The sequence below is a fragment of the Pseudomonas petroselini genome (assembly GCF_045037875.1).
In the GTDB taxonomy this organism is placed as follows: domain Bacteria; phylum Pseudomonadota; class Gammaproteobacteria; order Pseudomonadales; family Pseudomonadaceae; genus Aquipseudomonas; species Aquipseudomonas petroselini.
Genome location: NZ_CP173614.1, coordinates 4,541,021 through 5,463,766 on the forward strand (window position 1 = coordinate 4,541,021; position 922,746 = coordinate 5,463,766).

The following is a 922,746-nucleotide window of genomic DNA, read 5'->3' on the forward strand; positions in this document are numbered from 1 at the left end:
CTGGCTGCAGGACGGCGCGAAGCTGTACATCTGCGGCGACGCCAGCCATATGGCCAAAGACGTCGACCAGGCCCTGCGCCAAGTGGCGCAAACCCACGGCGGGCTTGGCGTGGAAGGCGCCGTGGACTACTGGCGGCACTTGAGCGAGCAGAAGCGTTATCTGCGTGATGTGTACTGATTGGATACAGAACAATAAGCACTTTGTATTGTGTACAAAAAACCCTAAAGATTTACCAGTATCGGGCCGAAACAGCAGAAACAGCGAATCGCCGTATTTTATTGATTGAAATCGGCGATTTGGCCGCCCTCTCCGCTGATGGTCGTCTCGATGAAAATAAAAAATAAGCTGGTACTGGCATTCGTCTCTGTCGCTTTTATTCCGGTAAGCCTGGTGGCGGTGATCTCGGTCATGAACACGCGCACCCAGGCCGTGGATCAGTTCATCGATGGCAGCACCCGTGAAATCCGCCAGATCGATGGAAATATCCGGCAGTTCTTCGACGGCACACTGCAAAACGTCGATCAGATGGCCACCGACCCTGTATACACGTCGGTGAATACGCTGAAGAACTATCAGCCCACCGACGCGGCCAGCCAGCCGATGCCGGCCGAAGCGCAAGCCGTGATCGACCGTTTCGCGCGCTTTGGTGCCACGCACCCGGCGGCGGCGATCCTCTCCATCGGCCTGGAAGACGGCACCTACGCCAAATGGCCGGATGACCCGCAACTGGCCAAGTACGACCCACGCACCCGCCCTTGGTACAAGGCCGCGATGGCCAGCCCCGGCAAGACCGTGCGCACCCCCGCTTACTACTACGACAAAGACGACGTGGCACTGGTAGGCACCGCGCGGGCGCTGTTGGACAACGGCAAGCCCAAGGGCGTATTCGTGGTCAGCGTGTCGCTGAAGAACCTCACCGAACTGGTCAAAAGCATCAAGCTGGGAGAAAGCGGCTATGTGATGCTGATCGAAGACGGCGTGGTGCTGGTAGACCCGCGTGACGCCGCCCACAGCTTCAAGCCGCTCAAGGACCTGGGCGCGCCTTATGCGCATTTGGCCGACACCCCTCAGGGCTCCACGGAAGTGGTGATCGACGGCGTGCGCTACATGGCCAACGTGTGGACCTCGCCCGGCCTCGGCTGGCGCTATATCGGGCTGATCGAACACCGTGAAGTCATGGCAGAAGCCACCCGTATGACCTACCTCACCGCGACCATCGTCGGCGTGCTGGTGCTGATCTTCGGGCTGATCGCGGCGGCGTTCTCCAAGGTCATCGTCAAACCCATCGGCCAGGTCAGTACCGGTCTGCAGTCCATCGCCCAAGGTGAAGGCGACTTGCGCCACGAACTGCAGGTACAGGGCAAAGATGAAACCGCCGAACTGGCTGGCTGGTTCAACAAGTTTCTCGCGGCGATCCGCCAACTGATCCAGCATATCGGCGCGGCCTCGGCCAACCTGCAGAACGCCTCCAAGGTCAACAGCGAGGTGGCGCACAACATGAACGAGGCCGCCGGCCGGCAACGCGAGGCGGTCGAATTGGTGTCGACGGCGTTCAACGAGATGGTGGCTACCGCCAACGAAGTCGCGCGCTCATGCAGCGGTGCGGCGGAATCCGCCGAAAACGGGCACCGGCGTGTGGCCGAGGGCAAACAGCAGATCGAAGCCACCACCGATAACGTCAACCGTCTGGGTCGGCGCCTCACCGAATCGTCCCAGGCCATGGTCGAGCTGGAAGCCGGCAGCCGCAGCATCAACCAAATCCTCGGCACCATTCGCGCGATCGCCGAACAGACCAACCTGCTGGCGCTCAACGCCGCCATCGAGGCTGCCCGTGCCGGTGACCAGGGCCGTGGCTTCGCCGTGGTCGCTGACGAAGTGCGCGCGCTGGCCAAACGCACTTCCGACTCCACGGGCGAGATCGAGCAACTGCTCGGCACCCTGGAAAACAAGACCCAGGAAGTCACGCAAAAAATGGGCAGTTGCCTGGACCTGTCGCGCGCCAGCGTCTCGTCCATCGAAAGCGCGCGGGACAGCTTTGAAGGCATCCAGACGTCGGTCAACGAAATCCGCGACCAGAACCTGCAGATCTCCGCTGCCGCCGAGGAGCAGCACAGCGTGGCCGAAGAGATTAACCGGCACATCCAACAGATCTACGACGAAGCGCGGCTGGTGGAAAGCCTGGCCAACTCGGCGCAGGACGACTCCGGGCGGCTGTCGGACCTGTCGGATGAGTTGAATGGGCTGGTGGGCCGGTTCAAGTCCTGAGGAAGGCGGCGATGCTCATTGAGGTGCCGCCTACCGTCAACGGGATAAAGGAGTGAACGAGCGACATGCGGGGGGTTCATACGCCAACGGTATGAGCCTGGAAGTGCGCGACCAACATTGAGTGAGGGAGCTGCTGCGAAGGCGGCGGCACTGCCAACATCTTCAGCGCCTGACACACCGCTATCGCAGCCTCGCTAAAGCTCGACAGCTCCCACAGGGGATCGGCTGTGTAAGTGGGATTTCGGTCGTAGCGGCGAGCGCAATTTGAGCCATGGCGAAGATCGGTATGGGAGCTGCTATCTACCTTTGCTGTGAAACCATCCAGCCCAGAAATGCTTGAAGCCGATCTAAGAATTTTTCGCTGTCGGCACTGGGGTTTCGGGCTTCAAACAGGAAGAAGGCTACCTGGGCAACCTGCGTCGGATAACCCCGTAGGAACAGCGCAACATGCTCTTCAAGTGTCTGCGGCCACGTCGATCCGTCTTCTCCACTCAATACCTGGGTGGCTCTGATCAGTTTGCGCGACGCTTCGCGCTGCAGGCGCAGGCGTTCTTGCTCGGTGTCGGCACGTGCGATGCGGGTGACATAGGCTATCAGCACCGCTGCATAGTCACCATTCACGGCCAAGGCAATGTCCAGTGACGGCCGAAACCGCTCGAAGTGCAGTGCCAGGTCATTGCCCCATACGCATCGGCAATGGTGCTTGAGCCAGTAGCCCCAGCGGTTCCGGTTTTCAGCCGCAAGTGCTTGTGCGCGGCTGCCGATATCGAAATCCACCTTGGTGACGTGCGGGTGCCGCCGCTCCAGGTCGCACCGCACGACGTCCAAGCGCGCCAACTGCGTTGACGTCGGCGACTCGCGCAGCACCAGCGTGAGATCAAGATCTGAAACACCCGGGACGGCATCGCCGCGCGCCACGCTGCCATAGAGGTAAATGCCGTCCACCCCAAACTCTGGATGTGAGAGTTGGTTGCAGACATCCTCAAGCAATGGCTGAAACTCACGCTGCACGGGGCCGTCGGAAACCGTGAGGATAAAACCGTCGGCGTCCACGCCAGTGGATCGCGATGCGCTCATGGCCGATGCCTCTCGATCACCAGCCCCTCCTCCTCGCTCGGCACGCAGAAGTGGCGGGTAATCAGGTCAAATTCGGCATCCGTGGCGGCAAAGTCATGCTCACCTTGGACGTTGCGCGCGTGCAGTCGGGCGCGGCAGGTGGCGTCATCCCGTTCAAGGTAATGCAGGCAGTGCGGGACCTGGGCGACGTGCGCCAGGCCCAACAGCCATTCGCGGCTGGCCAAGGTATTGGCAGGAAAATCCAGCACCACGTTGACGCCCGATTGCAGCATATTGATGACCAGCGGCCCCAGCACGCCGCGAATACGCTGGGCGCAGCTGAGGTAATCGGCAATGGCGCGGATTTCACCCGGGTAAAGCGTGGCGAGCCAGTGGTCTTCACTCAGCACAATGGCGGCGTGCTCGGCGGCAAGGCGCGTGGCGAGCGTGGACTTGCCCGAGGCGATCTTGCCGCAGAGCAGATGCAGGGTTGGCATAGGGCGGTTCCTTGTGTCAGGCCTGCCAGCATGCAGGCTGAGGATTGATCGCACAACGTCCTGCACGCCTTGCGCTATTGCGATGGCCCCTCTTCAAGGTGGGCTGCGCCGCTTCCAGTGCTCATGGAACGCCAGCGAGGCGACGTTCTTGTCCTTGGCTTCAAGCATGATGTCGAAGCGATCGAGAAATTGCAGCGCGTAGTCGTTGGTCCAGCGGTTCCACATCTGCGCGCTGTGGGCGTACAGGTCCCGCTTGGACACCACCTGCAACAGCGCGTCCATTTCCAGCTTATGCTCGGCGTCGAATCCCAGTTCCTGCAGGCTCTCCTGGGGTTGGGAATAGTGCAGGGTCGGCCGTACGCCGCGCCAGCTTTCGATCACACGGGCGACCCGCTCCGAGTGGGGGTCGATGTAGTGGTTTTCGTTGACCCAGCAGTGGTGAATGTCCAGCACCACCGGCGCCAGGTCGGCCACTTGCAGGCAATGATCGAGGCCGTAGGTCTTTTCGTCGTTCTCAAAGGTGATGCAGTTGCGCGCCACTTCCGACAGGCGCGACCACACCGCACGGGTGCCTTCCACGCCGAGGCGGCCGGCAATATGCACGTTGCACTTGAGGTCCTGGAAGCGCCGGCCGTAGCCCATCATGCGGATCATGTCGGCGTGGTATTCGAATTCAGCCAGGCTGTTTTCCACCACGCCGGGGTTCTCCGAACCGAGCACACAGTACTGGCCGGGGTGGAACGACAGGCGGATATCCGCAGCGCGGGCCAGCTCGCCGATGGCGGCAAAACCCTCCACCAATTGACGCTCGATGGCCGGGTCTTTATAGACGGCGGCAACGTTCGGATGGCTATAGAACGGCAGCAGATCACTGCTCAGGCGCAGCATGCGCAGGGTCGGTGGCAGTCCAGCGACATAGCTCAGCAGGCGTAATTGGGCGGCCAGGTTGTGGGTGACCACTTCCACCAATTTGTCGCGAGCCACCTGCGGCGAGACACTCTCCATCCAACGCAACGTGGTCGTGCGCGGGTTGAAGGGGCCTTCGATCAGCTTCAAGGCGCTGGCCGACAGCAGGCGTTCGGGATGCTTGTACTGGCATGCGAAGCCGATGCGAGGATGAGTCATGGAAGCGCCTGACGGAATAAAAGTGCGGAAATGATACGGCGTTAGGCCGAAACCGGCCCAGAGGGTTCACAATATTTCGACACGATTCACGCTGAACTTTCTGACACGCGGTGCGTTCACTTCCTATGCGCTGCCCCGCTAAGGGGCGTTGTACAACAAGGAGCCGCTACCACGATGACTACCCTTCCCGCTTACCGATACACACCCGGGCCGCTGCATGCGACCTTACTGGCCGGCACCGTGCCGTTGTTTCTCGGCGCCTTGCTCAGCGACATTGCCTACACCCAGACCTACCAGATTCAATGGGCCAACTTCGCGTCCTGGTTGATTGCCGGCGCGCTGGTGTTTGCTGGCTTCGCGTTTCTGTTCGCACTGGTCAACCTGCTCCGTGCCGAACGCAAGGCCGGGCAACCCACACGCTATGTCCTGCTACTGTTGGCCACCTGGGTAGTGGGCCTGGTCAATGCCTTCCAGCATGCCAAGGATGCCTACGCCTCGATGCCGACCGGCCTGGTCCTGTCGGCCATCGTCTTGCTGCTGACACTGGCGGCCACCTGGACCGGCCTGCGCGCGGGAGGTGTCAAATGAAAACGTCCAGCACCCTGACCCTGTTGAGCGCCACATTATTGCTCGCCGCCTGCGGTGGCGAAGGCGACAAGACCCAGGCACGCGGCCCCGACCCCAAGCTGCCGGAACAACAAAGCAGCCTGTTGCCGAGCATGAAGATCGCCGAGCCTGCGCCCTGGGGCGAGCAGAAACCCAAGGTTCCGGAAGGCTTCAGCGTCACGGCGATCGCCACGGACCTCGCCATCCCGCGCCAGACCCTGCTGTTGCCCAACGGTGACATCCTCGTGGCCGAAGGCCGTGGCGGCAGCGCGGCCAAGCTCAAGCCCAAGGATGTGATCGCCAGCCTGATCAAGGCCGAAGGCAACACCAAGGTCAAGAGCGGCAACCGCCTGACGTTGCTGCGCGACGCCGATGGTGACGGCACCTACGAACTCAAGACGGTGTTCGCCGACAACCTCAACGCGCCGTACGGCCTGGCGTTTGCCAACGGCAAACTCTACGTGGCCAACCAGGACGCGCTGGTGAGCTTCGACTACGCCGACGGCCAGACCAAGGCCAGCGGCCCGCCCAGCACCGTCACCGACCTGCCGGCGCAGATCAACCATCACTGGACCAAATCCCTGGCCGTGAGCGCCGACGGCAGCCAGCTCTACGTCGGTATCGGTTCCAACAGCAACGTCACCGAACGCGGCATGGAAGTGGAGATCGACCGTGCGATGGTCTGGCAGATCGACGCCACCACCGGCGCGCACAAGCCCTACGCCACCGGCTTGCGTAACCCGACGGCACTGACCATCCAGCCGGACACCGGGCAATTGTGGACGGTGGTCAACGAACGCGACGAACTCGGCCCGGACCTGGTGCCGGACTACCTGACCTCCGTGCGCGAAGGCGCGTTTTACGGCTGGCCCTACAGTTATTGGGGCCAGAACGTCGACCCGCGCGCCCAACCGCAGAACCCGGCCAAGGTCGCCGCCGCGATCAAGCCGGATTACAGCCTGGGTTCCCACGTGGCGGCGCTCGGCGTGGACTTTTCGATCCCGCAAATGGGCGAGAAGTTTGCCGACGGCGTGTTCGTCGGCGAGCACGGCAGTTGGAACCGCGACAACCCAGTGGGCTACAAGGTGATCTTTGTGCCCTTCAGCAACGGCAAGCCATCCGGTGAGCCGATCGACTTTGCCACCGGCTTTCGCGGTGACGACGGCAAGACCCGTGGGCGTCCGGTGGGTGTGACGGTGGACCCGAAAGGTGCGCTGATCATTGCCGATGACTTGGCCAACACCGTGTGGCGGGTGACACGTAATCAGTAGCTGGCTGCGCGTGATCTGCTTTTAATCTCGGGCGCCCCGTCAAACACGGTGCCCGAACCCAGGCTTGAATCGGAGGCTAACCCGGCAGGACGCCGGGTTAGCCACGGGTGACGCGCTCGCCGACGCCTTCCCCCTCGTCATCCTGCAACTGCGCTTCCAGCCAAGCCAGCAAGGCCGCAACCTCCGCCCGGTTCCCCTCCCCTTGGCGCCTGTACACCGAAATAGCCTCAGGCAAATGCACACTCTGCGCACACGGCCTTACGAGCGCGCCGCTTTCAATCAACCGACTCGCCGTACGCCGCCAGCCCATGGCGATACCGTGCCCTTCCACGGCCGCTTGCAGCATCAGCGGGTAACTGTCGAAGCTGGCACTGCGTGCATTCCCGGCCATCAACTGCCCGAACACCCGTAGCCACTCATCCCACTCCATCAAGTGGGGCGCGTCAGCGCTGTGGTGCAAAAATGTATAGGACTGCAATTCGGTGATCGGCAGCGGTTGTTCCGCGCTCAGGTAGGCGGGACTGCACACCGGAAACACCTCGTCGGACGCGGTGAACATCAACGGATGCGAGCCACTGGCGCGCCAGGTGCTTTGCAGCGCCACGTCGAAAGGGTCATTGAATTCCGTGAGTGGCCGGGTGGAGGTCACCACCTGGATCTCGATGTGCGGGTATTGCTGGTGAAACGTCGAGAGGCGCGGCATCAGCCAATAAAACGCTTCGCACAACTGGCACAGCAGCACCACCCGGTTGCGGTGGTGCGACGCGCGCAGGCTGGCGGCCCCCTCGCTGATGCTTTGCAGCGCAAGGCTCACCACCCGTCCGAGCTCACGCCCTTCCTGGGTGAGGAACACTGCGCGATTGCGCCTTGAAAACAGCTTGACGCCCAAGTTGTCTTCCAGGCCCCGAATCTGCCGGCTGATAGCGGCCTGGGTGATGTGAAGCTCATCGGCCGCCCTGGAGAAACTCTCCAGGCGCGCCGCCGCTTCAAAGGGCAACAAGCTCGCGAGAGGCGGTAGGGTTTTGCCGAGTGCATTCATTATCTGAGGTTATGTATCCAGGGCTGAGAACTCGTTTGTAGCATACCCGCGTGGCTGGGCACCATGAATGCATGACTTCAGGGACACCCTCCATGCAGACCTCCGCTTTCCTCGGCGTAAGCCTTGCCGTTATCGCGACCCTGGGCTGGGCGCTGAATTTCATCGCGCCATACGTCACCGGTGAATACAGCCTCTTTGACTTCATGGCGGTGCGGTACCTGATCGCCGGCGTACTCGGCTGCGCGGGGTTGATTCTGTATCGCGCCCAATTGCGCTGTCTTGGCCCGCGCCGGTTGTGGATCGCTGCCGGACTCGGTGTAACGGGCTGCCTGGGCTACGGCGCCTGCATTACCGCTGGCGTCGTCTTCGGCGGCCCGGTGTTGACCCCGACGTTTGTCAGCATGGTCCCCGTGTTGCTGGCCCTGCTCGGTAACGCCAGGAACAAGACCGTGCCCTGGCGCCGGCTGGCCATCCCGCTGGGGTTCTTGACGGCAGGATTGCTGCTGTCGAATCTCAGCAGCCTCCAACACGCCCCTGCGAACAGTGGCGACTGGCTGGCCGGTCTGTGCTTTTCAGTGGGTGCCGTGGTGGTGTGGGTGGGCTTCAGCGTGATCAACCAGAAGCAGTTGCAGGCCCTCGCGCCCTCCGCAACCGGCGTCTGGACCGCGCTCATGCTGACGGGCAGTGGTATTGCCACGCTGTGCCTGGTACCGCTGGCGCAGATGCTGGGCTTGTTCAAGCTGCCAACCCTCGGTTTCGGCTTTGCCCAGGCGGGGCCATTGTATGCCTGGTGTTTGTTTATCGCGCTGATGTCGACCCTGATCGGCGCCTGGGCCTGGAACGCTGCGACCCAGCGCCTGCCGATGGTGCTGAGCAGCCAGTTGATAGCCCTTGAATCCTTGTTCGCCAGCCTGCTCGGCCTGTGGTTCAGCACGCGTTGGCCCACGCTCATGGAAACGGCCGGGATAGCCGCAGTATTGATCGGTGTGGTCCTGGCTGTTCGCATTATTCTGACGGTGGTGCGCACCTGATCAAATGGATTGACATGCTTGCCTGAAGCAACAATATAATTGCCCCAGGCAACCATTCGAGCATTCGCGCATGTCTACCCCTCTGCTTATCGAACGCGCTGGTGTCGTGCGCGGCTTCAACCGCTTCTATACGCAGCAGATCGGCGTGCTGCAGGAACACCTGCTGCAAAGCGACTACTCGCTCACCGAAATCCGCGTGATGTACGAGTTGTCTTCCCGAGGCGATCTCACCAGCGCTGACCTGTGCCACATGCTCAGCCTGGACGCGGGTTATCTGAGCCGGCTGGTAGGCGGCCTGGAAAAGCGCGGCCTGATCCAGAAAGTCCGCTCCGTTACCGATGCTCGCGCGGTGCAATTGCACCTCAGCGATCTCGGTCGCGCCGTGTTGGCGCCCCTGGAGCAACGCACCCAGAACGAAGTCATCGCCCTGCTCGACAGCCTGCCGGAGCAGCAACAGCATCAGCTCACCGAAGCCATGAAACGCATCCAGGCCCTGCTGCAAGGCACGGCGCCCAGCTATCTGCTACGCGATCCACAACCCGGCGACATGGGGTTGGTGGTGCAACAACAAACCGCGATATACGCACGTGAATATGGCTGGAATTGGGAATTCGAAGCGCTGGTGGCGGAGATTGTCGCCAAGTACCTGCGCGAATTTGATCCGACCTCCGAGCGTTGCTGGATCGCGGAAAAGGACGGTGAGGTGGTGGGGTCGGTGTTTGTGATCCGCCATGACGACACCACAGCCAAGTTGCGCATGCTCTACGTGGATGCCAGCGCGCGGGGCATGGGCATCGGCCAGCGTTTGGTGGACGAGTGCGTGCGCTTTGCCCGCCAGGTGGGCTACACCCGCATGCTGCTGTGGACCGTGGACATCCTGACCGATGCGCGCAAGCTCTATCAGAAAGCCGGGTTTGAGTTGGTGGAGGAGGAACCGATGGTCAGCTTCGGTAAATCCCTGGTCAGCCAGACTTGGGCCCGCGCGCTGTGAAACGGTCCCGCGCGATTGCCGCGCGGGACATCAAGCCTTACAGGTCGGTGATTTCCTTGTGGCGCGGCACCAGCGTCTTCATCACGCTCCAGGCCACCAGGTAGGCCAGGGCACAGATCGCGAACATGATCATGTAGCCGGTGTGGATATCGTTGACTGACTTGTAGTAGTCGAACACCCAGCCACCAATCTTGGTCATCACCACCCCGCCCAAACCGCCGGCCATGCCGCCGATGCCGACCACCGAGGCCACGGTCTTCTGCGGGAACATATCGGACACGGTGGTAAAGATGTTGCACGACCACGCCTGGTGCGCCGACGCGCCCACGCCGATCAACAATACCGGCACCCAGAAGCTGATGTAGCCCAGGGGTTGCGCCAACAGCACCACCAGCGGAAACAGGGCGATCACCAGCATGGCTTTCATGCGGCCGTCATACGGCGCATCGCCACGGGCCATGAAGTAGCTCGGGAACCAGCCGCCGCCGATGCTACCGACCATGGTCATGCTGTACAGCACCGCCAGGGGCAGCACGATGTCGGGACCTTTCATGCCGTATTGCGCCGACAAGTAGGTGGGCAGCCAGAACAGAAAGAACCACCACACGCCGTCGGTCATGAACTTGCCGAAGGCGAAGGCCCAGGTCTGGCGGTAGGTGAGCAGCTTGAACCACGAGACTTTTTTCGTTACATCGCCCGCAGCTGCCGGGGTGAACGGCTGCACGGTCTGGTCGCTGCGGATATACGCCAGCTCGGCGGCCGACAGGCGTTTTTGCTCATCCGGCTTCTTGTACAGCGCGACCCACACCGCCACCCACACAAAGCCCAGGCCGCCGATCACGATGAAGGCCGCTTCCCAGCCCCATAACCCGGCAATCAACGGTACGCAGATCGGCGCCAGGATCGCCCCGACGTTGGCACCGGAGTTGAAGATACCCGTGGCCAGGGAGCGTTCTTTCTTGGGGAAATATTCGGCAGTGGCCTTGATCGCAATCGGGAAGTTGCCCGCTTCACCAATCGCCAGCACGGCGCGGGAGAGCATAAAGCCGGCAATCGACACCGGAATCACCGCCAGGCCGATTGCAGCGCTGATCGCCGCGATGCCCTCGCCCATCGGTACCGAGAACGCATGCATGATGGCGCCCGTGGACCAGATGCCAATCGCCACCACGTAGGCCGCCTTGGTGCCGATCTTGTCGACAAAACGCCCGGCGAACAGCATGGAGATTGCGTAGACAAACTGGAACACCGCGGCAATGTTGGCGTAATCGGTGTTGCTCCAGCCAAATTGCGTCGACAGTTGCGGCGCCAGCAAGCTGAGCACCTGGCGGTCGAGGTAGTTGACGGTGGTCGCGAAAAACAGCATCGCGCAGATGGTCCAGCGGTAGTTACCTACTGCTTGGCCAACGCGATGAGCATGGATGGGCTCGATCAAGTTCATGGCATCACTTTTTATTTTTGTTAGGTAGGACATATGTAACGTCATATGTCGTCGTACAACTGTGGCTTTTATATCGAGGTCCCTATCCCCTGTCAATCTGAAAGATCAGGGTTATATGAGGTCTTGCGCGGCTGTGAAAAGTGTCAGCTTTGAGCAGTTGTAGGATGACAAATCCTGAATACCCGGCTGGGTGGCTTGCCGGGTACATCATCGAGCAGGCCGAAAGGCTGCATGCCAAGCTTCTCCAGCACGCGGATCGACGCCGCATGGTCGGGCCGGACCAGGCCAAATACCTCGGGTAACGCCAGGGTTTCAAATGCCAACTTCAGGGCATCGCGCCCCACTTCGGTGGCATAGCCCTGGCCCCATGCTTGCTCGGCAAAGCGGTAACCCAGGTTGATGCGCCTTTGCGTCAGGTAATTGAGAGGCGCGATACCGCCAAAGCCGATGATGTGCTCGGGTGCTGCGTGGTGCGCAATCGCCCACCAGCCATAGCCCTCGCTGGCCCACTGCTCGAGCCAGCCGTCGAGCAGGCGTTGCGCATCGGCCAGGCACGTCAGGGGGCCGGCGGGGTTGAACAGGTGGGTCCGAGGGTCGCCGAAGATCGCGAACAATGGCCGCAGGTCGCTGGGGAGTGGCTGACGGTAGGTGAGACGCGCGGGGCTGGCGAGCATTCGGATAACTCTCTGGAAAATTTACAAAGTTCAATGCATCTGCAAAAAAACGCAAATACGGGTGAATTATTTCATGTCCGCTTGTATCTGAACTGACAGAGCGGTGCCATCGCTGCGATGGCACTTCCCCTGTTCTGCTTTAGAGTGCCCCGCATGAAATTACGTAAGAAAAGCGTCAAACCCATCGGTTTGAAAGACATCACCATCGTTGACGACGCCAAGGTACGCAAGGCAATCACCGCTGCCGCCTTGGGTAACGCCATGGAATGGTTCGACTTCGGCGTCTACGGGTTTGTCGCTTATGTGCTCGGCAAGGTGTTCTTCCCGGACGCCTCGCCCAGCGTACAAATGATCGCTGCATTGGGTACCTTTTCGGTGCCCTTCCTGATTCGCCCGCTGGGCGGTCTGTTCTTCGGCGCCCTGGGCGATAAATACGGGCGGCAAAAAGTACTCGCCGCCACCATTGTGATCATGTCCCTGAGCACCTTTGCCATCGGCTTGATTCCCGGCTATGCCTCCATAGGCATCTGGGCGCCGATCCTGCTATTGCTGTGCAAAATGGCCCAGGGCTTCTCGGTCGGCGGTGAATACACCGGCGCGTCGATCTTCGTCGCCGAATACGCCCCGGACCGCAAGCGCGGTTTCCTGGGCAGTTGGCTGGACTTCGGCTCCATCGCCGGTTTCGTGCTCGGCGCCGGTGTGGTTGTACTGATTTCCACCGTGTTGGGTGAAGCCGAGTTCGAAGCGTGGGGCTGGCGCCTGCCGTTCTTCCTCGCCCTGCCCCTGGGCATCATCGGCCTGTACCTGCGTCACGCGCTGGAAGAAACCCCAGCGTTCCAACAGCACATGGACAAACTCGAGCAAGGCGACCGCGAAGGCCTGACCCACGGTCCCAAAGTGTCGTTCAAGGAAGTCGCGACCCAGCACTGGCGCAGCCTGCTGACCTGCATCGGCATCGTCGCGGCCACCAACGTGACGTACTACATGCTGCTCACCTACATGCCGAGCTACCTGTCGCATAACCTGCATTACAAAGAAAACAGCGGCGTGCTGATCATCATCGCGATCATGGTCGGGATGCTGTTCGTGCAGCCGTTCATCGGTTTTGTCAGCGATAAGATCGGTCGCAAGCCGTTCATCATCGCCGGCAGCATTGGCCTGCTGTTCCTGTCTATCCCTGCATTTATGCTGATCACCAGTGGCAAGATCGGGCTGATCTTCGCCGGTTTGCTGATCCTGGCGGTGATCCTCAACTTCTTTATCGGGGTGATGGCCTCGACACTCCCGGCGATGTTCCCCACGCACCTGCGCTACAGTGCATTGGCCAGTGCGTTCAACGTGTCGGTGTTGATCGCAGGCGTAACCCCGACTGCCGTGGCCTGGCTGGTGGAAAGCACCAACGACCTGTACATGCCCGCCTACTACCTGATGGTGTTTGCGGTGGTTGGCCTGGTCACCGGCCTGACCATGAAAGAAACCGCCAACAAGCCGTTGCGCGGCGCAGCGCCGGCCGCTTCGGACATGGAAGAAGCCAAGGAGCTGCTGCAGGAACATCACGACAATATCGAGCAGAAGATCGAAGACATCGATGCCGAGATCGCCGAACTGGAAGCCAAGCGCAACAACCTTGTGCAGCAGCATCCACGGATTAACTAAGCCCTCAACGTGCGTGGTGGGCCAGGACCACCACGCAATTGGAGTGTTCACCTATGATTCCTAGCGTCACCTCAGCACAGTCCCTGCTCAGCGCCGATGAGCGCGCTGCCATCGCCGAAATAGAAGCCACCACCAGCATCCTGCAACTGGTCACCCGCCTGACCGGCATGCGCTTTGCCGGCCTCGCCAAATTCACCGACCGGGAATGGGTGGTCTGCTCCGTGCACGACACCGCCGAAATGGGCATCCAAGTCGACGACGTGCTCGACCTCGAAACAACGCTGTGCAGCGAGTTCTGCATCAACCCTCAGACGCTGTTTATCCCGCAGATCAGCCGAAACGGCCGCTTTGCCACGCGCCCGGTGGTCAAGCAATTCGCGATTGAAAGCTACGCCGGTGCGCCGATCTTCCTGCCTGACGGCCGCCTGTTCGGTGCGCTGTGCGCGCTGGATTCCAGGGCGATGCTGTTTGAAGACCCCAACCTGCCGGAAACCCTCAGCCTGTTCGCGCGGCTGATCGGTTGTATTTTCTACGCTAACCTCACGGCGGCTGATCACTGACAGTCGCTTTGCCACGCAGTGCCGCCACATCGCGCTTAGGCGGCATGCCGAACAAGCGGCTGTACTCGCGGCTGAACTGTGACGGGCTTTCATAGCCCACTTTGAACGCGGCACTGGACACGTCCTGGTGCTCGTTCAACATCAAGCGCCGCGCCTCATTCAGGCGCAGCCACTTCTGATACTGCAACGGGCTCATCGCCGTCAGCTGGCGAAAGTGATGATGAAAGGTTGCCGCACTCATTTGCACGCGCGCCGCCAATTCATCGACGCGCAATGCCGCGTCGTAATTGAGCTTTAGCCAATCAATCGCTTTGGCAATCCGATAGCCCTGCCCGTCGACGGAACAGATCTGACGCAATCGGCTCGCCTGGTCGCTTTTCAGTAGACGATAGTGAATCTCGCGCTGGATCAACGGTGCCAGCACCGCAATTGCTTCGGGTTCATCCAGCAGCGCCACCAGACGCGCGAAAGACGCCAGCATGCCCTGGGTCACCGTACCGATGCCCACCCCCTTCAGCACCGACCGCTCCCGCGCCGGCGGCAGCTCACTCTGAGCGATCTGCTCGGCCAATATGCGCAAATCCAACTTGAAGGTGAGCCCAAGGCAAGGTCTTTCGGGGCTGGCCACCAGCACTTCGGAATTGGCGGGAATATCCAGTGAGGTCACCAGGAAGCGCGAAGTATCGTATGGATAACCCTCACCCCCCGCCCACAGCTGTTTTGCACCTTGGGCAACCAGCACGATGCACGGCTCGACCATGCACACCACGGGGCTTGCGGGCTGTTCACGCCGGTAGAAGCCAAGACCAGGAATCGGCATGGGGTAGTCGCCCGGTGCCTGCACCCGCGATCCGATAGCCTGGATCAGCGCGTCCAGGGGCGTTTCATTGATAGTCATAACAGGCTCTTTTTCTCTCGTCATCGGACTTTACCCCGAGCGGTCCGTGGCGTCCCGGCAAACCGCAGAACTCAGAGGATCAGGCAAGTAATCCAGTCAAACGCACTACAGAACCCTGACCGCCCCCGGGAAAATGTGCGCACCCACCCCCTCAAGGATCATCCGATGAAAAACCTCCTGCTCACCCTGGGTTTGCTGGTGACCTGCACCTCTTCACTGGGAGCCGATATGTCCAACGGTGCCAACAACTTCTACACAAGCGACAAGGTCAGTGTCGAAAAGGTTACCTTCAACAATCAATACGGCATGGCGGTCGCGGGCAACCTGTTTGTGCCCAAGGACCTTGCCCCCACCTCCAGAAATGCTGCGATTATCGTTGGCCACCCGATGGGTGCCGTCAAAGAACAGAGCGCGAACCTCTATGCGACCAAAATGGCAGAACGGGGTTTTGTAACGTTGTCCCTGGATCTCCCATTCTGGGGAGAAAGTGCCGGCACACCACGCAATGCGGTGTTGCCCGAGCTCTACAGCGAAGCCTTCAGCGCCGCCGTGGATTACCTCGGCACCCAGCCAATCGTCGACCGCGAGCGCATTGGCGTGATCGGTATCTTCGGCAGTGGCAGCTTCGCCATCGCTGCCGCGAAGATCGACCAACGCCTCAAGGCCATCGCCACGGTGAGCATGTACGACATGGGCGCCGCGACTCGCAATGGCCTCAAACATGGCGTGACCTTGGCGCAACGCCGACAGGTACTGCTGCAAGCGGCCAACCAGCGCTATGTGGAATTCCAGGGGGGCGACACCGTCTACACCGGCGGCACACCGAACGCCCTGACCGGCGATGCGGTTGGCGATGAGTTCTACGATTTCTATCGCACATCGCGCGGTGAGTTCACCCCCACCGGCGCCTCGCCACACACCACCACCCGGCCGACGCTGAGCAGCAACGTGAAGTTCATGAACTTCTACCCGTTCAATGACATCGAGACCCTATCTCCGCGTCCGCTCTTGCTGATTGCCGGCGCCAATGCGCACTCCCGCGAATTCAGCGAGGACGCCTACCAGCGTGCTGCCGAGCCCAAGGAACTGGTGATCATCCCCGACGCCGGGCATGTGGACTTGTACGACCGGGTCGACCTGATCCCGTTCGACACGCTCGCTAGCTTTTTCAGGAAGTACCTGAAGTGACGGCCGCCGAACCAAAAAACTGGGGCGCCGTACTCGCAATGTCACTGGCGGCATTTGCCCTGGTGGCCTCCGAGTTCCTGCCCGTGAGCCTGTTGACGCCGCTGGCGACCGACCTGCATATCACCGAGGGCCAGGCCGGACAGGGCATTTCGGTATCAGGGCTGTTTGCCCTGCTCACCAGCCTGGTGATTGCGGCCGTGGCGGCGCGGGTTGAACGCAAGCGCTTGCTGCTGTCCTTGACCCTGCTGATGATCATCTCTGGCACGGTGGTGGCATTCGCACCCAATTACTCCGTGTTCATGCTGGGCCGCGCGTTGATCGGCGTGGCCATCGGCGGCTTCTGGTCACTGTCGGCCGCCACCGCCATGCGCCTGGTGCCCGCAGCCCAGGTGCCGCGGGCATTGGCTATCGTCAATGGCGGCAACGCACTGGCAACGGTGATCGCGGCACCGTTGGGCAGCTTCGTCGGCGGCTTGATCGGCTGGCGCGGGGCGTTCTTTTGCGTCGTCCCCGTTGCGGTGCTGGCGGCGGCCTGGCTGATGCTCAGTCTGCCGTCGATCAAAGCGCAGGGGGCGGCAAAAAACGGCAGCCTGTTGGGCTTGATGAAGCGCAAGCCGGTGGCCTTGGGCATGCTGGCGGTCAGCGTGTTTTTCATGGGCCAGTTCATGCTGTTCACTTACCTGCGACCGTTTCTGGAGGCTGTCACCCAGGTCAGTGTTTCCCGGTTGTCGCTCATATTGTTGGTGCTGGGCCTGGCCGGACTGGTGGGGACGCTCCTGATCGAGCGTTTGCTGAAAAAGAGCGTGTTCCTGACGCTGATCATCATCCCGTTGGTGATGGCGGGGATTGCGCTGGCGTTGGTCAAGGTCGGCAGCTCCATGGTGATGACCACGTTGTTGCTGGGGGTATGGGGCCTGGTCGCTACCGCCGCGCCGGTGGGCTGGTGGACCTGGCTGTCGACAACCCTGCCCGACGATGCCGAAGCAGGGGGTGGCTTGATGGTCGCGATCATCCAGCTGGCGATAGCATCGGGCGCTATCGTTGGCGGCCTCGTGTTTGACTGGAGCGGTTACCAGGCTACCTTCCAGTTGAGTGCGGCGGTGCTGGGTGCGGCAGCCGTATTGGCGTGGCTCGCGGCTCGCGCCAGCGGTTACCGCGCACTGTCGATGATTTGCCCGCCATCCGGTGTGAGGCTGTAGCCGGTAATGAATTGCGCGTCCTGGCTGGCCAGGAACAGCACCACAGGCGCAATGTCATCTTCAGGCGAGCCGTAACGCCCCAGCACATTGGTCGGCGCCGGGGCGTCATACGCATCGCCCCAGGTGTCGGCCACCGGCAACAGGTTGTTGACCGTGATGTTGTCCACTCCCCATTCTCGCGCCGCCGAGCGTGTGAGTGCGCGTACGGCTTCCTTGGCAATGTTGTAGGGCGCATAGCCGCCGGTGAAGCCCAAAGCCAGGGGACGCACTGCGCCCCAACGTGAGCCCTGATCCGCTGCAACGCTCTCAACGTTTTGCCCCGGCCGCCGATAACACGTCATACCCCTGACTTGCAGCGACGCTCTGCGGGAAACAATGCCGAACTCTCTCGCTCCTATCGTCCGCTCGCTTTCCGACCGCACCAGCCTTTCACTGGCGCGCACCTCGCTGTTCCGGTTCATGGGCTTGTTGGCCGTGGTATTTGCAGCCGCCGCCTACTCGCTGGTTTACCTCGCCCACGAACTGGACCGTTCCGAGCAGGTTGAAAGCGCCTTCTATACCCGTAAAGCCGTGCAATCGCTGGAGAAATCCTTACGGGTGACCGTCAAGGACTACGCCTTCTGGAGCGATGCCTACAAGCACTTGCACGTTAAAGTCGACAATGACTGGGCTTACATGCGGGGCAATCTCGGCGCCACGTTGTTTGATGATTTCGGTTTTCAAGGCCTGTTTGTGATCAACGACGCCAATCGCACGGTGTACGCGGTCGTCGACGGCAAGCTGCTGGATATCGACCTCACGCAATGGCTGGGCCAGCCCATTGCCGGGATTCTCGACCAGGCCCGTGCGGGTGCCGACAGCGAAACACCGATCACCGCCTTTATCAACGTGCGCGGCAGCCCCGCACTGGTGGCGGCCGCCGCCATCACGCCCGGCACCGACCCCACGGTGGTGACGGATGGCCGGCCGGCCTCGGTGCTGATCTTCATCGACATCCTCAACAGCGCCAAACTGGCCGTGATCGGCGATGAATTCGGCGTGGGCAAACTGCACATCGCTACCCCCGATGAAATCGGCAAGACGTTGCTCTTTCCCCTCGGCGACAACGGTACCGCCGGCAGCCTGCACTGGGAGCCGGCCCGGCCCGGTTTGCGGCTTATGGGGGTCGGCCTGCCGCTGCTGGGCCTGGCCGCGTTGCTGGTGTGCCTGATGACCTGGGCCATTTCGCGCCGCACCACGGCCGCCGCGCTCGCCCTGGATGCGAGCCATTCGTCGCTGCAGAACAGCCAGAATGCCCTGGCCACCAGCGAAGCACGCTTTCGCGATGTGGTGGAGGCCAGCTCCGACTGGGTGTGGGAAATCGACGCCGGTTGGCGCTTCACTTACCTGTCGGAACGCTTCGAAGACGTCACCGGGTTGACCCGCTATGCGTGGATCGGGGCGACGATGAACGACTTGCTGGAGACCGAGTCGGGCCCGCTTTCCCAGTGGCTCAGCGCCCCCGGACGACGCCCGGATATCAGCGTGCAGTGTCGCTACGTCGATGCAGCGGGACAGGAACGCACCACTCGGCTGTCGGCGCGAGAGATGCCGTGCGGCGGGTTTCGCGGGACGGCCACCGACGTGACGGAAGAAGTCGAAGCCCGTCGGCGCATCGAGTTCTTGTCCCAGCATGACGCCCTGACCGGGCTGCCCAACCGCACCCGCCTGCAAGCGTTCCTCGACGGCAAACTCAAAGCCCTGCCCTCCACGGAACAGCCCCTGGTGATGCTCAGCCTGGACCTGGATCGGTTCAAGCCGGTCAATGACCTGCTCGGGCACGCGGCCGGTGACCGGGTGCTCAACGAAGTGTCTGCGCGCCTGGCGGACTGCGTGCGCCATGGTGATCTGGTCGCCCGTGTCGGCGGCGATGAATTTGTGCTGATCCTGACCGATGCAGGCACTCAGGACGAAGTCGAAACCCTGTGTAAGCGGTTGATCGAATCCATCGAACGCACGATCAGAATTGACGAGCAAGAAGTGTTCATCAGCGCCAGCATCGGGATTGCCATCGCGCCCAACGATGCCCGCGAAGCCGCGGAACTGCTGCGCTACGCCGACATTGCGCTGTACGAGGCGAAGGCCGCCGGGCGCAATACCTGGCGGTTCTATTCCGGCGACATGAATGCGCGGATCATCGAACGTCGGCGCCTGGAAAGCGACCTTCGGTATGCGATCAAACATGCCGAACTGCGCCTGCACTTCCAACCCCGCTATCGCATCGCCGACGGGCAAATGGTCGGCGCCGAAGCGCTGGTGCGCTGGCAGCACCCGGTACGCGGCCTGATCGCGCCGGACACCTTTATTCCGATTGCCGAAGAGTCCGGGTTGATTCTGGCGCTGAGCGATTGGGTACTGGAGACCGCTTGCGTGTGTGCCGCGCAGTGGCCGGAGCCGCTTTTTGTGTCCGTCAACCTGTCACCCACGGAGTTCAAGCGTGGCAACCTGGTGGAGCGTACGCAGCAAGCGCTGAAGAGCTCAGGCATTGATCCCGCGCGCGTAGAACTGGAAATCACCGAAAGCGTCATGCTTGAAGATGCCACCGGGGCGCTTGAGGTGATGCGCACGCTCAAGCAATTGGGCATACGCATCGCCATGGATGACTTCGGCACCGGCTACTCGTCCCTGAGCTATCTGCGCGCCTTCCCGTTCGATGGTTTGAAAATCGACCGCAGCTTCCTCACCCGGCTGGAGGAAAGTGACGATGACAAGGCGATTATCCAGGCGATTGTCGGTCTGGGCCGTGCCCTGGCACTGACAGTCACGGCCGAAGGCATTGAAACCGCCGAACACCTGGCACTGCTCAAGGCCGTGGCCTGTGAAGAAGGCCAAGGCTATTTCCTCAGTCGACCACTGGATATCGAGGCGTTCAACGGTTTGCTCGACGTGCACGCCGGCGCCGTGCAGTGACTACCGGAAAAACTGGCTCGGCGTCTTGCCAAACTGTTTCTTGAACATGCTGGTAAACGCGCTCGGGCTTTCATAGCCCAGTTCCAGGGCAATATCGATCACCTTCTCGCCCACCGCAATGCGCTCCAGCGCCAGCAGCAGCCGCGCCTGCTGACGCCACTGGCCGAAGGTCATGCCGGTTGCTTTGCGGAACAGGCGCTGGATGGTGGTCTGGTCCAGCTTCAGGCGCGCGCTCCAATCCGCCACGGTGGAGGCGTCGCCCGGATCGTCCTGTAACGCAAGGCAGATCTGCTTGATACGCGGGTCGGCGGGCTGGGGCAACGCCAGTGGAAGCGCCGGCAGGATGGCGAGTTCGTCGAGGATCAGGTGCATGATCCGCGCCTCCCGCGAGTCCTCGGCGTACGGCGGTTTCAAACTCACCGACGCCTTGATCAGCTCGCTCAGCAGCGGCGAGATGCTGACCGTCTTCGGCTCGCCGGGCATGTTCGGGAACCGGTCCGGGCGCACAAACACGCTGCGCATTTTCAGGGTGCCGACACAGCGCAACGAATGCACCTGCCCGCTGGGCATCCAGATCCCGCGATTGGGCGGTACCGTCCACTGGTTCAGCGCCGAGTACACCACCATCACCCCTTCGATGGCGTAGAGCAGTTGATGTTTTTCGTGGCTGTGGTCGGGGATCACCCAATTTTCCGGGTAATCCGTGGCGGAACTGATGACCGCCCAGGCGCCTTCGTTGATTTCCTGGAGAAATTCATTCAGTGGTTTGATCATTTCGCCCTTTTTGCGATGGTTGCCGCCCGAATTACGCGAGACAGGCATTCATGACGAATCTAGCATAAACGCCGAATCATTTTGTAATGGATGGTGACCTTAAGAAGTCGCCGCCTCTGATTAGCTGCCTTGTATGGAATGCCTGCATGTCGACCCTCACCGCGTCACCCGCCGCTGCAACCACTGCACCCCAAGCCAGCCCCTTGGTCATGCGTATCCTCGGCGCCTGCGCCTTGGCGCATTTGATCAATGACCTGATCCAGGCCGTGCTGCCGTCGATCTACCCGATGCTCAAGGCCAACTACGGCCTGTCGTTCACCCAAGTGGGCCTGATCACCCTGACCTTCCAGCTCACCGCCTCGCTGCTGCAACCCTGGATCGGCTACCACACCGACCGCCACCCCAAACCGTGGCTGCTGCCGGCGGGCATGGTGTGCACCTTGATCGGCATCCTGATGCTGGCGTTTGTCGGCAGCTTCCCGGCGATCCTGCTGGCGGCCGGCCTGGTCGGCGTCGGCTCGTCGACCTTCCACCCGGAAACTTCGCGTGTCGCGCGCCTGGCCTCCGGCGGTCGCTACGGCCTGGCCCAATCGACCTTCCAGGTCGGCGGCAACACCGGCAGCGCGCTGGGCCCGTTGCTGGCGGCGGCGATCATCATTCCCTACGGCCAAGGCCATATCGCCTGGTTCGGGCTGTTTGCCGTGTTCGCGATCCTGGTGCTGTACGGCTTGAGCCGCTGGTACCGCAACCACCTCAACCTGTTCAAGCTCAAGCAAGGCGGCACAGCCACCCATGGTTTGTCCAAAGGCCGCGTGACCTTCGCCCTGGTCGTACTGGCCGTGCTGGTGTTTTCCAAGTACTGGTACATGACCAGCCTGACCAGCTACTTCACGTTCTACCTGATCGAAAAATTCCAGCTGTCGGTCTCCAGCTCCCAGATGTACCTGTTCCTGTTCCTGGGCGCAGTGGCGGTCGGCACCTTCGCGGGCGGCCCCATCGGCGACAAGATCGGCCGTAAGAAAGTCATCTGGTTCTCCATCCTTGGTGCAGCGCCGTTCACCCTGGCGCTGCCCTACGTCGACCTGTTCTGGACGGCGGTATTGAGCGTCGTGATCGGGTTTATCATCGCCTCGGCCTTCTCGGCCATCGTGGTCTTTGCCCAAGAACTGGTGCCGGGCAATGTGGGCATGATCGCCGGGATCTTTTTCGGCCTGATGTTCGGTTTCAGCGGGATTGGCGCGGCGCTGCTCGGTTTGCTCGCTGACACACACGGTATCGAGTACGTCTACAAACTGTGCTCGTTCCTGCCGCTGGTGGGCATTCTCACGGTGTTGTTGCCGTCGACCAAAGGCGCCTGACCTGCCGATCATCGCCTGGCCGTGTGCCATCACACGGAATGCTCTGAAAAACCTGCGTGTGCGCTTACAATCCCGGTTCTAAACGCACACCAGGCAGACCCGGCAGCACATGACGCTCGACCCTCCTACGATTTTGGCACTCACCGTTGCCCTGGCAGCCGCTGCCGCCCTGTACCTGGCCGTTGAATGGCGCAGTGTGCGTGAACCTTCGCTGCTGTACTGGAGCGCCGGTTTCGCGACCATCAGCATCGGGTCCACGCTTGCGCTGCTGCGCATCAATGGCTTTGTGATGATCGGCATCTGGTTCGCCAACGGCCTACTGGTGAGCGCGCACTTTCTGTTTTTGCTCGGCGTGGCGCGGTTCACCCAAACGCGTCTGTCGCCGTTGTGGTTGCTGATGCTGCTGGTCTGGCTGGGAATGCTGATGTTGCCGGCCGATCCGTCATGGTCCAAAGCCATGCTGGCGGTGCAGTCACTGCTGGTGGCGTTGCCGACCCTGCGCGCCAGCTTTTTGCTGCGCCCCCACGGCAAATCCCTGAGCATTGGCGCGGTGCAGTTGCGCTATGTGCTGCTGATCCATGGCGCGTTCTATGTGGCCAAGGCCCTGTCGGTACTGATCCCCGGCACCTTGATCGACCTTGCCGCGTTCAAGGGCGAGATCATCCAGATCTCGCTGGTGGAAGGCGCCATGGCGATCATGCTGATTGCCCTATCGATGACCGGCTCCGAACGCTACCGACGCGAACAACAGATCGCCCGCCTCGCTGCCCGCGACCCCCTCACCGCCCTGTACAACCGCCGCGCCCTCGACCTGCGCGCCCCCCGCCTGCTGGCCCAGGTGTCGCCGGCGCAACCGGGTGCGTTGCTGCTGATCGATATCGACAACTTCAAATCGGTCAACGACCTCCACGGCCATATCGCCGGCGATCGCTTGCTGATCGCCTTGAGCGAAATGATCCGCGGCGTGGTGCCCCGAGGTGCGCTGGCCGCACGCCTCGGCGGCGATGAGTTCGTGATCCTGTTGACCCCAGCCTCCACGGAGCAGATCGTCACGCTGGGCAGCAGCCTGCGCGACCAGTTTCACCAACTGGCCGCGCAGACCTTCGCCACGCCCGCGCCGGTCACCCTGAGCATCGGCGCCAACCTGTTTGATCAACCACCGCCAAGCCTGACGGCGCTGATTGAACAAGGCGATACCACGCTGTATGAATCCAAGCGGGCTGGCCGGGACAGCATCCGCCTGGTCGACCGGACCGGCACCGGCCCGTTCGGCTAACTGCTTTTTCCAAAATCGACGGTGGCGGCGAATGCAAATGAGATGACGACCGTCGCAGCCATGCCAACACAAGCATCGACACAACGTTTTAGCAACCACAGTAACCACGATGCGAAGCGAGCCGCACTTGATCTTGATCTCGCTTTTGATCTCAGGCGCCCCGTCAAACACGCTGGCCGGAATTCGACAGGGATTTGGGGGGTAAACCGGCAGGGATGCCGGTTTAGCCGCCCCGCGCCATGGATGGCGCGTGGCGGCGGCCCCCCAAATCCCTGTCGGATTACGGGCACACCGAGCGTGAGCGAGGTGCCGAGTGTTGGGGCGAAGCGTTTTTGGTTACTTTTGGCGCTCTTCCAAAAGTGACCCGCTGTAAAAGCGGAACCCATAGTGGCCGTTACCTAAATAACGGATATGTACCCAGTCTTATCCAACATCCTGGTCGTCTGCCAGGCCGCCAACGGGAGCAAGCTCCCTCGCCACAGGTCCGACGCCATACCCAGAATTGTGTAGATACCGAGGCCCCGATGGCGCTGAATCAGTCACCTGATGAATCGACTGACACACCGCTATCGGGGGCAAGCCCCCTCCCACATTTGCATCGCGGTCTAACCGTTAGATGGCGCTCGGCTGTCAGGCCGCCACGGGAGCAAGCTCCCTGGCCACAGGTCCGACGCCATACCCAGAACTGTGTAGATACCGAGGCCCCGATGGCGCTGAATCAGTCACCTGATGAATCGACTGACACACCGCTATCGGGAGCAAGCCCCCTCCCACATTTGGATCGCGGCCTAACCGTTAGATGGTGGTCGGCTGTCAGGCCGCCACGGGAGCAAGCTCCCTCGCCACAGGTCCAGCGCCATACCCAGGGTGGTGTAGATACCGAGGCCCCGATGGCGCTGAATCAGTCACCTGATGAATCGACTGACACACCGCTATCGGGAGCAAGCCCCCTCCCACATTTGGATCACAGCCTAACCGTTAGATGGCGCTGGTCTGCCAGGCCAGCGCCCTCGCCACAGTGCCACACCCAGAGGTGCATAGATGCCTATACCCATCGCACGCAAGCCAGCGCCCACATTGACCCGCGGTAAAACGCTCACAGCAATCCCCAAACCATCAACCCACCCAGCCCGAACAGACACGCCATCCCAACCGCATACGCCAGGGTGCGCCAGGGTTGCCATCCACCCAGATACATCAGCGTGTGCGCCATGCGCGCCAAGGTAAAACCACCGAACAGCGCCGCAGTCGCCCCCGTGGGAGTCCCCAGCACCACACACAACCCGCCAAGCACAAAGAACAACGGAATACTCTCCAGGTCATTCGCCCACGCCTTACTCGCCCTCACCACCTGCGGCAATTCCCCTGCATGCGCAGCACAGCTGAAGAACGCCGCATCCTCCCGATTGATAAACGCCCGCGCCCGTATCCGGAAAAAACCCTGATAACAGGAAATTGCAAACATCTTCAGGCACAGCACCAGCACGCACAGTGCGTAGACCTGCAACCGCTCACTCATCGCGGCCGCCGTTCACCACCAGATAAAGCAACGGCCCCACCGACACAAACACCGCCGTCAGCAAAAAATACGGCACCACCGACGCCAGCGACCGCCCGTGCCGCCGCGCATCCCGGTACATCCACACGCACGCCAGCACCGCCATCAGGTACAGGTCGATCACCACTTGCGCGGTGTCCGGCCGCGACATCAGTTCGCGTCCAAAGGCCAGCAGCGACTGCTCAGCCGTGAGCATCGTCGCCAGGGTGTACAGCGAAAATCCCAGCAGGCCCGCCAGGGCGATATAGGGTCTTCTCATGGTCGCTTCCTTGGAGTGATGAAGGCCCACCTTAGTGATAAGGTTCGGCCCCTCGCAATGACCTCGGAGGTCATGATCCCGCCATGGACACCCCTTCTACCGCCGGCGAACAGCTGCGCCAACTGCGCAGGCGCGCCAAGCTGAGCCAGCTCGACCTGGCCTTGATCACCGGCGTTTCCCAGCGCCACCTCAGTTGCATCGAGACCGGGCGGGCCAAGCCGAGCCCTGGCACCTTGCATAATCTGCTCACGGCGCTGGAGACCCCGCTGGAGCAGTGCAACCGTGTGTTCCTCGCCGCCGGCTATGCGCCGCGCTACAGCGCCACCCCGCTCGCCTCGCCCGCCATGGCCGCGATCCGCGAAGCGGTCAACCATGTGCTGCACGCCAACAATCCCGCCCCGGCCATCCTGTTGGACAGTCAATGGCAAGTGTTGGCGGCGAACGCCAGTACCGGCGTGCTGTTTGGACTGCTAGGCATACCGCCCGATGCAGCCTTGGGCTTGAACCTGCTGACCACGCTGCTGCACTCGGGCGGCCTGGGCGATCATCTGGTCAATGCCGAGGAGATACGCACCCTGGCCTGGCAGCGTGCCACCCGTGAGGCGCTGGGCAATCCTGAATTGGCCACGTTGCTGACGACATTGCCGACACCGACCCACACCGAACTGCCCGCGCAGATGCCACCGCTGGTACTGACGCGCGTCCGCTCAGCCCAAGGTGAACTGAGCTTTCTGTCCACGTTCACGACCTTCGGCATGCCCCAGGACATCACCCTCACCTCCCTGCGGATCGAACACCTGATTCCCGCTGACGAGGCCACTTGGCAAGTGATGCGCCGCGCGTATGCAGAGTATGCGGCGCTGGTTTTGTGAAATATCTGTACGTAGACTGCCGCCATACCCCCACTTGAAGGCGGCGAAAAAAAAGTGATGCACGTTACCGAAGTCTCCATTGCCCAATTGCGCGCCGCGCTTGAATCCGGCCAGACCACGGCGGTTGAACTGGTCCAGGCCTACCTCGCACGGATCGATGCCTATGACGGTCCGCAGACCGCCACCGCCTTGAACGCCGTGGTGGTGCGCAACCCCGATGCGCTGAAAGAAGCCGAGGCGTCCGATGCACGCCGGGCCAAAGGCGAAACCTGGGGGCCATTGGATGGCATTCCTTACACGGCCAAAGACAGCTACCTGGTCAAGGGCCTGACTGCGGCATCCGGTAGCCCGGCGTTTACCACCCTGGTCGCCCAGCGTGATGCGTTCACCATCGAACGCCTGCGCGCCGGTGGCGCCATCTGCCTGGGCAAGACCAATATGCCGCCGATGGCCAATGGCGGAATGCAGCGTGGCGTGTATGGCCGGGCGGAAAGCCCGTATAACGCCGTCTACCTGACCGCGCCGTTTGCCTCCGGCTCGTCCAACGGCGCCGGCACCGCGACGGCGGCGAGCTTTGCAGCCTTTGGCCTGGCCGAAGAAACCTGGTCGAGCGGACGCGGCCCGGCCTCCAACAATGGCCTGTGCGCCTACACGCCCTCCCGTGGCGTGATTTCGGTGCGCGGCAACTGGCCGCTCACACCGACCATGGACGTGGTGGTGCCCTATGCCCGCACCATGGCCGACCTGCTGGAAATCCTCGATGTGGTGGTGGCTGAAGACCCGGACACCCGTGGCGACCTCTGGCGCCTGCAGCCATGGGTGCCGATCCCGAGTGTGGCTTCGGTGCGCCCTGCGTCCTACGCTGAACTGGCGGTGCCCGCTGAATCCCTCGCCGGCAAGCGCTTTGGCGTGCCGCGCATGTACATCAATGCCGACCCGGACGCCGGCACCAGCGAAAAACCTGGGATCGGTGGCCCTACCGGGCAGAAGATCAACACCCGCGCCAGCGTGATCGACCTGTGGCAAGACGCACGCCAGGCGCTGGAAGCCGCCGGTGCCGAAGTCATCGAGGTGGACTTCCCGCTGGTGTCCAACTGCGAAGGCGACCGCCCTGGCGCGCCCACCGTGTTTAACCGTGGGCTGGTGTCCAAGGAATTCCTCCACGATGAACTGTGGGAACTGTCCGCCTGGGCCTTCGATGATTTCCTGCGCGCCAACAACGACCCCGCGCTCAACCGCCTGGCGGATGTGGACGGGCCGAAGATCTTCCCCCACGACCCGGGCACCCTGCCCAACCGTGAGGACGACCTGGCCGCCGGCATGGACGAATACGTGCGCATGGCCGAACGCGGCATCACCCCGTGGAACGAGATCAGCACCTTGCCCGACGGCCTGCGTGGCCTGGAGCAAACCCGGCGGATCGACTTGGAAGACTGGATGGACACGCTCGGCCTCGACGCGGTGCTGTTCCCCACCGTCGCCGACGTAGGCCCGGCGGATGCCGATGTGAACGAAGCCTCCGCCGATATCGCCTGGAGCAACGGCATCTGGGTGGCCAACGGCAACCTCGCCATCCGCCACCTGGGCGTACCGACCGTCACCGTACCGATGGGCGTGATGGCCGATATCGGCATGCCGGTGGGGCTGACGTTTGCCGGGCGGGCCTATGACGATTCGGCGTTGCTGCGGTTTGCCTCGGCGTATGAGGCTACCGGCAGCAAACGCCAGATTCCGCCGCGTACGCCGCCGTTGGCAGCTGGCTAAACGCGGTCAACCCTGTGGGGCTTGCTCGCAAAGGCGGCCTGACAGCCGACCAGGATGCTGGATCAGACCGGGTACATATCCGTTATTTAGGTAACGGCCACGATGGGTTCCGCTCTTACAGCGGGTCACTTTTGGAAGAGCGCCAAAAGTAACCAAAAACGCTTCGCCCCAACACTCGGCACCTCGCCCAGGCTCGGTGTGCCCGTAATCCGCCAGGTATTTGGGGGGCCGCCGCCACGCGCCATCCATGGCGCGGGGCGGCTAAACCGGCATCCCTGCCGGTTTACCCCCCAAATCCCTGTCGAATTCCGGCCAGCGTGTTTGACGGGGCGCCTGAGATCAAAAGCCAAAGCGCGGCGGCCTTAGAGCCGACCGGGTTCTTACTGCGGATCTCGGCCAAATGTCTGGGTTTACTGTGGTGAGCGGGCTTGCCCCGCGCTGGGCTGCGCAGCAGCCCCATTGGGCTTACGGTGATACTGACGGAGGGGACAAGTCAAATCGTCGCCCCTCTCCCCACCACAGCAAGCCCCACACATTTGCGTGGGTATTTCACATCAAGTGATGAAGGGCACGGCGATCAGCAGGATCGCCGTGCCATGGGTCAGCGTCGCCGCCAGCACACCGTAACGCAGGCGCACCAGCGCGCAAGCCAACCCTTCGATCAGGGTAAACAACAACACCGGCCAGCCCAGCTGAGTAACGCTCAGTGCCAGGAATGTATGGCAAGCCGCAAAGGCCACACCGCTGATCAGTGCCGCGCGCAATGGCGTCACCTGCTGTTCCAGATACCCCTGCAAATACCCGCGAAACAGCACCTCTTCCAACGCATTGGCACCATAGGCCAACACCACCATACCCGGCAGCCATGCCCAGTAGCCCGGGATCGCTGACGCTTCAATTGCCTGGTAGAAGCGCAACGGCACACCGATCAAGCACCCGACGGCAAGGCCGACCGCAAGGCCGCCGATTCGATGCCCCCTTGACCAGCAGATCAGCGCCGACAGGTCTGGCGCCACTCGCATCAGCACGGCAATCAATAGCAGCGACAAGCCGCCCAGCGCCGCCAACACAAACGCATTGGCCGTGAACGCCAACTGCACTTCGCTGCCCAGCGACCATAGGCCCAACGGGGTCATTACATCGCGCATCAGCACGAACGCCGCCAGCAGAATCAGGATACGCAGGGCCGTCAGCGACCTGGGCGTGAGTGCAAACCACAGGCCGAACAACAGCAGGCCCGGCGCCAGATACGTGGCGTAATTGATCAGTACTGCCATTCCTTGGGTAATCATGGGTCGCTCAGCCGTGCGCCACCGCGATCATATCGATCTCCACCGCCGCCGACTTCGGCAACTGCATCACCCCCACCGAGGTGCGCGTATGCACCCCGGCTTCACCGAGGATCTCGTGCAGCAGGTCCGACGCACCGTTGGCCACCTCACTTTGCTGATCAAAATCCTCGGCACTGCGCACGTACACGGTGATGCGCGGGATCGCCTTGATCGCGTCCAGCGAACCCAGCGCCTGCTTGAGCAACCCCAGGCAGCGCAACGCACTGATGCCGGCGGCGATTTGTGCCTGGGCCAGGGCCAGGTTGTCACCGACCTTGCCCGGCAGCACGATGGTATCGCCGACCCGCGGGATCTGGCCGCTGATGTACAGGTGGTTGCCGTCCCGGACCAGGGGCGTGTAGTTGCCACCGACCTTGAATTCGTCCATCAGGTAGCCAAGGCGTTGTTGCGCGGCCTGGTATTTTTCGTCGCGGGTCATGGGCGTGAATCCTCGTGTCGGCGCCGCCACTCGTCCACCACGTCACCGAGGGTCTTGGGCTCAGCGTTGCGAATCCAGGCCATGAAGGACCGGTCGAACGTGAATGCCGGACCACAGTGCTCAAGCATGAAGCGGCGTACGTTCTGCGTGTTTTTGTAGTGAGGGGTAACGGGCGTGTTGCGGGTGATGGGATCGCTGTGCCAATTGAAGTCCATTTGCTTGACGCTCTGACGCCTCAGGAGCCCGCAGCATAGCGCCAAAATGCCAAGATGGGCGCCGCTCGACCGACGCTCACCCTGGTTTTTTTTCGGTCAGCCGCCGAAATCGGCGCCACGCGTGTTGACGAACACTGCATAGATCGAATGGCTGCCGGCCATGAACAGGCGGTTACCCTCACGGCCGCCAAAACACAGGTTGGGACAGCGTTCCGGCAGCGAGATATGCCCGATAGCCTTGCCCTGCGGATTGAACACGCGCACGCCATCGAGTTTTTCCAGGTCGGCCTTGGGGTCGCCGTTGCCGCCCCAGCCACACCAGAGGTTGCCGCTCTCGTCGCACTTGATGCCGTCCAAGGCCGCGTACTCAAGGCCTTCGATGTGCTTGCGACGGGCGCCAAGCGTGCCGTCGTCATTCACGTCGATGGCCCAGATCAACCGGTTGGGCTTGGCCCGGCCTTCGACCACGTAGAGCAGCTTCTCATCCGGGGAAAAGCACAGGCCGTTGGGGCCGTTGAGGTCGTCGATCACCCGCGTGACCTTGCCGCTGTCACCGTCGATGCGGTAGACGCCATGGGGCTGGGTGGGCGTGATCTTGTGCCCTTCGTAGTTGTTGCCGGTCTGGAACGGCGGGTCCGTGAACCACACCGAGCCATCCCGTTTGCACACGATGTCGTTGGGCGAATTGAAGGGCTTGCCGTCAAAGCTGTCCGCCAGCACGGTGACGCTACCGTTGTGCTCAGTGCGGGTGATGCGCCGGCCCTCTTGGCTGGTGGTCGAGCCTTCGCACACCAGCAGCCGGCCTTGGCGATCACGGCACATGCCGTTGGAAAAATTGGCGTTTTCGCGGTAGACCGACAGGCTATCGGTCACCTCGTCCCAGCGCACGATGCGGTTGTTGGGGATATCGCTGAGCAGCAGGTAGCGGCCATCGCCGATCCACACCGGCCCCTCGGCCCAACGCAAGCCGGTCGCCAGTCGCTCGACACTGGCATTGAACAGGCGCAATTCCAGGAAACTGTCATCAAGCACTTTCACCAAGGGGTCTGGGTATCGCTGGCTCAATGGCTCAGCGGCATCTGCCAGGCGCGGCAGGTTGCCCAGCACTGCCACGGAGGCGGAAACCGCCAGGGAGCGTTGCAGGAAAACGCGGCGACTGTGGTCGGTCCGGGCAGGCGAAGAGGAAGAATCCATGGTGTGTCTCCGTTATTTTATTGTTAGACGGGAGGCCATTTTTAACCAGTGATGAGACATCGTACAAGAACAATGAAATCTTGAGACCGAGCAAACCCTCAGCACCGTGTAAATATCCGAAATTTTACTTTCCAAACGGCACAAGAGTATTGCAATGTTGTACGACGACATAAGCGGTAACGTGTTGTCCTCCACCCCCAACAACAATAAGGAAACACCCATGCAAAAAGTCAAAGTGCTGATCGGTTTTCTGTGCCTGTTCAGCGGCTACGTGGCCGCAGCCCCCGCCGCCGATAAAGACGTCGCCCAAGCGGTCGACCACCTGACCCAAGCGATGCTGCATAAAGACCTCAAGCAGCTCCAGAACCTGACCGCCGAGAACCTTACCTACGGCCACTCCAGCGGCAAGATCCAGAACAAGCAGGAATTCATCGCCGATATCGAGACCGGTCGCAGCGGCTTCAAGACCCTCGAAATGCAGAAACAGACCATCACCTTGAGTGGCGATACCGCCTTGGTCCGCAACCACTTCTCCGCCCTGGCAGTGAACAGCGGCAAAGAAGTGCCCACCGAAATCGAGAACTTCCAGATCTGGCAAAAGCAGAAAGGCCACTGGCTGCTGATCGGTCGCCAGGCGTTTAAATTCTAAGGGCTAGCGGTGAGCCGCCTGGCTCACCACTGCACGACCTTGCGCACCGTCAACAACGCTTCGCGCAACGCCGCCATGTCCACCGACCCCAAGGCCAGCCGTAGTGCGTGGGGCACATGGGCCGAGACGGAAAATGGCTCGGCGGTTGACACGGAAATGCCCTCGCGCTGCAAGGCCATGGCGACCTGATCGGCGCGGGCCTCTTCCGCCAAGGGCAGCCACAAGAAATACGAACAGGGATGACAGGTGTACGCCAGGCCCTTCAACACCTGGGCTGCCAGGGCCTGGCGCGCCTGGGCATCACGGCGCTTTTGCGCTTCCAGCTGCGCCACTGTGCCGTCCTCGATCCAGGCCACCGCAATCGCACTCATCACGCCGGGCACGTTCCAGGTGGTGGCCATGATGCTGCGTTCCACCCCCTTGACCCATTCAAGCGGCGCCACCACAAACCCCACCCGCAGGCCGGTCGCAACGCTTTTCGAAAGCCCGCCCACATACACCGTGCGCTCCGGCGCCAGGGTGGCCAGGGGCGGCGGCGCGTCCTCGGCCAGAAACGCATAGGCCGCGTCCTCGATGATCATCAGGTTGTGCTGCCGGGCGATCGCCACCAGCGCCTGGCGCTGGTCCAGGCTCAGCACCCAGCCCAGCGGATTGTGCAGGGTCGGCATGCTGTACACGGCACGCACCGGGCGCTTGCGACACAGGTTGTGCAGCGCGTCCAAGTCCGGGCCGGCCGCCGTGACCGGGATCGCGACAACGTCCAAGTGCAGGCTCTCGGCCAACACTTTGAACCCTGAATAGGTCAACGCATCCACCGCGATCACATCCCCGGGCTTGAGCAACGCCATCATCGTCACCGCCAAGCCGTGCTGGGCGCCGCTGACCAGCAGCACTTGGTCGGCCTCCACGCTGAGCCCCCTGCTGAGCACATGCCGCGCAAACGCTGCACGCTCGTGCAGGCGGCCGGCGTGAGGCTGGTAACGCAACAACGCTTCGAGGTCGCCGGATAACGCCAATTGGCGTAACGCCGTGCGCAGCAGGTCCGCCTGGCCGGGCAGCGACGGGTAGTTGAAGTTGAGATCCAGCATCCCCGCCGCCACCGTCATCTGCCCACTGCCCTGCCCCGGCGGCAACGCGATCTCGCGCACGAACGTGCCACGCCCGGTTTCCCCACTGACCAGGCCCATGGCTTCCAGCTCGGCGTACACCCGGCTGGCGGTGACCAGGGCCAGGCCATGATCGGCGGCCAGTTGCCGGTGCGTCGGCAGCCGTGTGCCGGGCGGCATTATCCCGCTACGAATATCTGCGGCGAAGCGGTCGACCAGGGACTTGTAGCGGGCGCGAGGCATAGACACTGTATCCATGACAATTTTTTGATTGTCTTAATGCTGCCCCCTAGGATGCCCTGAACGCAACCTCTCCTTTCTTCAGGGCACCCTTCATGGAACGTACATCCTCCTTCAACACCCTGGACAGCCGCACGCAAGGCTGGATCAACGGCTTTATCGGCGTGGTGATTTTCAGCGGCTCCCTGCCCGCCACACGCCTGGCCGTGATGGAGTTTGACCCGGTGTTCCTGACCATGCTCCGCGCGGCCATCGCCGCCGCCCTGGGGCTGTTCCTGCTGTGGCTGTTCAAGGAAAAACGCCCCGCACGTCATCAGTGGCTGCCCCTGGCGATCGTCTCTCTGGGTGTGGTGATCGGCTTTCCCTTGCTCACCGCGCTCGCGCTGCAATACGTGACGTCCGCCCACTCCATCGTGTTTATCGGCCTGCTGCCCCTGGCGACCGCTGTATTCGCCGTGCTGCGCGGTGGCGAGCGCCCGCACCCTGTGTTCTGGGTGTTTTCGATCCTGGGCAGTGGGCTGGTGATGGGGTATGCCGTCGCCCAGGGGCTGAGCGCCGCACCGGCCGGCGATCTGCTGATGCTGCTGGCGGTGCTGGTCTGCGGCCTGGGTTACGCCGAAGGTGCCAAGCTGTCGCGCAGCCTGGGCGGCTGGCAGGTGATCTGCTGGGCATTGGTGGTGTCGATGCCGGTGGTGGTGCCCTTGAGCCTGGTACTGGCGCCGCCGAGTTTCAGCGGCATCAGCCTGCCCGCCTGGCTGAGCCTGGGCTATGTGGCGTTGTTCAGCATGTTGCTCGGCTTTGTGTTCTGGTACCGCGGCCTGGCCCAGGGTGGCATCGCCGCCGTGGGCCAGTTGCAATTGCTGCAACCGTTTTTCGGCTTGGCGCTGGCGGCGGGCCTGCTGCATGAGCCGGTCAGCCTGGGCATGGTACTGGTGACGGTCGCTGTGATCGGCTGCGTGGCGGGTGCAAAGCGGTTCGCCCGTTAACGCTGCGGCGCGACCATCTTGAACTTGATGTTGATGTCATTGGACACCACGCGATTGCCGGCCCATTCGCCCTCGCCAATCTTGAAGTCGCCGCGCTTGAGGATGAACTCACCGTCGAACACGCCGATACCGCCTTGCTCCTTGAGCACCACGTCGACCGTCACCGGGTGCGTGATGCCCTTGAGGGTCAGGTTGCCGCTGATGGTGTAGCGGCTATCCCCCAGGGCCGTGACACCCGTGGACTCGTACACGCCCACCGGATACGTCGCGGTGTCGAACCAGGACGCACGTTGCAGCTCATCGTTCGCGTCGGGGCTGCCGGCGTCGATGCTCGCGAGTTGGATTTTGAGCAACGCATGCCCGGCTTCGGGTTTTTGCGTGTCGAAGGTCAAGCTGCCCTCAAACTCGCTGAAGGTGCCGTACACCCGCTGCCCCAATTGTTTATAAGTGAAACTGATCTGGCTGGCGGTGCGGTTGACGTCCTTGTACTCCACCGCCTGGGCGCTGGCGCCATAGGCAAGGATCAAAGCCAGTAAAGCGACCGGGGACATTCGACGTTTCATGCAACGCTCCGCTGGAAGTAACGACACAGGTACTGAGCTGGTAGGTCATACCAGGGATTTATTCCAATCAAGCGTCTGTCCTGCTAAACAGAGTAGTCGCCCAAGCACAACAAGGATTCTGCATGCACGCCCCTTCACTCCAGGACACCACCGCGCCGGAAGGCATCTGCTACGGCTGCGGCGGCAGCAACCCCCACGGCCTGCACATCAAGAGCCGCTGGGACGCGGATGGCACCCACCTCGTGGCCGAGCACCTGCCCGAGGCAAAATACAGCGGCTGGCCCGACCTGGTCTACGGCGGATTGATTGCCATGCTGGTGGACTGCCATTCCAACTGGACCGCCATGGCCTACCATTACCGCGCCGAACAACGCGAACCCGGCAGCCTGCCGCGCATCGACTGCGTCACCGGCAAGCTGGGCATCACATTCATCAAGCCGACGCCCCTGGGCGTCACCCTCACCCTGCGCGCGCGGGCTGAAGGCGACGTGGGCCGCAAAACCCGCGTGATCTGCGAGGTGTACGCCGATAACGTGCTGACCGCAGTGGGCGATTCGATCTTCGTACGCGTCGACACCGGCCAGCTGGCCGCCGCCGCCCATGGCCGTGAGGGCTGATCCTGGTCTACATTGACTGCCACCGCTAATCGAGGATTGCACCGATGACTCGTCTCACCGCGAAAGACTTTGCGCCCGAACTGCTGGAACTCTACGACGGCTATGCCCACGGCAAGATCAACCGCCGCGAATTTCTCGACCGCGCCGCGCTGTTCACCTTTGGCGGCCTCACCGCCTCGGCCTTGCTCGCGGCCCTGAGCCCCAACTACGCCCTGGCCGAACAGGTGAAATTCACCGACCCGGACATCGTCGCCGACTACATCACCTACCCCTCACCCAAAGGCAACGGCAACGTACGCGGCTACCTGGTGCGCCCGGCCAAAGCGGCGGGCAAGCTGCCGGCGGTGGTGGTGGTCCACGAAAACCGGGGCCTCAACCCCTATATCGAAGACGTCGCCCGACGCCTGGCCAAGGCCGGTTTTATCGCCCTGGCGCCCGACGGCCTGACCTCGGTCGGCGGCTACCCCGGCAACGATGAAAAAGGTGTGGAACTGCAACAGAAAGTCGACCCGACCAAGCTCATGAACGACTTCTTCGCCGCCATTGAATGGCTGATGCACCACGACAGCAGCACCGGCAAGGTCGGGATCACCGGCTTCTGCTATGGCGGCGGCGTGACCAATGCCGCCGCGGTGGCCTACCCCGAACTGGGTGCGGCGGTGTCGTTTTATGGACGCCAGCCGGAGGCCAAAGATGTGCCACGGATCAAGGCGCCGATCATGCTGCACTTCGGTGAGTTGGACACGCGAATCAATGAAGGCTGGCCGGCGTACGAGCAGGCGTTGAAGGCGGCAGGCACCCGCTATGAGGCATATATCTACAAGGGTGCCAACCACGGTTTCCATAATGACTCGACGCCGCGTTATGACGAGGAGGCAGCGAATCTGGCGTGGAAAAGAACGCTCGACTGGTTCCATAAATATTTGGCCTAGACGCCCCTTAAATGGGGGAGCTGGCTTGCCTGCTCCCCCATTAGATCCACTGCGTTCACGAGGTCAGTGTTCCAAGGCATACCGGCGGCAATGGTTGAGGTAACCCTGCTCATGGCTACCCACCAGTTGCACCACGCTGGTCCAGAGCCAGGACGGCGCGTCCAACTGCTTGGAGCGGTTCTCCTGCAACACCGCCATCCAGTCCTTACGCGTGTCGCGATCCATCTGCCGCGCATGGGCGATACCGACCACCCGCGCGAGGTAGCCGGCGGCGTGCATGGCATCGATCTCGCTCAGTTCGTCCAGCTCCAGCTTCATGTCCTGGGGCAGCAGTTCACGGATAAAAAACCCGTGATCCAGAAAACGCGTGGCCACCATCCGCTCACCCAGGCCCGGTGACAGCTGGCGTGCACCCTCCACCACGCGACGACCGTTATCCCTCGGCATCTTCGCCCGCGCCGCACGGGGTGCAGCAGCCCCGACGGCTTCCTTGATATCAATCAGGCAATACTCTTGATCATCGTTGTCGCCCACGCCGAGCAAGGCGGCATACCGCAGCAAGCCGAGCGAACTGCAGCCCTTGACCCAATAGGCCGAGTCAAGCAGTTCGACCCTGGCATCCTTGGGCCGCCCCTTGAGCGAGGTGACCAATTGATGGATTTCATCCGAGGCACACAGGGTTTGCAAGGCGGTTTTCTCGGCCCGTGATAACGACCAGAAATGCTTGCCCAAGGGGATGGTCGGCCGGGCGCTTTCGATGCGCTCACGCGCGAGGTTTTTCCAAGTGCGCGCCACCGCGCTGCGCATGCCCGCCTTGACCTGGGACGGACGTGGCGGGACCTGGTCGGGTTTGTCTTTGAACGCCTGTTCGTAGCCCAGCATCATTTCTTCGAGCATACGTGCGGTGGTGACGCCGGGCAGGTCCGAGCCGCGTGCAGCGGTCGCCAGGGACAAGGCCAGGCGCACCAGATCGTGGGTCGGATTACCGATAACCGTCTGGTCAAGGTCGCGGATATGCATATCGATGCGGCCCTTGGTGTCCCCGGTAGGCCCCAGGTTACCGGCGTGGCAGTCGCCGCAGATCCAGATGGCCGGGCCGTGGGGCAAGCGGCGGCCAGTCTGGCTGTGCAGCCACTCATAAAATTGCACGGTGCTGCCACGTACGTAAGCGTGGGCGGAGCGCGCCATCTTCAAGTTTCGCAATTGGGTCAGGCGAGGCATGCGGGCGGAGGGGCGCGGTATTTTCATGGAATCACTCAGTGCAGGTGTTGCGGTAGAGCGCTGGCCCCCGGAAAATGTTTCATTATGTTTCAAAAAAAGCGTTCAGCCCGGCTGCGCCATGTCCCGCAACCAGCCCTTGAACGCCAGCATCGCCGAGGTCTCCGCCCGCGACTGCAAGCGCGTCAGCCAATAGCTGCCGGTGGTGATGTCGACGTCGAACGGCTGGCGAATGACATCGCTCTCCAATTGCCGCGCAAACATCATCGCCGGTGCCAACGCCACCCCCATGCCTTGCAAGGCTGCCTCCATCATTGCCAATGACGAGTCGAACACGATGCTGCGCGGGGCCAGGGTGTCGGCGGGCAGCCCGGCCGCCTGGAACCACAGGCTCCACTCATCGGCGCGGTAGGAGCGCAGCAACGTGTGTTTGAGCAGGTCAGCGGGTGCGTGCAGTTGCTCGGCCAATTGCGGTACGCAGAGCACCGTCAAGGGTGCAGCCAACAGTTCGCATGCATCCGTGCCATGCCAGGCACCGGCGCCAAAACGGATGGCGTAATCCAGGCCCTCGGCGGCCACATCGACGCGGTTGTTGTGGGTGGAAAGGCGCAGGTCGATAAACGGATAGCAGCGTTGAAAATCCGCCAGGCGTGGCAGCAACCACCCTACCGCGAATGTGCCGACCGCCCCCACGGTGAGGACCTCGCGGTAGTGCCCGCCTTCAAACTGGCCCAGCGTGTGGGCGATGCGGTCAAAGGATTCACGCACCACCGGCAACAGGGTTTCACCTTCGCGTGTCAGCATCAGGCCCCGTGGCAGGCGCTTGAATAATGTGACATTAAGTTGCGCCTCCAGGCTTTTTACCTGATGGCTGACCGCCGCCTGGGTGACGCACAACTCAATGGCCGCACGGGTAAAGCTCAAGTGACGGGCGGACGCCTCGAATGCGCGCAGGGCATTGAGGGGCAAATGGGAACGCAGCATGCTCTACCCTAGATTTTCTAATGGCAGATGCAAGATATCATCGTTTGTCGAAGGGACGGAACCTCACTAGATTTGCGACGCCTGCGCAGGCTCTGATCGTCAGCGCATCATTTACATGGAAGCGAGTAATCATGAACTTCAGCGTACGAAATTTCCTGTTTTCGGCCTTATTTTTCGTCTCCGGCACCAGCATGGCGGCGACCGATCTGCGCAAGGTCGTGGACAGTCATGTTGAGCCCCTGATGCAGCAACAAGGCATTGCCGGCCTGTCGGTGGCCGTCGTCAACAAAGGCAAGGTGCAATACTTTAACTACGGCGTCGCCAATAAAGACAAACAACAGCCGGTGACCCAAGACACACTGTTCGAGATCGGCTCGGTGAGCAAAACCTTCACCGCCACCCTGGGCGGCTACGCCGAGGCCAGCGGCACGCTCAAGCTGTCGGACAAGGCCAGCCAGCACCTTGCAGCCCTCAAGGGCAGTGCCTTCGACCGCATCAGCCTGCTGCAACTCGCCACCTACACCCCCGGTGGCCTGCCGCTGCAGTTTCCGGACGCCGCCGACAACGCCGACGCCATGATCGGCTATTTCCAGCACTGGAAACCCGCCTACGCGCCCGGTGCGCAGCGTCTCTACTCCAACCCGAGCATTGGCCTGTTCGGCTACCTGAGCGCCCAAAGCCTGGGCCAGCCGTTCAACACGGCGATGGAGAAAACCCTGCTGCCCAAGTTGGGCCTGAAGAACACCTATGTCAGCGTGCCTGCTGATAAAGCCGACGCCTACGCCCAGGGCTACGACAAGCAGGACAAACCTCTGCGCGTCAGCCCCGGCGCGTTGGACAGCGAAGCCTATGGCATCAAGACCAGCACCCAGGACCTGGCGCATTACGTCATGGTGAACATGCACCCGCAAACCCTGGAGAAACCGCTGCAACAGGCCATCGCCACCACGCACACCGGTTACTACACGGTCAACGGTATGACCCAGGGCCTGGGCTGGGAGTCCTACCCCTACCCGATCACCCTGCAAGCGCTGATGGATGGCAACTCCACACCGATGGCGATGGAGCCGCACAACGTGAAGTGGCTGAACCCGGCTCAGGCGCAACCGGCGAACGTGCTGTACAACAAAACCGGCTCAACCGGCGGTTTTGGTGCCTACGTGGTGTATGTGCCGAGCAGGGACATCGGCGTGGTGATATTGGCCAACAAGAATTACCCGAATGCCGAACGCGTGAAGGTGGCCCATGCGATCTTGAGTGCACTGGACCATTAAAAAGACTGCACATACCCCCTGTGGGAGCGGGCAAGCCCGGCTCCCACAAGGTATTGCAGTATTGGCGGGATTTACATACCCAACCAGTGCGGCAACGCCAACGAGATAAACGGCAAGTAGGTGACCATGATCAGGAACACCAACAGGATCATCAGCCACGGCAACGCCGCACGGATCGTCTGCCCCAGCGTCAGCCCCGTCACCGCCGACGTCACAAACAGGTTCAACCCCACCGGCGGGTGCACCAGGCCGATCTCCATATTCACCACCATCACGATACCCAGGTGAATCGGGTCAATGCCCAGCTTCATGGCAATCGGGAAGAAGATCGGCGCCAGGATCAGCACGATGGCCGAAGGCTCCATGAAGCTGCCGGCGATCAACAACACCACATTGACCATGATCAAAAAGCCAATCGGCGTCAGGCCTTCGGAGAGCACCCAAGCGGTGATTTCCTGCGGGATCTGCTCGGTGGTCAGCACATGGGCAAACAGCATGGCGTTGGCGATGATGAACATCAGCATGATCGCCAGGCGCCCGGATTCCAGCAGCACCTTGGGGCAGTCGCGCAGCTTCATGTCCTTGTAGACGAACAGCGCGACGAACGCTGAATAAACCGCCGCCACCGCCGCCGCCTCAGTCGGGGTGAACATGCCGCTGTAGATGCCGCCGAGGATGATCACCAGCAGCAACAGGCCCCAGAAAGCTCGCCGTGCGCAGGTCAGCCACTCGCGGAAGGTCGCTCGCGGCTGGGCCGGCAGCTTCTTGATGCGCGCGACGATGTAGATCGCGATCATCAGCATCAGGCCCAGCAGCAGCCCCGGAATGACGCCGGCCATAAACAGCTTGCCCACCGAGGTTTCAGTCGCCGCCGAATACACCACCATCACGATCGACGGCGGGATCAGGATGCCCAAGGTCCCCGCATTACAGATAATCCCCGCACCGAATTCCTTCGGGTAACCGGAACGCACCATCCCCGCCACGGCAATCGAACCCACCGCCGCCACCGTCGCCGGTGACGAACCCGACAGCGCCGCAAACAGCATGCACGCCAGCACCGCCGCAATCGCCAGGCCGCCACGGATATGGCCGACGCAGGCGTTGGCAAAGTCGATCAAGCGCTGCGCCACGCCGCCGGTGGTCATGAACGCACCCGACAACAGGAAGAATGGAATCGCCAGGAAGGTATAGGCATCGGAGGTTTCGAACAGCTTGATCGCCAGGGAACTGACCGAGTCCTGGCTGAACATCAGGATCGACACCGCGCCGGACAAGCCCAGGGAAATCGCGATGGGCACACCCAGGAACATGAATACGAATAACAGCAGGAATAAACAGAGCACGGCCATCAGTGACGCTCCTCGTGGCTGCCGGCCAATTTGCTGGCCTCACCGGCCTCGTCGGCCAGCCCCAACCCGACCTGGCGGTGGGTAAAGATGCGGTAGAAAATTTCCAGATAGCGGATGAACACCATGGCGAAACCAATGGGCACGATCACCACGATGTCACCGACATCGATGCCGTACTGGTCGAGGTCTTCGGCGCCGATATGCGCGCCCATCACCGCACTCACCCACTTGTAGCTGGCGACCATGAACAACCCGGCGTAGGCCAGGCAGCACAGGCAGGCGAGCATGCCCAGCACGCGCTGCACCGGGCGCTTGGTCAGCTTGACCAGTGCGTCCACGCCGAGGTGGCCGGCGGTGCGTACGCCGTAGGAAATACCGAAGAAAATCAGCCAGCCGAACATGGCCTTGGTCAGCGCTACGCTCCAGGTCATGTCCTGGGCCCAGGTCATGGTGTGGTCACCCAGCGCGCCGAAGAACTGGCTGCTCCAGGCCCACTTGTCGGACAGGGCAAAAAACAGCGTGTAAATGTTGTTGAGCATGACGTAGACGAATGTCACCAGGGTCATGGCGGCCAGCAGGAAAGCGATAAAGCCTTCCTCCAGGTGCTCCCAGACGCGCCTTAGCGTTTGCATGGCAAAACCTCGCGAAAGCAAATGAGATATCGATATGTGGGAGGGGGCTTGCCCCCGATAGCGGTGGGTCAGAGACAGATGGGCAAGCTGACACACCGCAATCGGGGGCAAGCCCCCTCCCACATTGGGGGGTCACCGATTGGAGGCGTCCGCCGCCTTGATCAGGTCAGCCCCAATTTCCCCTTCGAACTTCTGCCACACCGGGCGCATGGCTTCGCGCCAGAGCTGGCGTTGCTCGGGGGTCAGTTCGATGATTTCGCTGGTCTTGGCGTCGATGATTTTCTGCTTGGCCGACTGGTTCAGCGCCTCAGCCTGTTTGTTCACCTCGACCGTGACCTCGACCATGATCTGCTCCAGGGTGCTACGGATATCCGGCGGCAGGCCGTTCCAGAACTTGGCGTTGGTGATCACCATGTAGTCGATCAGGCCATGGTTGGACTCGGTGAAATACTTCTGCACCTCGTTGACCTTCTGGCTTTCATAGTTCGACCAGGTGTTCTCGGTGCCGTTGACGGTGCCGGTCTGCAGACCTTGGTACACCTCGGCAAAGCTCATCTTGCGTGGGTTGGCGCGGATCGCCTTGAACTGTTCTTCCAAGACGCTGGAGGCCTGCACGCGGAACTTCAGGCCACGGGCATCCTTGGGTTCATGCAGCGCTTTGTTGGCAGAAAGCTGCTTGAGACCGTTGTGCCAATAGGCCAGGCCGAGGATGTTCTTGTCCTGCATGGACGTCAGCAGTTCCTTGCCCTGGGCGGCCTGGAAACGGTCGACAGCGGCAAGGTCGTTGAACAGGAACGGCAGGTCGTAGATCTGCACTTGCTTGGTGTATTGCTCGAACTTGGCCAGGGACGGGGCCAGCATCTGCACGTCGCCCAGCAGCAGCGCTTCCATTTCCTTGCCATCGCCGAACAGCGACGAGTTCGGGTACACCTCGACCTTGACCCTGCCCGGCAAGCGTTCTTCGGCAAGCTTTTTGAACAACAACGCGCCCTGGCCTTTGGGGGTGTTTTCGGCGACCACGTGGGCGAACTTGATGACAATCGGGTCCGCCGCCTGGGCCAGGCCCGCGGCAAACAAAGTGGCGGCGCACAGCAGCGCCCGGGAGAGCTTGAGCATGGAAAATCACCTTCTTATTGTTGTGTTGTCAGGCAAGGTGCCTGATGTCAGGCGTGTAGTGAATTTCGAATTCTAGATACCTGCGTTCGGCCAAGCCGAACGCCAAAAACCGGTTCGATCCCGTGTGGCGAGTGAGCTTGCTCCCGTTGGGCTGCGAAGCGGCCCCAGGAAAAACGGGAGCGCTGCGCACGCCAACGCGAGCAAGCTCGCTCGCCACAGGTTTACTCGGCAGCTAATAACCGTTGTGCCCGCAGCAACACCGGGGCATCCACCATCTGCCCGTCGATCTGGTAGGCCCCTGCCCCATGCGCGCCGGCGTCCACCACGCGCTGGGCCCAGGCCAGGTCCTCGGCGCTCGGCGCCAGCGCTTCATGGATCACCGGCACCTGCTTGGGATGGATACACAACGCCCCGGCAAACCCCATTTCATAGGCATGCCGGATCGAACGGCGCAGGCCCTCGGGGTCATCGATGGCCGGGTGCACGCCGTCCAGGGGCGCTACCAGGCCAGCGGCGCGGGAATGCACGATCAGCGCCAGCCGCGCCTGGTCGAGGGCGAACTGCGCGGCCGGGGAATTACTGCTCAGGTTCAGGTCCAGTGCCAGGTCCAGCCCACCGAACGACAGGCGCTCCACCTGCGGCGCATGGGCGATCTCGGCCACGGCCAGCAAACCGCGTGCGCTTTCAATAATCGGCCAGATGACTTTGCCGGTAGCCGCTACCACAGCAACCTGGGCCGCACTTTCGACCTTCGGCAGCAACACCCCCGCCACGTTCGGATGGGCTTTGCAGAACGCCACATCCTCGAAATGCTCGGCGTGCTCCGGCGCGTTGATGCGTACCCACACCTGAGCCTCGGGATGCGCCTGCAGGAACCCCCCGAGGTTATCCCGCGCCTGGCGCTTGAGCGGTTCTTCCACCGCGTCTTCAAAATCCACGATCACCGCATCGGCACCACTGGCCAAGGCTTTGGAAAATCGCTCCGGTCGGCTACCGGGCACAAACAACGCCGAACGAACCAAGGGCCTTGGCATCTGTTGAGTTCCTTATTATTGATAACGTGTTAAATAACACCGCGTGCACGCAGACCGTCGATGGCGTCTGCCGAGTAACCCAACTGATCCAGGATGCCCTGGCTGTGCTGCCCCAACCCTGGAACCGCGTCCATGCGCGGGATGAACGCGGCATTGCGCGCCGGAGGCAGCAGCGACGGCAACGGGCCGGCCGGGCTGTCGACCTCGCGCCAGCTGTCACGCGCCTTGAGCTGCGGGTGGTCCCACACGCCTTGCATATCGTTGACGCGGGCGCTGGCGATTTGCGCGGTTTCCAGGCGCTGGATCACCGCTTCGGCATCGAGCAGGGCAAAACTGTCGACGATGATCTGGCGCAGCGCTTCACGGTTGGCCGAGCGCTTGAAGTTGGCGGCGAAACGCTCGTCCGTCGCCAGTGTCGGCGTGAGCAGCACCTTGTCGCAGAACGCCGCCCATTCGCGCTCGTTCTGCAATCCGAGCATCACCGTGCCGCCGTCGCCGGTGGGAAACGGCCCATAGGGATAGATCGTCGAATGCGCGGCCCCGGCCCGCGGCGGCTGGGGTGCGCCGTCGAACGCGTAGTACATCGGGTAGCCCATCCACTCCACCAGGCTCTCCAGCATGCTCACGTCGATGCGGCTGCCCTTCCCCGTCTTGCCGCGCAGCAGCAGTGCCGAGAGGATGCCGCTGTAGGCGTACATGCCCGCCGAGATGTCGGCGATGGAACAACCGGCCTTGGCCATCTGGTCTTCGCCGGGGCCGCCGGTCACCGAGAGAAAACCGCCCTCACTCTGGATCAGCAGGTCGTAGGCCTTCTTTTTCTCGTAGGGCCCGCCGTCGCCGTAGCCGGAAATGTCGCAAACAATCAGGCGTGGAAAACGCGCCTGCAGTGCCTCGAACGACAAGCCCATGCGCGCCGCCGCACCCGGCGCCAGGTTCTGCACCAGCACATCGGCATCGGCCAACAGGGTGTCGAGGATAGCGCCCGCCTCGCCTTGCTTGAGGTCCAGTGTCAGGCTTTCCTTGGAGCGGTTGGTCCACACGAAATGCGAGGCCAGGCCGCGCACGCGCTCGTCATAGCCACGCGCAAAGTCGCCGCTGCCGGGGCGTTCGATCTTGATGACACGGGCGCCCAGGTCGGCCAACTGGCGGGTACAAAAAGGCGCGGCAATCGCGTGTTCCAGGCTGACAACGGTGATGCCGTCCAGCGGTCGTTGGTGAGTCATGACGGTTCCTCAGAGCCAATGGGCCATGGATGCGGCGTTGCGTAAGTCCCAGACCTTTTCAATCAGGGCATGGGCCTCAAGCGGCGTGCGGGCGCCGCTGAATTGGGCGAGGCGCTGGAATTTATCCGCCAGCTCTCGACGGCTGAGGGTGTTGCCCGGGTCGCCCTTGGGCTCGTCGATGGCGCCGTGCAGCGTGCGGCCGTCAAGGGTGGTGACGGTGACGCGGCCGAGCCAGCGCTGGGGGTAAGCGCCGTCAACTTCGGCGTCGAGGGTCATACTGACCTTGTCGCGGAAGCTGGAGACGGCCGGGTCGGTCAGCGCCCGCTCGTGGAACTCCGTGAGCCCGGCCTTGCCATGCACGGCGATCAAGCCCAGCACGGTGCCCATGGAGAACTTGGCCTGGTGCACGCTGGTCGGCACGGTCACGCGCCCCAGCACATCGATGGCGCCTTGATGCACCCGCGTCTCCACATGGGCGATATCGGCGGCGGTGAGGCGTTCGCGCTGCATCAGGTCCAGCAGCGCATCGGCCGCCGGATGCGTATGTCGGCACGAGGCGTGGAACTTGAACGAGGTTTCCAGCAGCGCCCAGCGACTGCCCAGGTCGGCGGACAACTTGCTCGGCTCGGCATCGCTGGACATCCCCGCCGCCAAGCCTTGGTCGCCTTCAAGGATATTGCGCGCACCGGTCAGCCCTTCCGCCGTCAGGTACGCGGCGAGCAAACCGTCAGCCGCCGCCTTGGCCGTGTGCAATTGCTTGGAGTCGGCGGCATCGCGCAGGAACTCCCACAGCCCGGCGGCCTGCGTGCCGGCGCTGCCGAGCAGGTTGATGAATTGTTCTTGGTTGAAGTCCAGCAGCTTGCCCACCGCAACGGCCGCCGCCAGGGTGCCGACCGTGGCCGTGGTGTGAAAGATGCGGTAGTGGGAACGGCCCATGAATTCGCCGATACGGATACCGGCTTCATAACCGGCCACCGAGGCCAGCAGCAAGTCGCGGCCGGATTTACCCAGGTCCTGGGCGGCCGCCAACGCGGCGGGAAACACCACGGTCGCCGGGTGCAAAACTGAACTGTTGTGCAGGTCATCCTGCTCCACCAGGTGGGAGGAAGCGCCGTTGACCAGCGCGGCGAAATACGCGCTGGTGCTGGCGCCGTTGACGATCACCTGCGCCGGGCCGCTGCTTGGCCCCATTTTCTGCGCATAACGCTCGAATAACGGGATTGGGTGCGCGCCCTGGCTCGCCAGCGCCGAGGCCAGCCAGTCCAGGTACAGGTCTTCGGTACGCGCCAGCACGTCTTCCGGCAGGTGCGTGTGATTCAGCTCGGCAAGGAACCGACACAGGGCTTGGGTATGGCTCACGGTCAGGCCCTCAGAAACTGCGCGGCAGTTCGAGCAAGTGCTCGGCCACGTAGGACAGGATCAGGTTGGTGGAGATCGGTGCCACCTGGTACAGGCGCGTCTCGCGGAATTTGCGCTCCACGTCGTATTCGCAGGCAAACCCGAAGCCGCCGTGGGTCTGCAGGCACGCATTGGCTGCCTCCCAGGACGCCTTGGCCGCCAGGTACTTTGCCATGTTGGCACTGGCCCCGGCATTTTTGCCGCTGTCGTATTCCTCACAGGCACGCCAGCGCATCAGGTCCGCCGCTTCGATCTCGATATGCGCTTCGGCGATCGGGAACTGCACGCCCTGGTTCTGTCCGATAGGCCGGCCAAACACCACGCGGTCGCGGGCATAGGCGCTGGCCTTTTCGATAAACCAGCGGCCGTCGCCGATGCATTCGGCGGCGATCAGCGTGCGTTCGGCGTTGAGGCCATCGAGGATGTATTTGAAGCCCTTGCCCTCTTCGCCGATCAGGCTGTCCAGCGGCAGCTCGAGGTTGTCGAAGAACAGCTCGTTGGTTTCGTGGTTGACCATGTTGGCAATGGGCTGCACGGTGAGGCCATGGCCGATGGCCTCGCGCAGGTCCACCAGGAAGATCGACATGCCCTCGGACTTTTTCTTCACTTCAGCCAGCGGCGTGGTGCGCGCCAGCAGGATCATCAGGTCGGAATGCTGGATGCGCGAGATCCACACCTTCTGGCCGTTGATCACGTACTTGTCGCCGCGCTTGATCGCGGTGGTCTTGATCTTCGTGGTGTCGGTGCCGGTGGTGGGCTCGGTCACGCCCATGGACTGCAGGCGCAATTCGCCGCTGGCGAGCTTGGGCAGGTAGAAGCGTTTCTGCGCTTCGCTGCCGTGGCGCAGCAAAGTGAACATGTTGTACATCTGGCCGTGCACGGTGCCCGAGTTACCGCCGCAGCGGTTCACTTCTTCGAGGATCACCGAAGCCTCGGCCAGGCCCAGGCCGGAACCGCCGTACGCTTCGGGGATCATCGCCGACAGCCAGCCGGCGTCGGTCAGCGCTTTGACGAAGGCTTCGGGGAAGCCCTTTTGCTCGTCAATCTTGCGCCAGTAGGCGGCATCGAATTCGGCGCACAAGGCGCGCACGCCTTCGCGGATGGCATTGAGTTCTTCATTGTCGTTCGGGTTCATTAACGGCTCTCCGCCTGTTGTTCTTGGATTATTCGACTTGGATTATTCGAAATGCACCTGGGCTTGCTGCGCCAGGCCGTCAGCGTTACCGGCCCACAGCTGCGCCACGCCGGTTTCAGTCACGCGGCCCGCCACTTCAAACGGCTGCGGCGCAATCAACGGGCGCACGCCGCGATAGGCAAAACGGCGCAAGGTGGCTTCGGGGTGGGCACGGCAGAACGCGCGCAGGCTCAGGGTGGCGATCAACGGCCCATGCACCACCAGGCCTGAGTAGCCTTCGGCGCCGGTGACATAGGGGTAGTCGTAGTGAATGCGGTGACCGTTGAAGGTCACGGCGCTGTAGCGAAACAGCAGGGTCGGCGTGGGATCGATCGCTTCGTGCCATTCACCGTGCTCCAGCGCCTCTGCGCTGCCGGCCTTGGGCGGCGTGGGTTCGCGGTAGACGATGTCCTGTTCTTCGCGGATCGCCAGGCGGCCGTCCTGGGCATAGTCGTGGCGCACGGTGACAAACAACAGCGAACCGGTGCGACCGGTCTTTTCTTCGACCTGGATAATGGTCGACACGCGGGTCGCCGCCTCCCCGGCACGCAGCGCGTGCAGAAACTCGATACGCCCACCGGCCCACATGCGGTTGCGGTTGTCGGCCGGCGGCAGGAACCCGCCACGCGCCGGGTGGCCGTCGCTGCCCAGGGCGGTTTCCGGCAGCGGGTCCTGGAAGAAGCACCACTGCCACAACGGCGGTAGGTCCGCGCCGTCCTCGGGCACTGCCTCGCCGAACGTAGCGGCGATACGTTTGAGCAGGTTATGGCTCAGGTGGTCGTGAGCGGTTTCGCTTCGGCCGATCCAGTCAGTGGCGCTCATCAGGTGCAGTTCCTCGGGCAGTGAGTGTCTGCCCCGGATCATGCAAGCGCCCGCCCGTTCTGAGAATTTGCATTTCAATAAACCAGCGTTCGGTTATGCTGAACGCCAATTCACTGAAAACACCGCATACCCCTGTGGGAGTCTTGCATGCACTTCGACCTGGCCGACCTGCGCCTGTTTATCCACATCGCCGAATCCCCCAGCCTGACCCAGGGCGCCAAGCGTGCGTTTCTTTCGCCGGCCGCCGCCAGTGCACGGATCAAGGCCCTCGAAGGCCAGCTCGACACCCGCCTGCTGTACCGTGACAGCCGTGGCGTGGAGATCACCCCGGCCGGTGAACGCTTGCTGCACCATGCGCGGCTGATCATGCGCCAGGTGGACTACCTCAAAAGCGAATTCACCCAATACGGCGTGGATTCGGCCGGGCATATCCGCATCTTCGCCAACACCACGGCGGTCACCGAATTCTTGCCGGAAGTGCTGGCGGGGTTCCTGTCACAAAGGCCTGGCGTCACCGTCGACCTGCAGGAGCGCCTGTCTCGCGACATCGTGCGCGGCGTGCTCGATGGCACCAGCGACATGGGTATTATCGCCGGCCCCGTGGAAGCGGCGGGTTTGCAGGTGCTGCATTTCAGCACAGACACCTTGGTATTGATGGTGCCGGTCGGCCACCCGCTGGCAGCGCAACCGTCAGTCACCCTGGAACAGACCCTCGCCTACCAGCATATCGGCCTGCATGAAGGCAGCACCTTATTGAGTTTTTTGCGCGAACACGTGGAGCGGCTGGGCAAGCACTTGTCGCTGCGTATCCAGGTGTCGAGTTTCGAGGCGATCTGCCGGATGGTCGAAGCCGGTGTGGGCATCGGCATCATTCCGGAGTCCGCCGCCGTGCGCCACAGTCGCACCATGCACGTGGTGGCGGTGAAGCTCGATGAGCCGTGGGCGATTCGCGAACGCAGCATCTTGGTGCGGGAGCTGGAGGCGTTGCCCGGCACCATTCGTGCGTTGATCGCCACGTTGATGCCGGACTCGGTCAATGCAGGCTGAGGTTGCGCTGGCGGGCGTCTTCCACCGTGATGTGGCTCAAACGTCCCTGGTCATCGAATAACAACCAGCCGTCGCCGGTGCGACGGATATTCACCTCGTAGCGCGGCCAATGCAGCACAGCACACACGGTGTCACTGCCACGATGGATAAAGTGCCAGCGGGTGTCGCGGTCACTGGCGATATAGCCGAATACCAACCAATCCGCGTCGACGACGATGCGCACCGGGTCGCTATCGAAGCACCCTTCATCACAGCCCGTCAGGCGATACCCCTTGCGGTTGCCGTCGACATCCAGGATCAGCACGGGCTCTTCGTCGTCGCTGTACCGGATCAGGTACTCAACGGTTTGATCGAGTGCACAGAACAGCGCGTGGCTTTCCTCTGACTGCGGCGACGCCGGCTCACGCCCCGCCAACCGCCGCTCAGGCAGGCGATAATGCCAGCGCTCAAAGCCTTCCAGCGGGTTATGGAGCCACAGGAACTCGTTGCGTTCATCACTTTTGAGGGCGCGAACCGAGCCTGGCAAGTCGCTGACGTGCCACAGGGTTTCAAAGCCGCGATCCACGTCCACCACACGCAGTTGCCGGCCTTGGCCGAGGGTCCAGGTGCTGCCATCAAACTGATCGGCGAACACGTCGAGGACCTGCACGCCCAGGTCGGTCGCGGCGCGATTGACCAAGTCCAACTTGCTGATGCGCCACACCGTGTCGCGCCGGGTCAGCACCAGCGCCATTTGCCGGCTGTGCGCCAAGACAATCCGCTGGGCCGGCACGGCGAAATGGAACAGCGGCATGCCGCTGGCATCCGTCACCACCGCACCGGCCTCGCCCAGTGCCACCAGATAACGCTCGTCATCCAGCGACACCGCATCGTATACGGAGCGGCTGCCCTGGACCGGGGCTGACCACTGCAATGCCTCCGCCGCGCGCTCCAGCGAGCGCACGGCGGGACGTTTGAGTGACTGGCCAGGCAAGTCCGCCTGCAAACATTTGTCCCGGCTCATTTTGACCAGCGACTGCAGTTGGTTGAAGTTGAGCCCCCCGCGCCCACTGAGCTGGTCGGCGAGCACCGCGTGCACGGTGGCACCGGCGAGCCAGGCCAGGGCCACGGTGTCGGACTTGTGCGCCAACAACGTGTGCGCCAGGGCATCCCGCTCGGCGCAACGGCTGGGATCGTCACGCAGCTGTTCGATCCAGGGTCCGTAAGCTTCCAGGGTTTGGGGCAGCAATATCGCGCGCTTTACCAAGGCGCCAATCGCCAGGCGCCCACCGGCCGCTTCGGCATCGAGCAGCCATTGAGCGGCGCGCGGGCGCTCTTGCGGCAAGCTCCACACCACCTCGACGGCTTGCAACCACAGGCCCTTGGCGATCAGCGACTCGGCCCACTCCAGGCGTAAACGGTCGGCGATCTGCGGCTGCTTGGCCTGAAGCAACACCACCGCATCGGCAAATGCATCATCACGACGCGCCACCAGCAAGGCGCGCTGCCAGTTCTCGGCCAGGCATAGCAGGCGCACGATGACCGCAGACGGCATGTCCCAGGCGAGAGCGAGGTCGGCGGCCTGTTGGTAGCGCGCGTGTTTTTCCAGGTAATCGAGTGCTTCCTGGCGTTCCTTGAGCAGTTCAGCGAGTACGAATACCGCTTCTTCGATACGGTTTTCGCGGGCCAGGCGCTCATAGGAGCGCCGGTAGATCTGGCGCAGATGCTCGGTCAGCCCTTCCTCGAAGCGGTAGGTACGGCTGGGCCCGTGCTGTTGGCTGAGGGTCAGGTCCTGGCGCCGCTGCGGCGTACCGAAGTGCTGTTCGGCATTCGAGTGCTGGTCACCCAAGGGGATGGCATGGCGCAACGCTTCGGCGAAATCGCCGTCCTCGAACATCTCCAGCATGCGCTGCATGTAAGCCGCCTGGCGCTTGCCGTACAGCCTGGACAGCTTTGAATGCTCGGTCAGGCGGGTCAGCCAGCGGCGCCAGGCCGCCGGCTTGTGACGAGCCGGTTTGGCGCGCCGGGGAATGCTCGCGGTGTCCGGGGCTTGCGGCACTGCGCCGGTAGGCCGCGCACCTCGGCGCAAGAATTTGTTTAGCGCTACCAGCAAGGCGGTGAAGACAATGGCGCTCAGCAACATGCCCAGGATCACGCCGCTGATGTCTTCGGTGGTCGTGGCAGACACCGGTGTCAACGGCACGGATTGGCCCTGGGTGGCCATCCAGATCAACCCTGCAACCAGGGCCAGGGTGACGCCCAGTTTCAACGCCGGATAGGGTGCGGACTCCTCGTTGCCCCATTGGCCTGCAGCCTTGGGGGGCGGCGCTTTCGGTGCGGGTGATTGCCGCTCCAGCAAGGCCCGGATCACGCCCTCCTGCTCGGGGCTGACCGGCGCCAATCCGCCCAGGATCTCGCGTACATCGGTGATCACCGGCTCAGGCAGGGCCGGCACGACGGGCGCATGACAATCGAAGGTATCGAGCAAGGTGTAGGCGCTGATATCAAGCCACTGCCCAGGTTCCAGGGCCTGGGCATCGCGCAACTGCAAAGCGTGCACCTGGCTGCCGCGCACCAGCCACAGGTCGGCGGCCGGTAAAGCGCGCAGCTCCTCGGCGCTCAGCTGGGCCGAACACAGGCCACGGCCCTGACGCACCAGCGGCCAGCCGGCAAGGGCCTGGCAATCCAGCGCGACCGGCGTGCTGAATTGCACTAAATCGCCGTCGGCAAAACGGTAGGCCATCGCGCCCGTGCGCCAGTGCTCCAGCATCAAGCGAGCCCGTTCCTGCAGCGCAAAGCGCTCGGCGGGCAACCACATGCCGTCGATGGATTGATGCCCGGTCAACAACGGCCGGCGGATCAACTGGAATTCTTGCTCAAGCATGGGCAGGCTCATGTTTCAGGTCACACATCACTTGCAAACGCATGGCGCGCTCGGCAACGTTGAACACCCGTAATTCCCGGGCGGTGGTCAGCACCGCCACCAGGCCGCTCATGGGACAGAAACTCGCACGGGCAATCGGTGCCGTCGTGGTGAACAGCGTCTGTTGTTGGCCCTCGGTGTACAGGCCAACGGTGTGCTGGTTCGGCCCCAGCAGTACCAGCGAATAGCGTTCCTGCGCCGCCACGTGGTGATGCAGACCGATGGCGCTCCAGCCGGGCGCCAAGTCGATCTGTACCTTTTTCGCGGGAAAACTGTCGTGGGTCACCAGGCGCCAACTCTGGCGGCCACCTTGGTGAGTGAGTAATGCGCAGCCACCAAAGGCGTACTTCCAATGCGGGGTGCTGGCGAACAGTATCTGGCTCACACCGGCAGCCGCACCGACTGCATAACCGTGACTGCGGGCACCGGAGGACGTCGCGGGGTAAGCCACCAGTTGCCCACCCTCGATGCGGGCGTAGACCAACGATAAGGCATCCAACTGCGCCAGCCCCATGACATTGTCCGTCACCGAGAAACATTCTGCCCTCGGCGCGTGGCCAGGCCGCTGCCAGTGAGCAAGGTGACCGTTTGTATCTAGTAGATACAGGCGCTCCGCCTGTTCGCCGCGCAGCCACACCGCGGGCAGAAAGGTCGCAGTGCCCGGCGGCAGGTGCATTTCTTCGCGTGTGGGCTTGTTGACCGAAACGAGACTGGGGATGTTCCAGAAGGTCAGGATATTGCCATCACCGAGCACCGCACCGAGGCTGCGGTAGTTAAAGGTGGCCGCGAGCACGTGCTGATGTTTGCCCCACAGGCGACGTCGCACTTCGAGGTTTTTTTTCTGGTTCTTGTGCGGCAGCTTGATCACCACCATGCCGTGCTCATCGAGCAAGCGCAGGGCGACATAGTTGCCGGAACCGGAGATGACCGGCGGCAGGGTCAATGCAACCCGCGCCACTCGGCCGGCAGCGGTCGGTGCCGGCGTGTGCACGGCGTTATCGAACTGGCCCTTGAGCAAGCGCACGGCCTGCTGCTCCTCCGGCAGCGGCAGCGACACGCGCCGCGACTGCAAGGCGAACGTCAGGCTGCGCCCATCCAGGTTGCGCGTAATCTGCACGCGGTGGGTGCAGACCTTGGGATCCGTGGGCGGCAAGCGCTGGCCAACCACCCAGCATTCTCCAACCGCGTGGTCGGCCAGCGCGTCACGCCAGGCCAGCCAATGGTCGTCGCTCACGACCTCGTAGGTGCGGGCGTCGAGCAGGCGCTTGAGCTGCGCCGATGAGTCCAGCTCATGCAACTCGGGCGTGGCTTGCAGAATGCCCCAGCGCAATTGCGCCCCCGCCTCTTCGGCACGCCGCGCCAGCAGCATCAACAGCGCCAGGTGCACCAGGCGCGCAGCCCCCAGTTGCAAGGGGCCCGCATCAAACAGCACGACAATCAGGCGGTTCGCTTCACGGGCACGGTAGTGCGGGGCGAGGAACATATGCTCACCGCCGACCGCCCGGCGCAGGAACTCGTCAGGCACTTCATCGGCCAGCAGCCATTCACTGGACAGCAGTCGCTCATAGGGACCGCGCCGATGCAGGTCGCCCAGGCCATCGGGCTCCGGCACTCCGCCCTGGTGCAGGCCGCGCAGTGGTCCGAGCAGAGGGTTGAGTCGACCGAGCAGGTCGGCGAACAGGGGCAGGTGTTGCGGGGCAAACCACTCCAGCCACTGCCGCCAGGGTTGCAGCGCCTCAGGCAGTTGCATGGGCGACTCCCCAATAGGCGGCGATACGTTGCAGATGCGCGGGCGACACGGCCAGCAGGCGGTCCAGCGGGATCACCGCCTGCGGGTCGTGCCACACCAACAAGGGCGCGCGTTTGAAGCGAGCGGACAAGGCCTGTCCCAACAGGTCCTGTGGCACCTGCGGTTCCCAACTGGTCGGCAGCCAGAGGTGCGGTGCGCTGGTGCTGGGCGCAGCGTAAGCAACACCGTCGACCCAAGGCAGGTCAGCCATTACGCCCGTCACCACCAGTACATCACCATTGGCAGTGGCTTGCAGCCGCGCCGCATGGTCGGCCGCGAGCAGCGCCAGGCGTGCGTGCAGGCGCCGGGCAGCATCGCCCCAGGCCACGGCGGCCTGAGCCTCGGCGGGCACTGGCCGTGAACGCCAGGCCCAAGGCTGGGTCAGCGCACTCATTCGCTGGGGGTCAGCAATCGAGTGAGTTGTCCCCGCGCCTGCTGCAGAGGTTCGGGCAGGGTCTGGCTATTGAAATTGGCATCGATCTCGCGCAACAGGCCTTCTAGCACGCTACTGGCCGGCGGCTCGGCACGGGAGAGGTAGTCTTCGGCGGTTTCCAGCAGCCGATTCACACGTGACATCGGCTGCAACGTCGCCTCTTCCACCGCGCTGAACAAATGGCTGTTGCTGGAGGCAGCAAACAGGTCGCGCAATACTTCGCGGCCGTGTTGCTGGGTAGCCTGGGTCGGCAACACGTACAGCAGCGGCCACAAGTCGGCGTCGCTGGCTTCCAGGCGACCACTGAGCAATGCAGCGGCCGCGATCAAGCGCTGGGACTTGACGATGCGCCGGTCAGACAACTGGATCCCGGCTTCGCGCAGGCGGCGAATGGCTTGGGCCAGGGCTGGGCGCACAGCGGTCAGGTCGACGTGTTTCAGGGCCTGGCCGAGCGTGTCCAGTTGCGCAAGGCCGAGCAACTGTTGCACCGGGCGCTGCTCCGACTGCCAGCCGCCGGCCAGCATGGCTTCCAATTGATTGTCCGGCACCGACTCGACAAACAGATGCAACAGGAAACGGTCACCGAAGGCCGCCAACGCCTCATCATCCGGCAGGCCGTTGGCGGCGCCGACGCACACGCGCAGCGGGCATTGCACCTGGGTATGGCCACGACGGAATCGGCGCTCGTTGAGTACGCCCAGCAAGGTGTTGAGGATCGCGGTAGAGCCCAGGAAGACTTCGTCGAGAAACACGATATCGGCTTCCGGCAGCATGCCGCTGACGTCGGTTTCCACCGTGCCTTCGCGCAGCTTTTTCAGGTCTACCGCGCCGAACAGTTCGGACGGTTCGGTGAAACGTCCGAGCAGGTATTCGAAGTAACGCCCACCCATGGACTGCGCGACACGCCGCACCACCGCGCTTTTTGCAGTGCCGGGCGGCCCGATCACCAGGATGTGCTCCTGGGCCACGGCTGCCAGCACGATCAATTCGGCCAGTTGCTCGCGCCCGACCAAGCCTTCGGTAGCGGCACGCACGGCGTGGCGGATTTGCGCGGCAGCGCTCTGCAACTGAGCAATCATGGGTGTCTTCCCTGAAACCAAAGCGGGGAATCTTGCCTGAGGCTAAGGTATTAGCAAAGCGTTGTTACATACTCATATCAGGAGTCAGCCCATGCAGCTTGAAGGATCCTGCCATTGCGGCGCCGTGACGTTCAGCCTCACCAGTGCCCACCCCTATCCTTACCAGCGTTGCTACTGCTCGATCTGTCGCAAGACCCAGGGCGGTGGCGGTTATGCGATCAACCTGGCTGGCGATGCCCAGAGTTTGAAGGTGCGCGGGCGCAAACTGATTTCGATCTACCACGCCAGGCTCAAGCCCGAGGGGGCCAGCCGGGCCCATGCGAGCAGCGCTGAACGGCACTTCTGTTCGCAATGCGGCAGCGCCTTGTGGCTGTTCAGCCCCGAGTGGCCGGCGTTGATCCATCCGTTTGCCTCGGCCATCGACACGCCATTGCCGGTGCCGCCGGAACATACGCACCTGATGCTGGGCTCGAAGGCGCCGTGGGTGGAAGTGACGTTGCGCCAAGGCGATCTGCAGTTCGATGAGTACCCCGAAGAGTCCATCGCCCAATGGCATGAGCGCCTCGGGCGACGCCTTCAAACGTACCCATCCCCCCCTGAGTTTCTGACCCCATGAGACCCCTGATGCGTTGCAAAAACCTGTGCCTGTCCCTTACCTCCGTGTGTTTGCTCGCGGGAGCCGATGGGATGAACCGGATGTGGAGCGGCGGTTGCAGACGTTGGTGATGGGGGTACTGGAATACAGCTTCTGACCTGATAACCGAATTAAAAATGTGGGAGGGGGCTTGCTCCCGATAGCGGTGTGTCAGTTGATAGACCTGGGACTGACACACTGCTATCGGGAGCAAGCCCCCTCCCACATTTGATCTGTCTTGCTTTCAAGCTCGTTATTCGGCGTACGCCCAGGTCATCCGGAACGACGCCCCGCCCCATTCCGAATCCAGCACTTGCACTTGGCCGCCGTGCCACTGCGACACCCGCTGCACCAGCGCCAGGCCCAGGCCGAAACCGCCGGTGCGGCGGTCGCGGCTGGCGTCCAGGCGCGTGAACGGCTGGAAGATCTTCGACCGGCCTTCCTCCGGCACGCCGGGGCCATCGTCACACACGCGCACTTCATAGCCGCTGCCGAACCTGACCAGCGACACTTCCACGCGGCGCTCGGCGTAGCGCACGGCGTTGCGCAGCAGGTTGATCACCGCACGCGCCATAAAGCGCGGCTCGATCTGGATAACGTCCACCTCGCAGGTGCGCAACGACAGCTGGATACCGGCCGCCTCGGCCTCCAGGGCCACGCTGCCGATCACACTGTCGAGCCAGCTGTGGGCCTCGATGCGCTCACGGGTGACCTGGGTGGCGCCACGCTCCAGGCTGGCGTAGGTGAGCAGTTCGGAGACCATTTCTTCCAGCTCGCCCAGGTCGGCATACATGTCGGCGATCAATTCGCTGCGCTGGCACGGGTCGGTCTGTTGTTTCAACTGGTCGAGCTCGAACGACAGGCGTGCAATCGGCGTGCGCAATTCGTGGGACACGGCGTTGGTCAGTTCGCGCTGGTTGGCGATCAGGCTTTCGATGCGCTCGGCCATCTGGTTGAAGTGCCCGGCCAGCTCACGCACCGTGGAACGGCGTGGCAGCAGAATGCGTGAACCGAGGTCGTTGTCACCGAAACGTTGTGCCGCCAGGCGAATATGTTCCAGGTCACGCCAGTGCGGGCGCACCCAGAAATACAGCACGATCGCCAGGCTCAATCCCAGCAGGCAATAGGCCCACAGGTACAGCCATTTCGGTTCTTCGGGCAGTTTGATATTAAGCAGCTGCGGGCCGCCATCGATATTGGCGATGAACTCCATGAAGTCGCCGCGTACCACCAGTTTTCCGGCGGCAAGCAACTGTCGTTCACGCGGGTCGAGCGCCAAGTCATCGCGCTGGACCAGTTTCAGGTGCAGGCCGTAGTGGGGTTGCAGCTCGCTCAGGCGCGCCGCGCGGGCATCGCCCGGCAAGGGTCGCAATTGTTCCACCAAGCCATAAGCCGGGCCGCGCAGGGCTTCGCGGTTATAGGTTTCATTGGCTTCGGGCAGCAACTCATCGAAGGTGTAGTTGACCAGCCAGATCGCCCCCGCCAGCCCCAGCGCCAGGATGATGTACAGGCGAATGTAGAGCCGCAGCATCTAGACCTCCCACGCGAAGGGGTTGAACAGGTAGCCCTTGCCCCAGATCGTCTTGATGCACACCGGTTCGCGGGGGTTGTCGTTGAGTTTGCCGCGCAGCTTGCTGATGTACACATCGACACTGCGGTTAAGGCCGTCGAAGGCGATGCCGCGCATGCGGTTGAGGATGTCATCGCGGGACAGGATCGTGCCCGAGTTACTGGCCAGCAGCCACAGCAGCTCGAATTCCATGGTGGTGAGGTCGATCTGTTCGTCCCCAAGGCTGACCACGCGGCAACTGCGATCGATGGCCAGCCGCCCGAAGGCCAGGGCCCCGCGCACCGTCGGCTCCGGGGCTTGGCGCCGTTGCAGGGCGCGCAGGCGTGCCAGCAGCACGGGGGGCTTGATCGGCTTGATCACATAATCGTCGGCACCGGACTCGAGGCCGAGGATATGGTCCAGGTCGTCTTCCTTGGCGGTGAGGATCACGATGGGCGTGTCGGACACCGTGCGAATCCCTCGACACACGTGCAGGCCGCTCTGGCCGGGCAGCATCAGGTCGAGTACGACGATCTTTGGCTTGAACTCCAGGAACGCCGCCAGGGCTTTGTCACCCCGGTGCTCCACGCGCACCTCAAAACCATGCTGCGACAGAAAGTGCGCGATCAGCCCCGCCAGTTTCTCGTCATCCTCAACGAGCAAGACCTTGCCCAGCCCCAGGTTTTCCATAAGTTCCCAATGTGCAGACGCGGATTGAAGAGCGGGCATTATAGGTGGCAAGCTGGGCAACTAAAGCCGTTGGTCAGCACAGGCCGACGAAGCTTCATGCTTTTAAGAGTTTTTAACAAATAAGCTGCAATCTTTAACGCCATGTACAGGGAGTTGTATGCGCAAGGATTACCTGGCGTTCTTTGTTTCGCTGTTCCTGTCACGGCTGGCGGACCAGATCCTGCTGTTTATCGTGCCATTGATCGTGTTTCAGACCACTCAAAGTGTGGCCTGGGCCGGGCTGGCGTTCTTTGTCGAGTCGCTGCCGCGCTATCTGGCGTTCCCGGTGTGCGGCGCAGTGTGCGACACGTTCGCGCCGGTGCGCATCCTGCATATCAGCCAGGTTTACCGGGCGCTGGCCTGTGTGCTGGCGGTCGCCTTGTACGGGGTGTTCGACGGTATTTACTGGGTCGTGCTGCTCTCGGCAGTGTGCGGGGTACTGACCACCCAAGGCATCATGGCGCGAGAAGTGCTGATGCCGCATATCTTCGCGCAGTACAGCTATGCCAAGACCCTCTCCTATTCGCAGATCGCCGACCAGAGCGGGCTGGTGCTGGGGCCGTTGGTGGCCGCACTGATGCTTGAGGTATGGGCGTGGCACTGGGTGGTGCTGGGCGTGGCCGGGCTGTTCCTGCTCGCAGACCTGGCGATGCGGGTGTGGCAACGCTCCAGCACGGCCAGCCTGGCAACCTTCGAGCAACATCGAGATATCTGGCTGCGACCGCTGAAGATTGCCTTCGGACATATCCGCCGCCTGCCGGAGTTGAAGCGGGTCATCACGTTGGCGGTGGGTGTGAACCTGATCATTGGCGTCACGCTGGCCACCTCTGCGGCCATGGTGACCGGCCAGTTTGCGGCGGGCAAGGACGCCTACGCCCTGCTCCAGGCAGCGGGCGCGCTGGTCACCATCGGCATTTTATTTTATCTGGCGCGGGCCGGCCTGCCCCTGAAGGTGCTCGGCGGACTGTCTTATTCGATGATCGGCGTGGGCGCAGTGATCATGGCGATCAGCCCCGACGTGTGGCTATACGTAGTGGGCTTCCTGCTGGTCACCGGCTTCGACAAGATGTTCAACGTCTACCTGCGCAGCACCCGTCAGCGGGTCATCCCCGTGCAGGACTTTGGCAAGACCGTGGGCGTGATCACGCTGCTCAATAACCTGCCGCAGCCGCTGGCAGGGCTGGCGGTGGCGCTGCTGGCGGCGCCCTTGGGCACGCAGACGGTGATCCTGCTGCTGGCCGCGATCACCGCCTTGATCGGCGTGGCCGTGGCCTCAGGCTGGCACGCCACTGTGAAAGCGGAACTCGATGTCGGGTGACTCGATCAGTTCCTGCTCGGTCGCCCTCACCCGCTCGATCACCTGGGCGATGTCCTTGGCGTCACCGTACTGGTACGCCAACTTCAGGTAACCCTGGAAGTGCCGCGCCTCGCTTTTCAGCAGGCCGAAGTAGAACTTGCCGAGTTCTTCGTCCAAATGCGGCACCAGCGCTTCGAAACGCTCGCAACTGCGCGCTTCGATAAAGGCGCCGACCACCAGGGTATCCACCAGTTTGACCGGTTCGTGGCTGCGCACCACTTTGCGCAAACCGGAGGCATAGCGCCCGGCGTGCAGCTGGCGCAGCTCGACCTTGCGCTTTTTGATCAAACGCATGACTTGTTCGTGGTGCACCAGCTCTTCGCGGGCCAGGCGCGACATCATGTTGATCAGGTCGACATGGCCGTGGTACTTGGCGATCAGGCTCAGGGCGGTGCTGGCGGCTTTGAATTCGCAGTTCTTGTGGTCGATCAGCAGGGTGTCCTGATCGGCCAGCGCGGCCTGGACCCAGGCATCAGGGGTGCGGCAACCGAGGAATTCGTGGATTTCTGGCAGGTTCATCGGGCTCACGGGCAAAAGGATCACAAAAGGCCGGCGATTATACCGACCCCGCCGCAGACCACCAGCCACCGGCTTTGATGTGCATCAACATGACGTGCGCCAGCCAGCAACTATAGTTGTTGCAGCCCCCACCCTTTTTGGAGATCCCGATCATGCAAGCCATCCGCAGCATCCTGGTGGTCATCGAGCCCGAGCATTCGGAAAGCCTGGCCCTCAAGCGTGCCAAGCTGATCGCCGGGGTCACCGGCGCACACCTGCATTTACTGGTCTGCGACAAGAAGCATGAGCACTCGGCGCTGCTGGCCCTGCTCAAGTCGGGCTTGCAGGAGGACGGCTACAGCGTCACCACCGAGCAGGCGTGGAATGACAGCCTGCATGACACCATTATCGACGTGCAGCAAGCCGAGGGCTGTGGGCTGGTGATCAAGCAGCACTTCCCCGACAGCCCGTTGAAAAAAGCCCTGCTGACGCCTGCGGACTGGAAGTTGCTGCGTTACTGCCCGACGGCGGTGTTGCTGGTCAAGACGGCCACGCCGTGGGCTGGCGGCGTGATCCTCGCGGCGATCGATGTGGGCAATACCGATGGCGAACACCGCTCGTTGCACACTTCGATCATCGACCATGGCTTTGATATCGCCAGCCTGGCCAAGGCGCAGTTGCACGTGATCAGCGCCCATCCGTCGCCGATGTTGTCGGCGGCGGACCCGACGTTCCAGCTCAAGGAAACCATCGAGGCGCGCTATCGCGAGCAATGCAAGGCGTTTCAGGCCGAGTTCGATGTGGACGAATCGCACCTGCATATCAAGGAAGGCCCGGCGGATGTGTTGATCCCCCATCTAGTTCACACCCTGCAAGCGGCGGTAACGATCATCGGCACCGTGGCGCGCACCGGAATTTCCGGGGCACTGATCGGCAATACGGCAGAGGTGATACTGGATGCGGTGGAGAGTGATGTGCTGGTGCTCAAGCCGCAGGCGTTGATGGATCACCTGCAAGAACTCGCCAGCAAGCCCTGATCCAACCTTATGAACGATGGAGATCAAAATGTGGGAGGGGGCTTGCTCCCGATGACGGTGTGTCAGTTACAGATTAGCTGACTGATACACCACTATCGGGAGCAAGCCCCCTCCCACATTTTGGAGGGGTGTTGTCAGTCAGCGAGCGCGTCGCGCAGGAAACCCGGCGCGATATAGCGCTGGTAATGCGCCTCGGACAGGATAAAGAACTCCCGATCAATGGCATCGCGTAATTCCGGCAAGGCCCAGTCACGAAATTCGGGTAACAGCACCATGCCGTAGGCCTCCAGGTTATTGATCACCCGCGCCCCACGCGCGATCAATTGATAGGCCCAGCAGTACTCGGACTGGTGCGGCACGAAGCGAATTTTGCGCTGTTCCAGCTGGCCGCGCAGGGTCTTGGGGTCGAAAACTTCGAGCTTTCCGGCCATTACCTGCACCAACAATTGCTCCAGCCGCAGCCAGACCGCGCGTTTTTCTTCTTCGTTATAGCCATTCCACAGGATCACTTCGTGGTGGAAGCGCTTGCAGCCACGGCACACGAGATCGCCGTAAACCGTGGAGCACAGGCCGACGCAGGGGGTCTTGATGGTTTGGTTGGACATGGGCAACAACACGCAGATCAGCGAAACAATGCGCCATGTTAGCCCTTTGTCTAACCTTCATCACCCTGCAAACTTGGCGAGGCAACTTACCTTTAGAATTTTTTTGCCGTAGAATCATCCGGCCTTGTAAGGCGCCAATAATCCGCTGGAAGCTGTTTTCAAAGCGTCACGAGCACAGTCGTTCCTTCAGAACGGTGTTGGCGATGGTTAATGACTCGGTAGGTCAGAGCCCTCGCCAACCCTCATCAGCTCCGTTCTGCAGGCGTAAAACTTTGAAAGCAGCTTCTGTGAGGAATGCCGGCAGCGCTGGCTTTGCGGCCCAAAAAGCCCCCGAGCGCATGCGTGCCGTTCATTTCTGGATGAGCGTCCCGTGGGACCACTGATGAGGGTAATAACTGTGCTTGAAGCCTACCGCAAACATATCGAAGAGCGTGCAGCCCTGGGTATCGTTCCCCAGCCGCTTAACGCCGAACAAACCGCAGGCCTGGTCGAGCTGCTGAAAAATCCTCCGGCTGGCGAAGAAGAATTCCTCGTTGACCTGATCACCAACCGCATTCCACCAGGCGTTGACGAAGCCGCTTACGTCAAGGCCGGTTTCCTGTCTGCCCTGGCCAAGGGCGAAGCCACTTCCCCCCTGATCGACAAGAAACGCGCGGTTGAACTGCTTGGCACCATGCAAGGCGGCTACAACATCGTGACCCTGGTTGAGCTGCTGGACGACGCCACACTGGCACCGGTCGCCGCTGCCCAACTCAAGCACACCCTGCTGATGTTCGATGCATTCCACGACGTCGCCGAAAAAGCCAAGAACGGCAACGAACACGCCAAAGGCGTGCTTCAGTCCTGGGCTGACGGCGAGTGGTTCCGCAACCGCCCTACCCTGGCCGACAAAATCAGCCTGCGCGTGTTCAAGGTCACCGGCGAAACCAACACCGACGACCTGTCCCCTGCGCCGGATGCCTGGTCCCGTCCTGACATCCCGCTGCACGCCCTGGCCATGCTGAAAATGGCCCGTGAAGGCATCGTGCCGGACGAGCAAGGCAAGACCGGCCCGATGAAGCAGATCGAAGAGATGCGCGGCCAAGGCTTCCCGATCGCCTACGTCGGCGACGTGGTCGGTACCGGTTCCTCGCGTAAATCCGCGACCAACTCCGTGCTGTGGTTCTTCGGCGACGACGTTCCCTACGTGCCGAACAAGCGCGCCGGCGGTTTCTGCTTCGGCAGCAAAATCGCTCCGATCTTCTACAACACCATGGAAGATGCGGGCGCACTGCCCATCGAGTTCGACGTCTCCAACATCAACATGGGCGACGTGATCGACCTGTACCCGCATGCCGGCAAAGTCTGCAAGCACGGTACCGACGAAGTCATCACCACCTTCGAAATGAAGACCCCGGTGCTGTTGGACGAAGTCCGCGCCGGCGGCCGTATCCCGCTGATCATCGGTCGCGGCCTGACGGACAAGGCACGTGCTGAGCTGGGCCTGGGCCCTACCGACCTGTTCAAGCTGCCTGAAGCGCCTGTCGACACCGGCAAAGGCTTCACCCTGGCACAGAAAATGGTCGGTAAGGCGTGCGGTCTGCCGGAAGGCAAAGGCGTTCGTCCTGGCACCTACTGCGAACCGAAGATGACCACCGTGGGCTCCCAGGACACCACCGGTCCTATGACCCGTGATGAACTGAAAGACCTGGCGTGCCTGGGCTTCTCGACCGATCTGGTAATGCAGTCGTTCTGCCATACCGCGGCCTATCCAAAGCCGATCGACGTGACCACCCACCACACCCTGCCTGACTTCATCATGACCCGTGGCGGTGTATCGCTGCGTCCAGGCGACGGCATCATCCACAGCTGGCTGAACCGCATGCTGCTGCCGGACACCGTCGGCACCGGTGGCGACTCCCACACCCGTTTCCCGATGGGCATCTCGTTCCCGGCCGGCTCTGGCCTGGTCGCGTTCGCCGCAGCCACTGGCGTAATGCCACTGGACATGCCGGAATCGATCCTGGTGCGCTTCAAAGGCAAAATGAAACCTGGCATCACCCTGCGTGACCTGGTTCATGCCATTCCGTACTACGCGATCCAATCGGGTCTGCTGACCGTAGAGAAAAAAGGCAAGAAGAACGCCTTCTCCGGCCGCATCCTGGAAATCGAAGGCCTCAACGACCTGACGCTGGAGCAAGCTTTCGAGCTGTCCGACGCCTCGGCTGAACGTTCGGCTGCCGGTTGCACCATCAAGCTGTCGAAAGACTCGATCACCGAGTACCTGAACTCCAACATCACCCTGCTGCGCTGGATGATCGGTGAAGGCTACGGTGACCCGCGCACCCTGGAACGTCGCGCCCAAGCGATGGAAGCCTGGGTTGCCAACCCGGAACTGATGGAAGCCGATGCCGACGCGGAATACGCCGAAATCATCGAGATCGACCTGGCCGACATCAACGAGCCGATCCTCTGCGCACCGAACGACCCGGACGACGCCCGTCTGCTGTCCAGTGTTGCCGGTGAGAAGATCGACGAAGTGTTCATCGGTTCGTGCATGACCAACATCGGTCACTTCCGCGCTGCCGGTAAGTTGCTGGAGCAGGTCAAGGGCCAGCTGCCGACGCGTCTGTGGCTGTCGCCGCCGACCAAGATGGACGCTCACCAACTGACCGAAGAAGGCTACTACGGTATCTACGGCAAGGCTGGCGCACGCATGGAAATGCCGGGCTGCTCGCTGTGCATGGGTAACCAGGCACGTGTAGAGCCGAATTCGACCGTGGTGTCGACCTCGACCCGTAACTTCCCGAACCGTCTGGGTGACGGCGCTAACGTCTACCTGGCTTCGGCCGAGCTGGCGGCCGTGGCGTCTACCCTGGGTCGCCTGCCGACCGTCGAAGAGTACATGGGCTACGCAGCGAAACTGGACACCATGGCCAGTGACGTCTACCGCTACCTGAACTTCGACCAGATTGCTGAGTTCCGTAAGATTGCAGCGAGCGCTAACATCCCGGTGATTCAAGCCTAAGGGTGTGTTGATGTAAAAGGCGCCGCGTATCGCAAGGTACGCGGCGTTTTTTTATGCGTGGGAATTGGCCAGTTGCACAGCACCGTCGACGCTCAAACCGCTGAGCAGCACGTGCGGTGGCAACGCTTCAGGCAGCGCCTGCAACACCTCAAGGGCATCATGCCTTACCCGCGCCAGCACCAGCCGCTTGCCCTCCCCGCGCACCTGCGCAAAAAATGCTGCCAGCGCTTCGATACTGGTGCCGTCGAGGTCGGGGGACTCTTCGAGGCTTAGCACCACCGTCTCTGCCTGGGACCGGCGCATCAGGCGCAGGGCCGCGCCCAGGATACGTTCGGCATTGGCGAAAAACAGCGCTTCGCTGGGACGCACGATCAATAGGCCCGGTACGTCCAGCGCATCAGCATGATGTTGACGGCCTACAAAGTCATGACTGTCACCCAGGCGACCGAGCACCTGGATGTCTGCCGACGACATCTGGCGCAGCATCAACAAGACGCTGACCGCCACTGCCAGCAGCAATCCATCCAGCACGCCGAGCACCAGCACCGCAGCGACGGCACAGATCACCAGCAAGCGATCACGCCTCCACAGGAAGTAGCGTCCCAGAGGCTGCAGGCTCAAGCCACGTCCCAGCGCGTACATGACGATGGCTGCCAGCACTGGCTCCGGGGTTAGCGCAACATAGGGCAGCACCGTCAACACAATCACCAGTACCACCAGCGCGGCAATGATGCCGGCCAAACGTGAACCCGCACCCGCCGCTTCATTGGCCGAAGTCGCCGAATACCCGGCACCGACCGGCATGCCGTGGAACAATCCAGACACGAGGTTCGCCGCGCCCAACGCCAGCAAATCGCGGTTGGATGACACGCGGTCGCCATGTTTAAGCGCGAATGAGCTGATGGAGCCGTAGGACTCAGCGTACAGAATCATGACCAAGGCAAACGCCAGCTCGCCCAGACGCAACCAGTCGGCGAATGGCAACACCGGAAGGTGCCCCAGCTCCAGGCGCAGTTCGATCACGCCAATCAGCGCCACGCCATGGGTCTGCAGATCCAGGTACTGCCCGGCAACGATGCCCAGCACCACCACCAATAATCCGCCGGGCAGGCGCGGGATTCGTGCGCACAGCCACAACACCAGCAACGCAACGGCGGCCACCAGCGCAGCCGGCCAATTCCAGCGTGGCCATTGCTCCAGCAGCTGCGGCAGGAAGCGAATAAGGTTGTTGTCGGTCAGGTGCACCCCAACCACGCTGGCCAATTGTTTAAGGATGATGGTCAGCGCCAGGCCGAAAGCAAAACCGCGCAATACAGGCTTGGCGATAAACGAGGTGACACCACCGAGCTTGAACAGCCCGGCCAACAGGAAAAACGCGCCTGTGACCAGCACCAGTCCGAATGCCAGGGGGAGCCTCAGCGCCGGGTCATCACCTGCCAGGCTAGCGGTTGCGGCCGCCAGTACCGCCGCCGAAGAGGAGGTGGCCGAAACGATCGCAAAGCGGCTGGTGCCCATCAGGCCGTAGCACAGCAACCCGGCAAACAGGGCGATGACGCCGGCCTGGGGCGGCAGCGCGGCAATACTGGAATAGGCCACCGCCTCTGGCAGCAGCAAGCCGGCGATGGAGAGCCCGGCGAGTATGTCCTGGATGCGGTTGGGTGAAGCGACGACGGCGGGAGGAGTTTGAGTGTTCAAGCGGGCCAACCTTGGGGGTCTCCAAGACAGAAACCAGTAAGCCGATAAGCTTAGCCCTCATTGCAGGGCCGTGGGTTGATCCTTGTGCGGGTTTGCGCACCTAAAAAAGGCCGATTCGCGGTGTACGCGAATCAGCCTCTGTCGGTGCCATCTGTTATCGATAGGTATCTACACCTCTTCAATGTGATAGTGCGTAAGCGCAGGATCACTCAAGATACGTAGATACCTACACTGCGATCAGGACAGCAGTGAGTAAACCAACGCAGTAATCGCCACCAGGCCTACGGCGGTGACAAACACATTCGACGCCTGCCCACGGTACTTGGCCATGGCCGGCACCTTACGAATGGCGTACATCGGCATCAGGAACAGGATCGACGCGATGATCGGCCCGCCCAGCGTCTCTATCATGCGGAGGATACTTGGGTTAAGCGTGGCAACCATCCAGCACACCACCAGCATGAAAGCGGCAGTCATGCGGTCCAGGCTCTTCGCTCCGGGCCGGCGACCGGTTTTAAGGACCAGGCCCTTGAGGCCTTCGCTGGCGCCGATGTAGTGGCCCAGGAACGACTTGGCAATCGCCACAAACGCGATCAACGGAGCGGCAAACTCGATGGTCGGGTTATCGAAGTGGTTGGCCAGGTAGGACAGGATCGACAGGTTCTGCGCCTTCGCTTCGGCTAACTGCGCCGGCGACAGGGTCAGCACGCAGCTGAACACGAAGAACAGCACCATCCCCACCATCAAAAGATGCGCGCGAGACAGGATCTGCGAGCTGCGTTCATCGGCATGGACGCCGTACTGGCGCTTCTGATCAACCGCAAAGGCCGAGATGATCGGCGAATGGTTGAACGAGAACACCATCACCGGAATCGCCAGCCACAGCGTATTGAGCAGTGCCGACGGTGCCGGGACTACGCTGGCGGTGCTGAGGATGCCGCCATTCCAATGCGGAACCAGGTACACCGCCAGGAACAGCAAGGCGACGATGAACGGATACACCATCAGGCTCATGGCCTTGACGATCACTTGCTCGCCGCAACGCACCACGGCCAGCAGGCCGAGGATCAGCACCAACGACAGAATCGCCCGTGGTGGCGGCATGATGTGCAGTTGGTGCTCCATGAAGCTGCCAACGGTATTGGTCAGAGCCACGCTATAAATCAGCAGGATCGGGAAGATCGCAAAGAAGTACAGCAAGGTGATCAGCGCACCGGCCTTGATGCCGAAGTGTTCTTCCACCACGTCGGTAATGTCGGAGCCTTCACGGCCGGACAGCACGAAACGGGTCAGGCCACGGTGAGCGAAGAAGGTCATCGGGAACGCCAGCAGCGCGAGGATCACCAGTGGCCAGAAGCCTCCCAGGCCCGCGTTGATCGGCAAGAACAGCGTGCCGGCGCCAATGGCGGTGCCGAACAGGCCAAGCATCCAGGTGGTGTCCTGGCGGCTCCAGGTCGTGAGGGTTGCAGGTGTCGTCTCATAGCGTTCGTCGACGCTATTGGCCTGATCATTCATCCAGTCGGATCTCCGCATTTACACGGCCGGGACGAGTCAGAAAAACCTGACAGGCAGCGCCCCGACCATAGAAGGGGCCGGATTGTCCGGGATTCTTTTGAAGAAGCAAAGACTTAGCTGAGGAACGGTGGCGTGGTACATCGACGCGCCGCGCACAATTCAAACACATTCGTTGACAACTTGGCGGCGCTCTCAGCATGATCCAGCCATGAACCGTATTCAGCTGAACCTCACCCGCACCACCACCACGACCGCCTCAGGCGGGTCGTGCGGTTGCTGTGGGTGTTCACGCTAAACACCTCACAGATTCAACCCAAGGCCCCGCCAGCAATGGACGGGGCCTTTTTATTGCTCCGCCCGTTCGGCAATGACAAGGAGCAACACCATGGCTGACGCCCTGCTGATCATCGACATGCAAGCGGGCCTGTACGATGGCCCAGAAAAACCCTTCGCGCGCGAACGCCTACTCGCGAGCATCAATCAGTTGATTCAACGTGCACGCACTGCTGGCGCCCCAATCTTCGTGGCCCGGCACACTGGCCCGGCAGGTTCGCCAATTGAAGCCGGCAGCCCGCCCTGGCAGCTATGGCATGCGCTGGAGGTAGACGAGTCGCGTGATCACCTGTTCAACAAGACCCGTCCCAGTTGCTTCCTGGGCACAGACCTGGAGGCGCAATTGAAAGCGGCGCACGTCAAAGAGCTGGTGATCGTCGGCATGAAAACCCAGTTCTGTATCGACACCACGTGCCGAGTCGCGGTGGAACTGGGGTTTTCAGTGGTACTGCCCGAAGACGGCCATACCTGCATGGACACGCCGACGCTGAAGGCCGAGGCGATTATCGAGCATCACAATGCGACCCTGGCCGGGGCGTTTGTGAAGCTCACAAGCGCCGTCGAGATCAGCTTCTAAACGCTCAAATACGGCATACTCCTTCCCTCAAACCCTTCAGGAAGAGCCTTCCGATGACCGCTACTGTTCTGGTCCTGGTTGAAACCATCAACGAATACCTGCCCATCATCGAGAGCAATGACTTTCACGTGATCCTGGCGCCCACACCCGCCGAGCGCACCGCGGCCATCAAGGCCCACGGCAGCCAGATCAAGGCGGTGCTCACCCGCGGCCCACTGGGCTTGTACGCCGAGGAAATCGCCGCGCTGCCCCTGCTGGAAATCATTTGCGTGATTGGCGCCGGCTACGAACACGTGGACCTGCAGGCCGCCAGCAACCGCGGGATCGTGGTCACCAACGGCGCCGGGGTGAATGCGCCGTCGGTGGCCGATCACGCCATGGCGTTGCTGCTGTCGCTGGTACGCGGCATCCCGCAGACCGACGCAGCCGTACGCCGCCATGAATGGCCGAAGGTGATGCGCCCGTCACTGGGCGGCAAGCAGTTGGGCATTCTCGGACTCGGTGCGGTGGGCCTGGAGATCGCCAAGCGTGCGTCCCTGGGCTTCGGCATGGAGGTGAGTTACCACAACCGCCAGCCACGCGATGATGTGGACTACACCTACTGCGCGACGGCGGTGGAGCTGGCGCGCACCTCGGACTTCCTGATCCTGGCCACGCCCGGCGGCGCCAGCACCCGCCACCTGATCGATCGGCACGCCCTGGATGCCCTGGGCCCGAATGGCTACCTGGTGAACATCGGCCGTGGCAGCGTGGTGGTCACCGCCGACCTGATCGCCGCCCTGGAACAGCGCCGCATCGGTGGCGCCGCGCTGGATGTGTTCGACGATGAGCCCAAGGTCCCCGACGCGCTCAAGAAACTCGGCAATACCGTGCTCACCTCCCACGTCGCCGGCCTGTCGCCGGAAGCCGCCCATGACACCGTGCAACGGGTGGCCGATAACCTGGTGGAGCACTTCGCCGGGCGCCCGGTACTCACCCCAGTCGCCCTGCCCCCGCCCACTAAATGACCGATCAGGCACGCTGATCATCATCCAACACGCTAACCTATTAAGCCGCCCCGACCTTGTCGCTGGGCGGTGGTGCGCATTAGATTAGGAAATAGTCCGAGGCCTTTAGAATAAGCAGAAGGGATAAGCATGGCGCTGAACGACCAATCGACCCAGATTCGCCCAGGTGAAGAACTTGATGCCAGCCTGATCGATCCCTACCTCAAGGCCCATATCCCGGGCCTGAGCGGCACGCCCACGATCAGCCAGTTTCCCGGCGGCGCGTCCAACCTGACCTACCTGCTGGAGTACCCGGGCCAGGAATTCGTGCTGCGCCGCCCGCCCTTTGGCCACAAGGCCAAGTCGGCCCACGACATGGGCCGCGAATACCGCATTCTCAACCAGCTCAAGGACGGCTTCCCCTATTGCCCCAAGGCCTACGTGCATTGCACCGACGAGTCGGTGATCGGTGCCGAGTTCTATGTGATGGAGCGGGTCAACGGCATCATCCTGCGCTCCGACCTGCCAGCCGAGCTGGGCCTGGACGCCGTCAAGACCGAGGCGCTGTGCAAAAGCTTTATCGATAAGTTCGTCGAATTGCACCAGGTGGACTACAGCGCCTGCGGCCTGGCCGACCTGGGTAAACCCGAGGGCTATGTGGCACGCCAGATCCGTGGCTGGAGCGATCGCTACGAAAAAGCCCTGACCCCCGACGCGCCACACTGGGAAGCCGTGCGCGCCTGGCTCAACGACAAGATGCCGGCCGATCACCCGACGTCGAGCATTGTGCACAACGACTACCGCTTCGATAACGTGATCCTCGACCCGCACAACCCGATGCAGATCATTGGCGTGCTGGACTGGGAGCTGACCACCCTCGGCGACCCGCTGATGGACCTGGGCAACACCCTCGCCTACTGGATCGAAGCGGCGGACCCCGCGCCGGTGCAGTTGATGCGCCGCCAGCCGAGCAACGCGCCCGGCATGCTCACTCGCCGTGAGTTCGTCGACTATTACGCCGAGCGCTCCGGCATCCAGATCGACAATTTCGACTTCTACTACACCTACGGCCTGTTCCGCCTGGCCGGCATCGTGCAGCAGATCTACTACCGCTTCTTCCATGGCCAGACCCAGGACAAACGCTTTGCGCAGTTCATTCAGATGAACAAACTGCTGGAGCAAATGAGCCTGAACGTCATCAGCACATCCACGCTCTGATCGCCGACAACAAGGAACCCCCATGTCCAAGACCCACCTGTTCGACCTCGACGGCAAGATTGCTTTTGTCTCCGGCGCCAGCCGCGGCATCGGCGAAGCCATCGCCAAGTTGCTGGCTCAGCAAGGCGCCCATGTGATCGTTTCCAGCCGCAAACTGGAAGGCTGCCAACATGTGGCCGATGCGATCATCGCCGACGGCGGCAAGGCCACGGCCGTGGCCTGTCATATCGGCGAAATGGAGCAAATTACCCAAGTATTCGCCGGTATCCGTGAGCAGTTCGGCCGCCTGGATATCCTGGTCAACAACGCCGCGACCAACCCGCAGTTCTGCAATGTGCTGGACACTGATCTCGGTGCATTCCAGAAGACCGTTGACGTGAACATCCGTGGCTACTTCTTCATGTCGGTGGAAGCCGGCAAGCTGATGCGTGAAAACGGTGGCGGCAGCATCATCAACGTCGCCTCGATCAACGGGATTTCGCCGGGCGTGTTCCAAGGCATCTACTCGGTGACCAAGGCCGCCGTGATCAACATGACCAAGGTGTTCGCCAAGGAATGCGCAGCGTTCGGCATTCGTTGCAACGCCCTGCTGCCTGGCCTGACCGACACCAAGTTCGCCTCGGCGCTGGTGAAGAACGACGCGATCCTGAAAATGGCCCTGGCGCAGATCCCTCTCAAGCGCGTGGCAGACCCGAGCGAGATGGCCGGCGCGGTGCTGTTCCTGGCCAGTGACGCGTCCAGCTACACCACGGGTGTGTCGCTGAATGTGGACGGCGGTTTCCTGTCCTGATCAAGCATTCGGCGGTTGCTGCCGAAAGCTCACCGCCAGGCGGTTCCAGCCACTGATGCTGGACACCGCCATGGTCAGGTCGACCAGTTCCTGCTCGCTGAACTCCAGCCGCACGGCGGCGAACAGTTCATCCGACACCGTTGAGGTCGGCAGCGTCGCCACCGACTCGCTACAGGCCAATGCGGCCTTTTCCCGCGCCGTGAAAAACGGCGAATCACGCCACACGCACAACGCGAACAAGCGCCGCTCGGTTTCGCCGCGCTGACGTGCCGCCATCGAGTGCATGTCCGTGCAGAAACCACAGTGGTTGAGCTGCGAGACGCGAATCTTGATCAGCTCCAGCAAGGGGGCGTCGATGGACAGACCAAACGTCGTCGCCTCCAGCATCAACATGCCCTTGAGCGCTTGCGGCGAGGCGGTGTAGTAATCCAGGCGGGGTTCCATGGGGCGGTTCTCTGGCGGCGAATGCAATCACAGTCCAGCCTAGGGGCCATGCGGCACAAGCCCTATAGCCAATCAGCCGGTTTATGCAGAGACCATTTTGAGCCTGTTACGCAGGCGCGTAATCTGGGCGCAGATTGAATGCCCCGGGATACCCCATGGAACTGCACGTTGTGATCAATGGCCGCAAGGATCTGGCCGAACAGCTCTACCAACAGCTGCGCGAAGCCATCGGTTCCGGGCGCCTGGCCGCTGGTGCGCAACTGCCGCCCAGCCGCTTGCTCGCCGAGCAACTGGGCGTGTCGCGCAAGACCGTGTCAGACACCTACGCCACCCTCACCTACGAAGGCCTGCTGGTCGGCAAGACCGGCCGTGGCACCTTCGTCAACGCCCGCGCCCCCCAGTCCGAACGCCTGCACACCTCCACCGACCTGGCCTGCGCCGCCCATCTGGCGAAGTGGCAATCGCTGCCCTCGCCCATGCGCCATCCCACCCGCGACAGCACGCTGCGCTATGAATTTATCGGCGGGGCCACCAGCCGCAACCAGTTCCCCCAGGATGAATGGCGGCGCTGTACCCAGGACGCACTGCGGCGTATTGCACAAAACAGCGGGTTCTACAGCCAACCCGAAGGCCTGCCCGCACTGCGCAGCGCAATCGCCGGGCATATCGCGTTCTCACGCGGGGTCAACTGCCGCGACAGCGACATCATCGTCACCAACGGCGCACAGCAGGCGCTGGACCTGATCGCCCGCGTGGTACTGGAGCCGGGCAGCAGGGTCGCCATGGAAGATCCCGGCTACAGCCCTGCGCGCCAGTTGTTCGTGGCGATGGGGGCGAATGTCGCCAGTGTGCCGGTGGATGCCGAGGGCATCCAGGTCGACCGGATACCCGATGGCACACGACTGATCTACGTGACGCCCTCCCACCAGTTCCCCCTCGGCATGCCGATGAGCATGCCACGCCGCGAAGCCCTGCTGGCAAGGGCCTTCGAGTTGGGCGCGATCATCATCGAGGACGACTACGACAGCGAATTCCGCTACGAAGGCCGGCCCACCGACTCCCTGCAAAGCATGGACACCCACGGTGTGGTGACCTATGTCGGCACCTTCTCGAAAACCCTGCTGCCCGAATTGCGCCTGGGATACGCCGTGCTGCCACCGGCGATTTACGGCGCGGTGCTCAAGGCCAAGCAACTCACCGACCAGCACAGCTCGACGCTGCCGCAATGGGCCCTGGCCAAATTCATCAGCGAGGGCTACCTGCTCAAACATATCCGCCGCTGCCATACGGTCTATGCCGGGCGCCGTGAACGCATCCTGCAGCGCCTCGCGGGGGATTTGTCGCCGTGGTTCGAAGCGGTGCCTACCGTGGCCGGGTTCCACATGGCCGCGTTGTGCAAGGTGCCGGTGAATATCCCGCTGCTGATGGAACTGGCGCGCCGGGTGGAAGTGGGTGTGTACCCGCTGGAAGTATTCTTCCACGATGCTCCCGTACGTCCCGGCCTGATCATTGGCTTCGGCGCCATCGAGACCCTCGATATCGACCCGGCGCTGGACAAAGTCCGCGATATTCTCCAGCAGATTGGCTAGCGGGTTTTCCGCCGGATTGGTCCTTGGTCCTGTCGCAACGAGGCCCTAGCCTGTGCACTGACACCTGACCTCGGAGACCATCGCCATGCCAGCCTGTGCCTGCAACACTGTCCATGTCCGCGCGGCGGCCGGGCGCTCAAGGGAATTGGGCGAGCGCCTGCAGCAGATAGCCAACGCCGTGCGCACCGCTCCCGGCTGCCTGGACTACGCCGTTCAGCGCCACCCGCAGGACCTCGACCTATGGACCGTCAGCGGCCGTTGGACCTGTGCCGACCAGTTGGTTGCGCACTTCCGATTGCCGGCCCTGCAAGGGTTTATCGAACTGACCGGCGAGCACCTGGCGTGGCACCTGGATTTCGACCATTGAGGCATTGGTCTCCTGGTCTTCGCCGGGATTGGTCATTGGTCACCCAGGCATCGCGGCGTAGGGTGAAGCGGTCTCGAACGATTCGGAAACTTCGCCATGAAACGACTGCTCGCTACCTCGCTGATGCTCGCCTCGCTCAGCGCCTTTGCCCACGAACCGGTGTACAACCAAGAGTCGATCAACGTGCTCCAAGAGCACGCCTTGCCCCATGTGCCCGGTAAGAAAACCATCATGCTCACCGTCGATTACGCCCCCGGCCAGGCCACCGTGCCCCACAGCCACACCGGCACCGCCGTGGCCTACGTACTCGAAGGCGCGATCACCTCGCGGGTGAATGACGAGAAAGCGAAAACCTACAAGGTCGGTGAATCGTTCTACGAACCGGCAGGTTCGCGGCACTTCGAATCGAGCAATGCCAGCCAGACCCAACCGGCCAAGTTGCTGGTGGTGATGGTGCTGGATGACAAGGCGGAAGTGCTTACACCCCTACCAAAATAACGTATCGATACAACGATGCAGCAACCACGCTAACCACGATGCGAAGCGAGCCGCTCTTGATCTTGATCGTGCTTTTGATCTCAGGCGCCCCGTCAACCACGCTGGCCGGAATTCGATATTGATTTGGGGAGTAAACCGGCAGGGATGCCGGTTTAGCCGCCCCGCGCCATGGATGGCGCGTGGCGGCGGCCCCCCCAAATCAATGTCGGATTACGGGCACACCGAGCCTGGGCGAGGTGCCGAGTGGTGGGGCAAGAGCCCTTTGCTTACTTTGGGGCTTTTCCAAAGTGAGCCGCTGTAAAAGCGGAACCCATAGCAGCCGTAACCTAAATAACGGATATGTACTCGGTCTGATCCCACATCCAAGTCGGCTGTCAGGCCGCCGACGGGAGCAAGCTCCCTCGCCACAGTCTAAAGTTGGGTAGATACCTATGCGTCGATAGCGGTGTATCAGGCACAGACAGGTCGGCTGACCCGCCGCTATCGCCGGCAGGCCAGCCCCAGGTTTCATCGCATAGGGCCAGTGAATCAGGGCCGTTCAAACTGGCGGCGCAGGTCTTCGATCCTTGACCGACAAGCGCACCCTTCCAGATGATCATTGACCATCCCCATCGCCTGCATCAACGCATACATCGTGGTCGGCCCCACAAACGTCCAACCCCGTTTCTTCAACGCTTTGGACAAACGCACCGAAGCCGGCGACGTGGGATTCCCCGTCCAATACGCCATGTCCACCACCGCCGGACGCTCTTCCTCACCAGGCTCGAACGCCCACAACCAGCGCGCCAGCGAACCGGTTTCATCCACCAACTCACACGCCCGGCGCGCATTGTTGATCGTGGAGACGATCTTGGCCCGATTGCGCACGATGCCTGGGTCCTGCATCAGCCGCTCGATATCCGCGTCGCCATACTGCGCCACCCGGCGAAAATCAAACCCTTCGAACGCCACGCGGAACTGCTCGCGCTTGCGCAAAATGGTGATCCAGGCCATGCCGGCCTGGAAGCCTTCCAGGCAGATCTTCTCGTACAGCTGGATATCATCCGCCACCGGCACGCCCCACTCCGCGTCGTGATAACGCGGGTATTCCGGCGCGGCCGTGCGCCAGGTGCAGTGGGACAGCCCGGTTTCATCAAGGGTCAGTCCTGGTGTGTCCATCCATCACCTCCTGTGCCGAGCGACGGATGATAAGCGAAAAAAATTCCACGTCGCCAACCGCTCAAGCATCGCCTTCGGCGACCAACTGGTCAGACCGGGACCCGTCAACCGATGAATAATGACTTGTTATTTCAAAAATACCTGGCCTAGACTGGCGACGCACTGGACTTACCGGTATGACCACAACAATTAAGCCCTGGAACCACCAGGGCACCGAATAGAGATCCCTCCCATGCTCAGATGGTGCTCGCGTTCGATTTTCCTGCAAGTCGTGATTGGCCTGATGCTAGGCGTAGTCTGCGGCCTGGCCCTTCCCGAATTTTCCTCGCAACTCAAACCCTTGGGTGACGGCTTTATCAAGCTGATCAAAATGCTGATCGGCCTGATCGTATTCTGCGTGGTGGTCAGCGGCATTTCCGGTGCCGGCGACTTGAAGAAAGTCGGCCGCATCGGCCTCAAGTCGGTGATCTACTTTGAAGTATTGACCACCGTCGCGCTGGTGATCGGCCTGGTCATGGCCTTCAGCACCGGTATCGGCACCGGCGCCAATATCCATTTGGAGCAGCTGTCGTCCGCTGGCCTCAATGAACTGGCCGACAAGGGCCAGCATATCCGCGGCACCAGCCAATTCCTGATGGACCTGATCCCCAACTCAGTGATCGGCGCCTTTGCCGACAACAACGTGCTGCAAGTGCTGCTGTTTTCAGTGCTGTTCGGCAGTGCGTTGAACCTTGTGGGCGAAGCGGCCTCAGGCATCTCGCGGCTGATCAATGAGCTGAGCCATGTGATCTTCCGCATCATGGGCATGATCGTGCGCCTGGCGCCCATCGGTGTGTTTGGTGCGATCGCCTTCACCACCAGCACCTACGGGCTGGACTCCCTGCAACACCTGGGCAGCCTGGTGGGCCTGTTCTACCTGACGTGCTTTGCCTTCGTCGGGCTGATCCTTGGCCTGGTGATGCGCCTGTCCGGCCTGCGCATGTTGCCGCTGCTCAAATACCTGCGAGAAGAACTGCTGATCGTGATGGGCACCGCCTCCTCCGACGCCGTGCTGCCACAGATCATGCGCAAGCTTGAGCACCTGGGTATCGGCAGCTCCACCGTGGGCCTGGTGATTCCGACGGGCTATTCGTTCAACCTCGACGGTTTCTCGATCTACCTGACCCTGGCTATCGTCTTCATCGCCAACGCCACCGGCACGCCGCTGTCGATGACCGATCTGATGACGATCCTGCTGGTGTCGCTGATCACGTCCAAGGGCGCCCACGGAATCCCAGGTTCAGCGCTGGTGATTCTGGCAGCGACCCTCACCGCCATCCCGGCGATTCCGGTGGTGGGCTTGGTGCTGGTACTGGCGGTGGATTGGTTCATGGGCATCGGTCGCGCATTGACCAACCTGATCGGCAACTGCGTGGCGACCGTGGCCATTGCGCGCTGGGAGAAAGACATCGATATCCAGCGTGCCAACAAGGTGCTGGACGGCCAGCAAGGTTATGCCTTCCAGGCCAAGAAGCCGGTGTTGCCGGCGCATCAGGAATTCTAATGAGCACCGCCGGCTAAAGGTGGGAGGGGGCTTGCTCCCGATAGCGGTGAAACAGTTTGCACACCCGGCGACTGACACACCGCCATCGCTGGCAAGCCAGCTCCCACAGTAGATCTTCGTTGGATTCACCACCGTATGTGCAACATCAAGGAGCCATCGACGTGATCAGCACCTCAACCGTCGTCAATTCAGTGGTAGAAAAACTCCGTGCCGCCTTGGCGCGTGGCCAGTGGCGCCGTGGGGAAATGCTGCCCGGCCAGCGTGAACTGGCCGAACAAATGGGTATCAGCCGCCCCAGCCTGCGCGAAGCAGTGATCGTGCTGGAGACCCTCGGCCTGGTGCGCTCCATGCCGGGCAAAGGCGTGGTGGTGTTGGAAACCAGTGTCAGCGAACCGCAATCCAGCGATGCAGTGGCCGACGCCAGCCTGGAAGACATCCTGCAACTGCGCTACACCCTTGAACCGTTCATTGTCGGCCTGGTGGCCCAGTCCATCAGCAGCAAGGAGGTCGGCCAACTGCGCCTGACCCTGATGGACATGCGCGAAGCCCTCGACGCCGGCGACGCCGAAGCCGGGATGAACGCCTACATCGGCTTCCACGAAGAGCTGTTCGCCCTCACCTCCAATCCGATTTTCCAGAACGTGGTGCAACAAACCAGCAATGCCCTCAAGCAAAGCGCCCAGGTGCTGCGCAACTCCCCCGAGCACCTGGCTGAGCGCCTGCAGGAGAATGAAGCGGTGGTGCGTGCCATCCGCAATAAGAACAGCGCCTTGGCCAGTGCCGAGATGCGTCGGCATATCCTCCAGGAAGGCCTGCGCATGGGTATTCGCCTGAACATCCCGGATGACCATCTGGGCAGTTGATTTTTTGGAGACAGGCCATGACCGCCCACGCCCTGCAATACGACCCTATCCTCCCTGCCCTGCGCCTGGTCGCCGGTAAAAAACCGTCGGTGGACGACATCTACCCACGGCTGTTCGACGCCATCCTCGAGCAACGCATTGTCCCGTCCAGCCGCTTTACCGAAGAAGGCCTGGGCGAGACCTTCGGTGTGAGCCGCAGCGTGATTCGCCGCGTGTTGGCAAAGCTGTCCCATCAGCAAGTGATCATCCTGCGCCCCAACCAGCGCGCCCAAGTGGCGGCGCCGGATACGCAGCAAACCCGGGAAATTCTGGAAGCGCGGCGACTGACGGAAATCACCGTGGTGCAATTGGCCAGTGCGCAGGTCACGTCGGCGCAGATCCGGCATTTGCGCGAACTGATTGCTCGGGAGCGTGAGCATATTGAACGGGACCAACGCGGGCCAGCCATTCGCCTCTCCGGAGAATTCCACCTGCAACTCGCAGCGATGGCGCGTAATGCGCCCTTGGCGCAATTTCTCAACAGCCTGGTGCCGTTAACCTCCTTGATCATTGCCCAGTACGAAGCGAAGGCGTGCACCTATTGCGCGTGGCAAGAGCATGAAGCGATTGTGGATGCAGTAGAACAACGTGATGTGAACAGCGCAATAAACCTGATGACCCAACATCTGGATCACCTGGAAGCCAAATTGCTGAGCCACGATGGCCAGATGGCCCACCCTGACTGACTACAATTACAACGCTGATCTACGAAATGACCGACAGCACGGACGGTTATAGACCTGCAAAACTGTATTCATTCCTAAAGCCTTGAACGCGGATGAATAGCACGATGCAACCCCTCACTTTCGCACTGGTCACCGCCGCCCTGGTCGTTACGCAGTTCAATCTCTCCGTACGAGCCGGTGACGCTTTAACTGCCGGGACTTACATCATCACCCCGGCAGCCCCCGTGTGGTTGCTTGAACAACCCTACGCGGATAGCCCGATGCTAACCGCCCGCACGTTCGGTGACAGCGCTTACGGCGACTATCACGTCAAGGCCAGCCTTGAGATCAGCTGCTTCCCAAAGAGCCCCACTGCCAGTATTGCGCTGCAGATCACACCGGCAGCGCTGGGCTTTGACGTCGCCCCCTTCGAAGGTCCAGACGCCAGCGCCAATGGGCCGTTGCGCATCACTACGGCGACACGCACGGCCGTCGATCACTCGGTAAACGGCGTCTGGACTTACGGCGGAGCGTTCCAGATCGGTACGATATTTGCGCTCAGTGCTGCTGTTGCGCATGACGAATTAGCCTACTGGGCCAGCGACGCCTCACGCGGTCAAACACTCAAACTTTCAATAGCGCCCGCCAAAGAGGGTGACAAACCGCTGACCGCAACGTTCTTATTGCCTGCAAACAACAACGGCTTGAAAAGAGTCATCCAGCCGTGCCTGGTCAATGCCGGTTTTTAGGTCTAAAAAAAGCCCCATATCTCACGATACGGGGCTTTCTGTCCTGCTAAGTCAAACCGCTTACAGCACCGACTGACCGCTCAACGCCAGGTCCAGCAGCTCACGGTTGGCCACCGCATACATGGCGTAGTCCGTGCCGACCGCAGCACGGATCTCCACCATCATCGCGACCCAACGATCGGCCATGTCCTTGTGCTGCTCAAGCCACAAGGCCACGCGGGCTTCCATGTCTTCTGGCGCGTCGGCCATTTGCAGGACGGAGATGGTAATCGCGCGTTGCTGCCAGTCCACATCATCGCGGAACGCCTCGCGGGCCTGGGCCTGCCAGTTGTTCGCCACCGGCAGATCGCTGATCTGCTGCAGGTACCACGGCAGGTCCAGGGCGCTGCCGACGGCGAAGTAGGCCTTGGCCACTTCAGCGGCGTCGTGCCCGGTGACGTCGGCGGCTTCGATGATCGGCAGCAAGGTGTACAGGTGGGTAGTACCTGCAACCATGCGCGCCAACAGCTCAGGCACGCCCGCTTCGGTGTAGGCCTGGTAGCGGTTCTGCCAACCTTCGCGGGTCGGGCCTTCCAGCAGTTCGTCGAGCTTGAGGCCCAACGCGGCCAGGTGCGGACCGAAGTGCGCGGTGTCACGGCCAGCGTCCTGCTCGTTGCGACGGCTGCGCAGGAACCAGCGCGTAGCGCGGCGGCCCAGGCGCATCAGTTCGTCCATCAACTGCAATTGCACGTCAGCGGAGACCTGGTGGTCCAGCGCTTCGATCTGACGGAACCAGTGCGGGAGATGGAAGATGTCACGCACGATCACATAAGCGCCCGCCACGTTCGCCGGGCTCATGCCGGTCGACTCTTTGAGTCGTTGAACGAAGGTGATGCCCATGTGGTTGACCAGGTCGTTGGCGATCTGGGTGCTGACGATCTCGCGTTTGAGGCGGTGACGACGCATGGCCTCGGAGAACTTGGCCACCAGGCTCGGTGGAAACGCGGTCTCCATGTCACGGGTCAGGTACTCGTCATCCGGCACCAGCGACTTGAGCAGCGCTTCCTTGAGGTCGATCTTGCTGTACGAGATCAGCACCGACAGCTCCGGACGGGTCAGGCCCTTGCCGTTCGCGGCGCGCTCCACAAGCTGCTCCTCGGTCGGCAGGTACTCGATGGCGCGGTCCAGCTTGCCACGGCCTTCCAGGTCGCTCATCAGGCGCTTGTACTCGGCGGCACGCTCGTAGGCACGGCGCGCTGCCAGGGACAGGGCCTGGGTCTGCTTGTAGTTGTTGCCCAACACCAGGTGGCCGACTTCGTCGGTCATGCTCGCCAGCAACTGGTTGCGCTGCTTGTCGGTCATGTCACCGGCCTGCACCACTTCGTTGAGCAGGATCTTGATGTTCACTTCGTGGTCGGAGCAGTCCACGCCACCGGCGTTGTCGATGAAGTCGGTGTTGGAACCGCCGCCATTGAGGCCGAACTCCACACGACCCAACTGAGTCATGCCGAGGTTACCGCCCTCGCCCACCACCTTGCAGCGCAGCTCGTTACCGTTCACGCGCAGCGCATCGTTGGCCTTGTCGCCGACATCGGCGTGGCTTTCGGTGCTGGCCTTGACGTAGGTACCAATACCGCCGTTCCACAACAGGTCCACCGGCGCCTTGAGCAAGGCGTTCAGCAGTTCGGTCGGGGTCAGCTTGTCGGCCGAGATGTCGAAGCGTTCTTTCATCTGTGGCGAGATGGCGATGCTCTTCGCGCTGCGCGAGAAGATACCGCCGCCTTCGGACATGATGCTGGTGTCGTAGTCGGTCCAGGCCGAACGCGGCAGCTCGAACATGCGCTGACGCTCGACGAAGCTGGTCGCCGGGTTCGGGTTTGGATCGATGAAGATATGCAAGTGGTTGAAGGCCGCGACCAGTTGCAGCTTGTCGGACATCAACAGGCCGTTACCGAACACGTCGCCGGCCATGTCGCCGACGCCCACGACCGTGATGCTGTCTTCCTGCACATTGATGCCGCGCTCACGGAAGTGACGCTGCACACCGACCCACGCGCCTTTGGCGGTGATGCCCATTTTCTTGTGGTCGTAACCGGCGGAACCACCGGAAGCGAACGCATCACCCAGCCAGAAGCCGTAGTCGATGGCGATACCGTTGGCGATGTCGGAGAAGGTTGCCGTGCCTTTGTCCGCTGCCACGACCAGGTACGGGTCATCGTCGTCATGACGCACGACGTTGGCCGGCGGGACCAGGGCGCCGTCCTTCAGGTTGTCGGTGATGTCCAACAGCCCGGAAATGAAGATGCGGTAGCAGGCGATGCCCTCGGCCGCGATCTCGTCCCGGCTGCCGCCCAATGGCAGGCGACGCGGCAGGAAGCCGCCCTTCGCACCGACGGGCACGATCACCGAGTTCTTCACTTGCTGGGCTTTCACCAGGCCAAGCACTTCGGTGCGGAAGTCTTCTTCACGGTCGGACCAACGCAGGCCGCCGCGCGCGACGTTGCCAAAGCGCAGGTGCACGCCTTCGACGCGTGGCGAGTACACGAAGATTTCAAACTTCGGCACTGGCTTAGGCAATTCAGGAATCGCGTGCGGGTTGAACTTGAAGCTGAAGTACGACTTGTTCTGGCCGTTGGCGTCGGTTTGGTAGAAGTTGGTGCGCAGGGTGGCCTTGATCAGGTCCAGGTAGCGACGCAGGATGCGGTCTTCGTTGAGCACCTGAACATCGTCCAGGGCGGTGAGGATCGCTTGCTCCAGGCGTTGCTGCTTGTCTTCCAGGTCTTCGGCGGTGAGCTTGCGCGCCAGATAGAAGCGGGTCTTGAACAACCGGGTCAACTCGCGGGCGATGTCGGTGTGGTTGTTCAGGGTGCTGGCGATGTAACCCAGGTCGAAGCCCAGGCGGATCTGCTTCAGGTAACGGGCGTAAGCACGCAGCAGCGCCACGTCGCGCCATGGCAGGCCGGCGGTGAGTACCAGGCGGTTGAACGCATCGTTCTCGGCGTCGCCATGCACGATGTGCACGAACGCGTCTTGCAGGGTGTCGTTAAGCTGCTGGATATCCAGGTTCACGCCTTCGGCGGCAATGAACGCAAAATCATGGATCCAGAACTCACGACCATTGGCGTGACGCAGGCGGTACGGAAATTCGCCCAGCACGCGCAGGCCGAGGTTTTCCAGGATCGGCAACACGTCGGACAGCGCCAGCGGGGTGTCCGCATGGTAGAGCTTGCAATGCAGCTCGCGCTGGCCGGAGACCTGGCCCAGCGGCTGGTAGAAGCTCATGACCAGCGGGTTGGCTTCGGTCAGGCTGAGCAAATGCTGCATGTCGACCACGGCCGAATGCGCGGCAAAACGCTCGCGGTAGCCAGCCGGGAAGCCTTTCGGGAAGTCGGCCAGCACGTTGGTGCCGTGCGCCTCGCCAAAGCTTTCCACGACCAGGTTGGAGTAGTCGTCCTGCCAGCTGCGGCAGGCCTGCACCACTTCTTTTTCCAGTTGCAGCGGGTCGATGTCCAGGCGGTTCTTCGGGTCGACCCGCAGAATCAGCTGCACACGCGCCAGCACGGATTCGGAGAAGAAGGTCCAGAACTCGCAGTCCGAGGCCTTCAGGCGATCCATCAGCACTTGCTGGATCTTCTGGCGCACTTCGGTGGAATAGATGTCGCGCGGCACGTAGGCCAGGCAGTAGCAGAAACGACCGTACGGGTCTTTGCGCAGGAACACGCGGATCTTGTTGCGCTCCTGGATCTGCACGATCGACATCACGGTGCTGAACAGCTCGTCGACCGGGGTCTGGAACAGGTCGTCACGCGGCAGCACTTCCACGACCTGAGCCAGTTCCTTACCCAGGTGAGCCTTGGGTTGGAAGCCGGAACGGCGTTCGATTTCCGCGACCTTGCGACGGATATACGGAATGACCCGCACGCTTTCGCCATACACCGACGAGGTGTACAGGCCCATGAAACGGTGTTCCTTGATGACCTTGCCGTCGGCGCTGATCTCACGGATCGACACGTAGTCCGGATACGCCGGACGGTGTACACGGCTTGGGTGCGCGGCCTTGGCGAACGACAGCACGGTCGGCTCACGCAGGTAGGCCACGGCGTAGTCTTCGATGCGCAGGTCGTCGGCGGTGAGACCGGCGCGCAGCAGCTTGGTCAGACCGAGGAAGGAATCGGCGTCATATTCGATATGACCGCCATCCGCCTCGTCACGTACCACGAATTCTTCATAGCCGAGGAAGGTGAAGTGGTTGCCCACCAGCCATTCCAGGAAGTTCTTGATCTCGGCTTTTTCTTCGCCGTCGATGCTGAACGGGCTGGCGTCGATACCGGCCAGCAGGTCCTGGACCTTGGCTTTCATCGGTTCGAAGTCGGCCACGGCCACGCGCACTTCGCCCAGTACCTGCTCAAGCTCTTTGCTCAGCACGTTCAGTTCGGCGGCGTTGGCGCAACGGTCGATTTCCAGGTACATCAGCGATTCTTGCTGGATACCGTCGCCCTGGGTGCCTTTGTGCAGGATTTCCAGCAACTCGCCCTTGGCGCCACGGCGTACGCTGAGCACGGTGGTCTGCAGGGTGTGGATGCTGTAGCCACGGCGGTTCAGCTCGGTACGTACCGAGTCCACCAGGAATGGCAGGTCATGGTGCAGCACTTCGACCGCGGTGTGGGTCGACTGCCAGCCATGACGTTCGTAATCGGGGTTGTAGACCCGCACTTGCGGTTGGGTGTGGTCAAAGCGCTCAAGCAGGCGCCAGGCAGACAGGGTGCAACCGGCCAGGTCGGAAAGGCGACGCTGGGTCAGTTCGTCCAGGGAAATAATGCCGAAGAATTGCTCAGCGAACAGCGCCACTTGTGGCAGTGCCTGTTCACTGATGTGCTGCGCCAGTGCCGCTTGCAGTTGATGCTGGAAGTCGGCCTTGCTGGCTGCGGTGAAGAACGCCATCTGTGGTACTCCGCTTGGGCTTGTTATTGATGGAAGCGTCGCGTGTTATCCCCTTGCGGGGAGACCGTCAGCTCTGTTCGCTGGTAACGATGATAAACACCATAAACGAATCAGGGTGACAGGTGGGTGAAGCTGGACAAGACAGTCAGGTCACATACAACTTCCACTGGAGGTACACCTTGCCAGGCGACGGTAAGACGGGCAGGTCAGACTCCCGGCACAGGGCACATCCGTTGCGCAGCTTAACGAGTGTAGGAAGCCCGCTGCTTGCGGTGCTGCGACATATTCGGTCATCGGTAAGCAGGGTTGGGGTTGCGACTTGGGCAACCCGGATTTTAGGGCACTAAAACCAGCTATTTTCCTGGCCCCGAGTACCGAAAATGACTGGTATTGACTGTCAGGTCATGCACGGGGTCTGACACAGGATGCAGCACAAAATTCGCCGCAATGGCACAATTGCCCGCATCACGCCCTACCCCAGACAGGATTCCCCATGCTGCAGCTGAAAACCGACGCCCTCATGGTTACACCGTGCGACGAAGAAGAAGACAACATGGCCATGCTCTGCTGTCACGGTAAAGGCGGCGAGATGTTCATGCTGACCCGCTACCCGGATGAAGACGAAGTGGAACTTACCTGGGATTACGAGCCGTCGACCCTGGATGGGTTGAAGGTCACGCTGAGTGATACCACCCTGCTGATCGAATTGGCTGCCGGGGATGCCGATGCCCTGGGTGGCAAGGACCAATTGCAGATCACCCACGCCACGGCCGCCTCCGACCTGACCGAGGTGGAGCAAACCCTGCAAAACATCCTCAACGGCACCGGCACTTTCACCCGAATTTAAGCGGCACCCACGATCACATGTGGGAGGGGGCTTGCCCCCGATAGCGGCGGGCCAGTTCCTGCATCTGTGTCTGACCCACTGCTATCGGGGGCAAGCCCCCTCCCACATTGACCGTGTTCCCACACAAATTTCCTACAAGTTTTGCCAAAAATACCCGTCACGCCGTTAGTCGCCACACCCCTCCATGCATTAAAGTAAGCCTCCCTAGCCCGGCGTTTGCTCTCGATCACCGGGCTCATCTTTCCAGGAACCGTCATCGATGGAACATCGTGAAGCGCTGCTTGCGCTGCGAACCTTTCTTTCTACGCAGATTCTCGGCCAGGAAAAACTCATCGATCGCCTGCTGATCGCGCTGCTCGCCGACGGCCATATGCTGGTGGAAGGCGCACCGGGCCTGGCCAAGACCAAGGCCATCAAAGAGTTGGCCGAAGGCATCGAAGCGCAGTTCCATCGTATCCAGTTCACCCCCGACCTGTTGCCCGCCGACATCACCGGCACCGAGATCTATCGCCCGGAAACCGGCAGCTTCGTGTTCCAACAGGGGCCGATCTTCCACAACCTGGTGCTGGCGGACGAAATCAACCGCGCGCCGGCCAAGGTGCAGTCGGCACTGCTGGAAGCCATGGCCGAGCGCCAGGTCAGCGTCGGGCGCAGCACCTACGACCTGTCGCCGCTGTTCCTGGTGATGGCCACGCAAAACCCCATCGAGCAGGAAGGCACCTACCCGCTGCCCGAAGCCCAGCTCGACCGTTTCCTGATGCACGTAAAAATCGGTTTCCCGGACGCCGCCGTCGAGCGACGCATCCTGCAACAGGCCCGTGGCGAAGCGCTCAACGGCGAAACCAAGCCTGAGCGCCGCGTCAGCCAGCAGGCGATCTTCGCCGCGCGCAAGGAAATCCTCGGCCTGTACATGGCTGATGCGGTGGAGGAGTACCTGGTGCAACTGGTCATGGCCACCCGTACGCCGGCCAAGTTCGACCCGGAAATGGCCGAGTGGATCGCCTACGGCGCCAGCCCACGCGGCTCCATCGCCCTCGACCGCTGTGCCCGCGCCCATGCCTGGCTGGCCGGTCGCGACTTCGTCAGCCCGGAAGATATCCAGGCGGTGCTGTTCGACGTGCTGCGCCATCGCATCATTCTGTCGTTCGAAGCCGAAGCCGCGGGCATTGACCAGGACCGTGTGGTGCAACGTATTCTCGACGTCGTTGCCGTCGCTTGAACCCCATGAATGCCAGCGACGGGATCCGCGTCACGCTCAGCGAATTGATCGAGATGCGCCACCGCGTGCGCGAAGTACAGCTGTTTTCCACGCCGAGCCAACGCAGCCCGCTGATCGGCCTGCACCACTCCAAGCTGCGCGGACGCGGGGTGGACTTCGACCAGGTGCGCGTGTACCAGGCCGGCGACGATGTGCGTACCATCGACTGGCGCGTGACGGCGCGGACCCAGGAGCCGCACACCAAGTTGTTCCATGAAGAGCGCGAGCGGCCGATTTTTATCATGGTCGAGCAAAGCTGCCGGCTGTTTTTCGGCTCGGGGCAGATGTTCAAGTCGGTGCTGGCGGCCCAAGCGGCCAGCCTGATTGGTTGGGCGGCGCTGGGGCACAACGACCGGGTCGGTGGCCTGGTGTTTGGCGACAGCGAGCACTACGAAATCAAGCCCCGGCGCAGCAAGCAGAGCCTGCTGCAATTGCTCAATCGCCTGGTGCGGGTGAACCAGAGCCTGAACACCGAAAGCCGCCCCGAAGCCGACGCGTTGGGCATGGCCCTGCGCCGTGGCCGCGAAGTGTTGCGCCCCGGCAGCCTGGTGATCGTGATCTGCGATGAACGCGCACTCACCGAAGGTGCCGAGCAGCAATTGAGCCTGTTGTCACGGCATTGCGACCTGCTGCTGTTGCCGATCTCCGATCCGCTGGACCACGCCCTGCCCGCTGCCGGGCTGCTGCGTTTTGCCGAACGCGGCGCCCAGCTGGAACTGGACACACTGAACTACGATTTGCGGCAGGCCTACAAAGCCCAGGCCGAAGCGCGCATCGCCCGCTGGGAACTGCTTGCACAGAAACTGCGAATCCTGCTGATGCCGTTAAGCACCCAAAGCGAAATGGTCGAGCAACTGCGCGAATACCTCAACCCGCAACGCCCGGTTAAAAAGCAATGAGCAGCCTCGACCAGTTGCAACCGCTGATCGCGCCGCCGGCCATCGGTTTCTGGCCGCCTGCGCCGGGTTGGTGGCTGTTGCTGCTGGTGATTCCATTGCTCGGCTGGGGGCTGTGGTCACTGCGCCGCTTCCTGCCCGCACGGCGCCCCATCGCCCGCGCCGAACAACCGCTGGACCCGCTGCGCATCGCCGCCCTGGCGGAACTGGCGCTGATGCCCAAACCCTACGATGGCGCCCCTGCCGGGGCCTGGCTGCAGCAACTCAACGGGCTGCTCAAGCGCCTGTGCCGCAATGACTACCCCTACAGCCAAAGCCATACGTTAAATGGTCGCAAATGGCTGGCGTTCCTGGATAACCGCTGCCCGGCCGCGGGCCTGACGCGCTGGATGGTGCTGGTAGAAGGCGCCTACAAACCCGAATGCAAACTCGACGACAAAGCCATTGCCGGCCTGACCCAAGCGGTCGACACCTGGATCCGCAAACATGTTTGAGTTCGCCTGGCCGTGGGTTTTCGTCCTGTTGCCATTGCCCTGGTTGATGCGCCTGGTGCTGCCGACAGCCGACAGCGGCGAGCCCGCCTTGAAAGTCAGCTACCTCAGCGACCTCGAAGGCCTGGCCCGTCGCCGCGCCCGTGTCAACCTGCCCGGCTGGCGCCAGCAAGCGCCGTTCGTGGTGTTGTGGTTGCTGCTGCTGACCGCCGCCGCGCGCCCGGAATGGCTGGGCGAGCCGTTGCCGATCGCCGCCAGTGGCCGCGACCTGCTGGTGGCGGTGGACGTGTCCGGCTCCATGGATTTCCCCGACATGAATTGGCAGGGCGAAGACGTGAGTCGCTTGAGCCTGGTCAAACACCTGCTCGGCGATTTCCTTGAAGGTCGCGAAGGGGATCGCGTCGGCCTGATTCTGTTCGGCAGCCAAGCCTACCTGCAAGCGCCGCTGACCTTCGACCGCCGCACCGTGCGTACCTGGCTGGATGAAGCGCGGATCGGCATTGCCGGCAAAAATACCGCGATCGGCGATGCCATTGGCCTGGCCCTGAAACGCCTGCGCCAGCGTCCGGCGCAGAGCCGCGTGCTGATCCTGGTCACCGACGGCGCCAACAATGCCGGGCAGATCGACCCGCTGACCGCCGCGCGCCTGGCCGCCGAAGAAGGCGTAAAAATCTACCCGATCGGCATCGGCGCCGACCCGGAACAGACCGGTTCCCTGGGTATCCTCGGCGTCAACCCGAGCCTGGACCTCGACGAACCGGCGCTCAAAGCCATCGCCGAGGCAACCGATGGCCAGTATTTCCGTGCCCGTGATGGCGAAGAATTGCAGGCCATCAAGGCAACCCTCGACACCCTCGAACCCGTCGAGCAACAGCCCACCCAGGCACGCCCGGCGCTGGCGCTGTACAGCGCGCCGCTGGCTCTGGCGTTGGTACTGAGCATGCTGCTGGTGATTCAAGAACGCTGGCCGAACAACGCCTTGCAACGTTTGTTCAACAAATGGTCGAGCAAGGGGATTTTCCTGCAACAACACCCGGAATGGCGCCAACGCCTTAAACGCCTGCGCTTGCGGAGGCGTCGATGATCGACCTCTGGCCGCACTGGTTCCGCCCCTGGTGGCTGTTGCTCCTGCCGTTGCTCGGCGGGTTGCTGTGGCAACTGTGGCACCGGCAAAAGCGCGCCGGGCGCTGGCAGGTGATCCTGCCCCCGGCCTTCCACGCCGTGTTGCTCAGTGGTGGCAACGGGCGTGAGAGCAAATCGCCCTGGGTGGTGCTCGGCATTGCCTGGCTATTGGCGGTGATGGCGTTGCTCGGCCCCAGTTGGCAAAGAGTCGAGCAGTCCAGCCAGAAGCCGTCCGACCCGTTGGTGGTGCTGCTGGAACTGACCCCGGAAATGCTCGCCACCGACAGCCCGCCGAACCGCTTGGAGCAGGCGCGGCGCAAGCTGTACGACCTGTTGCAGGCGCGCACCGATGCGCAAACCGCCATCGTCGTGTACGCCGGCAGCGCCCACACCCTGGTGCCGTTATCGGATGACCTCGGCACCAGCCGCAACTTGCTGGAGGCCTTGCGCCCGTCGATCATGCCCGAGCCCGGCCACCGGGCCGACCTGGCTGTCGAGAAAGCCCTGGGCCTGCTCAAGCAAGGTGGCCTCGGCCAGGGTCGCCTGCTGCTGATTGGCTCCTCACTGTCCAAACAGGAACGCCAGGGCATCCGCCTGCTGCTGCAAAGCGGCCAGGCGCCGGCCCTGTCGATCCTCGGCATCGGCAGCCGTGAAGGCACGCCGGTGACCCAGGAAAACGGTGAGTTTCTCAAGGACGAGCAAGGCGCAATCCTGGTGCCACGCCTCGACAGCCCCACCTTGAAGGCGTTCGCCAGCGAAATGAGCGGCCGCTACCGTGCTGCGCGCCTGGACGACAAGGACCTGCGCCAACTTGGCGTGCTGGACCCGCCACAAGCCTTGCGCAACGACGGTCAACTGCTGCACCTGGACACCTGGGCTGACCAGGGTTACTGGCTGCTCCTGCCATTGTTGCTGCTCGCCGCCTGCGCCGGGCGGCGTGGCTGGTTGTTCTGCCTGCCGCTGCTGCTGTTGAGCGCACCGCAGCCCAGCTATGCCTTCGGCCTGCAGGATTTGTGGCTGCGTCCCGACCAGCAAGGCCAGTACCTGCTGAAGAAAAAACGCCCCGCCGAAGCCGCCGAGCATTTCGAAGACCCGCAGTGGCAAGGCGTAGCGCTGTACGAAGCCGGCAACTATGCCGAAGCCATCAAGCGTTTCGCCGAGGGCAATGACGCCTACTCCCACTACAATCGGGGTAATGCCCTGGCCAAGTCCGGTGAGCTGGAAGCGGCGATCGACGCCTACGAGCAGGCCCTGGAAGCCCAGCCCGACCTGCAACCCGCGTTGAAAAACAAAGCGCTGGTGGAAACCCTGATGCAGGAACAGGCACAGCCGGAGCCAAGCAAACCTGCCGAAAACGAGGATGACGAAACCACCCAACCCGGCCAAACTGCGCAGCCGGGCGCCAGCGGGCAAAGCACCACGGGCGGCGAGCAGTCGTCCCAGGGCCAGGGTGAAGCCGGCAGCGGTGACACCCAGACCGGCAATACGCCGCAAACCGCAGGCAATGAAGTACCGGGCAGCGAACTGGGCGACGAACACACCACCACCCCGCCGTTGCGCCCCACTGACGCCAGCCTCGACGGTGAACATCGCCAGGCCCTGGAACAATGGCTGCAGCAGATCCCGGATAACCCCGGCGAACTGCTGCGCCGCAAATTCTGGTACGAACAGCAACAACATCAGGACAAGACGCGATGAGCCGCCGCACCACCCTACTGTTCCTGCTCGCCCTGTCGACAGGCCATGCCCAGGCGGCGAACCTGGTGGCCAGCGTCGACCGCAGCCGCGTCAATTCCGGAGAAACCGTGGAATTGACGGTGGAGTCCAGCGATGTCACGCAGTTCGGCAAGCCCGACCTGTCGCCGCTGGATGCGCAGTTCGAAGTCAGCGGCACCCGCCAGATCAACCAACTCACCACGTTGGACGGCGATAACCACGCCACCACGCGCTGGATCATCACCCTGCTGCCCAAGGAAAACGGCACGGTGGTCATCCCGCCCCTGCAAGTGGGCGAGTACAAGACCCAGCCGATCAGCCTGCAAGTGGTGGAAACCGCCAGCCAGAACACCGCCGCCGAACTGGCGCCGGTGTTCGTCGAGGCCAACCTCGACCAGTCCAGCGTCTACGTCCAGGCCCAGGCGCTGCTGACCGTGCGCGTGTACCACTCGGTGTCGCTGTATGACGACAGCAGCCTCACGCCGTTGCAGATTGCCGATGCACGCGTGGAGCAGTTGGGCGAGTCGCGCACCTACGAGAAGGTCATCAACAGCATCCGCCATGGCGTGATCGAAACCCGCTACGCGATCTACCCGCAGCACAGCGGCACCCTGGAGGTCCCCGCGCAGACGTTCAGCGCAACCCTGGTGGAATCGCGCCCGCCGCAGGAAAACACCCTGCAAGGCACCAAGCCCGGCAAGCTCATCCATGTCAGCTCGGCGCCGTCGCCGCTGACGGTCAAGCCCAAGCCCGCGCTGTATCCCGCCGATACGCCTTGGTTGCCGGCACGCAGCCTGACCCTGAGCGAAAACTGGAACCCGGAGCCTGAGCATGTGCAGGTCGGCGACTCCCTGACCCGTAGCCTCACGGTCAAGGCCGAAGGCCTGTCCAGCGCGCAATTGCCCGCCCTGCCCAGCACCGACATCAACGGCCTGCGCCGCTACCCGGACCAACCGGTGCTCGGCAACCAGACCAGCGACCGTGGCCTGATCGGCAGCCGCGAAGACCGCGAAGCGCTGGTGCCGACCCGCGCCGGCGCACTGGAATTGCCTGCCGTGGACCTGGTGTGGTGGAACACCCATGAAGACCATCTTGAGCGCACCAGCTTGCCGGCCCGCACGTTGCAGGTCGCCATCAACCCGAGCCTGGCCGTGGATACCCCCGCCACGCCGACCGTGATCACCGCGCCGGACGATGAACGCCTGTGGCTGTGGCAACTGAGCACATTGATCCTCGCCTGCACGACCCTGCTGGGTTTTGGCCTGTGGTGGCGTGCACGTCGGCAACCGGCCGTGCAACGCGCCGCGCAAACCGGCCCGAGCCCGCGCACCCTGCTCGACGACCTCAAGCGCGCCACCCAAGCCAACGACCCCCAGGCCACCCGCCAGGCCCTCGATGCCTGGGCGCGGCAACAGCCGGAAACCCTGGCGGATATGGCGGCGCGGTTCGTGCCGCTGTCGGATGCGCTTGATGGGTTGAATGGCGCGCTGTACAGCGAGAGCGGGCATTTCTGGCTGGGCGAAGACCTGTGGCGCGCGGTCAAGGCCATTCCCGTGGCTGAGCGTGAACTGGACCCGGCGACCGATACCACCAGTTTGCCGCCGCTGTATCCCAAATAGTCCACTCTAAAACCGTCTTGTGTGGTGAGCGGGTCTGTTGTGGTGAGCTGGCTTACTGTGGTGAGCGGGCTTGCCCCGCGCTGGGCTGCGCAGCGGCCCCAAAACCTGCCAATGAGGTCTGGCTGAATGATTGAGTCGTCTGGATGGGGGCTGCTGCGCACCCCAGCGCGGGGCAAGCCCGCTCACCACAACAAGCCCGCGCCCCACAACAGCGCTGCGCAATCAATCTCTACGTTGTGTCTTGGATTGCTAAACGGCCCCCTCCCACATTGAATCTGTGTCGCCTGGGGGCAGCATGGTCGCATTACAGGTAAACTCCCCTCCTTTTCATCTTTTCTACGGAGTTCGCCTTGCGTCTGTTTCACACCTCCGACTGGCACCTGGGCCAAAACCTCCATGGCCAGGAACGCGACTTCGAACACGCCTGTTTCCTCGAGTGGCTGCTGGGCCAACTCAACGCCCATAGCCCGGATGTACTGCTCATCGCCGGCGATATCTTCGACACGGTCAACCCACCGCTCAAGGCGCAGGAGCGGCTGTATGACTTCATCATCAGCGCCCATGAACAAAACCCGAAGCTGACCATCGTGATGATCGCCGGCAACCACGACTCCGGCTCGCGTATCGAACTGCCCGCGCCGCTGATGCGCCGTCTGCGCACCCACGCCCTCGGCCGGGTGTTGTGGCTGGATGATGGCGAACTCGACGCCGAGCGCCTGCTGATCCCGCTGCCGGATGCCAAAGGCAAGGTCGCCGCGTGGTGCCTGGCGCTGCCGTTCCTGCGGCCGGCGGAAGTCACCGGCGCGCACCTGGGTGACGATTACCTGCGCGGTATCGGCCAGGTCCATGAATGGCTGATCGCCGCCGCCAACGCCAAACGCAAAAAAGGCCAGGCGCTGATTGCCATCAGCCATGCGCACATGGCCGGTGGTTCGGTGTCGGAAGACTCCGAACGCAGCCTGATCATCGGCAATGCCGAGGCGCTGCCGGCCAGTCTGTTCGATAGAAGCGTCGCGTACGTCGCCCTCGGCCACTTGCACAAGCCGCAAAAGGTCAATGGCGAAGAACGCATTCGCTACAGCGGTTCGCCGATTCCGCTGTCGTTTTCCGAAATCGGCTACAAGCATCAGATCCTTGACGTGACGTTCCAGGGCCAATGCCTGGTGAGTGTCGAACCGCTGCTGATCCCCCGCTCGGTCGACCTGCAACGCCTGGAAGCCGCGCCCCTGGCCGACATCCTCAAGGCGTTGGCCGAGTTGCCGGACGTCGACCTGCTCGCCGAGACCCAGCGCCACCCCTGGCTCGAAGTCCGTGTGCGCCTCGACGAGCCGCAGCCCGACCTGCGCCAGCAGATTGAAACTGCGCTGCAAGGCAAGGCCGTGCGCCTGGTGCGCATCGCCGCCGAATACGCCGGCAAGCGCGGCAGCGACGACACCTGTGAGGAGCGCCTGATCGAACTCGACCAGCTCACGCCCCAGGAATTGTTCAGCCGCGCCTGGCAGGACAGCTACGGCAGTGAAGTGGATGAACAAACCTTGAAGGACTTCGCCGTGCTGCTCCAGGAAGTGCAACAGGAGGGCGAACAGCCATGAAGATCCTCGCCATCCGCCTGAAAAACCTCGCCTCCCTGGCCGGCCCGTTCGAGATCGACTTCACCGCCGAGCCCCTGGCCAGTGCCGGTTTGTTTGCCATCACCGGGCCGACCGGCGCCGGTAAAAGCACCTTGCTCGATGCCTTGTGCCTGGCGCTGTTTGGCGCGGTGCCCCGCCTGGGCGATACCGGCCAGGCGAAGATGCCGGATGCCGACAGCGATATTTCCATCGGCGACCCGCGCACCCTGCTGCGGCGCGGCACGGGCGGCGGTTATGCTGAAGTGGATTTTGTCGGCGTCAGCGGCCGTCGCTACCGGGCGCGCTGGGAAGCCAACCGCGCCCGCGACAAGGCCAGCGGCAAGTTGCAGAACAGCCGCCAGAGCCTGATCGACCTGGACAGCGATCAACTGCTGGCCAGCCAGAAAACCGAATACAAGACCCAGCTGGAACTGGCCCTGGGCCTGAACTTCGAACAATTCACCCGCGCCGTGTTGCTGGCGCAAAGCGAGTTCAGCGCGTTCCTCAAGGCCAATGACAACGAGCGCAGCGAGCTGCTGGAAAAGCTCACCGATACCGCGCTTTACACCCAGCTCGGGCGGCGCGCCTTTGACAAGGCCAAAGACGCCAGGGACGCGCACAAGCAGTTGCAGGACCAGGCCACCGGCGTGGTGCCCTTGGCCGCCGAAGCCCGCGCCGAACTGGATCAGCAATTCGACGCGGCGCAACAGCAGCTCAAGGCCCAGCAGGCCCAGCTCAAGCAGTTGGAGCAGCAGCACACGTGGCTCAAGGAGCTGCGCGAATGGCAGGAACGCCAACTCGCCGCGACCGAACAGCTGCAGCGCGCGCAGGCGGAGTGGGACACCCAGGCCCCGCAACGCCAGGACCTCAGCCGCCTGGAGCAGTTGGCACCGCAACGTCATCAGTTCGCGCGCCAGGCGGAACTCAATACCGTGCTGGCCCCGTTGGCCGCGCAGATTCAATCGCATAGCCAACAACAGGCCGAACTGCATACCCGCCAGGAACAGGCACAGCAGCAACAGGCCAGCGCGCAAACCGCACTGGCTGCGGCCTTGAAACATCAAGGCGACGCGGCGCCACTGCTGCGTCAGGCGTTCGAAGAACAGAGCACCCTCGCCCACTTGACCAAAGCGCTGGCCAAGCGCACCGAGGACAAACAGCAGCACGAAACTGCCTGCGCCGAAGGACAGTCCCAGCTCAACGGCTTGCTGGAAAAACAACGCCAAGTCGCCGAACGCCTACAACGCCTGGCGACCGAGCTTGATCGCAGCGCTGCCCTCGCCCCGCTGAGCGATGCCTGGTCCGCCTACCGCGATCGCCTGCAACAGCTGATGTTGATCGGCAATCGCTTGAACCAAGGCCAGGCGGAACTGCCGCAATTGGAACAGCGCGCCACCGCCGCCGCCGAACAGTTCACTCAGCAACGCGAGGCCCTGGACCTGCTGTACCAGGAAGCCGGTGCCGAGCCGCATGCCGTGGCCGAGCAGATCCAGTTGCTCGCCAGCCTGCTGCAGGACAATCGCAAGCAGCAACGTGCCTTCGAAGACCTGACGCGCCTGTGGGACAGCCAGCAACAGCTGGATCAGCAAGCCAGCGCATTGACGCAAAAGCTCACCGATGCCCAACAGCAGCGCGAGCAACTGAACCAGACCGGCCTGCACACCAAGGCTGAACTGGCGATTGCCGAACAGACGCTGACCGTGACCAAGCAACTGCTGGAACGCCAGCGCCTGGCCCGTAGCGCCAGCGTCGAGGAGTTGCGCGCGCAGTTGCAGGACGACCAACCCTGCCCGGTGTGCGGCAGTCATGAGCACCCGTATCACCAGCCCGAAGCACTGCTGCAAAGCCTCGGTCGCCATGACGAAAACGAAGAAGCCACGGCGCAGAAAGCTGTCGATACCCTCAAGGAAAAACTCACCGAGCTACGTGGCGAAGTGGGCGGTTTGATCGCCCAGCAGAAGGAATACCTGCAACAGCAGGAGCAACTGGCGACGCAACAGCAAGCACTTAAGCCCAGCCTGGAGGCGCACCCGCTGGCCGCCACCTTGTTCAACCAGGACGCAGCCAGGCGCAGTGCCTGGCTAGACCAACAGCTGAGCCAACTGACCCAGAGCATCACCCAGGACGAACAACGCCAGGCTGCCCTGCTCAACCTGCAACAAAACGCCGGGCGTTTGCAGCAGCAAGTGCAAGCTGCCCAGGAAGCGAGCCAGCAGGCCCGTCAGTTGCTGGTGGACCAGCAACGCGAATTGGCCAGCGACCGTGAACGTCTTGAGCAGGAACTGAATGCCTTTACCAGCCTGTTGCCCGCCGACACCCTGGAAAGTTTACGCGCCGAGCCCGCCGCCACCTTCATGCAGTTGGACCAACAGGTCAGCCAGCGTCTTGAACAGCTGGGCCATCAACGCGATGAGTTGGCCGAGCAACAAGCGCGTCAACAGGCGATCGAGAAAGAACAGACCCATCAGCAGCATCGCCAGCAGCAACTTGAAGCGCTGGTCCAACAGGTCACCGAGCTGGCCACCCAACAACAGGCGGGTCAGCAAACGCTCAGCGCGTTGCTCGGCGAACACAGCAGCGCCGAACAGTGGCAACAGCACGTGGATCAGGCGGTGACCCAGTCACGCCAGAACGAAACCGACGCCAACCAACAACTGCAAGCGATCCACAACGCACGGCTCCAACTGACTGCCGACCTCAAGGCCCTGCACGAACGCCAGCAGGCATTGCAGGCCGAGCAACACAGCCTGGACACGCGCATCAGCGAATGGCGCGCCCTGCACCCGGAACTCGACGACGAAGGTCTCAACCGTTTGTTGGCCTACGACGACGCCCAGGTCAGCCAACTGCGCCAGCAGCTGCAGCACAGCGAAAAAGCCGTCGAACAAGCCAAGGTTTTGCTGCAGGAGCGCGAACAACGCCTCGCCGAGCACCAAGCCCTGCACAACGGCAACCTCGATACCGAAGCACTCGACAGCGCCCTGGCCTCCCTCAACCAGCAACTGGCCGAGGGTGAGAAGCAGTGCGCGGAGCTGCGCGCGCGCCAATCCGAAGACCAGCGCCGCCAGGATGCCAACCAGGCCTTCGCCGAGCAGATCGCCAAGGCCTATGACGAGTGGCAACGCTGGGCACGCCTGAATGCACTGATCGGCTCGGCCACCGGCGACACCTTCCGCAAGATCGCCCAGGCCTACAACCTCGACCTGCTGGTGCACCACGCCAACGTGCAATTGCGCCAACTGGTACGTCGCTACCGCCTCAAGCGCGGTGGCAGCATGCTGGGCCTATTGGTCATGGACACCGAGATGGGCGACGAACTGCGCTCGGTGCATTCGCTGTCCGGTGGCGAGACGTTCCTGGTGTCGCTGGCACTCGCCTTGGGCCTGGCCTCGATGGCTTCGAGTACCTTGAAGATCGAGTCGCTGTTTATCGATGAAGGCTTCGGCAGCCTGGATCCGGAATCGCTGCAATTGGCCATGGACGCCCTGGACGGCTTGCAGGCCCAAGGCCGCAAAGTCGCAGTGATTTCCCACGTACAGGAAATGCACGAACGCATCCCGGTGCAGATTCAGGTCAAGCGCCAGGGCAATGGCCTGAGCACCCTGGAGGTCAAGTGAGCGAAGTGCTGCTGTATTCGTTCCGGCGCTGCCCGTATGCGATGCGTGCGCGCCTGGCCTTGCGCTACTCCGGCGTGCCTGTACGGATCGTCGAGGTGAGCCTCAAAGCCAAGCCGGCCGAGATGCTGGCCCTCTCACCCAAGGGCACGGTGCCAGTGTTGAGTGTGGACGGCGAGGTGATCGATGAAAGCCTGGCGATCATGCAATGGGCGCTGGCGCAGCACGATCCGGATAATTGGCTGCTGGAGGGTGACCCGGCGGTACTGGCGCTGGTGGCCGAAAACGACCAAGGCTTCAAGTATCACTTGGATCGATACAAGTACGCCGAGCGCTACCCGGAACAGCCAATGGAACATTATCGGGCCGAGGGTGAAGTGTTCTTGCAGAAGCTGGAGGGGTTACTGACAGGCCGCGCCTATTTGCTGGCCGATCACCCGAGTCTGGCAGACATGGCCCTGGCGCCGTTTGTGCGCCAATTTGCGCATGTGGACCGGGGCTGGTTCGCGGCTGCGCCGTATCCCCGGTTGCAGCAGTGGCTGGAGCGGTTTCTGCAATCGCCGTTGTTTGTTGGCGTGATGGCAAAAACCTGACCGCTTCCCTCTGCTTAGCCTTCAACCAGGTTAAGCAGCCGCTCGCGGGCGATCTCAGGCTCACCGTCCACCAACTGCACGGAGGACAGGATCGGGGCGGAATAGAGGACCAGGATGAGTGCGGCGAGTCGAAGTGCCATGCTGTCGATTCCAGGAATAAAAGCGTCAATATTTGAGCGCCAAATTTAAACACATGGCAATCTGATATCAATCATTTTATTCAGCAGATGCACAAACGCCAAACCACTTGAACGAGCCAGGCTGCGTTCCAGTGGTTTGGCGTCTGCTGTTGTGCAGGTTATTGCTGGGTTTTGTGATCCAGTGCAGCGTAGAAGTTGGCGCTTTGTTGCAGGTATTTCTGGGTGTAGGCACTGGTGCTGGATTTTTTGCCGGTGACTTCCACGCTGGCGGCGGCAGGCAATGCCACAGTGGCGGAAACAGCGGAAGCAGCGATGATGGAGAAGAGGTTCAAGTTCATGTCGGTAGCCCTTGTATTCGTTTGGTTGAGTGGCCGGGGAAGGCCTTGGAACCCAACTTACGCCCGAGGGCCAAGCCTTAGAAATGCTTTGAAACAGTAGCCGCTATTAATAGAATTAATACACAGGGTCAGGCCCCGCAGTGCGGGGCCTGTGGCTTATTGACGCACCAGGAACTTGAGGTCGCTGGGGGCATCGATCGGCAATTTCTGCACGGTTTTACCCAGCAGGCCGGTCTTGGGGTCGCGTTCAACCACCACGATTTCATTGCTTTTCTGGTTGGCGATCAGCAAAAACCTGCCGCTCGGGTCGAGGCTGAACTCGCGCGGGTGGTCGCCTTCCACGGAGCGGCGTTGCAGCTCCTTGAGGTGCCCGCTGGCCGGGTCGATGCTGAACACCAGCAGCTGATTAGCCGTGCCACGGTTGCTCACGTACAAGAACTTGCCATCACTGGACGCATGCAACGCCGCGCCCGCCTTATCTGATACCGGCTGCCCGGCAGCGAACTCCACCAACTGGGTCTGGGTCAGTTGGCCGTCCTTGTAATCAAATACCGCAACCTGGGCGCTCATCTCGGTGGTCAGCCAGGCGTGTTTGCCATCGCTGCTGAACAACAGGTGACGCGGGCCGCTGCCCGGTGGCAGTTGTACCGAGGCCGGGTTGGCCGGGGTCAGTGGCAGCTCGTGGTTGGCCTTGGGGTCGTAGCGATAGGCAAACACTTTGTCCGCCCCCAGGTCCTGGACAAACACGTATTTGCCGTCCGGCGACGACACCACCGAGTGCACATGGTTGGACGCCTGGCGTTCAGGATTCACCCGGCTGGCCGGGTGCCCGCTCAACTGGACGGGCGCCGACAGCTTGCCCTCGGCATCCACCGGCAGGATCGCCAGGCTGCCGCCCGGATCTTCCAGTACCGAATAGTTGGCGACAAACAGGTAGCGCCCATCAGCGGCCACGCTGGAATGGGTCGGCTCATTGCCCAGGCTTTGCACCTGATTGATCAGGGTCAGTTGGTGACTGTTCGGGTCGATGCGATAGCTGCTGACGCGCCCTACCGCATCCTTTTGGCCTGGGCCATTCTCGTTGACCACGAACAGATGCTTCTGGTCCTTGGAGACCGTCAGCCACGATGGGTTGGCGGCCTTCGCGGCCAACACCGGCTGACCGTTGAACTTACCCGTACGGCTGTCGAATTGCAGGCGGTAGATCCCTTCACTGCTGCCGGCGGTGTAGCTGCCCACCAAGAGTTCATAAGTGTCGACCGGCGCGGCCTGCACCGACATGGCACCGACACTGCCGGCCATCAGCAGGGGCCAGAATTTACGCATCATCATCCGCTTGATCCTCGTCGTTATTGTTGCCGGTGAACGCGCTCATGCAGATCAGGCGGTGCTCGCCCGACTCACCGGTAAGGGTCCAGCTTTGCAAGGTGTCATCGAAGGTGGCGGCCTGTACCTGCTCCAGGCTGAAGCGCCAACGTTTTTCCGCACGGCCGTCCATGGCGGTGATCAGCAGTTTTTCGTTATCGAGTTCGAAGTCGAAGGCGTGCAGCCCGTCGATTTCAAGCATGTCGGACGTTTCCAGGACGGCAGGCAAATTCTCAGTCATCACAGTCTTTCATCAGGTTCAAAGGGCTAATCATAGGCCAGTTTGCCGCCAAGGCCTAAGACCATAACGGGCTACCGCCTCGCGGCAACGCAACCCTTTACTTTGGGCTGGCGCGTCTTTATCCCCTGTAAAGGAATACCCATGACAGACCCGAACTCGCTCCCGCCTGCACACCCAACCCGACAAGTGGTTGAGGCTCAATTTCTCACGCGACCGACATTGCGCTCCGTCACCACGCAGTTGCTGGCCCTCCACCTGGCGGAAAAATACCCTCCCCTGACGGCTCCCCTTGATGACCTGCGGCTGGCTGTGCCCCGGGAGGGTGGCGGCCGGGCGCTGCTCCCGCTGCTGGACGTGGCGCTGACCCATATGGCGGACGGCAGCTTTCCCGACGTGTCGCCACGCCGTGGCCTGGACAGCTACTTGAGCGACGCCACCGGCACTCGGCTCCGCTACGACGCCAATGGACCTCGCGATTATGATCTGGAGGTTATCGAAGCGGTCATCAGAGAGCTGCCACTGATTCTGTTCGTCAGCTTCCAAGACGCCTTGGCCAACTATTGGAGCCAGGACAGCGACGCCGGTGGCAGCCGCTGGAAGTGGCTGGCCGTGGTGCTGCAAGGCGCGCTGCTCGACTCAGCCATTCGCCAGGTGGGCGCCAACGCCAAGTACCTGAACGTCATCAGCGCATTGAACCGCTACCCTGACCGAAGCACACGCGCCCGCCAATCCTGGCCCGATAGCGCGGTCCACGCCTATACCCTGGAAACGCAGGTGACTCAGGCGGGCACTCAACTCGCCCGGCAAGCCTGCGACCTTTTGCTGGTCTGCCGCGAGCACGTCTTGCTGTGTCGCCTGTCAGGGGAAGTCACGCCATTCCCCGACCTGGATGCCTTCGGCAAAGCATGGGGCGACGCCCTGCAACAGCGCTTCAGCGCCGACAAAATCACCTGGCAACAGTACGAACCCGATGGCGATATTTTCGAAGTCCAAGCCGGGCTGATACTGAACCAGCAGTTGGAAGATCTCGCGGCCATCCAGCTTCCGGCGCGTTCCAGCGTAGAGGCGCTGGAGCAGTTGTTTGCGCGGGTCACTGATCCGGCACGGCTGTTCACCCACGCATCCGCCCTGCCCCTGTCCGGCCTGCCGCGCCTCCAGGCAGCTCTTCCCGACTGGCTGAAAAACGCCAGCGCCGGTGACCGCATTGCCTACCGCCAATGCGTGCTTGAACAAGCCGGTATCCGGCGCCTGACACTCGGCGACTCAGACTTCGATGGCCTGGATACACTGCGCAGCTATGCAGCCCAGCATTTGGACCACCAACTGTGCCTGGACCGCGCCGACGCCCTGCGCGGCCAGCGCAGCTGCGATGCCGGCGCACTGGCCAGCGGGTACCGTGCCGACGACCTGGTGCTGACCTTTCACGTTGCAGTGGGCAGCCTTGAAGGCGGTTATGTCGAGCCGGTTTCGATGAGCCTGGTGGACCTGGCGCTGAAAAACCTCTCAGGGAAACCCAAAGGTCGCCTGACACTCAGCCATCGCACCGGCAGGGCGCTGGAAGCGTGGTTGACCGCCGACTATATCCTGACGTTGATACAGCGTGTCGACATCGGCAAAAACTATCCTGAGTACCTGCGCCAAGCATTGATGAGCGACACCGAGGCGGCGCAAAAACGCCGGCAGTTGTTTCAGCAGCAGCGGCCTGTGCACCTGAAAACCCAGGCACTGGAACACAAGATCAAGGCCGAAGCGGGCCTGACGCTGCGCGGGGTTCGTTGTGTGAATGCCGTGGTCAACCTGGACCCCGCTGAGCGCCAGGTCGACGGCGACGACATCGTCATCCGCCCGCTGGCGTTTGTGCGCAAACCCAGCGCTACGGCGGACGTGGTGCAAAACATGTTCATCATCGAGCCGCTCGATACCCGGCAGGGGCCGCACCTGCTTTATCGCCCAGCCTATCGCGATTCGCTGCAGGAGTTTGCCAGCCGCGAGCAACTGCTCGCCGCCATCGTGCAACCTGGCCCACTGCAGGACAGTATCCTGACGTGGCTGCCGGACCTCGCCAGGGTGATCTACAGCAACGGCGGCTTTACCCAGCCCCACTACGTACGTGTCGGCATCGGTTCGGATTTCGACAGCCTGCCCAGGGTGCCGGCGCCCGCACAGCTGGCCCAGGCGGATGACGAGACGGGCGACGAAATCCGTCAGGCCCTCGGCAATGGCACACTCATGGAGTACCTGTTTGGCAGTGAAACCCGGCAGCTGTTGGACCAGGCCGCACGTGAGTCAACGTCCAACAACGAAAGCCGCTGGGCATTGATTCTCGAAGGTATGCAGTTAGGGTTCAACACGCTGTTGATCGCCGTGCGCGGACCGCTCGCGGCCGTCGGTTGGCTGATGCAACTGGCGCAAGGCCTGCAGCACGACCTGCCGGCACTCGAGAGTGACGACCCCACCGCTCGGGAGCTGGCGTGGGTCGATCTGCTGCTCAACATCGGCATGCTGATGCTGCATCATGGGTTCCCCAGCACGCCCCACGAAAGCGCCGCGCTCGATGAACAGCCCCTCATTCGCCAGCCCGTGCCCGGCCAGGGAGCGAGCCGGGCGCCGGTGGTTGAACGGGGCGCCGTCGGCCTGCCCGCCGAACCGCCGGGCGGCGGCCGCACGCTGCTGGACTTTGACCACTCCCTGGCCGGCGACGGCGCCTCGGCAAAACTGTTGAAAAAGCTGCGGGCGGTCAACGTCCCCTGGCCTGTGCCGGCGCCGGAGCCGATCCAAATCGGCCCCCATCAGGGTTTGTACACTATCAACGGCCGATGGCATGCCTCGGTCGCGGCCCTGTTGTTCAGGGTCAGTATTGTTCCGGGCTTCAACGAAGTCTTCATCATTCATCCAGAGAAAATCGATCATCCGGGCATCAAGCTTAAATCCGATGGCAAAGGCCACTGGTCCCTGGACCGTGGGATCAAGCTGATAGGCGGCGGCCCGAAGCGAATGGCGGCGTTGCGCGAGGAAAACCTGCGTAGAAAGGACCAACTGGTCGCACACATGTACGCACTCAACGCCGAAATGACGGAAGTGATGGCGCCGTTCCAGTCGTCAATCAGCCGAATATCACCGGCGCTTGAGGCCCTGAAAAAGCAACGTAAAACCGCGCAGCTGGTGTGGAATCTGCTGCAAAAAGCCACTGAAGCACAACAGCCGGCCCTTGAAGCGCGCCACATGAAGGAGGCACTTAGGCATCGGGAACTGCGTACCGAGTTTCAGGTTCTGCTGCACAACCTGGAAGTGCAGTTTGCCCAATCGCTGACCCCTCGCCTGGAAATGGTCAAGCTTGGCCAGGAACTGGAAAGAGTCGGCGGCGCCAGCGTGCACGTGCATGACCGGGCGAAAATCCTCAAAACCATCTGGGACCAGCAATTGCTCATCAGCACCCTGCTCTTGGGCCGGTTGAACTCCATGCGCTTTTCCATCGCCGGTGAGCCGATGGCAGAGATGGGGGGCAGAATGTTTATCGACCATTTGCTGGGCGACTCCACGGTCTACGACGAATACATCAGCAACACCGTGGAGTCGGCGAACATCCGCCAACACATGGCCGAGGTGTCCGCTGCGATGGAAACCACCCTTGAACAACTGGAGCAAGACTCGTTGGCCGGCCGCGCACTGCGCCAGGAATGCCTGGCGCAGATCCAGTACCCGCAGAATTTTTTCTCCGACAACCTGAAACTCAATGCGCTGAACTATCTCGCCGCCGCCAGTGTGGCGACCGCCGATCGGCTGCTGCCACCCCAAGAAGACTTTTACCTCAATCGCCTTGAGCAGACCGACCTGATCCAAGCCCTGCAGTCTCACGTCGAAGTACGCAGCGGCGTCGAATTCACGCTGGCCGAGCAGCGTAATGTGTATGAGACCGTCCTCGAGCAGTACCGCCGCTATGAGGATGCCATTCGTGCCCTCAAGGCCCTCAACCCACGGCGTCTGCGCCCGGAGGCCGACCGCCTGCTGGAGGGGCTTGAATACGCCCAGGCGCTGGCGCAACGCGAGCTGGAGTCAGTGGTGCGCAAGCAGGAAGCGCTGGACGTCGAGCTGCCGTTGTCAAAAACCCTACGACCCAAAAGTCCGGCCAAGCGGGTGTTCAAAACCAGGAAAAAGGCGTACCTCATCGGTGACTTCAAGCCGGCCGATACACCGGGTGCCGAGGAGCAGTTCACCCTTACCGATACGCTGACCGGCGAAACCATTGCTTCATTCAGCCCACATGCAGACGGCTGGGCAGCGAAGACCGATGCCCCCTCTCCGCCAGCGAAACCCCAACCGCAGGCACGCACGCTGGCCACGCTCAAAGGTCTGGCGCAGGACCTGACAGCGCAGCGCAAAGGCATTGAGCAGGTGATCAGCGCAGACCAGCTGAAACTCGACGCCCAGCTCACCCGACAACAGGTCAACCCAGCAGACTGGGATGAGCTGTTGACCCGGCACGCGAATAAATTCACGGCCCTGGCCGATGAACTGAAACGGGATCACCTTGCCGGCAAACCCGCGGTCCAGCGCCTGATCGATGAATACCTGGCGCAAGCCCGGGACATCACTCGGCTGGCGGAGCGCGTGTGCAGTGAGGCCTACAAGCGGCAATGGCCGACGCAGGAGAGCCTCAATTACTTGTGGGAACATCAACAGATCGATATCAACCTGACGAGCCGGGCGGACCCGGAACGTCCGACCCTCAGTGGCGACTTCTTCACCGAATACGCCGTGTACGACACAGCCAAAAAACCCGCGCAGGTGTTGTGGTACGCCCACTTCCATTACGCAGCCGCCGATGCAGCCCCCAATCGCTACACCCGTGCGCACCTGAAACTGCCGGAGCAGCGCAAATACACGCAAAAGGACCTGCTCAAACAACACGTCCAAGACGCTTTGCGCCACCAGCAAGAACCCGGCGGCGTGCCGCTCAGCCGTATCATCTACGTCTTGATCACCCCACCCGTCGACAATATTTTCCTGGCGATCGCGCCAGGGCAGCGCGCAAGCCAGTGATACGGCCTCTCTGTGGTGAGGGCGTGAACACCCTCACCACAGGGCTCAGTGGGCAAACAACGAGTTACCCTTCTGCCCCGCCAGCTTCTCGGGCTTGATCAGGAACCGCGCCAGCGCCGGCAGCAGCCACAGCGCGCCGAACATGTTCCACAGCAGCATGAACGTCAGCATCAGGCCCATGTCGGCCTGGAACTTGATGGCCGAGAAGATCCAGGTGCACACGCCGATTGCCAGGCACAGGCCGGTAAACAGCACGGCTTTACCGGTGGATTTGAGCGTCTGGTAATACGCCTCTTGCAGCGGCAGGCCAGCGCGCAGGAAGCTTTCCAGGCGGCTGTAGATGTAGATGCCGTAGTCGACGCCGATCCCCACGCCCAGGGCCACCACCGGCAAGGTCGCGACCTTGACGCCGATGCCCATGAACGCCATCAGCGCGTTACCGAGCACCGAGGTCAGCACCAGCGGCAAAACGATGCACAGGGTCGCCGCCCAGGAGCGGAAGGTGATCATGCACATGGTCGCCACGCACAGGTACACCAGGATCAGGATAGTCAGCTCCGACTCCTTGATCACCTCGTTGGTGGCGGCTTCGATGCCGGCGTTACCGGCGGCGAGGATGAATTCCAGGCCGTCCTTGTTGTTTTCCTTGGCGAAGTCCTGCACCGCATGCACGGCGCGGTCGAGGGTTTCGGCCTTGTGGTCGTTGAGGAACACCAGCACCGGCGCCAGCGAGCAATTGTTGTTGTACAAGCCATCGGCACGGGCGATGGAGTTGTTCAGCACATCCGGGTTGCGCGACAGGGTTTCCCATTTCAGGTTGCCCTCGTTCATGCCCTTGATCATCTGCTTGGACACGGTCACCAGCGAGATCGCCGACTGCACGCCCTCGGTGTTCTGCATCTTCCACATCAACTGATCGATGGGCGCCATGGCTTCATAGCGCGAGCAGCCTTCGGCCTTGGTTTTGACCATCACCACCAGCACGTCGGAGCTGGTGGAATAGTTGCTGATGATGAAGTTGTTGTCTTTGTTGTAGCGCGAGTCCGGACGCAGTTCCGGCGCGCCCTGGTCGAGGTCGCCGATCTTCAGGTTCTGGCTGTACCAGAGGCCGCCGCCGAAGGCGACCAGCGCGAGCAGAATCGAGACCGGTGCCACTTTGGCGCTGGCGAATTTCGACAGCAGGCGCCAGAACGGATGGTCGCGGTGTGCGTCCTTCTTGCTCCGGGCGATGGCGCGCTGGCTGATGCCGGCATAGGAAATCGCTACCGGCAGCAGGATCAGGTTGGTAAACACGATCACCGCGACACCGATGGACGCACCGATGGCCAGTTCACGGATCACGCCGATGTCGATGATCAGCAGTGTGATGAAGCCCACCGCGTCGGCCAGGATCGCAATCATCCCCGGCAGGAACAGTTGCCGGAAGGTGCGCCGCGCAGCCGTCAGCGCGTTATCCGCGTCACTGGATTGCAGGGCGATACCGTTGATCTTTTGCACACCGTGGGAAATACCGATGGCGAAGATCAGGAACGGCACCAGCATCGAATACGGATCCAGGCCGAAACCGAAAAAGTGCATCAAGCCGAGTTGCCAGACCACCGCCACCAGCGTGGTGCTCAACACCGCGACCGTGCTGCGCAGGCAGTTGGTGAACCACAGCAACAGGATCAAGGTGATGACGAACGCAACGCCGAAGAACAGCACCACCATCACCAGCCCGTCGATCAAGTCACCGACTTTCTTGGCGAAACCGACAATGTGGATCTTGACGTTGGGGTTCTGGGCTTCGAACTTGTCGCGGATCTTGTCTTCCAGTTCATGGGAAAACTTGCGGTAGTCCAAGGCCAGCAGCTTGCCCTGGTCCTGCGGGTCCGGGTAGGACTCCAGCAGCGGGATGTCGACAATGCTCGACTTGAAGTCGTTGGCCACCAGGCGCCCGACCTGGCCGGACTTGAGCACGTTGTTGCGCAGCTGGTCGAGGCTTTGTGGCGAGCCGTTGTAGCTCTGCGGGATCACTTCACCGCCGGCAAAGCCCTCTTCGGTGACTTCGGTCCAGCGCACGCTGGGGCTCCACAGCGACTTGAGGCCCGAGCGGTCGACGCCGGAGATGTAGAACACCTCATCGTTGATCTGGCGCAGGGTCTCCATGTACTCCTTGGTGAAAATGTCACCGTCCTTGGCTTCCACCGAGATCCGCACGGTGTTGCCCAGGTTCGCCAGGTCGTTGCGGTGCTCCATCATCTTTTCGATGAAGGGGTGCTTGAGGGGGATCATTTTTTCGAAGCTGGTGGACGGGCGAATCAACGTCGCCTGCCAGAACAGGAAGATACTCACCAGCAGGCAGATGACGATCACTGCCGGGCGGTTGTTGAAAATCAGGCGCTCAAGAAAGGTCGCTTTATCGTTGTGATGACTGCTCATTCTATCCCCGCCCTTCTTATTGTTTTGTCGGTTCAGCGCCGGTCGGCGTGGCAACACGCACACCGCCCTGCCCGGCCAGAATCAAGTTACCGTTGCCCGCCGCCGTGACGGACGACAGCGAAATACGGTCCGGGCGGTTGAACACGCTGAAGGTCACCCCATCGTCATGGCTGACCACCACGCTGCCGCCGTTACCAACGACGACAAGGGAGCCATCTTCCAGCAAGGTCGCGCCCGACAAACCAAACTCGAGCGCTCCCCGCGCCGCGTTCAATTCGACGGGCTCCCAGGTGCCGCCGAAATCCGTGGAGCGGTACAGGTTGCCGCGCAAGCCATAAGCCAGCAGGGTTTGCGGCTGCGCCGTGCTGATCACACCAAACAGCGAGCCCTCGTAGGGGCCTTCGAGTTTTTCCCAGGTCTGGCCGTCGTCGCTGGAGCGGAACATGCTCCCTTGCTCGCCGACGATGAACAGGCCGGCGTCCTTGATGTGGGCGATGGCGTTGAGGTGGAACTGGTCTTCGTTGTCGAGGCGGTCGCTGACGTCTTGCCAGGTCTTGCCGCCGTCGGTGGTTTCGATCAGCGCACCGTAGGCGCCCACGGCCAGGCCGTGGTTGGCGTCGTTGAACCATACATCGAGTAAAGGGGCTTCGCGCTTGAGGTCCTGGTATTGCTGGGTCCAGGTGGCGCCGCCGTCGGAGCTGGCAAGGATTTGCGCATCGTGGCCGACCGCCCAGCCCTGTTTGTCATCGACGAAAAACACCGCCGTGAGCAGTTGCCGGGTGGGGACTTTGGCTTGGGTCCAGGTGCTGCCCTGGTCATCGGAATAGAGGATGTGCCCGCGGTCACCGACCGCCACCAGCCGCTTGCCCGCGTGGACGACGTCGATCATTAGGCCTTTGGCGGCCTTGGGGGATTCAATCGCAAACGCAGGCGTTGCGACGGTATCGCTGGCTGCCAGTGCCGACGTGACTGACACGCCTCCGACCAGCAACGAGAGCGCTGTGGCCAGCAACGCAACCCTGCGTGCGGCACGTGGGCGGCAAACAACCCAACCCATGACAGGCTCACTCATAGACCTTTCTCCCATTATTATTGTTATCGCCTGCCTTCCGGGGCCTTGAAACCTGCAATCTAGAGCGCCTGGAGGAAGCAGGGGCCATCCTATCGGGCTTTCGAATCGTCTGACAATCGGCGCTACGTTATCTTTTGTTAACTGAAGGCATTTGGCCGCATGGTGAATGTAGCTCTATTCGCCGAGGTGATCGTCGACGCATCAATGAATTTTTATTCTATCTATTGAAATATGGGAATTTTTATTCCATTAATACGCCTTCTGAAAACAATAATGCAAAGGACCACGACGATGCGTGAACTCGGAATCGGCTTGATCGGCACAGGCTTCATGGGCCGCGCCCATGCGCTGGCCTTCAATAACGCCCGCGCAGTGTTCGAGTTGCCGGTACACCTCAAGCTGGCCGCCCTGGCCGATGCCGACACCGAACGCGCGCAGCGCTGCGCCACGGCCTGGGGATTCGCCCAGGCTCATAGCGATTGGCAAGCGTTGATCAATGATCCCAGCGTCGACGTGGTGGCCATCACCACCCCCAACCACCTGCACTACCCCATGGCGATGGCGGCGATTGCCGCGGGCAAGGCGGTGTACTGCGAAAAACCCCTGGCCGTGAGCCTGGAACAAGCCGACGCCATGCGCCGCGCCGCCAGTGCGGCCGGGGTGGTGACGCGGGTGGGCTACAACTACCAGCACAACCCGATGATCTCGCTGGCACGGCAGATGATTGTCGATGGCGACCTTGGCGACATCATCAGCTTCCAGGGTGAATTCAGCGAGGACTTCATGGCCGACCCGGCCTCGCCATGGTCGTGGCGTTGCGAAGTGGAACATGCCGGTGGCGCCTTGGCGGACCTGGGCAGTCATTTGTTGTCGATGGCGCGTTACCTGGTCGGTGATGTGGTGAGTGTGTGTGCCGATACGCAGACCGTTCACGCCCGGCGCCCGGCCGTCAAAGGCAGCGTCGAACTGAAATCGATTGCAGTGGATGATCAGGTGCACGCCCTGCTGCGTTTCGCCAACGGCGCACGCGGGACCGTGAGCAGTAGCTGGCTCAAGCAGGGCTACAAGAATCACCTGAGCTTTGAAATCAGCGGGACCAAAGGCACTCTGGCGTTCGATCAAGAGCGTTTGAACGAGTTGCGGGTGTGTCGCGCGGGTCAGGACTGCTTCCAGCGTTTACTCGCCGGCCCTGCCCTTGCGGGTTATGCGGCCTTCAGCCCGGCGGCCGGGCATCAGTTGGGGTACAACGAACTGAAGACGCTGGAAGTGCAGGAGCTGATCATGGCCGTGGCCGGTCAGGGTGCGGAGGGTACGGACTTTGAAGCGGCGTGGGAGGTGGAGCGGCTGGCGACAGCGATTCGCGTGGCGGCCCGTGAAGAGCGCTGGGTCAACGTGAATGCGGTCTAGAACACAGTAAAGATCCCCTGTGGGAGGGGGCTTGCTCCCGATGGCGGCGTGTCAGCCGGTGTATTTCTAGCTGATGCACAGCCATCGGGAGCAAGCCCCCTCCCACATTTGGATCATCAACACGTTCGCGCTAGCGCAAGGCCCGGCGAAGGACTTTGCCCACGGTGGTCTTGGGCAACTCGGTGGTGCGGAACTCCACATACTTCGGCATCTTGTAACCCGTCAGTCAGGACGGTTTCCAGCGTTTACTCGCCGGCCCTGCCCTTGCGGGTTATGCGGCCTTCAGCCCGGCGGCCCGTGAAGAGCGCTGGGTCACCGTGAACGCGGTCTAGAACACAGTAAAGATCCCCTGTGGGAGGGGGCTTGCTCCCGATGGCGGCGTGTCAGCCAGTGTATTTCTAGCTGATGCACAGCCATCGGGAGCAAGCCCCCTCCCACATTTGGATCATCAACAATTCAAGGTCAGCGCAAGGCCCGGCGAAGGACTTTGCCCACGGTAGTCTTGGACAACTCGGTGGTGCGGAACTCCACCTACTTCGGCATCTTGTAACCCGTCAGTCAGGACGGCTTCCAGCGTTTACTCGCCGGCCCTGCCCTTGCGGGTTATGCGGCCTTCAGCCCGGCGGCCCGTGAAGAGCGCTGGGTCACCGTGAACGCGGTCTAGAACACAATAAAGATCCCCTGTGGGAGGGGGCTTGCTCCCGATGGCGGAGTGTCAGCCAGTGTATTTCTAGCTGATGCACAGCCATCGGGGGCAAGCCCCCTCCCACATTTGGGTCATTGACAATTCAAGGTCAGCGCAAGGCCCGACGCAGCACTTTGCCCACGGTGGTCTTGGGCAACTCGGTGGTGCGGAACTCCACATACTTCGGCATCTTGTAATCCGTCAGTCAGGACGGCTTCCAGCGATTACTCGCCGGCCCTGCCCTTGCGGGTTATGCGGCCTTCAGCCCGGCGGCCCGTGAAGAGCGCTGGGTCACCGTGAACGCGGTCTAGAACACAGTAAAGATCCCCTGTGGGAGGGGGCTTGCTCCCGATGGCGGAGTGTCAGCCAGTGTATTTCTAGCTGATGCACAGCCATCGGGGGCAAGCCCCCTCCCACATTTAGATCATCGACACGTTCGCGCTAGCGCAAGGCCCGGCGAAGGACTTTGCCCACGGTGGTCTTGGGCAATTCGGTGGTGCGGAACTCCACGTACTTCGGCATCTTGTAACCCGTCAGTCAGGACGGCTTCCAGCGTTTACTCGCCGGCCCTGCCCTTGCGGGTTATGCGGCCTTCAGCCCGGCGGCCCGTGAAGAGCGCTGGGTCACCGTGAACGCGGTCTAGAACACAGTAAAGATCCCCTGTGGGAGGGGGCTTGCCCCCGATGGCGGCGTGTCAGCCAGTGTATTTCTAGCTGATGCACAGCCATCGGGAGCAAGCCCCCTCCCACATTTGGATCATCAACAACTCAAGGTCAGCGCAAGGCCCGACGCAGCACTTTGCCCACGGTGGTCTTGGGCAACTCGGTGGTGCGGAACTCCACATACTTCGGCATCTTGTAACCCGTCAGGTACTCCCGGCAATGCGCCAGGAGCTGCTCCTGGGTCAGGTTCGGGTCCTTGCGCACCACGATGATCTTGACCTTCTCCCCGGTCACGCCATCTTCTACCCCAATCGCCGCCACTTCTCCCACCCCAGGGTGTAACGCGACTACATCTTCGATTTCATTGGGGTACACGTTGAAGCCGGAGACCAGGATCATGTCCTTCTTACGGTCCACCAGGCGGATGTAACCGCGCGCGTCCATCACGCCGATATCACCGGTCGACAGCCACCCCTCGGCATCCAGCACTTCGGCGGTGGCCTCCGGGCGTTTCCAGTAGCCCTGCATCACCTGCGGCCCGCGCACTTGCAGTTCGCCCGGCTCGCCGATCTCCGCCAGCGCGCCGTCTTCGCGCAGAAAGCGTACCCAGGTCGACGGTAATGGCACACCGATGCTGCCGGTGAACTCCATCTCGCGCATGCGTGCAATGTTGATCGGGCTGATGCTCACCACCGGCGAACACTCGGTCAGGCCGTAGCCCTCGATGATCGGCAGTCCGGTGACTTCCTTCCAGCGTTTGGCCACCGCCGTGTGGGTGGCCATGCCGCCCGCAATCACCATGCGCAGGTCGGAGAAGTCCCGCGCGCAAAACGCCTTGTTCTCCAGCAAACCGTTGAACAAGGTGTTGACCCCGGCAATGCCGTTGAAGCGCTCCTTGCGCAGGATCATCTGCACCCGCTTCACGTCCCTCGGGTTGGCGATGAGGATATTGCGCCCGCCCAGGCACATGAACATCAGGCAATTCACCGTCAGGGAAAAGATGTGATACAGCGGCAGCAAGGTGACGTTGGTTTCCTGTTTGTCCTGGTCCAGTTGATCCCCCACCCAGGCCTTGGCTTGCAACAGGTTGGCGATGATATTGCGGTGGCTGAGCATCACGCCCTTGGCATCGCCGGTGGTGCCGCCGGTGTATTGCAGGAAGGCCAGGTCGTCGAGGTGCATCTCCACCGGGAAGTGGTTCAGCGCCCGCCCCTGTTTCAACACCTGGTTGAAGCGCACCGAGCCACGCAGGTTGAACGCCGGCACCTGCTTTTGCACGCTGCGCAGGATGAAGTTCATCGCCGCGCCCTTGAAGGTGCCGAGCAAATCACCGATGGCGGCGATCACCACGCGTTTCACGCTGCTGCCGGTAATGACTTTTTCCAGGGTATGCGCGAAGTTTTCGAAGATCACCACGGTTTCGGCGCCGCTGTCCTTGAGCAAATGCTTGAGCTCATGGGCGGTGTACAGCGGGTTGACGTTGACCACCACCGCGCCGGCCAGGATCGTGCCCAGCAGGCAGATCGGGTACTGCAAGCAGTTGGGCATCATCAGCGCGACGCGGTCGCCTTTCTTGACGCCCTGCCCTTGTAGCCAGGCGGCAAAGGCAATGCCTTGCACCTGCCAGTCGGCGTAGGTCATTTCGGTGCCGATGCTGACGTAGGCCACTCGCTCGCGAAACTTCTCCAGGTGTTCCAGGAACACCTCGCGCAGCGACGGGTAGTCTTCGATACCGGCATCGATATCCGCCGGGACGCCGGGCAGGTAAGCGTTCAACCAGATCCGTTCGGTGTGTTCCAGGCTTACAGCGTTCATGGCAGTCTCCTTGTTGTTGTTTTTGATAGAGCTACTTTTCGACGATGGCGGTAATGCCCAGCCCGCCCGCCGCGCAGATGGAAATCAGGCCGCGCCCGCCGCCGTTCTCATGGATGAGCTTGGCCAGCGCCGCCAATTGCCGGCCACCGGTGGCGGCGAACGGGTGACCACAGCCGAGGGAGCCGCCGTTGACGTTCATTTTGGCGCGGTCGATGGCACCCAGCGGCGCGTCCAGGCCTAGACGCTCGCGGCAATAGTCGGCGTCTTCCCAGGCCTTGAGCGTGCACAGCACTTGGGCGGCGAAGGCTTCGTGGATCTCGAAGAAATCAAAGTCGTTGAAGCTCAGGCCTTCGCGCTTGAGCATGCGCGGCACCGCGTACGCCGGGGCCATCAGCAGGCCTTCGGTGCCGTCGACGAAATTCACGGCGGCGGTTTCGCCGGTACGCAGGTAGGCCAGCACCGGCCAACCGTGTTCGGCCGCCCATTCCTCGCTGGCCAGCAACACCACCGAGGCGCCATCGGTCAGCGGCGTGGAATTGCCCGCGGTGAGCGTGCCGTTTTGCCGGTCGTAGGCCGGGGACAGGCCGGCGAGCTTCTCCAGGCTGGCGTCGGCGCGCAGGTTGTTGTCCTTCGCCAGGCCGCGATGGGGGCTGATCAGGTCATCGAAGAAACCGCGTTTATAGGCTGCATCCAGGCGCTGGTGGCTGGTGAGGGTCAATTCATCCTGGGCCAGGCGCTTGATCTGCCAGCGCTTGGCCATTTCTTCGCAGTGTTCGCCCATCGACAAGCCGGTGCGTGGCTCGCCATTGCGCGGCAGCAACGGCTTGAACAGCATCGACGGTCGGACCTTGAACAGCGCCTTCAGCTTGTCGCCCATGCCCTTGGCGCGGTTGGCCGCGAGCAAGGTGTGGCGCAGGGATTCGTTGATACCGATGGGCGCGTCGGAGGTGGTGTCGGCACCGCCGGCGATGCCGACCTCGATCTGGCCGAGGGCGATCTTGTTGGCCACCAACAAGGCCGCCTCCAGGCCGGTGCCGCAGGCTTGTTGCACGTCGTAGGCCGGCGTGTCCGGGGACAACGTGGTGGAGAGCAGCGACTCACGCGCCAGGTTGAAATCCCGCGAGTGCTTGATCACCGCCCCGGCGGCAAACTCACCCAGGCGTTGGCCGTGCAGGTTGTAGCGGTCGACCAGGCCCTGCAGGGCGGCGACCAGCAGGTCCTGGTTGCTGTCGTGGGCGTACACCGTGTTGGAACGGGCGAACGGGATACGGTTACCGCCGATGATCGCCACGCGGCGAACGGGGGCCGGGTTGAAGCTGTAGTCAGTCATTCCACGCTCTCTTTCCAGATGAACAGTCCACGCATATGGGGTTTGTCGCCGGCGAAATTGCGCACTTCGAATTCGCGGCGCGGGCCGGTCACAGGGTGACTCCACAGCGCAACCTGGCCCGGCAGGAAGATCGGCAGCTTGAAATCACAATGGGCCTCGGCCTGGTCCAACCCACCGGGCGGTTGCTGCGCGGCGAGCGCACGCCCCAGGGTCCACATGCCATGGGCGATGGCGCGGCGAAAGCCGAATATTTTTGCGCCGATCACTGACGTGTGAATCGGGTTGAAATCCCCCGACACCTTGGCAAAACGCCGGCCCAGGTCGGCGGGTAGCACCCAGCGTTGGGTGCGCAACAGCCCCTCTTCCTGCAATGGCAGCCCGTCCTCCCACGGTTCGCCGACCGGGTCCTTGACGTCCCGGCGCAGGTACAGGCTGTCGCTTTCCCATACCAGTGTGTCGGCGCCGTAGGCACGGGTGGCGATGCTTAGCGCCTGGCCTTTGGGATGGGCGACCCAGCGCTCGCAGTACACCTCAAGGCGTAAGGCCTGGCCTGCATGCAGGCGCTGATGCTGACGAATGCGATTGGCCAGGTGCACCATGCCGCTGGCCGGGTACGGGAAGCTCGGTCGCGTCAGCAACATCAGGTGCAACGGGAACGCCAGCACATGCGGGTAGGACAGCGGCACGCCCTGCTCGCGACGAAAACCACAGGCGCGGCCATACGCCTCAATGCCAGCGGCGGACAACTGCGCTGCCGAGCGCACGAGACGTTCCTTGGGTAGCACCGGCGCACCGTCGAGCGTGGGTTTGCGCAGGGCACGCACGCCATCCAGCAGCAAGCGTGTACGGGATGGCGGCGGGTCGATGATCTGCGTTATGTAGTCCATGGCTCAGGCTCCCAGCAGGCTTTGACCGCACACGCGTACGACCTGGCCGTTGACCCCGCCCGACGCGGGGTGCGCCAGCCAGGCGATGGTCTCGGCGACGTCGACGGGCTGCCCGCCCTGGGACATCGAGTTCATGCGCCGCCCCGCTTCGCGGATCATCAGCGGGATTTTCGCGGTCATCTGGGTCTCGATAAACCCGGGCGCCACCGCATTCACGGTGATGTGATGCGTCGCCGCTTGCGGTGCCAGGCCCTGCACCAGGCCGATCACACCGGCTTTGGAGGTGGCGTAATTACTTTGCCCAAGGTTACCGGCGATGCCGGAAATCGACGAGACACACACGATGCGTCCGCCGGGGTTCAAACCCTGGCTGTCCAGCAACGCATGACTGAGCTGCAACGGCGCCTCTAAGTTCACGGCCAACACACTGCGCCAGGCGTCCTCGGTCATCTTCGCGATGGTTTTGTCCCGGGTGATCCCGGCGTTGTGCACCACCACATCGAAGGCGCCGTATTGGCTGACGTGGGCCTGCAACAGCGAGGCCGCGTCGGTGGCGGTAATGTCCAGCGGCAGCGCCGAACCGCCGACACTGTCCGCCGCCTGTTGCAGCGACGCCTGGGCCTGGGGCACGTCCACGCACACCACATGGGCGCCGTCCCGCGCCAACACCTGGGCAATCGCCAGGCCGATGCCACGGGAGGCGCCAGTGACCAGCGCGCGACGGCCGGCGAAGGGTTTGTCCCAATTGACGCTGACGTGGCCGTCCACCGGTTTTTCCAGGCGTATCACCTGCCCCGAGATATACGCCGAGCGACGCGACAGGAAGAACCGCAGGCTGCTGTCCAGCGCGTCTTCGGCGCCGGGTGCGACGTAGATCAACTGTACGGTGATCGCCCGGCGCAGCTCCTTGGCCAGCGAACGCACCAAACCTTCGAGGGCGCGCTGGGCGATGGCCTGGGGCAGGTCCTGGCACTGTTCCGGCGCGGTGCCGAGCACCACCACGCGGCCATGCTGGCCAATGCGCTTGGCGTTGGCGTGGAAGAACCCGTACAGCGCGTCCAGCTGCTGCAGATCCGCCACGGCGCTGGCGTCAAACACCGCGCCCTGCACCTTGACCGTGGACGGCGCCTTGAGCGTGGCCGGGGTGGCGGTGACCGTGTCGGTGGCCGCGAATACCCGCTGCACCTCGGCAACCAGGCGCCCTGCCCCGGCGACGATCACCGGGTTGGCCAGGCCGTGCTGGCCGCTGCGATGGCGTTGCAGCGGCAACGGTTGCGGCAAGCCGATGGCCTGGGCCAGGCGACGGCCCCAGGGGGAATTGACGAAAGAAAGGTAACTGTCACTCATAGATAGATCCACTCACAACACATACTGGCCGTGGAAACCCGGTCTGTGTGGGAGGGGCTTGCCCCCGATAGCGGTGGTTCAGCCCCCTCCCACATCGATTGGGTTTTTCCTAGTTGACCGAGGCGTTTTCGCTTTGGCTGTTGCGGCGTTTGGGGGCCGGTTCCAACGCGTGCTTGCGTTGCTGCAAGGCCTCCAGCAACCCGAAGTCCTGCGGGAAGTCGTCCACCTGGATACCGTGATCGGCGTATTCCACATAGCGCCCCAGCAGGGTGTCTTCTTCGTCGCTGATCAGGTCCAGCGCCCGCGCCTTGACGCGCCAGACCGTGAAGGCCGTGGCGGAAATCGGCATCGGTTCGATCAGGCCTTGTTTGACGGCGGACTTGAGACGGGCCTCGATCAATTCGACTTGCGGCAACAAGCGGAAACCCAGTTCGCCGTAGGCCAGCTTGTCGATTTCCGGGCGTGGGACGTAGGAATTGGCCAGCAAACGGTCGCGGGTGTCGCCCGGTGTCTGCACCACGTCGGCCACTTGGGCCAGCAGGCGGTCCGAGGGTTTGCGCAGCGGTATGCCGAACGGGAACGTCAACCCCCTGATGACCACGGCGGCGGCTTTCGACGGGTAGTTATCGAGCACTTCGGCCAGCGCTTCATGGGCGCGCAACAACGCGTCCTGGGCCGACCAGTGCACCAGCGGCAGATCCGCCTGAGGCCGGTCGTCATCCTCAAAGCGCTTGAGCACGCAGGACACGATGTACAGCTGCGACAGAATATCCCCCAGGCGCCCGGTGATACTTTCCTTACGCTTGAGGGCACCGCCGAGCACGCCCATGGAAATGTCCGAAATCAGCGCAAGCACGACCGACAGACGATTGACCTGGCGGTAGTAGGACGCCAATGCCGGGTCAGTCTTGGCCGGCGCGGAAAGCAGCCGCCCGCCGGTCAGCGCATGCACCGCTGCGCGCACGGTGTTAGCCAGCACGAAACTCACATGGCCGAACATGGCCCGGTCGAAGTCTTCCAGGGCCTTGCGCCGGTCCGGGTTACGCGCCGCTTCCATCTCGCTGAACACATAGGGATGGCAACGGATCAGCCCCTGGCCAAAGATGATCAGGCAGCGCGTCATGATGTTCGCGCCTTCCACCGTGATGGCGATGGGGCTTTGCTGGTAAGCGCGCGCGAGGAAGTTGTTCGGGCCCATGCAGATGCCCTTGCCGGCGACGATGTCCATGCCGTCATTGACGATCATCCGCGCGCGCTCGGTGACGTGGTACTTGGCAATGGCCGAGATCACCGAGGGTTTCTCACCGGCATCCAGGGACGCCACCGAGACTTTGCGCACCGCATCGCAGGCATACAGGTGCCCGGCCATGCGCGCCAGGGGCGCCTGCACGCCTTCGAACTTACCGATGGGCAAGCCGAACTGCTTGCGCATCGCCGCATAGGCCGTCGTGCCGCGCACCGCGACCTTGCCCAGGCCGACGTTGGAGGATGGCAGGGAAATCGCCCGGCCGGCCGCCAGGCATTCCATCAACATGCGCCAGCCGTTGCCGATTTGCTCACGGCCGCCGATCACCCACTCCAGCGGAATGAAGACATCCTTGCCGGTGGTAGGACCGTTCTGGAACACCGCATTCAACGGCCAATGCCGACGGCCGCTGTTGACGCCAGGGTGGGACGTCGGGATCAACGCACAGGTGATCCCCAGCGAGCCGGGCTGGCCGAGCAAACCGTCCGGGTCTTCGGCGCGGAACGCCAGGCCGAGCACCGTGGCAATCGGGCCCAGGGTGATGTAGCGCTTGTCCCAGGTCACACGAAAACCCAGCACTTCCTGGCCTTCATGCAGGCCTTTGCAGACGATGCCCAGGTCGGGGATCGCGCCGGCATCCGAGCCGGCATACGGGCTGGTCAGCGCAAAGCACGGGATGTCCTCACCCCGCGCCAGGCGCGGCAAGTAGTAATTGCGCTGGGCATCGGTGCCGTAATGCAAGAGCAATTCAGCCGGCCCCAGGGAATTGGGCACCATCACCGAAATCGCTGCCGCCGAGCAGCGCGTCGACAGCTTCATGATCACTTGCGAGTGCGCATAGTGAGAGAAACCTTTGCCGCCGTACTGCTTGGGAATGATCATGCCGAGGAACCCGGCATCCTTGGTGTACTGCCAGCCTTCGGGAGACATGTCCTGCCAAACCTGGGTGGTTTCCCAGTCGTTGGCGATGTCGCACAGGGTTTCCACTTCGTTGTCGAGGAAGGCTTGCTCTTCCGCGCTCAGGCTGGCGGGAGCCGCCTGCAGCAGGCGCTGCCAATTGGGCTTGCCACTGAACAGCTCGGCGTCCCACCACACCGTGCCGGACTCGATGGCCGCGCGCTCGGTGTCAGACATGGCCGGCATGATCGTACGAAACAGGCCTAGGGCCCTGCTGGTCAGCACGCTGCGGCGCAGGGGTTTGATTGTCATCAGCAACGCGGGCAACACCACCAGGATCGCCGCAACGGCGGTGCCGACACCCGCCACCACGTTGAACAGGTAACCCGCCGCCAGCCAGAGAAGGCCAGCGCCCAACCAGAGGGTGGCGACAGCTTGTCGATACGCCAGGGCAATCGCGATTGCGACGCCCACCAATAACCAGATAACCATGGGGATACCTCTATTCGATTCAGGGTATGGCCTACGTGCAACAGGTCGGATGAACTGCGGCGTAACGCCACACTACAAAATTCGAAAACTATATTCAAATTTTGTTTTGAAATTATTATTTAATGCGCATCCAAAAAAAACGGCCGACCCGGCCGCTTGGTCAATCACGCCGAAAAGAGGTCCCCCCTGGAACCTCAGAACGCGTAGGTAGCCGAAAGGCTGACGACATCGCCGGACGAGGCAGCCTTGCCATCAAGGCTTGCAGCCCCCAGCCGATCGACGTTCTTGGTCTTCAACTTGACCTCTTGGACGAACTGGTGGGAATAGGCAGCATCCAGCGTCAACCCCTTGATGGCTTTGACCTCATACCCCGCTCCGAGCGACAAGAATGTGCGATCACCATCGGGGATCCGAGGGTCACGGGTCGAGTTGCGGGTCGGTGTCTGGTCAATCGCCACACCGGCACGCAAGGTCAGCTCATCGGTCGCACGCCAGTCTCCACCGACGGAGTACATCCAGGTGTTTTTGTAATGGTAGGGAATCGAGACAATCGTCATGTCGCCGGACTTGAGCGTCAGGTCTTCGAACGACGACCACTGCGTCCAGACCACACTCGCGCCCAGGGTGAACCGATCATTGAACCGGTGCACCCAGTCAACGCCCGCCGTGGCAGGAATATCCAATTGAGTACTGGCGTGGGCACCGTCCGGAAACAGCTCAAGCCCCGGATACGCCGTGCCCACCAGCGTACCGCTACCGCCAAACGGGCTGGGTTGTGTCAGGAGGTTGTAGGAAAACTGGTCAGCACGGATGGAGTACTTGCCGGTCATCTTGTTCTTGATCCTGGCGTGGTAGTTCAGGCCCAGCGTGTCTTTTTCCGTGGGTTTCCAGACGACGCCGGTAAACCAGCCGGCCGAGACATTGTCGACCTTGATGCGCATCAGGGCGCCACCGACGTCCGACGGGAACGTTGTACCGCCCAGTTCGGAATCGGACACCGCTGCCGCTGACAACAGGTCGACGTTCTGGCTGACAAAACCTTTACTGTGCTGAATGATCACGCCGCCACCGAGGGCGAACTGATCGTTAAGCTTGAACGACAAGGACCCCGTCAACCCCACGGTTTCAATTTTGGTATCCACGGCAAAGCCGCGCAGTTTGGAGTCTTCATCCCAGGTGGAACGCATGCCTTGGGGGACGACCTGGCTCAAACCGAAGGCGAATCGATCTCCCAGCGGCATCACCATAAACCCCGTGGGCAACCAGGCCGTGAATCCACCTTGTCCACCCTCATTGTTGTTGGCTGTGGTCGCCGAGCCGTCGGGAAAGCCGTCGCCGCCCAACGGCGTGCTGGAAATCGGATTGCCTGCATAATCAAAGGCGGCGCCTTTGTACTGGATCTTGACGCGTGCGTAGTCGACCGTGAATTGCGCAATGCTGCGGTCCACAAAGGCCATGGCCGCGGGGTTGTTGAACGCCGAACTCGGATCGTTCTTGAACAGCGAGCCGCCAGCGAACGCTCGCCCCCAACCGGGAGCCCCATACGTCGGCGTGGAAAAACCGCCAGCCTGCACAGGCACTGCGGTCGTCAGCCCGCCCATCAACGCCAGTCCCAGGAAAACCTGTAGCTGTCGTTTCTTATCATTCATACCCCACTCCTTACTGCTCTCTCACTCAACCGCCCGAGCCCTATCGTCGACAGGCGCCTCGTTGAGGCGCCCGTCTTTCAGCGGGCGATCAGCCCTTGGTTTCAGTCGCTATCCAGGAACAGTCAGGGAACAACGGTGAATGCCGGAGTAGGCTTGACGCTCAGGCTCACCACCGTGCAGTTGCCTGCCAGGGACTGATTGGAAGCCGTCAACACGCCACCGCTGTAGTTGGCGGTGATGGTGGAAGCGCCACAATTGGAGACGGGGTAGAGAATCGAACCGGCGATGGTGTACCCGACATTCGACACTGAGCCGACCGCGGCACCATTAGCCGTCAATGTCCAAGGCAGGCCAGTGATCTTGGGCAGGTCGCAAAGACCACCGCCGGTGATGGCAACGCCGGTGATTTTCGCGACACCGGAGGCGTCGACGTTACCGGTGAAGGTAGCCCCACAGTTGACGGGGGCCTGGTAGGAGGACGGCGATTTCACCGAGATCGTGCCTGGCGCGGTGAAGTTGGTGTTGATGGGCGTGATGCTGTACGCATTGGCCATGGAAGCGGCACCCATGCAAACAACCAGGGCAGACAACGACACAAGAGATTTCAAGTTCATCATTGCTATTCCTTACATAGAAAGGCGAGTTATTCGCCAGGGGTAATGACCTAATTAAGAAGTCACGATAAGACAACGAAACTTCTCGACCAGATCAAATCATCAACTCAATTATCAAGCCCCAGTAAAACTGGATTTCTCGGACAACTTTGAATGAGGGTGCAATCGGCGGCGATGACCGTAAGGGCCATGGCAATAGGCGATCAGGCCGGACATACGCAATAGAACGTGCGTGGGCAATTTGCTGGGCAATTGCATAGTGAGTGTTCTTCCCTTGAAATTGTATTTTTTCGGGTAGAACAACTTTCTTGCAACTAAGCATGCGCCGGAATAGGAAAAATCTGAGCGATGAAAAACTATGTTACCGCCAAAATTTTGTTACATAGGCAGGGAAAACGATATACCGCTGTATCGGGATATGAGGGGGCAATAAGGCGAGAGAGGTGGCACAGCGAGCAATGATCAACACCGATGAGGTGACAAGCAGTACACGCCCAGCCGCAGGAGCGTTGAGCGTCGAGGTAGGCAGCGGCGGACTAGGCCGGGGCCAATGTAACCGGACGGGTCGCCAGGGCGACCCGTCGATGCAGTGAGCGCGTGAACCCGCAAAAAGAGCCGCTGACTAGCCGCTCACACGGGCATTGCGGGGTGTTGCGGGGATCAGAACTCGTAGGTGACCCCCAGGCTGACGACATCGCCGTAGGCATCGGCTTTCCCATCCAGCGTTGCACCGCCTAGACGATCCTGGTTGTGCGTCTTCAACTTGGCCTTTTCCACAAACTGGTGAGAGTAGGACCCGTCGATACCCAGGCCTGGGATAGCCCGGATTTTGTAACCGAAGCCCAGGGACGTGAAGATGCGATCACCGTCCGGGATACGCGGGTCACGGGTGGAGTTACGGGTGGGTGTCTGGTCAGTGGCTACACCGGCGCGCAGGGTGAAGTCGTCGGTGAGTTTGTAGTCGCCACCCAGCGAGACCATCCAGGCATCTTTGTAGTTATAGGGAATCGCAACAATCGTCGAGCCCTCGGACTTCAGGGTCAGGCTCTTGAACGATGACCACTGGGTCCAGGTGACGCTCGCACCAAGGGTAAAACGATCAGTGAACTGGTGCACCCAATCGAAAGACGCATTGGCAGGCACATCCAGCTGCGTCGTAGCTTTACCCTGCATTTGAAGATTCAGGCCCGGGTACAAAATACCCGGCAATCCGCCTTCAATCAGGGCCTGCGACCCTGGGTCGGCGTAGATGTTGTATTTACCCTCAAGTTTATTCTTGATCTTGGCGTGGTAGTTCAAGCCCAGGGTGTCTTGTGGTGTGGGCTTCCAGGCCAGGCCGGCAAACCAGCCTACCGAGGTATTATCGACTTTGACTCGCATCAACGAATAACCAACCCCCGCCGGGAATGGGATCGAATTCGGAGCAAGTGCGGCAGCAGCATATAAGTCAACGTTCTGGCTGACGAAACCTTTGGTGTGCTGAACAATGGCACCACCGCCGATGGAAAATTCATCATTGACCTTGAATGACAGCGATCCTGTCAATCCGACGGTTTCGATACGTGTGTCAACCGCGAAGTCCCGCCCTTTCCAGTCCTGATCCCACGTCGTACGTGCGCCCATGGGCACGACCTGACTCAGGCCAAACGCGAAGCGGTCACCGATGGGCATGACCATAAACCCAGTCGGCAGCCAGGCGGTAAAACCACCCTGCCCGCCGTCACCCGTGCGGGGCACCGAGTTGAAAGCAAACGTATCCGGGTCGATGGTCGTTGTTGAAGTAGGGTTGCCCGTATAGTCTTTGGCAGTTCCCTTGTACTTGATATTGATGCGCGCATAGTCAACGTTGAACTGCGAGATATTGTGGTCAATGAACGCCATCGCCGCCGGGTTGTTATAGGCCGCTGAGGGGTCATTTTTAAACATGGAACCACCACCAAACGCACGTCCCCACCCTTCCGCCCCGAAAGTCGGAGTTGAGAACCCGCCAGCTTGCACGGTGCCTGTTGCAGCCAGGAGCCCCCCCATGATCGCCAGGCTCAACAACGTGCGCGCCGGTTGTTTCTTATTATTCATGATCCACTCCTTATTATTTTTATCCACCAGAGTCGGGCGTTCCTATCTGGCCTGCCGCAACAAGTGCCTCTTTCGAGGCACTTGCTTTTTTCAACGTGTGATCATCACGTCAAGCGCGTTACACCGCTTATGGAGAAACGGTAAAGGCAGGGTTTGGCACCGCGGTCAGCGCCGTGATCTTGCACGAGCCCACGGTCTGGGCGCTTGGCACGCTCAGAGTATTGGTGCTGTTGTTGAAGCCCACATTGATTGTCACGGGTGAAGCGCTGCAGTCAGACAGGATCTTGAATTTCACGCCCGAAACCGTGCCGGTAAAGGCAGTCGGGCCACCGCCGGTGACGGCGAGCGACCATGGCAGCCCCTGCAACACAGGCACGGCGCAGAGCGAGTTGGAACCACTGACAGTGGCGCCGGTGATGGATGCGCCAGAGCCGTTGGCTGCAACAGTCCCGGTAAAGACGATGCTGCAAGTGACCGGAAGGTTCAAGGAGGCAGGCGAGGTAACAGTAATCGAACCTGCCGTCGTGAATGCAGCACCGGCCGGTGCGATAGTGGCCGCATTGGCCATCGAAACGGCGCCGAAGCACAGGGCGAACGACGTTGCACAAACGAGGGTTTTCAAGCTTTTCATTGTTTTTCCTCACATGTTATGGCGAAGTCATTTCGCCAGGGGTAATGGCCATGAACGAGAGGTCACGGTGAAACTGCAGAACTTCCCTTTCCAGCCAAATTTCAATTCAATTACCGCAGTCGCATTCGACGCTTATTCAACAACCTTGAAGTTCGGCGGCATCTTGATCGACACCGTCTTGATCTTGCAGTCTTCGCCGATCGGGACATTCGCGGCTTCCAACTTGCCGGTGGCGTTGTCCCACGTGCCGTTGGCGGTAGAGGGCCCGCACTTGCCGCCCAGGCCAAACGCGTGCACGTCCACGCTGATCTTCGACATGGAGCCACTTTTGGTGTCTTTGGCGACTAATACCCAGGGCAAGTTGATCGCTTCGACCCGGCTGCACTTGAGGCCGCCCTCGAATTCGACGGTGTCGACATTCACCGAAGTACCATCCGCCGCGACTTTGCCCGCCACCTTGATGGTGCAATCGGCGCTGATCAGCGCGCCTTTGGAAAAACTGATGGGGCCTTGGGCCGTAAAGGCGCTGCCGGCGGGTTCGATGCGCGCAGCCTGGGCCTGGTGATAGGCGATCAGGCCCAGCGCGGCCAATACGATATGGGTGGTGAACTTGGCAGGTGCTTGCATGGTGTACGTCCTTCCCTTTAATTATTTTTGTTCGGGTCAAACAACTTTCTTGCCACTGATCTGGAAAATCTCGGGCGACAGAAACCTGCACGGAACACAGGCCCCGAGTGCGCAAACAACGTGTTACTTGAACTTAAAACGGTGTGGCGCTGTTGCTGTACTTCTCCAGATACTTCAACCGCTGTGACGGCTGAAGATTAGCCAGGGTAATATCCCCGCCGTAATGATTCAGCACTCGATGGTCCATGCGACGGCGCCACAAATAAGGCACGTACGCCCAGACAATCATGCTTGCGTAACCGTAAGGAAGTTGCGGCGACTCATCAAAATGGCGCAACGACTGATAACTACGGGTCGGGTTGGCATGGTGATCAGAGTGACGCTGTAACTGGAACAGGAAGATATTGGTAACAATGCGATTACTGTTCCACGAATGCCGTGGCGAACACCGCTCATAACGCCCATTGGGTAACTTCTGGCGTTTAAGCCCGTAATGTTCGACGTAGTTGACGACCTCCAACAGCGAGAAACCGTAGATGCCCTGGATAATCAGGAACGGCATCACGGCCACCCCCAGCCAGGCGATCATCGCCCCCCACAGCACCACGCTGTACATCCACGCGCTGAGCACGCCGTTCTGCCAGTGCCACGCTGGCAGGCCGAGTTTACGCAGGCGTTCGCGCTCCAGGTTCCACGCCGAACGGGCACTGAACCATACCGAACGTGGCAGGAAGGCCCAGAAGCTCTCCCCGAGGCGCGAGCTGGCCGGGTCTTCCGGCGTGGCGACGCGCACGTGATGGCCACGATTGTGTTCGGTGTAGAAGTGCCCGTAGAAGGTCGGGGCCAGCGTGACCTTGGCTAGAAACACTTCCAGCGCATTGGGTTTGTGACCCAGTTCGTGGGCGGTGTTGATCGCGATGCCGGTGGCGGCACCGGTCGACATCGCCATGCCCAGGTAGGTGAACCAGCTCGGTTCGCCATGCAGCTGGGTGCGGGCGGTGATGTAACTGGCGGCGTGGGACAGCCAACTGGACGGTTCCAGGTTAGCGGTAGCCTGCAACAGGCCACCCTGGATGATCCAGTCGATACCGCCGGCGGCGAGCCAGCCGGTGATCACCACAGAGGAGATGACGAACAGCACGCCGGTGTAGACGATCCAACGGTAGTAGCGTTGGGACTCAAGGTGGCCGACGGCGGATTCGGGCGGGTTGCTCACGTCTTCACCGAGCAGGCCGTCGATCAGCGGGATCAAGCCGAAGATCACCAGCACACCGACCCACCAGAGGGATTGGATACCGGTGGTGATGGCCAGGGCACCCGAGAGCAATGGAGTGGCCAGGGGCATGATGCCCAGCCACCACAAATGACGCTTGCCGTCGGTCCATATGCTTGGGGCTGCCAGTGTCTGATTCATGGCAACCTCCGTGGCAGGGCAGCGGAAAGCAGGTTCAGGGAGCACTGAATGCTCCGGGGAATCAACCATGCGATAAAAGACGTTTTTTTCATTTTTATTCGCTCTTAGGCATTTCAAAAATCATTTCAAAACAAACATTGAAATATTTTTTTAAATAAATAGCGCGGAATCGATAGGTCGTCAACTATTTTTTCGAGACCTTTCCTACGTGACCAGGCAGTCTCTTTTTCAGCCGTTTGGTCAGGTCTCTAGCGCAAGCATTTCGGACCGTACAACCCGCAATGAAGGCCACGATTATTTGTTTGCCAAGGCAAACGGCGGATGCAGGATCTCGGCTGTTTCCAGCGGCCGCGCACGCTTGGCCAACTGGTGCACCGCCTCCACCACCCTCTCGGTGGCGGTAATCGGCAGCATATGCCCGCGCCCTTCCACGACCTGCAGCTTCAGGCCCGGGACCTTGTCGGCCAGGGCCTGGCCGTGTTTACGAAAGTCCAGGACCTTATCGCGCGCGCCATAGATCAGGCTGATGGGCAGCGTCAGTTGCGGGTAGCGCTTGACCATGTCCGGCAGCTCGTCGTTGACCAGCGCAATCTCGCTGGACGCTGCATAGAAGTTCTCGGGACGCATGCCCAGCAGCCCGCCGCCGCGGGTGGCGAAGTCCTCAGGGGCACTGTCCGGTGCGAACACCCCCTTGACCACCGCACGGCGCGTCAACAGCCCCATGGGCACGGTCAGCGTGTAGGACACCCACCGCCGCAGCCAGGCCGGTCGCACGGCCAACGACCAGAACACCAAGGGTAAGGTGGGTTGCGGATGGGTCAATGGCGCCACCAGCACCAGCCCGGATACCGTGTGGGGATGGTTAAGGGCCAACGCCAGGGAAATCGCGCCACCGAGGGAATGCCCCAGCACCAGCGGTTTATCCAGGCCCAGGGTGTGAATAAAGGCTGCCACTTGCCGCGCCTGGGCCGGCAGGTCGGCGGCGGTGCCTGTCTGGCGCGTGGAATAGCCCGACCCCGGTCGGTCGAGGGTGATGACGCGAAAGTGCTCACTCAATTGCCCGGACAAGGCATAGGTCAAGTTGCGACTGCTGCCCATCAGCCCATGAATCATCACCAACGGACGGCCCTTGCCTTCCTCGTAATAATGAAAGCGCTCGCCGTCGACCTCCACAAAACGCCCATTGTTCGGAACGGCGGCCTCAATGCGCCGCGTCATCCAGACGCTGAACCCCCATAAAACGGCGCTCGCGCCTATCAACACAGCCGCCGCGATAACCCATTCAACAGCCATAGCTCGGTCCTCTGCATCCCCGCTGCTGGCGACCCGACCGGTATTGATCAAGGCCTCAGCCATCGTCCACACCCTGGACCCGAACGTCGTGCCTGTCCGTCGGACAAGTCGCACATGAGGAACCTGGGACTAGCGTAGGCGATATTTTCAGGTAGATTATTTAAAATCTTTTTTAAAATAAGTAATTCAATTTTTCTTTGCAATGGTGTTCTATCTAAAAGACACAACAAGAAAAGGAGCACCCCGATGCCCACGAAGGAATGCTTATGAATGCCCAGAGTGATTCAATCGACATCGCCATCATCGGCTCAGGCTTTGCCGGGCTCTGCATGGCGATCAAGCTCAAGGAAGCCGGGTTCACCGACTTCTTTATTGCCGAGCAGGCCGACACCCTCGGCGGCACGTGGCGGGACAACCACTACCCCGGCTGCGCCTGCGACGTGCAGTCCCATGTGTATTCGTTTTCGTTTGCGCCCAACCCGGACTGGACACGGCAGTTCGCGCCGCAAGCGGAAATCCGTGCTTACCTGGAGCAATGCGCCACGCGCTTCGGGTTGGCGCCCTACCTGCGTTTTGGCATGGGCCTCGAGCGCGCGGTGTTCGATGAGCCCCAGCAACGCTGGCAACTGAGCTTCAGCGATGGCCGCCAGGTCAGTGCGCGGGTGCTGGTGTCGGGCATGGGCGGTCTGTCGCGCCCGGCGTTGCCGGACATTCCAGGTCTCGACAGCTTCAAGGGCAAGCGCTTTCACTCCCAACAGTGGGACCACGACTATGCCTTGAAGGGCAAACGCGTCGCGGTGATCGGCACCGGCGCCAGTGCCATTCAGTTCGTGCCGAAGATCGCGCCGCACGTGGCCCATCTGGACCTGTTCCAACGCACCCCACCGTGGATCATGCCCAAACCCGACCGGGCGATCTCGCCTTTTGAACGCTGGCTGTTCAAGCACCTGCCCTTCACCCAACGTCTGGTACGCGGCGCTTTTTACTGGGCACTGGAAGGCCGTGTCGTCGGCTTTGCCTTACACCCACGGCTGATGAAAATGGTGCAGAAAATCGCCCTGCGCCACCTGCACAAACAAGTGGCTCGCCCGTCCCTGCGCAAGACCCTGACCCCGGACTACACCATCGGCTGCAAGCGCGTGCTGATTTCCAATGACTACTACCCCGCGCTGTCGCGCAGCAATGTCGAGGTGGTCACCGAGCGCGTGCTGCGCATCGAGGCCGACGGCGTGATCACCGCCGACGGTATCAAGCATCCGGCGGACTGCCTGATCTTCGGCACCGGCTTCCAGGCCACCGATCCCCTGCCCCGCGACTGCATCATCGGGCGCGGCGGCGTGGACTTGATGGACACCTGGCAGGACGGCGCGCATGCCTACAAGGGCACCACGGTGCCCGGCTATCCCAACCTGTTCCTGATCATCGGGCCCAACACCGGCCTGGGGCATAACTCGATGATCCTGATGATCGAAGCCCAGGTGACCTACATCCTCGACGCCCTCCAGCGCATGCAACGGCACGGCATCGCCACGGTGGACGTCAAAGCTGGCGTGGAGAGCGCCTACAACCAGCAGTTGCAAGCCAAGCTCAAACGCACCATCTGGAGCACCGGCGGTTGCCAAAGCTGGTACCTCGACCCGCGCACCGGCAAGAACACCACCCTATGGCCCGGCTCGACCTGGCGTTTCAAGCAGGTCACCCGGCAGTTTGCGCTCAAGGATTATGTCGCCAACCGGCAGCCGGGCGACGTGCCCAGCCGCCCCCTGGCGACGCCCCACTCCACGCCTGAAGGGAGCCTGTCATGAAATCATTCAACGACCGCGTAGCCGCGATTACCGGTGCGGCATCCGGCATGGGCCGAGCGCTGGCATTGGCCCTGGCGCGGGAAGGTTGCCACCTGGCGCTGGCCGACAAAAACAGCCAGGGGCTGGAGCAGACCTTGGCGCTGATCAAGACCTCAACCCTGGCGCCCGTATTGATCACTACCCAGGTGCTCGATGTGTCCGACCGCCAGGCCATGGAGGATTGGGCCGCGCGCTGCATGGCCGACCACGGCAAGGTCAACCTGGTGTTCAACAATGCCGGGGTTGCCCTGTCGAGCACCGTCGAGGGCGTGGACTACGCCGACCTGGAATGGATCGTCGGCATCAACTTCTGGGGCGTGGTGCACGGCACCAAGGCATTCCTGCCGTATTTGAAAGCTGGCGGCGAGGGCCACGTGATCAACACCTCCAGCGTGTTCGGCCTGTTCGCCCAGCCTGGCATGAGCGGCTACAACGCGACCAAGTTTGCCGTGCGCGGCTTCACCGAATCCCTGCGCCAGGAGTTGGACATGCAACGCTGCGGTGTCTCGGCCACCTGCGTGCACCCCGGCGGCATTCGCACCGATATCTGCCGCAGCAGCCGTATCGACGCGAACATGACCGGTTTCCTGATCCACAGCGAACAGCAGGCCCGCGCCGACTTCGAAAAGCTCTTCATTACCGACGCCGACCAGGCCGCCAAGGTGATCCTGCACGGCGTACGTAAAAACAAACGTCGCGTGCTGATCGGCCGCGACGCCTATTTCCTCGACCTGCTCGCCCGTTGCCTGCCGGCGGCCTATCAAGCCTTGGTGGTGTTCGCCAGCAGGCGCATGGCCCCGAAGCCCCGCACGCGGGTGTTTGAAACCAACGACGAGTCCCGTCTCTGAACAGGAGCACGCAGCATGTTGCCGATCCGCCGTGACATCCATTTCGCCCTGCCTGCCGAACGCATCAAGGACTGGCACGAGCAAGGCCCGTTCATCACGCATTTCTTCAATGCCCTGTCGCTGCTGTTTCCGCAGGGCGAGCTGTTTTTCATGGACAGCGTGCGCCACTACCGCCAGCGCATCGACGACCCTGAGCTGAAGAAAGAGATCCAGGGTTTTATCGGCCAGGAAGCCATGCACAGCCGCGAGCACGTGGCCTACAACGACTTGCTGCAAGCCGCGGGGCTGCCCGCGCACGCCCTCGACCGGCGCCTGAAGTTCATCCTCGACCTGCAGAAAAAACACTTGCCGGCGTCCTTCAACCTCGCGGTGACCATTGCCCTTGAACACTACACGGCGATGCTTGCCGAAATCCTGTTGAGCGACCCGTCGCGCTTCGGCGACTCACTCAAGGGCTACCAACAGATGTGGTACTGGCACGCCTTGGAGGAAACCGAACACAAGGCGGTGGCGTTCGACGTCTGGAACAGCGTGATCAAGCCCGGTCCCAAGCGCTACTTGCTGCGTACCGGGACCATGCTGTTCACCACGCTGTTATTCTGGCTGGTGGTGTTCGACTTCCACGTGCGCCTGCTGATTGCCGACCGCAAGTCGGGCGGGCACCTGAAAGGCTTCTGGCGCATGCTGAAGTTTCTGTATGGGCCCAAGGGAGTCTTCCCACGCATGCTGGTGCCGTGGCTGCACTACTTCAAACCCGGCTTCCACCCCTGGGACCACGACAACCGTGCGCGCCTCGCCGGTATCGACGCCCTGGTCGAGGACATCGAGCAGGTCCGGCGCGGTTATTAGCCCTGCGCCAGGGCCTCGCGCTCACGCACAAAGCCTTGCAACTGATCGTCCGGCAGCGCCTTGCTGAAATACCAGCCTTGAATAATCAAATCGGCACCCGTATTCAGGAAGGCCAGCTGCTCGGCCGTCTCCACCCCTTCCACCACCACGCCCAGATTCAACGCCTCACAAAAGCGCAGCATGCCGGTCATGACCTGGGCGCCCTTGGGGTCATGCTGCGCCACCACAAAGCTACGGTCGATCTTGATGAAGTCCACGGGGAATTGGTGCAGGTAACTCAGGGCCGAGAACCCGGTGCCGAAATCATCGATATAGACCTTGGCACCGATGGCTTGCAGCTTCTGAATGGTCTGGCGTGTGACCTGGATATCACTCACCAGCGCATCTTCGGTGATTTCCACTGAGACCTGCCCGTGGGCCTGGGCGAGGATTTCCACCAGGCGTTCGCCATAGGCGGCGTCGGTCAGGGTCGCACTGGAAATATTGATGGTCATCGGTAAGCTGAAACCGAGTTTCTGCCACTTCTGGTAGTGGCGAACCGCCTGGGATGCCACCCATACATCCACATCCGGCATCAAATGCGCCTGGGCCAGCCACTGCAGGAACTCCCACGGCGAATGCACTTTTCCGTCGGCATCACGGGCACGCATCAGTGCTTCACAGCCGGTGCACAAGCCAGTGCGGGTCGAGACCTGCGGCTGGAATTCAAGATAGAACTCGTAGTCGCTGATCTGCTGGATGCGGCTCAGTTCATTGGCCTGGCGCGCCAGGGTCTTGTGGGACGCGAGCACCGGGTCCAGCTCGCGCAGACGGCCCTTTTCCTCAAGGCCACGGAAAGTCATGTCCAGGGACTTGAGGTACACCGTGCCCCCTTCGGTGGCCTGGCGGTGGATCGCGCGCACATACGGCGCATACACCAGCGTGCCCAGCCCCAGCAGCGCCACCTGCAGGGCTACCGCCACCCAATCACCGTGGGTGCTCAGATAGGCATTGAGCAGCACCGGCGCCGTAAACGGCACGCTGACCACCGCCGGCGACACCCACCCCATCTGCACCACCGTCAACGCCAGCATGGCGTTCAATGCGGGTACGATCAGAAACGGTATGAACAAACGCGGGTTAAGGATGATCGGCAAACCGAACAACAGCACTTCACTGACATTGAACAGTGAGAGCGGCAAACTCGCCACCGCCAACAGGCGCATGGACTGGCTCTTGGAGAACAGCAGGATCGCCAGCAACAGGCACAATGCGCCGCCCGAGCCACCGATAAACGCAAAGCTGCCCAACAGACCGCCGTTCAACACATACTTGATCGGCTCACCCGCCGCCAGTGCAGCGCTGTTCAGCACCACCGCCTGATCCAGCACATCGAACAGCGGCTGCATGGCGTACACGCCGTGGATTCCGAAAAACCACAGCAGTGAATTCATCAAGGTCACAAACAAACCGCTGCCGTACGGCGACTCCAGGGCATCGAGTACCTGGGGCCCTTGGAGCTGTGCCACATAAGGGATCTGCAGCAGCAAGGACAGCACGCTCACCAACGCCAATGCGGTGATGACGCCCGGCACGACCATATTGATGGTGCCTCTCAGGTTGTGCCCTACCAGCTCTTCGTTGACCAGCCGAGTCCAGCGATAACGGTGCAGCCAGGCAATGGCCGGCACATTCAGCAGCGGCGAGGCAATCGCGATGAACAGCACGAAGGTGGCTGAGGCCCGGGGGTAGTCACGCAGGATAAACGTCGCAACCACCACATGGGCCAGGCACAGGAACGCGACGGGCAGCTGTGGGAGTCGATGCTGGATCGCCAGCATATAACCAATCGAAGCGGCTACCAGCAGAGGGATCACGGAACTGATCTGGTTGTGCAGCCCGGCCAGGAACGTCACCCAATGCGGGTCGAAGCCCAGCACGCGGGCAGATTCAGACAAGATCAGAAAGCCCGCCGACACCAGCAGGCACGGCAGGATCCACAACAGCCCTTCGCGAATCGCCCGCAGCGACTCGGTGCCGGCCAGGGCGGCCAGGCGCTGGGTGAAGAAAAGTTTGAACAGCGTTTGCGCCATGACCCATCCCTCTGCCCATCGCCCACTGTCCTTGGAAGGCAGGGCCGGAAACACCGGGCTAACGCTACACGTCCAGGCACGATGAGCGAAAGCCTTTTGCCACGCATCTAAGTGAATTTTCCGTATTGGATGACAGGCAATTCCGTGTTTTTTCCAAATAATTGAATGTTCCGACCTGGGCCAATGTCCGAATCTGCTTCAATGGGCATTATCCGAGTGTCACCCTACCGTTGCCTTTGTTTGGAGTAAGCCCTTGTCACAACCCGGTGATAACCATCAGCTCGCGCTGGACAGATTCCTCGACGCACATCCCGATGTCGCCACTGAACTTAACACCCTGAACCCGCTGGCCGCCCAGGCCAAGGGCGAAACCCTGGCGCAATACCGTGCCGAACGGCTGCATGAAGCCTTCGAAGCGGAAGCCGAGCGCCAGGGCCTGTTTGCCTGGGAGTTAACCCTCAAACTGACCGCCGAATCCGGCGAAGCCTTTGAAGCCCAGCGCCTTGAGGTGCATAAGGAAGTGGCGCAGATGGCCGGCCTGAGTTGGGTCGAATACTGCCAACTGCATGACCTGGCCGGTTGACGCGTTACCCCAGGAACCAGCGACGTCGCCTGCCGCCCAGGACTTCGCGCAACTCGGCGACACATACCCTTCGCTGCTCCGGGTCCATCGCCAGTGCGGCACACAACGTTGGCCAGCAATGCCTGGGCAGTTGCCGAGGTCTCGGCAACCGCTGATTGCGCTGGCGCTCGCCGGGACGCCGTCCCTCGGCCAGCTCATACAACACACACGCAACCCCATACAGGTCCGCGCTGGCTGACGGCAACCCTCCGGCCATCAGCTCCGGTGCCGCATACGCAGGCGTCCAGGCATTCAAGCGACTGCGGCTCAAACCCGGTAAACCAACCCCTACCTGCGCCTCGGCATGGCCCAGGCCAAAATCAAACAAGCGCACCCCCTGCTCCCCCACCATGATATTCGCCGGTTTCACATCGCCATGCAGGACGCCTTGCCGATGCGTGTAAGCCAGCGCATCCAGCAATTGCACGGCCATAGGTTGCAGCTCCTGCCACGGCAGGCCTTGCGGGCGTTCCGGGAGCATGCGGTCGAGGGTCAGGCCGGGCATCACTTCCATGGTGAAGAATGCCACCTGGTGGGCCGTGTCTACCTCGAAAGAAAATGCGCGCACCACGTGATCATGGCGCAGGCTGCGGGTCAGGGCGAACTCGCTGTACAACAATAAATGCGCATCGGTGCACGCGGAGAGTGTCTCGCCCAACAGCTTCAGCGCCACACGGCAGTCCGGCTCGCCGAACGCTTCATGCAGCAGGTCCCGGGCGCGATACACCACGCCCATCCCGCCTGAACCGAGGATCCGTTCAAGCTGATAGCGGCCCGCAAGCAGGCTCGACGGGCCCGCTGCTGCGTTCATGGCTGGACCACCACGGCGGTCAGGTCATCTTTCGCTGCCGCCCGTAACGCGTCGCTGAACAAGCGCTCCACCACCTTGCGCGGCGTACCCGCACTCATGGCGCTCCCCAGCTCACTGTGGCTGAGCCCCTGGTACAGGCCATCACTGCACAGTAAAAACACATCCCCTGGATGGGCACTGAACTCCAGTATCTCGAGGCTCAGTGGCTGTCGGGCACCAATGGCGCGTGTCAGTGCCCTGGCGTCCGGATGAGCCCGAGCGCGTTCCAGGCTCAGTTGCTGCTTATCCATCAGTTGCTGCTGCAAAGAGTGGTCGCGCGACAGCTGATACAGGCACTGACTCCGCCAGAGGTAGCATCGACTGTCACCTGCCCAGATACAGGCTGCACGGTCGTGTTCAAGTAACAGCACAACCACCGTACTGCCCATGATGCCCGCCAGGCCATCGGCGGCTTGCAATTGGCTGTCGAGGTCACGCAAGCAGCGTCGCACCGCGTCGATCCGTTGCTCGAAGCCCCCATGGGCTGGCAGTGCGGCAAGACTGCTGACCACCCGTTGACTGGCCACATTCCCGGCACGATGGCCGCCCATGCCATCGGCGACCGCCCAACACCCGCGTTGCGGGCAATCAAGCCATGCATCCTCGTTGCGCGCACGGCCCTTGCCTTGCGCCGTGCGCCCTGCACTTCGCCAACGCAGCGCCCAGTTCACAATTGCTCCGGCAGGCGGAAGGTGCGCCATGTCGCGATCTGGAAAGGACTGGGGTTACCCTGGCTGGTGAGCAGGTAATTGGCACGGAGGCCAGCCAGGTCGGCCTTGAGTATCTGCGCGTCCCTGCCGCTGGCAGGCTCGCTTTGCATCAGCTCGAAGAACCGGAACAACGACCAGGTGCCACTGTCTTTTTCGATGCCCAATGGCCGCTCGGCGCCGCGTTCCAATACCAGGCTGGTGCGCCCATTTCCGGACGCGTTCGGCCAATGGAACACCATCGGCACGATCGGGCCATGCCGGTACTCCAACTGCTGACTGCCCACCTGCAACGTTGCCCGACTGACGGCTTGATCCAGGCTATAGGGCGCCAGCGTAAACCTGACGGCCCAATCACCCCGCTCCTCGTTGAAAAAACCTTGGCGAATGGTCTGGGCCCTGGTCAGTTGGTCCAGCAACGAACGTGACATCGGCAAGCTGCGACCCTCCAGGGCGCGCAAGCGATAGCGGGTGCCCTCTACGCTGACAAACGGCCGCAGATAACCGTCATAGAAACGCTCCATGGCCCCCTTCGGTTTGAAGAACGCCTGGAAATCGTCCAGGGCGACATCGCTGCCAGCATGGGCATTGAACGGGTAGCGGTGTTGGATCGCCTTCGTATAAAAGCCATAGACCTCGCTTTGATAACGCTGATTCACGTACCCATACGCGTTATCAAGCAGGTGGCGCCAGCTTTGCTCGGCAATACCTTCGAACCATCCCCTGAGCGGTTGCGGCAACCGCGCTGCCGCATCACGCAGGTTGCCCAATAGCGGCTGCTGCCCATCCATCCGCTGCCTGGCCAGCTTGAACGCGGCCTGCTCCGGTGAACTGTCCCGGTTCAGTGTCGACAATTGCAGGTACAGCTCATCGAGCAGGCGCAATGCCTGCGTCAACTCGACCCCGGGGTTCTGCTCTTCATCGAGCAACTGATGCAGAGGCTCGAAGCGGCGTTGCAACGCGCGCCGGGCATTATCGGGCAGCGCTTGGCGCGGTAACGCCTTGGCCAGCGCGCCAGATACCTTCTCGCCTGACTCTGCAAGCTGTTGGCTCACCGTACCCAGTTGTTCGTGAAGCGGCATCAGTCGTGTGTTTTCACGCACCTGCTGCAACAGCTGCACCAACGCCGACTGAGCGGATGTAAGACTCGCAAGCTGCTCCGTGCCGCGTCTCAGACTGTCACTTTCCAGCAGCCTGATTCGCCCCAGGGCATCACTCCAGGCATCGGCGTATTCGCTGAAATAGCGCTGTTCCAGCTCCAGCATGAGTTTGCGTAAGTCCATGACACTCAGGTCGGTGGCTTCCCCCAGCACCCAGTTGTCCTGGGCAATGGCATTGACCCACTGAGGGCCCTGCGTTTCGAAAAACTGCAGGTATTTTTTTGTGTAGAAACCCGGGATGGGTCGCTCAACCCTGGAAAATGCGGGGCCTTCGGCCAAGCGGTAAGGCTCCAGGTTCCGGGCTTGCTCCCGCAGTGCCCGGTAGACCACCTCTGCCAGTGACTCACCCCGTAACGCCAGGCGAGCCTGGGCGACCAGTTCATCGTTCAACGGCGCCTGGAACCCTTGCTCAAGAAGCCGAGCAAAGTGTCCGGCCAGGCGTTTATGCGCCGCAGCTTCCCCCGCGTACCCGGTAGCCCACTGCCCAGCCACCTGCTCCGCCAGCCAACTGGCATCACGTCGTTCGGGCAGATTGAGCATCAGGTAGGCGCGCAGGCTGTCCAGCAGCCGTTCACGGTCTCCCAGGCTCGCTCGCACCTGTTCTCCGAGCAACGTGGTCACGTAGGGCAGCAATTGTTGATGCAAAGCGTGTTCATAGGCACTAGTCAACGGTGGACGACTGACATCCCCTTGATACAAGCCCGCCCGATCAACCCACCGCACCTGCGCCGGCGGCGGAAATACGGCTGTCGCCGCCAAGCGACTCTCCAGCAGCGCCAGCAACGTCTGGCTCTGGTCCGAACCGGGGTGAATGGCGGACTCGGGTTGGGTCAACGCCTGAAGCTGCACCAGTCGCTGATGGTTGAACGAGTAACTGTGCAGCCACAGCGCCCCCGCCGCGGCGATCACGACAGATGCGGCCAGCGCCAATAACCCATGGCGTCGACGTAGGCGCCGACGCTCCGGCGTGTGCAATCCGGCAAGATCGGCCTGCGCGAAAACCACGCGATTGAACAGGCCTTGGACAAAATGGGGACGTACATCGCCGCTCTTTGCACAGGTCAGGTAGAACCCTCGCAAACCGTTGATACGCTGATGGCGATGGGCGGAAAACGCAGCCTCGATAAACACGCACAGACAGTCGCCGAGGCGTGCAACCTGCCGAGGAAAATCCAGCATCCGGCCACGGCGCTCAAGGTTTCGCTCCTGGTGCAAGCGCGGGATCAACTCGGCTCCCAGGCGTTGCAGCAGGGCTTCGAATGCCTGGCGTACCTGCTCAATATCAGTGCCGGCCGGGCCTGCAACCAGGCGCTCACCCAGCACATCTTCGGTGCTGTCGCCCTGCAGCGCATCAAAGAACTCGGCAAACCCAGCCAGCCGATCAGCCTGGGTCAATACCAGGTAAACCGGCACATCCACATGCAGTGTCTGCTGGATATCCTGCAAGCGGGTACGCACGTGACGCGCGTGAAGCTCCAGGTCGTGTTCACTGCTGCGCAAAAGCGTGTCGACGCACAGCGTCACCACCACGCCATTGAGCGGCCGTGTTCTGCGCCACGCCTTGAGCAGGCCCAGCAATGTCGACCATCCCGCCCCATCTACCGCGGGTTCAGGCTGGTCCAGGTAGCGGCCGGCCATCTCGACCATCACGGCTTCGTCGGCAAAATACCAGTCACAGTAAGCCGCACTCCCTGGGAACGCCGCTTCGGTCCGATCGAGCGGAGCCTGCAGGCCACTGGCGGCCAACAACGAGGTCTTGCCGCTGCTCCGCTCGCCAATCAACAGGTACCAGGGCAGTTCATTGCGCCAGCGCTGACTGTGCTCGCCGTAGCGACGAGAGGTCTTCAACGTCAGCAGGGCCTCCTTGAAACGCCCCCGTACGTGGCTTATTTCGTTGTTGACCAACGCCTGCCGCTGATGACGGTCGAGGTGTTCAGGCTGATCCGCCCGAGCGGAGCGGCGTGCGCCCACCACGACCATCGCCAGCCCCCACAGCAGCAACAACCCGCAGATGGTCAGCAAACGGGAGGTCGGGCTTTGCCAGAAACGGTAGTCATCCACCGCCAGCAAAGGCCCCAAAAACCACACCAACAGCGTACTCGAGAGCACCAGTAACAGGCTCCAGACCCAACTCTTGCGCAGTACCGCGCCCGCGCCCTTGAAGAATGCGTTCATACCTAGCTCCCAGCGTTACAAGGGCGTCCGAGACGGGACTGACACCGAAGATTGAAAAGGTTGCAGCGCCGTCATGCGCTCCTGGCCCAACATCCAGGCGAACCCTGAATACATCGCAAGCAAACAGGCCACTACACAGATGACGACCCAGGTGGTGGAGACAAGGCGAATCCGCGCCTGAGAGGCCCTACCGGTTTCCGGCGAAATGCATACCGGCAGCCGATCACCGCGCACATGCCTGATCTGGCGGTACACCGCATCGTGCAGGGTTTCCAGCTGCACCCGCCCCCGCTCCATGACGCGATATTTACCTTCGAAACCCAACGACAGGCACACGTACATAAGCTCCAGCATGGCCACATGCTTGACGGGGTCGCGGGACAATCGCTCCAGCAGTTGGAAAAATTTTTCACCGCCGAAAGTTTCGTTATGGAAGCGGCTCAGCAGGCTGGTCTTCGACCAGTCGCTACGACTGCCCCAAGACGTCGTGACCACAGCCTCATCAATGACACTGCACAGCACATAACGCGCCGACATCACCTGACTGTTCTCTACGCCTTGGTGCAAGGCACGCGCCTCAAACGCGTTGACGCCCGATGACAGCTGGTCATTGAGTGCCTGCAGGCTTTCCCGACCAGGACCGGCCTTGAGCTGAACAACCTGCAACAAGAGCTCCCAGGCGGCTGCCAATAAAATATTCGAACCCATCTTGAATGGCGGTGCGCCCTGCAGGTGGGCGGTATAGATCATGCGGTCTTCCAACTGCTCGAAGCGAGGCGGCGACGGGTAGTCCGTGACGGCGCCCCGCACCGGGCCCAACCCTTCACGGTCAAGCAGCACGGTTTTTTCATCCTGCGGGTATTCACTGTCCATAGTCATGGTGTTCAGTTCCTGATAGCCCAGAAGTTGAGTTCCAGCTCGGCGAACTCGCCGCTGGCGTGGAAGGCGAAACCACCGGATTGCTCCAGCTGCGTGATATCCCGTGGACTGAGCTCGAGCATGAAATAGGTCTTGCCGGCGTGGAACGGGATCTGCCGCGGCGCTACCGGCAGCGGCTTGACCTTGATGCCTGCGAGGTGCAGGTTCACCAGTTCACGGATGCGTTCCACGGGGCCGATCTTGAGATGGGCCGGCAGGCGATGGCGCAGCTCCTCCGAATCGCACTGGGCGGTGGCCGCCAAAATAAACGTGGCCGCACCGAGTAATTTGAGATCGCTGACTGGGCAGACCAGCACTCCGTACTGGCGCTGCTGCAGCGTCAGCTCAATGGCATGCTGTTCCAGGACCAGCGACAGCACCGTGCGAAGGCCTTCCATCAGCCCGCGAAAGCTCGCCCCTTGATCACCATGCCGGTAGTGCGTCGCCAATTGCGCACGTTTGTTGTCATTGGCGAACGTCGACAGCTCACCAAAAATCGCCAGCAACTCCCGATATAACGCTTCCGGACGGACCTGGGCCTGGCCCAGGTAATGACGCAATATCAATTCCGCACGATTGATCAATTGCAGCATCAGAAAGTCGCCGACCTGCGCCCCCGCCGACGCGCCGGAACCCTGGATGCGTGCGGCTATCGCATCGCCACGGGTGGCCAGCAGGCTGATCACTTCTTTGATGCATGACGACACATACCCCGAGCCCTGGAGATAGATGAACGTCGGCACAAAATCCACGTCCAGCGTCACGCCGCCTTCATGGGTCGAATCCAGGACCTGGGCGACCTGGAGTTTCACGTAGTAAGGATCACTCGGTTGTTCCCCCAGCATCAGGCGTAAATCCGGACGTGCACAGTTGATCTGGCAACGGGAATCCACGCCGGCATTGGAGTCTCCGATCTCCGTTTCACAGGCGACATAACGTGCCAGCACATCGCCTTGCTCCTGCGTGCGCACTTCAACCTGATTGCCCGTCGCCAGGGGCAGCGCGAGGTACACGGCTTGCCTGCCGGCGTTGGCAGGTACCTGCAACACCAGGGGTTCCATGGCGCCGCTCAGTTCGAACAGACTGCCATCCGGCAATACGCCACTTGCCTGGTTGACCACGACCTTGCCCAGGTTGAGGTATTGCACATCGACGTCCAAGGTCAGGAAACCCCAGGCATCACTGCTCAACAGGCGACTGCGGTTGAGTTGCCGATGGTAGTAGCGATCATTGTGCTGCAAGTGCTGGGGCCTCAGCAGCATGCCTTCCTGCCAGATAACGTTATGGATCTGCATCTCAATGCTCCGCCGTGTCGGTTTGAGGCGCCGCCATCCGGATACCCGCCTGGTCCAGCACAAGGTCGGCACGGGTCAGTTGGCTCGGGGCCACAGGCACTACCAGCCGCCATTGCACATGGGGCAAATCGCGATAGGCCGCCAGCACGCCGACATAACGGCCATGGGGTTCGACACTGAGTTTGAGCGCCAGCTGTTCGCCGGGACGCAGCTCCCATTCCTCGCTGCTGAGCCAATCCTTGGACAGTGTCTGCTCGGCCCGGTCGTAGAGGCTGAAGAAGTCGGCGTTTTCAAAAGCCACCGGGTGCCGTAGCTCAAGCAGGCGCACCACTACGGGCGAGGGACGGCCGTGAAGATCGGGGTTGACCGCCTCGCTGGCCGTCAACGTCAGGTCCAGCTTGGTCAGGGTCGAGAACGGTGAAAGCGTGCTGCAACCCGTCAGCAGGCCCAGCGCTAACAACGTGGATGTAACAGCGACTCGATACATGAATATCATCCTGGGTACCCGGCGTGCAGGGTGGAGACCAGGCGCACCTGCTCCTCGTAGGCTTTGGAAAAATCATTGCGTAACAACTGCTCGCCCAAGGGATCGTCGTCCATCAGCCGTCGATAGTGGCGTTGATACGCCCGCCAATGGACGCCATCGGTAAACAACTTGGCTGGCCTGCCCTCGCGCTCGAAGCAACACAGCAGGTGCCCAGGCGCAAAGGCCGCCAACGCGGCACGTACGGTGGCTCGGCAGGCCACGACCAAGGCCAGTTGATGAACTTGCAGGTCCCGACAGGTCTGGGCAACCGCGTGCTCGGCAGCGCGTTGGTCCGGCGCGCAAGCATCCAGCAGCGACGTCAGGGCTGACTGGGTGTCGGCAGCATCGTTAAACGGATTACGGAGACTGAGCACCGGGGCAGCCAGGGTGCCGTTGATCTCACTGTTCAGCTCGTGGCAAGTTCTCAGGTTTTGCTGCAACCCTTCGACGGTTTGCCTGAGCAAGCCCGCCACCTTGATCGCCAGGCCCTCACGACCCGGTGTATCAAGCGTGTCCATAGGCATGCCCAATGCTTGCGCGAACTGTGCCCAGAATGCTTGCGAAGCACCCGATGCAGCGGTAACGGGCTCTGGAGATAGGACCTCCTTGACCGGTTCAGCCCATGTCGGTACGACCAAGTGATCGCGGTCCACGCGCCCCTGACAAAGCGCTTGGATCGGCGCCGGCGCTGATGTGTCCAAGGCGTCCAATTCTGCTGATGAATCGCCACGCCGTTGCTCGCGATCCAATGCTTGGACAGGGTCAAGCCCCAGGAACGCATCGTCTGGAATCATGTCATCCCGCGCAAACGTCTGCCGGGCATCCATCACCAGGCGGGCACGGATATCCAGCGCCCCCAGTTGGTACACATCACCGTTACTGATGAGCCGGGCCTGGCCCTTGCAAAGACGCTCCATGCTGCCTGATACGCCGATGCCGTTGCTGCTGATGTCCGTCAGAAAGTAATGGCCTTCCCGGTAACTGACCAAGCCGTGGTGGCTGGAAATCAAGCGATTGGCATCAGGGATGATCCAGTCACACCCCGACCCACGGCCGATCACGCCGCCAATACGATCAAACGTTTTGCCGACAGGCAGCACACCGCTTGCGGTACTGCAGACTTCAAACACTAATTGCATGGCAGCGCTCCCCTGCTCACTGCCCACGACGGGTCGCCTGGGGGTCACCCAATGGACGGTAGTCGGCATCATCAAAGACATAATTGGCGTTACAGCCGCTCAACAAACACAACGCAAGCACCACGGCTCGCCACGGATGAAAAGACATCAGGTATCTCCCATGAAAGTAAGGTGCCCACACGTCGCCCGTTCAGCACTCCTCACGGGCATCACCGACGGGAATCTTCAGACGCGCCAGGCGGTAGAGCAGCGTGCGGCGTGCGACGCCCAACTCACGTGCAGTACGGGTGCGATTACCACGATTCTTGTGCAGGCAATCGATCAGGACTACGCGCTCGACGCGCTCCAGGCGTTGGCGCAACGTCGCGTCGACTGACTCACTGGTCGCGGGTGCAGACAACGACAGATGGGCCGGCAGGATCACGCCGTCATCACACTGCAGTACCGCACGCTCCACCAGGCATTTGAGTTCACGGACATTGCCGGGAAAGGCGTGACTGGAGAGTTGATCCAGGGCTGCACTGGACCACCCCACCGGCGCACGCCCAAGCGCAGTAGACGCCTTGTGTGCAAATTCGCGCGCCAACAGCAACACATCGCCGTCGCGCTCACGCAACGGCGGCAGCTCGATAGGAAATTGCGCAAGCCTGTAGTAAAGGTCCTCGCGAAAACTGCCTTGGGCCACCATTGCGGCGAGGTCACGGTGGGTCGCGGCGATGATGCGCACATCGACCTTGTGGGCTTCACTGGCCCCCAGTGGGCGTACTTCTCCTTCCTGCAAAACCCGCAGCAACTTGGCCTGCAGCGACAGTGGCATATCGCCGATTTCGTCCAGGAGCAGCGTGCCACCATGCGCAGTGTCAAATAGCCCCGTGTGGTTGCGCTCCGCCCCCGTGAATGCACCTTTGCGGTACCCAAACAACTCACTTTCCAATAGCCCTTCGGGAAATGCCGCGCAGTTCTGCACCACGAACGCTTTGCGCTTGCGCGGCCCCGCAGAATGGATCTCTCGTGCGACCACCTCCTTGCCTGTACCGGTCTCGCCGCGCAGCAATACGGTATAGGGCGTATTCAGCACCTTACCGATCAAGCGATACGTCTCATCCATAGCCTTGCTGCTGCCAATCAACCCAAACGCAGCACCGGGGGATGGTGTGCCGTCATGGGTTGGAGCGACACCCTCTGCGGAACGCTTACACCGCAGCAACGCCAGTTGCATCAAGGTAAAACTGCCCAGTTGGCTCAAGGAGGCGGTGTGGTCCGGCCAGTTTTTTTGGCGCTGGCTGGCACACAACAACACGCCGTTGATGGCTTTGCCTCGATTGAACAACGGCACGCATGACAACGCTTGCCAAGGTGACGCCATCGCCGGCAGGAACCCGTATTCGTAAACGCTGCCCGTTAGATCTTCCAGGCTAAGGGCGCTTTGATGGCTGAGCACGTACTGCAACACTTGCTCATGCTGAAAGTCCTGGGTGGCGGCCGGGTCACTGGGGCAGTGCACGCCGGGCAAATGCTGGGCGAGCAGTTCGAGCCGACCGGTGGACTCATTGCGCCAGTACAATTGGCTGAGTTCGCACTGGCTCAGTTGCGCCACCGCTGCGACACAAAGACTGGGCAAGGTGGCTTCGTCGCCCTCGATGCCCAGGCGGATAAACCAGCCGAGCAGCGCATCGGCGCAGGCCAAAGGATGAGGGATCTGAGTGAGCCGGCTATCCCTCATTGGCTGAACTCACAGATGGGATGGCCATTACCCTGGACGCGGGCATGCACCTGTGACAGGGGTTCACCTTGAGCCATGGCCTCCAGCAGCCTGTCCACCACTTGCGGCAACAAATGGAGTTCGATCCATTGATCGATGTAACGAGCACCGCTGTCACCGTGGGTACACCGCTCGGCCATGTGTGCAACCAGCTCCGGCGTATAGCTGAAGGCCAGTTTGCGCAGATGCAAGCGCTGGCCCAGACGCTCCAGCTTGAGCCTGGCCAGGTCATGCAGAATCTCACCCGTGACCGGGTAATACGGCACCACACGCATCCGCGCCAACAACGCAGGCTTGAAGTGATCGCGCAACAACGGGTGGATCGCCTCTTGCAGCACGTGCACATCAGGTCGCTGGTCGCCAGCGCATAAACGGCCGATGCACTCGCTGCCCAGGTTGGACGTCATCAGGATCAGCGTGTTGCGAAAGTCGATTTCCCGGCCCTCCCCATCATTGGCCAGGCCCTTGTCGAAAATCTGGTAGAACAGGTTCAACACTTCCGGGTCGGCCTTCTCGACTTCATCGAGCAGCACCACCGAATACGGACGTTGGCGCACGGCCTCTGTCAGCACGCCGCCCTCGCCAAAACCGACATAACCGGGCGGTGCGCCAATCAATCGAGACAGCGAGTGCTTTTCCTGGAACTCCGACATGTTGAGGGTGGTGACAAACCGCTCACCGCCATACAACAGGTCGCCAAGCGCCAACGCAGTTTCAGTCTTGCCCACACCACTTGGGCCAACCAGCAGGAACACACCGACCGGGGCCTCGGTCTTGTTGAGCCCAGCTGCGACGGCGCGCAGGCAACGGTCCAGGGCTTGTACCGCCTGCTCCTGGCCGAGAATGCGCGAGCGCAGCGCATCGGCAAAGCCCAAGACCCGTTCACTGTGCTCGAGCGCCAGTTGTTCAACCGGGATGCCTGTCCAGGCACTGATGACCTGGGCCACCAGGCGCGGACACACCTGCTGCGCCGTCTTTTGCTGTTCAAGCCAGCGTTGCTCCAGATGCTCGCATTCGCAGCCCACCGCCTCCATGCGCTGGTTCAGCGCGTGCAGGACCTGCTCATCCACAGAAAGCCCCGAGTCGTGATCCCGGCTCAGTGCCTGAAGCTGCCGCGCGCCTTCAGCCTGTTCCGCGTGCAGACGCTGCAATGCTTCCGGCGCCATCTCTTGACGGGTACGCAAGCGAGCGCAGGCGGTGTCGAGCACATCCACCGCTTTGTCAGGTAACTGCCGCCCGGCCAGGTAACGGGCACTCATCTGCGCCGCCGCGACGACCGCATCGTCCCGCACGTAGACGCCATGGCTTTGCTCATACACCGAAACTAATCCGCGCAGTATCGAAACCGCTTGCTCGACACTCGGTTCACCGACCAGCACAGGCTGGAAGCGCCGGGCCAAGGCCGGATCTTTTTCGAAGTATTTCTTGTATTCCGTCCAGGTGGTGGCAGCAATGGTGCGCAGCTCACCACGGGCCAGGGCGGGCTTGAGCAGGTTGGCGGCATCCGACGTGCCCGCCTGGGCGCCCGCCCCTACCAGCGTATGCGCTTCGTCGATAAACAGGATCACCGGTTTTGCCGAGGCATTCACCTCATCGATCACACCCTTGAGGCGTCGTTCGAACTCACCCTTGATGCTGGCACCCGCCTGGAGCAGGCCCATGTCCAAGGTCAGCACCCGGACATCCTTGAGAGCGCCCGGCACCTGTGCGCTGGCAACACGCAGCGCGAAGCCTTCGACAACCGCGGTCTTGCCGACTCCGGCTTCACCGACCAGTATTGGATTGTTCTTGCGCCGGCGCATGAGGATGTCGATCAACTGGCTGATCTCAGCGTCACGACACAACACCGGGTCGATACGACCTTCATGGGCCTGGCGTGTCAGGTCATGGGTGAAGCGCCCCAGCAGCGATTGGCCCTCAGGCGCAGGATCGGTCGCCGCCACCTGACTCAACACGAAACCGTGCACACGCTCGACATCCAACCGGTTCAAAAACGCCTGATAGGCACTGCCTGCATGCTCCAGCGGATGACGTAACAACGCCAGCAACAGGGCGCCCTGATCGATTTCAGTCTGTCGCAGCTCCAAATGAGCAACCATCAAGGCCTGTTGCAACCATCTCACCAGTGCCTGGGCAAATACAGGATTGCGCGAAGCACTCGACTCCCCCTTGGGTTGCAGGGTGGCTTGTAGCTCTCCGGCGTCGAGGCCCGCATCCGCCAGTGCCCTTGCCAGAAGGCCATCGTGATGTTCCAGCAGGGTCAACAGCAGGTCTTCCACCAGCACTTCCCTGCCGCCGCGCGTCACGCAGCGTTCGGCCGAACGCTCCAAGTCTCGACGGGCCAGGGGGGTCAATGTCTGGATCAGTTGTTGCAGGTCCACATTCATCATAACGATTCATCCCTAATGAGCATTGCTCGGCACAATGACCACACCGTCGGCGCATTCATGTGCCAGCCAACTGGTCCAGCCCAGGCGGCAGACGTTGTGTTCGCCAATGTGCAGCGGCCTTATCTCGTCCTTGGCCAGCACCAGGCGCAGGTCATATTCCAAAGGATCACGCGCCGTCAGCCGCACCAATGAACACAGCTGCGGGTAGTCCTTGCCAGTGGGTAGAAACCCATGGAATGCTTGCCAGCCCAACGCCTGCAGATGCACCCTGAACTTGCCGCTGCGATCGTCGACCTGGCCCCCCAGTACGTGGTCATGGCCAAGCACGCTGTTCGCGGCACCCAGCCGATTTCGCTGTGAGTCAGCGATAACAACCCGGCGCTGGACCCATTGCTCGACGAACAAGCGGTTGTGCTTGAAGTAGTAGCGCAGCACCGTCTCGATCAGGGCTGCCGAATGCGCCCGCAGGCTGAGCAACCCCAGGTAAGGCAAGAGCCGCTTGCAGTTCAATTGCGCAGCACTGCGAATCTGCTCTCCTCTTAACCCGACCAACGCAAACATCTGTTCGGAAAAGGCGTCACGTGCGCCTGCCTGGAAACACGCCCGGTAACGATATTTTCGCCAGATCGGCAGCATCAGCCGTTGCAGGCGGTGGTGAAACACATCGAGAAAATCGCGGGTAGCGTTGCCGCCTGCCCCGTCCGCACACGCCTGCTCGCCATAAAACGCGGGCAACGGCGACCCTGCACCACACAGGCCCAGCACGTTAAGGCGCAGACGCGCACGCAACTGGCCGTGCTCGACAAAAAAAACCACCCGGTCAATATCGTGGCCGGGAAACCCCAGACCTGGGTTGGCTTGAAACTCCAACAGGTCATACAGCGCGTCGTCGTCCAGCAGCGGATGAGCATCACGCAGACGCTTGACGACCTGCAGAACCGCCTGGAACAGCGAGTACTCGCGGATAACCCGAGACAGTTGCGTTAAAGCAGGGGCTGCTGCCCCATCCGTGGTGGCCATAGGTACACGTCTCCTTGTGTGCTGATGACTCTTAGTTCGTGATAGGCATTGAGGCTGGCGTAGAGCGCGAAGAATTCGTTGAGTACCGAGGCAAATACGAATACTTCGCCCTGGCCCAGAAAGCCCTGGGGGTCGACGGTCAGGTCAATTCGTACCCCCCGAAACGGCAAGCCACGGTGCAATCGGTCGACGGCTGAGTGACTGACTGAGCGCATCGCGCCCAACCTTCTCTCGCTGACCTTCTGTGCCTGTCGGTCGTGGTAGCGCGCCAAGTCATAGGTTTGGAGAATCACTTTCAAGGCATTTATGTCGCTTAATGACAGGTAGTTGAGCGACATATTGCTGATAAGCCGCCATAGAAAATCCTGGTCCAGCGGCGGAGAAAAACTGGCGGTGGGTGCGCAGATATTCTGGAACGAAACCCCCTGTGGCGTCTGCTCGCAAGGCTGGTTGATGTCACCGACCTGCAGCCTCCGTGGCAGGTTGTGATTGGTGCACGTCAGTTCGATCGAGAGTGTTTGCGGCTCCAGTTTCAGGCCGTTACCAAACCCAAGCCAGGTATCGAGGCCGGCATGCTGTGACGATGGCCGTTGGCGAATGCTGTAGCTCGGGGGGCCCTCCGATCCCTTGGTGTCGCCATCATGTTCAAAGGATTCGAAAGGTACGTAGGTCTGATAGCCAAGCCCTCCAGGCTGCCACCCCGTGACACTGTCGACGGAAAATACACTGGCGCTCTCTCGTGAATAGTCGCTGGGAATCAGCAGGTACTCATCCTGCTTGCCGTCCAGGCGGATGGGCACCGCGTCATGCTTGAACAGGTTGACGATGGGCGTGCAGTACAGCTTCACGTTATCCAGGGTGGGCAGTTGGGATTCACGCCAGGGATTGCGCAATTCGAAGCGCAACACCATGCCGCCTACTTGTTTCAGCAACTCGCCGGGCAGCCTGTGCAATGCGCCCAGCCCGCCCACATCAACAAACAGATATTTCTCAGGAAAGGCAAAATACTCCTGCAGATGGCGATACCCGCGAAAGGTATTCGACGGATACGGAATCAACGCCTGCTCCTCGCTGAATCCCACCGGCTGTACCTGGTCAGCCCCCAGCCGCAGGGATATTGCCTGCCCATCGGCCCCTGTCACCGGCAGGCCATCGTGGCCCAAAGGCTGCAACTCGATACCTTCAAGATGACGCAATAAGCTCAGGTACAGCGCCTGGCTGATGTAGCGGTCTCCCGCCAGATGCAGGCGCAGCTGATCGAAGGTCAACTCACCGAAATTACCTTCGGCACTCATGCCCAGACGCAGGCTCAACACCCCTCGCTCTGCGTGGGCGCTGTACTCCAGCGCACTCAGTTGCAGCGGCAGAATCTGCGTGGCGTAACAGGTGCGAAAGCGGCAGCGTTCGTCATTGACGGCGGCACTTTCAACCGGCGTATCACGCGCCACCCACACGCCGGGGCCTGCATGCTTCAACGGATCAAACTGCAGGATGCTGAACGCGGGCATCGGTCGCATGTAATTGGGCCAGAGCAAATGCATCAACGAATGCGTCAGCTCCGGAAGCTCGTCATCCAACTTCTGGCGCAAGCGGCCAGTGAGAAACGCAAAGCCTTCCAGCAACCGCTCTACATCCGGATCCTGGCCGGACTCCGCAAGAAAAGGCGCGAGCGCCGGATTGCGCTGGGAGAACCGCCGCCCGAGTTGGCGTAACGCACTGAGCTCGCTTTGGTAGTAACGGTTAAAGGACATCCGGCAAGACCTCTACCCGACCGGCGTCACATAACCGCGCGGTAAACACCACGGGTTGCTCGGCACCCTTGATCACCAGTGTGGCTTCGATAGCGAACGCCAGGGCCAACGGATCATGATCCCGTGGCAATGTCTTGACCCGCACCTGCTTCAAGCGCGGCTCGTAGGCGCGGATAAACCGCTCGATCAACACGCGCGACTGACTTAATGATTCATGCAGGCTCTGATTCATATCATTAAGGTCGGGCAAGCCGTAGTCGGGCAGTGTCTGCACACTGCCCGCACGGATGCTGAGCATTTTCCCCAGATGGAGTGCAACCGATGTCACGCCACACGCCCGGGTCGTCGCCGGACGCTCGAGTCGCTCGAAAAGGCTTTGGTAGTGGGGCATTCCCTGGCCTCGGCTCATTCTTTATCGAGCTTGCCAACCAGGGACAGCGTGAAATCCGCCCCCATGTACTTGAAGTGCGGTCGCACACTCAGGTTGACGCGGTACCAGCCAGGCTCACCCTCGACATCACTGACAACGATGCGTGCTGCGCGCAAGGGGCGCCGCCCGCGCACTTCGGCACTGGGGTTTTCCTGGTCGGCAACGTACTGGCGAATCCATTTATTGAGCTCCAGCTCCAGGTCGGTGCGCTCCTTCCATGAACCCAGTTGCTCGCGCTGAAGGACCTTGAGGTAATGGGCCAGGCGATTGACCACCATCATGTAGGGCAACTGTGTTCCCAAGCGGTAATTCAGCTCGGCTTCCTTGCCCTCGGGGCTGAGGCCGAAGTGTTTCGGCTTTTGTACCGAACTGGCAGAGAAGAACGCGGCGTTGTCACTGCCCTTGCGCATCGTCAAGGCAATGAAGCCCTCTTGCGCCAGTTCGTATTCACGACGGTCGGAAACCAACACTTCGGTCGGGATCTTGGTTTCAATCTCCCCCATGCTGTGGAAGTGATGCAACGGCAAGTCTTCTACCGCGCCACCGCTTTGCGGGCCGATGATGTTCGGGCACCAGCGAAAGCGCGCGAAGCTGTCGGTCAGGCGCGTGGCAAAGGCGTAGGCGGTATTGCCCCACAGGTAATGTTCGTGGCTGTTGACCACGTTTTCCTGGTAGGCAAAGGTCTTGACCGGGCATTCGAGGGGGTCATAAGGCGTACGGAGCAAGAAACGCGGCACGGTCAACCCGATGTAACGCGCGTCCTCGCTCTGGCGAAAGCTTTGCCACTTGGCAAACTGCGGGCCTTCGAAATGGTCCTTCAGATCTTTAAGATCCGGTAAGCCGGTGAAGCTCTCCAACCCGAAGAACGCTGGCCCGGCTGCGGCGATAAAAGGCGCATGCGCCATGCAGGCCACACTGGAAGCGTATTGCATCAGCTTTACATCAGGCGCGCTGGGCGACAGAAAATAGTTGGCAATGATCGCGCCCACAGGCTGACCGCCAAACTGGCCGTATTCAGCGCTGTAGATATGTTTGTACAAGCCCGACTGGGTCACTTCCGGTGAGTCTTCGAAGTCTTCCAGCAGGTCTTGCCGGGAAACGTTCAAGAGTTCGATCTTGATGTTTTCGCGAAAGTCGGTGCGATCGACCAACAACTGCAGCCCCTTCCAGGACGCTTCCAGGGCCTGAAAGTCCGGGTGGTGCAATATCTCGTCCATTTGCAGACTGAGCTTGGTGTCGATCTCGGCAATCATCCGGTCGACCAGGCGTTTTTTTACCGGCTCGCCACGGTTCTGCGGCTTGATCAACTCTTCGATAAACGCCGAGACACCCCGTTTGGCAATGCCATACGCTTCGTCATCGGCACTCAGTAGCGTCTGGGCAACGATGTTGTCGAGGATGCTGTATTCATCAGCGGTTTGTGCCGGTAGCGCGTGTTGTGGTGTGGTCATGCGGTCAGTGTCCTTTTACTGAAAATGTCAGGCGTCTGGGCTGCCCAGGCCCAGCTCCGCCAGTACCCGCGCGCGGGACTCGTCATCGGCCAGGGCCTGTTCGATGGCCTTGCGAAAGCTCGGGGTGTTGCCCAATGGGCCTTTGAGAGCCATCAGTGCCTCGCGCAACGCCATCAGCTTGTGCAACTCCGGAACCTGCTCAACCAGGTTCGCGGGATTGAAATCCTTCATGGCGTTAATGCGTACCTGAATGGCCAGTTCTTCAACGTCCGCATCCTCCTGCAGACGATTGGGCACATTCAGCGTCAGGCTCAACGCCTGTTTGGCCAGCACGTCATCAAGGGTGTTTTTGTCGATCGCGATGGGTTTGCGATCTTCGAGCTTGCGCGCGTCCTCACGCTGGGTGAAATCTCCCAGCACCAATAGTTTCAACGGCAGTTCGACTTCTTCCTGCGCCCCGCCGATGGCGGGTTTGAACGTGATATTGATACGTTCCTTGGGGGCTACCGAACCTTCTTTGGCCATGGTGTCTCTCCTTTTCAAGTGGCTCGAAAGCCTATTCAAGTACCGCTTCCAGATCGAAGAGGCACAGCCTGCGATGGGTGTCTTCCTTGCGCTCGCGCACGGCGTGGTTTTGTGGCAACAGGTCGCAGCAGCGGTAGAGAAGCTGTGTCACTTGAAGGGCCAGCTCCGGCTCCCAGCGCTCCAGGCCTGTGTGTTGCAGTTCGTGGTCCAGCTGTTCGAGCTGGATCTTCGCCAGCTCATGCTTGCCCGCCAGTACACACAGACGCGCTTGGGCCAACCGCCAATAAAAACGTGCGCGATCACTGCGAGCGGCATACATGCCTTGTTTGAGTTCATGGATGGCGGCCTTGAGCCCGTCCTTGCGTAAGCGGGTTGCGACCGCCTGTAAGGCGATCTCCCACGGCTCGGCGTCGGCATCAACTATCAATGCAGGCGATTCGGGTATTTGCAGGTGACGGGTAACTTGCAGCGCTATCCAGTCACGGGTCGCGGGGTCGGCAAAAGGAGCCCCGTCGTGAAAGCGAAACTCCGCCAGGTTTGGCAAACGTTGCAGCAACAGAGCGAAGGTCACCTCCAGCTCGGTCATGGCCCGTTCGGCCTGCAAGGCCTCCAGGCATTGCCAGAGCAGGTGCAGCCCATCGAACCAGAACATCGCACCGGCGAGACTGGCTTCAAGTTCGAGCACCAGATCGGCGTGATGACCTTGGGCAAAACGCTCCTGATAACGCTTGAGCTTGTCGGGAGCGGGCCCACGCAGGGCGGTGAGCCGTTCGTTGTCGGCATCCGGATAATTGGCCAGCGCCAGCCAGGTCAATGTTCGGTTCAGGCGAAAAGCGCGCAGGTCGGTGGCGTTCTGACGCAACCACCATACGCACAGCGTGCGCGCCTGTTCCTGCAAGGTGCGCAACAACCTGTGGGCGTCTTTTTCGTTGTCCACCCGCGCTTCGGGCTTGAGCAATTGGGTGGTCGCCTGCTTGACGTGCGCAATGACACCACTCAGCCCTGCGACCGGGGCGTCGTCCTGCGCAGCGCGCTCCAGTCGCTGAGCCAATTGCCTGCGAATCGGCAACAACATTGGCGCGGCATCCCCCAAGTGCTCGGCCCACAGCTCATCGAGGCGTATCAGGTGTTCAAGCACCGCCTGGAACAAAGGCTGCTGGTTCTGGAGCGGCAGGCTTTGCGTGAACAAGGGCTCAAGGCGCAACACCAACCATCCGAATGCCGCGCCACGGGTGCGTGGTTTTCCGGGGTGGACCTCCGACCAGTGATGCTCGCAGAAATAGCGCAACAACCCGAGCCCGGCCAACAACCCCGGGTAGGATTCCCTCTGGTGCAGCGCCCAGGTCAGCCAAACGGCGACCCGCAGGTCCTTGGATTGCTGGCGCAACAGGATTTCGCCGGCTTCCAGGACCTTATGCCAATCGGGTTGGCCACTGCCATGAATTGATCGTGCCTTGGCAAGCTCGAACTCCAGGACGTCATATTCACTCGAAAAGCGCATATCACTGCCCGCAAAACTTGTTGGCATGCAGGGCGACCGTGCAAGTTCAAGGTAATAATCATACAGCTTGTCCGAATAAGCCATTTGGCACCGCACGCAACTAAACAAGACTATAAGCCCACAAAAAACCAACTAAGCGCATTTAATGTGCGCCTCAGAAAGTCATCTTCGCATCGCTGGAATTCCTGCGAAGCTCACGAACCTTAGCCATGCCTAAAACATTCAGCAAGCGACGGAACCACACTTAATCCTTTTCCTACAAACACCTAAAAGCTTGGACTGCGCAGCATTTTGCGCACTCACCCCCCACATAAACACCCGATATCCCCACCCACCCCAACAGTTACAAAACAACTTAACTGAGCAATTAAATGCGCACCGTTGCGCAATCAAATACTTAACCAACGCCATCAATCCTGGCTAATCACACTGGAAATCCGAACTTATAGAATGCAACACCCTTGTTTTATTGCGCCCAACACTTTCAGGCACGCTTCTTGTTATAGGCACTTGCCCAGCCGATGCAATTGTCGGTTGGAACTACCTCATCAATCAGGCAAGGAAACCCGTCATGCCAACACCCGCGTATCTTTCCATCACCGGTGTCAAACAAGGTTTGATTACGGCAGGCACGTTTACCCAGGACTCGGTAGGTAATATTTACCAGGAAGGCCATGAGGATCAGATTCTGGTCCAGGCTTTTGCTCATCAAGTGATCATCCCGCGCGACCCACAATCCGGCCAGCCAACAGGCCAAAGGGTCCATAAACCGTTGATGATCAGCAAAGTGTTCGATAAGTCCTCGCCCTTGCTGTTCAGCGCGTTGACCAGCGGCGAAGAGGTCAAGTGCCGGCTGGAATGGTTGCGCACCTCGTCGGCCGGCACCCAGGAGCACTACTTCACGATTGAACTGGAGGGGGCAACCATCGTCGACATCCAGTCGCGCATGCCCAACTGCCAGGATCCGGACAACGCCCATTTCACCCACTTGGAAGATGTGTACTTCACCTATCGCAAGATCGTATGGACCCACGAAGTGTCCGGCACTTCCGGGTCGGATGACTGGCGCAGCCCGGTAGCGGGTTAAACCGCTTTAACGCAGGTACGGCGCCAGGGAAGGCGCCGTTACTGCCATCCCGCTACACCATCGCCAACGGGTGCTTGCGCTTGGGTGCGCCAAACACCCGGTCGATAGCATCCAGGTCGTGTTCATCCAGCACGAGTTTGGCTGCCGCTGCGTTCAGTCGCACGTGTTCCGGGGTGACCGCCTTGGGGATCGCGATCACACCGTCCTGGCGCAATACCCAGGCCAGGGAAACCTGGGCCGGTGTCACCTCGTGGCGATGGGCGATCTGCTTCAGGGTCGGGCTGGCCAACAGCTCGCCACCCTGAGCGATCGGGCAGTACGCCATCAAGGGCAAGTGATGCTGTTGCCACCAGGGCAGCAGGTCGAATTCGATGCCGCGCTCTTCGATGTTGTAGAGCACCTGGTTGGTGGCGCAGGCCGGAGAGGCGAGTTCCTGCAGGTCGGCCACATCGAAATTGGAGACGCCCCAGCGACCGATCTTGCCGGCTTCGCGCAGGCGCTCGAAGGCCTCGACGGTTTCTTCAAGGGGATATTGGCCGCGCCAGTGCAACAGATACAGATCGATATAGTCGGTACCCAGCCGCTGGAGGCTCGCTTCACAGGCGCGAGGCACGCCCTTGTGGCTGGCGTTGTGCGGGTAGACCTTGCTCACTAGGAAGACTTGGTCACGCCTGCCACGAATGGCTTCGCCCACAACCGTTTCGGCGCCGCCCTCACCGTACATTTCGGCGGTATCGATCAGGGTCATGCCCTCATCGATGCCCAGTTGCAGCGCCGCGACTTCGGCGCGCTGCTGGTCGGGGTTCTCGCCCATGCGCCAGGTCCCCTGGCCGATGACAGGAACGGGGACGCCCGCCAGATCAATGGTACGCATGACAATCTCCTGATGAGTTCGCGGATTAACAGTGTGGCATTGGCCGGACAAAAGGGTTCAATCGAAGTATGGTTACCCTCTGCCAAGATGCCAGGAAGGACCTGCAATGCTGTTTGTCGTTATGCTCGGGGGCAAGCACCCACGGGCGAAAATCGAAGTGCACGATGTGGTGTTTGCTGTGGCGGACACGCTGGAGGCTACCTACCCGCAATTGCGTGACGGCTGGTTCGGCAGCCCTAAGGGTGTGCATATCGATGCGTGGATGGGGGTGGATGGCGTTGACGGCTGGAAAGTCGAGTTCAGCCCGCTGGCGCCTGCTGCCGGCGCGCATCACCTGTACTTCCTCAACCTCGGCGGTTATGAAGCCAACAGCTTTGGCGAAGCCCACCACTACCTGTTGGTGGTGGCGCGCAATAAACAGGAGGCCACCCGCCAGGGCAAGCAACAGATGCTGCGCCACTGGTCCCAAGCCCACACCGATGGGGTATTGGACCTCGACGACTGCCTGCCCATCGACCTGGTGGACGGTCGATATGTCCACCTGGTGCAGGGCCCGCACCGGCCAATCCTGCAGCAGAACGACTACATCGTCCTGGCCTGAACAACCGGCGTTGAAGGAATCGAGCCGTTTTACACACGTTTCAGCTTCAAGAGAGGGTTTGGCTAAACGCCGCGCTCACGGTTTTACCAGCTCCCGGACGCCCCACCGCCGCCGCTGGAACCGCCTCCTCCCGATGAACTGCTACTGGAACTGGAGCGGCTTGAGCTTGAACCGGAACCGCCACCCGAACCCGAGCCCCCATTGGAGATGCTCTGGACAAACACGATAAACGCCACGATGGACGCGGCCGGTATCGCCAGTAACCAACCTTGATAACCATGCCCGAGCAAAACACCCACGCCCGCATAAATCGCCAACACCGCCAGAACACGCACGATGAAGAAGCGCGGACTTTTTCTTGAGGACTCGCGGATAACGAAAAACAGCCCAACGTACAGGGCCAACACCAAGGCGCCGCCAAACGGCCATGCCAGCCAATGCACCAAGTTGACTTCAACGAAGTGGTTCACTACCAGCACCGCGACGATATACGCCAGCAGTCCTAACACGCAGTAAAACACCCCACGCGCCAGCCACAATGCGCCGAATGTCGCGCCGCCGATCAGCAGCGTCAGGGGCAACACCAGCAGAAACACCAGCCAGTCACGGCCGCCGCCAAAAATAGCCAGCAGCACCGTGACTGCCACGGTCGCAATCAAGGCGCGGCGCCACTGCAACTTGCCGGCGGCGATCAGCACACCGCCAATCGCCCCGACGATGAACGCCAGCAATACGGTAATCGTCTGGGGATTGAACGCAGGGCCCGCAACCGGGGGCAATTCACCGCCGTCCACCAGCACGACCAGGTCATTGACGCCTTGGACTACTCCACCCGCATAGTCACCCTGGCGAAACGCCGGGGTGATGTGTTCTTCGATGATGCGGTGAGCGAGCAAATCGGTGACGGTACCTTCCAGGCCGTAACCCACTTCGATGCGCACCTTGCGGTCGTCCTTGGCGACAACCAGCAGGATGCCGTCGTTGACGTCCTTGCGCCCTAGTTTCCAGGCGCGGAACAGTTGGTTGGCATAGTCCTCGATGCTCGCGCCACCGGTGCTGGGTACCAGCAGTACGGCGACTTGTGCGCCTTTGCGCTGTTCAAGGTCGGCAAGCTGGTTTTTCAGACGGGTGGTGGTGCCGGCATCCAGCGTGTGGGTGAGGTCAATCACCCGTTGGTCGAGGGCTACACCGATAGGTGAGGTATCCGCCTGGACGGTGGCAAGCAGGCTGATCAACACGAGCACCAGCAGACTCAAGACGGATTGCCGCACACGCTGCATCATGTTTTGTTACCTGAAGTTTCTTCCTGAAGGCGCCGACTTTACCTTATCGGCGCTATAACGCGTGACCCAAAGCGTTTGACTATCTAAACTGCCCGCACGCATAGCAATACGCCATAACCGGGAAGCCCATGGATCTACGTCACCGTAACAATGTCAGCGTGATGGGCACCGGGACCTCGACCCTGGTGTTTTCCCACGGGTTCGGTTGCAACCAGGCCATGTGGAACTACCTGGCGCCGCACTTCCTGGAACGCTTTCGCGTCGTGATGTATGACTTGGTAGGCGCGGGCCTGTCTGACCTGAGTGCCTTCGACAAGGCCAAGTACAGCACGCTGGACGGTTATGCCCGGGACCTCAATGAAATTATCGATGCCTATGCCGTCGGCCCCGTGATCCTGGTGGGGCATTCGGTGAGCGCGATGATCGGTGCCCTCGCCGACCGCCTGGCTCCGGGCCGAGTCGCGGCCCATGTCATGATCGGGCCGTCGCCGCGCTATATCGATGACGACGGGTACATCGGTGGTTTCAAGCACAGCGATATCGACGACTTACTCGATACCCTCGACAGTAACTACCTCGGCTGGTCAAGCGCCATGGCCCCGGTGATTATGGGCGCGCAAGGTCAATCGGAGCTGGGTGTAGAGTTGACCGAGAGTTTCTGCCGCACTGAACCCGAGATCGCCAAGCAATTCGCGCGGGTCACGTTTATGTCGGATAACCGCCAGGACGTGATCGGCCTGGCGACCCCGGTGCTGATCCTGCAATCGACCGATGACCTAATCGCCCCCGTGGCCGTAGGCAAATACCTGCACCGCGTGCTGCCCAACAGCAGCTATTGCCTGGTGGAGAACATCGGCCATTGCCCGCACATGAGCGCGCCACAGGCATGCGCTACGGCCATGGACAGTTTCCTGGCCCCTTGGGCGGCTGCACGTGCAAGCTGACCTGTTCGACAGCGCGGCCTGCGCCCTGGCCGTCACCTCGGAAGACGGCATGATCCTGCAAGCCAATGCGCGCTTCAGCGAGTGGCTGGGGTTCAGCACCACCGCGCTGTGCGGCAAGCGTTTCCAGGATTTGCTGACCATGGGCGGGCGCATTTTCCACCAGACGCACCTGGCGCCCATGTTGCGCATGCATGGCAGCGTCACCGAAGTGAAGCTCGATATGCTGCACCATGACGGGCACAAGGTCACCGTGCTGCTTAACGGCATCAAGCGTGAACACGCCGACGCCGTGGTGTACGACCTGGCCCTGTTCGGCACCACCGACCGCGACAAGTACGAACGCGAGCTGCTCAACGCGCGCAACCTGGCCGAAGCGCTGTTGCAGGAAAAAACCGCCGCCGAACTCGCCTTGAAGCAAGCCCAGGCCGAACTGAGCGAGGCCTATACCATTTCCCAACGCCGCGCGTTGTTCGCCGAGCAGATGGTGGCGATTGTCAGTCATGACCTGAAAAACCCACTCACGGCCATTCGCATGGCGTCCGACTTCCTCAGTCGCGGTGAGCGCACGCCCAAGGAGCAGCAGTTGCTCGGGCATATTGGCCAGTCGTCCGAGCGTGCCCAGCGCATGATCGCCGACCTGCTGGACTTCACCCAGGCGCGGCTCGGCCAGGGCATCGTCATCAAGGCCACCTCCATGGATCTGCATAGCGTGATTCATCGCACCGTGGATGAACTGCGCATGGCGTTCCCCAAGGCGACGTTGGAGCACCACGCGATTGGCAGCGGCAACGCCCATTTGGACGCAGACCGCGTGCAACAGATCATCGGCAACCTGGTGGCCAACAGCGTGGCTTATGGCGATTTGCAACGGCCGATCAGTATTACCTCGCGGCTGGGCGAAGGCCGCTGCGAAGTGTCAGTGCACAACCACGGCGCAGCCATACCGGAGGCCTTATTGGCCGGGTTGTTCGAGCCCATGACCCGCGGCACCGACCAGGGCAGCGATGTGCGCAGCGTGGGCCTGGGCCTGTATATCGTGCGCGAGTTGGCCAAGGTACACGGTGGGGATGTGGCGGTGAGTTCCTGTGCAACCGGCGGCACCACCTTTACCGTGACATTTCAGGGCACGTAGGCGCTGCCCTGCATCACCGGCTCCACACTGCCGGTCAATACCACACCGCCCTCGCCCGTCCACTGCACGGTCACCGTGCCGCCGTCGCACTGCACCTGCACCGTGGCATCCAGCAGCCCGCGCCAGATCCCGTTGACCACCGCCCCACAGCAGCACGACCCCGACCCCAACGCCACACCGCCACCGCGCTCCCAGATGCGCAGGCGGATATGGCTGCGGTCGAGCACGTGCACGAAATGCACATTGGTCCTGGCCGGGAACAGCGGGTGAATTTCCAGCGCCGGGCCCAGGCCTGCTACGTCGACAGCCGCGATGTCATCGACGAAAAACGTACAGTGGGGGTTGCCCATGCTGCACGCCGCCGGGCTGCCTTCGACAGGCAATGTCAGGGTGTCCATCGCGTTGGACAAAGGCACGGCCGCCCACTCCAGCGAGGGCTCGCCCATGTTCACCGACACTTGCCGCCCCGGCGCACGCACGCAGGTCAGCAGGCCGCGGTCGGTACGCAGCACGATCGAATCCTTGCCGGTTTCATGCATCAACCGATCGGCCACGCCACGGGTGGCGCTGCCGCAAGTGGCCAGCGGCGTGCCGTTGCCGTTCCAGAAGCTGATACGTGCGGCCGCCTCTTCACAATCGTACACAACGGCCAATTGGTTGAAGCCGATACCGGTGTGACGGTTGCCCAACTGACGGGCAATGGCCGCGGTGATCGGATCGTCCAAGCCACGGCGATCAATGATGATGAAGTCGTCGCCGTGGGCGTGCATCTTTACGAACGGCAAAAGCATGGGCTGTCCTGTGGTCGACTCGTGGGGGAACTGAAGGATACTCTGAACGCGCACGCCTTTATCGAGAGCCCCCCATGCTAATTGTCTTCAGCGGACTGCCCGGCACCGGCAAGACCACGATAGCCCGTGAACTGGCACGCCGGACCGGTGCGATTTACCTGCGTATCGATGTGATTGAACAGGCGATCCGCGATGCCGCCGTGCTGGCCGGCGATGTCGGTGCCAGCGGCTACAGCGTGGCAAACGCACTGGCGTTGAGCAATCTGCAACTGGGCCACTGCGTGGTGGCCGACTGTGTGAACCCGGTCAAGGAAAGCCGGGATGCGTGGAAGGCTGTGGCGGCAATGGCAGCGGTCGAGTTGACGGATATTCTGGTGATTTGCTCTGACCGCCAGGAACATCAACGGCGGGTGGCAACCCGTAAAGCCGATATTCCCGGCCTGACGCCTCCCACTTGGCAGTCAGTCCTGGCGCATGAGTTCGAAGCGTGGGACGAGGTGCCGCTGACGGTCGACACCACCCTCATGACCCAGGATGAGGCTGTCGCAATGACGCTGGCGAACCTCAGAGCAAACTCCCCATAGCCTTCATCAACACCAGATCGCGCGCGTAAATATCCGGGGCGTACACCAAGCCGCCCTGGCGGTCGACCTCAACCGTCCAGTAGCCCAACAGCACCGGCACCGGCGTGGCCAGCCTGAACTCATGGGTCACGCCGGTGGCCAGCAATTCATCGGTGCGCGCGCGTTCGGCCGGGCTCACCAGTAAATCGCGCAGCAGCAGCGGTTGCTCGACCCTCACACACCCCGAGCTGAACGCCCGCGGCCCCTTGGTAAACAGGGGCTGGCTCGGCGTGTCGTGCAGGTACACCGAGTAAGGGTTGGGGAAGCGCATGACGATCTTGCCCAGCGGGTTACGCGGACCGGCTTCCTGGCGCAGCAGGATATTGCCGGGACGCGCCCAGTCGATTTGCTCGGGGGCCAGCGGGTGGCCTTCGGCGTCAAGCACTTGCAGGTTTTGTTGGCGCAGGTATTCGGGGTTGAGGCGGATGGCCGGGAGTTTGTCCTCGCGCATGATGGTAGGCGGGATGGTCCACGTCGGGTTGAGGGTCAGCCGGGTGATGCGCGATTTGAGCAGCGGCGTCTGGCGTTCGGCGCGGCCGACTTGCAGGCGGGTCTGCCACACGGGGATGCCGCTCTGGTACACGCTCAGTTGCGCGGCGGCTACGTTGACCAATACGCCTTCGGGCTCCAGGTCCTGGGCCAGCCAGCGGAAGCGCTCAAGGTTGATGCGCAACTGTTCTCGGCGCATCGCCGGGCTGATATTCAGTTCGGCCACAGTGCCCGCGCCGATCACGCCATCGGCTTGCAAGGAGTGGCTGAGCTGGAAGGCCTTTACCGCCTTGACCAACTCATCGTGGTATTGCTGGCCGCTCGACGCCTTGGCCAGGTAGCCGCCGCTGATCAAGCGCCGTGCCAGCTCCGGTACACGCGGGTCTTCCATGCCAGGGCGCAACAGCGGGCCGCTGCCTACCGGGTCCCAATGCGGCAACGGCTGCTGGCGCACAGTGGCATAGGCGTTGCGCAGGCTGCGGTATAAGTCGGCGCTGGGACGTGCCTGGTCGAATGCCTGGGCCATGTCTTGCAGGCCCGCGGTGGCAAAGGCCAGCACTTCAGTGTTGGGGTCACGGGTGGGCGGCTGCGAATGCCACAGCGGTTCGAAACGCGATTGCTGAAGACGTCCGTAGTGCAGGTCCCAGAGCGCTTGCAGGTAATGCTGGCTGGTACCGATATCGCTGCACAGCACGTTGGTCGTGGCATCCAGCGCAGGCAGGCTATAGTGGGTGGGGTCCAGGCCGTCATCGGCGAGCATCAGCAACTGTGTTTGCAGGGCTTGCCGGCGTTCGTCGGCGGACCACAGCGGCTCATCACCCTGCTGCTGATAAAAGGCTTGCAGACGCGCTTGGGCGGCGCCGTCGATCTGCGGCGCGAGGCTGGGACAGACGCTGGGCAGTTGGGCCAACGCCTGTTGCACGGGGGCGGTATTGACCAGGGCCGGGGGTGCGACGGGCAAAGGCTCATCGGCTGTCGCGACCAGTGGTGCAACGAGCAGGCAAATGCTCAAGTAACATGCGTGTTTTTTGAACAATTGGCTTAGCTCCAATCCACAGCGGGGGGAATGTACTGTAGATGCTGACTTTATTGTGTCGCTTAGGCCTGATCGCCTTGTCCCTGGTTACGTTGAGCAATTCTGCGCTCGCGGCCAATGGGATTCCTCCTAACTTATATAGCAGCCTGGCGCGCTCGGCTCCAGAACTCAATCCCACTGTACTGAAAAGCGCCCTGAGCGCCATGCAGTGTGCTGTCAGTAACGGCGAGGAACGTTCCGAGCGCCTAGCGGTTATTGACTATTCACAGCCCTCGACCGCCCGTCGGCTGTGGATCTTCGATTTGCGCAAGAAGACTCTGGTGCTGCGCGACCTGGTCGCCCACGGTGCCAACTCCGGGGAAAACTTCGCCACCCAGTTCTCCAATCGCGAAGGCAGCCACCAATCAAGCCTGGGCCTGTTCCGCACCCAGGAGAGTTACCTGGGCACCCACGGCTACTCGTTGCGCATGGATGGCCTCGAGCCAGGCTTCAACGACCAGGCACGCGACCGCGCCCTGGTCATCCACGCCGCCGACTACGTCAGCCCGCTGTGGAGCAAGCGCGAAGGCCGTATCGGCCGCAGCCAGGGCTGCCCCGCCGTGCGCCCGCAGGTGGCGCGCCAGGTGGTGGATAAGCTCAAGGATGGACAGTTCATGTTTTCGTGGTACCCCGACCAGCGCTGGTTGAAGTCCTCGACGTACCTCAATTGCAAACCCCAACAGGTGGCGAGTAGTCGTACAATCCGTGGCGGATAGCCTGTTCCCATCGATAGAAAAGAGAGCCACGCATGCTTCTACATCAATCCACCTGGATCGAGATCGGCCAGTTTCTGGAACGCAGCCGCACGGTGGTAATCCCCATCGGTTCCAACGAGCAGCATGGCCCCACCGGCCTGCTCGGCACCGACTGGATGTGCCCGGAAATCATCGCCCATGAAGCACAGCAGCACGCGGACATCCTGATCGGCCCGACCTTCAATATCGGCATGGCCCAGCACCACCTGGGCTTTCCCGGCACCATTTCCCTGCGCCCTTCCACCTTCATCGCCGCGATCGGCGACTGGGTGCGCTCGCTGGCCGGGCATGGTTTCGAGAAGATTCTGTTTCTGAACGGCCATGGCGGCAATATCGCCACCATCGAAGCGGCGTTTTCCGAGCTATACGCCGAAGCCAGTTTCGCCCGCCGCCCGGCCGGGTTCGCGCTGAAGCTGGTGAACTGGTGGGACCTGGAAGGCGTGACCGACCTGGCCCAACGCCAATTCCCGGTGGGCCACGGCAGCCATGCCACGCCATCGGAGATTGCGGTGACGCAATGGGCGTACCCGGAGTCGATCAAGACCGCCGACTACTCGCCGCAAATCGCCAACACCGGGCCGATCCGTGAAGCACTGGACTTCCGCGCACGCTTCCCCGACGGGCGCATGGGCTCGGACCCGGCGCTGGCAACGGTGGAGAAAGGTGGGGAGTTGGTGGCGTTGGCGGCGCAAGGGTTGGTCAAGACAGTCAACAGTTTCAGTAACGAAGCCAAACCCTGATCCCAACCTCAATCAAACTTTGGGAGAGGGCTTGCTCCCGATTGCAGTGTGTCAGCTAATGTACCTTTGACTGCCCCACCGCTATCGGGAGCAAGCCCCCTCCCACAGTTGACCGAGATCGACAGTAAAAAACCGGCCGACTAGATCAATCAGCCCTGCTTTTGCTCCACACCACTCAGGTCGGCTACCAGGCCGCCGTGCTCTTGCTTTTGATCTTGATCTTGATCTGAGGCGCCCCGTCAAACACGCTGGCCGAACGCAGGCTTGAATCCGTGGGTAACCCGGCAGGACGCCGGGTTAGCCGCCCCGCGCCATGGATGGCGCGTGGCGGCGGCCCACGGATTCAAGCCGGAGTGAGGGTATGCCGAGCCTAGGCGAGGTGCCGAGTGTTGGGGCGAAGCGTTTTTGGTTACTTTTGGCGCTCTTCCAAAAGTGACCCGCCGTAAGGGCGGAACCCATAGCAGCCGCTACCTAAATAACGGATATGTACTCGTTCTGATCCCGCATCCTGGTCAGCTGTCAGGCCGCCGACGGGAGCAAGCTCCCTCGCCACAGGTCCAGCGTCCTACCCAGCGTTGTGAATCGACCGAAACACCGCTATCGGGAGCAAACCCCCGTCCCACATTGGCTATGTATTGCCTGGAATCACATACATTCCTGCGCCGCCTGCTCCAACCGCGATGGCTTGATCGCCGACGCCAGCGGCTTGCGCTCATACAGGAACACCTTGCCGCCCTCCTGGGACTTATAGACTTCCAGCACATCATCGGCAGCAATCTTGCTGGTCAACACCACCTTGGCGTGGCGCGAGTTCTGCGTCACGGTCGAGCTGATCCCATGTTTTTCCAGCTTGGGCAGCACGCACTGCACATAGGCTTCAGGCCCCTTGCTGGTTTGCAGGGTCAGGGTCGGGGCGTTGGGAGCGGACACACAACCAGCCAGCAACAAGGAAGCAAAGGCCAAAGCCGGGGCGAAAAAAGAGCGCATGAAAAATTCCTGACAATAAAAATAAAGGTTCACATCAAGCCGCCCACTATCCAGCGCGAAGCAGCGCCTTGAGCGACACATCGAACTGCTTCAAGGCATCGAGCTGCACATCCCGCTGCTGCTCGATCTGTGCGGCAATTTCCGGTGCAGCCTTGTCGTGTACCCACACCGACGGCACCTGCTTATGCACCGAGCCTTCGGCCTTGGCGATGTATTGCAGGTTCGCGTCGTAGAACCGCGCAATGAACCGCGCCTCGACCTGGTCGTTACGCGGGGTCAGCAGTTGGTTATGGGTGTCGAGCATCACCACCACATCGGGGTGAGCCTTCACCAAGGCATCCAGGCTGTCGTAGACCGTCACCGACAAAAAAGTGCCTTGCAGCGAACTCATCAACCAGTCGATGGCCAGTTCCGGGTCGGAGCTGTTGACGAACGCCTGGCGGATGCGTCCGTCGAGGGCATCCTTGGCGCCATTCAAGGCCATGTCGTGGTAGCGTTCAAGGTAGCTGAGGTTGTCGCGGGTGTTATCGCTCAACAACACACCCACCGACTGCGCGTGCTGCAGGGATTCTACGCTAGCACTGAGGGGGAGCAAATGGCCCGAACGCAGATCATCGGCAATTGCCGCGTTGTTGATCGCGACCGTGCCAAGCATCAACATCATTAACACAAGCTGAATAAACGTCCTCATCGCGCATTTCCTTGAACAGCGTTTCGATGGGGTGATTTTTCCGCTTTTCCTGCAAAAACAGAACTTGCGATCCGTGATGGTGACTATTATCTGAACCGATAGTGCACCCATAAAACCTATAAGGACCACGCTATGAAGCCTCACCAGAAAACCTTCGACCGCATCCGCGAAGCCGTCCTGCCGGAGTTTCGCGAGCGCGTCGCCGATTACCTGGTCGACTATGAAGACGTGCTGCAGGATGAGGCCGCGGGCGCTGATCAAATCAACGCCAGCGCCCAGCAATTACGCGGCTACCTGCGTGGCCTGAACACCACGCGGGTGCTGGGCATGGCCGACTGGGAGGACCTGGACCGCCGCGTCGTGCACATCACTGAACAGGCTACAGCGCAGGGCGTTGTTGATTGACCCATGCCTGTACCGACGGCCGCTGCCACTGACGCTGCGCGTACTCCACCAGCTCGGCAGGCACGCGGTCGCCGTTGAGGATCAGGCGATTGAGCATCACCGCCAGGTCCACGTCCGCGATGGACCACTCACCGAACAGGTAAGGCGGATTATTCGCCAGCAGCGCTTGCGCCGCACTGATCAACTTGGCGGCCGCCGCTTCAGCCTCGGCGCTCAGTGGGGGCATCTTCTGCCCGTAGAACACCACCAGGGTCGAGCGCTCCTGCCGAATCGGCAACAAATCGCTGCGCAGCCACGCCTGCACCTGGCGCGCCCTCGCCCGCTGCTTGGGGTCGGCCGGGTACACCGGGGTCTCGGGATAAACCTGCTCCAGGTACTCGGTGATTGCTGAAGACTCGGAGAGCGCAAAGTCACCTTCTACCAGCGTGGGGACGCGCTGAGTCAGGGACAGGTGGGCGAAATCGGCCGCGTGCTGTTGCGCGGCATCCAGGTCCAGGGTGAGCGTGTCGAACGCCAGGCCTTTTTCCCGCAGGGCGACAAACACCGACATGGCGTAGGGGCTGGTGTACAGATGATCAACATACAGACGCAACGGACGCTGGCTCATGACGAATCTCCTTGAAGGGAGCACCACGCTACGAGATGTGCCGCCAGAAAGACAATGCGCTGTTTTTATGGGGGCATTCCTCGGCGGAATACCGGGCTAGCCCGCAAACCCGCCCTTGTTCAGGAAAGCGCGCTCTTCGTCTGAGGTCGCCCGAGCCAGCACCTCATTACGAAGGGGAAAGCGCCCGAAACGCTGGATGATCTCGGCATGTTCCTTGGCCCAATGGTAGGTAGTGGCGCCCAGTGGCTGGTTGAGAACCAGAGAGCGCTGCTGATCCGCCGGGTCTTCCGAATGTTCGAAGGGCAGGTAGCAGAATGCACCCAATGCGAACCAGCGTTTGGGGCCGGCGTTTTTCCAGAAGTCGATGACGGAGTGCGGGGTGTCATTGCTCATTGTCGCTACCTGCTCTCAATCGAATGCCTCGACGGTAGCAGAAACCTTATATCTATTGTGGTGAGCGGGCTTGCCCCGCTCACCACAACAAGCCCGCCAGCCAGAGACAAGCGTGGTTACCGATCAGAAGTCCACTGTTGCCGAGAGCTTGACGGTGCGCGACTCGCCCTGGGTCAGGTAGTTATTGGCCGTCGACGCCGACGCCCAATAGGCCTTGTTCGCCACGTTCTCGACGTTGGCGCGCAGGGTGATGTACTTGTCGTCGGCCTTGAAGCCATACCGGGCGCCGAGGTCGACGCGGGTCCAGGCCGGGATGCTCAGGGTGTTGGTGGCGTTGACGTATTCGCCCCCGGTGCGCAGCATCCGCGCGTTGACGGCGGCACCCTGGAGGCCGGGAATGTCCCAGTCGGCGCCCACATTGTATTGGAAGCGCGGCACGCCGGCAGCGCGGTTACCGTCGCTGAGGCCGTTGGAGGTGTTCTTCAATTCGGTGTTCATCCAGGTCGCGCCGGCCAGCAGGCGCAGGCCGTCAACCGGTTCGCCGAAAACGTTCAGCTCCACGCCTTTGTTGATCTGCTCACCGTCGACACTGAAGGTGTCCAGGCTATTGCCGGGCAGGCGCGACGTGGAGCTGTTCGGCTGCTCGATGCGGTACACGCCCAAGGTGGCGCCAACGCTGTCCCAATCCAGCTTCACACCGGCTTCCGTCTGTTTGCTGCGGTTAGGCGCAAAGACCTCGCCGGGGTTGGTGACGTTGCTCAATGGCGCCGTCGGGCCCTGGGCCAGCCCTTCGATGCGGTTGGCATAGAACGACACATGCTCCCACGGTTTGACCACCAGGCCGTACACCGGCGTGGTGATGCTTTCGGCATAGTTGGCGTTGCGCGCTCCCGTGGTGGTGTTCCATGCATCCACCTCGAGGGTCTGACGCCGAACGCCCAGGGTCAGCAGCACGCGATCATCGATAAAGCCCAGGGTGTCGGACACCGCTGCGCTCTTGATGCGGTTCTTGCCGACGACACGCGGGTCATGGATATCGCTGCCGAAGTAAGTAACGCTCGGACGCGGAATCTGGGTCGGGTTGTACAGATTGCCCGGTCGGCGGTTGGCCTGCAGGATCGCCTCGAAGGCCGAACGCTGCTCGCCCCAGATCCCCGACAAACCGACGTTCATCTGATGGCTCACCGGGCCAGTGTTGAAATGCCCGTTCAACCCGGCCATGGCGCTCTTGTTATCTTCATCGTGAGGCGAGTACAAAAAGCCCACACGCCCGCTGCCATCATTGCCCACGTACAGCGACGAATACTGGCCATTCTCCCGCGTGTGCTTGGCGCCGCCGCCCACATAGGCGGTCCAGCTTTCATTCAAATCGTATTCGGCATTGAACATGCCGTAGGTGTCTTCCAGCTCCGACCAGCTCCAGTCCTGGGCGTAATTGTGCTTGGCCGACGGCGCCTTCGGCACTTGGGTGCCATTGGGGTAGACCACCGAGCGACCGTTGTTGATGCGCTCTTTCTGGTAGCCGAAGTCGGTGGACACGCGCAGGCGATCGTCACGGTAATCCAGGGCGACGGCCACCAGTTGCGAGCTTTTGAATTCATCCTCAATGGCCGTGTCGCCGCCATGCCTGGCCAGGTTGACCCGCGCGCCGAAGCGGTTGTCTTCGCCAAACCGCTGGCCCAGGTCGAGGTGGCCGCCGCGCTGGCCATCGGTGGTGGTGTCGAGGGTCACGCTGCGGGTGGGCGCGTCTTCGGCGCGCTTGGGCACCAGGTTGACGCTGCCGCCGATGCCGCTGCCCGCCGGCGACACGCCATTGACGAACGCGTTGGGGCCTTTGAACAACTCCACCCGCTCCAACGCTTCTGTGGTGACGATCTGCCGGGGCAGCACGCCGTACAGGCCGTTGAAGGCAATGTCATCGGTGCTCAGCGGCAGGCCGCGAATAGTGAACACCTGGGAAAAGTTGCCGAAGCCAGAAGACTGGCGCACCGACGCGTCATTGAGCAGCACATCGCCCACCGTGCGCGCCTGTTGGTCGGCGATGGTCTTCGCGGTGTAGCTGACCACGCTGAACGGCACGTCATTGATCGAACGAGTGCCCAACACCCCCAGGCGCGCCGAGCGTGCGACCTGGCCGCCGGCATAGGTGTCCGCCTGCGCCCCGCCCTCCCCACTGATGGTGGTCGCACCCAGCTGCAACACATCGCCCGTCGCTTCGGGCACCACGGTGTAGCCGTGGGTGCCGGTGCTTTGCAGGGTATAGCCGCTGCCTTGCAACAATTGCATGAAGCCCGTTTGCGCAGTGAAACGGCCCTGCAAGCCGGCGCTTTGCTGGTCATTGAGCAGCGTGGAATCAAACGACAACGGCACCCCGGACAACGCCGCGAACTGCGCCAGTACGTTGCCCAACGGCCCCGGCGCAAGGGTGTAGCTGCGCACCGTACTGGTCGAGGCCGCGTCGGCGGCCACGGCACTGTGCAACGGTGCGATGGCTGCCAGGGCAACGGCCAGGCTCAAGGCCTTCAAGGGGCGGATGGAGTGCGGTGTGAAGGTCATGGGGATTCCTGTCGGCGCGCTGCAAAATTGAGGGTTCTCCCCTACACCGGGCGACAACGAAAAAGGTATCAGCGAAGATCGAGAATAATTTCAGCGAGGCTCGACGGTCACCCAGTAGCCAGTCAGGCTGCTGACCTTGACCGGCAGCGTTTCCTGCAACAGACGCAGGCTGGCGTCGGTGTCACGCAAGGGGAACGCCCCGGAGACGGTCAGCCCGGCCACGCTGTCGTGGCAGCGCAACACGCCGTGACGGTAGCGTCCCAGCTCATCGAGCAAGTCCGCCAAGCGCATCTGCTGGGCCAGCAGCATGCCGTTTTCCCAGGTGGTTGCGCTGATCTCCAGCGGCTGCACCGCTGCCACGCCGTCGCTGCCGAATGCGCTTTGCTCGCCGGCCTTGAGGATCAGCCCATGGCGGGCATGCTCCGGGAGCATTTCCACCGCGCCTTCAAGCACCGCCACGCGGCTGCTCTGCTCTGCCACTCGAACGCTGAAATGCGTGCCCAGGGCGCGGGCGGTGCCGTGGCGGGTTTGCACGATAAACGCGCGATGGCGGGGTGCGGGGTCCTTGGCGGTGGTGATCATTACTTCGCCTTGCAGCAACTCGATATGTCGCACCTGATCGGTAAAGGCGATGTTCAACGAGCTGGCGGTGTTGATCAGCAGGCGCGTGCCGTCGGGCAAAGTGAGTTTGCGTTGCTCGCCGATGGCGGTGTGTTGGTCGGCGGTCCACGGCTGCCACGGCTTTTGCCGATAAGCCAGCCAGGTCGCCGGCCCCGCCAGCAGCAACAGCCCGAGGGCCTGGCGACGGCCGAGCGATTGCTTACGGCCGATGCGCTTGAGGGTGTCGCCGGCAATCGCGCCCGGCACACTGTTGAAGTCGCCCAGGATCGCCTCCGCCCGTTGCCAGGCCTGGGCGTGCTGGGCGCTGCGGCCTTGCCATTGGGCGATGGCGCGGCGGTCTTCGTCGGTGGCGCTGCCGGACTGCAACTGCACCATCCAGTCGGCGGCTTCGCCAAGGATCAGCGGGTCGATGGACGGGTTCATGCCACGCTCAGGCATGCCAGGAACGCATCGCGCATGTAGCGTTTGACCGAGACCAGCGACACCTTCAATTCCTCGGCGATCTGCGCGTACGTCAGGCCATCGATCTGCGACATCAGGAAGGCCTGGCGGGTCTTGTCCGGCAAATCGCGCAGCATGGCTTCGATGCGGTACAGCGCCTCAAGAATCAGCCAGCGGGTTTCCGGCGACGGCACCTCCTGCTCCGGCAGGTGGGCAATGGTTTCCAGATAAGCGCGCTCGACTTCCTGGCGGCGCCAGCTGTCGATCATCAAGCCCTTGGCGATGTGGGTGAGCAACGCACGCGGCTCGCTGCCGAAACCCGCACTGTGCTGCCGGGTGAGCAGGCGCATGAAGGTGTCGTGGGCCAGGTCGGCCGCATCGCTGGCGTTGCCCAACTTGCGGTCGAGCCAGCGGTATAACCATCCGTGGTGTTCGCAGTACAGCGCCTCGACAGGCAGATTGAGCGAAGACGACATGCAGATCACCGGGGACCAGAGAGTAATTAAGAATTGATCGCATTCTAATCTGCGCAACGAAACGCGGCAACGCGCAAATTAATGTTATAGGATAACGCCCCTTTTCCGTCCCGCCCTGTGATCGCGCCCATGACCGATGCTGCCCTCTTGCGCCAACGCCTGCTTTCCATCGACGCCCTGCGCGGCCTGGTGATCCTGTTCATGCTGCTGGACCACGTGCGCGAAACCTTCCTGCTGCACCGCCAGGTCAGCGACCCGATGATCATCGACAACACCGAGCCGGTGCTGTTTGTCAGCCGCACCCTCGCCCACCTGTGCGCGCCGGTGTTTGTGCTGCTCACGGGGTTGTCGGCGTGGCTCTACGGCCAGAAATACCAGGGCCGCCGCGATGTGTCGGCATTCCTGTTCAAGCGCGGATTGTTCCTGGTGGTGCTGGAATTCACCTTGGTCAACTTCGCCTGGACCTTTCAACTGCCGCCCAGCGTGATCTATATGCAGGTGATCTGGGCGATTGGCGTAAGCATGCTCGCGCTGGCCGCGCTGGTGTGGTTGCCGCGCCCGCTGTTGATCGGGTTGGCTTTGGTGATCATTGGCGGGCACAACCTGTTGGATGGCGTGCACTTCGAGGCGGGTTCGGCCTTGCAGATTCCGTGGACGATCCTGCATGAGCGCAGTTGGATTGAGGTCGGCGATTCGCTGCGACTGCGCATTACCTACCCGGTGCTGCCGTGGATTGGCGTGATTGCGCTGGGTTACGGCCTGGGCCCGTGGTTTGCCAATGGCACGCAGCCGGCGCTGCGCCAACGTTATCTATTACTCGGCGGTGTGGGGGCGTTGGTGGGATTCGTGCTGTTGCGGACGGCCAACGGGTATGGCGAGAAGCCTTGGCAGGCGTATGACAGTGGCGTGCAGACGCTGATGAGCTTTTTCAACGTCACCAAGTACCCGCCTTCGCTGTTGTTCCTGGCGCTGACGTTGGGGATCGGTTTGTTGCTGTTGCTGGCGTTTGAGCGCGCGGGACAAAAACGTTGGATTGGCATCTTGGCCACGTTCGGCGCGGCGCCGATGTTCTTCTACCTGCTGCACTTGTATGTCTTGAAAGTCCTTTACGTCGCCTGCGTGGCGCTGTTTGGCCTCAATCACGGCAACTACTTCGGCTTCGACAGTATGGGCGCCATCTGGCTGGTGGCGCTGCTGTTACCGCTGGCACTCTATCCACCGGTGCGCTGGTTTGCGGCGCTCAAGGCACGCCGCCGCGACCTGGCCTGGCTCAAATACCTCTGACCCGGCACCGTCCAACTGTGGGAGGGGGCGTGCCCTGATGCCCCTCAGTTAAGCAGTAGAAAGGGTAAAAAGTAATCTGTGGCGAGGGAGCTTGCTCCCGTTGGGCCGCGAAGCGGCCCCAGCTCTTTGCTCGAAAAAACCGGGACTGCTGCGCAGTCCAACGGGAGCAAGCTCCCTCGCCACAGGTACACACCGTTCTAGAAGGCGTTAAGCCAGTTCAGCCCGCAGTTGACGCGCTGCCGTCACCATGTGAATCAACGCCGCTTCCGTCTCCGGCCAGCCACGGGTCTTCAACCCGCAATCCGGGTTCACCCACAACCGCTCAGCCGGAATGCGCTTGGCCGCCTTGCGCAGCAGGTTGGCCATCTCCGAGGCATCCGGCACGCGTGGCGAGTGGATATCGTAGACGCCCGGGCCGATGTCGTTCGGGTACGCAAAGGCTTCGAACGCGTCCAGCAACTCCATGTCCGAGCGTGAGGTCTCGATGGTGATCACGTCGGCGTCCATTGCCGCGATCGACTCGATCACGTCGTTGAACTCGCTGTAGCACATGTGGGTGTGGATCTGGGTTTCATCGCGCACGCCCGAGGCGCACAGGCGGAACACTTCGGTGGCCCAGTCCAGGTAGTGCTGCCACTGTGCCTGGCGCAACGGCAGGCCTTCACGGAACGCAGCTTCGTCGATCTGCACGATCTTGATGCCGGCGGCTTCCAGGTCCACCACTTCGTCACGAATCGCCAGGGCCAGTTGGCGGGCCTGCACTTCACGGCTCACGTCTTCGCGAGGGAACGACCACATCAGCATGGTCACGGGGCCGGTGAGCATGCCCTTCACGACCTTGCTGGTCAGGCCTTGGGCGTAACGGATCCACTCCACGGTCATCGCGTTCGGGCGGCTCAGGTCACCGAAAATCACCGCCGGTTTCACGCAGCGCGAACCGTAGCTCTGCACCCAACCGAAGCGGGTGAACGCGTAGCCGTCCAACTGCTCGGCGAAGTATTCGACCATGTCGTTACGTTCGGCTTCCCCGTGTACCAGCACGTCCAGGCCGAGGTTTTCCTGCACTTCAACCGCGTGCTTGATCTCGCTGTGCATCGCTTCGACGTACTCGGCTTCGCTCAACTTGCCGGCCTTATACGACTGGCGCGCCAGACGGATCGACGCAGTCTGCGGGAACGAACCGATCGTGGTGGTCGGGAACAACGGCAGGTTGAGGCCGGCACGTTGCTGCTCGATACGCTGGGCAAACAGCGATTGGCGCTGGCTGTCATTGGCGGTGATCGCCGCCACACGGGCCTGCACGGCCGGCTTGTGGATACGCGGTGAAGCAGCGCGCGCAGCCTGCACGGCGCGGCTTTCGGCCAGGGCAGCGAATACGTTGGGCGCCTCGGGCGCGCTGACTGCTTGGGCCAATACCGCCACTTCGGCGCACTTCTGTACGGCAAATGCCAGCCAGCGCTTGAGCTCGGCATCCAGTTTATCTTCACGGCCCAGGTCGACCGGGCTGTGCAGCAAGGAGCAGGACGGCGCCACCCACAGGCGATCCCCTAGTTTTTCATGCGCATGCTGCAAGGTGGCCAGGGCCTTTTCCAGGTCGCAGCGCCAGACGTTACGGCCGTTGACCACGCCCAGGGACAGCACCTTATAAGCCGGCAAGCGGTCGAGAATGGTCGGGTACTGGTCCGGGGCACGCACCAGGTCGATGTGCAGACCATCGACCGGCAGGTTGGCGGCCAGGCCGAGGTTTTCTTCAAGGCCGCCAAAGTAGGTGGCCACCAGCTTTTTCAGCGGGTCGCGCTGGATCAGGTTGTAGGCGCGCTCAAACGCGTTTTTCCACGCTTGCGGCAGATCGAGCACCAGGATGGGCTCGTCGATCTGCACCCATTCCACCCCCAGATCAGCCAGGCGCTGGAAGATCTGGCCATACAACGGCAGCAGGCGCTCCAACAGGTCAAGCTTGTCGAAGTCGCCGCCCTTGGCCTTGCCCAACCACAGGTAAGTCAATGGACCGATGACGACGGGCTTGACGTTGTGACCCAGTTCGCGGGCTTCCTGCACTTCTTCGAACAGTTGCTCCCAACCCAGGTGGAACTGCTGGTCAGCGCTGAATTCAGGCACCAGGTAGTGGTAGTTGGTGTCGAACCACTTGGTCATTTCCTGGGCGTGGGCACCGCCGCAGCAGCTGTCGCTGACGCCACGGGCCATGCCGAACAGGGTGTGGAGGGTGGCTTTGCCATCGGCTGGGCGGAAACGCTCGGGGATCACGCCGAACATCAGCGAGTGCGCCAGTACTTGGTCGTACCAGGCGAAATCACCGGCGGGCAGCAGTTCAATGCCGGCCTGTTTTTGCAGGTCCCAATGGGTCTTGCGCAGGTCACGGCCAACGGCACGCAGGCCGGCTTCATCCAGCTCGCCCTTCCAGAACGCTTCCTGCGCTTTTTTCAGTTCACGGTCGCGTCCAATACGCGGGAATCCGAGGGAATGAGCGACTGCCATGACTTACAACTCCAATGTCGATATTGATGGCAGCCATTGTCGGCACACACTCATCATGAGACAAACTCATTTAATTTGAGATGATCACAAGATCTATTCATGTTTACAGCCAGGGATACGCCATCGTTCGCTGGCCCCACCCCGTCCAATACGCATACCATGGGTCAAAACACTCAACCGAATGAGCCCTCATGATCAAAGCCAGCCTGCGCAGTCACCTGACCCTCTGGTTCGCCGGCTTATCGTTACTCACGTTGTTGAGCGTGGGCTTCTATGTGGGCCATATCGCCACTGAACAGGTGAAGCAGGCCAGCGGCAATACGCTGTTGAGCACCGCCCGTTCCACGGCGGCGCTGCTGGCCGTGCAACTGCGCGAGCGGCAACTGGAAGTGTCGTTGCTGAGCAAAGCGCCGCTGTTTCGCCAGGGCAACCTGGACGCGCCGGATATCCTGACGTTGATGGAACTGCGCACCCAATCGCGCGCCGAGTATGCGTGGATGGGGGTGGCCGACGCCGAGGGCAAGGTGCACCAGGCGGTCAACGGGTTGCTGGTCAATCAGTCGGTGCAGCAACGGCCGTGGTTCCAGGCGGGGATGCGCGGCGAGTACGCCGGCGATCCCCATGAAGCCGTGCTGCTGGCCAAGCTGTTGCCGGGGGCCACGAATGGCGAGCCATTGCGCTTTATCGATTTCGCCGCACCGATCCGCAACGCACAAGGTGAAACCATCGGCGTACTGGGCGCCCATGCGCATTGGCGGTGGGTCACGCAAATCGTCGACTCCGCCGTGATGCAGAAGGACGCCCTGCCCGACCTTGAAGCCCTGATTGTCGACTTCGACGGCAAAGTGCTCTACCCGCAAGTGCTGGCCGGTGAGCCGATGCCGCAGGCCAACCTGGGCAAACCGTCCGGCTGGTCCACCGGCAACGGCTACGTCACCGCCTCGGTGGCGGTACCCAGCCCGTCGAATGCGAAAGTGAGCTGGTACATCGTGGTGCGCCAACCCCTGGATGTCGCGCTGCAACCGGCGCGCGTGCTGCTGTACAAGCTGTTGCTGCTGGGCGTGATCGCAGCCTTGGTGTTCGGGCTCGTCGCCTATTACTTGGCGTCCACCCTCAGCCGTCCGATCGAACGCCTGGTGCGGTCCGCCAAACAGGTGCAAGACAATCAACCCGGCGCAGCTTTCCCCCAGGAACACCCCGTGCTGGAAATCGCCCAATTGGGCCGTTCGCTCACCGGCATGACCCAGTCCCTGCTGTCCAAGGAACGTCAGTTGCAGGACGCCAATGCCTCCCTGGAAGCCACCGTCGCGCAACGCACCGCCGACCTGACCCAAGCCAATGCCGAGCTGCTCAAGCTCGCCACCCACGATGCATTGACCGGCGTCTACAACCGTCGCCGCTTCGATGAAAAACTCGCCGAAAACAGCCTGCTGTTCCAACGCACCGGCCGCACCTTCGCCCTGCTGCTGATCGACGCCGACTACTTCAAGCGCGTCAACGACAGCTACGGCCACGCCATCGGCGACGACGTGCTGTGCCAATTGGCCGCCCTGATTAAAAACACCACCCGCGCCACCGACTTCGTCGCGCGCTACGGCGGTGAGGAGTTCGCGGTGCTGCTGCCCGAAGTCGAAGAACCCGACAGCCCCGACGTGGTCGCCGAGAAAATCCGCGTAGCCGTGGAGGCGGCGGTGTTCCCAACCGTCGGCCATGTGACCGTGAGTATCGGCGTAGGGGTGGCCGAGCCGTCGGACCGCGACACCTCGGCACTGCTCAAGCGGGCGGATATGCAATTGTATGAGGCTAAAGCGGCGGGCAGGAATCGCGTGGCCTGACACTGCTGTGAAGAGGCCGCTTGCTGTGGCGAGGGCGCTTGCTCCCGCTTTTTCAGGTCTGCTGCGCAGCCCAACGGGAGCAAGCTCCCTCGCCAGAGGGTTAGGGTTGAAGTGCCGTTACAGCAACGGAATCGAATAACTCACAAACACCCGATTCTGATCCTGGTCGCGCGCCACTTCACTGCGCGACACGCCGTTGCGCCAGCCAAACCCGACGTTCTTGAACGTGCCGCTCTGCACCACGTAATCCAGTGAGATATCGCGCTCCCACTCGCTGGCATCGTTGCCGCTGGCGGTGAGGATGTGGTCACCCTTCAAGTACATCAGCGAGGCCTTCAAGCCGGGCACGCCCAGTGACGCGAAGTCGTAGGCGTACTGCGCAAACGCCGTACGCTCGCCCGCCTGGATGAAGGTCTGCACGGTGCGGTCGGTGTAGAGGTACAGGCTGGCGCCGCCCTCCCCTTTGTTCACCAGGCCACCCTGGTTGAGTTGGGCGAAGTTACTGTCATCCGAGACTTGCTGGTAACCGGCGGTAATCGCGTGCGGCCCCAGGGAGTAGATGAACGCCGCGCTCCAGGTGTTGTTGTCGATTTCACCGTTGCCGTTTTTGGTAAACCCACTGATTTTGTAGCCTTCGGCACGGCCGGCGGCGCTGCTGTTTTTGCCGTCGGAGCTGGTCTTGAAGTAGCGCAGGTCGGTTTTCAATGAGCCGTAATCACCCAGCGGCAGTACATGGATCAACCCAGCGAAGTGCTGCTGGTAATAATCCTCGAGGTTGGCGTAGTAGTACTGGACCATCAGGTCCTTGGTCACTTGGTAATCGGCGCCTGCATAGTTGAACGTGTTGCTTTCCTGGGTACCGCCCGCTGCCGCCAGGCCGCTGCGATCACTGGAGCCGCGGCCGGTGGTGTGTTGCAGCTGGCCGCCGGTCAGGGTCAGGTTATCGATGTCTTTGCTAGTGATTTGCCCGCCTTCGAAAGACTGTGGCAACAGGCGACCGTCGTTGCTCACCAGAATCGGCAGGTTCGGACGCAGGTAGCCGTAGCGCAGTTCGCTCTTGGCGAAACGCGCCTTGGCCGTTGCGCCGCCACGGGCCCAGTTGTCGACGGCCTTGCCGTCGTCGTTGGGGATCATCGAGCTGCCCACATGGCGGCCGGCGCCGCTGTCGAGGGTCACGCCGAGCATGCCGACGGCGTCCAGGCCAAACCCCACGGTGCCATCGGTAAAGCCCGATTGATAGTTGAGGATAAACGCCTGGCCCCACTCTTCGGTCTTCGAGGGGGCGGCGGCGCCGTCACGGTTGTCGTTGTTGAAGTAGAAGTTGCGCATGCTCAAGTTGGCTTTGCTGTCCCCCAAAAAATCAGCCGAAGCCAAAGGGCTCAAGGCAATGCCCAGGCCGCCGGTCAATACGCTTAACACATTCAAAGTGGCTTTCATCACAACCTCAGTCAATTAACCCATGAGCGTCATAAAACGGATACGGCCCCGGGTAGTCCCCGAATACGCCGTTGTGGCTGATCAAACCTTGTTGCGCCTCCCAGCGATGCAACAAATAGCCCGCCGGCTCCAGGTTGAAATGCGCGGGCGCCGCTTCTTGCAAATCCAGCACGATCTGGTGAGAAGTGCCGGGGCACACACAACTCACACTGCCGCCGAAACGCCGCTGCATCGGCCGGTGCAGGTGCCCGCACAACAGGCGCTCCACTTGCGGATGGCGCGCAACGACCTGCTCGAGGGCGGCAGCGTTGATGAAAGGTTCACGGTCCATATGGCCGATGCCGCTGATAAACGGCGGGTGATGCAGGATCAACAGCGTTGGCGCCTGCGGGCGCAGCGCCAACTGCTCGTCGAGCCACTGCAGTTGGCTGTCGAGTAACTGGCCGCCGTGACCTCCCGGGATGGTCGAGTCGAGGCCGATCAGGCGCAGCGGGTGGTCGTCTACCACCCAGTCCAATGGGCCATCCGCCGACGCGGGCAAATAGGGGTGATCACGGAACGCCTCCAGCAGCGGACCGCGTGTGTCGTGGTTGCCGGGCACCAGGTAGCACGGCATCTGCAGGCGGGCGAGTTCAGGGTGCAGCACGGCGTATTCATCGGCGCGGCCGAAATCCACCAGGTCACCGCTGATCACCACGATATCGGGGCGCGGGTGGCTGGCGTTCAGATGGTCGACGGCACGGCGCAGCGCGCCCAGGGTGTCGACAACGCCATAGGTGAGGCGTTGGCCGGCTTTAAGGTGCAAGTCGCTGATCTGCGCGACGAGGAACGGACGATTCACAATAGGTTCTCAAGCATTCAGGGTGAACAACATGTGCGGCGCAATCGCCAAGGCAATCGGCGCGCCGACGGTGTAGAGCTGGTTGTCGCTGCTGTCGACCAGCAGCGGTTGCGGGCCGCCCACGTCCACGAGCAGGCGGCTTTGCGCGCCCTGGAAAAACTGCGCCAGCAGATGACCGTGCAGGTGCCCTTCTCCTTCCATCACCCGCAAGTGTTCAGGGCGGCAGTAGATCGTGCTGGGCAGGTCCGCGCCGTGCCACGGCAACTCGCCGCCGCAGACTTTCAAGCCATGCGCTGAAGGCTCGATCACCGCGAAGGCATTGAGGTTGCCGACAAACCCCGCGACGAAGGCGTTGGCCGGTTTCTGGTAGATGTCCCGTGGGCTGGCCAGTTGGGCGACACGCCCGTGTTCCATCACCAGGATGCGGTCGCCCAGGGCCATGGCTTCACCCTGGTCGTGGGTGACGAACACCGAGGTGATGCCGAGCCCACGCAGCAGTTCGTTCAGTTCGCTGCGCAGCCGTTCGCGCAATTGCGCATCGAGGGCCGCCAGCGGTTCATCCAGCAATAACACCTTGGGGCGCGGCGCCAAGGCACGGGCCAGGGCCACACGCTGACGCTGGCCGCCGGAGAGCTCGTGGATGCTGCGCTTGCCGTGATGCTGCAAGCCCACCAGTTCCAGTAACTCGTCGCAGCGCTTGTTGCGCTCAGGCACCGACATGCCGCGAATCTTCAAGCCGTAAACGATATTCCCCGCCACATCCAGGTTGGGAAACAGCGCGTAGTTCTGGAACACCATGCCCACGTCGCGGCGTTCGATCGGCAGGCGGGTCACGTCCTGATCGCCAAAAAACACCTGGCCCACATCCGGGCGTTCCAGGCCGGCGATCAGGCGCAAGGTCGTGGTTTTGCCACAGCCTGACGGGCCAAGGATCGCCAGGGTTTCGCCGCCTTCGACGGTCAGGTTCAAGTCATGCACGGCCACGGTGCCGTCGGCGAACGCCTTGCGACAGCCTTGCAGGCGAATAGTGATAGCGGTCATCGACGCTCTCCACGGGACAAACGGGCACTGATGGCCTGCAGCGCGATCAGCAGCGGCACGATCATCAGCAAAAAGATAAGGGTGTAGGCGCTGGCGATTTCCAGGCGCGCCGAGGCGTAGCTGTCCGCCAGGCCCACGGGCAAGGTCTTGGTCATCGGCGTATGGAGCATCCAGGTCAGGTTGAACTCACCCAGGGACAACGTGACCACCATCAGCACACCGGCCAGGATCCCCGCCCGGCAGTTGGGCACCACCACGCTGAAGAAACGCTTGATCGGACCAGCGCCCAGGCTGGCCGCCGCCTCCTCCAGCACCGGCAATTGCTGGCGCTGCATCACCGCCATCACCGGGCGTACCAGGAACGGCAAGGTGAACAACACGTGGCCGACCAGAATGAACACCCAGCTGCTACGGAAGCTGCCGAACTGGCCATAGGTGAGCAGCAAGGCCAGCGCACTGGCCAGTCCGGGCATGGCCACCGGCAGCACCATCAGTTCTTCAAAAGCGCGGCTGAAGCGGTTGTTCATACGCACCAATGCGTAGGCCGCCGGTACGCCAATCACGCAGACGCACACGGCACAGGCCAGCGCCAGTTGCAGCGACAGCCACACGGTGGGCGAATAGGCCTGCCACACCTGGATCAACCAATCGAAGGTCAAGCCGCTGGACAGGCCCACAAAGAAATTGCGCGTCAGCCCGGCCAGCAGCGACATCAGCACCGGCACCAACATGAAGGCACACACCAGCAGGGTAAACAGCAGTTGCATCACAAACAGCGATGAGCGTTTCACAGCACAGTCCCCGCGTTTTTCACCAGGCGGCGCGTGAGCAGCAACACGGCCCAGGTCACCGCGCCGAGGACCACCGACAGCGCGGCAGCCACGGCAAAGTTGGCGTAGTTGGTAAACACGTTGTAGATCGCCACCGGGGTGACATTCAGCCGCGTGCCCAAGGTAAAGGCGGTGCCAAAGGCGCCCATGGACGTGGCAAAACAGATCGCCCCGCACGACGCCAGCGCCGGCGCCAGGCCCGGCACAATCACATCGCACACCACCCGCCAATGCCCGGCGCCCAGCGAATGCGCGGCTTCTTCCAGGCTGCGGTCGAGGCTTTCGCAGGCGGCCATCACCGTGAGGATCACCCGTGGAATCGAGAAGTACAGGTACCCCACGAACAACCCCGCCAGCGAGTAGGCAAAGATCCAGCGCTCACCCGCCAGTTGCAGGCCCAGGGCGGCAAACAGGCCCTGGCGCCCCGCCAGCAGAATCACCAGGAAGCCCACTACCACGCCGGGAAACGCCAGCGGAAACGTCAGCAATGCCACCAGCGCCGAGCGCCCGAAGAACTGCTGGCGGGCGAGAAACACGCCGCTGATGCCGCCGATCACCAACGCAACCAGCGTCACCACCACCGCCAGCACCAGGGTTTGCCCAAGGCTGCCCAGGTACTGCGCACTGCTGAGCACCTGCCAGTAACCACTGCCGTTGCTGTCACGGCTTTCGGCACCGAGCAGCACCAAGTGCGCGAGCGGCAACAGCCAGAACGCGAACAGCACCGCAAACGCCGGGGCCAGCGCCCAGGCGGCATGTCTTGCCGATGCTGCCACTTACTTGACCTCGTTCAGGTAACGGGCGGCGAAGGCTTCCTGCACAGCGGCCATTTTTTCGTAGTCCACCACCCCGGCGCGCGCGTAATCGCTGTCTGGCAGGAACTGCGCGGCGACGTCGGCCGGCATTTTCATCGGGCGCACAGGGCGCAGGTACGCCTTTGCCCAGAGCGCCTGGCCTTCGTCCGACAACACGAAGTCGAGGACTTTTTCGGCATTGGCGCGGTGCGGCGCGTTGGCGACCAGGCTCATCACGTAAGGCACGCCGATGCTGCCTTCCTTGGGGATCACGAAGGCGACGTTGGCCTTGTCTTTGTAGCGCGCGCGGTAGGCGTTGAAGTCGTAGTCCACCAGGATCGGCAACTCACCGGACAGCACCCGTGCATACGCGGTTTGCTTGGGCACGATGGGCGCGTTCTTCGCCAGTTTCTGGAAGTAGTCGATGGCCGGGGCGAAGTTGTCGAGGTCGCCGCCCATGGCGCGGTTGATCGCCACTGCCGACACGTAGCCGACGAAGGCGCTGGACGGGTCGAGGTAACCGACCATGCCTTTGTACTCTGGCTTGAGCAGGTCGGCCCAGCTTTGCGGCACCGGCAAACCACCGAGTGCATCAACGTTGACCATGATGCCCAAGGTGCCGGAATGGATCGCGAACCAATGGCCGGCAGGGTCTTTGAGGCCCGCCGGAATCTGCTCCCAGGCCTTGGGTTTGTAGGTGTCGACCACTTGGGCTTTTTGTGCCTGCAGGCCGAAGGTCACGCCGTAGTAGACGACGTCGGCGACCGGTGCGGCTTTCTCCGCCACCAACTGCGCCAGGGACTGGCCGGAGTTCTTGTTGTCCAGCGGCACCTGCACGCCGGTGCTGGCGGCAATAGCCTTGAGCTGAGTGCCCCAGTCGGCCCAGTCCGGCGGGCAGTTGTAGCAAATCGCGGTGTCGGCGGCCTGGGCCAGGCTGGCCGTACCGCACAGCAGCAGGGCTGCCAGGGTTTTACTGAGTGCGCGCATCAAGGGTCTCCTCATGGGGTTGGGTACTGTCGCCTGGTCGAATGTGGCAAGGCAGGCAATGTGAAATCGGGGCGTTGCCGGCGATCTGCGCCAGCAACTGGTCAATCACGGTGCTGGCGAGCAGCGCAATGGGCTGCACCACGCTGCACAGGGTCGGGTGCATCTGGGTGCCGAGGCTGATGCCGTCGAACCCCATCACCGAGAGTTGTTCGGGTACGTTCCAGGCGTTGCGGCGCAACTCAGCGATCAGGCTGATTGCCAGGAAATCGTTGGAGCACACCAAAGCGGTGGGTGCCTCGGCCCCCTGGAGGAAAGGTTCGATAGCAGCGAATTCGGCCTGGGTGTGGGCCGGCATTTCGATCACCGGACGGCTCTTGAGGCCGTATTCCTTCATCGCATCGCAGTAACCGGCGTAACGCAGGCGGGCACGGTCCGATTGCAAAGCGGGGCCAGCGACCATGCTGATGCGCCGGTGTCCGGCGTCCAGCAGATACCGTGTTGCCATGGCCATGCCGGCGCGGTTGTCGACCGACACGGCGCTGTAGTTGGGGTTGCTAGGTTGGTGGTAGGCCAGCACGAACGGCGTCTGTTCGGTGTTCAGGCTGCTGAGCACGCTATTGCTCTCGGCATCGGTGACCGTCAGCACCAGGCCGTCGACGCGCTGGCGCAGCAGCTCTTCCACCACAATGCACTCGCGTTCACTGCTGTAGTCGGTGGTTGCCAGCAACAGGCTGTAGCCGCGCGACCGTGCAGCGCGCTCCATGGCCTGGAACTGCTCGGCAAACACCGGGTTGAGCAGGTTAGGCACCACCACGCCGATCAATTGGGTGGTTTGCAGGCGCAATTGGCGGCCCAGCAGGTTCGGCCGGAAGCCCAACTCACGGGCGGCGGCGAACACCTGCTCGCGGGTGGTCGGGCGCACTTGGTCGGGGGAGGCAAAGGTGCGGGCGGCGGTGGCGCGGGATACGCCAGCCAGGCGCGCAACGTCTTTCAGGTCAGTCATTGTCACTCGCTTGAGATCGATCTCATTGGCGAGGACAGTAATGGGGAAATGTGGCAATCCGGCGGTAAGGTGATGACAGTTTGATGTCGGTGGACCCGATATACTGGGGCCAAAATGTGGGAGGGGGCTTGCCCCCGATAGCAGTGGGTCAGCACTGGTTTGGGTGGCTGACACACTGCAATCGGGGGCAAGCCCCCTCCCACATTGGACCGGTGTCCCTCCATAGACGGTCATACTTAATGGGTAGGGTCACAAACCGGGCGCGCAAAATCCGCCCACTAACCTTTCGATTCGATCCAAGTGCGGGCACAATGCGTGTCCTTTTTTGGCAGGCACCGCCGCAGGCTCTCAAAAATGATCAAAACGCCGTACTACCTCATCGATAAACAGAAGCTTCTGGTCAACATGCAGAAGATTGCTTACGTGCGCGAGCAGTCCGGCGCCAAGGCCCTGCTGGCGCTCAAGTGCTTTGCCACCTGGTCGGTGTTCGACCTGATGCAGCAATACATGGACGGCACCACCTCGTCGTCGCTGTATGAGCTCAAGCTCGGCCGCCAGAAGTTCGAAGGCGAGGCGCACGCCTACAGCGTCGCCTGGGCCGACGATGAAATCGAAGAGATGCTGGATAACTGCGACAAGATCATCTTCAACTCCATCAGCCAGCTGCAGCGCTTTGCCGAGCGCTCCGAAGGCAAGACCCGCGGCCTGCGCGTCAACCCGCAGGTGAGCAGTTCCGACTACTTGCTGGCCGACCCGGCGCGTCCGTTCAGCCGCCTGGGCGAATGGGACCCGGTGAAGATCGAAGGCGTGATCGAGCAGATCTCCGGCTTCATGTTCCACAACAACTGCGAGAACGGCGATTTCAGCCTGTTCGACAACATGCTCGGCACCATCGAAGAACGCTTCGGCGCGCTGCTGCACAAGGTCGAGTGGGTCAGCCTCGGCGGCGGCATCCACTTCACCGGTGAAGACTATGCCGTGGACGCGTTCTGCGCGCGCCTGAAGGCGTTCTCCGAAAAGTACGGCGTGCAGGTCTACCTGGAACCCGGCGAAGCGGCGATCACTAACAGCGCCTCCCTGGAAGTCACCGTGCTCGACACCCTCTACAACGGCAAGAACCTCGCCGTGGTCGACAGTTCCATCGAAGCCCACCTGCTGGACCTGCTGATCTATCGCCTCAACGCCAAGCTGGCGCCGAGCGATGGCGAACACACCGTCATGGTGTGCGGCAAATCCTGCCTGGCCGGGGACATCTTCGGCGAGTATCAATTTGATCGTCCGCTGGCCATCGGCGATCGGCTGTCGTTCATCGACACCGCAGGCTACACCATGGTCAAGAAAAACTGGTTCAACGGCCTGAAAATGCCGTCCATCGTAGTGAAACAACTCGACGGTACAGTCGAAGTGGTTCGTGAATTTGGTTACGACGACTACCTGTCCAGCCTTTCGTAAGCTGGCGGATAAAGGAGAGATAAAGCAATTGAAAAAGAACGTTCTTATCATTGGTGCAGGAGGTGTCGCCAAGGTGGTGGCCCACAAGTGCGCGCAGCACAACGACGAACTCGGTCGTATTGCTATCGCGTCGCGCAACATCTCCAAATGCCAGGCCATCATCGACAGCGTCAAGGCCAAGGGTAGCCTCAAGGTTCCCGCCGATATCCAAGCCTTCGCGCTGAACGCCCTGGACGTGGAAGCGACCAAGGCCCTGATCCGCGAGACCGAATCGCAGATCGTCATCAACGTCGGCTCCGCGTTCCTCAACATGTCGGTACTGCGGGCCTGCATCGACACCGGCGTTGCGTACCTCGACACCGCCATCCACGAAGAGCCGGGCAAGGTCTGCGAGACCCCGCCGTGGTACGGCAACTACGAGTGGAACCACCTGGAAGAGTGCAAACAGAAGAACATCACCGCCATCCTTGGCGTGGGCTTCGACCCGGGTGTCGTCAACGCGTATGCCGCGCTGGCGCAGCAACAGCATTTCGACCGCATTGATTCGATCGACATCCTCGACGTCAATGCCGGCTCCCATGGCAAATACTTCGCCACCAACTTCGACCCGGAAATCAACTTCCGCGAGTTCACCGGACAGGTGTGGAGCTGGCAGAACAGCCAGTGGACCAGCAACACCATGTTCGAAGTCAAACGCACCGACGACCTGCCGGTCGTCGGTTCGCAGAACCTTTACCTCACCGGCCACGATGAAGTGCACTCGCTGTCGAAAAACCTCGACGTGCCCAACGTGCGTTTCTGGATGAGCTTCGGCGAACACTACATCAACGTGTTTACCGTGCTGAAGAACCTCGGCCTGCTCTCCGAAAAGCCGGTCACCACCGCCGAAGGCCTGGAAGTCGTGCCGCTGAAACTGGTCAAGGCCGTGCTGCCTGACCCGTCTTCGCTCGCGCCGGGCTACACCGGCAAGACCTGCATCGGCGACCTGGTCAAAGGCACCAAGAACGGCCAACCGCGTGAGATGTTCATCTACAACGTGGCGTGCCATGAAGAAGCCTTTGCCGAGACCGACAGCCAGGGCATCTCCTACACCGCAGGCGTTCCACCCGTAGCCGCTGCGCTGCTGGTAGCGCGCGGTGAGTGGGATGTGAAGCACATGGCCAACGTCGAGGAATTGCCCGCTGAGCCGTTCCTGAAAGCGCTGGACGTGATGGGCTTGCCGACTCGGATTAAAGACGAGCACGGTGATCGGGCTTGGGATGCAATTGCCTGAATAGGCGATCGCTGACCGAACAAAAATGTGGGAGGGGGCTTGCCCCCGATAGCGGTAGATCAGTCACAGCTGTATTGACTGACACACTGCAATCGGGGGCAAGCCCCCTCCCACATTTGGTTTTAGGGTGTCTGTTATTCCAAGTTCCGGGCCGAGTTGCTCAGCGCTCTCGAACATTGTAAAAGCGCCGGTGCACCCAGGGTCATGTCGCCCAGGAACGTCTCGATCGCGACCTGGTTGGATCGGTTGAAATACGTCCTTGTAGTGAGCGAGCTTGCTCGCGCTGGGCTGCGCAGCAGCCCCCAAACCCGACAACCGAGCCGCATCAGGTATACCGCGCAAACCGTCCTGGGGCCGCTTCGCGGCCCAACGGGAGCAAGCTCCCTCGCCACAGGGGATCGCATTTAGCCATGAGTTCCAGGACTTTTCCCACAAGGGTTTCAGGTTGTCGCTCGGAACTTCGCTCACTAACCTCTGCTCCGTCGCTGCCAATTCAGCGGCCGGATTTGACCGTCCGACTTCAAAGAGCAACTGCGCCTACACCGATCTTCGGCGTTTTTTTACGCCTGATGTATTGTGTCGCGGCAGCTGTACGCGGGATACCTTCGGGTATGCCGGTTTTGCTTCTTTGGCCGGTCGGTCAACCCGCGTATAGCTGCCACCCTAATTCGGTTGACTGCGAATCGTGGCAGCTCCATTTACAAAGGAGCTTCACCATGATCAAAGACAGTCCAAATCCCCCAGAAACACTCTTCACCGTCCGCGCCGACTTAGACACGGAAACCTTGCTGGCCAACGCCTCCCAAGACCTCGCCGCCATCAACGACATCGCGGCCCACCTGGCATTTGAAGTAAACGGCGCCCAACGCAACATTGCGCTGGGCATCTGCCGCATGCTGGAAGGGGTGCAACTATTGGTCGACAAGGCGCTGAATACGGCTTACCCAGTAGCCTGAATCATCAAAGACGATCGTTCCCATAAACGGGAACGATCTCAAAACACCGACCACCCAATCCGCTCACTCAACAACTCCAACGCCTTCATCCCCGCCAAAGAATTCCCCGCCGCGTTCAACTCCGGCGACCACACGCACACCGTAAACTGCCCCGGCACCACGGCAACGATCCCGCCACCTACTCCGCTCTTGCCCGGCAAGCCGACGCGATAAGCAAAATTCCCCGCCTCGTCATACAGCCCGCTGGTGGCCATGATCGAGTTGACTTGCCGGGTCTGTCGGGCGGTCAGAATCTGTTCGCCGCTGTGGGCACTCGTGCCCTCGTTTGCCAGGAAGCTGAACGCCTTGGCCAGATCCACGCAGCTCATTTGCAGCGCGCAGTAGTTGAAGTAGCTGTGCAGCACGGCATCCACGTCGTTGTGGAAGTTGCCGAAGGATTTCATCAGGTAGGCCATGGCGGCGTTGCGCGCGCCATGCAGGGCTTCGGATTCGGCGACGACGCTGTTGACCAGGATGTGTGGGTTGCCCGACAGGCGCCGCACGAAGTCGCGCATCGACAGGATCGGCACGGCGAAGCGCGACTGGTTGATGTCGCAGATCACCAGCGCACCCGCATTGATGAACGGATTGCGCGGGCGCCCGCGTTCGAATTCCAACTGCACCATGGAGTTGAACGGCTGCCCTGACGGCTCGTGGCCCAAGCGCTCCCAGATGGTTTCACCACCGTGGTCGATGGCCTGCACCAGGCTGAACACCTTGGAGATGCTCTGCACCGAAAACAGCGTATCGGCATCACCGGCGCGGTAGGCCGAGCCGTCGTTGCCGTACACGGCGATACCGAGTTGGTTGGCCGGTACATCGGCCAGCGCGGGGATGTAATCGGCGACTTTGCCGAGGCCGATCAGTGGACGCACTTCGTCGAGAATCGACGAGAGCATCGCCTGCATGTCTTGTCCTGTCATCTGTGTTGGAATCGCTGGTAAACGGGTCGCGGAGGATACTTCAATGCGCGCGGAAGCCCCACATAATCTCAACCACCCGCTCGGCAATCACCATGTACACCAGGATCAGCAACAGTTGCAGCGCCAGGTGATAACGCAGCTTGGCCAGCCGGCGAATGCCATCGCTGATATTCAACACCGTCAGCAATGCGGACAGGATGATCAACCCCCACCCCGCGACATCGGACGCAAACACGCCGATAAACAGTTCACGTTGCCCGACCAATGTGTGCGTCCCCGCCGCAAACAACAGTGCACACACCAGCAGGTTCTTCACGTTGTCGAAGATCTGCGTGCTCAGGTCGTTTTCCAGCAGCGCCATATAGCGCTTCCATAAGGTCTGCATCGCTCGGTACCGATCAGGGATGGCTCGTCACTCAAAGTAGTCCAATTGCCCGTACACTGCACCGCTGCGCTCACCCTTTGAGTACCTTTGCATGAAACTGATGATCGCCCTGGCCGCCCTGTTGTTGGTATCGGCATGTACGTCGACGCCGCCGCCCCAAGACGCCACCGCCTCTGTTTGCCTGGCCGGCGGCGGCAGCATGAAGCAAGTCGGCAAACTGCAAAGCTGGAAGTGCATCACGCCCTACAAGGACGCGGGCAAGGCGTGTACCGATTCGAGCCAGTGTGAAGGCGAATGCCGGACCAGCGTGACCGCATCCTCCGAAAATCGCCCAGTAACAGGCGCGTGCCAGGCGGATAACGGCCGCTTTGGTTGCTCCGCCACTGTCGAGAAAGGCCAGTTGGGCCGGGCGATGTGCGTGGACTGAAGAGCGCCACATTTTTGCGGACTGTAGGCCGCGTTAAAAATGCGCCACATCCGACACCCGATCATCCAGCACATCCCGCGCCAGCGCCCAGGCGCGGTCTTTGGATTCCACCACCAGCAATGGGTAGCCCCACGCCTTGCCAAACATCACGGCAAACGGCTTGAGCGCCAGCCGCTGCGCAGCGCTGGGCTCGACCTGGATCATGCCCCTGACGTACGTGCGCAGGGCCGGCCTGTTTTTCTTCATCCAGATCGACGCCTGTTTGCGCTCTTCGTGGGAGTGTTCGTGATTGTTTTCATCTTCGGCCTTTTCATGCAGCAGCACGAAGGCTTGCTGGCGGGCCAGCAGGCCTTCGAAGACCACGAATGCATCGTCGGGCCCGCCTTCGTTTGGCGCATCAAAGACGATTTTCACCACTGGGAATGTTGAACTATCGAGTCGCATGGCAGACCTCCTGAATGAGAGTGGATCTCATCATAGGGATCAACTTGCTGGACGGCATTGCACAGAATAGCCAGAATGTTTCGCAATTCAGCCAAGCTGTGAAACCGCCATGACGCGCCACCGCCTTGATCAATTCGACCCCTCCAGGGCCAAGGACGCCGACATGATCCCGCGCGCCGTGGTGGCCGTGGGCGCTACCAGCACGTCCCAGACGTGGGAGCATGCACCGCATGTCCATCACAAGGGCCAATTGATGTACACCCTGCGCGGGGTGATTCATTGCCAGATCGAGGCCGGTATCTGGATTGTGCCGCCCCAGTGCGCGCTGTGGATCCCCGGCGGCCTTTCACATGCGGCGCGGGGAGCCGGCGAAGCCGAGGTGTATTGCCTGCTGATCGACCCGCACGCCGCTGGCGCCCTGCCCCCGCAATGCTGCACGCTGGCGGTGTCCGGCCTGTTGCATGAGTTGATTACTAAGGCGGTGAGTTTTGAGCATTGGTACGAAGAGGACAGCGCTCAGGGCCGCTTGATCAGCACGCTGCTGGACGAGTTGGCCCAGGCGCCCATCGAAGACTTGCACCTGCCGATGCCCCAGGACCCACGGTTGCGGCGCCTGGCCGACAGCCTGCTGGCCAACCCCGGCGACAAGGCCACCCTTGGCCAGTGGGCCGTGCGCATCGGCATGAGCGAGCGCAGCATGACGCGCCTGCTGCTGGAAGAGTTCGGCCTGAGTTTCGGCCGCTGGCGCCGGCAGTTGCATGTGATCCTGTCATTGCAACGCCTGGCCAGGGGTGAAAGCGTGCAGCGGGTCGCCCTGGACCTGGGTTATGAGAACGCCAGCGGCTTTATCACCATGTTCCGCAAGGCAATGGGCCAACCGCCCGCGCGCTACCTGGCGGATCGCGCCGGGGCCTCCAGTGCGAACGCGGCCGCGACCATTGCGTTGCACGCGCTCCAGGCGCCGGCTCAACGCTGAACCGGGATCCGAATGTCACCGTCCCGGCACTGGGTCTTCACACTCCTGGGGCAACCGGCAAAGCGCAATTCCTTGCTCAGGCATATCCGTACTTCAGACAACACCTTGCCTTTGCAGATCACCGCCACACTGTGGTCGCCCATGGCGGGGTTGCTCTCGCGGAACAGCTGTTCGATGTCCCGGGCTTGCAAATAATTGGGCACATTGAACGGCTGCAGTTGCGGTGGGATCTGCACGGCGCCCAACGCCGCATCAGTGGCCTCTAAGTAGCGCGACGCCTCCAGGCCGCTGCAGGAGCCGTGCTTGGCCCATTCATGCTTGAGCAGTGAGCGCGTGGGAAACATCAGCGCGCCCTTGGCCATGTCTTCGGCCGAGAGTTGCGATTGAGGCTCGCACGACGCCGGCCACCCGCCCCGAGCGTATTGCGGCCACAGTCCGTGCAACACGAAGCCGTAGCCTTTGCCCGAGCACTGCTCGTTGTCCGGGTGCGTCAGGCAGAACGTCGGCGACCATGACAGCGACAGCACATAGAAATCAAAATCCCCCGCCGGCCGCTGCTCCCGTGGCGCCGCCATTGCACTTGTGGCAATGGCCAGCCACAACACCATCCAGTATTTCATCCCCGTGTTCCCTTAGAAAAATGAATCACTACCCTATTGCAACTACCCAGGATGATGGGGGTTACGTTGTAGCACCTTGTCGAGGATCCGATCGGTCTTCAACGCCTCGATCGCCTGTGAAGGGTGTTCGGCTTCCCCGCGGATATGGGCGTTCATGGCCAACACGTGGTGCCACTGGATATGCGCGTGGCAAGGCACGTCCAGCACCTCGTCGACCTCGCCTTCCAGGCGCAGCGGCTGGTCCTCGAATACGGCAAAGGTAATGCGCCCCGTGCTGCCGATCAGCTCGACCCGGTCTTCACGACGGTCGGCGACAAAGTTCCAGCAGCCCATGCCCAGCGCGCCGGACGCAAATGTCCAACAGGCCGTCACGGCATCCTCGGCGGCATACTGCCCGGCCTGTCGCGCGGTGAAGCCCGAGACCTCGACAATATCCCCGGCCAGGTACTGGAACAGGTCAAACCCATGGCTGGCCAGGTCGGCAAAGTAACCGCCGCCGGCAATCAGCGGGTCGGTGCGCCAATTGGCGGCGTCGGCGTCATCGACGCCCGGTGGCTTGCACAGGGTCCAGGTCAGGTGGCGCAGTTGGCCGATGCGCCCCTCTTGCAGCCACTGGCGCACTTGTTGGAAACGCGGCAGCGAACGGCGGTAATACGAAACAAACAGGTGCAGGCCGGCACGCTCGAAGGTGCGCTGCATCAATGCGCTTTGCTCGGCATTCAATGCCATCGGTTTTTCGACACAGCAATGCTTGCCCGCTGCGGCCACCATCAGGCTGTATTCAAGGTGGCTGTCGGGTGGCGTGGCGATGTACACCGCGTCCACCTCGGGATCGTCGATCAGGGCCTGGGCGTCGGTATAGAAGCGGGCAATGCCATGGCGCGCCGCATAATCGCGCACGGCTTCCTCGCGGCGCCCCATGACGGCCACCAGCGCCGAACCTGGCGCTTTGTAGAAGGCGGGTCCACTCTTCAATTCAGTGACACTGCCACAGCCGATCATGCCCCAGCGTACGGTGTTCATCGGTTTCCCTCGTGCGTTTTCGTCAATCGGGCAGTATCCACATCCCCACACGTCAGCGCCATAACCACTTAGCATGACACTTGCATTACACTTTTATGACAATCATCTCACTGCGGGGGCACAGACGATGAAAATCAGGGCCACGGTCATTTGCGAACACGAGGGGCATATCCTCTTCGTGCGCAAGGCCAGATCGAAATGGGCGTTGCCGGGCGGCAAGGTTGAACGCAACGAGCGCCCGGTCGGCGCTGCCGAGCGCGAGCTGGAAGAAGAAACCGGATTGAACGTGGACGGCTTGCTGTACTTGCAGGAACTCAAGGCCCGCGACACCCTGCACCATGTGTTCGAGGCCTCGGTGGTGAACATCGAAGACGCGCGGCCTCGCAACGAAATCGTCGACTGCCAGTGGCATGCCTATGGCGCGATGGATGAACTCGACACCACCGACGCCACCCGGCATATCGTCAGATCCTTTCTGCGTCGCTTGTAGTTCAGCGCTCTGTCCGGCGTATTACTCAACCCCAGGCTGCAGCAGCAACGCCACCAATGCACTCCACCCCGTCTGATGGGACGCCCCCAACCCGCGCCCGGTTTCCCCATGAAAATATTCATGGAACAACACCAGGTCACGGCTGGCCGGGTCCGCCTCCAGCTGCGCATACCCCGCCATCGACGGTCGCGAACCGTTTTCATCCCTGAGAAACAACCGCGTCAGCCGCTGACTGAGGCTGTCGGCCACTTCCTCCAGGGAGGACAGATAACCGCTGCCGGTCGGGTACTCCACCGAGAAGTTATCCGCGTAGTAGCGGTGAAATTCCCGCAACGACTCGATCAGCATGTAGTTCACCGGCATCCACAGCGGCCCGCGCCAGTTGGAGTTGCCGCCATACAGCCGCGAGTCGGATTCGCCGGGTTGGTAGCGTGCACTGAGGGTGTTGCCGTTCATTTGCAGCGCCAGGGGTTGCTCGGCGAACGCCTTGGACAAGGAGCGCACGCCAAACGTCGACAAAAACTCGCTGTCATCGAGCATGCGCCGCAGCAGGTCCTTGGTGCGCTCACCGCGCAACAGCGCCAGTAACAGGCGGTTGCCCTGCCCTGGCTCATTCCAGCGCGAGACCAGCTTGGCCAGGTCGGGCCGGTGCTTCATGAACCCGAGCAGGCGTTCGCGCAAGCCTTCCAACCCCTCATGCTCGCGCTGCTCCAGCACCAGCACGGCAAACAGGGGCATCAGCCCGACGATAGAGCGCAGACGCACCGGCTCGTTCTGGCCGTCGGGCCGGTGCAGCACATCGTAGAAGAACAGGTCGTGCTCATCCCACAGGCCTTCGGCGCTCTCGTCGACGCGGTTGATGGCGCCCGCGATGTACAGGAAATGCTCAAAGAACTTAACGGCGATGTCGACATACACCCCATTGCGCTTGGCCAGCTCCAGGCCGATACGCATCAAGTCCAGCGCATAGGCCGCGACCCACGCCGTGCCGTCGGCCTGATCCAGCTGGTACCCCGGCGGCAGCCCGGCCGAGCGGTCGAACAAGGCGATATTGTCCAACCCCAGGAAACCGCCCTGGAACAGGTTGCGCCCTTCGGCATCCTTGCGGTTGACCCACCAGGAAAAATTCAGCAGCAGCTTGTGGAAAATCCGTTCAAGGAAATCCATGTCGCCTACGCCGTTCAGCGCCTTGTCCTGCTGGTACACCCGCCAACTGGCCCAGGCGTGGACCGGCGGGTTAGCGTCGTCGAAGCGCCATTCATAGGCCGGCAATTGCCCGTTGGGGTGCATGAAGCGGTCTTTCACCAGCAGTAACAGTTGCTGCTTGGCGTACCCCGGATCGATCAGCGCCATGGCCACCGCCTGGAAGCCCTGGTCCCACGAGGCATACCACGGGTATTCCCAGGTGTCGGGCATGGAGAGGATGTCGAAGTTCGACAGGTGCCGCCAATGAGTATTGCGGATATGCAGGCGCTCAGGCGGCGGCGCAGGTTGCGCCGGGTCGCCGTCGAGCCATTGGTTCACATCGAAATAGTACAGCTGCTTGGACCACAGCAAGCCAGCCAATGCCTGGCGCTGCACATTGCGCGCATCGTCGTCGTGGATGCCGTGTTGCAAGGCGGCGTAGAAATCATCCGCCTCTTGGCGGCGTTGTTCGAACAGCTTGCGGGCGTTGACCGGCGGCGCGTTAACGGGGGCAAACCGCAGGTAGAGGCTTTTACTCTCAAGGCCTGCCAATTCGAGGATAAAGCGCGCCGCGACTTTGGTGCCGCTGTCACGCCGAATCGCCGATTGAACACCCTCGACCACGTAATCATTGATCCCGTCCTTGAACGGCCCCGGCGCCTGCTGGCCATCCAGGCGGGGAACGTTGGTTTCGTTCTCGCAGAACAACCACTCCACCCCCTCCTGGCCCCAGGCGCTGAGATGCCGATCCGGCCGTTCAGGATGGCGCGCCAGCACCTGCTCTCCGTCCATCTTCAACTGCGGCTTGGGCGCATCAAAGGTCCAGCTCCAGTCATTGCGCGCCCACAACTGCGGCATCACCTGCAAGCGGGTCGGCTGCTCGGAACGGTTGTGCAGCGTGATACGCATGAAGAGGTCGTCGGGCTGATGCTTGGCGTACTCGACGCTGACATCGCAGTAGCGGTTGTCTTCGAACACGCCGGTGTCGAGGATCTCGTACTCGGCATCCTCCAAGCCACGGCGGGCGTTTTCGCGGATCAGGTCATCGTAGGGAAAGGCTGCATGGGGGTATTTGTAGAGCATGCGCATGTAGGCATGGCTCGGCACGCCATCGACGAAAAAGTACAGTTCCTTGACGTCTTCACCGTGGTTGCCCTCGGCGTTATTGAGGCCGAACAGGCGCTCCTTGATGATCGCATCGCGCTCGTTCCACAGGGCCAGGCCCAGGCACCAACGTTGCGCCTTGTCGCTGAAACCGGCGAGGCCATCCTCGCCCCATCGGTAGGCGCGGCTGCGTGCGTGTTCGTGGGGGAAGTAAGTCCAGGCATCGCCATCGGCGCTGTAGTCTTCGCGCACCGTGCCCCATTGGCGTTCACTCAAGTAAGGGCCCCACTCGCGCCAACGCTCGGCATCCTGCTGCGCCAGGCGCTGGCCTTCGAGGGTTGCAAGTATTCGGTTGTCGGGTGTGGCCGTCATCGGGTCCTCCATCGCCTACCAGGTAAGAGGCAGTGTAGAACCCAATGACGCCCGGATGCACATGAAGACTTAGAAGATGGCGTAGGTGTAGTTGAAGATCAGGCGAGTCTGATCCTGGTCGGGGGTGCCGGTGTTTTTGCCGTGATAGGTGCCGGTGCGCAAGGTGGTACCGAAGCCTTTCAGAGGACCGGCTTGCACCACGTAGTCCAGACGGAAGTCGGCTTCGTTTTCTTTCTGGTCAGGGCCACCGGCAACCTTCGACTTGATGTCCGAACCGTCGAGGTACGCCACGGAAGCCTTCAGGCCAGGCACGTAGGCCTTGAAGTCATACGAGTACTGACCAAAGTTGACCTGCTCGCCCGCGCGGGAGAACTGGCCCACCACGGCGTCGGTAAACAGGTAGAAGTCGCTGCCGCCGGCGCCTTGTGCGTGCGGGTCGGCCAGGCTGCCCTGATTGACCCACACAAAGCCGCCGTCGTCGCCCACGCCAATGTGGCCGAGCATCAAGCTACTGCCGCCCAGTTGGTAAGTGAAGGCCGCACTGTAGGTTTTGTTGTCCACTTCGTTGGCATGCTTGGCAAAGCCACCGTTGTTGTTGAACTGGTAGCCGCTCTCGCCGTTCTTGCCGTCGCTGGTGCTGTCGAAGTAACGCAGGTCGGTCTTGAACGACTGGTCATTGCCCAGTGGCAGCACGTGGACCAGGCCGACGTAGTTCTGTTTGTAGAAGTCTTGCAGTTGGGCGTAGTAGTACTGCAACGTCAGGTTTTTCGCGATGGCGTTGTCGGAAGAACCAAACGGTTTGTAGTCCACACCGCCGAATTTGAAGCTGTCGCTGTCGCGGGTACCGCCTGCCACGCTCAAGCCTGTGGAGTTACTGGAGGCACGGCCTTCGGCGCGGTTCAACTCACCGCCGGTGAAGGTGACATTGGGAATGTCATTCGAGGTAAGGATGCCACCGTCAAAGGTCTGCGGTGCCACGCGGCTGTCGTTGGAAACCAGGATCGGCAGAACCGGCGCCAAACCACCACCGACGTGCAACTCGGTATGGGAAACACGGAACTTCACGTTGCCCGCCGCGCGGCCGAAGGAATCGGCAGGCTCGGTGCCGTTGTTCTTGGTCGGGAAAAAGCTGTTGCCGTTGCCCGCCAGGCCTGGGCCCGCCGTGTGACCATCGCCGCCGTCCAGGCGCAGCGCGCCGAAGGCCATGACGTCGAAGCCCAGGCCAATGGTGCCCTGGGTAAAGCCGGATTTGTAGTCAAAACGCAGCGCAGTTGCCGCTTCGCGCAGGTCGTTGTTGGTCCCCGAGCGGTTATCCGCGCTGTAGTACATGCTCCGTGAGCTGACAGACGCATGGCTGTCTTCAAGGAAACCGCTGTGACCATTGCCGGTGCCCAGGGCACCGAGCCCGAAATCATCAGCGAATGCGTGTTGTGCAAGAACGGCGGCGGTGATCGACAGCGCCAGTGTAGAAATTTTCATTAACGAGGGCCCCTAAACATTTTTTTATGTGTGCGGTGTGCATAACGGCGTTTTCATCCTTGCAAACGTGACGATTCTTTCATGCCGGCCGGGGCGGACTCCGTGAAGAATTAGTTAGGAAAACCGCACGGAAATGAAATTTTCCGCGGGCTGTTTTTTGTCATATTCACGTCATCTCATTCATTTGCAGAATGAAGTCCTGAGGAATCTTCGTTTGCAAGCAAGCCTTGCGCTCAACAAAATCCAGGCAAAGGCCACCTTCATCGTCATCGCCATCAGGAATTTTTCTATGCCCACCACCGCACCTGTCTGCCCCGATGAGATCCGCAAGGGCTTTTCCAAGGCCATGTCCGACATGTACCGAGATGAAGTTCCACTGTATGGCGCGCTGATGGAGTTGGTGGCCGAGACCAATACCCGCGTGCTCGACACCGAACCGGGCCTGGCGCAGCACCTGCAACGCACCGGCGAAATCCAGCGCCTGGACAGGGAACGCCACGGCGCGATCCGCCTGGGAACCGCCGCCGAGCTGGCGACCATCAGCCGCCTGTTCGCAGTGATGGGCATGCAGCCGGTGGGCTATTACGACCTGACCCCGGCCGGCGTGCCGGTGCACTCCACCGCCTTTCGCGCCGTGCACGAACAGGCGCTGCAAACCAGCCCGTTTCGGGTGTTCACGTCCTTGCTGCGCCTGGAACTGATCGAAAACCCCGACCTGCGTGCGTTCGCCGAAACGGCCCTGGCCAAGCGCTCGATCTTTACCCCAAGAGCCTTGGCGCTGATCGAACAAGCAGAAAAGGACGGCGGCCTCAATGCCGTGGACGCGGATGAATTCATCCGCCAGGCCCTGGAAACCTTCCGCTGGCACCACACCGCCACCGTCACGGGCGCGCAGTACCAGCAACTGAGCGACCAGCACCGCCTGATCGCCGACGTAGTAGCGTTCAAAGGCCCGCACATCAACCACCTGACCCCGCGCACCCTGGACATCGACCAGGTCCAGGCCGCCATGCCTGGCAAAGGCATCACCCCCAAGGCCGTGATCGAAGGCCCACCCCGCCGCCGCTGCCCGATCCTGCTGCGCCAGACCAGCTTCAAGGCCCTCGACGAACCCATCGCCTTCACCGACGCCCAAGGCAGCCACAGCGCACGCTTTGGCGAGATCGAACAGCGCGGTGTGGCCCTTACGCCCAAAGGCCGCGCTCTGTACGACCAACTGCTGAACGCCGCGCGCGACGAGCTGGGCGCTTTCCCCAATGAAGGCAACGCCGCACGTTATGTCGAATTGATGGAACAGCACTTCCAGGCCTTCCCGGACAACCACGCCCAGATGCGTGATCAGGGCCTGGCCTACTTCCGCTACCTCACCACCGAGCAAGGTGTGGCGGCGCGCGGCAGCGCCGAGCAACCGCGAACCCTGGAAGCATTGATCGCAGCGGGCCACATCGATGTGGAGCCGTTGGTGTACGAGGATTTTCTGCCGGTGAGTGCAGCGGGGATCTTTCAGTCGAACCTGGGGGATGCAGCGCAGAGTCACTACGCGGCCAATTCGAACCAAGCCGAGTTTGAACAGGCGCTCGGCCGCCGGACGATTGATGAATTGAAGCTGTATGAGGAAACGCAGCAGCGCTCTATCGATGAATGCATCCAGGCACTGCTGGCCTGAATTGAAGTGCCCACCCGGCTCAACAGCGCAGTCCTTGCGCCGCAACAGTCCCCAGAGCCGGGTGGGCGGTGGGCATCATAGGCAGTGAAGAGAAGCCTGTCCTTCAGACAATTCTGAACAAATGTGCGCGCCCCTGTAGGAACGCGGGCTATCCCCTACCCCAACTTCGACACAATGTCGTCTTTGATCAACAACCGTTTCTTCTTCAGCTTCTCCACCTCTTCATCGCCGGCGCTTGCTGATTCTGCCTTCAGTACCTCCTTGTCAGCGTCGTCGTATTGAGTGAGCAGCGAGTCCAGGCGTTTGTCATTTGCCCTGCGTTCGTGAACGACTTCCTTGCTGAACCCCAAGTCCTGATACAGGTCGTGTTTCACTGGCATGGCGTACCTCCGCAAGTTGATCAATGGCTTACGCCCTAGAAGCTAGACCATTGCGAGGGGTCTTGTCATGTTCAAGGTCAATACATCCCCGTTCGTCGCAACACAGGCGATGGGATCAAACCTTTGGCGCACTGTGCCCTCCACTGTAGATCGCCACCCGAGGGAGACCGGTTCATGAAGCAAGCTGCCACCGCCGTCGACACCCAATGCATCAACACAATCCGCACCCTGGCCATGGATGCCGTACAAAAAGCCAATTCCGGCCATCCCGGCACGCCCATGGGCCTGGCCCCCGTGGGGTATACGCTGTGGAGTCGCTTCCTGCGCTATCACCCCCAACACCCCGACTGGCCCAGCCGCGACCGTTTTGTATTGTCGGTCGGTCATGCGTCGATGTTGCTGTATTCGTTGCTGCACCTGGCAGGCGTGGTGGAGTTGGATGCTGATGGCGAGCGCACCGGCCAGGCCGCTGTCAGCCTGGACGATATCAAGCAGTTTCGGCAGGCGGGTTCGAAAACCCCCGGCCACCCCGAGTACCGCATGACCACCGGTGTGGAGACCACCACCGGCCCGCTCGGCCAGGGCTGTGCCAACAGCGTCGGCATGGCCATTGCCGAGCGCTGGCTGGCCAAGCGGTTCAACCGTGAAGAAAAAACCCTGTTCGACTACAACGTCTACACCCTGTGCGGCGACGGCGACATGATGGAAGGCATCAGCGGCGAAGCGGCGTCGATGGCCGGGCATTTGAAGTTGGACAAGCTGTGCTGGATCTATGACAACAACACCATCAGCATCGAAGGCCACACCGAGCTTGCGTTCAGCGAAGACGTGATCAAACGTTTCCAGGCGTATGGCTGGCACACCCTGCACGTGACCGATGCCAACGACTTGCAAGCCTTGGGCAATGCCTTGGAGGCCTTCCATTGCAACCGTGGCGCACCGACCCTGATCGTGGTCGACAGCGTGATCGGCTATGGCTCACCGCACAAACACAACACGGCCGCCGCCCATGGCGAGCCTTTGGGCGAGGATGAAATCCGCCTGACCAAGGCCGCGTATGGCTGGCCCGAGGACTCCAGCTTCCTGGTGCCCGATGACGCCCGCACGCACTTGCGTGATGCGCTGCTGGATCGCAGTGAGCCGCTGTATGAAAAGTGGAGCGAGCACCTGGCGCAGCTTGAGCAGTACGAGCCGGAACTGGCCGATGAATTGCGCCGTATGCGGGCCGGGGAAATGCCCGAACACTGGCGCAAACACCTGCCCAGCTTTGACGCCGACGCCAAGGGCATCGCCAGCCGTGCCGCTGGCGGCAAGGTGCTGAACGCGTTTGCCGAGCAAATCCCATGGTTGCTGGGCGGCTCGGCGGATTTGTCGCCCTCGACCAAGACTAACCTCACGTTCGAGGGTGCCGGGCGCTTCAGCGCTGACGACTACACGGGGCGCAACCTGCACTTCGGCATCCGTGAACACGCCATGGGCGCCATCGCCAATGGCATGGCGTTGTCCTACCTGCGCCCGTACACCTCGACCTTCCTGGTGTTCAGCGACTACATGAAGCCGCCGATCCGCCTGGCGGCGATCATGGAGTTGCCGGTGGTGTTTGTCTTCACCCACGACTCGATCGGTGTGGGTGAAGATGGGCCGACGCATCAACCTATCGAACATCTGACGCAACTGCGCGCCACGCCGGGGTTGCTGACCCTTCGCCCAGGCGATGCCAATGAAACGCTGGCGTTGTGGACAGTAGCACTGGCGCAAACCCATCGGCCGAGTTGTGTGGTGTTGTCGCGTCAGCCATTGCCTACGCTGGATCGTAGTAAGTATGCCGCCGCATCGGGTGCTGCCAAGGGTGCCTATGTGCTCGCAGGTGCCGATCATCCTGAGGTCCTGCTGCTGGCGACGGGCAGTGAAGTCAGCCTCGCGGTGGACGCTTACGAGCAACTGAAAAGCGAAGGGATTGCCGCGCAAGTGGTCTCGATGCCCAGCTGGGAACTGTTTGAAGAACAGGACCAAGCCTACCGCGACAGCGTGCTGCCACCAGCGGTGAAAGCACGGGTGGTGGTGGAACAGGCAGGCCCATTGGGCTGGGACCGCTACGTCGGACAAACCGGAGCCAAGGTGGTCATGAACAGCTTCGGCGCATCGGCACCGTTGGCCAAGCTGCAGGAGCAGTTTGGGTTCACCGTGGACAACGTGGTGAAGCAGGCCAAGGCACAAATCCACCTGACTCAACAGTGATCAACCTGTGGGAGGGGCGGTGCGACGATTCGACTTGCTCCCGATGGCAGTGGTCCAGGCACTTAGGAGTTGACTGACACACCGCTATCGGGAGCAAGTCGAATCGTCGCACCGCCCCTCCCACATTTGATTTGCTTTGATTGTTGGATCAGCGCTCGGGCCGATATCGATCACCCAATCTGGGTCTACTGGTGAAGCCAGCCCCCTCCCACATATGAGCTGCTTTGATTGCTAGATCAGCTCTCGGGCCAGAAATGCCGCGGTGCGGCTGGTCTTGCTTTTAGCAACCTTCTGCGGCGTACCGCTGGCAACCACCTTGCCGCCCAAATCCCCCGCGCCCGGTCCGATCTCGATCACCCAGTCACTCTGCGCCACCACGCGCATTTCATGTTCCACGACAACCACCGTATGCCCCGCGTCCACCAGGTGATTCAACTGGCTGAGCAAGCGGTCGACATCCCGTGGGTGCAGCCCGGTGGTGGGTTCATCCAACACATACAGCGTGGCGCCTCGGGCATTGCGTTGCAGCTCGGTGGCCAGTTTGATGCGCTGCGCTTCGCCGCCGGACAGTTCGGTCGCCGGTTGCCCCAGGCGCAGGTACCCCAAGCCGATATCGCGCAGCACCTGCAATGAACGCAATACGCCGGGCTGTTCGGCGAACACTTCCACGGCCTGCTCCACCGTCAGCCCCAGCACCTGGGCGATGCTCAAGCCTTGCCATTTAATCGCCAGGGTCTCGGGGTTGTAACGCGCGCCATGGCAGGTCGGGCATGGCGCGTACACGCTGGGCATGAACAGCAATTCAACACTGACAAACCCCTCGCCCTCGCAGTTCGGGCAACGGCCCTTGGCAACGTTGAAGGAGAACTGCCCGGCATCGTAGTGGCGCTTCTTCGCTGCAGGTGTGGCGGCGAACAGTTTGCGCACGTTGTCGAACAAACCGGTGTAGGTCGCCAGGTTGGAGCGCGGCGTGCGGCCGATAGGTTTCTGGTCGACCTGCACCAGGCGGCGGATGTGCTCCAGCCCCGCGCTGATACGCCCACCACTGGTTTGCGGGGCGTCATCTTCCAGGCTTGGCTCTTCGTCGCTTTCCAGCACACGTCCCAGCCCGCTGCCCACCAGCTCCAGCAGTGCCTGGCTGACCAGGCTGGACTTGCCCGACCCGGAAATCCCGGTGACTGCCGTGAAGCAGCCGAGCGGGAAATCGACGTTCAAGCCGTCGAGGTTATTGCGCGTCACACCTTCCAGTTTCAGCCAGCCCGTGGGCTCGCGACACACCGGATTCGCCACGCGTTTTTCAGCGAACAGGTACTCACGGGTCTGCGACGCCTCCACCTGCGACAGCCCCGCCGGCGGACCGCTGTACAGGACTTGCCCGCCGTGTTCACCGGCGGCCGGGCCGACGTCGATCAGCCAGTCGGCGCGGCGCATGGTTTCCAGGTCATGCTCCACCACAAACAGCGAATTACCCGCCGCTTTCAACCGATCGAGCGCCGTGAACAACGCTTCGCCATCCGCCGGATGCAAACCCGCCGACGGCTCATCCAGCACATAAATCACACCAAACAACTGCGAGCCCAATTGGGTCGCCAGGCGCAAGCGCTGCAACTCACCGGATGACAAGGTCGGCGTACTGCGTTCCAGGGACAAATAGCCCAAGCCCAACTCGGTCAAGGTGCTGACCCGCTCGAGCAGGTCCTGGGCGATACGCTGCGCGGCCAGGCGCTTTTCCACCGACAGTTTCATTTTGTCCTGCCCCGCCGCCACCGGCCGCAACAATTCAGCCAATTGCGCCAGCGACAATTGCGACAGCTCACCAATGTCGACCCCGGCAAACTTCACCGACAGCGCCGCCTTGGTCAGCCGCTTGCCCTCGCACAGCGGGCAGGCGCTGCCTTGCATGAACTGCGAGACGCGCTTTTTCATCAGCGCACTTTGGGTGTGGGTGAAGGTGTGCAGGATATAGCGCCGCGCCCCACTGAAGGTGCCCTGGTAGCTAGGCTCGAGTTTGCGTTTCAACGCCTCGCGGGTTTGCTCGGGCGTAAAACCGGCGTACACCGGGACCGTGGGGGTTTCTTCAGTGAAGAGGATCCAGTCGCGCTGCTTTTTCGGCAGCTCGCGCCAAGGAATGTCCACGTCATAGCCCAGGGTCACGAGGATGTCGCGCAGGTTCTGGCCTTGCCACGCCAGCGGCCAGGACGCCACTGCGCGCTGGCGGATGGTCAACGACGGATCGGGCACCATCAGCGCCTCGGTCACTTCATAGACACGGCCCAGGCCATGGCATTGTGGGCACGCACCTTGGGGCAGGTTCGGCGAAAAATCCTCGGCATACAGCATCGCTTGACCCGGCGGGTAACTGCCGGCGCGGGAGTACAGCATGCGGATCAAGCTCGACAAGGTGGTCACGCTGCCCACCGACGAGCGCGCACTCGGCGTGCCGCGCTGCTGTTGCAGGGCCACGGCGGGCGGCAGGCCTTCGATGCTGTCGACATCCGGCACCCCGACCTGGTCGATCAGCCGACGCGCATAAGGCGCCACCGATTCGAAATACCGCCGCTGGGCCTCGGCGTACACCGTGGAAAAAGCCAGGGACGACTTGCCCGAGCCCGACACCCCGGTGAAGACCACCAAGGCATCGCGGGGAATATCCACATCGACGTTTTGCAGGTTATGTTCGCGGGCGCCACGCACGCGGACGAAGCCGTGCTGCTGGGCAGTGATCGGGGGGAGAGTGCGCTGTGAAGTCATGAACAACCTTGTCTGACGCTGAGCACGCTGCGTATCCGTTGCGCCAGGGCTTCGGGGCTATAGGGCTTGCTCAACAGGTGAATATCGGGGCTCAGCAGGTGATTGCTGGAGAGAATGTCGCGGGTGTGGCCGGAGGTGAACAGCACCGCGACCGGCGGCGTCTGCGCACGAGCCCAGGCGGCCAGGTCGGTGCTCTTGATGCGGCCGGGCATCACCACGTCGGTGAAGATCAGCTCGGGTTGCACGCCGGCCTGCAGCATGTGCATCGCACGGTCACCGTCTTCGGCCGTGAGCACGGTGTAACCCGATTGTTCAAGCAACTCCACGACCGTCGCGCGCACGTCTTCATTGTCTTCAACCACCAGGATGGTCTCGTGGCCATTGGCATGCGACACCGGCTCGGCGTGGGCTTCCTCAGCTTCTTCACCGAGGCTGCGCGGGAAATACATTTGCACCACCGTGCCCTTGCCCTCCTCGCTCCACACCTCGACATGCCCACCGCTTTGGCGCACGAAGCCAAACACCATGCTCAGGCCCAGGCCTGTACCGTGGCCATTGCGCTTGGTGGTGAAGAACGGCTCGAATACCCGCGCCAGGATCGCCGGCGGCATTCCTACGCCGATATCGGTGACAGCCAGGCGCACATACTCACCGGGCTTGATACTTTTACCGGCACAATCGCCGGGATTGAGGATGATGTTCTCGCCGGTGATACGAATCACGCCCTCGCCTTTCATGGCATCCCGGGCGTTGATGGCCAGGTTGAGCAGTGCGTTTTCCAGCTGGTTGCGGTCAACGTTGATGCACCAGGAGTCCTGGGGCAATTGCACGTCGATATGGATGGTTTCCCCCAGCGCCCGTTGCAGCAGTTCGCCGAGGCCCGCGTAGATGCGTTGCGGGTTGTACACCGCCGGTGACAAGGGTTGGCGACGTGCGAAGGCGAGCAATTGTGACGACAGCTTGGCACCACGCTCCACCGCCGCAATGGCCGCCGCAACACGACGCTGCACCTGGGGGTTGTCCGGTTCATGGCGCGACAGCAGGTGCAGGTTGCCGGCGATGACTTGCAGCAGGTTATTGAAGTCGTGCGCCACGCCGCCGGTGAGGCCGCCGATGGCTTCGAGTTTTTGCGATTGGCGCAGTTGGTCTTCGGCAGCAGAACGCGCCTGCACTTCGTCGGCGACCCGCTGTTCCAGGTTGTGCGTCAGTTCCTGGCGCACACGCTCGGATTTTACGTGCTCGGTGGTCTCAGTCACGATCACCAGGACGCCGGCGGGTTGCTGGTTGTCGTCAGCCACCGGACTGTAGGAAAGATCCATCCAGACTTCTTCCGGTTGGCCGTTACGTGACAACTCCAAGGGAAAGTCACGGTACGACAACGTGCCACCGGCAAGGCACGTGTCCAGCACATGCCGATTGAAATCGGCCACTTCCGGCCAGCCCAGTTCCACCGGTTTGCCCAGCAGATACGGGTGGCGACCACCGGCAAACACGGAGTAACTGTCGTTGTAGATCATGTACCCCACCGAGCCCCAGAGCATCACCATGGGCATGGGTGAGGCCAGCAGCATCTGCACCGTGCTGCTCAGGCTGCAAGGCCACTTGTCAATCGGGCCCAACTCGGTGGTCGACCAATCGAAGGCGCGGATTCGCTGGGCCATTTCACCGCCCCAGCCTTCGCAGCCGTGGGTATTGGATAAAAATTGCATGTTGGGCTCTTGGCGACGTTAGCGTTGTTGGGGAGCGCTGTTCCACTGATAAAACGTTGGAGCCTGGCCGCAATGAATCGTTTCATTTGCGTATAGCTTATCCGTGGCAACCGCTGCAAGGCCTCTTCAGTGGAAATCGCGACTGCGCACATGGATCCCCTCCAACAGCGGCGTCAGGTCGGTCAAGCGCCCGGCGATCAGGTGTCGCACTTCGCCCACCGCCTCCCAGCGCCCATCCACTTTCAGCAGCCGCGAGCCCACCAGCGCTTGGCGTTGACGCTCGGCAAGATCACGCCAGACCACCACATTGAGGTTGCCGAACTCATCTTCCAGGGTCACGAAGGTCACCCCGCTGGCGGTACCGGGGCGTTGCCGTCCGGTCACCAACCCGGCGATGCTGACGTTGCGCCCATGCTCGACCAGCATCAGTTCCTGCGAGCTACGGCAGCGTCGTTTGCGCAGCTCGGTGCGCAACAACGCCAATGGGTGTGGGCCCAAGGTCGTGCCGACAGTGGCGTAGTCGGCCTGCAGGTCCTCGCCCACCGTCGGCGCCGGCAGTGCCACCACGGCTTCATCGGGGCTTGGCAGGCCGGCGAACAGCCCGAGTTGCTTGTGCACCCCCGCCACCTCCCAGCGCGCCTTGTGCCGGTTGTCGGCCAGGGCGCGCAAGGCACCGGCATCCGCCAACAATGCCTGGGTGCGCGCATCCAGCCCGGCGCGCGCGTCCAGGTCGGCGATGTCGCTGAACACCCCGCGTTGGCGCGCCGTTTCGATACGCCGACCCTCCTCTTCGCGTAACCCCGCGATCATGCGCAAGCCCATGCGAATCGCCGGCTGCGCGCCGTCGATGGGCTCCAGGCTGCAATCCCAGTCACTGGCCTGTACATCCACCGGCCGAATCTGCAAACGATGGCGCCGCGCATCCTGCAGGATCTGGTCCGGGCTGTAGAAACCCATGGGCCAGCTGTTGATCAGCGCACAGGCAAACGCCGCCGGCTCATGGCATTTGAGCCAGCAACTGGCGTAGGTCAGCAAGGCGAAACTGGCCGCGTGGGATTCGGGGAAACCATAGCTGCCAAAGCCCTTGATCTGCTCGAAGATCTGCGCGGCAAAGGCTTCGCTGTAGCCGTTTTTCAGCATGCCGGTGCGCAGGCGCTCCTGGTGCGGTTCCAGGCCACCGTGGCGTTTCCAGGCCGCCATGGAGCGGCGCAGTTGGTCGGCCTCGCCGGGGCCGTAGTCGGCAGCGACCATGGCGATCTGCATCACCTGCTCCTGGAACAGTGGGATGCCCAGCGTGCGCTTCAACACCACCTCCAGCTCCGGTGACGGATAGGTGGTTTCTTCTTCCTTGTTCCGACGCCGCAAATACGGGTGCACCATGCCGCCCTGGATCGGCCCCGGCCGCACGATGGCGACCTCGATCACCAGGTCATAGAACGTCTGCGGCCTGAGCCTGGGCAACATCGACATCTGCGCCCGCGACTCGATCTGGAACACGCCGATGGTGTCGGCCTTGCTGATCATCGCGTAGGTGGCCGGGTCTTCCTTGGGAAGGCTCGCCAAAGAAAAGTCCCGGTTGCGATGGCGGCGCAACAGATCGAAACAGCGGCGGATCGCGCTGAGCATGCCCAGGGCGAGGATATCCACCTTGAGCAGGCCGACGGCATCGAGGTCGTCCTTGTCCCACTGGATGATGGTGCGCTCGGCCATGGCGGCGTTTTCCACCGGTACCAGGGTGTCCAGCGGGTATTCGGAAATCACAAAGCCGCCGGGGTGCTGGGACAGGTGCCGGGGAAAGCCGATGAGTTGTTGGGTGAGCGTGAGCACGCGACGCAGGATCGGGCTTTGCGGGTCGAAGCCGCCCTCGCGCAGGCGCTCCAGGGGCGGCGCGTCGTCACTCCAGCGCCCGCAGCAGTCGGCCAAGGCGTTGATCTGGTCCGGCGGCAAGCCCAGGGCCTTGGCCACATCCCGCACCGCGCCGGCCGCGTGGTAACTGCTGACCACCGCCGTCAGCGCCGCGCGGGTGCGGCCGTAACGCTGGAACACGTACTGCAGCACTTCTTCGCGGCGCTCGTGTTCGAAGTCCACGTCGATGTCCGGCGGTTCATTGCGCTCCTTGGACAGGAAGCGCTCGAACAGCATGCTCGTCAGGCTCGGGTCGATCTCGGTGATCCCGAGGGCAAAACACACCGCTGAGTTGGCCGCCGAGCCCCGGCCCTGGCACAGGATCGAACGGCTGCGGGCGAAGCGCACGATGTCGTGCACGGTGAGGAAGTAGCTTTCGTAGCCCAGCTCGCTGATCAGCGCCAGCTCTTTGTGGATCTGCTGCAAGGTGTGGGCGTCGACACCCTGCGGCCAACGCTGGGCGATGCCTGCTTCGGTCACGGCGCGCAGCCAGGATTCGGCGTCGTGGCCCTCGGGCACCAGTTCGCGTGGATAGTGGTAACGCAACTGGCTCAAATCGAACGTGCAGCGGCGTGCGATGGCCTGGGTTTCGTCGAGCAAGGCGTGCGGGTACAGCGCAGCCAGGGCGTCGAGGCTGCGCAGATGCCGCTCGCCATTGGGGTGCAGGCGCGTGCCGGCCTCGGCCACCGGCACGTGATGACGGATGGCGGTCATGGTGTCCTGCAGGGCGCGGCGCCCACGCGCATGCATGTGCACATCGCCGCAGGCCACGGCCGGAATGCGCAGGCTGGCGGCCAGGTTCAGGCGTTGTTCCAGGCGGTGCGCATCGTCCTGGCCGCAATGCAGGTGCACCGCCAGCCACAGCCGCTCGGCGAAGGTGCGGCGCAGCCATTGGATCGAGGCCTGGGTGTCGCTGTCCTCGGCCACCCACAGCGCCAGCAGGCCGGGCAGCGGTTGGTCGAAGTCCTCCAGCAACAGGCGATAGCTGCCTTTTTCCGCGCGCCGTCGGGCCAGGGTGATCAAGCGACACAGGTGCTGGTAGCCGCTGAGGTCTTCCACCAGCAGCACCAGTTTCGGGCCGTTCTCGATGCGCACCTCGCTGCCGATAATCAGCGGCAGCTCCACGGCCTTCGCCGCCTGCCACGCACGCACGATGCCCGCCAAGGTGCACTCATCGGTGATCGCCAGGGCACTGTAGCCTTGGCGTTTGGCCCGTTCGAACAATTCCAGCGCACTGGACGCGCCGCGCTGGAAGCTGAAGTTGGACAGGCAGTGCAGCTCGGCGTAGCTCATGCAAACCAGCCTTGCAGCCACAGCCCATCGTTCTGCCCCACGGTGCGGTAGGCCCAGCCTTGCTGGCCGGCGCGGGTCTGGATCAGGTAGTAGTCGCGGCGCACATCGGCGCCGTCCCACCAGCCGGACTCGATGCGTTCCGGGCCCATCAGGATATGCACGCCGTGCTCGGCCAGCAGTGTGGGCGTGCTCAGCAGCCAGCCGGGGCGGTGCACGTTGTTCAGGGGCGGGCACGGGTGTTTATCCGTCGCCGCTTGCCAGGCGCATTCGGGGCGGTGGTCGGCGTGAAAACGCAGGCCTTGCACCGCCTCATCGCCCAAGCGGGCACGCAGGCGTTCGCGCAATTGCGCCCACGGCAACGTCTGCTGCGGACGGTCGTCGAACAGGTCCTGGCGCTGCGGCACGAACACCGGCAAGTCCTGGGCCACCAGGCGAACACCGCGCACCGGCGAGGTGACTTGGACGTGCTCCAGACGCCCACGGGCCAATTCAAACAGCATCGCCGGCTCGCGCTCGGCGCTGAGCAGGCCGACCTTGATCACCGTGTCGGTTGCCTGGGCGTGTTCCAGGTGCAGGTCGAAGCGTTGCACGCCACTGTCACGGCCACACAGGAAGGCGGACAGATCGCCAGTCAGACGTCTTAGCGGAAACAGCAGCGCCTGGTGGGATTGCACATCGAAATTCAGCTCGATGCGCACATCGAACCGGTCAGGCGGCTGGTAAAACGCCAAGGCCAATGGGCGCTGCCCGCTCAATGCATCCAGGTGCTTGAGCAGGCTGGCATCAAAGCGGCGCGCCAAGGTGTGCCGGGGCAACGCCTGCACCTGGGCCAGGGTGCGCAGCCCCATGCGCGACAAGGCCGTGGCGGCCTGCGGGTCAAGGCCGGCGCGGTCAATGGGCAGCGGCCCCAGGGCCTGCATCAAGCCGTCATCCTGCACCGCCAGGCCATCCTCGATATTCGCCAGCGCCCGCGCGGCGGCGGGATTGGGCGCAGCGACAATGCGGTGACGAAAGCCCAGTTCAGCCAGCTCCTTGCGCAAACGCGCTTCGAACTGCGGCCACGGCCCGAACAGACCCAGGCTCGACTCGATTTCGAACAACAAGGCCCGTGGATAATACAGGCTGACCTGGGAGCTGAACTGGTAGGCCCAGGCGGCGAGGAATTGTTGGTGGCGTTCGATCTCGGCGGGGTCATATTCGGCGCTGGCAAAGGTCTTGGTCAGGGCCTGCGCCGCCGTCAGGGATTGACCGGGACGCAAGCCCAAGGCGCGGGCAGCGTCATTGACGGTTTGCAGGACGCGGCGCTGTGGCGTGCCGGCCAGCAGGGCCAGGGGTTGGTCCGGCTCGGGGTGCACACGCTGCACCCCGTCCAGCGCCAATTGCGGGAAGACAATACACACCCAGCGCATGGCAACCTCAGTGCCCCGCCAGCGCAATCGGCGCCGGATGGGCCAGCCCGCCCCGGCACTTGAGCACCCGCACTTGCGCGGGTTTCGCCTCGACGGCCAGGCGCAAGGCGGCGGGCGATGCATTGATCGCCTCACTCAAGGCGCGCCAGGCAAACGCCAGGGTCTGCCCGGTTTCCGCCGCAACTTGCAGGCGCCGCAGTGCCCGGTCATCGGCCTTGCGCGGCCAGCACAACACCGCGCCGCAACTGCCGGAGCGCAGGCACTGCTCGACGGCCCACAAGGCATCGCGCTCCTCGGCCTGGATCACTGAGAGCAGGCGCAAATCCACCCCGGCGTTCTGCCAGGCGTGGGGGTACGGCGTGTACGGCGGCGCCACCAGCACAATGCGCTCGCCTGCCTTTGATAAGCGCGCCAGGGTCGGCAGCACCAGCTGCAACTCACCCACGCCGTCCTTGGCCATGAGGATTTCACTCAACGCCGCTTCCGGCCATCCGCCCGAGGGCAGCACCGCGTCCAGCGCCGCCAGCCCAGTGGGATAGACACTGGCCGGGGGCGCGGCGGGCCGGCCTTTCCACACGCGACCGCCATTGAACAGCGTGTCCAGTGCAACGACGGCGCCCATCAACCTTGCCTCACCAAACCGCAAAACACGCCTTCAATGGCCAGGTCCTGATCGGGCCCGACCACGATGGGTTGATACGCGGGGTTGCGCGGCAGCAGGCGCACGCTGTCGCCGCTGCGTTCGAAACGCTTGATGGTCACTTCGCCGTCCAGGCGCGCCACCACAATCTGCCCATTCAAGGCCTCGGCACTGCGGCGTACGCCCACCAAGTCGCCGTCAAGAATGCCGTCTTCGATCATCGAGTCACCTTGTACCCGCAGCAGGTAATCCGGGGTTTTCGCAAAGGTAGACGGGTCCAGTTGCAGGCGGCTGTGCACTTCAGCATCGGCGCCGATGGGCAAGCCTGCGGCCACTCGACCGAGCACCGGCACATCCAGCCATTCCGGGCGTGCCGGTTGGTTGAGCAGCCGAATGCCTCGGGCCTGGTTGGGGTTGACCTCGATAAAACCGGCTTCGGTCAGCGCCAGCACATGCTTGCGCGCCACGCTGCGCGAGGCAAAGCCGAACGCCTCGGCGATCTCGGCGAGGCTGGGGGGCTGGCCTTGCTGCGCGATGCGGTCGCGGATAAAGGTCAGGATGGCGGTACGGCGGGGGGTCAGAGTCGTCATGGAGTACATTTGTACTCCTGTGGGAAATTTCTGACAATAGCCGCCAGTCGCTTGGAAGCCGACGAGCGTTATCGAAACATCCCACATAACCGCCGGATAAGCTCTACTCCCCTCCCCTGAAAAGGTCCGCAAAGTCCCTCGCCTGACTACACAGTGCGAGGGATTGCAGATGGCGTTATTGGTTTGGGCCCCGGTTGATGGGGCGGCCTCATGATCGAATTGACCAGCCAAACCATTGGTTTTTTGGTACTGGCCGCCCTGGATTCAAAGACGCGAGACGTCGAATCCGTGATCAGCGACTTCAAGCGCTGCCTCAATCACTACGACGCCTGGGCGGAGAGCTTTTTCAGCTTTTCGGCGCTGGATATCGAGCAAGTCTTCAAGGTTGGACATGAAGTGGCGCTGGTCGCGCCGATCAACCACTCCCTGTTTCCCAGCACCACCACCGCAACCTGCCAGGCCAACGGCACGTTGACCCTGGTGCATATGTTCCAGAGCGCTCGATTCGTGCCAATTGGCAATACGCCAGTGATGCTGCAACGCATCGACCCCAAGGGTGGCCCGCTGGGCGACCCCCTCCATAAGACCATCGGCCCCAGCGGCATTCTCGAAATCACGGAATGTGATCGCAACCAGCAGTACCGAGTCAGTTTCTACCCCAACGTGTCCACAGCGCATTTCAAGGCGTTGTACGCCTCTTACCAGTCGGTTATCGAGCCGCTGGAAGGCTGGCTGCGCAGTGAATGGGGCACCACCTTCGAACCGTTGTGGAAGGGCTATTCCGAGGCCAACGTTCTCAAGCGCTACCTCTCACTGCATCAAGGCTACGCACGCGGGTTTGGTAAGGCGCTGTACTCACTCTGGGACAACATTCAGCAGATGCTGCAGTGGTTTTTGGACCCATTGGGGCATGCCGAAAAACTGCTGCATTACTTGTCCCAGGATGAATTTGAAAAGCTGTTGAAGCTCGGTACCGAAAGCCTTGCAAAGGGCTTGATGGTGCTGAGCGATGAGCCGCTGTTGTTCATCTATCTGTCGGCAATGGTCAGTTGGATGCGGATGTTGCCGCCGCCCTACATGAACGAGTTGCTGGGGGAAATCAGCGCCGAAGTATTGATCAATGTGGTGCTGTGTCTCGCTACCGCCGGGATGGGGATGGCGGTGCGCATCGGTACGAAGGTGCTGGGCAGCATCAAGTCTCAGCATGCGCGCAGATGGTTGGAGCACATGGCTGGGCAGTTCGGGAAGTTTCGTGCGGATGATCACACGCAGGTGGCTAAGCCGATATTGCTCAGTAGCCAGGCAACGACGATCAAGACGATTCCGGCTGTGCCGTTGAAGGCTGGGGATCAAGTGGTTGCCAACCCGGTGCCGGTGGTTCGGGACAAGCCCAAGCAGCGGACGGTGTTGGTTCGGCAAGAGCCTGTGGATGACGTGCCGGCTGTTGCTAAGAACCCGGCTGAAGAGGCGGCCGCGTCTTCGGACAAAACAGCCACTAACGGTTGCCCGGTGTCGATGGTCACCGGGGAGGAACTGCTGACGCTGACCGATGGGGCGTTGGACGGGGTGTTGCCGTTTGAGTGGACGCGGTTGTACCGCACCAGTGCGGTGGAAGTGGATTGTGGGTTGGGGTTTGGCTGGAGTCACTCGCTGGCGCATCGGCTTGCTGTTTCCGGTGATTCGGTGGTGTGGACCGATCATGAGAATCGGTCGACCACCCTGCCCTTGCCTACGGTTTCTCGCCCCGCAATCACCAATAGTTTGGCGGAAGCGGCGATCTACTTGGGGTCGTTGCCTGATGAACTGGTGCTGGCTCAGTCGTCACGGTTCTACCACTTTCGCGACGGTGTGCTGACGGCGATCAGCGATGCGTATGACAACCGGCTGTGTATTGCCCGGGATTTTTTGGGGCGCATTGAGCGGCTGGATAACGGTGTGGGGCGCTCGCTGTTTTTGCGCTATGCATCGGGTCGGGTCGTGGCGGTGGACTACCAAATTCAACGCATCGTCGATGAGGGTCCGTATGTTTGGGTGACGGAACAGACCGTTGTTTCCTACACCTATGACGGTGCTGGACGACTGGTTTCTGCGACCAATGCTGTCGGTGAACGCGAGGTTTATCGGTACGACGAACAGCACGTCATTCTTGAGCGTGGTTTGGCCGGTGGGGCGAGTTTCTACTGGGAGTGGGAGCGGGCTGGTAAGGCGGCGCGGTGTGTGCGGCATTGGGCCAGTTTTTCGCAGATGGACACGCGGTATGCCTGGGATGACAACGGGCAGGTCACGGTGTTTAACGTCGACGGCAGCCAAGAAGTCTATGTCCATGATCAGCGGGCGCGGCTGGTGCAGCGGGTGGATCCGGACGGTGCCGAGCACTTTAAATCCTACGATGAAAAAGGCCGGCTGACGGTTGAGCAGGACCCGCTGGGGGCGGTGACGGCGTATCAGTACGACGAAGCCGGACGCTTGGTGGCGTTGTTTCCGGGGGAGGATGAGCCTACGACCTACGAGCATGACAATGGGTTCGTACGGGTTGTGCGGCGTGGTGAAGCGGTTTGGAAGTATGAGCGCAATGATCAGGGCGATGTTATTCGCAGGACCGATCCTGATGGTCACGCTACTGACTACAGCTACAACAAATATGGGCAGTTGGTTGGGGTTTGGTATCCCGATCACAGCTGTCAGAAGTTGGTTTGGAATGAACGTGGGCAGTTGCTTGAGGAGCAGTTGCCGAATGGTGGGATCAAGCGTTATCGCTATGACGATCTTGGCCGGCAGGTGGCCCGGGAGGATGAACATGGGGCGCTGACCCAGTATCTGTGGGATGCAGCAGGTCGCCTGGTAAAACTGACCAATCCCGGCGGTGACACGCGCGAGTACCGCTACAACCCCTACGGAAAAATCACTTCCGAACGCGATGAACTGGGGAACGTCACCCGCTACGAATACGCTGACGGCCTGCACCTGATCAGCCGCCGCCTCAACGCCGATGGCAGCCAGGTCAACTACCGCTACGACAACGTGCGTTTGTTGCTGACCGAGATCGAAAACGAGGTTGGCGAAACCTACCGACTTCAGTACCACAGCAACGGCCTGATCCAGCAGGAAACCGGGTTTGACGGCCAGCGCACGGCCTACGTTTACGACCTCAACGGTAACCTTCAGGAAAAGACCGAACACGGCGATGACGGCAGTCAGTTGGTTACCCGCTACGAGCGCGACCATGCCGGTCGGCTCGTAAGAAAAACCCTGCCTGATGGTGGTGCCGTCGACTATGCCTACGACCGTCAGGGCAATCTCCTCAGCGTTGACGACGGTAATTGGTTTTTAGCCTACGAATACGACGTCCAAAACCGCCTCACCGCCGAACACCAAGGCTGGGGAACCCTGCGCTACGGCTACGACGCTTGCGGCCAACTAACAAACCTTCGCCTGCCCGACAACAACCGCCTCACCTTCAACCACGACAAAGGCGGCCACCTTTCCACGGTTGAACTGAATGGCGCAGTACTGACCTCACACCAATTCAACGCTGGCCGCGAACAACAACGTACCCAAGGCAAACTGCTCAGCACTTACCAACACGACCACCAAGGCCGCCTGTTCAACCAAAGCATCGGCGATGCCGAAGGCCCGGTGTACCGCCGTCATTACGACTACGACAAATCCGGCAACCTCACCCGCCTGCTCGACACCCGCAAAGGCGAGCACCACTACCACTACGACCCACTAAGCCGCCTCACCCGCGCCGACCACTCCCAAGGCGAGCCAGAACGCTTCGGCCACGACCCCGCCGGCAACCTGCTCATGCAAAACCGCCCCGGCCCCGACATCGTGGCGGGCAATCGCCTGATGATCCAAGGCGACCACCACTACGACTACGACGCCTTCGGCAATCTCATTCGCGAACGCCGCGGCAAAGGTCATCAACTTGTCACCGAGTACCGCTACGACTGCCAGCATCGGCTGATCGGCATCACCCAACCTAACGGCCAGACCGCCAGCTACCGCTACGACCCGTTTGGGCGGCGTATCAGCAAAACCGTCAACGACGTAACCACCGAGTTCTTCTGGCAAGGCGACACACTCATCGCCGAACACCACGCGGAGCGACACCGCAGCTATGTCTACGAACCCGAAACCTTCCGCCCGCTCGTCCTGCTGGAAGGCTTTGGCCCAAAGGAAACCAAGGCCTACCATTACCAGCTCGACCACCTTGGCACCCCGCAAGAACTCACCGACACCGACGGAGAAATTGTCTGGTCCGCGCACTACCGCGCGTACGGCGAAATCACCCGGCTCGACATAGGAAAAATCGACAACCCGCTGCGCTTCCAGGGCCAATACTTCGATCAAGAAAGCGGACTGCACTACAACCGCCATCGCTACTACCATCCGGATATTGGTCGGTACCTGACGCCGGACCCGGTGAAGCTGGCGGGGGGGATCAACGCGTACCTGTACGTGCCCAATCCTACGGGGTGGGTGGATCCGTTAGGCTTAAGCCCATGTCCTGGCGGAGATAGTTGCAAGCCAAAAACTGAAGCTGCTCTTACCACGGAAACAACATCCGTGGACAAGGGAGAACCTAGGCCACCTAAGGGTGCTAGCACCGAATACCTATATCGCGGAGACCAAAAAAATCCAGATCATGTCTTTCAACATGGATTCAAAAGCAAGGGAAATAGCAATGACTTATACTTGCACGCACTCGACAGCAACAACCCTCCGAGCAACTTCATAAGTACCTCGCCATCTAAGATTACCGCGATCGATTTCGCGACTAGATATGGAACACGAAAAGGATTTCTTTACGCATTGAAAAAAATCCCTGGTCGAGACATAAACAAAGAGCTTGGAAAATTAGCACCTTTTGACAACGAGGCAGAAATTGCCATACAAAGTAAAATTGACACAGAAAATATATTGGGCGTAACCCCTATGAGGCGAGACGGGGGCTACGTGGGCTATTCAATTCCGAACCCGAACAGGAAAGTAAAATGAAAACAAAAAAAGTCAAAGCAATAATAAATAACGTAGAACAATACGTCACGTTTCAATATGACTCTTCACGTACAAAACTTAAATTCTCCGAGGCAGATAATTTCGAAAAAACATATACCGCAGACGACATGTATCTTTGCCTGGCCAAAATCAGAATTGATTTTCCTCATATAAAATTCCTTTGCAAAGGCGCCAAAATAAATGTGAGGCCTTCAAGTATGGCCTCACAAATGAGCGGAGGAATGGTTGCATATGAGTTAACACTTGGAAAACGCACAACACGCGAAGACTTGGTTCATATATTTGAACATGAGGAGTACAACCTGACAAACGACCCACGGGAACAACAAAAATTTTATGAAGAATGGATAGTGTCTATAGGTGCCCACCGACCTGAGCCCTTAGACTCGAGCGACGACACAGACTGATTCTGAGCGGGTGATTTTGGGCTGCTTCGCAGCCCAGCGCAGGGCAAGCCTGCTCACTACAATGATCGTGCCCCCCTCAATAGGCGGGGTTACCAGCCTTCTTTAAGCATCCGCAATTCCAGATGCTGCAACAGCATGATGGTCTTGCCATCGGCAATCTCGCCGTTTTGCACCCATGCCAAAGCCTCTTCAAAGCCCAGCTCCAGCACTTCGATATCTTCGCCCTCCTCTTCCAAGCCACCGCCAGTCCCAACCCGATCACCCGGCTGATATTCACCCATGAAAAAGTGAATCCGCTCCGTCACCGACCCCGGGCTCATGAAGGCCGCATAGATCTTCTCCACATGCCCCACGCGGTAGCCGGTTTCTTCTTCCGCTTCCAGGCGGATCCGCTCTTCGGGGCTGGCATTGTCGAGCAAGCCGGCCGCCGCTTCGATCAGGTAGCCGTGGTAATCGTTGACGAACGTGGGCATGCGAAACTGGCGAATCAGCAGCACCGTGCGCTGCTCGCGGTTGTACAGCAGAATGGTCGCGCCGTTGCCGCGGTCGTACACCTCGCGGGTTTGGGCTTGCCAACTGCCGTCGCGGCGGCGCAGGTCGAAGCTGTACTTTTTCAGCAGGTACCAGTTTTCCGAAAGCGTCTCTTCGGCGGTGATGCGAACGGGGCTGTTGTCCATGGTGGGGTCTTTACTCAAGGGAGTGATCGTTTTCACGCTTGTTTGATACGCGGCCAGGCGGCGGCGACGGCTTCAGCACTGTCCGCTTTGATGCGAGCCAGATTGCGCGGGTATTCCACACCAGGATTTTCCGTAAACCGCGTGGCCGTGAATTGTCCATTGCTGGCCCGCACGATGTAACCCGTGTCTTCGCACTGCGTCGAGGCGAGAAACAGCACGCCCGGCGTCACCCACTCCGGCTTGAGTTCATCCGGCTCGTCAGTCACACCCCACATGCGGGTCTTGGCCACCGGCGAGATCGCATTGACTTTGAGCCCCGCATCCAAGCCTTCATGACTCAACGCGTTCATGATCCCTAATTGCGCCATCTTGCCGGCGCTGTAGGCCACCAGGCCGGTTTGCTCGTACTGCGCGTACATGGCGCGGTCGGAGGTGGTGAGGATGATGCGCGGCGCCGATGAATGCAGCAGGTGCGGCCAGGCGTGCTTGCACAGCCACAGCGGCGCGTAGAGGTTGATCGCCATGGCACGCTCAAGGAAAGCGGCGTCGAGGTCTGCGATGTTCTGGTAACCCACCCAGCCGGCGTTGTGGATCAGGATATCGAGTTGGCCGAATGTCTCGAGGGTATACGCAATCAGTTGCTCGCAGCCCTCGTTCGTGGACAGGTCACCCCCGTGGCCGATCACCGTCAGCCCTTCGGCCTGCAAGGCCTCGGCCGCTGCCAGAACCACCGACGCATCGCTGCCTGCACCGGCAGTGTCGGCGCCGATATCACTGATCACCACGCGCGCACCGCCCAGGGCCAGTGCCCGTGCATAGCTGAGTCCCAGCCCGCGTGCACCGCCGGTGACGATAGCGGTTTTGCCTGTGAAATCCATGTGCTTGCTCTCCTGTTCGGCTGCCCACCCTAACAACCCGTGCACCGTTTGTTCAATGCTGTAACACTTTGCAAGCAATCCCGGTGGACGGCTGTCGAATTAATTCCTGCCTCTGCAAGCCATCTGGTAAAACCCCTGCTTCACCTTTTTCCAGGAACCTTCATGTCTTCACGTTTTCTGTCGCGCCTGAGCCTGCGCTGGTTTCCCCTGCTGTGCATGGCACTGTTGATCGTCGGCCTGCCGGTGGGTTGCGCGATGTTGCAACACAAGGAGCGCGAGCTGGTATTTCGCATCGAACCGGGCACCGCCAGTTGGTACAGCGGCTTGCCCAAGGCCGTGCAGGAATTCGAACTCAAGCCCGCCAGTCTCAAATCGGGGCAGAACATTCATGGCTGGTGGTACCCGGCAGACAACAAAGACGCACCTGCGATTCTCTACCTGCACGGCGTACGCTGGAACCTCACAGGGCAGCTGTTTCGCATCGAGCAATTGCATGCCCTGGGCTACTCGGTGCTGGCCATCGACTATCGTGGTTTCGGCCAAAGCCGCGGCGAGCTGCCGTCGGAAACCACGGTGTACGAAGACGCGCGTATCGCCTGGGAGCGTTTCCAGGCGCTGCAACCCGATCCGCAAAAACGCCTGATCTACGGGCACTCGCTCGGTGGCGCGGTGGCCATCGACCTGGCTGCAGAACTGGGTAAACAGATGCCGTTGCCCGTACGCGGGCTGGTGATCGAATCCACCTTTACCTCGCTGGCGGATGTGGCCACCGCCGTAGCGAACACCTCTCTACCGGTGCGCTGGCTGCTGTCGCAGAAATTCGATTCCATTGACAAGATCGCCGACATCCATATGCCACTGCTGGTGGTGCATGGCCTCGACGACCGCTACGTACCGCCGCGCTTCAGCCAACAGTTATTTGAAGCCGCCCGGGAACCCAAACGGCTGTTACTGGTGCCCGGCGCCAGCCATAACAACAGCATGAGCCTCGCCGGTCGCAGCTATGGCCAGGCATTGGAGAAACTGATGCAAGCGAAGATGCCGGCCCAGGTGGTCACGCACTCCACAGGTCGCAGCGGCGACTCATAAAAACGCTTTTCGGCACTGGGTTCGCGCTTGCCTGTCAAGCGCAAACCCAGCCCATGCTGGGCCAAATCAGAAGTTGATCAAATATTGATCTCGGCTTAAATCGCCAACCCTGCCGGGGCTTCGCAAAGTTATCCACAGAGATACCCACGGTTTTCGTGGACAACTCTTTTTATATTTTTACGTTTTTTTTGCTCAATAAACGCTTTCAGGAAATGTACCCGGCAACAAAATCTCGCGATTCACATCGCGTATATCGTTATACCCACACAACGCCATCGACACGTCCAACTCACGGGCGATGATCTGAAGCGCCTTGGTCACACCCGCTTCGCCCATCGCACCCAAGCCATACAAATGCGCTCGACCGATCATGGTGCCTTTGGCGCCCAACGCCATCGCCTTGAGCACATCCTGACCGGAACGAATGCCACCATCGAGCCACACTTCAATGCGCTCACCCACCGCCTCCACAATCGCCGGCAACTGGCTGATGCTCGACGGTGCTCCATCCAGCTGACGGCCGCCGTGGTTGCTCACCACCAGTGCATCGGCGCCGGAGTTCGCCGCAAGGCGCGCGTCTTCCACATCGAGGATGCCCTTGATGATCAACTTGCCGCCCCAGCATTGCTTGATCCACGCCACGTCGTCCCAGCTCAGGCGGGGGTCGAATTGCTGGGCCGTCCAGGAAGAGAGCGAACTCATGTCGGCGACACCTTTGACATGCCCGACAATGTTGCCAAAGCCACGCCGCTGGGTGCCGAGCATGCCCATCACCCAACGCGGCTTGGTGGCCATGTTGAGGATATTCGGCAGGGTCAGTTTGGGCGGCGCCGACAGGCCGTTGATCAGGTCTTTGTGGCGTTGCCCGAGGATCTGCAGGTCGAGGGTCAGCACCAATGCGTCCACACCGGCAGCTTTGGCACGTTCGATCAATTGTTCGACAAAGGCGCGGTCGCGCATCACGTACAGCTGGAACCAGAACGGCTGGCCAACCTGTTCGGCGATGTCTTCCAAAGAGCAGATGCTCATGGTCGACAAGGTGTAGCGCAGGCCGAACGCGGCGGCGGCACGGGCAGTCAGGATCTCGCCATCGGCATGCTGCATACCGGCCAATCCGGTCGGTGCCAACGCCACCGGCATGGCCATGTCCTGGCCGATCATAGTGGCGCGGATTGAGCGCTCATCGATATTGCGCGCCACGCGCTGGCGGAATTTTATGCGGGCAAAATCGCTTTCGTTGGCGCGGTAGGTGCTCTCAGTCCAGGAGCCGGAATCGGCGTAGTCGTAGAACATGCGTGGGACACGTTTTTGCGCCAGCTTGCGTAAGTCTTCGATGGTGGTAATCAACGACATCTAGGTCACCTCTCCCTGAACTGAATGCTGAGAGTAACCGCCCATCGGCCGCGCAACCAGCCATTGCGTTTATACCAGTGCGCGTCTAATCTCGCACAAACCCGCATAAAGACGCAAAATAATGCATAACACTCATCACGCCATCGACCTGCCTTCTTTGCGCAAACAAAAGATCCTGTTGCTGCTGGAACGCGACGGCAAAGTTACCGCGTCGGAATTGGTCGAACACTTCGCCGTTTCCCAGGACACCATTCGCCGTGACCTCGGCGAGCTCGCTGCCGCCGGCCTGTTGCAACGTGTGCACGGCGGCGCCCTGCCCCGGCCGAAGGACACCGGCAAAGACTTCTTCACCCGTGTCGGCGAGACCAACGAGGCCAAGCGCCGCCTCGCACGACTGGCCGCTGAACGCGTGGAAGAGGGCCAGATCGTGCTGTTCGATTCCGGCTCCACCACGTTGCAGATCGCCCAGTCATTGCCCCGTTCAATGCGCCTGACCGTGGTCACACCGTCGCCCATGATCGCGATCGCCTTGGCCGACCATCCCGATGTGAAGGTGATACTGACGGGTGGCCAACTCAACCCGGCGACCCTGTCCACCAGCGGCCACGAGACCGTGCGCATGATCCAGAGCATCAAGGCCGACCTGCTGTTTACCGGTGTCTGCGCGCTGCACCCGCAAGTGGGCATCAGCTCGCTGCATTTTGATGAAGTGGCGGTCAAGCAAGCCCTGCTCGACAGCGCCTCCCACGTGGTGGCGGTGACCATGGCCGACAAACTCGGCGCGGTGGAGCCCTTTGTGGTGGCGCCGTGCAGCCGCATTCACACATTGATTACCGAGTGGCACGTGCCGAGTGTGGAGGCGTATGAGCAATTAGGGTTGGAGGTGCTGCGGGTAGAGGTTGAGTGAGCAAAACAGTAGCGTGTTCGCCCTTGACTGACCGCGCACTCACCAGCGCAACACCTTGGCCGCATCGCGCATGAAAATCTCGATGGTTTTAGGCCCCACGCCTTCGAATTCGCCCAGGCGTTTTTCAAAGGCTTCACGGTCTTCGCTGGCACTGCGCATCCGCGTGATCCGACCGGCGTACTCAGCGTTCAATTTGGCACTCAGATCCAACAGGCGCTGCGCGGTGGTTTCGTCATAGCGCACGTAATGGGCACGTCCCAGCATCGTGACCAATTCCCGCGAGGTGCAATGCTGCAACTTGCGCGCAGTGTCGCGCCCCTCCTCCTCGACGATCACCTTGTACGCCTGCGCCGCAATCGGTGCCTGGATGCGCTTGCCCATCAGGAAACTTGCCACAAACCACTTGAACAGGCTGGCGTCATCGTCAGGCTTGAGTTCAATGCCCAACTCCGAGGCGCTGATAGCACGGGCCATGCTCAATGGCCCAGCTTGCGCTCGGCCTTGGCGGCCTGTTCGTTGATCGCATCCGTCTGGCGTTCGATGTCTTTGATCGAGGTGGGCGTGAGGACTTTATCGACGGTTTCGGTCTTCGGGTTCGGGCGTTCCAGGGTCTGGCCCTTGGCGGGTTTTTCCGAGCCGTTCTGAGCCTCTTCAGAGCTGATCGGCGCAGGGGTTTTGTCGGTGGTCATGGTCTATCTCCAAGTCATTGAAGGCCCACAAAAAAAACGCGGGCAGGTGTTCAGCAGAACTCAGTGAATTTGGATAGTTCAAGGAAATTGCGCGCGCCAACCGTCCAAGAAATAAGCGCAAATTAATTTAAACCTTTGCCTCCTGAGCCCAATCAACTCTCCCATATCCCCTCTTTCGTTCACCCATCAGGAGACACTCGATCATGAGTTCACACCTCAACGGCAAAAAGATTCTGGTCATCACGTCCAACACCGGCATCGAGCGTGACGAACTGCTCAAACCGTTGGAAGCATTGCGTGGCTATGGCGCGACGGTGACACACGGCTCCAGCGATGGCGGCACCACCCAAACCTTCGTCGGCGACACCGAGAAGGATCAGACCGTAGAGTCCGACGCCAAACTGTCCGAGCTCTCGGGTGCGGATTTCGATGCGCTGGTGATCCCCGGCGGCACAGTCAACGCCGACACCCTGCGTCAGGATACGACCGCTTTGAAGCTGATCAATGAGTTCGTCAAAGCGGGTAAAACCGTGGCGGCGATCTGTCACGGGCCGTGGGCGCTGATTGACGCCGGCGTGATCAAGGGCAAAACCCTCACCTCCTACAAAAGCGTGCGCATTGACCTGGAAAACGCCGGCGCTGCCGGGTGGGTCGATGCCGAGGTCAAGGAATGCCAGGCCAACGGTTGGACGTTGATTACGTCGCGCACGCCGGATGACCTGCCGGCATTCAACCAGGCGATTGCCAAGGCCGTCGCCGGTTGATAATGCCGCTGAACGAAAACAGGCGCCTCGATCGCGTAATGCCAGTCCGTTAAAACGTAGAAAGGGTAAAAAATAACCTGTGGCGAGGGAGCTCTCTCCCGTTGGACTGCGCAGCAGTCCCAGCCTTTTTAAACAAAGTGCTGGGGCCGCTTCGCGGCCCAACGGGAGCAAGCTCCCTCGCCACAGGTACAGTGTTTGCCCTTAACTGACTGGTATTAGCCTCGATGGCGCCTGTTTTTTTTCACTTATGGATTAACTCTTACGCTGCTCCGGCATCTCGCGTTTAGGCCCGAACATCGCCCAGGCGATCAGGCCAAGCAGCGGCACAAAGATCAGAATCACCAGCCACAGCCCCTTAGTCTCCCAGCCCCCGGTGCTGCGCAGGACGACATTGATTGCCCACAATTCCAATAGCAGCAGAATCACCGCCAAGCCGATCCAGATATATTGAATTTCCATGCTTCACCTCCTAGGTCGTATGCGTTAGGTCAAGCATCGGCGCCGAGGGTTCATTAAAATTTTCCGACGTGGTGGAATGCAACGCGTCTGGGGGCCGACCATGCAACCTGCACGACAGGCACTGTTGCTCATCATCGGTAGCCCATTGAATTACAAAACGATTTCAAAAAGCTCAAGTTGGTACAACTGATGCACTACTCCACTGGACGAGGCGTGCATGTCGACGCGCCCTGAGTTTTCCCGTGAGGTGTCACCCATGAATGCCATTGACCTGCTCAAAGCCGACCACGAACGCGTGAAGGCCCTGTTGACTCAATTGAGTGAGTCCACCGAGCGCGGGGTTAAAAAGCGCACTGAGCTGCTGGCCAAGCTCGAAGCGGAAATCAGCCTGCACACTAAGCTGGAAGAAGAAATCCTCTACCCGGCCTTCCGGAAGGCGGGCGGCAAGGAACAAGACATCATGTACCACGAGGCCAAGGAAGAGCACCGCACCGTCGACGCCCTGGTGCTGCCGGACCTGAAACAGACCGAGCCCTCGACAACCGAGTTTTCCGGCCGCGTCAAAGTGGTCAAGGAATTGCTCGAGCACCATATTGAAGAAGAGGAAACCGACATGTTCCCGCAGGCTAAAAAACTGCTGGGCAAGGTGTTGCTTGAAGAGTTGGGCGCTGAGATGGAAGCCATGAAAGCAGCGCATAAAAAGTCGCAGTCGACCAAGCCAATGGCGGCTTGATCGCGGCATGACCAGAGCCTGGAGCTTTCCAGGCTTTTGCTCCATCACGATAGGGGATTGCGTCATGAAGACCACATCGTCCCAAAGGATTTTGCTTATCGTCGGCCTGTCAGCCTTGCTCACCGGCCCTGCCCTCGCCGCCTTCGGCGATAACCCCGAGCCTGCCGCCAACGCCTTGAGCGGTGACAGCGCCGCCGGTTCCGCCCTGCCGCCGGGGACCTACCCCAGCAGCCCCTCCGACAGCGCCAAGAAAACCAAAGCGCCCGACAAGCAGCCGACCAAAACCGCTAAGCCTGTCGACCGCCAAAAAGCCCCCCAGGAAAAACCCCGTTCAGGCAGCTGATGCTTTAAAGGGAGAACCCTCGCCTCAGCGTTACTGTGCGCTTTTGATAGTTAATGGCTCAACGGCATCAGGCTCAGGCGCGAGTCCCCAGTCGCCGTGTTCGTACCAATCATCGCCGAGCATTTCCGCGGGATGCATGGTGCGGTCGGCGCCGTTGCCGCAGGCCAGGTCAGTCGCGGCACAGTAGCGGTCGCAGCCCCAGCAGATGCGCTCCGGGTGCTTGGGGTGCAGCGGAAAAGGCTTGGCCATGAACAGCTTCCCTGGCGGCGAACGGTCATCACACCCTACCCTCCCGTAGCCTGCGCGACCTTGACCGACATCAAGGTCGGCAAGCATGAAATATCGCCTGAACTTGACAAGAATCATTATTATTCACAGCAGACCTTCCTAGACTCGGGCTCTCTCCCTTCACACGTCAGGAAGCCTCCATGCGTACCCTCTCTTTACTGCCCATCGTCTTGTTGTTGAGCACCTCTGCGGCGCTCGCCAAGGAGTACCCGATCGGCGAGCCCCAACACTGCCCTGGGTTGGAGATCGGCGCGGTGTACCTGCAACCGATCGAGATGGAGCCCACCGGCATGATGCGCGCCACCGCTGATTCCGATGTGCACCTGGAAGCCGATGTGCGTGCCACGGCAGACAACGCCCAGGGTTTTCAGGAAGGCAGTTTCGTGCCTTACCTGAACCTGTCGTTCTCGCTGAAAAAGCAAGGCAGTGACACCCCCATCAAGGGCGACTTCCACGCCATGGTCGCCAACGACGGCCCGCACTACGGCGATAACGTCAAACTGCAAGGCCCCGGCCAATACACCCTCACCTTCAGCGTATTACCACCTGCCGGCCACCACTCACTGGGCCGCCACACCGACAAGGAAACCGGGGTCGCGCCCTGGTTCGAACGCTGCGAAGTGCACTACGCATTCGTCTACGCCGGTATCGGCAAGAAAGGCGGTTATTGATGCGCCGCGCCCTATTGCCGGGCTACCTGTTGCCGGGCTGCCTGATGCTGAGCGGCGTGGCCTTGGCGGCACCGTTGCCCAGCTATGAACTGACCCTGCAAGACGGTCATTTCAGCCCGCCGCAACTGGCGGTGAAGGCCGGTGAGCGCTTCAAGATCGTGCTGAAAAACTTCGGCCAAGGCCCGGCCGAATTCGAAAGCACACCGCTGCGCGTGGAGAAAGTCTTGTCGCCCGGCGTCACCACCTTTGTGGTGATCCACCCGCTCAAGCCGGGCGTGTACCCGTTCTTTGACGAATTCAACCCACAGTTGCCCGAAGGCAGCATCCTCGCCGAATAGGAGCCGTTGATGAACACGTCGATGTTTATTGTGTGGCGCGAAAGCGTTGAGGCGCTGTTGGTGATCGGGATTCTGCAAGCCTGGATCAGTTGCCAGCGCGGCCACTCACGCCTGGCGCGTTTCCTGTGGGCCGGGGTGCTGTTGGGGTTACTGGGCTCCGCCGGGTTGGCAGGGTTGATGTTATGGGCCGGTGAAGCCATGACCGGCCCCGAGGGGGAATGGCTGCAAGCGACACTCACGCTGGTCGCCAGCGGGTTGATGGTGCAGATGGTGTTCTGGATGCATCGCCATGGGCCCACGCTCAAACACCGACTGGTCAGCGAAGCCGATCAGCGTCTGGCCCACCACGGCGGCTGGGGGGTGATGCTACTGGCGCTGCTGGCGGTGAGCCGCGAAGGCAGTGAAACCGTAGTGTTCCTGTACGGCGCCGGCGCGCGCCTGCACAGCGAGGCGCTGGGCCTGTTCGCCCTCGGCGGTGTGCTGGGCCTGGTGTTGGCAGGGCTGACGGTGGTGCTGTTGCGCAGCACGCGTCGCTGGATGTCTTGGGCGCATTTTTTCGCCCTCAGCGAAGCCCTGCTGTTGCTGCTGGGCGGCGCCTTGCTGGTAGCCGCCGTGGACCGCATCAGCGGGCAATTGCTCGCCATGGACATGCCCGAATGGGTGTATTCGGCCTTCGGCGACAGCCGTTGGGACAGCAGCGCCCTGCTCAGTGACAGCCACGGCCTGGGCGCCCTGCTCGCCGATTTTGCCGGATACCGCGCGGCCCCCAGCCTGATCACCCTGCTGGTGCTGCTCGGCTACTGGCTGCTGGTAGGCAACGGCTTGCGCCGGTCTCGGCACGCGGCATGAGCTGGCTGCAGCAGCTGGGGGATGGCATGCGCCGCCATGCCCGATTGATCCGTGTCGTGCAATGGGCGGTGGTGCTGGTGTACGCCGTGCTGTTGGTGTTGCCGGTCTTGCTGCCGTTACCGGACAGCCAGGCGCGCATGGTGAACAACCTGACGTTGCTCGCACAGTTCATCTTCTGGGGGATCTGGTGGCCGTTTGTGTTGCTGTCCATGGTGTTTTTCGGGCGCTTGTGGTGCGGCGTGCTGTGCCCCGAAGGCGCATTGAGCGAATGGGCCAGCCAGCACGGACGTGGCCTGGGCATCCCGCGCTGGCTGCGCTGGGGCGGCTGGCCCACGCTGGGGTTTTGCCTGACCACCCTCTACGGTCAACTGATCAGCGTGTATGACTACGCCCAGGCCGCGCTGCTGATCCTCGGCGGCTCGACCGTGGCCGCCGTCGTCGTGGGCCTGCTGTTCATGCGCGGTAAACGTGTGTGGTGCCGCTACCTGTGCCCGGTGAGCGGCGTCTTCGCCTTGCTCGCTCGCCTGGCCCCGGTGCACTTCGCGGTGGATGAGCAACGCTGGAAAGCCAACACCGCGCCGCGCCTGCCCCTGCCCAACTGCGCACCGCTGCTGGACATCCGCCGCCTGCAAGGTGCAAGCGAGTGCCACGCCTGCGGCCGCTGCAGCGGGCAACGTGGCGCGGTGCAATTGATCGCCCGCTCGTGCAACCAGGAAATTCTCCAGGCGCGCCATCAACCGGGCTCGGCCTGGGATGTGCGCCTGCTGCTGTTCGGGGTGATCGGCTTGGCCATGGGCGCATTCCAATGGACCGTCAGCCCGTGGTTTATCGCCCTCAAGCAATACCTGGCCGAGTGGCTGGTCGATCGCGGCTGGCTGTGGGCGCTGCAAGACAACGCGCCTTGGTGGTTGCTCACGCATTATCCCCAACGCAATGACAGTTTCAGTTGGCTGGATGGGGGGTGCATTGTGGTGTATCTGGTGGGCAGCGCACTGGTGATTGGCGGCGGGTGCTGGCTGCTGTTACGGGCGGCGGCGCATTATGCGGGGGATCGCGCACTGTTTCGGCCCCTGGCATTGACGTTGACGCCCTTGGGTGGTGCGGGGTTGTTTTTGGGGTTGTCGGCGACCACGGTGAAGTTGTTGCGGTATGAAGGGTTGGGGTTGGCTTGGGTGCAGCCGGGTCGGGCGTTGCTGTTAGGCGCCTGCATCGGTTGGAGTGTGTGGTTGGCGTGGCGGCAGCTTGATGGCATGCCTCGATGGCGGGCTTGGGGGTGGGTGGTGATGGGGAATGGGTGGGTGGGGGGTGGATGGTGGTTGCAGTTTTGGGGATGGTGATTGGGCGGGGATCGAGTACATCTCCGTTATTTGGCTAACGGCGGGTCACTTTGGAACGGGGTGCCTAAGATCAAAAGCCAGATCAAAGCAGCCTGATATCCACCTGATGTATGAAAATCAAACTGTGGGAGGGGGCTTGCCCCCGATGGCGGCGTGTCAGCGAATACATCTGCAACTGCCCCACTGCTATCGGGAGCAAGCCCCCTCCCACAGTTAACCGAGATCGACAGCTGGCCGAACGCAGGCTTGAATCCGTGGCTAACCCGGCAGGACGCCGGCTTAGCCGTTACTTAAATAACGGATATGTATACAAATCGCTACACCTTAAACCGCCCCACCGTCTGATGCAGCGCCCCGGCCATCCCCGCCAAATCATGCCCCGCCGTCTCCGTATGCAACGCCCCCTGCAACACCTGCTGCGACAGGTTACGAATCCCCACCAGGTTGCGATCTACCTCCCGCGCCACCAGCGCCTGTTCCTCCGTGGCACTGGCAATCATCATATTGCGCTCGTTGATCTGCGAAATAGACCGCGTAATCTCATCCAACGCCTCCCCCGACCGCTGCGCCACGCCGAGGGTCGCCTGCACCCGCTCGCTGCTGCTGTGCATCGCCGCCACCGCATGCTCAGTGTCCTGACGGATATTCCCAATCATCTGCTCGATCTCCTGGGTCGACGCTTGGGTACGATGGGCCAGCGCGCGCACCTCATCGGCGACCACCGCAAACCCACGCCCGGCATCCCCGGCACGGGCCGCTTCGATGGCCGCGTTGAGGGCCAGCAGGTTAGTCTGGTCGGCAATGCTGCGGATCACTTCCAGCACACCGCTGATGTCTTGCACGCGGCCAGCCAGTTGCTGGATGCGCTCCGAGGTTTCCACCACGCCGGTGGCCAGGGTGTTGATCGATGCCACGGTTTCCTGCACCTGGGCGCGGCCGCGCTGGGCGGTTTGTTCCGACAGGCGTGACGCCTCGCTGGTGCTCACGGCATTACGCGCTACTTCATCCACGGCGGCGGTCATTTCGTTGACTGCCGTGGCCGCCTGTTCGATCTCTTGGCTCTGGGACTGCATGCTACTGCTGGTCTGGCTGCTGACCGCGCTCAACTCCTCGGAGGAGCTGGACACGCCGTCCACCGAGGCCGCGATATGCCGCACCATCTGGTTGAGGCTCTGCTGCATCAGGTGCAGGTTGCGCATCACGCTGCCTTCGGCGCTGTTGCCGACCGGCACCACAATGGTCAAGTCGCCCTGGGCGATATGGCTCAAGACGCGCGCGGCTTCGTCCGGCTCACCGCCCAAGGGGCGGATCACGCTACGCGTGACGATCACCGCAGCGGCCACCACCAGCACCAGGCACAACAGGAACAGCCCGATCATGTTGCGCCGGGCCTCGTCGTACAGCGCCTGCGCCGCCTGTTCGCGCTCGGCAAACAGACGGCCTTGCATCGCCATCAGGGCGTCCAGGCTCTTGAACACTTCAAGCTCGGCGGGCATCACCTGTTGCTTGAGCTGGGCCAGGCCCTGCTCGCGCGCGCCCTGTTTGATCAGCGCCTGCACCTGGGTAAAGGCGGCCACATAGGTTTCGCGATGGGCCTTCAAGTTGGCGTAGGCGGCTTTGCCTTCGGCCGTATCCAGCAGCGGTTCAAGGGTCGCGAACGCCTGGGTGATGCGTTGCCGGGTTGTGCCGATGGCGTCCTGGGCCTGTTGATTGTCCTGGTCGATCAGCAAGTCGCGGGTGTTGCGCCCGTTATCCCGCACACCGGTGGCGATCACCATGATCGGTGCAATTCTCGGCCAGTCCTGTTGCACGATTTGCTCGGATTGCTGCTTAAGCGTTGCCAGGTCGTGCAAGGCGTAAAACACCAAGCCGACCAGCGCCAACGGCGCAATCGCGAAACCGATGACAATGCGTTGTGCCGTGGTTAATTGCTTCATTCTGATATTCCCTGATGAAAACCTGCCCACCATGGGCAGCATCTATAAAAATCCGCTGGAGGGCGCTGGTCACCCTCGCAATACAAACGCGGGAAACAACTCGCGCAATCGGCCCCATAACTCCGGCAGCGCAGCCTGTGCCGGGGCACTGGGCAAGTGCGTATCGAGCATGCTGGCCGTGCGTACCATCTGCACCGCGAAACGCTGCACACCCATGGCCTGCAAACGTTGGGCCAGCAACAGCAGGCGCGGTGGGTCGATCAGGTGCCAATGCACCGTGGTGCGGCATTCGTACTCCACGCCGCTGGCCAATAAGGTGTCGAGGCTGCGCCAGTTGGCCACGCCACTGCCCTTGACCTGGGTGATCGATTGGCAGTCTTCGGCCAGGGCCTTCACGTCAAAGCCGACCCAGTCGGCGTGGCGCAAGGCATTGGCAAACCCCGCCGGCTTGATTCCGGCACTGTGCAGGCCGATGCGAAAACCCATCGCCCGCACTTCGTCCATGGCCGCCGGCAAGCCTTCCTGCAAGGTCGGCTCGCCACCGCTGAACACCACCGCGTCGAGCAGATCGCGGCGCCGTTGCAGAAACAGCAACACCCGGCGCCAATCCACCTCCGTGCTGGCGCGCGGCGGGATCAGGTCCGGGTTGTGGCAATAACGACACCGCCAGGCACAACCCTGGCAGAACAGCACACAGGCGAGCATGCCGGGGTAGTCGAGGGTGGTCAGGGGCACCAGTCCCCCGACCCGTAGTGCTCGACTCATTGGCGCCCGGCCACGGCGGCCGTTTCAGTGAAGTGCACACGCTCCTTGTGCTCGGACTGCTTGCCGGGGTTGAACGCGGACACCGGCCGGTGGTAACCCATCACCCGGGTCCAGACTTCGCAGCGCTGACGTTGTGGCTGGGATGCTTGCATGGTGAATCTCCTTACGGGTTGGAAAGTCGGTTCAGGACTGAGCGGCCAGTGCCAGCACGTCATCGCACTTGGGGCAAAACTCGTGCTCGCCGGCGAGGTAGCCGTGCACCGGGCAGATGGAAAACGTCGGCGTAATCGTCAGGTACGGCAGGCGGAAGCGCCCCAGCGCCTTGCGCACCAACTGCTTGCAGGCCTGGGCCGAGGAAATCTGCTCGGCCATGTACAGGTGCAACACCGTGCCGCCGGTGTATTTGCATTGCAGCTCGTCTTGCAGCTCCAGGGCTTCGAACGGGTCTTCGGTAAACCCCACCGGCAATTGCGACGAGTTGGTGTAGTACGGCGCGACGTCACTGCCGGCCTGCAGGATGTCCGGGTAGCGTTTGCGGTCTTCCTTGGCAAAGCGGTAAGTGGTGCCTTCGGCCGGCGTCGCCTCAAGGTTGTAGAGGTGGCCGGTGTCTTCCTGGAAGCGCAGTAACGTGGCGCGCACGTGGTCCAGCAACTTGAGGGCGAATGCGCGGCCCTCGACGGTGTGCATGCCCTGCTCGTCGCCGCTGAAGTTACGCAGCATCTCGTGCATGCCGTTGAGGCCGATGGTGGAGAAGTGATTGCGCAAAGTGCCCAGGTAACGCTTGGTGTAGGGGTAGAGGCCGGCGTCCATGTGGTGCTGGATCACCTTGCGCTTGACCTCCAGGCTTTCCATGGCCATTTCCATCAGGCTGTCCAAGCGTTGCAGCAAGCCCGAGGTGTCGCCCTTGAACAGGTAGCCCAGGCGCGCGCAGTTGATCGTCACCACACCCAGGGAGCCGGTTTGCTCGGCCGAGCCGAACAGGCCACCGCCGCGCTTGAGCAATTCGCGCACGTCCAACTGCAGGCGGCAGCACATGGAGCGCACCTGGTTGGGCTGCATATCGGAATTGAGGAAGTTCTGGAAATACGGCAGACCGTAGCGCGCGGTCATCTCGAACAGGCGGTCGGCGTTGTCGCTGTCCCAGGGGAAATCATGGGTGATGTTGTAGGTAGGAATCGGAAAGGTGAACACCCGGCCCTTGGCATCCCCGGCCTGCATGACTTCGATGTAGGCGCGGTTGATCAACTCCATTTCGGCTTGCAGGTCGCCATAGGCAAACGGCATTTCTTCGCCGCCGATCACCGGCACCTGCTCGCGCAAGTCTTCGGGGCACACCCAGTCGAAGGTCAGGTTGGTAAAGGGCGTCTGGGTGCCCCAGCGCGACGGCACGTTGAGGTTGTAGATGAACTCCTGCACCGCCTGGCGCACTTCGGGGTAACTCAGTTGGTCTTTGCGCACATAGGGCGCCAGGTAAGTGTCGAAGGAGCTGAACGCCTGGGCACCGGCCCATTCGTTTTGCAGGGTGCCGAGGAAGTTGACCATCTGCCCCAACGCACTGCTCAAGTGCTTGGGCGGCCCGGCCTCGACACGCCCCGGTACGCCGTTGAGGCCTTCGTGCAGCAGTGAGCGCAGCGACCAGCCGGCACAGTAGCCGGCGAGCATGTCCAGGTCATGGATATGCAAGTCCGCCTCGCGGTGTGCACGGCCGATCTGCTGGCTGTAGACCTCGTCCAGCCAGTAATTGGCGGTGACCTTGCCCGACACGTTCAGCACCAGGCCGCCGAGGGAATAGCCCTGGTTGGCGTTGGCCTGCACGCGCCAGTCTTCGCGGTCGAGGTATTCGTTCATCGAGGTGGCGACTTCTACCAGGGTCTTGCGATCGCGGCGCAGGCGGCCGTGTTGTTCGCGGTAGACGATGTAGGCGCGCATCGACAGGAAGTAGCCGGCGTCCATTAATACGCGTTCGACGCTGTCTTGGATTTGTTCGACGTCCAGGTGGTCGATGCCTCTGAGACGGGCGAGGACGGCGCCCAGTAGCAGGTCGGCTTCGGTGGCTTGGTATTCGCCGGTGGCGGTGCCGGCGGCGATCAGGGCCTGGCGGATTTTTTCGGCGTTGAAGGGGACTAGGCTGCCGTCGCGTTTGTGTAGGCGGGTGCTGGTTAGTGGGGTGAGCGTGGTTTGCATTTTTGGCTCCAAGCACTACATATAGATATTTTTTGGTAATTAAACACAACATGCAGTGATGCTACGGAGGATGGGGTGGGTAGCCCTTGACCGGGGTCAAGGTTTTTTGATTGGGGGGATATCCGTTATTTGGGGGGCTGATATCCACCTGATGTAGGGAGATCAAACTGTGGGAGGGGGCTTGCTCCCGACAGCAATGGGGCAGCCACAGCTGCGTCAACTGACACACTGCAATCGGGAGCAAGCCCCCTCCCACATTTAACCGAGATCGACAGTAAGAAACCGGTCGGTTCTAAGACGCCCCGTCAAACACGCTGGCCGGAATTCGACAGGGATTTTTGGGGGCCCCAATCACCCCCCACTCATACTCATAAACCGCACCACCTGCACCTCCCCCGCCCCCGTAAAATCATGCCCCACCGGCTTCCCCCGCAACGCCCGGTGCAACGCCTCAACCAACGGCCCATCCTCCACCGGATACCGCCGCAGCAACCCGCGAAAATCCAGCGCATCCTCCTGCCCCAAACACAGCAGCAACTGCCCCTCCACCGTCATCCTGACCCGATTACAGCTGCCACAAAAATTATGCGAATTAGGCGAAATAAACCCCACCCGCGTCCCCGGATGCCGCGCCAACCGCACATACCGCGCCGGCCCGCCGCTGTTTTCGGTGCTGTCGAGCAACACATGCTCGCGCGCAATCACCGCGCGCACTTCATCACTGGAGCAGAACGTCTCCCCCCGCGAACGCCCCACATCCCCCAGCGGCATTTCCTCGATAAAACTGATGTCGATGCCCTGCTCGATCGCGTACCGCACCAACCCCGGCACCTGATCGAAATTGCGCCCTTTCATCACCACGCAATTGAGTTTGACCCGCTCGAACCCCGCCTCCCGCGCCGCCTCGATACCGTCCAGCACCTGGCGCAGATCACCATTGCGGGTGATCGCGCGAAAGCGTCCAGGGTCCAGGCTGTCGAGGCTGATGTTCATGCGCTTGACCCCCGCTTCCACCAACGGCCGCGCCAAGCGCGCGAGCTGCGAGCCATTGCTAGTCATCACCAACTCACGCAACCCCGGCAGCGCCGCGATGTTGCGGCATAACCCGACAATGCCGGGACGAATCAGCGGCTCGCCACCCGTCAAGCGGATCTTGCGCACGCCCTGCCCCACAAACAGCCTGGCCAGGCGTTCCAGTTCTTCCAGGGTCAGCACCTGCTGGCGCGGCAGGAAGGTCATGTTTTTCGCCATGCAGTACACACAGCGGAAATCACACCGGTCGGTCACCGACAACCGCAGATAATCGATCGAACGCCCCACCCCATCCACCAGGCTCATGTCACTGCACCAACGGCGAGTCGGCGCCCTGCAGCGCGATGCCGCGAATGTCCGCCGCGCCGATCAGGGTTTGCAGGTACTGCACCAGTGCCTTCTGCCACACGCCCTGCTGCAACTGGGTACGGATCGCCACCGCGACCGCTTCGTAAGGCAACGGCTGGCCTTCGATGCGCTGGTCGACGCTGATCACGTGCCAGCCATAGCGGCTTTCCAGCGGTTTGCCGGCCAGGCCCGGCGCCAGGGTGAACAGCTGGCGCTCCAGCTCCGGTACGGTCTGGCCCTTGCTCACCTGGCCGAGCGAACCGCCCTGGGCCTTGGACGGGCACGCCGAGTACTTGAGGGCCAACTCGGCGAAGCTGCCCGGCGCTTGGGCCAGGCTCAGCAGCAGCACTTCCGCTTGCACCTGGGCCAGTTGCCGGGCCTCGGCATCGTCCGGCGCACACTCCAGCAGGATGTGCCGCACCGCCAGCAACGGCGCGCTGTGAAAGCGCCCACGGTTGTTCTCGAAATAGCGCACACAGGTGGCCTCGTCGCACTCGGGCACCTTGACCTCGCGCTCCAGCAGCAAGCGCGTGGCGGCCTCCTCTTCGTTCTCGCCGGCGGCGATCTCCACCGCCAGGCCCAGCTCAGCGATGCGCTGCTGCAACAGCTCGCGAATCACCAGCGCGCGGGCGGCCAGGTACACCGCCTCTTCGCGGCTGTCGGCCGGGTGATATTGCAACTCCAAGGCCATCGCCTCAGGCGTGACGGGCACGTCGTTGACGCTGATGATCGGCCATTCCTGTTCACTGCTGGCAATCAATTCGGGCGCCTTGAGTTCCTCGAAAGGCGCTTGGACAGCCACCTCGGCCATCACGGGTTCTTTGGCCGACGACCCACAACCGCCGCTGCCGCCATTCCCGCCACCACATCCGCATCCTGTTGTCATGACGCTCTCCTCACTACTTCTGCCGCACGATTTGATAACGACGCCCCAGGTACCAGATCGGCGCGCTGACCATGTGCACCAAGCGGGTAAACGGGAACAGCACAAACAGGGTCAAGCCCAGCGCCACATGCGCCTTGTAGATCAACGACACCGGCGCAATCGACGCTGCCGCTTCCACCGGCCGCAACAACACCACGTTCTGCGCCCAGTCGGCGAGCATCACCATCACCGAACCGTCCATGTGCCCGGTGGAGGCGACAATGGTCAGCAGTCCGAGCAGCAACTGTGCGAGCAACACCAGCAGGATCAGGATGTCCGACGGGCTTGAGGTGGCGCGCACGCGTGGGTCAGTCAAACGACGCTTGACCAGCATCAGCAGGCCCACCAGGCACAGCAGGCCGAAGAAACCGCCGGAGACCATCGCCAGCAACTGCTTGTTCTCAGTGCTGATCACATGGTGGTAGATCGATGCCGGCGTCAGCAGGCCGACAAAGTGCCCGGCCAGCACGAACAGCACGCCGATATGGAAGAAGTTGCTCGCCACGCGCATGCCGCGGTTGTTGAGCATCTGGCTGGAGCCGGCCTTCCAGGTGTACTGCGACAGGTCGAACCGCGCCCAACTGCCCAACAGGCAGATGGCCAGGGCCACATAGGGATACACCCCGAATACCAGCAAATTCCACTTAGACATTACCCACCTCCCCGGCGGGCGCTGCGGCCCGACCTTCTTGCTGAAAATCCACCCAGTGCAACGGCACCGCGCTTTCTTCGCGGGCCTTGCCCGGCGCACTCGGCAGCGAGCTGCAACGGTCCTGCTGCTCGGCCTGCATAAAGTCCACGGCTTCCTCTTCCCAGATTTTGTCCAGGGCTTCGAGGGAGTCGTCGCGCGGTTCGGCGGCGACCTGGGCACGCAGTTCGGCCACGGCCTGGTGCGGCTCGGCGCCGGCAATCTGCAACAGCGCACGGAAGCAACTGGCGTAGCCGCTCTCGCGCTCTTCCAGACGCGCGGCGAGCAAGGCCAACAGGTGCGCCACATCCGCCAGGCCCTCGCGGGCCTCGATGTCTTCGCGGGTGGAGAGAAACTCCAGGTACAGCGGGATATAGTCCGGCAGCTCCTTGACGCCGATGGCAAACCCGGCCTCCTCGTACTGGGCCATCATGTCGACCATCGCCTGGCCACGGTCGCGGGACTCGCCGTGCACGTGTTCAAACAACAACAGCGACAGCGAACGACCGCGGCCAAACAAGGCGCCGTAATGTTCCTGGCCGTCCATCAAGTCGTTGCCGCAGATCAGCTCCATCAACTCGAACAACGCACCGCGTTGCTTGGGGCTGATTTCCCGCGATTCGATAATCGCTTTTTCCAGCTCGTCGCGGCCGTTCACCAGGGTTTCGGTGGGGTAGTCCAGCAACAGCGAGATCACTTTAAGAATGCGCATGCTCAGTCCTCCCAGATTTGTACGGTTTTCAGCACGTCGCGGCGGTTGGCCTTCTTGGCGCCGAACATGTTGGTGTCGGAACTGCCACTGCAGCCGCTGCCGAAACTGAAACCACACCCGGAGCGCTCGGCGAACGCGTCGCTCATGGCGTCTTCACGGTGGGCGCTCGGTACCACGAAGCGGTCTTCGTAGTTGGCAATCGCCAGGTAGCGGTACATCTCCTCCACCTGTTCAACGCTCAAGCCGACGTCTTCCAGCACTTGCAGGTCCTGCACACCGTCCACTTGCTGGGAGCGTTTGTAGGCACGCATCGCCAGCAGGCGTTTGAGCGCACGCTTGACCGGTTTTTCATCACCGGCGGTGAGCATGTTGGCCAGGTAACGCAGGGGGATGCGCAGGCTGTCGACATCCGGGATCACCCCGTTCATGCCCACGGTGCCGGCCGCGGCGGCGTTCTGGATCGGCGACAGCGGCGGCACGTACCAAACCATCGGCAAGGTGCGGTATTCCGGGTGCAGCGGCAGGGCGAGTTTCCAATCCACAGCCATTTTGTACACTGGCGAACGCTGCGCGGAGTCGATCACCGACTGCGGCACGCCATCGGCCAGGGCCTGGCGAATCACTGCCGGGTCATTCGGGTCGAGGAAAATCTCCAGCTGTTTTTCGTACAGGTCATGCTCGTTGGCAGTGCTGGCGACTTCGCTGATACGGTCGGCGTCGTACAGCAACACACCGAGGTAGCGAATCCGGCCAACGCAGGTTTCGGCACACACGGTGGGCATGCCGGCTTCGATACGCGGGTAGCAGAAGATGCACTTCTCGGACTTGCCGCTCTTCCAGTTGAAGTAAATCTTTTTGTACGGGCAGCCGCTGATGCACATGCGCCAGCCCCGGCATTTCTCCTGGTCGATCAGTACGATGCCGTCTTCTTCACGCTTGTAGATCGCGCCACTCGGGCACGAGGCCGCGCACGCCGGGTTGAGGCAGTGCTCGCACAGACGCGGCAGGTACATCATGAAGGTGTTTTCGTACTCGCCGTAGATATCGGCCTGGATCTGGTCGAAGTTCTTGTCCTTGCGGCGCTTGGCGAACTCGGTGCCGAGGATTTCCTCCCAGTTGGGGCCCCACTCGATTTTCTGCATGCGCTTGCCCGACACCAGCGAGCGCGGGCGTGCGGTTGGCTGGTGTTCGCCCAACGGCGTGGTGTGCAGGTGCTGGTAGTCGAAGTCGAATGGCTCGTAGTAGTCGTCCAGGCTCGGCAAGTCAGGGTTGGCGAAGATGTTCGCCAACACGCGGAACTTGCCGCCGATGCGTGGGTTGATGCTGCCGTTGGCGTTGCGCACCCAACCGCCTTTCCACTTGTCCTGGTTCTCCCATTCTTTGGGGTAGCCGATACCGGGCTTGGATTCGACGTTGTTGAACCAGGCGTACTCCATGCCTTCACGGCTGGTCCAGACATTTTTGCAAGTGATCGAGCAGGTGTGGCAGCCGATGCATTTGTCCAGGTTCAGCACCATGCCGATCTGTGAGCGAATCTTCATCTCAGTTCTCCTCGATATCGGTCGGCAATGGGCGTGGCAGATCATCGCCAGCGGTGCCATCGAGCCAGTCGACCTTGGCCATCTTGCGCACCACGACAAACTCATCGCGGTTGCAACCGACCGTGCCGTAGTAGTTGAAACCGTAAGCCTGCTGGGCGTAGCCGCCGATCATGTGGGTCGGCTTGAGCACCACGCGGGTCACCGAGTTGTGGTGGCCGCCACGGGTCTTGGTGGTTTCCGAACCGGGCACGTTCACGATGCGTTCCTGGGCGTGGTACATCATCACCATGCCTTCCTTGACACGCTGGCTGACCACCGCACGGGCGGTGAGTGCGCCGTTGACGTTGAAGCATTCGATCCAGTCGTTGTCCTCGATCCCGGCGCGCTTGGCGTCGATTTCGGAGAGCCACACAATCGGGCCGCCACGGCTCAGGGTGAGCATCAGCAGGTTGTCGCTGTAGGTGCTGTGGATACCCCATTTCTGGTGCGGGGTGATCCAGTTCAGGACGATCTCGGTCTCGCCATTGCTGCGCTTGCCCTTCACGCCTTCAATGGTGCGGGTGTTGACCGGTGGCCGGTAGCTCATCAACTGCTCGCCGAACGCCTGCATCCACGGGTGATCCTGGTAGAACTGCTGGCGACCGGTGATGGTGCGCCATGGAATGTTTTCATGGACGTTGGTGTAGCCGGCGTTGTAGCTCACGTGCTCGTCTTCCAGGCCGGACCAGGTCGGGCTGGAGATGATCTTGCGCGGCTGCGCCTGGATATCGCGGAAGCGGATCGCTTCATGGGCCTTGGAGATCGCCAAATGGCTGTGGTCGATGCCGGTGAACTCCGACAGCGCGGCCCAGGCTTTCAAGGCGACCTTGCCGTTGGTTTCCGGGGCCAGCGACAGGATCACTTCAGCGGCGTCAATCGCCGTGTCGATTTTCGGCCGGCCGTGGCTGATGCCCGCATCGCTTTCGTGATGGTTCAGCTCGCCGAGGAACTCGACTTCTTCATCGGTGTTCCAGTTGATGCCCTTGCCGCCATTACCGAGTTTTTCCAGCATCGGGCCGAGGGACGAGAACTGCTTGTAGATGTTCGGGTAGTCGCGTTCCACCACCGCCATGTTCGGGGCGTTCTTGCCCGGTACCGGCGCCACACCGGCGCTTTTCCAGTCGGTGCCGCCGAAGGGCTGGGCCAGTTCACCGACGCTGTCATGCATCAACGGCACGGTGACCAGGTCTTGCTCGACGCCCAGGTGACCGACCGACATGGCCGAGAACGCCTTGGCGATGCCTTTGTAGATCTCCCAGTCGGAGCGCGATTCCCACGCCGGGTCGATGGCCGCCGAGAGTGGGTGGATGAACGGGTGCATGTCCGAGGTGTTCATGTCGTCTTTTTCGTACCAGGTCGCGGTCGGCAAGACGATGTCGGAATACACGCAGGTGGAGGACATGCGGAAATCCAGGGTGGTCACCAGGTCCAGCTTGCCGATGGCGCCGTCTTCGACCCATTCGGCCTCGGTCGGCTTGCATTCGGTGCTGTGGCCGATGTCTTCGTTCATCACGCCGTTCTTGGTGCCCAACAGGTACTTGAGCATGTACTCATGGCCCTTGCCCGAGGAACCGAGCAGGTTGGAGCGCCAGATAAACATGTTGCGCGGGAAGTTCACCGGGCTGTCCGGTTGTTCGCAGGCAAAGCGCAGGCTGCCGTCCTGCCAGGACTTGACCACGTAGTCTTTCGGCGTCATGCCGGCGGCCGCCGCGTCACGGCAGATGTGCAGCGGGTTGGTGTTGAGTTGCGGTGCACTCGGCAACCAGCCGGCGCGTTCGGCGCGGATGTTGTAGTCCAGGGCATGCTCCGGGAACTGCGACTTGTCGGCCAGTGGCGAGAGGATGTCGTGCATGCTCATCTTCTCGTGGCGCCATTGCGAACTGTGGCCGTAGAAGAAGCTGGTGCCGTTCATCTGGCGCGGCGGGCGGTTCCAGTCCAGGCCGAAGGCCAGGGGCAGCCAGCCGCACTGCGGGCGCAGTTTTTCCTGGCCGACGTAGTGGGCCCAGCCGCCGCCGGTCTGGCCGACGCAACCGCAGAGCATGAGCATATTGATCAGCCCGCGGTAGTTCATGTCCATGTGGTACCAGTGGTTCATCGCCGCGCCGACGATGATCATCGAGCGGCCCTTGGTCTTGTCGGCGTTGTCGGCGAACTCGCGGGCGATCTGGATGGCTTTCTCGCGGCTGACGCCGGTGATCGCTTCCTGCCACGCCGGGGTGCCCGGCACGCTGGCGTCGTCGTAGTCCTTGGCGACGTTGTTGCCGCCCAGGCCACGGTCGATGGCCAGGTTGGCGGCGGACAGGTCGAACACGGTTGCGACTTTGGCTACCGTGCCGTCGGCCAAGGTCACGCTGTGCACCGGCACACGACGGAACTGCACGGCATCGCCGGCCACGTGCTGGAAGTAATCGTGGGCTTCGCCGGCGAAATACGGGAAGGCCACTTCGGCGACGTCGTCACCGACCAGGCTGAGCTTAAGGTCAATCGCGCGGCCTTCACCGCCTTCTTTGGCGAGGATGTTCCACTTGCCCTTCTCGCCCCAGCGATAGCCAATGGCGCCCTGCGGCGAGACCAGTTCGCCGCTTTCGTCGAGGGCGATGGTTTTCCATTCCGGGTTGTTGTCCTGGCCGAGGTTGTCGACCAGGTCCGAAGCGCGCAGGAAGCGGTCCGGCTGGAAGCCTGCACCGGGTGCAAAACCGGTCATGGGCTTGAGCATCACCAGCACCGGCAAGTCGGTAAAGCGCTTGGCGTAGTCGGTGAAATAAGCGCTCGGTTTATCCAGGTGAAATTCCTTGAAGATCACATGGTTGAACGCCTGGGCCAACGCGGCATCGGTGCCCTGCTTGGGGTTGAGCCACAGGTCGGTGAGCTTGGCCACTTCCGAATAGTCCGGCGTGATCGCCACGGTCTTGGTGCCCTTGTAGCGCACCTCGGTGAAGAAATGCGCGTCCGGGGTGCGGGTCTGCGGAACGTTGGAGCCCCAGGCGATGATGTAGTTGGAGTTGTACCAGTCGGCCGATTCCGGCACGTCGGTCTGCTCGCCCCACACCATCGGCGAGGCTGGTGGCAGGTCGCAGTACCAGTCGTAGAAGCTCAGGCACACGCCGCCGATCAACGAGAGGTAACGCGAACCCGCTGCGTAGCTGACCATGGACATGGCCGGGATCGGCGAGAAGCCGACGATGCGGTCCGGGCCGTACTGCTTGATGGTGTAGACGTTGGAGGCGGCGATGATCTCATTCACCTCCTCCCAGTTGGAACGAATGAAGCCGCCCATGCCGCGCTTGCTCTTGTACGAGTCGGCCTTGACCTTGTCCTCGACAATGCTCGCCCACGCCTCGACGGGTGACAGGGTCAGGCGCGCTTCACGCCACAGCTTGAGCAACGGCTTGCGGATTTTCGGGTACTTGAGGCGGTTGGCGCTGTAGATGTACCAGCTGTAGCTGGCGCCACGCGGGCAGCCACGCGGTTCATGGTTGGGCAGGTCGTTGCGGGTGCGCGGGTAGTCGGTCTGCTGGGTTTCCCAGGTGATCAGGCCGTTCTTCACGTAGATCTTCCACGAGCACGAGCCGGTGCAGTTCACACCGTGGGTGGAGCGTACGATCTTGTCGTACTGCCAGCGCGAGCGGTAGACGTTTTCCCAGTCGCGGGACTCCTTGCGGGTCTCGCCGTGGCCTTCGGAGAACTCGTTTTGCTTGCGGTTGAAGAACCGCAGTTGATCCAGTAAATGACTCATGGTGCTTTCCTCATCAGGCGTGCCGTGGGGTGCGTTGCCCCGGCGAATTCAGGTCGATCAGCAGGGTGTGGCGCAGCCCTTGCGGGCGTACCACCACCAGGTCACGACGATGCAGCTCAGGTAGAAACCGACAAACATGTAGAACGCCATGGCCGGGCTGCCGGTAGCGGCCATGGAGGTGCCGAAGGACTTGGGAATGAAGAACGCACCGAACGCGCCCATGGCCGAGCTGAAGCCCAGCACCGCAGCGGATTCCTTGCCGGCGTTCTTGATCGCCTGTTCACGCTCGGCGGCGGATTTGCCGGCGCTGGCTTTCTCGTGCTGGGTGCGGAAGATCACCGGGATCATGCGGAAGGTGGAACCGTTGCCCACACCGGTGGTGATGAACAGCAACATGAACAGCCCGAGGAAGCCGTAGAAGTTGCCGCCCTGCCCGTTCTGCGGCAGGAAGTGCAGCACGCCGAACACCATCACGATCATCAGCACGAAGTTCCACAGGGTCACCCGCGCGCCGCCCATCTTGTCCGCCAGCCAGCCGCCGAGTGGACGTACCAGCGCGCCGACCAGCGGGCCGAGGAAGGCAAATTTCAGCGCGACCACGTCCGGGAACGAGGTCTTGATCAGCAGCGGGAACGCCGCCGAAAAACCGATGAATGAACCGAAGGTCGCCAGGTACAGCCAGCACATCAGCCAGTTGTGCTTGCGCTTGAAGATCACTGCCTGGTCACTGAACGACGCGCGGGCGCTGGACAGGTCATTCATGCCGAACCACGCGGCCACGGTGACGGTGAGGATGAACGGTACCCAGATGAAGCCGGCATTCTGCAGCCACAGTTGGCTACCGTCCGGCAGCGTTTGCGGTTGCCCACCCACCAGGCCGAACACGCCAAAGGTGATCACCAGCGGCACGCAGAATTGCATCACCGAGACCCCCAGGTTACCCAGGCCGGCGTTCAGGCCCAGCGCGGTGCCCTGCTGGGCCTTGGGGTAGAAAAAGCTAATGTTGGACATGCTGGAGGCGAAGTTGCCGCCGCCAAAACCGCAGAGCAAGGCGATCAACACAAACACGCTGTAGGGCGTGCCCGGGTCCTGCACCGCAAACCCCATCCACAGCGACGGCAGCAGCAAGGAGGCGGTGCTCAGGGCCGTCCAGCGGCGCCCGCCGAAGATCGGCACCATGAACGAGTAGAACACCCGCAAGGTGGCGCCGGACAAGCCGGGCAATGCAGCGAGCCAGAACAGTTGGTCGGTGGTGAAGCTGAAGCCGATGGCGTTGAGGCGCACGATCACGGTGCTCCACACCATCCAGACGGCGAAGGCCAGCAACAGCGCGGGGATCGAGATCCACAGGTTGCGGGTGGCGGTCTTCTTGCCGCTGGCGCCCCAGAAAGCGGGGTCCTCGGGGCGCCAGTCGTGGATCACCGGGCCCGAACCGGGCTTTTGCGCAATGGACATGATCATTCTCCTTGGAGAGCTTGCTTGCCGAGCAATGGCTGTTTGCGAATTTCACTGAAGTACATCCAGGCCAGGGACACCCAGACCACGCCGTACATCAACATGAAGCAGGAGGAACGCACGCCGGTGAGGTCCACCAGCGCGCCGAACAGGATCGGCAGCACAAAGCCGCCCAGGCCACCGGCCAGGCCGACGATGCCGGACACCGCGCCCATGTTTTGCGGGTAGTCATTGGCGATGTACTTGAACACCGAGGCCTTGCCGAACGCGAAGGCGATGCCCATCACAAACAGCAGCACAGTGAACAGCGTGGGGTTGAGGCCGATATGGAAATCAAGAGGACCGTTGACGGTCATCACCTGCAGTTGCGTCTGCGGATAGCTGAGCAGGAACAGGCACACCCAGCTCACCCACAACACCCACCAGGTCACGCTTTGCGCACCCCAGCGGTCGGACATCCAGCCGCCCACCGCCCGCAGCACGCCGCCGGGCAGCGAGAAACACGCGGCCAGCAGCGCGGCGCTTTGCAGGCTGAAGCCGTATTCCTGCACGTAGTACTTGGTCATCCATAACGCCAGGGCCACGTACCCACCGAACACAATCGAGTAGTACTGGCAGTAGCGCCACACGGCCGGGTCTTTCAGGCTCTGCAGTTGCTCGCGCAGGCTGGCGCCGCCGGCGCTGCGGTGCGCCTTGTTTTCGCTGGTGAGAAACCAGAACAGCAGCGCGGTGATAAACAGGATGGCGCCGAACACCTTGGGCACCAGGTGCCAGGTGCCGAGGGCGATCAGTGCCGGGGCGAGAAACTTGGTGACGGCCGCCCCCGCGTTACCGGCGCCGAACACGCCCATGGCGAAGCCCTGGTTATCTTTGTCGAACCATTTGGCGACGTAGGCGATGCCCACCGAAAACGAGCCGCCGGCCAGGCCGACAAACAGGCCCAGCACCAGGAACTGCCAATAGGCGGTGGCATAGGTGATCAGGTACAGCGGCAACACGCAGGCGAGCATCAGCAGGAAAAACACGATGCGCCCGCCAAAGCGGTCGGTGAGCAAGCCCAGTGGCAGGCGCACCAGGGAGCCGGTCAATACCGGCGTGGCGGCCAGCAGGCCGAACTGGGTTTCGTTGAGTTGCAGCAGCTCTTTGATGGGCACGCCGAGCACGGCGAACATCATCCACACCATAAAGCAGACGGTGAAAGCCAGGGTGCTCATGCCCAGCACCAGGCCTTGTCTCATACGGGGTTGAGTCACGGTAAGCGCTCCAGAAAGTGATTTCATGAGCGCAGGTTAGGGGCCAGACCCCCGTGTAACTTGACCCAGATCAACGTCCGCCTGGGGGGTATCGGGCTATGCTGGCCCCGTCTACCTCCAAGGAGGTAGACGCAAAAACAAGAGAAAAGCTTTATTTATCAATGGATTGCTCTCTTGTGCCGGCTTTTATCCGTGGGAGGGTTCGCCGGCAATTCTTTAGAGGTAGTGCGCCAGGGAAGGCCGTGTCCAGCCCCCTTTCCGGTTTCAGGTGCCCTCATGCCTCTGCATTGCCTTCGTCGATTACGCCGTCATGCTTGACTGGCTGCGCAGCTCCCTGCCCGCCCGTGCCGGCCTGGCGGTGATCCTTATCGCCATCCTGGCCCTGGCCAGCTCCCTGAGCGCCGGGCTGATCGCCTGGTTCAGCCAGGGCGACGCCGCCGCGATCAACACCGCAGGCTCGGTGCGCATGGAGACCTACCACCTCAGCTGGAAACTCGCCGCCGGTGCCCAGCCAGGTGAAATCACCGAGGTCAGCCAAAGCCTGCAACGGCGCCTCGACAGTCAGTCGCTCAAGGCGGTCTTGGAAGACGGCCCCCAGAGCGCCCTGCTACAGAGCTACCAACAGATCCAGCAACGCTGGAACACCGAGCTGCGCCCGGCGGTGCTGCGCGGTGATGCGGCCTTGTTCCAGGCCAGCGCCCCGGCGTTTGTCGAGCAACTGAATCACTTCGTCAGCCTGTTGCAGCAACAAAGCGAACGCAAACAAGGCTGGCAACAGGGTATCCAGGGCCTGGCGCTGTTCAGCACCTTGATCATCCTGCTGATCGGCCTGTACGAACTGCAATACGGGGTGGTCAACCCCCTGGAAGAGTTGGTGCACGCCACCCGGCGTTTTCGCGACGGCGACTTCAAGATCCGGGTCAACCACCGTTCCGAGGACGAGCTGGGCCAACTCGCGCTGAGCTTCAACACCATGGCCGAAACCATCGAAGCCTCGCACCGCACCCTGGAAAGCCAGGTGCAGCTCAAGACCCTCAACCTGCAACAAGCCAACGCCGCCCTCGAACTGCTCTACCAAAGCAGCCGCAGCCTGGCCACGCGCCTGGCGAATGCCGAGGGCCTGGATGAACTGATCCGACGCTTCCAGAAACGCCTGCCGGGGCTGCGCCTGTCGTTATGCCTGCAAGGCCACTTCCTGGCGCCGGCCCAGCAGATGCTCGCGCTGCATGGCGAGAACAGCCGCAACGTCTGCGCGGTCGGTGACTGTGCCACCTGCGAGCGTCATCACGCCGCGCCGCCGCAAGTGTTCAGCATCAGCAACCAGGGCGCGGAACTGGGCGAACTCAAGGCGCACTTCCTTGACGGCCATGCACCGCAGGATTGGGAAAAACAACTGATCCAGGCCTTGGCCAACCTGATCGGCACCTCACTGTCCCTCAAGCGCCAACGCGAACAGGACCACCGCCTTTTGCTCCTCGACGAGCGCACCATCATCGCCCGCGAACTGCACGACTCCCTGGCCCAGGCGCTGTCCTACATGAAGCTGCAAGTGAGCCGCATGCAAACCCTGATCCGCCGTGGCGAACCGGTGGAGACCCTGGCCACCGTCACCGGCGAACTGCGCGACGGCCTGAACAACGCCTACCGCCAACTGCGCGAACTGCTCACCACCTTCCGCCTGCAAATCCACGATGCCGGGCTGGTGCATGAGTTGCAGGACACCGCCGAAGAATTCTCCCGGCGTGGCGAGTTCCAGGTGCACCTGCATGTGGACGCCCTGGCCTTCCAGCTGTCGGCCAGCGAACAGATCCACGTGTTGCAGATCACCCGCGAAGCGCTGTCCAACTGCCTGCGCCACGCCCATGCGCAAAACGCCTGGCTGCAACTGCGCCAAGTCGGCGAGACAGTCAGCCTGAGCATCGAAGACGATGGTCGTGGCTTCAGCGGCGAGGTCGACCGGCGAGAACACCACGGCCTGACCATCATGGACGAACGCGCCCGCAGCCTGCACGGCGACCTCGACATCAGCCCACGAGCCCCTCAGGGCACTCGTGTGCAACTGCGTTTCCAGCCGGAATTCCTCGGCCACTCCCTACAAGGCACCGCCTCATGAACACCGCCATTCGCCACCGGATCCTGTTGGTCGACGACCACCCGATGATGCGCCACGGCATGCGCCAGATCCTCGAACTGGAAGACGACCTGCACGTGGTCGGTGAAGCCGGCAACGGCCAGGAAGCCCTCGACCAGATCCAGAGCCTGCAACCGGACCTGGTGCTGCTGGACAACAACATGCCCCAGATGAACGGCCTGGAAACCCTGCGCCGCCTGCGCGCCATGGACTATGCCGGCAAGGTGTTGCTGTTTACCGTGTCCGACGCCGAAGACGATATTCGGGATGCACTGCGCCTGGACGCCAATGGGTACCTGCTCAAAGACATGGAGCCGGAACTGGTGGTGGAATTTATTCGCGATGCGCTGCATGGGGCGCTGGTGATCAGCCCCGGATTGACACGAGTGCTGGCCCAGGCGTTGCGCTCACCGCAGCCGCATGCGGCGGTTGAATTGACCGAGCGGGAGCGGCAGGTGTTGAAGACGATCGCCAGTGGGTATAGCAATAAGGTGATTGGGCATAAGTTGGGGATTACTGAGGGGACGGTGAAGGTGCATGTGAAGAATTTGCTGCACAAGTTGGGGTTGCGGTCGCGGGTGGAGGCGGCGGTTTGGGCGATGGAGCATTTGAGGCAGGTGGGGTGAGCGTTGGGGTTGGGTCTGCGCCGGGACCCACACCCGCCATTACCGCAGAAACGGATATACACACCGAGGTACCCCCTCAGAGGCATATCCAAACCCACCCCAGGCCCCCTACCCTGACCACCCGCGGAGGCCCAAACAATGCTCACCCATCCCCAAATCGTCCTGACCCTACGCCGTCACCACCTCTTCACCCAACTCCCGGAAAAAACCTTCCAGGACGTCTGCACCCTGGCCAACCTGAAACGCGTGCCCAGCCACACCCCCTTGATGCACCAGGGTGACCCCGCCGACCGTTTCTTCCTGCTGGTCAGCGGCCAGATCAAACTGCACCGCGTCACCGGCGAAGGCCAGGAGCACCTGGTGGAAATCATTCAACCCGGCCAGACCTTCGCCGAAGCCCTGCTGTTCACCCAGGCCAAGGCCTACCCGGTCAGCGCAACAGCGCTCAAGGACTGTGTGCTGGTCAGTATCGAAGGCCAGCACTACCGCCGCGCCCTGGAAGACCAGCCGAAAATCTGCCTGGCGATCCTGGCGAGCATGAGCATCCATCTGCACCAGCGCCTCAAGGACATCGACACCCTGACCCTGGCCAACGCCAGTCGCCGGGTGATCAACTTTCTGTTCCAGGAGCGCGATGCCGTCAGCGGCGACGTAGTGCTGCAAGTGCCTAAACGACTGGTGGCGTCGAAGCTGGGGATCCAGCCGGAGACCTTTTCCAGGATTCTGCACCGGCTGGTGGAAGGTGGATTGATCGAGGTGCAGCGGCGCACCATTCGAATCCTCAGTGAAGAGGAACTGATGGGCTACCAGGCCGGTTAATGCCCGTTGCCGATCATGTAGAGTTTCGCTGCGGGTCATGGGGTTTCTACGCGATGACGCTGGAGGTGGGAGGTGGGAGGTGGGAGGTGTTGCATTTGGCGGGTACATATCCGTTGTTTGGGTAACGGCTGATATTGGTTCCGCTTTTACAGCGGGTCACTTTTGAAAAGAGCCCAAAAGTAACCAAAAGGCTCTTGCCCCAACACTCGGTGCCTCGCCTAGGCTCGGCATACCCTCACTCCGGCTTGAATCCGTGGGCCGCCGCCACGCGCCATCCATGGCGCGGGGCGGCTAACCCGGCGTCCTGCCGGGTTACCCACGGATTCAAGCCTGCGTTCGGCCAGCGTGTTTGACGGGGCGCCTAAGATCAAAATCAAAAGCAGATCAAAAGCAGGCTGATATCTACCTGATGTATGGAGATCAAACTGTGGGAGGGGGCTTGCTCCCGATAGCGGTGTGTCAGCTGATCCATCTTTGGCTGTCACACTGCAATCGGGGGCAAGCCCCCTCCCACATTTGGACCGCGATCGACAGACGCAACTCCGGCCGGCTTTAAGGCCGCCGCGTTTGCCTTTGCTCCACACCACTCAGGTCGGCTACCAGGCCGCCGTGCTCTTGCTTTTGATCTTGATCTGGGGCGCCCCGTCAAACACGCTGGCCGGAATTCGACAGGGATTTGGGGGGTAAACCGGCAGGGATGCCGGTTTAGCCGCCCCGCGCCATGGATGGCGCGTGGCGGCGGCCCCCCAAATACCTGGCGGATTACGGGCACACCGAGCGTGAGCGAGGTGCCCAGTGTTGGGGCAAGAGCCTTTTGGTTACTTTTGGGCTCCTTTCAAAAGTGACCCGCCGTAAGGGCGGAACCCCTACCAGCCGTTACCTAAACAACGGATCTGCCCACAGTTCAAACCGCCCCCCCCCGCCCCGCCCGCTCAAGCCCCTGCCACAACCAAACCGGCAACACATCCGAATCCAAACTGTCTATCAAGTTCTTCAACCCCAACCCCAACTCCGTATCCCCCTCGATCACCAACCGCCGCCGAAAGAACAACGTATCCGGATCTTCCTGCCGGCTGGCCAGCAGCAAAAACTCCCGCCAATTCCCACTGATGGTCACCTGGGCCTGCGCCTGCGAGGCAATCCGCAATCCCTCCCGCCCCAAGGTCAGGTACCAGCACAACCCCAAATCAGGAATGCGCAGGCACATCCAGCGTCCCCGCAACAAATCAAAACCGCCATCACGCAAAGGCTCGGCCAAACAGCGGTTGAGACCCTGCTGCAAGGCCAGACGCTGCACTGCAAACGGCACACGCCGTATCAACGGCAACAACCGGTCAGCCCCCTTGAGCAACCATTGCTTGCGACTCAACACAACCCCACCTCCTCAACCCGCAACATGCCGGCCTGGCCATGCCAGTAACCATTGCAGCCATCCACAAACAGCGGCGGCGTGGCGCCCTGGCGCACCTGGTCGAAGGCGCGCACCACGTCGCTCATGCCCTCGGCCCGAGGGCTCAGGCGCAGCAGATCAGCCCCACACGACACCAAGCCAGGGTAGTCGGCCAGCAAGTTAGTGACATCGGCCGACAGGGTCTGAATCCCGTTCAAGGTGAACAACGCCTGCCCTTCCTGGCTGGTCAAGGCCATGCCGTCCGGGTAGTTGATGCAGCAGAACTGGCAGTCATCCTTCGGCCGGTTTTCTGCACGCGCGGTGAAGCAGCGGGCTGAGTACGCCAGGGGCAGATGGCCGTAGGCGAAGATCTCGACTTCGGGCAACGGCCGCCCCAATTCACGCACCTGTTCCAGCACGTCGGCGATCAGGCCGTGGGAACATTCCACCGGCGGCACCCAGCGTTGCATGCCCGCGTCGAGCAATTGCACCAAGGCATGGCCGTTGTAGAGGTTGAGCGCCGGGCCGCCGACGAAGGGCAATTTGCGTTCGATCAGCAACTGCACCGCGCCCATGTCGTTGGCTTCGACCAGCAACTCGCCGTTGTCGCACAGGCGGCGCAGGCTCGACAGTTCCGAGGCGGCTTCGATCAAAGTCAGGCTCGACAGCACGATCTGCGCCGAGCTGCAGGCCTGCAATTCACGGCCCAAACCCAACCATTGATCCAGGTTCAAGGCGCGGCGTTTGGAGCACACGGTTTCGCCCAGGTAGATCACGTCCAGGGGCAAGCTGGCCATGTCCGCGTAGAAGCGCCCCAGGTGTTCCTTATCCCAATAAAACAGCACCGGTCCGAGGCTGAGTTTCATCTGTGTGTCCTCACTGCCAAGCACGATGGTAAGCACCCAGGGTGGTCTGGCTGCCTTCGGAGAGTCCGGCCAGCACCTGGCGCCATTGGTCCTTGACCACAAAGTTGGCGGGGCTGCTGCGGTGGGCGTCGAGGGCGGCGCGCCAGACGCGGGTGACTTGTTCCACATAGGCCGGGCTGCGTTGCCGGCCTTCGATCTTCACCGCCGCCACACCGATGGCGCTGAGTTCGGGTAGCAGGTCGAGGGTGTCGAGGCTGGTGGGTTCTTCCAGCGCATGGAAGCGCTTGCCGCCCACCAGGAACCGGCCTTTGCACAGGGTCGGGTAGCCGGCGGGTTCGTTGGGGGTGTAGCGGTCGATCAGCACTTCGCTCAGGCGTGCGCTGAGGCCGTCGGCGTCGTCGCTCCAGCGTACCGCCTTGGCAGGTGAACACACGCCGCACAGGTTGGGCGACTCGCCGGTGATGTAGGACGACAAGTGGCAACGCCCTTCGGCCATGATGCACAGGCTGCCAAACCCGAACACTTCGATGGGCACGCTGCTGCTGGCCGCCACCTGCTTGACCTGGGCCAGGGACAGCACCCGTGGCAGCACCGCGCGGCGGATGCCGTAGCGTTCAGCGTAGAACTGCAACGCCGCCGCATGGGTGGCCGAGCCCTGCACCGACAAGTGCAGGGCTAACTGTGGATGACGCTCGGCGGCATAGCCGAGCACGCCGGGGTCACCGGCGATCAGCGCGTCGACGCCATGGTCGGCGGCGCGGTCCACCGCACGTTGCCAACGCGGCCAGATCTTCGGTTGCGGGTAGGTATTCACCGCCACGTACAGCTTGCGCTGGTGCTGGCGGATATGGGCGACGGCGGCGTCAAACTGCTTGTCGTCCATGTTCAACCCGGCGAAATGCCGGGCATTGGTGTCATCGCGAAACCCTACGTACACCGCATCGGCGCCTTGGCGCACGGCGGCTTTCAGCGCAGGCAGGTTACCTGCCGGGCAGACCAGTTGCATGGTGGCTCCTCAGTGGAAATCGGCAAAGGACAGGAACGGCACCGCCGCGTCTTTGAGCACCTGTTGCTCGCGCTCGACGATCACCAGGCCATCGGCCCAACAAGCCGCGACGAGCATCGCCGAGCTTTGCTGGGGGTGCAGGACCGCACGCAATTGCCCATCGCTGCCAGGGCTCAAACGTGCGCGCAAATACTGGCGGCGCTTGTTGGGTTTGAGCCATTCAAAACCGGCCGGCACACTGATCGGTGCCGGCAACACCTGCTCGACGCCCTGGGCCCGCAGCAGGAACGGGCGCACCACCACCAAGCTGGTCACCAGCGCGGCGGTGGGATTGCCCGGCAGGCCGATCCAAGGTTTGCCGGCCACTTGGCCGAACGCCAGGGGTTTGCCGGGCTGGATCGCCAGGCGCCAGAAATCCACGTTGCCGAGTTCCTGAATGGCCTGTTTGAGGTGGTCCTCCTCCCCCACCGACACGCCGCCGGTGGTCAGCAGCAAGTCGCATTCGGAGGACGCCAGCACCAGTGCATCGCGACTGGCTGCCAGGGCGTCGGCCATCACGCCGTAGTCGTGCACCTCCACGCCCCAACCACGCAGCAACGCCGCGACGAGGTAACGGTTGCTGTTGTAGATTTGCCCAGGCGCCAGTGACTCACCCGGTTCACGCAATTCGTCGCCGCTGCTGAGCAGGCATACCCGCAGCGCTCGATAGACCTTCACCCGCGGGATGCCCGCCGCCGCCAGCAGGCCGATTTCCTGGGCGCGCAGGCGTTTGCCCGCCCCCAACACGCACTGCCCGCGTTGCAGCTCCTCGCCGCGCTTGCGCACGTGGTCACCCAGGCGCAGCGGTGGGCACCAGATGCGCTGGCCATACACGCGGCAGCGTTCCTGGGGGATCACGCTGTCGGCACCGACGGGCAGCGGCGCACCGGTGAAGATCCGCAGGGTTTGCCCAGCTTGCAACGGCACCTCGCTACTGTGCCCAGCAGCGATGCGCCCGGCCACTTCCAGGTAACCGCCCTGCTCCGGCACGTCAAACGCGCGCAGGGCGTAGCCGTCCATGGCGCTGTTGTCCCAACCCGGCAGGTCAAGGGGCGAGAACACGTCCTCGGCGATCACCCGTCCGAGGGCCTGGGCCAGGGGAATGACTTCGGTGGACGGTGGCGGTGGCGCCTGGGCGAGCAATTGCGCGATGGCCTCCTCCACCGGCAGCAGGTCGCCGCTGTCACACACGCTCATGACCGCGCCTCACACGCGCCAAGCGGTTGATCGCTCTGGGGCTTGAGGTGCGGCGCGAAGTTGCATGGGCCGGTGCGACTGTCCAACTGGCCAAGCAGAATCTGGTCCCAGGCTGTGCGACAGGCGCCCGGAGAGCCGGGCATGCAGCACACCAGTACACCGTTGCTGATGCCGGCCAGGGCACGGGATTGCAGGGTCGACATGCCGATTTCCGCCAGGGACACCTGGCGGAACAGCTCGCCGAAACCGTCCACGGACTTGTCCAGCAACGGCATCACGGCCTGGGGCGTGTTGTCCCGAGCGGTAAAACCGGTGCCGCCGGTCATCAGGACCACTTGCACCTGAGGGTCGGCGATCCACTGCGAGACACGCGCGCGGATCTGGTAGATGTCGTCCAGCACAATGCTGCGGTCGATCAACACGTGGCCGGCACGTTGCAGGCGGTCCACCAGGGTTTGCCCGGAGGTGTCGGTGTCATAGGTGCGTGTGTCGCTGATGGTCAGTACCGCGATATTCAGCGAGACAAAACTGCGTTGGGTCAGATGGGCCATGATCAAGGCTCCAGGCGTGAAGAAAGTTGCACTCAGCCTGCGCCGCAATGGGCGCAGGGCCTATTCCTCGGAGGAGGTATGCCGTTAGGGGGCCAGGCGCGTGCACTGCCAGTGGCCGTCGTGCAGACGGTAGTCGAGACGGTCATGCAGGCGGTCGGGGCGGCCCTGCCAGAACTCGATGCGCCGGGGTTGCAGGCAATAGCCGCCCCAGTTGTCGGGCCGTGGCGGCTGGCGCCCGGCGAAGCGTTGCGTGACCTCACGCAAGCGGCTTTCCAGCTCGCTGCGATGGGCCAGGGGCTGGCTCTGTGGTGAAGCCCAGGCGCCCAACTGACTGGCGACCGGGCGCGCGTCGAAATAGTCATCCGACAGCTGCGCCCCCGCCTGCACCACCGGGCCCTCAATGCGCACCTGACGCTCCAGGCCCGGCCAGAAAAACGTCATGGCCGCATGGGGATTACTCGCCAGTTCCTGGCCCTTGGCGCTGTGGTAATGGCCAAAAAAGATAAAACCCTCGGCGCTGAATCCCTTGAGCAACAGGATGCGGCAATGGGCATGCCCTTGGCTGTCCACCGTGGCCAAGGCCATGCTATTGGCCTCGGCCGGCGGCACTTCCGTCTTGCGCGCCTGGCCCAGCCACTGGCCGAACAGCACCAACGGATCCGCCTGCGCGTTCTCGTCACGCAAGCCATAGAGGGTGTAGTTACGGCGCAATTGCGCAAGGGACAGGGGCATGACGCGATCCTCCAGAAAGTTCGCCACAGTGTGGGAACTACTGCTGCGTTATCCCTTGACCGCGATCAACAACCGCCCGCGGCATGACGCCGCAGGGCGATGGGTATTGTGTCTGTCGAACTCGGTTAAACAAGGGGGCTTGCTCCCGATCGCAGTGGAACAGTCACCGATGCATCAACTGACACACCGCCATCGGGAGCAAGCCCCCTCCCACAGTTTGATCGCCATGCTTCAGGTGGATATCCGCTGGCTTTTGATCTTAGACGCCCCGTCAAACACGCTGGCCGAACGCAGGCTTGAATCCGTGGGTAACCCGGCGAGTTGATCAACGCAACATCCACTTCGCCAGAATCACGATCACTACCATGTGCCCCAGGATGCTGCGGCGGATCCACAGCGCTCTCCGGGGGCTCAAGCACTTGTGCGACAGCCAGTATGCGAGCAACAGGTAATGCCCGATGATGCTCAGGGCCAGCAGGACTTTCAGACTCAACATCAACCCGAAGCGGCTGTTCCAGGCGATGCCCCAGTAGTGCCACGCCAGGCCGAGACCCGCGCCGTACAGCACGATCACCACCAGGTGCAGTACCCGCCGCGAACGCCGGGCGATGGCCTGCTCGGAGGTGAACTGCGCCGACCAGGCCAGTTCCTCTCGGGCGCTGTGCCAGATCACCACGTCGAAAAACAGCGTGCCGATAAACGCGATGGCCGCCAGCAGATGCACAATCAACAACCAGGCATACAGCATGTGTGTCTCCTAACCCGGATGCCCGTCGACCCGCGCCTGCCACAGCATCGGCCCGTAGCGCCACAGGTACAGGCCCAGCCCAACAGTCCAGCACAGGCCCGCCAACCACAAGGCCGCCAACGGCCAGGCCAACACCAGCACGACGCGGCACACACAGGCCAGGTTCAGCAGCGCAAAGGCCAGGGTCATCCCGCCCGGCGGCTGCAAAGGCCGGCCGGTATGGCCGAGGCTGACCCGCGCGATCATCGCCAGGATCAACCCGGCCATGGCGCCGATGGTCAGCGCATGCACCGCCAGGCTGGGATTGAGCGGCGCGCCGAAATGCCACAGCGCCATGCCCAGGCACGCCACGGCCAGCCAGGCATACGCCAGGTGCAACGACCACAGCAGCGGCACGCGCCACAGGCCGCGGTCATGCCAGCGCGCCAGGCGCAGCAGATGCCCCAGGCCCAGCGCGGCAAACAACGCGCCGCTCCAGGGGGTTGGAAACAGGGCCAAACCGCTGGCGTAGAGCAGCGCCACCAGGATCGAGCCGCCGAGCAGCAAGCGGTCCAGCCAAGGCCAAGGCTTGACGGGGTCGACCCGGCCCAGGCCGCGCTGGGTGAAGAACGGAATCACGCGGCCACCGATCAGCCCCATCATGGCGGCCACCAGCCACAGCCCCGTCAGCACCGACAGCCGCTGCCCGCCTTCGTCATGGCGCCACAGCCCATACAGCGACAACCCATCCGCCACGGCCAGCAACACCAGCACCAGCACAATCGGGTAGTTACGCGTCTGCCGGACCTTCCACAGTGTCCAGCCCATCACCCCGGCCACGGCCAGCGGGAAGCTCAGTTCCAGCAGCGCCAGCAGCGGCCACGGCACGTTGAGCAGCCAGCCCAGGCGCGCGGCCAGCCACAAGGCCGCCAACAGGGCCAACGGCGTGCCGCTGAGGCCGGGGCGACCGGTCCAGGTTTGCACCGCCGTCAGCAGGAACCCGGCGATGATTGCCAGGCCGAAGCCGAACAACAACTCATGCCGGTGCCACGCCAGCCACCCCCCGGCGGGCTGCCAGGTGCCGGTGGCGCCGCTGAGGGCCAGCAGCCAGAGGGGAATCGCCAGCGCCGCCAGCAGGCAGGCGCCGAGGAAAAACGGCCGAAAGGCCAGGCGAAACAGCGGTGTTATCGACATCGCTGTGCGCCGATCCAGTACGTGCATGCCAAGGCTCCTCAATTCATCACTGCGCTGATCTTGCGCTTACGCGCGCGCGTTGCCCTTGTCGCAGATCAAGTCGCGGCCCGTGCCGTAGGCGTACCCTCACCGGCATCATCCCCGTTTAACCTGCGCCATGGAGCCATGATGAAAAACGCCTGCGTCCCGCTTGCCTGGTTTGTGATCCTGGGTTCCATGCTGGCAGCGGCCAGCGGACTGTCACTGGTGCTGATATGAACGCCGCGCTGCCACCGCTCAAGGATGTGCACCGCGTGTTGCATCGCGTGCACCATCAGATCCTGCGCAGCCACCACCTGTTCGAGCCCATGGACGAGGCGCAATTGAGTGAGCTGATGAGCAGCAGCCAGTTGCTCAGCGTCGACAAGGGTGAGCCGCTGTTCCGCCAGGGCGAGCCCGCCGATGCGTTCTATTTCGTGATTGCCGGTGCGGTGAAGATCTACCGCCTGACCCCGGACGGCCAGGAGAAGGTGTTTGAAGTGATCGGCGAGCGCCAGACCTTCGCCGAAGCGATGATGCTGATGGACACTCCCAATTATGTGGCGTGCGCCGAAGCGGTGTGCCCGACCCAGCTGTATCGCCTGTCCAACGCCACGTATATGCGCCTGCTGCACAGCAACAGCCGCCTGACGTTCGCCCTGCTGGGCAAGCTGTGTGTACGCCTGCACCAGCGGGTCAACGAGATCGACACGTTGTCGCTGAAAAACGCCACCCACCGTGTGGTGCGCTACCTGCTGACCCAGTTGATGCACTTGCCGGCAGGCGAAACCCACTTCGAACTGCCGATGGCCAAGCAACTGATCGCCGGGCACTTGTCGATCCAACCGGAGACGTTTTCGCGGATTATCCGGCGCTTGATCGACGAGAACATCATCACCCAGGACGCGCGCCAGATCGCCATTCTCGACCGGCAACGCCTGGAACAATTCGAGTGAAAACCTGCCTGTATTGCCAACACCGCAATGCCATGGAGCGCGACAGCTGCGAAGGCTGCGCCATGCCGTTGCCCGAAGCCGAGGCACGCGCCCTGGCGCGACGGTTAAGCCGCTTCCAATGGTTTTGCCTGGGCCTCACGCTGTTTTGCATCGCGATGTTCTTCTGGCTCCCCCGGGATATCTACTGACGTTCAGTGAGCTGCCGGTACAGCTGGGGCAAGCGCTGGGGCAACTGCTCCGGCTGGCGGATCAGGGTGAAGCCATGGGCACCGAACAGGTACGGCAGGTAGTCGCCGGCCTGTTTGTCGATGGTGATGCAGAACGGGATCAAGCCCTGTCGCCGCGCCTCTATCACCGCTTGGCGCGTGTCTTCCACGCCATAGCGGCCCTCGTACAGGTCCAAGTCATTGGGCTTGCCATCGGTGAGTAACAACAGCAGTTTGCGCCGTTGCTTGCAGGTACCCAGCAGCCGGGTGGCCTGGCGAATCGCGGCGCCCATGCGTGTGTAGTAACCCGGTTTAAGCCCCTGGATCGCACCGCGAATGCGGTCGTCGTAGGGCTGGTCGAACGACTTGAGCACCTGCAAACGCACCTGGTGCCGACGCAAGGACGAAAACCCGTACAGCGCAAAACGATCGCCGGCGCCTGCCAGGCTTTCGCCGAACAACAACAGGCTGTCGCGAATCACGTCGATGACTTTTTGCGTGTCGTTCAAGTGCGCGTCGGTGGACATCGACAGGTCCGCCAGCAGCAGGCACGCCAGGTCGCGGTGGCTGTGGCGTTGCTCCATGAACAGGCCGCGTTCGGCACAGGCGCCGTGCTGGCGCTCCACATGAAAATCCAGCCAGGCCTGCAGGTCGAGTTCGCTGCCCTGGGGTTGCTGGCGCAGCCACTGGCGGTCGGTGCGCAGGTGCTGGAATTGCCGACGCAGGCGCTGGGCCTGAGCGTGCAGCCGCGCGGGCAAGGGTTGCGGCGCATCGAGGCGCGGATGCATCGGCTGCAGGTTGACGAAGTCGTCCAGCAGGTGTTGTTGGCGATAGTCCCATTCGGGCAACTTGATGCCTTGGCCAAGGGGGATGTCGTCGACGTCGGCCGGTGGCAGGTCCAGGTGCAGCTTCAAGCCGCCACTCTTGCGCACACGCTGGCGTGACAGGCTCAGTTGGTCGAGGTCTTCGGCGACGCGGGCAGCGTCAGGGTCTTGGCTGTCGTCGGTCCAGCGGTCGAGGTCGACGTGTTCGGTCCAACTGAACAGGTTTTCCAGGCGCACCACCAGCAGGCCGCCGTCACGGCTGTTGTCGTCCAGGCGGGTCGCGCGTTTGGGCGCGCCGTGTTGCTCGCCGGGCGTTGTCGACAGGTCGTCGCCTTCGTCGTCCAGGTCTGCGCTTTGTGGTGCATCCAGGTGCAGCGGCGGGTACAGCCACAACGGCAACGGCCACGGGGCGCGCTCGCTGCGGGGTAAGTTGCGCACGCTGCCGGGTTCGCGCAGGGCCTTGCGCAAGGCTTTCTCCAGGGCCGCTTCGTTGGGGCGCAGGCTGGCGGGGTCGGGGCGCAGTGCGATATGGGCGTGCACCAGGCGCCGGTAGCTGGGCAGCAGGGCCGGGTAGCGTTGCAACAGCAGCCAGGTCCAGCGCTGGTTATCCCGCGCCCAATGGGTCACGGGGCCCGACTGCGCGGCGAGCAGCGCCAGCCAGCGGTACAGTTCCTGGTTGAGTGCAGCCTCGGGAAATACCGCCAGGCTGGCCGGCAAACGCAAGCGGCTGCCGTCACAGGAGGCCAGTGGCGCATGCCTGCAGGTGCCAGCGATGCGCATCAGCAGGTTGCGGCGCAGCAACACATCGCGCTCGCCGGCCGCCTCCAGGGCGATGCCGCCGGCACCGCCGAGGGCACGAAACAGCAGCGCCAGGCTGCGCTGGCGGTCGGCTAACTGCACCTGCGCCTCGGGGAAGTCCACGCGGGCGCGCCGTGTAATGAAGCGGTGCCAGGCGCTGCCGACCCACTCTTCGAGTTCCAGGGTAAAGGCCATGGGGTTGCTCCAAACGTAAAACGGCCCGCTGTACCAGCCGGGCCGCCCTCTTGGGGATTGACGATCAATACACAATGGGCGCCGGCGCACCGGCCACACTGCGCCGTTGCCGGAAGCTGTACAGGTAGCAGAGCAACCCGAGCAGGAACACCACGCCGCTGGCCAACCGTGCCCAGAACAATGCGGTCAGGTGTTCCACCGTGGCCATGAACGGCAGCGCCGCTCCGTCCACGGGCCAGCGTTGCAACCACACCTGCACCACGCCGGCGGCGGTGAGGAACAGGGTAATCATCACCATCGACAACACCATCAGCCAGAAGCCCCAGATTTCGATGGTCTGCGAGCGCGCATCCGGTGCTTCACCGAGGCCGCGCAGGCGAGGCATGGCGTAGCTGATCAAGGTCATCACGATCATGGCGTAGGCGCCGAAAAACGCCAGGTGACCATGCGCCGCCGTGAGCTGAGTGCCGTGGGTATAAAAGTTGACCGGTGCCAGGGTGTGCAGGAAGCCCCACACCCCGGCGCCGAAGAACGCCGTCACCGTGGTGCCCTTGGCCCACAGCGTGGCCGCGCGGTTGGGATGCTGGCGCCGCCGCCGTTTGACCATGGTGAAGGCGAACATCACCATTGCCAGGAACGGCAAGGGCTCCAAGGCGGAGAAGATCGAACCGACCCATAGCCACACCTGCGGCGCACCGATCCAGAAGAAGTGGTGCCCGGTACCGATGATGCCGGTGATCAAGGCCATGGCGATGATCACGTACAGCCACTTCTCCACGACTTCGCGGTCGACGCCGGTGACCTTGATCAGCACGAACGCCAGCATCGAGCCCATGATCAATTCCCACACGCCTTCCACCCAAAGGTGCACCACCCACCACCAGTAAAACTTGTCGCGCGCCAGGTTGCTGGGGTTATAGAACGAGAACAGGAAAAACACCGCCAGGCCGATCAGCCCGGTCATCATCACCATGCTCACGGTGGTCTTGCGGCCCTTGAGCAGGGTCATGCCGATGTTGTAGAGAAAGCCCAGGCACACCACCACGATGCCCATTTTGGTGATGGTGGGTTGCTCAAGGAATTCACGGCCCATGGTCGGCAGCAGTTCGTTATGCGTCAGCTTGGCCAGCGCCGCATACGGCACCAGCAGGTAACCGAGGATGGTCAACACCCCCGCCACGGCGAACACCCAGAACAACAGGATCGCCAGTTTCGGGCTGTGCAACTCGCGATCCGCCTCCTCGGGCACCAGGTAGTAGGCGGCGCCCATGAAGCCGAACAGCAGCCACACGATCAGCAGGTTGGTATGGACCATCCGCGCCACGTTGAAGGGGATCAGCGGGAACAGAAAGTCACCCACCACGTATTGCAGGCCCATGATCAGGCCAAACAGCACCTGGCCGACAAACAGCATCAAGGCAAACACAAAATAGGGTTTGGCCACAGCCTGGGATTGGAACTTCAGATAGGGATTGGCGCTGCGCATGGCTCAGCCCTCCTTGTTCGGTGGCCAGTTGTTGGTGTCGATCTTCGAGCTCCATTTGAGGAACTCGGACAGATCATTCACTTCCTGGTCATCGAGGTTGAATTGCGGCATGGCCCGCCGCCCTGGCACACCGAGGGGTTGCATCTTCATCCAGGCGTGCAGGAACGGTTTGAACCCCTCTTCCCCGCCCCGGCGCTGGAACACATTGCCCAGCTCCGGCGCAAAGTACGCGCCCTCGCCCAACAGGGTGTGGCAGCCGACGCAGTTATTGCGCTCCCACACACCCTTGCCACGCACCACCGATTCGGTGAGTTGGTCGGCGTTGCTGCGGGAGGGAAAGGTTTGTTCGGTGTGGTAGGTCAGGGCCAGGAAAATCAGGAAGAAGAACACGCTTCCTCCGAAGTAGATATTCCTGGCCATGCCCTTGGTGAAGGTCTCTGACATGGTCGTCTTCCTCATGGCTTGGCGGGGGTCATGATAGGAAGGTGAGGTGGGAAAAGTGCTTGATGGCGATCAAGAAGATTGAGTACAAAGGCTCTTGCCCCAACACTCGGCACTAAGATCAAAATCAGGCTGATATCTACCTGATGTATGGAGATCAAACTGTGGGAGGGGGCTTGCTCCCGATGGCGGTGGGTCAGTCGCCATGTCTGCCAGCAGTGCCGCCGCCTTCGAAGCCTCGCTGAAGCTCGACATCTCCCACAGGGAATGGGGGTGTTAGGTAGAGCTGTAGCCGAACACTTTCTGCCTGCTGACTCAGGTCTATCGTGGGAGGGGGCTTGCTCCCGATGGCGGTGGGTCTGCCAGCCCATCTGCCAGCAGTGCCGCCGCCTTCGAAGCCTCGCTGAAGCTCGACATCTCCCACAGGGGATTGGGGTGTTTGGTAGAGCTTTAGCCGAACACTTTCTGCCTGCTGACTCAGGTCTATCGTGGGAGGGGGCTTGCTCCCGATGGCGGTGGGTCTGCCAGCCCATCTGCCAGCAGTGCCGCCGCCTTCGAAGCCTCGCTGAAGCTCGACATCTCCCACAGGGAATGGGGGTGTTAGGTAGAGCTTTAGCCGAACACTTTCTGCCTGCCGACTCAGGTCTACTGTGGGAGGGGGCTTGCTCCCGATGGCGGTGGGTCAGTCGCCATGTCTGCCAGCAGTGCCACCGCCTTCGAAGCCTCGCTGAAGCTCGACATCTCCCACAGGGGATGGGGGTGTTTGGTAGAGCTGTAGCCGAACATTTTCTGCCTGATGACTCAGATCTACTGTGGGAGGGGGCTTGCTCCCGATGGCGGTGGGTCTGCCAGCCCATCTGCCAGCCCCCTCCCACATTTAACCGAGATCGACAGTAAGCAACCGGTCGGCTACCAGGCCGCCGTGCTCTTGTTTTGATCTTGATCTGAGGCGCCCCGTCAAACACGCTGGCCGAACGCAGGCTTTGGAGCGTGGGTAACTCGGCAGGACGCCGGGTTAGCCATGACCTAAACAACGGATATGTACCCAACCCCCGCAACAAACAACACCAACAAAACCGCCCACCCCAACACCATCCCCCGCCACCCCCAAGGCCCCCGCCGCAACTCCATAAACCCATCCACAATCAACCACGCCTTAACCACCGCCACCCCCAACACCCCCACCCAAACCCCCGCAGCCCCCGCCAAGACCGTCCCCACACTCAATGCCACCAACAACGCCCAACACACCACCAACCCCTGCGAAACACTCATCCGCCATCACCCCATCACATAAACCACCGGAAACAACACCACCCACACCAAATCGACCATGTGCCAATACAGCACCCCCGACTCCACCCCTGTCACCAAAACCCCACCCCGCCAACACCCCATCCCCAGCCACCCCAGGATCACCATCCCCAACACCACATGCAGGAAATGAAACCCCGTGAGTATCCAGTACAAGGTAAAAAACCGGCTGTGCTCCATTCCCAGCCCAACACCCGCCAGATGGGTGTATTCCGTGAGCTTGATCCCCACATACACCAGCGCCACCAGCCACGCACAACCAAACAACCCGGCCCCACGTCGCAAACAGCCCGCGCGCACTTGCTGCAACCCCAGCGCTGCGAGCAACCCGGCGGTCAGCAGGCTCAAGGTCATCGCCAACCCGGTGGAGGTATCCAGCGCCAAACGCCCCACGGCAAACACCTGAGGCTCCAGCCGCTGCATCACCACAAACGCCAGGATCAAGATCGCAAACACCGTCAACTCGGCAAGGATGAAAAACCACATCGCCAAATCCCCCGGCAGGCGCCGGGCCTCAGGCGAAGTGCACATCGACCACGTCCATCAGCGCCGCGACGGTCTGCGGGTCGTCGCTCAGGGCCTGGGCCAGGCACGCCATGCAGGCTTCGCGCGGTGGCATGCCGGCGGCGATCAGGCGGGCGGTGAAGATCAGCAGGCGTGTGGACGCGACTTCCTCCAGGTCGTGCTGATCAAGACGCCGCAGGGCCTGGCCCAGGCGCACCACTTCGGTCGCCAGCGCGCTGTCCACCTGGGCCTCCTGGGCCACGATGCGCGCCTCGTCGGCGGCTGCCGGGTAGTCGAAGCGCATCGCGACGAAGCGCTGGCGGGTGCTGGGCTTCATGCCTTTGAGCAGGTTCTGGTAGCCGGGGTTGTACGACACCACCAGCATGAACGACGGCGGCGCCTTGACCACTTCGCCGGTGCGTTCCAGGTACAGCTCACGGCGGTCGTCGGCCACCGGGTGCAGGACTACGGTGGTGTCCTGTCGCGCTTCGATCACTTCATCCAGGTAGCAGATGCCGCCCTCGCGAACGGCGCGGGTCAGGGGGCCGTCTTGCCACCAGGTGCCTTGGGTGCCGATCAGATGGCGGCCGACCAGGTCGGCGGCGCTGAGGTCGTCGTGGCAGGCCACGGTGTACAGCGGCAGGTTCAGGCGGTGCGCCATGTGCTGCACGAAGCGGGTCTTGCCGCAACCGGTCGGGCCCTTGATCAGCACCGGCATGCGGTGGCGCCACGCGTGTTCGAACAGCACCTGTTCGTTGTCGAGGGGTTGGTAGAAAGGCTCAGTCATGGCAGGTATCCAAGGCAGGTTCGACGGCCACGCTAAGGGCCCCTGCGACAACCTGGCAAGCGCTGTCCCCGGCAAACTTGATCGCCGTCAAGCGAGCATTCCAACACCTCGCCATAGTCTGGCCTGGCACTAAGAACCTGCGCCCGCACACGTTGCGCGGCACCGCAAAGGTCTCGCCTGAGGAGTACATGGAATGCTGACTCGCAACAGAACAACCTTCACCTTGAGCCTCGCCAGCCTGAGTTGCGCGCTGGCCCTCGCCCTGCCCTTGAGCGCCCATGGCGCCGCCACGCCTGCCGTGGTGCATACCGTCGGCGCGCCGGACATGAGCCAGGCCGACTTCGACACCTCCAAGCAGATTTACTTCGAGCGCTGCGCCGGTTGCCACGGTGTGCTGCGCAAGGGCGCCACCGGCAAACCGCTGACCCCGGACATCACCCAGGCGCGGGGCCAGGCCTACCTGGAAGCGTTGATCACCTACGGTTCGCCCGCCGGCATGCCGAACTGGGGCACCTCCAATGCGTTGACCAAGGCGCAGATCACCAGCATGGCCACGTTTATCCAGCACACCGCGCCCACCCCGCCGGAATGGGGCATGGCCGAGACGCTCAAGACCTGGAAAGTGCTGGTCAAACCCGCAGACCGGCCAAAGAAACAGCTGAACACACTCAACCTGGAAAACCTGTTTTCCGTGACCCTGCGCGACGACGGCAAGATCGCCCTGATTGACGGCGACACCAAGCAGATCGTCAAACTCATCGACACCGGCTACGCCGTGCATATTTCGCGGATCTCCGCCTCCGGCCGCTACCTGCTGGTGATCGGCCGCGACGCCAAGATCGACATGATCGACCTGTGGCCCGCCGAGCCGACCAAGGTCGCCGAAATCAAGGTGGGTATCGAAGCGCGCTCGGTGGAAACCTCCAAGTACAAGGGTTTTGAAGACAAGTACACGATCGCAGGGTCTTACTGGCCGCCGCAGTTCACCATCATGGATGGCGAGACCCTCGAGCCCAAGCAGATCGTGTCCACGCGTGGCATGACCGTGGACAAGCAGGAGTACCACCCAGAACCACGGGTGGCGGCGATCATTGCGTCCCACGAATGGCCGGAGTTCATCGTCAACGTCAAGGAAACCGGCAAGGTGATGCTGGTCAATTACCAGGACATCAAGAACCTCACCATCACCACCATCGACGCCGCCCCGTTCCTGCATGACGGCGGCTGGGACAGCACTCACCGCTACTTCCTCACGGCGGCCAACAACTCGAACAAGGTGGCGGTGATCGACTCCAAGTTGCGCACGCTCACCGCCCTGGTGGAGGTCGGCAAGACCCCGCACCCCGGCCGTGGCGCCAACTTCGTCCATCCGCAATACGGGCCGGTTTGGGCCACCAGCCATTTGGGTGACGGCGGTATTTCGCTGATCGGCACCGACCCGGTCAAGCACGCGCAGTACGCCTGGAAACAGGTGGCATCACTGAAGGGCCAGGGCGGCGGTTCGCTGTTTATCAAGACCCACCCCAACTCCCACCACCTCTATGTGGACACCACGCTCAACCCCGACGCCAAGCTCAGCCAATCCGTGGCGGTGTTCGACATCAACCACCTCGACAAGGGCTACAGCGTGCTGCCGATTGCCGAGTATTCCGGCATCAAGCAAGGCGCGTTGCGCGTGGTGCAACCGGAATACAACAAGGCCGGCGACGAGGTGTGGTTCTCGGTGTGGAACGGCCAGACCGAAGAGTCGGCGCTGGTGGTGATCGACGACAAAACCTTGAAGCTCAAGCAGGTGATCAAGGACAAGCGCCTGATCACCCCCACCGGCAAGTTCAACGTGTTCAACACCCAACACGATATTTATTGAGCCCCATCAACACGAGGTCACCCAATGAAAAATATTCTCCTCGCATTGCTGGCAGCCGCTGCTGCGCTCAGCCTGCAACCGGTGCTGGCACAAGACGGCCCGGCCTTGTTCAAGAGCAAGCCCTGCGCAGCCTGCCATGCCATCGACAGCAAACTGGTGGGGCCGGCCTTGAAGGACGTGGCGGCCAAGAATGCCGGCGTGAAAGACGCCGCTGCAACGCTGGCCGGCCACATCAAGAACGGCACTCAGGGCAACTGGGGGCCGATCCCGATGCCACCCAACCCCGTCACGGATGACGAAGCCAAGGTACTCGCCGACTGGGTCCTGAGCTTGAAATAACCCCGAGGAGCACGCCATGAAAGCATCGATGATCGGTACCGCCCTGGCGCTGCTTTTGTTGATTCCCACAAGGGCGGCGGCGACACCCGACGCCACCCGCCTGGAACACCTGCTGACCCAGGACTGCGGCGCCTGCCACGGTCTGTACCTCACCGGCGGCCTGGGTCCGCCCCTGACACCCGAGGCCCTCGCCGGGCACAGCCGCGACAGCCTGATTGCCACCGTGACCCATGGCCGCCCTGCCCGTGCGATGCCCGGCTGGGCACCGCTGCTCAGCGCCGACGACATCGCCTGGTTGGTCGACCGTCTCTTGCAAGGAAGCCCCGCACTATGATCCGCCCCACCTGTTTAGCCCTGTGCCTGCTGCTCGGCGCCTGCACCCAGTCTGCGTTGCGCGGCACCGGCGACCTGGGCCTGGTGATCGAACGCACCACCGCCAGTGTGCAAATCATTGAAACCACCGGCATGCAGAGCCTGGCGCGCATCGAGGGCCTGGGCGACCTGTCTCATGCCTCGGTGGTGTTTTCCCGCGACCAGCGCCAGGCCTATGTATTTGGCCGTGACGGCGGGCTGACCCAAGTCGACCTGCTGGGCCAACGCATCGAAAAACGCATTCTCCAGGGTGGCAACAGCATTGGCGGCGCCATCAGCCAGGATGGGCGCCTGATTGCTGTCTCCAACTACCAGCCCGGCGGGGTCAAGGTGTTCGATGCCGTGACCCTGGCACTGGTCGCCGACATCCCCGCCACCGCCCTGCCCGACGGCAAACGCTCGCGGGTGGTGGGCCTGGTGGATGCGCCCGGCCAACGTTTTGTGTTCAGCCTGTTCGACACCGGCGAGATCTGGAGTGCGGATTTCAGCCAGGGCAACACGCCGAAGATCACCCGGTTCACCGGGATCGGCGAGCAACCCTACGACGCCCTGATCACCGCCGACGGCCGCTATTACATGGCCGGCCTGTTCGGCGAGGACGGCATGGCCCAGCTCGACCTGTGGCACCCCGAACACGGCGTAAAACGCGTATTGGCCGACTACGGTCGCGGCCAGGAAAAGTTGCCGGTGTACAAGATGCCTCACCTCGAAGGCTGGGCCGTGGCCGATAACCAGGCGTTCGTGCCCGCCGTGGGGCGCCACCAGGTGCTGGTGATGGACGCTCGCAGCTGGCAGCAGACCGCCGCCATCGCGGTGGCCGGTCAACCGATCTTCGTCACCGCACGGCCGGACGGACGCCAGCTGTGGGTGAACTTCGCCTACCCGGACAACGACCGCGTGCAGGTGCTCGACAGTGAAACCCACCAGATCATCGCCGACCTGCGCCCCGGCCCCGGCGTGTTGCACATGGAGTTCACCGGGCGTGGCGAGCAGCTGTGGCTGTCGGTGCGCGATGGCGCCCAGGTGCAGGTCTGGGACCCGTATCGCCTGACCCTGCTCAAGACCTTGCCGGCCTTGAGCCCCAGCGGAATTTTCTTCAGCAGCCGTGCGCAAAAAATGGGGTATTGAGATGGACCTTGACCTGCTCAGCCAGCAGTTGATCGAACGCTACCAGCACGGCATGCCGCTGTGCGCCGAACCTTACCGGGAAATGGCCCAGGTGCTGGGTTGCAGCGAAGCCGAGTTGATGGCCTGCCTGCAACGCCTGGAATTGGCCGGGGCCTTGTCACGCATCGGCCCGGTGTTCGAACACACCCGCGCCGGCGCCAGCACCCTGGCCGCCCTGGCCGTGCCGATCGAGCGCCTGGAGCAGGTGGCCCGCCGTGTCAGCCAGTACCCGGAGGTCAACCACAACTATGCCCGCGAACACCATTACAACCTGTGGTTCGTGCTCACCGGCCCGCATCGCCAGCACCTGGAACAGGTGCTTGAGGAGCTGGAAAAGGACACCGGCCTCTGCCCCCTGGACCTGCCGATGCTCACCGCCTACCGCATCGACCTCGGGTTTTCCCTGGGAGCACACCTGTGATCTCGCCCCTGAGCCACGAGCAGATGCTCGACCTGCGCCAGTGCCTGGAGCGCGGCTTGCCCCTTGTCGTGCGGCCCTATGAGGACCTGGCGGAGCAGATCGGCGCCCATCACGACCAAGTGCTGCAGCAGATGCAGCAATGGCACGAGCAAGGCCTGTTCCGCCGCGTCGGTCTGGTGCTGAACCATCGCGCCCTGGGTTTTGTCGCCAACGCCATGCTGGTGCTCGATGTGCCGGACGCGCTGGTGGATGAGGTGGGTACACGCCTGGGCCGCGCGGCCGGCATCAACCTGTGTTACCAGCGCCCGCGCCGCTTGCCGCAGTGGCGCTACAACCTGTTCTGCATGGTGCACGGGCGCCAGCGTGAAGCCGTGACCGAGCATATCCAGGCGGTGCTGCACCAGCATCAGCTCAGCGACCTGCCCCACCAGTTGCTGTTCAGCACCCGCGCCTACAAACAATGCGGTGGCCGCTTTGCGCCGCCGCCCTCACAGGTATGGGCGCATGGATGATCTCGATCGGCGCTTGATCAATCGCCTGCAACGCGGCCTGCCGCTGGTGCACCAGCCCTGGCAGCCGGTGGCCGAGGAACTGCACAGCAGTCCCGGCGAACTGCTTGACCGCCTGCATGTCCTGCTCGAAGACGACGTACTGACCCGCTTCGGCCCGATGTTCGACATCGAGCGCCTCGGCGGCGCCTTCACTCTCGCCGCCCTGGCGGTGCCCGAACCCCGATTTTACGCGGTGGCCGCGCAACTCAACGCACTGCCCCAGGTGGCCCACAACTATCGCCGCGACCACCGCTGGAACATGTGGTTCGTACTGGCCTGCGCCAGCGAGGCGGAATTGGCCGCCACCCTGTCCCGCATCGAAGCCCTCACGGGGTTGGCGGTGCTCAATCTGCCGAAGGAGCAAACCTACCATGTCGGTGTGTATTTCCCGGTCTGACAACGCCCTGGCCCTGCGCCTGATCGCCCTCACCCAAAGCGGCCTGCCGCTGGTGGAAGACCCGTGGGCATGGCTCGCCGAGCAATTGGGCATCAGCGTCGAATCGACCCTGGACCTGCTCAAGCGCCTGCAGGCCGAAGGCGCGATCCGGCGCATCGCCGCCGTGCCCAACCATTACCGCCTGGGTTATCGGCACAACGGCATGACCGTGTGGGACGTGGCCGACGAGCAGATGCCACGCCTGGGTGAGTTACTCGGTGCACAGCCCTTCGTCAGCCATTGCTACCGGCGCCCGCGCAGGCCCGACTGGCCCTACAACCTGTTCGCCATGGTGCATGGGCGCAGCCGCGAGGAAATCGACAGTTACCGCGAGCACCTGCGCTACCTGTTGGGTGACGCCTGCCGCGCCGACGAGATGTTGGTGAGCAGCCGCATCCTGAAAAAAACCGGCTTGCGCCTGACCCCCTCGCACTAGAAGGAGCCTCCCTATGCTGCGGATCAGTCAGTACCTGCGCACCCTCGCCGGCCAGTGCCCGCCACCGCGCACCTCGCCCCCCGGCAGCAACCGGCCCCCCGTGGTGATCTGGAACCTGCTCAGGCGCTGCAACCTCACCTGCAAACACTGCTACGCGACCAGCGCCGACAGCGTGTTCCGCGATGAATTGGACACCGCCGCCGCCCGGGCGGTGATTGATGACCTGCAGGCTGCCGGGGTGCGCGTGCTGATCCTGTCGGGGGGCGAACCGCTGTTGCGCGACGACCTGTTCCAGCTCAGTGCCTATGCACGCGAAAAAGGTTTTTTCGTCGCGCTGTCGACCAATGGCACGCTGATCGATGAGCAGAATATCCAGCAGATCGCCGATGCGCGCTTTGACTATGTCGGCATCAGCATCGATGGCCTGGAGGCCACCCACGACGCGTTCCGTCAACTGCACGGCAGTTTCCAGCGCTCCATGCATGCCATCCGCCTGTGCCGTGAGGCTGGGATTCGCGTCGGCCTGCGCACCACCCTGACCCAGGACAATCACGCACAACTGCCGCAATTACTGGCGCTGATGCGCACCTACGATGTACAGAAGTTCTACTTGTCGCACCTCAACTACAGCGGGCGCGGCAAACGCAGCCGCCAGTTGGATGCGCACCGGCAGATGAGCCGCGACGCCATGGTGCTGATTTTCCAGCAGGCCTGGCACGACATCGAACACGGCATCGACAGCGATTTCGTCAGTGGCAACAACGACGCCGACGCGGTGCTGTTGCTGCAATGGGTGCACCGCCACTTGCCCGAACACTACCCGCAGCTTGAACAGCTGCTGCATGGCTGGGGCGGCAACGCGTCGGGCAGCGGCATCGCCAATATCGACAACACCGGCGAGGTACACCCGGACACCTACTGGTGGCAGCACTCGGTAGGCAATGTGCGCAACACCCCCTTCCGCCAGCTCTGGCTGGACCAGCCCGACCCGTTGCTGCTGCGCCTGCGTGAGCACCCGCGCAACGTCGGCGGGCGCTGCGCCGAATGCCGCTGGCTGGCGATCTGCAACGGCAACACGCGCACCCGCGCCTGGGCCGACGGCGACCTCTGGGGCCAGGACCCCGGTTGCCACCTCAGCGACACCGAGATCGCCCGCCAGCCGCTCACCCTGATCCCTTGCGCCACCCGGTGACACAACCGAGGGCGCCTACCTGATGATGAACCAAGGACGTCTCATGCACACAGCCACCGCCCTACCCGCCAGTTTGCACAGCCCCTTCCACCCCGGTGAAGTCGCATTGGTCGGCGCCGGCCCCGGCGACCCACGCCTGCTCACCCTGCGCGCCTGGAGCCTGTTGATGCAGGCCGACGCGGTGGTGTTCGACCGGCTGATCAGCGCCGAACTGCTGGCGCTGGTCCCGCTGACCTGCGCCCGCCATTACGTGGGCAAGGCCAGCGGTTACCACAGCCTGCCCCAGGACCAACTCAACGAACTGCTGGCCGAGTTGGCCGACCAAGGCCAACGGGTGGTGCGCCTCAAGGGCGGCGACCCCTTTATCTTCGGGCGCGGTGCCGAGGAACTCGAATACCTGCTGGCGCGGGACATCCCCTGCCAGGTGGTGCCGGGGATCACCGCCGCGTCCGGCTGCAGCGCCTACGCGGGTATCCCGCTGACCCACCGCGACCTGGTCAACTCCTGCCGCTTCGTCACCGGGCACTTGCAGCGCGACGGCGCCTTGAAATTGCCCTGGGCCAGCCTGGCCGAGCCGAGCCAGACCCTGGTGTTCTACATGGGCCTGTCGAACCTGGCACTGATCGCCGAACACCTGGTGGCAGCCGGTCTGCCGGCGGACACCCCGGCGGCCTTGATCAGCAACGGTGCACGCGCCGACCAGCAGGTGGCCCGAGGCACCCTGCGCCAGCTGCCGACCCTGGCTGCCGACTGCGAACCGGGTGTGCCGACGCTCACCGTGATCGGCCAGGTGGTGAACCTGTTTGCCGGGGCCAGCCTGCACTATCCCGCCAGCCTGTCGGCGCCCCGCGTACCGGTGGCGGTATGAAACGCCTGCTGCTGGTGCCGCTGCTCTGGGCTTCGGCCGCCCATGGCACGCCGGCGCAGGATTACCAGCAGTATTGCGCAGGCTGCCATGGCCTCAACCGTATCGGCGCCACCGGCCCGGCGTTGCTGCCGGAAAGCCTGGGGCGCATCAAGCCGGACGAGGTGCGCAAGGTCATCGAACAGGGCCGCCCCGCCAGCCAGATGGCCGGGTTTGCGGCGCAGCTGAATGCCGCGCAGATTGATGGCCTGGCGGATTTCCTGCAGCAACCGCCGGCCACCCCCGCCACCTGGAACGAACAGGCGATCCGCATCAGCCATCGTCTGCTGGCAGACCTGAGCCAGTTGCCCAGCACCCCGCAACACCACGCCGACCCGCTGAACCTGTTTGTGGTGGTGGAATCCGGCGACCATCACATCGATATTCTCGACGGCGATCGCTTTACCGTGCTGGACCGCTTCGCCAGCCACTTTGCCGTGCACGGCGGGCCGAAGTTCTCGCCGGATGGGCGCTTCGTCTATTTTGCTTCCCGCGATGGCTGGATCAGCCTGTACGACCTGCACAACCTCAAACTGATCGCCGAAACCCGTGCCGGGCTCAACACCCGCAACCTGGCGGTGAGCAAGGATGGCCGCTGGGTGTTGGTGGGCAACTACCTGCCGGGCAACCTGGTGGTGCTCGATGCGCGTGACCTGTCGCTGGTCAAGACGCTGGACACCGGCTCGCGGGTCAGCGCCGTGTATACCGCGCCGCCGCGCAACAGTTTTGTGGTGGCGCTCAAGGATGCGAATGAAGTCTGGGAACTGTCCTACGCGGCGACGCAGCCCAGCTGGGAGCCCCGGCGCATAGCGGCGCGGGATGTGCTCGACGATTTCTCCTTTACCCCCGATTACCGCCAGTTGCTCGCCACTTCACGCAAGGCCGGTGGCGGCCAAGTGATCGACCTGGACTCCGGCGCAGTGGTCACCGATATCCCGCTGGCGGGCATGCCGCACCTGGGCTCGGGCACCTATTGGCAACGCGATGGAAAATGGGTATTCGCCACACCGAACATCAGCCAAGGGCAAATCAGCGTGCTCGACCCCGTCAGCTGGAAACTGATCAAGCAGATCCCCACCCTGGGCCCGGGCTTTTTCATGCGCAGCCATATCAACTCACGCTACGTGTGGAGCGACGTGTTTTTCGGGCCGGACAACGACGCGATCCACCTGATCGACAAGCAAACCCTGGAAATCGCCCACACCCTGCGACCGGTACCGGGCAAGACCGCAGCGCACGTGGAGTTCACCCGCGACGGGCGTTACGTGCTGCTGAGCATCTGGGCCACCGACGGCGCGCTGATCGTCTACGACAGCCAGACACTCAGGGAGATCAAACGCCTGCCCATGAACAAACCGTCGGGCAAATACAACGTGGGCAACAAGATCGAGTTTGCCGAGGGCACATCGCACTGAGGCATGGGTTTACAGGTGTGCGAAGGCGTTATCGGCCATAGACCGCTCCCACACCTTGATCCGGATTGGGCCAGTGATGAGGCCTGCTAGGGCGCTTCGAACAACCGGCACAATCTATCCACCTGGGTACGCCCGGCTGGCAGGACACACAGGAACTGTGCCGACAATTCAATCAGGCCATCGCGGTTCCACTCTTCCAGCTGCGGCCAGATCGATGAGAAGTAGCGTGCGAAGATCACGCCGTATCGCCGCTCGATGCCCTGGATGTCCAGTTCCAGGTCACAGGCCAGGCGTTCCACTACGCAGTCGCGCAGTGCATCGCCCGCGTCGCGTTGCCAGCCCTGGCAGGTGGCGAGTTGGCCGTTCTCCAACGCCTGTGCGTAGACATGTTCGTCCGTGGCGTTCTGCGCGCACAGCGTGTCGATCTGGCTGATGGCGCCCAGGCCCAGCCCGATATGGTCGCAGTAACCGTGCAGGGTAAAACCTTCGCAGGTGCGACTCAGCCGACCGCGCTCCTGGGCCTGGGTGAGGTCATCGTCGCCACGGGCAAACTGGCCCAGGCCGATGTAGTGGTAACCCGCTGCGTCCAGGTGTTCGTAGCACAGCTGGCGCATGGCGGTTTTATCCGCCGCGTTGCACAGCGCCGAGGGCGATTGCGCCAGGTAACGGCTTGGCGGCCGGGCGTAGTCGAACACCTGCAGGCGGTCCGGTTCCAGGGCGATCAGGCTGGCCAGTTTCAGCTCGAAACTGGCCAAGGTCTGCCAGGCGCTCCCATAGCCCAGGTCGACACTGACCGAGCGAAAGTCAAAGGTGCGCGCCGCATCGATCAACGATTGGATCGGCGCCGGGTCGCGGTAGTACGCCTGTGAATAGGCATCCTCGGCACGCGCATCGGGCACACCAATGCACATGCGGTTGAACCCAAGGTCGCGCAGCAGGCCGACGCCGGCCCAATCGGTGTGGCGAGGGTCGAGGTCGATGCCGTAGTCGCCGCGGTCATGCTCATGGAAGTGCAAGCGTTCAAGCAGAGGGGTCATCAGCGCTTGCACATCGCCAATCGGCGCTGCCCCGCGCCACTGGAGGTAGTCCACCGGCTGGCGGCTGCCGAGGTGGCAGCCGATCAAATGAATCTCCTGGGCCAGGCTGCGCCGGTAAGCATCGCTGGGGGTGCTGGCCGGCCAGTGCAGGGTCAAGGCCAGCGGGCGTTGCCGTTGGCGACTGCTGCGCAATGCACGCAATACGTCGAGGGAGCCGATGCCCGCGTGAAACCTGCGGACATCGGCCTGCCCATTCAGGTCCAGTACACCTTGATCGTGGCGTGCACGTACGAGAGGAATGACGGTGTGCATGACGGGCTCCGGGGCCGGCGACGGTCCGTCATTGTCCGGTGCGACGCCACGGCGCACCTTGATATGCATCAAGGGCTTTACCAGCTGAGGTAAAACATGCTTTTGGCCAACAGCACAATCGCGACCATGTGGCCGAACAGGCTCAAGTGCACAAAACGCAAATAACGCGGCCCCACGCGACCGAGCCGCATGCGCAGCATCGTCAACAGAAAGTGCAGCAACACACTGGCGGCGAGGATCAGTTTGAGGGTGAGCAAGGTGCCGAAGGACGACGCGAAAGGCGCGGCGAGTACGGGCAAATAACGCAACCCGACCATGCCGATCCCGGCGCCGAACAGCACCAGCAACACCCACGGCATCAACACCCGGGCACGCTGGCCGATGCCCTGCTCGACCAGCAGCATCACCCGGTTGGGCAATTGCCGATGCAGACTCGCCAGGATCAGTACTTCGAAAAACACCGTGCCGATAAAGATCAGCGCCGCGAACAGATGGGCCAGCAAAAACAGCAGGTAAAGCATGGTGGCCTCGCAGAAGGGCCCGCCGTGGGGAGCCCACTATGCAGGCCCGCACGCCGAGCGACCTTGATGTCGATCAAGCGCCTCTCATGGCACGCGCAACCAACCACTGAATTCGCCTCGGCCTGTCAACGGGCACCAGGCGAAATCCCATAACGGCGCTGGCAGTACCTGATGTTCGGCGCCCTTGAGCGGGGCGCCTTTCCAATCGAATACGCGCATGCCCTGCCAGGCCAGCACCACGCCATGGGCCTCGCTCTGATCGGCATTGACCCATCCGGCAGCCGCAGCGGCCATGAATACCTCGATCGGTTCATCGTCGATCTGCGCACGGTACGGCGAGCCCAGCAGCCAGCGACAGACGTTCAGGTGATAGGTCCAATCCAACGGCGGACGGTTGCGATACGCCCAAGTCATGAAACTGCGGAACAGGTTCAGGCCCTCGGGCGGGTCGAGTTTTAGCAGCGCCGGGCAGAGGTCGAACAGGCTGTGCCAATACGGCAACAGGCGTGCATCCAGATGCACGAAGCTACGCGAATTGCTGGGGTAGTCCGGCGGTGCGGGTTCCGCGCGCAGGCGACGGGACGCCTTGCTGACCAGGCGGCTGGCGCCTGCAGGCAATAAGGGGTGCATGAAATGTACTCACAGTCGTGACGATAGAACGCCTCCTGGTCTCAGGAGGCCCAAGGCACACGTCAGAATGCGGGGGATGCGCGGGGGTTGGCCGAGGGCCAGAGGTATCGCGGCGGCGCCTTGTTACGCCGTTCATGGGCCGGGCGCGGGGTTTGCCCCAGGCCCAGCAGCCAGGCGAGGCCGATCAGGAACACCAGCGCAACGGTCACGGCGTTGCACACCGGGCAGGCAAAGTAGTTCGAGATGTTGCTGGAAGCCGGGCTGCCCAACCCTTTGTCGGAAAGTGGCGCCTGCTTGCCGTCCACCGAACAGAACGCACCGCCGATGCCATTGAGTGCCTGACCCGTCATCTGCCCATGCCCCAAACCGCAGGCGAACAGGTTCATCAGCACGCAGAAGTACAGGGCCCAGGCGATCAGCGAACGGTCGGGGTGGCTCAATTTCATGGCGGCGACTCTACCACCAGCGCCGCAAAAGGATGAAGCGCGGCATGCCCCTGTGGCAGAACGTCGCAGATTACGTGCGCTTCCCAGGGTTGGTAGACTGGGCGCCCTCAAAGCCTGATGTGTCGATCCAGAGCAATGCAGGCGTTTCACAGGATGCACCGTTGATGAGTACGTTATTCACCCGCCGCAAAGTGCTGACCGGTATGGGCCTGTTGGGCCTGGGCGGCCTGCTGGGCGGCTGTGACTACAGCCCCAAGCTGAATTTCAAGTACGGCAAGGACTTGAGCGACAAGATCATGGGCCGCACCTTCAAGCTCAAGAACACCGCCGGCGAAACCGTCACCCTGAGCTCGTTCCGAGGCCTGATGCCGGTGGTGTTCTTCGGTTTCACCCAGTGCCCGGCCGTGTGCCCGACCACCCTGGCGCGCGCCGCCCAGGCCAAGAAGCTGATGGGCCGCGACGGCGAAATCATGCAAGTGGTGTTTATCACCCTGGACCCGGAGCGCGACACGCCAGAGATCCTCGACAGGTACGTCAAGGCCTTCGACCCCAGCTTCGAAGCGCTGTACGGCACCCCGGAAGAAATCGCCGTGGCCGCCAAGGAGTTCGGGATCTTTTATGAAAAGATCCCCGCCGGCGACACCTACACCCTGTCCCACACGGCCACCAGTTTCGTGTTCGATACGCGTGGCAACCTGCGCCTGGGCCTGCAGGCATCCCTTACCGCTAAAGAGTGCGCAGAAGACCTGCTCACCGTCATGGAGGTCTGCTAATGACTGCCGTTCAACACCTCAAACGCACCCTTATCGGCATGACCCTGCTGGGCCTTGCGGCGCACGCCAGCGCCCAGGTGCAAGTGACCGACGCGTGGGTGCGCGCCAGCGTGCCGGGCCAACCGTCCAGCGGTGCATTCATGACCGTCACCGCCGACACCGACAGCCAGCTGCTGAGCGTGACCTCGCCGGTGGCCAAGGACGTGCAGATCCATGAAATGAGCATGAAGGACGACGTGATGCACATGGGCCCGGTGGAATCGGTGGCCCTGCCTGCCGGCAAAGCGGTGACCCTCGACCCCAACGGTTACCACGTGATGCTGATGGGCCTGACCGGCCAGATCAAGGAAGGCGACCAGGTGCCGCTGACCCTGACCGTGCAAAACGCCAAGGGTGAGAAACAGGCGATTGAAGTGAACGCGCCGGCGCGTGGCCTGGATGGGATGGACCACAGCAAGATGCACTGATGCACTGCTCGCCACCTCAATCGACAATAAACAGCTTCGCCCCAACGCTCGTCGATGAACGATGGCCTTCCATGTCATCGCCCACCTGGTAACTCATTCCGGCCGTCAGGATGAACTGGCGGCCATCTTCCAGTTCCGTGTGCAATTGGCCTTCCAGGCACAACAGCACATGCCCTCGCCAGCACCAATGATCCGCCAGGTAGCCTGGGGTGTATTCGACCATGCGCACGCGGGTAGTGCCGAAGTGGCAGGTGCGCCACAGCGCGTTGCCGGTGACACCTGGGTGAATCACAGGTTCGACCGTGGACCAGTCGGTGGTGCCAAAGGGGACGGCAGTCAGATCCATGTCGGGCTCGGTGGTTGTTTAACGGGGCTTGAGGCTAGCCACTTGGGGCCGCGGGCGATAGACACAGATCAAGCGCTTTTGTGGGATACAGGTATCCTGCCTGCACTGCTGTTCAGTGGTTTTGTCATTGCAATACACGCCAACGCCAACCCCGATGGCGAGTGATAAATCGCCTGCTCATCCCCCACATACCCGCACGCCCGATAGAAACCCGCTGCGTTCAAGGTCGCATCCAGCACCACCTCTTCAATAGCCAGTTCCCGCGCAACATTCTCAAGATGATCCAGCATCGCCTTGCCATATCCGCAGCCGGTAAACCCAGGCAATACAAACAATGCGCCCACTTCGTGGTTGTCCAGGTCAAGCATTCCGGTGACTACCGGCTGTCCCTGCACCCAGCCCAGGTAAAACAGTTTATCCATCAGTGTGCTGTAGCCGTCTTCGGCTTTACCCCGCGTCCACATCATCATTTGCTCGTGCGTATAGGCGCCAATGCATTGGCTGCGGATGGCCCGCAAGCGGATGTCGAACGCTATTTGGGCATCCTGCGAGGTGGCCCGTTTGATCTCCAGCATGTCAATTTCCTTCCATGAAATCATCGTGCTATTAACGCATGCCCTAGGCGTTTTCGTCACCGGGCCGGGTGAAGGAATAGCGGTCGATATCGGTGCGCAGGTTCCAACCCTGGCCTTGCCAATAGCGGGCGGCGTGGGTGTTGGTCTTGAACACGTCGAGGTGGCATTTGTGGATGCCCAACGACGCCAGTGCGTCGAGGCAGCGTTGCGTTAGCGCCTGCGCAATACCCTGGCGACGACAGTCTGGCAGTACCAGCAAATGCTGCAGGTAACCACGACGCCCGTCGTGGCCGCACATTACGCAAGCGATCAACCGGCCTTCGGCTTCAGCGACAAAACTCAAGCCAGGGTTGCGCGCAAGATAACGCTCGGTGGCGTCACGGGAGTCGGCGTCGCGCAGGGAGATGCCGGGGGTATGTTGCATGAGGTGGAGAACGGCGTCGTAGTCGGTCGGGGTCATGATGCGAATGCTGGGCATGGCGTGAAACCTTGTGGGAGCGGGATTGACCTAATGCGAGTCAGTTAAGGGCGAACACTTTACCTGTGGCGAGGGAGCTTGCTCCCGTTGGGCCGCGAAGCAGCCCCAAAAATGGGACTGCTGAGCAGTCCAACGGGACGGTGCGACGACTCGACAGCGCCCACCGAAGATAGCGTTTCAGTGCCAGGCAAGTGATGTTTCTTTATGATGTGGCCTTCGCTTAATGCCTCAGGAAATACCATGCCCGCCCTCAGCTTCCGCAACGCCCTCCCCGCCGACGCCGCCCGTTGCTTTGAAATCGAGATCACTGCCTACGAAGGCGATGAAGCCGCGACCCTGGAAAAGATCGCCACGCGGATTGCGCAATACCCGCAAGGTTTTTTGATCCTGGAGGCCGACGGTGAGGTAGTGGGGTTCATCAACTGCGGCTGTGCCCATGACGTGGTGATGTCGGACGAGGCGTTCAAGGAGTTGGTGGGCCATTCGGCCGAGGCGCCGAATGTGGTGATCATGTCGGTGGTGGTCGATCCGGCGCATCAGGGCAAAGGGTATTCCAAGGTATTGATGACTGAGTTTGTGGCCCGCATGCGGGCGCTGGGCAAGCAGACGATTCACTTGATGTGCAAGGAACAGCATGTGTCCCTGTACGAGCGCATGGGCTATCAATACACCCGACCTTCGCCTTCCGATCACGGCGGGATGGCGTGGCATGAAATGGTGATGGCGCTTTAGACGGTCACCGTTGTGGCCTGATTTATGTGTCTAGACATCTAACGGTGGGCAGCCGGTTCAGCCGGCTGCTGTCTGCCGATAAGCAAAAATCGGATCGGCGTCGCCTTTTCTGACGTAAAACCTGAAACATCGCGAGCGAACACAGACCTCGCCTGACAGCCATGCAGCTGATGTTATGAATGTGCTCAGAGCCGGTTTTAACCCGTTACATCCACCCCAAAACACCTCGTTGAATGCCTCTGAAGGCCTCGGTAGCCTGCGAAGCACTCCGCCAAACCAGCGTCTGGCGGGCTTTCAATTGCCTATCAAAGAGGTGCATTCATGTCTTCAATCAACGGTTTCTCGCCCTACGCTCCGATTCCCTCGGCCTTCAACCCAGACCGGATAGATAACGACCAACCACGGCACAACCCGCTCGACCAGACGGCCGGGGAGGATGCAGAAGTATTCGATCCGAACACGCAAACCTGGCAACCCACCCAGGCCTCTGGCAACGGCCGGCCTATGCCGCTTGGCGATCCTTACCGCGAGGCGATAGATTTCGAGATCAGGGCCGATGATAGGGGAGGATGGCAGCGCGCTTAAGGCAACCGGCGATGGGGGGCGGTACTTATCCGCCCCCTTCTGCCCAAAAGGTACCCATCGAGAAGCCCTATGATGACGCCACACCGGATAGAAATCAGCGACCAACCCAACACCGAAGCCGAGCACCTCCTCGGCAGCAGCCTCGCGGCCTTCAACGAGGCCATCACCGGTTTCAACGATCGCCAGCCGCTGACGGTGCTGATCAAAGACCCCATCACGGCACAGATCGTCGGCGGCATCACGGGTAAAACCACGCTGGGCATGGCCTTCCTCGACCTCTTCCACCTGCCCGAACACCTGCGTGGTTCGGGCTTGGGCAGCGAGTTGCTGCAAGCCTTCGAAAACGAAGCCCGCCGCCGTGGCTGTCGCCATGCGGTGCTCTATACCCTCAGCTTCCAGGCCCCGGGGTTTTACGAGAAACATGGCTGGGTAAAATTCGGTGAAGTGCCCTGCGAACCGGCGGGCAGCAGCCGGGTGTTTTTGTCTAAACCGCTGTGACAGTCGACGTGGGATACAGCGGTCCATTGTGTCGACCTCTTTTACCCACCTCTACGGCACCCACCACCGTTGGCTGCTCGGCCTGCTGCGCCGGCGCTTGAACGACCGTTGGGATGCCGCCGACCTGGCCCATGACCGCGCAGCTTGCAACTGGCGACACGCTGGGATTTCTGATCCCACCGCCAGCCGCAACCTCTTGTCCCGGTGGCTGGTTTCAGCCACCTACTGCCGGCCGATACGACCCGAGGAACGAGCATGTCGGTAAACGGGTGATACCGCATGCATAACTCGCCGGCATGGTGATTCAACGCAAGGCTGTGTAATGATTACGCCTCGCCCCTGCTCGGGATGGAACCATTGCCATGTCGCTGAACGTCACTGCTCACCCTGCGGATTCGCCACGCTTCTGGCGCGACCCCAACCTGCCCTTTATCGAGGCGCGCACCATCGCCGACGGGCGCAATGTCACCTATACCCGTCACGCGCACGAGCACTTTTCCATCGGTGCTATCACCACCGGCCGCAGCTATTACCACTACGGTGCGCAGACGTTCGAGATCAGTGCCGGCACCGTGGTGTTGATGAACCCCGGTGATGTGCACGCGTGCAACCCGATCCACGACCAGCCCTGGTCGTATCACATGCTCTACCTCGACACGCCCTGGTTGACCGACTTACAGCATCAGCTGGGCTTCAGCACTGATCAGGGCTACCGCCCGTTCACCACGCCGCACACACGCGACAGCGTGCTGTACAACGGCTTGATCGAACTGTACGCAATCCTGTTGGATGAGCACGCCGAGCTCCTGCACAAACAGAGCGCGCTGGTGAGCTACTTCAGTGAGGTACAGCAGCGCCTGAACCCGTCGCCGGCTCCCGTGCGTGAGGTCAACCATAAGCTCGAGCGCGCCGCTGAATACATCCGCGAACACTGCACCGAGGCGCTGAAACTGGAAGACATCTGCCTGGCGGCAGAGCTGTCGCCGTCTTATCTGATCCGCGCGTTCAAGCAGTATTACGGGCTGACCCCGCATGCCTTCCTGGTGAACCGGCGCATCCAGTTCGCGCGAACCCAACTGCGCCAGGGCGAACTGATCGCCGACGTGGCCCTGGCCGCAGGCTTCGCCGACCAGGCGCATTTCCAGCGCACGTTCAAACAGCATTTCGCCGCCACGCCGGGGCAATACCGCGAGCTGCTCAAGCCAGCAATAAATAACCCACACTGGCCACCAGCAACCCGGCCATTGAACGGTTGAACAGCCTCACGCCACGAGCGTCGCCAAGATAGCGGCGCAAAAAGGTTCCCGCGTAGGCCCAGCACGCCACCGAAAGGTAGCAGATCACCAGGTAGATCGCCGCAAACAGCCAGACCTGCGCGGCATCGCCCTGCGCCACAAACAAGCCCATCCCTGCCACGCACGCCAGCCAGGCCTTCGGGTTGAGCCATTGCATGACCGCGCCATAGAGCATCGACGGCGCCGTGGCGGTGCCCTCGGCGTCCAGGCGGCCGTCGTCCACCGCCAGCTTCCAGGCCATGTAAAGCAAGAAGGCCACCCCACCCCACTGGATCAACTGGGTCAATATTGGCCAGCGCACCAGCACTTCATGCAAGCCCAGGCCGATCAACACCAACAGCAGCGTGAAGCCCACCGCAGCGCCGAACACGTGTTTCTGGCTGGCGATAAAGCCGAAGCGCGCCCCCGAACTCAGCGCAACCACATTGACCGGACCCGGTGTGATGGAGGTGGCCAGGGCGAAGGCGGCCATGGAAATGATCAAGCTCATTGCAGTTCCTTTTTATTCGGACAAGTGACGAAGGAACCACGGTAGAGGGCAATGCCATGGTGGTATTGAAGAAAATGCCCCTGCCTGGCTTAGACGGCTTTATTGCATTGATATAACTGCATTGACCGGTTACGCCGCCGTCAACGGTATCAAGGTCTACTACACCCGCACGGGTCATGGCTCGCCGGTGGTGCTGCTGCATGGCGGCTTGTCCAACGCCGATTACTGGGGTCACCAGGTCAAGGCGTTGGCCACCAAGCACACCGTGATCAGCATCGACAGCCGCGGCCACGGGCGCAGTTCACGGGATGACAGACCCTACGGTTATGACCTGATGGCCGATGACGTGGTGGCCGTGCTCGACAGCCTGAACATCCCGCGCGCCGACATCGTCGGCTGGAGCGACGGCGCGATCATCGGCATTGACCTGGCCCTGCGTCACCCAGACCGTATCGGCAAAGTCTTCGCCTTCGCCGCCAACACCCAGACCGCGGGAGTGAAGGACGGCGTCGCGAAAAACCCGACCTTCGCCGCCTTTATCGAACGCGCCGGCAAGGAGTACGCCAAGCTGTCACCGACGCCTGGAGAGTACGACGCGTTTGTCGAGCAGATCAGCCATATGTGGGCCAGCCAACCGAACTGGACCGACGCGCAATTGCAGAGCATCAAGACGCCTATCCTGATTGCCGACGGCGACCATGACGAAGCGATCAAGCGTGAACACACCGAGTACATGGCCGCGACCATCCCCGGTGCCGGGCTGTTGATCCTGCCGAACACCAGCCACTTTGCGTTCCTGCAAGACCCCGCGCTGTTCAATGCCGCGCTGCTGGGTTTCCTCGACAGCAAATAGACCCAGGCCCCGTGGTGCCTGGGCAACGTATGCCTCACCCCTGGATCAGCGAAAAATGCGCGCCCACCCCGGCGCGCACACCCTCTGCCACGGCCAGCGCCACGGAACCGGCGGCAAGGGAGGCATCGCCACAGGTAAACACACCGGCAACGGAGGTCTGGCGCAGATCATTGGTGTGCAGGTAAGGACCGGTTGGGCCGTCGGCCAACTCACAGCCCAGTTGCCCGGCCAAAGGGCTGATGCGGGTGCGCGACATCGTGAAGACACCGTCAAGGCTGAACACTCGGCCGTCGACCAGTTCCAGGTCGGCACGCTCACCGACGATGCGCCGTACCGGTCCGCTTTCAACGCCGACGCCGCGTCGATCCAACTGCGCCTGTTGCTCGGCATCCGGGGTGAACACGCCGTTGGAGAACAAGGTGGTGGTGCCCCAGTCAGGCAGCATCAACGCGTGGTGCATGGCCAGGGGTGAGGTTGCCAATACGCCGATGCGGCCTTTGTCCAGCTCATAACCGTGGCAGTAAGGGCAATGGAATACGTGCTTGCCCCAACGCTGTTCGAGGCCTTCGATGGCGGGTAACTCGTCCACCACGCCGGTGGCGAGGATCAGGCGTTTGCCGTGAAACGTGCCGTTGTATTCGGTGCGAACGCCGAAACCTGGCGCCTGCTCAGTCGCCTCAATCACGCGGCCCTGTACCCAGGTGACGGTCGGGTACTCCATCAACTGGCTGCGCCCCTCTGCGGCGATGGCCTCCGGCGCCTGGCCATCCTGGCCGAGGAAGCCGTGGGAAGTGGCCGTAAACCGGTTGCGCCGTTGCCCCGCATCAATCACCAGCACCTGGCGCCGCGCCCTCGCCAACTGCAGGCCCGCTGACAGGCCGGCATAGCTGCCGCCCACGATAATGACGTCGTACATCATGAAGGTGACCCCGTGTTGGGTGCATCCGGTTGTCCGAACGCTTTCACGACACACCATAAGTTACGTAAAAATACGCCGTCAAGCGTCTCGCAACTTTTCAGGTTACGAACGATACTTGGGCAGGATTCAACCTGAGGTTTATTGATGAGAAACGACACCCGGCTTTCGCGCATGCTCCATGTGCTGATCCATATGGGCCGCCATGAAGCGCGCGCGACCTCGGAGACCATTGCCCAGATGCTCGGCACCAACCCGGTGGTGGTGCGGCGCACGCTCGGGCTGCTCAAGGAAAAGGGCTATGTACGCTCGGAAAAAGGCCACCAGGGCGGCTGGAGCCTGGGCAAACCCTTGAGTGAAATCACCTTGCTGGATATTCACAACGCCCTGGGCACGCCGTCGCTATTCGCCATCGGCCTGTCTACCGACCACCCCGAGTGCCTGGTGGAACAGGCGGTCAACGCCGCGCTGACGGACGCCTTCGACCAGGCCCAGTCGTTGTTGCTGGCGCGCCTGGGGGATGTGACGCTGGCGCAGTTGGCGGACGATTTCGACCAGCGCTATCGCATCGCCATGGCGCCTTGATCGGCTACAACCCGCGCTTGCGCAACCAGTGCAGGAAGCCTTTCTTGACCGGTACCACCGGCGTTTCCTGGGTCAAGGTCTGTGCGGTGTGCAGGCGGAAATCCAGCAACGCCTTCATCGCTTCGCTGATGTCGTGGCGCGCGTCCAGGCACGGTTTCAAGTATTCCTTCTCGATGCGGTACAAGGTGCAGGACGTCTTGGCGGTGAAATCCGCCAGCGCCGCCTGGTCCGACAGAATCCCCGCCTCGCCGATCACCTCGCCCGGTCCCATGCGCCCGGCTTCGAACTTGTGCCCGGCCTTGGTCAGCATCACCGAGACCACGCCGGATTCGACGATGAACAAATGGTCGCTCACCTCCCCTGCCGGCAGGATCATTTCGCCGCTGCGGTAGGTGTGTAGGGTCATGTTCTGGCTGAAGGTGTCTTTTTCTTCCTGGCGCAGGGTGGAGAAAATCGACGAGCGCTCGAGCAATGCGCGCGCCGCTGACAGGCTCGGCGGCGCACTGCTTTCGGTCGCCGACAACACGCCGACGCCCGCCGCCTGGAGGTGACGGAAGGCCAGGTCGTACAGCTGGTTGCGCACCTCGCGCTTGAGGGCCATGGCTGGCACGAACCCGCTGATTTCATACTCGACACCGCCGCTGGCCGAGGTCTTGAACGCCACGCTCGGTGCCGGCTGGGCCAGCAGCGGTCGGCACCCTTGCATCGCCCGCTCCAAGGCCTCGATCACCGTTTGCGGACGCGCATGGGGGCTGACCTGCAGGCTGACCGCCAGGCCGAACATATCTGCCGGGCGCGAGAAATTGATGATTTTGGCCTTGGCCGCCAGGGAGTTGGGGATCACCGCCATGCTGCCCTGGGAGGTTTGCAGCCGCGTGGCGCGCCAGTCGATGTCCGTCACCCGACCTTCGGTGCCGTCGATGGAGATCCAGTCATCCAGCTGATACGGCTTGGTGGTGTTGAGCACGATCCCGGAAAACACGTCGCTCAAGGTGCTTTGCAACGCCAGGCCGACGATGATCGCCACCGCGCCGGAAGTGGCGAGCACGCCTTTGACCGGCAAATCGAGCACATAGGCCATGGCGGCAATGATCGCAATCAGGAAGATCACCGCCCCCATCAAGTCCTGCAACAACCGCCCGGTGTGCCCGACCCGCTGCATCATCACCGCCCCGAGCAACACCGTCAGCGTGCGCGCCGCGAACAGCCACCAGCCGATCTGCAAGGCGGTGGCGGCCAGGTGCAAGGCGGTGTTGTCCGCATAGGGCGCGAGCTGCATGGGGTTCATGCCGTCGTTGAACAGCACGGCACTGAACACGGCAAAGATCACCAACCGCGCTGCCAGCTTCCAGTTGGCGAGGTTGGCGGAAATAAGGCGCCACACGGCGATGTCGATAAAGATCAGCGCCAAGGCGCACAGCATCGGGTGATCAGCGATAAGTGAGGGCATCCAGGCGACTCCAGGGCGAATGACGGGAAGATCGCATGAAATGCCGCTCCAGGGTATAGCGGGTGTGCTTACATCTGCCCAAACCGCCCCGACTGAAAGTCAGCAAACGCCTGATGAATCTCCTGCTCGGTATTCATCACAAAAGGCCCATGCCCGACGATAGGCTCGTCGATCGGCTCGCCGCTGAGCAACAACACCTTGGCGTCGTCGTTGGACGCCAGGCTGAGCTGGCTGCCGTCGCGTTCGAACAACGCCAATTGCCCTTGGCGCGCGACTTCCTCGCCATTGACCAACACCGTGCCGCGCAGGATCACCAGGGCGGTGTTGCGCCCTGCGTGCAGGTCCAGGGTGACCGCCTTGCCGGCCTTGAGGCGCAGGTCCCACACGTCAATCGGCGTAAACGTACGCGCCGGGCCTTGGGTGCCGGCGAATTCACCGGCAATCAGGCGCAGTTGCCCGGCGTCGTTGGCCAGTGGCAGCACCGGGATGTCGCCATCGACGAGGGTCTGGTAACCGGCGTCGGCCATTTTGTCCTTGGCCGGCAGGTTGACCCACAGTTGCACCATTTCCATCACCCCGCCGCTGCGGGCGAAGGCTTCGGAATGGAACTCCTCGTGGAGGATGCCTTTGGCGGCGGTCATCCATTGCACGTCGCCCGGGCCGATTTTGCCGCCGGCGCCAGTGGAATCACGATGCTCGACTTCGCCGTCGTAGACGATGGTCACGGTTTCAAAGCCGCGATGGGGGTGTTGGCCGACGCCGCGACGTTGTGCGGTCGGGGTGAAATCGACCGGACCGGCGTGGTCCAGCAACAGGAATGGGCTGATGTGCTTGCCCAGGGTGTCGTAGGAAAACAGCGTGCGCACCGGGAAGCCGTCGCCGACCCAATGAGCGCGGGGGCTGGTGTAGATGCCGATGAGTTTTTTCATGGTAGTCCTCCAAAGTGCATACACCTTAAAACCAATATCAATTCGGCGCTAGACGATGAAAACAACCCTGATCGTTCCACTGATAGAACGGTATTGTGCGACGCCAGCACAAAAACAGCGTTAATGATAATGACTCGTAGTAATATCCCCCCCTCCCGCTCAACCCTCCGAGGGCTGCAATGCCGTTTGCCCCTGCGCCTGCCGCGCCTCGCGTGCTGGTGGTGGATGACCACCGTAAAATTCGCGAGCCGTTGGCCACCTATCTGCGCCGCCACACCTTTGATGTGCGCACCGCCGAAGATGCGGCCGGCATGTGGCAATTGCTCAAGACCCAAGCCTTCGACGTGGTGGTACTCGACGTACTGTTGCCGGATGGCGATGGCTTTGAGCTGTGCAACCAGCTGCATCGGCGCAGCAATACCCCGGTGATCCTGCTGACCGCCCGCGACACCGCCGCCGACCGCGTGCGCGGCCTGGACCTGGGGGCCGACGACTATGTCACCAAGCCCTTCGAGCCTCGCGAACTGGTGGCGCGTATCCACAGTGTATTGCGTCGCCAAAGCCGCAATACCGGGCCTGCGGCACCGCGCAGTGGCGCACGCGCTTATCGATTCGGCGGCTGGCATTTCAGCGTGACTGGCGCCACGTTGCGCCGCGACGGCAGCCCGGCTGTCCAGCTCAGCACCGCCGAGAGTCGCCTGCTGCAAGTGTTTCTCGCCCATCCCAACACCCTGTTGCCCCGCGAACGGCTGATCGACCTCACCGCCGCCGCCGACAGCGACGTGAGCGACCGCGCGATCGATCGCCAGGTCAGCCGCCTGCGCCGCAAGCTCGCCCAGGGCGATGCAGCGCAGGAGCTGCTGCGCACCATCTGGGGCGGTGGTTACCTGCTGGCCGCCGAGGTCAATGAATGCACGCCCTGAGTCGGCTGTGGCCGCGCACGATGGCGCGTCAGCTAAGCCTGCTGTTGCTGCTGGCCCTATTGGCCTCCAACGCCATCGCGATGTTGTTCCTGCAGCGCACCGGCAGCCTGATCCACCCGTTGTCCCGCCGTTTCAGCCTGGAACGCTTGAGCACCGCCCATCACGCCGCCATCGATCTGACGCCGAGTGAGACCGAGCACCTGTTAGCCGCCATCGGCACCGACGACACGCGCTTCTGGATTGCCCACACGGCGGAAGTCGCGCCCTTTGAGCTGCGCCCGGAAGAACAGCGACTGGCCAACGAGCTGCGCAGCCAACTGCAGCTGGACCCCGCCGCAGCCATCGGCATGCAGTTGGAAAGAGTCAGCGGCGCCGACGCGCGCACCCACGTGTTCAGCCCCGCCGGCTGGGCCCCCTTACGCCTGCGCACCAGCGTCCCGTTGCCCAACGGCAGCTACTTGAACGCCGTGCAATATCCCGCCGGTGCCTACGAATGGGGCCGGGTATTGGCCTACAGCCTGCCGGTGACGACCCTGCCGGTGCTGTTGATCGTGATGTTTTTCATCGCCCGCGTGGTGCGCCCGGTGCGGACCCTGGCCCAGGCCACCGCGCGCGTCAGCCGTGGGGAATGGATCGCGCCGCTGCCCGAACAAGGCCCCCAGGAAGCCCGCGACCTTACCGCCGCCTTCAACACCATGCAGGCCAACCTCGCCCGGCATGTCGAAGGCCGCACGCGGATGCTCGCAGCGGTCAGCCATGACCTGAACACGCCGCTCACCGAACTGCGCCTGCAGGTGGAACTGCTCGAACCCGGCGAGGCCCGTGATGACATGCTCGAAAGCCTCAGCGAGTTGAGTGCGATGGTGCGCGAAACCTTGAATTTCGTGCGTGACGATGCGGTGCAAGAACCCACCACCACGCTGTCACTCACCGCGCTGCTGGACGACTTGGCCAAGCGTTACCAACGCCTGCAACAGCCCGTTGACTGGACGGGCGCACCGCCGCTGATGCTGACCTGTCGCCCCCTGGCGCTCAAACGCGCCCTCACCAACCTGATCGACAACGCCCTGCACCATGCCGGTGATGCCCGGTTGAGCCTGGCACGCCAGGATAACGGCTGGCTGTGCATCGAGATTCTCGACCACGGCCACGGCTTGCCCGAGGACTGGCTCACCAAGGTGTTCGAACCCTTTGTGCAGCGTGGCGTCAGCGACGGCGGCGTGGGGCTGGGCCTGGCGATTGCACGCTCGTGCATCCAGGCCCATGGCGGCGAACTGGTGTTGGAGAATCGCCCACCGGCCGGCCTGTGCGCGGTGGTGCGATTGCCGGCGGCGCTTTAGAAGTTGAGCGTGGCGCCCATCCACAGGGTGCGGCCGTAGTTCACCGTGCCGTAGGTTTCATCGTCCAGGCGCTTGTCGGTGAGGTTGTTGAGGGAGGCGTTGAGGGTCAGCGAATCGTTCAAGTCGAAGGAGCCTCCGAGGTCGGCGGTGGTGTAGCCCGGCGCCGGTTCGTCGGTAATCGTATTACCGGTTTCTTCACCGTAGTAACTCAGCGAAACCCAGGCCTGGGTGCGGTCGTTGATCGTCCATTCGCTGCGCACATTGGCCTTTTGCTCTGGCGTGAGGGCCAGGGGTGCGCCCTTGTTGGCGCCGCTTTTCTGCTCCGAATCGGTGTAGGTGTAATTGGCCTTGAGCAACACGCTGGGGCTGATGTCCCATTGGCCGTTCAGTTCCACGCCCTGAATGATCGCTTTGTCGACGTTGACCCGCTCCATGATGGTGTAGGTGTTCCAGCGGCGGTCGGTGGTGACGGTGGAGAGCTTGTCCTGGAAGTCGTTGTAGAACAGCGTGACGCCGGCCGACAGGTTGTCGCGGTTGCTCCACAACGCCGAGACTTCATAGTTGGTGCTGGTCTCGGGCTTGAGGTCGGGGTTGCCGAACATCACGAAGCGGTTGCGGCGCAGGTAAGCGTAGTCCTCGACCACCGCACGCAGTTCCGGGGCCTTGAAACCACGGGCGATGCCGCCTTTGAGCGTCCACTGTTCGGTGGCGCGCCAGACGCCGTAGACCCGTGGGCTGAGGTGGGCGCCGTACTCTTCGTGCTCGTCCAACCGCAGGCCGGTGGTGAGGGCAAAGCTGTCGGTCATCGACCATTCGTTCTCGGCAAACAGGGCTTTTTGCACCACCGAGAATTTATAGTCGACGCGGTCGCCCAGGCCCTGGTTCCAGTCGGTCAACTCGCTTTCATTCCATTGCAGGCCGACGGTGCTGACGTTATGCGCAGTGGGCACCACCAGCTTGGCATCGAACACGGTGTTCTTGATCTCGGGTTTGCGCCCGTAGATATCGGTTTGCGCCGGGGTGGCCTTGCCTTCGCGGGAGGAGGTTTCCTGGGACAACGCGACGTCCGAGGTGGCCCAGCCCCAACGGCCCTGATGGGACAGCGACCAGTGATCGCGGTTGTTTTCCTGCTCGCGGGTGGCCCAGTTGGCGCTCATGCCGTCGCCGTTCTTCAGGCGCGTGGCGCCCGCTTCCAGCAGGATGTCGTGGTCGAGGGTCGGCGTGAAGGCCAGGCGTGCGGTGAGGTCACGGTGGTCGGCCTTGCTGAAGCCATTGGTCTGCTCGATATCGTCGTCGGCCTGGCGGTCCAGGTAACGGCCCCACACCTGCAGGCCGAGGAAGTCTTCCTTGAGTGGGCCGCTGAGGTAGAACTGAGTCTGGCGCGCATTGCCCTGGTCGCTGTGCTGGCGTGCGGAATAGTCGTAACCCACCGAACCGCCCCAGGTCGGCGAGACTTTGCGTGTGATCACGTTGATCACCCCGCCGATCGCATCCGAGCCATACAGCGAAGACATCGGCCCGCGCACCACTTCGATACGCTCGATGGCTGCGGCCGGCGGCACGAAGCTTTGCTCGTAGCCGCTGTTGCCATTGACCCGCGACTCCCGTGCGCTCTGGCGTTTGCCGTCGACCATGATCAGCGTGTAGTCAGCCGGCATGCCACGGATGGAGATGTCGGTTTCATTCGCGCCGCCATTGACCGTCACGCCCTCCACATCGCGCACTGCGTCGCCGAGGTCACGGTAGGATTTACGGCGCAGCGCTTCGCCATCGATCACCGTGACGGAGGCCGGCGCGTCTTCCACACTTTGGGCAAAGCCGGAGGCCGTCACCACGACGTCATTGAGCGCCAAGGGCTCGTCGGCATGCGCGTTGAGGCTGCCGGCAACCAGCAGGGCCAGGGGTGAGAAGCGAGAAGCAGCAAGCATGGGCGTGGACCTTAGGATTGGACTCAAAAGAGAATCGTAATCATCTAGGTCGAAATAACTTGGACAAAGTGTGACAACTCAAACGCTGGGCACCAGGGCCGTGCGCCGCTCGCGCAGCAGGTGAAACGCCACGAAGGCCGTGACCGCAAAGCACGCCTGGATGATGATCATCGGCGCGGCACTGCCATCACGCAGGTGGCTCAACAGCACGCCGCTGCAGGTGGCGCCGAACATCTGCGAAAACCCCATCAGCCCCGCCGCCAACCCGGCGCGGTGTGCGTTGGGCATCACGCCGCCGGTGACCGAACCGGGCAAGACCAGGCCGCCGCCGAGGGTGGCCAGTGCAATCGGGATATCCAGGCCGACTGCCGACAAGCCGAACAGGGCATAAATCACCACGGCCAACACCCCTCCGAAGGCAACCAGCGCCACGCCCATCGCCACGATCCGCTGCGGCCCCAGGCGCATGATGTTGCGTCGGGTGTAGGTGGAGCCGACGATCAGCATCGACACGATCAGGCCGAAATTGATGCCGTACTCCAGGCTGCTGAAACCCAGTAAGTTGATAAACACCGTCGATGAACCGGCGATCACCGCAAACATGGCGCCATAGGTGCACGCCAGGGCCACGGCGAACGCACGGTACTGGCGACCCTTGAGCAGATCCAGGTATTGCCCGCCCAGGGTGCGCCAGTGGCCGGCCTTGGGGTCGAGGGCGTGGTTGCTCTCGCGAAAGAACAGCACGGCCAGCAGCAACACCACGCTGCCAATCGTCAACGCCAGGATGATCGGCGCGTGCCAGCCGAACAGTTTGATCAGCAGCCCACCGACCATCGGCGCCACCACAATGGCGTAGAGCATGCCGATCATGGTCAACGCCAGGGCCGGCCCCGCTTCGGTCTTCCACACATCGCGCACCACCGTGCGCGCCAGTACCAGCGCGGCGCAGGCGCCGAGGCCTTGCAGCACGCGGGCGGCGATGAATTGATACATGTCGTCGACCAGCAGCATCGACAAGGTCGCCAGCACATACAGCGCAAGGCCGCCAATAAGCACCGGGCGCCGGCCGATACGGTCCGACAGCGGCCCGAACAGCAATTGACCGAGGCCAAAGGCTGCCACAAACGCCGACAGCGCCATCAGCGCGGAACCGGCGGGAGCGGCCAACGCCTGCTCAATGGCGCCAAGACCGGGAATGATCAATTGGGTCGAAACCTCTCCCAGCGCCGTCAGGGCCACCAGTAGAAACAAAAGGCTTCGTGATGGGACCGGGGCGTTCGTCATGGAGGGCATCCGGGGGCTGGATTAATTTATATTTCGACCATAATATGCGTAAAAAATTATGTCCATAATTTTTTACCCCCTGGTCACCCCGGAGCCCGCCATGCACCCTCTCCCCTTGCGTCTTCTCACGCCCCTGGCGCTGTTGATCGTCCTCAATGGCTGCAACAGCAAGGCCGACACCGCCGCTGAAGTGCCCCAGCCACGCCCGGTCCTCGCCGCCAAAGTCGAAGCCGCCGGCACCCAGCAAAGCGCCTACACCGGCGTGGTAGCGGCGCGCACCGAAAGCGACCTGGGCTTCCGGGTCAGCGGCAAGGTCATCGAGCGTAAAGTCGACCCCGGCCAGCACGTCTCCCGTGGCGACACCCTGCTGGTGCTGGACATCGGCGACTTCGAACTGGCCCTGCGCTCGGCGAAGAACCGCGTCAACGCCGCCCAGGCGCAACTGCGCCAGCGCCGCGACGACGAAAACCGTTACCAACGCCTGGCCAGTACCGGCGCGGTGTCACGGCAGATCTTCGACCAATCGGCGACCAACCTGCGCGTCGCCGAAGCCGAACTCGCCGCCGCACAATCCGACGCCAGCCAGATCGAAAACCGCCGCACCTATTCCGTCCTCAAGGCCGACGGCGACGGCATCATCACCGACGTGCGGGCGGACCGTGGCCAGGTGGTCGCCGAAGGGCAGATCGTTGCGCGCCTGGCCCATGACGGCGCCCGCGAAGCCATCGTCAACCTGCCGGAAAACCAGCGCGACCAGGCCGCACAAAAAGCCTTGGCCTTCCCCTTCGGCGCCCCGGACCAGGCGGTGATCGCCACCCTGCGCGAACTGTCCGCCAGCGCCGACCCGACCACCCGCACCTACCGCGCCCGCTACGTATTGCACGGCGCCGTCGACCGGTTCGCCCTCGGCTCCACCATCACCGTGCGCCTGCAAGGCAACGGCCAGGCGCCGCAAACCCGCGTGCCCATCGGCGCACTGCAGGACTCAGGACAAGGCACCGGCGTCTGGCTGATCGGCGCAGACGACAAGGTCAGCTTCGCCCCGGTGAACGTCGCCAGCCTCGGCCAGGAAGAGGCCCTGCTCGACAGCGGCGTTACGCCCGGCCAGGTCATCGTTGCCCTCGGCGCGCACCTGCTGCACAGCGGTGACGCCGTGCGTCTCTTGCCCGCCCAAGTGCTGGCCCTCAACCGCAAACAGGAAAACTGAGCATGCGCGGTATCAACCTCTCGGAACTGGCGGTCAAGCATCGCGCGGTCACGTTGTTCCTGATCATTGCGATCCTCGCCGCCGGGGTCTTCTCGTTCGGCAAGCTGGGGCGCGCCGAAGACCCGTTATTCACGGTCAAGGTGATGACCATCACCGCCGCCTGGCCGGGCGCGACCGCCCAGGAAATGCAGGAGCAGGTGGCCGACCGCCTGGAAAAACGCCTGCAGGAGCTGGACTACTACGACCGCGTGGAGACCATCGCCCAGCCGGGCTTCGTGTCGATGCGCATGACCTACAAGGAGTCCACGCGCCCCAGCGAGGTCCAGGAGCTGTTCTACCAGACCCGCAAGAAACTCAGCGATGAAGCCGCCAGGTTGCCCAGCGGCGTGATCGGCCCCTTCTTCAACGATGAGTATTCCGATGTGTACTTTGCGTTGTACGCCTTGGAAGCCGAGCACCTGCCCCACCGCCAACAGGTGCAGATGGCCGAAGACCTGCGCCAGGGTTTCCTCAACCTGCCGGGGGTGAAGAAGGTCAATATCCTCGGCGAGCAGGCGCAGCGGATCTTTGTCGAGTTTTCCTATGAGCGCCTGGCAACGCTGGGTATCAAGCCGGACCAGATCTTTGCCGCCCTCGCCGCGCAGAACGCCGTGGCGCCGTCGGGGTTTGTCGAGACGGCCGGCGCCCGCGCCTACATTCGCATCGACGGCGCGTTCGACAGCCTGGCGCTGATTGAAAACGTGCCCCTGCAAGTCAACGGCCGTCTATTGCGCATCGCCGATGTGGCCAGCGTCAGCCGAGGCTATGAAGACCCACCCAGCTACCGTATCCGCCATCAGGGCGACCCGGCGTTGATGCTCGGCGTGATCATGGAGAAACACTGGAACGGCCTCGATTTGGACAAGAGCCTCAAGGCCCAGGAAGCGAAGATCCAGGCCGACCTGCCGCTGGGCGTGAATTTCGCCAAGGTCTCCGACCAGGCGAAAAACATCAGCCTGGCGGTGAACGAGTTCATGCTGAAATTCTTCGTCGCCCTGGCGGTGGTGATGGTGATCAGCCTGTTGGCCCTGGGCTTTCGCGTCGGGCTGGTGGTGGCGGCGGCGGTGCCGCTGACCTTGTCGGTGGTGTTTGTGATCATGCTGCTCACCGGGCGTGAATTCGACCGCATTACCCTGGGCGCGCTGATCATTTCCCTGGGGCTGCTGGTGGATGACGCCATCATCGCCATCGAAATGATGGTGGTGAAGCTTGAGGAAGGCTTCGACCGGATTCACGCGGCGACCTTTGCCTGGAGCTCCACGGCAGCGCCAATGTTGACCGGCACCTTAGTGACCATTATTGGCTTCCTGCCGGTAGGCTTCGCGCGTTCCGGTGCGGGGGAATACGCCGGCAATATTTTCTGGATCGTCGGGTTTGCGCTGATTGCTTCGTGGTTGGTGGCGGTGGTATTCACGCCGTACCTGGGCGTGAAACTGCTGCCACAGATCAAGCCGGTGCCCGGCGGCCATGATGCGATTTACGCCGGGCGCTATTACCAGAAACTGCGCAGTTTGGTGCAAGCCTGCGTGCAGCGGCGCTGGCTGGTGACCGGGTTGGTCGTCGGCGCATTTGTGCTGTGCGTGGCGGGCATGGGCGTGGTGAAGAAGCAGTTCTTCCCCAACTCCGACCGTTCCGAGCTGATTCTTGAGGTGTATATGCCGCCGGGCAGCGCCTTCAAAAGCACCGAGGCGGTAGCCGCGCAGCTGGAAAAAGCACTGCTGCAAGAGCCGCAAACGACCCTGGTCGACACCTATGTGGGCGGCGGTGCACCGCGCTTTTTCCTGTCGCTGAACCCCGAAATGCCGGACCCGGCGTTCGCCAAACTGATCGTCCAGACCCCGGACTCCCATGCCCGCGACGCGCTGAAAGTGCGCATGCGTGAACGCATCGCCGCCGGTGAGTTTCCCTCGGCACGGGTGCGCGTGACGCAACTGCTGTTCGGCCCGCCCGTGCCGTTCCCGGTAGTGTTCCGAGTTTCCGGCCCGAATGTGGACGTCGTTCGCGGTCTGTCCGAGGACGTGCGCAAGGTCGTCGCCGCCAACACACTGACCAAGGACGCCTTCCTTGATTGGGGCGAACGCACCAGCGGTTATCGCCTGGTACTGGATCAAGACCGTCTGCGCCTGCTGGGCTTCACCCCCAACGAGGTCAAATCCCAGCTCAACGCCTTGCTCAGCGGCAACCCGATCACCGAAGTGCGTGAAGGCAACCGCACTGTGTCGGTGGTCGCGCGCGCCCAGGGCAACCAACGCGAGGACCTCGGCAACCTCAACAACATGACCCTCACCAACAGCGCCGGCACCTCGGTGCCGCTGGCCCAGGTCGGGCATTTCCAGGCGGTGATGGAGGAACCGATCCTCAAGCGCCGCAACCGCGCGACCACCGTCGAAGTGCGCGCCGACATCATCGACGGCGTGCAACCGCCCGACGTGGAAATGGCCGTGTACAAAGACCTGCAGCCGCTGATCGCCAAGCTGCCCACCGGGTACCAGATCGACATCGGCGGCCCGGTGGAAGAAAGCGCCAAGGCCAACGTCGCCCTGGCCGCGCTGTTCCCGATCATGATCCTGCTGACCCTCACGGTGATCATGTTCCAGGTGCGCTCGTTCGGTGTGATGTTCATGGTCTTCGCCACTGCACCACTGGGTTTGATTGGCGCGGTGCCGACCTTGCTGCTGTTCAACCAGCCGTTCGGCTTCAACGCGATTCTGGGTTTGATCGGGATTGGCGGGATTCTGATGCGCAACACGCTGATCTTTACCGACCAGATTCGCCAGAACCAGGACCACGGCATGCCGATTCGCGAGGCGATTATTGAAGCCACGGTGCGACGCGCACGGCCGGTGATCCTGACCGCGTTGGCGGCGGCACTGGCGTTTATTCCGCTGACGTTGTCGGTGTTCTGGTCGTCCCTGGCCTATGTGCTGATTGGCGGGGTGCTGGTGGGCACGGTGTTGACGCTGTTGTTCTTGCCGGCGCTGTGCAGCCTGGTGCTGGGGCGGGAGAAGACGAAAGTTGTCGAAACTTCCCACGTAACGACCGGATAAGCTCTACTCCCTTCCCCTGAAAAGGTCCGCAAAGTCCCTCGCCTGATTACACAGTGCGAGGGATTGCAGATGGATTTTCTTGTTGTTGGAGCTGTTTCTTGACCCCGGCCATTGGCAGGCTGGCCCTGACCCCAATGGATGTGAAGACGGTCGATGTCGAGAGCGTCTTTCGCGATTTCCGGGAGTGCCTGAACACCTTTGATGACTGGGCTTCGAGCTTCTGGAGCTTTTCGGCGCTGGATGTCGAGCAAGTCTTCAAGGTCGGGGATGAAGTGGCGCTGGTCGCGCCGATCAACCGCTCTCTTTACCCAAGCAGCACCGTCGCTACGTGCCAGGCCAATGGCAAATTGACCCTGGTGCACATGTTCCAGAGCGTTCGATTCGTGCCCATTGGCAATACGCCAGTGATGCTGCAACGCATCGACCCCAAGGGTGGCCCGCTAGGCGACCCCATCCATAAGACCATCGGCCCCAGCGGCATTCTCGAAATTGACGAGTGTGAGCGCGACCAACGCTACCGGGTCAACTTCTATCCCAATGTTTCCAAGGATCACATCAAGACGCTGTATGCGTCTTATCAATCGGTGATTGACGCGTTGGAAGTACGCCTGCGCGAAGAGTGGGAAAGTACCTTCAAGGCCCAGTGGAAGGACTACACAGACGCCACCCCGCTTGATCAGCGCAGGATGCTGGAGCACGCGTTTCTTCACGGAATGGGTAAGGCGCTTTACAACGTTTGGGACAATTTCACCCAACTGTGCGACCTGCTGGCGGATATCCAGACCCACAGTGAGAAGTTGCTGCAGTACATCGCCCAGACCGAACTGGATGAACTGCTGAAACTCGGCAAAGACTCGATTGCCCACGGCCTGCTGGTGCTCAGCGATGAGCCGCTGATGTTTATTTACTTGTCGGCGATATCCAGTTGGATACGGATGTTGCCGCCGCCAGAAATGAACGAGGTGATGGGGGAAATCACCGGCGAGGTGTTGATCAGCCTGTTGCTCACAAGGGTCACGGGGGCGATGGGTGTGACGGTGCGCCTGGGTACCCAGGTGATAAGTCATATCAAGTCTGGCCGAGCACGCCAGTGGCTCGAGAGGCTGGCGGATCAGGTGGTCGGGCCTCGGTTGGAGGCGCATGTCGAAGCGGCCAGGCCGTTATTGCTGGGCAGCGCGGGGACGCCGATCAAGACGATTCCGGCTGTACCTTTGAAGGCTGGGGATCAGGTGGTTGCCAACCCCGTGCCTCTAGTTCGCACCAAGTCCCAGCGTACGATGTTGGTCAGGCAGGAATCTGTGGACGATGTGCCTGCTTCTGCTCGTAACCCCAACGGGGATGCGGCGGCTTTCTCGGATAAAACGGCCACTAACGGTTGCCCGGTGTCGATGGTCACCGGCGAGGAACTGCTGACGCTGACCGATGGGGCGTTGGACGGGGTGTTGCCGTTTGAGTGGACGCGCTTGTACCGCACCAGTGCGGTGGAGGTGGATTGTGGGCTGGGGTTTGGTTGGAGTCACTCGCTGGCGCATCGGCTTGCTGTTTCCGGCGACTCGGTTGTTTGGACCGATCATGAAAATCGGTCGACCACCCTACCCTTACCTACGGTTTCTCGGCCTGCGATTACCAATAGTTTGGCGGAAGCGGCGATCTACTTGGGGTCGTTGCCTGATGAACTGGTGCTGGCTCAGTCGTCACGGTTCTACCACTTTCGCGACGGTGTGCTGACGGCGATCAGCGATGCGTATGACAACCGGCTGTGTATTGCCCGGGATTTTTTGGGGCGCATTGAGCGGCTGGATAACGGTGTGGGGCGCTCGCTGTTTTTGCGCTATGCATCGGGTCGGGTCGTGGCGGTGGACTACCAAATTCAACGCATCGTCGATGAGGGTCCGTATGTTTGGGTGACGGAACAGACCGTTGTTTCCTACACCTATGACGGTGCTGGACGACTGGTTTCTGCGACCAATGCTGTCGGTGAACGCGAGGTTTATCGGTACGACGAACAGCACGTCATTCTTGAGCGTGGTTTGGCCGGTGGGGCGAGTTTCTACTGGGAGTGGGAGCGGGCTGGTAAGGCGGCGCGGTGTGTGCGGCATTGGGCCAGTTTTTCGCAGATGGACACGCGGTATGCCTGGGATGACAACGGGCAGGTCACGGTGTTTAACGTCGACGGCAGCCAAGAAGTCTATGTCCATGATCAGCGGGCGCGGCTGGTGCAGCGGGTGGATCCGGACGGTGCCGAGCACTTTAAATCCTACGATGACAAAGGCCGGCTGACGGTTGAGCAGGACCCGCTGGGGGCGGTGACGGCGTATCAGTACGACGAAGCCGGACGCTTGGTGGCGTTGTTTCCGGGAGAGGATGAGCCGACGACCTACGAGCATGACAATGGGTTCGTACGGGTTGTGCGGCGTGGTGAAGCGGTTTGGAAGTATGAGCGGAATGACCAAGGCGACGTTATTCGCAAGGTCGATCCTGACGGCAACGCTACTGACTACAGCTACAACAAATATGGGCAGCTGGTTGGGGTTTGGTATCCGGATCACAGCTGTCAGAAGTTGGTTTGGAATGAACGTGGGCAGTTGCTTGAAGAGCAGTTGCCGAATGGTGGGATCAAGCGTTATCGCTATGACGACCTTGGGCGACAGGTGGCCCGGGAGGATGAACATGGGGCGCTGACCCAGTATCTGTGGGATGCAGCAGGTCGCCTGGTAAAACTGACCAATCCCGGCGGTGACACGCGCGAGTACCGCTACAACCCCTACGGAAAAATCACTTCCGAACGCGATGAACTGGGGAACGTCACCCGCTACGAATACGCTGACGGCCTGCACCTGATCAGCCGCCGCCTCAACGCCGATGGCAGCCAGGTCAACTACCGCTACGACAACGTGCGTTTGTTGCTGACCGAGATCGAAAACGAGGTTGGCGAAACCTACCGACTTCAGTACCACAGCAACGGCCTGATCCAGCAGGAAACCGGGTTTGACGGCCAGCGCACGGCCTACGTTTACGACCTCAACGGTAACCTTCAGGAAAAGACCGAACACGGCGATGACGGCAGTCAGTTGGTTACCCGCTACGAGCGCGACCATGCCGGTCGGCTCGTAAGAAAAACCCTGCCTGATGGTGGTGCCGTCGACTATGCCTACGACCGTCAGGGCAATCTCCTCAGCGTTGACGACGGTAATTGGTTTTTAGCCTACGAATACGACGTCCAAAACCGCCTCACCGCCGAACACCAAGGCTGGGGAACCCTGCGCTACGGCTACGACGCTTGCGGCCAACTAACAAACCTTCGCCTGCCCGACAACAACCGCCTCACCTTCAACCACGACAAAGGCGGCCACCTTTCCACGGTTGAACTGAATGGCGCAGTACTGACCTCACACCAATTCAACGCTGGCCGCGAACAACAACGTACCCAAGGCAAACTGCTCAGCACTTACCAACACGACCACCAAGGCCGCCTGTTCAACCAAAGCATCGGCGATGCCGACGGCCCGGTGTACCGCCGTCATTACGACTACGACAAATCCGGCAACCTCACCCGCCTGCTCGACACCCGCAAAGGCGAGCACCGCTACCACTATGACCCACTAAGCCGCCTCACCCGCGCCGACCACTCCCAAGGCGAGCCAGAACGCTTCGGCCACGACCCCGCCGGCAACCTGCTCATGCAAAACCGCCCCGGCCCCGACATCGTGGCGGGCAACCGCCTGATGATCCAAGGCGACCACCACTACGACTACGACGCCTTCGGCAACCTCATCCGCGAACGCCGCGGTAAAGGTCATCGACTTGTCACCGAATACCGTTACGACTGCCAGCACCGCCTGATCGGCCTCACCCAACCCAACGGCCAAACCGCCAGCTACCGCTACGACCCGTTTGGGCGGCGTATCAGCAAAACCGTTGATGGCCTTACGACCGAGTTCTTCTGGCAAGGCGACACACTGATCGCCGAGCACCACGCGGACCGTCACCGCAGCTACCTCTACGAACCGGATAGCTTTCGTCCACTGGCGCTCCTGGAAGGCTTCGGCCCAAAGGAAACCAAGGCCTACCATTACCAGCTCGACCACCTTGGCACCCCGCAAGAACTCACCGACACCGGCGGAGAAATCGTCTGGTCCGCGCACTACCGCGCGTACGGCGAAATCACCCGGCTCGACATAGGGAAAATCGACAACCCGCTGCGCTTCCAGGGCCAATACTTCGATCCAGAAAGCGGGCTGCACTACAACCGCCATCGCTACTACAATCCGGATATTGGTCGGTACCTGACGCCTGATCCGGTGAAGCTGGCGGGTGGGATCAATGCGTACCAATACGTGCCCAATCCTACGGGTTGGGTAGATCCATTAGGGCTGAACTCATGTCCTGATACGAAGGGTTGCAAGCCAAACGCTTCCGCCCAAAACCCAGCTGAAAGTGTTAATCACGCAGAGCCGGCCCTACCGCAACTGACGAGTAGGCAGCGACAAGCAAGAATTGATGAGCTTGCTGAATCAAATGCTCATCGGCGTTTATCGGAACTCGAAACCTCAATTCCGGGAGCACACTTCTTGGAAAAACATGGAGCTCAGACGTCGCGAGAGTCTCAACTCGAACGAGTGATGACAGCTAAAAATCCCACGACCGGCGAAGTCGAAACCTTCCTTAGTGGGAGAAGAAGGGGGCTACCAAGGCCACCAAATGCCGCTACTCACTTTCTAAACCACAGGGACCAATTGAATGCAATTTACCGCTCACAACTCATCTTCAAGCTTACTGATCTGTCAATGTCAAAAGAGCCAATGCACATGGGGAAAGTAATTGGTGAAGGATACAAGCGAGACGGGTACGAATATGGAACACAAAGAAAAGCCAGAGTTTTTTTGAATGACGAAGGCCAACCTATTACAGCATTCACGGAGTTCTAATGAAACTTAAGCCAAGCACATCAATCATCCAAGGGTTGCTATTCACCTACTGCGTCGAAAACACAAAAAATCCGGACAGAGAAGAGTTCATCGCAACTACAAACATTAACGACGACAAAGAGCTGGAAATCCTCCTCAATAAACTTACAAAACCAGAATTCGTAAGATACAAAGTCAACGAAAGACAACGTCATATTGAAAACCTAGAACACCTCCTAAAAACAGATGAAGATTTTGAGTCAGTATTCCATCTTTTCGACACACATTTTGATGACGAGATCGTCGACAAACGGCGATTCATGGAGGTACTACTAAAATGCCTCAAACAATATCATAAAGAAGCAACCCTAAAAAATCCGACATCTGATTGACACCCTATAAAACTCATTAACGGAATGAATAATGCAATTAAGCACCCAATTCATAAGTCATAAAATGCAATTCGCTGTTATAAATGAAGCCTCCACGCGCACAGCTCGAAACCTCGATCCCTTCACCGGAGAGGACTACTACGGAAACCCTATCGTCCGGATAGAAATGCAAGGTTGCGGGAGAGGATACATACCGAACCCCACAGATTTAAACAATCCGATATTGGATGAAAACATGAATACGGCAATTGCTAAGTTCGATCGTGAGACAAAGAAACTTTACACTGCCTTTCCAGTGAGCGACCACCAATGTTAAAACATCCTTTTCTGAATAGGCCATACCACCCAAAGCTTCGATACTTCCTTGGACCGTTCGACATCTATGATCGCGAAGAGACCTTAGGTGAGGAGCTTGCAACTTATGACATCAATACAGACAGAGAGCGGTTAATTAAAAAATATATAATAGACAGAAACACAGATTTAAATTACCGACATCGAAAAGTCCTGGTTGATCACTTGAGCGCTACCCTCTATGACGATACGTATGACTTCACGCAAGTGCTACGTCAAGCTCCTGGGTTCTACTGTTCTCTGCCTTGGGGATGGAGCAACATGGTAAACCCAAGAGGCTTTTTCGAAGATATTTATCGGCTGACGCATGAATGGTGGAAAGAAGACCTCCAAAAAGCCAGCCTCGAAGACCAATCAACTTGGTAGCACCAACACCACTCTCAAAGGCAACACCGCTCCCACTGTGGCGAGCGAGCTTACTCGCGTTGGGCCGCGAAGCGGCCCCAGTGCAGGCAGTGGGTACTTTCAGGTAAATCGGCATTGTCTGTTTTGGGGCTGCTGCGCAACCCAGCGCAGGGCAAGCCTGCTCACCACAGAAGCGTGTTCACCACACGAACCTGCTCACCCCAAAAAGTACCCACTCACCCTGAATGAGGTGCTCACCCAAACCCGCCGGATGAGCCCCCCACCCCGTCAGCGCTTTGAAAGCTCCATAATCATGCGGCTAAGCAAATAAACCCGCGGCACCACACTCTCCACCTCGGCATATTCCTCCGGGGTATGAATATTCCCCCCGACAATCCCGAACCCATCCAACGTCGGTGTCCCTACCCCGGCTGACAAACTCGCGTCCGCCGCCCCGCCACTGCCTTCAATCGTCAGTTTCTTGCCCAGTTCCCCATAAATCCCCTGGGCAATCGCCACCAACTTGTCCGACTCCGCCGTCTGCGGCATGGGCGGCAAGCCACGTTTCAAGCTGGTGGTGACTTCAGTGTCAGGGATCAGCTTGTTCGCCGACACCCGCACCAAATCCTTCTCGATGCGATCAAATTCTTCCGGCAACGCCGCGCGTACATCCGCCTTGGCCGTGGCCTGGTCGGGGATGACGTTGGTGCGGTCGCCGGCCTTGAGCACAGTAAAGTTGATGGTGGTTTTCTTCTCTTCATCCCCCAGCTTGCCGAGTTGCAGGATCTGGTGCGCAACCTCCATCGCCGCGTTGCGGCCAAGTTCCGGGGCAACGCCGGCGTGGGCGGCTTTGCCTTTGACTTCGACCACGGCGGTGGCGCTGCCTTTGCGCCACACCACCAGGCCGTCGGCGGGGCGGCCGGGTTCGAGGTTGAGGGTGACGTCGTGGGCCTTGGCGGTGTTGCGGATCAGCTCGGAGGCCGCATCGGAGCCGGTTTCTTCGCTGGCGTCGAGCAGGAAGGTGATTTGCGCGTAGTCCTTGAAGCCCTGGTCCTTGAGGACTTTGAGCGCGTAGATGCCGGCGACGATGCCGCCCTTGTCATCCATCACGCCGGGGCCATAGGCGCGGCCGTCCTTGATGTGGAACGGGCGCTCGGCCGCCGAGCCTTCCTTGAAGACGGTGTCCATGTGGGCCATCAGCAGGATCTTGGCCTTGCCGGTGCCTTTGAGGGTGGCTACCACGTGGCTGTTATTGGCCGCTTTATCCGGCACCAGTTCAATAGCAAAGCCCAGCTGTTTCAGCTCATTCACAGCGATATCGCGCACTTGCGTCAGGCCCGGCTCATACCCCGAACCCGAGTCGATATTCACCAGGCGTTCCAACAGCTTCAACGCCTCGGCCTTGTACTGTTCGGCATGTGCCTGGATCTGTTTGTGGGGTTCGGCACTGTAGGCCGGCACGGCAAAGGACACGGCCAGGGTGGCGGCCAGGAGGGTACGCGAGAAGTTGAAGAGCATGAACCGATCCTTGATTGTTGTTGGAGGGTGCCGTGACACCCTACCCCACTAGACCGATCGCAACCAACTCCCCTGCACGGAACTCACGCGGTTTCGCCCACTGCTCTTGGCTTCGTACAACGCTTGGTCGGCATCATTCAACCAGTGTGTCGAATCCGCATGGCTCGGTTGATACGGCGCCAGGCCGATGCTCAAGCTCGCGCGCAACGTGGGGTCCTGGGCGTAGGCCAAGGCGTTGAAGCGGTCGCGCAGCGCATCCATCACTTCGGTGGCGTGGTTGAGAGGCATGCCCGGCAGGATCACACAGAACTCGTCGCCACCGTAACGCCCGGCGAGGTCGGTGGCGCGCAGGTTCTGGCGCAGGACTTTACTGAGTTGGCGCAGGACGATATCGCCGGTGACATGGCCGTAGGTGTCGTTGATGATTTTGAAGTGATCAATGTCGATCAAGGCAATGGCGGCGCCTGGGCAACCCCCGCGGCAGCGCTGGAATTCAAGCTCAAGGTGGTCTTTCCAGGCGCCGTGGTTGAGCAGTCCGGACAGGCTGTCGGTACGGCTCAACGCCAATAGCTCGCGCTTGTGTCGCGCCAGCGTCACCGCTTGGCGGTAGCAGATCCAACCCAATGCCAGCGGATACACCATCAGGATCGGCAGGCAGGCGTAAAGCTGAATTTGGGTGGTCACGGCGATAAAGGCCGGGGCAAACAACAGCCACGAGGTGCCGATACCCAGCGCCTGCGCCACCCACCCGGCCAGCATGAAACGGGGGCCGCCAATGGCCACGTTGTTCATGGTCATCATCGACAAGGTGGTCACACTGGGCAACGGGTTGAAGTGCATGGCACCGACCCAGAACCCACCGCAAAAGGAATCAAACAGCAGGTTGCGCCGTTCGCTGCGCAGTGCGTTGGCGGTGCGCACGCTCAGTTGAAAAGCCAGGTGCGGCCAGACAAACGCGTTGATCAGCATCCACGCCCACACCCACCCGGCAGGGTCCAGGGGATACATCCCGAACACCACGCACACCAACCCGAGCGTCAGCCCAAGCAGGCGGGATCTGTACAGCCGTGAAGCGAGCGGAAGTCCGGTTCCTTCTGCAGCTGACATGGTGAGATGAAATCCTGAGTGAATGCCAGGAGTCTATCAGGGCAACGGCAATTAGCCACTACCGCTGATAAGCTCGGCGTCCTCAGTGGGAAAAGCCCCGCGCCAGCATCAGCGCCACGCCCAGTAGCAGCACCGCCGTGATGCGCTGCAACACCACACGCCGCTTGGGGTCTTCCAGCACATGCTTGATGCGCTGGCCGAAGTAGCAATACAGGCAGCCGCTGGCGAATTGCAGCAGCAGGAACGTCAGCCCGAGGATCGCGATATCCAGCGTCGAACGGTGCTCACCGGTCCCGGCAAACTGGGGGAATATCGCGCTGAACATGATGAGGGTCTTGGGGTTGGAAAACCCGGTCAGCAACCCTTTGCCAAACAGGTTGCGCGCAGCTTCCACGTGACCGATCCGGTCGATCACCATGCCGCTGCTGGTCCACTGTTTGTAGGCGAGGTGAAGGATATACGCCACGCCCACCACCTGGATTGCCTGCGTGATGACAGGGTAGCCCTTGACCAGCTCGGAAAAGCCCACGGCAAAGATCAGGATCGATATCAGGTACGCCACACTCGCGCCGATCTGCGCCGGGATCGAACGGCGCAGGCCGTCGCGAAGGCCCAGGCTCAACAGCATCAGGGTCATGGGGCCGGGGCTGAAGGTCATGGTTGCGCAAAACAGCAGGAAGTACAGAAACGAAGAAAGGGTTAACGCACTTGTCATGGCCGGGGACCTGGGGAAGAGAGCCTGCAGTCTAGGCAGTTGCCCTTGCACAAGGCAGGTAAAGTGAGGCCTAATCCGCCCGAACTTCACCGGTAAAATTACCAGTAAAGATAAGGAAGTCGCATGTTCGTATCGGCCATCGCTTTTGTCGAGGGCACCCCCAAGGTGCAACAGATCGTCGAGGCATTCCGCCGGGCCATCGAAAACGGCGAATGGGCTGCCGGCAGCAAGTTGCCCTCGGTGCGCGAACTGACACAGACCCTGGGCGTGAGCAAGTTCACCCTGAACGAAGCCCTCGACCGCCTGCGCGGGCGCAATCTGCTCACGTCCAGCCAAGGCCGTGGTTATTTCGTGAACGTGGACCGCGTCCATACGGCCACGACAAACTGGGTTGATTTGCTGCCTCAGGACCTGCTCAGCGTATTGCGCCGCCCCCTCGCAACGGTCTACGGCGAACTGCGCCCCGGCGGCGGCCACTTGCCCGAGGCGTGGCTGGACAGCGACGCCATTCGTCAAGCCATGCGCAGCGCGGTGCGTGCGCCGTCGTTGCGCATCGCCGGGCTGGGCACGCCGGCCGGGCTGCTGCCGTTGCGCCAGGCGCTGCAACAGAAGCTGCACGGTGAAGGCCTGTCGGTGCCGGTGGACCAGATCATCACCACGCCAAATACCGTGCAAGGCCTGGACATGCTCATGCGCTTGCTGGCACGGCCCGGCGACACCGTGCTGCTGGATGCGCCGTGCTACTTCAACTTCCACGCCAACCTGGCGCTGCACGGGGTCAAGGTGGTAACAATCCAACGCCGGCCCGATGGTTTTGACTTCAACGCCCTCGAACAGCTTTTGGCTGAGCACCGCCCCAGCCTGTACCTCACCACCGGCATACTGCACAACCCCACCGGCCATTCCTTCAGCCCCGGCCAGGCATTTCGCCTGCTGCAACTGACCCAGCAATACGCTTGCCATATCGTCGAGGATGACCTCTACGGCGACCTGCACCCAACCCCACCGCCACGCCTGGCCGCGCTCGCCGGCCTGGACCAGGTCACCTACCTGTCGGGTTTTTCCAAGACCCTCAGCGCCAACGCCCGCGTCAGCTTCGTGGTCGCCGCACCGCAACTGGCGGCCAACCTGACCAATATGAAGCTGATGAGCGGCGGCGTGACCTCCGAGCTGTTCGAGCAGATCGTGTACCGCATGCTCAGCGAAGGCAGCTACGCCAAGCACCGCAAGCGCATGGTGCAGCGCTTGATGGAGGCCGGTGGACGGGTCGAACAATGGCTTAAGCGTTGCGGCTGCGAACTGCCCATGGGTTATGAAGGCGGAATGTTCATCTGGGCGCGCCTGCCGCCCGGAATCAACGGCGAGCTTCTAGCCCAGGCGGCCTTGAAACACGGCATGGTGCTGGCGCCCGGTGCGCTGTTCGGCTATGACGCGGCGCACCGCGACTCGATGCGTTTCAATGTGGCCCACAGTGATGAGCCGCAGGTGCAACAGGTATTCGAAGCGCTGTTGCTCAGGGCTTCGCATGGCCCTTGAGCCTGCCGTAACCGACCAGCAACAACTCGCGCATCCCTGCGTGTGCCCGATTTTGCTTCGTCATGTATCTCCGTTATAGCCGGATACACTGCAATACAAAGGGCACAAGGCAAGGCCGTCGCCAGTGGCTAGACTGCGCTCCACTGAGTATTTAACGAGGCAGGCAGCATGGATCATGTCGATCACATCCTGATCGTCGATGACGACCGGGAGATCCGCGAGCTGGTAGGCAACTACCTGAAGAAAAACGGTATGCGCACCACCGTGGTCGCCGACGGCCGCCAGATGCGCAGTTTCCTCGACACGACACCGGTAGACCTCATCGTGCTGGACATCATGATGCCCGGCGACGACGGTTTGCAGCTGTGCCGCGAGCTGCGGGTGGGCAAGCACAAGGCCACGCCGGTGCTGATGCTCACTGCGCGCAACGATGAAACCGACCGCATCATCGGCCTGGAAATGGGCGCCGACGACTACCTGGTCAAACCCTTCGCGGCCCGTGAACTGTTGGCGCGCATCAACGCCGTATTACGCCGCACACGCATGTTGCCGCCGAACCTGCTGGTCAGCGAAACCGGGCGCCTGATCCGGTTTGGTCGCTGGCGACTGGACACCACCGCGCGCCATCTGCTCGACGCAGACGGCACCCTGGTGGCCCTGAGCGGCGCCGAATACCGCCTGCTGCGGGTGTTCCTCGACCACCCCCAGCGCGTGCTCAATCGCGACCAGTTGCTCAACCTGACCCAAGGCCGCGACGCCGATCTGTTTGACCGTTCCATCGACCTGCTGGTGAGCCGCCTGCGCCAACGCCTGCTGGATGACGCCCGTGAGCCGGCCTGTATCAAGACCGTGCGCAGTGAGGGCTATGTGTTCTCCTTGCCGGTGGAAATCCTCGGGGCCGATCAATGACGCCACGGTTTATGAGACTGCGGTTGGGCTGGCCGCGCACGTTGGCGTCGCAGTTGTCACTGATCTTCTTGATCAGCCTGGTGTGCGCCCATGGGTTGTCGTTCAGTGCGCAGTTCTACGAGCGCTATATCAGTGCGCGCACCGCCATGTTGGGCAACCTGGAAAACGATGTCTCCACCTCAGTCGCCATCCTCGACCGTCTACCCGCCAACGAACGCGCCAGCTGGCTGCCGCGCCTCGACCGGCAGAATTACCGGTACCTGCTCCATGCCGGCGAAACCGGCGAGCCGATGCGCAGCGACGATATGCCCATGGCCGCCACCTCGATTGCGGACGCGCTGGGCGAACACTACGTGCTGACCTTCCGTGACATCCCCGGCCTGCAAAAGCATTTCCAGGCGCACCTGACCCTGGCCGATGGCAGCCCGATCACCCTCGACGTGCGTCCTGCGGCTGTGCCCGTCGCCTACTGGCTGCCCGTGGTGCTGGTGCTCCAGCTTGCGCTGCTGCTGGGCTGCACGTGGTTCGCCGTGCGCCTGGCCATCCGCCCCCTGACCCGCCTGGCGCGAGCGGTAGAGACCCTGGACCCGAACGCCCACCCCACTGCGCTGGACGAAACCGGCCCGACGGAAGTCGCGCATGCCGCCGCCGCGTTCAATGCCATGCAACAGCGCATCGCCGAATACCTCAAGGAACGCATGCAGATTCTCGCGGCGATTTCCCATGACTTGCAAACCCCGATAACCCGCATGAAATTGCGTGCCGAATTCATGGAAGACTCCGCCGACCGCGACAAACTCTGGAGCGACCTCGGCGAAATGGAACACCTGGTGCGCGAAGGCGTGGCCTATGCGCGCAGCGTTCATGGCGCCAGCGAAGCCAGCCACCGAATCAACCTCGATGCGTTTCTCGACAGCCTGGTGTTTGACTATCAGGATATGCACAAGCAGGTGAGCCTGTCCGGCAAGAGCGCGGTGGTACTCGACACTCGCCCCCACGCCCTGCGCCGGGTGCTGGTGAACCTGATGGACAACGCCCTGAAGTTCGCAGGCAGTGCGGAGCTGGTAGTGGGCTCGACGACAAGCGGGGAATTGTCGATCAAGGTGCTGGATCGCGGACCGGGGATTGCCGAGGACGAACTGGTGCAGGTGATGCAGCCGTTCTACCGGGTGGAAAGCTCTCGCAATCGCGGTACCGGTGGTACGGGCCTGGGGCTGGCGATTGCGCAGCAACTGACCAACGCCATAGGCGGGTCGTTGACCTTGAGCAATCGTTCAGGAGGTGGATTATGTGCCGAGATTCGCCTTGGGTTTTAAGCCGTGGGGAACTTGAGCTGCTCAGGTGCGCGTCCGCGTGTGGATGCTGAGTTAGACGCTACAGCCTGAGAGTTTGAAAGGGCCGCATTGAGCCCCCCTCATTATTGATAACATTTAACCGTCCGCCGTCGCTAACCCATTGACCTAAAATATTTATCGCACACTAAAAACTGCACTAGCATATGTGCAACACCGTACAAAGTTCCCCACAACACCCCCCTCTCCCCTCGCTCCGCCCCCTGCAAATAAAGTGGCGAATGTTAAAATTTGTCACGTTTTAGCGGAATCAATTCGATTAGTATCTAAACGCTGGCAGCGAATGAACTGACGGCCTTGCATGCCGGAAAAGGGAGTAGGTGATGCATTTTTCCAACGTCCTCGCTATTGCACGGACTCAATCGAAATCGGAGGACTTTCGGGAGTTTATAGTTCGCACTGTAACGGATGATTTGAAAGTCGATACACGTTACTACGAACAACTCATTGACACCCAGGAAAGTCACGGGAATTACCGCGCGATCATCATAGAAATTGACACACCCTCGGCCAGTAGCCAGACACTGGACATAATAAGAAAGACCAGAAACAACAATCCCGGCTGCACCATATTTGTCGTTGTCACCTTTGCCTCAACCCTGAGCAAAACAAAATACTACCTGGCAGGCGCGGATTACTGCATCAAGGTGGTCGACACCCCTCCTGAGAAAAAATTGAGCCTGTTTGATGCATTCCTCAGCGAGAGTGCACGACTGAATCAGTGTGGCTTGGTACTCGATCAAGACCGCATGTGCATTTATGGCGACGGCAAAAAACTGGAAATATCCTTTGTTGAAATGAGTGTATTGGAAGCCCTTATCCAACGGCGACTGCTCAGTCACAACGAGATCGCCGCCGTCATGGGTTTGAATACCAAATACTACGACTCCAGAGCGATGGAAAAGTCTATCAGCCGACTGCGCAGTAAAATCAAGGCGCACTACGGTGAAAACATCATCCAGAATATTCGCGGTTATGGGTACAAACTAAGCCGGGGTCTTATATGCACCGGCCATTTCCAATCCGCCAAGGAGCGGTCGAATCGTGAATAGCGAGAAAATCCCCCCTGCCCACTCAGTGGACTTCAACATTGTCAGGCAGGCTATCGTTGATCGCAGCCATGCACTCTGGGGCAGTGAAATCCGCATAGCGTGGCCGCACACTCGCGCGTTACCTGAAACTGCCTATAAGGAAGCGCTACACCGTATAGATGTACGGCGCAGCGTCTCTCCTCCTTCGCGCAGTCATAAGTTCCTGCACATTGACCAAGCCGCCTTAATGAACGCAGACCTGCACAAACAAATTGTTCAGACTGCCCAATCACTGGAGAAGCACAGCCCCCCCTTGACCCTCTGCATCGACAACCCTCTGGATGCCCTGCCCAGCCCGGTTGAACGCAGGGCCATGGTGCGCCAGTTATATAAATTGAAAGACCAATGCGGCATCACCCTCGCCTACAACAATTACAGACTTGATACAAAGCAGGCCGACCTGCTGATCGATCTCGAACTCTACAACTACATAAAAATGCCCTTTCCGGATTCCGCCCTGCGGCTGAGCCTGAATACACGCTCCGACCTGTTCGATCGGCTCTACGACCGCATGCTGGCGCTGATCAATACGGCGCGGGTGTGCTTTATTGCCGACACTGTCGAGTTTGCCGACAGTGCGCTGCTGGCTAAACACCTGCCTTTCGAATACTTTCAGGGCGGTTATTACTCCCCTGCTGACTGCCTATAACAACTGCACCTTCCTACTCTCGGTGGACACTATGAGCTCCCTCAAGAAATACGCCTTCACGCCCACACTTCCTGCTATCGCATTGCACGACTTCACCCCCAATGCCGAGTTGTTCCACTACGACGTAAACGCAGCGGCGACAAGCCAGGCAGACGCTGAACAGCTGTTATTCAACCCACGGTCTGCCAGCCCCAATGCCACTCCGCGCCTGAATACCTACGTCATTACCCATACCCGCCTCTTACCCTCACACCCTTTTAACGCTGTGAGACAAGAATCCAGAATGCCCCTGCCAAAGGATCATGACAGCGCGCCGAATAACCATACTCCACCTCCGGAAATAAGCCCTGAGCGCACTCAGCAGTACCCACAGGATTTCTGGCTGCTGACCCAACATGATCGCACCCTGGTCAAGGGCGGCCTGCGTATTTCATTGACCACCATTGAATCCGCGCTGATTAAAAAAATGCTCCACCATGAAGAACGCGTGGTCAGCAAAGAAGAGCTGATCCGTAATATAGGCCGCGAACCCGAGTTATATCGCGGGCTGGAAATGTGCCTGAGCCGGCTGCAGGAAAAGTTCAAGCGCGCCAACGACGGTGAGCGTTTGTTTCGCGCCGTCAGAAACCGTGGTTATTGCCTGACGCAAAAAATCAAGAAGCCGCTCGAGCTGGCTCAGTCACGCCGTTAACTATATAAAAATAACGATCACCTTATCATTCACCCTGCCTATTAACACACGCTTATACCCGTCCTTTTATAACACTCCCTGCTGATCACATTACGCCGACCTTGTTATAAGTCGTCAGCCAATGCCCCCTGCCCTTCATTACTATCCATGGGTACGCGCCTGCGCGTGCCTGTTGTTTTAGTGCGGTATTGCGCCGCGTGATCAAGCCCTGCCACCACGTGTGTGGTCACCACCGGGAGCAGAACTATGCTGAATAATACTAGAATGCATCGCCACCTGACCCCTAAGGGTTTGACGTTCTGGGGACAATGGACGCTCGCATCGGGCTTAGTTGTAACACTGTTGTTTATGTTGGTGTCTTTGAAGACCGGCCAACTTGATTATAACTATCGAATCCTGGCGGCCTTCACCCTACTGGCGTCGCTACCGGCTTATACCTTCTGTGATGTCTACAGTAAGAAAGATGACTATGGCGTGGGCCTTGGGCGACTGTTCATGGGTTGGTTACTTACCGTGGGTATCGTGTTCGCGGTGGGTGTTGCCTGCAATGCCAGTTCATTGTTTCCCCTGGAGATTCTGTTGTTGTGGGGCGCTGTCAGTTACCCACTGTTGGCGCTGTGCTATATCCCCTTGCACAGCCTGTCGCGGTATTACCATCGGCAACTTTACCAACGGCACAAGTCATTGATCGTGGGCACCGGCAAACTCGCGGTCGACCTTGCGAACACCTTGTCTCGCCAGAAACACTCGCCGTTGGTGGGTCTGGTCGGCAGCCACACCGAGGCAGCCCAGGACGCACACCCACAGATACTCGGCGAGCTGCCGCAATTGCCGCACCTGATCCGGCAGCACGGTATTCGCCGGCTCTACATCACCCACTCGTTGCAGGACGCGACCCACATCGAGGCACTCTACCTCAACCTGCTGGAGATCAATGTGGATGTGATCTGGGTGCCCGACCTCAACAACATGCTGCTGCTCAATCATTGCGTGGCCGAAGTTGATGGTCTGCCGGCGATCTTCCTCAATGAAAGCCCGCTGACCAGCCGCCCCACTGCGGCCCTGAGCAAGTCGTTGCTGGACAAGAGCCTGGCCTTGCTGGCCATCCTGGTGTTGAGCCCGTTGTTGCTGCTGTTTGCGGTGTTGATCAAGCTCACCTCCCCCGGCCCGGTGATTTTCAAGCAGGACCGCCATGGCTGGAATGGCCAGGTGATCAAGGTGTGGAAGTTCCGCTCGATGCGCGTGCATGACGATCACGAGGTGCGCCAGGCCAGCCGCAACGACTCACGCATCACCCCGGTCGGCCGGTTTATCCGCCGTACCTCCATCGATGAATTGCCGCAGCTGTTCAACGTGCTGCAGGGCAATATGGCCCTGGTCGGCCCGCGTCCCCACGCGATTGCCCACAATGACTTCTACTCGGGGAAGATTCACGCCTACATGGCGCGCCATCGCATCAAGCCCGGCATCACCGGCCTGGCACAGGTCAGTGGCTGCCGGGGTGAGACCGAGACCCTGGAGAAGATGCAGCGGCGCGTGGATATCGACCTGCGTTACATCAATACCTGGTCGCTGTGGCTGGACATCAAGATTCTGCTGAAGACGCCGTTTACGCTTTTATCCAAGGATATCTACTGAGCGCTGGAGCTTGTCGAATCGTCCCGTTGGACTGCGCAGCAGTCCTATTTTAGGGCCGCTTCGCGCCCAACGGGACGGTGCGACAAGCTCCCTCGCCACAGGTACAGTGTTCGCCCTTAACTGACTGGTATTAGGGCTTGCTCCCTCCCACACTTGAACACGACCCCACCCGTTACTCCGTGATCTTATCGATGTTCTGGTAGAACAGCTCACTGTCGCGTCCATCCGTCATCGAATGCAGCGAATACGCGCGATTCAAGCGTGCCCCGCCATCGCGGGTCAGCGGTGCCCACACCAAGTTGGCGCGGCGCATGGTCGACAGGCTCATCAACTCATCGAACGGAATGGACAGGTAGAGGCCCTTGTCGAAGCTGCCTTCGCCAAACGCTTCCTTCGACACGTTGGTACGGGTGATCCACGCGCCGATACGCACACCGTTGTCGAATTGCCGCGACAGGTCCAACGTTGCGCCCCAGTCCCTGGCCAAGTAGCGGCCGACGCTCAACGCACCCTGCAGGTTGAACGGCAGGTCGGTATAGCCGGTGATATGCCCGGTGACCGTGCGGTAATCGCGCAGGCTGAAATCCTGCTCGAAACCACGTTGGCGCACATAGTTCAGGTCCGCGCCCACTGCCCATCCCTTGCCCATCGGCCGGTACAGCACTTCACTGCCGAACCCGGCATACATCGACTCCAGCAAGCCGCCATAGACCATGCCGTACACGTCCTGATCCAGGCGCTGCGCATGGTTGAGTTGGAAGGTCGGCAACGTCACGTCGGCGCTGGTCATGTACTTGCGCAGGTCGGTGCGTACCCGTGGCAAACCCGTGGGTGCATCGTAGGTAAAACCGTCGTAGTTGTTTAGCAGGTTGACGCTCAACATGCCGCTCCACCAGGTCGTGCGGGTGAAGCGGTATTCGCCGTCGAAGTCGGCGGAAACCTGATAGAGCAAGCCGTCCGGCCCGCCGACGTTCTGTTTGTAGCCCAGGCCTGCGCCATAGCTGAAGGGTGTCGGCGGCTGGGTGTAGAGCACCGTTTGCGCGCGCTCGCTGGCGCGATTGACCTCGACCTGGCGGTGCAGGGCCTGCAGCTCTTCACGGTGGTTGACCACCTCGCGAAAGGTCTCGCGGGGCACACTGGTTTCCTCGATGCCCATGGCATAGCGTTCGCTGACCAGGGTGAACCAATCGATCTGGTCATTCACGCTGTTGTCGAGGATCCGGCTGGCGCGCCCCACCGCCTTGGCGCTGTAGAAATAGCGCTGCTGTTCGCCATACACCAACAGCTCCGGCCCGCGTTGCGTGATGCGTTGCACGGTGTAGCCGGCATTGTCGTGCAGGCGTTGGGACACAGCGGCCCAATCAACCTGCTCCGGTGGCGTGGGTGGTGCCACGCTCGGTAACTTGGGCGCCGGTGGGTCGTAGGTTTTCACCGGTGCCTTGCGGCTGACGAAATTGGTGTGCAGGGTGATGCCGAACATCGCGGTATTACCCCGCTCCCAGGCAGCACTCAGGTCGATGGAGTCGGCGAGCTTGTAGACCATACCGACGTTGAGCGGCGAATCCTGGCGAAAGCGGTTGTCCCGCGGTTCGTTCTTGTAGTCGTTGCCTTCCACTTCGAGCTTAAGGCTCAGCGGCGTCCAGGGCGTCTGGTAGGCGATGCCGCCAAACAGCGCGGGGCGGCCGCGAAAGTAGCCATTGGAAAAACTGCCGGAACCCTCGGCGGTGGGCCGCTCGTCGAAACGATCGTCCAGCGCGCCCAACGGGTTACCCAAGTCACCCCGGCTGCCCAGGTAACCCCAGGCGATACCGGCGCTGAAATCAAAATCGCCGTAGCGTTTGCTGGCCACCAGGTATTCGCTGGAAAACAGCCCGGTGCCGCCCAAGTCCATGAACCCCAACGCCACTTGGGGCAGCCAGTGGGTCTCCTGATACAGGCGCACCTTGGCGTCGACAGCCTTGTCCTTGTAACTCTGGCCGCCGCTGAACGACTCGGCGCCATAGGGACGGTTGGTGATCGCGGTGTAGCGAAAGGTGCCTTCCAGCCAGTCCAGGGGCTGCGCCGAAAAACTGTAGCGGCTGTAGGGTTCGGTGCGGTTGGCATTGACGCTGAGTTCGCCGGTGGGGGCCATGCGCGCGGTGGGGGTTTGCAGCAAGCCCACGCCGCCGAAATCGCTTTGGGTGTAACGGGGATCGCCATGCACGACGCCACAGGGCACCAGCAGCACGGCCGCAATACATAATTTCAAGGCGTGACCTCGGCCAGGGGTTGGGTGGCGAGAAACTCGGCCAATTGCTGATTCAGTTCAGGCGTGGGCGGGTCCAGGTCGTCGCTGCGGATCGGCACCAGCAACGTGCTGCCGGGCGCGGGCGGCGCGCCCTCCTCGCGGTTCCAGGGTGCAATGCCCAGGCGCGTGACGCGCCCGTCGGGTTGGATCAGCCACAGGTAATCGGTGTCCGCCGCCTTCGACGCCGGGCACGCGTCGAGGTAGGCGCTCCCCTGCTGCAACGGCGCAAATGCCAAGGTGCACGCGCGGGCAACCGCGCCCAGGACCCGCACGCTGTCGGGCCTCGGCGGGTACACCAGGCGGTCGCCACTACTGACCGGCAGGTTCGGCGCAAACCCCACTTCCACCGCTACCGGGTCTAGCACCGCCGCCTGGCGGCCGGTCACCGGCAACGCCTGCACCTGCTGATAAAGCTGCGCCGCTGCACGGGCCCGATCTTCGCGCCCTGCCGCCAACGCGGCCTGGTGCAGGGTTTGCAGGTCGAACAACACACCGGCCTTGAGCCGTGCCTGGGCTTCAAGCAGAGGCTGATGCAACCAGGCCGCCCCGAGCCAATAGCCTTGGGCATCCGGTTGCGAAGCGGTGATCACATCCAGCAAACGCGCGTCGGCTTGCAGCACCACAGGGCCTGGGTTACGCACCTGGCCGCTGACCGTCAGGGTCGTGGCCAGGCACAGCGGGGCGCAGCCACATAACAGCAGCAGCGCCCCGAGTCGTCGAACAATCATCGGGCGTCCTTGCGGGTCGGTTGCAGTTGGGTGATGGTCAGGCTCAGGTCGGGCGTGAGGTGTTGCTCGCTCTGCACGATAAAACCGTTCACCGGGTCCACCCAGTAGCGGTTGCGGGCGTGAAAACCGGCCGCCTCCACGTCTTCGTCAACCCGCAACAGGGCGTAGGGCTTGTCCAGAATCTCGAGGGTTTCGATGCCCTTGCGCCTCAGGCGGCTGGTGACTGTAATGCCCATCCGATAGCCGCCCACCAGGTCGATCTGCCGTGTGCTGAGGTAGCCATCCGGCACCCGGTGCAGACCTTGCTGAAAGGGCGATTGCCCCTGCCAACGCGTGCCATCCAGATCAGCCCCGAGGCCGACCGTGCGCACCACCAGGCCGTCGCGCAGCAGCAGCACTTGCTTGCCGGATGCGACCCAGAATTGCAGGTCGTCGCGCTGGCGAATCAGCGCCATCACGCCTTCGCTGGACACCGTGGTGACCTTGATCTGGGGAAACGGCACCGCATCCACTTGGGCTTGGGTCAACCCCAGCGGCGCAGGCCCGGCCACGGCGGCCTTGAAGGTATCGAGAGAGGCCGTCATCAACGGATTACAACCAGCCAACAGCCACGCCAACCCCGCATACGTAGCGATTTTCAGAGTGTTCACGCAGGTTCCACCCTATCGGTTGCTGGCTTCGCTCAGGTTGTTCTGGGTGGACGCGCCAATGCCGACGATCGTGGCGGAAGGGATCAACTGGCTGATAAAGCGGTTCCACCGGGTGATATTGGCGGGGCCGACGAACACCACATCCTGGGGCTGCACATCAAAGCGCGTGGCCAGTGCCATGGCCGACGGAGACGCGGCTTCCAGCTGGTACACCTTGGCCGGCTCTGTCGCCATGTTCTGCGCGCCACGGATCACGTAGATGGCATCCGCGTTGGAGGTGTTCTGGTTGACCCCGCCCACCGAGCCGAGCACATCGGAGAGGTTCATGCTGCGGGTCTTGAAGCTCAGGGCGCGAGGCTGCATGACCTCCCCCATCACGTAGATGCGCTTGCGGTCGTTGTAGGCCAGGTACAGCTGGTCGCCGTCCTTGAGGTAGATGTCGTTCACGCGCGACTGTGCAAGGTTGAGCGTGTCGAGGTCCAGGGTGTAGCGCTTGCCGTCACGGGTGAGCGTGAGGTTCGACAGGTCGGCATTGAGCGGGTCGATCCCTGCGGCGCCCATGGCCTCCATCACGTTCATCGGGATGGTCGTGATCGGCACCGGCCCGGCCTTGGCCACCGCGCCGGTAATCACCACACGCTGGCTGGCAAACCGCAGCACGCTGACGTCCACCTGGGGACTGTCGATGTACTGGCGTAGCTTGTCGGTGATCTCGCTGCGCAACGCTTCAATGGAGCGCCCTTTGGCAGTCAGTTCGCCCACGTAGGGGTAGAACAGGTTGCCCTCGGGGCTGACCAGGCGACCGTTGGCATCGATCTGTTGTTGTGGACCGGAAGGCGCCGTCAGTTCGGGGTGATCCCACACCGTGATATACAGCGCATCATTGGCACCGATCAAATACGGGCCAGGCTTATAACTCAACAGTTCTGCCGGGATGGAATACGGCACCTGGGTGGCCGCGTCCATGGCGAGTAACTTGGGCGTTATCGGAATTAAATCCACGCGGCTACTTTCAGCGCCACCCTGCTCGGTCATCGCCGCCGTGTCCATATATTGGCCCGGGGCAAACATGCAGCCTTGCAACAATGCAGCGGCCACAGCCGCAACAGAAAAAATACGCATCATAGTGCTAGGACACTCGCGATAATCGACAAGAAAAAAAGACCACTTGGGTGGGGATTCCAAGCGGTCTGAAAAGCGGAAGGTTTACAACTTAGTTGCCGGTACCGGTCGTGCCGGTAGTACCGGTGGTACCCGTGGTGGTGCCGCCATTGGAACTGCCGCCGCTGTTGGAAGCCGCCGCAACACCGGCGATGAGGGCGCTGCCGACCAGCAGGGTTTGTCCCACCGTCACCGTGCCCGCCACCGTGGTATCGAGCCCCAACGGCAACTCAACGGCCAACGCAGAAGTACTCAGGATACTGAGTACAATAATAGCCAGTGGTGTTCTCATCTCAGACTCCTTATCGTCAGTGAATGGTCAGTCCGATAGTGCCATTCAACTAAACAGCGCACCAGACGGCGAATAATTAACGCCGCGGTTAAAAATAACGTTTTATCGGCGAAGCGCCCGGCCTTCAATACATTGGCGCCCATGAAGTTATTTAGAATGTTATTAATTGTCGGAAAACTTCAGGCCCGACCGTACTTGTCTTCAAAGCGCACAATGTCGTCCTCGCCCAAATAAGACCCCGACTGCACCTCGATCAACTCCAACGGGATCACGCCTGGGTTTTCCAACGCGTGCACCTGGCCGATAGGGATATAGGTCGACTGGTTCTCAGAGACCAGGTACGTCTGCTCGCCATTGGTGACCCGCGCCGTGCCACTCACCACAATCCAGTGCTCGGCGCGGTGGTGATGCATCTGCACCGACAGCTTGGCCCCCGGCTTCACGGTGATGCGCTTGACCTGGTAGCGCTGGCCGCTGTCCACCGAGTCATACATGCCCCACGGCCGATACACTTCACGGTGGTTGAGGTGCTCATGCCGCCCCGCCTGTTTAAGCTGGTCGACGATGCCCTTGACCTGCTGCACCTGGTCCTTGTGCGCCACCAGCACCGCGTCCTTGGTCTCGACAATGATCAGGTCCTGCACCCCGACAGTGGCGACCAATCGGCTGTCGGCGTGGACGTAGGTGTCGCGGGTGTCGAGCGCCAGCCCATCGCCGCGCAGCACATTGCCGTTGGCATCTTTGGCACTGGCCTCCCACAGCGCCGACCACGAGCCGATATCGCTCCAGCCGGCCTGCAACGGCACCATCACGGCCTCGCTGGTTTTTTCCATCACGGCGTAGTCGACGGAGACGTCCGGGCACGCGGCAAACGTTGCGCTGTGCACGCGGGTGAACGGCAGGTCCTGGCTGCCACCTTCCAACGCCACGCGACACGCTTCGAGGATCGCCGGCTGAAAGCGCTCCAACTCTTCCAGGTAACGGCTGGCACGGAACATGAACATGCCGCTGTTCCAGGCGTAGTCACCGCTGGCCACGTATTTCGCGGCGGTGGCGGCGTCCGGCTTCTCGACAAAGCGCTTGACCCGGTAACCGCCCTCGCCCACCGCCACGCCCTGTTCGATGTAGCCGTAGCCGGTGTGCGCACAGGTGGGGGTGATGCCGAAGGTCACCAGCTTGCCGGCCCGGGCCAGGGGCAACGCCACTTCCAGGCTGGCATGGAACGCCGGGATGTCTTCGATCAGGTGGTCCGCCGCCAGCACCAGCAGGACCGGGTCGTGGGCCTCGGCCACCGCCTTGCACGCCGCCAGCGCGATGGCCGGCGCCGTGTTGCGCCCCACCGGTTCCAGCAGAATGCTCGCCTGTTCCAGGCCCAACTGGCGCAATTGCTCAGCCACCAGAAAGCGGTGCTGCTCGTTGCAGATCAACTGGGGCAAGCCCACGTTGGCGCCGGTCAGGCGTGTGATGGTCTGCTGCAGCATCGACAGGTGCGCATCGGTCAGGCGCAGGAACTGCTTGGGGTTCAATTGCCGCGAGAGCGGCCACAGGCGCGACCCCGAACCGCCAGCCATGATCACGGGTATTAACATGAGGGCATCCTTGGGCGAGAGCATCAGAAATAGGCGCGGGTGTTGGCATGCACCCGCTGGCTGAAGCGCAGTTCATCCTCCGGCCACCAACGGTATTGCTGGTGTTGTTCCGTAGGCGGCTGCAGGGTTTCGTCGCCGGCAAGGTCCAGGCAGTAGCTGAGCACCACATAGTGGGTGTCCGGCCCGGCCCCGGCGTTGGCAAACACACTGTCATCGTAGAAATGCTCGAACACCCCCAGCAGCCGTGCAGTCGCGCGCTCGAAGGGGCGCCCCAGTTCATCCTGGGTGATGCGTCGGAAGGCGCCGTCCAGGCTTTCGTTTTTCTGGATGCGCCCACCGGGCACGAACCAGAAGCCGTAGGCCGGTCGATTCACACGCAGGCCGAGCAAAACATCGCCACGACGGTTGCGTACCACCAGGTCGATCGCCACCAGGGGCGTCGACGCTACGACCGTTTGGAAGGTCGGTAAATCAAGCCACATACTCGTCAGACCTGTGCCAGAAAACGTTGCAGAATGCGTTCCTTGTCGAGGAACTCCTTGGCGTAGTTCAACGCCACACTATTGCGCGCAGGCAATGCCAGAACCTGCTCGATCCCGGCGTTCAGCGCCGCGAGCGATTCCGGTTCGATCAACACCGCAATGCCCGGATGCTCCTCGCACAGGCGGCCGAGGGTCGTGCCGGGGTCGGCGGTGATAATTGCATGACCGCCCACCGCCAGAATGTTGGTGAGCTTGGACGGCAAGACGGAATCGGCCACCCCACGTTTCTGGATCACCAGGTGCCCGTCAGCCGAGGCCAGCAGCGCGGGTAAATCCTCGTAAGCCTGCAAGGGCGCGAACAGCACATTGCGCAGGCCTTCGTTGTGTACACGCTCAAGCAAACGCGCCTTGCCAGTGCCCTGGCCGACAATCAGGAACACCACCTCCGTACGATCGACGTGGGCCCGCGCCGCATCCAGAATCAGCTCCAGGCCTTGCTTCTCACCGATATTGCCGGCGTACAACAGCACCTTGGCGCCCGGCGGCACACCCAAGCGTTCAAGCAACGCGCGGTTGTGCGGCACCTGGCGAAAACGCGCAGTCTCCGACCAGTTGGGAAAGAACATCAGCCGCTTGCTGTTCACGCCTTTGCCACGGGCCTTGTCGAGCATGCCGCTGGAAATCGTCGAGACCCGATCAAAGCGCCGCAACAGCCAGCGCTCGATGCCGAACGCCAAGCGTCGCAGCAGCGAGCCGCCGCCCATGCCCAGGCCAAACATCGCATCCACTTCATAATCCTGGATATGCAGCACCGAGCGCGCGCCACTCAGCTTGGCCAGCAGCAGCGCCTGGGGCGCACAAAACAGCGTGGGCACCACCAGGATCACCAGGTCCGGCTTCCAGCGCAGTTGCCCCAGGACCGCCAGGCACGAGCTGGCGGAAAAGCTCACCAGGTGCAGCAGGCGCGTCAGCGCCGTGGGCTGGCGCGGCACATACAGCGGGCAGCGAATCACGGTGACGCCGGCGTCCTGCTCAGTGCGAAAACGCCACGGCGAATAGCCCTCGCCCACCTGCCACTGCGGGTAATACGGCGGTGCGGTCACCACGCGCACTGCATGCCCTTGCGCCGCCAGCCAGCGCGCCTGTTCCCCGCTGTATTTGCCGATGCCGGTCAGCTCCGGGCTGTAATTGATGCCATACAGAAGGATCTTCATCACTGGCCCCGAGGCTGTTCGAGTGCGGCGAGGTAAGCGTTGTAGGCATCGCGCAGGCCCTCTTCCAACGGCACGTAGGCTTCCCAACCGAGGGCGTTGATACGGCTTACATCCAGCAATTTGCGCGGCGCGCCGTCGGGCTTGCTGGCGTCGAAGCGCAAGCGCCCCCGGAACCCGGTGACCCGCACCAGCGCCTCTGCCAGCTCGGCGATGGTGCAATCCACGCCAGTGCCGACGTTCAGGTGCGAGCGCATCGGCTGGGTCTGCTCGCGATAGCGCGCGGCGTCGAGTTCCATCACGTGCACACTGGCCGCCGCCATATCGTCCACATGCAAAAACTCACGGCGCGGGCGGCCGCTGCCCCAGATCACCACCTCGTCATCACCGCGCTGGGTCGCCTCATGAAAACGTCGCAACAAGGCCGCAATCACGTGGCTGTTCTCCGGGTGATAGTTATCACCCGGCCCATACAGGTTGGTCGGCATCACGCTGCGGTAATCGCGCCCGTGCTGGCGGTTGTAGCTCTCGCACAGCTTGATCCCGGCGATCTTGGCCACCGCGTAGGGCTCGTTGGTGGGCTCCAGCGCGCCGTCCAGCAACACCGCCTCGATCATCGGCTGCGGCGCATGCACCGGGTAGATGCACGATGAGCCAAGGAACAACAGGTGCTGCACGCCGTGGCTGTGGGCAGCGTTTATCACGTTGGCCTGGATCATCAGGTTCTGGTAAATGAAATCGGCCGAGTACGTGGCGTTGGCGTGAATCCCGCCGACCTTGGCGGCCGCCAGGTACACCTGGTCCACACGGTGCCCGGCGAAGTACGCCTGCACCGCCGCCGAGTCGAGCAGGTCCAGTTCATCGCGGCCAGCGGTAAGGATCTGCGTATACCCCAGCGCCCACAGCCTGCGAACAATGGCCGAACCGACCATGCCGCGATGGCCGGCGACAAAGATCCGTGCATCAAGATCGCGTGCCATGCTCAGTTCTCCACGGCAATCGGTGCGTCGTGCCCATGCAGGCGCAACAGGGCGTGACGCTGGGCGACCTTGAGGTCTTCGCGGACCATTTCGGCACACATTTCCTGCGCACTGATCTCAGGCACCCAACCTAAAGAACGCTTGGCCTTGGACGGGTCGCCGAGCAGCGTCTCCACCTCTGCTGGGCGGAAATAACGCGGGTCCACCCGCACAATCACATCCCCCACCAGGATGCCAGGGGCCAGGTCGCCATCGATCTGCTCGACCACCGCCACCTCCTCCACGCCTTCGCCGACAAAACGTAACTGCAGCCCCAACTCCGCCGCCGACCAGCGAATAAAGTCGCGCACCGAATACTGCACGCCGGTGGCAATCACAAAGTCTTCCGGGCGGTCCTGCTGCAGCATCATCCACTGCATGCGCACGTAATCCTTGGCGTGGCCCCAGTCACGCAAGGCATCCATGTTGCCCATGTACAGGCACTGTTCCAGACCCAAGGCGATGTTAGTCAGCGCACGGGTGATCTTGCGTGTCACGAAGGTTTCACCACGGCGCGGCGACTCGTGGTTGAACAGGATGCCGTTGCAGGCATACAGGCCGTAGGCCTCGCGGAAGTTCACGGTGATCCAGTAGGCGTACAGCTTGGCCACCGCATAGGGCGAGCGCGGGTAGAACGGCGTGGTTTCCTTTTGCGGGGTTTCCTGTACCAGGCCGTATAACTCGGAGGTCGAAGCCTGGTAGAACCGGGTCTTCTTTTCCAGGCCCAGCAGGCGGATCGCTTCGAGGATGCGCAGGGTGCCCAAGGCATCCACATCAGCGGTGTATTCCGGCGAATCAAAGCTCACGGCCACATGGGATTGCGCGCCGAGATTGTAGATTTCGTCGGGCTGGATCTGCTGGATGATGCGCGTCAGGTTGGACGAATCGGCCAGGTCGCCGTAGTGCAGGATCAGGTTTTTATGCAGGGCCTGGGGGTCCTGATAAATGTGATCGATGCGCTGGGTATTGAACGACGATGAACGTCGCTTGAGACCGTGCACGGTATAGCCTTTTTCCAGCAGCAGTTCCGCCAGGTACGAGCCATCCTGACCGGTAATCCCGGTAATAAGCGCGACTTTGTTCATGTCTGTCTCCCGATTGATAGGCGAGCGAAGGCCGACACCCAAACTTGGGTGTTTGTTAAAAACGGTCAGTTACTTCGGTGTGGGCAGGTTCAAGTTATGTCCGGTCAACTTTGAAAGTTCGCGGACAATGGCTTCCTTATCGTTTAAATGCGCAATCGCGGTTTCCAGTTCGAGCACTTTCGCGCCCACCAGAAAGCGGTACCAGTAACCCTGGAGCAGGTGATAGACCAGGCCGCTGCGGCCATCGAGAAACCCCAGTTGAATGATGTAGCGCCACAAGAAATACGCCGTCGAGCTCAGGGTGAACGGCACGCGGTTATACAGGCGGTTCTTGATCAGCCGCTTGGCCTTGGCCTGGAACGAACTCTGCCCCGTATGCACTTCATCGCGGATCGCGAACAACCCGAGCCGTGCGTTGAGCACTTCAATGGCTTCGCGGGTGGCGTACTGGTTGTGCTTGTGGGTGAAGAAGGTCAGGTCATGCAGGTTATGGTCGGCAAACCCGCCTTCCAGCGTGATGGTGCGGCCCTCGGCCACCGAGATGTGCTCGTCCATCCAACGGTCTTCCATGCGCCCCAGGCCCGTGCGCCACAGCCGCAGCATCTTCAGGGGGTAGCGGCCGCCATGGCGCACCCAGCGGCCCATGAAAATATGCTTGCGCTTGAAGTTGATGCCGGTGATGTCGCTGGCCAACGTCGACAGGCGGGAATTGATCGCGGCGGCAAGGTCGGCCTCGATGATTTCGTCGGCGTCCAGGCGCATCGTCCAGTTGCCGGTGATCGGTAAGTTGTCCAACGCCCACTGGAACTGCTTGGCCTGGTTGATGAACGCGTGCTGCACCACCCGCGCGCCGTGGCGGCGGGCGATGTCGCAGGTGTCGTCGCTGGAGAATGAATCCACCACCAGCACTTCATCACTGAAGGCGCGCACCGAGTCGATGGCCCGGGCGATGTGCAGGCTTTCGTTGTAGGTGAGGATGATGACGCTGATGGTTTCACGGTTCATGGGATCACCGCCTGAAGGTGCTGGGTACGCTCGCCGATTTGCCGGGCCGGATGCCCGGCGTGCACGGTCCATGGCTGCACGATGCTCTTGATCACCAAGGTGCGAGCCCCCACCACCACGCCATCCGCCACACTGACACCCAAGGTGATAAACGCCTCGGCACACACCCACACGTGGTCCCCCAGCACGATGGGTTTTGCATACAGCTGAAAGTTCTTGCTGTTGTAGTCGTGGGAGCCGCCACATAAATGGGCCCCCTGGGAAATCACGCTGTAGCGCCCGATGCGAATCAACGCCATGTTGTACAGGGTGGTGCCGTCGGCAATACCGACATGGTCACCCAGCTCCAGATTCCAGGGTGCCCAGACCTTTGCCCGTGGATACACGTGCACCCCCTTGCCCAGCCGTGCGCCGAACAACCTGAGCAGGAAGGCCCTCCAGGCATGACACGGGCGTGGGCTGGTGCGAAACAGCAACACATACACCATGTTCCAGACCTGACGGCGCAACCGATGGCCCAGGGAGAATGACGGTGAGCGATGCGGATCATTACCTTGGAGAATCATGGGAAACACTCCCGCACTATCTCCAGCAGACGCTGTGCGCCCCGCCGGATATGGAAGCGCTCGGTAAAACACACCTTGGCTCGCTGGGACATCTGCGCGTAACCGGGCGCATCCAGCTGCAACCAGCGTTGCAGGTTTTGCAGGGCGCCCGCCGCCGTGTCGTCGCTGACAAACCCTACGGCGTCTTTCTCGATTTCACGCCAGATATTCACCTTGTTACTGATCAGCACGGGCTTGCCGCACGCCAGCGCCTCAGCCACGACCACGCCGAAATTCTCCTGGTGCGAAGGCAGGCAAAACACCTCGGCGGCGTAGAACGCGCCCCACTTCGCAGCGCCCTGCAGCATGCCGGGCCACGTTACGCGATCAGCGATACCCAATTGCACAGCCTGCGCCTGCAGCGCCTGCACCCAACCCCCTTGGTCAGGGCCAGCCATCACCAAGTGCAAACGCGCGTCCTGCCCGGCCACCTGAGCAAAGGCCTGCAACAGGTGATCGCAGCCCTTTTTCTCGTGAATACGGCTCAGGAACAACACCACCCGCTTGCCCTTGAGCTGCGGATGCTCAGTGACGAAGTCGTGCGCAAGGCGCGCATCGTCGAGCGGTGGGCTGGAAGTACCGTAGGCCGTAATCGTTTCGTTGGCGCGATAGAGCCAAAACGACTCGCGTGCACGGATCCGCTCTTCTTCACTGGTGAACACCACGCGCCGCGCATCCCGCAGCACCCGGTATTCGCCCCACGGCCAGTACAACCATTTCTTCAAATGCTTGAGTGGGTAAGCGTGCTTGAACCAGGGATCCAGCATGCCGTGGGTGTACACGATGTACGGTCGGCCCAGCTTGTTAAGCACCTGGCGGGCAACAAAGCCGTGGTACTGCCACAGACCGTTGATGATGAAAAAATCATAGTCACGCGCGTGCTGTTCCAGCCATGGGCGAATGTTGCCGTTCAGCCCGTACCCAAACCGGCTTGGCCCCATGAAATGCACGGTGCCGGGATAGTCGACAGCGAACGCGCCGTCCAGCGTCAGCACATCCACGCGATGCCCGTCCTGGGTGAGCAGCGTGTCGATTTCCCGAGCCGCGTTGATGGGCCCGCCTTTTTCCGGTTTAACCGAAGAGATGATTCTAAGTAACTTCAAGTGCTGTCGTCCGCTGATGCGTTGAGTTGATTCAGGTTTTCTTGCAGGCCGCGAGGATCAGGCAGGCGTAGAGCACGCCAAACGCCAGGAACGTGCCCTGCATGGTCATTACCCCGTTGAACAAAATCGGCGCCAGGAAGCCGCACAGCAGCAACGGGACACCCGTGCCTTGCCTGACCAACGCCTTGTAGGACCTGAGCAGCAGCCAGAGCAGGACGAATACCCTGAACAGGATGAACATCAGCCCTGCGGGAAGGCCCATTTCGAGCACGATTCGTGACCATTCATCTTCGGCCAATAGAAACCCCGCGCCCTGCTCTCGCCCTGCGCGCAGGATTGTCGAAGCCGCGTTGGTGCCTGAACCAATGCCATGCCCCCACAGGGGTGCGTCGTCGACCACACGGGTGAAGGCATACAGGCTGGAGAACGCGCGAGTGACCGGCGAGCCTTCGCTGGCAACCGCGCTGCGGTTTCGCTCCACCAGCACCTGGTAGCTGTCGGTGGACATGAAGATCAGCAGGCTGACGAATAACGCAGCAGCCAGGAAAAACAACGACAGCAGGTTACGTTGCGACTTCTTGATCAAGGCGACCATCAGCGCGGCCAGCAGCACAATTGCCGCGTACGCATAGATGGCCCTGGACCCCGTGAGGAAGCACATCACCGCCACCGAAGCCGCCGACACGCCGAAGAGCACATAACGCCGCGCGAACACCGCACGGAACAAGGCCTTGTCAAAGATCGCCGCCACCAGGAACGCAAAGCACGCCGACACATACACCACGTGCCCGGCGGTAAAGGTAAAGGTGCCGTAAGGCCTGACGACGCCGTCGGCAATCATGAAGATGAAGTCATCATCGCCAATGCCCTTGTTCACGTAAGCCTGTGGCCCGGACGAATATTGCAGCACCACCAGCACGCTGATCGGGATCGCCGCGAACAATGTGATCCGGGCAAAACGGTAAACATCCGTCAGCCTGATCGTCTTGCCGGCGACAAATATCAGCGGGAAATACAGCAGGTAATTGCGCACGCCATACCCGTAGATGACGAAGCCTTCGGGACGGGTCAACAAAAACGCCGACACCAGTACGAAGAACACCAGCACCAGCACGACGAAGTAAGCCGACACCAGGTTTTTCGAGAAAAAGCCGAACCGGTAGGCGCACCAATAGATGTAAAGGACGATCGGGTCCTTGATGAAATAGATGGCCGAGCTGAGGCCCGGCATCACCCACTTGCGCAAGATCCCTTCGAACAGGATGAACAGGTAGATGAGCACGAACGCACTGACCACACGGACCCGGTAGCGCTCACGCAGGCTGACCGTGTCAGGACTGGCAAAGGATTGCATCCATCACCCCCTTGGCGTAGCTCTCCCACGTCGTACCGCCGGCAGACAACACCGCGTTGCGCTTCAACCCGTTGAGTTTTTCCTTGTCCTGCGCCAGCTCCACCAGACGGTGGGCGATGGCTTCGGCGGACCGGATCGGCACCACATAACCATTGACGCCATCGACGACCAGGTCCGCCGCGCCACAGTTCTGCGACACGATGACCGCCGTCCCCATGGACAGCGCTTCACCGACGACCAGGCCGAACGCTTCGGCGAGTGACGGCAGGACCAGTACATCCGCCTCCTGCAAGTGCCGGATGACCTCATCGTGGGACGCAGAACTGAACCACTGGTACTTCTTCAGTTCACTATTGAGCGCCTGGTTGCGACCGTTGGCGTAGTCTGCGCCGATCACGGTGACATCCAGGGCAACGCTGCTCGCGGCAAGGCTCAGTGCGTCGAAAAAATACGAGATGCCCTTTTGCTGGGTCAGCGCACCGACATAAATCACTTTCAACCGCGCACCTTGCCGGGCATTCACCTCATGGCGCAGCATCGGCGCCGGGGCACCGTAGGGTGTTATCGCAACTTTGTCGGCGGCAATGCCGTAATCACCCAAGGTTCGCTTGGCAAACGTGCTCGCCACAATGATGCGGTCCGCCAACGCCAGCTCAGCGGTCTGTTTGCGTACCGTGTCGTCACTGATGTTCGGAATGCTTGCCCGCCAGGCCGGGTTGGCCTCGCGCTCATGGTCAAGCACCCTGCACGCGTAGGCGATAGAGCCGAAGGCGGCCTCATAATTGAGGGCGATGCCTCCAATGTCCCGAGCCGCGCTGAACAGGCCCAGGCACTTGCCGTCATAACCGTACACCTGGCTGGGTTTGCGCGGTGCCCTGTGCAGGAAGTTGGCGCTGGCCTGGTCAATGTGGTTGTACACATTTTCCGGGCAAAATATTCCGATGTTGCGCTGCGTGAAGCGGTACCACTTCAGCTTGTCGCAGAGTACGCGCGGCACATCGTAGCGCGGGTAGCTGTGCAGCAAAGCGCCGTCGACCTGATCAAACGTGCGCCGCAAACACTCCTTGCCCACGACCGGTAGGCGGCAGAGCAACGAGTCCTTATGCAGGGCCAACGAGGTATGAAAGGAATGCAGCAGCTGCCGTTGATTCAAGGCGCGTAGCAATGCACGGACATTCTGATTACCGACGGGATGAGCGACCAGGATCATCTTATTTGCCCATCCAGGCTTCGACGACAGCACTTGACCGGACCGGGCTGTAGGTAAACGTACGCGTCGCACGCAAGCGGATGACCCGCGCCGGATTACCCGCCACGACGGTGTACGGCTCCACATTGCGGCCGACCACACTGCCCGCGCCTACGACGGCACCTTCGCCAATCGTCACCCCGGGCAGGATCATCGCGTCGGTGGCGATCCATGCGTAATCGCCGATCACAACGGGTGCCACCTTCAGCCGCCACGCGGGATCGTCCAGGTCATGGGTGCCCGTCAGGATCCGCACCCCCTCATTAATCGCCACATGCGCCCCGACCCGGACGGGTGCATGCAATTGGATAAACGTGCGCTTGCCAATAAAGCTGCCGGTGCCGACGCTGAAACGCGCCACGGCACCTTCGAACTCCACCGCGTTGATCATCACCAACGATCCCAGGGTGGCGCCCTGTCGGCGCAAGGCACGTTGAAGGTGATGAGCCTTGAGCAATCGGCCCAGCAGCAGTAAGCGCTTGGCCAGGTACTTGAGCCCAGCCGGCTTCAGCAGGCTGACTTTCAATCGATGGTGGACCAGGTGATTAATCAGCACGGGCCATCCTCCTTTCGAGACGATGAAAACCGCGCTTGGCGAAGCAGAACAGCACCCCTTCGGTAGCGACCAGCACATAGCAGACGCCGAGCAACCCATAGTCTGGCGCCAGGCAAAATACCGCCAGGCTGCTGGCGACCGACACCAGCATGAACACCACGGCAAATGACGAATAGGACGCCGTCGCCATCAAGGCGACCCAATAGACCTGCCAGGCCACGTGGGTCAGCGCACCGATAATCAGCACCAGCATGATGCTGGAGGAGTAGTCGTCTTTGCGGCCCGACCACAGATCAAAAATCGTCCCGCCAAATAGCACCACCAACGCACCCATCACACACGCAATGGGCAATGAGAATTTCAAGGCATACCGGATCATTTTCCTGACCAACTGGTTGTCACCGATGGAGAATGCATAGGAAATTTCCGGCCAGAGGGACTGGTTCACCACCGTCGAGAACTGCACCAGCACCCGCGAAATGGTCCGGTACAAGCCGAATATCGCCGCGTGGGCCGGAGACAGCAGCACCGACAACAGAATGATCAGCCCCTGCACGTTCAGCGCCAGACCAATGGGAAAGGCCAGCGACGCAAGTGACGGTTTGATCAAGGTCACGAACGCGCGCCTGCCGATCGCTGACGGGTTGAAACCCAAGGTGACGCCCAATCGGTTGGCGATCAGGTTCTTGCTCACGATGCCAACCGAACGCACGCCCAGCAGCATCAGGCTGGTGGCGACCAGGCTCTGGGTGAGGTAGGCACACAACAAGGCGGCCGACCACTCCAGCATGCGGATGACGTTCATGATGAATGACGACAATGGCAGGGCTTTACAGGCCCGGTAGCGGATCGAGATCATGTTCGTAAACAGGCAAAGCAGCGAATAGCCCGTCAGGGCCGAGAGGATCAGCACCCCATCACCGCTCCTGATCGACGTGAGATTGAGCAGGCTGAACAGATCAAAAAAAGCCAGCGACCCCACGGCCAGCAACAACACGCTGAGCCCCGCCAGCAGCAAAAACGCAAAGCTGGTGCTGTAGACCGCACGCGCGACCTTCAACCGCCCTCGTTCATGCCAGATCACCACCTTGCTCGATGCCGCCGTGGTCACTCCCAGGTCGGACAGCGCCAGATAGGTCGGAATCGCGGACAGCACAACCCACTCGCTGTAGGCACCAAAGCCCCAACTGGCAATCAGCACCGGGACACTCACCAACTGGATCAGCAGGTTCACCACCTGGCCAAACGAATTGGCGCCAATGCCGCTGACGATTCTTTTAAGCACGCTCATGGGAAGACCTATACCGAGTTGAGAGGTCGCCCGATGGATACGTAGTGAATACCTTTCTTCAGCACACTGGCGGGGTCGAACAAGTTGCGCCCGTCGAAGATCAGCGGCTGCTTGAGCTGCTGCTGGATCACGGTGAAATCCGGCGCCTTGAAGACTTGCCACTCGGTGATGATCAGCAAAGCGTCGGCGCCTTTCAGGCAAGCTTCCTTGGTGCCGCACAGGCGCAGGTCATCGCGGTCGCCATAAATGCGCTGGGTTTCCTCCATGGCTTCCGGATCAAAGGCTTGCACCTTGGCCCCCGCACGCCAAAGGGCTTCCATCAATACGCGGCTTGGCGCCTCGCGCATGTCATCGGTGTTGGGCTTGAAACTGAGCCCCCAGAGCGCGAATGTCTTCCCCGCCAGCTCGCCGTTGAAGTGCGTGGATATTTTGTTGAACACGCTGTGTTTCTGTTCAACGTTGCGCCGCTCCACCGCCTTGAGCAGCGTGGCATCGAAGTCGATGGTCTCGGCCGTCTGGATCAGCGCCTGGACATCCTTCGGGAAGCACGACCCGCCGTACCCCGCCCCCGCATAGAGAAAGTGATAGCCGATACGCGGATCGGAACCGATCCCCTGACGTACCATCTCGATGTCGGCACCCAATCTCTCGGCCAGGTTGGCCATCTCGTTCATGAAGCTGATCTTGGTGGCGAGCAGGCAATTGGCGGCGTACTTGGTCAACTCAGCGCTGCGCACGTCCATCACAATGATCTTTTCGTGGTTGCGATTGAACGGCGCATAGAGCTCGCGCATCACCGCTTCGGCATGCCGGCTGGCAGTGCCGATGACAATACGGTCCGGCCTGATGCAGTCAGCCACCGCGCAGCCTTCCTTGAGAAATTCCGGGTTGGACACGACGTCAAAGGCCAAGTCGGCGCGCTCACGCACGGCGAGCATGGCGGCAATGCGCGCACTGACTTTGTCGGCCGTACCTACGGGAACCGTGGACTTGTCGATGATGGTCAGCGGGGCCTGCATATGCTGCCCGATGGTCTCGGCCACCGTCAGCACATACTTCAAGTCGGCCGAACCGTCTTCATCCGGTGGTGTGCCCACGGCGATAAACTGCACTTCGCCGTGCTTGACCGCAGCCACGGCGTCGGTGGTGAAATTCAAGCGACCGGCCGCATGGTTTTCCCTGACAAGGGTCTCCAGGCCTGGCTCATAAATCGGGATGTGCCCCTGCTTGAGGCGTTCGACCCGATGCGCATCGATATCGACACACAGCACGTCGTGACCGACTTCAGCGAGTACCGCCCCCTGGACCAGCCCCACATAACCAATGCCAAAAACGGTGACTTTCATAGCGTTTCTCTTTGAACCTGCGGCCAGTGGTAGACGTGCTGCGCGTTGGACTGCAATTGCCTGCCATCCAAGATCAAACGCTGTCTGAGGTGTACTCGTAGTTGTAATAGCTGTAGGCGCCGTACCCGTACTTGGCGGATGAGCGTTTCTCAATGCCGTTGAAAATCGCGCCTTTAAGCTCAATCCCATTCTGCTGATAACGACGCATCGTCAATTCCACCTCCCGCACCGAGTTCAGCTCGAAGCGGGCCACGATCAAATTGGTACCGGATTGGCGTCCGACGATGGTTGCATCGGTGACGGCGAGAAACGGTGGCGTATCGAGGATCACCAGGTCATACAGGGCGCTGACGTGCTCCAGGAATTCGCTGAAGTTGGCATGCATCAGCAGTTCCGATGGGTTCGGGGGTATCCGCCCACGCGCAAGGACGTGAAGGTTCTCCACCTCCGTTGGATGGATCACGGCATCGAGCTCACAGCGTTTGGCCAAGAGGTCGGACAGCCCGTCCTCAGCCGGAATACCAAAGACCTTGTGCAAGTAGCCTTTGCGCATGTCCACATCCACCAACAGCACTCGCTGTCCCGAATGAGCCACCACCGCTGCCAGGTTCGACGAGACGAAGGTCTTGCCAACCTGCGGGCTGGGCCCGGAAATCATCAGGCGGTTGTTACCGGCTTCCAACATGGCGAAATGCAGACTCGTGCGCAGGCTGCGCAGCCCTTCAATGGCAAGGTCCGTGGGATTGCTGAGCGCAAGCAACTGCGTAGCACCGGGCTTGCCGGTACGAACGAGCTTCTGGTCCATGTCTTTCTGAATCGCACTGAACGGGATGGCTGCGTAGACCGGCAAGCCGAGTTTTTCCAGTTCATTGGGGTTGGATACGCCGCGGTTGAGCGCTTTGCGAAACAGCACCAGTGCAATCGCGACAAAGGCACCGAGCAGCGTGGCGATCACGATAATCAAGGCTTTTTGCGGCCTGATCGGGTTCCTCAAGTCGACATCGGCCGTGTCGATCAGGCGCACATTGCCGACCGTGCCGGCGCGCATCACATCCAATTCCTGATATTTGTTCAGTAACTGCGTGTAGATCTCGGTGCTGACTTTCAGGTCTCGGGTCAGGCTCAGCAGCTCTTGCTGAGTGGTGGGCAGGCTCTCAACCTTCTTGGCCAGCTCATTCTGACGTGCAGTGAGCTCTGCCAATTGTGTCAGGAGTGCCCGATACACCGGGTGCTGGGGGGTGAATTTTCGTTCGATCTCGGCCTGCTGCATCTTGAGTTCCGAGATGCTCGCGTCCAGTGCGACGATCTGGTCAAGAATCGCCTTGGCCTCGAGGCTGATATCGATGGTTTTGTTGCGGATCTGAAACTTATTCAGCGCTGTCTCAGCCTGCTCGACATCCTTGCGTACCTGCGGCAACTGATCCTTGAGAAAGGCCAGGCTCTGGGCAGCCTCTGCGGACGTGCGGTCGATATTCTGGCGCACATAGATACGCGCCACCTCATTGAGCACTTGAATGGCCGCCGCAGGCCGGGTGCTTTCCAGCGCCAGGCCGATAATTCCCGATTCCTTGCCGCGCTCCGCCACATCGAGCAACTTCTGGTAGCGCAGAATGCTGGTGAGCCGCGGTGAACGGATTACGCTGAATTGCGCGCCAGGGTTGGCTTGAAGTACCTCGACCTTGAGCTTGATGCCATCGCTTTCGTAATAACGACCCACCTGCCCTGTCAGCAACACCGTGTCGTCCTGGTCTGACAGGGTAAAGCTGTCGCCGCTACCGGCCGTCAGGGTCAGTGCCTGGCCCAACAGATCGGCAGGCAGGTGCAACTGCGAAAATCTCAGCTCTTCGCCGCCCCAGCCGTAGCTGGACAGTCCGAGCCATGGGCTGGCGACCGCCTGCGCCTGCGCGGGTTTGAAGCGCCGAGCCATGAAGTCGCCGATCAATGGAAAGCGCTTGGGCTTCACTTCAAGATCGAGATTGAGGTTGTCGACAGCGGTGCCAATGGTAATTCGCGAACGGATCAGTTCGACTTCCGTGACCGTGGGCGACTCCTTGCCGAGCAGGCTGCCGACGTCAGAAAAACCCAGCATGTCGCTTTTCTTCGGCTCCACCTGAACCAGCGCAGTCGCCTGGTAAATAGGAGGCGTCAACACGGCGTAGGCCGCCCCCAGCGCCATAAACGCAATACTGATGCCACCGATCAGCCACTTATGGTCCAGTAAAGTGCCCAACAACAGCATGAAGTCGAGATCAGTTTCTTCGCCGTTGTGCGACGCTATTGCGGGTGCTGATTGCATAAGTCAGTTCTTTTTTCTAACCAATAGTCAAGGAATGGCACAGGGTGCAAGACGCCCGGCTCCATGCACGTTTAACGGCTTCACTCAATACACAAACTCTCACTCGAGCCTGCCCAACAATATTCCTAACTATTCAACGCCAACGGATCCCTTAGAGTATCCAACCGCCTCCACGCACACTTAACTAACTAAGCGTTGTGCCCATGCCTGAGTGGCTTGTTCTATCAACGCATACGCGTGAACAAAGGCCGGCTTGCCTTGACGATAAGGGTCCATGATCTCTCGGTTGTATTGCCATTTACCCAGCAGGAACACCTTGCCCCGCGCCTCCGGGGCGAGGCTGAGCACCTCGTCGATATGCCGCTGTTCCATCACCAGGACAAGGTCCGCGTCACTCACCGCATCGCTCGTCAGTTGACGCGCCCGGTGTACGCCAGGCGCATGACCGTGCTCGGCAAGCACCCGTGAAGCCATGGGCTCCAAAGGACTATCACGCAACGCGGCGAGCCCCGCCGAACTCACTTCTATGGCGGAGGACGCAAGCGCGTTGCGCAGTAACTTTTCTGCCGTGGGGCTGCGACAAATATTGCCGACGCACACAATCAAAATCCTATTGAACAAGGCAACCTCCCACGCGCCGTACTGTATTAACCCGGTAGTAAAAGGGATGACCTTACTTCAAGCAGCGAGGCGATTATGATCACAAGCCCACGACTTCGACTACCCATCGAGACAGACGAAAAATAACAAAAGTGTATTAACCGACTAAAAATAACATTCCATTACTTTTCCCTTTTCGCATAATAAAGTGCCGCCTGAGAGCAACAACGAGGGACGGCCATGAACACATCAAAGTTATTGGTAGAGCGTATTGGCCTATTTCCTTCTTCGGGAAATATTCATGTTGAAGTGAACAACTCGACCCGCGTCGTCGAGCGCATGCAGGTGTTGTATGCCGATAACTCCCTGGACAGCGACGAGTCCGGCTCTGGGCTGTCGATGGTGTTTGCCGATTGGCGTTTCAAGTTGCAGGTCAGTGATGCGGCGTCGGTGTGCCTGTGCGTGGAAAGTCGTGGCGACAGCCAGTTCATGCAGGTCAAGACCGCCGAATTGCTGGCGAATATCTCCGGCACTGAGGAGCGGCCATGAGCCTATTGGACGATGTCATACGCAGCTACGCGCTGAGAAAGCTCACGGGGATGTTTGAAGGTTTCGCCGAGCCGGCGGTGGGCACGCAGTACCGGCGCAATACCCTGGCGATCGGCCGTTGGCTGGAACAGCTGCAGGGCAGTTCGCCGCAGCAGATCACCCATACGCTGTTCAAGCAGATGATCGAGGCGCGGCGTCGCGGGGATGTGCAGCGCTTCAACGCGCAGACGGTGTTATTGGAGCTGATGGTGGAAAGCAACCGGGCGCTGGACCTGGTGACTTACTCGGCCCTGCTGTGCGCCGCTTCCAGTCGCCAGGAAGGCTCTTGATGGGCGCGTTCGGCACCTGAGAGGGTGATTGCCACGCGGTTGAGCAACAACTCGGCGTTGTACTTGGGCGCCATGGCGCACACCAGCAAGGCTGCCAGGCCGGCACCGATGTAGGCCGGGGAAACCTTGACGTCAACGGGCTCGATTCGCCACAGAAACGCCATGGCCGCCACAGCCCCCAGCGTGGCACCGGCCAATGCTTCGTTCAGCGGATGGATGTAAGGCGCAACACAATACGCACTGAACCAGGCACTGGCCATTAACCCCACCCCCGCCGCCGGCCAGCGTAATCGCGGATTGAACTGGCGCGCAATCAGACTCGCTGCCACCGTGATCATCAGGGTCGTGTTCATGGCATGCCCACTTAATACGGCAATGTCCAAAGGCTCAAACGACAAACCCCAGCCTTTGAACAGCAACTTACTGAACGCGACAATCGAATAACTAACGCCGACGGTGATGACCCAGGCGCGAAGGGCCCATGGGTTCGAATACCTCAGCCACACCGCAATGATGATGGCGGCCGGAATCATGACGGTAATGCCGCCATAGTGTGCAAGTTCTGCGCGCATCATTCCCCAACCATCGACGTGCCCCTTTCGGCGCCCATCAGACCTGAGCATCGGGGAAATTACAACGTTATCTACGGTCAGGATGGTGCTGAAAGCCCGGCGAGGGCTCAGGCTAAAATGCATTTTCCTGATACAGCTAAAGCTTAATACTATTTTTTTTAATAATTAGGTTAGAACCAAACGGCATTTTACAGGCGCCGTCCCTGCCCCTACTTTTGACATGAATATCCGACCCCCTGCCCGGTGGAGGTGCCCATCCCGCAAGAGACCACGCCCCAGATAAGGACAGACCATGAGCATTGAATTCATCGGCTACATCGGCGGCCATCACGCTTCCGAAATCCATCCACGCAGCGGCCCTACCCTGCAACCCGACTACGTTGAGACCGTGGCCCGCGCCCACGAAGACGCCAGTTTCGATCGTGCCTTGGTGGCCTTCCATTCCAACAGCCCGGACAGCACGCTGATCGCCTCCCACGCCGCCAGCGTGACCAAGAAGCTGCAATTCCTCATCGCCCACCGCCCCGGTTTCACCCAGCCCACCCTGGCCGCGCGCCAGTTCACCACACTCGACGTGTTCAACGGCGGGCGCACCGCCGTGCACATCATCACCGGTGGCGACGACCGCGAACTGCGTGCCGACGGCAGCCATATCGGCAAGGACGAACGCTACGCGCGCACCGACGAATACCTCAGCGTGGTGCGCCAGGAATGGACCAGCGAACAGCCTTTTGATTTTGACGGCACCTACTACCAGGTCGAAGGGGCGCACTCCACCGTTAAATCGCCGCAGCAACCGCACATCCCGTTGTATTTCGGCGGCGCCTCCAAGGCCGCGATCGAAGTGGCGGGCAAGCATGCCGACGTCTACGCGCTGTGGGGCGAAACTTACGAGCAAGTGCGTGAAATCGTGACCCAGGTACGCGCCGAAGCCGCCAAGCATGGGCGCACGATTCGCTTCAGTTTGTCGTTGCGACCGATCCTCGCCGAGACCGAAGCGTTGGCCTGGGCACGTGCCGACAGCATCCTGCAGCAGGCCACGGCGCTGGCCGAGAAGAATGGTTTTGTACGACGCGAACCGCCGAACGAAGGCTCGCGTCGGTTGCTTGCGGCAGCGGCGCAGGGCTCGCGGCTGGATAAGCGCCTGTGGACCGGGATTGCCGGTTTGCTGGGCGCGCAAGGCAACTCCACCTCGTTGGTGGGCACCGCTGAGCAAGTCGCGGAAGCACTGGTGGATTACTACGACCTGGGGATTACCACGTTCCTGATTCGTGGGTTTGATCCGCTCAATGATGCGATCGACTACGGCAAGCGCTTGATCCCCCTCACCCGCCAACTCATCGCAGAACGCGAGCAGGCCAAGCAGGTAGCCTGAGAACAACACAAAACCCAAGGTGGAAGGGGCTTGCCCCCTCCCACATTAAGATCAGTTTTTATAGTCGGTATCGCTACGCTCCAACTGCCGAATCAACGCATTCCAATGCCGCGCCCCCCCTGGGCCTTCACCCGTCGAATGCGCCTTGGCCTGCTGCTCGACTTTCTCCACCACTTCCTTCGGCGGGAAGATCAACTCCGCATTCCCCGCCGCCTGCGCCGCGACCTGGATAGTGCACGCGCGCTCCAACTGCTGCAGTTGCTGGAACGCGTGTTCTACGCTGACACCGGCAGTCAACAAGCCGTGGTTACGCAGGATCATCACACTCTTGTCGCCCAGGTCCGCCACCAACCGCTCGCGCTCATCCAGGTCGAGGGCAATGCCTTCATAGCCGTGGTACGCCACCCGCCCGGAAAAACCGATGGAATGCTGGGAGATCGGCAACAGCCCGTCTTTTTGCGCCGACACCGCGATACCGTCGCGGGTGTGGGTGTGCAGCACCGCTTGCAGGTCGTGGCGTGCGCCGTGGATGGCGCTGTGGATCACATAACCGGCGTAGTTGATGCCCAGGCCGGTAGGATCATCGACGATCGTGCCGTCGAGGTCGACCTTGACCAGGTTGGAGGCGCTGATTTCGTCGAACAACAGGCCGAAGGCGTTGATCAGGAAATGCTCCTCGGGGCCCGGCACGCGGGCGGAGAAGTGGGTATAGATGTGGTCGGTCCACTTGTACAAGGCCGCGAGGCGATAAGCGGCGGCCAGTTTGACGCGCACTTCCCATTCTTCCGGAGTGACGCGTTGGCGAACATTGTTGAAAACGCTGGAAATCGAGGTGACGCTGCTCATGGCAAAACTTCCTGGATGGCCTTAAGGACTTCCAGGCAAGCCTAGGGGATGCAAAAAAATAATAAAAAGCACATTTTAATCTAAGCTAATTATTATTTTTTTTCATATCAGGCAGCGTCCTTGATCTTGTGCAACGACGCCGCCACCCACTTGCCAAACGCATCCACCGGGCCCTGCAGGTTGCCGAGGAAGTGCGGGTAGATCAGCCACAGATCCATGACCGGCTTGAAGTCCTTGAGCGGCATCACCGCCAATTGCTCGCGATGCGCGCTGCGTTCCAACAGTGGCCGAGGCACCAGGCCCAAGCCCAGGCCGTCCGCCACCAAACCCAGTTGCAGCTCGGTGCCAAAGGTTTCCAGGTTCACCCGCAGGGCCAGGCCTTGATCGGACAAGGTACGCTGTAAACCGGCACGGAAACCGCAGCCGTCCGGGTTGAGGATCCAACCGTTCTGGTAGACGTCCGCCAGCTTGCTCGGCTTTTTCGGCAGCTGGGATTTGGCGCACACCACCACCAGTTCCATCTTGCCGATGGACTCGCCGATGATGTTATCCGGGAAGATCTTGCCCGCCGGGAACAACGCCGCCGCCGCATCCAGCTCGCCGCGCTCGATCTTGCCCACCAGTTGGCTGCCCCAGCCGGTGGCGACCTGGGCACGCAGTTCAGGGTATTCGGTACGCAGGTGCTTGAGCGCGTCCAACAGCACCACATCGCCGATGGTCTGCGGCACGCCCAGGCGTAACACGCCGGTAGGCGGCGCGTCGGTGGCCACCAGCTCGCGCAGGGCATCCATCTCGCGCAGGATCAGCCGGCACTGCTCGTAGACGCGAGTGCCGATCAGCGTAGGCTTGAGAGGTTTGGTATTGCGGTCGAACAGCTCCACGCCCAGCGCCTGCTCGAAGTTCTGCACACGGCGGGTGATGGCCGGCTGGGTCAGTTGCAACGACTCGGCGGCATGGCTGATGGACTGGCAACGAATCACTTCGACAAAGGCATCGATATCGTCAATTTTCATTTGGGCCGCACATAGAGAACAGTCATTAAGATGTGTGCGAAGCATAGTTGCAGGAAGGCTGCCTGGATAGCCCACCCTGTGATCGATAACGTCTAACACTATTCAGACCCGTTATAAATTACCTTCAGCTATAAGCTAATCATTAAGAAATAGCATATTAACCATTAACATTATGCTTAGATAAACCCATCACTACCGACCACACGATGGAATTGTCATGACCCAGGCCCGACACCCCGAGAGACTCAGAGCCTTCATAGGCGCCCTGGCGGAATTGATCGACGGCAATCCACGCGAAGGCGACCTGCTGCACCGTGGCGGCAAGCTACTGGCGCAACTGGTCAGCCATGATGACTGGCTGCCCGATGAATACGCCCAGCCCGACCCCGAGCGCTACCAGCAGTTCTTGCTGCATGCCGATTCGCGCCAGCGTTTCAGCATCGTCAGCTTTGTATGGGGGCCGGGGCAAAGCACGCCGATTCATGACCACCGGGTGTGGGGGCTGATCGGCATGTTGCGCGGGGCAGAGTTTTCCCAAGGTTTTGAACGTGCCCCCGATGGCCGCCTGGTAGCCGAAGGCAAGCCGATCCAGCTGGTGCCGGGGCAGGTTGAAGCGGTGTCGCCAAAAGTCGGTGACATCCACCAGGTGAGCAATGCCCACAGCGACCAGGTGTCCATCAGCATCCATGTGTACGGCGCCAATATCGGTGCGGTGCGCCGCGCGGTGTACCAGCCTGACGGCAGCGAGAAACTGTTTATCTCCGGCTACTCCAACGCCTTCCTCCCGAACATCTGGGATTTGTCCAAAGAAAAGAGCCCTGCCCTATGACCACCGTATCGACTCGCAGCTTTGCCCGGATTCGCCAGGCCCTGTTGGACCATGAAGAAGTCGCCCTGGTCGACGTGCGCGAAGAAGCGCCGTTTGCCGAATCCCACCCGTTGTTCGCCGCCAATATCCCGCTGTCCAAGCTGGAGCTGGAGGTGTATTCGCGCATTCCACGGCGCGATACCCAGGTCACCGTCTACGACAACGGCGAAGGCTTGGCCGCCCGCGCCGCCGAGCGCCTGGTCGCGCTGGGCTACACCCAGGTAAGTGTGTTGGAAGGTGGGTTGGACGGTTGGCGCAAGGCCGGTGGCGAGCTGTTTATCGACGTGAACGTGCCGAGCAAGGCGTTTGGCGAATTAGTCGAAAGCGAGCGCCACACGCCGTCACTGGCCGCCGAAGAAGTGCAGGCGCTGCTCGACAGCCAGGCCGATGTGGTGGTGCTCGATGCACGGCGTTTCGACGAATACCAGACCATGAGCATTCCCACCGGCATCAGCGTGCCGGGCGCCGAACTGGTGTTGCGTGCCCGTGAACTGGCGCCGGACCCGGCCACCCGTATCATCGTCAACTGCGCCGGGCGTACACGCAGCATTATCGGCACCCAATCGCTGATCAATGCCGGCGTGGCCAACCCGGTGTCGGCCCTGCGTAACGGCACCATCGGCTGGACATTGGCCGGGCAGAAACTTGCCCATGGTCAATCGCGACGTTTTGCACCGACGTCGGAAGAACATCGCCAGGCTGCCGCTGCCGATGCACGCCGAGTGGCCGACAAGGCCCGCGTGGGTCGTGCCACCCTCGCTGACCTGCACGCCTGGCAGCAGGAAAAAACCCGCACCACCTACCTGTTCGATGTACGTACTCCGGAAGAATTCGAAGCCGGTCACCTGCCGGGCGCGCGCTCCACGCCCGGCGGGCAGCTGGTGCAGGAAACCGACCACGTCGCCAGCGTGCGTGGCGCCCGGCTGGTGCTGGCGGATGACGACGGCGTGCGGGCCAATATGTCCGCATCCTGGCTCGCGCAATTGGGCTGGGAAGTGCATGTACTGGATGACCTGCACGCGGCGCACTTCAGCGAAAAAGGCGCCTGGGTCGCGCCGGTACCGGCCCCGCCTCAGGCCGAGCTGATCAGCCCGCACACCCTGGCCGAGTGGCTGAAGCATGGCGACACCGTGGTGCTCGATTTCACCGCCAGCGCCAACTACGTGAAACGCCATATCCCTGGTGCCTGGTGGGTGCTGCGCGCCCAACTGTCCCAGGCCCTGGCCAAGGTGCCCGCCGCCCCACGCTACGTGCTGACCTGCGGCAGCAGCCAATTGGCGCGCCTGGCGGTGGCCGAAGTCGAAGCCATCACCGGCAAACAAGTGTTCCTGCTGCAAGACGGCACCGCCGGCTGGATCAACGCGCAACTGCCGCTGCAAGAAGGTGAAACCCACCTGGCTTCACCGCGCATCGACCGCTACCGCCGCCCATACGAAGGCACCGACAACCCCAAGGAAGCCATGCAAGCGTACCTGGATTGGGAGTACGGCCTGGTCGACCAATTGGCTCGCGACGGCACCCATGGTTTCTACGTGATCTGATCCACCTGAAACGCCTGCCCCCCAAAACCAGCCACCGGCGTTCTACCCGAAAAAACACGGTGGCATTGATAGGGCTGCTACGCAGCCCAGCGCAGGGCAAGCCTGCTCACCACAAAAAGCCCTCCCCTGATGTGCATTTGCTCCTGTCAGGCGCAGGCCAGGTCCAGACGCGTTTTGACCCTGTTACCCCAACCCCTGTAGTGAGCAGGCTTGCCCTGCGCTGGGCTGCGAAGCAGCCCCAAAACCAGCCACCGAAGTTCTACCCGAAAAACCCGGCGACATTGACAGGGCCGCTCCGCAGCCCAGCGCAGGGCAAGCCTGCTCACCACAAAAAGCCCTTCCCTGATGCACATTTGCTCCTATCTGGCGCAGGCCAGGTACAAACGCGTTTTGACCCTGTGACCCCAACCCCTGTAGTGAGCAGGCTTGCCCTGCGCCGGGCTGCGAAGCAGCCCCAAAACCAGCCACCGAAGTTCTACCCGAAAAAACCCGGCGACATTGACAGGGCCGCTTCGCAGCCCAGCGCAGGGCAAGCCTGCTCACCACAAAAATCCCCCCTGACGAGATATTCGCCTTGGCACGCAACGCACCAACAAATGCAATTTTCGAATAATCAATTCACACATAATCAAATATTTTAATAATATAACTTATAACCAAAAAGAACTTCACAGCGCGTTTTTATGGGCATAACGTTAACCCATGCACCGACCCCTTCTCCAGGCGGAGGTAATCAAACCCTTTCTTGATCTGCCTGGAGCCTGCATCCCATGGTCCTTAACACCCCTTTCAAACGCCTGCTCCTGGGCACTGCCCTCGCCTTCGGCCTGATCGGCAGCGCACACGCCGCCGACCTGCAACCCCTGCGCGTGGCCAACCAGAAATCCACGATCAAGGCATTGCTGGAAGTCTCCGGCGAAACCAAAAACGTGCCCTACGAGATCCAGTGGTCGGAATTCCCTTCCGCCTCGCCCCTGGGCGAAGCCTTGAATGCCGGCGCCGTGGATATCGGCGCGCTCGGTGATGCGCCTTATGTGTTCGCCCTGGGTGCCGGCGCGTCGCTCAAGGTGGTCAGCATCATCCACGCCGAAGGGCGCAACACCACTGCCTTGCTGGTGCCCAAGGACTCGTCGATCAAGACCGTCGCCGACCTCAAGGGCAAGAAGATCGTCACCGGGCGCGGTTCCATCGGCCATTACCTGGCGATCAAGGCCCTGGCCACCGCCGGCCTGACCACCAAGGATGTGCAGTTCATTTTCCTGCTGCCCAGCGAATCACGCCTGGTGCTGGATAACGGCACTGTCGATGCCTGGGCCACCTGGGACCCGTACACCACCGTGGTCACTTCGCAAAGCCAGGCTCGCGTGTTGATCAGTGGTAACAAGCTGCTGAGCAACCACCTGTACCTCGCGGCCACCCAAAAAGCCATCGCCACAAGCGCCCGCAACTGGATGACTTTGTCGCACGCGTCGACCGCGCTTACGCCTGGGCCAACACCCACCCTGATGAGTACGCCGCCGCCCAGGCCAAGATCACCGGCCTGCCGTTGGCCGTGCACGTTGAGGTGGCCAAGGACACCCACCTGACCCCGGTCGCCATCGACGACTCCGTCATCAGCGGCCTGCAAGCGACCGCCGATACCTATCAAAAAGAAGGCCTGCTGACCCAGCACATCGACGTGTCACAGGGCTTCGATAAGAGCTTCAACGCCAAGCGTGCCCCCCTTTCCCAAGCATCGCGCTAACAGGAGCAGAACATGAGCAAGCCACATCAAGCAAAACCACGTCATTTGAAACTGGGCGCCATGGTCCACGGCGTGGGACACGGCTGGGGCGAATGGCGCCACCCGAACGCCCAACCGAATGCCAGCACCAGCTTCGGTTTCTACAAGCAGCAGACTGAATTGGCCGAAGCCGCCAAGTTCGACTTCGTCTTCATCGCCGACAGCCTGCACATCCACGCCAAGTCCAGCCCACACTACCTCAACCGTTTCGAGCCGCTGACCATCCTGTCGGCACTCGCGGCGATCACCACGAATATTGGCTTGGTCGCCACCGTGACCGTCAGCTACACCGAGCCCTACCAGGTGGCGCGCCAGTTCTCGTCCCTGGACCATATCAGCGGCGGCCGCGCCGGTTGGAACGTGGTCACCTCGTGGCTGAGCGGCACCGCTGACAACTTCAGCAAGGCCGAGCATCCACCCCATGCCGTGCGTTACCGCATCGCCAAGGAACACGTGAACACGGTCCAGGGCTTGTGGGATTCGTGGGAAGACGATGCCTTTACCTACAACAAACAGACCGGCGAGTTTTTTGCCCCGAGCAAGCTGCATGCACTCAACCACAAGGGCGATTTCTTCTCGGTGAAAGGCCCGCTGAACATCGCGCGCTCGCGCCAGGGCCAACCGGTGATTTTCCAGGCCGGCACCTCGGAGGATGGGCGCAACTTTGCCGCGCAGAACGCCGATGCGATCTTTGTGCACGTGGACAGCATCGAAGAGGGCCTGGCCTATTCCCAAGACCTGAAGCGTCGCGCCAAAGGCTTTGGCCGCGACCCGCAAAGCCTGTCGATCCTGCCGGGTATTCGTCCGATCGTCGGCCGCGATGAGGCTGAAGTGGAAAGCCGCTATCAGCAAGCCGTCGACCTGGTCACCGTGGAAGACGCAATCGTCGCCCTCGGCCGCCCGTTCAACGATCACGACTTCAGCAAATATCCCTTGGACGCGCCGTTCCCGGAGCTCGGCGACCTCGGTTCCAACAGCCAGAAAGGCGGCTCCGACCGCATCAAACAACTGGCCAAGGACGAAGGCCTGACCCTACGTGAAGTCGCCCTGCACTTTTCGCGGCCAAAACGTGATTTTGTCGGCACCCCGGAGCAAGTCGCCGATGCGATCCAGACCTGGTTCGAGACCGGCGCCAGCGATGGTTTCATCATCAACTCGGTGCTGCCGGACGGTTTGCAGTATTTCACCGAATGGGTGGTGCCGGTGTTGCAGCAACGCGGCCTGTTCCGCAGCGAATACACGGGCCATACCCTGCGCGACAACTTGGGCCTGGGCGTACCGGCCAACCGCTACAGCGTCGCCGCCGAGGTTGAAGAGCAGCAAGAGGCGCTGGCATGAGCCAATCCTCACAACCTTCCTTACGCTCCGTGGAAGTCGCCCATTTCGAAGCCCTGCTCGAACGCCTCAGCACCGAGCTGGCCAGCACCGCGCACCTCTATGACGAGAGCGGCGCCTTCCCTCATGCCAACTTCACGTTGCTGCACGAACACGGCCTGGTCGCCCTCACGGTGCCCAAGTCCCTGGGCGGCGGCGGTGCCAGCCTGCCCCAGGCGCGCAAGGCGATCAGTGCGATTGCCAAGGGCGAACCGTCCACCGCGCTGATCCTAGTGATGCAGTACCTGCAACACACACGCCTGCAAGACAGCAAGACGTGGCCGGCGCACTTGCGCACGCAAGTGGCGAATGACGCCGTGCGCGACGGCGCCCTGATCAACGCCCTGCGCGTCGAGCCCGACCTGGGCACCCCGGCCCGTGGCGGCCTGCCGGCGACGACCGCCGTGCGCACTGCCGAAGGCTGGCGCATCAGCGGACGCAAGATCTACTCCACCGGCAGCCATGGCCTGAGCTGGTTCAGCGTGTGGGCGCGCAGCGATGACGCCGATCCATTGGTCGGCGCCTGGCTGGTGCCAAAAGACAGCCCCGGCGTGAGCATCATCGACACCTGGGACCACCTGGGCATGCGCGCCACCTGCAGCCATGAAGTGGTGCTCGACAACGTGCGGGTGCCACTCGATCACGCCGTCAGCGTCAGCCCGTGGAGCGCGCCCTCGCCGGAGCTGGACGGCGAGGGTTTCCTGTGGATGTCGGTGTTGTTGTCCTCGGTGTACGACGCCGTGGCCCAGGCCGCGCGGGACTGGCTGGTGAACTGGCTGGAAGAGCGCCAGCCATCCACCCTTGGCGCCGCGCTGTCGACCTTGCCGCGCTTCCAGGAAACCGTCGGCCACATCGACACCCTGCTGTTTGCCAACCGCAGCCTGCTCGACGCCGCCGCCGAAGGCCATACCCCGTCGGCCAATGCCGCGCAGCTGAAGTACCTGGTCACCCACAACGCCATCCGCGCCGTGGAGCTGGCCATCGAGGCCTCGGGTAACCCAGGCCTGTCGCGCCATAGCCCGCTGCAACGGCATTACCGCGATGTGCTCTGCAGCCGCGTGCACACCCCGCAGAACGACGCCGTGTTGCAAGGTGTCGGCAAAGCCGTCTTCGCCCAACGCCACAAGGAACGCCCATGAGCCAGGTGATTATTGCCAGCCAGCTGGACGAAGATTACAACGACGTGATCCGCCAGCGCCTGGCCTCGATCCACCCCGGCGCGCAAGTGATCGGCGTGCCCGTGGGCGTACCCAGCGACCTGCCGCCCCAGGCCAACATTTTATTGCTGCGTCCGATCAACGTGCGTGGCTACACCGCGCCGGACACGCCGCCACCGGGCTGGCCGTACGGCGCGCAGTGGGTGCACCTGGTCTCGTCGGGCATCGACTTCTACCCGCAGTGGCTGTTCAACGGGCCGCCGGTGACCACCTCGCGCGGCAGTGCCGCCGACAACCTGGCCGAATTTGCCTTGGCCGCGATCTTTGCCGCGTCCAAGCATCTACCGGAGATCTGGGTGAAGGACGCCCAGTGGCAATTCACCCCGCTGCGCCCGCTCAAGGGCACGACGCTGGGCATCCTGGGGTTTGGTGCGATTGGCGAAAGCCTGGCGCAAAAAGCCCTGGCCTTGGGGATCAAGGTGGTGGCACTGCGTCAAAGTCCGGCGCCGTTCAGCACGGGGGTTGAAGCCGCCAAGGACATTCACGACCTGTTCGCGCGCGCCGATCACCTGGTGGTGGCGGCACCGCTGACCGAGTCCACACGGCATATCATCAACCGTGATGTGCTGGGCAGCGCCAAGCCAGGGCTGCACTTGATCAATATTGCACGGGGTGGCTTGCTGGACCAGGAGGCGCTGCTGGAAGCGCTGGATAACGGGCAGATCGGGCTGGCATCGCTGGATGTAACCGAGCCGGAGCCGTTGCTGGATGGGCATCCGTTGTACACCCATCCAAGGGTGAGGTTGTCGCCGCACACATCGGCGATTTCGACCAATAGCCGCAACGAGATTGCCGATACGTTTTTGGCGAACCTGGAACGGTATATCGACGGTCGGACGTTGGAGAATCTGGCGAATTCATAACGCCGAACAGCAATCAACAGGTGGGAAGGAGCAGGCCCCCTCCCACATTGGGTATTGTGGTCAGGCGAAAAGTATCATCCCCATAACGCATAAAGGTGGGTTACTTGATGCGGTAGTGGAACGTGTTGCGCACTGCTGGCACGGGCACGGGTTTTCCATCAACAATCCGTGGCTGGTAGCGGAAGGTATTTGCCGCCGCCAATGAAGGTCGCATGAACAACGGGTGGCAGCCGTCCAGCACTCTGGGGTTTTCCACACGGCCCTGAATGTTGACGGTGTATTCCACGGAGCAATCGCCTTCGATGTTCTTGTCCAGGGCACGCTCGGGGTAGTCCGGCGCTTCCTTGCTCAAGGGCTGGTATTGACGGCTGTCAAAGGCTGGCGCGGGGGCGGGTGCTGCGGGGCGGGCGCGCTCAGCGGCGAGGCGTTCCTGGCTCACTCGCTGTTGCTCCAACTCGCGGTTGCGCTGTTCAGTCGCCAAGCGTTCTTGTTGCTGCTCGATTTTCTTGTCTTCGACGCGCTTGCGCGCCAAGGCGGCTTTCTCAAGTTTCTGCGCCTGGATCTGCGGATCGACGGTGGGCTTCACCGGTACGGGAACAGCGACGGGCTCCGGAGGTGTGAGGGCCACCGGCTCAGGTGCGGGAGCGGGAGCAGGAACAGGAACAGGCGCAGGTGGCATCATCACCCACTGGGTATGCATCACCCTGGGTGCTTGCACCGGCGTTTTTTCTGTTGACCCACCCAGCATCAGCGCTGCCAGCACGCCCACGTGCAGCGCCACCGCCAGGCTCGCCGCGAAGCTGTTTCTCCAGAACCCGGACGGTTGCCCGTGCGCCATCGTTAACGTCGGACTGTGCATGATCATCGCCGTCATTGCGGGGCCTCGGTCACCAGCCCCAGGTTGCTCACACCACCTTTCTGCAACACCGCCATGGCCGCGACCACCCGGCCGTATCCGGCGTTGTCATCGGCTCGGATGTACACCTGGGTGTCGCTGCGCGCCGCCACCACCTGCATGACCTTGGCGCCCATTTCTTCCAGGGTCACGGCGCTGTCGGTCTGGTGCCGGGTGTCGAGCTCGCCGCCGAGGTTCCAGTAGTACCCCCCGTCGGCCTTCACCGACAGCGTGAGGATCTGCTGGCGGGTGTCGGTGGCCAGCGCTTCGGCGGCGACCTTGGGCAGTTCGATCTTCACGCCCTGGGTCAACATTGGCGCGGTGACCATGAAGATCACCAGCAGCACCAGCATCACGTCGATGTAAGGCACCACATTCATCTCAGCCTTGGGCCCGTGCTTGCGTTGTGGCCTGGTCAACATCGGTTTGCTCCTTGTTCAGGCGGCCACGGCCAGGTTGATCGGCGTACCGTGCAAGGTGCGGTGCAGACGCACTTGCAGTTCATTGCCGAAGGCGTAGTAGCGGGTGAGCAAGGTCTGGCCGCGTGCCGCGAAGCGGTTGTAGGCGATCACCGCCGGGATGGCGGCAAACAGGCCGATGGCGGTGGCGATCAACGCTTCGGCGATGCCCGGCGCCACCGTCGACAGCGTCGCCTGCTGGACCTGGGACAAGCCGATAAAGGAATTCATGATCCCCCACACGGTACCGAACAGACCGATGTAGGGACTCACCGAGCCCACGGTCGCAAGGAATTGCAGGCCCTTTTCCAACTCGATTTCCTGCTCGGTGATCGCTACCTGCAACGCACGTTCGACACCTTCCAACACGGCCGGATCATGGCTGTGCAGGTGCTGGTATTCCTGCACGCCTGCGATAAAAATCGGCGCAATGCCGCCCTCGCCCGCCTGCACCGTTTCGCGGTACAGCGGCTGCAGGTCGGACGCGGCACGAAAGCGCAGCACAAAACCGTTCAACTGGCGCTCCAGGCGGCGCAGCACACTGCCGCGCTGGATGATCAGGTACCAACTGAGCAAGGACGCCAGCAGCAAAGTGACCATCACCGCCTTGACCAACAGGCTGGCGTCGCTGATCAAACCCCAGATCGTCATATGTTCCATCGTCGCGTGCATGGTTAGGCTCCTATTCGATTAAAAAGTGATGACCGGCTGATGACCGTTCAGGGTAATTTCAGTGTGCGGGTCACCTCCGCCCACGGCACGAACTTGAAGTTCTGGGTCTGCTCAGGCATGCGCTTGCGCCCGTCCTGCACCACCAGCATGCCTTGGCTCCAGGGCCCGCCGAGGTTGAGGGCGGTGACTTCCAGGCCATCGGTTTCCGACGCGCCGTCTATGCCGGCGGCGGCGTTCAGGCCCACGCGAAAAGCACCGTGCGTGGCGAACGGCGGCTCGGCATCCACCACCACATAGCTGTCGTTGCCTTGGCTGGAGATCACCAGGTAATCGCGCTTATCGCTCTGGTACAGCGCCAGGCCCTCGACATCCGCCTGCAGTTGCGGGCCGACCTTGATCACGCTGGTGAGCGTGGCCGGTTGGTCGGCACGCGCATCCACCGCCCACACGCCGACATCTTCTTCACCGATAAACAGCCGCTGGCGCTGGTCATCGGCCACACAGCCTTCGGGCTGGCTGTCGACCTTGAACTGGCGCACCAGCTCGCCCTGCACGCGGCCATCCGGCGCGCTGAGGCGGTATTGCAGGAAGGTGCCGTCCTTGCCGTTGGCGATGGCGTAGAGGTCCCCGCCGGCGGGCTGGAACAGGCAGATACCGTAGATGTCCTTGAGCGGCGTCGGCACTTCACCGGCTTCACGCAGTTCGCCGCTCTGGCGGTCGATGCTGAACAGGCTCAGGCTGTTGCGATCACGGTTACTCGCCACGGCAAGGTCGACGGTGTGCGCGCCGAGCTTGAAGTGGGGGCGGACGTCGACGTTGTTGAGGCGGCCGACCGCCAGTTCCTGCAACAGCTTGCCGTCGAGGTCATAGGCCAGCAGGCCCTGCTTCTTGTTAGTGCCGAGCACGCGGCTTTTTTCCGGCTGCGTGGGGTGAATCCAGATCGCCGGATCATCCGCTGCATCGCCCTGGCGGCCGACTGGATCGGTCTGGCGCAGCGCAGCGACTTCCGGCAGTACCGGCGCGGCCGCCACAGGTTTGGCTTGCCAGTTGAGTGTGCCCTGATACAGCTTGCCGGTATCGTCATCACGCACCAGCAGGTGCTGGCCATTAACGCTGAGTTGTTCCGGTTCCTTGAGACCTGGCAGCGTCAGGCTCGATTGCTCGACCCAACGCTCGCCGGTGTGCTGGAACAGGTGCAGTTGGGCGGTCTTGGGGTCAAGCGCCACCACACCGCCCGGTACCAGCGCCATGGCCCCGGCTTCGCGCTTGGGGTTGTCGAACAGGGCCACCGGGGCGCGTTTGACATCGGCTTCCGGGTGCGCCGGGTAGGCCCACCAGCCGACGTTTTCTTCATTCACCACCAGTTGCTGGGTGGCGTCATCCACCTGGCAGAACTGCGCCGACGGCGGCAGCGGCAAGCCGCGTACACGCTGGGCTTCGGCGAGCAACGTCGAGCCGTTGCCTACCAGCCATTGCTCGCCCTTGCCCTCCTCGCCCACCAGGAACACAAACAGGTTGGCCGCCCCGTCGCGGTACAGGCACAGGCCATTCACCGGGTAATCGCGGGTGGGCAGGTACAGCGGTTGGCCAAAGGTCTTGTTGGAAGCATCGAGGCTGATCAGCAAGGCCTGTTGGCGGTCGTTGTCGAGGCTGGCCACCAGCACCTGGGCACCGACGACGCGGGTGTCGAGGCTGCTGAAATTGCCTGTGAAGCGGGCCAGTTCGGCGCCCTTGCTGTCGAGCAGTTGCAGGCCGTCGCGGGTGCCGGCAGCCAGGCGCTCGCTGCCGTTGGGCAGGAAGGCCACGGCTTCGGCATTCAGGCTGGGTGCCCAAGGCGTCAGCGCCAGGTCGGCGGCCATTACCGGTGAGCAAGCGGCCAACGCGATCAGCAGGTACAGCTTGGAAATTCTCATGAACGAACAAATCCTTCGAAAGCAATGGAGATCCATGTGGGAGGGGGCTTGCTCCCGATAGCGGTGTATCAGCCAATAAATGTGTACCTGACCCATCGCCATCGGGAGCAAGCCCCCTCCCACATTGGAATCGAGGTGTGGGTTAGAAATGGGTGAACGTCAGGCCCAGCTTGTAAGTGGGGCCGTACTCCTCGTACTGGCCGTTGTAGCTACGGTGGCCGGTGTAGACGAAGTACGACTCATCGGTGAGGTTCTGCGCCTCGAAGCTGACTTGCAGGTTCTTGGTCAGCGAGTAGCGCGCGCTGAAGTCGACGAAGGTCTGAGCGTCGACGTGCAGGTCGTGCGCCTTGTCGTTGATCGAGGCCAGCTCATAGAGGTACGCCGATTTGTAGTTGGCCGAGACGCGCAGGCTGAGCTTGTCGTCTTCCCAACCGAGCATCAGGTTGCCGACGGTGTCGGACTGGTTGGGCAGGCTGATGTTGCGCTTGCGGTTCGTGCCGCTGGTGCTGTCGAAGCCTTCGATGTCGGCGCTGGAGCGGCTGAACGTGCTGTTGGCACCGATCAGCAGGCCGTTCCACGGTGCAGGCAGCCAGTCGAATTTCTGTGAGTAGGCCAGTTCCAGGCCGTAGAGCTTGGCGCTGTCGCCATTCGCGTAGGTGTGGGCCTCGGCGAAGTTGGTCCAGGCGCCGGTACCGGCGAGGTCGGTGTTGTAGACGAAGTTTTTGATGTCTTTGTAGAACACGAAGGCCGAGACGGTGCCGGCGCGGCCCATGAAGTGCTCGATGCCCAGGTCCAGGTTGCTCGACTCCAGGGGCTTAAGGTCCGGGTTGCCAAAGGTGGCTTCGTCATCGTCGATGACAAACCCCGGCGCCAATTGGCCGAAGGTCGGGCGCACCACGGACTTGGTCCAGGCCGCGCGCACCTGGGTGTGCTTGTCGATCTGGTAGCGCGCATGCAGGCCCGGTAGCCAGTGGTGATAACGGCGCTTGGTCTCGGTCGGCGTGAACACGCCATCGGTGGCGCCGGTGCCCTTGGCTTCAAACTCGGTGCCCTCGTAGCGCAGGCCGGCGATGAAGCGCCAGTCGTCGATATCGACGGTGTTCATCAGGTAGCCGGCGTTGATGTCTTCGCGAATGGTGAAGTCGTTGACCCGTGATTCGGTCTCGTCATAGAAGTCCGCCGGGTTGAGGCTGCCGATCAGCTGCTTGATAGCGCCGGGGCTGATGCCGGGCCCGTAGTTACCGAGACGGTAGTCGACGCTGCCCTTCTGGAATTGGCTGAGGTTGAGCTGGTCGGCGCTGAAGCCGAGGGTGTCGAAGTCTTTGTAGACCCAGGCTTCCAGGTCGTTGTCTTTGTGGCGGCGGCTGACTTTGCCGCCGAATTTCACCTGGGACGCATAGCCGCTCAGGTCGTAGTCGCGGGCCAGGTCCAGGCGCAGGTTTTTCTCGGTGTCTTTTGTGTTCTGTTTTTCCCAGTCGACTTTGTCGAGGGTGAAATTGCGCGCGTCGTAGAAGCCGCTGCCGATGATCGGGCGTGGTTTGTCCTGGTCATAGAAGCCGCTGTTGGCAAAGTCACCGCCGTCGAAGGTGGCACCGGCGATGTGCGCCGGGCTGTCTTCGCTGGATTGGCTGTAGCCGGCCTGGCCGCTCAGGGTCCACAGGCCGAGCATGCGTTCGCCGCCAAACACGTAGGATTGGATTTCCTGGGTTTCTTCGCGGTTTTTCAGCTTGCGCTTGGCTTCGGCGTCGCCCAACTCACCAGGTGCCTGGGGGTCGGCAAATTCGAGGCTGGCGGCGTTGCGGGTTTCGGTGTCTGTGTAGCGGCTGTAGAGGGTGCGCAGGTAGTAGCTGCTGAGGTCATCGGGCTTGTAGTCGAAGTTCAGGCCGCCGCCGGCGCGCTCGCGGCTGATGTCGTAGTCGCGCTGTTCGAACTCATTGAGCTTGGCGCCGTCGGTGAAGTCCCAAGCGCCGCCGGTCTCGACATTGTCCGAGCCGAAGTCACGCTTCTGCCAGCTCAGCGCGGCGGCCACGCCGAAGTTGTCGATGCCGTCGCCCAGGCTGAAACGGTTGCTGGCTGCACCGGAGAATTTCGGGCTGGTCTGGCGGGTGTTCTTGTCGTAGCTGGCTTCGGTACTGCCGGTGTAGAACAAGCCCTTGTGGTCGAAGGCCGACAGGCTTTGCACATCGACCGTGCCGCCGAGGGAGTTGGCGTCCATGTCCGGCGTGAGGGTCTTGATCACCGACAGCGACTGCACCAGTTCCGAGGGCAGCACATCCAGTGCGACGGCGCGCCGCGCGCTTTCCGGCGCGGGCACCAGGGTGCCGTTGATGGTCACGCTGTTGAGGTCCGGGCCCAGGCCACGCACGCTGACGAAGCGCCCTTCGCCCTGGTCGCGCTCCACGCTGATGCCTGGCAGGCGCTGCGCCGCTTCGGCGACGTTTTCATCCGGCAACTGGGCCACGCCGTCGGCATGCACCACGCTCTTGATGCTGTCGGACTTGCGCTGTTCCTTGAGTGCCTGGTCCATGGCCGCCGCCTGGCCAACCACTTCGACGTGCTCGGTGGTGGCTGCGTCGGCCGCATTCAGCCGCTCGCTGGCCATCGCCAGGGCCAAGGCGGTAAGCGTGAAGCTGACGAGCCCGGTGCGCTTGTACATGCAATCCTCCCCAAGAATCCGTTGGCGCCAGGCAACGGGCCCGGCAACTGGGAGGGCACGCTAGGGGTGGGGGATGACGGTTCTGTGACAGCGATCGGCGCGGAGCCCCGTAAACCGGGGGTTTTGCCTGATTTTCTGCTTGGAATGAGCTGATATGACCTATGGAGATCAACTGTGGGAGGGGGCTTGCCCCCGATAGCGGTGGGTCAGGGACACATTTATTGGCTGATACACCGGTATCGGGAGCAAGCCCCCTCCCACATTTTTTGATCCACAGCGTGTTTGAGATGAGCTGATTCGACCCTCCCCCACCGTCATCCAACCGTCACATCCATCTGCTGTGCTGGCGCCCACGACTGAACCTTGTAAGGACCCGCGGCCATGTTTTCCGTGCTCAAGCCCCACCGCTGGAAACTCTCCCTGTTGCTGATCGCCGCCAACCTCGGGCTGATCCTGCACCTGGCCTGCGGCGAGTTGAAAGGCGTCAGCGAATGGGTGTGGCTGGACATCTTCGGCGAAGGCGGATCCGCGCTGTTGGCGTTGGTCTGGCTGGGCCTGGTGCTGAAAAGCCGCCCGGCCGGGCGCGTCACCAATTACCTGGCGCTGGGCTTGTCATGCATCTTTTTTTCCTGGTGGATCGACAGCCTCGACGAGTTTATCCGCCTGCCCGACAGCATCACCTGGGACCACTGGCTGGAGTCCGGGCCGATGCCGGTGGGCATGATCCTGCTGACCATCGGCATCTACCACTGGCACCGCGAACAACTGGCAATCAGCGCACAGATGGAGAAGCGCGAGCGGCTGTTCCGTGAGCATCGGCTGTTCGACAAACTCACGCCCCTGGCCGGTGCCGACTACCTCAAGCGCCAGTTGGCCGACAGCCTGCAAGACAGCCACGACCAACAGCAACCGCTGTCACTGCTGGCACTGGACCTGGACAACTTCGCCGCCATCAACCAGGCCTACGGGCATGCCGAGGGCGATGCCGTGTTGCAGGCCCTCAGCCATTTGTTGCTGCTCAACCTGCGCCGCCAGGACCTGCTGTGCCGCCTGGCCGGCGACCGCTTTGTGGTGCTGCTGCCCAACACCGGTGAGCGCCAGGCCAAGGAGCTCGCGCTGGAGTTGCAGCAAGCCGTGCGCGGCCTGGCCCACAAGACCCGGTTGCACGGTGAGCGCTTGCAACTGGCGGCGACCACCGCCGTGGTCATGGCCCTGGAGGAATCGCCCCCGGACTTGCTCAAGCGCCTGAACCTCGCGCTGGCGCGGGCCAAGCAACCGCTCGCGAAAAGCGCCTGAGATGGCGGTGAAAACCAACTGGTATGAAAGCGACAGCCGCTTCATCCCAGGGCATTACCAACCCGCCACGCTGATCGACCTGGCGTTGTCCCGCGACATCGACAGTCATCGCCTGCTGCGGGGTACCGGGCTGTTTCACGAGGATATCCTGGCGGGCAACGCGCGGTTGAGCCCCCAGCAGTTTCTCGCCTTGATCGGTAACAGCCGCAAGTTACTCGACGCCGACGACAGCAGCTTCCTGTTTGGGCAGCGGTTATTGCCGGGCTATTACGGCGCCGCCAGCCATGCCCTCGGCCATGCGCAAAACCTGCACCAGGCCTTGGACATATTGATCCAGCAACAGGTGCTGCTCAGCCCGTTGGTCACCCTGCAACTGGAGCTGGATGAACACCACGCCTACCTGTACTGGCTGGACAGTTGCGGCGCCGGGGAGCACTGGCGCTTTTTGCTGGAAGCCAGCATGACGTCGGTGGTCGCCATGAGCCAATGGCTCAGCGGTGAGCGGCTGCCGTGGGTGTGCAGTTTCAGCCATGCCGAGCCGCGTTACGTCGAGCAGTACTGGGTACACCTCGGGGAAGACACACGCTTCGAGCGGCCGCTGGACATGCTGAGCCTCCCGCGCGAATACCTCACCCGCGCCTGGCCGGGCGCCTCGGCCACCGCGGGCCAGGTGGCGCGCCAGCAAGCCCGCGAGCAGATCGAACAGTTGGGCTTCGCCGGCAGTTTTCTCGACTGCCTCTACGCCTATTTACACGAGCAGGTGCGCCAACCGCCGAGCCTGGAACAGGCCGCGCACGCCTTCGCCATGAGCCCGGCCACCCTCAAGCGCAAGCTGCACAAGCACGACACCGGTTTTCAGCAGCAGGTGGACCGTGTGCGCAAGCAGGTGGCGTTGCACCTGTATCAGGTCAAGGGCTACAGCAATGACGAAGTGGCGGCGTACCTGAACTTCAACGATGCGGCGAACTTTCGCCGCGCGTTCAAGCGCTGGACCGGCAGCACGCCCAACCTGATCCGCCAGCTGTTCAGCAGCCGCTAGCCAGGCGTTCGCGCAGGAACTCCACCAGCGCTTGCACCGGCCGCGAGCTTTGCCGGTGTTGCGGGTACACCGCCGACAGGGTCAGCGCCTCGGGCGCGAACTCGTCCAGGACCGTCACCAGGCGGCCGTCCTTCACCGCTTCGCCGACGATAAAGGTCGGCAGGTAGGTCACGCCCAAGCCCGCAATGGCGGTGTCGCGCAGCAGATCGCCGTTGTTTACACGCATGCGCCCGCTCACATTCAACGCCTGCACCTTGCCCTTGAAACGCCATTGCACCTGGCGGCCATGGCCGTAGGGCAGGCAATCGTGTTCGGCAAGGTCATCCGGCTTTTGCGGTGTACCGCGCAGGGCCAGGTAGTCGGGGCTCGCGCAGTACACCCGTGGGATACTGGCGATACGGCGGGCAATCAAGGTGGAATCTTCCAGGGTGCCGATGCGCAGCACCAGGTCGTAGCCTTCGCCGATCAGGTCCACCGGACGGTCGCTCAAATCGACCTCCACCGACACCTGGGGATGGCGCTGCAAGAACAGCGGCAACAGGCAGCCCAGGTGAGCCATGGCAAACGACAACGGCGCGCTGAGACGGATGGTGCCACGCGGCTCGCTGTTCTGGCCGGCGATGCCCTGCTCCACTTGCTCGACTTCACTGAGCAGGCGCAAGGCGGATTCGTAGTAACTCTGGCCGAGTGGCGTGACATCCAAACGGCGCGTGGAACGGTTGAGCAGGCGTACGCCCAGGCGGTCTTCGAGTTGGATCAGGCGGCGGCTGACGAATTGCTTGGACAGGCCCAGCTGTTCGGCGGCGGCGGTGAAGCTGCCGGACTCCATGACCTGGCAGAACAGGCGCATGTCTTCAAAGGGGTTCATTGTCGCTTCTCGGTGGACATTTTCGGTTTTTATAACGGGTTTGTCGCCGCACCACAAATCGAAATGTGGGAGGGGGCTTGCTCCCGATAGCGGTGGGTCAGTCAAAGAAATTTAGACTGAAGCACCGTCATCGGGAGCAAGCCCCCTCCCACAAGGGATTACCGACAGACTTGAGAGCAGGTTATTTGGCAGTAAACGCCGAGTAGCTGTTCATCAGGTTGCGGTAGTTGGGAATGCGCGGCGACAGCAGGTTGGCCAGGCCTTCCATGTCGTTGCGCCAGTCCACTTGCAGCTCGCAGGCCACGGCGAACCAGTTCACCAGTTGCGCACCGGCAGCGGTCATGCGTGCCCAGGCAGCCTGTTGCACGGTTTCATTGAAGGTGCCCGACGCGTCGGTGACCACGAATACCTCAAAGCCTTCGTCGAGGGCGCACAGGGTCGGGAACGCAACGCACACATCCGTCACCACACCGGCAATGATGATTTGCTTGCGGCCGGTCGCCTTGACCGCCTTGACGAAATCTTCGTTGTCCCAGGCGTTGATCTGGCCAGGGCGGGCGATGTACGGCGCGTCCGGGAACAGGGCCTTGAGCTCGGGAACCAGTGGGCCGTTAGGACCGCCTTCAAAACTGGTGGTCAGGATGGTCGGCAGGTTGAAGAACTTGGCGACGTCGGCCAGGGCCAGCACGTTGTTCTTGAACTCGTTCGGGGAGAAGTCCTGTACCAGGGAGATCAGGCCAGTCTGGTGATCGACCAACAGTACGACAGCGTCATCTTTGTTCAAACGTTTGTAAGCCATGGGAATATCTCCTAACGGGTTTGGGAAATCAGAACGCAAAGCACGAGCAGCCGAACGCACCCCAGAATCCCTGGAAGTCGCTGACCGGCACGCTGGAAAGGCGCGCTTTTTCGTGGCTGTGGGCGTGCACGCCGCACGGGCCGCTGCACTGGTGAACCTGTGCCTGCAAGGGCGAAGTCGGGCGCCAATGACCCGGCACCTTGACCACCGGCGACCAGTCCGGCAGCACCGGCACACGCGGCGGTGCGAAGTCTTCGAAGTCGCCGGCGCCGTAGACCACCTTGCCGCCGACCACGGTGAGTACCGACTCAATCCACTTGATGGCTTCTTCGTCGACGCTGAAGAAGTCCGCCGACAGGGCCGCCACGTCCGCCAACTGGCCGACCTTGATCTGGCCCTTCTTGCCCTGCTCGGACGAGAACCAGGCGCTGCCATGGGTGAACAATTCCAGCGCGGTGAGGCGCGGCAGGCCTTCGGCGTGCAGTTCCAGGCCGCCGACGGTGCGGCCGCTGACCATCCAGTACAACGAGGTCCAGGGGTTGTAGCTCGACACCCGCGTGGCGTCGGTGCCCGCCCCTACCGGCACGCCTTCGGCAAGCATGCGCTTGATCGGCGGCGTGGCTTCGGCCGCCTTGGCGCCGTAACGCTCGACGAAGTATTCGCCCTGGAACGCCATGCGGTCCTGGATCGCAATACCGCCGCCAAGGGCGCGTACACGCTCGATGTTTTTCGGGGTGATGGTCTCGGCGTGGTCGAAGAACCACGGCAAGCCGTTGAACGGGATGTCACGGTTGACCTTCTCGAACACGTCGAGCATGCGTGAGATGGACTCGTCATAGGTGGCGTGCAAGCGGAACGGCCAACGCTGCTCCACCAGATGGCGCACCACCGGCTCCAGTTCCTGCTCCATGGTCAGCGGCAGGTCCGGGCGTGGCTCAAGGAAGTCTTCGAAGTCGGCCGCCGAGAACACCAGCATCTCGCCGGCGCCGTTGTGGCGCAGGTAGTCATCGCCCTGGTGCAGGGTGACGCTGCCGGTCCAGTGCTTGAAGTCGCTGAGTTCTTCCTTGGGCTTCTGGGTGAACAGGTTGTAGGCGATGCGTACCGTCAGTTGTTCGTCCTTGGCCAGTTGCTCGATCACCGCGTAGTCATCGGGGTAGTTCTGGAAACCACCGCCGGCATCGATGGCGCTGGTGAGCCCCAGGCGATTGAGTTCACGCATGAACTGGCGGGTCGAGTTGACCTGGTATTCCAGCGGCAGTTTCGGGCCCTTGGCCAGGGTCGAATACAGGATCATCGCGTTCGGCCGTGCCACCAGCATGCCGGTGGGGTTGCCGTTGCTGTCCCGCACGATCTCGCCGCCCGGCGGGTTGGGTGTGTCCTTGGTGTAGCCGGCCACGCGCAGGGCGGCACGGTTGAGCAAGGCGCGGTCGTACAGGTGCAGCACGAATACGGGAGTGTCAGGCGCCGCCTGGTTCAACTCTTCCAGGGTCGGCATGCGCTTTTCGGCAAACTGGAATTCGTTCCAGCCACCCACCACGCGCACCCATTGCGGGGTGGGCGTACGGTCGGCCTGGTCCTTGAGCATGCGCAGGGCATCGGCCAGGGACGGCACGCCTTCCCAGCGCAGTTCGAGGTTGTAGTTCAAGCCGCCACGGATGAGGTGCAGGTGCGAGTCATTGAGGCCGGGGATGACGGTGCGGCCCTTGAGGTCGATGACCTGGGTGCCACTGCCGCGCAGGGCCATGGCCTCACCGTCGGTGCCCACGGCGACAAAGCGCCCCTGGCTGATGGCGACGGCGGTTGCGCGCGGGTTTTCACGGTCCACGGTGTGGAACTGGCCATTGAACAGAATCAGATCGGCGTTCATAGGGTTTCCTTTACAGAGGCTTCAAGCCAGGGAGCGAACAGGCGGGTGGCCGCCGGCATCAGCAGGTAGACCACCAATACAACGATCGTCACGGTGACCAGGAAGGTGGCGACCACGTAGTTGGAGAGGAACGGGTGCAGGCGCAGAACCGGGCCCCACACGATGGGTACCAGCAGGGTCAGCGGCAGGATCACGCACAGGGTGACCACTGCTTGCTTCCAACGGGGAGGTTTGGCGGCGCTGTCGGCCAGTGGTGCGAACCAGAATTCATTGACCGCGCCGATTTCAGTTTTGTCGCCATCGGCCAGCAAGGGGGAGGCTTCGTCGATCAGCGATTTGCGCTCGGGGGAATCAAGCCAGGTTTCCAGGTCATCGGTGGAGCGGTAACGCAACACACAGGTGAACAGCGCCAGCTTGCCCTGCTTGCCGCGCACCACGTCGACACCCAGGTGGCCGGGGCGCGCGCCGGCGATCCGCACGATGCGACGCAGCCAGGCTTCGTAGTCGGTTTCGCGGCCTTGTTTGATCAGGTGCTTGACGACCAAGGTGACGACTTCGTCGGGGCTGGTTTTGGGTGTTGGGTCCATGGCTGTGTATTCCCACCTGCAGAGTTGAGCGATGGAGGGAGTGTGGTTGGGATTGGGGCCGGGGAATTGGATGTATGTGCTGTTTGACGTGGCGGCTCGCGGGCCAATCGATTCGACAAGGCAAAAAAAACCGGAAGGCCGCAGGGGCCTTCCGGTTTTTGTTACGTGTCAGGCCTTAGCGCCGTAACCCGCGCCCTGAAACGTAAAATAGACTTCCTGACCTTTACCCGCCACTTTGGTAACTTCCTGATCACCGATCATCGCGTTTTTGTACCGACCATAGAACCCGTCACTCCTGACTTCACCCGCCTTGACCGTGCCGTCAGCCTCCGTCGTGAAGGGTGCGAAAAAACTGCCGCGCGTCGGTGCGATCTGGGAGCTTCGGCTGATATCGGCACCGTAGTGCTCGACAAACCCTGTGTTACGGGCCGCAAACACAAACTTCTGGTCGACATCAAGGTCTTCGACATGCTGCTTTATCCCAGGGTGAGCGGGGTCCGTGACATCCTGAATATAGCCCTTCAGCCTCTGGGGGTTGTCAGGGTCTCGGGTCACCGTCAGGTTATATTTATGACCAAACTCAAAATCGACCAGTGTGCTATTGCTGCCTCCTTCCCCCCCATCCGCCTCGGCACGGCCTTTGGGCGCACTGAAGTGCGAACCAAAACCGGAAAACATCACCAGCGCCTTGCCATCCTGCCGTGGCTGAATCCCGATATAGCCGCCATCAAGAGATTTACCTTGCTCATTGCTGACGTCGAACAGCATCGCGTAATAAATCCCAGGGTCCTGGGCCGTCTTTCGTTGGAGGCCCTCGTCAATGATCATTGGAAACGTAATGTTGTTCAGCCCGGAGCCGGCGACAGGAATTGAGTAACTCACAGCAAACAGCCCGTTGGGTGAGGTGGCCTCTTTCTTAATCTCAAGTTTCGGATCGTCGACCCTGTCTAACCTTGAGGCCTCAACCGTCCTCGACGACGAACCCGGCGTGACTGCCACCTCTCTTCTTGAACGCGTGACGGGTGTATCCGACGCGATCACAGGGCCGTTCAGTTGTTCCACCGGCGGCGGCACGGGCACATTAGGAGAAGGCTCTGCCACTGTTTGTGGGATAAATTGCGGTCTTTGAATATGCATATCAGCGACAAGCCTCCTCTGGAAAAGTTAACCCATGCTAGAAGGTCGTCACCCACGCAGGCTGCCGGAAACAACGCTCAGAAGGACAAGACTTTGCTTAACGTCGATGCCGATCAGATTCAAATTATTGCGGCTGTCTGCCAACCACACCTAAAGCGCCCTCGACATATGCTCCGCAATCCGCCCCCGTAGCCAACGCTCCGCCGGATCATTGTCATGCACCCCGCTCCACACCATCGACAACTCCGCGGCATCAATGGCAAAGGGTGGGTCCTGCGCGCGTATCGCAGTGCCCTCGGTCAACGCACAGGCCGCATAATCCGGCACCGTCGCAATAATCTGCGTACCCGCGAGCAACGCCCGCAGCCCGCTGAACTGCGGCACCGCCAACACCACTCGCCGTGCCCGGCCGATACGCGCCAGGTCCAGATCAATGTTGCCGCTCAAGTCCCCGGAAAACGACACCATCGCATGGGGCCGCTCGCAGTAGTCGTCCAGGGTCAGCGGCTCAACACCATCATCCCCACGCAGTACCTTGCAAGGGATATCCCGCAGTTTCTTGCGCTTGGCATTCGCCGGCAATTCGGTGGTGTAGCTCACGCCCACCGTGATCTCGCCACTGGCCAATAACGACGACATCAACAGGTAATTGGCGCGGCGCACCACCACGACGATGCCTGGGGCTTCTTCGCGCAGTTGGCTGAGCAACGGCGGGAACAGGCCGAACTCGGCGTCGTCGGACAGGCCGATGCGGAACACTGCGCAGCTGGTAGACGGGTCGAAATCCTTGGCGCGGCTGACAGCACCCGAAATGATGTCCATGGCCGGCTGCAACTCCTTGAGTATCGCCACGGCACGCGGCGTGGGCTCCATGCCCCGCCCGTTGCGCAGCAGCAACGGGTCGTCGAACAAATCGCGCAAGCGCCCCAGCGCCGCGCTCACCGCCGGTTGGCCCATAAAGAGTTTTTCGGCGACCCGGGTCAGGTTCTTTTCGAACATCAACGCTTCGAAAATCACCAGCAGGTTCATGTCGACGCGGCGCAGGTCGTTGCGGTTCATGGTGGTATCCAAACGGTTGGCAAGCGCACAGAGAAGCACGCGGAGCGCTGGCGCGATTGCACGTCTGTGCTGTCTTTTCCGCGTACGTACCTGGCGAAATTAACAACGATTAACTCGTCAGCCAGGCGGTCCGGCAACAAGATTAGCGGCGTCTACACTGCACCCATTCACCGGGAACGCTCCCATCGACTGCGGATTTTCGTCATGGCCCGACTTGAGCAGCATGCTCCTCGCTTATCCGCTACCGGCGGTCTATGCCCCCGGCGCGAGCGTATCGCCAAGCAATTGATCCTCGCCAACCTCGGCGAAAGCCTGGCCATTGCCGACCTGGCCCAGGCCTGCGCGTTGTCGCGCAGCCATTTTTCCCGCGCGTTCAAGTGCACCACCGGGCTGTCGCCGCAGGAGTGGATTCGCGAGCAGCGCATCCAACGGGCCAAGGAACTGATCACCGGTTCGCGCCTGAGCCTGACGCAAATCAGCCTGGAATGCGGGTTTTGCGACCAGGCGCATTTCTGCCATATGTTCACCCGCAGCGAAGGGGTCAACCCGATGACCTGGCGAAATCACCAATTGCGTCACAAGCCTCAAGTGATTGCAGCCTAGTGGTCCGCACGTACCTGGAATATGCTGGCCGCTTCCCCCTCCACGAACAGGGTCTCCATGAGTGACCTCAGCGACCAGGCCGTGCATTTCGGCCCCTACCGCATCCACCCGCGCCAACGCCTGGTGCTGGAGGCGGGTCGTCCGTTGCGGCTGGGGCGACGTGCGGTGGATATCCTGCTGATCCTGCTGGAGCAGGCCGGCAATGTGGTGAGCAAGCAAGAGTTGATCGCCCGTGTCTGGCCCAAAAGCGTGGTGGAAGATGGCAACCTGCGAGTGCACATGGCAGCCTTGCGCAAGGCCTTGGGCGATGGCCAGGCCGGGCAGCGCTATATCGTCACCGTGGCCCAGCGTGGCTACAGTTTTGTTGCGCCACTGAGCATCGAGCCGATGACGCTACCCACCGAGGGCGCCCCCCAACGCCCGTGCCACAACCTGCCGTTGCGCCGCACCCGCATGATCGGCCGCCAGGCCCTGATCGACAGCCTGGTTCAGAACCTGCCCGCGCAACGCTTTATCACTCTGACCGGCGCCGGCGGCATCGGCAAGACCACCGTCGCCCTGCGCGTGGCGGAATTGCTGATCGGGCATTACCGCGACGGTATACGCCTGCTGGACCTGGCGCCGCTCAGCGCGGCGTCGATGATCCTGCCCAATCTCGCCGCCCTGCTCGACCTCACCCACGCAGAACAAGAGCCGCTGGTCACGTTTGCGCGCAGCCTGCAGGAGCGCCAGTTGCTGCTGGTGATCGACAACTGCGAGCACCTGCTGGACGACATCGCCCTGATCAGCGAAACCCTGCTGCGCCACGCGCCCCGCTTGCACATCCTGGCCACCAGCCGCGAGGCCTTGCGCGCCGAGGGCGAGTACGTGCAGCGCCTGGAACCGCTGGCCTGCCCTCCGGCCACCGGTAACCGCGCCCAGGCGCTGGGCTACCCGGCCCTGCAACTGTTGATCGAGCGGGCCATGTCCCATCAGGACAGCTTTGAATTAAGCGAAGCCGAACTGCCACTGGCGATTGATATCTGCCAACGCCTGGACGGCATCCCCCTGGCCATCGAGTTGGTCGCGGCGCAGATCGAACGCTTTGGCCTGCCCGGACTGCTGGTGCAGATGGAGGATAATTTCCGCTTGCTCACCCGTGGCAGGCGCAACGCACTGCCCCGCCATCAAACCCTGCGCGCCACGCTGGACTGGAGCTTTGAGCTGCTGACGGCCTGCGAGCAGATCTGCCTGCGCCGGCTGGCGGTGTTCCGGGGCGGGTTCAGCCTGGCCAGCGCGGCGGCGGTGATCGCCGGGGAACAGGTCGCACCCGCCGAGGTGCTGGGTTCAATCACCCAGTTGGTCGCCAAGTCCTTGCTCAATGTGGAGGTCGGTGATGACGAGATGGTCTATCGCCTGCTGGATATCACGCGCACCTACGCCCTGGAAAAACTCAGCGTCGCCGATGAGCTCGATGCCACCCGCGGGCGCCATGCCGAGCGCTGCCTGGCGCTGATGGAGCAAGCGCGCGAGGACTGGCAATTGATCGCCACCCAACCCTGGATCGACCGCTATGCGCCGCTGCGTGAAGACATCCGCTCGGCCCTCGACTGGGGGCTCGCGCAAGGGGGCGAACACTTGCTGGCAATCCGCTTGACGGTCAGCGCCATGCCACTGTGGCAAGAGTTGTCGTTACTCAGGGAGCACCGTTTGTATGTGGACCAGGCGTTGGCGCTGATGAGCCGGGCCGCCTCGCCCTGCCCGCGCTTGACGATGCAACTGCAATTGGCGCTGGGCAGCCTGTCCTATCACGCCATGGGCGGTGCCCCGCAGACCATCGCCGCGTTTGTCAGCGCCCGCCGCCTGGCCGAGGAGCGCCAGGACGTCGCGGGTCAATTGCGCGCGGTCTCCGGGCATATGGCGGTGAACCTGTGTGCAGGCCTGTATCGCCAGGCACTGGCGCAGAGCGAGCTGTTCGATCGCCTCGACCCGCGCACCGACCCGCAACTGGACGTCAGTGCCCAGCGCCTGCGCGTACTGGCGCAGCACTACAACGGCAATCAGGCGCTCGCCCGGCACAATGCTGAGCAAGTGATCCAACGCATGGCGCACAGCGGCCACCTCAATCGGTTCGCCCACGGCATTGGCGTGCAATACGACCAGAGCGTGGCCTCACTGACGGTGTTGGCGCGGATCCTGTGGCTGCAGGGTTTTCCCGAGCAAGCCTGGCGTACCGCCAGCCAGGCATTGGCGTTGGCGCTGCAGATCAATCACGGCACCTCCATCTGCTACACCCTGGCCCTGGCAGGCGTGGTCATCGCCCGTTACAACGGTGACGAGCACGCCGCCCAGAGCCTGCAAGCGTTGTTGCTGGAACACGCGCACAAGCACTCGGTGCAGTTGTTTCAGACCTGGGCGGGGCACTATGCCGGCATCCTGGGGCACCAGGATCTGCAAGGCTTGGGGCTGATCGAGGACATCCTGATCACGCTGGGTGCACACACCGTGGATGACCCAGGGTTTGAACGCGCACGCACGGGCGGCGCGGGCTGGTGCGCAGCGGAAATCCTGCGGGTACGCGCCGCAATCATCGCGGATCCCCGTGCGCGCGAAACGCTGCTGCTCGACGCCCTCGGGCTGGCGCACCAGCAAGGCGCGCTGGCCTGGGAGCTACGCTGCGCGACGTCGTTGGCGCAGCTGTGGCAGACCCAAGGTCGCCTGCAGGCTGCACGCGACGTGCTGGGTTCGGTCTATGCGCGCTTTACCGAAGGCTTTGCCACCCCGGACCTAGTCCGCGTACGCCGCCTGCTCGACGAGTTGCAAGACAAACGGCCGGCCTGAGAACGGCCCCAAGTAATGCCCATCGCCCTGCTGCAACCGTGCCACCTGCACCGGGTCACGCAGGTGGGCCAGCGCATAGCTGCGCACGCAGTTGAGCAGGCGATAACGCGAATGGCCCGGGCCGGGTTCAAGGGTCAGCAATGAGGTATCCACCAGACGCCCCAGCAGGTAGGACAGGTCGGCATGTTCCAGCTCCGAGCCAGCGACCAGCTCGCTCAGGGTGGGTAAGGTCACCGCCATCTTGAACAACCCCAATTGCAAGAACAGCCAGCGCTCCGGCAGGCTCAGCCGCTGGTAGGTCCAGTCCAGGGCTGCGATCAGCGATTGGTGGCGCTCCACTGCCGTGCGACGGCCTCGGGTCAGCACCTGCAAACCCTTGCACAATTGCTGCTGCAAGCCACGCACGCCCAGGGCATCCACTTGGGCCGCGGCCAGCTCCAGTGCGAGAGGGAGACCATCGAGGCGTCGGCAGATATCACGCAGCGGCGCCAAGTCCTGGAGCCGCAACACAAACCCCTGTTGCCCGGCGCTTGCCCGCGCCACGAACAGTTGTACAGCCGGGTAGGCCATGGCGTGTTCGACACTGCCCAGCGCCGACGGTGCAGGCACCGCCAACCGGGGCACGCGCTGCACCCATTCGCCCGGGACATGCAAGGCTTCACGACTGCTGAGCAGCACGCTGACCTGGGGGGCTGTTTCACGTAGCACGCGCACCAGGTGCCGGCAGGCGCCAAGCAGCAAGTCGGCACCATCCAGCACCAGCAATAGCTGACGGGAGGCCAATTGACGGCACAGCTGTGTGGCGTTGGCGCTGGGTTCAAGGTGCAGCGCCGTGGCCAGGTGGCGCAGCATGGTCATCGGCGCCTCCACCGTGGCCAGGTCGACCCACCACACGCCGTCCCGGTAACGCGGCAATACCCGTTCGGCCAACGCCAGGGCCAGGGTACTCTTGCCGACACCGGCGCACCCGGTCAGGGTCATCAGGTAATGCCCGGACAGGCGTCGCGCCAGTACGCCCAACAACGCCTCACAGCCGATCACCGCACTGAGGCGTGCCGCCAGGTTGTGTCGGGGTGTCATGGCAGGCATGGCCCCCTGCACCTTGGCGGCGAAGCAATAGCCACGCAGGGGATCGTTGAGGATATAGCGTTGGCCATCGAGGGCGCGGCGCAGTGCCGCAATGTGCACACGCAGGTTGTTTTCTTCCACCACGCTGTCCGGCCACACCCGCTCGATCAAGGTGGACTTGCTGACGTACTGCCCGGGCGTTTCCAACAGCACCGCGAGGATATCCAGCGCACGCCCACCGAGAGGCACCGGCAAGCCTATCTTGCTGACCAACCGCTGTTGCCGGTGAAAGGCATAGATGCCGAAGCGCACCGTGCCATCAACGTCAATCGCCTGAGGGTTGTTCATGTCTGTCATCGCGCTGAAACACCCGGCCTTGGGCGCCTGCGCATCCTTTTCCATGGGCTTGACGCTATCTTGCCAGCTACCAATGACAGGACAATGCTGGCACGGGGAGCGATACGGACAATCGAGTGCGCCAGACGGACATTCTGTCGTTAACTGAACTGTTGTCGGTATTGGGTCGGGTTGAGACCGAGTTTTTCACTGAACAGAAAGCGCATATGCCGCACGCTGCCGAAGCCTGCGTGGAAGGCCACGGTCTTGAGCGGCAGGTCGGTGGACTCCAGCAACTGCCGGGCACGGTCGATGCGCGCGCCTTGCAAGAAGGCCATCGGCGTCATCTGCACCTCCCTGGCAAACAGCCGTGCAAAGTGGCGAGCGCTCATGCCGGCCAGCTCAGCCATGGATTCGATGGTGAACGGCTGGTCCAGGTGCGCCAGCACGTGGTTCTGCACGCGGGTGATCGCGGTTTCCTGGGGTGCCACGGCAGCCGTCATCGGGCTGAACTGCGCTTGGCCGCCCTGGCGTTTCATCACCACCAGCAGCACCTTGGCCACTTCCACCGCGACTTGCTTGCCGTGGTCCTGGGCAACGATCGATAACGCCAGGTCGATCCCGGCCGTCACCCCGCCCGAGGTGATCAGCCGCCCGTCCTGCAGGTAAATGCGATCGGTCTCGACGATCGCCTTGGGGAACGCCTTGATCAGCCGCTCGGTGTAGTGCCAGTGGGTGGTCACACGGTGATTGTCCAGCAGGCCGGCATGCCCGAGCACAAAGGCACCGGTGCAGATCGAACCAAAGCGTGTGGCGCGAGGTGCAGCCTCTTTGAGCCACGGCAACAACGCGGGGTGGCATTCGTTGTAGGCGCCGGGGCCACCGGGAACGAGTAACAGGTCGTAGGCGTCGTGCGCCTGGTCCAGCAACAGGTCGGCCTGCACCACGACGCCATTGGAGGCACGCAAGGGGCCAGGTTCGGTGCCGAGGGTGAGGATCTGGTAATGCGCCGCCGCCGGCAGGTAGCGGTTGGCAATCGAAAACACTTCCAGCGGCCCGGCCATGTCGAGCAGGAGGAAGTCCGGAAACAGCGCCATGGCCACGGTTTTCATAAACACAAAGATCCATCGAGAAAGAATGCGGCGGGCATTATGACACGTTCGAAACTGTCAACTCAGATGAGACAGTTATTCAGTTTTCATCTTCTTAATGAATTCTACAGTAACCATTAATCTTCTTCTCAACGCAGGAGCCCTGCATCTCGCAGCCCGCTCCCACTTGAGGACAAGACCATGCTGACTCTTCGCAAAGCTTCCGAACGCGGCGCCGCCAATCACGGTTGGTTGAAGTCGTTCCACACCTTCTCGTTCGCCAACTACTGGAACCCGAATGAACAGGGTTTTTCCGACCTGCTGGTGATCAACGATGACCGCGTCGCCGCCGGTAAAGGCTTCGGCCAGCACCCGCACCGCGACATGGAGATTTTCTCCTATGTGCTTGAAGGCGCGCTGGAACACAAGGACACCCTCGGCACCGGTTCGGTGATCCGCCCTGGCGATGTGCAACTGATGAGCGCCGGCAGCGGCGTGGCCCACAGCGAGTTCAACCACAGCCAAAGCCGTGGCGTGCACTTCCTGCAAATCTGGATCGTGCCTGCCGTGGCTGGCGCCGAACCGCGCTATCAGCAGGAGCACTTCAGCGAGGCGCAGAAACGTGGACGCTTGCAGTTGATCATCTCGCCGGACGGCAACGACGGTTCCCTCAGCGTGCGCCAGGACGCACGGGTATATGCCGGGCTGTTCAACGGTGATGAAACCGCCACCCTCGACCTGCCGCCGGATCGCCATGTGTACATCCATGTGGCCCAGGGCAGCGTTGAAGTCAACGGCCAGCGCTTGCAGGAAGGCGATGGCGCCCGAGTGCGGGATGAGCGGCAGATCCGCCTGAGCCAGGGCGAGGACGCCGAAGTGCTGGTGTTCGACCTGCGCCCGCAGGAACTGCCGCAGATGCCATGACGGGCGCTGCGATGGCCCCGTGTACCGGGCCATCGCTGGCATCGATAGTCACCATCAGCGCAATGAAGTTCTCTAAAAAAATGCAACGCGTAACATCAAACCCATACCAGCAACATCCAAACTAAAACACTCGGAGCACACTCTCATGAAACGCCAAATCTTGCTTAGCCTCGCTTTCTCGGTACTCGCTGCAAACGCATTTGCTCACCCTGTTGTCGCTGAAGGCGGTGCGGATCGCCTGATCGAAAGTCGTGTGGCAGAGGGTGGCGCCGACCGCCTGCAAGGCAACCGCGTAGCCGAAGGGGGTTCCGATCGCCTGCTGGAACGCCGTGTCGCTGAAGGCGGTGCTGATCGTCTGCAGGAACGTGGCCTGGCTGAAGGCGGTGCTGATCGTCTGCAGGAACGCGGTCTGGCTGAAGGCGGTGCTGATCGTCTGCAGGGCAACAACGCATAATCCCGCGCTGTTTGCGGGAACCCCAAACCGGCCTGATCAGCCGGTTTTTTTTCGTCTGTTGTTTCTCCCCACAGCGCCGCCCTGTCGATCGGTTGCCGCGTTTCGATACGCTGTGGTGAGGGCGTTTTTGGTCGCGTGTATCGAGGGCGAAGCGCAGCTGCGTCGTTGAATCAAACCGGATGGGCGAGGAATTTCTTGCGATACGCCGCCGGCAACAGGCCCACCCGCTGCTGGAACAGGCGCCGGAACGAGTTGCTGTCTTCGTAGCCCACCGCGTAGGTGATACTTTCCAGCGTCATGCGGGTCGACTCAAGCATCTGCTTGGCCCGTTCCAGGCGCAGGGTTTGCAGGTAGGCAATCGGCGTATAGCCGGTGGCCTCCTTGAAGCGCCGCTTGAAGTTGCGCACACCAAAACCGAAGCGCTGGGCGACCGCGTCGATGACCAGCGGCTCGGCGAAGTGCTGCTCCAGCCAGTGCTGTACCCGCAGGATCTCGCCGTCGCCATGGCTTTTGGGCAGCGACCACATGGCGTACACCGACTGTTCGCTGCGCACAGTATCGATCAACAGGTATTTGCCACAGGTGTGGGCCAGTTCCGGCGAGCCGAAACGCCGAATCAGGTGCAGCATCAAGTCCATCGCCGCACTGGCGCCACCGCAGGTAATCACGCGATTTTCTTCACACAGAAGCTGCGCGTCATCCAGGCTCACGTCCGCGTAGCGACGCCGAAACAGCTCGGCGAACGCCCAGTGGGTGGTGGCGCGCAGGCCTTGCAGCACACCGGTTTCGGCCAGTAAGAACGTCGCGGTACACATCGAAGCCAACACCGCGCCGCGTGCATGCTGCTCGCGCAACCAGGGGCCGTAGGCGGGAAAGCTCGGCAGGGCTTCTTTCAAGGTGAACAGAAAACCTGGGATCAGCACCAGGTCGGTCTGCGCGATCTGCGTCACCGCGCGGTCCACCTGCAAGCGCTGGCCGCCCCAAGCCTCCACGGCCTGGCCGTCCAGGGAGGCGACCACGACTTCAAAAGGTGGGCTGTCGGCAAACAGGTTGGCGGCGCTGAGCATCTCCACCGCCAGGGTGGCGCTGGCGGCGGAACAACGTTCAGCCAGGAGCAAGGTGATGTGCATAAAAGAAACCCGGATTGCGCTTTTCGCATGTAATAAGTCATTTGCGCACCTACCTTAGCCGATTCCGCGCCCTTACAGTGCAGCCATTAATCAACTGCCTGGCGTGTTTATGAATCTCTGGTTTCGCTTGCTCTTCATGCTGTCCCGGCGCCCCTGGCGCAAACCGGCCCATGGCCTGGCCACCACCGTGGTGCGCATGCGGGTCTGGCCGTTGGACTTGGATCTCAACCGGCACGTCACCAATGGCCGCTACTTTTCCCTGGCGGATGTTGCACGCATGGATTTCGTGTTGCGCACCGGCGCGTTTCGCGTGGCGTTGCGCAACAAGGCGCTGCCGATCGTGGGCGATACCTGGGGCAAGTTCCGCCGCGAGTTGAAGCTGTTTGAAGTGTTCGAGGTGCACACCCGCATGCTCGGCTGGGACCATAAGTGGAGCCTGATGGAACACCGCTTTGTCAGCAACGGCCGCGTGGTCGGCGTGGTGGTCATGCGCGGGCTGTTCCGTTCGGCCAAAGGCACCCTGCCCCCGAGTGATTTTGTGCGCGAGCTGGGTTTGGATGAGACGTCGCCGCCAATGCCGCAATGGCTCAGCGACTGGGCGCACAGCTGTGATCAGATGAGTGTGCAGTTGCGGGGGGAGGAGCAGGCGTGAGGGCGGGCGGTTAACGAGCGCCGGCCAATTTTTTCAAGTTGGCTTCGGCGTCCTCCCTGGCAATGTACAGAAAACCTTTGCCCTCTTGCACCTTGAACAGCACCTTCATGGCGACGCCTTTTTCCAGATCATTGCGGGCGGTATTTTCCGAAATATCATAGTCATGGGTAAGCTCCTTGGGCGTGAAGATGCGCCCAGGGTGCTGCAGCATTTTCTTTTCTGAAAATTGAGTTGACCGTTGCGCGCTCGCTTCAGCGTGTCAAGGCTTATACCCTTTCACCAACTCTCCCCCAGCCCCAGCAGGCCCAGTATCTGCCGTCGCAGGTCGACCAGATAAGGATCATCCCGGTGCCGTGGGTAAGGCCGGTCAATCGTCAATTGCGCTTGGATCTTGGCCGGACGGTCGCTGAATACGATCACGCGGTTGGCCAGCAGCAAGGCTTCTTCCACATCGTGAGTAACCAGCAGGGCCGTATAGCCCTGGCGTTGCCACAGGTCGATCAGTTCCTTTTGCATGGCGATGCGGGTCAGGGAGTCGAGCTTGCCCAGGGGCTCGTCGAGGATCAGCAGGCGCGGTTGGTTGACCAGCGCACGCGCCAGCGCCACCCGTTGCGCCATGCCGCCGGACAACTGCCGCGGATACGCACGGGCGAACTGACTGAGGCCAACTTTTTCCAGGGCCTCGTCGACCTTGGCCGAATGGGTCTTGAGCAGGCCCTGGGCTTCCAGGCCGATGGCGACGTTGTCCCACACGCGGCGCCACGGGTACAGGGTCGGGTCCTGGAACACCACCACGCGGCTCGGGTCCGGGCCGGTGATGGCTTCACCGTCGGCCAGCAACCGGCCGGAGTCCGCCGGTTCCAGGCCGGCCACCAGGCGCAGCAAGGTGGACTTGCCGCAGCCCGAAGGCCCGAGCAGTGCCACAAACTCGCCCGGCGCCACGTCAAGGGACACCCGCTCCAACACCGGCAGGTGCTGGCCATCCAGGGCGAAGCCATGGCTGAGGTTGTCTATGCGCAGCGCCAAGCCTTCCGATGCCAATACCGCGTGTGCCAGGGCTACCATTTCATCGATCCTTTCTGCCAGGCCAGCAACCGGTCACGCACCAGGAACAACCCGGTGATCAACCCCGAACAGGCGAGTGCCATGATCAGTAATGCGGCGTACATGTTTGCGTAGGCGGCCCACCCTTGGGCCCATTGCAGGTACCAGCCGATACCGGACTTAACCCCCATCATTTCTGCCACCACCAAGGTCGAAAACGACGCGCCCAGTCCCATGAACAGACCGACAAAGACGTGGGGCAATGCGGCGGGAATCGCCACCTTGAAAATCAGGAAACCTTGCTTGGCGCCCAGGGTGCGCGCCACGTCGTAATAGGCTTTGTCCACGCTCGCCACGCCGGACCACGTGAGCACCGTGACCGGAAACCAGGTGGCCAGGGCGATCAGAAACACGCTGGCACTCCAACTGCTCGGAAACAGGAAAAAACACAGTGGCAACAGCGCCGTCGACGGCACCGGGCCGAGGATGCGCAGCACCGGGTGCAGCCAATAGCCGATGCGCGTGGACCAACCGATGGCCACGCCGGCGATAAACCCGGTGATCGCACCGAGGGCCACGCCCGAGCCCAGCAACAACGCCGAATGCAGCAGGCTGTCGGCCAGCCGGGCGTAATCTTCGATGTACACCGCCAGCAAGGCCTGGGGCGGCGCGAAAAACGGCACCGGCAATAGCGCCAGCTTGGCCGTGAGCAATTCCCAGAGGCCCAGCAGCAGCGGCAAGGCGATCAGCCAGGGACCGGCATTGCGCAGGCGCAGGCCCAGCCTGGAAAGCCTGCGCCCCAGCAGGCTCAGCACGAGGAACAGCACCGCGACACCCACGCACAGATTGGCCAGGCCTTGGGTCATCGGCCAATGGCGTGTCGCGTTGGGCCAGTAGCTGATCAACAGCGCGACGGCCAACCAGGCCGTCACCACGGCGGCGCCCTGCCACGCGACCTTCAAGGTCAGCGGTGGGTTGAGGGTGGTTGCGTCAGCTGAAGACATCGGCGGTGATCTCCTTGGCAAACGCCAGCGGGTCGGTGCTCTTGCTGATCACTTCGACGGTTTTCAGGTCGGTCACGTAGGTAAGGATCTCCCGGGTCAACGCCGCGCCCACCGCGTGATGCCCGTGGGTATGGTCGTGAAGGATCGCCTGCACTTCCTCCACCGACGTGTTCAGCGCATGGGCCTGGAAGCCCTTGGCAACCTCCTCCGGGTGCTGCACGGAATAGTCGTGGGCCTCCAGAATCGCCTGGGTCAGCGCCGCGACCACGCGCTTCTCTTCACGCACCAGTTTGCCGGTGACACCGACCACGCAGCAGCTGAGGTTGGCGTATTCCTCCACCAGGTTGGTGGACAACTCACGCGCCACGCCGGACTTGATCAGGCGGTACATGAACGGGTCGCTACCGCTCACCGCCTGCACTTCGCCGCGCTCCAGCGCAGTGCCGAGCAAGTCGGCGGGATACAGGCGCCACTCGACATCGCGCACCGGGTCCACACCGTGTTTTTTCAGCAGGATCGAGAAGAAATTGCGGTCCGGGCTGGCCATGTCGGTCACGCCGATGGCCTTGCCCTTGAGGTCTTCCAGCGTGGTCACACCGCCCTTCGCGGCACTGAGCAAGCGCAGGCAGCCGCCGTGAGTGCCGGCGGTGAGCTTCACATCAAAGCCCTGTTCCAGGGCCTTGAGCCAACGCAGCGCCATGCCCACGCCCGCATCGGCCTTGCCGGTGGCGATGGCCTCGAGCAACACCTCGGTAGAGTTGCCGAAGTTGACCAACTCCACGTCCAGATTATGTTTGGTGAAGAAACCCTGGCCATGGGCGATGACCACCGGGGCCAGGCACACGGCGTTGAGGTTGACCGCCAGTTTCAACTTGCGCGGGGCGTCGAGGCGGATGAACTCACCGGTGCCGGCGGGCTCTTGTGACGTGTTGTGGCCGGCGTGTTCGTCGGCGGCGAACCCCAGGCGTGGCAGCGACAGGCTGGCCAGGGTGATGCCGGCCAGGCCCAATAAACGGCGACGGGTTAAATGATCGAAATCAGCCATGCGAAATATCCCTTTTATCAACTCAGTAATGAAGCCCGCTCACCGTTCTTTGTAATGAGCGGGCTTGCCGTGGTGAGCGGGCTTGCCCCGCGCTGGGCTGCGAAGCGGCCCTAAAACCAAACACCACGTGTTACCTGAAAGAACGCGGCGATCTTAGTGGGGCTGCTTCGCAGCCCGGCGCGGGGCAAGCCCGCTCACTACAGGATGAATAGCCGCTCAACCCTGCAGCTCGGCGAGGCCCAGGTGCTCGCGCAGCGTCGACCCTGCATACGCGGTGCGAAACAAGCCCTTGCGCTGCAAATGCGGAATCACGCTCTCGACAAACTCGGTGAACGACCCCGGCAGGTACCCCGGAGAGATCACAAACCCGTCGCAACCGCCCTGCTCAAACAGCTCGGCCAATTGATCGGCAATCTGCGCCCCGGTGCCCACCAATTGCGGCACGCGCACGCTGCTGGCGAAGATGCGCCCCAGCTGTTCCAGAGTGGTTTGCGGGCCTTGCATCAAGAGCTTTTCCGCAGCGGCCGGAGGGATCAGCGGCGACTGGGCAATCTCGGCCAGCGTCGCCGACAGCGGGAATGGCGACAGGTCCACATTCAGCTGCGAAGCCAGTGTCACCAGCCCCAACCCCGGCCGGGCCAACGCGTTGTGCTGATCGCGCTTGGCGCGGGCCTCGGCTTCGCTGCCGCCAATGAACGGCATCACCGCCGTCAGTACTTTGCAGCTGTCGGCGTCACGGCCTTGCTGCACCACTTGGGCGCGCACGTCATCACGGAACGCACGCATCGCCGCCAAATGCGGATGGATGGTGAAGATCGCCTCGGCCCAACGCGCGCCGAAGCGCCGCCCACGGCCTGACGAACCGGCCTGGATCAGCACCGGTCGGCCCTGGGGCGTTCGCGGAATATTCAGCGGGCCTTCAACCTTGAACCATTCGCCCTGGTGCTGCACCGAACGGATCAACTCCGGGTCCGCCAGCACACCGCTTTCGCGATCCAGCTTCAGCGCGTCCTTGCCCCAGCTGTTCCACAGTTTCAGCGCGACTTCGACAAACTCATCGGCGCGGTCGTAGCGCAGGTCGTGCTCCAGGTGCTTGTCCTTGCCGAACAGGCGCCCTTCGCTGTCGTTCATCGAGGTGACGATATTCCACGCCGCGCGGCCCTTGGACAGGTGGTCCAGGGTGGCGAATTCACGGGCGATGTGCGCCGGTTCGTAATAAGTGGTGGACCGCGTCGCGCCCAGGCCCAGCTTGCTGGTTTTGCCGACCAGGTAAGAGAGGATCGGCAACGGGTCCAGGCGCGTGGCGTCCTGGGCGCCATAGCGCAAGGCGAACGCGCGGGAGCCGCCCATTTGATCGCCCACCGCGAGGCGGTCGGCGAAGAACAGGAAGTCGAATAGCCCTTCCTCCACCACCTTGGCCACCCGTGTGTAGTACTCGGGGTCGAGGTAATTGCCGACGGTTTCCGGGTGGCGCCACACCGCATGGCTGTGCACCACCGGCCCACTCAACAGGAACGCGGATAAATGGATTTGGCGGCTCATGGCTTGGGTGTCCACACGCTGATGGCGCTGACCTTCAACGGCTTGGGAATCAGCTTGGCGGTGTAGTAGGTGTCGGCGATGCGCTGCTGCTCGGCGAGGTTTTCCACCTTGACCGGAATGATGTCGTAGCTGCGTCGGCTATTGGCGCGCTCCACGGTGGCCGGGGCGATATTGCCCCACAGCGGGCCGAGGATGTCGGCGGCTTCCTTGGGGTGGGCCTTCACCCATTGGCCGGTCTCGCGCAGGGTGTCGAAGGTCACCTGCAACACGTCCGGGTGGGCCTTGGCGAACTTAGTCGTGGCCAGGTAGAAACGGTTGTAGTCGGCCAGGCCGTCCTTGCCGTCGGCGATCACACGCACGTGGTGATCCAGTTGCTGGGAGGCGAGGAACGGGTCCCAGATCACCCAGGCGTCGACACTGCCATTGGCGAAGGCCGCGCCACCGTCCGGTGCTTCCAGATAGCGCGGGGTGATATCGGCCAGGGTCAGCCCGGCCTTTTTCAAGGCGGAAATCAGCAGGAAGTTACTGCCCGAGCCCTTGGACACCGCGACGGTCTTGCCCTTGAGGTCGGCGATGCTGTGGATCGGCGACTGGTCCGGAACGATGATCGCCTGGGCGCCCGGCGATGAGTTCTCCTGGGCGTAATAGGTCAGCGGTGCATCGGCGGCCTGGGTGAACAGCGCGAAGGCGTCGGCCACATCGGCGTGCAGGTCGACGCTGCCGGCGTTCAACGAGCTGAGCAGGCCGGTGCTGAATTCATGCCAGTTGACGGTGAATCCCAAGGGCTTGAGGCGCTGCTCCAACTGGCCGTTCTGCTTGAGCAAAATCCACAAGGTGGACGAGCGTTGGTAACTGATGTCCAGGGTTTGCTCGGCATGGGCCAGCGCAGCAGCGAACAGCAAACTGGCGGCGACGATTAGTTTCTTGAACGTCATGAAAGGCCTTGGCGTGGGTGAGAAGAAGACAGCTGCATATGCCAAAAAACCGCGCAGGGCCTGGCAGTAAAGTTAATTCGATTATATTAATGACGAGAAATTATGAAAGAACCCTATAATTCTATCGTTATGCCCAATTCTTCAGAATGCGGAAAAAGCGCCCTAAGCTAAGAGCCAAAGAGTATTTAACGAATGGTTTTTAGAACTTTAAGCTCAGGGCTATTTTGTTAGAGATCGAGCTCACCATGTCCCTACGTCGCCCCCTCGCCGCCGTCCTCGGGTTGCTGGCCTTTGCCGTCGCAGTCAGTGCGCAGGCCCAGGAAACCGTGCGCATCGGTTACCAGAAATCCTCGACGCTGATCACCCTGCTCAAAACCCAGGGCACCCTGGAAAAAGCCCTCAAGGCCGACAACATCGACGTGAGCTGGCACGAGTTCCCCAGCGGCCTGCCGCTGCTGGAAGCGTTGAACGTGGGCAACGTCGACATCAGCGCCGACGTGGCCGACACCGTGCCGATCTTCGCCCAGGCGGCCCAGGCCAAGCTCACCTACTTCGCCCAGGAAGCAGCCTCGCCTTCCGCCCAGGCCATCGTGGTGCGCAAGGACTCACCGATCCAGCAGCTGGCGGACCTCAAGGGCAAAAAGATCGCCGTGACCAAGGCGGCCGGCACGCACTACCTGCTGATCGCCGCGCTGGCCAAGGCGGGGCTGGCCTTTTCGGATATCGAACCGGCCTACCTGTCACCCGCCGACGGTCGCGCAGCGTTCGAGAACAACAAGGTCGACGCCTGGGTCACCTGGGAGCCCTTCCTTACCAGCGTGCAACGTCAACTGCCGACACGCACCCTGGCGGACGGTACGGGGCTGGCCAGCTACAAGCGTTATTACCTGACCGGCACGCCGTACGCCAAGGCGCATCCAGACGTGTTGAACGTGGTGTATGCACAGCTGGAAAAGGCCGGCAAATGGGTGAAAACCCACCCGCAAGACGCGGCCAACGTGCTTGGCCCGCTGTGGGGCAACCTGGATGTGGCCACGGTTGAAGCAGCCAATGCGCACCGCAGTTATCAGGTGCAACCGGTGACGATCGATCAGTTGAGCGAGCAGCAGAAAATCGCCGATGCATTCTTCAAGGCAGGGCTGTTGCCCAAGGCCGTGGACGCCAAGGATGTACAAACCTGGAAGCCTTGAGCCCGTAACAGGTAACCACGATGCGAAGCGAGCCGCTGTTGATCCTGATCCTGATCTTGATCTAGCTTTTGATCTCAGGCGCCCCGTCAAACACGCTGGCCGGAATTCGACAGGGATTTGGGGGGTAAACCGGCAGGGATGCCGGTTTAGCCGCCCCGCGCCATGGATGGCGCGTGGCGGCGGCCCCCCAAATACCTGGCGGATTACGGGCACACCGAGCGTGAGCGAGGTGCCGAGTGTTGGGGCGAAGCGTTTTTGGTTACTTTTGGCGCTCTTCCAAAAGTGACCCGCTGTAAAAGCGGAACCCATAGTGGCCGTTACCTAAATAACGGATATGTACCTGGTCTGATCCAGCATCCATGTCAGCTGTCAGGCCGCCACGGGAGCAAGCTCCCTCGCCACAGGTCCTGCGCCATACCCAGAATTGTGTAGATACCGAGGCCCCGATGGCGCTGAATCAGTCACCTGATGAATCGACTGGCACACCGCTATCGGGGGCAAGCCCCCTCCCACATTTGGATCGCGGTCTAACCGTTAGATGGCGGTGGGCTGTCAGGCAGCCAGCGGGAGCAAGCTCCCTCGCCACAGGTCCAGCGCCGTAGCCAGAATTGTGTAGATACCGAGGCCCCGATGGCGCTGAATCAGTCACCTGATGAATCGACTGACACACCGCTATCGGGGGCAAGCCCCCTCCCACATTTGGATCGCGGTCTAACCGTTAGATGGCGCTTGGCTGTCAGGCCGCCACGGGAGCAAGCTCCCTCGCCACAGGTCCTGCGCCATACCCAGAATTGTGTAGATACCGAGGCACCGATGGCGCTGAATCAGTCGCCTGATGAATCGACTGACACACCGCTATCGGGGGCAAGCCCCCTCCCACATTTGCATCGCGGTCTAACCGTTAGATGGCGCTTGGCTGTCAGGCAGCCAGCGGGAGCAAGCTCCCTCGCCACAGGTCCAGCGCTATACCCAGGGTAGTGTAGATACCGATGCCCCGATGGCGCTGAATCAGTCACCTGATGAATCGACTGACACACCGCTATCGGGGGCAAGCCCCCTCCCACATTTGCATCGCGGTCTAACCGTTAGATGGAGCGGGAGCAAGCACCTACACGTCACAACAGTGTCCGAGCCAGCGCCTTTTTCCACGCTGAATAACGCCCCGCCATCGCGCAATCATCCTGCGGCTCAAACCGCTCCCGCTGCCGCTCCAGCGCGCCCAGCGCTTCATCACTCACCCACACACCCAAGGCCCTCCCCGCCAGGTGCGCCGCGCCCAGCGCCGAGACCTCCGGCGACAGGCTGCGCACCACCGGGCGTTGCAACAGGTTAGCCAAAAACTGCATCAACCAACGGTTGCGCGTCGCGCCGCCGTCCACCCACAGTTCCTTCAACGGGCTGCCGATGTCCTGCTGCATGGCCTCGAAGACATCCCGGATCTGATACCCAATCGACTCCAGCGACGCCCGCAGGATATGCGCGCCGGAAGTGGCCTCGGTCAGCCCGCAGATCAAGCCACGTGCATCCGCCTGCCAGTGTGGCGCGCCCAGCCCGGACAGCGCCGGCACAAAATACACGCCACCGTTGTCGGGCAGTTGCGCGGCCTGCTCGGTGAGCACATCCAGGGATTCCCCCGCCACCAGGCGCGAAGCCCACTGCACGGCGGCGCCGGTGTGGACGATGTTGCCTTCCATGCCGAACGTCGGTTGGCCGCCGTCATGCCAGGCCAGGGTGGTGGACAGCCCGTGCGTCGAGGCAATCGGGCCGCCCATGGGCGTCATCAACGACGAGCCGGTGCCGAGCGTCGCTTTCACCAGCCCCGGCGCAAAACCGCCCTGCCCGTACAGCGCAGCGTGGGAGTCACCGATCATCGACATCACCGGGATGCCGGCGGGCAAACCACCCGCCGCGACGGTTTCCGCAAAAAAGCCGGCGCTCGGCTGGATGGGCGCCAATGCGGCCAGCGGAATCTGGAACAGGTCCAACAGCACCGGGTCCCAGGCACAGGTGTGCAGGTTGAACAGTTGAGTGCGCGCCGCGTTGGAGTAGTCGGTGGCGAACACCTGACCGCCGCTGAGCTTCCACAGCAGCCAGCTGTCCACCGTGCCCAGGCAGATATCGCCGGCGGCGGCGCGTGCGTGGCCATCCTCAAGGTGGTCGAGAATCCAGCGGAACTTGCCTGCCGAGAACATCGGGTCCAACGCCAAGCCGGTTTTGTCCAGAATCAGTGCCTCATGCCCCTGCTCATGCAACTGGACACACAACGCGGTGGAGCGTCGGCATTGCCAACTGATGCACGGCGACAGCACTTCGCCGGTATGCCGGTCCCAGGCCACCACCGATTCACGCTGGTTGCTGATCGCCAGCGCGGTGATCGGCCGGTCCACTTGGGCCAGGCATTCTTCGATGGCGGCCAGGGTGCTGTACCAGATCAGCAGCGGGTCCTGCTCGGAAAACCCCGGCTGCGGATGGGTGATGCTCAGCGGCCGCGAGCCCCGCGCGATCACCTGCCCGCGTTCGTTGACCAGCACCGCCTTGGCGTTGCTGGTGCCTTCATCTATCGCCAGGATCAGCGGAGTGTTATTCGTCATCGCCTTCACCGCAACCGAGTGGCAGCCGCCACAATCCCAGCCGCGTCGATGTTATGCAAGGCGCGGGTCGGTTCGCGGGCGCCGGCGGCGGCATATTCGCCATCACCAATACCCAGGCGCACCAGGGCAATTCCAAGCCCGGCTTCGGCCAGCACTTCGGCGACCAGGCTGCCGACGCCACCGTTGATATTGTGTTCCTCGACGGTGATGACCGCCCGCGTGCCACTCAGGGCGCTAAGCAAGACGTCACGCTGCAACGGCCGGATCGACGACAGGTTGATCACCTGCACCTGGATGCCCTGCTCCGCGAGAACCCGTGCCGCGTCCACCGCTTCATGCACCACCGAGCCCAAGGCGACGATGCTCACGTCCGCGCCCTGGCGCAGGATATCCACCTGCCCCGGCACGAATTGATAGTCGCCCGTATGCACATCCGGCAAGGCCTTGCCGTCGAGACGGATATACACCGGGCCGTGGTAGCGCAGCGCGTAGTCGACGATCTGCCGGCATTCAATCGCGTCGGCCGGGGCGAAAATCTGCACATTGCCAAAGCCACGCATCACCGAGATATCGTCGAGGCTGTGGTGCGTGCTGGCCAACGGGCCATAACTGGCGCCGGCATTCAGGCCGAACATTTTGACGTTGGCCTGGTTGTAGCAAACGTCGACTTTGATCTGCTCGTTGGCGCGCGAAATCAGGAACGGCGCCGCGTTGCAGGTCGCGGCGATCTTGCCGCCCAGGGCCAGGCCGGCGGCGACGCTGACCAGCGACTGCTCGGCAATGCCGACATTGATCAATCGCTCGGGAAAACGCTGCGCAAACGGGCCGATCTTGGCCGTGGAGGTGGAGTCGCTGACCACCGGCACCACGTCCAGTCCGGCATCGACGGCGGCAATAAAGGCCTCCACCATGACGCTCGCCAGATGTTCACTCGCCATGACTCAACTCCTCCAGTGCCGCGTTGATTTCATCACCCTTGGGCACGCGGTGGTGCCATTCGGGACGGGCTTCGATAAACGACACGCCCTTGCCTTTGATGGTGTGCGCGATCAGCACCTGGGGCACGCCGGTCTTGGCCTGCATGCTTTCCAAGGCTTCGATCAACTGGCCCACGTCGTTGCCGTCGCACTCGCTGACACGGAAGCCGAAGGCCGCCCATTTCACGTCCAGCGGGTCGAGGGGCATGATCTCGGCCGTCAACCCCGCCAGTTGCAGCTTGTTCTTGTCGACGATCACGAACAGGTTATCCAGGCCGTACTTGGCGGCAGCCATCGCCGCTTCCCAGTTGGAGCCTTCGGCCAGTTCTCCGTCGCCGGTCAGCACGTAGATGCGTTTTTTGCTGCCGGACATCTTCGCCGCCAACGCCAGCCCTACCGCCACCGGCAAGCCGTGGCCGAGGGCACCGGTGTTCAGTTCGATGCCGGGGGTTTTCTGCCGCACCGGGTGGCCCGGCAGGTGGGAGTTGAAGTGTTGGTAGGTGGGCAGCCAGTCCACGGGAATGTAGCCCGCCTGCGCCAGGCAGCAGTACAAGCCGCCGACACCGTGGCCCTTGCTCTGGATATAGATATCGCGCTCAGGGTCTTCGATACGCTCCGGCCCGGTATTGAGAATGCGGAAATACAGGGTGGCGAGGATATCGGTTTCCGAAAGGTCGGCCCCGGTGTGGCCGCCGGCCGGTGAGTCGGCATTCAGGCGGATCACATGGCGCCGGATCAGGCGGGCCTGTTCTTTGATCTGGTGGGCGTCGTACTGGAAGGCATTCATGCAGCGGCTCCTTTGAGGCTGACCACGCGGGGGTGAACGTGTGCAAAGCTGTGTTTGAATATTTATTCAGTAGTGACAATATATTTCTATTTAGACGCTGAACGTTCAGCAGGTCAAGTGAATGACCGGTGGAAAAATGAAATAAAAACTGGAAATCCCCCTCGGACAAACGGCCAAAATCCCACGCGCGCTCATCTATCCCGTGGCTTTGCGCGGGGTGAAAGTGGCGACCTAGAGGCATATTGGAAAAATTAAGCGCTTGACTTTGACACGGTGTCACTGGAATCTGAATTAACAGTCAAGCACGCATAAATATTCAAAGCGCTTGAAAGCACTCCAAAAAAAATAAATCAGGAGAACACTGTGGACGCCAAAGCTATTGTCCAGCACCCGGCCGAACTCAAGCCGCCCCATCGCCCACGGTTGGTGAAACTGCTCCCCAGCAATATCGGCGGCCCGCTGATCGGCCTGGTGCTGCTGGTGCTGGTCTTCTCCTTCAGTTCCGAATTCTTCTTCTCGCTGCGCAATGGCCTGAACATTCTTGATCAAGTCACGGTGCTGGGCATCCTCGCGATCGGCATGACCGCCGTGATCGTGATCGGCGGCATCGACCTGTCGGTCGGCTCGGTGCTGGCCTTCTCGATGATGATGCTCGGTTGGCTTTACCAGGATCAGGCGGTGCCGCTGGGCTTTGCGATTCCCATCTCGATTGCCAGCGGCATGCTTGCGGGGCTGGTGTCCGGCGGCTTGATCACCTACGCCAAACTGCCCCCCTTCATTGCCACGCTAACCATGATGTCGGTGGCGCGTGGCCTGGCGAACATCCTCACCGAAGGCCGGCAGATTGTCGGCTACCCGGACTGGTTCACCAGCCTGGCCACGGTGCGTCACTTTGGGTTTCTGTCGGCAACCGTCGGGCTGTTCCTGGTGATGCTGGTGGTGGCCTGGGTGTTCCTGCGCTTTCGCGCCGGCGGCCGTAACCTGTATGCCATGGGCGGCAGCCCGGAAGTGGCGCGCCTGTCCGGCATCAAGGTACGCGCGATCACCCTGTGGGTGTACGCCATCAGCGGTGCGCTGGCCGGTATCGCCGCCGTGACCCTGGCGGCACGCCTGGACTCTTCGCAACCCAGCGCCGGGCTGAGCCTGGAACTGGACGCCATCGCCGCCGTGGTGATTGGCGGCGCCAGCCTCAGCGGCGGCGTTGGCAGCATCGGCGGCACCCTGGTCGGTGTGCTGATCATTGGCGTGTTGCGCAATGGTCTGAACCTGCTCGGTGTTTCGCCCTTTATTCAACAAGTGGTGATCGGCGTGGTCATCGCCCTCGCCGTCACCATCGATACCCTGCGACGCCGCTCCAGCACTGCCCGTTAAACCTGTTCGACAGTTGACACCCTCCAACAATAAAACCAGGAGTCACCGACATGTTCAGCCCCAAGAAACTGCTGTTGGCCACCGCCCTCGCGGCCGCCACCCTCACCGCTGCCGGCACCACCTGGGCCAAGGACCTGACCATCGGCCTCGCCGTGGCCAACCTGCAGGCCGACTTCTTCAACCAGATCAAGCAATCGGTGGAAGCCGAGGGCAAGGCCAAGGGCATCAAGGTGATCACCGTGGATGCCCAGGGCAACTCCTCCACCCAGGTCAGCCAGATTGAAGACCTGATCACCCGCCAGATCGATGTGCTGATCTACATTCCGGCCGGCGCCACCGCCGCCGGTGTGCCGGTGAAAGCCGCCAAGGCCGCCGGGATCCCGGTGATCGCCGTCGACCGCAACGCCCCCGATGCACCGGGCGATACCTTCATCGCCAGCGACAGCGTGGCCGGTGCCAAGACCCTGGCCGAATACGTCGGCAAGCTCACCGACGGCAAGGGCCGCATCGCGATCCTGCAAGGCCAGCTCGGCACCACCCCCGAGAATGATCGCGCCAAGGGTTTCGAAGAGGGCTTGAAAGCCTTCCCGGACCTTAAAGTCGTCGCCCAGCAACCCGCCGAATGGGCCCAGGACAAAGGCTTCGCCGTGGCCCAGGACCTGCTCCAGCGTGACCCGAACATCACCGTGTTCTTTGGCCGTGCCGATGCCATGGCCTTGGGCGCCGCCCAAGCGGTGAAGGTCGGCAACCTCGATCACAAGGTGGTGGTGGTCGGTTTCGACGGCGATGTGGCCGGGCTCAAGGCGGTTCAAAGCGGCGTGTTGAACGCGACCATGACCCAGCAGACCCAGAAAATGGGGCGTCTGGCCGTGGCGTCCGCCATCGACCTCAAAGCCGGTAAAGACGTGCCTAAGGAACAACTATTGCCGACTGTGCTGACCACCAAAGAAAACGTCGCGCCGTTCCTGCAACAGCACCCGTAAGCCTTGGAGGTCGTCATGCAAGCAGCAGCCCTGGACACCGCCCGCGCCGACGCGGTGCTGTGCCTGCGCAATATCAGCAAGGCCTACGGGCCGGTGCAGGTACTGTCGCAGGTCAACGTGGACATTCGCCCCGGCGAAGTGTTGGCCCTGCTCGGCGAGAACGGTGCCGGCAAGTCGACCTTGTCGTCGATCATCGCCGGGCTGGTACAGCCTGAAGCCGGGGGCAGCATGACCTGGCTTGGCGCGCCTTACGCACCGGCTTCACCGGGTGCGGCACTGGGCGCAGGGATCGGCCTGATCCACCAGGAAATCCGCCTGCTGCCGCAATTGTCGATCGCCGAGAACATCTTCGTCGGCCGCCTGCCCATGCGTCACGGGCGGGTGGACCGCGAGTACATGGAGGCCCAGGCGCAGATCCAGTTGGAGCGCCTGGGGCTCAAGGTGCCGGCGTCGCGCAAGGTCGAAGGCCTGAGCGTGGCGGCCCAGCAATTGGTTGAAATCGCCAAGGCGCTGACCCTCAAGGCCAGCCTGTTGATTCTCGACGAACCCACCGCTGCCTTGGGCGGGGAAGAAACCGAGTTGCTGTTCAAGCAGGTGGAACGGCTCAAGGCCGAAGGCGTGTCGTTTATCTATATCAGCCACCGCCTGGAAGAAATCGCGCGCATCGCCGACCGCGTGCTGGTGCTGCGCGACGGTCGCCAGATCGCCTTGCACGCCACCGCGCAAGTGCCGGTGCGCGAACTGGTGGAGCAGATGGTCGGGCGCAGCCTGGAGCGGATTTTCCCTGCCCTGCAAGCGCCACAAGAGCAGGTGATGTTGCAGGTCAAGGATTTGAGTTGCCGCGAATTCGCCTTGCACGGCATCGACTTCAGCGTACGTGCCGGTGAAGTGTTCGGCATTGCCGGTGTGGTGGGCGCCGGGCGCACCGAACTGGTCCGCACCATTGCCGGGGCGGCCCAGGACATCCAAGGACATTTAGTGCTGGATGGCGAAGTGCGCCACTTGCGCTCGCCCTTTGAGGCGATCCAGGCCGGCGTGGTGCTGGTGCCCGAAGACCGCAAGCAGCAAGGCGTGGTGGTGGAACATCGCATCGAAGACAACCTGATCTACGGCAACACCGACCTGCTGGATAAACGCGGCTGGGTGTTCCCTGCCCCGCTGCGCGAATTCGCCCGCACGGCGGTGGCGCGGCTGGGGGTGAAAGGTGCGCCGCAGTCGCGAATTTCCAGCTTGTCGGGCGGTAACCAGCAGAAGGTGATCATTGCCAAATGGCTGGCGCGCAATCCCAAGGTGTTCATCCTTGACGAGCCGACACGCGGCATCGACGTGGGCGCACGGGCGGCGATCTATGAAGTGATCGCGGACCTGGCGGCCAAGGGCATGGCGGTGATCGTGGTCAGTTCCGACCTGGATGAAGTGCTCGGCCTGTCCCATCGGGTGATGGTGATGAGCCGGGGGCGGCAGATGGGGATTCTGGAGCGTGGCGAGGCCACCCCGGTGTCGGTGATGGAAATGGCTACTGCATAACCCACAAACAATGAAGATCCAATGTGGGAGGGGGCTTGCTCCCGATGGCGGTGGTTCAGTTGAAAAAGTATGACTGATACACCGCTATCGGGAGCAAGCCCCCTCCCACAGGGGATCCACTGTGATTTCAAGAATGGAGTTATTCATGCAACTTTTCAGTCTTCAGGGCCAAGTGGCCTTTGTCACCGGCGCCGGCAGCGGCATTGGCCAGGCGATTGCCGTCGGGCTGGCCAAAGCCGGCGCTGACGTAGCCTGCTTCGATCTACCAGGCAGCCCCGGCATCGCCAGCACCGTCGAACGCATCCAAGCCCTCGGCCGTCGCGCCCTGGCCTTGAGCGGCACCGTCACCGAACGCGCCGCACTGGATGCCGCGGTCGCGCGCACCGAATCCGAACTCGGCGCATTGAGCGTCGCGGTCAACTGCGCCGGCATCGCCAATGCCCAGGCCGCCGAAGACCTCGAACTCCAACGCTGGCAAACCACCCTGGACATCAACCTCACCGGCATCTTCCTCAGTTGCCAGGCCCAGGCGGCGGTGATGTTGCCCCGAGGCAAAGGCGCCATCGTCAATATCGCCTCAATGTCCGGCAGCATCGTCAACCGTGGCTTGCTTCAAGCGCACTACAACACCTCCAAGGCCGGCGTGATTCACCTGAGCAAAAGCCTGGCGATGGAATGGGCCGACAAGGGCTTGCGGGTCAATTGCATCAGCCCTGGCTACACCGCCACGCCGATGAATTCGCGCCCGGAAGTCGCCGACCAGGTGAAGATTTTTGAACAGACCACGCCCATGGGCCGCATGGCCAGCGTCGAAGAAATGGTCGGCCCGGCGATTTTCCTGGTCAGCCAGGCCTCGTCTTTCTGCACCGGTGTCGACCTGTTGGTCGATGGCGGCTTTGTGTGCTGGTAACCATGGGAACCCTTGTCATGTCGCAACGATTCAGCGGTAAAACTGTGGTGATCACCGGCGCCTGCCGGGGCATCGGCGCCGGCATTGCCGAGCGCTTCGCCCAGGAAGGCGCCAACCTGGTCCTGGCCTCCAATGACCTGGAGCGCGTGACCTTCACTGCCGACCAACTGGCCCAGGAATACAAGGTAGACACCCTCGCCCTGGCCATCGACGTCACCCGTGAAGACGACATCGAAAAGCTCTACCGCGAAGGTCACGCGCGCTTTGGCAGCATCGACGTGTCGGTGCAGAACGCCGGCATCATCACCATCGACCACTACGACAAGATGCCCCGCGCCGATTTCGACAAGGTGCTGCAGGTCAACACCACCGGCGTCTGGCTCGGCTGCCGGGAGGCGGCCAAGTACATGGTCAAGCAAGGCAGTGGGCGGCTGATCAATACCTCCTCCGGCCAGGGCCGCCAGGGGTTCATCTACACGCCGCACTACGCCGCGAGCAAAATGGGCGTGATCGGCATCACCCAGAGCCTGGCGCTGGAGCTGGCGCGGCATAACATCACGGTGAATGCGTTCTGCCCCGGCATCATCGAAAGCGAGATGTGGGACTACAACGACCGGGTATGGGGCGAGATCCTCAGCACCGACGAGAAACGCTACGGCAAGGGTGAATTGATGGCCGAATGGGTCAAGAACATTCCTCTGCGTCGCGCCGGCAAACCCTCGGATGTGGCGGGATTGGTGGCGTTTCTCGCCTCGGACGATGCGGCGTACCTGACCGGCCAGGCGATCAATATCGACGGCGGCCTGATCATGTCGTAAGGGTTTGGTATCCTCACGGCCATTGTGTCATGCCTTTTACTATAAAGAGCCCTGAGGCCTTCATGAGCCAGATCGAAGAACAGCGCCTGATCACTAAGATCGCGAGCCTCTATTACGAAGAAGGGCTCAAGCAGTCCGAGATTTCCGCGCAACTGGACCTGTCCCAATCCTTTATCAGCCGTGCCCTGCGCCGGGCGCTGCAGGAAGGCGTGGTGAAGATCACGGTGATGCGCCTGCAAGGCCTGCACCTGGAACTGGAAACCCAATTGCAGCGCCGCTACGGCGTGCGCCGGGTGATCGTGGTGGAAGCCACCGAGCCCGGCAATGACGAGAGCATCAAGCAGGCCATCGGTTCGGCTGCCGCCCACTACCTGGAAACCAGCCTGTCGCCCCAGGACCATATCGGTATTTCGTCATGGAGCAGCACCATTCGCGCCATGGTTGGCCACTTGCATGCGCAACCCGGCAAACAGGCCGCCCAGGAGGTGGTACAACTGTTGGGCGGCGTCGGCCACAAGGGTGCGTTTGAAGCCACCTTGCTCACCCAACGCCTGGCGACCCTGCTCAACTGCCCGGCGTTTTTGCTGCCGTCGCAGAGCATCGAGCAATCGGTGCAGAGCAAGCAGCGCATCGTGCAGATGGAAGAGGTCAAGGAAGTGCTGCAGCGCTTTGACAGTATCACCCTGGCGATTGTCGGCATCGGCGACCTGGAGCCCTCGCAACTGCTGCGCAACAGCGGCAACTACTACACCGAGGACATGCTGCGCCTGCTCGCCGAACGCGGCGCGGTGGGCGATATCTGCCTGCGCTACTTCGATGCCCAGGGCAAACCGGTGCTGGAGGAAGATGAAGAATTCGTCGTGTCAGTGGCGCTGCCCAAGCTGCGCGCCATCCACCGTGTGCTTGGCCTGGCCGGTGGGTTGAACAAGGTCCAGGCCATTCGTGGCGCGCTCACGGGCGGCTACCTGGACATCCTGATCACCGACCTGGACACCGCACAGGCCCTTAACCAATAACTTTTTTGGAGACCGCCGCTCATGACGTCCAAGCTCGAACAACTCAAGCAATTCACCACCGTGGTCTGCGACACCGGCGACCTGGAAGCCATCAGCCGCCTGCGCCCGGTGGATGCCACCACCAACCCGTCCCTGCTGCTCAAGGCCGCCGCCATCCCGGATTACGCCGAGCTGCTGCGCAGTGCGGTGAGCCTGTCCAAGGGTGATGTGGACCTGGCCTGTGATCGCTTTGCGGTGTCGGTGGGCTGCGGCATTCTTAAAGTGATTCCGGGGCGCATCTCCACCGAAGTCGATGCGCGGCTGTCCTTCGACGAAGACGCGCTGTGGGCCAAGGCCAACCAGTTGATCGCGTTGTACGACCAGGCCGGCGTCGGCCGCGACCGCGTGCTGATCAAACTGGCCTCCACCTGGGAAGGCATCCGCACCGCCGAACGCCTGGAAAAGGCCGGCATCCAGACCAACCTGACCCTGCTGTTTTCGTTCGTCCAGGCCGCCGCCTGCGCCGACGCCGGGGTGTTCCTGATTTCGCCGTTCGTAGGCCGCATCTATGACTGGTACCGCAAGAACACCGGCCTGGATTACACCGGCGCCGAAGACCCAGGCGTGCAGTCCGTGACGCGGATCTACAACTACTACAAAGCCAACGCCATCAAGACCGTGGTCATGGGCGCCAGCTTCCGCACCCTCAGCCAGATCGAGCAACTGGCGGGCTGCGATCGCCTGACCATCAGCCCCGAGCTGCTGCAAAAGCTCGATGAAGACCAGGGCCTGCTGGAACGTCAATTGAATCCGGGGGCGGCCGGCGAGTCGCGCCAGACCCTCACCGAAGCGCAGTTTCGCTGGGGTTCCAATGAAGACGCGATGGCCACCGAAAAACTGGCTGAAGGCATTCGCCAGTTTGCCCGCGACCAGGAAAAACTCGAGGCGGTCCTCGCGGCACTGTAGGCCCCGCCCTGCCCCGGTCTATCCCGAGCGCCCGCCGATGATCGTCAGGCGGGCGTTGGTTTGTCGCCGTCACCCAACGACCGCGCCGCCCAGGCGCCCATCACCCCACCCACCACCGGCGCCAGCCAGAACATCCAAAGCTGCGCAATGTACTCCCCACCGGCAAACAACGCCGGCCCGGTGCTACGAGCGGGGTTCACCGACGTATTGGTCACCGGGATCAGCACCAAGTGGATCAAGGTCAGCGCCAGGCCGATGGCGATCGGTGCAAAGCCCGGCACCGCGCCCGGTGCGGTCACGCGCATGATGATGAATACGAAGAAAAACGTGGCGATCAGCTCGGCCAGCAACGCGGCCTTCACGTCGAAGAGCCCAGGGCTCAATGGGCCGTAACCGTTGGCGGCGAAACCACCCACCGCGAAGTCAGGCTGCCCGTTGGCGATCAAGTACAACGCCGCTGCGGCCACTATTGCGCCGCAGACCTGCGCCGCGATGTACGGCAACACCTCTGCGCCGTCAATGCGCCCTCCCGCCCACAGGCCAATGGTCACTGCCGGGTTGAAATGCCCACCGGAAATACCGCCTACCGCATAGGCCATGGTCAGGACAGTGAGACCAAACGCCAGCGAAACACCGACAAAACCAATACCCAAACCCGGGAATGCAGCGGCCAAGATGGCGCTGCCACAGCCGCCGAACGTCAGCCAGAACGTACCGATAAACTCTGCGGTCAAACGCTTTTGCACAATCGACTCCATTGCTGTTCAAGTGCCGTCGCCACGGGAAGTGGGCGGTCGCGGGCGACGGTAGCAATGGGTATCAAAATGTTGTGTAAGACTTATCCTGTATCAACCGTTTACAACGCCCTGGCCAAATTTCCTGATCGCCAGGCAATACCCAATCAACGCCACCGCTGCCAGCAAACCGCCCGCTGCGCCGATCCAGGCGAAGCCGAACTGGCTGCCGACCCAGCTTCCCATCAGGGCGCCGCCGCCGATGCCGATGTTGTAGATGCCGGAGAACATCGCCATGGCCACGTCGGTGGCATCCGGCGCCAGCACCAGCACCTTGGATTGCATGGCCAGGCCGAAGCCCATGATTGCCATGCCCCAGAAAATGCTCAAGGTCACCAGGTACGACTCGGCGCCGCTCAACGGCAGCATCAGCGCCAGGCACGCGGCCAGGATAAACACGGCGCCGACCACGAACAGGTGGGGGTTGAAGCGGTGCACCAGGCTGAACAGCAACGAGCCGATGATGCCTGCGCCGCCGAACACCAGCAGGATCAGGGTCACGGCGCTGCCGCTCATGCCGGCCACGCCCTCGACGAAGGGTTCGATGTAGCTGTAGGCGGTGAATTGCGCGGTGACGGTCATGGCGGTGAGCACATACAACGCCACCAGCGCCGGGCGCTTGAACAGCAGCGGCAGGCTGCGCAGGGAACCGGAGTTCTGGCTCGGCAACAGCGGCAAGGTGCGCGCCAGCCAGAACACCAGTGCGGCGGCAAAGGCGCCGATGACCAGGAAGGTGGTGCGCCAGCCCATGGCTTCGCCCAGCAGGCGGCCGAGCGGAATACCCAGGACCATCGCCAGCGAGGTGCCGGTGGCCAACAGGCCGAGGGCTTGCACCTGCTTGCCTTCCGGCGCCAGGCGTACCGCCAGGGACGCGGTGATTGACCAGAACAAGGCGTGGGACAAGGCAATGCCGATACGGCTGACCATCAGCAGCCCGAAGCTGGTGGCGACGCTGGAGAGGATGTGACTGACGATAAACATGCAGAACAACACGATCAGCAGCTTGCGCCGTTCGACGTTACGGGTCAGCAGCATCACCGGCAACGAGGTCAGGGACACGATCCAGGCGTAGATGGTGAGCATCAGCCCGACGCTGGACACCGGCATGTCGAAGCTGGCGCCGATGGCGCTGAGCAGCCCGACGGGCACGAATTCAGTGGTGTTGAATACAAACGCGGCCAACGCGAGAGCGATGACCGGTTGCCAATTGGCTTGGGGCGTTGCGGCTGAAATGCTCATTGAACGGCGCGGTACTCTGGCGGTGATGACGCGGGGGCGGTGATCAAGCGGCCACCCGGGACCAGCGCCGCCGCCGAGTATTCTATAGGTTTCTGGCCCCGCTGTTGATGCGGATCGTCGCCCGAGGGCTCAAAGCACCGTCAGCGTGATCACGTAGTTACCCGACTGAACCCGCTTACCGGCGCCATCCACCAGCACATACTGCTGGTCGTAGTAACGCCCGCTGACGCTGTCCGCCACCAGCCGCACATGGGCTGCGTTGACACTGGCGACCGGCGCCATCTCGCGCACCTCCAGGCGACTGCCGCGGTTGGCCTGGGCGCAGCCTTTCAACTCCACGACGGAGCCGCTGCGCGCATTTGTCGCACACCCCGGCTCAACAATACTGCCCCTGAATTCAATCGTGCCCTGCCCCACGGTTTGCGCCGCATCGCTTACTCCCGCCCATAGGCACAGCAGGCTGGTAAACATCGAAATACCTTTACTGCTCATGGCGACACTCCTGACTGGGCGCTTACCCACTAAGTCGTCTGGCCGAGCATTTACTTGAGGTTATTTGGTAACGGCTGTGACATTGATCAAGGATCCACCTGCCCCATCAGCTCTGGAATGCTCTCCGGTCGCTTGGCATAACGCTGGGCCAACGCCGCGCAGACCATCAACTGGATCTGGTGAAACAGCATCAATGGCAGGATCAGCACCCCCATGGTCGCCCCGGCGAACAGCACCTGGGCCATCGGCACACCGGTGGCCAGGCTCTTCTTCGAACCGCAGAACAAAATGGTGATGCGGTCTTCCTGGTTAAAACCAAACGCCTTGCCCAGCACCGTGGAGGCCACCAGCACCAAGGCCAGCAACACGCAGCACGCGACCACCAGGCCGCCGAGTTCCCACAACGGGATCTGGTGCCAGATGCCTTCGTTGACCGCCTCGCTGAACGCGCCGTACACCACCAGCAGGATCGAGCCTTGGTCAACGAACTTCAGCCAGGATTTATTGCGCCCCACCCACTCGCCGATCCAACGGCGGGCGATCTGCCCGGCGATGAACGGCAGCAGCAGTTGCACGCTGATTTTCAGGATCGCGTCGACGGTCGAGCCACCCTCGCCGTGCACGTTGAGCAGCAGGGTCACCAGCAGTGGCGTGAGGAAGATGCCGAACAGGCTGGACGCCGCCGCACTGCAAATCGCCGCCGGGATATTGCCCCGCGCCAGCGACGTGAAGGCAATCGCCGATTGCACCGTGGCCGGCAAGGCGCAGAGGTAAAGCATGCCCATGTACAGGTCTTTGCCGATCAGCGGCGACAACACCGGCTTGAGCGCCAGGCCCAGCAGCGGGAAGAGCACAAAGGTCAGGCTGAACACCAGCAGGTGCAGGCGCCAGTGGCCGGCGCCGGCGACGATAGCCTGGCGCGACAGCTTGGCGCCGTGCAGGAAAAACAGCAGCGCGATGGCCAGGTTGGTCACCCAGCCGAACGCCACGGCGGTCTGGCCGCTGGCGGGCAGCAGGGAGGCGAGGATCACCGTGGCGATCAGCGTGAGGGTGAAGTTGTCGGGCAGAAAACGGGGGCGAGTCATAAGCAGGATCTTCCGGGGGTTGCCAAGAGCGTCATCGCGACTCTAACGTAACGACCTGTTACCGACTAACGCCAATGAGCCAACAAATGCCGCCTAAAGGACATGACAAGACCGTCCGCCGCAGCGTGCCCGGGCTTTCCAGCCTGCCACGACCGGTGTATGGACGCACTGAATCCTTGCCTAATCGTGCGCTGACCCGCCGGCACAGCCACCCGTGGGTGCAATTGTCCTACGCGATTTCCGGGGTGCTGGAGATCCAGACCAGCGTCGGCCGCTTCGTCGCGCCGCCCCAGCGCGCGGTGTGGATTCCGGCGGGTGTGCCGCACCGGGTGTTCAGTTCGCCGCATACCGAAATGCGCAGCCTGTACCTGGATTGCAGCGTCACCACATGGGCGACGCAGCGCTGCCATGTGTTGGAGGTGAGCAGTTTGCTGCGCGAGTTGATCCGCAGCTTCAGCGCAGTGCCGGTGGCATATGCCGAGGACGGTCCGGATGGACGCTTGGCCCAGGTGCTGCTGGATCAGTTGGCGGCGGCGGCGCAAATCGACTTGATGTTGCCGTTGCCCCTGGACCCGCGCTTGCGGCAGATCTATCGCAGCCTGAACCTGCACCCGGAGCAGCAGACCACGTTGGGGCAATGGAGTCAGAAGCTGGGGGTGAGTGAGAAGACACTCAGTCGGTTGTTCTTGAGTGATACCGGGCTGACCTTTCGTGCCTGGCGCCAGCGCCTGCGGTTGTTGAGCGCCCTGCCCGCCCTGGAGCAAGGCGAGCGGGTGACGGACGTGGCGCTGGGGTGTGGGTATGAATCGACGTCGGCGTTTATCAATGCGTTTCGGCAACAGTTCGAGGCCACACCCGGTGAGTTTTTCCGCTGATCATCCCCGTACAGGGCGTTGGCCGCGGTCACCGCACTGGATATCAAAAACGTTGGCCAAGCGCCTGCGCCCTTTGGCAGTCACTGTCAGCGCGCGCGAATCAAGCGTTCGCGTCAGCCACCCATTCGGATGACTCAACATCCATTGTTCGATGCTCCTCGAAGTGACAGCGATATCGGCAGAATACTCTACACGCCAACCCAGGAGAGATGCCGATGAATAACACACGTTTTTTTGGCCAGACCGTACTCAGGTGTACGTTCGTGCTGGCAATCATTGGTTGGGGCGTCGGGTTCTACGGCCCGCCGATTTATATGCAGGCCGTCATGGATCGCACCGGGTGGCCGATTACCCAGGTTTCAGCGGCGGTGACACTGCATTTTCTCAGCGGCACCCTGGTCATCGCCAATCTGCCGTGGCTGTACGGGCGTTGGGGTGTGCCCGCGGTTACTTGGCTGGGGAGCCTGATCCTGGGCATCGGGGTCAATATCTGGGCTCAAGCCGACGCGCTGTGGGCTTTGTATTTCGGCGCCATGTGCTCGGGTATCGGCTGGGTGACCTTGGGCGCTGCGGCCGTCAACACGCTGATCGCGCCCTGGTACATCAAAGGGAGGCCGAAGGCGCTGGGCAAGGCCTACAACGGTGCCAGCCTGGGTGGCGTGATCTTCTCACCGCTGTGGGTACTGTTGATCGAGCGGTTCGGCTTTGCCATCGCGGCCCTGGTAATCACCCTGGCAACCATTACGCTGACTGCCGGGTTTGCTTTGTGGGTGTTTGGCAAAACGCCGCAGAGCGTGGGACAGCAACCTGACAATCTCGCCGCGCCGCCCGCACCGCCGCTCCATGCCCCCGCCATCCCTTGGACGACCGCGCAGACATTCCGATCGGCACAATTCCGCACGCTGGCCGCCGGCATGTCCCTTGGTCTGTTTGCACAGATTGGGTTGATCGCCCATCTGTATTCGATCCTGGTCGTATACCTGGGCGCCCGCCCTGCCTCATTCGCCATGGGCTTGGCCACCGCCAGCGCCATGGGCGGGCGATACATCGTCGCGCACTGGATGACCCAAGACATCAATCGTCGCCATTTGGCTTGTCTGGCTTATGGGGTTCAGTTGCTGGGCACCTTGATGTTGCTTGGCCTGCATTTGCACCCTGCGGCCGCCTGGATAGCCGTCGTACTGATCGGTTCCGGGATCGGCAATGCCACATCGCTCCCACCGCTAATCGCGCAGACCGAGTTCAGCCACGAGAATACCGCGAAGGTCATTGCGCTGATGGTTGCCCTCAGCCAGGCAATCTACGCTTTCGCACCTGCCTGCTTCGGCCTTGTACGCGCTGCCCTTGCCGACCCGGAAGAGGCGATCGTTGCCGTGGTGATGGTGGCCGTCACCGTTCAACTGCTGGCGATTCTGACCTTCTATCGCGGCGCGGCCAGGCGTCCAAGCAGAACGACCGCTTACTGAGCCCTCACTTTAACCAGGCAACCTCAGCTGCCGTTGCCGCCATGCGCCTCTTCGAAGAAGTAATCCTTCCAACTCGCCGCTTTGTTTTTCAACACCCCCAGTTCCTGCAATTTCTCGGCGTAGATGTAGGTACGCTGCGGCACGATGGTGAAGTCGATCTCCGGGTCCTGGACGATCTTCTCCACCAGGTCCAATGGCAGCTTCGATTGCTCTACGCGGATATACGCCTTGGCGGCGGCGGGCTTGTCGGCCTTGATGATCTTCTCGGCTTCAGCCAGCGCGTCATAGAACGCTTTGTAGGTCTTGGGGTTCTCCTCGTGGAATTTCTGCGTGGTGTACAGCACGTTGAACGTCGCCTGGCCACCGAGGATGTCGTAGGAACTCAACACCTTGTGCACATTCGGATTGAGCAATTCCTGGTACTGGAACGGCGGGCTGGAGAAGTGCGCGTTGATCTCCGAGCCACCGGCAATCAAGGCGGCGGTCGCGTCGGGGTGCGCCAGGCTGATGGAGATGTCGTCGAACTTCTTGTAATGGGCATCGCCGAACTGCTTGGCGGTCTCGATCTGCAAAGTGCGCGACTGGAAACCCACACCGGCGGCGGGCACGGCGATACGGTCTTTTTCGCTGAAGTCCTTGAGCGTCTTGACGTTGGGATTGTTGGTCAACAGGTAGTTGGGCATCGAGCCCAGGGAGGCGATGGCCTTGACGTTCTGCTTGCCCTTGGTGCGGTCCCACAGCGTCAGCATCGGCGGCACACCGGCGGAGACTACGTCGAGCGCGCCGGCCAGCAGTGATTCGTTCATTGCGGTGGCGCCGGAAATGCTGTTCCACTCCACCTGGATGTCCAGGCCCTGCTCCTTGCCGTGCTTTTCGATCAGGTGCTGGTCGCGCACCACATCGAGGATCAGGTAGCCGATACCGAATTGCTGGGCGATGCTGATCTTGCCTTCGGCCTGTGCGCCGATACTGATCAAGGCTGTCGCAGCCGCCATCAGGGTCAGGGAAGAACGCTTGAAAGTCATGGGAGTCTGCCGCGTTTTAAGAAGGTGATGGAGCCTAGCGACGTTTTTTAAGACTGGAAAAGAATATCGGGATCTATTGTTATGCAAATGGCCCACAAACAAGCGCCCGGCTGCTATTGTGCCGCGCTTTGAAAAACTGCCGAACCAGCGAGGAAATGGACGTTGAACACTGACGAAAAAATGACCGGGGACCTGTTCGAGGTTGATAAACGCCTGTCACTCAAGCCCGTGGTGGACTTCAACACCTACCTGCGCAGCGCATTCGGCGATGGCCCGTGTACCTGCATCCGCTGCACCACCGGTAACGGCGATGAAAGCGGCTATGCGTTTCAACACAGCTTCACCTTCGACGGCAAGCCCACCCAGCGCCGCTTCGCCACCACGGCGGGCAGTGATGTGTTGCAAGTGTTGAAGAAAGCCTGGTTGTCGTACACCAAGGCCGAGCTGCCGCTGAGCGGTGTGCTGGCGCTGGATACGGTGAAGGAATTTGTCGAGCCGCAATTACATAAACGCCTGACACCGCTGTTTTTGGCCAGTGGCTTGGTCAAGGACGTGGACGGTGAGTTGCAGATTCAGCCGCAGGCGGCGTGATACCGACTACTCCTTAGGCGCGCTGTTGCGGATGGCGAAGATGGCGAGGAAGGCGGCGCCGCAGATTCTGGCAGTGAAAACACCGTAAAACGTGGCGAGGGAGCTTGCTCCCGTTGGGTCGCGAAGCGGCCCCAGCGCTTTGTTTAAAAAGACTGGGACTGCTACGCAGGCCAACGGGAGCAAGCTGCCACAGGTACAGCGTGCACCCTGTTGGGTTTATTTACGTGCAGCCTCCCACTGCTTAAGCAAGTCGTTGTAGCTCACGGTTTCGCCTTTCGGCTTTTCATTCGCCAGTTTCGGTTTCGGTGCGCCCGGTTGGTCGAACCAGTATTGCGCATCACGCTCGGGGTTCATTTTCGGGCCGCAGACCGGTTGCACCTTGGAGCGTTCCAGGCGCGTCATGATCGCGTCCTGCTCCTTGGCCAGGTTATCCAACGCTTGTTGTGGGGTTTTCTCGCCGCTCGCTGCAGCGGCGATGTTGCTCCACCACAGTTGCGCCAGGCGTGGGTAGTCCGGCACGTTGGTGCCGGTCGGGGTCCATTCCACTCGGGCCGGGCTGCGATAGAACTCCACCAAACCACCGAGTTTCGGCGCCAGGTCGGTCATGGCCTGGGAGTTGATGTCCGACTCACGAATCGGCGTCAGGCCGACGATGGTTTTCTTCAACGAGACGGTTTTCGAGGTCACGAACTGCGCGTAGAGCCAGGCCGCGAGTTTCTGTTTCTCTGGGGTGGATTTGAGGAAGGTCCAGGAACCCACGTCCTGATAGCCCTTCTTCATGCCTTTTTCCCAATAAGGCCCGACCGGCGACGGGGCCATGCGCCATTTCGGCGTGCCGTCGGCGTTTACCACCGGCAGGCCCGGCTTGGTCATGTCGGCGGTAAACGCGGTGTACCAGAAGATCTGCTGGGCGATGTTGCCTTGGGACGGCACCGGGCCGGATTCGGAGAAGGTCATGCCTGCCGCTTCCGGTGGCGCGTAGGCTTTCATCCAATCCACGTATTTCTGGGTGGCGAACACGGCGGCCGGGCCGTTGGTGTCGCCGCCACGGGTCACGCTGGAGCCCACCGGGTGACAGTCCTCCACACGAATGCCCCACTCGTCCACCGGCAAACCATTGGGCAGGCCCTTGTCGCCGCCACCGGCCATGGAGAACCATGCATCGGTGAAGCGCCAGCCCAGGGACGGGTCTTTCTTGCCGTAGTCCATGTGCCCATAGATACGCTTGCCGTCGATCTCCTTGACGTCTTCGCTGAAGAACTTGGCAATGTCTTCATAAGCCGACCAGTTCACCGGCACGCCGAGGTCATAGCCGTACTTTTCTTTGAACTTGGCTTTCAGCTCCGGGCGCTCGAACCAGTCTGCGCGGAACCAGTAGAGGTTGGCGAACTGCTGGTCGGGCAGTTGGTAGATCTTGCCGTCCGGCGCGGTGGTGAAGGAGATGCCGATGAAGTCCTTGATATCCAGGGTCGGCGAGGTGAAGGCCTTGCCTTCATTGGCCATCAGGTCGGTGATGGATTCGGTCTTGCCGTAGCGAAAGTGTGTACCGATCAGGTCCGAGTCGTTGACCCAGCCGTCATAGATATTTTTGTCGGACTGCATCTGGGTTTGCAGCTTCTCCACCACATCGCCTTCCTGCAGCAGGTCGTGGGTCAGCTTGATCCCGGTGATTTCACTGAAGGCCTTGGCCAGCACCTTGGATTCGTACTCGTGGGTGGTGAGGGTTTCCGACACCACGTTGATCTTCATCCCACGAAACGGTTCGGCGGCCTTGATAAACCACTTGAGTTCCTCGAGCTGCTGGTCAGCCGTGAGGGTGGACGGTTTGAACTCGCTGCCGATCCATTTTTTTGCGGCATCTTCATACGCATCGGCCCACGCCGAAGCGCTCAAACCGCTGAGGGCCAGTACGGCGGCCAATGAAATGCTATGTCGCAGCTTATTGTTTTTATTCAACATAGAGACCTCCTGGTTGTTTATTCATAAGGGCATTAGCCCCAACGCATCACACTCAACAGCCATACCAGGGAGAGCGCGGACGCCACCCAGATGCTCCAGTCGGTAACGCCGATGACCAGCAAATGCAGGTAGGCGCTGCCGAGAAGACCGATAAACAAACGATCACCACGGGTGGTGCTGATCGGTAACAAACCGCGCCGCGGGATGCTCGGCGAACGCAGCTCCCAGGTGGTCATGCCCGCCAGAATCAGGGCTATGCCGCCAAAGAACAGCGCGGTGGGGGTGGTCCAGGCCATCCATTCCATCATCGACTCCTCAGACCCGGCCCAGGGCAAAGCCCTTGGCCACGTGGTTGCGAACAAACCAGATCACCAGCATGCCGGGAAGGATAGTCAACACCCCCGCCGCCGCCAGCACGCCCCAATCGATACCCGACGCCGAGACCGTGCGCGTCATCACCGCCGCGATGGGCTTGGCGTTGACCGAGGTCAGGGTGCGCGCCAGCAGCAGTTCGACCCAAGAGAACATGAAGCAGAAAAACGCAGTCACACCGATGCCGGAGCCGATCAACGGGATAAAAATCTTCACGAAAAACTTAGGAAACGAGTAGCCGTCGATGTAGGCGGTTTCGTCGATTTCCTTGGGCACGCCGGACATGAACCCCTCCAGGATCCACACCGCCAACGGCACGTTGAACAGGCAGTGCGCCAGGGCCACGGCGATGTGCGTGTCGAACAGGCCGATGGACGAATACAGCTGGAAGAACGGCAGCAGAAACACCGCCGGTGGCGCCATGCGGTTGGTCAGCAGCCAGAAGAACAGGTGCTTGTCGCCGAGGAAACGGTAGCGTGAAAACGCATAGGCCGCCGGCAGCGCCACGCTCAGGGAGATCACCGTGTTCAGGCTCACGTAGTACAGCGAGTTGAGGTAACCGGTGTACCAGCTCGGGTCGGTGAAGATCACCTTGTAGTTGGCCAGGGTGAAATCCTGCGGAAACAACGTCAGCCCGCCGAGGATTTCGGTGTTGCTCTTGAAGGACATGTTCAGCAGCCAGTAGATCGGCACCAGCAGGAACAGGATGTAGATCAGCAACGGAATTAGCTTGCGCTTGCTCATGTTGGCGGCCTCAGCGGTTGGCGTCGGAGTGGGTCATGGCGGTGTAGAACAGCCAGGACACCAACAGGATGATCAGGAAGTACACCAGGGAAAACGCCGCGGCCGGACCCAGGTCGAATTGGCCTACGGCCATCTGGGTCAGGGTCTGACTCAAGAACGTAGTGGCGTTACCCGGCCCGCCGCCCGTGAGGACGAAGGGTTCGGTGTAGATCATGAAGCTGTCCATGAACCTCAGCATCACCGCGATCAGCAGCACGCTTTTCATCTTCGGCAACTGGATATGTCGGAACACCGCCCACGCTGAGGCACGATCAATCCGCGCAGCCTGGTAGTACACATCCGGAATCGCCCGTAGGCCCGAGTAGCACAGCAGCGCCACCAGGGACGTCCAGTGCCACACATCCATCACCAGCACGGTGACCCAGGCATCCATGGTGTTGGCTGCGTAGTTGTAGCTGATGCCCAGGGCATTGAGGCTGTAACCCAGCAAGCCGATATCGGCGCGGCCGAATATCTGCCAGATGGTGCCCACCACGTTCCACGGAATCAGCAGCGGAATGGCGAGGATGATCAGCACCAGCGACGACCAGCGACCCTTGGTCGGCATGGTCAGGGCGATGGCGATGCCCAGCGGGATTTCGATCAGCAACACGCAGGCCGAGTAGATGAACTGGCGCAGCAGTGAGTCATGCAGACGTGGGTCAAGCAGCACCTGCTTGTACCAGTCGGCGCCAACGAAGTAGCGGCTGGACTGGTCAAAGATGTCCTGCACCGAGTAGTTGACCACGGTCATCATCGGGATCACCGCACTGAACGCCACCAGCAGGAACACCAGCAATACCAGCCACCAGGCCTTGTTGTTCTGCACCTTGTTCATGGCAGCACCTCCAGCAGGTAGTCGTCGGCGTACACCATCAGCCACTGCGCGGGAAAGCTGATGGAGGCCTTGCCTTCAGGCACGGGTTTGTCTTCGGCCAGGCGCACCTTGAGCAGCGCGCCGTCGAGGTTGAGGGTCATGATTTTGTAGGTGCCGAGGTCTTCGAGATGAGAGACGTCGGCCTGCAGGGCGTCAGGGTTGTACTCGTCCCACACATGGATGAATTCCGGGCGGATGCCGACCTGCAATCTCTTGTAATCGGTTTTGGCCAGGCGTTGCTGCAGGGCCTCGGACAATGGCAGGTGGGTGCCGGCAAACCGCACCCCACCCGCCTCGGCCTGCACGTCGATCAGATTCATCCCAGGGCTGCCGATGAAATACCCGACAAAGGTGTGGCTTGGCCGTTCGAACAGGTCACGGGGAGTGCCGAACTGCACGATCTGGCCGCCGTACATCACCGCGATCTTGTCGGCGAAGGTCGAGGCTTCCAACTGATCGTGGGTCACGTAGACCATGGTGATGTTGAACTGCTCGTGGATCTGCTTGAGTTTGCGCCGCAGTTTCCACTTGAGGTGCGGGTCGATCACCGTCAGCGGTTCATCGAACAGGATCGCCGACACGTCGTCACGCACCAGGCCGCGGCCCATGGAGACTTTCTGCTTTTCGTCGGCGGTGAGGTTGCGGGCTTTTTTGCTCAGCAGATTTTGCAGGTCGAGGACCTCGGCGATTTCCTGCACCTTGCTGTGAATTTTCGCCTCGGCCATGCCCTGGTTACGCAGCGGGAACGCCAGGTTGTCGAACACCGTCATGGTGTCGTACACCACCGGGAACTGGAACACCTGGGCGATGTTGCGTTTTTCCGGGGTCAGGTCGTTGACCACTTTGCTGTCAAACAACACCTGGCCTTCGGACGGGCTGAGCAGGCCGGAGATGATGTTGAGCAACGTCGACTTGCCGCAGCCCGACGGCCCGAGCAAGGCGTAGGCTCCGCCCTGCTCCCACACGTGGTTCATTTCCCGAATGGCGTAGTCCTCGGGGCCGCTCGGCGTAGGGCTATAGCTATGCGCCAGGTTCTGCAAATGGATCTCGGCCATCAGGCAACCCTCACGACGCGGCGCCCGGGGGCCTGGACCAAACGGCCCTGGCCATCGAACACAAACAGTTTATGGGTGGGGATATACACGCGGATCGGCGCGTCGACGTCATACTCGTGCACGCCCGGCAGGTGCAGCACCAGCAGGAAGTGTTCGCTGCGCACATGCAGGAAGGTTTCCGAACCGCTGATCTCGGCGACTTCCACCGTCACCGCCAGCTCCAAATCGTCGTCGTTGCTGGGCACCAGGCTGATGTGGCTGGGGCGTACGCCGAAACGGAATTCGCCTTCGCCGATGGGGCGCAGGTCGACGTTCAGCGGGAAATGCACGAAATTGGCGAAGCTCACTTCGTTACCGCTGATGCGCCCCGGCATCAGGTTGATCGGCGGCTCGGAAAACAGCTCGGCGGCCAGCACCGTCTGCGGCTGGTGATAGACCTCGGCCGCCTTGCCGCTCTGAATCACCCGGCCTTCGTGCAGGATGGTGGTGGTGCCACCGAGGGCCAGGGCTTCGTTGGGTTCGGTGGTGGCGTAGATGGCGATGGTGTGGCGCGCGGCGAACAGCTCGCGCATTTCCTGACGCAGCTCTTCGCGCAGTTTGTAGTCCAGGTTCACCAGCGGCTCGTCGAACAGGATCAGTTCGGCATCCTTGACCAGCGCACGCGCCATGGCCGTGCGTTGCTGCTGGCCGCCGGAGAGTTCCAACGGGTGGCGCTGGAGGAATTTCTCGATGCGCAGCATCTTCGCGGTTTCCAGCACCTTGCTCTGGATCAGCTCGTTGGACACCCCGGCCTGGCGCAACGGCGAGGCGATGTTCTCGAACACGGTCATGGTCGGGTAGTTGATGAACTGCTGATAGACCATCGACACGTTGCGCAGGCGCACCGGCTTTTGCGTGACATCCACGCCGTTCATCAGGATGCGGCCGCTGTCGGGCTTGTCCAGCCCGGCCATCAGACGCATCAGGCTGGTCTTGCCGGACAGCGTGCGGCCGAGCAAGACGTTGAAGGAACCGGCTTCGAAACGCAGGTTGGCGTCGTCGATCCAGGTCTGGCCTTCGACAACGCGGGAGACATGTTCCAGGGTCAATGACATGACACGACCTTTTTATTATTGGAATGAATCTGGCCAGGTGTCAGAGCGAGTTTCGTGCCAAAACGGCAAGTGCTTGATGCGCAAGGAAATGGGCTAAAAGTGATGTTCGAGAGTGAACAATCTGACTGAACAACTGAACAGCTCGGGGGTTGACAATGAACAGTTCTGAACAACACTCTCATGATCAACACAGGGTAAATGAACCGGTTTTTCAGGTAGATTGTGCAAGCCCAATAACAATAAAAATGCAGGTCACCCCATGGCCGAACCACTGGCTCACGACACCCTTATCCAGGAATCCTGGCGCCGTTGTCGCGCCTTTGGCCTGGACCACCAGAGCACGCCCAGCTTCGACCAGCTCCCCGCCGAGGGCATCAGCCAATTGCTGGAAAGCCAGCACTCGCTGGTGCAGACCACGCACCAGGAAGTGCTGCCCTACTACGAAAATATCCTCAGCAATTCCAACTGCCTGATCATGCTGGCCGACAATCAGGGCCAGGTACTGACCAGTTGGGGCACCCAGCGGTTTATCGAACCCAAGCTGGCGCGTGGCTTCAACCCCGGCGCCAGCTGGAGGGAACGCTCCAGCGGCACCAATGCCATCGGCACCGCACTGGCGTGTGCCCAGGCGGTGCATATCGAACACGATGAACACTTTCTGAAGGCCAACCGCTTCATGACCGGCTCGGCGGCGCCGATCTTTGACGCCCAGCGCGAGATCATCGCGGTGCTGGACGTGTCCAGCGACAGCTACCTGCCGCCCTCCCACACCCTGGGCATGGTCAAGATGATGAGCCAGACCGTGGAGAACCGGCTGATCCTCAACCTGTTTCGCGGCGAACACTTCCAACTGACCTTCAACACCGGCCTGAGCAACCTCGACAGCCAGTGGGCCGGCCTGCTGATCTTTGATGAGAGCGGCCAAGTGCTGTCGGCCAACCGGCGTGCCGACAACCTGCTGGGCATCAGCCTGTCGCGGGTGATGATCGACAGTTTGTTCAAGGTGTCGCTGCTGGAGTTGTTGAACCAGCCGGAAGGGCTGCCCTTTTCCTTGCAAGCGGCGGGACGTAATCGGTTCCAGTGCCTGTTGCGGCGGCCCAAGCAGGTGCCGGTGCAGGCGCGCGTGTTCACGGAGCCGACACCGCCTAAGCCCGCCTCCATTGGCCTGAAGACCTTACACTTCGGCGATGTGCGCGTGGAGAAAGCCGTGCGCCAGGCTGAACGCCTGCTGGAGAAAGACATCCCGCTGCTGATCCACGGTGAAACCGGCGTGGGCAAGGAAGTGTTCGTCAAGGCCCTGCACCAGGCCAGCTCGCGCAGCCAGAAGGCGTTTATCGCGGTGAACTGTGCGGCGATTCCGGCCGAGCTGGTGGAGTCGGAACTGTTCGGCTACGAAAAAGGCGCGTTCACCGGCGCCAATCAAAAAGGCAGCATCGGCCTGATCCGCAAGGCCGATAAAGGCACGCTGTTTCTCGACGAGATCGGCGATATGCCGCTGCCTACCCAGGCTCGCTTGCTGCGGGTATTGCAGGAACGTTGCGTGCAGCCGGTGGGCAGCAGCGAGTTGTTCCCGGTGGACTTGCGCATCATCTCGGCCACCAACCGCGCGCTGCGCGAGCTGGTGCAGGCCGGGCGTTTTCGTGAGGATTTGTACTACCGCATCGGCGGCCTGACCCTGGAGCTGCCGCCGTTGCGCGAGCGCACCGACAAACGGGCGCTGTTCCAGCAACTGTGGCAGCAACACCGTGAGCCGACCCAGTGGGCGGGCCTGAGCGCCGAGGTACTGGCGCTGTTCGAGCAGCATCCGTGGCCGGGGAATTTACGCCAAGTGAGCAGCGTGTTGCAGGTCGCGCTGGCGATGGCTGAAGAACATCCGATCCGCCCGGAGCATCTGCCGGATGATTTTTTTGTGGATTTGAACGTGGAATCGCCGCTGCCTGCCAGTGAATACCTGGATGACAGCATCGACCTGAACCAGCGTTTGAAGGCCGTCGGCGGGAATATTTCCCACCTGGCGCGGGAGCTGGGGGTAAGCCGCAATACCCTGTACAAGCGCCTGCGCCAGCACTAACGCGGCTTGACCACCACCAGCAGGTCGGTGAAGTACTCCACCTGGATCGGCAGGTTATCCGCCAGGGACGACAGCGCCGCGGCTGTGTCGTCGAGCTTGAACACGCCGGAAACCCGCAGGTTTTGCAGGGCGTGGGGGTCAAAGCGCAGCATGCCGTGACGGTAACTGGCGAGGGTTTGCAGCACGTCGCTCAGGGGTTGGTCGTTGACCTTGAGCAGGCCACGGGTCCAGGCGTCGGGATCGGCATCGTTGAGGGCTTGCGGTGGCTGGGCGCGGCCGTGGTCGAGGACCGAGCGCTGGCCAGCCATGACCTTGACCCCATCGGTGGCGTCGCCTTTGACCGCTACCGTGGACTCGATCACCGTGACCACAGTGGTGCCATCTGCCGCACGTTTGACCAGATAACGCGTGCCCAGCGCAGTGGCCGTGCCTTGGTCGGTGCGGACCACAAAGGGCCGTTGCGCATCCTTCGCCACGTCTACCCAGAGCTCGCCTTGCAGCAGTTCGATCACGCGTTGATGGCCGTCGAATTTCACGTCCACCGCCGAATTGCTGTTGAGCTGCAACTGGCTGCCGTCCTCAAGGGCGATCTGTCGGCGCTCGCCGACGCCGGTGCGCTGGTCGGCCATCCAGATTGGCAGGTGTTGCAGGCCCAGCCAACCGCATAGCACGACGCCGAGCAAGCCCACCGCCCGTGCGCCACGCGGACGGTGCGGGGTGAATGCACGGCTCAGGGCAATGCGCGCGGGCTTGACCGGCAATGTATCTAAGCTGCCCCACACCGCACTCATACGTTCGATGGCCACGGTGTGACGTGGGTCGGCCTGGCACCAGGCGTTGAACGCCTGGCGATCAGCGTCGGTGACGTCTTCGTCGTGCAGGCGGGTGAGCCACTGCGCCGCTTGCTGGATAATCTGTTCGGTGCTCATACCAGCGGGTCTGCCGGGTGCAGGCTGTGGTAGCAATGCACCAAGGCGCTGGAGATGTAGTTTTTGACGGTGCTGGAGGACACGTCCAAGCGCGTGGCGATTTCGCTGTAGGTCAGGCCATCGAGGCGACTCAGCAGGAACGCTTCGCGGGCCTTGGCAGGCAGGCCGGCGAGCATCTCGGCGATGCGTTCCAGGGCTTGCAACGCCACATGAATCGCGGCCGGGTCGGGCATGCCGGCGTCTGCGCACTGGATCACCAGGGCTTCCATGTAGGCCTTTTCGATGCGGCGGCGACGGGCGCCGTCGATCAACAACCGCCCTGCCGTAGTGGCCAGGAAGGCGCGAGGTTCCTTGATGTTTTGCGGTTCGGCCAGCATCAGTACGCGGATGAACGCGTCGTGGGCCAGGTCGGCGGCATGCTGGGAGCACCCGAGTTTCTTGCGCAGCCAGCCGTGCAACCAGCCGTGGTGCTCGCTGTACATCGCCGTAAGGGTCTGCTGCCGGACGGAGTCGCCCAGCGCGGCCGGAATGTCATGCATGCGCAAAAATTTCTCAAATGGGAAGTGTTACCAATTGCGCGAACAATGCCAGTAAAACAGAGAGGGGGCAAGGGGCTTACCGCTGATGGAGGTGGGTCAGTCGGTATATCTGCCAGCAGTGCCGCCGCTTTCGAAGCCTCGCTAGAGCTCGGCATCTCCCACAGGGAATGGGGGTGTTTGGTAGAGCTGTAGCCGAACATTTTCTGCCTGATGACTCAGATCTACTGTGGGAGGGGGCTTGCTCCCGATGGCGGTGCGTCTGCCAGCCCATCTGCCAGCAGTGCCACCGCTTTCGAAGCCTCGCTGAAGCTCGACATCTCCCACAGGGAATGGGGGTGTTTGGTAGAGCTGTAGCCGAACACTTTCTGCCTGCTGACTCAGGTCTACTGTGGGAGGGGGCTTGCTCCCGATGGCGGTGGGTCAGCCAGCCCATCTGCCAGCAGTGCCACCGCTTTCGAAGCCTCGCTGAAGCTCGACATCTCCCACAGGGAATGGGGGTGTTTGGTAGAGCTGTAGCCGAACACTTTCTGCCTGCTGACTCAGATCTACTGTGGGAGGGGGCTTGCTCCCGATGGCGGTGGGTCTGCCAGCCCATCTACCAACAGTGCCGCCGCTTTCGAAGCCTCGCTGAAGCTCGACATCTCCCACAGGGAATGGGGGTGTTTGGTAGAGCTGTAGCCGAACACTTTCTGCCTGCTGACTCAGGTCTACTGTGGGAGGGGGCTTGCTCCCGATGACGGTGCGTCAGTCGCCATGTCTGCCAGCAGTGCCACCGCCTTCGAAGCCTCGCTGAAGCTCGACATCTCCCACAGGGAATGGGGGTGTTAGGTAGAGCTTTAGCCGAACACTTTCTGCCTGCTGACTCAGGTCTACTGTGGGAGGGGGCTTGCTCCCGATGACGGTGCGTCAGTCGCCATGTCTACCAGCAGTGCCGCCGCCTTCGAAGCCTCGCTGAAGCTCGACATCTCCCACAGGGAATGGGGATGTTTGGTAGAGCTGTAGCCGAACACTTTCTGCCTGCTGACTCAAATCTACTGTGGGAGGGGGCTTGCTCCCGATGGCGGTGGGTCTGCCAGCCCATCTACCAACAGTGCCGCCGCTTTCGAAGCCTCGCTAGAGCTCGACATCTCCCACAGGGAATGGGGGTGTTTGGTAGAGCTGTAGCCGAACATTTTCTGCCTGATGACTCAGATCTACTGTGGGAGGGGGCTTGCTCCCGATGGCGGTGCGTCTGCCAGCCCATCTGCCAGCAGTGCCACCGCTTTCGAAGCCTCGCTGAAGCTCGACATCTCCCACAGGGGATGGGGGTGTTTGGTAGAGCTGTAGCCGAACATTTTCTGCCTGATGACTCAGATCTACTGTGGGAGGGGGCTTGCTCCCGATGGCGGTGGGTCTGCCAGCCCATCTACCAGCAGTGCCGCCGCTTTCGAAGCCTCGCTAGAGCTCGACATCTCCCACAGGGGATGGGGGTGTTAGGTAGAGCTTTAGCCGAACATTTTCTGCCTCTGACTCAGATCTACTGTGGGAGGGGGCTTGCTCCCGATGGCGGTGGGTCTGCCAGCCCATCTGCCAGCAGTGCCACCGCTTTCGAAGCCTCGCTGAAGCTCGACATCTCCCACAGGGAATGGGGCGTGTTCTGTCAGCGCCAGCTCCAGGACACGCCGGTGTAGATGCCACGGCCATCCGCCGGTGTGGAGCGTGCAACATCCAGCCCCTTGTCGTCATAACCCGGTGTGACGGTATTGGCGTAGCGCCGGTTGGTCAGGTTGCGCAGGTCGACCCAGGCTTGCCAGTCCTGCTTGGGCGCGTCGTAGCCGAAGGTGGCGCCGAGGAGTGTGTAGGACGCGGCGTAGTAGGAGTTGGCGTAGTCCACCGCCACCTTTGAGGAATGCTCGGTGTTGAGGCTGGTGTAGAAGCCCGTCGGGTGGCTGTAGCGCAGTTGCGCCTGGTAGTAGTGCTTGGGGATGCCCGGCAAGGTGTTGTCGCCAAAGCGGTCATCGTCACGGTAGTGGAAGTCGCTGAAGGTGTAAGCCTGGCGCAGGGCGAGCTGGCCGCTGCGGCCGCCCTCCCACAACGGGCTGAGCAGGCTGAGTTCCACGCCCTGGTGCACGGTGGGGCTGGCGTTGGATTCGGCGACGATGGCATTGCTGGTGGAGGTCTGGGCCTGGGTTTCCACGGTGAGCAATTCGTGGCGCACTTGCGAACGGTACAGCGCCAGGTCCCACTGGCCGAGCCACGCTTCACCGCGCCCGCCGATTTCCAGGGTGGTAGCGGTCTGGTTTTTCAGACTCACGCCTTCGCGCTGCAAGCCGGTAGCCGCTCCACTGCCGGCGGGGAAGTATTTGTTGGAACCCCAAATCATCGACCAGGCGTGTGGGGGTTCGACCGAACGACTCAGGTTGCCGTACACCTGCAGTTGCGGGGTGATGTCATAACGCAGGCCGACACGCGGCGCGTAGTCCCAGTCATGCTGGCTAAGCGGTGCCTGGCCTTCGGGATAGGTGACCTGGGTCTCGCGACGGGTGTAGATCGCGGCCAGGCCGGTGGTCAGCCACAGGTCAGGGATCAGCTCCAGGTCGTTGCCGATATGCAACACGGTATCGGAGCCCAGGTAGCTGTAGTCGCGAGTCTTGGTGCCGGGGGCGTAGGTTGCCGTGTTGCCTGCCGGCGTACGCACATATTCCGAGGCGCCGTTGTTGGGCATCGCCTGGGTGGTGCGCAGACCCACCGTGGTTTTGCTGTCGTGACCGAACAGCGTGTCCTGGCGGATGTAGTTGAGGGTGCTGCTGATATCGGTGTAGGCGACTTTCAGGCGGTTGGTGCCTTCGCGCAGGTCCATCGGGTAGTCGTGGTAGGCGAGCCCGACTTCGACCCGGGCATTGTCATCCAGCTGCAACGTGGTCTTGTTGGCGATCCAGGTAGAGCCCGGTTGCAGGCGTTTGGAATCGCGCGCGGCGTTGAGGCTGTTGGCCGCGCGCGGGTCGTGGCTGATCTGGTTGCGCGTGAGTTTGCCGGGGGTGTCGTTGGTGGTTTCGCGGTAGCGGAAATAGAAGCGGGTTTCCAGGTCCGGGTTGAAACGGTAGCCGAAGTTGGCCGCTACACCTTTGCCGGTGCCGGCGCTCTGGTGCTGGTAGCCGTCGGACTCGGAGTCAGTGAGGCTGATGTAGTAATCGGCATCCCCCAGCACCTGGCCCGAACTGATCTCGCGCTGCATATAGCCTTTGCTGCCCGCTTCATAGCGTAATTGCAGCTTGGGCGCGTCGTAACCCGTGCGCGTCACATAGTTGACCGCGCCACCAAGAGCCAGGGCGCCCTGGTCGAAACCGTTGGCGCCGCGCAGCACTTCGACCCGGCTTTGCCACAGCGGGTCTTTCAGCTCATAGGGCGTGCCGCCGGGGCCGGTCAGCGGCAGGCCGTCGAACATTTCGTACAAGCCGGAGGCATGGGAACCCGGGCTGCGGTTCAGGCCCGATCCGCGAATCGAGAGTTTCACCCCTTCGTTATTCGCCGCCTTGGCGTACACCCCGGCCTGGTACTTGAACACGTCTTCGTTGGTGCTCACCCGTCCCTGCTGCACGCTGTCCATGTCGATGTAGTTGGTCGCACCGGGCACGCTCTTGAGCTGCGCCTGGGCCACTTCGCCGGCGCTGGCTTCGCTGCTGGTGACTTCGACCGGGGCCAATTGCAGGCCTTCGGCGTGCACCATTGAGCTTAGTGTCAGGGCGGCAAACAGGAACGGAGGGTGGCGCAACAGCATGGGGCGGGTCCTTGGAATTCGGGGGGCACGTGGTGGGAAGACAGGGACGCCCGCCAGGTCACTCCTTATTAACGGACCAGACCTTTCCCACAACAGCGTCAGACGTGGATTATTTGCTAAGTCCTAAATCGAATTACCACATGCAAACTCAGTATTTAACGGAATAACCGCCAAGCATTACTGTGGAGCCACTGAGTCACCCACGTACTACGAGACCGCACCCATGCAGACATCCGCCACCCTCATCGACTTCACGCTCCACCGTAAACGCCGCCAGGCGCGTGCAGCAGCCGAGTTGATGTGGGCGATGTACGCCGCGCGTGCCGGGCTGGCGGTGTTTACCGCTCAAGCCGCTCCGTCCAGCGATACTCGCCGGGCGTAAGGCCGATGAATTTCCTGCACGTGCTCCCCGAACCGCCTGAACCGCTGCCCAAGCCCAGCCCTGATGATGATGTGATCAGCCTGTGCGTGGCCCACAACCTGCAACGCTTGCGCAGCAAACGGCACTTGTCCCTGGATGGATTAGCGCGGGTCTGCGGCGTGAGCCGGGCGATGCTCGCGCAGATCGAATCCGGGCGCAGCGTGCCGTCGATCAAGGTGCTGTGCAAGATTGCCAAGGGCTTGAAGGTGTCAGTGGCGGCGTTCCTGGAAGACCGTGCCTTTGAGGGGGTGGAAGTGCTGCCGGCGCGACAAAGTAAGCGCCTGGTCAGTGCCGATGGCGGGTTTATCAGCCGTGCCTTGTTCCCCTACGATACCGCGCGTCAATCCGAGTTCTACGAGATCCGCCTGCGAGCGCTGGGCGAGGAGATTTCCGAAGGCCACGGCCCCGGCATCCAGGAAAACCTGGTAGTGGCCCAAGGCGTGTTGGAAGTCAGCGTCAACGACGAGCGTTACCTGCTTCCCACCGGCGACTCGATCCTGTTCTACGCCGACCAGCCCCACCGCTACCGCAACCCGGCAGACAGCGAGGCCGTGGCGTTTCTGGTGATCACCTACCCCGAACGCCTGGATTGACATGCAAAACGCCCCGAATAATCGGGGCGTTTTCTTGTGCGGGACCTATCAGCAGGTGCAGCACATCATCGGCATGCCGTTGCAGCTCATCATCATCGGCATGGCGCAGTCGTTCATCATTTTGTTCATGAGCATGCAGCAGTTTTCCATCATGGCCATGCTCATGCCCGGCATCGGCATCATTTTGCACATCATGCTGTCGCCCATCAGGGTGCATTCCATCACGCACTTCATCATCGGCATCGGCATGCCCATCATGGGCATCATGTTCATGCCGGTCATCATGGCCATGGCGTCGGCCGACAGGCACATCATCGACATGTTGGCGCACTGCATCATCATCGGCATGCCACAGTTCATCATCATCGCCATCATTTCGGCGTTGGTCTTGAACTGAGCCATGTCCATGCCGGCAGCCGGCTTCATGGTGCACATCATGGCGTCCGCAGCCATTTCGCATTTCATGGTGGCCATCATCATCGGCATGCCCATCATCGGCATCATTGGCATGGCGCTGTTCATCGGCATCTGCATGGCGTTCATCATCTTCGAAACTCCGTAATCGACAGGAAATGAGTAAGTTCTGGGGCCGATTCTAGAGACGCCAGGCGGTGGCGCAAGACGGCGGCAGAGCAGCAGGAATGGATGTTCGCAGGGAAACTTAGTTGAAGAAAACAGCTGCAAACGTTGTGATAACGAGTATTTCGGCGCTATTACGTATTTCATGACTGTCAAACGAGACAGACCGACGCGATGGATATTCGATTGCGCAATCTCGACCTATCTTATGGAAATAAACGATCTAACCGGGCGTAGCTAGCGTTCAGTTTCCTTCAACGTTTGCATCAGTTCCTCCGCTTCCGACCCTGGCGGGAGGCGGAAACCGTACATCTCATCCGCCGCCAGGATCTCGCTCAACGCATCGAGCAATTGCATCTGCGTCGGCGATTCACGCAGCAGTTTGTGTGCGGGCAGTAATAACTCGGAGGAAACACCCTGGACACTCGCTACATCGATCACGGCAAACAGGATAAAGCGCAAACGTATTTCGCGATCCGTAGGCCAAACCGTTTTTAGCTTACCCATGGTGCATGGCCTCCATTTTTCGGAAAAATCCGAGGCTATTGATGACCGCAGGGTGTTTCAAGCACAGGGAAGCAAGATAGGCCGCGTCCTACAGAAGAAAGAGAAATACCGCACCGATCACTCAATAAGGGCCACAGGTTCAAGTGCTTTGCAGACGTTGTCGCGTGCCCGTCAAACGGTCATTGCACGGGCAGGAAATTCATCAGCAATAAGCTCTGGGCGTAGTTGAGGCCTATGCGTCGATAGCGCTCATCGAGCATCTGGGTCAGCAAATCGAGGCGCGCAACAATCTTGCCGAACTCCACCGCGAAACTGAGGTTGCTGCCCTCCTCCGAGATCTCATTGGAAAACAACAACAGCACGCCATTCGCATCCTGGCGCTTGCTCAGCAGCCAGGTGGCCTTCTCGATGTTACGCGCGGCGTTGCTGACGAATTCAGGATTGATCGCGTCAGTGATGTAGAACTCGGTACGGCCACCGTGAGCGGTCACGATCATGCTGCCGATGGCATAGATAAACGCCCCGACCCGGTCACCTTTGAATTCAGGGCTCAAGGAGTAACTCAGTGCCGCCAGGTCACGACGCTCCCCCAGCGCCGGAAGGGTTCGACGTTGCTCGATAGCCTGGCGAATCTCGCGGGCCGCGCTCACAGCGTCCGGGTAACCCGACTGACGCCACTGGCTGGGGTTTCGCAGATAGAGCTTATTCATCAGCAAATACAGGCTTTGCAGATTGTCACGCATGCCCAGCGTTGCCATGCGATCGACACTGGTCTGGAAGAACTCATCGGGTTTGCCATTGCTGAACTGCTTGGCGATATCCCGGCCCTGTTGCTGGCTGCAACCGCTGGCACAGAGCATTAACGCGGCGGCCAGCAGCAAGGGCCGGCGCATCCGTCGAATGTGCAAACAAGTAAACGTGCGATCCATCGGCACCCGATCTGGTTCATCTGCCCACGCGGGGATCGGCGGGGCTGGGACAAGGATAGAGCCGAGAAATCCCAAAAAGTGCAATGCTGGTGGGGAGATAGTTGTAAGCAGAGACCGCCGGGACGGCGAAAAGACGTATCCGTGACGAATATTTTTTTCAGGGTCTATACTGCTTGTAACAGTTGCGTGTGTTGTCGGCGATTCAGGGTGGCATTTCAACCTTTTAACGGCCTGACACGGTTGCCTACATCGCCCACGGCATACTCACCAGCAGCTGTACTTGAGGGTGACGGCAATGAAACATCCAATTCGAGCACAAATGGTTGTTCAGGTAATTTGCCTGCTTTCGGTGGCACAGCTTTTTTGCTGAGCTAAGTATTACCGCTTTAAAACTCAACCGCAGGCGCGGCGGTAGAAGGTATTGCCTGTGACACACGGGTGAACCGGCCCGACATCCTTCTGTCGGGCCAGAACGTGCACCTACAGCAAGACCGTGGCGAGCATGCCCAAGGCGCCCAGGCAAAAGCCGATCAATGCGCCTCGCCCGGGGATTTCATGGAACAGCGCCCAGATCACCACAGGCTCCAGCAACAATAACGAGGTGACTGAAACCACCGTGACTACCCAGATGTCACCGACCGCCAGATACCCCAGCCAATAGGCACCCAACAGGCAAAGCCCGGCGAAGCACATCACGGCCACCGGCATAACGAACCCCTGCCACGAGCCGTCACCGGCTTGAGCCAGCCTGGCGGTTACCACCTCACTGTAGATTGCACAAAACTCGCCGATAACCATCAACCCTAGAGCAGAAACTCCGAGTAATTCTTTGGACATATCAAAAACTCCTTCGTATTCAACGCACTGTTTTTCAACTCCCAGTTGGCGATGCCATTGCTGAGGGTTTCGCTGCACAGATACGAAGCAGCCTTGAACAGGCCTGAATGACCGAAGTGCTTTTGCATGCTCATGTCCTTCAAAAGGGGGTGAATCTCAGCGCCCAGGTAAGGCGCACGTGGTGATCATACGTTCCGACAATCACGGTGAACAACCAGCACCCCAAAAGCACCACAGATGCCTGATTGTTTTTGCGTGTTTGTATAGGCTCGCGGCTCTAGCTCTCGACCAAGCGACTGAATTTATTGCGGCACACCTTGTTACAACCATTTGAGCCTGGACATTGCCCCCTTAAGAACTTCGACCGTTTGTTTCAATCCTAATGCCAGGCGTGCTTTAACCCATGAGCGCCTGCTGACAACCCATAGAGGTTCAAAAATGAAAATGACACTACCCGCCCTGGTTTTAGGCGTGATGATTTCGCAAGGAGCGATGGCTGCCGGAGACGGTACAGCCGCTCTCGGAGGCGGCGTTGGTGGTGCACTTGGCAATATCGTAGGCCAGCAGCTTGGCGGCTCGACGGGCGCTGCAGTAGGCGCAGGCTTGGGGGGTGCCGCCGGTGGAGCCGTCGGTGCTCAGAAAGGCAATAGGGCAGAAGCCGCTATAGGGGGTGGGGTTGGGTCTGCTGGTGGATCGCTCATAGGCAATCGCCTCGGCGGCACAACCGGCTCAACTATCGGTGCTGGTCTCGGCGGTGCTGCAGGTGGCGCGCTCGGCAACAACCTGGCGGATGATGAGAGCGGTCATCGATCGGACGGCAAAAAGCACAGAGGCAACAATAAGCACAAACATAAGAACAAGCGCCATTAATAAACCGGGGCTCGACGGGCATGAACGGCATTAAAAATTTGCCGGACTGCCCGCCGCCCCCTTCATGATAGGGCTATGATCAGGCCATCTGAACCGGACGCCCGACGCCCCATGCCCGTTGACCTGCAAGCTCTGTATCCAAAACTGATCCACTTGATGCTGGATACGGTCTTCGTCGTCGATGGCGAAAACCAGATTGTCTTCGTGAGCGATGCCTGCGAGGCACTGCTCGGCTACCGTGCGCAAGAGCTGACAGGCACCCTGATCACTCACTACATGCACCCTGAAGACCTGGCGCGCACCCGCGCCTCCATTGTCCGGGTCATGAACGGGCAACCCCATGTCGACTTCCGCAACCGTTACCTCCGCAAGGATGGCAGCGTCGTGCACATCCTGTGGGCGGCCTTCTGGTCCCAAGAGGTCGGTGCGCGAATTGGTGTCGCGCGAGACATCACCGCGCTCACCCAGGCCGAGGAGGAACTACGCTTCCTCGCCCACCATGATCCGCTGACCGCCCTCACCAACCGCTCACTGTTCAATGCTCGGTTGGACCACGCCCTGCAAACCGCACGCAGTCACAACCACACGCTCGCGTTACTGTTCTTGGACATCAATGACTTCAAGGGCATCAATGACGTGCATGGTCATGCCATGGGTGATCGCGTGCTCTGCGTGATTGCACGACGACTGGAGCGCTGCGTGCGCGAGACCGACCTGGTAGCCCGGATGGGCGGCGATGAATTCACGGTGATGATCACGGATATCCAATCACCGGATGCGGTTGCCGGGAAAGTGGCGCAAATACTTGCGGTCATGGCTGAGCCGCTGGGGGCTGAGTTTGGCGGGGTGAAGATGCCGTCCTGCAGTGTTGGCGTGGCGTTTTATCCGGGGGATGGGGAGGATGCGGATACATTGCTGAGTCATGCAGATGGGGAGATGTACCGGATAAAGCGGCAACGATTTGCGACTGAGGAGCGCAGTTAATCGAGGTCGACTGCCTTCCCGACTGATCGATAAACCGATACGCCGCAGATCATCTCCACCTTTCGGATACTGCAGCACCCTCAAGGCAATCAAACCCTTCCGGGGCACCACCTGACCTTTCTAGACCAATTTCTAGACCAAGAAGCGCTCGCGGCGGGCCTGCTGATGTTCGCCAGCCTAGCCGGCATCGGCGAAGGCAGCCTGCTTCATCGGCGCTTAACCGTTCGATTCGCGTGAGGCAAGTATTTCACCAGAGAGGGAAGTCTTTTTCAGCGCTTCTTAACCGGCAAAAGACCTACCCTGACGTGGAATCATTATTTGGCTTGGCGAAGCACAAGCTCCGACAGACGAGTTTTAACCCGGAAGCAGAATTCGCGAATTTGAAATTGATAAGCGGGCATAACCATGTAGTTCAAATCAGGACCTAATGAGTCTTTGACTTCCATGTACTTGGCAGTCTTGACCGCAATGGCTTGGTATTCCGCCTCGTATTTAGCGTAAGACGCTTTGTTATAAAGCTTTAAAACATCGATTTCTTTACGGCATTGCTCAGCGCGATTTTGGTTAAGGTTTGTTTCTGATTCTGCCTGAGCGGCCTTCGCAGAGGTGGCGATTGGGGCGTCAGTGCTGGCGCTCGCAGGTACAGCCTCATATCCCGCAGGCGAGTGTGCTGGTGTCGAAGGTGCGACTTCAGAGGGTGATTGCTGAACGACGGCAGGTGGAGGAGCCACTTCAGGTTTTTCTGGGGTTTTCGTAGCGCATCCCGCGAGGGCAAGTCCTACCACTACAACGATGCCACACATTTTATCCATCGGTTTCACCAAGAGGTATTTATGGTTGGCTGAGTCGTTAGGTTCTGGGTAAAAGCAATAACTCGTTCAATGATCGAGTATGAATTTTCTACCAGCCTCAAGGCGCTCAGCCTCTCTTCCTTGAGTGCGCAGATGAAAGATAATAGTAAAAAAACAAAGAGATGACGAGTAAAAGCTCGTCATAAAAGCCACAAATTTAATGGCGCAATTACTGGGAAGCCAAGCTGCGCACGTATCCTGATTGTGCCGCGTCGCAAGCGGACAATCGCTTTCGCAAACGGCCACGATGAAGTGAGGTGCAGTGCACTTGTATGACGCCGAACTGAAACTATCCGCCGCGCCTGCCTTGGCGACGTGTCACGGACTTACGCACGCTCAATGGAAGACGTCGCGAGGGTAAAAGGGGTGGTCACTCATCTACGGGTGTTCCCTCCACAACCCGCGTTGAGCAAACCCGGCTAGGCAGGCTACCTTCGCTATAGTCGACGCTATTGCCGACCGTACTTCCAGGAGCTTGTACCAGTGTCCGACACGCCGATCAACGTCGCTTACACAAAGCGCTTCAACGCCGTACTCGCCTACATTGATGAGCATCTCGAAGATGATCTGTCGGTGAAGACGTTGAGCCATGTGGCGAATTTTTCGACGTTTCACTTCCATCGCCAATTCACCGCGTTCGTCGGCGTGCCGGTTTCACGTTATGTGCAACTGATGCGGCTACGACGCGCCGCCCATCGCTTGGCCGCCGTCGCGGATCACTCGGTACTGGAGGCGGCACTCGGTGCCGGTTTCGACAGCCCCGAGGCGTTTTGCAGGGCGTTCAAGCGAGCGGTCGGTATGACGCCAAGTGCGTTCAGGAAGGCGCCGAACTGGCAGGTCTGGCATGCGGTGTTCACCATCCCTCATTTTTCCAGGACTATCATCATGCAAGTACGAATCGTGGAGTTCCCCGAAGTCCGGGTCGCAGCGCTTGAACATTGCGGCCCCCCCGGGCTCGTCAATGAGAGCGTGAGCAGGTTCATCGAGTGGCGCATGCAGAGCGGGCAGTCGCCGGTGGCATCGAGTCGCAGCTTTGGCATTCCCTACGGCAACCCCGACACCACGCCAGCAGAAGCATTCCGCTTCGCCATTTGCGGCGAGATTCACGAGGCGGTGGAACCGAATGCGTTCGGCGTGCGCGAACGAGTCATTGCTGGCGGTCGCTGCGTCGTAGTGCGGCACGTGGGATCACCGGACCACATCGGCGAATCGATCTATCCGATCTACCGCGATTGGCTGCCTACCAGTGGCGAAGAACTGCGTGATCAGCCACTGTTCTTCCATTACCTGAGCGTGTATCCGCAAACACCGCAGGATCAATGGCAAACGGATGTGTATGTTCCGTTGCAGTAACGGGGGCGAGCTGCTTTTTGCAGCGTGGCTGACGTTGGCGAGTCTCCGTTCAGGGGGATAGCTTTTTGTGAAAAGCTGTAATTGGCCAAAAGTAAACCGTCAGCCATTCCATTGATGAGCCTAAATCCGGCGTCGATTGGCACTGGCATGGGGGCGTCACTTGATTTCGTCCCCACAATTTCGGCGGCTACGTCAAATAGCAAAAGACGCTTAGTCACAGAAGTTTGGTCTGATCCCCTGCGCGAGCGCACATCCACAGTCTCAAGATGTAGATGCGTCGAGCCGTCTAGTTTCAATGCATGGAATGTCTTGTGAAGCCTTTCCACACCCCCTTGGCTCGGAGTTTGCTACTACGACTGCCAGAATGTCAGGCAAACTCCATATTCATCGAGAAGATCATCGACAACTTCAAACTGAAACACCTTCTCTGGAAAGCATTCTGATAATGCGCGCGCCCAATATCTGACTCTCTGCTCAGCAAATAAATGACAAAGACGATAATCTTCCTCCGACAAACCGGAGGTAGGTTAAAGAATTCTGGTTACCTGCCGCTATAGAGGTTGAGTCTTGCTGTCTTTTCTATACAAGATGAGGAAAAATGCTTTCGCGTCATGGATGTATGACCTAAAGCTACTATCCTTCCGCATCAAGAAGGCACTGGTAGTTAAGGTATTTACCGAAACGCGGAAGGACAAGAGCTATAGTGATTATCAAAATTAAAGGGATATTTATGAGATTCGCTAAACTGTTCGGGGCAGCAACTTTATTCGCCTCTATGATTGCATCTGCCCAAGCAGGCACCATCGTCACCGTGAAGGTGAAGAACTCTACGACCGGTCCAGCCGCGTACACTTTCGAGTATTTTTCAGGGAGTGTAGCCCCCACTCCAAGTACGATTCTGCCGTCTGCAACGACAACATTTGCCCTGACCAGTATCGCGGATACGGTTTCAGGAATGCGCTTCGTGTATACCTCGGGTAATAAGAAATGTCGTTTTGCAGCAAGCCACCAAGTCAATCCAACGACTAAAGCCCCTAGCTGGACTAAAATGGGCACTAGCACTGGTTTCGATAACGCTACTTGCAATGCAAATATCACAGCAATCCAATCGGCGCCTCCCTATAACTACACTGTCGAATTTGAAATCAAATAGTCCGACATTTGTATAGGAACCCTAGCTGAAGATAGCTCTCAAGCTATCCTCAGCGTATGGAGTATCACCATGGACATTTCGATCAAATCGTATCAAGCAAGTACACAGGCAAAGGTTTCTACACAAGAGAAGCTTCCTTCGTCCAACCCTGTAAATTTACCTTCAGGGGATGCCGCCCTCAAGACGACGGAGACCGTCACAATCTCCGATTCTGCACGGGCACTGTACGCATTAAGTAAGGCTGATGACAAACAAGCCTCTATGTCCAATAGGGATTTAAAAGGACAATATGCAAAAGGTCAGAGCGATATGTACAATTTCGGGCAGCGGATTGCTGGTGGGAATCTTAATAACGAGGATCTACTTCCCCAAACAGACGACCCTGCCCGTTTGGCGTTAGGTCAACAGTCACTGGATTACGCAATTGGGCTTTCTAAAGCCCCCCCCGAAAAACTTCCAAATCCATTTGAAGGCATGGCCCGAAACGGGCTAAGCAATATTGTTTATGATGATTCAGGAACCTATACGGATGCAGAACGGTATGCCGCTTATGGGGAGCTTAGTAAGCAGGATGAAACATATTTTTCCAAGTTGTACGCCACTATAACGAACGGCGGTGACAACAGTGAAATCTTCAAAGGCATCATGGACTATTTCGATGATCTTCCAGGGGTCGAGAAAGCGGCATACCCTGATGGTTTTAGGGACAATATAAAAAGTCTTTACCAAGAGCAGTTAGGACAATCGGGGCCGCTCGCCCTTCTCCGGCAATCGACTGAAAACGACGCTGATAAATTGTCACCGAGCTTGTTCAACAAGGAACAATCACCGAAGCAGATGCTACAGGCCGTCTTAGAAAAAGCGATTGCTCTTTCGACGGTCTGACCAGTCCAAAGCAACCAATGTGTCAGTGCACGGATTAATTAGGAACGCCAGCAGGATTTCCGGTTTACTCTGCTGGAGATCGCCGACCTTCACTCCATGCCGCAAGAGATTGATGCACGTGAAAGCCACTGGAAAGCCGTGCTAATGACGCGAACATTTGGCTACAACCTCAACTTAGCGCATGTCACTGCCTGGCTGCGCCACCGCCTCAGAAGTCAGGACGCCGAAAGGTGCCGCACAGCCGACGCGCTGGGCGCCGCTAGGCCGCTCATTACAGCTATTCCCGCCTCAACACCCGCGAAATGCTTGCAGCATGGCGAGGCCCCTTCGCCTGTCAATGTCAGCAACCCACCCTCCCCCCATCGGCCCAACACATCCCACTTAATGCCAACACATCAGTAGGTAGCCCAACAAACTGCAGGCAAAAAAAATCCCGCAAAGCCTTTGGCGGGTCGCGGAAACGACTTCCTCACTCCCCCGGCGTCCTGCCGACCGAACACAAACCACCAATAGGCCGCTACTCATGAGACACATCGTATGGCTGCATCCGCCCGATTCTGTTGAAAAAGTCGACTTCGAATTCCACGGCAGAAAAGTACGCGTCTGAGATTGAAATCTGAATTTTTGGCAGTAGGTTCAGGACTCGGATTTCACGTAGCAGCGTGCAAAAAAGGTCTTTTCACCCATCAGTATTCGAGCGTTTTGGGCAAGCCGACTTTTTCAACACAATCGCCCAAAAGCTGCCCTTCGCGAAAAGCAGCAATCGACCCAGGCTGTGTGAAAACACGTTTTTAGAACGATTCGGCCATGGGGGCATTCGACCAGGTTTTGAGGCACCATATGGTCTCTAAGAATCCAGCAGCTCGACGCAGCTCGCAAACCAAATCAGGAAGAATGAATGCCTTCCCGTCGCCGCCTCAGTAGTGTCTGTCAAAGTATTGCGCATCACGCTGCGAGCAGTCTGTCGTACGTACACCCACATCTGTTGCAAGCCCTCAAAGCGACCGGGGAATCGATCGCGACGGTGGATCTACTGAGTGCGACCCCATACCCGAAGGAGCTTCTCAGTCATCCCCACCTTCCCACCGCCCTCTCTTCACTACGTGATCGTTTTGAACAGATTTTGAAATCTGAAGGATTTTTAATAACCGACCTCAACGAGGCCAAGCTATTTTTCAAACCTGATGGCCAATACCGTGACGAGTATTGTTGCGAATGCCACGCAAGGTTGTCTCATTCAAGCGGCCGTAAATACTTTGCGGCAGTCAATTGCATGGGTAAATCCATTGTTCCCCAGCTTGCCAATATCTGACCAATCCCCTCCGGTAACGTCTTCAATCCAGATGAAAGCGAGCTTTGCTTTAAGGCCAAAAGTCGGAATACGCCGAGGATGATCTAAGCTTTTGTTCGTCTAGATCGTATCGGGGGCGATCATGAAACGATTCATTGAGGGTGAGACTCGGACGCAGGTGACGCTGCTGCCGGAGTGCTTGGACGATTATGTAGCCGAAGAAAATCCAGTGCGAGTGGTCGACGTTTTCGTCGATGAACTCGACCTCGGCGCACTTGGTTTTGAGGGCGTCGATCCTGCCGCAACGGGTCGTCCGGCCTACCACCCAGCGGTGTTGCTGAAGATCTATATCTACGGCTATCTCAATCGGATTCAGTCCAGCCGCCGACTTGAGCATGAGGCCGAGCGCAACGTCGAGTTGATGTGGCTAACGGGGCGTTTGGCTCCGGACTTCAAAACCATTGCCGACTTTCGCAAAGACAACGGCAAAGCCATTAACAGCGTATGCCGCCAGTTCGTAGTTTTTTGCCGCAACCTCAATCTCTTCTCTCAGTCGATCATCGCCATCGACGGCAGCAAATTCAAAGCCGTCAATAATCGCGACCGCAACTTCACTCAGGGCAAGGTGAAGGCACGCATGCAGCAGATTGAGCAGAGCATTGATCGCTATCTGGCGGCGATGGATTCGGCGGATCGGGCCACGCCCGAAGTGGCCGAGGCCAAAGCAGAGCAGCTTAAAGAAAAGATAGAAACACTGAAAAAGCAGATGCAGACACTCAAGGAAATTGAGGCGCAGCTCCACGAAAGTCCAGACCAGCAGATCTCCCTCACAGACCCAGATGCACGCTCAATGGCCACGAGCGGCCGAGGCACCGGAACCGTTGGCTACAACGTACAAACAGCTGTCGACGACAAACACCATCTGATCATTGCCCATGAGGTGACCAACGTGGGTAATGATCGTGGGCAACTGAGCAATATGGCGAACCAGGCGCGTGAAGAAATCGACCCAAAGAGGACGTCCGATTCGCTGAAGAAATGATCAGCATGTTACTTTTCCTGGACACACACGGAGTACTGCACCTCTTGTAAGGAAATTACGATGCTCGTCGATACCCGCGAAATCTGCATTCAGTCGCCACGCCTTAGTATTGAGCCATTCTGCGCGCAGGACGCTGTTGAATCCTTCGCTTGTATAACTGCCTCGTTGACTCGCTACATGTCGTGGGAACCACCTGCTTCTCTTGAGGACTATGCAAACGTCTGGCGCCACTGGCTGCCTTCAATCGCAGATGGCAGCGACTTTGTGTTCGCAATTAGACAACTCGACGATGCTCGTTTTACTGGCCTTGTCGGGCTGCACAATACCCACGGTGAAACGCCGGAGCTGGGTATCTGGATTCGTGAAGATAAACACGGGCTAGGCTTTGGAGGTGAAGCGGTCCAAGCGGTTGTTCAGTGGGCCAGCCAGCGAGTGGTAGCAAAAAGTTTCATCTACCCCGTTGCGACGGACAACCATGCGAGTCGACGTATTGCCGAGGCTCTGGGTGGGATCATGCTCGAGATGCGCACATCAGCCAAGTACGACTCGGTTGTTTACCAAATACCAACTGTTTAATCATCTTTATCAAACCCGTCGACTGACTGTTCCTGGCCGATTCTGTTGAAAAAGTCGACTTCGAATTCCACGGCAGAAAAGTACGCGTCTGAGATTGAAATCTGAATTTTTGGCAGTAGGTTCAGGACTCGGATTTCACGTAGCAGCGTGCAAAAAAGGTCTTTTCACCCATCAGTATTCGAGCGTTTTGGGCAAGCCGACTTTTTCAACACAATCGGCCGATAGCGGTCTGTCACGAATGACTGAGTTTTACCAAGAGTCGCGGTCGAATCTCTGCGAAACCTGTTGCAAGTCACCCATAAACTCAATCTGTCACCATCCTCCAATCGGCAGTTGACCACTTTCGTCTAACCACCGCACAGGCGGTTCCGCTCCGGAGTTACCGTGTATTTTCTGGATTTTCTGAGGCTGCAAGAGCCTACCTTTGATGCGGGCAAGGCCAAAGTCCATTTGGCGCGCCACAACAAAATAGAAGCGCCCATGGACGTGTATTTGCAGGGCCGATTCGATGAGTGGCAGCGCTGGCAAATACAACGCAACTTTGAGCGCGAATGGGTAGTGTCGTTGGTCCAGGACAAGGTCGTTAATACCCGCTGTTGTTCGCCGGCTTGTTCCGCTCCGAAGGTTACGTACAGCATCCCGCGCCCGATCCGCACTTCATGTACAACCTGGTACCCAACAGTCCAGAAGCGAGGAAGCGCAGTGCCACTCGCTGAAGGATTTGGCGAAGGCCTAGGTCGCTGCCTGATGCGCGAAGCATTTCTCCGGATAAACCGGCGAGGCTCAGCAGAACCAACAACCACAGGGGCACATCGGTCAGTGCCTGATGCTCGGAGTTCATCTTGAGTCCTCAAATAGGTCGGCCTCTACGTCGCTGGCATCCGCTTTAGGCAAGGAGACAGGCGTGGGGCCGAAAACAAAAAAGCCCTGCTCAATGGCAGGGCTTGAAAATGGGAACAAAAAACCAGGCTCAGTGGCCGGGTTTTGAAGGCGTCTCGCTGCGTTCACAGCAATACACGCTGCTATAAAAACAAATCTATTCCGTGCGGAAAAGCTCTAATTTCAATAACCGTAGCTTATCCTCATCCCATCGCGCCCCGTCTGTGCGGAGCGTTAGAGAGGGAAACAAACGCTTTTCAACACCACTCGCGCAGCGAGCCTAAAACCCTTCGCCCTGGAGCACGCTGCCGGTGGTGTAGCTGCTGTCGGCTTCCCTCGCCTGACTCAACAATTAGCCATGCTGAAGAGCTCAGAGCCGTTCAAGCGATTGATAACACTCTCCTGAGATTCCTGGTAAACAAATGCCAAGCAAACAGCTGGCAATCGTCTAGAGACTGCCAGCCTGTCGATTGCATCAAGCCTGGGTGGCTTGACCACGCAGGATTTGTTGCTTGCGTTGCTCTTCTGGCATGTCATTGATGCAGTAGTTGATGTAGAAGACGTTCAGGAAGAAGGTGTAGAACGCGTTCATGCGCAGATCGATTTTATGCTCGCGGAGGGCGTATTCCGACAAGGCGTTTTTGGCTTTGAACGCCCAGACGATATACAGGGCGTTTACCGCAATTATCAGAATGCCGGACAGCGCATCGAAAAGTGCGTCACCCAAATTGGATAAAGAGCCGCTCCAGCCGAGGCAGACGGCCAGCCAGACAATGTAAGTGTTATCGACCAGTTTGATCTTGGTTGTTTCGCTGATTTTCTGATTGCTTCTGACAAGCCACAACAACAGGTACAGCCCTAAGGTTGCGATCGACAGCAATACCATATTCAAGGTTTTGGTATTTATCTTGTCTTTGAGTTCATTAATGTCAGGCATGACGGTTCCATGTTCGTTCAGGGTCAAGGGGATGTCGTACAAGGAGGTGCCAAAGTGGATGCAATTGCTAACCGGGAGGGGGTGAAAAGCACACATTCCCTGCGCTGTCTCTTGCCTGTGTCAATCCATGTACCGGCAGATGATAGCACATTGACAGCGCACGAAATGCGGCCGCGAACCGGTTGGTGGCGGTAAGCCCGTTTAATCCAGAGGCTTGCTGGAGGTCGACCGATCTATAGGTATCAGGCTCATACTCGCAAACTCCCTTCTCGCTTGCTAACGCAGGTATCGCTTATCAAACCAAAACGGCTCAATACTCTCGACCAAGTGTGTCTGTGCCTGTGGGTGAGCTGTGTTAACCAACTAATTGCTCGCGTGGGGTATCAATGCTGACGGTACTGGCAACAGAAACTCCACCCCCGCATCCAGCCAACGAATGCCCATCGCCTGCGAGGTCGGCTCATTGGCCTGCCAACCGACCGGTAACGCCTGCGATGAACCGATCAATGCCCCAGGCGCCACTTCGATTCGGATCAACTGCAAGGTTGACGGAATGTTCGCCAGACTCAGTCGCATATGCGCCAACACCTCAACCATGGCCAGCGCAGGATGTTCAGCCGCATAGATCACCGAATGTGGCAAGGTGTGCCAACTGCCATCGGCATGATGCCACCCAACCCACACAAACCTGGGAAGGCTGAAATGCGCCACAGCTGCATTAGAAGATGCAATGGGCGGTGCGGCGGATACGGGACTCAATCAGGCGGGCACCCGGGTCCATCACCGACAGGTGTAACGGCGAGATCGCCGGCTGGTCAGGAAGGTAGTCGGCTGGGGTATTCGGCCACAACAGCGCCGCGCGCTCATCGCCGCCAAACAGTTCAACTGCCTCGGCATACACACGTGTCAGACGCACCACCCGCTCGGACTCGGCCTCGCTGAACCGTGCATTGCTGCTCAGGCGGCGTCGGATGGTGCTCTCGGGCGCCACCAAGCACGTCGACAGCCCGTAGGTTTGTCGCTGACGGACTCGTCGAAGTACCAGCCCTACCGCACAGGCCTATATCGTAGCGGCGCTGCAGGTCTGTCACTTTCGCTCACATCCCCTCCGCCATACCGGCCCACACGGGCCCTGCAAATCCCGTCACAAACGGGGGTACAGACGGGGGTAGAAACGCAAACCGCAGGCAAAAAAAATCCCGCAAAGCCTCTGGCTCGCGGGATTTCTTTATCTGTTTGGCGGGAAACCAGGGATTCGAACCCTTATATAAGGTTCAACCCAATACCTCCTCAAGAGCCATTACGATAGCTTTAAGCTGCACCTTAGTCAACATCAATGAATCCGGGCTCTCTGCCAATGAAATATTACCGTAGCCCGTCGTCGCCCCAAAGTTTGCAAAGGTGCAACTCGTTGCATGTTAAGCGTTGCACCTTAACGAGGGGAGAAACTCAGGACAAAATACCTGAGCCAAGCCCGCCACCTGGTTCGGTCTGACGATCACTTGCGGTACTTTGCAGTCTCAGAGCGTGCTCGCATGAGGAGGCGGCTCCCAGAGTTGGAGGATCAGCATTGTGAAACTCTATGCTCACCGGCTGCCCACTGCATCGTAACCTCTCCAAGGACTTGATCTACCGAAACACGACTCAAGTCACCACTCATGCTCTGCAATCGCTAACTCCACATTTTGTAATTTCGGCGTCGGTCTTTTACGGAAACTCGCACAATGGATAACCGGCCTCCGCTATAAATATAAATTGTTGACCGCCACTCAATTCAAAAGCAAAAGCCATCAACAAACTTTTAATCAATTGCATTCGAGGTAATCGCTGAGCAGCAATAACACTTAAAACTTAAGCAAAAAATAAAGTCCCCGCCACTAGAACTATACCGAAAAGCCAATAAAAAAGCCGTGCCAGAAACTTTCTAGAAACTAAAAAATCAAATTAAGAGTCTACTTTTAATATACTGTTAAAAGATTACCACACGCCGAGAAAAGTGCAAAAATACCTTGACATCAGCGCAGCCACTCCTCTTAAATGGCAGCCCTCTCATGACGGTTATTGATGATGAGTCAAACAAAAGAAGATATGCAAAGCAAAGCGACCAGGCCTTTTAGTCGAGGTGAGCTGATGCAAATAAAAGAAACTCTCGAACAGAAAGGCTCGCTTACAGACCGGTTACTTTTCTCCCTAATGCTCACAGGCATGAGGCCCAGCGAATATTTGCCGATCAAATCGCGAGACTTAGTGCTTGGAGTCGAGAAAACAGTAAACTTCAGAGCAGTTTCACTGCCAAAGCAAGACATAGATCTTGCAGTAGAGATACTGAACCTGAGGAACAGCTCAAAGAACGACTACATTTTTCCCAGCGGCTCAGTTTCAAACTCTCCGATGAAGCCTGAAGAACTTCGTAAGAAGCTTGTGAGCTGGCTGAAGGCTGCGAACGTAAGCCATGGTGGACGCTCGCCACACGTCGTACGTCGTTCGGTAATTATAGCTAAGGCAGAAGCGGCGATGCAGGTATTCAAGCGTTTCAATCCTGCCATGGGCACAATCAGCCGGAACATGACCCATCACTACGCTATCAACAAGCGCCCGCCGCAAAACTAATACGAACAGTGAAAGGGCTAGACCGGGTCAAGCTTTTAAGCTTAAGGAATAGTCTTTAGTGGGGCTTACCTACCCGAAATTCTTGCCGAAAGACACCTGACAAGTTAGTCAATTGCCCACACCCCAAAAAATGGCGTCTTTCGCACCTCATAGCCCTGTTACGCCTACGCCTTAACTAAGAAGAAATGAATGAACAACCAACAAGCTGATTTAACTTTCGGACAGCCGTCACGAGGGAGACTGAATCCAACCAACCTGCGTCCATTTGAGCAATATGAAAACAACTGTGATATACCGCCCGAATGGATCGATCTTGAAGACGTTGAGTTAATCTGGTGGATTGTTGCCTCTAGAATTAGCAAGAAAGAGCTTAGAAATCGTTTAAGAAAGATTTCGGACAGCTACCAAGATTGCGGTTGTTTCGCATTCGCTGTAGTTGCGGACAGAGACGGTCGCGGGCGCTACCCCAGAGGGGTTGTCAATACTCTCCAATCAATTCTGAAACCACGCAAGCTGATGTGGCGGCACCCCACGGAAGATGTTCTCCGCATCCAAATGGTGATCTGGCATTTATGCATCTCTGCTGCGCTTGATTGGTGCCCTACTGAAGTTCTACCAATGAGACTTCAAGGCCTTAAATTTGAAAAAGCTTTGGACTGAGAATTGTAGAAGGCTAGATCGATATTTTCATAAAACGAAATCTTGCGGATCGTCGACACGGCAGACGTTCCTAGCCGCACTCTTCTTGACTCAAGCACCTCGAACTATCGGTAGCTTCTGGGAAAACCATTCCCTCGTTTCTTTAGACGCTATACCAATGATAAAGCATCAAAATACCACAGCAAATTCTGCCGCTAACTTCCAGCCATTACCAATCGATGTCTCGGCGCGCCACAGTGACGCCCCACATATAAATTGAAAATCCTTCGCCAAAACGGTATCCGACATGATTTATTCCCGCTGGCTTTATACCGAACATGAGCAGCCTCACAACGATGATGGTGAGGGCGCGTACACGATTTTTTCTACAAAGCAGTTATTCGGCTGTTGACTGCATGCCACTCGAGGTCGTGTGCATTCAGAGATTCGTAGTGCTCTGGGAAGGACAACCTGACACAAGGGTGATCGATTTGATCGAGCAGTCTATTACCTTGGCAGTTCTCTCCCCCGTGAAGCTTTTGCATGCGTCCAAAGGGATGCTTGTCGTGGTGTATGACTCTGTGCTTGTCGGCGAGACTTATAAGTTGTTTCACCTCGCCTGGGCGAAAATTGCTGCCGGCGCATGGTATGAGAATTGGACTGTCCTTCTAATCAAAGATACGGATGCCGGACGTGGCGTTGATGGAGGCAGGATTTTCAGACATTTTGCTCGTTACATCCTGGACGACAGCGAAGTCGGAATCGCTGAATTTACGCGTGATATGTTCCTTTTCAAAGATGACTGGTCGCCTGAAAATATCTTCGGGCCGCCTCCTGCCGAGGAAGCGGACGCCGCCTCAGAGCAGCAGAGAGATGAGCCAGACCTGTTGGATGATGACTTGGATTCGTGGCGCCAGTCGGCCAAGGCGTGCGACTGAACCGCGAGACAAGGTGAAGGATCGGTAGCAAGGACGACGTTCTACATGTTCGACCGGTACAACCTTAATATGTCTCGCCAGCAGCAACAGCTATTGAAGGCATGGGACAAGCAATTTCCAGTTACCTCCTGGGAAAGGGAGCGTAATAAACGTATCACCGCGATCATGGGGCATCCCAACCCTTTCGTGACTCAAGAACGCAGTTGGACTCAAGGCTATAAGACGGTGGGCGACGGAGTAGTCACCGGCCTTACGGCAAAGTCGGCGCAATCACAAAAACCGACATCGGCATCCCGCTCCATATCCGTTGGAAGCATCATCGGTAATGGTAAAAGCCATGTTTACCATCTACCTGAAGGTTGCCCAAGCTACGACAAGGTGTCCTCGAAGAAACAGGTAACCTTCGACTCAGAATCCGCTGCTAAATCTGCGGGCTACCGAAAGGCAGGGAACTGTAAATGAAACAGCAGACTGAATGACCACGAAAACCGAATCCCCTGCCCCGTTCCTACAATCGGGCGACACGGCAGTTCTCTTCGATGGCACATGCAAGCTCTGCAACGGGTGGGCTAGGTTCATCATCCACTCTGACAAGGCTCACCGAATTCAGCTCGCTGCGGTTCAGTCGCCTGAGGGCCAAGAGCTTTTGAGGTGGGCCGGACTGCCGCAGGACAAATTCAACACCATTGTTCTCCTCTCAAACAACAAGGTGTCCATACGTTCTGAGGCGATGTTCGAGATTTTAGGTCGCCTAAATGCCCCGTGGCGCTGGCTCACGGCTGCACGTGTTGTACCAGCAGCAATGCGAGATTGGATGTACGACAAAATCGCGGTAAATCGCTATCGGTTGTTTGGTCAGTACGACTCCACCCACCTTCCAGCGGCAGATCACGATAAGCGCTTTTTGAAAGCAAACGTCGCATTGGTTCACTAGAACTCAGATTCAGGCGTCAGGGTCGGTGATATATGATCGAACGCATGATCTTTTCGTTTTCCGCTTTACACACATCGCGAATGCCTTCTATTGCTGAAGGGGGCATTCGCGTCTCTGCAGCATCTGCACAAAAATCCTCCATCCAGCTCAAGTTTCGCCAAATCACACCGTTTTCAATTGTATGTACACGGTGAGAAACCAGCCTTGACCAAATCAAAGCCTGCATCCATTCAGATTCTGCGGGGAGCGATATCGTTTCCCGAGACGATCCTGGGCAACCGTCAGCGTAGAACCTGGGAACGGCTGATTAGTTATATTGAGTCATCCGACTCACCTTCCGCATTCGATAAGGCAGCATCCCACGTCGAAGGCTATGTGCACGCGCTTGTCGATAGCGACCAGATCCACGTTTCTATCGAACGAGATCTGTTGATCATCGAAACGGTCGACGCCTGGCGATGCACCCGTATTGAATCGAACACTTCGCCTTATCTGAACGCCCCAGGAAAACCATGACTTCCATTTTTAAACGCTACGCCGACGGCGGAACATCAGACCTGCACATCAATATGCCTCAGCGTCTTCTGCCCACGACCGTCAGTCATTGTCCCCTCGAGGTCGTAGTGGGCAACTGGGAAAAGTATCTCGTAGACCCCTCCTCCGCTCATGAGCATTGTCCCTGGGCAGCGCGATTCGTTATGGGCATGCCCGTTCCATTGTGGGCGCGCGGCCAGGAGTGGAACCTCGGTCAGAAGGCTCGTTTCATTACCGCTGTTTGGTCAGGGGCAGACCTGGGGAGCTACCTCACGAATGACTGGTACGAGCCAGTGATAGGTAGCAGGGCATTAGCCGAAAACAGTGAAATTTTGATTGATGGTCAGCAACGCCTGCACAGTCTTGAAGAGTATTTCCTAGACCGCCTTGCAGTCCCAGACGCGCAAGGACAGCCGAGGATTTGGTCTGAGCTTGGCAACGGCGAAAGGAGACGCTTTCTGTCGACGATCTTTACTCATGCGAGGGTGTCTTCTGGCGATGAGGTAGCATTGCGCAAAACGTATGATCTTTGCGCGCAGGGGGTTGTTCCTCGGTCATTTGATCAGCGCGCCTTGAGGTGATATTCGACACTTCGGTTGTCGTGGCATGCCCTAGCAGGGATGGCTGTCGTTAACCAAGCCCTGTCTACGACCGGTCTTGGCCCTGCGGGCTTCCATCCTCATGCTATTCGACCATCCTGGTCTACGCGCTCCGCTTGCATAGGGCTCAAGTTCACTACCTAGCTTGGACATTCCCTGCGGCTACCACATACTAGCTTCCATCCGTCTTGGAGTGAGACTAAGCGAAATGGCATGGTCATTTTGGAAGGACAAACGCCCCGAGTGGATTCAGGCGGAAGAGCGAGCGTTCGTAAAGGCAGCCAACTCCCTGAAAACATTGCAGGTAACGCCTCGTGGCGGAATGAGGATTGATCCTGAAGAAATCAGAGATCAGATCCTAGCCGCACGAGAACTGTACAAAGATTTGGTTGAGAAATAGTGATGGTCAATATCCTACCAACTTGTAGCTGAATCTGCCCCGTGTCGCGAGTCACGATGATCCTCAGCTACGTATGCTTGAGTGATAGGCTTCCCACCCTATACAAAGGTTTGTGTCGCCACGACGTCGGGGGACATCACCTCGCTGAAGCGACGCTCGAGGGCTTATTCTAGATATCTCTTATTAATTTTCTCGCGGCTTTTAGATTTATTTAAAATTGGAGACTCCATGGGTGACTTAGATAAAATTTTTTTTACGCCTGATGCTCATAACGGTGAGTCTCCTTTAAAACGACAGTTCTGCGTTTTTTTGGATGTACTAGGATTCAGCGCGTATGTACAAAGTAGAGAGGGTGATGAGGGGGCTTTTCTTTCCATTATGGAGTCTCTTAGGTATGCAAGATCGAGTTTGGCTCTCGGAGAAGAACTAAATATTGTTAAGGTGAAAACGTTCTCAGATAATATCGTTATCGGGGTGAAGGTCACAGATGGCCTAGAGTACCTAGGTTCACTGCTGGAGTTTATCAGTGGCTATCAGCTTGCAATGATTGAACATGGATTCTTTTGTCGAGGTGGGTTGGCAATTGGCGATCTAGTTATTGATGAAAATTGCATTTATGGAAATGCACTTGTTGAGGCGTATAAGTTAGAAAGCGAACAAGCTGTAAATCCAATGGTTTTGATTTCTGAGGAAGTTATTGAAAGAGCACGAAATAGCAGTCACTTCCATGCTGTAAGTGGCATTATGGAGAAGCCGGACAACGGATACTTCATAAGCGTCGACGGACTTTATTATCTAAATTATCTAAAACGCACTTTCATACACTTCAAGGATCGCGACGGCTTGGGTTTCGCTTGTTTGGATTATCGCGTGCTTGCCAAGCATAAAAATTATATCCGGGAAAATTTGGCGACCCACAAGAAAGGCAGCTCGGTTTATAGGAAATATGCATTCTTGGCGAGATACCATAACGCCTTTATCTCTCGCTGCGTTACCTTTGATGGCTATAGTGAAGGCCTGAAAATTCACACACCAGATGAAATGGTGTTCGTAAATAAAGAGCAATTTTGTAGAGGTTGGGACTAATCGCTCCGATACAGCACTAACTGCTGCTGGCCGCATAGGATGAAGGGAGATTCTGGTAAATGCAAAGTGAGGCAGGTTTTTGCGAATGTGAACGAAGGTCAGGCGCAGTGAGATCCCTGGAAAAAACCTTCCTGGGATCTATTTCATTGCCCTAAGCAAAAAGAATCCTGACAACTTCAGAGTTACTACAAATTCATCATCTATATCGTAAAGACCACATGTCAAATACTAGCAGATAGACTCGCCAGTTTAATACCTCTGCGTTCAGTGAGCGACCGGGCCACCCCGGTGGCACTACCTTCCGCATGTCGCTGCTGTAGAGGATTCATCTCGGTCATCCGTGGGGTCTCTGCCTGCCCCGGCGACATGGGAGCGCCGTATACAACTGCCTATATTAAGTACCTTGAGACGAAACTGCTGTGGGAGTGTGTTTGTACATGGGGCCGCTATCCCGTATATAATTTTTCCTAATTCCCCATATAACCTAAGGGTGTGAAATGGACTTACTAACGCCTCTGTTCGACGATGGAAAGCTTCACCAGCACTTCAAGACGATCTCTGACGGACGAGTTGGTCGACATTACCAGCGTGATGAGATTTTGCGATGGCTTGAAGGTTTTCCAGATAGGGATAACAAGTTTGTAAAAGAGTTTCAGACCACCTTCAACTCGAGCTTTTGGGAGATCTACCTATATGCGGTTTTTCGAGAGTATGGCCTTGCGCTTGACTGGACGCATGCTGCACCTGATTTCTTGGTCACAGCGGTTGACGCTACCTTTACTGTGGAGGCCACCACAGCGAATCATGCAGCTGACAGGGCGCCGGAGTGGGGTAAGCCCCTGACGCCAGAATTTTTCGATAGTGTAGACTTCAATGAACTCAACAGAATAGCGATCATCCGCTTAGCCAACGCGTTCATGAGCAAATCCAAGAAGTACCAGGAGAAATACACGAGCCACGCTCATGTGAAAGGACGTCCATTTGTGCTTGCCGTAGCTCCATTTGAACAGCCGGGCTTTCACCTTCAAGCCTATCGCCCCATTGAAGCATTGCTGTTCGACCACTACGTAGATGAGGCCGAGTACCTGGCAAATCCTGAGCGTTTTCCTAATGGGCCCCTGACCAAATCTCTGGGCAGCGTGGAGAAGGACAACGGAGCAGAAATCGAACTGGGCTTCTTCCAAAATCCGCGATTCAGCCACATCAGTGCGGTGATTTTCAGCCATCTCGCCACTTGGGGAAAAGTGGACGCCATGTGTGGTAATCCAGATGCAATCATCAACTCGATCTGGTTGACCCATAAGGGTATGAGGCCGGTTGTAGCTCGAGCTAGTGCAGGCCCAGAGAAGATCACTGATGGCTTGCGGATATATCACAATCCTTACGCGATACACCCTTTGCCGTTGGAGGTTTTCCGAAGGGAAGGGGTTGTGCAACTCTGGGCAGATACTAATGAGCACGCGCTGCTACATGAACAAGCTGATAATTGCCTACAGTCCCGGACTGCAATCACATTTCTCAAGGGCAATGACGACGACTTTAAGGCGAAGGCTGTTCCGTGATCAGTAGCCACCGTGTCGTAAGACCCTGCCTCCGTAGGTGCACTGGGCGCCGGGCTGAGGTCGCTGTGAATATGCTCGAATACGGTATTGATTGTATAAGGTATTCCTTAGATGACAGGATTTGCGCACCTCGAAATGACCCTTTGATGGTGTAATTCGCCGCATAGGAAAAATAAACCTTGGATGTGCATTTGCCGGTCTCTACGACTATCTCCACTGCCAACCTGAAGCTCGTTGCCAGCTCAAGCACTGCTGAACGAAGCATTTCCTATCCCCCATAAAGAAGGGCCCCGCAGGGCCCTCAATTTGTACTCAAACGATTTACTGAGCCAGCCAGCTCTCGACCTTGTCAGAGCCGTACTGAGCCTTCCATTCTTTCAACACCTTGTGGTTGCCGCCCTTAGTCTCGACGACTTCGCCCGAGTGAGGATTCTTGTAAACCTTTACCGCCCGAGCCTTACGGGAGCCCTTGGTTTCAACAGCTGCTGCGCCACGGCGGTTTGAAGAATGCGGATCGAGAATCGCGACAATGTTGCGCAAGCTGTAACCATACTCACCTAGCAGGTCACGAAGTTTCGTTTCGAATTCAATCTCACGCTTCAGACCATCATCGTTTTTCAGCGTTTCAAGCTCTGCCAATTGGGCAGCAAGCTGCTGTTCAAGCGCGCGGAATTCAGCGAGACGGGACATGTAACACCTCAGATATTTAGTGTTGCCAGTATAGTCAGCACTGTCCAAAGTAGACAATCGAGGGTGCCCTCCGACGCCTAACACTGAGGCTCACGCCTTGCAGACATGTGAGCATCCAAGTGCTTCATTTCAGCCTGCCATTGAGTCAGAAATTTGTCCCAGTCATGGGCGTACGGGCCATCGACCAAGCGCGTCGAGCCGATGCTCGCTTGTAGAAAACGCTCACGCCACGGCTGTGGAATACTGGCCTCGTCAACGATGTTGATACCGGAACTGTGGCGCTCAATCAGGACTGCTTTGCGGACAGCATCAATATCGAGGTGTGGATGACTCTGGTTTAAGTCGACGCGCTCTTGGTCTTCAATGTCGTCAAGCACATTCAAAATAGCGACAGCTTGTGGGTCGCCCGGCACCAGGTGCGAAAGTGTCCAAAGGGCTTTGCGCCTAACAGACTCAAGCGTACGAAGATCATCAGCCATGTTCAGTGCCTCGATTGGAACCGGCAGTCAGTCGACGATAAAGGTCGGCTAAGAGGCGAGCATCCAGCAGTGCGTGATGTGGAAGTTCCGGGAGCGTCACGTCGGCGATATCATCCGCTTCGAGATGCCTGAATAGCAGAATCAGGTTGGCTGGACTATTGGCAACGTTAGCAGGCCAACGATGATTTACGTAGGCCAATTGGCAGAAGAGATCCCAGTCCCAATCCGGAGCGTCCGAACAAATCTCGAGCGGGCCTTCAAGGTTGCTCAAGAAAGCGAGCAGTGAGGTTTGAGCTTCGACCAGGGGTTGCCCATGGTCAGGGAGGTTGAGCTGAGGCAGGACGTTCTGGATCACGAAGTCGCTGCAGTCTCCCACTACGTAGGTGTCTGTGAGTTCAACGTAGTATTCGTGGCCGGCCTCGGACACGAGTGCCAGCGAAATCAACTTCGTGTCTCGGTTGAGCTGAGTGAACTCACAGTCCAGGAATAGCTTCATCCTCTCCTCCGTAGCCCTTACCTTTTTACCTAGTTTAGAGATCTACATCGTCAAAGATGTCACGTCCTCCACCCATTGCGGAGGGCCGAATCAAATCGCTCCGTCCGACTGCTGGCTCCTCATACCGCTCTTGCGAGACCTCACTCACCCAATCGTCGACTCGACGCCGTTGGGTATCGAGCACATCCTCGATACCGGGCCATTCCGGAAAGGCCGCGTAAATACCCTCTAGCTCATCAATAAAATCACAAAAGTGGTTATCAGGATCGTTTTCGTAGCAATACGATTCCTGCAGGGATTTGCGAACCCTGTCCAGGTCAGGCAGCACATATTTCTGTACATCGCTGTAGAATTCTTCCCGCTCGTGGCTAGTGAAGAATTCATGCATCTCGTTATCGTAGATGTGCCCGAGTTCATCATGATCAAAGACAAAGTCCCGAATCTTGGTGGAAATCGCTTCTCGTGCTGACTCAGGTAAAAGCCCTTGCCGTAGTAGGCGGAGCGCTAGATCAGACGACCTCGTAAACAGGTTTATCGCGAAGTCACGAGCCAAGCTGGAGTGCAGCTTTCCATCAGTTTTCGAGTAGATGTCCAAGAACACGTCATTTGTCCTGCGCTGCAGAAAAGAATACAGCCTTCCCCGCCTGGTGCGCTCCACGTCGCCCTCGCATGCAACGTATTCACAGCACCGGTTCGCGACTTCTGCGAACATACTTGAAGGCAAAATCGTAGCGTTTTGAACCCCTGCGTTGCCGCATGTCACCAGTTCCATCAACCGCTCAATCGGTGTTCCATCCACAAAGATCTGCAGATGTTCAGGACTCTGGGCGAGTATCAACGCAAACGCATCCCCAATCGTAGGATGCTTGTATCGCCAGAAACGTCCATCAGCTGTATCCGCCATCTGAAGAAAACTTCCCCGGAGGCTATCAAGAGCTCGGATACACCCGGCCTGGCTACCGCCCAACCTCTCAATTGTCTGCATCTCGCCGCTAGACAGACTCACCGGGCTTTCGATTGCTCCATGCTTCATGTAGAGAAGAGCAAGTGCGGCTTGGCTCTCGTCATCCATTCCCTGCATCGTCTCGACGAGCCATCGCTCCTGCTTCGCGACAAATTCGTCGATATTTTTCTGGTCAATCTTTAGCGCTTTGGTGAATTCAACGCTCCCCAAGCGCCGAGCAGTCTCCGGAGCGAACCGACTGTGAGCTGCCACTGCAGGAAGAAATTCCTTCAAGACCGTCCGAACTCGCTGTGGTTGGTTTCCAAGCTTTACATGGTTGTAGAGGATTTCTGACCTTTCCTGGGAGGTCAGCTCTTTCACGTCGATGACAACCTGGCTCTCTTCCATCAAAGGAAATGCTGTTTTCTTGAGGTCACGTCGGGCGCTGTTGTAAATGTAGTCACGGCTGGTCAGAACTATCCGATGCCCGCCTCGGATCATGGTCGTGAGAGCGGGAAGAATCCGGTTCCACTCCATCACCAAGTCTGCTTCGTACTGCATCGCCCCGAAGGCGTCATCAACCCATACGAACTGCGATGCTTCTTCAGTATTCCAGTGATCTCTAATCTGCTCAGGCCTCTCCAGCTTCAATACTAGGCTTCCCCATTTATCCATCGCACACATGGCCATGAGTGAGGCAATCGTTGTCTTACCTGCTGCGGGCTCTCCTACCAATAGAACAAAACCATGCTGCTGAAGGGCTTGAAGCGCTTTGCGATAGGTGCCCGTCACCACGAGCTTTGAAAGGTCGGGAAGCTCCGTCAGCAACGCCTTCGTCTGCTTGTACCGTCTCTCATCCAAGATCTGGCTAAGGTCGCCAAGGCCGTAGAGTCGGGGCACATTCATGCGCAGATCACTGTTCAGCTGGATCTTCTCGCAGATCCAGGTCGAGCCCAGCAAAAGCACGTGCTTGGCCCCAGCATCCTCAAACGCCAACCGTATTTTGAGATTGCTATCCCCTGTCCAGCCTGCGTTTGTCATCAGGACATAGACATCACACTTTCCTTTCGCGACGAGTCTGCGCACCTTTTCAAGCTCACCATTCACATCAGATAAAGTGAGATTGTGATCACGGCGCGATGTGAACTTGCACTGGATGACGAATTCGCCTGCATACACTTCGTTTGGCTGAGGAGACCACGTTCCCTTGAACCCACCATCGCGGCCTCCGTCATTTCCTTCAAGGAACGTCTCGACTGTCTGGCCCAAAACGGTTGAGGCTACCGCCATGCACAGTTGCTGAAAACTATGCCAACCTAAGAGATGAAGGTCGTATTTTGGGGGCGTCATGGGCATTCGATCCTTGCAGCAAAATCTAGAGGTAGGACAGAAAGCCATCATAACGGAACTGCAGTAATGCCGGGGCTGTGGTAGCAGAAGCCGCACGTACTCACCTACGGGCGAGATTGAACTGGAGGATATTTGGTTATGAGACAGGTGAGCCTGATCCGCCATGGAGAAAGCGCTGCCAACGCCGGCGAAGCCAGCCCGGGTCACGCGACAATTCCTCTTACGCCGAAAGGGGTTGAACAGGCGTACTCGGTGGCCAACTCCGTCACCGGTGCTCCCGATCTGATCGTTGCCTCACCCTTCTCTCGGGCTCGGGCAACAGCTATGGCTACCGTAGCGAAGTTCCCGGACGTCCCGTACGAGATCTGGCCCATTCATGAATTCACATACCTTGAGCCAACACGGTGTGTAAACACGACCGTTGCCGAGAGGCGAAGGTGGGTCGAAGCGTATTGGTCTAGATCGGATCCTGCGTTCGTGGACGGTGCCGGTGCGGAGTCTTTCCTAGATTTCATAGCCAGGGCTCAGGCCTTCCTGAGTGGGCTTTCGAATCATCCTGCACAAAACATCACTGTATTTTCACATGGGCAGGTCATCAATGCAGTGGCTTGGCTGATTGAGCGCAAACCGCAGCAGATAGATGACCGAGCTATGGCTGATTGTCGTGAGTTCGAAATCCTGAGCCACGCCCCCAACTGTGGCGGTTACACGATGACTAAGCCGGCTGAAGACACCCATTGGAGAGCGAGCATCTCAATGCCTGAAGAAAGAGGCGAGGCGCGCCCGGAGCGGTGATGCCAACCTCGTTGCAAACCGAGTTGGCATTCAAATACTGAGCAGCGGCTTCGCCAGCTTCTACAAGATGGTACCCAGCACCTCTTCCAGGCTCTCGCCCTTACTGTTCTCAAAAATGCCGGCCTCACCGAACAGCACCTGGATGTCGGCTTGGGCGAAGAATTCGGCTTCCGCGAAGTCGGATGCAGTGCTCGCCGGCAGCACCAAGAATAGCTTGGTTTCGGCACTACCGAAGCGATGCCGGTAATACGCAAGCTGACCAAATGCAGTGTAAAGCTGTGCCGACATCGAGTCGCTGGTCTTGACCTCAAAGATCACCTTGGCCTTGTCAGTAGCTTTGTCCACTAGCGCCAAATCGACCTGATGCTTACCAACCTTGAGTTCCGAATATCCCTCAACAAACTCATCCAGCTTGCGGTGGAGGGCGTTGCAAAGTGGGCCGTGAAGATACTGGTACTCGCAGGTGTCCTGGCTTCGGGTATAGGATTTAGTTCCTTCAAATTCTTCCTGCCCCCGCCACTTCGCATCCGATTCATCTTCATCGTCGAGGGCTTCACCTGAACCCTCGGCATCATCCTCCAGCTCCGCTTTTCTCTGTTCCTTGAGTCGTTTTACCTTGAACAGGAACTCGGCGATGTCATTCGCAATGCTAGGAGAGTTCGTTGAAGACACAGCGATCACATCTGCCGTCTTGCCTTCGTCATCTACCTCCATAAGCCAGTCATGAAAGTGCTCAAAAGCGTATCGGCGAGGTACCCGGCCACGGAACGCTGTGAAAGTGCCACGATGACAGACAAGGGTTTCACCCTGAGAAGCAGCTACCAACAAACCCGAGACACTGCGATTCAGCCCATCAGGGATGTTGATCTCAGCATCTGGCGAGAGAGTGCCCCTCTCGTAGCCCAGCTTGAACAGGTGCGCCTGACGACCATCCCAAGGCGGAGGGACGGCAAACAGCATTTCGCCTAGATCGGTCTCCAAGGCATATGTGCGGCAAGGTGCTTTATCTCCACTCGGAAATGCCCACTCTTTAGTCCCACGTGGCTCTGCCTGGTCGATCAGAGCCTTTTGAAAAGAGCGAATACCTTTACGAAGCCGAGCGTTCACTGTAATAACTTGCACCACTTTGCACCTCATTAGTTCCCTAGCAAGCCGCTGAGACATTCAAAAGTTTGAATGGCAGCGAAGTCCAAAATCGTAGCATCCGAAAGCCCAGCACAGCAGACAGTGTAGTGGTCAACTGTTCCCGGACACTGCGTTAAGTTTTGCCTCAGCAATCGCAGGCGGTAACTCATCGTTGAATTTATGCGGTCTCTGCCGGTTGTACCGCTGCATCATGAACCGACCGATGTCCTGCTAGCTCATGGAGTCCACTGTCGGTATCCAATCCGTTTTCAGGCTACGAAACAAACGCTCCATCGGTGCGTTGAGCTCTCAGGTTGTGCGCCCCTATGCCACGCCAAGATCGCGCTCGACGACTATTGGGAGGCAGCTTACGTCGGCGATCACTATAGAGGCGAGCACGCAGTTGCCCACAGGACTGTCGCTTCGGAACGGCGGGCCACAACATCACCTCGGTTTACTTTTAGAGCCAGACCCGCAGACAAGTATGGTTGCTGGGTTAGACGGGGAGCCTTAGAACATGGAATTCAACAGCACAAAAGCGAAGCTTAATTTTACCTGCATCATCATTAAAACGGTTGGGAAAATGCCAGCATTCTGCCGGCGACTCACCAGTCACTATTACCGAAGAGCGGCCATTCTCAGCAAAATCACGCTTGACCAGACCTCAAAAAATGAGTTGTGATGATGTCGATTTAGATCCCAACGCGCCGGGTATAAACGTGGATGCATCTACCGACCAAGCCATAGCAGAACTCCAGGAGATCGCTGATCGCCTGCTGAAAAGCTGTGGGCCAGTAGATGACCAGGCACCGCGCTTCTTTAGCGAAGGAGGAAAGGGTCTCTCTGGTTTCTTAGAGTACATCCGCACCTCTCTTGAAAAAGCTCAAGAGTTCGCACGACGCTGCAAGGCTGATGTTGAAGCCTACATTGAGCACTCCAAGCTAGTCCGCCGTGCTCAATTTCTTCTTTCCAAGCTAGTCCGCATTGACATACATGCCCTGGTAACCCGCATCCGCTTGTATTTCTCTCACCTGGCTTGTATCCGAGTACCTCTCTTCAAGTATGGGCCAGAGCTTTCAAGCTACCGCCACCGCTTCCGCTAACCTTTCCGCTTAGAAAAAACGCACCAGTGACTAGGTAGGCTCACCCTACCCCACTATTTCTATGGCAGGCATCCAGCCTGGCTCGGATATTCGTGCCCCGCGAAACCGCGACAAGGCATTAGCTGAAGGAAGCGACACAAAATGACTGAACGAATCAAAACCCTGGACGAGGTTTCCAGCGATATTGCCGCCACGATCCAGGCTAGGGGGGGCTTGTACAACGAAGCCGCCATCACCGACGAGTTCTACAAGCACCTGTTCGAAAACGCTGTGGCTCACTTTGCACACCTCGTGAGGTTGGCAATGCAGAGTTACTACGACGAAACGGGCAGGACGTTGAAATTCGGGATCGTAAATACCGCAGAAATCGGCGGTTTCGCCTGTGTAGGTAAAGAGAACATCGACTTCATCGGTATCCATTTCGGAACCATCTCCCTGGTATCCGCAATCTTCACCCGGATGCTTAGCAACCCGAACATCCTGCCCGGGGTAGGCGACACCAGCTTGGAAGCCAATGCTGGCTACACCCACTTCATCCCAGCTCAAGAAGACCTGACTGCTTTCTCGCCCTGCAGGCCAGCTTGCCGGGTTAGAAGTGCGTTCTCTAAACATCTCACTCTGGCTGGGCTGGACTTCATCTTCGGTCATGAGATCACTCACATTACGAACGGCCACCTCGGCGTGATAAATCAGACGAGGCATCCAGACCCGGAGATGCGGCGCCCCGAGCTTTCAGCTCTTGAAAACCAAGCTATTGAACTGGATGCAGACATCGGCGCAACCCAGTGGACGTTGATGTTTACCGAGCTCGTCAGAAACTCGCGTTCCAAACTCCGTGTCGAGGGTTCTGACCCGCTGAGTATCTCCTGGCGCGAGTTCTATGCCACAGAGTTCCAAACGGTCGGCCTCTGCTTCATGGCAAGCTACCTCACTCTCAGGATGCTGAGCCCCGATTACTGGAATCCAGCTAATCAAGAGAAAATCTTGCAGCCCCTACCCCCATACAGGATGGGGTCGCTGATGCACGTCTATGCCAGCGTCCTTGTAGAGTTTCATGCCATGTCGTTTGATGAGGCACAGAAACACGTCTACGCGTTCTGCAATTGGTCTGAGGAGGCCTTGGCCAACCTTCTAGCCGAGTCTGGCCGAGGTGAATCGGACTTGAGCGCTATCGATAGCTTTTTCAACGAGGTGGGGCCTTACAACGATAAGGTCAATCAGGCCTACGACACGTTGGCCAAAGAGCTGAGCGAATTCGCAATGAAAGAAACCACCAAGGTGACCCATCCCCGGCCCAGGACTTGCGACTACGTGGTTCTGAAAGGGCTCAAGCATGGCGCTGAGTTCATCTGCATTCTCGAGGCGAAACACTCCGAGACCTTCCCGAAAAGACTCGACATGCAGTGTTTTTTCAAGGGGCGTGGAATGCCCACTGGGATGGAATTCCCGCTCAATTTCCTCCCTGAATTCGAAGGCAACATGATCGAAGAGGCCTTGATGGCGGACGGCAGGAACCATGTCGCCCTCATTCAGGAAATCACTGGCCTCGAGGCTGTCGAGCTCTCGTCCATCTCGGACAAGCTTGATCTCCTCCACTTCGCCCTAGAGTACAGCGAATGCTTCAAGCTTAAAGAGGATCTGACTACGCTTCTGCAGGCGTAACCTCTCAGTGCAAGGTAAGCCACCCAGATCCAACCGTGATGGCTTACCTTTCTATTCTCAGAGTTCCGCGCCTTCAGCTTCTATGATTTCCTTCCGAGGTGCCCTCGACGTTCAGCCCGGCTTGGAAGCCCTCATAACCTTCAAAAGCTCCCTGCCTTGTACTTAGACCGGCTCACACAGCTCGCAGATCAACTGCCTGTTCTCATAGCGGCCATAGGTTGTGTGGCGGTCGACTATCCGAGCGGGATGGTAGTGCGCCTTAATGCACTCTGGTGGCAAATCGGTACGCAGCCGATAACCAGGTGACGACGAGCTACCTAGAAGCTTCCGCGCACGGCGTTGTCCCCAGTGAGAAAGGATCAACCTTGCTCCAGCCAAACGCTCACTGCTGGGTATCAAAGCCACGGGAATGTCGATTTCGAGAATGGTGGGTACCCGCACATTTCGAAGCCTGATCCGGTAATCCTCACCCCATGGATCACCAGTAACAATATGAGCGGCCAGGTTCTCCGGCCTGCACCCGTGGAAGGCTTTCGCATGCGTGTAATAGCTCCACAGCTTCTCGCTGAAAGCCGGCAGCAGTTCCTCATGATTTGGAAGCCAGGTCAGATCGTCAGACCAGCACTTAGGTCGCTGATCCTCGATAAGTTTTCCGCACATCTGACGTGAGCACCTGGCTCGCATACTTGGGAATAGCCATGAGCCATTTCCTTCGATCCCGCCAGTCGAGTACACGCTCAGTCATCCACTACTTCTGTCATGGTCTAACACCAAAAGCCCTAGCCTTGAGGACGGCCCGGGTCAGCCCCAATAAGAGGCGCCGCATGATAACCCGCACAGCGAGAACCCGCGCAGGCCCCGCCGAGCAAATGGGCGACCGAAGCTTGATGCCCAAGGAGAATTTCGTATGACTGGAACGTTTTTTCATAGCAATAATTTGGCGACAAATAAATGCCAGAAAAGTAACGAACAAAACCTCACCTCTGATATGCAAACTGCGTGGAATGCAGTGATATCATTCCGCCACACTGGAAAATCTTTAACGATGAAAGGAGTTCATGTGAGTCAAGAAGATGAGGAAAATTACCCAGCCAGCGCCGTGTCTTCGTGGAGCGGCTTTGTTTATCAAGGAAAGATTGCGCTATATCATTCCCTTAAGCTTATTTACGATGGCGACGTAGATTTTGAACTTCAGCTAGACAGTAGCGATGACTTCGCCATCTATAAGGACGCCAAGCTCCATACAGCCCATCAAGTCAAAGCGAAGATCAGTAAATACCGTAGCGGTTATTCCAAGGCACTGGAACAGTCCACCTTAATCGAATACGACAAAATTAAAGGAACCACTCGTTACTTCCACGTTTCCGTCGAATTAGATAACACTGGCGATTACACAGGCGCTAGCGGAGAAACAGTAAAATTCTACCGCTATGGAGAGAGCTACCATTGCGGCCTAGGTGAAATTGAAGATCTGACCAAAAGCCTCATACGAAAGTTATGCAACAAAGAGTCAATTACCGTCAGCGACAACCTAATAAATTTTAACTACTGCTTGCTATCAGAAAAAATCAGCACTAAGGCAATAGATAATCACAAGTTAATTCAAGTTGACGGAGTCTCAGAAAACAAAGCCGCATATGAGGGGCGCATCAATGCGAGAAGTATTTTGCATGAGCTACTGACAGAAAACCCTTATCAAAATCGGGACTACTATGCAGTTGAATTAAAGGCCAGACTCCAAGCTTATCTAGAAGAACGACTGGATCAGACCCTACCAACCATGAGTGACGTCACCTACGAGAGAGCCAGGCGTCTGTGCGAGCACATTCGCGGCACAGATATCAACGATTTGAAAACTCTCTGCCAAATGATGAAACCCTCTGAGCGATTTAAAGACGTTCAGACAAACGACATCAGGCGATACACCAAACTCATCCAGGCAATTTCGGCAGAGCCTACATTCAACCATCTTCCACACTATCTCGACAGAGAAAATAGATTCTACGTACCCACCGCCCTTGACGTAGATGAAAGCGAAGAATGCGAGTCTGACATGATCCGTGAAATGAAAAACAACGGGGATCTGCTGAGACTACTTTTTGAATACAACCATCTTATCGCAAGCAAAGCTGACGCCTCGTTCACTTTTAATACAAAATTCACAAACTCAGATGATTTTGACAACAAGCTGGCCACTGAAAAACTTGAAAGCAACATAACCAAGTCGCTATGCATTAGCGTAATAACAAAAGACGATGCGGAGGTTCGACTGAATGATAAAGCAACTAATTGATGAAGCACTTGTTGCCCATGGCTTTGTTAGCAAACGTGAACTGGATACCACAAGCTTCTATGTTCGCGAGTCTGGATCTGCCATAAGATTCGCAGTCGTACATACGTTAGACGACCTTCCTGACCCAGCCGATCTTAATAACTGCATCAATCACTTGGCCCCTGAAGAGTTCCTCAGAAATCCAAGCTTCAAGAAGAACTGCGATTTGATTTGCATTCATCGCCTTGACGTTCTGGCCGAATTCAAGGATCACGAAGAAGAAATTTTTGCAATCGAAGAAGACCCCCACTTTTATAAAAAATATATCCTCTACTACAGCACTGCAGAAGAAAGCGCCCTCACTGACTTTACCTACGACAAACTTGTCTCCGTAATTGCCGACAAAAAGGAGTTCCTGGATTACAAAGAAAATCCTTTGAAGGCCACACAGTATAGCTTCGCTGCGAAGACATTTATCAAACTTCCCTTTTTAGAGCTGCCTAGCCATCAAGGAAACCTTGTCTCCCTAAGATTGCAAGCAGCAGAGGCAGTTGCGCAAGCAGGCATGAACGATCTGTATGCGGCCATCCAAAAAGTAACAGACAAAACCGCCGACGACTTTATCAAGGAAATGATTAGCAATGAACTGGAAAATATCCAAAATTGAAGTTTCTAGCTTTAAAGCATTCAAGCATATTTATTTAGATCTCGGCCAGTCCTCCTTGTTAACGTTGGACGGCCCTAACGGCTATGGAAAAACAAGCATCTTCGACGCCATCGAGTTGCTGCTCACTGGCCAGATTAATCGTATACAAAATTTATTTTCTACATTACTGACCAGAAACAAAAGAGACTACGCAGACAATCTCTTCTGGAACAACCGCTCGGGCGATAACGACCTCTGTATTAAAATTGAATTTGTTAATGATGATGACAAGCTTGTTCTGGCCAGACATTGCGAAGCTTCAATATTCAAAAAACCAGCCAACAATCGTGCAGACAAGTACGAAAACTTCAAGCTCTACGAGCTACCAGATTTCGAATCATCTGGCTTTACAAAAACCAACCAGCGCGACAATAATTTCCTTGATGAAGTTTTCGGAAAGAATTTTAGGGAAAACTTCTCATTCCTCAACTATTTGGAGCAGGGGCAGAACCGTCTATTACACACCCGAGTAGATGAACGCAAGGAAAAACTTGGAAACCTCTTCAACATAAGCGACATCGAAACCGAGATAAGCAAATGCGACAACATATACAGTAAATTTACAAAGTACATCAACGAGCCTGAGCGTAAAGCTCAAGCTGAATCACTCACGAAAGAAATAGAGACCTTAAGAAACACATCGCAGGAAGAGGCCGGAATTGTTGAGTACAAAAAGCTCTCGACGGCCGATATTCAACCAGGGTGGGATAAGGAGATCCTTTTCTCAACGTACACAGCGGTAGACCATACTACTTACCAAGAATCCGTTCGAAAGATTATTACCCTTCTGCCACTTAAAGCCACGATAAAAACGAGGGTTCACAACGAGAATATCGATGCCAACATTAATCGCAACGAGGAATCTCTGAGAAGCCTGGCTCAGTTTGGGAAAGATCTTGGCAAGCTTGATGGGCTTGACGCTATCAAGAAAAGTATAGATGAATTAGAGCGTTCAGCTAGTATCATCAAACGCGGAGCAACCGCGATCAAGCTCGACGAAGCGCGATCACTACCAAACTGGGCGGAAGGTCGCCTTGAGTGGTTTGAGTCGAGCATTGAAGCCCGAAACAGCTTACGTAATAAAAGCAGCGCTAATGCGAACGTTGTGGCCGAATTGGAACGCCTCAAAAGGCAACTGATTGAGGAACATAAAAAGGCTTATCCCGACGATCAGCTGTGCCCTCTCTGTGGTGCCGACTGGGAGGATCACAAGTCAATGGTGGATGCCATTGAAGAGAGAACTAAGAAAATCTCTGATTCATTAGGCCAAGACGGAAAAGACTTAGTAAACCTTATAGCCACCATGGACGCTGAGCTGAAGCTCATCGACACCTATATACAAGACAATTTGAAAATCCTCACACCTACGTTTGAAGCAAATCTTCATGCAGCACTGATCAAAATTAAGCTTCGACTCCCGGCAATTACCCAGCTACAGGAGAGGCTGCAAGGCGACAACATTCAAGTCACTGACTCATTTACGGAAGTCGATACCTTAGTAGATGAGCGACTTGAAAAGCTCAAGCAAATTCTTAGAAACAAAAAACAGATTGAGTCCGATGCCTTAGCTCTGCCGGAAGACTGGCGAGAAACAACAAACAGCGCTTTCAAAGACTTGGAGGACTTCTACATAATCACGGCTGAAGACCTAAAGGATAAAGAACAATACATCTCGATCAAAGCCAACGAAGCTCAAAACTCCAGGCTTCAAACCTGCATTTCCGATCTTAAGCTTATCGAAAAAGAAACCCTGGCAGCCAAAAAAGCACAAGGTAAAATCGACAAGCTCCGCAGTACGCTGAAGAAGACAGAGCAGAGCTACACCGATCAGACAATTTCGGCTATTGAGCTCATTTTCCACATCTACAGTGGCCGGCTGATCCAGAACTACCAGCGTGGCCTCGGCCTGTTTATCGAGAGCCGCGAGGGTACGCAGCTGAGGTTCCTGACTGCCGAGAAATCTGAACACGATGCAGTTATGTCCATGAGTTCTGGACAGGTGTCCGCCCTAAGCCTTGCCTTCTTCCTCTCCCTCAACAAGGTCTATGCTCGGGTACCGCTCATCCTCATTGATGACCCCTCACAATCCCTTGATGAAGTGAACGTCGCCTCACTGACCGACCTACTCCGTTGCGAACTCAAGCATTGCCAGCTAGTCGTGTCCTCTCATGAAGACGACATCTCAGCCTACATGCGCTACCGCTTCGACAGGGCGGGTTTGACCACGAGCTCGCTTAACATGCAGCTCCTGGCGAGAGAGGCGTCGTAAGAGCCCCCTATGGCCACCTGGTAGAGCTAAGTGACCACAGGTGGCTAGCATTGTGGTCTTCCCTGAGGCCTGGGCTCGAGCAGCCTCAGGGGGAGATCCGCAGTGCTACCTTCCAAGCCCCAAAAGAAACTGATCAACACGTTCGAACAGGTAGGCGTTCGGATCTGAGCCTTCATCCTTGCTGTTCAGCAAATCGATTATCTCGGGCACCGACAGGGGGATAATCAGCTTCCCATGCTCTCGCATCGCCCCTGCGATCACGGCCTTAGCAGAGTCAGCACAGTCCTCGTGCGAAATCACAATCGCAACCTTCCTAAGGGCCGATGGATACAAGTAACGCTCTGTGGTGACGATCTCGTTCTGAGTAATCGATTTGCTGTAATTTTTGAACTCGAAGACCACGTACCTGCTTCCTAAGTCCTCCAGCATCAGACGCCACACCTCAGCTGCTTTGGCCAAGATTCGGCACACCAGATCTCTACGATGCAAGGTGTCTATGGTACGGGACTGCTCATGCCATCCATGGAGGTCATGTTCAAAGAGATACTTGAGCGCATTGATGCAAGCGTTTTCGAAATCAGTTGCCATTTCCCGGCCACGGTCGATTGCAGCTAAAGCATCGGCCAGCACCTTTCCCCGCTTCGGCTCCGCAGTTGCATCAGTGGCACTGCGTCTCATAAACGTCGGCAAGCCTAGGCTCAGGGTTTCAGCGCTCTTCGGTGTATCAGCTTCGAGAAGCTCCTCTAATTGGGCCAGGATGTCAGGGAACGGAGCCGCCATTTCAAACAGCTTCGTTTCATCCCAAACCTTAACAGTAGGAAACGCTTCTGCGACGTTCATAAAACGTGACCCCATAGGGCACGATATTGCCAGGACAATAGTGGACGCCCCCATCCTAATGCCTCTATCAGCGGTGTGTTCGAGGGCGCGTTTAAAGGTAGACGATGGAGGTGGGGAGGAACGTCGATAGAATTTGGTTTCAACCATTGTCAACGCATCTCGCCGACCAAAGACAATGTCAGGCTCTAGGCCCAGTATGTCTTCTGGTTCCTCTAGGACGTTATGTTCACCCAAGCGTCTTAGGAGATCTGCAAGGAGAGATGTGAAAGCATATGCTGCTCGAATATAGGCTCCGCCACGGTTTTTGCTGTTCATGAACGCTTCCATTGCAGACGCAATCGTTACTGTAGGTTTGGCCGGGATGTTACTGACGCCGTAGCAACGCGTGCAAGGCGAGGAACCCAGAAGCGTTCCACATGGGAAATTCTCAGGCCGTAGCACAGGCATGATCGAATCATTCCGGAGCTATGTTCTACAAATCAGTTGAGCCTGTTCGGTGACAACGAAAAAGTGAGTGATTTAGGAGGATGGCTCCAGCCAGAGGAGATCGAAATCCTATGACCTCCTCTCGCAGCTAGCTGACCGCTAACCGAGCAGGGGTTATTTACCTGCTGTGGAGTGCGCCACCTTTTGGCTTTAGGCAATCCATTCTCGGCAGGTTGAAATCCCCTGCCTAGAGCCTGCCAACTCGCTTGGTATAGACCGTTATATAGTCTTTCTCCGGCTTGATCTTACCTACAAAACCACGATCATTGAGTGCCTGACAAAGTCGAACATCAAGCTCCGAATTCGGCAACCGCACAGTACGTTTATCCCCCAACAACTCAGCATATCCACCGGAGAGCGAAGCCAGCATCGACGAGGTCGTAGCCCAATCGACATGCAGTTTGAGAGCCTGATGCAATAGCTCCTGCTTTTCACGTTGCGAAAGACTGACATCGCACGCTCGCGACGCAATGATGCTTCTGCAATTCCGAGGCATGATGAAGTTCTCGACATTAGCCCTGGCGCACACCAATGCAAGTTTCCCGACTACAGCCGCGTGACCAGCCTCTTCTCGCTCAACCAAACCCTCCCACATCACGGCAATGTCACCAATAGGCACACTGCGCGCGGCGCTGATCAAACCGACAGTCTTCGGATTGAGCTTTCGTAGGTCGACGTAGTCACGGGCATCAGCCCAGCACCTGATCAAATACGCCGCCTCTGCGTTTGGATCATTGTTGCCAATTTCCTCCAGAACCTCACCATCGAAGGGCACGAAATGAGCCTGGGCCAGAAACGCCCATCGGTCAGCCGATATTTTCAGCCCTACGAGAGACTCAGGGCCGACAGTGGTACTCCCGAAAATTTCATCCAGCGAGTCATCGTCAATCTCCGAAGCCAGCAAATAGGCTTTCAGGTCATCCGCCTCATCTCTCGCATCATCCCAAAGCCGCTGAGCTTCACGGGCGTTCCTAGCAAGGAATGCTGTGAAGATGTCTCGGATACGATCCTGCTCTTCCTTGTCAATCGATTCAGATGGAGCCTCTGTTGGCCTTACAATCATGCCGATATAGTAGCTCCACGCAGCATTTGGAACGGAGGTAACACGGTCTAGTTCTAGAGCCTTCTCCCAAATGTTATCGGTGAACCCTTCCAAGTCATCAATCAAACATTCAGTGTGCTGGAACAAATCCTCCTGCAATTTTTGATCATCCTCTACTAGGCCGAGAATGTACCTAAGGGACTCAGTGTCTTCCTGAAGCTTACCTTGCTGCTTCATCAGCTCGAAAATGAAGTCTTCAGGAGCAATTTCAATCAATGAATCAAGTCCTGCGAGACTTAACTTTCGAAGACGCTTGTAAGTGACATCTCCCCCCTCGTCCGCAAACGTTTTCAGGATCAATGTCATCATCGGGAGACTCAGTTGCAAGCAGCCCCAGCCAATCAATTGGCCCAGCGTACTCGCACCGACCTCTGCAGTGAGATTATTGAAGCGAACAGGCTCGCGGCGAAGCCACGCCCAGCCATCGATGTTCGAGGCCATACCTGTGACCAGGTGGTTAACACCCGTGAGACTGGCGATAACTTCAAGCAACGGCTGCCGATGAGCCATAACCTCAAGTTGTTGCTGAGACAACGCGTCCATGATCCCGCACACCAAAGCCTGTCGAGCGTCAGCCTCATTGAATCGCTCAGTGCTCAAGATCACGGCGAACAACTCAGGGGCGAGTGCATGCAAAGCGCGAACGAGCGGTAACCTAGCATCCCCTGCAAGGATGATGGATACAGCCTCAGCCAATCGGCCCGCATTCTGGTGGCCGCTTTGCAGGATGACGTCCAGCTTTTGCGTTCTTGTGTCGGACAACTCAGTGAGTGGCGCCGATAGTGAGAGTTGGACAATTAGGTCAGCGATAATGCCTTTGCCATCCCCGAGAGCATCGTGCTCCAATTTGTCGGCCACTCGCTCAGGATTCCGGACTGGCGAGGCGACGTCGAGGGTGGCACGGCGCCTGAGTGCGAGAATCAGATTCTGATCGTCGCGAGTCAGCGAGCCTTCGTAGAAAAATCCAAGATAATCTGTGTAATCGGTGTCGAGGTAGCCAGCGCGCATTAGGTAAACGACGATCTCCATTCCTGCCAGCCGCTGGTCAATGATTGCTCCATAATCACCACGGGCAGCTTCACGGAAGGAAATCGTCTTGATCTCGGTGAGCTTCCTCTCTGCCGCCCCAATGGCCTCATCCATTGACTTTATGGACTGATTAATCCATGCGAGACGCGTACGATAGGATGCCTGTGTAAGCGCGTCATTTGGACGAACAATATTTCCAACTGGGTTGTGATGCGCCCACTGTGAATAGAGGGTGGCTTTGAGTTGCTCAGCCTCACAAATTCTAGTGAAGACGTCGTCCTGTAGAAATTCGTTGAGGCTTACCCGCTCAGAACCGTTTACTAAAACGTAATTGGCGCCGTCTATTCCGCTCGCCCTCAACACCTCGAACCAGACACTTAACTTAAGATCGATTACGCGCTCTTCACCGCGTTCCTCACGCTGGGACTTTTCTTCGATTAATCGCTCGAGCTCAGCGAGTGCCTGCGATGGTTGGTTAGCCCAAGCAGACAACCCCGTGAGCAAGCTGTACACCTTCCCTCTCCGCTTAACCAGCTCTGCAAATTCTTCCGGGTAGAGGTTCCTGAGCACCACGATGGCAAACAACTTGTTTTGATCCAGCTTGAGGCCACCCTGGGACAGCAGGCTCGCAAAAATGTCGTACTCATTGACGATGTTCTTTATCAGCCGCATCTCATCTATGTAATAGCAGACGGTCTCCACGAGAATTGGGTCAAGATCAGTACCCAGCTTTTTGCCATCAACAGCCCGAGTCTTCATGAGCTCTTGAAGCTTCTCCCTTGAGTTTTCAGAATTGACGACAGGGATCACAGGGATAATCAGATCAAAAAATTTCGTCTTGTCGGTGACGGTAAACAGCTCGTCACGAATAGCGTAAATGAAGTGAACAGGTCGAGTTATTTGGGGCGAGTGCCGGATAGTGAAGTTGATCTCGCGCAGGCGAAAAAATATTTCCTGAGTTCCGAAACGATCCAGATCCTCAATCACCACGACGCGGACATCGCTTCGTTCAAAGCAATAGATAATTTCATCTACGTTCTTGTGGAGCACGGATCCGTGATTCACGGCCTCTAGCTTTCCACCCTTTAAGGTTAAGCCGTCGATACTGAACATAGATAGAAATTTAAGTCCCGAATAGAGAAGATACAAACCACCTAGCCCTGTTACCGAGACTGCCAGCCAACCCGGGATCATTAACAGGCTCGTCAGCAACCAAGCAGGATCTAACGTAGGTACTTCCTTCAATGTAGGGACATAAAGCCGCAGGCACGCAATGAGCATTACTCCCCAAAAAATCGTGCGCCTAGCGATGCTACGCCCTGATGTCTGGACAATTCGCTTGAGCCGGGTTTTGGGTACGCGTGCAGTTGGCACGGCGTAAAGGAGCTGCTGGACAATCGTTTCCTCGATCCTTGCGATCAAATCGCTTGAGGTATTACTCTCGCCGGAATCCTGTACTGACTGGGAGCTTCTGGCTGAAGTCTCAGAGCGTTCAGCGTCCGAAACCGTCAACGGTGGAGGTGCATCTTTGCTGAAGGTTGCGAGTGAAACATAAGCCGTTTGAAATTCTGGATGCCGCTCAAAAAAGGTCTTCAGGACACTGCTCTTACCTGCCCCATATCCACCGGTAAGTGCGATGTTCAGAACCTCATCCTTTCCCAGTGCGCCAAGCAATTCGCGCTCATAGCGATCAAAGTGGTCACTATCGATGAGGACTGGTGTGAGTGGCTCAAAAGACCCTGGCGACGAAGACGCGGAGCACAAAGATTGGAAGATGCGGATCCCTTCTTTAGCAGCAACCAAAAAAGCGGAATATTTTAGTTTGATACTGGCTGACAGTCCCTGTGACATTGGTAATCCTGGCTTTAGACATCCATGCCTTTAGGCTTGGGTATCTGCAAAGTAATTGAGCACCAGCTAGGCCAGCGCCATCTTCTATAGCGGCTATATGCCATAATTAGCACGCTCTGAGCCAGCAATGCTTTACACGCCTAGATATTCAGCATTCTCGCGACCACACTGATGACAGTTGTTCGCCCAGCTTTGCTCAAGGACGACATCAAAGCCACGGCTCGCATAGGGCAGTTGAATGAAACAGCCTCAGTTCGACTTTGACCTCAAACGCGTCTCCCGCGAAAACTACATAACAGGCAAAGCCGCGATCAATTTCCCCTATCCTGGAAGCACCACGGGTGGGTGGCATTTCCTTGCATATTTTGATCGGGAATCCGGCGTGGCTAAGGTGTCGTTAGCAGGCATTCATTACCCTGACACCACAGCCTACTTTGGTGACCTTGGCATCATCGACGTGACCGATGAGCTAGCAAAGCGTGGATGGTCTGTGGAGGGCCGACGTCTGTTCATGGCCGATCACTACCGAGCCGCTGCGGACATGATCGTTAGATGGGCATTGAGTGAGTCTAACCACTGCAACGTAGAGATCGATGATTGGTTCCCCTCTCGTGCGGAAAGACAGCGACTGCTAGAGACTCTAGATACAGCAAGGTCAAAGCTTTCCGAGGTTGGCCGATGGCAAAAAGTGGAAGCGTGGCTGCGTACGCAAAGTCGGTAGTCTAGATCGCAACAGAGCAAGCACCGAGATGGGTTCTGGGCTTGAGTATCCAGCGCACGAGCACCGGGAGCCCACTCATGTCTTTAGCCCGACATCACCTTGGCATTACAGGTCGTTGACAACACTACATATGGTGATTAGTCTGCAATAGCAGCACATCATATGGTGTAAAAAGCTATGAATCGTGAAAGCATCCAGCAAGCAGCCCATCGTCTTCATAGAGAAATTTGGGACAACCAGGAACGCTTATGGCCAAACCGGCACCTGACGCCTTTTCAGATGCTGGCACCTGAGGTCGCGGCCCATATTTTGGGACTTGATTACCAGCTCCTTCCTAACCTGGGCTCACCACTCTTCGGGCGAGAGGGAGAGCGTTTCAAGGCTGCTGGCTTAATGAATCGCTCGATTCGACGCATAGCAGTTTCTACCGAATTCCCACTAAATGTGATCCGGTTCACCGGCGCACATGAGGTCGGTCACTTTGTGCTTCATGAAGATGAGGTAATGCATCGTGATAAGCCTTTGGACGGATCGGCACGAGGACAAAGTCGCCCTCGCAAGGAAAGGGAGGCTGATTACTTTGCGGCGTGTTTTTTGATACCAGCCCGACTTCTAATGGATGCTTTTGCTGCTCAATTTCAAATGAAGGGCCCCTTCCCCTTAACCGATACCACCTGTTACCACCTCAACCCTTCAGATCCATGGTCGCTTCTGAACGCAGAAAGGGATTCGCTTGATCGAGAGATTTCGCTGGCAAGGTGCGCCCGGTTCAACAACCGTAATCTGATTCCACTTTCGGTTCAATTTGGGGTTTCGGATATTGCGATGGCGATACGAATCAAGGAACTGCAGCTAGTACGCTGGCCTTAGCCTCTATCCCCCTTAATGCTCTAGTGCCGATGCTCAGTGGTGCGTCGGCCCAGACGAGTTCCTGGTTGATAAGTTTTCGACGAAATCGATGGACGTACTGAGCTCGTCTTGCATGTGCTCGAAGATTTTGTCGAGACGCGGATGAGCTTTCGATTCTCGCAGTGCATTTACTAACTCCAGAAGCTCTCGACCCTGGGCTAGCGGCATCTGGATATCGCAGTACACCGTGTCATCGTCTTGTCCCATGCCCTCACCCGCTCAGTCTTTTTTAGATTTATTTCTTGCGGCCCGATGCTGCTCCAGGTGTCGCATCTCTGCTTCCCAACTCGCCAGGAATTTATCCCAGCCTGAGGCGTATGGCCCATTGACCAACCTGGTCGACCCGACGCTTGCCTGATAGAAACGCTCTCTCCAGGGTTGCGGAATAGTCTGCTCCAAAATGATGTTGATTCCGGAGTTATGGCGCATCACCGAGACAGAGTTACGAACCTGAATGAGGTCGAGTGGCTTATCGCTACAGGGGGTGTCGTTTCGCTCTTGGTCGTCGAGATCATCGAGGATGGCAAGGAGGTCGGATGCAGCGGGATCGCCAGGACGGAGGCATGCAAGGGCCCACAGAGTCCTTCGCCTAGCGCCCTCAAGCTGACGGAGTTCATCGTGGGTCATTTCAGCCGCATCCTTGTTGATTTGATATTGGGCAGTAGCTATGGCGTGCCGCCTGCGGCGGAAGGCTGGCGAGAACTGAGCCACGGCTGCGCCGCGTCTCAGCCCGTTGGGCGCTCATCCTGCACGCCTGCGCGCTCCGCTTGCCCGATACTCGCAAGGAAAGGAAAGTCTGGCGCAGCGATCCTGAAGCCGGGGCGGGTGTAAGCATGCTCTACGCACAGGACAATTACTTGTGGAGCTTACTGAAGCGACTCGATAGCGCTGCGGCTTCGATAGTTTCCCAAGCTTCAGGATCAGACGTAGCGTTGAACATCACCAATGCCCTCCACAGGAAAAAAGCGGCAACCAAGCTCGACTCAATTACTGCAAATACCGTAGTGGTATACATATAATCTGAATTTTCTCCGAAGAAAAACAGCACTGGAAAAATCGAAGCTATCCAGCCGGCGACGAAAGTTAAGCAAAATGCGATGACCGCAGTGACCGTCAGAAAAAGCGGGACTTGATATCTATACTGGGTTGCAAATGATTTCTCTCCATTTTGCTTCGCTAGGCCGTACAAGATGCCTGTGTTTTTTTCCTTGTCATTACTTCTTTTAAAAAGCCCATACAAAGTTACATTCTCGCCGACCTCTAACTCTTCATAAAGCTTATTCGACACTTGCAAATTCGGGATAACTGCACCATCGATGCTGACTTTAGCTTTATGTGCGCCGTTCATTCGATCAACAGATCGAACGTAGTCAACTTTTCCTGAAACTTTCACACAATCGAACTTCATCACTCACTATCCCTGCCTTCGCTTAAAAAAGTGGATCTGGTTCTTGCCAAGACGTCGCTCAGTGACGATTGCAGGCAGGCTTACGCGGGCCATAAATGTCGGACTTGATGAGCGCGTCTTCCATCGAGACGTCCCTGGCCGTGTCTTAGGTGCTGCTCTCATGACCAATCCATCATCAATCCAAACATCCCGCCGCTATGATCAAACGACTGCTTGGCAAAGCATATGTCACGATAATATCACTATGATCTGTTTATCGAAACACGCTTGCCGTGGCTCTATCCTCAGTTTTGAGGATCCGACTCATGCATCTGAAAGAAGCGCTGGCAGGAGCATTGCGTGGAGCTCGTGCTCATCAGGGGTTGAGTTACGAAGAGTTGGCGGGGGCAACGCACAGAACGTACGTGGGGAAGCTTGAGCAGGCTCGAGCGAACGCGACGTTGGAGAAACTGGACGAAATCGCTGACTTTCTAGGCCTAGACCTTTTGACTATGGTCACTCTCGCCATTGCTGCGCAGGGTGACGAACTTCCATCCGAGACTTTGCAACGTACTGCCTTGCGAATCAGGGAATTCGAGATGTCTGGAGGGTGGCAGTTAGTAGAGGAGCAATTCAGTGATGGAAAGCTCATCAAGCGCTCCCAGGGTAAGCCTAAGCAGCCGCTTAAGGCGGATTACGTTCGAGCCCTGAAAGCGCAAGGTTTCGACAGGAAAACAACCGCTGAAAAGCTCGGCATTGCCAGAAGCACAGTCCAAAAATATTGGAATACATAAGCCTGCAGAACATCAGCAATCCTGCAATCTAAGCAAATCTAGGTTTATGGCGCGCCCTATCGGGTCGGCTGTCGTAAACCATGCCATGGCTGAAGCTAAGTCATGGCCCTCTGGGCTTCCATCCTCGCGTCTCCGGCCTTACTGGCCTGCGCGCTCCGCTTGCTCTCGTTATTTCCATCGACGGAAGAAACTCCAGGGATACCTTCAGCACTGCGCAATGGAGTGTAGTCTTCCTGTCTGTCCATATTTCTGTAGGAAGGTGCAGTCGCGGGGTGGACAATACGGGTTTGGTCACTTGCTAGATGGCCATTGAGGAAGGAACCCGCGCATGAGTCAGAAAGTCCTGAGGCTTCCCCGGAACGAGGTCGGTCGCGACTTCGTTATCGGTGACATTCACTTCAAGTCGATTGATCTCTACAAAGGATTAATGAAGGTCGGTTTCGACAAAACTATCGACCGAGTCATTGGTGTGGGTGATCTCATAGATCGCGGGCCTGGAGTCCTCGACGGTCTGAAGCTTCTTGGTGAGCCGTGGTTCTTCACCGTTCAAGGTAACCATGAGCAGATGCTTATCAAGGCTCACAGGGCAAACCCCAGCGCTCGTTATGTAGCTCATGGTGCAGGCTGGTGGTCGACCATCGCTGACGAATCTAAAGAGATGGTCATTGGGAAGCTCGAGAGCCTTCCCACAGTCATAGAAATCGAGTCCCCTCGCGGTTTGGTTGGCGTTGTTCATGCTGATGTCCCTGCCGGGATGTCATGGGTCGAGTTCATCCGAGACATATCAATCCCTGCTGTAGAAGAGATCGCGCTATGGGGGCGCGAGCGGATCAAAAAGCACCATCGAGAAGGTGTCAAAGGGGTCTGGCGTGTGTGCACGGGACACACCTGGATTCCAGAGCCTGTTCGGCTAGGGAACGTTCTTGCACTTGATTGCACTGGAGGGGGTGAAGGGCCACTAGCTGTCTATTGCGTTCAGGCGGACACGATTTATGTGGAGGGGCGCCCCGTGTCACTTGACCAATCGGAGGCTGTTACCGAGCTACTGGACGAACTTGAGCAGGCTTTAGGTCATCTTAAGGCCACCACCAACGCTAACAAGCTAATTGAGTCACAACGCTTGAGCCATGAGGCCGACGAGTTAGCTCGTCGAGTGAACACTACCTGGCTGACCTTGCGTTCGGAAATTAGCGATATCCAGAAGTTACTTAACGCGCTTCACGGACTAAGCTTGCTCACCGGCGAACGAAGAGCAACTAAGCTGGAAGAGCTGAAATTCAAGCATGCAGGCACCCAGATAGAGGGACTGCTGTCGAGACTTCTTGATTGAAGGTTGGGTACCGGTAACCTTGGGGATCTAAGAGAAATAGTGGCCCAATCTGTACGAGTAGTTCGTAAATGAAGCATGTAAGACTAATACGACACGGAGAGAGTGCTGCTAACGCCGGCGAAGCCAGCCTGGATCACGCGAGCATCCCTCTTACGCCAAAGGGTGTTGAACAAGCGTGCCTAGTGGCCGGGTCATTCGTCCAGGCCCCAGATCTGATCGTTGCCTCGCCGTTCTCCCGAGCCCAAGCAACTGCAATGAAGACAGTGGCTGCTTTCTCTTCAGTACCATTTGAAACCTGGCCCATCCACGAATTTACCTATCTTGAGCCCGCACGGTGTATCAACACAACCGTCGCTGATCGGCGTGAATGGGTGGAGGCGTATTGGGCCAAAGCCGATCCTGGTTTCACGGATGGTGAAGGCGCTGAGTCATTTCTAGATTTCATAGCTAGAGCTCAGTCTTTCTTGGTGTGTCTTGCAGAGCATCCCGCCCAAGACATCGTTGCGTACTCTCATGGCCAGTTCATTAACGCTGTAGCCTGGCTGATAGAGCGCAAGACGCTCGGCATTGATGCCGGAGCTATGGTGAACTGGCGTGAGTATGAGAATCGCGAACCACGTGCCCAATTGTGGTGGGTGCCTGCTTTCGAAAGATCCGGAGGAAGCCGGCTGGAGAGTAAGCCGGTCAGCCACTGAGGAGCCGCGAATGGATGCCACTTGGCGCGTGCCAGGCAGAGCCTACCAAGCAGTTCGCGATCCCGAGCGTTTGCTCATTGAAAAGCGCGCCGAAGCTCTCTCAGCTGCAGGCTATCCGCTGCCAGATGATGATCCGGCTATGTACGCTGAGCAAAGGCTGGAAGAGGCCCGAGCGGCAGCTCGTTCATCCCAGGTAGGTAGCGTCAGCAATGACAATGCGGCTGAGCTCTCAGCGAGAGAGGTATGCCAATTATTGCGAGAGGTCATCTTCGAGCGACGGTCGATGACCAGGGTAGGCAAAACGTCTTGGGATGAGATTTATGCGGGCCATTTCGTGGTGAGCGTCGAGGGTTGGCGGATATCGATCTACAACGACTGTGACACACTCGACTACTGCGAAGAATGCGTCAGTCCGGATGAGCGACGCTGGTCGTTTGACTCTGGAGATCGCTTTGGTACTGACCCGATAGCGTTGCTCAGCACTTGGGAACATCAGACACTTGAGCGTCTCCTGAAAGCGCTCTAGGGAGCCAAGTTCGAGCGGGCCTCTACGAGGACGGCTGTCGTAAACTAAGCCTCGATGTTGCCAAGTCTTGGCCCTGTGGGCTTCCATCCTCCCGCCTGCGCGCTCCGTTTGCTACTGACCCCATGTCACCTTCCACCAGCCAAAAGGCTCAACAGCCTCGTCTTAATTCACACGCGGTGCTTGGATGGAAGTGAGTCGGGCACACGAGACTTCACGAATGGAGCGCCTCAACGAGCGCGGCAAGCAGCAAGCAGGCGCTCGCCACGAGGGTAAGCCGTAATCGCATCGGCAGGTACCAGGCGGGCAAGCTCATAACCCGCAACAGCTGGCTGTCCTGCCGGAGCTGGGCAACTAAGCCGATGACCAACAGCAAGCAACCCAATGGCATTGGCAATAACGTGGCTACCCAAGCAGTAAGCGCAGGAATGACGCTCCAGATAAACCGGTCACGACGCTGCTCGGCACTTATGTCTTGCACGGTCATAGCGAAGCCCCAGTGCAAGGCTCCGACGAAGCTCAGGATGACTGCGCCATAGTTTACAAGCGCGATCTCAAACAACGTTCGATAGTCGAGAGAGAACGGGATCAGCAGCGCCAGAAAAATAAACGGCAACAGACCGCCATAACCCAGCAGGCTGACGTGCTTTGGCGGAGAGGTTGAAGGCAACACGTTCATTTGTATTCCTTGCAGTGAGCGACACTCAAGACTGTAGGCCCAAAAGCCCCGCTTGGGCGAGATATTGATGGCAACGTGGACTACATGACTGCAGCGCTGACCTGTTGAACGGGACGTTGTAGCGAAGCCTGTGCACCTTCGCTCCATCAGTCATCTACTTGGTTCTTGCAGCGCCCCCACCATTTCCCTGTGCTGTTGTGCAGCAGTGCGTTCGTGGTAAGTCATAGATATATTTCAAATGATCTCGAAAACGCTAACAACCCCCAAGTTGTCCTAGAATGATGTGAAATTCACCGGGCCCCGAAAATGATCGACGCAGAACTGCTGAAACTGATGGTTGAAACCTCGGATGACGGCATTGTGATTGCTGAGCAGGAAGGCGATGAGAACATCCTAATTTACGCTAACCCTGCCTTCCAGCGCCTAACGGGTTACAGCCTTGACGAAATTCTGTATCAGGACTGCCGCTTCCTGCAGGGTGAAGACCGAGACCAAGCGGGCTTGGCTGTTATCCGAGAGGCGATAAAGATGCATGAGCCCTGCCGGCAAATCATTCGTAACTATCGTAAGGACGGTAGTGCCTTCTGGAATGAGCTGTCGATTACTCCGGTTTTTAACGAGGCGGATCAGCTCACCTATTACATCGGCATCCAGAAGGACGTCAGCGTTGAATTTGAGTCCCGCGAACGAGTGCGTGAACTTGAAGCGGAAGTCGCCAGCTTGAAAGCTCGCTTGGCTCAATAGCCATGTGAATCCCGCGAACGCTGATAGCGCTTTAAATGGAGGAAGTCAGTCGGCGTGTCAACGACTCCGCTGAAAGCGATTGCGAAGAGCTCATTGCAATATCATTTTCTCCTCCTGCTATTCTGTCGTTTCCCAACAAGGAGATGAAAAATGCCCGGTGAATACTCGCTTTCAGACATTTTGGAAAGAATGTACGAAAACCAGCTTTCCCTAGAGGCAGCCCTGATGGAGTTGACCCTCCACGTCGAAGCTCACGGACATGCAGATGTTGGAAATAACGTTCGGGGAGCTCTTGAGGCCATCGGCGAGAACTCTGGCCACATCAAACAGGGTTTAGCCCGGCTCAAAAAGCTCCCATGAGGCAGCCACTGTTCGATTTTGATCTCAAACGCGTCTCACGCGAGCACTACATAACAGATAAAGCTGCGATCAATTTTCCACACGTGGGGAGTACAACTGGCGGCTGGCATTTTCTATCGTACTTCGACCGCGAGACCGAGGTGTCGATGGCGTCGCTGGCAGGTATTTACTATCAGACACCACCGGTTTTTTTGGTGACGCGGGCGTCATGACGTAACTGAACAACTAGCCAAGCGAGGTTGGTTTGCCGGATATGACTATGACTGGTAACGAAGGCCAAAGCTCAACGACAAACCTAACAAGCCCGAACCGTCGCTCTCGCCAAGCATGTGTTGTTCAGCTCACTTTGCACACACTCGACAACTCCCTAGGGGCGAACTCCAACGCAGTACGATTGAGCGTGCTAAGCCACCTGAGTCGCAAACTTACCAACCGCTTCAACAACTTTCTTGGCTCCGTCCTGAATTTCAACAATAACTTGCCCTGCCTGCGTGGCTAGCTCAAGACCTTGCTCAGCTTGGGACTTACTGTTCGCCATCTCCGCTATGGTTTGACCCACCAGCTTTTGATTTTCCAAAACAACTGATGCGATTTCCTCAGTCGCGGTGCTGGTGCGCCCGGCCAATTGTCGAACCTCATCCGCGACGACTGCAAAACCTCGGCCTTGCTCACCTGCGCGTGCAGCCTCAATCGCAGCGTTCAATGCCAAAAGGTTCGTTTGCTGAGCAATACTACTGATGGTCTGAATGATCGAACTGATTAACAGCGACTGCTTTCCAAGCGCTTCGACACCACCCGAGGCAGCCTGCATATCCCCAGCGACTTTGCGCATGGTGTGCATAGTGTCGTTAACCACTATCGCACCACGTTGAGCAGTAACGTCAGTCTGCTGGGAGATTTCAAATGCCGTTTGTGCAGCATCACTGACTTGGTGTTCACGGGCAACCTGTTCGGTAATAACCGTTGCAAACTTAACTACCTTGCGCAGTGTTCCTTCGGTGTCGTAGACCGGGTTATAGCTCGCCTCCAGCCATACCGTCTGACCCCGACTATCAACACGTTGGAATCGGCCAGCGACAAACTCACCCTTGTTCAACGTCAACCAAAAATCCCTGTATTGCTGGGAAGAAGCCTCCTCTGGCCGACAGAAAATACGATGGTGACTTCCTTGCGCTTGTCCCAGGCTGTAACCCATCGCTTTTAAAAACTGCTCATTCGCCATGATTACATGCCCGGACAGATCGAACTCAATAACCGCCGTCGAGCGCAGTAGCGCGTCAATGAACGAGGCGTTTTCCGATGCTTTTTCCACTCTGGACGTAATGTTCGTCGCATAGCCTGCGATATGACTCAACCGGCCAGTCGAATCAGCTACGGGTTGCCAATGAGCATGAATCCACACTAATGAGCCGTCAGCATGCAGGTACCTGTATTCATCAGATATCGACTTACCGGCGGCGACAGCCGCCCGAAAATTGTGAAAACAGGGAAGCTTGGAAACGTACTGCGGAACAATGTCGGCCATGGCACGACCTATAAGCTGATTCTGGGTGTACCCCAAAGCCTGTGCAAAATTGTCGTTGCAGGCGGTAATTGCAAAATTAGTATCGATACTCAGCGTCAGCATTTCACGGTGTAGGCCATCACGCAGTTGGCGCAACTCCGACAACTCGGCTGTTTGAGCCCCAAGCTGATTCTTGATTTTTTTATTGAACATGGAAAACCGCCTGTTGGGTGTTAAAAGGTTTATCGGCGTGATCAGCAACACGTTTAGCTATCAGACGAACGAAAAGCAGTGAGGCGACGAACGTCACAATCAGGTCGGCAAGCTGCCGTGGCCACACGTCTTAGCTCCAGTCCCAGAAGCAAACCTGAAATCCCCGATCAGGCACCGCTTGGAACCTGATTTCGTTTCGAGGATTAGGCCCGGTTGTCATCGAAGTTTTTTGAGCATATCTTGTCTAAAAACTTATACAAGGTATCGGTAGTTGTACAAGAATAATCGGTGGCCACTGACGCTTTATTTCGACGGCGAGTGCCCTCTTTGCGCCCGGGAGATCAAGATCCTAAATGCGCGAGCAGCACCGGATCGTCTCCTGTTTGTGGACATCAGCGATCCTACCTTCGACGCAAAATCTCTTGGGTTCACGTTCGTTGAAATGCAGTCGATACTGCACGCCAGGTTGGGCGATGGAACCTGGGTCACTGGCTTAGACGCTACGCTTTGGAGCTGGCGAGCAGCGGGCCTTGGTATCTGGGCGGAGCCGTTATCATGGCGTTCGACTAGGCCACTTCTAAACCTTGGCTATCGCCTATTTTGTCGCTTGCGTCCGCATCTAGCATGGCTGCCCCATCCTGATGGCAGCGTCCGGTGTCGCGATATGGGCTGCGTAGTGCCTGATACCAAACGCGCCCCTGGCAGCAAGACGTCGCCTGCAAGAGGTAATGATGAATAGAGCTAGCAGCCTTCGCCTGATCCTAGGTGATCAGCTGTCGTTCGATCTCGCCTCACTACAGGCCGTTGATATCGAATGCGATACCGTGCTCATGGTCGAGGTAATGGAAGAAGCCAGCCATGTTCCTCATCATCCGCAAAAGATCACCTTTATCTTCAGCGCTATGCGCCACTTCGCCGAGGCGTTGCAGCAACGGGGAGTCAAGGTGCAGTACGTAAAGCTCGATGACCCAGAAAATACTGGATCGGTGCCTCGCGAGTTAGAGCGGTGGCACGCACTTTTGCGACCGGATGAAATCCACATCACCGAGTGCGGCGACTGGCGCTTGGAGCAATCGATAAAGGACTGTGGTTTAGCGATAAAATGGCATTCGGATTCTCGCTTTCTCTGCTCCCGTGCCGAGTTCTTTACTTGGGCGAATGGCAAAAAGCAGCTGCGCATGGAGTTCTTCTATCGCGAGATGCGCCGTAAGAGCAGGCTATTACTCAATGGGGACGGTAGCCCGGTCGGAGGCGTATGGAACTTTGATGCGGAAAACAGAAAGGCTTTACCCAAGGGCGTAAGGCCTCCATCACCCGCACGTTTTACTCCTGACGCAATTACCCGAGAGGTTCTTGCGTTAGTTGCCAAAAATTTCGCAAGCCACTACGGCACACTCGACACATTCGACTACCCGGTAACCCATGCCGAAGCTCAGGCCCTCTGGGATTACTTCCTCGACTGGGGCCTGGCAGCCTTCGGCGACTACCAAGACGCGATGGCCAGTAACGAGCCGTTCCTGTTTCATGCCCGAATAAGCGCCGCGCTGAATATTGGACTGCTGGATCTTCGTCAGCTGTGCAGCGATGTTGAATCGGCGTACCTGTCGGGCAGCATTGCGCTGAACGCTGCCGAAGGTTTTATTCGACAACTGATCGGCTGGCGGGAGTATGTCCGAGGCGTCTACTGGCTGAAGATGCCCGACTATGCCGACGGCAACGCATTCGGTAATTCGCGGTCGCTCCCAGAGTTCTACTGGACGGGCGACACGCAGATGAATTGCATGCGCCAAGCCATCAACCAGAGCCTTGAGTATGCCTACGCTCATCACATTCAACGTCTCATGGTGACTGGCAATTTCGCCCTGCTGGCAGGTATCGCACCGAGTCAGATATGTGAGTGGTATCTGGCGATCTACATGGACGCTTTCGATTGGGTGGAGCTGCCCAATACACTCGGCATGGTTATGCACGCAGACGGCGGATATCTAGGCTCGAAACCCTACTGCGCGAGCGGGCAGTACATCAAGCGTATGTCTGATTATTGCCGTGGCTGCGCGTACAAAGTAAGCGAAAGCACCACAGGCGATGCCTGCCCGTTCAACTCGCTCTATTGGCACTTCCTGATGCGCCACGGCGACCGCCTTCGCGGCAACCAGCGCATGGCCATGATTTATAAAAACCTCGACCACATGGATGAATCCAAACAGCAGGCGCTGTGGCAACGTGGACAGTGGTTGCTCGCAGAAATGGATGAAGGCAGGGGATTTTGAAAAAGAGTGAGCTTCCAGTCAAAACCTGCATGACCCGTGGCCTACCATTTACTTGGAGAAAGAAATGGGCGCGCTGCTGGGAGGGGGTGCTCTACTGCTCGGAGCGTTGCCGGCGCAACAAAGCAACGACGCGGTGAAAAGAAATAGAGGGCGTTCGACAGACCCTTTGGTGCACCTGATAAGGCTATCTGTTCTGAATGAAGAAAGATCGAGCAGCTGCATCCATCAGATGCTCAGAGCATATGCCTTGAAGAAAAGTCAGACATGGCTCCAGTCATAGCGTCCGAAATTGACTCAATCGTTTTTCAAGCCGAACCTGAAGGAGGACGCGAAAATTATCAGCATCATGGCTCGAAAGAACGCCCTCCATTTCCAGCCTCCACAGAAGCGCATGAGCGTCACATTCCAGACGGATAACTTCAGTTCTATTTTTTGCTTCAGCAACGCGTGCGAGCAATTCAGTGCCCGCACGCCTCGCTAGGCTGAATTCACTCTGTAGTTCTATCATTTGCCACCGCTAGTGGTGATTGTCGGTTGATCATGCAACGTAGACTGTACGCTCATTTGCAACGGTTGCTCGGCGCCATAGCCAGCTGCCCTTGAACTCTTTACCCAGGTTTGGCCTGATCCTTATATTTTGACCCCATACGGCCCATGCCGACTGAGTCAGGAGCGTTGGGATGCTGCCCCCTCAAAACTCGAACTGGACGATTTAACCCAGAAAGCCAATGTTTTCGCTCTCAACTCGACGCTAATGCTTAGAGAAAAGCTTCGTAGGAATTTGCTGTGCTCCACTCGACAGCTTTGGAATCGCCACTAAAAAAGCGATTTGAGCCTCAGTAATTTCGATTTGCGCAAAGCGAATGGCAGCTATCGCTTAGGCGAAAAATGCGGGATAAATTTGTGCGGCCCTGTCCAGGCTCAGCTCCTCTTACATTTTTCTGCATCCGTTTCCGGGGGTGATTGATGCAACGCCTCAAGATGCTCCACCCACCATGCGCAGGACACTGCGAGTCATTACGCTTTGATACGTAGCACTGTCGCCCCGCCACTACTTCGTCGGAAACGGCGCTTTAAATATGGAACTCTCAAGGATTCTGTTTTCAAACTTTGATAACGTATGACCGACTTTTTGGAGCGAATGAAATTGGCGACCTAAACCTTGCTAGGCCTTCGCCAACCGCTTCTGACGCCTTAAAGAGGAAAGATTTTGACTACCAACGACAATTCCCAGTCTCTTCAGGACGCTATAGAAAACTGCGCCCGAGAACCGATCAGAACGCCTGGTAGCATCCAACCTCAAGGTTTTCTTTTGGTGGTCGACGAGCCCACGATGACTATCCTCCAAGCTAGCTCCAATGTGGCCGATTGGATTGGCGTTGACGCAACTAGCCTGGTAGGTACCCCTTTCGACGCTCTAATCAAGAGAGGCTCCGCCTTCACTGATCAGCTTAGCGACCTTGACGAAGACCAGCTTCAGGCCTTCCATGTTGGTGATGCCACGTTACTTAAAGGAAACAAGGTAGGAACACTGGTGGCGATGATGCTCCATCGAAATGATGGGGTACTTATTGCAGAGTTTGAACCGGCGAGCGACGTAGCTCTAGCACACGGTCGTTTATATCCCCTGATCCGCTCCTTCATCAGTCAAATCCGTGAAGATGAAAGTATTGATGAGCTGTGCCTGCGAGCGGTGAGCTTCATCAAGCGCATAACTGGCTATGGGCGAGTCAACTCATACCGGTTCGATGAGAAAGGAAACGGATCTGTGAATGCGGAGCTTGCGGATGAGGGCTTTGACCGATACTTGGGACTATGTTTCCCTGCATCCGATATCCCTAAGCAAGCGCGAGAGCTCTATTGTGCCAATCGAATCAGGATTATTTCGGATGTCGACTACGTACCGTCTCCGATTGTGCCCGCCGAAAACCCGAAAACTGGCCTGCCACTCGATTTGAGTTACGCCACACTTCGCAGTGTTTCACCGGTGCACCTGCATTACATGCGCAATATGGGAACCGGCGCATCCATGTCGATCTCGATTGTGATGGATGGGAAGCTGTGGGGCCTGATCTCCTGTCACAATAAGTCACCTCAATCTGTCAGCTTTCAATCTCGCACTGCATGTGAGCTTTTGGGACGAGTCCTGTCTTTGCAACTGGAAACTAAGGTTGCGCATATACGCAGTCAGAAGATGCTCAGCTTGCGTAAGCAGATCGTGCAGATGCTGGCAGCTATGGCAGACCACGACAGCGTTTTAAAAGGTATTCAATCCGTGCCTGACGTTTTCCTTGGCTTCGTTGGAGCATCGGGTGCAGCGGTGGTATCTGACGCTGAGTGCGACCTCTACGGAGTGACGCCTACCGAGCACCAGGTTAAGGCGCTGACAGCTTGGTTGGACGAGCGCGAAGGCCCTGAGATTTTCTCGAGCGATAACGTAGGACGCGACATTCCTCACCTACCAGGCATTGCGAAATCCGTGGGCGGCGTGCTTTCGGTGTCCATTTCTGAAGTGCACTCAAGCTACATTATTTGGTTTAAACCGGAACAAGTACACGTTGTGAACTGGGCCGGGAAACCAGACAAAGTAATAGGTGATGGCGGAAAACTTTCACCCCGCCAGAGTTTTGCGATGTGGCATGAGACCGTGGAAGGCTTTTCGACTCCTTGGGATGAAAGCGAAATTGAAGGTGTAGCAGAGTTACGCCTGGCCGTTCTCGGAATTGTTCTGCGTAAGGCTGAAGAGCTGGCCCAGATGGCAGATGAACTCAAGCGTTCCAATAAGGAGCTTGAGGCGTTCTCCTACAGCGTGTCGCATGATCTGCGTGCTCCGCTTCGTCACATAGCGGGCTATGCAGAGCTGCTCGGGGATATTGAGCAGGGTAACCTTACAGAGCGTGGCCAACGCTTCCTGGGCACTATTGGCGAGTCGGCTAAGTTTGCCGGAACGCTGGTTGATAACCTTCTAAGCTTTTCTCAAATGGGACGCTCAGCAATGAGGCTTAGCGAGGTCAACTTAGCTGCGATGATCGAATCGATAAAACGTGAAATGGCGCCTGAATATGAAGGCCGGGCGGTTGAGTGGAAAGTGCTCGATTTACCGGTGGTCATCGCAGACCCCGCTTTTTTGCATCTTGCTCTGCGCAACCTTATTTCCAATGCGATTAAATACACTCGAAATGAGCCAGTAGCGGTCATTCAGATAGAGGCGTTTAGCTACTCAGAGAGTGTAATGGTCAGTATCAAAGACAACGGTGTCGGGTTTGATATGAAATATTCGGAGAAACTCTTCGGTGTGTTTCAGCGACTCCACCGTTTAGAAGAGTTTGAAGGAACCGGAATCGGATTGGCGAATGTCAGGCGTATCATTGAACGCCACGGCGGTACCGTCCAAGCTGAAGGCAGTTTGAACGAGGGGGCAACATTCTCATTCTCACTGCCAAAAAAACACCTCAGCCCTGTGCGCTGAAGATACAGAGATCAAGGCATGCTAAAACCGATACTGCTTGTAGAAGATGATCCCAACGACCTAGAGCTCACGTTGGTTGCCCTTGAGCGGAGCCAGCTCGCTAATGAAGTGGTAGTGGTTCGAGACGGGGCGGAAGCGCTCGACTATCTATTCAAACGAAACATGTTCGAAGACCGAGCGGATGGGAACCCGGCGGTATTGCTATTGGATCTTAAACTACCCAAGGTCGACGGCCTTCAGGTGCTGGAGTCTATTCGTGCTACTGAAGAGCTTCGCAGCATCCCAGTGGTTATGCTGACGTCGTCCAGAGAAGAGCCCGATCTGTCTCGCGCCTATCAGCTGGGCGTCAACGCTTACGTAGTAAAGCCGGTTGAGTTTAAGGAGTTTGTGGGAGCGATATCCGACTTAGGCATTTTCTGGGCAGTCTTGAACGAACCACCGCCTGGGTCAGTCAGAGCAGTACGCCGCCCAAATTCCTGACATCAGCAACTTTATGAACAGCTCATCTACATGCCCCTGAACAAGCTGAAAATATTACTGGTTGAAGACAGCCCGCATGATGCTGAGCTAACGATCCTGGCCTTAGAAGCTAGTGGTTTTAAAGTCGACTCAACCTTAGTTCATAACCACTCTGAAGTTGAGCGAGAGCTTCGTCTTGCTGTTTTCGACGTAATTTTGTGCGATTACTTGCTACCAGGATCCTCCGGCGCCGAGGTGCTGACCATCGCTCAGCAGCTGTCCCCTGAGACGCCGTTTATTTTCCTGTCAGGCATATTTGGCGAGCAACAAGCTGTAGAAATGATCCGCATGGGGGCAGTGGATTACGTTCTAAAGCAGAACATGAAAATGTTGCCTAAGGCAGTCAGACGCGCAGTCCTAGAAGTCCGAGAGCGCAGACAACGACTAAAAGCTGAGGCAGCACTGCAGGAAGTTGAAGTTCGGGCAAGGCTCGCCATTGAAGCAGCGCTGATGGGTGTTTGGGAACTCGACCTTATCTCGGGCCGTTTGCTATGGGATGAACGCTGCAAAGCGCTATATGAGCTGCCTCCTACGTCCAATATAGATTTGGAGTATTTCTTCAGCCGCTGCCACCCTGACGACCGCCCTGCAGTAGAGCAGAACGTTCATAACGCAATCACGCTTCAGCAAAATTATCAGGTCGAGTACCGCATCCTCCTTGAAGGCAATCGAGAACGCTGGATCTTCGCAAGCGGTAGATCAGTTTTTGAAAATGGCGTATGCGTTCGCTTCACTGGCATCGTGCAAGACATTAGCGAACGCAAACGCGCGACTAATGAGCTTGTTGAGCGCAATGAAGAACTCGGTCAAAGGATTGTACAGCGAACGCTTGAGCGAGATCGGATATGGGATTTATCGAGAGAGCTACTGGCTGTCCTGCGCTTCGATATGACTCCCGTCGCGATCAACCCTGCATGGAGGTCTGCGCTTGGATGGTCTGACCCCCAGATCAACGAAATGAGATTGTGGGAGCTCATACATCCAGAAGACCTTGATGCGACTGTCAAAGAGACGGAGAGCATCGCAAGCGGAATAGTTTCAACCCGATTTGTAAACCGACTGCGTCACATCTCAGGCTCTTACCGTTGGATGTCCTGGACGATTGTCCCTGAGAACGGTCTTATGTATGCCGCTGTTCGGGACATCACTGATGAACGAGCCGTGGTTGAAGAACTGGCTGCTGCCAACCAACGCTTACGTGACCAGATCGCAGAGCGGGAACGGGTCGAATCAGCTTTACAGCAATTGCAAAGGCTTGAGGTAGTAGGTCAGCTCACAGCTGGTGTTGCCCACGACTTCAACAACCTTCTAACAGTTATCTTGACGAGTACGACGTTTGCCATTCGGGATATAGAGAAAGGGACGATGGCCAAAACGATCAGCCGCCTAACTAACATCAAAGAGGCAGGAGAGCGAGGCGCCAAGCTAACTGCACAATTGCTGTCGTTTTCTCGTAGGCAACGCCTAGTACCTGTCGTCATCAATTTGAATGACGTAATAAGAGACATGGGCAGCCTTATAGCCAGGGCGCTAGGTGCTAAAAACTCAATACGGTATGACCTGGCCCCTGACCTCCGTAATGCTATGGGCGATCCAACTCAGACAGAAATGATCGCTCTCAACCTCGCGATTAATGCACGAGACGCGATGCCTGCTGGTGGCACCATCACTTTTTCGACATCTAACCTCAAGGTTGACCAACCTCCCCTGCGCCCCGAAGATCCGGACATTGGTTTCTATTCAGTTTTGACCATCAGTGACACCGGAAGTGGGATGGAGGCGGATACGTTGCTCAAAGCCTTCGAGCCGTTCTTCACTACCAAAGATGTTGGCAAAGGGTCAGGTTTGGGGCTTGCACAGGTTTTTGGGTTTGCGAAGCAGTCGGGTGGCGGGGTCAATATTGAGTCACAGCTAGGTGTAGGCACATCAGTGAGGGTCTATTTGCCTAGTGTGGATGAATTAACCGACAGGCAGGCTAACGCTACCCTGACAGTATCTTCAACGACATCCGCAACCGGCAAAAAAGTTCTTTTGGTCGACGACGACCCAGCGGTACGAGCCGTTACACTCCAAATGCTTGAATCATTGGGGTATACGGTTGTTGAAGCCTGCGATGGCATTCAAGCGCTAGAGAAAATTGACCCGACTATAGATATTGTGGTCACGGATTTTGCCATGCCAGGCATGACAGGCTCTGAGCTGGCTTCCGCTATTCAAACGAAGCGTCCCCAAATGCCGATAGTATTCGTTACAGGATACGCTGACATTGATGTACTGGGACTCGAAACCGCTTCTGTAATTCAAAAGCCATTTGATGAGGCCGAGCTTGATCATCGAATCATCGCCGCTTTTGGTAGGTGTGCAGCTCGGTAACCCGTACGCGCATGGTGATTCCTTCTGCAACCATTTTGATCCGTGAACTCTGACGAAGCGTACTGAGACCCAGTGGCACATTGGTCTCCGGACTGTAAAATGGGACTATTCGTTCTCTAAGGCCTGTCCACATGCATCAGATGCTTGAGCACTTTCTCAACCGTGCGCTCGATGTCATGTCATCAGGCTCACCGCCTAATCCACTACTCCATGAAATCGCGCTCGCTCTGCAGGCTGAACTTCCTGATTGCATTGTGGGTATCAACGTCCTCGACAAACCAGGAAGAACCTTTCGTCATTCAATTTTCCCTAGCCTGCCAGATAAATTCGCTCGTAGTCTGGAAGGTAACGTCATTAACGGAAAAAGAGGCTCATGTGGCCTAGGCGTACTGACAGGCAAGCTCGTCAATGTTCCAGACGTGGCAAACGACGAGCGCTTTTCAGATGAATGGAAAGAGCTCTTTGCTCAGTACGGATTAGCATCCCTGATCTCTGTACCTGCACTCACCTTAGACGGCGAAGCTCATGGCAGTGTCGCCGTCATTCATCCTAAAGCGGCGCCGCTTCGGCTAGAGCAAATCGAATTCCTGAGACCATTTGCTGTGCTTTGCGCGAAGATTTGCGCATACAGTAGAACCAGGGAAACGACGCAATTCTTAATGGGAGAACTTGAGCATCGAATTCGAAACCTTTACTTCACCGTTGGGGGATTAGCCAACCTTACGATCAAACGCTACCCCAACCCTAGCGATTTTCGGAGGGTTTTCGGCGAACGTCTGACAATGATGCATCGGGCGCACTCACTTGCTTTCAGCGAGCGAGCGACGGGCTTATTCCAATTGATAAACGAGATCCTAGCGCCCTATTCTAAAGAAAATGAGATATCTATAAGCGGGCCTAAAATCATCTTATCTCCCGACTCGGCTTGCGCGTTCGCGTTAGCAATCAATGAGCTAGGTACCAATGCGTCGAAGTACGGTTCTCTGTCCAAGGTTGGCGGAGTGCTGGAAATTAGGTGGAGTATTTTACCGAAGGGTGAGTTAGATACCGACTCAGTATTCAGACTCTGCTGGATGGAAAGTGAAGGGCCTGCGGTGCAGGAGCCGAGCCGCCAGGGTTATGGGACATTGATGATAGGTGGCACTCTTAGAAACGCATTCGATGGATCAGCGGTGCTTACTTTTGATCCTGCTGGTCTCATTTGCGATATATCTGCGCCATTTTCTCCAAAGCTAGGTATCGAAGGATCTTCGGATTAGCTGACTCAACGTCTATAAATGAGGTCATAACGTCAGCAATCTGGTACCCAGACGACCTAGCAGTTAGTGTAGGAGAAGCAATGAGAAAGAGCGATCTTCCCGTAAAAACTGCCTTACGTGCGGCCTCCCCTTCACATGGAGAAAGAAATGGGCGCGTTATTGGGGGGATGTTCGTTATTGCACAGAATGAATCGCCCCGGATTCTCTAGACACCTTGCAAGAACGCTTCAGGCGCACCAAAACTTGAGGCAACAAAAGGGCCATCACTGGCCCTTCTTTGCCCAATCCAAGATCACTTGCTTAGCCAAGACTCGACAGTCGCTGCGCCGTGCTCAGTTTTCCATTCCTTAAGGCCGCGATGGTTCCCGCCTTTCGTTTCGATGACTTCACCGGTGTGTGGGTTTTTATAGACCTTAACCTGGCGGGCTTTACGTGTGGCTTTAGGTTCAGATACTTGAGCGCGACGACCTGCATGTGGATCAAGCAGGTTGATCACGTCCTTCAAGCTGTATCCGTATTTTGCGAGCAAATCGCGCAGCTTCGTTTCGAATTCAATTTCTTTCTTAAGACCAGCGTCGCCCTTCAGGGCCTCGAGCGCTTGAAGCTGTTCGGCGAGATGTTTTTCAAGCTGGCGAAATTCTGCGAGTTTAGACATGGGAGCTTCCTAAGCAATTAGTATTGGCACGTTACAAGAGGATAGACATTAGATGGAAGGAGAAGACTCAACTCTTAGATTCTATAAGATGAATTGGTATCCTTCGTACCTAGTTGAATCAACGGGCTATCGATAGGAGCGTGAGCAAAGGCTGGGTGCAGTCCAATCAGTTACGTCGCGACTCGACACGTTCAAGACAAATTGCGAAAGTATCCTCGCAACCTGTGTGTTTAAGTCTACGACTGCCCATGTGAAACGTGAACAGCCCTAATAAGCACTGTCGTTAGCGCGTATTTCTGTCTGTGGTGGGGGGTCGATACCGACCACTCGATTACGTCCCGCACGCTTGGCTGCATATGCACGACCATCTGCAACCTTTAACAGATCGTCAAGGTGCTCGCAATTACTACCGAAAACTGCGACACCCGCACTCAGGGTCATGTTCAGTTGCTGCTCAATGAGCTCTAAGGGCGTCGCGGCAAGGTGCTCGCGCAAGGTTTCTGCGATTAGCATGGCCTGTTCCGCCCTGGCCCCCGGCAACAGAGCGGCGAACTCCTCTCCGCCCAGACGACAAAGTAGATCGGTGGCACGCAGACGTTTCGTTAGTACGCTGGCAAAATGGCAGAGCGCTTGGTCACCTGCGTCATGGCCAAAACGGTCGTTAATTTGCTTGAAGTGATCTATATCCAGGTACACCAGCGCTAGGGGCGAACCATTGCGTAGGGCCCGCTCTGACTCACGCTGAAATACCTCGGCCAGCTTTGCGCGATTAGCCAACCCGGTTAAGTGGTCGGTAGTCACTAGCTCTATCAGACGCTGCTCGGTAAGAACTCTGGTACGCTCATAAGTGTGCGAGAAAATGGTGATTGCCAATGTCGCTAGACCAATGTCGAGAACTAAGCCAATATCGTCCACTGGACTCTTTTCTGCATGGTGCCTGGTGATCATGTACAGGCCAAGACTGACGAACAGCAGAGAACCAATCAGCCCCAGACGTAAGCCAAGCAGCAGGTAAAGAATTATCGGTATGGTCTGGATCCAGGCAAATATTCCTACCGATGTCTCTGGCGAGGCGAGCGTGAACATCATAACAGTGAAAAATGGCAGCAGATAAATGATGGTCAGGGCTTGTAGTTGTTTGGTGCGGTCAATGATCATCAGCATGTACAGCGAGATGAACGCGTAAGCTAGTTCCAGCCCGGCCAGCAGCCAGTAACCACGGTTGGCGTTGAACAGTGAGAAGAAGATACCAAAGCACAGAGTTGTCCAAAGCAGCGACTTGAGCATCATGCGTCTGTGTTTCTCGCTATGGTCAATACGGTTGGGCATCGTATTTCCTTCGGTCAGGCAAACTGTAGTGGCAATTGGCAACCACCAGTGTACCTCTTATCCACACTGAAATTGGCAACTCCGCCAACCATCTATCTATTACCGTCGAGAGTCGATTTTCGGTCGCGCTGAATTAAGCGGGCCGCCGAATCACATCGACCTGATTTGGGTATAAGGTAAAAGCTGTCCGCTAGGCTCTATTTTGTGACCTAGGAACCGTGAGGTAGCCCTGGAAAAGTCAACTGTCCCCAATGCTAGCCCCCCTTGAGTGTTGATGTGAGAGAACAGAATCCCGAAGCGGTAGGGTTTATTTACATTGCAGGTGTGTTCAAACAGGTCTTTCTCCGCTGGATGGCGAGGGCCGCCACTCCCCCTTGCTGTACCTGAGCCTGCCCGGCTAGAGCTGTAGTAGTGCATCGTTCCTAGCTTCTGCTTCGGGCCGATTCACTATTTAGCAGGCCGGCATCCTTTAATTCGGTAGCAATTGCACGATCTTACTGGCTCTCTGTGTCGGCAACGTGTCAGCACATCTTTGAGATAATGTAGCCAGCTCCTCTAGCAGATGCTCTTGACTGCCAAGGACGATATTGCCGCTCAGGTCTGCAGATGCAGGGGAGCGCTGAGTGGTAGCAAGGCCCATGCTGCGTAATCGCAGACCGCCAATGAGGATTAGGAGCTACCAATGCATGCCGTTAAGTGGGTCATTGTCGTTCTCCTCAGTGGCTCATGAGCTTATCGATGGCACCGGGCTTGTCATGCACGCCGAAGCGGTCAACGATTGTTGCGCTGGCTTCATTGAGACCGAGCACCTCAACCTCAGCACCTTCACGTCGGAACTTGATCACGACCTTATCCAGCGCTGCGACGGCGGTGATATCCCAGAAATGCGCCTGTGTCAGATCGATGGTAACTTTGCTGAGCACTTCCTTGAAGTCAAAAACCTCAGTGAACTTGCCCGCAGAGCTGAAGAACACCTGGCCCACGACGCGGTAAGTCCGATGCGATTTCGTCTCATCCAGAGTGCTCTTGATATTCAGGTAGTGCCCGACCTTATTGGCAAAGAACAGTGAAGCCAGCAGCACACCTACCAGTACGCCGTAGGCCAGGTTGTGAGTGGCCACGACGACCACGACAGTCACCACCATGACGAGGTTGGTCGACAGGGGATGCTCTTTCAGATTACGCAAGGAATCCCAGCTGAAGGTGCCGATGGACACCATGATCATCACAGCCACGAGTGCGGCCATAGGGATTTTGGAAAGCCACTCACCAAGAAATACCACCATCAGCAGCAGGAAAATGCCGGCACACAATGTTGATAGACGGGTACGACCACCGGATTTCACGTTGATGATCGATTGGCCGATCATGGCGCAACCTGCCATGCCGCCAAGCATGCCGGCAGCGATGTTGGCCACACCCTGGCCTTTGCACTCGCGGTTTTTATTGCTGGTGGTATCGGTCAGATCGTCGACGATAGTCGCGGTCATCATTGACTCGAGTAGACCTACTACGGCCAAGGCAGCCGAGTACGGGAAAATGATGCGCAGGGTTTCAAAGTTCAGCGGCACTTCGGGCCAAAGGAAAATCGGCAACGTATCCGGCAGTTGGCCCATGTCGCCTACAGTACGGATATCCAAGCCAAGATAAATGGCGATGGCAGTCAGGGTCAGGATGCACACCAACGGTGACGGAATCAGCTTGCCGATCTTCGGTACGTATGGGAACAGGTAGATGATCCCGAGACCCGCTGCGGTCATGGCATAGACGTGCCAGGTGACATTCGTAAGTTCCGGCAACTGCGCCATGAGAATCAGGATCGCCAATGCGTTTACGAAACCTGTGACTACCGACCGTGAAACAAACCGCATCAACGAGCCAAGCTTCAGGTAGCCGGCAAGGATTTGAAGTACGCCACATAGTAGGGTCGCGGCCAGCAGGTACTGAAGTCCATGCTCTTTTACCAGCGTAACCATCAGCAGTGCCATGGCGCCTGTCGCCGCCGAGATCATTCCGGGACGCCCGCCGATAAAGGCGATGACGGCACATATACAGAAGGAGGCGTAGAGACCGACTTTGGGGTCTACCCCGGCGATAATGGAAAAGGCGATGGCTTCCGGGATCAGCGCGAGTGCGACGACGACTCCTGCGAGCACGTCTCCGCGAACGTTGGAAAACCACGTTTGATTAATTTTTTGCAGCATAGAAATATCCAAGGCAATGCACCGCACGCACACCAAAAACGGCGAGCGCATCGATACGAATTCAAATTGTGAGGATTATTTGACTGTGTGCTTTGGGTGTAAGAACCGGGCATACAGCAGCACGCACCGCGAGCGAAACAGGCGGGTGCGAGGTGTTGCGAGGGGGCGTAGCGCTAAGGCGGCGTAGGCTGCCAGTAGATCGTTTGGAGTACAGTCATGCTGATGTTCCTGTAGCTCAAGGCGGAGGCGGCACTGATAATACATTAAAGCTAATTTTGATTGCGACCCGTTACCTGACCGACGGCGCTTCGCATTAAGTGATGCCCTTCAACGGCGCTTATTCTACTCCGCTCTACCTGCCGGCCCCCTCCTTATCCCACTCGCTGCGCTCCAAGGCCGTTTGGAGCCAACGTTTTATTTGTATAGTCTTGCCCTGAACACGGCTACTTGAACGGGAGTTCCGGATTGATCAAACCGATAATGCTGTTACGCCGAGGCTTCGCCTCCATGCGCTGGCGCACCAGGGTCACGTTGTGGATTGCGGCAACCATTGCCGGTCTGCTAGTGGTGGCTTTTGCAAGGTTGGCCGACGTAGCCCTGGCGCAGTTTGCTCAACAGACCGCTGAGAGAGCGTGGCTTCCTCTTATTTACACCCCACTGATCGGCATGCTCGTAGTCTGGCTGACAACACGTTTTTTCGTTGGCGCGCAAGGCAGCGGAATTCCTCAGGTAATCGCGGCAACACGGCTTGCGCGTCAAGGTAAGCCCATTAACCGACTGGTTTCACTACGCATTGCTTTCGCCAAGATAGGCCTTGGAACTCTGGCGTTGACGGGTGGCTTTTCGGCGGGGCGTGAAGGCCCCTCAGTTCAGGTTGCCGCGTCCATCATGCACTTCTTTCACCGATTCCTGCCCAACGCAAGAATCGTACGCAGCGAGGATCTCATCCTGGCGGGAGGTGCGGCGGGTATTGCAGCTGCATTCAATACGCCCCTAGCAGGGATTGCATTCGCGGTAGAAGAACTGGGACGCAAGCTGGAAACCCGTACCAGTGGCGTTCTTCTCAGTACCATCATCCTTTCTGGGATGGTCGCGATTGCGCTGCAGGGAAACTACAACTACTTCGGTCATTTCGGCATTCAGGACATCAACCTGGACATAGTCATCCCGGCATTAGTGATAGCCATTGGATGTGGCCTGTTGGGTGGTTTGTTTAGCCGAATGTTGTTATGGCCACAACGGCATCCACATTTCATCATCTGGCAATGGCGGCGCCTGCACCCAGTGTGGTTTGCCGGCATCTGCGGATTGGTCGTCGCTATATTGGGCTGGCTGAGTGGCGGAATGTCGTTCGGTAGTGGGTACGGCATTACCTCTCAGGTCATCGCATCTGATGTAGCCCTGCCATGGCACGCCCCCATTACTCGCTTCTTGGCGACCGTAGTGACGTATTTTTCCGGTATTCCAGGAGGTATTTTTGCCCCCTCGCTCGCTGTAGGGGCCGCAGTCGGCGCCAATACCGCAGAGCTATTCCATCTGGCCGCGCAGCCCACTATTGCACTCTGCATGGTCGGATTTCTGGCTGCCGTTACTCAGTCGCCAATCACCTCAGCAATCATTGTGATGGAGATGATTGATAGCCACAGTATGGTGATCAGTCTCATGGCCGTCGCTTTGATTGCCAAGGCTGTCAGTTCAAGAATGGGCCCTGAGTTGTATCAGCAATTGGCGCGAGGCTTTCTCGAGAGTGCAGAACCTGCCGCTGCGCCAAAGAACCCAGCTCGATAGGCCTTATCGTGTCATCGTTCTAGCCAGCGAGCTCAGTTGATCCTTCTCATGCTGCAGCGCTAGCGTGGTCTCCGCACGAGCGATTAGAAGATCCACGTGCCTGTCGCATGCACCTTTAAAAATCGCTGGGTTTATTTCAGCGAGACTGATGAGGGCTTTCAGCAGGCGTACGTTAACTTCTAGCAAAGCTGCACCGTCCCTGCTGATCGGGGCAAAAAAATCATCGAACAGATCATCAACCGTCAATCCTCGGAGAAAGACCTGTTTACACCCTTGGTCTGTTTGCGAGCCGGAGACGTGAGGCTTGCCCCAGCGAGTTAAAGTCCTCACTCCCCGGCCAATGACATCGATGGCTGTTCCTGGGTCGTTCACCGCAGGCGATAAGGCGCGAGAAGCGATTTCCGAGAGCACACAAAGTCCGAAGCGTGGATCATTTTCAAAGGTTCGACGGACGCCGATGGTTAGGGTTGCAAGAATCCTCTCTCTTGCAGTATCGGTATCACCGGCCATCGTGTTGCCCAAGCTCACAATGTGAAGGAGTGGCATTCCCTCGTGCACAAATGTCCCCGGAAGCACCTCCAGATAAATCTTTACTTGATCGTCCTGCGCGAAAGCTCCGAGTGCACTTACATCAATATGTTGCACGTAACCAGTCAGCTCACTTTTGACGGTTATTGCGCCGAGAGGTAGCGACAGGTCTGTCGGGTAAGCTGAACCGCCCAAGTAAGGCCACTGAACTCGTTGAGTGATTGCCTCTATCGCAGCCTTCTCGACGCGGTCGATGGTTTCCCCAACCCTTCCGAGCTTTGACAGGTGATCGATCCAGCGCAGGAGGGTGTAAACGATCAGGATGACCACAATTATCGTTACTGCGAACAGCAACACCCGACCTTGCGTGCCATAAGCACCCGTGCTCAACGCGATGATCCCCACCAGGCTAAACAGGAATGAGCCTATAAACGTGGCGAGGGCATTTTGGGTCGTGGTGTCTTCCATTACCAAGGTGGTGGCGCGCGGTGTCACTCCGCTGCTCGCGGCCCCATAAGCGGTGACCATCGTGCTCAACGAGAAGGTTGTGACGGCCAGCATGCTGGAGGCAATGATCCCCAGAATTTTGTCTACGGCATCTGCGCCGACGCGCGCTGGCAATGACTCCGGAATGAAGTCTTTGAATACAACAGCGAGCAGAGCCGTAGCCACCCCTAAAAGGGAAAACAGGGAGGCTCTGAACCACAACCGTTTGGTAAGTTGATTCGTTACCCAACGCCAACGAGCAATCATGTGCAATCCTTCAGTGACTACGTCAATTGAGTACCGGGCGGCGCAGAAGTTTTATCGGAAATTTGAAACGGGTTTACATCCTGGCTAGAGATGAAGCATCTCACAGGTATGAGTGTTGCCGCGATTGCGCGCGTAACGTTCATGAACCCTTGCAACTTGATGAAGAGAAGTTGTTAAAACGTTAATGTTGTCTGTTCAGATAATTGCCGTATCAGAACGTCAGGTTATTCCGCGCTCGTGTAACGTAGGGTGAAAAGTGCGCCAGCAAAAGCGCACTTTTTTACAGGATCTAAAGCTTAAATTTAGCTACCAGCTGGTTGAAGGATACTGCTAGCCTCGAGAGTTCGTGGCTTGAGGCATTTGTCTGATGCGCTCCGGTAGCAGTTTGAGCTGACAAGCTTTGAATGTTGACGAGGTTACGATCCACCTCACGAGCAACCTGTGCCTGCTCTTCTGACGCGCTTGCGATCACTAGATTGCGCTCTGTGATTGCAGCTACTCCCTCAGTGATTGACTCCAGAGCAATGCCTGCAGCCTGCGCAAGCTGACGTGTGTTATCTGCCTGGCTCTGACTCTTAGTCATCGTTGCTACTACAGAGGTAGCGCTTGTCTGAGCAGCGTTAATCATCCCCTCGATTTCAATAGTCGATGATTGGGTACGATGAGCTAGAGCCCTTACCTCGTCAGCTACTACTGCAAATCCTCGACCTTGCTCGCCCGCTCGAGCAGCTTCAATGGCCGCATTCAGAGCTAGGAGATTGGTTTGGTCAGCAATCGACCTGATGACTTCAAGCACCTTGCTGATTTCTTTCGTCTGATGAGCAAGCTCTTGAACCTGCGAGCTCGATGAGTTGATTTCCCCAACCATTCCTTCAATCGCTACAACAGCTTCTCCAACCTTACTTTTGCCAGCCATGGCGTTTTGATTGGTTCTTTGCGATATTTCTGCTGTAGAAACGGCATTGCGAGCGACTTCATCGACCGCCGCTGTCATTTCATTCACAGCGGTAGCAGCCTGTTCGATTTCGCTATTCTGCTGAGTAAGACCTCGTGTGCTCTCGTCCGTTACGACGCTCAGCTCTTCTGCTGCCGAGGCTAGCTGATCTGATGCACTGGATATATTTTGAATGGTGCTTCGAAGGCTCGCCTGCATCTCATCAAGGGAGGACAGTAATTTCCCGGTTTCGTCCTGGCTACCTGCGTCAATACGTTGCGTAAGATCTCCACCTGCAATACGCTCTGCAGCAGATACTGCATAGGAGAGTGGCCGGGTAATGAGTCGCGTAATAACAACACCCAGGCCCATTGCCAGGACGAACGCGATTAGCATACCTGCAATCATCGTTAGCTTAGAACTTTGAATAAGAGCATCGCTTTCACTTCGGAGATCGTCCGCTTGATCATTGTTAGATGCAATTATCCCTAGCATCTCTTTCTCAGCGAAACCGTACTTATCGCTGACGTCTCCTATCAGCTGCAATCTCGCCCCTGGCAAATCCCCCGACATCAAAGTATTGGCGAACTTCTCTCCCGCTTTTATATAAGCAGGCCAATCCCGTTCAAAATTATCACCTAAGGCCTTTTCGTCATCGCGCAGCGGGGTGCTACGATAAATAGCGAATGCTTTCTCTACAGCACGCTGGCGGTCAGATAATGATTTTTGAGTGGCTGCGAGTTCCCCCTCAGTTGCATTACCAGCTTTTTGTGCCAGCAACAAGTATAGATCTCTATTGTGATAAATTACTTGCTGCAGAGCTTCATTCACCTTGTTAATTGAAGTTATGTTATTGCTAAATACAGATGAAATCGCATCACCCAACCGTGAGTTGCCGTTCATCCCGACGAGCCCAATCGCGATAGTTATCAATGCGCATATCAAGAATGATATGGACAGTTTTGCCGCAAGGCGTAAATTCAGGAACCAAGTCATAGAGCTTTCTCTTCATAGGGGAGATCTGGTTAACCTTGAGGCACGCCATTGATCAGGAGAGGTATCGGCAAGAAGGGACGATTATTGAGCTTTTTTCTCACGCGCAGCTTAAATATATTTATTATTATGTTTGCCACCCTAACCTCAAATAATATTGATTTTAATAACAATTCGCGCTTCATTTTTAGGCTTGTTGAATATTCACTGAGACCAACTTGGCTGATTTAGCTTCTCGTCCATTGAAGGCCGCCTTTCCCAGTTGGGTGCGAAGCAATCTGAATAGCTGATGCTTCTCTGATCCTTCCACTAGATCGAGTCAGTTGGGAATCTGAGAGCGCCATTCCAGCTTAACCGGAGCAAGCGGAGCGCGCAGGCTGGTACAGCCGAAGGCGTGAAGGATGGATGCCCGTAGGGCCGAGATACTGCGGGACGCGGGAGCTCGGTTCGCCACAGCCTGCCCGCGCACAGCGGCTCGCCAACTGAAGTAAGTCAGTCTGATCTTGCGGCCCGACTCAGTAGCGCTAGAGAAGCCACCAACACCACACCGGTAAACTCCCAAATTTTCCCACCAGGATAAGCAATCAAAATGGGGAGTGTATCGTAATGATAAATTGCGACTGCTGCTTTGCCAGCTCAGCGATACCTCCATTGCAGTGCGCCAGAGTAGTAGAGCACTGATCACAAGGTAGTCAGGCGATTAAGCTGCTCAACCGAAGGAAATCCCAGTGTCCGATAGCGACGTGGATAGCCCGCTTCTGTAGCCAGCAGATCGCCAAGCTCGGATTCAAGTTCACTCCAGGAGACGGTTTTGACTGTCGCTTCCCCACCCTCAACAGGATCAACCAACGCGACGCGATCTGTCTTGGGCAACAGCGTCAGCACACCTTTTGTCCAGGCGCTCATCGATACCGTCTGGTTTGGTTGGTCAGCCATTTGGAAAAGGTTGTAGGAGGCGACGAAGATGTCGATGCCCTTTTCCAGATTGAGCTTGTCGAGCAACTCTTTCTGATTGGCATAATTACTCTGCAGCAGCAAATGCTCCAGTGTAACCAACCGACTGCTGACCCCTTCATCATCACAGTTAAACGGTATGATATCGCGACCTTCGTAGGTGTAAATATCGGTAGAGACAGCACGCCCCCTTTCAAGAGCCTGGAAAGCAAGCTCTACCATCTGACGAATTCCCTGTTCGTCCTTGTCTCCAGTGACCATCAGGACGTCTCGACTGGGCACCATGAACACTGGCCGACCTTTAACTGGCACGCGCTGAAGGACATCTGGCAACAACACCCTGCTGGTGTCGTACCCATCCGCCCACTCCCCAGCGTATAGGCCTGGAATAATCTCCCCGAAGGCTTCGTTTGTCGTATCACGCAGGTTCTCGATGGAGATCTTTACCGCCTCTTCCATCGTCACACCCCAATGTGCTTCGGGGCCATTGGTAAGGGTGGCAGTGGACTCGGGCGAATCGACAGCAAGCAGAATAACGCAGTCTCGGCCCAAAGGCTGTGAAACATAATCGTACTGCTTGTCGCCATTCTTACGGGCGTGTTCCAGTCGAATTTCTTCAAGCATGGCAAGGTTGCGAATCACCGGACGCAGCTGTGCTTTGACATTATCAAACACAGTCTCGGTTTTTCTACCCGCCTCTAACAGCGTCGATACGTATCCGGTCAGAACGGCGGATTTCTGTGCTTTGTCTGCATTTTGATAGTCGCGAAAGGCATTATGGAGATTGAAGTACGATCCATCCCCATGGCGGATGCGGAACTCGTTCTTCTCAAAATTCATATTCTCGCTGAAGCCAGCTTTACGAGTCGAATCCATAAATTTTTTGGCAAATGCTTCATCAGTTAGCGGTCGATTGAAGAATTTGTCGAGCAGGGAAAAAAGCATGTACAGAATCCTTTTTGTCAGCAGGCAATTGTAAACAGCGGGAATTGGGTAGGCTTAAACTTGTTCAGAGCTTGGGACGGCTGCTCTCCATATCGACAGCTATCAGACGAAATTGAGGTTACGTAGCGGAAAACGAGCAGCGCCAATCATGTGCCTGATTGTAGTGGATGTGTGGATACTGCCCTCCTACAAGGCGGCAAAAAGCTCCAGACCTCTCACAAGCTTCGTTAACTATTCAGCCAGACTTTGGAAGCGACGAAGCTCACTCCACGTAACGGAGCCAAAGATGCGTCCGACCGGAGATCGCCTGCGCAACTTTGGAAACACGTCCCTGTAGGTTTTCATCGCTAGTGTTATAGAGCGCACAGAAGTCTTTGGCGACGACGTTAGCAAGTGATGTATCAGGCGGTTCAGCACGAACGAAGCCGATGTAAGAAGCACCTACGCCCATCAACTCATAGCCATGCGCTTCTGAAAAATGACGCGCAACGGCAAAGTTTTTCGCGGGATCCAGATCCGAAGTGAAATAGCCATTCGGAAAAGCCGCGAGTGCCTGGCAGGACTGCTGAACGGGTACCAGGAGCGCTGAAAGAGGCTGCTCTAGAAGAGAGATAGGGTTGTTCTGGTAACCGATCCACTCCTGGAGGGCCTGCTGATCTAGCGTCAAACCATGAGTACAAGCATCCTCGAAAGACGTGGCTGCAACCAGGGTCATGAAATTGCGAAGACAGATTGCGAACTCCTCTTTCGTAGTCGGATAGCCTATGTATTCACCATTCTCAAAGCACTCTGGAGGCAAGCCCGCTATGTCCTGCTCCGATGCATCGTCCATCCCTAAATTATTGCGCGCATGCCCCGAGGTGTAGCGAGCTTGGTGCAGATCATCGAGCGAGATCAGGAGTTTAAAGCCTGGGTGCGCCTCAGCAATCTTACGACAAGCTTCGGTCAAATCGTCAAAGCTGGTAATCCCGCTCACGCCGTACTCATCGCATGTACCTACAGACGGGTTATCACGCATGCCATTACCGCGAAATTCGATATCCATAAACCGTGGCCTGCTCCATGGTGTTACTGAATTGAGTGAGTAATCCTAAGCGCTCCAGGATCATCATCGGAAGATACGCTTCCAAGCGACAACGGGCCTTGGATTGACTCCCCATGAATGCCCGATGCTTTTTTTCTTATTGATGAGTGTCCGCCTCCTCAGCGGGATAAAACTCGCCCTCCTTCCTCATATTTTTCAGCCGTTCGCGCACAATTACCTCAACGCTGGCCACGGCAGCTTGATCATCGGAGTTGACCAACTGCAAGCACAGGCGTCGGATATTCTGATCGTGAGTACCCTCGCTCATCATCTCGTGGGTGAAGACCTGTTCGCCACGCCACAGGCATAGCTGGGTATGCGTCCCGCCGAGCCATATTTCGTTGATTGATCTTAGGTCGGTGGTAGCCAGTTGATCGACGGTGACTGTCTTATCCATTGCGCTGTACCTTACCCATGAGTAGATACAGGTAGACTTACAGGCATAGCGGGTCGTTCCAAGCGTCTGCAGCTCAACCGCGCCAATGGTGGAAAGTACGCCCCGGATCAACGTCGGACAATTGAAGGCGCAAGTACGAATAGACAAGGGGAATTCCATAGCTGCCCCCCTGGTTTTACATGCAGATGGCCGCGCTTGGATAAACCTTAACCCACCCTCTCCTGTCCAATACTGCCAGCTCAATAATCAGCACAGCACGGAAGAAAAGCACTGGCTTCAGACACATTCCGGCACAGTTCACGATGGCGTGCTGCCTATGGAACGACTGACAGCTATTGGCCAATAGCTGACACTCCGTTTGTCTACAAATCCAGGAGCGCTTCACTGCGTAGCCGATGAAACGACTACTTTTTAAAAACTGCTAATCTTTCACTTCCGTTGATTAAAAGATCGCTTAAAACTCTGATTGATTGACATGCTAAATATGGCTCGGTCAACTGTGAAATCTAATGTGTCGGATACGGCGATTAGTGACCTTAATTCTTCAGGGAAGTCTTCGATGCTAGCGCATACCGTTGGAATCAAATATCGAAAGTAGTCTCCAATTTCCGCGTCACCCTCATAACCAATCGGATTGTCTTCGCTGGACACGTAATCTTCTAGCGCGTGATAAACATAGAAGCCTTTTATTGATGGAAGTGAATACTCCGTGAGCTCTTGATAATAGTTCGAACTCTCTAAGACTATGCGTTCCATTTCGTCGCGCGACGAGGGTTTGAGGTGCCTGCGAAACCTATATATATCTAAAAGAGTTTGACCCTCCTTGTTTTTTGGATAACTTTGAAACTCACGCGACTCTTCCCACATAAACTCATTTATACTGTCGAGTTTTTCCTCTAGCTCTGGAATAGCCAACAAGCTCGAAGGGATAGTGCCGAAACAGTTATTCACCATTACAGCTATACGCCCATGTCGATCCATGGGGAACCACGTGAAGATAGTCCCAAAACTTGGCTGCCAATCTTTATCTAACGGCATTACTTCACCTCTGGTAAAACGAGTATATCGCCTGAGATTATTATCGCCAGTGCTGGATTGGCCCTGTTACAGAAACTTTACTGATCCAGGATCCTACCCTGTGAACTATTACCAGCGCTAGATATTTACTGACGGGATGGGGCAGTGGCATAGGCCTCTGGGTCAATTCGACGTCAGTTTCAAAAGGCTCGTGCCTAACGTCCACTTTTTCCTGCTTTTGCACGGTATGATCAACGTCAGCTTGCGGCCAGAAGCGGACGTCTGGGGGGAATCCAAGAAAGTTGCGGCAGATTCCCCCGTTGCCTGGCACCCCTTCCAGTGATTCCGTCACGAAAGTGGTTCCCTTGTCTAGCTCCCTATTTGAAAACCAATATACAATTCTGTTAGAAGCTGACAGCAGTGCTTGTCAGAATGGTAAATAGCTCCAATCTCATGAAAAATAACGCTACCTAGAAAAGTTAGGGCCGAAAATGCGCCCCGCGAGAAAAAAGCATTTGGAATGCACATGAACTATAGCTTCGAAGAATTCAATAAGAAAGCTGAGAAAAACTTCCTGAAAGAATACATAAATATTAAGCATGTCACACTCAATCCAAGTCAAAAAAAACGTTACCTGGGAGGAGTTCTTAATAAGATATGCAGATACTGCAACAAAAATGAAAAGAGTACAACTTTCAAAAAAGTTGCTCATGCGATACCTTTTTTGATAGGTAATAGGACTCTCATTGACAACTTGGAGTGCGACAAATGCAATGAGCACTTTGGAAAAAAAATTGAAGACAGTTTTGCAAATTACTTTCACCCTTATAGACTTATGAATAGCATTAGAGGGCGCAAGCGCTTAAAGTATAATTCCAGTGGCCTGGATATCACGACAGATCAAGATAGGGGGCTCAATGTTTCGGTATCACCGAACGACGAGCAGGAAGAACCTGCATTTGTTCGAGTTAGTGAAGACTTGATAAAGTTTACTTTGGAGAGACCAGCTTACTATCCTGTTGCGATATATAAAACCTTCGTAAAAATCGCCTTGGCGCTGATGCCGGAAAGTGAAAAAGTAAAGACAATTATACTTAATGAGTGGTTATTATCTAATGAGCAGGTACCGCTCATTAAAGAACAGAAAGTCATTCAGTGGAAGGTTCGGGGGCCGTCCGATCCAGACACTATCAGATGTACGCTATATAAGGCGAAGCCGGAATTTGAGGATACGAATATCAGGTATGTTTTAATATTCGCATTTAGTAGCTTCCAATTTCAGGTTCCAATCCCATCGATAAATAACGAAAATCCTAATATAGCCATGCCTTTGGCGCCTTCATTGAGGCCTATTGAAGAATATAAAGAATTCGGCAATCCCTCTATAGATGTTATTGATTTCAGCTCAAATGCGATTGTAAGAAATGAAAAGGTTGAAATTTTTTTCAGAATTGAAGAAAGCCAAATTAAGGATGCGAGTTCCTCTTTATGATAAATACACACAATCTATTCAAGGGCACGCAAGGAGGTGGTTGATGGTAAGTACATTGAAGGGCTGCTTTTAGCCGACTGCTGCCTTTCACGAAGGTCTATAATCGGCCAGTAGCGGACATCCGAGAACTACTGCTTCCGGCCAAAAGCGGTCGATGGATGCCCTGCTAACGAGTTGCCCTGATGGCTCACTTCTATCCCAAAAGAGCTTTATATTTCTCTAAAACTGAACTATATGAAAGAACAGCGTCATCTACGTCATGCAAAATACAAGGCCAAGCTTTGGCAAAGCTCAAAAAAACCTTCAAGTACATTAATTTCGCATGTTCAGTATGATCAAGATCAACCTCAATCATCACTTGCGGCACGGCCCCCAAGACATCCTCCCATTCTTGAAGGTCTTCAGCATCGTAGAACTCGTCAATAACATCCTTCGAATGCAAAGCTAACCAAATATCTGAATCACCCTCACTGATGCTACCCCAAAAAGGCTTGCCGGAACTTACATGCCCACCATCGGCCAATATGACTTCTTTAAAGTCTCCGACGGCCAATTGCTCTGAAGAAAATATTATTGCCGATAAGGACATGATTCCTCTCCCCCCAAAAAAATCGTTCCCACTTTCCCTCCTTCTTGCTAACAATGCCTGATTCATCTCAACCCCTGGCTGGGTTATCCGACTGTCTGCTTATGGCCGATTTTTGCCGTTTGTGACGGGCAGCAATCGGCCAAAACTGGTCGACTAGCTCTGGCTTTTTTGCCGCTTTCAAGCACTGGTGTAAGTCAGATTAGGGTAACTATTGTCCTCAACTTTCACCTATCGAAAGGCAAGAAATCTGGTCATTGCTATCTAAGTAATACATCCCTTCTAGGAAACCAACCATCGGCGTGAGCCCGAGCAACGGTTCAGACTTAAATGTGATGGGGAAAGAAATCCGTTTCGCTTCATCTGAGGATTCATCCCAGGAGGGTTTAACAATTCCTCCCCAGAACGAGACAGCTGTGCCGTCATTGAGGAACAGCGTGGGTTGTCGATGGCCAATATGTTCAACCAGACTCCAGTGCACGTACCCCAGATAGCGAGTGCCATCGGCATCACAAAATTCGGCTCGCACGATCATCGCCAAGCCTACTCCCTCAACACAAGGTCGAACTGTGCATTCATCCTCAACGGATTCGTCCATCGGAAAGCACCATACCCCAACATCGTGCAGATCGCTCGCTGTCAGCTCCCAAATCTGCTTGTCGCGCACCTCACGCCTCCTTGTAGTTTTATTCAGATCCTGCACAGTACAGAGTGCCAGCTTTGTCCTTCAAGGAGCTAAGGAGGTCAGGACTGTTGATCTGGTTTAAGCGTCCGGCTCGAAGCAGGCGCTACGACGATAGGCGTGATACCAATGGAGTATCATCATTTTCTGTGGCACAGCCGCACTGTACTAAAGGACTTCGCCATGCACCAAGTTATCAGCGCCGCTTACTACCGACCTGGATTCGCCAGGAGCGCTTGCGCATGGTTAATGATTGACGGCATTGGAATTGAGCAATGGCTGTCCACTCATCTCGAATGGTCAGACGTCGCAAGCCTTGGTCTTTCTCTGATCTGGCTTATCGACGAAGACGAAGACGCTCTTGCGAACCGTCGCATCATCCCGGCGGAGGATGGAAGCTCCACAATCGTGCCGTTGCTGGTCTGTAGCGATGACATGAATTTCGACTGTATCGTCTTGATCGCTGAGCAGGTAATCGAAGGTGACACCGTACACTGGCGGCGCTTTGGTCGTAGTATTTCGGACAAACTGGAAGTTGGAATCTCGACAAAATGGATTGCGGAGAGCAAGCCGATAAGCTTTGCGTTGGAGGACTTCCAAAACGCATTGGAGCAGTTCACTCAGCTGTCGAAGACGAAGCCAGACAACCATAGCGATGCACCCTTAAGCCCTCAATAGCCTAGCTTACGTTGCATCATTCTTATCGCTATCCGGCCCACTACCACGCTGAAATGTTGCGAGCACGTAGCCCGAATTAACAGTGGTCATACATGCTTCCAGAGGACACGCTGGAGCAGCCATCCTAGTAGAATTCGTCGATCTGATTACCGCCCCCTTTGAGATGTTCTATGAGCTCTGAATTAACTGAAGAAGAAATGCGTCGTGCCCTATTCGGTACGCCTCAGCCCGAAGAGCAGATATCTGCGCCTCAAGTACAGGAGCCGGAGCCAGAAAAGGTACCTACAAAGCCAGCAGAAGCTCCCGAAGTGAAGAAGAAAGTGGCGAAAGCATTTACGCCAAGGCTGCGGGTCACGCTACGGGTTGGAAACGAGTTTGAGGGAAAAATGACCGAGTTGATTCACGAGGCTGATACGTTGAGCTCGTTGCTCGCAGAACAAGATGCTGTGAAGGCTGCCAAGAAAAAATACAAATACGTGGAAGTGCTATCCGTTAAATCGATGTAGAAAATCCAATTGTGCCCATGAGTTGAAAGATCGCGCGTCTAGGACGCTCTCTTATTTTGAACGAGTAAGCCCCTCCCGGCCCTGCTCTCTGCCTGCTCAACTCGGTGGCATTGTCGACGAACAGCCCGTCACTTGTGGGTAAGTCTGGCAAACCAGCATAGTTTTATTTTTGGGCTCAAAGCCGTGATCAATCATGCAACGCTGCACTTCTGCAGTGCGCCCTATGCTAGCGACGTCCAGATTCGACCCAAGTGGATTCGCATAGCCGCACGTATACATGACCGGCAGGGCTTCGCTGTCATTAGCTACCTTGAATTCGAAATGGCGTGATGCTCCCGCTTTACGCCATGAGACCTGCATACGTTCATCCCGACCAGAATTAGGCTTGATTGGGTGAAATGCTTCATCTTCGACAAACGGTAACGATTCGAGCTGTGACAAGCTGAGCGGACGGCCCTGCCTTTCTTCTACGCATGCGGGCATATTCTCCATTATTTCACAGTATTCAAAGCCGTCTTTACGGGTAAAGCCGAGGCGCTGCATACACTGAAAGTGAATTATCTGTTCGTTTATTGGGAAATGGTTTTGTGGCCCTGCCACAGGGTCGCCACATTCTGCCATTGCGGCTCTTACACCATCTACAGAGGTCGAAGTGCGTTCCCATTGGGTGAATTCCGGTGATGGGGGGCAGCCGGTGAGTAAAAGTACCGATGAGATCAGGACTGGGATGGTAATGATCTGAGATTTGCTGAACATATTTTGTCCTTAATTTATGTCAGGCCACCCGAATGGTGTCCAACTCTTCGGGGCGAATAATCCCACCACATGCCCCTACAGTACGAGCCGTTACCTGGACGGTCTCAGGTATGCCGGGTGTCAAAACTGCCGGTTGATTTAAGCGATGTCCGTTCTTGATGACAGCTGACAAAAACTACTCATGGACAGGCAGGACAACGCTCCAGTTGCCGTCCATCAACATCTACAGCCAACGGGATGTACGACTCAGGTTGATCATTCATCGACGTCTGACGCCCCTGAGAGCGGCTTAACCAATTCTGGGCCCTGATTACGAACGCTACCCACAGCCTTGCTCACCTTATACCAATGAAAATCGGTAGCAGGCCGGCAGTGTTCCATCGCGATTTCCCGCGCGCGTTCAGGGGAAGTATCTGAGGCGATCCATTCGCGGGCGTGCTCAGGAGCCAAAACCAGCGGTTTCCGATCATGGATATCTACCATCCCTTGATCGCTGGCGGCGGTGATGATGACGAAGCCGTCGCGAGGGTCTGGCTCCAAGCCCTGGTGAACCTCAGCTAAACCAGCGAAGAACATCGGAGCGTGCTCCCTCAGGGTTATGAAGTAAGGCTGCTTTTTCTTTGGATCAGCCGGATCTTTGACCCACTCAAACCACCCGTTCGCCGGTGCAAGGACGCGACCGTTTGGCCAGAGCTGATTGAAAAACTTCCCTGTCACGAGTGTTTCAACCCTGGCATTTATCGGATCAGGACGCTTTCCTTTCGCCCAAAATGGCGACCATCCCCATTTCACCTTATCAATGCTCAGCTTTTCGTCTTCGGGCCGAATAATTTCCACGCGGGTCGAGGGTGCGACGTTGTATCGCTCCACTGGCCAAAGATCGTAGCCGTTGATCACCAACTGCTCTGGCGCGAGCTCCTTCAGGTAGTGATCCATTGACTCGTAGATCGAGTAGCGTCCGCACATGCTGTCACCCGTCGAATAGTGATGCTTATGAGATTGACCACAAGTGAAGCAAATCGTTAACTGTATATACGTACAGTCTACCAATCTAAGGCTTGCATCATGAGCGTCACCATCCTCGGCCCTCTCGCTACTGGCGGTAAAAAGCTGCCCCTTTATTCGTCCAGGGTACCGGCGGGCTTCCCCTCCCCTGCGGCTGATCACATCGAAAAGCACATTTCCCTCGATGAGCTATTCGATATCCGCGCGCCGCACGTGTACTTGGTGAGGATTGACGGAGATAGCATGCAGGGTGCCGGAATCTATTCAGGGGATCTGGTGGTTGTTGATCGAAGCATCGATGCGGTCAGCGGCGATATAGTCATCGCAGCACTCAACTCCGAGCCCTTCTGCAAGCGTCTGCTTTTGCGCGAGAACGCCGTGATGCTGTTGTCAGAGAATTCAAAGTACCCGGCAAGGCATGTGATGGAGGGCGATGATCTGGTGATCTGGGGTGTAGTGAAATACAGCGTGCGCGATCATGACAACACGTGAGCCCGTCTTTGCCCTGATTGACTGCAACAGCTTCTACGCGAGCTGCGAACGAGTGTTCAGACCCGACCTGGCAAAGACACCTATCGTGGTGTTGTCCAACAACGACGGCTGTGTGATTGCGCGCAGCTACGACGCCAAACCCTTTGTGAAAATGGGCCAGCCGTACTTCCAGATCAAAGACCATCTACGCCGGCATGGAATCGTGGCCTTCAGCAGTAATTACGCTTTATACGGCGACATGAGCGAACGGGTCATGACGATCATCGAATCGATGGTGCCAGCGCTCGAGGTCTACAGCATCGATGAGGCGTTTGCCGATCTCACTGGCCTCCCAGGCGATCTATCTGCCTTTGGGCGGCATATGCGTTCCACTCTTTTCAAGCGCACAGGCATTCCTGTCGGTGTAGGCATCGCACGCACCAAGACACTGGCCAAGCTCGCCAACCATACCGCCAAGCGACTGCTGGACATCACTGGGGGTGTGGTAGATCTGTGCGACCCTTTCAAACGGGACTGGACGCTGCGCAACACCGATGTTGGAGAAGTCTGGGGAGTCGGCAGGCGCATGAAGGCACACCTGGAAACGATGGGCATCAAGACCGCCATGGACTTGGCGAAAGCCGATCCGTGGATGCTTCGCCAGAAATTCAGTGTGGTGATCGAGAAGACTGCTCGCGAGCTTGCCGGCACTTCATGTCTGGAACTGGGTGAAGCAGACCCACCCAAGCAAGAGATTTGCTGTAGCAGGATGTTCGGCACCCGGTTGACGCAGATCGAGCCGATCAAGGAGGCCGTCGCCACCTACACGCAACGCGCGGCGGAAAAGCTCAGAGCGCAAAACTCGCTGTGCAAGAAGATCCGCGTGAGTATTAGGACAGGCATGTTCAATTCCGAAGAAGCGAAGTATGCGAACGGCGCACTGGTCGAACTACCCTACCCGACAAACGATGTTCGACTCATGACCAAGGCTGCAACCGAGGCTGTCAATCGCCTCTTCCGACCAGGCTTCAAGTACAGCAAGGCGGAGGTTCTGCTGATGGATCTACGACAGCCAGGGGAATTCACCGATGATCTGTTCGCGCAATCGCAGCCGGTGATGGCAGACAAGGTCATGAGCGTTCTGGATGAGATCAATGGACGTTGGGGAAAGGGAGTTTTACGAGTTGCGAGTGTTCCGGTGGCGCCAGGTTGGGCGATGCGTCGAGAGTTGATGAGTCAGAGCTACACGACAAAGGTGGATCAGTTGTGGATGGTAAAGGCTAGGTAGCAGACAGGTGCGGTCTGGCTATGCTCGAATGATTCCGGAGGTGCAGTGCTACCTGCAAGATGTAACCAATGAACGTAAAATCAAGACGTTACCTGTCGTTAGATTTCCAGTAGATGAGCCAAAGCTAATTCGATTTTTCACATACCTAAAATCAAGCATCTCTTACCTATTGAAAGTATCCGTCCGTACCAATAGGATGATCCCGCAGCAACTAAAATAAAACCAACATCAAGGAGAGATTTTATGGCGCTTAAACCAGGCCCCAAACCGATTGCCAAATCAACCGGCGAAGTTGATAAGCGTCGTCGTGACAATAAAGACACGCCAAGTAACAATCCTGACTTGACGCCTAGCAAGTCTACAAAAAAATAGCTTGTCGCTGGCAGAAGCTACTTTAATGGTAGCTTTTGTCATTGGAGTTTCCAGGGGGTGGATGCATAGCCTGCAATTTCAATTTATCTAACAATCACTACGTGCTCTACGAGCGCTACAACGATAGATCGAATTTAATCATTGCGGCATTTCCTAAAAACTGAATTACCGTGCGATTTTTAGATGTAATCTAGGCTCGTTGTTCATAATTTATTTCAACTCTACTGGTAACTGAACCGCCCCTGTTTCGCAAACAAACTGAACGATAGCTTTTGGCTGCAAACAGCCTTCGCAGGCTGCTCCAGAAAAACGACCAGTCGGCTGCTAACCGAGAGCATCGCCCCACGCGAAAGCATATTTGCGCCCATGATTTTGAGCTTAAGACACCGGGAATTTTACTCTGGTCACCTTGGGTAAAAGCACGTTTGCTTATGCGTCTAGTGCACCGTAGGCGACCGCCAGCGAAGGTGATCAAGGTGGTGATGGCTTTTAGCCTCAATGCCAGCTAGATTGGGAGCTTTCTAAGATCAAGGATGAATATGAAAAAGCTCATCGCAGTAATGGGGATATGTGTCGCACTTGGCGGTTGCGCTACGTCCCACTACACCGCAGGACGAGACTTTCCGTCGGCCAGTGTAGCGAGCATCACCAAAGGCAAAACGACGACTACTGAGTTGAAGTCCCTGTTTGGTGAGCCCTACGCCAAGAGTGCTGTCAGCGAGACTGGCGAAAAGTGGATCTACACCTACACCAATGGCTCAGCCCATGCCCAAAGCTACGTGGTCACTATGAAGGTGACGACTACTGGCATTCAGAAGACCCTCGACGTCTTGATCCGAAATGACGTGGTCATCAACTACACGTTCAGCGAAGGCCCTACGCCCGGCACAACTACCGCCACGAACTGAATGCAACCTTAGATTGGGCCACTTACCGCTCTCAATCAGTTGTTGATGGGTCATTGCTAAATGCAATGCTCATATCGTACGACGCTATGATCTTGCTCGAGTGTATGCCATGGAAAGCCCTCCCCTCCTCGTATCTGTCGAAACACTTTGTGACTTTATCCAAGCATTGGATAGCGAGCAAAGAACAATCCGAGTAATCAATAGCAACGCTTTGTTGATGCCCGTAGAAGCCGTTTTGCATTTACTTGATACCTCCCTGAAAGAAGTCTTGAGTAATGCCCGCCAGCAAAAACCTTTTGTACCGAGCGACAAGACAATAGCAAAACTCATCAGCGAACCGCACCACCTGCCATCTCGTGGAACTCTACTGCGTCTTTTTAGGGATACACCGCACCAGGAAGTGCTGCAAAACCTTATTGATGAGGGCAGAAAAGACTATAGCTGGCAGCCTGCACATGAGTGGCGCGCATTGCTCACGTCCCGGTTATTTATCAATCAAGTACCATGCGACTTTTGGATCGATATTGTCCGTGACGCTGAATTACTTAACGCGGTGGACATGCATATTGATAGAAGCGTAACGGCACAGTTTCAAGCTTACGCCAAATCCCCCATAGTTGAGCGTGTTGGCTGTCCCACCGTACGAGCATGTCTGCACGCTCGCTTGGATGAACTCAGGGATGAAGAAATAGCCAATGACGAGATAACACAGCACGTGATCATTGCAGATAGGGTCGCGGTTTTGATGCGTATGCTTGCCTGGATGGTGGCGGATACAGTGGTGGATATTTGGGAGATGACGGTTCGAGACGGAATGGAAGAAGTCACGCCATTGAACAGCATACTGCCCGCCATTGAACCCATATCTGGCGAGTGGAACAATTCAACAACCTGCGCACTTGAACACCTAGCGAAACAAGCAGGGTGGGAACAAAAACAGAGGGCGATTACCTTCCTTGGAAATCTTTGGGCTCGGCACAACCATGATCGAAACACAGAGGCAAGCTCCCGGATCAGACTGTTGAGAAACTGGGAGCAACGCAAAAAGGGACGCCCCCAGTTTGGAACCTTGAAAAGCCTTGCTCATGCAGTAACCATTGAAAAAGCTAGGTTGAGCGACGAGCCTTTCGAGGGCAATGAGGGCTACACATGGACTCAGGCAGTGATTCTACGCATTGGCGAAACTCTCTCCCTCATTCGTCAGGGATTGGTGGACGTTGGAATGGATGCTGAGCACATCATTGGAATCATGGATGCCTACAGATGGGAGTATCGCTTCGCCCGCACCGCTCTCGGAAAACCTATGACCTCACCATGAAGTCGAGGCTGCCAAACGGCAGCCTCAAGCACCATAGAGTGCAGACTGTTAAGTCTTACCACTGCGCTGGTTTGGGTTTAACTGCTTGCCTCGATTACCTTGAGCCTTATCCCAAATTGGGTTTGTTCCAGGCGAGCCAGGATTGGAGTTCTTTTGGTCGGATCGTGCGTCCTCTGGAGCTTTACGTCGGCTTGTCATATCAGTTCTCCTCGCCCGAGCGATCTTCCCAATCTTCAGGGCGCTCGTCGTAATCACGAGACTGCCAATACGCGTCATTGTTCTCATTTAATTGATTCGAGCGATTGTCGTTGTCTGATTTACTGCTCATGATCTGTGTCCTCGTTGGTAGATTAGCCCGCAAGCGGCAGCAGTGCGGGTGAGGCCAGTATCAACCCCAGCACCAATCACCAATAGGGAACTGGCGAGGGAATTTGTGTCTCTCAGCGACGCCACCTAACCAGTCCAGACATCCACAAAAATAACGCCCAATTGTCTGTTCCGACCTTGGTTTTAAGTACACCACGGAAGAGTTTTTGCTGAAGAATTTGCGGCAAATTGGAGAATTTTCCGAAGGCGTGCTTTCGCTTTTGAAGACTCTGGTGGCTGACAGGTGATGGGTATTTAGGATGAAGTGTCCGGCGCTGGGGAGAAGTAGCTCTCAGGACAGCCACTGTAACTGCCAGGCAGGCCTGGGCGATGCGCCGGCTGCACGACGAAGGTGGATCAGCGATGAAGATAGTTGGTGGTTCTTGTGCTGCTCCAATCGTGACCACCATGGAGGTGATGACGACAGGAATTGAGATAACGCTCGCCATCCTGATTCACGATGATGTGGTCATCAACTACACGCTCAGCGAAGGCTCTGCTTAGAGTACGACCACTGGAAAAACTTTTGCCGGATCAAAGCGTTGGGGCAACTGGAGTAAGAGCTTGGAAACCGACGGTTACTGACGTGATGAAACAAAAAAATGACGTCATATAATCGTCATTTTCGAATGCTGATCGCCGCACTTTTAAAGGTAAATCGACGGTAAGGACGGAGAGTATTACAAGTTGTTTCGGCTGTTATGGCTCTTAGCCCCCGATTTAGAAGGCCTGGGCATCCATACAGCATCAAAATGGATCCAAATTGCAATTTACATACACGTTATCCACAGCCTTGTGATCTTGCAAAGTAAAATCGACCACACTATCTTGTAGCTACACCAGAGAGGCACATCTATATGTAGTGTTTTTCGAGTGAGCTGAGGATTCAGTAAAGACAGCAGGTATGTGTGCGAAGTTTGGTCGCCGAGCACACATACCTGCCTACCCTGAACCAATGCGAACATCGGTGGGATGCGCATTAGAGAAAAATCCGACTTTGGATGTCAACTATCCGGCTCGGTTTTCCGCTCAAGGGTTGCTCCTGCTTATGCAAATTTTTTATGCAAATACAGGAGCACCTAACCGTGCCTAAAAATACCAAACAAACCTCGACTCCCGTGGCCAGCCTGGCCTCCAAAATCCTGCGTAGCGACAGCTCCTCCGCGATTCAGAAAGAATTAGCGGGGTCGGCAATGGCCCAAGCCTCCAGCGGTAAACAAACTGGTGCTGACATGGAGACCAAAGCAAGCCACGTCCTCGACAGCAATAAATACAACGCCACCACCAAGACCCTCGCGGCCTCGGTACTTGCCCAATCGAATAAACAGCGGGGTGAGTGAGATGGCTCAGTATTACGTTAACCGCAATGCCCAAAACAATGGCGATCATGAAGTGCATACCAGTTCATGCATTTTCTTGCCGGCATTGCAGAACCGCCTCGATTTGGGCCAACACAGCAGCTGTGTGACTGCCGTGCGTCAGGCTCGCAACACATACCCGCAGTCGAACGGCTGCCGGACGTGCTCCTCGGTGTGCCACACCCAGTAGGAAGAGGCTATAGGTTAGGTTTCTCGCTCTTGGGTAAGCCGGCTGCTGGATGGGCTGGCCCCCAATCTCATTGAGCGTGAGTTATCCAGGAGTTTGTACTATGAGCTATTTGGTCTATTGCACGTTTGATTTGAAGAACGCCTCTTCGAAGGACTACGAAAGCGCCTATGCAGATCTTCAGCGGATCGGCCTAGCAAAGGTGGTTAAGGCGGACGAGGGGCAGCATGTAGTCATTCCCACCACCTCTACGATGGGTTTCTTTAACGGCACCAGCGCAGTTGCTGTACGAAACGATGTCCGTAATTCGGTACAAGCTGCCTTCCGAGCGCGACTTTTGAAGTCTGAGATCTTCATTGTGGTAGGTGGTGACTGGGCGTGGGGCGCAGGTACGACCTAAAGGCTTACTGTTTTCGACGACGGTTCTCTCAGAGGGTCTTTGGCGGGTTTTCTAGCCGAAGTGTTCCCTTCCGAGCTATTCATAAATCATAAGTTCTGAGGGTATCAGCCATGCATCCCATGCACCGAAGCGAAGCTGACGTCATTGATGATTTAGCAGCTCTGGCGGCCAAGCCAGGGTACGCTCATGCCATGGCTGGCATCTGTTATCGCGACAACTTAGTGTCTTTTCAAGGTGAGCATAAGTCTTCTGATATTGAGCATCTCTTCGACCGCAAAAGGCTCAATCGGAATGAAATAACTACGATCTTGGGGTTGATGTCGCGTCAACCTCTAGATCTAACTGAAGTTGATGAAGCCACGCTGAGAAGCTACGCCTCGCGTACTGATGAGTTGATGAGTGAGCTTCACGACGCAATGACCGGCCTTATGATCGGCGAGCTTATGCCTCAAGCTCAGCAAGGCATCGCCATGAGTGACATTTGGAAAGGCGCCATGATGAAGGAGCCGATTTTCTATGGCACCGAGTCAGCTTACAGCTTCCAGTATCGAGATTTTTTTGCTGAGAAACATGCACAGGATGATGACTGGTTGGTTCGGGCCATGGCGTTTAGCAGTGCACAGGCATTGCAAGTGGCGAGTGCAATGTGTTCATTGATGGACGTCAGAGCGACCAAAGGAGCGCAAGTAGGTGGCGGAGCCAAGATAGGGGAGCTACCTGCAGCATCGGTGCTGGCACTCTTCGAGTTCACCGCACAAGAGATCGCTGCGCGTTCTGGTCAAGAGCTCGCTGTTGTTGAAGCCGTTTTCAAAGCTCTAACCTTCAGTGGCGATAATGGCCAATTTAATGAAGTGGGAGACTTTAATCAGGTAGCTGCAACCCCACTGCTGCCGACAGGGCGGGATTCGGTCTTACTGTTCTCTCATTACGCGATCTATGAAGCGCTGTACGAGTCACCTTTCTTCTGGATGCACCAGGATAAAGCTTACAGGCAACAAGCGTCCGACAATCGAGGCGCATTCACTGAACAATTCTCTCAATGTCGCCTGGCAGCGGTTTTCGGAAAAGCGAATGTTCACACAAACGTCAATATCTACGAGGGCAAACGGATTGTCGCCGAGGCGGACGTTCTGGTCATCTTTGGTGACCGAGTCATCATCGTTCAGGCAAAAGCCAAAAAGTTAACTCTTGCTGCCCGCAAAGGTAGCGACGGACAGATCAAGGCTGATTTTGCCGCAGCGATTCAAAAGGCCTACGACCAAGGGGCTGAGTGTGCGGCGGCCATCCTCTCAGGCAAATGTCGCTTAGAAAATGATAGTGGCCAAGCTGTCGTGCTCCCAGAGACGATCAAGGAGATCTATCCATTCTGCGTGGTATCCGACCACTACCCCGCATTGGCGTTTCAAGTCAGCCAGTACCTCAAATATTCTGCCGATGAGATCATCCGTCCCCCTTTCGTGATGGACGTTTTCCTGCTGGATGTCCTAGCAGAAATGCTGGATACGCCATTGCGCTTCATTAGCTACGTCCGTATGCGGCTAGAGTCGGCACAAAAATTGATGATGGGGCATGAGCTCACTGCTCTTGCGTACCACCTTCGATGCAACCTCTTTCTCGACGAGCAATACAATATAGTGATGCTGGAAGACTCAATCGCAGCCGACCTAGATACGGCCATGACTGTTCGGCGTGAAGGCCTTCCTGGCCAGCGTGTGCCGCCAGGAATTTTGACCAAGATGAAGGGCACATACTACGAGCGATTGATTGAGCAGATAGAGCGCCGCCCCCATCCAGCGGTACTAGAATTGGGCTTCACGCTTCTTTCCATGGACGGAGACTCATGTATTACGGTTCATCGGGCTATTGATGGGCTGACCAAGATGGGAAAGATGGATGGTCAGCGACATGACTTCGTACTTGGGATGACTGAACCAGGTACTGGCATCTGTTTCCATTGCAACCCGACGCCTAGTGAAGCAGCCGTCAGAACCTTGGAACTCCATTGTGCGAAACGCAAATACGCTCAGCGAACCGCGAACTGGTTTGGAGTTTCAGTGGGGCTTCAAGGGGAGATTCAATTCGGTATCACGCTCGATTTTCCGTGGGAGCAATCGTCAGAAATGGATGAGTTGACGAAGGCAATGAAGCCTTCTTCATCGCTGGGTTCGGCAATGAAAATGGTCGAGAGAGCATTGGTTCCAAAGAGACATGGGCGCAACGACCAATGTCCTTGTGGAAGCGGCTCAAAATACAAGAGGTGCTGCCTGTAAAAGCGCTCATTGGCTGCCTAAAGCACGCGGAGCGCGCCGGCCCTCTGGTGCCAAAGGCCTGAGGATGAAAGCCCATAGGGCCAAAACCTGGTGCAGTCAGGGATTGGTCACGCCAGTCAGCCCCCAAAGGGGGCAACCCCAAAACGGTAGGGATGTGAATAGCCATCGACTACGAAACAGGGCGGTCATCAACACCTGATGCAATAAAGATCGTTTCGCCCGCTCTCATCAACATGCTCGACATACAATCTCCGGATCCTTTAGTCATAGGCCGATCATAGGATGCACGCCTTTATTGCAGCAGGTTCGGGGATAGATGATGCTGAGCACTAGAAAGTCGAAGGTATTGGCGGAGGCTTGCACGTCCATTATCCCGCTGGAAAGTTGCTAGTACATAACGCGAATTCACGGTTGTCATCACCCAAAATCGCCCTTCACGTTCGACCTTCAGCACGTCAGAAGTCCTGATCAGGTGACCATCGCCAAACCGACCGTACTGGTCTTTGCGCTTGTGGCCAAAAACAACACCGATACCTGCGCGCGACCTAATCGAAACACCGCAGAGATAAGCGGTAACCGGCACATCAAAGCCTTGCTCCTGGGCTTTAATGATTCGTTTGAGATCGAAATCTGTATGGCGCTTTCCGTGGAAATTTACATCTATCGTGTCGAGCATCACTGCCCTCCGGCTGCGTTCTGTATGGAGATATCAGGAATTGCACACGCAACCAGGCGCGTTGGTATCGTGCAAGATTGTTGGTAATTTTCAGACTGATCGAATCATGGTTTCGAGAAAAATTGGCCGGCAGTTCTGAAGTGACTGAATTTGAAAACCTGGTCGGTGTGAGTTGTGGTAAACAGCCCCACTGTCCACCTCGATCAGGCTGACCTCAAAGTCGCAATTATCATCACCAACAGTCACCTTAACGACGCGTTCCATACCCCAGCCATCGCAGTTATTCATCCAAGGGGGGGTGACCACTTGCACGTCGACTATCACTTCCCCTGCATTTTGCTGCACAAGCATTTGCTGCAGTCTGCGCTCACCTTCGATCATTCGCGTGAACTCAGTGCTTCGACCCTGCTCGCTGATTCGAACGGTCAGGTGATACCAGTGCGATCTGAGCACCCGTGACACGCCCTGCCAGTGCATCAAGCCTTCGCCAAACAATCCCGGAACGCCAATAGCGTCTGAGTCTTCGGTTCTGAACATCAGGTGCCTCAGTTTTCTGCGGACGCAAAGCAGCCCGGTTGGTTAATTCAAAATAGAGAGAAGATCTCTTTGATGGTTGCTGATTTGCGATGACCCGGCCCGAGTAGCACATAGACGCTATTCCGAGTTTCGAACAGAAAGCCGTCGTTGAACGCAGTGCCCATACTCGACCTGACCCAGTGGCCAGGTTCAAAACGTCTCTGCTCGTCATCCACGACCTTGTGGGCAAACATAAACATTGGTTGGCAGCCTGCGGCGGCTACTTTGGCTCGCTCTTCGTCGGTGACGATGGTGTCCAAGATGATCCATTCCTCGACGACGCACAGGGGCATCCATTTGTAGCGCTTTCTGGCTGCAGACATCGCGTCTTCGAGGCTAAGTTCTGAGCCAACTAGAGAGGCTCCCGGGTCTCCCAAAAGGCCCGCATCGATCACTCTAACCATGTGCTGCCTCCGAAATCATTTACGAGTAGTACGCCTGCTCACCAGAGGCTTGCTGGAAAGTCCGCGCGCTGGTCTTCACGGGCAGCAAAACGCTCTCACCTAATTTCCATAAATTGCCAAAATGAGCTTACGAAAGCTTCGCTATGAGCCGTCTTGGTCGCGATATGCGCAATACTACCTCGTTTTGGTATTTAACGGAAACCCTCCTGTGTGGCTATATCCTGACTTTTGAGTGAGCCATGCAGCTTAGAATCGCACTCGCAGGCGCCATCCGAGCACTGCGTAAGCAGCGTCAACTTCGGCACGAAGACCTTTCTGACGCCTCCGTGAAATCTAAACTCAGCGCCCTCGAGCGAGGCGAAACAAGCATTACTCTCGAGAAGTTCGAGAGCCTTGCTGAGGGCCTTCGAATAAACCCTCTGGCCCTCCTAGCTCTATGTATGTCCCAACAGCAAGACACCCCTTACCCTGTCCTCGTGGATGCTGCCCTGAAGCAGCTGCAAGCGTTTGAGAAAGAAGGAGGTCTTGGAATTCTTGCTGAACAGCTCACTGATGGAGGGGTTGCCCCCCGTAAGCCTGGAAAGCCTCAGAACAAGGGAAGCGAAAGCGTCGTTCGCGAGCTTAAGACTGCTGGAATGAATCAATCGCAGATTGCGCGGGAGACGGGGCTGGCTCTATCGACTGTGCATCGATATTGGAAGAGGATTAACGCTACCGAATCTAGAGCTGATTGTTAGAGGACAATGCTGGATTGACGCACTTGCTCTCAAAGGGCTCGGGGCCGTGCGTTGAGATTGAGCTTGGCTTACACGACAACGCGAGGCCGAGCGGAAAGATCGGTTTGCCGCCAAGTGGCTTCGATCACTGGATAAGCTTATTTCCGGCTTAATCCATAGCCCCCTGCGCACGAGAACCTCATAAGCGATGGTGCCAGATCCTGATTCAGGATTTACACAAATGCGACATTAATGTCTTTTTTCGACATTATGAAATCTCTGCCCTTGAATTCGTTTTTCAAAACCGGAGATCTATATTTTGAACTCAAAAGAAAAGCAGCGTTGCGGCGTTTTTCAAGGTAGTTGTCGTGTCTCCCGTCTTGCTAGGCGACCTTCACGACAACTGTCAGCTCCCTTTCGGGGTTGAGGTGCACCGTCCCGATAGGGTCCCAGTTGCGTGTCTCGCCTGACCACCTTTCAGGCCTTTTTTCTCTCGCTTGCCCATAGATTGCCGCCCTCCGGGCCAGGATTTCCCGGTCTTTTCTCTCGTGGCGCTGGGCGGGTGTCACGAAGCGGATTCGGCTATGACGATGCTCGGTGTTGTACCAGGCCATAAAATTCCTGACCCAGATACGCGCGTCATCCAGGCTGCCAAATCCATCCTGCGGCCACTGCGGGCAGTACTTCAGCGTTCTAAACAGCGACTCCGAGTAAGGATTATCGTTGCTTACCCGGGGTCTTCCTCTCGATGGCGTGATACCCAGGTCGTACATCTTGGTCAGTAACGTCACCGATTTCATAGGTGCGCCATTGTCCGAATGAAGCACCAGCGGCTGACGCCAGCACTTCTCTCTAGTGACACTTCGTTGCAATAGGACAGCGGCTTTTTCACCGTTTTCTGCTTCGTAAACTTCCCAGCCCACAGCCTTTCGGCTGTAGATATCCTCGATCAAATACAGGTAGTAAAACTTCCCTCGAACCGGCGACGGCAGGTACGTGATATCCCAAGACCACACCTGATTGGCGGCTGTCGCCGCGTAGGTGGTGGGTGCTTCATGGCGATGCGGGCGTTTGGCGCGGGAACGATGATGCTGCTGATCTGCCGCATGCAGCACTCGGTAAAAGGTTGCCTCCGATGCCATGTAACGTCCTTCGTCAGCTAGTCGTGGCACGATCTGGCTCGGTGGCAGATGTGCGTAGGCCTTGCTGTTGCACAAGGCCAGGATGGCTTGGCGCTCAACATCACTCAGAGCATTATTCGGCACTGGCCTCACCGTCGTGGTGCGCCCATCTGCCAACAACGCTTCGGGCAGGATCCAGCGTTGTAGCGTGCGTAGCGAAATACCGACTTCTAGACACGCAGGCGCCCTGCGGGCGCCCGCCGTGATGGCTTCGGTGAGCCAGTCGACGAGAAGATGCCGTTCTGGCAACAAGGTCAATTGTCCTCGTCGTCGTTCCCCCAGTAGGCATTGAGCTTTTTTCGCAGCACCAGCAATGCGACTGTTTCAGCCAGCGCTGCATCCTTTCGGCGCAGCTCACGCTCCAGCTCCCGAATCCGGTTCTTATCCTCCTTGGTCTCACCAGCGATTCCTTTTTTCAGCGCTGAGTGATTAGTGCTGTTGGCAATGAAAGCTTTGCGCCAGCCGTCAATTTGCGCAGGGAAAATACCGTTGCGACGGCAATACTCACTCAGCTCCAGCTCCGACAAAGCTGATGATTCGATGACTGCCATGAGCTTGGATTCGGCAGACCAACTTTCAGGCGACTGCTTGTTTTCGGACAACTGAGAACCTCTGGCAGCAGCTTGCTTACGCCAATAATGAAGAGACATGTCGCTACAACCTTCACGGCGCGCGACCTCCGACGCTGAAAGGCTCAGCGGCGGAAGCATCATTTTCAACAGTGCAGCTTTGCGTTCTTCTGAATAGAAAGGCATGACCTTACTCTTGCCGCCCCCGGAATACTTTTAAAAAGCGGAGGACACGACAACTACCCTGACACCGGGGGGTTGCCTGCACCGGCCCATTTTTCATTTTGGAAATGAGGCTGGTTCGCTGGCCGCTGTTTTTATCTGACCCTTTCGATATGACAGCTTTTTAAGCTCACTCTCAAGCAAATACCGTCGCTTATGGTTGCCCCAACGCACCTTGTAACCTGCTCGTTAATTTGGGGCCGTAGGCCCCGGCTCGTTTTGCAAACAAAAGCCAAGTATTTGAGTTTACTTTTTGTGGTTTGTACGAGATTTGGTGTGATCTGAGATCAAGAAAATCCAGCGAATCAGCTAGAGGTATAGTTCCGTCTAACCCGCTCAGGTTCCACCGGGATGCCCTCGGTTTACAGATACGAACATGCCGGCGATGATCCTGGCGTCGAGCAAGGCGTGGTGAGGCAGCTCTTCACCCTCGCTAGTCGGAGAAAGGGTTGTTGCGTCAGTAGGGAAATTACGAACGATTCTGGGCCATCGCCCGTCCTCATATACCAGGTCGCAAAAAAGCTCCCAATCGAACTGAGGGGCATCAGTGACGATCTCGATCTCTTTTTTGAACGACGTCAGAAATCTGAGCAGCGACATCCTGGCTTCAATAATGGACAACGCGTAGCTCCCACCCCACAGCTGTGGAAGCACGGTTTCCTTTACGAAATCACTGCAGTCTTCTTCTTGCCAAGCATCGAGCAATTCCACGTAGAATTCGTGCCCATCCTCAGCGACTAACGCCAGTGATATCAGCTTCGCTGCCGCCGAGAGCTCGGTAAACTCGCAATCAAGAAAGACCATCATGTTGCTGGAACTCCGTTATGACTAGGCCTCGCCTGGATATGGTGCAGGAAGGTCAGCTGTGGGAAATGGCTCTCAAGCATTTTGGCTCAGACGGGCTCCTCAAGGTAATCATAGAAATGTGGAGTCACGCTGCTCCTCCGCCCAAGCCAGTCGTGGAATACCTGTCCACCAAACAGGTGAGTCAAGAAATCCTGAATATACTGAAAATTGCCCAAGAGCGAGTCGGTGCATTCGTTGCTGATCGGATAAGCGTTTTCGGACGATTGAGCTATGAAGCTACACCGTTGAGTTAGCTGAAATGACTCGAAAAGGATTTCTGGGGCACTGTATTAGGCCAATGTGCTAGCAACGAGCCCTTACAGACTGACCGCTCTAAATTGATAGCGAAGTGGCGAGTACGAAGCGGCTGGGAAATCTGGATTAAAATTACGCCCTGCCAGACTTACTGGCATAAACACTACTTGAAAGCAGAAGGACGATTTTCACAAGGATTAATATCAAGGCGGGGCATCGCCAGTCTTTGAAAATCATCGAGCGCCTGAGGTCGCTAGACCTGGGGTGACCTGTTGATGCTGAAGACTTGGTGCTCAACGCCCCACGCCCCGGCGTCATTGTAATGTACGACTCCGGGCACTCCCAAGGAAACGTGAGGGCTAAACTTTGCAGAGTTGTCTACGTAAAGTATCAAGCTTCAAAAGCTCGTCATAAGTAGCGATGATATCGAATAATCCCCACAACCCGGGCGACGGTTGCTGTTCAGTTTCCTGCCCAGGTGGGACTGTGATCAAGACTTGACTACACTCGCCCAAAACGTTGTCAAGTACCCTACAAACCATCGTTAAAGCGTCACGAAGGCTTTCAGTTTCGCTACGAAGCTTATCCGTTTCTTCTGGCGAATTAGGAAGAACACCAGAATCGATATTTCTGATTGTGAGTTTCAACTGGTCTATTTGGCCATTCAAACTCGCATTGCGGATCTTAAGCGCTTCGAAATCCGAAGTAGTAACGACAGGAGTTTCCTCTGCAGACTCCTCTATCTTGCCGCTCCGATCTAGATAAAGACGATAGTCGGAATTCCTAAGCAGCGTGACATGGCTAACGGGCTTAAAGCCTTTGACCTTAGTCTTTTCAGGCAACGACTCGAAATCTCGGTATTCAAACTCTTTCACAATTTTAGCAACGTCGATTGCCAAATTTGTGATGTTCGGATACGTAGCTTTAGACAGAATATCAAGCGCACTACGAATATGTCTAATGCGTAATGCCTTGTGCTCTGCTCTATAATTATCAAACGGATCGAGTCGCTGAACCAATGCTATGCTCCCATTTCTGATAACCCCATGTTAGCAGAAAGTGATAAAGCGGGCCTAGCTACCATGCTGACATTGGCGCTGTCGTGACTGATTTTCATAACGTCCCGGACGCTGAGCATGCCCGTCGTCATCATGCTGGAAATCTGTGACGCCAACTGATGACTTGCAGGTTTGTTACTCGGCTTCAGTAGCTCATCATACTTGCCTTGGTTCACAAGCATCCTCATCCTCATTTGGGCGAACTGCGCATCAAGCCGAGGACTGGAAAGATCCGGAAAGTTCTGAACATCGACCAAGCGCTTCAGGACGTGGTCGGATTCTGAGAATCTCGACTTTCTGGAAGTGAGCCATCAGTCCATCCTTCTCTCGGAGAAAAAAACTATTTGCCTCTCCGGTTTGCGCCATCAGATACAGTTGCTGCTCAATAGCCTCCAGGGCGTAAGCTTCCAAAGCATGGTGGTCATACTCAACATACAAATTTTCCAAAATTTGCGGATTGCGAGCGCTTGGCTTGAGAGCTCGATACTCTTGAATTTTGTCAAGCACGACCTTCATCATCTCTTTTGCTTTATCTTTTTCTGCACTCACAGCCTGTAAGTGATCGATACCACGGATGGCATAAGGGCACAACGCGCATTGACGGTGCCCACCGATTTTGGATACTACTTCCTTCGGACAACGATTATCGAACGGGCAAATATGGCAGTTATTGAACGCGAGCTTGGTGTAAAGTCTTGCGCGCAGAGTCTCAAGCCCGTTCTTGTCATCCGCTACACCCGCGAGGCTGATCAAGCCGTGAGTTTTAATAGCCTGCACTGGATCTTTTTCAATAGACGTCATCAATTTAGCATGAAGCTTGAGGACGGTCTCAGCAAGTTCAGGAGCATCACCCCGCTCAATACTCTGCATGTTTTTCATCATGTAATCAGCGAGCAACTGTTGGTGATCAGACAAATTGTCGCCATCAAAAATTGCGTAATACCAGACAAGCGCCTCACTCTGACCTGTCAAATATTGACCGATGATCGAAGGCGGTAGGAGCCTGATCGCGTCAGATACGAACCCCGCGCGCAATGCATGGGGTGTGTGTGGGCTGACCAGATCATTGACGGCAAGCTCTCTGAGGAAATATGGCGAATAGTCGAGAAAAGGAGCAGGCGAACCACCCTCAGACTTGACGAAAACCAAGTCTTCCCCGGAGGTGTCCTGCATCTGAACGCGAATGAAATGCTGCAGAATCAACATGTAAACACGAAACTGCCGAGAGTTATTCCAATCAGAGTCTGTATTCCCTTGCCCCCTGAACAGGGGTTTGTATCGACCAAATTTGGATCCCTCAACCATGCCATACCACAAGTCCTGCTTGTAACTAGCCGAAGTGCACGCGTCATACCACTTGCGCTGCCTATCCATGATCTCTATAGCACGCATAGCAACAATCGCAGTCCACTCTCCATGCGACTTGTCTGAGCTTACAAACATGGGTTGGAATGGAAGAGCGCGAAAGCGATCCACCCCACGATCATACTTATCTTTGTCCAGCCAAATCAGATGCTGCTGACGGATACCAGTGTGACACATCAGCTGCGTCAATCTGACTTCATTGGGAGAAATACGTCTAACTACTTCACCCCTAATCTCGATATCGACAATCTTATAAAAACGGGGGAGAAATTTGAAAGTCAGTATTTTATTTTCATGATAAAAGATCGGAGTATAATTCAAAAGACTCTGATTGACCTCATCGATACCCTTAACATTGCGACCGATCAATCCCGCCCAAGCATGACTATGAGTGAGCTCGGCCGTGGAGGGCTGATAAAGCTCACCACCCAAAACTCCATAGTTGACATCTTGCTCTAACTGGCCATCGTAATATGGCATACAGTTAATGTGATCGACCAAATACTCAAGACTGTCAAGCATGCTGATAAATGTGGAAAAATACGGTCTTGGAACCGGAATTTTGTCAGTGCCAGACCTTTTTGAAACAGCTGGATAGCACGCGCTCGTAAAATTATTTTTAAACTTATCGGCACCTGGCAACACCATATTATTGTCTTCGACATAATCACAAAAGCGATCAACGATGCCTACTCGAGCGTAAAGAGTATCGCTACCCCACCCTTTTACACGAGAAAACTCATTAACATAACCAATAAACGTTCTTGGCGGCTCCTTTTCATATAGGATTACACCGTCAAGAAAAACTGACTCTCGGGTAAAAAAAAGGGTGCAATTGAAGTCATTCAAACTCTTAGGATAGTCTAAGAGATCACCATCCCGTTGGAGGAAGAAATTAGGCAGGTAGCACATGACATAACTCATGAGCAAGCCGAGTACAAACTCATGATTCGTAGAGTTTTGGAGCCTCATCGAGTGCATGAACGATTTGTAAAAACCGTTTACCATCGAGGAAAATACTTTCACAGGATAACGCGAAGACTCATAAAAAAGCGAATCTTCGCCCTCCCCTCCAATGTAGAAAATTTTCTTAAACATGTGGGACGGAAAATATGTACTAAAATCCTCTGCGAAATTCATCTCTCGCTCACCGGATGCAATCTCTTGCGCTGCCGCATAAGACTTTTCATACGCGCTTTCAGCTTTCTTTTCTACTTTTCCAACCCGGATCCGCCCTCTATAGACCCTCGCAGGCTTGTTCTTGCGCTTTTCAAGCTGGTATTGGTTGATAACATCCTCAACCATCTGTTTCTTTTCCGCGCTCTGAGACGAGAGTGTGAGAAGAAAGTCATTGACGTAGTACCTGCGCAATGGCAACTGTCCTGATCCATTAGCAGCTGAAAACAGGCTATTGGCATCGGATTGCGAGAGATCCTCAATGGTGTAGGCAGTGGTGCTCAACAGAAGTCTCAACCAGAAGTTTACGCGGCTGCTCCCACTATCAAACTCTTCTCTCTTGAAAAGACTTTTGATCTTGGATTCAGGGTGCACGCCGCGAATCAACGTCAGATTTTCTACATTCAACTTCTCACAAAGCGTATCAAATACTTCTGGCATATGGGCGATAGTCTGCATCCCGAGAGGAGCAACAAAAACTTTCCGTGCCCATAGCGTAATAAAAACTAAGCGAAACAACTGAGAAATTGAACCTTCGTAGGCGGCTGAGAGCCCCGAAAGCCTAGGATCAATTTCGCTCCAGCGCACTTTATTATTGCGGAACGTTGCCTCTAATGTCAGCTGAACCTCACTCACGCCCCACCCTTCAAAGGTCAGAGCACGCCTAAAAACAGACTCGACCCGATCTGCAGCACTATCGGGCTGTGCGCCATAGTATTTTTTATAAAGGGTTCGAACTGTCGCAACAGCCTTAACGAAGTGCGGAGCAACCTCATTTTCTTCCACGAGCCAAATCGCATTGACAGGGTGCAAATTAATCATTATTTACTGTCGCTATGCAGTGAGAGTTTGAGTTGCTTGAGTTCATTCTCGAGATGCTGAATCTGAACGTGTGTCACGCTGTAGTTAGCCGTTGACATGCGAAGCATATTGATAGCCGCGAATGTTGCCTCAAGCATTTTTATATCTTTACGTGCGTATCGCTCAGTTGCCTTGATGGTTTTATGCCCCATGAAGACTTGCACAGTTTTCAAATCCAGTCCGAATCTGTTATGACCAACCGGATTAGGGCAATGGTTCACTAGGTAGTACGCGTACATATGACGGAGCGAATGAAAGCCGTAGCTCATGCCGGTAATTTTCTGCGCAGCTGAACGGAAGCGCTCGTAAACGGCCTGATAAGACGTGGGCATGGGGCCTCCGTCACGAAGATTACGAAATAAAAATCTGTGCGCTACCGGACGGTGCCTACTCGCTTCTAGAGCACGCTGTTCTTGGTCATACAACCCTAAGTAATGCCAGAACATTGAAGCAAAGGGCTGGATCAAAAACGTATCAGGCTTAACCCGCCCCTTATGGTCAAGCTTTTTGAGCTGATGCTCAGGGATGTAATGAATCAAAACATCTAGACGCGTGTCAGGATCAACGATAAATACCTTATTATTTTTCGGATTATCGGTATCGATATGAATGTCGTCCCACAACACTGTAAGCGCTTCCGAAATCCGGCAGCCGGATGCTGCTAGCAAGCTCCACAGCACCTTGTCGCGCAGACACTTAGCGCTTTCAATCAAATCCCTACACTTGTCAATTGGAAAGGTTTTTTCATCCCCTCCAAATTCATCAGTGCGCGACACTGTCGAGGGCTTAGATACTGGGCTCAGGTGTTTCTGTTTGATCCGTTTTGCGCCCCCTGCGATGCAGCCCGCCATCCAGCTGTTCGCCCTGATCGCAGCCCTGACATTCCGAGGCGCCTCCATGTACCTGGTTGTAGTGAGCGGCATCATCGAGATAGCCATTTCAGAGACGTACCCGCTGTCCTGCATCTGCAGCAATGCTTCCCTCATCGCCTCACTAGCGGTAATGAAATTATTTACACCCGCAAAATGCACTGCAATAGAAGCGCCACCCAGTTCTCTGCTACCAAGCACCCTCGCAGCCTCTCTGGCTACGGATGATGTGCTATAAATACCGCTGACCAGGTAGCTCTCATAGCTATCTAATGCCTCTCGCAACTGCAATGCAGTAAGGCCACCGCACTGAATACTTACTTGATGAATATAGTTCAGCATTTCACGCACAGCGTAGCAGTATGTACGTGTGGTTTTGAACGCTTTAGCTCTAGCAAGCTGATAAGCCCACTCATCGAAGAACTCTGTCATCGTGTGATCAGGGCAAATCATTCGGAACGTAAGAGTTCCATTACGTGTCGTCTCAAACAGCTCGACATGGTTCATACGTAAAGGGACGACCGCGTTCAAATGATCATGTCCTTGTTTGAAACGCCGACATGTAACTGAAGCCTTTCAGTTGATTTCGAATTCACTATACCATCCTGTTTAATCACGTTTTTTCTAAGCTTTAGACCAGGCACTAACAATCGACAGCGTGTTTTTCGCTGGATGGCGACCATAAGCGTGTCACACCCTCGAGAAAGGGCGGATAATTAACGTTGGTATCAATCGTGGAGTCAGGGCCGAAAGATCCTGAACATACAAACTAGCATCGTGATTTTTATCGGCCTGACTGACAGTTAATAAAGCCCACTAACTGTCTCAGGCAAATACATTCTCTTCAGATTTGCAATCCTTCTGTGCAGTTTCAGCGATAACTGACGCTAAAGTGGCACGCATCCTGACACACAAAAAACAGCTGATCAACAAGGTGCAACAATCTTTATTGCACCTTAGAGTATGCTCGTAGCATACCGATTCTAGATCGGCCGCATTGGTACCTGATATCCGATATCGACCCCCGCCGCTGTACCCCAAAGCAGTCGCCACAGAATGGCGGCCAAGGAGCTACCACGCTGTGACAGCGCCAATTAAAGATACAACCTGATGAATGATCGCGCCCCGCGTGCTCTCCCACTGTTGAAAGGGCTCGAAAGGCTTGAGACCGTCGGACATCACCACCCTCACCTAACACTCACGACCTTAAGAGCATTCCCCAGGCGCAAGAGCTTTACAGTTGAACGCGGGGCAAGGCGTGGAGACGACCAGAACGCCGAGACGCTGAAGAAGATGGGGAGCTATGGGACTACCTGAATCGTTCAGCATTGAGTAAGCAAGCCAGCTTTCGATCATGATAGCCAAGGGTGAGCTATAGACTCGGAGGGTTCGCAGCACAGACCTTCCCGGCCAGGTGAGGTATCACGTTCTCACAAAGTGGCACCCACCTATAAACGATTAGCTTGCGAATGCCCGATGAGAGATCTCAGGCATCCGCTGACTGAGCAGCTTTTATGAATTCCTGAGGCTTAGGATGAGGACGCGCGCACATCGGAGGCGCCACCCGTCACCGCTGTGCGCAAGGAATGTAGGGGGAGCGGATATCAGAGAGACGTCGGTAAGCTGCAATTGCCAGGATCTTTCTCTCTGAGAACGGATCACACGTCATAAGGCGCATCTAGGTTGTTGCGCCTTTATGAAGGTGTCGCAAGGGTGAGAAGCTCCTTACGAGAGATCAGTGCAAAAAGCCATAAAAAAAGGGCCTAGGATTAACCTAAGCCCTTGATTTTGTTGAGTTCGCGGCGGGAAACCAGGGATTCGAACCCTGGGAACGCTATTAACGTTCGCCGGTTTTCAAGACCGGTGCATTCAACCACTCTGCCAATTTCCCGTGTATTCCGATGACGCGATGAAGCGGTACTGCAAGGTGCAACTGGAGATAGCCTTAGATAAGAACCCTGGGAACGCTATTAACGTTCGCCGGTTTTCAAGACCGGTGCATTCAACCACTCTGCCAATTTCCCGTGTATTCCGATGACGCGATGAAGCGGTACTGCAAGGTGCAACTGGAGATAGCCTTAGATAAGAACCCTGGGAACGCTATTAACGTTCGCCGGTTTTCAAGACCGGTGCATTCAACCACTCTGCCAATTTCCCTTGTGCGTCACGAGATTATAATAGCCCATCCCGTCTCAGCGGGCGCCATAATACCCGAATGAAACACACTGTCAAACTCTCGCCATCGCTTGTTACAGAGCGTCTGTTATGATCTTTGCGACTGAACGTTTCAAAACCGAAGGAGTGTCGCCATGCGCGAACAGAATTACGCAGTGAATGGCAACGCGCAGGCTGAGCAGCTTGAAGTCAGCCGCGTGTTGCGCAACACCTATGGCTTGCTCGCCCTTACCCTCGCCTTCAGCGGCTTGATGGCGTTCGTGGCGCAGCAGATGCGCGTCGGCTACCCGAATATCTTTGTCGTGCTGATCGGCTTCTATGGTCTGTTCTTCCTGACCAACAAGCTGCGTGACTCGGCGTGGGGCCTGGTGTCGGCGTTTGCCTTGACCGGTTTCATGGGCTTTATCCTCGGCCCGATACTCAACCGCTACCTCGGCATGGCCGGTGGGGCGGAAGTGGTCAGTTCGGCGTTTGCCATGACGGCCCTGGTGTTTGGTGGTCTGTCGGCCTACGTGTTGATCACCCGTAAGGACATGAGCTTCCTGGGCGGCTTCATCACCGCGGGCTTCTTCGTGCTGCTGGCGGCCGTGGTCGCAGGCATGTTCTTCCAGATCAGCGGTCTGCAACTGGCGATCAGCGCAGGTTTTGTGCTGTTCTCCTCGGTGTGCATCCTGTTCCAGACCAGTGCGATCATCCACGGCGGTGAGCGTAACTACATCATGGCGACTGTCAGCCTGTATGTGTCGATCTACAACCTGTTCATCAGCCTGTTGCAGATCTTCGGCATCATGAGCCGCGACGACTGATCGCTAGCGCAATAAAAAATGCCCCGTATCGAAAGATACGGGGCATTTTTGTTTCTTACGTATCGAGAGCAGCCGATCAGTACTGGTTGGGCTCCATTTCCAGATCGACCTTGAAACGCTGTGCAATGTCGCGCTGGATACGCTGCGCCAGGTTGGCGATATCGTGCCCGGTGGCACCGCCGTAGTTGACCAGCACCAGCGCCTGCAGCGTGTGCACCCCGGCATCCCCCTCACGAAAGCCCTTCCAGCCGGCCTTGTCGATCAGCCAGCCGGCCGCGAGCTTCATCTGCCCATCGGCCTGTGGGTATGCCACCAGGTCCGGATACAGCGCCTGCAGTTCAGCCGCCACCGCCTGGGACACCAATGGATTCTTGAAGAAACTCCCGGCATTGCCCAGCTCTGCCGGGTCCGGGAGTTTTTCCCGGCGGATGCTGCAGATGGCCCGGCTGACATCGCTCGGCGTCGCGTCGGTAATGCCCTGCCCTGCCAGACGCTGCTGCACCGGGCCGTAGTCGAGTGTGAGGTGGCTGGCGCGACTCAGGGCAAAACGCACCCTCAGGATCAGCCAGCGCCCGGTCTCGTGCTTGAACAGGCTGTCACGGTAGGCGAATTTGCATTCTTCCAGGCTGAAGTCGCGCAGTTCGCCAGTGTGTCGGTCCAGAGCGGTGAGGCCGACGAACACATCCTTGATTTCCACACCGTAGGCGCCGATGTTCTGCATGGGGGCTGCGCCAACGGTGCCGGGGATCAGACTGAGGTTTTCCAGGCCGCAGAGCCCCTGTTCCAGGGTCCACAGCACGAACGGGTGCCAGGCTTCACCCGCCTCCGCTTCGACCACCACCTGCGTGCCGTCATCGTGCAGCACACGGATGCCTTTGGTGGCCATGCGCAGCACCAACGCCTGGATGTCCTGGGTCAGCAGCAAGTTGCTGCCACCGCCGATCACCAGCAACGGCACCGCCTGCGCGGCTGAATAGGCCAGGGCCTCACGGACGTCTTCGTCGCTGTGGGCCTCGGCGAATAGCCGGGCACGTACGTCAATGCCAAAGCTGTTGAATGGCTTGAGCGATACCTGCGCAAGCACCTGCAAGGTCATAACCGCCCCTTCAATTCGATCACCAGTAAATCACAGGCACGTTCGATCAAGTCCAGGACCCGTTCGAAGCCTTGTTCACCTTCGTAATACGGGTCGGGGACTTCGTCCACTTCAGCTTCGTAACGACGCAGGAACAGGTCCAGCTCCGCCTTGCCCTGCGCCGGCTGCATGGCCTTGAGGTTGCGCAGGTTGCTGTGGTCCATGGCCAGGATCAGGTCATAGCGCGCAAAGTCGGCGCGCGAGACCTGCTGGGCCCGCTGGGCCGACAGATCGTAGCCACGCACCAACGCCGCACGCTGGCTGCGTTGGTCCGGCGGGTTGCCGATATGCCATTCGCCGGTACCGGCGGACGCTACGTCGACCTGCCCCGCCAGCCCCGCTTCACGCAATTTATGGCGAAGTACGCCTTCTGCGGTGGGCGAGCGACAGATATTGCCCAGGCAGACAAACAGGACCTCCATCAGGCCCCCAGCAGGCGACGGACGCGCTCAAGGTCTTCCGGGGTGTCGACACCGGCCGGCGGCGCTTCCAGCGCATCGCCCACGTGGATGCGCACGCCGTGCCACAGCGCCCGCAGTTGCTCCAGGGATTCGGTGTTTTCCAACCAGCATGGGCCCCAGCTGACGAAGTCATGCAGGAAACCGGCGCGGTAGGCGTATATGCCGATATGGCGGCGGTAGGGCACGCCTTCCGGCAACACATCAGGTTGCTTGGCAAACGCATCGCGGGCCCATGGCAAGGTCGAACGGCTGAACGTCAGCGCCAGGCCATTGATGTCGCTGACCACCTTCACCACGTTCGGGTTGAACAGGGTCGCGATGTCTTCGATCGGCTCGGCCAGGGTCGCCATGCGGGCTTCGCCATGGGCTGCCAGGTTGGCGGCTACCTGGTCGATCACGCTCGGCGGGATCAACGGCTCGTCACCCTGCACATTGACCACGATGGCATCGGGCGCGAGGCCAAGTTTTGTGGCGACTTCGGCCAGGCGATCGGTGCCGGAGTTGTGATCTTCGCGCGTCAGTACGGCTTCGGCGCCGAAGCCTTGGCAGGCTTCAATGATACGCGGGTCATCGGTGGCCACCACCACGCGCTCGGCGCTGCTTTTGCAGGCCTGTTCCCACACCAGCTGGATCATCGGCTTGTCGCCGATCAGTTGCAGCGGCTTGCCCGGCAGGCGGGTCGACGCATAGCGGGAGGGAATGACAACGGTAAAGGCTGTGGTCATTTATCCAGGCGCTCATCGGTGGTCAGGGTGCGGGCTTCGCTTTCGAGCATCACCGGGATGCCATCACGGATCGGGTAAGCCAGGCCGGCGCCTTTGCTGATCAGCTCGGTTTTGTCGGCGCTGAGCTTGAGCGGGCCTTTGCAGATCGGGCAAGCGAGGATGTCGAGCAGTTTGGTGTCCATGAGTGTTTCCTGGAAAGAAGCGGTTTAAGGCAAAAGACGGGCAGGCAACAGACGCATCAACTGCGTGTCGAACCAGGCAACGAACGCCGGCGACGGCAGTGCATCCACCGCAAGGTACCACCAGTCGGGCTGGGCAAAGGCGCGGCACTTCACCGCGTCCTTCTCGGTCATGACCAGCGGCAATGACGGCGTAAAATTCAAGACCTCGGCACTGTATGGCGCGTGGTCGGCAAACGCATGGGGTATCGGCTGCCAGTGTAGCGTTTCAAGGGTATTGAAGAAACGCTGCGGGTTGCCGATGCCGGCGACCGCATGCACTTGCTGGCCCGGCGCAAAATGATCGACCGGCTGGCGCTCGCCGGTCTGTAGATTGACCAGCGCGGCGGGCTGCAAGCGAAAGGCAAAACCGCCCTCGCGGTCGCTGGCGGCGCCGTTATAGAGCAGCGCGTCGACACTTTGCAGCCGCTCCACCGGTTCGCGCAACGGCCCTGCCGGCAGGCAACGGCGGTTGCCCAGGCCACGGGCGGCGTCGATCAGCACCAGTTCAAGGTCACGGGCCAGGCGGTAATGCTGCAGGCCGTCGTCGGAGAGAATGAGGTCCAGGGTTTCACTGGCCAGCAGCGCCTTGACCGCACGGCTGCGATCGGGATCAATCATTAGCGGTACACCGCAGCGCTGCACAATCAACAAAGGTTCGTCACCTGCCACGTCAGCGCTGTGGCTGGCTTCGACCCGCCACGGCAACTGTGGTGGCTTTGCGCCATAACCGCGACTGACTACGCCCACGCGCAAGCCGCTGCGTCGGCAGTGCTCGATCAACCAGAGGATCAACGGCGTCTTGCCCGTGCCCCCCACGGTGATATTCCCGACCACGACCACCGGCACCGGCGATTGATAGATCTCGCCCTCACCCGCCAGGAAGCGTGCGCGCTTGCGTTGCACCACCCGGCGATACAGAGATTCCAGCGGCCGCAACAGTGCGAGTGCCGGATGGCCTTCGTACCAGGCCTTGAGCAAACGATCGGACATGGCCATCAGGGTGGGCTCGCCGCCTCGACGGTGGTCATGCGCAGATGGCTGAAGCCGAGCTTGCCGGCGGCATCCATCGCAGTGATAACGGCTTGGTGCTGGGTCTTGCCATCGGCGCTGATGGACAACGGCCGCTGGGTGTCACCGCCTGACTCTTTCTGCAACGCATCCATCAGGCTGGCGAGGTCGTTTTTCTCGAGCAACTGATTGTTCACCGAAAACACCCCGTCAGCGCTGATGGCGATGTCCAGTTGCTTGACTTCCTGGTCTTCGGCCGGCGAGCCGCTCACGGCTTCCGGCAGGTCGACGCGCAACTCGGTTTGTCGGGTGAAGGTGGTGGTGACGACAAAAAACAGCAGCAGGATAAACACCACGTCGATCAGCGACGCGAGGTTGATATCGACATTTTCCCGTTGCTTGCGGCGAAATTTCACGCTTTGCCCCCAACCAGATCCACGTCACGGTCGCCCTGCACCACTTCCACCAGTTTGATGGCTTCCTGTTCCATGCCCACCACCAGCTCATCAATGCGACGCTGCAGGAAACGGTGGAAGAATACCGAAGGAATACCCACCATCAGGCCTGCTGCCGTGGTGATCAGCGCCTTGGAAATACCACCGGCCAGCACGGCCGCGTTAGTGGTCATGCCGGAGCCCATGAACGAGCTGAAAATATCGATCATGCCCAGTACCGTACCCAGCAAACCGAGCAAGGGCGCCATGGCGGCGATGGTGCCGAGGGCGTTGATGTAGCGCTCCAGTTCATGGATGACGCGCGCGGCGGCCTCTTCGATGCACTCTTTCATGATCTCGCGACCATGCTTGGAGTTGGCCAGGCCGGCGGCGAGGATTTCACCCAGCGGCGAATTGGCGCGCAGCTCCTTGAGTTTGTCCTTGTCCAGCTGCTTGTTCTTGATCCAGGACCAGACCTGCCCCAGCAGATGCTCGGGGGTAACGCGACTGGCACGCAGGGTCCACAGGCGTTCGGCGACGATGCCGAGTGCGGCGATAGAGCTCATGATGATCGGCAACATCATCCAGCCGCCGGATTTGACCAATTCCCACACAGTGAATGTCCCCTCGAAAAAGTGCGCCACTTTACCATATAGGTTCGTCGGCCACAGACCCCATCGGCCGCGGCTGCCAGAGCCTAAGGTAACCGCTCGCGCCAGAACCTGCGTTGACTGCGCGCAACAACCGGTGGTGCGAAAGCGCCCAATTGCACGCGCACAGCCCCATGCTCGGCACTGTCATACACCTGGCTGCCCAACCGCTGGTAGCGCGCCATCACCTGGGGATGCGGATGGCCGAACGCATTACCCCGCCCCCGTGAAATAAGCACGGAACCAGGGGCGAGGCGCTCCAGAAACGCCCACGACGAAGAACTGCGACTGCCATGGTGCGGCGCTTGCAACCATTCAGTGGGCACCGCAAGCGGGGAAGCGAGCATGGCCTGTTCGGCGGCGCGGTCAATGTCGCCGGTCAGCAGCAGGCGCTCGCCATTGGCCTGCACCTGCAACACGCAAGACTTCGGATTGCCACTGATGGCGCCAGGCCACTGCCAGAGTTCGAACGTCACGCCGTCCCAGGTCCAGCGCTCGCCACTGATGCACGGCTGGGTGCCGAGAAACGCCGGCAGCCCGTCGGTTTCTCCACCCACTACGCGCTTGATCGGCAGGCCCTTGGCAATCGCTGCCGCGCCACCGGCATGATCGGCGTCGGCGTGGCTGAGCAGCATCAGGTCCAAGGCCGCTACCCCAAGCTTTCGCAACGACGGCAACACCACGCGGGCGCCCAGGTCAAAGGTTCCGGAGCGTGGACCGGCGTCATACAGCAAAGTGTGGTGACGCGTGCGCAAAATCAGCGACTGTCCCTGCCCGACGTCCAGCTGCACGACCTCCACCTGCCCATGGGGCACCCGTTCTTGCGGCGGAAACACCGCCAGTAACAGCATCGGCCAGCCCAGCAGCCGAAACGGCACGCCCTTGGGCAGCAGGAGCAGCACCGCACCGAGCAGACTCACCAGCCAGTAGCCCAGCGGCACCTCGGCCGGGATCCAGGCAGGCATGTACCCGGCCAGCCACGCCAAGCCGTTGAACAAGCCGTCCAGCGCACCGCCCGCCAGCCACAGCAATCCATCACCCACCCACGGCAGCGGCAGCAACGCGGTCCCCAGCAACGCCAGCGGCAATACCACCAGGCTGATCCAGGGCACCGCAACCAGATTAGCGAACGGTGCGCTGAGGCTGATAGGCAGCCCCAGCACCAGCAAGACCGGAAACAACCCGATGGCAATCAACCACTGCGGCCGGGTCCACGCCTGCCACAGGCTCCACGGCCCCAGCCGTCCGCCAAACGCCAGGACCAGCACCGCCACCGCCGCAAACGACAGCCAGAACCCTGGCTGCAGGCTGGCCAACGGCTCCAGGACCAGCACCGCATTGAGTGCCAGCAGCAATGGCCACCACAGCCCCAGATGCCGGAAGCGCAAGCGCCACAACAACACCAACCCGACCATCACGCAGGCGCGCTGCACCGGCACGCCAAACCCTGCCAGCACGCCGTAACCCAGCGCGGCGCTGAACGCCAGGCCGCACGCCCAGGGCAGCCATGGCCAGGTTCGCGGCCAGCAGCCGTAGTGCGCCAACCCGGCGATCACCCCGTAGATCAAGCCCGCGAGCAAACCGATGTGCTGGCCGGAAATGACCAGCAGATGCACGGTGCCGGTGTCCTGCAACACCTGCCAATCGGTAGCGGCCAATCCGGAACCATCGCCCAATACCAGGGCCATCAGGCCGGCTTCCCGGCCCTGCGCATCCACCACCATCAGGCGCTGGCGCACGTTGTCACGCCAGGCGTGGCGGGCCGGTGCCAGACGCTCGCCGTCCTTCACCGTGCCGGTGGCGCCAATCCGCTGGGCCAGCAGCCAGGCTTCCTGATCAAAGCCGTGGAAATTCAGCAACCCGGCCGGTCGTTTGAGGGTGATCGCCAGGCGCCAGCGTTCACCGCTGCGCACCGGCGGCCCGCCACGCCAGGACACCCGGATGCGTGTGGGCAACCGCGCGTTACGTGACCGGCTGTCGGTCAGTACGAAACGCACGCCCTCGCCCGTCTGTTGCGGCAGACCGGTGACCCACCCTTCTACCCAACGCGTCTGGCCGTCCAATACTGGCCGCAGGCGGTCATCCAGGGCCCACTGTGCGCTGATGCACGCCCAACTCAGCCCCAGCAGGAAAAACGCCAAGGGGTAAGTGCGAAACGGCAGCAGCATCAACGCCAGCACCAGCAGGGCGATCAGCCAGCCGGTTGCCGGCAATGCCGGTAGAAAACGCAAGGCCAGCAGCCCCAGCGCAAACGTGAACATCCCTGTCCTCATGAATCATCCTTTTCAAGTGATCCACTCAGTCTTAGCCGAGCACCCAGCGCGGCCTATGATGTTTTGTCACAAAGTCTGAATTTTCTGTTTATAGAATGCGGGCATACTTGCCCCTCGAACTGACCTGGACCCCTTATGCCCCGGCGCTTATTCAAACGGTATATGCCTGATCCCAGCAGTATCCGGGAACACAAGTCATTACAGTTTCTCGGCACGTTGCTGCATGACCCGAACCTCTGGCACCTCAACCGCCACTCGGTCGCACGCGCAATGGCCGTGGGTTTGTTCGCGGCCTTTATCCCGATTCCTTTGCAGATGCTGCTGGCGGCGGTCCTGGCGATCACGGTGCGCGGCAATATGCCCATCGCGGTCAGCCTGGTGTGGCTGACCAACCCGATTACCATGCCGGTGGTCTTTATCTGCACCTACATGACCGGCGCCTGGCTGATGAATGTGCCGCCCCGCAGCCTGCCCGATGACCTGACCTGGGAATGGATCAGCGGCCAACTGAGCACCTTATGGCAGCCGTTCCTGCTCGGTTCAGTGGTGTTGGGACTGGTGCTGGGCGCCCTCGCCTACTGCCTGACCATGGGCTATTGGCGCTGGTGGGTTGCCCATCAGTGGAAAAAGCGCAAACAACGCCGCGCCTAGCAGGCCCGCCAGCGCAACTGCACGCGCAGCCCTTGCCCCACACCCTGCGCACTTCGCGCTCGGTGTAGCCGATGGCCTTGAGCTTGCGGCGGTCTGCCAGTCATTCTTAATGGCTGATCACTCAAGATTCCCCCGCCGTGGGCAATCGCCGCCGGACGCCAATTGGCTTGAAGATTGCCATCTGTCATTAATTTGCAAGATTCCTCGCCGCGCAAATGGCTACACTGCGCAGGTGGCGCGGGCCGGATGCCCGCGCAATTCCGTAGATATCAATGTGGTAGCAGGAGAGTGGCGTGCTGACAAGAATGGGGATAAAAGGCCGCGTACTGTTGCTGACGTTATTACCGACCAGCCTGATGGCCTCACTGTTGGGGGGCTATTTCACCTGGATGCAGCTCTCCGAACTGCAGACCCAACTGCTGCAACGCGGCGAAATGATCGCCGAGCAGTTGGCCCCGCTGGTGGCGCCCGCCCTGAGCGCTCGCAACACCGACCTGCTGGAGCGCATCGCCACCCAGTCCCTGGAGCAGCCGGACGTTCGCGCCGTGTCATTCCTCAGCCCGGACCGCGCATCGCTCGCCCACGCCGGCCCGACCATGCTCAACCAGCCGCCGATCGGCAACAGCTCTCACCTGCTGCAGCGCACCGGCAATGACGCCACCCGCTATTTGCTGCCGGTGTTTGGCCGCCATCGCAACCTCGCCGGCGACCTGATCCCGGATGAGGCCGATCGCCTGCTGGGCTGGGTCGAGGTGGAACTGTCCCACAATGGCATGCTGTTGCGTGGCTACCGCAGCCTGTTCGCCAGCCTGTTGCTGATCGCCATCGGCCTGATCTGCACCGCGGCGCTGGCCCTGCGCATCAGCCGTACGATCAACTCACCGATCGGCCAGATCAAGCAAGCCGTGGCCCAACTCAAGGACGGCAACCTGGAAACCCGCTTGCCACCGCTGGGCAGCCAGGAACTCGACCAACTCGCCTCGGGCATCAACCGCATGGCCGAGACCCTGCAGAATGCCCAGGAAGAACTGCAACACAGCATCGACCAGGCCACCGAAGACGTGCGCCAGAACCTGGAAACCATCGAGATCCAGAACATCGAGCTGGACCTGGCGCGCAAGGAGGCCCTGGAGGCCAGCCGCATCAAGTCGGAGTTCCTGGCCAACATGAGCCACGAGATCCGCACGCCGCTCAACGGCATCCTCGGCTTTACCCACTTGCTGCAGAAGAGCGAACTCACGCCGCGTCAGCTTGATTACCTGGGCACCATCGAAAAATCCGCCGACAACCTGCTGGGCATCATCAACGAAATCCTCGACTTCTCGAAAATCGAAGCCGGCAAGCTGGTCCTCGACAGCATCCCGTTCAACCTGCGGGACTTGCTGCAAGACACCCTGACCATCCTTGCCCCCGCGGCGCATGCCAAGCAGCTGGAACTGGTGAGCCTGGTCTACCGCGACACGCCGCTGGCGCTGGTGGGCGACCCGCTGCGCCTCAAGCAGATCCTCACCAACCTGATCAGCAACGCGATCAAGTTCACCCGCGAAGGCACCATCGTCGCCCGGGCGATGATCGAGGACGAGCAGGAAGACAGCGTGCAATTGCGCATCAGCGTGCAAGACACCGGCATCGGCCTGTCCAGCCAGGACGTGCGCGCGCTGTTCCAGGCCTTCAGCCAGGCCGACAACTCACTGTCGCGCCAGCCCGGCGGCACCGGGTTGGGGCTGGTGATCTCCAAGCGCCTGATCGAGCAGATGGGCGGTGAAATCGGCGTCGACAGTACGCCGGGCGAAGGCTCGGAGTTCTGGATCAGCCTGAACCTGCCCAAGACCCGTGACGACGTCGAAGACCTGCCGTCCGCGCCGCTGCTGGGCCATCGTGTGGCCGTGCTGGAAAACCACGAGCTGGCGCGCCAGGCGCTGCAGCATCAACTGGAAGACTGCGGCCTGGAAGTCACGCCGTTCACCAGCCTTGAAAGCCTGACCAACGGCATCACCAGCGCCCACCAGACCGACCAGGCGATTGACCTCGCGGTCCTCGGCGTGACCGCCAATGACATCCCGCCCGAGCGCCTCAACCAGCACTTGTGGGACCTTGAACACCTGGGCTGCAAAGTGCTGGTGCTGTGCCCCACTACCGAACAGATGCTGTTCAACCAATCGGTGCCCAACCCCAACAGCCAGTTGCAGGCCAAGCCGGCGTGCACGCGCAAACTGCGCCGTGCGTTGTCCGACCTGATCAGCCCACGCCCGTCGCGCAGCGAACCGGGCGAGCCGCTCTCCAGCCGGGCGCCGCGCGTGCTGTGCGTGGACGACAACCCGGCGAACCTGCTGCTGGTGCAGACCCTGTTGGAAGACATGGGCGCACGGGTGCGTGCGGTGGAAAGCGGGTATGCGGCCATCGACGCGGTGAAGCAGGACACCTTCGACCTGGTGCTGATGGACGTGCAGATGCCCGGCATGGACGGCCGCCAAAGCACCGAGGCGATCCGCCAGTGGGAAAGCGAGCGCAGCGGCACGCCATTGCCGGTGGTTGCCCTTACCGCCCACGCCATGGCCAACGAAAAACGCGCCTTGCTGCAAAGCGGCATGGACGATTACCTGACCAAACCCATCAGCGAGCGGCAACTGGCCCAAGTGGTGTTGAAATGGACCGGTCTGGCCCTGCGCAATCAAGGCCCGGAACGCGCCACCGACGGCCTCGGCCCCGGCGTGCAACTGCCGGTGCTGGATCATGAAGAAGGCTTGCGTCTGGCCGCCGGCAAGGCTGACCTGGCGGCGGATATGCTCGCCATGTTGCTGGCCTCCCTGGAGGCCGATCGCCTGGCCATCACCATTGCCCGCGACGCCAACGACAACAGCGCCCTGATCGAACGTGTGCACCGCCTGCACGGCGCGACCCGTTACTGCGGCGTACCGCAACTGCGCGCCGCCTGCCACCGCGCCGAAACCCTGCTCAAGCAGGACGACGCCAAGGCCCAGCACGCGCTGGACGAGCTGGACATGGCCATTGCCCGGCTGGCCAGCGAAGCGCGGGTCAGCGCCTGACGCTACTTTATGGGCGCTGATCACCTGTGGGAGGGGGCTTGCCCCGATAGCGTCGTGTCAATCGAAGCATCTGTAGCTGACACACACTAGTCGGGAGCAAGCCCCCTCCCACCATTGATCAGCGTTTCCGACGGATTAATTGCAGGGAGCTTTTTGATGCGCGTCATTTTTTTCAGCAGCCAAACCTACGACCGCGACAGCTTTCTCGGCGAGCCGCTGCCGCCAGGCCTGGCGCTGCAGTTCCAGCCCGCCCGGCTCAACCTCGACACCGTGGCCCTGGCCGAACACCACGAAGTGGTGTGCGCGTTTATCAACGACGACCTCAGCGCCCCGGTGCTGGAACAGTTGGCCAAGGGCGGCACGCGGCTGATCGCCCTGCGCTCGGCGGGCTACAACCATGTGGACCTGACCGCCGCCAAGCGCCTGGGACTGACCGTCGTGCGCGTGCCGGCCTATTCGCCCCACGCGGTGGCCGAACACGCGGTCGCGCTGATCCTCGCGCTTAACCGCCGCCTGCACCGCGCCTACAACCGCACCCGTGATGGCGATTTCAGCCTGCATGGCCTCACCGGTTTCGACCTGGTGGGCAAGACCGTCGGCGTGGTCGGTACCGGGCAGATCGGCGCCACCTTCGCCAAGATCATGGCCGGCTTCGGTTGCCGACTGCTCGCCTATGACCCCGTCCCTAACCCGCAGGTCGAGGCCCTGGGCGCGCGCTACGTAACCCTGCCCGAATTGCTGGCCCAGGCGCAGATCATCAGCCTGCACTGCCCGCTCACCGCCGACAGCAAACACGTGATCAACGCCCGCTCGCTGGCGCAGATGCAGCCCGGCGCGATGCTGATCAACACCGGCCGCGGTGGGCTGGTCGACACCCCGGCGCTGATCGAGGCGCTCAAGGACGGCCAACTCGGCTACCTCGGGCTGGATGTGTATGAGGAAGAAGCGCAGCTGTTTTTCGAGGACCGCTCCGACCTGCCCCTGCAGGACGACGTCCTCGCGCGCCTGCTGACCTTCCCCACTGTGATCATCACCGCCCACCAGGCGTTTCTCACCCGCGAAGCCCTGGCGGCCATCGCCGGTACCACGTTGGCCAACATTGCCGCCTGGGCCGAGGGCCGGGCGCAGAACCTGGTCGAAGGATGATCAGCGGTCACATACCAGGCTCATGATGAGCCGGCACCCGTGATAGGATGCCGCGCCTATTTGGAGGATCCATGGCCGAACACGATTTCCGCTTCAGTTTGCTGAGCCCGCAACACACCCTGATCGAATGCCGCGCCCTGGTGCCGGGCCGTTACCAGGTGACTGGCAACGGTGGTTCGATCAAGCATGGCGACGTGCTGATCGTCACCCTGCGCGGCAGTAAAACCCTGTCGATGCGCCTCACCGTCGAAGGTGACGCGCGCTACTCCATCCGCCCGGCGGGCCAGTGGGTCGCGATGGCCCAGGGGCCGAAGTTCGGCGAGTTGGAGATTCACACCTGGAAGGTCAACTGCGACAGCTGCGATGCGGTGTTGGAGTTCGAATTTGCGGTGGAAACCAAGCTGACCAAAGCGCCGCTGCAACCGGCCGCCAATGCGCGGATCGCCGAGTTGGGCTGGGCCAGCGAGGGCGACAAACACCGCTGCCCTAAATGCCAGAAGGCCGCACAATGAAAGGCCTGCTTCTGCTCGCCGCCGTCGGTGCGGCCTTGACGGGCTGTGCCGGGGACTCGGTCAAGCTCAAGCAGGATCACAGCTACGTGGTGGAATGGATTGGCGAACGGCCGCTGATGGATTACGCGCACCTGACCGTCACCCTCGGCGCCGATGGCCGCGCCTACGGCAATGGCGGCTGCAACCATTGGTTTGCGCCGTACACCCTGGAAGGCGACACGCTCAGCTTCGGCAAGATCGGCAGCACTCGCAAACTCTGCGGCGAAGCCCTGATGGAACAGGAACACCGCTTCTTCCAGGCCCTGCAAGGCGTGCAGCGCTGGGACATCTCGCCGATCGAACAGACGCGGTTCTGGCCGGCCGAAGGCAAGCCGATTCGCCTGTGGCTCGAAGAAGGCTGATTTTCCCACTCTATGGATTGATGGAAGCTAAATGTGGGAGGTGGCAAGCCCCCTCCCACAGTTATTTTGAGTTGTGGCTTTAACCGCGCAAGGCCTTGAGCTTGGCCAACACCCCTTCCGCCGTCTGCTCACCCATCAACTGCTCGCGCACCTTGCCCTTGTCATCAATGATGTAGGTCACCGGCAACGCCTCGCTGCGTGGAATATCGAAGATCCCCTCCGGATTCTGCGCCAGCACCGTGAACTTGATGCCCAGCTTCTCACTGGCTTCCTTCAATTCGGCGCCCTGCACATTGTCGAAGTTGACCCCGAACACGCCCACGTTCTGCGCCTTCAGTTGTTCGGCCAAGGCATTGAGCTCGGGGATTTCCGTGCGGCACGGGCCACACCATTCAGCCCAGTAATTGACCACCAGCCACTGCTTGTCCAAGCGCTCGGCCGCCACTTTCTGGCCATATTGGTCAACGCCGTAATCGTTACCGCAGCCGCTGAGCAGCAGGGTTGTGATGATCGCCAATGCACCGATCAGTCGCCTTGTCATGGGGTAATCCTTCGCAAAAATGAACGTTGGCTGCGACCTATCGCCTCTTACGGTTTAAGGACAGGTCGCTGCGCGGGTAGAATACCCGCCACCTTACGCAAGATGCGACCCGCACATGACCGATCTGACGCTTTATCACAACCCGCGCTGCTCGAAATCCCGCGGTGCGCTGGAACTGCTGGAAGCCCGCGGCCTCACGCCTACCGTGGTGCGTTACCTGGAAACCCCGCTGGACGCCGCACAGTTGAAGGCGTTGCTGGGCAAACTGGGGATCAGCGCGCGCCAACTGCTGCGCAGCGGTGAAGACGAATACAAGACCCTCAACCTGGCCGACGCCAGCCTCAGCGAAGCCCAATTGATCGCTGCCATCGCCGCGCACCCGAAGCTGATGGAACGCCCGATCCTGGAGACCGCCGACAAAGCCATCATTGGCCGTCCGCCGGAAAACGTAGTGGAGATCCTGCCGTGACGTCGCCGTATGTGCTGGTGTTGTATTACAGCCGCAACGGCTCGGTCAGCGAAATGGCCCGGCAGATTGCCCGGGGCATCGAGCAAGGCGGGATGGAAGCCCGGCTGCGCACCGTGCCGGCGATCTCCACCGAGTGCGAAGCCGTGGCGCCGAGCATTCCGGAGGAAGGCGCGCTGTATGCCAGCCTCGATGACCTGAAGCACTGCTCGGGCCTGGCCCTGGGCAGCCCGACCCGCTTCGGCAACATGGCCGCGCCGCTCAAGTATTTCCTCGACGGCACCAGCAACCTGTGGCTTACCGGCGCCCTCGTCGGCAAGCCGGCCGGTGTGTTTACCTCCACCGCCAGCCTGCATGGCGGCCAGGAGACCACGCTGATGTCGATGCTGCTGCCGTTGCTGCACCACGGCATGCTCATCACCGGCTTGCCCTACAGCGAACAAGCGTTGCTCGATACCCAGGGCGGCGGCACGCCGTATGGTGCCAGCCACCATGCGGGACCGGACGGCAAGCGCCTGCTCGATCAACATGAAATCGCCCTGTGCCGCGCCCTTGGCCTGCGCCTGGCCAACACTGCCACGCTGCTGGAGAACGGCCGTGGCCAGAAAGCCTAAGGTCCTGCCGCCCCAGGCGTGGCTCGAGCCACGGGTCAAGGTGGCCCGGGCACTGAGCCTGCTGGCGTTTTTTGGCCTGGTGGGTTTGCTCTGCGTGTACTACCTGTTCGTCGCTGACCTTCACGGCGCACGGCCGTGGGTGATCCTGCTGATCGAATTGGTGCCACTGCTGATGCTGGCGCCAGGCATGCTGCTGGGCAGCGCACGCGGGCATTCGTGGATGTGCTTTGTGGTGAACCTGTATTTCATCAAGGGCGCGCTGGCGGCGTATGACCCGAACCGGCAAGGGTTCGGGGTGCTGGAGATGCTGGCGAGCCTGGCGGTGTTTTGTACGGCGTTGTTGTATGTGCGGTGGCGGCATCAGCTCAATCGCCGGTTGGCCGTTGATTCGCAACCCAACTGATCACACCCTGTGGCGAGGGAGCTTGCTCCCGTTGGGCTGCGCAGCAGCCCCAAGATCTTTTGGGAGCGCTTCGCACTCCAGCGGGAGCAAGTTCCCTCGCCACAATAAGCGCTGATCAGTGGTTGACGGTGTAGGCCAGCATCATCGACAACTGGCACATCGGCCGGGCACTCTCGGCATGCCACTGGTTGAACGCGCCCTGCACCGTCGCCAGGTCGCGCAGGCTGGTCGGCGCCTTATCGACGATCTTCTGCGCGTTCAGCGCGGCGACCACGTCATCACTCGGCACAAACGTATCCTTGCCGACCATGCGCAAGAAACGCGGCGCTGACAGCCCGCCGAGTTGATGGCCGTGCTTGCTCAGGTACTTCCACAGTCCGACGATATCGGTCACCGGCCAGTCGGCGACAAACGCGCCGAAGCTGCCCTTCTCCTGCTCAATGTCGAGGATCATCTGCGCATTGCGCGGCACACTCTTGAGCTTGCCCAGGTGGCGGATGATCCGCGTGTCCTGCATCAGCCGCTCCAGGTGCTCAGCGCCCATCAGCACGACCTTTTCCGGGTCGAAGCCAAAAAACACCTGTTCGAACGCCGGCCACTTGGCATCGACCACGCTGTGCTTCAAGCCCGCACGAAACACGCGCAGCGCCAGGGTCGACAAGTAGCGATCATCACTGATCTTGCGCAACTGCGCCGCAGTCTTGGGAACAGGCAGATGGGCTTCCAACTCGGCCGCCGAACCGAAGCGGTTCAGACAATATTCGTGCAGCCACTTGTAATCGCGCATGCCCTCTCCTGGCAATTGAATTGAAAACGGCGCCCGCGAGCGCCGTGTGTCAGAGCATCGAATCAGCTCAGAGGTTCACAACATTAACGAAGCGCGACGCGGCGGTTTCATCAATCTTCAGGCTGGCGAAGTCGAACAGGTTGCGGTCGGCCAACTGCGAGGGGATCACATTCTGCAGACTGCGGAAGATGCTTTCGGTACGACCTGGGGTCTTGCGCTCCCAGTCCAGCAGCATTTCCTTGACCACCTGGCGCTGCAGGTTTTCCTGGGAACCGCACAGGTTGCACGGGATGATCGGGAACTGCTTGAAGTCGGAGTAGGCCTGGATGTCTTTCTCGTTGCAATACGCCAGAGGGCGGATCACCACGTTGCGCCCGTCATCGGCCCGCAGCTTGGGCGGCATGGCCTTGAGCGAGCCGTTGAAGAACATGTTGAGGAAGAAGGTCTCGACGATGTCATCGCGATGATGACCCAGGGCCATCTTGGTCGCACCGATCTCATCGGCGAAGGTGTAGAGCGTGCCACGGCGCAGGCGCGAGCACAGCGAGCAGGTGGTCTTGCCTTCCGGAATCAGTTCCTTGACCACCGAATAGGTGTCTTTTTCAACGATGTGGTACTCGACGCCCAACTCTTTGAGATAGGCCGGCAGCACATGTTCAGGAAAACCTGGCTGTTTCTGGTCCATGTTGACGGCGACGATCTCGAACTGGATCGGCGCGACTTTTTGCAGATGCAGCAGCACGTCGAGCAGGGTGTAGCTGTCTTTGCCGCCGGAGAGGCAGACCATGACCTTGTCGCCGTCCTCGATCATATTGAAATCGGCGACCGCTTCACCGGCCAGGCGACGCAGGCGTTTTTGCAGTTTGTTCTGGTTGACCGTAAGAGTGCCCATGGCGCTTGGATCCGCAAAAGGTGTGTGACGAAAAGCCGGGTATTTTACCTTCATGACCCGCTGAGTTCCAATGTGGGAGTGGGCTTGCTGTGGTGAGCGGGCTTGTTGTGGTGAGCGGGCTTGCCCCGCGCTGGGCTGCGCAGCAGCCCCATTGGCTAGGCGATGAAAGCCTCCCCTTGAATCACATCGCCACCTACAGACCCCGCCGCGATTAACCCCCGTGTTTACAGCGCAATTTGCTCTAAAGGCCTTACAGTCATCCCGGTCATCCCTTCCTATACTGCGACTAGAGGTCGCACATGTATCCAGGACCTTTGAGGCCTTTTGGCCCGTGGGCGCTCCGATGGGGGGCGATGGTAACAACGACAGGAGTGACTGGCATGATCCATCACGTCGTGGGGCTGTTTACCCACCCCGACCAGGAATGGCGGGAAATCCGTGGCGATAAAGAAGAAAGCATCGGCCACATGTACCTCACCCATACCCTGATTCTCGCGGCGATCCCCGCCGTATCCGCCTTTATCGGCACCACCCAGGTCGGCTGGGTCATCGGCAACCGCGCGCCGGTGATGCTGACCCAGGAAAGCGCACTGTGGATGACCCTCATGTCCTACGCCGCCATGCTCGGCGGCGTGGCAGTGATGGGAGCGTTCATTCACTGGATGGCACGCACCTACGATGCCAACCCCAGCATGGCGCGCTGCGTGGCGTTTGCCACCTACACCGCGACGCCGCTGTTCATCGGCGGGCTGGCCGCGCTCTATCCGCATATGTGGCTGGGCATGGTGGTGGGCACGGCGGCCATTTGTTACACGGTGTACCTGCTGTACGTAGGGCTGCCGACGTTCATGAGCATCGACCCGGACGAGGGTTTCCTGTTTTCCAGCTCGGTGCTGGCCGTGGGCCTGGTGGTACTGGTGGCGATCATGGCGTTTACCGTGATCGTCTGGGGCTTGGGCGTGGGTCCGATCTACACCAACTGAGCGGATAAATCCGTAGGCAAGGCCACCGCAAGGTGGCTTTGTGCGTTATGCATGACCATTCGGCGCCTGACAGATTCGGAAACACCCAGCTTTGCGGCATACTGGACGTCTCTGGAGATATGTACAGCATGCCCGAGCAACTCAATACCCGCGTCGAAGATTGTTTCCTACAAGCCGAATCCTTTTTCAAACGAAGCTTCAAACGCCCCCAGGTCAGCCTCAAGCTGCGGGGCCAGAAGGCCGGTGTCGCGCATTTGCACGAGAACCTGCTGCGTTTCAACCCACAGTTGTACCGTGAGAACAGCCAACACTTCCTCAAACAGACCGTGGCCCATGAAGTGGCGCACTTGATTGCCCACCAATTGTTCGGCGAGCGCATCCAGCCCCATGGCGAAGAATGGCAATTGATCATGCGCGGGGTCTATGAACTGCCGCCGGACCGTTGCCACACCTATGAAGTGAAGCGCCGCCAGGTGACTCGCTATATCTACCGATGCCCGTGTGCGGACAGTGACTTTCCATTTTCGTCACAGCGCCATGGCATGGTGGCTCAGGGGCGGCGGTATTTGTGTCGGCGGTGTCGCCAGACCTTGGTGTTTACAGGGGAAACCCGCGTGGAGTAAGGGCCTCAACGGGGGCAAGCCCCCTCCCACATCCAAAGGGTGAACCGGGTAAAAATGTGGGAGGGGGCTTGCTCCCGATGGCGTCGGTTCAGTCACCCTACAACCCTGGCCCGCCGCAAATCCTCTATGCGCTGAGCACTGAACCCCAACTCCGCCAACACCTCATCACTGTGCGCCCCAACCGCAGCGCCCATATGCCTGGGCTCAGGCAACCCCTCGGAAAACTTCAGCGGGCAGGCCAGTTGCGCCTGGGTCGAGCCATCGCCCCGTGGCACCTGGCTCACCAACGCCCGCGCCTTCAACTGAGGATGCTCCACCGCCTCACGCAAGCTCAGCACCGGTTCCACACACGCATCCACCGCAGCGAACAACGCGCACAACTCATCAAAGCTGCGCTTCTCAAACTCCACCTGCAGCGCCTGCTTCAGCGCTGGCTGCTGCTCAGGCCTCAGGCCCATCGACACCAAATCCGGACGCCCCAACGCGTCACACAATGGCTGCATGAACGCGGGCTCCAGGCTGCCCACCGACATCCAGCGCCCATCCCGCGAGCGGTAATAGTCGTAGAAGCTGCCGCCATTGAGCACGTGGCCTTCCCGCTCCGGTTCCACCCCACACGCCAGGTAACCCGCGCCGGCCATGGCGTTCAGGCTGAACGAGCAGTCGGTCATGCTCACGTCCAAGTATTGGCCGACCCCGCTCTGCTGCCGGGCGATAACCGCCGCAAGCAGCCCCACCACCGCATGCAGCGAACCGCCGCCCACATCCGCCAACTGCACGCCCAGCGGCAACGGCCCGGTGTCCTGGCGTCCGGTGTAGCTGGCCACCCCGGCCAGCGCCAGGTAATTGATATCGTGCCCGGCGCGGTCCTTGTAGGGCCCGGTCTGGCCGTACCCGGTGATCGACACATAGATCAGCCGGGGGTTGATCGCCTTCAATGTCTCATACCCCAGCCCCAACCGCTCCATCACCCCCGGTCGGAACTGTTCGAGCACAATGTCGTACTCTTTCACCAACGCCCGTACGATCTCCAGCGCCTCGGCCTGCTTGAGGTCCAGCGCCAGGCTACGCTTGTTGCGGTTGAGGTAGGCATGGCTGGCTGACGTGCCCTGGTCGTGAGGCGGCAGGACGCGCAACAGGTCCATGCGCGTGGGCGATTCGATGCGCAGCACCTCGGCGCCCATGTCCGCCAGCATCAACGAGGCGAATGGACCAGGCAGCAAGGTGGAAAAATCCAACACTTTGAGTGACGCCAAGGGACCTGACATGGAAACTCCATTTCGGCATTTGAATGCCCACAGACTAGGCAGCCTTGCGCCTACCGGCAATCGCCTGAACAGTCATCGACAGTGACTGTTTTGATCACGGCGGGCTTTTTCAGGGCGACGGCTTTATCATTGGCCGACGTTTGCTTGCAGAGTGTTCCATGAAGTTTGCGATTGCACTGTTTTCCGCCGCCCACGCGCCCTCCTCGCGCCGCGCCCTGCTGTTCGCCCAGGCGGCGCTGGCCGGCGGGCATGAGATTGTGCGGCTGTTTTTCTATCAGGACGGCGTCTACAGCGCGTCCAATAACCTCGTTGCGCCCCAGGACGAGCAAGACATTGCGCACCAATGGCGCGAGTTTGTCAGCGCACACCAGCTTGATAGCGTGGTGTGCATCGCCGCCGCCTTGCGCCGTGGCGTGCTCAACCAGGAGGAGGCCACGCGCTATCAACGCAGCGCGGTCAACCTCGAGGCGCCTTGGGAGCTGTCGGGCTTGGGGCAATTGCACGACGCCACCCAGGCCGCCGACCGCCTGATCTGTTTTGGAGGCCCGTGACATGTCCAAATCCCTATTGGTGATCAGCCGCCAGGCACCGTGGTCCGGGCCAAGCGCCCGCGAAGCGCTGGACATCGTTTTGGCCGGTGGCGCCTTCGATCTGCCGATTGGCCTGCTGTTCCTCGATGACGGCGTGTTCCAACTGGCGCCGCACCAGGACGCCAAGGCCGTGCAGCAAAAAGACCTCAGCGCCAACCTCCAGGCGCTGGGCCTGTTCGGCATCGATGAGGTGTTCGCCTGCCGCCACAGCCTGGCCGCGCGCGGCCTCACGATGCCCGTCAGCGCCGAGCCGCTGGACAGTGCCGCGATCGCCGCGCTGATTGACCGTTACGACCAAGTGATTACCCTCTGATGTCGACTCTCCATGTGGTTTCCCACTCCCCGTTTACCGATAGCCGCCTCGACAGCTGCCTGCGTATCTGCGGCGCCGAAGACGCCATCCTGCTCTGCGGCGATGGCGCCTACGGGCTCCACAGCCCCGTCTTGCACACCAAAGGCGTGAAAGTCTTTGTGCTGGCCGAGGACATGCAGGCACGCAACCTGCCGCTCCCGGATTGGGCCGATAGCGTGGATTACCCAGGCTTCGTGCAGTTGTCGCTCGACTACGACAAGGTCAACAGTTGGCTATGAACACCCTGACCGTTGGCGCACGCACCCTGGAACTGGACAAGGACGGCTACCTCGTTGACCTCAACGCATGGTCCGATGAGGTGGCCAACGCCCTGGCCGCCGCCGAAACCCTGGAATTGACCGCAGACCATTGGGAAATCCTCACGCTGCTGCGTCAGTTCTATGCCGAATTCCAGCTGTCCCCGGCCACGCGCCCATTGATCAAGTACACCGCCTTGAAACTGGGCCCGGAAAAGGGCAACAGCCTGCACCTCAACAAACTGTTCAACGGCACTCCCGCCAAACTCGCCGCCAAGCTGGCGGGCCTGCCCAGGCCGACGAATTGCTTATGACCGACTTTGCCCCGCTGACCCTTGAAACGCCTGCCGAGCACCCGTTTGCGCCATTCGTGCGCATCCTGGGCAAAGGCAAGCGCGGTGCGCGCAACCTCACCCGCGAAGAGGCCCGCGAGGCCATGGGCATGCTGCTCGACGAAAAAGTCGAGGACACCCAGCTCGGCGCCTTCCTGATGCTGTTGCGCCACAAGGAAGAAAGCCCAGAGGAACTTGCAGGCTTCACCGAAGCCGTGCGCGAGCGCCTGCACGCCCCGGCGCTGAACGTGGATGTCGACTGGCCCACCTACGCCGGCAAGAAACGCCATTTGCCGTGGTACCTGCTGGCGGCCAAGTGCCTGGCGCAGAACGGCGTGCGCATCCTCATGCACGGGGGTGGCGCACACACGGCGGGCCGGCTGTACACCGAGCAATTGCTCGAAGGTTTACAGATCCCGCTGTGCCGTAACTGGCAGCAGGTCGAGGCCGCCTATGCGCAAGGCAACCTGGCGTTTATTCCACTGGGTGATTGGGCGCCGCAATTGCAGCGCATGATCGACTTGCGCAACACTCTGGGCCTGCGCTCGCCGATCCACTCATTGGCGCGCCTGCTCAACCCGCTGCAGGCACGCCTGGGGCTGCAAAGCATTTTCCATCCGGGTTATCAGGGCGTGCACCGCGATGCCAGCGGCTTGCTGGGTGACAATGTGATCGTGGTGAAAGGGGATGGCGGCGAGGTCGAGATCAACCCTGACACCCTCAGCCATCTGTACGGCACCACCGCTGGCGAAAGCTGGGACGAAGAATGGCCCGCCCTCTCCGCCCAGCGCCACGTCAAGCCAGCCACGCTCGAACCCGAACACCTGAAGGCCGTGTGGCGCGGTGACGTTGAGGACAGCTACCCGCAATTGGCGCTGATCGCCACCATGGCCCTGGCCTTGCGCGGCCTGGGCCACCCAAGGGAGCAAGCCTTTGAATTGGCCCAGCAGTATTGGGCCGCACGGGACAAATCGATTTAATCGATTATTCACGCCCGGTATTTGCGCTTTTAGTTCGAACTCATCCCTTTAGACTGGGCTCCAACGCTTATTAGCCAAGGAGCCAGTCATGGGTTTGCTGATCGAAGGACACTGGAAAGACCAGTGGTACGAAAGTAGCGCAGATGGCGCTTTCCAACGCGAACAAGCGCAACGCCGCCACTGGGTGACCGCCGATGGCGCGCCCGGCCCGAGCGGCGAAGGCGGCTTCAAGGCCGAGGCCGGTCGCTACCACCTTTACGTGTCCCTCGCCTGCCCGTGGGCGCATCGCACCCTGATCCTGCGCAAGCTCAAGGGCCTGGAAAGCCTGATCGATGTGTCCGTGGTCAGTTGGTTGATGCTCGAAAACGGCTGGACCTTCGACAAGGCCCACGGCTCGACCGGCGACAAACTCGACGACTTTGCGTTTATGCACCAGCGCTACACCGCCGACACTGCGGACTACACCGGACGCGTCACCGTGCCGGTGCTATGGGACAAAAAGCTGCAGCGCATCGTCAGCAATGAATCGGCGGAGATCATCCGCATGTTCAACAGTGCCTTTAATGAATTGACCGGCAACACTCTGGATTTCTACCCCGAGCCGCTGCGCACGACCATCGACACGTTGAACGAACGTATTTACCCAGCGGTGAACAACGGCGTGTATCGCGCAGGCTTTGCCACCTCACAGCAGGCGTATGAACGTGCGTTTGATGATGTGTTTGCGGAGCTGGATCACCTGGAACAGCACTTAGGCGACCATCGTTACCTGGCAGGCGAATACCTAACTGAAGCGGATGTGCGGCTGTTCACCACGCTGATTCGCTTTGATGCGGTGTATTACAGCCACTTCAAATGCAACCTGCGCAGGATTGCGGATTATCCGAACCTGTCGAATTGGCTGAGGGAGATGTATCAGTGGCCGGGGGTGGCCGAGACGGTGGATTTCGAGCATATCAAAGGGCATTACTATGCCAGTCACCGCACGATCAACCCGACGGGGATTGTGCCGAAGGGGCCGTTGCAAGCGTTTGATACTGCGCATGATCGTGGGCGGCTAAACGGCAGTGCTGTCTGGGGCTGATCCATATGCAGTGCTGTGTCTGAAGGCGTCATCGGGAGCAAGCCCCCTCCCACATTGGAATGCATTCCAATGTGGGAGGGGGCTTGCTCCCGATGCTTTTAAGGCTCAGACCTGGGATTGTGCGCCTTCGAACCACTTCAGCTTCTCGCGCAACACCACCACTTCACCGACGATCACCAGCGTCGGTGCATGCACTTCATGCTCCGCCACCATGCGCGGCAAATCCGCCAGGGTGCCGGTGAACACGCGCTGGTTGGACGTGGTGCCCTGCTGGATCAACGCCGCCGGTGTATCCGCCGCACGCCCATGCTTGATCAGCTGTTCGCAGATGATCGGCAAGCCAATCAAACCCATGTAGAACACCAGGGTCTGCGAGGGTCCCACCAGGTCCTGCCAGGGCAGGTCCGACGTCCCATTCTTCAAATGCCCGGTGATAAAGCGTACGGACTGCGCGTAGTCACGGTGGGTCAGCGGAATCCCGGCATATGCCGCGCAACCGCTGGCCGCCGTGATCCCCGGCACCACCTGGAACGGGATGCCATGGGCCGCCAGTTCTTCGATCTCTTCGCCACCACGACCAAAGATGAACGGATCGCCACCCTTGAGGCGCAGCACGCGCTTGCCTTGCTTGGCCAGGTCCACCAGTTGCTGGTTGATCTGGTCTTGCGGCACCGCGTGGTCGGCGCGACGCTTGCCAACATAGATGCGCTCGGCATCACGGCGACACAGTTCGAGGATCGCCGGAGCGACCAGGCGGTCATACAGCACCACGTCAGCTTGCTGCATCAGACGCAGGGCGCGGAAGGTCAGCAGGTCGGGATCACCCGGGCCGGCACCGACCAGATAGACCTCGCCCGGCGCATAAGGTGGCGCGCCATTGACCTTCTCGATCAGCAGGCGCTCAGCTTCATCACCCTGCCCGGCCAACTGGCGGTCGGCAATCGGGCCTTGGAACACCTCTTCCCAGAACGCGCGACGCTGCTGCACATCCGGGTACAACCCTTTGACTTGGGCACGAAAACGCGCCGCCAACCCGGCCAATTGGCCGTAAGTGGACGGAATCCAGGTTTCCAGCTTGGCGCGGATCAAGCGCGCCAGCACCGGCGCATCACCGCCGCTGGACACGGCAATCACCAACGGTGAGCGGTCGACGATCGCCGGGAAGATCACACTGCACAAGGCTGGCGCATCCACCACATTGACCGGCACGCAACGGCGCTTGGCATCGCTGGACACTTGCGCGTTCAGCGGCTCGTCGTCCGTTGCCGCGATGATCAGGGTGCAACCGTCGAGGTCGGCCTCCTGATAACCGCGCAACATCAGTTCCCCGCCACTGCCCTGCACCAGCTCACGCAACTGGTCTTCGATCTGGGGAGCAACCACTCGCAGCACCGCACCGGCATCCGCCAGCAGCCGGGATTTGCGCAAGGCAATCTCCCCGCCACCGACGACCAACACGCGACTGCCGCGCAGGTTATGAAACAGCGGCAGAAATTCCATTTAGCGGATGACCTCAACGCCCGCCATGTACGGCTTGAGCACTTCAGGTACGCGGATAGAACCGTCAGCCTGCTGGTAGTTTTCCAGCACGGCCACCAGGGTGCGGCCTACAGCCAGACCGGAACCATTGAGGGTGTGGACCAGCTCCGGCTTGCCGGTTTCCGGGTTGCGGAAACGCGCCTGCATGCGACGGGCCTGGAAATCACCGCAGTTAGAGCACGACGAAATCTCGCGGTATTTGTCCTGGCTCGGCACCCACACTTCGAGGTCGTAGGTCTTCACGGCGCTGAAACCCATGTCGCCGGTGCACAGCGCCAGCACGCGGTACGGCAGCTCCAGCAGTTGCAGGACGCGTTCGGCGTTGGCGGTCAGGCCTTCGAGGGCCTCCATGGAGGTCGACGGCTCGACCACCTGCACCATCTCGACCTTGTCGAACTGGTGCTGGCGGATCATGCCGCGGGTGTCACGGCCCGACGCACCGGCTTCGCTGCGGAAGCACGGGCTGTGGGCCACGAACTTCAGCGGCAGTTGCTTGGCGTCGAGGATCTCGCCGGAGACGATATTGGTCAGCGACACTTCGGCGGTAGGGATCAGGTACAGGTCGGCTTCGCCGTCGCGGCTGATCTTGAACAGGTCTTCTTCGAATTTCGGCAGCTGGCTGGTGCCCATCAGCGCCGGTGCCTGCACCAGATACGGGGTGTAGGCCTCTTCGTAACCGTGTTCGGCGGTGTGCAGGTTGATCATGAACTGCGCCAGGGCGCGGTGCATGCGCGCGATCGGGCCGCGCAGCAAGGCAAAGCGTGCGCCGGACATCTTGGCGGCAGTTTCAAAATCCAGGCCGCCGGTCAGTTCGCCCAGGGCAACGTGGTCCTTGATCTCGAAATCAAAGGCTGTTGGCGTGCCCCAACGGCGGACTTCGACGTTGCCGTCTTCGTCTTCGCCAATCGGCACGGATTCGTGCGGGAGGTTAGGGATGCCGAGCAGGATCGAATCCAGCTCGGACTGAATTTTTTCCAGCTCGACCTTGCCGTCGGACAGCTCGGTGCCCATGCGCTCAACATCCGCCATCAACGGCGCAATGTCTTCGCCGCGCTGCTTGGCCTGACCGATGGACTTGGAACGCGCATTCCGCTCAGCCTGCAGTGCTTCGGTGCGGGTCTGGACGGTCTTGCGCTGTTCTTCCAGCGCTTCGATGCGCGCAACATCCAAGGCAAAGCCACGGGATGCCAGGCGGTCCGCTACGTCCTGAAGGTTGCTACGTAACAGTTTGGAATCGAGCATGTCGGTCTCTCGTTTATCAAAGTTTGGTCAAGGACAGGCCGGCCCAGGTGGCGAGCAGCCCGCCGAACACGCTGATGCCCAGGTACCCGAAGGCTATCAGGGCCTGCCCGCTTTCCAGCAGGCGCAGCGTATCCAGTGAAAAGGATGAAAAGGTCGTCAGACCGCCTACAAAGCCGACAATCAAGCCGGCACGAATTTCAATCGGCACTTCCGGACGCAACAGGAACCAGCCGTACAAGAGCCCGATGATCAGGCAGCCCACCAGGTTGACCGCCAGGGTCGCCGCATAAAAATGCTTCGGCCAGTTGGCGCTGACCCAGGTGCCAGCGGCGAAACGCAATAATGTACCAGCGATGCCGGCTGCGGACACGGCAAGAATCGTCTTAAACACTACTTTCTCCGCTGTTTGGGGCTGAGCCGGTCGAGTTGCGCGAGGTGATTGAGCTTTTCACCGATTTTCAGCTCCAGGCCACGGGGCACCGGCTGGTAGAACGGCTGTGGCTCAAGGTCGTCGGGGAAGTAATCTTCACCGGCAGCATAGGCGTCCGGTTCATCATGGGCATAACGGTATTCATCACCGTAGCCCAGCTGTTTCATCAGCTTGGTCGGCGCGTTGCGCAGGTGCAGCGGCACTTCCAGGGAGCCGTGTTCGGCCGCGGCGCGCAGCGCGGACTTGAAGCCCATGTACACCGCGTTGCTTTTAGGTGCGCAGGCCAAATAGGTAATGGCCTGGGCCACTGCCAATTCGCCTTCCGGGCTGCCCAGGCGCTCCTGAACTTCCCACGCCGCCAGGCACAGGCTCAGCGCACGAGGGTCGGCGTTGCCGATGTCTTCGCTGGCCATGCGCACTACGCGGCGGGCAAGGTACAGCGGGTCGCAGCCGCCGTCGATCATGCGCGCGAACCAGTACAGCGCGCCGTCCGGGTTGGAACCGCGTACGGATTTGTGCAGCGCCGAGATCTGGTCGTAGAAGGCTTCGCCGCCCTTGTCGAAGCGCCGACGCGTATCGCCGAGCAGGCTTTGCAGGAGGTCGACGCCAATTTGATTGCCGTCTTCGGCGAGGTCCGAGGCGTTTTCCAGCAGGTTGAGAAAGCGGCGCCCGTCACCGTCTGCGGCGCTCATCAGAATCTTGAAGCCTTCATCGCTGAGACTCAGCTGGCGCTTGCCCAGACCCTTGTCTTCGCTTAACGCACGCTGCAACAGCTTTCGCATCGCCGCTTCGTCCAGGCTTTTCAGCACATAGACGCGCGCCCGCGAAAGCAAGGCGTTGTTCAATTCAAACGAAGGGTTCTCGGTGGTGGCACCGATAAAGATCAGCGTGCCGTCTTCCACATAGGGCAGGAACGCATCCTGCTGCGATTTGTTGAAGCGATGCACTTCATCGACAAACAGGATGGTGCGCTTGCCGTATTGCCCGGCCTGCTGCTTGGCGACTTCCACCGCCTGGCGGATCTCCTTGACCCCGGCGAGGACCGCCGAGACTGTTTCGAAGTGCGCGTCGGAGACTTTCGCCAGCAGCCGCGCCAGGGTGGTCTTACCCACTCCCGGCGGCCCCCAGAAAATCATCGAATGCAGCGCGCCCTGCTCCAGGGCTTCGCGCAAAGGCTTGCCGCGAGCGAGCAGGTGTTCCTGACCGACGTACTCATCCAGGTTGGTCGAACGCAAGCGCGCCGCCAAAGGCTGGGCAATCGGGTCACTTCGAAACAGGTCCATGGGCAGCGTTTGAAACCTCTAGATTATTCCTGGATCACGTCGGCACCCTTGGGGATGTCGAACTTGAACTTGGACGCGGGCACCGGCTGGTTGGCCTTGACCCCGGAGAACAGGATATCGGTGCGCTGGCCGACGCTGTCGACCAGGCGCATGTTATTGATCACGCCGTTGCCGAACGACAGGGACAGTGTGTCAAACAGCGTGTCCTTGGATTTCGGCTTGAGGGTGAACTCGATCACGTTGCTGGTTTGCTTGGAGGTGATGTCGAAACTGTCGTTGATCTTCGACACATCACCCGACAGCAACAGCGCCGGGGTCTGGTTCAAGCGCGGGTCGAGCTTCTTGATGGTCGCTTGCTCCAGGTCCGGGTCCCACAGGGTGACCTTCTGGCCGTCGGAAACGATGGTTTGCTCGGCCTTGCCTTCGGTGTGCCAGTAGAACAGGCCAGGGCGCTGCACGGCCATTTCGCCGGCAGTTTCCTGCAACTGGGTGCCACCGGCATCCAGGGTCATCTGGGAGAAGCGCGCGGTCAGGGTCTGGGATTTGTCCAGCAGGTTCTTCAGGCTGGCGACGGAGGCCGGGTCGGCGTGCGCCGAAACAGCAGTCAGGGCCAGTGCCGGCAACAACAGCATGCGGATAAGACGCATGGGAGTCCTCATTGAGTAGTCAGGGCGCGCCGCGTGTTGCCACGCGGCACGGGATCAGTCGCGCATCTGCCCGGGGGCAATGACTTCGCGCGAACCGTTGGTGTTCATTGCGGTGACGACGCCGGCGTTTTCCATGGCTTCGATCATGCGGGCGGCGCGGTTGTAGCCGATTTTCAGCTTGCGCTGTACCGCCGAGATCGAGGCGCGACGGCTTTCCAGCACAAAGGCCACGGCTTCGTCGTACAACGCGTCGGTCTCGGCATCATCGTCGCCACCGCTGCTGCCGCCGTCAAAGCCACTGCCGGCCTCTTCAACGCCCGCGAGGATGTCGTCGTTGTACTCCGGCGCACCGCGCAGTTTCCAGGCTTCCACCACACGGTGGACCTCATCGTCGGAAACGAAGGCACCGTGAACCCGGATTGGCAGGCTGGTGCCCGGTGGCATGTAGAGCATGTCACCGTGGCCGAGCAGTTGTTCGGCGCCGCCCTGGTCGATGATGGTCCGTGAGTCGATCTTGCTCGACACCTGGAACGCCATGCGCGTCGGAATGTTGGCCTTGATCAGGCCGGTGATCACGTCCACCGACGGACGCTGGGTCGCAAGAATCAAGTGAATACCGGCGGCACGGGCCTTCTGGGCAATACGCGCGATCAGTTCCTCAACCTTCTTGCCGACGATCATCATCATGTCGGCGAATTCGTCGACCACCACCACGATGGTCGGCAGCTTGGTCAACAACGGCGCTTCGTCGTGAATGCTTTCGCGCTTGTACAGCGGATCGGTCAGCGGTGTACCGGCGTCCTGGGCTTCCTTGACCTTGACGTTGAAGCCCGACAGGTTCCGTACGCCCATCTTCGCCATCAGCTTGTAGCGACGCTCCATCTCGGCCACGCTCCAGCGCAGGGCGTTGGCGGCGTCCTTCATGTCGGTCACCACCGGGCACAGCAGGTGCGGGATGCCTTCGTAGATCGACAATTCCAACATCTTCGGGTCGATCATGATCAGCTTGGCGTCGTCCGGGCCGGACTTGAACAGGATCGACAGGATCATCGCGTTCACACCCACCGACTTACCCGAGCCGGTGGTACCGGCCACCAGCAGGTGGGGCATTTTCGCCAGGTCGGTGATCACCGGCTTGCCGCCGATGTCGTGACCCAGGGCCAGGGTGACCGGCGATTTGAAGTTGTCGTATTCCGGCGTCGACAGCACCTCGGAGAAGCGCACGATCTGGCGGTCTTCGTTGGGAATCTCGATACCCACGGTGGTCTTGCCGGGGATGACTTCCACCACGCGCACGCTGGTCACGGCCAGGGAACGGGCCAAATCCTTCGCCAGGTTGGAGATACGGCTGACCTTCACCCCCGCAGCCGGCTGGATTTCATACCGGGTAATCACCGGGCCTGGGTGGATGGAGTCCACCGACACTTCAACGCCGAATTCCTTGAGCTTGATTTCCAGCAGATGGCCGACGGCCGCCAGGGATTCCGGCGAATAGTTGAGTTGTTTCTTTTCGGCCGGGTCGAGGATCGAGATCGGCGGCAAGGTGCCTTCGACGGCGCTGTCGACAAACAGCGGCGCCTGCTTCTCTTTCTGCACGCGATGGCTCGGCTCGGCCGGTTTAGGCGGCGCGGGAGCGATCACCGGCGGCACCTGCTTCTCGCGGTCCGACATGTGTTTGCTCAGGGCCTGCTCGCGTTCGATCAGGCGTTCCTTGACCTTGGCCTGCTCACGCCGGTCCGGTGTGCTCGGGGCCACGACTTCGTTGACGCGGGTGTCCACTTCACGCAGCTGCGCCACCATGCGCTTGCGCTCGACGCGGGCCGCCCACCAGCGGTTGGCGGCGCCCTGGAACAGCTCCAGCAGGTCGAGGGTAATTTTGCCGGTCACGTCCATCACCTTGAACCACGACAGGTCGGTGAACACGGTGAGGCCGAACAGGAACAGCGCGATGAACATCAGGGTGCTGCCCTGGATATTCAGGGTCTTGCGCGCCAGGTCGCCGAGGCTTTCGCCCAGCGCCCCGCCCGCGCCCGCCGGCAGGCCGGTGGGTGCATGGAAATGAATGTGCGCCAATGCCGCCCCGGACAACACCAGGAACACCAGGCCGATCAGCCGCCAGGAGAACAGCCAGCCACTCCACTGCCACGGCTCGTGACGCTGGCGGAAGATCTGCCAGGTCTTGATCGCCAGCAGCAATGGGAAGATATAGGCGAAGTAACCCAGCACCATGAACAGGATATCGGCGCTGTAGGAACCGGCAGGCCCACCGAAGTTCTGCACGTCTTCGATCTTGCTGTTATGGCTCCAGCCCGGATCGTCCTTGCCGTACGTCAGCAAGGCCATCATCAGGAACAGGCACAGCGCGCCGATGGCGATCAACGCACCTTCCTTGAGGCGATAATGCAGGTGCTGGCGCCAAGCGGGCACGACTGCTGCTTTAGGTGTTGCGGCGGATTTCTTCAAAACGGGTCTTTTCCTGCGCCTTTAGCGCGTCCATCTGTTGAATGACTGCAAATACTGCCCAATCCGAGCAGCTGAAAAATGAACGAGCGTGGTTGAATCTACTTTTAACACCGGGCGATTGCTGGATGAAATGGCAGCAGCGCCACAATGGCCGCATTGTACGGGTTTGTGTGCCTGATGCCACGCCGCTTGGCGTTCTTCAAACAGCCTGGCCAATGACATCTCACAAGAGGCCCAATTTGAGCATGCATTGTCTTTGCTGACAAAGGCTTATGAGCTGTTTTTACTAATCCAGGCAAGCTTGGCAAAATGCCTGCATGGGCCAGACCCGATTACGACCACGCCTTATGCAGAGAGTTGCAGAAACACCCGCTCACGCTAATGCGCGTCAATGGCCGATTCGGACTGGCCCCAGAGCGCTGCGTCGACAATAATCAACCCTTGGGGCAGACACCATCGCTGCCCACTCCCCTCCCCTTCCGTAAGCCTGGATGCCATGCTGACCTGGTTACAACGCGACTCACTGACTTTCCCCCCGCTGGCCAAAGCCATGCGCGAACCCAATGGCCTGCTCGCGGCCGGTGGCGATTTATCGGCCGAGCGACTGATCCAAGCCTACCGCCACGGTTGTTTCCCGTGGTTTTCGCAGGGCCAGCCGATCCTCTGGTGGTCGCCCGATCCCCGCACGGTGATATTCCCCGACGAGCTGCATATATCGCGCAGCCTGGGCAAATTGTTGCGCCAGCAGCGCTACACCGTGACCTTCGACCAGGAATTCGCTGCCGTCATTCAAGCGTGCGCAGCACCGCGCGCCTATGCCGACGGCACCTGGATCACCGAGAGCATCCAGAACGCCTACCTGGCACTGCACCAGCGCGGCTATGCGCATTCGGTGGAGGTTTGGGACAACGGTGAACTGGTGGGCGGCCTGTATGGCCTGGCGATGGGCCAGCTGTTTTTCGGCGAATCCATGTTCAGCCGCGCCGACAACGCCTCAAAATTCGGCTTCGCCACCCTGACCCGTCAATTGCAGGCCTGGGGTTTTGTACTGATCGACTGCCAGATGCCCAACGACCACCTGCACAGCCTGGGTGCCCGCGCCATCTCCCGCAGCGACTTCGCAGGTTTCCTGCGCGATCATCTGGACCAACCCAGCACTGGACCGTGGGTTTCTTAGGCGACTTGCGCGCTCCTGGCTTACACTTATTTGAAAGCTTATCCGAGGGTTGATCATGACCGAGTTGGCGCGTTTGAAGTTTTATGCCACTCAACCCCACTCTTGCAGCTATCTGCCCGACGAGCAGGCCACCACGCTGTTCCTCGACCCCAGCCAGCCTATGGACGTGCATGTGTATGCCGACCTGTCGGAGATGGGTTTTCGGCGCAGCGGCGATCATCTGTACCGGCCTCACTGCCAGAACTGCAATGCCTGTGTACCGGCACGCATCCCCGTGGCGCAGTTTCTGCCGGACCGCAACCAGAAACGCATCCTCAAGCGCAACGCCGACCTCACAGTGATGCCGGCCAAGCCTCGGTTTACCGAAGAATACTTCGACCTTTACCAGCGCTATATCGAGGAGCGACACGCCGATGGCGATATGTTCCCACCCAGCCGCGACCAGTTCTCTACCTTCCTGGTGCGCGACCTGCCCTTCTCGCGCTTCTACGAGTTCCGCGCAGACGGCCGACTGGTGGCCGTTGCCGTGACCGATTTGCTGCCTAACGGCCTGTCAGCGGTCTACACCTTCTACGAGCCGGCCGAAGAACGCCGCAGCCTGGGACGCTTTGCGATCCTCTGGCAAATCGGTGAGGCACTGCGCCAGGAACTGGAGGCGGTGTACCTCGGATACTGGATCAAGAACTGCAAAAAGATGAATTACAAGACCCAATATCGGCCTATTGAACTGCTGATTAATCAAAGATGGGTAACACTTAACTAGAACCCCTTGGCTTAAACACCCTTTTTCGGGCACAATGCACGCCGCTTTTGCCTGGCGCAGTTGCACCGGGCCATTCACTGGATACCGAGGGCTTTACTGCATGTCGAAAGAAGACAGCTTCGAAATGGAAGGCACTGTCGTCGACACCCTGCCCAACACCATGTTTCGTGTGGAGTTGGAAAATGGGCACGTCGTAACCGCGCATATCTCCGGCAAGATGCGCAAGAACTACATTCGTATTCTTACCGGTGACAAAGTGCGCGTCGAGCTGACGCCCTATGACTTGAGCAAAGGGCGCATCACTTACCGCGCTCGCTAAGCAAGTCAATACAAGACGCCCGGTTATGCCGGGCGTTTTTGTGTGCGTGCTATTTACCAAGTGCCAAAACAAAATGTGGGAGGGGGCTTGCCCCCGATAGCAGTGTTTCAGTCGCTACATGAGTGACTGATCTACCGCTATCGGGAGCAAGCCCCCTCCCACATTGGCGCCCGCAGCTATCGATCAGGCCATTTCAGCCGTGGTTTCGAACTCGAAGGTCAGCTCGCCATCCTTGAGGTCGATGTGCACCACGCCACCATGGTCGGAGAGCTCGCCGAACAGGATCTCTTCGGCCAATGGCCGCTTGATCTTGTCCTGGATCAGACGTGCCATTGGACGTGCGCCCATTGCCGCGTCGTAGCCACCCTCGGCGATCCAACTGCGCGCCGCCTCGGAGACTTCCAGTTGCACGCGCTTGTCTTCCAACTGCGCCTGAAGCTCGGTGAGGAACTTGTCCACCACGCTTTTGATAACCTCATGGCTGAGGCGACCAAACTGGATGATGGTGTCCAGGCGGTTGCGGAACTCCGGCGTGAAGCTCTTCTTGATCACTTCCATGGCATCGGAAGAGTGATCTTGATGACTGAAGCCGATCGAAGCCCGCGCAGCCGTTTCGGCACCGGCGTTGGTGGTCATGATCACGATCACATTGCGGAAGTCCGCCTTGCGCCCGTTGTTGTCGGTCAGGGTGCCGTGGTCCATCACCTGCAGCAGCAGGTTGAAGACTTCGGGGTGAGCCTTCTCGATTTCATCGAGCAGCAATACGCAGTGCGGCTGCTTGGTGATCGCTTCGGTCAACAGACCGCCCTGATCGAAACCGACATAACCCGGAGGCGCACCGATCAGGCGCGATACCGTGTGGCGCTCCATGTACTCGGACATGTCGAACCGCACCAGCTCAATACCCATGGCCTTGGCCAACTGCCGTGCCGCTTCGGTCTTGCCGACGCCGGTCGGGCCTGCGAACAGGAACGAACCGACAGGCTTGTCCGGCGACTTGAGGCCCGCACGCGACAGCTTGATCGCGGTGGACAGCGCGTCGATGGCTGCATCCTGGCCGAATACGGTGAGTTTCAGGTCGCGCTCCAGGTTACGCAGCAACTCCTTATCGGAACTGTTGACGTGTTTAGGCGGAATCCGCGCGATCTTGGCCACGATGTCCTCGACCTGAGCAACGTCGATGCGCTTCACACGCTTCTCGACCGGCTGCAGGCGCTGGTAGGCGCCCGCCTCGTCGATCACATCGATGGCTTTGTCCGGCATGTGCCGGTCATTGATGTAGCGCGATGCGAGCTCAGCAGCCGCACGCAGAGCCTCGTCGGTGTACTCGATGCCATGGTGCGCTTCGAAACGCCCCTTGAGCCCGCGCAGGATACCGATGGTGTCTTCGACTGAAGGCTCGGACACATCGACCTTCTGGAAGCGACGCGCCAAGGCACGGTCTTTCTCGAAGATGCCACGGAATTCCTGGAACGTGGTCGAACCGATGCAGCGGATATCACCCGACGAGAGCAGCGGCTTGAGCAGGTTGGAGGCATCCATTACCCCGCCTGACGCCGCACCGGCACCGATGATGGTGTGGATCTCGTCGATGAACAAAATCGCCTGAGGGCGTTTTTTCAGTTCACCCAGCAACGCCTTGAAGCGTTTCTCGAAATCGCCACGGTACTTGGTCCCGGCGAGCAAGGCGCCCAGGTCCAGGGAGTAGACCACGCTGTTTGCCAGCAGGTCCGGCACCTGGTTATCGACGATGCGCTTGGCCAGGCCCTCGGCAATCGCGGTTTTACCCACGCCCGCCTCACCCACCAGCAACGGGTTGTTCTTGCGACGACGCGCGAGGATCTGCGCTACACGCTCAACCTCAAGCTCGCGCCCCACCAGCGGATCGATCCGCCCCTGGCGCGCCAGTTCGTTGAGGTTGCTGGCATAGGCATCCAGTGGATTGCCCGAAGAAGAAGACTCACCGCCCTCGTCGTCCTGCATTTCCTGCTCACCCTCGGAATGATCGCCGTGCCCAGGCACTTTGGAGATACCGTGGGCGATGTAATTGACGACATCAATACGGGCAACGCTCTGCTGTTTGAGCAGGAACACTGCCTGGCTTTCCTGTTCGCTGAAAATGGCCACAAGCACATTGGCGCCCGTGACTTCACGCTTACCGGAGCTCTGAACGTGGAAAACAGCACGCTGCAATACCCGCTGGAAGCCCAGGGTTGGCTGGGTTTCACGGTCCTCGTCGTGCACGGGGATCAGTGGCGTGGTGGAGTCGATAAACTCCTGCAGGTCGTGCTTGAGTTTGTCGAGGTTGGCGCCGCACGCACGTAGAACGGTGGCGGCAGCTTCGTTATCCAAAAGTGCCAGCAGCAGGTGTTCGACGGTCATGAACTCATGACGCTTCGAACGGGCCTCCTTGAAGGCAAGATTGAGGGTGACTTCGAGCTCGCGGTTTAACATAGCTTCACCTCATACCCAAGTGGTCGGCGTTAACCGTCCTTCTCGATTTCACAGAGTAGCGGATGCTGGCTTTCCCTGGCGTACTGGTTGACCTGCATGGCCTTTGTCTCGGCGATGTCGCGGGTAAACACTCCACATACTGCCCGTCCTTCTGTGTGAACGGCCAGCATTACCTTGGTCGCCAACTCGCGGTTCAGGTTAAAAAACACCTCGAGCACTTCGACCACGAAATCCATCGGTGTGTAGTCATCATTGAACAAAACCACCTTGTACATCGGCGGCGCCTGTAAAGCAGGCTTGGCCTCCTGAACAGCAATGCCTGCAGAACCGTCGTCATCGTGTTCGTGATCCGGTCGATCCTGATTGAATGTTAGTCGAATCTGGCTGATTGCATGCATGGAAAGAAAGGTTCGTCAGTGGTTCAAATACAGTGGTGGGGGCGACCTGTCAGAATTTCAACTGCTGACCGATCGGTCGCCTTGACTATCGGCGAAACGGTGTTACAACCAATAGAACCCACAGTGGGTAAAAAAGGTCCGCGCAGTCAACCTTATTTATTCGGGTTAGGACGGATAAACTGGATGATACTCCAGTGATGGAGTCTGGTGCAGAGGGATATGGGTATGTCTGGCGTCAAGATCAGTGGCAAGGTCAAATGGTTTAACAATGCCAAGGGGTACGGTTTTATCATTGAAGACGGTAAATCCGAGGACCTGTTTGCGCACTTTTCAGCAATCATCATGGATGGGTACAAAACGCTGAAAGCGGGACAAGCAGTCAGCTTTGAGATTATTCAAGGCCCTAAAGGACTGCACGCCGTGAATATCGACGCAGTGAAAGAAGTCATTGCGAGCCCAGCAGCACGTGCGAACGAAGTAGAAAAGAAACAAACGGCCTGACCCGCCGCCGAGCGTGTAGCTTGCGATAAAAAAACGGCCACCCCAATCAACTCGGGATGGCCGTTTTTTATGCCCGCGCGCTTACATATGCGAAATCAACGCATCACCAAAGCCCGACGACGACACCAACTTCGCGCCCTCCATCAGGCGTTCGAAGTCGTAGGTCACGGTCTTGGCCGAAATCGCACCGTTGGTACCCTTGATAATCAAGTCAGCCGCCTCAATCCAGCCCATGTGACGCAACATCATCTCTGCCGACAGAATCAACGAACCTGGGTTGACCTGGTCCTTGCCTGCATATTTAGGCGCAGTACCATGGGTTGCCTCGAACATCGCCACGGTGTCGGACAAGTTGGCCCCCGGCGCGATACCGATACCGCCCACTTCCGCCGCCAGGGCATCAGACAGGTAGTCACCGTTCAGGTTGAGGGTGGCGATCACGTCATACTCAGCCGGACGCAGCAGGATTTGCTGGAGCATCGCGTCGGCAATCGCATCCTTGACCACTACATTCTTGCCGGTCTTCGGGTTCTTGAACTGCATCCACGGCCCACCATCGAGCAGCGTCGCGCCGAACTCCTCCGCCGCCACTTCGTAGGCCCACTCCTTGAAGGCCCCTTCAGTGAACTTCATGATGTTGCCTTTGTGCACGATAGTCAGCGAATCGCGGTCATTATCCACCACATATTGCAGGGCCTTGCGCGCCAGACGCTTGGTGCCCTCCAGCGATACCGGCTTGATGCCGATCCCGCAATCCTGGTCGAAACGGATCTTGGTGACGCCCATTTCTTCCTTGAGGAACTTGATGACCTTGGTGGCCTCCGGCGAACCGGCCTTCCACTCGATCCCGGCGTAAATGTCTTCGGAGTTCTCACGGAAGATGGTCATGTCCACATCGCCTGGCTTCTTGACCGGACTGGGCACACCTTCGAACCAGCGCACCGGGCGCAGGCACACGTACAGATCGAGTTGCTGACGCAGGGCCACGTTCAGCGAACGGATGCCGCCACCGACCGGCGTGGTCAGCGGCCCCTTGATGGACACCACGTAATCCTTGACCGCATCCAGGGTTTCCTGGGGCAGCCAGGTGTCCTGGTCGTAGACTTGGGTCGCCTTCTCACCGGCGTAAACCTCCATCCACGAGATTTTGCGCTTGCCGCCGTAGGCCTTTTCAACAGCTGCGTCGACCACCTTGATCATCACCGGGCTGATGTCGACGCCAATACCGTCACCTTCGATGTAAGGGATGATCGGTTGGTCAGGAACATTGAGAGAATGGTCTGCATTGACGGTGATTTTGTCGCCGACTGCCGGAACCTGAATCTTCTTGTATCCCATGCTGAACTCCATCTATGGATTAAACATCTGGCTGCGTTCGAGCCTACTCCAGATAAATGGCGACTGAAACCTCGCGCCATGCTCATTTGCATCGAAAACAGCATAAATTGTCGCCTACAAGCCTGAAAGCAAAGGGAAAAGCGCCAATCTTGAGCACATCGTGCGACTTTAGGCGTAACCCGGCACCTGCGACCTTTAGACCAATGGACGACACACCTTTTGTATGAAGGCTCGGCGTAAGCATAGCGACCTATGTATAATGCCGCCGCTGACCAAAGAGTCACGACGGCGGACCGCTCTAGAACAGCGCCTTCCGCTACAAAGCAGGGCTAATACAATAGTCCACCCGCTTGACGCTCGACTGATGCAACCCAACATCACCGCGAAGAAACCTCGACATTTCGCTCATGGATGACTTTGAACGAACGCGCTCCACCCGGCGCATCTCGAGTTTCTGCGCACGCTTTCAGCAAAGAAGAGAGTTAATCCGAATATGCCCACCCGCTCGAAGATCATCTATACCTTCACCGACGAAGCCCCAGCCCTCGCCACCTATTCACTGCTGCCTATCGTAGAGGCCTTCACCGCTTCCGCTGATATTGCCGTGGAAACCCGCGACATCTCCCTCGCAGGGCGCATCCTCGCAAGCTTCCCCGAGCAACTGGGCACCAAGGCTATCCCGGACCACCTCGCCGAAATGGGCGACCTGGCCGTTACACCTGAAGCCAACATCATCAAGCTGCCTAACATCAGCGCCTCGACCCCGCAGCTGCAAGCCGCGATCAAGGAATTGCAGGCCCAGGGCTACGCCCTGCCGGACTACCCGGAAACCGTAACCACCGACGCGGAAAAAGAAACCCGTGCACGTTACGACAAGGTCAAGGGCAGCGCCGTGAACCCGGTACTGCGCGAAGGCAACTCCGACCGTCGCGCACCGCTGTCGGTCAAGAACTATGCACGCAAGCACCCGCACAAAATGGGCGCCTGGGCTGCCGACTCCAAGTCCCACGTTGCCCACATGAGCAGCGGCGACTTCTACGGCAGCGAAAAATCCGTACAGATCGAAGCCGCTGACGCGGTCAAAATCGAGCTGGTCGCTCAAGACGGCACTACCACCGTCCTGAAAGAAAAGACCACGGTCAAGGCCGGCGAAATCATCGACAGCGCCGTGCTGAGCAAAAAAGCCCTGCGCAGCTTCATCGCCGCTGAAATCGAAGACGCCAAGAAGCAAGGCGTACTGCTGTCGGTTCACCTGAAAGCCACCATGATGAAGGTCTCCGACCCGATCATGTTCGGCCAGATCGTTGCCGAGTTCTATAAAGACGCCCTGGCCAAGCACGCCGACGTGCTGGCACAGATCGGCTTCAACCTGAACAACGGCATCGGCGACCTGTACGCGCGCATCAAGGCCTTGCCTAGTGATCAGCAAGCGCAGATCGAAGCTGACATTCAAGCGGTCTACGCCGCTCGCCCTTCCCTGGCGATGGTCAACTCCGACAAAGGCATCACCAACCTGCACGTACCGAGCGACGTCATCGTCGACGCGTCGATGCCGGCCATGATCCGTGACTCCGGCAAAATGTGGGGCACCGACGGCCAACTGCACGACACCAAGGCCGTGATCCCGGATCGCTGCTACGCCACCATCTACCAGGCGGTGATCGAAGAGTGCAAAGCCAACGGCGCTTTCGACCCTACCACCATGGGCAGCGTGCCAAACGTTGGCCTGATGGCGAAAAAGGCTGAAGAGTACGGCTCCCACGACAAGACCTTCCAGGTCAAGGCTGACGGCGTCGTCCGCGTGACCGACAGCGAGGGCAACCTGCTGATGGAACAGAAAGTCGAGGCTGGCGACATCTTCCGCATGTGCCAGACCCAAGACGCGCCGATCCAGGACTGGGTCAAACTGGCCGTCAACCGTGCCCGCGCCAGCAACACCCCGGCCATTTTCTGGCTGGACCCTAAGCGTGCACACGATGGCGTCGTGGTCGAGAAAGTTCAGGCCTACCTGAAAGACCACAACACCGAAGGCCTGGACATCCGCATCATGTCGCCGGTCGACGCGATGAAGTTCACCCTGGAGCGTACCCGCAAGGGCCTGGACACCATCTCGGTGACCGGTAACGTACTGCGCGACTACCTGACCGACCTGTTCCCGATCATGGAACTGGGCACAAGCGCCAAGATGCTGTCGATCGTGCCGCTGATGAACGGCGGTGGCCTGTTTGAAACCGGCGCCGGCGGTTCGGCTCCGAAGCACGTGCAGCAGCTGCTGGAAGAAAACTTCCTGCGCTGGGACTCCCTGGGTGAGTTCCTGGCCCTGGCCGCCTCCCTTGAGCATTTGGGTGTGACGTACAACAACCCGAAAGCCTTGGTACTGTCCAAGACCCTGGACCAGGCCACTGGCCAGTTCCTTGACAACAACAAGTCGCCATCGCGCAAAGTCGGCAACATCGACAACCGCGGCAGCCACTTCTACCTGGCGCTGTACTGGGCTCAAGCCCTGGCCGCCCAGACCGAAGACACTGCCCTGCAAGCGCAGTTCGGCGAACTGGCCAAGACCCTGGCCGCGAACGAAGCCACCATCGTGGCCGAGCTCAACGCCGTACAGGGCAAGCCAGTGGACATCGGCGGCTACTACGCGCCGAACCCTGAGCTGACCAGCAAGGCCATGCGCCCAAGCAACACCCTCAACGCGGCGATTGCCAAGTTGAAGTAAGGTTGTAAGGCGATACCACGAACCCCGGCCATGTGCCGGGGTTTGTGTTTTCAGGCCACTGCAAGGGAAGTGTTATCTCGAAAGACTCTAATGAACTGTTAGCTTTAACAGGTTACCTGACGCCCCCCAGAGACCATCCTGCAAATGCGGCTAATGCCCAAAGAACAGGAGACTCTCAAATGCGACACACCAATATTTCAGTACCGCTTTACGCTGTCTTACTTGCATTGCTGCCATTAGCGAATGCCGGTCAAAATGTCCAAATAAGCTATTTCCTCCACGCCGACTTCACATGCAAAAATGGCATCACGAAACCCGGATATAGCGTCTATGTAGTGGGGTCGCTGCCGGAGATCGGAAACTGGGCCCCAGCTAAAGCTGTTTTACTCACCCCCTCGAATTACCCGGCCTGGACCGGCTTGGTGGGATTTTCCAATGTTAAGCTCAATGAAAAAGTGGAATGGAAGTGCATTATCCGCAATGAGAATAACGCCTCAGACGTTCAAAAATGGCAGCCCGACCCAAACAACGAGGCAATACTGATATTTTCCCCGACAGTGCAAACCACTGGCACATTCTAAGCCGCCCGACATTGCCAGGCGTATCATGCGGACACGATACACACCCCTCCGTACTTGAGACCCGCTTATGACCTGGCAACCCCACATCACTGTCGCCACCCTCGTCGAAGACAACGGCCGCTTCCTGATGGTCGAAGAGCTCAAGGGCGGTCGCGCCGTGCTCAACCAGCCTGCCGGCCACCTCGACCCGCATGAAACCCTGACCGAAGCCGCCGTGCGCGAAACCCTCGAGGAAACCGGCTGGGACGTCGAAGCCACCGGCATCGTCGGCATCTACCTCTACACCGCCCCCAGCAATGGCATGACCTACCAGCGGGTCTGCTTCACCGCCAAAGCCCTGAAACACCACCCGGACTATCAACTCGACGAAGGCATCCTGCGCGCCCGCTGGCTGACCCGTGACGAGCTGATGGCGCTGCGCGACGACTGGCGCAGCGAGCTGATCATCCGCTGTATCGATGATTATCTGGCCGGCCAGCGCCACAGCCTGGAATTGATCCGCCCTTCTCTTTAGCCTTGCGGGCCCAGGCCTGCTAGAATCGCGTCCTTTTTCAAGACACCCGTTGAAACCCTATGCGTGATCCAGCCCCTTCTGACACACAAAAGAAGCGCGTCATCGTCGGCATGTCCGGCGGCGTGGATTCTTCCGTTTCCGCCGTTCTGCTCATGGAGCAGGGTTATGAGGTGGAAGGCCTGTTCATGAAGAACTGGGAAGAAGACGATGGAACGGAATACTGCACCGCCATGGACGACCTGGCGGACGCCCAGGCCGTGTGCGACAAGATTGGCATCAAACTGCACACCGCCAACTTCGCCGCCGAGTACTGGGACAATGTGTTCGAGCACTTCCTGGCCGAATACAAGGCCGGCCGCACGCCGAACCCGGACATCCTGTGCAACCGTGAAATCAAGTTCAAGGCGTTCCTCGACTACGCCATGATGCTCGGCGCCGACCTGATTGCCACTGGCCACTACGTGCGCCGCCGCGATATCGATGGCCGCACCGAACTGCTCAAGGGCCTGGACCCGAACAAGGACCAGAGCTACTTCCTGCACGCCGTCGGCGGTGAACAGATCGCCAAGACCCTGTTCCCGGTGGGCGAACTGGAAAAACCCGAAGTGCGCAAGATTGCCGAGAAACATGGCCTGGCCACCGCCAAGAAGAAGGATTCCACCGGGATCTGCTTTATCGGCGAACGCCGCTTCAGCGACTTCCTCAAGCAGTACCTGCCGGCGCAGCCGGGTGAAATCAAGACCACCGACGGTGAAGTGATCGGCCGCCACCACGGCCTGATGTACCACACCATCGGCCAGCGTCAGGGCCTGGGCATCGGTGGCCTGAAAGACGCCGGTGAAGAGCCGTGGTACGTGCTGGTCAAGGACCTGGACAATAACGTGTTGATCGTCGGCCAGGGCAACGAACACCCGCTGCTGTTCTCCGGCGCGCTGCTGGCTTCCGAGATCTATTGGGTCAACCCGATCGACCTGAGCACGCCACGCCGCCTGACCGCCAAAGTGCGCTATCGCCAGGGCGACCAGCCTTGCACCCTGGAAAAAACCGCCACTGGCTACCGGGCCACCTTCGATGACCCGCAACGCGCGGTCACCCCGGGCCAGTCCGTGGTGTTCTATGACGGCGAAATCTGCCTGGGCGGCGGCGTGATTGAAGTCGCCGAAGCCTGGAGCAACCCGGCATGAGCCCGACCCAGGAGCAATTGACGGCACTCGGCGGGGTTTTCCTTGCTGCCGTGCTGGTGGACAAGATCGCCAAGACCGGACAGGTCACCGAGGCAGGCCTGACCTGCATGCTCGGCAGCCTGTTGATCCGCGACCCCAAGGACACCCTGGAAGTCTACGGGGGCGACGACCTGGCGCTGCGTGAAGGCTACCGCGCACTGATCGGCGCCCTGGAGCGCGACCCCAGCACCCTGCAGCGCGAGCCGTTGCGCTATGCCCTGTCGATGCTCGGCCTGGAGCGTCAACTGGCCAAGCGCGAGGACATGCTGGAGGTCATCGGCAAGCGCCTGCCGCAAATCCAATCCCAAGTGGAACACTTCGGCCCGGCCCACGAAAACGTGGTTGCCGCCTGCGGTGCGCTGTACCAGGACACCTTGAGCACCTTGCGCCAGCGGATCCAGGTCCACGGCGACATGCGCAACCTGCAGCAACCGAACAACGCCTCGAAAATCCGCGCCCTGCTCCTGGCCGGTATTCGCTCGGCACGGTTGTGGCGCCAGTTGGGCGGACATCGTTGGCAACTGGTGATCAGCCGACGCAAATTACTCAAAGAGCTTTACCCGTTGATGCGCAACGAATAAGTCGCACCAGCAGGCCTTTTTCAAGCCGTTACGCGTAATACGCCGGTCAGTTGGCAACGGACCGGCGGATTTTTTCATGTATGATACGCGCCCCATTTCGTTGCCCGACTGTCCGAGAACACCCCATGCAGCTCTCTTCGCTCACTGCGGTTTCCCCTGTTGACGGCCGCTACGCCGGCAAAACCCAGGCCCTGCGCCCTATTTTCAGCGAATACGGCCTGATCCGTGCTCGCGTGCTGGTTGAAGTGCGCTGGCTCCAGCGCCTGGCCGCTCACCCCGCCATCAGCGAAGTGCCGGCGTTTTCCGCGCAAGCCAACGCTGTGCTCAACACCCTGGCGGAAAACTTCTCCCTGGAGCACGCCGAGCGTGTGAAAGAGATCGAGCGCACCACCAACCACGACGTCAAAGCCATCGAGTACCTGCTCAAAGAGCAAGCGGCCAAGTTGCCGGAACTGGCCCAGGTCAGCGAGTTCATCCACTTTGCCTGCACCAGTGAGGACATCAACAACCTGTCCCACGCCCTGATGCTGCGTGAAGGCCGTGATGACGTCATGCTGCCACTGATGCGCCAGACCGCCGAAGCCATCCGCGAACTGGCGATTCGCTTCGCTGCGGTGCCGATGCTGTCGCGCACCCACGGCCAGCCGGCCTCGCCGACCACCTTGGGCAAAGAACTGGCCAACGTGGTGTACCGCCTGGAACGCCAGATCGCTCAAGTCGCCGCCGTACCGCTGCTGGGCAAGATCAACGGCGCCGTAGGCAACTACAACGCCCACCTGTCGGCCTACCCGGAGATCGACTGGGAAGCCAACGCCCGCGCCTTCATCGAAGACGAGCTGGGCCTGGGCTTCAACCCGTACACCACGCAGATCGAACCGCACGACTACATCGCCGAGCTGTTCGACGCCATTGCGCGCTTCAACACCATCCTGATCGACTTCGATCGCGATATCTGGGGCTACATCTCCCTGGGCTACTTCAAGCAGCGCACCATTGCCGGTGAAATCGGCTCGTCGACCATGCCGCACAAGGTCAACCCGATCGACTTCGAAAACTCCGAAGGCAACCTCGGTATCGCCAACGCCCTCTTCCAGCACCTGGCCAGCAAGTTGCCGATCTCCCGCTGGCAGCGCGACCTGACCGACTCCACCGTACTGCGCAACCTCGGCGTGGGCTTTGCCCATAGCGTGATCGCGTACGAAGCCAGCCTCAAAGGCATCAGCAAGCTTGAGCTCAATGAGCAGAAGATCGCCGCTGACCTGGACGCGTGCTGGGAAGTATTGGCCGAGCCGATCCAGACCGTGATGCGCCGCTACAACATCGAAAACCCGTACGAGAAGCTGAAAGAGTTGACCCGCGGCAAGGGCATCAGCCCTGAAGCACTGCAAACTTTCATCGACGGCCTGGACATGCCAGCCGCGGCCAAGGCCGAGCTGAAACTGCTCACCCCGGCCAACTACATCGGCAACGCTGTAGAGCAAGCCAAGCGCATCTGATCCACGCAAGCCCCTTTGAGACGCCCGGCCGCGCCGGGCGTTTTTATTCCAGTCTGAAAAGTGCTTTTTTTCAATAGGTTACACATGAATCCTGATATCCCTCTTCAACTTCTGGGCGGCATCACGGCACGGGAATTCCTGCGCGACTACTGGCAGAAAAAGCCGCTGCTGATCCGTCAGGCCATCCCTGATTTCGAAAGCCCGATTGACGCCGACGAACTCGCCGGCCTGGCGCTGGAAGAAGAAGTCGAGTCGCGCCTGGTGATTGAACACGGCGAGCGTCCGTGGGAATTGCGTCGCGGCCCGTTCGCCGAAGACGCCTTCAGCACCCTGCCTGAACGCGAGTGGACCCTGCTGGTGCAGGCGGTCGACCAGTTCGTGCCGGAAGTGGCCGAGCTGCTGGAGCAGTTCCGCTTCCTGCCCAGCTGGCGCATTGACGACGTGATGATCAGCTTCGCCGCACCCGGCGGCAGCGTCGGCCCGCACTTCGACAACTACGACGTGTTCCTGCTGCAAGCCCAGGGCAAGCGCAACTGGAAGATCGGCCAAATGTGCAGCTCCGAGAGCCCGCTACTGCAGCACGCCGACTTGCGCATCCTCGCCGAATTCGAAGAAAGCGCCGAATGGGTGCTGGAACCGGGCGACATGCTCTACCTGCCACCGCGCCTGGCGCACTTCGGCATTGCCGAAGACGACTGCATGACCTACTCCGTGGGTTTCCGCGCACCGAGCGCCGCCGAAGTGCTGACCCACTTCACCGACTTCCTCAGCCAGTACCTGACTGACGAAGAGCGCTACACCGACGCCGACGCCCAGCCGGTCAGCGACCCCCACCAGATCCAGAGCGACGCGCTGGACCGCCTCAAGAGCCTGCTGGCCGAGCACATGAGCGACGAGCGCATGCTGCTGACCTGGTTCGGCCAGTTCATGACCGAACCGCGCTACCCGGAACTGGTGGCCGGTGAAGAACTGGGTGAAGAAGACTTCATCAGCAGCCTGCAAGATGGCGCGATCCTGGTGCGCAACCCAAGCGCGCGCCTGGCCTGGTCCGAAGTCGACGACGACGTGCTGCTGTTCGCCAGCGGCCAGAGCCGTTACCTGCCCGGCAAGCTGCGTGAGCTGCTGAAGCTAGTGTGCTCGGCCGATGCGCTGCACAGCGAGAACCTCGGCGAATGGCTGGCGGATGAAGACGGCCGCGATCTGCTGTGCGAACTGGTCAAGCAAGGAAGCCTGGGATTTGCCGATGAATAAGATTCACGTCAGTGTCGCGGATTGGCAAAAGGATATCGCCGAGATTCGGCGCATTCGTGAAGCGGTCTTTATCGCTGAACAATCGGTCCCACCGGAGCTGGAGTGGGACGCGGACGACGCCAGCGCGGTGCATTTCCTCGCATTTGAAGGCGATTTTCCGATTGGCACCGCGCGCCTGTTGCCCAGCGGCGAGATCGGCCGCGTGTCGGTACTCAAGGACTGGCGCGGGCTGAAGGTCGGCGACAAGCTGATGGCTGCGGTGATTGGTGTAGCCGAGCAGCGCGGCCAGGCCAAGCAGTTCCTGAGTGCGCAGGTGTATGCGGCGCCGTTTTATGAGCGGTTGGGTTTCAAGATCGTCAGCGATGAGTTTCTTGAAGTCGGGATTCCGCATGTGGATATGGTGCGCGGGGACTGACTCAAGACCGAGTCGCCTATATCGGGAGCAAGCCCCCTCCCACATTTGACCGAGTCCATCCTTTGAAATGCGGTCAAAATGTGGGAGGGGGCTTGCTCCCGATAGCCATATCAGCAACACCTCAAAATGCCCTGCCCTGCCAGGGCATTTTGCCGTCTACGATTCAATTTGCGACCTGCCAGGCCGACAAACTGGCACTATCCAGCCTTTGACTCGCAGAGATAACGGACATGTCCCTACGCACCCTGCTCACCGCCCTCCTCCTGACCGCCAGCGTCTCGGCCGTGGCCGACACCGAAGTCGTCAACCTGAGCAACCGCACCAGCGCCGATCTGCTCCCCGTGGCACAGAACTTCATCGGCAAGGACGGCACCGTCAGCGCTTACGGCAACCAGTTGATCGTGAATGCCGCCCCCGCCAAGATCCAGGACCTGCGCGCCCTGCTTTCTCAACTCGACACACCCGCCAAGCGCCTGCTGATCACCGTCGACACCAACGAAAACAACCAGCAGAACAGCGGCGATAGCCAAACCCGCATCATCAGCTACGGCACCACCAGCCGCGATGGCGGCATCCAGCAGATCCAGGCCAGCGAAGGCGTACCCGCACTGATCCAGGTCGGCCAGAGCGTGCCGCTGACCACCACCCAGCAGGACAGCTACGGCCGACTGCAAAACCAGACTCAGTATCGCAACGTGACCCAGGGTTTCTACGTGACCGCCAGCGTCACCGGCGAGACCGTTCATCTAGCGATCAGCACCAACCGTGACCGCATGAGCCAGGAACGTCCCGATGTAGTGAACGTGCAAAGCACCGACACAACCGTCAGTGGGCGGCTGGGCGAGTGGATCTCCCTGGCTGGCATCAATCGCGAGACCCAGGCCGACAAATCCTCTACAACCCGCAGCTACTCTACTCAGGGTCGCGATGACCTGACGGTACGGGTTAAAGTCGACACCTTGAACTGAAGCACCAAAAACTGACTGATGAGTCGTCTTAGACTAAAGATGTAGTGCTTGAAAAAAAGCACTACAAAACATTTGACGATCCAAAAAAGCATGGGCATGATGGCCTCGCTCCCGCTAATCAGGGGCCCTGGCAAGGGCCTTCGGATCGTCGCTCCAAGTTACCCACCTGAGCCGATTCGTGTCTGTACCGCCCACAAGGTGTGTTTGACGAGGTTGCGACTGGAACGAAGTTGTCCCGAGGGACGGAAGCTAACCAGGTAACCCGGCTACACACTGATGGATCGTACAAAGGCCCACGACGCCCGAAGACCGTTCGCAGTTCGCCCTTACCTGCTCAACTCTCCCTTGAGCCATCGTTCATCCCGTCGCATTCCCCGCCAAACCTGACTTGACCACCTAAGCTTCTGGTCAGCGAGCAGCCCTGCCCACGCAATGAATGCGTGGCTGGCAAACGGATACTTCAAACAAGACGCGACGAGGTTTTTTCCCATGGCACTGACACGCGAACAGCAAATTGCAGCCCTCGAGAAAGACTGGGCTGAAAACCCACGCTGGAAAGGCGTGACCCGCGCTTATTCCGCTGCTGACGTCGTCCGCCTGCGTGGCTCGGTTCAACCTGAGCACACCTTTGCAAAACTCGGCGCCGAAAAACTGTGGAAGCTGGTCACCCAGGGTGCCAAGCCGTCCTTCCGCCCCGAGAAAGATTTCGTCAACTGCATGGGCGCCCTCACTGGCGGCCAGGCAGTCCAACAGGTAAAAGCCGGTATCCAGGCGATCTACCTGTCCGGCTGGCAAGTGGCAGCGGACAACAACTCCGCTGAATCCATGTACCCCGACCAATCGCTTTACCCGGTGGACTCGGTGCCGACCGTGGTCAAGCGCATCAACAACTCGTTCCGCCGCGCCGACCAGATCCAGTGGAAAGCCGGTAAAGGCCCGGGCGATGAAGGCTACATCGACTACTTCGCGCCGATCGTGGCGGACGCTGAAGCCGGTTTCGGCGGTGTACTGAACGCCTACGAACTGATGAAGAGCATGATCGAGGCCGGCGCTGCCGGCGTGCACTTCGAAGACCAACTGGCGTCGGTGAAGAAATGCGGCCACATGGGCGGCAAGGTATTGGTTCCGACCCAGGAAGCCGTACAGAAGCTGACCGCTGCCCGCCTGGCCGCTGACGTTGCCGGCACGCCGACCATCATCCTGGCCCGTACCGATGCTAACGCCGCTGACCTGCTGACCTCGGACTGCGACCCGTACGACCAGCCGTTCGTAACGGGCGAACGCACCCAGGAAGGCTTCTATAAAGTACGCGCCGGTCTCGACCAGGCGATCGCCCGCGGCCTGGCCTACGCGCCGTACGCCGACCTGATCTGGTGCGAAACCGCCAAACCGGACCTGGACGAAGCCCGTCGCTTCGCCGAAGCGATCAAAAAGGAATACCCGGACCAACTGCTGTCCTACAACTGCTCGCCTTCCTTCAACTGGAAGAAGAACCTGGACGACGCAACCATCGCCAAGTTCCAGCGCGAACTGTCAGCCATGGGCTACAAGCACCAGTTCATCACCCTGGCCGGCATTCACAACATGTGGCACAGCATGTTCAACCTGGCGCACGACTACGCCCGCAACGACATGACCGCCTACGTGAAGCTGCAGGAGCAAGAGTTCGCTGACGCCGCCAAGGGTTACACCTTCGTGGCGCACCAGCAGGAAGTGGGCACCGGCTACTTCGACGACATGACCACCGTGATCCAGGGCGGCACCTCGTCCGTGACCGCGCTGACCGGCTCGACCGAAGAAGAGCAGTTCCACTAAGCACCGCGTACACGGCCACTGCGGCCGCAAGGAAGACCTAACCGCAGTGCCGCACAACAATCACGCCCCGACTGGTTCGGGGCGTTTTTTTTGCCTGAGCGATCTGCCCCGAGCCAATGAGAATCCAACTGTGGGAACGCATGCGGCCTGAAGATTTTGGGCAAAACATTGATCCAGAGCGGTATTTGCGTCGGATAAATCGGTTAAAAGATCCGCGTCAGCAACTAAGCGGTAATCAAGCAAGTAACGGCAACTTCCCTCGCTGCATGAGAAACAATCGCTTAAACCCTACGCAAACAATATTCATTATCATTTGGAGCGTGAAAACTTCGTTACCGGTTAAACAAAACACATTTGATTAAATGCCCGCTAATGCCCGCCCCATCAGGGCTACAGCCCCAAGAAGGTGCACTATGTGCTTATTCCATCGAATAATTTCGCTATAGGAATTTTACTTGCCCGGTGTTTAGCCATAAAATCACCGCGATTGATTGCAGTGCGACATATCGTCACTGCATCGTTACTTTTTCGAGCTCAGAGACCTTTGCTCTCTGTTAAGGATTTCCAGCATGACCGAAGCGACAGGACTCATGGCCCACAACTGGGGCTTTGCCATTTTCCTTCTCGGTGTTGTCGGCCTTTGCGCCTTCATGCTTGGCGTCTCCAGCCTCCTCGGGTCAAAAGCCTGGGGCCGCAGCAAAAATGAACCGTTCGAGTCCGGCATGCTGCCTACAGGTGGCGCCCGCTTGCGGCTCTCAGCCAAATTCTATCTGGTCGCGATGCTCTTCGTGATCTTCGATATCGAAGCCCTTTTTCTCTTTGCCTGGTCTGTGTCCGTCCGCGAAAGCGGCTGGACCGGATTCGTCGAAGCTCTCGTTTTCATAGCAATTCTGTTGGCAGGCCTTGTCTACCTATTCCGAGTGGGCGCCCTTGATTGGGCTCCGGAAGCTCGTCGTAAGCGGCAAGCGAAGCTGAAACAATGAGGCTTTGGCGATGCAATACAATCTCACCAGGATCGACCCGGATGCTCCTAACGATCAGTACCCCATCGGCGAACGGGAAACCGTCTCCGATCCGTTAGAAGACCAAGTCCACAAAAACATCTACATGGGCAAGCTGGAAGACGTGCTGAGTGGCGCGGTCAACTGGGGGCGTAAAAACTCCTTGTGGCCGTACAACTTCGGTCTGTCCTGCTGCTACGTGGAAATGACCACCGCCTTCACGGCGCCCCACGACATCGCGCGCTTTGGCGCCGAAGTTATCCGGGCATCGCCGCGCCAGGCGGATTTCATGGTTATCGCCGGTACCTGCTTTATCAAGATGGCGCCGATCATTCAGCGTCTCTACGAGCAAATGCTCGAGCCAAAGTGGGTTATCTCCATGGGTTCGTGCGCCAACTCCGGTGGCATGTACGACATCTACTCCGTCGTTCAAGGGGTGGACAAGTTCCTGCCCGTGGACGTCTACGTGCCTGGCTGCCCGCCCCGCCCTGAAGCTTTCCTGCAAGGCTTGATGCTATTGCAGGAATCGATTGGCAAGGAGCGTCGCCCGCTTTCCTGGGTCGTCGGAGATCAAGGCGTGTACCGCGCCGAGATGCCTTCGCAAAAGGAACAGCGCCGCGAACAGCGAATCGCAGTCACCAACCTGCGCAGCCCCGACGAAGTCTGATCCAGCACCGCTTCTTTTATAGAACGAAAACCTGGCTTCATTCTTTACGTTGACCGAAAGCGATAAAAAACCATGACTACAGGCAGTGCTCTGTACATCCCGCCTTATAAGGCAGACGACCAGGATGTGGTCGTCGAACTCAATAACCGTTTTGGCCCTGACGCCTTCACCGCCCAGGCCACACGCACCGGTATGCCGGTGCTGTGGGTGGCGCGTGCCAAGCTTGTCGAAGTCCTGACCTTCCTGCGCAACCTGCCCAAGCCGTACGTCATGCTCTATGACCTGCATGGCGTGGACGAGCGTCTGCGCACCAAGCGCCAGGGGCTGCCGAGCGGCGCCGATTTCACCGTGTTCTACCACCTGCTGTCGATCGAGCGTAACAGCGACGTGATGATCAAGGTCGCCCTGTCCGAGAGCGACCTGAGCGTGCCGACCGTCACCGGTATCTGGCCGAACGCCAGCTGGTATGAACGCGAAGTCTGGGACATGTTCGGGATCGACTTCCCGGGCCACCCGCACCTGACGCGCATCATGATGCCGCCGACCTGGGAAGGTCACCCGCTGCGCAAGGACTTCCCTGCGCGCGCCACCGAATTCGACCCCTTCAGCCTCAACCTCGCCAAGCAGCAGCTTGAAGAAGAAGCTGCGCGCTTCCGTCCGGAAGACTGGGGCATGAAGCGCTCCGGCACCAACGAGGACTACATGTTCCTCAACCTGGGCCCGAACCACCCTTCGGCTCACGGTGCCTTCCGTATCATCCTGCAACTGGACGGCGAAGAAATCGTCGACTGCGTACCGGACATCGGCTACCACCACCGTGGTGCCGAGAAGATGGCGGAACGTCAGTCGTGGCACAGCTTCATACCGTACACCGACCGTATCGACTACCTCGGCGGCGTGATGAACAACCTGCCGTACGTGCTCTCGGTCGAGAAGCTGGCTGGCATCAAGGTACCGGACCGCGTCGACACCATCCGCATCATGATGGCCGAGTTCTTCCGGATCACCAGCCACCTGCTGTTCCTGGGTACCTATATCCAGGACGTCGGCGCCATGACCCCGGTGTTCTTCACCTTCACCGACCGTCAGCGCGCCTATAAGGTCATCGAAGCCATCACCGGTTTCCGCCTGCACCCGGCCTGGTACCGCATTGGCGGCGTGGCCCACGACCTGCCGAATGGCTGGGAGCGCCTGGTCAAGGAATTCATCGACTGGATGCCCAAGCGTCTGGACGAGTACCAAAAGGCTGCGTTGGACAACAGCATCCTCAAGGGCCGCACCATCGGCGTCGCCGCCTACAACACCAAAGAGGCCCTGGAATGGGGCGTCACCGGTGCCGGCCTGCGCTCGACTGGCTGCGATTTCGACCTGCGTAAGGCGCGCCCGTACTCGGGCTACGAGAACTTCGAGTTCGAAGTGCCGCTGGCGGCCAATGGCGATGCCTACGACCGTTGCATCGTGCGCGTCGAAGAAATGCGCCAGAGCCTGAAGATCATCGAGCAGTGCATGCGCAACATGCCGGCCGGCCCGTACAAGGCGGATCACCCGCTGACCACGCCGCCGCCGAAAGAGCGCACGCTGCAGCACATCGAAACCCTGATCACGCACTTCCTGCAGGTTTCGTGGGGCCCGGTGATGCCGGCCAACGAGTCCTTCCAGATGATCGAAGCGACCAAGGGTATCAACAGTTATTACCTGACGAGCGATGGCGGCACCATGAGCTACCGCACCCGGATTCGTACGCCAAGCTTCCCGCACTTGCAGCAGATCCCTTCGGTGATCAAAGGCGAGATGGTCGCGGACTTGATTGCGTACCTGGGTAGTATCGATTTCGTTATGGCCGACGTGGACCGCTAAGCATGAACAGCACGCTTATCCAGACAGACCGTTTCACCCTGAGTGAAACCGAGCGCTCGGCCATCGAGCACGAGCTGCATCACTACGAAGACCCGCGCGCGGCGTCGATCGAGGCGTTGAAGATCGTCCAGAAGGAACGTGGCTGGGTGCCCGACGGCGCCCTCTACGCCATCGGCGAGATCCTCGGCATCCCCGCGAGCGACGTTGAAGGCGTGGCCACGTTCTACAGCCAGATCTTCCGCCAGCCGGTGGGTCGCCACATCATTCGCGTGTGCGACAGCATGGTCTGCTACATCGGTGGCCACGAGTCAGTGGTCAGCGAGATCCAGAACAAGCTGGGCATCGGCCTCGGCCAGACCACTCCGGACGGCCGCTTCACGCTGCTGCCGGTGTGCTGCCTGGGAAACTGCGACAAGGCGCCGGCGTTGATGATCGACGACGACACATTCGGTGACGTGCAGCCTGCTGGCGTGACCCAATTGCTCGAGGGCTACCCATGACCCTGACCTCTTTCGGCCCGGCCAACCTGATCAAGCGTTCGCCAGAGACCCACCCGCTGACCTGGCGCCTGCGTGACGATGCCGAGCCCGTGTGGCTCGACGAGTACCAGGCCAAGAACGGCTACGCCGCTGCGCGCAAAGCCTTCGCCGACATGGCCCAGGACGACATCGTCCAGACCGTGAAAGACGCCGGCCTCAAAGGCCGCGGCGGTGCAGGCTTCCCCACGGGCGTGAAGTGGGGCCTGATGCCCAAGGACGAATCCATCAACATCCGCTACCTGCTGTGCAACGCGGATGAAATGGAGCCCAATACCTGGAAAGACCGCATGCTGATGGAGCAACTGCCCCATCTGCTGATCGAAGGCATGCTGATCAGCGCCCGCGCGCTGAAAACCTACCGGGGCTACATCTTCCTGCGTGGCGAATACACCACCGCCGCCAAGCACCTCAACCGTGCCGTGGAAGAAGCCAAGGCCGCCGGCCTCTTGGGCAAGAACATCCTCGGTTCGGGCTTTGACTTCGAACTGTTCGTGCACACCGGCGCCGGGCGTTATATCTGCGGTGAAGAAACCGCACTGATCAACTCCCTCGAAGGCCGCCGCGCCAACCCGCGCTCCAAGCCGCCCTTCCCCGCGGCCGTGGGCGTGTGGGGCAAGCCGACCTGCGTGAACAACGTTGAAACCTTGTGCAACGTGCCGGCGATCATCGCCGACGGCGTGGACTGGTACAAATCGTTGGCCCGCGAAGGCAGCGAAGACATGGGCACCAAGCTCATGGGCTTCTCCGGCAAGGTCAAGAACCCTGGCCTGTGGGAGCTGCCTTTCGGCGTGACCGCCCGCGAGCTGTTCGAGGACTACGCCGGCGGCATGCGCGACGGCTACACCTTGAAGGCCTGGCAACCAGGCGGCGCCGGTACCGGTTTCCTGCTGCCCGAGCACCTCGACGCACAAATGTATGCCGGCGGCATCGGCAAGGTGGGCACCCGGATGGGTACCGGCCTGGCGATGGCGGTCGACAACACCGTGAACATGGTCTCGTTGCTGCGCAACATGGAGCAGTTCTTCGCCCGCGAATCCTGCGGCTTCTGCACCCCCTGCCGCGACGGTCTGCCATGGAGCGTCAAGCTGCTGATGGCCCTGGAAAACGGCGAAGGCCGCGAGGGTGACATCGAGACCCTGCTGGGCCTGGTCGGTTTCCTCGGCCCAGGCAAGACCTTCTGTGCTCACGCACCGGGCGCCGTGGAGCCATTGGGCAGCGCAATCAAATACTTCCGCTCGGAGTTCGAAGCCGGCATCGCGCCTACCAGCGCCGCCGTCCCGCCTCTGGCGAGGCCGATCGTAGTCGGCGCGTAACGCTTAAAACAGGCGAAGGGTCCGTGCCCTTCACCTGCTCATGGGCTGACGCCGTAAAGGCTGTGTTGATGCCCATGAATAACAAGATTCCATTAGCCACGCCCGCTGACAACGGGCCAACGAAGAACTTTGAACCATGGCCACTATCCACGTAGACGGCAAAGCGCTCGAAGTCGATGGGGCGGACAACCTGTTACAGGCATGTCTCTCACTCGGCCTCGACATCCCGTATTTCTGCTGGCACCCCGCGCTTGGTAGCGTCGGTGCCTGTCGCCAGTGCGCGGTCAAGCAGTACACCGACGAGAACGACACGCGTGGTCGTATCGTCATGTCCTGCATGACCCCAGCCACCGACAACACCTGGATCTCCATCGACGATGAAGAATCCAAGGCGTTCCGCGCCAGTGTCGTCGAATGGCTGATGACCAACCACCCCCACGACTGCCCGGTCTGTGAGGAAGGCGGTCACTGCCACCTGCAAGACATGACGGTGATGACCGGCCACAACGAGCGCCGCTATCGCTTCACCAAGCGTACCCACCAGAACCAGCAACTGGGCCCGTTCATTTCCCACGAAATGAACCGCTGCATCGCCTGCTATCGCTGCGTGCGCTTCTATAAGGACTACGCCGGCGGCACTGACCTCGGCGTATTCGGCGCCCACGACAACGTGTACTTCGGTCGCGTTGAAGACGGCGTGCTTGAAAGCGAGTTCTCCGGCAACCTCACCGAGGTCTGCCCGACCGGTGTGTTCACCGACAAGACTCACTCCGAACGCTACAACCGTAAGTGGGACATGCAATTCTCGCCGAGCATCTGCCATGGCTGCTCCAGCGGTTGCAACATCTCCCCGGGCGAGCGCTACGGCGAACTGCGTCGCATCGAAAACCGCTTCAACGGCTCGGTCAACCAGTACTTCCTGTGCGACCGTGGCCGTTTCGGCTATGGCTACGTCAACCGCGAAGACCGCCCACGCCAGCCGCTGCTGGCCGATGGCGCCAAGCTGAGTCTCGACGCGGCGCTGGATAAAGCCGCCGACCTGCTGCGCGGCCGTAACATCGTCGGTATCGGTTCGCCGCGTGCCAGCCTCGAAAGCAACTACGCGTTGCGTGAGCTGGTGGGCGCCGAGCACTTCTACTCCGGTATCGAAGCCGGTGAGCTGGAGCGCATCCGCCTGGTCCTGCAAGTGCTGAACGACAGCCCGCTGCCCGTTCCGAACATGCGCGACATCGAAGATCACGATGCGATCTTCGTGCTCGGTGAAGACCTGACCCAGACCGCCGCGCGTATCGCGCTGTCGCTGCGCCAGTCGGTGAAAGGCAAGGCCGAAGACATGGCCGACGCCATGCGCGTCCAGCCTTGGCTCGATGCCGCCGTGAAAAACATCGGCCAGCACGCGCTGAACCCGCTGTTTATCGCAAGCCTCGCTGAAACCAAGCTCGACGATATCGCCGAAGAATGCGTCCATGCGGCTCCAGATGACTTGGCGCGCATTGGTTTTGCCGTGGCCCACGCCCTGGACGCCAGCGCACCGGCCGTCGAAGGCCTGGACGCTGAAGCCGGTGAACTGGCCCAGCGCATCGCCGACGCCCTGTTGGCCGCCAAGCGCCCATTGATCATTGCCGGCACCTCCTTGGGTTCCAAGGCGCTGATCGAAGCCGCCGCCAACATCGCCAAGGCCTTGAAGCTGCGCGACAAGAACGGTTCCATCAGCCTGGTCGTGCCGGAAGCCAACAGCCTCGGCCTGGCCATGCTCGGTGGCGAGTCGCTGGACGCCGCGCTGCAAGCGGTGACCGACGGCAACGCCGACGCCATCGTGGTGCTGGAAAACGACCTGTACACCCGCACCGATGCCGCCAAGGTTGACGCTGCGCTGAACGCCGCCAAAGTCCTGATCGTCGCCGACCACCAGAAAACCGCCACCAGCGAGCGCGCCGACCTGGTGCTGCCGGCCGCCACCTTCGCCGAAGGCGACGGTACCCTGGTCAGCCAGGAAGGCCGCGCCCAGCGCTTCTTCCAGGTGTTCGATCCGAAGTACATGGACGCCAGCATCCTGGTCCATGAAGGCTGGCGCTGGCTGCATGCCCTGCGCGCCACCCTGCTGAACCAGCCAATCGACTGGACTCAGCTCGACCACGTCACCGCCGCCGCCGCCGCAAGTGCACCGCAGCTGGCGCGGATCGTCGACGCCGCACCGTCCGCGGCGTTCCGCATCAAGGGCATGAAACTCGCCCGTGAGCCGCTGCGTTACTCCGGTCGTACCGCCATGCGCGCTGACATCAGCGTGCATGAACCGCGTACCCCGCAAGACAACGACACCGCGTTCGCCTTCTCCATGGAAGGTTACTCGGGTTCGGTCGAGCCCCGTCAGCAGGTGCCGTTTGCCTGGTCGCCGGGCTGGAACTCGCCACAGGCCTGGAACAAATTCCAGGACGAGGTCGGGGGTCATATCCGCGCTGGCGACCCAGGCACCCGCCTGATCGAGACCCAGGGCGACTCGCTGAACTGGTTCGCTGCCGTACCGCGTCCGTTCAACCCGGCCCAGGGTACCTGGCAGGTTGTGCCGTTCTTCCACCTGTTCGGCAGCGAAGAGAACTCTTCGAAAGCCGCGCCGGTACAAGAGCGCATTCCAGAAGCCTACGTGTCCCTGGCCAAGTCCGAAGCCGACCGCCTGGGCGTCAACGACGGTGCCCTGCTCAGCCTGAACGTGGCCGGCCAGACCTTGCGTCTGCCGCTGCGCATCAACGAAGCATTGGGTGCCGGCCTGGTTGCACTGCCTAAAGGCCTCGCCGGCATTCCACCGGCGATCTTTGGCAAAACCGTTGACGGTCTGCAGGAGGCAGCGCAATGACCTGGTTCACCCCTGAAGTGATCGACGTGATCATCTCGGTCGTCAAGGCCATCGTGATCCTGTTGGCCGTGGTCGTCGCGGGCGCCCTGCTCAGCTTCGTCGAACGTCGCCTGCTGGGCTGGTGGCAGGACCGTTACGGTCCGAACCGCGTTGGCCCATTCGGCATGTTCCAGATCGCTGCCGACATGCTGAAAATGTTCTTCAAGGAAGACTGGACCCCACCGTTTGCCGACAAGGTGATCTTCACCCTGGCACCGGTCGTGGCCATGAGCGCCTTGCTGATCGCCTTCGCCGTTATCCCGATCACCCCGACCTGGGGCGTGGCGGACCTGAACATCGGCTTGCTGTTCTTCTTCGCCATGGCCGGTCTGTCGGTCTACGCGGTGCTGTTCGCCGGTTGGTCGAGTAACAACAAGTTCGCCCTGCTGGGCAGCTTGCGGGCCTCGGCCCAGACCGTGTCCTACGAAGTGTTCATGGGCCTCGCGCTGATGGGCATCGTGGTGCAGGTCGGCTCGTTCAACATGCGCGACATCGTTGAGTACCAAGCGCAGAACCTGTGGTTCATCATTCCGCAGTTCTTCGGCTTCTGTACCTTCTTCATCGCTGGCGTCGCCGTGACTCACCGTCACCCGTTCGACCAGCCGGAAGCGGAACAGGAACTGGCCGACGGCTACCACATTGAATATGCCGGTATGAAATGGGGCATGTTCTTCGTCGGTGAATACATCGGCATCATCTTGATCTCGGCCCTGCTGGTCACGCTGTTCTTCGGCGGCTGGCACGGTCCATTCGGCATCCTGCCGCAGTTGGCGTTCTTCTGGTTCTTCCTGAAGACCGCGTTCTTCATCATGTTGTTTATCCTGCTGCGCGCTTCCATTCCGCGTCCACGGTACGACCAGGTGATGGATTTCAGCTGGCGCTTCTGCCTGCCACTGACCCTGATCAATTTGCTGGTGACGGCTGCCGTTGTGTTGTTGAACACGCCAGCGGCCGCGGTTCAGTGAGGATTTGACCCATGTTCAAATATATTGGCGACATCGTTAAGGGTACCGGTACCCAGTTGCGAAGCCTGGTGATGGTGTTCGGTCACGGCTTCCGCAAACGCGACACCCTGCAATACCCGGAAGAAGCGGTGTACCTGCCGCCGCGCTATCGCGGCCGCATCGTGCTGACCCGCGACCCCGATGGCGAAGAGCGTTGCGTAGCCTGCAACCTGTGCGCCGTGGCGTGCCCGGTGGGTTGCATCTCCCTGCAGAAAGCTGAAACCGAAGACGGTCGCTGGTACCCGGACTTCTTCCGCATCAACTTCTCGCGCTGCATTTTCTGCGGCCTCTGCGAGGAAGCTTGCCCGACCACCGCGATCCAGCTCACACCGGATTTCGAGATGGCCGAGTTCAAACGTCAGGACCTGGTGTACGAGAAAGAAGATCTGCTGATTCTCTGGTCCCGGTAAAAACCCTGATTACAACTTCTATCGTGTTGCAGGTATGGCCGTTGCCGGTAAGCCGAAAGGCGCCGCACAAAACGAAGCCGAGCCGATCAACGTGAAGAGCTTGCTGCCTTAAGGAAGAAAGATGGAATTCGCTTTCTATTTCGCATCGGGTATCGCGGTTGTGTCCACGCTTCGCGTGATCACCAACACCAACCCTGTGCACGCCCTGCTCTACCTGATCATTTCATTGATCGCCGTGGCCATGACCTTCTTCAGCCTCGGCGCACCGTTCGCCGGTGTGCTGGAAGTGATCGCCTACGCCGGCGCCATCATGGTGCTGTTCGTGTTTGTGGTGATGATGCTCAACCTGGGGCCGGCTTCGGTCGCCCAGGAACGCGTCTGGCTCAAGCCCGGCATCTGGCTCGGCCCGGTTGTCCTCGCAGCCCTGCTGCTGGGTGAACTGCTGTATGTGCTGTTCGCTCACCAGAGCGGCCAGGCCATCGGCCACACCACCGTAGACGCGAAAGCCGTGGGCATCAGCCTGTTCGGCCCGTACCTGCTGGTGGTCGAACTGGCGTCGATGCTGCTGCTCGCCGCAGCCATCACTGCCTTCCACTTGGGCCGCAACGAAGCCAAGGAGCAATGACGATGCCTGCTATCCCTTTGGAGCATGGTCTGGCGGTCGCCGGCATCCTGTTCTGCCTTGGCCTGGTCGGCCTGATGGTCCGCCGTAACATTCTGTTCGTGTTGATGAGCCTGGAAATCATGATGAACGCCGCCGCACTGGCGTTCATCGTTGCGGGTGCACGTTGGGGCCAGCCGGATGGACAAGTCATGTTCATCCTGGTGATCAGCCTGGCAGCCGCCGAGGCCAGTATTGGCCTGGCGATCCTGCTGCAACTGTATCGTCGCTTCCACACGCTTGATATCGACGCTGCCAGTGAGATGCGCGGATGAACATGATCTTTCTGACTTTCGTATTCCCCCTGATCGGTTTCCTGCTGCTGTCGTTCTCCCGTGGACGCTGGTCGGAAAACCTCTCGGCCCTGGTGGGCGTGGGTTCCATTGGCTTGTCGGCCATCGTTGCCGCCTATGTCATCTGGCAATTCAACGTGGCGCCGCCGGAAGGCGGTCACTACACCCTGGTACTGTGGCAGTGGATGTCGGTGGAAGGCTTCAAGCCTAACTTCGCCCTCTACGTCGACGGCCTGTCGATCACCATGCTCGGCGTGGTGGTCGGCGTGGGCTTCCTGATCCACCTGTTCGCGTCCTGGTACATGCGCGGTGAAGCGGGTTACTCGCGCTTCTTCTCGTACACCAACCTGTTTATCGCCAGCATGCTGTTCCTGGTGCTCGGCGATAACCTGTTGTTCCTGTACTTCGGTTGGGAAGGCGTGGGCCTGTGCTCGTACCTGTTGATCGGTTTCTACTACAGCAACCGCAACAACGGTAACGCGGCACTTAAAGCCTTTATCGTCACCCGGATCGGCGACGTGTTCATGGCCATCGGCCTGTTCATCCTGTTCCAACAGGTGGGCACGCTGAACATCCAGGAACTGCTGGTGCTGGCACCGCAGAAATTCCAGGTCGGCGACTTCTGGATCACCCTGGCCACCCTGATGCTGCTGGGCGGCGCCGTGGGTAAATCCGCGCAACTGCCCCTGCAAACCTGGCTGGCGGACGCGATGGCGGGCCCAACCCCGGTTTCCGCACTGATCCACGCGGCAACCATGGTCACTGCCGGTGTCTACCTGATCGCCCGTACTCACGGCCTGTTCACCCTGGCGCCGGACATCCTGCATCTTGTAGGCATCGTCGGTGGCGTGACCCTGGTACTCGCCGGTTTCGCCGCGCTGGTGCAGACCGATATCAAGCGGATCCTCGCCTACTCGACCATGAGCCAGATCGGCTACATGTTCCTGGCCCTGGGCGTTGGCGCCTGGGACGCGGCGATCTTCCACCTGATGACCCACGCCTTCTTCAAGGCCTTGCTGTTCCTTGCCTCCGGTGCGGTGATCGTTGCCTGCCACCACGAGCAGAACATCTTCAAGATGGGCGGCCTGTGGAAGAAACTGCCACTGGCCTACGCCAGCTTCATCGTCGGTGGTGCCGCCCTCGCAGCCCTGCCGCTGGTGACCGCCGGTTTCTACTCCAAGGACGAAATCCTCTGGGAAGCCTTTGCCAGCGGTAACCAGAACCTGCTGTACGCAGGCCTGGTGGGTGCATTCATGACCTCGCTGTACACCTTCCGCCTGATCTTCATCACCTTCCACGGTGAAGCCAAGACCGAAGCACACGCAGGCCACGGCATCTCGCATTGGCTGCCATTGTCGGTGCTGATCATCCTGTCGACCTTCATCGGCGCGCTGATCACCCCGCCATTGGCCGGTGTACTGCCGGAAAGCGCCGGCCATGCCGGCGGCGCCGCCAAGCACAGCCTGGAAATCGCCTCGGGCGCCATCGCCATCGCCGGTATCCTGCTCGCGGCCCTGCTGTTCCTCGGCAAGCGTCGCTTCGTGACAGCCGTTGCCAACAGTGGCGTTGGCCGCTTCCTGTCAGCCTGGTGGTTCGCCGCCTGGGGCTTCGATTGGATCTACGACAAACTGTTCGTCAAGCCCTACCTCGCCATCAGCCACATGCTGCGTAAAGACCCGCTCGACCAGACCATCGGTTTGATCCCGCGTGCCGCCAAGGCCGGTCACACCGCCCTGAGCCGCAGCGAAACCGGCCAATTGCGTTGGTATGCAGCTTCCATGGCGGCCGGTGCCGTGCTGGTGATCGGCGCCATCGTGGTGGTGGCGGTATGACTATGAACTTTGCGAACTTGCGAAAGGAAACGAGCCCGTCATGATTCTGCCCTGGCTAATCCTGATCCCCTTTATCGGCGGCCTGCTCTGCTGGATGGGTGAACGCTTCGGCGCCACCCTCCCCCGCTGGATTGCGTTGCTGACCATGTCCCTGGAACTCGCACTCGGCCTCTGGCTGTGGGCCCATGGCGACTATTCATTTGCTCCGGCACCGGGTGTCGATCCGACCTTCGCGCTTGAATTCAAGCACGTGTGGATCCAGCGCTTCGGCATCAACGTGCACCTGGCCCTCGACGGCCTGTCGCTGTTGATGATTCTGCTGACCGGCCTGCTGGGTATCCTCTCGGTACTCTGCTCCTGGAAAGAGATCCAGCGCCACGTGGGCTTCTTCCACCTGAACCTGATGTGGATCCTGGGCGGCGTGGTCGGCGTGTTCCTCGCCCTCGACCTGTTCATGTTCTTCTTCTTCTGGGAAATGATGCTGGTGCCGATGTACTTCCTCATCGCGCTCTGGGGTCACAGTTCTTCGGACGGCAAGAAAACCCGGATCTACGCGGCGACCAAGTTCTTCATCTTCACCCAGGCTTCCGGCCTGATCATGTTGGTGGCGATCCTGGGTCTGGTACTGGTCAACTTCAACAGCACGGGCGTGATTACCTTCAACTACGCCGACCTGTTGAAGACCAAGATGTCCCTGACCACCGAGTACATCCTGATGCTGGGCTTCTTCATCGCCTTCGCGGTGAAGCTGCCGGTGGTGCCGTTCCACTCCTGGTTGCCTGACGCTCACGCCCAGGCGCCGACCGCAGGTTCCGTGGACCTGGCCGGTATCCTGCTGAAAACCGCTGCCTACGGCCTGCTGCGTTTCGCCTTGCCGCTGTTCCCGAATGCTTCGGCCGAGTTCGCGCCGATCGCCATGACCCTGGGTCTGATCGGGATTTTCTACGGCGCGTTCCTGGCCTTCGCGCAAACCGACATCAAGCGTCTGATCGCCTTCTCGTCCGTTTCCCACATGGGTTTCGTACTGATCGGCATCTACTCCGGCAGCCAACTGGCGCTGCAAGGCGCGGTGATCCAGATGTTGGCCCACGGTGTTTCGGCCGCTGCACTGTTTATCCTGAGCGGTCAGCTGTACGAGCGCCTGCATACTCGTGACATGCGCGAAATGGGTGGCGTGTGGTCGCGCATCGCGTACCTGCCGGCGATCAGCCTGTTCTTCGCTGCTGCATCCCTGGGCTTGCCGGGTACCGGTAACTTCATCGGCGAGTTCCTGATCCTGATGGGTGCCTTCGTGCAGACGCCGTGGATCAGTGCGATTGCTACCTCCGGCCTGGTGTTTGGTTCGGTCTACTCGCTGATCATGATCCACCGCGCCTACTTCGGCCCGGCCAAGTCCGACACCGTCCTGCAAGGGATGGATGCGCGCGAACTGATCATGGTGCTCGGCCTGGCGGTACTGCTGATCTACATCGGCGTGTACCCGCAACCGTTCCTGGACACTTCTGCCGCAACGATGCATGGCGTGCAGCAGTGGTTCGGCACCGCCTTCTCTCAACTCGCTTCGGCCCGGTAAGAGCGCTATGGAATTCACGATCCAACACTTTATCGCGCTTGCGCCGCTGCTGATCACCAGCCTCACCATCGTGGTGGTGATGCTGGCGATCGCCTGGCGCCGCAATCACTCGCAAACGTTCCTGCTGTCCTGTGCCGGTTTGAACCTGGCCCTGCTGTCGATCATCCCGGCCCTCAAGGTCGCACCACTGGCGGTCACGCCATTGATGATGGTCGATGACTTCGCGTTGCTGTACATCGCGCTGATCCTGGTCGCGACCCTGGCTTGCGTCACCCTCGCCCACGCCTACCTCGGCGAAGGCGGCACCGGCTACCCAGGCAACCGCGAAGAGCTGTACCTGCTGATCCTGCTGGCTGCGGCCGGTGGCATCGTGCTGGTCAGCGCGCAGCACCTGGCGGGCTTGTTCATCGGCCTGGAACTGCTGTCGATCCCGACCTACGGCCTGGTGGCCTATGCCTTCTTCAACAAGCGCTCCCTGGAAGCCGGCATCAAGTACATGGTGCTGTCGGCGGCCGGTTCCGCGTTCCTGTTGTTCGGTATGGCCCTGCTCTACGCCGAAGCCGGCAACCTGAGCTTCACCGGTATCGGTCACGCCCTGGCGGCCACCAGCATGCCTGCGCCGATTGCCCAGTTGGGCCTGGCCATGATGCTGATCGGCCTGGCGTTCAAGCTGTCGCTGGTGCCCTTCCACTTGTGGACCCCGGACGTGTACGAAGGCGCCCCGGCGCCGGTGGCTGCGTTCCTGGCCACCGCGTCGAAAGTGGCTGTGTTTGCGGTGATGGTGCGTCTGTTCCAGATCTCCCCTGCCGCCAACACCGGTGTGCTGAGCACCGTACTGACCGTGATCGCCATCGCGTCGATCCTGTTCGGCAACCTGCTGGCCCTGACCCAGAACAACCTCAAGCGTCTGCTGGGTTACTCGTCCATCGCTCACTTCGGCTACCTGCTGATCGCCCTGGTGGCGAGCAAAGGCCTGGCCGTGGAAGCCATGGGCGTGTACTTGGTCACCTACGTGATCACCAGCCTCGGCGCGTTCGGCGTGATCACGCTGATGTCCTCGCCGTTCAAAGGCCGCGACGCCGACGCCCTGTACGAATACCGCGGCCTGTTCTGGCGCCGTCCGTACCTGACCGCCGTACTGACTGTGATGATGCTGTCCCTGGCCGGTATCCCGCTGACTGCCGGCTTTATCGGCAAGTTCTACATCGTCGCCACCGGCGTTGAAGCGCACGAGTGGTGGCTGGTTGCCTCGCTGGTCCTGGGCAGCGCCATCGGCGTGTTCTACTACCTGCGCGTGATGGTCACCCTGTACCTGATCGAGCCAAACCTGCGCCGTGTGGATGCCGAGCTGCATTGGGAACAGAAGGCAGGCGGCGTGATGCTGCTGGCCATCGCCCTGCTCGCGTTCTTCCTGGGCGTGTACCCACAACCGTTGCTCACCCTGGTGCAGCACGCGGTGCTGGGCGTTTGATCGCTTAGCGGGATGCAGTAAACAAAACGGCGCCTTCGGGCGCCGTTTTGCGTTTCTGGGGCCGGTGCTTTTACCCTCCCCTACTCAGGGAAATGTCCTCCTCCACCTGCCTCCTTATCTGGCATCTACCCGATGAGGGCCGCCGTATGGTGTTTGCGTTTTAGGAAAGTTCCCACAGCAGGGTCACTTGACCCAACGCGAGTGGGCCACCAAACTATACGCAGGCTACGTACAGAACATGGATGCTCTATTTATCGAACTGCCGCCCTTCGAGCGGCATCGCAAGGACTATCTGAGTGACGAGCTTTTCCACGGTTTTCAACAGGCGTTGATGAAGAACCCGGAAGCGGGAGACGTGATCGAGGGAACAGGCGGGTTACGCAAGGTTCGCTTTTTCGACGAACGACACAACAAAGGCAAGCGCGGTGGCCTGCGGGTCATTTACTACTGGTGGTCGGGCGGCACGCAATTCTGGTTATTCACCCTGTACGGCAAACATGAACAGGACGACCTGACGCCACAGCACAAAAAAGCCCTAAAACACATGCTGGACAGGGAAATCAAAGCGAGAACACATCATGAAACGTGAAATCTTTTCCGAACTGGTCGAAGGCTTCGACGCCCTGGCAAACGAACGCCAAGGCAAAGTCACCCTGCGGACCCACAAGGTTCATCTCAACAACCTGGAGCCGCTCACCGCAGAGGAAGTGGTCGCCGTGCGTCAACAGCTCAACCTCTCCCGTGCCGTCTTCGCCATGTACCTGCGCACCAACACGCGAACGCTGGAAAACTGGGAGCAAGGCCGGGCCAAACCTAATGCCCAGGCCGCCACCCTGATTCGCCTGGTGGCGCGTTTTCCCGAGACCGTGGCACAACTTGCGGCGTTGGGTTGACCTGCAATGCCCCCCAATAAAAACGCCCCGAACATTCGGGGCGTTTTCCATTACAACGGCGTCAGAATGCGATACCGACCTTGAACCCGTACTCATCACGCTTGAGCTTGGTGTTGTCGGCCACTTCGGAATCACCGTCGAGCTTGTATTCGGTGCGGGTGTAGTACAGGCCTGCCATCACCGGCAAGTCGCCTTTCTGATTCATCAGCAGGCTGACTTCGGCGTACGGGTTGGTGCGGTCCTTGAGGTCCACGGTGTCGCTGCCAACGTCATCCACCTTGAGCCTGGTGCGGCCATCGATAGTGCGACGGGCGCCGGCTTCGACGCGCAGGGTCATGTCATCGAACTGGTGGTTGTAGCCCAGGGCCGCCTTGGCGAACGGCGATTTATTGGTGAGTTTCACATCAAGGTTGTTGATTTCCGGCTCGTAGCGGGTCCAGCTGTAGCCACCGCCCACGATCACGTCGACAAAGTTGCGCGCATCCAGCGCGGCGCGCCAGCCGAGATCCAGGTCGGCCTGGCCTTCCTTGAGTTTGTTGTCGCTCTTTTCGCCGTACTTGGCTTCGATACCGGCTTGGTAGATGAAACCGGATTCGGCGGTGAGCTTGTTGCCAAAGTTGTAGAACAGGCCCGCTTCCGGCATGTGGCTCTTGTCGCTTTGGCTGCCGCCTTCGAATTTGAAGTCGTTGTAGCTGCCCAGGATCCCGAAGGTGGAAATCGGGTCGGTGGACGGTGCGGCGAACACCGCGGCAGGCGCAGCGACCAGCGCCAGCAGCGAGGAACCCTTGAGGAATTTTCCGAATAGCTTGGACATCGTTTTACATCTCCTTGTCTGGTGAGCAAATTATTCAGGAACCGCTTCGAACCCTTGCTGGCGCGAAAGGTTCGAATTAATTTGCACCGATTTGAAGGTAAAACGGTTCAGCGAAGGCTCTGAATCAATACTCTCAAGAAACAGCCACTACGAGGCTATCAAGGATCTGGCGAAGCGACGCCGAGACCGGCACTTGAATGTCAAAGGTCCTGCCCAGCACATCCAGCAGCTCATCGGCACTGCCAAGCGTGCGTTTTTCGCTCGGCCGATCCAGGTAATGAACCGCGTAGCTGGCGTTGTTCAACGTATAGCGTTTACCCGGCGCCAAGCGTGCGACTTTCAGCTGGCCCACAAAGGGCGAACCCGGGTGCGTGGAGACGTACCAGTTGCCGATTTCATAGTCGATGCCCGCCTGTACTTGCAGATCGAACACATACAAGCCACGCCACTCCCCGGCCACTTGCGCCCACAGCGTGTAACTGCCCTGCCCGTCAAAGGTCAGGCGATAAGGTTCATGCGCCGTGGCCTGCAGCGCGTCAGTGTCCAACTGCAACGGACTGCTGGGCACCATGCCGCCAAAGCCGACATCGCTGATATAACGCACGCCGTCCAGGGTCACCAGGCTCAAGCGATGGGTGCGCGCCGTGTGCGCATCCGGCGGCCCTCCCATCACCACCCGGCCGGTAATGCCGCGTGCATCAAAGCCGAGTTCCTGCAACAGCGCCAGGAACATCTGGTTCAGCTCATAGCAATAACCACCCCGTCCCTCCAGCAGCACTTTTTGCTCGACACTGGGCAGGTCGATCGGCACCGGCAGGCGCATCAACGTCGACAGGCTTTCGAAAGCAAAGGTGCACACATGGCGCAGTTGCAGAGCCTGCAACGTCTGCAGGGTCGGCGCTGGCGGCGCGTCATAGCCCAGGCGCTGCAGATAGAGGCGGCTATGGGTCAGCAGAGGCATGGCGCAATCCTTGGGCGCGAGATGAAGACGTCACTATGCCGCGCCAGCATGCAGATTGTCATTTTGAATGAACCTTTTTGAACGCTCCCGTATCCATCTATAACAACACAGGGAGGCAACATGAGTACCGCAAAAATCTACACCATCCACTACCAACTGCATGGCAAACCGAAGTCCTTTGTGGTGCGTGCCGAAGTGATGAACAACGCCGAGGCCTGGCACTGGGCGGCGGTCGATGCCGATATTGCGCACGTGAGTCGCGTGGGCCGCGTGGGGCACGAGCAGGTGAAGAAAACGACTCGGCCGTGGGCTGAGAAGTTTGGGATTACTGAAGTGACGTGGGTTGCGCCGAAGTAATCAGATGTCGCTAGACGAAGAAGGAAAGAATGCAACACCACCTGTGGTGAGGGAGCAAGCTCCCTCACCACAACGCTGGTTTTATGGCTTCAAGTCGCCCAACGGATCATAGGCCGGCTTCTTTTCATCCTTGTCTTTCTTGTCCTTATCCAACGGCGCAATAGCCGGGCCGATAGGATCAACCTGCGGATCCGCCACGTCCGGCGAATCCGGGTCAAAACCCAACTCATCCTTACCGCTGGAATGCTCGTCTGAAGACGGGCCTTTCGGAGTATCAATCACGGTGCTCTCCTTATAAGAAACGGACGGGCCTTGTTTAAAGCGGGCGGGCTTTGTCGTGGAGGTTTTCCAGGTCTTCCTCTACGCGTTCTACGTCGTCGTCCTGACGCTCCGCCGGGTCGTTGGGACGCAACGCATCGTTGTCGCGCTCCTCCTCACCGGGTGTGCGGTCAGGGTTCGGGGTACCGGGCGGTGGCTGGTTGTATTCAGACATGATGGTTCACCTCAAAGGGTCTACACAGGTTTAGAGAAACCGCCCTTCGCCATCGTTCAACTTGTTTGCCCAAGCGTGAGATGATGCTGGCCCCTTCTGGAGATACGACCCGGATGTTCGAGCTCAAACCCTGCGACCCTGTCACCTTCCGCCAGCAGACCCGGCGCAGCACGCTGATTGTCGCGGTGCTGTTCCTGGCCCTGGCCATGTTGCTGTCGAGCCTGGCGGTGATGCTGTTCGGCGAGCCCGGCGGTGACAATTTACGTTTCAATGTCGGCGGCGTTTTCGCCGGGGTGCTGATCACCGTGGCGCTGGTGCGTGGCCCCTTCTGGGCTCAGCCGTGGCTGGCGCCGGCGGTGTATGGCTGGCAACTCAAGCGCTGCCTGATGAGCGTGACCAATGTGATGCACAAGGTCACCGAGCAGGTCCAGGCCAGTGACCCGACGGCGATCAAAGTGCTGCGCTTCTATCACCTGGGCCTCACGCAGATGCATGAACTGGATGCCAACTCCAGCGCCCAGGTGCAGTTGGTCGCCGAGGTCGAGGCACATAAAGCCAAGATGCAGGCGCTGGGGATCGATACCGAGCAAACCCGTTTCGACCCCGCCTGGCTGCAAGCGCTAAAAAGCGCTTAAACCTGAAGGACTCGCACGCTTACGAAGTGCTCTGGAACGGACACACACCACCTCACGGCGTCAGTTGGAAAGCTTTGCCCGCCAGCAGAACACCGCGCTCACCGCAATCGCCAAGCCCGCCAGACCGAACACCCACGGCGCCGAGGCAATCGGCAGCAGCAGGCCGGCAAGCAAGGGCCCGAGGCCGGCGCCGATATCCCGCCACACGGCATTCGAGGCCAGGGCCGACACGCGCATCGAACCGGGGTTGCGCTCGGCCACCAAGGTGGTCACCAGCGGCAGTTGCAGCGCGCGCAGCACCAGCACCGCCGCCGCGCCGACGATCACCCAGTAACTGCCGAATGCGGTCAGGGCCAGGGCACTCAGGAACGAAAACAGCAGCAGCATCGAGGTGGCGCCAAAGCGCTGGGCCGCGCGGCCGCCCAGGGGGCTCAGGAGCATTTCCGAGACATAGCGCAGCGCCATCAGGCCACCCGCGATCAATACCGCATCACCGCCCAGCAACTTCTGCGCCTGGATCGACAGGCCGAAGATAAACAGGCCATCCAACGCCACCCCTTCGATAAACGACCACACCGCCACGCTGTCCGGCCACTTGAAGCGCCGCCCCGGCGTGCTGTGCAAATCATGCCCCACCGTCGGCAAGCCGCGCGCCATCCACACGCCCACCAGGCAGCACCCGGCCAGAATCAGAAAGATCGGACGCGGCCCGGCCCACAGCGTCAACCAGCCGCCCAACGGCAGCGCCAGCATCGGCCCGAGGGCGATCAGCGCACGGGAACGCCCGGCCCGGCGTGCGGCGCCGGCCGGTTCCGAGGTAGCCAACACTTGGGTGGACAGGTTCAACGCGGCAAAACACAGGCCCCACACCAGCCGCAGCCCCAACAACGCAGCGAAACCCGACAACAGCGAGTTGCCCACGGCACACAGGGTCGCCGCACCGGCGGCAATCATGCAGGTCAGGCGGTCGCCGTTGCGCGCGTAGAAATTGAGCACATGCCGGTAGCCGAAAATCCGCACCAGGCGGTTCGCCGCCAGCAGCACCCCGGCCTGGGCCAGGGTGATGCCGAACGCCTGGGATTCCATCGGCAGTAGCAGGTACAGCAGCACATCACTGGGTAAGCATAAAGCCAGGGTCAGCGCAGCGCGGCGGGAGTTCGTATCAGCGGTACGGAGGGCCAGGCTGGACATAAATCTGAAACATCCCGAAATACTCAGGTCGCCACGGTAGCCTTCCACACCGGTGTTTTACAACGCCCAATCATGGCTTTTTCCCATAGGGCAACAGACGCAAGCCGCTGGCCACGGCCCCCACCCCTGCAAACCCGCAGCCCAGCCACAGCGCAGAGTGCGGGCCGCTGGCCAGGGACAGGTGGAAACACAGGGCCACCAGCGACGCTCCCAGCGTTTGCCCCAGTAAGCGCGAAATCGCCACGATGCCGCTGGCCCCACCGCTGCGGGCCAACGGCGCACTGGTCATCAACGCCTTGAGGTTGGGTGACTGGAAGAATCCAAACCCGGCGCCGCACAGCGCCATGCGCCAGCCGATATCAAACGCCGAGGCGCCGCTGTCCAGGCTAGCCAATGCGGCCATCCCCACGCTGAGCATCAACAGGCCGATGCCGCACAGCAAACCCAGGGACACCCGGTCGGCGAGGCGCCCCGCAACCAGCGCCATCACCGCGACCACCGCCGGCCAGGGCGTCATCAGGAAACCGGTTTCCACCTGGCTATGGCCCAGCACCGCCTGCAACAAGAAGGGCAGCGACACAAAGGCCAGGCCCTGGGCGCTGAAGGCACAAATAGCAGTCAGGGAAGACAAGGCAAACACCGGGCGCTTGAACAGGTCCAGTGCCAGCATCGGCGCCGGGTGCCCGGCCTGGCGCCGCAGCAGCAAGGCGCCGCACACCAGCGCCACGGCGATCAGGCCCAACGTCAGCGCGCCCTGGGCGCCGTGCACGGCCGTGCCGAGGCCCAGCACCAGCAGCGCGAACAGCCCGGCGCACAACAACGCTGCGAGTCGGTCAAAGGCATGCCCGGTCATCGGCAACGTGGGTAATGAACGCAGGCCCAGTGCCAAGGCAAGCAAGCCCAGCGGCACGTTGATCAGGTACAGCCAGTGCCAGGTCGCCACCGACAGGATCGCCGACGCAGCAGTCGGCCCCAACGTAAATGCCAGCCCCACCACCAACGAGTTATAGCCCAGGCCGCGCCCGAGCATTTTTGACGGGTAGATATGCCGCAGCAGCGCCGTGTTGACACTCATGATCGCCGCCGCCCCCAGACCTTGCGCCACCCGCGCGGCGGTCAACGTCAGCAGCGACCCGGCCAGGCCGCAAAACAACGACGACACGATAAACAGCAGCAGCCCGCCGAGATACACCCGGCGGTGCCCCAGCGCATCACTGAGCGACGCAAACGGCAGCACCGTGGCAATGATCGCCAACTGGTAGGCGTTGACCACCCAGATCACCGACGCGGAATCAGTGCCAATGCCCTCAGCCAGGGTCGGCAACGCCGTGTTGACGATGGCCGTGTCCAGGGTCGCCATGCCGATCCCCAGGGAGATCGCGATCACGGCAGGCAGGCGTTTATTGAGGGGCAACCCATCGGCAACAGAAGACATGAACAATCCGCGCAGGTGACAAAGGCCTTTAGATTAAGGGCTGCGGCGATTTTTTTCAGTGCTGGATTGGGTGGCTGTCAGTATTTTCATGTTCGCCAGGGCCCGGTCCTCGCCATCACGCCCACGGCTTCGGCAAAACCGGCTTGGGGCGCCGACGACGTTCACACATGACTCACCCCCACAATCAATTCACTGCCCAGCCAACCGGCCAGGTACTCACCTGCCTGCATCACGCCAGCCTCTTCGCCCAGGCGCTGCACCAACCACTTGCACAGCCCGGCGAAACTGCCGTCGGCCTGCACCTGCTGCAACGCCTGAAGCTCCAACGCCTCCACCTGGCGCAAGCGCGAGGTGAATTGGCGCCGCCACACCAACACACCGCCCGCTTGCGCCAGCATGACGGCCTCGGGCGGGGGCGCTTCCTGCCACAACGCCGACCAGATGGCCTCGGCATTGGTGGTCAGGCCGTGGCAGCGCAACGACGGTGTCAGTTGCAGCACCGCCGTGTCCCAGTCCAACTCGGCCAACGCCTCCAACCTCAAAGGCTGCGCATCGGCGGCGACAAAAGCTTCATTCAGGGCCGACTCGATCCAGGCCAATTCATGCACATCCGGATTGCGCGGGAACACGGCTTTCAATGTTGCGTAGAACCCCTCGGGGTACACATCCAGGGTCCAGGCGTGGGGTGGATGGTTGTCGATATGGCGGATGCTCGCGGCCAGGAACGCCTCATCCCCGAGCCAACGGCGCAGGTTGGGGAACGCCTGTTCCAGGCAGCCCACCAACTGCGCGCGGTAGTTGTTCTGGTACACCGCCAAGCCTGCAGGGTGATTGCCCAGCCGGTGTGCGGACTCGTCCGTCGCGCTCACCAACCAGCTGCGAAAGGTCTGCTGTAGCTGCGCCAGATTCATCGTTGCGCGCCCAAGGTGCGGGCCAGCGCCAACTCCTGGAGCAGTTCGGCGAGCGGTGGGATTTCATCATCGCGCTCGATCATGGTCGCTACGGGGCCCAGCCTGGCGATGGCCTGCGCGTACAGTTGCCACACGCCGCTGCAGACCGGGCTGTCATGGCTGTCGATCAAGATGTCACGGCCCTGGCTATGCCCGGCCAGGTGCACCTGGCGCACGCGCTTGGCGGGGATGCCATCCAGAAACGCCAGGGCGTCGAAACCGTGGTTGCTGGCACTGACGAATACGTTGTTGACGTCCAGCAGCAGTTCACAGCCGGTGCGCTTGGCCATGGCCGCAATAAATTCCCATTCGGTCATGCAGGCGCCTTCAAACGCCAGGTAGCTGGAGGGGTTTTCAAACAGCAGCGTGCGGCCCAGCACGTCTTGGGCCTGATGGATATTGGCGCACACGCGGTCGAGTGCTTCGTCGGTGTAGGGCACGGGTAACAAATCATGGGCGTTGAAGCCGCCACTGCGCGACCAGCTCAGGTGGTCGGAAACGAACAGTGGCTGGACCTCGTCCACCAGCGACTTGAGGCGCTGCAAGTAATCGGTGTCCAGCCCTTCGGCCGTGCCGATGGACAGGGACACGCCGTGCAGTGCCACCGGGTAGCGCTCTCGCACCCGGCGCAGGATATGCCGGGGCTGGCCGCCCGCGACCATGAAGTTTTCGGAGATTACTTCGACGAAATCCACGGGCACCGAGGTTTCCAGGAAGTCGCCGTAGTGCTCCTTGCGCAGTCCCAGGCCGTAGCCGGAGAAGTGAGGGTTGGGGGTGGGCATTGTGTTCTCCTTCAAGACTGGGGCGGGGGCGTTTGTTTGTGCTGGGGGTGCAAGCGCGCGCGCCCAAAAAGCGGGCTCCAGCTTCGCTGTCGAGCGGGAGCAAGCTCCCTCGCCACAGCAAGCTTCCTTGTCACAGAAAGCTTGCTCCCACAGGGGGCCAGGGTATTACTTCGGTTCGGTCAGCGTGCCGCCCGCCTTGAGGCATTCGGACGGGATCTTGACGATCACGCCTTCGCCCTTGCAGCTGTTGAGGCCCTTGCAGTCGTTCTTGGCGGTGGCGCACAGGCTGGTGCCTTTGCAGGTGTTGACGCCGTAGCAACGGCCGGGTTTTTCCGGCTGGTCGGCGGCGCTGGCGGCCGTGGCAAATGAAGCGGACGCCATGGCGATCAGGGCAGCGGCGGCGGCGAGGTTCAGGCGCGACTTGAGTGCAGTGTTCATGGGTGTTTCTCCGGGGTTGGGATGGATTACTGGATGACCGAAGCAGCGTCTTCGATGACCTTCGCCACAGCCTCGGGCTGGGAGATGTACACCGAGTGGCTGGCCTTGATGTCGGTGACCTTGGAACCGGCGCGCTGGTACATCCAGCGCTGCAGGTCCGGGCTCAGCGCACGGTCTTCGGTGGAGACCACCGCGTAGGTCGGTTTTTTGTGCCAGGCGGCGGCCCACACGGTGCCGCCGAACAAGGCGGTGGTGGCGGGCACTTGGGAGGCGGCCATGAAGTCGGTGCGGTTGGGAGTCAGGTCGGCGGCAAAGTCGGCGTTGAACTTGGCGCGGTCGAAAAACAGGTGACCGTCGCGGCTCTGCTTGATGCCATCGCTGGGCGCCGGCATCGAGCCGATCAGTTGGGCCATGTTCTCGCCCACTTCCGGCTGCAGCGCCGAGACGTAGACCAGCGACTTGACCTTGTCGCGGTCGCCGGCAATCGAGATCACCGCGCCACCGGAGCTGTGGCCCACCAGCACCACCGGGCCGACTTGTTGCTCCAGCACTTCACGCGCCTCGGCCACATCGGCGGCCAGGTTCTCGTGGCCCTGGTGCACCACGGTGACCTTGTAGCCCTTGTGAATCAGGATGTCGTGCACCACGCGCCAGCCGGAACCGTCGACAAACGCACCGGGCACGATCACCACGCTTTTACCGGTGCCGGGCTGCGGGGCATCCGCCGCCTGGGCCAGCAGCGGAACAGTCAGGGCCATGGCTATGGCCAGGGAAGAAAGCATACGCATTGCAAATCTCCATCACAGTTATCAACGTTTGCCCGAGATCAGGCGATCCAGCGACCAGGCCCCACCGCCGTACGCCAGCAGCGGCAACAACAGGCCCGCCCAGGTCAGGTGCACCGGCCAGGCGTCGGGGTACACGAACACCTCGATCACCAGGGTCATGCCCAGCAGCGCGGCGGCAGACGCACGGGTCAGCAGGCCCAGCACCAGCAACAGCGGGAATAGGTGTTCGGCGTAGGTCGCCAGGTGCGCCGCCCAGTCCGGCGGGATCAGCGGCAAGGCGTATTCCGAACGGAACAGGGTGTAGGTCGACGGCTTGAGTTCAAGGAACCCGCTGACCTTGGTGCGCCCCGACAGGAAGAACACCGCCGCGATCGCCACCCGAGCCACCAGCAACAGCAGGGCCTCGGGGAGCAGGCGCTGGATCACGACCACCTGGGCCGCTCGGTTCATGGCTGTTCCGTCAGGCTGCCGTAGCCTTTAGGCGTCTTGATCTGGGTGCAGGTGCCTTGGTCGACCAATACCCAGGCGTTGCCCTGGTAGTCGGTGGTGGCGGTGCCGGCGCATGAGGTGCCTTTGCCTGCGGCGCAATCGTTGGCACCGGCGAGGGACACGCCGAAGCATTTTTCCTGGGGCTTGGGCTCATCGGCATGGGCCACGGTGGCGAAAGCGCTGAGGGACAGGGCGAGGGTTGCCGCGAGGGCTGCGTAAGGACGCTTCATGGGGTGAGTCTCCTGGCTTGACTGAGTGTGGCCAGGGCGCCTTGGGGGTCGATGACCGCCTGCGCCAACTGGTGAACAGAGTTAACGCCAGGCGTGTATCCGGTCTGTGTCGCGAACGCGATAGAACGTCATGCGGGTGTATCAGGAGGGTGCGGGGATACAGTTCGATACACAGTCACTGACACAGTGCTGAAAACCGACCCTCGCACCAGGAGGTGGAAAACAGGTCACGATCAATAGGTAATCTGGAGGGTGGGCCCTTGCACCGTCATGCAGCGATTACAGGCCAACTGGTCAGCCGCCATCTGGGGGTTCCACGGCCCGATGACACCGTCGCGCTTGCCCTTGTCATCCACTGAGTCCAGTGCGGCCATCACGTTGTCGCGATTGGGCTTGAGCAGTTCCCGGGCCAGTTGCGTTTCTTTATCTTTTTGCGCGTCGCCCGTCAGCGAACGACCGGCCACTTCGCGGATTTTATCCGTCGTTGCATTCGGCGTCGTGGGGTGTTTGAACGCTTGGAAATTGTCACCAAAGGCTTTGGCCAGATCCGAATCCGACATCGTCGAAAAGGGCGTGGACGCCGGACTTGGCGGCGGTGAGGCGTGCGATATGGAAATACGTGAAATCAGCATGTGTGAGCGCTCCTGGACGGTTCGACGATTGCGCCTTGCATCCTGTATGACAGACGCCCGGCAGGTAGCGAGTGTGTGGCGGCGTGTGGTGAGACGGTTCCAGCGTGCCTGCGAGGCAGGCACCTGCGCGAATCAGGCGGATCGTGCTGAAACTATCCCACGCAAGCCAGCGCTCACCGTCTAGAGGTTTGCTGCCGGGAGGATCGCACTCAGGTCCAAATGGCCATCCTTCAACGGCGGGCACCAGTAGTAACCGCCGGTCAACGGCGTGCTGATGCGGTACAGGCCATCGACAATCCCGTCTTCCAGGCCGCTCATGCGGCGCAGTTGCGCCTCGAACGCATCGAAGGAATGGCCGAACGCGAGGAACATTAACCCGGCCTGGCCGTTCTCGGCCCAGGGCATCGAACGGCGTACCACGAAGGCTTCCGGGGTGAAGCTTTCCTGCGCGGTGCGCTTGGTGTGGGCGGATTCGGGGGCGTCTTCGAGTTCTTCGTTGTCACCATGGCGTCGGCCGATGATGTGATCGCGCTCCTGTGCAGGCAAGGCGGCGAAGCCGTCGAGGTCGTGCTGCCATTGCTGGAGGGCGGCGAAGCTGGCGCCGCTGTCGGTCAGGGCGGCTTCAACCGCCGAGTCGTCGTGGGGGTTTTCGGTGCCGTCTTCGTAGTCGGTGAGGTCGAAGCCCGTCTTGTAGCGGAAGCCTTCGATCATCTGCACCAGCCGAAACGCCGGGGCCAGGGCCTTTTCAACGGCGCGGCTGCGCAACAGCAGCTCACCGCGATCCACGCCATGCAACCACACCCACAACGCCTGTTGGGTGGACGGGTTGTGCGCGCCCGGTCCGCTGACCATCGGGAAGGCGCGCAGGCCCTCAATCCGGGCGCCGAGTGCGGTGACCAGCGGCTCACCCACACCGATCACTGCCGCCGAATCGGCCCACTGCACCAGTGCGTCCAGCGCAGCAGGCACGGCGGCCAGGGAGTCCACGGCAAAAAACAGATGACGTGCCTGCAACGGCACCGGTGCGGCAAGAATGCCCGGCTGGTACTGACTCATGTGAACTCCTTCAAGAAAGCCGCGCAGTTTACCCGGCGAGCGCCCCTGTGCGTACTGCAAAGCGCACAAGCCTTGCCATAGAGCCCCGTGTTGGGTGACTCTCTAGTCATGTTTTGCAACTATTCCAGGGGTAGCGACATGACCACCAGCAACCTGCTCACCCAGCTGTTTCCCACCTCCACCGCCGATATTCCCGAACAGTTCCGCCTGGCGGCGCCTATTGAGCAGCGTGATTACCTGGTCGACGGCCAGTTGCAGGTATGGAGCGGCCCCTTGGCCCAAGTCCTCAGCCCGGTGCAACTGGGCGATGCACGCGTGCACATCGGCAGCACGCCATTGCTGGATGCCGACACCGCCCTCACCGCCCTCGACGCCGCCGTGCGCGCTTATGACCGTGGCCAGGGCGAATGGCCGACGATGCGCGTGGCAGACCGCATCCAGCATGTCGAAGCGTTCTTGCGGCGCATGCGTGAACAGCGTGATGCGGTGGTCAAGCTGCTGATGTGGGAAATCGGCAAGAACCTCAAGGATTCGCAGAAAGAATTCGACCGCACCTGCGACTACATCACCGACACCATCAATGCCCTCAAAGAACTCGACCGTCGCTCCAGCCGCTTCGAGCTGGAACAGGACACCCTCGGCCAGATCCGCCGCGTACCACTGGGCGTGGCGCTGTGCATGGGCCCCTACAATTACCCGCTGAATGAAACCTTCACCACGCTGATCCCGGCGCTGATCATGGGCAACACCGTGGTGTTCAAGCCGGCCAAGCTCGGTGTGCTGCTGATCCGCCCGTTGCTGGAGGCGTTCCGCGACAGCTTCCCGGCCGGGGTGATCAACGTGATCTACGGCAGCGGCCGCGAAACGGTCAGCGCGCTGATGGCCAGCGGCAAGATCGATATCTTTGCGTTTATCGGCACCAACAAGGCCGCCAGCGATTTGAAAAAGCTGCACCCCAAGCCGCACCGCCTACGTGCGGCGCTGGGCCTGGATGCGAAAAACCCCGGCATCGTGCTGCCTGAGGTGGACCTGGACAATGCCGTCAGTGAAGCCGTCACCGGTTCGTTGTCGTTCAATGGCCAGCGCTGCACCGCGTTGAAAATCCTGTTCGTGCATGAAGATGTCGTCGACAGTTTTATCGACAAATTCAATAAAAAAGTCGCCACGCTCAAGCCCGGCATGCCGTGGGAAGACGGTGTGGCGCTGACGCCATTGCCCGAAGCAGGCAAGGTGGATTATCTCAACAGCCTGGTAGCCGATGCCGCGCAACACGGCGCCAAGGTGGTGAATGAACACGGCGGTGAAAGTCGCGGCACGTTCTTCTACCCGGCGGTGCTGTACCCGGTGAACCCGCACATGCGCGTTTACCATGAGGAACAGTTCGGCCCGGTGGTGCCGATCGTGCCTTACCGTGACCTGGAGACCGTGATCGAGTACGTACTGGACTCGGATTTCGGCCAGCAACTGAGCCTCTTCGGCACCAATGCCGTGGAGGTCGGGCGCCTGGTGGATGCCTTCGCGAACCAGGTCGGCCGTATCAACATCAACGCCCAGTGCCAGCGCGGCCCGGACACCTTCCCGTTCAATGGGCGCAAGAACTCGGCCGAAGGCACGTTGTCAGTGCATGACGCCTTGCGTGTGTTCTCCATCCGCACGCTGGTGGCGACCAAGTTCCAGGAGAGCAACAAGGCGCTGGTCAGCGACATCCTGCGCAACCGTGACTCAAGCTTCCTGACCACCGACTACATCTTCTGAAAACAACACACACCCTGAATTTTGAGGCCACTTTAAGACCGATGAACCTGCCCTTCTTCGCCCGGCGCCTGCTGCGCCCCTTGCTCGACCCGTACCGCCGTTATCGCCATGCCAAACTGATCCACGCCGTGCGCGTGTCCATCGGCTTGCTGGCCACCATCCTGCTGACCACCGGCATCAACCTGCCCCACGGTGAGTGGGCCTCGGTGACCATGCTGATCGTGATCGGCGGCTTGCAGCACCACGGCAATATCGGCAAGAAAGCCGTGGAGCGCGCCTACGGCACCTTGATCGGCGCCAGCGTCGGTTTGGTGCTGGTGGTGCAACAGGCTTATTTCGGCCAGCCGTTTTTGACCTACCTGTTGATGTCGGCGGTGTGCGGGTTCTTTTCGTATCACGCCATCGGCAAGGGCGGCTATATAGCGCTGCTGTCGGCAATCACCGTGTTTATCGTCGCGGGCCATGGAGACAACCCGATCTCGGACGGCCTGTGGCGCACGGTCGATATCCTGATCGGCATCGTCCTGGCCCTGGCGTTCTCCTTCGCCCTGCCGCTGTACGCCGTGTACTCCTGGCGCTACAACCTGGCCAGCGCGCTGCGCGATTGCGCCGAGATTTACAGCCGGATCATTAATGGCGAGTCAGTCACCGACGATCAACACCTGAAGCTGCTTAACCGGCTGAATGCGGCGATGTTGCAGTTGCGCTCGTTGATGCCGTCGGTGTCCAAGGAAGTGCGGATATCAATGACCGAACTGGACACGATCCAACGTCATCTGCGCATGTGCATCAGCACCCTGGAGATTCTCGGCAATACGCGCCCGGATCCGCGGGATGAACAGGCGACGGCACGGATGCAGGTGATGTTGAAGGCCGAGCACCGGCAGATTCGAGTGCAATTGGTGGGGATGGCGCGGGCCTTGAAGTCGGGGGTAACGGAGCGATTGGAGCGGCCAAGTCACGCCAGCGGTGCTGAGCCTGCGCTGGACGTGCCGGTGTATAGCGCGTTGGATGGCTATCGGCTGCTGACGTTGCAGCTGGCGCAGAATGTGGATGCGATGCGCCAGCGGCTGGCCAAGAGTGCGGGTCGCTGGAAAATCTGAATCCGCTCGCCGAAATAGGAAAATTCCCAAAGATTTACGGATTTCAAGGTTTTCACACTTTGCCTTACAAAGTTTTCACGTTTTGTTCACATCGCGGAACGTAGGGTGAAGCCTCATCCGTTACAAACGTTGTACATCAAGCCCGCCGCCCCAGCGGGCTTTTTTTTGCCTGAAAAACCGCTCAGCGAGAAGCCTTGGCGACAGGCGCTGCGGCGTGTTCGCGAATGGCGCGCTGAGTGTCCAGCACCTTGGCCAGCGCATGTTCCGCTTCCGGGCTCTGCTGCGGGACGCGAATCGCCGCCGACACCAGGGTGATCAACTTGGCCATCACCTCGGCATCCGTCGCCGGACGGCCCAGGCTCATGGAGTTCATCAACAAGCGCAGCTCGGTGCCGGCCATCACGCCGGAAATGGCCTTCAGGGCAAACTGCAAACGCACCCCCAATTCATTGCGCGGCAGGTCCGGCAACGCCAGGGCGAAGGCTTCGAAGAAACGCTGGAACACCGGCTGGTAATGCACCTTGAGGTATTCCTGGATAAACGGCGACGTATCGCTGTACACCCGCCCCAGGAAACGGATGAACGAACGCCCTTCCCCACTGGCGCTGGCCGGGTCGCTGCGCTCCAGGCCCATGGCCGGGGCGAACAGCACGCCGAGCAACGTGTCGCAATCCAGCGGCCCGTCGGACTCGGCTTCACAGCGGGCCAACAGTTCCAGGCGCTGCTCGTTGAGCGGCTCCAGACGCTGCTTCAGCAGGGTTTGCATCAGGGAATCCTTGTCCCCGAAGTGGTAGTTCACCGCCGCCAGGTTGACCTGGGCACGCTCGGTAATCTGCCGCAACAAAACCGCGTCATAGCCGTATTTGATGAAGAGAGCCTCTGTCGCATCCAGCAGTCGAGTCTTGGTGATGTTTGGAGCGCTGACTTTCTTCGCGACCATAGAAGTTCCACGTGGGAAATATTGTTTTAAAAAATAATTTGATTTTTTATACCGGTGCCGTCGCTCGAAAGCAAGTAGTGACACTGCGCCATATGATCGAAAGCCTTGGCCGACGGGTTCCCCGGAGCGAGGCAAGCGTGTTTTGATCCGCCTTCCGGCCCCCTGAAGTAAGGCTTTTCCCAAGCTGAAACGGCTCTACATCGATGGCTGGCGAAGCAGCTGGAACGCGGTTAGTATTCAAACAATATTTTAAAAACAAGAAGCAAAAAAGGTCCATGGCGCGCGCCGAGGCGACCCCCTAACTTGTTACAAGGCTTTACCAGGGGAAGAGGACGGCAGCGTCGAGACTGAAGGCGTATTCATGATAGATACCCCCGCGCACCCAGGCTTGATCTCCCTGCAAGGCATCGGCAAGCACTATCAGCTGGCCGGGCAACACCTGTCCATTCTCAATGATGTATGCCTTTGCATCGCCCGTGGCGACAGCTGCGGCATCCTCGGCGCCTCGGGTTCCGGCAAAAGTACCCTGCTCAATATCCTGGGCCTGCTGGACCTGCCCAACGGCGGCCAGTACCACTTTGCCGGCCATGACATTTTCAACGCCACCCCTGATCAGTTGGCGGCCATCCGCAACCAGCAGATCGGCTTCGTGTTCCAGAGCTTCAACCTGCTGCCACGCCTCAGTGCCCTGGATAACGTCGCCCTGCCCTTGAGCTATCGCGGCGTATCGCGCCAGGAATCGGTGGAGCAGGCCCTGCGCATGCTCGAACAGGTCGGCCTGGCCGACCGCGCCCACCATCGCCCCGCCGACCTCTCCGGCGGCCAACGCCAACGCGTCGCCATTGCGCGCGCACTGGTGGGCAAGCCCTCGGTCATATTGGCCGATGAACCCACCGGCAACCTCGACAGCACCACGGCCCAGGACATCATGGACCTGCTGCTGGCCCTGAACCGCGAGCAACAAGTCACCCTGATCATCGTCACCCACGACCCGCATATTGCCGAGCGCCTGGAACGTAAGATCCTGGTACGCAATGGCGTGGTGCAAGAGGTTGGGCGCCTATGACCCCGCAGGTAGAGAGCAGCCTGCGGGTCGAACAGAGCCTCAGCCAACTGCTGCATGAAGCGTTCGTCAGCCTGCGCACCCTGGGCAAGCGCTCGATCCTGGCGCTGCTGGGTATCGTCATCGGCAGTTCATCGGTGGTGGCGTTGATCAATATCGGGCACAACGCGGCGGTGGACGCCGCGATGATTTTCAAGGACATGGGCACCGACACCCTGGTCGCCCAGTTCCCGGCCAAGAACGGCGGCACTATCACCACGCCCGCTCGCCTTGACCTGGACGCCGTGCGCCAAGCGGTACCGGGCATTACCCACATCGGCGCCCTCACCTTATTCAGCGGGCCCATCGTGTTCCACGGCCGGACCGTCAACGCCAACTTCGTCGGCAGCACGCCGGACATCAAGGACGCGATGCGCCTGGTGGTGCAACAGGGACGTTTTCTGTCGAGCTTCGATGCCAACGAAACCTACGCCGTGATCGGTGCCCCGTTGGCCGACGCCCTGGGTTCGCCGGGCGACCCACTGAAACTGGGCGACCGCGTGCGCATCAACGACTACCTGTTTCTGATCGTGGGCATCCTGCGCAGCCAGCCACGCGCGATGCTGATGCCGGTGCAGGCCAATGAGTCGCTGTTCATTCCTGCCGAAGGCATGCGCCGTATCTACGCCATGCCGCAGATCGGCAACGTGATCATCCGCGCCGCGCCCGGCCAAGACATGGAACGCCTTGCCCAAGAGGCCGCCGCAGCCTTGAAACCACAACTGCCCGACCACGATGTGGACATCCAGGTGCCCCAGCAAATGATCGACGGCATGACCCGGCAAAGCCGCACCTTCGCCTACCTGCTGCTGGCCCTCGGCGCGATCTCCCTGGTCGGCGGCGGCGTGGGGGTGATGAACGTGATGTTGATGAACGTCTCGGAGCGCCGTCGTGAGATCGGCATTCGCATGGCCCTCGGCGCGCGCCAGCGAGATATCCGTAACCTGTTCCTGCTTGAAGCCGTAACCCTCACCGCCGTCGGCGCCCTGTGTGGTGCGGTGCTGGGCATGACCGCTGCCTGGCTGTATGCCTGGCTGTCAGGCTGGGCGTTTGCCCTGGCCGTCGCCGCCCTCCCGCTGGGCGTGGGCAGTACACTGCTGGTGGGGTTGTTCTTCGGCCTCTACCCGGCGATCTCGGCCTCACGGCTGCAGCCGGTGGAGGCCCTGCGCGATGAATAAGTGGCTGCTGTGGCTTGCCCTGGTCAGCCTGCCGGGCGTGGCGGCCGACGTGGTGATCAAGCCGTCGGCACCGAGCACGACGCGCAGCGGCTATGAGCGCAGCGTCTCGCTGAATGCCCAGCTCACCACCCTGACCCTGGGCGATGCGGTGTACCTGGGCCTGCGCAACAACCCGGCGATCCGCAGCGCGTACCTGCAACGGGTGGCCCAGAAATTCGACCTGCGCGTGGCCGAAGACGTGTTCAACCCCAAACTCACGCTCAACAGCGCGTACCGCAGCACCCGCGGCTCTGCCGACAATGCGCGCAATGCCAACGTGGCGCCGGCCACCAGCCTGCTCGGCGAGTACGGTACGCGCTTGAGCATGGCCTGGACCCAGCAACTGAACACCGCCGACCGCGCCGGCCGCTACCGCAGCGACGGCCTGGACCTGGCGATCATCCAACCGTTGCTGCGTGGCGCCGGCTGGGACGCCACCACCGCGCCGCTGCGCCTGTCGCGCCTGTCGGAGCAGGCCAACCGCCTGAACCTCAAGGCCACGGTGGCGCAGACCATCAGCCAGATCATCGCCACCTACCGCGAACTGCTGCGCGCCCAAGAACAACTGAGTATCGTCCAGGACGCCCTCAAGCGGTCCGGTACCTTGCTGGAAGTGAACAAGGCGTTGATCAGTGCCGGGCGCATGGCCGAGTTCGAAATCGTACAGACCGAAGCCGATATCGCCACCCAGCAACTGGGGGTGGAAGAGGCGCAAAACCAACTGGACACCAACCGCCTGTCGCTGCTGCGCCTGCTGGCCCTCGACCTGTCCACGCCGATTCGCGCCACCGAAGCCCTGGAGGCCAGGCCCATGCAGATCGACAAGCGCCAGGCGTTCAACCTGGCGCAGACCCAGCAGCCGGAATACCTCGCCGCCCTGCTCGGCAGCCAACAGGCTGACCTCAACCTGGTGATCGCCAAGGACTCCGGGCGTTGGCAGGTGGACCTGGTGGCCGGCGCCAACCAGGTACGCGACGCCTACGACAACGACACAGGCCGCTCCAACAACCGCACCTGGGACAGCTACGCTGGGGTGCAGGTGCAAATCCCCATCGGCGATATCAGCACGCGCCAGGCCGAAGTGCGCGCGCGGGTGAATGTGGAGGACCAGGAGATCCGCATCACCGATGCACGCCAGGAACTGGAACGCAGCGTCAACGATGTAGTGCGCGACCTCGGCACGCGCTGGCGCCAGTATGAAATTTCCCAGCGCGCGGTGGAGTTGTCGCGGCGCAAGATCGAGATCGAGCGGGAGAAACTCAGCGCCGGGCGCTCCACTAACTTCCAGGTGCTGAGTTTCGAGACCGACCTGCGCAACGCCGAAAATGCGCGCCTCAATGCGCTGATCGCTTATTTGAACGCCCAGACCCAGCTCGACTTGACCCTGGGCATGACGCTGGAAAGTTGGGAAATCGCCCTCAATGACTACTAATCAGAAACGCCTGCTGGGCGCTGTATTGATCGTGCTGCTGGCGGGCGCAGGCCTGGCCCTGCGCAGCCCTGCGTCCGATCCGGCGACCACCGCCGAGCACTGGCAGGAGGTGAAAGCCGACGCGCTGGTGCACCAGATCGGCCTGGTGGGCAGGATCGAACCCGACACCACCATCACCCTCACCGCGCCCTTCGACGGCAACGTACAGGCCAACCTGGTGGAACAAGGCCAGCGGGTCGAGGCCGGCCAAGTGCTGTTGCGCATGGACCCGGCGACCCTGGAAGTGCAGCTGCGTGAAGCCCTCTCCACGCAGCTCAAGGCCCGGCGCACCGTGCAAGAGATGCAGGACTGGAACAACGGCCCTACCGTCAGCCGCGCGCGCCGCAGCCTGCGCACCGCCGAAATGACCGCCGGCAACACCCAGCGCAAACTCACTGAAAGCGAAAACCTGTTCAAGCGCGGCATCATCCCGCGCAATGAGCTGGACGACCTCAAGCAACAAACCCAGCAGCAACAACTGGACCTCGCTTCCGCGCGCAGCGAACTGCAACAGGCCATCGACCAGGGCAAAGGCGAATACCGCCAGATCGCCGATATGGAACTGACCAATGCCACGGTGAAATACGAGGCCCTGCACACGTTGCTCGAAGGCAAGGACGTCAAGGCGCCGTTCGCCGGCATCGTGGTGCCACCGCCCGGCAATCCGTCACCCCAAGGCGGCGGTAACAACACGGCCCCGGTGCAGGCCGGCAGCAAGGTCAGCCAGGGCCAGGTGCTGTTTGGACTGGCGAATATCGAACGGCTGAAAATCGTCGCCAAGGTGTCGGAGCTGGATATCAACCAACTGCACCAGGGCCAGGCGGTTGAAGTACTGGGGGATGGGTTTGATGGCGAGCGGCTGACCGGTTCGGTGAGCGTGGTCAGTGGCTTGGCGATTGCCAATGACAGCCAGGGCAGCGCGCAGTTTCCGGTGACGTTATCGATTCCCAAGCTCACGCCGCAGCAGTTGCAGCGGGTGCGGCTGGGGATGAGTGCGCGGTTGACCATCGTGACCTACAACAATGCGCAGGCGATTGTGGTTCCGAGCCAGGCGATCCAGGCGGACAAGACCGTTGAGTACCGCGAGGCGATGGATAAGCCGGTGGAGCGGGTGAAGGTGACGACCGGGCAGTCGACGGCGCAGGGGGTTGAGGTGTTTGGGCTTAGGCCGGGTTTCGTAAAAGTCGGAAGCTGAACACGGTTCAAACTGTGGGAGCTGGCAAGCCAGCTCCCACCTTCAGATTTTTGTGAGCGTTGAGGCCAGCGCCTTGGCTTGCAGCGCTACATCCGTTACCGCCGTACTCTCCCACCACATCCCCCGCAACGGCGGCCCCATGGCGAACAACCGCTGGCTGACCTGCCCCTGCGCATCCAGCACCGCCCCCGACGCATCCGCCGTAATCCCCAACGCCAGCGGCCCTGGCTGGATCAGCCCACGCTTGAGCAACTGCTGCGGGAGCGGCCGGGCCACGCGGCGCCAATCGTATTCGATGCCGCTGGAGTTGATCAGCGCTGCGCCCGACACCTGGGTCACCGCGTGCTCGCCGCGATAACGCAAGCGAATGGTCACCCCTTGCGTCGCAGGTTCCAGGCCTTTGAACGACGCCGCCCGGATCCGCAACCGCCCTTCCTCTTGCAAGCGCGCCACCAACTGCGCGCTCAACGGCGGCGAGCGGTGGTGATGGCTCTCCCACCACGGCCGCACATGCCTCACGAACTGGCGTTTCTCGCCCTCGCTGGCCTGGCTCCAAAGACGGCCGATGTGCGCACGCACGGTGTCCAGCGGTGCCTGCCAATCGATGCCCTGCGCGTGCGCAATAGCGCATTGCCGACGCACCTCACGCAGCAATTGCCGGGGGCTGCGCAGACGGTGATCCTCGCCGAGGAAATCCACCCAACTCGGCGGTTGCCGGCGCACATGGGGCAGCAGGCCGTGGCGCGAGAAAATTTCGATTGGCCCGCGATGCCCGGCCTGCTCGAGGGAAACCACGGCGTCGACCATGGTCAGCCCGGAACCGATGATCAGCACCGTCGCTTGCGGGTCAATCTCGGTCATCGCGCTCACATCCCAGGGGTCCACCGCCGCCGCGTTCAACCCGCTGGACTCGGTCTGTGGCGTACGCGCCGCCGGGAACATGCCGGTGGCCAGTACCGCGAACGCGCCGCGCAGTTGCTGGCCGTTGTCGAGGGTCAGCAGCGTTGAGGCTTCCTCCACGCGCAGGTCGACCACTTCACCGCGCACATGCTCGACGCTGGACGCTGACTGCGCCTTCGCCTCGGCCAAGCGTTGCTGGGCGTACAAGCCGAAAATCCCGCGTGGCGGGAACAGTTCGCTGATCGGTACGTGCTGCTGATCCGACTCAGGCCAGCCGCCAGCGCCGATAAAGTCGGTCAGCCATTCGGTCAGGTCGTCGGCATTGTCCGGGTCGACACTCATGCGCGCCGCATTGCCGTTCAGGGTGTGGCCCAGCTCGACGGCGCTGTAGGCCTCGCCCCGACCGAGTTCCGCGCGCGGCTCGATCACCAGGATCTGGCGCTGGCCAGGCAGGCGCAACAGTTGCACGGCCAGCATCGTGCCGCTCAGGCCGCCGCCGATGATCAGTACATCAGCGTTGCGGATGGATTCAGTCATGCGGAGTCGCCCTTACTGTTTGCCCAGATAAATGTCATGCAAGTCGCCCCGCGCCAGCAGTTCAGCGGCGCTGCCACTCAAGGCCACGCGGCCAGTATCCAATACGTAGCCGTGGGACGCATAGTTCAGCGCGACGTTGATGTTCTGCTCGGCGATCAGGAAGCTCACCTGCTGCTCACGGTTGAGCTGCGCGATGATCGCGAAGATCTCCTGCACGATCATAGGCGCCAATCCCATGGACGGCTCGTCGAGCAGTACCAACGTAGGGCGGGTCATCAACGCCCGGCCGATGGCGACCATCTGCTGCTCGCCGCCGGAGGTGAGGCCGGCGCGGGTGTGGCGCTTGGTCTTGAGCCGTGGGAACCAGGCGTAGATGCGCTCCAGGTCGTGCGCCATGTCCTTGCGGCTCAGGCGCCGCACGAAGCCGCCGCTGCGCAGGTTGTCTTCCACGCTCAACTGGCCGAACACATGGCGGCCTTCCAGCACGTGGACCATGCCCTGGCGCACGCGCTGGCTGGGGTCGATGCCGGCCAGGTCGGCGCCGGCGTATTCGATCGTGCCCCGGCTGACCTCGGCCCGCTCGGCACGCACCAACCCGGAGATGGCCTTGAGCGTGGTGCTCTTGCCGGCGCCATTGGCACCGAGCAAGGCGACGATGGCGCCCTTGGGCACGCTCAGCGACACCCCGGCGACCGCGAGGATGGCGCCGTCGTAGATCACTTCAATATCGTTGACCGTCAGCAGCGACGGGCGTGTGGTGTCGGTGGCGGGCTGGCTCATGGTTTATTCATCCCCGGTGCAGGTACGTGGCGTCAGGCCTTTTTCCTTGGCGAACGCTGCCGACTTTTCATTGATCAGCGGGCGCAACAGGGCGCGGTCGGCGGCGATCCAGTCGCTGATCAGCGTCCAGTGAGCGCCGTCCCACTGCTGCACGCGCGCCGAGCCGCCGCCTTCGTGGTCGCGGCACGACAGTTTGAGGTTCTGCATCAGGCCCAGGTAACCCATGTCCTTCAAGCGCGCATCGTCGATGTTCAAGTGCTCCAGGCCCCAGCGGCCTTCTTCGCCATTGAGCGGGCGCTTGCCGAACTTGGCCTGGCCGGTGCGGATCGCTTCCACCGCCACGGCGGCGTTCACCAGGCCGGAGTTGTAGTAGACGCTGCCGAAGTTCTTCAGGTCCTTCAGGTCACTGTGGCCTTTGTCGAGGATGTAGCGCTTGAGGCGCTTGTGGATCTCAAAGTCGGCACCGGCTGGGTACGGCGTGAGCGCCAGGTAGCCTTTGGCGGCGGCACCGGCGGGCAATACGTCTTCGCTGGAGCTGGCCCAGATATCGCCAATGATGTGGTCCACCGGGAAGCCGAAGCGCGCGGCGGTCTTCACCGCGACCGGCGTGGACACGCCCCAGGTGCGCAGGAACACCCAGTCCGGGTTGGCCTGGCGCACCTGGCGCCATTGCGCAGATTGTTCGTTGCCAGGGTCGGCGACCGGAATCTGGATGTTTTCGAAGCCATATTTTTCGGCGAGCAGTTTCAGCGGGCCGAGGGTTTCACGACCGTAGGCCGAGTCGTGGTAGACCGTGGCGATCTTCTTGCCCTTGAGTTTGTCGAAACCGCCTTCGCGCTGCGCAATGTAGTTCACCAGCGTCGACGCCTCGCTGTAGAAGGTCAGCATCACCGGGAAATTGTAGGGGAACACCGTGCCGTCTGTGGCTTCGGTACGGCCGTAGCCGAGGGTGATCAGCGGGATCTTGTCGACTTCCGCCCGCTCGCTCAGCGCGTACGCCGCCGGGGCGCCGTTGGGCTGGTACACCGCGACCGGGGCGCCATCCAGGCCATTCTTGAAGCGCTCGTAGCACTCGATGCCCTTCTCCGCCGTCCATTCGGTCTCGCATTCCTGCCACACCAGTTTGACGCCGTTGATGCCGCCTTCGACCTCGTTGATGTAACGCAGGTAATCGATCATCCCCGCCCACACCTGCACGCCACTCGACGCATAGGCACCGACACGGTAAGTCGCGAGGGGAAAGAATTGCTGGTCGGGCGAGGCCACCGCCTGAGGCACAGCACCGGCCAGGGCAGCCAGCGCGAAGGCGGCGCCGGCCAGGGAACGTTTCAAGGATGCACGCATTTGGATTCTCTTAGTCAGTCAGAAACGTAGGGGCCATTGACGCAGCCGATCGCGAAGGTTGTGCAACAGGCGAATCAAGCCCTCGGGTTCCTTGATCAGGAACACGATGATCAACACGCCAAAGATGATTTTCTGCAGGTTCTGCAACTGCCCCGCATCCACCGCGCCACCAAACAGCGCCTGCCCGGCGTGGCTGAGAAAGATCGGCAGCAGGCTGATAAAGGCCGCGCCGACAAAGTTGCCGGCGATGCTGCCCATGCCGCCGATAATGATGATGAACAGGATCTGGAACGAACGATTGATATCGAAGCTGCTGGCGCTGGCCGTTCCCAGGTAGGCAAAGGCCCACAGCGCGCCGGCGATGCCCAGGTAGAACGAGCTGACCGCGAACGCCAGGCGTTTGTAGCGCACCACCGGAATGCCGACCACGGCGGCGGCGGTGTCCATGTCGCGGATCGCCATCCAGTTGCGCCCGACCTGGCTCCGCACCAGGTTGATCGCGGTCCAGGTCAGCAGCAGCACGGTGACCAGGGTCAGCAGGTAGCGGCCCAACGGCGTGTTGAGGTCGTGACCGAACAGCGCCAGCTTCGGCGCGGAGATAGTCCCGGACGAACCGTAGTTGTAGAACCACGGAAATTTGACGAACAGCCACTCCAGGAAAAACTGTGCGGCCAGGGTGGTGACCATCAGGTAGAAGCCCTTGATCCGCGAACTGGGCAGGCCGAACAACAGGCCGACCAAGGCGCTGATGACCCCACCGCCGAGCAGCGCCACCGGCAAACCCAATTCAGGCAGGCGTAACAGAAATCCATAGGTGGCAAACGCGCCGACGGCCATGAAGCCGGCCGCCCCCACCGATGTCTGTCCGGTGTAGCCGGTGAGCAGGTTAAGGCCCAGCCCGGCCAGCGACAGCACCAGGAACGGGATCAGGATCGCATTCAGCCAATAGTCATTGCCCCACAGCGGCACCGCGATAAAGGCCAGCGCCAACAGGCCGATCAGGGCCCAGGGGATGCGCCGCTGAATCAGCAGCAACGGCGCGGTTTCTTGCGCAAGGGGGATCGACATGGTTTCAGACTCGCTCGATGGCGCGCTCGCCGAACAGGCCGGCGGGACGGATATACAGGAAGGCCAGGGCCAATACGTAGGCGAACCACGGCGTGATACCGCCGCCGATCAACGGGCCGATGTACACCTCGGCGAGGTTCTCCGCCGCGCCGACAATCAGCCCGCCGACAATCGCCCCGCCAATCGAGGTAAAGCCGCCGATAATCAACACCGGCAAGGCCTTGAGCACCACCAGCGACAACGAGAATTGCACGCCTTGACGCGCGCCCCACAGCAGCCCGGCCACCAGCCCGACGATCCCGGCCACCGCCCAGACAATCTGCCAGATGCGGTTGAGGTTGATGCCAATGGACAGCGCCGCCGTGGTGTCATCCGCTACCGCGCGCAGCGACACGCCGATGCGGGTCTTGTTGAACAGCAACGCCAGCACCGTCACCAGCACCACAGCGGCGGCGGCAGCGATCAGGTCGAACTGGCTGAGCATCAGCGGGCCGACGAACAGCGGCACGTCGTCGATACCCAGGTCGAGGGCGCGCACCTGAGCGCCCATCAGTCCCTGGGCCAGGCCTTCGATAATGAACGACAGGCCCAGCGTCGCCATGAACAAGGTGATCTGCGAACGGTTCACCAACGGCCTCAAGACCAGGCGCTCGATGAACAAGGCGCCGACGATCATTACGATCATCGTCAGCAGCAGTGCCAGGGCAAACGGCACGCCCTGATCATGCAGGCTGACAAAGGTCAGCGCGGCGAACAGCAGCATCGAGCCCTGGGCGAAATTGAACACGCCACTGGCCTTGTAGATCAGCACGAAGCCGATGGCGACCAGCGAGTACATGGTGCCGGCGAGCAGGCCGCCGAGCAGGGTTTCAAAGAAGAACGTCATCCGTTTACCACTCCCAGGTAGGCCGCGATCACCTCGGGATTGGCCTGCACGTCCGCAGGCGTGCCGTCACCGACCTTGCGCCCGTAATCAAGCACCACCACGTGGTCGGACAGGCCCATCACCACGCCCATGTCGTGTTCGATCAACACCACGGTGGTGCCGAGGTCGCGGTTTACGTCGGCGACGAAGCGCGCCATTTCCTGCTTTTCTTCGGCGTTCATGCCGGCCATGGGCTCATCCAGCAACAACAAGCTCGGCCCTGCGATCAACGCCCGGCCGAGTTCCACGCGTTTTTGCAGGCCGTAGGAAAGGTTGCCCACCAACACCTCCCGGTGAGCTTGCAGTTCAAGGAATTCGAGAATGCCCTGGGCCCGCAGCCGGAACGCTTCGGCTTCGCGGCGTGCGCGGGGTAAGCCGAGGGCCTGTTCGATAAAATTGCTGCGCATGTGCCGTGACAGGCCGGTGAGAATGTTGTCGAGCACGCTCATCTTTTTGAACAGCGCGTTGTTCTGGAAGGTGCGACCAATGCCGCGACGCGCAGCCCCCAAGGGGTCGATGCGGTGGAAGTGTTGGTCTTCGAAGACAATCTCGCCGGCATCGAAGCGATACACACCATTGAGCACGTTGAGCAGCGAACTTTTACCTGCGCCATTCGGCCCGATCAGCGCGCAGATTTCGCCGCGCGCCACCTCGAAGGACAAGGCATTGATCGCCTTGACGCCCTTGAACGACAGCGAGATATCCCGCACCTGCAAAATGGCCTGGCTCATGCGATGTCCCGTGTGAACTCAGCCAGCCAGGTCGGTTCGGCCGTCGGTTTAAGCGGTTGCCAGATGTAGGCCAGGCGTTGGAAACCCAGCAGCTTGCGCACGCGGTTTTTCAGCAGGCGACGCACGCCGCTCTGCGGGTGGGCGATGGCCCAGTCGCACAAACGTCGGCGCCAGGTGCCGTGAGGCGCCAGGCGGCTTTCGATCTCATCGGCCAGATGCTGCAAACGCACGGGCGACAACAGCAGGCCGGTGGGGGCGACTTCGCTGCGATCGCGCCGCGCCGAGGCCAGGCTTTCCGGGAAGGCCAGGCCGTGACCGCTGTTCAGCCATTGCTCCAGCACCACCGCGAGACCGCCCTGCCAGTGGGTGCCCTCTTCGCTCCACAACGCGGTTTCGCCCGTGGGCTGCCACCAGCGTGCGAGGTGTTGCGCGGGGTCCAGCGGGCCGAGTAATTGGGCGAAATCCAGTAGATTCGCCGACTGCCAATCCCGTACGTGCTGGCGGCCTTGCACATAAGAGTGAGTGGGGCGAATGCGCCACAGGTGGTGCTGGAGCGCCTCGGGATCCAGGTCATCGGCCAGGGTCAAGACCTGCCCGCCGATGGCGTGCGCCGCCAGCGCCAGCAACAACAGGTTCGGTTCGAACGCACCGCTGAGGGCCAGCCGCGACTGCTCGCTGAAACCCTGATGGCGCAACCCGTCGGCCAGGCGTTCCACGTCACGCAAGGCGTCGATCCAGCGCCACGCATACCACTGCCCCTGGCGCTTGTGGCGCAGGGCGGTGTGCAGCGGCGTGATCTGCGCCCAGTGGTGCAGTTGTTCCAGGGCCTTGGGCAGGTTGCCGAGCCGTTCGGCGGGCCATTCCAGGGCCAGTGGGCGGTTGAGTGCGTGCACGCTCATAGGGGTAGTGCTCCTATTGGGGTGTGTGCGTGCGGTGGTCCGCTGGCTGGATTATTTGGATCAACACCGATCTACTGTGGGAGGGGGCTTGCCCCCGATGGCGGTGTGTCAGTCACAAGTGCCTTGACTGGACTGCCGCTATCGGGGGCAAGCCCCCTCCCACATTGGTTATGTGCGCGTCAGATAAATTGCGGTAACCGGCACCAGGGTGGTTGGAGGCCAACCTTGCGCCGTCGCCAAACAACTTCTCGCGCAACGTACCCTCGGCGTACTCAGTCTTGTACACCCCACGCTTCTGCAACTCCGGCACCAACAGGTCCACGGCGTCGATGAAGGTTTCATGGGTCAGCGCGTAGGCCAGGTTGAAGCCGTCGACATCGGTCTCTTCGACCCATTCCTGCAACAGGTCCGCCACGGTTTCCGGGCCGCCGACAAACAAGGGGCCGAAGCCGCCGATGCCGACCCAATCGGCCAGTTCGTTTGGGGTCCAGACCTTGTTCGGGTCCGCCGTGGAGAAGGCTTCCACCGCCGACTGGATGGCGTTGGTGTGCACGTGCTTGAGCGGTTCATCCGGTTTGAACTGGCTGAAATCGATGCCGGTCCAGCCGGAGATCAGCGCCATTGCGCCTTCGTAGCTGACGTAGGATTTGTATTCGTCAAACTTGGCTTTGGCCTTGGCATCGGTCTCGCCGACGATCACCGTCTGCAAGTTGAAGATCAGGATCTTCTTCGGATCGCGCCCGGCTTCGGCGGCACGGCGGCGGATGTCGGCGACGGTCTTTTTCAGCAGCACCTTGGACGGCGCGGCAACGAACACGCACTCGGCCTGCTCGGCCGCAAACTGCTTGCCACGGCTGGACGCACCGGCTTGGTAGAGCACCGGCGTGCGCTGCGGCGACGGCTCGCACAAATGAATGCCGGGCACCTGGAAGTGTTTGCCGACGTGGCGGATCTCGTGGATCTTGCTCGGGTCGCTGAAAATCCGGCGCTCGCGGTCGCGCAACACCGCACCCTCCTCCCAACTGCCCTCCCAGAGTTTGTAGCAGACCTCCAGGTATTCCTCGGCGTAGTCGTAGCGCGCGTCGTGTTCGGTCTGGGCTTTCTGGCCAAGGTTCTTGGCGCCGCTTTCCAGGTAGGAGGTGACGATGTTCCAGCCGATGCGGCCCTTGGTCAGGTGGTCGAGGGTGGAGAGTCGGCGGGCGAACGGGTACGGATGTTCGAAGGACAACGACGCCGTCAGGCCAAAACCCAGGTGCTCGGTGACCAAGGCCATCGGCGCGATCAACGACAGCGGGTCATTGACCGGCACTTGGGTCGCCTGGCGAATTGCCGCCTCGCCATTGCCGTTGTAGACGTCATAGATGCCCAGCACATCGGCGATAAACAGGCCATCGAACTTGCCGCGCTCAAGGATTTTGGCGAGGTCGGTCCAGTATTCCAGGTCCTTGTACTGCCACGAACGGTCACGCGGATGCGCCCACAGGCCCGGGGATTGGTGGCCGACACAGTTCATGTCGAAGGCGTTCAAGCGGATTTCACGGGACATCAAAGCACTCCGTTGAGGTGGTAGTTACCGACAACCTGGTATTTCCAGCGCAGGGGGTCATCGAGGGTCGGCGGCAGTGCGGTGCGTTGGCCGGTGAGTTCGAATTCGGCGTTGCTGGCAGCGATCAAGGCTTCGGCGGCCGCGATCTGCGCTTCGGTCGCAGCGACCGGGCTGGGATGGGTTTCGGCGCGCTCAAGCAAGGCGGCGGCCACGTCGACGCGGATCTGCAGATCGCCGAAGCGGCTGATCACATAGGGGTCATCGCTTTTCTCGACATGGCGGCGGGTGCTGTCCAACAGTTGGCGCGCAAGCTTCAGTGTGGTCATGGAATCAGGCTCCTCAGTTCCAGGCGTGGCGCGCGGGCTTCACGCCGTTAAGCACGAAGTTGCCGATCAGGTGGTATTTCCAGCGGGCCGGGTCGTGCAGGGTGTGGGTGCGCGCGTTGCGCCAGAAGCGATCAAGGTTATGTTTGCCGGTGACCGAGCGCGTGCCGGCCAGTTCGAAGAGTTTGCTGCTGGCGAGCAAGGCGGTTTCAGCCGAGAGGACTTTGGCCTGGGCAACCACCAGCGAGGCGTGGGCGACGGTGTCTTCGCTGGGCTCGGCGAGGGCGCGATCAACCGCCAAACCTGCTTTGGCGAGGATGGCTTCCGTGCCGTGGACGCGCCATTCCAGGTCGCCGATGGCGGCGATGGTGAAGGGGTCTTGCCAGCCGTGCTCCTGCTGGCTGTCGATCCACGGTCGCGCCTGGCGGGCGTAGATCTTCGCCTGTTCGAGGGCACCAAGGGCGATACCGGTGTCGACGGCAGCCTGGATGATCTGCGAGATCGGGCCGTTGGCGGTGGGTTGGTCGAAGGCTTGATGGGCGGGGATCACCGCTGTCAGGGGCACCGTTACCCCGTCGAGGGTCACGCCGCCGCTGGCGGTGGTGCGCTGGCCGAAGCCGTCCCAGCTGTCAATCACGCTAAGGCCCGGCGCATCGCGTTCGACAAAGGCGATAAACGCCTGGCCGTGTTCGTTGTTGCCGACCGTAGGCACGATGTGGGCGAACAGCGCGCCGGTGCAGTAGAACTTCTCGCCGTTGATGTGCGCGGTGTCGTCGTGGACACGAATCTGGGTATCGAAGGTGCCGGCATTCTTGCTCTTGGCTTCGGAGAAGGCATTGCCGAAACGGTAACCGGCCAGCACCTTGCCGAAGTAATGACGTTTTTGTTCCTCGGTCGCGGTTTGCAGCAGGATGTCCACCACGCCCAGGTGGTTCTGCGGGATCTGCCCCAGGGACGGGTCGGCGGCGGAGATCAGCTTGATCACCTCAGCGACCGTCACATAGGACACTCCAGCGCCGCCGTACTCTTTGGGAATGGTGATGCCCCACAGGCCGCTGGCAGAGAACGCTTCAAGTTCGGCGAAGGGCAGGATCCGATCACGGTCGCGCGCGCTGGCGTCGACGGCAAAACGTGCGGCCAGGCGCGTGGCGACCTCGATGGCTTCCGCGTCCGAGCGGATAATATGGGCAGGGTGTTGAGGGTGGGCTGACATGGGCCGACTCCAGGCTCCGAGGGGATGCTGGAGTGATTGCAGGAGTCGTGCCTGAACTTAATTTTTATAAAAATCAAATAGTTAAGCAAAAAACAAAAAATACTTCCTATTGAGATACAACACATTGTGGATTCACTGTTGCCAGGTAAACAGTGACGTGGCAATTGTACGTACCGTCCTTAGAAATAGCCTGTCCAATATGGCATACATCAGAAACGCCTAGCTTAATGGTCAACTGGGCAATCGCATTTGCCACTTTAAGGAACACTGGGCCACGCCACACCTACGGTATTGGCCATTATCACTACGGAACTACCGTATAGACCCTTTCAGGTGCCACTCCCTCGTTACCGACAGAGTCGGTCACCGAATAATTTATTTTCACAGCACCTAATGCGAAAGCGACCGGAAGCACTGTAAATTCCAATGGATACTTTTGATCTTTCACCACAACATATTCGTACTCCCAAACGCCTCCATTTGATGAAAAACAAGCGTTCACCTTATCGCCTACTTTCAAATAATCTTCAGGAGGAACGAGAGATTCTAGAACTAACAATTTTCCGCCTTTGACTACTCTGCCTAAATAAATCTTATCTTCCTCTGCCTCCTTGATTGTTGCAGCAGTGAATATACTATCTCCAACCTGCTTCTCATCAGAATAAATAGCCATCTCAAAAACTCCATTATCAGTAGACGAGTGGACTCACCACATTCAATGTACCCAAACACCGAAGCGTCGATGCCCAAGCAAGTAAACGTCACCAGAGCACCGCGGTCTACTGTTAGAAGTAACAGGTACAGCGAGTCTACGACCTGCTGTCGCAGGGATTTCAGATTACTACGTTGCGGATAAATCGCACTGCCACGTTGCCATCGTTGCGATAGGCATGGGACTGATGGCTGGCGAACATGAAGAACTCACCAGCTTTGATGGTGTTTTCTGTGTTACCCACGACCAAGGTCAAGCTGCCTTCGAAGACAAACAGCTGCTCACTCCAACCTTCCAGATCGGGGTCCGGGCAATACCGATCACCGGGTTCAAGGCGCCACTCCCATAACTCGACTTCACGCCGCGCAGTGGCCTTCGCCAGCAACACCGCCTTGCTGCCAACGATTTCACCCGCCCAAGCCAATTCGTTGATGCGGCTGTGATCACGCGCATCCGGCGCCTGGATCAGGTCACTGAAAGCCACGTCCAGCGCTTCGGCCACCCGGTCGAGGGTGGACAGGCTGACGTTCTTTTCGCCCGCTTCGATGGCCACCAGCATGCGCCGGCTGACCCCGGACTTTTCCGAGAGCGCGGTCTGGCTCAGGTCGGCGGCGTGGCGCAGGCGACGGACGTTCTGGCTGACGTGCTGCAGGACCGAAGCCCGATGTGGATTTTCTTTGTGCACTATATTGCTCAATGGGTGGGTGTGCGCAGTATACTGCCCAGCGTGCGGCGCATTGTGCGGTCCGTGCCTTTCCCTTGCAAGACCGAGCCGCCATGACCACCCCAAACGTCTCCCCTCGTTTCAACCGTTTCAGCAAAGCCGAATGCATCCTGGTGGTGATCACCATGATCTGGGGCGGCACGTTTTTGCTGGTGCAGCACGCGATGACCGTCAGTGGGCCGATGTTTTTCGTCGGCCTGCGCTTTGCGGCGGCGGCGATCGTGGTGGGGTTCTTTTCCCTGCGCACCCTGCGCGACCTGACCCTGTTCGAGTTGAAGGCCGGGGTGTTTATCGGTGTGGCAATCATGTTTGGCTACGGTTTGCAGACCATTGGCTTGCAGACGATCTTGAGCAGCCAGTCGGCGTTTATCACGGCTTTATATGTGCCGTTCGTGCCGCTACTACAATGGCTGGTGCTTGGGCGTCGTCCGGGCTTGATGCCGAGCATTGGCATCATGCTGGCGTTTGCCGGGTTGATGCTGCTGACCGGGCCGGCGGGCGCTTCGCTGAACTTCAGCGCCGGCGAAATCGCCACGTTGATTGGCGCGGTGGCGATTGCGGCGGAGATCATCCTGATCAGCGCGTTTGCCGGGCAGGTGGATGTGCGCCGGGTGACCGTGGTGCAACTGGCCACGGCGTCGCTGTTGTCGTTCCTGATGGTGGTGCCGATGGGCGAGGCGTTGCCGGGGTTTTCGTGGCTGCTGCTGTTCAGTGCGGTGGGCCTGGGCTTGACCAGTGCGGTGATCCAGGTGGCGATGAACTGGGCGCAGCAAAGTGTTTCGCCGACCCGGGCCACGTTGATCTATGCCGGTGAGCCTGTATGGGCAGGCGTGGTGGGGCGGATTGCCGGGGAGCGCTTCCCGCCGATTGCGATGGTGGGGGCGGCGTTGATTGTGGTGGCGGTGATTGTCAGTGAAATGAAGACTAAGGGGCAGAAAGCGCTGGCGTTGGAAGAAGAGCTGGAGCAAGAGCGTCAGAACTGAGGTGCCGGTGGTGGGGCTGCTGCGCAGCCCAGCGGGAGCAAGTTCCCTCGCCATAGGGTCCTAAACACTGCCAAATGGGATTATTCGACCTATCTTGTAGGATCCTGCCACATCTTGCCGTTTGGTGATCGTGAAAGCGGCACGTATGATGCATCCCAAACTCCCGCAGATTAGAAGCCTATGTCCCTGATAGTTCTACTGCTTCTGCCTTTCATTGGCAGCTGTCTGGCGGCCTTGCTGCCGCACAATGCACGTAACACCGAATCCCTGCTGGCCGGCCTTGTGGCCCTGGTCGGCACTATTCAAGTCGCCCTGCTCTACCCCCAGATCGCCCACGGTGGCGTGATCCGCGAAGAATTCATGTGGTTGCCCAGCCTCGGGCTGAACTTCGTGTTGCGCATGGACGGGTTTGCCTGGCTGTTCTCGATGCTGGTGCTCGGCATCGGTTCGCTGGTGGCGTTGTATGCGCGTTACTACATGTCGCCGGATGATCCGGTGCCACGATTCTTCGCGTTTTTCCTGGCCTTTATGGGCGCCATGCTCGGCCTGGTGATCTCCGGCAACCTCATCCAGATCGTGTTCTTCTGGGAACTGACCAGCCTGTTCTCGTTCCTGCTGATCGGCTATTGGCACCACCGCGCCGACGCGCGCCGCGGTGCGTACATGGCGTTGATGGTCACCGGCGCCGGCGGCTTGTGCCTGCTGGCGGGCGTGATGCTGCTGGGGCATATCGTCGGCAGCTATGACCTCGACCAGGTGCTGGCGGCGGGCGATCACATTCGCGCGCACTCGCTGTACCCGGTCATGCTGGCCCTGGTGCTGATAGGCGCCTTGAGCAAAAGCGCGCAATTCCCCTTCCACTTCTGGCTGCCCCATGCGATGGCGGCCCCCACGCCGGTGTCGGCGTACCTGCATTCGGCAACGATGGTGAAGGCCGGCGTGTTCCTGCTGGCCCGCCTGTGGCCGTCGCTGTCGGGCAGCGAAGAATGGTTCTGGATCGTCGGCGGCGCCGGCGCCCTCACCCTCCTCCTCGGCGCGTACTGCGCCATGTTCCAAAATGATCTGAAGGGCCTGCTGGCCTATTCCACCATCAGCCACCTCGGGCTGATCACCTTGCTGCTGGGCCTCAACAGCCCGCTGGCCGCCGTCGCGGCGGTGTTCCATATCCTCAACCACGCCACCTTCAAAGCCTCGCTGTTCATGGCCGCAGGCATCATCGACCACGAAAGCGGCACGCGGGACATCCGCAAGCTCAGCGGGCTGGTCAAGCTGATCCCGTTTACCGCGACCCTGGCGATGGTGGCCAGTGCGTCCATGGCGGGCGTGCCGTTGCTCAACGGCTTCCTGTCCAAAGAGATGTTCTTTGCCGAGACCGTGTTCATCACCTCGACGGCCTGGGTGGAGTTCGCCCTGCCGTTGATCGCGACCATTGCCGGGACATTCAGCGTGGCCTATGCGCTACGTTTCACCGTGGACGTGTTCTTCGGCCCGCCGGCGACCAACCTGCCGCACACGCCCCACGAACCACCGCGCTGGATGCGCGCACCGGTTGAGTTGCTGGTGTTCACGTGCCTGCTGGTAGGGATTTTCCCGGCCCAGGTGGTCGGCTCGATCCTTGCCGCCGCTGCGCTGCCGGTGGTGGGCGGCGTACTGCCGGAGTACAGCCTGGCGATCTGGCACGGCTGGAACGCGCCGATGATCATGAGCCTGGTGGCCATGTCCGGCGGCGTGGTGCTGTACCTGCTGCTGCGCAAGCAACTCAAGCTGGGGCGCTTCAAGTACCCGCCGATCATCAGCTATTTCAACGGCAAGCGTGGTTTCGAGCGCAGCCTGGTGGTGATGATGCGCGGCGTGCGCAGGATCGAGAAACGCATCAGTACCAAGCGCCTGCAGACTCAGTTATTCCTGCTGGTGCTGGTGGCGGTGATCGGCGGCATGATCCCGATGCTCAACAGTGGCTTGAGCTGGGGCGACCGCCCGAAAATCCCGGGGTCCATCGTGTTCGTCACCCTGTGGGTGCTGGCGATCGCCTGCGCCCTTGGCGCCGCCTGGCAAGCCAAGTACCACCGGCTGGCGGCCCTGACCATGGTCAGCGTGTGCGGCCTGATGACCTGCATCACCTTTGTGTGGTTCTCGGCGCCGGACCTGGCGTTGACGCAGTTGGTGGTCGAAGTGGTGACCACCGTGCTGATCCTGCTGGGCCTGCGCTGGCTGCCGCGACGGATCGAAGAGGTCTCGCCGCTGCCGAACACCTTGCGCAAGGCGCGAATTCGCCGGGTGCGCGACTTCCTGCTGTCCACCGTAGTGGGCGGCGGCATGGCGCTCTTGTCCTACGCGATGTTGACGCGCCAGACCCCCAACGATATCTCTTCGTTCTACCTCAGCCGTGCCCTGCCCGAAGGCGGCGGCAGCAATGTGGTGAACGTGATGCTCGTCGACTTCCGGGGCTTTGATACCCTCGGCGAAATCACCGTGCTCGGCGCCGTGGCGCTGACGGTGTACGCCCTGCTGCGCCGCTTCCGCCCTTCCAAGGAAAGCATGCAACTGCCCGCGCAACAGCGCCAGTTGGCGCCGGACGTGGCCACCGACCTGGTCAACCCACGCCAGGCCAGCGATACCGCGCTGGGCTTCATGATGGTGCCGGCGGTGCTGGTGCGCCTGCTGCTGCCGATTGCGCTGGTGGTGTCGTTCTACCTGTTCATGCGCGGCCACAACCAACCGGGCGGCGGGTTTGTCGCCGGGCTGGTGATGTCGGTCGCGTTTATCCTGCAATACATGGTCGCCGGCACCCAATGGGTCGAGGCACAGATGAGCCTGCGGCCGATGCGCTGGATGGGCTTCGGGCTGTTCTCCGCGACCCTGACCGGGCTTGGCGCCTTGTTTGCCGGCTACCCGTTCCTCACCACCCACACCTGGCATTTCAGCCTGCCGGTGCTCGGCGACATTCATGTCGCCAGCGCGCTGTTCTTCGACGTCGGCGTGTACGCCATGGTCGTCGGCTCGACGCTGCTGATGCTCACCGCCCTCGGTCACCAGTCCGTGCGGGCCCATAAACCGAGCAACCAGGCCAAAGTGGTTGCCGCTACGGAAGGAGCCGCCTGATGGAAGAAGTCATTGCAATTGCCATTGGCGTCCTGGCCGCCTCCGGGGTCTGGCTGATCCTGCGGCCACGGACGTTCCAGGTGGTGATGGGCCTGTGCCTGCTGTCGTACGGGGTCAACCTGTTCATTTTCAGCATGGGCAGCCTGTTTATCGGCAAGGAGCCGATCATCAAGGACGGTGTGCCGCAAGACCTGCTCCACTACACCGACCCGCTGCCCCAGGCGCTGGTGCTCACGGCCATCGTGATCAGCTTCGCCATGACCGCCTTGTTCCTGGTGGTGTTGCTGGCCTCACGGGGCCTGACCGGCACTGACCATGTGGACGGCCGGGAGCCCAAGGAATGACGTGGATGAATCAACTGATCGTCGCGCCGATCCTGCTGCCGTTGCTCACCGCCGCCTTGATGCTGATGCTCGGCGAGAAGCATCGGCCGCTGAAAGCGCGTATCAACCTGTTCTCGAGCATGATCGGCCTGGGCATCGCCATTCTGCTGCTGTACTGGACGCAAAAAGGCGGCCCCGGCTCGATCGGCGTGTACCTGCCGGGCAACTGGCAGGTGCCGTTCGGCATTGTACTGGTGGTGGACCAACTATCAGCCTTGATGCTGGTGCTCACCGGGATCATCGGCGTGAGCGCGCTGCTGTTCGCCATGGCTCGCTGGGACCGTGCCGGCACCAGCTTCCATGCGCTGTTCCAGATCCAGATGATGGGCCTCTACGGCGCCTTCCTCACGGCCGACCTGTTTAACCTGTTTGTGTTCTTCGAGGTGCTGCTGGCGGCGTCCTATGGCTTGATGCTGCACGGTTCCGGCCGTGCGCGGGTGTCATCGGGGCTGCATTACATCGCGATCAACCTGCTGGCCTCGTCACTGTTCCTGATTGGTGCGGCGATGATCTATGGCGTCACCGGCACGCTGAACTTTGCCGACCTGGCGCTGAAGATCCCGCTGGTGCCGGAAGCCGATCGCGGCCTGCTGCACGCGGGTGCGGCGATCCTTGCGACGGCGTTCCTGGCGAAAGCCGGCATGTGGCCGCTGAACTTCTGGCTGGCCCCCGCCTACTCCTCGGCCAGCGCGCCGGTGGCGGCGATGTTTGCGATCATGACCAAGGTCGGCGTGTACACCGTGCTGCGCCTGTGGACCCTGTTGTTCTCCGGCCAGGCCGGTGCGTCGGCACTGTTTGGCGGCGATTGGCTGGTGTATGGCGGCATGGCCACCATTGTCTGCGCCGGTCTGGCGATGGTGGCGGCGCAGCGCCTGGAGCGCATGGCCAGCTTGAGCATCCTGGTCTCGGCCGGGATCCTGCTGTCGTCGGTGGGCTTCGCCCAGCCGAGCCTCACCGCCGGCGCGCTGTTCTATCTGGTCAGTTCCACCTTGGCCTTGAGCGCGCTGTTCCTGCTGGCCGAATTGATCGAGCGCTCGCGCTCGGCCAACGACCTGCCGCTGGATGAAGAGATCGATGCACTGCCCAAGGCCATGGAGTCCCTGCATCCGCGCCCTGGCGTCAACCTCGATGACGAACAGAAAGCCGTGGTCGGCCAGGTGATTCCCTGGACCATGGCCTTCCTGGGCTTGAGTTTTGTCGCCTGCGCCCTGCTGATTATCGGCATGCCGCCGTTGTCCGGGTTTATCGGCAAGCTCAGCCTGTTGAGCGCGCTGGTCAACCCGCTGGGCCTGGGGGTCAGTGTCGAGGAGCCGATCCGCCCGGCTGCCTGGGGCCTGGTCGCACTGCTGATCCTCTCCGGCCTGGCCTCGTTGATCGCCTTTGCGCGCTTGGGCATCCAGCGCTTCTGGACCCCGGAAGAGCGCCCGTCGCCGTTGCTGCGCCGCTATGAGTGCATGCCGATCTTCTTCCTGCTGGGCCTGAGCATTCTGCTGACCTTCAAGGCAGAGCCGCTGATGCGCTACACCCTGGGCACCGCCCAGAGCCTGAACAACCCGGAAAACTACGTGATGGCGGTGATGGCAACGCGTCCCGTACCCAGCCCTGAAGCCAAGACCGCCGCGCTGGAGGTGCAACCATGAAGCGCCTGTTCCCTGCCCCGTGGCTGTCGCTGGCGTTGTGGGTGCTGTGGCTGGTGCTGAACCTGTCGGTCAGCCCCGGCAACCTGCTGCTGGGCGCCCTTCTGGGCTTTCTTGCGCCGCTGCTGATGGCACCGCTGCGCCCGTTGCCGATCCGCATCCGCCGCCCCGGCGTGATCATCCGCCTGTTTTTCCTGGTGGGACGCGATGTAATCGTCTCCAACCTGCAAGTGGCCTGGGGCGTGCTGAGATGCGGCTCGCGCCCGCCGCGCTCGCGCTTCGTCAAGATCCCCCTGGACCTGCGCGACGCCAACGGCCTGGCCGCGCTGTCGATGATCACCACCGTGGTGCCCGGCACCATCTGGTCGGAACTGGCACTGGACCGCAGCATCCTGCTCTTGCACGTGTTCGACTTGGAAGATGAAGCGCCGTTTATCGAGCACTTCAAGACCACCTACGAGCGGCCCCTGATGGAGATCTTCGAATGAGCACCCTGCTCTCCAATGCGATCCTGTTCAGCCTGTTCCTGTTCTCGCTGGCCATGGTGCTGACCCTGATCCGCCTGTTCAAAGGCCCGTCGGCACAAGACCGCGTACTGGCGCTGGACTACCTGTACATCCTGGCGATGCTGATGATGCTGGTGCTGGGCATTCGGTATGCCAGTGACACCTACTTTGAAGCGGCGCTGCTGATTGCGCTGTTTGGCTTCGTCGGCTCGTTTGCCCTGGCGAAATTCCTGCTGCGTGGGGAGGTGATTGAATGATGCCGTTATGGGTGGAAATCGTCGTGGCGGTGCTGCTGGTGCTGAGCAGTGTGTTTGCGTTGATTGGCGCGATTGGCTTGCTGCGCATGAAAGACTTCTTCCAGCGCATGCACCCGCCGGCACTGGCGTCGACATTGGGGGCGTGGTGTGTGGCGTTGGCGTCGATTATTTATTTTTCGGTGCTCAAGTCCGGGCCGGTGTTGCACGGGTGGTTGATTCCGATTTTGTTGTCGATCACGGTGCCGGTGACCACCTTGTTGCTTGCGCGTACTGCATTGTTCCGCAAGCGCATGGCGGGTGATGATGTGCCGGTCGAGGTCAGCAGCAGACGCTGATTACTTGAATGAGCACGGTCAAAAATGTGGGAGGGCATCTCCGCCACCGCCATTTCGCTGAAGGAACAGATCATGGCTATACCCATCGCAGTCGTGGCAGGAATGGGCCGCCGTAACCGCTCTATCGGCAAAGCGGGCGGGCTCTTACGGATGGTCCCGGACGACATGCGCCGCTTCGCCGCCAAAACCATCGGAAAGCCCGTGATCATGGGCCGCAAGACCTTTGAATCGGTGATCGCACTCAGTGGACGACCACTGGCGGATCGTCCCAATATCGTGCTGTCGCGCAACCCGGCCTTTGAACACGAGCAGGCTGTGGTCTGCCGCTCGCTGGCATCAGCGCTGGAATGCGCGGCGTCCTACCATCCCGAGGAAATTCATATCGGTGGCGGCCCGGAGCTATATGACCAGGTGATAGATCGGGTGGACAGGCTTTACCTTACCCTGTTCAACGACGATCACGAAGGGGAAGCCCGGTTTCCCAGCTTCGAGGATGAATTCATCGAGGTCTGCCATCATGGTGTCAGGGAGCATGAGGGCCTAGCGTATGAATGGGTCGATTACGTTCGGCGCGGCGCAGTGAGGGAATGAAGCAGGCACGATCCAAATGTGGGAGATGTCGAGCTTTAGCGAGGCTTCGAAGGCGGCGGCACTGTTGGCAGATATGTTGACTGAACCACCGTCATCGGGGGCAAGCCCCCTCCCACACTGGATCGCTGTTGGCAGGAAGAAAACAGCCCGGCTGTAAATTTCATGGATATCGCTAATCCCCTGTGGGAGATGTCGAGCTTCAGCGAGGCTTCGAAGACGGCGGCATTGTTGGCAGATATGTTGACTGAACCACCGTCATCGCGGGCAAGCCCCCTCCCACACTGGATCGCTGTTGGCAGGGAGAAAACAGCCCGGCTGTAAATTTCATGGATATCGCTAATCCCCTGTGGGAGATGTCGAGCTTCAGCGAGGCTTCGAAGACGGCGGCATTGTTGGCAGATATGTTGACTGAACCACCGTCATCGGGGGCAAGCCCCCTCCCACACTGGATCAGGTGAGCCGCTCACTAAAACGGTGTGCAAAAAAACGCCCCGAACCAGTCGGGGCGTTTTTCATTCAGCGTTTACCGATCAAGCCTGATCAGCCAACCGCCACGTCGTCCCACCCTTCCCGTCTTCCAACACCACACCCATCGCGGTCAGTTGGTCACGGATACGGTCGGATTCCGCCCAGTCCTTATTGGCCCGCGCAGCCAAACGCGCCTGGATCAGCGCATCCACTTCAGCCGCATCCACACGCCCTTCCGCGCCGGCTTGCAGGAAATCCTCAGGCTTCATTTGCAGAACCCCCAGCACGCTGGCCAGCTCTTTCAAGCGTGCCGCCAGGCCGGCCGCCGCGTCGAGATCGCTCTCGCGCAAGCGGTTGATCTCACGCACCATCTCGAACAGTACGGCACAGGCTTCCGGGGTGCCGAAGTCGTCGTTCATGACTTCGGTGAAGCGTGCCACGAACGCTTCGCCGCCGGCAGGCGCCACGGATGGCAGGCCTTTCAACGCGTGGTAGAAACGTTCCAGGGCGCCCTTGGCGTCCTTGAGGTTGTCTTCCGAGTAGTTGATGGCGCTGCGGTAGTGGCTCGACACCAGCAGGTAACGCACGACTTCCGGGTGGTACTTTTCCAGCACGTCGCGAATGGTGAAGAAGTTGTTCAAGGACTTGGACATCTTCTCGCCATTGATGCGGATCATGCCGCAGTGCATCCAGGCGTTGGCGTAGGTCTTGCCGGTGGCGGCTTCGCTCTGGGCGATTTCGTTTTCGTGGTGCGGGAACTCAAGGTCGCTGCCGCCGCCATGAATGTCGAAGGTATCGCCCAGGCAGCAGGTGGACATCACCGAGCATTCGATGTGCCAGCCCGGACGCCCGGCGCCCCACGGCGACTCCCAGCTCGGCTCGCCAGGCTTGGTGCCTTTCCACAGCACGAAGTCGAGCGGGTCTTGCTTGGCTTCGTCGACTTCGATCCGTGCGCCGATGCGCAGGTCTTCGATTTTCTTGCGCGACAGCTTGCCGTAGCCCATGAACTTGGCGACGCGGTAGTACACGTCGCCATTGCCTGGGGCGTAGGCGTAACCCTTGTCGATCAGGGTCTGGATCATCGCGTGCATGCCAGGGATGTGGTCCGTGGCACGTGGCTCCATGTCCGGCTTGAGGATGTTGAGGCGCGCCTCGTCCTCGTGCATCGCGGCAATCATGCGTTCGGTCAGCGCGTCGAACGACTCGCCGTTTTCATTGGCGCGGTTGATGATCTTGTCGTCGATGTCGGTGATGTTGCGCACATAGGTCAAGTCATAGCCGCTGAAACGCAACCAGCGGGTCACCAGGTCGAAGGCAACCATGCTGCGGCCGTGGCCGATGTGGCAGTAGTCGTACACGGTCATGCCGCACACGTACATGCGCACCTTGTTGCCATCCAGCGGCTTGAAGACTTCTTTGGTCTTGCTGAGTGTGTTGTAGATCGTTAACACGACATTTCCCTTAAATCACTGGCCCCACGAATCACGCAAGGTCACGGTACGGTTGAATACCGGATGACCGGGTTTCGAGTCCTTGATATCCGCGCAGAAGTAACCTTCGCGCTCGAACTGGAAACGGTCTTCCGGCTGTGCGTCGCCAAGCGATGGCTCGGCACGACAACCGGTGAGCACTTGCAGGGAGTCAGGGTTGATGTTGTCGAGGAAACTGGCGCTGTCTTCAGCCTTCTCAGGGTTCGGCGAGCGGAACAGGCGATCGTACAGGCGCACTTCGCACTCGACGCTGGCAGCGGCCGGCACCCAGTGGATCACGCCTTTGACCTTGCGGCCTTCAGGGTTCTTGCCCAGGGTTTCCGGGTCGTAGGAGCAACGCAGTTCGACGATGTTGCCATCGGCGTCCTTGATCGCTTCGTCGGCACGGATCACGTAGCTGCCACGCAGGCGCACTTCGCCGTTCGGCTCCAGGCGCTTGTAGCCCTTCGGCGGTTCTTCCATGTAGTCATCGCGGTCGATGTAGATTTCACGCGCGAACGGCAGCTTGCGCACGCCGAGCGCTTCGTTCTGCGGGTGACGCGGCAGCTCAAGGTGGTCGACCTTGTCTTCCGGGTAGTTGGTGATCACTACTTTCAACGGACGCAGCACGCACATGGCACGCGGCGCGTTGGCGTCGAGGTCCTGGCGGATGCTGAATTCGAGCATGCCGAAGTCGACCACGCCGTCGGAACGGTTGGTGCCGACCATGTCGCAGAAGTTGCGGATCGATGCCGGGGTGTAGCCGCGACGGCGGAAGCCCGACAGCGTCGACATGCGTGGGTCGTCCCAGCCGTGCACGTGCTTTTCATCCACCAGTTGCTTGAGCTTGCGCTTGCTGGTGATGGTGTAGTTCAGGTTCAGGCGGCTGAATTCGTACTGACGCGGGTGCGCCGGTACCGGCAGGCTGTCGAGGAACCATTCGTACAGCGGGCGATGGCTTTCGAACTCCAGGGTGCAGATGGAGTGGGTGATGCCTTCGATGGCGTCCGACTGACCGTGGGTGAAGTCGTAGTTGGGGTAGATGCACCACTTGTCACCGGTCTGGTGGTGATGGGCATGACGGATGCGGTACATGATCGGGTCGCGCAGGTTCATGTTCGGCGAGGCCATGTCGATCTTGGCGCGCAGCACGCGGGCGCCGTCCGGGAACTCACCGTCGCGCATGCGGTTGAACAGGTCCAGGTTCTCTTCTACCGAACGGTCGCGGAAGGGGCTGTTCTTACCCGGCTCGGTCAGGGTGCCACGGTATTCCTTGGCTTGCTCAGGCGTCAGGTCGTCGACGTAGGCCTTGCCGGCCTTGATCAGCTCGACGGCCCAGTCGAACAATTGGTCGAAATACTTCGAGGCATAGCGCACTTCACCGGACCATTCGAAGCCCAGCCACTTGATGTCGCTTTCGATGGCGTCGATGTATTCCTGGTCTTCCTTGGCCGGGTTGGTGTCGTCGAAACGCAGGTGCGTGACGCCACCGAACTCCTGGGCCAGGCCGAAGTTCACACAGATCGACTTGGCGTGACCGATGTGCAGGTAGCCGTTGGGCTCTGGCGGGAAGCGGGTGACGATCTGCGTGTGCTTGCCCGAATCCAGGTCCGCCTGGATGATCGGGCTCAGGAAATTGACCGGGACGGCAGGTCCGGCCTTGGCATTCGAGGTAGGGTCGACAGTGGGCTTGCTCATAGGATCCTTGAACAGACAGGTTCGTGGCCGGGTGAGGCCAGATAAAACAAAGGCGATATCATAGCCGATGCTGTCAAGCACCTGACAGGCCAGCACCGAAAACTGCAGCATTTATTGCATAGGCGGTAAAAAACCACCTCGAAATTCCTGCAGGTCACGCTAAACTGCGCCCCTTGGCCTCTGTTTAGCCAGACCGGTCGAGGCGCGCAGGCGTCCAAACCCACGAATTCCCTGAAAAGAGTAGTGAACATGACTCAAGTCAAACTGACCACCAACCACGGTGACATCGTCATCGAGCTGAACGCCGAGAAAGCGCCGATCACCGTCGCCAACTTCATCGAGTACGTTAAAGCCGGCCACTACGAAAACACCGTTTTCCACCGTGTCATCGGCAACTTCATGGTCCAGGGCGGCGGTTTCGAGCCTGGCATGAAAGAAAAGAAAGACAAGCGTCCAAGCATCCAGAACGAAGCAGACAACGGCCTTTCCAACGACAAGTACACCGTTGCAATGGCCCGTACCATGGAGCCACATTCGGCCTCCGCGCAGTTCTTCATCAACGTCGCCGACAACGCCTTCCTCAACCACAGCGGCAAGAATGTGCAGGGCTGGGGCTACGCGGTATTCGGTAAAGTGACCGAAGGCCAGGACGTCGTCGACAAGATCAAAGGCGTGCAAACCACCGGTAAAGCCGGCCACCAGGACGTTCCGGTAGAAGACGTTATCGTCGAGAAAGCCGAGATCGTTGGGTGATATTGCTGATTTCAGATTTGCATCTGGAAGAGGAGCGCCCGGACATTACCCGGGCGTTTCTGGATCTGCTCCACCACCGCGCCCGTGGCGCCCAGGCGTTGTACATTCTGGGGGACTTCTTTGAAGCCTGGATTGGCGACGATGGGATGACCCCCTTCCAGCGTTCGATTTGCGCAGCCCTGCGCGAGCTGAGCGACAGCGGCACCCCGATTTTCATCATGCACGGCAACCGCGACTTCCTCATCGGCAAGGCGTTCTGCAAAGCCGCAGGTGCCACCTTGCTCAAGGACCCGAGTGTCGTGCAGCTCCATGGCGAGCCCGTGCTGTTGATGCACGGCGACAGCCTCTGCACCCGCGACGTCGGCTATATGAAGCTGCGGCGCATCCTGCGCAACCCGATTGTGCTGTTTATCCTGCGGCATCTGCCGCTGCGCACGCGGCACACGCTGGCGCGCAAGCTGCGCAGCGAAAGCCGTGCGCAGACGCGCATGAAGGCCAACGACATTGTCGATGTGACCCCCGAGGAAGTCCCACGGGTGATGCAGCACTTTGGCGTGCGCACCCTGGTCCACGGCCACACGCACCGGCCGGCCATCCATAAGCTGCAGATTGGCGACCAGGCGGCCAAGCGCATTGTGCTGGGGGATTGGGATAAGCAAGGCTGGGCATTGCAGGTGGATGAGCAAGGGTTCCAATTGGCGGCGTTTGATTTTGTGAACCCGCAATTGGCGTTGCCCGGCGCCTGAACCTCAGACACCACAAATCCAATGTGAACAAAGATCCAAATGTGGGAGGGGGCAAGCCCCCTCCCACATTTGGATGCTGTACGTTTTTGGAATCAGTGGCCTGAGGCTTCCGGCCCGGCCTTGGCGCCAAACGGCGGCTTGGCCAACCACACCAGCAACATCAACGCCATGAACATCCACCCCAGCAACGTGAAGTAATCCACGGTGGACATCATGTACGCCTGGCTGGTGAGGATCTGGTCCAGCTGCGTGTAGGCCTTCTGCCCTGCCCCGCCGAGCGCCTGCAAGGCATCGCGGGTCGCGGAGTCGTAGGTGGTCATGTTCTCGCTCATGTACGCATGGTGCTGGTCCGCGCGGCGGATCCAGATCCAGGTGGTCAGCGAAGCGGCAAAGCTACCGCCCAAGGTCCGCAGGAACGTCGCCAGACCTGCGCCGTCGGCAATCTGGTGCGGCGGCAGGTCGGACATCAAGATGCTCAAGGTCGGCATAAAGAACAGCGCCACGCCGATCCCCATGAACAGCTGCACCATCGCGATGTGCGTGAAGTCCACCTCATTGGTGAAGCCCGCGCGCATAAAGCAGCTCAAGCCAATCGCCAGGAACGCCAGGCCTGCCAACAGGCGCAGGTCGAACTTGTGCGCGTACTTGCCCACGAACGGCGACATCAGCACCGGCAGGATGCCGATCGGCGCCACCGCCAGGCCCGCCCACGTGGCCGTGTAGCCCATCTGGGTCTGCAACCATTGCGGCAGGATCAGGTTGATGCCGAAGAAGCCTGCGTAACCCAGGATCAACACGATGGTGCCGATGCGGAAGTTGCGGTAGGCGAACAGCCGCAGATTCACCACCGGGTGCTTGTCGGTCATCTCCCAGATGATGAACACCGCCAGGGCAATCACCGAAATCGCGGCGCCGATGATGATGAAGTTGGACTCAAACCAATCCAGGTCATTGCCCTTGTCGAGGATGATCTGCAAGGCGCCAACCCCCACGATCAAGCTCAGCAGCCCCACGTAGTCCATAGGTTGGTAGCTGGTCTCCACCGGGCGTTTCTTCAGTTGCGAACGCACCACCATCACCGCAAAGATGCCGATGGGCACGTTGATGAAGAAGATCCACGGCCAGCTGTAGCTGTCGGTGATCCAACCGCCGAGGATCGGCCCCGCAATCGGCGCCACCACCGTGACCATCGCCAGCAGCGCCAGGGCCATGCCCCGCTTCGCCGGCGGGTAGACCGCGATCAGCAGCGTCTGCGTCATCGGGTACAGCGGCCCGGCCACCAGGCCTTGCACAACCCGAAAGGCGATCAGTTCAGGCATCGACGTGGAAATACCACAGAGGAACGACGCCAGCACAAACAGCATCGTCGCCCACAAAAACAGCTTCACCTCGCCAAACCGGCGGCTCAGCCAACCGGTGAGTGGCAACGCGATGGCGTTGCTCACCGCAAACGAGGTGATCACCCAGGTGCCCTGCTCCGAACTCACGCCGAGGTTGCCGGAAATGGTCGGCAACGCCACGTTGGCGATGGTGGTGTCGAGCACCTGCATAAAGGTCGCCAGCGACAGGCCAATAGTGGCCATCAACAGGCTGGGTGGCGTGAAGGAGGCGTTATTGCTCATCAGCGTTGCGCAGCCTTGGGAGCGGCGAGGCTGTTGTCATGGATCAACTGGGTGATCATGGCGTCAGCTTCGGCCAATTGGCGGTCATACACGTTGGTGGTGAACGAGGCCTTTTGCGGCGCCTGTTGCGCCAGCACCGGGCCGCTTTGGTCGTGCAGGTCCACATTGACCACGGTGCTCAAGCCCACGCGCAGTGGGTGCTTGGCCAGCTCCTCGGCGTTGATATGGATGCGCACCGGCACCCGTTGCACGATCTTGATCCAGTTACCGGTGGCGTTCTGCGCCGGCAACAGGGCAAATGCGCTGCCGGTACCGGCGCCCAAGCTGTCCACGGTGCCGCTGTACTTCACGTCGCTGCCGTAGATGTCCGACTCAATGTCCACCGCCTGGCCAATGCGCATATCGCGCAGTTGGGTTTCCTTGAAGTTGGCGTCGATCCACAGCTGGTTCAGCGGGATCACCGCCATCAACGCTGTGCCGGGCTGAACGCGCTGGCCCAGTTGCACGGTGCGCTTGGCGACGTAGCCGGTGACCGGTGCGATCAGGGTGCTGCGCGCATTGGCCAGGTAGGCCTGGCGCAATTGCGCGGCGGCGGCCTGCACATCCGGATGGGAGCTGATCACCGTGTCGTCCACCAACGCGTTGCTGGTTTTCAGTTGCTGTTCAAGGTTGGTCAACGCGTTCTTGGCGGCGGTCAGGCTGTCACGGGCGTGGGACAGCTCTTCCTGGGAAATCGCCCCGCCCTGAGCCAGGGTTTTACGGCGGTTGAAGTTGTCCTGGGCCGTTTGCACATCGGCTTTCTGCGCATTCACCTGGGCCTTCATGCCGTCGACGTTGCTGTACAAGCCGCGCACCTGGCGCACGGTACGGGCCAGGTTGGCCTGGGCACTTTGCAGGCCGACGGCGGCGTCGTTCGGGTCGAAGTTGATCAGCACCTGGCCTTCGTGGACCAGGTCGCCGTCGTCGGCGCCGATGCTGACCACGGTGCCGGTGACCAGCGGGGTGATTTCCACCACGTTGCCGTTCACGTAGGCGTCGTCGGTGCTTTCGCTGAAGCGGCCGTAGAGCTCATACCAGCCCCACACGCCGACCACGGCGAGGATGACGATCAGCGTCAGGCCGATCAGCATCACTTTGCGTTTGCGGGGGTTGTTGTCTTGCTTGGGTTGTTCGCTTGCAGGGGTGTTTTCGGCAGTGGCCATGACAAATACCTCAAATTATTCCGTGCGGGTGGCTGGGGTGGTCGCAGCCACGTTGTCGGCGCTGTAGCCGCCGCCCAGGGCCTGCATCAATTGAATCGACAGATCGATCTGCGCGGCATTCAGCGTTGCCAACTGGCGCTGGGCCTGCAGCAATTGCTGTTCGATGCTGAGTACATCCAGGTAGTTACCGATCCCGGAGCTGTAGCGCTGCACGCCGGTGTCGTAGGACTGCTGGGCAATGTCCGCGGCGTGTCGCTGGGCCTGGATCTGCCGGCCGGTGTCGCGCAGTTGCGAAAGGGTGTTACCGATATCGCCCAGGGCTTGCACCAGGGTCTTGTTGTACTGCGCCACCGCCAAGTCGTAGTCGGCGTCGCGGGCATCGAGGTCGGCGCGCAGGCGGCCGCCGTCGAAGATCGGCAGCGAGACCGTCGGCGCAATATTGAAGAAGCGGCTGGCCGAACCGAACATCGCATCGCCCAGCAACGACTCGGCCCCGGCGCTCGCGCTCAGGTTGAGGTTGGGGTAGAAGCGGGTCTTGCTCGCATCGATGTTCTTGCCCGCCGCCTCGACGCGCCAGCGCGCGGCGATCAGGTCCGGGCGACGGCCCAACAGCTCGGCCGGCAGCACCGATGGCACGGCAACGGCGCTGGGTTTCAGCACGGTGGGCCGGGCCAGTTCACTGCCACGGTCCGGGCCTTTGCCGAGCAACACCGCCAACGCAATCTTGGCGCTCTGCAGTTGTTTTTCCGCGTCGATCAGCTGCGACTGGGCGCTGGCTTCGAGGCTTTCGGTCTGTTGGTACTGGTACTGGCTGTCGATGCCCGAGTTCAGGCGGCGCTTGCCCAGGTCGAGCATCTGCCGGGTGCGCTTGAGGTCGTCATTGGCCAGGTCCCGCACGATATGGGCCTGGCCCAAGTCGCTGTAGGCCTTGGCCACATTGGCGGCCAGCGTCAGGCGCGCCGCCTGCTGGTCGACTTGGGCGGCACGCGCCTCGCCCAACGCGGCTTCCCAGGCAGCGCGCTGGCCGCCCCAGAGGTCGAAGTTGTAATTGAAGCTGGCGCCGATGTTGCGCACGGTCGAATAGGCATCGCCTTCGCCGCGTGGGTCCTGGTCTTTGGCCAGGCGCGAACGGCTCACGCCGGCGCTGGCATCCAGGGTCGGCATGCGCTTGGCGTTGGCGGCGTAGGCGGCGGCTTCGGCCTGGTGGGCACGGGCGCTGGCCACTTGCATGTCGGGGCTGTTTTGCAGGGCTTCCTGGATCAGGCCGTCGAGTTGTGGGTCGCCGAGGCTTTTCCACCAGTCGGCGCTGGGCCAGGCGGCGCTCGACAAGGTCGCACCGCTTAGGGTTTTTCCGCTTTGCAGGGTGCTCGCATCGAGGCGTTTGCCTTGGGTGTCGAGGCCGCTGTAGTTGGCGCAACCGGCCATGCTCATGGCCACCAGCACCAGGCTGAGTACGCGTGTGTTCATTGGTCACCTACCCGCTGGATGACAATGGCGTCACCCGCAGCTACCAGGATTTTCTTGAGGATTCGTTCCAGGGTTTCCAACTCGCCGGGCTCCAGGGCGCCGGCCAATTCGTTCATCGACTGGGCGCCGATGTGCGGCAGCATGTCGGCCAGGCGCTGGCCGTCTGCCGTGAGCACCAGCCGCACCTGGCGCCGATCCTGTTCGGAACGCTGACGCGCCAGCAGGCCTTTTTGCTCCAGGCGGTCGAGCATGCGGGTCATGGAACCGCTGTCCAGGGACAGGTTGCGGCACAGCTCCGCCGGGGTATCAACGTCGAATTGGGCAATGATGATCAACACCTTGAACTGCGCAGCGGTCACGCCGTGCGGCTCCATATGGGTGTCGATGATGCGGTCCTTGAGCAGCGCAGCCCGGCCCAGAAGCAGGCCGAGGTGGCAGTTGCGAAAGCTGTCAGGGGTGAAGTGGGGCATCGGAAGTCACCTTATTACTGCCTAGGCAGTGAATGTGTGACGAGATGTTACTGCTTAGGCAGCAAATGTCAAATGGAATAATTAGCTTGCTTGCTAATGTGGGAGGGGGCTTGCCCCCGATGGCGGTGTTTCAGTCGACTGCAACATGACTGACCCACCGCCATCGGGAGCAAGCCCCCTCCCACATGTTTAATCGCGTAAGTGTTAGAAATCGCGCTTGTAGAAGATATCCAGGGAGCTGGCCACGCCGCTTGCCACTTCCAGATACACCTTCTTGCTCAACAGGTAGCGCAAGGCAATCGTGCTGGCGGGCTCGAACACGCCCACGCCGTAACGCAGGCTGAGTTTCTCGGTGATCTTGCCGCTGGCCACCACGGCGGTGTTGTTGCCACTGCCCTGGGTGTCGAGGTCGAAGTCCTGGATACCCAACTTGTTGGCAAGATCCGAGGTGACCCCGGCGCTGCCCATCAACCCCAGGCCCAATGCGGCTTGCGCGAGCATATTGTTATCTTCGCCGGTGCTGCTCAACGGACGCCCCAGCACCAGATACGACAGCGCCTGTTCCTGGCTCATGGCCGGTTCCGAGAAGATTTGCGTGGTGGGCTGCTCGGCACTGCCGCTCAGGCGGATACCGGCGACCACATCATCGGTCTTGCGGATCGCTTCGATGTCCAGGTACGGCTGGTCCAGGGGCCCGGCGAACAGCAAGCGCGCTCGTCGCACATCCAGCCGCTGCCCGTAGGCACGGTAGCGGCCATCGTTGAGCCACAGCTCGCCACGGGTATCGAGGTTGTCGCCGATATGCACCTGGCCCTGCACCTTGGCAGTGAGGCCGAAGCCCGAGAAGTTGAGCTTGTCTTCACCCACCACCACGTCGATATCCATGGCCATCGCCATCGGCGGCTTGCCCTCCTCGGTCTGGCTGCCGATGATCACCGTGTCATCCGAGACTTTGACGGTGGACGGCGGCAGCTCACGCACGGTGATATCGCCACGCGGGATGTGCACGTTACCGGCCACCGCCAGCTTGTCGTTCTTCAGGCTGATTTTCAGGTCGGGGGCCACCTCCAGCACGGCGTACGGTTCAACCGTGACCGGCAGTTGCGAGCCTTGCAGGCTGAGGTCCACCACCAGCGCCTGGCCCCAGTCGATCTGGCCCTTGAGGCTGCCCTGCCCCGCCTTGCCGCTGCGCCAGCCACCGTTGAGCTGCACGCTTTCGCCTGCGATCAGCGCTTGCACATTCAAGCCTTCGAGGCTGATGGGCAGTTCCGGCCCGGCAATCTCGCCACCCACCAGGTTCACGTTGCCGTTGACCTGCGGTGCCAGCAAGCCACCGGAAATACGACCATTGCCATTGAGCTTGCCGCTGAGGGTTTCCACCATCGGTACAAACGGCCGCGCCACCGCCAAGTCCAGCCCGACGAGGCTGAAGTTGCCGGTGATCGGCTTGTTCTTCGGCAACGGGTTGATCTGCGCCTGCAGCATCAACTCACCGAGCTTGCCGCCACGGAAGTTCAGCTGCGTGTCGATGCGTTTAGGGTTGAGGGTGGTTTCCAGCTTCAGGGTGTCGTAAGGGAAATCCAGCCACTGGTCCTTGTCCTTGACGCGCAGGATGCCACCACTGGCGTCCACCGAGACCAGGCCTTTAGGGCCGCTGTCCGGCAGGTCCAGTTGCAGGTCGGCGTTGAGCTTGCCCTGCCAGGCAAAATCCTTGGGCAAGAACGCCGCCAGGCTGTCGATGGGGAATTGCTTGAGGTGGTAGCGCAGCTTCGGTTCCGGCATCAGGCGCTGGTCTTCGCCGCACAGGCTGGCGGGCCCGGACACCCAGCAGTGCGCGGCAAAAGTGAGCTTGCCATCGGCCAGGCGCTCGATCTTCGCCGGCGCCTGCAGCTTCCAGTCCTGCCCGCCGGCTTGTACATCACCGCTGGCCAAGCGCCCGCGCCAGTTGCCTTTATCGAGAGTGCCATCCAGGGCCAGGGCCAGCTTGACCAGCGGGCCGACCAAATCCAGCTGGACCTTCTGCTGCTGGATATCGCCTTGGGCGCTGGCGGTCAGGGTACCGACCTGGGTGTCGCCGGACTGTATGCCGCTGCCCTTGAGGTCGATCTTGGCGCGCTGGGCATTGTCCAGGCTGGCATCGAGGGCGAGGCTTTGCAGGCGATTGTCGGCAAACGCCAGTTGCTGGCCCTTGAGGCCCAGTTTGCCTTGGGGCGCCTTGAGACTGCCGGCCACGTCGAGCCGGCCGTTGACCTGCCCGCGCAGTTGCGGCCACAACTGGGCCAGGCGCGCCAGCTTGATATCAATCTGCCCGGCCAGGCGTTGTTGCAGGCTGCCACTGCCGTTGATGCGGTTGTCGCCGAGGCGGATATCCAAGTTAGCCAACGTCCACTGCTCGCCCGCCCCGTCGGCCTTGGCCGCCAGCACCGCGGGTTGACCGCGCAGGCGGCCCTTGAGGTCGAGGTCGGCATTCAGCTTGAGTTGCTCGTTCTTGAACTCGCCTTTGCTGCGCAACGGCCCGGCCAGGGTGCCGGGCAATTCAGCCACCCAGTAAGCCGGGTTCAGCGCCGACAGGTCGAGGGCCGTGTCCCAGGCAATGCCGTCGGCGAACTGCAGGTTCAGGTGGCCTTCAGCCTTGCCCTGGCCAGCGGTGAGTTTCAGCTCAGGCAGGAAAATTAGTTTAAGGTCGCCACTGAACGGAGTGACCACATTGAACTTGCCCGCCGGGCCATCGAGGTCGGCCTTGAGGTTGCCCAGGTAGTTGCCGTCCTTGTAGGAGATCTCACCATTGAACGTACGCAGCGCGAATTGCGGCTCGTCGATCACCGGATAGAGGCGATGCCAGGGGAAATCCAGCCAATCGATCTTGGCCTCGGCGCTGAAGCCTTGCTGCCAATCGAGTTGGGCGGTCAGCTTAAGGCTTTGCTTGTCACCGGCATTCAGGTCCAGGCCGGCGATCTGCGCGCCCTTGGCGTCGACCTTGCCTTGCAGCAGCAAGTCCACCGGGCCCTTTTCCGCCGGCAGCACGGCCTTGCCCAGCAATTGGTAGCCGCTGTTCAAGTCGCCTTTGGCGGTGAGGTCGAGTTGATTGAGTTGCAAGGTGTCGGGCAGATCGGCGCTGGGCTTGAAGCCGTCGGCAGTGAGGTGCAATTGGGCCGGGAGGTTTTCCACCAGCGGTTGCAGCTCGCCGGTGAGCTTGGCCGGCAGGTAACCGCTGCTGTCAGCATTGAGCTTGAGGGTCTTGAGCAGGTCGCCGTCGACGTTGAGGGCGACCTGCCACGGTGCGCCGCCCGGCGCGTAGGGCAGGCTCAGGTTACCGCTGGCGCTCAACGGCCAGTCGCCAATGGGTTGCAGCAGGCCGGCGAGGTCCAGCACCAGGCCATCGCGCTGCACATGCACCGAGTCGATCTGCAGGCCGGCGGCGGTCCAATGCGCCGCCAGTTGCAAGCCCTTGAGTTCTTCGCTGCCATTAAACAGCAGGCTACCGACGCGAACGTCGCCCAGCTGGATGGCCAACGGCAGTTTCAAGTCAGGCAGAGCGATCGGCCCGCTGCTTTCCTCGGTACTTGGCGGGAATTGCAGGCTGACCTGTTCCACGTCCAAGCGGTCGATACACAAGGTCATGCGCAACAGGCACGCCGGCGACCAATCCCATTGGGGGGCCTGGAGTTCGACGCGACTGCTGCCCTGCTGCCACAACACATGGTCGGCGCTCCATTGGCCGCCCAGATGCCCCTGGAAATACTCTACGCTCAACCCCGGTACACGCCCCAACGCCCAGCGGCTGCCCGCCTGAGTGCCCAGTACCGCCCACAGTGCCAGCAACAGCACCCCAAGGAGGGCCACCACGGCCAACCCTGCTATTTTCACACCACGCATCACAGCTCAGGCCCCATGGAAAAGTGCAATCGAACGCCGCCCGGATCTTCGAGGGCATGGGCCAGGTCAAGGCGGATCGGGCCGACCGGCGAAACCCAGCGGATACCCACGCCCACGCCGGTCTTGAGGCTGGGCATTTCCAGGGAATTGAAGGAGTTGCCCTGGTCGATAAAGGTCGCGACCCGCCATTTCTCGGCGATGGAATACTGGTACTCGGCGCTCAGGGCCACCATGTAGCGGCCACCGATGCGGTCGCCACGGTCGTTCTCGGGTGACAGCGTCTGGTACTCGTAGCCGCGCACGCTCTGGTCGCCACCGGCAAAGAAGCGCAGCGACGGCGGCACCGACTGGTAGCCATTGGTGGCACTGCCGCCTACCTGGGCACGCGCCAGGAAGCGATGGTTGTCCCACAAGGTGGTCAGGCCTTTGACCATGGCCGTGCCGTAGAGCAGGTTGGTGTCGGAGCCCAAGCCCTCTTTCGCCACCTTGCTATCGAATTGCAGGCGATAGCCGTGGTGCGGGTCGATGCGGTTGTCACTGCGCAGGTAGGAATAGCTGATCCCCGGCATCACCAGGTTGCTCAGGCCGGAGTCATTACCCAGGCGATATTCTTCGCGCTGGTACTTGAGCGAGATCACTCGGGTCCAACCGCTGGGCAATTTGCTGTGCCACTCGGGGCCGAGGGTGAGCAATTTACTCAGGGTGTCGGTGTTGGCGATTTCTTCATTCTGATAGCCACCGGCGAAACGCAGCTTGTCGGTGAGCGGTGGGTCGAGCGGGATGTCATACCACAGGCCGACGTTCTGGCGTGGCGCCGACAGCTCGGCTTCCCAGCCATAGCTATGGCCCTGGGGGTTGACCCAGTGCCGGGTCCAGTTGGCTTTGCCGCGTGGGCCGACGTCGGTGGAGAACCCCAGGCCCAGGCCCATGGTGCGCGGCTTGCGGGTCTCCAGGCGCACGGCGACCGGGATGATGTCGTTGGCCGAGGCGGCCGGGGCGGCGTCCACGCGCACGCCTTCGAAAAAACCGCTGGCTTGCAGGTTCTGGTTGAGTTCGGCGATCAGTTCGGAATCGTAGGGCGTGCCACTTTTGAACGGCACCATGCGTTGCAGCAGCTCTTCGTCAAACGGCGTATCGCCGGCGAAGCTGACCTTGCCCAGGGTGTAGCGCGGGCCGCTGTCGTAAACGAGTTCGATATCGGCGACACCCGCCTTCGGGTCCACCGCGAGTTGCTGTTGGGTGAAGCGCCCGCTGAAAAAGCCGTAGCGCGACGCCTGGTTCTGGATCAGACGCTTGGCGTCTTCGTAATGGCCGTGGTTGAGCACGGCGCCGGAGGTGAGGTCGTCGCTGACGGGCACGCGAAAGGCCTTGAGGTCGGCGGCAGGGCCGTCGACCCGAATGGTCACGTTACGCAGATGCACCGGCTCGCCGGGGTCGATGGTGAGGATCAGGCGCGGATTCTTGCCGCCCTTCACATCGCTTTCGATCTGTGGCTGATAGAAACCCAGCGCCTGGGCGGCCTTGCGCGCCTGCTCCTCGGCGCCGCGGCTGAACCGCAGCAAGGCCTCTTCATCACGATCGCCCACCCCGCCGATATAGCCTTCGATGTTGGCTTTCAACGCGTCGTTTGAGGGCTTGATCCGCACGTCCAATTCGCTCTGCGCCAAGGCGCCGCAGCTTGTGAACAGCAGAACCAAGCCGCTGGTAAATCTTCCTGGAAACTTCATAGGCGCGGATGCTACACGAGCTGGGGAGAAACTTAGAACTCAGACAATTCTGAAAAATTCTGTGCTAAACCGTTACGGCCTGTAAGGCCTGGGGGTTGGGATGGAAAAAAACGTGCTCCAGGATCGGTCCTACAGCGACCTCACCAATTTCCTCATAGCCCTGACGCTTATAGAAATCCAGGTAGCGTGAATTGCCCGTGTCGAGCACCACACCGGACGAATGCGGGTCTTCGGCGCACCAGTTGTGCACGGCCTCCAGCAACTGCTCGCCATAATGTTTGCCCTGGAATTGCGGGTGGATCCCCAGCAGCGGCAACATGTGCACCGACTCATTGGGCAGGCACGCCAGCACGGCGTGGTGGTAGTCGAGATAACGCCGGGTACCGCGCACACCCGTGCTCAACCACATGCGCAATTGCCAAGCCCAGCTCTCGGTAATGCCCAGGCGCCGTTGCGGTGGCGCGATCAGGGCGATGCCGATCAGCCGGTCGTTGACGAACAGGCCAATCGCCGGCAGTTTCTGAAAGAAATGCTGTTTGACCAACTCGCGCACGGTGGCCCGTACGCGCTGCTCGTAGCCCGGACGCTCGGCTTCGAAGATATAGGCAAAGGTCGGCTCATGACGATAGGCCTGATACAGCAGGGAACGGGCCTCGCGGGAATAGCCGCTGTTGAGCAGGCGAATTTCAGCAATGGCAGTCGAAGTGTCCGGCATACAGTCAATCTCCCTGGGCGCCGCTCAGGAGGCGGCGTTCTTATGGGTACGAACCCACGCAGCACGAGTCGTTCCCAGACATTAGCAGCGCATCTGCCCTACCGCCATGCTGGCCCCCGTCCGACTTGTCCGCTAGCATCGCCCTTTTGCCAGACTGGACTGCCGACCATGAAAATCGTCTCCTTCAATATCAACGGGCTTCGCGCCCGCCCTCATCAGCTGGCGGCGCTGATTGAAAAGCACCAGCCCGACGTGATCGGCCTGCAGGAAACCAAGGTCCACGATGACCAATTCCCCCTCGCCGAAGTACAAGCCCTGGGCTATCACGTGTACTACCACGGGCAGAAAGGCCACTACGGTGTGGCCCTGCTCTCGCGCCAACCGGCGCTAAGCCTGCACAAAGGCTTTGCCAGTGACGAAGAAGACGCCCAGCGCCGGTTTATCTGGGGCACTTTCGCCGACGAACATGGCCAGCCAGTGACCATCATGAACGGCTATTTCCCACAAGGCGAAAGCCGCGACCACCCCACCAAATTCCCGGCCAAGCAGCGCTTTTACGAAGACCTGCAACAGTTGCTGGAAAGCCAGTTCAGCAATGACCAGGCGCTGGTGGTGATGGGCGACGTGAACATTTCCCCGGAAGACTGCGACATCGGCATCGGCGCCGACAACGCCAAGCGTTGGCTGAAAACCGGCAAGTGCAGCTTCCTGCCGGAAGAACGCGAATGGATGGCGCGCCTGAAAAACTGGGGCCTGGTGGACAGCTTCCGCCACTTGAACCCGGACGTGGCGGACCGCTTCAGCTGGTTCGACTACCGTAGCCGTGGGTTCGAAGATGAGCCCAAGCGCGGCCTGCGGATTGACGTGATCATGGCGTCCAATGGCCTGCTGCCGCGGGTCAAGGACGCCGGGGTGGACTACGACCTGCGCGGGCTGGAAAAGCCGTCGGACCATGCGCCGATCTGGCTGGAACTGAGCTGATTTCAGGACCGTACCCGGTCAAAATGTGGGAGAGGATTGCCCCTTCCCACATTTAGCCTTGCGGCGCGCCAGTCATATTTATGCAACCTGCCTGACTTATTCTCGCGGCACTCCCTTTGGCTTGAGAAGGTGCCGGCATGAGGCTGCGCGTTCTGTTCCTGCTGACCCTGTTTCCCGTCTTCGCTGTTTGCGCTCCCCTTCCCGTCCCCGACCAAGGCCCTGCACTGCGCATCCAGGGTTCCAATACCATTGGCGCTGCGTTGGGCCCGGCGCTGGTCAAGGGCTTGATGGAGCATCAGGGCCTGCAGGCAGTGCACACTGAACCGGCCGAAGGTGCCAATGAACAGCGCGTGATCGGCAAGACGCGTCAGGGCAAGACCGTGACCATTGAGGTCGCCGCCCACGGTTCCAGCACCGGTTTCACTGCGCTTAAAAAGTCCACTGCCGACCTGGCGGCCTCCTCCCGTCCGATCAAGGACAGTGAACTGGTCGATCTGGAACCCCTCGGCGACCTGAAAAGCCCTGAAGCCGAACAGGTGATCGCCATCGACGGCTTGGCCATCATCCTCCACCCGCAAAACCCGTTGAACACCCTGAATACCGAGCAACTGGCGCAGCTCTTCAATGGTGAGATCAGCACCTGGGAGGCCGTGGGCGGCGTCGGCGGGCCGATTCATGTGTACGCGCGCGATGATCAGTCCGGCACCTACGACACGTTCAAGGACCTGGTACTGCGCCTGCGCGGCAAACCGCTCGTGCCCTCCGCCAAGCGTTTCGAGTCCAGTGAGCAGTTGTCCGATGCGGTCAGCCAGGATCCGCAAGGCATCGGCTTTATCGGTTTGCCCTACGTGCGCCAGGCCAAGGCAGTGGCAATTGTGGACGGCGACTCACAACCGATGTTGCCGCTCAATAGCCTGATCGCCACCGAGGATTACCCGTTGTCCCGTCGGCTGTTCTTTTACCTGCCGCCGTCGGGGCACAACCCGTGGGCCAAGGCGCTGGTGGACTTTACCCAGAGCAGCAAGGGCCAGGCGATTGTCGCGGCGAGCGGGTTTATCGCCCAACAGGTGCAGGCGATGGACGTCGAACCGCGCGCCTCGATGCCCGAGGACTATCAAACCATCGCCCGCGAGGCACAGCGCCTGACGGTGAATTTTCGTTTCGAAGAAGGCAGCGCCAGCCTCGACAACAAAGCACGCCAGGATCTGCAGCGGGTGGTGGCGTATCTGAAGGGCCACGACAAGTTGGATAAGCAGGTGACGTTGGTGGGCTTTGGCGACGCCAAGAATGACCCGCAGCGCGCCGCGTTGCTGTCGAAACTGCGGGCGATGGCGGTGCGTCGGGAGTTGGTGAAGAACAACGTGGTGCTGCGCGATATCCGCGGGTTTGGCGCGCAGATGCCAGTGGCGGCGAACACGGCGGATGAGGGCCGGATCAAGAATCGGCGGGTGGAGGTGTGGGTTTACTGAGGACTGATGGATCTTCATTGCCTGATCCCGCCTCATCGGGGGCAAGCCCCCTCCCACATTTTGATCTGTGAACACATTCAAGTGTGGGAGGGGGCTTGCCCCCGATGCAGGCGACGCGCTGTTACTGCCCGCTGCGCATCAGCTCTTTAGGCACGTACTTGCCAATCTCGAACTTGCCGATCGCCGCCCGATGCACTTCGTCCGGGCCATCGGCCAGGCGCAGGGTGCGTTGCATGGCATACATGTAGGCCAACGGGAAGTCGTTGGAAACCCCGGCACCGCCATGGATCTGGATCGCGCGGTCGATCACCTTCAACGCTACGTTCGGCGCCACCACCTTGATCTGGGCGATTTCACTTTTCGCCACTTTGTTACCCACGGTGTCCATCATGTACGCCGCCTTCAGGGTCAGCAGGCGCGCCATGTCGATCTCCATCCGTGAGTCGGCGATCTTGTCGATATTGCCGCCCAGGCGGGCCAGCGGTTTGCCAAACGCGGTACGGCTGACGGAACGCTTGCACATCAATTCCAGTGCGCGCTCGGCCATGCCGATGGAGCGCATGCAGTGGTGGATACGGCCAGGGCCCAGGCGGCCTTGGGCGATTTCAAAGCCGCGGCCTTCGCCGAGCAGAACGTTCTCATAAGGCACGCGTACGTTGTCGAACAGCACTTCGGCGTGGCCGTGGGGGGCGTCGTCGTAGCCGAACACCGGCAGTGGGCGCACGATTTTCACGCCAGGAGTGTCCACTGGCACCAGGATCATCGAATGCTGCTGGTGGCGCGGTGCATCGGGGTTGCTCAGGCCCATGAAGATCAGGATCTTGCAGCGCGGGTCGCAGGCGCCGGAGGTCCACCATTTTTTGCCGTTAATCACCCACTCGTCGCCCTGGCGTTCGGCGCGGGCGGCCATGTTGGTTGCGTCCGAGGACGCCACGTCCGGCTCGGTCATGGCGAACGCCGAGCGGATCTCGCCGCGCAGCAGCGGTTCCAGCCAGCGTTGTTTCTGCTCTTCGTTGGCGTAGCGCACCAGCACTTCCATGTTGCCGGTGTCGGGGGCGGAGCAGTTGAACGGCTCCGGGCCCAGTAGGGATCGGCCCATGATTTCGGCGAGTGGCGCATATTCAAGGTTGGTCAGCCCGGCGCCCAATTCGGATTCCGGCAGGAACAGGTTCCACAGGCCTTCGGCTTTGGCCTTGGCTTTCAGCTCTTCCATGATTGCGGTGGGCTGCCAGCGGTCGCCTTCGCTGACTTGGCGCTCGAACACCGGCTCGGCCGGGTAAACGTAAGCATCCATGAACGCAGTGACGCGTTCACGCAGTTCCTGAACCTTGGGCGAATAGGCGAAATCCATGAGCAGCTCCCTTCTCTGAGAGGTTGTTTAGGTCATGCAATCGATGCTAGAACAGCGTTGATAATTTACCTAGCCTATTCTCGGCGTGTATTAACATTCATCACCGATATATGATCGACGTATGGCCACCTAACAATAAGAGCGCTACGCAATGAATCTGAGCAAGGTCGACCTCAACCTGTTTATCGTCTTTGACGCGATCTACACCGAAGCCAACCTGACCCGCGCCGGGCAGATTGTCGGCATCACCCAGCCGGCGGTGTCCAACGCGCTAGCCCGTCTGCGTGAGACCTTCAACGATCCGCTGTTCGTGCGTACCGCCCAAGGCATGGTGCCCACGCCGATGGCGCAGAACATCATCGGCCCGGTGCGCAATGCGTTGTCGTTGCTGCGGGTGTCGGTGCAGGAAAGCCGCATTTTCAACCCACAGCAGGCGGCCAAGACCTACCGCATCAGCATGACCGACCTCACCGAGGCGGTGATCCTGCCGCTGCTGTTCCAGCGCCTGCGCCGCCTGGCGCCCACCGTGGTGATCGAGAGCTTCCTGTCCAAACGCCGCGAAACCACCAAGGAACTCGCCGCCGGGCGCCTGGACTTCGCCGTGGATGCGCCGTTGAACACCGATCCGCAGGTACGTCACGTCAAGCTGATGGAAGACCGCTACGTGTGCGCCATGCGCAAGGGCCATCCCATGGCCGGCAAGGACAAGCTGACCCTGGATGACTACCTGTCGCTGACCCATATCCATATCTCCAGCCGCCGCAACGGCTTGGGCCACGTCGACCTGGCCTTGGGCAAGATGGGCATCCAGCGCAAGATCGCCCTGCGCTCCCAGCATTACCTGATGGCTTCACAAGTGTTGCAGCAGACCGACATGGTCATGACCGTGCCCGAACGCTTCGCCCGCCGCCACGAACTGCATTGGTTCAACCTGCCGGTCAACGATGTGCCACCGGTGGAAACCCACCTGTACTGGCACGAAAGCACTGACCAGGACCCGGCCAACCGCTGGATGCGCGAGCAGATGATCGAGTTGTGCCAGCAGGTCACGGCCCACGAAAAGAAACTGGATGGCAAACAACCCTAACTTGTAGTGAGCGGGCTTGCCCCGCGCTGGGTGGCGAAGCCGCCCTAGAAAAGACACCACCGAGTCCCAGATAAACCCAGGTCGCCTGGTTTGGGGCGGCTTCGCCGCCCTGCGCGGGGCAAGCCCACTCACTACAAGAGCGCGCCCCTTGACGTTAACGTCAAGCAGCCATTAGCTTAGCGCCCAAGACATCTTCTCGGGCACTACCATGAGCACGACCTACAGCATCTCCGACCTCGCCCGCGAGCTCGACATCACCACGCGCGCCATTCGCTTCTATGAGGAACAAGGGCTGCTGGCCCCGGAACGCCGAGGCCAGGAGCGTATCTACTCGGCCCGCGACAAGGTCAGCCTCAAGCTGATCCTGCGCGGCAAACGCATCGGCTTTTCCCTGGCCGAATGCCGCGAGCTGATCGAACTCTACGACCCCGCCAGCGGCAACCATGTGCAACTCAACAGCATGCTGGCAAAAATCGCCGAGCGCCGTGAGCAGTTGGAACAGCAACTGCTGGATATCGAACAGATGAAGCTGGAACTGGACACCGCCGAAGAGCGCTGCACCCAAGCCCTGGCCACCACCCTGCGCCAGGCCGGCCATTGATCAGAAGGTAACTGCCATGTCCCTCCCCTCACACGTACGCCTGGTGGAAGTCGGCCCGCGCGACGGCCTGCAGAACGAAGCCCAACCTATCAGCGTGGCGGACAAAGTCCGGTTGGTGGACGCGCTCAGCGCTGCCGGCTTGAGCTATATCGAAGTTGGCAGTTTCGTCTCGCCCAAGTGGGTGCCGCAGATGGCCGGCTCGGCCGAGGTATTCGCGCAGATCCAGCGCAGGCCCGGCGTGACCTACGGTGCCCTGGCGCCGAACCTGCGCGGTTTCGAGGACGCATTGGCAGCCGGCGTGAAGGAAGTGGCGGTGTTTGCGGCTGCGTCCGAGGCGTTTTCCCAGCGCAATATCAACTGTTCCATCAGTGAAAGCCTGGAACGCTTTGCGCCGATCATGGCGGCGGCCAGGCAGCACGGAATCAGCGTGCGTGGTTATGTGTCGTGTGTGCTGGGCTGCCCGTATGAAGGCGAGATTGCGCCGGCGCAAGTGGCGGCGGTCGCGCGGGAGTTGTATGCCATGGGCTGCTATGAAGTGTCCCTGGGCGACACCATCGGCACCGGCACGGCGGGCGCCACGCGGCGGCTGTTCGAGGAGGTCGGCGCGCAGGTGCCACGAGACAAGCTGGCGGGGCACTTCCACGATACGTATGGCCAGGCTATCGCGAATATCTACGCCAGCCTGATGGAGGGCATCGCGGTGTTCGACAGCTCTATCGCGGGCCTCGGCGGCTGCCCCTACGCCAAGGGCGCCAGCGGTAACGTCGCCACCGAAGATGTGCTGTACCTGCTCAACGGCCTGGGCATCGAGACCGGTATCGACCTGCAGGCATTGATTGGCGCGGGCCAGCATATCAGCAACGTGTTGGGCCGACCCACCGGGTCGCGCGTGGCCAAGGCGCGTAACACCGGTTGAGTAGCGTAGCCGTGACAATGTGTTACCGCACGCCTACACATCGAGTAACACGGGAACATATTTTGTCGTATTTGCCGCAGGACATTTCCCACCAAAAAATCAAACCCTTGATTTTAAAGACTTTTTAAAAGTTGGCACGGCTTCTGCTATCTCTATGGCATAACAAGAATAAAAAGCACCAAGCCTAATAAAAATAAGACGAAACGACTCTGATATAACAAAAACAACACGGCAGAGACGCAGCTAACAGATTTTTTTGGAGAAGATGTGCTTCGCAGGGTACGGCGTGCCGAAACCCGCAACCGGTTAGAGAAAAATAAAACTACCTCAGGTAGCTACCCACTGGTTGGATCGATAACGAAGAAGCAGATCAGCGCTCAAAAAAATACGTTTGCTCTTGACCCCGAATGGGGGTCGCCAAAAACAGCGGTAAAGGGTAACGGTTGCCAAAAACAACAATAGACCGCCCCTCAATAATAAAAAAAGAGCACGCAACGACAAATTAAAGGGGACCCTCGGGTCCCCTTTGTGCTTTCTGCGTTTCGTTCATGTCTTGATTCACCGCAGCCAACATGTGAGAGAGCAAGCCCCCTCCCACATGGGTTCTATGGTGTTACTGAGACTGCGTGCGCAGCTCTTCGATGGAGATTTCGCGCATGCGGAATTTCTGGATCTTGCCCGTGACCGTCATCGGGAATGCCTCCACGAACTTGAAGTGCTTGGGCGTCTTGAAGTGCGCAATGCGGCCCTTGCACCAGGTTTGCAGCTCAAGCTCATTGGCCACATGGCCGGGATGGAATTTGATCCAGGCGACGATGGCTTCACCGTAGCGCTCATCCGGAATGCCGATGACCTGCACATCCGCCACCGCCGGGTGGGTGAAGAAAAACTCCTCCAGCTCACGCGGGTACACGTTCTCGCCGCCGCGAATGATCATGTCTTTGTTGCGCCCGGCGATGCACACGTAGCCGTGGGCGTCCATGCTCGCCAGGTCACCGGTGTGCATCCAGCCGGCGTCGTCGATGGCCTCGCGGGTGGCGTCGGGGTTGTTCCAGTAGCCGAGCATCACGCTGTAGCCACGGGTGCACAACTCGCCGATCTCGCCGCGCGCAATCGTATTGCCATCGGCGTCGATGATCTTGTTTTCCAACTGCGGCTGGGTGCGCCCGACGGTGGTCACGCGGCGTTCCAGGTCGTCATCCGCTCCGGTTTGCAAGGACACCGGGCTGGTCTCAGTCATGCCGTAGGCAATCTGCACCTCGCTCATGTGCATCTCGCTGATGACCCGGCGCATCACTTCGATGGGGCACGTGGCGCCGGCCATGATGCCGGTGCGCAGGGTGGACAGGTCAAAGTCGCCCAGGCGGGGGTGATCGAGCATGGCGATAAACATGGTGGGCACGCCGTAGAGGCCAGTGGCGCGCTCCTCGGCGACGGCGGTGAGGGTCAGCAGCGGGTCGAAGCCGTCATTCGGGTAGATCATGGTGGTGCCGTGGGTGATGCAACCGAGGTTGCCCATGACCATGCCGAAGCAGTGATACAACGGCACCGGGATCACCAGGCGGTCCTGCGCGGTGAGGCCCAGGCTTTCGCCGACCATGTAGCCGTTATTGAGGATGTTGTGGTGGCTGAGGGTGGCACCTTTGGGAAAGCCGGTGGTGCCGGAGGTGTATTGGATATTCACCGGTTGATCGAAATGCAGAGCGGCCTGGCGGGCATGCAGTTGCTCGAACGGGATGCCTGCACCTCGCGCTGCCAGCTGCGACCAGGGCAGGAATCCCGGTGGCGGGTTGGGGTCGAGGCTGATCATGCCGCGCAGGTCCGGCTTCAGCGCCTGCAGCATCGCGTGGTAATCGGAAGTCTTGAACGACCCGGCACACACCAGCCACTGGCAGCCGGACTGCTTGAGCACGTAGTCCAGTTCACTGCTGCGGTAGGCCGGGTTGATATTGACCAGGATGACCCCGAGCTTGGCGCTGGCGATCTGGCTGATGCACCACTCGGCGCAATTGGGCGCCCAGATACCCAGGCGGTCGCCGGCCTGCATGCCCAAGGCAAGAAAGGCGCGGGCGTGTACATCCACCGCCTCGGCCAACTGCCGCCAGGTGTAGCGAAGCTGCTGGTGGCGCACCACCAGGGCCTCGCCGTCAGGATGCTGCGCAACAGTGCGATCAAAGGCCTGGCCGATGGTCATGGCCAGCAAGGCTTTGTCCTGAGGGCCACGGCTGTAGCTCTGATTCGATTGATCCATAACGACCCCTGTTGTCTTTTTTGTAGGTTGACGTAAACGTAAACTACGATTGACAGCGCCGCAACGCAAGCTTACGTTAACGTAAAGGTGAGCGCCCTCCCCTGGCGCGTCCTCCACACAAAAACAATGCTCACATTAAGGTGCCTGTCATGAGTTACCCGTCCCTGAACTTCGCCCTCGGTGAAACCATCGACATGCTGCGCGACCAGGTGCAGTCCTTCGTGGGCAAGGAAATCGCGCCCCGCGCGGCCCAGATCGACATCGACAACCTGTTCCCCGCCGACCTGTGGCGTAAGTTCGGCGACATGGGCCTGCTGGGCATCACCGTGCCGGAAGAGTACGGCGGCGCCGGCCTGGGTTACCTGGCCCACGTGGTGGCGATGGAGGAGATCAGCCGGGGCTCGGCGTCAGTGGCGCTGTCCTACGGCGCGCATTCCAACCTGTGCGTGAACCAGATCAACCGCAACGGTAACCACGAACAAAAACTCAACTACCTGCCCAAACTCATCAGCGGCGAACACGTCGGCGCCCTGGCCATGAGTGAGCCGAATGCCGGCTCCGATGTGGTTTCGATGAAACTGCGCGCCGATAAACGCGGCGATCATTACGTGCTCAACGGCAGCAAAACCTGGATCACCAACGGCCCCGACGCCAGCACCTATGTGATCTACGCCAAGACCGACCTGGAAAAGGGCCCTCACGGCATCACCGCGTTCATTGTCGAGCGCGACTGGAAAGGCTTCAGCCGCAGCAACAAGTTCGACAAACTGGGCATGCGCGGCTCCAACACCTGCGAACTGTTTTTCGATGACGTGCAAGTGCCGCAGGAAAACATCCTCGGCGTGCTCAATGGCGGCGTCAAAGTGCTGATGAGCGGCCTCGACTACGAGCGCGTGGTGCTGTCCGGCGGCCCCACCGGGATCATGCAGGCGTGCATGGACCTGATCGTGCCCTACATCCACGACCGCAAGCAGTTCGGCCAGAGCATCGGCGAATTCCAGCTGATCCAGGGCAAGGTCGCCGACATGTACACCCAACTCAACGCCAGCCGCGCCTACCTCTACGCGGTGGCCCAGGCGTGCGAACGTGGCGAGACCACGCGCAAGGACGCGGCCGGGGTGATCCTCTACAGCGCCGAACGCGCCACGCAAATGGCCCTTGATGCCATCCAGATCCTGGGCGGCAATGGCTATATCAATGAATTCCCGGCCGGGCGCCTGCTGCGTGACGCCAAATTGTATGAGATCGGCGCCGGCACCAGTGAGATCCGCCGGATGCTGATCGGTCGCGAACTCTTCAACGAAACCCGCTGAAGGAGCGCACCATGGCCACCTTGCACAGCCAGCTCAACCCACGCTCGGCGGAGTTTGCCGCCAACAGCGCGGCGATGCGCCAACAGGTCGACGCCCTGCACACCCTACTCGCCCACGTGCAACAAGGCGGCGGCGCCAAGGCCCAGGAGCGGCACACCTCGCGCGGCAAACTGCTGCCTCGCGAGCGCATCAATCGTTTGCTCGACCCCGGCTCGCCGTTTCTTGAACTCAGCCAACTGGCCGCCCATCAGGTGTACGGCGAAGACGTGCCGGCCGCTGGGGTGATTGCCGGGATCGGCTGCGTGGAAGGCGTCGAATGCATGATCGTCGCCAACGACGCCACGGTGAAAGGCGGTTCCTACTACCCGCTCACGGTCAAAAAACACCTGCGCGCGCAGACCATTGCCGAGCAGAACCGCCTGCCGTGCATCTACCTGGTGGACTCCGGCGGCGCCAATCTGCCGCGTCAGGACGAAGTGTTTCCCGATCGCGAGCATTTCGGCCGGATCTTCTTCAACCAAGCCAACATGAGCGCCCAAGGCATCCCGCAGATCGCCGTGGTGATGGGCTCGTGCACTGCCGGTGGCGCGTATGTGCCGGCGATGGCCGACGAAGCGATCATGGTGCGCAACCAGGCCACCATCTTCCTCGCCGGCCCGCCGCTGGTGAAAGCCGCGACCGGTGAAGTGGTCAGCGCCGAAGACCTCGGCGGTGCCGATGTGCACTGCAAGGTCTCCGGCGTGGCCGACCACTATGCCGACAGCGATGAACACGCATTGGCGCTGGCCCGCCGCAGCGTGGCCAACCTCAATTGGCGCAAACAGGGCGAGTTGCTGCAACGCCCGCCCGTGGCGCCGTTGTACAGCAGCGAAGAGCTGTACGGGGTTATCCCGGCCGACGCCAAGCAGCCCTTTGATGTGCGCGAAGTGATCGCACGCCTGGTCGACGGTTCAGTGTTCGATGAGTTCAAGGCGCTGTTTGGGACCACCCTGGTGTGCGGTTTTGCGCACTTGCACGGCTACCCGATTGCGGTCCTGGCCAACAACGGGATTCTGTTCGCCGAAGCCGCGCAAAAAGGCGCGCACTTTATCGAGCTGGCCTGCCAGCGCGGCATTCCCCTGTTGTTCCTGCAGAACATCACCGGCTTCATGGTCGGCCAGAAGTACGAAGCCGGTGGCATCGCCAAGCACGGCGCCAAGCTGGTCACCGCAGTGGCCTGCGCCAAGGTGCCGAAGTTTACGGTGATCATCGGCGGCAGCTTTGGCGCGGGTAACTACGGCATGTGTGGCCGCGCCTACGACCCACGCTTCCTGTGGATGTGGCCGAATGCACGCATTGGCGTGATGGGCGCCGAGCAGGCGGCCGGTGTGCTGGTGCAGGTCAAGCGCGAGCAGGCCGAACGCGCAGGCGTGGGATTCAGCGCCGAAGAAGAGGCGGCAATCAAGCAGCCGATCCTCGACCAGTACGACACCCAGGGCCACCCCTACTATTCCAGCGCGCGCCTGTGGGACGACGGCGTAATTGACCCGTTGCAGACCCGTGACGTGCTGGCACTGGCCTTGTCCGCCTCGCTGAATGCCCCCATCGAGCCGAGCCGCTTCGGCGTGTTCCGCATGTAAATGGAGCCGTACCCCATGAGCGATTTCAATACCCTCGAACTGATCACCGACAGCCGTGGTTTTGCCACGCTGTGGCTTAGTCGTGAAGCCAAGAACAACGCGTTCAATGCCGAAATGATCCGCGAACTGATCATCGCCCTCGACCAGGTGCAAGGCGATCCGTCCCTGCGTTTTCTGGTGCTGCGCGGGCGCGGCAAACACTTCAGCGCCGGAGCCGACCTGGCCTGGATGCAGCAATCGGCCGAGTTGGACTACCACACCAACCTGGACGATGCCCGCGAACTGGCGGAGCTGATGTACAACCTGGCCAAGCTGAAAATCCCGACCCTCGCAGTAGTGCAAGGCGCAGCCTACGGTGGCGCGCTGGGCTTGATCAGTTGCTGTGACATGGCAATTGGCGCGGATGACGCGCAGTTCTGCCTGTCGGAAGTACGCATCGGCCTGGCGCCGGCCGTGATCAGCCCGTTCGTGGTGCAAGCCATCGGCGAACGCGCGGCGCGGCGCTATGCCCTGACCGCCGAGCGCTTTGGCGGCCAACGCGCGCGGGACATAGGTTTGCTGGCAGAGAGTTACCCGATTGGCGAGCTGGACCGTCAGGTCGAACAGTGGATCGCCAACCTGCTGCACAACAGCCCGGCGGCGATGCGCGCCAGCAAGGACTTGCTGCGCGAAGTGGGCAACGGCGCCCTCACCCCGGCCTTGCGCCGCTACTGCGAAAACGCCATTGCGCGTATTCGCGTGAGCGCCGAGGGCCAGGAAGGCTTGCGCGCCTTCCTGCAAAAACGTCCACCGAGCTGGCAGCCTCAGGAGCCGCGTTCATGACAACATTGACGACCGTGCTGGTGGCCAACCGAGGCGAGATTGCCTGCCGGGTGATGCGCACCGCCAAGGCGATGGGCCTGACCACCGTGGCGGTGCACAGCGCCATCGACCGCGATGCGCGTCACAGTCGCGAGGCGGATATTCGTGTCGACCTGGGGGGCAGCAAGGCCACTGACAGTTACCTGCAAATCGACAAACTGATCGCCGCCGCCCAGGCCAGCGGCGCCCAGGCGATTCATCCGGGTTACGGTTTTTTGTCGGAGAACGCCGGGTTTGCCCGCGCCATTGAAGCCGCTGGCTTGATCTTCCTCGGCCCACCCGCCTCGGCGATCGATGCCATGGGCAGCAAGTCGGCGGCCAAGGCCCTGATGGAAACCGCCGGTGTGCCGCTGGTGCCGGGTTACCACGGCGAAGCCCAGGACCTGGACACCTTCCGCGCCGCCTGCGAACGCATCGGCTACCCCGTGCTGCTCAAGGCTACAGCCGGTGGCGGCGGCAAAGGCATGAAGGTGGTCGAGGACGTCAGCCAATTGGCCGAGGCGCTCGCGTCGGCCCAGCGTGAGGCGCTGTCGTCCTTCGGCAATGGGCAGATGCTGGTGGAAAAATACCTGCTCAAGCCGCGTCATGTGGAGATCCAGGTGTTTGCCGACCAGCATGGGCATTGCCTGTACCTCAATGAACGCGACTGTTCGATCCAGCGTCGCCACCAGAAGGTGGTCGAGGAAGCACCCGCGCCGGGGTTGAGCGTTGAACAACGCAAGGCCATGGGCGAAGCTGCCGTGCGTGCAGCACAGGCCATTGGGTATGTCGGCGCCGGTACGGTGGAGTTTTTGCTGGACGCGCGCGGCGAGTTCTTCTTCATGGAGATGAACACGCGGCTGCAGGTGGAGCATCCCGTGACCGAGGCGATCACCGGACTGGATTTGGTGGCCTGGCAGATTCGTGTTGCCCAGGGCGAGGCTTTGCCGATCACCCAGGAGCAGGTGCCGCTGATCGGCCATGCAATCGAAGTGCGACTGTATGCCGAGGACCCCGCGAATGATTTCCTGCCGGCTACCGGGCATCTCGCGCTGTACCGCGAATCCACGCCAAGGCCGGGCTGCCGGGTGGACAGTGGCGTCGAGCAAGGCGACAACGTGTCGCCCTTCTACGACCCCATGCTCGGCAAGCTGATTGCCTGGGGCGAGGACCGTGAACAGGCGCGGCTGCGGTTGCTGGGCATGCTGGATGAGTTTGCCGTGGGCGGGCTGAAGACCAACCTGGGCTTTTTGCGGCGCATTATCGGGCATCCTGCGTTCGCGGCGGCCGAGTTGGATACCGGGTTTATTCCGCGTTACCAGGACGAGTTGCTGCCGGCGCCCGGGCAACTGGGCGATGAATTCTGGCAAGCCGCAGGCGCGGCCTATATCCAGAGTTTGCCGCCGGGTGAAGGGCCTTGGGCGGATAAACGTGGGTTTCGTGCTGGATTGCCGGCCGAGGTTTCGCTGCATTTGAGCTGCAACGGCCAGGATCGACTGGTTACTCTGGCCGCGGACGGCGCCCAGCTACGCGGCGAACAGCTGCTGATCGAGCAACAGGGCGTGCGTCGCAGCCATTTGGCGGTGCGCCATGGCCACACGGTGTATCTGCGCTGGGACGGCGAGATGCAGGCGGTGACGCTGTTCGATCCGATTGCAGCGGTCGAGGCCAACCAGTCCCACCAAGGCGGCCTTACCGCGCCGATGAACGGCAGCATCGTGCGGGTGCTGGTGGAGGTCGGACAAAACGTGGAGGCCGGCACGCCACTGGTGGTCCTGGAGGCCATGAAGATGGAACACAGTATCCGCGCGCCCCAGGCTGGAGTGGTCAAGGCGCTGTTCTGCCAGGAAGGTGAAATGGTTGCAGAAGGTTGCGCGCTGGTGGAGCTCGAAACGGCTGGCTAGAACTTCGCCGTGGCTTGAACCACCACGCCGAGGATGCGGCATTCGTCAGTGAACAGCCGTTTCGGGTAGGTGGGATTGAGCGGCACCAGGTAAAGCTGGCCGCTCTCTTCCAGCAACTGGCGGAAGGTCGCGTGTGGGCTCTCGGCCCATTGGGCGACCACCAGCTTGCCGGGCTCGGCCGCGATGGCCGGGTCTACCAGGATCATCATGCCCGCACTGACACTCAGACCGCTGGGGGCGGTCATGGCATCGCCTGTGACCGGCAGCCAAAAGGCGTCGCCCTGGGCGTGATAATCCGTCAGTTCAAAGCGGGACACGCCATAAGGCGCCCGTTCTTCGCGCACCTCGCACACCCCTCTCCAATCGCTGACCGGGTAGCGGTAATACGGGTTGTAGTTTTTCTCCGGTGGGGCTTCCTCGGCCCGCTCGCGGATATCCAGTGCGACTTCAAGGTACCCCAGCCCCAGCGCCGCCAGGACCCGGTTCATGTCCACCAGGCTTGGCGCCCGCCGTTTGTTGAGCCAATGGCCAACGCCGCCCTGGGACATGCCCAAGCGCTCGGCCAACTCCCCTTGTGTGACCTTGCGGTCTTCCATGTTGGTCCTGACCAACGCAATCCAGTTATCCATGGGGCTGACAATACGTCATGGAGTTTTCAGGGCAATAAACAGTTTGTAGTAATCCATAAAACGACATAAATACGATACGTACTATCATCGGACATAAGGTTTTCGACACCCATCCGGAGTACCGCCCCCCATGACGACCAGCCCCAACTTCCTGCCTGAAACCGCTGAAGACACTGAACTGCACGACCTGCGCCATAGCGGTGCCGCCAAGCGCGCGCTGGATTTTTACTTGAAAGAAGATAGTTCGGAATCATTTCCGGATGGAGCCCTGTTCACCCTCAAGCCAGGCATCAGCCAGGAGGAAGCCCTGATACACGCTTCAGACCTGCTGCGCAGCGCCGCGGCCACCGCCTATGAATCAGCAAGCAGCCATCAGGGCAATCATCGTGACCTGGCGTTTTCAGTGGTGTATTTGATTGATATGGCGAAGGCGATGGTGGAGCGGTCGTTGCAGGTGCCAGTGGCTCAGGCAAACGGGTAACCGGCGCGGAAGAAAAATATTTCTATCTCACGGATAAAAACATTTGACTTGCAAATGATAATGATTATTATTGGGCTCAGCTGATCGCGAGATCAGTCGATAGACCAAGGGACCTTAGGTCGGACTCTTGGAATATCTCCTCATCAGGCTAATCACGGTTTTTGACCCGGCTCTTTGGCCGGGTCTTTTTTTTGCCGGTTTCCCCGGCATGGCTTCAGGCTAATGAAGACTGTGTGTTGCTCGATGGCGCGCATGGTAGCAAAAGACCATCGCCGAAAGAAAGTCGGTCGAGCGCTCTGGCTCACATCTTTGCGAAATAGCGCTTGAGAATCAATCTCATAGATTCTAAGCTGCGGCGGCGTCACGGATGACGCCCCCCCTCCCCCAGCAACAATTTTGCGTCCAGCCTTTACCAGACTCCTGTGTAATATGGCGCCACAACACTCATATTCAGGCACCCAGACTATGACCGTGGCCTTGACCTCCATCAAAATCAGCACCGACTTCGACAGTGGCAATATCCAGGTACTGGATGCCCACGATGCCTATCAGTTGTTGCTGGCAATCAAACCCGACACGCGCAGCCCACACTTCCAGTGGTTCCACTTCAAGGCCGAAGGCATGCACGTGGGCCACACCCACACGTTCCGCCTGAGCAACGCGAGCAAGTCTTCCTACCCGCACGCGTGGAGCGGCTACAACGCCGTGGCCTCTTATGACCATATCAACTGGTTCCGGGTGCCTTCGCGCTTTGATGGGGAAATCCTGCACATCAGCCTCGAAACCCGCGAGAAACACGCGTGGTTTGCCTACTTCGAGCCCTACAGCCGCGAGCGCCACGACGCATTGATCGACAAGGCCCTGAGCCGTGCCGGCACGAAGCTGCTGGCCACCGGTAAAAGTGTCGAAGGCCGTGATATCCAACTGCTACGTCGCGGCAAAGGCGGCGAAGGCCGCCGCAAGATCTGGATCATCGCCCAACAGCATCCTGGCGAGCACATGGCCGAATGGTTTATGGAGGGCATCATCGAACGCCTGCAGCAGGACGGTGACGCCGAGCTGAAAAAACTGCTGAAAGTCGCCGACCTGTACCTGGTGCCCAACATGAATCCCGATGGCGCCTTCCACGGTCACCTGCGCACCAACGCCATGGGCCAGGACCTTAACCGTGCCTGGCAGAGCGCCAGCCAGGAGATCAGCCCGGAAGTGCTGTTCGTACAGCAGCAAATGGAAACGTACGGCGTCGACCTGTTCCTCGATATCCACGGTGACGAGGAAATTCCCTACGTGTTCACCGCGGGCTGCGAGGGTAACCCCGGTTATACCCCGCGCATCGAGGCGTTGGAAAAACACTTCCGTGGCCACCTGAGCGCGCTGACCCGCGACTTCCAGACCACCTACGGCTACACCCGCGACCTGCCGGGAGAAGCCAACATGACCCTGGCGTGCAATGCGGTAGGCCAACAATACGACTGCCTGTCGCTGACCCTGGAAATGCCATTCAAGGATAACGACGACGCGCCCGACCTGCACACCGGCTGGTCAGGCAAACGCTCGATGCAGTTGGGCAAGGACGTGTTGAGTACGGTTGCTGATATCGTCGACGTTCTGCGCTGAGGTTGTGGCTTGCTTGCGCGGGGCTGCTTAGCGGCCCCAATCCTGGCACGGCGATGCTGCAGAGGCATCGACTGGGCCTATTTTGGGGCTGCTTCGCAGCCCAGCGCGAGCAAGCTCGCTCACTACAGGGTTAATGTTTGGAGCCGGTCATGCTTTGCAGCACGCCATCGCGTCGGACCAGCCCATGGAACAGCGCCGCCGCCAGGTGCAAGAGCACCGTCAGGAACAACAGGTAGGCGAGAAACCCGTGGGCCTTGCGCAGCACCGCGAACAGCGGCGCATTCGCCCCCACCAGCGCCGGCAACTGCACCGAACTGCTGAGCATCACCGGGTCGCCGGCCGCCGAAATCATTGCCCAGCCCAGCAGCGGCAGCACCAGCATCAAGGCATACAGCACCAGGTGGGACGCCTTGGCCGCCAGCACTTGCCACAGCGGCAAGTCGGCTGGCAACGGCGGTTGGCGGGTGGAAAAACGCACCACCAACCGCACGATCACCAACGCCAGAATCGCAATACCCAGCGGCTTGTGCAGGTGAATCAACCACTCATGCCGCTCCGACACCGAAGCCGCCAGGCCCGCGCCGATAAACAGCATGGCGATGACCATCAGCGCCATCAGCCAGTGCAACAGACGCGCCAAGGGGGCGAAAAACCGGGGTTGGGCATTCATGGCTTCGACTCCTGAGGGGCGCTATGCAACGGGCTGACTTCACCGGCACGGCGCAGGTACGAGCTGGCGTACGCTGCTGAACGTGCCGCCAGCAGGGGGTCATTGGTGGCTTCAATGCCACTGGGCAAAATCAGCGGATCAAAGTTGATATCACGGCAAGCACCGTCCGCTTGCGGCTGGCTGCTTTGCAACACCAGGGTGCCGGCGTTGATGACCTTATGCTCGCCGGTCCAGGCCTTGCTCGCATCGTCCAACGGGTCGCCGGGGTTGGCCAGGGTCATGCTTAACTGCCAACGCAGCGGCCCGGCAGACAGGCGCTGTACCAGGTCTTTCTCGAGGAAATCACTCCCCGCTGGGGCGGTATCGCCCGGTGCGTCTTGACTCAGGGGTACGACGCCCCAACGCACGGCCTGGCGCTTGCCATCGGCACCCACCAGGTAAAACGCGTTGATACCGTTGTAGGTTTCGGTCGCATAACTGGCCGAAGGCTTGGCGGTCTTGACCCATGCCAGAAACGACGCGGTCTCGGGATGGGCGGCAAAGAACGCTGGCATACTCGCCGGGTTCGGTTTGCCGGTGGCGGGCTCCGGTGCGCCGGCCTTGAGCATCTGGTAGAACGCCTCGGGCGTGCCCACCGGGAACACCGGCATGCTGTTCATGCCGGTGCGCCACTGCTGGCCGTTGGCCTGGCTGAATTGCACGGCAAAACTGCGGATCGGTACACTGCTGTCCGGCGCATAGGGGTTGCCGCTGGGCAACGCAAACCGACCGATCAGCGGGGTCTTGGCCGCGCTGAACACCTCGGCGCTGGAGTAGGCCCGGGCTTCGGCACTGCTCTCGAAATACCCCGCCACGCACACGCCCTTGGCATGGTTACGTCGGAAGCCGGGGTGCACGCCATTGTTGGTTTCCAGGGCGTTGACCAAGGTTTTCGGGCGCAGGCGCTGTGGGTCGAGGGTGCCATTGACGTAGGCAAATGCCCCCGCCACAACCGCAACCACGGCACCGATACCCGCCAGGCGCGCGATCAGGCTCGCAGTGCTCAACGGGGGACGGGGCGGTGATGAGTGATCTACCATGAAGAAACTCCAGGGCCAAAGGCCTTAGGGGTGAACATAAGGTCGGAGCATTAAGACGAACGCCGATCCGCTCTATTCCCGGGCCGTGGATTTATTTCCCAACACAGGGAATAACTTTCAACGCCGCACGTCTCTCTAGTCCCAGCGTAGTGACCCGCCAGACGCCCATGCATGAACTCGACGAACAGTTACGTGAACTCATCCCCAGGCTACGGCGCTTTGCCGTGTCCCTGACCCGTAACGCCAGCAGCGCCGACGACCTGGTGCAGTCGACCCTGGAGCGGGGGATCATCAGTTGGGCCGATAAACGCATCGAAGGCGACTTGCGCGCCTGGCTGTTCTCAATCCTCTACCGACAATTCCTCGATGCCCACCGCCGCACCCGGCGCTACGCACGCATGCTGGAGTTCTTCACCGGACGCGACGATGTGCAACCGTCGGTGGAACGCACGGTGATCGCCCAGTCGACCCTGCAAGCCTTCGATCAACTCAGCACCGAGCAGCGCGCGCTGCTGCTGTGGGTCTCCGTCGAAGGCTTGAGCTACAAGGAGGTCGCCGAGATCCTCGAGGTGCCCATCGGTACCGTGATGTCGCGCCTGTCGCGGGCACGCCAAGCCCTGCGTCAACTCAGTGATGGCGAAATTGCCAGCCCTTCCCTGCGGAGACTCAAATGATCAGCCTGCCCCCCAGCGAACGCGATTTGCATGCCTACGTCGATCATCAACTGCTGGAGAGTGATCGCCGTGTGCTGGAAACCTATTTGGCCGCCCACCCGGACGTTGCGGCTCAGGTCCACGCCTGGCAGCACGATGCACAGTTGCTGCGCGCGGCATTGGGCGGTGCGCTGCAACAGCCGGCCAACCCGGACCTGGACCCGGCGCTGATCCGCCAACGCATCAAGCACCAGTCGCGTCGCCACGTCGCCACCGCAGCCGTGCTGCTGATCGCCGTCAGCCTCGGCGGCCTCGGCGGCTGGCACGCCCGTGAAGCCACCCAACCGCCCCTGCTGCCAATGGCCGACGCGATGCAGGCGTTCCGCTTGTTTGCCCAGGACGGCATCATGCCCGCCGACTACAAGGTCCAGGGCGACGGCACGATGCAGGCCTGGCTCGACCGCTACTTCAACCAGGCGCACCGCCTGCCTGACTTGAGCGCATCGGGCTTCACGCCGGTCAGCGGGCGCTTGCTCACCACCGAGCAAGGCGCGGCGGCCATGGTGCTGTACGAAGACCGGCAAGGGCGGCGCATCAGTTTCTACATCCGTCCACCGGGTCCCGAAAACGGCTTCCTGCCCCGTGGCAGCCGCAGTGCCGATGGCTTGCAGGCCCAATACTGGTCCGGCGCCGGCTACAACTATGCGGTGGTCAGCCCGGTGGGTCAGCCCACACCACCGATGCAGACGTTCTAAAAGCCCACGTCGAGTACCACGTTGTCGAGATAGGTACCGGCGGGTGGAGTGTTCTGGTCGGTGTAGACCCTAGCGTTGTAGTTGAACACCTGGCTACCGGTGCCCAGGCCGTTGCCGGGGTTGATTTCGGCGGTGGAGCTGTCGCGACGCGCTGCGCCCACGCTGCCCCAGCGGGTGGTCCCGGCGCTTTTGAAAATATCGTAGGCCAGGTAGTTGCCGCCGGACACCATGCGCCGTCGTCCGCCCACGCTGAGCGGGTTCTGGCCGTCACTCAGGCCGACGCTGTAGGCGCTGCCTTTGGTGCAGGAAATGCTGGTCTGCCCGGTCACGGTGGAGAACCCACTGACCACCGGCGCGCTGCCAAAGCTGATATTGGGCGCGGTGATCTGGCAGTCATTGGTGACGGTCATGCTCACGGTCAACGCTGCCGTGCCGCTGCCGATGTCACGGCCCAGGCAGATACCTCCAATGCCGATCCCCGAGCAGTAGTTCCAGTTCCAGGCAATGTTCAAGGTCTCGGTGTACAACCCCGCAGCGACGTTGCTGCCGGTGATGCTGCTCACGTACAGCGGTACGGTTTTTGTCCCAGGCCCCGCGATCAACCCGATGCCTTGGGCAATCCCCCCGGCTCCACCGAATTCAAATTGGGTGCCTCTGGTTATCGGGAAACTGGTGCTGTTGCTGCCGTAAATCGTATAGCCGATGACATCGCCGGTTGGCCCGACCATCCCGGTGTTGGAGGAGGTGATCGTCGCGTAGAAGTGGTCGGAAGACACCAGCAGCGAAATCAACGCCGAGGTGCAGCTCAACCCTGCATTGGCCGTCGAACTGGCCTGCGCCGCCGTGCGCACCGTCATCGAGCTGATCGAACCGAAACTCGCCGGCGTCGTGGTCACCACCGAACACAGCGCCATGGCCTGGCCCGAAAACACTACGCCCACGACACACAGCCACCCCATTCCCCTCATTGGCATACCAACGGCCCGATCAGCGGCACATCCTGTTGTTGCTCATCGATATCAAACCGCGCCTGGCAGGTGCGCCCTTCGCCCAGCGTGACGTGCAGGGTGTTGTGCCCCGAGAGATTTTCCAGGTACACCAGGCCATCCCAGCCGACCACCGCCTGCTGGTTGCTTTGCTCGTGCACCACCAGGCTGCCCAGGGGCAACTCCTGATGCAGGGTGTCCACCAGGGTGACGCTGGCCGCGAGTACCCGGCGCAATGGAAACTCCAGCAGGTAGCCGCTGCCACGCCGCACCGACACACGCTGTTCCACATTCGGGCTCTGCACGTTGAGCGGCAGGTTCAGCGGATCGATTTCATACTTGGCGCGGTAATACGCGCTGCTCCACGGCACCAGAAGATGGCCGTTGCGGTCGGTTTCGCCCACCAACTGGTTCTCGTAGCGCACCGGAATCCCGGCGAAACCCTGGGTACTCACCACCACAAAGGCATCGTTGATGCGGTTGGCGGCAAAGGCGTCGCCGCCCATCCACACCAGCGAGCCACTGGCATCCGCCCAACGCGTCTCGGCATCGCTGCTGCCGTATACGCCAGCCTGCAACTGCACCGATTGCAAGCGCCACGTCAGGTCGGCCTGCCGGTACGCCGGGCCAGCGCCCTGGGCATAACCGAGGTTGTAGCCCAGCCCGCCTTCGCTGGGCACCGCGTGGCTGTAGTTGAGGCGCTGGCGGCTGGCACCCTCCTTGCTGCGCTCGGTGCTCAGGGCCAGGCTGCCGTTGAGATCAAACGGAATCACCAGTTGCGCCTGCATCGCCCAGTTGCTGTCGCCGATCTCACGGTTGGCCGACAGGTAGAAACTGGTGTTGCGCCACAGCGGTTTGCTCCAGCTCAGGTTGAGCAGGCGCGTGCGCGAATCGTCCGCCGCCTGCACGTCGAAATACCCCACACCCAGGCTGCCGAAACGCTCAAGGTTGAGGCTCAGGGTTACCTGCTCGCTGCGCTTGCTGAGGCTGGCGTAAGGCGTGTCGACCAGGGTCAGGTCGGCGTACGCTTCGTGTCGCTCCACCCGCTGATAGGACAGGCTGTAGCGCGTGCTGTTGTACTGATACCCCAGGCTCAGTTGCTGGCCGGTGCGGCCTTCGAACTGGCTTTGACTGACGGCCGTGTTGAGCACGCCGAAGTTGCCCAGCCGCAGGTTGCCGCCCAGGCCGCCCAGGGTCAGGTCGCTGGACGCTTCGGCATGGGTTTCCAAGGTCAGGTTGTCGGAATACCCATAACGAAAGGTGCCGCTGACCACACCCGACCCATAGGCAAAATCCTTCAGGGCGTACTCCCGGCGCAAGGTACCGGCGGCCACCGAGAAATCCGTCAGGCCCTGTTGCAGCAACGTGCTGGTCACATAGAACGGCACGGTGGTCGAGACCTGGCGACCCAGGGCGTCGGTGGTCACCACCACGGCTTCGCCCGCTCCGTTGATAAACGGCACATTGGTCAGCGTGTAAGGCCCCGGTTGCAGCAGTGCGCTGTCGGACTTGTAGCCGTTGATAAACAGGTCCACCGACGATGGCACCGCAGCCTCACCGGCAAATTGCGGCAAAGGATAGGTCACCAGGTCCGGGCGCACCGCAAAGTCCCGCGACAGTTGCACGCCGCCCAGGCGCACCGAACTGCTCCAAGGCAAGGCGCCGCTGATCACGTCACCGGCCTCGTAGGTCAGCAGCTGCTCATCATCGGAGAAACGCCAGGTGGTGTCGTAGCGCCGGTAGCCGTTGTTGAGCGTACTGCTGCCGACCCCATCGGCCAGGGTCTGGCGATACTGACCGGTATTGGACAAGGTGCCCCAGTTGTCGAACAGGCGCACTTCGTTCCAGGCGGCGAGGTAGCTGCCGCCTTCGTCGGTGTCGTTGAAATACAGGTCATAGTTGAGCAAGGCGCCGAAGCTGCTCATCGCCTGGGTACGCGGATAGGTGTTGCGGTTGCCGATGAATTGCGCCTGCAGCCACGACGGTGGCACATCCAGCAACAGGCGCTGGCCATGGCTGTCGTACTCGCTGTGCAGGCCGGGGATCTGGTCCAGCGCCACACTGCCACTCGGTTCACCGGGCAGCTTCATGCCCACATCCTGCAGCGCACTGGCCGGCACGTAGAGTTGCCCGGCCCGTTGATCGACCGCAATAACACGGCCGGTGTCCATCTGGTTGACCACCAACTCCAGAAACAACTGTGCATCGGCGACAGCCTCCATACTGCTGGGGGGCGGTGGCAGGTCGCCAGCCACGCCTGGAAGCGCAATCATTGCGCCGCCCAGCCCGCTTACCACCGACAGCCATATACCACGAGCCAGACCACGACTCATCATGGCGTTGTGTCCTTCAATGGACATCTCCATCCGTTTAAAACCCGGGGCTTCCCAGCCCCGCTACCCTGCGGTTACCGCTTCGGCGCCAGGTTCTCCAACTGCGGCGCACCGTTGATCCTGACCTGCAGCGGCTGGTCGGCCGACAACGTATCCGGCACCGGCCAGCGCATGGTTGCGCCCGGCAGTACGTAGCCCAACAGGCCGTCCACCAACGGCCGCGTCTGCCCACCCTGCTTGAATGACGCATCGGTGAGGCGCGCATGCACGGCGCCCTGGTTGCGCACTTCGATGTAGTTGCGCCCTGCCACCGTGACCTTGTGCCAGCTCAGCTCCGGTTTGCCGGCGCCCTTGGGGTCGCGCTGGCGCGTGCTGTCGTCCTTGCTCCACAGGCCCGCGCCGTAGGCAAACAGTGGCACCGAATAACGCATCTGAAAGCGGATCGCCGCTGCCGTGTTCTTGCCTTCCGGCGGCGTGGGCACCTGCAAGGGTGAAGGGATTTCATCGATGATGATGCGGTAGGCCAACTCTTGCCCCGGCGGCACTTCACGGGTGCGGGTCAGGCGTACCAGTTGTTTCTGCCCCGGCTCGATCCGCGCCACGGGCGGGCTGCCGATCACCTCGCGCTGGTTTTGGTAGTGCTCGTCGAAGCCGCTCTGGCTCCAGGCAAAGACGCGAATCTGCAAGCTCGCGGTTTCGGTCCCACGGTTTTCCAGCCACAGTGCGCTGGCCTGTTGATCGGCCTCCAGCACCGGATCGATGGGCCAGATCAGCACCGAGCTGGCCGCTTGCACTAGCCCCGCCGTGCACGCGGCACTCAAGGCAAGACCCGCGGCCCACAGCCGCCGGGAAGGTGAACGCATAACCCCACTCCTTATACCAATAGCCTTACCACGTCAGCTGCACTTGCAGCGTGTCGCTGTACGTCCCCCCAGGCTGATTGCCCGGCAATTGCACCCGCCCGTAGATCGGCAGGCTGATGGTGTTCGCATCGCTGTAAGCCACGTTGACGCTCTGGCCGATCCCCAGGCTCTGGCTGAACGCCGCATCCCGAAATAACTGATACGCCACCCGCGCACTGCCGCTGCTGTGCTGCAAATTACGCCCGGTGCTGCCGTGCAACCCACCGTCGACGCTCATGCTCAGCGCCACCCCCGGCGTGCATTGCAACGTGACGCCCGCTGTCAGCGCCGCCGTGACGGTGCTGGTCGCCAGGGCCGAATGACTGCCGTAGGTCAGCGCGCCGTAATTGGAGCTCCCGCCCACAATCAGGCAGCCAGGGGTGATGGTCGCGCTCACCTGGAAGCTCTGGCTGGTCACCGCCGATAACGGCAGCGGCACCGCCAGCGCACAGGCCAGCAACGCTCTGAACCACATCGCTAGAACGTCAGTTCCACGGCCACGGTGTCGGTGTAGGTGCCTGCCGGCAGCCCCGCCTTGCCCACCGCCCGACCGTAGAGGCTGACGGTCTGCGCCACGCCGGTACTGGCGGCGAGGGTGATCACGCCGTCGATCGCCAACAACGCGGAGTGGCCGCTGTCGGTGTAGAAGTCGTAGGGCACGAAGTTGCCCGCACCGTCGGCCAGCGCACGGCTGCCGCCTGGGGAAGCGCCGTCATGCGCACCGGCGCGCACCTTGACGGCTGGCGTGGTGCCACTGGAACACAGGATCGACAATCCGCCCCCCGTGCCGGTACCGCCGAGCAACTGCGCATCGGCGTTGGTGAACAAGCTGTTGGTGGTGCCGAAGTTCAAGCTACCGAAGTTCAAGCCGGTGGCCGCCCCAGAGCCGTTGACCTGGCAGCTGGAGATCAATATCAGGCTGGACGTGATCTGCCCGGTCACCGTGGTTGCCGCGTTGAGGCTGGAGGCCATCGCCAGGCCCAGCGCGCAAACGCCTAATCGAGAAACAAGTACATGCATGGTTTCCATCCTCTTGAGTTACCAGTCCAGTGTCACCGTCAACGTGTCGGTGTAGATCCCTGCCGGTAAGGCACTGGTATTTGCGACCACGGAGCCAAACACCGGGATCGGTATCTGGGTGCCCTTGGCCACGACAAAATTGTGTTGCTGCCCGATGCTGTAGGTGCTGTGACCCTGCGGGTCGGCGGACAGGCGATAAGGAATCATCTGGCGCCCATTGCTCAGGCGCCGGGTGGTGCCATCGCCGTTGGTACCGCCGTCGATGGTCACGGTGAAGCTCGAGACCGAGGGGTTGCACGACACCGCCAATGGCGCCTTGTCGCCCGCGGTGACGCCCGCGCCCAGCGGGTTGCTCCAGGTCGGCCCTTGGCTGCCGAAGTCGAGCATCGCCGTGCCGCCCGTGGGGTTGACCGGCGCGCTTTCAACCCCTTTGCTCACTTCGCAACTGGCGGTGATCACCAGCCGCGCCTGGATCAGCCCGGTGGCGGCAGCGGCCTGCGCGTCATCCGCCAGCACCAGCAGACCGCCCATGACCACCAGGGCCATACAGCGACTTACCATGTCACCGTCACCTTGAGCAGGTCGGTGTAGCGGCCGACGGCGGGGATGTCTTTGAGCGGCTCAATGCGGCCGTAAAGCGGCAGGTCAACAAAGCCTGCGTCCGGCACCCGGCCGCTCAGCGGCACGTCCACCGGCAACGGCACGCGCCGCGCGGCGTCGGCATATAGGCGATAGGGAATGGGTTGGGTCGAAGGGGTGGCGCTCAGGTAGCGCACTTCACCGGTGCCGCCATGCAGGCCACCGTCCACGCGCACTTGATACGGCGTGTCGGGGTTGCACTCCAGGCGCGGCTGGCGCTGGCTGATCAACGCCGCACTCAAGGGCCCGGCCGGGTCGTTGAGACGCGGGCCGCTGCCGAAATCCAAGATACCCAGTTGCTCGATGCCAGCCTCGCGGGTAGTACCCACCAACTGACAGCCCCGCTGCACGTCGATACGCACCTCCACCTGGAGTTGTGCGCCGTAAGCCGTGCTGCAGAGCGTCGCGCCCATGACTGCCAATACTGCTCGTCCCTTCACTGCCCCAAATCCTTGTACAGGGGTTACTCCTTTGTAGAAGGTTAGACACTCAGCGAGAAACTGCCAGTCTGGACAGGATTACCTTCGTGACAGGCTTTTTCGAGATAGCGGGCAACGCCCTTCTCTATTGGTCAAAACGCGACGAGCGCCCTAAAGTGAGCAACCACTGAACTATAGAGTGACTTGCATTGGCCGCGCTTTCCCTGATCCGTCGCCTGCTCGGTAAACACACCGCCCCCCTCGACGCCTCGCCCCTCCCCGCGTTCTTTCAGCAAAAGGCCGAGCAACAGGGTTACACCCTCAGCACCGGTCAAACCCGAGCCATTGCAGCATTGGCCCGGGAAACCCAGCACTTGCTCGCCGGCCAACCCGCCCGCAGCCTGTACCTGCACGGACCGGTGGGGCGCGGCAAAAGCTGGCTGCTGGACGGTTTTTTCCAGGCGTTGCCGATTGCGCAGAAGCAGCGCGTGCACTTCCATGACTTTTTCGCCCAACTGCATCGCGACATGTTCACCCACCGTGAGCAGGACGATGCCCTGGCCGTGGCCCTCGATGAACGGCTGGCTGATTGCCGGGTGCTGTGTTTCGACGAATTCCACGTCCACGATATCGGCGATGCCATGCTGATCACGCGGCTGTTCAAGGCCTTGTTCGAGCGCGGTGTGCTGGTGCTGGTGACGTCCAACTATGCGCCGCAAGGCTTGCTGCCCAACCCCCTGTACCACGAGCGATTCAAGCCGGTGATCGACCTGATCGACGCGCGCATGGAGGTGCTGGAGGTCAGCTCGCCGCAGGACTTTCGCAGCCTGCCCCAGGCGCAGAGCGCGCAACGTTTTACCAGCGGTCAGTACGTATGGCCGGGAACCGCAAGCCAGCGTGCAGCACTTGATCTGCCCGCTGCGGACTGCCCGCCCCAGCCCTTGGCCGTCGGCCACCGGACCTTGATGTGCCGGCGCCACGCGGGACGCAGCGTTGCCTTCACGTTCAACGACCTGTGCGAACAACTCACGGCGGTCATGGACTACCTGCTGCTGTGCCAGGACTACGATCACTGGGTCATCGACGGCCTGCCTCAACTGGCGGAGTGCCCGATTGCCGTGCAGCAGCGTTTTATCAACTTGGTGGACGTGCTCTACGACCGGGACAAGCACCTGGTGCTTATCGGTGAGCAGCCCCTCGACATCGCCTTGGGCGGCCAGGCCATCGACCTGGCCCGTACTGCCAGCCGTCTCGGGCAGTTGCAACAGACCTGCCCGCAACCGGTGCCCGACCCGGTATCATGAGCGCCATTTACGCCTTCTTGCCGAGTGACCGCGCCGTTCATGAATACCCTCGCCCAACTCAAGGCCGGCCAATTGGCCGGCATCACGCGCCTGGACCTGTCCTGCGGGCTGACCGAATTCCCCCGGGAAATCTTCGAACTGGCCGACTCCCTGGAAATCCTCAACCTCAGCGGTAACGCCCTGAGCCGCCTGCCCGACGACCTGCACCGCCTGCCGCACCTGCGCGTGCTGTTCTGCTCGGACAACCTGTTCACCGAGCTGCCGGCCAGCCTGGGCCAGTGCGCCAAGCTGAGCATGATCGGCTTCAAGGCCAACCGGATCAGCCACGTGCCCGCCGCCGCATTGCCGCCCCTGCTGCGCTGGCTGATCCTGACCGATAACCGCATCAGCCAGTTGCCGAGTGAATTGGGCGAACGGCCACTCCTGCAAAAGCTGATGCTGGCCGGCAACGAGCTGACGCACCTGCCGGAAAGCCTGGCCAACTGCCACAACCTCGAATTGCTCCGCATTGCCTCCAACCGCTTCACCCGGTTACCGCAGTGGCTGCTGACGCTGCCCAGCCTGACCTGGCTGGCCTATGCCGGTAACCCGGTGGAAATGGCCGTCGAGGTGGCGGGCGATGAGACTACCGCGAATATTCCCTGGTCCGACCTGGCACTGGCCGAAGTCCTCGGCGAAGGCGCTTCCGGCGTCATCCGTAAAGCGCTGTGGAAACCGTCGGGCAAAGCCGTCGCCGTCAAACTGTATAAAGGCAGCATCACCAGCGACGGCTCGCCACTGCACGAAATGCAGGCCTGCATTGCCGCCGGATTGCACCCCAACCTGATCAAGGTCGAGGGCCGCGTTGTCGGCCACCCTGACGACCAGGCCGCACTGGTGATGGAGCTGATCGACCCGAGCTACCGCAACCTCGCGGCCTTGCCGAGCCTGGCCTCGTGCACACGCGACATCTACGAAGCGGGCGCTTGCTTCAGCCTTGAAGTGGCGCTGCGCATGGCACGCGGAGTCGCGTCGGTAGGCGCGCATCTGCATCGGCATGGCATCACCCATGGCGACCTGTATGGCCACAATATCCTCTGGAATGAAGCGGGGGACTGCCTGCTGGGGGATTTTGGCGCGGCGTCGTTCCATGCCACGGCGGAAACCCTGGAGACCAAAGCGTTGCAGCGTATTGAAGTGCGGGCGTTCGGCGTGTTGCTGGGGGAGTTGTTGGAGCGGGTTGAGGATCAGGTGAGTGATGGACTGGTCGCGCTGCAAATAAGCTGCTGTCAGCCCAATGTATTGGCGCGGCCGGGGTTCGATGAAATCGAATCACTGCTGAATCGGGGCTGAAACCCAATCCAAATGGGGGAGCTGGCTTGCCTGCGATGTCGGCGGGTCAGCTACAACCAAGCTGACTGACAGACCGCTGTCGTCACATAGAGCGTAACCACGATGCGAAGCGAGCCGCTCTTGATCGTGATCTTGATCTCGCTTTTGATCTCAGGCGCCCCGTCAAACACGCTGGCCGGAATTCGACAGGGATTTGGGGGGTAAACCGGCAGGGATTCCGGTTTAGCCGCCCCGCGCCATGGATGGCGCGTGGCGGCGGCCCCCCAAATACCTGTCGGATTACGGGCACACCGAGCGTGAGCGAGGTGCCGAGTGTTGGGGCGAAGCGTTTTTGGTTACTTTTGGCGCTCTTCCAAAAGTGACCCGCTGTAAAAGCGGAACCCATAGTGGCCGTTACCTAAATAACGGATATGTACCTGGTCTGATCCAGCATCCATGTCAGCTGTAAGGCCGCCACGGGAGCAAGCTCCCTCGCCACAGGTCCTGCGCCATACCCAGAATTGTGTAGATACCGAGGCACCGATGGCGCTGAATCAGTCGCCTGATGAATCGACTGACACACCGCTATCGGGGCAAGCCCCCTCCCACATTTGGATCGCGGTCTAACCGTTAGATGGCGGTGGGCTGTCAGGCAGCCAGCGGGAGCAAGCTCCCTCGCCACAGGTCCAGCGCCATAGCCAGAATTGTGTAGATACCGATGCCCCGGTGGCGCTGAATCAGTCACCTGATGAATCGACTGACACACCGCTATCGGGGGCAAGCCCCCTCCCACATTTGGATCGCGGGGTAACAGTTAGATTGTGGTCGGCTGTCAGGCCGCCAGCGGGAGCAAGCCCCCTCCCACATTTTTTACCGTGTTTCAGCCAGCCAGGCCGACGAACATATCCTGCACGTCGTCGTGGTTGTCCAAGCCTTCCAGGAAGGCTTCGACTTCCGCCATCTGCTCATCACTCAAACCGCTCACCGGGTTCTTCGAGATATAACCCAGCTTGGCCGACAGCACGGTGAAACCCTGCTCAGGCAAGGCTTTCTGTACGGCATCGAGGTCGGTGGTTTCGGTGATGAACAGGGTGGTGCCCTCTTCTTCGCCGTCTTCAAAATCCTGTGCGCCGGCTTCGATAGCGGCCATTTCCGGGTCGGCGTCCGGGCTGTCCGGCGAGGCTTCGATCAGGCCGACGTGGTTGAAATCCCAGGCCACGGAACCCGAGGCACCGAGTTGGCCCTTGCGGAACGCTACGCGGATTTCCGCCACGGTGCGGTTGATGTTGTCGGTCACGCACTCAACGATCAGCGGCACCTGATGCGGGGCGAACCCTTCATAGGTCACGCGGTGATACTGCACGGTTTCGCCGAGCAGACCGGCGCCTTTCTTGATGGCGCGTTCCAGGGTTTCCTTGGGCATCGAGGCCTTTTTGGCCTGTTCCACCACCAGACGCAAGTGGGCGTTGGTCGCGGTGTCGGCACCGTTGCGGGCGGCGATGGTGATTTCTTTCACCAGCTTGCCGAAGATCTTGCCCTTGGCATTGGATGCCGCTTCTTTATGTTTGACTTTCCACTGTGCGCCCATGACTCACTCTCTATTCGTCCATCGCGCCGAAACGTCTACTGGCCGGCGCTTTGGGGGCAGAGTTTATAGCGCAAAAACACTCTAATCCACCAAAAAACCGGCCAGGCCTTCAGGTGCGCAGGGGTTTGGTCGCCACGCTGAGGTCCGGCACAAAGTCGCCCGCCTGGGCCAGTACCGCCGGTCTGGCGTTCCAGTAAGGCATCAGCACCAGGGCGGAAAACAATGCGGCGCCGGCAAACACAATAAAGACCGTCACGGTGTCGAAGTAACCCGGCAACAAGCCGCCGAGGATCGCGCCGACCGAACCACAGCCGTTAACGAAGCCGGCCGCCGTGGCGCCCGCCTTGGCGGTGCCGAAGTCGATCGCGGCGGTGCTGCTGATCATCGAGTCCGGCCCGTACAGGGTCAGGCCCATAGCGAACAGCAAGGCCATCACCAGCATCACGCTGCCGGTGTGCAACGCGCCCATGAATAACGCCAGGGCCACGGTCAGCGCCAGCAGGCTCAGCACACAGGCGGGCATGCGCCGGGCACCGAACAGTTTATCGGAGGCCAGGCCGATCAGGATCGGCCCAAGCAGCCCGGCCAGCTCGAACGCCGTGGGCACAATCGCTGCCCCTACCTTTCCCACTGACGGCATCTGCTCGTAGACGATCACCGGGCCCCACAACAAGATCGCGTAGCGCGCCGGTTTCAACAGGAAATACGCCAGCCCCAGGGTCAGCACCGTACGGTTGCGCAGGATGGCGCGCAGCGGCTCCAGCACGCTGATGCGTTTTTCTGCGGCAGCCTCCTCTGCGGTCAACACCGTCTCCGGCTCTACGGCGGGCAAGCCCACATCCTGCGGCGTGTTGCGCTGGAAGATGAAGAACAACACCGCCACCATGCCCACCACCGCCGCGCTGGAGATAAACGCTGCGTGCCAACTGCCGACCAACGTGTAGGCCCACCAACCGGCAAAGGGCGACGCCACCAGCCCACCAAACGCGTAGCACGAACTCCACAAGCCCAATACTCGCCCACGCTGCTGCGCCGGGAAGAAGCTACCGAGGTTCTTGCACAACCCCGACCAACCGGTGGATTGCGCCAGTCCCTGGATCAACATGCAGGTGACAAAGATCGGCAAGGTCGCAAACGTGCCCATCACCAACGCGGCCGCCGCCGAAATCAGCAAGCCGCCCAGCACCACCACCCGTGGCCCGAAGCGGTCGGCCAGCATGCCCCAGGTGAATTGCCCCACGGCGTAAGCCGTCAGGTAGAGGCCATCCAGATTGGCCATCATCATTTTGTCGAGGGGGAAACTCGGGTCGTCACCGATCCCCAGCTTTGCAACGGAAAACGCTTTGCGAGTGAAATAAAAGGCGGCGTAGGCCAGCCAGGTGATGGCGAAAATCTGCACGCGCCAACGCTTAATGCTACCCATAGGGATATTCATGGTGGTTCTGACCTCAGGTGTGAGTGTGCCGGCAGAATCGAAAGCAAATGCCTGTTTTTTTATTGTTGAGCACTGCAATGCCAGGCCTTGGAGGGCGCGACATTGGTCAGATGAGTCGTGCTTGCCAGGACCCATGGCCACCGCAGTTGTAGGACTCAACCTACGGCGACTGGGGCGTATCAAAGCAACAGCTGACTAATAGGTAAAATCGATTTATCGTATTTCAAATATAAGCTCAGCTTGTAAGAGGATCTGCGATGTCGGTTTCCCACGCCCAACTCAAAGCCTTTCATGCCGTGGCGCTCCACGGCAGTTTTACCCAGGCCGCCGAGCGCCTGTTCCTCACCCAGCCGGCGATTTCCGACCAGGTACGCAAGCTCGAAGAACGCTTTGGCGTACTGCTGTTTCATCGCAATAAACGCTCGGTGCGCCTGACCGACCTGGGAGAGCGGCTGCTGGCCATCACCCAGCGCCTGTTTGTGATCGAGGCCGAAGCCGAAGAGTTACTGCAAGACTCTCGCGCCTTGCAGACCGGCACCCTCATCCTAGCGGTGGATGCTCCCGTGCACTTGCTGCCGCAGATCGCACGTTTCTGCCAACGCTACCCGGGGATCAGCGTGAAGATCGAAACCGGCAACACCGACGAATCGCTGTTTCGCCTGTACAACTACCAGGCCGACCTCGCCCTGTTGGGCCGCGATGTCGACGACGAACGTCTGCTGTCACTGCCCTTGCCCGACGGCCAGTTGTTGGCCTTTGTCGCACACAACCATCCCTGGGCCGGACGAACGTCCATCTGCCTCGCGGACCTGGATGACACGCCGCTGGTATTGCGCGAAATCGGCTCCGTGACCCGTCAGACCCTGGAACAGGAGATGAACCAGGCCGGGCTGCGCATTCGCCCGGCGATCCAGGTCGAAGGTCGTGAAGCGGCGCGCGAAGCGGTGGTGGTGGGGATTGGCGTGGGTGTGGTCTCGGCGGCGGAGTTCGGCGCCGACTCACGGGTGTACGCCATGCCGATCCGAGATTGCAGCCAGCGGATGAAAGAAACCCTGGTGTGCCTCAAGGAACAGAGCTCACGCCGGGTGGTGGCGACCTTTCTCGATATCGTGCGCGACAGCCTTCAACCCGACGCCAGCTCGAAGAACGCCTGAATCAAGCGCAGCGACCGGCGCCGCTCCATGCAACCGAGCATATGCCGGTTCACCAGGCCCTCCCCCTGGATCGGCACCGCCCGCACCCGAGGGTCCTGGCTGACCTCCATGGACGAAACCACGCCGACGCCCAACTCGGCCGCGACGGCCTCGGTCACCGCCTCACGGCTGTCCAGTTCCAGCAACACCTTGGGGTGCACGCCGGTGGCGGCACAGGCGTCGTCGAAGGTGCGCCGGGTGATCGAGCTGGGTTCACGCAGCACCATGATCACCGCGTCCAATTGCGCCATGCGAATCCCCTTGGGCAGCAGCGTCCAAGGATGCGCGGCCGGTACCAACGCGCAGATCCGCGACTCGCTCAACGGTTGCAGATGTAGGCCATTGCGTGGCTCCACTTCCGTGAGCACCGCCACATCCGCATGCTCGGACAACAGCGCCGCCAGGGTTTCCTGGGCATTGCCCAGGCGCAGGTTCACGGTGATCCCAGGGTAACGCGCACGCAGGCTGGCGATCATGGGCATTACCAGGTGCGGTCCGTCAGCCGCCACTTCCAGGCGCCCGGTGAGCAATTGGCGGTTGGCCTCCAGCAGGGTCTGAGCTTCATCCACCAGGCCAAAGATCGCCCGGGTGATCGCCGCGAGGCGTGCGCCCTCTTCCGTCAACTCGACACGTCGCGCGGTGCGGCGCAGCAGCGGGATCTGGTAGTGCTCCTCCAGTGCCTTGATGTGCCCGGTTACCGCCGGCTGGCTGATGAACAGCCGCGCGGCGGCACGGGTAAAACTACCCTCGCGGGCCACGGCGTCGAATGCACGCAATTGGAACAGGTTCATATCTATCGGCCTCACTGATAGCTCGCATAACAACAAACAATTTGATTGATAACAAGCCAAACTGCAATTTAAGCGCCGTAGCTTCAACCCCCGATGCATTGCGAGGACTTGAGATGACCACTGCCGCGCCAATCCTGCTGACCCCCGGCCCCCTGACCACATCGAATCGCACCCGCCAGGCCATGATGGTGGACTGGGGTTCATGGGACGACCGCTTCAACCAACTCACCGCCAGCGTCTGCGAACAATTGCTGGCGATCATCGATGGCGTCGACAGCCACCACTGCGTGCCATTGCAAGGCAGCGGCACCTTCGCCGTCGAAGCGGCCATCGGCACGCTGGTCCCGCGCGACGGCAAGGTGCTGGTGCTGATCAACGGCGCCTATGGCAAGCGCCTGGCGAAAATCTGCGAAGTACTGGGCCGCGCCTTCAGCACCTTTGAAACCGCCGAGGACGAACCGACCACCGCTGCCGATGTGGACCGCCTGCTACAGGCCGACCCGGCCATCACCCACGTCGCCCTGATCCACTGCGAAACCAGCACCGGCATTCTCAACCCGCTGCCGGAGATCGCCCAGGTCGTTAAAACCCACGGCAAACGCCTGATCATCGACGCCATGAGTTCCTTCGGCGCACTGCCGATCGATGCCCGCGAAGTCCCGTTCGACGCGCTGGTCGCCGCCTCCGGCAAGTGCCTGGAGGGCGTGCCGGGCATGGGGTTCGTCTTCGCCGAAAAACAGGCGCTGGCCGCCGCGCAAGGCAACTGCCACTCCCTGGCAATGGACCTGTTCGACCAGCACAGCTACATGGCCAAGACCGGCCAATGGCGCTTCACGCCGCCGACCCATGTGGTCGCCGCCCTGCACGAAGCGCTGCTGCAATACCAGGAAGAAGGCGGCCTGCCCGCGCGGCATAAACGCTACGCCAGCAACTGTCAGGTGCTGCTCGAAGGCATGGCCGAACTGGGCGTGCGCAGCTTCCTGCCGGCCGCCATCCAGGCGCCGATCATCGTCACCTTCCATGCGCCGCAAGACCCGCGCTACCAGTTCAAGGACTTCTACGAACGGGTCAAGGCAAAGGGTTTCATTTTGTATCCAGGCAAGCTGACCCAGGTGGAGACCTTCCGCGTGGGCTGCATCGGGCATGTCGACGCGGCAGGCATGCGGGCAGCGGTCAAGGCGATCGCCGAGGTGCTGCACGCCATGGAAGTGTTGGACATTTGATTCCCCCTTTTACCGATAGGATCTGAACCATGCAGTATCAAAACCCCAACACCCTCCAGGCCGTTATCCTTGATTGGGCCGGCACCGTGGTCGACTTCGGCTCGTTTGCCCCCACGCAGATCTTCGTCGAGGCCTTCGCCGAGTTCGACGTGCAAGTCTCCATCGAAGAAGCCCGTGGCCCGATGGGCATGGGCAAGTGGGACCACATCCGCACCCTCTGCGATCAACCACAGGTTGCCGAACGCTACCGCAAGGCCTTCGGCCGTACGCCCACCGATGACGACGTGACCGCCATCTACCAGCGCTTCATGCCGTTACAGATCGAGAAGATCGCCGAACACTCGGCGCTGATTCCCGGCGCCCTCGACACCATCGCCCGGCTGCGCGTGCAAGGCATCAAGATCGGCTCCTGCTCCGGCTACCCCAAGCAAGTGATGGACAAGGTGGTTGCCCTGGCCGCCACCAACGGCTACATCGCCGACCACGTGGTGGCCACCGACGAAGTGCCCAATGGTCGCCCATGGCCGGCCCAGGCCCTGGCTAACGTGATCGCGCTGGGGATCGATGATGTCGCCGCGTGTGTGAAGGTCGACGACACCGTGCCGGGCATCCTCGAAGGTCGCCGCGCCGGGATGTGGACGGTGGCCCTGACCTGCTCCGGCAATGCCTTGGGCCTGACCTATGAACAATTTCGCGCCCTGGACGCGGCCACACTGGCCAGCGAGCGCAAACGCATCGAGGCGATGTTCGAAGGCTCGCGCCCGCACTACCTGATTGACACCATCACCGACCTGCCGGCGGTCATTACTGCCATCAACCGTCGTATGGCGAAAGGTGAGATGCCTCAAAGCCTTTGAGACAGAGCGTGCTCACCTTCGGGAAGGTGAGCCATTCATTACTGAGCGCTACACCAAATGGTTTAGGCCATAGGGCTGAACCACTGCATCCGCCATTCTGCATGTAGAGGGCAATGGCTAAATCAGCGCATATACCGAAACATCCTCACCAAACTCACTTTTACGGGCCTCAAAGGATAACTTGTCGGGTCCATACATATCGACATAACCCTTTGCCATCAACATGCCTTCATAACCAACCGTCAATACGCCACAAAGTCCTTTTGCCTCCGCCTCCGCGTACGGCATCTTGCTTACATGCTGGGAGAGCCCCAAATGATTCAGGGCTTTATTAGCCCAAAAATAGTGGTTTAGCGAATCCATTGCGGCCTCAAAAGGATCATCAGAAAACTGAATAATGCCGCCGCCGCCCGCCTTCATGTGCGCCGCTCTGTCATGCTCTTCGCGTTTGGCGGCCACGGCATACATGAAGGTAGCGTCTTTGATCATCCCCATATCTTCCCCACTGAAACCTGCCCACCGTCGAGCTTTGTCAATTTCTGCTCGGGTAAGGGAAACCGTGAAGCCATCCCTCATGACAACTTTATACAACCCATCGTTTTCGGTGATGCGAGTGAATACACCTTTGGGATTTTGGCCAAACTTCATCATTGCGGCCTTGATCCCCGCGATCATGCCAGCGTTATTACCCTGCCCCTCGCTGAGCCCCAACCAAACATCATCAGGCAATTTGCCCGCCGAGGTATTGGATATAGACGAGATTGTTTCATCATTGGGAACGACTACTGCCTGTTTATCAGGAACAACGCTTGTACCATGCTTAGTCTTATCGCCGCTTAAGTCTGTATCTTTTTGTACCTTTGCCTGTGCAAGCAGACTGAGCAACGAGTTCATCAACAGGGCCAGCTGAGAAATCAGCCTACCAGGATCGATATCATCAGGTATTGGGTTATTTACCCGAACATTGTTAGATTTCAGCACGGGTTGCATCACCTCTTGACGCGACACGGGCCAATCAGATCTAGCCCCAAAAGCTCCGTCGACTGCCAGTGCGTTACACTCAACAGCTTTACGCCCCAAAACACTATTACCCATCATGTTATGTCCCTCACTCAATTCAACGTTAGATTAATTCGTACGTGACACCAGGGTGTCCAACGGGTAAGGTTTTTTTCATAACGCACCCATCCAACACTCCCTCAAATGCAAAGTTTGTGTTGCCGCCTGTATTTATAATTCCTATGCCACCACTGTGATGAAGCGCCGACCATGTGGTACGACGCATCACCCCCTCAAGACCAAGTTGCTTGAGACTGGTGGCGGGATCTTGGTAAGAGCACAACATGTTCAAGCCATCAATAAAGCTTTTCGGTGCACCACCAGCACTTTCCAATTGCACGCGCTTGGCGCTAGCTGCGTACATAAAGATAACGTCTTTAAACATGCCCCCGTCCTCGGCTGTGCGGCCGTGCTGAAAACCCGCGTACACTTTCGCTCGTGCGATTTCCTTCAAGGTAAGACTTAGTTCAAATCCATCTTTCATGACAACGTTGTAACCACTCTCTGTTCGCACCACACTTGAATACACACTGAGAGGACTTTGCCCAAATCTCATCATCGCCGCCTTAATTGCGGACAGAGCAGGTTCGTTTTTCTTGCCCGAAAACATGACACCCGTCCATACATTTGTTGGTCGCTCACCCTGTTTCTTTTTTGAGAGGCCTGGGGACTGACGACTATCCACCTCCTGCGGAACTGACTGTTTGCCATCACTGACTGCAACCTTGTTATCAGGCATTTTTTTTGCAGATGTTTGTTCCGAGTTCTGCTCTTCTTTTTGAAGTAATCGTTTCAGCGATGGCATGAGTGCATACAAGGATGAATACAGTGACTCAAGGGATATCGGAGCATCTGACTCCTGAACAATCGTCCGCGTATCAGGACGCTTTAAAGCAACAGGCCCCTCATTGAATACTTGCTTTTTTTGCACTTCCGCTGACGGCGCACAACTTTTCGCCCCCCGCCCATCATGCACACTCGAACCCCCTTTCGGCCTCATATAACAATCGCTCAAGTACCCATTGATCATTTGCACTGCTCCATAATAATAAGAACGCCTGAATGCGCATCAACTCGACAGTTGAGAAATCACGATAAGATCGCGAACATATAATCAACGTACATCGGCTCGCTTTTAGTCTGTGATCATCACAAGGTATCGAGTTCCTGCCGAGATTCGGTCGCACTGTAACTAGACGCTGCAAATCCATAGGAAAACTCGGAAAAAGCCGCGTAATAACTCTGCCAGACCTATCAGCCCAAATGAAAAAATTGATTTACCGCAAGCAGTTCATTAGAAACCGGCTTACAGTAAAAGGACTCCGTCGCCAAAGAATGGAGGTTTGCCCTGATGAGTGAGGAACCCAGCGATGCCGTGGAAAAATTCCGATACGCGCTACAGCACCATGTCGATTGCGTTGCACTGGTTGATGGTGGTGCTGCTGGCGGTGGTCTACGCCTGCATTGAGTTACGCGGCCAGTTCCCCAAAGGCAGCGGTGCGCGAACGTTGATCGTCGAGATGCACTTTATGTTTGGCCTCACCGTGTTTGTGCTGGTGTGGCTGCGCCTGTTTGCACGCAGCCTGGGGGTGGCACCGAAGATCGTCCCGGCGCCGCCGCAATGGCAGAGCCTGTTGGCCACCCTGATGCACGTCGCGTTATACGCGTTGATGATCGGCATGCCGATTGCCGGTTGGCTGATCGTCAGTGCCGAGGGGCATTCGGTGATGTTCTATGGCATGGAATTGCCGCCGCTGATCGCTGAGAACAAGGACCTGGCCAAGCAGATCGAGGGCTGGCACGTGTGGTTCGGCAAGGTCGGTTATTGGCTGATCGGGCTGCATGCGCTGGCCGGGATTGCCCACCATTACATCCTGCGCGACAACACCGCGTTGCGCATGATGCCGGGCAAACGCGCTAACCCTTGAAACCTCGGCGACCTTGCAGGCCGCCGGTGTGGACGAAGACCAGGCGAGTGCCGGGGGCTAAGCCCCCGGCTTCGATGTGGGTCTTTAAAGCCAGTAAGGCCTTGCCGGTGTAGAGCGGCTCCAAGGGCACGCCGCAGGCCTGCTCTGTTGCTTCGATAAACTCGAGCAGCAAGGGGTCGACGTTGGCAAAACCACCGCGGCTGGCGTCCACCAGCTCATATCCGCCCTGCACGATAGCCTCGACGTTCTGCGCTACACCGTGGCCATCCGGCACCGCCATGGCGCCGTACACCGGGTGTGCGCCCCTTTCCGCGAGTACCAGGCCGGCCAGCGTGGTGCCGGTGCCTGCCGCCAGCCACCAGGCGTCGTAATCCGCCCAGCCCACGCGGTGTAACTGCGCACGCACCTGCTCGACCAGCACCGCGCAGCCCATGGCGCCCGTGATGCCACCGCCGCCTTCGGGCACGGGATGCAGGTCGGGATACTGTTCACGCCACGGCAGCCAGAAACCCGGTTCATGCCGAGCGCGATAGCCGCCATAACCCAGCCAATGCAGTTGCATGCCAAAGGCTTTCAGGTCGACGACGGTCGGGGTGTCTTGCGCATGCCCGCGTAACAGGCCGACGGTGGGGAAACCGAAGCGCTTGCCGGCGGCGGCCAACGCGTGCAGATGGTTGGAGTAAGCGCCGCCCAGGCTGATGAGACCGCGCGCGCTGTGCGCCTGGGCCAAGTGCCCGGTGAGCTTGAACCACTTGTTGCCGCTGATCAGTGGGTCGATACGGTCCAGGCGCAGCACGGCCAACTCGACGCCGTTCAGCCAATCGAGCTGCAAGCGTTCAAGGGGGGCGTGGGGAAGCCAATCGAAGGGACCCATCGGAAGGGATCTGCATGAAAAACGGGGCGGTAGTCTAACACCGCCCCGCTCGGGGTCTTACAGCTCCGCCGCGAGACGCGAGCCCTGGTTGATGGCGCGCTTGGCATCCAACTCGGCCGCCACGTCGGCACCGCCGATCAGGTGCACGTTCTGGCCGGCCGCGACCAGGCCGTCCTGCAATTCGCGCAGCGGGTCCTGGCCGGCGCAGATGACGATGTTGTCCACTGCCAGCACCTGCGGTTCGCCCTCGGCACCGATGCGGATATGCAGGCCTTCATCGTCGATCTTCAGGTATTCGACGCTGTTGAGCATCTGCACGCGCTTGTTCTTCAAGCCAGTACGGTGGATCCACCCGGTGGTCTTGCCCAGGCCATCGCCGACCTTGGAGGCCTTGCGTTGCAGCAGGAACACTTCTCGCGCCGGCGCATGCGGTTGCGGCTTGATGCCCGCGACGCCGCCACGGGCTTGCAGCTGGGTGTCGATGCCCCACTCTTTCCAGAAGGCTTCGCGGTCCAGGCTGGTGGACACGCCTTGGTGCACGAGGAATTCCGACACGTCGAAACCGATACCGCCCGCGCCGATCACGGCGACGCGCTTGCCGACCGGTTTACGTTCCAGGATCACGTCCAGATAGCTCAGCACCTTGGCGTTGTCGATCCCTGGGATCGCCGGCGTGCGCGGCGCGATGCCGGTCGCCAGGATAATCTCGTCGTAACCGCCCGCCGCCAGTTGTGCCACGTCCACGCGGGTATTGAGGCACAGCTCGACGTGGGTGGTCTGCAACTTGCGTTTGAAGTAGCGCAGGGTTTCGAAGAACTCCTCTTTGCCCGGCACACGTTTGGCGATGTTGAACTGGCCGCCGATCTCGCTGGCGGAGTCGAACAGGGTGACTTGATGGCCACGCTCGGCGGCGACCGTTGCGGCGGCCAAACCGGCAGGGCCGGCACCGACCACGGCGATCTTCTTGATCTGCTTGACCGGCAGGTAGTTGAGCTCGGTCTCGTAGCATGCACGAGGGTTGACCAGGCAGGTGGTCAGCTTGCCGCCAAAGGTGTGGTCCAGGCACGCCTGGTTGCAGCCGATGCAGGTGTTGATTTCATCGGCGCGGCCGGCGGCGGCCTTGTTGACGAACTCTGGGTCGGCCAGGAAGGGGCGTGCCATCGAGACCATGTCGGCATCGCCTTCGGCGAGGATCTGCTCGGCGATTTCCGGGGTGTTGATGCGGTTGGTGGTAATCAACGGGATCTGCACCGCACCGCGCAGCTTGGCGGTGACTTTGCTGAACGCGCCACGCGGTACTTTGGTGGCGATGGTCGGGATCCGCGCTTCGTGCCAGCCGATCCCGGTGTTGATAAGGGTCGCCCCGGCGCCTTCGATGGCCTTGGCCAACTGCACGATTTCTTCCCAAGTGCTGCCGCCTTCCACCAGGTCGAGCATCGACAGGCGGAAGATAATGATGAAGTTCGGGCCCACGGCTTCACGCACACGGCGCACGATTTCTACCGCCAGGCGCATGCGGTTTTCGTAGCTGCCCCCCCAGCGGTCGGTGCGATGGTTGGTGTGGGCCGCGAGGAACTGGTTAATGAAGTAGCCTTCAGAACCCATGATTTCCACGCCGTCGTACTCGGCGACCTGGGCCAGCAACGAGCACGTGACGAAATCCTGGATCTGCTTTTCGATGCCCTCTTCGTCCAGCTCCTTGGGTTTGAACGGGTTGATCGGCGCCTGGATCGCGCTGGGTGCCACCTGCTTGGGGCTGTAGGCATAACGGCCGGCGTGGAGGATCTGCATACAGATCTTGCCGCCCGCCTCGTGCACGGCCTGGGTGACGATCTTGTGCTTCTGTGCTTCTTCGTCGGTGGTCAGTTTGGCTGCGCCTGAATACACGCCGCCCTCGTCATTCGGGCCAATGCCGCCCGTGACCATCAGGCCCACGCCACCTCGGGCGCGCTCGGCGAAATAGGCCGCCATGCGTTCGAAACCGCCGGGTTTTTCTTCCAGGCCGGTGTGCATCGAGCCCATCAGGGTACGGTTGCGCAAGGTGGTAAAACCCAGGTCCAACGGGGCCAGCAGGTGCGGGTAGGCAACAGCGGTCATGGTCAAGCTCCACAACGGATCATCACGGGACGTGACACGCTCGAACGGCGCGCCATCGGTTTATGTCCCACAGACTAAGAGGCGGTGGACGACGGCTCAATGACCGAAACTGACAAGTTATTGATCCAAATGCACAGCGCCCCTTGGCAAGCCCGCCCATGGGCCCTACCCTAGTCGGCGAACCCTGCACACGGTCTGTTGTCTGTTCCCCCATGCGTAAACTTCTAGCTTTTACCGTCACCATGGCCCTGGTTGCCGCCGTCGCCGCGTATCTGGTCTGGACCCAGAAGCGCCCCGTGGCGCATTACCTGTCGGACCTGCGTATCACCCTCGCCGTCAACGAAGGCCTGCCCGCCGACCGGGGCAACTTGCTGGGCATCCAGCCGGAGCTGTTTCCCGCCGACTACCAGAGCCTGGAACGCCTGCACCTGAAGCTCGCGGCCTACCTGCAAAAAGCCCGCGACCAGGGGCTGATCAACGACAAGACCATCGTGGTGCTGCCTGAACATATCGGCACCTGGCTGATGCTCACCGGCGAAAAGAACGAGGTGTACCAGGCCCTCCACGTGAAGGATGCGATGAATTGGCTGTCGGTCAGCAACCCGCTGCTGTTCGCGCGCGCCTGGATCAGCGCGACGGGCGACAACCGCACCGACGACGCCTACCTGCGCATGAAAGCCTCCGGCATGGCACGGGACTATCAGTTGGTGTTCGGCGGCCTGGCCAAGGAGTTCGGCGTCACGCTGGTGGCCGGTTCCATCACCCTGCCCAACCCGAGTGTCAGCCAGGGGCAACTGCAGGTCGGCCATGGCGCCCTATACAACGCCAGCCTGGTCTTCAACGCAGACGGCTTGCCGGTGGGCCAGCCGCAGCGCCAGCTCTACCCGATCTACGATGAACGCGGCTTTATCGAGCCCGGTGACGAAAACATTGTCAGCGTGGTCGACACCCCGGCCGGGCGCCTGGGGGTGCTGGTGGGCAGCGACAGCTGGTACCCGGACAACTACCGCAAACTCAACGAACAAGGCGCGCAGCTGATCGCGGTGCCGGCCTTTGTGCTCGGCCGCGATACCTGGGACCGCCCTTGGCGCGGCTTCAAAAGCGTGTCCACCCCGACCGAAATCAGCCTCAAGCCCGAAGAACTCAGTGAGGGCCAAGCCTGGCACCGCCTTACGCTGATCAGCCAACAACCGGTCAGCCAGGCCAGCGCCGGCATGAGCGTGTTCCTGCGTGGGCAGTTCTGGGACTTGGGCACCGCCGGTCACAGTTTTCTCAGCAGCAATGGACAGATCAGCGCAGATGGCGAAGCCCGTGGCGCGCGCTTGTTGAATATCTGGTTGTGAAACCGGTACGGCTGGGGGATCTGTCGGTGGGCTTCGTGCACACCTTGGCCGATGCCATCCACAGCCATGGCCTGGACCCGCAGCCGCTGCTGCTGCAATACGGACTCGACCCGGCGCGCCTCGCCGAGGCCGGTGCCCGCTTGTCGATCCCGCGCTACATGCGCCTGGGCCATGCGGCCATTCAACTGACCGGGGACCCAGGCCTGGGCCTGCGCATGGGCCAGCTCAGTCGCTTGAGCCAGGCCGGGCTGGCGGGCGTCACCGCCGCCCAGGCGCCCAACGTGCGCGAGGCGGCGCGTGCGCTGACGCGCTTCGAAGCACTGTATGGCTCCAACTATCGTGGGCAGTCGAGCTTTGTCGAAGATGCCGAAGGCGCCTGGCTGCGCTTCTATTCCATCAGCCCCTACAACGCCTACAACCGCTTTGTGGTGGACTCGATCATCGCCGGCTGGCTGCATCAATTGTCCAGCCTGGCCAAGCAACCGGTGCAGGCGCAGCGCATCGATATCGAGTTCGAAGCGCCGGAGTACAGCGAACACTACAACGCGCTTGGCGACGTTCACTTCGGAGCCGACGCCAATCAACTGCGCCTCAACCAGCACACCCTGGCGCTGCGCAACCCGCAACATTGCCCGAGCACTTGGCAATTGCTGTTACAGCTGTGTGAAAGGGAATTGGAACAGTTGACCCGCACCCGCAGCCTGCGCGAGCGCATTACCCGGTTGCTCGGGCCGATGCTCAATGGCGGCCGGGAGCCCGACCTGGAAGAAGTGGCGGCACGCCTGAAGCTGCCGACCTGGACGTTGCGCCGCAAACTGGCCGAAGAAGGCACTCAGTTCCGCGCGATTCTCAACGATACCCGCCGCGACCTGGCCATGACCTACATTCGCGATACGGAACTGGCGTTCGGCGAGATCGCCTACTTGCTCGGTTTTGCCTCGGCCCAGGCGTTTCAACGGGCCTTCAGGCGGTGGAACAACCAGACCCCAGGGGAATTTCGCCGCAGTCAGCGGCATTCCGCCTGAAGCCGGTCTTACAGCTCTGTCGCATCGTCTGCGGGTTCCAGCGGGTCCAACTCAATCGCGCGGTACTCGAGCAGTTCTTCCTGGTAATCGTCCATGCTGGACTCCTTGTTGAATTAAAAGCGGCTGCTGATTAATGACCTGCACAGCCAGCCTAAAGTGCCGTCATGACGAAAAAATGTCTGCACCATGACGTTCCTGCACTCAAGGATTAAACGTAGCAGCGTTACAGGGATTTAGCACCTGGGACTTGAAGAACAATTGCAATCATTGCAATTGCAATCACATGCGAATTTCCATTAGGGTAATGGCATTCGTCGCCAGGTGACCCTCTCCATGACCGCCGCTACCGCACACGCCGCGCAGCTCTGTATCGACGCCTTGAGCACTGCTGCCGCCAGCCGTTCACCGCTGTACACCGTGACACGCATGGCCGACACCCTCGAATTCAGCCGACACGCCTGGGTGATCCGCGGCCAGTCACGCTCACGCCGCGCGGGTCACTGGCCCGGCTGGTTTGCGCGTAATACGGCGGAAAAACCTTTGTTGTACCTGCACAGTGCGCAATCCTCCGCACAGCTGAGCGCGCTGTCGGACGTCACCCAACAGCGCGGCATCCTGTGCAACGACATTGAAAACCAGCCCTCCCGTTGGCCCAAAGGTGCGCAGCCGTCCTTGCCGTTGTGGCTGGCCACTCATCCGCGCTGCACACCGTATGACCCGGCCTCGGGGGACGAAGCCCAAGCGATTGTGCTGGCGGCGCTGCGTACGCTGTATGTCGACGGCAAGCCTGGTTTTTACTACCTGGCCCTGCATGATCATGACAATACAGCGGCCCTGAATGAGCAGGACCGTGAAGCTGCGCTCAAGGGTATGTACCCGCTCCAGCGGGACACGCCAGGGGATGTGCGACTGCTCGGCGCAGGCCGCGCGCTGGAAGAGGTCGTGCAGGCCAAGCGCTTGTTGGAACAGGACTGGAATATCACCGCGCAACTCTGGAGTTGCCCCAGCTACACACGGCTGGCCCGCGAAGCAGCGGCCGCTGAACGCTGGAATCGCCTGCATCCCGAGGCGCCCAGGCGCAGTTGCCATTTGCGTGATTGCCTGGCGGGGAATGCAGCGCCGGTGATTGCGGTGACCGGTTATCCGCAGGCGATTGTCGATCAGTTGGCGGGGCACGTGGAGGCGCGGTTCGTGGCGTTGGGGGCGGGCTCGGTGCAGACGGCGGCGCCGAGTCGGTATTGGATTGTGGTGTCGGCGCTCAGGGCGTTGGCGGATGAGGGGCGGATCGATGCCCTGCTAGTGGAAAAAGGCATCAAGCGGTACGTCCTGAGATGAGCTGGAATGCGATCAAAAAATGTGGGAGCGGGTTTGTTGCCCGACGGTTTCAGCGTCGACCCAAGGGGCTGCTTCGCAGCCCAGCGCAGGGCAAGCCTGCTCACCACAACAAGCCTGTTCACCACAGCAGGCCTGCTCACCACAACCAGCCCGCGCCCTTATTTGATCTCCATGTTTCTCAGACTTTGCGGCGGCTGCGGGTCTGCACGCCTGCGTCCATCGCCAGCCCCGCCGTGCGTTCCAGCGCATCCGCAAAACCCTGGCGCTGCTCCGGCTCGAGCTGAGACAGAAACAACTCATCCACCGTGCTTTCGTAGATCTTCCACATCTTTTTACGCAGCACCCGGCCGGCATCGGTGATCGAGGCAAACGCCGCGCGGCCATCGCCGTCGGAGCGGGAACGCACCACCAGGCCGTCCTTTTCCAGACGGTCGACCAAGCGCGTGAGGTTGTAGCGCTCGATGGCCAGCACATCGGCCAATTCGTGCATGCGGCGGGTGCCGTCGGGGCCGCTTTCCAGGCCCCACAACGCGTCGTACCAGGCATACGGCGGCAGGTCCGCCGCTGCCAGGCGCCGCTCGATTTCACGGATCACCGTCCTGTGAGCCCTGACAAAACGGAACCATACATCCGGCTCTTTCGACGACATGCAACACCATCCGGGGAATTTCAAGAAGGTTGCAATAGTAGCTCATCCCGCGCTAGATTCGATCATGTAGTTGCAATTGCAATTATTTTGTCGGCACTCCCACAAGGAGCCCGCCACTTGAAATCCGCCTACCCTGGAGCCTCACATGACCCCGAACAACGCAGTCAGACGCGACGACGATCCGCAGGAAACCCGCGAGTGGCTGGAGTCCATCGAATCGGTGCTGTCCACCGAAGGTCGCCCGCGCGCGCACTACCTGATCGATCAGTTGCTGGATTTCGACGTGGCGCGGCATGGCGACTTCTACGGGCGGGTGACCACGCCCTACGTCAATACAATCCCGGTGGACCGTCAGTTGCCCTACCCCGGCAACCTGGCCATCGAACGCCGTACCAATGCGTTTATCCGCTGGAATGCCATGGCGATGGTGTTGCGTGCAGGCAAACATTCAGGTGTCGGTGGGCATATTGCGACCTATGCGTCAGCCGCCGTGTTGTACGACGTAGGCTTCGACCACTTCTTCCGTGGCCGTACCGACAGCTTTGACGGCGACCTGGTCTATATCCAGGGCCACTCCTCTCCCGGCATCTATGGTCGCGCCTACCTCGAGGGCCGCATCAGCGAAGCGCAGCTCGACAACTTCCGCCGCGAGGCCGGTGGCGACGGTATCTCGTCCTACCCGCACCCACGATTGATGCCGGACTTCTGGCAATTTCCCACGGTGTCCATGGGCCTTGGCCCGATCACCGCCGCCTACCAGGCGCGCTTTATGCGTTACCTGGAACTGCGCGGCCTCAAGCAACACCAGGGCCGCAAGGTCTGGGCATTTCTCGGTGATGGCGAAATGGACCAGCCGGAATCCCTGGCGTCCATCTCCCTGGCCGGGCGCGAGAAACTCGACAACCTGATCTTCGTGGTCAACTGCAACCTGCAGCGCCTGGACGGCCCGGTGCGCGGCAATGCCAAGGTGATCCAGGAGTTCGAAAGCCTGTACCGCGCCGCCGGCTGGAACGTGATCAAAGTGATCTGGGGCGGTGGCTGGGACGCGCTGCTGGAGAAAGACCAAAGCGGCCTGCTGCGCCAACGCATGATGGAATGCGTGGACGGCGACTATCAGAATTACAAATCACAGAACGGCGCTTACGTGCGCGAACATTTCTTCGGCAAATACCCAGAATTGCTGGCGCTGGTTGCGGACATGTCCGACGACGACATCTGGAAACTCTCACGGGGCGGGCATGACCCGGACAAGGTCTACAACGCCTACGCCGCTGCCGTGCGTCACAGTGGACAGCCTACGGTGATCCTGGCGAAAACCGTCAAGGGCTTTGGTATGGGTGAGGCCGGCGAAGGCCAGAACATCAACCATCAATTGAAGAAAATGGGCGCTGATGCGGTAAGGGCTTTCCGCGATCGCTTTGGCCTGGAAGTCGCTGACGAGCAGCTCGCCGACATTCCCTACCTCAAGCCCGCAGCCGACAGCGAAGAAGCCCGCTACTTCGCCGCACGCCGCCAGGCCCTGGGCGGCTACGTACCGGCGCGCCACAGTGCGGTCGAGCCCCTGCAGGTTCCCGAACTGTCCGCCTTCGCCACCCAACTCAAGGACACCGGCGAGCGCGCGATCTCCACCACCATGGCGTTTGTGCGCATCCTCGGCACCCTGCTCAAGGACCCGCACCTGGGCAAACTGATCGTACCGATTGTGCCGGATGAGTCGCGCACCTTCGGCATGGAGAGCCTGTTCCGACAGATCGGCATCCACTCCGCCGTAGGCCAGCTCTACACCCCACAGGACGCAGGGCAATTGAGCTACTACAAGGAAAGCAAGGACGGACAGATCATGCAGGAAGGCCTGAATGAATCCGGCGCCATTTCCTCGTGGATTGCGGCGAGTACGTCCTACAGCAATCACGGCCTGATGACGGTGCCGTTCTATATCTTCTATTCGATGTTCGGCTTCCAGCGGGTCGGCGACCTCGCCTGGGCGGCCGGTGACGCGCGGGCGCGCGGCTTCCTGCTGGGTGCCACGGCCGGGCGCACCACGCTGATGGGTGAAGGCTTGCAGCATGACGATGGGCACAGCCATATCCTGTCGTCGGTGATTCCGTGCTGCGTGTCTTACGACCCGACGTTTGCCTACGAGCTGGCGGTCATTATTCGCGAAGGTATGCGGCGGATGTATGTGCAACAGGAGGACATTTATTACTACATCACCCTGCTCAACGAAAACTACCCGCACCCGGCAATGCCCGAAGGTGTGGAAGACGGCATTCTCAAGGGCATGTACCGGCTCAAGGCCAGCCAACAGGCCCAGGTGCAACTGATGGGCAGTGGCTCAATCCTGCGCGAAGTGATCGCCGCGGCGGAGCTGCTGGAGAAGGACTTCGGCGTGCAAAGCGCCGTGTGGAGCACGACCAGCCTCACCGAATTGCGCCGTGACGGGCACGAGGTGGAACGCTGGAACCTGCTGCACCCGCAGAGCGAGCCACGGGTGAGCTACGTGGAACAATGCCTGGCCGGGCAAACGGGGCCGGTGGTGGTGGCGACGGACTACATGAAACTCTTCGCCGATCAGATTCGCCCCTTTGTCCCCAACCGGCGCTTTGTGGCGCTGGGCACGGACGGCTTCGGGCAATCGGATACCCGTGAAAGCTTGCGGGCGTTCTTCGAAGTGGACCGGCATTTCATCGCGCTGGCGGCCTTGAAGGCACTCGCGGATGACAGCGTGATCGGCCGTGAAAAAGTCAGTGAGGCCATCAGCCGCTACGGGATCAACGTCGACAAGGCGAACCCCGTAGCGGTCTGAGTTACTGCGCAGGCGTCGGCAGCGGCGGGATCGCTTCTGTCGGCGGCGGCAGGTCCGGGTTGGTGGCTGCGGGTGCGGGCTCTGCTTGCGGTGCAATCGGCGCGGCCTCGGCAGGCGGCGTGACGGGTTGCGAAACGGCAGGCTCTTCCTTCGCCTCCTTCGCCGGCTCGACCTTCTCGGCAGCCGGTGCCACTTTAGGTTCCGGCACACCCAGTTCAGCTTTCGGCTGCTCGGGAATATGCGCAGCCTTCTTCACTTCCTGAGGCAGGAACACGTCCACCAGCGCAAAGTAGCGCTCGTAGAATTTCGGCGCCGAGACGGTTTCGCTTGCCACCTTCACCATCGAATCATCGGTGGAGCCGATCGGCATCGACACCGACCCCAGCACACCCACCCCCACACTCGCGGAGTTGTTGACCTTCTTCAGCGCGTAGCGATCCTGCAAGGCATTGGCGAACATCGTCGAATGGTTGGTGCCTTTGCCATCATCGGCACACACCACGTTGAAGCTGATTTGCAGATGGGTCTCGCCGGTCTGCTGAAAGCTCTTGTTACCCACGACCACTTTCGCATCGTTACTGGTGATGATGTAGCCCTGGCTCAGCAGGGCACGCCGCGCGGCCTCGCACGCCGCGACATCACTGACCGGGTAATCCCGCGAAAACGTGCCGGAGTCGTCGAAACTCTCATGTTCATAGATAGCGGTCTTGGGTGACGAGCAGCCCGCAGCGCCCGCCAACACCAGCGCCACCCCAAGGCTACGCAAGTAAAATGATGTCGACATTGAAAATCCCGAGGAAAACAGTCAGGGCGGTATTGTGCAACAGAACGAGGCCTTGGCGCGCGCATTCCTGTCGGTAAAACGTCACAGCCTCACACGACGCCGCTCGTAGGAAAAAGCCCGGCGCACATATGATCGATAAACACCCGCACTTTGGCCGAGGCATGGCGACTTGATGGCCACAACATCCAGAAACTGCCACGGTGCTCGATACAGTCGTCCAGCACCCTTTGCAGGCGCCCCTCACGCACCGCGTGGTTGACCATGTAATCCGGCAGGCAAGCGATTCCCAATCCTTCGAGCACCACATGGTTGAGGGACTCGATGGTCGTGCTGACCAGTGGGGTGCGCAAAGTGGGCTCCGACGCACCGGGAGCCAGGCGCAAAGGCCAAGGCTCCAGCTTGCCCGTGGCGCAGAATTTGTGGCGAAGGCAGGCATGTTCGCTCAACTGCTGCGGGTGCTGCGGGGTGCCATGCTCACGAAAATAGGCCGGGGTGCCCACCAACACCAGCTGATAGTGCCCCAGGTGACGGGCCATCAAGCGTGAATCTTCCGGCTTGCCCGTACGAATCACCGCGTCGAAACCTTCTTCGATCACGTCCACCATACGGTCGGAGAAATCCACATCCAGCTCGATCTGCGGGTAGGCGCGCATAAAGTCAATGAGCACCGGCATCAGCAAACCGCGCACTTGCGGCACGCTGATGCGTAACTTGCCACGGGGTGTGGCGCTGGCCTCCGTCAGTTCCCGTTCGGCAGCCTCGACCTCAGCCAGGATACGCCGCGAACGCTCGAGGAACAGCGCGCCTTCGCTGGTCAAGGTGATGCTACGGGTACTGCGGTGAAACAGCCGAACCCCCAGGCGCTGTTCCATCCGCGCGATGCTTTTGCCGATGGCCGAAGACGACACGCCGAGCAGACGGCCAGCGGTGGTGAAACTGCGCGTCTCTGCCACCTGCACGAATACCGAAAGGCTGCCCAGACTGTCCATGATGTGCCCTTTTAGATTGCGGACACCGAGGTCCGATAAGTTCGGAACCTTAGCCTGTTTTTCCGCCGACCACAGCCCCCTACTCTGCCTGCTTGACCTTTTGCATGGACAGAACACGATGACCTCCCTCACCGATTCCCCAGTCACAACCCGGCCTGAAACACTGCCGATGGCTGGCTTGCTGGCCTTGGCCAGCGCCGGCTTTATCACCATTCTCACTGAAGCCATGCCCGCCGGGCTGCTGCCGCAGATGGGCGAAGGCCTGGGCGTGTCGCCCGCGCTGGTCGGCCAATTGGTCACGCTGTATGCACTTGGATCGCTCCTCGCCGCCATCCCGCTGACGCTGTTGACCCGAGGCTGGCGGCGCCGCCCCTTGTTGCTGGTGGCCATTGGCGGCTTTGCGCTGGTCAACAGCGTGACCGCACTGTCCAGCCACTACGGGCTGACCCTGGTTGCGCGCTTCTTTGCAGGGGTTTTCGCCGGGCTACTTTGGGCGCTGCTGGCGGGTTATGCCAGCCGGATGGTTGCGCCACACCTGCAAGGCCGGGCAATCGCGGTAGCCATGCTGGGTGCACCGCTGGCGCTGTCATTGGGTGTGCCCGCCGGTGCCTTTCTGGGCGCCGCGGTTGGATGGCGCCTGAGTTTTGCGATCATGACCGGGCTGACGCTGGTGCTACTGATTTGGGCGCGCTGGCAACTTCCGGATTTTGCCGGCGAACGCGCCGAAAAACGCTTGGGGCTGCATCAAGTGCTGACATTGCCAGGCATTCGTCCGGTGCTGTGGGTGACCTTCACCTACGTGCTGGCCCACAACATTCTCTATACCTATATCGCCCCGCTGCTGGTACCGGCTGGAATTGTCACCGATATCGATCGGGTGCTGCTGGTGTTCGGCCTCGCTGCATTGTTGAGCATCTGGCTGGCCGGCGTATTGATTGATCGGTGGTTGCGCGCACTGCTGCTGATCAGTTGCGCCCTATTTGGCCTGATCGCCTTAGCGCTGGCGTTTTGGATCGACCTGCCAGCCGTCATCTACGTCACCGTGGCACTCTGGGGTTTGGCCTTCGGCGGGCTGCCCGCGCTGCTGCAAACGGCACTGGCCAAGTCGGCGGGCGAGTCAGCAGATGCCGCGCAATCGATGCTGGTGACCGTATGGAACCTGGGCATAGCGGGCGGCGGTTTGGCGGGCGGCGCGTTACTACAAGGCTGGGGCGTCGGCGCATTTCCATGGGTGGTTGTGCTGCTGATGCTTTTGGCAATAACCGGCGCGCTACAGGCTGCGCCCCAACAACTGGCCCGGCCATCCCTCCAGGTCGAACGTTGAAATGCGCTCATAGCCACAGGACTCATAAAACCGCACCAGGTCGCCGGTCCCACCGCCATAGCAGTCCACCCGCAAACGCCTTACTCCCGCAGCACGGGCACGGTCGTCGGCGAAAGCCATAAGGCGCCGCCCGATACCCCGTACACGCTGATCCCGCGCGGCGATCAGCAGCCGCACATACACCTCCGGCTCTGTCGCCGCGGGCACGTAAGCCATGGGCTCGCCCAACACGAGTGCCGCCAGGATCTGGCCGCCGCGCGCCTCAACCACCCACGCACCCGGCATCGCGCAGGCATCGGTGACTTGCGCAACCCGTCGCGGCGAAGCCGACCAAGGCTCAGTCCCCCATTGACCGTGATTGCCCATGGACACGAACCAGGCAATCACCTCGTCGAACACCTGCAAAACCGCCGAGGCATCCGCCACACTGGCGCGGCGGATCATCACCCCCTCACTTCCTTGATCGAACATGCTGCAAACTCCCTGGTCCGCACAGTGAAGGCCCAGTCTAGCGCACATAAAAAACCCCCGGACTTTTCAGGCCGAGGGCTTTTTATTCAAACCGACATCAGTACTTCTTGATGTCAGCCTTGGTCTCCAACTGCTTGCGGTAAGCCGCGAAGTCTTGCTGACCGACACGGGAAGCGAGGAAGCGGCGGTATTGCGCCTTTTCTTCGTCCGTCGGGGCAGCGGCTTCGTTGACGCCATTCAAGCGCACGATCACCAGGCTACCGTCAGCCAGGGTCACCGTGGTAAACGTCGGCTTATCCTTGGCCGCAGGCTTAGGCATGCGGAACAGGGCTTGCAGTACGGCCGGGTCAATTGTTTCCTGGCTACGGGTAGCCGCTTCAGTGACCTTCCATGCCTGGCCGTCGACCGGCTGGTTCAACGGGGTCTTGCCATCACGCAGGCTGGCGATCAACTCATCAGCGTGGGTCTTGGCAGCCGCGCTGGCGCGCTCTTTGGCCATCTGGGTGCGAATCGCCGCTGCAACACTTTCCAGCGGCAGTTGCGCAGGCTTCAAGTGCTCTTTGGCACGCAGCACGATGATGGTTTCCGGGTCCAGTTCGATGGCGGTGCTGTTGGCACCCTCATCCAACACTTCCGGGCTGAACGCGGCGGTGACCACGGCACGGTTGGCCGCAACACCTTCACCACCTTCACGGCCAAATGGCGCAGAGGTGTGGACGGTCAGCTTCAGGTCGGACGCCGGCTGGGCCAGGTCGGAGGCTTCGAACGCCGCATCTTCCAATTGCTTGGTCGCTTCGACAAAACGCTGCTCGACTTGCTGGGTCTTGAGCTCTTTGGTCAGCTTGTCTTTCAGGCTGGCAAACGTTGGCACTTGCGGTGCTTCAACGCCCAACAGCTTGATCAGGTGCCAACCGAAGGTGCTGCGCACCGGCGCCGAGACCTGGTCCTTGTTCAACGCGTACAAGGCCGTTTCGAAGTCCGGGTCGTAGACGCCAGGGCCGGCAAAGCCCAGGTCGCCGCCATTGCTGGCCGAACCCGGATCCTGGGAGAACTCCTTGGCCAGGGCTTCGAACTTCTCACCCTTGGCCAGGCGCGCCTGGATTTCCTCGATCTTGGCCTTGGCTTGCGCGTCGGTGACCTTGTCGTTGACTTCAATCAGGATGTGCGCGGCACGACGCTGTTCAGCGAGGTTCGCGGTCTCTTTCTGATAGGCAGCCTGCAACTCATCGTCCTTCACGGCAACCTGGTCGAAGAAGGATGACTTCTTCAGTTCCAGATAGTCGATGACCACTTGATCAGGGGTCATGAACTCTTTGGCGTGCTGGTCGTAGTAAGCCTTGACCTCGTCATCGGTGAGTTTCACCGCCGCAGGGTTAGCCTTGATGTTGACGGTGGCGAAGTCGCGGGTCTGTTTTTCCAGACGGGCGAATGCCAGCACTTCGGAATCGGTGACAAAACCGCTGCCGGCGATACCTGCACGCACCTGGCCGATCAGCATTTCCTGGGTCAGCATCTGACGGAATTGCAGACGGCTGTAGCCCAGCTGACGGATCACCTGGTCAAAGCGTTCAGCGTTGAACTTGCCGTCCACCTGGAATTCCGGCGTCTGCAGGATCACTTGGTCCAAGGCAGCTTCAGAGAAGCCAAACTTGGAATCGGCGGCGCCTTGCAGCAACAGCTTGCGATCGATCAGGCTTTTGAGGGCCGCTTCGCGCAGCAGTTTTTCGTCCAGCAGAGAAGCATCGAAATCCTTGCCCAGCTGTTGCATCAGCTGGCGACGTTGCATGTCGACGGCCTGGCTCAGTTCGGTCTGGGTGATTTCTTCACCGTTGACCTTGGCCACGTCCTGCTTACTATTACCCGAAGCCTGGAAAATGGCCTCGATACCGGTGAACGCCATCAATGCGACGATGATCCCGATGATGGTCTTGGCAATCCAGCCTTGTGAATTGTCCCTGATATTTTGCAGCATGCGTCCCCCAGAAACGGTTGAACTTCAAAAATAGGCAACCGTGGAGCGTGGGTAGAGTCCGGATAGAAGAAAGGCGCATCCGAGGATGCGCCTTCTCGTAACTGGCGGAGCGGACGGGGGTTTGAACCCACACCCCCGGCGTGGCGACCCGATGGATACGTGGGTCAGCTGCCGCTCCGCTGCCAGGTCGAACCTGCGTTCGACCCGGGTAGGTAAAGGCTTGATCGAAACTTAGTTGACGGCTTCTTTCAGGGCTTTACCGGCTTTGAAACCTGGTTTTTTGGCAGCAGCGATTTGCAGTGCTTTGCCAGTCTGTGGGTTACGGCCAGTGCGAGCTGGGCGGTCAGTCACAGAGAAAGTACCGAAGCCTACCAGTACCACGGAGTCGCCGGCCTTCAGAGCGCCAGTGACGGATTCGATTACTGCATCCAGCGCACGGCCAGCAGCAGCTTTCGGGATATCAGCGGATGCAGCGATAGCATCAATCAGTTCCGACTTGTTCACTCTAAGTCCCCTTATATATCTATTGAGTATGATTCTAAGTTTTTTTGGTAAAAGCAAAAACCAGTGCTGAATGGCCTACAGACACTTAAGAGCCGCTTTATAACAAGGGCTCTAAAAAGCTGTCAAGGAAGCCCCCAGGCTCCAGCACATTAATGCGTGCTAATTCGTTCCTTGGAATCAGACTCGCGTTTTTCGTCCTTCGCGACTATCTCCGGAGCCACATCCGGCAAGGGCTCCGGCGCGTATTGCAGCGCAATTTGCAGGACCTCGTCAATCCATTTAACCGGTTTAATCTGAAGATCCTGCTTGATATTGTCAGGAATCTCCTTCAAGTCGCGAACATTCTCTTCAGGAATGATCACGGTCTTGATACCGCCCCGGTGTGCCGCAAGCAATTTCTCTTTCAGGCCACCGATGGCCAATACCTGGCCACGCAGGGTGATTTCCCCAGTCATTGCGACATCGGCTCGCACCGGAATGCCGGTCAATGCCGACACCAGGGCCGTGCACATGCCTACGCCGGCGCTAGGGCCGTCTTTAGGCGTCGCCCCTTCCGGCATATGGATGTGGGTGTCGTGCTTCTCGTGGAAGTCCAGGGGGATCCCCAGGCTCCTGGCGCGGCTGCGCACCACGGTCTGCGCGGCGGTGATCGATTCGACCATCACGTCACCCAGGGAACCGGTCTTGATCAGTTGGCCTTTACCCGGGATCACCGCGGCTTCGATGGTCAGCAATTCGCCGCCCACTTGGGTCCACGCCAGGCCCGTCACCTGCCCTACCTGATCCTGTTGCTCGGCCAGGCCATAGCGGAATTTACGCACGCCCAGGAAGTGTTCCAGGGAGTCGGCCGTGACCTTCACCGAGAAGCGTTTTTCCAGCGCATGTTCCTTGACCGCCTTGCGGCAGATCTTCGCGATCTGGCGCTCCAGGCCCCGTACACCGGCCTCGCGGGTGTAATAACGCACGATATCGCGGATCGCCTCGACCTCGAACTCGATCTCGCCCTTTTTCAGGCCGTTGGCCGAAATCTGCTTGGGCGCGAGGTATTTGACCGCGATGTTGATCTTCTCGTCTTCGGTGTAGCCCGGCAGACGAATCACCTCCATCCGGTCCAGCAATGCCGGCGGAATGTTCATGGAGTTGGAGGTGCACAGGAACATCACGTCGGACAGGTCGTAGTCGACTTCCAGGTAATGGTCGTTGAAATTGTGATTCTGCTCAGGGTCGAGCACTTCGAGCAACGCCGAGGCCGGATCGCCACGCATGTCGCTGCCCATTTTGTCGATTTCATCGAGCAGGAACAGCGGGTTGCGCACACCCACCTTCGTCATCTTTTGAATCAATCTTCCTGGCATCGAACCGATGTACGTCCGGCGATGACCACGAATTTCCGCTTCATCGCGTACACCACCGAGGGCCATGCGCACGAATTTACGGTTGGTGGCATTGGCAATCGACTCGGCCAGCGAGGTTTTACCCACACCCGGCGGGCCCACCAGGCACAACACCGGACCGCGAATCTTTTTCACGCGCTTTTGCACGGCGAGGTATTCGAGGATGCGTTCTTTGACTTCTTCAAGGCCATAGTGGTCGGCATCAAGGATGTCTTCAGCGCGGGCCAGGTCGAGGCGCACCTTGGTCTGGGCCTTCCACGGTACCTGCACCAGCCAGTCGATGTAGGAGCGCACCACGGTGGCTTCGGCCGACATCGGCGACATTTGCTTGAGCTTGTTCAGCTCGGCGTTGGCCTTGGTCAAGGCATCTTTCGGCAGGCCGGCGGCATCGATACGCTTTTTCAGCTCTTCGATTTCGTTGTGGCCTTCCTCGCTGTCGCCGAGTTCCCTCTGAATGGCCTTCATCTGCTCATTCAGGTAGTACTCGCGCTGGCTGCGCTCCATTTGTTTCTTCACGCGACCACGGATACGCTTCTCAACCTGCAACAGGTCGATTTCGGCATCCAGCAGTGCCAGCACATGCTCAACACGGGCCGGCAGGTCGATGATTTCGAGGATGTCTTGCTTCTGCTCGATTTTCAGCGCCATGTGCGCGGCCATGGTGTCGACCAGGCGGCTTGGCTCATCGATGCTGTTAAGGGACGACAGAACTTCAGCCGGGACTTTCTTGCCCAACTGCACATACTGCTCGAATTGCGAGAGCAGGCTGCGTACAAAAACTTCGGACTCGCGCTCCGGGGCCTCGACTTCGTCGATCAGTGCTACTTCGGCGCGCAGGTGACCATCCACCTCCATGAAGCGCTCGACCGCACCGCGCTGCTCGCCTTCCACCAACACCTTGACGGTGCCATCCGGCAGCTTGAGCAATTGCAGGACAGTAGCAATGGTGCCAACGCGATACAGGGCCTCTTCGCCCGGATCATCATCAGCAGGATTTCTTTGGGCCAACAGCAGGATCTGCTTGTCGCCCGTCATCGCTGCCTCAAGGGCTTCGATAGACTTCTCGCGCCCCACGAACAGCGGGATAACCATGTGCGGATAGACGACGACATCACGCAACGGCAGGAGAGGCAATTCGATGGTTGTCTTCATGATTTCGCCTCTATGACAGTTGAAAAGTAAGCTTGAAACCAAGATGGGGGCTGCATGCAAAAAAAACAAGCTTATTGCCAGCAGTTAAACGCAGTAAACGCTCTGGCGTAAAAAACCTCGTAAAAACAAAGGGGCCCCTGGAGGCCCCTTGTTTATACCGACACTGCGAAACGCTTACGCGTCTGGCGCAGCCTTGGCAGTCGGCTCACTGTTTTCGTAGATATACAGTGGCTTGGACTTACCTTCTATAACGCTTTCGTCGATCACCACTTTACTCACCTCGGACTGCGAGGGGATTTCGTACATGGTGTCGAGCAGTACGCCTTCAAGAATCGAACGCAGACCACGTGCACCGGTCTTGCGCTCCAGTGCCCGCTTGGCCACCGATTTGAGCGCGTCGGTACGGAACTCGAGGTCCACACCTTCCATCTCGAACAACTTGGCGTATTGCTTGGTCAGGGCGTTTTTCGGCTCGGTGAGGATCTGAATCAGAGCAGCCTCATCCAATTCGTCCAACGTGGCCAGGACCGGCAGACGGCCAACGAATTCCGGGATCAGACCGAACTTGACCAGATCGTCAGGCTCGACTTCACGCAGGGACTCACCCACCTTCTTGCCTTCTTCCTTGCTGCGCACTTCCGCACTGAAACCAATGCCACCACGGGTGGAGCGTTGCTGGATAACTTTTTCCAGACCGGAGAACGCACCGCCACAGATGAACAGGATGTTGCGCGTATCAACCTGAAGGAATTCCTGCTGCGGGTGCTTGCGGCCGCCTTGTGGCGGTACGGAAGCAACCGTGCCTTCGATCAGTTTCAACAGGGCTTGCTGCACGCCTTCACCGGAAACGTCCCGGGTGATCGACGGGTTGTCCGACTTGCGCGAGATCTTGTCGATTTCGTCGATGTAGACAATACCCATCTGGGCTTTCTCTACGTCGTAGTCGCACTTCTGCAGCAGCTTCTGAATGATGTTCTCGACGTCCTCACCCACGTAGCCAGCCTCGGTGAGGGTGGTGGCGTCGGCGATAGTGAACGGAACGTTCAAGAGACGAGCGAGGGTTTCTGCAAGCAAGGTCTTACCCGAGCCTGTAGGACCGATCAGCAAGATGTTGCTCTTGCCGAGTTCAACTTCGTCGCCTTTCTTGTCACGCTGGTTCAAGCGCTTGTAGTGGTTGTACACCGCTACGGCCAAAACCTTCTTTGCACGCTCTTGACCAATCACGTATTGATCAAGGATGCCGCTGATTTCTTTAGGCGAAGGCAATTTATGCGCGCTGCTTTCGGCCTGGGCTTCCTGCACCTCCTCACGGATGATGTCATTGCACAGGTCGACGCACTCGTCGCAGATAAAGACCGAGGGGCCGGCAATCAATTTGCGTACTTCATGCTGGCTTTTGCCACAGAAGGAGCAATAGAGCAGCTTGCCGTTGTCCTCGCCGTTGCGGGTGTCAGTCATTCGTTCGATCCAAATCCGATAGGCTTGCAACACAAGATGAAGGCTTATGCGGGCTTTTTCAAGCCCGCCAGTGGTCGGACATGCCGACCAGCCCTATTTTGAGCGGCTTATATTAAGCGGGGCGCTTGTCGATCACTGCGTCGATCAGCCCGTAATCACGCGCTGCCTCGGCACTCATGAAGTTGTCGCGGTTGGTGTCGCGCTCGATTTCTTCCAGGGTGTGCCCGCTGTGCTTGGCCATCAGCGTGTTGAGACGCTCACGGATAAACAGGATTTCCTTGGCGTGGATTTCGATGTCCGACGCCTGGCCCTGGAAACCGCCCAATGGCTGGTGAATCATCACGCGCGAGTTAGGCAGGCAGAAACGCTTGCCTTCAGCACCTGCGGTCAACAGGAATGCGCCCATGCTGCAGGCCTGACCGATACAGGTGGTCGATACATTCGGCTTGATGAACTGCATGGTGTCGTAGATCGACATGCCTGCTGTCACCGAACCGCCTGGGGAGTTGATGTAGAGATGGATGTCCTTGTCCGGGTTTTCCGCTTCAAGGAACAGCAGCTGCGCACAGATCAGGTTGGCCATGTAGTCCTCTACCGGGCCCACCAGAAAGATCACTCGCTCCTTGAGCAGGCGCGAGTAGATGTCGTAGGCGCGTTCGCCACGAGCGGACTGCTCGACAACCATCGGGACCAGGCCGCCAGCGGCCTGGATATCAGAGTTCTGCTGAATATAGGAATTACGGAACATGCTCTGCAGTTACTCCCAAATAGTCATGTCTTGAAAACGCATAAGCCAGCGCGAGGCTGGCTTATGGTTGAATTTCCAACGAGTTGGACAATCAGTCGGCTTGTGCTGCTTCCGCCGGTTTGACTGCTTCTTCGTAAGAGACCGCTTTATCGGTCACCTTAGCCTTCTGCAGAACAGTATCCACAACTTGTTCTTCCAGCACAACCGAACGCACTTCGTTCAGCTGCTGATCGTTCTTGTAGTACCAAGCCACGACCTGCTCAGGTTCCTGGTAGGCCGAAGCCATTTCCTGGATCATTTCGCGAACGCGGTCTTCGTCAGGCTTGAGGTCGAACTGCTTGACCACTTCAGCCACGATCAGGCCCAGCACAACGCGGCGCTTGGCTTGCTCTTCGAACAGCTCGGCCGGCAGTTGGTCAGGCTTGATGTTGCCACCAAACTGCTGAACAGCTTGTACGCGCAGGCGATCCACTTCGTTGGACAGCAGGGCCTTAGGCACTTCGATCGGGTTGGCGGCCAGCAGACCGTCCATGACCTGGTTCTTGACCTTGGACTTGATGGCCTGACGCAGCTCGCGCTCCATGTTCTTGCGAACTTCGGTGCGGAAGCCTTCGATACCGGTTTCCTTGATACCGAATTGAGCGAAGAACTCTTCGTTCAGCTCTGGCAGCTTAGGCTCGGAAACACTGTTGACGGTCACGGTGAACTCGGCGGCTTTGCCAGCCAGGTCCAGGTTCTGGTAGTCAGCAGGGAATTCCAGGTTCAGTACGCGCTCTTCGCCGGCTTTGGCGCCAACCAGGCCGTCTTCGAAACCAGGGATCATGCGGTTGGAACCCAGCACCAGCTGAGTGCCCTTGGCGGAGCCGCCGGCGAACGCTTCGCCGTCAACCTTGCCAACGAAATCGATGTTCAGCTGGTCTTCGTTCTGGGCAGCACGCTCGGCCACTTCGAAACGAGTGTTCTGCTTGCGCAGGATTTCCAGCATGTTGTCCAGGTCCGAATCAGCCACTTCGGCGCTCAGGCGCTCGATGGCGATACCGTCGAAACCGGCCACTTCAAATTCAGGGAACACTTCGAATACGGCAACGTATTCCAGGTCCTTGCCCGCTTCCAGGGACTTAGGCTCGATCGACGGCGAACCCGCCGGATTCAGCTTTTGCTCAACGACCGCTTCGTAGAAGGAAGCCTGGATCACGTCACCGACAGCTTCCTGGCGCGCATCGGCACCAAAACGGCGCTTGATTTCGCTCATTGGCACTTTGCCTGGACGGAAACCAGCGATCTTGGCCTTTTGGGCAGTCTGCTGCAGACGCTTGTTGACCGCAGTCTCGATACGCTCAGCCGGCACGGTGATGCTCAGGCGACGCTCGAGAGCAGTAGTATTTTCAACAGAAACTTGCATGGATATTCCTCGTTGCACAGACGTTAGCCGGCCATTTCCGACCCCAATCAAGGGCATGCATTCTAGTGGGTCAAACTCAAGAAGTCACCCTACTGGAAATACGCCCGAAAACAGCCGGCAATTTATCGGTACGAAGGCACTGATGCACCTCGCCCCGGTGACAAATACAGCCCATCACGCCAGGGCTCTGCGCCGCCCCTTCTATATATAGAAGAAGTCGTCATCCATCACCCCGACGGCCAACCCTCACACAGGGCTGACAGGCAGTGCGGCATCATCGAGATACATAAATACGACGAAACGCCCTGCCATTGCGACCCAGTACCTGCAGCCGCGGAATATTCGAACCGCTAAAACCAAAAAAGGCGCCAGACTGTTAAATCTGGCGCCTTTCGAATATGGGGTGGACGAAGGGGATCGAACCCTCGACAACGGGAGTCACAATCCCGTGCTCTACCAACTGAGCTACGCCCACCATATTGCGTTAACAAAGAAACCAAACTACTTCTTTGTCGAGCTTTACCCTGTCTTTTAACGGGGCCAAGCTTTAATTGGTGCGGATGAAGAGACTCGAACTCTTACGCCTCGCGGCGCTGGAACCTAAATCCAGTGTGTCTACCAATTCCACCACATCCGCGCTTGAAGCTCTTAAAGCAAAGGCGCCAGACGATTAATCTGGCGCCTTTTCAAAATATGGGGTGGACGAAGGGGATCGAACCCTCGACAACGGGAGTCACAATCCCGTGCTCTACCAACTGAGCTACGCCCACCATCTAACGCTACTTGTGCCAAAGCTGCCTAATGGCGCACCCGGCAGGACTCGAACCTGCGACCATCCGCTTAGAAGGCGGATGCTCTATCCAGCTGAGCTACGGGCGCCTTATTAATCTGTACTCTTGGAGGATTACAAACTAAGTGCTTCCAGCCTTGCAGAACAATCATCTATTCCGCCCGACCTTCTTAACCAGTGCTAGGCTGTGCCCGACAAGTGCGACGAATAGTATAGATGCCCCCGAAACCCGTCAAATCTTTTTTGAAAAAAACTGATTTTATTTAAGGAGTTAGGGCAATTTGCAGACCAAGCGCCTTTGCCCTCACGTCCTGGCATGCGAGAATGCGCGCACTTTTCTTCCCCCTCTCGATGGTTAATCACGCGTAATGACTGCACAACTTATCGACGGCAAATCAATCGCCGCCAGCCTGCGCCAGCAGATCGCCAAACGCGTCACCGAGCGTAGCCAGCAAGGCCTGCGCACGCCCGGCCTCGCGGTGATCCTGGTCGGCAGCGATCCTGCCTCTCAGGTTTATGTCTCGCACAAGCGTAAAGACTGTGAAGAGGTCGGCTTTATTTCCAAGGCCTACGACTTGCCTTCCGAGACCACCCAACAGGCCCTTACGGACCTGATCGATGGCCTCAACGAAGACCCGAAGATGGATGGCATCCTGCTCCAGTTGCCGCTGCCCGACCATCTGGACGCCTCCAAATTGCTGGAGCGCATTCGCCCGGACAAAGATGTCGACGGTTTCCACCCTTATAATGTCGGCCGCCTGGCCCAGCGTATTCCGCTGCTGCGCCCGTGCACCCCGAAAGGCATCATGACCCTGCTGGAAAGCACCGGCGTCGACCTGTACGGCCTCGACGCCGTGGTTGTCGGCGCGTCCAACATCGTGGGTCGCCCGATGGCCATGGAGTTACTGCTGGCCGGCTGCACCGTGACCGTCACCCACCGCTTCACCAAGGACCTCGCCGGCCACGTCGGCCGCGCCGACTTGGTGGTCGTCGCGGCCGGCAAGCCGGGGCTGGTCAAGGGTGAGTGGATCAAGGAAGGCGCCATCGTCATCGACGTGGGCATCAACCGCCAGGAAGACGGCAAGCTCGTCGGCGACGTGGTGTACGAGACCGCCCTGCCCCGTGCCGGCTGGATTACCCCAGTACCCGGCGGGGTCGGCCCGATGACCCGTGCCTGCCTGCTGGAAAACACCCTGTACGCCGCAGAAACCCTGCACGATTAATAACCAGGCGTACTGAAAAAGCCCTGCCTTATCGCAGGGCTTTTTATTGCCCGTGATAAACCCTGTTTTTTCTTAGTTTTTAAGTACTTTCGTCTGGTTTTAGAAGAACATTCGACAGTCTCTCGTCCATACTCCTAAAATGTAACGGCATTTATCAAAAAACCGTTCCTGAACGGTATTTCCTTACTTTTTAGCGAGTTCATCCGCGTGAAAATTCGTCTCTCTATCATCAGCCTGTTTTTCGCTTTCACAGGCAACTTCGCGCACGCCGCCGAAACCACCCAGGCGCCGCGTGACACCTCCAAACTGCAAATTGCGTCCGGCAGCGCCATGCTGGTCGACCTGCAGACCAACAAGGTGATCTATTCCAGCAACCCTGACGTGGTGGTGCCCATCGCCTCGGTGAGCAAATTGATGACCGGCCTGATCGTGCTGGAAGCCAAGCAGAACATGGACGAGTACATCGACATCAACATCACCGACACGCCAGAGATGAAAGGCGTGTTCTCCCGCGTGAAGATCGGCAGCCAGATGCCCCGCAAGGAAATGTTGCTGATCGCCCTGATGTCTTCGGAAAACCGCGCCGCGGCGAGCCTGGCCCACCACTATCCGGGCGGTTACGCCGCGTTCATCGCCGCGATGAACGCCAAGGCCAAGGCCTTGGGCATGACCAGCACGCACTATGTCGAACCCACCGGTCTGTCCATCCACAACGTCTCCACCGCCCGCGACCTGAGCAAACTGCTGGCCGCCGCGCGACACTATCCGTTGCTCAGCCAACTGAGCACCACCAAGGAAAAGACCGTGTCGTTCCGCAAGCCCAACTACACCTTGGGCTTCTCCAACACCGACCACCTGATCAACCGCGCCAACTGGGACATCAAGCTGACCAAGACCGGCTTCACCAACCAGGCCGGTCATTGCCTGGTGCTGGTGACGAGCATGGGCAACCGCCCGGTGTCGCTGGTAATCCTGGATGCCTTTGGCAAATTCACCCACTTTGCCGATGCCAGCCGCATTCGTAATTGGGTAGAGACCGGCAAGAGCGGCTCGGTGCCGGATGTGGCGTTGCGCTACAAGGCCGACAAGAACCTGAAGAACCGTCCGAACGCGGCAGAAGTGCGTCGCTAAGCAACAACGCCCGATCCAATGTGCAATACCCGTGTGGGAGAGGGCTTGCCCCCTCCCACATTTTTTATCGGTGTTCCGCCAGCACTTTAAGCGCCTGCGCCGCAGCCCGCTCCTGCCCGGCCTGGGCCGTGGCGTTGGCCGCATCCCGCCAGCGCTGGGCGTCCACATTCGCCGGCAATTGGCTCGGACGCTGGGTGAGGATTGCCCAACTCCCGGCGCTTTTCCACTTCGACTCAAAGTCGCTGAAGCTCATCAACAGCCGCCGGTCCATGCCCGAACGCAGCAACACCGTGCTTTTCTGTTGATTGAACCCCACCACAACCACGTAGTGCGCGTCGGACCACAGCCCGCCGCCGATCCGCGCCATCACCGGATACCCCGCCGCCACTTGCGCCAGCACCGCCGTCAGCTTGGCATCCAACGGGTACACCATCAGCCCGTACTCGCGCGCCAACACCTGCATGTTGCGCTCAAGGTCCGCTTCGCCGCCCGGTAGATGCAGTGGCTTATCCAGCAACCCCGGTGTCATGACAATGCCTTGTTGCGACAGCATGCTGGCTAATGCTGTAGGACCGCTCTGATAAGCCTCGCTGCGAAACGTCGGCACGCCATTGAGTTCGACACGCTCCGGCAGGCCCGCCAGTTTCGACGGGGTTGCGGAACAGGCCACAAGCCCCAGGGCGCAGGCCAATAGAAAGGATGTTTTAAGGTTCGACCGTAACCGCAATTTTCTACTCTCTTGATCAACTGCCGGTGAGGGCCCTGATCATAGGACGCCCGGCCACGCGGGTATAGCCCGCAGGCTTAGTAAAGGGCGCGGATAGAGCAAACACGTTGGACGGACACGACCATTGGTCAATAGCAGGCAACCGCCGGGTAGCTAGACTGTCCATTGAGAAGACTGTGTGTGCCCCGTACGGGGCGAGAGGAGGCCCGAATGAGCCTTGCAACGACGATTTTCCTGTTGATCTGCGGTTGGCTGTCGGTAGCCGCCGCCATGTTGTGGGGGGTGTTGCGCATCACCCGCCGGCACCATCACCCCCACGTAAAACCCGCTGCGCCCGCCGAGCCTCATAAGGCGGCGGTGCACCACGCCTAGCCAGGCATGCAATTGAAGTCCTGAGTCGCTGCGACCTCCTTGCCGTGACCATCCATCAAGGCTGCGCGCACGGTGGTGCCCAGGCTGGACTCCACCAGGGTGTAATGCTCACCCGCCTTGAAATGCTTGTATTCGACGCGTCCCTGGCAGTCCTGCTGGTTGTCGTCACCCGCCTCCTCCTCGAACAGCGTCACATCCAGGCGATGGTCCCCCGGCGAGACCTCAAAAAAGCGGCCGTCATCCACACGCTTGCCGTCCACGCGTTCAGCCATCAGGTCGTTCGGCGCTTCTTCCTTCAAGCCGATCCAGGCTTCACTCGGGTCGGCTTTGGGCATTGGCCCGGCGCACGCCGACAACAACAGCGCAGCACCGAGGGCGGGAATCAATAACAGGGGTTTGAGTGACATGGCAGGGCTCCAAAGCAGGACAATGTGTCCGATGGGTTACAAGCTTGGGCGGCTGACCTGTCTAGAACAAATGAATGCCTATGAAACGATTTTCAGCCCTTACCTAAATGTTCCTTCACCCGGCTGAAAGGTGCGTGTTAGGTGGGTCGCGTGAGACTGCCGGGGTTTGCAATCCTGCTCCTCCGGAGGTTCACGCATGCTCGGGCTGGTAAAGACCGCACTGCAAAAGCCGTACACGTTTATCGTGTTGGCCATATTCATCTGCATCATCGGGCCGATGGCGGCCCTGCGTACGCCCACTGACGTTTTCCCCGATATCGGCATCCCCGTGGTCGCCGTGGTCTGGCAGTACAACGGCCTGTCGCCGGACGCCATGGCCGGTCGTGTGATCTACACCTACGAACGCTCCCTGAGCACCACCGTCAACGACATCGAACACATCGAATCGCAATCGCTGCCCGGCATGGGCATCGTCAAGATCTTCTTCCAGCCCGGCGTGGATATCCGCACCGCCAACGCCCAAGTGACGGCGGTGTCACAAACTGTACTCAAGCAGATGCCGCCGGGTATCACACCGCCGCTGATCCTCAACTACAGCGCCTCCACGGTGCCGATCCTGCAGATGGCGTTCTCCAGCCCCAGCCTGTCGGAAGCCAGGATCCGCGACCTGGTGCAGAACAACATCCGCCTGCCCTTGAGCGCCCTGCCCGGCCTGGCCATGCCCACGCCCATGGGCGGCAAGCAACGCCAGATCACCCTCGACCTTGACCCGCAGGCACTCGCCGCCAAAGGCCTGTCGGCCCAGGATGTGGGCAACGCCCTGGCGCTGCAGAACCAGATCATCCCGGTGGGCACCGCCAAGCTCGGCCCCAACGAATACACGATCCTGCTGAACAACAGCCCCAAGGCCATCGATGAACTCAACGACCTGCCGATCAAGACCGTCGACGGCGCGCTGATCACCATCGGCCAGGTCGCCCACGTGCGTGACGGCTCGCCGCCGCAGACCAACATCGTGCGCGTCGACGGCCACCGTGCAGTGCTGATGCCGGCACTTAAAAACGGCAGCATCTCGACCCTGTCGATCATCGACGGCATCCGCCAGATGCTGCCGCGCATCAACGAAACCCTGCCACCGTCACTGAAGACCTCATTGCTGGGCGACGCCTCGGTGTTCGTCAAACAATCGGTCGGCAGCGTGGCCCAGGAAGGCATCATCGCCGCACTGCTGACGAGTGCGATGATCCTGCTGTTCCTCGGCAGCTGGCGCTCCACGATCATTATTGCCGCCTCGATTCCGCTGGCCGTGCTATCGGCCATCGCACTGCTGGCGGTCAGCGGGCAAACCCTCAACGTGATGACCCTCGGCGGGCTGGCGTTGGCGGTGGGGATCCTGGTGGACGACGCCACGGTGACCATCGAAAACATCAACTGGCACCTGGAACAAGGCAAGCCGGTGAAGACTGCAATCCTCGACGGTGCCGCGCAAATTGTCGGCCCGGCGTTCGTCTCGCTGCTGTGCATCTGCATCGTGTTCGTGCCGATGTTTTTGCTGCAAGGCATCGCCGGTTACCTGTTCCGGCCGATGGCGCTGGCGGTGATCTTTGCCATGGCCAGTTCGTTCATTCTCTCGCGTACGTTGGTGCCGACCCTGGCGATGTTCCTGCTCAAGCCGCACACCCCGGAGCCAGGTGCGGGGCATCACCCGGAAGACGAATTCATCAACCACCACGAGGGCGAGCAGCACACCCAGCAGCGCAATGCCGTGCTGCAATCGGTGTTGAATTTCCAGCAGGGTTTCGAGCGCCACTTCTCGAACATCCGCGACACCTATCACGGCCTGCTGACCTTGGCCCTGGGCAATCGCAAGCGCTTTATCGTCGGTTTCCTGGGCTGCGTGCTGGCGTCATTCCTGCTCCTTCCGAGCCTGGGCCAGGACTTCTTCCCGGCCACCGACGCAGGCGCCCTGGCGTTGCATGTGCGCCTGCCGCTGGGCACGCGCATAGAAGAAAGCGCCGCCGCCTTCGACCGCATTGAAGCGCGGATCCGCGAAATCATCCCTGCCGAAGAGCTGGACACCATCGTCGATAACATCGGCATCCCGCTCAGCGGCATCGACATGGCCTACAGCAGCAGTGGCACCATCGGCCCGCAGGATGGCGACATCCAAGTCAGCCTGAAAAAGGACCACGCACCGACCGCCGACTACGTGAAAAAACTGCGTGAAGCGCTGCCGCACAGTTTCCCTGGCAGCCACTTCGCCTTCCTGCCGGCGGACATCAGCAGCCAGATCCTCAACTTCGGTGCCCCGGCCCCGCTGGACGTGAAAATCTCCGGGCGCAGCGATGAAGAAAACCGCGCCTACGCCGTGGAGCTTGAGCGCCGGTTGCAGCACGTACCGGGCATCGCCGACCTGCGCATCCAGCAGTCCACCGGCTATCCGTCGCTGCAGGTGAACGTCGACCGTATGCGTGCCAACGGCCTGGGCATCACCGAGCGTGACGTGACCAACAGCATGGTCGCCTCGCTCGCCGGCAGCTCCCAGGTGGCGCCGACCTTCTGGCTCAACCCGGCCAACGGCGTGTCCTATTCCATCGTCGCCGCCACCCCGCAATACCGCCTCGACAGCCTGCCCTCTCTGGAGGCCTTGCCGGTGACTGGCGCCGACGGCCAGTCGCAGATCCTCGGCGGCGTGGCGACCATCTCCCGCGTGCAAAGCCCGGCGGTGGTGACCCACTACAACATCGAACCGACCTTGGACCTGTACGCCAACGTGCAAGGCCGCGACCTCGGCGGCGTGGCCCGTGATGTGCAAAAAGTGCTGGATGACACCGCCGCCCTGCGGCCCAAAGGTGCGGTAATCAGCCTGCATGGGCAGATCGACGCACTGCATGAAGCCTTCAGCGGCTTGAGCCTTGGCCTGCTCGGCGCCGCAGTGCTGATCTACCTGCTGATCGTGGTCAATTTCCAGTCGTGGTCCGACCCGTTTGTGATCATTACGGCCTTGCCGGCGGCGCTCGCCGGGATTGTGTGGATGCTGTTCCTCAGCGGCACCTCATTGTCGGTACCGGCACTCACCGGCGCCATCTTGTGCATGGGCGTCGCCACGGCCAACTCGATCCTGGTGGTGAGCTTCTGCCGTGAGCGCCTGGCCGAACATGGCGATGCGTTGAAAGCCGCCATGGAGGCCGGTTACACACGCTTCCGTCCGGTGTGCATGACCGCCCTGGCGATGATCATCGGCATGCTGCCGCTGGCGATTTCCGAGGAGCAGAACGCCCCGCTCGGGCGCGCCGTCATCGGCGGCTTGATCTTCGCCACCCTCGCCACTTTGTTGTTTGTTCCCGTGGTCTTCAGCCTGGTCCACGGTCGTCAGCCTACTCGCGCAGTTGCAGGAGAAACCCCACATGTCGTCTGATCACAAACCCTCGCGCAAGCGTCTGATGCTCATGGGTGTCGGCGGCCTGACCCTGGCCGCCCTGTTGGTCGCCAACGGCCTGCATGCCCGCACGCTGCACGAACAATCGGTCACGGCCTGGACCGAAACCGCCGCCATCCCGCAGGTGATGGTGTTGCAGCCCAAGCAGAACGTCGCCGGCGATACCCTGCGCCTGCCTGCGCACCTTGAAGCCTGGAGCAAGGCACCGATTCATGCCCGGGTCAGTGGCTATTTGAAGGACTGGAAAGTGGATATCGGCAGCCAGGTCAAGGCTGGGCAGATCCTTGCCGAAATCGACAGCCCCGACCTCGACCAACAGTTGGCGCAGACCCATGCGCGCTTGATCCAGGAGCAGGCGAATGCACGCCTGGCCGCCACCACGGCGACCCGCTGGCAAAACCTGCTGGCCAGTCATTCGGTGTCGCGCCAAGAAGCCGATGAAAAAACCTCCAACGCGGCGGCAGCCAAAGCCAATGCTGAAGCCGCCGCTGCCGACTATGCGCGCTTGTCGGCCCTGGAAAGCTACAAGACCCTCCGTGCGCCCTTCGCCGGCACCATCACCGCGCGCAACACCGATATCGGCCAGCTGATCAAGGCCGATACCGACAGCGACCCGGAACTGTTCAACATCGCCGACACGCATCAATTGCGCCTGTATGTGCCGGTGCCGCAGAACTACGCGGCCGTCATCCACCCAGGGCTTGAAGCCGAACTGACCGTACCCGAGCATCCCGGCGAGCATTTCAAGGCGCGCCTGATCGGCGACTCCACCGCCATCGACCGCCGCTCCGGCACGTTGCTCGCGCAGTTCGTCGCCGACAACCCCAATGGCGAGTTGCTGCCTGGCGATTACGCCGAAGCCACCTTGCCGATTCCAGCCGACACCCATGGCGTGAGCATCCCGGCCAGCGCGTTGATCTTCCGTGCCCAAGGCACCCAAGTGGCGGTGCTGGATGCGCAGAATCATGTGCACCTGCAAGACATCCACATCGGCCTCGACCTGGGCGAACGCCTGGTCATCGACCAAGGTTTGAAACCCGCCGACCGTATCGTCGACAACCCGCCCGATGCCCTGCGCGAAGGCGACCCGGTGCAGTTGGCCGATGCCTCGGGAGGTGCGCATGCGCCCAAGGCTTAAACCTCTGGCAGCATTGATGCTGCTGGCGTTGCAGGGCTGCTCGATGGCGCCCGCCTATAAGGTGCCGTCGCTTGACCTGCCCGCGCATTACCGCGAACAGACCAGCGACGGCCCTTGGCACAGCGCGCAACCGTCCGACCAAATAGCCCCCGAATGGTGGACGCTCTACCACGACGCGCGCCTGAATGACCTGCAACAGCAACTGCTCCGGGCCAACCCGGACCTGGCGGCGGCGCTGGCGCACTTCGATGCGTCCCAGGCGTATGCCAGCCAACTGCATGCCGGGCTGTTCCCGCAGATCACCGCCAGCGCGCAGCCGCTGCGCCAGCGGCAATCGGATTCAAGGCCACTGCGGGGAACCACGCAGCCGTCGGTGTACAACAGCAATACGGCAGGCTTCTCGCTGAGTTACGACCTGGACCTGTGGGGAAAAATCCGTAACCAAGTCGCGGCCGGCGATGCCCAGGCGCAAGCCTCGGGTGACGATTTGGCGGTGGCGCGCCTGAGCTTGCAGCATCAGTTGGCAACCTTGTATGTGCAGCTCAATGGGCTGGACGCGCAGGCGCGGATTCTCGACCGTTCGCTGGATGACTTCAGCCAGGCACTGCAACTGACCCGCAGTCGGTATGAGGGCCAGATTGCTTCGGAGTTGGACCTGACCCGTGCGCAAAACCAGCTCGCCGAGGCCAAGGCGCAACGGGATGAAGTGCGCGGGCAACGCAACCTGACCGAGCATGCGATAGGCGAGTTGGTGGGTGTGGCGGCCAGTGACTTCACCCTGCCGCCGAGCCAGCAACTGATCGCGCTACCGGGCATTCCCTCACAATTGCCGAGCCACCTGCTGCAACGCCGCCCCGACATCGCGGCGGCAGAGCGCCGGGTGTTCGCCGCCAACGCCAATATCGGCGTGGCCAAGGCAGCGTGGTACCCGGATTTCAGCCTGACCGGGCTGATTGGCGGGCAAACCCAGGGCGTTGGCAACTTGCTGTCCGCCGGTAATCGCTACTGGGCGTTGGGGCCGCTGGTGAACCTGCCGATCTTCGATGGCGGGCGCTTGAACGCCAATGAACGCCAGGCCAAGGCCGAGTTTGAAGAAGCCTCGGCGCACTACCGCAGCCAGGTACTGAAGGCCGTGCGCGAGGTGGAAGACAACCTGGCGCAACTGCGGGATTTGCAGCTTGAGGCGCAGGATGAACAAGCGGCAGCGGATGCGGCGCAGCACACCCAATCGCTGGCGATGAACAGCTACCAGGCCGGGGCCGTGAGTTACCTGGACGTGGTGACGGCGCAGACGGCGGCGTTGCAGGCGCAGCGCACGTTGCAGGCGGTGCAGACACGGCAGTTGCAGGCGAGCGTGGGATTGGTCACCGCCCTCGGCGGTGGCTGGCAGCCTGGTGCTTGATAGGGTGGGTCAGTCACATAACTGTCAACTGAACGGCAGCTATCGGGGGCAAGCCCCCTCCCACACTGCTCCTGTGCCAGACACACAATGTATGAACACCGCAGAGCCAAGCTGGGAGGGGGCTTGCTCCCGATGGCGCCCTTCCAGACACATCCTGCCAAAAGTCCGCCCCTCACCCTCCGGCCCTCCAATCTAGCCTCTCTAGACGCATCTTGAGAGGGCCAGGGAATGGCAGAGTTACCCGCGTCACACCGCCTGCGCATCGGACGCTTCAGCGAACCCAACCGCATCTACCTCATCACCACAAACACTCACGAACGCCTACCGATATTCAGCGACTTCCACCTCGGTCGCCTGGTTGTCTGGCAGTTTCGGCTGGCTCAGTACCAGGGGCTTGCGAACTCTCTTGCTTGGGTCGTCATGCCGGACCACTTTCATTGGCTTGTCGAACTACGCAAAGGCTCGCTGGCGGACCTGATGTGCCAGGTGAAGTCCAAAAGCACGCGGAGCGTTAACGGTGCATCTGGCCGCAAAGGGCGGCTCTGGCAGGAAAGTTTCCATGACCGGGCACTGCGCAAAGAGGATGATCTGGTGAACATGGCCAGGTATGTGGTGGCCAACCCATTGCGAGCAGGGTTGGTGGAGCGAATCGGTGACTATCCGTTGTGGGATGCCATCTGGATATAACGCCAAGCACAGTTCAAATGTGGGAGGGGGCTTGCTCCCGATGTGGGTGTATCAGCTACAGATTAGCTGACTGATACACTGCCATCGGGAGCAAGCCCCCTCCCACATTGTTTACCGCGTTTCAGGCAGCAAGTTTACCGCTGGCGATTGCCGCCGATGCAGCCACCATTGCCCTCAGCAACACCGCACACCCCGCCGCCAAGTCATCCGGTGCGGCATTCTCGATTTCGTTATGGCTGATGCCGCCTTCACATGGCACGAAGATCATCCCCGCCGGGCCCAGCTCTGCGACGAAGATCGCGTCGTGCCCTGCCCCGCTGACGATGTCCATGTTCGACAGGCCCAGCCCATTCGCCGCATCGCGCACGGCGTCGACGCAGCCTTTGTCGAAATACAGCGGTGGGAAATCCGCCGTGGGCTCCATCTCAAAACTCAAGCCATGCTTGGCACAGGTTTCATCGATCACCTTGCGCACCTGGGCAATCATCGAGTCCAGCCGCGCCGGTTCCAGGTGGCGGAAGTCCAAGGTCATGCGTACTTCACCGGGGATAACGTTGCGCGATCCCGGATAGGCCTGCAGGCAACCCACCGTCCCACACGCATGGGGTTGATGACCCAGCGCTGCGGCATTCACCGCCGCCACCACTGCCGCCGCGCCGACCAAGGCGTCCTTGCGCAAATGCATCGGCGTCGGCCCCGCATGCGCTTCGACGCCGCGCAGCTTGAGGTCGAACCACTTCTGCCCCAACGCGCCGAGCACCACGCCGATGGTTTTTTTCTCGTCCTCCAGAATCGGCCCTTGTTCGATATGCGCTTCGAAATAAGCGCCGACCTTGTGCCCACTCACAGCACGCGAGCCGGCATAACCAATCGCATCAAGTGCGTCACCCACCGTCACACCATCGGCATCGGTCTTGGCCAAGGTCTCGGCCAGGGTGAATTTCTCGGCGAACACGCCGGAGCCCATCATGCACGGCGGGAAACGCGAGCCTTCCTCGTTGGTCCACACCACCACTTCCAGCGGCGCCTCGGTTTCGATCTTGAGGTCGTTGAGGGTACGCAGCACTTCCACGCCCGCCAGCACACCGAAGCAACCGTCGAACTTGCCACCGGTGGGCTGGGTGTCGATATGGCTGCCGGTCATCACCGGTGGCAGGTTGGGATTGCGCCCAGGGCGACGGGCGAAGATATTGCCAATGCCGTCGACCGTCACGGTACAACCCGCCGCCTCGCACCACTGCACAAACAGGTCGCGGGCCTTGCGGTCCAGATCGGTGAGGGCCAGCCGACACACGCCGCCCTTGGGGGTGGCGCCGAGCTTGGCCAAGTCCATCAGCGACTGCCACAAGCGGTCGCGGTTGATGTGCTGATGGGTCGATTGCAGAACGTCGAGGGCAGCGTTCATGGGGATCTCCTCAGGCTGATTTTTTATAAGTGGAACAGGTGGAACCCCCTCCCACATTTGGATTGCATTCCACTTCCGTTACAGCGGTGACTTAGCAGTGACCGGGCGGATACCACGCTTGGCATTCAAGCCGTAATACAGCAAGCCGCCCAGCGCCGAACCGGTAAACCAGCCGTAGCTGTAGAACCAGCTGAACGCATCGCTGCCCAACGACAGCAAGGTCAGCACCACCGGCACGCCAAACGCGATAAAGCCACTCCAGTTCCACGCCGGGTACACGTCATCGCGGTACAGCCCGGCCAGGTCCAGTTGTTGTTTGCGGGTGATGAAGTAGTCCACCACCATGATCCCGGCAATCGGCCCCAACAGGCTTGAATAGCCGAGCAACCAGTTGGAATACACGGTTTCCAGGCTCACATCGGAAACGATCAGGCCAAGCTTTTTCAGCAGTTCATGGCCCATCAACGCCAACCCCACCAACCCGGTCAGGATCACGGCGGTGGTGCGGTTGATCAGCTTGGGCGCGATGTTCTGGAAGTCGTTGGTCGGCGACACGATGTTCGCCGCCGTGTTGGTGGACAGGGTAGCGACGATGATCAACGCCATCGCTACCGCCACCCACACCGGGCTCTGGATATGCCCGATCAGGGTGACGGGATCGGACACGCTGACGCCCACCAATTTCACCGAGGCGGCGGTCATGATCACGCCGAGGGCGGCGAACAGGAACATGGTCAGCGGCAGGCCGAAAATCTGCCCGAGAATCTGGTCCTTCTGGCTTTTTGCGTAGCGGCTGAAGTCGGGAATATTCAGCGACAAGGTGGCCCAGAAACCCACCATCGCGGTGAGGCCGGCCATGAAGTAACCGGTGAGGCTCGCGCCCTCGGGACGCTTGGGCGGGATCGCCATCAATTCGCTGATCGACACGTTAGGCATTGCCCACACCAACAGGCCGATCCCCACCGCCACCAGCAACGGCGCCGACAACGTTTCAAGGCGCTTGATCGATTCGGCGCCGCGCAGCACCACCCACAAATTCAGGCACCAGAAAATCATGAAGCCAATCACTTCACCCGTGCCGCCGAGGGCCTTCCAGCCGTCGAAAATCGAGCCCAGGAACAGATGAATCGCCAGCCCGCCAAACATCGTCTGGATACCAAACCACCCGCACGCCACCAGCGCCCGGATCAGGCACGGCACGTTGGAACCTAGGATGCCGAACGATGAGCGCAACAACACCGGGAACGGTATGCCGTACTTGGTGCCGGGGAAGGCGTTGAGGGTCAGCGGGATCAGCACCACGATGTTGGCCAGCAAAATCGCCATCAGCGCCTCGCCCACCGACAAGCCGAAATACGCGGTGAGCACCCCGCCCAAAGTATACGTGGGCACGCAGATCGACATGCCGACCCACAGCGCGGTGATGTGCCACTTGTTCCAAGTGCGTTCATGCACCTTGGTCGGTGCCATGTCGTGGTTGTAGCGCGGGCTGTCGAGGACGTCGGGGCCGGCGTCGAGTTCGTACAGGCCGTTGCGTTCAATGACTTGCGATCTGTTCTGTTGCATGGCCGCTCCACGGTTTTTTCGAATTATTGTTGCTCATCCAACGCGCTGCGCCGGATGGCCGGAGTACCTCATAAACAACATGACATCACGGACCCGGCCAGCCGCCACTGCACTCAATAACCGTGCCGACTACGGCCCTCGAACCCGTACCGCTTATATAACTGGCTGATGTTAATCAGCTTTCCGATTGAGCCCGCGGTACTTGCCACGTTACTCAGGCTAAATAATGCGTAAGTTGCCCGAACCCTCCGGACTCAATCTGGTGCAACACAATTATTTTTATTAACTGTCTTCGTCAAGAGGCATCTCTCAAGCGTCTGATTTGCAATAAGAAATGTTGCTCAATTTGCGAACCTGTCAAGTGCGTCAAAATGGTGAGCGGCCGCCACATTTTGGTGATTTATAAATTTTTACCTTACAAATCAACAAATTAAACACGGTATAAGCTTATAAAAAATCTTCTTGCCCAATCGAAAAACTCGGGCTAGTTTCTATTCCTGTCACCGATGACAGGAATTAACCGACCATCGGTAAGCAGCATTACAACACTTAGAACTGGCACAAGCCGGTCAAGCCTGTGAGGAACTCGACATGTCGCTGTTGATCCGTGGCGCCACCGTTATTACCCATGATGAAAGTTACCGCGCCGATGTGTTATGCGCAGGCGGTCTAATTCGCGCCATTGGCACGAACCTGGACGTTCCCGCCGGCACTGAGATACTCGATGGCAGCGGTCAATATTTGATGCCCGGCGGCATCGACCCCCACACCCACATGCAACTGCCCTTCATGGGCACCGTGGCCAGTGAAGACTTTTTCAGTGGCACGGCAGCAGGCCTGGCGGGGGGCACTACGTCGATCATCGACTTTGTGATCCCCAACCCGCAGCAATCCTTGATGGACGCTTTTCACCAGTGGCGCGGCTGGGCGGAAAAATCCGCGTCCGACTATGGCTTCCATGTGGCGATTACCTGGTGGAGCGAGCAGGTGCGCGAGGAAATGGCTGAGCTGGTCAGCCACCATGGCATCAACAGCTTCAAGCATTTCATGGCCTACAAAAACGCGATCATGGCGGCGGACGACACCCTGGTCGCCAGCTTCGAGCGTTGCCTGGAATTGGGCGCGGTGCCCACCGTGCACGCCGAGAACGGCGAGCTGGTGTACCACCTGCAACGCAAGCTGATGGCCCAGGGCATCACCGGGCCGGAAGCACACCCGCTGTCGCGCCCATCCCAGGTTGAAGGTGAAGCGGCCAGCCGCGCGATCCGCATCGCCGAGACTATCGGCACGCCGCTGTACCTGGTGCACGTGTCGACCAAAGAAGCGCTGGATGAGATCACCTATGCGCGCAGCAAGGGCCAACCGGTGTATGGCGAAGTCCTCGCTGGCCACCTGCTGCTGGACGACAGCGTCTACCAACACCCCGACTGGCAAACCGCCGCCGGCTACGTGATGAGCCCGCCGTTCCGCCCGCGCGGGCATCAGGAGGCGCTGTGGCATGGCCTGCAATCCGGCAACCTGCACACCACCGCCACCGACCATTGCTGCTTCTGCGCCGAGCAAAAAGCCGCCGGCCGAGACGACTTCAGCAAGATCCCCAACGGCACCGCCGGCATCGAAGACCGCATGGCGCTGCTGTGGGACGAAGGCGTCAACACCGGGCGCCTGTCGATGCAGGAGTTCGTCGCGCTGACCTCCACCAACACCGCGAAGATCTTCAACCTCTACCCGCGCAAAGGCGCGATCCGCGTGGGTGCGGATGCCGACCTGGTGTTGTGGGACCCCGAGGGTACACGGACCATTTCCGCCAAGACCCATCACCAGCAGGTCGACTTCAATATCTTCGAAGGCAAGACCGTGCGCGGTGTGCCGAGCCACACCATCAGCCAGGGCAAGCTGGTCTGGGCCGATGGCGACCTGAGGGCCGAGCGCGGTGCGGGGCGGTATGTGGAGCGGCCGGCGTACCCGGCGGTGTTTGAGCAGTTGAGCAAGCGGGCAGCGCATTCCAAGCCGGTTGCTGTGAACCGCTGAGACCGCTATCGGGAGCAAGCGCCCTCCCACCCAATATGGGAGGGGGCTTGCTCCCGATGAGGCCAGTACAGGCAACACAAAAACCACTGCCCAGCAGAGGCAGCACCTCAATAACCGTGAGGCCACCACCGTGATCCAGACCCTGACCCACCTCCCCCATCCCGTTGAGGATGGAGCCACCCTCGCCAGCCATTTCACCGACCTGGCACCGCCCCTCAACGCACGCCAGGCGCAATTGGAAGCCTCGCGCTGCCTGTATTGCTACGACGCGCCGTGCGTGAACGCGTGCCCCAGCGAGATCGACATCCCCTCGTTCATCCGCAACATCCACACCGACAACGTGCAAGGTGCCGCGCAGAAAATCCTCTCGGCCAACATCCTCGGCGGCAGCTGCGCGCGGGTGTGCCCCACCGAGATCCTGTGCCAGCAGGCCTGCGTGCGCAATAACGCCGAAGAATGCGCCCCGGTGCTGATCGGCCTGCTGCAACGCTATGCCATCGACAACGCGCACTTCAGCGAACACCCCTTCCAGCGCGCCGCCCCCACCGGCAAGCGCATCGCCGTGGTCGGCGCCGGGCCTGCCGGTTTGGCCTGCGCCCATCGCGCCGCCCTGCACGGCCATGACGTGGTGATCTTCGAAGCCCGCGAGAAAGCCGGTGGCCTGAATGAATACGGAATCGCCAAGTACAAACTGGTGGACGACTTCGCCCAGAAAGAGCTGGACTTCCTCCTGCAGATCGGCGGCATCGAGATCCGCCACGGCCAGCGCCTGGGGGACACTCTCACCCTCAGCGAACTGCATCAGCAATTCGATTCGGTATTCCTGGGGCTCGGCCTGGCCGCGAGCAAACAGCTGGGCCTGCCCCACGAGGACGCCCCCGGCCTGCTCGCCGCCACCGACTACATCCGCGAACTGCGCCAGGCCGATGACCTCACACAACTGCCCCTGGCCGACCGCTGCATCGTGCTCGGTGCCGGCAATACCGCCATCGACATGGCCGTGCAAATGGCCCGCCTCGGCGCCCGCGACGTCAACCTCGTCTACCGTCGAGGCCTGGCCGACATGGGCGCGACCCACCATGAACAGGACATCGCCAAGGCCAACCAAGTGCGCCTGCTGACCTGGGCCCAACCCGAAGAAGTGCTGCTGGATGACAAGGGCCATGTGCGCGGCATGCGTTTCGTCCGCACGCGCCTGGACAACGGCCGCCTGCAACCCACCGGCGAAACCTTCGAACTGGCTGCCGATGCGATCTTCAAGGCCATCGGCCAGGGTTTTGACAGCGAGGCACTGCACGATCCACTGGCACAACAGCTGCACCGCGTGGGCGAGCGCATCTTCGTCGACGAGCAGCTGCGCACCAGTATTCCCGGGGTTTACGCCGGTGGCGACTGCGTCAGCCTCGGCCAGGACCTCACCGTGCAGGCCGTGCAACATGGCAAGCTGGCCGCCGAAGCCATGCACGCCCAACTCATGCTGAATGTGGAGGCTGCATAATGGCCGATCTCTCGATTGTATTCGCCGGCATCAAGGCCCCCAACCCGTTCTGGCTGGCCTCCGCGCCGCCCACCGACAAAGCCTACAATGTGGTTCGCGCGTTTGAAGCAGGCTGGGGCGGCGTGGTGTGGAAAACCCTGGGTGAAGACCCGGCGGCGGTCAACGTGTCCTCCCGCTACTCGGCGCACTATGGCGCCAACCGCGAAGTGCTGGGCATCAACAATATCGAGTTGATCACCGACCGCTCGCTGGAGATCAACCTGCGGGAAATCACCCAGGTAAAAAAGGACTGGCCGGATCGAGCGCTGATCGTGTCGCTGATGGTGCCGTGCGTTGAGGAGTCCTGGAAAAACATCCTGCCGCGGGTGGAAGCCACCGGTTGCGACGGTATCGAACTGAACTTCGGTTGCCCCCACGGCATGCCCGAACGTGGCATGGGCGCGGCGGTGGGCCAGGTGCCGGAGTATGTGGAACAGGTGACGCGCTGGTGCAAGACGTATTGCTCGCTGCCGGTGATCGTCAAGCTCACGCCGAACATCACCGACATCCGCGTCGCGGCGCGGGCGGCGTATCGCGGGGGGGCCGACGCGGTGTCGCTGATCAACACCATCAACTCCATCACCAGCGTGGACCTGGAACGCATGGTCGCCCTGCCGATGGTCGGCACTCAGAGCACCCACGGCGGCTACTGCGGTTCAGCGGTGAAGCCAATTGCGCTGAACATGGTCGCCGAAATCGCCCGTGACCCGCAAACACAAGGCCTGCCGATCTGCGGCATCGGCGGTATCGGTAACTGGCGCGACGCGGCGGAATTCGTCGCCCTAGGCTCCGGCGCGGTGCAGGTGTGCACGGCGGCGATGCTGCATGGGTTTCGGATCGTGGACGAGATGAAGGACGGGCTGTCGCGGTGGATGGACAGTCAGGGTTACACCAGCCTGCAGGAATTTTCCGGTCGTGCGGTGGGCAATACGACGGATTGGAAGTACCTGGATATCAACTATCAGGTGATTGCGAAGATCGATCAGGAAGCCTGCATTGGTTGTGGGCGTTGCCATATCGCCTGCGAGGATACGTCGCACCAGGCGATCGCGAGTTTGAAGCAGGCGGATGGCACGCATCAATACGAAGTGATTGATGACGAGTGTGTGGGCTGCAACCTGTGCCAGATCACCTGTCCGGTGGCGGACTGTATCGAGATGGTGCCCATCGACACGGGCAAACCGTTCTTGAATTGGACGCAGGATCCGAGGAATCCCTACAGGGAGGCTGTGTAGGCCTTTAGACCGCCATCGGGGGCAAGCCCCCTCCCACATTCGACCGCATTCTTTCAGGTGAAATGCAGTCAGGTGTGGGAGGGGCTTGCCCCCGATGAGGCCCTCAGCCCCAACAAAGATCAAGGCTCCAACCCAATCCCGCGCAAAATCACACCCGTCACCGTCTGTATTGCCCTCTCGAACTGCATGTCCGACAACGGCTGGTGATCATTCAGGATCTTCACCTGATGATCAAAGTCGGCGTAGTGCTGCGTCGAGGCCCAGATCATGTACAGCAGGCTCGACGGCTCCACCGGGAGGATGCGTTTGTCTTCCACCCACTGGCGAATTTTCGCTTCCTTCATCTTGGCCCAGTCGTACAGGCTTTCATCCAGCGCCTCGCCGAGCGTCGGCGCGCCATGGATGATTTCGTTGGCCCAGACTTTCGAGCCATACGGCCGCGTACGCGAGCGCTGCATTTTGGCGCGGATATAACTGCTGAGCACCACCCGTGGGTCATCGAAGGTTTCGAAGCTCAGGGCGTCCTGTTTCCACACTTCCAGCAGGTCGAACAGCACGGCGCTGTAAAGCTCGCTCTTGGTGGTGAAGTAGTAATGCAGGTTGGAGCGCGGCAGTTGCACTTCTTGCGCGATATCGGCCATGGCGGTGCTGCCATAGCCCTTTTCGGCGAAGATTTTCTCCGCCGCCAAAAGGATTTTCTCGACGTTGACCCGACGAATTCCGATCTTGTGATTGCCCATAAGGGCTCCCTGACGACGACATGCCCCAAAGACTACCATCCGCTCTAGATCGGGGCGACAAGCGAAGTCGAAACTTCGTACACTCCCGGCTCCTATCCATTGATTGGTATTGCCCAATGTTGATCAAGAAAGCCCTGACTGCCGTCGCCCTGCTCGCCTCCCTGCTGGGCGCCTCAGCCGCATTTGCCCATGCCCACTTGAAAACCGCTACCCCTGCCGCCGACAGCACCGTCGCCGCCCCTGCCGACCTGCGCCTGACCTTCAGCGAGGGCGTCGAAGCCACGTTCACCAAGGTGTCCCTGAGCAAGGACGGTACCGAAGTCGCCATCAAGGGCCTGGAAACCCCGGACGCCGACAAGAAAACCCTGGTGGTCACGCCGGCCGCCCCTCTTGCCGCCGGGAACTACAAAGTGGTGTGGAACGCGGTGTCGGTCGACACCCATAAGAGCAACGGCGAATACAGCTTCAAGGTCGGCCAATAACCCATGGCGACGCTGTTGGTGCTGTGCCGTTTCCTGCATTTCATCGTCGTGTTGCTGATGTTCGGGGCCTGCGTATTCAGGCCCTGGCTGCTGGGCGCTGAACCGCAGCCGGCGCTGGACCGGCAGTTGCTGCGCATCACGCGCGCCTTGGCCTGGCTCGGGCTGATCTCTGGCGTGGCGTGGTTGATACTGATCACCGCCAGCATGGCCGGCAGTTGGGACGCGGCGCTGCAACCGGCCACCGTGCAATTGGTGTTGGGCAAGACGTTTTTTGGCCAGGTCTGGGCCTGGCATCTGTTGCTCAACCTGTTGCTGGTAATGGTGCTGATCAGACCCTGGGCGGCGCTGCGCCTGCCCTTGATCGCGCTGCTGCTGGCAACCCTCGCTCCCGTCGGCCATGGCGCGATGCTCGATGGCCTGAGCGGGCAATTGCTGATCCTCAACCAGGTGGTGCATTTGGTCTGCGTCGGCGCCTGGCTCGGCGGGTTGTTGGTGCTGGTGCTGATCCTCAGGCAGCCGCAACACTTCGCGCTGGAACCGATCCTGCGGCGCTTCAGCGGTGTGGGTTATGGGCTGGTGACGGGCTTGCTGATGACCGGGCTGATCAATGTGCGCGTGCTCACCGGGCAACTGTGGCCCACACCGCTGTTCGATGGGTTTGCGTTGATCTTGCTGATCAAGGTGATGTTGGTGCTGGGCATGCTGGCGCTGGCGTTGCTGAATCGTTTGCGCCTGGAGCGTTGTGACGAGCGACTGGGCAGCTTGAAGTCCAGCGTGACGCTGGAATGGTTACTAGGTGTTTCAGCGGTGGCGGCCGTTTCTCTGCTGGGTACGTTGCCGCCCATGGTTCTGGCAGGCTGATTCCCCCCGCCCACCTTGACCCTGCCCACTTTTGACCAAGATCGAGCCAGTCATCCTATAACTTCCAGTTGACAAGCCCTGAAAACCCCGCAAATATCCCGATCGATGTTGTACGACGACGTATAACAAATAATAAAAACAACAAACGAAAGGGAGCTCCACCGTGAGTCAATTCGCCCGCAATTCGTCCTCGTGTATCGGCCTCATCGCGCTCGGCAGCCTGGCGTTCACCCTCCCCCCCAGCGTCCACGCCGAAGGTTTTATCGACGACGCCAAGGCCACGCTCAACCTGCGCAACGCCTACTTCAACCGCAACTTCACCAACCCGACCAACCCCCAGGGCAAGGCCGAAGAGTGGACGCAGAGCTTCATTCTCGATGCGAAGTCCGGCTTCACCCAGGGCACCGTGGGTTTCGGAATTGATGTGCTGGGCCTGTATTCGCAAAAGCTGGATGGCGGCAAAGGCACTGGCGGTACGCAACTGCTGCCGATCCACGACGACGGCCGCCCTGCCGATAACTTCGGGCGCCTGGGCGTGGCGCTGAAGACAAAACTGTCGAAGACAGAATTGAAGGTCGGCGAATGGATGCCGGTACTGCCGATTCTGCGCTCCGACGATGGCCGCTCACTGCCCCAGACCTTTCGTGGCGGCCAGGTCACCTCCAACGAGATCGCCGGCCTGACGCTCTATGGCGGCCAGTTTCGCGGCAACAGCCCGCGCAACGACGCGAGCATGGAAGACATGTTCATGAACGGCAGGGCCGCGTTTACCTCCGACCGCTTCAACTTCGGCGGCGGCGAATACACCTTCAACGACAAGCGCACCCAGGTCGGCCTGTGGTACGCCGAATTGACCGATATCTACCAGCAGCAATACTTCAACCTCACCCACAGCCAGCCGGTGGGCGACTGGACCCTGGGCGCCAACCTCGGCTTCTTCAACGGCAAGGAAGACGGCAGCGCCCTGGCCGGCGACCTCGATAACAAGACCGCCTTCGCCCTGCTTTCGGCCAAATACAACGGTCACACCTTCTACGTGGGCTTGCAGAAACTCACCGGCGACAGCGCCTGGATGCGCATCAACGGCACCAGCGGCGGCACCCTGGCCAACGACAGCTACAACGCCAGCTACGACAATGCCAAGGAAAAATCCTGGCAGTTGCGTCACGACTTCAACTTCGTGGTGCTCGGCGTGCCGGGGCTGACCCTGATGAACCGCTATATCAGCGGCAGCAATGTGCACACCGGCGCGATCACCGATGGCAAGGAATGGGGCCGTGAATCGGAACTGGCCTACACGGTGCAGAGCGGTGCACTGAAGAACCTCAACGTGAAGTGGCGCAACTCGACCATGCGTCGGGATTTCAGCAACAACGAGTTTGATGAGAACCGGATCTTTATCAGCTATCCGATCTCGTTGCTTTAAAAGTTGTTGATGACCTGAAAACCCGTGCACAACCCCTGTGGGAGGGGGCTTGCTCCCGATGGTGGTGTATCAGGCACCGAATGCACTGCTGACACACCGCTATCGGGAGCAAGCCCCCTCCCACCTTTGAATCTCATTCGTCTGGAAGAACGTTGACAACCTGGGGGATCACTCACAATACTTCGGCATAGTCATACGACAACCTACAACAAAAATTTGGAATCCCCATGACCACGACCACCCCCGCTCCCTTCAACCGCCTACTGCTCACCGGCGCCGCCGGCGGCCTGGGTAAAGTCCTGCGTGAACGCCTGCGTCCTTATGCCCACGTGCTGCGCCTGTCCGACATCGCCAACATGGCCCCGGCTGCCGACGCGTCCGAAGAAGTGCACACCTGCGACCTCGCCGACAAACACGCCGTGCACCAGTTGGTGGAAGGTGTCGATGCGATCCTGCACTTTGGCGGCGTTTCGGTTGAGCGTTCGTTCGAAGAAGTCCTCGGCGCCAATATCAGCGGCATTTTCCATATCTACGAGGCCGCCCGCCGCCACGGTGTGAAGCGCGTGATTTTCGCCAGCTCCAACCATGTCATCGGCTTCTATAAACAAGGCGAGAAAATCGACGCCCACTCCCCTCGCCGGCCGGACAGCTACTACGGCCTGTCCAAGTCCTACGGCGAAGACATGGCGAGCTTCTACTTCGACCGCTATGGCATCGAGACCGTCAGTATCCGCATCGGCTCATCGTTCCCGGAACCGCAGAACCGTCGGATGATGCACACCTGGCTGAGCTTCGACGACCTCACTCAACTGCTTGAGCGCGCGCTCTACACACCGAACGTCGGCCACACCGTGGTCTACGGCATGTCGGATAACCTCGACACCTGGTGGGACAACCGCTACGCCGCACACCTGGGCTACGCCCCCAAAGACAGCTCCGAAGTCTTCCGCGCGCAGGTCGAAACCCAGCCACCGGTCGCCGCCGACGACCCGGCCAAGGTTTATCAGGGCGGTGCGTTCTGCGCCGCTGGGCCGTTCGGTGACTGAGCGCACAACAACCCAAGGGAATGAGTTGCCATGAACGCTGAATTGATTGTCGACGCCCGCAATGCCGTGGGCGAATGCCCGGTGTGGGTGCCGGAGGAAAACGCCCTGTACTGGGTGGATATTCCCAACGGTGGCCTGCAACGCTGGAGCGCCGACACCGGCCACGTTGCCGCCTGGACTGCCCCGCAGATGCTCGCCTGTATCGCCCGCACCGACGCGGGCAACTGGGTCGCGGGGATGGAAACCGGCTTCTTCCAACTCACCCCGCACAACGACGGCAGCCTCGACACCACGTCTCTGGCGAGCGTCGCGCACCCTCGCCCGGACATGCGCCTCAACGACGGCCGCTGTGATCGCCAGGGCCGTTTCTGGGCCGGTAGCATGGTGCTGAACATGGGCGCGAATGCAGCCGAAGGCATCCTCTATCGCTATGCATCGGGTTCATTGCCCCATGCCCAGTTGAACGGTTTCATCACCCTCAACGGCCTGGCCTTCAGCCCCGATGGCCGCACGATGTACGCCTCGGATTCACACCCGCTGGTGCAACAGATCTGGGCCTTCGATTACGACATCGAGACCGGCACGCCGTCCAATCGCCGCGTGTTCGTCGACATGCACAAGCACCTCGGCCGCCCCGACGGCGCCGCCGTGGATGCCGATGGCTGCTACTGGATCTGCGCCAACGACGCCGGGCTCATCCACCGCTTCACCCCCGAGGGGCGTCTCGACCGTTCCCTCACCGTACCGGTGAAAAAACCCACCATGTGCGCCTTTGGCGGCAGTCGCCTGGACACCCTGTACGTCACCTCGATCCGTGACGACCAGAGTGAGCAGTCGCTGGCCGGCGGCGTATTCGCCCTCAACCCTGGCATCACCGGTTTACCCGAGCCCACGTTCACCCTCTAGCTGCATCGCTGTGCCTTGAATACAACAATAACAAGACTGGAGACGTACCCCATGGACTTCAAACGCACCTTGCTCGCCGCTGCATGCTTCGCCCTGAGCAGCGCCGCCCACGCGCTGGAAATCAAATTCGCCGACATCCACCCCGCCGGCTACCCCACCGTCGTGGCCGAAGAAAACATGGGCAAGGCCCTGACCAAGGAAAGCAACGGCGAACTGACCTTCAAATACTTCCCTGGCGGTGTGCTGGGCTCCGAGAAAGAAGTGGTCGAGCAGGCCCAGGTCGGCGCCGTGCAGATGACCCGCGTCAGCCTCGGTATCGTCGGCCCGGTGGTCCCGGACGTGAACGTCTTCAACTTGCCGTTCGTGTTCCGTGACCAGGCCCATATGCGCAAGGTCATCGACGGCGAGATCGGCGACGAGATCCTCGCCAAGATCACCGACTCCGAGTTCGGCCTGGTCGCCCTGGCCTGGATGGACGGCGGCACGCGCAACCTCTACACCAAGAAGCCGGTGCGCAAGATCGAAGACCTGAAGGGCATGAAGATCCGCGTGCAAGGCAACCCGTTGTTCATCGACGCCTTTAATGCCATGGGTGCCAACGGCATCGCCATGGACACCGGCGAGATCTTCAGCGCCCTGCAGACCGGCGTGATCGACGGTGCGGAAAACAACCCACCCACCATGCTGGAACACAACCACTTCCAGAATGCCAAGTACTACACCCTCACCGAGCACTTGATCCTGCCGGAACCCATCGTGATGTCGAAAATCACCTGGAACAAACTCACCCCCGCGCAACAGGACATGGTGAAAAAAGCCGCCAAGGCCGCCCAGGCTGACGAGCGCGTGCTGTGGGACGCCAAGTCCGCCAGCAGTGAGGAAAAACTCAAAAAGGCCGGTGTCGAGTTCATCACCGTCGACAAAAAACCCTTCTATGACGCCACCGCAGCGGTACGGGCGAAGTACGGCGCACCTTACGCCGACATCATCAAGCGTATCGACGCCGTTCAGTAACGTCCCTTCCTCTTAGCAAGGCCCGGTGCGGCCCATGCGGACGCGCCCGGTTACGGTGAACGCCATGAAGAATTTACTGCTGCGCATCAACGACCGCATCTACATGACCTGCATCTGGGTCGCCGGCCTCTCGGTACTCGGGGTCGCACTGATCATCCCCTGGGGCATCTTCGCCCGCTATATCCTCGGCACCGGCTCGAGTTGGCCGGAACCCACCGCCATCCTGCTGATGCTGGTGTTCACCTTTGTCGGCGCGGCCGCCAGTTACCGCGCGGGGGCCCACATGTCGGTGGCGGTAGTGACCGACCGCCTGGCACCGCGCCAACGCCAAGTGGTCGGCGTCGTCTCACAACTGTTGATGGCCATCATCTGCCTGTTCATGACCATCTGGGGCACCAAGCTGTGCCTGTCCACCTGGAACCAGTTCATGAGCGCCATCCCCACCCTGCGCGTGGGCATCACCTATATGCCGATTCCCATTGGCGGCCTGCTGACGCTGATCTTTGTCGTGGAAAAACTCCTGCTCGGTGACCAGAGCAATCGTCGGGTCGTGCGTTTCGATCTGGTTGAAGAAAGCGAAGGGGCCGCCTGATATGGACGCATTGATTCTGTTGGGCAGTTTTATCGCCTTGATCCTGATCGGCATGCCCGTGGCCTATGCCCTCGGGCTGTCGGCGCTGATCGGCGCGTGGTGGATCGACATTCCGTTCCAGGCCCTGATGATTCAGGTGGCCGGCGGGGTGAACAAGTTTTCACTGATGGCGATTCCGTTCTTTGTGCTGGCCGGGGCGATCATGGCCGAAGGCGGCATGTCGCGGCGGCTAGTGGCGTTTGCCGGGGTGCTGGTGGGCTTTGTGCGGGGCGGCCTGTCCTTGGTGAATATCATGGCCTCGACGTTTTTCGGCGCGATTTCCGGTTCGTCGGTGGCGGACACCGCCTCGGTCGGTTCGGTGCTGATTCCGGAAATGGAACGCCGCGGGTATCCCCGTGAGTTCGCCACGGCCGTGACCGTCAGCGGTTCGGTGCAGGCGCTGCTGACCCCGCCCAGCCATAACTCGGTGCTTTACTCCCTCGCGGCGGGCGGTACGGTGTCGATCGCGTCGCTGTTCATGGCCGGCGTGGTACCGGGCCTGCTGATGAGCGCCTGCCTGATGGTGCTGTGCCTGATCTTCGCGAAAAAGCGCAATTACCCCAAGGGCGACGTCATCCCCTTGAAGCAAGCGCTGAAGATCGCCGCCGACGCACTCTGGGGCTTGATGGCCATGGTGATCATCCTCGGCGGCATCCTCTCAGGCATCTTCACCGCCACCGAGTCCGCTGCGATTGCCGTGCTCTGGGCGTTTTTCGTGACCATGTTCATCTACCGTGACTATAAGTGGCGCGAGCTGCCCAAGCTGATGCACCGCACGGTGCGCACCATTTCCATCGTGATGATCCTGATCGCCTTTGCCGCCAGCTTCGGCTACATCATGACCCTGATGCAGATCCCGGCGAAGATCACCACGATGTTCCTGACCCTTTCGGACAACCGCTACGTGATCCTGATGTGCATCAACGTCATGTTGTTGTTGCTCGGCACGGTGATGGACATGGCGCCATTGATCTTGATCCTCACGCCGATTCTGCTGCCGGTGGTGCTCGGCCTCGGCGTCGACCCGGTGCACTTCGGCATGATCATGCTGGTCAACCTCGGCATTGGCTTGATTACGCCGCCGGTGGGTGCCGTGTTGTTCGTGGGGGCGGCAGTGGGCAAGGTCAGTATCGAGAAAACCGTGAAGGCGCTGCTGCCGTTCTATGGGGTGCTGTTCCTGATCCTGATGGCCGTGACCTACATTCCGGCGCTGTCGCTGTGGCTGCCCAGCGTGGTGCTGTGATGATGATTGAACTTGAAGACAACCTGACCCACCTCACGGTGAATCCGGCCGTGGGCGGCAGCCTCGTCAATTGGACGGTGCGCGCCACCGGGCAGCCGTTGCTGCGCCATAACGATGAGCAGGCGATCCTCACCGGTTTGCCGGGCAAGCTGGGGTGCTATCCGTTGGTGCCTTGGTCCAACCGCATTGCCCACGGCGGTTTCGATAACCCCGAGGGTTGGCTGGCACTCGCGCCCAACAGCCTGACCGATCCGCTGCCGATTCACGGTTCGGCCTGGCAGCAAGCGTGGCAGGTGGTCAGCCAGTCGGCGGATGAAGCCGTGCTGGAAGTGCGATGTGACACGCCGTTTGCCTATCGCGCCGAGCAGCGTATTCGCTTGAGCGATGGGGCCTTGCGTATCGAACTGCGGGTGACTCATCTGGCCGAAACAGCCGCCTGGCATGGCGTGGGCTTGCACCCGTACTTTCCGCGTCGGCCGGGCACCCGGTTGCGGGCCAAGGCCGCACAGGTGTGGATGAGTGATGTGTCCAAGCTGCCGACAGGGTTGGCGCAGGTGCCGGGCGAGTGGGATTTCCAAGGATTGAAAAACCTGCCCGAAGGCCTGGTGGACAATGGGTTTTGCCAGTGGGATGGGCAGTGCCGGATCGAGCAACCGGAGCTGGGGTATGCGCTGGAATGCCAGGCGAGCGGCGCGGATTACTTCCTGCTGTATTGCCCGCCGGGGTTGGGGTTCTTTTGCATCGAGCCGGTGAGCCATCCGGTGAATGCCCATCATCTGCCGGGGCGGCCCGGTTTGAAACTGCTGGAACAGGGCCAGTCAACCCACCTCACCTTCAACCTGAAATACATTCAAAATGTGGGAGGGGGCTTGCCCCCGATGGCGGTGAATCAGTAATACATTGGGTGGCTGAGACACCGCTATCGGGGGGCAAGCCCCCTCCCACAGTTTTGATTTGTGTTGTGTCAGTGATGTCAGGGTGGGCTATTTTTCAGGCGGCCGGCGGTGTCGATGCTGACGACGACCGACAACCCCGGCCGCAACCGCTCGCTCTCGGCCTGGTCGGGATCCACCGTAATCCTCACCGGCACCCGCTGGGCGATCTTCACGAAGTTGCCGGTGGCGTTGTCTGCCTGCAACAGGCTGAACTCCGAGCCGGTGGCTGGGGAAATATGCTGCACCGCGCCGTGGAATTTGCGGTGGTTCAGGGCGTCGACCGTGAAGGTCACCGGCTGGCCGACCTGCACATTGTCCATCTGGGTTTCTTTCATATTGGCGATCACCCACAGCTGCTTGGGCACCAGCGCCATCAACTGCGCGCCGGAGTTGACGTAGGCCCCCAGGCGCACGCCAATCTGCCCCAACTGACCGTCACGCGGTGCGGTGATGCGGGTGTTGGACAGGTCTATACGCGCCAACTCCACCGCCGCCTCGGCACTCGCCACGGCCGCTTCCAGGGAACCGCGGTTGACGATCACCGTCTGCAGGTCCTGACGTGCGATTTCCAGGCTGGCCTGGGCCTGGGCCACCGCCGCGACGGTCTGCGCGTTGGCGGCACGGGTTACGTCCAGCTCGCGCTTGGACACCGAACCGTCACTGATCAACGCTTCATTGCGGCGCAAGTCGGCCGTGCTTTTGCGCGCCTGCGCCTGGCTGTCCACCAAGGCCGCCTGGCGCAATTTGATCGTGGCTTCGGCGCTGTTGCGCTGCTGCACCACATTCGCCAACGACGCCTTCTGCACCGCCAGTTGCGCCAGCGCCTGGTCGAGGCGCTGCTTGTAGATGCGATCATCCAGGCGCACCAGCAGATCGCCTGCCTTCACGTACTGGAAATCCTGCACCGGCACGTCGAACACATAGCCGCTGAGCTGCGGACCGATAATCGTGACTTGCCCACGCACCAGCGCGTTTTCGGTGGTTTCCACCGCGCTGCTGAACGGCGGCAATTGCCAGGCATACAGCACAATCAACACACCAACGATGGCAATCGCGGCAAAGCCCAGGGACGAGACGATGCGCACCCGCAAGGAGCGCGGCTCGGTCACCGTGGCCCCAGGAGGCGTGCTGCCTTCCGGCGTGGAAGCGATGGCGTTGGTGGTCGTGGTGGTGGAAGTCGGTTCGGTCATGAAGAAGCGCCGCTGGGTTGAACGGAAGGGGCTGCTGCCTGGGTGGTGCTCATCAGCCACAGACTGCGGATAAAGATCCAGATCATGGTCAGTATCGCGATGATCGCGATCAGCATGAAGACATCGTTGTAGGCCATCACGTTCGCTTCACGGGTCGCCGCCGTGGCCAGGCTGCGAATGCCCATCAAGTTGCGCAGCTCGGGGTCGGCGACAATGCCGCCGTAGGCCGAGCCGCCGCTCTGCACCCGCGCGGCCACACGCGGGTCGAGCAGGGTCAGGTGTTCGACGATCATGCTCGAGTGATATTTCTCGCGCACGATCTGGAACGTCCCCAACAACGCCGCGCCGATCAGGCCGCCGAGGTTCTGGCAAATGCCGAACATCACCGAAAAACTCACCAGGTTGCGCGGGTTGGCCAGCACGTTCTTGGTGCCCAGCACCATGGTCGGCCCCAGGAAGAACGTCCCGCCGAAGCCTAGCAGGAACTGGCTGATATACAGGTTCTGCGGCCGGGTGAGGTTGCTGGAAAAGCTGTCCATCACCGACCCCGTGGCCATCAGCGCCAGGGAAATCACCAGCGGCATCAGCAAATGCGCCGGGTTGATGGTCAGGGCGCTGACCGCCAGCCCCGCAATCGCCCCGGCCAGCATCACCACATAGAGCGTGTGCATCTGCTGGTAGCTCATGTTCAACATCTGCATGAACCCCACGGCGCCGGTGGACTGCTCGGACAGCACCATGCGAATCAGGATCACCGCCAGTGCCAGGCGAATCATCACGCCGCTGCCCAGCCAGCGGGTCATGAGCATCGGGTTGGCGCGGTTATGCTCGATGGCCAGGCCAGCCATGATCAGCACCAGGGAGCAGGCCGAGGCCACGCCGATCCACGGTGCCTCCAGCCACCAGTCGATGCGGCCCAGGGACAGCACGGCGCAGAGCAACGCGACACCGGTAGCCAGGATGGCGAAGGTCAGGAAGTCGAGTTTTTCAAAGGTCTTGAAGCGGTCACCAGGCGGTAACTTGAGCAGGAATACACAGCCCAGGCAGATCAGCGCCATGCCCAGTTCGAACAGGTACAGCCCGCGCCATTCGGCGATTTGCAGCAAATCTTCGGAGAACAACCGCGCCAGCGGCAAGGCCAACTGCGCCGTGCCCAACCCCAGCACCAGCGACTTCAAGCGCCACTTGGCCGGGAAGGCCTGGATCATGTAGTACAAGCCCAATGAACTCAGCGCCGCCCCCACCATGCCGTGGGCCGCCCGCACCGCAATGGCGGAGTTGAGGTCGTTGACGAACAAGTGGCCGAAGGTCACCAGCGCATACAGCACCAGGAACACTTCGGTAAATGCGCGCAGGCCGAACTGCTGGCGAAACTTCACCAGCAGCAGGTTCATGCACACGTTGGTCATCACATAGGCGGCGGGGAGCCAGGCCATTTCAGCGGTGGTCGCGCCCAGTGCACCTTGCAGGTATTGCAGGTTGGCGATCACCAGCGCGTTACCCAGCCCTCCAGTAATTGCCACCAGCACCCCCACCATCGCGAACAACCAACGCTTATGGGTGGGGTGCAACGGCGTCGACGGCGAACCGGGCAGGCTGGGCCGCTCGTGGGGCTCCCAGGTGTGGGGGGTGTATGTGTTCATTCGATGACCTAGATGACCCGACGCAGGATGTCGGTAAAACCATTACTCAGGGAGTAGTAAACCTGAGGGGAGTTCATCTTGTCATTTCGAAGGAACAATGGGTCATCGAAGTAGACACACCGCCATCGGGGGCAGGCCCCCTCCCACATGGCATCTGCAGTGTGTTGGGGACAACCTTTACACTGTCAGACCCAGCCGAGCCAGCTCCAGTAAGTGGCGGCAAACACCAGCATCAGCGCATAGCCGATTAGCGTCACCAGAACCCCCACCTTGGCAAACTGCCGCGCCGTAAACGTCCCTGTTCCCAGGCACACCATATTCTGCGGCGCATTGATCGGCAGAATAAACCCATAACTCATCACAAACCCCAGCAGCATCGTCATCCCCAACCGACTGAACTCCCCCGGCAACGTCTGCAACACCGCAATCAGGATCGGCAACAACGCCGAGGTCAATGCCGTGGCACTGGCAAACCCCAAATGAATCACGATCAAAAACGCCCCAAGAATCGCAAACACCCCCAGCGGCCCAACCTGATCCAACCCCGTGTGAGCCACCACGGCAGCCCCCAACCACTGCCCCGCCTGGGTGGTCAGCAGCGCCGTCCCCAGGCTGATGCCCACCCCAAACACAATCACCGTGCCCCAAGGAATCCGCGACTGCACATCTTTCCAGGTCATCACGCCGATGCCTGGCAGCAACAGAAACACCAACCCCGCGTACGTGGTCGAGGTGGTGTCAAAACTGTGCAAACGCCCTTCCGTGGCCCAGGCCAGCAGCAACAACACCGACACCGTCAACAGGCGCTTCTGCGGCCCCGTCATCGGCCCGATGTCCACCAGCGATTGCGCCACCGCCTCTTTACCGCCCGGGATGCTGTCGGTCTCCGGCGGCAACAACTTGAGCACCAGGAACAGCAACACCGCCGACATGATCAGCGCCCACGGTGCCCCCGCAATCAGCCAGTCGATCCATGACACGCGCTGGCCGAGCATCTTGTCCATAAAGCCGACGGTCAGCAGGTTCTGCGCGGCGGCGGTCTGGATGCCGACGTTCCAGATGCTGGTGCCCTGGGCCACCACGATCATGATGCCGGCCGCGATGTTCGAGCGTCTGTCCACGCCAAACGCGGCGATCACGCCCATCATGATCGGCACCACGCAGGCACTGCGCGCCGTGGCGCTGGGTACAACGAGGCTGAGCAGAATGGTCACCGCAATCGCTCCGAGCAGGATGCGCCGGGTACTCGTGCCGATCCGGCTCAGCGTCACCAGGGCGATGCGCCGGTCCAGACCGGTGTGAGTCATCGCGGCGGCGATGAACAACGCGCCCGCCACCAGCGCCAATGCCGGGTTGGAAAAACCGGTAAGCGCCATGCTGATGGCCGGGCTGGTGCCGATCAGATGGACAGGGTCTTGCACCGACGGCGCCGTGCCGAGCAGAAAAGCCATCAGCGAGGTGATCATGATCGCGCTGGCTTCATAGGACACCGCCTCGGTGATCCACACCACCACGGCAAACGCGAGGATCGCCAGCATGCGGTGCCCAGCCACCGGTAAGTCAGCGGGCAGCGGCAACAGCAGCACCCCAATCATCACCAGCACGGCGACTACCAGGCCCAGGGGAAACTTGAATGATGCGGCGGTTGTGGCGGGGGCGTTCATGGCGGGCTCCATCAGCCTTCAAATCAGGCCGCAAGCATGCCCTGGATTGCCACAGGCTGCGTTGACAGGTATCAACGCCTCAAGCCAAAAGCGGGCTCAATACGGCCCCCCACTCGCCGGGCTTGACCGGATTGTTCAACAACGGTGCTGGGCACTGGGTGGCGGACACGAAGGGATGAGCCGATCAGATGGCCGCTTTAACCACCATGCCAATAGCAACCAGTACACACAAACTGGCAAAACCCACCTGCAAGGTACGCGCGGGAATCACCGAACACAGGCGTCGGCCGGCCAGCATGCCGACGATGCTTGCGCCGATAAATACCCAGCCTATCGGTTCAATGCGGACACCGGCATGGAACGCACCGGCCACACCGATCAGCGAGAGCAGGCTGATCACCATCAAGGAGGTGGCGACGATGCCGCGCATCTGCACATCGGTGAGCTGCTTGAACGCCGGCACGATCAGGAACCCGCCGCCGACGCCCAGCAGGCCGGACACCGCTCCCGTCACCGCACCGAGGGCGGCCAGGGTTGCGCTGCATTTGGCGGTCCAGGCGAAGCGCCCGGTTTGCTGGTCGAGCATGCAGTTCTTCTGGCCCCAGGAGGCGGTGCCATGGTCACTCGGCCCGGCCTCGCGTTTTTCGCGCTGCAACATGCGCCAGGCCACCAGTACCATCAACGCGCTGAACAGGCCCATCAGCGCGGCTTCCGGCAATTGATGGGCGAGAAACACCCCCACCGGCGAAAACAACGCGCCGAGCAACGCGATCAGCAACGCGGCGCGGTAACGCACCAGGCCATGGCGCAAACCGTCAATCGCCCCCACCGCTGCCGCCGCGCCCACGGCGAGCAGCGACACCGGCGCCGCCTGGGTCATGCTCAACCCCAGGCCCAGCACCAGCGCCGGCACCCCGAGGATGCCGCCGCCCGCGCCGGTCAGGCCCATGACCAGGCCCATCAATAATCCCAACACACTGGCCAGCAGCATTCAGTCCACCTTGCTCAGGCGGGTCAGCCATTCGCGGCCCTTGAGCATGCCGTTCCAGTAGAACCACGGCAGCAAGGTGGCCTTGAGGAACCACATTGAGCGGCGCGCCTGGGTAGGGTCCAGGGGAAAGGTCGGCAGCAATTTGCCGCCATAGCCGAACTCGGCCAGCACCACCTTGCCCTTCTCCACCGTCAGCGGGCAGGAACCGTAGCCGTCGTACTTGAGCGGCAGCGGCGCCTGTTTGCGCAGGGCCAGCAGGTTTTCGGCGACCACCACGATTTGCTTGCGCGCCGCGGCGGCGGTCTTGGCATTGGTGGTGCCGCACACGTCGCCGAGGCCGAAGATATGCGGGTAACGCAGGTGTTGCAGGCTGTGGGGGTTTACTTCGCACCAGCCGGCGGCGTCAGCCAGGGGGCTCTGGCGGATGAACGCCGGGGAGACTTGGGGTGGGACCACGTGAAGCATATCGAAGGATTTCTCTTCAACCGTCGCATTGCCTGCGGCGTCCTTCACTTCGAACCAGGCCTTGCGTGCCGGGCCATCAACCTTCACCAGGTTGGAATTGAACGCCAGGCGGGCAGCGTATTTTTCGATGTACTTCATCAGCGGCGGCACAAAGGTCGCCACGCCGAACAGCGCGGCGCCGGCCAGGTTGAATTCGACGTCGATGTTTTTCAGAGCGCCCTGCTTGAGCCAGTGGTCGCAGGACAGGTACAGGGCTTTTTGCGGCGCCCCCGCGCATTTGATCGGCATGGCCGGCTGGGTAAAGATCGCCTTGCCACCCTTGAGTTGCTGCACCAACTGCCACGTATAGGCCGCGTGCTGGTAACTATAGTTGGAGGTGACGCCATGCTGGCCAAGGGTGTCTTGCAGCCCTTCGATCTTCTCCCAGGCCAGGCGCAGGCCAGGGCACACGATGAGGTTGTTCCAGGTGACGCGTTGGCCGCTGTCGAGGACCAGCGTCTGCTCGTCCGGCAGCAGTTCGGTGACGGCGGCCTGTACCCAGGTGACGCCATTGGGCAGTACGTCGGCCAGCCGGCGGCGGGTCTTTTCCAGGTCGTAGGCGCCGCCGCCCACCAGGGTCCAGGCGGGCTGGTAGCAGTGGTGGTCGCTCGGCTCGATCAGGGTGATATTCAGGTGGGGGTCGCGCTTGAGCAGGCTGGCCAGCAGGCCGATCCCCGCCGAGCCGCCGCCGATGACTACGATATCGCCACTGATGGTAGGGCCCCAGTGTTGTTCGGTCATGGTCTATCGCCTTTTTAATTCGATGCACACAAGGAGCGTTGCCGTATGGCGTCACGTCCCGTTACAGGTCGATCCTTTGCCTCGGACCGTTTTTTTCCCTTAAGCTCGCAAGCCTATGTGGAAAACATCTCGAATGTAAGCCGCAATCCACTACAAGGACCGCCGCCATGCCCGCGTTGATACAAGCCTTTCTGGACGAGGCGTCGTCGACCTACACCTACGTCCTACACGAGGCAGATGATGGCCCCTGTGCCATCGTCGACTCGGTGCTCAACTACGACCCGGCCTCCGGGCGCACCGACACCCGCCAGGCCGACAAGGTGATCGCCTACGTGCGCGAACATCGCCTGCAGGTGCAGTGGTTGCTCGAAACCCACGCCCATGCCGACCACCTCTCCGCCGCGCCTTACCTGCGCCGGACGCTGGGCGGCAAGATCGCGATTGGCCAGTCCATCAGCAAAGTGCAGGACGTGTTCAAGAACCTGTTCAACCTAGAGCCGGAATTTCGCGTGGACGGCTCGCAGTTCGATCACTTGTTTGCGCCGGATGAGGTGTTTCATATCGGCTCTATCAAGGCCCAGGCCCTGCATGTGCCCGGGCATACCCCGGCGGACATGGCCTACCTGATCGACGATCGGCTGATCCTGGTGGGCGATACGCTGTTCATGCCCGACGTCGGCACGGCGCGCTGCGACTTCCCCGGCGGTGATGCGCGGCAGTTGTATGCATCGATGCGCAAGCTGCTGGCGTTTCCTTTGGACACCGAGCTGTACGTGTGCCATGACTACCCGCCCGAAGGCCGTGAAGCGAAGTGCCTGACCACGGTGGCCGAGCAGCGCGCGGGGAATATCCATGTGCATGACGGGGTGGATGAAGCGGCGTTTGTCGCGATGCGCACCCAGCGTGATGCCGGGCTGGGGATGCCGACGCTGTTGCTGCCGGCGATCCAGGTGAATGTGCGGGCGGGGAATATGCCGCCTGCGGAGGAAAATGGGGTGACTTACCTGAAGATTCCCCTGAACCAACTGTGAAAGCGGGCGTGCGCGGCCTCCGTGCCGCGGCATGTTCTGCGGGTTGCGCAGGTTTTATCAGGCGACGGAGAACTTTGAAACGATCTGCTTGAGGTCCACCGCCAGCCTTGACAGCTCTTGACTGGCAATCGAAGTCTGGCCGGCCGCCGAAGAGCTCTGGATGGACAGGTCACGGATACTGATCAGGTTCTGGTCCACGGAGCGGGCTACATGGGCCTGCTCCTCGGACGCTGTCGCGATCAACAGGTTGCGTTCATTGATATCCGTGATGGCTTCGGTGATCTGTGTAATGGCCAGGCCCGCTTCATGGGCGATCTTCAAGGAATCCACCGCCTCGTTGCGGTTAAGCGCCATGGAGGACACCGCTTCGCTGGAGCAGCTCTGGATTTTGGCAATCATCTGCTCGATTTCCTGCGTCGATGTCTGCGTTCTATGCGCCAGTGCCCTCACTTCGTCGGCCACTACCGCAAACCCCCTGCCCTGTTCTCCTGCCCTGGCCGCCTCAATGGCGGCGTTCAACGCCAGCAGGTTGGTTTGCTCGGCAATCGAGCGGATCACTTCAACCACCCGTGCAATATCCTGAGCCTGCTTGGCCAGGCCTTCAACTTCCACGCCGGTCTGTTGCACCGTGGCGCTGAGTTTCTCGATTGAGGCGATGGTTTGCGTCACACGCTCCTGACCCATTTTGGCCGAGCGCTGGGAATCTTGCGTCGATTGGGACGCCGACACCGCATTGCGGGCGACCTCCTCCACTGCCGCCGTCATCTCGTTTACGGCCGTGGCGGCCTGGTCCGTCTCCAGGCTTTGGCGCTCGATCCCCGCACTGGATTCGCGGGTAATGGCACTCATCTCCTCTGCCGCCGACGCCAACTGCCCGGACGCTTCCGAGATGTGCTGCAGGGTACTTTTCAGATTCATTTGCATGGACGCGGTAGACCGTTGCAACGCCGTCAGCTCGTCATTGCCATTGATCGCAATGGCTACACGTAAATCACCGTCGGCAATTTTGCCGGTCGACACCAGCAATTCACGTACCGGAACAATGATGCTGCGGGTAAACAAGCGTGCGACCACGACAGTGATCAGCAAGGAGCCGACCATGAGTATCCAGGTAAACAAGCGTGCTGTTTCATACTCGCTGGAGGCAACTTGTACCGCAGTCTTGGAGCCCTTCTCATTCAACGCGATCAGCTCACGGATGGCACGCTGCACATCCAGGGCGATAGGTCCGTTGACATCCCGCAAGTAGGTCGACATCTGTTCAACGGACAGGCTGGAGGCCTGCGCGAGAAACTCATCCATCTTCTGGCCGTAGTTCTTGATGCTGGTGAATGCTTCGTTGTACTTGCCTTGCTCCTCGGGACTCGACACTAACAGCGCATAACGCTCGGCAACGTCGAGCACTTCCGTGCGCGTCGCCTTGAGTTTTTCAAGGGAGGCCGGATCCTGGCGGGTCGTTTCCATGGCATAACGACGCAGGTCAAGACGAAGTTTATAAAATGCAGAATCTAGCTCACCGGCCGTACGGATACTGGGGAGCCAGTTGTTTTCGATTTCAACCGTCGACGAATAAACTTTATCGACTTTTATCAGCGTCATTGCTCCTTGTATTAACAGCAGAAGGCACACCACGCCGAAACAAAGTGTGGTACGAAAGTTTAACTTCAAGGCTCTCATGGACATCGCGGCTCACCCCTTTCCTGGACCGCGAACTTCACGGCCTGATGGGGTAGTAATGTGTTGAAACACATGTGAAAAATACGTGACTGATTACGCATTTTTTTATTAGCCGCAAAAATAAAATATGACACCGTTAGTTACCCAGCTAACGATTAAAGCACCCAGGGTTATAGCGCCCCGCTATCAAACCATCAGTCCGTCCCTTGGCAGTGGCAGTGCGGTTTTGTAACGCACTTGCTTGAGGGCAAAGCTTGAGCGGATGTTGGCCACGCCCGGCACCTTGGTCAGAAAATCCATCATGAAGCGCTCAAGCGACTGGATCGTCGGTACCAGCACCCGGATCAGGTAGTCCGGGTCGCCGGCCATCAGGTAGCACTCCATCACTTCAGGCCGGTCGGAAATCGCGCCTTCGAACTGCTGCAACGCCAACTCATTCTGTTTTTCCAGGCTTACGTGGATGAACACATTGACGTGCAGCCCCAGCAGATCGGCGTCCAGCAACGTGACCTGCTCGCGAATCAGGCCCAATTCCTCCATTGCCTTCACCCGGTTGAAACACGGCGTGGGCGACAGGTTGACCGAGCGGGCCAGGTCGGCGTTGGTGATGCGGGCGTTCTCCTGCAGGGCGTTGAGAATGCCGATATCGGTACGGTCCAGTTTGCGCATGAGACAAAATCACCTGTTTATTATGTTTATGCAGTTTTTTTATCCGCAAATGATCGTGAGCGCAATGAAACACAGATAAATATTCTTCTACGCCCCGCCTATGATTGTTGTAGGACAAGATTTCTCCTATCCGGAGACTGACTGTCAGCTAGCGCGCCCACTACAAGAAATTCACAAGATCGAGCGTAGAAGCCATGAATCAGCCGTACGAACCGCTGCGCCTGCACGTCCCTGAACCCTCGGGACGCCCAGGCTGCAAGACCGACTTCACCTACCTGCGCCTGACCGACGCCGGCCTGGTGCGCAAACCCGCCATCGACGTAGAACCCGCCGACACCGCCGACCTCGCCAAAGGCCTGATCCGCGTGCTCGACGACCAGGGCCAGGCCCTCGGTCCCTGGGCTGAGGGTGTTCCCGTCGAAATCCTGCGCAAAGGCATGCGCGCGATGCTCAAGACGCGGATTTTCGATAACCGCATGGTCGTCGCCCAGCGTCAGAAGAAAATGTCGTTCTACATGCAAAGCCTTGGCGAAGAAGCCATCGGCAGCGCCCAGGCCCTGGCCTTGAACATCGACGACATGTGCTTCCCCACCTACCGCCAGCAAAGCATCCTGATGGCTCGCGACGTGCCCTTGGTGGACCTGATCTGCCAGTTGCTGTCCAACGAGCGTGATCCGCTCAAGGGCCGCCAGTTGCCGATCATGTATTCGGTGAAAGACGCTGGCTTCTTCACGATCTCCGGCAACCTCGCCACCCAATTCGTACAAGGCGTGGGCTGGGGCATGGCCTCGGCGATCAAGGGCGATACCAAGATCGCCTCCGCCTGGATCGGCGACGGCGCCACCGCCGAATCCGACTTCCATACTGCCCTCACCTTTGCCCACGTGTACCGCGCGCCGGTGATCCTCAACGTGGTCAACAACCAGTGGGCCATCTCCACCTTCCAAGCCATCGCCGGCGGCGAAGCCACCACCTTTGCCGGACGCGGCGTGGGTTGTGGTATCGCCTCCCTGCGTGTGGACGGCAACGACTTCATCGCGGTATACGCCGCTTCCGCCTGGGCTGCCGAGCGTGCGCGCCGCAACCTCGGGCCCACGCTGATCGAGTGGGTCACCTACCGTGCCGGCCCGCACTCCACCTCGGATGATCCATCCAAATACCGCCCCGCCGATGACTGGAGCCACTTCCCCCTCGGCGACCCGATTGCCCGCCTCAAGCAGCACCTGATCAAGATTGGCCAGTGGTCCGAAGAGGAACACGCGGCGGTCAGTGCCGAACTTGAAGCCGAAGTGATTGCGGCGCAAAAACAAGCCGAACAGTACGGCACCCTTGCCGGCGGCCAGATTCCAAGCGCCGCGACGATGTTCGAAGACGTCTACAAAGAGATGCCGGAGCACTTGAAGCGCCAGCGTCAAGCGTTGGGGATCTGACATGAACGATCACAACAACAGCATTGAAGTGGAAACCGCCATGACCACCACCACCATGACCATGATCCAGGCCCTGCGCTCGGCCATGGATGTGATGCTCGAACGTGACGATAACGTGGTGGTATTCGGCCAGGACGTCGGCTATTTCGGCGGCGTGTTCCGTTGCACCGAAGGCCTGCAGACCAAGTACGGCAGCTCGCGGGTGTTTGACGCGCCGATTTCCGAAAGCGGCATTATCGGCGTGGCCGTGGGCATGGGCGCCTACGGTCTGCGCCCGGTCGCCGAAATCCAGTTCGCCGACTACGTCTACCCTGCCACCGACCAGATCATCTCCGAAGCGGCACGCCTGCGTTATCGCTCGGCCGGCCAGTTCACCGCGCCGCTGACCATGCGCATGCCTTGCGGCGGCGGCATCTACGGCGGCCAGACCCACAGCCAGAGTATCGAAGCGGTGTTCACCCAGGTGTGCGGCCTGCGCACGGTGATGCCGTCCAACCCCTATGATGCCAAGGGCCTGTTGATCGCCTCCATCGAAAACGATGACCCGGTGATCTTCCTGGAGCCCAAACGCCTGTACAACGGCCCGTTCGATGGCCATCACGACCGGCCCGTCACCCCATGGTCGAAACACCCGCAAGCCCAAGTGCCGGACGGTTACTACACCGTGCCGCTGGACGTGGCCGCCATCGTGCGTCCGGGCTCGGCCGTGACCGTGCTGACCTACGGCACCACGGTGTATGTGTCGCAAGTCGCCGCCGAAGAAACCGGCATCGACGCCGAAGTCATCGACCTGCGCAGCCTGTGGCCGCTGGACCTGGAAACCATCGTCAACTCCGTCAAGAAGACCGGCCGCTGCGTGGTGGTGCACGAAGCCACTCGCACCTGCGGCTTTGGCGCCGAGCTGGTCGCACTGGTGCAGGAGCATTGCTTCCACCACCTGGAAGCGCCGATCGAACGCGTCACCGGTTGGGACACCCCCTACCCGCACGCGCAGGAGTGGGCGTATTTCCCAGGCCCGTCCCGAGTGGGCGCGGCGTTGAAACGGGTCATGGAGGTCTGAACGGGCACGCACGTTATCAAGATGCCGGACATTGGCGAAGGCATCGCGGAAGTTGAATTGTCGGTGTGGCATGTGAAGGTCGGCGACATGGTGGTCGAAGACCAGGTGCTGGCGGATGTGATGACCGACAAGGCGATGGTGGACATTCCCTCGCCGGTGCATGGCAAGGTGATTTCCCTCGGCGGCGAGCCGGGTGAAGTCATGGCCGTGGGCAGTATTCTGATCAGCATTGAAGTGGAGGGTGCGGGCAACGCCAAGGACGCGCCGGTCGTGAAGGAGGCGCCGAAGGCCGCCCCAGTGGTACAAGCCAAGCCTGCACCGGTGGTGGTTGAAAGCCAACCCGCTCCGGTTGTCGCAGCCCAGGCCCCGGTGGCCCGTACCGCCGACGAACGCCCACTGGCCTCCCCTGCCGTGCGCAAGCATGCGCTGGATGCGGGGATTCAACTGCGCCTGGTCCAGGGCTCAGGCCCGGCGGGCCGGATTCTGCACGAAGATCTGGACGCTTACTTGCAGCAGCGTCCGACGCAAACCCAAACCGCAGCCAACCCCTACGCCGAACGCAACGACGAAGAACAGATCCCGGTGATCGGCATGCGCCGCAAGATCGCCCAGCGCATGCAGGACGCCACCCGGCGGGCCGCGCATTTCAGCTACGTGGAAGAAATCGACGTCACCGCTCTCGACGAACTGCGCGTGCACCTCAATGAGAAGCACGGCGCCACGCGTGGCAAGCTGACCCTGCTGCCGTTCATCGTGCGAGCCATGGTCGTGGCGCTGCGGGACTTTCCACAGATCAATGCGCGTTACGACGACGAAGCCCAGGTCATCACCCGCCTTGGCGCGGTTCACGTAGGTGTCGCCACCCAAAGCGACGTGGGCCTGATGGTACCGGTGGTGCGTCACGCCGAGGCCCGCAGCCTGTGGGGCAATGCCGAGGAAATCGCACGTTTGGCCACTGCTGCACGCAATGGCAAGGCCAGCCGTGACGAGCTGTCCGGTTCGACCATCACCCTGACCAGCCTCGGCGCCTTGGGCGGCATCGTCAGCACGCCGGTGCTCAACCTGCCGGAAGTGGCCATCGTCGGCGTCAACCGCATCGTCGAGCGGCCGATGGTGATCAAGGGCCAGATCGTGGTGCGCAAGATGATGAACCTCTCCAGCTCCTTCGATCACCGTGTGGTCGATGGCATGGATGCAGCGCAATTCATCCAGGCCATTCGCGGCCTGCTCGAACAACCCGCCAGCCTGTTCCTGGAGTAAGGCATGACGCAGACATTGAATACCACGCTGCTGATTATCGGCGGCGGCCCTGGTGGTTATGTGGCGGCGATCCGTGCCGGCCAACTGGGCATCCCGACCCTCCTGGTGGAAGGCCGGGCGCTGGGCGGCACCTGCCTGAATATCGGCTGCATCCCGTCCAAGGCGTTGATCCATGTGGCCGAGCAATTCCAGCAAACAGTCCAGCACAGCCAGGGTTCACACCTGGGCATCGAAGTGGATGTGCCGACCCTGGACATCCGCAAGAGCGTGGAATGGAAAGACGGCATCGTTGACCGCCTGACCACCGGCGTCGCCGCGCTGCTGAAGAAGCACAAGGTGCAAGTGATTCACGGCTGGGCCAAGGTGGTGGACGGCAAGACCGTCGACGTCGGCGACCAGCGCATCCAGTGCGAACACCTGTTGCTGGCCACTGGTTCAAAAAGCGTCAACCTGCCGATGCTGCCGATTGGCGGGCCGATCATCTCGTCCACCGAGGCGCTGGCGCCAACGCGGGTGCCCAAGCGCCTGATCGTGGTGGGTGGCGGCTACATCGGCCTGGAACTGGGGATTGCCTACCGTAAGCTTGGCGCCGAGGTCAGCGTGGTCGAGGCGCAGGATCGCATCCTGCCGGCCTACGACGCCGAATTGACCCAACCGGTGAACGAGTCCCTCAAGCACTTGGGGGTGAAGCTGTTCCTCAAGCACAGCGTCAGCGGTTTTGCCGACAACCGGTTGCAAGTACGTGACCCGAAGGGTGACACCCTGTCGCTGGAAACCGACCAGGTGCTGGTCGCCGTGGGTCGCACCCCCAACACCCAGGGCTGGAACCTCGAGGCGCTGAACCTGGAGATGAACGGCGCGGCGGTCAAAATCGACAGCCGCTGCCAGACCAGCATGCGCAACGTGTGGGCCATCGGCGACCTGAGCGGCGAGCCGATGCTGGCCCATCGGGCCATGGCCCAAGGTGAAATGGTTGCCGAACTGATCAGCGGTAAATCCCGTGAATTCAACCCGGCAGCGATCCCGGCCGTGTGCTTTACCGACCCGGAACTGGTGGTGGTCGGCAAGACACCCGATGAAGCCAAGGCCGCCGGCCTGGACTGCATCGTGTCGAGTTTCCCGTTTGCCGCCAACGGCCGCGCAATGACCCTGGAGTCGAAAACCGGCTTCGTACGGGTGGTGGCACGCCGCGACAATCATCTGATCGTCGGCTGGCAAGCAGTTGGCGCCGGCGTGTCCGAGCTGTCCACCGCCTTCGGCCTGAGCCTGGAAATGGGCGCGCGCCTGGAAGACGTGGCCGGCACCATCCACGCCCATCCGACGCTCGGCGAGGCGGTGCAGGAAGCTGCGCTGCGGGCGCTGGGCCACGCGCTGCACCTGTAAACCGCGGTGAGGCCATCGGGGGCAAGCCCCCTCCCACAGGGGAATGCATGCCAAATGGGGGTGGGGGCTTGCCCCCGATAGCGGTGGATCGGTCAATACAGAGGCTGAAGGCGTCCACCCAGTGGCTCCCACACAAGCCAAGAATGCAGTATTGTTGCGCCCATTCAGAAAAAAAACCGACTTGACCAAAGATAGAGGGTGTCATGGGTAACGAAAGCATCAATTGGGACAAGCTGGGTTTTGACTACATCAAGACCGACAAGCGGTTTCTCCAGGTCTGGAAAAACGGCGAATGGCAAGCCGGCACCCTGACCGACGACAACGTGCTGCACATCAGCGAGGGCTCCACCGCCCTGCACTATGGCCAGCAATGCTTTGAAGGCCTCAAGGCCTACCGCTGCAAGGACGGCTCGATCAACCTGTTCCGCCCGGACCAGAACGCCGCCCGCATGCAGCGCAGCTGCGCGCGCCTGCTGATGCCGCATGTGTCGACCGAAGACTTCATCGACGCCTGCAAACAAGTGGTCAAGGCCAACGAGCGCTTCATCCCGCCGTATGGCAGTGGCGGCGCGCTGTACCTGCGCCCGTTCGTGATAGGCACCGGTGACAACATCGGTGTGCGTACCGCGCCGGAGTTCATCTTCTCGGTGTTCGCCATCCCGGTTGGCGCCTACTTCAAAGGCGGCCTGGTGCCACACAACTTCCAGATCTCCACCTTCGACCGCGCCGCCCCCCAAGGCACCGGTGCCGCCAAGGTCGGTGGCAACTACGCCGCCAGCCTGATGCCGGGCGCCGAAGCGAAGAAATCCGGTTTCGCCGATGCGATCTACCTGGACCCGATGACCCACTCGAAAATCGAAGAAGTCGGCTCGGCCAACTTCTTCGGGATCACCCACGACAATAAGTTCATCACACCGAAGTCGCCTTCGGTGCTGCCAGGCATCACCCGCCTGTCGCTGATCGAACTGGCCAAGACCCGCCTGGGCCTGGAAGTGGTCGAGGGCGAAGTGTTCATCGACAAACTGGACCAATTCAAGGAAGCCGGTGCCTGCGGTACCGCCGCGGTGATCTCGCCGATCGGCGGTATCCAGTACAACGGCAAGCTGCACGTGTTCCACAGCGAGACCGAAGTCGGCCCGATCACCCAGAAGCTCTACAAAGAGCTGACCGGCGTGCAGACCGGCGACGTTGAAGCGCCAGCGGGCTGGATCGTCAAGGTCTAAGCCACACCAAGCTACGCCCCAACCCCATGTGGGAGCTGGCTTGCCTGCTCCCACATTTGATCTCAGGTGTTCTCAGGATCGAGTCGGAATATTCCCAACAATCTTCTTCCCCATACTGATCCTCGGCTCCACCCCATACCCCAACGCCTCGTAAAACCCCGCCACCGCCTCATTGCCACTGGTGATCTGCAGGTTGATCTTCATGCAGCCCAGCGCCGTCAATGCCTGTTCCGCATGCCGCACCAGTGACGAACCCAGGCCATGACGCCGATAGTCAGCGTGCACCGCCACCGAATACAGCCAGCCACGATGGCCGTCGTAGCCCGCCAGAATCGTCCCGATCACGGTTTTTTTGTCGGTCGCCACGAAAAACAACCCATCGTTGACGGCCAGCTTTTTATCAATCGCCAGGGTCGGCAGGTTATGGGCGGTTTCGTAGCCAAAAGCCTCCTGCCATAGCGCAACCACTTGCGCACGATGCTGACGGTCGCGATAGGGCCCGATGGGATGCCTGGACAGCAGCGCCTTTTCCATCACCAACGTACGCTCGTTGCCGTGGTAGACGTCGCGCACAGTATGGAACCCCAACTTGGCATAGAACGGTTCGGCGGTCAGCGAAGACGGCACGCTCAGTACCGTGACCCCGGCCTCGCGGGCGCGCAACTCGATTTCAATCATCAACAGCCGCCCAATGCCCTGCCCTTGCAGCACCGGATTGACGAACACCGAGCGCACCACACTGCCATCGAGTGCGGCGGTGGCCACGATCACCCGATCCTGAATCGCCACCAGCACCACGCGGCGCTCAAGCAATGCCAGTACCGCATCCGGCGTGAAGTTACTGGCGACCCGGGCAATCACATCCGCCGGATAATCCCGCGCATTACTGCTGTGCAATGCCGCCAGAATCACTTGGCTGATCCCCTCGGCATCGGCGGGCTGGGCAATACGAACAACGGTAGACATGGTTCCTCCTGGCTGACCGCGCTATCAGAGTCGCCACTGTAGCAATGTGAGAAGGAGCACGCTCCCCCCCTTATTTGATCGCCTCTCAGGCTCGACAGCCGATTCGGCTGCCCCACCCCACTTTTCAGCTTTACCGGCTGAGCCACCCGCCAGTTTCAGCCGAGATCCTTGCGCAACAACCGCCACAATAACCGCACTGGCCCACTCCATGACGGCGCTCTGTGCGCAGCAGAAACCGCTGGCCGCCTTCCAATAACAAGGAGCATTTCCATGACCCGCTATATCGACGTCAATGACCTCAGCTATCTGGTCGCGCAAAAAGGCCTGCAAACCTGCATGACCGAAATGGCCGAATACATTCGCGCCGACTACCTGCGCTGGCAGGATTTCGAGAAATGTGCACGCCTGGCCAACCACTCCCCGGATGGCGTGATCGAGCTGATGCCGGTGTCTGACGCGTCGCTGTATGCCTTCAAGTACGTCAACGGTCACCCGAAAAACACCCTGGCCGGCATGCTCACCGTGATGGCCTTTGGCGCGCTGGGCGATGTCGACACTGGCAAGCCGGTGCTGCTGGCGGAAATGACCCTGACCACCGCCATTCGTACAGCCGCCACCTCAGCCCTGGTCGCCCGCTACCTGGCGCGCGAGAACAGCCGCAGCATGGCGTTGATCGGTAATGGCTCGCAGAGTGAATTCCAAGCCCTGGCCTTCCACGCCATGCTCGGCATCACGGAAATCCGTCTGTTCGACATCGATGCCAAAGCCACCGCCAAACTGGCCGACAACCTCAAGGCTTTTCCGGCCATCAAGGTGATCCTGGCCGGTAGCGTCGCCGAAGCGGTCAAAGGCGCGGATATCGTCACCACCGTCACGGCCGACAAGGCCTACGCCACCATCCTCACAGACGAAATGATCGAACCCGGCATGCACCTCAACGCGGTGGGCGGCGATTGTCCAGGCAAAACCGAGCTGGACCGACGCATCGTCGAGCGCGCCCGCGTGATCGTCGAATACGAGCCACAAAGCCGCATCGAAGGTGAAATCCAGCAGATGCCGCACGACTCACCGGTGACTGAACTGTGGCACGTGATCAACGGCCAGCAGCCCGGCCGTGAGAACGCGCACCAGATCACCCTGTTCGACTCCGTGGGCTTTGCCATCGAAGACTACTCGGCGCTGCGTTATGTACTGGATGTGGCCAAGGCACTGGACGTGGGCAGCGAACTTGAGCTGGTGCCGGACCTCGCCGACCCGAAAGACTTGTTTGCCCGACTCGCCCAGCAGCCTCGCGTGCAGCAGCAAAAGCGCGCCTGAGGTGTGCAGGCACGTCCCCGAGCGCATACAGACGTTGACGGAGGAAGGCCGTACCATGTGAAGGGTCAGGCAAACACGCAAGGTTTGCCGCCATTTATTCCAACCGTTTGAAGTGAACCCCATGGATACCAAGGCCTCCGGACCCCATTCCGCCCCCGTACTGGACCGCATTGATGAAGCCATCATCGAAGTGCTGCGCCACCAGGGCCGTATCACCTACGAAAAGCTTTCGTCGCTGGTGCACCTCACCCCCAGGCCCTGCCTGGAGCGGGTGCGCAAGTTGGAGCGACGTGGGGTGATCCGTGGCTATGGGGCGATCATCGATGTGCAGATGGTCTCGCCAGGGCTGTCGCTGCTGGTGTTGGTGGCCTTGTCCAACCAGAGCGGGCGCTCGGCGCAAAAGGCCTTCGAAGCCTGCGTGAAGGCCTGCCCCCAGGTATTCGAATGCCAACTGATCAGCGGGCCGTTTGACTACAGCCTGCGCATGCGTTGCCGGGACATGGAGCACTACCGGGTGCTGACGGAGACCTGGTTGAACAATGATGAGTTACACATTGATAAGCTGGTGGCGCATCCGGAGTTGGCGGTGGTCAAGAACACCGCCACCGAGCTGGCCTGATCTCTCCAATAACGATACAGATCTAATATGGGAGAGGGCTTGCCCCCTCCCGCACAAGCCCCTCCTACATTTTCAACCTTGCCCGATTAAGATTTTCTTGCCGGGCCTGACCCCGATCAGCCTGGCCTGCCCATCCTTCTGCTTCCCCGTCCGCGCTTCACTGATCAACCCCGGTATCAACTTGCCCTCCGGCAGATTCTTCCAGAACCGGCTCGGCAAATGCCCTTCCATGACCTTGGGGTTCAACCGCGACGGGTTGAAGATATGGCTGTAGTAGGTCAGCCACATCGCACTGTGGGGATCCTCGACATTCTGCGCCAGCTGCCGCCACGCTTCGGGGCACTCACGTTGATGGATCAACTGTTCGCCATCGTAGTAAACCCCATCCAACGGCGTGGCGATCATCCAGCGATGACGCCCCATGCGCCCGATAAAGTGCTGGCTGGCTGATTTCAGGATGTCATGGGCCGGTTCATGCCAGGCCACGTACTCGGGCAATTCCGGCCCAGCCCCGGCCGGCAACGCGATAAACCGCACAAATGCATGCAGGTGGTGCGCCTCGCGACTGACCTGCTTGATCCGCCGCTGCAACTCGCTGCCCAGCTTGTCCCCGGCCAGCATTGCGGTGCGGTCGCCGTGGCTGACTCGCCACAACACTTCATACAACAAGCTCCAGCGCTGGTCGCCGTGGTAACAAGCGGCCGACTCCAGCAGCTGCAGCAGGGCCTTGGGCACCCGCGTCTGGAAAGGCCCCGGTGCCTCCGGAATCGACTGGTCAGTGGCAAACAGGTCCGCCACCTCCGCCTCCCCCCAGCTCACCTGGCTGGGGTCGACCTGATGGCTGAGCAGCCAGCGCGCCTGTTCGCGCCAGGTGCTGAACAGGTTGTCGCATTCCAGGCTGATCATCCCCACAACCCCATTTGCTGCGGTTGCGGGCGGTCGCGCAATTGCTCGCGCAGCAACACGCTGGTGCTGTCGGCCTGTTGCGGGTGGTAGTCACTGGTGATGAAAAACGGCTTGGCTTTCGCCAGCACGCAGCGCATGCGCGCCAGGTCTTCGAAGCGGATCTTGCGTTCACGACGCAGGTCCACCAGGCGCTGGGTGGTACGCAAACCAATGCCCGGAATGCGCGCAATCAAGGTCGGTTCGGCGCGGTTCAGGTCCAGGGGGAACACGTCGCGGTTATCCAGGGCCCAGGCCAGCTTGGGATCGATGTCCAGGGCCAGGTGGCCGGGGCCTTCGAACAATTCGTTCGCACTGAAACCGTAGCTGCGCAGCAGGAAGTCAGCCTGGTACAAACGGTGTTCACGCATCAGCGGCGGCGCGGCCAGGGGCACGCTTTTCGGGCTGTTGGGGATGGGACTGAAGGCCGAGTAATACACACGGCGCAATTTGAAGTTGCCGTACAACGCCTCGGCCCCGTGAAGAATGGTGCTGTCGTCGGTGTCGTCGGCCCCCACGATCATCTGCGTGCTCTGCCCGGCCGGGGCGAAGCGCGGGGCGCGCGGTTCGTTGAGCACGGTCTGCTCGCCGGTGTAGATGGTCTGCATGGCCTGCTTGATCGAAACGATCTGTTTTTCCGGCGCCAGGGTGTGCAGGCTGGCCTCGGTGGGTAGTTCGATGTTCACGCTCAACCGATCGGCATACCGCCCCGCTTCGGCGATGAGCGCCGGATCTGCATCGGGGATGGTCTTGAGGTGGATATAGCCGCGAAAATCGTGTTCTTCGCGCAGCAGTTTGGCCACGCGCACCAATTGCTCCATGGTGTAGTCGGACGAACGGATGATGCCGGAGCTGAGAAACAGCCCGCTGACGCAATTGCGCCGGTAGAAATCCAGGGTCAGGGTGACCACCTCCTCCGGGCTGAAACGCGCGCGGGGCACGTCGCTGGAGCGGCGGTTGACGCAGTACTGGCAGTCATAGAGACAGAAATTGGTGAGCAACACCTTGAGCAACGACACACAACGCCCGTCGGGGGTGTAGCTGTGACAGATGCCCATGCCATCGGTGGAACCCAGCCCCGCCTTGCCCTCGGAGCTGCGCTTGGGCGCGCCACTGCTGGCGCAGGACGCGTCGTACTTGGCGGCGTCGGCGAGGATGCTGAGTTTTTCGATCAACTGCATGGAGGTCTACCGATACTGGTTTTTTGTACAGTATCAGTAGCTCAACCATCACGCCAGTGCCGTCTGTAGGACCGCGTGTTTGTGGCGAGGGAGCTTGCTCCCGCTGGGCTGCGGAGCGGCCCCAAAAAAGCCGGCTCCAGCTGCGCTGTCGAGCGGGAGCAAGCTCCCTCGCCACAACGATCAACTGGCGGTAGCGAGTAGCAAGTCCTGCACCGACCGCCCCTTGCCGCGCCCACGGTCCAGCGCATACAACGACGCCGCAATCTCATCCGCCCGAATCGGCAGCACCGACAGCAAGGTGTCGCTCAACCCATGGCTGGCCTGGCTGAAACCCTGGATGTAGATGCCGGCGTTGCAACGCTCGTCGGTCACGATGCGGTAGTCGCGCGCCACGTCAAAGTCGCCCAGGTAGCCTTCCAGCGGTGCCAACAAGGCGCGGTGTGTCTGGCGCTCGTAGCCGGTGGCCAGGATCACCGCGTCGTAATGGTTGACGCTGGTTTCCCCGTTGGCGTTGTTGCGCAGCACCAGTTCAATGCCCAGCGGGCCTGGCGTGGCCTTCTCGACCACGGTCATGGTGCGGAACGCCTGGCGGGCGATGCCGGAGACTTTCTGGCGGTAGAAGATGCCGTAGATGCGCTCGATCAGGTCCAGGTCGACCACCGAATAGTTGGTGTTCTGGTACTCAGCCACCAGGCGTTCACGTTCAGCGCCCTCCTGCTGGAATACCAGGTCGGTAAAGGCCGGCGAAAACACTTCATTGACGAACGGGCTGTCATCGGCGGGCTTGAGTGCCGAGCCGCGCAGGATCATGTCGACCTGCACCGACGGGAAGCTGTCGTTCAGGTCGATAAAGGCTTCGGCCGCACTCTGGCCACCGCCGATAATGGCGACGCGCATGGCCTTGCCCTCGACACACGGCTGCGAGGCCATGCGCTCTAGGTACTGGGAGTGGTGGAACACCCGGCTGTCACCCTTGAGCGCCTTGAACGCTTCGGGAATCCGCGGCGTGCCGCCGGCGCTGACCACCACCGAACGGGTGGTGCGCACATGCTGCTCGCCGAGGGCATCGCGGGAGATCACGCGCAGGGCTTCGACCTGCTGCTGATGCAGGATCGGCTCGATGGCCAGCACTTCCTCGCCGTAGCGCGCCTGAGCCTGGAACTGCCCGGCGACCCAGCGCAGGTAGTCGTTGTACTCCATGCGGCAGGGGTAAAAGGTGCCGAGGTTGATAAAGTCCACCAGGCGGTCGTGGGCTTTCAGGTAATTAACGAAGGAATACGGGCTGGTGGGGTTGCGCAGGGTCACCAGGTCCTTGAGGAACGAAATCTGCAGTTCACTCTGGGTCACCAGGGTATTGCCGTGCCAGCGGTAGTCGGCCTGTTTGTCGAGAAACAGCACGTCCAGTTTGCCCTGGGCCTTTTCGCGCTCCTGCAGGGCGATGGCCAGCGCCAGGTTCGAAGGGCCGAATCCGATACCGATCAGGTCGTGAACCGCGGGCGAAGCAATTGCCTGTGTCATTCCAGTGTCCTCTGGATAAGCCCCTTGGCGGTGGGGCGGGAATACCTTCAAGACCTGCACAACAGGTCATGTGTTGATAGGAAACGAGGACAATGAAATAAAATTTAACTGATCATTGATCAGTGGGCTTCCCACTCGCGCATCCGCACCCGGCAATGTTTCATGGCATTGACGATGTGTTTTTCCACCAGCGCGCGGGAAATGCACAGGCGTTCGGCAATTTGCACATGGGTCAAACCCTCGAGTTTGCGCAGCAGGAAGCTGTCGCGACAGGCAGGGGGCAGCTCGGCCAGGGCGAGCTCGAGCAGTTCCAGGCGCTGGCTGTGGTCATGGGTGGTGTGAGGCGAACAGGCGGCGAAACGCTCTTCGCTGTCCAGCACATCCAAGGGCTCAACCTGGCGCAAGGCGTTGCGCCGGTGGCCATCGATCACCAGATTGAGCGCGGTGCGGTACAAAAAGGCGCGGGGTTGTTCGATCGGCGTGTCGCTGGAACGTTCCAGCACCCGGACATAAGCGTCATGCACCACATCCTCGGCCACCTGACGGTTGCCCAGCTTGGCGTTGAGGAAACACACCAGCTCGCGATAGTAGTTTTCCAACATGACTCCCGACCGCCGGGTGGCGGCATTAGGTCCCTGAGTACAAAAAAAGACGGCGTTTACGTAATGGCAGTTTGGATGTGTGCAATTTATAGTAATTCTCATCTACTTTTAAAGCAGACTTGCATCAACGGAGGTTTTTTTTCTTCGAGGGCTGATGTAACTGCTTGTGTAACCGCCTAAATCCCCGCGCCTTTCTCTCGTTTACTTGTCAGCTCCCCGCAACTGCGGTCCGAACTTTCCTGGCTGGAAACCCAAGCATGAAACGCCCTCGACCTGCCCGACGCGCCTTGCTCGCTCTCGCGTGCCTGATCCCCATCATCGCCGTCGCGGCCTGGCAGGTGCTGCCGCCCGGGCGTGACGCCCTCACCACCGTCGCCGTCACCCGCGGCAATATCGAAAACAGCGTGACCGCCCTGGGCACCCTGCAACCCCGCCGCTACGTGGACGTAGGCGCCCAGGCATCGGGGCAGATCCGCAAGATCCATGTCGAGGCCGGCGACCACGTGCAGGAAGGCCAATTGCTGGTGGAGATCGACCCGTCCACGCAAAAAGCCAAGCTCGACGCCAGCCGCTACGCCATCGAAAACCTCAAGGCGCAGTTGCAGGAGCAAAAGGCCCAGCATGAACTGGCACGCCAGAAGTACCAGCGCCAGCAACGCCTGGCCGCCGGCAACGCCACCCGTGAAGAAGATGTGCAAACCGCCAAGGCTGAATTGAGCGCCACCCAGGCCCGGGTCGACATGTTCCAGGCGCAGATCCTGCAAGCCCAGGCCAGCCTGCGCAGCGATGAGGCCGAGTTGGGCTACACGCGCATCTACGCGCCGATGACCGGCACCGTGGTGGCGGTGGACGCGCGGGTCGGCCAGACCCTCAACGCCCAGCAGCAGACGCCGCTGATCCTGCGCATCGCCAAATTGTCGCCGATGACCGTGTGGGCGGAAGTCTCGGAAGCCGATATCGGCCACGTCAAACCTGGCATGACCGCGTATTTCACCACCCTCAGCGGCGGCAACCGGCGCTGGAGCAGCACGGTGCGGCAAATCCTGCCGATCCCGCCCAAGCCATTGAATGAAACCCAGGGCAGCGGCAGCCCCAACAGCTCGAGTAAAAGCGGCAGCGGCCGCGTGGTGCTGTACACCGTGCTGCTGGACGTGGACAACAGCGACAACGCGTTGATGGCCGAAATGACCACCCAGGTGTTTTTCGTCGCCGGACAAGTCAAGGATGCCCTCACCGCACCGGTCGCCGCACTGCAAGGCACGTCCAGTGCCGACAGGCAGATCGCCCGGGTCGTGACCGCCAACGGTCGTATCGAGGAGCGCCACGTGCGGCTGGGCATCAGCGACCGCCTGCGCGTACAAGTGCTCGACGGCCTGAACGAAGGCGACCGCCTGCTGATCGGTCCGGCCGACGGCAACGGGGGTTGAGGTGACCACGCCCCTGATCGAACTCAAGAACATCCGCAAATCCTACGGCGGCGGCGACAGCCCGCAGGTCGACGTGTTGCGCGGCATCGACCTGTCGATCCATGCCGGGGAATTCGTCGCCATCGTCGGCGCCTCCGGCTCCGGCAAGTCCACGTTGATGAATATCCTCGGCTGCCTCGACCGTCCCAGCGTCGGCGACTACCTGTTCGCCGGCGAGAACGTCGCGCACCTGGACAGCGACGAACTCGCCTGGCTGCGCCGCGAAGCCTTTGGTTTTGTGTTCCAGGGCTACCACTTGATTCCCTCGGGTTCGGCCCAGGAAAACGTCGAGATGCCGGCGATCTACGCCGGTATCAGCGCCGCCGAGCGCCATGCCCGCGCCAGCGTCCTGCTCACCCGCCTGGGCCTGGCCGAGCGCACCGGCAACCGCCCGCACCAGCTCTCCGGTGGCCAGCAACAGCGGGTGTCCATCGCCCGTGCGCTGATGAACGGCGGGCACATCATCCTCGCCGACGAACCTACCGGCGCCCTCGACAGCCACAGCGGCGCCGAGGTCATGACCTTGCTCGACGAACTGGCCAGCCAGGGCCACGTGGTGATCCTGATCACCCACGACCGCGAAGTCGCGGCGCGGGCCAACCGCATCATCGAGATTCGCGATGGCTTGATCATCAGTGACTCGGCCCAGGACAGCGACGCAGTCCCAGGCGCCTCAACGGGCGCCCTGCAAGCCGTGGACCTGCGCCAACGCCTGGCCGACGGCGCCGAACACAATGGCGCGTGGAAAGCCGAATTGGTGGACGCGGTACAGGCCGCCTGGCGGGTGATGTGGATCAACCGTTTCCGCACCGCGCTGACCCTGTTGGGCATCATCATCGGCGTGGCGTCGGTGGTGGTGATGCTGGCGGTGGGTGAAGGCAGCAAGCGCCAGGTCATGGCGCAGATGGGCGCGTTCGGCTCCAACATTATCTACCTCAGCGGGTCGTCGCCCAACCCGCGTACGCCGCTGGGGATCGTGACCCTCAACGATGTCCACGCACTGGCGGCCTTGCCTCAGGTGCAACGCATCATGCCGGTCAACGGCAGCGAAGCCGGGGTGCGTTTCGGCAACGTCGATTACATGGCCTATGTGGGTGGCAATGACACCAATTTCCCGGCGATTTTCAATTGGCCGGTGGTCGAGGGCAATTACTTCACGGCCGCCGACGAGCGTGCCGCTGCCACCGTAGCGGTGATCGGTCATCGCGTGCGTGAAAAGCTGTTCAAGGGCGAGGTCGACCCCATCGGCCAGTACATCCTGATTGAGAACGTGCCGTTCCAGGTCATCGGCGTGCTCGCGGAAAAAGGCGCAAGCTCCGGTAACAAGGACAGTGACGACCGTATCGCCATCCCTTACACCGCCGCCAGTGTGCGCCTGTTCGGCAGCTACAACCCCGAGTACGTGGTGATCGCCGCGGCCGATGCGCGCAAGGTGCGCGAGGCCGAGTTGGCGATCGACCAGTTGATGCAAACGCTGCACAACGGCAAGCGCGATTACGAGCTGACCAACAACGCCGCCATGATCCAGGCCGAGGCGCGCACGCAGAACACCTTGTCGCTGATGCTCGGTTCGATTGCCGCGATTTCCCTGCTGGTGGGCGGCATTGGCGTGATGAATATCATGCTGATGACCGTGCGCGAGCGGACCCGCGAAATCGGCATCCGCATGGCCACCGGCGCACGCCAGCGCGACATCCTGCGCCAATTTCTCACCGAAGCGGTGATGCTCTCGGTGGTCGGCGGCCTGTGCGGCATTGCCCTGGCGCTGTTGGTGGGTGGCGTGCTGGTGCTGGCCAAGGTGGCGGTGCAGTTTTCCCTGGTGGCCGTAATGGGTGCATTTGGTTGCGCGCTGGTCACCGGTGTCGTATTCGGCTTCATGCCGGCCCGTAAAGCTGCCCGGCTCGATCCGGTTAAGGCGTTGACCAGTGAATAAACGATCCCTGTGCATGCCCGGCCTGTGCGTGTTACTCAGCGCCTGCGCCGGCCACCCTCCCGCCCTCGACAGCGGCATCGCTGCGCCCGCCAGCTGGCAATATGCCGAGCGTGACGCGGCGCAGGCCACCAACCAGCACTGGTGGACACAGTTCGGCAGTGCGCAGTTGAACCGTCTGGTCGAGCAAGCCCGCCGTGACAGTTTCGACGTGGCCGCCGCCACGGCCCGCGTGCGCCAGGCCCAGGCCAGTGCGGTGATCGCCGGGGCACCGTTGTTGCCGGAGGTGAAGTTCAACCTCGCCACCAGCCATCAGAAATTGCTGCGTGGCCAGGGCGGGCCGGACCTGGACGTGTCACAAAGCGATGACGCCGTCGACAACTTCGGCGCCAACCTCACGGCCAGTTACGAAGTGGACTTCTGGGGTGGCCGCGCCGCCGCCCGTGACAGCGCCCTGCACAGCCTGCGCGCCAGCGAGTTTGACCAGGCTACCGTGGAACTGACCCTGCTCGGCAGCGTGGCCGACCGCTACGCCCAGACCCTCGCCGCCCACCAGCGCGAGCAAATCGCCGCGCTTAACCTGGCCAACGCCCGCAACGTGCTCGACCTAGTGCAGACCCGCTACGATGCCGGCTCCGCCACCGCCCTCGAACTGGCCCAGCAAAAAAGCCTGGTAGCCAGCCAGCAACGCCAGTTGCCCCTGATCCAACAACTGGCCGAAGAATCCCGCATCACCCTGGCCGCCCTGCTCGGCCAGCCGGTGCAGGCCCTGAATCTGCGGGCCGAGCCCTTCCAGGCGCTGACCTGGCCAACCATCGGTGCCGGCATGCCCAGCCAATTACTCAGCCGCCGGCCCGATATCGCCAAGGCCGAGGCGCAATTGGCCGCGGCGCAAGCCGACGTCACCGTGGCCCGCGCCGCCATGCTGTCCGCCGTCACCCTCGGCGCAACCCTGGGCTCGGATGCCTACAAGGCCATGGATATGCTGCGCAGCCCCTACTACACGCTGACCGCCGGCCTGGTCGGTCCGATCTTCAACAACGGCCGTTTAAGCGCTGAACGCGACAAGGCCCGCGCCCGCCAGGATGAACTGCTGCACACCTATCGCGGCGTGATCATCAACGGCTTTGCCGACGTGGAAAAAGCCCTCAGCAGCATCACTCGCCTCGACCAGCAGCGCCAATGGCAAAGTGAAGAACTGCAACAGGCGCAGAGCGCGTTCCAGATCGCTGAAAGCCGCTACCAGGCAGGCGCCGAGGATTTGCTCACGGTCCTGGAAACCCAGCGCACCCTGTACGCGGCCCAGGACCAGAACGTGCAACTGCGGCTGGCGCGCCTGCAGGCCAGCATCGCGCTATACAAAGCACTGGGTGGCGGCTGGCAGACGGAGATCCGATAAACAAAACTCCGAATTCGTACACATGCCGTCTGTTCACCCTACATTCCTCGACCCAAGGTCCTTGGTAAAAAAGCCGTTATCACACGGTTGCCCGGGATCTCTCGATGACTGCTGCAAAACACCTGACGTGCGCCTGCCTGTGGCTGATAGCGGGCCTGGCCCAGGCTCAACCGCTGATCCCTCCCACCGCCATCGACTGGCTGCTGGACTGCCCGCTCCCCACCGTTGAACGCCTGGACCCCGAGGTGTTGCAACGCACCCAGTGCGGCATCGTGACCGTACCGCGCAACTACGCGTCCCCCCGGCAAGGCAACCTGCGCCTTTACCTCACCCGCGTTGGCGCACGCGATCCGCTGAACCGTGAAGGCGTGCTGTTTGCGCTGGCCGGCGATGCGCCCCGCAGTGATCAGGGCGGCACCTTCGTCATTCACCTCACCAGTCTCTGGGGGACCTACGCCAACCCGGCCTATCGCACGCTGATCGACCGTTACGACGTCATCGAACTCAGCCCCCGCGACCTCAGCAATGAAAACGGCGTCGAACAGGCCGCTCAAGACCTGGAGTACGTGCGCACCCAACTCGGCGATGCCCAACTGCTCTACCTGGGCAACGCCGATGCAGCCCGCCTGGGCAACCGTTACGCCGCGCTGTTCCCCGAGCGGGTGGCGCGCATGGTGCTGGTCAATTCGCAACAGGCCGAGACAGCCGCGCCCCAGGTCGAACAACTGCGCCTCAAAGACCCCGCCAAGCAGGACGCCAGCGGGTGTATCAACCGCTGGGTCGGCGACTTCCTGGTCTACGGCAAGCAACCACCGCAGTCCACTCGCTGCCTGGATTCAGTAAACGCGCAGTAGCGAGCCGTTTGCGACCTGTTGCCCTCGAAAACGACACCCGGCGTTGACGCTGCTCCTCGATCGTTATTAAGTGCTATTTATCCGCATTAATACGATAAATCGAACCCATGCTAAGCCGCCCGCTACGACGCAAACGCCAGAAGCTGTCCGACGTGATTGTCGAGTCGGTCAAGCGCTCCATCGTCACCGACGCCTTGAAGCCCGGCGACCGCTTGCCCACCGAACGCGAGCTGATGGAAAGCTTCCAATGCTCCAAGGGCTCGGCCCGCGAAGCGCTCAAGGCGCTGGAAGTAGAAGGCCTGGTGAGCACGCGCACGGGCCCCAGCGGCGGTGCCTACCTGAACCAGGCCGGCACCGAGCCGGCCAGCCGCGCCTTGCGCAACTACCTGCACTTCCAGCATCTGGACGGCGAGCAGGTGTACCAACTGCGCAAAGTCATCGAAGTGGAACTGGCGGTGTCGGTGCTCGGGCGCCTCAGCGAAGACGACTACCAGGCCCTGCAAGACAACGTGGATTTTTGCAGCGCGCCGGAAGACAGCGAAGCCGGCCAACGCGAGCAACGCCTGGCGGAACTGGAGTTCCATAACCTGCTGGCCAAGGCCTGCCCCAACCCGCTGCTGAGTTTCATGGCGCAGTTCCTCAACGACCTGTTGCGCGACCTGGTGGTGCTGAAAAAAGCCTACAAGCCCAAGCGCAAGCAGTTCGATGCCGCCAACCTGGACTATCACAAGCAGTTGCTGATCGCCTTTCGGGCCGGGGATGAAAGCGCCGTGCGCAGCCTGATGCACGAACACATGTGCGATGCCGAGCACCACATGACCGCCCTTGAGGGCCAGGTCAGCCCACATTTTCTACTGGAGTTCGATCACTCTTAAAAAACGCCACAGACCCCATGTGGGAGGGGGCTTGCCCCCGATGACGCCAGCATATTCAACATTAATGTCGACTGACACACCGCTATCGGAGGCAAGCCACCTCCCACATTTGGACTGCATTTCAACCCCACACCGTTTCATCCAATAACAGGCCTGCCCACAGGCCCTTGCTCCACCGTATCGCCATTGCCACTCCTGCCAATAACTAAACCAGGGAGTCACCCCCATGCAGCGTCGTACGTTGTTGAAAGCCAGCCTCACCGCAGCCGCCGCCCTCAGCCTACCGCTGAGCATACGGTCGGCATTCGCCGCCGAGCCCTTTACCTTTTACGGTCTCAAGTCCATGTCCGGCGCCTTTGCCAGCTATGGCAAGTTTGCCGACATGGGTTCGCGCCTGGCGGTGGAGCAACACCCCGAACTGCTCGGCCGCCCGCTGAACTACAAGGTCATCGACACCGAAGGCAACGCCGGCAAGGCCGTGCGCAAGGTGCAGGAGGCTATCCAGCAGGACGGCGCGCGGTTCTTCCAGGGCTGCACCTTGTCGTCGTCGGCATTGGCGGTGGCCAAGGAAGTGGACAAGGTCGGTGGCGTGTTCATGACCCCGGTGGGCGCCGATGAAGTCACCGGCAAGGACTGCAACCCCGCGACCTTCCGCTGGTCGGTGCCCACCTACGGCGCGATCCGCGAAACCCTGGTGCCGCTGATCAAGTTACTGCCGGACGCCAAGCGCTGGTACACCATCACCCCGCAATACGTGTTCGGCGAAGCGCTGTTGGAAGGTGCGAAAACCGTGCTCAAGGACAACGGCCTGGAACACATCGGCAACAGCTACCACTCTTTGCAGGAACAGGAATTCTCCGGCTACCTGACCAACGCCATCGCCGCCAAGCCCGATGTGCTGGTGCTGCTCAACTTCGGCAGCCAGTCGTCCAACACCCTGCGCCAGGCGGTCAACTTCGGCATCAAGGAGCGCATGAAGGTGCTGCTGGTGTGGTCCGCCGGCCTCGACCAGTTCCAGGAACTGGGCAGCGACATTCTCGCGGGCGTGTACCTCGGCGCACAGTACTGGCACCAGGTCGACACCCCGCTCAACCGTGAGCTGGTCAAGCTCACCCAGGCCAAATACGGCATCAACCCGACCTACCCGCTGGCCGCCGATTACATCAGCACCAAGGTCATGCTCGACACCATCATTGCCACCGGCAGCTTCGACGGGCCGACCGTGGCCAAGGCCATGCAGGGCCTGAGTTTCGAAGGCCCCACCGGCAAGGAATCGATCCGCGCCGGCGACCACCAGGTGATCAAGGATTACTACCTGCTGATCGGCAAGGCCAGCAGCGAGATGGCCGACAAGGATGACCTGGCCAAAGTGCTCAGCGCCGGCCAGTCGTTCCCGCCAGTGGAAGCCACGGGCTGCACACTCGGCTGATCCCCTGAAATAGGTAGCGCAGGGCCGCGCGAGCGGCGTCCTGCAGAGGGTTCCTGCATGCTTAATCTTTACCTGTTCCAGATCCTCAACGGCCTTGGGCTGGGGATGATCTACTTTCTGATCGCGGTCGGGCTGACGATCATTTTCGGCCTGCTCAACTTCGTCAACTTCGCCCACGGCGCGTTCTTTTTGCTCGGCGCCTACATCTGCTACACCGCCGTGAGCCTCACCGGCAACTTCTGGCTGGCGCTGCTGATCGCGCCGTTGGTGGTGGCCGCGTTGGCCTGGGTCATCGAGCGATTATTGATCCAGCGGATCTATCACTTGCCGCACATGTTCCAGATCCTCGTGACCCTCGGCATCGCGCTGATCATCCAGGAAGCCAGCGTGATGATCTGGGGCCCGGTGGGCAAGAGCGTGGCCGTGCCGGAACTGCTGCGCGGCGTGCTGGTGGTGGGTGACTTCGTCTACCCCTACTACCGCCTGTTCCTCATCGTGTTCTCCGGACTGGTCGGCCTGGGCCTGTGGTTGCTGCTGGAACGCACGCGCTTCGGCGCCCTGGTGCGGGCCGGCAGTGAAAGCACCGAGACCGTGTCGCTGCTGGGCACCAATATTTTCCGCCTGTTCTCCATGACCTTCGCCCTCGGCGTGGCCCTGGCCGGCGTCGCGGGCGTGCTGTTTGCACCGTTGCGCGGCGCCCAGCCTTTTGTCGGCCCGGAGATTCTCGGCGTGGCCTTCGTGGTGGTGGTAATCGGCGGCATGGGCTCGTTCAGCGGTGCGCTGGTCGGCGGTTTGCTGGTGGGCGTGGTGCAAAGCCTGATGACCACACTCTGGCCCCAGGGGGCGAGCCTGATGATCTACGGCGCCATGGCCGTGGTGATTCTGGTACGTCCTTACGGCCTGTTTGGGAGAGCCTGACATGAGCGAGAAAAATCCCCTGCCGTTTGCCAAGACGCAATCGCGCGCGATGTTGCTGTGGGTGCTGGCGGTGCTGATCGGCCTGCCGTTGATACTGCCCTCGGCGACCCTGGCCACCGAGATCCTGATCTTTGCCATGGCGGCCCTGGCCTGCAACCTGTTGCTGGGCTACACCGGGCTGCTGTCGTTCGGCCAAGGTATCTTCTTCGGGGCCGGCGCTTACTGCGCGGCGTTGCTGATGATCCACCTGCAACTGGGCCTGTTCACCGCGTTGCTCGGCGCCGCCATCGCGGGCGGTTTCCTGGCCTTGCTGGTCGGCGCCCTGGCGATCCGCCGCACCGGCATCTACTTCGTGATGTTGACCCTGGCGTTCAGCCAGATGGCCTACTTCGTCGCCTACACCCTCAGCGACTGGACCGGCGGCGACAACGGCCTGCTCAGCGTGCCGCGCCCGGAGATTCGCCTGGGCGACACGGTGCTGCTGTCCCTGGCCGACGCCCGCGCCTTCTACGGTTTTGTCGCGGTGTTGTTCCTGCTGATCTTCATCGGCGCCCGCCGGGTCGTTGCCTCGCCGTTCGGCAGCACCTTGATGGCGATCCGCGAAAACGAAACCCGCGCTTCGGCCATCGGCTACGACACACGCCACTTCAAGATCCTGGTGTTTGTATTGTCGGGCGCCGTCACCGGCATCGCTGGGGCGTTGTACGCGATGCTGCTGCACTTTGTGCCGCTGTCGAATATCGACCTGGCGATGTCCGAGAACATCCTGATCATGACCATCGTCGGCGGCACCGGCTCGCTGTTCGGCTCGCTGCTGGGCGCCGGTTCCATCGTGTTGCTCGGCGATTTCCTCTCCGACCTATGGCCACGCTGGCTGATGCTGCTGGGAGTGATCCTGATCCTGGTGGTGATCTTCATGCGCGGTGGTTTGTGGGGCGGCCTGGCGTCGCTGTTCGAAAAGGTGCGCGGCAGCCGCAAACCCGCCGTCGTCGCCAAGGAGGAAGGGCTATGAGCATCCTGCTGGAAACCAAAGACCTGGAACTGGCCTATGGCGCGTTCCACGCGGTGAATGGCGTCAACCTCAAAGTCGAGGCCGGCACCATCCACACCATCATCGGCCCTAACGGTGCCGGCAAGACCAGCCTGTTCCACTGCCTCACCGGCGAGCGCCAGGCCACCGCCGGGGCGATTCATTTCGACGGCAAGAACCTGATGCGCAAGCCGGCCCACGGCCGTGTCGGCCTGGGCATGGCGCGCTCGTTCCAACTCACCAGCCTGTTCCAGAACCTCAGCGTGCGCGAGAACCTGCGCCTCGCCGCCCAAGGCCGTGACGGTGCCCGCGCACTGAATTTCTGGCGCCGCGTGGACAGCAAGCGCGAACACCTGGAGATGGCCGACCAAGTGCTGGAGCGCCTGCAACTCAGCGCCCGCGCCGACACCCTGGCCGGCGAGTTGTCCCACGGCCAGCAACGGGTGCTGGAGGTGGGCATGTCGATCTGCTCAAAACCGAAACTGTTGATGCTCGACGAGCCCACCTCGGGCATGGGCATCGACGACATCCCGATCATGACCCAGCTGATCAGCGACCTCGGCCGCGACCACACGGTGCTGTTGATCGAACACAACATGAGCATTGTCATGTCCATCAGCCAACGCATCACGGTGATGAGCCACGGGCAGATCCTGGTGGAAGGCACGCCGGAATTCGTGCGCGCCGATGAACGTGTGCGCACTGCATACCTTGGGGAGGCTGCCTGATGCTGATCGTCGAGAATATCCATTCCTACTACGACAAGAGCCACGTGCTGGAAGGCGTGTCGCTGACCGTCAACCCCGGCGAACTGGTCACGCTGCTCGGCCGTAATGGCGCCGGCAAGACCACCACCCTGCGCAGCATCCTCGGCATCATCTGTCCGCGTCAGGGCCAGATCCACTTCAACGGCCAGGCGCTGGTGGGCCAGAAGATCTTCGAAATCGCCCGCCAGGGCCTGGCATTGGTGCCGGAGAATCGCGGAATTTTCCGCCTGCTCACCGTCGAGGAAAACCTGCGCATCGCCGCGCGCAAAACCAGCCGCTGGCAGCTTGAAGACGTCTACACGATGTTCCCGCGCCTCAAGGAGCGGCGCAAAAATGCCGGCCACGCGCTGTCCGGCGGCGAGCAACAGATGCTCGCCATCGCCCGCGCCCTGCTCAACGACCCCAAGCTGCTGATCCTCGATGAGCCCACCGAAGGCTTGGCCCCGGTGATCGTCGACGAACTGGTGAAGATCCTGCGCAAGGTCAAGGACGACGGCCTGCCCGTGCTGCTGGTGGAACAGAACCTGATGGTCTGCGACAAGCTCGCCGACCGCCACTACGTGCTCGAACAAGGCCGCGTGGTGTACGAAGGCAGCGCCGAAGCCTTCCGCGCCGACCCGACCATCAAAAACCGCTATCTGGCCCTGAGTGCCTGACCGGAGATTGCAGATGAATAGTTTCGCGCAACCGCTCAAGAGTAACGCCCCGCTGATCAACCGCGACCGCTTGTGGCAATCGCTGATGGACCTGGCCCGACTCGGCGCCACCGCCAAGGGCGGCGTGTGTCGCCTGGCGCTGACCGACCTCGACCGCCAGGCCCGCGACCTGTTTGTGCAATGGTGCGAGGCCGCCGGCTGCAGCGTCAGTGTCGACGCCATCGGCAATATCTTTGCGCGCCGTGCCGGGCGCAACCCCGCCCTGCCCCCGGTGATGACCGGCAGCCATATCGACACCCAGCCCACCGGCGGTAAGTTCGACGGTTGCTACGGAGTGATGGCCGGTCTGGAAGTGATCCGCACCCTGAATGACCTGAACATCGAGACCGAAGCGCCGATTGAAGTGGTGGTGTGGACCAACGAAGAGGGCTCGCGTTTTCCGCCCTGCATGATGGGCTCCGGGGTGTTTGCCGGTAAGTTCGACTTGCAGGACACCCTCGACAAAGTCGATGACCAGGACCTGTCGGTGGGCGCCGAACTGCAACGCATCGGGTATGCCGGCTCCCGCGCGGTGCTCGGCCACCCGGTGGGTGCGTATTTCGAAGCGCATATCGAACAAGGCCCCGTTCTGGAAGACCAGGCCACGACGATTGGCGTGGTGATGGGTTGCCTGGGCCAGAAGTGGTTCGACCTGACCTTCACCGGCGTCGAGGCCCACGCCGGCCCGACGCCGATGCACCTGCGCAAGGACGCCCTGGTCGGCGCCGCCGAAGTGGTCAGCGCGGTCAACCGCATCGCCCATCAACACCAACCCCACGCGTGTGGCACGGTCGGTTGCCTGAGCCTGCACCCCGGCTCACGCAACGTGATTCCCGGTCAGGTGCACATGACCCTCGACCTGCGTCACCTGCATGCGGACACGCTGCAAGCCATGGTCGATGAAGTGCGCGGCGTGATCGAAGCCACTGCCACCCGGCACGGGTTGACGTTTGAATTGACCCCCACCGCCGACTTCCCACCCCTGGACTTCGCCCCGTCCTGCGTCAACGCCGTGCGTGAAGGCGCCGAGGCCTTGGGCTTGAGCCATATGGACATCGTCAGCGGTGCCGGGCACGACGCGATTTTCGTCGCCGAACTGGGCCCCGCCGGGATGATCTTCGTGCCGTGCGAAGGCGGCATCAGCCATAACGAAATCGAAAACGCCGCGCCGGACGACCTGGCGGCGGGCTGCGCGGTATTGCTGCGGGCCATGGTCAATGCCGCCCAGGGGGAAATCGCATGAGCGAGATCGGCCAACTGACGGCAGTGCAACTGCTGCAGCATTTTCGCAACAAGACCTTGTCGCCGGTGGACGTCACCGAAGACGCCTTGCTGCGTATCGAACGCTATAACCCGGTGGTGAACGCCTACTGCCACGTGGACCCGGAAGGCGCGCTGAAGGCCGCGCGCGCCTCGGAGCAACGCTGGCTCAACGGCCAACCCTGCGGCGCGCTGGACGGTGTGCCAGCGTCGATCAAAGACCTGACGCTGACCGTCGGCATGCCCACCCGCAAGGGCTCGCGCAGCACATCCGCCGAGGGCCCATGGGACATCGACGCGCCCTTCACCGCCTTTATGCGCAAGGCCGGCGCGGTGCTGCTGGGCAAGACCACCACACCGGAATTCGGCTGGAAAGGCGTCACCGACAACCCGCTGTACGGCATCACCCGCAACCCCTGGGACACACGCACCACGGCTGGCGGATCCTCCGGCGGCGCAGGGGCAGCGGCCGCATTGAACCTCGGCGTGTTGCACCAGGGCAGCGATGCGGGCGGTTCGATCCGGATTCCCTGTGCGTTTACCGGCACCTTCGGGATCAAGCCGACCTTCGGTTATGTGCCCCAATGGCCGGCCAGCGCCATGACCCTCCTCTCGCACCTGGGGCCGATGACCCGCACGGTGGAAGACAGCGTGTTGATGCTGCAAACCATCGCCCAGCCGGACACGCGAGATGGCTTGATCGGTGCGCCACGGACCACACCGTGGTTGTCGGGCGCAGCGGATTTGAAAGGGTTGCGCGTGGCCTACAGTCCCAACTTCGGTTACGTGGATGTCGACCCGCAGGTGGCCAAGGTGGTCGCCCAAGCGGTTCGAGGCCTGGAGCAACTGGGCGCGCATGTCGAGCAAATCGACCCGGGCTTCAGCGACCCCCTGGAGGTGTTCAGCACCTTATGGGCAGCCGGCGCGGCCCGCCTGACCGGGCCCATGAGCGAAGCGCAAAAACAACTGCTGGACCCTGGCCTGCTGCGCATCGCCCAGCGCGGCGAGCGGCTGAGCCTGAATGACTTCAACTCAGCCCTCGAAGCCCGCGCCGCACTGGTGGCACGCATGGCCGCGTTCCATGAGCACTACGATGTACTGGTGTCACCGATGATGCCGATCACTGCGTTTGAGGCCGGGCATGACGTGCCACCGGGTTCCGGCTTGCAGGAATGGACACAGTGGACGCCGTTCACCTACCCCTTCAACCTGACCCAACAGCCCGCGGCATCGGTGCCGTGTGGATTGGCGGCGAATGGCTTGCCGGTGGGCCTGCATGTAGTGGGCGCGCGGTTTGCCGATGAACAGGTACTGAGGGTGTGCCAGGTGTATGCAAAAGCGTTCCCCACCGAGCACTTGCAAGCCCCAATCACCAGAACACGGTAGAACCCAATGTGGGAGGGGGCTCCCGATAGCAGTGTGTCAGTTAAAACATCTGTAACTGAGCCACCGCCATCGGGAGCAAGCCCCCTCCCACATTTGGACCGCGATCGACAGACGCAACTCCGGTCGGCTTTAAGGCCGCCGCGTTTGCCTTTGCTCTACACCACTCAAGCCGGCTGTCAGGCCGCTGTGCTCTGGCTTTTGATCTTGATCTTAGGCGCCCCGTCAAACACGCTGGCCGAACGCAGGCTTGAAACCGTGGGTAACCCGGCAGGACGCCGGGTTAGCCGTCCTGGGCCAAGGATGGCCCATGACGGCGGCCCACGGATTCAAGCCGGAGTGAGGGCACACCGAGCCTAGGCGAGGTGCCGAGTGTTGGGGCAAGAGCCTTTTGGTTACTTTGGGGCTCTTTTCCAAAGTGACCCGCCGTAAGGGCGGACCCCATACCAGCCGTTAGCCAAATAACGGATATGTACCCAGTCTGATCCCACATCCTGGTCGTCTGCCAGACCGCCATCGGGAGCAAGCCCCCTCCCACATTTGGATCGCAGTCGTCTGTCAGGCCGCCAGCCGAAGGACTAGCCCCCTCCCACAGTTTCAACCGCATTCCATTACACTGTCCCCCATTCATCCCCGGGGGCTTCATGGACATCGAACTGGCACGCACCTTCCTCGAAATCTCCCGCTGCGGCAGCCTGGCCGCCGCAGCCGAGAAACTGCACGTTACCCAGACCGCCATCACCGCGCGGGTGAAAAACCTGGAAAGCCAGCTCGGCAGCACGCTGTTCATCCGCAACCGCGCCGGCGCACGCCTGACCGCCGATGGCGAAGCCTTCGTGGTATACGCCAACCAGTTGCTGCAAACCTGGGAAGCTGCGCGCCGCGACCTGCCGCTGCCGGATGGCTATCGCAATGTGCTGCACATCGGCGGTGAGGTCAGCCTGTGCAACCCATTGATGCTCGGCTGGGCCCAGGCCCTGCGCCAGCACATCCCCGGCCACGCCCTGCGCACCGAAATCCGCGAAGGCGAATACCTGCTGCGCCAACTGGAACTCGGCGTACTCGACGCCGCGCTGGTGTTCCAGCCGCAATACTGGCCGGGCTTGCAGGTGGAACAAGTGCTGGAAGAAAAACTGATCCTGGTGCAACTGGTGAGCAACCCGGCCCCCTACGTGTATATCGACTGGGGCCCAGGCTTTCGCCAGCAGCATGACGCCGCCCTGCCCGACAAGGCGCGTGCCGCGCTGAGTTTCAACCTCGGCCCGCTGGCGTTGCAGTACATCCTCGAAAACGGCGGCGCCGGGTATTTCCGCACGCGCGTGGTGCAAAGCTACCTGGACAGCGGCGTGATGCAACGTGTGCCCAAGGCGCCGGAGTTCAGCTTCCCTACGTTCCTGGTGTATTCACGGGCGCGGGATTCGGCGGTGTTGCAACAGGCACTGGGGTTGCTGCGCGAAGTGGTCAAGGCTGAAAGTGACTGGTCGCAGCGCTGGGACCCGCTGATTTGAATCACCCTACGCCTGCGCGCATGCTAGCCTGCGGGTGTTTCCTTTCGCAGCCTTACCGATGAACAAGAAAAAGTCCGTCACCATCAGCGACATCGCCAAACAAGTCGGCATGACCACCATCACGGTGTCCCGCGCGCTGAGCAAACCCGACCTGGTCAAGCCGGCCACCCTGGCGCGCATCCTCGAAGTGGCGCGGGAGCTGGACTACGTGCCCAACGCCTTCGCCCGTGGCCTCAAGCGCAGTGAAAGCCTGATCATCGGCGTGATCACCGCCTCGGTGGACAACCCGTTCTACAGCGAAATGATCAAGGCGATTTCCCGCGAGGCCAAACAGCACGGCTACACCATCATGCTGGTGGACACCGATGAGCTGGAAGAGCTGGAAAGCAAAGCCGTGGATACGCTGCTGGGCTACCGCGTGGCCGGGATCATCCTGTCGCCGGTCTCGGATGAGCCGAGCTACCAGCCCGACTACCTCGAGCGCCTGGGCAACGGCAAGACGCCGGTGGTGCTGCTCGACCGCACGATCCATGACAGCCCGTTCAGCCGCGTGGTGCTCGACAACTACCACAGCGGCATCCAGGCCGCGCATTATCTGCTGCGCCAGACGCCCGACCTCAAGCGCCTGCTGGTGCTGACCGGCCCCGAGCATTCACGCATCACCGTTGAGCGCCTCAAGGGCCTGCGCGAAGTGCTGGCCGAACACCCGCAGGTGCACGTCGAAGTCCAGGCCGGCGACTACACGCTGATGCCCTCCTACCTGCACACCCTCGACTACCTGGCCGAACACTCGGCGCCGGACGCGATCATGGGCTTCAACCAGTTGATCACCCTCGGCGCCCTGCGCGCGCTGCGCATGCACAACATTCCCCACGACAGCCTGACCATCTGCGGCATCGACCGCCTGCCTTTCGCCGATATCTTCGGCGTGCCCATCGCGTGTGTAGCCCACGATGCGTCCCTGGCCGGCAGCAGCGCGGTCCGCCTGCTGCTCGACCGCCTTGAGGACCCGTACAAACCACGGGACAAGGTGGTGATCGCCGGCCAGTTGGAAAACGGCTAGCGGCTGGTGTAGCCGCCGTCGATGGGCAGGCTGACGCCGCTGATCATGCTTGCGGCGCTGCTCAGCAGGAACAGCACCGGCAAGGCCACTTCTACGGTTTCAGCAAAACGCCCAAGGGGAATGGCCGCCAGCGCCGGGTCGCGCTTGGACGGGTCGGACCACGCCATGGCCGCCATCGGCGTGAGTGTGACGGTGGGGTTGACGCTATTAACGCGAATGCCGAAGCGGCCCCACTCGGCACATTGCACGCGGGTGATCGCATCCAGCGCCGCCTTGGAAGCGCAGTAGCCGAGGTGATCGTCCAGGGCTACCAGTGCGGCCTGGCTGGAGACATTGACGATGCTGCCGGCAATGTTCGCCTCGATCATTTTCGCCGCCACACGGCTGCCGACCTGGGCGGCGGCGCGGGCGTTGACCTGCATCACCTGGTCGAAGGCCTCGGCGCTGATCGCGGCGGCAGGCTCCAGGCGCGAGATACCGGCGCAGTTGACCAGGCCGTGCAGCGGCGGAAGGGCTTGCAGCGCATTGTCGAGGGCGGTGCTGTCGGCGATATCCAGGCACAAGGCGTGGCAGCCGAGTTGAGCCAGGGCCTGCGCGTCCCGACCGAGGGCGTAGACTTCAGCGCCGCTGGCGATCAGTTGCAGGGCGATTTCCCGGCCGATGCCGCTGCTGGCGCCGGTGACGAGGATACGGTGGTGGGTGAAGTTGAAGGCTGCGTTCATGAATAGAGATCTCAAAAACAATGAAGATCCAATGTGGGAGCTGGCTTGCCTGCTCCCACATTTGGCCTGCGTTGAATCAGTTGGTTTGTAGGCTGTGCATGATCGGTTTCAAAGCGGGGTACAGTTTCAAATACTCGGCAAACGCCCGGTCATAAACCCCGACGTTTTCAACCTTTGGCTCCGCCCGCAGCGCCAGCTGCACCCACCCCCTCTCCATCTCCCCATCACTCACCAACCCTACCGTATGCGCCGCCAGCAACGCCGCGCCCAATGCCGCTTCCACCTCTTGCACGATGGTGTAGACCGGGTAGCGCGTAACGTCCGCGATGATCTGCATCCACAGGTCCGAATGGCTCGCCCCGCCCACCACAATCAAGTGTGAATCCAGCGAATGCGCGCCGCGCGTGCCCGCTTCGATGTTGTGACGCAGGGCGAAACTCACCCCCTCCAGCACCGCGCGGTACAGGTGAATGCGGCTGTGGTAGAGGTTCAAGCCGACAAAGCTGCCACTGGCACGGTCATCCCACACCGGGCTGCGTTCGCCCATCAGGTACGGCTGGAACAACAGGCCTTCGCTGCCCGCCGGGATGTTCATCGCACGCTGTTCCAGCAGCACCAGGCTGTCCTGGCCGGTGGCCTTGGCTTGCTGTTCCTCGGCCTGGCAGAACTGCTCGCGAAACCAGCTCACCGACGCACCCGCCGTGATCGCACCGCCGAAGATGTACAGGTCGCGGTGGCCGTTGTAGACGTGGGGCATGCTCACCAACCCATGGTGCGCGTCCACCTGCTGGTTCAGGTAACCCCAGCACATGCTGGTGCCGATCATCGCCACATGGTTGCCCGGTTGCGTAACGCCTGCGGCCAACGTGGCCATGGCCGCGTCGACACCCCCGGCCAGGATCGGCGTGCCGGTCTGCAGGCCCAGGCGCGCCGCCCACCCCTCCAGCAGGCCGCCCACCACCTCATCGGAATACACCAGGCGCTCCGGCATCATCGCTTGCGGTATACCCAGCGCGTCGAGCATCTCGCCCGACCAGCCGCGCGCCGCCACGTCATACACCCCGCCGATATTGCCGGCGCTGCTATGGTCCACCGCCAGCTCACCGGTGAGGCACGCGTTGATATAGCTGTTAGGCGGCAGCAGGTAACGGGTCTTGGCCCACACTTGCGGCTGGTGCTGCTTGAGCCAGAGCATCTTGGTGAAGCCGTAGTAGCTGTCCACCGAGTTACCGGTCACCGCGAACAGACGCTCCAGGTCCACGTGCTCACGCACCCAGGCGACCTGCTCACCGGCGCGGCGGTCCATCCAGATCAGGCACGGGTGCAGCGGTGTGAGCGCTGCATCCACCGCAATCCCCGAGCCGCCGTACAGGCTGCTGATGCACAGGGCTTTCACGTGTTCCTTGGCCACGCCGGCCTTGGCCATGCACTGCGCCACGCACGTCTCCACCGCATCGAGCCAGACCTGCGGCCATTGTTCGGCCCAGCGCACTTTCGGGGTATCCACGCGATACCCCTGGCTGTGCTGCGCGATAATCGTACCTTGAGCATCCACCAGCAGCGCCTTGGTGCTCTGGGTCCCTATGTCGACACCCATCACGTAGTTCATCTTCAGACCACCGGCTTCAACAGCACCTTGATTGACTTGGTCGAGTTGGCCAGCTCCAACGCTTCGGCGTAGTCATCCAGCGGGAAATCGTGGGTGACGATGCCCTTGGAGGTGACCAGGCCGCGTTCGAACAGGTCGATGGCGATCGGGTAGCAATACGGGCCGAGGTGGGCGCCGCGCACGTCCAACTCCTTGCGGTCGCCGATGATCGACCAGTCGACGCTGGTCTCGGCACCGAACACGCTGAACTCGACAAAACGCCCGAGCTTGCGGATCAGATCCAGGCCTTGGGTCACGCCGGCCGGTACGCCGGTGGTTTCGATGTAGACGTCGCAGCCATAGTTATCGGTGAGGCCGTTGATGATCTCGCGGGCGTTGTCGCGTGACGGGTTGATCACCACGTCGGCGCCGAAGTGCTTCGCCAGTTCCAGGCGCTCGTCGACCATGTCGATCACCACCAGTTTCTTCGGGGTCTTCAACGCGGCGACCTGGACCATGCACAGGCCGAGGGTCCCGGCACCGGCAATCACCACCACGTCGTCGAGCTGGACATCGCCACGGTTGACGGTGTGGATCGAACACGCCATCGGCTCCACCAGCGCCGAGTCTTCCAGCGACACCGACTCGGGAATCTTGTGCACGATGGCGGTCTTGGGGATGCGCATGTACTGGGCCATGCCACCTTCGGCCACTTCACGCTGGAAGCCGAAAATGTTGTGCACCTCGCACATCCAGTACTTGCCGGATTTGCAGAAGCGGCACTTGCCGCAGGGCACGATCTGCTCGGCGATCACCTTGTCGCCCACCGCGACTTCAAAGTGCTCTTCGGCGCCCTCGCCCGCTTCCACCACATAGCCGAAAAACTCATGCCCCGGCACCACCGGCGCCTTGACCCACGGGTTGTCGCCGCCCCAGAACATCGCCGCGCCGGAGTGGCACTTGCAGTCACTGGCGCAGATGCCGCAGGCGGCGATGCGGATCACCAGCTCATTGGCGCGCGCCTGGGGTTTGCCGATGCGTTCCAGGCGGTAGTCTTTAGGGCCGTGGCAGACGACGGCTTGCATTTCGGTGTGCTTGTCCATGGTGTTCGGTCCTGTCTTGAGTTTATTTATGGCGCTGACGGCTGATGAAAATCGCCAGCAAAATGATCCCGCCCTTGATCACGCTCTGGACGTAGGGCGAAACGCCGAGCATGTTCAGTCCGTTGTTCAATACGCCGAGCAGCATGGCGCCGAGCAAGGTGCCGACGATCACGCCGCGCCCGCCGGCAATCGACGCGCCGCCGAGTACCACGGCGGCAATCGCATCCAGCTCGAACGACACGCCGGCATTCGGCTGGCCGCTCATCAGGCGTGAGGTCAGTACCAGCCCGGCAATCGCTGCCGTCAGGCCACTGATGCCGTACACCAGCAGCTTGAAGCGCGCGGCGCGCACGCCGGACAAGCGCACCGCTTCTTCATTGCCGCCGATGGCGTAGATGTAGCGGCCGATGCGCGTGTGTTGCAGCAGCACATAGGCGGCCAGGTAGGTGAGCAGCATGATCAGGATCGGCACCTGAATGCCGAACAGGCTTTCGCGGCCGAAAAACGCAAACCAGTCCGGTAACCCGGAAATCGGGTAGCCGTCGGTGTACATCAGGCCCAGGCCACGGGCGATGCCCATGGTCGCCAGGGTGACGATGATCGGCGGCATGTGCAGGTAAGCGACGAAGAGGCCATTGCCGATGCCGAAGGCCACGCCGATCAGCATCCCGGCGCCAATCGCCAGGCCGGGCGGCAGGCCCGCGACCATCAAGCCGGCCGTGAGCGTGCCGGACAACGCCATCACCGGCCCCACCGACAAGTCGATGCCGCCCGTGAGGATCACGCAGGTCATGCCCACCGCGATAATCGCGTTGATCGACACTTGGCGGGCGATGTTCGACAGGTTGCTGGCGGTGAGGAAGGTGTCGCTGGCGAGGATCATCACCACGGTGACCACCACCAACCCGACAAAGGGGTAAAACGCCGGCGAGCGCACCAACCGCGCCAGGTTGAGGCGCAGCCGGCTGCTGTCGACGGTATTAATGGACGTATTCACTTGAGCCCCCTGTTGCATGGCGCATGACCTCTTGAGGATTGACGGCGGACGCTTCCAGCAGCTTGACGATGGCGCCCTTGTGGAACACGGCGACCCGGTCGCACATGCCGATGACTTCGGGCAGTTCGGAGGAAATCATGATGATTGCGTAGCCCTGTTCGGTGAGGCTGCGCATCAGCGCGTAGATCTGCGCCTTGGCGCCCACGTCGATGCCACGGGTGGGTTCGTCGAACACCAGCACGTCGCAGTGGTGGTTGATCCAGCGGGCGATCACGACCTTTTGCTGGTTGCCGCCGCTGAGGTTGAACACCCGGCTTTCGCTGCTCGGGGCTTTGATCGACAGTTGCTTCATCAGGCTTTCGACGCTGGCGCATTCACGACTTTTGTCGATCAGGCCCGAGGCGTTCTGGTACTTGGGCAGGTTATTCAGGGAGATGTTTTCGCGGATGCTGAAATCGGTGATCAGCCCTTCGCTCTTGCGGCTTTCCGGCAGTAGGCCGATGCCGTGTGCCAGCGCCTGGGCCGGGTCGTCGAGGGTGATTTTTTCACCGCGCAGCCACACGTCTTTGCTCACCGACGGCAGCGCGCCCATCATGCCCAACGCCAGTTCGGTGCGACCGGACCCGACCAAGCCGGCAAAGCCGAGGATCTCGCCCTTGTACAGCTGGAAGCTGTTGTGGGGGCCGTTGCGCACCAATTGGATGTCCTTGACCTCCAACAACAGCGGGCCGCGTGCGCTGCTCGGCTTGGGCGGAAAACTGCATTCCAGGCGGCGCCCGACCATCATCTCGACCAGCCGGTCGATGTCGCTGTCAGCCACATCGGTGACGCCCACATTGCCGCCGTCGCGCAGCACGCTGATGCGGTCACACACCTGGAAAATCTCCTCCAGGTGATGAGAGATGAAAATCACCGCGACGCCCTGGCGCTTGAGTTCGCGCATGATCTCGAACAGCAGCTCGGCCTCGCTGGGCGTGAGGGTGGCGGTGGGTTCATCCAGCACCAGCAGACGCGCATCCAGGGCCAGCGCCTTGGCGATTTCGACGAACTGCTGCTCGGCCACGCTCAGGTGCTTGACCGCGCATTGCAGGTCGAGGGTCACGCCCAGGCGCTTGAACAACGCCTCGCTGGCCTCGACCATGTCGCGCTTGCGCAGCAGGCCGAAGCGGTTGCTCAGCTCGTGGCCGAGGAAGATGTTTTCCACCGCCGTGAGGTAGGGAATCAGGCTGAATTCCTGGAACACGATGCCTATACCGGCAGCAATCGCATCACGGTAGGTCGCGAAATGCTGCGCCTGGCCATCGATCAGGATCTGGCCTTCGTCTTGATGCTCGACGCCGCCGAGGATCTTCATCAGCGTCGATTTGCCCGCGCCATTCTCCCCGAGCAAGGCATGGATCTCGCCGCGCTCGACCTGCAGGTTGATGGACTTGAGGGCCTGTACGCCCGGGTAACGCTTACAGATGTTTTCCAGCTTCAGAAGACTGCTCATACCGCCGACCTCGTATTCAGAAGGAGACCTCAAGCCCCACGGGTTACGTGGGGCCTGGGTGATTTACCAGCTGAAATCCTTGGCCTTGGCCTGGTCGATGAGGGTGATGTCCACCGGGATCGTGGCGGGCACTTGCGAGCCCCACTTCTTGGCCAGGGCGATACCCAGCGCAAGGCGGATCTGGTCACGTGGGTATTGGGCCGAGGTGGCGATGAATTTGCTGCCGGGCTTCTGGATCGCCTTGATCGCTTCCGGCGCGCCATCGACGCTGACCAGCTTCACGTCCAGGCCGCTGGCTTCGATGGCCGAGAGCGCACCGAGCGAGCCGTTGTCATTCACGCTGAAAATGCCCTTGAGGGTGGGCTGGGCCTGCAACATGTTCTCGGTGACGGTCAGCGCCTGGTCACGTTCCTGCTTGCCATTCTGGATGCTGACAATCTTGATGTCCGGGTGCTTCGCCACGGCCTCTTTGCAACCGCGTACGCGTTCCAGGATCGGCACCACCGCAATGCCGTCGAGGATGGCGATATTGCCTTTGTCGCCGATGTGCTTGGCCAGGTACTCGCAGGCCTGGAAACCGGCGTCGAAGTTCTTCGAGCCGACGAAGGAATCCAGCGGGCCGTCCGCCTGGGCGTCCACCGCGACGACCACGACACCGGCGGCGTGGGCGGATTTGACCGCCGATTGCACGCCCACCGAGTCGGTGGGGTTGATCAGCAGGATGTCGATTCCCTTTTGCAGCATGTCTTCGACGTCACTGACCTGCTTGGACACGTCGTGACGGGCGTCGGTGATGATCAATTTCGCGCCGATGGTCGCCCCGGCTTCCTCCAGGGCGTTTTTCATGGTGACGAAATAAGGGTTGTTGATTTCCTGGAAGGACGCGCCGATGCGGATGGGTTTTGCCGCGTCGGCAAAAACAGGGGCAGCGGTGCCGAGGGTGATGCTTACAGCCAATAAACACAGGGTTTTCGGGAGCATTTTCATGGCGTGGTTCTCTGTTTTGTTTTTATTTTTAGAGCAAATGTTATCGTTAACATTTTGCGAGAAGCTAGCAAGGAAATTCGGCAGGCGCAAGGGGCCGCTGGTCGACTGCGGTCGAAATGTGGGAGGGGGCTTGCTGTGGCGCGTTAAAACTCGCACATTCCCCACCACCAACTAAGCTCAGCCTCCAACAAAAAAATCCGAGCTGCCCGCCATGTCCCACCCCACCGAGACCTTTCGCGCCCGCTACCGCGCCGCCGTCGCGCCACACTACAACCCCTGGCTTCACGCCAGTTTTGTGTTCGGCTACGGCATCGTCTGCATCACTCTGGCCTGGTCATCGACGCATCAAATCACCGCACTGCAATGGCTGAGCGTGCCCGCGACCCTGGTGTTCTTCAACCTCTGCATCTACCTCGTCCACCGCCACCTCGGCCACCATAAACATGGGTTGGCCCGGCTGTTTTATGCGCGCCACACCGGCGACCATCACAGCTTCTTCACCCCCGGCCATATGACCTATGACAGCCCTCGGGATTGGCGGGTGATCCTGTTTCCAGCCTGGCTGATCGTGCTGCACAGCCTGGCTATCACCCTGCCCGCCTGGTGGTTGCTCAAGCAATGGAACCCCAACGTCGCCGGGCTGTTCGCCGGGTGCATGATCCTCGGGTATTTGCTTTACGAAGTGTTTCACGCCTGCGAGCACCTGCCTGTCGGCCACCCGGTGGCGCGCCTGCCGTGGCTGCGCCAGATGCACCGCTTGCACGCCCTGCATCACCGTCGTGAGCTGATGCAGGGGCGTAACTTCAATATCGTCCTCCCCCTGATGGATTACCTGTTCGGCACCCTGCACTGGGAGCCGAGCGCCCACGACAAGCAGGAACCGTCATGAGTACCCGTGCAAAAAAACTGCGTCATTGGCTGTTTGTGTTGTTTCTGGTGGTGATCGCCTTTTTGCTGCTGATGCCGACCAAAGTACAACCGGTGAATTGGGTACCGCCAAAAGCGCCGTCGATGAAAGACGGCCCTTACGCCGAAAACCAGCGCCTCAAGGGCGTGCAGAAAATCGGCGCCCAAGACATCGCCGGGCCAGAGGCCTTGCTGTTGGACGCCCAGGGCTATCTGATCAGCGGCTTGCATGACGGTCGCATCATCCGCACCTCGCCCGACAGCCGTAGCCTGGAAGTGCTGGCCAACACCGGCGGACGCCCCCTGGGCATGGCGCTGCACCCGGACGGGCGCTTGATCATTGCCGATGGGATCAAGGGCCTGCTCGCACTGGCTACGAATCGCCAACTGACCACCCTGAGCACCGGCGCCCATGGCCTCCCCTTGGGGTTCGCCAATGACGTTACCGTGGACGCCAGCGGGCGTTATGCCTACTTCAGCGATGCGTCGAGCCGCTGGGGTTATGGGCAAGACGGTGAAGCGGTGATCGAGCATGGCGGTGATGGTCGGCTGCTGCGCTATGACTTCAGCAACGGCACCACCGAGGTACTGCTGGACCAGCTGCAATTCGCCAACGGCGTAGCCCTGGGCCCGGATGAAAACTACGTGCTGGTGAATGAAACCGGCGCCTATCGCATCAGCCGTTATTGGCTCAAAGGTGAGCGCGCGGGCACTCATGACTTGTTCATCGACAACCTGCCCGGCCTGCCGGACAACCTCAGCTTCAACGGCCAGGACCGCTTCTGGGTGGCGCTTTACTCACCGCGCAATCCACTGCTGGACAGCTTTGCCGGCTACCCGCTGCTGCGCAAGGTGATGGTGCGCGCGCTGATGGTGGTGCCCAAGCCGATCGAGCGCAAAGCCTTTGTGCTCGGGCTGGATACCGAGGGCAAGGTCATCGCCAATTTGCAGGACGGCAGCGCGGGGAATTACTCGCCCATCACCACGGCCCGGGAGTATGGCAACTGGTTGTACCTGGGTTCGTTGAAAAGCACGAGCATGGCGCGCGTGCCGTTGGCGCTGGCGTTGGCGCCCTGACGCAAAAAGGGCACACAGGCGCTCGGCCTGTATGCCCTCATTGCTTGCGGTTACACCCGTTTAGCTCTTGGTGCTGCTGAGCAGGGTTTGGTTGCACAGGTGACCAAAGCTGACGAACTCGGTGTTTTCACCGCCGACGCCAATGCCTGGGTATTCCAGCACCTCCATGCGCCACACGCCGTAGTTGAAGTCGGTACGCCAGGTGTTGTTGTAGCCCTGGGAGTAATCGACAAAGGTGGTCTGGAAGTCACCGGAGCACGTGCCCACGTTGATCGTGCCACCGGCTTGGCCAGAGCTGTCGGTCGCCGCCGAATACGCCTTGTAGACGATATTGCCGGTGTCCGGGTTGATGTGCTGGTCGAAATAAACAATCGGGTGCAGCCCCACCAGTGGCGCGCCGGTGCTGTCGGACAGGTTCATTTTCCAGGTCAGGTTTCGATAAGCCTGGGTGGTCATGTAGCCGTAGCCCACATCAGACGCGGAATACGGGATGCGCAACACGTTGGCCTCGCCTTTCATATCCGGGTTGTCGACACGTGGGTTGGAACCAAAGGACAGGGTGTATTTACCCGTCGCGCTCCACGGCTCGTTCGGGTGCTGGTTCGGACGCACCCGCACCTTGACCACACCGCCCACACCCGGACTCGGGATCGACGTCGAGACGATATTGGCACCTACGGTGACCCACTGGCTGCCATCGAAGCGCTCAAGGATCCATTTGCCACGGGTGCTGCCGCTGGCGGCATCGGCCGACAGAGCAATGCCCACGCTCTGGCCACGCACGGCGGTGAAGTCGAAGTAATCGACATCATCGAGGCTGTCGGCGTTGCCGCTGATGTAGTTCAGGGTGTCCGGTAGTTGGAAGGCCGTGTCCGGCGTGTCATTCGGTTCGAAGGCATCGATATTGGCATTGACCGCCACACCGAACTGGAAGCTCGAACCCGAGACCGCCGCATTGGCTTCCATGAACCAGTAGTAGTCACCCGCCGGCAATACGCCGCTGAGGCTTTCGTCACCGGTACTGGGGTTATTGGAAGTGCCCAGCGGAATCGGATTGCCTTGGCCATCGTCCTGGAACAGGGTCAAGGACATGTCGGTACCGGCCGTCTGGCCGACCAGCAGCGCATTGATACGGGCCGTCTGCGGCAGGTTGAAGTGGTAGCACAGCAGGTCACCGGTTTGCACACCATTGACCGTGTACAGCTCATTCACGTCCAGCGTGGTTTCACAGCCTTGGACCAGCGCCGCTTGCACGGCGGTGGCTGGCTGAGCGCCAGCTTTCTTGACCTGGGTGACCGGCGCAGGTGCGTTGTGGTCTTCCACCACCGAGTCGGCCTTGGCCTTCGCGGCGAACACTGGCTTTTTCAGTTGGGCGCCTGCGCTCAGTTGCTTTTTCAGCGCCGCCGACACCTTGGTGGCCGGGACTTTACCCGCAGCTTTCAGGCTTTGCTTGATGTCAGGTTTAACGGCTTGCGCAGCCAGGTGAGGGTATTGCTCGGCCAGGGCAAAGGCCGAAACGAAGCAGGAGGCCGCCATGGCCGCGCCCAGCATAAAGGCTTTTTTCGATTTCATTTTTTATCCATCCATAGTTAAAAAGTGAAGCTCAGGTGACATCCGGTCACCTGGGATGGAATCTAGCCAATCACTGTATGTATGTCCAGTATTTTTTCAAATGAATGTGTAGCCGAAATCACACTACAGCCAAGTCAACCAAAGCCCCCAATAGGCAGCCAAAAATATTGCAAGACGATACAGCCATACAGCCCAACGTTTGAGTGCTAATGGTATGGAGGCCAACTCTGCCTCAGTCACGAACCTGTCTTTCACATGGCGTTTTGGCGTTGTGAGGATACTGATCATGAGACACAGGCGATTAAATCTAGCGAACCGATGGTTTTCCCAGCGTTGCTGAAGTTTGTGTACCTCTGCATTTCCACCAAAGTAACCTTCCAGCTCTTCGAGTTTTGTGCGTGTGGCATAACGCATCAGTCCCACGAAAAAGAACGTCCCAATCACCATCACGATGGTGTAGGCAAAAAACCACGACATCGTTAAGCCCCCTCTGGTTGAAAGATCAAGTCAACCACTTCGACATCTGCGCCCTCTCCCGCATCCGCTTCGCATACCCCGCGATCTCACCGTTATGCAGATAGCTCTTGGTCGATATCCCCAGCACCTTCTTCAACGACTCATTACCCTGCAACCCCTTACCCAACCGTGCCGCGCCTTGCGGCTGCACGTCCAAATTCCGGAACAAGGCCTGGCGCTGCTGGACAAACGCCGCCCGGTCCAGAGCACCGTCTTTCAACCGCTGATGAAGATGGCATCGAAATATAAGCAAGTGCCTACGCCCCAGACACAAGCCCAGGGGGCTGATTTACGTTTGGGAAGCTGCCTACGCAGCGAAGAAATAGGGCCTACGGAAACCGCGCTAATACCCAGCAATTTCCAGGTAGCCCACCCCACCTTCGAACTCACCGGCCCTTCCCAGTACGAAATACTCAGGTTCATCCAGGCGTTCGGGATTACTCGGCCAGGGCAAAGCCCGAAACGAAGCAAGAAACGGCCATGGCCGCGCTCAGCACAAAGGCTTTTTTCGATTTCATTTTTTATCCATCCATAGTTAAAAAGTGAAGCCTAGGTGACGTCTGATCACCAGGGATGGAATCCAGGACAAAACTGTATTTATGCACAGTAATACTTAATAAAAGATCAATCCCTATGGAATGGGGATGTCGCACCACCAGCGCCAAAAGGTCCAGACAGCCGTCCCGAAGGCCCAGATGTACCCAACGTAATAAGGCCACACCATCCAACGCTTGAGTGCTAAAGGAACAGACGCCAGTTCGGCCTCCGTTACAATACCGGCTTCCAGATAGCGCTTTGAGTCTGAAAAAAAATCAGAAATCAGCATCATGCGATATTGCCTGTCGATCCACTGGTTTCGTTTCCAAAATCGCTTATTGTCTTGGACCCTTTCGTTTTGACTGAAGTAGCGTTCCACCTCGTCAAGTTTTGTATATTTGGCAATGATCAGCAGCCCCAAGAAAACGAACATCCCAACAAACCACACAATGGTGTAAACAAGGAAAAAATCCACAATCAAGCTCCATCTGGCTGGAATATCAAATCACCATTCATTTCTAGGATCATTCCCCCTAGAAACGCACCGCGCTCGCCAGCGACATCGCCTCCCGTAGTTCCTCCCACTACACCTCCAATAACTTCACAAGCGAGTGCACCGTTCCCTTTCAGGCGAACGCCTAAAAAAATTTTGCAGGCCTGACCAGCGGCTTTTGCACCCAAAGCTCCCACAGCAGCAGCCCCCGACACCGACCCAACCAACCTCCCCGTCTCCACATACTTCGCCCTTCGACACTGCGCCTCCCTCCCCTCCACACACGCCTTCTTGATCTCCAACCCCGCCACACCCACATCCAACGCCAACCCCACATACGTCCCTTTACCCAACCACTTCGACATCTGCGCCATCTCCCGCATCCGCTTCGCATACCCCGCGATCTCACCTTTATGCAGATAGCTCTTGGTCGATATCCCCAGCACCTTTTTCAACGACTCATTACCCTGCAACCCCGTACCCAACCGTGCCGCGCCTTGCAGCTGCACGTCCAAATTCCGGAACAAGGCCTGGCGCTGCTGGACAAACGCAGCCCGGTCCAAACCGCCTTCTTTCAACCGCTGATGCAACCGCTCGATGTCCTCCAGTGTTTGCGCCACTTCATCCAGATGCCGCGCCCACGCCGACGTCGCACTGCCGATGCCAATCGAGCCATTCGCCATGAAACTCTGCAGCAAGTCATAGTTGTCGATCACCGCCGTGCCAGCCGCTGCATTCATCTCCAGGTGACGACGGACTTCTTCGGCATGGCGCATCAACCACGCTTCCTCGACCGAACAACTCACGCTGTGACCGTCGGGAATAATCACCAGTTGCCCCGGCGCCACCAAGCCGGGCCGCAGGTGCCGGTTCAACACATCAAAATGAGCGGAGCGCGGTCGACTCAGGGCACCGCCCATCAATCGGGATTTCAGGCTCTGGTAGTCCGTCATGCGGTCGTTGATAAAGCTCTGCGCCATGCCTCACATCCAGGATGCAATGAAGATGGCGTCGAAATATAAGCAAGCACCTACGCCCCGGACACACGTCCAGGGGGGGCAGATTTACATTTGGGAAGCTGCCTACGCAGCGAAGAAATAGGGCCTACAAAAACCGCGCTAATACCCGGTCATTTCCAGGTAACCCACCCCAGCCTCAAACCGCACCGGCCCTTCCCAGTACGGAATACTCAGGTTCATCCAGGCGTTCGGGTTGACCGCCTGGGGGGTGATGTCCAGCTGTTTGCTGGGAATTTTCAGCGACCAGCGTGTAGGCATTTTGCGCCCGTCAATGGTGGTGGTTTCCAGGGGTGTCAGCTGGATATCCGCGTTGTGCAACGTTTGTGTCTGGCCCTCGCGATCAATCCAGGTGCCGGTCAGGTAAGACGCGCCGTCGGTTTGCCGCACTCGGAACAGCATCAACTGCTCGCCACGGTCCAGGTGCAGGGAGAACCAGTCCCAACCGGTCTGGCTGGCGGTCAGGGGTTGGCTGCTCCACTCGCGGTCGAGCCAGGCCGGGCCGGTGACTTGATACACCTTGCCGTCGATGCTGACGCTGCCGCTGGCGTTGAAAAAGGGCTGGCTGTAGTAATAGGACGCCTGGCCCTGGTCGGATTTGCGGCTGTAGCCGTTGTCGCCCTGCAGCACCACTGGGCGGCTGGACGTCAGGTGCAAGTCGTAGGCGAACTGCGCGCCGCTGGCCTTGAGTTGCATGTCCGCCAAGGGGCTGGTGGCACCGGCGCGGGTGGCGAAATTCCAGTCGTCGATCCAGGCGTTGAACGGCACCGCCTCGGCCCCGGCCTGGCCGACGCCACCGCGCGCGAAACGTTCGGCGGCGTAGTGGTGGGTGGCGGAAGTGACGGCCGCATGGCCAAGCCAAAGGGTCGAGTCGTGCCAACCCGTTTGCGTCGGCCCCGCCTTGAGGGCGTTGCGGAACAGCGTCCATTGCACGCCGAATACATTGCCCTGCGCGTCCTTGAGGTTGGCGGTGACGTACCACCACTCGATACGAAAACCCTCATGGGGTCCATGATCCTCAGGGAAACTGAACACCTTGCCAGGCAGCACTTGGGCAAAGTCCGCCGCGTCACTGCCCAGACCGGCGAAGCTCTCCTGCGGCGCGGGGACTTTGTCGCAAGCGGCGAGTAACAAGCACACACACAGCAGCAGGCCGTTAATCTTCATGGGCAAACGTCCTCAACAAGTCCGCAGGACGGCTGCGATACAACTGCCACAGGGGCCAAGCCGAAGCCAGCAAGGTCGCCAGCATCGCCAACCCGAGCAATTGCGCGAGCTGCCACGGGAACACCTGCAACGGCAGGCGCCAACCAAACGCCTGCACATGGATCACCGCATCCAGGCACCAGGCCAGCAGCAGCCCAAGCGGCAACGCCAGCACCAGTGTAAGCACCGCCAGCAGCCAGGTCTGGCCCAGGTTGAGCAGCATCAATTGCCGACGCGTGACGCCCAGTGCCCACAGCGGCGCGAGTTGCCCAAGGCGGCTCTGGCTTTGGGTCAACAGGCTGATAAACAGCGCGACACCGGCCACGCCCAGCGTCAGGCTATTCAGCGCGGCCGTGGCGGCGAAGGTGCGTTCGAACACCTGGCTCGACCAGCCCTTGAGTTGTTGTTGATCGACGATACGGCTGTCTTCCAGGGCAAAGGCGCGTTGCACCTCGCGCACCAACGGCGCCACATCCGCCGGCGCTACTCGCAGGTTGAAACGGGCCGGTGACAGCGTCGGCCAGTGGGCCAGCAGGTGCTGGGCATTGACCAGCACATGGCCCTTGGGGTTGCCGTAGTCGGCGTAGATCCCGACCACTGTCGGCGCCCACGCACCGTGTGGCGTGGGAATGCTCACGCTATCGCCCAGCCTCACGTCGAGCCGGCGCGCCAGTTGCTCGCTGAGCATCAAGGTGTCGCCTTGCTGCAACTGGTCCCACGGTTCGCTCACTGCGTCCAGCAGCGGCCAGTGCTGACGATAGGTCGGGTCGTCGATCACGCCAAACAGGTCCGCCGGCCAGCCCTGCAATTGCACGGCGACCTGCCAGGTGGGCAGCACGGTTTGCACCAACGGTTGCCGGGCCAGCCAAGTGCTGAGTTGCTGCGCCTGGGCCGGGTTTTGCGGGTTGAGGTACAGCTCGGCCGTGAGGCGTTGTTCCAGCCAGTTATTGAAGGTGTGCCGAAAGCCGGAAGTCATGGAGCCCGCGCCGATATTTGCGGCCAAGGCCAATAGCAGCGCCATCAGCGCCAGGCTCAAGGCCGGCAATTGCTGGCGGCAGTCCGCGAGAAACCATTGGCCGAGCACCGAACGGCTGCGCCCCAGCACGGCCTTGAGCAGGCCATTGAGCACCACGGGTAAACCGAGCGCGGCACCGAGCAACAGCGTGGCCATCAGCACAAAACCGGCGGCCAGGCTGTTGCCCAACCACAGCGCCAGCACCGCAACCAGCAACGCGGCACCGGCCACCCAACCTTGACGGCGCAACCAGCGCCCATGAGCCTCATGCCAGGCCTGGGCATTGGCCAGCGCCAGCAGTGGCAGGCGCGCCGCCCGCCACAGGCTGCCGGCACCGGCGAGCAAGGCACCGAGCAAGCTCAAGCCCAGCCCCGCCACCCACCACCACGGGCTCAGGCTCAACTGCCCCGGCACCTCGGCGCCATACAACCCGCGCAGGCTGGCGGCCACATCCGGCAGCAACAGGCTGGCCAACAGGTAACCGCTGGCGACACCGAGCACGCCCCCCAACACCGAGAGCACGCCCAGTTCCACACTCAGGCTGACAATCAACATGCGCACGCTGATCCCGCAGGCCCGCAACGTACGCAGCAACCCGCGCCGTTGCTCCAGGGCCAGGCCGATGGCCGCGTGCACGATAAACAGCCCCACCACAAAGGACAGAAAGCCCAGCGCGTCGAGGTTCAGGTGAAAGCTCTCGGTGAGGCGCGCGAGGTTATTGTCCTCGCCCTGCTTAAGCTGCAACCCGGCGGGCGGCGTGGGATGGCCGGCGGCGAAGGCTTTGTCCACCAACAGGCGCGACAGGCGCTCGGGCATCTCCAGCACGGCTTGGGCAAACCCGATATCGGTGAGCAACAGGCCGGGCGCCATATCCGCCTGGGCTTGCAGCGGCGGCAAGGTGTGCCCATTCAGCGTGGTCGGCCGCTGCCCTGCGTGCAGCCCCAAGGCCTGCAAGGTCTGCGGCGCGATCCAGGTGCGCCCCGGCGGCGCAAAGAACGCCAGCATCTGGGCCTGGCTCAAGCGCTGCCCCGCCACCGCGCCACTGCCGGGCAACGACACCGGGTCGATGCCCATCAATTGCAGGCGTACTGCCTCATGCCCCTGGAGCTGCACCCGCCCCTGCACCACCGGCGACACCGGCCAGCCGGCGCGGCGCAATTGGGCAAACACGGCTTGGGGGAAACTCGCGTCGTCCGGCGCATTGAGACTGGCCTGGGGTTCACCGCCGATCAACTGGCTGGCGCGAGCATAGCTGTCGCGCGCCTGGCCGTTGAGGGCCTGCACGCCAATCAGCAGCGCCGTGGCCAGCCACAGGCCGGTGAGCACGCTGAAAAATTGCACGGGATGCCGTCGCCAGTGGCTGAGCAGCGCGCGTAATGTCCAGTAAAACACCGCCATCTCAAGCGGCGCCTGCAGGGACGACACGCCCACGCTGCAGCACCACCTGCCGGTCCAGCCGTGCGGCGATGCGTGGGCTGTGAGTGACCATCAACAGGCTGGTGGGGCTGTCGCGCAGCAGGTCCAGCAGCAGTTGCAAGACTTCGTCACTGGTGGCTTCGTCAAGGTTGCCGGTGGGTTCGTCGGCCAACAACAGGCCCGGTTTTGACGCTAATGCGCGCCCGACCGCGACCCGTTGCTGCTGGCCCCCGGAGAGTTGTTCCGGGTAACGCTTGAGCAAATCGCCCAGGCCCAGGCGTTCAACCAATTGCGCTTGCCACTGCGGGTCAAACCGCCCCGCCAACCGCGCCTGGAACGCCAGGTTGTCCTCGACCCGCAAACTGCCGATCAGGTTGAACTGCTGGAACACCAGGCCGATTTCGGTGCGCCGCCAATGGGCCAATTGCGCTTCGCTGAGCTGGTCGAGGCGTTGCTCGCCCACTTGGATGCTACCGCCGTCCAGCCGGTCGAGCCCGGCCACCAGGTGCAACAGGGTGCTCTTGCCGCTGCCCGACTCGCCCATCAACGCCAGGCTGCTGCGCTCGGCCAAGTGCAGGTCCACACCGGCCAACACCGCCAGCGGCCCTTGCGGAGTGACATAGCTTTTAAACACGGCGTGCACCTGCAACATGACAACTCTCGTTTGATGGGTGGCCATCGAGAATAACGGCTGCCGCCCAAGGCCATGCAAATTTTTCACATGGATTTCACCGACTGCCCACCCATGGCTGTTTAGATTACCGGCCATCGGTCATTCGTCGGCAACTTGTTAGTTGCCCTGCCTGACAACTTTTAACCGCAACATGTTCAGCGAAAAGACAGCCGCCCTGTGACAGCCTCCTGCGTCACTGAGGCATTCGCCCACACGTTGCGCCTAACTAATTACAACGCTGCCAACAGTGCCCATGGTGAATGAAGTGGTTGACCTTACCCTGACCAAACCACGCTCGCGGCGAGCCTTTTTCAAGCGCTTGCAACCGCTGTGGCTGGGGCTTTTCGTGGTCGGCCTGCTGCTCGCCGGCAGCCTGTTCTGGCACGCCTCGCCACGCGACCTGGGCGTCGGCAACCGCCTGTTGAACTCCCATGTGCTGCCCCTTTGGCGTGATGGCGACCTGATCGTGCTGGTGCGTCACGAAGAACGCTGCGACCGCTCCACCAACCCCTGCCTGGGGCCTGTCGAAGGCCTGACGATCAGTGGCAGCCAGCACGCTGAAAACCTGGGCAAAGCCTTTAAAACGTTGGGCATGGAGGGCAGTGACGTGCTTGCCAGCCCGACCATCCGCACCGCCCAGACCTTGCGCTTTATGTTCGGTAAAAACGAGTTGACCTCCGGCCAGCAAGCCGTCTGCGGCGCGGCCATGGGCGAAGAACTGCTCAGCCACAAAACCCCGGGACGCAACCTGGTCTTCGTCACCCACAGCGGCTGCATTGCCGACTTCGAAAGCACCCTGGGTTTCCCCCACGCCACATTCCCCCAGTACGGCAGCGCCCTGTTCGTGCAGGTATTGCCCAACGGCAAGTTCAAGGCATTGGGTATCGTCAATAACCCCGATTGGCCCGCCGCGCTGAAGCAACTTTAATAACTCCCCCTCCTGCCTGTTCAGCAAAAAGACAGCCCGTTTCTGGCATGTTTAGTTGCGCCTTTTAATTAAGGACCTCATGAATATTTTGTGTAATTCAGTGAACGTCGTGACTGTCTCCGCTACTTCATTACTTCAAACATCCATCACTAAACGTCAGGGAGCGACGTTTTCATGACCCGATTAAAACCACTGCCGATATTGTTGCTGGCCTTTGTCGCGTTTTACCTATTGCCGCTGGGCCTGCACGGTTTGTGGATCCCTGACGAGACCCGCTACGCCCAGATCAGCCAGGAAATGCTCCTGAGCGGCAATTGGGTCACGCCACACTTCATGGGTATCCGCTACTTCGAAAAGCCCGCCGGCGGCTACTGGTTGATCGCCCTCGGCCAGGCCGTGTTTGGCCAGAACCTGTTCGGTGTGCGCATCGCCTCGGCCTTGACCACCGGCTTAAGCGTGCTGCTGGCCTACCTGATCGCCCGTCGCCTGTGGAATGACCCACGCAAAAGCTTCGCCTGCGCCCTGCTTTACCTGAGCTTCGGCCTGGTGGCTGGGCAAGCGGGTTATTCCAACCTCGATCCGCAATTCACCCTGTGGGTCAACCTGAGCCTGGTGGCCCTGTGGTTTGCCCTAGACAGCACCACACTGCGGCGCCGTCTAGGGGCGTGGGCCGTGGTGGGCCTGGCCTGCGCCCTGGGTTTCCTGACCAAAGGCTTCCTGGCCTGGGTGCTGCCGGTGCTGATTGCCGTGCCCTACATGCTCTGGCAACGGCGCCTGGGAGAATTGCTGCGCTACGGCCCGCTGGCAGTCGCCGTCGCCGCCGTGGTCTGCCTGCCGTGGGTGCTGGCGATCCATCATCAGGAACCTGACTTCTGGCGCTTCTTTTTCTGGAATGAACACATTCGCCGCTTCAGCGCCGACAACGCGCAACACGTGCGGCCGTGGTGGTTCTTCCTACCGATCATCGCAGTGTCTTGCCTGCCCTGGGCCGGTCTGTTGCCCGCCACCCTGCGCACCACCTGGCAGCACAAACGCCAGCCGGCAATCACCTTCCTGGCCCTGTGGCTGCTACTGCCGCTGGGTTTTTTCAGCCTGAGCAACGGCAAGCTGCCGACCTACATCATGCCGTGCCTGCTGCCCCTGGCGTTGTTGATGGGGCATACCCTGGTCGACCTGATCAGCACCGGCCGTGCCCGCACCCTCTGCCTCAACGGCCTGCTCAACTTCGTGATCGGCATGGTCGCCATGGTCGGCCTGATCTACCTGCAGATCGCCCGGCCGCTGTACAGCAACAGCCACGCCGAAATGTTCAGCCTGTCGCTGGCCTTTATCGTGCTGCTGGCTTGGATCCTCACTAACCTGCTGCAAGCGTTCCGCCCGTTGACGCTATGGGCCACGCCGACGCTGGGCATCGGCCTGCTGGTGATCCTGTTGCCGGCGAGCATGCCGGCGTGGATCGCCGACAACGAAATGCCCGACCAATTTGTGCTCGAGCACCTGGAAGAGCTGCAACAGACCCAGGCACTGCTGAGCAACGAACTGGAGAGTGCCAGCGCCCTGGCCTGGCGCCTGCAACGCCCGGCGGTGGCGCTGTATGACACCGAGGGCGAGTTGCGCTACGGCTTGCAGTACGCAGGTTCGGTGCAGCGCAAAGTCGCACTGGAACAGGTGCAGACGTGGCTCAAGGACGCGCGCCAGCACGGCTCGGTGGGCGTGCTGATGCGGGTCAGAAGCACCAGCGAGATGCGTGAGGCAGGGCAACTGCCGCCGGGGGGCAAACGCTACTACAAGGGCGCCCTCGAACTGATCATCTACGCGAAATCGCCCTGATGGCGGCCTTCTGGAAAACCGAACGCGGCGCCCTGGTGGTATTGCTGGGTGTCACGGCCGTGCTGCTGCTCGCCGGCCTCGGCGCACGCGACCTGTGGGGCCCCGAAACCCGCTGGGCCAACATTGCCTTGCAGATGCTGCAAAGCGGCGACTACTTCGACCCGTATCTCAAAGGCGTGCCCTATTACGACAAGCCCCTGCCTTCCTACTGGCTGATCACCGCGACCGCCCACGCGATGGGCGGCCTCGGCCCGTGGTCGTTACGTTTGCCGTCCGTGATCGGCGCCTGGCTGAGCGTGTGGCTGATCTACCTGATCGGCGAACAACTGTTGCGCAAGGGCACCGGGCTGATTGCCGGCTGGATGCTCGCCACCACCTTCTACTTTCTGTTCTGGGCGCGCGTCGCCACGGCGGACGTGCTCACGGTGTGCGGCGTACTGGCGGCCGTGTGGTGGTATTGGCGCGGGCCGCAGGACACACGGCTTGGGCGCTACACCGTGTTCTTTCTGTTGTTGGCGGTGACCTCCCTGTTCAAGGGCTTGATCGGCTTTGTGCTGCCCGGCCTGGTGCTGCTGCCGCACCTGCTCAGTGAGCATCGCTACAAACGCCATCTCAACCTGCGCCTGCCACTCGCCCTGCTGATGGCGGGCGCGGTGTATGCCGTGCCGTTCGTGCTGTCCCATGTCTACGGCGCACCCAGCTACGGCGAAAGTGGCCTGGCGCTGGTGTTCCGCGAAAACGTGGTGCGCTTTTTCGACCCGTTCGACCACATGGGCCCGATCTACACGTACCTGATCTACCTGCCCGCCTACACCCTGCCATGGGTGCCGTGCTGGCTGCTTGGCCTGTGGCTGGCGCTGCGGCATTGGCGCCAGACCCCGCCCAACGTACGTTGGCTGGTGTGGGGCCTGGGGTTGCTGTTCGTGTTCTTCACCGCCAGTGGCAGCCGACGCAGTTACTACGTGCTGCCGTTGGTGCCGTTCGCGCAGTTGCTGGGGGCCTGGTGGGTGAGTGAACGGCTGGCGAAAAAACCGGCGAGTTGGCCGCGCTGGCAAAAAGGTTTCGCAAGCGCCGCCGTGCTGATGCTACTGGTGCTCGGGGTGCTGTATCCCTGGACCAACGGCAATGGCGGCGTGACGCGTTTCGCCGAGGACGTGGAAACCCAGGCGACCCAAACAGCACCATGGAACCAATGGCAGATGGTGCTGGTGGAAGTCGACAACAAACTCCCTCTGTACCTGCAGAACCATGGCAAACCCTTCTACTACGTAGCCGAAACCCAGGACTTCCCGCGCCAGGGCGACAGCGCCGCGTTCATGGCCTGGCTGGCCAACACCAGCGGCCAGGATTTCGACCCGCAACACACGATTATCGTTGCGCAATTCTCCAAGGACGACCCAACGCCACTGGCCTACCTGGGCGCGGATCATCACGTGATCACCACACAGCCGGACAACGGCGAGCGGTGGTTTGCGAAGCGTGAGGGAGGCAGCGTGGCGTTTATCCCATCGCCGCGCTGATCAGGTCTTGCGAGCCTTGCCGGGGTCCACGGTGCCGATAGGCCCCAGGCTACCCCCCAACCCGGCCACGTGCTCCTGTACCGCCCGCCCCTCCGCCCGGTTGCGGATAAACCCGGCGCGGGTAAACCGCTCCAGAAACGGCACCGGCAAGGCCTTGTCAGGGGGCACCGCAGGATGCTCGGCCACCTCACCGAACAGGGTGTACGCCGCGCTCGGCAAGTGCCGGGTATTGAGGTCGCCGGTCAGGCGTCCGGCTTGCAACACGAGCGCGCGGTTGGTGACGCGTTGCAGATCGGACAAGCGCTGGGAGATGTAGAGGATGGCCACACCGCGTGCGCGCTGGCTGTCGATTAGGCCGAGCAGGCGTTCGGCGTCGGTTTCCGACAAGGCCGCCGTCGGTTCGTCGAGGATCAGCAGTTTGGGTTGTTGGGCAAAGGCACGCGCCAGTACCAGCAGTTGACGGTCCGCCTGGCCGAGGCGTTCGACCGGGTGTTGCAGCGGCAGGTCCAGGCCCAGCCCGGCGGCGATGGCTTCGGCACGTTGCAGGAGGCTTTTGCGGTTGAGCAAAAAATCCGCGTCGGGCTGCCCCAGCTCATCGAGCAACAGGTTCTCGGCCACGCTCAGGCCGGGGGCGATGGCATCGTCGGGCCGTTGATGCACGGCGACGATGCCGAGCCGGCGTGCCGACAACGGCGAGGTAAAGCGTTGGCGCTGCCCCTCGACCCACAGTTCGCCGTTATCCGGCGCCAGGCTGCCGCTGAGGACCTTGGCCAAGGTCGATTTGCCCGCTCCCGTGGCACCGAGCAAGGCCACCCCCTCGCCCGGGTAAATATCAAGGGTGACTTGATCCAGCGCCTGCTGGGCACCATACGTCTTGCACAGGCCAACCAGGCGGATCAAAGGCTCGGGGGCAACGGGGTTGCTCATGGCTAATCTCTAAGGCGCAACGATGACTCATTACAACGCCAGACAGCGCTGATTTATTCCGAACAACAATGAGTTAGGTCCCGGATTAAAGGCATTACCTCATGAACAATCCAATAGCTGAATCGCATAGCTGAAAACATTCGAGTTATAAGGCCATTGCCCGCAGTGTGTTGAATGCTTTCAGCCAGCCCCTTCAGGGCCCGCCCGCCACTTCAGATCCTGCGACGGCGATTGAGTTGAGGAATGGCGGTTTGCGGGATCTCCACACGCTTTACCTGCGTCAAGGTACACGCCGCCAGTTGCGCCAACGTCGGCTGGCTGAACACGCTCCGCGCATCCACCTCCAACCCGGCCTTGCGCATTCGCGCCACCAGGTTCACCGCCAGCAACGAATGCCCGCCCAGTTCAAAGAAATGGTCATGCCGCCCTACCCGCTCCAGCTTCAAGACCTCCGCCCAGATCCCGGCCATCACGGTCTCCACTTCCCCGATCGGTGCGGCATACGCTCGGCTCACCACCGCCTCCAACCCCGGCGCTGGCAATGCCTTGCGGTCGAGTTTGCCCGCAGGGTTGAGGGGCATTTCATCAAGCCGCACAAACGCCGCCGGCACCATGTACTCCGGCAATTGCTCCAGCACATGAGCGCGCAACGCTTCCAGGCTCGGCGCGTCGGCACGCACGGTGAAATACGCCACCAGCCGCTCTTCCCGAATCAACACCGCCACTTCGCGCAACGCCGGATGCGCCGCCAGCCGTGACTCGATTTCCCCCAGTTCCAGGCGCACACCGCGCAGTTTGACCTGGAAGTCATTGCGCCCGAGAAACTCAAGATTGCCATCCGGCAGGTAACGCACCAGGTCGCCGGTGCGGTACAGCCGATCCCCTTGCACAAACGGGCTGTCGATAAAGCGCTCGGCGGTCATCTGCTCAAGCCCCAGATAACCACGGGCCACGCCGACGCCACCGATATGCAGCTGCCCGCTGACGCCCATCGGCACGGGTGAATCCTGCGCGTCGAGCACATACAGGCGGGTATTGTTGATCGCCCGGCCGATCGGCAATTGCAGCGCGGGCACCGGTGCGCCCGGTTCCAACGTCCAGGCGCTGCTGTCGACCGTGGCCTCGGTGGGGCCGTAGACGTTATGCAGGCGCACCTTGGGCAGTCGCGCCTGCACGCCACGCGCCAGGGCTTCGGTGAGCTCGCCGCCGCCACACAATACGTCGGTGAGGCTGGTGCACAGGGCCGACTCTTCCAGTTCAAGGAACTGCTGCAACATCGCCGGCACGAACTTGATCACCGTGATCTGCTGCTCACGAATCACCTGCGCCAGGTAGGCGGGCTCGCGATGCCCATCGGGGCGTGCCAGTACCAGGCGCATGCCATTGGCGAGCGGCCAGAACAGCTCCCACACCGAACCGTCGAAGCTGAACGGCGCCCGTTGCAACAGCGCACCGCCTTCAGCGTTGGGGCACAGTTGCGAGCCCCAGTGCAGCAGGTTGCCGAGGCCGCGATGTTCGATCATCACGCCTTTGGGCGTGCCGGTGGAGCCCGAGGTGTACATGACGTAGGCCAGGTTGGCGACGCTCAAACCCGGCACCAGCGGGTTGCCGATGGGCGCCTGGCGCCAGGCACAGTGGTCGAAGTCGATCACCGGGATCGACACCTCGCCCGGCAAATCGCGCGTCGCGGCGTGTACCAGCAGCGCCACCGGTTGGCTGTCGTGAAGCATGTAGGCCAGACGCTCACGCGGGTAGCCGGGGTCCAGCGGCACATAGGCGCCGCCCGCCTTGAGGATGGCCAGCAGGCCCACCACCAGGTCCAGTCCGCGCTCGACGCACAGCGCCACGCGAGAGTCCGGTTGAACGCCACGTTCGCGCAAGTGGAAGGCCAGTTGGTTGGCGCGTTCGTTGAGTTCGCGGTAGGTCAGTTGCAACGTGCCGGCCTGCACCGCCACGGCGTGGGGGATCTGCCGCGCATGGGCTTCGAACAGCGCCTGCACGGTGAGGGTGTCGGGGTAGTCGGTGGCCGTCGTGTTGAAGTCCACCAGCAGGGTTTTCAGCTCACTGGCGGGCAGCACCTGCACCTCGCGCAATGGCCTTTGCGGCGCCTGCTCCAACGCGTCCACCAGGTTGACCAGTACGGTTTCGAGGTAATCCAAAAGGCGCCCGGCGCCAACGGTGCGCGGGGCCTTGGCCTTGATTCGGAAGCCGCTGGCGATATCGTCCACGGTCAGCATCAGCGGGTAGCTGAGGACGTCTTCGCTGCTGAGCAAGGCGATGCCCGGCACCAGGTTCAGGTCGCGCTCGGCGTCGGTGTGCCGGTAATTGAGCAGGCTGTTGAACAACGGCGACGCGCTGCTGCAGCGTTGGGCCAGTGCCAGGGAGGCTTGTTCATGGGCGAGCAAGGCGCTGAGCTGGGTGTGGGTGTCCGTGAGGGCATCGGCCACCGTCCGCCCGGCCAGGCGCACCCGCAGCGGCAAGGTGTTGATGAACATGCCCAAGGCGCGGTCGGCGCCCTCACCGGCCTGCAAACGGCCGAGCAGCACAGTGCCGAACACCCCATCATCGCGGCCCGCGACACGGCTGAGTACCTGGGCCCAAGCCAGATGGAACAGGCTGGCGGCGCTCACGCCCAGCCCACGCGCCTGTGCCCGCACGCGCTGATGCAGACGGTCGCCCAGTGCGCGTTCGGCTTCGTCGGTTTGCGCCCGATCCGCCTGGCGCGCCTGTAGACCGAACGCCAGGGTCGGCTCGTCCACATCCCCCAACTGCTCACGGAAAAACGCTTCATGCCCTGCCTGGCGCGCCGGTGAACGGGCTTGCACCACCACATTGCGGTACGGCACCGACGCCGGCAGTTGCGCCTGTTGACCGAGCAAGTGGGCGCGGATTTCCTGCATCAGCAGCGTGGTCGAGGTGGCGTCGTTGACCAAGTGATGGAAGCGCAGCCGCGCGACCCAGCGTTGCTGCTGCGGCTCTTCGGCATAGTCCAGGGCCATCAGCGGCGCCTGGCGCAAATCCAGCGGCCCATGCCCCTCGCGCAGCGGTTCGACGCGCAACTGCGCCTGGCGCCAGACCACCTGCATCGGTTGCTCCAGGGCTTCCCACGCCAGGCTGGTGCGCAGGATGTCGTGGCGGTTGATCACCTGTTGCAAGGCCTGGGCAAACGCGTCCAATTGCTCGCGTCGCGCAAAGCTGAACAGCGCCTGCTGCTGGTAGGGGTCGTGCTCATCGGTGAGGTGGTGGTACAGCAACCCTTCCTGCAACGGCGCCAGCGGATAGACCGCCTGCACGTTGGCCGCGCCACCGGGGATGCCGGCGACGATCAGCGCCAGGCTGGCCTGATCCGGTTCGGCCAGGTCCGCCTCATCCACCTCGCTGTATTCACTGGCCGCCGCCAATGCCGCCAGGGTCGGCTGGCCGAACAACACCTGCACATCGGCGCGCAGCCCGACCTGGCGCATGCGTTGCACCAATTGCACCGCCAGTAAGGAATGCCCGCCGAGTTCGAAAAAGTGGTCGTGGCGGCCTACCTGATGCACGTGCAACAGTTCGGCCCACAGCTGCGCCAAGACGCTTTCCACGCCCGCGTGCGGGGCTTCATACCGGCGTGTGACGAAGGCGTCCTGGCTGGGTGCCGGCAACGCCTTGCGGTCGAGTTTGCCGTTGGCGGTCAGGGGCAACGCGTCCATTGGCTGGTAGGCGGCCGGTAGCATGTAGTCGGGCAGCGACGCTTGCAGGTGGCTGCGTAAGGCCTCGATCGGCACGGCTTCACGCGGCACGAACCAGGCCAGCAATTGCCCTTCGCGCGACTGCACCACGGCCTCTTGGATATGCGGGTGGGCGGCCAGCGCGGATTCGATTTCGCCCAGCTCGACGCGCACGCCACGGATTTTCACTTGGTCGTCATTGCGCCCCAGGTATTCCAGGTTGCCGTCCGGCAGCCAGCGCGCCAGGTCACCGGTGCGGTACATCCGGCCCTGGGTGAACGGGTCATCCAGAAAGCGTTCGGCGCTGAGATCGGGGCGGTTCAGGTAGCCGCGCGCCACCCCCTTGCCCCCCACGTACAACTCCCCTGCTACGCCGATGGGCACCGGGCGTTGCTGCTCGTCGAGCACGTACGCGGTGGCATTCGCGATCGGCGCGCCGATATGCAGCGGCTTGCCCACGTCCATGCGGCCGGAGGTGGCGACCACCGTGGCTTCGGTGGGGCCGTAGTTGTTGATCACGGCAAAGGACTGCGCCTGGGGGAAAGCGCGCAGACGGTCGCCACCGATCAGCAGGGTGCGCAGCGTTGGGTGTTGCAGGCCCTGGCTGAAGGCGTATTCGGCCACAGGCGTCGGCAGGAAGCACACGTCCAGCGGCTGCGCGCGCCACCAGCTGAGCAGCGCGTCGATGTCTTCGGCGCCGTCATGGGCGGGCGGCAGGTGCAGCGTGGCGCCCACACACAGTGCCGGCCAGACTTCCCAGGCCATCGCATCAAAACCAAACCCGGCGACACTGGCGGTGTGGCTGCGGGCGTGCAGGTCAAAGGCCCGGCAATGCCAGTCCACCAGGTTCGAGACAGTGTGGTGCTCGACCATCACGCCCTTGGGCAAGCCGGTGGAGCCTGAGGTGTAGATCACGTAGGCAAGGTGGGAGGGGCTGACCGCTACGCGGGGGTTGGTGCCCAAGTGAAAGGTCGGGCGGTCCAGTTGGAGCACAGGCACATCCAGCGCAGGCAGACGGTGCAACAGGTCATGCTGGGTCAGTACCACCACCGGATCGCTGTCTTGCAGCAAGTAGTTCAGGCGTTCGGCCGGATGGGCCGGGTCGACCGGCACGTAGCAGGCGCCGGACTTGAGAATCGCCAGCAACCCCACCAGCGTGTCCAGCCCGCGCCGCGCCAGGATCACCACGCGGTCGTCCGGCTGTACGCCACGCTCCAGCAGTTGATGGGCCAGGGCGTTGGCCTGCTGGTTGAGTTGGGCGTAGCTCAGCTGCCGGCCTTGGTAAACCGCCGCCACCGCGTCCGGTGTGCGCGCGGCCTGACCTTCGATGCGCGCGTGCAGGGTCTGCGGCTGCGTACCGGGCTGGGCGGTGGCGTTCCACTGGTGCAACCGGGCCTGTTCGGCGGGCGTCACCACTGAGAAATCACTGAGCTTCAACGCAGGGTCTTCCAGCCCTTGCTCCAGCAGCCAGGTAAAGCGTTGCGCCAGGGCGAGCACTTCGTCGTGCTCGAAGTACGCCTCGTTGTACACGCAATGCAGGCACGCGGTGTCCTGGTAGCGGTTGCTGCGCAAGTGGATCGCCAGCGGCAGCGGTTCATGGTGGTTGGAGACTTTGACCGCACGCGCCTCGGTGGCGCCGTAGCGCAGCTCATGGTCGTCCTGCTCGTAAGACACCGACAGGTCGAACAACTGGCCGCGATCGCTGCGGCGCACGCCCAACTCACGGTTCATCTCACTCAGGGGAAAACGCTGGTGGCGGAAATCCTGCTTGAGCTGGTCGCGCACGCCACGCACCACGGCGCTGAACGGCAACTGCTCATCGAACTGCAACCGTACTGCGCTGACCTGGGTGAACAGCCCGACGGTCGAACGGAACTGCGCATTGGAACGGTTGAGAATCGGCAGCCCCACCACCCACTCCTGGCGCTGGGCGGTGCGCGTGAAATACACATACATCGCCGCCAGCAGCACATGAAATGCCGACGCCTGGTAACGGTTGGCCACCTGCTCCATGCGGTTGAGCAGGGCCGCCGGAAACGCTTGCACCAGGGTGTTGCTGGACGCCTTGGCGGCGTGCCGCGGGGTCAGCAGCGGTTCCGGCAGCACCGGGTACTTGGCCAGCCAATAGGCGCGGTCGCGGGCATAGCGGGCCGAGGCACGGTAGCGCTCGTCCGCGTCGATAAAGTCGATATAGGACGGCGCCAGCGACTCCGGTTGTTGGCCCTGCGCCAGGGCGCTGTACAGCCGCGCGAGGGATTGCAGCATTTGGCCGAAGCCCCAGCCGTCGAGAATCAGATGGTGGGCCTGGGTGCCGAGGCGGTAGTGATCGGCATCCAGCTTGACCAGCAAGAAGCGGAACAGTGGCGCGCCCTGCAGCGCGTACGGCAAGGCCATTTGCGCCTGCATCAGGGCGTGGCAGGCGGCGTGCGGGTCGGAGGCTGCACTCACGTCATGCCGCGTCAGGTCCACGGCCACCGTGGCGGCGAAGGTCTGCCGAGGCAGGCCGTTGGCGTCGCTGTGCAATTGCGTGCGCAACGCATCGTGCTTGGCCACCAGCAGCTCGATGGCACGCTGCATCAGGTTCGGGTCGACGGCGCCGGCAAAGTCCACATAACCGCCGATGTTGTACAGCGGTGAGTCACCTGCACGCAGTTGGTCGAGCCAGATGTCCTGTTGGGCGGCGGTAAGGGGGAAGCTGGCCGGCAGGCGGGAGGAATGCTTCATAAGATCCTTCTCATGGGGGTCAGGCACTGGCCGCGCAGGGAGGCCCATTACGACGAATGGGCCGGATTGGAGCATGGGGCCCCGGGGCTGTCTGTCACCCTAAACCCGGACATCCAAACGCACGGAACGGGCTTGGCTGAGGGTTCATTGCTGAAACGATTAAAGAGATGTAGGAGATTGGCTATATCTGGCCGATGTCAGGTTGGGTGGAGGTTTTTTAAAAAAAATTATTTTCCATATTTATCAGTCAGTTAAATAACTCTAAAGACATCTCCTGATTTTTCGTGGCCGGAATCATCACTCAGAAACGTCGAATTAATGACGTTGTTTTTATGGCACGTTGTGTCCCTCGTTTCCGCTACATACGTAGGACGAATCCCCTGGCTAAATACAATTTCGAATACCGACTCTGGTGGGTGAGCAACGGATCGCCCCCGCAGAGGCTCAGAGAATCTGTTGACGGTTTTCGACATCAAGGATGAGATGGCTATGAGTTTGATCAGCACTACCGCCAACACGCAAAGCCCGAATTTTTATGCAGAAATGGGCGAACTGATTGCCAACAGCGGTCACCCGGACTTCGCCGCGCACATGCTGCACCTGGTGGACAAATGGGTACCGATCCACCTGGTGGATCTCAGCGAATGGACCCTCGACGAGCTGCGCGACCGCGTGCTCGATATCAAGCTGCTGGGCAGCGCCGGCCAGAAGCAGGACCTGCCACCGCCCCTGGCCCTGAACTCCATGGACGATCACCCGCTGCTGCGGGAAATGCTCGGCATGCACGACCCGCTGCTGATCCAACTGAAGGCCAAGGCCAAGAGTGCATACCCTCGCGGCACCTCGCACCAGTGCAACCTGGTGTCGCGCCAGGGCAACCGGCGCTGTGTGATTTCGTTCTACCGGCCGCCAAACCACCGCGGTTTTTCCCTGCCCGAGCTGTCGTTTCTCAAATGCCTGTCGGACACCCTGCTGCCGCTGATCGAGTGCCACGCCCAAAGCCTGCGCCAGGCACCGCACCCCGAGATCGAAGCGGCCCATACCCTGCTGGAGCAATCCCAATTGCAGCGTGAGTTCTACAAGCGCCTGTCCCTGGGCGACATCACCCTGTCGGCACGCGAGCAAGAGGTGTGCCTCGGCCTGCTGACCGGCGGCACCGTGCCGCAGATGGCGGAAAAACTCAGTGTGAAGAACAGCTCCATTGAAACCTACCTCAAGCGCGCCGCCGCCAAGCTGGGCGTGAGTGGCCGGCATGGCCTGGCCAAATGGATGGTGGGGGCCTGATGCGCACATTGAGCACCTTCGCGATGGCATCGATGCTCAGCGGTTGCTCGCTGATCCCGGACTACCAGCGGCCGCAAGCGCCGGTGCCTGTGCAGTATCCGCAGCAGGGGGTGTATGCACAGGCGCAGGCCGGCAGCGCTGACTGGCAGCAGCTGTTCCACGACCCGGCATTGCAGCAGTTGATTCGCGATGCCTTGGTCAACAACCGCGACCTGCGGGTGGCGGCGCTGAACGTCGAGGCGTTCCAGGCGCAGTACCGTATCCAGCGTGCGGATCTTTTCCCCGCCGTGTCCGCCACCGGGGCCGGCCAGCGTCGGCGTTTGCCCGGCGATGTGAATGGCACGGGCAACCCGGCCATCACCTCCAGCTACTCCGCGACCCTGGGTATCAGTGCCTACGAACTGGATTTTTTTGGCCGCGTGCGCAGCCTCAGCGAACAGGCCATGCTCACCTACCTGGGCACCGAGGAGGCCCGGCGCAGCGCGCAACTGAGCCTGGTGGCGAACGTCGCGAATGCCTACCTGACCTGGCGCGCCGACCAGGAACTGCTGGCCCTCGCCCAGCAAACCCTGGTGGCCAACGACCACAGCCTGCGCCTCACCAGCCGCAGTAAAACCGCGGGCAAAGCCTCGGCTCTGGACGTGGTCCAAGCCCGTACCAGCGTCGAAAGCACCCGCGCCAGCGTGGCCCGCTACGAGCGCCAAGTGGCCCAGGACCTCAACAACCTGGCCCTGCTGGTGGGCGGCCCGGTGGACGAACAACTGCCCGCGCGCCCACTCGCGGCTGACTGGGTGGCGCGCGTACCGGCGGGCCTGCCCTCCGACCTGCTGCAACGCCGCCCGGATATCCTCCAGGCCGAATACCAACTGCGCGCCGCCAACGCCAATATCGGCGCCGCACGCGCGGCGTTTTTCCCTTCGGTGAGCCTCACCGCGAATGCCGGCAGCGCCAGCACCGAACTGTCGGGACTGTTCAAGGGAGGCTCGGGCAGCTGGACGTTCCAACCGCAGATCAACCTGCCGATCTTCAACGCCGGCAGCCTGCGCGCAAGCCTCGACTATGCCAAGTTGCAAAAAGACATCAGCGTGGCGCGATACGAAAAATCCATCCAGACCGCTTTTCAGGAAGTCGCCGACGGCCTGGCGGCGCGGCAGACCTTTATCGACCAGTTGGACGCGCAGCGGGATTTCGTCGCGGCGAACCAGCAGTATTACAACCTGGCCGAACACCGCTACCGCAGCGGCGTCGACAGCAACCTCACCTTCCTGGATGCGCAACGTGCGTTGTTCAGCTCGCAGCAGGCATTGATCGTGGACCGCCTGACGCAGTTGGTGGCGGAGGTGAATTTGTATACGGCGCTGGGGGGCGCGTGGGGGGATGGCATGCCTGCGCCCATGGCGAGCGCGCGGGGTGACGAAGCCGCCCCAATCGGACCACTGCGGCGTATCAGGTGAATGTACAGGGGCGGCTTTGGGGCTGCTGCGCAGCCTCGCGCGGGGCAAGCCCGCTCACTACAAGATAGGCCATCATTTGTGACAGGGAGGTGGTGATGCGCCAGATATCAGTGACTGCGTTCACATTTAATGCCTCCTACGGTCCGAGCCAGGCTACCACTGCCCCATCGCCAGACTGAACGGCGAAAACTCCGCGAACTGCCACCGCAACGCCAGCGCCGCCGGGCGCCGCACCACGTGTTCCACGCTCACCGTCCATAAGCGCTGGGCGCCGGCGAACAGGGCCACTTGCGGGCCGTCCAGGATCAGCGCGGTGCGCCCGGCCACGTGCAACACGTCCCCCGATTCAAAATCGATGAACAGCAACCCCGCCACCGGGTTCACCTGCAGGTTGCCCAGGGTGTTGAAGAACAAGTTGCCGGCGAAGTCGGGAATGGTCAGCAGGTTGCCTTCAACCCGCACAAAACCCGTGTTGCCACCCCGATGAGAAACGTCCACCGAGCGCTGGCCGTCGACCTCGACGTAGCTGGCGACGAAGAAGGTGTCGGCGTTGCGGATTGTCGTTTGAGCGGCGGCGTCCAGGCTGTCGGAACGCTCGACGAGCGTGCCGGGTTTGCGGGCGACGGCGTCGACGGGCCGCAGTTGGATGTACTTGGGGCAGTTGCCGAAGCTCTGCACCACATCAATCGAAAAGCCCTCGTGATCGAGCGCGCCGATCCGTCCGTTCATGCGGTTGCGGCGGCGAGTGTTGAGGTCGATGCCCAGCAGGCCGACGGATGCGCCCTCTCGCAGTGCGCTGCGGGCCGGGTCACCGGCCGACGGCAGACTGTCGATCTGCAAGGTCTGTGGGTCCGGCGAGTGGGCAAAGCCTGGGGCGCCTTCAATCATGGTCGCCCAGGGAATGCCGCATTCATCCACCACGCCCAAGATCAGGTACGGCAACAAGGGGTAAAAATCCCGATGCTGCTCAGGCAGGTGATCACGAATCACTTTGGGCCCGACCACGGTCATGCGATCGGCCACGCCAACAGTCTCTTGCAGGTGACGCTCACCGGCATGCCAGGGCGTTTGTTCGATCGGGTTCATGGCGAGTACCTCATGTGGGATAGACCGATGGTGCGCCCTGCCAGCCGTGGCGGCAGTTCGTAGCCTAGCAAAACATAACGTAACTGCCCGATACGCTAGCTTCCTGTGGCGAGCTTGCTCGCGCTGGGCGGCGAAGCGGCCCCAAAACCTGCCAATGCGAATTGTCTGAAAAAACGCGGTGACCTGATTGGGGCTGCTGCGCAGCCCAGCGGGAGCAAGCTCCCTCGCCACAACCAGTGCCCTGACCACACAATGGCCCCCTGGGGGAGCTGTGGTGTGCTTCAGCGCTCCTCAAGCCTGTCACGCAAGAATCGATGGCTGCTGGAAAACAGTCGCCGGTAGGTGAGCAACACCGCGCCCACCGTGCCCAGCGCCGATGAGGCGGCGATCAGAAACATGATCACGATCTGATACCGCACCGCATCCACCGGGCTCTCCCCGGCCAGCACTTGCCCGGTCATCATGCCTGGCAGGCTGACGATGCCCACCACGGTCATCTGGTTCAGCGTCGGAATCATCCCCGCGCGCACCGCCTGGCGGATGGCTTCCTGCGCCGCTTCCCAGCGTGAGCCGCCGAGGGCCAGGATCATCTCGATGGTGTTGCGCCCCGAGGTCAGCTCCTGGGTCATGCGTTCGATGCCCAGGGAGACGCCGGTCAGCGTGTTGCCGAGGATCATGCCGAGGATAGGGATCGCGTATTGCGGCTCGTACCACGGGTGGATACGGATCACCGCAAACAACCCCACAGCGGTGACCAGCCACGAACTGCCCCATACCGACAGCACGCTGTCGGCGCGCTGCCCCCGGTAAGTGCGCCGCCCACGGCCCGCAGCCGAGAGGCCGGCGATCAGGGTCATCGCACACATCAACGGCAGCACCACGTACCAGTAGGCGAACTCGAACACCCAGCCCAGCAGATAACCGATGGCCAACAGTTGCACCACGGTGCGCACCGCCGCCCACAGCAACTGGCGGCCCAGACCCAGGCGTAGCAGCAGCGAGAGTGCGCCGTTGATGAGGATCAGCGACGCGGCGATGCCCATGTCCAGCGCGGTAAGGTTCTGATAATTCATGGCTGGGTCGCTCCGCTCAATACACCCGCGTCCATTTGCCAGTGGATGTCGCTCATGCGCCGGGCCTGGTCCAGGTCATGGGAAACCCAGATACAGGCACGGGATCGATCAGCGGCAAACCAGGCATCAATCAGCGCTTCCACCTCGCGGGATGAGGTGGGGTCAAGGGCGGCGGTGGGCTCGTCCAGCAACAGCACTTCGGGGTTGAGTTGCAGGGTGCGGATCAACGACACCACCTGGGACTCGCCGCCCGACAGGTCGGCGGCGCGCTTGGCCAAAAAATCCGGCGCCTTGCCGGCATGCCCGAGCAGTGTGGTGACGGCCGCCAGATCGAAGCGGCGCGTGCGCAAGGTCTTAAGGCTGAAGGGAAAGCACAGGTTGTCTTGCACCGAGCCCTCGAGCAGCGCCGGGCGTTGGGACAGGTAGCTGATATGGCTGCGGTAGTGGGGAATCTGCGCGTTGCCGATCGGCTGGTTGTTCCACAGGATCTGCCCGGACGTGGGCGCATCCAACAGCGCCAGCGCGCGCAGGAACACACTTTTGCCGGAGCCGGACGCACCCGTGATCGACACGCGGTCGCCGGCGTGCAGGGTGAAATCGGTGGGCTGGAGCAACGGCACCTGGCGGCGCTCGTCCAGGCGCGTGAGGGCGCGGGTTTCGATCAGTGCGCTCATGGACGCGGGTTCCTGTTAAATCCTGTTGGGCGTAATGGTGAGGCAGGCGCACGAAGTTTTCATGAAAAAATTCAAACTATCCCACCCCACGTCGTTCACACCTTCACGTGCAACGTTAAGTAGGAGGCGACATGCAATACCGACAACTGGGCCATTCCGGCCTGCTGGTGTCCGAAATCATCCTGGGCACCGTGCCTTTTGGCGGTCGCGCCGAATTTGAGCAGTGCGGCGCGGTGGACGTGCCCCAGGCCAAGCGCATGTTCGATATCGCGTTCGACGCGGGAGTGAACATGGTCGACACCGCCGACCTCTACTCCCACGGCCTGGCCGAAGAAGTGGTCGGCAACGCCTTGGGCGCCAAGCGCAACGATATCCTGCTGGCCACCAAGGGCCGCAGCCCCGTGGACAACAACCCGAACAATTCCGGCTCATCGCGCTACCACCTGATTCGCGCCTGCGAAGCCAGTTTGAAACGCCTGGGCACCGACCATATCGATCTCTACCAACTGCACAATTGGGACGGCATGACGCCCATCGAGGAAACCCTCGAAGCGCTGCGGCTGCTGGTGGGCTCGGGCAAGATCCGCTACTTCGGCACCAGTAATTTCACCGCCTGGCAAATGATGAAAACCCTGGGTAAGGCTGAGCTGCACGGCATGCTCAAACCCATCACCCAGCAGATCTACTACACCCCGGAATCCCGTGAGGCCGAATACGAATTACTGCCCCTGGCACTGGACCAATCAGTGGGCACGCTGGTGTGGGGACCGATGGGCGAAGGGCTGCTGACCGGTTCCACTCGACGCGGGCACCCCGCGCCGGCCAACACCCGCCAGGGCAGCGGCTGGCCGGAACCCTATGTGCATGACCAGGAGCGCGCGCTGGACATCATCGAAACCCTCGCCGCCGTCGGTGATGAGCATGGCGTCTCGGTGGCGCGCACGTGCCTGGCGTGGCTCAAGGACCGGCCGGGGATCACCTCGCTGATCGTCGGCGCCCGCACCGAAGCGCACTTGCACGATAACCTCGCCGCGACTGAACTGAAGCTGACCGAGGAACAGTCTTCGCGTATCGAAGCCGTGACGCGGCGCCAGCCGTTGTACCCGTACTGGCATCGCTTTACCGCCGGGATTGATCGTTTTGATCCCGCGGAACAGCCGTTTTTGGCCGAGCACCAGAAGACCCTGGATGCGCGCAAGGACAAATAAGCCCTGAACACCGCCACTCAACCTGTGGGAGGGGATTGCTCCCTCCCGCATGGGGTACGAGTACAGCCACAACAAAGGAGCCTGCCCTTGATCGCCCAAATCATGATCGCCGCCCTCGGCGTCGTCGCCATCTGGTTCAGCCAGAGCAAACGCCTGAAGGTGCGTCGCTACGCCTGCCTGTTCGGCATGGCCGGCCAGCCGTTCTGGTTCTGGTCGTCGATCAATGCCGAGCAATGGGGCATCGTGTTGCTGAGCTGCTTCTACACCGTGGCGTGGGCCAAGGGCATCAAGACCCATTGGATTGATCGCCAGCCGGACGCGCAAGCGTGATGTGCAATCGAACGTCGCACTGCCTGTATTTTCCGCCTGGCGCTCTCTACGCCACCTTCCGCGCAAAGGGCTGCGCCCAAGACACTCAAGCAACACCTCATTTCTACGACTCCCACCCTTGAAGCGGAAAAGGTTTGTGCAAGGAGATCGTATGTCCCAACACGTCAATAGCGACGGCGGCTGGATGACGATGCGTATTGGCCTGACCATGCAGCACACGCGTTACGCCAGGGCAGTCGCACTGGATGATTGATGAGAATCTGCGCCCCGCCTGGCGTGGGTAAACCCTATCAGGGCTTGGAACTGTAAACTGAGCCATCGGCTTGTCCCCCCTACGAGACCTCACCATGCGTAACCTGCTCTTCGCCAGCCTGTGCCTGCTGGCGGGCTGTCAACACACCCCGCCGGCCAACGACCAACTCGACGCCGTGCTCTGGACCCAGACTTCCATCGAGCATGAGCTGATCTACCGCCAACTGTTCGCCAACGCGACCCGCCAACTGGACGTGGCCCTGGCCGATCCCACCTGGGACGCCCTGCCCTTTCCCCCGCGCAACCTGAACGGGCTACCGCCGGCGCTGGTGGTGGATATCGACGAAACGCTGCTGGACAACGTGCCGCTCAACGCCCGCGACGTGGTCAATAACCAAGTGTATTCCTATGACCGCTGGAACACCTGGGTCGATCAGGCCAAGGCCCAGGCGCTTCCCGGTTCCGTGGCGTTCCTGCAAGCGGCGCAGCAAAAAGGCATCAAGGTTTACTACCTGACGAATCGTGAACACAGCCAGGTCGCGGCCACGGTGAAAAATCTGCGGCTGCGCGGCTTCCCGATTGAGAGCAATGAACAAATACTCGCCGCCAGCACACCCACCGGTCACTGTGAAAGCGCCGGCTATGGCAAGAACTGCCGCCGCCAGTGGGTCGCCAACCATGCCCGTGTGTTGTTGATGGCCGGCGATTCCCTCGGCGACTTCGTACAGGCCGAGCACAACAGCCTCGCGGCGCAACGCAAGGCCGTCGAGCCCTACGTGAACTGGCTGGGACAACGCTGGTTCCTGCTGCCCAACCCGACCTATGGCAACTGGTACAGCGCGCCCTATGGGGATGATGAAAAGTTGCCGTTCGAGCAAAAGCGCCAACTCAAGCAGCGCGCACTGGACCTGCAGTAAATCGCAAAACATATAACTGAAAGCGCACTCGTCAGCACTTTAAATCATTAAACAGAAAGCATTTATCGCGTTTAAATATAAAAAACTCGCTTGGATGCTTTTTATGAACGTACGCACTGCCGCCGCCTTCAGCCTCACTTTCCTTCTGGCCAGCCCGGCCGTGTTCGCCGGGCAAACCCTGGACCGCATCACCCAATCCAAGCAGTTGGTCGGTGTGCTGATGGAGAACTACCCGCCCTTCTCTTTCCTCAACGAGCAAAACCAGCTGGATGGTTTTGACGTGGACGTGACCAAGGCCGTGGCCGACAAACTCGGCGTGAAATTGAAACTGGAAACCCCCTCCTGGGAAGTCATCGCCGCCGGGCGCTGGAATGGCCGCTATGACGTGTGCATCTGCTCCATGACCCCCAGCGCCGCCCGTGGCCAAGTCTTCAACTTCCCTTTCGAGTACTACGCCTCGCCCGCCGTGGTGGTGGTGAATGCCGACGACAACGCGATCAAATCGGCGGCCGACCTCAGCGGTAAAAAAGTCGGCGTGGTCAGCGCTTCCACCTACGAAGCCTACCTGGCCAAGGACTTGGTGATCGAAGGCGCGAGCAAGCCCATCGACTACCCGTTCAAGGCCGTACAGGCCGTGCCCTATGACAACGAAACCATCGCCTTCCAGGACCTCGCCCTTGGCACCGGCAAGCGCCTGGATGCGATGGTCACCAACCTGGTCACCGCCAAGGAACGTATCGACCACGACCCACGCTTCAAGATCACCGGCGATGCGCTGTACGCCGAGCCCAACGTGGTGGCTACCGAAAAAGGCGACCCGGCATGGGACGCCAAGCTGGCCCAAGTCCTGGCCGAGCTGAAAAGCGACGGCACGCTGGCGAAGATCTCGCAGAAATGGATCGGCTCAGACATCACCCAATGAGTGTTTTCCCAACCCCACCCGCCGTGGTGAAGCCGCCGCCGGTGAAACGCACGCTGTTGTCGTTCCGAGTACGCCTGTGGCTGACCTGGGGCGTGATGCTGTGCCTGTTCGCCGGGATGTTCCTGAGCTTCGACCTGAAGTTCGCCATCGTCGCCGACAAATGGCAGAACCTGGTGGGGCTGCACCTGTCGCCCCAGGGGTTTCTGCAAGGCGCGGCGCTGACGCTGTTTTTATGCTTCTGCTCGATCTGGCTGTCGCTGGCGCTGGGCTTCGCCACCGCCCTGGCGCGGTTGTCGAACAGCGCGGTGGCGTTCGGCATCGCCAGCTTCTACGCCTCGTTCTTTCGCGGCACGCCGCTGCTGATCCAGATCCTGCTGATCTACCTCGGCCTGCCCCAGCTGGGGGTGGTACCAGGCGCGATCAGCGCCGGGATCATTGCGTTGTCGTTGAACTACGGGGCGTACCTGAGCGAGATCTTTCGCGCCGGCATCCTCGGCGTGTCCCAAGGCCAACGTAACGCCGCATCCGCACTGGGCATGGGCCGGGCGGTGACGTTCTGGCAGATCGTACTGCCCCAGGCCATGCGCACCATTATTCCGCCGACCACCAGCCAGTTCATCTCGATGCTCAAGGACTCCTCGCTGGTCTCGGTGATGGGCGTGTGGGAGGTGATGTTCCTGGCGCAATCCTATGGCCGCTCGTCGTACCGCTACATCGAAATGCTCACCACCGCCGCCGTGATTTACTGGCTGCTGTCCATCGGCCTGGAACTGATCCAGGCCCGGCTGGAGCGGCACTACGGCAAGGCCTATCTCCACGGGCGATAGTCAGTCGCCCCATTTTTTTTATTGGCAGGAAGCACCATGTCCGATCCTACACCGCTGTTATTCGGCCTCTACGAACAAGCCAGTGTCGGCTGCGGCGGCGCGCCCAGCCTGTGGACCCACCCGGCCGATGAAAGGCTGGGCATCAACACCCTCAAGTACTGGTCGAACCTGGCCCGCACGGCGGATGAAGCCCACCTGGACCTGATGTTTTTCGGCGATGTGCTGGGCTTTTACGATGTGTTCGGGGGCAACGAGGCTGCGGCCTTGAAATGGGCGGTAGAGGCCCCCGCCAATGACCCGCTGACGATCATTCCAGCCTTGGTGGCCCTCACCGAAAAACTCGCCTTCGGCGTCACCGTCACCACCACCTACGAGCACCCGTTTACCCATGCCCGACGTTTCAGCACCCTGGATCACCTCTCGGACGGGCGCATCGGCTGGAACATCGTCACCTCCTACCTCTCCAGCGCCGCGCGTAACTTCGGCCTGGAACAGATGATCAAGCACGACGACCGCTACGAACGCGCCGAGGAGTTTCTCGACGTGGTCTACAAACTGTGGGAAGGCAGCTGGGCCGATGACGCAGTGCTCGCCGACAAGCTGGCGCACACCTATGCCGACGGCTCACGGGTACGGCCGATCCAGCATGCCGGGGAACATTACCGGGTGGCCGGCCCGCACCTCACCTCGCCGTCGCCGCAGCGTACGCCTTTGCTGATCCAGGCGGGCTGGTCGGCGCGGGGTCGGCAGTTCGCGGCCAAGCATGCGGAGTTGGTGTTTATCGCCAAGTCCAACCCACTGGAAATTCGCCAGGGCCTTGAAGACATCTGGTGCCAGGCCGAAGCCCGTGGCCGCCAGGCCGCCGATGTGAAATCACTCACCGTGCTGCGCATCGTCACCGCCCCCACCGCCATCGAAGCGCAGAAAAAATACGACAGCCTGCAAAGCAACTATCACCTGCAAGCACAACTGGTGAGCTACGCCGGCGACACCGGCATCGACATCAGCCGCTACGCCGACAACGAAGCACTGTCGACCCACACCGAAGGCATGACCTCCTACGTGATGAAACCCGATGGCAGCAGCAAGCCCCTGACCGCCGGCGAAGTACGCCAGCGCTTTGCCAACGTCACCCGAGGCAGCGACCTGATCCTGGTCGGCACCCCGGAACACATCGCGGACAAGATCGAAGAACACGCGCGCATTTCCGGCACCAGCGGCTACATGCTCAACCCACTGATCAGCCCCGGCTCCCTGAATGACTTTGTCGAACTGATCATCCCCGCCCTGCAAAAGCGCGGCCTGTACCGCACCACCGCGCAAAGCGGCACACTGCGCTCGCGCCTGAGCGCCGACGGCAGCGATCGCCTGCCACGCTCGGCTCATGGCGCCTCGTTCAGGTTTGCCTAGCGTTTGCTTTGCTTTTGATCTTGAATCCGTGGGCAACCCAGCGACCCACGGATTCAAGCCGGAGTGAGGGCACACCGAGCCTAGGCGAGATGTCCCCGTTACAACCGAAGCAAGGTCGCCTGATCGGCAGGCAACCTCAATGCCGCAGTAACTTGCGCAACGGCACACCATCCTTGAGCACCGGCGACTTGATCACGATGTAACTGAAATACTTGGAAATCCCGATATTCTTATCCAACAGACTTTCAACCACCTCTTGATAGTGCTGAATGCTGCGGGTCATAAAACGCACCAGATAATCGTAGCCACCGCTGATCAGGTGGCATTCCAACACTTCATCCACCAAACGGATATTGGATTCAAACTTGGCGAAATCTTCGCGCTTGTGGTCGCTGAGGGTAATCTCGGTAAATACCGTGACCGAATCGGTGATCTTGGCGAGGTTCAAATGCGCCTTGTAGCTGGAAATATACCCGGCCGACTCCAACCGCTTGACCCGTTGCAGGCACGGGCTGGCAGACAGGCCCACGGCGTCGGCGAGGCTGACATTGGTCATCCGGCCGTCCTTCTGCAATTCAACCAGAATGCTGATGTCGATCCGGTCCAGCTTTACGAGCCCTTCCATTGCGTACCTCTTGACTGCCATTTTTAAGACAATCTTCTAGCAAAATCAGCGCCGTAAAGACAGCTGATGCTGCGCCACCAGATCCGCCATGCTGTTGATGCAGTAGTGCGCCGCACAGGGCAAAGGCTGCCGCGCCCGGTGGCGGCCGATCAAACAGCGGTCCAGCGCCGCGTGTGCAGCGACCGACGGTCGCGTGACATGCAGCACCGGTTGCAGCTGCGCGCCTTGATCCGTGAGCCATTGCGGGTCTTCGGCCAGGGAAATGAAATCTTCCGGTGCAATCCCCAATCGCTCGCACAACCCCCCACGATCCTCGGCGTCGCGGTCGCCGCGCACCAGCAGGCGATAAAACTTGCGCAGGTACAGCATCGCCCCCGGCGCATCCTCGAACAACGACCAATTGCCCGCCGAACGGGCGAAGCTCATGCCCTCCTCCCAACTGGCGTGCAGACCCCAGGCCTCCGCGAGTTGGCGATGGGCGAAACACAACACACCACTGAAGCCTAGCTCAGCGAAGCGCGGGTAGAGTTTGGCCACCACCGCATTGAACTCGGCCAGCACCTGCTCCCTGGACGGCTGCCCGCCCCGACTGTCGAGCAACGGCTGCAGCGCCGCCCACACCCCGGAATCGCGATCCACCAGCACTTCATCGCAATCGATCAGCAACGCTCGATAATCTGTCAGCCCCATGGTGGGTCAAGCCTCCTTTGATGCGTTTCGCCCCGAGCGGGCACAGCCTCAGTTCAAGACCCGTGCCAACGCGGCGTCGAGAATCTGCAGCGCTTCGTCAACCTGGGCCTCGGTGGTCACCAGCGGTGCGAGGAAGCGCAGCACGTTGCGGTGCACGCCGCACTTGATGACCAGCAAACCACCGGCACGGGCCTCATCGATGACCCGTTGATTGAGGTCGGCATCCGGGGTACGCGCCGCGTCATCCTTGATCAATTCGATGGCCAGCATGAAGCCGGTGCCGCGCACGTCGCCGATGTTCGGGTAGCGCGCCTGCAAGCCGAGCAAGCCGTGGCGCAGGCGCTCGCCCAGCACTTGGCTGCGGGCCAACAAGTGTTCGTCTTCGAATGCCGTGATCACCGCCAATGCTGCCGCGCAGGCCAGCGCGTTGCCGCCGTAGGTGCCACCCAGCCCGCCGGGCAGGGGTGCGTCCATGATCTGCGCCTTGCCGACCACACCGGACAACGGCAGGCCACCGGCCAGGCTCTTGGCCACGGTGACCAAATCGGGCTGGATGCCCGCGTGCTGGAAACCGAACCAGGTGCCGGTGCGACCGAAGCCGGTCTGGATCTCGTCAAGAATCAGCACGATGCCGTGCTTGTCTGCCAACGCACGCAGCGCCTGCAGGAACGCCGGCGGCGCGGTCAGGAAACCACCGTCGCCCTGCACCGGCTCGATGATGATTGCCGCCACACGCTCCGGCGCCACCTGGGTGGCCAGCAACTCTTCAAGAGCCTTGAGCGCGACCTCACTGGTCACCCCGCGATACGCGTTCGGATAGGGGGTATGAAACACTTCCGGCGCAAACGGCCCGAAGTTCTGTTTGTAGGGTTGGCTCATGCCGGTGAGCGTGGTGCCGAGCAACGTGCGGCCGTGGAAGCCACCACGAAAGGCAATCACCGCCGAACGATTGGTGTGGGCGCGGGCGATCTTCACCGCATTTTCCACCGCCTCGGCGCCGGAGGTGAAGAACGCCGCTTTATAGGCCTCCTGACCGCCGATCATTTCGCACAGACGCTGGGCCAGGTCGAGATAAGGCTGGTACGCCACCACCTGGAAACAGGCGTGGGACACCTTCTGCAATTGGGCCTGCACGGCGGCGACCACCTTGGGGTGGTTGTGACCGATGTTAAGCACGCCGATACCGCCGACAAAATCCAGGTAACGCTTGCCATCCACGTCCCACAACTCGGCGCCCTGGGCACGGTCGATCACCAGCGGGTGCGCGGTAACCAGCCCACGGGGCACGAACTGCTCGCGCTGACGGAGCAAATGAGGGGTTTCGTCGACTTTGCTATTCATGGCATTTCCCATCGTGAGTCCGGCAACCTGGAGGTGGTTGCGATGCTGTCCAGATTACGGTGTGCCCACAACGAACTCAGCCGAACTTGGCCCGTGAGAAATTCGGATCGACTGTTTTGGCCCTGCCTTTCAACAGATCCTGCGCCAGGCTTTGGGCGATGATAATCGCTACCTTCATCCAGCAGGAAACACCCATGGCCTTGCTCTACAAAGCTGACCCGGTGCGCGGCCGACACTGGCAGGCACTCTTCGCCGAACACGCACCGGACATCGAATGGCGCGCCTGGCCAGACATCGGCAACCCCGAAGACGTCGAGTACCTCGCCGCCTGGCAGGCGCCGGAAGATCTGGCGCACGTGCTGCCCAACCTGAAAGTGTTGTTCGCGTTGTCGGCCGGGGTCGATCAGCTCGACCTTTCCCGTTTGCCACCGGAACTGCCCGTGGTGCGCCTGCTGGACCCTGGCATCACCCGTGGCATGTGCGAATACGCCAGTTGGGCGGTGCTCAGCCTGCACCGGGACATGTTGCGCTACCGCCAGCAGCAGGTTGCACGGTGCTGGCAGGCACATCTGTTACAGCCGGCTGCGCATCGACGCGTGGGGGTGATGGGGTTGGGTGCCCAGGCTCAGCAGATTTTGGCGACGTTGGCGCCGTTGGGGTTTGCGTTGTCGGGCTGGGCGCGCAGTGCGCACCGGGTGCCGGGGGTGGCGTGTTATGCGGGGGAAGCGCAACTGCCGGCGTTTCTCAGCCAGTGCGATATTGTGCTGTGTGTGCTGCCGTTGACGGAACAGACCCAAGGGATTCTGGATCGGCGGCTGTTTGCGCAACTGCCTCGGGGAGCGGCGCTGATCAATATGGGGCGCGGGGGGCATTTGGTGGAAGAGGATTTGTTGGAGGCGCTGGGGAGTGGGCAGTTGAGTGGCGCGGTGTTGGATGTGCTGCGGGAGGAGCCGGCGGCGGCGGATCATCCGTTTTGGGGGCATCCGCAGGTGTTGTTGACGCCGCATATTGCGGCGATGACGCAGCCGGAGAGTGCGTTTGGGGTGTTGTTGGAGAATATTCGGCGGTTTGAGCGGGGGGAGGAGATGGTGGGTGAGGTGGATCGGGGGCGGGGGTATTGATTGGGGGATGTCCGTTGTTTGGGTACATATCCGTTATTTAGGTTACGGCAACCTATGGTTCCGCTCTTACAGCGGGTCACTTTTGGAAAAGAGCCCCAAAAGTAACCAAAAGGGCTCTTGCCCCAACACTCGGCACCTCGCTTAGGCTCGGTGTGCCCGTAATCCGACAGGGATTTGGGGGGCCGCCGCAACGCGCCATCCATGGCGCGGGGCGGCTAAACCGGCATCCCTGCCGGTTTACCCCCCAAATCCCTGTCGAATTCCGGCCAGCGTGTTTAACGGGGCGCCTAAGATCAAGATCAAAAGCAAGAGCACAGCGGCGGCGTTTTTCAAGGTAGTTGTCGTGTCTCCCGTCTTGCTAGGCGACCTTCACGACAACTGTCAGCTCCCTTTCGGGGTTGAGGTGCACCGTCCCGATAGGGTCCCAGTTGCGTGTCTCGCCTGACCACCTTTCAGGCCTTTTTTCTCTCGCTTGCCCATAGATTGCCGCCCTCCGGGCCAGGATTTCCCGGTCTTTTCCCTCGTGGCGCTGGGCGGGTGTCACGAAGCGGATTCGGCTATGACGATGCTCGGTGTTGTACCAGGCCATAAAATTCCTGACCCAGATACGCGCGTCATCCAGGCTGCCAAATCCATCCTGCGGCCACTGCGGGCAGTACTTCAGCGTTCTAAACAGCGACTCCGAGTAAGGATTATCGTTGCTTACCCGGGGTCTTCCTCTCGATGGCGTGATACCCAGGTCGTACATCTTGGTCAGTAACGTCACCGATTTCATAGGTGCGCCATTGTCCGAATGAAGCACCAGCGGCTGACGCCAGCACTTCTCTCTAGTGACACTTCGTTGCAATAGGACAGCGGCTTTTTCACCGTTTTCTGCTTCGTAAACTTCCCAGCCCACAGCCTTTCGGCTGTAGATATCCTCGATCAAATACAGGTAGTAAAACTTCCCTCGAACCGGCGACGGCAGGTACGTGATATCCCAAGACCACACCTGATTGGCGGCTGTCGCCGCGTAGGTGGTGGGTGCTTCATGGCGATGCGGGCGTTTGGCGCGGGAACGATGATGCTGCTGATCTGCCGCATGCAGCACTCGGTAAAAGGTTGCCTCCGATGCCATGTAACGTCCTTCGTCAGCTAGTCGTGGCACGATCTGGCTCGGTGGCAGATGTGCGTAGGCCTTGCTGTTGCACAAGGCCAGGATGGCTTGGCGCTCAACATCACTCAGAGCATTATTCGGCACTGGCCTCACCGTCGTGGTGCGCCCATCTGCCAACAACGCTTCGGGCAGGATCCAGCGTTGTAGCGTGCGTAGCGAAATACCGACTTCTAGACACGCAGGCGCCCTGCGGGCGCCCGCCGTGATGGCTTCGGTGAGCCAGTCGACGAGAAGATGCCGTTCTGGCAACAAGGTCAATTGTCCTCGTCGTCGTTCCCCCAGTAGGCATTGAGCTTTTTTCGCAGCACCAGCAATGCGACTGTTTCAGCCAGCGCTGCATCCTTTCGGCGCAGCTCACGCTCCAGCTCCCGAATCCGGTTCTTATCCTCCTTGGTCTCACCAGCGATTCCTTTTTTCAGCGCTGAGTGATTAGTGCTGTTGGCAATGAAAGCTTTGCGCCAGCCGTCAATTTGCGCAGGGAAAATACCGTTGCGACGGCAATACTCACTCAGCTCCAGCTCCGACAAAGCTGATGATTCGATGACTGCCATGAGCTTGGATTCGGCAGACCAACTTTCAGGCGACTGCTTGTTTTCGGACAACTGAGAACCTCTGGCAGCAGCTTGCTTACGCCAATAATGAAGAGACATGTCGCTACAACCTTCACGGCGCGCGACCTCCGACGCTGAAAGGCTCAGCGGCGGAAGCATCATTTTCAACAGTGCAGCTTTGCGTTCTTCTGAATAGAAAGGCATGACCTTACTCTTGCCGCCCCCGGAATACTTTTAAAAAGCGGAGGACACGACAACTACCCTGACACCGGGGGGCGGCCTGACAGCCGGCTTGAGTGGTGTAGAGCAAAGGCAAACGCGGCGGCCTTAAAGCCGACCGGAGTTGCGTCTGTTGATCGCGGTCCAAATGTGGGAGGGGGCTTGCCCCCGATTGCAGTGTGACAGCCACAGCTGCATCAGCTGACACACCGCGATCGGGAGCAAGCCAGCTCTTACACGTATCTGCTTTTGATCCAACCACTCAGGTCGGCTTTCAGGCCGCCGTGCTCTTGCTTTTGATCTTGATCTTAGGCGCCCCGTCAAACACGCTGGCCGAACGCAGGCTTTGGAGCGTGGGTAACCCGGCAGGACGCCGGGTTAGCCGCGCTGGGCCAAGGATGGCCCATCGCGGCGGCCCACGCTCCAAAGCCGGAGTGAGGGCACACCGAGCCTAGGCGAGGTGCCGAGTGTTGGGGCGAAGCGTTTTTGGTTACTTTTGGCGCTCTTCCAAAAGTGACCCGCTGTAAGAGCGGAACCATAAGCCGCCGTTACCTAAATAACGGATATGTACTCAACTCAACTCAAATCAAACCCACTCAAACCAACAGCCCCCCCACAACCGCATCCCCCACTTCCTGAGTCGACCTCGTCCCCCCCAAATCCGGCGTAACCACCCCCTGCGCAATCACCCCCTCGATAGCCCGCAAAATCCCATCATGCGCCGCCCGATACCGCCCATCCCCATTCCCCAAAAAGTCCAACATCAACGCCCCCGACCAAATCATCGCAATCGGGTTCGCAATATTCTGCCCATAAATATCCGGCGCCGACCCATGCACCGGCTCAAACAACGACGGAAACCGGCGCTCGGGATCCAGGTTCGCCGACGGCGCAATCCCAATGGTCCCCGCACACGCCGGCCCCAGGTCGGACAAAATGTCGCCAAACAGATTCGACGCCACCACCACGTCAAACCGGTCCGGCTGCAGCACAAACCGCGCGCACAGGATGTCGATGTGCTGCTTGTCCCACGCCACCTCCGGATAATTCGCAGCCATCAGCGCAGTACGCTCGTCCCAGTAAGGCATGCTGATGGAGATCCCATTCGACTTGGTCGCCGCCGTCAGCTTTTTACGCGGGCGGGTCTGCGCCAGGTCAAAGGCGAACTTGAGGATGCGGTCAACCCCACGCCGGGTGAACACCGACTCCTGCAGCACAAACTCATGCGCGGTGCCTTCGAACATCTTGCCGCCTACCGACGAGTACTCACCCTCGGTGTTTTCGCGGATCACCACAAAGTCGATGTCCCCCGGCTCGCGCCCGGCCAGCGGGCACGGTACGCCGGGGAACAAGCGCACCGGGCGGATGTTCACGTATTGGTCGAAGTCGCGGCGGAACTTGAGCAGCGAGCCCCACAGGGAAATATGGTCCGGGACTTTGTCTGGCCAGCCCACCGCGCCAAAGTAAATCGCGTCGAAGCCTTTGAGCTGTTCGAACCAGTCTTCGGGCATCATCTGCCCGTGTTCCAGGTAATAATCACAGTGGGCCCAGTCGAGCACTTCGATGCTCAGGTTCAGGTCCCAGATGTTGGCCGCCTGTTCCAGTACCCGTAGCCCTTCGGGCAATACTTCCTTGCCAATGCCATCGCCGGCAATCGCGGCGATTCTGAATGCCTTGCTCATCGATTCCGCCTCGCTCATTGTCAGTTCAAGCCGCCGATATGGAAGGCTTTGACTTCAAGGTACTCGTCCAGGCCGTACTTGCTGCCCTCGCGGCCCAGCCCGGATTGTTTGATGCCGCCAAACGGCGCGACTTCCATGGAGATGATCCCGGTGTTGAGCCCGACCATGCCGAATTCCAGCGCTTCGCCGAAGCGCCACGAGCGCTGCAGGTCCTGGGTGAAATAGTAGGCGCCCAGGCCGTACGGCGTGGCATTCGCCAGGGCGAGCGCCTCGGCCTCGTCGGTAAAGCGCATCAGCGGCGCCACCGGGCCGAAGGTTTCTTCATTGGCCAGCAACATCCCGGCGTGGGTGTCGCCGAGCACCGTGGGTTGCACGAACTGGCTGTCGCCACTTGGGATCGCGCCGCACAGCAGCTGGGCGCCTTGGCTCAGGGCGTCGTCGATATGCCGCGCGACTTTGTTCACCGCCGCCGGGTTGATCAGCGGGCCGATGGTCACGCCGTCTTCCAAGCCGTTGCCGACCTTGAGCTTGCCCACCTCTTCCACCAGGCGCGCGGCGAAACGTGCGTAGATGCCGTCTTGCACCAGGATGCGGTTGGCGCACACGCAGGTTTGCCCGGCGTTGCGAAATTTACTCAGCATCACCCCAGCGATTGCCTGCTCAAGGTCGGCGTCGTCGAACACGATAAACGGCGCGTTGCCGCCCAATTCCAGGCTCAGGCGCTTGATGTGTTCGGCACTCTGGCGCATCAGCAGGCGGCCGACGGCGGTCGAGCCGGTGAAGGAAATCTTGCGCACCGCCGGGTTGCCCGTCAGCTCTTCGCCGATGCCCGCAGGCAAGCCGGTGATGACATTGAACACGCCCGCAGGAATGCCGACGCGCTCGGCCAGCACCGCCAGGGCCAGCGCTGACAGCGGCGTCAGGTCCGACGGTTTGACGATGATCGGGCACCCGGCGGCGAGCGCCGGCGCGCATTTGCGCGTGATCATCGCATTGGGGAAATTCCACGGGGTGATGGCGGCGCACACGCCCACGGGTTGCTTGAGGGTCAGCAGGCGCCTGTCGCCGCTGGGGGCCGGCATGGTTTCACCGTAGACCCGCCGCGCTTCCTCGGCGAACCATTTGACGAAACCGGCGCCGTAGCGCACTTCGCCACGGGCTTCGTTAAGCGGCTTGCCCTGCTCGCAGGTCATGATCAGCGCCAGGTCGTCGAGGTTGTCGATCATCGCCTGGTACCAGCGTTCCAGCAGCGACGCGCGTTCAGCCGCCGGGCGGGCGCGCCAGGCGGGCCAGGCACGCTCGGCGGCTTCGATGGCGCGGCGGGTGTCCACCGCGTCCATCGCCGGGACCTGGGCCAGCACGTGGCCGGTGGCAGGGTCGCGGATGTCCAGGGTGGCCGCGCTGTCGGCAGCGATCCATTGGCCATCTACGTAGGCGAGTTCAGCCAGCAGGCTGGGGTCTTGCAAGCGATTCTTGAGCATGGTCGAGTCCTGATCCGAGACACGCTCCAGTCTAGGGAGGTGCCACGGACGAGGATGCCGAAAGCGCGGTTAAAGCAGCGTGCCGTGCTGTAATTGGGCGCAGGACGGCAGGCTCTGCTAGGCCTTCAATGAGCCGAGCAAACCTTGCAAAAAGCGCTCGCCCGCGTCCATCTGACTGATCTCGATAAACTCGTCGGGTTTGTGCGCCTGCTCGATGGAACCCGGCCCGCACACCACCACCGGCACGTCCAGGCGCTGCTTGAACAGGCCACCTTCGGTGCCGAACGACACTTTGGCGGTGCCGGTACCCGGCGCGGCGAATTGCTTGAGAAAGCGCACCGCTTCGACACTGGGGTGGGTGTCGAGGCCGGGGTAGACGTTGATGGTTTCGATCTCGATGGCCGCCGCGCTGGACAGCTTCTGCGCCTCGCGCACGATCACCTCGGCACGCTCGCGCATCTGGTCCAGGAACTGATCCAGATCGTCCGCCGGCAGGTTGCGCACTTCGAAATCCAGGCTGCACAGGTTAGGCACGATGTTCAGCGCCTTGCCGCCGACTATCTGCCCGACATGCACGGTGCTGTAGGGCACGTCGTAGTCGGAGTCCTGGGCGCCACGCGTCTGCAATTGCTGCTGGCTCTCACGCAGGGCGGCGATAAAGTCGCAGGCCACATGGATCGCGTTGACCGAACGCGGCGCCAACGACGAATGCGCTTCCTGGCCACGGCAGTAGGTGCGGTAGGACCCCTTGCCCTTGTGGCCGAGTACGAACTGCATGTTGGTCGGCTCGCCGATCACGCACAAAAACGGGCGCACCGGCGCCAGGTGCAAAACATCGAGCAGGCGCCGTACGCCGACGCAACCGATCTCCTCGTCATGGGACAGGGCCAATTGCAGCGGGCGGTTCAAGGTGTGGTCGGCGGCATCGAGCAGGGCGTCGATGGCCAGGGCGATGAAGCCCTTCATGTCGCAGCTGCCACGCCCGTAGATGCGCCCGTCCTGCACAGTGGCGGCGAAGGCGGGGAAGGTCCACGCCTGCCCCGCCGCCGGCACCACGTCGGTGTGCCCGGACAGCAACACGCCGGGCTGTTGCTTGGGCCCGGTGCTGGCGAACAGGTTGGCCTTCTTGCCGCTCTGGTCCTTGACGATCAAGGATTCGATGCCCTTGGTCAGCAACAGGTCGCGCACGTAGTCGATCAGGGCCAGGTTCGATTCCGACGACACCGTGTCGAAGGCCATCAGCTGTTTGAGAATCTCAAGAACACGCGGTTTCATCAGGCCTGGCTCCGTTGCTCGGCAGGTGGGGCGAACCGGGTTATAGAGAACGGCTCGATCGGGGTACTGGTGCTGCCGGTGGCGAGCAGCTCGGCCATCACATCGCCGACGCCCGGGCCGAGCTGGAAGCCGTGGCCGCAAAAGCCGAAGGCATAGAACAAGCCGTCGACGGTGCCGCTGGGGCCCATCACCGGCAGCGAATCCGGCAGGTAGCCTTCGATGCCGCTCCACACGCGGATGATGTTCAGGTTGCCGACGCCCGGCAGCAGTCGACGCATCTGGCTGACCTGGTTGAGGATGCTGCGCGGCTCCACGTAGGCGCGGCGGTTGAGCATGTCCGGCTTGCTGCGGTAACCGCCACCGATGACGATATTGCCCCGCGGAATCTGGCGGAAGTAGATCACTTCCTCGGGGATTTTGGTGTACACGCCGATCACCGTCGGCAGCGCGTAGGGCACAGGCTCAGTCACTGCCATCTGCGGGCCGTGGGTGTCGAGCGGCACCGGCTCGCCGAACTGCGCCGAAAGCTTCTGGCCCCAGGCGCCGGCGGTGATCAACAGTTGTGCGGCCTGGAACTGGCGGCCGTCGGTGCTGGTGACGTGGAAGTCGGCACCGACCTTCTGCACCTCGGCGACTTCGGTGCGCTCTTCGATCTGCGCCCCCAGGCGCCGTGCGGCGCGGGCAAACGCCGGTGCGGCCAGACGCGGGTTGGCGTGGCCATCGTGGGGCGCATAGGAACCGCCCTTGACGTCCGGGCCGAGGAAGCCGAAGCGCCGATGCAGTTCGGCGCCGCGATAAATCTTCAGGTCCAGTTGCTCCGCTTCCGGCGCGGCCGCATAGGCCTCCAGCTCGGCGATTTCATCTTCGCGGTAACACACGCGCATATGCCCACTGGGGATGAACTCGAGGTCATCCTCGATCAGTTCCGGCAGGCGCTTCCACAGCGCCCAGGAGCGGTTGGCCAAGGCCAACTGGCCGAGGAAGCGCCCCTGCCGACGCACATTGCCGAAGTTCACCCCGCTGGCGTACTGACCGATCTGGTCGCGCTCGAGCAGGATCACCGACTGGCCGCGACGGCGCAGAAAAAACGCCGCCGCCGAGCCCATCACACCACCGCCAACAATCACCACATCGGCTTTTTGCACCTTCATGACGACACCTCCTCGGTGATCAGCATCGACAAGGGTTTGACCGGTGCCTGACCGCGCTGGCGACCGACTTCCTGCACCGGTACCCCGGCCTCGGCGGCAATCACTTCGGCCCCGGCCTGTGAACAATAACGCCCCTGGCAACGGCCCATGCCCACGCGGCTGAATGCCTTGGCGCGATTGACTTCACAGGCGCCCTTCTCGTTCACGGTGCGCCGCAGTTCGCCGGCGCTGATCATCTCGCAGCGGCACACGATGGCGCTGTCGGGCAACGCCTTGGCCTGCGCGCTGGGCCAGGGAAACGCCTGGGCCAGGCCGAGGCGAAACTGGTCCATCACGGCCAGGGCTTGCTTTTGTTCGTCACGCAGCCCGCTGTCGACCGGTTGCTGCAGGTCGTCCAGCAGCGCCAGCGCCACCAGGCGCCCGGCATGCTCGGCGGCATCCGCACCGCGAATTTTCGCGCCGTCACCCGCCGCATACACCCCCTTCACCGAGGTGCGCCCGGCCTCGTCCGTGGCCAGCCACCATTGGCTGGAGGCTTGGTCAAAGGCCATGGCACAGCCGGCCAGGTCGCCCAATTGCGTCTCCGGGCGCAGGTGATACCCCAGCGCGACGGCATCGGCCTGCACCGTGACGGTCTGCCCGTTGCCCGCGATGAAGCGCACGCCCCCCACGCCATTGGCGGCATCACCCATGACTTGCAGCGGCTTGATCCCCAGGTGCACCGCCACCTTGGCGCGGTGCAGCTGCGCCAGCAGCTTGACCCCGGTAAACAGGACGGCCGGCCGCGCCAGCAGTTTCGGCAAGGCCTTGAGACGCAGGCTCAGGGGTGAGGTGTCGAGCACCGCCGCCACCTCGGCACCGGCTTTGACGTATTGGCTGGCCACCAGGTACAGCAACGGCCCGCTGCCCATGAACACCAAGCGATGACCGATGGACACGGCCTGGTTTTTCAAGGCGATCTGCGCCCCGCCCAGGCTGTAAGTGCCCGCCAGTTGCCAGCCCTCGACGGGCATCAAGCGGTCGGTGGCGCCGGTGCACAGGATCAGCGCGTCGTAATCCACGGTGCAGTGGCGGCCTTGGCTCACGCAGCACAATTGCCCGGCCGTGAGGTTCCACACCAAGGTGTCGGGCCGGTAGTCGATGGCGTCGCGCAGGCGGTCGAAACTCTGGTGCAGGGCCTGGGCCTTGGCGGCTTCGCTGCCGTACAGCGTGGTGTAGTCGCGGGTAAAACCGTCTGGCTGACGGCGGTAGATCTGCCCGCCGTCGCGACGGTTTTCATCGATCAGGATCGGCTTGATTCCGGCCGCCACCAGGGTTTCGGCGCAGCGCACGCCGGCCGGTCCAGCGCCCACAATAACTACCCGTGCAGTGGCCATGTCGCCTCCGGTTGTGTGGTAACGATGTCCAGCCCATCACGGACTTCATTGGAGCAGGCGCGCAGGCGCTCGCCGCTGCGGGTCCATACCCAGCAGTCCTGGCACGCACCCATCAGGCAGAAACCGGCGCGGCGCCCGCTGTCGAATTCCGATTGGCGCAACGCGTTGCCCTGGGTCAGCAGCGCGACCATCAGGGTATCGCCCTGCAGGGCCTGGATGGGTGCGCCATCCACCGTCAGGCTGACCGTCGGCCGGCCCTGTTCGGCCAGCCTCACAAAACGCCCTTTCATGCATAGGCTCCCAAAGTGAGGGTAGTGACGCCCTGCTGGGTATTCAGCAACTGGGCGCTGTCGTGGTGGCAGAGGACTTCACTGCCGTTGTCCAGGGTGCGACGCTTCGGTGCGGTGCGATTGCACAGGCCATCGACGCGCACCGGGCAGCGATTGAGAAAGGTGCACAGTTCCGGCACGTTGGCCCGCTCGCCTATCGCCGGCAGCGTTTCGCACCTTGTGCCGCAGGTTTCCAGCCAGCCCTGGCGCAACTCGGGCACCGAGTGGATCAGCAGGTCGGTGTAGGGGTGGAACGGCGGTTCGGCAAACGACTGGCGGCTGCCGGCCTGCACTTTGTGGCCGCTGTACATCACCACAATGTCATCGCACAGCGCACGCACGGTGGAGATGTCATGGCTGATAAACAGATAGGACACGCCCAGTTGCTGGCGCAGGTCGCGCAGCAGTTCGAGGATTGCCGCGCCGACCACGGTGTCGAGGGCCGAGGTCACTTCATCGCACAGGATCAAGTCGGGCTTGGCCGCCAGCGCCCGTGCCAGGTTGACCCGCTGCTTTTGCCCGCCGGACAGTTCATTCGGGCGGCGTTCGGCCATGTCGCGCGGCAGGCGTACCAGGTCCAGCAACTCATCGATGCGCGCCTTCAACGCGGCGCCCTTGAGGCCGAAATACATCTTCAGCGGGCGGCTGAGGATGGTCGCCACGCTGTGCATGGGGTTGAGGGCGGTGTCGGCGTTCTGGAACACCATCTGGATCCGGCGAAATTGTTCCGGGGTGCGCTCCGACAGGCTGCCACCCAGGGCCTGGCCGTCGAACGTGAGACCGCCAAGGGCCGGGGTCAACAGCCCCGCCACCACGCGTGCCAGGGTCGACTTGCCGGAGCCCGACTCGCCGATCACCCCAATCGCCTGGCCACGGCGCACCGTGAGGTCGATGTTTTCCAGCACCCGGATCGACGGCATGCCGTGCATGTTTTTGTTGCCGTAACCGGCGGTGAGGCCGGTGATGGTCAGCAGCGGCACCTCTTCGGCAATCCCGCAGGGCGGGCGAATGGTGGTGTCCGGCCGTGCGGCCGCCAGCAGGCTGCGGGTGTATTCGTGGGCCGGAGCCTTGAGCAGCGGTGCCGTGGCGCTGTGCTCGAGAACCTGCCCGCCGTTGAGCACCACGATCTGGTCGGCCATTTGCGCGACCACCGCCAGGTCATGGGAGACGTACACGGCCGTGGCGCCGCGCTCGCGTACCACGCGCTTGAAGGCGCGCAGCACGTCGATCTGGGTGGTCACGTCCAACGCCGTGGTCGGCTCGTCGAGCACCACCAGCAGCGGGTCGCTGATCAGCGCCATCGCCGCCATCACCCGTTGCAGTTGCCCACCGGACACCTGGTGCGGGTAACGTCGCGCGATGCGTTCCGGGTCCGGCAGGGCCAGGTCGCGGAACAGCCCGATAGCCTTGGCATGCAATTCGGCGCGGGTGCCCAGGCCATGGATCAGGGCACCCTCCACCACCTGGTCGATCAGTCGTTTGGCCGGGTTGAACGCCGCAGCCGCGCTTTGCGCGATATAAGACACGCGGTTGCCACGCAGGCCTTGCAGGTGTTTTTCGCTCAAGGCGAGCATGTCGTGCTCACCCACCTGCACCACACCGCCGGACAACCGACAGCCACGCCGTGCGTACCCCAGTAATGCCAGGGCGATGGTGGTCTTGCCCGAGCCGGACTCACCGATCAGCGCCAGCACTTCACCTTTTTCCAGGGAAAAGCTCACGCCTTTGACGATTTCTACCTCGCCGTGCTCGCCACAGGCGACCACGCGCAGGTCTTCGACGCGAATCAATTCGGTCATTTCAATGGCCTCCCGTGCGTCGACTACGTCGGGACGACATATAGTCGATCAGCAGATTCACACCGATGGTCAGCGTGCCGATGGCCAGCGCCGGAATGATGATAGCCAGCGCGCCCTGGTTGAGGCCGCCGATGTTTTCCCGCACCAGCGAGCCGAGGTCGGCGTCCGGCGGTTGCACGCCAAGGCCGAGAAAACTCATGCCGCTGAGCAACAAGACGATGTAGCCGAAACGCAGGCCCAGGTCGGTCAATACCGGGTTGAGCATGTTCGGCAGGATCTCCATGCACGCCACGTACAACCGGCGTTCGCCACGGGTACGCGCGACCTGCACGTATTCCAGGGCCTCGATGTTGACCGCCATGCTGCGGGCAACGCGGAACGAGCCAGGGATGTAGCTGATCACGGCGGTGCAGATCAGCAGGGTCACCGATGAACCAAAGGCCGAGACCATGATCAGCGCGAGCATTTTGCTCGGGATCGAGATGAACGCGTCCATGATGCGGCTGATGATTTCGTCCAGCCACTTGGGCGAGACCACCGACAGCAGCGCACACCCGGTGCCGAAGAAGCTGGCCAGCAACGCCGCTACCAGCGCCAGGCCGACGGTGAACCGCGCACCGACCAGCACGCGGCTGAGCATGTCGCGGCCCAGGTAATCGGTGCCGAACGGGTGCGCAAGGCTGAAGCCTTCGAAGATGTTGTCGGACACCACTTCACCCACCGGGTGGGGGGCCAGCCAGGGGCCGAGCAGCGCCACCAGCAGCCAGGCGACGCAGACCGCGCCCCCCAACAGCCCCAGCCAGGACGGGCCGCTGGACACCTTGGCCAGGGCCAGGGCGGAAGACACAGGCTTGGACTTCGCAATGAGGTTGTTCATTGGTTTCTCAGCCTCGGGTTGGAGAGGATCGCGCACAGGTCGGCAAGCAGCACCAGGCCCAGGTAAGCCGCGCAGAACAACATGGTGCACGCCTGCACCAAGGCCATGTCACGGTTGGTCACGGCATCGACCATCAAGCTGGCGATGCCGGGGTAGTTGAAGATGGTTTCGACGATCACCACCCCGCCCAGCAGGTACGACAGGCTCAGGGCGATGGCGTTGGCGATCGGCCCGATCGCATTGGGCAAGGCGTGGCGCAGCACAATGCGGATCGGGCTCACGCCTTTGAGGCGGGCCATTTCCACATAGGGGCTGTCGAGTTGATCGATCACCGCCGCGCGGGTCATGCGCGCCATTTGCGCGACGATCACGCAGCACAGCGTCATCACCGGCAAGGCGTAGGTGCGCATGAATTGCAGCGGTGAGGTGATGTCACTGGCGTACGACAGCGCCGACAGCCAACCAAGGTTGACCGCGAAAATCAGCACGGCCAGGGTCGCCACCAGAAACTCCGGCACGGCGACCATCGCCAAGGTGACAAAGCTCAGGCAACTGTCGATACGCCCGCCCCGGCCCATCGCCGAGCCGATGCCGAGTACCAGCGCCACCGGCACCGAGACCAGCGCCGTAGCGCCCGCCAGCATCAGGGTATTGGGCACCCGGCCGGCCATCAGTTCACCCACCGGCATGGCGTTGGAGACCGACACGCCCATGTCGCCGGTGAGCAGGCTCATCAACCAGTGCAGGTAACGCAGCACACCGGGTTGGTCCAACCCCAGTTTCAGGCGCAGTGCCGCCACCTGTTCAGGGGTCGCGAACTGGCCGAGGGATTGTTGCGCCGCATCCCCCGGCAGCACGGCCGTGATCGCGAACACGACCATGGACACGATCAACAAGGTCACGACACCGGCGCCGAGGCGCCGGCCGATCAACCACAGTGTATTGCTATTCATCGCACTGCCCTCCTCACGCGTCCAACCACACCTGCTCGGCGAACATGTAGCCCATGAAACCGCCCAGCGGGTTGCTGCCATAGCCCTTGATGCGCTGGTCTACACCGTCGATGTTGCTGATGAACACCGGCACGCCGATCCCGCAATGGTCGTGGACCAGGGTCTGCATGTCGCCATACATCTTGGCGCGCTTGGCGTCGTCGGTTTCGCCACGGGCCAGCATCAGCAGTTGGTCGAACTGGTCGTTCTGCCAGCCGGACTCGTTCCAGGGCGCCTTGGACTGGAAGAACTGCGAGAACATCACGTCGGCATTCGGCCGTGGGTTGATGTTGCCGAAGCTCAACGGGTGCTTCATCCAGTGGTTGGACCAGTAGCCGTCGCTGGGCAGGCGGTTCACGTCGAGCTTGAGCCCGGCCTGTTTCGCCGATTGCTGCAGCAGCACGGCGATGTCCACCGAACCGGTGGCGGCCGGCGAGGCCATGACGGGCATGGTGATGCTTTCCATGCCGGCCTTCTTCAGCAGGAACTTGGCTTTTTCCGGGTCGTAGACCGTCTGCGGCAAGTCGGTGTTGAAGTAGCGCGAACCCGGTGCAATCGGGTGATCGTTACCGACCACGGCAAAGCCACGGAACACCGCGGACTTGACCTGCTCACGGTCCAGCAACAGTTTCATCGCCTGGGTGAACTCAGGGCTTTTGCCGGGCAGTTGGTCCTGACGGATGATCAAGTCAGTGTAGTTGCCCGACGGCGCATCCACGACCCGGTGTTTGGCGCTGGCGGCGATGCGCGTAGTGGAGCGTGGGTTGACCTCGTTGATCATGTGCACGTCGCCCGACAGCAGCGCGTTGACTCGCGAGGGCTCGTCGGCGATGGCGATGAATTCGATTTCGTCGAGGTACGGCAGGCCCGGTTTCCAGTAATTCTTGTTGCGCACCGCAATCGAACGCACGCCTGGCTTGAACTCGCCCACGGTGAACGGTCCGGTGCCGATGCCTTTACCGAAATCGGTGGTGCCTTCGGGCACGATCAGCAGGTGCGACACCGCCAGGATCGACGGCAGCTCGGCGTTGGGCGCGCTGAGGCGAATCTGTACTTCGTTCGGACCGCTGGCCTTGATCTCGGCGAACTGCTCCATCAGCGGCATGACTTTGGAGCCGGTGAGCGGGTCTTTGTGGCGGTTCAGCGAGAACACCACGTCGGCGGCGGTCAGGGCCTTGCCGTTGTGAAAGGTCACGTCTTTGCGCAGGGTGATGGTCCAGACGGTGGCGTCGGTATTGTCGATGCGCTCGGCCAGCTCCAGTTGCGGCACCAGGTGCTTATCGAAGCGGGTCAGGCCGTTGTAGAACATGTAGTGGCGGGCGTAGTCGGTGGACAGCGCGCCCTTGGCCGGGTCGAGGGTGTCGGCGGTGGAGCTGGACATGCCCGCCACGCGGATCTTGCCGCCTGGCTTGCCTTTGCCCTCGGCGGCCGCTTCATCGGCGAACAGCTTGCCGGCGGCGCCAAACAGGCTGCCCGCCCCGGCCGCTGCCACACCGGCCACCCCGAGCATTTGCAGGGCGTTACGGCGCGACATGCCACGGTTGAGGCTTTCGAACACCCGCAGGCTGTCATGGCCGGAGATGAGCTCGGGTGTATTTTTGTTGTCAGTCATATCAAGGCTACCTGTCGATAATCGGAAGAATCGAGTGCTCACGGATGTCCGGAGCGTCCTGGAAACACAAACGACGGTGACGCAACAACGGCAACTCAGTGCAAATAATCCTGGAACCGGTAATACGCCCCCACGAACGGCAGGAACCAGGGTTTGCCGAAATGCCCGGGGATCGCCGGCCATTCCAGTTCGCGCCAAGGGTTGGCCGCCGCATTGCCCGCCATGACCTCAGCCATCACCTGGCCCATGTGCACCGACATCTGCACACCATGGCCGCTGTAGCCCATGGAGTGGAACACGCCGCCATGCTGGCCGGCGCGTGGCAGGCGGTCGGACGTCATGTCCACCAGGCCGCCCCAGCAGTAGTCGATCTTCACGTGCGCCAACTGCGGGAACATGTTCAGCATCGCCGCCTGCAGCACCTTGCCGCTCTTGGCGTCGGAGACGCTGTCGGACATGGCAAACCGGGCACGCCCGCCAAACAGCAGGCGGTTGTCCGGGGTCAGGCGAAAGTAGTTGCCGATCATACGGCTGGTCACATAAGCCCGGTGCCGGGGCAGCAACTGGTCGATCAGCGCTTGGGGCAAGACTTCGGTGGCGATGACGAAACTGCCCACCGGCACAATCCGGCGGCGGTACCAGCCCAGGTCGCCATGCTGGCAAGCGCCGGTCGCCAGCAGGACTTGCCCGGCGTGCAGTGAGCCCTTGACGGTGTTGACCTGATAGCCACCGGCCTGGGCCTTCCAGTCCTTGACGGCGGTGTGCTCGTAAATCATCGCGCCACGCCGCGCCGCCGCTTCGGCCAAACCGACCCCAAAACGGCCGACGTGCATCTGCACGCCGTTGCGTTGCAGCAAGCCGCCATGGAACTGCGCCGAATTGACTTCCGCATGGGTCTGTTCGGCGCTGAGCAACTCGACATCGGCATCCACCTCCTGGCGAATCAGCTCGCAGGTGCGGGCCAGGCCTTCGTAATGCATCGGCTTGGCCGCCAGCTTGAGCTTGCCGTTGCGCACCAAGTCACAGGCAATCCCTTCCTGCTCGACCAGCGAAACCACGCTCTGCACCGCGCTTTCATAGGCTTGGTAATAGGCACGCGCCTTGGCGGCACCGAGGCTGGCATGCAGCCCGGCATAGTCCTGGGCCACCCCGGTGTTGCACTGCCCACCGTTACGCCCCGAGGCTTCACCGATCACACGGCCGGCGTCGAGCACCACCACACTCGCGCCTTTACGCGCCAACGCCCGCGCCGCCGCCAGGCCGGTGAACCCACCGCCGACCACAGCCACATCGACCTGCTTGGGCAAGCCGCCCAGCTGGGCACCGGTAAAGGCCGGTGCGGTGTCGAGCCAATAGGATTCACTGCCCATGTCTTACCCTCAAGGTGCGCGTTTACAGACCGACCAACGCCGGCAACCCACCGATATCGGTGATCTGCTGGTAACCGTAGAAGGCATTGGCCGGGACTTCATGGCCACGGGCAACGAATGCCTTGTGCTTGATCTTCATGTCATGGGCCGACATCAGGTCATAACGGAAGCTGGACGACACATGCAAGATGTCTTCCGGGCCGCAGCCGAGGTTGTCGAGCATGAACTCAAAGGCCGCCAGGCGCGGTTTGTAGGCTTGGGCCTGTTCGGCGGTGAACACCTTATGGAACGGCGCGCCGAGCTTGTCGACGTTAGACATGATCTGACTGTCCATGGCATTGGAGAAGATCACCAGGGGAATCTTGTCGGCAATCTTCGACAGACCGGCCGGCACGTCCGCATGAGGGCCCCAGGTCGGTACGGCGTCGTAATACAGCTGGCCTTCTTGGCGATAATCGATACCCCAGCGCTTGCAGGTACGGGCCAGGGCGGTCTTGAGGATTTCGTCATACGGACGCCAGTCACCCATCACTTGGTCGAGGCGATAGGCTGAGAAGTCCTTGACGAACTGGTCCATCTGCTCGGGCTTGATGCGATCGGCGAACAGCTCGCGGGTCATGGTGCCCATATGGAAGTTGGTCAGCGTACCGTAGCAGTCGAACGTAATGAATTTGGGACGAAGAAAGCTCATTGAGTGCGGTCCTGAAGTCAGTTGAGTGTGGCAAGCGTTCGCTGCCCTGGCGGCGCGTCGGCCTCGTTGCAGCACAGGTTCATTACACCACTGTGAAATCAGCATATGCCGTCTAAAAAGACCTGTGCTCAATACAAACCACCGTTTTGGTGGCTGGGCTCAGCAGACTTTGCGGTGCGCGCCAGGCTTGGGCAGGGCCTTTGTTTGTGCGCTTTTAGGGGGCTTTTGGGGGGACTTTGTGGGGTGAGGGCTTAAGGACGGGGGGTTGGGGCGGCAGAAAGTGTGGCCGGGGGGATTGGGTGTATATCCGTTATTTAGGTTAGGGCCACCTAGGGTTCCGCTCTTACAGCGGCTCACTTTTGGAAAGGCCCAAAAGTAAGCAAAAAGCCTTCGCCCCAACACTCGGCACCTCGCCTAGGCTCGGTGTGCCCTCACTCCGGCTTGAATCCGTGGGCCGCCGCCACGGATTCAAGCCTGCGTTCGGCCAGCGTGTTTGACGGGGCGCCCCAGATCAAGATCAAAAGCAAGAGCACGGCGGCCTGGTAGCCGACCTGAGTGCGGCGTTTTTCAAGGTAGTTGTCGTGTCTCCCGTCTTGCTAGGCGACCTTCACGACAACTGTCAGCTCCCTTTCGGGGTTGAGGTGCACCGTCCCGATAGGGTCCCAGTTGCGTGTCTCGCCTGACCACCTTTCAGGCCTTTTTTCTCTCGCTTGCCCATAGATTGCCGCCCTCCGGGCCAGGATTTCCCGGTCTTTTCCCTCGTGGCGCTGGGCGGGTGTCACGAAGCGGATTCGGCTATGACGATGCTCGGTGTTGTACCAGGCCATAAAATTCCTGACCCAGATACGCGCGTCATCCAGGCTGCCAAATCCATCCTGCGGCCACTGCGGGCAGTACTTCAGCGTTCTAAACAGCGACTCCGAGTAAGGATTATCGTTGCTTACCCGGGGTCTTCCTCTCGATGGCGTGATACCCAGGTCGTACATCTTGGTCAGTAACGTCACCGATTTCATAGGTGCGCCATTGTCCGAATGAAGCACCAGCGGCTGACGCCAGCACTTCTCTCTAGTGACACTTCGTTGCAATAGGACAGCGGCTTTTTCACCGTTTTCTGCTTCGTAAACTTCCCAGCCCACAGCCTTTCGGCTGTAGATATCCTCGATCAAATACAGGTAGTAAAACTTCCCTCGAACCGGCGACGGCAGGTACGTGATATCCCAAGACCACACCTGATTGGCGGCTGTCGCCGCGTAGGTGGTGGGTGCTTCATGGCGATGCGGGCGTTTGGCGCGGGAACGATGATGCTGCTGATCTGCCGCATGCAGCACTCGGTAAAAGGTTGCCTCCGATGCCATGTAACGTCCTTCGTCAGCTAGTCGTGGCACGATCTGGCTCGGTGGCAGATGTGCGTAGGCCTTGCTGTTGCACAAGGCCAGGATGGCTTGGCGCTCAACATCACTCAGAGCATTATTCGGCACTGGCCTCACCGTCGTGGTGCGCCCATCTGCCAACAACGCTTCGGGCAGGATCCAGCGTTGTAGCGTGCGTAGCGAAATACCGACTTCTAGACACGCAGGCGCCCTGCGGGCGCCCGCCGTGATGGCTTCGGTGAGCCAGTCGACGAGAAGATGCCGTTCTGGCAACAAGGTCAATTGTCCTCGTCGTCGTTCCCCCAGTAGGCATTGAGCTTTTTTCGCAGCACCAGCAATGCGACTGTTTCAGCCAGCGCTGCATCCTTTCGGCGCAGCTCACGCTCCAGCTCCCGAATCCGGTTCTTATCCTCCTTGGTCTCACCAGCGATTCCTTTTTTCAGCGCTGAGTGATTAGTGCTGTTGGCAATGAAAGCTTTGCGCCAGCCGTCAATTTGCGCAGGGAAAATACCGTTGCGACGGCAATACTCACTCAGCTCCAGCTCCGACAAAGCTGATGATTCGATGACTGCCATGAGCTTGGATTCGGCAGACCAACTTTCAGGCGACTGCTTGTTTTCGGACAACTGAGAACCTCTGGCAGCAGCTTGCTTACGCCAATAATGAAGAGACATGTCGCTACAACCTTCACGGCGCGCGACCTCCGACGCTGAAAGGCTCAGCGGCGGAAGCATCATTTTCAACAGTGCAGCTTTGCGTTCTTCTGAATAGAAAGGCATGACCTTACTCTTGCCGCCCCCGGAATACTTTTAAAAAGCGGAGGACACGACAACTACCCTGACACCGGGGGCGCGTTTGCCTTTGCTCTACACCACTCAAGCCGGCTGTCAGGCCGCTGTGCTTTTGCTTTTGATCTTAGGCGCCCCGTTAAACACGCTGGCCGGAATTCGACAGGGATTTGGGGGGTAAACCGGCAGGGATGCCGGTTTAGCCGCCACGCGCCATGGATGGCGCGTGGCGGCGGCCCCCCAAATACCTGTCGGATTACGGGCACACCGAGCCTAAGCGAGGTGCCGAGTGTTGGGGCAAGAGCCTTTTGGTTACTTTTGGGCTCCTTTCAAAAGTGACCCGCTGTAAGAGCGGAACCCATACCAGCCGCGACCCAAATAACGGATCTACACTCACCCCCCTCATAGCATTTACTACCGCCGCCCCACAAAAATTAAGTAGTACCTGTGGCCCCACAACCCACAGCCCAAGGAATCTACCGAATATCCCCACCCCCCTTGCCAGCCCCCAACCCAGGTGGGATACAAGCACCCTGACGCCGCAAAAAACCACGTTCTATGGAGGCATGCCATGTCCGCCCTGCCACACCCCGCTTATACCTACCGCCCTATGACCACAGACGACCTCCCGGCCGCCCACGCCCTGTCGGTACAACTCAAATGGCCCCACCGCCTGGAAGACTGGGCCATGTTGCACCGGGTCAGCGACGGCTTCGTGGTGACGGACGGCGAGCGGCTGATCGGCAGCGCCTTCACCTGCCCCCAAGGCGATTACGCCACCATCGGCCTGGTGATCGTCAGTGATGACTACCAGGGCCAGGGCATCGGCCGACGCCTGATGGAAAAAGCCCTCGCCGCCTGCGGCTCACGCACCCCGGTCCTCAACGCGACCCTCGCCGGTGCGCCGTTGTACGCCAGCCAGGGCTTTGTCGAATTCGGACGGGTGCAGCAGCATCAGGGCCAGGTGCAGGTGCCTGCCCTGCCGCCGCTGGCCAACGGCGAAACCTGCCGCGCCCTGCACACCGATGATCACACCGCCCTGCTGACACTCGCCAAAGCCGCCAGCGGCCTGGACCGCCGCGACGTTTTACGCGACCTGCAGGTGGAGCACGCCGTGGGCATCGAGCGCGATGGGCAGCTACGCGGCTTCGCCCTGCTGCGACCGTTTGGGCGTGGGCGGTGCATCGGCCCGGTGGTGGCCGAGCACATCGAGCAGGCCAAGCACCTGATCGGCACATTGCTGGCCCAGGTGCCGGACGCCTTTGTGCGCATCGACATCCCCGTCGCCTGCGGCCTCAGTGACTGGCTCGAACAGGCGGGCCTGAAGAACGTCGACACCGTCGCGCAGATGGCCCGAGGCACACCGCCCCAGGCCAGCCAAGGCCTACACCCCTTTGCCCTGATCACCCAGGCGATCGGCTGACTTTTCCTCCCGGAGCACTCCCCATGTCATCTCCCCGTATCCTGCTGTTGGCGCGTGCCGACGGCAGCCGCGTTGCCACGTCCTTCAACACGGGCGCCTTGAGCGCGTTGGACCCGTTCGGCGACACCCGTCAACTCGCCTGGCGGGGCGACGATGGTGTGTCCGCAGGCCTTGTAGGGTTCAGCGGTGACACCGTGATCGAAGACTTTCCCCACAGCGAAACACTGGTGGTGCACGCAGGCCGTGTGGTGCTCAGCAGTGCCGAGCAAACGCTGGAACTGGGCATCGGCGCCAGCGCCGTGATCGGTCGTGGCACACGCCTCACCGTGCAGGCGAGCGCAGGCAGCCAGTGGGCGTTCTGCGCCTACGATCAGGCCGACGCCCCCGCCCGCCCCGGCCTGACCCTGCTCGACCCGCGTACCCTGCTTAACCCCTCGGCCGCGCCGGAAGCGCAGATCCTGATCGGTCCCACGCCGCAGTGCCGTGCATTCAACCTGTTCGACGATGCGGTCACCGAGCTGCGTATCGGCATCTGGGACTCCACGCCCTACGCCCGCCACGGCCGCCCGCACAAACTGCATGAGTTGATGCACCTGCTCGAAGGCCGCGTCACCCTGCAGGATGACAGCGGTGCCGAGGTGACGGTCAACACCGGTGACAGCGTGTTTGTGGCCAAAGGCGCGCCGTGTGCCTGGAACAGCACGGTGTATGTGCGCAAGGTCTACGCGGTGAAATAAATCAGGCTTTCAGCGCCTCTTCCAGGAACGCCACCAAAGCTTGGACGCGCGGGCTGCGCAGTTTGCGTGACGGCACCAGCAGGACGATCGGTGCGCTGTCAAAGCTCCAGTCCGCCAACACACGTACCAGGCTGCCGCTGGCGATGGCGTCACTCACATCCCACTGCGAACGCAGCACCAACCCCAAGCCTTGCTCGGCCCAGCGCCGGGCAACGCTGCCGTCGTTACTCAGCAACGCAGGCTCCACGCGCAACGTCTTGCGGCCCTGCCCCTTGCGCAGGTGCCACAGCGTCACATCCTCATCGTTTTCTCGAATGCAGATGCAGCGATGCTCGGCGAGTTGGTCCGGGGAGGACGGCACGCCGTGCGCTTGCAGGTAGGCCGGGCTCGCGCATAACCAGCGCTCGTTCGGCGTGAGTTGCCGACCGGTCCACAGGCTGTCGTTGAGATGGCCGATGTGGATCACCGCATCGCTGTCATGCCGGTCCGGCCAAGGGGTCTCGCGCAGATCCAGGTGCAGGCAAAGCTGCGGATGCACTCTGGCAAACCGTGCCAACAGCGGCGCGATGCGCTGGCGGCCATAGCCAAACGGCGCGGCCAGCCTCAGTGTGCCCACCAGTGTTTCGTCCTTTTGCCTGAATGACTCCGGCAGCGCTTCCAACTGCTCCAGCAGCAGCGCACTTTCGCGGGAAAAACGTTCGCCGTCGGCGGTCAAGCTCAGGCGCCGCGCATCGCGGTTGGCCAAGGTCAGCCCCAGCAGCGTCTCCAACTTACGCAGACGCATGGACAGCGCCGGCGGCGACACATTCAGGACTCTGGCGGCAGCACTCAGCGACTCGCAGCGTGCAAGTGTGGCGGCCAGGCGCAGGTCTTCGATGGAGATCATTCAATTTTACTTAATGATTGATTAGCTTTGATTGAACCATACCTTAAGGATGCCTGAGTAGAGTGCAACCTGAACCCCGCCATTCGAGCCCTGCCATGCCCACGCCGATTGCCGCCCTCGACACCCCCGCCGCACTGATCGATATCCCGCGGATGCAGCACAATATCCAGCGCATGCAGCAACGTATGAATAGCCTCGGCGTGCGTTTACGCCCGCATATCAAGACCAGTAAATGCCTGCCGGTGATCCAGGCGCAGCTCGCTGCGGGCGCCAGCGGTGTCACGGTGTCGACCCTCAAGGAGGCGCAGCATTGCTTCAGCCAAGGCATCCTCGATGTGTTTTATGCCGTGGCCGTCGCGCCGGGCAAACTGCCCCAAGCCCTGGCCCTGCGGCGCCAAGGCTGCAACCTGAGCCTGCTCACCGACAGCGGCGCCGGTGCCCAAGCCATCGTCGCGTTCGCACAGCAACACGACGAGCGCCTCGATGTCTGGATTGAAATCGACTGCGATGGCCACCGCTCCGGCCTGGCCGCTGAAGACGAGGCCCTGCTGGACGTGGCGCGAATCCTCAGCGACGGCGGCATGCAACTGCGTGGCGTGATGACCCACGCCGGCTCCAGTTACGAACTCGACACGCCTGAAGCCCTGCAAGTGCTGGCCGAACAGGAGCGTGCGCTGTGCGTGCGCGCCGCGCAAAGAATCCGCGCGACCGGGCTGGCATGCCCCGACGTCAGCATCGGTTCCACCCCCACGGCCCTGTCGGCGCTGAACCTGGACGGCGTCACCGAAGTGCGCGCCGGTGTCTATGTGTTCTTCGACCTGGTCATGCACAACATCGGCGTGTGCCAGCCGGACGAGCTGGCGCTGAGCGTGCTGACCAGCGTGATCGGCCATCAACCGGAGAAAGGCTGGGTCATCACCGACGCCGGCTGGATGGCGATGAGCCGGGACCGCGGTACCCAGCGTCAGCGTCAGGACTTTGGCTATGGCCAAGTGTGCAGCGAAGCCGGCGTCTGGCTCGAAGGCGCGCGCGTCACCGGCGCCAACCAGGAACACGGCATCATTACCCTGCACACCGTCGACGGTGATGACATTACCGAACGCTTCCCCATCGGCAGTCGGCTGCGCATCCTGCCCAACCATGCCTGTGCCACCGGCGCGCAGTTCCCGGACTATCACGCCCTGGACGCCGACGGTGGCGTGCACACCTGGAGCCGCCTCCATGGCTGGTAATCAAGCAGGATCAAAAAGCGATGTGCTGATCATCGGCGGCGGCATCATGGGGGCGTCGTCCGCGTTTTTCCTGCGGCGGCGCGGTTGTTCGGTCACGCTGCTGGAACGTGACCAGATCGGCCAGTACGCCAGCGGCGTCAACTTCGGCAACGTGCGCCGCCAGGGACGCTACCTGGGGCAGCTGGAGCTGGCGAATCGTTCGTGGGCGCTGTGGAAACGCCTGCCGGAACTGATCGACGACGACCTTGAATTCATCCCCAGCGGGCATATGCGTGTGTGTTACCGCGAAGATGAAATTGCCGAACTGGAGGCCTACGCCGCCGCGCCGGAAGCGGCGCAGCTGGACCTGCAAATCTATCGCGGCGCCGAGTTGCACAAACGCTTCGGCTTTCTGGGACCGGACGTAAAAGGTGGCTCCTACGCGCCTCATGATGGTCACGCCAACCCGCGCCTGGCAGCCCCGGCGTTTGCCCGCGCGGCACGGCGTCTCGGTGCGCGCATCGAGGAAAGAACCGAAGTCGCCGACGTGGAAAAGGTCAACGGCCTGTTCCACGTCACCACCACCGATGGGCAATTGTTCGTTGCCGAGCAACTGTTGATTACCGCCGGTGCCTGGGCGGCGAGGTTGTCCGAGCGCTTCGGTGAACCGGTACCGCTGGAGCCCAACGGCCCGCAGATGTCAGTCACCGAACCGGTGCCCTATGCCTTGCCGACCGTGATCGGCGTGTTTACCAAAATCAAGGAAGAGGTGATCTACTTCCGGCAGATCCCGCGCGGCAACATCATCATTGGCGGCGGCAACCGCTGCACCCCGGACATGACCAATCGACGCGCCTATTTCAAGCCCGAGAGCCTGCTCAACCAGATGCGCCAGATGCGCCGACTGCTGCCCGGCGCCGAAAAGCTGAACATCATCCGCGTGTGGAGTGGCATCGAAAGCTACACCCCGGACTCCCTGCCGGTGATGGGCCCAAGTGGCGCCGTGGACGGGCTGTTTTATGCCTTTGGTTTCTGCGGCCACGGCTTCCAGCTCGGCCCTGGCGTGGGGGACGTAATGGCCGAACTGATCAGCACCGGCAGCACCAGCACCCTGATCAGCCCCTTTGATATCCGGCGGTTTACCCAACCTTCGACGGTGCCCGCGAGCGCGCCCACCACAGGAAAACTGATATGAGCCACGCCTATGTTTATCGCTCGGCCACCGCCGCCGACATGCCCGCCGCCCATGCGCTGTCCGTACACCTGAAGTGGCCTCACCGCGAGGAAGATTGGGCCATGGTGCAGCGCACCTCCGAAGGCTTCGTCGCCGAGCATGACGGCCATCTGGTGGGCGTGGCATTCGCCTGTCACCAGGGTGCTTACTCCTCCATCGGCCTAGTAATCGTCAACGATGCGCACCAAGGCAAAGGCATCGGACGCCGGCTGATGCAGCTGTGCCTGGAGGCTGCGGCGCCGCGCACGCCGATCCTCAACGCCACCGAATCCGGCGCACCGCTTTACGCAAGCATGGGCTTCGTCGATTTCGCGCGCATCCAGCAACATCAAGGCGTGCCGCAGACGCCAGCGCCACAGCCCTTGGTCGAGCACACGCAATGCCGCGCGCTGAGCCTGGCCGATTACCCGCAGGTGATTGAACTCGCCAATGCAGGCAGTGGCCTGGACCGCACCGGGGTGCTCAATGATTTGCTGCCCACGGCCGAACACGTGGCCGGCCTCGAGGTGCAAGGGCAACTGCAGGGTTGCGCCCTGCTGCGTCGATTTGGTCGCGGGCATATCATCGGCCCGGTGGTCGCGCAGAACCCGGACCAGGCCCGACAGTTGATCACCCACCTGCTGCGGCTGATTCCCGGAGCCTTCGTGCGCTTCGACATTCTGGCCGATTGCGGCTTGGCCGGCTGGCTGGAAAGCCTGGGGCTGCCGTGCGTGGACAGAGCGCCACGCATGGTGCTGGGCGTGCCCCCGCAATCGCGCGACGGCGTCCAGCAGTTTGCCCTGGTAACGCAAGCAATCGGCTAGCAAGCACAATCTGCGGCAGAGGATATGTAGTGAGCGGGCTTGCCCCGCGCTGGGCTGCGAAGCAGCCCCAATACGGCCAATGCATTCCTCCAGGCAAAACGGAGGCGCATGGTTTCAGGGGCGCTTCGCACCCCAGCGCGGGGCAAGCCCGCTCACTACAGAGAATCTAGGGCGAAGCAGCCCCCGCAATCGCGCGACGGCGTCCAGCAGTTTGCCCTGGTAACGCATGCAGTCGGCTAGCAAGCACAACCTGCGTGAGAGGATTTGTAGTGAGCGGGCTTGCCCCGCGCTGGGCTGCGAAGCGGCCCCAATACGGGCCAATGCATTCCTCCAGGCAAAAACGGAGGCGCATGGTTTCAGGGGCGCTTCGCACCCCAGCGCGGGGCAAGCCCGCTCACTACAAAGAATCTAGTGGGCTGCGGGGATGTCGGATTCAGCAGATTATCCCTTGCAGGCTTGAATAACGGCATCTTTGGGTGGGGCCGTTTTGCTAGTTTATCGGGAAGACAGGGCCGTGCTGTTCGCAGCGCCATTACCGCTCCAGGGAGCTCGTTGGATGACCACACACTCTTCGCATAGCAACAGCATCGATCCGCACACATCCCAGCGGTTTTACATCGACGGCCAGTGGGTTTCGCCCGTCATCCCGGCCAGTTTACCGGTGGTCAATCCGGCCGATGAGACGGTAGTCGCCCAGGTGGCGCGTGGCTCGGCCGCGGATGTGGACCGCGCCGTCGCAGCAGCACGCGCGGCGTTTGCGGGTTGGTCTGCGACCCCGGCCGCCGTGCGCGCGCAGGTGATTGGGAACATCCACGCGCTCATCCTTGAGCGCAAAGAGCAGTTGGCCCAGGCGCTGTCCCTGGAAATGGGCGCGGCGATCAGTTTCGCCCGGGCGATGCAGGTGCCGTTGGCGGCTGAACACGTTCGGGTCGCACGTGACCTGCTGTCCAGCTACCCATTCCAGACCGTTGAAGGCGGCACCGCGATCGAGCGCGAAGCCATCGGCGTCTGCGGCCTGATCACGCCGTGGAACTGGCCGCTGTACCAAATCACCGCAAAAGTCGCCCCGGCCATCGCCGCCGGCTGCACCGTGGTGTTGAAACCCAGCGAACTGTCGCCGCTGAGCGCCCTGTTGTTTGCCCAACTGGTGCACGACGCGGGCCTGCCGCCTGGGGTCTTCAACCTGGTCAACGGCAGCGGTGCCGAGGTCGGTGCAGCCATGGCGGCGCACTCCGATATCGACATGATTTCAATCACCGGTTCCAACCGCGCCGGCGCGCTGGTTGCACAAGCCGCGGCGCCGACGGTGAAACGCGTGACCCAGGAGTTGGGCGGCAAGTCGCCGAATATCCTGTTGCCCGATGCGGATTTCGCCAAGGCCGTGCCGTTGGGCGTGATGTCGGCGTTTCGCAATGTCGGGCAATCCTGCAGCGCACCGACCCGGATGATTGTGCCGAAACACCGCTTGGCCGAAGTCGAGGCGCTGGCGGCGGCCACCGTGGAGGCAATCGTCGTGGGCGACCCGCAGTCGGAAGACACGGTGCTGGGTCCGATTGCCAACGAGGCCCAGTTCAATCGCGTCCAAGCCATGATCGCTGCCGGCCTCGACGAGGGGGCAAAACTGGTGTGCGGTGGGCCTGGGCGGGTGGCGGGTTTTGATAAGGGTTTCTATACCCGGCCGACGGTGTTCTCTGAGGTGCAGAGTGGGATGCGCATTGCCCAGGAGGAAATATTTGGACCGGTGTTGTGCATTATTGCGTATGACTCGGTGGATGAGGCGGTAGCGATTGCCAATGACACGGTGTATGGGTTGGGTGCTCACGTTCAGGGGCAGGACTTGGAGCTTGCGCGGGCGGTGGCTTCGCGTATACGGGCAGGACAGGTGCACTTGAACCATCCGGCTTGGAACCCGATGGCGCCGTTTGGGGGTTACAAGCGTTCAGGGAATGGGCGGGAGTATGGGGTACAGGGGTTTGAGGAGTATTTGGAGACTAAGGCGATTATTGGGTTTGGTGAGTGAGTTCTGGGGAGCTACATGATTTCTTGTGGGGCCCTCGTGACGGGTATCAACTGCTGCTATGTGATTTACAGGATGTTGGATCTGATTGAGTACATATCCATTGTTTAGGTAACGGCGGCTATGGGTACCGCCCTTACGGCGGGTCACTTTTGGAAAGCGCCAAAAGTAACCAAACGCACGCCCCACCACTCGGTGCCTATGGCCTTCCAAGGTATTACGCTTTGATGTTTTGCCGGATGTTCCAGCCGAATTTCACCGGCCCGCCGTCTTTGGCGCCATCGGCTTTCTGCGGCTGGTAGCTGATGTCGACGCTGGCGAAATTCAAGGCGATACGGTCGTAGAGCAGGTCATCTTTACTGTCGGCACCGGTGCCGTAAGACACCACCATGACTTCCTTCAAGGTGATCACCAGGTACTCCACCGGGCTGGTGCCTCCCGCTTTGCGCACCACCAGTCTTGCTTCTGGGTAATGCTTGCCACTGGCGCAGGCCATCATCAGGTTGGGGCTGGATTTATCCAGCGGTTTGGTCAGGTTCAGGTTGGCGAAATCGGCCTTGCCTGCCCCGCCGCCCGTACCGGAGTGCATCGATCCCGTCTGCGACAGCCCCCAGGCCCACTCGGTTATATCGATCTCGTCACGGTGAGCCTGGTCCCGTGATTCACCCTTGATATCGCCCAGTTTCAAAAACATATCGACTGCCATGTTGGCTCCCTGTCCTGTGCTGCGCCGTGAGTGACGCGGGGCGCACTGTTCCTGAATCGGGGCGGTACTCACAAGGTGGTCAAGCAAGATCGGGAAGGGCCCGTCTCCAAAAGGCGAAACGTCTGACATTAATTTGCTTCGCTGCGTCTTTAACCTCTCAACTCCGCGAATACCCAGGAGTTAAGGAATGACGGCCTCGCTGCTTAAAGATGGATTCCCCTCGGCTCACCGCACCACACGCCAACGCATTGAAGGCAGCATTGACCTGCGTCGATTGTTTTCCGTGATTGACAGCGACCCGGCGCTGATTGGCGCGGGGGTTGTGTATATCGATGAGGTGTTCAATGTGGTGGTGCTGCGTGAATTCCAGGCGATCTGCAGCGTACAGCCGATCAAGGTCGTGCTGCGTGAAGCGCCACGGTACGTGGGGCCGGTGGAGTTCAAGCGGATGCTGGAGCATGAGCCTCGGGAGTCGAGGTTAGTGGCGGAGGCGGTGAATACGGCGGTGACGTGTGCGGGGGCGCTGCTGAGTTGGCATGTTATTTACACCGGGATTGCCTTGATGCCTTTTACTGCTGGCGCAAGCGTTGTCATCTCATTCATTGGTACGGCCGTAACAGTAGCGGGTTTGTTCCAGTGCGCAGCGGGGGCCTATCGAACGGTGAACGAAGTGTGGGACCCGCAAAGAAATGACCGCCTGGACAGTAATGCCTGGTACGAAGGGATGATGGTGGCTCTAGATGCTGTTTCCTTACTTGGGGTCGCCACTTCTGCCGTAACGACAGTGAAAGTTATCAATCTATCTAAGCGGGCAACAGGCAAATCACTTAGAGCGGTACTCCGCGGGTTGAGCAGGCAGGAACGAGCAAAATTGACGGATGAGCTGCTGAGAATCCAGGACCCGCGACTGACACCGAAGCTCCTCAAGCTCAAGCAAGCCGCAGGCAATGCCCCCAAACGCATTCCCGCAGCACAGATAAAACCCATCACCACCACCCATCGCAATGATGCTTTTGCGGCAGCGCTGGGTCTCACCGGCAGTGCCATGTCCGGAAACACGAAAACGCTGGCCATCGGAATCTATGAAGAGTTCAGCGAATGAAAAACCATCGAGAGCCCTTTTACATCGTAGATCCTGGCCCACTTTGGACTCGTCACAAACTGGGGTTGTTTGGCGGGGTCTTAGCCTTGTGCTTTTCGATTGCAACCGCCGGCACTCTAATGAACCTCACCTATTTCGCTGACGCCTCCGATGAGCTTGCCGATGATGCTTTCTTCATCGCAGGTGGCACAGCGTGTGTCGTATTCGGCATCGCACAGAGCCTGGTCCTTCACGGTTATCCCCGGTGGGTGTGGCTTCAGGTTGGCGTGTTTATGATCTATTCGCTGCTTGTAGTTCCGACAATCATCTACAGCCCCGATCACCTTCTATTTACCTTTGCCTTACTGAGCCCGTTAACCGGGTTGCTGTGCCTGAACAGCAACCGACAGCGGGAAATGCGCCGAGAGATGCTGGAAATCAGGCATAAACGCAATGGCGTTATCGCGACCCTGAAAAAACAAGGTCGCTGGAAGCGGTGGTAAGCCCCTACCCTACCGCCTTGAACGGCTCAACCTTCGCGCCCGCAACAGCGGCAACACCTGATCAGTAAACCGCGAAAAGTCCTCCAGGGTATCCACGTGGATATTGAACCCATCCACCGCGCCCTCGATAAACCGCCGCTCAATCTCGTCCGCCACGTTCTTGGGCGAGCCGACGAGCATCGGGGTGGTGCTCACAAGATGGTCAAGCAAGATCGGGAAGGGCCCGTCTCGAAAAGGCGAAACGTCTGACATTAATTTGCTTCGCTGCGTCTTTACCCTCTCGACTCCGCGAATACCCAGGAGTTAAGGAATGACGGCCTCGCTGCTTAAAGATGGATTCCCCTCGGCTCACCGCACCACACGCCAACGCATTGAAGGCAGCATTGACCTGCGTCGATTGTTTTCCGTGATTGACAGCGACCCGGCGCTGATTGGCGCGGGGGTGGTGTATATCGATGAGGTGTTCAATGTGGTGGTGCTGCGTGAGTTCCAGGCGATCTGCAGCGTACAGCCGATCAAGGTCGTGCTGCGTGAAGCGCCACGGCACGTGGGGCCGGTGGAGTTCAAGCGGATGCTGGAGCATGAGCCTCGGGAGTCGAGGTTAGTGGCGGAGGCGGTGAATACGGCGGTGACGTGTGCGGGGGCGCTGCTGAGTTGGCTGGTGGTTACAAGTGGGGTTGTGCTGATGCCGTTTACGGCAGGTACGAGTGCGTTGATTTCGTTCATTGGTAAGGCCGCAGCGGTGGCGGGTTCCGTTCAGTGTATGGCTGGCGTTATCCGAACCGGATCAGAAGCGGTGTTCCCGCAGGTCAATGACTATTTAGATAGTGAATCCTGGTATCAGGACGCGACGGCAGTGTTGGACGGCATTTCTTTACTGGGCGTTGCCACTTCTATGTTGGTCACAGTGAAAGCAGTCAGTACAACCACACGAGTAACCGGAAAACCCCTTCGTTTAGTGCTCAAGGGCCTGACGCGGCAAGAGAGGGCAAAACTGAATGACGAGATGCTTAGAATTCGAGACCCGAGGTTGACGTCCAAACTGCTCAAGTTGGAGAAAGCTATGGGCAGAGCCCCCAAGCGTATCAGCGCTACGAATATGCAGCGTGCGACGGCTACCCACATAATCGACGTATTGGCTGCATCGTTGAGCGTCACCAGCAGTGCAACTAACGGAAACATCAGCACGATTGCGATAGGCATCTACGAGGAGGTCAGCCAGTGAGTGGGCAGGAGGAGATAAAGAACCAATACTACTCAACTGTGTTTATTGAAGATCCCTGGAAGCTTCTGAAGCGGTACATGCCTGTAATCGGGGCAGACATGCTTATCGCATGTACCTCATTAGGATTGACGGCAACGCTGACAATGCTCACTTATCTCTCAACGTACCCCGTAGGTTTTGCTGCCAAAACCGCTCTTTTCGGCGCCGCAGGACTTGGCGCAGTGTTTGCCCTTGCCAAATACGAAGTGTTGTACGGCCGCACCTACTGGGTCTGGCTGAACGTCGCGATATACCTGATCTGCCTGCTGATAGCGCTTCCCACAATCGCCTACCGCCCCGACCTGTATCTCTACTCGATGGCCATCCTCGGCCCATTGATCGGGTTGTTGATCCTCAACTGCAACCGCTGCCGCGAACTTCGGCAAAAATCAGTCGACATCCGCCACAAGCGCCAAGCCATCATCGCGACCCTGAAAAAACAAGGTCGCTGGAAGTGGTGGTGACCCGTTACGCCGCTGCCGCCCGCGCCGCAGTATGCCGATTCACCGGCACCGGCAACCCCAAATGCCCGCGCAGCGTGCTGTGGCTGTACTCACTGCGAAACAACCCTCGCGCACGCAACAGCGGCAACACTTGATCAGTAAACCGCGCGAAGTCCTCCGGCGCGCCCACGTGGATGTTGAACCCGTCCACCGCGCCCTCGACAAACCAGCGCTCAATCTCGTCCGCCACGGTCTTAGGCGAGCCGACGAAGCTGGAAAACGGTTTGGCAAAACGCAAGGCCGCCTGACGTAAGGTGAGCCCTTGGTCACGGGCAACTTGCTTGATGTTTTCGGCATGCCCGCGATAACCGTTGCTGCCCAGGTCGCCCAGGTCCGGGAACGGTTCGTCCAGGGGGTATTGGCTGAAGTCGTGGTAGTTGAACGGCCGCCCCAATTGCACCAGCGCCTTGTTCAGGTCCAGCTCGCCGTTACGCTCGCGGTCGATGGCCTGGGCTTGCTCATCGGTGTCGGCAATGATCGGCGAAATGCCGGGCAGGATGGTCACATGATCGGGGTTGCGCCCGGCGGCGGCGGTGCGTTTTTTGATGTCGCTGTAATAAGCCTGGGCGTCTTCGAAATTGCCCACACCGGCAAAAATCCCCTCGGCATAGTTGGCGGCCAGGCCACGCCCGGATTCAGAAATCCCCGCCTGGAAAATCACCGGTTGGCCCTGGGCCGAACGCGCGATGTTCAGCGGCCCGGTGACAGAGAAAAACTCACCGTGGTGATCGAGGCGATGCTGGCGTTGCGGGTCGAGGAACACCTTGTTTTGCTTGTCACGCACAAAGGCATCGTCTTCGTAGGAGTCCCACAGCCCCTGCACCACCTCCAGGTGTTCGGCCGCCCGGCGATAGCGTTCGGTGTGGTCGATATGCTGCTCACGGCCGAAGTTGCCGGCCGCGCCTTCCAGGCCGGTGGTGACCACGTTCCAACCTGCGCGGCCACCGCTGATATGGTCCAGGGACGCGAACTGCCGCGCCACGTTGAAAGGTTCGGTATAGGACGTGGTGAGGGTCGCCACCAGGCCGATGTTCGACGTGGCGCCGGCGATGGCCGAGAGCAGCGTCAACGGTTCCAGGCGGTTGAGAAAGTGCGGCGCGGAGTCCGGTGTGATGTAGGGGCTGTCGACGATGAACACCAGGTCGAACTTGGCCGCTTCCGCCTGTTGTGCCTGGGCGCGGTACCAGTCGATATCCACACTGGCATCACCTGGGATTTGCGGGTGCAGCCATTCGTTTTGTGCGGTGCCGACGCCGGTGAGAATGGCGCCGAATTTGAGTTGGCGAGGCAAGGTGGGCATCAAGGTATTCCTCCGTGGATGGCAGCGGTGCTGGCCTGTGGAGGATGACCTTAATGCCCGTGGGCGGGGCTTGTGAAAGGCTTTATAGATCTATGCTAATTATTAAAAATATTGATCTAAAAAAATCCATACCTGCATAACTCGCATAACAATCACTGGCACGGCTTAGCGCCGGGCGCTGACCGCTGAACCGTCGTTGGACACAATCACTTCCACCCGGCGATTCAATTGGCGCGACTGCGCACTCACATTATCGGCGACCGGAAACTGCTTGCCGTACCCCATCACCGCCATGCGCTGAGGACCCACGCCGAGCTGTTGCAGGCCCCGGGCGACCGCTTGCGCACGTCGCTCGGACAAGCTCTGGTTGAAAGCATCGCCACCGGTGCTGTCGGTGAAGCCCTCCACACGTACCTGACGCTCCGGGTTCTGCAACAGGAAGGTTGCCAGCCCCTGGAAGTCGCGTTGGCTGCCCGGTTTCAGCTCGGCCCTGCCGGTGTCGAACAGCACGTCGCCAAAGGTGACGACCTGGCCGCGCTCGGTCGGCCGGGCTTTCATCGCCTGTAATGCCTTGAGCTGCGCGGTGCGCACGTCGAGCTGTACCTGGGTGCGGTCCACCGCAATGTTATCGAGCTGGGCGTCGGTTTTGCGACTGACGATGGTCTGCTCGGCCAGCGCGATTTTCTGCGTCGCCAAGTACGCGAGCTGGTCGATCTGTGGGTCGGTACGGTTGTGCAGGGAGAGTTGGTTGGCACGGTCCACAGCATTGGAAGCAATGCGCGTTTCAACCGCCGCCAGGGTGTTGGACTCAGGCTTTTGCTGCAGGCTGGAGAATTGGCTGCGCGCTTGCAGCAGTTGCGGGTTTTCCGGCGGGGTGGCGCAGCCGGCCAACGCCAGGCCCAGGGCCGAAAGAACAGGAATGACTAAAGTGGCACGCATGGAAGGATCCTCAGTGGGTAGTCGCGGGGGCGTTGAGCATTTCCTGCTTGAGCACCTGGATGCCCTCTCGCGCCTGCATCAAGACCTGTTGTTTACGCACGGCATTGGCCTTGGCTTCGGCCAGGCTGGCATCGGCTTCGATCTGCTCGGCCAACGCGTCGACCTGGAGATAATTTTTCTCGCCGATGGCTTGCTCCATGCGCGCCAGCTTGTCCTGGGCTGTTTTCATCTCCAGCGGTGCGAATTGGGTGGCCTGCGCCGACAAGGCGCGCCCAACCGAATCACGGGCCATGGAGATTTTTGTCGCAGGCAGCGGCGTCGCGGCACAACCTGCCAATGCACCTGTGACGATCACAACCAAGGCCGAGCGGCACAGGCGTTTGCTCACGTTGGTCATTTTCATGTGTTGACTCCTAAGCATTTACTGATGGCTACGGGACGGGTAGAAACAGCCCTCGCCGTCTCGCTTGCGTTCAAGCGATCGCGCCACATCCTAGGAGGAAAAAGACGAGCATAAAGAATGAAAAATCCCACCATCATGTAGGAGTTTTCTCGAAAAAAATGCGTAACCTTAGGCAACGCACAGGGAGAGCGGGCGCCCTTGCGTGCAAGGATATCCCGCAGGAGAATGGCGGCTTTAACATCAGCCAGATAGTAATTTACTCAGCAAAATCAAACGGTTGAGATGAAACAAAGCCGTTATGACAAGGACGTATAACAATGAAAATATCAGTCATCGCGACACTGGGCATTGTATCGCTGACTCAAACATCACTCTGCTTCGCGGATAACGTCAACGGGAAAACGCTCTACTCACAGCGCTGCGCGCTATGCCACGGCGCCGATATCAAAGGAACGGGGCCCCTGGCCAACAAAAGCACCCCGCCTACACCCGACCTGACAACGGCTACGTTCAAACAACGCCTGCATGATTACCCAGGCGTCATTGTGTCTTCGGTAATACTGCGCCCCAATGGAGACTTGATTCCAAGAACGTTGCGAGAGAATGGTGTAAAGCTGGCACCGCACGCGTGGAGCGTTAACGACTTTCGCGATTTACATCAGTACATGAGCAGTGTGATTGCAAAAAGTCGGTGATGTTGAGTTGAGCGGTCGACTGAGCCCGTCAACCGCTCGCCTGCACCTCCCCCGTGCGCATCACACTGTTCTGGCAGCGATCGCCTCCACTTCAACCAACGCACCGGGCAATGGCAATGCCACCACTTGCAACGCGGTGCGCGCCGGTTTATTCGGCTGCGCAGGCGTGCCAAAGAACTGGGTGTAGCCCGCCTGCAAGCCCGCGAAATCCAGCTTGCCGCCCGTCTCTTCGGCGCCCACCAGGAACACCCGCAACTGCACGATATCGCCCAGGTCCAGGTCTTGCTGGCGCAGGATCGTGCGCAGCTTGTTGAAGACCGAGACCGTCTGCACTTCGGTATTGCCATAGGCCGCCGACGTGCCTGCCGGGGCGGTCGCGTCGTGCACGTCAGGCAAGGTGCCGCTGACAAAGATCAGGCTGGCTGAAGCCGGTACGGTGACGGTCTGCGAGATAGGGAAGTCGCCGACACGGGTGCGTTGGATGCTGTCGCTCATGATGAAGCTCCTTACGAGGCGGCAAGTGCCGCAAGGTGTGTTTGTTGGGTGACCCGTTCGGCCAGTTGCCCGACCACATGGCGCGCCGAGTTGGCCGCCGATTCCTGCCAGATACCGACGCCGCTTTGCACCAGGCCGTCGCCGGCGAAATACACCCGGCCATGCCCGGCTTCGAGCAAGGCGCTGGCGTCGGCCGGGAAGTGTTCACGTTGCAGCCACGGGCCTTCGCTGTAGGGAATCTGTTCCCAGGACACCGCCAGCGGGTGGCGCAGGTGTTTTGAATAGCCCGGATGCAACAGTTCCACGGCCTCCTTGGAGGTGGCGTACTGCTTGTCGAACGGCTGCGCGCCAAACACGTCGGCGCCCTCCCCGGTCACGTAGCCCGCCACCAGCAAGCCTTCGCGGGTGTTGAGGTCGTTGCTCGGGTACCACAGCAGGCGTGCCGGGTGTTCGATCCACGACAGGCCACCGTAGGTGCGATAGTCGGTTTCCCAGAAGCGCGGCGACTGCCACGCGACTTTGGTCGCCTGATCGCTGCGGGTGCTGAGCAAGGCGGCCTTGATCGGCTCGCTGAAATCGGTGTCGAGCTTGGCCAGCAGCGGTAGCGGCAACGTCGAGATCAGGTAATCGGCGCGGACCACCTGTTCGCGACCGCTGAGCGTGTCGTGGTAAGTCACCGCCACGCCGTCTTCCAGCTGGCGGATCTGCCGCACCTGGGCGCCCAGTTGCACGTGGCCCCTGACGCGCTGGTAGAAGGCATCGGTGATGCGGTCCATGCCCCCCACCGGTTGGAACATGGTGGCGGAGAACTCCGGGAATTCGGTGTGCAGCAGCGCGCCCCACAGTTCCGGGTGCAGCAATTGGTCGAGCGCCAGCGGACCGCGGTTGGCGGGTAAGGCACCGGGATACGCAGGCGATTCCAGGTGCCCCGAACGAAGCGTGCCCTCGAACGCCAGCGCGTGTGACAGGTCGCCATACACCTGCAAAAACGCCAACAATCGCGTGCGTTCTTCAGCGCTCAACAGATCGTCGAGGGCATCGCGCTGCACGGCTTTGGCCAGCAAGCCGGACACATGCCCCCGCGCATCGTTGATCGCCTGGCCGACGGTGAACGCCGGCTTTTGCACATCCGGCCGCACCTGGGCGCCATGGCTGCTGTTGACCAGCACTTCCAGCGGCACACCCAACTCACTGCAATAGTCGAGGATCGTACGGTGTTGGCTGGGAATCCGTGCAGGCCCGGCATTGAAGTAATGCCCGGGGTCGAATGCGGCGGTTTGCGTGCGGCCGTCCTTGTAGTCCACGCGGTCGCCGTTGCGGATCGTCCAGGTGCGGCCGCCCACCCGCTCACGGGCCTCCAGCACGTGCACGTCGAACCCGGCGCGGGTCAGTTCCAGCGCCGTCACCAGCCCCGCGATTCCGGCCCCCAGTACCAGCACGCGAGTGCCCTGCCCCAGGCCGCTCTTGAGTTTCAGCGGTTGCGGGCGACGGTGTGACGACGGCCCCAGGCCCAATGCCGCCAGCGCATCCTTGGCGGCCTGCTCGCCGCCCACCGCAGCGATGCTCGACAGCGCTTCACGTCGTGTCAGTCCCATGTCGATGTCTCCTTAATCCGGCAGCCCCGGTGGGTTGATCAGCGATTTGTCGACACGCTCTACGTCGAGGCCCCAGCGTTGCAGCACCTGTTCGTATTGGCCGCCGGCAATCGCGCCTTCCAGGGCGGTGTGGATCGGCTTGACCAGGCCGTTGTCCTTGCGCGTGGTGACGGCGATGTCCGCCTGCAACGGCCAGCCGCCGTTGACGGTGCCGACACGCTTGATGCCGCCGGTGATCGCGGCGGAATAGGCGTACACCGAATTGGGACCGAACAGGGCATCGCTGCGACCGGACTGCACCGCCAATTGCGCGGCGGCCTGGTCGTCGAAATACTGCAGCAGCGCGGGTTTGAGGCCGGCCTTTTCATTCGCCTCGTTCCACGCCAGCAGGACTTTTTCCTGGTTGGTGCCGGACCCCACGATAATCTTCAGACCGGCGATGTCCGCCGCTTCCTTGATCTCGCTGATCTTGCTGGTGCTCTTCACATAAAAACCGAGCACATCCTGGCGGTAGGTGGCGAAGTCAAACCGCTTCTTACGCGCCTCGGTCACGGTGACGTTGCTGATCACCGCGTCGTACTTGCCCGAACTGACGCCCAGGGGCCAGTCCTCCCAGCTGGTCTGCACCACGTTGAGTTGCAGGCCGAGGCTGTCGGCGACCAGCTGCGCGGTGTCGGCCTCGCTGCCGATGGTGGTCTTGTCGTCGCTGGCCAGCAGCGCCAGCGGTGGCCCCGCCACGCCGGACACGGCCACGGTGAACTTGCCCGGCTGGGCGAACTTGAAGCCTGGCGGGATCTGCGCGATGGCCGCCTCGTTACGCGGCACATGGATGCGCGGGCGGTCGGGGCTGAGGTCGACCTGTTGCACGGCGAGCGCGGCTTGCGCGGTGCCGACGGCGATCGCCAACAGCGCGATACGAGCAGTAGAGGTAAACATGGGCAGTCACTCCGTTAACTAAAGCACCTTGCCGAGAAAGGCCACGGTGCGGGGATGTCGGGGTTGGCGGAAAATCTGTTCAGGCGGGCCTTCTTCGATCAACTGGCCGTCGCAGAGGAACACCACGTGGTCGGCCACTTCGCGGGCAAAGCCGATCTCGTGGGTGACAATCACCAGGGTCACACCCAGTTGGGTCAGGCCCTTGATCACGTCGAGGACTTCGCCCACCAGTTCGGGGTCGAGGGCCGAGGTGGGCTCGTCGAACAGCAGCACTTTCGGGTCCAGCGCCAGGGCGCGGGCAATCGCAACGCGCTGTTGCTGGCCGCCGGAGAGCTGGCGCGGGTAGGCATCGACCTTGTCCGCCAGGCCAACCTTGGCCAGCAGTTCTTGCGCCTTGGCCTGGCCGTCGGCCTTGCTCCAGCGCTTGTGGGCCAGCGGTGCTTCGGCGACGTTTTCCCAGGCGGTGAGGTGCGGGAACAGGTTGAAGTTCTGGAACACGAAACCCACGTCGATGCGGCGCTTGAGGATTTCGCGCTCCTTGAGCTCGTACAGAAGGTCGCCCTTGCGGCGGTAGCCGACGTATTCACCGTCGATGGTGATATGCCCGCTGTCGATCTTCTCCAGGTGGTTGATGGTGCGCAGCAAGGTGGACTTGCCCGAGCCGGACGGCCCGAGGATCACCGTGACCTTGCCTGGATCGATGGTCAGGTCGATGTCCTTGAGCACTTGCTGGTTGCCAAAGCGCTTGCCCACGCCCTGGATCTGAATGCGCCCCGCGCGTGCCTCACCCATGGGTTTTCTCCTTCAACCAACCGCGTAGGCGTTGCAGCGGCGTGGGCGGCAGCACCCGTGCGGTGCCACGCGCAAAATGGCGCTCGACGTAGTACTGCGCGCTGGTGAGCACGGTGGTGATGATCAGGTACCAGACGGTGGCGACGATCAGCAGCGGGATCACCGCCTGGGTGCGGTTGTAGATGACCTGCACGGTGTAGAACAGCTCGGGCAGCGCCAGCACGTAGACGATGGACGTGCCCTTGACCAGGCCGATGATTTCGTTGAACCCCGACGGCAGGATCGAACGCAGCGCCTGGGGCAGGATGATCCGGAAGATGCGTCTCGAGGCCGGCAACCCCAGGGCCGCCGCCGCTTCATGCTGGCCGGCATCGACACCGATCAGGCCGCCACGAATGATCTCCGCCGCGTACGCCGCCTGCATCAGGCTCAAGCCCAACACCGCCACGGTGAACTGGCTGAGCACATCCACCGTCGACCACTCGGCGAACACCACGCCGGTGAACGGCACGCCGAGCACGATGTGGTCGTACAGGTAGGCGAAGTTGTAGAGGATGATCAACACCAGCAGCGCCGGCATCGAGCGGAAGAACCAGATATAGCCCCAGGCCAACGCCGCCAGCAGCGGCGAGCCCGACAGCCGCGCCAATGCCAGCGCGGTGCCGAGGATGATGCTGAACACGGTGCTCAGCAGGGTCAGCAACAACGTCTGCCCCAAGCCGCGCAGCACCGATGGGGAGAAGAACCACTGGCCGAACACACCCCACTCCCAGCGCGGGTTGGTGGCCAGGGAATGCACGATGGCGAGCAGCACCAGCGCGGCGAAGATCGACCCGGCCCAGCGCCAGGGATGCCGCGCGGGCACCACTTGCAGGGCCTTGATCGGCGTGGAGACACGGGCCTGGCGCACCGGGCTGGGTGAGTCAATCAGGTCATAGGATTTGGCGACGATGGGCATGGTGTATTCCTCGGCCTTAGAAGGCATAGGTCAAGCGGGTGTAGTAGTACCCACCGGTAAAACCGTAGGGCGAATAGGTGCCGTAGCTGCTGACCATGGTGCTGCTGGGCACGCCTTGTTTCTTGGGGTAGATGTCGAACAGGTTCTTGGCACCGATGGCGACGTTGAGGTCTTTGGTGAGGTTGTAGCCAAGGTCGAGGTCGGTGATCCACTTGGCGCTGTAGACCCGGTCGAGGTCGCGATTGGCCGATGCATTCACTTCCTTGTAGGACCCGTAGCGGGTCAGGGCCAGGTTGAGGTTGAAGCGGTCGATGCTCCAGTCGCCGCCCAGGATCAGCTTGGTATTGGGCTGCACACCGGTGATCAGGTTGCGCGCCTCGCGGTTCATCAACTCATAGGAGGTGCCAAGGATATTGGTCGACTCCTTGTAGTTGAGGATTTTGGTCTGGTTCCAATTGAACGCCGCCGTCCACTTCAGCGAACCGTACTGGCCGAGGTCCTGGCTGTAGTTGCTGACTAGGTCCAGGCCTTTGGTGCGAGTGTCGGCGCCATTGATGAAGTACTGGCCGCCCGAGGTGGAGTTGATGCCGTTGTTCTGCAGCACCTGGGTGATCTCGGGACCGAGCAAGGTACCGGTGAGGGTGATGCGATCGCGCAGGTTGATCACGTAGGCATCGGCGGTGAAACTCAGGCGGTCGGTGGGCGTGAGGGTAAAACCGAGGCTGAAGTTGGTCGAGCGCTCGGGCTTGAGGTCCTCGGCCCCCAAGGCCCTGGCCGCCGCCGAACCCACCGGCAGTACGCCGTAGTTGATCGACTGGTACACACCGTCAACCACGCCATAGGTGGTGGAGCGCGCACTGAACAGGCTGTTGGCCAGGGACGGTGCACGGAAGCCGTTGCTGACGGTGGCGCGCACGGCAAATTCGGGGGTGAAGTCGTAGCGGGTGGTCAGCTTGCCGCTGCGGGTGGCGCCGACGCCTTGGTTGTAGTGCTCGTAGCGGAACGCGGTGCCGACATACCAATCCGGCACCGGGTTGAAGCCCACGTCGACATAACCGGCGAGGCTGTTGCGCGAGGCACTGCTTTCTTCATCCGGCGAAATGCCGTTGGTGACCTGCGCCCCGGACGACGCGCAATTGCCCGGTGCCACGCAGTAGCCGCCGTTGGCGTAGGACTCGTAGTCACCGGCCTGCACCTCATAGGTGTCGCGCCGATGCTCGAAGCCGTAGCTCAGGTCCAGCGGCTTTTGCAGACCGATGTCGAAGCCGCGCTTGAAGTCGAGGTTGGTGGTCAGCTCGGTGGAAATCCACGTGCCGGAGGTGAAGTGATTCGGCGTGGCCTCGCCCAGCGACGGGTTCTGGTTGTGGGTGGTGCCCTGCTCCGCCTCGTTGCGCCCGTAGGTGGTGGACAGGTCCCAGTCCCACTCGCCGACGGTGCCTTTGCCACCGAAGGCAGCCTGGAAATCGTCTTCGTCGATAAACCAGGTAGGCGTGTAGCCCGACGGGTAGCCGTTGGGCCCGGTGGTGATGGTGTTGGTGATGGTCGGCAGGCGGAAGTTCTGGCCTTGCTCGGCTTTGCGTCGTGAATAGGTGGTGAAGGAATACAGGCTGAGGCTGTCGTCGATCGGCAGCTCGGCGTTGTAGCCCAGGGTCAGCAGGTTGGTCTTGGGCGTGCCATAGCCGCCGTACGTGGACTTGCCCGCCAGGCCATAGGCTTGCTCATAGGTGTAGCCGTTGGCGCTGGCCTTGTTGTCATCATTCTGGCTGCGGGCGTCCAGGGCCAGCTGCACGATGCCGCCGTTGCCGATTTCGAAGCCCTTGTTGAGGCTTTGTTGCACGGTCTGTTTCTTGCCGTCATAGCCCAGGCCGGCGTTGGTCACCGAGGTGCCGCTGGTGTCGGCCTTGAGGATGACGTTGATCACCCCGGCGATGGCATCGGAGCCATATTGGGCGGCGGCGCCGTCGCGCAGGACTTCGACATGATCGATGGCGCTGATGGGAATCAGGTCCAGGTCGGCCGGGGCCGCGCCGGTGTTGATACCGTTAATGTTCAAGGTGGCGGCGGTGTGACGGCGCTTGCCGTTGACCAGCACCAGCACCTCGGCGGCGCTCAGGCCACGCAGGTTCGGCGCGCGGGCGATGCCGCTGGCGTCCCAACCGGTTTTTTCCGGCAGGGTCAGCGACGGGATCACCGCGCTCAACGCTTCCATCAGGCCGGGCTTGCCGGTGCTTTGCAGTTGCTTGGCGCTGACCACATCGATCGGCACCGGGCTGCTGGTGACGGTACGTTGTTCGGCGCCCCGGTTACCGGTGACCACCACGGTGGACAGGGTGCTGTCGTCCTGGGCCTGGGCGGTGTTGGCCAGGAAGGCCAGTGCCAGTACGGCGGTCGGTTGTAAGACTTGCTTCATAGCCACTCCAGACAGTCCAAATCGCGAAGTCGGGCAGGCACGCGGGCGGGCGCGGTGCTCGATTTTTTCAGGGGTGTTGCGGCGATTGAGGACTAGGTGTGCGGCGAGTGTGGGGATTGAGTTGGCAACATACGTTGAGCTCCCTTCCAACGATTCTGCCGTGGGCTTGTCACCCGGTTATGGCGCGCAGAATCTTGATTACGCTGGGTACCATCCGAGGTCAGGGGTAGGCTGTTGCGATCAAACATAACGGAATGGGTTTTGAAAATATAATGCTATTTGGGTATAAGCTAATATTCTCTACTTTCATTATTTATGAATGTTTTTATTCATATAAATAATGTCTTTTTGAGATTGTCGTTGGGTAGACGGGGTACATATCCGTTGTTTGGGTAACGGCTGATATGGGTTCCGCCCTTACGGCGGGTCACTTTTGGAAGAGCGCCAAAAGTAACCAAAAACGCCTCGCCCCAACACTCGGTGCCTCGCCTAGGCTCGGCATGCCCTCACTCCGGCTTGAATCCGTGGGCCGCCGCCACGCACCATCCATGGCGCGGGGCGGCTAACCCGGCGTCCTGCCGGGTTACCCACGGATTCAAGCCTGCGTTCGGCCAGCGTGTTTGACGGGGCGCCTAAGATCAAAATCAAAAACCAGATCAAAAGCAGGCTGATACCCCCGGTGTCAGGGTAGTTGTCGTGTCCTCCGCTTTTTAAAAGTATTCCGGGGGCGGCAAGAGTAAGGTCATGCCTTTCTATTCAGAAGAACGCAAAGCTGCACTGTTGAAAATGATGCTTCCGCCGCTGAGCCTTTCAGCGTCGGAGGTCGCGCGCCGTGAAGGTTGTAGCGACATGTCTCTTCATTATTGGCGTAAGCAAGCTGCTGCCAGAGGTTCTCAGTTGTCCGAAAACAAGCAGTCGCCTGAAAGTTGGTCTGCCGAATCCAAGCTCATGGCAGTCATCGAATCATCAGCTTTGTCGGAGCTGGAGCTGAGTGAGTATTGCCGTCGCAACGGTATTTTCCCTGCGCAAATTGACGGCTGGCGCAAAGCTTTCATTGCCAACAGCACTAATCACTCAGCGCTGAAAAAAGGAATCGCTGGTGAGACCAAGGAGGATAAGAACCGGATTCGGGAGCTGGAGCGTGAGCTGCGCCGAAAGGATGCAGCGCTGGCTGAAACAGTCGCATTGCTGGTGCTGCGAAAAAAGCTCAATGCCTACTGGGGGAACGACGACGAGGACAATTGACCTTGTTGCCAGAACGGCATCTTCTCGTCGACTGGCTCACCGAAGCCATCACGGCGGGCGCCCGCAGGGCGCCTGCGTGTCTAGAAGTCGGTATTTCGCTACGCACGCTACAACGCTGGATCCTGCCCGAAGCGTTGTTGGCAGATGGGCGCACCACGACGGTGAGGCCAGTGCCGAATAATGCTCTGAGTGATGTTGAGCGCCAAGCCATCCTGGCCTTGTGCAACAGCAAGGCCTACGCACATCTGCCACCGAGCCAGATCGTGCCACGACTAGCTGACGAAGGACGTTACATGGCATCGGAGGCAACCTTTTACCGAGTGCTGCATGCGGCAGATCAGCAGCATCATCGTTCCCGCGCCAAACGCCCGCATCGCCATGAAGCACCCACCACCTACGCGGCGACAGCCGCCAATCAGGTGTGGTCTTGGGATATCACGTACCTGCCGTCGCCGGTTCGAGGGAAGTTTTACTACCTGTATTTGATCGAGGATATCTACAGCCGAAAGGCTGTGGGCTGGGAAGTTTACGAAGCAGAAAACGGTGAAAAAGCCGCTGTCCTATTGCAACGAAGTGTCACTAGAGAGAAGTGCTGGCGTCAGCCGCTGGTGCTTCATTCGGACAATGGCGCACCTATGAAATCGGTGACGTTACTGACCAAGATGTACGACCTGGGTATCACGCCATCGAGAGGAAGACCCCGGGTAAGCAACGATAATCCTTACTCGGAGTCGCTGTTTAGAACGCTGAAGTACTGCCCGCAGTGGCCGCAGGATGGATTTGGCAGCCTGGATGACGCGCGTATCTGGGTCAGGAATTTTATGGCCTGGTACAACACCGAGCATCGTCATAGCCGAATCCGCTTCGTGACACCCGCCCAGCGCCACGAGGGAAAAGACCGGGAAATCCTGGCCCGGAGGGCGGCAATCTATGGGCAAGCGAGAGAAAAAAGGCCTGAAAGGTGGTCAGGCGAGACACGCAACTGGGACCCTATCGGGACGGTGCACCTCAACCCCGAAAGGGAGCTGACAGTTGTCGTGAAGGTCGCCTAGCAAGACGGGAGACACGACAACTACCTTGAAAAACGCCGGATATCTGCCTGATGTATGGAGATCAAACTGTGGGAGGGGGCTTGCTCCCGATAGCGGTGTGTCAGCTGATCCATCTTTGGCTGTCACACTGCAATCGGGGGCAAGCCCCCTCCCACATTTAGACCGCGATCGACAGACGCAACTCCGGTCGGCTTTAAGGCCGCCGCGCTTGCCTTTGCTCTACACCACTCAAGCCGGCTATCAGGCCGCTGTGCTTTTGCTTTTGATCTTGATCTTAGGCGCCCCGTCAAACACGCTGGCCGGAATTCGACAGGGATTTGGGGGGTAAACCGGCAGGGATGCCGGTTTAGCCGCCCCGCGCCATGGATGGCGCGTGGCGGCGGCCCCCCAAATCCCTGGCGGATTACGGGCACACCGAGCGTGAGCGAGGTGCCGAGTGTTGGGGCGAAGCGTTTTTGGTTACTTTTGGCGCTCTTCCAAAAGTGACCCGCTGTAAGAGCCATCCCTTTCAAGGTCTTTAGTAAAATCCCCTGAAATTTCATTCAGGGGTACCGAAAGATGTGGGCCGATGTTCTAGCGCGTTTCGAGAAAAAAGCACCTGCGAGCGTCATGGCCAAGTTGGCGCTCGAACAGGCTATTGCCCCTGAGTGGGTCGATCAGGTTTTCGAGGAGCATCGGCAACGGCAGTATTCTCGTGAGCTACTGTTCTCGACCATCATCAAGCTGATGTCCCTTGTTTCACTGGGCTTGAAGCCATCCCTGCACGCCGCCGCGCGGCAACTGGAAGATCTTCCTGTCAGCTTGGCGGCCCTTTACGACAAGATCAGTCGTACCGAGCCTGCTCTGTTGCGTGCCCTGGTTACCGGCTGTGCACAGCGCCTGACTCCAACCATCAGAGAGCTGGGCTGCACGGCGATGCTGCCGGGTTGGCAAGTTCGGGTAGTGGACGGTAATCACTTGGCATCCACTGAGAAACGCTTGGGGGCTTTACGTCAGGAGCGCGGCGCTGCTCGTCCCGGTTTTTCGGTGGTGGCCTACGACCCCGACCTGGATCAGGTCATCGACCTTCAGGCGTGTGAGGATGCCTATGCAAGCGAGCGCGTTTGTGTGCTGCCTCTATTGGCCAATGCCGAGCCAGGTCAAGTGTGGCTGGCTGATCGACTCTATTGCACGCTCCCGGTTATGGAGGCTTGTGAGCAGGTCCAAACCTCCTTTGTCATTCGTCAGCAAGCCAAGCATCCACGCTTGATTCAAGAAGGTGAGTGGCAAGAGCCGGTGCCTGTGGAAACGGGCACTGTGCGTGAGCAGATCATCCAGGTCAGAGGCGGTTACCAATGCCGGCGTGTCGAACTGACCCTTCATTCCCCAACGGACTCGGGTGACAGCAGCTTGATGTTCTGGAGCAATCTACCCCAGAGCGTCAGTGCACAGCAGATCGCCGAACTCTATCGCCGCCGCTGGAGCATTGAAGGTATGTTCCAGCGACTGGAAGCGATCCTGGAAAGTGAAATCGAAAGCCTTGGCAGCCCAAAGGCCGCCTTACTCGGGTTCGCTACTGCGGTATTGGCCTACAACGTCCTGGCCGTCCTCAAACGAAGCGTCGAGCAAGCTCATCGGGGTACCCAGCCTGAAGGATGGGAGGCCTCGATCTATCACTTGGCGATTCAGGTTAGAAGTGGTTATGAGGGAATGCAGATTGCGCTGCCCTCGGAACATCTTCCCGTCATTGCTCTGGAAAAACTGGCCCGGCGCTTACTGGAGCTGGCTAGAAACATCCAACCAAAACAAGTGGCGAAAAGCCCCCGCGGCCCCAAGGTGCCTAAGCCCAAAACATGGGTCCAAGGCACTGCGGTACATGCACATGTTTCAACCGACCGGGTAATCAAGGCTGCCAAAACGAAAAGACCTTGAAAGGGATGGCTGTAAGAGCGGAACCCATAGCCGCCGTAACCCAAATAACGGATATGCACACAACCTTTCACCCCCCCGGCTTCAACAACTGCATCTGCTGCCGATAATCATCCGTCACCTGCCGCGCCTGGCTGCTGCTGGTAATCACCCTAGGCGTAATCAACACGATCAACTCCGTCCGATCCTTGGACTTACTGGTATTCCCAAACAACCACCGCAACCCCGGGATCCTCCCAAGGTAAGGCACCGCACTGACACTCTCGGCGTTGTCCTGCTTGATCAACCCCCCCAGCAGCACCGTCTGCCCGCTTTGCACCGCCACTTGGGTCGACACCGAACGCGTGGAGATGCGCGGATTATTCTGCGTGTCATTACTCGAAGACGCCTGGTCCTGCGCGTCACTGACCTGCTGCTGAATATCCATGTACACCAGGCCACCCGGATTGATCCGCGGCACCACATCGAGGATCACCCCAGTCTGCACATACTCGACGCTGCTCAAGGTGGTGTCAGAGGTGCCGGTATTCACCGTGGTCTGGCTGATGGGAATGTTGTCCCCCACCTGAATCTGCGCCGGTTGGTTGTTCATCACCACCAGCGACGGCGCCGACAGCACTTGGGTGCGGCCGTTGGTTTCGAGGGCGTGCAAGGCCACTTGCAGGTTGGAACTGACGAACGAATAGAACAACGAATCCGCCGCCCCCAACCCTGCCCCGCCACCGCCCAACGCGCCTTGGCTGCCGGCGGTGTTGCCCACGGTGGTGCTGGTGGAATTGCCGGCCAGGCGACCCAAGTACCACTGCACCCCAAGGTCCAGTTCGCCGGTGAGTTTGACCTCGAGGATGCGCGTCTCGATCTGCACTTGCAGCGGCGGGTTGTCGAGGCGTTTGATCGCCGATTCGATCTCTTTCCACTGCACCGGACGGGTGCGTACCAGCAGTTGGTTACTGCTTTTCTGCGCGGTGATACGCGTGCCGGCGTCGAGGCTTTTGGCGGGGGCGTCTTCGGTGGCGCCCTGTTCGGCGTCGTCCTGCTCGGCGTCGGGCGCTTGCTCCTCATCCTCAGCGGCAGGCTGGTTGTTGTTGAGGTTGTTACTCAGGCCACCCGGCGTGCTGCCGGAGGTGCTGTTGGTGCCGGGCGAAGACAAGGTCGCAGTGCGCAGGCCGGGGGCGACTTTGGCCGGGGTGTCGTCCTTGATTGCGCCCGTACCGTAGATCTGCCGCAGGTACTTGGCCAGGTCGGTGGCTTTCATGTTGCGCACGTCGTAGACGTACATCTGCGGCTCGTTGCCGCCGCCTTCGTCGATGGTGTGGATCCAGTCACCGACTTCGCTGAGGTACTGCGGCTGCGACGAGATCGCCACCACCGAGTTGGTCCGCTCGATCGGCAAAAAACGCACCATGCCCGCCAGGGGCATGCCGCTGTCGGGGCCGAACATTTTTTGCAGCTCGGGCATCAGCTCGGCCACCGAGGCGCGTTGCAGGCCGAACACACCCACCGACATGCCTTTGAGCCAGTCCACATCGAAGGTGTCGATGGTGTCCTGGTAGTTGGCCAGTTCCTCGGGGGTGCCGGCCAGGCTCAGCACATTACGCGCCGGGTCCACCAGCAGGAAGGCGTTCTCGCGGGCGAACGGCTTGAGCAGCTTCTGCATCTCGGTGGCCGAGATATAGCGCAGCGGAAACAGGCGCGCCGACAAACCACTGGAGGGCTGCGACACGCGCATCTCCGGCACCAGCTTGCCCGCCACCGCCTGGTTGGCCGGCAGGATGACATAACGGTTGCCCTGCTTGATCATCGCGTTGTCGGTCCACGACAACAGGGTCTCCAGAATCGACAGGGCCTGCTGCTTGTTCACCGGTTTAGAGGTGGAAAAGCTCACATTGCCCTTCACGCCCTGGGCGATGCTGTAGTTCTCGTGCAGCAGGTCGCCCATCACGCTGTTGATCACCGCTTCGATCGGCTGGTCGGCGAAGTTGAACACGATGTCGCCAGCGCCCTCCTCCTTCCCCGCCGGCGCCGCGGATGGCGCGCGCACGAACTGTTGGTTGCCGCGAATCAATTGGCGTTGCGGCGGCGTCTTGGCCTGGGGTTGGCCGCTGTCGACCGGCGCCTGTTCGCTGGCCGGGTCCACGGGCGGACGTTGCGAACCGGTGCCCTGCATCGCCTCATGCAACAGGGCCTCGTCCGGGTCGAGATGCTCAGGGAATGTCCCGCAGCCACCGAGGGAAACGGCGGTAGCGAGGCACAACACGGTGGTGCGCAAGGCGCCAGGGAATGTATCGATCAAGGGGTGGACTCGTGAGGAAGGGTAATCGGGGGTGTGGTGGACGGCGGCGGCAAACGCAAGGCGCGCAGGCTCAGGGTTTGTGTGCGGCCGTCCAGCGCAAAGCGGGCATCGCGGGGTGTGAGGTGTTCCAGGCGCCAGCCATTGGGCAGGGTCTGGCCCTGGCGGACTTTGAGCGGCGGGCCGTCGGCGCGTTTGAGCAGGGCCACGCGCAGGTCGCCATCCAGCACGATGCCGGTCAGCGTCAGGCTCGACAGGCTGGAAACGGCCGCCTGGCCCACCGCGCGGTCGGGGCTGCGGTCGGGACTGAACAGCGGCGCTTGCCAGGTGCCGGCCAGGCTTTCCAGGGTCGCGTTCGGCGCCACCAGTACCTTGGCGGCCGCAGTGGTGCCCGCATCGGGTTCGGGCGCCGGCAGCCATTGCGGCGCATCGCCGATGCTGCTGAGGATGCCGACCATCAGCAGGCCCAACAGCCCGGCCACACCGAGCAACAGCCATTCCAGGGGACGCAATGCATTGATCATCGCTGCACCTGCCGGGCCGTGGCCGGTTGCAGGTAGCCGCGCACCAACAGGTGCACCACCAGTTGCCCGGCACCACCGCTGGCCGGTGCGTTCGGCGGGCGGCGGATGCTCATCTCATCGACAAACAGAAACGGCCGCTGGTACTCCAGTTCATGCAGAATCGCGGTCAGGGGTTCGATGGCGCAATTGAGGGTAAGGCTGACTTTGACTTGGCGATAGGGCTCGGCATCGTCCTGCTCCGGGGTGATGGGCATGCGCTGCGTCAGGCTGCAACCGCCGCCGAGGCTGGCGCGGCTGTTGATCAGGTCGGCGATGCGTTGCATCAGGTCGGCCGCCACGGCGCTGGGGTCATCGCCGGGCAACAAGCTGGTGCTGCTGGCCGGGTCCTGCCGCGCCTGTTCCAGCTGTTGGCGCAGGCTATCGCCTTGGCGCAACAGGCCGGCGTAGCGTTGCTGCTGCTCACGTAACTGTTCGGACTGCTCGCCCATGCTGCGCAAGGGGCCGGCGAACCAGCTGTCGATCAACAGCCAGTAACCGGCGCCAAGCACCAGGGCCAGGACGATCAACGCCGCGCCACGGCGTTCACGGGGTGTCAGTGGTCGGCGCATCGGCGGCCTCCTGGTGCAGGTGGGCGCGCAAGGAAAACTGATCCTTGCCGGTTTGCGCATCGGGTTGGATCACCCCTTCGAACTGGGCATTTTCCAGGCTGTGGCAGCCCTTGATCCGGGTGATCAGCGCGCTGGCCTTGGCGCTTTGCCCGGAGAAGGACACGTCGGCGCCGTCGTTGACTTCCAATTGGTCGAGCCAGGTGTCGGACGGCAGGCAGGCGGTCAGCTCGTTGAGCAGCGCCGCCAACGGCGGTTGCGCGGCCTTGCGGCGGATCAGGTACTGGGCGGCGCCCCGGGTATTGAGCAATTGCTGGCGCAGGGCCTGGACCTCGGCGACCTGGGCTTTCTGTTCGCGCACGCTCTTCTGCATGGCATCGAGCACGCGCTGGCGGTCATTGAGCCACAGCAGCATCGCGGCAATCAGCAAGGCGCCGCACAGCCATGGCAAGCTGCGTTGCAGGCCCTTGCCCTGGGGGCGCTGGCGGGGGCGCAACGGTGCCGGCAGCAAGTCGATGCCCATTGGCGCGCCCGTCGCATCCGCCACATCCACGGCATGGGGCTGCAAGCCGAGGGCGGCGCAGTCATTGAGGATCTGGTCGAGGCGCTCACGCAGGATCGCCACCAGCGTGACGTGCAAGTGCGTCGGCGTACGGCGTTCCTGACGCGCGACAAAGTACAGTTGGGCAGCGTCGAACGGCGTGAAGCGGTCCAGTTCATAGCCGACGACCGTCGACAGGTTACGCGCCGCGGCCGGGGGCAATTGCAGGGTTTGCACCAGCACCGTTTCAGGCGGTAGCACCAGCACGTGGCGCGCTTCGCCGGGGTGCTGTTCGACCGGCATGGTCAGCGGCCAGGCATAGACATGCTCGGGGATATCGGCGAACGACAGCCAGGCCGGCAGGCAGCCGCGCAACTCCTTGAGCCACAGGCGCCAGCCCAGTTGCAGCAGGCTGCCGCGCCAGCGTTGCATGACGGGCTCCAGGTACTTATTCATTCTTGCCAACGTAGGACTCGATAAGGTTGTGCGCTGCCTTGCGCGGGGCTCAATAACACGGTGGCTTGCACCTGGGCGTGGTAACCGCCGGGACGTTGCGCGCGGCTGCTGACCACCAGCACTTCGCCGGCATCGGCCCCCACCGCGCTCTGGTGCGGCAGGTTCAGCGCGCGGCGCATCAACGCACTGGCGAAGGCCGGATCGGGTCGGTCCAGGCCGCTCCACAGGCTGATTTCGGGCACCAATTCGCTGTACAGCGCCTGGGTCATGCCCGGCAGTTGACGCACTTCTTCCACTACTCGAAACGGCGCCAGGCCCTGGTTACGGCGCACTTCCAGGGCTTTGGCGAGCTGGTTGGCCTGGCGTTGAGTCGCACCGCAGGCCAAGGCCAGGCGGGCGAAATCGCCGACCTCGGCGCTGTTCAAATACAACTTGCCGCGCTCGCTGCGCAGGCTGACGTGCAGTTGCGCGTCATCAAATACCCGCGAAATTTCACGCCCGTCGGCTATCCATTGCTTGCGCTGCAAGGGGTCGAGCAGACCTTGCATCGCCAGCGCCACGCCCGCCTCGGCAGCCAGCACCGCCTGGGTGTGCTGGCGGTGCCAGGCGGCCTGGCGCGTTTCCAGTTGCACCCAACCGGCCAGACCACCCAGCAACAGGCTGAGCAAGGCCAGCACCCACAGCACCAGCAACAGGGCAACGCCACGTTGATGCTTGATCATTCGGGCGCCCCGCCCGACAAGTTCAGGCGCAGGGCAACCACCTGGGTCACCCAGGGCACCGGCCCATTCACTCGCGCGTCGATCCGCACCGCATAAGGCAGGCGCTTGGTCCACGGCCATTCGCTGATCCAGCCGGTGAGTTGGCCTTTGGGCGACAGGCCGCGATAGCTGAATTGCACATACTCAACGTCTTTCAACAACACCTGCGGCTCACTGCGCGACGCCGGCACGCTCACTTGCGCCTGGGACTCAAACCGTGCGAACGCGACTTGCAGGTCACGCTGCGATTCCGGCCCCACCAATTGCAGCGTAAAGCGCTGAATCCCGCCACCGAGCACGCCTGGCAAGGTCGCGACAAACTGCATGCGCTGCGGGCTGCCGGCGAAAAAACCGTCGACCTGGCTGTCGTCCTCGGTCACATCCAGCGGCAGCGCCTCGCTGATGGCGGTGCGCAAAAACTGCTGCGCGGCGCGCATTTCATCCAGGCTGACCGTATAGCGCTGGGCCTTGAGCACCGCCCGATTGGCCCCCAGCAACGCGCCACCGACCAAGGTCAGCAGCACGCCGAGCAGGCTCAGCACGATCATCACCTCGAGCAAGGTAAAGCCCTGCTGATGCTGCTTCACAATCCTGCCCCGGCAGCGCGCAGTTTCAACGTGCTGAAGTGTGCCTGGCGCGGGCCTTCGCTGACGCTGAGATCAAGGCGAAACAGCTGCGGCTGACCGATACGGGTGGGCTGCTGGGCGATGCGCAGCTGCCAGTCGATGCCGTCCAGTTCGCCCTGGCGCACGCCGTTGGCCAAGGGCCCCGCGCCTTCCTGGTCCATCACGCTGACGGCGGCATGGGTGAGCCGGTCGCTATGGGCGACTTGCAACAACGAGCGCGCGCTCTGGCCGAAGGCGACCAGCAACACGCTGCTGCAGATCGCCATAAGCACCAGCGCCGCAAGCATTTCCAGCAGGGTGAAACCGCCTTGATGCTTCATGGCAGCGCCTTGGACTGCACACTGCCGGTGAGCCAGCCGATGTCGATGCGCCAACGCCGGCTGCCATTTGCCAGCAGCAGGTTGCCACCGGTGGAGCTGCCATCGGCGTAGAACGCCACCGCCGAGCCGGCCTGTTCTGCGGTGTGCAGGGTCACGTGCAGGTCGGCCGGCCAGTGTTTCAACGGGCGGCCCGGAGCCTGGAAGCTTTGCTGACGCAAGTCGAACACGGTGCTTTGGGCGGTGCCGCTGACAATCGCCCGCGCCCGCGTGCTGCGCAGCGCCTCGACTATCTGCCCGACAGCCTGGCGCTCTTTCGCGGCACGCAGGCCTTGTTGCAGGCCAAACCCCACCAACCCGGCCGCGATGCTGATCAAGACGATCACCACCAGCATTTCCAGCAGGGTAAAGCCGCGTTGGAGGTTGGGCATGGTCGCGGGTTATTCCCAGTTGCCCAGGTCGGCGCTGTAGCCCTCGCCGCCGGGTTGGCCGTCCTGACCGTAGAAGATCAGGTCGAACGCACCGTGCTCACCGGGGAAGCGGTAGCCGAAGGCATGGCCGAACGGGTCCTTGAGGTCTGAGGGTTTGGCGTACGGCCCGGCCCAGCCGGCGCTGTTGCCGGGCTTTTCGACCAGTTGCTGCAGGGTCTTGGGCGGCGAGCCGACGTCCAGGCCATAGCTTTCGATCTTCATGCTCAGGCTCGCCAGTTGCGCTTTGCCCGCACCGTACTTGCCCTTGTCCACATTGCCGCCGACCTGGCGTACCACGATGGTCGCGACGATGCCCAGCAGCACGATCACGGCGAGCATTTCCAGCAGGGTAAAACCGCCCTGGCGGCGGGCAGGCTTGAATCGGGTAGGACGCATCAGCTTGTTTCCTTAAGGGTTCATATATTGCTGGTCAGGCTCATCAGCGGCAGCATGATCGCCAGCATGATCACCGCCACCAGCACCGCCATGACCACGGTCAGGGACGGCACCAGCGCGGCGAGCAGGCGGTCGATGCCGCGTTTTGCCTCGACGTCGAACACGTCGGCGACCTTGAGCAGCATGCTGTCGAGTTCGCCGGCCTGTTCGCCGACTTCAATCATTTGCAACGCCAGGTCCGGCAGCAGGGGTTCGCTGCCGAAGGCGCTGGCCAACGTGCCGCCGCCTTTGACGGATTCGGCGGCCTGGGCAACTTGCGCCTGCAGCGCGCGGTTGGTGCACACCTGCCGGGCAATCACCAGCGCTTGCAGCAGCGCCACACCGTTGCTGAGCAAGGTGCCAAGGGTGCGCGCCAGGCGTGCGGCTTCGACCCGTTGCAGCAGCGGGCCAAGAATGCGGATGCCCAATACGCGGCGGTCATAGCGCTCACGGCGCTGGGGATCACGCAGGCGTGCGACCAAGGTCCATGCGCCGACAATCAACCCGCCCAACACCGCCAGGCCGTAGGCACCGAGGAATTGGCCGAGGCCCAGAATCACTTCGGTGATCAGCGGAATTGGCACGCCCAGATCCTTGAAGATCGGCACGAACTGCGGCACCACGTAGGCCAGCAACAGCGCGAGCGAACCGAGCACGCCCACCACCAGAAACGCGGGGTAGATCAGCGCGTTGATCACTTCGCCCCGGAGCAACTGGCTGCGCTCCAGGTAATCGCTGAGCTGGCGCAGCGTGTCTTCCAGGGCACCGCCCGCCTCGCCGGCGCGGACCATGCTCAAGTACAGCGGGGAGAACTGGCCGCCCTCCTCCTCCAGCGCCTTGGATAACGGCTGGCCGGCCTTGACCTGTTCGCGGATGCGCTCGATCAACGCGCGGGTCTGCGGCTGGCCGGGCTGCTTGAGCAGGATGCCCAGGGAGCGTTCCAGCGGTTGGCCGGCGCCCAATAGCGTGGCCAGTTGCTGGGTGAAACTGACCAGCGCCGCGCCGTTCAGTTGGCCACGGCCGAAGGCCTTGCGCAGCCCCTGGGCGCCCGCCACCTCGATCTGCAACAGCAGCAAACCGCGTTTGTGCAGCGCAGCGACGGCAGCGTCCTGGTCCTTGGCTTCCAAGGTGCCATTTTGCGCTTGGCCCTGGCTGTCGAGGGCGCGGTATTTGAACAGGCTCACGCGCCCTCTCCACGGGTGACGCGCAGCACTTCTTCAAGGGAGGTAACACCCGCCACGGCCTGGCGCAGGCCCTCTTCATGCAAGGTGCGCAGGCCACCTCGGCGGGCGGCCTGTTCGAGGGTGGCGGCGTCGGCCTGGCGCATCAGCAGGCTGCGCAGTTCGTCGTTCATCACCAGCAGTTCGGTGATCGCGCTGCGGCCGTGGTAGCCACCGCCCGGCGCATCGGCGCGCGGGCGATAAAGCAGGATCGGGCGCTGCTCGGTAAACCGATCCAGGCCATGTTCGGCGATCAACTCGGCGGGGGCTTCGAAGGCTTCGCGGGTGGCCGGGTCGAGGCGCCGCACCAGGCGTTGGGCGAGGATGCCATTGACGGTCGAGGCGATCAGGTAGCTTTCCACGCCCATGTCCAGCAGACGGGTGATACTCGCCGCCGCGCTGTTGGTGTGCAGGGTCGAGAGCACCAGGTGGCCGGTGAGGGAAGACTGGATGGCGATACGGCAGGTTTCCAGGTCGCGGATTTCACCGATCATGATCACGTCCGGGTCCTGGCGCACGATGGAGCGCAACGCGCCGGCAAAGTCCAGGCCGATGGCCGGCTTGACCTGGATCTGGTTGATGCCTTCGAGCTGGTATTCCACCGGGTCTTCGACGGTGATGATCTTGCGCTCGGCGGTATTGAGCCGCGACAGCGCCGTGTAGAGCGTGGTGGTCTTGCCCGAGCCGGTGGGCCCGGTGACGAGCAGGATGCCGTGGGGCCGTTCAAGCACTTCCAGGAAAGTTTCCAGGCGCTGGCCGTCGAACCCCAGGCTCTGGAAATCGAACTGCACGGTCTGGCGGTCGAGCAAACGCATGACCACTGACTCGCCAAAACTGGTGGGCACCGTGGAGACCCGCAAGTCCAGCTCCTTGCCCTGGATGCGCAGCATGATGCGCCCGTCCTGGGGCAGGCGCCGCTCGGCGATGTCCAGGCGCGCCATGATCTTCACCCGCGAAATCACCGCCGCCGACGAACTGGACGGCGGCGCTTCGGCCTCGTGCAGCACGCCGTCGATGCGGTAGCGCACCTTGAGCTGGTTTTCGAACGGTTCGATATGAATGTCCGAGGCGCGATGTTCCACCGCACGCTGCAGGATCAGGTTGACCAGGCGAATCACCGGCGCTTCGGAGGCCATGTCCTTGAGGTGTTCGATGTCTTCCAGCGCACCGCCCTGCTCGTCGAGGTTTTCGATCAGCGTGCCCATGGCCGAACGGCCCTGGCCGTAGTAGCGCTCGATCAGGGTTTCGACTTCATTGCGCGGGCCCACGGCCAGCCACACCGGCACGCCGCAGGCATAGGCCAGGGCCTGGAACGGGTACACCAGCGATGGGTTGGCGGCCAGCACGCGCAGGCCGCCCTGGCTCCAACCCACGGGCACCACTTGGTAGTGACGCATGAAGCGCTCGGTCAGTGAGGGCAAGGGGTCCAGCAAGGGTGGCGCGGCATCGGCCAGCAGCAACGGCGCGCCGAGCAGGTCGGCCCAGGCGCGGGCCAGTTCCACTTCGGAGACCAGTCCCAGGCGGGTCAGCAGGCCGAGCAATTCGGGGTCATCCGACTCTTGGGACAGGCGTCGGGCGCGCTCCAGGTCAACGGTTTTCAAGCCAGCGTGCTGCATCAGCCACGCGCAGACCTGTTCGGTGTGCGGGATGTGCAGTTGGCAGGCATCGAGGGGCGTTGAGGCGCTGGGCATGGGTAAAAATCTGAGGGGCGATGTTCTAAAGGGCTATGGGAAACCCTTGTGGGAGGGGGCTTGCTCCCGATAGCGGTGGACCAGCTGCCGCATGCGCCGGCTGATACACCGCTATCGGGGGCAAGCCCCCTCCCACAGGGGACCGCGTTTCCCCGTTAGTTCGAGGTCTTCGGCGCGGCCTGGCTGCTGTTCAGCGGCCGCCCGCCTTTGGTGGTTTCGGTCTTCTGCTTCTTGGCAGCCTTGGCATCGTGGCTCTGGGTCAGCACGGTGGAATCAGCGGCGCCTGACTTGGCATCCGCGTCGGTGGCATCAGCCGCCATCGCCGCGCCACTTAGCGCAACGCCCAGTACAACACCGGCACCCAACAGGGAAATCTTCATCAACTTTCTCCAGATCAAAAACAGCAGATAGCCCAAGTGGCGCCTTGAACTCAATCAAGACCCTACACCAAAGCGTTGTGTATGACAGCTTGTGTAAACATGGCACTTTAGAACTACCGAGCAATGCCACTAGTTCGCCATGCACGATGATTTTTCTTAAACCAATCGACTGGTAGGTTTACCCTTAGTTCCTGAACGTAAGAAATTATTTCTTATTTCACGCAAAAATTAGCTTTCGTTTGACTTATAACCGCAAGAATTGCCTTAATTATGCCGTTTTCGCGGTTCAAAATGCCATCTCGTGATATCGCTTAGACACTACTTACAATAACAACTCATATAATTATTACACTTATAAAACTGCGAATTTCGCCAAATAGTTGCAATTAGCCATCGGTTAAAAATTGCGCTCACGGGCAACTATTGCCCAGAAAAAAGTGACGAGCGTGCATTGCAACACGCACTTCTCGGCGCGCCATGTTTACTGAACAGTTGTCGGAGAGACCCATGAATAAACGCAAAATGATCGGTGCGCAGTCGGCATTCGCCCTGCTGGCACTGGCCGTGTCCCAGGTGCACGCGGCCACGAGCCCGGCCCTGGATGAAGGCCGGGTAAGCCGTGCAGAAAAGGCCGCGGATAAGACCCTGGCAAAGATGACCATGGAAGAAAAACTCGCCTACATCGGCGGCACCGGTGGCTGGGACGTCAAGCCACTGACTCAGTACGGCATCCCGCAGATTCACGGCGCCGATGGCGGCGTGGGCGTGCGTTACACCAGCGAGGGCAACGCGCAGGGCGTGGTGTACCCGTCCGGGCCGAACCTGGCCGCCAGTTGGAACCCGCGACGCGCCATCGACCTCGGCCGTGCCCTGGGCTATGACACCGCCAGCGGTGGTTATCAGTTCGTCACCGGGCCAGGCGTGAACCTGTACCGCATGCCGTACAGCGGCCGTGCGTTCGAGTATTTGTCCGGCGAAGACCCGTTCCTCGGCGCCAGCCTCGCGCCGGCGGTAATCAACGGCATTCAATCGCGCGGTGTGTGGGCCAACGCCAAGCATTTCGCCGCCAACGACCAGGAAAGCAACCGCTTCCACCTCGATGAAATCATCAGCGAACGCGTCCTGCGCGAGATGACCCTGCCGCCGTTCGAGTCCGCGTCGAAGAACAGCAAAGTCGCGATGATGATGTGCGCGTTCCAGAAGGTGAACGGCGAGTTCGCCTGCCAGAACAAACACCTGATGCGCGACATCCTCAAGACCGAATGGGGCTACCCAGGCTTCGTGCAGAGCGACTACAACGCGGTGGTCAACGGGTTGCCGGCGGCGCAGGCCGGTACCGACCTGGACATGATGGGCTACCAGATGAACAGCACCATCCTCAAGCCTTACCTGGACAGCGGCGAGCTGAGCAGCGCGACCATCGATGACAAGGTGCGGCGCATCCTCAAGCAGATCTACCTGTACAAATTCGACAGCAAGGCGCCGTTGACCAGCCACAACATGAACAGCGCCACCAGCAACCGTGTGGCCCTGAACGCCGCCCGTGAAGGCATCGTGCTGCTGAAGAACCAGAACAGCCTGCTGCCGCTGGACGCGAAGAAGGTCAAGCGCATCGCCGTGGTCGGCACCCTGGCCAAGTACGCGCCGCCTACCGGTTTCGGTAGCGCCAACGTGATGGCCGCCAACTACATCAGTGAGCTGAGCGGTCTGCAGCAACTGGCGCCGGGCGCCAAGGTCGAGTTTATCGACGGGCTGTCCCTGGACCCGGCCACTTCGACCTGGACCCATGCCGACAGCAATGGCAACAGCGCCAAAGGCTTGAAGACCGAGTTCTTCAACAACACCAACTGGTCCGGTGACCCGGCGGCCAGCCGTACCGACACACATGTCGACCTCGACTGGTCCACCGACAGCCTGCCGGTGAACGGCGATACCGCCGCCACCTCGATCCGCTACAGCGGCCAGATCACCCCGACCGTCAGCGGCGAGCAGGTGTTCAAGGTCCGCGCCGACGGCGCCGTGCGTCTCTACGTCAACGGTAAGAAAGTCCTCGACAACGGCGACGGCAAACCGCTGCCGAACAACAGCATTCCGCCGACCATCCCGGTGTTTGCCAAGGTCAACCTGGAAGCTGGCAAACCTGTCGATATCAAGCTGGAATACTCGCGTCGCAACGGCTACCTCTCGACCATGGGCGGCCTGGTCGGCGTGCAGATGAGCTGGGCTTCGCTGGTGGCACCGCAAGACCTGGCGCAGTACGACGCGGTCCTGGTGGCAGCCGGTAACAGCAATGAATACGAAGGCGAAGGTTTCGACCACAGCTTCGACCTGCCGGAATACCAGAACCTGCTGATCCAGAGCATCGCCAAGGTCAACCCGAACACCGTGGTCACGCTGCACGGCGGTACCGGGCTGAAGATGAGCGACTGGATCGACCAGGTACCGGCCGCGCTGCATGCGTTCTACCCTGGGCAAAACGGCGGCCAGGCCCTGGCGGAAATTCTGCTAGGCAAGGTCAACCCGTCGGCCAAGCTGCCGATCAGTATCGAACGCAACATCGAAGACAACCCGATCTACGCGACCTTCCCGAAATTCGACAACCAGGAAACCCTGGCCGAGATGAGCTACAAGGACGACCTGTTCCTGGGCTATCGCGGCTACGAGAAGAAAGGCATCAAGCCGCTCTATCCGTTCGGTTATGGCTTGTCGTACACCACCTTCGGCTACAGCAACATCAGCGTGACCCCTGGGGTGGCGGTGGCGGGTGCGCCGATCAAGGTGTCGTTCGACCTGTCCAACACCGGCAAGGTCGCGGGCGCCGAAGTGGCCGAGTTGTACGTGGGCCAGAACAACCCGAAAGTCGAACGCGCCATCAAGGAACTCAAGGGCTACAAGAAGGTGTTCCTGAAGCCGGGCGAGAGCAAGCGCGTGACCATCGAACTCAACGATCGCTCGCTGGCCTACTACGACGTGGCGAGCAAGCAGTGGGTGGTGGATGCGGACAGCTTCAACCTGTCGGTGGGCGCGTCGTCCCAGGACATTCGCCTGAACGCCAAGCTGGTCAACCCGTTCCGCCAGGAACTGTCGACCACCACCAGCAACCCGCTGCCGCGCTCGGCGCTCAACTCGACGCTGCGTGAATCGACGGTGAAGACTGGCGGCGTGCTGCATCAAAATGAAGGGGATAGCGGCACCAGCGACGGTGATGGCTATGACATGAGCGATGACAGCAGCCAGGGCAGTGCTGCCGGCAACTGATCCCGACTCAGTCTAGTGTGGGAGGGGCGGTGCTACGATTCGACTGGCTCCCTCCCACATTTTGGGCCGCGTTATTTTTGGATTCTGATGGCCGCTTCGACCCGCGCGATGTAGCTGTCGAACCGCGCCACCAGGTCCACTTGCGCGGGAAAGCGCAACCACTGGATCTGCAGGCCATCCATCATGGCCAGGATTTCTTCCACCAGCCCGGCGATGTCCACATCGCTGCGCACCTCCCCCGCCGCCACCAGGTCGGCAAACTGCCCCTGCAAGCGCCGCTGGATGCCCGCGTAACGTTCCTGGAACCACGCCCAGGCTGGCTGGGTGTCGAGCAGACTTTCGGCATTCAAGATGGTAAACGCCCGTACCACCCCAGGCGCGGTCGCGTTCGAACGGTTGATCGCACGCAGGCTGCCCAGCAACCCGGTCAGGGTTTTTTCAGCGCGCACTTCATCGGCAATCCGTTGATTGACCTCGTCGCGGCGTTGCAGCACGCCCATCAATAATGAAATTTTGCTGGGGAAGTGGTGCAGCACACCGGCAACGGAAATACCGACGATGGCCGCCACTTTTGCCACCGAGGCGCCGCTGTAGCCCTCCAGGGAAAACACCTGCAAGGCTGCATCCAGCAGCTCTTCACGGCGCTTTTCACCTTTTGGGGCGCGACGGGTCTTGGGGACGGGTTCGGTCATAGGAACATCCTTGTGGGCAGGCTTTCACCGTATCCAAATTGCCCCCGAGCCGCAAATAAAGCTCAGGCGCTTTCCCGTTCGATCAGGCGGCACTCCAGCAAGTTCAAGCGCTGTACCTCATCATTCACCGCCAGCACGCCCAGGCTTTCCAGCACCCGCGTCGCGGCCAGCACACCCATCTCCAGCGCAGGCGGCTTGATGGTGCTGAGGCTCGGCAGCAGCATTTCGGCAAACGGATAATCACCAAACCCGAGCACGGCGCAGTCCTGCGGGATCTTCAACCCGGCGCGCTGGCCGGCCAGCAAACCACCGGCGGCCAGGTTGTCATTGGCGAAGAAGATCGCATCGGGCGGGGTGGCGTGGTTCATCAGGGTTTCCATCGCTTGCTTGCCCGCTTCGAAAGGGGCGCGGTCGGCGTCCGGGGCGAAGACCCAGGGTTGTACACCCAGTTCGGTCAGGGTCGCGGCGAAACCGTCACGACGCTCCAGTGCACTGAAGTCGCCCGCCGCGCTGTTCTGCACGAAGGCAATACGTCGGTAGCCCTTACCGTGCAGGTAGTGCGCGGCACTGACACCGACGTCGTAGTGGGAAAAACCGATCTGCAGCGGCGCGCGTTCGGGCACGTAGTCCCAGGTTTCGACCACCGGGATATCCACGTCCGCGATCATCTTTTCAGTGCCTGCGCTGTGGAAGCGGCTGGTCAGCACCAGCGCTGCCGGCGACCAGCCGAGGAACGCGCGCACCGCGCTTTCTTCCTGTTCGGCGCTGAAGTAACTGGACGCCAGCAGCAATTGATAGCCATGGCGACTGAGGGTGTCGCTGAACCCCTGGATAGTATTGGCAAAGATCGGCCCCGAGATGTTCGGGATCACCATCGCCACGATCCGCCCGCGCGCCGAGGCCAAGCCGCCGGCCACCAGGTTGGGCACATACCCCAGCTCGGCGACCACCTGGGCAATGCGCTCGCGACGCTCGGGCGAGACGTGCTCCGGCTGGTTGAAATAGCGCGACACGGTGATCGCCGACACCCCGGCCTGCCGGGCCACGGTGTTCAAGGTGACGCGCCCGGCGCCACGGCGCTTGCGCGGTTTATCTTCGCTCACGGGACAATCCTGCTAACAACCAAAAAGAATATAGGAATAATTTTTAAGTCTTTGACGCTCTAAACTCGAGCTACCAATAATGCCGATGTTAGCGCTAACAACGCGCGCTGTCTGCTACTCGCTCAAGCGAATGCCCACGACAGTTTTCACAGGCGCTGACGGTCGCAAGAACCGCAGCGGACCCGGGCATTCTTTTCGAGCACACACAGCATGCACAACGTCACAAAACACACTCATTTGTTACTGCTCGCAGGTTTGACCGCCCTCCCCGTGCCCGGCGCCTTTGCCGCTGACGAGCAGGAACCCACGCTCAAATCGGTAACCGTCACCGCCACCCGCCGCGAAGAATCCCTGCAGAAAGTCCCGGTAGCGGTGTCCGTGCTCGACGGCGAACAACTGGAGCGGGACAACCGCAACGGCGTGGCGAGCATCGCCCAGCAGGTGCCGTCACTGAACTTCCGCACCGGCGCGTCGAACAAGGACACCTCGCTGTTTGTGCGCGGCGTGGGCACCATTTCCACCTCCCCCGGCGTCGAGCCGACGGTGGCCACGGTGATCGACGGCGTGGTCTACGCCCGCCCCGGCCAGGCCACCCTCGACCTGCTGGACCTGGAGCGCATCGAAGTGCTGCGCGGCCCGCAAGGCACGTTGTTCGGCAAGAACGCCTCGGCCGGTGTGCTGAATATCACCAGCAAGGCGCCCACCGCCGAGACCCACGGCTATATCGATCAGTCGTACTACAGCGGCAATGAAAGCCGCACCCGCTTCGGCATCGGCGGCAGCCTGGTACCTGACGTGCTCAAGGGCTCGATCAGTACGTTGTTTGGCAGCTACGACGGCAACGTGGACAACCCGCACAACGGCCAGGAGGTCAACGGCTACAACCACAAAGGCATTCGCGGCAAGCTGGAGTTCACCCCCAACGATGACGTGAAGCTGACCCTGATCGCCGACTACATGCAGTCCCACGACGACGCGCCGAATGGCGTGGTCAGCAAGTCCCTGAGCCCGGCGTTCAGCAATGCCCTGAGCCCGGTGCGGGCGTCCAGCGACAACCGCGACATCAACACCGATACCCGCAGCCATGTGGAAGACATCAACAAGGGTGTATCCGCCCAGCTGGACTGGAACCTCGGCGACTACACCCTGACCTCGATCACCGCCTGGCGCGGCTGGGACAACACCCAATACCAGGACGGCGACCGCCTCGGTACCGTGAGCGCTGCCTTCCCCGGCACCGCCGACAAGGGCGAACTGGACTTCAACCAGTACTCCCAGGAACTGCGCCTGGCCTCGCCCAAGGGCGAATTCCTGGAGTACGTCGGCGGCCTGTTCTACATGCACGGCAAGGACGAAGAAACCTACCAGCGCACACTGACCACCACGACACGCACCGACCGTGGCATCGCCGACTACAGCACCACCAACGACAGCTACGCGGTCTTCGGCGAAACCACACTGAACTTCACCTCGCGTTTTCGGGGTATCGCCGGCCTGCGTTACACCCATGATGACCTGAAATACGCTCACCGCCGCGCCTCCACCTCGGCCACGACGGTCAGCGGGATTCAACCGGCCACCTCCAGTTCCGGCTCGGTGGACGAAGACGGCTGGTCCGGCCGCCTCGGCGTGCAGTACGACCTGACTGACAGCGTCACCAGCTACCTAACCTACTCGCGCGGCTACAAAGGCCCGGCCTACAACGTGTTCTTCAACATGCAGCCGCGTGACACCGACGCGCTCAAGCCGGAGACCTCCAACACCTGGGAAGCCGGGATCAAGGCCACCGCCTGGAACAACCGCCTGACCACCAACCTGGCGGTGTTCCACAGCGACTACGACAACTACCAGGCCAACTTCTTCGACACCGTCGCCGGCCAAGTGGTGACCCGCTTGATCAACGCCGGCAGCGTCAGCACCGAAGGCGTCGAGCTGGATTACGCCTTGCAGGCCACCCAGCAACTCAAGCTCTCCGGCGCCCTGGCCTACACCCGTGCGCGCATCGACAAATTCGCCTGCCCCGCGGGTGCCGCCGCGACCTGCAACGTGAATGGCAAGCCGCTGCCCTTCAGCCCGGACTGGAAAAGCTACGTGCGCGCCGACTACACGATCCCGCTGGATAACGGCTTGGACATCGAACTGGGCACCGACTACAGCTGGCAGAGTGAAGTGCAGTACGACATCAGCCAGAACGTCGACACCCAACAAGGCGCCTATGGCATCTGGAACGCCAGCGTGGCCCTGGCCGACTACAGCAAGGGCTGGCGCGTCGCATTCCTGGCCAAAAACCTCGCGGACAAGTCCTACTCACCGCTGCTGGCCAGCGGCGGCAATTATATCTACCGCGCCGTACCCCGTGACGATGAGCGTTACTTCGGCGTGCAACTGCGCAAGGATTTCTAAGCATGAGCCGTCAACTGAAACTCGGCGCCTTTCTCATGGCCACCGGGCATCACGTCGCCGCCTGGCGCCACCCGGACGTGCCGGCACATGCCGGGCTGGATTTCGCCCAGTACAAACACCTGGCACGCGTGGCCGAAGCGGCGAAGTTCGATGCGCTGTTCGTGGCCGACAGCGTTGCCGCGCCTACGGGTGAGGTCGCCAGCCAGATGGCGCGCTCGGACCATTTCGAACCGCTGACCTTACTGTCGGCGCTCAGCGCAGTGACCGATCACATCGGCCTGATTGCCACGGCGACCACCACCTACAACGAGCCTTATCATGTGGCACGCAAGTTCGCCTCGCTGGATCACCTGTCCGGCGGGCGCGCGGGCTGGAACCTGGTGACCTCGGATGCCGCCGCCGAAGCGCAGAATTTCGGCCGCGATGAACACCTCGGCCATGCCGAGCGCTACAGCCGCGCGCGGGAATTTCATCAGGTGGTGACGGGGTTGTGGGACAGCTGGGAGGACGATGCCTTCACGCGGGACAAGGCCAGCGGCACCTACTACGACCCGGCGAAGCTGCACGTGCTGGATCACGTCGGCGAACACTTCCGCGTCAAAGGCCCGCTGAACGTGGCACGCTCGCCCCAGGGCCAGCCGGTGATCGTGCAGGCGGGTTCGTCGGAAACCGGCCGTGAACTGGCGGCGCAAACCGCCGAGGTGGTGTTTACCGCACAGACGTCGTTGGCGAGTGCCCAGGCGTTTTATGCCGACCTCAAGGCGCGTTTGGGGCGGTATGGGCGCGAGCCGGATTCGCTGAAAATCATGCCGGGGGTGTTTGTGGTGGTCGGTCAGACCGAGGCTGAAGCCCAGGCGAAATTCGAGGCGTTCCAGGCGTTGGTTGAGCCGGAAGTCGGCGTGGCTTTGCTGGGGCGCATGCTGGGTAATTTCGACTTGTCGGGCTACCCGCTGGACGGTCCCTTGCCCGCGTTACCGCTGACCGACAGCGGGCAACGCAGCCGCCAACAACTGCTGAGTGATTTGGCCAGCCGTGAGCAACTGACGCTCGCACAATTGGGTCGGCGGATTGCCGGTGGGCGCGGGCATTACAGCCTGATCGGCACGCCCGCACAGATTGCCGATGCGCTGCAAAACTGGTTCGAAAATGGCGCGGCCGATGGTTTCAATATCCTGGTGCCGCACCTGCCGGGCGGGCTGGAAGATGTCGCCCAGTGGGTGGTGCCCGAGCTGCAACGGCGCGGCCTGTTCCGCACTGAATACACCGGTCCCACCTTGCGTGAAAACCTCGGTTTGGCGCGCCCCGAAAACCGCTTTAAAAAGGACGACGCATGAAGATTCCGGCCCTGTTACTGGCCCTGCTGGCCGTCACTCAAACCGCCTTGGCGGCCGACCCCGCCGCACTGCGCATCGGCTACCAGAAAGGCTCTATCGCCCTGGTGCTCGCCAAGGAACATGGCCTGCTGGAAAAGCGCTTCCCGCAGACGCAAGTGAAGTGGATCGAATTCCCCGCCGGCCCACAGATGCTCGAAGCGCTGAATGTGGGTGCGCTGGATGTCGGCGCCACCGGCGACATCCCTCCCCTGTTCGCCCAGGCTGCCGGGGCCGACCTGGTCTACATCGGCGCCGAACCGCCCAAGCCCAGCGCCGAAACCATCCTGGTGCGCAACGACAGCCCGCTGCATTCGGTGGCGGACCTCAAGGGCAAGAAAGTCGCCTTCCAGAAAGGCTCCAGTTCCCACAACCTGATCCTGCGCGCCCTGAACAAAGCCGGCCTGAGCTACACGGACATCCAGCCGGTGTACCTGCCGCCGGCCGATGCGCGTGCGGCGTTCGAACAAGGCAGCGTGGATGCCTGGGCCATCTGGGAACCCTATTCGTCCCTGGCCCTGAGCCAGAGCCCCAGCCAGGTGCTGGCCAATGGTGAAGGCCTGGGTTTATCCGGGCCGGTGTATACCGCGCGGCGTGAATATGCGAAGGCCAACGGTGCGTTCATCCACGACCTTCTCGGAGCACTCACCGCCGCCGAAGCGCTCACGCGCAGCCAGCGTGAAGACAGCTTGAAAGTCCTGACCGACTTCATGGGCCTGCCCGCCGCCGTGGTTGCGCGCTATATGGACAACCGCCCGCCTTCGCCGATTTTGCCGATTGACGACAAGATCATCCAGGCGCAGCAGGCGACGGCAGACCTGTTCTACCAGAACCGGTTGTTACCCAAGGCCATCGATGTGAAGCAGGCCGTATGGAAATCTGAAGCCCACTGAGCTCCAAATGTGGGAGGGGGCTTGCTCCCGATAGCGGAGTGTCAGTCACCTCCTGTATTGACTGCCCCCCTGCTATCGGCAGCAAACCCCCTCCCAGATTTTTTGATCGCGTCAGGCGTGATGGCGGGTGCTTTTCTCCACCACGCACATCGGCGTGCCGGACACCGGCTCATTGATGATCTGCACCTGCACCTCAAACACCCGCCGCATCAACTCGGCGCTGATCACCTCCCCCGGCGCACCGTCAGCCACCAGCTTGCCGCCGTGCATCACCGCCAGGTGGTCGGCATAACGGCAGGCCTGGTTGATGTCGTGCAGCACAGTGATCACGGTCTTGCCTTCTGCCGCCAGTTCGCCCATCAGGTCGAGCAGTTCGACCTGGTGGCTGATGTCGAGGTAAGTGGTGGGTTCATCGAGCAACACCACCGACGCGTTCTGCGCCAGCACCATCGCCAGCCAGGCGCGTTGGCGCTGGCCGCCGGACAAATCTGCCAGGGCGCGGTCGGCCAGGGTGTCCAGTTCCAGGCGTTGCATGGCCTGGGTGACATGGGATTGGTCGTTGCCGCTCAGGCGCCCCCACAATGAGTTGTGCGGGCTGCGACCATACGCGACCAGTTGGCGCACGCTGACACCTTCCGGCACCGGCAATACCTGGGGCAAAAACGCGATCTGCCGCGCCAATTGGCGAGCGGACAGGCCGGCGTAGGCCTGGCCATCCAGGGTCAATTCGCCCTGGATCGGCGTGAGGATGCGCGCGAACGCCTTGAGCAAGGTGGATTTGCCGCAGCCATTGGGGCCGATCAAGGCAGTGACCTTTCCGGCGGGCGGCGCAAAGGACAACCCCTGCACGATGCGCGTGGCACCGTAGCCGATATCAAGCTGTTGCGCGTGGAGAATACTCATGTCATCAGCCCTTGAACCGTGCCAGCAACCAAAGAAAATACGGCGCGCCAATCACCGCCGTGAGCACCCCGGCGGGGATTTCGCTGGGCGCGATCAACGTACGCCCCAGGGTGTCGGCCAGCACCAGCAGCAGCGCACCGATCAGCATCGCTGCCGGCAGCAGGTACTGGTGATGCCCGCCTACCAGGCGCCGCGCCATGTGCGGTGCGACCAGGCCGATAAAGCCAATCGGCCCGATCACGCCCACGCCCAGGCTGGTCAGCAGCACCGCGCAGGCCATCGCCAGCCAGCGTGTGCGGCTCAGTGCGGTGCCGAGGCTGTGGGCGGCTTCATCGCCCAGCGCAATCAGGTTCAGCGGCTTGGCCAGGCACAGGCCCACAGGGATCAACACCAGGAACGGCAGCACCAGCGCCAGGTGGTGCCAATTGCGGCTCCACAGGCTACCGGTCAACGCGAGCAAAGCGGTGTTGATATCCAGCGGGTGGGACAGGATCAGAAACTCGGTGACGCTGGACAACGTCACCGCAATCGCCACCCCGGACAGCGCAAAACGCACGCCGGAAAAACTCACCCCGGTGTTGTACAGCGCCAGCAGCAACGCGCCACCGGCACCGCCCAGGCAGGCCACCAGCGGCAGCCAGGCAATCGGCAAATGCGGCCAACTGATGATCGCCACGGTCAGCGCCAAACCGGCGCCCTGGGTCACACCGAGGATTTCCGGCGAGGCCAGCGGGTTGCGGATCACGCCCTGCACAATCGCCCCGGCCAGGCCGAAGGCCGCACCGGCGAGGATCGCGATCAGGCTACGCGGCAGGCGGTGGTTCCATACTTCGAAGTCGAGCGCGTCGTGGGCCAGCAGGCGCTCCACCACGGTGCCCGGCGCGAGCCACTGGGTGCCGGCGCTGAGGCTGACCAACGTCGCCAGCAGCAATAGGCCGAGCAGCAGCCAGAGGCGCGAACGTGGGCGGATCATAGGGCGCGCCTGGCAAGAAAGAGGAAGAACGGTGCGCCGATCAGCGCGGTGACCACACCGGCCGGGGTCTCCACCGGAAACGCCACGGCGCGGCTGAGCAGGTCGGCTCCCAGCACAATCACAGCGCCTAATGCCGCGCTCAGCGGGATCAGCCAGCGGTAGTCATTGCCGAGAAACTGTCGAAGGATATTCGGTGCAATCAGCCCGACAAAGCCGATCGGCCCCACCGCGCAGACGCTCGCGCCCACCAGCAGCAAACTGGCGACAAACACCTGCAGGCGCAGGCCGGCAATGCCCACGCCCAGCGAGCGTGCGGCGTCTTCGCCGAGGTTGATCAGGTTCAAGCGCGGCGCACACCAGAGGGCCCACACGCCGCCGATCAAGGTGCACGGCCAGAGCAATTGCACTTGCGCGGCGCCGACATTCGCCAGGGAACCGGCCAGCCAGTTGAGCACGCTTTGCGCCTGGGCTTCGACCAGGATCACCGTAAGCCGGGTCAAGGCCGCGCACAACGCCGCCACGGCTACGCCGGCCAATACCAGGCGCCCCTGGGCGGTGGTCGGCGACCAGGCGCCACCCAGGCTGAACACCGTGACCCAGGCCAGCGCGCCGCCCAGGCAAGTCATCAACAACGCACCGCCGGCGAACGGCAGAGCGACCAACCCAGTGGAAAACAACGCCAACCCCAACGCCGCCCCCGCCGTCACGCCAAACAGGGATGGCGAAGCCAGGCGGTTGCGCGTAATGCCTTGCATCAACGCGCCGGCCAAGCCCAGGCAGGCACCGACCAACGCCGCGCACACCGCACGGGGCACGCGCAATTGGGCGACGATGTAGGCCATATTGCCGCCCACGCTGCCTTGATGGACCAGGCCATTCCACGCATCCGTCGCCGTCAGCGTGAACGGCGACCAGCTGTACAGCGAAAACCAGAACAAACCGGCGCCCAACAGCAGGATGCCCATGGCGGCGAAACTGCGTTGCACGGTTATTGGCTCAATACGGCTTTGCCGCCTTTAAGGATCGCCAACGTGTCTTCGGCGATCTGCTCCGACGCCAGCACGCCCCGGTTGCGCGCCCAGCTGTCGCCATCCACTTCGGCGACATGCTGGTTACGCACGGCGCCGAGCACTTGCCACAGCGGCTGCTTGCTCCAGCTGTCGACAATGCTCGGGCGACGGTAATGGCCGACCAGCAACCAGCCCGGGTCGAGGGCAAGCAGTTGCTCCAGGCTGACGAACTCGGTGGGCGCGGCGTTGGCGCGTACCGACGGGACTTTCAGGCCAATGGCTTGCAGCACGCTGCCGGCGTAGGAGTCCGGGCCGTGTACGGAGAAGCTGTCTTCCCGCGCCACACCGAACAGCACGCTGGCGCCGGCGGGGATCTGTTGGGCGATGTTTTTCAGGTTTTCACGGTTTTGCGCGATGCGCGCGGTCATCTGCGGGCTTTTGCCCAGGGCCTTGCCGATCAGCTCGGCGGACTTGAGGCTGCCTTCATAATCCTCGCCACGCGACGGCAGCAACAGGGTCGGCGCAATGCTCGACAGGTCGCTGTACAGCGCCTGATGGCGGTTGAGGTCGGCGACGATCAGGTCCGGCTTGAGACGCGCGATTTCCTCGATGCTCGGCTGCGAGCGCAGGCCCACGGACGTCCACTGGCCGATGGCCTGGCGCACACGGGGCAATACACGATTGGCGTCGCCATCATCGGCGGCGCCGACGGGGGTCACGTCAACGGCGGCGAGGCTGTCGAGAAACGAGAACTCCAACACCACCACGCGCTTGGGCGCATCCGGCAGATGCACGGCGTGCTGGCCGTCGTTGAGATCGATGGGGGCGGCGCTCAGCAGGCTTGAAGAGAACGCCAGGACACAGGCGGCAAGGGTGGAGATGGAGCGCAGCAATCGCATGACAAGAACCTCGGCGTTAAAACACCCCGGCTAGACAGGCTGGGGAAAACGGCGGGTACTATTCCATATCAGCGCGGCGTGATCAAAAAACATTCTCATTTATACCCGCTCTACCCTGTGGACGCGGGGTTGTTGGGGTGAGTGGGCTGCGTGGTGAGCAGGCTTGTTGGAGTGACTGGCCTGCATGGTGAACGGGCTTGTTGTGGTGAGCGGGCTGTTGTGGTGAGCGGGCTTGCCCCGCGCTGGGTGGCGAAGCCGCCCCAAAACCTGGCGCCGCGTTCTACCTGACACGAAGTGGTGTTCTTGTTGGGGCTGCTGCGCAGCCCAGCGCGGGGCAAGCCCGCTCACCACAACAGCTTGCTCCCCCCCAACAAGCTTGCTCACCCCAGCAAGCCTGCTCACCACAACAAGCTTGCTCCACCTCAACAAGCTTGCTCACCTCAACAAGCCCGCTCCCCCCTGCAACCACCTTGACCACAGAAGCCAGTCCGCGCAGCAAGCCTCATGCTAGAAGTCGACGGTGGCCGAGAGCAGGTAGGTACGCGGCGTCGACAAGGTCAACCCCGGCTCGCTGTCATCCGAGGCGCCGGCCGAACTCCAGTAGCGTTTATCGGCGACGTTCTCCACGTTCGCCCGCAGGGTGATGTGTTTGTCGTCCACCTTGAACGCATAGCGCGCGCCTACGTCGATACGGTTCCAGGCGTCGATTTCCTTGTCGTTGGACTGATCCAGGTACTGCGAGCTGGAGTAGAGGCCACGGCTGGTCAGGGTCAGCCCTTCCAGGGTCGGTACGTCCCACTCGGCGCCCAGGTTGACGTTGTACTTGGGCGTCGCCGGTGCACGGTTGCCGTCATAGGTACCGTTGGTGGTTTTCTGCAGTTCGCTGTCGATGTACATCACGCCGCCGAGCAGGCGCACGCCCTTGAGCGGTTCGCCGAACACACTCAGCTCGGCCCCGGTGTTCTGGCGCTTGCCGTTGGGGCCGAACAGGTTCGTGGTGCTATTGGTTTCATAGGCGGGCTGCTTGATGCGGAACACCGCAGCGGTGACGGCGAAGGCGCCGGCGTCGTATTTGGCGCCCACTTCCACCTGGCGGCTGATAAATGGCGGGAAGATTTCATCGTCATTATTCGACGTCGACGGCGCGACCTTGCCCTGGCTCAGGCCTTCCATGTAGTTGGCATACAACGACAGCTTGTCGGTGGCCTTGAACAGCAAGCCGCCGGACGGCGAAATCTTTTCTTCGTCGTACCCGGTCTTGCCTTTGACCCCATTGTTCCAGTCATCCACCTTGACTCGCTGCCAGCGCGCGCCGAGGGTCAGCAACAGGCGGTCGTCGAAGAAGCCCAGGGTGTCGGACAGTGCTACGCCGCTGAATTTGTTTTCGGTGTAGACCTTCGCATCCTGGCGCGTTGCCGTTGAGGGCGTCAGCGTTTGCGCCGGGTTATAGAGATTGCTGCGCCCGTTCGCATAGCGTGCGCCGCCGTTTTCAAAGTCCATATAGAAGTAGCTGGCGGCCAGGTTGACCTCATGGCTCACCGACCCGGTCTGGAACCAGTTGCGCACGCCGGCGGTGTAGGTGCGCACATTTTCATCGCGGGTGAAATCCCGCGGCGACACAATGAAATCACCCGCCGCGTTGGTCACGGACACCGCATGGCGCAGGAAGTCGTGGTTACTTTTGCGCGCGCCCACACCGCCGTAGAGCATCACGTTATCACTGAGGTCGTACTCAGCATTGACGGTGCCGAAGGTGTCGTTGGTGCTGGCCTTGCTCCAGGACTGCGCATAGTTGCGGCGCACATCGTTGGCACTGGGGACCGGCGCGGCGGCCGCGACCTGCACACGCTCCTGCGGGGCATCGGTGTCACGCTCGGTGTGGCCGATATCGGTGGAAAGGCGCAGGCGCTCGCCACGAAAATCCAGGCCCAGCACAGCCATTTCACGATCGACGCTCTGGTGATCCCATTCGGTGTCGCCGGACTGTTTAACGCCGTTGAAGCGGATGCCGAACTTGTTGTCTTCGCCAAAGCGCCGCCCTATATCCACCGCACCGCCCGCCTGGCTGTCAGAGGCCCAGTTGCCGGTAAACGAGTTGATGTCTTTGTCGGTGGCGCGCTTGGGCACCACGTTGATCCCGCCGCCCACGCTGCCGCGCGGCGAGATGCCATTGATCAGTTGGGTGGGACCTTTGAAGATGTCGACGCGGTCGGCCATTTCCATATCGATGGTGTAGGTCGGCAACACGCCATAGAGCCCGTTGTAAGCCACATCACTGTTGAACAGGCTGAAGCCGCGAATGGTGAACTGCTCATAGCGCCCGCCCGCCGGGTTGGTGGCGCGTACCGACGGGTCGCTGGCGATCAGGTCGCCAAGGGTGCGCGCTTGCTGGTTCTTCACCGCGTCCTGGGTGTAGGTGGTCATGCTGAACGGGGTTTCCATGAAATCCCGCGTGCCCAGCAGGCCCTGCGAGCCACGCCGCGCCACCTGGCCACCGGCGTAGGTGTCGCCGTCGTACAGGCCGGTGGTGCCGAGAATCGAGGTCGGCGCCAGTTCCAGGCTGCTGCCATCCGGTGCCGGTACCAGCATGTAGGCCTGCTCACCCATGGGTTGCAGTTGCAGCCCTGAGCCTTGCAGCAAGCGGGCAAAGCCCTCCTCCACACCGAACTCGCCGGACAAACCGCCGCTGCTGCGACCGCTGACCAGGGCGGGGTCCACCGACAGGTTAACCCCCGACAACCCGGCAAAACGCGTCAGTGCCGCACTCAGGCTACCGGCCGGCACTTGGTAACTGCGGCGGCTGGCGGTGTCTTCGGCATAGCTGACGGCGGCGAATAACGGGCTGGCACTGAGGCTCAGCATCAGGCTCAGTTTCAGCAACGGGCGCAAGCGCAGGGGGCGGACTGCAGGCATTGGAGGAAGCTCTCGATTTTGTTCACTTGCCTGGAATGACAGGCGAGGTGAAAAAAGGGGACAGGCTTCGACCAACTTTTTTCAAAATGGCAGGGCATGGCGGTGCCATGCCCTGCTCTGGTTACCATACCGCAATATGCGAATCCGCCCTTGGCTCGGTGCCGCCGCACAGCACCCCGCTGACCGGGTCGCGCAGGATGATCTGCCCGCGCCCGTAGTCGGTGAGGTCGCTGGCGACCTGCACCTGGTGCCCGCGTCGCACCAGGGCATTGGCCAGGTCGCGGGAGGCGCCCTGTTCGATGCCGACCTTCATGTCGCCCAGCCATTGCCAGCGCGGCGCGTCGAGGGCCGCTTGCGGGTTGAGGCCGAAGTCCACCAGGTTCATCACCATCTGTACATGGCCCTGGGGCTGCATATAGCCGCCCATTACGCCGAACGGGCCGAGGGCCTGGCCGTCCTGGGTGAGGAAGCCGGGGATGATGGTGTGGAAGGTTTTCTTGCCCGGCGCCAGGCAGTTGGCGTGGGTCGGGTCGAGGCTGAATTCCTGCCCCCGGTTCTGCAGTGCGATGCCACTGTCGGGCAGCACCACGCCGGAGCCGAAACCGTGGTAGTTGCTCTGGATGAACGAGACCATATTGCCTTCGGCGTCGGCCGTGGCCAGGTACACCGTGCCGCTGGCGTGAGGGTCGCCGGGCTTGGGTGGCAGGGCCTGTTCGCCGATGTGCGCACGGCGACGGGTGCTGTAGACATCACTGAGCAAATCGGCGACGGCCACGCGCATGTGCAACGGGTCGGTGATGTAGTGCAGGCCGTCGCTGTAGGCGAGCTTCATCGCCTCCAACTGGCGATGCCAGGTTTGCTGGCTGTCGCGGTGATCGAAGCTGAAGCCTTCGAGGATTTTCAGCGCCATCAGCGCCACCAGGCCCTGGCCGCTGGGCGGGATTTCCCAGACGTCCACACCTCGGTAGTTGATGTGGATCGGCTCGACCCATTGGGCGCGGTATTCCTTGAGGTCGCTGGCGCGCAGGTAGCCGCCGCTCGCCTTGGAATGGGCGTCGAGGCGCTCGGCCAGCGCGCCGCGATACAGGCTTTCGCAGCGGGTGGCGGCGAGTTCTTCCAGGGTGCGGGCCTGGGCCGGGTTGCGGAAAATCTCCCCGGCCCGTGGCGCGCGACCATCAATCAAGAAGGTGTCGAACCAGGCCTCCAGCACCGCGTCACGATGGGGGCTGAATTCGTTCAAGGAGATCTGCCATTGATGGGCAACCACCGGCGACAACGGGAAACCGTCGCGCGCCAGGCTGATGGCCGGTTGCAACAACTCGGCAAACGGCAACTTACCGAAGCGTTGCGACAGCTCGGCCCAGGCCGAGGGGCAGCCGGGCACGGTGACGGGGGTCCAGCCGTACAGCGGCATCTGGTCATGCCCGGCGGCCTTGACCGCGTCGATACTCAAGGCCGTCGGCGCATGGCCGTTGCCGTTCAAACCGTGCAGCCGGCCCTTGCACCAGACCAGCGCAAACGCGTCGCCGCCGAGGCCGCAGCCGGTGGGCTCTACCACCGTCAGCGCAGCCGCCGTGGCAATGGCGGCGTCGATGGCGTTGCCGCCCTTTTGCATGATTTCGATCCCGGCCTGGGCGGCCAGGGGTTGGGACGCGGCAACCATGCCGCGCCGGGCAAACACACTTTGGCGTTGCGAGGGATAGGGGTACTCGTGAGCGGAGAATTTCAACATGGCAAAGGCTCTTCAACACAAGGGTTTATTAGCGGGCTCATAACACGCGGCTGAGAAACGCCCGGGTACGGGGGTGGCTGGGGTGGCTGAAGATCTGTTCCGGCGGCCCTTGTTCGATCAGTTCGCCCTGATCGAGCACCACCACACGGTCAGCGACTTCGCGGGCGAAACCCATTTCGTGGGTGACCACCACCATCGTCATACCCTCCTCGGCCAGTTCCTTCATCACTTGCAGGACCTCGCCAACGGTTTCCGGGTCGAGGGCGCTGGTGGGTTCGTCGAACAACATGGCTTGAGGCTTCATCGCCAGGGCGCGGGCAATCGCCACCCGTTGCTGCTGGCCGCCGGAGAGCATCGAGGGGTAATGACTGGCCTTGTCCGCCAGGCCGACCCGCGCCAACAGTCCACGGGCTTGCTCCAACGCTTCGGCACGGGGGGTGCCGAGCACTTGGATCGGCGCTTCGATGATGTTTTCCAACGCGGTCATGTGCGGGAACAGGTTGAAACGCTGGAACACCATGCCGATGTCGCGGCGCTGGCGGGCGATGTTGCGCTCCGAATCGCGCACCAGGCTGCCGTCGCTGCGCTCGCGATAGCCCATGGCACGGCCGTTGACGCGGATGCGCCCGCCCTGGATGTCTTCGAGCAGGTTGATGCAGCGGATAAAGGTGGTCTTGCCCGAGCCCGAGGCGCCGATCAGCACCACCACTTCACCGCGCCGCACTTGCAGGGAGATGCCCTTGAGGATCTGCAGCGTGCCGAACGACTTGTGGATATCCAGCGCCTCGATGATCAGTTCTTCACTTTGGTGCGCCATGGTTAACGTCCCCTCAGCAGTTTCAGGGTGCTGCGCCCGAACATGCGGCTGGCTGCCGGTGGTGGCGCAGAAGGCCGGTCAGACTGGCTGAACCGCGTTTCGAGCCAACGTTGGAAAAAGCCCCACAAGGTGGTCAGCGTCAGGAAGTAGAGGGCGACCACCAGGTACAACTCGAACACACGGAAGGTCGCCGAGGTGATCATCTGGGTACTGAGCAGCAACTCCTGCACCCCGATCACGCTGACTAGGGTGGTGTTCTTGAGCATCACATTGAACTCGTTGCCCAGCGGCGGCACGATCACCCGGAACGCCTGGGGCAGCACGATGCGCCGCATCAGCTTGGCGAACCCCATGCCCAGGGAACGGCCGGCTTCGTACTGGCCCTTGTCCACCGCGCCGATGCCGGCCCGGATGATCTCGGCCATGTAGGCACCTTCATTCAGGCCCAATGCGATAATCGCCGCCTGGATATTGCCGGGGACGATCAGGCCGAACAGTTCGATGTCCTCGAAGCGGAAAATCCCGCCGGCCGCCAGCGCGGTGTACAGGAACACGATCTGCACCAGCAACGGTGTGCCGCGCATCAGCCATACATAAAAACGCACCGGCAGGTGCAGCAACGGGTTCTTCGACAGGCGCAACAGCGCCGCCGCCAGGCCCAGCGCACAGCCGAGCAGCATCGCCAGCACGCTGATCAGGCACGTCAGCCACAGCCCGGTGAGGTAGACCCCACTGGGCTGCAACAGGTATTGCCAGAACACATCCCAATTGAAATTCATCGTTGTAGAACCTCAGTCGAGTGTGTCGCTGCTGACATGCCATTTGTTGAGCAATTGCACATAGCTGCCGTCGCTGCGCATGTCGCTGATGATCTGCTGCACGGCGGCGGTCAGTTGTGGATCATCCTTGCGTATGCCCAGGCCGGTGAGGATGCGACTGAACGCGGGCACGCCTTCCTGGAACAGGTCCGGGGCCATGGCGGCGTAGTAACCGGCGGTTTCCACGGTGGTGCCGTAGGCGTCGACCTGACTGATGCGCAGGGCCTGGAAGGCGTCGGTGTCGGTGTTGTACACCACCAGTTTCATCGGCGGCTTGCCGGCCTTGGCCAGGCTGTCGTTCTGGGTGTCCAGCAAGGTCTTGATGGTGGAGCCGTTGAGTACCGCGACCTTGTGCCCGGACAGGTCGTCCAATGCCTTGATGCCCTTGGGATTGCCCTTGGGCACCACCACCGACTGGCTGGAATACATGTAGTTGACGATGTCGATCACCTGGCGCCGCTCGGGCTTGTCGAACAGCTGGTCGACGATCATGTCGCACTGCTGGGCGAGCAACGCCGGCACCAGGCCGGAGAACGGAATCACCCGCCACTGCACCTGTTTGTCGCCCAGGCGCTTGGCGATCTCCAGGCCCAGGTCGACGGTGAGTCCCCGCGGTTTCTGCGCTTCATCGAAGGACACCAGGGGCGGTGAATCCATCCCCGAGCAGTAGGTGAGTTTGTCGACACTCTTCAGGCGCTCCGGTACCTGGGGCGCAGCGAAGGCCCATTGGCTACAGAGGCCGAGGGAGACAGCCACCAGCAAGGCGCGGCGTTTATGCATGACCAGACACTCCAGTTCGTTGAATAACGGGGGCAGGAATCAACGTCAAAACACGACAGCTTTCTTATTGTTCGTTTTGCAGGAATTGGATCAGCGCCGGCACCGTACCCTCGATGTGTTCGCGCACCACGGCTTCGGCGCGCGCGGCATCACCGGCACGAATCGCGTCGAGGATCACCGCGTGCTCCTCGCGGGCACTGAGGGGTTTTTCGCCGTGTTGCAGCCACAGGCGCATGGGGGCCTCGACCAGCGAGTACAGCGCGCAAATCTGCTTCATCAGGCGCGGGCGGCCGCTGAGGCTGCACAGGTATTCGTGGAAGGCGCGGTGGCGGCTGACCCACGCGGCGCTTTCATCGCGGTAGTCGTCCATCGCGTCGAGCATGCGCTCGAGGGCCGCCAGCTGGCGCTCGCCGATACGCCCCACCGCAACGCGCACCGCCAAGCCCTCAAGGGCGCTGCGCATCTCGAACACCTCGTGCAGCTCGTCAATATCCAGCCCGCTGACAATGGCGCCACGGTTGGGCCGCAGGGTCACCAGGCCTTGGGCATCCAGGCGGCGGAAGGCTTCGCGCACCGGCATGCGGCTCATGCCGATCTCACCAGCGATGTCTTCGGCGATCAGCCGATCACCCTTGCGGTAGCGGCCGCTACAAATGGCATCCAGCAGGAAGTTGTAGGCCTCCTCCTCCGCCGTGAGGGGCTGACGTTCAACATAAGCGGGGGCGAATTGCATCGACGGCACCTTTTGAATTTTTGTATCCAATTATCCACGAATACAAAAAAGCAGAATACGTGCCACATTACGCAAAGGTTGGCCAAGTGATTGATTTGGATGGAACAGCGAGGACGTGACGACAGAGGGCTCGCAATGACGCCGTAGTCGTGTGCTACCAAACAGCTCAGAACTGCCCCGTAGGTGGGCGCACGTAACAGGTGGCGGGCCACGCCGGGGCACCTATCGAAACACCGCCCTTGGCCCGTAGATCCGGATCAAGGCAAACCAGCCATTTTCAACCCGGCTCGGCCGAGTAGATGACGGTTTGCGCACTGTTTTCAGCGCCGGGCGGGCGCGTGAAGTAGGTGTCACCTTCGTCGGTGAGGATTTCGTAGTCGACTTTGCGGGTGTTGCTTGCGTGCTTGATGATTTTCAGCACGCGTTGGAATTTCACGCTCTGCGTGCCGTTCTGGTTGGGCCCGGTAAACATGAAGAGATTGATCGCCGGGTTGTCTTCGCAAAAGAAATCATACGGGACCAGGCCGTCGACCCTCTTCCTGCCGGGCACGAAGCCCTTTTTATGCACCTGAAACATTGCCACCTCCGCTCGATCACCGGCGGCGCGGAGTACTTGTTCCCAGTGCCGTTCATCAAGGACAACAAATCCGTGCGCACTTCGCTGTTCTGGGATGTGGGCTCGGTGTATTCGGACAAGTGCTACCTGAGCACTACCCAAGGCTGCGGCGGTGTGGACCTGAGCCAGATGGCCAGTTCGGTGGGAGTGATCTGGTACAGCCCGCGGGGCCATTGAGCGTCAACCTGGCTTATCCGATTCGCACACCTGAGAATGCCGACAAGCAGGCCGCCGCCCTGATTCAAGGTCCTCAGATACTCAGGAGCTCGGCCACTGGAAAACGATGGGTGGTCTTCATTTCTCGCAGTGACAGGTTCGAGCGGATACTCAATACGCCCGGGAGCTTTCTCAGCACCTTTTCAACGAATCTGCTGTAGCTGTCCAAATCGCTTGCGACGACTTGAAGTAAAAAATCCGCCTCGCCGGTTGTATTGTGACAACTGAGCACCTGTGGCGCCGACGCTATGATTTTCTCAAACTTTTCCGTGGCTTCTTCACTGTGATCACTGCAGGAGATCTGCACGAAAGCCATCACCCCCAGGCCCAGTTTTCTGCGATTCAGGATGGCTTGATACCCCTCGATCACGCCGCACTCCTCCAGGCGTTTCTGTTTACGCCAACACGATGCTTCGCTGAGGGAAAGTTGCTCCGCCAACTTGACGTTCGAGAGTCGCCCATCTCGCTGCAGTCGCTCCGAGATTGCAATATCCACCTTATCCAGACGCTCAAGCATGGTTGATCCTTTCAATTATGTGCTGGCTCAAGAAGATTAATTTCATTCAGCACCCACTATCAACTGCAATCTGAAAAGCAATTTCAAGGCATTCGCACATAATGGATCAGCACTGATTCGAGCCGCCCGGCACTGGAAACCCATCGAATACAGCGTCGTGTCTATCCCAAGCAGAGGTGACTTTCATGAAAGCAGTTGTCTATGAAGCCTTTTCCCAACCGCCACGCCTGATGAACGTCGAAGACCCGACGCCGGAGCGTCACGGTGTGGTCGTACAGGTGCGGGGCACGGGCGTCTGCCGCAGCGACTGGCACGGTTGGAAGGGGCATGATCCGGACATCCAACTGCCGCATGTTCCCGGGCATGAGCTTGCCGGCATCGTGACGGAGGTTGGCAGGGACATCACCCGGTGGAAGGTCGGCGACCGTGTAACGGTGCCCTTTGTCGGCCGGGTGTGGCGCGTGTCCCGAGTGCAACAGCGGTAACCAGCAAGTCTGCACTACGCAGTTTCAACCGGGCTTCACTCATTGGGGGTCGTTTGCGGAGTACGTCGGTATACAGCAGGCCGACTTGAACCTCGTCGCGCTTCCGGAGAGCATGGACTTTGCTACCGCTGCGAGCCTGGGCTGCCGCTTCGCGACTTCATTTCGCGCCGTCGTTGACCAAGGCAATGTCAGCGCCGGACAGTGGGTGGCGGTGCATGGCTGCGGAGGCGTGGGCCTGTCCGCCGTGATGATCGCCCAGGCCCTCGGCGCGAATGTCATCGCCATCGATATTTCGCCGGAAAAACTCGAACGGGCACGCGCGCTCGGCGCCGTTGCAACCGTGAACGCACACAGCGTTGCGGACGTCACCGAAGCCGTGCTGGACATCACCCAGGGGGGCGCCCACGTATCGCTGGATGCATTGGGCCATCCCACCACGTGCTTCAACTCCATCAACAACCTGCGCCGTCGAGGCAAGCACGTCCAGGTGGGCCTGATGCTTGCCGACCACGCCACGCCGGCGATCCCCATGAGCAAGGTCATCGCGCACGAGCTTGAGATCTATGGCAGCCATGGCATGCAAGCACATCGTTATGACGCCATGATCCAGATGATCACCTCCGGAAAACTGGCGCCGGAAAAACTCGTGGGTAAAACCATCAGCCTGGAGCAGTCCATCGACGCGTTGATGAACATGGATCGCTTCGAGACCGCCGGCGTAACCGTCGTGACCGAGTTCTAGCTCATGCAGGAGGCAACCGCACAACCGGCAGGGTTGGAGTGGGCGCATCGATCAGGCCAGGCTGTTCCTCAAGGTACGGATCAGCCGTCGGCGGAGAAGCAACGTGCTCGGCAAAAACCGGCTGGCCGAGTAACCCTATCGCTTGCGGCGACAGTGAATATTTCATCGCCTAACCTTTAAAGATGTTGGCAGGCGTGCCGATATTCGAAAAAGCGTACCCGGTGGTTGCAGGTTGTTTTTGGCGATGAGTAAGGAACACGAAATGATGTCCTTTCGTATGAGCGCCCTCAAAGCATCCGACGTATCCCTTTGCGTTCTCGTGTGCCTGGCTGGGGTGGCCATCACGACCTTGGTACTGATACTTTTCGTCGGGTCGGAGCAGCGCACCGTCAGCGTTGCGTTCCAACTGGAGGTTGACGAGCGATTCAGTCGCCTGCAGCGACGCTTTACTTTCCAGGACTTGAAATTGGACACCGTCAGGCGTTTCTTCATCAACGCCGACGATGTCACGGAAAAGGAGTTCATGGGGTTTGTCACGCCTCTCGTCGAAGAGGGTGAAACGTACGGCTGGGTGCCGAGGATTCTCGAGCAGGATCTACACACGTTTCGCGAAAAAGCGCTACTCAATGGTACGAGTGACTTTTCGTATCATGAGATTGATCCCATGACCCAGACCGAAGCCCCCCTCACCAGCCGTCCGGAGCACATGATCTTGCTCTACTTGTGCAAGCGCAATGACGTGAAGATAACACCGGGCATGGATGTGCTCGCCAGCCCGGATCGCGAGGCCTTGTTGAGAAAGGCACGAGAAACACACCGGCTGGTCGTGTCGGCGCCGTTGAAAATGACCAGTGGACATACCGGGTTTTTCTTTGTCGCGCCTGTTTTCAAGGAGTCCTCGGCGGCCTCACTGAACGATGATGGTTTGCAGGGGTTCATCGTCTCGACGATACGCTTGGCGTCCTTGATGGAACATGGCATTCCGTTACCCAGTCTGCAACGACTGAACGTGACCCTGTCATTGATCGACACGCCGCAGCCGAACGCCATTTTTTATCAGAGCTTATCGCCAGCCGCCCCTTCGGCGCTTTACGCTCAACGCGTGTTGAAAGTAGCCGACCAGCACTACTCGATGCAGTTTCGGCCAAGCTCGATATTTTTGAGCTCTAACAGTCACGCAGCGCTTGTCAGTCTGATCGTCGCGTTTGGAGCAGGATTGACGCTGCTGATGACGCTCATGGTGTACATGCTGATCACACAGCGTGCGCGCGCGCTCTCTCTGGTTGATGAGCGCACGCAAGACTTGCGCTTGTTGAACATTACCGACCACCTGACGGACGTGTATAACCGCCGGCACTTCGAAGCGTTGATGGAACGCCTGCTCGTTGAGGCTGACGCGCAACACAGCCCCTTATCGCTGATCATGTTCGACGTCGATCACTTCAAACGCATCAACGACCTCAAGGGGCATCAGTGCGGTGATAGCGTATTGAAGTCATTGTGTGTGCGACTACGTTCGGCAATACGCAAAACCGATCTTCTGTGCAGAACGGGTGGGGAGGAGTTTGCATTGATCTGCCCTGGAAGCGACCTCAACGATACGAAGCTGTTGGCGGAAAAGCTTCGAGCCCTCGTCAGCGCCCTCCCCTTTGAGGAGGCCGGTCAAGTAACGTGTAGCTTCGGCGTTGCGACTTGGATTCCATCGGAATCATTTGACGCTTTCGTTCGGCGTGCGGACAGCGCCATGTACAGTGCTAAATCAAGTGGTCGTGATCAAGTCCAGCTCGCCAATGGGTAACAAACCGAACGCAGGGGCGCCGGTCAACCGTCATCCTTTACGTTTGCGCCGTTGCTCCTGAACGCTCGGCTTTGCAGATAGGCGCTTCGAATAAACGTGTCTTTATCGCCCGTCATGAGCCTTGTTGATTCCCCATTGAATGAACTGGCCCGATGTGATCCGCGCAGGCCGTTCCATCGCTGCGGTGATGTGTGCGTGTGCCAGCGCCGTTAATTCCAACCGCCCCCCAGCACTTTGTATAACGTGATGCGGTTACTCTGCTCGGTCAGGCGCAGAGTGATCAGGTCCTGTTGTGCGCTGTAGAGCGAGCGTTGCGCATCCAGGGCTTCGAGGTAGCTTTGCGAGCCGCCCCGATACAAGGCATCCGAGAGTTCGAAGCTTTTACGGCTGGCGTCGGTCAGCGCCTGTTGTGCGGCGATTCGGCGATCCAGGGTGCTGCGCACCGCCAGCGCGTCGGCCACTTCGCGGAATGCGGTCTGCAGGGTTTGCTGATAGGTCTGCACCTGGATCTCGCGTTCGACCTTGGCCGAATCCAGGGCCGCGCGGTTACTCCCCCCGTTAAAAATCGGCACGCTGATTGCGACTTCTGAGCACTTTTGCACGTTCCGCCGGCCGGGTATTTTCCCGCGACCAACTGCTCGACAAACTCTACTCCGACCACCGCGTGGTCACATACCGTACGGTGGACAGTCATATCCGCAACCTGCGGCGCAAGCTGGAGCAGGCGTGTCCAGGGGAAACGCCCATCGAGTCCTTGTATGGGGTGGGCTATCGGTTTCAGTTGTCCGGCGCCTGACGACCCGCTGGGCGCCGGTCGCCGAACAAAACGACATGAGTCTATTGAGCGGCCCTAGGTAGAACGGCCCTCGTTACGATTTTGTTGTTTTTTAACGCCTTTCCCGTTCCTTCGCTCATGTTGGTGGTGAATGAACCAGGCGACCAAAAGTAGACCTGCCACACCAAAAATGAACAACAACAGCTCTATTGCGGGACCTTCGTGTGAAAACATGTTTCGTTCCTCGTCCTGAAGTATCGCGCCTCAAAAACCAGCGCCTCCGAAATTATTCGTAACAATCCATACATTTTCAGAGTAATCGCCAAAACCAGAGGTGACAACCCTAAAAGCCTCATAACCCTTGATCTAGACACGTCACTCGTCGAAAAACCGCGAACGCTCAACATAGGCTGACGTCGTAGACAACCCCTCACCGCTCCACACTGAGCAATGACGGCCAGAGATTGCGCCAGCCGTGAACCGCCGGCACTTTTTCAACTGCGGCATGTCAACTTCACATCAATGCCGAGTGATAGCTCATCATGCACAGCTGGAAGAAAATGTCGTTGACTGAGGGTTTAGAGCGGAGCCTGCCCGGGCATCAGGTAGATTGCATCCTGGTGAATGGCTGGACTGCGACCATACTGGTGCGACAGCCCGACCATGACGCTATGTTCTGCACGACAGGTATCAACCTTGCCACGCTTGCAGATGCCCCGAGCATTCAGAAGCTTGCTGATGAACTGGTGTTTGAGATCGATATGTCGAAGGGAGGGAGAGCGGGCTAGCTCTCCCCTGCACATTTATTCTGCGGTACTTGCGAGAAATTCGCCCGCTCTGCGAACAAGCCTCCTCCACTCCTTCCCATTGATGAGGCCGGTGCTCTCCATATCGTCGGCCCTCCTCAGCAACTTGAAATATTTATCCTCAATATCCTGTTCGTCTACCGCATGGGCGTAGATATCTGCCCAGGCTTTTACCGCAGAACGCCGCGCTGATGGTTGCATTTGAGCACCTGATTATGTCCGCGGAAATAGAGCGGTGCCCAGCAAAAATCGTTCATCTGTGCGGCGGTCGATCCGACCAGTGGTGGCATGTAGCCATGGTTGATTCTTATTCCCTAGGGGCCGGGACATGGAACCCTTGCCGATATCACCACACCCCAGGCGACGAGCACCTGCAAGCGCGCCGCTTGATGATCAGCATGCGCCAGGCGGTATCCCGTCCTTGTTGAAATCCTTCAGGCGCTCGCGCTCTTTCTCAGTCGAATGCGCCGGGGTTTCTTGCTCGGGCTCGTTGTTCTTTTCTTCAGTCATCAGGATGTCCTCTGGGTGGTAGTTGTTTCGGCACCTGCCGGAATCAGCAGTTCAAACCAATACCAATCCACCTTACACAGTGCTCGAAAAGCGCCGCCTCAATTGATTAGCGCGCAATCATTTAGCGCACCTATTACCTCAATACATTTTTTTGCATTCTTCGTTTCAAGCACAGCCCGCAAGCTGCAACTGGAAACCACTGTGCTGCATGTAAAAGCCGCCTTTGTTCGTGATCAACGAAATGACGTGGGAATGCCACGCCACTAAAACCCGGCCCTCGGAGGCCTATATGAAATTAAGATCCTTGAGTATCGCGCGAAGAGCTTTTGTCTGCTTTGGCCTAATTACATGCCTGCTCGTCAGCTTGGCAGGCTTCTCTTATCTACAAATTGATCGGCTACGCGCTGCAGAACAGAACATCGAGCTAAACTCCCTCCCCAGTATCCAGGTCATTGACGATATCCAAATCGCCCTCCTTCACGCCCGCCTTGAAAGTATTCGCATGCTCTCAAGCACCACCCGCGATGTGCATGATTTCTCGCTGGCAAAGGTCCAAGAAGCAATACAGACACTTCAGTCGAAGACTGATTATTATCGCGCGCACCTGATGTCTGGGGAGCAAGACGAAATCCAGTTCGCAAAAGCCAACGAGGCTATGACTGCCTATATCGACGGCCTCAGAAAAGTCATTGCAATGGATTCATCCGACCATGATCAAGCGGTTATTTTTGCCAATACTGACCAAGCGCAAAGAGCCACCGTCTATCAAGAGCAACTGACACTTCTGCGCGAGCAAAATGCACGCCAGGCCGTGGCGTCTGGTGTGGACGCTACCAACGTATACAACCATAGCGTCCAAGTGTTGGTAGCGGTGCTGATCGTGGCGTTTATCTTAACCATCGTACTGGCTGTTTTGTTCACTAACAGCATCGTCAGCCCCATCAGCTCATCCCTTAAGTTGGCGGAGGATATCGCTGCGGGCGACCTTACCCATGATCTTGAAGTAACAGGTTCAGATGAAGCTTCGCGCTTGATGCATGCACTCAATCTGATGCAGAAAAACTTACGACACACCATTTTAGAAATCTCAGGAGCGTCGTCCCAGCTGAGTACCGCTGCCGTTGAAATGACCTCGATTACTGAAAGTGCTGATCGCACACTTCAGCAGCAGAACAGCGAAATAGAGCAAGCCGCCACCGCGGTCACTGAAATGAGTGCCGCGGTCGAAGAGGTTGCCCGGAACGCCAACTCCACCTCTGAAGCCGCAATGCAGTCGAGCATCGCCGCAGACCTCGGCAATCAAAAAGTCACTGAAACATTAACGGCGATGCGCGGGTTGACGGGCTTGGTTGAAGTGTCATCGGATCAGGTGAAAGAACTGGCAGCCCAAGCTCAAGACATTAGCAAAGTCCTAAGTGTGATAAGGGCAATTGCTGAGCAAACCAACCTGCTTGCCTTGAATGCCGCCATTGAAGCGGCTCGTGCAGGAGAACAGGGTCGCGGTTTTGCAGTAGTCGCAGATGAAGTTCGAGCGCTGGCACACCGAACACAAACATCGACGCAAGAAATTGAACAGATGATATCCACGATTCAAGCAGGCTCTTCTGCCGCGGTCGAATCAATGCAAAAGAGCACGTCCGAGGTCTATAGCACGCGAGACACTGCAGAACATGCAGGCCAATCGCTGCGCCAAATTATCGATTCGGTGCTTGAAATTAACGACCGCAATATCCAGATTGCAACCGCCTCAGAGGAGCAAGCTCACGTGGCGCGGGATGTTGATCGCAGCCTGATAAGCATCCGCGACCTTGCAGTACAGAGCAGTGAAGGCACTCGCCAAACACTGACCGCGAGCAACGAACTTTCTCGCCTGGCCGTCAACTTAAACGATTTGGTTCTTAGATTCAGAACCTAGGAAATCGCTGGAACGCAATTTTAGGTGTGTGGCAGGTTCTCTCTCACGCCAATGCGACGCGCCCCGCTAAACACAGCATAGGTGAAATATGGACAAGCCCGAAATCACCTTGCACGCTGTGCTTAATTCAGATGAGCGATCAGCGTTGGCTGAGATTGAGGCTACCACTAGCATTTTAAAGCTCGTTACACGGATTACGGGCATGCGGTTTGCCGGGATTGCGAAATTCACCGAAGCAGACTGGGTCGTCTGCTCAGCTTACGACCCGCTGCATATGGGGATAGAGACGGGTGATACGCTAGCGCTAGAAATCACGCTTTGCAGCGAGCTCCGGAGAGACCCTAAGGCACTGTTTATTCCTAAAGTCAGCGAAGACGGCAGGTACTCAAGTCGTGCGGTAGTTAAACGGTATGCGATCGAAAGCTATGCCGGCGTCCCTATCTTCCTTCCCGATGGACGGCTATTTGGTGCTCTATGCGCCCTGGATTCACGCTCAATATTATTTGAAGATCCAGATCTGGAGGAGACTTTGGTTTTATTTGCCAGGTTGATCGGATGCGTTTTTTTCACTAATCCGCTGCTGAATTAGACACGTCGCAGCCACTGGCTGGATCCGTGGCATCCATCGGCCTTCCCGCTTCCCCTATCGAGCAGCTTTGCCCGTTCATTGGCGATCTGCCGTTCACGCACCTGTTGCTCACCGAACTGCCGGACCCTCTGCTGAGGACTCGGCGGGCGGAGTGAAAAAGCAGGCATGAAGAGCGGCGATGAACGCTTGGTGATCCTGGATCAATGTGGCGATGTGCATCATCGATGGCCAGCGCTGACCCTATTGAGGAGGAAGTCGGGATGATCCCCCGTAAAAGTCCCCACGCATGAAAAAGCCGAACGGGTAAGCGTTCGGCTAAGTCATTGAATAATATGGTCGGGACGGAGTGATTCGAACACTCGACCCCTAGCACCCCATGCTAGTGCGCTACCGGACTGCGCTACGCCCCGACTAGGCGTGTTACTGGGTTCGCTTCTTGACGAAGCGATCCGGAATATACCGCAAGCTTTTGAAATGTGGAAGTATTTTAAAAGCCGGAATTACTTTTTCAGAACCACCAGCACATCTTCGAGCTCGGAGATCATCTGGCGGATCAGTTGCTTGTATTGGGTGGTGTCGTCTTTAGCTTCATCACCGGACATGCGCTGGCGCGCGCCGCTGATGGTGAACCCCTGGTCGTACAGCAACGCGCGGATCTGTCGGATCATCAGCACATCCTGGCGCTGATAATACCGACGGTTCCCGGTGCGTTTAACGGGGTTGAGTTGAGGAAACTCCTGCTCCCAATAGCGCAGCACGTGCGGTTTTACCGCACAGAGCTCGCTGACTTCACCAATGGTGAAGTAGCGTTTGCCTGGGATGACGGGTAGCTCGTCGTTATGACTTGGTTCCAGCATAAGCCTCAACTCGGGCCTTCAACTTCTGCCCTGGACGAAAGGTGACCACACGGCGAGCCGTGATCGGGATTTCTTCTCCCGTTTTTGGATTGCGGCCAGGCCGCTGGCGTTTGTCCCGCAGGTCAAAATTGCCGAAACCGGACAATTTGACCTGTTCGTTGTCTTCCAGAGCGTGTCTGATCTCTTCAAAAAACAGCTCGACCAATTCCTTGGCTTCGCGTTTGTTCAGACCCAACTCTTCGTACAGACGTTCCGCCATCTCAGCTTTCGTCAAAGCCCCCATACGTCACTTCCTTAACGTGGCGTTCAACCTTTGTTCGAGCGAGGTGAGGATATTTTGTGTCGTGGTATTCACCTCATCGTCATTAAGAGTGCGCGATGGATGCTGCCAGGTCAAGCCAACTGCGAGGCTTTTTCTATGCGGATCAATACCTTTACCCTGATAGACGTCAAATAGCCTGAGGTCTGTCAGCCATTCCCCTGCATTTTCACGGATTACATCCAGAACGGCAGTGGCGGCCACTTCGCGGTCGGCGATCAGCGCCAAATCGCGGCGCACTTCAGGGAAGCGCGACAGCTCGCTGAATTTAGGCATTTTGCCCGAGGCGACTTCAGCCAGGACCAGCTCAAAGACGAAGACCGGACGGTCGAGACCGAGGGTTTTCGACAGTTCAGGGTGAATGGCACCGACGAAGCCCACCAGGCGCCCTTCGCGCTCGATACGTGCCGTCTGGCCCGGGTGCAATGCCGGATGGCTGCCAGGAACGAAGGTGAAGGCATCCAGAGCACCGGCAAAGCCCAGCACCGCTTCTACGTCAGCCTTGACGTCGAAGAAGTCCACGGCATCGCGGCCCTGCGCCCAGCCTTCCGGCAGGCGGCTACCGCACACCACGCCAGCGAGCATTGGCTCTTGTTTCAGGCCGTCGAGCTGGCCGACAAAACGCAGGCCGCTTTCGAACATGCGCACGCGATCTTGCTGACGGTTCAGGTTATGGGAAAGTGCTTTCACCAGGCCGGGCCACAGGGACGAACGCATGGCCGCCATGTCGTTGGAGATCGGGTTCGCCAGCAGCAGCGGCTCGACGCCAGGGTTGAACAGCTCGAACTGTTTAGGATCGATGAAGCTGTAGGTCACCGCTTCCTGATAGCCACGGGCAACCAACAGACGACGCAGCTCAGGCAGGTGCGCACGCGCCTCGGCCTTGGGTTGCGGCGCCAGGCGCGCTTGCGGGTAACGAACCGGCAGGCGGTTGTAGCCGTAGAGGCGAGCCAGTTCTTCGATCAGGTCGACTTCCAGGCTGATATCGAAGCGATGGCTTGGCACTTCAACGGTCCACTGCCCTTCCCCGCCTGCGGAAATACCCAGGCCGAGAGCGGATAACAGTTGCTCGATTTCAGCCGGCGCGATGACCAGGCCGAGCATCTGCTCGACACTTTTGGCGCGCAGGGTGATCGGCGCAACGGACGGCAAGTACTGCTCGCTGACGGTTTCGGTGATCGGACCCGCTTCGCCGCCGGTGATTTCCAGCAGCAGGCCAGTGGCGCGCTCCATGGCTTCACGCGCGAGCTTCCAGTCCACGCCGCGCTCGTAGCGATGCGACGCATCGGTGTGCAGACCATAGGAACGGGCTTTGCCGGCGATGGCGATCTGGTCGAAGAAGGCACTCTCAAGGAACACGTCGCGGGTGGTCTCGGACACACCGCTGTGCTCGCCACCCATCACGCCGGCAATCGCCAGGGCGCGGGAGTGGTCGGCGATGACCAGGGTGTCGGCACGCAGGCTGACTTCCTGGCCGTCGAGCAGCACCAGCTTCTCGCCTTCTTCCGCCATGCGTACGCGGATGCCGCCGTTGATTTCGGCGAGGTCGAACGCATGCAGCGGTTGGCCCAGCTCCAGCATCACGTAGTTGGTAATGTCGACGGCCGCGTCGATGCTGCGCACGTCAGCACGCCGCAGGCGCTCAACCATCCACAGCGGGGTTGGCTTGGACAGATCGACGTTACGGATCACACGACCCAGGTAACGCGGGCAGGCGTTTGGCGCCAACACGTCGATCGGGCGTACTTCATCGTGTACCGCAGGCACGGCGGCAACCACAGGGCGGGTGACCGGAGCGTTGTACAACGCGCCCACTTCACGCGCCAGGCCGGCCAGGGACAGGCAGTCGCCACGGTTCGGGGTCAGGTCGACCTCGATGCTGGCGTCTTCCAGTTCCAGGTAAACGCGGATGTCCTGGCCCACCGGCGCATCGGCCGGCAGTTCCATCAGGCCATCATTGCCCTCGCCGACCTGCAGCTCCGCCTGGGAGCACAGCATGCCGTTGGACTCGACGCCACGCAGCTTGGCTTTCTTGATCTTGAAGTCGCCTGGCAGCTCGGCACCGATCATGGCGAATGGGATCTTCAGGCCCGGGCGCACGTTAGGCGCTCCGCACACGACCTGGAAGGTTTCCGCGCCATTGCTGACCTGGCACACACGCAACTTGTCGGCATCGGGATGCTGCTCGGTGCTCAGCACCTCGCCCACTACGACGCCGCTGAAAACACCGGCGGCCGGAGTGACGCTATCGACCTCAAGACCGGCCATCGACAGACGAGCAACCAGCTCGTCGCGATCTACCTGCGGGCTTACCCAGCCACGCAGCCATTGTTCACTGAATTTCATCCTGCTCTCCTAAAGATTCGTTACGACTAGCGAAATTGCGCGAGGAACCGCAAGTCGTTGTCGAAGAACAGACGCAAGTCGTTCACGCCGTAACGCAGCATGGCCAGACGCTCAACGCCCATGCCGAAGGCAAAGCCCGAGAACTCTTCCGGATCAATGCCGGACATGCGCAGCACGTTGGGGTGAACCATGCCGCAGCCCATCACTTCCAGCCAGCCGGTCTGTTTGCAGACGCGGCAGCCTTTACCGCTGCACATCACGCACTCCATGTCGACTTCAGCGGAGGGTTCGGTGAACGGGAAGAACGATGGACGGAATCGCACCGCCAGCTCTTTCTCGAAGAACACCCGCAGGAATTCTTCGATGGTGCCTTTGAGGTCGGCGAAGTTGATATCGCGATCAACCAGCAGGCCTTCGACCTGGTGGAACATCGGCGAGTGGGTGATATCGGAGTCGCTGCGGTACACACGGCCTGGGCAGACAATGCGAATCGGCGGCTTGTTCGCTTCCATGGTGCGGACCTGCACCGGCGAGGTATGGGTGCGCAACAACATGTTCGCGTTGAAATAGAAGGTGTCGTGCATCGACCGGGCCGGGTGATGACCTGGGATGTTGAGCGCCTCGAAGTTGTGATAGTCGTCTTCGACCTCAGGGCCTTCGGCGATGCCGTAGCCAATGTGGGTGAAAAACTGCTCGATACGTTCCAGAGTCCGGGTGATCGGGTGCAGACCGCCCGAGGCCTGGCCACGGCCAGGCAGGGTTACGTCAATGGACTCGGCGGCGAGCTTGGCCGCAAGATCGGCCTCCTCGAGCGACGCCTTGCGCGCATTGAGAACCTCTGTGACACGCTCCTTGGCGACGTTGATCAGCGCACCGACTTGCGGACGCTCTTCAGCCGGCAAATTCCCCAGGGTCTTCATCACCTGAGTCAATTCACCTTTTTTTCCAAGGTAGTGAACCCGGATTTGCTCCAGGGCATTTACATCTTCAGCGCTTTGCACTGCCTCAAGGGCTTGAGCAACGAGCGCGTCCAGGTTTTCCATGTACAGACTCCAGATACAAAATAGGGGAAGAGCTTGAAGGCTCTTCCCCTATTTATGACGTTTACCACCGTGGACTACAGGAGTAGCCCAGGGTGACTGTCGGGGGTACTTAAGCCAAGGTGGCTTTAGCTTTCTCGACAATCGCAGCAAACACCGCTTTTTCGTTCACGGCCAGTTCAGCCAGAACCTTACGGTCGATTTCGATGGACGCTTTTTTCAGGCCAGCGATGAAACGGCTGTAGGACAGACCGTTAACACGTGCACCGGCGTTGATACGAGCGATCCACAGAGCGCGGAACTGACGTTTTTTCTGACGACGGTCGCGGTAGGCGTATTGGCCTGCCTTGATTACCGCTTGCTTGGCAACACGGAATACGCGTGAACGCGCGCCGTAGTAGCCTTTAGCAAGTTTCAGAATTTTTTTGTGACGTTTACGGGCAATGACGCCACGCTTTACACGAGCCATGAGTTACTTCCTCTATTCTTGATCCAAAAATTAACGAAGGCGCAGCATGCGCTCGACTTTTGCCACGTCAGACGGATGCAGCAAGCTGCTACCGCGCAGTTGACGCTTACGCTTGGTCGACATTTTGGTCAGGATGTGGCTCTTGAAAGCGTGCTTGTGCTTGATACCGTTAGCAGTTTTCAGAAACCGCTTAGCAGCACCACTTTTAGTCTTCATCTTTGGCATGTTCGGATACTCCGCATTCAGTTGATAAACATAATCAGAAGGCCTGCCGTGCCCTGTTGATTACTTCTTCTTTTTCGGGGCGATGACCATGATCAGCTGGCGTCCTTCCATCTTAGGATGCTGCTCGACGGAACCGTACTCCAGCAGGTCAGCTTCAACCCGCTTGAGGAGTTCCATCCCCAGCTCCTGGTGGGCCATCTCACGGCCGCGGAATCGCAAGGATACCTTGGCCCTGTCCCCATCACTCAGGAAACGTACCAGGTTGCGCAGTTTTACCTGGTAATCCCCTTCCTCCGTCCCTGGACGAAACTTGATTTCTTTTACTTGAATCTGCTTCTGGTTCTTCTTCGCTGCGGCAACCTGCTTCTTCTTTTCGAAGATCGACTTGCCGTAGTCCATCACCCGGCAAACGGGTGGGATTGCATCGGCGGAAATTTCCACCAAGTCCAATTTGGACTCTTCAGCAATACGAAGCGCTTCATCAATCGAGACGATGCCAATCTGCTCGCCGTCAGCGCCAATTAACCGAACCTCGCGTGCCGAGATATTCTCGTTGATCGGGGCTTTCGGTGCAGCTCGTTTATCTTGTCTCATTTCACGCTTAATAATAATTACTCCGAATCTGGGCGACCACGCCGGGAAACCGCTTGCGCGAGGAACTCAGCGAACTGGGCGACGGGCATCGAGCCCAGGTCAGCACCTTCACGAGTACGCACAGCGACAGTCTGCATCTCGACTTCCCGATCTCCGATAACCAAGAGATAGGGAACCTTGAGCAAAGTATGCTCGCGGATTTTAAAGCCGATCTTTTCATTTCTCAAGTCGGACTTGGCACGAAATCCGCTTTCGTTGAGTGTTTTTTCAACTTCAGCGGCAAAATCTGCCTGTTTATCAGTGATATTCATGATCACTGCCTGAGTCGGCGCCAGCCACGCAGGGAATGCACCCTCGTAGTGCTCGATCAGGATCCCGACGAACCGTTCGAACGAGCCGAGGATCGCCCGGTGCAGCATAACCGGGTGTTTACGGCTGTTGTCTTCGGAGACGTATTCGGCTCCCAGACGGATCGGCAGGTTAAAATCGAGCTGCAGGGTACCACACTGCCAGACGCGGCCAAGGCAATCTTTCAGCGAGAACTCGATCTTCGGCCCGTAGAACGCGCCCTCACCCGGCTGCAGGTCGTACGCAAGCCCCGCACTGTCCAGCGCTGCGGCCAATGCAGCTTCGGCGCGATCCCACAGCTCGTCGGAGCCGACGCGCTTTTCCGGACGAGTGGACAGTTTCATCTCAACTTCGGTGAAGCCGAAATCGCGATAAACGTCCATGGTCAGCTTGATGAACGCCGCGGATTCGGCCTGCATCTGCTCTTCAGTGCAGAAGATGTGGGCGTCGTCCTGGGTGAAGCCACGCACACGCATGATGCCGTGCAGCGCACCCGACGGCTCGTTACGGTGACAGGCACCAAACTCGGCCAGGCGCATCGGCAGCTCGCGGTAGCTCTTCAGGCCCTGGTTGAACACCTGCACGTGGCATGGGCAGTTCATTGGCTTGATGGCGTAATCGCGGTTTTCCGACTGGGTGGTGAACATGTTGTCGGCGTAGTTGGCCCAGTGCCCGGATTTCTCCCACAGGCTGCGGTCAACGACCTGGGGAGTCTTGATCTCCAGGTAGCCGTTTTCGCGCTGAACCTTGCGCATGTACTGCTCGAGTACCTGGTACAGGGTCCAGCCGTTGGGGTGCCAGAACACCATGCCCGGCGCTTCTTCCTGGAGGTGGAACAGGTTCAGGCGCTTGCCGATCTTGCGATGGTCGCGTTTTTCGGCTTCTTCGATGCGCTGGATGTAGGCTGCCAGCTGCTTCTTGTCAGCCCAGGCAGTGCCGTAGATCCGCTGCAGTTGCTCGTTCTTCGCGTCGCCACGCCAGTAGGCGCCGGACAGCTTGGTCAGCTTGAAGGACTTGAGGAAGCGTGTGTTCGGCACGTGCGGGCCACGGCACATGTCGACGTATTCTTCGTGGTAGTACAGGCCCATGGCCTGCTCGTCCGGCATGTCTTCCACCAGGCGCAGCTTGTAGTCTTCGCCACGGGCGGTGAACACGTCGATCACTTCGGCGCGCGGCGTGACTTTCTTGATCACGTCGTAATCTTTTTCGATCAGCGCGTGCATGCGTTGTTCGATGGCGGCCAGATCGTCCGGGGTAAAAGGACGCTCGTAGGCGATGTCGTAATAGAAGCCTTCGTCGATGACCGGGCCGATTACCATCTTCGCGGTTGGATACAGCTGCTTGACCGCGTGGCCAATCAAGTGAGCGCAAGAGTGGCGAATGATCTCCAGCCCCTCTTGGTCCTTGGGCGTGATGATTTGCAGGCTGGCGTCGTTGGTGATCAGGTCGCTGGCGTCAACCAGCTTGCCGTCGACCTTGCCGGCCACGGTGGCCTTGGCCAGGCCTGCACCAATGGATGCGGCGACCTCGGCTACGGAAACCGAGTGATCGAATGAACGTTGACTGCCGTCGGGAAGAGTAATAGTTGGCATGGCGCCTCCTCTCCTAGTGGTGACCCCTACCAAAGGTCACGTGGGTTGGGATGAGCCAGTACAAGATCCAACACCAGGCCGTTCAGTGATGAACGCCTGCCTTACAGCGGCAGGAGCCTTTCGGCCAACCGATAATCGAACCAGAGTGACTGGAGTGAGCTAAAAAGAACATGGCAAGGCAGCAATTGGCGCGCCTGGAAATAGCCAAGCGCAAGATCCTAGCACAGATGAACGGTCATCGCGGGGCTGCTATCTTGCGTAAAGACAAATTCCAGCCTTTATAGCTGCAAAAGTGAACTTGAGCTGTACGCAATGCCTCAAACCCACTGAGAATCGCCGTTCGTCCTCGACCCAAAGGAGCATCCTCATGATGCGTTTTACCTCCACCCTCGCTCTCGCCGCTTCCCTGACCCTCCTTTCCCTCGGCGCGCAGGCAGCAGCCCCGTCGAACTGGCCAGCCGGTGCCCGTGACAGCTTCGTCAGCGATTGCAGCGCAGCCGCCAGCCAGAACGTGGACGCCAAAACTGCCAAAGCCCACTGCGAATGTGGCGCTGACAAGATCAACGCCGAATTGAGCACTGCGGAAATCAAAGAGCTCATGACCAACCAGAACGCCAGCCCGGAGCTGAAAAACAAGGCAGTCGCGGCTATTTCGTCCTGCAAAGTCGTGAAGAAAAAGTAAGATTTGCCGCTGATCTCACGGCTTTTTTGGCGGTAAAACAGGCTTAAAACTGCCGTTTCTCACAAATTACGCAGCTTTTACGGCTTTTTTTACCAGTTGATATTTCGAGCCAAAGCCCCGTAGATCGGGGCTTTCAGCCGGATCAGGCACTAAACGCAACGCTATTGATTAGCAAACAATGCCTTGGGGGGGCTCCCAAGCCGAACATTTCGACTATGATAGCCCGGTGTGCCCAGTTGGCCTGAGCAGCACAGCACTACTGAAAATATATGTTTCTTGGAGATACACCATGTCTAATCGCCAAACCGGCACCGTTAAATGGTTCAACGATGAAAAAGGCTTCGGCTTCATCACTCCTCAAGGTGGCGGTGACGACCTGTTCGTACACTTCAAAGCTATCGAAAGCGACGGTTTCAAAAGCCTGAAAGAAGGCCAAACCGTTTCCTTCGTGGCTGAGAAAGGCCAAAAGGGTATGCAAGCTGCACAGGTTCGCGGCGAGTAATTCTCCGCTGAGCTAAAAAAACCCCGTCCATGTGACGGGGTTTTTTATGGGCGCTGCAAAAGCCTTGAAAGACCTAGCCGCAATTGACTCGCGTGATCACCAGGTTGTCATCGGTGTTCAGGTTCAGGCGGTCGGAACGGTATTCCAGCGTGATCATGTCGTTAGGCTTGAGGATCCGTGCATTCTGCGCACCGGCGCGGGTACGCGCCTGCTCCAGCAATTGGGGCGAAGCTTTCTGGCCGATAGTGAATTCGGCGGCCTTCGACTCACAGCGGCTATGACCGGTATCGGCCACGGCGGCGTCTTTGGCTGGCTCAGAGGCACCCGGGGTGCTGCAACCCGCCAACGCGAGTGCTGCCAACAAAGTACCGAATGATGCGAGCTTCCAAGGCATGAAGCCTCCTATGATAAAAAATGGACAGAGATCGTGCGACAGCGATTGGGCGGATTGGTTTCAAGACGTAAACCGCCGCAGGGCAAGTCTGCCTGACTCTCGGCAGGCATTCGCCCGGTCAATCGTGACCAGATATGAACGAAATCAGTAGATGTCGATGTAGTCAGACGCCGGCTTCGGCCAGTTTTCCTTCAGTGCATTGAAGATCTGCGTCACCCAGACTTCGTCGCTGGCGGCCACATTCCCTACGTATCCGGAGCCCTTGGCCCAGGTCTCCAGGCGAAACAGCAGCCCGTCGATGTCCACACCGCCCACCACCTTCCCTGAGGAGATATAGGCGATTCCGGCCTGGGTCACCCGCAGTTGGGCATGTTCGTCGTCATTAGCACTGGCGAGAAGCTGGCGCACATTCGCCAGCGTCAGGTTCTCGGGGTTGTTCAAGTCGATCTGCACGCGGTGTTCCCCGGCAATTAAACAGGCGGCCAGTGTCGCACAGCGCGAGCGTCATTCCGAATCGCCTCATGCCTAAGTATCAGTGCCAAATACGATGCAAAATGGTTAACTGGGCCGGCAAGAACCGCGTTCCAGCGCACTGCCCAGTACTTTCAGCCCCGCGAGACAGTCATGACCACCGTAACGCTCCAAGCCGACATCAAAGCCAAGTGGCCCCAAGGACAGAGTTCCTACAGCCCCGGAAGCCCGGAGGAACTGGCGATCATTGGTATCGACCTGCTGGTCAAGGAGCTGGGTACACAAGCGGCGCAAGCGTTCATCGGCCAGATATTCGAGAAATACCCGGCCGACCACATGGGGGCACACAACCCCGAGCGCGAATAAGAACCGGCCGGCGAACGCCGACCGGTCAACACCTTACTTCAGACGCGCCAGGCGCTCGGTCAACAGATCGAAGAAGCCTTGGGCATCACCGTTCTCCACCCAAAACGCGTTCTTCGGTTGCTTCAGGCCGTCGTACCAGTCGACGATGGTTTGGCCGAAGGTCGGACCTTCCCGGCTGTCCACTACCACGTTGACTTCACGGCCGGTGAACAGTGAAGGCTTGAGCAGGTAAGCGACGACGGTCGCGTCATGCACCGGGCCGCCTGGAATACCGTAGTGCTCCATGTCGCCCTTGACGTATTCATTGAGAATATCGCCAACAACCTTGCTTGCGTTGTTCTTGAGGGCAGCGATCTTTTTCAGGCGGGCTTCGCTGGTCAGTACCTTGTGGGTCACGTCCAACGGCAGGTAGGTCAGCTTGACGCCGCTCTTGAGCACGATCTCGGCCGCCACGGGGTCGGCAAACAGGTTGAACTCCGCCACCGGCGTAATATTGCCGCCGTTGAAGTGCGCGCCCCCCATCACCACCACTTCCTTGATGCCCTGGGTGATTTCCGGTGCCTGGGTCAGCGCCAGCGCCAGGTTGGTCTGCGGGCCGAGCATGGCGATGGTGATGCTGTGAGGCTTGGCGGTGCTCAGGGTCTTGATCAGGTAGTCGACGGCATTGCCTTCAGCCAAGCCCTTTTTAGGCTCATGCACGGTGACACCGGAAATACCTTCCTTGCCATGGATGTTCTCGGCGTAGATCGGCGTGCGCAGCAGCGGCGCTGGCGCACCGGCGTACACCGGGATGTCCTCGCGCCCTGCCCATTCGCGGGCCAAGCGGGCGTTGCGAGAGGTCTTGTCCAGACGCACGTTGCCGGCGACGGTGGTCAACGCGCGGATGCTCAGTTCATCCGGCGAAGCCATCGCGAACAGCAACGCCACCACATCATCAGCACCGGGATCGGTGTCGATGATCAGGTCGATTTTTTCCGCCGCCTGGGCGCTTGCAGCAGTGAGTGCGGACAAAAGCAGAACACTCCGAAACAGGTTTTTCAGGGTTGGGAGACCACGTTGCATAAAACACTCCTTGTCGTTGAGAACGTTAGAACGTTACGCCGGACACCAGCGCGATATTGCAGTAAGGCTGGCATTCGCCGGTGCGCACCACGGCGCGCGCCTTGCGGCTGAGCTGTTTGAACGCTTCATGGCTGACCAGGCGCCGCTCACCCAGGGCCGCCTCGTCGCTGAGCGTATTGAGCTCGTTCAGCGCCGGCGGCTGCTTGAGCAGGATTTCTTCGGCCAGCACATGGCTTTCCACTTGCATCTCGCTGAGCACGATGCGCAAGGTGCTGATGAAATCCGGGATGCCCTGGGTCAACGCCAGGTCAATCAACTCGACGCCCGGCGGCACTGGCAGGCCAGCGTCGCCGATCACCAGGATGTCGCCGTGTCCGAGTGAGGCGATGACACGCGACAGGGCGATATTGAGCAGAGGTGTCTTTTTCATGAGGGCACAAAACCTTGTACGTCGTGCAGCGTTGGAATAGAGGGCTGCGCGCCGGCGCGGGTGACCGACAGTGCCGCAGCGACCTGGCCAAAACGAATGGCCTCGGCCTCGCTTTTGCCATTGGCAAGTGCCGCAGCAAAGCCACCGACGAAGGTATCGCCCGCTGCGGTGGTGTCGACCGCCTTGACCTTCGGCGCCAGCAGGTGCTCAAAGCCCTGGCCGTCAGTAAACAGCGCGCCCTGAGCCCCCAGGGTGATGATGACTTTGCCGGCGCCCGCCTGGATCAGGTGGTTTGCCGCTGCCTTGGCGCTGTCAATGGAGTCGACCGTCACACCGCTCAGTGCGGTGGCTTCGCTTTCATTCGGGATCAGGTAGTCGATCGAGGCATACCATTCAGCGGGCAACGGAGCGCTGGCCGGAGCCGGGTTAAGGATCACCGTCTTGCCCAGTTCACGACCGCGCTTGAGGGCATAACCCACCGTATTCATCGGCACTTCCAGTTGGCAGACGATCACGTCAGCCGCTTGCAGCACCGCATCGAACGCCTGCAACGAGGCTGGCGTCAGTTCGCCGTTACTGCCCGCCACGATCACAATCGCATTCTGGCTGCTGTCATCGACCACGATGAGGGCCACGCCACTGGAGCCGTCTACGGTACTGACGGCTTGGCAATCGATGCCCTCCACCTGCAACGCATCACGCAATTGCGTGCCATAGGCATCGGTACCGACACAGCCAATCATCGACACATCGGCCCCCAGGCGTGCCGACGCTACCGCCTGGTTCGCGCCCTTGCCGCCTGGCACGGTGGAGAACGTCTGGCCGATCAAGGTCTCACCGGCACGCGGCAACCGGCTGGCGCGGGTCACCAGGTCCATGTTCAAGCTGCCTACTACCACTACTTTTGCTGGCATACATCAGTACTCATCAATTCGGTTCAGCGGTATTGGGCGAACGTACCGGCGACGGGCGCCGTCGACTCACGCAACACGATGCTCGGCGTCACGATGCGTTGATCGATCGGCAGTTGGGGTGTCGCAATTCTACGCAGTAACAGCTCGGCCGCCGTCTCGCCCAGTTGCACGATCGACTGCCCGACCGTGGTCAACGCCGGGTAGACGTAACGGCCCATTTGAATGTCATCGAAACCGATCACCGACAGCTCACCCGGCACCCGGATATTGCGCTCGGCTGCCGCGCGCAATACGCCGAAACCTATCATGTCGTTGCTGGCAAAAATCGCGCTGGGCGGGTTGTTCGCCAGTAACTGCACGGCGGCGGCATAACCGCCCGTACTGGTGAAATCGCTTTCCTGGGTGCGATTGGCCGCCACTGCCACGCCCGCCTCTTGCAGCGCACGGTGATACCCCGCCAGACGCATTTGCGCGACACGGGTATGGGCAGGACCGCCGATGCAAGCGATGTCACGGTGGCCCAGTTCGAGCAAGTGCCGGGTCGCCAGGTAGGCGCCCTCCTCGTGATCGATACGTACCAAGTCCACGTCTATGCCATCCAGCGCCCGGTCGACAATGACCATGGGCGTGCGCACCGCGCTCAAGCCTGCGGCCAGGCCACTGTCGTCGCCGCCAACCGAGGTCACGATCAAGCCGTCGATGCGCTTCTCCAGCAACACGCGCAAATAGCTGCGTTGCTTTTCCGCGTTATCGTCGGAGTTGCAGAGGATCACACAGTAACCGTTACGCTCGCAGTAATCCTCGATACCACGCGCCAACTCCGCAAAATACGGGTTGAGGCTGTTGGGCACCAGCAAGCCGATGGTGGCCGTGGTCTTCGCCTTGAGCGAACGTGCGACGGCACTGGGCACGTAGTCGAGCTGCTTGATCGCGGCTTCGACCTTGATGCGTACCGGCTCGCTGACCGGCCGTGTCTTGTTCACCACATGCGACACCGTCGTGTAGGAAATACCTGCAAGCGCTGCCACATCCTTGATCGTTGCCATGGTTCAGCCTCGCCGACTGGCGCGTTGGCTGCGGTAGGTATCGAGGACCACGGCAATCACGATCACGGCACCCGTGATGATGCGTTTCGTAGGTTCCGTGGCACCGATCTGCGCCAGGCCAGCGGCCAATACCGAAATAATCAACACACCAAAAAAGGTACTGATCACCGAACCGCGCCCGCCCATCAGGCTGGTACCGCCGATCACCACGGCCGCGATCACTTGCAGCTCCAGGCCTGAACCGGCGTTCGGGTCCGCCGCTTCCAGGCGCGAAATCTGGAACAACGCCGCCACACCGGCCAGCAGGCCCATGAGGCTGAACACCAGGATCTTGTACGGTTTGGGGTTGATGCCCGCCAGGCGCACGGCCTCTTCATTGGTGCCGATACCGATCAGGTAACGACCAAACACCGTACGCGTCAGTACAAGCTGCGCGGCGATGATCACCAGCAAGGCAATGATGAATGACGGCGAGATACCAAAGGCAATCGGGTTGGACAGCCAGGCAAACGAATCACCGATATAAGCGGTGCGCGAGCCGGTCATCTGGTACGCCACGCCACGGGCCATTTCCAGCACGCCGAGGGATACGATAAACGACGGGATGCGCCAGGCCACGGTGATCGAGCCGGTGATGGTTCCGGCCAATGCGGCACAGCCCATGCCCAGCACCGCAGCCGGTAGCACGCTCCACCCCCAGCTGAGAATCGCCACGCTGACCGCTGATGCCGCCAGTGCCAGCACCGAGCCCACCGACAGGTCAATACCGCCGATGATCAGGATGAAGGTCATGCCCACCGCCAACACCATCAGGTCCGGAATCTGGTTGGCCAGGGTGCTGAAGGTGTCATAGGACAGGAAGTGATCGCTGAGCACCGAGAACAGCGCAATCATCGCCAGCAAGGCGCCGGCCAGGCCCAGGTAAGTGCCCAGGCCGTAGAAGTTGCCGCCCGTTTTACCGGGGGAAGTTGTGGTTTTCATGGGGTATCCCTAAGCACTGCGTCGTTGAGCAGCGCATCACGTTTCTGATAGCCGGCGAAGGCGGCGGCGAGCAATTCGTCCTGGGTCCAGCTGTCGCGCTCGAACGTCTCGATCAAGCGCCCGGCGGACAACACACCGATGCGGTCGCAGATCAGCATGAGCTCACGCAGATCGCTGGACACCACCACCAGTGCTTTGCCTTGACGGGTCAATTCGCCCAGCAAGGCATAAATATCGAATTTGGCACCGACGTCGATGCCGCGGGTGGGTTCGTCGAACAGCATCACCGAGCAGTCGCGCTCCAGCCAGCGGCCAATCACCACCTTTTGCTGGTTGCCGCCGGACAGTTCCGACACCAATTGCGCCGGACTGGAACTGCGGATGCGCATGGCATCGATCTGACGCTTGGCCAACGCCGTTTCGTCGCGGCTGTTGACCACGCCGCCGCCGGAGATTTCCGGCATGTTGCCCAGGGCAATGTTGGCGCTGATAGACTGAGTCAGCAACAGGCCCTCACCCTTGCGGTCCTCGGTGATCAGGGCAATGCCATGACCCACCGCGTCCACGGGCGAGCGAATGCTCACCACCTGGGCGGGCGAGCCGAGCGCCACAGTACCGCTATCGGCCAGGTCGGCGCCGAAGATCAGACGCAGCAATTCAGTGCGCCCGGCGCCGATCAGGCCGGAGATACCGTAGATCTCGCCCGCGCGCACTTCAAAGGACACGTCACGGACCTTGTCCGAGCGCGTCAGGCCTTTCACCGTCAGGGCTGGCCCACCGATGGTGCGCGGGCCCAGGTCAATGTGCTCGCCCAGCTCACGACCGACCATCAAGGTGACCAGTTGCTCGCTGTTGTAGTTGGCCATCGGCTCGACGCAGACCAGCTTGCCGTCGCGCAATACCGCAATGCGTTGGGCGACACGGGCCAGCTCTTCCAGCCGGTGCGAAATATAAATAATCGCCACGCCCCGGGCCTGCAGGCGGGTGATTTGTTCAAACAGCATCTCGACTTCACGCGCCGTGAGCATGGCCGTGGGCTCATCGAGGATGAGTACGTGGCAATCGCCGATCAGGTTGCGGGCGATCTCGACCATCTGCTGATGGCCAATCCCCAGGCTGCCAACCAAGGTATCGGGGTCGATGGCGTCCAGGCCAACCTGGGCCATGGCCTCGATCGCAGCCTTGCGCAATTGTTTGCGGCTGATCCAGCCACAATGGCTGGGCAGGTTATCCAGGAACAGGTTTTCGGCGACGGTCAGCGTCGGCAGCAGGTTGAGCTCCTGCATGACCATGCGCACGCCCAGCTCTTCGGCCTGGGTACGGCTGCCCGGCGTGTAGGCTTGGCCATTGAACTGCATGTGCCCGGTGGTCGGGGTGACCAGGCCGCCGATGATCTTCGACAAGGTACTTTTGCCTGCGCCGTTCTCACCGGTCAGCGCCAGCACTTCCCCGCGGTTGAGCGTCAGGGTGATGTCAGACAGAACCGGTTGGGCATAGGTCTTGCCGATACCGCTGACCGAGAGGACAGCGTTCGGGGCGGAAGATGACATAGGAAAATCTCCAGGCGCCCGCTCAGGACGAGCGGACGCTGTTGGGTGCTGCCAGGATTACTTCTTGAGGACGAGTTCGACCGGGGTTTCGATCACGCCATCCTTGGAGTCGACTTTCTCACCCTTGACCAACTTGAGCGCGTTCTGGATACCGAACACGGCTTGCTGGGCAGCAGCCTGGTCAGCGGTTGCCAGTACACGGCCGTCCTGCAGCATCGGCTTGATGGCATCGATATTGTCGTAACCCACGACTAACACCTTGCCGGCCTTGCCTGCCGCACGTACTGCGGAGACAGCGCCCAGGGCCATGTTGTCGTTACCGGCCAACAGGGCCTTGAGGTCCGGGTACTCGCTCAGCATGGCGGACGCCACTTTCTGGCCCTGGTCGATTTCCCAGTTGCCGGATTGGGTGGAGACAATCTTCATGCCGGCAGCATCCATCGCATCCTTGAAGCCTGCGGTACGTTGCTGGGCGTTGGTGGTGGTCGGTACACCTTCAATGATGCCGACCTTGTCACCCGAGGCCAGTTGCTTGGCCAGGTAGTCGCCCACCAGCCTGGAGCCTTTGCGGTTGTCCGGGCCTACGAACGGAATATTGAGGTTTTTGCTTTTGAGCACGTCCGGGTCCAGGCGGTTGTCGATGTTGACGACCTTGATACCGGCATCCGAAGCCTTCTTCAGCACGGTCACCAACGCCTTGGAGTCGGCGGGTGCGATGACGATAGCGTTGACCTTGGAGAGGATCATCTGGTTGACGATGTCGATCTGCGCGCTGGTGTCGGTTTCGTTCTTGATCCCGTTGGTGATCATGTCGAAATCGGCGGCGTGATCTTTCTGATAGGCCTTGGCGCCATCTTGCATGGTCACGAAAAATTCGTTGGCGAGGGACTTCATCACCAGGCCGACCTTGGGTTTGGCGGCGGCGTCATCAGCAAATGCAGAGGAAAGAGGTAAAGCGGCGGATGCGGCAGCAAGCACAGCGACAGCGAGAAGACGTCCAGCAAATGGCAGCTTCATGGGTTCACTCCGATCTTATGATTATTGTGAGCAACGCTTGCACCGAAGAGCGCTTCGGCAGCCGTCCCACCTGGGCGGCTGATACGAGCTGTCACGATACTCCAGGAGTGTTCCGTGAAACATCTCGCAAACGTTTGCGTTATTCAAACTATGAGAACCTTGTCGAGATTTGTCAACGGTTGAAAACAGCCTTTCATCCAAGCCATCGAGCCCCGCCCTCTCGCCCTGCAAAGGCAGCCGCTAAACATCGCGCGCGCCCGGTCGTTCTCTAAAACGACAGGCTGTACGTGGCACTCACGCCTTAGCCGAGTGCGCACCGTCCACTTTTTCGGACAACCGAACGCGAGGCAGTCCGATGTTCGGAAAGCCGGACGCCTACTGGCGCTGTCGCCACAAAACATCAATATAATCTGTTTTAAATCAATAAGTTGTTTTATATCCGCGAACACAATCAGCCTGGTACAGATCCTGCTCTACCCCATCACCTCGTGGCATTCAGAACCGCCCGGGTGTTCTAGATGAACCTGCTACAGCACTCATCAAAAACCAGAGAGAAAAATAATGAAATCTGCACTGAAGACTTTTGTTCCGGGCGCGTTAGCCCTGCTGCTGCTGTTCCCCGTTGCCGCCCAGGCAAAGGAAGCTGAAACCAAGACCAAACTGTCCAACGTGGTGATCCTCGCCACCGGCGGCACCATTGCCGGCGCCGGCGCCAGCGCGGCCAACAGTGCCACCTACCAAGCGGCCAAAGTCGGCATCGAGCAATTGATTGCCGGTGTTCCTGAGCTTAGCCAGATCGCCAACGTGCGTGGCGAGCAAGTGATGCAAATTGCATCCGAAAGCATCAACAATGAAAACCTGCTGCAACTGGGTCGCCGCGTCGCCGAACTGGCCGACAGCAAGGATGTGGACGGCATCGTGATCACCCACGGTACCGACACCCTGGAAGAAACCGCCTACTTCCTGAACCTGGTGGAGAAGACCGACAAGCCAATCGTGGTGGTCGGCTCCATGCGCCCAGGCACTGCCATGTCGGCGGACGGCATGCTCAACCTGTACAACGCCGTGGCTGTGGCCGGTAGCAAAGATGCGCGCGGCAAGGGCGTGCTGGTCACCATGAATGACGAGATCCAGTCGGGTCGCGACGTCAGCAAGATGATCAATATCAAGACCGAAGCGTTCAAGAGCCCATGGGGTCCGCTGGGCATGGTGGTTGAGGGCAAATCCTACTGGTTCCGCCTGCCGGCCAAGCGTCACACCATGGATTCGGAGTTCGACATCAAGAACATCAAGAGCCTGCCTGATGTTGAGATCGCCTATGGCTACGGCAACGTGAGCGACACGGCCTATAAGGCCCTGGCTCAAGCGGGCGCCAAAGCCATCATCCACGCCGGCACCGGCAACGGCTCCGTTTCTTCCAAAGTCGTACCCGCCCTGGTGGAACTGCGTAAGCAAGGTGTACAAATCATTCGCTCCTCCCACGTCAATGCCGGCGGCATGGTATTGCGCAACGCCGAGCAGCCTGACGACAAATACGATTGGGTGGCTGCCCTCGACCTGAACCCACAGAAAGCCCGCATCCTGGCAATGGTCGCCCTGACCAAGACCCAAGACAGCAAAGAGTTGCAACGGATGTTCTGGGAATATTGATTCCCGGTGACACCTTGGCAGGGGCGGTTTACCCGCCCCTGCCTCCTCGCAAAAAACCCTCGATACATACACTTTCGCCCTACATAAAATTGCCTGATCTGCTGTCAGACGAACTCCTTGAAGTTTAAGCAGTTGCGAAATCGCCTACAGTTAAATACTGTATGTGCGTACAGCAAACTAAGGAACACTCCGTGGCAAAGTCCTCTTCCGCAGTGCCAACCCCGCCCGATGCCTACCAACGCCTGGCAATCCGCGTGCAAAAGATCATCAATTCGACCAACGCCCAGAAAGCCAAGGCGGCGTTGATCTTCCGCTTGCCGGATGAGCCAGAGGATGAGTGGGCGCGTTTGCTGGAGGAAATCGCGGAGAACGACAACGTCACCCTCGCCTATCGGGACGACGGTGGTGTGCAAATTTTCTGGGTTGTACCGAAGGAAGATTGATTCAATGAGTGTCCGTTTTATCGCGGTGTGCTGCCTGTTTTTCGCCGTCACCGCCCACGCCCAGGCCCCCCGAACGTTCAGCGAAGCCAAGAAAGTCGCCTGGAAGCTTTACGCCCCACAGTCCACCGAGTTCTATTGCGGCTGTAAATACACCGGCAACCGCGTGGACTTGAAAGCCTGTGGCTACGTCCCACGCAAAAACGCCAGCCGCGCCGCGCGCATCGAATGGGAGCATATTGTTCCAGCCTGGCAGATCGGGCATCAGCGCCAGTGCTGGCAGGACGGTGGGCGCAAAAACTGCACGCGCCACGATGACGTGTTCAAGCGTGCCGAAGCCGACCTGCACAACCTGGTGCCAAGCATCGGCGAAGTCAACGGTGACCGTAACAACTTCAGTTTTGGCTGGCTGCCGGTGCAAAGCGGGCAGTACGGTTCATGCCTGACCCAAGTGGACTTCAAGGCCAAGAAGGTTATGCCGCGTCCCTCCATCCGTGGAATGATCGCCCGCACCTACTTCTACATGAGCAAGCAATACGGCTTGCGCCTGTCAAAACAGGATCGCCAGTTGTACGAAGCCTGGAACAAGACCTACCCGGTGCAGGCCTGGGAGCGCCAGCGCAACCAGACCGTGGCGTGTGTGATGAGGCGTGGCAATGAGTTTGTCGGCCCGGTGAACCTGAAAGCCTGCGGTTGAACGTGGGCGGGACTTGCGCCCCGCCAGGCCGTTACTGCGCGGTTTTATGCTCAACGACCTCTGAGATCGTGTCAGTTTTCTTGGCGCGCGCCATCTTCTCGTTGAGCAGCGTCTGCTTGGCCTCAGCCTCAGCCTTGGTTGCGAACGGCCCCAGGAGGACTTCGTCCTTGCCGTCCACTTTCACGATGTAGAAATTGAAACCGTGCTCCAGCAACCAGGCCGTCAGGTCGGTGATCGCCTGTAACTTGTGGTCCGGCGGGCCTACCCACACGTCCCATTCCTGGGCGGCAATCGCACCGGTCTGGGGCTGGCTTTCGGTCACGGCAGGCTTGGCCTTGGGCGCCTCGACGCTTTTGCCTTCACCGCAACCGGCCAATGCCAACACCGCAATTGCCATCGCTACTTTACGCACTGCCCTGCTCCTTAAAAGATAAAGAGGCGACTTTATCATTCACTGTCTATTCTGGCCGTCATAAACGTTGGCTTAAACAATGCGAATGATGTATCGCAGACCTGTATGATGCCGCCATGGGAATTAATGTCGCCTCTATGCGTCCTAAAAGAGGCAGTCACAGGGAAGCGCTTAGCAGTAAGCTACACACATCCGACACCTGCCCTGTCTGAAACATGTGTCCTTAAAAGTAATCAAGGAGAAGTCCATGCTTATACTCACCCGCAAAGTTGGTGAAAGCATAAACATCGGTGATGACATCACGATCACCATCCTGGGCGTCAGCGGCCAGCAAGTACGAATCGGCATCAACGCACCCAAGGATGTTGCCGTGCATCGCGAGGAGATCTACCAGCGCATCCAGGCTGGCCTGACCGCTCCGGACAAAAACCAGACGCCTTGAAGCCCCCTCAGTAGCCAGCCCTTTCGTTCACTGTAACGGCTGGCGAAAACGCCTTCGGACTGATCTTGTGTTGTTGCGTGATTGACCTCGCCGATGTGTTCATCTTCATGGAAAGATGAAACTGTCTTCACGCCTGGAACTTGTTGTTTCATTTACAGCCGAATCTCCTGACTGACACCCCCGCCATTCGTGTGCATTCAGGAGCACGTCGATGAGGCCTACGAACGCACCACCATTTGCCTACAGGTCTTGGATGATCGCCTTATTGATAGGGCTGGCCTTCCTCGGACTGGCTTATGCCTTAAGGTGTGCAATAGAAGACACGGGTTCTGCCGAACCCCACTCCTGGCTGGACCTGACGCTGATGCTCTGCGGGTACCTGTTCCTGTTTTGTCTCAAGCCCATCCAGAAGACCGTGCAGCGTAGATTGTGTCGACGGAATAATGGACAAACGACACGCTGAAGCGTCGTTCTCCGTAATTAGATCGCCGGTATTTACAGCGCCGCAACAGCACCTATGCTTGGGCGTGCCCCCTCCGTAAAAGGCGCGCAAGCAGATGGACACCCTGAGTAAATCCCAAATCGAATCAGCACTGGCGGCCCGCCTGCCCAGCTATCAAGTGACCTGCACGTTGCACGCCGACGGGACTCTTTCAGCCGTGCTCAGCGGCCCGGAAACCGACCATTTCGCAATTACCGGAATCGTGCGCGCGCATTATCGTGGTGCCGAAGCGATTGCGCGGCTGGCGAATGAAATCCTCAGGGAGATGGTGCTGTCACGCCAGGGCATTAGGAATAATCGAATGCAACCCCCCGACCCAGCCAGCCTGGAACAAGGCCGAGACCGGTAACGGGCTCGGCCTTTTCATATCAGCCCACCGCGTTCTGCACGTACAACAAGCCTTGCGCGTCGCGCTGTACGTTTAGCTGCGCGTAACTGGCAATCGAAGGATGTTCGGTAACCATCGGCGTGTGATGCGTCGACGTCACGACCATCACATCCGCCCCGGCCGCCTCTCCCGCACGAATGCCCACCGTCGCATCTTCAAATACCAGGCACTCCCGCACCGGGACACCCAAACGTTGCGCACCCAGCACGTAACAGTCGGGGTTCGGCTTGCCGATGGCCACATCTTCGGCCGTGACCAGCACCGCCGGCGGCGCAATGCCCGCCGCTTGCAGTCGACGCAACGCCAATTCCCGGGGTGCAGAGGTGACCAGCGCCCATTGGTCACCCGGCAAGCTGCTCAGAAACGCGACGGCGCCGGGAATCGCTACAACCCCCTCGACATCATTGAGTTCAGCCTCGGTAATCCATTGCGCCTCAACCTCGGGGTCGACGCCAGGCAGTGCCTGACGCGTGATGGTGTCAATCGCGCGGGCACCGTGAATGGTCTTCAAAAACGCTGCCACCTCCAGGCCATGGCGTTCAGCCCAGATGCTCCACACCCGCTCGGCGGCGGCGATGGAGTTGAGCAAAGTCCCATCCATATCAAACAGAAAGGCACGGTAACGGCGGTTGAATACGGCGGGACCTCGGATCGACACTGTGCGGTTCCTCATAGGCGGTGACAAATGATGAGCCCGGTGCAATCTACGGATCACGTCGGTGCTTGTAAACGCTACCGACATCGATTGCATTACAGGTTTGTAATCAAGCTGTAAGTCTTGTCGGCACCCTCACTTCATACAGTGGAGTCGTCAGTCGCCCTCACCGGATGACGCCACTTCCTACTGATGAAAAGGGGTACCCCATGAAACCTGCAAGCAAACTCTGCCTGATCGCCGCCAGCCTGCTGATGCTGGGCACGGGCACGGCACTGGCCGGCACTGTCGCGTCGGTCAACGCCAATAACGTAGTGCTGGTGCACGGTTCCTGGGCTGACGGCTCGAGTTGGTCCGAGGTGATCACCCGCCTCCAGGCCGCCGGCCTGCACGTCACCGCCGTGCAGAACCCGCTGACCTCGGTGGCCGACGATGTCGCCGCCACCAAACGTGTGCTGGACCAACAGGACGGCCCTACCGTGCTGGTCGGCCATTCCTACGCCGGTACGGTAGTAAGCGATGCCGGAGTCGACCCGAAAGTCAGCGCCCTGGTGTACGTGGCCGCCCGCGCACCGGACGCCAATGAAGATTTCGTCGCGCTCTCCGCCCAGTACCCGAGCATGCCGGTGCGGGCTGGCGTTGAAGATCACG

The 922,746-nt window shown here is 60.5% G+C and carries 828 protein-coding genes, 6 tRNA genes and 21 pseudogenes (2 of these 855 only partly in view); 384 read left to right on the forward strand and 471 right to left on the reverse strand.

Annotation, left to right across the window (positions count from 1 at the left end; all coding sequences use genetic code 11):
• From ACI512_RS20815 to ACI512_RS20825, 3 genes and pseudogenes are all read left to right on the forward strand, one after another.
• Positions 1-178 carry the end of a molybdopterin-dependent oxidoreductase gene (locus tag ACI512_RS20815; protein WP_405121302.1) on the forward strand. The gene continues 3,806 nt to the left of window position 1, outside the view, so 178 of the gene's 3,984 nt are visible here — the last part of the coding sequence; its start codon lies off the left edge, out of view; its stop codon occupies positions 176-178.
• Between the two features lie 231 nt (positions 179-409).
• Positions 410-1,411 (forward strand): annotated as a pseudogene (locus ACI512_RS20820) (cache domain-containing protein); the annotation flags it as partial.
• An 87-nt stretch (positions 1,412-1,498) separates the two neighbouring features.
• Positions 1,499-2,266, forward strand: a complete 768-nt coding sequence (locus ACI512_RS20825; protein ID WP_370636048.1) for a methyl-accepting chemotaxis protein — start codon at positions 1,499-1,501, stop codon at positions 2,264-2,266.
• Between the two features lie 300 nt (positions 2,267-2,566).
• Here the strand turns inward: ACI512_RS20825 and ACI512_RS20830 are convergent, their stop codons facing one another.
• The 3 genes from ACI512_RS20830 to ACI512_RS20840 all read right to left on the reverse strand — a co-directional run bounded on the left by ACI512_RS20830 (position 2,567) and on the right by ACI512_RS20840 (position 4,944).
• Positions 2,567-3,343: a nucleotidyltransferase domain-containing protein gene (locus ACI512_RS20830; RefSeq protein WP_405121303.1), complete on the reverse strand. Its 777-nt coding sequence runs from the start codon at positions 3,341-3,343 to the stop codon at positions 2,567-2,569.
• Positions 3,340-3,819 carry an ATP-binding protein gene (locus ACI512_RS20835; protein WP_236381445.1) on the reverse strand — a complete coding sequence of 160 codons (480 nt, stop codon included), beginning with the start codon at positions 3,817-3,819 and terminating at the stop codon, positions 3,340-3,342. Before ACI512_RS20835 ends, ACI512_RS20830 begins: the two co-directional genes overlap by 4 nt.
• Before the next feature lie 93 nt (positions 3,820-3,912).
• Entirely contained in the window at positions 3,913-4,944 is a 1,032-nt protein-coding gene (locus ACI512_RS20840; protein ID WP_064053427.1) for a UV damage endonuclease UvsE, read from the reverse strand.
• Positions 4,945-5,118: 174 nt separating this feature from the next.
• Between ACI512_RS20840 and ACI512_RS20845 the strand changes: the two genes are divergently transcribed.
• Together ACI512_RS20845 and ACI512_RS20850 are read left to right on the forward strand one after the other, a co-directional pair.
• Complete coding sequence (locus tag ACI512_RS20845; protein ID WP_046036189.1) at positions 5,119-5,532, forward strand: DUF2231 domain-containing protein; 414 nt, start codon at positions 5,119-5,121, stop codon at positions 5,530-5,532.
• Positions 5,529-6,821, forward strand: coding sequence for a sorbosone dehydrogenase family protein (locus tag ACI512_RS20850; RefSeq protein ID WP_231809537.1), 1,293 nt, complete (start codon positions 5,529-5,531; stop codon positions 6,819-6,821). Before ACI512_RS20845 ends, ACI512_RS20850 begins: the two co-directional genes overlap by 4 nt.
• A gap of 97 nt (positions 6,822-6,918) precedes the next feature.
• On the opposite strand, the gene ACI512_RS20855 is transcribed toward ACI512_RS20850, so the two are convergent.
• Positions 6,919-7,860: a LysR substrate-binding domain-containing protein gene (locus ACI512_RS20855; RefSeq protein WP_236381441.1), complete on the reverse strand. Its 942-nt coding sequence runs from the start codon at positions 7,858-7,860 to the stop codon at positions 6,919-6,921.
• Between the two features lie 92 nt (positions 7,861-7,952).
• Between ACI512_RS20855 and ACI512_RS20860 the strand changes: the two genes are divergently transcribed.
• Positions 7,953-8,891 (forward strand): DMT family transporter, encoded by a 939-nt coding sequence (locus ACI512_RS20860; protein ID WP_236381439.1) that lies wholly within the window; start codon positions 7,953-7,955, stop codon positions 8,889-8,891.
• A 70-nt stretch (positions 8,892-8,961) separates the two neighbouring features.
• Positions 8,962-9,882 carry a bifunctional helix-turn-helix transcriptional regulator/GNAT family N-acetyltransferase gene (locus ACI512_RS20865; protein ID WP_046036193.1) on the forward strand — a complete coding sequence of 307 codons (921 nt, stop codon included), beginning with the start codon at positions 8,962-8,964 and terminating at the stop codon, positions 9,880-9,882.
• 37 nt (positions 9,883-9,919) lie between these two features.
• On the opposite strand, the gene ACI512_RS20870 is transcribed toward ACI512_RS20865, so the two are convergent.
• Positions 9,920-11,323, reverse strand: coding sequence for an MFS transporter (locus ACI512_RS20870; protein ID WP_236381437.1), 1,404 nt, complete (start codon positions 11,321-11,323; stop codon positions 9,920-9,922).
• 143 nt (positions 11,324-11,466) lie between these two features.
• Positions 11,467-11,997 (reverse strand): GNAT family N-acetyltransferase, encoded by a 531-nt coding sequence (locus tag ACI512_RS20875; RefSeq protein ID WP_405121304.1) that lies wholly within the window; start codon positions 11,995-11,997, stop codon positions 11,467-11,469.
• A gap of 153 nt (positions 11,998-12,150) precedes the next feature.
• Here ACI512_RS20875 and proP point away from each other — a divergent pair, with 153 nt between their 5' ends.
• Together proP and ACI512_RS20885 are read left to right on the forward strand one after the other, a co-directional pair.
• Entirely contained in the window at positions 12,151-13,653 is a 1,503-nt protein-coding gene (gene proP / locus ACI512_RS20880) for a glycine betaine/L-proline transporter ProP (protein ID WP_012724594.1), read from the forward strand.
• Between the two features lie 53 nt (positions 13,654-13,706).
• Positions 13,707-14,213, forward strand: a complete 507-nt coding sequence (locus ACI512_RS20885) for a GAF domain-containing protein (protein ID WP_236382825.1) — start codon at positions 13,707-13,709, stop codon at positions 14,211-14,213.
• Here the strand turns inward: ACI512_RS20885 and ACI512_RS20890 are convergent.
• Positions 14,194-15,111, reverse strand: a complete 918-nt coding sequence (locus tag ACI512_RS20890; protein ID WP_236382814.1) for an AraC family transcriptional regulator — start codon at positions 15,109-15,111, stop codon at positions 14,194-14,196. The two genes, ACI512_RS20885 and ACI512_RS20890, sit on opposite strands and share 20 nt — an antisense overlap.
• Positions 15,112-15,276: 165 nt before the next feature.
• Between ACI512_RS20890 and ACI512_RS20895 the strand changes: the two genes are divergently transcribed.
• Positions 15,277-16,299 (forward strand): alpha/beta hydrolase, encoded by a 1,023-nt coding sequence (locus ACI512_RS20895; RefSeq protein ID WP_236382811.1) that lies wholly within the window; start codon positions 15,277-15,279, stop codon positions 16,297-16,299.
• Positions 16,300-16,337: 38 nt separating this feature from the next.
• On the forward strand, positions 16,338-17,498 hold the full coding sequence (locus tag ACI512_RS20900; protein WP_064053640.1) for an MFS transporter: 1,161 nt from the start codon (positions 16,338-16,340) through the stop codon (positions 17,496-17,498).
• Here the strand turns inward: ACI512_RS20900 and ACI512_RS20905 are convergent.
• The gene (locus tag ACI512_RS20905) at positions 17,450-17,767 is read right to left on the reverse strand and encodes an SDR family oxidoreductase (protein WP_236382808.1); all 318 of its coding nucleotides are present in this window, start codon (positions 17,765-17,767) and stop codon (positions 17,450-17,452) included. The genes ACI512_RS20900 and ACI512_RS20905 overlap by 49 nt on opposite strands.
• 106 nt (positions 17,768-17,873) lie before the next feature.
• Here ACI512_RS20905 and ACI512_RS20910 point away from each other — a divergent pair, with 106 nt between their 5' ends.
• Positions 17,874-20,447, forward strand: a complete 2,574-nt coding sequence (locus tag ACI512_RS20910) for an EAL domain-containing protein (RefSeq protein WP_405121305.1) — start codon at positions 17,874-17,876, stop codon at positions 20,445-20,447.
• Here the strand turns inward: ACI512_RS20910 and ACI512_RS20915 are convergent, their stop codons facing one another.
• A complete protein-coding gene (locus ACI512_RS20915; RefSeq protein ID WP_231809547.1) occupies positions 20,448-21,269 on the reverse strand; it encodes a helix-turn-helix domain-containing protein in 822 nt (273 codons plus the stop codon). It lies immediately after the preceding gene.
• A gap of 98 nt (positions 21,270-21,367) precedes the next feature.
• Between ACI512_RS20915 and ACI512_RS20920 the strand changes: the two genes are divergently transcribed.
• Together ACI512_RS20920 and ACI512_RS20925 are read left to right on the forward strand one after the other, a co-directional pair.
• Positions 21,368-22,579: an MFS transporter gene (locus ACI512_RS20920; protein WP_236382801.1), complete on the forward strand. Its 1,212-nt coding sequence runs from the start codon at positions 21,368-21,370 to the stop codon at positions 22,577-22,579.
• A 109-nt stretch (positions 22,580-22,688) separates the two neighbouring features.
• A complete protein-coding gene (locus tag ACI512_RS20925; protein ID WP_236382798.1) occupies positions 22,689-23,855 on the forward strand; it encodes a GGDEF domain-containing protein in 1,167 nt (388 codons plus the stop codon).
• 1,096 nt (positions 23,856-24,951) lie between these two features.
• Here the strand turns inward: ACI512_RS20925 and ACI512_RS20930 are convergent.
• Together ACI512_RS20930 and ACI512_RS20935 are read right to left on the reverse strand one after the other, a co-directional pair.
• Positions 24,952-25,374, reverse strand: a complete 423-nt coding sequence (locus ACI512_RS20930) for an MAPEG family protein (protein WP_236383777.1) — start codon at positions 25,372-25,374, stop codon at positions 24,952-24,954.
• A complete protein-coding gene (locus ACI512_RS20935) occupies positions 25,367-25,672 on the reverse strand; it encodes a DUF2834 domain-containing protein (RefSeq protein ID WP_236383778.1) in 306 nt (101 codons plus the stop codon). Before ACI512_RS20935 ends, ACI512_RS20930 begins: the two co-directional genes overlap by 8 nt.
• Before the next feature lie 83 nt (positions 25,673-25,755).
• Here ACI512_RS20935 and ACI512_RS20940 point away from each other — a divergent pair, with 83 nt between their 5' ends.
• Both ACI512_RS20940 and ACI512_RS20945 read left to right on the forward strand, forming a co-directional pair.
• On the forward strand, positions 25,756-26,544 hold the full coding sequence (locus ACI512_RS20940) for a helix-turn-helix domain-containing protein (RefSeq protein ID WP_236383779.1): 789 nt from the start codon (positions 25,756-25,758) through the stop codon (positions 26,542-26,544).
• Between the two features lie 54 nt (positions 26,545-26,598).
• Positions 26,599-28,308, forward strand: coding sequence for an amidase (locus ACI512_RS20945; RefSeq protein ID WP_236383780.1), 1,710 nt, complete (start codon positions 26,599-26,601; stop codon positions 28,306-28,308).
• A 554-nt stretch (positions 28,309-28,862) separates the two neighbouring features.
• On the opposite strand, the gene ACI512_RS20950 is transcribed toward ACI512_RS20945, so the two are convergent.
• From ACI512_RS20950 to ACI512_RS20965, 4 genes are all read right to left on the reverse strand, one after another.
• Positions 28,863-29,600: a CPBP family intramembrane glutamic endopeptidase gene (locus ACI512_RS20950; protein WP_236380431.1), complete on the reverse strand. Its 738-nt coding sequence runs from the start codon at positions 29,598-29,600 to the stop codon at positions 28,863-28,865.
• A 7-nt stretch (positions 29,601-29,607) separates the two neighbouring features.
• A complete protein-coding gene (locus ACI512_RS20955; RefSeq protein WP_236380432.1) occupies positions 29,608-30,078 on the reverse strand; it encodes a RidA family protein in 471 nt (156 codons plus the stop codon).
• Positions 30,075-30,293 carry a DUF6434 domain-containing protein gene (locus tag ACI512_RS20960; RefSeq protein WP_236380433.1) on the reverse strand — a complete coding sequence of 73 codons (219 nt, stop codon included), beginning with the start codon at positions 30,291-30,293 and terminating at the stop codon, positions 30,075-30,077. The genes ACI512_RS20955 and ACI512_RS20960 overlap by 4 nt, the downstream gene beginning before the upstream one ends.
• A 96-nt stretch (positions 30,294-30,389) precedes the next feature.
• Positions 30,390-31,487, reverse strand: coding sequence for an SMP-30/gluconolactonase/LRE family protein (locus ACI512_RS20965; protein WP_046034820.1), 1,098 nt, complete (start codon positions 31,485-31,487; stop codon positions 30,390-30,392).
• A gap of 220 nt (positions 31,488-31,707) precedes the next feature.
• On the opposite strand from ACI512_RS20965, the gene ACI512_RS20970 reads away from it, so the two are divergent.
• Positions 31,708-32,136 carry a nuclear transport factor 2 family protein gene (locus ACI512_RS20970; protein ID WP_236380434.1) on the forward strand — a complete coding sequence of 143 codons (429 nt, stop codon included), beginning with the start codon at positions 31,708-31,710 and terminating at the stop codon, positions 32,134-32,136.
• Positions 32,137-32,159: 23 nt separating this feature from the next.
• Here ACI512_RS20970 and ACI512_RS20975 read toward each other — a convergent pair whose 3' ends face one another.
• Positions 32,160-33,485: a PLP-dependent aminotransferase family protein gene (locus ACI512_RS20975; protein ID WP_405121306.1), complete on the reverse strand. Its 1,326-nt coding sequence runs from the start codon at positions 33,483-33,485 to the stop codon at positions 32,160-32,162.
• A 92-nt stretch (positions 33,486-33,577) separates the two neighbouring features.
• Between ACI512_RS20975 and ACI512_RS20980 the strand changes: the two genes are divergently transcribed.
• Positions 33,578-34,468 (forward strand): DMT family transporter, encoded by an 891-nt coding sequence (locus ACI512_RS20980; RefSeq protein ID WP_236380436.1) that lies wholly within the window; start codon positions 33,578-33,580, stop codon positions 34,466-34,468.
• Here the strand turns inward: ACI512_RS20980 and ACI512_RS20985 are convergent.
• Complete coding sequence (locus ACI512_RS20985; RefSeq protein ID WP_236380437.1) at positions 34,465-35,031, reverse strand: YceI family protein; 567 nt, start codon at positions 35,029-35,031, stop codon at positions 34,465-34,467. The two genes, ACI512_RS20980 and ACI512_RS20985, sit on opposite strands and share 4 nt — an antisense overlap.
• A 122-nt stretch (positions 35,032-35,153) precedes the next feature.
• On the opposite strand from ACI512_RS20985, the gene ACI512_RS20990 reads away from it, so the two are divergent.
• Both ACI512_RS20990 and yghX read left to right on the forward strand, forming a co-directional pair.
• Positions 35,154-35,648: a PaaI family thioesterase gene (locus tag ACI512_RS20990; RefSeq protein ID WP_046034816.1), complete on the forward strand. Its 495-nt coding sequence runs from the start codon at positions 35,154-35,156 to the stop codon at positions 35,646-35,648.
• Positions 35,649-35,692: 44 nt separating this feature from the next.
• Positions 35,693-36,580: a YghX family hydrolase gene (gene yghX, locus ACI512_RS20995; RefSeq protein ID WP_236380438.1), complete on the forward strand. Its 888-nt coding sequence runs from the start codon at positions 35,693-35,695 to the stop codon at positions 36,578-36,580.
• Positions 36,581-36,643: 63 nt separating this feature from the next.
• On the opposite strand, the gene ACI512_RS21000 is transcribed toward yghX, so the two are convergent.
• Together ACI512_RS21000 and ACI512_RS21005 are read right to left on the reverse strand one after the other, a co-directional pair.
• Positions 36,644-37,828, reverse strand: a complete 1,185-nt coding sequence (locus tag ACI512_RS21000; protein ID WP_231808751.1) for a DUF2252 family protein — start codon at positions 37,826-37,828, stop codon at positions 36,644-36,646.
• Positions 37,829-37,903: 75 nt separating this feature from the next.
• Positions 37,904-38,782: a LysR family transcriptional regulator gene (locus tag ACI512_RS21005; protein ID WP_236380440.1), complete on the reverse strand. Its 879-nt coding sequence runs from the start codon at positions 38,780-38,782 to the stop codon at positions 37,904-37,906.
• Positions 38,783-38,913: 131 nt separating this feature from the next.
• On the opposite strand from ACI512_RS21005, the gene ampC reads away from it, so the two are divergent.
• A complete protein-coding gene (ampC, locus tag ACI512_RS21010) occupies positions 38,914-40,056 on the forward strand; it encodes a class C beta-lactamase (RefSeq protein ID WP_236380441.1) in 1,143 nt (380 codons plus the stop codon).
• Positions 40,057-40,127: 71 nt separating this feature from the next.
• Here the strand turns inward: ampC and dctM are convergent, their stop codons facing one another.
• From dctM to ACI512_RS21050, 8 genes are all read right to left on the reverse strand, one after another.
• Positions 40,128-41,408, reverse strand: coding sequence for a C4-dicarboxylate TRAP transporter large permease protein DctM (gene dctM, locus ACI512_RS21015; protein ID WP_012724622.1), 1,281 nt, complete (start codon positions 41,406-41,408; stop codon positions 40,128-40,130).
• Positions 41,408-42,040 (reverse strand): TRAP transporter small permease, encoded by a 633-nt coding sequence (locus ACI512_RS21020; protein WP_046034810.1) that lies wholly within the window; start codon positions 42,038-42,040, stop codon positions 41,408-41,410. Before ACI512_RS21020 ends, dctM begins: the two co-directional genes overlap by 1 nt.
• A gap of 132 nt (positions 42,041-42,172) precedes the next feature.
• Entirely contained in the window at positions 42,173-43,156 is a 984-nt protein-coding gene (locus ACI512_RS21025; protein ID WP_236380443.1) for a TRAP transporter substrate-binding protein, read from the reverse strand.
• 221 nt (positions 43,157-43,377) lie between these two features.
• Complete coding sequence (locus tag ACI512_RS21030) at positions 43,378-44,190, reverse strand: CoA ester lyase (protein ID WP_093541841.1); 813 nt, start codon at positions 44,188-44,190, stop codon at positions 43,378-43,380.
• 29 nt (positions 44,191-44,219) lie between these two features.
• The gene (locus tag ACI512_RS21035) at positions 44,220-45,413 is read right to left on the reverse strand and encodes a CaiB/BaiF CoA transferase family protein (RefSeq protein ID WP_405121307.1); all 1,194 of its coding nucleotides are present in this window, start codon (positions 45,411-45,413) and stop codon (positions 44,220-44,222) included.
• 9 nt (positions 45,414-45,422) lie between these two features.
• Entirely contained in the window at positions 45,423-46,772 is a 1,350-nt protein-coding gene (locus ACI512_RS21040; RefSeq protein ID WP_236380445.1) for an MmgE/PrpD family protein, read from the reverse strand.
• 10 nt (positions 46,773-46,782) lie between these two features.
• Entirely contained in the window at positions 46,783-47,946 is a 1,164-nt protein-coding gene (locus ACI512_RS21045; protein ID WP_046034805.1) for an acyl-CoA dehydrogenase family protein, read from the reverse strand.
• Between the two features lie 42 nt (positions 47,947-47,988).
• Positions 47,989-48,807 (reverse strand): MaoC family dehydratase N-terminal domain-containing protein, encoded by an 819-nt coding sequence (locus tag ACI512_RS21050; protein WP_236380446.1) that lies wholly within the window; start codon positions 48,805-48,807, stop codon positions 47,989-47,991.
• Positions 48,808-48,954: 147 nt separating this feature from the next.
• Between ACI512_RS21050 and ACI512_RS21055 the strand changes: the two genes are divergently transcribed.
• Complete coding sequence (locus tag ACI512_RS21055; protein WP_046034804.1) at positions 48,955-49,854, forward strand: LysR family transcriptional regulator; 900 nt, start codon at positions 48,955-48,957, stop codon at positions 49,852-49,854.
• Here ACI512_RS21055 and ACI512_RS21060 read toward each other — a convergent pair.
• Genes ACI512_RS21060 through ACI512_RS21075 form a run of 4 tightly spaced genes read right to left on the reverse strand, consistent with a single transcriptional unit; the run spans position 49,841 to position 56,057 of the window.
• Positions 49,841-52,717 carry a bpX6 domain-containing protein gene (locus tag ACI512_RS21060; protein ID WP_236380447.1) on the reverse strand — a complete coding sequence of 959 codons (2,877 nt, stop codon included), beginning with the start codon at positions 52,715-52,717 and terminating at the stop codon, positions 49,841-49,843. The two genes, ACI512_RS21055 and ACI512_RS21060, sit on opposite strands and share 14 nt — an antisense overlap.
• Positions 52,710-54,506, reverse strand: coding sequence for a hypothetical protein (locus tag ACI512_RS21065; RefSeq protein WP_236380448.1), 1,797 nt, complete (start codon positions 54,504-54,506; stop codon positions 52,710-52,712). The genes ACI512_RS21060 and ACI512_RS21065 overlap by 8 nt, the downstream gene beginning before the upstream one ends.
• Complete coding sequence (locus tag ACI512_RS21070) at positions 54,493-54,939, reverse strand: hypothetical protein (RefSeq protein ID WP_093541830.1); 447 nt, start codon at positions 54,937-54,939, stop codon at positions 54,493-54,495. Before ACI512_RS21070 ends, ACI512_RS21065 begins: the two co-directional genes overlap by 14 nt.
• A complete protein-coding gene (locus ACI512_RS21075) occupies positions 54,936-56,057 on the reverse strand; it encodes an AAA family ATPase (RefSeq protein WP_012724634.1) in 1,122 nt (373 codons plus the stop codon). The genes ACI512_RS21070 and ACI512_RS21075 overlap by 4 nt, the downstream gene beginning before the upstream one ends.
• 91 nt (positions 56,058-56,148) lie before the next feature.
• Here ACI512_RS21075 and ACI512_RS21080 point away from each other — a divergent pair, with 91 nt between their 5' ends.
• A complete protein-coding gene (locus ACI512_RS21080) occupies positions 56,149-56,673 on the forward strand; it encodes a GFA family protein (RefSeq protein WP_012724635.1) in 525 nt (174 codons plus the stop codon).
• Positions 56,674-56,944: 271 nt separating this feature from the next.
• On the opposite strand, the gene ACI512_RS21085 is transcribed toward ACI512_RS21080, so the two are convergent.
• Together ACI512_RS21085 and ACI512_RS21090 are read right to left on the reverse strand one after the other, a co-directional pair.
• On the reverse strand, positions 56,945-58,222 hold the full coding sequence (locus tag ACI512_RS21085; protein ID WP_236383489.1) for an ATP-binding protein: 1,278 nt from the start codon (positions 58,220-58,222) through the stop codon (positions 56,945-56,947).
• Positions 58,223-58,930: a winged helix-turn-helix domain-containing protein gene (locus ACI512_RS21090; protein ID WP_012724637.1), complete on the reverse strand. Its 708-nt coding sequence runs from the start codon at positions 58,928-58,930 to the stop codon at positions 58,223-58,225.
• A 157-nt stretch (positions 58,931-59,087) separates the two neighbouring features.
• On the opposite strand from ACI512_RS21090, the gene ACI512_RS21095 reads away from it, so the two are divergent.
• Positions 59,088-60,287 (forward strand): MFS transporter, encoded by a 1,200-nt coding sequence (locus ACI512_RS21095; RefSeq protein ID WP_093541828.1) that lies wholly within the window; start codon positions 59,088-59,090, stop codon positions 60,285-60,287.
• Here ACI512_RS21095 and ACI512_RS21100 read toward each other — a convergent pair.
• Positions 60,243-60,845, reverse strand: coding sequence for a tRNA-(ms[2]io[6]A)-hydroxylase (locus ACI512_RS21100; RefSeq protein ID WP_046034797.1), 603 nt, complete (start codon positions 60,843-60,845; stop codon positions 60,243-60,245). The two genes, ACI512_RS21095 and ACI512_RS21100, sit on opposite strands and share 45 nt — an antisense overlap.
• Positions 60,846-60,997: 152 nt before the next feature.
• Here ACI512_RS21100 and ACI512_RS21105 point away from each other — a divergent pair, with 152 nt between their 5' ends.
• The gene (locus tag ACI512_RS21105) at positions 60,998-61,861 is read left to right on the forward strand and encodes a universal stress protein (protein WP_012724640.1); all 864 of its coding nucleotides are present in this window, start codon (positions 60,998-61,000) and stop codon (positions 61,859-61,861) included.
• 134 nt (positions 61,862-61,995) lie between these two features.
• Here the strand turns inward: ACI512_RS21105 and ACI512_RS21110 are convergent, their stop codons facing one another.
• On the reverse strand, positions 61,996-62,466 hold the full coding sequence (locus ACI512_RS21110) for a DUF1289 domain-containing protein (RefSeq protein WP_064053390.1): 471 nt from the start codon (positions 62,464-62,466) through the stop codon (positions 61,996-61,998).
• A gap of 397 nt (positions 62,467-62,863) precedes the next feature.
• On the opposite strand from ACI512_RS21110, the gene acnB reads away from it, so the two are divergent.
• Entirely contained in the window at positions 62,864-65,473 is a 2,610-nt protein-coding gene (acnB, locus tag ACI512_RS21115) for a bifunctional aconitate hydratase 2/2-methylisocitrate dehydratase (protein WP_405121904.1), read from the forward strand.
• A 51-nt stretch (positions 65,474-65,524) separates the two neighbouring features.
• Here the strand turns inward: acnB and ACI512_RS21120 are convergent, their stop codons facing one another.
• Entirely contained in the window at positions 65,525-67,168 is a 1,644-nt protein-coding gene (locus tag ACI512_RS21120; RefSeq protein WP_405121308.1) for a SulP family inorganic anion transporter, read from the reverse strand.
• A gap of 237 nt (positions 67,169-67,405) precedes the next feature.
• On the reverse strand, positions 67,406-68,683 hold the full coding sequence (locus tag ACI512_RS21125) for a serine/threonine transporter (protein WP_231809584.1): 1,278 nt from the start codon (positions 68,681-68,683) through the stop codon (positions 67,406-67,408).
• Between the two features lie 385 nt (positions 68,684-69,068).
• Here ACI512_RS21125 and ACI512_RS21130 point away from each other — a divergent pair, with 385 nt between their 5' ends.
• The 4 genes from ACI512_RS21130 (at position 69,069) to ACI512_RS21145 (ending at position 72,587) form a co-directional block, all read left to right on the forward strand.
• On the forward strand, positions 69,069-69,593 hold the full coding sequence (locus ACI512_RS21130) for a cysteine hydrolase family protein (protein ID WP_236383446.1): 525 nt from the start codon (positions 69,069-69,071) through the stop codon (positions 69,591-69,593).
• Between the two features lie 53 nt (positions 69,594-69,646).
• Entirely contained in the window at positions 69,647-70,600 is a 954-nt protein-coding gene (locus ACI512_RS21135; RefSeq protein WP_064053385.1) for a 2-hydroxyacid dehydrogenase, read from the forward strand.
• Between the two features lie 129 nt (positions 70,601-70,729).
• Positions 70,730-71,797: a phosphotransferase family protein gene (locus tag ACI512_RS21140; protein ID WP_236383449.1), complete on the forward strand. Its 1,068-nt coding sequence runs from the start codon at positions 70,730-70,732 to the stop codon at positions 71,795-71,797.
• Between the two features lie 22 nt (positions 71,798-71,819).
• A complete protein-coding gene (locus tag ACI512_RS21145) occupies positions 71,820-72,587 on the forward strand; it encodes an SDR family oxidoreductase (protein WP_010210056.1) in 768 nt (255 codons plus the stop codon).
• Here the strand turns inward: ACI512_RS21145 and ACI512_RS21150 are convergent, their stop codons facing one another.
• Positions 72,588-73,031, reverse strand: a complete 444-nt coding sequence (locus tag ACI512_RS21150; RefSeq protein ID WP_405121309.1) for a carboxymuconolactone decarboxylase family protein — start codon at positions 73,029-73,031, stop codon at positions 72,588-72,590.
• 155 nt (positions 73,032-73,186) lie between these two features.
• Here ACI512_RS21150 and ACI512_RS21155 point away from each other — a divergent pair, with 155 nt between their 5' ends.
• From ACI512_RS21155 to ACI512_RS21165, 3 genes are all read left to right on the forward strand, one after another.
• On the forward strand, positions 73,187-74,620 hold the full coding sequence (locus tag ACI512_RS21155) for a PLP-dependent aminotransferase family protein (protein WP_231809587.1): 1,434 nt from the start codon (positions 73,187-73,189) through the stop codon (positions 74,618-74,620).
• Positions 74,621-74,705: 85 nt separating this feature from the next.
• A complete protein-coding gene (locus ACI512_RS21160; RefSeq protein WP_236383450.1) occupies positions 74,706-74,987 on the forward strand; it encodes a putative quinol monooxygenase in 282 nt (93 codons plus the stop codon).
• 96 nt (positions 74,988-75,083) lie between these two features.
• On the forward strand, positions 75,084-75,485 hold the full coding sequence (locus tag ACI512_RS21165) for a cupin domain-containing protein (RefSeq protein WP_012724650.1): 402 nt from the start codon (positions 75,084-75,086) through the stop codon (positions 75,483-75,485).
• Positions 75,486-76,013: 528 nt separating this feature from the next.
• On the opposite strand, the gene ACI512_RS21170 is transcribed toward ACI512_RS21165, so the two are convergent.
• Positions 76,014-76,643, reverse strand: coding sequence for a DNA-3-methyladenine glycosylase I (locus tag ACI512_RS21170; protein WP_236379824.1), 630 nt, complete (start codon positions 76,641-76,643; stop codon positions 76,014-76,016).
• A 217-nt stretch (positions 76,644-76,860) separates the two neighbouring features.
• Between ACI512_RS21170 and ACI512_RS21175 the strand changes: the two genes are divergently transcribed.
• From ACI512_RS21175 to ACI512_RS21190, 4 genes are all read left to right on the forward strand, one after another.
• The gene (locus ACI512_RS21175; RefSeq protein ID WP_173390405.1) at positions 76,861-78,186 is read left to right on the forward strand and encodes a C4-dicarboxylate transporter DctA; all 1,326 of its coding nucleotides are present in this window, start codon (positions 76,861-76,863) and stop codon (positions 78,184-78,186) included.
• A gap of 161 nt (positions 78,187-78,347) precedes the next feature.
• The gene (locus ACI512_RS21180) at positions 78,348-79,049 is read left to right on the forward strand and encodes a FadR/GntR family transcriptional regulator (protein ID WP_012724653.1); all 702 of its coding nucleotides are present in this window, start codon (positions 78,348-78,350) and stop codon (positions 79,047-79,049) included.
• 17 nt (positions 79,050-79,066) lie between these two features.
• On the forward strand, positions 79,067-79,774 hold the full coding sequence (locus ACI512_RS21185; RefSeq protein WP_236379823.1) for a GntR family transcriptional regulator: 708 nt from the start codon (positions 79,067-79,069) through the stop codon (positions 79,772-79,774).
• Positions 79,775-79,878: 104 nt separating this feature from the next.
• Positions 79,879-80,502: a hypothetical protein gene (locus ACI512_RS21190; RefSeq protein ID WP_231809691.1), complete on the forward strand. Its 624-nt coding sequence runs from the start codon at positions 79,879-79,881 to the stop codon at positions 80,500-80,502.
• A 60-nt stretch (positions 80,503-80,562) separates the two neighbouring features.
• Here ACI512_RS21190 and ACI512_RS21195 read toward each other — a convergent pair whose 3' ends face one another.
• On the reverse strand, positions 80,563-85,422 hold the full coding sequence (locus ACI512_RS21195) for an NAD-glutamate dehydrogenase (protein WP_405121310.1): 4,860 nt from the start codon (positions 85,420-85,422) through the stop codon (positions 80,563-80,565).
• Between the two features lie 493 nt (positions 85,423-85,915).
• On the opposite strand from ACI512_RS21195, the gene ACI512_RS21200 reads away from it, so the two are divergent.
• From ACI512_RS21200 to ACI512_RS21245, 10 genes are all read left to right on the forward strand, one after another.
• Entirely contained in the window at positions 85,916-86,269 is a 354-nt protein-coding gene (locus ACI512_RS21200; RefSeq protein WP_093541808.1) for a hypothetical protein, read from the forward strand.
• 259 nt (positions 86,270-86,528) lie between these two features.
• On the forward strand, positions 86,529-87,488 hold the full coding sequence (locus ACI512_RS21205) for a MoxR family ATPase (protein ID WP_003174327.1): 960 nt from the start codon (positions 86,529-86,531) through the stop codon (positions 87,486-87,488).
• Between the two features lie 5 nt (positions 87,489-87,493).
• Positions 87,494-88,426 carry a DUF58 domain-containing protein gene (locus ACI512_RS21210; protein ID WP_046034784.1) on the forward strand — a complete coding sequence of 311 codons (933 nt, stop codon included), beginning with the start codon at positions 87,494-87,496 and terminating at the stop codon, positions 88,424-88,426.
• Positions 88,423-88,917: a DUF4381 domain-containing protein gene (locus tag ACI512_RS21215; protein WP_012724659.1), complete on the forward strand. Its 495-nt coding sequence runs from the start codon at positions 88,423-88,425 to the stop codon at positions 88,915-88,917. The genes ACI512_RS21210 and ACI512_RS21215 overlap by 4 nt, the downstream gene beginning before the upstream one ends.
• Positions 88,910-89,998, forward strand: coding sequence for a VWA domain-containing protein (locus tag ACI512_RS21220; protein WP_046034783.1), 1,089 nt, complete (start codon positions 88,910-88,912; stop codon positions 89,996-89,998). Before ACI512_RS21215 ends, ACI512_RS21220 begins: the two co-directional genes overlap by 8 nt.
• On the forward strand, positions 89,995-91,734 hold the full coding sequence (locus tag ACI512_RS21225) for a tetratricopeptide repeat protein (RefSeq protein ID WP_064053377.1): 1,740 nt from the start codon (positions 89,995-89,997) through the stop codon (positions 91,732-91,734). The genes ACI512_RS21220 and ACI512_RS21225 overlap by 4 nt, the downstream gene beginning before the upstream one ends.
• A complete protein-coding gene (locus ACI512_RS21230) occupies positions 91,731-93,371 on the forward strand; it encodes a BatD family protein (RefSeq protein WP_012724662.1) in 1,641 nt (546 codons plus the stop codon). Before ACI512_RS21225 ends, ACI512_RS21230 begins: the two co-directional genes overlap by 4 nt.
• 350 nt (positions 93,372-93,721) lie before the next feature.
• Positions 93,722-94,963: an exonuclease SbcCD subunit D C-terminal domain-containing protein gene (locus tag ACI512_RS21235; protein ID WP_012724663.1), complete on the forward strand. Its 1,242-nt coding sequence runs from the start codon at positions 93,722-93,724 to the stop codon at positions 94,961-94,963.
• Positions 94,960-98,598, forward strand: a complete 3,639-nt coding sequence (locus ACI512_RS21240) for an AAA family ATPase (RefSeq protein WP_236379821.1) — start codon at positions 94,960-94,962, stop codon at positions 98,596-98,598. Before ACI512_RS21235 ends, ACI512_RS21240 begins: the two co-directional genes overlap by 4 nt.
• Complete coding sequence (locus ACI512_RS21245; protein ID WP_236379819.1) at positions 98,595-99,188, forward strand: glutathione S-transferase; 594 nt, start codon at positions 98,595-98,597, stop codon at positions 99,186-99,188. The genes ACI512_RS21240 and ACI512_RS21245 overlap by 4 nt, the downstream gene beginning before the upstream one ends.
• A 14-nt stretch (positions 99,189-99,202) precedes the next feature.
• Here the strand turns inward: ACI512_RS21245 and ACI512_RS21250 are convergent, their stop codons facing one another.
• From ACI512_RS21250 to ACI512_RS21265, 4 genes are all read right to left on the reverse strand, one after another.
• On the reverse strand, positions 99,203-99,328 hold the full coding sequence (locus tag ACI512_RS21250; protein WP_012724666.1) for a hypothetical protein: 126 nt from the start codon (positions 99,326-99,328) through the stop codon (positions 99,203-99,205).
• Between the two features lie 158 nt (positions 99,329-99,486).
• Positions 99,487-99,666: a hypothetical protein gene (locus ACI512_RS21255; protein ID WP_010210027.1), complete on the reverse strand. Its 180-nt coding sequence runs from the start codon at positions 99,664-99,666 to the stop codon at positions 99,487-99,489.
• 156 nt (positions 99,667-99,822) lie between these two features.
• Positions 99,823-100,998, reverse strand: coding sequence for a lactonase family protein (locus ACI512_RS21260; RefSeq protein ID WP_236379818.1), 1,176 nt, complete (start codon positions 100,996-100,998; stop codon positions 99,823-99,825).
• Positions 100,985-101,272, reverse strand: coding sequence for a DUF5629 family protein (locus tag ACI512_RS21265; RefSeq protein ID WP_043205453.1), 288 nt, complete (start codon positions 101,270-101,272; stop codon positions 100,985-100,987). Before ACI512_RS21265 ends, ACI512_RS21260 begins: the two co-directional genes overlap by 14 nt.
• A gap of 141 nt (positions 101,273-101,413) precedes the next feature.
• Between ACI512_RS21265 and ACI512_RS21270 the strand changes: the two genes are divergently transcribed.
• Positions 101,414-106,312, forward strand: coding sequence for a hypothetical protein (locus ACI512_RS21270; RefSeq protein WP_405121311.1), 4,899 nt, complete (start codon positions 101,414-101,416; stop codon positions 106,310-106,312).
• 45 nt (positions 106,313-106,357) lie between these two features.
• On the opposite strand, the gene ACI512_RS21275 is transcribed toward ACI512_RS21270, so the two are convergent.
• Together ACI512_RS21275 and ACI512_RS21280 are read right to left on the reverse strand one after the other, a co-directional pair.
• Positions 106,358-108,733 (reverse strand): RND family transporter, encoded by a 2,376-nt coding sequence (locus ACI512_RS21275; RefSeq protein WP_012724670.1) that lies wholly within the window; start codon positions 108,731-108,733, stop codon positions 106,358-106,360.
• Between the two features lie 16 nt (positions 108,734-108,749).
• Positions 108,750-109,790: a YCF48-related protein gene (locus tag ACI512_RS21280; RefSeq protein WP_236379827.1), complete on the reverse strand. Its 1,041-nt coding sequence runs from the start codon at positions 109,788-109,790 to the stop codon at positions 108,750-108,752.
• A gap of 306 nt (positions 109,791-110,096) precedes the next feature.
• On the opposite strand from ACI512_RS21280, the gene ACI512_RS21285 reads away from it, so the two are divergent.
• Positions 110,097-111,212 carry a Gfo/Idh/MocA family protein gene (locus ACI512_RS21285; RefSeq protein WP_405121312.1) on the forward strand — a complete coding sequence of 372 codons (1,116 nt, stop codon included), beginning with the start codon at positions 110,097-110,099 and terminating at the stop codon, positions 111,210-111,212.
• Between the two features lie 1,458 nt (positions 111,213-112,670).
• On the opposite strand, the gene ACI512_RS21290 is transcribed toward ACI512_RS21285, so the two are convergent.
• The 12 genes from ACI512_RS21290 to ACI512_RS21345 form a co-directional block, all read right to left on the reverse strand.
• The gene (locus tag ACI512_RS21290) at positions 112,671-114,374 is read right to left on the reverse strand and encodes an AMP-binding protein (RefSeq protein ID WP_064052151.1); all 1,704 of its coding nucleotides are present in this window, start codon (positions 114,372-114,374) and stop codon (positions 112,671-112,673) included.
• Positions 114,375-114,405: 31 nt separating this feature from the next.
• On the reverse strand, positions 114,406-115,704 hold the full coding sequence (locus ACI512_RS21295; protein ID WP_012724674.1) for an acetyl-CoA C-acetyltransferase: 1,299 nt from the start codon (positions 115,702-115,704) through the stop codon (positions 114,406-114,408).
• Positions 115,701-116,591, reverse strand: coding sequence for a MaoC/PaaZ C-terminal domain-containing protein (locus tag ACI512_RS21300; RefSeq protein WP_236382059.1), 891 nt, complete (start codon positions 116,589-116,591; stop codon positions 115,701-115,703). Before ACI512_RS21300 ends, ACI512_RS21295 begins: the two co-directional genes overlap by 4 nt.
• 3 nt (positions 116,592-116,594) lie before the next feature.
• Positions 116,595-117,938 carry a 3-oxoacyl-ACP reductase gene (locus tag ACI512_RS21305; protein WP_236382052.1) on the reverse strand — a complete coding sequence of 448 codons (1,344 nt, stop codon included), beginning with the start codon at positions 117,936-117,938 and terminating at the stop codon, positions 116,595-116,597.
• Between the two features lie 109 nt (positions 117,939-118,047).
• A complete protein-coding gene (locus tag ACI512_RS21310) occupies positions 118,048-120,573 on the reverse strand; it encodes an acyl-CoA dehydrogenase (protein WP_236382050.1) in 2,526 nt (841 codons plus the stop codon).
• A gap of 194 nt (positions 120,574-120,767) precedes the next feature.
• On the reverse strand, positions 120,768-122,222 hold the full coding sequence (locus tag ACI512_RS21315) for an outer membrane protein transport protein (protein WP_236382048.1): 1,455 nt from the start codon (positions 122,220-122,222) through the stop codon (positions 120,768-120,770).
• Positions 122,223-122,344: 122 nt separating this feature from the next.
• Complete coding sequence (gene praB, locus ACI512_RS21320; protein WP_012724679.1) at positions 122,345-122,839, reverse strand: alkane oxidation protein activator PraB; 495 nt, start codon at positions 122,837-122,839, stop codon at positions 122,345-122,347.
• A gap of 657 nt (positions 122,840-123,496) precedes the next feature.
• The gene (locus ACI512_RS21325; RefSeq protein WP_064052144.1) at positions 123,497-124,912 is read right to left on the reverse strand and encodes an outer membrane protein transport protein; all 1,416 of its coding nucleotides are present in this window, start codon (positions 124,910-124,912) and stop codon (positions 123,497-123,499) included.
• A 127-nt stretch (positions 124,913-125,039) separates the two neighbouring features.
• Positions 125,040-125,543 (reverse strand): alkane oxidation protein activator PraB, encoded by a 504-nt coding sequence (gene praB / locus ACI512_RS21330; protein ID WP_064052143.1) that lies wholly within the window; start codon positions 125,541-125,543, stop codon positions 125,040-125,042.
• Between the two features lie 132 nt (positions 125,544-125,675).
• Positions 125,676-126,170: an alkane oxidation protein activator PraA gene (praA, locus tag ACI512_RS21335; RefSeq protein ID WP_012724682.1), complete on the reverse strand. Its 495-nt coding sequence runs from the start codon at positions 126,168-126,170 to the stop codon at positions 125,676-125,678.
• A gap of 133 nt (positions 126,171-126,303) precedes the next feature.
• On the reverse strand, positions 126,304-127,584 hold the full coding sequence (locus ACI512_RS21340) for an alkane 1-monooxygenase (RefSeq protein ID WP_231808266.1): 1,281 nt from the start codon (positions 127,582-127,584) through the stop codon (positions 126,304-126,306).
• Between the two features lie 294 nt (positions 127,585-127,878).
• On the reverse strand, positions 127,879-128,940 hold the full coding sequence (locus ACI512_RS21345; protein ID WP_236382046.1) for an alpha/beta fold hydrolase: 1,062 nt from the start codon (positions 128,938-128,940) through the stop codon (positions 127,879-127,881).
• 203 nt (positions 128,941-129,143) lie between these two features.
• Between ACI512_RS21345 and ACI512_RS21350 the strand changes: the two genes are divergently transcribed.
• From ACI512_RS21350 to ACI512_RS21360, 3 genes are read left to right on the forward strand one after another with little or no spacing between them, the layout of a single operon-like run.
• Positions 129,144-130,682 (forward strand): flavin-containing monooxygenase, encoded by a 1,539-nt coding sequence (locus ACI512_RS21350; protein ID WP_405121313.1) that lies wholly within the window; start codon positions 129,144-129,146, stop codon positions 130,680-130,682.
• Entirely contained in the window at positions 130,679-131,569 is an 891-nt protein-coding gene (locus ACI512_RS21355; RefSeq protein ID WP_046034770.1) for an SDR family oxidoreductase, read from the forward strand. The genes ACI512_RS21350 and ACI512_RS21355 overlap by 4 nt, the downstream gene beginning before the upstream one ends.
• A 15-nt stretch (positions 131,570-131,584) precedes the next feature.
• On the forward strand, positions 131,585-132,418 hold the full coding sequence (locus tag ACI512_RS21360) for a metal-dependent hydrolase (RefSeq protein ID WP_046034769.1): 834 nt from the start codon (positions 131,585-131,587) through the stop codon (positions 132,416-132,418).
• Here ACI512_RS21360 and ACI512_RS21365 read toward each other — a convergent pair.
• Positions 132,415-134,490, reverse strand: a complete 2,076-nt coding sequence (locus ACI512_RS21365) for a PTS sugar transporter subunit IIC/EAL domain-containing protein (protein ID WP_236380152.1) — start codon at positions 134,488-134,490, stop codon at positions 132,415-132,417. The genes ACI512_RS21360 and ACI512_RS21365 overlap by 4 nt on opposite strands.
• A 253-nt stretch (positions 134,491-134,743) precedes the next feature.
• Here ACI512_RS21365 and ACI512_RS21370 point away from each other — a divergent pair, with 253 nt between their 5' ends.
• A complete protein-coding gene (locus ACI512_RS21370; protein WP_064052137.1) occupies positions 134,744-135,073 on the forward strand; it encodes a DUF6388 family protein in 330 nt (109 codons plus the stop codon).
• 4 nt (positions 135,074-135,077) lie between these two features.
• Here the strand turns inward: ACI512_RS21370 and ACI512_RS21375 are convergent, their stop codons facing one another.
• From ACI512_RS21375 to tssA, 16 genes are read right to left on the reverse strand one after another with little or no spacing between them, the layout of a single operon-like run.
• Positions 135,078-135,923 carry a serine/threonine-protein kinase gene (locus ACI512_RS21375; protein WP_236380150.1) on the reverse strand — a complete coding sequence of 282 codons (846 nt, stop codon included), beginning with the start codon at positions 135,921-135,923 and terminating at the stop codon, positions 135,078-135,080.
• A complete protein-coding gene (locus ACI512_RS21380) occupies positions 135,920-136,633 on the reverse strand; it encodes a PP2C family serine/threonine-protein phosphatase (protein ID WP_236380148.1) in 714 nt (237 codons plus the stop codon). The genes ACI512_RS21375 and ACI512_RS21380 overlap by 4 nt, the downstream gene beginning before the upstream one ends.
• Positions 136,630-140,004: a type VI secretion system membrane subunit TssM gene (gene tssM / locus ACI512_RS21385; protein ID WP_405121314.1), complete on the reverse strand. Its 3,375-nt coding sequence runs from the start codon at positions 140,002-140,004 to the stop codon at positions 136,630-136,632. The genes ACI512_RS21380 and tssM overlap by 4 nt, the downstream gene beginning before the upstream one ends.
• A 15-nt stretch (positions 140,005-140,019) precedes the next feature.
• Entirely contained in the window at positions 140,020-140,883 is an 864-nt protein-coding gene (gene icmH, locus ACI512_RS21390; protein WP_064052133.1) for a type IVB secretion system protein IcmH/DotU, read from the reverse strand.
• A gap of 5 nt (positions 140,884-140,888) precedes the next feature.
• Positions 140,889-142,217, reverse strand: a complete 1,329-nt coding sequence (gene tssK / locus ACI512_RS21395; RefSeq protein WP_231808273.1) for a type VI secretion system baseplate subunit TssK — start codon at positions 142,215-142,217, stop codon at positions 140,889-140,891.
• Position 142,218: 1 nt separating this feature from the next.
• Positions 142,219-142,704, reverse strand: coding sequence for a type VI secretion system lipoprotein TssJ (gene tssJ, locus ACI512_RS21400; protein ID WP_405121315.1), 486 nt, complete (start codon positions 142,702-142,704; stop codon positions 142,219-142,221).
• A 5-nt stretch (positions 142,705-142,709) separates the two neighbouring features.
• Positions 142,710-143,882, reverse strand: coding sequence for a type VI secretion system-associated FHA domain protein TagH (tagH, locus tag ACI512_RS21405; RefSeq protein ID WP_236380145.1), 1,173 nt, complete (start codon positions 143,880-143,882; stop codon positions 142,710-142,712).
• A 16-nt stretch (positions 143,883-143,898) separates the two neighbouring features.
• A complete protein-coding gene (locus ACI512_RS21410) occupies positions 143,899-144,030 on the reverse strand; it encodes a type VI secretion protein (protein ID WP_080943345.1) in 132 nt (43 codons plus the stop codon).
• A gap of 42 nt (positions 144,031-144,072) precedes the next feature.
• Positions 144,073-145,605, reverse strand: coding sequence for a sigma-54 interaction domain-containing protein (locus ACI512_RS21415; RefSeq protein WP_405121316.1), 1,533 nt, complete (start codon positions 145,603-145,605; stop codon positions 144,073-144,075).
• Positions 145,602-148,034 (reverse strand): AAA family ATPase, encoded by a 2,433-nt coding sequence (locus ACI512_RS21420; protein WP_405121317.1) that lies wholly within the window; start codon positions 148,032-148,034, stop codon positions 145,602-145,604. The genes ACI512_RS21415 and ACI512_RS21420 overlap by 4 nt, the downstream gene beginning before the upstream one ends.
• Before the next feature lie 12 nt (positions 148,035-148,046).
• Positions 148,047-149,054 carry a type VI secretion system baseplate subunit TssG gene (tssG, locus tag ACI512_RS21425; RefSeq protein WP_064052127.1) on the reverse strand — a complete coding sequence of 336 codons (1,008 nt, stop codon included), beginning with the start codon at positions 149,052-149,054 and terminating at the stop codon, positions 148,047-148,049.
• Positions 149,018-150,805, reverse strand: coding sequence for a type VI secretion system baseplate subunit TssF (gene tssF, locus ACI512_RS21430; protein WP_405121318.1), 1,788 nt, complete (start codon positions 150,803-150,805; stop codon positions 149,018-149,020). The genes tssG and tssF overlap by 37 nt, the downstream gene beginning before the upstream one ends.
• Positions 150,795-151,196 (reverse strand): type VI secretion system baseplate subunit TssE, encoded by a 402-nt coding sequence (tssE, locus tag ACI512_RS21435; RefSeq protein WP_046034757.1) that lies wholly within the window; start codon positions 151,194-151,196, stop codon positions 150,795-150,797. Before tssE ends, tssF begins: the two co-directional genes overlap by 11 nt.
• Before the next feature lie 14 nt (positions 151,197-151,210).
• Positions 151,211-152,686, reverse strand: a complete 1,476-nt coding sequence (gene tssC, locus ACI512_RS21440; RefSeq protein ID WP_046034756.1) for a type VI secretion system contractile sheath large subunit — start codon at positions 152,684-152,686, stop codon at positions 151,211-151,213.
• Between the two features lie 27 nt (positions 152,687-152,713).
• Entirely contained in the window at positions 152,714-153,211 is a 498-nt protein-coding gene (tssB, locus tag ACI512_RS21445; protein WP_064052125.1) for a type VI secretion system contractile sheath small subunit, read from the reverse strand.
• A 31-nt stretch (positions 153,212-153,242) separates the two neighbouring features.
• Positions 153,243-154,796: a type VI secretion system protein TssA gene (gene tssA, locus ACI512_RS21450; RefSeq protein ID WP_405121319.1), complete on the reverse strand. Its 1,554-nt coding sequence runs from the start codon at positions 154,794-154,796 to the stop codon at positions 153,243-153,245.
• A gap of 487 nt (positions 154,797-155,283) precedes the next feature.
• Here tssA and ACI512_RS21455 point away from each other — a divergent pair, with 487 nt between their 5' ends.
• Positions 155,284-155,799 carry an Hcp family type VI secretion system effector gene (locus ACI512_RS21455; protein WP_012724698.1) on the forward strand — a complete coding sequence of 172 codons (516 nt, stop codon included), beginning with the start codon at positions 155,284-155,286 and terminating at the stop codon, positions 155,797-155,799.
• A gap of 52 nt (positions 155,800-155,851) precedes the next feature.
• On the opposite strand, the gene ACI512_RS21460 is transcribed toward ACI512_RS21455, so the two are convergent.
• Positions 155,852-156,673, reverse strand: coding sequence for an aldo/keto reductase (locus tag ACI512_RS21460; protein ID WP_046034753.1), 822 nt, complete (start codon positions 156,671-156,673; stop codon positions 155,852-155,854).
• 106 nt (positions 156,674-156,779) lie between these two features.
• Between ACI512_RS21460 and ACI512_RS21465 the strand changes: the two genes are divergently transcribed.
• Entirely contained in the window at positions 156,780-157,274 is a 495-nt protein-coding gene (locus ACI512_RS21465; protein WP_093541743.1) for a DUF1543 domain-containing protein, read from the forward strand.
• Between the two features lie 83 nt (positions 157,275-157,357).
• Here ACI512_RS21465 and ACI512_RS21470 read toward each other — a convergent pair whose 3' ends face one another.
• Positions 157,358-158,557 (reverse strand): TPM domain-containing protein, encoded by a 1,200-nt coding sequence (locus ACI512_RS21470; RefSeq protein WP_405121320.1) that lies wholly within the window; start codon positions 158,555-158,557, stop codon positions 157,358-157,360.
• A 128-nt stretch (positions 158,558-158,685) separates the two neighbouring features.
• Here ACI512_RS21470 and ACI512_RS21475 point away from each other — a divergent pair, with 128 nt between their 5' ends.
• Together ACI512_RS21475 and ACI512_RS21480 are read left to right on the forward strand one after the other, a co-directional pair.
• The gene (locus ACI512_RS21475; RefSeq protein WP_405121321.1) at positions 158,686-159,501 is read left to right on the forward strand and encodes an alpha/beta fold hydrolase; all 816 of its coding nucleotides are present in this window, start codon (positions 158,686-158,688) and stop codon (positions 159,499-159,501) included.
• Positions 159,491-160,633, forward strand: coding sequence for an ATP-binding protein (locus ACI512_RS21480; protein WP_405121322.1), 1,143 nt, complete (start codon positions 159,491-159,493; stop codon positions 160,631-160,633). Before ACI512_RS21475 ends, ACI512_RS21480 begins: the two co-directional genes overlap by 11 nt.
• Here the strand turns inward: ACI512_RS21480 and dapF are convergent.
• Positions 160,621-161,424: a diaminopimelate epimerase gene (gene dapF / locus ACI512_RS21485; RefSeq protein WP_405121323.1), complete on the reverse strand. Its 804-nt coding sequence runs from the start codon at positions 161,422-161,424 to the stop codon at positions 160,621-160,623. The genes ACI512_RS21480 and dapF overlap by 13 nt on opposite strands.
• Before the next feature lie 74 nt (positions 161,425-161,498).
• On the opposite strand from dapF, the gene ACI512_RS21490 reads away from it, so the two are divergent.
• Positions 161,499-162,008 (forward strand): AAA family ATPase, encoded by a 510-nt coding sequence (locus ACI512_RS21490; protein ID WP_405121324.1) that lies wholly within the window; start codon positions 161,499-161,501, stop codon positions 162,006-162,008.
• On the opposite strand, the gene ACI512_RS21495 is transcribed toward ACI512_RS21490, so the two are convergent.
• Complete coding sequence (locus ACI512_RS21495) at positions 161,989-163,572, reverse strand: murein L,D-transpeptidase (RefSeq protein ID WP_405121325.1); 1,584 nt, start codon at positions 163,570-163,572, stop codon at positions 161,989-161,991. The genes ACI512_RS21490 and ACI512_RS21495 overlap by 20 nt on opposite strands.
• Positions 163,573-163,613: 41 nt before the next feature.
• On the opposite strand from ACI512_RS21495, the gene ACI512_RS21500 reads away from it, so the two are divergent.
• Positions 163,614-164,327: a murein L,D-transpeptidase catalytic domain family protein gene (locus ACI512_RS21500; protein WP_012724707.1), complete on the forward strand. Its 714-nt coding sequence runs from the start codon at positions 163,614-163,616 to the stop codon at positions 164,325-164,327.
• 32 nt (positions 164,328-164,359) lie between these two features.
• Positions 164,360-165,106: a creatininase family protein gene (locus tag ACI512_RS21505; RefSeq protein WP_122811001.1), complete on the forward strand. Its 747-nt coding sequence runs from the start codon at positions 164,360-164,362 to the stop codon at positions 165,104-165,106.
• Positions 165,107-165,751: 645 nt separating this feature from the next.
• Here ACI512_RS21505 and ACI512_RS21510 read toward each other — a convergent pair.
• Positions 165,752-166,093: a hypothetical protein gene (locus ACI512_RS21510; RefSeq protein WP_064054526.1), complete on the reverse strand. Its 342-nt coding sequence runs from the start codon at positions 166,091-166,093 to the stop codon at positions 165,752-165,754.
• A 46-nt stretch (positions 166,094-166,139) separates the two neighbouring features.
• A complete protein-coding gene (locus tag ACI512_RS21515) occupies positions 166,140-166,784 on the reverse strand; it encodes an ATPase (RefSeq protein ID WP_405121326.1) in 645 nt (214 codons plus the stop codon).
• Positions 166,785-166,916: 132 nt separating this feature from the next.
• Here ACI512_RS21515 and ACI512_RS21520 point away from each other — a divergent pair, with 132 nt between their 5' ends.
• Positions 166,917-167,189: a hypothetical protein gene (locus ACI512_RS21520; protein ID WP_012724711.1), complete on the forward strand. Its 273-nt coding sequence runs from the start codon at positions 166,917-166,919 to the stop codon at positions 167,187-167,189.
• Here ACI512_RS21520 and yfcF read toward each other — a convergent pair.
• From yfcF to ACI512_RS21545, 5 genes and pseudogenes are all read right to left on the reverse strand, one after another.
• A complete protein-coding gene (yfcF, locus tag ACI512_RS21525) occupies positions 167,164-167,796 on the reverse strand; it encodes a glutathione transferase (protein WP_405121327.1) in 633 nt (210 codons plus the stop codon). The two genes, ACI512_RS21520 and yfcF, sit on opposite strands and share 26 nt — an antisense overlap.
• 96 nt (positions 167,797-167,892) lie before the next feature.
• Positions 167,893-168,120 (reverse strand): annotated as a pseudogene (locus tag ACI512_RS21530) (DUF924 family protein); the annotation flags it as partial.
• Between the two features lie 192 nt (positions 168,121-168,312).
• A complete protein-coding gene (locus tag ACI512_RS21535; protein WP_405121328.1) occupies positions 168,313-170,745 on the reverse strand; it encodes a TonB-dependent siderophore receptor in 2,433 nt (810 codons plus the stop codon).
• Between the two features lie 90 nt (positions 170,746-170,835).
• Entirely contained in the window at positions 170,836-171,789 is a 954-nt protein-coding gene (locus ACI512_RS21540; RefSeq protein ID WP_236381663.1) for a FecR domain-containing protein, read from the reverse strand.
• Complete coding sequence (locus tag ACI512_RS21545; protein WP_043205471.1) at positions 171,786-172,283, reverse strand: sigma-70 family RNA polymerase sigma factor; 498 nt, start codon at positions 172,281-172,283, stop codon at positions 171,786-171,788. Before ACI512_RS21545 ends, ACI512_RS21540 begins: the two co-directional genes overlap by 4 nt.
• Positions 172,284-172,412: 129 nt before the next feature.
• Here ACI512_RS21545 and ACI512_RS21550 point away from each other — a divergent pair, with 129 nt between their 5' ends.
• Complete coding sequence (locus ACI512_RS21550; protein WP_236381665.1) at positions 172,413-173,567, forward strand: DUF1624 domain-containing protein; 1,155 nt, start codon at positions 172,413-172,415, stop codon at positions 173,565-173,567.
• 207 nt (positions 173,568-173,774) lie between these two features.
• On the opposite strand, the gene metE is transcribed toward ACI512_RS21550, so the two are convergent.
• A complete protein-coding gene (gene metE, locus ACI512_RS21555; RefSeq protein ID WP_231807825.1) occupies positions 173,775-176,063 on the reverse strand; it encodes a 5-methyltetrahydropteroyltriglutamate--homocysteine S-methyltransferase in 2,289 nt (762 codons plus the stop codon).
• Between the two features lie 191 nt (positions 176,064-176,254).
• Between metE and ACI512_RS21560 the strand changes: the two genes are divergently transcribed.
• Positions 176,255-177,898 carry a sensor domain-containing diguanylate cyclase gene (locus tag ACI512_RS21560; protein WP_064054534.1) on the forward strand — a complete coding sequence of 548 codons (1,644 nt, stop codon included), beginning with the start codon at positions 176,255-176,257 and terminating at the stop codon, positions 177,896-177,898.
• A gap of 117 nt (positions 177,899-178,015) precedes the next feature.
• Here the strand turns inward: ACI512_RS21560 and ACI512_RS21565 are convergent, their stop codons facing one another.
• From ACI512_RS21565 to ACI512_RS21595, 7 genes are read right to left on the reverse strand one after another with little or no spacing between them, the layout of a single operon-like run.
• On the reverse strand, positions 178,016-179,335 hold the full coding sequence (locus ACI512_RS21565; RefSeq protein ID WP_043205473.1) for an OprD family porin: 1,320 nt from the start codon (positions 179,333-179,335) through the stop codon (positions 178,016-178,018).
• 7 nt (positions 179,336-179,342) lie between these two features.
• Positions 179,343-180,176, reverse strand: coding sequence for a phosphodiesterase (locus tag ACI512_RS21570; protein ID WP_102060722.1), 834 nt, complete (start codon positions 180,174-180,176; stop codon positions 179,343-179,345).
• 9 nt (positions 180,177-180,185) lie between these two features.
• Positions 180,186-181,217: an ABC transporter ATP-binding protein gene (locus tag ACI512_RS21575; protein ID WP_012724722.1), complete on the reverse strand. Its 1,032-nt coding sequence runs from the start codon at positions 181,215-181,217 to the stop codon at positions 180,186-180,188.
• On the reverse strand, positions 181,214-182,008 hold the full coding sequence (locus tag ACI512_RS21580; protein ID WP_012724723.1) for an ABC transporter permease: 795 nt from the start codon (positions 182,006-182,008) through the stop codon (positions 181,214-181,216). The genes ACI512_RS21575 and ACI512_RS21580 overlap by 4 nt, the downstream gene beginning before the upstream one ends.
• Complete coding sequence (locus ACI512_RS21585) at positions 182,005-182,823, reverse strand: iron ABC transporter permease (protein ID WP_236381283.1); 819 nt, start codon at positions 182,821-182,823, stop codon at positions 182,005-182,007. The genes ACI512_RS21580 and ACI512_RS21585 overlap by 4 nt, the downstream gene beginning before the upstream one ends.
• The gene (locus ACI512_RS21590; protein ID WP_236381280.1) at positions 182,824-183,828 is read right to left on the reverse strand and encodes an ABC transporter substrate-binding protein; all 1,005 of its coding nucleotides are present in this window, start codon (positions 183,826-183,828) and stop codon (positions 182,824-182,826) included.
• Complete coding sequence (locus ACI512_RS21595) at positions 183,812-184,831, reverse strand: LacI family DNA-binding transcriptional regulator (RefSeq protein WP_012724726.1); 1,020 nt, start codon at positions 184,829-184,831, stop codon at positions 183,812-183,814. Before ACI512_RS21595 ends, ACI512_RS21590 begins: the two co-directional genes overlap by 17 nt.
• A gap of 354 nt (positions 184,832-185,185) precedes the next feature.
• On the opposite strand from ACI512_RS21595, the gene ACI512_RS21600 reads away from it, so the two are divergent.
• A complete protein-coding gene (locus ACI512_RS21600; RefSeq protein WP_012724727.1) occupies positions 185,186-186,283 on the forward strand; it encodes a carboxynorspermidine decarboxylase in 1,098 nt (365 codons plus the stop codon).
• Between the two features lie 28 nt (positions 186,284-186,311).
• Positions 186,312-187,556: a saccharopine dehydrogenase family protein gene (locus tag ACI512_RS21605; protein WP_236381279.1), complete on the forward strand. Its 1,245-nt coding sequence runs from the start codon at positions 186,312-186,314 to the stop codon at positions 187,554-187,556.
• 134 nt (positions 187,557-187,690) lie between these two features.
• On the opposite strand, the pseudogene ACI512_RS21610 reads toward ACI512_RS21605, so the two are convergent.
• A pseudogene (locus tag ACI512_RS21610) lies at positions 187,691-187,780 on the reverse strand (IclR family transcriptional regulator); the annotation flags it as partial.
• 492 nt (positions 187,781-188,272) lie between these two features.
• On the opposite strand from ACI512_RS21610, the gene ACI512_RS21615 reads away from it, so the two are divergent.
• The gene (locus ACI512_RS21615) at positions 188,273-188,512 is read left to right on the forward strand and encodes a DUF6124 family protein (protein ID WP_064054541.1); all 240 of its coding nucleotides are present in this window, start codon (positions 188,273-188,275) and stop codon (positions 188,510-188,512) included.
• A 38-nt stretch (positions 188,513-188,550) separates the two neighbouring features.
• Here the strand turns inward: ACI512_RS21615 and glsB are convergent, their stop codons facing one another.
• The gene (gene glsB / locus ACI512_RS21620) at positions 188,551-189,459 is read right to left on the reverse strand and encodes a glutaminase B (protein ID WP_236381278.1); all 909 of its coding nucleotides are present in this window, start codon (positions 189,457-189,459) and stop codon (positions 188,551-188,553) included.
• Between the two features lie 55 nt (positions 189,460-189,514).
• Positions 189,515-189,859: a hypothetical protein gene (locus ACI512_RS21625; RefSeq protein WP_236381277.1), complete on the reverse strand. Its 345-nt coding sequence runs from the start codon at positions 189,857-189,859 to the stop codon at positions 189,515-189,517.
• Positions 189,860-189,950: 91 nt separating this feature from the next.
• Between ACI512_RS21625 and ACI512_RS21630 the strand changes: the two genes are divergently transcribed.
• The gene (locus ACI512_RS21630) at positions 189,951-190,286 is read left to right on the forward strand and encodes a hypothetical protein (protein WP_122809737.1); all 336 of its coding nucleotides are present in this window, start codon (positions 189,951-189,953) and stop codon (positions 190,284-190,286) included.
• Between the two features lie 33 nt (positions 190,287-190,319).
• Here ACI512_RS21630 and ACI512_RS21635 read toward each other — a convergent pair whose 3' ends face one another.
• A complete protein-coding gene (locus tag ACI512_RS21635; protein ID WP_046034728.1) occupies positions 190,320-190,730 on the reverse strand; it encodes a hypothetical protein in 411 nt (136 codons plus the stop codon).
• Between the two features lie 109 nt (positions 190,731-190,839).
• Here ACI512_RS21635 and ACI512_RS21640 point away from each other — a divergent pair, with 109 nt between their 5' ends.
• Positions 190,840-191,706, forward strand: coding sequence for a helix-turn-helix domain-containing protein (locus tag ACI512_RS21640; protein WP_236381275.1), 867 nt, complete (start codon positions 190,840-190,842; stop codon positions 191,704-191,706).
• Here ACI512_RS21640 and ACI512_RS21645 read toward each other — a convergent pair.
• Positions 191,697-192,326 carry a ribonuclease T2 gene (locus ACI512_RS21645; RefSeq protein ID WP_236381274.1) on the reverse strand — a complete coding sequence of 210 codons (630 nt, stop codon included), beginning with the start codon at positions 192,324-192,326 and terminating at the stop codon, positions 191,697-191,699. The two genes, ACI512_RS21640 and ACI512_RS21645, sit on opposite strands and share 10 nt — an antisense overlap.
• 42 nt (positions 192,327-192,368) lie before the next feature.
• A complete protein-coding gene (locus tag ACI512_RS21650; RefSeq protein WP_236381273.1) occupies positions 192,369-193,349 on the reverse strand; it encodes a Gfo/Idh/MocA family protein in 981 nt (326 codons plus the stop codon).
• Positions 193,350-193,476: 127 nt separating this feature from the next.
• Here ACI512_RS21650 and ACI512_RS21655 point away from each other — a divergent pair, with 127 nt between their 5' ends.
• Complete coding sequence (locus ACI512_RS21655) at positions 193,477-193,839, forward strand: NUDIX hydrolase (RefSeq protein WP_064054544.1); 363 nt, start codon at positions 193,477-193,479, stop codon at positions 193,837-193,839.
• Positions 193,840-193,860: 21 nt separating this feature from the next.
• On the opposite strand, the gene ACI512_RS21660 is transcribed toward ACI512_RS21655, so the two are convergent.
• Positions 193,861-196,500, reverse strand: coding sequence for an MGH1-like glycoside hydrolase domain-containing protein (locus ACI512_RS21660; protein WP_236381272.1), 2,640 nt, complete (start codon positions 196,498-196,500; stop codon positions 193,861-193,863).
• Between the two features lie 69 nt (positions 196,501-196,569).
• Complete coding sequence (locus ACI512_RS21665) at positions 196,570-197,979, reverse strand: OprD family outer membrane porin (RefSeq protein WP_236381271.1); 1,410 nt, start codon at positions 197,977-197,979, stop codon at positions 196,570-196,572.
• A 289-nt stretch (positions 197,980-198,268) separates the two neighbouring features.
• Here ACI512_RS21665 and ACI512_RS21670 point away from each other — a divergent pair, with 289 nt between their 5' ends.
• The gene (locus tag ACI512_RS21670; RefSeq protein ID WP_236381269.1) at positions 198,269-199,645 is read left to right on the forward strand and encodes a VOC family protein; all 1,377 of its coding nucleotides are present in this window, start codon (positions 198,269-198,271) and stop codon (positions 199,643-199,645) included.
• A gap of 155 nt (positions 199,646-199,800) precedes the next feature.
• Here the strand turns inward: ACI512_RS21670 and ACI512_RS21675 are convergent, their stop codons facing one another.
• Positions 199,801-200,025, reverse strand: coding sequence for a DUF465 domain-containing protein (locus ACI512_RS21675; protein ID WP_102060728.1), 225 nt, complete (start codon positions 200,023-200,025; stop codon positions 199,801-199,803).
• 174 nt (positions 200,026-200,199) lie between these two features.
• Between ACI512_RS21675 and tkt the strand changes: the two genes are divergently transcribed.
• Entirely contained in the window at positions 200,200-202,263 is a 2,064-nt protein-coding gene (gene tkt / locus ACI512_RS21680; RefSeq protein ID WP_236381267.1) for a transketolase, read from the forward strand.
• 231 nt (positions 202,264-202,494) lie between these two features.
• Here the strand turns inward: tkt and uvrA are convergent, their stop codons facing one another.
• The 6 genes from uvrA to lexA all read right to left on the reverse strand — a co-directional run bounded on the left by uvrA (position 202,495) and on the right by lexA (position 212,569).
• Positions 202,495-205,014: an excinuclease ABC subunit UvrA gene (uvrA, locus tag ACI512_RS21685; protein ID WP_405121329.1), complete on the reverse strand. Its 2,520-nt coding sequence runs from the start codon at positions 205,012-205,014 to the stop codon at positions 202,495-202,497.
• Complete coding sequence (locus ACI512_RS21690) at positions 205,011-206,723, reverse strand: ATP-binding protein (protein ID WP_236382987.1); 1,713 nt, start codon at positions 206,721-206,723, stop codon at positions 205,011-205,013. Before ACI512_RS21690 ends, uvrA begins: the two co-directional genes overlap by 4 nt.
• Positions 206,724-206,849: 126 nt before the next feature.
• The gene (locus ACI512_RS21695) at positions 206,850-209,921 is read right to left on the reverse strand and encodes an error-prone DNA polymerase (RefSeq protein WP_236382989.1); all 3,072 of its coding nucleotides are present in this window, start codon (positions 209,919-209,921) and stop codon (positions 206,850-206,852) included.
• The gene (locus tag ACI512_RS21700) at positions 209,918-211,330 is read right to left on the reverse strand and encodes a DNA polymerase Y family protein (protein WP_012724751.1); all 1,413 of its coding nucleotides are present in this window, start codon (positions 211,328-211,330) and stop codon (positions 209,918-209,920) included. The genes ACI512_RS21695 and ACI512_RS21700 overlap by 4 nt, the downstream gene beginning before the upstream one ends.
• Before the next feature lie 7 nt (positions 211,331-211,337).
• On the reverse strand, positions 211,338-211,952 hold the full coding sequence (gene imuA, locus ACI512_RS21705; RefSeq protein ID WP_012724752.1) for a translesion DNA synthesis-associated protein ImuA: 615 nt from the start codon (positions 211,950-211,952) through the stop codon (positions 211,338-211,340).
• Positions 211,952-212,569 (reverse strand): transcriptional repressor LexA, encoded by a 618-nt coding sequence (gene lexA, locus ACI512_RS21710; RefSeq protein WP_034106295.1) that lies wholly within the window; start codon positions 212,567-212,569, stop codon positions 211,952-211,954. The genes imuA and lexA overlap by 1 nt, the downstream gene beginning before the upstream one ends.
• Before the next feature lie 201 nt (positions 212,570-212,770).
• On the opposite strand from lexA, the gene ACI512_RS21715 reads away from it, so the two are divergent.
• Together ACI512_RS21715 and ACI512_RS21720 are read left to right on the forward strand one after the other, a co-directional pair.
• Positions 212,771-217,564, forward strand: coding sequence for an RHS repeat-associated core domain-containing protein (locus ACI512_RS21715; protein WP_405121330.1), 4,794 nt, complete (start codon positions 212,771-212,773; stop codon positions 217,562-217,564).
• The gene (locus ACI512_RS21720; protein WP_236383984.1) at positions 217,561-217,992 is read left to right on the forward strand and encodes a hypothetical protein; all 432 of its coding nucleotides are present in this window, start codon (positions 217,561-217,563) and stop codon (positions 217,990-217,992) included. The genes ACI512_RS21715 and ACI512_RS21720 overlap by 4 nt, the downstream gene beginning before the upstream one ends.
• Before the next feature lie 89 nt (positions 217,993-218,081).
• On the opposite strand, the gene ACI512_RS21725 is transcribed toward ACI512_RS21720, so the two are convergent.
• Positions 218,082-218,669, reverse strand: a complete 588-nt coding sequence (locus ACI512_RS21725; RefSeq protein WP_064054553.1) for an NUDIX domain-containing protein — start codon at positions 218,667-218,669, stop codon at positions 218,082-218,084.
• A 32-nt stretch (positions 218,670-218,701) separates the two neighbouring features.
• Positions 218,702-219,547 (reverse strand): SDR family NAD(P)-dependent oxidoreductase, encoded by an 846-nt coding sequence (locus ACI512_RS21730; RefSeq protein ID WP_405121331.1) that lies wholly within the window; start codon positions 219,545-219,547, stop codon positions 218,702-218,704.
• 162 nt (positions 219,548-219,709) lie between these two features.
• Here ACI512_RS21730 and ACI512_RS21735 point away from each other — a divergent pair, with 162 nt between their 5' ends.
• Entirely contained in the window at positions 219,710-220,636 is a 927-nt protein-coding gene (locus tag ACI512_RS21735; RefSeq protein ID WP_236383114.1) for an alpha/beta hydrolase, read from the forward strand.
• Between the two features lie 192 nt (positions 220,637-220,828).
• Here ACI512_RS21735 and ACI512_RS21740 read toward each other — a convergent pair whose 3' ends face one another.
• Complete coding sequence (locus ACI512_RS21740; protein WP_093541697.1) at positions 220,829-221,989, reverse strand: alpha-hydroxy acid oxidase; 1,161 nt, start codon at positions 221,987-221,989, stop codon at positions 220,829-220,831.
• Between the two features lie 121 nt (positions 221,990-222,110).
• Between ACI512_RS21740 and ACI512_RS21745 the strand changes: the two genes are divergently transcribed.
• On the forward strand, positions 222,111-222,896 hold the full coding sequence (locus tag ACI512_RS21745) for a DeoR/GlpR family DNA-binding transcription regulator (protein ID WP_046034712.1): 786 nt from the start codon (positions 222,111-222,113) through the stop codon (positions 222,894-222,896).
• A gap of 39 nt (positions 222,897-222,935) precedes the next feature.
• Here ACI512_RS21745 and ACI512_RS21750 read toward each other — a convergent pair whose 3' ends face one another.
• Positions 222,936-223,370, reverse strand: coding sequence for a hypothetical protein (locus ACI512_RS21750; protein WP_012724761.1), 435 nt, complete (start codon positions 223,368-223,370; stop codon positions 222,936-222,938).
• 2 nt (positions 223,371-223,372) lie between these two features.
• Complete coding sequence (locus tag ACI512_RS21755; protein ID WP_236383113.1) at positions 223,373-223,585, reverse strand: hypothetical protein; 213 nt, start codon at positions 223,583-223,585, stop codon at positions 223,373-223,375.
• 203 nt (positions 223,586-223,788) lie between these two features.
• Between ACI512_RS21755 and ACI512_RS21760 the strand changes: the two genes are divergently transcribed.
• A complete protein-coding gene (locus ACI512_RS21760) occupies positions 223,789-224,349 on the forward strand; it encodes a type 1 glutamine amidotransferase domain-containing protein (RefSeq protein WP_093541695.1) in 561 nt (186 codons plus the stop codon).
• A 252-nt stretch (positions 224,350-224,601) separates the two neighbouring features.
• Here the strand turns inward: ACI512_RS21760 and ACI512_RS21765 are convergent, their stop codons facing one another.
• A complete protein-coding gene (locus ACI512_RS21765) occupies positions 224,602-224,808 on the reverse strand; it encodes a PLDc N-terminal domain-containing protein (protein ID WP_012724764.1) in 207 nt (68 codons plus the stop codon).
• Positions 224,809-225,064: 256 nt separating this feature from the next.
• On the opposite strand from ACI512_RS21765, the gene ACI512_RS21770 reads away from it, so the two are divergent.
• The gene (locus tag ACI512_RS21770; RefSeq protein ID WP_236383116.1) at positions 225,065-225,541 is read left to right on the forward strand and encodes a hemerythrin domain-containing protein; all 477 of its coding nucleotides are present in this window, start codon (positions 225,065-225,067) and stop codon (positions 225,539-225,541) included.
• A 64-nt stretch (positions 225,542-225,605) separates the two neighbouring features.
• On the forward strand, positions 225,606-225,884 hold the full coding sequence (locus ACI512_RS21775) for a hypothetical protein (RefSeq protein ID WP_236383111.1): 279 nt from the start codon (positions 225,606-225,608) through the stop codon (positions 225,882-225,884).
• Between the two features lie 30 nt (positions 225,885-225,914).
• Here ACI512_RS21775 and ACI512_RS21780 read toward each other — a convergent pair whose 3' ends face one another.
• Positions 225,915-226,133: a DUF3079 domain-containing protein gene (locus ACI512_RS21780; protein WP_236383109.1), complete on the reverse strand. Its 219-nt coding sequence runs from the start codon at positions 226,131-226,133 to the stop codon at positions 225,915-225,917.
• Between the two features lie 179 nt (positions 226,134-226,312).
• Between ACI512_RS21780 and ACI512_RS21785 the strand changes: the two genes are divergently transcribed.
• From ACI512_RS21785 to ACI512_RS21800, 4 genes are read left to right on the forward strand one after another with little or no spacing between them, the layout of a single operon-like run.
• Positions 226,313-226,843: an iron transporter gene (locus tag ACI512_RS21785; protein ID WP_064054558.1), complete on the forward strand. Its 531-nt coding sequence runs from the start codon at positions 226,313-226,315 to the stop codon at positions 226,841-226,843.
• A gap of 44 nt (positions 226,844-226,887) precedes the next feature.
• A complete protein-coding gene (locus ACI512_RS21790) occupies positions 226,888-227,181 on the forward strand; it encodes a cupredoxin domain-containing protein (protein ID WP_405121905.1) in 294 nt (97 codons plus the stop codon).
• Between the two features lie 9 nt (positions 227,182-227,190).
• A complete protein-coding gene (locus tag ACI512_RS21795) occupies positions 227,191-228,030 on the forward strand; it encodes an FTR1 family protein (protein ID WP_236383099.1) in 840 nt (279 codons plus the stop codon).
• Positions 228,027-229,367, forward strand: a complete 1,341-nt coding sequence (locus ACI512_RS21800; RefSeq protein ID WP_405121332.1) for a 4Fe-4S binding protein — start codon at positions 228,027-228,029, stop codon at positions 229,365-229,367. The genes ACI512_RS21795 and ACI512_RS21800 overlap by 4 nt, the downstream gene beginning before the upstream one ends.
• A 317-nt stretch (positions 229,368-229,684) precedes the next feature.
• Here ACI512_RS21800 and ACI512_RS21805 read toward each other — a convergent pair whose 3' ends face one another.
• From ACI512_RS21805 to ACI512_RS21860, 12 genes are all read right to left on the reverse strand, one after another.
• Complete coding sequence (locus ACI512_RS21805; RefSeq protein WP_236383742.1) at positions 229,685-231,304, reverse strand: methyl-accepting chemotaxis protein; 1,620 nt, start codon at positions 231,302-231,304, stop codon at positions 229,685-229,687.
• 69 nt (positions 231,305-231,373) lie between these two features.
• Positions 231,374-232,069 (reverse strand): anaerobic ribonucleoside-triphosphate reductase activating protein, encoded by a 696-nt coding sequence (locus ACI512_RS21810; RefSeq protein WP_064054563.1) that lies wholly within the window; start codon positions 232,067-232,069, stop codon positions 231,374-231,376.
• On the reverse strand, positions 232,066-232,221 hold the full coding sequence (gene nrdD, locus ACI512_RS21815; RefSeq protein WP_049712898.1) for an anaerobic ribonucleoside-triphosphate reductase: 156 nt from the start codon (positions 232,219-232,221) through the stop codon (positions 232,066-232,068). Before nrdD ends, ACI512_RS21810 begins: the two co-directional genes overlap by 4 nt.
• Before the next feature lie 31 nt (positions 232,222-232,252).
• Positions 232,253-234,253: a ribonucleoside triphosphate reductase gene (locus ACI512_RS21820; RefSeq protein ID WP_064054564.1), complete on the reverse strand. Its 2,001-nt coding sequence runs from the start codon at positions 234,251-234,253 to the stop codon at positions 232,253-232,255.
• A gap of 351 nt (positions 234,254-234,604) precedes the next feature.
• Complete coding sequence (gene moaA, locus ACI512_RS21825) at positions 234,605-235,591, reverse strand: GTP 3',8-cyclase MoaA (protein WP_231808712.1); 987 nt, start codon at positions 235,589-235,591, stop codon at positions 234,605-234,607.
• Position 235,592: 1 nt separating this feature from the next.
• The gene (locus ACI512_RS21830; protein WP_236383850.1) at positions 235,593-236,519 is read right to left on the reverse strand and encodes a peptidylprolyl isomerase; all 927 of its coding nucleotides are present in this window, start codon (positions 236,517-236,519) and stop codon (positions 235,593-235,595) included.
• Between the two features lie 13 nt (positions 236,520-236,532).
• Entirely contained in the window at positions 236,533-237,210 is a 678-nt protein-coding gene (gene narI, locus ACI512_RS21835) for a respiratory nitrate reductase subunit gamma (protein WP_231808713.1), read from the reverse strand.
• Complete coding sequence (gene narJ / locus ACI512_RS21840; protein WP_064054568.1) at positions 237,203-237,958, reverse strand: nitrate reductase molybdenum cofactor assembly chaperone; 756 nt, start codon at positions 237,956-237,958, stop codon at positions 237,203-237,205. Before narJ ends, narI begins: the two co-directional genes overlap by 8 nt.
• Before the next feature lie 2 nt (positions 237,959-237,960).
• A complete protein-coding gene (gene narH, locus ACI512_RS21845; RefSeq protein WP_236383231.1) occupies positions 237,961-239,499 on the reverse strand; it encodes a nitrate reductase subunit beta in 1,539 nt (512 codons plus the stop codon).
• Between the two features lies 1 nt (position 239,500).
• Positions 239,501-243,274, reverse strand: coding sequence for a nitrate reductase subunit alpha (locus ACI512_RS21850; RefSeq protein ID WP_236383229.1), 3,774 nt, complete (start codon positions 243,272-243,274; stop codon positions 239,501-239,503).
• 57 nt (positions 243,275-243,331) lie between these two features.
• The gene (locus tag ACI512_RS21855) at positions 243,332-244,729 is read right to left on the reverse strand and encodes a NarK family nitrate/nitrite MFS transporter (protein WP_064054571.1); all 1,398 of its coding nucleotides are present in this window, start codon (positions 244,727-244,729) and stop codon (positions 243,332-243,334) included.
• Between the two features lie 2 nt (positions 244,730-244,731).
• Positions 244,732-245,982, reverse strand: coding sequence for a nitrate/nitrite transporter (locus ACI512_RS21860; protein ID WP_064054572.1), 1,251 nt, complete (start codon positions 245,980-245,982; stop codon positions 244,732-244,734).
• Positions 245,983-246,292: 310 nt separating this feature from the next.
• Between ACI512_RS21860 and ACI512_RS21865 the strand changes: the two genes are divergently transcribed.
• From ACI512_RS21865 to ACI512_RS21875, 3 genes are all read left to right on the forward strand, one after another.
• Entirely contained in the window at positions 246,293-248,095 is a 1,803-nt protein-coding gene (locus ACI512_RS21865; RefSeq protein ID WP_236383228.1) for a HAMP domain-containing protein, read from the forward strand.
• A complete protein-coding gene (narL, locus tag ACI512_RS21870; RefSeq protein WP_102060749.1) occupies positions 248,092-248,739 on the forward strand; it encodes a two-component system response regulator NarL in 648 nt (215 codons plus the stop codon). Before ACI512_RS21865 ends, narL begins: the two co-directional genes overlap by 4 nt.
• A 138-nt stretch (positions 248,740-248,877) precedes the next feature.
• The gene (locus ACI512_RS21875) at positions 248,878-249,558 is read left to right on the forward strand and encodes a Crp/Fnr family transcriptional regulator (protein ID WP_102060750.1); all 681 of its coding nucleotides are present in this window, start codon (positions 248,878-248,880) and stop codon (positions 249,556-249,558) included.
• Positions 249,559-250,462: 904 nt separating this feature from the next.
• Here the strand turns inward: ACI512_RS21875 and ACI512_RS21880 are convergent.
• The 6 genes from ACI512_RS21880 to pdxH all read right to left on the reverse strand — a co-directional run bounded on the left by ACI512_RS21880 (position 250,463) and on the right by pdxH (position 255,339).
• Positions 250,463-250,930, reverse strand: coding sequence for an SCP2 domain-containing protein (locus tag ACI512_RS21880; RefSeq protein WP_405121333.1), 468 nt, complete (start codon positions 250,928-250,930; stop codon positions 250,463-250,465).
• On the reverse strand, positions 250,924-251,814 hold the full coding sequence (locus ACI512_RS21885) for a U32 family peptidase (protein ID WP_064052245.1): 891 nt from the start codon (positions 251,812-251,814) through the stop codon (positions 250,924-250,926). Before ACI512_RS21885 ends, ACI512_RS21880 begins: the two co-directional genes overlap by 7 nt.
• Before the next feature lie 10 nt (positions 251,815-251,824).
• Positions 251,825-252,820: a peptidase U32 family protein gene (locus ACI512_RS21890; protein WP_102060753.1), complete on the reverse strand. Its 996-nt coding sequence runs from the start codon at positions 252,818-252,820 to the stop codon at positions 251,825-251,827.
• Positions 252,821-252,829: 9 nt separating this feature from the next.
• Positions 252,830-254,056, reverse strand: a complete 1,227-nt coding sequence (gene glp / locus ACI512_RS21895) for a gephyrin-like molybdotransferase Glp (protein WP_236383442.1) — start codon at positions 254,054-254,056, stop codon at positions 252,830-252,832.
• Entirely contained in the window at positions 254,053-254,607 is a 555-nt protein-coding gene (gene moaB, locus ACI512_RS21900) for a molybdenum cofactor biosynthesis protein B (RefSeq protein WP_064052248.1), read from the reverse strand. Before moaB ends, glp begins: the two co-directional genes overlap by 4 nt.
• 84 nt (positions 254,608-254,691) lie before the next feature.
• Positions 254,692-255,339 (reverse strand): pyridoxamine 5'-phosphate oxidase, encoded by a 648-nt coding sequence (gene pdxH / locus ACI512_RS21905; RefSeq protein ID WP_064052249.1) that lies wholly within the window; start codon positions 255,337-255,339, stop codon positions 254,692-254,694.
• On the opposite strand from pdxH, the gene ACI512_RS21910 reads away from it, so the two are divergent.
• Positions 255,338-255,664 carry a hypothetical protein gene (locus tag ACI512_RS21910; RefSeq protein ID WP_064052250.1) on the forward strand — a complete coding sequence of 109 codons (327 nt, stop codon included), beginning with the start codon at positions 255,338-255,340 and terminating at the stop codon, positions 255,662-255,664. The two genes, pdxH and ACI512_RS21910, sit on opposite strands and share 2 nt — an antisense overlap.
• On the opposite strand, the gene ACI512_RS21915 is transcribed toward ACI512_RS21910, so the two are convergent.
• Together ACI512_RS21915 and ACI512_RS21920 are read right to left on the reverse strand one after the other, a co-directional pair.
• Positions 255,665-256,087 carry a hypothetical protein gene (locus ACI512_RS21915; RefSeq protein ID WP_064052251.1) on the reverse strand — a complete coding sequence of 141 codons (423 nt, stop codon included), beginning with the start codon at positions 256,085-256,087 and terminating at the stop codon, positions 255,665-255,667.
• 9 nt (positions 256,088-256,096) lie between these two features.
• Complete coding sequence (locus tag ACI512_RS21920; protein WP_236383439.1) at positions 256,097-257,287, reverse strand: NnrS family protein; 1,191 nt, start codon at positions 257,285-257,287, stop codon at positions 256,097-256,099.
• Positions 257,288-257,514: 227 nt separating this feature from the next.
• Here ACI512_RS21920 and ACI512_RS21925 point away from each other — a divergent pair, with 227 nt between their 5' ends.
• Together ACI512_RS21925 and ACI512_RS21930 are read left to right on the forward strand one after the other, a co-directional pair.
• A complete protein-coding gene (locus ACI512_RS21925; protein WP_064052253.1) occupies positions 257,515-258,234 on the forward strand; it encodes a Crp/Fnr family transcriptional regulator in 720 nt (239 codons plus the stop codon).
• The gene (locus ACI512_RS21930; protein ID WP_082893854.1) at positions 258,231-258,422 is read left to right on the forward strand and encodes a protein DnrP; all 192 of its coding nucleotides are present in this window, start codon (positions 258,231-258,233) and stop codon (positions 258,420-258,422) included. Before ACI512_RS21925 ends, ACI512_RS21930 begins: the two co-directional genes overlap by 4 nt.
• Here the strand turns inward: ACI512_RS21930 and ACI512_RS21935 are convergent.
• The 6 genes from ACI512_RS21935 to ACI512_RS21960 form a co-directional block, all read right to left on the reverse strand.
• Entirely contained in the window at positions 258,416-260,257 is a 1,842-nt protein-coding gene (locus tag ACI512_RS21935) for a nitric oxide reductase activation protein NorD (protein WP_405121334.1), read from the reverse strand. The genes ACI512_RS21930 and ACI512_RS21935 overlap by 7 nt on opposite strands.
• Before the next feature lie 64 nt (positions 260,258-260,321).
• Complete coding sequence (locus ACI512_RS21940; protein WP_064052255.1) at positions 260,322-261,743, reverse strand: cbb3-type cytochrome c oxidase subunit I; 1,422 nt, start codon at positions 261,741-261,743, stop codon at positions 260,322-260,324.
• Between the two features lie 3 nt (positions 261,744-261,746).
• On the reverse strand, positions 261,747-262,187 hold the full coding sequence (locus ACI512_RS21945) for a cytochrome c (RefSeq protein ID WP_064052256.1): 441 nt from the start codon (positions 262,185-262,187) through the stop codon (positions 261,747-261,749).
• A gap of 1,023 nt (positions 262,188-263,210) precedes the next feature.
• Positions 263,211-263,459 carry a cytochrome C oxidase subunit IV family protein gene (locus ACI512_RS21950; protein WP_102060761.1) on the reverse strand — a complete coding sequence of 83 codons (249 nt, stop codon included), beginning with the start codon at positions 263,457-263,459 and terminating at the stop codon, positions 263,211-263,213.
• A gap of 6 nt (positions 263,460-263,465) precedes the next feature.
• Entirely contained in the window at positions 263,466-264,029 is a 564-nt protein-coding gene (locus ACI512_RS21955; protein ID WP_064054496.1) for a cytochrome c oxidase subunit 3, read from the reverse strand.
• Positions 264,013-264,789 (reverse strand): CbbQ/NirQ/NorQ/GpvN family protein, encoded by a 777-nt coding sequence (locus ACI512_RS21960; protein ID WP_236383783.1) that lies wholly within the window; start codon positions 264,787-264,789, stop codon positions 264,013-264,015. The genes ACI512_RS21955 and ACI512_RS21960 overlap by 17 nt, the downstream gene beginning before the upstream one ends.
• A 325-nt stretch (positions 264,790-265,114) precedes the next feature.
• On the opposite strand from ACI512_RS21960, the gene nirS reads away from it, so the two are divergent.
• Genes nirS through ACI512_RS22015 form a run of 11 tightly spaced genes read left to right on the forward strand, consistent with a single transcriptional unit; the run spans position 265,115 to position 273,889 of the window.
• Positions 265,115-266,656, forward strand: coding sequence for a nitrite reductase (nirS, locus tag ACI512_RS21965; protein ID WP_236383786.1), 1,542 nt, complete (start codon positions 265,115-265,117; stop codon positions 266,654-266,656).
• Between the two features lie 24 nt (positions 266,657-266,680).
• A complete protein-coding gene (locus tag ACI512_RS21970; RefSeq protein WP_231808440.1) occupies positions 266,681-266,995 on the forward strand; it encodes a c-type cytochrome in 315 nt (104 codons plus the stop codon).
• Positions 266,996-267,011: 16 nt separating this feature from the next.
• Positions 267,012-267,329 (forward strand): cytochrome c, encoded by a 318-nt coding sequence (locus ACI512_RS21975; RefSeq protein WP_284738919.1) that lies wholly within the window; start codon positions 267,012-267,014, stop codon positions 267,327-267,329.
• Complete coding sequence (locus ACI512_RS21980; RefSeq protein WP_405121335.1) at positions 267,326-268,495, forward strand: cytochrome D1 domain-containing protein; 1,170 nt, start codon at positions 267,326-267,328, stop codon at positions 268,493-268,495. Before ACI512_RS21975 ends, ACI512_RS21980 begins: the two co-directional genes overlap by 4 nt.
• Before the next feature lies 1 nt (position 268,496).
• Complete coding sequence (locus ACI512_RS21985; protein WP_064054491.1) at positions 268,497-268,955, forward strand: Lrp/AsnC family transcriptional regulator; 459 nt, start codon at positions 268,497-268,499, stop codon at positions 268,953-268,955.
• Positions 268,952-269,467, forward strand: coding sequence for an AsnC family protein (locus tag ACI512_RS21990; protein WP_231808438.1), 516 nt, complete (start codon positions 268,952-268,954; stop codon positions 269,465-269,467). The genes ACI512_RS21985 and ACI512_RS21990 overlap by 4 nt, the downstream gene beginning before the upstream one ends.
• Positions 269,460-269,903: an Lrp/AsnC family transcriptional regulator gene (locus tag ACI512_RS21995; protein ID WP_231808437.1), complete on the forward strand. Its 444-nt coding sequence runs from the start codon at positions 269,460-269,462 to the stop codon at positions 269,901-269,903. Before ACI512_RS21990 ends, ACI512_RS21995 begins: the two co-directional genes overlap by 8 nt.
• Positions 269,878-270,378: an Lrp/AsnC family transcriptional regulator gene (locus ACI512_RS22000; protein ID WP_102060770.1), complete on the forward strand. Its 501-nt coding sequence runs from the start codon at positions 269,878-269,880 to the stop codon at positions 270,376-270,378. The genes ACI512_RS21995 and ACI512_RS22000 overlap by 26 nt, the downstream gene beginning before the upstream one ends.
• A gap of 13 nt (positions 270,379-270,391) precedes the next feature.
• Positions 270,392-271,570 carry a heme d1 biosynthesis radical SAM protein NirJ gene (gene nirJ, locus ACI512_RS22005; RefSeq protein ID WP_405121336.1) on the forward strand — a complete coding sequence of 393 codons (1,179 nt, stop codon included), beginning with the start codon at positions 270,392-270,394 and terminating at the stop codon, positions 271,568-271,570.
• A gap of 43 nt (positions 271,571-271,613) precedes the next feature.
• On the forward strand, positions 271,614-272,438 hold the full coding sequence (gene cobA / locus ACI512_RS22010) for a uroporphyrinogen-III C-methyltransferase (protein ID WP_236381148.1): 825 nt from the start codon (positions 271,614-271,616) through the stop codon (positions 272,436-272,438).
• Positions 272,435-273,889 carry a cytochrome D1 domain-containing protein gene (locus ACI512_RS22015; protein ID WP_405121337.1) on the forward strand — a complete coding sequence of 485 codons (1,455 nt, stop codon included), beginning with the start codon at positions 272,435-272,437 and terminating at the stop codon, positions 273,887-273,889. The genes cobA and ACI512_RS22015 overlap by 4 nt, the downstream gene beginning before the upstream one ends.
• An 86-nt stretch (positions 273,890-273,975) precedes the next feature.
• On the opposite strand, the gene ACI512_RS22020 is transcribed toward ACI512_RS22015, so the two are convergent.
• The 4 genes from ACI512_RS22020 to ACI512_RS22035 all read right to left on the reverse strand — a co-directional run bounded on the left by ACI512_RS22020 (position 273,976) and on the right by ACI512_RS22035 (position 276,835).
• Entirely contained in the window at positions 273,976-275,238 is a 1,263-nt protein-coding gene (locus ACI512_RS22020; protein ID WP_122811169.1) for a coproporphyrinogen III oxidase, read from the reverse strand.
• 77 nt (positions 275,239-275,315) lie between these two features.
• Positions 275,316-275,759, reverse strand: coding sequence for a CopD family copper resistance protein (locus ACI512_RS22025; RefSeq protein WP_236381144.1), 444 nt, complete (start codon positions 275,757-275,759; stop codon positions 275,316-275,318).
• An 84-nt stretch (positions 275,760-275,843) separates the two neighbouring features.
• Positions 275,844-276,389: a putative natural product biosynthesis protein gene (locus ACI512_RS22030; protein WP_236381142.1), complete on the reverse strand. Its 546-nt coding sequence runs from the start codon at positions 276,387-276,389 to the stop codon at positions 275,844-275,846.
• A gap of 62 nt (positions 276,390-276,451) precedes the next feature.
• Positions 276,452-276,835, reverse strand: coding sequence for a DUF2946 domain-containing protein (locus ACI512_RS22035; protein WP_012724770.1), 384 nt, complete (start codon positions 276,833-276,835; stop codon positions 276,452-276,454).
• Positions 276,836-276,999: 164 nt separating this feature from the next.
• Here ACI512_RS22035 and ACI512_RS22040 point away from each other — a divergent pair, with 164 nt between their 5' ends.
• Complete coding sequence (locus ACI512_RS22040; protein ID WP_012724771.1) at positions 277,000-277,608, forward strand: SCO family protein; 609 nt, start codon at positions 277,000-277,002, stop codon at positions 277,606-277,608.
• Complete coding sequence (locus ACI512_RS22045) at positions 277,608-278,075, forward strand: copper chaperone PCu(A)C (protein ID WP_236381140.1); 468 nt, start codon at positions 277,608-277,610, stop codon at positions 278,073-278,075. Before ACI512_RS22040 ends, ACI512_RS22045 begins: the two co-directional genes overlap by 1 nt.
• 16 nt (positions 278,076-278,091) lie before the next feature.
• Here ACI512_RS22045 and ACI512_RS22050 read toward each other — a convergent pair whose 3' ends face one another.
• The 3 genes from ACI512_RS22050 to ACI512_RS22060 all read right to left on the reverse strand — a co-directional run bounded on the left by ACI512_RS22050 (position 278,092) and on the right by ACI512_RS22060 (position 279,474).
• Positions 278,092-278,421, reverse strand: a complete 330-nt coding sequence (locus ACI512_RS22050) for a DHCW motif cupin fold protein (RefSeq protein ID WP_012724773.1) — start codon at positions 278,419-278,421, stop codon at positions 278,092-278,094.
• A 68-nt stretch (positions 278,422-278,489) separates the two neighbouring features.
• Positions 278,490-278,996 carry a GNAT family N-acetyltransferase gene (locus ACI512_RS22055; protein ID WP_012724774.1) on the reverse strand — a complete coding sequence of 169 codons (507 nt, stop codon included), beginning with the start codon at positions 278,994-278,996 and terminating at the stop codon, positions 278,490-278,492.
• 43 nt (positions 278,997-279,039) lie between these two features.
• Positions 279,040-279,474 carry a GNAT family N-acetyltransferase gene (locus ACI512_RS22060; protein WP_236381138.1) on the reverse strand — a complete coding sequence of 145 codons (435 nt, stop codon included), beginning with the start codon at positions 279,472-279,474 and terminating at the stop codon, positions 279,040-279,042.
• 240 nt (positions 279,475-279,714) lie between these two features.
• Between ACI512_RS22060 and ACI512_RS22065 the strand changes: the two genes are divergently transcribed.
• The 5 genes from ACI512_RS22065 (at position 279,715) to ACI512_RS22085 (ending at position 282,545) form a co-directional block, all read left to right on the forward strand.
• On the forward strand, positions 279,715-280,206 hold the full coding sequence (locus ACI512_RS22065) for a GNAT family N-acetyltransferase (RefSeq protein ID WP_231808428.1): 492 nt from the start codon (positions 279,715-279,717) through the stop codon (positions 280,204-280,206).
• Positions 280,207-280,527: 321 nt separating this feature from the next.
• Positions 280,528-280,791, forward strand: coding sequence for a hypothetical protein (locus ACI512_RS22070; protein ID WP_231808427.1), 264 nt, complete (start codon positions 280,528-280,530; stop codon positions 280,789-280,791).
• 72 nt (positions 280,792-280,863) lie between these two features.
• A complete protein-coding gene (locus tag ACI512_RS22075) occupies positions 280,864-281,289 on the forward strand; it encodes an N-acetyltransferase (protein WP_043206276.1) in 426 nt (141 codons plus the stop codon).
• Between the two features lie 28 nt (positions 281,290-281,317).
• Entirely contained in the window at positions 281,318-281,554 is a 237-nt protein-coding gene (locus ACI512_RS22080; protein WP_236381135.1) for a sigma factor, read from the forward strand.
• A gap of 97 nt (positions 281,555-281,651) precedes the next feature.
• Entirely contained in the window at positions 281,652-282,545 is an 894-nt protein-coding gene (locus ACI512_RS22085; protein ID WP_236381133.1) for an AraC family transcriptional regulator, read from the forward strand.
• Here the strand turns inward: ACI512_RS22085 and ACI512_RS22090 are convergent.
• The gene (locus tag ACI512_RS22090; protein WP_236381131.1) at positions 282,487-283,074 is read right to left on the reverse strand and encodes a LysE family translocator; all 588 of its coding nucleotides are present in this window, start codon (positions 283,072-283,074) and stop codon (positions 282,487-282,489) included. The genes ACI512_RS22085 and ACI512_RS22090 overlap by 59 nt on opposite strands.
• Positions 283,075-283,192: 118 nt before the next feature.
• On the opposite strand from ACI512_RS22090, the pseudogene ACI512_RS22095 reads away from it, so the two are divergent.
• Positions 283,193-283,927: pseudogene (locus tag ACI512_RS22095) on the forward strand (alpha/beta fold hydrolase); the annotation flags it as partial.
• Between the two features lie 34 nt (positions 283,928-283,961).
• Here ACI512_RS22095 and ACI512_RS22100 read toward each other — a convergent pair.
• Positions 283,962-284,846, reverse strand: a complete 885-nt coding sequence (locus tag ACI512_RS22100; RefSeq protein WP_236381127.1) for an NAD(P)/FAD-dependent oxidoreductase — start codon at positions 284,844-284,846, stop codon at positions 283,962-283,964.
• Between the two features lie 144 nt (positions 284,847-284,990).
• On the opposite strand from ACI512_RS22100, the gene ACI512_RS22105 reads away from it, so the two are divergent.
• Positions 284,991-285,428, forward strand: a complete 438-nt coding sequence (locus tag ACI512_RS22105; RefSeq protein WP_012724786.1) for an Rrf2 family transcriptional regulator — start codon at positions 284,991-284,993, stop codon at positions 285,426-285,428.
• 4 nt (positions 285,429-285,432) lie between these two features.
• Here ACI512_RS22105 and ACI512_RS22110 read toward each other — a convergent pair whose 3' ends face one another.
• Complete coding sequence (locus tag ACI512_RS22110; protein WP_064054474.1) at positions 285,433-286,878, reverse strand: mechanosensitive ion channel domain-containing protein; 1,446 nt, start codon at positions 286,876-286,878, stop codon at positions 285,433-285,435.
• Between the two features lie 68 nt (positions 286,879-286,946).
• Positions 286,947-287,807 (reverse strand): pirin family protein, encoded by an 861-nt coding sequence (locus ACI512_RS22115; protein ID WP_012724788.1) that lies wholly within the window; start codon positions 287,805-287,807, stop codon positions 286,947-286,949.
• A gap of 179 nt (positions 287,808-287,986) precedes the next feature.
• On the opposite strand from ACI512_RS22115, the gene ACI512_RS22120 reads away from it, so the two are divergent.
• Together ACI512_RS22120 and ACI512_RS22125 are read left to right on the forward strand one after the other, a co-directional pair.
• Positions 287,987-288,730 carry a response regulator transcription factor gene (locus tag ACI512_RS22120; RefSeq protein ID WP_046034696.1) on the forward strand — a complete coding sequence of 248 codons (744 nt, stop codon included), beginning with the start codon at positions 287,987-287,989 and terminating at the stop codon, positions 288,728-288,730.
• Between the two features lie 20 nt (positions 288,731-288,750).
• Positions 288,751-290,070 carry an ATP-binding protein gene (locus tag ACI512_RS22125; RefSeq protein WP_231808444.1) on the forward strand — a complete coding sequence of 440 codons (1,320 nt, stop codon included), beginning with the start codon at positions 288,751-288,753 and terminating at the stop codon, positions 290,068-290,070.
• Here ACI512_RS22125 and ACI512_RS22130 read toward each other — a convergent pair.
• Both ACI512_RS22130 and ACI512_RS22135 read right to left on the reverse strand, forming a co-directional pair.
• Entirely contained in the window at positions 290,067-291,998 is a 1,932-nt protein-coding gene (locus ACI512_RS22130) for a TonB-dependent receptor domain-containing protein (protein WP_236381121.1), read from the reverse strand. The genes ACI512_RS22125 and ACI512_RS22130 overlap by 4 nt on opposite strands.
• A 78-nt stretch (positions 291,999-292,076) precedes the next feature.
• Entirely contained in the window at positions 292,077-293,282 is a 1,206-nt protein-coding gene (locus tag ACI512_RS22135; protein ID WP_236381120.1) for a multidrug effflux MFS transporter, read from the reverse strand.
• Positions 293,283-293,382: 100 nt separating this feature from the next.
• Between ACI512_RS22135 and ACI512_RS22140 the strand changes: the two genes are divergently transcribed.
• The 4 genes from ACI512_RS22140 to ACI512_RS22155 all read left to right on the forward strand — a co-directional run bounded on the left by ACI512_RS22140 (position 293,383) and on the right by ACI512_RS22155 (position 302,874).
• Positions 293,383-294,489 carry an efflux RND transporter periplasmic adaptor subunit gene (locus ACI512_RS22140; RefSeq protein ID WP_250949418.1) on the forward strand — a complete coding sequence of 369 codons (1,107 nt, stop codon included), beginning with the start codon at positions 293,383-293,385 and terminating at the stop codon, positions 294,487-294,489.
• A 2-nt stretch (positions 294,490-294,491) separates the two neighbouring features.
• Entirely contained in the window at positions 294,492-297,575 is a 3,084-nt protein-coding gene (locus ACI512_RS22145; RefSeq protein WP_405121338.1) for an efflux RND transporter permease subunit, read from the forward strand.
• 134 nt (positions 297,576-297,709) lie between these two features.
• Positions 297,710-302,503 (forward strand): RHS repeat-associated core domain-containing protein, encoded by a 4,794-nt coding sequence (locus ACI512_RS22150; RefSeq protein WP_405121906.1) that lies wholly within the window; start codon positions 297,710-297,712, stop codon positions 302,501-302,503.
• The gene (locus tag ACI512_RS22155; RefSeq protein WP_064054466.1) at positions 302,503-302,874 is read left to right on the forward strand and encodes a hypothetical protein; all 372 of its coding nucleotides are present in this window, start codon (positions 302,503-302,505) and stop codon (positions 302,872-302,874) included. Before ACI512_RS22150 ends, ACI512_RS22155 begins: the two co-directional genes overlap by 1 nt.
• Before the next feature lie 987 nt (positions 302,875-303,861).
• On the opposite strand, the gene ACI512_RS22160 is transcribed toward ACI512_RS22155, so the two are convergent.
• The 3 genes from ACI512_RS22160 to ACI512_RS22170 all read right to left on the reverse strand — a co-directional run bounded on the left by ACI512_RS22160 (position 303,862) and on the right by ACI512_RS22170 (position 306,913).
• A complete protein-coding gene (locus tag ACI512_RS22160; RefSeq protein WP_231807402.1) occupies positions 303,862-305,091 on the reverse strand; it encodes a M20/M25/M40 family metallo-hydrolase in 1,230 nt (409 codons plus the stop codon).
• A gap of 48 nt (positions 305,092-305,139) precedes the next feature.
• Complete coding sequence (locus ACI512_RS22165; RefSeq protein WP_236383400.1) at positions 305,140-306,198, reverse strand: diguanylate cyclase; 1,059 nt, start codon at positions 306,196-306,198, stop codon at positions 305,140-305,142.
• 82 nt (positions 306,199-306,280) lie between these two features.
• A complete protein-coding gene (locus tag ACI512_RS22170) occupies positions 306,281-306,913 on the reverse strand; it encodes a LysE family translocator (RefSeq protein WP_236383402.1) in 633 nt (210 codons plus the stop codon).
• Positions 306,914-307,036: 123 nt separating this feature from the next.
• Here ACI512_RS22170 and ACI512_RS22175 point away from each other — a divergent pair, with 123 nt between their 5' ends.
• From ACI512_RS22175 to ACI512_RS22205, 7 genes are all read left to right on the forward strand, one after another.
• Entirely contained in the window at positions 307,037-308,449 is a 1,413-nt protein-coding gene (locus ACI512_RS22175; protein WP_405121339.1) for a PLP-dependent aminotransferase family protein, read from the forward strand.
• Positions 308,450-308,617: 168 nt separating this feature from the next.
• Positions 308,618-309,358, forward strand: coding sequence for a response regulator (locus ACI512_RS22180; protein WP_236383405.1), 741 nt, complete (start codon positions 308,618-308,620; stop codon positions 309,356-309,358).
• A gap of 11 nt (positions 309,359-309,369) precedes the next feature.
• A complete protein-coding gene (locus ACI512_RS22185) occupies positions 309,370-310,674 on the forward strand; it encodes an ATP-binding protein (RefSeq protein ID WP_236383406.1) in 1,305 nt (434 codons plus the stop codon).
• Between the two features lie 359 nt (positions 310,675-311,033).
• Positions 311,034-311,762 (forward strand): winged helix-turn-helix domain-containing protein, encoded by a 729-nt coding sequence (locus tag ACI512_RS22190; protein ID WP_043205495.1) that lies wholly within the window; start codon positions 311,034-311,036, stop codon positions 311,760-311,762.
• Positions 311,755-312,450, forward strand: coding sequence for a hypothetical protein (locus ACI512_RS22195; RefSeq protein WP_046034683.1), 696 nt, complete (start codon positions 311,755-311,757; stop codon positions 312,448-312,450). Before ACI512_RS22190 ends, ACI512_RS22195 begins: the two co-directional genes overlap by 8 nt.
• Before the next feature lie 31 nt (positions 312,451-312,481).
• Complete coding sequence (locus tag ACI512_RS22200; RefSeq protein ID WP_236383694.1) at positions 312,482-313,141, forward strand: helix-turn-helix domain-containing protein; 660 nt, start codon at positions 312,482-312,484, stop codon at positions 313,139-313,141.
• 246 nt (positions 313,142-313,387) lie between these two features.
• Entirely contained in the window at positions 313,388-314,779 is a 1,392-nt protein-coding gene (locus ACI512_RS22205; protein ID WP_046034681.1) for an undecaprenyl-phosphate glucose phosphotransferase, read from the forward strand.
• A 172-nt stretch (positions 314,780-314,951) separates the two neighbouring features.
• On the opposite strand, the gene ACI512_RS22210 is transcribed toward ACI512_RS22205, so the two are convergent.
• From ACI512_RS22210 to ACI512_RS22305, 20 genes are all read right to left on the reverse strand, one after another.
• Entirely contained in the window at positions 314,952-317,027 is a 2,076-nt protein-coding gene (locus tag ACI512_RS22210; RefSeq protein WP_405121340.1) for a YjbH domain-containing protein, read from the reverse strand.
• Positions 317,024-317,794, reverse strand: coding sequence for a capsule biosynthesis GfcC family protein (locus ACI512_RS22215; protein WP_405121341.1), 771 nt, complete (start codon positions 317,792-317,794; stop codon positions 317,024-317,026). The genes ACI512_RS22210 and ACI512_RS22215 overlap by 4 nt, the downstream gene beginning before the upstream one ends.
• Positions 317,791-318,444, reverse strand: a complete 654-nt coding sequence (locus ACI512_RS22220) for a YjbF family lipoprotein (protein WP_405121342.1) — start codon at positions 318,442-318,444, stop codon at positions 317,791-317,793. The genes ACI512_RS22215 and ACI512_RS22220 overlap by 4 nt, the downstream gene beginning before the upstream one ends.
• Positions 318,445-318,456: 12 nt before the next feature.
• Positions 318,457-319,569: a polysaccharide biosynthesis/export family protein gene (locus ACI512_RS22225; protein WP_012724809.1), complete on the reverse strand. Its 1,113-nt coding sequence runs from the start codon at positions 319,567-319,569 to the stop codon at positions 318,457-318,459.
• A gap of 88 nt (positions 319,570-319,657) precedes the next feature.
• Positions 319,658-319,897 (reverse strand): hypothetical protein, encoded by a 240-nt coding sequence (locus tag ACI512_RS22230; RefSeq protein ID WP_043205499.1) that lies wholly within the window; start codon positions 319,895-319,897, stop codon positions 319,658-319,660.
• Positions 319,898-320,076: 179 nt separating this feature from the next.
• Entirely contained in the window at positions 320,077-321,486 is a 1,410-nt protein-coding gene (locus ACI512_RS22235; RefSeq protein WP_012724811.1) for a mannose-1-phosphate guanylyltransferase/mannose-6-phosphate isomerase, read from the reverse strand.
• A gap of 23 nt (positions 321,487-321,509) precedes the next feature.
• Entirely contained in the window at positions 321,510-321,968 is a 459-nt protein-coding gene (locus ACI512_RS22240) for a GDP-mannose mannosyl hydrolase (RefSeq protein WP_236383039.1), read from the reverse strand.
• Between the two features lie 5 nt (positions 321,969-321,973).
• A complete protein-coding gene (locus tag ACI512_RS22245) occupies positions 321,974-323,182 on the reverse strand; it encodes a glycosyltransferase WbuB (protein ID WP_236383037.1) in 1,209 nt (402 codons plus the stop codon).
• Positions 323,182-324,159 (reverse strand): GDP-L-fucose synthase, encoded by a 978-nt coding sequence (locus tag ACI512_RS22250; RefSeq protein ID WP_236383035.1) that lies wholly within the window; start codon positions 324,157-324,159, stop codon positions 323,182-323,184. The genes ACI512_RS22245 and ACI512_RS22250 overlap by 1 nt, the downstream gene beginning before the upstream one ends.
• A gap of 2 nt (positions 324,160-324,161) precedes the next feature.
• Positions 324,162-325,283, reverse strand: a complete 1,122-nt coding sequence (gene gmd / locus ACI512_RS22255) for a GDP-mannose 4,6-dehydratase (protein ID WP_012724815.1) — start codon at positions 325,281-325,283, stop codon at positions 324,162-324,164.
• A 69-nt stretch (positions 325,284-325,352) separates the two neighbouring features.
• Positions 325,353-326,288 carry a glycosyltransferase family 2 protein gene (locus ACI512_RS22260; protein WP_231807389.1) on the reverse strand — a complete coding sequence of 312 codons (936 nt, stop codon included), beginning with the start codon at positions 326,286-326,288 and terminating at the stop codon, positions 325,353-325,355.
• Positions 326,285-326,854 carry a putative colanic acid biosynthesis acetyltransferase gene (locus ACI512_RS22265; RefSeq protein ID WP_236383033.1) on the reverse strand — a complete coding sequence of 190 codons (570 nt, stop codon included), beginning with the start codon at positions 326,852-326,854 and terminating at the stop codon, positions 326,285-326,287. The genes ACI512_RS22260 and ACI512_RS22265 overlap by 4 nt, the downstream gene beginning before the upstream one ends.
• Entirely contained in the window at positions 326,851-327,996 is a 1,146-nt protein-coding gene (locus ACI512_RS22270) for a glycosyltransferase (protein WP_012724818.1), read from the reverse strand. Before ACI512_RS22270 ends, ACI512_RS22265 begins: the two co-directional genes overlap by 4 nt.
• Positions 327,997-328,027: 31 nt before the next feature.
• Complete coding sequence (locus ACI512_RS22275) at positions 328,028-329,350, reverse strand: O-antigen ligase (protein WP_012724819.1); 1,323 nt, start codon at positions 329,348-329,350, stop codon at positions 328,028-328,030.
• Positions 329,328-330,560 (reverse strand): glycosyltransferase family 4 protein, encoded by a 1,233-nt coding sequence (locus ACI512_RS22280; protein WP_236383030.1) that lies wholly within the window; start codon positions 330,558-330,560, stop codon positions 329,328-329,330. The genes ACI512_RS22275 and ACI512_RS22280 overlap by 23 nt, the downstream gene beginning before the upstream one ends.
• A gap of 1 nt (position 330,561) precedes the next feature.
• Positions 330,562-331,155: an acyltransferase gene (locus ACI512_RS22285; protein ID WP_329616782.1), complete on the reverse strand. Its 594-nt coding sequence runs from the start codon at positions 331,153-331,155 to the stop codon at positions 330,562-330,564.
• A complete protein-coding gene (locus ACI512_RS22290; protein WP_236383024.1) occupies positions 331,145-332,446 on the reverse strand; it encodes a lipopolysaccharide biosynthesis protein in 1,302 nt (433 codons plus the stop codon). The genes ACI512_RS22285 and ACI512_RS22290 overlap by 11 nt, the downstream gene beginning before the upstream one ends.
• Positions 332,447-332,454: 8 nt before the next feature.
• Positions 332,455-333,792, reverse strand: coding sequence for a UDP-glucose/GDP-mannose dehydrogenase family protein (locus tag ACI512_RS22295; protein WP_012724823.1), 1,338 nt, complete (start codon positions 333,790-333,792; stop codon positions 332,455-332,457).
• Positions 333,793-333,865: 73 nt separating this feature from the next.
• Complete coding sequence (locus ACI512_RS22300; RefSeq protein WP_236383724.1) at positions 333,866-336,088, reverse strand: polysaccharide biosynthesis tyrosine autokinase; 2,223 nt, start codon at positions 336,086-336,088, stop codon at positions 333,866-333,868.
• A 180-nt stretch (positions 336,089-336,268) separates the two neighbouring features.
• Positions 336,269-336,709 (reverse strand): low molecular weight protein-tyrosine-phosphatase, encoded by a 441-nt coding sequence (locus ACI512_RS22305; protein ID WP_236383725.1) that lies wholly within the window; start codon positions 336,707-336,709, stop codon positions 336,269-336,271.
• 219 nt (positions 336,710-336,928) lie between these two features.
• On the opposite strand from ACI512_RS22305, the gene ACI512_RS22310 reads away from it, so the two are divergent.
• Both ACI512_RS22310 and ACI512_RS22315 read left to right on the forward strand, forming a co-directional pair.
• Positions 336,929-337,237: a phosphomannomutase gene (locus ACI512_RS22310; protein WP_224265927.1), complete on the forward strand. Its 309-nt coding sequence runs from the start codon at positions 336,929-336,931 to the stop codon at positions 337,235-337,237.
• Positions 337,234-337,566, forward strand: a complete 333-nt coding sequence (locus tag ACI512_RS22315; RefSeq protein WP_012724826.1) for a hypothetical protein — start codon at positions 337,234-337,236, stop codon at positions 337,564-337,566. Before ACI512_RS22310 ends, ACI512_RS22315 begins: the two co-directional genes overlap by 4 nt.
• Here ACI512_RS22315 and ACI512_RS22320 read toward each other — a convergent pair.
• Entirely contained in the window at positions 337,518-338,138 is a 621-nt protein-coding gene (locus tag ACI512_RS22320; RefSeq protein ID WP_375232525.1) for a hypothetical protein, read from the reverse strand. The genes ACI512_RS22315 and ACI512_RS22320 overlap by 49 nt on opposite strands.
• A gap of 292 nt (positions 338,139-338,430) precedes the next feature.
• On the opposite strand from ACI512_RS22320, the gene ACI512_RS22325 reads away from it, so the two are divergent.
• Positions 338,431-339,513 (forward strand): LLM class flavin-dependent oxidoreductase, encoded by a 1,083-nt coding sequence (locus ACI512_RS22325; protein WP_405121343.1) that lies wholly within the window; start codon positions 338,431-338,433, stop codon positions 339,511-339,513.
• Positions 339,514-339,564: 51 nt separating this feature from the next.
• On the opposite strand, the gene ACI512_RS22330 is transcribed toward ACI512_RS22325, so the two are convergent.
• A complete protein-coding gene (locus tag ACI512_RS22330; RefSeq protein WP_236383790.1) occupies positions 339,565-340,359 on the reverse strand; it encodes a class II aldolase/adducin family protein in 795 nt (264 codons plus the stop codon).
• 107 nt (positions 340,360-340,466) lie between these two features.
• Complete coding sequence (locus tag ACI512_RS22335) at positions 340,467-341,372, reverse strand: LysR family transcriptional regulator (RefSeq protein ID WP_236383791.1); 906 nt, start codon at positions 341,370-341,372, stop codon at positions 340,467-340,469.
• Between the two features lie 217 nt (positions 341,373-341,589).
• Between ACI512_RS22335 and ACI512_RS22340 the strand changes: the two genes are divergently transcribed.
• From ACI512_RS22340 to ACI512_RS22365, 6 genes and pseudogenes are all read left to right on the forward strand, one after another.
• Positions 341,590-342,201: a cysteine dioxygenase gene (locus tag ACI512_RS22340; RefSeq protein WP_012724831.1), complete on the forward strand. Its 612-nt coding sequence runs from the start codon at positions 341,590-341,592 to the stop codon at positions 342,199-342,201.
• A complete protein-coding gene (locus tag ACI512_RS22345) occupies positions 342,198-343,781 on the forward strand; it encodes a rhodanese-related sulfurtransferase (protein ID WP_405121344.1) in 1,584 nt (527 codons plus the stop codon). Before ACI512_RS22340 ends, ACI512_RS22345 begins: the two co-directional genes overlap by 4 nt.
• A 770-nt stretch (positions 343,782-344,551) precedes the next feature.
• Positions 344,552-345,525: pseudogene (locus ACI512_RS22350) on the forward strand (ABC transporter substrate-binding protein).
• Positions 345,526-345,537: 12 nt separating this feature from the next.
• A complete protein-coding gene (locus ACI512_RS22355) occupies positions 345,538-346,902 on the forward strand; it encodes an LLM class flavin-dependent oxidoreductase (RefSeq protein ID WP_236383819.1) in 1,365 nt (454 codons plus the stop codon).
• Positions 346,899-348,077: an acyl-CoA dehydrogenase family protein gene (locus ACI512_RS22360; RefSeq protein WP_405121345.1), complete on the forward strand. Its 1,179-nt coding sequence runs from the start codon at positions 346,899-346,901 to the stop codon at positions 348,075-348,077. The genes ACI512_RS22355 and ACI512_RS22360 overlap by 4 nt, the downstream gene beginning before the upstream one ends.
• Positions 348,074-349,018 (forward strand): D-isomer specific 2-hydroxyacid dehydrogenase family protein, encoded by a 945-nt coding sequence (locus tag ACI512_RS22365; RefSeq protein WP_405121346.1) that lies wholly within the window; start codon positions 348,074-348,076, stop codon positions 349,016-349,018. Before ACI512_RS22360 ends, ACI512_RS22365 begins: the two co-directional genes overlap by 4 nt.
• Positions 349,019-349,118: 100 nt before the next feature.
• Here ACI512_RS22365 and ACI512_RS22370 read toward each other — a convergent pair whose 3' ends face one another.
• The 5 genes from ACI512_RS22370 to ACI512_RS22390 form a co-directional block, all read right to left on the reverse strand.
• Positions 349,119-349,892 carry an energy transducer TonB gene (locus tag ACI512_RS22370; protein ID WP_405121347.1) on the reverse strand — a complete coding sequence of 258 codons (774 nt, stop codon included), beginning with the start codon at positions 349,890-349,892 and terminating at the stop codon, positions 349,119-349,121.
• Entirely contained in the window at positions 349,889-350,335 is a 447-nt protein-coding gene (gene tolR, locus ACI512_RS22375) for a protein TolR (protein ID WP_064054431.1), read from the reverse strand. The genes ACI512_RS22370 and tolR overlap by 4 nt, the downstream gene beginning before the upstream one ends.
• A gap of 15 nt (positions 350,336-350,350) precedes the next feature.
• A complete protein-coding gene (gene tolQ, locus ACI512_RS22380) occupies positions 350,351-351,043 on the reverse strand; it encodes a protein TolQ (RefSeq protein ID WP_405121348.1) in 693 nt (230 codons plus the stop codon).
• A gap of 47 nt (positions 351,044-351,090) precedes the next feature.
• Positions 351,091-352,956: a phytase gene (locus ACI512_RS22385; RefSeq protein WP_405121349.1), complete on the reverse strand. Its 1,866-nt coding sequence runs from the start codon at positions 352,954-352,956 to the stop codon at positions 351,091-351,093.
• Positions 352,957-353,098: 142 nt separating this feature from the next.
• Entirely contained in the window at positions 353,099-355,612 is a 2,514-nt protein-coding gene (locus ACI512_RS22390; RefSeq protein WP_236380300.1) for a TonB-dependent receptor, read from the reverse strand.
• A gap of 381 nt (positions 355,613-355,993) precedes the next feature.
• On the opposite strand from ACI512_RS22390, the gene ACI512_RS22395 reads away from it, so the two are divergent.
• On the forward strand, positions 355,994-356,908 hold the full coding sequence (locus tag ACI512_RS22395) for a GGDEF domain-containing protein (protein ID WP_236380298.1): 915 nt from the start codon (positions 355,994-355,996) through the stop codon (positions 356,906-356,908).
• Position 356,909: 1 nt separating this feature from the next.
• On the forward strand, positions 356,910-357,947 hold the full coding sequence (locus tag ACI512_RS22400) for an AraC family transcriptional regulator (protein ID WP_012724844.1): 1,038 nt from the start codon (positions 356,910-356,912) through the stop codon (positions 357,945-357,947).
• Here ACI512_RS22400 and ACI512_RS22405 read toward each other — a convergent pair.
• The 6 genes from ACI512_RS22405 to ACI512_RS22430 all read right to left on the reverse strand — a co-directional run bounded on the left by ACI512_RS22405 (position 357,934) and on the right by ACI512_RS22430 (position 364,264).
• Positions 357,934-358,815, reverse strand: coding sequence for a LysR family transcriptional regulator (locus ACI512_RS22405; protein ID WP_012724845.1), 882 nt, complete (start codon positions 358,813-358,815; stop codon positions 357,934-357,936). The two genes, ACI512_RS22400 and ACI512_RS22405, sit on opposite strands and share 14 nt — an antisense overlap.
• A 181-nt stretch (positions 358,816-358,996) precedes the next feature.
• On the reverse strand, positions 358,997-359,614 hold the full coding sequence (ycaC, locus tag ACI512_RS22410; RefSeq protein ID WP_012724846.1) for an isochorismate family cysteine hydrolase YcaC: 618 nt from the start codon (positions 359,612-359,614) through the stop codon (positions 358,997-358,999).
• Between the two features lie 28 nt (positions 359,615-359,642).
• Positions 359,643-361,481, reverse strand: coding sequence for an amidohydrolase (locus tag ACI512_RS22415; protein ID WP_046036777.1), 1,839 nt, complete (start codon positions 361,479-361,481; stop codon positions 359,643-359,645).
• The gene (locus tag ACI512_RS22420) at positions 361,478-362,068 is read right to left on the reverse strand and encodes an antibiotic biosynthesis monooxygenase (RefSeq protein ID WP_102060820.1); all 591 of its coding nucleotides are present in this window, start codon (positions 362,066-362,068) and stop codon (positions 361,478-361,480) included. Before ACI512_RS22420 ends, ACI512_RS22415 begins: the two co-directional genes overlap by 4 nt.
• A gap of 168 nt (positions 362,069-362,236) precedes the next feature.
• Entirely contained in the window at positions 362,237-363,205 is a 969-nt protein-coding gene (locus ACI512_RS22425; protein ID WP_231808194.1) for a hypothetical protein, read from the reverse strand.
• A 150-nt stretch (positions 363,206-363,355) separates the two neighbouring features.
• Positions 363,356-364,264, reverse strand: a complete 909-nt coding sequence (locus ACI512_RS22430) for a LysR family transcriptional regulator (protein ID WP_012724850.1) — start codon at positions 364,262-364,264, stop codon at positions 363,356-363,358.
• A gap of 204 nt (positions 364,265-364,468) precedes the next feature.
• Between ACI512_RS22430 and ACI512_RS22435 the strand changes: the two genes are divergently transcribed.
• Together ACI512_RS22435 and ACI512_RS22440 are read left to right on the forward strand one after the other, a co-directional pair.
• Positions 364,469-364,867, forward strand: a complete 399-nt coding sequence (locus ACI512_RS22435; protein WP_043205510.1) for a helix-turn-helix domain-containing protein — start codon at positions 364,469-364,471, stop codon at positions 364,865-364,867.
• A gap of 57 nt (positions 364,868-364,924) precedes the next feature.
• On the forward strand, positions 364,925-367,687 hold the full coding sequence (locus ACI512_RS22440) for a winged helix-turn-helix domain-containing protein (protein WP_236380296.1): 2,763 nt from the start codon (positions 364,925-364,927) through the stop codon (positions 367,685-367,687).
• Here ACI512_RS22440 and ACI512_RS22445 read toward each other — a convergent pair.
• Positions 367,634-369,157: a winged helix-turn-helix domain-containing protein gene (locus tag ACI512_RS22445; protein WP_236380295.1), complete on the reverse strand. Its 1,524-nt coding sequence runs from the start codon at positions 369,155-369,157 to the stop codon at positions 367,634-367,636. The genes ACI512_RS22440 and ACI512_RS22445 overlap by 54 nt on opposite strands.
• A 95-nt stretch (positions 369,158-369,252) precedes the next feature.
• The gene (locus tag ACI512_RS22450; RefSeq protein WP_043205512.1) at positions 369,253-370,203 is read right to left on the reverse strand and encodes a GlxA family transcriptional regulator; all 951 of its coding nucleotides are present in this window, start codon (positions 370,201-370,203) and stop codon (positions 369,253-369,255) included.
• A gap of 180 nt (positions 370,204-370,383) precedes the next feature.
• On the opposite strand from ACI512_RS22450, the gene ACI512_RS22455 reads away from it, so the two are divergent.
• Both ACI512_RS22455 and ACI512_RS22460 read left to right on the forward strand, forming a co-directional pair.
• Entirely contained in the window at positions 370,384-371,106 is a 723-nt protein-coding gene (locus ACI512_RS22455) for a pirin family protein (protein ID WP_046036771.1), read from the forward strand.
• 145 nt (positions 371,107-371,251) lie between these two features.
• The gene (locus ACI512_RS22460; RefSeq protein WP_236380294.1) at positions 371,252-371,560 is read left to right on the forward strand and encodes a hypothetical protein; all 309 of its coding nucleotides are present in this window, start codon (positions 371,252-371,254) and stop codon (positions 371,558-371,560) included.
• 170 nt (positions 371,561-371,730) lie between these two features.
• Here ACI512_RS22460 and ACI512_RS22465 read toward each other — a convergent pair whose 3' ends face one another.
• On the reverse strand, positions 371,731-372,690 hold the full coding sequence (locus ACI512_RS22465; protein ID WP_012724855.1) for a GlxA family transcriptional regulator: 960 nt from the start codon (positions 372,688-372,690) through the stop codon (positions 371,731-371,733).
• Between the two features lie 109 nt (positions 372,691-372,799).
• Here ACI512_RS22465 and ACI512_RS22470 point away from each other — a divergent pair, with 109 nt between their 5' ends.
• On the forward strand, positions 372,800-373,342 hold the full coding sequence (locus ACI512_RS22470; RefSeq protein WP_012724856.1) for an acyl-CoA thioesterase: 543 nt from the start codon (positions 372,800-372,802) through the stop codon (positions 373,340-373,342).
• 10 nt (positions 373,343-373,352) lie between these two features.
• Here ACI512_RS22470 and ACI512_RS22475 read toward each other — a convergent pair whose 3' ends face one another.
• The 6 genes from ACI512_RS22475 to ACI512_RS22500 form a co-directional block, all read right to left on the reverse strand.
• Positions 373,353-373,553: a hypothetical protein gene (locus ACI512_RS22475; RefSeq protein WP_236380293.1), complete on the reverse strand. Its 201-nt coding sequence runs from the start codon at positions 373,551-373,553 to the stop codon at positions 373,353-373,355.
• 65 nt (positions 373,554-373,618) lie between these two features.
• Positions 373,619-374,407 carry an ABC transporter ATP-binding protein gene (locus ACI512_RS22480; RefSeq protein ID WP_046036769.1) on the reverse strand — a complete coding sequence of 263 codons (789 nt, stop codon included), beginning with the start codon at positions 374,405-374,407 and terminating at the stop codon, positions 373,619-373,621.
• Positions 374,401-375,390, reverse strand: a complete 990-nt coding sequence (locus tag ACI512_RS22485; protein ID WP_236380292.1) for an ABC transporter permease — start codon at positions 375,388-375,390, stop codon at positions 374,401-374,403. Before ACI512_RS22485 ends, ACI512_RS22480 begins: the two co-directional genes overlap by 7 nt.
• On the reverse strand, positions 375,377-376,435 hold the full coding sequence (locus ACI512_RS22490; protein WP_236380290.1) for an ABC transporter substrate-binding protein: 1,059 nt from the start codon (positions 376,433-376,435) through the stop codon (positions 375,377-375,379). Before ACI512_RS22490 ends, ACI512_RS22485 begins: the two co-directional genes overlap by 14 nt.
• Positions 376,436-376,651: 216 nt before the next feature.
• Positions 376,652-377,977 (reverse strand): LLM class flavin-dependent oxidoreductase, encoded by a 1,326-nt coding sequence (locus ACI512_RS22495; protein ID WP_236380288.1) that lies wholly within the window; start codon positions 377,975-377,977, stop codon positions 376,652-376,654.
• Entirely contained in the window at positions 377,974-378,912 is a 939-nt protein-coding gene (locus ACI512_RS22500; protein WP_236380286.1) for an aliphatic sulfonate ABC transporter substrate-binding protein, read from the reverse strand. The genes ACI512_RS22495 and ACI512_RS22500 overlap by 4 nt, the downstream gene beginning before the upstream one ends.
• A 245-nt stretch (positions 378,913-379,157) precedes the next feature.
• On the opposite strand from ACI512_RS22500, the gene ACI512_RS22505 reads away from it, so the two are divergent.
• Positions 379,158-380,102, forward strand: a complete 945-nt coding sequence (locus ACI512_RS22505) for an aliphatic sulfonate ABC transporter substrate-binding protein (RefSeq protein WP_236380284.1) — start codon at positions 379,158-379,160, stop codon at positions 380,100-380,102.
• Between the two features lie 1,115 nt (positions 380,103-381,217).
• Here ACI512_RS22505 and ACI512_RS22510 read toward each other — a convergent pair.
• From ACI512_RS22510 to ACI512_RS22520, 3 genes are read right to left on the reverse strand one after another with little or no spacing between them, the layout of a single operon-like run.
• Positions 381,218-382,693 (reverse strand): FGGY family carbohydrate kinase, encoded by a 1,476-nt coding sequence (locus ACI512_RS22510; protein ID WP_236383097.1) that lies wholly within the window; start codon positions 382,691-382,693, stop codon positions 381,218-381,220.
• Positions 382,694-382,698: 5 nt separating this feature from the next.
• Positions 382,699-383,631 (reverse strand): transketolase family protein, encoded by a 933-nt coding sequence (locus ACI512_RS22515; protein WP_064052988.1) that lies wholly within the window; start codon positions 383,629-383,631, stop codon positions 382,699-382,701.
• Positions 383,621-384,457: a transketolase gene (locus ACI512_RS22520; RefSeq protein WP_012724866.1), complete on the reverse strand. Its 837-nt coding sequence runs from the start codon at positions 384,455-384,457 to the stop codon at positions 383,621-383,623. Before ACI512_RS22520 ends, ACI512_RS22515 begins: the two co-directional genes overlap by 11 nt.
• A 363-nt stretch (positions 384,458-384,820) precedes the next feature.
• Between ACI512_RS22520 and ACI512_RS22525 the strand changes: the two genes are divergently transcribed.
• From ACI512_RS22525 to tal, 7 genes are all read left to right on the forward strand, one after another.
• The gene (locus ACI512_RS22525; protein ID WP_012724867.1) at positions 384,821-385,828 is read left to right on the forward strand and encodes an ABC transporter permease; all 1,008 of its coding nucleotides are present in this window, start codon (positions 384,821-384,823) and stop codon (positions 385,826-385,828) included.
• A 50-nt stretch (positions 385,829-385,878) separates the two neighbouring features.
• Positions 385,879-386,811: a sugar ABC transporter substrate-binding protein gene (locus ACI512_RS22530; protein WP_064052989.1), complete on the forward strand. Its 933-nt coding sequence runs from the start codon at positions 385,879-385,881 to the stop codon at positions 386,809-386,811.
• 15 nt (positions 386,812-386,826) lie between these two features.
• A complete protein-coding gene (locus ACI512_RS22535; RefSeq protein WP_052308672.1) occupies positions 386,827-388,338 on the forward strand; it encodes a sugar ABC transporter ATP-binding protein in 1,512 nt (503 codons plus the stop codon).
• A 145-nt stretch (positions 388,339-388,483) separates the two neighbouring features.
• Positions 388,484-389,248, forward strand: coding sequence for an SDR family oxidoreductase (locus ACI512_RS22540; protein ID WP_236383096.1), 765 nt, complete (start codon positions 388,484-388,486; stop codon positions 389,246-389,248).
• A gap of 17 nt (positions 389,249-389,265) precedes the next feature.
• Complete coding sequence (locus tag ACI512_RS22545) at positions 389,266-390,066, forward strand: glucose 1-dehydrogenase (protein WP_102060161.1); 801 nt, start codon at positions 389,266-389,268, stop codon at positions 390,064-390,066.
• A 62-nt stretch (positions 390,067-390,128) separates the two neighbouring features.
• On the forward strand, positions 390,129-391,082 hold the full coding sequence (locus ACI512_RS22550) for a sugar-binding transcriptional regulator (RefSeq protein WP_012724872.1): 954 nt from the start codon (positions 390,129-390,131) through the stop codon (positions 391,080-391,082).
• Between the two features lie 21 nt (positions 391,083-391,103).
• Positions 391,104-392,027, forward strand: a complete 924-nt coding sequence (tal, locus tag ACI512_RS22555) for a transaldolase (protein WP_231809557.1) — start codon at positions 391,104-391,106, stop codon at positions 392,025-392,027.
• Between the two features lie 44 nt (positions 392,028-392,071).
• On the opposite strand, the gene aqpZ is transcribed toward tal, so the two are convergent.
• The 4 genes from aqpZ to ACI512_RS22575 all read right to left on the reverse strand — a co-directional run bounded on the left by aqpZ (position 392,072) and on the right by ACI512_RS22575 (position 395,637).
• Positions 392,072-392,785, reverse strand: a complete 714-nt coding sequence (gene aqpZ / locus ACI512_RS22560; RefSeq protein ID WP_236383745.1) for an aquaporin Z — start codon at positions 392,783-392,785, stop codon at positions 392,072-392,074.
• Between the two features lie 90 nt (positions 392,786-392,875).
• Positions 392,876-394,060, reverse strand: coding sequence for a sugar transporter (locus ACI512_RS22565; protein WP_012724875.1), 1,185 nt, complete (start codon positions 394,058-394,060; stop codon positions 392,876-392,878).
• A 129-nt stretch (positions 394,061-394,189) separates the two neighbouring features.
• Entirely contained in the window at positions 394,190-394,552 is a 363-nt protein-coding gene (locus tag ACI512_RS22570) for a hypothetical protein (protein WP_093541595.1), read from the reverse strand.
• 86 nt (positions 394,553-394,638) lie between these two features.
• Positions 394,639-395,637, reverse strand: a complete 999-nt coding sequence (locus ACI512_RS22575) for a bile acid:sodium symporter family protein (RefSeq protein WP_012724877.1) — start codon at positions 395,635-395,637, stop codon at positions 394,639-394,641.
• A gap of 86 nt (positions 395,638-395,723) precedes the next feature.
• On the opposite strand from ACI512_RS22575, the gene ACI512_RS22580 reads away from it, so the two are divergent.
• Both ACI512_RS22580 and ACI512_RS22585 read left to right on the forward strand, forming a co-directional pair.
• Entirely contained in the window at positions 395,724-396,512 is a 789-nt protein-coding gene (locus ACI512_RS22580; protein WP_046034649.1) for a helix-turn-helix domain-containing protein, read from the forward strand.
• A 215-nt stretch (positions 396,513-396,727) separates the two neighbouring features.
• Entirely contained in the window at positions 396,728-397,978 is a 1,251-nt protein-coding gene (locus ACI512_RS22585; protein ID WP_405121350.1) for an MFS transporter, read from the forward strand.
• Positions 397,979-398,001: 23 nt separating this feature from the next.
• Here the strand turns inward: ACI512_RS22585 and ACI512_RS22590 are convergent, their stop codons facing one another.
• Positions 398,002-399,003: an ABC transporter substrate-binding protein gene (locus ACI512_RS22590; RefSeq protein WP_236382738.1), complete on the reverse strand. Its 1,002-nt coding sequence runs from the start codon at positions 399,001-399,003 to the stop codon at positions 398,002-398,004.
• Between the two features lie 162 nt (positions 399,004-399,165).
• Here ACI512_RS22590 and ACI512_RS22595 point away from each other — a divergent pair, with 162 nt between their 5' ends.
• The gene (locus tag ACI512_RS22595) at positions 399,166-399,594 is read left to right on the forward strand and encodes a hypothetical protein (protein ID WP_012724881.1); all 429 of its coding nucleotides are present in this window, start codon (positions 399,166-399,168) and stop codon (positions 399,592-399,594) included.
• A gap of 216 nt (positions 399,595-399,810) precedes the next feature.
• Here the strand turns inward: ACI512_RS22595 and ACI512_RS22600 are convergent, their stop codons facing one another.
• From ACI512_RS22600 to ACI512_RS22625, 6 genes are read right to left on the reverse strand one after another with little or no spacing between them, the layout of a single operon-like run.
• On the reverse strand, positions 399,811-401,553 hold the full coding sequence (locus tag ACI512_RS22600) for an ABC transporter substrate-binding protein (RefSeq protein WP_012724882.1): 1,743 nt from the start codon (positions 401,551-401,553) through the stop codon (positions 399,811-399,813).
• A gap of 32 nt (positions 401,554-401,585) precedes the next feature.
• A complete protein-coding gene (locus ACI512_RS22605; RefSeq protein WP_014718862.1) occupies positions 401,586-401,858 on the reverse strand; it encodes a DUF2160 domain-containing protein in 273 nt (90 codons plus the stop codon).
• 10 nt (positions 401,859-401,868) lie between these two features.
• Positions 401,869-402,669 carry a carbohydrate ABC transporter permease gene (locus ACI512_RS22610; RefSeq protein WP_003232361.1) on the reverse strand — a complete coding sequence of 267 codons (801 nt, stop codon included), beginning with the start codon at positions 402,667-402,669 and terminating at the stop codon, positions 401,869-401,871.
• 10 nt (positions 402,670-402,679) lie between these two features.
• Entirely contained in the window at positions 402,680-403,546 is an 867-nt protein-coding gene (locus ACI512_RS22615) for a carbohydrate ABC transporter permease (RefSeq protein ID WP_405121351.1), read from the reverse strand.
• A complete protein-coding gene (locus ACI512_RS22620; RefSeq protein WP_236382744.1) occupies positions 403,543-404,640 on the reverse strand; it encodes an ABC transporter ATP-binding protein in 1,098 nt (365 codons plus the stop codon). Before ACI512_RS22620 ends, ACI512_RS22615 begins: the two co-directional genes overlap by 4 nt.
• A complete protein-coding gene (locus ACI512_RS22625) occupies positions 404,640-405,734 on the reverse strand; it encodes an ABC transporter ATP-binding protein (RefSeq protein WP_236382759.1) in 1,095 nt (364 codons plus the stop codon). Before ACI512_RS22625 ends, ACI512_RS22620 begins: the two co-directional genes overlap by 1 nt.
• A 259-nt stretch (positions 405,735-405,993) precedes the next feature.
• Here ACI512_RS22625 and ACI512_RS22630 point away from each other — a divergent pair, with 259 nt between their 5' ends.
• Positions 405,994-407,805, forward strand: a complete 1,812-nt coding sequence (locus tag ACI512_RS22630; RefSeq protein WP_236382762.1) for a sigma-54-dependent Fis family transcriptional regulator — start codon at positions 405,994-405,996, stop codon at positions 407,803-407,805.
• Here the strand turns inward: ACI512_RS22630 and ACI512_RS22635 are convergent.
• The 3 genes from ACI512_RS22635 to ACI512_RS22645 form a co-directional block, all read right to left on the reverse strand.
• Positions 407,802-408,734 (reverse strand): FecR family protein, encoded by a 933-nt coding sequence (locus ACI512_RS22635; RefSeq protein ID WP_236382766.1) that lies wholly within the window; start codon positions 408,732-408,734, stop codon positions 407,802-407,804. The genes ACI512_RS22630 and ACI512_RS22635 overlap by 4 nt on opposite strands.
• On the reverse strand, positions 408,731-409,273 hold the full coding sequence (locus ACI512_RS22640; protein ID WP_122811556.1) for a sigma-70 family RNA polymerase sigma factor: 543 nt from the start codon (positions 409,271-409,273) through the stop codon (positions 408,731-408,733). The genes ACI512_RS22635 and ACI512_RS22640 overlap by 4 nt, the downstream gene beginning before the upstream one ends.
• 1,639 nt (positions 409,274-410,912) lie before the next feature.
• Entirely contained in the window at positions 410,913-413,030 is a 2,118-nt protein-coding gene (locus ACI512_RS22645) for a TonB-dependent receptor domain-containing protein (RefSeq protein WP_236383676.1), read from the reverse strand.
• Positions 413,031-413,253: 223 nt separating this feature from the next.
• Between ACI512_RS22645 and ACI512_RS22650 the strand changes: the two genes are divergently transcribed.
• Both ACI512_RS22650 and ACI512_RS22655 read left to right on the forward strand, forming a co-directional pair.
• Complete coding sequence (locus ACI512_RS22650; protein ID WP_012724891.1) at positions 413,254-413,412, forward strand: hypothetical protein; 159 nt, start codon at positions 413,254-413,256, stop codon at positions 413,410-413,412.
• A gap of 5 nt (positions 413,413-413,417) precedes the next feature.
• Positions 413,418-414,044: a helix-turn-helix domain-containing protein gene (locus ACI512_RS22655; protein WP_236383677.1), complete on the forward strand. Its 627-nt coding sequence runs from the start codon at positions 413,418-413,420 to the stop codon at positions 414,042-414,044.
• A gap of 48 nt (positions 414,045-414,092) precedes the next feature.
• On the opposite strand, the gene ACI512_RS22660 is transcribed toward ACI512_RS22655, so the two are convergent.
• The 4 genes from ACI512_RS22660 to ACI512_RS22675 form a co-directional block, all read right to left on the reverse strand.
• On the reverse strand, positions 414,093-414,590 hold the full coding sequence (locus ACI512_RS22660) for a hypothetical protein (RefSeq protein WP_163825850.1): 498 nt from the start codon (positions 414,588-414,590) through the stop codon (positions 414,093-414,095).
• 270 nt (positions 414,591-414,860) lie between these two features.
• On the reverse strand, positions 414,861-415,130 hold the full coding sequence (locus ACI512_RS22665) for a hypothetical protein (RefSeq protein ID WP_012724893.1): 270 nt from the start codon (positions 415,128-415,130) through the stop codon (positions 414,861-414,863).
• Between the two features lie 179 nt (positions 415,131-415,309).
• On the reverse strand, positions 415,310-416,023 hold the full coding sequence (locus tag ACI512_RS22670; RefSeq protein ID WP_371916649.1) for a hypothetical protein: 714 nt from the start codon (positions 416,021-416,023) through the stop codon (positions 415,310-415,312).
• 516 nt (positions 416,024-416,539) lie between these two features.
• Positions 416,540-416,857 (reverse strand): hypothetical protein, encoded by a 318-nt coding sequence (locus ACI512_RS22675; protein WP_043205531.1) that lies wholly within the window; start codon positions 416,855-416,857, stop codon positions 416,540-416,542.
• A gap of 513 nt (positions 416,858-417,370) precedes the next feature.
• Between ACI512_RS22675 and ACI512_RS22680 the strand changes: the two genes are divergently transcribed.
• Positions 417,371-417,766, forward strand: a complete 396-nt coding sequence (locus ACI512_RS22680) for a glycine zipper domain-containing protein (RefSeq protein WP_370636064.1) — start codon at positions 417,371-417,373, stop codon at positions 417,764-417,766.
• Between the two features lie 111 nt (positions 417,767-417,877).
• A complete protein-coding gene (locus ACI512_RS22685) occupies positions 417,878-418,750 on the forward strand; it encodes a diguanylate cyclase domain-containing protein (protein ID WP_405121352.1) in 873 nt (290 codons plus the stop codon).
• 314 nt (positions 418,751-419,064) lie between these two features.
• On the opposite strand, the gene ACI512_RS22690 is transcribed toward ACI512_RS22685, so the two are convergent.
• A complete protein-coding gene (locus tag ACI512_RS22690; RefSeq protein WP_224795926.1) occupies positions 419,065-419,562 on the reverse strand; it encodes a hypothetical protein in 498 nt (165 codons plus the stop codon).
• Between the two features lie 522 nt (positions 419,563-420,084).
• Here ACI512_RS22690 and ACI512_RS22695 point away from each other — a divergent pair.
• From ACI512_RS22695 to ACI512_RS22720, 6 genes and pseudogenes are all read left to right on the forward strand, one after another.
• Positions 420,085-420,954 carry a GyrI-like domain-containing protein gene (locus ACI512_RS22695; RefSeq protein WP_236383770.1) on the forward strand — a complete coding sequence of 290 codons (870 nt, stop codon included), beginning with the start codon at positions 420,085-420,087 and terminating at the stop codon, positions 420,952-420,954.
• 703 nt (positions 420,955-421,657) lie between these two features.
• Positions 421,658-422,107, forward strand: a complete 450-nt coding sequence (locus ACI512_RS22700) for a hypothetical protein (protein WP_405121353.1) — start codon at positions 421,658-421,660, stop codon at positions 422,105-422,107.
• A 69-nt stretch (positions 422,108-422,176) separates the two neighbouring features.
• A complete protein-coding gene (locus ACI512_RS22705) occupies positions 422,177-422,992 on the forward strand; it encodes a hypothetical protein (RefSeq protein ID WP_250947808.1) in 816 nt (271 codons plus the stop codon).
• A gap of 898 nt (positions 422,993-423,890) precedes the next feature.
• A complete protein-coding gene (locus ACI512_RS22710; protein ID WP_152748571.1) occupies positions 423,891-424,304 on the forward strand; it encodes a hypothetical protein in 414 nt (137 codons plus the stop codon).
• A 121-nt stretch (positions 424,305-424,425) separates the two neighbouring features.
• A pseudogene (locus ACI512_RS22715) lies at positions 424,426-425,289 on the forward strand (IS1182 family transposase); the annotation flags it as partial.
• 96 nt (positions 425,290-425,385) lie between these two features.
• Positions 425,386-425,901 (forward strand): GNAT family N-acetyltransferase, encoded by a 516-nt coding sequence (locus ACI512_RS22720; RefSeq protein ID WP_236383488.1) that lies wholly within the window; start codon positions 425,386-425,388, stop codon positions 425,899-425,901.
• Between the two features lie 625 nt (positions 425,902-426,526).
• On the opposite strand, the gene ACI512_RS22725 is transcribed toward ACI512_RS22720, so the two are convergent.
• From ACI512_RS22725 to ACI512_RS22740, 4 genes are all read right to left on the reverse strand, one after another.
• On the reverse strand, positions 426,527-426,742 hold the full coding sequence (locus ACI512_RS22725) for a phage holin family protein (protein ID WP_236383841.1): 216 nt from the start codon (positions 426,740-426,742) through the stop codon (positions 426,527-426,529).
• 513 nt (positions 426,743-427,255) lie between these two features.
• Positions 427,256-427,717 carry a DUF4234 domain-containing protein gene (locus ACI512_RS22730; RefSeq protein ID WP_236383840.1) on the reverse strand — a complete coding sequence of 154 codons (462 nt, stop codon included), beginning with the start codon at positions 427,715-427,717 and terminating at the stop codon, positions 427,256-427,258.
• Between the two features lie 363 nt (positions 427,718-428,080).
• Positions 428,081-428,428 (reverse strand): RES family NAD+ phosphorylase, encoded by a 348-nt coding sequence (locus ACI512_RS22735; protein ID WP_349497027.1) that lies wholly within the window; start codon positions 428,426-428,428, stop codon positions 428,081-428,083.
• A 7-nt stretch (positions 428,429-428,435) separates the two neighbouring features.
• Positions 428,436-428,708 carry a hypothetical protein gene (locus ACI512_RS22740; protein ID WP_236383839.1) on the reverse strand — a complete coding sequence of 91 codons (273 nt, stop codon included), beginning with the start codon at positions 428,706-428,708 and terminating at the stop codon, positions 428,436-428,438.
• Between the two features lie 1,073 nt (positions 428,709-429,781).
• On the opposite strand from ACI512_RS22740, the gene ACI512_RS22745 reads away from it, so the two are divergent.
• The 9 genes and pseudogenes from ACI512_RS22745 to ACI512_RS22785 all read left to right on the forward strand — a co-directional run bounded on the left by ACI512_RS22745 (position 429,782) and on the right by ACI512_RS22785 (position 437,019).
• Positions 429,782-430,327, forward strand: a complete 546-nt coding sequence (locus ACI512_RS22745) for a tyrosine-type recombinase/integrase (RefSeq protein ID WP_046485307.1) — start codon at positions 429,782-429,784, stop codon at positions 430,325-430,327.
• Positions 430,328-430,516: 189 nt separating this feature from the next.
• Complete coding sequence (locus ACI512_RS22750; RefSeq protein WP_405121354.1) at positions 430,517-430,987, forward strand: hypothetical protein; 471 nt, start codon at positions 430,517-430,519, stop codon at positions 430,985-430,987.
• A gap of 461 nt (positions 430,988-431,448) precedes the next feature.
• Complete coding sequence (locus ACI512_RS22755) at positions 431,449-431,904, forward strand: hypothetical protein (RefSeq protein WP_236383710.1); 456 nt, start codon at positions 431,449-431,451, stop codon at positions 431,902-431,904.
• A pseudogene (locus ACI512_RS22760) lies at positions 431,891-432,366 on the forward strand (endonuclease); the annotation flags it as partial. The gene ACI512_RS22755 and the pseudogene ACI512_RS22760, both read left to right, overlap by 14 nt.
• Positions 432,367-432,379: 13 nt before the next feature.
• Positions 432,380-432,838 carry a thiol-disulfide oxidoreductase DCC family protein gene (locus tag ACI512_RS22765; protein ID WP_236383711.1) on the forward strand — a complete coding sequence of 153 codons (459 nt, stop codon included), beginning with the start codon at positions 432,380-432,382 and terminating at the stop codon, positions 432,836-432,838.
• Positions 432,839-433,042: 204 nt separating this feature from the next.
• Positions 433,043-433,354, forward strand: a complete 312-nt coding sequence (locus ACI512_RS22770) for a hypothetical protein (protein WP_236383712.1) — start codon at positions 433,043-433,045, stop codon at positions 433,352-433,354.
• Positions 433,351-433,953, forward strand: coding sequence for a hypothetical protein (locus tag ACI512_RS22775; RefSeq protein ID WP_236383713.1), 603 nt, complete (start codon positions 433,351-433,353; stop codon positions 433,951-433,953). Before ACI512_RS22770 ends, ACI512_RS22775 begins: the two co-directional genes overlap by 4 nt.
• A 646-nt stretch (positions 433,954-434,599) precedes the next feature.
• Positions 434,600-435,457, forward strand: a complete 858-nt coding sequence (locus ACI512_RS22780) for a hypothetical protein (protein WP_405121355.1) — start codon at positions 434,600-434,602, stop codon at positions 435,455-435,457.
• A gap of 497 nt (positions 435,458-435,954) precedes the next feature.
• Positions 435,955-437,019, forward strand: coding sequence for a hypothetical protein (locus ACI512_RS22785; protein WP_236383019.1), 1,065 nt, complete (start codon positions 435,955-435,957; stop codon positions 437,017-437,019).
• Positions 437,020-437,340: 321 nt separating this feature from the next.
• Here the strand turns inward: ACI512_RS22785 and ACI512_RS22790 are convergent, their stop codons facing one another.
• From ACI512_RS22790 to ACI512_RS22805, 4 genes are all read right to left on the reverse strand, one after another.
• On the reverse strand, positions 437,341-437,709 hold the full coding sequence (locus ACI512_RS22790) for a histone-like nucleoid-structuring protein, MvaT/MvaU family (RefSeq protein ID WP_236383016.1): 369 nt from the start codon (positions 437,707-437,709) through the stop codon (positions 437,341-437,343).
• A 77-nt stretch (positions 437,710-437,786) separates the two neighbouring features.
• Complete coding sequence (locus ACI512_RS22795; RefSeq protein WP_236383013.1) at positions 437,787-438,188, reverse strand: hypothetical protein; 402 nt, start codon at positions 438,186-438,188, stop codon at positions 437,787-437,789.
• Complete coding sequence (locus ACI512_RS22800) at positions 438,181-438,684, reverse strand: 3'-5' exoribonuclease (protein WP_236383009.1); 504 nt, start codon at positions 438,682-438,684, stop codon at positions 438,181-438,183. Before ACI512_RS22800 ends, ACI512_RS22795 begins: the two co-directional genes overlap by 8 nt.
• Before the next feature lie 34 nt (positions 438,685-438,718).
• Positions 438,719-440,977, reverse strand: coding sequence for a hypothetical protein (locus tag ACI512_RS22805; RefSeq protein WP_236383007.1), 2,259 nt, complete (start codon positions 440,975-440,977; stop codon positions 438,719-438,721).
• Between the two features lie 138 nt (positions 440,978-441,115).
• Here ACI512_RS22805 and ACI512_RS22810 point away from each other — a divergent pair, with 138 nt between their 5' ends.
• A complete protein-coding gene (locus tag ACI512_RS22810; protein WP_405121356.1) occupies positions 441,116-441,772 on the forward strand; it encodes a histidine phosphatase family protein in 657 nt (218 codons plus the stop codon).
• Between the two features lie 60 nt (positions 441,773-441,832).
• On the opposite strand, the gene ACI512_RS22815 is transcribed toward ACI512_RS22810, so the two are convergent.
• Complete coding sequence (locus ACI512_RS22815) at positions 441,833-442,894, reverse strand: hypothetical protein (protein WP_405121357.1); 1,062 nt, start codon at positions 442,892-442,894, stop codon at positions 441,833-441,835.
• A gap of 114 nt (positions 442,895-443,008) precedes the next feature.
• Positions 443,009-443,200, reverse strand: a pseudogene (locus tag ACI512_RS22820) (IS3 family transposase); the annotation flags it as partial.
• Positions 443,201-443,414: 214 nt separating this feature from the next.
• On the opposite strand from ACI512_RS22820, the gene ACI512_RS22825 reads away from it, so the two are divergent.
• The 3 genes from ACI512_RS22825 (at position 443,415) to ACI512_RS22835 (ending at position 445,662) form a co-directional block, all read left to right on the forward strand.
• Positions 443,415-443,579, forward strand: a complete 165-nt coding sequence (locus tag ACI512_RS22825; RefSeq protein WP_236383002.1) for a hypothetical protein — start codon at positions 443,415-443,417, stop codon at positions 443,577-443,579.
• Positions 443,569-444,000, forward strand: coding sequence for a hypothetical protein (locus ACI512_RS22830; RefSeq protein ID WP_236382999.1), 432 nt, complete (start codon positions 443,569-443,571; stop codon positions 443,998-444,000). The genes ACI512_RS22825 and ACI512_RS22830 overlap by 11 nt, the downstream gene beginning before the upstream one ends.
• Positions 444,001-444,141: 141 nt before the next feature.
• A complete protein-coding gene (locus ACI512_RS22835) occupies positions 444,142-445,662 on the forward strand; it encodes a hypothetical protein (protein ID WP_236382995.1) in 1,521 nt (506 codons plus the stop codon).
• A 162-nt stretch (positions 445,663-445,824) separates the two neighbouring features.
• Here the strand turns inward: ACI512_RS22835 and ACI512_RS22840 are convergent, their stop codons facing one another.
• Positions 445,825-446,322, reverse strand: a complete 498-nt coding sequence (locus tag ACI512_RS22840; protein ID WP_128876427.1) for a hypothetical protein — start codon at positions 446,320-446,322, stop codon at positions 445,825-445,827.
• Positions 446,323-446,569: 247 nt separating this feature from the next.
• Here ACI512_RS22840 and ACI512_RS22845 point away from each other — a divergent pair, with 247 nt between their 5' ends.
• From ACI512_RS22845 to ACI512_RS22855, 3 genes are read left to right on the forward strand one after another with little or no spacing between them, the layout of a single operon-like run.
• Complete coding sequence (locus ACI512_RS22845) at positions 446,570-447,955, forward strand: ABC-three component system protein (protein ID WP_405121358.1); 1,386 nt, start codon at positions 446,570-446,572, stop codon at positions 447,953-447,955.
• The gene (locus ACI512_RS22850; RefSeq protein WP_405121359.1) at positions 447,936-448,601 is read left to right on the forward strand and encodes an ABC-three component system middle component 1; all 666 of its coding nucleotides are present in this window, start codon (positions 447,936-447,938) and stop codon (positions 448,599-448,601) included. The genes ACI512_RS22845 and ACI512_RS22850 overlap by 20 nt, the downstream gene beginning before the upstream one ends.
• Positions 448,576-450,909, forward strand: coding sequence for an AAA family ATPase (locus tag ACI512_RS22855; protein WP_405121360.1), 2,334 nt, complete (start codon positions 448,576-448,578; stop codon positions 450,907-450,909). Before ACI512_RS22850 ends, ACI512_RS22855 begins: the two co-directional genes overlap by 26 nt.
• A 105-nt stretch (positions 450,910-451,014) precedes the next feature.
• On the opposite strand, the gene ACI512_RS22860 is transcribed toward ACI512_RS22855, so the two are convergent.
• Positions 451,015-451,749 carry a hypothetical protein gene (locus tag ACI512_RS22860; protein WP_128876424.1) on the reverse strand — a complete coding sequence of 245 codons (735 nt, stop codon included), beginning with the start codon at positions 451,747-451,749 and terminating at the stop codon, positions 451,015-451,017.
• Positions 451,750-452,422: 673 nt separating this feature from the next.
• Positions 452,423-456,217, reverse strand: a complete 3,795-nt coding sequence (locus tag ACI512_RS22865) for a hypothetical protein (RefSeq protein WP_236382090.1) — start codon at positions 456,215-456,217, stop codon at positions 452,423-452,425.
• A gap of 238 nt (positions 456,218-456,455) precedes the next feature.
• On the opposite strand from ACI512_RS22865, the gene ACI512_RS22870 reads away from it, so the two are divergent.
• Together ACI512_RS22870 and ACI512_RS22875 are read left to right on the forward strand one after the other, a co-directional pair.
• The gene (locus ACI512_RS22870; RefSeq protein ID WP_236382088.1) at positions 456,456-456,938 is read left to right on the forward strand and encodes a hypothetical protein; all 483 of its coding nucleotides are present in this window, start codon (positions 456,456-456,458) and stop codon (positions 456,936-456,938) included.
• Between the two features lie 177 nt (positions 456,939-457,115).
• A complete protein-coding gene (locus tag ACI512_RS22875) occupies positions 457,116-457,808 on the forward strand; it encodes an ImmA/IrrE family metallo-endopeptidase (protein ID WP_405121361.1) in 693 nt (230 codons plus the stop codon).
• A gap of 33 nt (positions 457,809-457,841) precedes the next feature.
• Here ACI512_RS22875 and ACI512_RS22880 read toward each other — a convergent pair whose 3' ends face one another.
• The 3 genes from ACI512_RS22880 to ACI512_RS22890 all read right to left on the reverse strand — a co-directional run bounded on the left by ACI512_RS22880 (position 457,842) and on the right by ACI512_RS22890 (position 459,255).
• On the reverse strand, positions 457,842-458,054 hold the full coding sequence (locus ACI512_RS22880; RefSeq protein ID WP_236382077.1) for a hypothetical protein: 213 nt from the start codon (positions 458,052-458,054) through the stop codon (positions 457,842-457,844).
• Positions 458,055-458,066: 12 nt separating this feature from the next.
• On the reverse strand, positions 458,067-458,474 hold the full coding sequence (locus ACI512_RS22885) for a hypothetical protein (protein WP_236382076.1): 408 nt from the start codon (positions 458,472-458,474) through the stop codon (positions 458,067-458,069).
• 226 nt (positions 458,475-458,700) lie between these two features.
• A complete protein-coding gene (locus ACI512_RS22890; RefSeq protein WP_236382102.1) occupies positions 458,701-459,255 on the reverse strand; it encodes a hypothetical protein in 555 nt (184 codons plus the stop codon).
• 305 nt (positions 459,256-459,560) lie between these two features.
• Here ACI512_RS22890 and ACI512_RS22895 point away from each other — a divergent pair, with 305 nt between their 5' ends.
• The 4 genes and pseudogenes from ACI512_RS22895 to ACI512_RS22910 all read left to right on the forward strand — a co-directional run bounded on the left by ACI512_RS22895 (position 459,561) and on the right by ACI512_RS22910 (position 462,579).
• A complete protein-coding gene (locus tag ACI512_RS22895; protein ID WP_236382074.1) occupies positions 459,561-460,028 on the forward strand; it encodes a transcriptional regulator in 468 nt (155 codons plus the stop codon).
• A 328-nt stretch (positions 460,029-460,356) separates the two neighbouring features.
• Positions 460,357-461,358: a metallophosphoesterase gene (locus ACI512_RS22900; RefSeq protein WP_405121362.1), complete on the forward strand. Its 1,002-nt coding sequence runs from the start codon at positions 460,357-460,359 to the stop codon at positions 461,356-461,358.
• A gap of 68 nt (positions 461,359-461,426) precedes the next feature.
• A pseudogene (locus ACI512_RS22905) lies at positions 461,427-462,036 on the forward strand (histidine phosphatase family protein); the annotation flags it as partial.
• A 27-nt stretch (positions 462,037-462,063) separates the two neighbouring features.
• Positions 462,064-462,579: a hypothetical protein gene (locus ACI512_RS22910; RefSeq protein WP_405121927.1), complete on the forward strand. Its 516-nt coding sequence runs from the start codon at positions 462,064-462,066 to the stop codon at positions 462,577-462,579.
• A gap of 211 nt (positions 462,580-462,790) precedes the next feature.
• On the opposite strand, the gene ACI512_RS22915 is transcribed toward ACI512_RS22910, so the two are convergent.
• Positions 462,791-463,255, reverse strand: coding sequence for a DUF3429 domain-containing protein (locus ACI512_RS22915; protein WP_236382065.1), 465 nt, complete (start codon positions 463,253-463,255; stop codon positions 462,791-462,793).
• A 306-nt stretch (positions 463,256-463,561) separates the two neighbouring features.
• Between ACI512_RS22915 and ACI512_RS22920 the strand changes: the two genes are divergently transcribed.
• The 3 genes and pseudogenes from ACI512_RS22920 to ACI512_RS22930 form a co-directional block, all read left to right on the forward strand.
• On the forward strand, positions 463,562-463,999 hold the full coding sequence (locus tag ACI512_RS22920) for a PAS domain-containing protein (RefSeq protein ID WP_236382064.1): 438 nt from the start codon (positions 463,562-463,564) through the stop codon (positions 463,997-463,999).
• A 150-nt stretch (positions 464,000-464,149) separates the two neighbouring features.
• On the forward strand, positions 464,150-464,359 hold the full coding sequence (locus ACI512_RS22925; RefSeq protein WP_405121363.1) for a hypothetical protein: 210 nt from the start codon (positions 464,150-464,152) through the stop codon (positions 464,357-464,359).
• Positions 464,356-464,602 (forward strand): annotated as a pseudogene (locus ACI512_RS22930) (hypothetical protein); the annotation flags it as partial. The gene ACI512_RS22925 and the pseudogene ACI512_RS22930, both read left to right, overlap by 4 nt.
• Positions 464,603-464,762: 160 nt before the next feature.
• Here the strand turns inward: ACI512_RS22930 and ACI512_RS22935 are convergent.
• Together ACI512_RS22935 and ACI512_RS22940 are read right to left on the reverse strand one after the other, a co-directional pair.
• Positions 464,763-465,200, reverse strand: a complete 438-nt coding sequence (locus tag ACI512_RS22935; RefSeq protein WP_405121909.1) for a methyl-accepting chemotaxis protein — start codon at positions 465,198-465,200, stop codon at positions 464,763-464,765.
• A gap of 105 nt (positions 465,201-465,305) precedes the next feature.
• Positions 465,306-466,076 (reverse strand): annotated as a pseudogene (locus ACI512_RS22940) (PAS domain-containing protein); the annotation flags it as partial.
• 271 nt (positions 466,077-466,347) lie between these two features.
• On the opposite strand from ACI512_RS22940, the gene ACI512_RS22945 reads away from it, so the two are divergent.
• The 8 genes and pseudogenes from ACI512_RS22945 to ACI512_RS22980 all read left to right on the forward strand — a co-directional run bounded on the left by ACI512_RS22945 (position 466,348) and on the right by ACI512_RS22980 (position 476,156).
• The gene (locus ACI512_RS22945; protein WP_405121364.1) at positions 466,348-466,815 is read left to right on the forward strand and encodes a thiol-disulfide oxidoreductase DCC family protein; all 468 of its coding nucleotides are present in this window, start codon (positions 466,348-466,350) and stop codon (positions 466,813-466,815) included.
• Positions 466,808-468,346, forward strand: a complete 1,539-nt coding sequence (locus tag ACI512_RS22950; RefSeq protein ID WP_236383765.1) for a cryptochrome/photolyase family protein — start codon at positions 466,808-466,810, stop codon at positions 468,344-468,346. The genes ACI512_RS22945 and ACI512_RS22950 overlap by 8 nt, the downstream gene beginning before the upstream one ends.
• Positions 468,343-468,483 carry a DUF2256 domain-containing protein gene (locus ACI512_RS22955; RefSeq protein ID WP_405121365.1) on the forward strand — a complete coding sequence of 47 codons (141 nt, stop codon included), beginning with the start codon at positions 468,343-468,345 and terminating at the stop codon, positions 468,481-468,483. The genes ACI512_RS22950 and ACI512_RS22955 overlap by 4 nt, the downstream gene beginning before the upstream one ends.
• A gap of 1,073 nt (positions 468,484-469,556) precedes the next feature.
• A complete protein-coding gene (locus ACI512_RS22960) occupies positions 469,557-471,815 on the forward strand; it encodes an ATP-binding protein (protein ID WP_405121366.1) in 2,259 nt (752 codons plus the stop codon).
• An 18-nt stretch (positions 471,816-471,833) separates the two neighbouring features.
• Positions 471,834-472,295 carry a response regulator gene (locus ACI512_RS22965; protein ID WP_236383920.1) on the forward strand — a complete coding sequence of 154 codons (462 nt, stop codon included), beginning with the start codon at positions 471,834-471,836 and terminating at the stop codon, positions 472,293-472,295.
• Between the two features lie 30 nt (positions 472,296-472,325).
• Complete coding sequence (locus ACI512_RS22970) at positions 472,326-474,707, forward strand: response regulator (protein ID WP_405121367.1); 2,382 nt, start codon at positions 472,326-472,328, stop codon at positions 474,705-474,707.
• 131 nt (positions 474,708-474,838) lie between these two features.
• Positions 474,839-475,966 (forward strand): HWE histidine kinase domain-containing protein, encoded by a 1,128-nt coding sequence (locus tag ACI512_RS22975; protein WP_236382671.1) that lies wholly within the window; start codon positions 474,839-474,841, stop codon positions 475,964-475,966.
• A gap of 80 nt (positions 475,967-476,046) precedes the next feature.
• Positions 476,047-476,156 (forward strand): annotated as a pseudogene (locus ACI512_RS22980) (DUF2256 domain-containing protein).
• Positions 476,157-476,258: 102 nt separating this feature from the next.
• On the opposite strand, the gene ACI512_RS22985 reads toward ACI512_RS22980, so the two are convergent.
• Together ACI512_RS22985 and ACI512_RS22990 are read right to left on the reverse strand one after the other, a co-directional pair.
• Positions 476,259-476,621: a histone-like nucleoid-structuring protein, MvaT/MvaU family gene (locus tag ACI512_RS22985; RefSeq protein ID WP_094774134.1), complete on the reverse strand. Its 363-nt coding sequence runs from the start codon at positions 476,619-476,621 to the stop codon at positions 476,259-476,261.
• A gap of 267 nt (positions 476,622-476,888) precedes the next feature.
• Positions 476,889-477,950, reverse strand: a complete 1,062-nt coding sequence (locus ACI512_RS22990) for a GGDEF domain-containing protein (protein WP_236382686.1) — start codon at positions 477,948-477,950, stop codon at positions 476,889-476,891.
• 264 nt (positions 477,951-478,214) lie between these two features.
• Here ACI512_RS22990 and ACI512_RS22995 point away from each other — a divergent pair.
• Positions 478,215-478,351 (forward strand): annotated as a pseudogene (locus tag ACI512_RS22995) (GNAT family N-acetyltransferase); the annotation flags it as partial.
• 315 nt (positions 478,352-478,666) lie between these two features.
• Here the strand turns inward: ACI512_RS22995 and ACI512_RS23000 are convergent.
• A complete protein-coding gene (locus ACI512_RS23000) occupies positions 478,667-480,154 on the reverse strand; it encodes a SulP family inorganic anion transporter (protein WP_236382689.1) in 1,488 nt (495 codons plus the stop codon).
• A gap of 465 nt (positions 480,155-480,619) precedes the next feature.
• Here ACI512_RS23000 and ACI512_RS23005 point away from each other — a divergent pair, with 465 nt between their 5' ends.
• Positions 480,620-481,942 carry a chloride channel protein gene (locus tag ACI512_RS23005; protein WP_236382691.1) on the forward strand — a complete coding sequence of 441 codons (1,323 nt, stop codon included), beginning with the start codon at positions 480,620-480,622 and terminating at the stop codon, positions 481,940-481,942.
• 3 nt (positions 481,943-481,945) lie between these two features.
• Here the strand turns inward: ACI512_RS23005 and ACI512_RS23010 are convergent, their stop codons facing one another.
• From ACI512_RS23010 to ACI512_RS23035, 6 genes are all read right to left on the reverse strand, one after another.
• Positions 481,946-483,223 (reverse strand): DUF2254 domain-containing protein, encoded by a 1,278-nt coding sequence (locus tag ACI512_RS23010; protein ID WP_236382694.1) that lies wholly within the window; start codon positions 483,221-483,223, stop codon positions 481,946-481,948.
• Positions 483,224-483,512: 289 nt separating this feature from the next.
• Positions 483,513-485,153 (reverse strand): methyl-accepting chemotaxis protein, encoded by a 1,641-nt coding sequence (locus ACI512_RS23015; RefSeq protein ID WP_236382696.1) that lies wholly within the window; start codon positions 485,151-485,153, stop codon positions 483,513-483,515.
• Between the two features lie 678 nt (positions 485,154-485,831).
• A complete protein-coding gene (locus ACI512_RS23020) occupies positions 485,832-487,049 on the reverse strand; it encodes a DUF1444 family protein (RefSeq protein ID WP_405121368.1) in 1,218 nt (405 codons plus the stop codon).
• A gap of 262 nt (positions 487,050-487,311) precedes the next feature.
• Positions 487,312-488,094 (reverse strand): DUF4253 domain-containing protein, encoded by a 783-nt coding sequence (locus tag ACI512_RS23025; protein ID WP_231809797.1) that lies wholly within the window; start codon positions 488,092-488,094, stop codon positions 487,312-487,314.
• Positions 488,095-488,230: 136 nt separating this feature from the next.
• Positions 488,231-488,530 (reverse strand): hypothetical protein, encoded by a 300-nt coding sequence (locus ACI512_RS23030; protein WP_231809798.1) that lies wholly within the window; start codon positions 488,528-488,530, stop codon positions 488,231-488,233.
• 429 nt (positions 488,531-488,959) lie between these two features.
• A complete protein-coding gene (locus ACI512_RS23035; protein ID WP_405121369.1) occupies positions 488,960-489,568 on the reverse strand; it encodes a hypothetical protein in 609 nt (202 codons plus the stop codon).
• Positions 489,569-490,073: 505 nt separating this feature from the next.
• Between ACI512_RS23035 and ACI512_RS23040 the strand changes: the two genes are divergently transcribed.
• Positions 490,074-491,039 carry an HNH endonuclease gene (locus tag ACI512_RS23040; RefSeq protein ID WP_405121370.1) on the forward strand — a complete coding sequence of 322 codons (966 nt, stop codon included), beginning with the start codon at positions 490,074-490,076 and terminating at the stop codon, positions 491,037-491,039.
• Positions 491,040-491,232: 193 nt separating this feature from the next.
• Here ACI512_RS23040 and ACI512_RS23045 read toward each other — a convergent pair whose 3' ends face one another.
• Positions 491,233-491,694: a hypothetical protein gene (locus ACI512_RS23045; RefSeq protein WP_236383809.1), complete on the reverse strand. Its 462-nt coding sequence runs from the start codon at positions 491,692-491,694 to the stop codon at positions 491,233-491,235.
• Positions 491,695-491,845: 151 nt separating this feature from the next.
• Positions 491,846-492,292: a hypothetical protein gene (locus ACI512_RS23050; protein WP_236383810.1), complete on the reverse strand. Its 447-nt coding sequence runs from the start codon at positions 492,290-492,292 to the stop codon at positions 491,846-491,848.
• A gap of 198 nt (positions 492,293-492,490) precedes the next feature.
• On the opposite strand from ACI512_RS23050, the gene ACI512_RS23055 reads away from it, so the two are divergent.
• Positions 492,491-492,985: a hypothetical protein gene (locus ACI512_RS23055; RefSeq protein ID WP_236383811.1), complete on the forward strand. Its 495-nt coding sequence runs from the start codon at positions 492,491-492,493 to the stop codon at positions 492,983-492,985.
• A 170-nt stretch (positions 492,986-493,155) separates the two neighbouring features.
• Positions 493,156-493,491, forward strand: a complete 336-nt coding sequence (locus ACI512_RS23060; protein ID WP_236383812.1) for a hypothetical protein — start codon at positions 493,156-493,158, stop codon at positions 493,489-493,491.
• 96 nt (positions 493,492-493,587) lie between these two features.
• On the opposite strand, the gene ACI512_RS23065 is transcribed toward ACI512_RS23060, so the two are convergent.
• Together ACI512_RS23065 and ACI512_RS23070 are read right to left on the reverse strand one after the other, a co-directional pair.
• Positions 493,588-494,247, reverse strand: coding sequence for a hypothetical protein (locus tag ACI512_RS23065; RefSeq protein ID WP_236383813.1), 660 nt, complete (start codon positions 494,245-494,247; stop codon positions 493,588-493,590).
• Between the two features lie 255 nt (positions 494,248-494,502).
• Entirely contained in the window at positions 494,503-495,213 is a 711-nt protein-coding gene (locus ACI512_RS23070; protein ID WP_405121371.1) for an SOS response-associated peptidase family protein, read from the reverse strand.
• 99 nt (positions 495,214-495,312) lie between these two features.
• Between ACI512_RS23070 and ACI512_RS23075 the strand changes: the two genes are divergently transcribed.
• From ACI512_RS23075 to ACI512_RS23095, 5 genes are all read left to right on the forward strand, one after another.
• Positions 495,313-495,744 carry a LexA family transcriptional regulator gene (locus ACI512_RS23075; protein ID WP_065930968.1) on the forward strand — a complete coding sequence of 144 codons (432 nt, stop codon included), beginning with the start codon at positions 495,313-495,315 and terminating at the stop codon, positions 495,742-495,744.
• Positions 495,731-497,011: a translesion error-prone DNA polymerase V subunit UmuC gene (gene umuC / locus ACI512_RS23080; protein WP_236383613.1), complete on the forward strand. Its 1,281-nt coding sequence runs from the start codon at positions 495,731-495,733 to the stop codon at positions 497,009-497,011. The genes ACI512_RS23075 and umuC overlap by 14 nt, the downstream gene beginning before the upstream one ends.
• A gap of 243 nt (positions 497,012-497,254) precedes the next feature.
• A complete protein-coding gene (locus ACI512_RS23085) occupies positions 497,255-497,383 on the forward strand; it encodes a hypothetical protein (protein ID WP_268947466.1) in 129 nt (42 codons plus the stop codon).
• A gap of 539 nt (positions 497,384-497,922) precedes the next feature.
• Complete coding sequence (locus tag ACI512_RS23090) at positions 497,923-498,291, forward strand: hypothetical protein (RefSeq protein WP_122256283.1); 369 nt, start codon at positions 497,923-497,925, stop codon at positions 498,289-498,291.
• Between the two features lie 109 nt (positions 498,292-498,400).
• The gene (locus ACI512_RS23095; protein ID WP_236383610.1) at positions 498,401-499,609 is read left to right on the forward strand and encodes a hypothetical protein; all 1,209 of its coding nucleotides are present in this window, start codon (positions 498,401-498,403) and stop codon (positions 499,607-499,609) included.
• Between the two features lie 199 nt (positions 499,610-499,808).
• On the opposite strand, the gene ACI512_RS23100 is transcribed toward ACI512_RS23095, so the two are convergent.
• On the reverse strand, positions 499,809-499,937 hold the full coding sequence (locus ACI512_RS23100; protein ID WP_256324232.1) for a hypothetical protein: 129 nt from the start codon (positions 499,935-499,937) through the stop codon (positions 499,809-499,811).
• Positions 499,938-500,305: 368 nt separating this feature from the next.
• On the opposite strand from ACI512_RS23100, the gene ACI512_RS23105 reads away from it, so the two are divergent.
• The 4 genes from ACI512_RS23105 (at position 500,306) to ACI512_RS23120 (ending at position 504,190) form a co-directional block, all read left to right on the forward strand.
• Positions 500,306-500,479, forward strand: coding sequence for a hypothetical protein (locus tag ACI512_RS23105; protein ID WP_231809301.1), 174 nt, complete (start codon positions 500,306-500,308; stop codon positions 500,477-500,479).
• 581 nt (positions 500,480-501,060) lie between these two features.
• Complete coding sequence (locus ACI512_RS23110) at positions 501,061-501,315, forward strand: hypothetical protein (RefSeq protein WP_003191479.1); 255 nt, start codon at positions 501,061-501,063, stop codon at positions 501,313-501,315.
• Positions 501,316-501,623: 308 nt separating this feature from the next.
• Complete coding sequence (locus ACI512_RS23115; protein WP_032900667.1) at positions 501,624-501,920, forward strand: hypothetical protein; 297 nt, start codon at positions 501,624-501,626, stop codon at positions 501,918-501,920.
• Positions 501,921-502,030: 110 nt separating this feature from the next.
• Positions 502,031-504,190, forward strand: coding sequence for a YecA family protein (locus ACI512_RS23120; RefSeq protein ID WP_064052017.1), 2,160 nt, complete (start codon positions 502,031-502,033; stop codon positions 504,188-504,190).
• A gap of 292 nt (positions 504,191-504,482) precedes the next feature.
• On the opposite strand, the gene ACI512_RS23125 is transcribed toward ACI512_RS23120, so the two are convergent.
• The 3 genes from ACI512_RS23125 to ACI512_RS23135 all read right to left on the reverse strand — a co-directional run bounded on the left by ACI512_RS23125 (position 504,483) and on the right by ACI512_RS23135 (position 505,846).
• Entirely contained in the window at positions 504,483-504,866 is a 384-nt protein-coding gene (locus ACI512_RS23125; protein ID WP_064052241.1) for a hypothetical protein, read from the reverse strand.
• Between the two features lie 90 nt (positions 504,867-504,956).
• Positions 504,957-505,403, reverse strand: coding sequence for a hypothetical protein (locus ACI512_RS23130; RefSeq protein ID WP_191946494.1), 447 nt, complete (start codon positions 505,401-505,403; stop codon positions 504,957-504,959).
• Between the two features lie 47 nt (positions 505,404-505,450).
• Positions 505,451-505,846: a DUF6957 family protein gene (locus ACI512_RS23135; RefSeq protein WP_236383698.1), complete on the reverse strand. Its 396-nt coding sequence runs from the start codon at positions 505,844-505,846 to the stop codon at positions 505,451-505,453.
• A 239-nt stretch (positions 505,847-506,085) separates the two neighbouring features.
• On the opposite strand from ACI512_RS23135, the gene ACI512_RS23140 reads away from it, so the two are divergent.
• Positions 506,086-506,583, forward strand: coding sequence for a helix-turn-helix domain-containing protein (locus tag ACI512_RS23140; RefSeq protein WP_405121372.1), 498 nt, complete (start codon positions 506,086-506,088; stop codon positions 506,581-506,583).
• 362 nt (positions 506,584-506,945) lie between these two features.
• On the opposite strand, the gene ACI512_RS23145 is transcribed toward ACI512_RS23140, so the two are convergent.
• The 6 genes from ACI512_RS23145 to ACI512_RS23170 form a co-directional block, all read right to left on the reverse strand.
• Positions 506,946-508,498, reverse strand: a protein-coding gene (locus tag ACI512_RS23145; protein ID WP_405121373.1) for an IS3 family transposase whose coding sequence is annotated in 2 segments (ribosomal slippage) — positions 506,946-508,036 and positions 508,036-508,498 — 1,554 coding nt in all. Because the reading frame shifts where the segments join, the coding sequence is not laid out codon by codon here.
• Between the two features lie 372 nt (positions 508,499-508,870).
• Positions 508,871-509,341, reverse strand: a complete 471-nt coding sequence (locus ACI512_RS23150; RefSeq protein WP_236383697.1) for a 3'-5' exoribonuclease — start codon at positions 509,339-509,341, stop codon at positions 508,871-508,873.
• A 653-nt stretch (positions 509,342-509,994) separates the two neighbouring features.
• Entirely contained in the window at positions 509,995-510,654 is a 660-nt protein-coding gene (locus ACI512_RS23155) for a hypothetical protein (protein WP_064055422.1), read from the reverse strand.
• 249 nt (positions 510,655-510,903) lie between these two features.
• Complete coding sequence (locus tag ACI512_RS23160) at positions 510,904-514,056, reverse strand: hypothetical protein (RefSeq protein WP_405121374.1); 3,153 nt, start codon at positions 514,054-514,056, stop codon at positions 510,904-510,906.
• On the reverse strand, positions 514,056-515,495 hold the full coding sequence (locus ACI512_RS23165) for a site-specific integrase (RefSeq protein WP_236380501.1): 1,440 nt from the start codon (positions 515,493-515,495) through the stop codon (positions 514,056-514,058). The genes ACI512_RS23160 and ACI512_RS23165 overlap by 1 nt, the downstream gene beginning before the upstream one ends.
• 1,272 nt (positions 515,496-516,767) lie before the next feature.
• Positions 516,768-516,855 (reverse strand) — tRNA-Ser (locus ACI512_RS23170).
• 418 nt (positions 516,856-517,273) lie between these two features.
• Between ACI512_RS23170 and ACI512_RS23175 the strand changes: the two genes are divergently transcribed.
• Positions 517,274-517,945 (forward strand): Bax inhibitor-1/YccA family protein, encoded by a 672-nt coding sequence (locus tag ACI512_RS23175; RefSeq protein ID WP_236380503.1) that lies wholly within the window; start codon positions 517,274-517,276, stop codon positions 517,943-517,945.
• Between the two features lie 76 nt (positions 517,946-518,021).
• On the opposite strand, the gene murB is transcribed toward ACI512_RS23175, so the two are convergent.
• The 8 genes from murB to ACI512_RS23215 form a co-directional block, all read right to left on the reverse strand.
• A complete protein-coding gene (gene murB, locus ACI512_RS23180; RefSeq protein WP_236380506.1) occupies positions 518,022-519,041 on the reverse strand; it encodes a UDP-N-acetylmuramate dehydrogenase in 1,020 nt (339 codons plus the stop codon).
• Positions 519,038-519,502 (reverse strand): low molecular weight protein-tyrosine-phosphatase, encoded by a 465-nt coding sequence (locus ACI512_RS23185; protein ID WP_064055418.1) that lies wholly within the window; start codon positions 519,500-519,502, stop codon positions 519,038-519,040. Before ACI512_RS23185 ends, murB begins: the two co-directional genes overlap by 4 nt.
• Positions 519,502-520,266 carry a 3-deoxy-manno-octulosonate cytidylyltransferase gene (gene kdsB / locus ACI512_RS23190; RefSeq protein WP_012724908.1) on the reverse strand — a complete coding sequence of 255 codons (765 nt, stop codon included), beginning with the start codon at positions 520,264-520,266 and terminating at the stop codon, positions 519,502-519,504. The genes ACI512_RS23185 and kdsB overlap by 1 nt, the downstream gene beginning before the upstream one ends.
• Positions 520,263-520,448 carry a Trm112 family protein gene (locus ACI512_RS23195; protein ID WP_003174668.1) on the reverse strand — a complete coding sequence of 62 codons (186 nt, stop codon included), beginning with the start codon at positions 520,446-520,448 and terminating at the stop codon, positions 520,263-520,265. Before ACI512_RS23195 ends, kdsB begins: the two co-directional genes overlap by 4 nt.
• Before the next feature lie 24 nt (positions 520,449-520,472).
• Positions 520,473-521,483, reverse strand: coding sequence for a tetraacyldisaccharide 4'-kinase (gene lpxK, locus ACI512_RS23200; RefSeq protein ID WP_236380507.1), 1,011 nt, complete (start codon positions 521,481-521,483; stop codon positions 520,473-520,475).
• Entirely contained in the window at positions 521,483-521,911 is a 429-nt protein-coding gene (locus ACI512_RS23205; protein WP_012724910.1) for a biopolymer transporter ExbD, read from the reverse strand. The genes lpxK and ACI512_RS23205 overlap by 1 nt, the downstream gene beginning before the upstream one ends.
• Positions 521,908-522,543, reverse strand: a complete 636-nt coding sequence (locus tag ACI512_RS23210) for a MotA/TolQ/ExbB proton channel family protein (RefSeq protein ID WP_012724911.1) — start codon at positions 522,541-522,543, stop codon at positions 521,908-521,910. The genes ACI512_RS23205 and ACI512_RS23210 overlap by 4 nt, the downstream gene beginning before the upstream one ends.
• A gap of 83 nt (positions 522,544-522,626) precedes the next feature.
• The gene (locus ACI512_RS23215; RefSeq protein ID WP_236380510.1) at positions 522,627-524,852 is read right to left on the reverse strand and encodes a DNA internalization-related competence protein ComEC/Rec2; all 2,226 of its coding nucleotides are present in this window, start codon (positions 524,850-524,852) and stop codon (positions 522,627-522,629) included.
• A gap of 135 nt (positions 524,853-524,987) precedes the next feature.
• On the opposite strand from ACI512_RS23215, the gene ACI512_RS23220 reads away from it, so the two are divergent.
• Positions 524,988-525,503 (forward strand): DUF2062 domain-containing protein, encoded by a 516-nt coding sequence (locus ACI512_RS23220; protein ID WP_012724913.1) that lies wholly within the window; start codon positions 524,988-524,990, stop codon positions 525,501-525,503.
• 10 nt (positions 525,504-525,513) lie between these two features.
• On the opposite strand, the pseudogene ACI512_RS23225 reads toward ACI512_RS23220, so the two are convergent.
• A pseudogene (locus tag ACI512_RS23225) lies at positions 525,514-525,594 on the reverse strand (DNA-binding response regulator); the annotation flags it as partial.
• A 202-nt stretch (positions 525,595-525,796) separates the two neighbouring features.
• On the opposite strand from ACI512_RS23225, the gene ACI512_RS23230 reads away from it, so the two are divergent.
• The 4 genes from ACI512_RS23230 to ACI512_RS23245 all read left to right on the forward strand — a co-directional run bounded on the left by ACI512_RS23230 (position 525,797) and on the right by ACI512_RS23245 (position 530,609).
• Complete coding sequence (locus ACI512_RS23230; protein ID WP_064055412.1) at positions 525,797-528,550, forward strand: response regulator; 2,754 nt, start codon at positions 525,797-525,799, stop codon at positions 528,548-528,550.
• A 156-nt stretch (positions 528,551-528,706) separates the two neighbouring features.
• Entirely contained in the window at positions 528,707-529,696 is a 990-nt protein-coding gene (locus tag ACI512_RS23235; RefSeq protein ID WP_236380514.1) for a 2-hydroxyacid dehydrogenase, read from the forward strand.
• Between the two features lie 71 nt (positions 529,697-529,767).
• Complete coding sequence (locus tag ACI512_RS23240; RefSeq protein ID WP_046035510.1) at positions 529,768-530,208, forward strand: hypothetical protein; 441 nt, start codon at positions 529,768-529,770, stop codon at positions 530,206-530,208.
• Positions 530,205-530,609, forward strand: coding sequence for an META domain-containing protein (locus tag ACI512_RS23245; RefSeq protein WP_064055409.1), 405 nt, complete (start codon positions 530,205-530,207; stop codon positions 530,607-530,609). Before ACI512_RS23240 ends, ACI512_RS23245 begins: the two co-directional genes overlap by 4 nt.
• 79 nt (positions 530,610-530,688) lie before the next feature.
• On the opposite strand, the gene ACI512_RS23250 is transcribed toward ACI512_RS23245, so the two are convergent.
• On the reverse strand, positions 530,689-531,150 hold the full coding sequence (locus ACI512_RS23250) for a TlpA disulfide reductase family protein (protein ID WP_012724918.1): 462 nt from the start codon (positions 531,148-531,150) through the stop codon (positions 530,689-530,691).
• Between the two features lie 115 nt (positions 531,151-531,265).
• Between ACI512_RS23250 and arsC the strand changes: the two genes are divergently transcribed.
• The 3 genes from arsC to ACI512_RS23265 are packed head-to-tail and all read left to right on the forward strand — an operon-like array spanning position 531,266 to position 532,633.
• On the forward strand, positions 531,266-531,619 hold the full coding sequence (gene arsC / locus ACI512_RS23255; RefSeq protein WP_012724919.1) for an arsenate reductase (glutaredoxin): 354 nt from the start codon (positions 531,266-531,268) through the stop codon (positions 531,617-531,619).
• On the forward strand, positions 531,616-532,230 hold the full coding sequence (gene wrbA / locus ACI512_RS23260) for an NAD(P)H:quinone oxidoreductase (protein ID WP_012724920.1): 615 nt from the start codon (positions 531,616-531,618) through the stop codon (positions 532,228-532,230). The genes arsC and wrbA overlap by 4 nt, the downstream gene beginning before the upstream one ends.
• Complete coding sequence (locus tag ACI512_RS23265) at positions 532,214-532,633, forward strand: DUF2069 domain-containing protein (protein WP_064055407.1); 420 nt, start codon at positions 532,214-532,216, stop codon at positions 532,631-532,633. Before wrbA ends, ACI512_RS23265 begins: the two co-directional genes overlap by 17 nt.
• A 115-nt stretch (positions 532,634-532,748) precedes the next feature.
• On the opposite strand, the gene ACI512_RS23270 is transcribed toward ACI512_RS23265, so the two are convergent.
• Positions 532,749-533,420 carry a DNA-3-methyladenine glycosylase I gene (locus tag ACI512_RS23270; protein WP_236380518.1) on the reverse strand — a complete coding sequence of 224 codons (672 nt, stop codon included), beginning with the start codon at positions 533,418-533,420 and terminating at the stop codon, positions 532,749-532,751.
• A gap of 67 nt (positions 533,421-533,487) precedes the next feature.
• Positions 533,488-534,312, reverse strand: a complete 825-nt coding sequence (gene ttcA, locus ACI512_RS23275; protein ID WP_046035515.1) for a tRNA 2-thiocytidine(32) synthetase TtcA — start codon at positions 534,310-534,312, stop codon at positions 533,488-533,490.
• A gap of 380 nt (positions 534,313-534,692) precedes the next feature.
• Between ttcA and ACI512_RS23280 the strand changes: the two genes are divergently transcribed.
• Both ACI512_RS23280 and ACI512_RS23285 read left to right on the forward strand, forming a co-directional pair.
• Positions 534,693-535,295, forward strand: a complete 603-nt coding sequence (locus tag ACI512_RS23280; protein WP_012724924.1) for a Yip1 family protein — start codon at positions 534,693-534,695, stop codon at positions 535,293-535,295.
• Between the two features lie 128 nt (positions 535,296-535,423).
• Positions 535,424-535,918, forward strand: coding sequence for a SprT family zinc-dependent metalloprotease (locus ACI512_RS23285; RefSeq protein WP_010209629.1), 495 nt, complete (start codon positions 535,424-535,426; stop codon positions 535,916-535,918).
• A gap of 92 nt (positions 535,919-536,010) precedes the next feature.
• Here ACI512_RS23285 and ACI512_RS23290 read toward each other — a convergent pair whose 3' ends face one another.
• On the reverse strand, positions 536,011-537,186 hold the full coding sequence (locus tag ACI512_RS23290; protein WP_236380522.1) for a CaiB/BaiF CoA-transferase family protein: 1,176 nt from the start codon (positions 537,184-537,186) through the stop codon (positions 536,011-536,013).
• 158 nt (positions 537,187-537,344) lie between these two features.
• Here ACI512_RS23290 and tusD point away from each other — a divergent pair, with 158 nt between their 5' ends.
• The 6 genes from tusD (at position 537,345) to ACI512_RS23320 (ending at position 540,781) form a co-directional block, all read left to right on the forward strand.
• Positions 537,345-537,737 (forward strand): sulfurtransferase complex subunit TusD, encoded by a 393-nt coding sequence (tusD, locus tag ACI512_RS23295; RefSeq protein ID WP_236380525.1) that lies wholly within the window; start codon positions 537,345-537,347, stop codon positions 537,735-537,737.
• Position 537,738: 1 nt separating this feature from the next.
• Positions 537,739-538,089 carry a sulfurtransferase complex subunit TusC gene (gene tusC, locus ACI512_RS23300; protein ID WP_012724927.1) on the forward strand — a complete coding sequence of 117 codons (351 nt, stop codon included), beginning with the start codon at positions 537,739-537,741 and terminating at the stop codon, positions 538,087-538,089.
• Positions 538,089-538,367: a sulfurtransferase complex subunit TusB gene (tusB, locus tag ACI512_RS23305; RefSeq protein WP_236380530.1), complete on the forward strand. Its 279-nt coding sequence runs from the start codon at positions 538,089-538,091 to the stop codon at positions 538,365-538,367. Before tusC ends, tusB begins: the two co-directional genes overlap by 1 nt.
• Positions 538,364-538,699, forward strand: coding sequence for a TusE/DsrC/DsvC family sulfur relay protein (locus ACI512_RS23310; RefSeq protein ID WP_012724929.1), 336 nt, complete (start codon positions 538,364-538,366; stop codon positions 538,697-538,699). The genes tusB and ACI512_RS23310 overlap by 4 nt, the downstream gene beginning before the upstream one ends.
• Positions 538,696-539,697 (forward strand): glycosyl transferase family protein, encoded by a 1,002-nt coding sequence (locus ACI512_RS23315; protein ID WP_046035521.1) that lies wholly within the window; start codon positions 538,696-538,698, stop codon positions 539,695-539,697. Before ACI512_RS23310 ends, ACI512_RS23315 begins: the two co-directional genes overlap by 4 nt.
• Before the next feature lie 88 nt (positions 539,698-539,785).
• The gene (locus ACI512_RS23320; RefSeq protein ID WP_250947830.1) at positions 539,786-540,781 is read left to right on the forward strand and encodes a glutathione S-transferase family protein; all 996 of its coding nucleotides are present in this window, start codon (positions 539,786-539,788) and stop codon (positions 540,779-540,781) included.
• A 105-nt stretch (positions 540,782-540,886) separates the two neighbouring features.
• Here ACI512_RS23320 and cysG read toward each other — a convergent pair whose 3' ends face one another.
• Genes cysG through ACI512_RS23350 form a run of 6 tightly spaced genes read right to left on the reverse strand, consistent with a single transcriptional unit; the run spans position 540,887 to position 548,385 of the window.
• A complete protein-coding gene (gene cysG / locus ACI512_RS23325; protein ID WP_012724932.1) occupies positions 540,887-542,281 on the reverse strand; it encodes a siroheme synthase CysG in 1,395 nt (464 codons plus the stop codon).
• Complete coding sequence (serS, locus tag ACI512_RS23330) at positions 542,282-543,562, reverse strand: serine--tRNA ligase (RefSeq protein WP_012724933.1); 1,281 nt, start codon at positions 543,560-543,562, stop codon at positions 542,282-542,284.
• Positions 543,563-543,578: 16 nt separating this feature from the next.
• Positions 543,579-543,953, reverse strand: a complete 375-nt coding sequence (gene crcB / locus ACI512_RS23335) for a fluoride efflux transporter CrcB (protein WP_012724934.1) — start codon at positions 543,951-543,953, stop codon at positions 543,579-543,581.
• Positions 543,953-545,275 carry a replication-associated recombination protein A gene (locus ACI512_RS23340; protein WP_236383823.1) on the reverse strand — a complete coding sequence of 441 codons (1,323 nt, stop codon included), beginning with the start codon at positions 545,273-545,275 and terminating at the stop codon, positions 543,953-543,955. Before ACI512_RS23340 ends, crcB begins: the two co-directional genes overlap by 1 nt.
• Positions 545,276-545,298: 23 nt before the next feature.
• Positions 545,299-545,922: an outer membrane lipoprotein chaperone LolA gene (gene lolA / locus ACI512_RS23345; RefSeq protein ID WP_064055398.1), complete on the reverse strand. Its 624-nt coding sequence runs from the start codon at positions 545,920-545,922 to the stop codon at positions 545,299-545,301.
• A gap of 54 nt (positions 545,923-545,976) precedes the next feature.
• Positions 545,977-548,385 carry a DNA translocase FtsK gene (locus ACI512_RS23350; protein WP_236383740.1) on the reverse strand — a complete coding sequence of 803 codons (2,409 nt, stop codon included), beginning with the start codon at positions 548,383-548,385 and terminating at the stop codon, positions 545,977-545,979.
• A 496-nt stretch (positions 548,386-548,881) separates the two neighbouring features.
• Between ACI512_RS23350 and aat the strand changes: the two genes are divergently transcribed.
• The 3 genes from aat (at position 548,882) to infA (ending at position 550,644) form a co-directional block, all read left to right on the forward strand.
• The gene (aat, locus tag ACI512_RS23355) at positions 548,882-549,562 is read left to right on the forward strand and encodes a leucyl/phenylalanyl-tRNA--protein transferase (RefSeq protein WP_236383739.1); all 681 of its coding nucleotides are present in this window, start codon (positions 548,882-548,884) and stop codon (positions 549,560-549,562) included.
• Positions 549,563-549,617: 55 nt separating this feature from the next.
• The gene (locus ACI512_RS23360) at positions 549,618-550,325 is read left to right on the forward strand and encodes an arginyltransferase (RefSeq protein ID WP_012724939.1); all 708 of its coding nucleotides are present in this window, start codon (positions 549,618-549,620) and stop codon (positions 550,323-550,325) included.
• Between the two features lie 100 nt (positions 550,326-550,425).
• Positions 550,426-550,644 (forward strand): translation initiation factor IF-1, encoded by a 219-nt coding sequence (gene infA / locus ACI512_RS23365; protein ID WP_002553999.1) that lies wholly within the window; start codon positions 550,426-550,428, stop codon positions 550,642-550,644.
• A gap of 183 nt (positions 550,645-550,827) precedes the next feature.
• On the opposite strand, the gene clpA is transcribed toward infA, so the two are convergent.
• Together clpA and clpS are read right to left on the reverse strand one after the other, a co-directional pair.
• Complete coding sequence (gene clpA, locus ACI512_RS23370) at positions 550,828-553,098, reverse strand: ATP-dependent Clp protease ATP-binding subunit ClpA (RefSeq protein WP_012724940.1); 2,271 nt, start codon at positions 553,096-553,098, stop codon at positions 550,828-550,830.
• 29 nt (positions 553,099-553,127) lie between these two features.
• Complete coding sequence (clpS, locus tag ACI512_RS23375; RefSeq protein WP_010567912.1) at positions 553,128-553,496, reverse strand: ATP-dependent Clp protease adapter ClpS; 369 nt, start codon at positions 553,494-553,496, stop codon at positions 553,128-553,130.
• Positions 553,497-553,721: 225 nt separating this feature from the next.
• Between clpS and cspD the strand changes: the two genes are divergently transcribed.
• Positions 553,722-553,997 carry a cold shock domain-containing protein CspD gene (gene cspD / locus ACI512_RS23380; protein WP_329616730.1) on the forward strand — a complete coding sequence of 92 codons (276 nt, stop codon included), beginning with the start codon at positions 553,722-553,724 and terminating at the stop codon, positions 553,995-553,997.
• 81 nt (positions 553,998-554,078) lie between these two features.
• On the opposite strand, the gene icd is transcribed toward cspD, so the two are convergent.
• Positions 554,079-555,335, reverse strand: a complete 1,257-nt coding sequence (icd, locus tag ACI512_RS23385; RefSeq protein WP_205490154.1) for an NADP-dependent isocitrate dehydrogenase — start codon at positions 555,333-555,335, stop codon at positions 554,079-554,081.
• Positions 555,336-555,828: 493 nt separating this feature from the next.
• On the opposite strand from icd, the gene ACI512_RS23390 reads away from it, so the two are divergent.
• From ACI512_RS23390 to ACI512_RS23510, 25 genes and pseudogenes are all read left to right on the forward strand, one after another.
• Entirely contained in the window at positions 555,829-558,054 is a 2,226-nt protein-coding gene (locus tag ACI512_RS23390; protein ID WP_405121375.1) for an NADP-dependent isocitrate dehydrogenase, read from the forward strand.
• A gap of 179 nt (positions 558,055-558,233) precedes the next feature.
• Positions 558,234-558,635: a carbohydrate-binding module family 20 domain-containing protein gene (locus ACI512_RS23395; RefSeq protein WP_236382709.1), complete on the forward strand. Its 402-nt coding sequence runs from the start codon at positions 558,234-558,236 to the stop codon at positions 558,633-558,635.
• A gap of 67 nt (positions 558,636-558,702) precedes the next feature.
• Positions 558,703-559,149 (forward strand): NUDIX hydrolase, encoded by a 447-nt coding sequence (locus ACI512_RS23400; protein WP_236382712.1) that lies wholly within the window; start codon positions 558,703-558,705, stop codon positions 559,147-559,149.
• Positions 559,150-559,208: 59 nt separating this feature from the next.
• On the forward strand, positions 559,209-560,333 hold the full coding sequence (gene mnmA / locus ACI512_RS23405) for a tRNA 2-thiouridine(34) synthase MnmA (RefSeq protein WP_012724945.1): 1,125 nt from the start codon (positions 559,209-559,211) through the stop codon (positions 560,331-560,333).
• Positions 560,330-560,953, forward strand: coding sequence for a high frequency lysogenization protein HflD (gene hflD / locus ACI512_RS23410; RefSeq protein WP_012724946.1), 624 nt, complete (start codon positions 560,330-560,332; stop codon positions 560,951-560,953). The genes mnmA and hflD overlap by 4 nt, the downstream gene beginning before the upstream one ends.
• A gap of 125 nt (positions 560,954-561,078) precedes the next feature.
• Positions 561,079-562,449: an adenylosuccinate lyase gene (purB, locus tag ACI512_RS23415; protein ID WP_012724947.1), complete on the forward strand. Its 1,371-nt coding sequence runs from the start codon at positions 561,079-561,081 to the stop codon at positions 562,447-562,449.
• A gap of 84 nt (positions 562,450-562,533) precedes the next feature.
• On the forward strand, positions 562,534-563,700 hold the full coding sequence (locus ACI512_RS23420; RefSeq protein ID WP_012724948.1) for a cupin domain-containing protein: 1,167 nt from the start codon (positions 562,534-562,536) through the stop codon (positions 563,698-563,700).
• Entirely contained in the window at positions 563,693-564,115 is a 423-nt protein-coding gene (locus tag ACI512_RS23425) for a GNAT family N-acetyltransferase (protein ID WP_236382717.1), read from the forward strand. The genes ACI512_RS23420 and ACI512_RS23425 overlap by 8 nt, the downstream gene beginning before the upstream one ends.
• Positions 564,116-564,345: 230 nt before the next feature.
• Complete coding sequence (locus ACI512_RS23430; protein WP_012724950.1) at positions 564,346-565,083, forward strand: secretin N-terminal domain-containing protein; 738 nt, start codon at positions 564,346-564,348, stop codon at positions 565,081-565,083.
• A gap of 489 nt (positions 565,084-565,572) precedes the next feature.
• Positions 565,573-566,898, forward strand: a complete 1,326-nt coding sequence (gene aceA / locus ACI512_RS23435) for an isocitrate lyase (protein ID WP_003219577.1) — start codon at positions 565,573-565,575, stop codon at positions 566,896-566,898.
• 569 nt (positions 566,899-567,467) lie between these two features.
• A complete protein-coding gene (locus ACI512_RS23440; protein WP_003219575.1) occupies positions 567,468-567,881 on the forward strand; it encodes an NADH-quinone oxidoreductase subunit A in 414 nt (137 codons plus the stop codon).
• Positions 567,882-567,891: 10 nt separating this feature from the next.
• Positions 567,892-568,566, forward strand: coding sequence for an NADH-quinone oxidoreductase subunit B family protein (locus ACI512_RS23445; protein WP_012724951.1), 675 nt, complete (start codon positions 567,892-567,894; stop codon positions 568,564-568,566).
• Between the two features lie 72 nt (positions 568,567-568,638).
• The gene (gene nuoC / locus ACI512_RS23450; protein WP_012724952.1) at positions 568,639-570,423 is read left to right on the forward strand and encodes an NADH-quinone oxidoreductase subunit C/D; all 1,785 of its coding nucleotides are present in this window, start codon (positions 568,639-568,641) and stop codon (positions 570,421-570,423) included.
• Between the two features lie 2 nt (positions 570,424-570,425).
• Positions 570,426-570,923 carry an NADH-quinone oxidoreductase subunit NuoE gene (gene nuoE, locus ACI512_RS23455; RefSeq protein ID WP_003174721.1) on the forward strand — a complete coding sequence of 166 codons (498 nt, stop codon included), beginning with the start codon at positions 570,426-570,428 and terminating at the stop codon, positions 570,921-570,923.
• Positions 570,920-572,275, forward strand: a complete 1,356-nt coding sequence (gene nuoF, locus ACI512_RS23460) for an NADH-quinone oxidoreductase subunit NuoF (protein ID WP_003174722.1) — start codon at positions 570,920-570,922, stop codon at positions 572,273-572,275. The genes nuoE and nuoF overlap by 4 nt, the downstream gene beginning before the upstream one ends.
• A 136-nt stretch (positions 572,276-572,411) precedes the next feature.
• Positions 572,412-575,126 carry an NADH-quinone oxidoreductase subunit NuoG gene (nuoG, locus tag ACI512_RS23465; RefSeq protein WP_046035528.1) on the forward strand — a complete coding sequence of 905 codons (2,715 nt, stop codon included), beginning with the start codon at positions 572,412-572,414 and terminating at the stop codon, positions 575,124-575,126.
• The gene (gene nuoH, locus ACI512_RS23470) at positions 575,123-576,130 is read left to right on the forward strand and encodes an NADH-quinone oxidoreductase subunit NuoH (RefSeq protein WP_012724954.1); all 1,008 of its coding nucleotides are present in this window, start codon (positions 575,123-575,125) and stop codon (positions 576,128-576,130) included. The genes nuoG and nuoH overlap by 4 nt, the downstream gene beginning before the upstream one ends.
• Positions 576,131-576,141: 11 nt before the next feature.
• Positions 576,142-576,691 (forward strand): annotated as a pseudogene (gene nuoI, locus ACI512_RS23475) (NADH-quinone oxidoreductase subunit NuoI).
• Positions 576,692-576,700: 9 nt separating this feature from the next.
• The gene (gene nuoJ / locus ACI512_RS23480; protein ID WP_003174726.1) at positions 576,701-577,204 is read left to right on the forward strand and encodes an NADH-quinone oxidoreductase subunit J; all 504 of its coding nucleotides are present in this window, start codon (positions 576,701-576,703) and stop codon (positions 577,202-577,204) included.
• Positions 577,205-577,206: 2 nt separating this feature from the next.
• Positions 577,207-577,515, forward strand: coding sequence for an NADH-quinone oxidoreductase subunit NuoK (gene nuoK, locus ACI512_RS23485; protein ID WP_003174727.1), 309 nt, complete (start codon positions 577,207-577,209; stop codon positions 577,513-577,515).
• Positions 577,512-579,365: an NADH-quinone oxidoreductase subunit L gene (gene nuoL / locus ACI512_RS23490; protein WP_236382012.1), complete on the forward strand. Its 1,854-nt coding sequence runs from the start codon at positions 577,512-577,514 to the stop codon at positions 579,363-579,365. Before nuoK ends, nuoL begins: the two co-directional genes overlap by 4 nt.
• Before the next feature lie 40 nt (positions 579,366-579,405).
• Positions 579,406-580,938: an NADH-quinone oxidoreductase subunit M gene (gene nuoM / locus ACI512_RS23495; protein ID WP_003232072.1), complete on the forward strand. Its 1,533-nt coding sequence runs from the start codon at positions 579,406-579,408 to the stop codon at positions 580,936-580,938.
• Positions 580,939-580,945: 7 nt separating this feature from the next.
• Positions 580,946-582,409, forward strand: a complete 1,464-nt coding sequence (gene nuoN / locus ACI512_RS23500; RefSeq protein ID WP_012724956.1) for an NADH-quinone oxidoreductase subunit NuoN — start codon at positions 580,946-580,948, stop codon at positions 582,407-582,409.
• A gap of 238 nt (positions 582,410-582,647) precedes the next feature.
• Positions 582,648-582,998 (forward strand): type II toxin-antitoxin system RelE/ParE family toxin, encoded by a 351-nt coding sequence (locus tag ACI512_RS23505; protein WP_236381700.1) that lies wholly within the window; start codon positions 582,648-582,650, stop codon positions 582,996-582,998.
• Positions 582,988-583,302, forward strand: a complete 315-nt coding sequence (locus tag ACI512_RS23510) for a DNA-binding transcriptional regulator (RefSeq protein ID WP_010209571.1) — start codon at positions 582,988-582,990, stop codon at positions 583,300-583,302. The genes ACI512_RS23505 and ACI512_RS23510 overlap by 11 nt, the downstream gene beginning before the upstream one ends.
• Before the next feature lie 61 nt (positions 583,303-583,363).
• Here ACI512_RS23510 and ACI512_RS23515 read toward each other — a convergent pair whose 3' ends face one another.
• A complete protein-coding gene (locus tag ACI512_RS23515) occupies positions 583,364-584,116 on the reverse strand; it encodes an outer membrane beta-barrel protein (protein WP_231807365.1) in 753 nt (250 codons plus the stop codon).
• A 133-nt stretch (positions 584,117-584,249) separates the two neighbouring features.
• Complete coding sequence (locus tag ACI512_RS23520) at positions 584,250-585,077, reverse strand: arylamine N-acetyltransferase (RefSeq protein ID WP_236381678.1); 828 nt, start codon at positions 585,075-585,077, stop codon at positions 584,250-584,252.
• 120 nt (positions 585,078-585,197) lie between these two features.
• Between ACI512_RS23520 and ACI512_RS23525 the strand changes: the two genes are divergently transcribed.
• Entirely contained in the window at positions 585,198-585,434 is a 237-nt protein-coding gene (locus ACI512_RS23525) for a DUF6555 family protein (protein WP_012724960.1), read from the forward strand.
• Between the two features lie 81 nt (positions 585,435-585,515).
• On the opposite strand, the gene ACI512_RS23530 is transcribed toward ACI512_RS23525, so the two are convergent.
• Together ACI512_RS23530 and ACI512_RS23535 are read right to left on the reverse strand one after the other, a co-directional pair.
• Entirely contained in the window at positions 585,516-585,716 is a 201-nt protein-coding gene (locus ACI512_RS23530; RefSeq protein WP_046035532.1) for a DUF6021 family protein, read from the reverse strand.
• Between the two features lie 34 nt (positions 585,717-585,750).
• Complete coding sequence (locus ACI512_RS23535) at positions 585,751-585,927, reverse strand: hypothetical protein (protein ID WP_163825853.1); 177 nt, start codon at positions 585,925-585,927, stop codon at positions 585,751-585,753.
• A 113-nt stretch (positions 585,928-586,040) separates the two neighbouring features.
• Between ACI512_RS23535 and ACI512_RS23540 the strand changes: the two genes are divergently transcribed.
• On the forward strand, positions 586,041-586,562 hold the full coding sequence (locus ACI512_RS23540) for a DUF3087 family protein (RefSeq protein WP_236381686.1): 522 nt from the start codon (positions 586,041-586,043) through the stop codon (positions 586,560-586,562).
• A gap of 60 nt (positions 586,563-586,622) precedes the next feature.
• On the opposite strand, the gene ACI512_RS23545 is transcribed toward ACI512_RS23540, so the two are convergent.
• From ACI512_RS23545 to ACI512_RS23590, 10 genes are all read right to left on the reverse strand, one after another.
• Positions 586,623-587,753: an MFS transporter gene (locus tag ACI512_RS23545; protein WP_046035534.1), complete on the reverse strand. Its 1,131-nt coding sequence runs from the start codon at positions 587,751-587,753 to the stop codon at positions 586,623-586,625.
• Positions 587,754-587,823: 70 nt separating this feature from the next.
• The gene (locus ACI512_RS23550) at positions 587,824-589,188 is read right to left on the reverse strand and encodes an MFS transporter (protein ID WP_236381687.1); all 1,365 of its coding nucleotides are present in this window, start codon (positions 589,186-589,188) and stop codon (positions 587,824-587,826) included.
• 161 nt (positions 589,189-589,349) lie between these two features.
• Complete coding sequence (locus tag ACI512_RS23555; RefSeq protein ID WP_236381689.1) at positions 589,350-590,099, reverse strand: DNA-binding domain-containing protein; 750 nt, start codon at positions 590,097-590,099, stop codon at positions 589,350-589,352.
• Positions 590,096-590,920 (reverse strand): DUF692 domain-containing protein, encoded by an 825-nt coding sequence (locus ACI512_RS23560; protein ID WP_236381691.1) that lies wholly within the window; start codon positions 590,918-590,920, stop codon positions 590,096-590,098. Before ACI512_RS23560 ends, ACI512_RS23555 begins: the two co-directional genes overlap by 4 nt.
• Positions 590,921-591,085: 165 nt before the next feature.
• Entirely contained in the window at positions 591,086-591,358 is a 273-nt protein-coding gene (locus ACI512_RS23565; protein ID WP_405121376.1) for a hypothetical protein, read from the reverse strand.
• Between the two features lie 26 nt (positions 591,359-591,384).
• Positions 591,385-592,146, reverse strand: coding sequence for an alpha/beta fold hydrolase (locus tag ACI512_RS23570; protein WP_236381694.1), 762 nt, complete (start codon positions 592,144-592,146; stop codon positions 591,385-591,387).
• Between the two features lie 21 nt (positions 592,147-592,167).
• Positions 592,168-592,596, reverse strand: coding sequence for a DoxX family protein (locus tag ACI512_RS23575; protein ID WP_236381696.1), 429 nt, complete (start codon positions 592,594-592,596; stop codon positions 592,168-592,170).
• A complete protein-coding gene (locus tag ACI512_RS23580; protein WP_064055376.1) occupies positions 592,593-592,865 on the reverse strand; it encodes a DUF2282 domain-containing protein in 273 nt (90 codons plus the stop codon). The genes ACI512_RS23575 and ACI512_RS23580 overlap by 4 nt, the downstream gene beginning before the upstream one ends.
• A gap of 233 nt (positions 592,866-593,098) precedes the next feature.
• Positions 593,099-593,497, reverse strand: coding sequence for a hypothetical protein (locus ACI512_RS23585; protein ID WP_231807370.1), 399 nt, complete (start codon positions 593,495-593,497; stop codon positions 593,099-593,101).
• Positions 593,498-593,677: 180 nt separating this feature from the next.
• Positions 593,678-594,553, reverse strand: coding sequence for a Dyp-type peroxidase (locus ACI512_RS23590; RefSeq protein ID WP_250947842.1), 876 nt, complete (start codon positions 594,551-594,553; stop codon positions 593,678-593,680).
• 138 nt (positions 594,554-594,691) lie between these two features.
• On the opposite strand from ACI512_RS23590, the gene ACI512_RS23595 reads away from it, so the two are divergent.
• Both ACI512_RS23595 and ACI512_RS23600 read left to right on the forward strand, forming a co-directional pair.
• Positions 594,692-596,308: an NADP-dependent glyceraldehyde-3-phosphate dehydrogenase gene (locus ACI512_RS23595; protein ID WP_064055374.1), complete on the forward strand. Its 1,617-nt coding sequence runs from the start codon at positions 594,692-594,694 to the stop codon at positions 596,306-596,308.
• 41 nt (positions 596,309-596,349) lie between these two features.
• Positions 596,350-597,411, forward strand: a complete 1,062-nt coding sequence (locus ACI512_RS23600) for an FUSC family protein (protein ID WP_122811585.1) — start codon at positions 596,350-596,352, stop codon at positions 597,409-597,411.
• A gap of 181 nt (positions 597,412-597,592) precedes the next feature.
• Here the strand turns inward: ACI512_RS23600 and ACI512_RS23605 are convergent, their stop codons facing one another.
• Positions 597,593-598,351, reverse strand: coding sequence for a TetR/AcrR family transcriptional regulator (locus ACI512_RS23605; protein WP_012724971.1), 759 nt, complete (start codon positions 598,349-598,351; stop codon positions 597,593-597,595).
• A gap of 361 nt (positions 598,352-598,712) precedes the next feature.
• Between ACI512_RS23605 and ACI512_RS23610 the strand changes: the two genes are divergently transcribed.
• Genes ACI512_RS23610 through ACI512_RS23625 form a run of 4 tightly spaced genes read left to right on the forward strand, consistent with a single transcriptional unit; the run spans position 598,713 to position 603,336 of the window.
• Positions 598,713-599,417: an ABC transporter ATP-binding protein gene (locus ACI512_RS23610; protein WP_064055372.1), complete on the forward strand. Its 705-nt coding sequence runs from the start codon at positions 598,713-598,715 to the stop codon at positions 599,415-599,417.
• Positions 599,414-600,631 carry an ABC transporter permease gene (locus tag ACI512_RS23615; RefSeq protein ID WP_236382177.1) on the forward strand — a complete coding sequence of 406 codons (1,218 nt, stop codon included), beginning with the start codon at positions 599,414-599,416 and terminating at the stop codon, positions 600,629-600,631. Before ACI512_RS23610 ends, ACI512_RS23615 begins: the two co-directional genes overlap by 4 nt.
• Positions 600,624-602,102 carry a TolC family protein gene (locus ACI512_RS23620; protein ID WP_236382176.1) on the forward strand — a complete coding sequence of 493 codons (1,479 nt, stop codon included), beginning with the start codon at positions 600,624-600,626 and terminating at the stop codon, positions 602,100-602,102. Before ACI512_RS23615 ends, ACI512_RS23620 begins: the two co-directional genes overlap by 8 nt.
• On the forward strand, positions 602,092-603,336 hold the full coding sequence (locus ACI512_RS23625; RefSeq protein WP_236382174.1) for an efflux RND transporter periplasmic adaptor subunit: 1,245 nt from the start codon (positions 602,092-602,094) through the stop codon (positions 603,334-603,336). The genes ACI512_RS23620 and ACI512_RS23625 overlap by 11 nt, the downstream gene beginning before the upstream one ends.
• 42 nt (positions 603,337-603,378) lie before the next feature.
• On the opposite strand, the gene ACI512_RS23630 is transcribed toward ACI512_RS23625, so the two are convergent.
• From ACI512_RS23630 to ACI512_RS23685, 12 genes are all read right to left on the reverse strand, one after another.
• On the reverse strand, positions 603,379-604,773 hold the full coding sequence (locus ACI512_RS23630) for an FAD/NAD(P)-binding protein (RefSeq protein ID WP_236382172.1): 1,395 nt from the start codon (positions 604,771-604,773) through the stop codon (positions 603,379-603,381).
• A gap of 12 nt (positions 604,774-604,785) precedes the next feature.
• Entirely contained in the window at positions 604,786-605,553 is a 768-nt protein-coding gene (locus tag ACI512_RS23635) for an ABC transporter ATP-binding protein (RefSeq protein ID WP_064055367.1), read from the reverse strand.
• Positions 605,554-605,556: 3 nt separating this feature from the next.
• On the reverse strand, positions 605,557-606,897 hold the full coding sequence (locus ACI512_RS23640) for an ABC transporter substrate-binding protein (protein WP_236382170.1): 1,341 nt from the start codon (positions 606,895-606,897) through the stop codon (positions 605,557-605,559).
• An 18-nt stretch (positions 606,898-606,915) separates the two neighbouring features.
• Positions 606,916-607,965 (reverse strand): branched-chain amino acid ABC transporter permease, encoded by a 1,050-nt coding sequence (locus ACI512_RS23645; protein ID WP_012724979.1) that lies wholly within the window; start codon positions 607,963-607,965, stop codon positions 606,916-606,918.
• Positions 607,966-607,969: 4 nt separating this feature from the next.
• Positions 607,970-608,851 (reverse strand): branched-chain amino acid ABC transporter permease, encoded by an 882-nt coding sequence (locus ACI512_RS23650; protein WP_236382166.1) that lies wholly within the window; start codon positions 608,849-608,851, stop codon positions 607,970-607,972.
• Complete coding sequence (locus ACI512_RS23655; RefSeq protein ID WP_012724981.1) at positions 608,848-609,621, reverse strand: ABC transporter ATP-binding protein; 774 nt, start codon at positions 609,619-609,621, stop codon at positions 608,848-608,850. The genes ACI512_RS23650 and ACI512_RS23655 overlap by 4 nt, the downstream gene beginning before the upstream one ends.
• Complete coding sequence (locus ACI512_RS23660) at positions 609,618-610,520, reverse strand: AMP-binding protein (protein ID WP_231807376.1); 903 nt, start codon at positions 610,518-610,520, stop codon at positions 609,618-609,620. The genes ACI512_RS23655 and ACI512_RS23660 overlap by 4 nt, the downstream gene beginning before the upstream one ends.
• A gap of 112 nt (positions 610,521-610,632) precedes the next feature.
• Positions 610,633-612,066 carry an LLM class flavin-dependent oxidoreductase gene (locus ACI512_RS23665; protein WP_231807377.1) on the reverse strand — a complete coding sequence of 478 codons (1,434 nt, stop codon included), beginning with the start codon at positions 612,064-612,066 and terminating at the stop codon, positions 610,633-610,635.
• Positions 612,066-612,392, reverse strand: a complete 327-nt coding sequence (locus tag ACI512_RS23670; protein WP_012724984.1) for an acyl-CoA dehydrogenase — start codon at positions 612,390-612,392, stop codon at positions 612,066-612,068. The genes ACI512_RS23665 and ACI512_RS23670 overlap by 1 nt, the downstream gene beginning before the upstream one ends.
• Before the next feature lie 13 nt (positions 612,393-612,405).
• On the reverse strand, positions 612,406-613,602 hold the full coding sequence (locus ACI512_RS23675) for an SfnB family sulfur acquisition oxidoreductase (protein WP_405121377.1): 1,197 nt from the start codon (positions 613,600-613,602) through the stop codon (positions 612,406-612,408).
• Between the two features lie 304 nt (positions 613,603-613,906).
• Positions 613,907-614,275 carry a hypothetical protein gene (locus ACI512_RS23680; RefSeq protein ID WP_250947866.1) on the reverse strand — a complete coding sequence of 123 codons (369 nt, stop codon included), beginning with the start codon at positions 614,273-614,275 and terminating at the stop codon, positions 613,907-613,909.
• Positions 614,276-614,435: 160 nt separating this feature from the next.
• Positions 614,436-614,999 carry a helix-turn-helix domain-containing protein gene (locus tag ACI512_RS23685; RefSeq protein WP_236381845.1) on the reverse strand — a complete coding sequence of 188 codons (564 nt, stop codon included), beginning with the start codon at positions 614,997-614,999 and terminating at the stop codon, positions 614,436-614,438.
• A 92-nt stretch (positions 615,000-615,091) separates the two neighbouring features.
• Between ACI512_RS23685 and ACI512_RS23690 the strand changes: the two genes are divergently transcribed.
• The 8 genes from ACI512_RS23690 to ACI512_RS23725 all read left to right on the forward strand — a co-directional run bounded on the left by ACI512_RS23690 (position 615,092) and on the right by ACI512_RS23725 (position 622,832).
• Entirely contained in the window at positions 615,092-616,021 is a 930-nt protein-coding gene (locus ACI512_RS23690; protein WP_046035539.1) for a DMT family transporter, read from the forward strand.
• 180 nt (positions 616,022-616,201) lie between these two features.
• Positions 616,202-619,123, forward strand: coding sequence for a monovalent cation/H+ antiporter subunit A (locus tag ACI512_RS23695; RefSeq protein WP_405121378.1), 2,922 nt, complete (start codon positions 616,202-616,204; stop codon positions 619,121-619,123).
• Complete coding sequence (locus ACI512_RS23700) at positions 619,123-619,467, forward strand: Na+/H+ antiporter subunit C (protein ID WP_007986256.1); 345 nt, start codon at positions 619,123-619,125, stop codon at positions 619,465-619,467. The genes ACI512_RS23695 and ACI512_RS23700 overlap by 1 nt, the downstream gene beginning before the upstream one ends.
• Positions 619,464-621,146, forward strand: a complete 1,683-nt coding sequence (locus tag ACI512_RS23705) for a monovalent cation/H+ antiporter subunit D (RefSeq protein ID WP_405121379.1) — start codon at positions 619,464-619,466, stop codon at positions 621,144-621,146. Before ACI512_RS23700 ends, ACI512_RS23705 begins: the two co-directional genes overlap by 4 nt.
• On the forward strand, positions 621,143-621,631 hold the full coding sequence (locus ACI512_RS23710; RefSeq protein ID WP_236381855.1) for a Na+/H+ antiporter subunit E: 489 nt from the start codon (positions 621,143-621,145) through the stop codon (positions 621,629-621,631). Before ACI512_RS23705 ends, ACI512_RS23710 begins: the two co-directional genes overlap by 4 nt.
• Positions 621,628-621,906 (forward strand): K+/H+ antiporter subunit F, encoded by a 279-nt coding sequence (locus tag ACI512_RS23715; protein WP_064055355.1) that lies wholly within the window; start codon positions 621,628-621,630, stop codon positions 621,904-621,906. Before ACI512_RS23710 ends, ACI512_RS23715 begins: the two co-directional genes overlap by 4 nt.
• Complete coding sequence (locus ACI512_RS23720) at positions 621,903-622,241, forward strand: Na+/H+ antiporter subunit G (protein ID WP_236381857.1); 339 nt, start codon at positions 621,903-621,905, stop codon at positions 622,239-622,241. Before ACI512_RS23715 ends, ACI512_RS23720 begins: the two co-directional genes overlap by 4 nt.
• A gap of 24 nt (positions 622,242-622,265) precedes the next feature.
• On the forward strand, positions 622,266-622,832 hold the full coding sequence (locus ACI512_RS23725; RefSeq protein ID WP_052308679.1) for a dihydrofolate reductase: 567 nt from the start codon (positions 622,266-622,268) through the stop codon (positions 622,830-622,832).
• 530 nt (positions 622,833-623,362) lie between these two features.
• Here ACI512_RS23725 and cysS read toward each other — a convergent pair.
• Positions 623,363-624,751 carry a cysteine--tRNA ligase gene (cysS, locus tag ACI512_RS23730; RefSeq protein WP_012724992.1) on the reverse strand — a complete coding sequence of 463 codons (1,389 nt, stop codon included), beginning with the start codon at positions 624,749-624,751 and terminating at the stop codon, positions 623,363-623,365.
• Between the two features lie 15 nt (positions 624,752-624,766).
• A complete protein-coding gene (locus tag ACI512_RS23735; protein ID WP_405121380.1) occupies positions 624,767-626,467 on the reverse strand; it encodes a glutamine--tRNA ligase/YqeY domain fusion protein in 1,701 nt (566 codons plus the stop codon).
• Positions 626,468-626,716: 249 nt separating this feature from the next.
• Between ACI512_RS23735 and ACI512_RS23740 the strand changes: the two genes are divergently transcribed.
• Together ACI512_RS23740 and lpxH are read left to right on the forward strand one after the other, a co-directional pair.
• Positions 626,717-627,220, forward strand: coding sequence for a peptidylprolyl isomerase (locus tag ACI512_RS23740; RefSeq protein ID WP_043205556.1), 504 nt, complete (start codon positions 626,717-626,719; stop codon positions 627,218-627,220).
• On the forward strand, positions 627,217-627,966 hold the full coding sequence (lpxH, locus tag ACI512_RS23745; protein WP_236381858.1) for a UDP-2,3-diacylglucosamine diphosphatase: 750 nt from the start codon (positions 627,217-627,219) through the stop codon (positions 627,964-627,966). Before ACI512_RS23740 ends, lpxH begins: the two co-directional genes overlap by 4 nt.
• Before the next feature lie 92 nt (positions 627,967-628,058).
• On the opposite strand, the gene ACI512_RS23750 is transcribed toward lpxH, so the two are convergent.
• The 7 genes from ACI512_RS23750 to ACI512_RS23780 form a co-directional block, all read right to left on the reverse strand.
• Entirely contained in the window at positions 628,059-629,588 is a 1,530-nt protein-coding gene (locus ACI512_RS23750; RefSeq protein WP_064055353.1) for a DHA2 family efflux MFS transporter permease subunit, read from the reverse strand.
• On the reverse strand, positions 629,588-630,790 hold the full coding sequence (locus ACI512_RS23755; protein ID WP_405121381.1) for an efflux RND transporter periplasmic adaptor subunit: 1,203 nt from the start codon (positions 630,788-630,790) through the stop codon (positions 629,588-629,590). The genes ACI512_RS23750 and ACI512_RS23755 overlap by 1 nt, the downstream gene beginning before the upstream one ends.
• Positions 630,791-630,805: 15 nt before the next feature.
• Complete coding sequence (locus tag ACI512_RS23760; protein ID WP_236383902.1) at positions 630,806-632,257, reverse strand: efflux transporter outer membrane subunit; 1,452 nt, start codon at positions 632,255-632,257, stop codon at positions 630,806-630,808.
• Complete coding sequence (locus ACI512_RS23765; protein ID WP_231809521.1) at positions 632,254-632,727, reverse strand: MarR family winged helix-turn-helix transcriptional regulator; 474 nt, start codon at positions 632,725-632,727, stop codon at positions 632,254-632,256. Before ACI512_RS23765 ends, ACI512_RS23760 begins: the two co-directional genes overlap by 4 nt.
• A gap of 204 nt (positions 632,728-632,931) precedes the next feature.
• A complete protein-coding gene (locus ACI512_RS23770; protein WP_405121382.1) occupies positions 632,932-636,603 on the reverse strand; it encodes a translocation/assembly module TamB domain-containing protein in 3,672 nt (1,223 codons plus the stop codon).
• Positions 636,603-638,330 carry an autotransporter assembly complex family protein gene (locus tag ACI512_RS23775; RefSeq protein ID WP_236379952.1) on the reverse strand — a complete coding sequence of 576 codons (1,728 nt, stop codon included), beginning with the start codon at positions 638,328-638,330 and terminating at the stop codon, positions 636,603-636,605. The genes ACI512_RS23770 and ACI512_RS23775 overlap by 1 nt, the downstream gene beginning before the upstream one ends.
• A 64-nt stretch (positions 638,331-638,394) precedes the next feature.
• Positions 638,395-639,045, reverse strand: a complete 651-nt coding sequence (locus ACI512_RS23780; protein WP_231809518.1) for an N-acetyltransferase — start codon at positions 639,043-639,045, stop codon at positions 638,395-638,397.
• A gap of 168 nt (positions 639,046-639,213) precedes the next feature.
• On the opposite strand from ACI512_RS23780, the gene xthA reads away from it, so the two are divergent.
• Positions 639,214-640,026 carry an exodeoxyribonuclease III gene (gene xthA / locus ACI512_RS23785; RefSeq protein WP_046035549.1) on the forward strand — a complete coding sequence of 271 codons (813 nt, stop codon included), beginning with the start codon at positions 639,214-639,216 and terminating at the stop codon, positions 640,024-640,026.
• Positions 640,027-640,163: 137 nt separating this feature from the next.
• Positions 640,164-641,495 carry a substrate-binding domain-containing protein gene (locus ACI512_RS23790; protein WP_236379953.1) on the forward strand — a complete coding sequence of 444 codons (1,332 nt, stop codon included), beginning with the start codon at positions 640,164-640,166 and terminating at the stop codon, positions 641,493-641,495.
• Positions 641,496-641,616: 121 nt separating this feature from the next.
• Here the strand turns inward: ACI512_RS23790 and ACI512_RS23795 are convergent, their stop codons facing one another.
• Positions 641,617-642,846: an acyl-CoA dehydrogenase gene (locus ACI512_RS23795; RefSeq protein WP_028616890.1), complete on the reverse strand. Its 1,230-nt coding sequence runs from the start codon at positions 642,844-642,846 to the stop codon at positions 641,617-641,619.
• A gap of 151 nt (positions 642,847-642,997) precedes the next feature.
• On the opposite strand from ACI512_RS23795, the gene ACI512_RS23800 reads away from it, so the two are divergent.
• From ACI512_RS23800 to ACI512_RS23810, 3 genes are all read left to right on the forward strand, one after another.
• Positions 642,998-643,933, forward strand: a complete 936-nt coding sequence (locus ACI512_RS23800) for a LysR family transcriptional regulator (protein ID WP_012725006.1) — start codon at positions 642,998-643,000, stop codon at positions 643,931-643,933.
• 208 nt (positions 643,934-644,141) lie between these two features.
• Positions 644,142-644,534: a MerR family DNA-binding transcriptional regulator gene (locus ACI512_RS23805; RefSeq protein ID WP_012725007.1), complete on the forward strand. Its 393-nt coding sequence runs from the start codon at positions 644,142-644,144 to the stop codon at positions 644,532-644,534.
• Positions 644,535-644,550: 16 nt separating this feature from the next.
• Positions 644,551-645,450 (forward strand): hydroxymethylglutaryl-CoA lyase, encoded by a 900-nt coding sequence (locus ACI512_RS23810; RefSeq protein ID WP_236379955.1) that lies wholly within the window; start codon positions 644,551-644,553, stop codon positions 645,448-645,450.
• A gap of 613 nt (positions 645,451-646,063) precedes the next feature.
• Here the strand turns inward: ACI512_RS23810 and ACI512_RS23815 are convergent.
• Entirely contained in the window at positions 646,064-647,701 is a 1,638-nt protein-coding gene (locus ACI512_RS23815; RefSeq protein ID WP_236379958.1) for an AMP-binding protein, read from the reverse strand.
• Positions 647,702-647,850: 149 nt separating this feature from the next.
• On the opposite strand from ACI512_RS23815, the gene ACI512_RS23820 reads away from it, so the two are divergent.
• From ACI512_RS23820 to ACI512_RS23835, 4 genes are read left to right on the forward strand one after another with little or no spacing between them, the layout of a single operon-like run.
• Positions 647,851-649,014 (forward strand): isovaleryl-CoA dehydrogenase, encoded by a 1,164-nt coding sequence (locus ACI512_RS23820; protein ID WP_043205557.1) that lies wholly within the window; start codon positions 647,851-647,853, stop codon positions 649,012-649,014.
• A gap of 11 nt (positions 649,015-649,025) precedes the next feature.
• Positions 649,026-650,633 carry a carboxyl transferase domain-containing protein gene (locus tag ACI512_RS23825; protein ID WP_046035553.1) on the forward strand — a complete coding sequence of 536 codons (1,608 nt, stop codon included), beginning with the start codon at positions 649,026-649,028 and terminating at the stop codon, positions 650,631-650,633.
• A gap of 15 nt (positions 650,634-650,648) precedes the next feature.
• Positions 650,649-651,455, forward strand: a complete 807-nt coding sequence (locus ACI512_RS23830; protein WP_046035554.1) for a gamma-carboxygeranoyl-CoA hydratase — start codon at positions 650,649-650,651, stop codon at positions 651,453-651,455.
• Positions 651,452-653,377, forward strand: a complete 1,926-nt coding sequence (locus ACI512_RS23835) for an acetyl/propionyl/methylcrotonyl-CoA carboxylase subunit alpha (protein WP_236379960.1) — start codon at positions 651,452-651,454, stop codon at positions 653,375-653,377. Before ACI512_RS23830 ends, ACI512_RS23835 begins: the two co-directional genes overlap by 4 nt.
• On the opposite strand, the gene ACI512_RS23840 is transcribed toward ACI512_RS23835, so the two are convergent.
• Positions 653,374-654,006, reverse strand: a complete 633-nt coding sequence (locus ACI512_RS23840; RefSeq protein WP_046035555.1) for a LexA family transcriptional regulator — start codon at positions 654,004-654,006, stop codon at positions 653,374-653,376. The two genes, ACI512_RS23835 and ACI512_RS23840, sit on opposite strands and share 4 nt — an antisense overlap.
• Positions 654,007-654,136: 130 nt before the next feature.
• On the opposite strand from ACI512_RS23840, the gene ACI512_RS23845 reads away from it, so the two are divergent.
• Positions 654,137-654,487: a DUF6124 family protein gene (locus ACI512_RS23845; protein ID WP_046035556.1), complete on the forward strand. Its 351-nt coding sequence runs from the start codon at positions 654,137-654,139 to the stop codon at positions 654,485-654,487.
• A 465-nt stretch (positions 654,488-654,952) separates the two neighbouring features.
• Positions 654,953-656,104: a M14-type cytosolic carboxypeptidase gene (locus tag ACI512_RS23850; RefSeq protein WP_043205559.1), complete on the forward strand. Its 1,152-nt coding sequence runs from the start codon at positions 654,953-654,955 to the stop codon at positions 656,102-656,104.
• A gap of 130 nt (positions 656,105-656,234) precedes the next feature.
• Here the strand turns inward: ACI512_RS23850 and ACI512_RS23855 are convergent, their stop codons facing one another.
• Both ACI512_RS23855 and ACI512_RS23860 read right to left on the reverse strand, forming a co-directional pair.
• Positions 656,235-656,774: a cytochrome b gene (locus ACI512_RS23855; RefSeq protein ID WP_012725017.1), complete on the reverse strand. Its 540-nt coding sequence runs from the start codon at positions 656,772-656,774 to the stop codon at positions 656,235-656,237.
• Positions 656,771-657,853, reverse strand: a complete 1,083-nt coding sequence (locus tag ACI512_RS23860) for a catalase family peroxidase (RefSeq protein WP_236379962.1) — start codon at positions 657,851-657,853, stop codon at positions 656,771-656,773. The genes ACI512_RS23855 and ACI512_RS23860 overlap by 4 nt, the downstream gene beginning before the upstream one ends.
• A gap of 167 nt (positions 657,854-658,020) precedes the next feature.
• On the opposite strand from ACI512_RS23860, the gene ACI512_RS23865 reads away from it, so the two are divergent.
• Both ACI512_RS23865 and ACI512_RS23870 read left to right on the forward strand, forming a co-directional pair.
• Positions 658,021-658,527, forward strand: coding sequence for a sigma-70 family RNA polymerase sigma factor (locus ACI512_RS23865; protein ID WP_043205560.1), 507 nt, complete (start codon positions 658,021-658,023; stop codon positions 658,525-658,527).
• Positions 658,524-659,261 (forward strand): anti-sigma factor, encoded by a 738-nt coding sequence (locus ACI512_RS23870; protein ID WP_236379964.1) that lies wholly within the window; start codon positions 658,524-658,526, stop codon positions 659,259-659,261. Before ACI512_RS23865 ends, ACI512_RS23870 begins: the two co-directional genes overlap by 4 nt.
• Here the strand turns inward: ACI512_RS23870 and ACI512_RS23875 are convergent.
• The 7 genes from ACI512_RS23875 to ACI512_RS23905 all read right to left on the reverse strand — a co-directional run bounded on the left by ACI512_RS23875 (position 659,258) and on the right by ACI512_RS23905 (position 665,554).
• Positions 659,258-660,235: a spore coat protein U domain-containing protein gene (locus tag ACI512_RS23875; RefSeq protein ID WP_405121383.1), complete on the reverse strand. Its 978-nt coding sequence runs from the start codon at positions 660,233-660,235 to the stop codon at positions 659,258-659,260. The genes ACI512_RS23870 and ACI512_RS23875 overlap by 4 nt on opposite strands.
• Positions 660,226-662,583 carry a fimbria/pilus outer membrane usher protein gene (locus tag ACI512_RS23880; protein WP_236379968.1) on the reverse strand — a complete coding sequence of 786 codons (2,358 nt, stop codon included), beginning with the start codon at positions 662,581-662,583 and terminating at the stop codon, positions 660,226-660,228. Before ACI512_RS23880 ends, ACI512_RS23875 begins: the two co-directional genes overlap by 10 nt.
• Positions 662,584-662,654: 71 nt before the next feature.
• The gene (locus ACI512_RS23885) at positions 662,655-663,443 is read right to left on the reverse strand and encodes a molecular chaperone (protein WP_236379970.1); all 789 of its coding nucleotides are present in this window, start codon (positions 663,441-663,443) and stop codon (positions 662,655-662,657) included.
• Positions 663,444-663,468: 25 nt separating this feature from the next.
• Complete coding sequence (locus tag ACI512_RS23890) at positions 663,469-663,957, reverse strand: spore coat U domain-containing protein (RefSeq protein WP_231810053.1); 489 nt, start codon at positions 663,955-663,957, stop codon at positions 663,469-663,471.
• A 2-nt stretch (positions 663,958-663,959) separates the two neighbouring features.
• Positions 663,960-664,502, reverse strand: a complete 543-nt coding sequence (locus ACI512_RS23895; protein ID WP_064055429.1) for a spore coat protein U domain-containing protein — start codon at positions 664,500-664,502, stop codon at positions 663,960-663,962.
• A gap of 18 nt (positions 664,503-664,520) precedes the next feature.
• Positions 664,521-665,063, reverse strand: a complete 543-nt coding sequence (locus tag ACI512_RS23900) for a spore coat protein U domain-containing protein (RefSeq protein WP_015884701.1) — start codon at positions 665,061-665,063, stop codon at positions 664,521-664,523.
• Positions 665,057-665,554, reverse strand: a complete 498-nt coding sequence (locus ACI512_RS23905; protein WP_236379977.1) for a spore coat U domain-containing protein — start codon at positions 665,552-665,554, stop codon at positions 665,057-665,059. Before ACI512_RS23905 ends, ACI512_RS23900 begins: the two co-directional genes overlap by 7 nt.
• A 215-nt stretch (positions 665,555-665,769) precedes the next feature.
• On the opposite strand from ACI512_RS23905, the gene zapE reads away from it, so the two are divergent.
• Complete coding sequence (gene zapE, locus ACI512_RS23910) at positions 665,770-666,864, forward strand: cell division protein ZapE (protein WP_236379972.1); 1,095 nt, start codon at positions 665,770-665,772, stop codon at positions 666,862-666,864.
• 39 nt (positions 666,865-666,903) lie between these two features.
• Positions 666,904-668,196 (forward strand): protein kinase, encoded by a 1,293-nt coding sequence (locus ACI512_RS23915; protein WP_236379975.1) that lies wholly within the window; start codon positions 666,904-666,906, stop codon positions 668,194-668,196.
• An 859-nt stretch (positions 668,197-669,055) separates the two neighbouring features.
• On the opposite strand, the gene ACI512_RS23920 is transcribed toward ACI512_RS23915, so the two are convergent.
• Both ACI512_RS23920 and ACI512_RS23925 read right to left on the reverse strand, forming a co-directional pair.
• On the reverse strand, positions 669,056-669,763 hold the full coding sequence (locus ACI512_RS23920; protein WP_015884705.1) for a YebC/PmpR family DNA-binding transcriptional regulator: 708 nt from the start codon (positions 669,761-669,763) through the stop codon (positions 669,056-669,058).
• A 109-nt stretch (positions 669,764-669,872) separates the two neighbouring features.
• Positions 669,873-671,198 (reverse strand): MFS transporter, encoded by a 1,326-nt coding sequence (locus ACI512_RS23925; RefSeq protein ID WP_236381351.1) that lies wholly within the window; start codon positions 671,196-671,198, stop codon positions 669,873-669,875.
• A 257-nt stretch (positions 671,199-671,455) separates the two neighbouring features.
• Between ACI512_RS23925 and ACI512_RS23930 the strand changes: the two genes are divergently transcribed.
• The gene (locus ACI512_RS23930) at positions 671,456-672,352 is read left to right on the forward strand and encodes a LysR substrate-binding domain-containing protein (protein WP_236381353.1); all 897 of its coding nucleotides are present in this window, start codon (positions 671,456-671,458) and stop codon (positions 672,350-672,352) included.
• Here the strand turns inward: ACI512_RS23930 and ACI512_RS23935 are convergent.
• Positions 672,322-673,182, reverse strand: a complete 861-nt coding sequence (locus ACI512_RS23935; RefSeq protein WP_236381355.1) for a LysR substrate-binding domain-containing protein — start codon at positions 673,180-673,182, stop codon at positions 672,322-672,324. The two genes, ACI512_RS23930 and ACI512_RS23935, sit on opposite strands and share 31 nt — an antisense overlap.
• A gap of 113 nt (positions 673,183-673,295) precedes the next feature.
• Between ACI512_RS23935 and ACI512_RS23940 the strand changes: the two genes are divergently transcribed.
• Together ACI512_RS23940 and phnX are read left to right on the forward strand one after the other, a co-directional pair.
• Entirely contained in the window at positions 673,296-674,405 is a 1,110-nt protein-coding gene (locus ACI512_RS23940; RefSeq protein ID WP_236381357.1) for a 2-aminoethylphosphonate--pyruvate transaminase, read from the forward strand.
• Between the two features lie 29 nt (positions 674,406-674,434).
• On the forward strand, positions 674,435-675,262 hold the full coding sequence (gene phnX / locus ACI512_RS23945) for a phosphonoacetaldehyde hydrolase (protein ID WP_236381359.1): 828 nt from the start codon (positions 674,435-674,437) through the stop codon (positions 675,260-675,262).
• Positions 675,263-675,379: 117 nt separating this feature from the next.
• Here the strand turns inward: phnX and ACI512_RS23950 are convergent, their stop codons facing one another.
• Positions 675,380-676,360, reverse strand: coding sequence for a hypothetical protein (locus tag ACI512_RS23950; protein ID WP_236381361.1), 981 nt, complete (start codon positions 676,358-676,360; stop codon positions 675,380-675,382).
• A gap of 25 nt (positions 676,361-676,385) precedes the next feature.
• Positions 676,386-677,351 carry a hypothetical protein gene (locus ACI512_RS23955; protein ID WP_231808810.1) on the reverse strand — a complete coding sequence of 322 codons (966 nt, stop codon included), beginning with the start codon at positions 677,349-677,351 and terminating at the stop codon, positions 676,386-676,388.
• A gap of 340 nt (positions 677,352-677,691) precedes the next feature.
• On the opposite strand from ACI512_RS23955, the gene ACI512_RS23960 reads away from it, so the two are divergent.
• Positions 677,692-678,249 carry a cytochrome b gene (locus ACI512_RS23960; RefSeq protein ID WP_015884709.1) on the forward strand — a complete coding sequence of 186 codons (558 nt, stop codon included), beginning with the start codon at positions 677,692-677,694 and terminating at the stop codon, positions 678,247-678,249.
• On the opposite strand, the gene ACI512_RS23965 is transcribed toward ACI512_RS23960, so the two are convergent.
• Positions 678,239-679,123 (reverse strand): 1-aminocyclopropane-1-carboxylate deaminase/D-cysteine desulfhydrase, encoded by an 885-nt coding sequence (locus ACI512_RS23965; protein ID WP_236381362.1) that lies wholly within the window; start codon positions 679,121-679,123, stop codon positions 678,239-678,241. The two genes, ACI512_RS23960 and ACI512_RS23965, sit on opposite strands and share 11 nt — an antisense overlap.
• Before the next feature lie 57 nt (positions 679,124-679,180).
• Positions 679,181-681,220 (reverse strand): NADPH-dependent 2,4-dienoyl-CoA reductase, encoded by a 2,040-nt coding sequence (locus ACI512_RS23970; protein WP_231808811.1) that lies wholly within the window; start codon positions 681,218-681,220, stop codon positions 679,181-679,183.
• Positions 681,221-681,432: 212 nt separating this feature from the next.
• On the opposite strand from ACI512_RS23970, the gene ACI512_RS23975 reads away from it, so the two are divergent.
• The 3 genes from ACI512_RS23975 to ACI512_RS23985 all read left to right on the forward strand — a co-directional run bounded on the left by ACI512_RS23975 (position 681,433) and on the right by ACI512_RS23985 (position 684,923).
• Positions 681,433-682,563, forward strand: a complete 1,131-nt coding sequence (locus ACI512_RS23975; protein ID WP_236381364.1) for a carbon-nitrogen hydrolase family protein — start codon at positions 681,433-681,435, stop codon at positions 682,561-682,563.
• On the forward strand, positions 682,560-683,588 hold the full coding sequence (locus tag ACI512_RS23980) for an AraC family transcriptional regulator (RefSeq protein ID WP_236381366.1): 1,029 nt from the start codon (positions 682,560-682,562) through the stop codon (positions 683,586-683,588). Before ACI512_RS23975 ends, ACI512_RS23980 begins: the two co-directional genes overlap by 4 nt.
• A gap of 333 nt (positions 683,589-683,921) precedes the next feature.
• Positions 683,922-684,923: a transketolase-like TK C-terminal-containing protein gene (locus ACI512_RS23985; protein ID WP_236381368.1), complete on the forward strand. Its 1,002-nt coding sequence runs from the start codon at positions 683,922-683,924 to the stop codon at positions 684,921-684,923.
• 178 nt (positions 684,924-685,101) lie between these two features.
• Here ACI512_RS23985 and ACI512_RS23990 read toward each other — a convergent pair whose 3' ends face one another.
• Positions 685,102-685,572, reverse strand: a complete 471-nt coding sequence (locus ACI512_RS23990; RefSeq protein ID WP_015884715.1) for a MarR family winged helix-turn-helix transcriptional regulator — start codon at positions 685,570-685,572, stop codon at positions 685,102-685,104.
• A gap of 145 nt (positions 685,573-685,717) precedes the next feature.
• On the opposite strand from ACI512_RS23990, the gene aceE reads away from it, so the two are divergent.
• On the forward strand, positions 685,718-688,378 hold the full coding sequence (gene aceE / locus ACI512_RS23995) for a pyruvate dehydrogenase (acetyl-transferring), homodimeric type (RefSeq protein WP_405121384.1): 2,661 nt from the start codon (positions 685,718-685,720) through the stop codon (positions 688,376-688,378).
• A 1-nt stretch (position 688,379) separates the two neighbouring features.
• Here aceE and ACI512_RS24000 read toward each other — a convergent pair whose 3' ends face one another.
• Positions 688,380-689,162, reverse strand: a complete 783-nt coding sequence (locus ACI512_RS24000) for a DUF2242 domain-containing protein (RefSeq protein WP_102060097.1) — start codon at positions 689,160-689,162, stop codon at positions 688,380-688,382.
• 89 nt (positions 689,163-689,251) lie between these two features.
• Entirely contained in the window at positions 689,252-690,151 is a 900-nt protein-coding gene (locus ACI512_RS24005; protein WP_236382474.1) for a LysR family transcriptional regulator, read from the reverse strand.
• 118 nt (positions 690,152-690,269) lie between these two features.
• On the opposite strand from ACI512_RS24005, the gene ACI512_RS24010 reads away from it, so the two are divergent.
• On the forward strand, positions 690,270-691,475 hold the full coding sequence (locus ACI512_RS24010) for an MFS transporter (protein ID WP_250947898.1): 1,206 nt from the start codon (positions 690,270-690,272) through the stop codon (positions 691,473-691,475).
• On the opposite strand, the gene ACI512_RS24015 is transcribed toward ACI512_RS24010, so the two are convergent.
• From ACI512_RS24015 to ACI512_RS24065, 11 genes are all read right to left on the reverse strand, one after another.
• Positions 691,422-691,946, reverse strand: a complete 525-nt coding sequence (locus ACI512_RS24015; protein ID WP_250947899.1) for a GNAT family N-acetyltransferase — start codon at positions 691,944-691,946, stop codon at positions 691,422-691,424. The genes ACI512_RS24010 and ACI512_RS24015 overlap by 54 nt on opposite strands.
• 97 nt (positions 691,947-692,043) lie before the next feature.
• Entirely contained in the window at positions 692,044-693,918 is a 1,875-nt protein-coding gene (locus ACI512_RS24020; protein WP_046035621.1) for a SurA N-terminal domain-containing protein, read from the reverse strand.
• A gap of 231 nt (positions 693,919-694,149) precedes the next feature.
• On the reverse strand, positions 694,150-694,422 hold the full coding sequence (locus ACI512_RS24025) for an HU family DNA-binding protein (RefSeq protein WP_003174819.1): 273 nt from the start codon (positions 694,420-694,422) through the stop codon (positions 694,150-694,152).
• 149 nt (positions 694,423-694,571) lie between these two features.
• Complete coding sequence (lon, locus tag ACI512_RS24030) at positions 694,572-696,968, reverse strand: endopeptidase La (RefSeq protein ID WP_236382479.1); 2,397 nt, start codon at positions 696,966-696,968, stop codon at positions 694,572-694,574.
• Between the two features lie 174 nt (positions 696,969-697,142).
• Entirely contained in the window at positions 697,143-698,426 is a 1,284-nt protein-coding gene (gene clpX / locus ACI512_RS24035) for an ATP-dependent Clp protease ATP-binding subunit ClpX (RefSeq protein ID WP_003238279.1), read from the reverse strand.
• A gap of 112 nt (positions 698,427-698,538) precedes the next feature.
• On the reverse strand, positions 698,539-699,174 hold the full coding sequence (clpP, locus tag ACI512_RS24040; protein WP_015884723.1) for an ATP-dependent Clp endopeptidase proteolytic subunit ClpP: 636 nt from the start codon (positions 699,172-699,174) through the stop codon (positions 698,539-698,541).
• Positions 699,175-699,265: 91 nt separating this feature from the next.
• Positions 699,266-700,576, reverse strand: coding sequence for a trigger factor (tig, locus tag ACI512_RS24045; RefSeq protein WP_015884724.1), 1,311 nt, complete (start codon positions 700,574-700,576; stop codon positions 699,266-699,268).
• 399 nt (positions 700,577-700,975) lie between these two features.
• Positions 700,976-701,051: transfer RNA gene (locus ACI512_RS24050), tRNA-His, on the reverse strand.
• Between the two features lie 77 nt (positions 701,052-701,128).
• A tRNA-Leu gene (locus tag ACI512_RS24055) sits at positions 701,129-701,213 on the reverse strand.
• 57 nt (positions 701,214-701,270) lie between these two features.
• Positions 701,271-701,346 (reverse strand) — tRNA-His (locus ACI512_RS24060).
• Positions 701,347-701,378: 32 nt separating this feature from the next.
• Positions 701,379-701,455: transfer RNA gene (locus ACI512_RS24065), tRNA-Arg, on the reverse strand.
• 279 nt (positions 701,456-701,734) lie between these two features.
• Between ACI512_RS24065 and folD the strand changes: the two genes are divergently transcribed.
• Together folD and pbpG are read left to right on the forward strand one after the other, a co-directional pair.
• Positions 701,735-702,589 (forward strand): bifunctional methylenetetrahydrofolate dehydrogenase/methenyltetrahydrofolate cyclohydrolase FolD, encoded by an 855-nt coding sequence (gene folD / locus ACI512_RS24070; protein ID WP_015884725.1) that lies wholly within the window; start codon positions 701,735-701,737, stop codon positions 702,587-702,589.
• A gap of 207 nt (positions 702,590-702,796) precedes the next feature.
• A complete protein-coding gene (gene pbpG / locus ACI512_RS24075) occupies positions 702,797-703,720 on the forward strand; it encodes a D-alanyl-D-alanine endopeptidase (protein ID WP_046035572.1) in 924 nt (307 codons plus the stop codon).
• Between the two features lie 64 nt (positions 703,721-703,784).
• Here pbpG and ACI512_RS24080 read toward each other — a convergent pair whose 3' ends face one another.
• Positions 703,785-704,447, reverse strand: a complete 663-nt coding sequence (locus ACI512_RS24080; RefSeq protein WP_015884727.1) for a C39 family peptidase — start codon at positions 704,445-704,447, stop codon at positions 703,785-703,787.
• A 210-nt stretch (positions 704,448-704,657) separates the two neighbouring features.
• Between ACI512_RS24080 and ACI512_RS24085 the strand changes: the two genes are divergently transcribed.
• The gene (locus ACI512_RS24085; RefSeq protein WP_236379516.1) at positions 704,658-704,819 is read left to right on the forward strand and encodes a hypothetical protein; all 162 of its coding nucleotides are present in this window, start codon (positions 704,658-704,660) and stop codon (positions 704,817-704,819) included.
• Here ACI512_RS24085 and ACI512_RS24090 read toward each other — a convergent pair.
• Positions 704,816-705,226, reverse strand: a complete 411-nt coding sequence (locus tag ACI512_RS24090) for a hypothetical protein (RefSeq protein WP_064055314.1) — start codon at positions 705,224-705,226, stop codon at positions 704,816-704,818. The two genes, ACI512_RS24085 and ACI512_RS24090, sit on opposite strands and share 4 nt — an antisense overlap.
• Before the next feature lie 196 nt (positions 705,227-705,422).
• Here ACI512_RS24090 and ACI512_RS24095 point away from each other — a divergent pair, with 196 nt between their 5' ends.
• The 4 genes from ACI512_RS24095 (at position 705,423) to ACI512_RS24110 (ending at position 711,892) form a co-directional block, all read left to right on the forward strand.
• Complete coding sequence (locus tag ACI512_RS24095; protein ID WP_236379515.1) at positions 705,423-708,644, forward strand: efflux RND transporter permease subunit; 3,222 nt, start codon at positions 705,423-705,425, stop codon at positions 708,642-708,644.
• Entirely contained in the window at positions 708,634-709,803 is a 1,170-nt protein-coding gene (locus tag ACI512_RS24100; protein WP_236379514.1) for an efflux RND transporter periplasmic adaptor subunit, read from the forward strand. Before ACI512_RS24095 ends, ACI512_RS24100 begins: the two co-directional genes overlap by 11 nt.
• The gene (locus ACI512_RS24105; RefSeq protein WP_236379513.1) at positions 709,787-711,205 is read left to right on the forward strand and encodes an efflux transporter outer membrane subunit; all 1,419 of its coding nucleotides are present in this window, start codon (positions 709,787-709,789) and stop codon (positions 711,203-711,205) included. Before ACI512_RS24100 ends, ACI512_RS24105 begins: the two co-directional genes overlap by 17 nt.
• A gap of 228 nt (positions 711,206-711,433) precedes the next feature.
• Complete coding sequence (locus ACI512_RS24110; protein WP_231808803.1) at positions 711,434-711,892, forward strand: REP-associated tyrosine transposase; 459 nt, start codon at positions 711,434-711,436, stop codon at positions 711,890-711,892.
• 121 nt (positions 711,893-712,013) lie between these two features.
• Here ACI512_RS24110 and ACI512_RS24115 read toward each other — a convergent pair whose 3' ends face one another.
• Both ACI512_RS24115 and ACI512_RS24120 read right to left on the reverse strand, forming a co-directional pair.
• The gene (locus ACI512_RS24115; protein WP_236379512.1) at positions 712,014-713,297 is read right to left on the reverse strand and encodes a Zn-dependent hydrolase; all 1,284 of its coding nucleotides are present in this window, start codon (positions 713,295-713,297) and stop codon (positions 712,014-712,016) included.
• 78 nt (positions 713,298-713,375) lie between these two features.
• Complete coding sequence (locus ACI512_RS24120) at positions 713,376-714,863, reverse strand: NCS1 family nucleobase:cation symporter-1 (RefSeq protein ID WP_231808801.1); 1,488 nt, start codon at positions 714,861-714,863, stop codon at positions 713,376-713,378.
• A gap of 591 nt (positions 714,864-715,454) precedes the next feature.
• On the opposite strand from ACI512_RS24120, the gene hydA reads away from it, so the two are divergent.
• From hydA to preA, 3 genes are all read left to right on the forward strand, one after another.
• The gene (gene hydA, locus ACI512_RS24125; protein ID WP_046035773.1) at positions 715,455-716,894 is read left to right on the forward strand and encodes a dihydropyrimidinase; all 1,440 of its coding nucleotides are present in this window, start codon (positions 715,455-715,457) and stop codon (positions 716,892-716,894) included.
• 130 nt (positions 716,895-717,024) lie between these two features.
• Positions 717,025-718,392 (forward strand): NAD(P)-dependent oxidoreductase, encoded by a 1,368-nt coding sequence (locus ACI512_RS24130; RefSeq protein ID WP_236379511.1) that lies wholly within the window; start codon positions 717,025-717,027, stop codon positions 718,390-718,392.
• Entirely contained in the window at positions 718,389-719,666 is a 1,278-nt protein-coding gene (preA, locus tag ACI512_RS24135) for an NAD-dependent dihydropyrimidine dehydrogenase subunit PreA (protein WP_236379518.1), read from the forward strand. The genes ACI512_RS24130 and preA overlap by 4 nt, the downstream gene beginning before the upstream one ends.
• Before the next feature lie 119 nt (positions 719,667-719,785).
• Here preA and ACI512_RS24140 read toward each other — a convergent pair whose 3' ends face one another.
• Positions 719,786-720,406, reverse strand: a complete 621-nt coding sequence (locus ACI512_RS24140; protein ID WP_043205574.1) for a TetR/AcrR family transcriptional regulator — start codon at positions 720,404-720,406, stop codon at positions 719,786-719,788.
• 116 nt (positions 720,407-720,522) lie between these two features.
• On the opposite strand from ACI512_RS24140, the gene copC reads away from it, so the two are divergent.
• From copC to ACI512_RS24185, 9 genes are all read left to right on the forward strand, one after another.
• Positions 720,523-720,888 (forward strand): copper homeostasis periplasmic binding protein CopC, encoded by a 366-nt coding sequence (gene copC, locus ACI512_RS24145; RefSeq protein WP_122811613.1) that lies wholly within the window; start codon positions 720,523-720,525, stop codon positions 720,886-720,888.
• A gap of 3 nt (positions 720,889-720,891) precedes the next feature.
• Positions 720,892-721,749, forward strand: a complete 858-nt coding sequence (copD, locus tag ACI512_RS24150; RefSeq protein ID WP_231810498.1) for a copper homeostasis membrane protein CopD — start codon at positions 720,892-720,894, stop codon at positions 721,747-721,749.
• A 163-nt stretch (positions 721,750-721,912) separates the two neighbouring features.
• A complete protein-coding gene (locus ACI512_RS24155; protein WP_015884742.1) occupies positions 721,913-723,175 on the forward strand; it encodes an OprD family porin in 1,263 nt (420 codons plus the stop codon).
• Positions 723,176-723,402: 227 nt separating this feature from the next.
• Positions 723,403-724,221 carry an NAD(P)-dependent oxidoreductase gene (locus ACI512_RS24160; RefSeq protein WP_015884743.1) on the forward strand — a complete coding sequence of 273 codons (819 nt, stop codon included), beginning with the start codon at positions 723,403-723,405 and terminating at the stop codon, positions 724,219-724,221.
• 30 nt (positions 724,222-724,251) lie between these two features.
• A complete protein-coding gene (locus tag ACI512_RS24165) occupies positions 724,252-725,127 on the forward strand; it encodes an SMP-30/gluconolactonase/LRE family protein (RefSeq protein ID WP_405121385.1) in 876 nt (291 codons plus the stop codon).
• Positions 725,128-725,178: 51 nt separating this feature from the next.
• A complete protein-coding gene (locus tag ACI512_RS24170; RefSeq protein ID WP_064055304.1) occupies positions 725,179-726,141 on the forward strand; it encodes a TRAP transporter substrate-binding protein in 963 nt (320 codons plus the stop codon).
• Between the two features lie 64 nt (positions 726,142-726,205).
• Positions 726,206-726,733 carry a TRAP transporter small permease gene (locus ACI512_RS24175; protein ID WP_064055303.1) on the forward strand — a complete coding sequence of 176 codons (528 nt, stop codon included), beginning with the start codon at positions 726,206-726,208 and terminating at the stop codon, positions 726,731-726,733.
• 1 nt (position 726,734) lies between these two features.
• Positions 726,735-728,015 (forward strand): TRAP transporter large permease, encoded by a 1,281-nt coding sequence (locus tag ACI512_RS24180; protein WP_015884747.1) that lies wholly within the window; start codon positions 726,735-726,737, stop codon positions 728,013-728,015.
• A gap of 2 nt (positions 728,016-728,017) precedes the next feature.
• Positions 728,018-728,911, forward strand: coding sequence for an aldose 1-epimerase (locus tag ACI512_RS24185; protein ID WP_236379517.1), 894 nt, complete (start codon positions 728,018-728,020; stop codon positions 728,909-728,911).
• A gap of 77 nt (positions 728,912-728,988) precedes the next feature.
• Here the strand turns inward: ACI512_RS24185 and ACI512_RS24190 are convergent, their stop codons facing one another.
• From ACI512_RS24190 to ACI512_RS24210, 5 genes are all read right to left on the reverse strand, one after another.
• Entirely contained in the window at positions 728,989-730,140 is a 1,152-nt protein-coding gene (locus ACI512_RS24190) for an HlyD family secretion protein (protein ID WP_405121386.1), read from the reverse strand.
• Positions 730,137-731,783, reverse strand: a complete 1,647-nt coding sequence (locus tag ACI512_RS24195; protein WP_064055301.1) for an MFS transporter — start codon at positions 731,781-731,783, stop codon at positions 730,137-730,139. Before ACI512_RS24195 ends, ACI512_RS24190 begins: the two co-directional genes overlap by 4 nt.
• 185 nt (positions 731,784-731,968) lie before the next feature.
• Positions 731,969-733,447 carry a DASS family sodium-coupled anion symporter gene (locus tag ACI512_RS24200; protein ID WP_231809139.1) on the reverse strand — a complete coding sequence of 493 codons (1,479 nt, stop codon included), beginning with the start codon at positions 733,445-733,447 and terminating at the stop codon, positions 731,969-731,971.
• A 184-nt stretch (positions 733,448-733,631) separates the two neighbouring features.
• Entirely contained in the window at positions 733,632-734,438 is an 807-nt protein-coding gene (locus ACI512_RS24205; RefSeq protein ID WP_236379509.1) for a sulfite exporter TauE/SafE family protein, read from the reverse strand.
• A complete protein-coding gene (locus ACI512_RS24210) occupies positions 734,439-735,683 on the reverse strand; it encodes an FAD-dependent oxidoreductase (protein WP_405121387.1) in 1,245 nt (414 codons plus the stop codon). It lies immediately after the preceding gene.
• Between the two features lie 167 nt (positions 735,684-735,850).
• On the opposite strand from ACI512_RS24210, the gene ACI512_RS24215 reads away from it, so the two are divergent.
• Entirely contained in the window at positions 735,851-736,714 is an 864-nt protein-coding gene (locus ACI512_RS24215) for an MBL fold metallo-hydrolase (protein WP_236379507.1), read from the forward strand.
• A 57-nt stretch (positions 736,715-736,771) separates the two neighbouring features.
• Here the strand turns inward: ACI512_RS24215 and ACI512_RS24220 are convergent, their stop codons facing one another.
• The gene (locus tag ACI512_RS24220) at positions 736,772-738,397 is read right to left on the reverse strand and encodes a methyl-accepting chemotaxis protein (protein WP_236379506.1); all 1,626 of its coding nucleotides are present in this window, start codon (positions 738,395-738,397) and stop codon (positions 736,772-736,774) included.
• Positions 738,398-738,577: 180 nt separating this feature from the next.
• Positions 738,578-739,060, reverse strand: coding sequence for an Lrp/AsnC family transcriptional regulator (locus tag ACI512_RS24225; protein ID WP_015884756.1), 483 nt, complete (start codon positions 739,058-739,060; stop codon positions 738,578-738,580).
• A gap of 194 nt (positions 739,061-739,254) precedes the next feature.
• Here ACI512_RS24225 and ACI512_RS24230 point away from each other — a divergent pair, with 194 nt between their 5' ends.
• The 5 genes from ACI512_RS24230 (at position 739,255) to ACI512_RS24250 (ending at position 745,416) form a co-directional block, all read left to right on the forward strand.
• Entirely contained in the window at positions 739,255-740,490 is a 1,236-nt protein-coding gene (locus ACI512_RS24230; protein WP_046035783.1) for a 3-methyl-2-oxobutanoate dehydrogenase (2-methylpropanoyl-transferring) subunit alpha, read from the forward strand.
• A gap of 1 nt (position 740,491) precedes the next feature.
• Complete coding sequence (locus tag ACI512_RS24235) at positions 740,492-741,550, forward strand: alpha-ketoacid dehydrogenase subunit beta (protein WP_043205577.1); 1,059 nt, start codon at positions 740,492-740,494, stop codon at positions 741,548-741,550.
• Between the two features lie 21 nt (positions 741,551-741,571).
• Complete coding sequence (locus ACI512_RS24240) at positions 741,572-742,810, forward strand: dihydrolipoamide acetyltransferase family protein (RefSeq protein WP_405121388.1); 1,239 nt, start codon at positions 741,572-741,574, stop codon at positions 742,808-742,810.
• Between the two features lie 3 nt (positions 742,811-742,813).
• Positions 742,814-744,193: a dihydrolipoyl dehydrogenase gene (gene lpdA, locus ACI512_RS24245; protein ID WP_064055293.1), complete on the forward strand. Its 1,380-nt coding sequence runs from the start codon at positions 742,814-742,816 to the stop codon at positions 744,191-744,193.
• Positions 744,194-744,396: 203 nt separating this feature from the next.
• Entirely contained in the window at positions 744,397-745,416 is a 1,020-nt protein-coding gene (locus ACI512_RS24250) for a branched-chain amino acid aminotransferase (protein ID WP_015884761.1), read from the forward strand.
• 72 nt (positions 745,417-745,488) lie between these two features.
• On the opposite strand, the gene ACI512_RS24255 is transcribed toward ACI512_RS24250, so the two are convergent.
• Positions 745,489-746,382: a GNAT family acetyltransferase gene (locus ACI512_RS24255; protein WP_250947912.1), complete on the reverse strand. Its 894-nt coding sequence runs from the start codon at positions 746,380-746,382 to the stop codon at positions 745,489-745,491.
• Positions 746,383-746,652: 270 nt separating this feature from the next.
• Here ACI512_RS24255 and ACI512_RS24260 point away from each other — a divergent pair, with 270 nt between their 5' ends.
• Together ACI512_RS24260 and ACI512_RS24265 are read left to right on the forward strand one after the other, a co-directional pair.
• A complete protein-coding gene (locus ACI512_RS24260; RefSeq protein WP_236379504.1) occupies positions 746,653-747,699 on the forward strand; it encodes an ornithine cyclodeaminase in 1,047 nt (348 codons plus the stop codon).
• A gap of 121 nt (positions 747,700-747,820) precedes the next feature.
• Positions 747,821-748,318, forward strand: coding sequence for an Lrp/AsnC family transcriptional regulator (locus tag ACI512_RS24265; protein WP_043205579.1), 498 nt, complete (start codon positions 747,821-747,823; stop codon positions 748,316-748,318).
• A 72-nt stretch (positions 748,319-748,390) separates the two neighbouring features.
• On the opposite strand, the gene ACI512_RS24270 is transcribed toward ACI512_RS24265, so the two are convergent.
• The 4 genes from ACI512_RS24270 to ACI512_RS24285 all read right to left on the reverse strand — a co-directional run bounded on the left by ACI512_RS24270 (position 748,391) and on the right by ACI512_RS24285 (position 752,561).
• Complete coding sequence (locus tag ACI512_RS24270; RefSeq protein ID WP_405121389.1) at positions 748,391-749,224, reverse strand: TIGR03915 family putative DNA repair protein; 834 nt, start codon at positions 749,222-749,224, stop codon at positions 748,391-748,393.
• Positions 749,221-750,441, reverse strand: coding sequence for a putative DNA modification/repair radical SAM protein (locus ACI512_RS24275; RefSeq protein WP_015884767.1), 1,221 nt, complete (start codon positions 750,439-750,441; stop codon positions 749,221-749,223). Before ACI512_RS24275 ends, ACI512_RS24270 begins: the two co-directional genes overlap by 4 nt.
• 180 nt (positions 750,442-750,621) lie before the next feature.
• Positions 750,622-751,959, reverse strand: a complete 1,338-nt coding sequence (locus ACI512_RS24280) for a lysine N(6)-hydroxylase/L-ornithine N(5)-oxygenase family protein (RefSeq protein WP_236383909.1) — start codon at positions 751,957-751,959, stop codon at positions 750,622-750,624.
• 119 nt (positions 751,960-752,078) lie between these two features.
• Positions 752,079-752,561 (reverse strand): sigma-70 family RNA polymerase sigma factor, encoded by a 483-nt coding sequence (locus ACI512_RS24285; protein ID WP_268947490.1) that lies wholly within the window; start codon positions 752,559-752,561, stop codon positions 752,079-752,081.
• A gap of 257 nt (positions 752,562-752,818) precedes the next feature.
• Here ACI512_RS24285 and ACI512_RS24290 point away from each other — a divergent pair, with 257 nt between their 5' ends.
• The 14 genes from ACI512_RS24290 (at position 752,819) to ACI512_RS24355 (ending at position 769,138) form a co-directional block, all read left to right on the forward strand.
• Positions 752,819-753,988, forward strand: a complete 1,170-nt coding sequence (locus ACI512_RS24290) for an efflux RND transporter periplasmic adaptor subunit (RefSeq protein WP_236383126.1) — start codon at positions 752,819-752,821, stop codon at positions 753,986-753,988.
• A gap of 1 nt (position 753,989) precedes the next feature.
• Positions 753,990-755,960, forward strand: coding sequence for a MacB family efflux pump subunit (locus ACI512_RS24295; protein WP_236383124.1), 1,971 nt, complete (start codon positions 753,990-753,992; stop codon positions 755,958-755,960).
• Positions 755,953-757,356, forward strand: coding sequence for an efflux transporter outer membrane subunit (locus ACI512_RS24300; RefSeq protein WP_405121390.1), 1,404 nt, complete (start codon positions 755,953-755,955; stop codon positions 757,354-757,356). The genes ACI512_RS24295 and ACI512_RS24300 overlap by 8 nt, the downstream gene beginning before the upstream one ends.
• Before the next feature lie 104 nt (positions 757,357-757,460).
• Entirely contained in the window at positions 757,461-758,210 is a 750-nt protein-coding gene (locus ACI512_RS24305; RefSeq protein ID WP_236383122.1) for an alpha/beta fold hydrolase, read from the forward strand.
• Positions 758,211-758,317: 107 nt separating this feature from the next.
• Positions 758,318-759,085, forward strand: a complete 768-nt coding sequence (locus tag ACI512_RS24310) for a FadR/GntR family transcriptional regulator (protein ID WP_015884774.1) — start codon at positions 758,318-758,320, stop codon at positions 759,083-759,085.
• A 226-nt stretch (positions 759,086-759,311) separates the two neighbouring features.
• The gene (locus ACI512_RS24315; protein WP_064055283.1) at positions 759,312-760,514 is read left to right on the forward strand and encodes an ABC transporter substrate-binding protein; all 1,203 of its coding nucleotides are present in this window, start codon (positions 759,312-759,314) and stop codon (positions 760,512-760,514) included.
• A gap of 57 nt (positions 760,515-760,571) precedes the next feature.
• Complete coding sequence (locus tag ACI512_RS24320; RefSeq protein WP_015884776.1) at positions 760,572-761,432, forward strand: branched-chain amino acid ABC transporter permease; 861 nt, start codon at positions 760,572-760,574, stop codon at positions 761,430-761,432.
• A 1-nt stretch (position 761,433) separates the two neighbouring features.
• Entirely contained in the window at positions 761,434-762,444 is a 1,011-nt protein-coding gene (locus tag ACI512_RS24325) for a branched-chain amino acid ABC transporter permease (protein WP_236383120.1), read from the forward strand.
• Entirely contained in the window at positions 762,441-763,190 is a 750-nt protein-coding gene (locus ACI512_RS24330; RefSeq protein ID WP_015884778.1) for an ABC transporter ATP-binding protein, read from the forward strand. Before ACI512_RS24325 ends, ACI512_RS24330 begins: the two co-directional genes overlap by 4 nt.
• Positions 763,190-763,885, forward strand: a complete 696-nt coding sequence (locus ACI512_RS24335) for an ABC transporter ATP-binding protein (protein ID WP_015884779.1) — start codon at positions 763,190-763,192, stop codon at positions 763,883-763,885. The genes ACI512_RS24330 and ACI512_RS24335 overlap by 1 nt, the downstream gene beginning before the upstream one ends.
• Before the next feature lie 13 nt (positions 763,886-763,898).
• Positions 763,899-765,167 carry a Zn-dependent hydrolase gene (locus ACI512_RS24340; RefSeq protein WP_405121391.1) on the forward strand — a complete coding sequence of 423 codons (1,269 nt, stop codon included), beginning with the start codon at positions 763,899-763,901 and terminating at the stop codon, positions 765,165-765,167.
• Positions 765,164-766,570, forward strand: coding sequence for an amidase (locus ACI512_RS24345; protein ID WP_236383359.1), 1,407 nt, complete (start codon positions 765,164-765,166; stop codon positions 766,568-766,570). The genes ACI512_RS24340 and ACI512_RS24345 overlap by 4 nt, the downstream gene beginning before the upstream one ends.
• Positions 766,571-767,211: 641 nt before the next feature.
• Positions 767,212-768,075: a LysR family transcriptional regulator gene (locus ACI512_RS24350; RefSeq protein ID WP_015884782.1), complete on the forward strand. Its 864-nt coding sequence runs from the start codon at positions 767,212-767,214 to the stop codon at positions 768,073-768,075.
• 58 nt (positions 768,076-768,133) lie between these two features.
• Entirely contained in the window at positions 768,134-769,138 is a 1,005-nt protein-coding gene (locus ACI512_RS24355; protein WP_015884783.1) for a LacI family DNA-binding transcriptional regulator, read from the forward strand.
• Here ACI512_RS24355 and ACI512_RS24360 read toward each other — a convergent pair.
• The 6 genes from ACI512_RS24360 to ACI512_RS24385 form a co-directional block, all read right to left on the reverse strand.
• Positions 769,135-769,860, reverse strand: a complete 726-nt coding sequence (locus tag ACI512_RS24360; protein WP_236383357.1) for an SDR family oxidoreductase — start codon at positions 769,858-769,860, stop codon at positions 769,135-769,137. The genes ACI512_RS24355 and ACI512_RS24360 overlap by 4 nt on opposite strands.
• Positions 769,861-769,936: 76 nt before the next feature.
• Complete coding sequence (locus ACI512_RS24365) at positions 769,937-771,469, reverse strand: FGGY-family carbohydrate kinase (protein ID WP_236383356.1); 1,533 nt, start codon at positions 771,467-771,469, stop codon at positions 769,937-769,939.
• A gap of 2 nt (positions 771,470-771,471) precedes the next feature.
• Positions 771,472-772,551 (reverse strand): alcohol dehydrogenase catalytic domain-containing protein, encoded by a 1,080-nt coding sequence (locus ACI512_RS24370; protein WP_236383354.1) that lies wholly within the window; start codon positions 772,549-772,551, stop codon positions 771,472-771,474.
• Between the two features lie 22 nt (positions 772,552-772,573).
• Positions 772,574-773,566 (reverse strand): ABC transporter permease, encoded by a 993-nt coding sequence (locus ACI512_RS24375; protein ID WP_015884787.1) that lies wholly within the window; start codon positions 773,564-773,566, stop codon positions 772,574-772,576.
• On the reverse strand, positions 773,532-775,040 hold the full coding sequence (locus tag ACI512_RS24380) for a sugar ABC transporter ATP-binding protein (RefSeq protein ID WP_064055276.1): 1,509 nt from the start codon (positions 775,038-775,040) through the stop codon (positions 773,532-773,534). The genes ACI512_RS24375 and ACI512_RS24380 overlap by 35 nt, the downstream gene beginning before the upstream one ends.
• 63 nt (positions 775,041-775,103) lie before the next feature.
• A complete protein-coding gene (locus ACI512_RS24385; RefSeq protein ID WP_015884789.1) occupies positions 775,104-776,027 on the reverse strand; it encodes a substrate-binding domain-containing protein in 924 nt (307 codons plus the stop codon).
• Between the two features lie 211 nt (positions 776,028-776,238).
• Here ACI512_RS24385 and ACI512_RS24390 point away from each other — a divergent pair, with 211 nt between their 5' ends.
• Positions 776,239-776,916, forward strand: coding sequence for a sterol desaturase family protein (locus ACI512_RS24390; protein ID WP_236383824.1), 678 nt, complete (start codon positions 776,239-776,241; stop codon positions 776,914-776,916).
• Entirely contained in the window at positions 776,913-778,010 is a 1,098-nt protein-coding gene (locus tag ACI512_RS24395) for an SMP-30/gluconolactonase/LRE family protein (RefSeq protein WP_231809116.1), read from the forward strand. The genes ACI512_RS24390 and ACI512_RS24395 overlap by 4 nt, the downstream gene beginning before the upstream one ends.
• 60 nt (positions 778,011-778,070) lie before the next feature.
• Here the strand turns inward: ACI512_RS24395 and ACI512_RS24400 are convergent, their stop codons facing one another.
• The 9 genes and pseudogenes from ACI512_RS24400 to ACI512_RS24440 form a co-directional block, all read right to left on the reverse strand.
• Positions 778,071-779,582, reverse strand: a complete 1,512-nt coding sequence (locus tag ACI512_RS24400; RefSeq protein WP_405121392.1) for a hypothetical protein — start codon at positions 779,580-779,582, stop codon at positions 778,071-778,073.
• A gap of 123 nt (positions 779,583-779,705) precedes the next feature.
• Entirely contained in the window at positions 779,706-780,059 is a 354-nt protein-coding gene (locus tag ACI512_RS24405) for a hypothetical protein (RefSeq protein ID WP_236383927.1), read from the reverse strand.
• A 31-nt stretch (positions 780,060-780,090) separates the two neighbouring features.
• Positions 780,091-780,330, reverse strand: a pseudogene (locus ACI512_RS24410) (hypothetical protein); the annotation flags it as partial.
• 111 nt (positions 780,331-780,441) lie between these two features.
• A pseudogene (locus ACI512_RS24415) lies at positions 780,442-780,539 on the reverse strand (lipocalin family protein); the annotation flags it as partial.
• Between the two features lie 190 nt (positions 780,540-780,729).
• A complete protein-coding gene (locus ACI512_RS24420; protein WP_236383926.1) occupies positions 780,730-781,110 on the reverse strand; it encodes a hypothetical protein in 381 nt (126 codons plus the stop codon).
• A gap of 2 nt (positions 781,111-781,112) precedes the next feature.
• Positions 781,113-782,108, reverse strand: a complete 996-nt coding sequence (locus ACI512_RS24425) for a hypothetical protein (RefSeq protein WP_405121393.1) — start codon at positions 782,106-782,108, stop codon at positions 781,113-781,115.
• Between the two features lie 138 nt (positions 782,109-782,246).
• Complete coding sequence (locus ACI512_RS24430; RefSeq protein ID WP_236380237.1) at positions 782,247-783,311, reverse strand: lipocalin-like domain-containing protein; 1,065 nt, start codon at positions 783,309-783,311, stop codon at positions 782,247-782,249.
• Positions 783,301-785,763 (reverse strand): FtsX-like permease family protein, encoded by a 2,463-nt coding sequence (locus tag ACI512_RS24435; protein WP_405121911.1) that lies wholly within the window; start codon positions 785,761-785,763, stop codon positions 783,301-783,303. The genes ACI512_RS24430 and ACI512_RS24435 overlap by 11 nt, the downstream gene beginning before the upstream one ends.
• Position 785,764: 1 nt before the next feature.
• Positions 785,765-786,433: an ABC transporter ATP-binding protein gene (locus tag ACI512_RS24440; RefSeq protein WP_046036508.1), complete on the reverse strand. Its 669-nt coding sequence runs from the start codon at positions 786,431-786,433 to the stop codon at positions 785,765-785,767.
• 274 nt (positions 786,434-786,707) lie between these two features.
• On the opposite strand from ACI512_RS24440, the gene ACI512_RS24445 reads away from it, so the two are divergent.
• The 3 genes from ACI512_RS24445 to ACI512_RS24455 all read left to right on the forward strand — a co-directional run bounded on the left by ACI512_RS24445 (position 786,708) and on the right by ACI512_RS24455 (position 790,732).
• Positions 786,708-787,382 carry a histidine phosphatase family protein gene (locus ACI512_RS24445; protein WP_043205588.1) on the forward strand — a complete coding sequence of 225 codons (675 nt, stop codon included), beginning with the start codon at positions 786,708-786,710 and terminating at the stop codon, positions 787,380-787,382.
• Between the two features lie 174 nt (positions 787,383-787,556).
• The gene (arnT, locus tag ACI512_RS24450; RefSeq protein WP_405121394.1) at positions 787,557-789,212 is read left to right on the forward strand and encodes a lipid IV(A) 4-amino-4-deoxy-L-arabinosyltransferase; all 1,656 of its coding nucleotides are present in this window, start codon (positions 787,557-787,559) and stop codon (positions 789,210-789,212) included.
• A complete protein-coding gene (locus ACI512_RS24455; protein ID WP_236380235.1) occupies positions 789,212-790,732 on the forward strand; it encodes a glycosyltransferase family 39 protein in 1,521 nt (506 codons plus the stop codon). Before arnT ends, ACI512_RS24455 begins: the two co-directional genes overlap by 1 nt.
• Here the strand turns inward: ACI512_RS24455 and ACI512_RS24460 are convergent, their stop codons facing one another.
• Together ACI512_RS24460 and ACI512_RS24465 are read right to left on the reverse strand one after the other, a co-directional pair.
• Entirely contained in the window at positions 790,733-791,659 is a 927-nt protein-coding gene (locus ACI512_RS24460) for an ATP-binding cassette domain-containing protein (RefSeq protein ID WP_231809121.1), read from the reverse strand.
• A 212-nt stretch (positions 791,660-791,871) separates the two neighbouring features.
• Positions 791,872-798,093, reverse strand: a complete 6,222-nt coding sequence (locus ACI512_RS24465; RefSeq protein WP_236380234.1) for a non-ribosomal peptide synthetase — start codon at positions 798,091-798,093, stop codon at positions 791,872-791,874.
• Between the two features lie 489 nt (positions 798,094-798,582).
• Between ACI512_RS24465 and ACI512_RS24470 the strand changes: the two genes are divergently transcribed.
• Both ACI512_RS24470 and ACI512_RS24475 read left to right on the forward strand, forming a co-directional pair.
• Entirely contained in the window at positions 798,583-799,377 is a 795-nt protein-coding gene (locus tag ACI512_RS24470; protein ID WP_064055267.1) for a helix-turn-helix transcriptional regulator, read from the forward strand.
• Positions 799,377-800,831 (forward strand): efflux transporter outer membrane subunit, encoded by a 1,455-nt coding sequence (locus tag ACI512_RS24475; RefSeq protein ID WP_405121395.1) that lies wholly within the window; start codon positions 799,377-799,379, stop codon positions 800,829-800,831. Before ACI512_RS24470 ends, ACI512_RS24475 begins: the two co-directional genes overlap by 1 nt.
• 153 nt (positions 800,832-800,984) lie before the next feature.
• Here the strand turns inward: ACI512_RS24475 and ACI512_RS24480 are convergent, their stop codons facing one another.
• The 3 genes from ACI512_RS24480 to ACI512_RS24490 form a co-directional block, all read right to left on the reverse strand.
• Entirely contained in the window at positions 800,985-801,917 is a 933-nt protein-coding gene (locus tag ACI512_RS24480; RefSeq protein WP_236380233.1) for a pyridoxamine 5'-phosphate oxidase family protein, read from the reverse strand.
• A 281-nt stretch (positions 801,918-802,198) separates the two neighbouring features.
• Positions 802,199-802,990 (reverse strand): ABC transporter permease, encoded by a 792-nt coding sequence (locus tag ACI512_RS24485; protein ID WP_015884804.1) that lies wholly within the window; start codon positions 802,988-802,990, stop codon positions 802,199-802,201.
• On the reverse strand, positions 802,987-803,664 hold the full coding sequence (locus tag ACI512_RS24490) for an ATP-binding cassette domain-containing protein (RefSeq protein WP_236380232.1): 678 nt from the start codon (positions 803,662-803,664) through the stop codon (positions 802,987-802,989). The genes ACI512_RS24485 and ACI512_RS24490 overlap by 4 nt, the downstream gene beginning before the upstream one ends.
• A gap of 131 nt (positions 803,665-803,795) precedes the next feature.
• Here ACI512_RS24490 and ACI512_RS24495 point away from each other — a divergent pair, with 131 nt between their 5' ends.
• The 6 genes from ACI512_RS24495 (at position 803,796) to ACI512_RS24520 (ending at position 809,530) form a co-directional block, all read left to right on the forward strand.
• A complete protein-coding gene (locus ACI512_RS24495; RefSeq protein ID WP_015884806.1) occupies positions 803,796-804,872 on the forward strand; it encodes an aldo/keto reductase in 1,077 nt (358 codons plus the stop codon).
• 87 nt (positions 804,873-804,959) lie between these two features.
• Entirely contained in the window at positions 804,960-805,202 is a 243-nt protein-coding gene (locus ACI512_RS24500; protein WP_082893995.1) for a hypothetical protein, read from the forward strand.
• Positions 805,203-805,549: 347 nt separating this feature from the next.
• Positions 805,550-806,371, forward strand: coding sequence for a 5'-nucleotidase, lipoprotein e(P4) family (locus ACI512_RS24505; protein ID WP_043205596.1), 822 nt, complete (start codon positions 805,550-805,552; stop codon positions 806,369-806,371).
• 103 nt (positions 806,372-806,474) lie between these two features.
• A complete protein-coding gene (locus ACI512_RS24510; protein WP_236380229.1) occupies positions 806,475-807,293 on the forward strand; it encodes a transporter substrate-binding domain-containing protein in 819 nt (272 codons plus the stop codon).
• Positions 807,290-808,120 (forward strand): amino acid ABC transporter permease, encoded by an 831-nt coding sequence (locus tag ACI512_RS24515; protein WP_015884825.1) that lies wholly within the window; start codon positions 807,290-807,292, stop codon positions 808,118-808,120. The genes ACI512_RS24510 and ACI512_RS24515 overlap by 4 nt, the downstream gene beginning before the upstream one ends.
• Positions 808,121-808,156: 36 nt before the next feature.
• Entirely contained in the window at positions 808,157-809,530 is a 1,374-nt protein-coding gene (locus ACI512_RS24520; RefSeq protein ID WP_236380227.1) for an LLM class flavin-dependent oxidoreductase, read from the forward strand.
• A gap of 136 nt (positions 809,531-809,666) precedes the next feature.
• Here the strand turns inward: ACI512_RS24520 and ACI512_RS24525 are convergent, their stop codons facing one another.
• The 3 genes from ACI512_RS24525 to gabT are packed head-to-tail and all read right to left on the reverse strand — an operon-like array spanning position 809,667 to position 812,186.
• Positions 809,667-810,155, reverse strand: coding sequence for an Lrp/AsnC family transcriptional regulator (locus tag ACI512_RS24525; RefSeq protein WP_003174918.1), 489 nt, complete (start codon positions 810,153-810,155; stop codon positions 809,667-809,669).
• A 45-nt stretch (positions 810,156-810,200) separates the two neighbouring features.
• Complete coding sequence (locus ACI512_RS24530; protein ID WP_236380226.1) at positions 810,201-810,845, reverse strand: tautomerase family protein; 645 nt, start codon at positions 810,843-810,845, stop codon at positions 810,201-810,203.
• A 48-nt stretch (positions 810,846-810,893) separates the two neighbouring features.
• The gene (gene gabT, locus ACI512_RS24535; protein ID WP_236380225.1) at positions 810,894-812,186 is read right to left on the reverse strand and encodes a 4-aminobutyrate--2-oxoglutarate transaminase; all 1,293 of its coding nucleotides are present in this window, start codon (positions 812,184-812,186) and stop codon (positions 810,894-810,896) included.
• 194 nt (positions 812,187-812,380) lie between these two features.
• Between gabT and ACI512_RS24540 the strand changes: the two genes are divergently transcribed.
• Positions 812,381-813,307, forward strand: coding sequence for a glyoxylate/hydroxypyruvate reductase A (locus ACI512_RS24540; RefSeq protein WP_093541290.1), 927 nt, complete (start codon positions 812,381-812,383; stop codon positions 813,305-813,307).
• 358 nt (positions 813,308-813,665) lie between these two features.
• Here the strand turns inward: ACI512_RS24540 and ACI512_RS24545 are convergent.
• The 14 genes from ACI512_RS24545 to ACI512_RS24610 form a co-directional block, all read right to left on the reverse strand.
• A protein-coding gene (locus tag ACI512_RS24545) for an IS3 family transposase (protein WP_183143922.1) occupies positions 813,666-815,218 on the reverse strand; the annotation gives its coding sequence in 2 pieces (ribosomal slippage) (positions 813,666-814,756 and positions 814,756-815,218; 1,554 coding nt in all).
• 611 nt (positions 815,219-815,829) lie between these two features.
• Complete coding sequence (locus ACI512_RS24550) at positions 815,830-816,915, reverse strand: tartrate dehydrogenase (RefSeq protein WP_046036808.1); 1,086 nt, start codon at positions 816,913-816,915, stop codon at positions 815,830-815,832.
• A 20-nt stretch (positions 816,916-816,935) separates the two neighbouring features.
• On the reverse strand, positions 816,936-818,396 hold the full coding sequence (locus tag ACI512_RS24555; RefSeq protein ID WP_405121396.1) for an NAD-dependent succinate-semialdehyde dehydrogenase: 1,461 nt from the start codon (positions 818,394-818,396) through the stop codon (positions 816,936-816,938).
• A 117-nt stretch (positions 818,397-818,513) separates the two neighbouring features.
• The gene (gene argE, locus ACI512_RS24560; RefSeq protein ID WP_015884832.1) at positions 818,514-819,671 is read right to left on the reverse strand and encodes an acetylornithine deacetylase; all 1,158 of its coding nucleotides are present in this window, start codon (positions 819,669-819,671) and stop codon (positions 818,514-818,516) included.
• Positions 819,671-820,822, reverse strand: coding sequence for an FAD-binding oxidoreductase (locus tag ACI512_RS24565; RefSeq protein ID WP_236383412.1), 1,152 nt, complete (start codon positions 820,820-820,822; stop codon positions 819,671-819,673). The genes argE and ACI512_RS24565 overlap by 1 nt, the downstream gene beginning before the upstream one ends.
• On the reverse strand, positions 820,819-822,198 hold the full coding sequence (locus ACI512_RS24570; RefSeq protein WP_405121397.1) for an FAD-dependent oxidoreductase: 1,380 nt from the start codon (positions 822,196-822,198) through the stop codon (positions 820,819-820,821). The genes ACI512_RS24565 and ACI512_RS24570 overlap by 4 nt, the downstream gene beginning before the upstream one ends.
• Complete coding sequence (locus tag ACI512_RS24575) at positions 822,180-822,488, reverse strand: (2Fe-2S)-binding protein (protein ID WP_015884835.1); 309 nt, start codon at positions 822,486-822,488, stop codon at positions 822,180-822,182. The genes ACI512_RS24570 and ACI512_RS24575 overlap by 19 nt, the downstream gene beginning before the upstream one ends.
• Positions 822,485-824,326 (reverse strand): ABC transporter ATP-binding protein, encoded by a 1,842-nt coding sequence (locus ACI512_RS24580; protein WP_236383408.1) that lies wholly within the window; start codon positions 824,324-824,326, stop codon positions 822,485-822,487. The genes ACI512_RS24575 and ACI512_RS24580 overlap by 4 nt, the downstream gene beginning before the upstream one ends.
• 1 nt (position 824,327) lies before the next feature.
• Positions 824,328-825,203, reverse strand: coding sequence for an ABC transporter permease (locus tag ACI512_RS24585; RefSeq protein ID WP_015884837.1), 876 nt, complete (start codon positions 825,201-825,203; stop codon positions 824,328-824,330).
• A complete protein-coding gene (locus ACI512_RS24590) occupies positions 825,200-826,156 on the reverse strand; it encodes an ABC transporter permease (RefSeq protein ID WP_046036804.1) in 957 nt (318 codons plus the stop codon). The genes ACI512_RS24585 and ACI512_RS24590 overlap by 4 nt, the downstream gene beginning before the upstream one ends.
• A gap of 13 nt (positions 826,157-826,169) precedes the next feature.
• Positions 826,170-827,807 (reverse strand): ABC transporter substrate-binding protein, encoded by a 1,638-nt coding sequence (locus ACI512_RS24595; protein ID WP_015884839.1) that lies wholly within the window; start codon positions 827,805-827,807, stop codon positions 826,170-826,172.
• Positions 827,808-827,902: 95 nt separating this feature from the next.
• A complete protein-coding gene (locus ACI512_RS24600; protein WP_046036803.1) occupies positions 827,903-829,177 on the reverse strand; it encodes an FAD-binding oxidoreductase in 1,275 nt (424 codons plus the stop codon).
• 22 nt (positions 829,178-829,199) lie between these two features.
• Positions 829,200-829,868: a haloacid dehalogenase type II gene (locus ACI512_RS24605; protein ID WP_236383890.1), complete on the reverse strand. Its 669-nt coding sequence runs from the start codon at positions 829,866-829,868 to the stop codon at positions 829,200-829,202.
• A gap of 596 nt (positions 829,869-830,464) precedes the next feature.
• Positions 830,465-832,017, reverse strand: a protein-coding gene (locus ACI512_RS24610; RefSeq protein WP_183143922.1) for an IS3 family transposase whose coding sequence is annotated in 2 segments (ribosomal slippage) — positions 830,465-831,555 and positions 831,555-832,017 — 1,554 coding nt in all. Because the reading frame shifts where the segments join, the coding sequence is not laid out codon by codon here.
• Positions 832,018-832,597: 580 nt separating this feature from the next.
• Between ACI512_RS24610 and ACI512_RS24615 the strand changes: the two genes are divergently transcribed.
• Together ACI512_RS24615 and ACI512_RS24620 are read left to right on the forward strand one after the other, a co-directional pair.
• A complete protein-coding gene (locus ACI512_RS24615; RefSeq protein WP_236383523.1) occupies positions 832,598-833,449 on the forward strand; it encodes a GNAT family N-acetyltransferase in 852 nt (283 codons plus the stop codon).
• A 23-nt stretch (positions 833,450-833,472) separates the two neighbouring features.
• A complete protein-coding gene (locus tag ACI512_RS24620) occupies positions 833,473-834,186 on the forward strand; it encodes a cupin domain-containing protein (RefSeq protein WP_236383525.1) in 714 nt (237 codons plus the stop codon).
• A gap of 1 nt (position 834,187) precedes the next feature.
• Here ACI512_RS24620 and ACI512_RS24625 read toward each other — a convergent pair whose 3' ends face one another.
• On the reverse strand, positions 834,188-835,072 hold the full coding sequence (locus tag ACI512_RS24625) for a LysR family transcriptional regulator (protein WP_015884844.1): 885 nt from the start codon (positions 835,070-835,072) through the stop codon (positions 834,188-834,190).
• A gap of 95 nt (positions 835,073-835,167) precedes the next feature.
• Here ACI512_RS24625 and ACI512_RS24630 point away from each other — a divergent pair, with 95 nt between their 5' ends.
• The 4 genes from ACI512_RS24630 (at position 835,168) to ACI512_RS24645 (ending at position 840,340) form a co-directional block, all read left to right on the forward strand.
• Positions 835,168-836,304 carry a DSD1 family PLP-dependent enzyme gene (locus tag ACI512_RS24630; RefSeq protein ID WP_236383528.1) on the forward strand — a complete coding sequence of 379 codons (1,137 nt, stop codon included), beginning with the start codon at positions 835,168-835,170 and terminating at the stop codon, positions 836,302-836,304.
• Positions 836,294-837,478 carry an FAD-binding oxidoreductase gene (locus ACI512_RS24635; RefSeq protein ID WP_064052924.1) on the forward strand — a complete coding sequence of 395 codons (1,185 nt, stop codon included), beginning with the start codon at positions 836,294-836,296 and terminating at the stop codon, positions 837,476-837,478. Before ACI512_RS24630 ends, ACI512_RS24635 begins: the two co-directional genes overlap by 11 nt.
• Positions 837,475-838,320 (forward strand): GNAT family N-acetyltransferase, encoded by an 846-nt coding sequence (locus tag ACI512_RS24640; protein ID WP_236383527.1) that lies wholly within the window; start codon positions 837,475-837,477, stop codon positions 838,318-838,320. Before ACI512_RS24635 ends, ACI512_RS24640 begins: the two co-directional genes overlap by 4 nt.
• Positions 838,321-838,876: 556 nt before the next feature.
• Positions 838,877-840,340, forward strand: coding sequence for an aldehyde dehydrogenase family protein (locus ACI512_RS24645; protein ID WP_064052922.1), 1,464 nt, complete (start codon positions 838,877-838,879; stop codon positions 840,338-840,340).
• Positions 840,341-840,554: 214 nt separating this feature from the next.
• Here ACI512_RS24645 and ACI512_RS24650 read toward each other — a convergent pair whose 3' ends face one another.
• On the reverse strand, positions 840,555-841,043 hold the full coding sequence (locus ACI512_RS24650; protein ID WP_015884849.1) for a type VI secretion system tube protein Hcp: 489 nt from the start codon (positions 841,041-841,043) through the stop codon (positions 840,555-840,557).
• A 187-nt stretch (positions 841,044-841,230) separates the two neighbouring features.
• On the opposite strand from ACI512_RS24650, the gene ACI512_RS24655 reads away from it, so the two are divergent.
• Positions 841,231-842,145 carry an NAD synthetase gene (locus tag ACI512_RS24655; RefSeq protein ID WP_405121398.1) on the forward strand — a complete coding sequence of 305 codons (915 nt, stop codon included), beginning with the start codon at positions 841,231-841,233 and terminating at the stop codon, positions 842,143-842,145.
• Positions 842,142-842,627 carry a hypothetical protein gene (locus ACI512_RS24660; RefSeq protein ID WP_250948123.1) on the forward strand — a complete coding sequence of 162 codons (486 nt, stop codon included), beginning with the start codon at positions 842,142-842,144 and terminating at the stop codon, positions 842,625-842,627. Before ACI512_RS24655 ends, ACI512_RS24660 begins: the two co-directional genes overlap by 4 nt.
• Positions 842,628-842,636: 9 nt before the next feature.
• On the opposite strand, the gene ACI512_RS24665 is transcribed toward ACI512_RS24660, so the two are convergent.
• Positions 842,637-842,822 (reverse strand): hypothetical protein, encoded by a 186-nt coding sequence (locus ACI512_RS24665; protein WP_236382351.1) that lies wholly within the window; start codon positions 842,820-842,822, stop codon positions 842,637-842,639.
• A gap of 115 nt (positions 842,823-842,937) precedes the next feature.
• Here ACI512_RS24665 and ACI512_RS24670 point away from each other — a divergent pair, with 115 nt between their 5' ends.
• Positions 842,938-843,852: a hypothetical protein gene (locus ACI512_RS24670; RefSeq protein WP_064052921.1), complete on the forward strand. Its 915-nt coding sequence runs from the start codon at positions 842,938-842,940 to the stop codon at positions 843,850-843,852.
• Positions 843,849-844,355, forward strand: coding sequence for a hypothetical protein (locus ACI512_RS24675; RefSeq protein ID WP_236382353.1), 507 nt, complete (start codon positions 843,849-843,851; stop codon positions 844,353-844,355). The genes ACI512_RS24670 and ACI512_RS24675 overlap by 4 nt, the downstream gene beginning before the upstream one ends.
• Before the next feature lie 4 nt (positions 844,356-844,359).
• Here the strand turns inward: ACI512_RS24675 and ACI512_RS24680 are convergent, their stop codons facing one another.
• From ACI512_RS24680 to ACI512_RS24690, 3 genes are all read right to left on the reverse strand, one after another.
• Positions 844,360-845,694 carry an LLM class flavin-dependent oxidoreductase gene (locus ACI512_RS24680; protein WP_122811402.1) on the reverse strand — a complete coding sequence of 445 codons (1,335 nt, stop codon included), beginning with the start codon at positions 845,692-845,694 and terminating at the stop codon, positions 844,360-844,362.
• A gap of 165 nt (positions 845,695-845,859) precedes the next feature.
• A complete protein-coding gene (locus ACI512_RS24685) occupies positions 845,860-846,633 on the reverse strand; it encodes an OmpA family protein (RefSeq protein ID WP_015884853.1) in 774 nt (257 codons plus the stop codon).
• Between the two features lie 10 nt (positions 846,634-846,643).
• Positions 846,644-847,036 carry a DUF4398 domain-containing protein gene (locus ACI512_RS24690; protein WP_102060032.1) on the reverse strand — a complete coding sequence of 131 codons (393 nt, stop codon included), beginning with the start codon at positions 847,034-847,036 and terminating at the stop codon, positions 846,644-846,646.
• Between the two features lie 317 nt (positions 847,037-847,353).
• Here ACI512_RS24690 and ACI512_RS24695 point away from each other — a divergent pair, with 317 nt between their 5' ends.
• Positions 847,354-847,731: a c-type cytochrome gene (locus tag ACI512_RS24695; RefSeq protein ID WP_236382355.1), complete on the forward strand. Its 378-nt coding sequence runs from the start codon at positions 847,354-847,356 to the stop codon at positions 847,729-847,731.
• A 60-nt stretch (positions 847,732-847,791) separates the two neighbouring features.
• Here the strand turns inward: ACI512_RS24695 and ACI512_RS24700 are convergent, their stop codons facing one another.
• From ACI512_RS24700 to ACI512_RS24725, 6 genes are read right to left on the reverse strand one after another with little or no spacing between them, the layout of a single operon-like run.
• Positions 847,792-848,226, reverse strand: a complete 435-nt coding sequence (locus ACI512_RS24700) for a RidA family protein (protein ID WP_236382357.1) — start codon at positions 848,224-848,226, stop codon at positions 847,792-847,794.
• Positions 848,227-848,237: 11 nt separating this feature from the next.
• A complete protein-coding gene (locus ACI512_RS24705) occupies positions 848,238-849,821 on the reverse strand; it encodes an FAD-dependent oxidoreductase (protein ID WP_236382359.1) in 1,584 nt (527 codons plus the stop codon).
• A gap of 12 nt (positions 849,822-849,833) precedes the next feature.
• Complete coding sequence (locus ACI512_RS24710; RefSeq protein WP_015884858.1) at positions 849,834-850,757, reverse strand: ABC transporter substrate-binding protein; 924 nt, start codon at positions 850,755-850,757, stop codon at positions 849,834-849,836.
• A gap of 18 nt (positions 850,758-850,775) precedes the next feature.
• Positions 850,776-851,549 (reverse strand): amino acid ABC transporter ATP-binding protein, encoded by a 774-nt coding sequence (locus ACI512_RS24715; RefSeq protein WP_236382361.1) that lies wholly within the window; start codon positions 851,547-851,549, stop codon positions 850,776-850,778.
• Positions 851,542-852,507 carry an amino acid ABC transporter permease gene (locus ACI512_RS24720; protein ID WP_043205611.1) on the reverse strand — a complete coding sequence of 322 codons (966 nt, stop codon included), beginning with the start codon at positions 852,505-852,507 and terminating at the stop codon, positions 851,542-851,544. Before ACI512_RS24720 ends, ACI512_RS24715 begins: the two co-directional genes overlap by 8 nt.
• A 16-nt stretch (positions 852,508-852,523) precedes the next feature.
• Positions 852,524-854,917 carry a TonB-dependent siderophore receptor gene (locus ACI512_RS24725; RefSeq protein WP_093541261.1) on the reverse strand — a complete coding sequence of 798 codons (2,394 nt, stop codon included), beginning with the start codon at positions 854,915-854,917 and terminating at the stop codon, positions 852,524-852,526.
• Between the two features lie 744 nt (positions 854,918-855,661).
• Between ACI512_RS24725 and ACI512_RS24730 the strand changes: the two genes are divergently transcribed.
• Positions 855,662-857,214, forward strand: a protein-coding gene (locus tag ACI512_RS24730) for an IS3 family transposase (protein WP_183143922.1) whose coding sequence is annotated in 2 segments (ribosomal slippage) — positions 855,662-856,124 and positions 856,124-857,214 — 1,554 coding nt in all. Because the reading frame shifts where the segments join, the coding sequence is not laid out codon by codon here.
• A 609-nt stretch (positions 857,215-857,823) separates the two neighbouring features.
• A complete protein-coding gene (locus ACI512_RS24735; protein ID WP_405121912.1) occupies positions 857,824-859,125 on the forward strand; it encodes an IS4 family transposase in 1,302 nt (433 codons plus the stop codon).
• Between the two features lie 67 nt (positions 859,126-859,192).
• Here the strand turns inward: ACI512_RS24735 and gspD are convergent, their stop codons facing one another.
• The 12 genes from gspD to ACI512_RS24795 form a co-directional block, all read right to left on the reverse strand.
• The gene (gene gspD / locus ACI512_RS24740; protein ID WP_405121399.1) at positions 859,193-861,415 is read right to left on the reverse strand and encodes a type II secretion system secretin GspD; all 2,223 of its coding nucleotides are present in this window, start codon (positions 861,413-861,415) and stop codon (positions 859,193-859,195) included.
• Positions 861,412-861,936 carry a general secretion pathway protein GspN gene (locus ACI512_RS24745; protein WP_236380771.1) on the reverse strand — a complete coding sequence of 175 codons (525 nt, stop codon included), beginning with the start codon at positions 861,934-861,936 and terminating at the stop codon, positions 861,412-861,414. Before ACI512_RS24745 ends, gspD begins: the two co-directional genes overlap by 4 nt.
• On the reverse strand, positions 861,933-862,544 hold the full coding sequence (gene gspM / locus ACI512_RS24750; RefSeq protein ID WP_236380773.1) for a type II secretion system protein GspM: 612 nt from the start codon (positions 862,542-862,544) through the stop codon (positions 861,933-861,935). Before gspM ends, ACI512_RS24745 begins: the two co-directional genes overlap by 4 nt.
• Positions 862,519-863,538: a type II secretion system protein GspL gene (locus tag ACI512_RS24755; RefSeq protein WP_236380774.1), complete on the reverse strand. Its 1,020-nt coding sequence runs from the start codon at positions 863,536-863,538 to the stop codon at positions 862,519-862,521. Before ACI512_RS24755 ends, gspM begins: the two co-directional genes overlap by 26 nt.
• Positions 863,535-864,260, reverse strand: coding sequence for a hypothetical protein (locus ACI512_RS24760; RefSeq protein ID WP_064053363.1), 726 nt, complete (start codon positions 864,258-864,260; stop codon positions 863,535-863,537). Before ACI512_RS24760 ends, ACI512_RS24755 begins: the two co-directional genes overlap by 4 nt.
• A complete protein-coding gene (locus ACI512_RS24765; protein ID WP_405121400.1) occupies positions 864,257-864,886 on the reverse strand; it encodes a prepilin-type N-terminal cleavage/methylation domain-containing protein in 630 nt (209 codons plus the stop codon). The genes ACI512_RS24760 and ACI512_RS24765 overlap by 4 nt, the downstream gene beginning before the upstream one ends.
• A complete protein-coding gene (locus ACI512_RS24770; protein WP_015884868.1) occupies positions 864,883-865,245 on the reverse strand; it encodes a prepilin-type N-terminal cleavage/methylation domain-containing protein in 363 nt (120 codons plus the stop codon). The genes ACI512_RS24765 and ACI512_RS24770 overlap by 4 nt, the downstream gene beginning before the upstream one ends.
• Complete coding sequence (locus ACI512_RS24775) at positions 865,242-865,673, reverse strand: type II secretion system protein (protein ID WP_015884869.1); 432 nt, start codon at positions 865,671-865,673, stop codon at positions 865,242-865,244. The genes ACI512_RS24770 and ACI512_RS24775 overlap by 4 nt, the downstream gene beginning before the upstream one ends.
• Before the next feature lie 9 nt (positions 865,674-865,682).
• The gene (gspG, locus tag ACI512_RS24780) at positions 865,683-866,108 is read right to left on the reverse strand and encodes a type II secretion system major pseudopilin GspG (protein ID WP_015884870.1); all 426 of its coding nucleotides are present in this window, start codon (positions 866,106-866,108) and stop codon (positions 865,683-865,685) included.
• Between the two features lie 20 nt (positions 866,109-866,128).
• Positions 866,129-867,331, reverse strand: coding sequence for a type II secretion system inner membrane protein GspF (gene gspF, locus ACI512_RS24785; protein WP_064053361.1), 1,203 nt, complete (start codon positions 867,329-867,331; stop codon positions 866,129-866,131).
• Positions 867,328-869,058 (reverse strand): type II secretion system ATPase GspE, encoded by a 1,731-nt coding sequence (gspE, locus tag ACI512_RS24790; protein ID WP_015884872.1) that lies wholly within the window; start codon positions 869,056-869,058, stop codon positions 867,328-867,330. The genes gspF and gspE overlap by 4 nt, the downstream gene beginning before the upstream one ends.
• 155 nt (positions 869,059-869,213) lie before the next feature.
• Positions 869,214-869,438 carry a hypothetical protein gene (locus tag ACI512_RS24795; RefSeq protein WP_046035367.1) on the reverse strand — a complete coding sequence of 75 codons (225 nt, stop codon included), beginning with the start codon at positions 869,436-869,438 and terminating at the stop codon, positions 869,214-869,216.
• A gap of 507 nt (positions 869,439-869,945) precedes the next feature.
• On the opposite strand from ACI512_RS24795, the gene ACI512_RS24800 reads away from it, so the two are divergent.
• Positions 869,946-872,696, forward strand: a complete 2,751-nt coding sequence (locus ACI512_RS24800; RefSeq protein WP_405121401.1) for a glycoside hydrolase family 3 C-terminal domain-containing protein — start codon at positions 869,946-869,948, stop codon at positions 872,694-872,696.
• A 71-nt stretch (positions 872,697-872,767) separates the two neighbouring features.
• Here ACI512_RS24800 and ACI512_RS24805 read toward each other — a convergent pair whose 3' ends face one another.
• Positions 872,768-873,388: a TetR/AcrR family transcriptional regulator gene (locus ACI512_RS24805; protein WP_015884875.1), complete on the reverse strand. Its 621-nt coding sequence runs from the start codon at positions 873,386-873,388 to the stop codon at positions 872,768-872,770.
• A gap of 62 nt (positions 873,389-873,450) precedes the next feature.
• Positions 873,451-874,491 (reverse strand): LacI family DNA-binding transcriptional regulator, encoded by a 1,041-nt coding sequence (locus ACI512_RS24810; RefSeq protein ID WP_236380776.1) that lies wholly within the window; start codon positions 874,489-874,491, stop codon positions 873,451-873,453.
• A gap of 210 nt (positions 874,492-874,701) precedes the next feature.
• Between ACI512_RS24810 and ACI512_RS24815 the strand changes: the two genes are divergently transcribed.
• The 3 genes from ACI512_RS24815 to ACI512_RS24825 are packed head-to-tail and all read left to right on the forward strand — an operon-like array spanning position 874,702 to position 879,157.
• Positions 874,702-876,894, forward strand: a complete 2,193-nt coding sequence (locus tag ACI512_RS24815; RefSeq protein WP_236380777.1) for a TonB-dependent receptor — start codon at positions 874,702-874,704, stop codon at positions 876,892-876,894.
• A gap of 2 nt (positions 876,895-876,896) precedes the next feature.
• Positions 876,897-878,228, forward strand: coding sequence for an LLM class flavin-dependent oxidoreductase (locus tag ACI512_RS24820; protein WP_236380780.1), 1,332 nt, complete (start codon positions 876,897-876,899; stop codon positions 878,226-878,228).
• Positions 878,225-879,157 (forward strand): sulfonate ABC transporter substrate-binding protein, encoded by a 933-nt coding sequence (locus tag ACI512_RS24825; RefSeq protein WP_064053355.1) that lies wholly within the window; start codon positions 878,225-878,227, stop codon positions 879,155-879,157. The genes ACI512_RS24820 and ACI512_RS24825 overlap by 4 nt, the downstream gene beginning before the upstream one ends.
• A gap of 111 nt (positions 879,158-879,268) precedes the next feature.
• Here ACI512_RS24825 and fecE read toward each other — a convergent pair whose 3' ends face one another.
• The 11 genes from fecE to ACI512_RS24880 all read right to left on the reverse strand — a co-directional run bounded on the left by fecE (position 879,269) and on the right by ACI512_RS24880 (position 891,312).
• Entirely contained in the window at positions 879,269-880,060 is a 792-nt protein-coding gene (gene fecE, locus ACI512_RS24830; RefSeq protein WP_236380784.1) for a Fe(3+) dicitrate ABC transporter ATP-binding protein FecE, read from the reverse strand.
• Between the two features lie 4 nt (positions 880,061-880,064).
• Positions 880,065-881,033: an iron chelate uptake ABC transporter family permease subunit gene (locus ACI512_RS24835; RefSeq protein WP_236380788.1), complete on the reverse strand. Its 969-nt coding sequence runs from the start codon at positions 881,031-881,033 to the stop codon at positions 880,065-880,067.
• The gene (fecC, locus tag ACI512_RS24840; protein ID WP_329616046.1) at positions 881,030-882,019 is read right to left on the reverse strand and encodes an iron-dicitrate ABC transporter permease FecC; all 990 of its coding nucleotides are present in this window, start codon (positions 882,017-882,019) and stop codon (positions 881,030-881,032) included. Before fecC ends, ACI512_RS24835 begins: the two co-directional genes overlap by 4 nt.
• Before the next feature lie 2 nt (positions 882,020-882,021).
• On the reverse strand, positions 882,022-882,936 hold the full coding sequence (locus tag ACI512_RS24845) for a Fe(3+) dicitrate ABC transporter substrate-binding protein FecB (protein ID WP_231809239.1): 915 nt from the start codon (positions 882,934-882,936) through the stop codon (positions 882,022-882,024).
• Between the two features lie 513 nt (positions 882,937-883,449).
• A complete protein-coding gene (locus ACI512_RS24850) occupies positions 883,450-885,855 on the reverse strand; it encodes a TonB-dependent siderophore receptor (RefSeq protein WP_405121402.1) in 2,406 nt (801 codons plus the stop codon).
• 121 nt (positions 885,856-885,976) lie between these two features.
• Positions 885,977-887,587, reverse strand: coding sequence for a gamma-glutamyltransferase family protein (locus ACI512_RS24855; protein ID WP_236383898.1), 1,611 nt, complete (start codon positions 887,585-887,587; stop codon positions 885,977-885,979).
• Between the two features lie 37 nt (positions 887,588-887,624).
• The gene (locus ACI512_RS24860; RefSeq protein WP_015884888.1) at positions 887,625-888,404 is read right to left on the reverse strand and encodes an amino acid ABC transporter ATP-binding protein; all 780 of its coding nucleotides are present in this window, start codon (positions 888,402-888,404) and stop codon (positions 887,625-887,627) included.
• A gap of 2 nt (positions 888,405-888,406) precedes the next feature.
• Positions 888,407-889,183, reverse strand: coding sequence for an amino acid ABC transporter permease (locus ACI512_RS24865; RefSeq protein WP_015884889.1), 777 nt, complete (start codon positions 889,181-889,183; stop codon positions 888,407-888,409).
• 12 nt (positions 889,184-889,195) lie between these two features.
• Positions 889,196-890,002, reverse strand: coding sequence for an ABC transporter substrate-binding protein (locus ACI512_RS24870; RefSeq protein ID WP_015884890.1), 807 nt, complete (start codon positions 890,000-890,002; stop codon positions 889,196-889,198).
• A gap of 64 nt (positions 890,003-890,066) precedes the next feature.
• Positions 890,067-890,735, reverse strand: coding sequence for a GntR family transcriptional regulator (locus ACI512_RS24875; protein WP_236381802.1), 669 nt, complete (start codon positions 890,733-890,735; stop codon positions 890,067-890,069).
• A 277-nt stretch (positions 890,736-891,012) separates the two neighbouring features.
• Entirely contained in the window at positions 891,013-891,312 is a 300-nt protein-coding gene (locus ACI512_RS24880) for a hypothetical protein (RefSeq protein WP_236381800.1), read from the reverse strand.
• Positions 891,313-891,327: 15 nt separating this feature from the next.
• On the opposite strand from ACI512_RS24880, the pseudogene ACI512_RS24885 reads away from it, so the two are divergent.
• Positions 891,328-891,578: pseudogene (locus ACI512_RS24885) on the forward strand (BamA/TamA family outer membrane protein); the annotation flags it as partial.
• Positions 891,579-891,601: 23 nt separating this feature from the next.
• Here ACI512_RS24885 and ACI512_RS24890 read toward each other — a convergent pair.
• Positions 891,602-892,084: an Lrp/AsnC family transcriptional regulator gene (locus ACI512_RS24890; RefSeq protein ID WP_064053347.1), complete on the reverse strand. Its 483-nt coding sequence runs from the start codon at positions 892,082-892,084 to the stop codon at positions 891,602-891,604.
• A 185-nt stretch (positions 892,085-892,269) separates the two neighbouring features.
• On the opposite strand from ACI512_RS24890, the pseudogene ACI512_RS24895 reads away from it, so the two are divergent.
• Positions 892,270-893,311: pseudogene (locus ACI512_RS24895) on the forward strand (zinc-dependent alcohol dehydrogenase family protein).
• A 1-nt stretch (position 893,312) separates the two neighbouring features.
• On the opposite strand, the gene ACI512_RS24900 reads toward ACI512_RS24895, so the two are convergent.
• On the reverse strand, positions 893,313-893,477 hold the full coding sequence (locus tag ACI512_RS24900; RefSeq protein WP_236381795.1) for a hypothetical protein: 165 nt from the start codon (positions 893,475-893,477) through the stop codon (positions 893,313-893,315).
• A 99-nt stretch (positions 893,478-893,576) separates the two neighbouring features.
• Here ACI512_RS24900 and ACI512_RS24905 point away from each other — a divergent pair, with 99 nt between their 5' ends.
• Positions 893,577-895,109, forward strand: coding sequence for a diguanylate cyclase (locus ACI512_RS24905; RefSeq protein WP_236381793.1), 1,533 nt, complete (start codon positions 893,577-893,579; stop codon positions 895,107-895,109).
• Between the two features lie 209 nt (positions 895,110-895,318).
• Here the strand turns inward: ACI512_RS24905 and ACI512_RS24910 are convergent.
• Positions 895,319-895,690: pseudogene (locus tag ACI512_RS24910) on the reverse strand (TolC family protein); the annotation flags it as partial.
• On the opposite strand from ACI512_RS24910, the pseudogene ACI512_RS24915 reads away from it, so the two are divergent.
• Both ACI512_RS24915 and ACI512_RS24920 read left to right on the forward strand, forming a co-directional pair.
• Positions 895,687-895,905: pseudogene (locus tag ACI512_RS24915) on the forward strand (winged helix-turn-helix domain-containing protein); the annotation flags it as partial. The pseudogenes ACI512_RS24910 and ACI512_RS24915 overlap by 4 nt on opposite strands.
• Before the next feature lie 521 nt (positions 895,906-896,426).
• A complete protein-coding gene (locus ACI512_RS24920; protein WP_046036918.1) occupies positions 896,427-896,672 on the forward strand; it encodes a hypothetical protein in 246 nt (81 codons plus the stop codon).
• Between the two features lie 15 nt (positions 896,673-896,687).
• On the opposite strand, the gene ACI512_RS24925 is transcribed toward ACI512_RS24920, so the two are convergent.
• On the reverse strand, positions 896,688-896,891 hold the full coding sequence (locus tag ACI512_RS24925) for a hypothetical protein (protein WP_122810216.1): 204 nt from the start codon (positions 896,889-896,891) through the stop codon (positions 896,688-896,690).
• 598 nt (positions 896,892-897,489) lie between these two features.
• On the opposite strand from ACI512_RS24925, the gene ACI512_RS24930 reads away from it, so the two are divergent.
• On the forward strand, positions 897,490-899,115 hold the full coding sequence (locus tag ACI512_RS24930; protein WP_064053370.1) for a methyl-accepting chemotaxis protein: 1,626 nt from the start codon (positions 897,490-897,492) through the stop codon (positions 899,113-899,115).
• 88 nt (positions 899,116-899,203) lie between these two features.
• Positions 899,204-899,704: a GAF domain-containing protein gene (locus ACI512_RS24935; protein ID WP_046035340.1), complete on the forward strand. Its 501-nt coding sequence runs from the start codon at positions 899,204-899,206 to the stop codon at positions 899,702-899,704.
• Between the two features lie 333 nt (positions 899,705-900,037).
• Here the strand turns inward: ACI512_RS24935 and ACI512_RS24940 are convergent.
• The 9 genes from ACI512_RS24940 to thrS all read right to left on the reverse strand — a co-directional run bounded on the left by ACI512_RS24940 (position 900,038) and on the right by thrS (position 907,494).
• A tRNA-Pro gene (locus ACI512_RS24940) sits at positions 900,038-900,114 on the reverse strand.
• A 90-nt stretch (positions 900,115-900,204) separates the two neighbouring features.
• Positions 900,205-900,561, reverse strand: a complete 357-nt coding sequence (locus ACI512_RS24945; protein WP_003174972.1) for a MerR family transcriptional regulator — start codon at positions 900,559-900,561, stop codon at positions 900,205-900,207.
• The gene (ihfA, locus tag ACI512_RS24950; RefSeq protein ID WP_002553164.1) at positions 900,542-900,844 is read right to left on the reverse strand and encodes an integration host factor subunit alpha; all 303 of its coding nucleotides are present in this window, start codon (positions 900,842-900,844) and stop codon (positions 900,542-900,544) included. The genes ACI512_RS24945 and ihfA overlap by 20 nt, the downstream gene beginning before the upstream one ends.
• Before the next feature lie 3 nt (positions 900,845-900,847).
• Positions 900,848-903,226: a phenylalanine--tRNA ligase subunit beta gene (gene pheT / locus ACI512_RS24955; protein ID WP_236381788.1), complete on the reverse strand. Its 2,379-nt coding sequence runs from the start codon at positions 903,224-903,226 to the stop codon at positions 900,848-900,850.
• Positions 903,227-903,252: 26 nt separating this feature from the next.
• Positions 903,253-904,269: a phenylalanine--tRNA ligase subunit alpha gene (gene pheS, locus ACI512_RS24960; RefSeq protein ID WP_003192486.1), complete on the reverse strand. Its 1,017-nt coding sequence runs from the start codon at positions 904,267-904,269 to the stop codon at positions 903,253-903,255.
• Between the two features lie 109 nt (positions 904,270-904,378).
• Entirely contained in the window at positions 904,379-904,735 is a 357-nt protein-coding gene (rplT, locus tag ACI512_RS24965; RefSeq protein WP_003174975.1) for a 50S ribosomal protein L20, read from the reverse strand.
• A gap of 30 nt (positions 904,736-904,765) precedes the next feature.
• A complete protein-coding gene (rpmI, locus tag ACI512_RS24970) occupies positions 904,766-904,960 on the reverse strand; it encodes a 50S ribosomal protein L35 (protein WP_002553160.1) in 195 nt (64 codons plus the stop codon).
• Positions 904,961-905,020: 60 nt separating this feature from the next.
• Complete coding sequence (infC, locus tag ACI512_RS24975) at positions 905,021-905,572, reverse strand: translation initiation factor IF-3 (protein WP_015884933.1); 552 nt, start codon at positions 905,570-905,572, stop codon at positions 905,021-905,023.
• Positions 905,572-907,494: a threonine--tRNA ligase gene (gene thrS, locus ACI512_RS24980; RefSeq protein WP_093541207.1), complete on the reverse strand. Its 1,923-nt coding sequence runs from the start codon at positions 907,492-907,494 to the stop codon at positions 905,572-905,574. The genes infC and thrS overlap by 1 nt, the downstream gene beginning before the upstream one ends.
• A 367-nt stretch (positions 907,495-907,861) precedes the next feature.
• Here thrS and ACI512_RS24985 point away from each other — a divergent pair, with 367 nt between their 5' ends.
• Both ACI512_RS24985 and ACI512_RS24990 read left to right on the forward strand, forming a co-directional pair.
• Positions 907,862-908,176 carry a hypothetical protein gene (locus ACI512_RS24985; protein WP_015884935.1) on the forward strand — a complete coding sequence of 105 codons (315 nt, stop codon included), beginning with the start codon at positions 907,862-907,864 and terminating at the stop codon, positions 908,174-908,176.
• A gap of 289 nt (positions 908,177-908,465) precedes the next feature.
• Positions 908,466-908,678: a cold-shock protein gene (locus ACI512_RS24990; RefSeq protein WP_003234260.1), complete on the forward strand. Its 213-nt coding sequence runs from the start codon at positions 908,466-908,468 to the stop codon at positions 908,676-908,678.
• A 73-nt stretch (positions 908,679-908,751) separates the two neighbouring features.
• Here the strand turns inward: ACI512_RS24990 and ACI512_RS24995 are convergent, their stop codons facing one another.
• Positions 908,752-909,072 (reverse strand): I78 family peptidase inhibitor, encoded by a 321-nt coding sequence (locus tag ACI512_RS24995; RefSeq protein WP_015884936.1) that lies wholly within the window; start codon positions 909,070-909,072, stop codon positions 908,752-908,754.
• Between the two features lie 144 nt (positions 909,073-909,216).
• Positions 909,217-909,525 (reverse strand): hypothetical protein, encoded by a 309-nt coding sequence (locus ACI512_RS25000; protein WP_015884937.1) that lies wholly within the window; start codon positions 909,523-909,525, stop codon positions 909,217-909,219.
• 171 nt (positions 909,526-909,696) lie between these two features.
• On the opposite strand from ACI512_RS25000, the gene ACI512_RS25005 reads away from it, so the two are divergent.
• Entirely contained in the window at positions 909,697-909,909 is a 213-nt protein-coding gene (locus tag ACI512_RS25005) for a hypothetical protein (RefSeq protein ID WP_015884938.1), read from the forward strand.
• 33 nt (positions 909,910-909,942) lie between these two features.
• Here the strand turns inward: ACI512_RS25005 and ACI512_RS25010 are convergent, their stop codons facing one another.
• From ACI512_RS25010 to ACI512_RS25040, 7 genes are read right to left on the reverse strand one after another with little or no spacing between them, the layout of a single operon-like run.
• The gene (locus ACI512_RS25010) at positions 909,943-910,971 is read right to left on the reverse strand and encodes a nucleoside hydrolase (RefSeq protein ID WP_405121403.1); all 1,029 of its coding nucleotides are present in this window, start codon (positions 910,969-910,971) and stop codon (positions 909,943-909,945) included.
• A gap of 25 nt (positions 910,972-910,996) precedes the next feature.
• On the reverse strand, positions 910,997-911,401 hold the full coding sequence (gene rbsD, locus ACI512_RS25015; protein WP_046035336.1) for a D-ribose pyranase: 405 nt from the start codon (positions 911,399-911,401) through the stop codon (positions 910,997-910,999).
• A complete protein-coding gene (gene rbsK / locus ACI512_RS25020) occupies positions 911,398-912,315 on the reverse strand; it encodes a ribokinase (protein ID WP_064053337.1) in 918 nt (305 codons plus the stop codon). Before rbsK ends, rbsD begins: the two co-directional genes overlap by 4 nt.
• Before the next feature lie 23 nt (positions 912,316-912,338).
• Positions 912,339-913,361, reverse strand: a complete 1,023-nt coding sequence (locus tag ACI512_RS25025) for a LacI family DNA-binding transcriptional regulator (RefSeq protein WP_064053336.1) — start codon at positions 913,359-913,361, stop codon at positions 912,339-912,341.
• 3 nt (positions 913,362-913,364) lie between these two features.
• Positions 913,365-914,342, reverse strand: coding sequence for an ABC transporter permease (locus ACI512_RS25030; protein ID WP_015884943.1), 978 nt, complete (start codon positions 914,340-914,342; stop codon positions 913,365-913,367).
• Positions 914,339-915,892: a sugar ABC transporter ATP-binding protein gene (locus ACI512_RS25035; protein ID WP_231809071.1), complete on the reverse strand. Its 1,554-nt coding sequence runs from the start codon at positions 915,890-915,892 to the stop codon at positions 914,339-914,341. Before ACI512_RS25035 ends, ACI512_RS25030 begins: the two co-directional genes overlap by 4 nt.
• A gap of 57 nt (positions 915,893-915,949) precedes the next feature.
• Positions 915,950-916,909 carry a sugar ABC transporter substrate-binding protein gene (locus ACI512_RS25040; RefSeq protein WP_236380091.1) on the reverse strand — a complete coding sequence of 320 codons (960 nt, stop codon included), beginning with the start codon at positions 916,907-916,909 and terminating at the stop codon, positions 915,950-915,952.
• Between the two features lie 561 nt (positions 916,910-917,470).
• Between ACI512_RS25040 and ACI512_RS25045 the strand changes: the two genes are divergently transcribed.
• The 3 genes from ACI512_RS25045 to ACI512_RS25055 all read left to right on the forward strand — a co-directional run bounded on the left by ACI512_RS25045 (position 917,471) and on the right by ACI512_RS25055 (position 919,696).
• Positions 917,471-918,559, forward strand: coding sequence for an asparaginase (locus tag ACI512_RS25045; protein WP_015884946.1), 1,089 nt, complete (start codon positions 917,471-917,473; stop codon positions 918,557-918,559).
• Between the two features lie 191 nt (positions 918,560-918,750).
• Positions 918,751-919,002 (forward strand): DUF1654 domain-containing protein, encoded by a 252-nt coding sequence (locus ACI512_RS25050; protein ID WP_080943279.1) that lies wholly within the window; start codon positions 918,751-918,753, stop codon positions 919,000-919,002.
• Between the two features lie 4 nt (positions 919,003-919,006).
• The gene (locus ACI512_RS25055) at positions 919,007-919,696 is read left to right on the forward strand and encodes an endonuclease (protein ID WP_236380089.1); all 690 of its coding nucleotides are present in this window, start codon (positions 919,007-919,009) and stop codon (positions 919,694-919,696) included.
• Positions 919,697-919,727: 31 nt separating this feature from the next.
• Here the strand turns inward: ACI512_RS25055 and ACI512_RS25060 are convergent, their stop codons facing one another.
• On the reverse strand, positions 919,728-920,093 hold the full coding sequence (locus ACI512_RS25060; RefSeq protein WP_043205649.1) for a hypothetical protein: 366 nt from the start codon (positions 920,091-920,093) through the stop codon (positions 919,728-919,730).
• A gap of 262 nt (positions 920,094-920,355) precedes the next feature.
• Between ACI512_RS25060 and csrA the strand changes: the two genes are divergently transcribed.
• The 3 genes from csrA (at position 920,356) to ACI512_RS25075 (ending at position 921,401) form a co-directional block, all read left to right on the forward strand.
• A complete protein-coding gene (csrA, locus tag ACI512_RS25065; protein ID WP_003192511.1) occupies positions 920,356-920,550 on the forward strand; it encodes a carbon storage regulator CsrA in 195 nt (64 codons plus the stop codon).
• A 211-nt stretch (positions 920,551-920,761) separates the two neighbouring features.
• Positions 920,762-921,013: a hypothetical protein gene (locus tag ACI512_RS25070; RefSeq protein WP_236380087.1), complete on the forward strand. Its 252-nt coding sequence runs from the start codon at positions 920,762-920,764 to the stop codon at positions 921,011-921,013.
• A gap of 94 nt (positions 921,014-921,107) precedes the next feature.
• Complete coding sequence (locus ACI512_RS25075; protein ID WP_015884951.1) at positions 921,108-921,401, forward strand: hypothetical protein; 294 nt, start codon at positions 921,108-921,110, stop codon at positions 921,399-921,401.
• A gap of 19 nt (positions 921,402-921,420) precedes the next feature.
• On the opposite strand, the gene ACI512_RS25080 is transcribed toward ACI512_RS25075, so the two are convergent.
• Positions 921,421-922,098, reverse strand: coding sequence for an HAD family hydrolase (locus ACI512_RS25080; protein WP_236380085.1), 678 nt, complete (start codon positions 922,096-922,098; stop codon positions 921,421-921,423).
• Positions 922,099-922,304: 206 nt separating this feature from the next.
• Between ACI512_RS25080 and ACI512_RS25085 the strand changes: the two genes are divergently transcribed.
• A protein-coding gene (locus tag ACI512_RS25085; RefSeq protein WP_236380083.1) for an alpha/beta fold hydrolase crosses the window boundary here: on the forward strand, positions 922,305-922,746 show its 5' portion. Its footprint extends 341 nt past the window's final position; only the first 442 of its 783 coding nucleotides appear in the window; its start codon is at positions 922,305-922,307; the stop codon falls past the right edge of the window.

Excerpts from the sequence above, each read along its gene's own strand:
- ACI512_RS24425 (WP_405121393.1), bottom strand. The coding sequence starts at position 782,108 with ATGGCGCAGAGCTTTATCAACGACCGCATGACGGACTACCAGAGCCTG.
- ACI512_RS21520 (WP_012724711.1), top strand. The coding sequence starts at position 166,917 with ATGAAGCCTCACCAGAAAACCTTCGACCGCATCCGCGAAGCCGTCCTG.
- ACI512_RS21060 (WP_236380447.1), bottom strand. The coding sequence starts at position 52,717 with ATGCTTGAGCAAGAATTCCAGTTGATCCGCCGGCCGTTGTTGACCGGG.
- ACI512_RS21775 (WP_236383111.1), top strand. The coding sequence starts at position 225,606 with ATGAAGACCACATCGTCCCAAAGGATTTTGCTTATCGTCGGCCTGTCA.
- ACI512_RS22600 (WP_012724882.1), bottom strand. The coding sequence starts at position 401,553 with ATGTTGAATAAAAACAATAAGCTGCGACATAGCATTTCATTGGCCGCC.
- ACI512_RS22800 (WP_236383009.1), bottom strand. The coding sequence starts at position 438,684 with ATGAAGCTATTCCTGGACTGTGAGTTCACTCAGCTCAACCGAGACACG.
- ACI512_RS25045 (WP_015884946.1), top strand. The coding sequence starts at position 917,471 with ATGAAATCTGCACTGAAGACTTTTGTTCCGGGCGCGTTAGCCCTGCTG.
- ACI512_RS23245 (WP_064055409.1), top strand. The coding sequence starts at position 530,205 with ATGAAAGGCCTGCTTCTGCTCGCCGCCGTCGGTGCGGCCTTGACGGGC.
- rbsD (WP_046035336.1), bottom strand. The coding sequence starts at position 911,401 with ATGAAAAAGACACCTCTGCTCAATATCGCCCTGTCGCGTGTCATCGCC.
- ACI512_RS23805 (WP_012725007.1), top strand. The coding sequence starts at position 644,142 with ATGAGCACGACCTACAGCATCTCCGACCTCGCCCGCGAGCTCGACATC.
- ACI512_RS24110 (WP_231808803.1), top strand. The coding sequence starts at position 711,434 with ATGGCAGAGTTACCCGCGTCACACCGCCTGCGCATCGGACGCTTCAGC.
- ACI512_RS23695 (WP_405121378.1), top strand. The coding sequence starts at position 616,202 with ATGTCCCTGATAGTTCTACTGCTTCTGCCTTTCATTGGCAGCTGTCTG.
- ACI512_RS23675 (WP_405121377.1), bottom strand. The coding sequence starts at position 613,602 with ATGTCAGCCCACCCTCAACACCCTGCCCATATTATCCGCTCGGACGCG.
- ACI512_RS23235 (WP_236380514.1), top strand. The coding sequence starts at position 528,707 with ATGCGCGTCATTTTTTTCAGCAGCCAAACCTACGACCGCGACAGCTTT.
- ACI512_RS24230 (WP_046035783.1), top strand. The coding sequence starts at position 739,255 with ATGAATCAGCCGTACGAACCGCTGCGCCTGCACGTCCCTGAACCCTCG.
- ACI512_RS21355 (WP_046034770.1), top strand. The coding sequence starts at position 130,679 with ATGAAATCATTCAACGACCGCGTAGCCGCGATTACCGGTGCGGCATCC.
- ACI512_RS20990 (WP_046034816.1), top strand. The coding sequence starts at position 35,154 with ATGCACGCCCCTTCACTCCAGGACACCACCGCGCCGGAAGGCATCTGC.
- tssK (WP_231808273.1), bottom strand. The coding sequence starts at position 142,217 with ATGCAGATCCATAACGTTATCTGGCAGGAAGGCATGCTGCTGAGGCCC.
- ACI512_RS23690 (WP_046035539.1), top strand. The coding sequence starts at position 615,092 with ATGACCACCCCAAACGTCTCCCCTCGTTTCAACCGTTTCAGCAAAGCC.
- icd (WP_205490154.1), bottom strand. The coding sequence starts at position 555,335 with ATGGGATACAAGAAGATTCAGGTTCCGGCAGTCGGCGACAAAATCACC.
- ACI512_RS22015 (WP_405121337.1), top strand. The coding sequence starts at position 272,435 with ATGAAACGCCTGCTGCTGGTGCCGCTGCTCTGGGCTTCGGCCGCCCAT.
- ACI512_RS21230 (WP_012724662.1), top strand. The coding sequence starts at position 91,731 with ATGAGCCGCCGCACCACCCTACTGTTCCTGCTCGCCCTGTCGACAGGC.
- ACI512_RS23870 (WP_236379964.1), top strand. The coding sequence starts at position 658,524 with ATGATCAGCCTGCCCCCCAGCGAACGCGATTTGCATGCCTACGTCGAT.
- ACI512_RS24850 (WP_405121402.1), bottom strand. The coding sequence starts at position 885,855 with ATGCCTGCAGTCCGCCCCCTGCGCTTGCGCCCGTTGCTGAAACTGAGC.
- ACI512_RS23900 (WP_015884701.1), bottom strand. The coding sequence starts at position 665,063 with ATGGTAAGTCGCTGTATGGCCCTGGTGGTCATGGGCGGTCTGCTGGTG.
- aqpZ (WP_236383745.1), bottom strand. The coding sequence starts at position 392,785 with ATGGAGTCGATTGTGCAAAAGCGTTTGACCGCAGAGTTTATCGGTACG.
- ACI512_RS24140 (WP_043205574.1), bottom strand. The coding sequence starts at position 720,406 with ATGGGCAATCACAAGATCGGAATTCGTCGGGTCAACGTCGAGAAAATC.
- ACI512_RS20955 (WP_236380432.1), bottom strand. The coding sequence starts at position 30,078 with ATGACCCGCGACGAAAAATACCAGGCCGCGCAACAACGCCTTGGCTAC.
- ACI512_RS23650 (WP_236382166.1), bottom strand. The coding sequence starts at position 608,851 with ATGACGTTCTTCTTTGAAACCCTGCTCGGCGGCCTGCTCGCCGGCACC.
- ACI512_RS23280 (WP_012724924.1), top strand. The coding sequence starts at position 534,693 with ATGATCCATCACGTCGTGGGGCTGTTTACCCACCCCGACCAGGAATGG.
- ACI512_RS22280 (WP_236383030.1), bottom strand. The coding sequence starts at position 330,560 with ATGATCCTGGTCGCTCATCCCGTCGGTAATCAGAATGTCCGTGCATTG.
- ACI512_RS23635 (WP_064055367.1), bottom strand. The coding sequence starts at position 605,553 with ATGAGCCAGCCCGCCACCGACACCACACGCCCGTCGCTGCTGACGGTC.
- ACI512_RS21660 (WP_236381272.1), bottom strand. The coding sequence starts at position 196,500 with ATGACGGCCACACCCGACAACCGAATACTTGCAACCCTCGAAGGCCAG.
- ACI512_RS24530 (WP_236380226.1), bottom strand. The coding sequence starts at position 810,845 with ATGGGGCTGACAGATTATCGAGCGTTGCTGATCGATTGCGATGAAGTG.
- ACI512_RS23825 (WP_046035553.1), top strand. The coding sequence starts at position 649,026 with ATGGCCACCTTGCACAGCCAGCTCAACCCACGCTCGGCGGAGTTTGCC.
- ACI512_RS23855 (WP_012725017.1), bottom strand. The coding sequence starts at position 656,774 with ATGAATGCCCAACCCCGGTTTTTCGCCCCCTTGGCGCGTCTGTTGCAC.
- infA (WP_002553999.1), top strand. The coding sequence starts at position 550,426 with ATGTCGAAAGAAGACAGCTTCGAAATGGAAGGCACTGTCGTCGACACC.
- ACI512_RS21415 (WP_405121316.1), bottom strand. The coding sequence starts at position 145,605 with ATGAGGGATAGCCGGCTCACTCAGATCCCTCATCCTTTGGCCTGCGCC.
- ACI512_RS21565 (WP_043205473.1), bottom strand. The coding sequence starts at position 179,335 with ATGAAAGCCACTTTGAATGTGTTAAGCGTATTGACCGGCGGCCTGGGC.
- ACI512_RS24235 (WP_043205577.1), top strand. The coding sequence starts at position 740,492 with ATGAACGATCACAACAACAGCATTGAAGTGGAAACCGCCATGACCACC.
- ACI512_RS24355 (WP_015884783.1), top strand. The coding sequence starts at position 768,134 with ATGAACAAGAAAAAGTCCGTCACCATCAGCGACATCGCCAAACAAGTC.
- copD (WP_231810498.1), top strand. The coding sequence starts at position 720,892 with ATGGCGACGCTGTTGGTGCTGTGCCGTTTCCTGCATTTCATCGTCGTG.
- ACI512_RS22775 (WP_236383713.1), top strand. The coding sequence starts at position 433,351 with ATGACTTCCATTTTTAAACGCTACGCCGACGGCGGAACATCAGACCTG.
- gspM (WP_236380773.1), bottom strand. The coding sequence starts at position 862,544 with ATGCGCCGACCACTGACACCCCGTGAACGCCGTGGCGCGGCGTTGATC.
- ACI512_RS22185 (WP_236383406.1), top strand. The coding sequence starts at position 309,370 with ATGAGACTGCGGTTGGGCTGGCCGCGCACGTTGGCGTCGCAGTTGTCA.
- ACI512_RS22040 (WP_012724771.1), top strand. The coding sequence starts at position 277,000 with ATGAGTACGTTATTCACCCGCCGCAAAGTGCTGACCGGTATGGGCCTG.
- purB (WP_012724947.1), top strand. The coding sequence starts at position 561,079 with ATGCAGCTCTCTTCGCTCACTGCGGTTTCCCCTGTTGACGGCCGCTAC.
- ACI512_RS24495 (WP_015884806.1), top strand. The coding sequence starts at position 803,796 with ATGCAATACCGACAACTGGGCCATTCCGGCCTGCTGGTGTCCGAAATC.
- ACI512_RS22225 (WP_012724809.1), bottom strand. The coding sequence starts at position 319,569 with ATGATGCGTATTTTTTCTGTTGCGGCTGTGGCCGCTGCATTGTTGCAA.
- ACI512_RS24600 (WP_046036803.1), bottom strand. The coding sequence starts at position 829,177 with ATGGGCAGTGAATCCTATTGGCTCGACACCGCACCGGCCTTTACCGGT.
- ACI512_RS22645 (WP_236383676.1), bottom strand. The coding sequence starts at position 413,030 with ATGCTGTTGCGCCACCCTCCGTTCCTGTTTGCCGCCCTGACACTAAGC.
- ACI512_RS24505 (WP_043205596.1), top strand. The coding sequence starts at position 805,550 with ATGCGTAACCTGCTCTTCGCCAGCCTGTGCCTGCTGGCGGGCTGTCAA.
- ACI512_RS22315 (WP_012724826.1), top strand. The coding sequence starts at position 337,234 with ATGAGCCTATTGGACGATGTCATACGCAGCTACGCGCTGAGAAAGCTC.
- ACI512_RS24520 (WP_236380227.1), top strand. The coding sequence starts at position 808,157 with ATGTCCGATCCTACACCGCTGTTATTCGGCCTCTACGAACAAGCCAGT.
- ACI512_RS22575 (WP_012724877.1), bottom strand. The coding sequence starts at position 395,637 with ATGACTCGCCCCCGTTTTCTGCCCGACAACTTCACCCTCACGCTGATC.
- ACI512_RS24615 (WP_236383523.1), top strand. The coding sequence starts at position 832,598 with ATGTCCGCCCTGCCACACCCCGCTTATACCTACCGCCCTATGACCACA.
- ACI512_RS24105 (WP_236379513.1), top strand. The coding sequence starts at position 709,787 with ATGCGCCCAAGGCTTAAACCTCTGGCAGCATTGATGCTGCTGGCGTTG.
- ACI512_RS23040 (WP_405121370.1), top strand. The coding sequence starts at position 490,074 with ATGAACTATAGCTTCGAAGAATTCAATAAGAAAGCTGAGAAAAACTTC.
- ACI512_RS20850 (WP_231809537.1), top strand. The coding sequence starts at position 5,529 with ATGAAAACGTCCAGCACCCTGACCCTGTTGAGCGCCACATTATTGCTC.
- ACI512_RS21890 (WP_102060753.1), bottom strand. The coding sequence starts at position 252,820 with ATGCAACTGGTCTGCCCGGCAGGTAACCTGCCTGCGCTGAAAGCCGCC.
- ACI512_RS23915 (WP_236379975.1), top strand. The coding sequence starts at position 666,904 with ATGAATACCCTCGCCCAACTCAAGGCCGGCCAATTGGCCGGCATCACG.
- ACI512_RS21615 (WP_064054541.1), top strand. The coding sequence starts at position 188,273 with ATGATCAAAGACAGTCCAAATCCCCCAGAAACACTCTTCACCGTCCGC.
- ACI512_RS22810 (WP_405121356.1), top strand. The coding sequence starts at position 441,116 with ATGAGACAGGTGAGCCTGATCCGCCATGGAGAAAGCGCTGCCAACGCC.
- ACI512_RS21470 (WP_405121320.1), bottom strand. The coding sequence starts at position 158,557 with ATGATGCAGCGTGTGCGGCAATCCGTCTTGAGTCTGCTGGTGCTCGTG.
- tssF (WP_405121318.1), bottom strand. The coding sequence starts at position 150,805 with ATGTCCTTTAACCGTTACTACCAAAGCGAGCTCAGTGCGTTACGCCAA.
- ACI512_RS20910 (WP_405121305.1), top strand. The coding sequence starts at position 17,874 with ATGCCGAACTCTCTCGCTCCTATCGTCCGCTCGCTTTCCGACCGCACC.
- ACI512_RS24200 (WP_231809139.1), bottom strand. The coding sequence starts at position 733,447 with ATGAACGCCCCCGCCACAACCGCCGCATCATTCAAGTTTCCCCTGGGC.
- ACI512_RS24570 (WP_405121397.1), bottom strand. The coding sequence starts at position 822,198 with ATGGCCACTGCACGGGTAGTTATTGTGGGCGCTGGACCGGCCGGCGTG.
- ACI512_RS23960 (WP_015884709.1), top strand. The coding sequence starts at position 677,692 with ATGCCGTGGAAAAATTCCGATACGCGCTACAGCACCATGTCGATTGCG.
- ACI512_RS22260 (WP_231807389.1), bottom strand. The coding sequence starts at position 326,288 with ATGAACCGTGAAACCATCAGCGTCATCATCCTCACCTACAACGAAAGC.
- ACI512_RS21640 (WP_236381275.1), top strand. The coding sequence starts at position 190,840 with ATGACGCGCCACCGCCTTGATCAATTCGACCCCTCCAGGGCCAAGGAC.
- ACI512_RS23920 (WP_015884705.1), bottom strand. The coding sequence starts at position 669,763 with ATGGGCGCACAGTGGAAAGTCAAACATAAAGAAGCGGCATCCAATGCC.
- ACI512_RS24925 (WP_122810216.1), bottom strand. The coding sequence starts at position 896,891 with ATGCAACCATCAGCGCGGCGTTCTGCGGTAAAAGCCTGGGCAGATATC.
- nuoE (WP_003174721.1), top strand. The coding sequence starts at position 570,426 with ATGAACAGCACGCTTATCCAGACAGACCGTTTCACCCTGAGTGAAACC.
- ACI512_RS22710 (WP_152748571.1), top strand. The coding sequence starts at position 423,891 with ATGCCTTCCCGTCGCCGCCTCAGTAGTGTCTGTCAAAGTATTGCGCAT.
- ACI512_RS22505 (WP_236380284.1), top strand. The coding sequence starts at position 379,158 with ATGTCCCTACGTCGCCCCCTCGCCGCCGTCCTCGGGTTGCTGGCCTTT.
- ACI512_RS21560 (WP_064054534.1), top strand. The coding sequence starts at position 176,255 with ATGATCAAAGCCAGCCTGCGCAGTCACCTGACCCTCTGGTTCGCCGGC.
- ACI512_RS21540 (WP_236381663.1), bottom strand. The coding sequence starts at position 171,789 with ATGAACCCGTCCATCGACCCGCTGATCCTTGGCGAAGCCGCCGACTGG.
- ACI512_RS22100 (WP_236381127.1), bottom strand. The coding sequence starts at position 284,846 with ATGATGTACGACGTCATTATCGTGGGCGGCAGCTATGCCGGCCTGTCA.
- ACI512_RS21800 (WP_405121332.1), top strand. The coding sequence starts at position 228,027 with ATGAGCTGGCTGCAGCAGCTGGGGGATGGCATGCGCCGCCATGCCCGA.
- ACI512_RS21140 (WP_236383449.1), top strand. The coding sequence starts at position 70,730 with ATGGCGCTGAACGACCAATCGACCCAGATTCGCCCAGGTGAAGAACTT.
- ACI512_RS22140 (WP_250949418.1), top strand. The coding sequence starts at position 293,383 with ATGCACCCTCTCCCCTTGCGTCTTCTCACGCCCCTGGCGCTGTTGATC.
- ACI512_RS22780 (WP_405121355.1), top strand. The coding sequence starts at position 434,600 with ATGGGTGACTTAGATAAAATTTTTTTTACGCCTGATGCTCATAACGGT.
- ACI512_RS22875 (WP_405121361.1), top strand. The coding sequence starts at position 457,116 with ATGAATCGTGAAAGCATCCAGCAAGCAGCCCATCGTCTTCATAGAGAA.
- ACI512_RS22570 (WP_093541595.1), bottom strand. The coding sequence starts at position 394,552 with ATGAGCAGTAAAGGTATTTCGATGTTTACCAGCCTGCTGTGCCTATGG.
- ACI512_RS20940 (WP_236383779.1), top strand. The coding sequence starts at position 25,756 with ATGGACACCCCTTCTACCGCCGGCGAACAGCTGCGCCAACTGCGCAGG.
- ihfA (WP_002553164.1), bottom strand. The coding sequence starts at position 900,844 with ATGGGGGCTTTGACGAAAGCTGAGATGGCGGAACGTCTGTACGAAGAG.
- ACI512_RS23545 (WP_046035534.1), bottom strand. The coding sequence starts at position 587,753 with ATGTCCAGCCTGGCCCTCCGTACCGCTGATACGAACTCCCGCCGCGCT.
- ACI512_RS22705 (WP_250947808.1), top strand. The coding sequence starts at position 422,177 with ATGGACATTTCGATCAAATCGTATCAAGCAAGTACACAGGCAAAGGTT.
- rplT (WP_003174975.1), bottom strand. The coding sequence starts at position 904,735 with ATGGCTCGTGTAAAGCGTGGCGTCATTGCCCGTAAACGTCACAAAAAA.
- tal (WP_231809557.1), top strand. The coding sequence starts at position 391,104 with ATGACGTCCAAGCTCGAACAACTCAAGCAATTCACCACCGTGGTCTGC.
- ACI512_RS24735 (WP_405121912.1), top strand. The coding sequence starts at position 857,824 with ATGGCCAAGTTGGCGCTCGAACAGGCTATTGCCCCTGAGTGGGTCGAT.
- ACI512_RS24715 (WP_236382361.1), bottom strand. The coding sequence starts at position 851,549 with ATGGGTGAGGCACGCGCGGGGCGCATTCAGATCCAGGGCGTGGGCAAG.
- ACI512_RS24225 (WP_015884756.1), bottom strand. The coding sequence starts at position 739,060 with ATGCGCAAACTGGACCGTACCGATATCGGCATTCTCAACGCCCTGCAG.
- ACI512_RS21190 (WP_231809691.1), top strand. The coding sequence starts at position 79,879 with ATGCAACCCCTCACTTTCGCACTGGTCACCGCCGCCCTGGTCGTTACG.
- ACI512_RS21925 (WP_064052253.1), top strand. The coding sequence starts at position 257,515 with ATGAACGCCGCGCTGCCACCGCTCAAGGATGTGCACCGCGTGTTGCAT.
- ACI512_RS21145 (WP_010210056.1), top strand. The coding sequence starts at position 71,820 with ATGTCCAAGACCCACCTGTTCGACCTCGACGGCAAGATTGCTTTTGTC.
- xthA (WP_046035549.1), top strand. The coding sequence starts at position 639,214 with ATGAAAATCGTCTCCTTCAATATCAACGGGCTTCGCGCCCGCCCTCAT.
- ACI512_RS21515 (WP_405121326.1), bottom strand. The coding sequence starts at position 166,784 with ATGAGGACGTTTATTCAGCTTGTGTTAATGATGTTGATGCTTGGCACG.
- tssB (WP_064052125.1), bottom strand. The coding sequence starts at position 153,211 with ATGGCCAAAGAAGGTTCGGTAGCCCCCAAGGAACGTATCAATATCACG.
- ACI512_RS21950 (WP_102060761.1), bottom strand. The coding sequence starts at position 263,459 with ATGAGTGTTTCGCAGGGGTTGGTGGTGTGTTGGGCGTTGTTGGTGGCA.
- tssM (WP_405121314.1), bottom strand. The coding sequence starts at position 140,004 with ATGAACGCATTCTTCAAGGGCGCGGGCGCGGTACTGCGCAAGAGTTGG.
- ACI512_RS23750 (WP_064055353.1), bottom strand. The coding sequence starts at position 629,588 with ATGAGCAATAACGCCTCCTTCACGCCACCCAGCCTGTTGATGGCCACT.
- ACI512_RS21735 (WP_236383114.1), top strand. The coding sequence starts at position 219,710 with ATGTCTTCACGTTTTCTGTCGCGCCTGAGCCTGCGCTGGTTTCCCCTG.
- ACI512_RS22950 (WP_236383765.1), top strand. The coding sequence starts at position 466,808 with ATGAATAGAGCTAGCAGCCTTCGCCTGATCCTAGGTGATCAGCTGTCG.
- ACI512_RS21160 (WP_236383450.1), top strand. The coding sequence starts at position 74,706 with ATGCCAGCCTGTGCCTGCAACACTGTCCATGTCCGCGCGGCGGCCGGG.
- ACI512_RS24435 (WP_405121911.1), bottom strand. The coding sequence starts at position 785,763 with ATGGCGGTGTTTTACTGGACATTACGCGCGCTGCTCAGCCACTGGCGA.
- ACI512_RS23090 (WP_122256283.1), top strand. The coding sequence starts at position 497,923 with ATGAAAAAGCTCATCGCAGTAATGGGGATATGTGTCGCACTTGGCGGT.
- ACI512_RS21020 (WP_046034810.1), bottom strand. The coding sequence starts at position 42,040 with ATGCAAACGCTAAGGCGCGTCTGGGAGCACCTGGAGGAAGGCTTTATC.
- argE (WP_015884832.1), bottom strand. The coding sequence starts at position 819,671 with ATGAAACCGCGTGTTCTTGAGATTCTCAAACAGCTGATGGCCTTCGAC.
- ACI512_RS25070 (WP_236380087.1), top strand. The coding sequence starts at position 920,762 with ATGAGGCCTACGAACGCACCACCATTTGCCTACAGGTCTTGGATGATC.
- ACI512_RS23565 (WP_405121376.1), bottom strand. The coding sequence starts at position 591,358 with ATGAACACTGCACTCAAGTCGCGCCTGAACCTCGCCGCCGCCGCTGCC.
- ACI512_RS24325 (WP_236383120.1), top strand. The coding sequence starts at position 761,434 with ATGAGCGAGAAAAATCCCCTGCCGTTTGCCAAGACGCAATCGCGCGCG.
- ACI512_RS22150 (WP_405121906.1), top strand. The coding sequence starts at position 297,710 with ATGGATGTGAAGACGGTCGATGTCGAGAGCGTCTTTCGCGATTTCCGG.
- ACI512_RS24800 (WP_405121401.1), top strand. The coding sequence starts at position 869,946 with ATGAATAAACGCAAAATGATCGGTGCGCAGTCGGCATTCGCCCTGCTG.
- ACI512_RS20925 (WP_236382798.1), top strand. The coding sequence starts at position 22,689 with ATGACGCTCGACCCTCCTACGATTTTGGCACTCACCGTTGCCCTGGCA.
- lexA (WP_034106295.1), bottom strand. The coding sequence starts at position 212,569 with ATGTACTCCATGACGACTCTGACCCCCCGCCGTACCGCCATCCTGACC.
- ACI512_RS21125 (WP_231809584.1), bottom strand. The coding sequence starts at position 68,683 with ATGAATGATCAGGCCAATAGCGTCGACGAACGCTATGAGACGACACCT.
- ACI512_RS24090 (WP_064055314.1), bottom strand. The coding sequence starts at position 705,226 with ATGTCACTCAAACCCCTGTTATTGATTCCCGCCCTCGGTGCTGCGCTG.
- ACI512_RS24115 (WP_236379512.1), bottom strand. The coding sequence starts at position 713,297 with ATGAACGCTGCCCTCGACGTTCTGCAATCGACCCATCAGCACATCAAC.
- ACI512_RS21790 (WP_405121905.1), top strand. The coding sequence starts at position 226,888 with ATGCTGAGCGGCGTGGCCTTGGCGGCACCGTTGCCCAGCTATGAACTG.
- ACI512_RS22360 (WP_405121345.1), top strand. The coding sequence starts at position 346,899 with ATGAGCCAATCCTCACAACCTTCCTTACGCTCCGTGGAAGTCGCCCAT.
- tig (WP_015884724.1), bottom strand. The coding sequence starts at position 700,576 with ATGCAAGTTTCTGTTGAAAATACTACTGCTCTCGAGCGTCGCCTGAGC.
- ACI512_RS22725 (WP_236383841.1), bottom strand. The coding sequence starts at position 426,742 with ATGAACTCCGAGCATCAGGCACTGACCGATGTGCCCCTGTGGTTGTTG.
- ACI512_RS23070 (WP_405121371.1), bottom strand. The coding sequence starts at position 495,213 with ATGTGCGGACGCTACTCGATCTACGAGTCAATGGATCACTACCTGAAG.
- ACI512_RS21360 (WP_046034769.1), top strand. The coding sequence starts at position 131,585 with ATGTTGCCGATCCGCCGTGACATCCATTTCGCCCTGCCTGCCGAACGC.
- ACI512_RS22465 (WP_012724855.1), bottom strand. The coding sequence starts at position 372,690 with ATGCACATCACCTTGCTCCTGGCTGAACGTTGTTCCGCCGCCAGCGCC.
- ACI512_RS24470 (WP_064055267.1), top strand. The coding sequence starts at position 798,583 with ATGAGTTTGATCAGCACTACCGCCAACACGCAAAGCCCGAATTTTTAT.
- ACI512_RS21635 (WP_046034728.1), bottom strand. The coding sequence starts at position 190,730 with ATGCGACTCGATAGTTCAACATTCCCAGTGGTGAAAATCGTCTTTGAT.
- ACI512_RS22435 (WP_043205510.1), top strand. The coding sequence starts at position 364,469 with ATGGCCCGACTTGAGCAGCATGCTCCTCGCTTATCCGCTACCGGCGGT.
- ACI512_RS22190 (WP_043205495.1), top strand. The coding sequence starts at position 311,034 with ATGCATTTTTCCAACGTCCTCGCTATTGCACGGACTCAATCGAAATCG.
- ACI512_RS22310 (WP_224265927.1), top strand. The coding sequence starts at position 336,929 with ATGAACACATCAAAGTTATTGGTAGAGCGTATTGGCCTATTTCCTTCT.
- ACI512_RS21080 (WP_012724635.1), top strand. The coding sequence starts at position 56,149 with ATGCAGCTTGAAGGATCCTGCCATTGCGGCGCCGTGACGTTCAGCCTC.
- ACI512_RS23700 (WP_007986256.1), top strand. The coding sequence starts at position 619,123 with ATGGAAGAAGTCATTGCAATTGCCATTGGCGTCCTGGCCGCCTCCGGG.
- ACI512_RS22130 (WP_236381121.1), bottom strand. The coding sequence starts at position 291,998 with ATGCTTGCTGCTTCTCGCTTCTCACCCCTGGCCCTGCTGGTTGCCGGC.
- ACI512_RS24865 (WP_015884889.1), bottom strand. The coding sequence starts at position 889,183 with ATGAATTTCAATTGGGATGTGTTCTGGCAATACCTGTTGCAGCCCAGT.
- ACI512_RS21625 (WP_236381277.1), bottom strand. The coding sequence starts at position 189,859 with ATGCAGACCTTATGGAAGCGCTATATGGCGCTGCTGGAAAACGACCTG.
- ACI512_RS20830 (WP_405121303.1), bottom strand. The coding sequence starts at position 3,343 with ATGAGCGCATCGCGATCCACTGGCGTGGACGCCGACGGTTTTATCCTC.
- ACI512_RS24160 (WP_015884743.1), top strand. The coding sequence starts at position 723,403 with ATGACCACGACCACCCCCGCTCCCTTCAACCGCCTACTGCTCACCGGC.
- ACI512_RS23570 (WP_236381694.1), bottom strand. The coding sequence starts at position 592,146 with ATGCGTATGCTTTCTTCCCTGGCCATAGCCATGGCCCTGACTGTTCCG.
- ACI512_RS22290 (WP_236383024.1), bottom strand. The coding sequence starts at position 332,446 with ATGAGCGTGCTTAAAAGAATCGTCAGCGGCATTGGCGCCAATTCGTTT.
- ACI512_RS22915 (WP_236382065.1), bottom strand. The coding sequence starts at position 463,255 with ATGAACGTGTTGCCTTCAACCTCTCCGCCAAAGCACGTCAGCCTGCTG.
- ACI512_RS24455 (WP_236380235.1), top strand. The coding sequence starts at position 789,212 with ATGGCGGCCTTCTGGAAAACCGAACGCGGCGCCCTGGTGGTATTGCTG.
- ACI512_RS21600 (WP_012724727.1), top strand. The coding sequence starts at position 185,186 with ATGATCAAAACGCCGTACTACCTCATCGATAAACAGAAGCTTCTGGTC.
- ACI512_RS22685 (WP_405121352.1), top strand. The coding sequence starts at position 417,878 with ATGCCCGTTGACCTGCAAGCTCTGTATCCAAAACTGATCCACTTGATG.
- ACI512_RS22030 (WP_236381142.1), bottom strand. The coding sequence starts at position 276,389 with ATGCACCCCTTATTGCCTGCAGGCGCCAGCCGCCTGGTCAGCAAGGCG.
- ACI512_RS22000 (WP_102060770.1), top strand. The coding sequence starts at position 269,878 with ATGTCGGTGTGTATTTCCCGGTCTGACAACGCCCTGGCCCTGCGCCTG.
- ACI512_RS20950 (WP_236380431.1), bottom strand. The coding sequence starts at position 29,600 with ATGATTACCCAAGGAATGGCAGTACTGATCAATTACGCCACGTATCTG.
- ACI512_RS20865 (WP_046036193.1), top strand. The coding sequence starts at position 8,962 with ATGTCTACCCCTCTGCTTATCGAACGCGCTGGTGTCGTGCGCGGCTTC.
- ACI512_RS22835 (WP_236382995.1), top strand. The coding sequence starts at position 444,142 with ATGACTGAACGAATCAAAACCCTGGACGAGGTTTCCAGCGATATTGCC.
- ACI512_RS22985 (WP_094774134.1), bottom strand. The coding sequence starts at position 476,621 with ATGTCTAAACTCGCAGAATTTCGCCAGCTTGAAAAACATCTCGCCGAA.
- ACI512_RS21550 (WP_236381665.1), top strand. The coding sequence starts at position 172,413 with ATGACCGATGCTGCCCTCTTGCGCCAACGCCTGCTTTCCATCGACGCC.
- ACI512_RS24380 (WP_064055276.1), bottom strand. The coding sequence starts at position 775,040 with ATGAGCAGTCTTCTGAAGCTGGAAAACATCTGTAAGCGTTACCCGGGC.
- ACI512_RS24220 (WP_236379506.1), bottom strand. The coding sequence starts at position 738,397 with ATGTCCATGAGAGCCTTGAAGTTAAACTTTCGTACCACACTTTGTTTC.
- ACI512_RS22245 (WP_236383037.1), bottom strand. The coding sequence starts at position 323,182 with ATGAAGATCCTTCTGTATGGCATCAATTACAGCCCGGAGCTGACCGGC.
- ACI512_RS24935 (WP_046035340.1), top strand. The coding sequence starts at position 899,204 with ATGGACAAGCCCGAAATCACCTTGCACGCTGTGCTTAATTCAGATGAG.
- ACI512_RS23800 (WP_012725006.1), top strand. The coding sequence starts at position 642,998 with ATGAATCTGAGCAAGGTCGACCTCAACCTGTTTATCGTCTTTGACGCG.
- ACI512_RS22850 (WP_405121359.1), top strand. The coding sequence starts at position 447,936 with ATGATAAAGCAACTAATTGATGAAGCACTTGTTGCCCATGGCTTTGTT.
- ACI512_RS24905 (WP_236381793.1), top strand. The coding sequence starts at position 893,577 with ATGTCCTTTCGTATGAGCGCCCTCAAAGCATCCGACGTATCCCTTTGC.
- ACI512_RS21310 (WP_236382050.1), bottom strand. The coding sequence starts at position 120,573 with ATGGTTATCTGGTTATTGGTGGGCGTCGCAATCGCGATTGCCCTGGCG.
- hydA (WP_046035773.1), top strand. The coding sequence starts at position 715,455 with ATGTCGCTGTTGATCCGTGGCGCCACCGTTATTACCCATGATGAAAGT.
- ACI512_RS24700 (WP_236382357.1), bottom strand. The coding sequence starts at position 848,226 with ATGAGCGACAGCATCCAACGCACCCGTGTCGGCGACTTCCCTATCTCG.
- ACI512_RS23560 (WP_236381691.1), bottom strand. The coding sequence starts at position 590,920 with ATGCCCACCCCCAACCCTCACTTCTCCGGCTACGGCCTGGGACTGCGC.
- ACI512_RS24175 (WP_064055303.1), top strand. The coding sequence starts at position 726,206 with ATGAAGAATTTACTGCTGCGCATCAACGACCGCATCTACATGACCTGC.
- ACI512_RS21050 (WP_236380446.1), bottom strand. The coding sequence starts at position 48,807 with ATGAGCGCCACTGACTGGATCGGCCGAAGCGAAACCGCTCACGACCAC.
- ACI512_RS21270 (WP_405121311.1), top strand. The coding sequence starts at position 101,414 with ATGACAGACCCGAACTCGCTCCCGCCTGCACACCCAACCCGACAAGTG.
- ACI512_RS23880 (WP_236379968.1), bottom strand. The coding sequence starts at position 662,583 with ATGATGAGTCGTGGTCTGGCTCGTGGTATATGGCTGTCGGTGGTAAGC.
- ACI512_RS23425 (WP_236382717.1), top strand. The coding sequence starts at position 563,693 with ATGAATAAGATTCACGTCAGTGTCGCGGATTGGCAAAAGGATATCGCC.
- ACI512_RS24585 (WP_015884837.1), bottom strand. The coding sequence starts at position 825,203 with ATGAACAACCTCATTGCGAAGTCCAAGCCTGTGTCTTCCGCCCTGGCC.
- kdsB (WP_012724908.1), bottom strand. The coding sequence starts at position 520,266 with ATGACCACAGCCTTTACCGTTGTCATTCCCTCCCGCTATGCGTCGACC.
- ACI512_RS23360 (WP_012724939.1), top strand. The coding sequence starts at position 549,618 with ATGACCGAGTTGGCGCGTTTGAAGTTTTATGCCACTCAACCCCACTCT.
- ACI512_RS22580 (WP_046034649.1), top strand. The coding sequence starts at position 395,724 with ATGCCGCCTAAAGGACATGACAAGACCGTCCGCCGCAGCGTGCCCGGG.
- ACI512_RS21720 (WP_236383984.1), top strand. The coding sequence starts at position 217,561 with ATGAAAACAAAAAAAGTCAAAGCAATAATAAATAACGTAGAACAATAC.
- ACI512_RS24755 (WP_236380774.1), bottom strand. The coding sequence starts at position 863,538 with ATGAATAAGTACCTGGAGCCCGTCATGCAACGCTGGCGCGGCAGCCTG.
- ACI512_RS22965 (WP_236383920.1), top strand. The coding sequence starts at position 471,834 with ATGCTAAAACCGATACTGCTTGTAGAAGATGATCCCAACGACCTAGAG.
- lolA (WP_064055398.1), bottom strand. The coding sequence starts at position 545,922 with ATGCGTCTTATCCGCATGCTGTTGTTGCCGGCACTGGCCCTGACTGCT.
- ACI512_RS23705 (WP_405121379.1), top strand. The coding sequence starts at position 619,464 with ATGACGTGGATGAATCAACTGATCGTCGCGCCGATCCTGCTGCCGTTG.
- ACI512_RS23740 (WP_043205556.1), top strand. The coding sequence starts at position 626,717 with ATGACTCAAGTCAAACTGACCACCAACCACGGTGACATCGTCATCGAG.
- ACI512_RS24540 (WP_093541290.1), top strand. The coding sequence starts at position 812,381 with ATGGCCTTGCTCTACAAAGCTGACCCGGTGCGCGGCCGACACTGGCAG.
- ACI512_RS22165 (WP_236383400.1), bottom strand. The coding sequence starts at position 306,198 with ATGTCAGCTGCAGAAGGAACCGGACTTCCGCTCGCTTCACGGCTGTAC.
- ACI512_RS21225 (WP_064053377.1), top strand. The coding sequence starts at position 89,995 with ATGATCGACCTCTGGCCGCACTGGTTCCGCCCCTGGTGGCTGTTGCTC.
- ACI512_RS22730 (WP_236383840.1), bottom strand. The coding sequence starts at position 427,717 with ATGCCTGACATTAATGAACTCAAAGACAAGATAAATACCAAAACCTTG.
- nuoM (WP_003232072.1), top strand. The coding sequence starts at position 579,406 with ATGATTCTGCCCTGGCTAATCCTGATCCCCTTTATCGGCGGCCTGCTC.
- arnT (WP_405121394.1), top strand. The coding sequence starts at position 787,557 with ATGACCCGATTAAAACCACTGCCGATATTGTTGCTGGCCTTTGTCGCG.
- ACI512_RS22535 (WP_052308672.1), top strand. The coding sequence starts at position 386,827 with ATGCAAGCAGCAGCCCTGGACACCGCCCGCGCCGACGCGGTGCTGTGC.
- ACI512_RS23770 (WP_405121382.1), bottom strand. The coding sequence starts at position 636,603 with ATGCGTGGTGTGAAAATAGCAGGGTTGGCCGTGGTGGCCCTCCTTGGG.
- ACI512_RS21715 (WP_405121330.1), top strand. The coding sequence starts at position 212,771 with ATGATCGAATTGACCAGCCAAACCATTGGTTTTTTGGTACTGGCCGCC.
- nuoH (WP_012724954.1), top strand. The coding sequence starts at position 575,123 with ATGACCTGGTTCACCCCTGAAGTGATCGACGTGATCATCTCGGTCGTC.
- ACI512_RS23625 (WP_236382174.1), top strand. The coding sequence starts at position 602,092 with ATGACTACTAATCAGAAACGCCTGCTGGGCGCTGTATTGATCGTGCTG.
- ACI512_RS21830 (WP_236383850.1), bottom strand. The coding sequence starts at position 236,519 with ATGACAACAGGATGCGGATGTGGTGGCGGGAATGGCGGCAGCGGCGGT.
- ACI512_RS21315 (WP_236382048.1), bottom strand. The coding sequence starts at position 122,222 with ATGAATGATAAGAAACGACAGCTACAGGTTTTCCTGGGACTGGCGTTG.
- ACI512_RS23065 (WP_236383813.1), bottom strand. The coding sequence starts at position 494,247 with ATGTTCAGCAAATCTCAGATCATTACCATCCCAGTCCTGATCTCATCG.
- ACI512_RS24100 (WP_236379514.1), top strand. The coding sequence starts at position 708,634 with ATGTCGTCTGATCACAAACCCTCGCGCAAGCGTCTGATGCTCATGGGT.
- ycaC (WP_012724846.1), bottom strand. The coding sequence starts at position 359,614 with ATGGCTTACAAACGTTTGAACAAAGATGACGCTGTCGTACTGTTGGTC.
- ACI512_RS22935 (WP_405121909.1), bottom strand. The coding sequence starts at position 465,200 with ATGCACACCATGCGCAAAGTCGCTGGGGATATGCAGGCTGCCTCGGGT.
- ACI512_RS22330 (WP_236383790.1), bottom strand. The coding sequence starts at position 340,359 with ATGAGCAGCGTCACCTCGATTTCCAGCGTTTTCAACAATGTTCGCCAA.
- ACI512_RS20855 (WP_236381441.1), bottom strand. The coding sequence starts at position 7,860 with ATGAATGCACTCGGCAAAACCCTACCGCCTCTCGCGAGCTTGTTGCCC.
- ACI512_RS21545 (WP_043205471.1), bottom strand. The coding sequence starts at position 172,283 with ATGTCGTCTTCGCTCAATCTGCCTGTCGAGGCGCTGTACTGCGAACAC.
- ACI512_RS23860 (WP_236379962.1), bottom strand. The coding sequence starts at position 657,853 with ATGGTAGATCACTCATCACCGCCCCGTCCCCCGTTGAGCACTGCGAGC.
- ACI512_RS23840 (WP_046035555.1), bottom strand. The coding sequence starts at position 654,006 with ATGGATAACTGGATTGCGTTGGTCAGGACCAACATGGAAGACCGCAAG.
- ACI512_RS23615 (WP_236382177.1), top strand. The coding sequence starts at position 599,414 with ATGACCCCGCAGGTAGAGAGCAGCCTGCGGGTCGAACAGAGCCTCAGC.
- ACI512_RS23105 (WP_231809301.1), top strand. The coding sequence starts at position 500,306 with ATGCGCCGGCTGCACGACGAAGGTGGATCAGCGATGAAGATAGTTGGT.
- ACI512_RS22470 (WP_012724856.1), top strand. The coding sequence starts at position 372,800 with ATGAATCTCTGGTTTCGCTTGCTCTTCATGCTGTCCCGGCGCCCCTGG.
- ACI512_RS21285 (WP_405121312.1), top strand. The coding sequence starts at position 110,097 with ATGCGTGAACTCGGAATCGGCTTGATCGGCACAGGCTTCATGGGCCGC.
- ACI512_RS24550 (WP_046036808.1), bottom strand. The coding sequence starts at position 816,915 with ATGAGCAAGGCATTCAGAATCGCCGCGATTGCCGGCGATGGCATTGGC.
- ACI512_RS23875 (WP_405121383.1), bottom strand. The coding sequence starts at position 660,235 with ATGCCAATGAGGGGAATGGGGTGGCTGTGTGTCGTGGGCGTAGTGTTT.
- ACI512_RS24705 (WP_236382359.1), bottom strand. The coding sequence starts at position 849,821 with ATGGGACTGACACGACGTGAAGCGCTGTCGAGCATCGCTGCGGTGGGC.
- fecE (WP_236380784.1), bottom strand. The coding sequence starts at position 880,060 with ATGAGTATTCTCCACGCGCAACAGCTTGATATCGGCTACGGTGCCACG.
- ACI512_RS21220 (WP_046034783.1), top strand. The coding sequence starts at position 88,910 with ATGTTTGAGTTCGCCTGGCCGTGGGTTTTCGTCCTGTTGCCATTGCCC.
- ACI512_RS24630 (WP_236383528.1), top strand. The coding sequence starts at position 835,168 with ATGCCCACGCCGATTGCCGCCCTCGACACCCCCGCCGCACTGATCGAT.
- ACI512_RS23925 (WP_236381351.1), bottom strand. The coding sequence starts at position 671,198 with ATGAATATCCCTATGGGTAGCATTAAGCGTTGGCGCGTGCAGATTTTC.
- ACI512_RS21075 (WP_012724634.1), bottom strand. The coding sequence starts at position 56,057 with ATGATTGCTCAGTTGCAGAGCGCTGCCGCGCAAATCCGCCACGCCGTG.
- ACI512_RS22510 (WP_236383097.1), bottom strand. The coding sequence starts at position 382,693 with ATGACGAATAACACTCCGCTGATCCTGGCGATAGATGAAGGCACCAGC.
- ACI512_RS23940 (WP_236381357.1), top strand. The coding sequence starts at position 673,296 with ATGACCACTGCCGCGCCAATCCTGCTGACCCCCGGCCCCCTGACCACA.
- ACI512_RS22370 (WP_405121347.1), bottom strand. The coding sequence starts at position 349,892 with ATGACGGCGATGATCATGCACAGTCCGACGTTAACGATGGCGCACGGG.
- ACI512_RS22110 (WP_064054474.1), bottom strand. The coding sequence starts at position 286,878 with ATGCCCTCACTTATCGCTGATCACCCGATGCTGTGCGCCTTGGCGCTG.
- ACI512_RS21855 (WP_064054571.1), bottom strand. The coding sequence starts at position 244,729 with ATGTCCATTGCGCAAAAGCCCGGTTCGGGCCCGGTGATCCACGACTGG.
- ACI512_RS21135 (WP_064053385.1), top strand. The coding sequence starts at position 69,647 with ATGACCGCTACTGTTCTGGTCCTGGTTGAAACCATCAACGAATACCTG.
- ACI512_RS22655 (WP_236383677.1), top strand. The coding sequence starts at position 413,418 with ATGAATTTCCTGCACGTGCTCCCCGAACCGCCTGAACCGCTGCCCAAG.
- ACI512_RS22105 (WP_012724786.1), top strand. The coding sequence starts at position 284,991 with ATGAGAAACGACACCCGGCTTTCGCGCATGCTCCATGTGCTGATCCAT.
- ACI512_RS24375 (WP_015884787.1), bottom strand. The coding sequence starts at position 773,566 with ATGCAACAGGGGGCTCAAGTGAATACGTCCATTAATACCGTCGACAGC.
- ACI512_RS20920 (WP_236382801.1), top strand. The coding sequence starts at position 21,368 with ATGTCGACCCTCACCGCGTCACCCGCCGCTGCAACCACTGCACCCCAA.
- ACI512_RS22335 (WP_236383791.1), bottom strand. The coding sequence starts at position 341,372 with ATGAAAATTGACGATATCGATGCCTTTGTCGAAGTGATTCGTTGCCAG.
- ACI512_RS23660 (WP_231807376.1), bottom strand. The coding sequence starts at position 610,520 with ATGAGCGTGCACGCACTCAACCGCCCACTGGCCCTGGAATGGCCCGCC.
- ACI512_RS23095 (WP_236383610.1), top strand. The coding sequence starts at position 498,401 with ATGGAAAGCCCTCCCCTCCTCGTATCTGTCGAAACACTTTGTGACTTT.
- ACI512_RS24640 (WP_236383527.1), top strand. The coding sequence starts at position 837,475 with ATGAGCCACGCCTATGTTTATCGCTCGGCCACCGCCGCCGACATGCCC.
- ACI512_RS24190 (WP_405121386.1), bottom strand. The coding sequence starts at position 730,140 with ATGACCGAACCGACTTCCACCACCACGACCACCAACGCCATCGCTTCC.
- ACI512_RS22765 (WP_236383711.1), top strand. The coding sequence starts at position 432,380 with ATGACCACGAAAACCGAATCCCCTGCCCCGTTCCTACAATCGGGCGAC.
- ACI512_RS23765 (WP_231809521.1), bottom strand. The coding sequence starts at position 632,727 with ATGCCCCACTTCACCCCTGACAGCTTTCGCAACTGCCACCTCGGCCTG.
- ACI512_RS22355 (WP_236383819.1), top strand. The coding sequence starts at position 345,538 with ATGAGCAAGCCACATCAAGCAAAACCACGTCATTTGAAACTGGGCGCC.
- ACI512_RS23240 (WP_046035510.1), top strand. The coding sequence starts at position 529,768 with ATGGCCGAACACGATTTCCGCTTCAGTTTGCTGAGCCCGCAACACACC.
- ACI512_RS23810 (WP_236379955.1), top strand. The coding sequence starts at position 644,551 with ATGTCCCTCCCCTCACACGTACGCCTGGTGGAAGTCGGCCCGCGCGAC.
- ACI512_RS21130 (WP_236383446.1), top strand. The coding sequence starts at position 69,069 with ATGGCTGACGCCCTGCTGATCATCGACATGCAAGCGGGCCTGTACGAT.
- ACI512_RS22135 (WP_236381120.1), bottom strand. The coding sequence starts at position 293,282 with ATGACGAACGCCCCGGTCCCATCACGAAGCCTTTTGTTTCTACTGGTG.
- ACI512_RS21090 (WP_012724637.1), bottom strand. The coding sequence starts at position 58,930 with ATGGAAAACCTGGGGCTGGGCAAGGTCTTGCTCGTTGAGGATGACGAG.
- ACI512_RS23100 (WP_256324232.1), bottom strand. The coding sequence starts at position 499,937 with ATGAGCAGTAAATCAGACAACGACAATCGCTCGAATCAATTAAATGAG.
- ACI512_RS23060 (WP_236383812.1), top strand. The coding sequence starts at position 493,156 with ATGAGCTCTGAATTAACTGAAGAAGAAATGCGTCGTGCCCTATTCGGT.
- ACI512_RS23990 (WP_015884715.1), bottom strand. The coding sequence starts at position 685,572 with ATGTCGTCGAAAGAGCCGGATGTATGGTTCCGTTTTGTCAGGGCTCAC.
- ACI512_RS22230 (WP_043205499.1), bottom strand. The coding sequence starts at position 319,897 with ATGAGAACACCACTGGCTATTATTGTACTCAGTATCCTGAGTACTTCT.
- ACI512_RS21780 (WP_236383109.1), bottom strand. The coding sequence starts at position 226,133 with ATGGCCAAGCCTTTTCCGCTGCACCCCAAGCACCCGGAGCGCATCTGC.
- ACI512_RS22640 (WP_122811556.1), bottom strand. The coding sequence starts at position 409,273 with ATGCATGACATTCCGGCCGCGCTGGGCGACTCCGTCCGGCAGCAGACC.
- ACI512_RS22170 (WP_236383402.1), bottom strand. The coding sequence starts at position 306,913 with ATGACAAGTGCGTTAACCCTTTCTTCGTTTCTGTACTTCCTGCTGTTT.
- ACI512_RS22050 (WP_012724773.1), bottom strand. The coding sequence starts at position 278,421 with ATGGATCTGACTGCCGTCCCCTTTGGCACCACCGACTGGTCCACGGTC.
- ACI512_RS21805 (WP_236383742.1), bottom strand. The coding sequence starts at position 231,304 with ATGAAGCAATTAACCACGGCACAACGCATTGTCATCGGTTTCGCGATT.
- ACI512_RS22910 (WP_405121927.1), top strand. The coding sequence starts at position 462,064 with ATGGATGCCACTTGGCGCGTGCCAGGCAGAGCCTACCAAGCAGTTCGC.
- tssC (WP_046034756.1), bottom strand. The coding sequence starts at position 152,686 with ATGACCACACCACAACACGCGCTACCGGCACAAACCGCTGATGAATAC.
- ACI512_RS24625 (WP_015884844.1), bottom strand. The coding sequence starts at position 835,072 with ATGATCTCCATCGAAGACCTGCGCCTGGCCGCCACACTTGCACGCTGC.
- nuoK (WP_003174727.1), top strand. The coding sequence starts at position 577,207 with ATGCCTGCTATCCCTTTGGAGCATGGTCTGGCGGTCGCCGGCATCCTG.
- ACI512_RS22900 (WP_405121362.1), top strand. The coding sequence starts at position 460,357 with ATGAGTCAGAAAGTCCTGAGGCTTCCCCGGAACGAGGTCGGTCGCGAC.
- ACI512_RS24275 (WP_015884767.1), bottom strand. The coding sequence starts at position 750,441 with ATGCAGTTGATCGAAAAACTCAGCATCCTCGCCGACGCCGCCAAGTAC.
- ACI512_RS21275 (WP_012724670.1), bottom strand. The coding sequence starts at position 108,733 with ATGAGCAGTCATCACAACGATAAAGCGACCTTTCTTGAGCGCCTGATT.
- ACI512_RS23540 (WP_236381686.1), top strand. The coding sequence starts at position 586,041 with ATGTTCGAGCTCAAACCCTGCGACCCTGTCACCTTCCGCCAGCAGACC.
- ACI512_RS20845 (WP_046036189.1), top strand. The coding sequence starts at position 5,119 with ATGACTACCCTTCCCGCTTACCGATACACACCCGGGCCGCTGCATGCG.
- ACI512_RS24180 (WP_015884747.1), top strand. The coding sequence starts at position 726,735 with ATGGACGCATTGATTCTGTTGGGCAGTTTTATCGCCTTGATCCTGATC.
- ACI512_RS20885 (WP_236382825.1), top strand. The coding sequence starts at position 13,707 with ATGATTCCTAGCGTCACCTCAGCACAGTCCCTGCTCAGCGCCGATGAG.
- ACI512_RS22445 (WP_236380295.1), bottom strand. The coding sequence starts at position 369,157 with ATGGAAAAGGATGCGCAGGCGCCCAAGGCCGGGTGTTTCAGCGCGATG.
- ACI512_RS23285 (WP_010209629.1), top strand. The coding sequence starts at position 535,424 with ATGCCCGAGCAACTCAATACCCGCGTCGAAGATTGTTTCCTACAAGCC.
- ACI512_RS23270 (WP_236380518.1), bottom strand. The coding sequence starts at position 533,420 with ATGCGCGATTACAAGTGGCTGCACGAATATTGTCTGAACCGCTTCGGT.
- ACI512_RS23445 (WP_012724951.1), top strand. The coding sequence starts at position 567,892 with ATGCAATACAATCTCACCAGGATCGACCCGGATGCTCCTAACGATCAG.
- ACI512_RS21725 (WP_064054553.1), bottom strand. The coding sequence starts at position 218,669 with ATGGACAACAGCCCCGTTCGCATCACCGCCGAAGAGACGCTTTCGGAA.
- ACI512_RS23055 (WP_236383811.1), top strand. The coding sequence starts at position 492,491 with ATGCACCAAGTTATCAGCGCCGCTTACTACCGACCTGGATTCGCCAGG.
- ACI512_RS24985 (WP_015884935.1), top strand. The coding sequence starts at position 907,862 with ATGATGCGTTTTACCTCCACCCTCGCTCTCGCCGCTTCCCTGACCCTC.
- ACI512_RS25075 (WP_015884951.1), top strand. The coding sequence starts at position 921,108 with ATGGACACCCTGAGTAAATCCCAAATCGAATCAGCACTGGCGGCCCGC.
- ACI512_RS24890 (WP_064053347.1), bottom strand. The coding sequence starts at position 892,084 with ATGCTTGAGCGTCTGGATAAGGTGGATATTGCAATCTCGGAGCGACTG.
- ACI512_RS23725 (WP_052308679.1), top strand. The coding sequence starts at position 622,266 with ATGTGGGAGGGCATCTCCGCCACCGCCATTTCGCTGAAGGAACAGATC.
- ACI512_RS23555 (WP_236381689.1), bottom strand. The coding sequence starts at position 590,099 with ATGAATCTGGCGCAGCTACAGCAGACCTTTCGCAGCTGGTTGGTGAGC.
- ACI512_RS21985 (WP_064054491.1), top strand. The coding sequence starts at position 268,497 with ATGGACCTTGACCTGCTCAGCCAGCAGTTGATCGAACGCTACCAGCAC.
- umuC (WP_236383613.1), top strand. The coding sequence starts at position 495,731 with ATGACAACACGTGAGCCCGTCTTTGCCCTGATTGACTGCAACAGCTTC.
- ACI512_RS22545 (WP_102060161.1), top strand. The coding sequence starts at position 389,266 with ATGTCGCAACGATTCAGCGGTAAAACTGTGGTGATCACCGGCGCCTGC.
- ACI512_RS24805 (WP_015884875.1), bottom strand. The coding sequence starts at position 873,388 with ATGACCGAACCCGTCCCCAAGACCCGTCGCGCCCCAAAAGGTGAAAAG.
- ACI512_RS23865 (WP_043205560.1), top strand. The coding sequence starts at position 658,021 with ATGCATGAACTCGACGAACAGTTACGTGAACTCATCCCCAGGCTACGG.
- ACI512_RS23400 (WP_236382712.1), top strand. The coding sequence starts at position 558,703 with ATGACCTGGCAACCCCACATCACTGTCGCCACCCTCGTCGAAGACAAC.
- ACI512_RS23895 (WP_064055429.1), bottom strand. The coding sequence starts at position 664,502 with ATGCATGTACTTGTTTCTCGATTAGGCGTTTGCGCGCTGGGCCTGGCG.
- cobA (WP_236381148.1), top strand. The coding sequence starts at position 271,614 with ATGCACACAGCCACCGCCCTACCCGCCAGTTTGCACAGCCCCTTCCAC.
- ACI512_RS24645 (WP_064052922.1), top strand. The coding sequence starts at position 838,877 with ATGACCACACACTCTTCGCATAGCAACAGCATCGATCCGCACACATCC.
- ACI512_RS24280 (WP_236383909.1), bottom strand. The coding sequence starts at position 751,959 with ATGACACAGGCAATTGCTTCGCCCGCGGTTCACGACCTGATCGGTATC.
- ACI512_RS20985 (WP_236380437.1), bottom strand. The coding sequence starts at position 35,031 with ATGAAACGTCGAATGTCCCCGGTCGCTTTACTGGCTTTGATCCTTGCC.
- ACI512_RS21940 (WP_064052255.1), bottom strand. The coding sequence starts at position 261,743 with ATGCGCAGCGCCAATCCCTATCTGAAGTTCCAATCCCAGGCTGTGGCC.
- ACI512_RS23665 (WP_231807377.1), bottom strand. The coding sequence starts at position 612,066 with ATGTCCCGTGAAATCCGCTTGAACGCCTTCGACATGAACTGTGTCGGC.
- nirS (WP_236383786.1), top strand. The coding sequence starts at position 265,115 with ATGAGCCAGGCCGACTTCGACACCTCCAAGCAGATTTACTTCGAGCGC.
- ACI512_RS22745 (WP_046485307.1), top strand. The coding sequence starts at position 429,782 with ATGATGAGTCAAACAAAAGAAGATATGCAAAGCAAAGCGACCAGGCCT.
- ACI512_RS22970 (WP_405121367.1), top strand. The coding sequence starts at position 472,326 with ATGCCCCTGAACAAGCTGAAAATATTACTGGTTGAAGACAGCCCGCAT.
- ACI512_RS21205 (WP_003174327.1), top strand. The coding sequence starts at position 86,529 with ATGGAACATCGTGAAGCGCTGCTTGCGCTGCGAACCTTTCTTTCTACG.
- ACI512_RS22515 (WP_064052988.1), bottom strand. The coding sequence starts at position 383,631 with ATGGCGAGTGAACATCTGGCGAGCGTCATGGTGGAGGCCTTTATTGCC.
- ACI512_RS23830 (WP_046035554.1), top strand. The coding sequence starts at position 650,649 with ATGAGCGATTTCAATACCCTCGAACTGATCACCGACAGCCGTGGTTTT.
- ACI512_RS23515 (WP_231807365.1), bottom strand. The coding sequence starts at position 584,116 with ATGTCCAAGCTATTCGGAAAATTCCTCAAGGGTTCCTCGCTGCTGGCG.
- ACI512_RS24680 (WP_122811402.1), bottom strand. The coding sequence starts at position 845,694 with ATGCCCACCTTGCCTCGCCAACTCAAATTCGGCGCCATTCTCACCGGC.
- ACI512_RS22565 (WP_012724875.1), bottom strand. The coding sequence starts at position 394,060 with ATGAGCATTTCAGCCGCAACGCCCCAAGCCAATTGGCAACCGGTCATC.
- ACI512_RS23030 (WP_231809798.1), bottom strand. The coding sequence starts at position 488,530 with ATGGATAAGACAGTCACCGTCGATCAACTGGCTACCACCGACCTAAGA.
- ACI512_RS23905 (WP_236379977.1), bottom strand. The coding sequence starts at position 665,554 with ATGGGCGCGACGCTCTGCAGCACGGCTTACGGCGCACAACTCCAGGTG.
- aceE (WP_405121384.1), top strand. The coding sequence starts at position 685,718 with ATGACCCCGAACAACGCAGTCAGACGCGACGACGATCCGCAGGAAACC.
- ACI512_RS23000 (WP_236382689.1), bottom strand. The coding sequence starts at position 480,154 with ATGCTGCAAAAAATTAATCAAACGTGGTTTTCCAACGTTCGCGGAGAC.
- ACI512_RS21995 (WP_231808437.1), top strand. The coding sequence starts at position 269,460 with ATGGATGATCTCGATCGGCGCTTGATCAATCGCCTGCAACGCGGCCTG.
- ACI512_RS21745 (WP_046034712.1), top strand. The coding sequence starts at position 222,111 with ATGCATAACACTCATCACGCCATCGACCTGCCTTCTTTGCGCAAACAA.
- ACI512_RS23630 (WP_236382172.1), bottom strand. The coding sequence starts at position 604,773 with ATGACTGAATCCATCCGCAACGCTGATGTACTGATCATCGGCGGCGGC.
- ACI512_RS22420 (WP_102060820.1), bottom strand. The coding sequence starts at position 362,068 with ATGGACCCAACACCCAAAACCAGCCCCGACGAAGTCGTCACCTTGGTC.
- narJ (WP_064054568.1), bottom strand. The coding sequence starts at position 237,958 with ATGCGCATTCTTAAAGTGATCTCGCTGTTGCTGGACTACCCCACCGAA.
- glsB (WP_236381278.1), bottom strand. The coding sequence starts at position 189,459 with ATGCAGGCGATGCTCTCGTCGATTCTCGACGAAGTGCGTCCACTGATC.
- ACI512_RS22855 (WP_405121360.1), top strand. The coding sequence starts at position 448,576 with ATGAACTGGAAAATATCCAAAATTGAAGTTTCTAGCTTTAAAGCATTC.
- ACI512_RS22785 (WP_236383019.1), top strand. The coding sequence starts at position 435,955 with ATGGACTTACTAACGCCTCTGTTCGACGATGGAAAGCTTCACCAGCAC.
- ACI512_RS23885 (WP_236379970.1), bottom strand. The coding sequence starts at position 663,443 with ATGCGTTCACCTTCCCGGCGGCTGTGGGCCGCGGGTCTTGCCTTGAGT.
- ACI512_RS24120 (WP_231808801.1), bottom strand. The coding sequence starts at position 714,863 with ATGCAACAGAACAGATCGCAAGTCATTGAACGCAACGGCCTGTACGAA.
- ACI512_RS24815 (WP_236380777.1), top strand. The coding sequence starts at position 874,702 with ATGCACAACGTCACAAAACACACTCATTTGTTACTGCTCGCAGGTTTG.
- ACI512_RS21505 (WP_122811001.1), top strand. The coding sequence starts at position 164,360 with ATGCTTCTACATCAATCCACCTGGATCGAGATCGGCCAGTTTCTGGAA.
- ACI512_RS21935 (WP_405121334.1), bottom strand. The coding sequence starts at position 260,257 with ATGGCCTTTACCCTGGAACTCGAAGAGTGGGTCGGCAGCGCCTGGCAC.
- ACI512_RS22805 (WP_236383007.1), bottom strand. The coding sequence starts at position 440,977 with ATGACGCCCCCAAAATACGACCTTCATCTCTTAGGTTGGCATAGTTTT.
- ACI512_RS23115 (WP_032900667.1), top strand. The coding sequence starts at position 501,624 with ATGAGCTATTTGGTCTATTGCACGTTTGATTTGAAGAACGCCTCTTCG.
- ACI512_RS21105 (WP_012724640.1), top strand. The coding sequence starts at position 60,998 with ATGCAAGCCATCCGCAGCATCCTGGTGGTCATCGAGCCCGAGCATTCG.
- ACI512_RS23965 (WP_236381362.1), bottom strand. The coding sequence starts at position 679,123 with ATGGGTCCCTTCGATTGGCTTCCCCACGCCCCCCTTGAACGCTTGCAG.
- ACI512_RS24445 (WP_043205588.1), top strand. The coding sequence starts at position 786,708 with ATGGTGAATGAAGTGGTTGACCTTACCCTGACCAAACCACGCTCGCGG.
- ACI512_RS22825 (WP_236383002.1), top strand. The coding sequence starts at position 443,415 with ATGGAATTCAACAGCACAAAAGCGAAGCTTAATTTTACCTGCATCATC.
- ACI512_RS23585 (WP_231807370.1), bottom strand. The coding sequence starts at position 593,497 with ATGCTGATTTCACGTATTTCCATATCGCACGCCTCACCGCCGCCAAGT.
- ACI512_RS24820 (WP_236380780.1), top strand. The coding sequence starts at position 876,897 with ATGAGCCGTCAACTGAAACTCGGCGCCTTTCTCATGGCCACCGGGCAT.
- ACI512_RS21155 (WP_231809587.1), top strand. The coding sequence starts at position 73,187 with ATGGAACTGCACGTTGTGATCAATGGCCGCAAGGATCTGGCCGAACAG.
- folD (WP_015884725.1), top strand. The coding sequence starts at position 701,735 with ATGACTGCACAACTTATCGACGGCAAATCAATCGCCGCCAGCCTGCGC.
- ACI512_RS21185 (WP_236379823.1), top strand. The coding sequence starts at position 79,067 with ATGACCGCCCACGCCCTGCAATACGACCCTATCCTCCCTGCCCTGCGC.
- tusB (WP_236380530.1), top strand. The coding sequence starts at position 538,089 with ATGTCGACTCTCCATGTGGTTTCCCACTCCCCGTTTACCGATAGCCGC.
- ACI512_RS23520 (WP_236381678.1), bottom strand. The coding sequence starts at position 585,077 with ATGCCTCTGCTGACCCATAGCCGCCTCTATCTGCAGCGCCTGGGCTAT.
- ACI512_RS21695 (WP_236382989.1), bottom strand. The coding sequence starts at position 209,921 with ATGAGCTACGCCGAGCTGCACTGCCTGTCCAACTTCAGCTTCCAGCGC.
- ACI512_RS25030 (WP_015884943.1), bottom strand. The coding sequence starts at position 914,342 with ATGAAAACCACAACTTCCCCCGGTAAAACGGGCGGCAACTTCTACGGC.
- ACI512_RS23820 (WP_043205557.1), top strand. The coding sequence starts at position 647,851 with ATGAGTTACCCGTCCCTGAACTTCGCCCTCGGTGAAACCATCGACATG.
- ACI512_RS24460 (WP_231809121.1), bottom strand. The coding sequence starts at position 791,659 with ATGAGCAACCCCGTTGCCCCCGAGCCTTTGATCCGCCTGGTTGGCCTG.
- ACI512_RS22275 (WP_012724819.1), bottom strand. The coding sequence starts at position 329,350 with ATGCAATCCTTTGCCAGTCCTGACACGGTCAGCCTGCGTGAGCGCTAC.
- ACI512_RS22890 (WP_236382102.1), bottom strand. The coding sequence starts at position 459,255 with ATGAAGTTCGATTGTGTGAAAGTTTCAGGAAAAGTTGACTACGTTCGA.
- ACI512_RS23550 (WP_236381687.1), bottom strand. The coding sequence starts at position 589,188 with ATGTCTTCTGTTGCCGATGGGTTGCCCCTCAATAAACGCCTGCCTGCC.
- ACI512_RS23775 (WP_236379952.1), bottom strand. The coding sequence starts at position 638,330 with ATGAAGTTTCCAGGAAGATTTACCAGCGGCTTGGTTCTGCTGTTCACA.
- ACI512_RS23250 (WP_012724918.1), bottom strand. The coding sequence starts at position 531,150 with ATGACAAGGCGACTGATCGGTGCATTGGCGATCATCACAACCCTGCTG.
- ACI512_RS21655 (WP_064054544.1), top strand. The coding sequence starts at position 193,477 with ATGAAAATCAGGGCCACGGTCATTTGCGAACACGAGGGGCATATCCTC.
- ACI512_RS23175 (WP_236380503.1), top strand. The coding sequence starts at position 517,274 with ATGCGCGAACAGAATTACGCAGTGAATGGCAACGCGCAGGCTGAGCAG.
- ACI512_RS23135 (WP_236383698.1), bottom strand. The coding sequence starts at position 505,846 with ATGGTTAGAGTGATCGATGCGGGCCTTTTGGGAGACCCGGGAGCCTCT.
- ACI512_RS23985 (WP_236381368.1), top strand. The coding sequence starts at position 683,922 with ATGACCGCCGCTACCGCACACGCCGCGCAGCTCTGTATCGACGCCTTG.
- ACI512_RS22605 (WP_014718862.1), bottom strand. The coding sequence starts at position 401,858 with ATGGAATGGATGGCCTGGACCACCCCCACCGCGCTGTTCTTTGGCGGC.
- ACI512_RS22625 (WP_236382759.1), bottom strand. The coding sequence starts at position 405,734 with ATGTCATTGACCCTGGAACATGTCTCCCGCGTTGTCGAAGGCCAGACC.
- ACI512_RS23845 (WP_046035556.1), top strand. The coding sequence starts at position 654,137 with ATGACGACCAGCCCCAACTTCCTGCCTGAAACCGCTGAAGACACTGAA.
- ACI512_RS22795 (WP_236383013.1), bottom strand. The coding sequence starts at position 438,188 with ATGGCTGATGATCTTCGTACGCTTGAGTCTGTTAGGCGCAAAGCCCTT.
- nuoN (WP_012724956.1), top strand. The coding sequence starts at position 580,946 with ATGGAATTCACGATCCAACACTTTATCGCGCTTGCGCCGCTGCTGATC.
- ACI512_RS21535 (WP_405121328.1), bottom strand. The coding sequence starts at position 170,745 with ATGACCTTCACACCGCACTCCATCCGCCCCTTGAAGGCCTTGAGCCTG.
- ACI512_RS24185 (WP_236379517.1), top strand. The coding sequence starts at position 728,018 with ATGATTGAACTTGAAGACAACCTGACCCACCTCACGGTGAATCCGGCC.
- ACI512_RS21475 (WP_405121321.1), top strand. The coding sequence starts at position 158,686 with ATGGATCTACGTCACCGTAACAATGTCAGCGTGATGGGCACCGGGACC.
- ACI512_RS21290 (WP_064052151.1), bottom strand. The coding sequence starts at position 114,374 with ATGAACGCTGTAAGCCTGGAACACACCGAACGGATCTGGTTGAACGCT.
- ACI512_RS21065 (WP_236380448.1), bottom strand. The coding sequence starts at position 54,506 with ATGCAACTGCCTGAGGCGCTGCAACCCTGGCGGCAGTGGCTGGAGTGG.
- ACI512_RS22300 (WP_236383724.1), bottom strand. The coding sequence starts at position 336,088 with ATGCAATCAGCACCCGCAATAGCGTCGCACAACGGCGAAGAAACTGAT.
- ACI512_RS24085 (WP_236379516.1), top strand. The coding sequence starts at position 704,658 with ATGAGCCTTGCAACGACGATTTTCCTGTTGATCTGCGGTTGGCTGTCG.
- ACI512_RS21000 (WP_231808751.1), bottom strand. The coding sequence starts at position 37,828 with ATGAAAATACCGCGCCCCTCCGCCCGCATGCCTCGCCTGACCCAATTG.
- praA (WP_012724682.1), bottom strand. The coding sequence starts at position 126,170 with ATGCAAGCACCTGCCAAGTTCACCACCCATATCGTATTGGCCGCGCTG.
- ACI512_RS21850 (WP_236383229.1), bottom strand. The coding sequence starts at position 243,274 with ATGAGTCATTTACTGGATCAACTGCGGTTCTTCAACCGCAAGCAAAAC.
- ACI512_RS23150 (WP_236383697.1), bottom strand. The coding sequence starts at position 509,341 with ATGATGGTCTTTCTTGATTGCGAGTTTACCGAGCTCTCGGCGGCAGCG.
- ACI512_RS23815 (WP_236379958.1), bottom strand. The coding sequence starts at position 647,701 with ATGGATCAATCGAATCAGAGCTACAGCCGTGGCCCTCAGGACAAAGCC.
- ACI512_RS20970 (WP_236380434.1), top strand. The coding sequence starts at position 31,708 with ATGCAAAAAGTCAAAGTGCTGATCGGTTTTCTGTGCCTGTTCAGCGGC.
- ACI512_RS21970 (WP_231808440.1), top strand. The coding sequence starts at position 266,681 with ATGAAAAATATTCTCCTCGCATTGCTGGCAGCCGCTGCTGCGCTCAGC.
- ampC (WP_236380441.1), top strand. The coding sequence starts at position 38,914 with ATGAACTTCAGCGTACGAAATTTCCTGTTTTCGGCCTTATTTTTCGTC.
- nuoJ (WP_003174726.1), top strand. The coding sequence starts at position 576,701 with ATGGAATTCGCTTTCTATTTCGCATCGGGTATCGCGGTTGTGTCCACG.
- ACI512_RS24250 (WP_015884761.1), top strand. The coding sequence starts at position 744,397 with ATGGGTAACGAAAGCATCAATTGGGACAAGCTGGGTTTTGACTACATC.
- pdxH (WP_064052249.1), bottom strand. The coding sequence starts at position 255,339 with ATGCCCCTGTCCCTTGCGCAATTGCGCCGTAACTACACCCTCTATGGC.
- ACI512_RS24385 (WP_015884789.1), bottom strand. The coding sequence starts at position 776,027 with ATGAAAATGCTCCCGAAAACCCTGTGTTTATTGGCTGTAAGCATCACC.
- tagH (WP_236380145.1), bottom strand. The coding sequence starts at position 143,882 with ATGCAATTAGTGTTTGAAGTCTGCAGTACCGCAAGCGGTGTGCTGCCT.
- ACI512_RS23290 (WP_236380522.1), bottom strand. The coding sequence starts at position 537,186 with ATGTCAGGTCCCTTGGCGTCACTCAAAGTGTTGGATTTTTCCACCTTG.
- ACI512_RS23680 (WP_250947866.1), bottom strand. The coding sequence starts at position 614,275 with ATGGCTATTTATTCTGATGAGAAGCAGGTTGGAGATAGTATATTCACT.
- ACI512_RS20915 (WP_231809547.1), bottom strand. The coding sequence starts at position 21,269 with ATGCCTGTCTCGCGTAATTCGGGCGGCAACCATCGCAAAAAGGGCGAA.
- ACI512_RS22490 (WP_236380290.1), bottom strand. The coding sequence starts at position 376,435 with ATGGCTGATTTCGATCATTTAACCCGTCGCCGTTTATTGGGCCTGGCC.
- ACI512_RS25035 (WP_231809071.1), bottom strand. The coding sequence starts at position 915,892 with ATGTCATCTTCCGCCCCGAACGCTGTCCTCTCGGTCAGCGGTATCGGC.
- ACI512_RS24360 (WP_236383357.1), bottom strand. The coding sequence starts at position 769,860 with ATGAACGCAGCCTTCAACTTCACCCACCACCGTATCCTCGTCACCGGC.
- ACI512_RS22925 (WP_405121363.1), top strand. The coding sequence starts at position 464,150 with ATGCCCGGTGAATACTCGCTTTCAGACATTTTGGAAAGAATGTACGAA.
- ACI512_RS24930 (WP_064053370.1), top strand. The coding sequence starts at position 897,490 with ATGAAATTAAGATCCTTGAGTATCGCGCGAAGAGCTTTTGTCTGCTTT.
- praB (WP_012724679.1), bottom strand. The coding sequence starts at position 122,839 with ATGATGAACTTGAAATCTCTTGTGTCGTTGTCTGCCCTGGTTGTTTGC.
- ACI512_RS22180 (WP_236383405.1), top strand. The coding sequence starts at position 308,618 with ATGGATCATGTCGATCACATCCTGATCGTCGATGACGACCGGGAGATC.
- ACI512_RS24165 (WP_405121385.1), top strand. The coding sequence starts at position 724,252 with ATGAACGCTGAATTGATTGTCGACGCCCGCAATGCCGTGGGCGAATGC.
- ACI512_RS24690 (WP_102060032.1), bottom strand. The coding sequence starts at position 847,036 with ATGAAAATGACCAACGTGAGCAAACGCCTGTGCCGCTCGGCCTTGGTT.
- mnmA (WP_012724945.1), top strand. The coding sequence starts at position 559,209 with ATGCGTGATCCAGCCCCTTCTGACACACAAAAGAAGCGCGTCATCGTC.
- narH (WP_236383231.1), bottom strand. The coding sequence starts at position 239,499 with ATGAAGATTCGCTCACAGATCGGCATGGTGCTGAACCTGGACAAATGC.
- ACI512_RS22830 (WP_236382999.1), top strand. The coding sequence starts at position 443,569 with ATGAGTTGTGATGATGTCGATTTAGATCCCAACGCGCCGGGTATAAAC.
- ACI512_RS21025 (WP_236380443.1), bottom strand. The coding sequence starts at position 43,156 with ATGCTCAAGCTCTCCCGGGCGCTGCTGTGCGCCGCCACTTTGTTTGCC.
- ACI512_RS23430 (WP_012724950.1), top strand. The coding sequence starts at position 564,346 with ATGTCCCTACGCACCCTGCTCACCGCCCTCCTCCTGACCGCCAGCGTC.
- ACI512_RS22125 (WP_231808444.1), top strand. The coding sequence starts at position 288,751 with ATGGCGCGTCAGCTAAGCCTGCTGTTGCTGCTGGCCCTATTGGCCTCC.
- ACI512_RS23395 (WP_236382709.1), top strand. The coding sequence starts at position 558,234 with ATGCGACACACCAATATTTCAGTACCGCTTTACGCTGTCTTACTTGCA.
- ACI512_RS24485 (WP_015884804.1), bottom strand. The coding sequence starts at position 802,990 with ATGAATTATCAGAACCTTACCGCGCTGGACATGGGCATCGCCGCGTCG.
- ACI512_RS20860 (WP_236381439.1), top strand. The coding sequence starts at position 7,953 with ATGCAGACCTCCGCTTTCCTCGGCGTAAGCCTTGCCGTTATCGCGACC.
- ACI512_RS23315 (WP_046035521.1), top strand. The coding sequence starts at position 538,696 with ATGACCGACTTTGCCCCGCTGACCCTTGAAACGCCTGCCGAGCACCCG.
- ACI512_RS24095 (WP_236379515.1), top strand. The coding sequence starts at position 705,423 with ATGCTCGGGCTGGTAAAGACCGCACTGCAAAAGCCGTACACGTTTATC.
- ACI512_RS22055 (WP_012724774.1), bottom strand. The coding sequence starts at position 278,996 with ATGCTGGAGATCAAACGGGCCACCTCGCAGGATGCCCAAATAGCGTTC.
- ACI512_RS23390 (WP_405121375.1), top strand. The coding sequence starts at position 555,829 with ATGCCCACCCGCTCGAAGATCATCTATACCTTCACCGACGAAGCCCCA.
- ttcA (WP_046035515.1), bottom strand. The coding sequence starts at position 534,312 with ATGGGCACTCTTACGGTCAACCAGAACAAACTGCAAAAACGCCTGCGT.
- ACI512_RS22425 (WP_231808194.1), bottom strand. The coding sequence starts at position 363,205 with ATGCATATTCAAAGACCGCAATTTATCCCACAAACAGTGGCAGAGCCT.
- ACI512_RS24205 (WP_236379509.1), bottom strand. The coding sequence starts at position 734,438 with ATGCTGCTGGCCAGTGTGTTGGGATTATTGATGGGCCTGGTCATGGGC.
- ACI512_RS20935 (WP_236383778.1), bottom strand. The coding sequence starts at position 25,672 with ATGAGAAGACCCTATATCGCCCTGGCGGGCCTGCTGGGATTTTCGCTG.
- ACI512_RS21085 (WP_236383489.1), bottom strand. The coding sequence starts at position 58,222 with ATGCTGCGGCTCTACATTCGCCTGTACATCATCCTGGCGCTGGGGCTG.
- ACI512_RS24880 (WP_236381800.1), bottom strand. The coding sequence starts at position 891,312 with ATGTTTCAGGTGCATAAAAAGGGCTTCGTGCCCGGCAGGAAGAGGGTC.
- ACI512_RS24395 (WP_231809116.1), top strand. The coding sequence starts at position 776,913 with ATGAGTACCCGTGCAAAAAAACTGCGTCATTGGCTGTTTGTGTTGTTT.
- ACI512_RS20960 (WP_236380433.1), bottom strand. The coding sequence starts at position 30,293 with ATGGACTTCAATTGGCACAGCGATCCCATCACCCGCAACACGCCCGTT.
- ACI512_RS20975 (WP_405121306.1), bottom strand. The coding sequence starts at position 33,485 with ATGCCTCGCGCCCGCTACAAGTCCCTGGTCGACCGCTTCGCCGCAGAT.
- ACI512_RS21280 (WP_236379827.1), bottom strand. The coding sequence starts at position 109,790 with ATGGGTTGGGTTGTTTGCCGCCCACGTGCCGCACGCAGGGTTGCGTTG.
- ACI512_RS21300 (WP_236382059.1), bottom strand. The coding sequence starts at position 116,591 with ATGGACTACATAACGCAGATCATCGACCCGCCGCCATCCCGTACACGC.
- ACI512_RS22120 (WP_046034696.1), top strand. The coding sequence starts at position 287,987 with ATGCCGTTTGCCCCTGCGCCTGCCGCGCCTCGCGTGCTGGTGGTGGAT.
- ACI512_RS24260 (WP_236379504.1), top strand. The coding sequence starts at position 746,653 with ATGACCCGCTATATCGACGTCAATGACCTCAGCTATCTGGTCGCGCAA.
- ACI512_RS24270 (WP_405121389.1), bottom strand. The coding sequence starts at position 749,224 with ATGATCAGCCTGGAATGCGACAACCTGTTCAGCACCTGGCGCGAACAG.
- ACI512_RS22990 (WP_236382686.1), bottom strand. The coding sequence starts at position 477,950 with ATGCCCAACCGTATTGACCATAGCGAGAAACACAGACGCATGATGCTC.
- nuoC (WP_012724952.1), top strand. The coding sequence starts at position 568,639 with ATGACTACAGGCAGTGCTCTGTACATCCCGCCTTATAAGGCAGACGAC.
- ACI512_RS24695 (WP_236382355.1), top strand. The coding sequence starts at position 847,354 with ATGAAAATATCAGTCATCGCGACACTGGGCATTGTATCGCTGACTCAA.
- ACI512_RS25060 (WP_043205649.1), bottom strand. The coding sequence starts at position 920,093 with ATGGCAATTGCGGTGTTGGCATTGGCCGGTTGCGGTGAAGGCAAAAGC.
- ACI512_RS21750 (WP_012724761.1), bottom strand. The coding sequence starts at position 223,370 with ATGGCCCGTGCTATCAGCGCCTCGGAGTTGGGCATTGAACTCAAGCCT.
- ACI512_RS22650 (WP_012724891.1), top strand. The coding sequence starts at position 413,254 with ATGCAGACATCCGCCACCCTCATCGACTTCACGCTCCACCGTAAACGC.
- ACI512_RS23120 (WP_064052017.1), top strand. The coding sequence starts at position 502,031 with ATGCATCCCATGCACCGAAGCGAAGCTGACGTCATTGATGATTTAGCA.
- ACI512_RS24525 (WP_003174918.1), bottom strand. The coding sequence starts at position 810,155 with ATGGAAGGGCTCGTAAAGCTGGACCGGATCGACATCAGCATTCTGGTT.
- ACI512_RS23575 (WP_236381696.1), bottom strand. The coding sequence starts at position 592,596 with ATGAACCGAGCGGCCCAGGTGGTCGTGATCCAGCGCCTGCTCCCCGAG.
- ACI512_RS23645 (WP_012724979.1), bottom strand. The coding sequence starts at position 607,965 with ATGTCGATCCCCCTTGCGCAAGAAACCGCGCCGTTGCTGCTGATTCAG.
- ACI512_RS23610 (WP_064055372.1), top strand. The coding sequence starts at position 598,713 with ATGATAGATACCCCCGCGCACCCAGGCTTGATCTCCCTGCAAGGCATC.
- phnX (WP_236381359.1), top strand. The coding sequence starts at position 674,435 with ATGCAGTATCAAAACCCCAACACCCTCCAGGCCGTTATCCTTGATTGG.
- ACI512_RS24020 (WP_046035621.1), bottom strand. The coding sequence starts at position 693,918 with ATGCTGCAAAATATCAGGGACAATTCACAAGGCTGGATTGCCAAGACC.
- ACI512_RS22235 (WP_012724811.1), bottom strand. The coding sequence starts at position 321,486 with ATGTTAATACCCGTGATCATGGCTGGCGGTTCGGGGTCGCGCCTGTGG.
- ACI512_RS23220 (WP_012724913.1), top strand. The coding sequence starts at position 524,988 with ATGCCCCGGCGCTTATTCAAACGGTATATGCCTGATCCCAGCAGTATC.
- gmd (WP_012724815.1), bottom strand. The coding sequence starts at position 325,283 with ATGAACAAAGTCGCGCTTATTACCGGGATTACCGGTCAGGATGGCTCG.
- ACI512_RS23035 (WP_405121369.1), bottom strand. The coding sequence starts at position 489,568 with ATGCCGTTAGATAAAGATTGGCAGCCAAGTTTTGGGACTATCTTCACG.
- ACI512_RS21170 (WP_236379824.1), bottom strand. The coding sequence starts at position 76,643 with ATGGACACACCAGGACTGACCCTTGATGAAACCGGGCTGTCCCACTGC.
- ACI512_RS24685 (WP_015884853.1), bottom strand. The coding sequence starts at position 846,633 with ATGCGTGCCACTTTAGTCATTCCTGTTCTTTCGGCCCTGGGCCTGGCG.
- ACI512_RS24510 (WP_236380229.1), top strand. The coding sequence starts at position 806,475 with ATGAACGTACGCACTGCCGCCGCCTTCAGCCTCACTTTCCTTCTGGCC.
- ACI512_RS24590 (WP_046036804.1), bottom strand. The coding sequence starts at position 826,156 with ATGAATAGCAATACACTGTGGTTGATCGGCCGGCGCCTCGGCGCCGGT.
- ACI512_RS21055 (WP_046034804.1), top strand. The coding sequence starts at position 48,955 with ATGCACTTCGACCTGGCCGACCTGCGCCTGTTTATCCACATCGCCGAA.
- ACI512_RS22020 (WP_122811169.1), bottom strand. The coding sequence starts at position 275,238 with ATGCACACCGTCATTCCTCTCGTACGTGCACGCCACGATCAAGGTGTA.
- ACI512_RS22455 (WP_046036771.1), top strand. The coding sequence starts at position 370,384 with ATGCTGACTCTTCGCAAAGCTTCCGAACGCGGCGCCGCCAATCACGGT.
- ACI512_RS21045 (WP_046034805.1), bottom strand. The coding sequence starts at position 47,946 with ATGAACCCGAACGACAATGAAGAACTCAATGCCATCCGCGAAGGCGTG.
- ACI512_RS23930 (WP_236381353.1), top strand. The coding sequence starts at position 671,456 with ATGTCGGTTTCCCACGCCCAACTCAAAGCCTTTCATGCCGTGGCGCTC.
- ACI512_RS22070 (WP_231808427.1), top strand. The coding sequence starts at position 280,528 with ATGTCTTCAATCAACGGTTTCTCGCCCTACGCTCCGATTCCCTCGGCC.
- ACI512_RS24240 (WP_405121388.1), top strand. The coding sequence starts at position 741,572 with ATGCCGGACATTGGCGAAGGCATCGCGGAAGTTGAATTGTCGGTGTGG.
- ACI512_RS22025 (WP_236381144.1), bottom strand. The coding sequence starts at position 275,759 with ATGCTTTACCTGCTGTTTTTGCTGGCCCATCTGTTCGCGGCGCTGATC.
- ACI512_RS21110 (WP_064053390.1), bottom strand. The coding sequence starts at position 62,466 with ATGTCCAACCAAACCATCAAGACCCCCTGCGTCGGCCTGTGCTCCACG.
- ACI512_RS24900 (WP_236381795.1), bottom strand. The coding sequence starts at position 893,477 with ATGAAATATTCACTGTCGCCGCAAGCGATAGGGTTACTCGGCCAGCCG.
- ACI512_RS20895 (WP_236382811.1), top strand. The coding sequence starts at position 15,277 with ATGAAAAACCTCCTGCTCACCCTGGGTTTGCTGGTGACCTGCACCTCT.
- lpxK (WP_236380507.1), bottom strand. The coding sequence starts at position 521,483 with ATGGCCATGTCCGATCGTTTGCTCAAGGCCTGGTACGAAGGCCATCCG.
- ACI512_RS22870 (WP_236382088.1), top strand. The coding sequence starts at position 456,456 with ATGAAACAGCCTCAGTTCGACTTTGACCTCAAACGCGTCTCCCGCGAA.
- ACI512_RS21875 (WP_102060750.1), top strand. The coding sequence starts at position 248,878 with ATGCTCACCCATCCCCAAATCGTCCTGACCCTACGCCGTCACCACCTC.
- dapF (WP_405121323.1), bottom strand. The coding sequence starts at position 161,424 with ATGCTTTTGCCGTTCGTAAAGATGCACGCCCACGGCGACGACTTCATC.
- ACI512_RS24390 (WP_236383824.1), top strand. The coding sequence starts at position 776,239 with ATGTCCCACCCCACCGAGACCTTTCGCGCCCGCTACCGCGCCGCCGTC.
- moaA (WP_231808712.1), bottom strand. The coding sequence starts at position 235,591 with ATGAGCCTGGTGGATGGGGTGGGGCGTTCGATCGATTATCTGCGGTTG.
- ACI512_RS22690 (WP_224795926.1), bottom strand. The coding sequence starts at position 419,562 with ATGGATAAAATGTGTGGCATCGTTGTAGTGGTAGGACTTGCCCTCGCG.
- ACI512_RS21350 (WP_405121313.1), top strand. The coding sequence starts at position 129,144 with ATGAATGCCCAGAGTGATTCAATCGACATCGCCATCATCGGCTCAGGC.
- ACI512_RS23125 (WP_064052241.1), bottom strand. The coding sequence starts at position 504,866 with ATGCTCGACACGATAGATGTAAATTTCCACGGAAAGCGCCATACAGAT.
- ACI512_RS24170 (WP_064055304.1), top strand. The coding sequence starts at position 725,179 with ATGGACTTCAAACGCACCTTGCTCGCCGCTGCATGCTTCGCCCTGAGC.
- ACI512_RS22145 (WP_405121338.1), top strand. The coding sequence starts at position 294,492 with ATGCGCGGTATCAACCTCTCGGAACTGGCGGTCAAGCATCGCGCGGTC.
- aceA (WP_003219577.1), top strand. The coding sequence starts at position 565,573 with ATGGCACTGACACGCGAACAGCAAATTGCAGCCCTCGAGAAAGACTGG.
- ACI512_RS22620 (WP_236382744.1), bottom strand. The coding sequence starts at position 404,640 with ATGGCCGAGATCCATTTGCAGAACCTGGCGCATAGCTATAGCCCTACG.
- ACI512_RS22880 (WP_236382077.1), bottom strand. The coding sequence starts at position 458,054 with ATGGGACAAGACGATGACACGGTGTACTGCGATATCCAGATGCCGCTA.
- ACI512_RS22035 (WP_012724770.1), bottom strand. The coding sequence starts at position 276,835 with ATGAAATTGAGCCACCCCGACCGTTCGCTGATCGCCTGGGCCCTGTAC.
- ACI512_RS21675 (WP_102060728.1), bottom strand. The coding sequence starts at position 200,025 with ATGCCAGTGAAACACGACCTGTATCAGGACTTGGGGTTCAGCAAGGAA.
- ACI512_RS23015 (WP_236382696.1), bottom strand. The coding sequence starts at position 485,153 with ATGACTTGGTTCCTGAATTTACGCCTTGCGGCAAAACTGTCCATATCA.
- narI (WP_231808713.1), bottom strand. The coding sequence starts at position 237,210 with ATGTCTAAGTGGAATTTGCTGGTATTCGGGGTGTATCCCTATGTGGCC.
- ACI512_RS24995 (WP_015884936.1), bottom strand. The coding sequence starts at position 909,072 with ATGCCTTGGAAGCTCGCATCATTCGGTACTTTGTTGGCAGCACTCGCG.
- dctM (WP_012724622.1), bottom strand. The coding sequence starts at position 41,408 with ATGGCCGTGCTCTGTTTATTCCTGCTGTTATTCGTATTCATGTTCCTG.
- ACI512_RS22975 (WP_236382671.1), top strand. The coding sequence starts at position 474,839 with ATGCATCAGATGCTTGAGCACTTTCTCAACCGTGCGCTCGATGTCATG.
- ACI512_RS20980 (WP_236380436.1), top strand. The coding sequence starts at position 33,578 with ATGGAACGTACATCCTCCTTCAACACCCTGGACAGCCGCACGCAAGGC.
- clpA (WP_012724940.1), bottom strand. The coding sequence starts at position 553,098 with ATGTTAAACCGCGAGCTCGAAGTCACCCTCAATCTTGCCTTCAAGGAG.
- ACI512_RS23790 (WP_236379953.1), top strand. The coding sequence starts at position 640,164 with ATGAGGCTGCGCGTTCTGTTCCTGCTGACCCTGTTTCCCGTCTTCGCT.
- ACI512_RS24580 (WP_236383408.1), bottom strand. The coding sequence starts at position 824,326 with ATGACCGAATTGATTCGCGTCGAAGACCTGCGCGTGGTCGCCTGTGGC.
- ACI512_RS22550 (WP_012724872.1), top strand. The coding sequence starts at position 390,129 with ATGAGCCAGATCGAAGAACAGCGCCTGATCACTAAGATCGCGAGCCTC.
- ACI512_RS21755 (WP_236383113.1), bottom strand. The coding sequence starts at position 223,585 with ATGACCACCGACAAAACCCCTGCGCCGATCAGCTCTGAAGAGGCTCAG.
- ACI512_RS23020 (WP_405121368.1), bottom strand. The coding sequence starts at position 487,049 with ATGCTTTTTTCCCTGCTCGACAAATTCTTCAATCGACCGCTAACTGAT.
- ACI512_RS24350 (WP_015884782.1), top strand. The coding sequence starts at position 767,212 with ATGGACATCGAACTGGCACGCACCTTCCTCGAAATCTCCCGCTGCGGC.
- ACI512_RS23715 (WP_064055355.1), top strand. The coding sequence starts at position 621,628 with ATGAGCACCCTGCTCTCCAATGCGATCCTGTTCAGCCTGTTCCTGTTC.
- ACI512_RS21240 (WP_236379821.1), top strand. The coding sequence starts at position 94,960 with ATGAAGATCCTCGCCATCCGCCTGAAAAACCTCGCCTCCCTGGCCGGC.
- ACI512_RS21955 (WP_064054496.1), bottom strand. The coding sequence starts at position 264,029 with ATGTGCACTTCGCCTGAGGCCCGGCGCCTGCCGGGGGATTTGGCGATG.
- ACI512_RS22365 (WP_405121346.1), top strand. The coding sequence starts at position 348,074 with ATGAGCCAGGTGATTATTGCCAGCCAGCTGGACGAAGATTACAACGAC.
- ACI512_RS22175 (WP_405121339.1), top strand. The coding sequence starts at position 307,037 with ATGTTCGTATCGGCCATCGCTTTTGTCGAGGGCACCCCCAAGGTGCAA.
- ACI512_RS21325 (WP_064052144.1), bottom strand. The coding sequence starts at position 124,912 with ATGAATAATAAGAAACAACCGGCGCGCACGTTGTTGAGCCTGGCGATC.
- ACI512_RS21070 (WP_093541830.1), bottom strand. The coding sequence starts at position 54,939 with ATGAGTGCGCTGACCCAGCCTTGGGCCTGGCGTTCACGGCCAGTGCCC.
- ACI512_RS24725 (WP_093541261.1), bottom strand. The coding sequence starts at position 854,917 with ATGAAGCAAGTCTTACAACCGACCGCCGTACTGGCACTGGCCTTCCTG.
- ACI512_RS24720 (WP_043205611.1), bottom strand. The coding sequence starts at position 852,507 with ATGCCCATCGTCGCCAAATCCTATGACCTGATTGACTCACCCAGCCCG.
- ACI512_RS21305 (WP_236382052.1), bottom strand. The coding sequence starts at position 117,938 with ATGAGTGACAGTTACCTTTCTTTCGTCAATTCCCCCTGGGGCCGTCGC.
- ACI512_RS22500 (WP_236380286.1), bottom strand. The coding sequence starts at position 378,912 with ATGACGTTCAAGAAACTAATCGTCGCCGCCAGTTTGCTGTTCGCTGCT.
- ACI512_RS22895 (WP_236382074.1), top strand. The coding sequence starts at position 459,561 with ATGCATCTGAAAGAAGCGCTGGCAGGAGCATTGCGTGGAGCTCGTGCT.
- ACI512_RS24670 (WP_064052921.1), top strand. The coding sequence starts at position 842,938 with ATGACGGCCTCGCTGCTTAAAGATGGATTCCCCTCGGCTCACCGCACC.
- ACI512_RS24330 (WP_015884778.1), top strand. The coding sequence starts at position 762,441 with ATGAGCATCCTGCTGGAAACCAAAGACCTGGAACTGGCCTATGGCGCG.
- ACI512_RS21455 (WP_012724698.1), top strand. The coding sequence starts at position 155,284 with ATGCCAACACCCGCGTATCTTTCCATCACCGGTGTCAAACAAGGTTTG.
- ACI512_RS21095 (WP_093541828.1), top strand. The coding sequence starts at position 59,088 with ATGCGCAAGGATTACCTGGCGTTCTTTGTTTCGCTGTTCCTGTCACGG.
- narL (WP_102060749.1), top strand. The coding sequence starts at position 248,092 with ATGAACACCGCCATTCGCCACCGGATCCTGTTGGTCGACGACCACCCG.
- ACI512_RS24290 (WP_236383126.1), top strand. The coding sequence starts at position 752,819 with ATGAAACGCCCTCGACCTGCCCGACGCGCCTTGCTCGCTCTCGCGTGC.
- ACI512_RS24870 (WP_015884890.1), bottom strand. The coding sequence starts at position 890,002 with ATGCATAAACGCCGCGCCTTGCTGGTGGCTGTCTCCCTCGGCCTCTGT.
- ACI512_RS20890 (WP_236382814.1), bottom strand. The coding sequence starts at position 15,111 with ATGACTATCAATGAAACGCCCCTGGACGCGCTGATCCAGGCTATCGGA.
- ACI512_RS21340 (WP_231808266.1), bottom strand. The coding sequence starts at position 127,584 with ATGAATCAGACACTGGCAGCCCCAAGCATATGGACCGACGGCAAGCGT.
- ACI512_RS21645 (WP_236381274.1), bottom strand. The coding sequence starts at position 192,326 with ATGAAATACTGGATGGTGTTGTGGCTGGCCATTGCCACAAGTGCAATG.
- ACI512_RS22045 (WP_236381140.1), top strand. The coding sequence starts at position 277,608 with ATGACTGCCGTTCAACACCTCAAACGCACCCTTATCGGCATGACCCTG.
- hflD (WP_012724946.1), top strand. The coding sequence starts at position 560,330 with ATGAGCCCGACCCAGGAGCAATTGACGGCACTCGGCGGGGTTTTCCTT.
- ACI512_RS22670 (WP_371916649.1), bottom strand. The coding sequence starts at position 416,023 with ATGCGCCGGCCCTTGCTGCTGGCCGCCGCGTTAATGCTCTGTGCCAGC.
- ACI512_RS23140 (WP_405121372.1), top strand. The coding sequence starts at position 506,086 with ATGCAGCTTAGAATCGCACTCGCAGGCGCCATCCGAGCACTGCGTAAG.
- praB (WP_064052143.1), bottom strand. The coding sequence starts at position 125,543 with ATGAAAAGCTTGAAAACCCTCGTTTGTGCAACGTCGTTCGCCCTGTGC.
- ACI512_RS20930 (WP_236383777.1), bottom strand. The coding sequence starts at position 25,374 with ATGAGTGAGCGGTTGCAGGTCTACGCACTGTGCGTGCTGGTGCTGTGC.
- ACI512_RS21810 (WP_064054563.1), bottom strand. The coding sequence starts at position 232,069 with ATGAGTCGAGCACTACGGGTCGGGGGACTGGTGCCCCTGACCACCCTC.
- ACI512_RS21630 (WP_122809737.1), top strand. The coding sequence starts at position 189,951 with ATGAAACTGATGATCGCCCTGGCCGCCCTGTTGTTGGTATCGGCATGT.
- ACI512_RS22860 (WP_128876424.1), bottom strand. The coding sequence starts at position 451,749 with ATGAACGTCGCAGAAGCGTTTCCTACTGTTAAGGTTTGGGATGAAACG.
- ACI512_RS24480 (WP_236380233.1), bottom strand. The coding sequence starts at position 801,917 with ATGAACCCGATCGAACAAACGCCCTGGCATGCCGGTGAGCGTCACCTG.
- ACI512_RS24440 (WP_046036508.1), bottom strand. The coding sequence starts at position 786,433 with ATGTTGCAGGTGCACGCCGTGTTTAAAAGCTATGTCACTCCGCAAGGG.
- ACI512_RS23595 (WP_064055374.1), top strand. The coding sequence starts at position 594,692 with ATGACCACCAGCAACCTGCTCACCCAGCTGTTTCCCACCTCCACCGCC.
- ACI512_RS23970 (WP_231808811.1), bottom strand. The coding sequence starts at position 681,220 with ATGACCGCTGTTGCCTACCCGCACCTGCTGGCCCCGTTGGACCTGGGT.
- ACI512_RS23720 (WP_236381857.1), top strand. The coding sequence starts at position 621,903 with ATGATGCCGTTATGGGTGGAAATCGTCGTGGCGGTGCTGCTGGTGCTG.
- ACI512_RS21770 (WP_236383116.1), top strand. The coding sequence starts at position 225,065 with ATGAATGCCATTGACCTGCTCAAAGCCGACCACGAACGCGTGAAGGCC.
- ACI512_RS21650 (WP_236381273.1), bottom strand. The coding sequence starts at position 193,349 with ATGAACACCGTACGCTGGGGCATGATCGGCTGTGGCAGTGTCACTGAA.
- ACI512_RS23655 (WP_012724981.1), bottom strand. The coding sequence starts at position 609,621 with ATGAGCCAGGCCATTTTGCAGGTGCGGGATATCTCGCTGTCGTTCAAG.
- ACI512_RS24795 (WP_046035367.1), bottom strand. The coding sequence starts at position 869,438 with ATGAAGATTTCCCTGTTGGGTGCCGGTGTTGTACTGGGCGTTGCGCTA.
- ACI512_RS21980 (WP_405121335.1), top strand. The coding sequence starts at position 267,326 with ATGATCCGCCCCACCTGTTTAGCCCTGTGCCTGCTGCTCGGCGCCTGC.
- gabT (WP_236380225.1), bottom strand. The coding sequence starts at position 812,186 with ATGAATAGCAAAGTCGACGAAACCCCTCATTTGCTCCGTCAGCGCGAG.
- ACI512_RS21490 (WP_405121324.1), top strand. The coding sequence starts at position 161,499 with ATGCTAATTGTCTTCAGCGGACTGCCCGGCACCGGCAAGACCACGATA.
- ACI512_RS23955 (WP_231808810.1), bottom strand. The coding sequence starts at position 677,351 with ATGATCAATGGGTACTTGAGCGATTGTTATATGAGGCCGAAAGGGGGT.
- ACI512_RS23025 (WP_231809797.1), bottom strand. The coding sequence starts at position 488,094 with ATGGATATCGAATTTCGCGGTAATGGCATGCGTGATAACCCGTCTGTA.
- ACI512_RS21365 (WP_236380152.1), bottom strand. The coding sequence starts at position 134,490 with ATGGCGCAAACGCTGTTCAAACTTTTCTTCACCCAGCGCCTGGCCGCC.
- ACI512_RS21885 (WP_064052245.1), bottom strand. The coding sequence starts at position 251,814 with ATGAAACTCAGCCTCGGACCGGTGCTGTTTTATTGGGATAAGGAACAC.
- ACI512_RS23975 (WP_236381364.1), top strand. The coding sequence starts at position 681,433 with ATGCGTAAACTTCTAGCTTTTACCGTCACCATGGCCCTGGTTGCCGCC.
- ACI512_RS24990 (WP_003234260.1), top strand. The coding sequence starts at position 908,466 with ATGTCTAATCGCCAAACCGGCACCGTTAAATGGTTCAACGATGAAAAA.
- ACI512_RS25005 (WP_015884938.1), top strand. The coding sequence starts at position 909,697 with ATGACCACCGTAACGCTCCAAGCCGACATCAAAGCCAAGTGGCCCCAA.
- ACI512_RS21865 (WP_236383228.1), top strand. The coding sequence starts at position 246,293 with ATGCTTGACTGGCTGCGCAGCTCCCTGCCCGCCCGTGCCGGCCTGGCG.
- ACI512_RS22475 (WP_236380293.1), bottom strand. The coding sequence starts at position 373,553 with ATGCTGCAGCACCCTGGGCGCATCTTCACGCCCAAGGAGCTTACCCAT.
- ACI512_RS24015 (WP_250947899.1), bottom strand. The coding sequence starts at position 691,946 with ATGTTCGATCAAGGAAGTGAGGGGGTGATGATCCGCCGCGCCAGTGTG.
- ACI512_RS25040 (WP_236380091.1), bottom strand. The coding sequence starts at position 916,909 with ATGAAGCTGCCATTTGCTGGACGTCTTCTCGCTGTCGCTGTGCTTGCT.
- proP (WP_012724594.1), top strand. The coding sequence starts at position 12,151 with ATGAAATTACGTAAGAAAAGCGTCAAACCCATCGGTTTGAAAGACATC.
- ACI512_RS21670 (WP_236381269.1), top strand. The coding sequence starts at position 198,269 with ATGCCCACCACCGCACCTGTCTGCCCCGATGAGATCCGCAAGGGCTTT.
- ACI512_RS24875 (WP_236381802.1), bottom strand. The coding sequence starts at position 890,735 with ATGCAATTCGCCCCCGCTTATGTTGAACGTCAGCCCCTCACGGCGGAG.
- uvrA (WP_405121329.1), bottom strand. The coding sequence starts at position 205,014 with ATGACTTCACAGCGCACTCTCCCCCCGATCACTGCCCAGCAGCACGGC.
- ACI512_RS24285 (WP_268947490.1), bottom strand. The coding sequence starts at position 752,561 with ATGTTGGAAAACTACTATCGCGAGCTGGTGTGTTTCCTCAACGCCAAG.
- ACI512_RS24770 (WP_015884868.1), bottom strand. The coding sequence starts at position 865,245 with ATGAAGCATCAAGGCGGTTTCACCCTGCTGGAAATGCTTGCGGCGCTG.
- tolR (WP_064054431.1), bottom strand. The coding sequence starts at position 350,335 with ATGTTGACCAGGCCACAACGCAAGCACGGGCCCAAGGCTGAGATGAAT.
- thrS (WP_093541207.1), bottom strand. The coding sequence starts at position 907,494 with ATGCCAACTATTACTCTTCCCGACGGCAGTCAACGTTCATTCGATCAC.
- ACI512_RS21260 (WP_236379818.1), bottom strand. The coding sequence starts at position 100,998 with ATGATGATGCGTAAATTCTGGCCCCTGCTGATGGCCGGCAGTGTCGGT.
- ACI512_RS24745 (WP_236380771.1), bottom strand. The coding sequence starts at position 861,936 with ATGATCAATGCATTGCGTCCCCTGGAATGGCTGTTGCTCGGTGTGGCC.
- ACI512_RS24710 (WP_015884858.1), bottom strand. The coding sequence starts at position 850,757 with ATGTTTACCTCTACTGCTCGTATCGCGCTGTTGGCGATCGCCGTCGGC.
- ACI512_RS23535 (WP_163825853.1), bottom strand. The coding sequence starts at position 585,927 with ATGTCTGAATACAACCAGCCACCGCCCGGTACCCCGAACCCTGACCGC.
- ACI512_RS23160 (WP_405121374.1), bottom strand. The coding sequence starts at position 514,056 with ATGATTAATTTGCACCCTGTCAATGCGATTTGGCTCGTGGAAGAAAAT.
- ACI512_RS24370 (WP_236383354.1), bottom strand. The coding sequence starts at position 772,551 with ATGGACAAGCACACCGAAATGCAAGCCGTCGTCTGCCACGGCCCTAAA.
- ACI512_RS21590 (WP_236381280.1), bottom strand. The coding sequence starts at position 183,828 with ATGCGCGCACTCAGTAAAACCCTGGCAGCCCTGCTGCTGTGCGGTACG.
- ACI512_RS24655 (WP_405121398.1), top strand. The coding sequence starts at position 841,231 with ATGACGGCCTCGCTGCTTAAAGATGGATTCCCCTCGGCTCACCGCACC.
- ACI512_RS22790 (WP_236383016.1), bottom strand. The coding sequence starts at position 437,709 with ATGTCCCGTCTCGCTGAATTCCGCGCGCTTGAACAGCAGCTTGCTGCC.
- ACI512_RS23505 (WP_236381700.1), top strand. The coding sequence starts at position 582,648 with ATGGATGCTCTATTTATCGAACTGCCGCCCTTCGAGCGGCATCGCAAG.
- ACI512_RS24775 (WP_015884869.1), bottom strand. The coding sequence starts at position 865,673 with ATGCCCAACCTCCAACGCGGCTTTACCCTGCTGGAAATGCTGGTGGTG.
- ACI512_RS21420 (WP_405121317.1), bottom strand. The coding sequence starts at position 148,034 with ATGATGAATGTGGACCTGCAACAACTGATCCAGACATTGACCCCCCTG.
- clpP (WP_015884723.1), bottom strand. The coding sequence starts at position 699,174 with ATGTTCCGTAATTCCTATATTCAGCAGAACTCTGATATCCAGGCCGCT.
- ACI512_RS21150 (WP_405121309.1), bottom strand. The coding sequence starts at position 73,031 with ATGGAACCCCGCCTGGATTACTACACCGCCTCGCCGCAAGCGCTCAAG.
- ACI512_RS22920 (WP_236382064.1), top strand. The coding sequence starts at position 463,562 with ATGATCGACGCAGAACTGCTGAAACTGATGGTTGAAACCTCGGATGAC.
- ACI512_RS22665 (WP_012724893.1), bottom strand. The coding sequence starts at position 415,130 with ATGGGTAAGCTAAAAACGGTTTGGCCTACGGATCGCGAAATACGTTTG.
- ACI512_RS21945 (WP_064052256.1), bottom strand. The coding sequence starts at position 262,187 with ATGTCAGAGACCTTCACCAAGGGCATGGCCAGGAATATCTACTTCGGA.
- ACI512_RS22340 (WP_012724831.1), top strand. The coding sequence starts at position 341,590 with ATGACCCAGGCCCGACACCCCGAGAGACTCAGAGCCTTCATAGGCGCC.
- cspD (WP_329616730.1), top strand. The coding sequence starts at position 553,722 with ATGTCTGGCGTCAAGATCAGTGGCAAGGTCAAATGGTTTAACAATGCC.
- ACI512_RS21375 (WP_236380150.1), bottom strand. The coding sequence starts at position 135,923 with ATGAACGCAGCAGCGGGCCCGTCGAGCCTGCTTGCGGGCCGCTATCAG.
- ACI512_RS21215 (WP_012724659.1), top strand. The coding sequence starts at position 88,423 with ATGAGCAGCCTCGACCAGTTGCAACCGCTGATCGCGCCGCCGGCCATC.
- ACI512_RS22845 (WP_405121358.1), top strand. The coding sequence starts at position 446,570 with ATGACTGGAACGTTTTTTCATAGCAATAATTTGGCGACAAATAAATGC.
- ACI512_RS24315 (WP_064055283.1), top strand. The coding sequence starts at position 759,312 with ATGCAGCGTCGTACGTTGTTGAAAGCCAGCCTCACCGCAGCCGCCGCC.
- ACI512_RS24195 (WP_064055301.1), bottom strand. The coding sequence starts at position 731,783 with ATGAACACATACACCCCCCACACCTGGGAGCCCCACGAGCGGCCCAGC.
- ACI512_RS24215 (WP_236379507.1), top strand. The coding sequence starts at position 735,851 with ATGCCCGCGTTGATACAAGCCTTTCTGGACGAGGCGTCGTCGACCTAC.
- ACI512_RS25055 (WP_236380089.1), top strand. The coding sequence starts at position 919,007 with ATGAGTGTCCGTTTTATCGCGGTGTGCTGCCTGTTTTTCGCCGTCACC.
- lon (WP_236382479.1), bottom strand. The coding sequence starts at position 696,968 with ATGAAGACAACCATCGAATTGCCTCTCCTGCCGTTGCGTGATGTCGTC.
- ACI512_RS20965 (WP_046034820.1), bottom strand. The coding sequence starts at position 31,487 with ATGGATTCTTCCTCTTCGCCTGCCCGGACCGACCACAGTCGCCGCGTT.
- metE (WP_231807825.1), bottom strand. The coding sequence starts at position 176,063 with ATGGCAGTCGCTCATTCCCTCGGATTCCCGCGTATTGGACGCGACCGT.
- ACI512_RS24405 (WP_236383927.1), bottom strand. The coding sequence starts at position 780,059 with ATGTCGTGGTTTTTTGCCTACACCATCGTGATGGTGATTGGGACGTTC.
- ACI512_RS23935 (WP_236381355.1), bottom strand. The coding sequence starts at position 673,182 with ATGAACCTGTTCCAATTGCGTGCATTCGACGCCGTGGCCCGCGAGGGT.
- nrdD (WP_049712898.1), bottom strand. The coding sequence starts at position 232,221 with ATGCAAGCATCCCAGCCACAACGTCAGCGCTGCGAAGTCTGGACCCGG.
- clpS (WP_010567912.1), bottom strand. The coding sequence starts at position 553,496 with ATGCATGCAATCAGCCAGATTCGACTAACATTCAATCAGGATCGACCG.
- ACI512_RS24660 (WP_250948123.1), top strand. The coding sequence starts at position 842,142 with ATGAAAAACCATCGAGAGCCCTTTTACATCGTAGATCCTGGCCCACTT.
- ACI512_RS21250 (WP_012724666.1), bottom strand. The coding sequence starts at position 99,328 with ATGGCACTTCGACTCGCCGCACTCATCCTGGTCCTCTATTCCGCCCCG.
- ACI512_RS23780 (WP_231809518.1), bottom strand. The coding sequence starts at position 639,045 with ATGCCGGACACTTCGACTGCCATTGCTGAAATTCGCCTGCTCAACAGC.
- ACI512_RS23640 (WP_236382170.1), bottom strand. The coding sequence starts at position 606,897 with ATGCGTGCATCCTTGAAACGTTCCCTGGCCGGCGCCGCCTTCGCGCTG.
- ACI512_RS20835 (WP_236381445.1), bottom strand. The coding sequence starts at position 3,819 with ATGCCAACCCTGCATCTGCTCTGCGGCAAGATCGCCTCGGGCAAGTCC.
- ACI512_RS24515 (WP_015884825.1), top strand. The coding sequence starts at position 807,290 with ATGAGTGTTTTCCCAACCCCACCCGCCGTGGTGAAGCCGCCGCCGGTG.
- ACI512_RS21820 (WP_064054564.1), bottom strand. The coding sequence starts at position 234,253 with ATGCAAACCACGCTCACCCCACTAACCAGCACCCGCCTACACAAACGC.
- ACI512_RS21785 (WP_064054558.1), top strand. The coding sequence starts at position 226,313 with ATGCGTACCCTCTCTTTACTGCCCATCGTCTTGTTGTTGAGCACCTCT.
- ACI512_RS24210 (WP_405121387.1), bottom strand. The coding sequence starts at position 735,683 with ATGACCGAACAACACTGGGGCCCTACCATCAGTGGCGATATCGTAGTC.
- pheT (WP_236381788.1), bottom strand. The coding sequence starts at position 903,226 with ATGAAATTCAGTGAACAATGGCTGCGTGGCTGGGTAAGCCCGCAGGTA.
- ACI512_RS21500 (WP_012724707.1), top strand. The coding sequence starts at position 163,614 with ATGCTGACTTTATTGTGTCGCTTAGGCCTGATCGCCTTGTCCCTGGTT.
- ACI512_RS21410 (WP_080943345.1), bottom strand. The coding sequence starts at position 144,030 with ATGTCTTTTCATCCGTGGCGAGCCGTGGTGCTTGCGTTGTGTTTGTTG.
- ACI512_RS22540 (WP_236383096.1), top strand. The coding sequence starts at position 388,484 with ATGCAACTTTTCAGTCTTCAGGGCCAAGTGGCCTTTGTCACCGGCGCC.
- ACI512_RS21255 (WP_010210027.1), bottom strand. The coding sequence starts at position 99,666 with ATGAACTTGAACCTCTTCTCCATCATCGCTGCTTCCGCTGTTTCCGCC.
- ACI512_RS22885 (WP_236382076.1), bottom strand. The coding sequence starts at position 458,474 with ATGACCCACGATGAACTCCGTCAGCTTGAGGGCGCTAGGCGAAGGACT.
- ACI512_RS23620 (WP_236382176.1), top strand. The coding sequence starts at position 600,624 with ATGAATAAGTGGCTGCTGTGGCTTGCCCTGGTCAGCCTGCCGGGCGTG.
- ACI512_RS24305 (WP_236383122.1), top strand. The coding sequence starts at position 757,461 with ATGACTGCTGCAAAACACCTGACGTGCGCCTGCCTGTGGCTGATAGCG.
- ACI512_RS24575 (WP_015884835.1), bottom strand. The coding sequence starts at position 822,488 with ATGAAAGGGCGTTTTGTGAGGCTGGCCGAACAGGGCCGGCCGACGGTC.
- ACI512_RS24825 (WP_064053355.1), top strand. The coding sequence starts at position 878,225 with ATGAAGATTCCGGCCCTGTTACTGGCCCTGCTGGCCGTCACTCAAACC.
- ACI512_RS24490 (WP_236380232.1), bottom strand. The coding sequence starts at position 803,664 with ATGAGCGCACTGATCGAAACCCGCGCCCTCACGCGCCTGGACGAGCGC.
- ACI512_RS24010 (WP_250947898.1), top strand. The coding sequence starts at position 690,270 with ATGACCTCCCTCACCGATTCCCCAGTCACAACCCGGCCTGAAACACTG.
- cysG (WP_012724932.1), bottom strand. The coding sequence starts at position 542,281 with ATGGAATTTCTGCCGCTGTTTCATAACCTGCGCGGCAGTCGCGTGTTG.
- ACI512_RS24650 (WP_015884849.1), bottom strand. The coding sequence starts at position 841,043 with ATGGCAGTCGATATGTTTTTGAAACTGGGCGATATCAAGGGTGAATCA.
- clpX (WP_003238279.1), bottom strand. The coding sequence starts at position 698,426 with ATGACTGACACCCGCAACGGCGAGGACAACGGCAAGCTGCTCTATTGC.
- ACI512_RS21910 (WP_064052250.1), top strand. The coding sequence starts at position 255,338 with ATGACGCGATCCTCCAGAAAGTTCGCCACAGTGTGGGAACTACTGCTG.
- ACI512_RS21795 (WP_236383099.1), top strand. The coding sequence starts at position 227,191 with ATGAACACGTCGATGTTTATTGTGTGGCGCGAAAGCGTTGAGGCGCTG.
- ACI512_RS25010 (WP_405121403.1), bottom strand. The coding sequence starts at position 910,971 with ATGCAACGTGGTCTCCCAACCCTGAAAAACCTGTTTCGGAGTGTTCTG.
- ACI512_RS22615 (WP_405121351.1), bottom strand. The coding sequence starts at position 403,546 with ATGAACAAGGTGCAGAACAACAAGGCCTGGTGGCTGGTATTGCTGGTG.
- icmH (WP_064052133.1), bottom strand. The coding sequence starts at position 140,883 with ATGACTATGGACAGTGAATACCCGCAGGATGAAAAAACCGTGCTGCTT.
- ACI512_RS23580 (WP_064055376.1), bottom strand. The coding sequence starts at position 592,865 with ATGAAGCGTCCTTACGCAGCCCTCGCGGCAACCCTCGCCCTGTCCCTC.
- ACI512_RS22630 (WP_236382762.1), top strand. The coding sequence starts at position 405,994 with ATGGCCGAACCACTGGCTCACGACACCCTTATCCAGGAATCCTGGCGC.
- aat (WP_236383739.1), top strand. The coding sequence starts at position 548,882 with ATGCTGACCTGGTTACAACGCGACTCACTGACTTTCCCCCCGCTGGCC.
- ACI512_RS24400 (WP_405121392.1), bottom strand. The coding sequence starts at position 779,582 with ATGAAATCGAAAAAAGCCTTTATGCTGGGCGCGGCCATGGCGGCCTCC.
- ACI512_RS23440 (WP_003219575.1), top strand. The coding sequence starts at position 567,468 with ATGACCGAAGCGACAGGACTCATGGCCCACAACTGGGGCTTTGCCATT.
- ACI512_RS24000 (WP_102060097.1), bottom strand. The coding sequence starts at position 689,162 with ATGTCGACATCATTTTACTTGCGTAGCCTTGGGGTGGCGCTGGTGTTG.
- ACI512_RS22155 (WP_064054466.1), top strand. The coding sequence starts at position 302,503 with ATGAAACTTAAGCCAAGCACATCAATCATCCAAGGGTTGCTATTCACC.
- ACI512_RS22720 (WP_236383488.1), top strand. The coding sequence starts at position 425,386 with ATGCTCGTCGATACCCGCGAAATCTGCATTCAGTCGCCACGCCTTAGT.
- ACI512_RS22480 (WP_046036769.1), bottom strand. The coding sequence starts at position 374,407 with ATGGTAGCCCTGGCACACGCGGTATTGGCATCGGAAGGCTTGGCGCTG.
- ACI512_RS23130 (WP_191946494.1), bottom strand. The coding sequence starts at position 505,403 with ATGTTCAGAACCGAAGACTCAGACGCTATTGGCGTTCCGGGATTGTTT.
- ACI512_RS23045 (WP_236383809.1), bottom strand. The coding sequence starts at position 491,694 with ATGAATCAGGCATTGTTAGCAAGAAGGAGGGAAAGTGGGAACGATTTT.
- ACI512_RS22450 (WP_043205512.1), bottom strand. The coding sequence starts at position 370,203 with ATGAAAACCGTGGCCATGGCGCTGTTTCCGGACTTCCTCCTGCTCGAC.
- ACI512_RS22390 (WP_236380300.1), bottom strand. The coding sequence starts at position 355,612 with ATGTACAAGCGCACCGGGCTCGTCAGCTTCACGCTTACCGCCTTGGCC.
- ACI512_RS24265 (WP_043205579.1), top strand. The coding sequence starts at position 747,821 with ATGGATACCAAGGCCTCCGGACCCCATTCCGCCCCCGTACTGGACCGC.
- ACI512_RS24365 (WP_236383356.1), bottom strand. The coding sequence starts at position 771,469 with ATGAACTACGTGATGGGTGTCGACATAGGGACCCAGAGCACCAAGGCG.
- ACI512_RS21595 (WP_012724726.1), bottom strand. The coding sequence starts at position 184,831 with ATGACTGACCTGAAAGACGTTGCGCGCCTGGCTGGCGTATCCCGCGCC.
- ACI512_RS22485 (WP_236380292.1), bottom strand. The coding sequence starts at position 375,390 with ATGTCTTCAGCTGACGCAACCACCCTCAACCCACCGCTGACCTTGAAG.
- ACI512_RS22590 (WP_236382738.1), bottom strand. The coding sequence starts at position 399,003 with ATGACTTTCAAGCGTTCTTCCCTGACCCTGATGGCGGCTGCGACAGCC.
- nirJ (WP_405121336.1), top strand. The coding sequence starts at position 270,392 with ATGCTGCGGATCAGTCAGTACCTGCGCACCCTCGCCGGCCAGTGCCCG.
- ACI512_RS22675 (WP_043205531.1), bottom strand. The coding sequence starts at position 416,857 with ATGGTTATCGGCGAGTTTTGTGCAATCTACAGTGAGGTGGTAACCGCC.
- ACI512_RS24465 (WP_236380234.1), bottom strand. The coding sequence starts at position 798,093 with ATGAAGCATTCCTCCCGCCTGCCGGCCAGCTTCCCCCTTACCGCCGCC.
- ACI512_RS23340 (WP_236383823.1), bottom strand. The coding sequence starts at position 545,275 with ATGGACCTGTTTCGAAGTGACCCGATTGCCCAGCCTTTGGCGGCGCGC.
- ACI512_RS22750 (WP_405121354.1), top strand. The coding sequence starts at position 430,517 with ATGAACAACCAACAAGCTGATTTAACTTTCGGACAGCCGTCACGAGGG.
- ACI512_RS22075 (WP_043206276.1), top strand. The coding sequence starts at position 280,864 with ATGACGCCACACCGGATAGAAATCAGCGACCAACCCAACACCGAAGCC.
- ACI512_RS23600 (WP_122811585.1), top strand. The coding sequence starts at position 596,350 with ATGAACCTGCCCTTCTTCGCCCGGCGCCTGCTGCGCCCCTTGCTCGAC.
- tolQ (WP_405121348.1), bottom strand. The coding sequence starts at position 351,043 with ATGCACGCGACGATGGAACATATGACGATCTGGGGTTTGATCAGCGAC.
- ACI512_RS21195 (WP_405121310.1), bottom strand. The coding sequence starts at position 85,422 with ATGGCGTTCTTCACCGCAGCCAGCAAGGCCGACTTCCAGCATCAACTG.
- ACI512_RS22320 (WP_375232525.1), bottom strand. The coding sequence starts at position 338,138 with ATGCGCGCAGAACTTGCACACTATGGCGGCATTACCGTCATGATTCCG.
- ACI512_RS21200 (WP_093541808.1), top strand. The coding sequence starts at position 85,916 with ATGCTGCAGCTGAAAACCGACGCCCTCATGGTTACACCGTGCGACGAA.
- ACI512_RS23310 (WP_012724929.1), top strand. The coding sequence starts at position 538,364 with ATGAACACCCTGACCGTTGGCGCACGCACCCTGGAACTGGACAAGGAC.
- ACI512_RS22115 (WP_012724788.1), bottom strand. The coding sequence starts at position 287,807 with ATGAAAAAACTCATCGGCATCTACACCAGCCCCCGCGCTCATTGGGTC.
- ACI512_RS24860 (WP_015884888.1), bottom strand. The coding sequence starts at position 888,404 with ATGGCGCACCAAAGTGAAGAACTGATCATCGAGGCGCTGGATATCCAC.
- nuoG (WP_046035528.1), top strand. The coding sequence starts at position 572,412 with ATGGCCACTATCCACGTAGACGGCAAAGCGCTCGAAGTCGATGGGGCG.
- copC (WP_122811613.1), top strand. The coding sequence starts at position 720,523 with ATGTTGATCAAGAAAGCCCTGACTGCCGTCGCCCTGCTCGCCTCCCTG.
- pheS (WP_003192486.1), bottom strand. The coding sequence starts at position 904,269 with ATGGAAAACCTGGACGCGCTCGTTGCTCAAGCCCTTGAGGCAGTGCAA.
- ACI512_RS21345 (WP_236382046.1), bottom strand. The coding sequence starts at position 128,940 with ATGGCTGAGGCCTTGATCAATACCGGTCGGGTCGCCAGCAGCGGGGAT.
- tusC (WP_012724927.1), top strand. The coding sequence starts at position 537,739 with ATGTCCAAATCCCTATTGGTGATCAGCCGCCAGGCACCGTGGTCCGGG.
- ACI512_RS22865 (WP_236382090.1), bottom strand. The coding sequence starts at position 456,217 with ATGTCACAGGGACTGTCAGCCAGTATCAAACTAAAATATTCCGCTTTT.
- ACI512_RS23195 (WP_003174668.1), bottom strand. The coding sequence starts at position 520,448 with ATGGACACCAAACTGCTCGACATCCTCGCTTGCCCGATCTGCAAAGGC.
- ACI512_RS22250 (WP_236383035.1), bottom strand. The coding sequence starts at position 324,159 with ATGGCACGCGATCTTGATGCACGGATCTTTGTCGCCGGCCATCGCGGC.
- ACI512_RS24605 (WP_236383890.1), bottom strand. The coding sequence starts at position 829,868 with ATGAGCTTTCTTCGTCCCAAATTCATTACGTTCGACTGCTACGGTACG.
- ACI512_RS23320 (WP_250947830.1), top strand. The coding sequence starts at position 539,786 with ATGGGTTTGCTGATCGAAGGACACTGGAAAGACCAGTGGTACGAAAGT.
- ACI512_RS24320 (WP_015884776.1), top strand. The coding sequence starts at position 760,572 with ATGCTTAATCTTTACCTGTTCCAGATCCTCAACGGCCTTGGGCTGGGG.
- ACI512_RS22200 (WP_236383694.1), top strand. The coding sequence starts at position 312,482 with ATGAGCTCCCTCAAGAAATACGCCTTCACGCCCACACTTCCTGCTATC.
- ACI512_RS25025 (WP_064053336.1), bottom strand. The coding sequence starts at position 913,361 with ATGGCAACGATCAAGGATGTGGCAGCGCTTGCAGGTATTTCCTACACG.
- gspG (WP_015884870.1), bottom strand. The coding sequence starts at position 866,108 with ATGCGTCCTACCCGATTCAAGCCTGCCCGCCGCCAGGGCGGTTTTACC.
- ACI512_RS22430 (WP_012724850.1), bottom strand. The coding sequence starts at position 364,264 with ATGAACCGCAACGACCTGCGCCGCGTCGACATGAACCTGCTGGTGATT.
- ACI512_RS22160 (WP_231807402.1), bottom strand. The coding sequence starts at position 305,091 with ATGCTCTTCAACTTCTCGCGTACCCTCCTGGCCGCCACCCTGGCCGTG.
- ACI512_RS21210 (WP_046034784.1), top strand. The coding sequence starts at position 87,494 with ATGAATGCCAGCGACGGGATCCGCGTCACGCTCAGCGAATTGATCGAG.
- ACI512_RS23835 (WP_236379960.1), top strand. The coding sequence starts at position 651,452 with ATGACAACATTGACGACCGTGCTGGTGGCCAACCGAGGCGAGATTGCC.
- ACI512_RS21005 (WP_236380440.1), bottom strand. The coding sequence starts at position 38,782 with ATGCTGCGTTCCCATTTGCCCCTCAATGCCCTGCGCGCATTCGAGGCG.
- ACI512_RS22635 (WP_236382766.1), bottom strand. The coding sequence starts at position 408,734 with ATGAGCACCGAACAGATTATCCAGCAAGCGGCGCAGTGGCTCACCCGC.
- ACI512_RS20870 (WP_236381437.1), bottom strand. The coding sequence starts at position 11,323 with ATGAACTTGATCGAGCCCATCCATGCTCATCGCGTTGGCCAAGCAGTA.
- ACI512_RS24565 (WP_236383412.1), bottom strand. The coding sequence starts at position 820,822 with ATGAAGGTGCAAAAAGCCGATGTGGTGATTGTTGGCGGTGGTGTGATG.
- ACI512_RS23510 (WP_010209571.1), top strand. The coding sequence starts at position 582,988 with ATGAAACGTGAAATCTTTTCCGAACTGGTCGAAGGCTTCGACGCCCTG.
- ACI512_RS24595 (WP_015884839.1), bottom strand. The coding sequence starts at position 827,807 with ATGACTGACAACAAAAATACACCCGAGCTCATCTCCGGCCATGACAGC.
- ACI512_RS22680 (WP_370636064.1), top strand. The coding sequence starts at position 417,371 with ATGATTTCGCAAGGAGCGATGGCTGCCGGAGACGGTACAGCCGCTCTC.
- ACI512_RS24430 (WP_236380237.1), bottom strand. The coding sequence starts at position 783,311 with ATGAAGATTAACGGCCTGCTGCTGTGTGTGTGCTTGTTACTCGCCGCT.
- ACI512_RS21295 (WP_012724674.1), bottom strand. The coding sequence starts at position 115,704 with ATGACTGACTACAGCTTCAACCCGGCCCCCGTTCGCCGCGTGGCGATC.
- ACI512_RS20900 (WP_064053640.1), top strand. The coding sequence starts at position 16,338 with ATGTCACTGGCGGCATTTGCCCTGGTGGCCTCCGAGTTCCTGCCCGTG.
- ACI512_RS22520 (WP_012724866.1), bottom strand. The coding sequence starts at position 384,457 with ATGAATGCCTTCCAGTACGACGCCCACCAGATCAAAGAACAGGCCCGC.
- ACI512_RS22265 (WP_236383033.1), bottom strand. The coding sequence starts at position 326,854 with ATGATTCTCCAAGGTAATGATCCGCATCGCTCACCGTCATTCTCCCTG.
- ACI512_RS22090 (WP_236381131.1), bottom strand. The coding sequence starts at position 283,074 with ATGAGCTTGATCATTTCCATGGCCGCCTTCGCCCTGGCCACCTCCATC.
- ACI512_RS24835 (WP_236380788.1), bottom strand. The coding sequence starts at position 881,033 with ATGATCCGCCCACGTTCGCGCCTCTGGCTGCTGCTCGGCCTATTGCTG.
- ACI512_RS24335 (WP_015884779.1), top strand. The coding sequence starts at position 763,190 with ATGCTGATCGTCGAGAATATCCATTCCTACTACGACAAGAGCCACGTG.
- ACI512_RS22585 (WP_405121350.1), top strand. The coding sequence starts at position 396,728 with ATGAATAACACACGTTTTTTTGGCCAGACCGTACTCAGGTGTACGTTC.
- tssG (WP_064052127.1), bottom strand. The coding sequence starts at position 149,054 with ATGGCCACCACGGATGGGGCAGCAGCCCCTGCTTTAACGCAACTGTCT.
- ACI512_RS23755 (WP_405121381.1), bottom strand. The coding sequence starts at position 630,790 with ATGGCCACTGCCGAAAACACCCCTGCAAGCGAACAACCCAAGCAAGAC.
- nuoL (WP_236382012.1), top strand. The coding sequence starts at position 577,512 with ATGAACATGATCTTTCTGACTTTCGTATTCCCCCTGATCGGTTTCCTG.
- ACI512_RS22440 (WP_236380296.1), top strand. The coding sequence starts at position 364,925 with ATGAGTGACCTCAGCGACCAGGCCGTGCATTTCGGCCCCTACCGCATC.
- ACI512_RS21575 (WP_012724722.1), bottom strand. The coding sequence starts at position 181,217 with ATGACCGCTATCACTATTCGCCTGCAAGGCTGTCGCAAGGCGTTCGCC.
- arsC (WP_012724919.1), top strand. The coding sequence starts at position 531,266 with ATGACCGATCTGACGCTTTATCACAACCCGCGCTGCTCGAAATCCCGC.
- imuA (WP_012724752.1), bottom strand. The coding sequence starts at position 211,952 with ATGGGCGCCGTCGTTGCACTGGACACGCTGTTCAATGGCGGTCGCGTG.
- ACI512_RS20875 (WP_405121304.1), bottom strand. The coding sequence starts at position 11,997 with ATGCTCGCCAGCCCCGCGCGTCTCACCTACCGTCAGCCACTCCCCAGC.
- ACI512_RS24920 (WP_046036918.1), top strand. The coding sequence starts at position 896,427 with ATGCACAGCTGGAAGAAAATGTCGTTGACTGAGGGTTTAGAGCGGAGC.
- ACI512_RS23075 (WP_065930968.1), top strand. The coding sequence starts at position 495,313 with ATGAGCGTCACCATCCTCGGCCCTCTCGCTACTGGCGGTAAAAAGCTG.
- ACI512_RS23850 (WP_043205559.1), top strand. The coding sequence starts at position 654,953 with ATGACCGTGGCCTTGACCTCCATCAAAATCAGCACCGACTTCGACAGT.
- ACI512_RS22495 (WP_236380288.1), bottom strand. The coding sequence starts at position 377,977 with ATGAGCCGCCAAATCCATTTATCCGCGTTCCTGTTGAGTGGGCCGGTG.
- murB (WP_236380506.1), bottom strand. The coding sequence starts at position 519,041 with ATGACCTTGCAGGTGCTTGCGCAGGTATCGCTCAAGCCATTCAACAGC.
- nuoF (WP_003174722.1), top strand. The coding sequence starts at position 570,920 with ATGACCCTGACCTCTTTCGGCCCGGCCAACCTGATCAAGCGTTCGCCA.
- ACI512_RS21765 (WP_012724764.1), bottom strand. The coding sequence starts at position 224,808 with ATGGAAATTCAATATATCTGGATCGGCTTGGCGGTGATTCTGCTGCTA.
- ACI512_RS21665 (WP_236381271.1), bottom strand. The coding sequence starts at position 197,979 with ATGAAAATTTCTACACTGGCGCTGTCGATCACCGCCGCCGTTCTTGCA.
- ACI512_RS23420 (WP_012724948.1), top strand. The coding sequence starts at position 562,534 with ATGAATCCTGATATCCCTCTTCAACTTCTGGGCGGCATCACGGCACGG.
- ACI512_RS22610 (WP_003232361.1), bottom strand. The coding sequence starts at position 402,669 with ATGAGCAAGCGCAAGCTAATTCCGTTGCTGATCTACATCCTGTTCCTG.
- ACI512_RS24475 (WP_405121395.1), top strand. The coding sequence starts at position 799,377 with ATGCGCACATTGAGCACCTTCGCGATGGCATCGATGCTCAGCGGTTGC.
- ACI512_RS21030 (WP_093541841.1), bottom strand. The coding sequence starts at position 44,190 with ATGCCAAGGCCCTTGGTTCGTTCGGCGTTGTTTGTGCCCGGTAGCCGA.
- ACI512_RS22395 (WP_236380298.1), top strand. The coding sequence starts at position 355,994 with ATGTTTTCCGTGCTCAAGCCCCACCGCTGGAAACTCTCCCTGTTGCTG.
- ACI512_RS22240 (WP_236383039.1), bottom strand. The coding sequence starts at position 321,968 with ATGTGGCTTGATTTACCGACCTTCCAAACGGTCGTAGCGTCGACGCCC.
- ACI512_RS22085 (WP_236381133.1), top strand. The coding sequence starts at position 281,652 with ATGTCGCTGAACGTCACTGCTCACCCTGCGGATTCGCCACGCTTCTGG.
- yfcF (WP_405121327.1), bottom strand. The coding sequence starts at position 167,796 with ATGAGCCAGCGTCCGTTGCGTCTGTATGTTGATCATCTGTACACCAGC.
- ACI512_RS21465 (WP_093541743.1), top strand. The coding sequence starts at position 156,780 with ATGCTGTTTGTCGTTATGCTCGGGGGCAAGCACCCACGGGCGAAAATC.
- ACI512_RS21730 (WP_405121331.1), bottom strand. The coding sequence starts at position 219,547 with ATGGATTTCACAGGCAAAACCGCTATCGTCACCGGCGGTGCACGCGGG.
- ACI512_RS22205 (WP_046034681.1), top strand. The coding sequence starts at position 313,388 with ATGCTGAATAATACTAGAATGCATCGCCACCTGACCCCTAAGGGTTTG.
- ACI512_RS22065 (WP_231808428.1), top strand. The coding sequence starts at position 279,715 with ATGCCCGCCCTCAGCTTCCGCAACGCCCTCCCCGCCGACGCCGCCCGT.
- ACI512_RS22060 (WP_236381138.1), bottom strand. The coding sequence starts at position 279,474 with ATGCCCAGCATTCGCATCATGACCCCGACCGACTACGACGCCGTTCTC.
- gspE (WP_015884872.1), bottom strand. The coding sequence starts at position 869,058 with ATGCCCAGCGCCTCAACGCCCCTCGATGCCTGCCAACTGCACATCCCG.
- rbsK (WP_064053337.1), bottom strand. The coding sequence starts at position 912,315 with ATGCCAGCAAAAGTAGTGGTAGTAGGCAGCTTGAACATGGACCTGGTG.
- ACI512_RS21165 (WP_012724650.1), top strand. The coding sequence starts at position 75,084 with ATGAAACGACTGCTCGCTACCTCGCTGATGCTCGCCTCGCTCAGCGCC.
- ACI512_RS21960 (WP_236383783.1), bottom strand. The coding sequence starts at position 264,789 with ATGACTGAGCCTTTCTACCAACCCCTCGACAACGAACAGGTGCTGTTC.
- ACI512_RS21740 (WP_093541697.1), bottom strand. The coding sequence starts at position 221,989 with ATGTCGTTGATTACCACCATCGAAGACTTACGCAAGCTGGCGCAAAAA.
- ACI512_RS22385 (WP_405121349.1), bottom strand. The coding sequence starts at position 352,956 with ATGAGAATTTCCAAGCTGTACCTGCTGATCGCGTTGGCCGCTTGCTCA.
- ACI512_RS23670 (WP_012724984.1), bottom strand. The coding sequence starts at position 612,392 with ATGACCACACTGAAGCTTGCGCGCCAACTGTTGGACAGCACCCGCCGC.
- ACI512_RS22215 (WP_405121341.1), bottom strand. The coding sequence starts at position 317,794 with ATGATTGTTCGACGACTCGGGGCGCTGCTGCTGTTATGTGGCTGCGCC.
- ACI512_RS20825 (WP_370636048.1), top strand. The coding sequence starts at position 1,499 with ATGAACGAGGCCGCCGGCCGGCAACGCGAGGCGGTCGAATTGGTGTCG.
- ACI512_RS22295 (WP_012724823.1), bottom strand. The coding sequence starts at position 333,792 with ATGAAAGTCACCGTTTTTGGCATTGGTTATGTGGGGCTGGTCCAGGGG.
- ACI512_RS23085 (WP_268947466.1), top strand. The coding sequence starts at position 497,255 with ATGGCGCTTAAACCAGGCCCCAAACCGATTGCCAAATCAACCGGCGAA.
- ACI512_RS22405 (WP_012724845.1), bottom strand. The coding sequence starts at position 358,815 with ATGAACCCCTTTGAAGACATGCGCCTGTTCTGCCAGGTCATGGAGTCC.
- ACI512_RS21920 (WP_236383439.1), bottom strand. The coding sequence starts at position 257,287 with ATGCACGTACTGGATCGGCGCACAGCGATGTCGATAACACCGCTGTTT.
- glp (WP_236383442.1), bottom strand. The coding sequence starts at position 254,056 with ATGAGCGTGTGTGACAGCGGCGACCTGCTGCCGGTGGAGGAGGCCATC.
- ACI512_RS21100 (WP_046034797.1), bottom strand. The coding sequence starts at position 60,845 with ATGAACCTGCCAGAAATCCACGAATTCCTCGGTTGCCGCACCCCTGAT.
- ACI512_RS24340 (WP_405121391.1), top strand. The coding sequence starts at position 763,899 with ATGAATAGTTTCGCGCAACCGCTCAAGAGTAACGCCCCGCTGATCAAC.
- ACI512_RS24855 (WP_236383898.1), bottom strand. The coding sequence starts at position 887,587 with ATGTTGAAATTCTCCGCTCACGAGTACCCCTATCCCTCGCAACGCCAA.
- ACI512_RS23950 (WP_236381361.1), bottom strand. The coding sequence starts at position 676,360 with ATGATGGGTAATAGTGTTTTGGGGCGTAAAGCTGTTGAGTGTAACGCA.
- yghX (WP_236380438.1), top strand. The coding sequence starts at position 35,693 with ATGACTCGTCTCACCGCGAAAGACTTTGCGCCCGAACTGCTGGAACTC.
- ACI512_RS21700 (WP_012724751.1), bottom strand. The coding sequence starts at position 211,330 with ATGCGCTGGGTGTGTATTGTCTTCCCGCAATTGGCGCTGGACGGGGTG.
- ACI512_RS23590 (WP_250947842.1), bottom strand. The coding sequence starts at position 594,553 with ATGAGTCAGTACCAGCCGGGCATTCTTGCCGCACCGGTGCCGTTGCAG.
- ACI512_RS23525 (WP_012724960.1), top strand. The coding sequence starts at position 585,198 with ATGAGTACCGCAAAAATCTACACCATCCACTACCAACTGCATGGCAAA.
- ACI512_RS22325 (WP_405121343.1), top strand. The coding sequence starts at position 338,431 with ATGAGCATTGAATTCATCGGCTACATCGGCGGCCATCACGCTTCCGAA.
- ACI512_RS21975 (WP_284738919.1), top strand. The coding sequence starts at position 267,012 with ATGAAAGCATCGATGATCGGTACCGCCCTGGCGCTGCTTTTGTTGATT.
- ACI512_RS22840 (WP_128876427.1), bottom strand. The coding sequence starts at position 446,322 with ATGTGCGGAAAACTTATCGAGGATCAGCGACCTAAGTGCTGGTCTGAC.
- ACI512_RS22400 (WP_012724844.1), top strand. The coding sequence starts at position 356,910 with ATGGCGGTGAAAACCAACTGGTATGAAAGCGACAGCCGCTTCATCCCA.
- rpmI (WP_002553160.1), bottom strand. The coding sequence starts at position 904,960 with ATGCCAAAGATGAAGACTAAAAGTGGTGCTGCTAAGCGGTTTCTGAAA.
- ACI512_RS22345 (WP_405121344.1), top strand. The coding sequence starts at position 342,198 with ATGACCACCGTATCGACTCGCAGCTTTGCCCGGATTCGCCAGGCCCTG.
- ACI512_RS23185 (WP_064055418.1), bottom strand. The coding sequence starts at position 519,502 with ATGGAGGTCCTGTTTGTCTGCCTGGGCAATATCTGTCGCTCGCCCACC.
- ACI512_RS21265 (WP_043205453.1), bottom strand. The coding sequence starts at position 101,272 with ATGACTGAGAATTTGCCTGCCGTCCTGGAAACGTCCGACATGCTTGAA.
- tusD (WP_236380525.1), top strand. The coding sequence starts at position 537,345 with ATGAAGTTTGCGATTGCACTGTTTTCCGCCGCCCACGCGCCCTCCTCG.
- ACI512_RS21460 (WP_046034753.1), bottom strand. The coding sequence starts at position 156,673 with ATGCGTACCATTGATCTGGCGGGCGTCCCCGTTCCTGTCATCGGCCAG.
- ACI512_RS23890 (WP_231810053.1), bottom strand. The coding sequence starts at position 663,957 with ATGTGGTTCAGAGCGTTGCTGGCCTGTGCGCTGGCGGTGCCGCTGCCG.
- tssE (WP_046034757.1), bottom strand. The coding sequence starts at position 151,196 with ATGCCCCACTACCAAAGCCTTTTCGAGCGACTCGAGCGTCCGGCGACG.
- ACI512_RS23215 (WP_236380510.1), bottom strand. The coding sequence starts at position 524,852 with ATGAGGACAGGGATGTTCACGTTTGCGCTGGGGCTGCTGGCCTTGCGT.
- tssJ (WP_405121315.1), bottom strand. The coding sequence starts at position 142,704 with ATGTATCGAGTCGCTGTTACATCCACGTTGTTAGCGCTGGGCCTGCTG.
- ACI512_RS22530 (WP_064052989.1), top strand. The coding sequence starts at position 385,879 with ATGTTCAGCCCCAAGAAACTGCTGTTGGCCACCGCCCTCGCGGCCGCC.
- ACI512_RS21510 (WP_064054526.1), bottom strand. The coding sequence starts at position 166,093 with ATGCGCTCTTTTTTCGCCCCGGCTTTGGCCTTTGCTTCCTTGTTGCTG.
- tssA (WP_405121319.1), bottom strand. The coding sequence starts at position 154,796 with ATGGCTTATTCGGACAAGCTGTATGATTATTACCTTGAACTTGCACGG.
- tkt (WP_236381267.1), top strand. The coding sequence starts at position 200,200 with ATGAAGCAAGCTGCCACCGCCGTCGACACCCAATGCATCAACACAATC.
- ACI512_RS23735 (WP_405121380.1), bottom strand. The coding sequence starts at position 626,467 with ATGAGCAAGCCCACTGTCGACCCTACCTCGAATGCCAAGGCCGGACCT.
- ACI512_RS24555 (WP_405121396.1), bottom strand. The coding sequence starts at position 818,396 with ATGCTCAAGAATCGCTTGCAAGACCCCAGCCTGCTGGCTGAACTCGCC.
- ACI512_RS23795 (WP_028616890.1), bottom strand. The coding sequence starts at position 642,846 with ATGGATTTCGCCTATTCGCCCAAGGTTCAGGAACTGCGTGAACGCGTC.
- ACI512_RS22415 (WP_046036777.1), bottom strand. The coding sequence starts at position 361,481 with ATGAACGCCGATCTGATTCTGTTCAATGGCCAGTTCCACACCGTGGAC.
- ACI512_RS22460 (WP_236380294.1), top strand. The coding sequence starts at position 371,252 with ATGAAACGCCAAATCTTGCTTAGCCTCGCTTTCTCGGTACTCGCTGCA.
- ACI512_RS24005 (WP_236382474.1), bottom strand. The coding sequence starts at position 690,151 with ATGGACAGTCTGGGCAGCCTTTCGGTATTCGTGCAGGTGGCAGAGACG.
- ACI512_RS24620 (WP_236383525.1), top strand. The coding sequence starts at position 833,473 with ATGTCATCTCCCCGTATCCTGCTGTTGGCGCGTGCCGACGGCAGCCGC.
- ACI512_RS23760 (WP_236383902.1), bottom strand. The coding sequence starts at position 632,257 with ATGAACACACGCGTACTCAGCCTGGTGCTGGTGGCCATGAGCATGGCC.
- ACI512_RS24310 (WP_015884774.1), top strand. The coding sequence starts at position 758,318 with ATGCTAAGCCGCCCGCTACGACGCAAACGCCAGAAGCTGTCCGACGTG.
- ACI512_RS24945 (WP_003174972.1), bottom strand. The coding sequence starts at position 900,561 with ATGCTGGAACCAAGTCATAACGACGAGCTACCCGTCATCCCAGGCAAA.
- lpdA (WP_064055293.1), top strand. The coding sequence starts at position 742,814 with ATGACGCAGACATTGAATACCACGCTGCTGATTATCGGCGGCGGCCCT.
- ACI512_RS20840 (WP_064053427.1), bottom strand. The coding sequence starts at position 4,944 with ATGACTCATCCTCGCATCGGCTTCGCATGCCAGTACAAGCATCCCGAA.
- ACI512_RS24255 (WP_250947912.1), bottom strand. The coding sequence starts at position 746,382 with ATGTCTACCGTTGTTCGTATTGCCCAGCCCGCCGATGCCGAGGGGATC.
- ACI512_RS21915 (WP_064052251.1), bottom strand. The coding sequence starts at position 256,087 with ATGCTGTATGCCTGGTTGTTGATTGTGCATCTGCTGGCGGCCATCGCG.
- ACI512_RS23010 (WP_236382694.1), bottom strand. The coding sequence starts at position 483,223 with ATGATTGCTCGTTGGCGTTGGGTAACGAATCAACTTACCAAACGGTTG.
- ACI512_RS24760 (WP_064053363.1), bottom strand. The coding sequence starts at position 864,260 with ATGATCAAGCATCAACGTGGCGTTGCCCTGTTGCTGGTGCTGTGGGTG.
- ACI512_RS21760 (WP_093541695.1), top strand. The coding sequence starts at position 223,789 with ATGAGTTCACACCTCAACGGCAAAAAGATTCTGGTCATCACGTCCAAC.
- ACI512_RS23605 (WP_012724971.1), bottom strand. The coding sequence starts at position 598,351 with ATGGTCGCGAAGAAAGTCAGCGCTCCAAACATCACCAAGACTCGACTG.
- ACI512_RS22660 (WP_163825850.1), bottom strand. The coding sequence starts at position 414,590 with ATGATGAACGCCATGCAGATGCCGATGAACAGCGCCATGCCAATGATG.
- serS (WP_012724933.1), bottom strand. The coding sequence starts at position 543,562 with ATGCTCGATTCCAAACTGTTACGTAGCAACCTTCAGGACGTAGCGGAC.
- moaB (WP_064052248.1), bottom strand. The coding sequence starts at position 254,607 with ATGGCCCATCTGACCCAACGCAGTTTTGTCTCGCTGAATATCGCGGTA.
- ACI512_RS21035 (WP_405121307.1), bottom strand. The coding sequence starts at position 45,413 with ATGACTCACCAACGACCGCTGGACGGCATCACCGTTGTCAGCCTGGAA.
- ACI512_RS24635 (WP_064052924.1), top strand. The coding sequence starts at position 836,294 with ATGGCTGGTAATCAAGCAGGATCAAAAAGCGATGTGCTGATCATCGGC.
- ACI512_RS23710 (WP_236381855.1), top strand. The coding sequence starts at position 621,143 with ATGAAGCGCCTGTTCCCTGCCCCGTGGCTGTCGCTGGCGTTGTGGGTG.
- csrA (WP_003192511.1), top strand. The coding sequence starts at position 920,356 with ATGCTTATACTCACCCGCAAAGTTGGTGAAAGCATAAACATCGGTGAT.
- ACI512_RS24345 (WP_236383359.1), top strand. The coding sequence starts at position 765,164 with ATGAGCGAGATCGGCCAACTGACGGCAGTGCAACTGCTGCAGCATTTT.
- ACI512_RS21690 (WP_236382987.1), bottom strand. The coding sequence starts at position 206,723 with ATGCAATTTTTATCCAATACCCACGGCTGCGAAGGCTGGGGCGGTGAA.